Source organism: Methylobacterium sp. AC433, from assembly GCF_979253015.1.
In genome coordinates this window covers 56,179-709,755 of record NZ_CEEDBN010000001.1, presented here as the reverse complement: position 1 = coordinate 709,755, position 653,577 = coordinate 56,179, and the positions used below count along the sequence as shown (strand labels likewise).

The following is a 653,577-nucleotide window of genomic DNA, read 5'->3' as shown; positions in this document are numbered from 1 at the left end:
TGCCGCTCGATCAGCGGGAGCGTGCCGCGCCCGATGGAGCCGAAGCCGATCATCACGATGGGGCCGGTGATGCGGCCATGGACGGGCCATATGGGTTCGGTCATCGTTCGTGTTCCTTTTCGTGGGGAATGTTTGTCGGCGCTTTAGGCGCAACCGCGTTATCATCCGACTGCCGGAGGGGTCGGCTTCGGGATCGGATCGGGTGACCGATTCACGACCGGTCAGTCATGGATCGAGGGTGGATGGCTTACCGGTCCCCCGCATCGCGCTCGGCGATGACACGGGACAACAGACCTAAATCGACAGCCATTCAGAGGGTTGGGAGCCGAGCAGCAGCGTTGGCGGGGACGGCGGGCATAAGGCCCGTTCGAGCATCTCATCGCCAAACCACGCGAAACCGCGCGTTTACGCCGACCGAGCGGTGAAACGGCCTGCGGGAATGGACGGAATGCTCTGAGGTTTCATCCCTGGTGCGGGCCACGCCTGAAAAGGCAGGCCGGGCGCCAGGGCTTAAGAGCCTGCTTGCAGGCTGCCCGCACGCCCCAAAAGGCGAATGCTGCGTAGAAGGTTCGACATCGTGACGCCAAGCATAGGCTAAGCCGTACGGGTGTCAACGAACTCCTGTCGAGGGAATTTCCAGGGTTGAGGCATTCGGCGATACCGGAATTGACAAGCCGGAGAACTTCCCGGAGATATGGCGAACCATGCACAATCCTTGCCCCCCCCATCGTGGCCTGCTCCGGGCAGGTAGACTTATCGCGGGCGAGTAGCCCCGAGCCGGAGGCGCACGCCTGCGCCGGCCGCTCGGGGATTGCGTGACGGCTTCGGCCGGTACCAACCAACATCATCGCGTATCCATCGGCGGGTCAGAGCCTATGCGGCTCGCCTGTCGGCCAACCTGCGTCGCGTCCCAGCCGTCGGATCGGCTGATGGTGCGTCATTGCGGAGTTTAAGTCATGGAAACTTCCAAGTCCGAGCCAAAGGCGCGCCCCGCACCTGAAGCCCACGACGGCATGGGTGATGCCGGCGTCGCGACGCCGGCGCGGAACGTAGTTCCGCTGGCACGTAGGGTGATTCAGTTCGCGCGCACAAATTATCCGCGTCCGCCTTCCAGCCCGGGGGATGGTCTGTCCGACGCCACCACAGGCGAAGACGACGATCCGGGACCGCGCGCCGCTTGATCGTTCCGGATTGAAATAGCGCAGGGATTAATCGACCGTGTCTCAGAAGATGATGAAGCCGTCCATCAAGATGACGGCAGATGACCATAAGCGCTTGGCGCAGTTGGCCTCGTTTGCCGCGGATCGCACGCCCGAGGTGGCTTCCTTCCTCACCGATGAGGTGGACCGCGCGAGGATCGTCGGTCCGAAGGCCTGCGTTGCCGGCCTTGTGCAGATGGGTTGCGCGGTCGAGTTCAGGGACGACGCGACAGGCAAGGTCCAGACGGTGACGCTGGTCTACCCTGGGGAGGCGGACATCGAGCAGGGACGAGTGTCCGTCATGACCCCCATCGGCGCGGCCTTGATCGGATTGAGCATCGGCCAGTCGATGGACTGGCAAACCCGAACGGGAACCGTGAAGCAGCTGACGGTCCTCGACGTGAAGGTGCCCGAGAGGGTCTAGGGAACAGCCCGGACGGTCGCTTTATCGCAATGCCGGGCCGATCTCACCGTATCCGAACTTCCGATCTGATGAAGAGAACGGAGGCTTCGCTATGTCGGATCATGTCGCTCTTGGAAGACTACCCCAGCTATCAATCCCGGATACGGATGTCCTCAATTTGCGTCTGTTTTTGGCGAGCGATGGCCAAATTGATCCGAGGAAAGCCGCAACTGCTTTTCTCAGCGCCGAGCTTGACCGCGCCGAAGTCGTTATGTCGGATGACTTACCCTGGAACGTCGTGACGATGCACGCGCGCACCGAATACCGAGACGACGTGACTGAACATGTTAGTCGCCTCAAACTGGTCTACCCTGACGAGGAGCAATGGGACGACACTTGTGTTTCGGTGCTGTCGCCGCTCGGCGCCGCCGTTCTTGGCTTATCCAAGGGACATTCGATAAGGTGGCGTACCCCCTTGGGCGGCATACTTGGCGTTACAATCTTGCACGTCCTCTTCCAACCGTATCGGAAGAAGCTGAACTGGTATGGTTGGAACACCGACGGCGCGCTCACGTGATCTAGCGTAACAACGCCCTTGTCCGTGCTACGGACTAGCAGGTTGTTGAAAAAGTCCAGGGGGGTGCAATCCGAGCCAACATCTGGTGCCAATATAAGGATTTGACATCTACTGGCAGTAGGCAACCTCAGCATTCCGGGGCGCTTTTCGACTTTTTCAACACCCTGCTAAGCGTCGGCATCGCCGAGTGCATATGCGCGGTTACGACATGTCGCCGGCGCACGATACGACACACTGAGCTTGGCCTGACCCACAACCCGACTACGCCGGGCTTCAATTTTTTCTGAATACCCGAGGAGTTCTCGATGCGTCTATTTCTGTTCGCCGGTCTGGCAACCGCGGCACTATTAAGTGTTGGCGCCGCCCAGGCTGAAACGATCTCGACCCACGTCCTGGATCTGGCAAGCGGCGTCGGGGGTCCTAAGGTGCCGGTCACTCTGGAGATCAGGAAGGCAGACGGAGCTTGGCATGAGTTGGCCGCGGCGCGGACGGACGACAACGGCCGGGTCAGGTCCTTTGGCGAGGACATCAAAAACGAGGCGGGTGTCTATCGGCTGTCGTTCGATCTGTCGCATTATGGGGGCTCGGACGCCAAGCCGTTCTTCCCTGAGATCAGCGTAGTATTCCAGGTTGCTGATCCTACGATCCACTATCATGTCCCGGCCGTGATCAGCCCCTATGGCTATAGCACTTACCGTGGAAACTGACCGGGAAGCACGTGGTCCTAGTATGGCGCTGCTTTAGAGGCCGGGCCATATCTCTTCGGTACTGCTTTTCGCATTGCTTGGGACGGCTGCAGAATGCCGGTAGCCGGGCCCTAACGGATAGAGCTGGACGGTCTAAGGTCCGTGGTTCCCCGTCGGGCGCTCCCGCCCTCCTGACGATGTCCCGTCAGCCCGCCCTGCATCCGTAGCGCCCGTCCGCATCCCGTTCGAAATATTTTCCGTGGGTGATGCGGACGTCCATCTTCTTCCGGAGGGTGGCCGGGGTCAGCGGCTCTTTCTGCAGGGCGGCGCCTCGGAGAGTGACTTCGCGGAGCTCGGGCAGGATCTCGTCCGCAGCCATAGTGAGATCGCGCACACCGCAGAAGAGTGCGTCAAGCGAATTTGCCGGGGGGCCGACGAACGTCCGCTTCTGGGAATCGACGGGGATGGCCCTGGCGTCTTGCATGGGTCGGACGCGGTGGGGCGGCTTCTCAACATGGGAGCTCCGAGACGCACATTTAAAACGTCGAACCAATACTGAGCTGGCCACGTTCGCAGCATCCTTTCTTTCTCTGCCGGCATGGGCCGGTTGGGAGACGAGAAATGGGACATTCAGAGCACGACCCAGACTTCAAGAACCGCCGACCATGGAACGCAGGTCGGAAGCTGGGCGCCAAACGCCCTTTCAAACCACAGCAGGTTTGGGCCATTCGTTTCTGGCTCGACGGGGAGCGGCGTGTACGCGACCGCGCCATGTTCGACCTCGCCATCGACAGCAAGCTGTGCGGTTGCGATATCGTAAAATTGAAGATCGGTGAGCTCGTGAGCGGCGGGCATGTACGCACGCGCGTCATCGTCGTTCAGCGAAAAACTGGGCACCCTGTTCAATTCGAATTGCTGGAACCAGCACGTACCAGCATTCTAATTTGGTTGGGATGCCGAGGGGGCGGGCTCGACGATTACACCTTCCCGAGCCGGATCGACCATGAGGCGCACATAAGCACCCGGCAGTACGCCCGACTGGTGGATGAATGGGTCACGGGCATCGGGTTACGGCGCGAACACTACGGAACGCACTCCCTGCGCCGAACAAAGGCGGCGTTGATCTACAAGCGAACCGGCAACCTACGCGCGGTGCAAATCCTGCTCGGGCATACCAAAATTGAGAGCACGGTACGCTGTCTCGGCGTTGACGTTGAAGACGCGCTCGCTTTGGCGGAAGGGACTGAAATCTGAAGCCCGGCCTCCTCGGCGGCAACGTTGAGGAGGCCATGCAGTCTCTGGGACCGCAACGCGTCCGGTGCATTCGTTTACCCCGCCAAGATACCGTCTCGGATATAGACGTTCTTTGACCAACCCAGCCTTTCCGCCTTGGGTGGTTTCCTGCACATCCGCTTCTGGACGGCAGATGCATCGAAGCGGACATTGTCTCTACAGCGAGGCGTGGCGGCGCTGATACTCGGCTGGGGTCAGGCCGAGGCGGCGCTGGAAGGCCCGCCGTAGGGTGTCGCTGTCCTTGAACCCACAGGCGCCCGCCACCTGCTTGGCGGCGGCCTGACCCTCCTCAAGGAGGCGACGGGCCGCCTCGATTCGGACATTCTCGACGTAGGCCGCTGGCGTCAGGCCGGTCTCGGCCCTGAACAGGCGCGCGAAGTTGCGTGGGCTCATTCCGGTACGGGCGGCCAGCTTCGCGACACCGTGATCCTCTGCCGGATGTGCCGCCACCCAGCGCTGAACCTCTTGGAGGGCCGAGCGGCTCGCCAGGGCCCCGACGCCGCGCCGGCCGAACTGAAGCTGGCCGCCCCCACGCTTGAAGAACATGACGAGCTGCGCGGCGACTTTGCGGGCGACTTCGGAGCCGAGATCTTCCTCGACCAAGGCAAGGGCGAGGTCGAGTCCTGCGGTGACACCGGCCGAGGTCCTGAGGGGACCGTCGAAGACGCAGATCGCATCGGCATCGACGGAGGCATCGAAGTACCGTTCGGCCAGCGCATCCGCGACGGCCCAGTGCGTCGTAACCCGTCGGCCCCTCAGGAGTCCTGCTTGCCCGAGCAGGAAAGCACCGCTGCAGACCGAGCCGTAGCGTCGGCAGCGGGTTGCCGCCGTAGCGAGCCAGCGGCACAGGATCTCATCAGCCTCAAACCCATGCATGTGTGGCGCACCGGCGACCAGCAAGGTGTCAAAGGCGTGCTGGCTCTCCGCCTCGACGACGAGATCAGCAAACAGTCGGCGCCCGGAAGAGGTCTCGATTGCTCCAGGCTCAAGACCAATGATAGCAAGGTCGTAGACCCTTGCGCCAGCCTGAACATTTGCCTCGGCGAAGACGTCGAGCGGACCGGCAACGTCGAGAAGCTGCACTCCTGGCAGGGCAAGGACCGCAACGCTTCGCACCTTCACTTGAATCCCCCTTGTCCGTCCGAGACGGTCTTGTGGCAGAAATCGTCTGATAACGGTGATTGCTGCCAATCGCAGATTGGTATCTCATGAGGAGACGAAAAGCAAAGGAGATCCGGCGATGACCATCAATTCCCAGGCAGCCATTCCCGACAGCCGATTGGCCCGTGCCGTCACCGAGTTCATCCGTGATAATGAAACGGAGTTGCTCTTCAATCATTCGAGCCGCGTCTACCATTTCGGCGCACTGGCCGGTGTCCGGCGCGGCCTCAAGTTCGACCGCGAACTCCTCTATACTGGTGCCATGTTCCATGACATCGGCCTGATGCCGGCGCATGCGAGCGCCAACGAACGCTTCGAGGTCGATGGTGCGAATGCCGCGCGCGACTTCCTGAAGTCCTACGGCCTCCCGGAGGACGACGCCTACACCGTGTGGACGTCCATCGCGTTGCATACGACGCCGGGCATTCCCGTCCACATGCACCCTGTCGTCGCCCTGGTGACGGCGGGCGTAGAGATGGACGTACTCGGGTTGGCCTACGACCAGTATTCGGCAGCGCAGCGCGAGGCTGTCGTGTCCGCCTTCCCGCGCACGCCGGAGTTCAAGGAAGACATCATTCAAACTTTCTACGAAAGCATTAAGCACAAGCCGGACACCACCTTCGGGAACGTCAAGGCCGATGTTCTCGCCGACAAAGACCCCTCTTTCCGCCGGGGCAACTTCTGCAGCGTAATCCGCTGTTCACCGTGGACTGAAGGTACCCATGCGGTGGGATGTGGCTGCCAGCACGGGTGAGAGAGCTTCGTGCGAAGCTTTCGCACTTCGGTTGGTCGCTGCCGGAACTTTGGACGTCGATGCTGCCGTCCAGAATATCCTGGATGCTTACGCTACCTTCAGGCTCGGACCAGGAGACATTCAATGTCCACCAATCTCAGTGTCTACGCTGCCGCTATAAGTTTTGCCTTCGGGGTGTTGCACGCAGTTCCAGTCTGGGCCGCCCAAGCCGAAACGGTAACACCCAAGTTCGAGGGGGTCGTCCCCAATGTTCCCGGCAAGTCGCTGGTCGTCATGGAAGTGGACTACGCGCCCGGCGCGGCCTCGCCGCCGCACAAGCACGCTCGATCGGCGTTCGTCTACGCCTACGTGATTTCCGGTCAGATCGAGTCGCAGGTGAACGGCGGCGCGGCCCGCATCTACGAGGCAGGCGAGAGCTGGTCGGAGCCGCCCGGCGCGATCCATACCATCAGCCGCAATGCGAGTGGAGATGTTCCTGCAAAGTTACTTGCCGTCTTCGTCGTCGACACGGACGACAAAGTCCTGACGTCGCCAGAAAACAGATAAAACTTCTACCAAACAAATATTTAGAAAATAAATCATAAGCGTTATCAGCCGATAATAATTTAACAAATACGCCTAACATTGCGATAATTGTTTGATTAAGGACAATATAGACTTATAGGCGAGAGGATTACGTCATGACCCTTCAGTCGGAAATCAGAAAATTGGTTCCGAATAGCAAGCTTGCAGCGTCGGTGACCGAGCTTATCCGGGACACCGAGAGCGATCTCCTGTTCCATCACTCAACCCGAGTTTATCTCTGGGGAGCTCTCAAGGGGGCGCGAACATTGATGCGGTTCGACCCCGAGCTGCTCTACGTCGCGGCCATGTTCCACGACATCGGCCTGACCCCTCGCTTTCGAGGCAGTCAGCTTCGCTTTGAGGTAGATAGCGCGAATGCGGCGCGTGACTTTCTGCAGAGCCACGGCATCTCCGAAGCGGACATCGAAATCGTGTGGAACGCCATCGCGCTTCACACGACACCGGGGGTGCCCGAGTTCATGCGTCCGGAAATCGCCCTCGTTCAGGCAGGAGCCGGCATGGACGTGGCCGCTCGGGGCTACGACCAGTTCACGGAAGCCGAGCGACAAGCCGTCGTTGCTGCTCATCCCCGGGAAGCAGACTTCCAGCACGGGATCATCGACGCCTTCTACGAGGGCATGAGACACCGCCCCGACAGCACCTTCGGGACCTTCAACGACGACATCCTGGCATACAAGGATCCGCACTTTCATCGAACGGACCTGTGCAGCGTCATTCTCTCCTCAAGATGGTGTACTCACCTGCCCGCCTGAAACCTGTCAGCATTCAGTATAGCATTGTCACCGCGGCCGTCAGTAGGAACTCGATCAAATGGGGTTGTGAGGCACTGGCCCGCGTATGGCACGCGCTGGATGATCCCCCGGTCCGCGAGACCAATACTCGGGAGGACCGCTCGAGCTGCAAACAACGCATCGGACGTATGAATACAGGAATTGGTTTTCCGCCTGAGGCTTGCCTTGGCGGCAGGCCGCATTCCGGCAAGACAAGGAGGTACCAGCTATGAGCGACCAGCGTACAACCGCGACCACTTCCGTCATGACCGCAGCGCGGGTCCACGCCTTTGGCGACATTGATGCCATCGTCCTGGAAAAGATCGACCGTCCGGTCCCCGGTGAGGGTGAGGTGCTCGTTCGCGTCGAAGCAGCCGGCGTCGGCCCTTGGGACGCCTGGATCCGGGCTGGACGAAGCGTACTGCCCCAGCCACTGCCCCTCACACTTGGCTCCGACATCGCCGGCACCGTCGAGGCCGTCGGACCGGGAACGACGGGTTTTCAAACGGGAGATCCGGTGTTCGGCGTGACCAACCCGCGCTTCACGGGAGGCTATGCGGAATACGCAGTCGCCTCGGCGAACATGATCGCCCGGCGCCCAGCCTTGCTCGGGGCGGTGGAGGGCGCCTCCCTACCCGTTGTCGCGGTGACTGCCTGGCAGGCTTTGTTCGACCAAGCGGAGGTCAAGTCCGGTGATGTCGTTGTCGTCCATGGTGCGGGCGGTGCTGTCGGCGCCTATGCCGTTCAGTTCGCAAAACAGGCTGGCGCGAAGGTGATTGCCACGGCCAGCGAGCACGACAGAGGCTTCGTCGAAAGTCTCGGAGCAGACAGGTTTGTGGAGTATCGGTCGGAACGGCTCGAGGATGTCGCGGCCAACGTCGACGTTGTGGTCGATCTCGTCGGCGGAGCGACGCAGGAACGATCTTTTGCGGTCCTCAAGACCGGCGGCGTGCTGGTCTCTGCGGTCTCCCAGCCCGACCAGGATCTCGCAACGACTCACGGCGTTCGGGCTGCATTTTTCCTCGTCAATGTAACCAGGTCCCAATTAGAGGTGTTCGCTCGGATGATCGACAATGGGAAAATATCGGTCGACGTGGGTTTGACGCTTCCGCTTTCAGAAGCTCGGAAGGCTCATGAAATCTTGGAGGGAAGATCCGCTAAGCCACGCGGCAAGATCGTCCTAACTGTCACCTAGTGCATTGAGTCAGACAGACGGTTCCGGGGGCTGGGGTCAGGGCGTCGAAGATCGCAGAGGCGGGTTTGGTCCAGATAAAGGGCCTTGGGCTGCCCGCAGCACATCACCTCGCGCTTCAGCAATGCCGAGATCGCGACGCTCGTGCCGCCGCTTCATGCGCGGATCGCGGAACTCGACGCGCAGCTCGCAAGAACGCCCGTCGTCGATCGATTGCCGACCTCCCGATACGGAGCCATCCCATGTCCGATGCTTCCTCGAAGCCGACGCCGATCGGTCTGCCGACGATCCCACGCATGGGTTGGCGACAGCTTGATTATCTGCCGGTCGGCCTCTTCGCCTCGGTGATGGGGCTGACGGGCCTCAGCGTCGCCTGGCGCCTTGCTGAAAGCCGTTACGGGGCCCCCGCCGTCGTGGCGAACGCCATCGGCTGGATCGCCGTCGGAGCCTTCGTCGCCATGACGCTCGGCTATGCAGTGAAGCTCGTCACCGCACCAGATGCGGTCCTGGCCGAGTTCCGGCACCCGATCGCCGGTAACCTGTTCGGGACCCTGCTGATCAGTTTGCTGCTCCTGCCGATCGTACTCGCCCCCAGCCAGCTCCGGCTCGCGCAAGGGATGTGGATCATCGGGGCCATCGGCATGCTGGTCTTCGCCTGGGCAATCGTCACCCGCTGGCTGAGCGAACGCCAGGTCGCCGCCCACGCGACCCCGGCCTGGATCGTCCCGGTGGTCGGCCTCCTCGACCTGCCGTTGGCCCTGCCCTCGCTCGGACTGCCGAATACCCATGGCGTCATGGTGCTCGGCCTCTCGGTTGGCCTCTTCTTCGCAGTTCCGCTGTTCACGATGATCGTGTCGCGGCTTCTGTTCGATGCCCCGTTGCCATCCGCCCTGCAGCCGTCTCTGCTCATCCTGGCGGCGCCGTTCGCCGTCGGCTTCACGACCTATGTGACGACGACGGGCACGGTCGATCTGTTCGCAGAGGCGCTCTACGCCCTCATGCTGTTCATGCTGGCGGTTCTGCTGCCGCGCCTCAGCCACCTGCCGCGATGCTGCCCGTTCCGGGTGTCCTGGTGGGCGGTCAGCTTCCCGCTCGCGGCCTCTGCCAGCACGGCTCTGAAGTTCGCCGCGGCCGAGCCCGGACTGGCGACGGACGCCGTGGCCTTGGCGCTGCTGGCAGGCGCGACGATGGTCATCCTGTGGCTCCTAGCGCGCACTCTGCTCGGCCTCGCGAAAGGCGAGTTGCGCACACTCAGCTCCTGAATGGACCGCCACTGTCTTCTGAGATCATGGACGATCCGCTACAACAGAACGTCACCGAGACGAACGACCGCTTTCAGGCTCCTCACGGATCCTCTGCAACGACGAAGTTGGGTCGGGACCCGCCCGTCCGCTCTACGACCGGATCGGATGGAAAGCAGCCTGGCTGCTTTCGTGAAATGATGCCACGGTTCGAGACCTCAGCTCGGGCAATGAAGGTCTACGGCTTTGAGCTAATGCGGCCGCTCAGCCGGATCTCGCGACTTCTACAAGGCGGAGTTTGCAGCAGCTCAGATTGTAGGTCTCAGTTAGCCCGCCTTACCAATAAGTGGGACTTTAAGCAACTCGTGCTGAACTTCCTGCGGAACCTTTCGCGGATTAAGACTACGGAGGCGCGGGAACTCACCAGCATCCCATATGCCCTGGGTCATCAAAGCTTGTTCAGGCCAACAATGCAGAACCCATGCCCAAAAGGATCGCTGCAGAACGCAACGGGAGGAAAGCCCGGCACGCGGTGCACCTGTTCTGACGCTGCGCCGTTCGCCAAGGCGCGTGCGAGTGTCTCTTCGAAGTCGTCAACACGGAAATCGATGTGCACCGGCGTCCAATGGCGCTCGTACCGGCGAAGGTCGTTGCTTCCTGGCGCAGGAGAGGATCCAGCCGGTTTCGCGAGAAGCCCGATCGTAGCATCACCCAAGGTCAACATCGCGTAGCCAGGATGAGGCCGAGACGTCTCGATAAAACCAAAGACGTCACCGAAGAACTTCAGGCCATCTTCGATTGACGGGACGTCGATGGAAACAGTCACCTTCATCTCAGCGGTTCCTCTCGCTTGTATCTTGATCGGTCTGAGCGGAGCTAAACGCGCATTAGGCCGCAATCCTGCCAAGCCCCCCCTTACCAGCAGGCGTTGGCTTCCCACCCCGATTCGTGCTTCCGGCGGCAGCGAAGGTTTCCAACTTCCGTGTGGGGGCCGGTTTCAAACGTTGAGGCGACGCCCGCTTATCCTCCGGCGGTCAGCGCGTCAGCACGATGTGGGTCGCAAGCTCTGTTGGGACTGTCTCCGTCACCCGATAGCCTAGGCTCGGTAGGTCGATGCCCGCGAACAGGTGCTCGCCCCGGCCCAGAACAATGGGCGACACCGCCAGGTGCATTTCGTCGATCGCCCCAGCGAGCAGATACTGCCGGACGGTTGACACGCCACCTCCGATCTTGACGTCCAAGTCGCCAGCGGCGGCCTTGGCTTGGGCGAGCGCCGCCTCGATCCCCCCGGAGACAAAATGGAAGCTCGTCCCGCCCTTCATCACGATCGGCGCCCGGGCGTGATGGGTGAGGATGAAGGTCGGCGCATGATACGGGGGATTGTCGCCCCACCAGCCCTTCCAGGCGTCGTCCGGCCATTCGCCTCTGATCGGGCCGAACATATTGCGGCCGAGGATGAAGGCGCCAAAACCTTCCATCCCGGTGTCGGCGAAGCGATCGTCAGTCCCGCCGTCTTGCCCGATCATTGATCGAAAGGCTCGCGTCGGGAAGAACCAACGCATCAACTCCGGCCCGCCTTTGCCGAGCGGATGCTCCATGCTCTGGTCCAGGCCGGCCCCGAAGCCGTCGACGGACACGGCGAAACCTCTTACGCGCACCTTGCTCATAGCGATCAGACCTTCGCGTCCATGCTGATGATAAGCTCGTCCAGCTGTTCGAATTGCTCACTCCACCCGCTGGGGCTTCCGGAGGCTACGGCGTCATCAAGCGCTTCCTTCGAGGGATAGAGTTCGTGCACGACGATGCGTGTCGCGCCATCAGTGTCCTCGAACGCCACTGTGGTGATGGGCCCGTCTTCGCCCCCTTCGTCGTTGGTCCAGACGAGGCGGGTATGGGGCGCCACCTCGATGTATCGGCCGAAGAACGCCATGGGTCGTTCCGCTGAGGGGTGGCCCATCAGCAGACGGTACGTTCCACCCGTGACGATGTCGGCCTCGAAGGAGATCAGGGAGACGCCACAGGATTTGGGCACCCACCATTTCTGGAACAGCTCCGGCCTGGATCATGCTTCGAAGACGATCCGCGCCGGGCCGTCGACAATTCGCGTGACGGTGAGCTCCCTGTCCGATGCCCGCTCCACCGTCGTGCATGCCTTCTTGGCCGCGGGCGCACTCTGTCTGCCTGCGTGCATCAGCGTCTCGTTCGTCATCGCTAGCCTCCGTTCACGCTGCTTGGCGCGGGCCGGCAAGCCCGAGTCGGTTGCCTGCCGGATCGGCAATGTTGGCCGAGTAGCTGCCTCCGGGGATCGGATCGGGTCCCTGAAGCACCGTGCCGCCCGTGTCGCGGACCGTCGCGAGCGCGGCATCAAGGTCGGCCACGTGAACGTACCAGTTCCAACGGGCTGGCGCTCCGGTAGCGGCACTCGACATCACGGCGCCAGGCCGCAAGTCGCCCCGGCCGATGAAGGCGTACTCGCCCATCCCGCCCATTGGCATGGCCCCGAGCTTCTCCCAGTCGAACAGCGCCCCGTAGAACACAAAGGCAGCCTCGGGATCAGGGGTCGCGAGCTCGATCCAGACGCCGTGTCCGAGGGTTTGCTCCATCCCGAGGGGCACCGGCCCAAAGGCCCGGCTCTCGCCGGGGCTCGTCGCAGTCATCAGGGCGAAGACCACGTCCTGCGGGTCGCTGACCATGGCGAAACGGCCGACATGTGGGATGTCGACAGGTCCGAACCGAATCCGGCCGCCGAGATCCACCACCTGAGAGGCCGTGGCGTCGACGTCGCGGGTCGCGAGATAGACCGCCCAGCCGGGCAAGCCGGGCGCCTCCGGCATCGACTGCCGGATCCCGGCGACGGGGCGTCCGTCCGCCTCGGCGATCCGGTAACCACCATGCTCGGGCATTGGAGACGGCGCGACGCACCAGCCGGCGACAGCCTCGTAGAAGACCTGTGCCGCGTCCTGGTCCGTCGCGTTCAGTTCGAACCAGATGGGTTTACCCTCGTCAGTCAGCATCGGGCGCATTCCTCCGTGACAACGAGGGCATCGACTGCATCGCGGCGCTGCCTATGGCCCCGCTTTGCCCAGGCTGGCATTCTCAGTTATACAAAGCAACCATGAGGTCAGAAAAAATAACCAAAGAGGTTGGAGCGCCACGAAAGCGTCGGTACGACGACGCATGCGGTACTGCGCTCGCCCTGGAGTTCATCGGCGAACGCTGGTCGCTGCTGATCATGCGCGAACTTGCCTTCGGCGCCCGTCGCTTCGGTGAGATCCGGGCAAACCTCCCCGGCATCAGCGCGAATGTGTTGACCCAGCGCCTGGAGAGCCTGGAAGATGCAGGCATCGTCCTGCGCTATCGATTGCCATCGCCGGCCAACGTACAGGTCTACGACTTGACGGAGTGGGGCCGCGAGGCCGTACCCCTGATGCGCGACCTGGGTCGCTGGGCGGCCCGCTCGCCGCTGCATGATCGGAGCCTGTTCATGTCAGCGGCTTCAGCCATGATCTCGCTTCAGGCCCTGGTCGACCGCACACGGGCGGCGGAGCTGTCGGTGACGGTGGCATTCCACTTCCCCGGCGAGGAGTTTGGCGCAACAGTGGCTGGCGGCGAGATCCTTGTGAGCCGTGGTGCCATGGAGGCATCCGACCTCGCGTTCACCGGAGATACGATGGCGATGCGCCGCACGATCTATGGCAAGGCGCCCTTAGCCAAAGACGGTGCGAGCGGCACGCTTGCTTTCGTTGGCAAGACCGATCTCGCACAGTCCTTCGTCGATCTCTTCGCCTTGCCGGTGAAATCTCCCTGAGGAGCCTCTTCGCGTCTCAATTCGGTCTTCGGCGCCGCACCGGATGGCAGGGCAAGCTGCGCGATGACACCCACAATTTCAGCAGCACGAACGACCGCTTCCGGGGTCCACGGGGATCATGTTCAACGGCAACATTGGGTCGACATGGGTCAGACCGCTCTTCGGCTGGGTTGGGTGGAGAGCTGGCATTCAACTCAGCGATCATAACAGACAGCATCCTCCCAAAAGCGGAGGTTCCCTGGTTGGGTATTATGAAACTTAGGGGATTGAGCCTGCTGGTTAGACCATAGCCTATTATACCGAAAATGGCTCGGCTGATGAAGCCGAGCCAAGATTAGCCCCTGTGATTGAGATGCTCGGTTAGGGGCTTACGAGGGAAATCAGGGTTCAAAAGCGGTAACGGAGACCCGCGCTGACGGTGTGATCGTCGCCACCGGACCGTGCGAAGCTAGTGGAGCCGGCGAGCACGCCGCTGAGGCCATTACCGAGATCTAGATCGAGACCTCCGGCCACGCGACCGTACACGTCATCGCTGAACCGGCCGGTCTGTGTTCGGATAAGTAGCGTCGGCGCATAGGTCTGGAACGAAGTGACCGACCGCACGCCATCCAGGAAGTCGTGTTGCGCGGTCACGTTCAGGAACGGGCTGATCAGGCCTCCGAATGCGGGCAGCGTCGTGCGGACCTGGACACCGCCGCCAGCGGTCAGGCCTTCGAGGTTCTGTCTCCGTACGCCCATAGTCAGCAGCGGATCGCCGGTTTCGCGATACGCATCCACATGGACGTTGGCATAGGCGACTTCGCCGACCGGGCCAGCCTTGAAGGTACCGAAGTCGAAGAGGTATCCCACCCGAGCCGATGCCGTGAAGGTATCGCCGCCGGGTGCGGCAGAGAGGCGGTCGTTCAAGGCGCCGGGACGGTCCACGATGTAGTTGTTGCTACTGTAGGTGAAGGCGGCGTCCGCGAAGAAGTCCGGGAAGGACAGCGAAGCGAAGCCAGCGCCCTGGAAACTATCGAGATCAATACGCCCATTGCTCAGACCGCGTAGGTCGACAGAGGTGTTCAGATAGTTGAAGGCGGCGCCGAGCAGCAGGTTGGGGGTAGCTTGGTACATCACACCAGCCGTGACACCACCGAAGTCAGCTCCGTAGGCGTTGCCGACGCTCCCAGACGCACGGTTTTGAACGGTTCGGTCGACGGCCGCGTAGGTGCCAAGCGCAAAAAGCGAAACCGGACTGCCAATCTGGATCGGGATCGTTGAGGGGGGTGCAACGCGTCCCGGCAGATCAGCCGCAAAGGCTGCAGGCACCGACATCGCCATGTTTCGCCGCCGCTCGGCGCTGAGGAAGTCGATGAGCGTTGACGAAAACGCTTGCCCAGCGGCCTGTCCAAGGTCCCCCTGCGGACCGATGGTTAGCGGCGCATTGAGCTGGTTGGAAACGAAGGCGGCGATGTAGCCGTTTGTTTTGGCTGTGAGGTGAACGCCGTCGACCGAGATATACTGGTTCTCGACCGTGCCGCCATTCAGGTAACCGACAGCCGCGCAAGCCGGATCCGCGCTGCAATTCCCGGTGGCAGCCTGCGGAATGTAGCCGAAGGCCGTCGGATTTGCCCGCAGACGGTTCAGGAGGCTGTCCACATCGAAGTAATGTACGTTGACGCCTTGATCCGACAAAGGCTGCATCAGGCCGGAAAACTGCGCATTGAAGGAAGCCGCGAGATCGCGGTTGTTTCCGCGAAACGTCTGCTGGTTGAAGACCAACAATTCGCGCGCGCCGAGCCCGGCAAGGCGGTTGAGCGCGGTCACGTTGTTAGACAGGATTGACGAGACGCCAGCGGCCCTTTGCGCCGCCGTGCCGGCGACTGAGATTTGGCTCAGATCATTGTAGCCAATCCAGAGAAGCGCCAAATCGCGCGGTCCGAAGCGTCCCGTGCGTGCAGTGAATTGATCAATTTGATCCGGAACGCCCCAGGCAAAAGCAGGCGATGCGAACGGATTGGGGTCTTGGTGGATGGAGGCCGCGCCACCGACCGCGTAGTCGGTGCTTGGATTGTAGGGCGCGCCGATGCGGGCGGGCAATTGCTCGAAATATCCAGGGGCGTTCGACCAACGGCCGCCCTCGTAGAGGTGCGTGCCGCGCAGGGCATCAAGCGAGCCTGTCGGGCTGTATCCATTCACCTCACGAGGAATGCGACCATTATCGGTGAGGCTATCACCAAAGCCGTATAGGCCCGTGTAATAACCGGAAGATTGCGCCCACCCTTGGCTGCAGCCCAATACAATAATGCTAGCCGATGCCAGCAATACCTTGGCAGTCCGTTTCATCCCTAGCCCCATTATTTTTAAAGGATCTAAGGCGTAACCTGATTAGAAAGGGCGCGCTTTTTAGATTGGGAACTGTTTGTAAAAACGGGAACCTGAGACTTATTACATTCTGCGCGGGGTTGAGCGCCCGTTGCAAAAATGTGACGGAGCCAACTTGAGGACTTTTCGGAAGGTCGCTGACATTTGGCTGTGATCCTTGAACCCAGCCGCGTGGGCGACCTCACTGAGTGACATGGTACCACCTTCAATTAAGCAACGGGCAATTTCAACGCGGCGATTGATGATAAATTGATGGGGCGACACTCCAGTTGATAGACGAAATGCTCGACAAAAATAACGTGTACTAACATTTATGGCCGATGACATTTGAGTAAGGCTTAAGTTTTCTTTTATTTGTGCCTCGATTAAATCGATTATGATTGTTATTTGTGACTTCGATAGTCCCTTTCTATTGCTTCCAGCGTAAATCGAAAACGATGGCATTCGCAGAGAATGATGAACGATCGCTAACACGACAGTCTCCATGAAGACTGAACCGCTGGAATTTCCGGAACGAAGGTTCAACGCAATAGAGTTTATCAGTCCTTGGATGATCGTATCAGCCGTATCTGGTTCCCGTTGATAAGCGAAGTGCCGTCTCAAAACCGTGTCGGGACCCATGTCTCGCTCAAATGCCGCCGCAACAAAGCCTGGCGAGATCACAACGTGCTGGCCTCTTCCCACGCCCTGCCAGCTGCCAGCTAGGTGGTCTCCAGGAGCACTTACTGCCGTGCTCGGGGCGACGAGCTGAAACGGGAGGCGGCCCGAGCCTAAACGCTGCCGAATGAGGTCGAGGTGAGAGGCGACATGCAAGCGCGAACTGATGACATCCCAATCTCCACCAGGGCCGTACTCCAGCTCACGGAATTCCCATTCGGGCTCTTCGTGGTGTAGGACCGTGGCAGGATGAGGCGTATGCTCTCTCCAAGAACTTACCGGGCGAACAATGTTCGCCATTATGCATCCTCCCAAACGTCGCGTTATGTTGCGTCACACGTGCGGTGACTTGACCTGCTTCGCATTTTACCTGGCTGCGCACAACGAACAAGCTGGGTGTTGCCACAAGGCTCCCGATCCCCAGTGATTGTTCCCTCGGAGGTCCGCTATGCCTCCGTCAGCGGCAATTTTCTAATGACACGTGGAATGGCTTTTCAGAGTCGGATGCGGAATGTCCGCACCCGGAAGCAAGACCAAGGTCCGGTGGCCACCCCGAGCCGAAGTTACTAGACGGCCGACGACTGACCGCTTATGAGAAGCGCTCATGGCGATCCAGGTGGCCGGGTTGGGTCGCAAACGGAACGTCTGCTTCCGGGCACGAGGCTGATGTCTGCACATGGCGCCTAGCCGGACCACAGGCCGTCGAGTTTTTCACGACGAACTCACTCTTACGCTCTTCGCGCTATGAGCTGATGCATAAACCAGCATTTTCCCTTATTTGCTGGTGCTGTAAGGACCTAACCGTTTTAGCGGCTTCAAGAAAATGCGGAAAACCGACTAACGGCCGATTAGAGCATCGCTCTTTCGCAACACATTACCAGTACTTTGATGTTTGTTTAGCAGGGTCGAGGGTCGCTACGGGAGCCCGCCGGTCGGCACTCAAGCATCCGGTGAAAACTACAGAGTCGCAACTTAGCGCTGTTTCGCTGAGGCTGAAGTGACGGCCGCCTCCCCTCCCTTCAGCAGCCACATGGATGGCACCAGCTAGTAGAGGTGCGATGGTGGGCCGTGGGTGGGGGATGGGTAATCCGCTATTCGTTCCGAAAACAGATGGTGGCGCAGACATTTAGCTGCCACACAATCAAGCCGGGTGGGGGAGGTGGACCACTTCCGTCGAACTCTCCTTAAGGGGAGAAGTGCTTCAGGGGGAACTTCGCGTTTTGGGGAGACCCACCCCCACCCGGATTGGAAAGCGACGCGTAAGTGTCTGTCGAGACAAGCGGAAACCTGGGTGGGCCATCTCGTGCCCCTCCCCCACCCGGCGGGGCAAGGGCAGAAGCCATCGCGGCTGCCACCCCTGCATACGCTTCCGGTTGGTTCAGAAGTGGCCTTCAGGCTCGTGGAAAGGCTTCAGATCGATGCCTTTATAGCGAGCGCTGCCATTTGTCTGTCGTCAGATGATTTGGGACATTCAGCGGCGTTCAGGAGCGGAGGCTCTGGTCCATCTGGGGTAACAGGCTAGGCAGCGTGCGTGTGGTGGCGCAAGCGGCGATCCATGAGGGTCTGACGCTTGATCCGTTCCCGCTCGGCCAGGATCCCTTCGCCGCGTCCGAAGTAGACGTCAGCGGGCGTGAGGTTGCCCAGGCTCTCGTGAGCCCGGCAGTGATTGTAATGCTCGACGAAGGCCGCCACCCGCGCTTCGAGTTCGCCAGGTAAGTAGGCGTGTGCGAGCAGGATACGGTTCTTGAGCGTCTGGTGCCACCGCTCGATCTTGCCCTGCGTTTGCGGATGGCAAGGCGCACCGCGGATATGGGTCATGCCCCGGCTGCCGAGCCAGTCGGCCAGATCGCTGGCGACGTAGCTCGGCCCGTTGTTGGAGAGCAGGCGTGGCCGCTGCATCACCCGCGCCTGATCGAGCCCCGCCGCACCCAGCGCCAGGTCGAGCGTGGCGGTGACGTCACTGGCATGCATCGTGGTGCAGAGCTTCCACGCCACGATGTAGCGCGAGAAGTCGTCGAGCACCGTCGACAGGTAGTACCAGCCCCAGCCAACGACCTTCAGGTAGGTGAAGTCCGTCTGCCAAAGCTAGTTGGGCGCGGTGGTCTTGTCGCGGAACTCATTGGCGGCCTTGATGACGATGTAGGCCGGGCTGGTGATCAAGTCCTGAGCCTTGAGGAGCCGGTAGACGGTCGCTTCCGAGACGAAGTAGCGCCGCTCGTCGGTGAAGCGCACCGCCACTTCCCGCGGGCTGAGTTCAGGCTGCTCCAGAGCCAGGGCAACGATCTGCTCGCGGATCTCCGCAGGTAGACGGTTCCAGACCCGGCTCGGCTGTGAAGGATGGCCCTTCAACGCTTCGGAGCCGCCGCGCTGGTAAGCGTCGTACCAGCGGTAAAACGTCGAGCGGGTGATGCCGAGCTTGCCCAGGGTGGCGCGCACCGGCAGATGGGATTGCTCGACCAGCCGGATGATCTCCAGCTTCTCGCTGGCCGGGTACCTCATGCCTCGTCGCCCCCAGCCCCACTCATACTTTTTTTGAGCAGGCGGTTCTCCAGAACGAGATCAGCCACGACCTCCTTCAGCGCCCCCGCCTCGCGCCGCAGATCCCGCACCTCGTCCGTGGTGGCCGCACGAGCCGTATCTCCCGACAGGCGCTTCTTGCCAGCCTCCAGGAACTCCTTGGACCAGCCGTAGTACATCGAGGCGGCAATCCCCTCACGTCGGCACAGCTCGGCGATACTGTCCTCGCCACGCAAGCCTTCCAACACCACGCGGATTTTCTCCTCAGAGGAGAACTGCCAACGTGTGGCCCGACGGATGTCCTTGATCACCGCTTCTGCCGGCTTCTTGGCCGGTCCGGATGTCTGCTTCATCTTCGCTACTCAGGGGCTACGATGAACCAGCCATCCTCCGTTCGTGAAGACCCACAATCTGTCCCACAAGTGCTGACGTCGGACAGGCAAGCACTACGGCTATGCCCGGCCGGGTATCGACCAGGCCCCGTGGGGCGACGTGCTGGAGGTCGCCGATCCATTCGGCAACCGCCTGCGATTCTGCCAGCGTCGGGACGAGGGGGTCGGACACAAGGCGGTCCGATCCGCCAGCGGCTGAGAGGACGAGTGGGCGATGGCCGTCGGGATCGCACGCGTGATGGCGCTCATCGCCACCCTGGAGGCCGTCAGCTCGGCGCCGCACTTCCACCGCACGGCCTTCCGAACGCCGCGAAAGACCTTCGCCACGCTGGACGATGCCGGCAATGACCTCAACCTAATTTTCGACCCCGATCACCGCGACTTCTACTGCGAGCAGGCACCAAAGGCGTTCGCGCCGGTACCGGGAGGTTGGGGGCGAATGGGAGCGACGCGGTGCGATCTGACTGCCGTCGACGAGGCCACGCTGCTGTCGGCCCTGGCGGCGGCCCATCGCCTGCCGCGACGAAGATCCGGGAGCGGCGATGCCCACAAGGAGGGGCGTGACGCCTTAAGCGACTTCAGTCGGCGGTGAAGCTGTCGGGCGCCGTCGGAGGCTCAATCGCGCGATGCACGGAGAGTACGACACGGAGATCGGGAGAGAACTGAAGCCGGGAGAGCTTGGGCGTGGGAACCTGATCGCTCATGATCCCGCGCATGCCCTCGGCGACGATCCGCTCGACCAGGACGGTCGGGTAAACGCACTCGCCGATACGGACTGCGTCGCGCCCGACGACCCTCAGGTTCGTGGTGTCGGTGCTCTCGATCCCGAAAAACCATCCCCCGGTCCAGTAGACGGTGTCGTAGGTGAAGCTCTGGCCCGGCTCCGGTCGAAACGCACGGTAGTCCGTCGGATAGACGAACTTGCGGGTCGTGGCGCCGTCGGCCAGCACCTGCCCGGACCCGATTGGGATGAGACCGTCATAGGTCGTGTCCACGAACGTCCCGACGCCTTTCGTGGTGGTCTCGGTCCTGATCTCGTGCTCGCCGGCGGCCCTGATGCGGAGTGTCGAAGTCCCTTGATGCAGGGTGACGCCCTTGGGCATGTCGGCGGCCGTGAGGCATCGCTCCGCCGACGCTGTCTGAGGCGCAAACGACGCGATGATGAACAGTGCGCCGACCGAGCGATAAGGCATAAGCTCAACTCTGCTCGGTCGTGGCCGGTGACATGCCTCCAGCGAAACATCTCATTTTGCGCTCCGCCGATCCTCAAGGCCGATAGGTGCCGGCGAAGCCCGTTCCCCAGGGAAGCTCGCAGGTCCCGTGCTGACGGACCTGCCACGCGTCCCGGCTCTCGGGACGGAGCGTGACGATGCATCTGCGATCCGTGATTTCGGCGTTCCCCCGGCGCAGGTCGAGGAAACCGCCGGTACCGGTGGCGTTGATGTCGCCGTTCTCCGCGCCACCGGGCCCGACATAGGTCGAGACCAGCGAGACGTAGGCGAATCCATGGATCGGACCGACCACGTCGAGCGTGCCGCTGTTGCCGTCGAATTCCCCGGTGAAGAAATGCGTGGCCGCCCCGTTGCCACCCTTCGTGCGCAGGAGCCGTTCGATCCGCTCGTCATAGGCGTCGCCGAGGCATGCGCCGGTCTCGCATACGCCGGCCTTCGCTATCCATTTCCGTTGGCTGGCCTTGATGGGTCCAGTCGGATCCTCGCGCAAGGCAGCGACGTAGAGCTTCGACAGGATCTCGTCTCGGGCGCCGAGGGCGGCGTCGGAGCAGATAATGCGCTCCGTCCTCAATGCGGCCTTGTGGCAGTCGAAGCTGGCCGCAGGGGCCGGCGTCGTGGCGATGGCAACTGCGACGAACGCTGCGGCGGCACAGGCATTCCGGTCGTGCCTCGCCATGTCTCGGCTCCCGATCCTTGCTCGACGAAGGTATGAGACTAGCACCGCCTCGGACGGTTTTAGAACTCACGATGTCAGCATAGTCTTTATGGCCCCGGGGTCCGGCGCCGAGACCACAGCGTGCCGGACTTGGCAGGATTGAACCTGATGCTGCGAGTGGCCGTCGTCCTGCTGACCCTCTGGCCGACCGTCGCCTCGGCGCAGGTGCCGGCGCTCTGCGCAGACGCGCCGAACCAAGCAGATGGGACGATATGCGCGAAACGTAAGCTGGATGCCGCGGAGGCCGACCTGAACCGGGCACATGACGCCTTGCAGGCCAAGCTCGACCCTCTGGGGCGGCGCAACCTTGATTTGGCGCAGCAGGCATGGCGGCGTTTCCGAGAGCTCGAATGCAACCTGGAGACGGGTTACGACGCCGAGCACCCGGACAGGAACGGGACCATCATACCGATGCTATTCGGGGGGTGTGCCGTCGCCTTGACCGAGCGCAGGACCGGCGACCTGATCGAACAAGCCGCGTGTCCCGGCGGCGACCTATCTTGCGAAAGATAACGTCCCTCTGCGGAGTGTCCGCGATGAATGCCCAGGAGGCGCTCGCCGCCATTGACATTAACGGCATCGAGATCGCGGAAGGAGTCGTTGCTGCTCAACCCAAAACACCGCTGATCCTGATCTCAATTGCTCCGCGGGGCATGAATAAAGAAAGCGCCGTCGTTTCTATTAGCGAAATCAGGGGTTGCGATCCATCCATTTACGCGTTTCATCTAGGATTTCGTCAGAAAGTCTGATGTCGTCGACCGCGCGCGCCAGGATGATCGCTCCCAGCATGGCCGAATAGGTGCCGATTGCCTCGCGGCGGCGGTCACGGGCGCCGGTATCCGGAAGTGCCGCTTCGATGCGTTCGATCTGCGAGCGAATACCGGTGGTCATGGCGGAGCGTGCGGGCGCCGGCCGGAGCCGCACGTCGGCCGCCAAGGCGGCCATCGGACACCCGCCGGCGGCGTCGTCCCGGTGGGCCGGCGAAAGATAGGCTGCCAGGAAAGCAAGGAGGCTCCCATCCGAGCCGGTCTTCTCGGTCGCCGCGTACTTGATAGCATGGGCCATGAGGTCCTCCTTCGAGGAGAAGTGGCCGTAGAAGCCGCCGTGGGTCATGCCCGCGGCCTTCATGACCTCGGCGACCCCGACCGCCTCGAAACCCTTCTCGCGAAACAGGCGGCTGGCCTCGGACAGAATACGGCGGCGGTTCTCCCGCATCTGATCCTGGGTGACGCGCATCTCAAAAATTCCTCGTCGAAGCCGTTGACATTTATATGACGGCGATCATATCAAACTTCAATCATGATCGCCGTCATAAATAATGGCGTGCTTCGGAAAGGTCTCACTGCAATGCCCGCCAAGCCAACAATCCTTATCACGGGTGCCTCATCCGGGATTGGCGCCACCTACGCAGACCGGTTCGCGCGGCGCGGCCACGACCTCGTACTGGTGGCGCGTGACAAGGTGCGCATGGACGAGCTCGCCGACAGGCTCCGTCGAGAGACTGGCGTGGCCATCGACGTGGTGAAGGCCGACCTCACAGACCTGGGTGAGATGCGAGCAGTCGAGGCGCGCCTGCGCGACGACGACCGCATCGGCATCCTGATCAACAATGCCGGTGCGAATGTCGGCGGCTCCTTCGTCGAGCAGTCGCCGGACGACATCGAACGCCTCGTGACCCTGAACGCCACGTCCGTGATGCGCCTCGCTCGCGCAGTGGCGCCGCGCTACGCCGAGGCCGGCGAGGGCGCCATCGTCAACATCGGGTCCGTGGTCGGACTCATACCGGAGTTCAACTCGACGGTTTACGGGGCGACCAAGGCCTTCGTGCAGTTCCTGTCCCAGGGGCTGGCAAACGAGCTCGGCCCGAAGGGCGTCTACGTCCAGGCCGTGCTGCCGGCGGCGACCCGTACCGAGATCTGGACCCGTGCGGGCGCGGACGCCGCCTCGCTCCCGCCGATGATGGAGGTCGGCGACCTAGTCGACGCCGCATTGGCCGGATTCGACCGCCGCGAGCCGGTGACGATCCCGCACCTACACGACGCCGGCCAGTGGGACGCCTTCCAGGCGGCGCGACAGGCCATGATCCCCGGGTTCGGCACCGTCGACCCGGCCCCGCGCTACGCCTCCGCCTCCGCCTCGTGACGCGCCCATCCTCGACACTCGGAGATCCGGCAACCATGAGAGCCTTCATCCTCGACCGCTACAAGAAGAAGCAGTTGCTCCGGCTTGGTGACATGCCCGAGCCGGCGATGGGCGACGGCGACGTCCTCATCGCCATCGAGGCAGCCGGATTGAATCTCCTCGATGCCAAGATCCGCAACGGTGAGTTCAAGGCACTCCTCAAGTACCGTCCTCCGTTCGTGCTGGGCCACGACCTCGCTGGGACCGTCATCCGGATCGGGCGGAACGTCCGGCGCTTCAAGGTCGGCGACGCGGTCTACGCACGGCCCCGGGACGGGCGGATCGGCACGTTCGCCGAACGCATCGCGGTCGACGAGGCAGACCTCGCCTTGAAGCCGAAGAACCTGTCGATGGCCGAGGCGGCGTCCATTCCTTTGGTCGGGCTGACGGCGTGGCAGGCCCTGGTCGAATTGGCCGAGCTGAAGCCGGGCGACCAAGTGCTGATCCACGCCGGCTCCGGCGGGGTCGGCACCTTCGCGATCCAGCTCGCCAAGCATCTTGGAGCGACGGTGGCGACTACGACGAGCGCGGCGAACGCCGACCTTGTCAGGAGCCTCGGCGCCGATACCGTCATCGACTACAGGCGACAGGACTTCGAGAAGGTCCTGTCCGGCTACGACGTGGTCATCAACAGCCTGGACGGCGAGACGCTTCGGAAGTCCCTGGACGTCCTCAAACCGGGCGGGAAGCTGATCTCGATCTCCGGGCCTCCAGACCTGGCCTTCGCCAAGGCACAAGGCCTGAACTGGGTACTCACACAGCTCATGCGTCTGTTAAGCCTCAGCATCCGGCGCAAGGCCAAAGCACGCGGTGTCGACTACGCGTTCCTGTTCATGCGCGCGAGCGGCGCTCAACTGGCGGAGATCGCGACGCTGATCGAGGCTGGGACCATCCGCCCTGTCATCGACCGGGTGGTGCCGTTCGAGGCGACCGACCGGGCCCTGACCGAGCTTGAGGCCAGCAGGTCCAAAGGCAAGGTCGTGGTCGAACTGCATTCGGGAGGAGCGGCGGCATGAACATGTCGGTCTCCCAGCTTGCATCCTCCCCATCGCAATGGACCGCTGCATCGAACAGTAGCGTCACTGCAGCGGGAACGACATTCGCCTACCGGCTGCTCGGACCTTCGGCGGGCGTGCCCGTGGTGCTGCTCAACCATTGGGGCGCGAATCTCGACAATTTCGACCCGCGCATCGTCGACGGCCTGGCTGCGAGCCGGCCGGTCATCGCACTCGATTACCGCGGGGTCGGTGCCTCGGGTGGAGAGGTGCCCCGCACAGTGGCAGAGATGGCCGGCGACACGGTCGCGGTCATCCGCGCCCTCGGGCTGGACCGCGTCGATCTTCTCGGGTTCTCCCTTGGCGGGTTCGTGGCCCAGCAGGTGGCCCTCAGCGAGCCCGCCCTGGTCCGAAGGATCATCCTGGCCGGCACGGGCCCCGCCGGCGGCGTCGGCATCGACCGGGTCGGCAGCGTGTCCTGGCCGCTCATCTTGAAGGGGCTCGCGACCTTCAGGAACCCGAAGACCTACCTCTTCTTCACCGCGTCCGAGACGAGCCGTCAAGCCGCACGAGAGTTCCTGGAGCGGCTGAAGGAACGCCGGTCGGATCGGGACAGGCCCGTCGGTCTCGGGGTGCTGCAGAAGCAAGTGCGGGCGATCCACGCCTGGGGAAGGCAGCCACCGCAGGAGCTCGGGCGCATCACCCACCCCGTCCTCGTCGCGAACGGCGACCGAGACATCATGGTGCCGAGCATCAACTCCGAGGACATGGCCCGGCGTCTGCCGAATGCTGAATTGGTCCTCTACGCCGACGCGGGTCACGGCGGCATTTTCCAGAACCACAAGGACTTCACGCGGAAGGCCGTCGCCTTCCTCGACGCCTGAACCCGTCGCGGACAAACATGGAGGATGATGTGCAAGCCCCACGTCCCAAAGTCGGCAAGCTCCTGCTCGGCGGCGTCGCCATGGTCATCGGCGTCACACTCGCCGCGTACGCCTCTCCGACTTCGATTTCGCTCTCGTCGGTCTCGCAATTCCCCGAGGGCCTGACCGCGACCGCCGACGGGACCCTGTATGCGAGTAGTCTCACAAACGGAGGGATCGTCCGCGTGAAGGCCGGTTCGGATGTCGCCGAGCCCTGGATCAAGCCCGGTGCGTTCGACACGCGCTCGACGTTCGGCGTTCTGGCCGACGAGCGGTCGGGCCTTCTCTGGGTCTGCTCCAACGATGCGACGCCCCTCGGGGTCGCGGGTCCCAACGCCATCAAGGGCGCGTTCGTGAAGGGATTTGACCTCGCTACCGGAGAAGGCAAGGTCAGCATCCCGCTTCCCGCGAAGCCTTCGCTCTGCAACGACCTGACGCTCGGTCCCGATGGCGCCCTCTACCTCTCGAATACCCTGCAGCCCCAGATCCTGCGCCTGAGCAAGGGGGCATCCGAGCTCGAAGTCTGGGTGCAGGACGACCGTCTGAAAGGCGGGCTCGACGGCCTCGCTTTCGGACGGGACGGCGCGCTCTACGTCAACACGTTCCTCAGCGGCGAGCTTTTCCGCATCGAGGCCAAGGAAGGCGTGGCCGGGACCGTCACCAATCTCCAGACCTCTCGACCGCTGAAGTTCCCTGATGGCTTAAAGGCAGACGGCGCCGGGTTCCTCATGGTCGAAGGCGCCGGCCCCCTATCCAAGATGACCGTCGTCGATGACCGAGCCGAGATCGAGACGATCCGGGATCTCGCCGGTCCGACCGGCCTGGCGCGGGTGGGCAATACTGTTTGGGTGGCGGAAGGCCAGGTCGACTACCTCATGAACCCCGAGAAGAAGGGGCAGACCCCCACCTTCCAGTTGCGCGCGGTCCCCACGCCCTGACGCGCTCGCACACGTCTCGTTCGAACTCCTGAGGGCCGCCCGCGCACCCCGGGCATGATCGACAGCTACCGCGTGATCCGTTTTGCGGTGGGCGTCTCTAGCCGACGGAAGAAAAACCCATGATTACCATCGTCGCCGAAGCGACCGCCAAACCTGGCCAAGAGGTCACCGTCCGCACGGCCCTGGGCGCGTGCGCGCGGTCCAGTCGCGCCGAACCGGGCAACGTCGTCTATCAGCCGCTCGAAGAGGCGGAACGGCCCGGCCGGTTCCTCGTCTACGAGATCTGGCAGGATGAGGCGGCCATCGCCGCACACAATGAGACGGAACATTTCCGAGCGTTGATCGGCGCCGTTAAGCCGCTCTGCGATCATCTCGCCATCCGTCGAATGACCGGCGTCCCATTCGCCTGAAGGGCGCGACGTCCCGGCATCGGGCATTCGGACCGTCGAATCTTGCGAGGCGCACCAGAAGCGCCCTGGGCGCTCGCCGCTCGCGCCCTCGAAATCTTCGGCGCCATGTCTCGACGCGACTTTTCCCAATTCTCAAGGGAGGCTTGAGCCATGAGATACGATGTCTTCGGCAGGACAGGCCTGCGCGTATCCGAGATCGCCCTCGGAACCGGCACCTTCGGCACCGGCTGGGGCCACGGTGCGGATGCCGCCGAGAGCGGGCGCATCTTCGACGCTTACGCCGAGGCCGGCGGCAACTTCATCGACACCGCCGACGTCTACCAGTTCGGCCAGTCCGAGGAACTCCTCGGCGAGCTCCTGGCCGGGCGACGCGAGTCCTTCGTGCTCGCGAGCAAGTACACCAGCGGCTCGTCGCCCAACGCCGACCGGCTGGTCACCGGCAACAGCCGCAAGGCGATGGTCGCATCGGTCGAGGCGAGTCTGAAGCGGCTGCGGACGGACCGGATCGACATCTACTGGGCGCATCATCCCGACGGCCTCACGCCGTCCGAGGAGATCGTCCGTGGGTTCGACGACCTCGCGCGTGCCGGCAAGATCCTCTACGCGGGCCTCTCGAACTTCGCCGCCTGGCGCCTGTCCCGTGCGGTCACCGTCGCGGAGATGACCCGGTCCGTGCCCATCGCCGCGGCGCAGTTCGAGCACAGCCTGGTTCACCGCCATCCCGAGGCCGACCTGCTTCCGGCGTCGGAGGCTCTCGGGCTCGGCGTCGTCACCTGGTCGCCGCTGGGCGGCGGGATGATGACGGGCAAGTACCGGCAGGGTGAGAAGGGCCGTGCCGAGGGATTCGGCGGAAAGGTGTTCCGGCCCGAGGACACCGCGCAGAGGACAGACATCCTCGATAGGGTGCTCGCGGTCGCGGCCGAGCTCGGTGCCACACCGGATCAGGTCGCAGTGGCATGGGCCGGAACGCATGGCACCGTGCCGATGATCGGGCCACGGTCCCTCGCCCAGCTCAAGAGCAATCTCGGTGCGACTGCCCTAGAGCTCTCGCCTGAGCATCTCGACAGGCTCGATGCGGCGAGCGGCATCGCTTCCGCCCCACCTGCACGCCGGAGGACGTGGTGGGGTGAAGCCGTGCTCCGCCACGCCGTAGCATGATCACCGTCGCGCCGACGTTGGAGACACATCTGCCGTCAAACGTCGGCTCCGCACCGATTAGGTGATCCCCACGGTCGGCAGGAGCTTCGAAAGAGGTCGTCGCTGCCGATTGCCCTTCCCCAATGACGACCTCAATGCATGGGTGTGGCTTGCGCCCCTATTTGAGAGCCTGCGATCCCACGACCGAGTTCGAGCAGCACCATGTCGAGCAGCAAAATCATGAAGGGCGTGCCAGAGCGGGCCAGTGCCTCGTGCATACCGAGGCAGCACTCGGCGATCTCGGCCAGGGGGGGCGAGCCCGCGCGGTCAGGCGGTCCGAGCAGGGTCAGCTCATCCGTCATGTCGAGCAGCAAGCCGTAGGCCGTCCGCGTCCCGTCCGCCTCCTCGACGATTCGGCCGCGATCCAACAGCATGCGTACTTCGCCCTGGTGAGAGCGGACCCGGTACTCCATCGCGTTCGACCCGCCGCGGCGGCCGTGCTCGTCGACGAGCGCCATGACCCGGTTAAGGTCGTCCGGATGCAGACAGGCGAAGGAGACGTCCAGGTCCAGCACTTCGCCGGCCAACCTGGCATCGCCCGCCAGCAGCTCCGCCGATCCCCGGTCGAGCACGACACCACCGTCCACGAGGCGCCATTGCCAAGTCCCGACGACACCGCCGGCATCGAGCGCGCGGGTCAGTGACAAGTTCGATGCGATCATGGTGAAGCCTCGCGGCGGTCTTCTCAGCGTCGGGTCAGCCGTGAAAGTTGGTCTTACAATTGTCGGGAATGTTGGTCCAGGCTGAAGCGACGTCTGCGTATGCAACGGACTGCGTTTCTTCCGCCAACGTGCATCCGGCGCAGGTTCTAGGAACGCGGATGGTCTACGCGTGTCAGGCCGCTTCCTTCCGCCAAATGCGACCGGCTTGCTCCTATTCACTGCACCGACCCGCATCGTACGTCGTGCAGCGCCATGATGCGTGGATTTACGGACTTGGTAGAAATTGGTTGAGATCGAAGCTCTTATCGGTGAATCTGCAGGATGCTTACAGTAATACCCCGGCACGATTACTTTCGAGCTTCGTCGGACTCGGGAGTGAAAGGGGAAATTTCGTACGCCCACTATCCGTCGTCATCGCCCAGTAGCGACCGCCAACACCGATGCTGATTTTTTGGGTAAAGTCGTAGGTGACTTGGCCCTGTAGGAAGTAGCCGTCGCCCGAACCGGATTGCGGAAGCGGGTTGATGAGGGACCGAAGCCAGTGATGGTCGAAACCCGACAGGTTTGCCACCGGCAGGTAGGCAGCCTCGGCTGAGAACTTCAGGCGATTGTAGCGCAACTCCCCCGCAAGCTCGACGCGCAGGGCGTGCCAATGCGCATCTTGGGTAAAGATCTTCTGGCTGGTCGGCACAGCGGCAGCGCAAAAGATACCGCCGGTCTGTTGCGCGCAGCCGAAGGCGTCGATGAACTCCGAGACGTATTGGTAACCGGCGAAGGAGCCAAGTTTGTAGTTGTCTCCGACCAGGAAATCGTAGCCGGCATCCGCGACAGCGTAGCCCATGTCGCCATCAGGGATCTTCGACGTCGTGAGCGAGTAGGGCTTGAACGACGGTGGGAAATCTTCGTCGGTTTGTCGACCGGAGGTGAGGATGCCAGACCCGATGAATGCCTTGACGAACAGTCCGGTCGGATGGTTGTCGATCCGCATGAAGCTTTCGCCTGCATGCGCATCGACATCACGATAGGTCAGTCGCGAATTCGTTTGCCCGGCGACGACGGGGTCCCCCAATCGATACCGGAAGCGGCCGGAGCTGTTGAAGTAGCGGGTTCCCGTTTCAAACGCCCAGTCCGACATCGGGAGCGGCACGTAGGAAGCAGGGTCCAGGACCGAACGAACGTCTTCCAGCAGGCCGAAGCCCGGGGCGCCGTCACCGAATCGGTAGTTCAGGCCTGCACGGGCCATCGCGCCGTGAGTACCAATTGTGCCGCCATAGACCCCGTCGCCCAGCCTCGTCTGGTTGAACACCGTTCGCTCGCCAAGATCGTAGTAAAGACCCTCCGCCTTCACCGACAGGTGTGGGCTGATCGCGTACTCGGCTCCGCCACCAACGACGTAACCGAGGCGGAGCCCGCTGCCGATGCCACGTGATTGGAGACCATCGAAGTTCAGCTCTCTGGCAAAGGTGGTGTCGACATCGATGCGGACGTCGCCATAGGCGATGACGCCAGTCCCATAGACGTACAGGCAGTCGAAGGCGTAGCCAGCTTTGGCTCGAAAGCTCCCGAGCCCGTCCAGACGCTGGCCCAAGTGATAGGAGGCATCCAGACGCGGGCCGTTCGGAAATGCGCGCAGGAAGCCTTCCCTCTCCCCGTAGCCGCGCATTCGTGTGGATTGATAGTCTGCGGCGGCACCGATCACGAAGCCGAAGCCGGGCGAGAGCTGAAAATTGAAGCCGACCTCACTTCCCGCTGAGAGGTCTTCTGCCCGAGCGGGCGGCGCCAGCGCAGGGAATCGAGCACATCCCAGCCCATCGGAGACGCCGGCAGGATCGATACAACGCCGTGTGCCACTCGCGTCCAGTGAACCATAGCCAAAGAATACGCCCGCGTAGAAGCCGGTCCAAGAAAACAGTGGCATCGAAGCTGCCGTCGGTGCCGCTTGCTGCGGCAGGCCTGCTGCGTCGACGGCAGACCAGCCCAGACCGAGAAGTGGCAGTGCGACAAGGATGGATCGCATGACGTCAACCTCGATGACCCTGGAGTTGCTTTCGTAGGTTTCGCAGAGTCAGCTCAGACTGCACGTCCGGCACGAGACCGGACGCTCGGTCGCGACGAGATGCGACGGGTTCAGTTCGGCCAGCAGCGACGGCCGTAGGGACCGATGTGGAAGCCGGCGGGGCAGGAGGCGCCGCGAACGTACCCGCCGGCCTGTCCGCCGGCCCGGCAGCCGCCGTAGGGACCCCGGTGGGCATAAGGGCCGCAGCCGCCATAGACCTGGATGATACGCGCACCGTCCGATCCGTCGGACACGGCATTCTGGATCAAGGGCGATGCGACGGCGGGCATCGCGAGGGCTGCGAGGAAGGCGGCCGGGGCGAGGATCTTCATCATCGGTTGTGTCCCTTTCTGCTCTCTTGAGCGGTCGCTGCGTTGATGTCTTTTACCGCGACCGATGAGGACATGATCGTCACGGGCTCCTTCTCGGATGTGACGGACGGATGCCTCCGCGTAACGTTTTGTAACGGCGCGCAGCTTTGGTCGTCAGGCGATGGCGGGCAGGGTCGCCACCAGTCGTGCGCCGCCGAGCTGCGATGCGCCAGCCACGACTGTGCCGCCATGCGCCTCGGCGATCTGCCTGGCGATGGCGAGCCCCAAGCCGGTCCCGCCGGTCCCGCGGTTCCGCGAGCGTTCGATCCGGTAGTACGGACTGAACACTGCGGTCCGCTCGGTTTCAGGGATGCCAGGGCCGTCATCCTCCACAACGACCTCACAGACCGTCCCAGCGCGGCGCACCGCGACCGCAACCGACGAGCGCCCGAACTTGACGGCGTTGCCGATGAGGTTGGCGACGACCCGGCGCAGGGCGACCGCGTCGCCGGCGACAACCGCATCCGACACGTCTTCGCCGATCAGATCGATGTTCACGCCCTGCGCGGCATGCTCGGCGACCTCGACCGCCACCAGGTCGGCGAGGTCGACCGCCGCACGGCCGACCTCGACCGCGGTGCCCCGGGCGAAGCCGAGGGAGGTGTCGAGCAGGGCGGTCATCGCGTCGAGGTCCTCGACCAGGCGCTCGCGACGCTGGGGTTCGGCCACCCCCTCGGCCCGCAGGCGCAGACGGGTCAGGTAGGTCTTGAGGTCGTGGGAGATCGCGCCGATCAGCAGGGAGCGTTCGCCCATCAGGCCGACGATGCGCTCCTGCATGGCCTGGACCGCCTGGGACAGCCGGCGGATCTCAGGAGCGCCTTGCGGGATGAGGGTCGGTTCGGGCGCACGTCCGTCGAAGCGGGAAACGGCTTCGGTCAGCCGCCGTAACGGAGCGAGTTCGTGACGGGCGCCGACGAGGACGAGCCCGGCGACGACGAGCCCGAGGACGGCAACCCACAGGCTGAGCGGCTGACCAAGCAGCCACGGCATCAGCGAGTGATGCCCCTTGATGGCGGTGATGACCAGCGTCCGTCCATCCGCGAGGCGGTACGTGGCCAGCGAGAGACTGCCGATGGCCCTGTGTCGATGGTCTGCGCCGATGTCCGCCGGACCGTTGCCGCGATAGAGCATATCGGTCGTGGTGAAGGCGCGAATGCCGCCTGCCGTATTGCCGGTCAACCGATGCAGGCGTGCTTCGAGCACGGGTTCGTGGATGAGTGCTGCCTCGTCGGGCGGCGCATCGGAGATCTCGGCCTTCAGGGCTTCGCCGCTCACTGCCTTCAGGATGGCCGGGCGCTGCGCGGGGTCCGCATCCCGCACGAGGGTGATGATGCCGGCGGCCTGATCGAGGCGGGGGAAGGGCGTGGCGTAGGGCGACCGCTCCTGGCCGCGCTGCCAATAGTCGAGCGCGACGGTGGCGAGCACCAGCAGCGAGAGCGCGGCCAGAAGGATCAGCATGATCCGGCCGAGGAGGCCGATGCGTGCCATCGCCATCATGTCGCCCGCACCACCGGCGCGGCCAGGATGTAGCCTGCGTTCCGCACGGTCTTGAGCAGGGCCGCCGCCGCGCTGCCCGAGGCGTCGAGCTTGTGGCGCAGGCGGCTGACCTGCACGTCGATGGTGCGGTCGAAAGCGTCCGCCGTCCGGCCGCGCGTCCAGTCGAGGAGCTGGTCGCGCGAGAGCACACGCTGAGGCCGGGTGACGAAGCAGTGCAGCAGGTCGTACTCGGCGCTGGTGAGCGGCACCTCCGCGGCCGCCTCGCCGGTCGTCACGATGCGGGCGGCGAGATCGACGGTGAGATCGGCCACGCGCAGCGTCTCCGAGCCGGGTTCGGTGGCCGGTGCGGCGCCGGCCCGGCGCAGGACGGCGCGGATGCGGGCGAGCAGCACGCGCGGGTTGAACGGCTTCGAGACGTAGTCGTCGGCACCCATCTCCAGGCCCAGCACCCGGTCGATGTCCTCGTCCTTGGCGGTCAGCATCACCACGGGCGGGCCGTTCGCTGCGCGCAGCCGTTGGCAGATCGAAAGCCCGTCCTCGCCGGGCAGCATCCAGTCGAGCACGATCAGGTCCGGAGCGGGTCCGGCCGCGAGCAGCCGGTCGAGGCCCGCGCCGCCGTCGAGGCCGACCACGCGAAAGCCCTCGTTCTCCAGGTAGCCGGTGAGTTGCGTACGGATGTCGTCGTCGTCCTCGACGATGGCGATGATGGTGCTGTCGGACATGCCACGAGGATAGTCCGACGAGACCGGGCCGCAACGCGAAAGCGGCCGCTGTCACAAAACGTTACACGGCACGGGCATCCCGTCACATCCGGGAACGGTCCGGACGCGACGGTGCCCGGATCGAAGCCGAGGTCCCGAAGGGGCCACGACGAAGACGAGAGGCAAGAAGCACACGGCTCCAGCCCAACTGGCATCCCCGCTCTGGCATGCCGTAACCGCGCTCGCGGTGGTCGGCGCGATGGCCGTCCACGGTGGGGACAGCCCACGCGGGCCCGCGCGCGGCCGAGACCGGCACGCTCCGCTTCGACGACGGCGGCGAGACCTATCGCGGCTACCGAATCGAGATGGGTCCGGATGTCCCGAACGCGGAGCTCGGCCAGTTGCGGCGAGCGGCCGAGCACCAAGTCGACCTCGTCGAGGCCACCGGGCTCGATGCGCGCACCAAAGCTTTCCTGCGGCGCTTCCCGGTGGTGGTGCAGAACGGCGCCAACGCCGGCGGCCACTATAGTGGCGGCGACAGCGTCACCATCGCCGTCTCGGACCCGAACGACGACCGCCCGATCCTGCTGCACGAGTACATGCACGTCTACCACTTCCGGATGCTGCCCGGTGGGAACCGGAACGCGGACATCCTGACCTATTACGGACGGGCCAGGGCGGGCGGGTTCTACCCGGCGGGCGCATATGTCCTGAAGAACCCGGGCGAGTTCTTCGCGATGACCGCGAGCGTCTACCTGCACGGTCGGCTGGCGCGCGAACCCTTCACCCGCGAGGAGCTCGGGGAGAAGCAGCCGGTCTACTTCGGTCATCTGAACCGCCTGTTCGGTAGCCCGCGCGCCGCGGCGGACGTTCCGTCACGGCCTGCGGCTGGCACGCCGCCGCAGCTGTCCGGACCGGTACGTCCATGATCGTCGACCGCCGTTCGTTGATCCTCGGCACCGCCGCCGTGCTGGCCGCGGGCCGGGCCGCCGCCGAGACCGCAACGCTGCGGCTTTGGACCGGAACGCCTCCGGGCGGCGGCGGCCCCGAGGGACCGCCTGCCACTGACGGACGGGGCGCCGTCAGCAACGTCGCCGTTCCCGGCCTGGAGGTGTTCGCGCCGGCCCGGCCGAACGGAACCGCCATGCTGGTCGCGGCCGGCGGCGGCTACAAGCGCATCGAGATGGAGAAGGAGGCCCGCCCCGCCGCCCGGTGGCTGGCGGCGCGCGGCGTCACGGCCTTCGTCCTGAGCTATCGCCTGCCACGCGAGGGCTGGGCCGAGGGCCCGCTGGCGCCGCTTCAGGACGCCCAACGCGCCCTGCGTTTGATCCGCTCGCGGGCTGCCGCCTACGGCCTCGATCCGAACAGGATCGGTGTCCTCGGCTTCTCCGCCGGCAGCCACCTGATGGGCTTGGCCGCGGCGCGGTCCGCATTCGCGTCCTATCGCCCGGCCGACGTCATCGATGCCCAGCCGGCCCGCCCTCACGCGGCGGCCCTGATCTACCCGATCATCACCCTGGAGCCGCCCTACGATCATACGTCGACGCGCGTGCAACTTGTCGGCCGCCACCCGGACCCAGGCCTAAGCGCGGACTGGTCGGTCGAGACCCATGTCCGGTCCCGTTGCCCGCCGGTGTTCCTCGCGCAGGCCGAGGACGACATGGTCTCGGACATCGCCAACAGCCGGATCATGGCACGAGCCTGCGAGCGCGCCGGCGTGCGGGTCGAGGCGCACGCCCTTGCGAGCGGTGGCCACGCCTTCGGCATGGGCCGGCCGGGCACGCCGAGTACGCAGTGGCCGGGCTGGTACGAGGCTTGGCTGCAAACGGTCGGCGCGCCGACCTGACGTTCCGACAACCGACACGGAGACGATCATGACTCGGACGCGACTGCGAACCCTATCCGCCTGCACGCTGATCGTGCTCGCCGGTCAGGCGAAGGCTGACACCCTGCCGCTTCGCCATGGCGCCTACGTGGAGGTGGGCACGGACTGCAAGGACCCGCCGAACGTCGCCCTCCGGACCTACGTCGGCCACGGCATCGGCAGCTCCAAGGGGGGACTGTCGAGCCCACGTCGTATCCCGTCAGGGAAACGTGTTCGAAATCGAGCAATCCTGCCGGCAGTATGGCGGACCGGATCACAGGAGAGAGACCCAGCGCTTGACCATCCGCGTCGACGGACCGACGGCTTATACCAACCTCACAGGCGGCGGCAGCGAGGGCTATCGATTCTGTCTCGGACTGAAGCCCTGAGCATACCAGTGCCGGTCCAATGCCCGCTTGAGGTCGAGAGATGTCGACCGCGGTCGCAGCCTTTCACGGACCAGGGTTTTCGACCCCCTTTAGCGGCGGGGTCAAATCGGGGTCATATGCGTTTAGGCAAAGAAAAATCCGCTTGTTTGCCAATGGCTTACAGCGGATTGGGGTAGATGGCGGAGACGGAGGGATTCGAACCCTCAGGTTCGGCAGGCACGAAGGCACGTCATTGCCACGCCCCGGAATCAATATCAGAGCCGAACAGCAGCAGTACCAACGGAAAAGAGGGGGATTTTCCAGCGTCCAGAACTAGGCAAAAAGCCTTGTTTAGCTCAAGGCAAAATAAGATGGCGCCCTGGCGCCACTTACTAACTGTCAGGGTTCTTGTGAAATTTTGGTGGGTGCACAAGGGTTCGAACCTTGGACCCGCTGATTAAGAGTCAGCTGCTCTACCAACTGAGCTATGCACCCAACGCCTTGCGGCGGTCGCTGCGGCCCACCAAGTCCGCTCCGACGAGGGGGCTGATAGCAAACGCCCCGGGGGGTGTCCACCCCCGGGGCGCTATTTTCTCGGCTAAACCGAGGCCGGGCTCTGGGCGTGCAGGCGCACCGCCCAGGCCTCGAGCTTGTTGAGGGCCGAGAGGTAGGCGCGGGCCGAGGCGACCAGGGTGTCGGGGTCGGCGCCACGCGCCGTGACGCTGCGCTCGCCGCTCTTCAGGCGTACCGAGACCTCGGCCTGGGCGTCCGTACCCTCGGTCACCGCATGGACCTGATAGAGCTCGAGATCCGCCGCGTGGGGCACCAGGGCCTGGATCGCGTTGAACACCGCATCCACCGGGCCGTTGCCGTCGGCCTCCTCGGTGACGACGCGGCCGTCGATGTCGAGCTTGAGGGTCGCCCGCTGCGGACCCCTGGTGCCCGCGATCACCGACAGGGAGACGAGGCGGATGCGGTCATGGGCCGTGGCGAGGTTCTCGTCGACCAGCGCCTCGATGTCCTCGTCGTAGACGTGCTTCTTGCGGTCGGCCAGCGCCTTGAAGCGCTCGAACACGTCCTGGAGCTGGTTGTCGCTCAGCACGAGGCCGAGTTCGTCCAGCTTCGAACGGAAGGCGGCCCGGCCCGAATGCTTGCCCATGACCAGCGAGGTCTTGGCGACGCCGACCGAGGCCGGGGTCATGATCTCGTAGGTCTCGGTGTGCTTGAGCATGCCGTCCTGGTGGATGCCGCTCTCGTGCGCGAAGGCGTTCCGGCCGACGATCGCCTTGTTGTACTGCACGGGGAAGTTGGTCGCGTGGCTGACGAGCTTCGAGGCGCGGGTGAGCATCGTGGTCTCGATGCCGGTCTCGTAGGGCATCACGTCGCCGCGGGTGCGGATCGCCATGACGATCTCCTCCAGGGCGGCGTTGCCGGCGCGCTCGCCGATGCCGTTGATGGTGCACTCCACCTGGCGCGCGCCGCCCTCGACCCCCGCCAGGGAGTTGGCGATGGCGAGCCCGAGATCGTCGTGGCAATGCACCGAGAAGATCGCCTTGTCGGCGTTCGGCACCCGGTTCCGGACGTCCTGGAACATCCGGCGGTACTCGTCGGGCGTGGCGTAGCCCACGGTGTCGGGCAGGTTGATGGTGGTGGCACCCGAGCGGATCGCCGCCTCGACGCAGCGGCAGAGGTAGTCGATCGGCGTGCGGGTCGCGTCCATGGCCGACCATTCCACGTCCTCGACGAGGTCGCGGGCCTGGGACACGGTCCTGAGGATGATCTCGACCACCTCGTCCTCGGACTTGCGCATCTGGTGAGCGAGGTGGATCGGCGAGGTCGACACGAAGGTGTGGATGCGGCCGCGCCTGGCCTGCCGCACCGCCTCGCCGGCCCGGGCGATGTCGGCCGGGATCGCGCGGGCGAGGCCCGCGATGGTGGCGCGCTTGGCCCGTCGGGCGATCTCGGCGACGGCCTCGAAGTCGCCGTGCGAGGCGATGGGGAAGCCCGCCTCGATGATGTCGACGCCCATCGTGTCGAGGAACTCGGCGACGGCGAGTTTCTCGTCGAGGGTCATGGTCGCGCCGGGGCACTGCTCGCCGTCGCGCAGGGTGGTGTCGAAGATGAGGACACGGTCCTTCGCGCGGGCGTCGGGGGCCGGATTCGGTAAGGTGGTCATGGCGGATGTCCTGTCGCGGCGCGGTCCGGGAAGGGACGCGGCGCCCTGAAGATCGAAGGGGTCCGGGCCAGACGCCACGGTACCGGCGCCGGCCTTCGCGAACGGCACGCCCCTGAGAGCCCAGGCGCACGCGCCCGGACGGCCCTCAGGGGCGGATAAGGAGCAGCAGGGCGGCAAGAGACGCGCGCGACCGGGCGGCCGCGAAGGCGGCGTCGGTGGTGCTGCGCGTGGAGCCGGCGCTGGCCAAGGCTCGTCTCTCCCGAGGGGCAAGGGCGCGCCGCGACGGCACGCGAACGCTTGCGAAGGCGGTGTACCTAGCCGCTGGCCGCCGGCTTGACAAGGTTCGGCAGCGCGGCCGCCGTGCCCCTCCCGGCCACCGAAGGGGACCGAATCCGGCCGTCGGGCCCGGTTCCCCACAAGGTATCGACGGAATTCGCGATCGTTTGTGTCGAACGCATTGCCGTGGGGGCCGCTCCGCCTAGCTTCGCTGACGGATCGAATACGATCCGGCGGCGAAATCAGTCCGTCCACGCAAGAAAAAACTGGAAGGAATCCCCCACCATGTCGCGGATGCTGTCGCGCACCCTGGCCCTGCCCACCCTCGCCCTGCTCGCCGGAACGGCGCCGGTGCTGGCACTCGATGCCGCCAAGACCATCGACGTCGCCGCGCCTCCGGCCAAGGTCTGGGCGACGATCGGCGACTTCTGCGGCATCGGGCAGTGGCATCCGGCCATCGAGAAGTGCGTGCTGTCGCAGGACGGCGGCAAGACCCTCCGGACCCTGAGCCTCAAGGGCGGCGGCACCATCGTCGAATCGCAGACCAAGCGCGACGACAAGGCGATGTCCTACACCTACGCCATCGTCTCCGGCCCGCTGCCGGTGAGCGACTATTCCTCGACGATCTCGGTGATGCCGAAGGGTTCGGGCTCGACGGTGAACTGGACCGGCAGCTTCAAGGCCAAGGGCGCCCCGGACGCCGTCGCGGTCGACGCCATCTCGGGCATCTACGATTCGGGCCTCAAGGCCATCGCCGACAAGTCCAAGTAGATCCAAGTCCAAGGAGATCCGAGCAAACCGATCCACGGAACCGGATCGAGACCGAGGGCGGCCCTCCCGGCCGCCCTCCCCTCGCAGGCTCGATCGGCCCCGCCCGATTGACCGGCCGTGGCGCACGGCGCAAAACCGCCCCGGATCAAGCTGTGCCGTGTCCCGGCACGGTTACAGTCAGGAGCCGCCGTGTCCCGGGTCAGCCTCGCCGTCGCCGCCCTTCTCTCCGCCGCCCTGCTCGGCGCCTGCAAGCCGACCGCCTCGGCGCCGCCCGCGGCCGCCATCGCCGCCGCTCCCGTGGTCGCGGCGCCGCTGCCGCAGGGCAATGGCTGCGGCCCGGCCATCGCCCGCACCCAGGCGGTGGTCGACAGCGATGTCGCGACCGGAAATCTCAACCCGCCCGTGGGCGAACGCTTCAGCGCCGACCTGCGCAACGCCGCCGATGCCTGCGCGGGCGGCCGCGAGCGCGAGGCGCTGAGCCTGCTCGGGGCCGCCAAGGCGCGCTACGGCTACCGCTGAGCTTCCGCGAAGGCGCGGGCGAGGTAGGCCCGCACGAAGCCGGGCGTCCGGGCGGCATCGAGGTCGTCCGGTCCGCGCGCGACGGCGAAGCCGGCGAGTTCCGGCGCGGCCTCGCTCAGGCGATGTGCCTCCATCCGGGCCTGCAGCGCCGCGGCCGTCTCGGCGAAGCGCACCGGGCGCAGGAAGGCGCGCTGGCTCTGGCCCGAGACCAGGACCCACGCGTCCGGTGCGTCGGGCGGCAGGGCGAGGCCCGTCTCCTCCAGGAACTCCCGCCCGGCGCTGCCGGCGAGGTCGACGCGGCCGCCGTCGCGGATATCGGCCCGGTCAGGGGTTCCACAGGCGAAGTAGATCTGTCCGGCATTGGCGGTGTGTCCGCCCATGACGCCGAGGAGGGCCGCGCCGTCGGCGCTCCATGGCACCACCGCCGCGAAGGCGTTGGTCACGGCCGGATCCGGGGAGCCGGCGAGGCGAAAGGCGAGGAACTGGGAATACGCGACCTCGAACAGGTCGACGAGACAGGTCGATCCGTCGATGCGGCAATCGCGGGCAAGGAGCACCCGCCCGTCGAACAGATCCGGCCGCTCGGCGCGCCGGGCCGCCCAGGTCTCGGCGATCGCCCCGGCATGGTCGCGGGCCCAGGCCCAGTCGGAGGGCACCAGCCGGGCCTCGATCCGCCGGAGCGGGGTCAGCGCGAAGCCGTCAGACAAGCAGCGTGCCCTCGCTCACCAGGACCGCCGCCCCGCTGATCTCCACCGAGCGCAGGGCGCCGGCCTCGATGACGAGCTGGACCCCGATCGTGCTCGGGCGGCCCATGGCCACGCCCTGGCGCAGGACGATGTCGTGCTCGCCGTCGCCGAGGGGCTCGAACTGCATCATCACGCCGGCGAAGGCCGCCGCCGCCGAGCCGGTCGCGGGGTCCTCGGGCACGCCGAGATGGGGCGCGAACATCCGGGCCTGATAGCGATGGCCGAGCCCCTCGGGATCGGGCGCATAGCAATAGAGCGCCGCGGGCGACCCGAGCGCGTCGAGGGCGGCGGGCGCCACGCGGGCCCGGTCGAGAACCGACCGGTTCGCGAGGGGAACGAACAGGAAGGCCGGCCCCGCCCGGTGCCGGCTCGGCGCGTGGCGGGCGAAGCCGATTTCGCCCGGTTCCAGGTCCAGAGCGGCGGCCACGAGGTCCGCCTCGGGCCCCTCCCCCAGGTATTCCGGCAGCACCGGCATCTTGAAGCGCCCGGTGCCGCGCCCCTCGCCGGGCTCGACGACGCAGGCCAGGGTCCCCAGCGTGGCCTCGAGCCCGAAGGCCATCGCGTCGGCGAGTCCCGCCCGCTGGTCGCGCAGGGCGAGGAGGATGGCGGTGCCCAGGGTCGGATGCCCGGCGAAGGGGAGTTCGGAGGCGGGGGTGAAGATGCGCATCCGGGCGCGGTGCCGCGGCGCCTCGGGCGGTAGCACGAACACCGTCTCGGACAGGTTGAACTCGGCCGCCAGGGCCTGCATCGCGGCGGTGTCGAGCCCCTCGGCATCGAGCACGACGGCGAGGGGATTGCCGGTCAGCGCCGTGTCGGTGAACACGTCGAGGGTCACGAAGCGGCGAGGCATGGCGGGGTCTCCGGGCTCTGCGAGCGTCGCGCTGAGCGACGGATCACCTTAAACGGTGTCCACCGGGAACGTCTCGCTCGGCGTGACGAACTCGTCCTGGGCCGCCACCGTGAGGATCTCGCGCGAGCCGGCCTCGGCGGTGCGGCGCAGGAGGCCGTAGACCGAGGCACCGGCCATGCCCAGCGCCAGGGCGGCCGAGCGCGTCCGGGCGTAGTGCACCAGGAACAGGGCCGCGATGGCGTCGCCCGCGCCGTTCACGTCGAGGTGCAGGCGCGGGGTGCGCAGGCGCCAGAAATGGCCACCCTCCCCGGCCAGGAGGTCGATGGCGTCGTCGGGCGTGTCGTGCGTGATCAGGGACGTGACGAGGACGACACGGGGTCCGAGCGCCTGGACCGAGGCCACCGCGCGCTTGGCTTCCGCGAGGGTGCCCGTGGGCAGGCCCGAGAGGTGGTTCAGCTCGAACTGGTTGGGGGTCACGATGTCGGCCGCGGGCACCGCCTGCTCGCGCATGAATTCGGGGATGCCCGGGCGCACGTAGATGCCGCGGTCGGTGTCGCCCATCACGGGGTCGCAGGCGTAGAGGGCCTGCGGGTTGAGCGCCCGCACCGACGCCACCGCCCGCACGATGGCGGTGCCGATATCGGCCGAGCCCATGTAGCCCGAGAGCACCCCGTCGCAGGTCCCGAGCACGCCGCGCTCGGCGATGCCGGCCACGAGGTCCTCGATCGCCGGGCCGTCGAAGACCCGCCCGCGCCAGGCGCCGTAGCCGGTGTGGTTGGAGAACTGCACCGTGTGGATCGGCCAGACCTCGACGCCGAGGCGCTGCATCGGAAACACCGCGGAGGCGTTGCCCACGTGGCCGAAGGCGACGTGGGACTGAATCGAGAGGATGTTCATGGCGGAATCTCCCGAGGTCGCGCGGCGAAGCAGCGGTGGCGCCAGCCCTTAACCCGGTTTTCCGTCCCGACGCACCCCCACCGGCGCGCCGCGCACTTGCCCCGATCCGCGCCCTCGGTCACAGGAAGGCGCCGAACCTCAAGCGAGCCCCATGGACTTCGACTCAATCCGCACCAGCACCCTCGCCTTCGTGGAGGCGAACCAGGGCTGGACGCCGCTGATCGTCGGCGTGCTCGCCTTCTGCGAGTCCCTGGCCTTCCTGTCGCTGCTGGTGCCCGCCACCTTCCTGCTCCTCGGCATCGGCGCGCTGATGGGGTCGATCGGCATCCCGTTCTGGCCGGTGATGCTCGCCGGTGCCCTCGGGGCGGCACTCGGCGACTGGGTCTCCTACGAGTTCGGGCACCACTACAAGGAAGGCGCCAAGCAGATGTGGCCGATGCGGCGCTATCCCGCCCTCGTGGCCCGCGCCGAGGAGTTCTGCCGCAAGTGGGGGGCCGGCGGCATCCTGATCGGGCGGTTCATCGGACCGGCCCGGGCCGTGGTGCCGCTGATCGCCGGGGTGTTCGGGGTGAAGCGCCTGCCGTTCCAGATCGCCAACGTGACCTCGGCCCTGGCCTGGGCCTTCCTCATGCTGGCGCCGGGGGCCGGGCTCCTCGGCTACCTGAAGGGCTGAGGCGCGGTGCACCGGTTTCCGCCCGAGCGCATCGTCTGCCTGACGGAGGAGACGGTGGAGACGCTCTATCTCCTCGGCCAGGCGGACCGCATCGTCGGTGTCTCGGGCTACGCCGTGCGCCCGGCCCGGGTCCGGCGGGAGAAGCCGCGGGTCTCGGCCTTCACCAGCGCCGACCTGCCCAAGATCCTGGCCCTGGCTCCCGACCTGGTCCTCGCCTTCTCCGACCTGCAGGCGGAGATCGTGGCCGACCTCGCCCGGGCCGGTATCGCCGTGCACCTGTTCAACCAGCGCGACCTGTCCGGCTGCCTGGCGATGATCCGGACGGTGGGCGCGCTGACCGGCGTGCCGGCCGAGGCCGACGCGCTGGCGACGCGGCTCGCCGACCGGATCGCCGAGGCGGCGCTGGAGAGCGCCGGCCGGCCGCGCCCGCGCGTCTATTTCGAGGAATGGGACGCGCCGATGATCTCCGGCATCGGCTGGGTCTCGGACCTGATCGCGGCGGCCGGCGGCGACGACGTCTTCCCGGAGCTCGGCCGACAGGCGGCGGCCCGGGACCGGATCGTGAGCCCGGAGGCGGTGATCGCGGCACGGCCCGACGTGATCCTGGCCTCGTGGTGCGGGAAGCGGGTGAACCGCGAGCGCATCCGCGCCCGCCCGGGTTGGGACGCGATCCCGGCCGTGGCGGCCGGGCGCATCCACGAGATCAAGTCGCCGCTCATCCTCCAGCCGGGACCCGCCGCCCTCACGGACGGATTCGACGCGATCCGCGCCGCCCTGCGGGACGGACCCTGAGGCGTTTCACGCGGCCGGCAGGGGGTCGGCTTCGCGCCGGCGCGCGCTCGGGGCCGGTCCCGACGGGGCCGTGAGCCAGGCCCGGCGCCGGGCGATGAGGTGGCGGAGGCGGGCGGCCCGCTTCTCCCGGCGCTCGCAGCCGTCGCAGGACGCAGCGTCGGGACAGTCGAGGGCACCGCCCTCGAACAGGCTCACCAGGGACACGACGAAGCCGACGAGCAGCAGAACCGCCAGGGCGGCGAAGGGCCAGGCGAGGCCGAGGGCCACCAGCGCGGCGATCCCGAACTTCAGCGCCAGGGAGCCCGCGAGCTTGAACTTGATCAGGGCCGCCAGGGTCGCGCCGCCGCCGAGGAGGCCACGCGCGGCCCGCCGCAGGCGCACCCGCAGGCGCCGCCGTGCGGCCAGCGCCTCCAGCCGCTCCAGTTCGCGCGACACCCGGGCCGCCTCAGCAGCCCGAACTGCGATTCCGTTCTCCGGCAGACCCGCCTCCCCCCGTATCGGCTCCGCCGCGATGGGTGCCACGAACCGGGCCTCCGCTCCACCCCGGCGGCTGCAAAGGGGTCGCAGGTGACAAGCCGCGCGGCGGCTGATTTCCTGGCGACGGTCCCGATTCGGGACACCGTTCCGATGCATCAGAGCCGTATGTCAGCAGCCCTCGCGTCCGTGATCCTTCCGCCCGACCGGCGTCAGTCGGCGACCGCGCTCCAGGTCCAGCGCGGCGTCCGGCGCCTGTTCGCCGAACTCGGCCACGTCACCATACCGGAATTCTCCCTGGCGAACGGCCGGCGCGCCGACGTCATCGCCCTGTGTCCGGCCGGACGCCTCACCATCGTGGAGATCAAGTCCAGCGTCGCCGACTTCCGGGCCGACCGGAAATGGCCGGACTACCGGGACTATTGCGATCGCTTCTACTTCGCGATCCCGGAGACGCTCTCCACGACCCTGACCCCGGAGGATGCCGGCCTCATCGTCGCCGACGCCTTCGGCGCCGCGATCCTGCGCGACCCGGCGGACCATCCCCTGAGCGGCCCCCGGCGCAAGGCCGTGACCCTGCGCTTCGCCCACAGCGCGGCGCGCCTCCTGCACGCGCTGGCCGATCCCGGCGCCATCCGCGAAGGCGCGCTCTGAGGCATGGCGAATCGCCGCCGCTGCGCCGGCGGCCCGGCATGATAAGGAGCCACGCTCCACTCAGCGACGGCCGACATCATGCGCCTGCCCTCTCGTCGCCGTCCCATCGACGGCGATCCCACCATCCTGCGACGGCTCCAGGCCGCCTCGGGCCGCCGCTCTCTGGCGCTCTACTTCGTCATCGTCCTGGTGCTCCTGGCCACCGCCCAGGGCTACGACGGTTCGAGCCATTCCGCGCATCACTGGATCGGCCTCGGCATCTACGCGGTCTTCTCCCTCGGCCTCGGGATCGCCGATTGGCGCGCGTCCCGCCGCGACGTCGGGACGGAGCCCGGGAGGGAGTGGCTGGCCTGGACCGCCACCCTGCTGAATGCCGGCGTCGCACTGTTCCTCATCGTCGAGCATATGCTGGTCGGCGCGGTGGAGACCGAGGAGACCGCGACCGCGGTGAGCCGGCTGCCGGCCTTCCTGCTCCTGCTCCAGACAGGGCTCAGCATGCGGGTCTGGCACACCGCCGTCTTCTCGGGGCTGGTGAGCCTCGCCTGGGGCGGCACGATCCTCCTCGCCTACCTCGCCCCCGAGAGTGCCCTCCTCGGTCCGCACGTCACCCTGGATGAGGAGGTTCCGGGGCTCCTCACCTTCCTGGCCGCGAGCCTCGTGGTGATCGACGGCGTGCGGCGCCTGCAGATGGCGGTGACGACCGCCCTGCGGATGGAGCGGGAACGCACCAGCCTCGCGCGCTTCGTGCCGCGCCGGGTGGCGGGGGAACTCGCCGAGAGCGGCGGCGGGGTCGGCGCGGTGCAGTCCCGCCATGCCGGCCTGTTCGGCCTCGATCTGCGCGGCTTCTCGGCCTTCTCCCGGGATCAGGCTCAGGAGGAAGTGGTACGGGCCCTGCTCGATATCCGCGCCCTGACCCACGTGGCGGTGAGCGAGCACGGCGGCATCGTCGACAAGTACGTGGGCGACGGCATCCTGGCGCAGTTCATCGTCGGTCGGCCGCAGGCCCAGGCCGAGGCGATGCTGGCCTGCGCCCGGACCATCGTCGCGCGCCTCGTGAGCCTGAACGGGGACCGGCGCCGGGACGGGCGCCCGGAGCTGCGCGTCACCATGGCGCTGCATGCCGGCGAGGTGCTGGTCGGGGTCTTCGACGACGGGCACCGCGCCGAGTTCACGGTGCTGGGCACGGCGATGAACCGCCTCGCGCGGATCGAGGCCCGGGCGAAGGCCGCCGACCTGACCCTGGCGGCCTCGGACGAAGTCATCCGCCTGCTCTCGCCCGCCACGCGTGCGGTCCTGCGACTCTCCGGAATGCCACCGTCGGAGTGCCGCGACACCCGCGACATGGTGCTGTTCGCCGTGGATTGGACCGAGGATGTCGCGGCGCCGGAGCAGCCGGTCGCCAGCCTGGCGTGAGCCGGGGCGCTTTCCGTCCGCTCAGCCCGAGAACGACCCGAAGCCCTCGAAGCCGACGCGCTGGCTCGCGGCCTCGTCGAGCTTCGGCCGCTCGAGGATCGCCGGATCGATCTCGGGAACCGGGGCCTCCGGGCGTGTGGTCTGCGGCGACGGGACATCGTCCGGGACGGAGGGCCAGATCGGACGGTCCGGTTTCACTGTCTGGTTCATCGGGACACCCCTGGCATGCGGTGACAATCGTCAGTGAAATACAGTATACCAGAAACGCCGGAAGCCAAGGCGTGTTCCGCCGCCGCTTGAGGAGAACGGATCGGTCGGTCCGGCCGCCTCAGCCCTCGGCCTTGTCCGTCTGCCCGGTCTTCACGCCGCCCATCGGATCGGTCTCGTCCGCGTCCTGCGCCGCGTCGCCGGTGCGGCCCTGCGGTGTCAGGCGCGGCCCGTCGATGGCGCCGTCCTCCGCCGTCTCGGTTCCGGGCCGGTCCATCGGTTCGCCGGGCGCGTCCTCGACCTGCCCGGTGACCGTGTCTCGCGGCCCAGTGGCGAGGCCACCGGACTCCGGCTTGGCGGCAACGATGTGCCCGCGCGACTGGTCGTAGGCGGCCTCGGCGAAGGGATCTGTCGGCATCCGGCGCGTCTCCGTCATGAGCAGGGTCTCCTCGACCGGAGAACGCCGCCCGGACGAAGCCGGTTCGGATCAGGTGCCGCAGAAGGTCCGCAGCACCCGCTCGTGCGGTTGGGGCGGCGCGGCATAGGCCGCGAAGGCGGGCTGGTCGTCGTAGGGCCGGGCCAGCACCGTCACGAGCTCGTGGAAAGGCGCGAAGTCGTCGCGCGCGATCGCCGCCTCGATCACCGCCTCGACCCGATGGTTGCGCGGGATGAAAGCCGGGTTGACCCGGTCCATCGCCGCCCGACGCTCGGACGGTTCCAACGGTTCCGCGGCGAGGCGTGCCCGCCAGCGCGCAGCCCAGGCGTCATAGGCCGTGGGATCGGTGAACAGGTCGCGCACCGGTCCGTCGCTCTCAGGGCCGAGGGCCGCCGCCCCGAGGCGCCGGAAGGCCAGGGTGAAGTCGGCGCCCCCGGCCTGCATCGCCTCCAGGAGGGCGCGGCCGAGATCGCGGTCCTCGTCCCGCTCCGTCGTGAGGCCGAGCTTGGCCCGCAGGCCGCCGTAATAGGCCGCCTCGAACCGGGGGCCGAAGGCGCCGAGGAGGTCCTGCGCCACGGCGATGCCGTCCTCGGTCTCGGGCGCCAGCAAGGGCAGCAGCGCCTCGGCGAAGCGGGTCAGGTTCCAGTGCAGGATGCCCGGCTGGTTGCCGTAGGCGTAGCGGCCATGCTCGTCGATCGCGCTGAACACGGCCGAGGGATCGTAGGCGTCGAGGAAGGCGCAGGGCCCGAAATCGATGGTTTCGCCGGAGACGGCGCAGTTGTCGGTGTTCATCACCCCGTGAATGAAGCCGACGAGGAGCCAGCGCGCGACGAGGTCGGCCTGGCGCTCGACCACCCGGGTCAGCAGCGCGCCGTAGGGATTCGGTGCCTCCGCCAGTTCCGGGTAGTGCCGGCCGATGACGTGGTCGGCGAGCGCCCGTACGCCGTCGACGTCGCCCCGCATGGCGAAGTACTGGAAGGTGCCGACGCGGATGTGGCTGGTGGCGACGCGGGTGAGGACGCCGCCGGGCAGGACCGTCTCGCGCATGACGGAATCCCCGGTGAGCACGGCCGCCAGGGCGCGGGTGCTGGGGATGCCGAGCGCCGTCATGGCCTCGCTGACCACGTATTCGCGCAGGACCGGCCCGAGGGCGGCGCGGCCGTCGCCCCGCCGGGAGAACGGGGTCGGGCCGGAACCCTTGAGCTGGATGTCGCGACGGAGACCATCGCGCCCGACGACCTCGCCGAGCAGGATCGCCCGCCCGTCCCCGAGCTGCGGGACGCGGTTGCCGAACTGGTGGCCGGCATAGGCCATGGCCAGGGGCTCGGCCCCCTCCGGCACCCGGTTGCCCGCCAGCACCGCGACGCCCTCCGGGCTCTCGAGCCAGGCGGCATCGATCCCGAGTTCGGCGGCGAGTTCCCGGTTGACCCGGATCAGCCGGGGCGCCGCCACGGGCGTGGGATTCACCGCGGCGAAGAAGTGCTCCGGCAGGCGGGCATAGGTGTTGGCGAAGGGAATGGCGGCTGTCATCGAGGGCGTTGGTCCCGTGTGCGGCGCGGCGGACGGCTTCGACCCACGAGGTGGGGCGCCGCGCGCGCCAAGGCAAATCATGTCAGCCCCGACAGCGCGCCAGACTCCGCGCCTGACGTCGCGCGGTGCCGTCCTGTCGGAGAGCGAGGGCCTCAGCGGTCTGCGCGCTCTCCCCGGGGCGGGTGATGGCGGACGGCGCGGTGACGCCGACGGGGCGGAGCCTCGACCGCATCGTCGGGCGCGAAGCGGGCACCGCGCAGGCCGGACCGCGGCCCGGCCTCTCGCCCGATCCTCTGCACGTCGTCGTAGGGGCCGCGCCCGGTGCGCGCCCGGTAGGCGGCGCCCGCGAAATCGCCCGGGGTCGGGGGCGTACCCGGCTGCGAGAAGCTGGTCTCCGGGCGATAGGCCGGACCCCAGCCGATCTCGTCGTCGCCGGCCGGGTCCCTGCCGGGAAAACCGGTGACGTAGCCGGTGCTCTGGGCCGCGGCCGGCAGCGGCAGGGCGGAGGCCGCGGCGCAGGCCAGGGCCGCCGCGATGGCGAGGCTGGAAGGACGCATGTCGATCCTCTCCGTCGGATGGGGGCGGGCGCGCCGCCGGGCTCGGCCGCGCGCATTCACCCCGGACAACGCGACCCGTGCGGGGCGGGTTCTGGCCGAAGGCCCGGCGCACGCGTGCGACGTCCGCGCAGGGCCGCGCGTCCGCCGATGACCGTGACCGAGAGCACGAAGCCCGCGAGGAGGTCGGGCAGGTAATGCCCGCCGGCCCCGAGGGTCGCCACGACGATGACGGCGTTGAGCGCGATGACCAGGGGACCGAGGACCCGGACCGGTGCCAGCGCCCAGGCGGTCAGCACCGCGAGGCAGACGTGGAAGGAGGGAAAGGTCACGAGGCCGCGGATGTCCTCCAGGGCGAGGGTGCGCAGGGTCCCGGCGCGCAGGTGCTCCAGGGCGTCGAGGTGCCAGAGCGCGCCCAGGGTCTCGATGGACCCGTCCGGCACGGTGGCGAGACCGTAATGCACGAAGGGTCCGGCCGCCGGCACCAGGGCGGCGGCGAGCACGACCGCGAGGAGCAGCACCGCGAACATTCGCACATAGGCCCAGAGCCGGCCGACCCGGAGGGTGGCGCCGAGCACGATCACCGTGAGCCCGACCTGCGGCCCGCTGGTGTGGTAGGCGAGGGCCAGCCACCAGGCGAGGCGCGGCTGCGCCTGCAGGGCGGCGAGGTAGGCGGGCCAGTCGAAGCCGAGCGCGGTCTCCGCCCGCGCCAGGCGCGCATCGGCCAGCGGCAGCGCCCAGGTGGCGGTGAGGTAGTGCAGCACCGCGATGGGCACGGTCACGGCGATGAGGCTGGCGCTCGCCAGGGCCATCGCCCGGAGCTTCGGCTCGGACAGGACCGGGCCGAACAGGACCGCGAGGGCGAGGAGCGCCGCCACCAGCGCCGCCGCCACGCCGAAGCCGAACGGCGCCAGGGTGATTCCGCTCCGGCGCAGCCACACGGCATCGAGGAGGGCGACCGCCAGGGCGAGGCCCCAGAGAGCGGGATGCGGCGCGGCCAGGGCGGCCGAGATCCGGTGGATGCGCGCGACGGGCCTGGCGAGGGTGGCGGACCTGACGAGAAAGGATCCTGCGACGGGGGCGGCATCGGCGAGCCAGCGGCGGGTTCCGCGCGCGGGCATCGGGATCGGTGTTGCGTCGCTCACCCGGAATCCTTCTTGGTTCGTCGAAGCCGGAACTCGGCTTTGCGCCGGTTTGTTGCCCGGCATCGTTCCTTTTCCGATCCCGGTCCGGTCTCAGTCCCGATGGTCCACCGTTGAGCCGCATCGCCTTCCTGGATTTCGAGGCATCCTCGCTGGCCAAGACCAGCTACCCGATCGAGGTGGCGTGGGTGTTTCCCGATGGCGATTCGGAGAGCTTCCTCATCCGCCCGGCTCCGGGCTGGACCGACTGGGCGCCCGAGGCCGAAGCGGTGCACGGGCTCGCCCGGGAGCGGTTGGTGCAGGAAGGCATCGCCCATGACTGGGTGGCCTTGCACATGCTCACCGCCCTGCGCGACGCGACGCTTTACGCCTCGGCGCCCTCCTGGGACGGTCAGTGGCTGAGCCGGCTCCTGCGTGCCGCCGGCCTGCCGCGCCACGCCCTGCGCCTGAGGGCCACGGCGGAGGCGCAGCGCCGCGTCATCCTCGACGTGCTCGCGGCGGGCGGCGTGGCGCCGGCCGCGCGCGATGCCCAGGCGGGCAGGCTCCTGGCGGCCCTGCGGCTGGAGGCGCGCGACGATCCGGCGGCCGAGCATCGCGCCCTGTCGGATGCCCAGCGCGAGTGCCGGCGCTGGGCGCGCGCCCGCAGCCGCGCCGAGGCGCTGCTCCGCGAGGACGTCGCCCGCCCGGCGGGCTGAGCGGTCTGACGGCGAAGGCCGGCCGATCGCCTGGCCAGCCTCCAGAGCCTGCGTCCGGCGAGGCCGACGGCGTTTCGTCACCCGCCCGCGTCCGGCGTAGATCGGGGCCTCTTTTGCCGTCTGACGGGCAGCGTATCTTCCCTTTCATGTCGATCGAAACGCACTTCCTGCTGAGGAACGACCGTCCAGGCTTGCGAGACCTGGACCGCGTCGTGCTGATCGGTGCGGTGAACGCCGAGTCGGGCGCGCAGATCGAAGCGGGGACCGAAGGGACGATCGTCGCGGTCTATCCGGGAGCCTGCGCCTATCTGGTCGAGTTCGCCGAGCCTGCCGATGCCCTTGCGACCGTCCCGCCCGCGCTCCTGACGCTCGCCGTACCAGCGGATCGGTGAGCGGGAACGCGGTCGTTCCGCACCGTCTCGGCATCGATACCCGCAAGATCCGCTCGGTTTGGCTGGTGATCGCGGAGGCCGAGGGCGAGACGGGCCGCTTCGTGACAGCTTTTCCCGACCGGGACCGGTCGGCGCAGTGGCCCTGATCCGAGGGTCAAGCCCGAATCCGCTCGACCGTGTGAAGGGCCGCTGAAAGCGGCAAACCGGCCTCGGCCCTGAGGCCTGAAACGGACGGTCCGCAACCGGCGCGGTTTCGTTGTCCCGGTCACGCCTCACGATGCCGACGAGCGACCGTTCGCAGGCTGCCGATCATGGATCGAGCGATGCCCATCCGGCTTCAGCCGCAGCGGGCCCCGACGAGCTTCTTGATCGCGCTGGTTTAAAATCTCGCTCACAAGGGCGCCGGGGTGATCGGGAATGTCTCAGGACAGGCGAAAGGCGCGTGCGGATGCCTCGGCAGAGTTCGGTGTGCGCGCGCCCCGCAACGAGACGGACTGGATCGGGCTCATCCGGACCTTCGAGGGCATCGAGATCCCCTATACCGTCAAGGACGTCTCAAAGACCGGCGCCAAGATCGCGGTCCCTGCGTCCTTCCAACTGCCGGACAGCTTCGTGCTGAAGGTGGTCGGCAAGGATTTCGTCTGCCGCGTCAGGCTGGCTTGGCGCAGAGGCCACTTCGCGGGCCTCCTGATCGAACAGGTCGGCAAGATCGCCCCCAAACCCGTCGTGACGGACAGCCCGCGCGACGCGGCCGATGCATCGTACGAGTCGGTCGGTACCCGGCGCAGCAGGGTATCGACGTTCTGACACCGGACAGGCAGGAAGCCACCCGATCCGGACGTGGGTCATCCTCCGCCAGGCTGCCGCGAAGCAGGCCTTCCGGGTGTCCGCGGAGGGTCGGAAACGGACGGTTCAGCTCACGCACGGCCGGAATGCCGCACCCGAGGCCAAATGTCGGGAACACGATCGTTTCTTCGACCCTCGGTGGTCAGGGCGGCTTCCCAGCGCGAGTCTCGACACTCGGCCCTGGAGCGCCGCTTGAGCTTGGCGGCGGCGGAACAGGATCGGGGTGGCCAGATGGTCTACAGGAGGCAAACGCCGCGCGTTTGCGGCAGGCCCCTGCGACCTACGTCCCGGTTTGCGACAAGCCCTTCGAAGGCGCCGAGGCGCCTTGTCGTCAGCGAAAGAGGTTGGGGGGCGCCGGCGGGCTCGCATTGAGCAGAGTGATCGTCACCCGTCGGTTCGGCGCGATGTAGGGATTGTCGGGGAAAACCGGCTCGGTGTCGGCGCGTCCCACGACGGAAGCGAAGTTGTTGTTGGGAACCCCGGCCCCCACCAGGATCTCGCGCACGGCGAGCGCACGCCCGGTGGTGAGGTTCCAAGGTTCGCCGGCCGGCGCCGAGCCCGGGCGCGCAGCGGCCGTGTGGCCGGTGATCGACAGGCTGTTGGGCAGCCGGCGCAGGGCGGGCGCGAGTGCCTCCAGCACGCGACGGGTGCGCTCGTAGGGGTCGACGGAGCCCTCGCGGAACATGGAGCGGCCATCCTGGTCCACGAGAGAAACGTTCACGCCCTCCTTGCTAGGCTCGATCACGATGTTGCGCGACAGTTCGGCGATTTCGGGCATCTTCTGGAGCGCCTGCCGGAGGCTAGCAGCGGCGCTGGAATTGGCCTGCTCGGTGACGGCCGGACGGCTGGTATCGAGGTCACTGGGCCTGGTCAGGCGCGTTTTGTCCTCCTGCTCGGCAGAGCCCCTGGCTGCGTCGCGCCGCGCGGACGCCTTGTCGCCGGACGTGTCTGCGGAGCCCCGCGCCGGTTCGCGCGGAATGGCCGCCTTGTTGCCGGAGGTGTCCAGGGCGGTGCCGTACAGCATTCCCCCGGCGCCACTGGTTTGAGGGCTCATGGCCGCCGGCGCGAAGTATTCTGCCAAACCGATCTTCTGCTCTTCCGTAGTCATGCTGATCAGCCACATCAGCAGAAAGAACGCCATCATGGCGGTCACGAAGTCCGCATAGGCGATCTTCCAGGCCCCGCCGTGGTGTGCGTGGGGGGCCTTCTTGACCTTCTTGATAACGATGATCGGCTGGAGGGCCATGGCCGTCGAGTCCCTGCTCGAGATTGCGTCAAATCTAGGCGGGCAGAGCGGCGGTTGCCGTTTCCACTTCGTTGAAGGTCGGGCGGACGTCGCTCATCAGAGCCTTGCGGGCGAATTCTACCGACATCACCGGCGGCTGGCCGCTGATATGGGCGATAAGACCCACCTTGAGTGAAAGGTAGTACTTGGATTCGGCCTTGAGGAGGCTCTTGAGCGACTGCGCCATTGGCCCGAAGAAGCCATAGGCGACGAACACGCCAAAGAAGGTGCCTACAAGCGCGCCGCCGATCAGATGTCCCAGCACCTCCGGCGGCTCCTTGATCGCTCCCATCGTCTTGATCACGCCAAGCACGGCGGCGACGATGCCGAGCGCCGGTGTTCCGTCGGCGAGCGCTTGCATGGACGAAACGACCTGCTCCTGCTCCTCGTGGTGTGTTTCCAGCTCCTCGTCCATGAGAGCTTCTATCTCGTAGGCGTTATTGGCGCCCAGCATCAGCATGCGCATGTAGTCGCAGACGAACTCGACCGCGTGATCGTTCGCCGCAAAGGTCGGGAAGGCGTTGAACAGCGTCGACTCGCTCGGATTTTCAATGTGCGGCTCGAGCGCCATCATGCCCTTCTGCTTCACAAGCTTATACAAGGAATATTGCATCCCCAGCAGCTCAACATAGCTTTGCTGTCTGTATCGAGGGCCCCTCACCATCGTGCCCAACATGGCCGGCACAGCCTTGAGCACCGACCCGGTGTTGCCGATGATGAAGGCACCGATGGCTGCACCGAGGATGATGACAAACTCGAACGGCTGCCACAGGACTTCCAGGTGGCCACCCATCGCCGCGTAGCTGCCGAAGACGCAGACGAAGACGACGATTGCACCGATGGTCAGCCGCATGATTTGCCATCCTCACGCGGGGCAGGGACAGCCCTCGCGAAGCCACTCGTTCATCGACAAATTGATGATTAAGGTTAACGGCGAGTTTAGAGCTGGGGCCAGAGGATCATCACACGGACCTTGGCCCTTTATCCCGAAGCGGACATCCCGCCTCCGACCCGCCTTCGCCACTCACAGCGATCTCCGCGGCCCCTGAATGCGGTCCTTCGCCCGCATCAAGGTTCGCCTATTCGGTCACGTGCGGATCCATGTACTGCTTCAGGACGGCGAGGTTCGCGAAGGGCGCAGGCCACAGCACGATCCGATAGTGATCGTCCCCGTCGAGACGGTCTTCGCTCAAGGTCCTCAACCCACCGTGATGGGCCCTGACCCGGTACGTGCCCGACGCAACGTCCAGAACGTCGATCGAGCCTCCGGTGCATTCGTGAATTTCGAGCCTGCCTGACGGGAGGTCGAGGCTGGCCTCGACGACATGATCCCAGGCGTCGAGGTCCGGCTCCGGCGGTCCGTCCGCGATCTCGACTTCGACCGGCACATCCATGTTGCGTTCGGGTTGAACGACGACCACGAACGGCGCCGTCTTCATGCGGCGGACCGTATCCGCCTCGGTGTACTGGGTCGGCGCATCCGGAGCCGCCCCGTGATCCCACAGATAAAACTGATGGTAGTCGGCGAAGATGCTGTAGCGCTTGATCATTTTGATTTCTACGGTCTGCGGTGTGCTCCGGTCGCCGCGTCAGGCGGCCCCGAGATAGGCGGCCTCCAGGCCGGCATCGGCACTGAGTTCGGCGGCGGTGCCGGCGGTGACGACGCGGCCCTGTTCCAGCACGTAGCCGCGATCGGCCACCGTCAAGGCGAGGGCCGCCATCTGGTCGACGATCAGGATGGTGACGCCCTGGTCGCGCAGGTCCGCCACCACGGCGTAGAGGGCGTTGATCATCGCCGGCGCCAGGCCGAGGGAGGGCTCGTCGAGGAGGAGGATGCGCGGCTGCGCCATCATCCCGCGGGCGATCGCCAGCATCTGCTGCTCGCCCCCCGAGAGCAGGCCCGCCCGGCTCGTCGCTCGGTCGCGCAGGCGCGGGAAGCGGGTGAGCAGCGCCTCGATCTCGGCCGGGTCGATGGGCGCCTTGCGGCCATGCGCCCCGAGGCGGATGTTCTCGATCACGGTCAGCTCGGGAAAGACCTGCCGCCCCTCGGGCACCAGGGCGAGGCCGAGGCGGGCGATGGTGTGGGCGGGCAGCTGCGCGATGGCCCGGTCCTCCAGCACGATCCCGCCCGAGACCGGCCGGAGCAGGCCGGCGAGCGCCCGCAGGGTCGTCGACTTGCCAGCGCCGTTGGCGCCCAGCAGCGCCACGGTCTCGCCGGGGCGGACTTCGAGGGCGACGCGGTCGAGGACCGGGGCGGCGCCGTAGCCGGCGGTGAGGCCCAGGGTGGAGAGCACCGCGTCGGCCGGCGGCGTCCAGGCGGCGGCGCGGGGCCGCGCGGGCGTGTCGGCCCCGCCCAGATAGGCGCGGATCACCGCCGGGTCGCGACGGATCGTGGCCGGACTCCCGTTTGCGATCGGACGCCCGGCATCCATGACCAGGATCGCGTCGGAGACGCCCATGACCAGGGGCATGTCGTGCTCGACCAGCACCACGGCGATGCCCTGCGCGGCGATCCGGCGCAGGAGCCCGCCCAGCGCGTCGGTGTCGGCCCGGGTCAGGCCCGCGGCGGGCTCGTCGAGGAGGAGGATGCGTGGCCGGCCGGCCAGCGCCCGGGCGATCTCCACCAGGCGGCGGTCGACATGGGGCAGCTCCGCGGCCGGCCGGTCGAGGTCGCCCGCGTAACCGACGAAGTCCAGCAGGGACGCGGCGGCGGCGCGGTCGCCCTCGCCGGAGCGGCGCCAGAGGCGGCCCGGCTCGAACGCGAGGGCGACGTTGTCGAGAACGCCCAGTGAGCCGAACAGGCGCGTGGTCTGGTAGGTGCGGGCGATGCCGGCCCGGGCGATGGCGTGGGCCGGGGCGCCTGCGAGGTCCCGCTTCCCTAAACGGATCGCTCCGGCCTGCGGCCGGTAGAAGCCCGAGATCATGTTGAGCACGGTGGTCTTGCCGGCGCCGTTGGGGCCGATCAGGCTCGTCACCGCCCCGGCCTCCGCCCGGACCGAGACGCCCTCGGCCGCGCGGATGCCGCCGAAGCTGATTCCGATGCCCTCGACCACCAGGGCCTCGGCCCCGCGCTGCCCGATGAGCCGGCCGAAATCGACGGCAGGGGGAGCGGCGCCGGTTCGCGGCCGGGGCAGCAGCCGCGCCGCGGTGCCGACGATCCCCGACGGCACCAGCCAGAGCACCACCAGGGTGGCGAGGCCGAAGAACAGCAGGCGGTACTCGGCGAGCCCCGCCAGGGTCTCGGGCAGGAGCACGGTGACGAGAGCGCCGAACAGCGGACCGAGAACCGTGCCGGCCCCGCCGACCACCACCGAGAGCACGAACAGGATCGATTGCGAGAACGGGAACGAACTCGGGGCGATGAACAGCATCAGCGGCGGCAGCACCGCCCCGGCGAGGCCCGTCAGCGCCGCCGAGAGCGCGAAGGCCAGGGTCTTCACCCGGACCGGGTCGAAGCCGAGGGAGGCGGCCGCCACGTCGGCGTCGCGCACCGCCCGCATCGCCCGGCCGAGGCGGCTGCGGGCGAGGTGGTGGAAGCCGTAGAGGCCGAGGCCCGCGGCGAGGACGGCGAGGAACGCCAGCTCGCGCTCGGCGAAGGGAACTCCGAACAGGCTCGGCCCGACGGTGACCACGAGGCCGTTCTGGCCGCCGGTCAGCGACCCGCCCTCGATCAGCGCATGCTCGATGATGAAGCCGAACGCGATGGTGACCATCGCGAGGTAGGGACCCTTCACCCGCATGGCCGGCACCGCGAGCCCGGCCCCGACCAGCCCGGACAAGAGGCCGGCGGCCGGCACCGCGAGCCAGAAGCTCAGGCCGGCCCCGGTGAGGATCGCGCTCGCATAGGCGCCGATGGCATAGAAGCCCGCATGCCCGAAGGAGATCAGCCCGGTCAGGCCGAGGAGGACGTTGAGCCCCGTCCCGGCCACGGTGGTGAGGGCCACGAGGGCGATGACGAAGTGGCTGTAGCCCCCGGTCAGCCCGACCAGGGCGAGGCCCGCCAGGGTCAGGGCCAGGATCGTCAGCGGCATCGCGGCCGGAGCGCGCAAGCGGTGCATCGGGCTCAGACCTTGTTGATCGCGGCGCGGCCGAGGAGGCCGTCGGGGCGGAGCGCCAGGGCCAGGATGATCACCGAGAACACCACGAGCTGGGTGTAGGTGGAGCCGAGCGTCGCGGTGACGCCGGCCTCGACGAGGCCGTAGAGCAGGCCCGCCAGCACGACGCCGGTGGCCGATCCGATGCCGCCCAGGATCGCCACCGCGAAGGCCTTGATCCCGAACAGCGCCCCCATCTCGGCCGAGACCGAGAACAAGGGTGCGATGAGGAGGCCGGCGGCCCCGGCCAGCAGTGCCGAAAGCGCGAAGGCGCAGGCCACCGTGCGCCGGACGTCGATGCCCATCAGCCGCGCGGCGTCGGCGTTCTGCGCCACCGCCAGCAGCACCCGGCCGAGGTCGGTGCGGCGGAACAGGGTCCGGATCGCCACCGCCACCGCGAGCCCGACCACGGGAATGAGGAGCTGGAGCGGGTAGATGCCGGTGCCGAGGATCTCCACCGGCGTCACCGCCAGGGACGAGGGCAGGCTGCGCGGCTCCTTGCCGAAGGTGAACAGCATCGCGTTGTCGAGGACGATGCCGCCCGCCACGGTGGCGAGCAGCCACGCATCCGAGCCCTTCTCCACGAAGGGCCGGACCAGCAGCCGCTCGACCGTGAGGCCGAGGAGCGCGCAGCCCAGGAGCGCCCCGAGGATCGCCGCCGGCATCGGCCAGCCCAGAGTCACCCCCAGCGTGTAGCCCAGCACCGCCCCGAGGGTGACGGCGCTCCCCTGCGCGAAGTTCACCGTGCCCGAGACCGCGTAGGTGATGTGGAAGCCGAGCGCCACCAGACCGTACATGCTGCCGAGGCCGAGGCCTGTGATGAGCGTTCCCGTGAGCATCGGCCCCGCCCCGTCAATTGGTGACGGCGACGATCTCGCCATCCTTGAAGCGGGTGAAGACGTAGTCCTGCGGCCCGAGGGCGTCGTGCCGGCCCGGCGCGAAGGGCTTGTCGTAGGTCTTGATCAGGCCCGGATAGCTCGCGACCTTGTAGAAGCCGTCCCGCACCTCCGGTCCCTTGGTCGAGCCGGCGGCCTTGATCGCCAGGGCGAGCAGGTGGGTGGCGTCGTAGGCGTTGGCGATGCCCACCGCCGGGGTGACGTCGGCCATCGACTTGATCGCCGGATACTTCGCCTTGAGCGCATCGAGGACCGCGAGGGCCTTCGGGCTGGTGTTGCCCGCGAAGGTGAAGGTCTGGATGAAGTGGACCTTGGCCGCGCTCGGCCCGGCGAGCTCGTCGAAGCGCCCGCCGGCCGGCCCCCAGTGCGAGACCACCGGCACGCTCCAGCCCATCCGGTCGAGGGACTTCACCACCTGGGCCGAGGGTCCGACATTGCCGACGAGGAACAGGGTGTCGGCGCCCGCCTCCCGCAGGCGGGTGAGCTGGGGCACCATGTCGAGATCGGCCGCCTCGTACTTCTCGATGCCGGCGGCGGGCAGGTCGGCGGCCTTGAGCGCCGCCGTCAGGCCCTGCTGGTTCGACTCGCCCCAGGCGTTGTTGACGAGGATCATCCCGGGCTTCTTCGCCCCGTGGGTCTTCACCGCGTAGGCGACGAGGGCCTCGTCCACCAGGGCGTCGACCGCCGAGACCCGGAACGCGTAGTTGTCGGCCGCCCCGTTTCGGGTGATGCCGGTGCCGGCGGCCCAGGGGCCGAGGAACGGCACCTTCATCTGGTTGGCGATGGGCACCAGCGCCATCGAGACCGGCGTGTCGAGGCCGCCCACCAGGGCGACCACGCCGACCCGCTGGATCAGCTCGCGGGCGGCGAGCACGCCCTTCGACGGGTTGGCCTCGTCGTCCCGCGCCACCAGTTCCAGGGGCCGCCCGAGCACGCCACCGCCGGCATTGATCTCGTCGATGGCGAGGCCGATCCCGCGGGAGATCGCCTCGCCGGATTTCGCCGACTGCCCGCTCAGCGCCGTGACGAGGCCGATCCGGATCGGCTCCTCGGCCCGGGCGGTGCCGGCGAAGGGCAACCCGAGGAGCAGGCAGGCGCCCAGGGCGAGGCGGCGGGTCAGGTGCGGCGTCTGGCGTCTGCGCATGGACTTGTCTCCGGCGGATGCGTCGGGATCCGGTCCGCAACCCCTGTGCCATCGGCTTCGGCCTTGAATTGGCTCGACAAATTTCGCGGACAGCCGCCGCACTGCCTCCCGATGCGCCAAAGTGCATACACTTGTTGCATGCACTTTGGCGGCGTTTGCGGCAGGGATGGGCCTGACCCAGGAGATCCGATCATGACCGACACCACCGCCCGGGATGCCGCCAACGTCACCGCCTATCTCGAAGCCTCGATGGTGCCCGATCCCGAGCGGGCGGCCGGCTACATGGCGCCGGGCATCACCATCGTGTTCACGGGCGGCCGCACCTTCGCGCATCCCCGTGAGGTCACGGCCTTCAATGCCGGACGCTACGCCTGGGTGAAGAAGCGGATGGAGCGGCTCGACGTGGTTCCGGGCGACGGCGTCACCACGGTCTACAGCCTCGGCACCCTCTACGGCGCCTGGCCGGACGGGACGCCCTTCGAGGGCAACCGCTACGTCGACCGCTTCACGGTGCGCGACGGCCTGATCGTGACCATGGAGGTCTGGAACGACAGCGCCGAGCGCATCCTCAGCCAGCACGGCCTGAACACCTGAGGCGGGCTCAGGCGCCCACCGGCTCGATATAGGGCGCGAGCAGGCGGCCGAGGTCGCGCTCGCGCGGCGGGGTCGCGACGATCCGGGCCCGCTCGGCCACGGCGTCGAGGTGATGGTCCATCAGCGCCATGGCCCGCTCCGGGTCGCCCGCGACCAGGGCGGCGACCAGGGCGCGGTGCTCGCTGACCCCGCACTCGGCGGAATGCGGCCGGCTGTAGAGCGAGAGCACCAGGGCGCAGCGGTAGCCGAGTTCGGCCACGTAGCGCTCCAGCACCGGGCTGCCGGTCATCTGGGCGAGCAGCAGGTGAAACTCGGTGGCGAGCCGGATCGAGGCGCCGTCCGCGCCGCACTGGACCGCCTCCTCCTGGCCGATATGCGCGTTCAGCGCCGCCTGCTGCTCCGGCGTCAGCCGCCCGGCGAGGCGCGCGACCACGAGGCGCTCCAGGCTGATGCGCACGTCGAAGGTGTCCCGCGCCTCCGCCCAGCTCGGGGTCGCCACCACGGCGATGCGGTTGCGCCGCAATTCCACCAGCCCCTCCCCGGCCAGTTGCCCGAGGGCCTGGCGCGCGATGGTGCGGCTGACGCCGAAGCGCTCACCCAGCGCATCTTCCGGCAGCCGGTCGCCGGGCATGATCGCCCGCTCGACGATCGCCCGGCGCAGGGAGCGGCAGATCGAACCCACCCGGTCCCGGCTCTCCACCCGCGTCGCGTCGTCCCGCACGTCGTCCCGCATGTCGTCCCGATCCCTCCCGCAACGTTCCCGACGGTTCGGAAGCACGAGCGGGACCAGACGGGTTCCTGTGCCGGCAGCCGGGGTTGCGCAAGTCACGGCCCGAACACGATCGGCCCCGCCGAGGCGCCGACGGCGAAGGCCTGCGCCACCGGGCGCGCGGACGATCGTCGCCCGCATCGGCCCGCGCATCGGTCCTCGCCAGTCTGACGAGCCAGTGTTTCCGCCAGGGCCGTTACTTCAGGACGGCGCCCATCGCCGTCTCATTACACAGATTGGAAAGAGGCCTCCCCCATCCCACAAATCATCGGCGGATCGTCGTAGGAATTATACAGCATCGAAAGAGATCTGATCACGTTTTTCAGATCTATACGATCCAAGTACCATTGATTTATTGGCCCGGTTAACCCAGCGTTGAGCTTTCCCATGGCATGGGATCGAGTACCCGCATCCGGATTGCAGACCATGCCGCAAGGGCTCCATCGCCGACGCTTTCTTCAGGTCGGGGCCGCTGCCGCCGCCCCCGTCGGCGCCATCCCCTTCGCCGCCACGGCCCGGGAGACGCGCGGCCTCGACGCCCTCGCCCGGGATCTGCGCGGTCGCGTGCTGCGCCCCGGGGAGAGCGGCTATGCCTACGCCGCCTGGCCCAACAATGCACGCTGGGCGGAGGTTCGCCCCTCCGCGATCGCGATGTGCGCGGGTCCCGCGGACGTGCAGGCCTGCATCGCCTGGGCGCGCCAGGAGAACCAGCCCTTCGCCGTGCGCTCCGGCGGCCACAGCTACGCGGGCTTCTCCACGACCGAGGGCCTGCTCATCGACGTCAAGCCGATGAACCGGGTCACGGTGGACCTGGAGGCCGGCCTCGTCACCGTGGCGGGCGGCGCGAGCAACCAGGACATGGCCGACGCGCTGCGGGGCACCGGACACGCCGTGCCGTCGGGACGATGCCCCACGGTGGGAACCAGCGGCCTCGTCCTCGGTGGGGGATGGGGCTTCTCGGCGACCCATTTCGGCCTGACCTGCGACAGCCTGCGCGCCACCGAGATGGTGACGGCGGATGGCCTGCTCCGGCGCGCCAGCGAGCTCCGCGGCGAGAACAGCGACCTGTTCTGGGCGGCCCGCGGCGGCGGCGGCGGCAATTTCGGGGTCCACACGGATTTCACCTTCGCCCTCGACCCGGTCGGCCACGTCACGACCTTCAACATCGCCTGGCCGGCCCAGCGCCAGGTCGAGGTGATGCTGGCCCTGCAGCGCATTCAGCGCGACCATGCGACCATGCTCGCGACACGCAGCAAGATCGCCCCCAGGCGCCCCGGCGTTCCGGACCGGCGCGACCTGGGCGCGCAGACCCTCGGGATCTACTGGGGCACGCCGGAGGACCTGCGCGAGGTCATGGCGCCGGCCTTCGCGGTGCTGAAGCCGGACCTCGCCCAGATCAATCATCTCGACTACTGGAGCGCGCGGGACTACCTGGCGACCGACGACCCGACCGGGCTCTACGACATGCGCTCAAGCTACGTGGCGGGCGGCCTCTCGGGCGAGGCCCTGGAGACCATGCTCACCTGGATGACGCGCTGGCCGGGCGGCTCGGTGCGCCAGGACAATCTCGGCATCCTGTTCGCGGTCGGCGGCCGGGTGAAGGACAAGCGTCCTACCGACACCGCCTACGTCCACCGCACGGCGGATTTCATCTTCGAGATGGAAACCTCGTGGGCGCCGATCGACCCGCCGGACGTGGTCGCGCGCCAGCAGGCCTGGCTGGCCGAGTATTTCGCGGCGATGCAGCGCTTCGTGATGCCGCGCTCCTACGTGAACTTCCCGAGCCGCGACCTTCCGAACTGGAAGCTCGCCTATTACGGCGAGAACCTCGAACGGCTGCAGGCGATCAAGCGGCAGGTGGACCCGGGCAACGCCTTCCGATTCCCGCAGAGCATCCCGCTGGACTCGACCACGGCGCGGGCGGAGTAGCCGCACCGATGCTCCGGTCCCTTCGGCTTCCAGGAACGGTCCTCGGCCTCGCGGCGCTCGCGGGGTGCATGGTGCTGGCGGCAGGCCCCGTCCCGTGCGCCCGCGCGGGCGAGGCGCTCGCGGCGGCCGAGGCGGCCGCCCCCCTCAGGCAGGTGACCTGGACGCGCTACACCGCCGCCCCCTACATGATCACCGACGGCCCGCAGGCCGATGGCGGGATCGCGGACCGCATCAGGCACATCCTGATGAAGCGCCTCGACGGCTACGCCCATCACACGATCAACGCGCCGTTCCCCCGCGTGGTCAGCGCCATGAAGCAGGGGGCGGACTGGTGCTTCGTCGGCGGCGTGCGGACGCCGGAGCGCGAGGCCTTCGCGTACTTCTCGCGCCCCACGGGGATGTTCTATCCCCTGCGCATCATGGTCCGGGAGGAGCAGCGCGCCCGCTTCGAGGCCCTCGGGCCCCTTTCCCTGCGGAGCCTGCTCGCGGACCATCCGGACCTGCGCACCAGCATGCTGCGCAACCGCTCCCTGGGCCCCGCGATCGACGCGATCCTGCTCGGTGTGGGGGCGCCGCAGCTGCATTCCGAGTTCGACGAAGCCTTCCGCATGTTCCAGAACGGCCGGCTCGACTACCTCGTCGAGTATGCCGATATCGCGGCCTTTTACGCCGCGGCCCTGGGTGAGCCGAGGCCCTGGGTCGGGCTGCCCCTGGCCGAGGCCCCGGAGCCGGTGTTCAGCCGGGTGATGTGCTCGCGCACCCCCTGGGGCCGGGAGATCATCGACCGGATCGACGCGATCCTGTCGGAGGTGCGCCCGACGGCGGAGTACCGGCGGATCATCGAGGCCTGGTCCGCCCCGGAGGACCTGCCCAAGCTTCACGCCGTCTACGATTCGTCCTTCCTGTCGAGCGAGTAGCGCCGCGGATGCCCAGATCGCCCTTCCGCTCCCGGACGCCCGGGTCCGCCGGCCCCGGGCGGGCCTCCGAGGTGCCGCCCCCCAGCCGCGCCCTCGCCACCCGGCTGATGCGGGTCATCTTCGGCTGCTACATCGTGGTGGCGATCGCCCTCACGGGGGTCCAGATGGCGATCGAGTATCGGCGCGCCAGCGACCGGCTGCGCGACGACCTGTCCGCCATGGAGCGGACCTTCGGCCCGGGGATCGAGGATGCCCAGTGGCGCTTCAACGCCGCGGTGCTCACCGGCATCCTCACCGGCATGACGGAACTGCCCGCGGTGCTCGGCGTCGAGGTGCGCGACGAGAACGGCCGTCGCGTCCAGGCCCTCGGGACCATCACCGGGCCGGACGGCCGCATCGTGGAGGTGGCGCGCGACGGCACCGAGACCGCGGCCCCCCCGGTCTTCGGCCGCGCCATCAGCCGCACCTTCGCCCTGGTCCACACCGAGCGCGACGGGCAGCGCTACCCGACCGGCTCCTAGACGCTCCACTCGAACGACGCCATCGCCATCGACCGGGTGAAGAACACGCTCATCGTGATCCTGATCAACTCGGCGCTGAAGTCTCTGGTGCTCGGGCTGATCTTCTTCGTGGTGATCCGCCACATGGTCGGGCGCCCCCTGGCGCAGATCAGCCGCTTCCTGGCCCATCTCGACGCCGACACCCTCGGGACCCGCCCCCTGACGCTGACGGCCGGGGGACGCCACGAGCTGCATGCGCTGACGAACGCACTCAACACCATGGTCCGCCGCCTGCGCCGGGCCTTCGAGGAGAACGCCCGGCTGATGCAGGACCTGCGCGAGATGAACGCCTCGCTGCAGGCCCGCGTCGCCGAGCGCACGCAGGACCTCGAGCGCCTCGCCAACACCGACCTGCTCACCGGCCTCGACAACCGGCGCCGGCTCGACGCCGCCCTCGAGGCGGCGATCGCCGCAGCGGAGGCGGACGGCACGGAGCTCTGCGTGATCCTGGCCGACGTGGACCACTTCAAGGCGATCAACGACCGGCACGGACACAAGGTCGGCGACCGGGTGCTCGTCGCCCTCGCGGCCGTCCTGGCGGAGGGCGCGCGCCCGGCCGACACGATCGGGCGCTGGGGCGGCGAGGAGTTCATGATCGTCTGCCCGAGGACCGGTCTCGACGCGGCGGCGACCCTCGCCGAGCATCTGCGCCGGCAGATCGCGGCGACGGCCCTGCCCGCCGTCGGCACCCGGACCTGCTCCTTCGGCGTCGCCGCGTTCCGGCCGGGCGAGACCAGCGACGGCCTGGTGACCCGCGCCGATGCCGCGCTCTACCGCAGCAAGCACAACGGGCGGAACCAGGTCACCCTCCAGGCCGCGGAGGGCCGGCCGATAGGAGAAGCCTGGGCGCGCGGCGCCGCCTGACGCTCCCTGACGCGGACTGTGCGGATGGCGGAGACCGGGTCACGCTCCCTGAACAGCGCAGGCCGGCCGGGGCGGACGCGAACGACGTCTCCGGCGTGAAGCGTTCCTGCGTCAGAGCGGGCGGCGAACGGGCGAGGCCACGGCGCGTTGCTCCCTCACAGATGCGCCCCAAGCGATGGAGCCGCCGCATGACCCTACGATCCGAAACACCCCCCGCCCCGGGCAACCTCGCGGTCGAGACACCGCCCGAGTCCGAGCGGCCCACCACCGCCATGCTGAAGGCGGACATCGACAGCGGCCGGACCGGGGACAAGATCGCCCAGTACGACCCGGGGCTGTCGCAGCTCGGCACCGACGACGAGGCGGCCGGCAACGCGCCCTCGCATGACCGCATCGCGCTCGCCCGGAAGACCGAGGCCGCGCCGCCGAAGGCGCGGGAGGCCGCCAAGCCCGAGAGCGGCAGCGGCTGGATCATGCCGCTGTTCATCGGCGTCGCCGCCCTGGTGCCGATGGTGGTGGGCGTGTCGCTGTTCGTCTTCAGCCGCTGAGCGGGCAGATTTCGAGCCTCAGGCGGTCCGGCCGCGGCGGCGCGCGACCTCCGCCAGGGCCGCCAAGTCCTTGTCGGCATCGCCGTGGCCGATCGCCTCGATCAGGTTGTCGCGCAGGACGCTGGCGAAGGGCATCGGCACCCCGGCCGCCCCGGCCGCGGCCAGCGCCAGCCCGACATCCTTGGCGCCGAGCTTGAGGTTGAATCCCGGCGGTTCGTAGCGTCGGGCGGCGATGAGGGCGCCGTAATTCTTGTAGACCGGCGAGGCGAACAGGGTGCCGGTCAGGAGCTCGAGGAGGTCGGCCCCCGGCACCCCATGCCCCTCCGCGAGGGCGGCGGCCTCCCCCATCGCCTCGATCGCCGAGATCAGCATGAAGTTGCCCGCGAGCTTGACCGCGTTGGCGCGGTGCGGCTCCGAGCCGAAGCCCCAGGTCCGGGCGCCCATCGCGTCGAGGAGCGGCTGCGCCCGCGCCACCGCCTCCGGGTCTCCGGCCGCCACGATGTTCAGGGCGCCGGCCTCGGCGACGTCCGGGCGTCCGAAGACCGGGGCGGCGATGTAGGGCACGCCGGCCCGGGCGTGGATGGCGGCGAGGTCCTGGGCCAGGGCCACCGAGATCGTGCTCATGGAAAGGTGGAGGCCCGGGCGGGTCCCGCCGTCGAGGAGGCCGCCCTCGACGATCACCGCGCGCAGGGCCGCGTCGTCGGCCAGCATGGTGATCGCCGCATCCCCCGCGAAGGCCTCGGCGGCGCGCGCCACCGGCGTGACCCCGGCCAGCCCGTCGGCCGCGCCGGCCGAGCGGTTCCAGACCCGCACCCTGTGCCCGGCCCGGACCAGGCTCGCCGCCATGCCGCGGCCCATCCGGCCGAGGCCGATCATCCCGACATCCATGCCCATGACGTGTCTCCCGTTGCGGTGGCCCGGCGCTCAGTGCCCGTCGAGGAATTCGAGCGTCAGGCTGTTGAACTGGTCCGTGGCCTCCATGTGGACGAGGTGGCCGATGCCCGGAAGGACCACCGCGCGGCCGCTCGGCATCTGGCCGGCCAGCGTCCGCGCATGCTCGGCATTGCGCCCCATCCCCGCCCGCAGGGCTTCCGGCGCGAAGGGCTTGCCGGGCGCGTTGTGGTCGTTCTCGCCCATGATGAAGAGGGTCGGGACCGGGATCAGCGGGATCTCGTGCACCACCGGCTGGCCCCAGATCGCCTGGTAGGAATTGACGAAGGACTGGAGCCAGCGCGGATACTCGCCCGAGCCCTTCACCCGCTCGCGCAGGGACACGAAGGGCTCGATGGCCGAGGCCGGCAGCGACAGGGCGTAGTTGGTCATGAGCTGGCGCCGGTAGGATTCCGCGGTGGCGTCGCCCTCCAGGCGCAGCAGGGTGGCGTCGGAGACCGGCGGCACCGTGAACCGGTAATCCTCCAGGCCGATCGGTGCTTCGAGCACGAGGCTGTTGACCCGCGTCGGGGCGTTGCGGGTCAGGCGCACCGCCAGCATGCCGCCCATGGAATGGGCCACCACGTCGACCCGCGGCAGGCTCAGGGAATCGAGCAGCGCCACGGTGTCGGCCGCCATCGCGTCGAAGGTGTAGGCCCCCACGGGCTTGGCCGACTTGCCGAAGCCGAGCTGGTCCGGAGCGACCACACGGTAGCCGGCGCGGGTGAGCGCCTGGATCACCGGCTGCCAGTAGCTCGACGGGAAATTGCGCCCGTGCAGGAGGAGGACGGTGCGCCCGTTGGCCTGACCCTCGGCGGCCACGTCCATGTAGGCGAGGCGCTGGCGCTCGCCGTCGCGCATCCGCTCGAGGAAGAAGACCGGGTAGGGATAGGCGAAGCCTTCGAGCCCGATGCCGAGGGGTGCGGCGTCCGTCCCGGCGGTCTGGGCGGAGACAGGCGCCAGGGACATCTGGGCCGCCAGCAGGAGGGCGGAGATCTTGAGGAGCGCGTCCATGTGGGTTCCCGGCAGCGGCGCGCGGTCGGGCGCGTCCCGTCCGACATAGCGCAGGTTCCGGCCGCGGACCGCCGGATCGAGGTGACAAAGGACACGCCGAGTCGCGCCGGCCCTTGCGAAACCCGCCGCAGCGTCCCAGGGGTCCGCCCATGACGAAGCATGCCCCCAGCGCCGCGGCGGAGCCCGTGACGGACGGATTGCCGGTGCGCGAGCGCATGCTGGCGCTCCTGGCGATCGGCCTCGCCATGACCATGGCGGTGCTCGACGGAGCGATCGTCAACGTCGCCCTGCCGGTGATCGCCAAGGACCTCGCGGTCGAGCCCTCCGCGGCGATCTTCGTGACCAACAGCTTCCAGATCGCGGTGACGGCCGCGCTGCTCCCGCTCGCGTCCCTCGGCGACATCCTCGGCTATCGCCGGGTCTACCTCACCGGCCTCGTCCTGTTCACGGCGGCCTCGGTGGCCTGCGCCTTCGCCCCCACCCTCGACTGGCTGGTGGCGGCGCGGATCGCCCAGGGGCTGGGGGCGGCCGGGATCATGAGCGTGAACATCGCCCTGGTGCGCTTCATCTACCCGCACCGGCTGATCGGGCGCGGCGTCGGCAACGTCGCCCTGGTGGTGGCGATGGCCTCCGCCGCAGGGCCGACGGTGGCGGCCGCGATCCTGTCCGTGGCGACCTGGCCCTGGCTGTTCCTCGTCAACCTGCCGGTGGGTCTCGTGGCGCTGACGGTGGGCGCCCGCACCCTCCCGGTGACGCCCCGGAGCGGCGGGCGCTTCGACCTTCGCAGCGCCGTGCTCAACGCCCTGACCTTCGGGCTCCTCATCATCGGCGTCGACGGCCTCGGCGACCCGGCGACGCGGGGCGTGGCGCTGGCGGAGATCGGTGCGGCTCTGGCGATCGGCGCGGTCTTCGTCTGGACGCAGACCCGGATGGCGCGCCCGCTCCTGCCCGTCGACCTCCTGCGGATCCCGGCCTTCGCGCTGTCGATGGCGAGCTCGATCGCCTCCTTCTCGGCGCAGATGATGGCCTACGTCGCCCTGCCCTTCTACTTCCAGGACGTGCTGCACCTCTCCGAGACGCAGACCGGCTTCCTGATGACGCCGTGGCCGATCGCCATCGCCCTGATGGCGCCGATCTCGGGGCGCCTCGCCGACCGCTATGCCCCGGGGCTGCTCGGCGGCCTCGGCCTCGCCCTGATGGCCACGGGCCTCGCGGCGACCGCGCTGCTGCCCGAGGGCGCCTCGCACCTGGACATCGCCTGGCGCCTCACGCTGTGCGGCCTCGGCTTCGGCCTGTTCCAGTCTCCCAACAACAAGGTCATCATCACCAGCGCCCCGCGCGACCGCAGCGGCGGGGCGAGCGGCATGCAATCCACCGCGCGCCTCACCGGCCAATCCTTCGGCGCCGCCCTGGTGGCGGTGATCTTCGGGCTGCACCAGGGAAGCGCGCCGGCCGGCCCGGTGGCCGCGACCCTGTGGTGCGCCGTCGGCCTCGCGAGCCTCGGCGCGGTGACGAGCGTCCTGCGGCGGCGGCCGGAGGGCTGAGGCGGAAGGCCGAAACGGAGGGCGATCGCACCAGGTCCCGTCCCGCGCGTTGATCCGCACGAAGGCCTCCCACGGCCCCGGCCCGCGGGCGGTCACAGGCCGCACGGGGGCCGAGACCCTCACGAAGGACGATCCCATGCATCTCGACCTGTCCGGCAAGCGCGCCCTCGTCAGCGGATCCACCAGCGGCATCGGCTACGCCATCGCCAAGGCGCTGGGCGAACTCGGGGCCAACGTGGCGATCAACGGGCGCATGCAGGACCGCGTCCGCGACGCCGTCGAGCGCCTGAAGCGGGAGACCGGCCATGCCGGCTTCATCGGAGCGCCCGGCGACGTCGCCAGCACGGACGGCGCGGCCCGCGTGGTCGCCGGTCTGCCGGACGTCGACATCCTCGTGAACAACACCGGCATCTTCGAGCCCAAGCCCTTCTTCGAGATTCCGGACGAGGACTGGCATCGCTTCTTCGACACCAACGTGATGAGCGGCGTGCGTCTGTCGCGGGCCTACACCCCCGGCATGGTGACGCGCGGCTGGGGCCGCGTGGTCTTCATCTCCTCCGAATCCGGCGTGAACATCCCGGTGGAGATGGTCCATTACGGAATGACGAAGACCGCGCAGCTCGCCGTCGCCCGAGGCCTCGCCGAGACCGTGTCCGGCAGCGGCGTCACCGTGAACAGCGTGCTGCCGGGCCCGACCCTGTCGGAGGGCGTGGCCGAGTTCATGAAGAGCATGGCGCAGGGGCAGGCGGGAACGGGAGGCGAGGTCGACCTCGACGCCGCGGGCCGCGCCTTCGTCGCCGAGCATCGCCCGACCTCGCTGATCGGCCGCCTCGCCACCGTCGAGGAGGTGGCCAGCATGGTCGCCTACATCTGCAGCCCGGCCGCCAGCGCCACCAGCGGCGCGGCGCTTCGCGTCGACGGCGGCGTCGTGCGCAGCATCGTGTGAGGGACCGCACCGGCGGGTGCGGTTAAGGCAATCGTAAGCTCTCCGACCGACCCTGGCCCGAACGGACGGGAGGGGAGCCGATGGGGGATTATGCGCTGGAGGGTCCGCGCTGGGGCGCGGGCGCGGCGGGAACGGGCGGTGGCACCGTGACCTGGGCCGTCGACGGCACGATCCCGACCACCTTCCTCGGCATCCTCCAGGGCGCCTTCGCGACCTGGGCCACCGCCGCGAACATCGCGTTCCAGCAGGTCGCCTCGACGGCGACCGCCCAGATCGACTTCACCCTCGGCGGCATCGACGGCCTCGGCAACACCCTGGGCTACGCCAACTATTCCTACAGCGGCCAGCGCATGCAATCCGCCGCCGTGACCTTCGACAGCGGCGAGGGCTGGCACGCCTCCGGCGCCCGCGTGATCAGCAACCAGAACGTCGACCTCGCCGTCGTCGCCCTGCACGAGATCGGCCACGCCCTCGGGCTCGACCATTACAACGCCAAGCCCGAGGTGATGAACGCGATCCTCAATCCCGCCATCACCACCCTCGGCGCCGGCGACATCGCGGGAATCCAGGCCCTCTACGGCGCGCCGAGCGCCCCGGCGGTGGTCGTGGCGACCCCGGCGGCCCCCGTCACCGCCAGCCCCGTCACCAGCGCCGTCACGGCGGTGTACCGCTTCTACGACACGCATACGGGCGATCACTTCTACACGACGAGCACGGCGGAGAAGCTGCAGATCCAGCAGACGCTGCCGTGGTTCACCTACGAGGGCACCCCTTGGGCGACTCCGGCCAAGGGCGCCGACACCGTCGACGTGTTCCGGTTCTTCGACACGGTCTCGAACGCCCACTTCTTCACGACGAGCGTCGCCGAGCGCGACCAGGTCCTGAAGACCGCGCCGAGCTACAAGTACGAGGGCGTGGCCTTCGAGGCCTACGCGGATGCGAGTGCGTCGGGCGGATTGACCCTGGAGCGCTTCTACAACACCCAGACCGGCCAGCATCACTTCGCTGGCAGTGCCGAGGAGGCCAACGGCATCAACCACGGCGCCGCCGGCCCAAACTGGGTCGACGAGGGCAAGGGCTTCACCGTCCACCTGCCCACCGACACCATGCTGTTCGCCTGAGGGCGAACCCGGGCGCCGACCGCAATCGGCCGTTCGGGGGCCGGCCCTTCGGCCGAGTTGCTCGGCTGAGCTACTCGGCCTCCGCCTCGAACATCTCGTCGAAGGAGTAGCCCGAGCCGCGCACGGTGCGGATCGGGTCGCTCTGGCGCGGGCGGTTGAGGGCCTTGCGCAGGCGCCCGACATGGACGTCGACCGTGCGCTCGTCGATGTAGACGTCGTGGCCCCAGACGCCGTCGAGGAGCTGCTCGCGGGAGAACACCCGGCCGGGGCTCTGCATCAGGAATTCGAGGAGCTTGAATTCCGTCGGCCCGAGATGGATCTCGCGGCCTTCCCGGCGGATGCGGTGGCTGACCCGGTCGAGCTCGATGTCGCCGGCCACCAGCAGGTTGGCGACGTGGGCGGGCTTGGCCCGGCGGAGCAGGGCACGGACCCGGGCGAGGAGCTCGGGCACCGAGAACGGCTTCACGATGTAGTCGTCCGCCCCCGTGCCGAGGCCGCGGATGCGGTCGCCCTCCTCGCCGCGGGCGGTGAGCATGATCACCGGCAGCCGCTCCGTCTCGCGCCGGGCGCGGATGCGGCGGCAGAGCTCGATGCCCGACAGGGCCGGCAGCATCCAGTCGAGCAGGACGAGGTCGGGGACCTGCTCCTGCAGGCGCAGGTCCGCCTCGTCGCCGCGCGCGGCCGAGTCGACGATGAATCCCTCGGCCTCGAGGTTGTAGCGGAGGAGGAGGGTGAGGGCCTCCTCGTCCTCGACGATCAGGATACGCGTACTCATCGTGCGCTTTCGATCAGACCGGCACGGGTTCAGGCCGCGCCGGGCATGTCCACGGTGGCGTAGTTGGAGGCGTCGTTCTTCGGGCGCTCGCGCTCGGCCAGGAGGTTCTCGCCGGTGACGAGGTAGTGGATCGTCTCGGCGATGTTGGTGGTGTGGTCGCCGATGCGCTCGATGTTCTTGGCCACGAACAGGAGGTGCGTGCAGAACGAGATGTTGCGCGGATCCTCCATCATGTAGGTCAGGAGTTCGCGGAACAGCGAGTTGTAGAGCGCGTCGATGGCGTCGTCGCGCTCCCACACGTCGAGGGCGGCCTTGATGTCCCGGCTGGCATAGGCGTCGAGGACGTCCTTGAGCTGCTCCTGCACCAGGTCGCTCATGTGCTGGACGCCGATGACGATCTTCTGCGGCTGGACCTGGTCGGCGATCGCGACCACGCGCTTGGCGACGTTCTTGGCCAGATCCCCGATGCGCTCGATGTCGTTCGAGACGCGGATCGCCGTCACCGTCTCGCGCAGGTCGATCGCCAGGGGCTGGCGCCGGGCGATGAGCAGGATCGCCCGCTCCTCGATCTCGCGCTGGAGGGTGTCGAGGCGGGTATCGGCGGAAATCACCGCCTGGGCCAGGGGCGAATCCCGGCGCACCAGGGCCTCTCCGGCCTCGGTCATCATCTTCTCGGCGATGCCGCCCATCTCGGAGATCGAGCGGCGCAGATCTTCGAGGTCGGTGTCGTAGGAAGTGACGATGTGGTCGGGCATGGGTGTGCTCCTCGATCGGGCCTCCTGTCCGGTGCCCGCCCTGATGGTGTCTGGCGCGGGCCGCCACCGGCCCACGCGGGTCGGTTCCGGCCTGCCGAGGATCAGCCGAAGCGGCCGGTGATGTAGTCCTGCGTCTGGCGCTTCTCCGGATTCATGAAGATGCGCGTCGTCGGGCCGAATTCCACCAGCTCGCCGAGGTACATGAAGGCGGTGAACTGCGAGATGCGCGCGGCCTGCTGCATGTTGTGCGTGACGATGACGATGGTGAATTCCGAGCGCAGCTGCTCGATCAGCTCCTCGATACGGCCGGTGGAGATCGGGTCGAGGGCCGAGGTCGGCTCGTCGAACAGGATCACCTCGGGACGCTGGGCCACCGTGCGGGCGATGCAGAGGCGCTGCTGCTGGCCGCCGGAGAGGCCCATGCCGGACTGCTTGAGCTTGTCCTTCACCTCGTCCCAGAGGGCGGCCTTGCGCAGGGATTCCTCGACGCGCACGTCGAGGTCGGCCTTGGGCAGCTTCTCGTAGAGGCGCAGGCCGAAGGCGACGTTGTCGTAGATCGACATCGGGAACGGGGTCGGCTTCTGGAACACCATGCCGATGCGCGAGCGCAGCTCGTTGAGGTCGACCTTGGAATCGAGGACGTTCTGGCCGTCGAGGAGGATCTCGCCCTCCGCGCGCTGGTCCGGATACAGGCTGTAGATCCGGTTGAAGGTGCGCAGCAGGGTCGACTTCCCGCAGCCCGAGGGGCCGATCAGCGACGTGACCTGGCGGTCGTGGAAGTTGAGGTTGACCGACTTCAGGCCATGGAAGCTGCCATAGTAGAAGTTCAGGTCCTTCACGGCGATGCGGACCGGTGAGGACTCGTCGGCCTTGTGGCGTCCGGTGAGCTGCGCGGACGTGATCCCGGGGGCGGCGTTCATCGGTTCAAGATCCTGTCGGTCGGAATGCGGGGAGGTGCGGCGCGCCGGAGATCAGCGCGAGCGCTCGGACTTGATGACGAAGCGGGCCACGATCGAGAGGGCGAGGATCGTGACGGTGATGAGGAGGGCGCCGGCCCAGGCGAGCTGTTGCCAGTTCGGGTAGGGCGAGAGCGCGAACTGGTAGATCATCACCGGAAGGTTCGGGATACCGCCCATCAGGTCGGAGCGGAACCAGCTGTTGTTGTTGAGCGCGGTGAAGAGCAGCGGCGCGGTCTCGCCGGCGATGCGGGCGAGCGCCAGGATGATGCCGGTGACGATGCCGGCGCTGGCCCCGCGCCAGGTGATGCTCTTGATCACGATGGAGGGCGGGGCGCCCAGGGCCGCGCCGGCCTCGCGCAGCGTCGAGGGCACGAGGCGCAGCATGTCCTCGGTGGTGCGCACGATGACCGGGGTGGCGATGATGGCCAGCGCCACCGCGCCGGCCCAGCCGGAATAGGAGCCCATCGGGCGCACCATCAGCGTGTAGACGAACAGGCCGATGAGGATCGAGGGCGCCGAGAGCAGGATGTCGTTGAGGAACCGGATGACGTCGGCGAGCTTCGAGTTGCGGCCGTACTCGGCCAGGAAGGTGCCGGCCATCACGCCGACCGGGGTCGCCACCAGGATGCCCAGGAAGGTCAGCACCAGGCTGCCCAGGATCGCGTTGGCGATGCCGCCGCCCTCGGAGCCGGGGCCCGGCGTCGGCTCGGTGAAGAGGGTCGGCGAGAAGCCCTTGATGCCCTCGACCACCAGCATGAACAGGATCGAGCCGAGGACGACGATGCCGATCAGGGTGGCGAGGGTGCTCGCCAGGATCAGGGTCTTGTCGGCGATCCGGCGGCCGGGGCGGACCCGGCTGATCCGGGCCGGCGCGGCGGTGGTGGCGAGGGGGGTGGCGGCGTCCATGATGGGTTCCTGACGTCTCGAGGCGGGCCGGGGCGATGCGGCCTCAGGCGACCTTGGCGCGGCGGGTGAGGATGCGGGCGATGATCAGGACGAAGAAGGTGATCACGAACAGGATGCAGCCGAGTGCCATCAGGGAGTTCAGTTGCAGGCCGTCGGCCTCGTTGAACTCGTTGGCGATGCGCGACGCGATGGTGGAGCCCGGGTCGAAGACCGAGCCCGAGAGCCGGTTGGCGTTGCCGATGACGAAGGTCACCGCCATGGTCTCGCCGAGCGCCCGGCCGAGGCCGAGCATGATCGCGCCGATGATCGAGACCGAGGCCTGGGGCACCAGGACGTGGCGCACCACCTCCCAGGTGGTGCAGCCGATGCCGTAGGCGCTCTCGCGCAGCACGGTCGGGATCTGGTCGAGCATGTCGCGGGTGATCGAGGCCACGAAGGGCACGATCATGATCGCCAGGATGATGCCGGCGGTGAGGATGCCGACGCCCGAGGGGACGCGGGCGTAGAACAGGGTGCCGACGATCGGCATGCCCTCGACCACGTTCGAGACCGGCACCTGCACGAAGCGGGCGAAGAGCGGCGCGAACATGAACAGGCCCCACATGCCGTAGATGATGCTCGGCACCGAGGCGAGGAGCTCGATGGTCATCGAGACCGGCTTGCGCGCCCAGCCGGGGCAGAGCTGCGTCAGGTAGACGGCGATGCCCAGGGAGAGCGGCACGCCGATGAGCAGGGCGAGGAAGGCGGAGGCCAGGGTGCCGACGATGGCCACGAAGGCCCCGTACTGCTCCTGCCCGATGTTCCAGGCGCTGGAGGTGATGAAGCCGAAGCCGAACTCGTTGAAGGTCGGCCAGGCACCGTAGGCGATGGAGCCGAGGATTCCGGCGAGCACGAACAGCACCAGGAGCGCCGAGCCGTAGGAGGCCGCGCGGAACAGGGTTTCGCCGAGGCCGCCGGGCGTCTTCCGGGCCGAGGCGCGGTCGCGCGTCAGGGCGATCTGGTCAGTCAAGGCGGCCATCCGAATGTCTTCTCTTCACCGGTCGGCGTCCTAGCCTGCGCCGGTCGCCGGCGCGAGGGGGGATCACCGGATCGTTGCCAAAGGGGGTGGCGAGGGGAGAGCGGCGCCGTGGCGCCGGTCTCGTCCGTCGCGGTCGCGGGGGCGCGGTGGCTCGCCCCCGGAGTCTCGCGGGCCGGAGGCCCGCGAGGGATGGGCTCACATGTTGAAGACGGGCTTGCCGTCCTTGCCCTTGATCTCCTTCCACGCGTCGTGGATCTGGCCGACGACGGCGTCGGGCAGCGGCACGTAGTCGAGGTCGATGGCGAGCTTGTCGCCGTTCTTGTAGGCCCAGTCGAAGAACTTCAGCACGTCGGCGGTCTTAGCCGCGTCGACCGGGTCCTTGTGGACGAGGATGAAGGTGGCGGCGGTGATCGGCCAGGCATTCTCACCGGCCTGGTCGGTCAGCGAGATGCCGAAGCCGGGGGCGGACTTCCAGTCGGCGCTGGCGGCGGCGGCCTGGAAGGCCTTGTCGTCGGGCTGCGGGAACTTGCCGGCCTTGTTCTGGATCAGGGTGTGGCTGAGCTTGTTCTGCTTGGCGTAGGCGGACTCGACGTAGCCGATGGCGTTGGGGACCTGCTTGACGGTGGCGGTGACGCCCTCGTTGCCCTTGCCGCCCTGGCCCACCGGCCAGCTGACCGTGGTGGCCGCGCCGAACTCCTTCTTCCAGGGCTCGGAGACCTGGGAGAGGTAGGTGGTGAAGATGTTGGTCGTGCCGGAGGCGTCCGAGCGGTAGACGGGGGTGATGTTGGCGTCGGGGAGCTTCAGGCCCTCGTTGAGCTTGGCGATCTTGGCGTCGGACCACTTGGCGATCTTGCCGGCGTAGATCTCGGCGATGATCTCGCCCGTGAGCTTGAGCTTGCCCGGCTCGACGCCCGGGATGTTCACCACCGTGACGACGCCGCCCATGACGGTGGGGAACTGGACGAGGCCGTCCTTCTCCAGGGCCGGGCCCTTGAGCGGCGCGTCGGTGGCGCCGAAATCGACGGTCTTGGCCTGGATCTGCTTGATGCCGCCGCCCGAGCCGATCGACTGGTAGTTGAGGCCCATGCCGCTGTCCTTGCGGTAGGCTTCGGCCCACTTCGAGTAGACCGGGAACGGGAAGGTCGCGCCTGCTCCGGTGATGTCGGCCGCCTGGGCCGGCGCGAGGGTGGCGAGGCCGAGGCCCACGAGGGCGGCGAGGGTCGTGAATTTCATGTGCTGGTCTCCTGGTGGAGCGTGCATCGGCACCGTGAGCCGCAGCCCCCGCGCCGTTGTGCACCGCGCCATACGGCGGGTTGGACCAAGGCGGTATGACGATTGCGCGACAGTTCGATGACATACGGCCGTGCCCCAGGGCGACCGGGCGCGATCTGAGCAGTTTGCCGGGGATGGCCGGACGGGAACCGGCGCCCGGGCGCGGACCGGGTCCGCGCCTTGAATCGGAATCCGCGGGAGGCTATCGCCGGGTCCGAGGGTGAGTCGCGTCCGCCAGGGACCGGGACGGCCCCGCTGCCGGGTGCGGTCGTGCGGCGCCCGACTCTCTCAGCCAAGGGATGCGCCATGACCGAGATCCGCCCGCGCCGCAGCGTCCTGGCGATGCCGGGATCGAACCCGCGCCTGCTGGAGAAGGCCCGCACCCTCCCCGCCGACGTGGTGATGATCGACCTCGAGGACGGAGTCGCGCCCGACACCCGCGCCGCGACGCGGGAGGCCGTCGCCCGGGCGGTGTCCGAGGGCGGCTTCGGCCCGCGCGAGGTCGTGGTCCGGATCAACGCCCTCGACACGCCCTACGGCGAGGCGGATCTGGCCGCCATCGCGCCGGCCGGGCCCGACGCCATCGTGGTGCCGAAGGTGACGGGCGCCGACGCCCTGGTGGCGGTGGGCTCGCGCCTGCGCCGCCTCGGGGCGCCGGACCAGACCCGGACCTGGGCGATGATCGAGAGCCCGATGGCGATCCTGCACCTCGCCGAGATCGCGAGCTCGGCCCGGGACGTCGACACCCGCCTCGCCTGCCTCATGGTCGGGCCGAACGACCTCGCCAAGGCGAGCCGGCTGCGCCTCGGCGTGCCGGGCCGGCCGGCCCTGATGCCCTGGCTGATGAGCGTGATCGCGGCCGCCCGCGCCTACGAGATCGACGCCATCGACGGCATCTACAACGATTTTCGCGATGCGACGGGCTTCGCGGCCGAGTGCGCGCAGGGGCGCGATTGCGGTTTCGACGGCAAGATGCTGATCCACCCCGACCAGATCGCCCCGGCCAACGCCGCCTTCGGCCCGAGCGCGGACGAGGTCGCCTGGGCCCGGCGCGTGCTCGCCGCCTTCGCCGAGCCGGAGAACCGCAACCGCGGCGTCATCGGCCTCGACGGCAAGATGGTGGAGCGCCTGCACGCGGCCGAGGCGAGCCGCACCGTGGCCCTCGCCGAGGCCATCGCGGCCCGGACGCCGTGACCCCCGACCTCTCCGTCGAGATCGACCTCCTCGACGCCCGCCTCTCCGGCTGGGGCTTTCCGCGCTGGGGCTCGGCCGAGGCCGCGGGCCTCGACCTCCATGCCTGCCTCGACGAGGCGCTGGACTTGCCGCCCCAGGGGCCGCCGGCCCTGATCCCGGCCGGCTTCCGCCTGGCGATCCGCGACCCGGCCTGGTGCGGCCTCGTCTTCCCGCGCTCCGGGCTCGGCCATCGCGAGGGGCTCGTCCTCGGCAACGGCACCGGCGTGATCGACGCCGACTACGCGGGTCCGCTGCTGATCTCGGCCTGGAACCGCAACCCCGGCGGGTCCGCCCTGCGCATCGCGCCCGGCGACCGCATCGCCCAGCTCGTCTTCACCCGGGTGACCCGGCCGACGCTCACGATCCGCGACGGCTCCGACGCGGCCCCGCGCACGGAGGCCGGCGCACGCGGCACCGGCGGCTTCGGCTCCACCGGGCGCCGCTGAGGCGCGGGCCTCACACGATCCCGCTGCCCTCGAAGGGCCAGGGCCGGCCGAGCTGTGCGGCGACCTTCGCGGGTTCGTGGCCGACCGCCGCGACGGCCGCCTCGACCGCCTCGCGCGGCACCTCGAAGCGGCGCGCCCAGTAGGCCAGGGTCCAGGGCTCCGAGACGTTGACGGTGGCCGGCTCGTGGTCGTTGTCGGACGGGGTGCTGCTCATGGCGGTCTCGCGTTGCGGGGTCGGCTCCTTAGCCTAACGCGCGGGAGCCGCCGCCGGTGCGTTCTACGCCCGAACGGCCGTCCAGCCCCGCGCAAGCCATCCTGCGTAGGTCCGCTGCATCGGATTTCTCACCCCCATCGGAGGCGTTGAGCCTTGGGCGTTCTGATCGGCCTCGTCATCGCAATCGGCTGCATGCTCGGCGGCTTCGTCGCCATGGGCGGCCACCTCGTCGTGCTCTGGCAGCCCTGGGAATTCGTCATCATCGGCGGGATGGGCGCCGGCACCTTCGTCATGGCCAACCCGATGAAGACGGTGGTCGACACGGGCAAGGCGAGCATGGACGCCCTCACCGGCAAGGTTCCCAAGCGCAAGGACTACCTCGCGCTGCTCGGGCTGCTGCACGCCCTGATGCGCGAGCTGAAGACCAAGCCCCGCAACGAGGTCGAGCCGCACCTCGACGACCCGGCCAATTCCGAGATCTTCAAGGCCTATCCGGACGTCGCCAAGAACGCCGACCTCGTGCTGTTCATCTGCGACTACGCCCGGCTGATCCTGATCGGCAACGCCCGCGCCCACGAGATCGAGGCGCTGATGGACGAGGAGATCAGCGGCTACCGCAAGGACCGCCTCAAGCCCTACGGCGCCGTGACCACGGTGGCCGAGGCGATGCCGGCGCTGGGCATCGTGGCGGCGGTGCTCGGCATCGTGAAGGCGATGGGCGCCCTGGACCAGTCGCCGCAGATCCTCGGCGGCCTTATCGGCGCCGCACTCGTGGGGACATTCTTCGGCGTGTTCATGTCCTACGGCGTGCTCGCGCCCTTCGCGATCAAGATCAAGACCATCCGCGAGAAGCAGAACCACGTCTACATCATCGTGAAGCAGAGCCTGATCGCCTACATGAGCGGAGCCGTGCCGCAGATCGCCGTCGAGCACGGCCGCAAGGGCATCTCCCTCGGCGACCGGCCGACCATCGACGAGGTCGAGAACGCCACCGTCAACGGCGGCGCGCAGCGAGAGGCCGCCTGAGCATGGACGGACCCGCGGGGAACGCCGCCGACATCCGCGCCCGCCTGATCGAGGCCGGGGGCCTGTCCCTCGACCGCATGCCGATGCTGAACGTGGTGTTCGACCGGCTCACCTCGGCCTGCTCGGACAACCTCAAGCCGCTGGTCGCCTCGCCGGTCTACTTCTCCTTCGGCGGCTTCGGGAGCGGCCGCTTCGGCGAGATGCTCGACGCCTACGAGAACAACGCGGTGGCGGGCATCTTCCACGCCCCCGAATGGGACAGCCACATCCTCGTCGGCCTCGACCGGGACTTCCTGTTCACCATGGTGGAGGCCCTGTTCGGGGCCGACGGGGCGGAGCCGCCGGTCGAGGACGAGCGCGCCTTCTCGGGCCTCGAGATCCGCCTCGCCCAGACCATCCTCGAACAGGTCGGCCGGGCGCTCGAATCCTCGTTCTCCCTGGTCTCGGCGACGCCGTTCCGCCTGGAGCGGACCGAGACCCGGATGGAATTCGCGGTGATCGGCGGACGCAACAACAAGGCGGTGGAGGCCAAGTTCGCCATCCAGGCGCTGAACCGCAGCGGCGAGATGTTCCTCATCCTGCCCCAGTCGGTGGTCAATCCGATGCGCCCGGCCCTGTCGAAGGTGCTCACGGGCGACACCGCCGCCCGCGACCCGAAATGGACGCAGCAGATCGCCGCCGAGGTGCAGAAGGCGGAGGTCACCCTGCGGGCGGTGCTCGAGGAGCGCCTGCTGACGCTGGGCGAGATCGCCGAGCTCAAGGTCGGCCAGATCATCGGCCTCGACGCGACGCCGTCGACGCGGGTGAAGCTCGAGGGCAACGACCGGCCGCTGTTCTGGTGCCACATGGGCCAGGCGCAGGGCTCCTACGTGCTGCGGGTCGACGAGGCCATCGCACAGGACACGGAAGGCACGACCAATGACACCGTGGGTTGACACCATCCTCCTCGTGGCCCTCGTGGCCACGAGCGCCTGCGTGGTGCCGATGTACCTCAAGCTGAAGCGCCTCGACCGGACCCAGGCCGAGTACGGCCGCATCCTGACGCAGTCCGGCCACGCCCTGGCCCAGGCCGGCGATGCGGTGCGCAGCTTCAGCACCGAGGGCCGCGAGATCCTGGAGGCGCTGGACCAGCGCCTCGGCGAGGCGCGCCACCTCCTCGCGGAGCTGGAGGCCGCCCGGCGCGATGCTTCGGCCACACGCGGGCCGCAAGTGGCCGCGCAGGGCATCCAACGCGGCTGAGGCGCGCCGATCCGCTTGCGCCCCGCCCGACTTTCCCCGATCCTTTTCCCTCCGCTGCCGGCCGACTCCTCCCTGACGTTCGATTGCAGCCCCTGACGAGCGGACGATGAGCAACAGCCCCTTCGACGATGCGGACCTCGCGTCCGCCGGCACTGCCCCGGTCTTTCCGACCGTCTCGCCGACCGCCGCGCCCGCCGGCGCCGGGGGACAGGAGGGCGCGGAGGCGCGGATCGGCGACGGCCGCAACCTCGATTCGATCCTGCGCATCCCGGTGCTGATCCAGGTGGTGCTCGGCTCGGCGACGATGCCGGTGGCCAACCTGATGAAGCTCGGACGCGGCGCCATCGTGCCCCTCGACCACCGGGTCGGCGAGCCCGTCGACGTCACGGTCAACGGCCGGGTCGTGGCCCGGGGCGAGATCGTCGTGGTCGAGGAGGACAATTCCCGCTTCGGCGTCTCCCTGACCGAGATCGTCGGTCCGGCCGATGCCGGCCAGAACGGCTGAGGGCGAACCCGTGGCGAGCGTGCCGATCCCCCACCGGGCGCAGGGCGTCCACCGGCACCTCAACCCCGTGGACGAGGTCGCGGCCCTCTTGCTCGCCATGGGCAAGCCGGCCGCCGGCCGCCTGCTGAAGTACTTCGACTCCGAGGAGATCAAGCGCATCACGCGCTCGGCGACGCAGCTCGGCACGGTCAGCGCCCACCAGCTCGACGACATCGTCGAGATGTTCTCGCACGAATTCGCCGCCGACGGCCGCCTCGTCGGCACGGCCGCGGAGGTGGAGAAGCTGCTCACCGGCCTGCTGCCCGCCGACCAGGTCGCCGACATCCTGGCCGACGTCCGGGGCGATACCACGCGCTCGGTCTGGGAGCGCCTGACCACGGTCTCGGAGGGCGTGATCGCGAGCTACCTCGTCAAGGAGCACCCGCAGACGGCGGCCCTCGTGCTGTCGCGCCTCAAGCCGGCGGCGGCCGCCAAGGTGATGGCCCACCTGCCCCAGCCGACCCGCAACACGGTGATGCGGCGGATGCTCAGCTTCAAGCCGGTCTGCGACGCGGTGATCGCCACCGTCGAGCACGCCCTCCACGAGGACCTCCTCGCCAGCGGCGCCCGCAATTCGGGCGCCGACACCCACGCCAAGATGGCCGACATCATCAACAAGATGGAGCGCACCCAGATCGACGAGGTGCTGACCAGCCTGTCGGAATCGCGCCCGAAATCGGTGGAGATCCTGAAGGGGCTGCTCTTCACCTTCGACGACATCGTCAAGCTCCAGCCCCGCGCCCGCACGACCCTGTTCGACGCCGTGCCGAACGACCGGCTGGTCCTGGCCCTCAAGGGCACCGACGCGGAGTTCCGCGGCGTCATCCTGAGCGCGCTGTCCGCCCGCGTGCGCCGGATGGTCGAGCACGAGCTGAACGGCGGCGAGCCGGCGGCCCAGAAGGACGTGACCGAGGCGCGCCGCAGCATCACCGACCTCGCCCTCGAGATGGCCGGGCGCGGCGAACTGGAGATCAACGCCGGGGACGAGGCCGAAGCCCTCGTCCGCTAGGGACGGCGGCCCGGCCCGGCGCCCGCGATGTCCGACGATCAGGAGAGCAAGACCGAAGCCGCCTCCGAGCGGAAGATCCGCGAGGCGGTCGAGAAGGGCGACGTCCCGTTCTCCCGCGAGGCGCCGGTCTTCGCCTCGATCCTCGGCCTGCTCATCGCCCTCAGCTTCGTGGTGCGCGACGCGGTCACGCCGCTGATGCAGGCGCTCGCGCCCTTCCTCGACCATCCCCGCGACTTCGCCCTGGAGAACAATCAGGACGTCGCCCGCATCCTCGAAGGAACCGCGATCGCGGCCGCGCGCTTTCTGATCCCGGTCGTGCTGATCCTCGGCCTCTGCGGCCTCGTCTCCGCCCTCGTCCAGAACGTGCCGAGCTTCGTGGGTGAGCGCATCCGCCCGCAATGGTCGCGCGTCTCGCCGGCGGCGGGCTGGGGACGAATCTTCGGAAAGTCGGGTCAGGTCGAGTTCCTGAAATCGGTCCTTAAATTTTTAAGCATCAGTCTCGTCGCCCTGCTGCTCCTCCGTTCGGAGGGCAGCAAAGCCGTGAGTGCCATGTTCGCCGACCCGAGTCAGATCCCGGATCTCATCCTCGCCGTCTCGATCCGGCTCATCTCGGTCGTCTGCATCGCCACGATCGTCATCGTGGCGGCCGACTTGGTCTGGTCGCGCCTGCGCTGGCAGCGCTCCCTGCGGATGTCGAAGCAGGACGTCAAGGACGAGCACAAGCAGACCGAGGGCGATCCCCTCGTGAAGAGCCGCCTGCGCTCCCTGGCTCAGGACCGCTCGCGCAAGCGCATGCTCGCGAACGTGAAGCAGGCCACCGTGGTCATAGCAAACCCGACCCACTACGCTATCGCACTGCGGTACGCGCGAGACGAGCAGCCCGCCCCTCTCGTTCTGGCCAAGGGCAAGGATCTGGTGGCGCTGCGCATCCGAGAAATCGCGGAGGCGAACGGCATTGCGGTCGTGGAAGACAAGCCTCTCGCAAGGTCCCTGTACGACAGTGTCGAGGTGGACCAGATGATTCCCGCGGAGTTCTACAGCGCAGTGGCTCAGATCCTGTTCTTCCTGTTCTCGAAGGCCCGCTGATGACCGAGGCGTCCTCCCCGACCGGAGCCCCGTCCGTGGACGTCCCGGACGTGCTCGCCGATGCCGAGCGCGTGTTCGCCAACGCGATCCGGGACTTCATCGCGGAACTCTGCCTCCTCGACGGGGGCATCCTGATCGGCTGGGTTCAGGCCGCCCGCCACGGTAACATCGCCGACCTCGTCGCCTCTTCGGCCGAGCCCTTCTTCAAGGAAGCGACCATCGCGTACGCGGACGGGGCCGACGTGCGCTTCGACTGGGGCCGCTCGCTCACCGTGGTGCTCGACATGGAGTTCGTGACCGAGCCCGTGACGGTGTTCTTCAAGCTCATCCTCGACGGCGTCTATGTCGGCGTCGCGATCCAGCGCATCCTGGCCGACAAGGGTCCGGATTTCTGCCTGCACGGGTTCGAGTCGGCCCTCGCCGAGGCACGCCTGACCCGCGCCGCCGCCTGAGTGGCGGCAGGCCGCCCCCACCATCGGCGCCTCCGCGCCGGTGCGGGCACCAACTGTGACAGTTTGCCGGCCGCGGGCGGCGCGATCACATCCGCGTGTGTCACGAACGTCATTGACGCCATCGGCGATGCCCGACATTGCTGAATGATAGGCGACTCGATCGGTCCGAATTATAGGTCGGATGGCGAAGTCGTTCCGCCGACACGACCTACGCTTGTCCCATAACCCGAGCCTTATCCAGCACACACCCAGACCGTCGCAAGATCATCCGGAGATTGATGATGTATGTCCTGGTCGACGAGCGGCCGTCGGTGAATTCCGGCTACAAGGCGAGCTTCGACCGTGAGGGCATCTCCTCCCTCGGCCTCGACCCGCAGGAATTCACCCAGTGGTTCCAGTCCTCCTCCCGGGTCGACCGTGAAGCGATCCAGGGCTTCCTGCTGGGCGATTTCGAGGGCCGGGCGAAGTGCGCGACCCTGATCCGCAAGCTGTCGCGCGCGCCCATCATCGCGCTCAGCGACGTGCGCTCCCTCGACCAGACCCTGCAGCTCTTCGAGGCCGGCATCGACGACGTGCTGCCCAAGCCCGTCCATATCCGCGAGATCCTGGCGCGCTCGGAGGCGATCTGGCGCCGGGTGAACGCCCAGGCGACCCCGCCCCGCGAGGCGGCGCCCGAGCCCGAGCGCCTGAAGGTGCATTTCGACGGGCGCGACCCCGAGGTCGACGGGGAGGTGCTGCCGCTGCCGCGCCGCGAGCGCCACATCCTCGAATGCCTGGTCCGCAACCGAGGGCGGCGGATGACGAAGTCGCAGATCTACAACATCGTCTACGGCGTCTACAGCAACGGCGTCGAGGAAAGCGTGATCGAGGGCCACGTCAGCAAGCTGCGCAAGAAGCTCAGCCAGCGCCTCGGCTACGATCCGATCGAGGCCAAGCGCTTCATGGGCTACACCTTCATCGGCTGAGGCGGGCATCGGCTGAGGCGGGCCGGCCCCGACTGCGCGCGCGTCCCGGGCGATCCCCGAAGGGATCGCTCGATGAGCCTGTTCGGCGCTGTCGGTCCGCCGTCGCGGTCTTCGACCGCTCAGAAAGAACCGGTCGTCTCGACCTCGCCACCGACAGCGGCGGTCTTGGGGGCGGTGACGGGCTTTGCCGAGGAGACGGGCTGAGGGGTGGTGGTCAGGTCCCTGACGCTGCGCACCTGCTGGGTCTCGCGCGCCTGCTCACGGAACAGCGGAGGCGTCAGGTAGAGGGCCTCGCCCGCCATGGCCGCGCCGGTGGCGAAGGTCGTGGAAGCGAGGACGGTCAAGGCGAGGAGGCGGGTCGCGCGCATCTGAATTCTCCGGTTTGGCGGGCGACAGGCCCGCCGTTGAGAACAGAGAACCATATTTTTGTGCGCTGCGGATTGTTCATTTTGCAACGCACCATAATGCGTCGTCGGAAGATTTCACCCACTATAGCGCATGCTCCAGAGGAGGAGATCGCGCTCCCATCAGCCATTGTCATGTTCTCAGCGCATAGCCTCAAAAATTCGGATTCGGCCGTGCAAATTAAATTTTCTGGCATCTCAAGTGTATTTTGAAGACGTCCGGTGAGTTTCGGCACATCTGCCCTTCTTGTCTCGGCAAGACCACCCGTTGCTCAAGAATCCGGCTCCCATCATCGACGTTCGATTTCGAGATCGTCCGACAGCGGGCCGCCATCCACCGTGCGAAAAGCCGGCACTCGTCGACACGCCGTTCACCATGACGGCGCGCTCACGCAGCCGTGAGGGTCCGAACCGCTCGGTCCGGACGTTCCTCCGACATGCGGATGTCTCGGTCGGCTCTCCCCGCGCTCCATACCCTGGCTGCCCTGCCAGCCCGCGACGCAGACATGCTCCTCTGTTCGGTTGAACGGCTGTATCGCGCCCGATCGGATGACGGGCATGACGCAAACCGCGCTGCGTTGCGGCGCATCGCCGTCTATCGCCGTGTTCTCGGTCTGCCCCCGTCGCTGCACCTGATCCAGGAGGCGTGGCAGGAGAGGCGCGCGGCCTCCGCCTAGCGCGAACCGGCCGGGCTCCGACCGCTCGTTGCGGATTGCGCCGGTGCCGGTGGCTCCGCTCCGGACACCGGCCCCGTGACCAGAGCATCCGGCCGCTTCACCTCGATCTCGACGAAGGCGATCGGGTGGTCGGAGCCGTTCATCACATCGTGCCGGATGCCGGCCGGGCGGCCATAGGCCTGTCCGGCCTCCAACGCGGTGTCGGTGACATGATCGCCATCGTGGACCCGCAGGGTCCCCGCCACCAGCATCACAACGAAGTAGGGCCATCCGTGGGCGTGCCAGCCGGTGACGGCGCCGGGCGCGAAATCCCACCGCGTGATGCGCAGGGTCGCGTCGTCCTGCTGGACCGTGGCAACCGCCGGAATGGTGCAGACGAAGGCCATCGGGTTTCCTTCCTGAGCCGGGACGCGCGCAACCGCGTGGACGCCCGTCGGCCCCGGGAGACCGTCCGAGCCCCACGGATCTCGGAACGCGCCCGCCCCTACTGGCAGAAGCTGCGCGCGCCCGGCGTCCAGGCGCCGAAGCCGGTGGCGACCATGTTGGTGATCACCCGGCAGACATACTGCTTCTGGGCCGGATTGTTGTTCGGCCCCGCATGGTAGCGGGCCACCGCCAGGGTCCAGCTGCCCTCCCGTGCCTTCAACTGCTTGAGGAACAGGGTCGCGTACTCGACGTTCTGGCGCGGGTCGATCATCGCCTCCAGGGTGGCGAACTTCTCGCGGTGGTAGTGGTGGTTGATCTGCATGCAGCCGAGGTCGACGAGCTTGATCCCGCTCGCCCGGGCCTGGGCGAGCTGGCTCATCACGTCGGCCGCGCTGGTGCCGAAATAGGCGCGGCCCTGGATGTTCATGGCATAGGGCTGCAGCGAGCCGCGCTTGCCGCTCTCGGTCAGCCCCACCGCGTAGAGCACGCCCAGGGGCACGCCGTGCTTGGCCGAGGCCCCCGCCATCTCGCGCTCGCAGATGTTGGCCGAAGCCGGCAGCGCCGCGGCCTTGCCCGGCGCCGGGGGCGCGCTGTTGGCGAAGCTCAGGCTGAGGCTAGAGGTAAACGCCGCTGCGGTCAGGGCTGTTCGAAGCGCTCTCATGCATCCGCTCGTGGAGATCGGGGGCGGACGGATCGCCGCCCCGGGAGGACCGGCCTCCGGCCTGGTCCGGGGTGGCCCGGCCCTGATTGGCGCCGGATTCACCCTGGCTCGGGAAGCCTTGTGCGCCCTGTCCCTGTTGCGAGCCTGGATTCCCCTGTGCGCCCCGGCCGTCCGCCGCGCTCGACGCGACCGTGACGGTCACGCTCTCCGGGCGGTAGCCGCCCTGGCGCAGGAGATCGTCGAGTACCGCGCCGCCCTCGCGGAGCAGGCGCGCCGAGTCCTCGCGGCTGGCCTGCAGGCTGAGCTCGAGTTGCCCGTCGCGCAGGCGCATCCGCACCAGCACGGTCCCGAGATCGGCCGGATGGAGCTGCAGGGTCAGGAGCTTCAGGGGGCCCTCCCCGGCCGGGGCGCCGGGCAGCGCACCCGCCAAGGTACCGGCCACGGCACCGGCCGGCCCGCGCGGCAGTTCCGCCAGGACGGCCGCGGCCACCTGCTGGGCCGGCGTGGAGGCCGGACCCGGCAGGGAGCCGGCGGGCAGGCTCGCTTCGGCGGCATTCGCCTGGACCGGCTCGGGTGGGGTGCCGGCCGCGCGCGTGGCCGCATCGCCGGAGGCCGAGACCGGCTCGGTGCGCAGGATCGGGCGCGGCGTCGCGGCGGCCCGCTCGGTCGCCGCCGGCTCCGCGAGCCCGGCGGTCGACTCGGGCGCGGATGCCGCCGCGTCGCCCCGAGGCGAGCCCGGCGGACGGGTCCGGTCGCCGGGCGCGGCAGCATCGGGCGCGGCGAGGCTCGCCGGGACCGTCGTGTTCGTGGGCTCTGGCCGAGGCGTTTCGGCGGCGGGCGGCACCGGCGGCATGGCCGGGGGTGCCGCCATGGCGGAGAGCCCCGCCCCGCTCGGCGCGGGTGACGGGCCGGAGGCCTGGAGCGTGGCGGCACCGGGCAGCAGCGCCGCGCCGGCCGCCAGCCCGGGAGAACCCGGGACGGGAGCATTCGCCGGAGCCGGCGGCCCGGCGGCCGGCGCGGGCTCCGACGATCCGCCTAGGAGGCTCGGCAGAACCGGCGCGAAGTGGGTCTCGCGCTGGAGCACGGCGACGCGGGTCCGCACCTCGGCGGTCGCGGGCTGCGGCACGAGCCCGGCGACGACCGGGTCCGCCCCGGCCATGAGGTCCGGCGCGCCGGCCGCGGACACGGCGGACGCGGCGGCGGCCTGGCCCGCGGGCCCGGACGCCTGGGCCGGCGCGGCGCGGGCGACCAGGGCTTCGAGGGAGATCGCCTCCGGCTTCGGCGCCGGCGTTCCGGCGGGGGCCGCCGCCGGCACCACGAGGGCGAGGAGCGCGAGCGGGTCCGTCTCCTCGCCGGTGGCCTGCGGAGTGGAGGATTCGGCCTCGTCGTCACGGCGCCGGCCGGGCCGGTCGGCCTCGGGCGTGGCCGAATCCGGCCGGCCTCGGCCCGACAGGGCGCCCAGCACCGTGCCGAAGGCGTCGCGATCGGAATCCGGCGCGTCGGCGCCCGCGCCGCGGGGGCCGGGCGTATCCGGCAGGGCGCGGGGGCCGGGACTGGTGGCACCGAGGGTGTTCAACGCTCGCTCCTCCGCATGATCGCGTCGACGCGCCCGATGGCGTCCTGCGCCCGGGCGATGGATGGGGCGACCGGCAGCACGCGGGGGCCGTTCGGCGCCGCCGGGACGGGAACCGGTGCGGGCGCCCCGGCCCGGATCTCCCGGGCCGTCGACAGCGCGGCGTCCAGGAGGTCGCGGTCGGCGGGCTCGAGCATCGTGCGATCGGTCATCCGCAGGGTCTCGACGGATTCCTCGAAGCGCCCGTCCACCACGACCAGGGCCGCCGCCCGGTAGAGGCGGGCGCGCACCGCCTCCGGCGAGCCGGGCTCCGCCAGGGTGACGCCGCGCTCGGCCGAGAACACCGCCGTGGCGGTCTTGCCCTGGTCGAGGGCGGCGCGGGCGACGAGGAGATAGAGTTCGCGCCGTCCCTCAGGCTCGATCTCGTCGAGCATGGCCTGGAGGCGCAGGAAGCGGGCCTCGTCGCCGGCGAAGTCGAGGCGGGTGAGCGCGGCGGCGAAGCGCTGGCGGAAGTTGCCGGCATAGACCGAGTGGCGGAAGCGGCGCAGGTACTGCACCGCCAGGGACTCGAACTTGGTCAGGTCGTTGGCCTGGGCCAGCACGAAGATCTCGCGGCGCAGCGCCCCCTCCTCCACCAGGGTGCCGGGGGCGAGCAGGCGGGCGAGGTCGAGGAGGCGGATCGACTGGGTCGGGTCGTCGCGCACCACCAGGGCGGATTGCGCCAGGGCGAGCTGCGCGCCGAGGCTCACCGGCACCACGAGCGGGTCGATCTTCACGAGGAGCGCGCGGGCCTCCTTCTCGCGTCCCTCGAGATAGGCTAGCGCGCCGAACACCACCGGGCGCTCGGCCTCCGGCACCTTGCCCGAGGCGACGAGGTGGCGCAGCAGCACCGGCCCGCCGCCGCCCAGCGCGAAGGTCACCGCCGCGTGCACGCTGACCGGATCGGCCCAGGCCTCGGGCGCGAGGCCGAGCATGCGCGACTCGGCCAGGGACAGGAAGGCGCGCTGGCCGTGATGGGCCTGGGCCGAGCCCTGGGCGATCCGGTCCTGGAGCAGCTGAAGGGTGCGCAGGAGCTCGACCGGCAGCGGGCGCGGGGCGACCGGCAGCGGCTCGACCGCTGCGGCCGGGGCCGCGCCGTGATCGCCGCCGCCGTGGGAATCCGCCGCCCGGGCGGCCGGGACGGCGCAGAGTCCGGCGAGCAGGACACGGGCGAGCAGGCGGCCCGCGCGGCGCGTCACGGCGGCCCGCATCACTCGGGCCGCGCCCGCAGCAGGACCTCGATGCGGCGGTTCTCCGCCGCCTTCGGATCGGCGGGGTTGCGCGGCTGCCGGTCGGCATAGCCCTCGATCCGCTCCAGGCGCGCATCGGGCACGCCGCCGCGCACGAGCATGTAGGAGGCCATCTGCGCCCGGGCCGAGGACAGGCGCCAGTTGTCGTAGACCTCCGAGCGGAAGGGGCGCGCATCGGTGTGGCCGCGCACGACGATCCGGCCGGGCCGGTCCTTGAGGATGCGCGCGACCTGCTCCAGGGCCCGCACCACCTTGGCCTGCGGCTCGGCCGAGCCGACGCTGAACATCGCGAAGTTCGTCTCGTCGGTGAGGCTGATGAGGATGCCCTCGCCGGTGCGGCGGACTTCCGTCCGGGGCGCCGGAGCGCCGCCCTCCATCGGCAGGACCTTGGCGATCTCGGCCTTGATCTCGGCCATCGCCGCCGCCTCGGCGGCATCGGCCGCCCGCGCTTCGGCCGATCTGGCCTCGACGGACTTCGCCTCTGCCGCCTTCGCCTCCGTAGCTGCCTTGGCCTCCGCGGCCGCCTTGGCCTCCGCCTTCGGGTCCTTGGGCGCCTCGGCCTTGGCCAGCAGGGCCATGACCTTGGCGTCGGACTCGCCCGGCAGCGCCGAGGCGACCTTGATCGCCGCCGGCTTCGCGCCCTGGGCGGCCGCGCGCACGTCGGGGCGGGTCTCCTGCGGCAGCGGCGTCACCGTGCCGGTGGATCCGGCCTGCGCGGTGCGGGTCTTGGCCAGCGGCGCGACCTGCCAGTAGAGGGGGTCGAAGGGGTCGCGGGCCGCCTCGCCGCCCTTGATGCCGGGCTCGCCGGTCTCGGTGGCGACCGCGTCGGCCGAGGCCGTCTCCGGTCCCGGTTCGAGTTCGGCGGCGAGCTTGGCGAGGACCGCGTAGGGATCCTGGAACAGGGCCGCCTCGCGGGCGCGGCTGCCCGGCGGGCCGGAGCCGCCCTTGCCGTCGGCCTTGCCCTCGCTCTTGGCGTCCGCCTTGCCGCCCTTGCCCTCGGTGGCGCTGTCGCCGGTGCCGCCGTCGGGTCGGCCCTCGTCCGGCGTGGGCTCGCCGGGCTTGTTCTGGGGGTCGCGCAGGCCCTTCCGGTCGAAGCTCACATCGGCGAGCTTCACCGGGTTGAAGTACTCGGCGATGGCCGACTTCGTCTCCTTGGTGGTGGAGCCGATCAGCCACAGCACCAGGAACAGCGCCATCATGGCGGTCATGAAGTCGGCGAGCGCGATCTTCCAGGCGCCGCCGTGGTGACCGTCCTCGTGGTCGCCGTGGCGCTTGATGATGATGATCTCGTGGTGTCCCTCGTCCGCCATCGGGTCAGGCTCCCCGGACCGCTGCGGTCATCAGGCGGCCCCAGGCGCCGAGCTGGGTCTCGATCACGGTCTGGTCGGCCTGCACCGAGACGTCGACGGCCTCCGAGGGCTGAAACGCGACGGCGGCGTCGAAGGGGCCGAGCTTGCCCGACACCGCGTCGAGGAGGTCGGCCGGGCCGCTCACCCGCACCGGCGCGCGGGCGTCGCCGAGGATGCGGGCGAGGCTCTGGGCGAGCTCGTCGACGGCCTGGCGGCGCAGGGCCTCGGTCAGGACCGGCACGAGGAGGTGCCCGACCCGGTCGGTCAGGCCGGCGCCGAGGGCCTGGAGCGCATCGGCGAATCCGGCCGCGAGGCGGTCGCCCTCCTCTGCGCACCAGGCTTGGCGCAGCTCGACGAGGCGCGCGTCGTGGTCGGCCTGCAGGCAGGCGAGCACCGACGCGGATTCGGCTCCGGCCTCGGCACGGCCGAGGGCGCGCCCGCGCTCCAGGCCCCGGGCCTCGGCGGCGCGGAGCAGGGCCTCGCGGTCCTCGGGCGGCTCGGCGGGCTTGCGCAGCAGGGCCGCGAGCCCTTCCGGGGGACGGGGCGGCGGCGCGGCGGCGGGGGCGGAAGCGGCGGCCCGGGGTGCGGGGGCGCCCCGCACCGGCACCACGGCGTCGGAGAAGTCGGGGAGGAAGCGGGCGATCGCGGGTGCCATCACGCGGCCTCACGCATCAGCCAGCGCTTCAGGATCTCGGCGGCCTGCGCCTCGTCGGCCTCGATCATCTGCTCAAGTCTCTTCTGCGGCGAGCGGTTCAGCTTCTCGGTGAGGTCCTCGATCATGCTGGCGACCGGGTTCTGGCCGGGGCCGGCGAGGCTCGGGACGGCGTCCGGGTCGGCGCCGAGCGCGGTGACGTTCGGGCCGGCGAGCGCCGCGTTCGCGGCAGCGCCGGTCAGCGCCTGGGCCTCCGCCGCGGCGGCCAGGGCGCGCGCCTCCTCCTGCTGGGCGGCCGGGATCTCCAGGATGGCGCGCATGGCCGGGCGCAGGCCGAACCAGATCAGCAGGCCGGCGACCAGCAGGATGGTGCCGGCGTTGATCAGGGTGGCCGACTGGCGCATCAGCACGTCGGTGAGGCTCAGGGGCGCCACCGGTTCCAGGGGCTGCCCGTCGTTGACGAAGCCGACGGCGGCGACCTTCACGTTGTCGCCGCGGTCCTTGTTGAAGCCGGCGGCCGAACCCACGAGCTGCTCGATCTCGGCCACCTGGGCGTCGATGGCGGCCTTGCTGGCATCCGGGCCGGCCAGGGCCGCGAGGCGGGCGCGGTTGACGAGGACGGCCACCGAGATCTGCTTGATGTTGTAGCCGTCGCTCACGGTCTGGATCGTCTTCGAGGAGATCTCGTAGTTGGTGAGGTCCTCGCGCTTCTGCGTCTCGTTGCTGGCGGTGTCGTTGCCGTCCGAGCGGGCGCGCTGGTCGGGCAGGTTCTGCTGCGTGCTCGTCGGGCGCTGCGAGGCGTTGCGGTTCTGCGAGTTCTCGGTCTCGCGCACGGCGCGGGTCGAGCGCTCGACGCGCTGGTCGGGGTTGAAGATCGTCTCGTTCTGCACGGTCTTGTCGGTGTTCAGGCGCGCCGCGACGCTCACCTCGAAGTTGCCGACGCCGAGATAGGGGGTCAGGGTCCGGCGGATGTTGTCCTGGACCTCGTGGCCGATGGTCTTCTCCAGGGTCGCCATCTTGCCGGTGGGCACGGCGCTCGCATCGTCGCCCGAGAGCAGGAGCGAGCCGTCCGAGCCGATCACGGTGACGCGGTCGGGCTTCATGCCGGGCACCGCCGAGGCGACGAGGTGGCGGATCGACTGGGCGCCGCTGACGTCGTCGGCCGGCTCGGTGCGCACCACCACGGAGGCGGACGGGGGCTGCTGGTCGCGGCGGAACGAGCCGCGGTCGGGCAGCACGATGTGGACGCGGGCGGCCTTCACGCCCTTCATGCCCTGGATCGTGCGGGCGATCTCGCCCTCCAGGGCGCGCACCCGGGTCACCTCCTGCATGAACGAGGTCATGCCGAGCGAGCCGAGATCGTTGAACAGCTCGTAGCCGGACTTCGCGCTCTGCGGCAGGCCCTTCTCGGCGAGCAGCATCCGGGCCTGGGCGGTGTGGCCGTAGGCGACGAGCACGGCCGCGCCGTCGGCGCTGACGTCGAAGGGGATGTTGGCGTCCTTGAGCACGCTGCCCATGCGGCCGACATCCTCGCGGCTGAGGCCCGTATAGAGCGTCTCCTGCGCCGGACGGCTGAGGTAGAGCGCCCCGAGGCCGACGGCGAGGAAGACCACCACGCCGATCAGCGACAGCGCGGCGATCCGCCGGCCGCCGAGCGCGAGGATGTTGTTCCAGAGCCGTTCGGCATGCTGAAGACCGGACATTCGGTGGGCTGCTCCGCTCCGGATCCGCGATCCGATAGCGTCCCATCGCCCGCCAGCCTTGCGCGGAGATTGCGCCGCCGCCGCGGAGCGATCAGTAGGGGTGGCGGTCCGCCTTCTTCGTCCAGGCTTCGTAGGCCTTCAGCCCCGTCTCGCGCTCGAAGTTCTCGCTGACCCGAATGCGGCGCTGGTCCCAGGGCTTGGCGAAATCCTCGTACTGGAAGGCGTCGTCGAAGCCGATCCTGCTCGTGTCCTTGAGGCTGGCGGCGAAGTAGACGTGGTCGAGCCGCGACCAGTAGATGGCGCTCATGCACATCGGGCAAGGCGCACCGTTGATGTAGATCTCGCAGCCCTTGAGCATCTTGGCCCGCTCGGCCACCGGATCGGGGGAGCCGGGCTCACGCGGGATCATCTCCAGGATCGTGCCCGCGCCGTAATCGCTGCCGAGCAGGGCCTTCGGGTTGAGCCGGGCGGAGGCATCCATGATGGCGGTGATCTCCGCATGGAAGACCGGAATGCCGGTCAGCAGCACACGATTCTGGCCGCGCCCGATGATCTCCCCGTCCTTGACGATCACGGCTCCGAACGGCCCGCCCCACCCCTTCTCGACGGATTCGATCGCGAGCCGGGTCGCCTCTTCCATGAAGGCCTTCCGGCCGGGGGGAACCGGGGCCGCCTGCGCGACGGCTCCGGGTGCCACGGCCAGGGACATCCCGACCCCGACGGCACTCGCCAGAAAGGCGCGCCGGCCCAGGTCGCCCGGTCGCGCGCAGTCGCCGGAATGGTCCACCGAACAGGAACAGGACTGAACCATCGACTATCTCCGAAGTCCGACCGCACAGATCGCACGATACATGACCGCGCTGATCAAGTGCGCGAAAAACAGAGCTTCCGCCGCATCCTGTGAATCAGCCTTTCCATCTCGTTATGCGAACGAACCGGCCCTGTATTCAGAGGTGAGGAGCGTCGCTCCGCAGGAAACGATGGGTCGATGGCCGCCGCGTCAGAAGAACGACCGCACAAGTCCCCCCACCAGCATGTTCCAGCCGTCGATCAGGATGAAGAACAGCACCTTGAACGGCAGCGAGATCACGGTGGGCGGCAGCATCATCATGCCCATCGACATGACGATGGTGGAGACGATCATGTCGATCACCAGGAACGGCAGCGCGATCAGGAAGCCAATCTCGAAGCCGCGGCGCAGCTCGGAGATCATGAAGGCCGGGATCAGGATGCGCAGGTCGATCTTCTCGCCGCCCTCGGCCTTGGGGATGGTGCGGCTGGCCAGATCCGTGAAGGTCTGGAGATCCTTCGGGCGCACGTGCTGGATCATGAACTCGCGGAACGGCTCGACGAGCTTGGGGATCGCCTCCTCCTCGGAGATCCGGTTCTCGGTGAGCGGCTTGACGCCCTCGTTCCAGGCCCGGTCGAAGGTCGGCGCCATGACGTAGAACGTCATGAACAGCGACAGGCTGACGAGGAAGATGTTGGCCGGCGTGCTCTGGAGGCCGAGGCCCGAGCGCAGGAACGAGAACGCGATGGCGAACCGGGTGAAGCTCGTCACCATGACGAGGAGGCCCGGCGCCAGCGACAGCACGGTGAGGAGCGCCACGAGCTGCAGGATGCGCCCGCTCGCCGCCCCGTTGCCGGCCGGCAGCAGGGCGTCGAGGGCCGGCAGCCCCGTGGCCGACTGGGCCAGCGCCGGCCCCGCGAGGGCGAGGCCGGCGACGAGTCCGGCGGCGAGGGCGAGGCCTGCGGTGGTGAGCGGTTTCATGGTTCTTCCCAGCAGCCGAGGGGGACGGGGCTCCGGCGACGGCGCCCTACTGCACCACCAGCATCTCGACGATCAGCTCGCGCACCTGCCCCTTGGTGCGCAGGGCCACCCGTTCGTTGAGGTCCTCGCGCAGGTGCTGCAGCCCGCTGGCGCCCTCGAGCTGCTTGAGGGAGACGGTGCGCAGGTAGGCGACGATGTCGGAGCGGATCTCGGCCAAGGCCACGTCCGGGTTCGGCACGGCGCCGGTCTTGAACACCACCGAGGATTCGAGGCGGACCCAGGCGTCGTTGGTGTCGGCGAGGTTGGTCACCACCGAGCCGACGCTGCGCAGGGCGAGGTCGCCGGTGTACTTCAGCACCTTGACCGCCTTGTCCTCCTCGTCCTTCTTCTTGACGTCCACCGCCTTCTCGACGGTGGAGAGGAGGTACATGCCCAGGCCGCCGCCGGTGCCGATGGCGACTAGGCTGGTCAGGGCGAGCGCCAGGATCCAGCCCTTGCCGCCGCCCGTCTTCTTGTCGTCGGCCTTGTCGCCGGTCTTGGCCGCCATGGCTCCGCTCCCGCTCGCGAGGTCTCAGAACGGCGCCAGGGTCTCGAAGACCTGCTGGCCGAAGGTCGGCGCCTGCACGTCCGAGATGCGGCCGCGCCCGCCATAGGAGATGCGCGCCTCGGCGATCTTGTCGTAGTCGATGGTGTTCTTGCGCGAGATGTCGCGCGGCCGGACGATGCCCGCCACGGTGAGGACGCGGACCTCGTTGTTGACCCGCACCTCCTGCGAGCCGCTGATCACGACGTTGCCGTTGGGCATCTGCTCGGTGACGATGGCGGCGACCTGCAGGCGCAGCACCTCCGAGCGGTCGATGTTGCCCGCCCCCTTGGTCTCGGTGGAGGAGCGGATGCCGGTATCGGCGGTGGCCGAATCCTTCAGGCCCGAGACGCCGTAGCCGAAATCGAAGCCGAGGCCCGACTTCTGGCTGCGCGAGCGGTCGCTCGAATTGCCGAACTGCGCCTTGTCGTCGATCAGGATCGAGACCGTGATCACGTCGCCGATGTTGCGCGCGCGCGGATCCTGGAACATCTCGGCGCTGCCCGGGGCCCAGGTCGAGTGGTAGGTGCGGCGCCCGAGGGAGCCGTAGGTGGTCGGCAGCGCTTCGCGGGGCGGCTGCAGGCCGGTGCCGATCGGGGTCAGCAGCGGCGCCTGGCCGATCCGGTCGACCGGGGTGTTGCAGGCGCCGAGGGCGGGCGCCACCAGCGCCAGGATCAGGCCGGCCCGGAACGTGTTGGAAGACATCAGGATTTCTCGCTCGTGCGGGGCTTCTTGGCCGGGTCGGCCTTGGCCGCGCCGGTCTTGCCCATCTCGGTCATCATGCGGGCCAGCTGCGCGGCGCGCGCGGCCTCCATCTCGCTCAGGATCGCGCTCGCCGTGCGGGCGTTGAGCTTGGTCAGGATCGCGGCGGCGCCCTCGTCGGGCATGTTGGCGAGCTGGAGCGCGGCGGCATCGGCCCGCATCTTGGTGTAGATCGCGACCACGCCCTCGTCGGCCTTGGCCAGGAAGGCGTCGCGGCGGGCGAGCCAGGTCTCGTACTCGGCGCGCTTGGCCTCCAGGGCGGCGATCCGCTCCTCGACCTGCTTCTCCAGGGTGGCCAGCTGCTCCTTCTGCCAGGCGAAGCGGGCATCGGCGGCGGCATCCGCGATGCTGGCGCAGTAGGCCGGCGGCTTCGGCGCGGGCTTCACCGGATCGGGCTTCACCGGATCGGGCTTGGCCAGTTCCGCCTCGGGCGCCCGGACCTCGGCGACCTGCGCCTCCGGACCCTTGGCTTCGGGACCCTTGGTGTCGATCGCCCCCGTGGTCTCGATCGGCTGGGACACCACCGTGACGGCGGGATCCGTCACCGGCTTGGCCGCGACGGCGAGGCGGGGGGCCGCCGGCTTCGGGGCGGATTTCGGGAACGGTCCCGGGTTCAGCCCCGAGATCGCGGGCCGGCCGCCCTCGACGGCGCGGGCCGGGCCGAGGCCGAACGAGGCGAGGGCCAGGGCACCGACGAAGAGCAGCACCCGCAGGGCCATCAGCGCGAGCCAGCGCCCGGACGCCGCCGGCGGACGGCTCTGGACCACGAGGCGGGCCGCCTCGCCCGGCAGCGGAAGGCCGTTCGTCGCGCTCATTGCACCACCAGCTCCGCCTGGAGCGCCCCGGAGGTCTTCACCGCCTGCAGGATCGAGATGATGTCGCTGGGCTTGAGCCCGACATTGTTGAGGCCGCGCACCAGGGTCTGGAGATCCGAGCCGCCGATGATCGCCATCCGGCCGGCCTGCTCGTTGACCGCCACCTCCGTGCGCGGGACCACCGCCGTCTGCCCGTTGGAGAACGGGGCCGGCTGCGAGACCTCCGGCGCCTCGGTGACCCGCACCGTGAGGTTGCCGTGCGTCACCGCCACGGTGGAGATCTGGACGTTGCGGCCGATCACCACCGTGCCGGTGCGCTGGTCGACGACGACCCGGGCCGGCGTGTCGGGGTTGATGGTGAGGTCGCCGATCTCGGCCACGAACCGGGTCTGGGCGATGTTGCCGGGCCGCATCAGGGCGATGGCGCGCTGGTCGCGCGGGGCGGCGACCCGGCGGTTGAAGCGCGCCAGGGAATAGGCGTTGATGGCGTCGGCCACCATGGTGGCGGTCTTGAAGTCGGGGTTCTTCAGCTCGAACACGAGCTCGGGCAGGTCGCGGAACGTGCCCGGCACCTCGCGCTCGATCAGGGCGCCGTTGGGAATGCGCCCGGCGGTCGGCACGCCCTGCGTCACCGTCTCGGCCTGGCCGCCGACGCTGAAGCCGGAGACCGCCAGGGGCCCCTGCGCGGCCGCGTAGGTGAGGCTGTCGCCGCCCATCAGCGGCGTCATCAGCAGGGTGCCGCCCTTGAGCGAGGTGGCGTCGCCCAGGGAGGTCACGGTGACGTCGATGCGCGAGCCGGTGCCGGTATAGGGCGGCAGGTCGGCGGTCACCATCACGGCGGCGACGTTGCGGGTGCGCAGGCGCGCGTCGCGGACGTTGATGCCCATGCGGTCGAGCATCGATTGCAGCGACTGCTCGGTGAACTGGGCGTTGCGCAGGGTGTCGCCGGTGCCCTGCAGGCCGGTGACGAGGCCGTAGCCCACGAGCTGGTTGTCGCGCACGCCCTTCAGGGTGGCGATGTCCTTGATCCGGGTGCCGGCCAGGGCGGGGGTCGGCAGCGCCAGGAGCAGCGCCGCGCAGAGGGCCGGAAGCTTGGCCAGGAGGCGGCGCATCAGCGGTCCCCGGTCCGGATTCGGCCGTCGGCCATCACGGTGCCGAGCACGATGCGGTTGGTGTCGGTGTTGCGCACGCGGATGACGTCGCCGAGGCCGCCGTTCTGGAGCGGCGCGCCGACGGCGGTGATGAGCAGGCCCTGCTCCTCGAACACGATCTGCGTCGGCGTGCCCCGGCTGACGAGGCGCGGATCGTCGATGGCGTTGACCGGCACCGGCTCGCCCGGCAGCAGCATCCGCCGCGCCACCCGGCCGACGATGGCCATCGGCGCGTCGACCACGGCGGTGCGCGCCTTGAACGTGTCCGGATAGGCCTGCACCCGCAGCATCGCGGCCTTGATGGTGTCGCCGGGATAGATCGTCACCGTCGGCACCGGCAGCAGCAGGTCCTCGGCGGCGGCCGGCCCGGCCAGCAGCGCGAGGCCGAGGGCCGCCAGGCGGCACCGGGTGCGCAGGGAGGAGCCCGGAAGGTGAGTGCCCATGAGGTGGTCGCGCCCTTGGAAGGTGGCCCGGACGGGCGGCCGCGGCCGCCGGCGGGGAGCCGGTGCCGCCCGTCGCCGCCGCGCGGAGGTCGGGGATGTCGAGGTCGGGCGCCGCCGCCGATCCGGCTCAGCGGATGCCCGGACTAGCGGATGCCCTTGGAGACCGTGCCGGCCATCTCGTCGGCGGCCTGGATCACCTTCGAGTTCATCTCGAAGGCGCGCTGGGCCGTGATCATGTTGGTGATCTCCTTGACGGGATCGACGTTCGAGCTCTCCAGGTAGCCCTGCTGCAGCTTGCCGAAGCTCGGGTCGCCGGGCACGCCGGTGACGGGGGCGCCGGAGGCCGCGGTCTCGCGGTAGAGGCCGTTGCCGAGGGGCTCCAGGCCGGCGTCGTTGGCGAAGTTGGCCAGGGTGATCTGGCCGAGATTCTGCGCCTGCACCTGCCCGTCCACCTTGGCGAAGACCTGGCCCGACTGGTTGATCACCACGTCGACGGCGCCGTTGGGGATGAGGATCGCCGGGTCGAGGGCGTAGCCCTCCAGGGTGACGATCTGGCCGGTGTTGTTGCGGTTGAAGGCGCCGGCGCGGGTGTAGTTGATCTCGCCGTTGGGGTTGGTGATCTGGAAGTAGCCCCGGCCGTTCACCGCGAGGTCGAGCTGGTTGGCGGTGTTCGCCAGCGGCCCCTGGCGGTGCAGGTTGCGGATGGCGGCGGTGCGCACGCCGAGGCCGAGCATCGCGCCCTCGGGCACCGGCTCCTGGCCGGCCTGGTTCGGCACGCCCTGCTGGCGCTCGGCCTGGTAGAGCAGGTCGGTGAACTCGGCCCGCGCGCCCTTGAAGCCGGTGGTGTTCAGGTTGGCGATGTTGTTGGCGATGACCTCGAGGTTCATCTGCTGGGCGTTCATGCCCGTGGCCGCGATGGCAAGCGCTCTCATGGTGTCACGGTCCCGTCGAAGCGTTTGGCAGGGGTTGTCACGCGATCAGATCGTCAGATCGGCATGCGGCTGAGTTCGAGATAGGCGGCGACCACCTTGTCCCGGACGGCGATGGCGGTCTGCAGGCTCTGCTCGGCGGACATCACCGCCTCGACCACCTGCTGCGTCGAGGCCTTGCCCTGGATGCCCGAGATGGCGGCGGCCTCGCCGGTGCGCAGGGAGGTGCGCAGGCCCCCGGCGAGCTGGGCCATGACGTCGCCGAAATCCGTGCCGGGCGCGGCCGTGGAGGCCGCCGGCAGCACGGGGAAGCTGGTGCGCGCCAGGGGCGCGGCGCTGTCGGTGCGGGTGATGCCGGCGGCCCGGTCGAAGGCGGCGAGCGAGGTGAGGGCTTCGATCATCGCTAGGTCTCAGGTCCTCAGGAGGTCGATGACGCTGGCGACCATGGCGCGGGCCTGCTTGATCACCTGGACGTTGGCTTCGTAGGAGCGGTTGGCCTCGCGGATGTCGGCCATCTCCACCAGCACGTTGACGTTGGGCATCTTCACGTTGCCCTCGGCATCGGCCGCCGGGTTGCCGGGGTCGCGCTCGACGCGGAAGGGCGCGTCGTCGGTGCCGATCCGGCGCAGGGCCACGGTGGGGCCGCCGGCCGCCCGGTCCATGGCGGACCGGAAGGTCACGGTCTTGCGGGCGTAGGGGTCCGCCCCGGGGGCGTCGCCCACGGATTGCGCGTTGGCGACGTTCTCGGCGGCGATGCGCAGGCGCAGGGACTGCGCCTCCATGCCGGCGGAGGCGAGACGGGTGGAGGCGGTGAGCGGGTCGATCATCAGCTGCCCCGCACCGCCGCCTTGAGCATCCGGTCGAAGGCCTTGACGATGCCCATGTTGAGGTTGTGCTCGCGGCTGACCGTGCCGGCCTTGAGCATCTCCTGCTCCAGGCTCACCGAGCTCGAGGTCGAGAGCGCGTCCCAGGCCTCCCCGGCGGCCACCGGCTTGACCGGGATGCGGCCCTCGCCGGCGGTGACGTGGGCGCTCTCCGTCATAGTCATGCCCATGGAGGCCGTGCGCGCCATCACCTCGGAGAAGGGCACCACGTCCCGCGCCTTGTAGTCGGGCGTGTTGGCGTTCGCGACGTTGCTCGCGATGGTCGCCTGCCGCACCGCGAGGTAGCGCGCCTGCTGCGAGGCCAAGTCGAAGAGGTAGACGCCTGTCACGGCCGGCTCCGGTCCCAATCGTTCATGACCGGAGCTTTAGGGCGGCTATCTTGTCCGAGGCTGACGGGGGGCGGGGTGCGTGCGGGCTTCCAGATGGAGGTGACGAACGGGCGGTGACGGCCCCCCTACTGGGAGAGGCTTCAGGTTGCTTAAGGCGCGTATGGGGTCAGGTTTGGCCAGACACGACCTGTCTGCGGCCTGGACGCTGTTCGAGGTGTAGCCCGCGTGTGTCGGCCCTGCCGGCCGCTCGGGTTCTCCGACATGACAAATCCGGTCGTCTTTTCCCGATAGGTTCGGGCTTGTGAAACTTCGGTGATACAAGGCGAACTTCTGGGTGCCGAAAAAGCGATTGGATACCAGCCACATCGTTCATGTTGTTATCGGCCCATTGCGGACTGTGTGAACATCCGCTCTCTAGCTCTCAAGAAGGAGCTTAGAATGACTGAGTTGGGTGGTTTCCCGCTTGTCCGCTTCCGAGCGCTAAATTAAGTAAGCAGAAGTTTGAGGTTAGGATGGAAGTAGCCGTGAGGGGACCGGTCTCTTTCCGACTGCGATCAAAACGAGCGAAAGTCTTCCACGAGATGGTCTACGAAGGCTCGGACCGCTGGCTTCGGAGCCTGTCCGTTAGCGAACAGAGCATGCGCCTCTATGTCGGCAAGCCTCCATTTCGGCAGCAATTGCACCAGCCTCCCGGTATCTAGATCTTCGGCGAAGGATGGCAGGCTAGCGACGGCAATCCCGAGACCGGCGCGCACGGCGCTGACGGCAACCTCGGCGCCATCGATGGCCACTTGCCCTCTCGGTTGAACCCTAACCTGTCGGTCACCCTGATGAAACGTCAACTCCTTGCCAGCCACCGGCCCGGCGATCACGAAGGAGTGGTCGGCGAGGGCTTCAGGAGAGTCGGGCGTGCCGCGCGTGTCTAGATAGGCGGGAGCAGCTGCGACCACGAGTGGCCAGCGCCCAACGAGCCGGGCGGTGGCGCTTGAGTCCGGGAGCTTTCCAAAACGAATGGCAACATCAATGCCTTCCTGGATGAGGTCCTGCCGCCGGTCGTCGATGGTCAAATCGACTTTCAGGTTCGGGTGGCGGTCGACAAACATCCCGAGCCGAGGGACGATGGCACGCGAGGCAAAGATCGACGACACCGAGACCCGGATCGTTCCTCGGAGGTCGCCGGTTCCCCGAACAGCGTCGTCCGCCTCCGCGAGAGATGCCAGGATCGGCTGGACGCGGGCGAGGTAGGTGGTGCCCGCATCGGTCAGCGTCAGTGCACGGGTCGAGCGCGAGAATAGGGTCGCGCCGAGTTGCTCTTCCAAAAGGGCGATGATCCGCGAGGCGGTCGGCTGCGACAGCCTCAGCACCTTCGCCCCCTTGGAGAAGCTGCCGGTCCGGGCGATCTCGATGAACAGCCGGAGAGCTTGGAACTGGTCGCTCAGGTCTTCGCTCCCTATGGCCATGACCTGTTTTCAGCCTAGCCTGTAAGGGAACGGACGACCATCCTCAGACCTGTGCGTAGCCTCCGTCGACTTGAAGCTCGACGCCAGTGATGAAGCTGCTTTCCGACGAGGCAAGGAACGTCGCTACCGAGGCGATTTCGCTGGGATCGCCGTTACGGCCAAGTGGCGTCTCGGAAGCGAACTTTTCGAGGAAGCCTTCGACCTGTTCGTCGCTAAGACCAGCCTGCTCGGAGAGGATCGGAGTCAGAATGGTTCCGGGGGCGAGCGTGTTCACGCGGATGCGCCGGGCGCTGAGGTCCGTCGTCCAGGTGCGGGCGAAGGACCGGATCGCGGCCTTGGTCGCCGAGTAGACAGTGAACGCCGGCATGCCGAGGCTCGCCGCGATGGAGCCGTTCAGAATGATCGAGCCGCCGTCGACGACCAGCGGCAGCAGCGTCTGTACCGTGAAGAAGGTGCCCTTGAGGTTCGTCGTCACGCTGCGGTCGAAGTCGGCCTCGGAGATCGTGCCGAACGCGCCGAGCGTGCCGCCGCCGGCATTGGCGAAGATGACGTCGATGCGGCCGTGGCGCTCGGCGATGTGGACCCGCAACCGTTCGAGGTCGCCGAGGTCGGCGATGTCGCTCACGAACCCCTCGATCGCGCCGCCGATCTCGGCGACGGCCTCGTCGAGCCGGTCCCGGCGGCGGCCCGTGATGATCACGGTGGCGCCTTCTTCTATGAATTGCTTCGCGGTCGCGCGACCCATGCCGCTGCTGCCGCCGGTCACCACAGCGACCTTGCCTTCCAGTCGTTTCATGTCGGGATCCTGATGAAGGGCGTGGAGCCCAAAGCCCGTCACGCCGAGAAGGACGTTTGCCCGTCCTATGGGTGATCGTGTTCCGTGGGGTTCGAAGCGCGGCAGTCGTTCACTCGTGGAACGGCACCCAAAACATCTTCACGTCGACGTTCAACATGCCAGACTTGACGGTCGGGTCGTCCGTGCCGATCCGGACAGCCTCGTCGAGATCCTTGGCTCTGAAGATCGTCATGCCACCATCGGCCAACACTCCGTTGAGGCCCCCGGCCTGTTCCATGAATGGACCGCTCAGGACAGTGTGACCCTTCTCCTGAAGTTCGGTCATGTAGCCGACATGCTTCTCAAATTCAGGCTGCTCGTTGTATTTGACGCCGGGGACCCAATTCGGCCCAGGTGTCTGGAACGCTACGAAGTAATGGGGGCCATTGACGTCGACCATGTCTGCGCACTCCAGCGGGCTTCCCTAGCGGGTGGCCAGTTTTCGATGGAGTTCTATTTCGGCTACCTATGACGAAGCGTGTAGACCCAAACTTCGGGTAACACGCATTCGCTGACCGAATGAATAGTGTCCGGACGGTACAGAGATCCTACCGCGCGGCACATCCGCTCCAGAGATTCCACGGGGATGCGCCGACAGACCGAGCTGGGTGCAATGCGACCACCACCTCGGGAAGCAAACGTCCGCTTTCGAGCACCGTGCCGGTTTCCGCAAATGGCGAAGTTGGGTCGGAAGGGGACGTCCGCTTCCAGAAGCAAGGCCAAGGTCCGCCCGCACCCGTCTCGGACTAGGTCGCGTGCAGCCATGGCTGTCAGCGAAACGAACGTTTGTCCGGCATCCTCACGCTGCAGGACAGAACTGAACACTAATAGCGATCCGCTTCGTTGGGACCGCCTCCTGCCCCCTCCTCGGGTTGTTCCGCTGGACGCTGGTCCCTCCTGGCGGGCAAGGGAGCGGTGTTCTGTGATCTTGCAGGGGGCGGAGGACTTGTCTTTCCCGGAGGTCCGGGCGGACCCGTCCTGCCGATCGGTCCGGGCGGACCGGCGACGCCCGGACGCCCCGGCTCTCCTTGTGGTCCTGCCGGACCGCGAGGTCCCGCCTGACCGACCGGCCCTTGCGGTCCCTGAGGGCCGGCCGGCCCCATCGCTCCAGCGAGTCCCGCTTCGCCGCGTGGCCCGCTCGGCCCTTGAGGCCCCTCCGGGCCGGGAAGGCCCGTCCCGCCATCGGATCCGGGGTTACCCTGTGGCCCGGGTCGCCCTTGCGACCCGGATGAGCCTTGCTCACCTTTCGGCCCCATCAAGCCCATGGGTCCGGGTGGACCGACGGCAGCCGGCCCTTGAGGACCCTGCTGTCCGCATTCTCCGACGACGACCTCACGGATTTGCTTCGGTGTCCGAAGTCTTATGATGCAGGTCGGGGGATGATAGAGCACACGAAATTCGTAGTTGCCTTTTGCATCGGTCCAGCGCGTAAATTTTTCATCGAGCATGATCTCGGCACTTGGTTCGTCGACGGATCCAAGGACCCAGAGTTCTCCGGCCGTGATCTTCGCGCCATCGATATGGATCTCGGCAAGGGACGGCGCAGCAAGGCTACACAATGTCCACGCGAGCGGCAGAGGCGAGAGCTTCCTATTCAGCATAGCGCAGGCCTCTCGTGTGCGGCGACCGGGCGAGCACAATATTTATAAACGCACAAGCTTGTAAACTGAATATGGACCGATATCTGTGCAGGCGCGATTTCGATACCGTCCGCGATCCGCAGAATGTTGAACGATGCCACGCTGTGCGGGGAACGGACTCGACGAAACCTCTCAGCTTGGCATCGACAATCATAGTCGGGTGTCGCCCGGGGTCGGCACGGGCCTATTTCGGCGGACGACGCGGCCTATCCGGACGCAATCGCGGCATCGGTGACAGGAAGGCTCGCGGCCACCCGGCTCGGGAGGCAGCCAGCGCGCAGATGTTTCGAGGAGCGACGGTCCGCGCCCGCTTCTTCTGAGCCGCACCGGCGCTCCGAAGACGGGTACGCCTCGATCGGAGCGTGCGGATTGCTTCGGCGCCCCTTCCGATGGGGACCGAAAGCCCCTTGCGGCGCCGTCTGCTTGACACGGACCGACGCGCCCGCCTCAGTGCCCGGACCCCGACACGCCCCGGGCGACCCAGACATCGGCCAGACCGTCCCCTGACCCGCACCCCGCGCCCCGCCTTGCCGATCGCCCCGCCCCCCGCCTCCGCCCGGTCCGCCTCGTGAGCGCGCCGCATGCGCCCGAAATCCGGGTCCTGCTGCCGGAGGCGGCCCGCTATGCCGGCGGGGCCGGAATCGGGCCGGGGGAGAACGAGCACTGGGTTCCGGCCAAGAACCGCTGGTCGCGGGTGGTGCTGCCCTTCGACGGCGTGGCGCCGGAGGCGTGGTGCAGCCTCGGCTTCCGCCTCGCCTGGGCGGAGGCGGAGACCGCCGGCGCCGCCCTCGACTTCGCCCTGGTGGGGATCGACTTCCTGGCCGAGGACGGGTCGAGCCTCGACTTCGACCACGTGCCGGGCCTCGACCGGACGCTCCTCGACCCGCAGGGCAGCTGGATCGCCGGCCCGTCCGCCCTGCCGCCGGAGACGCAGGGGGCGCGGGCCGGGCGCATCCACCTCGCCTTCCGGGTGCCCGCGCCGGCCACCCGCCTCACGGTGACGATCCGCTCCTGGCGCAACAGCCACCCCTTCGCGGTGGCCGAGGCCCGCCTGACGCAAGGGACGGACCTGGCCCCAGCGCCCGCCCTGATCCCCCGGCTCCGGCACCGGCTCGGGCCGGAGCCGGCCTGGCGCGAGCACGCCCTGGTGCCGGGCTGCGGCCTCGTGCTGCGCGGCCAGCTCCACACGCCGCGGCCGGGCTCCCACGCCGCCCTCGCCCGCATCGTCTACCGCGACCGGGACGGGGCGGAGCTCGACCCGCCCTATCCCGGCACGATCTCGGTGCCGGGCCTCGGCGCCCTCGTCGACCTCTCCGCCCACCAGCAGGCCCGGCGCTTCACCCTGGAGCTCCAGCCCCCCGCCGGGGCGGCGCGGGTGGCGGTCGGCTTCGCCACCTGGGAGGCGGACGGGCCGGAGGCGGAACTCCTCGCCCCGCCGGAGGTCGCCCTCGCGGACCGGATGCGGCTGGAGAGCCTCTGCGCCGACGATCTCCTCGCCGCCCCGGACTTCCTCGCCCGCCTCGCCGAGCGCCTGTCCCTGCCCGGGGCCGCCTTCGCCGGCTGGTGCCCGCAGCCCGAGGCGGTGGCCGCCCTGCCGGGGGTGCTCGCCCGTGCCCGGGCGATCCAGCGCGGCGAGGGTCACCGCGCCGCCGGCCTCGACCGGACCCTGCGCCTCGCCGGCCAGCCGGCCTGGACCCTGCCGGAGGCGCCGGACTGGACCGAGGACCCGTTCCGCTCGGTGCCCTGGCGCCTGGAGTACCAGTCCCTGGCCTGGCTCGGGGCGCTCGCCGAGGCCCCCGGCGGCGCGGCCACGGCCGTCGGCCTCGCCCTGTCCTGGTCGCGGGCCAACCCCTGGGGGGCGCCCACCGACGGCCTCGCCCTGCACCCGGCGGCCCTGGCCGCCCGCACCGAGACGGTCCTGCGGCTCCTCGCCCGGGCCGGCAAGCCCGGCGGCCCGGCCTCCCTCACCCTCACGGGCGAGGCGGTGCGCCATGGCTTCGCACTCGCCGAAATCCTCGGCCAGAACACCTTCGGCCGCTCGATCCACCAGCTCCAGGCGGCGGCGACCCTGCGCATCGTCGCCCGCGCCCTGCCGCTGCTGCCGCTCTCGGCCCATTGGCGCTCCCTGGCCGACGGCGCCCTCGCGGCCGGCCTCGCGCCGCTCCTCGATGCCGAGGGGCGGTTCTCCGACCCCGCCCTGCACCAGCGCCTCGAACTCCTGACCCTGCTACGCGCCCTCGGCCTCGGCCTCGACGCCGACGACCCCGCCGAATCGGCGCTCAAGGCCCGGCTCGACCGACTCGTCGCGGCCGGGCTCCCGGCGGTCGCCGGCCTCCTCGATCCGACCGGGCGCCTGCCGCCGTTCGGGGACGCCCCCGCCGGCGAGGATGCCGCCGGCTGGATCGGACGCCTCGGCGCCGATGCGGGACGCGCGCTCAGCGCCGAGCGCTGGTCCGAAACCCCACGACCTCGACGCGACCGTCCTGGTATACCGCGCGTCACCCTCGAGCCCGCCGCGGGCCGCGTCGACCCGATGTCGGGGATGATCGCGCAGCGCCACGACGCCCCCGGCCGCGGCTGGGGCCACTTCGCCTGCACCTTCGCCAGCCAGGGTCCCGGCCACCGGGACGTCGGCTCCTTCGTCTACGCCTGCGAAGGGGTGCGCTGGATCGTCGAGGCCGGCGGGTCGAGCCAGGTCGAGACCGGCGCCGCCCGCCACCACCTGCTCTCGGGCGCCGGCCACAACGTGGCGGCCCTCGACCAGCGCGAACCCATGGCCGGCCCGGCTCTCTACCTCGGGGCGCAGCGCCTCATCGGCGCCACCGTCCACCGCCTCGCCACGCAGGCCTACGGCCCCGAGATCGCCCACCGGCGGGTCTTCCTCGTCCTCGACGACCTCTCCGGGCTGGCGGTCTTCGACCGGTTCGCCGGGCCGGGCGCCCTCGGCTTCGAGGGCACCGTCCACCTGTCGCCGGAGATCCTGGTGGCCCTGGCGGGTCCGCGCCGGGCCATGGCCCAGGCCGGACGCCACCGGCTCTCGCTCTCGCCCCTGGCGGTGACGGGGCGCTGCGCCGGCCTGACGATCCGCAACGGCTGCAACGCCCATCCGGGCGCCCTGCGGGGCTTCGTCGCCGCGCCCTCCGGCGGCCTGCAGCCGACCAGCGTGCTCGGCTACGCCTTCGCCGGCCAGGGCACGGTCTGCGGCGGCCTCGCCCTCGCGGCGGACGCGGATGCCGACCGGCGGCTGACCGCGCTCCTCGGCGAGGCCGCCTTCGCGCGCCTGCTCACGGAGGCGTAGGGCTCGCTCTCAGGAGCGCACTTCGCGCTTGGCGACGAAGTTGAACTCCTCCACCAGAACGTCCTTCACCACGTCGGAGCCGAGGCGGGCATTCACCTGCTTGCGGATCTCGGCGAGGCGCTGGGTGACGTTGTAGCGGGACAGACGTTTGAAATCGATCGCCGGGTCCGTGTAGATCTGCCGGAAGGTTTCATCGACTACGAAGGCGTTGGGCGGCACGGAGAGCGTGTGCATCAGTCGTGCGTCGGCAGTGAAGACCAGGACGGCGACGATGTAACCCTGCACCTTGCCGTCGACGACCATGGGGACGTTGATGGGCGGCAGCTTCTGGTACTGGAGACCTTCGAGGTAGGGCTCGGTCTTCTTGGCGAACAATCCAGCACCCCAGGTCACCGCGCCGTAGCAGGACAGGATGGTGAGGCCGCAGATCCACAGGCCGGTGACGAGGATGCGCATGATGGGGAGCGGACCTCAGCGCCGGAGATGGCCGGAATAGGTGCCGTCGGACTCGGCCTCGCGGATCGAATCCGCGACGATGCCGGATATTTCCTCGACGGCCCGCAAGTGCAGACCGACCGCATCCTGGTTGCGCTCCAGGGCGCCGCGCAGGCGAAGCAGCTGGTCGAGCAGCGGCGGCTCGAGCTCGGCGGGATCGAGGCCGCGCGTCAGGCGGGTGAGTTCGAGCAGGCTCTGGCTCTTGCGCCGGTTCACCGCCTCCTGGTCGACGGGGCGGTGCGCCAGCAGCGCCTCGGTCTCCGCCGTGACGGTGGCTTCCAGGCGCTTCAGGGATTCGAGCAGCATGCGGTCTCAGCTCTCAGAGGTCTTGGTCGACGGAGCGATGGCGGCCGCGGGCGGATTCAGCGGACGGGCCGCCTCCAGCATCCGGGCGATGCCGACCCCGCCGGCCTTGGCGACCTGGGTCCCGACCTGATCGGCGAGCATCGACTTCCAGATCCCACCGGCATTGCCCTTGCCGAAGACGGCACTGGCCTTCGAGGGCATCATCGTCTCGACGAACTGGCGCAGGACGAAGGCCTCGAACTGCTTGTAGGGATCGCCGGCCTTCCCGGCGCCGGAGACCGCGTTGTCGGTCTGCAGGGCGGTAAGGGTCCCGCGGGCGTCGAGGGGCATGTGCACCGAGACCCCGGCCATGCGGTAGGCGTCGCCGAACGCCGCCGGATCGGTCCCGGGGGCCGACAGCTTGGCGGCGGCCTCCTGCACGCGGCCCGGATCGGCGGCGCGGGCCACGTCGAGGACGATGTCGGTGGGGGGCGAGATGCTCATGGCGGGCGTTTCGGCGGGTTCGAGGAGCCGGTAGCCCGGAGGAATAGGCCCCGTGGCTTTCGGCAGGCTTGCATCGTGGCCTCGGGCGTCAGTCCGGCGGGTGGGCGCCGCGCGCGGCCATGAGGTCGAGTTGTTCGAGCAGGGCGCGCTGCTCGCGCTCACGGTCGCGCAGCTTCAGGAGGCCGTCGGCCTGGCGCTCGGCGCGCTTCTCGGCGAGACCGCGGGCGCGCAGTATTTCAGACAGTCGTGTCGAGGTCGCGCCGAGTTCGGTCGCCTCGGCCGCGAGCGCGCGCAGGCGCCGCGCGGCGGCGTCGAGGAACAGGCCGTGCATGGTCTCGCCGGCGAGGGTGGCCAGCATGGCGGCCCGATCGGCCTCGACCTTGGCGGCCTGCGCGCGGTTGGCGGCGAGGTCGCGCTCGGCGATGCCCCGCATCTGCTCCTGGACCCTGAGCAGGCGCTGGGCGCGGACGAGCCGGAGGCGGGTGGTCATCGGCTCAGCCCCGGCGCAGGTAGTCGAAGTAGCCCATGACGAACTGCATCATGAACTCGTTGCTGATGGCGTAGAGGAGCAGCAGCCCGCCGGCCATGATGAACGGCGTGGCGATGAAATAGACCGGGATCTGCGGCACGAGCTTGTTGACGAAGCCGGCCGCGAGGTTCACCGCCACCGCGTAGACGAGGAACGGTGCGGTGATGCGCAGGCCGAGCACGAAGGCCGTCGTGACCTGGTCGACGATGCGCACCAGGGCGGCCTGCGAGCCGATGCCCTCGCCGGGCGGGATGCGCGCGTAGGAATCGATCAGGCCGCGGAACAGCTCCCAGTGCAGGTCGGCGGCGAACAGCAGGGCGGCCGCCGCCATCATGATCATCGCCTCGACGGCCGGCACCGGGTCCATGCCCTCGGCGACGGAGCCCGGCATGCCGCCGAAGCCCACCATGGTGACGGCGGCATTCACGACGGTTTCCAGGACGACGTAGTAGACCCGGCCGAGGAAGCCGAGGACGAGGCCGGTCAGGCTCTCGGTGACGATCCAGCTCAAGGTGGCGCCGGGGTCCTGGGCCGCGAGCTTGCCCTGGAACAGCGGCAGCAGCAGCGGGGTCAGGGCGAGCGAGACCGCGAGCGAGATGAGGAGGCGGACCTGCGCGGGCACGCGGGGGCTCGAGAAGCCCGGGACGATGAGGAGGCAGGCGCCGACCCGGCAGAAGATCAGGAACACCCCGAGAAAGCTCTCGGGGCCCAGCACGGCCAGGAGCGGAGCCGTCACGAAATGGTCCCGAGGGAGCGGATCTCGACTCCGCGCGCGATCTCCAGGTGCGAGAGGACGGCCAGCGTCGGGTAGAGCCGCTCGATGATCATGCGCACGTAGGGGCGCGCGTCCGGCGCGGTGACGAGGGCGAAGTTGCGGGTCTCGCGCATCTGCTTGCGGATCGCCTCCGAGGCCTCGGTGCCGAACTGCTCCACGAGGCGCGGGTCGATGTCGAACTCGATGACCTCGCCCTTGCCGTCGCGCTTCAGGCTCTGGTGGAACGAGAGGTCCCAGGCGCTGCCGAGGCGCAGCACCGCGAGCACGCCGTTCTCGGCGAGGTCGCCGCAGATCTGCTGGGCGATGCGCATGCGGACATGCTCGGCGATCTGCTCGGCCCGGCGGGCATGGGGCGTGATCTCGGCCACCGCCTCCAGGATGAGGTGCAGGTTGCGGATCGATACCCGCTCGGAGAGCAGGAGCTTCAGCACCGCCTGCAGGCCCGAATAGGAGATCTGCGACGGGCAGATCTCGTCGAGCAGGCGCTTGTACTCGGGATCGAGCCGGTCGAGGAGGTTGCGCATGTCCTTGTAGGACAGGAGCGTGGGCAGGTTGTTGCGGATGACCTCGGAGAGGTGGGTCAGCAGCACCGAGGAGCCGTCGATGGGCTCGAACCCGCCGCGCCGGACCTCGCCCGCATAGGCGTCGAGCACCCAGCGCGCCTTCATGCCGAAGGCGGGCTCGCGGACCTCGTCGCTCGGCACGTCCGGCACGGGGCCGTCGCCGACCACGACGAGGAGTTCGCCCGGCCGCAGTTCCTGGGTCGCCACCACGGTGCCGTGGATGAGGATCTGGTAACATTTCGGCGGCACGGCGAGGCTGTCGGTCAGCTTGATGTCGGGCACCACGAAGCCGTACTGGCGCGCGAACTTGCGGCGCATCTTGGCGACGCGGTGCGAGAGCTCGGACTGGGCGCCCTGGAGCTGGGCCGAGATCTGGCGGCCGAGGCAGAGTTCGATCTCCGGGGTCTTGAGCGATTCCTTGACGGACTCGCGGACCGCGATCTGCTTCTTCTCCTCCTCCGCGAGGGCCTTGGCGTCGACGAGGGCCTTCTGGGCGGCGAGCTTCCGGGGGATCGCGTAGGCGGTGAAGGCCATCAGCCCGGAGAGCACCATGAAGGGCAGGAAGGGCAGGCCCGGCACCAGGGCGAACATGAACATCAGGGCCGCGGCCACCGAGAGGGCGCGCGGATAGGCTCCGAGCTGGCCCATCACCGCCTGCTCGGCGGTGCCCCGGGTGCCGCCCTTCGAGACGAGGAGGCCGGCGGCCAGCGAGACGATCAAGGCCGGGATCTGCGAGACGAGGCCGTCGCCGACCGAGAGCTTGGTGAACACGTCGGCCGCCTGACCCAGCGGCATGCCGTGGCGGGTGGTTCCGATGATGATGCCGCCGAACACGTTGACGGCGATGGTGATGAGGGAGGCGATGGCCTCGCCGCGCACGAACTTCGAGGCGCCGTCCATGGAGCCGAAGAAGGCGCTCTCCTCCTCCAGTTCGCGCCGGCGGTGCTGGGCCTCCTTGTCGTCGATGAGCCCGGCGTTGAGATCGGCGTCGATCGCCATCTGCTTGCCGGGGATGGCGTCGAGGGTGAAGCGCGCGCCGACCTCGGCGATGCGGGTGGCGCCCTTGGTGATGACGAGGAAGTTCACCGTGATCAGGATCAGGAAGACCACGATCCCGATGACGAAGTCGCCGCTCATCACGAACTGCGAGAAGCCCTGGATGACGTGGCCGGCCGCCGAGACGCCGTGCTGGCCGTTGGCCAGGATCAGCCGGGTGGTGGCGATGCCGAGGGCCAGGCGCAGCAGGGTCGCGATCAGGAGGACGGTGGGGAAGGCCGAGAATTCCAGCGGCTTCTTGATCCAGAGCGCCACCATCAGGATCAGGACCGACAGGGCGATCGAGAAGGCGAGGCCGATGTCGAGCAGGATCGCCGGCACCGGCAGGAACAGGATCGCCAGGATGGCGACGATGCCCGCGGCGAACCAGATGTCCCTCTGGGACCGGCGCTCTCCTGCGATCGTGGCGCTTGCCGCCATGCGGATACTCAACCCCCGTGAACCTACACGGGCTTGTCGCTCCGCAAGCTTGCGCGAGGGTCGCGCGGTCTCGGCGAGGCGACCGAACGGGCGCGGCGTGCGTTGGAATACCGACGACTCCGCCGCGCGGGTGCGCGCGTGCTAAGATCTTTGTCTGCGTCTGCGACGCGCGTTGGGACTTCGCACCCACCGCGCGTCGCCCCTATCGTATCCTGTGAAAGCCGCGATCGACCCATGTCCAAGCTCCGATTTGCTCTCCTCCTCCCCGCCATGCTCGTTCCGGGCATCGCATCGGCCGAACCCACGCCGATCCGCGAGCTGCTCAAGCTCTCCTGCACGGGGGACTATCTCGAGCATTGCAGCATGCATCCGCCCGGCGGACCGGAGGTCGAGGCCTGCTTCCGACAGAACCTGCGCAAGCTCTCGCCGGACTGCGCTCGGGCGATCCGGACCTACCAGCGCGAGAAGAAGTCCAACCGCTAAGGGGCCGGCGGCACCGGCCGCTCGCCGACGCGAACCAGGATCACGCCGTGCCGCAGGCCGAGGCAGACACCGTCCGGTTTCTCGATGCCGCCGAGGCGGCCCTGGTCGTCGAATTCGGCGCCCGGGTCGATCCGGATCTCAATGCTCGGGTGCTCGCCCTGGACGCGGCGCTGGCGGAGGACCCGATCGCCGGCCTGCTAGAGACGGTGCCGACCTACCGTTCGCTGATGATCCACTACGACCCGCTGGTTCTCGGCCGCGACGTCCTGGTGGCCCGGGTCACCGATCGTCTCGGCCGCTCCACGGCACCGTCGCGCACGGGGCGCAGCTGGACGCTGCCCTGCTGCTACGACCCGGTCCACGCGGAGGATCTCGCGGAGGTCGCCGACCGCGCCGGCTTGACGGCCTCCGCCGTCGCCGAGCGCCACGCCCAGGGTTCGTACCGGGTCTACATGTACGGGTTCGCGCCCGGCTTCGCCTATCTCGGCGGCCTGTCCGACGCCCTGGCGATTCCCCGCCGCCAGACCCCGCGCCCGCCCCATCCCGCCAATGCGCTCCTGGTGGGCGGCGGCCTCGCGGCGGTGGCGACCGTCCCGATGCCCACGGGCTGGTACGTCGTCGGCCGCACGCCGGAGCGGCTCTATTCCGAGGCGCGACCGCAGCGCTTCCTCGTCGAGCCCGGCGACGCGCTTCGCTTCGAGCCCGTCGACGCGGCGACCTTCGCGGCCCTGGACGCGCGTGTGGAGGCGGGGGAAATCCTCGCGCGGACGAGCCCGTGACGGCCGAGGCCACGCTCCGGATCCTCACGGCGGGGGGCGGCGTCACCCTGCAGGATGCTGGCCGGCACGGCTTCCTGCGCTACGGCATCACGCCGGCCGGGCCGATGGACCCCCTGGCCCACGCCACCGCCAACCGCGCCCTCGACAACCCCCTCAGCGCCACCGCCATCGAGGTCTCCCTCGGCGGCCTCGCGCTCACGGTGGCGGAGGCCGCCATCGACGTCGCCCTGGCGGGCGGCGACCTGCGCATCGACCTCGACGGGCGGCCCCTCCCCTCGGCCGTCGCCCTGACCCTGCGGCCCGGCGCCCGGCTGACCCTCCGGGCGGGACAGGTGGGGGCCTGGTGCAGCCTCGCGGTGGCGGGCGAGATCGCCGTGGCGGCGGTGCTGGGCTCGACGGCGACCCACACCCGTTCCGGGCTCGGGGGCCTCCGCGGACGCGGCCTGGAGGCGGGCGACAGCCTCCCGGTGGCGCATCCGCGCGCCTCGGTCGGTGAGCCCGCGCGCCTGGCGGTTCCGTGGCTGCACCGGTCGCCGGAGGTGATCCGCGTCATCTGGGGGCCGCAGGACGATCTGTTCGAGGCCTCCGCCCGCGACGCCTTCCTGGCCGGCCCCTGGCGGATTGGCCCCCGGGGCGACCGCATGGCCTGCTTCCTCGAAGGTCCCGCGATCCGGGCGCGAACCCACGACATCGTCTCAGACGGCATCGCCATGGGGGCGATCCAGGTGCCGGGCTCGGGCCAGCCGCTGGTGCTGATGGCCGACCGCCAGCCCACGGGCGGCTACCCGAAGATCGCCACGGTGATCGGCGCCGATCTCGGCCGACTCGCCCAGGCCCAGACGGGCACGCGGCTGCGCTTCGCCTCCATCGGGATCGCCGAGGCGGTGGCGGCGCGGCGGGCGGAGCGCGAGGCCCTGGTCCCGGCCATCGCGCGCCAGCCCGTGCTGCGCACCGACTTTCCCTCGGAATTCCTGCTCGGGACCAATCTCATCGGCGGCGTGGTCGGCTAGGATCGCGCCGCCAGCGGCCGCCGGGCCGCGCCGAGCCGGGATGCGCCAGGATGCCGACCATCGACCTGAATGCCGATCTCGGCGAGGGCTTCGGTGCCTATCGCTGCAGCGACGATGCGGCGATGCTCGACCTCGTGACCTCGGCCAACGTCGCCTGCGGCTTCCATGCCGGCGACCCCGAGATCATGGCCGAGACCTTCGCCCTGGCGCTGGCGCGGGGCGTCGCCGTGGGGGCGCATCCGGGCTTTCCCGACCTCGCCGGCTTCGGCCGCCGGCCGATGCCGTTCGGCCCGGCCGAGATCGAGCGGCAGGTCGCCTATCAGGTCGGCGCCGCGCAGGCCCTGGCCGCCCTGGCGGGCCACCGCCTCGCCTACGTCAAGGCGCACGGGGCGCTCGCCAACCGGGCGGCGGCGGAGCGGGAGGTGGCCGATGCCGTCGCGCGGGCGGTCAGGGCCGTCGACCCGAAGCTCGGGCTCCTCGCCATCGCCCGCACCGAGCAGGTGGCGGCCGGCGAAGCGGCGGGCCTCGCCGTCCATGCGGAGATCTTCGCCGACCGCGGCTACACCGAGGCGGGCCAGCTGATCCCGCGCGGCCGGACCGGAGCGCTGATCGCCGAGGCCGATGCGGCGGCGGACCGGGTGCTGGCGATGGTGCAGGCCGGCGGCATCCTCACCGCTCGGGACACGCTGCTGCCGACGCGGATCGACTCGGTCTGCGTGCACGGCGACAGCGCGCACGCGGTCTCGATGGCGCGGGCCGTGCGGACGCGGCTGGAGGAGGCCGGGATCGTCCTCCGGGGCCTCGGTCAGAACCCGGTGACGATGCGCCCGTAGGTGGCTTCGGCGAAGGTGTAAATCTGCGCCCCGATGAACGAGCTCGTGACGAGAAGCACCAGCAGGATCACGACGATCTTGGGCACGAAGGTGAGCGTCACCTCCTGGATCTGCGTGAGCGCCTGCAGCAGCGCGACGGCGATGCCGATCAGCATCGCCGCGGCGATCGCGGGACCGGCGGCGACGATCACGGTCCAGATCGCGGCGCGCACGAGTTCGAGGGCGTCGACCTCGTTCATCCGGTGGGTTGCCTCATCCTGTGGAAGGGTCGGGCCTGTCTAGCCCGGAACCCGTCACTGCGACAGCGAGATGCCCTCGGTGAGGAGGACGTCCTGGCCGCTGGTCAGGCGGGCGAGCGCGCCGTCGCTGGTGATCTTCACCGACTGGACCTGGCCGGTGGTGGTGCCGTCCGCGGAGGTGACGGTGCGCCCGATGATCTGGTCGGCCTGCGAGAGGAAGCTCGAGGACAGGAGCGAGTCGAGCTTCGAATTGGTCTTCGTCGCCTGCTCCACCTGCGAGAAGGTCGCCAGTTCGCTGACATAGGCCGTGGAATCCATCGGCTTGGTCGGGTCCTGATTCTTCAGCTGCGTCATCAGCAGGGTGAGGAACGTGTCGGCGTTCATCGAGGCGGCGATGCCCGTCGCGGTCTTGGTGGCGGCGGCGGTGGTGGCCGTCTGGGATGTGGCCGTGCTGGTGACGCTGGCGACGCTCATCGGCGGGCCTCCTGGTTCGATGGCCGGGTCAGGCCGGGTGGGTGTGGGATTTCGTGGATGCGGCCGGGAGGCCGGGCAGGGCCTCGAGGGCGCCCGCACCCGCCTGCGGGGTGGCCGCCAGCAGGGCGGCCTCGTGCGGATAGAGTCCGCGAAGCAGCTTGAGCGCCTCGATCAGCCGGCCCGCCTCGACGAGCTGGCCGACGCCGAGGACGCCCTCGCGGATCTCCGGATCGGCGACGACGTCGAGGATTCCGGCCTGCAGGGTGCGGCAGAGCTCTCGGGCGCGCTCGGCGCCGGCCGGCTCGATCACGATCGCCTGGATCGCGAAGTAGAGCTGGCGCAGGGGCGTCGTCGCCGCCTCGGCCTGGAGCACGTGGGTCTCGAGCAGGAAGGCGGCGTCGTTCAGAAGCTCCAGGGAGACCTTCCGATCGACGCGCAGGACCGCGCCGTTCACGAACACGCGCTCGCCGGCGCGCAGGGACAGGCGCATGGGCCGGCTCACCGCAGGCCGTCCCGGATCGAGGTGTTCACCGCGATCAGGGCCGACAGGGTCCGGTCGGGCGCGGCGATCACCGCGTTGGCCTCGTGCATGCTCCACAGGCCGATGGAGACGAGGTCGGCGCGCAGCTCCGGCGGCAGGCCGTTATCCTCGCTGCGCAGGTCCTCGATGAGCACGCCCCAGAGGCTCTGCAGGAAACCGGCCGCCGTGGCGCGGTCGGTCTGCTGGGCATCGGGCCGGTCGGCGAGGCGCAGCAGGTCGAGGGCCTGGTCGAAGGCGGCCCGCTCGCGCTCGCGCGCGATGCCCGGAGCCTCCTCCAGGATCTCGGCATAGGAAAACTGGTACATATCGGTCCTGTCCCGTGTATCCGCGGCCCGCCGCGCCGAGGCGCGGAGCGGACCGATGAGCCGTTGGGGCCAGCGGGGTCCCTCGGGGTCGAGGCCCCGCCGCCGGGTCGTCGCGGTGTCCGGCCACCCGGGCCGGCGCCGCCCTAGAGGTAGTTGACGAGGCTGAGCTGGCGCAGCTGCGCGGTGAGGGCGTAGGAGATCTGGACCTGCGTCGACAGGCGGTCGGCCCGAGTCTTGGCCTCGGCGGTGTCCACGCCCTCCATTTCCCCGATCTGCGACTGGAGCAGGGTCTTCTGGGACTCGAGCCGGGTGTTGGCGTCGGTGATCGCGGCCTGCGAGCGTCCGAGGTCGGCCTGGAGCGTGATCAGGCCCTGGCTCGCCTGGCCGAGCAGCCCGGCGACCCGCGTCGTCAGGACGTTCTGCGCCGCCGCCGAGAGGTTCTGGGCGCCGAGGTCGGAGGCCATCACGTAGGCCATGGCGAGCTTGCGCAGGGCCGGTGCGTTGGCGCTCACCGAGGTCGTGACGGTCTCGCTCAGCGAGATCTGGCTGGTGAGGGGCGCGCTGCCGGCCCCGGACCAGTCGGTGCTCCAGGCGCCGGCATCGAACAGGCCCTGGAAGGCCGGTCCGTCGAGGAAGCTCGCCATGTCGGCGGCCGTGATCGCGCTCGCGCCGGGGCTGTCCTGCGACATCCCGAAGGCCGCCTGGAAGGCCGCATCGACGGCGGTCTTCGCCGGGGAGGCCGGGCTCCCGACATAGGCGGTCACCGGCGCCTCGGCGGTCCGGGTGCCGCCGAAGACGAACTGGCCGCCCGCGGAGGTGTTGAGGAGCGCCGTCAGGGTGACGAGCCCGTTCGCCGCGATGTCCTTGAGGACGCCGGCGCGCCTGTCCTCGGGCGTGCCGGTGAGCGCCGTCAGGGTGGCGTCGGCCCCGGCCTGCATCTGCTTCAGCACGGCCTGCGTGGTGCCGAGCCGCAGCGTCGCGGCGTTGTTGCCCTCGCGCAGCGCCGCCAGTTCGGCGATCTTCTGGCGCAGCCCGACGGCGAGGCCGGTTCGGCTGCCGAGGGCGAGGCCGACATCGGCGTAGCGGCCGGTGACGAGCTCCTGGCTGGCCTGCGCCATGTCGGACCGCATGCGGGACACGCCGATGCGCGGCGCGTTCCAGAAGCTCAGGGTGGAGAGGGCGTTGGTCCGCATCGGGTCTATCGCACCGCGTCCATCAGGGTTTTCAGGAGGTCGTTCACCAGGGTCAGCAGCTTGGCCGAGGCGGTGTAGGACCGTTCGAGGTCGAGGGCCGCCGCCGTCTCGTCGTCGGCGTTGACGCCGGTGGCGTTGGAATAGGCGTCGGAGGCGCGGGCGAGCAGCGTCGCCTGGTAGGCCGATTCCGCCGTGGCGGTCTGCCGCTTGCCCGCGAGCCAGCCGATGGAGGCCGTGGCGAAATCCTGGAGGTTGCTCTGGGTCGCGAGGTCCGAGGACGGGTCGAAGGCGCGGTCCGCCGTCAGGACCGAGGCGAGCGCCCGCAGGCGGTCGGGAAAGGCGGTGTCGCCCGATGTGGCCGGATTCGACCGGAAGATCGCGCCCGCGATCCCGCCGTCCCGCAGGAGCGTGACGTCGCCGCCCTGCTGCGGATCGACCGAGGCGCTCACCCGGATCCGGGCGGCGAGGCCCGTCTGGTCCACGGTGGTTCCGTTCGGGACCGGGCCGCCCGCCCCGGCGGTGAACAGGCCCGCCGCGCGCACCACCTGGCCGCCGGCGTCGGTGCCGGTTTCGGCGAAGGCGTCGATGAGTCCGTTGGCGATGCCGTCGAGTTGGGCCTCGTAGCGCGTCGCGACCCCGTCGCGCAGTTCCGCGAGGCCCGCGATGCGGCCCGAATGCACCGGCATCGGCGAATTGGCGCCCGTCACCGCGACGCCGTCCACCATGACGGCGCCGCCCGTGGTACCGGCCGAGTAGGGGGCGGTGGGGCTGAAGGCGACCCGGCGGGCGCTGCGCTCGAACAGTGGCACGCCGCTGTCGGTGTAGATCGCGACGTCGTTGCCGGCGCGGATCACCGTGGAGATGCCGATCTCGCGCGAGAGGCCGGCGAGGATGCGGTCCCGGTCGTCGAGGGCATCGGTCACGTCGGTGCCGGCCGCGGTCCCGCTGGTCACGACGCGGTTGGCGGCCTCGAACTGGGACAGGAGGTCGTTGATGGTCGCGACCGAATCCGCAAGACCGGCATCCGCCTGGGCGCGGACGGTCTGGACGGCGGCCGCCCCGGTGTTGAGGCTCGTGGCGAGGTCGCGGGCGCGGTCGACCGCATCGCGGGCCAGGGCCGCATCGTCCGGCTTGTTGGCCGCGGCCTTCAGCGCCGCGTTGAGCGCACCGAGGCGCGCGGCGGCCGAGGTGCCGTCGCCGGTGTCGCCGATGGTACCCTGGAGCGTGTCGAGGCCGTCGAGCACGGCCTCGCTGGCCGCCGCCGAGGCGGTTCCGGCGAGCTTGCGGTCGAACAGGGCGACGTCGGTGGCGCGCTGGATCGAGACCGCGCTGCCGCCGCCCGCCGCCACGAGGTTGGCGATCTTGCGGGTGTAGAACGGATCGCTCGCCCCGGCCGTGTTACGGGCCGAGACCGCGATCTGTGTCGAGGTCGCGATGAGCGAGGAGCGGGCGGTGTTGAGGGCGAGGGAGAGGCCCATCGGCGAAGTCCTGGCAGGCGGGCGCGGGGGGCGCAGGCCGCCGCATCGGGGCGATGCGGCGGGACGGGTTCGGGAGCCGCGCCGGAGCGCGGCGCGGCTCAGCGCTTGAGGTTCATCAGGGTCTCGAGCAGCTCGTTGCCGGTCATGAACACCTTCGAGTTGGCGGTGTAGACGGTCTGCGACTCGATCATCGAGGTCAGCTCGGTGCTGACGTCGACGTTGGACTGCTCCAGCGCGCTCGCCTTGATGGTGCCGAGGCCGCCGAGGCCGGCGAAGCCGATCTGGAGGTCGCCGGAGTTCAGCGAGGGCAGGTAGACGTTGCCGGCGCGCGGGTCCAAGTTGTCCGGGCTCTTCACCGCGGCGAGCGGAATCTTGAAGGCCCCGAGGCGGGTGCCGTCGGCGTAGGTCGCGTAGACGAGGCCGTCGGAGCCGAACTCGGTCCCGGTCACGGCCGAGGGCGCCTTGCCGTTGGCGGTGCCCTTCAGGTCGTAGGCCCCGGCGAGCTGCGTCATCCCGCTCATGTCGAGGGTGAAGGGGTCGCCCCCGGGAATCGTGAAGCTCGCGCTGGCGGCGCCGCTCAGCTTGCCGTCCGTGCCGAACACGAGGGTCACCGGCGGCGCGGTCAGGGCGGTTCCGTCCGGGGCGTAGACCGAGGCGGTCCAGGTGTTGGCCGAGACGGCGGGAACCGGCGGGACCGCGGCCGGGTCGCCCGGGCTCGCCGCGGACCGTCCGAGATAGATGTCGAGGGTGACGCTGTTGCCGAGCTTGTCGTAGGTGACGAGCGAACTCTTCTTCGAGAAGTTGGTCGGCGACAGGGTGCCGCTCAGGGCGGCGCTGTCGGCGGACAGGTTGCCGGTCACCGCCGCCTTGGTGGAGGGCGTCGCCCGCAGGCCGAGGCTCGCCATGTTCACGGGAACGAGCCCGTCGGTGCTGTTGAGGGCGGGATTCGGGTCCTGGCCGTCGACGAGGCTGTAGCCCAGCAGGGCGAAGCCGCCGGCATTGACGAGGTTGCCCGTCGGCCCATCCACGACGAAGTTGCCGGCCCGGGTCAGGTAGGGCGCCTTGTTCGCGTCCTGCACCACGAAGAAGCCGTTGCCCTGGATCGCCAGGTCGGTCTTCGACGACGTGAAGGTGATCGGGCCCTCGGCGCCGATGGACCGGCGAACCGTGGTCTCGACCGCGCCGGACGTGTAGTTCGCGGTGGAGCTGCCCTCGATGAGCAGCGAGGAGAACTCGGCGGCCGAGCGCTTGTAGCCGGTGGTGCTCGAGTTCTGGACGTTCTCGGCGACCGTGGAGATGCGGTTCGATTGCGCGTTCATGCCGGAGACGCCGGTGCGCAAAACGCTGATGAGACTCATGACGTCACCTCGGAAACGGAGATCGCGGCACGGCGCGAAGGGCTGGCGGGCACTAGAGGAAGGCAGGCTTGCGCGGGGCTGGGTGGCCACGTGCCGCCGGAGCGAAACGGGGGGGCGTGGGAGACGGGCGCCATCGTCGCCTCAGCTCCGCAGAGACTGGGCGAGTTCGAGGAAGGCATCCTCGCTCGCCGCCATGCCGGGTTCCTGGCGCAGGGCCTCGTAGATCCGCGGCACCAGGAGGATGGCCTGGTCGAGCTCGGCGTCCTCGCCGGCGCGGTAGCCGCCCATCAGGCGCAGGTCGCGGGTCTCCTCGAACCGCGCCATCATGGCCCTGAGGCGCCGGACCAGCTCGCGCTGCTCGGGCGTCCAGACCTCGGTGGCGAGGCGCGAGATCGAGCCGAGGAGGTGCACGGCGGGGTAGCGGCCCTGCTCGGCGATGGCGCGGTCGAGGACCACGTGCCCGTCGAGGGTACCGCGGATCGAATCCGCCACGGGGTCGTTGTGGTCGTCCCCGTCCACCAGCACCGAGAACACGCCCGTGATGGTCCCGGCGCCGTCGAGGCCGGGGCCGGCCCGCTCGAGGAGGCGGGGCAGGTCCGAGAACACGCTCGGCGGATAGCCCCGGGCCACCGCCGGTTCGCCGGCCGCCAGGGCGACGTCGCGGGCCGCATGGGCGTAGCGCGTCACCGAATCCACGATGAGCAGGACGGATTCGCCGGCATCGCGGAACGATTCCGCGATGGCCAGCGCCATCTTCGGTGCCTGGCGGCGCATCATCGGGCTCTCGTCCCCGGTGGAGACGACGATGACGGCGCGCGCCCGGTTGGGCGCCATCGCGCCTTCCAGGAACTCGCGCACCTCGCGGCCGCGCTCGCCGACCAGGGCGACCACGACGCTGTCGAAGCCGGTGGCCCCGGCCAGCATCGCCAGCAGGGTCGACTTGCCGACGCCGGAGCCGGCGAAGATGCCGATGCGCTGGCCGAGGCAGAGGGGCGTGAACAGGTCGAGGGCGCGCACCCCCGTGCGCAGGGGCTTCGTCACCCGCGCCCGCTCCATGGCGGGGGGCGGGGTGGCCTCCAGCGGGACGGCCCGGGCGCCGGGGACGAGGTCGCCGAGGCCGTCGATGGGACGCCCGAGGGCATCGATCACCCGGCCCTTCCAGCTCGGGTCCGGCCGCAGGGTCGGGTCGCCGAGGCGATAGGCCAGGGTGCCGATCCCGGCCTCGATCCGGGCATCGAAGGGCTTCACGGTCACGCCGGCCGCATCCACCCGCACGACCTCGCCGATCTGCTCGCGGCCGTTGGCCAGGAAGCCCATGCGGTCGCCGAGGGTCATGAACGGCGCGACGCCCGCGACCCGGGCGGCGCTGGCCGTGACCTCTTGGATCGGTCCCCCGACGCGCACCAGGGGCAGGACCTCGCGGCCCGTCGCCAGGGCCGCGCCGAGGCGGTCGAGGACGTCGCGCATCGGCTCAGCCCTGCGGGCTCAGGGAGCGGATCGCCCCGGAGAAGGTGTTCTCGGTCTCCGAGGTGAGCGTCGCCGCACTCTCGAAGGCGCGCTGGATGGTGATGAGCTTCGTCATCTCCAGGACCGGATTGACGTTGGCGCCCTCGACGTAGCCCTGGACCATGCCCGTGCGGGTGAAGTCCTGCACGGGGATCGCCGGCAGGCTGGTGCTGACGCCGTTCGGCTCGGCCCGGGTGAGCGTGCTCTTCGGATCCAGGGTGAAGAGCCCGATGGCCCCGACCTGGTTGATGCCCTGCGAGACGCTGCCGTCGCGCCCGATGGTGGGCGGACCGGCCTGCGGATCGAGCAGGATCGGCGCGCCGCCGGGATCGAGCATCGGCTGCCCGGTGAGGCTGCGCAGCTGCCCCAGCGCATCCATCGTCATGCGGCCGTCGCGGGTATAGACGGGGCCATTGGCGCCCCGCACCGCGAACCAGGCCTCGCCCTGGACAGCGACGTCGAGGGGGCTGTCCGTCTTGATCGTCGGACCGGCGCGCCGGGAGATGTAGGTGTCGCCCGTGGAGGCGAAGGCGACGGCGCCCTTCGTCGCCTGCGCGAGGAGCGCGGTGAACTTGGTGTCCTCGGCGCGGTAGCCGCTGGTGGACAGGTTCGCGACGTTGTTGGCGACCGCGTTCAGCCGCTTGTCCATCGCGATCTGGGCCGACAGCGAGACGTAGAGGGCGTTCTGCATGGCGGCTCAGCTCCCGGTGCGGATGCGCTGGAGGCTGAGGAGCAGGCTCGCGTCGAGGCCCGGCGTGGTGGAATCGGCGAACAGGGTGAGGATGGGCGCCGAGGCGGCGTTGTTCTTGGCATCCCAGATCGCGGTGAAGCGCTGCACGAAGCGCCCGAGCTTCTCCGGGTCTTGGAAGCTCGCGAGGTCGACCCGGTCCTCGATGACCGCCGCCTGACGGGCGATGGCGTCCGAGGACGAGACGTCGGGCAGGCCGAGGACGGTCTTGATCACCTGCGACAGGGCGGGATCTCCCAGCACGCCGTAGCCGGAGGAGACCGTCGGAGCCACGCGGGCGAAGTACAGGGCGAGGCGCACGCCGGTGTCGTCGCTGCCCGCGTCGGATTCCACGCTCTGGCGCAGGTAGGCGGCGGTGGTGTCGGTGGTGGCCGCGGCCAGGGTCGTTGTGGTCGCGCCGTTGGTGTTGAAGTCGAAGGCCTTGGCGAAGGCGACGTAGCGGTCGTCGGCGAGGCGGTTGGCGAAGGCGGTGGAGTCGGCCACGCCCTCGGTCAGGACCTTGCGCATGAAGGCCTTGGCGTAGGTCATGTCCTCCAGGCCGTAGGCTTTCATGGCGTAGGCGTAGAGGCGGCGGTCGGCGAGGAACTCGTCGATCGACGTCACGGTGCCGATCTTCGCCTTGTAGTAGGCGGTCTCTCGGGCGACGTCGGGCTGCGCGGCCTTGCGCGCCAGGGTCGCGTCGAGGTCGCGCGTCAGCAGCGCGTAGCTCGTGAAGGTGCTCGTCATGGCAGGGCGCGATCGCTCGTGCGGCGCGGCGGCATCGCCGGATCCGGGGAGGACGGGTGGGACGGACGGGTGCGGAGGGCCGCGGCGCCGGGAGCCGGCGCGGGACCGCTCCGGTCTAGGCCGAATGGCTTGCGGCAGGCTGGTGCCGACACCGGGCGGCGCGCGTTCGTCACAGCGGGGTCGGCCCGATGATCGTCTCCGAGGTGATCACGACCCAGCCGGACCCGGTGGCGCGGATGGAGAGGATGCGGCCGGCGCCCGGCAGGACGGCGCCCGGCACCACCTGGCGCAAGCCCTCGGGGCCTTCCACCAGGGCGGCCCCCTCGGTGACCCGGCGCAGGACGTAGCTGCGCGCCTTCGGAGCGGTCTCGCTCCGCTCCGCCTCGGAGGACGGTGCCACGGGATCGGGCAGCGCACCCGTGGTGGTCGGGTCGAGGTCGAGGGCGGCCTCGCGCGTCGGCGCGGCGGGCCGCTTCCAGGCGAAGCCGCCGCCGACCGCCGGCAGGAACGGCTGGACCGAGTAGGTGTTCGAGGCGCCCGTGATCGAATAGGCCGCGAAGCTGCCCGAGACCACGGCGAGGCCGAGGCAGATCCCGACGGCCGCGCGCTCCACGGCGGCCGCCCGGGACCGGCGCAGGAGCTCGGCCCCGGCGGACGGTCGCGTGTAGCCCGGACGGGGCGAGAGCGGGTTTGCGGCGCGACGGGGGAAGGTCGTGGTCATGGCCATCGTAGAGAGAAGCCGGCGGACGAGCCGAAACTCTCCCATGTTATAGTTACCAAGTCCTTAAGATCCGGCCCGGATCGACAGGGCGGAAACCCGCTGTTAAGTCTGCCCGCGGATCACGGACGGAACGGCACGGCGATGGCGGATTGGCGAGAGGCGGTATCCCGGGGGGACCGGCCCGCGCGCACGCCCTCGCCGAAGCGCTTCCGCGTGATGCAGCAGGGTCGCATCGTCCTCGGCCCCGAGCGCCTGCTGCCCTGCATCGTCCGGGACCTCTCGCCCAAGGGCGCCAGCCTGCGCCTGCCCCGGCCGACCCCCCTGCCCGAGCGCTTCGACCTCGTCATCGCCGGCCATGAACTGCGCACCGTCGCGGTCCAGCTGCGCTGGCAGCGCGCCGATTTCGCCGGCGTCACCTTCCTGCCTCAGGACTGACGAACGGCCGCGCGGCTCGGCGCCCCGATGGGATGCGGCGCATCCGGGCACAGGCCCGGACCGTCGGCCTTAAGCTCCTGCTAAGCCGGACCGGGCATAGTCGCTCCATCGGCAAGCGACTGTCCCCGATCGGGACGGAAGCCCCTCGATGCGAACGCGGTGGATAGGTTTCGTGGACCTATAGACATGATGTCGTCCCACCGGTCCGGTGAAAATCCGGGATGTATGAAGCAATATTGGATCTCTACGCAAAGAGGTCTTTAGCCCTCGCGGCGTATTGCTCGGCCACACACACGAATTCCTTGCAATTCCTGTCAACCGGACATCCTCGCAATGACCAGCCTGCTGACCAACAACGCCGCCATGACGGCGCTGACGACCCTGAAGAGCATCACGACCCAGCTGGACGTGACCAGCAACCGCGTGTCGACCGGCCTGCGCGTGTCGTCCGCCGCCGACAACGCCGCCTACTGGTCGATCGCCACCACCGTTCGCGCCGACAACTCGTCGCTCGGCGCCGTCAAGGACGTGCTCGGCCTGGGCAGCTCCTCGATCGACACGGCCTATAACGGCATCAACAGCATCATCGAGAACGTCAAGAGCCTGCGCACCCAGCTGACCTCGGCCCTCTCCTCCAACGTGGACCGCGCCAAGGTCCAGGTCGAAATCGCCGCCATCCAGTCGACCATGAAGTCCACGGCCGACTCGTCGGTCATGAGCGGCCAGAACTGGCTCTCGGTGGATTCCTCGAACGCGAAGTTCACCGCCACGCAGAAGATCGTCGCGGGCTTCTCGCGCGACGTCACCGGCGGCATCAAGTTCTCCGAGGTGTCGATCAACGTCGGCGCTGCCGGCGGCCTGAAGCTCTACGATGCCGGCGCGAGCGCCGGTACGTCTGCGAAGGTGACCGCTCCGGCTTCTTTCGGGCCCAGCACCGATTTCACGACGGCCGTCAGCTTCACGGTCAACGCGAACGGCGGCGGCGCCGTCACCGTCACCCTCGATGCGGCGAAGTTCCCCGCCGCCGCCGGCTTCGACTCGACCAAGGTCACGAACGATCAGGTCGTCGCGGAGATCAACAAGCAGCTCGCTGCCGACCCCAAGACCACCGGCGCCGTGACGGCGAGCCTGGACAATGGTGGTCGCCTCCAGTTCGAAACGACGAAGCTCGGCGCATCCGCCACGGTCGCCGTGATCTTCGCCGGTGCGGGCCTCGGCTACGCCGCGGCCACGCAGTCGGGCACCGGCGTCGCCGGAACCGCTGCGAGCCAGGGTATCCTGGACAGCGTGGATGCCATCACCGGCAAGGCGGTGAGCACCATCGATATCTCCGCCGCCACCGATGCGCAGGTGAAGGCCTTCATCACCCAGGTCGACAAGGCCCTGGCTGCCATGACCAACACCGCGACCTCGCTCGGTTCGAGCAAGAAGCAGGTGGATGGCCAGAAGGCGTTCATCGATACCCTGATGAAGGCCAACGACCGGACCATCGGCACCCTCGTCGATGCCGACATCGAGGAGGAGTCCACCAAGCTCAAGGCCCTGCAGACCCAGCAGCAGCTCGGCGTGCAGGCCCTCAGCATCGCCAACGGCGCGAGCCAGAACGTCCTCTCGCTCTTCCGGTAAGACCGGACCCGCGTCGCCGGGCTGACGGCCCGGCGACGCGATCCGCTCTGATCGCGCAAGCGAAAACCCCCACGCTCCGGCCGGAGCGTGGGGGTTTTCGTCGCTCGGCGACGGTTCGGATCAGCCGACGAAGGTGTAGCCGGCCAGGCGCTTGGCCTCGATCGGGTCGTAGCCGAGGCGCAGGCGCAGCTTCTTGCGCAGCTTGCTGATGTGGCCCTCGACCACGCTCTCCTCCACGTCGGTGCCGTGATCGGCATAGACCGCGTTGAAGATCTGCGTCCGGCTGAGCTGGCGGCCGCGCTGGCCGGCGAAGAACTCGAGGATGTGGCGCTCGCGGCGCGGCAGGATCAGGCTGGCGCCGTCGATCTCGGGGTCGCGCCCGTCGGAGAAGACCTTGAGACGGCCACTGCGGTCCTGGGCGACGGGCGCCTGGACCTCGCCGCGGATGCCGCGGCGGCGGATCGCCTCGGCCCGGGCCAGGATCTCGCGGACATGGACCGGGCGGCGCACGACGTCGTCGATGCCGGCGGTGAAGAGGTCGAGGGTCTGCTCCAGGGAGCGGGTCTCGTTGAGGGCGATGATCGGCGCCTGGGACAGGCTGCGGATCGCGGCGGTCCGGCTGGCGCGATCGGCGCATTCACCGAGCACGATCCCCTGCAGGGCGTCGGCCGGGTTCCCGGCGAGCCAGGTCAGGAAGTCGTCGGCGCGGCTGCCGCGCGCCGGAACAGCCTGTGCCTTGAAACCCGCCACGTACTCGGCGGCAACCGCCTGCCGCTCATCGACAACGATATACATTTCAGCGCCCCGCCGAAAACGAACTGTTGTGCAAGCCGACTTGACGATCACCTTGGAAGCGGAGCGACTTCGTTGTTCGCCCTTGGCATCCAGGTTTTACTTGATGATGACTTCGCAGCGACATCTCTTTGAGGGATGTAGTCGCTGCCGTCCGTCGCTTTGCGTTGGAAATGTTTCTTTAAGGAAATGGTTAATTTTGAATTAAGCGGTCCGGCGTCCTGTGATCCCGGGCCGTTTTTCGGCCCGTCCGGAGGCTGGCGACCTCCTCGTCCGAGTCCGGTGTGGCAGATCGATCACGGTTTCGGCATTGGGCCGGCACGACCGGCCGGCACCGCGCGAATCGCACGGGGCGGCTCACGCCTCGGCGCGTCGAACCCGGCGCAACCCAAGGATTTCGACGGGGCCGGGCCGCCGGGCCGATGCCTAGCCCCGGGCGGCCCGCGTCGCGGCGGGGGCCAGGGTCTCGCCCAGGAGTTCGATCTGGGCGACGAGGCGGGTCAGCCCGTCGCTGCGGGGAGCCGAGGGCATCGGCGGCGGCGCGCCCTCGCCGCCGAGGCTGGACAGGGTCGCGGTGATCCAGCCGCTCCAGGACGCGAGGGCCTCGGGCTCCGCGGTGTCGACGGCGTAGCGCAGGGCCGTGAGGCGCGCCGAGATCCGCCGCAGGGTTGCGTCGGCCACCATGGCGGATTCCACCTGCGGGTGGCGCCCGGCCCGGGGCTGCTGCAGGGCACGGGCGAGCGCGGCCTCGAGGTCGTTCAGCGCGAGGCCAGCGGCCCGGGCCGCCTGGGCGCGGACGCCGGTGGCCTCCGCCTCGGGTCCGGCGCAGAGCACCGCGCGGGCGAAGGCGGCATGGGCGCGGATCGCCTTGCGCAGCTCGAGACGCACCTGGTCGGGCTCCCAGATCGGCCAGAGCACGAGGGCGCTCGCCACCGCGATGAGGCCGCCCAGCAGCGTGAGGAGCGCGCGCATGCCCGCCACCTCCCAGGAGCCGTGGCCGGGTTCCACCACCTCGACGAGGAGGACGACGAGGGGCGTCAGGCAAGCGATGAACACGCCGTAGCTGACCTGGCGGGCGGCGAAGCCGACGATACTCAGGGGGAAGACCAGGGCCGCCAGGGCCAGGGGCGAGGTCGCGAAGCCGGCGAGGATGGCGCCGATCAGGCCGCCGAGCACGGTGCCGCCGATCCGCTCCAGCGCCCGCTGCCAGGTGGCGGCGTAGAAGGGCTGCATCGTCAGCACCACCGTCATGGTGAGCCAGTGGGCGAACGGCCCCGCCCAGACCAGCGTCGCCCACAGCGCGGGTGCCGCCACCACGGTGGCGCGCACGGCGTGGCGCAGGTTGGCCGACGCGAAGGTGAAGTTCGTGCTGAGCGGCCCGAGGAGCCGGGTCCCGAGGGGCAGGCTCGCCCGCCCGAGCAGGGCGCCGCCGGGGCGGTAGCCGTCCGGCGTCGAGAGCTTGGCGCCGATCCTGACGCGGTCGAGGATACGGGTGGCGAGGTCGTGCAGGCCTCGGTCGTGGGCGAGGCGTCGGCTGCTGCGGTCGATCGCCCGCTCGAGGCGGGCGAGGTCGATCGCGCTGTCGTCGCGGATCGCCCGGGCGATGACGCCCAGCAGCGGTCGGAGGCGGCGCAGGAAGCGGCGCGCCATCCGGCGGCGGCGCGGGTCGGGCTCGCCCTCGATGAGGTCCGAGAGGGCGATGAGGGCGGCGAAGATCTGTTCGGCCGCCTCCAGGCGGATCAGGGCCTGGGCGGTGCGGTCGGAGATGCGTTCGCGGCTGCGGGCGAGGTCGACGATCACGGTGCGGGCCTGCTCGATCGCCTCGCGCACGCCCCGGCGGTGGGCGCGGGCATGCCGGTCGAAGGCCTGGAGATCGAAGGTCTGGCGATCGAAGATCTGTCGGGCTCCGCCGCCGGCGTTCCTCGTCTCGGGCTTCTCCGGCCAGGCCAGGGAGGCGAGGTCCTCGAGGTCGTCGCAGAGGCGGGTCAGGCGGCGCCAGACCTCGGCCACCGCGCGATGCGTCGGGCGATAGGGGTGAAGGCGCCACAGCAGCAGCGCCAGCAGGGTTGCCCACAGCCCCCCGGCGGTGAAGACCAGCCCGGCCACGAGGGCCTGGTCGGGCGTGAGCGGGCGGTCGAGAGCGAAGCACAGGACGAGGACCAGGACGTTGCCGGCGGCCTGCGCCTGCACGCCCCAGACCCGCGCATAGGTGCAGCCGAAGATGACGATGCCGGCCAGCGGCACCACCGGCACCGGCCCGAGCGGCTGCATCAGGCCGAACAGCCCCCAGATCACCCCGCCGAGGAGCGAGAAGGCCGTGAGCACCAGGAGGCGCGAGCGCATCGGGCCGCCCGCATCGGCGAAGCACGCGAGGTTCGCGGCGAGCGCCACGGTGAGGAGCGGCGGCCAGGGAAACCATTCGTGCAGCAGGATGACCAGGCCGAAGGCCAGGGCCGCCCGCACCCCGTCGACGAGGCTGAGACCGCGCGGATCGAGGCCGATCGGCAGGCGCGTGAGGTCCAGCCCCGGATTGGTGAGCGTCCCGCGGCCGCGCAGGAACGCGGCCGCGCCCATCCGCCGGCGCGGGCCGGCCTCCGGGAAGGAGCCGGACGGAGCGGCAGACTCGGCGGGACCGGCGGCCTTTGGAGGTGCAGAGCTGGCGGGGGACGGTGACATCGCGGGCGCGGCGGGCTCCCGGAGGACGCAGGGCCTCCGTACGCTCGCGATCTAGGGCGCTTCGGCGCGCCGTGGAACCGCCGGGGCCGGCACGGGAGCCCTGCGTTCCGCGGGAGCCTTCCGGTTCGCGAACGCTTCGGCCCCGCCCTCCGTCAGATCGCGCTTCCCTTCTCGATCACCCGCGTGTCGACGACGTCGGCGGGCTCGTAGAGCCAGCGCGCCATGGCCCCCGCCGCCATCGCGCCGACGATCGGCGCCAGCCAGAACAGCCAGAGCTGCCCGACATAGTCGCCGCCCGCGATCAGGGCCGGGCCGGTGCTGCGCGCCGGGTTGACCGAGGTGTTGGTCACCGGGATCGAGATGAGGTGGATCAACACCAGGGCGAACCCGATCGGGATGCCGGCAAAGCCCGTCGCGGCGCCCTTCGAGGTGGTCCCGACGATGATGACGAGGAAGAAGAACGTCGTCAGGAACTCGGTGACGAGGCAGGCGGCGAGGCTGTACTTGCCCGGGCTGAGCTCCCCGTAGCCGTTCGCCGCGAAGCCGTTCGGCACCCAGCCGGGCTTGCCCGACGCGATGGAATAGAGAACGCCCGCGGCCAGGAGTGCGCCCGCCACCTGGGCGACGATGTAGGGCAGGACGTGCCGGTTGGCGCAGCGCTGTGCCGACCACAGCCCGAGGGTCACGGCCGGGTTGAAATGGCCGCCGGAGATGTGCCCGACCGCGTAGGCCATCGTGAGCACGGTGAGGCCGAAGGCCAGGGCGACCCCCAGGAAGCCGATCCCCAGTTCCGGGAAGGCCGCCGACAGGATCGCGGCGCCGCAGCCGCCGAAGGTCAGCCAGAAGGTGCCGAAGAACTCGGCGGTCGCCCGCCGCATCGTATCGTGATCCATGACGATGCCTCCCGCTCGTGCGTTCGCGAGGCGCTCATCCCAGGGCGGGTTCGCCGCCACCGCTCGGCACGACGCAAGATCGAAATTCCGGCGCGGGACTCAGACCCGCGCAATATTCGAGCATTGCACGACTGTCAGTCGACAGCAACAACGAGGACAGACCAAATTTACAGACAGCGCCGCAATGCCGGAAAACTGCCATTCCGGAGATTGGAATGCTCTCTGCCCGGCCGAGAACTGTTCGAATCGAGCCGACGGGAAGAATGGCCCGTGAGCCTCGGGCAGGCCGCCGCGCGGCGCAGACCCGACGCGCCGGCGCGCGCAGGACCCGGCAGGGTCACGCGCGTGCCGCCGCCATGGATCTGGCGGGTCGTCCGAATTCGGGATCGCGGACCGGGGCTTAGAACTTCCCGCCGAGACCGACGCTGCCGCTCTGGCCCATCTGGGGTGCGAGGCCGCCGGAGCTCGAGCGAGACGCCGTCTCGCCCTCGATGTCCTCGCGACGGATGCGGCGCTCCTCGTTCGCCGCCGCACGGGTCTGGCCGCCGCCGGCGGTCGGCACGTTGAGCCGGCGCGTCGGGGCCGTCTGGAGCGGGGCACCGTCGGGATCGGCAGCGGCCGAGCGGCCGCGCTGGGGGGCCGGCACCGAGCCGCGCATGGACGGCGGCGGCCCGATCTCCGTCTCGGGCATCACGCCGCCACCGCCGCCGAGCGCTTGGCACCCGGCGAGCGCGGCGGCAACGAGCGCGACGGCGCAGGCTCTGGACGGAAGGGACATCGGCTCTGGTCCTCGGAAAAACACCGGCGACCGCAACGGGACGCCCACTCAACCTATCCGCCTCTGTACGACGGGGTTTTGTCGAAAACCAGACACGCTCCGGTGCGCGAGGGGGATTGCGGCCACGCTTGGCCCGGTGCCAGAGTGCCGCGCCAGGAACCGCGACCGGCGCCAGCCCGGTCCATTTCTTGCGCGACCGTCGTGCGCGACGTGGCGACGTCCTGCTTTCGCCGGGGCCGGGTCTCCCCGGCATCGGCGATCGGAGGCGGCCGCCGCCCGCGCGTCCAGTCCTCTCGTCCATCCACAACTTCGCCTTGGTCCACGCGCAATGAGGCCGGACCCGCCCTTCAGGCGGAACCCGCCGCCCAAGCTGCCATTGTGTCAGGCCGGCGAGACGCACCACTCGGGGAACGCGCGTGTTCAGAACTGTCCGGATGATCGCCGCCGCGACGATCACCCTGTTGGCCGCCTCCGCGGCCGCCGAGACCCCGGCCGCGCCGGGCAAGGACGCCGCGCCGGGCCCCGGCGAGGTGACGACGGGCTCGCCCGCGCCGACGCCGCCCGCGGCGCCGGTCAACGCACCGGCCCAGCCGACCCCACCGGCCACCCCCGGCACGCCGCCCGTCGCCGGCTCGCCGTCTCCTGCCACGAGCGCTCCTGCAACGAGCGCTCCCGTCCCGGGCGCGCCGGCGACGGGCACGCCCGCCACCGTGCTCGACACCCAGGATTACGAGGGCGTCCTCGGCAAGGCGGTGCGCAGCTCGACCGGCGAGGACATGGGCCGGATCATCGACATCATCCTCGATAAGGACGGGCGCCCGCGCGCCGCGATCATCGATTTCGGCGGCTTCCTCGGCGTCGGCTCCCGCAAGATCGCGGTGGACTGGCGGGCCATGCGATTCACCAGCGACGGCAAGGCCAGCCGGCCCGTGCTCCAGCTCAGCCGCAACCAGGTCCGCGTCTCGCCCGAGTACAAGCCCGGCGACCCCATCGTGGTGCTCGGCCCCGCGAGCCCGGCCGCGCCCGCCGAGGGCGAGCAGGCGGCCGCCCCGGTCCAGGGACCGGTCGCGCCCCCGGCGGCGGTCGCTCCTTCGCCCGCGGCCCTTCCGCCGGCTGCCGCGCCCGTGCCGGCCCCCACGGCCGCGCCGGCCCTCGAGAAGGCGCCGGACAAGCCGGCCGAGAAGTCGCCGGATCGATGACGGTTCCGCTCCCGAAAGATCGCCGCCCCCTCAAGCCGCGGGAGGTGGCGCGTCCGGAGTTCCGGCCGCGTCCGGTCCCGCGCCGCGATGCCCTCACGGACGACGCCCCGCCGGCGACGGCAGCGGAGAACCCGGCCGACATGAAGGTGATCTCGCGCCGGAGCACGCGCGGCCTCGACGGGTTCGCGTTCTTCGTGGCGAACCTGCAGACCGGCTTCGGTCCCTTCCTGGCGGTGTACTTCACCCAGGCGAAGTGGACGCAGTCCGATATCGGCTTCGCCCTGACCGTGGGCAGCCTCGTCAGCCTGCTCGGCCAGGTACCCGGCGGCGCCTTCGTGGACGCGGTGCGCTCGCGCCGCTTCGCCGCCGGCTTCTCGGTCGTGGCCATCGCGCTGAGCGCCTTCGCCCTCGCCATGTGGCCGAACTTCCTCGTCGTGCTGCTGGCCATGGCCGCGCACTCTGCGGCCAGCTGCATCCTCACCCCCGCCATCGCGGCGATCAGCATCGGCCTCGTCGGCCATGCCCGGGCGGGTGAGCGCCTGGGCCGCAATGCCAGCTTCTCGGCCCTCGGCAACGCCGTGGCCGCCGCCGGGATGGGGGCCTGCGGCTACTATCTCTCGAACGACGCGGTGTTCTACCTCACCGCCGCCCTGATGGTGCCGACCCTGATCGCGCTGTCGCGGATCCGGTCCGAGGAGATCGACGGCCCGGCCCATGCCAGGCCCGCCGGAGACGCCGATGCGCCGCAGGGCGGGGCCGGCCTGCGCGCCCTCCTCTCCAACCGCGCGCTCCTGTGCTTTGCCGCCTGCATGACCCTGTTCTTCCTCGCCAACGCGGCGATGCTGCCGCTGGTGGGCAGCATGCTGACCCTGCGGGCCAGCGAGACCGCGACCGCCCTGATCGCCGCCTGCATCGTCGTGCCCCAGGTCGTGCTGGCGGTGTCGGCCCCCACCATCGGGCGCCTGGCCGAGCGCTGGGGCCGGCGCCCGCTGCTGCTCCTCGGCTTCGCCGCCCTGCCGATCCGCGGCCTGCTCTTCGCCTATGTCGACAGCCCCGAGCTCCTGGTGGCGGTGCAGGTCTTCGACGGCATCTCGGCCGCGGTGTTCGGCGTGATGGTGCCGCTCGTGGTCTCGGACGCCACCCGCAGGACGGGGCACTTCAACCTCGCCCTGGGTGCCGTGGGGACCGCGATGGGCATCGGTGCCGCCCTGTCCACCTCGCTCGCCGGCGTGATGGCGGACCGGCTCGGCAGCCACACCGCCTTCCTCGGCCTCGCGATCGTGGGCTTCGCCGCCTTCGCCCTCGTGGTGCTCATCATGCCGGAGACGCGCCGCGCTCCCGCCGCGTGACGCGAAGAAACGAAACTCGGGCGGCACCGAATTCGCTTGCCGCTCAAGCGATGTTCAGGTTTGCACGCTAAAAACGCGCAAACCTCCGCCAGACACTGCAACGCTTGCGTCCGCTTCGCGTTGCGAGTCCGGGGGGCTCAAGATCGTGTGTGGGGCACGCGCGGGAAACCAGGGTCCGCGAGGACGCCTTAACAGAAGCTGGTCCACCCCAATTCCGGGCGGACCCTCGAAACCGGGACGGTCACCGCGATGGAAGACCTCTGCGTTTATGCCGATAGGCCGTTCGCCTTCGTGGGACGCTATCTGCGCCGACGCGCCCTGCCGCACATCGTCATCCTGTGCGCCGTCCTCGGCGCCGTGGGCTTCTCCGTCAGCACGGACTACGCGCTGAAGGGCGTCGTCGATGCGCTCAGCAAGGGTCCGCAGGCGGGCCTGATCTGGGGCGCGCTCGCCCTCCTCATCGCCTTCATCGCAGCCGACAACATGCTCTGGCGCGTGGCGAGCCTCGTCGGCTCGTTCACCTTCGTGGGCGTGACCGGCGACATCCGGCGCGACCTGTTCCGGCACATGACCGGGCACTCGCCGACCTTCTTCGCCGACCGGCAGCCCGGCACCCTGGCCTCGCGCATCACCGCGACCTCGAACGCGATCTTCACGGTCGAGAACATGTTCGTGTTCAACGTGATGCCCCCCTGCGTCGCCGCTTTCGGCTCGATCCTCTACATCGGCACCGTCAACCTCACGATGGCCCTGGTGCTCGCCGGCATCTTCGCGGCCGTCGTGCTCTTGATGTTCAAGATGGCGGCCGCCGGAAAGCCCCTGCACCACGACTTCGCCGCCAAGGCCGCCTCCGTCGACGGCGAGATGGTCGACCTCGTCGGCAACATGCCGCTGGTGCGCGCCTTCTCGGCCTTCAAGCGCGAGTACACCCGCTTCGACGGGACGATCGGCCAGGAGATGCGCTCGCGCCGCTCCTCGCTGCTCTACCTCGAGAAGCTGCGCATCGTGCACGCCGTCCTCACGGTGCTGGCGGTGCTCGGCCTGCTCTACTGGGCCATCACCATGTGGGAGGCCGGCCAGGCCACGAACGGTCAGGTCGTGCTCGTCTGCACCCTCGGCATCCGCATCCTGGCCGCGACCCGCGACCTCGCCGTCGCCCTGGTGGACGCGACCCAGCACACCGCCCGGCTCGCGGAGGCGCTCCACACCCTGCTGCAGCCGCACGACCTCATCGACCACCCGGAGGCCGAGCCGCTCACCGGCACCGGCGCCGAGATCACCTTCGACCACGTCGCCTTCGCCTACCCGGACGGCCGGAGCGTCTTCACCGACTTCGACCTCGTCCTCCAGCCGGGCCAGCGGGTCGGCCTCGTGGGCAAGTCGGGCGGCGGCAAGTCGACCCTGTTCTCCCTGCTGCAGCGCTTCTACGACGCGCAGGGCGGCCGCATCCTGATCAACGGCCAGGACATCCAGCGCGTGACCCAGGAATCCCTGCGCGAGGCCATCACGGTGGTGCCGCAGGACGTCTCGATGTTCCACCGCACCCTCCGGGAGAACATCCGCTACGGCCGGCCCGACGCCTCGGACGAGGATGTCTGGAAGGCCGCCGCCGCGGCCCATTGCACGGACTTCATCGAGGCCCTGCCCGAGGGCTTCGACACCATCGTGGGCGACCGCGGCGTGAAGCTCTCGGGCGGCCAGCGGCAGCGCATCGCGATCGCGCGAGCCATCCTGAAGGATTCACCGATCCTGCTCCTCGACGAGGCCACCTCGGCCCTCGACGCCGAGTCCGAGGAGGCGATCCGCCACGCCCTCGCCAACCTGATGAAGGGCCGGACCGTCATCGCGATCGCGCACCGCCTCTCGACCCTGAGGGACTTCGACCGGATCGTGGTGCTGGAAGGCGGCCGCATCATCCAGGACGGTTCGCCCGACAAGCTGACCCATCTCGACGGCTTCTATCGCGAGCTGATGAAGAAGGAGTCGATGTCGATGGCGCTGGCCGCCGCCTGAGGCCCGGAGCGCATCGCCCTCGCGCAGCGTGTAATCCCCGTCTAACGGATCTCGGGCCGGCCCACGATCTCTCGCGTTCGCGGGGACGCGTCGGAGGTGGGGCCGCCCCTCACCCTCTCTCCAATCGACTCGTGCGTCCGGGTCCGGGCTCGCCGACGGCGCCCCGGAGCGGCGGCTGGTCGTCAGATGTGACGGCCGTGCCGCGCGGGAGAGCGGAGCGCCGCGGTCCGACGATCGCTCAGTTGTGCGACTGGATGAAGTTGCGCACCAGCGGGTAGGTCTGGCTCTCCCACTTGCGGCCCGAGAACACCCCGTAATGGCCGACGCCGGCCTGGAGGTGGTGGCTCTTCATGTGGTGCGGCAGGCTGGTGCAGAGGTCGTGCGCCGCCATGGTCTGGCCAACGGCGCAGATGTCGTCGCGCTCGCCCTCGACCGTCATCAGCGCGGTCTTGCGGATGGCCCCCATGTCGATCGGGTTGCCGCGATAGGTCAGCTGGTTCTTGGCCAGGGTGTAGTCCTGGAACACCGTCTTGACGGTCTCGATATAGAACTCCGCGGCGAGATCGAGGACGGCGAAATACTCGTCGTAGAAGCCCTCGATCTGGCGCGCCTTCTCGGTCTCGCCGTTGGCGAGGTGCCAGAACAGGTCGGCATGCCCCTGGATGTGGCGCTTGGCGTTCATCGAGACGAAGGCCGAGACCTGCATGAAGCCGGGATAGACCCGCCGCCCGGCGCCCTTGTGGCGGTCCGGCACGGTGGTGATCAGGTTCTTCTCGAACCACGCGATCGGCTTCGAGGTGGCCAGGTGGTTCACCGAGGTCGGAGAGATCCGGCAATCCACCGGGCCGGCCATCAGCGTCATGCTGCGCGGCTGCGCCGGGTCCTTCGAATGGGCCATGACGGCCGCGGCGGCCAGCGCCTGCACGGCCGGCTGGCACACGGCGACGAGGTGCGCCCCCTCCCCGATCGCGCGGAGGAACTGCACGAGGTGGTCGACATAGTCGTCGAATCCGAACGGGCCGGCGCTCAGCGGCACGTCGCGGGCGTTGTGCCAGTCGGTGATGTAGACGTCGTGGTCGGGCAGCAGGGTGCGAACCGTGCCGCGCAGGAGCGTGGCGAAGTGGCCCGAGAGCGGCGCCACCACGAGGACGCGCGGCTGCTCGGTGTCGATGTCCTTCTTGAAGCGCAGCAGGGTCCCGAACGGGGTCGCGAACGCCGCCTCCTCGGTCACCGGCACCTCGCGGTTGCCCACCGTCACGCTGTCGATGCCGTAGGCCGGGCGCGAGAAGGTCAGTCCGGCGCGCATCATCATGCGCGCACCGGCCGACCACCAGTTCAAGGGCTCCCGATAGCCGGCGGCCGTCCAGGGCGAGACGGCGTCGTGGACGAGGCGCCCCCAGGCGCGCGTCTGATCGGCGAGGTCCGACTGGGCATCGAAGGCACGATAGAGCATGCGGCCCGAACTCCTACGCGAACGGTCAAATCGCAGAACGTCCGCGGCGAGCGGGCGCGACGGCTGCGCCGCCGACGATGGGGAACTAGGCTGCGGCAGGCGGGGCCCGGACGCAACGGCCTTATCGTGTGATATCCCGGGGCTGTTGTGCTGATGCATCACGTGGGAAATGTCGCGCGTGGCATCGGAATAACAGGTGAGCATCGCGTCGCCGCAGATCGTGACTGTGAAAGGTCAACCTCCGTGCTGGGAAAAAGCTCCCTTGTCGGCCGAGTGGCAGCTGGGGCGAGCGGAAACATCCTGCATCCTGGCTTGCCCCGGCGGCACGAGTCTTGGATCACGTGTTGGCGAGGAAACACCAGGGAGGTCCACGATGCCTGCGGCAACGCTGACGATTTCAAGCCGGAATTATTCGTCGTGGTCGCTGCGGGGCTGGCTGGTCTGCCGCATGGCCGGGCTCGACTTCGAGACGGAACTCCTCTCGGGCAACGACGCCTCCACCCGGGCGGAACTGCTGCACCTGTCGCCCTCCTTCCTGGTTCCCCGGCTCGTCCATGGCGAGATCATCGTCTGGGACACCCTCGCCATCGCCCAGTACCTCAACGAGATCCGGCCGGACGCCGGGTTCCTGCCGCGCAACGCCGTGGCCCGGGCCCATTGCCGCTCGATCTCGGGGGAGATGCATGGCGGCTTCATCAACCTGCGCTCGGCCCTGCCGATGAACCTCAAGGCGCGCCACAGCAACTTCAAGATCTTCAACGGCGCGCGGGGCGACATCGACCGGGTCGTCACCATCGTCGACGAGTGCCTGGGGCGCTACGACGGCCCGTTCCTGTTCGGCGAGACCCCGAGCCTCGCCGACGCGATGTTCGCTCCCGTCTGCACGCGCTTCCGCACCTACGATGTCAGCCTGCCGCGGCGGACCGAGGCCTATCGCGACACCATCCTGGCCTGGCCGCTGATGGAGGAATGGGCGGTGGAGGCGGCGCGGGAGCCCGAGGAGATCGAGGAACTCGACATGGAGTTCTGAGGCTTCGCGTTCCGCAGCAGCGTGGCCGCGTGCGCAGCGGCACGTCGTCCGGGCAGGGCGCCTCCCATATCATTCTCATCGCAGTCGAGACGCAGGGATAGACAGTCCCGGTCTCACATTGGAGTGATCGTCTTTCGATGAAACATCGTCTCTTCGCCCTCGTTGCCGCGACTGTTCTTGCCGTTGCGGCTCCGGCGACCGGAAGCTTCGCGCTCGACCGCGTCGTGCCGGCCTATGGCGATGTGCCGGCCTCGGTCTACGACGACATCACGACGGGCTCGATCCGTTCCTACGATGTCCCTGTCCCGGGCCGCTGCGCGGACAATTCGGCGAACCAGGGCAACGCCAACCAGCAGAACTTCCCGGTCCAGCAATACGGCCAGACCTCGGGCGGCCCGCGCTGCTGACACCCTGACGGCGTGACGTGAGCCGGCGCGACGCGTCGGCATCGGAGGAAGGCCCGGCCCGCGCGGTCCGGGCCTTTTTCGCGTCGTGGCCCCCTACTCGGCGGCGGCGCGGTGGCCCGGGTCGCTCGCGACGGGCGGCGGGTTCGCCGGAGCCGAGGCGGCCCGCGGCAGCTCGATCCGCGCGGTCAGGCCGCGCGGCGTCCGGTTGCGCAGGGTGAAGCGGCCCTCGTGCGAATCGACGATGGCGTGGACGATCGAGAGACCGAGGCCGAAGCCGCTGGCGGTGTCGAGGTTGCGCGCCCGGTCGCCGCGCACGAAGGGCTGGAGCATCGCGTCCCGCTCCGCCTCGGGGATACCGGGACCGTCGTCGCTCACCTCAACGGCGACGCCGCGTTCGGTCTGCGTCACCGTCAGCCGCGCCGCGCCACCGTACTTCACCGCATTGTCGACGAGGTTCACGATCGCGCGCTGCAGCTCGTCCGGCCGGGCCTGGACCAGGATGTGGCGGGTCTCGGCGACCCCGACGTCGGCGCCGATATCGGCGAACTCGTCCGCGACGGTCTGCACCACGGAGGCGAGATCGACCAGGGTCTTGGCGCCGCCCTCCGGGCCGTGGCCGTCGCGCACGAAGGACAGGGCCGCCTCCACGAGGCCGTTCATCTGGTCGAGGTCGCGCAGGGTCATGGTCCGTGCGTGCTCGTCCTCGATGAACTCGGCCCGCAGGCGCAGGCGGGTGATCGGCGTGCGCAGGTCGTGGCTGATCGCGGCGAGCATCTGGGTGCGGTCGTCGACGAGGCGGCGCACGCGGGCGCGCATCCGGTCGAGGGCCCGGGACAGGGTGACGACCTCCCGCGGACCGTTCTCGGGCAGGTCAACCAGGTTCATGCGGGTGCCGAAGGCGTCCGCCGCCTCGGCGAGGCGCGCCAGGGGCGCGGTGAGCGCCCGGGTGGCCCAGAGGCAGATCAGCGAGACGGCCACTCCGAGGAACACGAAGGTGAAGATGATGGCGCCCTGGCGCATCGGCGGGCGGTCGTCGTCGGGAACCACGGCCGAGAGCCGCGCGCCGTCCGGGGTCGCGATGCCGACGCGCACGCCCGCGGGCGCATCCGCCGGCCGCCTGGCCCCCCACAGGTCGGAGATGACGAGGGGGCGGCCGAAGCCGTCGCGCAGGCGCTGGACCACGAAATGGTCGCCGATCCGGTCGTCACCTGCCGGCTCGGGCGCGGCGGTCCCGGCATCGGTCTCCTCCCAGGGCTCGATCCGCAGGGTCGGCAGCATCCGGGCGGCGTTGGCGAGGAGCGCCGGACGGTCGGCCGGGCTGGCGCCGTCGAGGAGGCGGGCCACCGTCGCGAGGCGGTTGGCGGCGACGCCGGGATGGTCGTCGGGTCGCCACGGCTCGCGCAGGGTGAAGAAGGCCAGCGTCGCCATGGCGTGCGCCAGCACCACGGCGGCGACGATGAGCAGGGCGATCTGCCCGGCGACGCTCGACGGCAGCAGGGCGCGCAGGCGGCTCCAGCGGGTCCTCATGTGCGGGTGACCTCGGGCGTGAACAGGTAGCCGCCGGAGCGGATGGTGCGGATGATCTCGGGGTTGCGCGGGTCCTGTTCGATCTTCTGGCGGATGCGGCTGATCAGGACGTCGATGCTGCGCTCGAACGGGCCGGCCGCGCGCCCCTGCGTCAGGTCGAGGAGCTGGTCGCGCGAGAGCACCCGGCCGGGACGCAGGCAGAGAGCGTGCAGCAGGTCGAACTCCGCCCCCGTGATGGCGATGCGCGCATCCTCCGGGCTCAGGAGCTGGCGCAGGGAGACGTCGAGGGTCCAGCCGAGGAAATGCAGGCGGCGCACGCCCTCCTCCGCCTCGGCCTCCGTGCCGGAACCCCGCCGCAGGATGGCGCGGATGCGCGCCAGGAGTTCGCGCGGATTGAAGGGCTTGCCGAGATAGTCGTCGGCGCCGATCTCGAGCCCGATGATCCGGTCGATCTCCTCGGCCTTGGCGGTGAGCATCAGGATCGGGATGCGGGACGTGGCGCGCAGGCGCCGGCACAGGCTGAGGCCGTCCTCGCCCGGGAGCATCAGGTCGAGCACGACGAGGTCGACCCGCGCATCGGCCAGCACCTTGTCCATGGCCGCGCCGTCCCCGGCGAGGCTGACCCGGCACTCGTTGGCGCGCAGGTAGCGGGCGACGAGGGCGCTGATCTCGCGGTCGTCCTCCACGAGGAGAATGTGCGGATGGGTCGTGGTCGTCTGCGTCATGGTCCCGAGCATCGCGGCTCCCTCCGCATCCGGGGCGGCGGCCCGGACCCTGTGCGGATCTGTCAACGCGCGATTATGCGCCCGGGTGCGCGGAGTTCGAAGGGCCGGCGCGGCAGGGATTTGTAAATGCCTGTTTCGCGCCCCGCCGCCGGACATCACCGGAAACAACCTGCCCGGGACGTCTTGGGGACGCCGAAGCCTCGGCGCGGATTGCCGGAGCGCGCGGGGATTCTTATGTCGGGACCGAAGGCGCCGGTCTCGTGGCCGTCACGGACGGATGGCGGCCTCACTGCTCCGGGAGACGACGATGCAAGGCTCGAACCGGCTGTTCGACGATTTCGCCCGCCTGATGACCGACGCCGCCGGAGCCGCGCAGGGCGTGCGCCGCGAGGCGGAGACGGTGTTCAAGGCCCAGGTCGAGCGCCTGATCCGCGACATGGACATCGCCTCCCGGGAGGAGCTCGACGTACTGCGCGACCTCGTCTCGGCGCTGCGCACCCAGAACGACGCGCTGGCCGCCCGGGTCACCGCGCTCGAGGCGAAACACGGCACCGAACCGGTGGCCGGAGCCAGCGAGGCGATCTGATTCCAGGTTGATTCGCGGGCGCTCCAGCCCCGCCACGCTTGTGCACAGGAAGGAACGGTGGACGGTCGCTTTCCTGTTCACCGGCTTCGCGGGCCGCTTTGAAACGCGAGTCCAGCACGGTCTATAGTGGGTCATGACCTGATTCGCTCCCGACCCGAAGCGCCCTGAACCGAACAGAATCGCCGCCGGCCAGCACCCCGCCCGGGTGTGTGCGGCGCAAGTCCGGAACAGGGTGCCGCCGGTCTCGGAATCGAGTTTCACAACGACTTCGCCGATCTTTCCAAGATCGACACACTGGACCGCCATGACCCAACTCCACATCGAAGATCACGATCGGCACGAGCATCCGCTGGACATCGTCGAGCGCCTCGCGTCGCTGCGCGACTGGATCTTCGACCGGGCCGAGACCGACGAGATGTCGGTCTCCGTGGCCGGGCGCTGGGCCGACTATCACGTGGCCTTCACCTGGATCGAGGACGTGGAGGCGCTGCACGTCGCCTCCGCCTTCGACCTCAAGGTGCCCGAGCGCCGCCGCACCGAGATCCTGACGCTGGTCTCCCTGGTCAACGAGCAGCTCTGGGTCGGTCATTTCGACCTCTGGTCCACCGACAACGTGGTGATGTTCCGCCACTCGCTGCTGCTGACCGGCGGCGCGGCCCCGACCCAGGGCCAGTGCACGATGATGCTGAAATCGGCCGTCGATGCCTGCGAGCGCTACTATCAGGCCTTCCAGTTCGTGCTCTGGGCCGGCAAGTCCGCCCGCGAGGCCCTCGACGCGGTGCTGTTCGAGACCGAAGGCGAGGCGTGAGCGCGCGGCCCGTCTCCGCCCTCCCGGCCTCCCTCACCCTGGTGGGGGCCGGCAACATGGGGGGCGCCATGCTCGCCGGCTGGCTGGCGGGCGGCCTCGATCCGGCCCGCACCACCATCCTCGATCCCCAGCCCTCGCCGGAGATGCAGGCGCTCTGCGCGGCGCGCGGGCTCGCCCTGAACCCGGCCGCGCCCGCATCCTCCGAGACCCTGGTGCTGGCCATGAAGCCGCAAGGGCTCGAGGGTGCGGCGCCCGCGCTGGCGCCGCTCGTCGGGCCTCGGACCCTGGTAGTGTCGATCCTGGCGGGCAAGACCATCGCCAACCTGCGCGACCGCCTGCCCGGCGCCCGCGCCATCGTGCGGGCGATGCCCAACCTCCCGGCCAGCATCGGACGGGGCGCCACCGGTGCCGTGGCCAGCGCCGAGGTCGATGACGGGCAGCGGGCGCAGGCCCACGCGCTCCTCGCCAGCGTCGGCCTCGTGGAATGGCTCGACGACGAGGCGCTGATCGACGCCCTGACCGCCGTCTCGGGTTCAGGCCCGGCCTACGTCTTCCTCCTGGCCGAGGCGATGGCGCAGGCGGGTGTCGCCGCCGGCCTGCCCGCGGACATGGCCGCGCGCCTCGCCCGCTCCACCGTCGCGGGGGCCGCCGCGCTGCTCGAGGCCAATCCCCGCGACGCGGCACTCCTGCGCCAGGACGTGACCTCGCCGGGCGGCACCACCGCCGAGGCGCTGGCCGTGCTGATGCGCAGCGGCGGCCTGCCGGACCTGATGCGCGAGGCCGTGGACGCGGCGCGGCGCCGCGCCGGAGCCCTCGCGGGCTGAACCGGCCCTGACGATCCGGCGGCCCCACCCTACATGAAGGCCTGATTGGACGAGGATCGCACGACCATGGCCAAACGCCCCGGCTCTCCCAAGCCCGAGACACACAAGACCGAGACGGATCCCGCCGACACTCTGCCGGTGGCGGTCGCCTCGCCCGAAAGGAAGCTGCCCCCACGCGAGGCCGCCGTCGAGGCGCTGATGCGGCTCGCCGCCGAGCAGCCGTGGAACGACATCGAGGTCGGCGACATCGCCCGGGAGGCGGGCCTGTCGCTCGCCGAATTCCGCGACCTGTTCCCGTCCAAGGGGGCGGTGCTCGGAGGCCTGTCGCGCCTCATCGACCGCAAGGTGCTGGAGGGCGACAACGCGGATCTGGCCGACGAGCCGACCCGCGAGCGCCTGTTCGACGTTCTGATGCGCCGTCTCGACGCGATGACGCCCTACAAGGACGCCCTGCGCCGGATCTCCTACGCCCTGCGCGGCGATCCGCTCTCGATGCTGGCGCTGAACGGGGTCGCGCTGAACTCGCACCGCTTCATGCTGGCCGCCGCCGGCATCAACACCGAGGGGCCGCTGGGCCGCCTCAAGCTCCAGGGCGTGGTCATCGCCTTCGCCCGCACGGTGGAGGTCTGGCTCGACGACGACGATCCGGCGCTGGCCCGCACCATGGCGCGCCTCGACAAGGAGATCCGCAACGGAGAGCGCTTCATGGAGCGCGCCGACGACGCTCGCCGCCTCACCGCCCCCTTCCGGGCGCTCGGCCGCTCACTCCTCGACCGGGGCGGCCGCTCGCGCCGGGCCCGCAACGCGGCGGACGAACGCAGCGAGGATGCGGGCACCCCCCTCGGGGGCGACCCGGCCGCCGCGATCTGAGCCGCTACCCGCCCGCCGGCGGATCGATCTCGCCCAGATGGACGGCGAGCCAGACCGTCGGTCGGGCGGGATCGGTGAAGGTGACCCGGTGCTCGGTTATGGCCGGGATGAACAGGGTGTCGCCCGGCGCCAGCGCCGTCTCCGCGCCCGCCATTGCGACGCGCGCCGCACCGGCCAGGAGCAGGACCCACTCGTCATGGGCTTGCCGATATGGCTGGTCCGGGGGCGTGACCTGACCCTGCGAGACGATGCGCTCGATCCGGCATCCGGGCCGGGAGAGGAGTTCGGTGAAGACCTCGCTCCCCGAAGCGTCGGGCAGTTCGGCGAGCAGGTTGGCGTCACGCGCGAGGCGGCTCATGCGGCGGCGTCTCCCTCGTCAGTCCGGGTCCGTCTCTGTGACGATCAGGTCCATCGGCAGGTCGTGGGCCTGGGGATGGATGCTCGCGAGGCGCGACAGGCTGAAGCCCACCCCGATGCAGAGGGGCTTGGCCGGCATGGCCGCGATGGTCCGATCATAGTAGCCGCCGCCGTAGCCGAGACGATAGTTGCGCCCGTCGAACCCCACCAGCGGCGCGAGGACGATGTCCGGCAGGACCGGATCGCCCTGCGCCGGGATCGGGATGTCCCAGACGCCGCGCGCCATGGCGATGCCCGGCCGCCATTCGCGAAACTGGAGCGGCTCCGCCTCGGCGACGACGACAGGGAGGGCCAGACGCACACCCTGCCCCTGAAGGCCTGTCAGGAAGGCTCGGGCATCGTACTCGCCGCGGAACGGCCAGGAGAAGCCGATCAGCGGCTTCGTCCGCCCAGCGAGGAGCACTTTCAGCCGTTCGGTGATCCGGTCGCTCCAGGAGGTTCGGTCCCGGGAGTCGATGCGCTGTCGCCGCGCGATGAGGTCGGCCCGCATCGCCCGACGCCATTGCCGGATGGCCGGCCAGTCGGACCCGGTCGGCTGAGAGGTCTCCGATGCTGTGAAGGCGTCACCCACCTCTCCCCTCCCGTGCTCGCGTACTGGCTGAGATCGGGCTCGGCGAAACCGAGCCTGTCCCCGTCAACGCGGCTGGGCGCGGGACGGTGACAGCTCGGGCGGCGTCCGAAGCGGGGTCAGCCCCGCCCGAGCATCCGATGGACCTGCCAGGTCAGCATCATGCTCGCGACCATCAAGGTCGCGTAGAGGAGGTGGAGGAGAATCGGCGCGTCGTGCATCGGCTCGAACCCGTGGGGCTACGGTGCGAGGGAGCACGCTGCCCTGCAACAACCGCGCCACGGGCCGGGCGATGCGCCGCCGGCCCCTCGGGTTCAGGAGGCCTCGGCGGCACTCAGGTCGAAGGCCTTGTTCGAGACGAGGCGCGTCAGCACCGCGAGCAGGTCGGTCTGGGTGACGATCCCGAGGATCCTGTCATTCTCGCCCGTCACCACCACCGCATGGGTGCGGCCGTTGGTCAGGGGCTCCACGAGGCTGACCACGGGCTCGGCCGCCTTGGCCGTGCGCGCCTCCGACATCACCTGCGCGATGTCGCCCTCTCCGCGCAGGGCGAGTTCGCGCAGGCCCAGGGTCCCGGCGAGCCGACCCGCCGCGTCCACCACCGGCAGGGTGCGGATGTTGTGCCGGAGGAGCAGGTCGCGCGCCCGCGTCAGGGGCTCGTTCAGGCCGATCGTGATCACGTCGCGGGACATCACGGCATTGCAATCCAGGCTGCCATGCGCCCGCACGAGAGCCTGGCTCTCGACCTCCCGCAGCAGCCGGTCGAGGTCGCTGCGGTCGATGTCGAGGGTCTCGTGAAGATTGAGGAGCGCCGCGTCGACGTCGCGGGCGTTGAATCCGACCCGGATCGGAGCCGGCAGGTCGGTCGTCCCGTGCGGGCTGGCCGGAGGTGGCGCCGGCACGTGCGGATACTTGCGCCCGGAGATCCGGTGGAAGGCGATGCCGAGGCCGACCAGGATGATGGAGTTCAGGCAGACCGGCACGAACGGGAACAGGAAGCCGGAGGAAGAGATGGCCGGTCCGCCGATGAGCGCGGTGAGCGCCGCGGCCCCGCCCGGCGGGTGCAGGCAGCGGGTGAAGGACATCACCGCGATGGCGAGCGAGACGCCGACTCCGATCGCCAGCACCGGGTTCGGGATGAAGTGGGCGGCGGTGACGCCGATCAGGGCCGAGATCGTGTTGCCGCCGATGATCGGCCAGGGCTGAGCGAGGGGACTCGCCGGCACCGCGAAGAGCAGCACCGCCGTCGCCCCCATCGGCGCCACGATGAGCGGGATGTGCGGACCCTGCCCGACCATCCAGCCGCTCACCAGACCCGTCAGGGCGATGCCGATGAGGGCACCGAGGCAGCCGATCAGGCGCTCGCGCAGGGTGGCGCCGGCCAGGATCGGCCGGAACAGGCGGAAGCCGGACACGGTGTCGGCTCGGCGGTCGGGACCGGAGGTGTTGGACATTCCTCTGCCCTCGCTCGCGCGGCGCCCATCTGGCGGGCGAACGCTGAAAATGCAGGCTGACAACTCTGGTATACCAGAGAGATCTTATAGGGCGAGGCCTAAATTGCAAACGGCATGGGCAGAATGCCGTGCGCATAGGCAGGCACGGCGCACGGGCCGCTCCGAGCGGTGGTGCCGGGCGGCTTCGAGGCCACATCCGAGGTTATCTGGCTCTGCCGGGCTCAGGCGGGCGGGTCGGACCGGCCCGGCTCGACGATGACGTTGGGCGGCGTCGGACCCGCGCCGTCGAGCACCTTGCGCAGGGCGCGGGCGCGGGTGCGGCCGGCATGCCGGCGCGTCTCCGGCACGGTGCCGTATTCCCGCGCCACCTCGGCCATGGCGGAGCGGGCGATCAGGCCCTGCTCGGCGGCGTGCTCGGCCATGGCGAGGCTGTCGGCGGCCAGAACCAGGCTGCTGCCGGCGGCCTCCACCGCCTCCGCGAGCTTGGCGATCTCCTCCAGCCGCCCCGCGTCCCGCGAGACGTTGCGGATGTAGACCGCCGCCACCCGGCCCGGATGGGCGGCGACGATTTCCGCATAGACCTCGGGATCGTGCTGGCCGCTGTCGCCGATGAGGACGAAGGGCAGGTCGTGGTAGAGCGCCAGCATGTGGTCGATGAGGTGGCGCTTGTGATCCTCGGCCCGGCGCGGCAGCGGGCTCGTCCAGGACAGGCCCCATTCCCGCAGGAACAGCACCGGCCCGACGGGAATCCGGTGCATGACGAAGAACTCGCTGAGCATGTCGTAGAGGCCCCAGGGCGCCCGCGAGACGTAGAGCATCGGGTTGCCCTCCGCCCCGCACGGACCGGCATAGAGCGCCCGGTACAGGGCGGCGGCGCCCGGGAAGGCGACGCGGTTCTCGGCATCCTCCACGAACAGGCGCCACAGCATCTTCACCTTGTTGGCGACGCCCGTGCGCATGACCGTGTCGTCGATGTCGCTGATCACCACCCGCCGACAATCGGCGGAGGGGATGAACACCTGCCCCTTGGCCCGCACCGGCTCGGGGCCGGCCAGGTCGAGCTCCATGCTGTGCCAGGAGGCCTGCGGGGGCGCGGGCAGGTTCGGCCGCAGGTGGACGCGGAAGTAGCCGTCCCGGTCGGTGACGACCTGTTCCTCGCAGCCGAAGAAGCGGGCGGTGAGAACCGCGCCCGCCACCTTGCGGCGGGTGATGCGGCGCCGGATGTCGCGCAGTTCGGCCGCCCAGCCCTCGTCGGGGGCGTTGGCCGCCCGTTGCGACTGGCGGAAGACCCGGCCGATGAGGAAGACCTCGTCGCGCGAGCCGTAGCCCCGATAGGTCTCCACCACCGTTCCGGCGCGGCCCTGGGAGCGGCGGACGGGCTTGGCCAGCAGGCGCAGCGCCCGCAAGCTGCCCTTCGCGAACCGGGCGGCCCCCTGTCGGACGGTCATGGTTGGGTCGTCATCGTGGTCGGGTCCCGTCTCGGCATCGCCGGTTCAATGCCCGGCGCCGGCAAAGGTTCTGCGCGGAGCCTGTGCCACCCTCCCGCCCGAAGCTGCGGCGCAGGGGTGCCATGCCGTCGCGCGAACGGAACTCGGCCATCCAGGTCCGGTTCACCTCGGGCACCCTGCGTTCCGGGTGCTGTCAGCGTCGAGTCTCCATGCATCTCCCCACCGACGACAGCGGCCATCCCCTGGCCGTGCAGTTCCAGGACTTCATCCGAAGCCAGCCCTTCCCCTGCGTCGGCGCGAAATCCACCCTCTCCAGGGGCCAGATGAAGATCGTCGTGGCTCGCAGCATCGCCTCGAGCTGGGACGATCCCCGGCTCTATCCGGCGCTCCTCGCCTTCATCTGCCGCTACCGCGCCAAGCCCGACCTGTTCCAGAGCTTCGCCGTCATCTTCGAGGAGCCGACGGATCTCGGCGAGGAGGCCTTCGAGCGCCACCTCTGGGACCGCGTGCAGTCCCTGTCGGACAAGGACGCGTTCCTGGGCCAGCGCTACGACGCGCGCGTCGAGGCCGATCCGAACGATCCGCACTTCTCGCTCTCCTTCGGCGGCGAGGCGTTCTTCGTCGTGGGCATGCATCCCGGCGCGAGCCGCCCCGCCCGGCGCTTCCCGCATCCGGTCCTGGTCTTCAACCTGCGCGCCCAGTTCGAGCAACTGCGCGCGGAAGGCCGCTACGAGAAGCTGCGCAGCGCGATCCTGTCCCGCGACGAGGCGCTCGCCGGCTCGATCAACCCGATGCTGGCCCGGCACGGCGACGCCTCCGAGGCGCGCCAGTACAGCGGCCGCGCCGTCGGGGCCGACTGGATCTGCCCGTTCCGGGGCCGCGCGCCGGAGGCCCAGGATGCCGCCTGAGACCAACCCCCACGCATCGACCCTGCACGAGATCGCGCCCCGCTCCGGCGTCGCCTTCACCCTCGACAAGGGCGAACGCCTCACCGTGATCGACCCAGAGGGCGAGCAGGTGGCCGACCTCCTCGCCTTCGTGCGCGGCGACCTCGACGAGGTGATCTCGTCGGGCCGGACCCTGGACTATGCCAGCCGGATCTATCTCACCACGGGCGACCCGATCTATTCCAACCGCTCGAACGTGCTCCTGCGCATCGTCGCGGACACGGTGGGCCGGCACGACTTCCTGCTCACCCCGTGCTCGGCCGACACCTTCCGGATCATCTACGGCGACACCCATCCGCACCGGGGCTGCTTTGGCAACCTCGCGGCGGCGCTGGCGCCCTACGGCGTCGTGCCGGACCGGATCCCGGTGGCCTTCAACGTGTTCATGAACGTCACCGTCGACGGGGGCACGGGCGCCCTCAAGGTCGAGCCGCCCCTCAGCCGGGCGGGCGACCACGTCACCTTCGAGGCGGAATGCGACCTCGTGATCGGGCTGACCGCCTGCTCGGCTCTGCAATCGAACAACAACAGCTTCAAGCCGATCCGCTACCGCATCGATCCGGCCCGCGCCTGAGGCGGGTGCCCGAGGGACCCGCGCCCGTGCTATGGGCGGCGCCCGGATACCCCGGCGCCGCCTCTCCCCGGGGCGGCCCGTCGTGAACAGGTCGAAGCGAGCCCCATGCGAACCATCGTCTATGCCGACGGCGGATGCGATCCCAATCCCGGCCCCGGCGGCTGGGGCGTGGTGATCGAGGCCGAGAGCGGCCGGATCGAGCTCTGCGGCGGCGACCGGGCCACCACCAACAACCGCATGGAGCTGACGGCCGCGATCAACGCCCTGCGCCACTTCCCCGAGGGCGCGCAGATCGAGATGCGCTGCGACAGCCAGTACGTCATCAAGTCGGTGACCGAGTGGATGCGGGGCTGGAAGGCCAAGGGCTGGCGCACCGCCACCGGCCCGGTGAAGAATGTCGAACTGATGCAGGAGCTCGATGCCCTGGCGGCGCGGCGCGACGTGCGCTGGACCTGGGTCCGGGGCCATGCGGGCGAGGCCGGCAACGAGCGCGCCGACCGACTGGCGGCGCAGGGGCGGCGCGAGGCCCTCGGCCTGCCGCCGCGTCCGGAGACCGGACCGGCACCGCTCACCGGCACCGCCGCCCTGCGCGCGGCCGCCGCCCCGGCCGTGTCCCAGGCGGCCCTGGCGACCGCGCCCGCCGCGGCCGAGCCGGCTCCGGCGCGCACGAGCGCGATTCCCCTCGATCTCGGCCTCGGCCTGGAGGTGTCGCGGGCCGCGAAGGCGTCCGGCCTGACGCCGCAGGCCTATGTCGAGCGGGCGGTCCGGCTCGCCCTCGACCTCGGCCCCGAGGGGCTGGAGCGCGCCCGCGCCGACCTGCGCGGCGCCAAGGGCGCGAAGGGCGCGTCCACCCCTTGAGCATGGCCGGCGCTCCCGTCGGAACGCCCCTCCCGGCCGGCTTCTTCGCCCGGCCGGCAGCGGCCGTGGCCGTCGCCTTGATCGGCTGCGACCTGCGCGTGGACGGGGTCGGCGGGACCATCGTCGAGACCGAGGCCTACGATCGCGGCGACCCGGCCTCGCACAGCGTCAACGGCCCGACCCGGCGCAATGCCAGCATGTTCGGGCCGGCGGGGCACGCCTACGTCTACCGCTCCTACGGCATGCACTGGTGCCTGAATCTCGTCTGCGAGCCGGGCAGCGCGGTGCTGATCCGGGCGCTGGAGCCCCGCCACGGGCTCGAGACGATGGCGGCGCGGCGCGGGCTGTCCGATCCGCGCCGGCTCTGCGCCGGGCCCGGACGCCTGTGCCAGGCGCTCGCCGTCACCCTCGCGATGGACGGTCTGGCCCTCGAGGCGCCGCCCTTCGCGCTCACCGCCCCCGTGACGGCGCCCGCCTGGATCGCCGATCGCCGGATCGGGATCTCCCGCGCGGTGGAGACGCCCTGGCGCTTCCTGCTCGCCGGCTCGCGGGCCGTGAGCCGGCCGCCCTCGCGCCACGCGACGCCGGGCCACGCCCTCACGCCGCCCGGACCGTCTCCAGGAAGCGCGTGACCTGCTGGGTGAGATGCTCCGACTGGGCGGTCAGGTCGGAGGCCGACACCAGGACCTGACGGGCGGCGGCGCCGGTCTCCTCGGCCGCGTGGGCCACGCCCGAGATGTTCTCGGTGACCTCGCTGGTGCCGCCGGCGGCCTGGCCGACGTTGCGGACGATCTCCTGGGTGGCCGAACCCTGCTCCTCCACCGCCGCCGCGATCGTCGTCGTCACCTGGCTGATCTCGCCGATCCGGCCGCTGATGGTGCGGATCGCCCCCACCGCCTGCGCCGTCGAGGCCTGGATGCGGCCGATCTGCTCCTCGATCTCGTGGGTCGCGCGCGTGGTCTGGTTGGCGAGTTCCTTGACCTCGGCGGCGACGACCGCGAAGCCGCGCCCCGCCTCGCCGGCCCGGGCCGCCTCGATGGTGGCGTTGAGCGCCAGGAGGTTGGTCTGGCCCGCGATGGTGGTGATGAGGGCGACGACGTCGCCGATCCGCGCGGCGGCGGAGCTGAGGTCCTGGACGAGCCCGGCGGTCTGGGCCGCCTCCTCCACCGCCCGCAGGGCGAGGTTCGCCGAGCCGTCGACCTGGCGGCCGATCTCCTGCACCGACGAGCCGAGCTCCTCGGCCGCGGCCGCCACGGTGTTGACGTTGGAGGCGGCCTCCTCGGCGGCGGCCGCCACCGTCACCGACCGGTCGGTGGTGCGGGCCGCGTTGGTGCTCATCGCCTCGGCGGTGACCTGCAGCGCGCCGGCCGAGGCCGATACGGTGGCGATGATCGAGCCGACCGCCGCCTCGAAGCCGTCGGCGAGCTCGTGCATGGTGCGCTGACGCTCCGCCGCCGCCGCGGCGCCCGCGATCTGCCGGCGCTCGGCCTCCTCCGAAGCCTTGCGGGCGACGAGGGCGCGGATCTCCTCCACGGCGCGGCCCACGGCACCGACCTCGTCGCGCCGGTCGCGCCCGAGGATCACCGCATCGCTGTCCCCGCGCGCCATCCGGCCCAGGGCCTCGACGAGCTGGCCGATCGGCCGGGTGATGCCGAACACGGCGACGAGCCCGGCCGCCGCCAGGCCGGCGAGGAGGCCGAGGCCGCCGAGAAGCAGGGTGTTGGTCCGGGTCCGGTCCGTCATCGCGGCGAGGTCGCGCGCGCCGTCATCGACGAAGGTGCGGATGTCCCGGCCGAGGGCGCTTCCCTCGGCCACCATGGCGTCGAAGGTCGGGTCGACGGTCTGGTGCAGCAGGGCGACGGCCTCGGTCTTCAGGCCGCTGCTCGCCAGGGTCCGCGCCTCGGAGCTGTCGGCGATGAAGCGGTTGACCCTCTGCTTCAGCACGTCGATGCGCGGTCCGAAGCTGGGCGCCGCGTCCCGCAGCTCCGCCAGGACCTTGTTCAGGCGCTCGCTGGCCTCCTCGAACCCCTTGTCGGTCCGCTGCATCTCGCCGGGGCTGGTCTCGGCGATGTTGCGGAAGTTGAAGTAGCTCATCGTGAAGACCAGGCGGTTGACCGTGCGCAGGTCCGCGATCGCCTTGGTGTCGTGGGAGATGAAGCGGCTGTAGGCGCCGTCGATCATCGCCATCTGGGTGGTGGCGTACCAGAGGCAGCCGCTGACGATGAGCCCGATCAGGCTGACCACGGCGATCAGTTTGGTGATGATGCTGAAGCGCGCGAGCAGAGCCACGGGAGATCTCCGGAATGATTTCGTGGTCATGCTACGAAGCGGAAGCTTAAATCCGGGCTAAGGGATCGTCAGTGCTCACAATTTGCGCTGCAAAGCAGGAATTCAGCATTATATTTACTTGCCCGATCCGTGCTGATCTTTTCTCGACCCAGGATCGGTGCGCGATCTCGTCAAATGATTCGATCACGAATACGTGACGGCGAACGGCGTTCCGAGAGCGGAAGGCAAGGCCGATCGCGTGGATCGACGCGAAAAAAACCCGCCGCGGCGGGAGCCGGGCGGGGGTGAGGTCATCGAGCTTGGGTCGCCGGTGCAACGGCCGGGCGGCGCTATGGTTCCGGATCGCGCCGCCTGAACTCCGGGCCGAAGGTTCGCGTTTCCCCGGCGAGCCTGCCCCGTCAGGCGATCGGGACGCGCCGCGCGCCATCCGCCAGGGAACGACCATGCCCACGACCGATGACCGGAAGACCCAGTACCTCGCCGAGCGCGAGCGCCTGATGCGAGACCTCGCCGCGCTCGGGCAGGATGCGCAGACGGAAAAGCGCCGGTTCGAAGACGGCTACGCCCTGCGCGACATGGACGAGGGCACCCGGGAAGGTCTCCGCCTGCGGATCGGCGAATTGACCGCGTTGATCGCGAAGATCGACACGGGCGACGCCTGACGGCGCCCGGGCCGTCCGTCGCCGCGACCAAAAAAGCGGCCCGCAGGAGCAATGCCCCGCGGGCCGAGACGGTCCGAAACCTTGGAGATGCTCAGGCTAGACCGTGCACCGAGGCCCGGCATCCCCCAAATGGGGGGCGTCGAGACGGTCATCGGGCCTTCGCAGACGCCCGCTAGGAACTGGGCTCGGCCGTGAGGTCCGCTTCCCGCCGGCATGGCCCCCCGGATCCCCGGCCGGCCCCGTGCCAAGTGCCAAGGACCTGCGCTTGCGCTGTTTGAGCAACAGTCGCGCCGATCCAGGGCGGGCTCGGATTAAACCATATTGTCACAGTTATAGCATCGTCTATACCGCGTCTTCGGAACGGAGGCTCGGGGGCGACATGACGAGACCGGATCGCTATGGCCGCGGCAGACACAGCCGCGGGCTGGGCGCCAGCATCGCCCTGTTCACCCTGACATCCGTGTCCGGTGCGCAGGCCGCCGATCTCGCCCCGTCGCGGCCCGCGCCCGCGGTGCCCGCCTTCGTCGACTGGTCGGGCCCGTACCTCGGCATCGAGGGCAGCGCCGGCAATTCCTACGGGGCCTACGGTTTTCGCGACACTACGGTCGGCGGCCGTCCGGTCCGGGCGTTCAGGACGGGCGACGCCACCGGGCGGTCGGACCTCGGCCGCAACGCGACGACCGCCGTCGGCGGCCTGTTCGGCGGCTACAACTGGCAGACCGGTCCCTGGCTCTACGGGATCGAGGCCGACGTCGCGGGTGCGAACCTGAAGCGGCCCGTTCTCCTGCCCACGCCCGGCTTCGTCGGCGACGGCGATCCGGGCCTCGGCCTGATCCGGGCCAAGACGGACGTCTACGGCACCCTGCGCGGGCGTTTTGGCTACGCTTTCGAGCGGTCGCTGGTCTATGCGAGCTTCGGGCTCGCCGGCGCCAATGCCCGCATCCTGGCGAGCTATCCCGATCCCGGCGCCGGGCTCGTCTCCACGGCGAGGCGCGATCTCTCCGCCCTCGGCTTCACCCTGGGAGCCGGCGTGCAGTTCGCCGTGACCGAGAGCCTCGCTCTCGGGATCGACTACCGCTACCTCGACCTCGGCGGCAGCGGCCGCTTCGACCTCGGCGCGATCCCGGGCCTCGGCCCGGTGACGACGCGGCAGGATTCCTTCACCTCGCACCAGATGATGGCGCGCCTGTCCTGGCATCCGAACGGATTCGTGCTGCCGCCCGAGGCCGACGAGGCCGCCCCGCACGATCCCGGCAGCGGCTTCGGCGACCGCTTCTCGCTCCACGGCCAGACCACCTTCATCGCCCAGGGCGTGCCGGGCTTCCGCGCGCCCTATACCGGCCCGGCGAGCCTGATCGGCCGCCAGGTCCAGTCGACCACCACCGCCACCGCCTTCCTGGGGCTCAAGCTCTTCGAGGGCACGGAACTCTACTACAACCCGGAATTCTCCCAGGGCTTCGGCCTCAGCCGGACCCTCGGCGTCGCCGGCTTCGTCAACGGCGAGGCGCAGAAGGCGGGCGCGCCGTTCCCGAAGCTGCGCTCCAACCGCTACTTCGTGCGCCAGACCTTCGGCCTCGGCGGCGAGACCGAGGACGTGCCGGACGGCCCGAACCAGGTCGCGACCCGGCGGGACATCGAGCGGATCACCGTGGTGGCGGGCAAGTTCGCGCTCGGCGACTATTTCGATGGCAACGTCTACGCCCACGACCCGCGGGTCGATTTCATGAACTGGGGCATCTGGGCCTCGGGTGCCTACGACTTCCCGGCCAACCTGCCCGGCTTCACCCAGGGCGTGATGGTCGAGTACAACCGCGCCGAATTCGCCATCCGCGCCGCCTACACCCAGGTGCCGAAGGAGCCCTCCAGCGACGTCCTCGACCCGCGCGTGTTCCGGCGGGCGGGCACCACCATCGAGTTCGAGGAGCGCCACGTGCTGCCGGGCCTCGACCAGCCCGGCAAGCTGCGCCTCGGCTTCTTCACCAATGTCGGCAACACCGCCGATTTCCGCGAGGTGGTGTCGCTGACCCAGGCCGGCGTGTTCGGCGACATCAACGACGCGGCCGCCGCCACCCGGGCCGCGCGGCGCAAGACGGGCTTCTACCTCAACCTCGAACAGGCGGTGACGCCGGACCTCGGCGTCTTCGCCCGGTTCAGCGCCAATGACGGCCGCACCGAGAGCCTGTCCTTCACCGACATCGACCGCTCCGTCTCCGGCGGCGTGTCGCTCAAGGGCACCGCCTGGGGTCGGCCCGGCGACACCGTGGGCCTCGGCACCTCGATGAACGCGATCTCGCCCAGCCACCGTGCCTTCTTCGCCAATGGCGGCGTCGGCCTCCTCATCGGCGACGGTCAGCTCAACTACGCGCCCGAGCGCGCGGTCGAGGCCTACTACGCCTTCGCCCTGAACAAGGCCCTGACCCTGTCGGTCAATTACCAGCACGTGGTGAACCCGGCCTACAACCGGGACCGCGGGCCGGCCGACTTCTTCGGCACCCGCATCCACGCGGATTTCTGAACTTCGGGTGCCCCGTCAGGAGCGGGGACGCTCGGGCTGGTCACAGCGATAGGCCCGCCCGTTGACCGAGGCGACCGGAACGAAGCGGCCGCCCGCGGCCCGGCACTCGGCCACATGCGCGTCCATGGCCCACTTGTCGGCGAGCGCGAGGCTGAGGGGCACCACCGTGACCACGAGCAGGAGGGCGACCACGGCGCAGACCGCCCAGCCGACGCCGCGAGGCGGCGGCTCCGGCGGATGGAACCGCTCGGGCGGAAGCGGCGCCAGGAACGCCAGCGTGGTCAGCCCGAGGAGAGTGGCGGTGCCCATGGTCATCCCGCATCGGTCAGGCCCGCCAGACTATCCCATGCGTCCGCGCACGGGAGGCGACCATACGAAGCAGCACCCCGGCCGCGTTCGACGCTCCCACCCGCCCGGGCGTCAGGCCCAGCGCGCCAGCGCCGCCTCCGCCTCCGCGGCGTTGTCGCGGATGCGGTAGATGGTCTGCCGGCTGAGGCCCGTCGCGGCGGCGATCGCGGAGATTCCCCGGCCTTCGCCGAGCGCGCCGCGCACGGCCTCGTACTGCGCCCGGCTGAAGCTCGGCTTGCGTCCGCGATAGGCATCGCTGCGCGCCCGCGCCTGAGCGATTCCGGCCTTCTGCGCCTCTCGCATGGCTTCCGCCTGGGCCTGAGCGGTCGCCGCCATGAAGCCGATGAGGGCGTCGCGCACGGCCTGCTGCATCGGGTCCGCGGCGGCGCCGTCGAAGGTGAGCCGGTGGATGACCGTGCGCACCACGACGCCGCGCCGCATCATCTCCCGCAGCGTATCGCAGACGTCCGCATAGTTGCGGCCGAGGCGGTCGACCCAGCGCACCACCAGGACGTCGCCCCGGCGCAGCAGATCGAACAGCCGGCGTCCCTGCGGCCGCTCGTGCAGGCCGATGCTCAGGCCCGACACGCCGTCATCGGCCACCACCTCGTCGATGGCAAAGCCCGCCGCCACCGCCTGGGCCTGCTGATGCGCGATGGTCTGGTCGCCGGTGGACACCCGGACGTAGAGAATGGTCTTCATCGATCGTCGTCGCCCTCGCAGATTTGGCCCGCAGGACGAAGCGGGGGCGTCCGGCTGTCAATCCTCGTGAACAGACCCCGACCTTCGGGGGCACCGGGTCCGTACCGGCGGGTATTTCGAAGATCCGCGCCGTCACGAGCCCCTTGGCTTCGCGGACCGCAAATCTCAGGACCATGAGCGAGGCCGATCTGGACCCGTAACCGGACGGACCAGCCGGGAATCCTTCCCGTCGTGAATTGTCCCGAACTGACGTTTTCCTCGACCACCCAACAGCCGCGAGCGAGATCAAGCTCACGCGTCCGCCCTTTACGGAATGCACCCCAGAGTGCCCGGCCGCGATTCGACGAAGCCGAAGTCCAGCGCCGATTCGGATCATGGATCTACAGAATCGACCCGCCGGATCGGCGGTTTCCGACCTGTGAATATCGCGGACATTTGATTGTGGAACTGGACGACATGGCTTAAAGTTGCCGTCCGAGCAGGAAGTGCCTGCCGGTTCGGGGCTTTGGGTCAATGAGCAGACGTTACGCGGCTCTCTTCGGAGCAGTCGTCTCCACGGGCCTCTCGATCTCCGGCGCTTCGGCGGCGACGGACGGGTGCATGCCGGCGCGCTCCACCGAAGTCGAGGCGTCCGCCGAGCGTCTCGCGGCCGATCCGGCCTCTCTCCTCACCCAGTTCGGCGCGGGCGGCGGGACGATGGCGATCGAGGTCCGCAACGCGACCCTCCGGAGTCCCGACCTGGTCGATCGACTCCTGACGCTGAACGGCAAGGGAACCGCCGACCAGATGCGGGCGCTCGGCACCGGGTTGGGTGCGGCGGCGGTGATCTGCATGCGGAGCAGCCCGACCATCGCGCTTCGGATGCAGCGCGCTGTGGTGGTCGCCGGCAACCAGGACGTTCAGCGCGGCTTCGAAGGCGTGGCGGGCGACATCGTGACGGAGGCCGTTCCGGTCGATCCGCCGTCCGTGCCGCCGGGCGAAGTGGCCGACAGCGTTCCCGGCGGGGGCGTCTATCCGCGCACACCGCTAGAGAGGAGCAGCGGCGTGCTTCCCACAGGGTCCGTCTACCTCCTGAGCGGAAACTTCATCGCGGCGGCCGGCACGCGCGGTTCGTCGAGCAGCGGGGATCCCCTCTCCAGCCGGTCCGGCTCGGTGAGCGCGTTCAGACCCTAGACCCGGCAAAAAAACTTCCCGCCCGCGCTCGGGTCGTTGCGGCGCACAAATTTTTAACGGTCAGCACCTTGTAAGAGGGGTTGCTTGGTCTAAAGTCCTTCTACGCAGCCAGCCGCGACCGGGTTTGCCGTGTTGCAGCGCGCAGGTGGGAGGTTGCCGATTTGAGGGTGTGTCCAAAGACTGGATGGTCGGACCGGCTCCCCTCAAGATCGTCGGTCAGCGCAGCGTCCGAATGCGTTTCGCCGCCTCGTCTTCGCAATCGCGCCCCATGCATCGCCTTCGATCGTCCCTTTGTTCGATTCGCCGGCGGCGCGCCGATTTGCTGCACCGCAACGGCCCGTCTTCCTGTGAAGGGCGGGACGGCACCGAATTTGCTCCGGATCTTCGGCGGGGTTCGCCGAGTCGGCGTTCCTCGCGGACCCATCGGTGTCGGCACGAATCGCGGCAGGGCGATCGCCGAGGGCGACCCGGCGTTTGGAACGCCGACGGCCCCGAAGCTGTCGGCTCCAGCGTCGACGCGTCGGCCCATCGAAACCCGCGGCACCCGGGTCAGGGCGAACCGGCCGGGAAACGGCGGCACGATGTCGGGCCTCCGTCCTCAAGGTCCGGCACGACGGGATGGTCAGGCGGACATGCCTTTCTAAACACGCATTGCCGGCCTAACCCGGCGATAGGCACCAAGTGGGCTTCAGACACTGAGCCTGCCTGGTCGATCTCGGACAGGGCACCTTGTTACATTGTCTTCGAACGCACCAAATGACCGGTGGGAGAATATCGGGATGCTGAAGCTGCTGGACCAGACGCGTCCCATGCCCGAAGAGCCACAGGAACGGCCGGCAAAGAAGCTCGACCTCAAAGATATGGTCATGATCCTGCGCCGGCAGTGGCCCGTGATCCTGGCCTGTACGCTCGTCGGCATGTTTCTGGCCGTGGGTTACGTCGCCACGTCTGCGCCGCGCTACACCGCCTCGGTGAAGTTGCTGATCGACACCCGGAAGAACAATGTCCTCTCGAAGCAGGAGGTCAACTTCGGTGGCCCGGTCGATGCCGGTGCCGTCGAGAGCCAGGTCGAGATCCTGAAATCCGAGGGCGTGGCGCGGTCCGTGATTCGCGACCAGCAGCTCCTCAAGGACCCGGAATTCGTCGGCTCGGGCTCGCCGTCCCTGATCGGCTCGCTGCTCTCGCTGTTTTCCTGGGACGACTCGGAACCGGCCGTGCGCTCGCAGGAGGACATCGAGCGGGACGCGATCCAGGCGTTCGTGAGACGCGTCACCGCGAAGCGCGTCGGCCTGACCTACGTGATCCAGGTCGATGTGCAGACCACGAATCCCGAGAAGTCGGCCCGCCTCGCGAACGCGATCGCGGACGCCTACATGGTCGGCGAGCTGGACGCGAAGTTCCAGGCCACCCGCCGTGCCAGCCGGTGGCTGCAGGAGCGCATCACCGAGCTCAAGGCGCAGGCGACGCAGAGCGACCTCGCCGTGCAGGCGTTCAAGTCCGAGAACAACATCGTCGACACGAGCCGCGGCCTGATGAGCGAGCAGTCGCTGGCGGACGTGAACAGCCAGCTCATCCAGGCGCGGGCGGTCACGGCGGAAGCCAAGGCCCGCCTCGATCGCGTCCGCGAGATCAGCAACGGAAACCTGCCGGATGCGACGGTCGCCGACGCCCTGCGCAACGACGTGATCAACCGCGCTCGCGCGCAGTACCTCGACGCCGCGCGCAAGGAGGCGGATTGGTCGGCCAAGTACGGCCCCCAGCACAGCGCCACGGTGAATCTCCGCAACCAGATGGAGGAGCTCAAGCGCTCGATCGTCGACGAGGTCCGCAGAATCGCGCAGACCTATGAGAGCGACTACAACATTGCCCGGGCGCGCGAGGTCTCCCTCGAGACCAGCCTCTCCAAGCTCGTCGACCAGGCCGGCACGAGCAGCCAGGCGCAGGTCAAGCTGCGCGAACTCGAGAGCTCGTCCCAGACCTATCGCAATCTGTACGACAGCTTCCTGCAGAAGTTCGAGGAGGCGACGCAGCAGCAGACCTTCCCGATCACCGATGCGCGCGTGATCACGCCGGCGACGGAGCCGTCGGGGAAATCCGGTCCGAAGACGATGCTGATCGTTCCGGCGGGCACGATCGCGGGCTTCATGATGGGCGTCGTCGCGGCGATCGGCCTCGAGCTCCTGAACAGCTTCTTCCGCACCCCGGCCGAGATCAAGCAGCAGACCGGCCTGGAATGCATCGGCATCCTTCCGTCGGTCCCGGATTCCGGCGCGAGCCTGCCCTCGGCGATCAACGTCACCTCGAAGGTCGCCCTCGGGAAGGGCAGTCGCTTCCGGCACGTCGTCGATACGCCGTTCTCGCGCTACACGGAGGTTCTGCGCAACGTGAAGGTCTCGATCGACATCGCGCGCCTGGGACGCGAGGTGCGGGTCATCGGCCTGATCTCGTCCCTGCCGAAGGAGGGCAAGACCACCGTGGCCGCCAATCTGGCGGAACTGGTGGCCCAGACCGGTCACCGGGTCCTGCTGATCGATGGCGACCTGCGCAACCCGACCCTCACCCGCAATCTCACCCCCCATGCCGAGGTCGGTGTCGTCGAGGTTCTCCGCCGCGCGGTGGGCCTCGCGGACGGGGTCTGTCGCGACACCGAGACCGGCCTGGACTTCCTTCCGGCGGTCGTGCCGCAGCGGATTCCCAACACGGCCGAGCTGCTCTCGTCGATGGCGATGGCCCAGCTCCTGTCGGATGCGCGCGGGACCTACGAGTACGTCTTTGTCGACTTCGCTCCCATCATGTCGGTGGCGGATGCCAAGGCCGCCGCTCACCTCATCGATGCGTTCGTGTACGTCGTCGAATGGGGCAAGACCTCCCAGCACGCCGTCGTCGAGGCACTCTCGAACGCCGGCGCGATCCACGAGCGGACCCTCGGCGTCGTCCTCAACAATGCCGATATCGCCGCCCTGAAGCGTCTCGAGTTCTACAAGGGACGCTACTACAGCGACTATTATCACGAAGAAGCCGCCTGACCCTCCCCGCTCCCGGAGCAGCGACGTCGACGTCGCCGTTCCGGGGCCTCGGCCCGGCCTCAGGACCCTCGACGGCGCTTGCGCCGTGACGGTCCGGGTCCGGCATACGAAAATCCGTGCTGCGGTCCGCGGGTCTTCGAGGCTTCGTCGGGGGCCAGCGAACCGTTCGGGCGAACCGGACAGGGCCGGCGGACCACCCCCGTGACCTGAGGCCCCGGAGCTGGGCCGCGGATCGGCATCGACGTCCCCTCCCCTCCGCGTCTCGAACGAGATCCGTCCGGATCAGACCCGAGAACGGGCGCGGCGGGCGATTCGGCCTGCGGAAGCGGCGACACCGCGCAGGGCGGTTCCAGCGGAGCGCGCCCGGCCATTCGAGGTCCCGACGATCCCGTCGCGTCGGAGCTCCCGACCGGCGCGCTCACGGAGCCTTGAACGGGGAGGCGACCGGAACGGAGGACCGGGAGGCCGGTTCACCTCGGGCGTGTCCCGACCGGGATGCGTGACCATACCCAGCCCCGTGATCCCGCCCGAGCCCATGATCCTGCAAGCGCCCGTCCGCTACACGACCGAAGTCGAACAGGTGAAGCCCGACGAAGGGGAGACCATCGAGCGGCTGAACGAGACCTTCGACAAGATCCTGCGGACCGTCGCCGATGATTCCGGGCACGCGGTCCGCGCGGTGCACGCCAAGGCGCACGGCATCCTGGATGGCGTCCTGAGGATCGACGCGAACCTGCCCCCCGAGTTGGCGCAGGGCCTCTTCGCCAAGCCCGGCGAGCACACGGTCTATCTGCGCCTGTCGACGAATGCGGGCGATATACTGCCGGACGCCGTCTCCCTGCCGCGCGGCCTCGCCCTCAAGGTGCTCGACGTGGAGGGCGAGCGTCTGCCGGATGCCGAGGGCACGACCCAGGACTTCATCATGGTCAACGGCAAAGTGTTCCAGGCGCCGAGCGCCGAGACGTTCCTCGGGAGCCTGAAGCTGTTGGCCGCCACCACCGATCGGGTCGAGGGCCTCAAGGTCGCGGCCTCGACGGTGCTACGCGGGGTCAACAGGGCGCTGCACGCCGTGGGTGTCGAGAGCACGACGCTGGCCTCCCTCGGCGGCGCGCCGAACGTCGACCCGCTCGGCGAGACCTATTACAGCGTCACGCCGTTCCGGTACGGCGACCACATCGCCAAGTTCTCCGTCGCCCCCGTCGCCCCCGCACTCACCGCGCTGACCGGGTCAGAGATCGACGCGTCCAGCCATCCCGATGCGATCCGCGAAACGGTGCGGTCGGAGATGCGCGACCTCGTAGGCACCTGGGAGTTCCGCGTCCAGCTCTGCCGCGACCTCGACCGCCAGTCCGTCGAAGATCCGACGGTGGAGTGGAGCGAGGCTGATGCGCCGTTCCAGCGCGTCGGCCTCATCACGGTCCGGCCGCAGGACAGCTGGGACGCCGCCCGCGTCCAGGCGGTCGACGAGGAGATGCGCTTCAGCGTCTGGACGGGGCTGGCCGCCCACCAGCCCCTCGGCAACATCAATCGGGCGCGCAAGAGCCCCTACGCGCACTCGGCCGAGTTCCGGCAGCGTTTCAACGGGTGCCCCATCCACGAACACGGCGCCCGGCGCTGAGAACTCCGCCGGTGCCGGGTCTCCGTCCCATCGCCGCCTGAAGCACAGGATCGGGTCACCCCAGGGATTCACGGTTCGTGATCCTGCCCGTGCCGGGTCCTGCCCTTCGCCTTGCCATCCATCGGAGTGAACGCGTGATCTATCCCGCCTCGACGGCCTTCTCCGGGGCGGTGCTCGCGCTCCTCTATGTCGGGCTCTCCGCCTGGGTCATGGCCGGCCGCGTCTCCGCGGATGTCCTGCACGGTGACGGCGGCAAGGCAGGGTTGGAGAAGCGAATTCGCGCGCAGGGAAATTTCGGGGAGTATGTGCCGCTGGCCCTCCTCCTCATCGGCCTGCTGGAGGCCGGAGGTGGCGGCCCGACCCTGGTGCGCAGCCTCCTGATCGGGCTCGTCGTCGCGCGCGTGCTGCACCCCTTCGGAATGTTCGCGCCCAAGAACGCGCCGAGTCAGTTCGTATGTCGCGGAGGCGAGATCCTGGCGACCCTCGCCGTCATCGCGGTCGCCGCCGTCGCCCTTCTCCTGCGCGTCGGCTGAGGCCCGCGGCGCACGTCATCCTTTCGGGTGAGCGAGGCCGCGACGGCGGGCGGCGCGAGCGTCGGTCCCCGACCGCCGGGTGCAGACGCGCTCCCGCCCGACAGTCTCTCACCGGAGGTTCGGATGGATCGAAACGGCCCAGGCGCCCAGGAGGCGTGTCGACCGTCCCGGCGGATAAAGGTCATTTTCCCTTGCGATTCGGAAGGCTGAGCTGTTCGACCCAGACATCCTGTCCCCTCGGACGCGGTTGCGGTCGAAGCTTCTGCGGATTCCGGTTGCCGCGGGGCCGGCCCATGGTTCCGTGGACCGTGCTCGATCTGGGCAGTCGCTGACCGGCTTTCGAGGGCGGCGGCACGGCGGCCGCGAGCGGCTCGGACGTGCCGTCACCCGCAGGGATCGGGCGCCCGTTCGCGTCCGTCCCGCTCTCCAGCGTCACCGGTGGCGGCGTCCGCTGTCCCTCGAAGCGCAGGATGCAATTGCGCAGTTCCGTCGGGTCCTGGATCAACGTGCAGTCGTTGACGTTCCCGGCCGTCTGCGCGCGAGCCGGTGCGCCGGAGAGCCCGAGGGCCGCCGTTGCAGCCCAGAAAAGTCGGAGTGCCAGTGTCTTCACGTCAGGTCACACGTCGATTGCGGCACGGGTTCGATTTCCAATCGCAACTTAACTCACCGGAAAGACGGCTACCTTATTGATCTCGGGATCTTAAAGGCTGCCCGGATCCTAGACAATGCGCAGATTTTCTCGTCCAGCCCTTTGGATGACCTGCGCCACGGCGTTCCTTCTCGACGGCCTACTTCCGGCACGGGCGAACGAGATCTGGATCGGCCAGGTTTCGCCGAGCGCGATGCGATCGACCCAACTGGCTTCGGCGGCCCCGTCCCCTTCGCCGGGCACGGGGCCGGAGCCGCACCTCCTGGCCCCGAGCGGCGAGACTCATGCCCTCGACGTGCAGCAGACCGGCTCGGCGAACCGTCTCGCGATCCACCAGACGGGGTGGAACCACAGCGTCGCAGCAATCCAGAGCGGCGGGAACAACACCATCGAGGCGGTGATGCTGGGGAGCCAGAACGCCCTCGCGCTGCAGCAATCCGGGTCCGGTCAGACGATCGTCGCGATCCAGGGCGGATACGCAAACCGGATGTCGGCGGTGCAGGCCGGCCAGGGCAACGTCCTGCGCGTAGACCAGCGATAGACTCAATAGACGGCCGCGACGATGCAGCCGGTGCTGCGCATGCCCTCGCACAGCGCCGCCTCGCCCGAGACCGGACGTCCGACCCTCCGTCCCGGCCGGCCGGCCGCCTGAGCCGTCTGAGCCGTCTGAGCCGTCTGCGAAGGCCGGAACGCAGCGGGCTTGGCGAAGGCCGAATTCGCGGCCCCGGAGGGCAGGATCGTGAGGGCGAAGGCCCATTCCGGCGAGATGCGGGCCGAGGCTCCGGTGAAGGCGGAGCCGCGGGCCGCCGGCAGGGGTCCCGGCATCAGGATCGCCGAGAGGTTCGCCGGCGCCCATTCCTCGGCCTCCCGGCCCGTGATCGCCCGCACGTAGTTGCGCGTCTCCAGCGGCAGGCCGCCCTGGCCCGACAGCCAGGCACGCACGCGGCCCTCCCCGGCATTGTAGGCCGCGGCCGCAAGCCCTTCGTTGCCGAGGCGCCGGTGCAGCGTGGCCAGGAGTTCGGCGGATTTCGGCAGGGCCTTGGCCGGGTCGAACGGATCGTCCAGGCCCATCATCGCCGCCGTGCCCGGCATGAACTGGGCGATGCCCTGCGCGCCGGCGCGGCTGACGGCGTTGGGGTTGTAGCCGCTCTCTTGGCGGATCAGCCGTTTGAAGAAGTCGATCGCGATGCCGTGGCGATGGGCGGCGGCCTCCACCAGCGGCGCGAAGGCGACGGGTCCGGCCGCGCTCGCCTGCAGGAAGCGGGGCGTGGCCGACCCCTGGGGGGTCAGGGTCGAACCCGAGGTCGGCAGCAGAAGTTGGGACGCGGTTCCCCCGGAGCCGGCCCGCAACTGGGCCAGGAGTTCGGCCTCGCCGCCGGGTGCTTGCGGCGCGGCGCTTGCCTCGACCGCGAGGATGGACAGGACAGCGACGAGACCGAATGCGATCGACCGCATGAGAAGCCCTCCCCCGAGGGGCCGCCGCGTTTCCCGGGCTGGCCCTTAATCTCAAGAACGTTTGCCACCGACCGTACGGCGCCGCCGCAGAGACGTCCGCGCCATTCTAAATCGCCGATGATGATCGATCCCTTATGGGATCAGCGCACGGTCCCGGGCTTCGGCGTCACCTGGCGCACTTCCGTCATCGTCGGTTCGCCGACCTTGAGGCGGCCGGCCGGAGGGGCGGCCGCTGCGGCGACGGGGGAAGCCGCGACCATGGCGGGTGCCGGCCTCGCCGCCTCGGGCGGCCGAGCGCCGGACATCGGGGCCGTCGCCACGGCGTTCGGCTTGCCGAGGAGGCCGATCCGGACCTTCACGGCGATCACCTTGCCGGCGGCCGCGTCCCAACTGCACTCGTAGATGATCCGCGCCCACTCCCTTTGCGGGCTCAGGAAACGGATGGAATCGCCCCGGTAGCGCACCACGGAAGATGTCGGAACCTCGGGCGGATCGGCTTCCTGGAAGATGCCTCCGTAGGGTCGCGAGATCCAGTCGAAGTCGTTGGGAGCCTGCGCTTCGATCTGGGACGCACAGGGTTGAAGCGCCCGGTCGGCGTTCGAGCGGACACAATCCGCGTTGCAGGCCGCTGCGGGCATCGGCGCCTGCGCCTGCGCCCTCGTCACCGAGAGGACCGGAACGGCGAGGATGACGAGAGCCGCCGTGGTGAGGAACCGGATCATGAGCCGCTCTGACAGGACGATGCGCTGTGCGACGTCGAAGCTGCGACGGCGGATGCCGTCACGCTGATTCGGACGTCGCTTCGGAAGGGGAATGCGAAGGCTGGGAAGCTGCAGCCGAAATGCTCGACGCGGCGACCGACATCCAGGGGAGGCCGGTCGCCGCGTCGCGCCCATGAGCGCTTACTGGCGGACCGTGGCGACGTTGCCGCTGCCAGACTGGCTGAACGACGTCGTGTTGAACGAACCGTTCTGCGACATCGTCATCACGTTCTGCCCGCCGGGGCCGCCGGACTGCATCTGCATGCCGTTGACGGTGTTGTTGTTGCCGGACTGGACGATCTCGGCATTGTTACCGGCAACGCCCGAACCACTCTGCACGAGCTGCACGTAGTTGGTGTTTCCGTTCTGAGTGATCAGAGAGATGTCGTTCGTGCCCGATTGGGTGTTGTAGATCGTGTTGTCATTATTGCCGTACTGGTACAGCCTCGCGTTTCCACCGGTTCCGCTCTGAGTGTTGACGATCAGGTTATTGGTGCCACTGCCCTGATACGTGTCGGCGAAGACGCTGTTGCCACTCTGTGTATTGTAGATCTGACTCTGCACACTGCCGACATCCTGGATGCCGAAGAAGGTGTTGATCGAACCCGACTGCACGTTCTGCACGTAGCCACGCTCGCCGCGTTGCACGATGGTCGCGTCGCGACCGTTGGCGGCGCCCGACTGGAGATTGTAGGTCCTGTTCGAGACACCGGTCTGCTGGACGGTCAGGTTTGCCGTCCCTCCGGTCTGATACGACTCGACCACATGCGAACCGCCGCCGCCCTGGAAGATGTTTGCGTTGGTGAACCCTGTCGTCTGAAGCGCATAAGCCTGGTTGTTGTTGGACTGCTGATCGACAACGATGGACGAGTACTGCGCTGAACCCCTCCCCCGGTCCGAATTTTGGGTCTGATCGGTCGTCGCCCGGTTCCCGTTGCCGACCTGATTCACCGTCGTGATCGCAAGCGTCGCCGTCTGGTTCACGCGGGCCTGGTTGTCGTTACCCTGCCCCTGGAACACGGTGGCCGTACCACTGTTGTTGCCGCCGTCGGCAAAACCGCCCTGCGTGATCTGGATGAAGCTGCTCGTGGAGCCGCTGCCCTGCGTCGCCGTCGCCGAATTCTTCGTCGCGGTGTTGCCGTCGACGCCCTTCTGGTCGACTAAGATCTGTCCATTCTCGGAGCCGCCGGCCTGGGTGGCATCGACGGTGTTGCTGGTACCGTCCTGGTTGACGCGGATGTATCGGGTGCCTGCGGACGCATCTTGCTGAGAGGTCGTTGTCCGGTTGCCGGTTCCGTTCTGGGTCAAGTCAACGGTATTGCGATCACCTGCGAAAGCAGACGTCGTCAGGCCGATTGCAGCAACGCCCATTGAAAGAGCGAGAAGATGCTTATGCATGATGGCTAAACTCCTGTGCGGAGTAGAGGCTTTCGCCTCCTCCCAAGTGTCGACGAGCGGACTTGCGCCGCAGTTTATGTCAAAGGATATACTCGCTCGCCCCGCCGGGCATTCGATCCTTAACGATTTTTTAGCTACACAGTGTCCGGCCAAGCCACATCATCCAATTGGATGACGATTCAGAATTTGTTTAGAACGACGTCGCGAAAGACACATCGATCATAGATTAAAGTTAATCATCCAAACAGATGATGCGCGTCGAGCGACTTCAGCGCTAGTTATCGAGCCTCCAGCAGGCACTCCGACCTGTTCTTTCGATTGGCCTTTCGCCGTCATGCCGTACGTGACATCTCAAGTGATCAGGGCGGCGTCCTCCCTCGAACACGAGAGCGCCTATCTGATCTGGGTTCACGGCCGTCTGGTCGCGCTCCTCGTCGAGGCGGAGGGCGGCTGGTTCCTGCAACTCGGGCTCGGGCCGTTCGAGGCTGAAGGGCTCATCTTCGCGTCCCTCGGTGACGCGGAGAACTGGGTTCGCAGTTGCATGCCGCAGAGCTGGCTGATCAGCCCATGACGTCGCGGAATCCGCACCGGTATCGGTGTCGTACTGGCGTGTTGCAGCGCCATATCACGCTGCCGCCGCCTTCGATCAAACCTGGGCAATACGAGCTCCGTAATTTCAACCGGTTACGCCGGAGAGATTTCGGAGGCATCTCGGTTGTAAAAATTAATCGAAATTCGCTACAGATGCTGAGCATCTTGAAAGCGTTGCGGAGTCATCGTGAGTTCAGGCCAGCCCCTGCTGCAGTTGCTCGACAGGATGAGCTGCGGCGCTGTGGTCGTCGATTCCGATGGGGATCCGATGGACCTGAATACGACGGCCGCCTACATTCTCGGCCAGCAGGAACTTGGAGCGCTGGGCATTCCATCTCCGGAGGGAAGCCGGCGCGCGCTGCGCAGCCTCCTGAAACAGGCCGGCCAAGCCTTGCAGATCGAGACCGAGACCTGGGTGACGGTCTCGCGGTCGACCGGCGCACCCCTGGTGCTGCACACCATCCCCCTCGCGCAGACCGGATCGGCCGGGTCGCGCACGGTCATCATCCTGGTGGATCTGCGGCACTCTCCGCGCCCGACGCTCAACGTCCTTCAGAAGCTGTTCGACCTGACGCCGGCCGAGGCGCGCCTGGCGATCGAGATCGTCAGCGGCCGAACCCTATCGGAGGTCTCGACCAAGATGGGTCTCAGCAACGCGACGCTTCGGACCCAGCTTTCGGCAGTGTTCACCAAGACCCAGACCCGCCGGCAGGCCGAGCTCGTCGCGCTGCTGACCCGCGTCGCGATCTTCCCATGAGGCGGACGGTGCGCCCGCTGCTCGGCGCGCTCCTCGGCGCCCTCCTTCCACTCCTCGCGATCGGAGCCCACGGCATGGAACCGGCAGCCGGATCGCCCGCGGAGGGCGCCCTTCGGTGCCGGATCCAGCGGGAGACCTCGGGCCCGCTCACGACGCTGCGCGGCATCGCGCTGGCGCGCCGGGATGCGGCGGGCACCTACACCCTGCTGGTGGTCAAGACCGGGCCCGGCGGCTCGTCCCGCGTGTCACAGGGCGGGCGATTCCAGGTCGCGGCCGGCGGCCAGGCCGGGCTCGGTGAAGTCCGCCTCAGCCTGGAGCCCGATGCGGGATTCGAGGCGACCCTGACGCTTGATGTCGATGGCCGGCAGATCAGCTGCGAGGCCAGTTCCGCGACGACGACGCCCTTATGAGGTGCCACATGACCCTCCTCGTCACGCGCGCCCTGATGGTCGCTCTGGGGCTCGCCAGCGGCACGCCACTGGCCGCCCAGCAGAGCGTCTATATCGGCCAGATCGATCCGACGGCCGCGACCTCCCCGCGGCGGCCCTCGAACCAGGCCGCGATCGAGTCGGCGCTCGTCAGCACGGCGCCCGCCACGCTGGGCCTGCCGGCCGCATCGCGGACCACGGGCAGCCTGTCCGAGACCATCGCCGCGGCCGGCCGATCCGGGGCAGCGGGGTCCGCGCAATCCGGGAACCTCGCGATCATCGATCAGTCCGGCACCGCGAACCGCAGCGCCATCACGCAGATGGGCACCGGCAACACGGCCCGCGCCAGCGTGTCCGGGACGGGCAACGTGACCTCACAGACCCAGGATGGGGCATTGAATCAATCGACCCTTGGCCTCCTGGGCGACAACAATGCCCTCGTGAACAGTCAGATCGGAAACGGCAACGCCTCGAACATCAGCGTCGTCGGCTCGGGTTACACCATCACGAATACGCAGAACGGCTCAAATTTATCCTACGGACTGTCCATTACGTCGTCGAACGCCGGTGATAAAAATATCACTGTCGATCAGAGAAGTATTGGATCAGCACTTGCAACAAATCCGAACGGGTTGCCGTCATCAATGAGTGGCGTAAACTCGACTCGTTCTTCGCGATGATGTCAGGCCTGCGCAGATAGGCTTTTCATCGCGGATGGTTAAAGAGGGGCGGCGATGCCAGGACGTGGATTTATCATTTTTATATTCGCGTTGCTGGTTCCGTTGTTCCCGGCGACCGCGAGCCCGCTGAACTATCAGCCCGTCAATCCCTCCTTCGGTGGCTCGCCGCTGAACGGAAACTGGCTCCAGTCGCAGGCGACGGCACAGAACATCTTCGTTCGCCAGAAGCAGATCGCGGACGCGATGGCACAGCAGATCGCGCAGCAGCAGCAGCAAGCCCGGAACACCCCCTCCACGGCCTCGAACTTCGCCGCGGTCATCAATGCGCGCCTGCTGGCGGCGGTGGCCGACCGCATCACCAACGCGATCTTCGGAGAGAACGCGCAGCAGAGCGGTACCTTCGTCGTCCAGGGCACGACGATTCAGTTCCAGCAGCTCGGCCCCAACGTCCAGATTTCCGTGAACGACGGAGCGACCGTCTCCACGGTGACGGTCCCCCTCGGCTTCTGACCTTCCTCGTCCCTCGCGTGAGATCCCGCCCTCGCTCTCCGAGGACCGGCGGGGATCCCACGGAACCGCAGCTCCGCTCAGGGTCCTCAGCGCCCCGACCGGACGGATCGCTGCCATCAATGCCTCCCGGTGCCCTCGGATGACCCTGTTCCCCAAGCGCTTGCTCGTCGCCTGCCTCGCCTGCCTCGCACTGGCCGGATGCGAGACCGTGCTGGGCCAGCGCGAGCCGCTGGCGGAAGCCCCGGTGATCACGCCCGCCTCCCCCACCGGAATCGGGCTGGAGACCCTGCCGCCCCCGGAGCGGGCGATCGACGTCGCCATCTATGCCTTCCCCGACCTCACCGGACAGAACAAGCCGAGCGACAACTTCGCCGAATACTCGCGCGCCGTGACTCAGGGCGGCTCGGCCTTCGCCGTCGACGCCCTGCGCAGGGCCGGCGGCGGCAAGTGGTTCAACGTGGTGGAGCGCGGCGGCCTGCAGTCGCTGCTTCAGGAGCGCCAGCTCATCCGCGCGACGCGGACGGAGTTCGAGGGCGTGAACGCCAAGCCGCTCCCGCCCCTGCGCTTCGCCGGGCTCCTCGTGGAGGGTGGAATCCTGGCCTACGACGCCAACACGGTGACGGGGGGCCTCGGCGCCCGCTATCTCGGGGTCGGCCTCGACACCAAGTACCGCCGCGACATGGTCACGGTGGCCATGCGGGTCGTCTCGGTCCAGAGCGGGCAGGTGCTGCTCAGCGTCACCACCACGAAGACGATCTATTCGGTCCTCGTCTCGGGCAACATCTACAAGTTCGTGGCCCTCGACCGGATCCTGGAGGCCGAGACGGGCTTCTCGCGCAACGAACCGACGCAGCTGGCCGTCCGCGAAGCGATCGAGCTCGCGGTCTACTCCCTCATCATCGAGGGCGCCGAGCGCAAGCTGTGGAAGTTCAAGAACGGCGGCAGCGCCGCCGCGTTGATCGAGCGGTACCGCGGCGCACCGGTGGTGGGTGCGAAGGCCGAACTGGCCGATCCGGTGCCGCCGACCCAGTATTCGCATCTCGAGTCGTCGCCGGCCCCCGCCTCGGCCGCCGCACCCGCATCTCCGCCCGAGGCGCCGCTCCGCGCCGGCGATACGCCCTCCCGATAGGTCGCCGCGCCATGCCCGCCCCCCTGCCGCTCACCCGCATGCTGCGCCTGACCCCTCACGCCTGCCTCGGCCTCGCCCTGGCCGGATGCGTGTCGGCCGGCAACCAGCCCCCGCCCGTCGCGATCGTCACCGATCTCGCCTCGGTCACGACCTGCGCCTTCATCGCCCCCGTCGGAGCTCCGACCTTCGTTCCAGGCGCTCGCCCGCCTTCGGGGTACGAGGCCTTCCAGGATGCGCTTCGCCGGCGAACGGCCGCACTCGGGGGAACGCACCTGTTCCTCACCAACCCCTCCGCAGGCTGGGGCGGGGCGAGCGCGATCGGAAGCGCCTATCGGTGCAGGCAGGCATCGTCCGATCCGCGCAGCGACGCCGCCCGATGGTTCGCCACCGCCTGAGGCGGACGGTGTCTGACACACGCAGCGCCGATCTGGAATGGAAGGCCTGCGGGAGCCCTCCGGTCGCGATCCGGCCCGGCGGCACCCGGGCCTAGAGCCTGAGGATGAACTCGGGTTCGACGCGTCCGACCGCGGCGTGCCACAGACCCAGCAGGTTGCCGCGGAGACGCCCGCGTCGGTCGATATAGGCCTCCGGGCGGACGCTCTTCAGGACATTGGCCAGGAGGTTCCGGAGGATCAGGCGCAGGCCGTAAAGCGCGGGCATGGTCCCCTTCCGGATGAGGTAGAGCGGATTGATGACCTGCGAGTAGCCGAAGCGCAGTCCGCTCACGCGGCCCGACTTGTGGCCCAGATGGACACCTTTCAGGGTGTCGATCTGCACGACCTTGCCCTTCCGCCAGAGCTGGTGCGTGAAATCGATGTCCTCCTGCCAGCCGTAGAGAACCAGGCGCTCGTCGAAGGCGAGCCCTTTCACGGCCTTCGTACTCACCGACATGTTGCAGCCGTAGGACCCCGTCTGCAGCGTGACCGTCATGGGCATGCCCGTCGGTTCCCGGGCGCTCGCGAGGCGGAGGAGCCCATCGTCGAAGCTGAGGCCCGGTCCGCCGATGCCGTCGTAGAGCACGTGGCCCATGACGGAGACCCAGTCCGGGTTCCCGGCCATCGCGGCCAGAAGCGCTTCCAGGTAGGTGTCGGCCGGAATGAAATCGTCGTCGAAGAAGGTCACCACATCGAAGGTGTCCACGACCATCCGGAGCGCGCGGTTGCGCTGGGCGCACAATCCCTTCGGTCCGTAGATGAACCGCACCGGGAAGGGATAGGATCGGGTTTCATCGATCCCGTCCGGGTCGACGGCCGACACGATGACGGCATCGGGAAGCCGCCTCTGCTGGGCCAGATGCGCGAGGAGCCGCGAGAGGAGATCGTTTCGACCGAGGGTCGGGATCACGACTGCCAGTTTCATGTCACGCAACCTGAAGCGAAGGGTCTGACGTTCCCGAGGCGTGGAGCGGTTTCCGATCCGGCCGGCCCCAGGTCTTCCGGCGGCACCGTCGCTCCGGCCGGCGGGTCCTGCGCGCGCCGCCGCCGAAGCAGCGTCCAGCTCTGCCCGGAAGCCTGCGCGACTCCGCGTCCGGTCGCCCGATCCGCGAACGCGGAGAGCCCGCCGGCCGCACACGCGGTCACGCCTCGGCCCTGCCGGCGTCCATCTCGGCCATCAGCGACAGGTAGGTCTCGGCCACGGCACGCCAGCTGAACCGCTCGACCCTTCGCTGGCCGGCGGCGACGAGACGCGCCCGCAGGTCCGGGTCTGCCGCGAGGCTCAGGATGGCGGCCACCCATGCCTCGGGCTCTTCCGGGTCCGCGTAGAGGGCGGCACTCGCGCAGATCTCCGGGAGGCAGGGCGACGTCGAAGCGATCACCGGACAGTTCCAGGCCATCGCCTCCACGGCGGGAAGGCCGAAACCCTCGAAACGGGAGGGCAGCAGGAGGCAATGGGCCGCCCGCAGAGTCGCGGCCAGCGCGTCGTCGTCGAGGCGTCCCAGATAGCGCAGGTTGGCCGCCTCGCCCATGAGCGGGCGCAACTGGTCCGGGTTGCCCACGACGGCGAGGTCGAAGCCGGCGGCATCGAGGCGCGGAGCGATCGACCGGACGAGTTCCGGGTTCTTGTGGGCCTGGGTGCGGCCGACGCACAGGACGTAGGGCCTCGGCGCGGGCTGAACGCCGGCGCGGTCGGGCTGCCAGCGAAGGGCGTGGTCGCTGCCGTTGTAGCCGACCGAGATCTTGCCGGGCACGGCCACTCCGTAGGTGGCGAGATGCTGGCGCGAGGCTTCCGACACCGTGACGATGCGAGCGACACGCCGCCCCAGCATGGGCAGCATCACGCGATGGATCCACCTGAACATCCGCCCGTAGCTCTTCGGCGTCAGGCGCGTCTGCAGATCGTGGATGCAGACGATCTGGCGCGAGACCGCGAGCGGTGCGAGGTTGCAGAAGCTCAGGAGGCCGCCGCTGACATGACGTGGCAGCTGAAACTGCACCCAGACCTGCGGAAGATGCGGACGGATGGCTTCCGGAACGACGTGCACCGGGATGGTCCGCAGGCTGAACGGCTCGCGCGGTGCGATCGGCGAGACGATGGTGAGGCGGAGCCCCTCCGTGAGCGGATGCCCCTCACTCACCAGGGCATCGAGCGCCCGGACCAGTTCGCGCGCGTAGCGCGCGACCCCTTCCGGATTGAGGGTGAGGAAATCGCCGTTGATGGTCCAGGAGCGGGTGGGCGCGTGTCCCCGCGGACGTTGCCTGGAAGTGCCGGGGATGGCGGGCGCGGGTGCCGCTGAGGTCCCGCCGGCATACGACCGAAAGGCGGCCTCCTTGACGACGCTGTTGCTCATGGCCTCGCCCGTACTCGCGTTGCAACCGGTCGCATGCCCGCCAGCCTAGGCGATCGCGCCCGGCGGACACCGTCCGCCTCTTCGCGCCTCCGCCCGTGCATCCGATAAGTGCGGCATCCCCGACGCCACGGGCAGTCATCCAAAGGACGGATCCCCTCCACGCTTTCGCACATCCACCCGACCCTTCGAGGTACGGTGCGGACCGTGATTGCCTCTGATGGCGCCGAAGGGCCGATGCTAGTGCGGAGGTGGTGGGGAGGCGGCCGGCATGCGGCAGCGATGGACGATCAATGGCCGCTTCTTGGCGCAGCCCATGACCGGCGTACAGCGTTACGCGCGCCAGATCGTGACCACGCTGGATCGCCTCGTCGGCGAGGGCGGCGAGTTCGCCGATGCCGTGGAGCTCGACCTCGCCGTTCCGCGGGGTGCCGGCGGCCTCGATCTGCATCACATCCCGGTTCGCACCATCGGCCGGCTCACCGGCCATGCGTGGGAGCAGGCGGAGCTCCCGACCTGCGTCCGGGGCGGCCTCCTCAGTCTCGGCAACACGGGGCCGCTCGCGATCGCGAACCAGATCGTCTGCATCCACGACCTGAACCCGCGGATCTGCCCCGAGAGCTATTCCCGTTCGTTCCGAGGCTTGTACAGGATCATCCAGCCCCTGATCGGGCGGCGGGTCCGCGCGATCACCACGGTGTCGAAGTTCTCCGCCCATCAGATCGAGACATTCGGAATCGCGTCGGCCGAGCGGATCTCCGTCATCCCCAACGGGCACGAGCACGTCCACGCCTGGCGCCCCCGGATGTCGCGGGCGGTCGCGGAGGCGTCGGGGGCGGACACGATCGTGCTCCTCGGCAGCGCGGCCCCCCACAAGAACGTCGGGGCCATCCTGGGGATGGCGGATCGCCTCGTGCGGGACGGCTTCCGGATCGCGGTGGTGGGGCAGAGCAATCCGGGAATCTTCGCGCAGCAGATGCCTCACGTCGAGGGACCGGGCATCGCCTGGCTCGGACGCCTGGAGGACGCGGAGCTCGCGGCGCTGCTCCAGCGCTCGCTCTGCCTCGCCTTTCCCTCGCTCACCGAGGGCTTCGGACTTCCACCGCTCGAGGCCATGGCACTCGGCTGCCCGGTCGTCGTCTCGGACCGCGCCAGCCTCCCGGAAATCTGCGGCGATGCCGCCCTCTATGCCGATCCCACGCGCATGAGGCACTGGCATGCGCAGTTCCGCCTCCTGCGCCGCCATCCGGCCCTGCGCACGGCGCTCGTCGACAGAGGCCTGGCCCAGGCCCGGCGTTTCAGCTGGCAGCGATCGGCGGAACTCTACCTGCGCATGCTGGCGCGTCCGAGCGGCGCCCGGGGACCGTCCGTCCCAGCGACCACCGGGTCGCTCCCGTCCACGCCGGCGGTGCAGTAGGGCAAGCGGCGGCCGTGTCGCGGGCCTTCGGTGCCGGCGCTGGCACCGCCCTCCATGGCGGGCCGCGCGCAGCCTCCGCAAGCCGCGAGATTCAGGGTGACGGCAAGGTCCCGAAGCGCCCGGACGAGGCGTCGGGCGGACCGACGGTGCCGTCCATGGTGCCGAGATGGGCGGACAGGAACGAGACGATCAGGCCATTGATGTCGTGCCACATTCGCACCCGATCGATCGGTCGCGGGTGCAGGAAGTCCCGAAACGGCGGTATGACCAGGCGATCCGAGAAATCGGCGTGGACCGCCTCCTTCACGCTGCGTGCCAGGCCGTTGCGCGGAAAGTCGGGACGTTCGTGCAGGTCGTACGTGTCGCGCGTGGTGATGCTCTCTAAGCGAAAGGCCCGATCGTCCGAGGCGAGGTCGGCCGCGCTCGGGTAGGGAAGATCACTCGTGAGGAAGAGATAGGGAACCGTCGGAGGCCACGCCTCGGTCGCGACGACGTCCCCGTCCAGGTTGATCACCGCCCGGAGACGGCCGGTCTCCCGCGACATCGCCGCGGCGATGCTGCCACCGAACGAGTAGCCGAGCACCCCGACGCGGGTGGCGTCGATGCGGGGTCCGAGGGTGGGATGGGCGATGACCGCGTCGATCGTCGCCGTCGCGGCGCGTGCACCGAGGACGGCCCGCCGTCGGGACACCGCGCGGGAGGAGGCGAAGGCCTCCTCGGAAGTCATGTCGAGCGATCCGAGTTGCGCGATCCGATCTCCTCCCGACAGAGGCGGCCCGTGGACGAAATCGTCGACGGCCGCCACCACGAAGCCGTGGCTCGCGAGGTTGGCCGCCATGAACGTATTGACGTCGCGCTCGGCGAACCAAGAGGGCAGCAGGAGGATCAGCGGATGCGATCCGGGCGCTGACGGCGCCTCGCATGCCACGGCCCGGGTCGGCCGCAGGACCGTTCGCAACAGCACGACGGCGCGCGCGACGAGGCCGAGGCAGCCTTCCTCGGCCGGATACCAAAGTTCGACCCGTGCGCCACCGACGGGACTGAAGGCCGCCGCCCCCACGGGATGTTCACCGGTGGGGGTCGGCCGCTGAGCCGCGAGGAAGACCAGAGCGCGGACGTGCTCCGTCGCGATGAAACCCATGGCGATGCAGGCTGCCAGGAAACACACCGCCACGGCAGCGAGCGCCGGCCATCGGCGCTCGCTGCCGCCGATCGTCATCGAACCGCACGCTCCGTGCCGGAGATCTCCGAAAGTCCGAGGTGCAACCGTCTGATCAGGATGTCCAGCGTCTCGTCCGCGAAGGTGCCTTGGAATCCACCCTCGACATCCTGGACCAGAACCGAGCCGGTCAGCGTGCCGGTCCAGCCCAGGATCGGGTCGAACCCCCGCCCGCGCGGCGCGTCCATCCCGAGGAACTGGACCACGCGTCCCGGATAAGGCTTGGGCCGATAGAGATTTCGCGCGTTCATCAGGTAGAGGAGCCAGCCGTCCGCGGTCTCCGACCCGGTGCGTGGCGGCACGCGATCGATCAGCTTCAAAGCGACGGCAGCCTTGAGTATCCCGACCTTATGCGCGAGCGAATAATTGCTGAGAAACTCGGCGAAGGTCTTCTTTCCGGAGAATACGAGCGCGAGGCTTTCTTTGACGTGCTTGAGACGGATTTTGAATTTGTTCAACAAACTCAAGCGCTGAAAATAGTTCGGGTGCCAGCCGTTGACGAAGGCGAGGATCTCGACCTCGTCTCCGGCCGCCCGCAGCTGCTGCGCGACCTCGTACCCGATGAGACCATGAACGCAGAGCCCGAACAGGATGTAGGGTCCCTGCGGCCGGATTTTGCGGATGAGGCGAACATAGTCCTCGGCGATCTCCTCGAAGCTGCGCCCATCCGCGGCCGGCGTCACGTGCGCGTCGAGGGTCTGCACGCTGTAGAAGGGGTGGCCCGAACCGACGGCGCGCGACAGGTCGTAATAGGAGAGCAGGTGATTGATGGCGATGATGGGCGTGCCGTCGCCGTCGGGCTGCACCACGACGATCTGTCCGTCCGTCGCATCCTCCCTGAGGGATTCGACGTGGCGAACGAAGGCCGCCAGCGTCGGCGAGCGGAAGAGGGACACGACGTCCACCTGTCGTCCCAGTCTCCGGCCGACCTGAACGCACATCCGCACCGCCAGGAGCGAGTGTCCACCGAGATCGAAGAAGTTCGAGTCGGGGTCGATCGCGGTGACGTCGAGCACATCCTGCCAGATCGTCCGGATGGCCGCTTCGATCTCGGACGGGGGGCCGGCCTTCGCCGGAGGCCCGGTGACGGCGGCGGGCGGATGCGGGAGCGCCGGCCGGTCGATGGCGCCCCCGGCGGTCCGCGGCAACGCGAGGAGCACGCTGATGCCGGCGGGCTGCGTCTGCAGCCGCGCGTCCCGCGCGAGGTGCCCCATGAGCGTCGCGGGCAACGTTTCGAGGGGCTGGCGGACATCGGCGGCGGGCACGACGTAGGCGTAGGGTGCCGGTGTGCCGTCCGGGCGTGAATGCGCCACGACGGCGGCTTCCGCGACGAGCGGGTCGAGCAGCAGCACTTCCTCGACGGCCGTGCATTCCTCGGAATTCGCCGCCGTGCGGAGGGCGATCGGCAGGGCCGAGAGCGGCCGGTCGGCGTCCAGCAGGAATCCGTCCAGGGCGGCCCGCCAGCCGGCCAGGAGATGCTCGGCCGTCTCGAGTTCGAAGAGGTCCGTGTTGAATTCGAGGGCGAGGCGCCAGCCGCTCGGCCAGTGCACGAGGAAGAAGTTCAGCTCGTAGAGCGAGCCCGGCGAGAGCGACGGCTGCGCCCGAAGATCGAACCCTCCGTAGGTCTCCTCCCGGATCACTTCGTGGAGGACCGCGAAGTTGATCGAGATGAGCGGTGTCCGGGAGGGGTCTCGCGGCGGATTCAGAAGTTCGACGAGGTGGTCGAAGGGCATCTGCTGGTGGATCAGCGCATCCTGCACGGTCCGGTTGGCGCGCTGGAGGAAGTCCCGCAGGCTGAGGTCGCCCGAGGCGGCGACGCGCAGGACGAGGTTGTTGAGGAAGACGCCGACGATCTTCTCGAGGTCGGGATGGTGACGCGATGCGAGCTGCGTCCCGATGACGAGATCGGTCTCGCCGGTGACGCGATGGAGCCCGGCCATCGCGGCGGCGTAGCAGAGGCCGAACAGCGTCACGCGCTCCGTCTTCGCGAAGGCGTCCAGGGCGTCGCTGAATTCCTGCGGAAGCATCTGCGCGATGATGTGGCCGTTCGAGGACGGCACCGCCGGCCGCGGAAGGTCCGGGGCGACCTCGAAATAGGGCGCGCCGGCCAGCTGGCGGCGCCAATAGGCGGCCTCGTCCTCGAAGCCGCGGCTGCTGAACATCGCTTTCTGCCACGACGCGTAGTCGCCGTACTGCATCGGCAGTTCGGGCAGTGTCGGAACCGACCCGGCCTGCAGAGCCGCCGTGACGAGTCCGAATTCATGGGCCAGGAGGCCGATCGAGATCCCGTCGAAGGCGATCTGGTGGACCGTGACCAGCAGGGAGACCCGGTTCGAACCCGTCCTGATCAGCGTCACCCGGATGAGCGGCGGACGATCGAGCTGGAAGGGTGCCTTCGCCTCGCGCTTGGCCAGGGCGACGGCCTCGTCCGCCCGGGCCGCCTCGGGCACCATGGTGAGGTCGACCTGCGAGAGCTTGAAGCGAAGCTGAGGCAGGACCTCCTGGACCGGCTCGCCGTCCCGCACGTAGAAGCGCGTGCGCAGGATCTCATGCCGATTGATCAGGAACTGCAGCGCCCGCTCGATGACCGGGGGACTGAACTCCCCCTCCAGCTCCCAGCGCAGGGCGATGTTGAGGATCGTCGAGCCCGGATGGAGGGCGTCGATGAACCAGCAGCGCCGCTGCGACGACGAGCAGGGAAAGATCAGCGGCTCGGGGACCGGGTGGGCGCCGGTCGCGATCTCGTTGGGCAGCGTGGTCATCGGGCAACCCCATTCAGGGTGGATCCGCGTCGGAAGGACATGAGCGACGGCAGTACCGTGCTGGACGCCCGGGTCTCCGACGCGTCGGCGGCACTGGCGAGCGCCGCGACCGTCGGGTTCTCGAAGACGTGCTTAGCTTCGAGATCGATCTTCTCGTCCATCAGGCGCGCGGCGATCCGGAAGATGTGCAGCGAGTCCGCGCCGAGCGCGAAGATGTTGTCGTCGACGCCGATGTCGTCGACCTTCAGCACGTCCCGCCAGATCGCCGCGATCTGAGCCTCGCGGGGATTGCGCGGCGGGACCACCGGGCGTGCGTCCCGCCTGGCCCCGGCCTCGGGCTCGGGAAGCCGCTTGCGGTCGAGCTTGCCGTTGGCGGTCATCGGCATGGCGTCGAGGCGCTGCCAGAGCGTCGGCACCATGTAGTCCGGAAGCTTGGCGGCCACATGGGCGGCCAGGGCGGCCGCGGTGACGGTTCCGCTCGCGTCCGTGAAGTAGCCGACGAGGCTCGTGCTGTCGCCGCGCTTGAGCAGAGCGACCGCGCTGGCCGCGACGCCCGGATAGGCTCGCAGCACGAGCTCGATCTCCTCCAGATCGATGCGGAAGCCCCGCAGCTTGATCTGCTGGTCGGCACGCCCGAGCAGGCGGACCGTACCGTCCGCGGCCCGGCTCGCGAGGTCGCCGGTCCGGTAGAGGCGCTCCAGGCCGCGGCCGGGAACGTCGATCTCGCGGAAGGCGGCCGCCGTCAGGTCGGGACGGTTGAAGTAGCCGTGCGCGAGGCCGACGCCACCGATGTAGAGCTCACCCGCGACACCGATCGGCGCCAGCGCGTCGTCGCGGTCGAGGACGTAGAGCTGGGTACCTGCCACCGGCCCGCCGATGGTGACCCGGCCCGGCCCGACCCGGCCCGCGCTCGACCAGATCGTGGTCTCGGTCGGCCCGTAGAGGTTCCAGAGCTCGCCCCCGTTCGCCAGGAGGAGGTCGGCGAGATCCTGCGGCAGCGGTTCGCCGCCGCAAAGCATCTTCAGGTCTGGCCCGGGCTGGAAGCCGGCTTCCAGGAGGACGCGCCAGAGCGAGGGCGTGGCCTGCAGGACCGTCGCGCCCGAGGTCCGGATCCGGTCGACGAGGCCGAAGCCGCCGCGGACCTCGTCCCGGTCCGCGATGACCGTGCGGCCGCCGAGGATCAGGGGCAGGAACAGTTCGAGGACCGAGATGTCGAAGGTCGTCGTGGTGACGGCGAGGAGGGAGTCGGCGGTGGTGAACCCGGGCTCGACCGCCATCGACCGGAGCAGGTTGACGACCGAGCGGTGACCGACTTCCACGCCCTTGGGCGTGCCCGTCGAGCCCGAGGTGAAGATGACGTAGGCGGCACGGCCCGCCCGGCCGGGATTGGCGGCCGCGACGGGCGGCGCATCGGGCAGCGGCTGGTCGAGTTGAAGGACGGGCAGCCCCCCCTCCGCGATCGCGGCCGTCGAGGATCGGTCGCAGAGGAGCAGAGCGGCCTCGGCGGCCGCCAGGACCTGGCGCGACCGCGCGACCGGCTGGGTCGGATCGAGCGGCACGTAGGCATGGCCCGCCTTCATGATGCCGAGCATCGCCGCGACCATCTCGGGGGAGCGCTCGACGGCGAGGCCGATCCGCGTCGGCTCGGCGCCAGCCAGGGCTCCGACGGCGCGGGCGATCCGGTCGGCCCGATCGGCGAGTTGCCGATAGGTCCAGCGCGCGTCCCCGCAGGCCACGGCGACGGCGTCCGGCGTCCGCTCCGCCTGGAGGGTGACGAGTTCGTCCAGCGTCGCCTCGTCCCGGGCGACGGACGGGGCCCGGTTGAGATCCTCCACGAGCCAGCGGCGCTCGTCCGTGGACAGCAGCGGAAGGGCCTCGACGCGCCGGGCGGGATCCTCCGCCACGCTCGACAGGAGGGACCGCAGGTGTCCGATCCAGCGGGCGATGGTCGCCTCGTCGAAGAGATCCGTGCTGTAGTCGCAGTCGATCTTCAAGCCATCGTTCGTCTCGGCGATGTTGAGGAAGAGATCGAAGTTGACGAAGGCCTTCGGGTTCGAGGTGAAGGACGCCTCCAGTCCCTCGAAGGCGAGCTTGTCGTTGAGCCGTTCGAGGTTGAACTGGATGCTGGTGAGCGGGAGCCGGTTGAGGTCGCGCGGAATCTCGAGGCGCCGCACCAGCGTGCCCAGCGTCGTGTCGGGCTGCTCGAACGCACTGAGAACCTTGTGCTTCACCCGCTTGAGGTGGTCGGCGAAGGGCTCGCCCGGCGCGAACGCAGCCCGCAGGGGCAGGAAGTTGACGCAATGGCCCACGAGGATCGCGTCGTCGAGCCCGTTCTGGGCCGCGCTCGGGATCGCCATCACGACGTCCTGCGCTCCGGCGAGCCGGCCGAACAGGACCTGAGACGCGGCAAACAGCGCCACGAACAGCGTGCACCCCTCGCGTGCGGCGGCCGTCTTGACGGCGCGGGTCAGGTCGCCGTCGATCCAGGTCGTGAGGGTCGCGCCACGGAAGGATCGCGGATGGACCGGCGCGCGGTCGACCGGGAGGTCGACGGGCTGTGGCAGGACCTCGAACTCCTTGCGCCAGAACTCCGGAACCTCGCCGGTATCGCGGCCGGAGAGGTCGAGGGCGTATCGGCGGAACGGGAGGGGCGCGGGCAGGTCAGCGCTCCGGCCCAGACGGTGCGCGGTGTAGAGGGCGCCGAGATCGCCGGTGAGGATGTTGATCGACCATCCGTCGCAGATGATGTGGTGCGCCGTGAGCACGAGCACGTGGCGATCGGCGCCGAGGGCGATGAGCCGTGCCCGCACGAGCGGTCCGGCCTCCATGTCGAAGGGCGTGCGGGCGTCCTCGTCGAGGAGTTCCGCCATGGCCGCCTCCGAATCCGGGGCGGAGGTCAGATCGATGCGAGGCAGCGCCAGCGACAAGGTCCGGACGACCTGCATCGTCGCGCCGCCGCGTCCGATCCGCGCCCGCAACGCATCGTGACGGGCGACGAGACCGTCGAGGGCGGCCTCGAGGGCGGCTGTGTCGAGCGCACCGGACAGGTGGAGCGACACCGATTCGTTGAACGCGCAGGAGGCGCCGTCGCCGAGCTGGGCAGCGAGCCAGACTTCGCGCTGCGCCTCGGTCAGCGGAACCTCGGCCGGAAGGCCCGCATCCGCGTCCGGCGCTCTCTCCTCGGCCGCGGACATCACGGGCATCGACGGCAGGAGGAGGCCGGCATCCTGCAGATCGTCGAGCGCGCGGGTGAAGGCCCGTTCGATATGCGCCAGATCCGCATCGGAATGCGCCGTGGTGATGAAGCAGGGGAACCCTTCGAGGATGTGGACGCCGTGGAGGCGCAGATAGGGGAAGATCAGGGTCGCGAGGCGGTCCTCGCGCGCCATGTCCAGGTAGTACCAGCTGCTGCAGCGCTCGATGGTCGTCGCGAGGCCGCGACGCGCGAAGTCGGCGTTGAGGCGTTCCACATGGAGGCGGGTGCGCTCCGACAGGGTCTCCTGGAGAGCGGGCCCGTGCTCCTTGATGTGCAGCAGGACGGCGTGCACCGCGGCCAGGACCAGGGGGTGCCGCACGAAGGTGCCCGCGAAGAAGGTCGGGGCCACCTCGGGGAAGGAGGCGTCGCCGTAGCTCCACTGCCCTCCGTCGAGCGCGTCCATGAACTGCGCGGTGCCCGCGAGGATGCCGACCGGCATGCCGCCGCCCACCACCTTGCCGTAGGTCGCCAGATCGGCGCGGATGCCGAGGAGCGCCTGCATGCCGCCGGGATGGACCCGGAAGCCCGTGATCACCTCGTCGAAGACGAAGGCCGTGCCGCTCTGTTCGGTGATCGCCCGCAACTCGCGCAGGAACGGCTCCGGCTCCACGCCAGGGTGCCGGCTCTGCACCGGCTCGACGATGACGGCGGCGATGTCCTCGGCGTTGCTCCGGATCCAGGCGAGGCTCTCGGGGGCGAGGTAGGGCAGCACGACCATGTTGCTGACGGCCTCCGACGGGATGCCGGGGGCGACCGGGACCGACGCGACCGCGCCGGCACGCCCGGAAGCCTTCACGAGGACCTCGTCGAACTGCCCATGATAGTCGCCCGTGAAGATCACGACCTTGTCCCGGCCCGTCACCGTGCGGGCGACCCGCATGGCGGCCATGACCGCCTCGGAGCCGGTGTTGCAGAACGTCACGCGCTCGTTGCCGGTGATCTCGGCGAACAGGGCCGCCGTCTCCCCGGCGAGGGGGCTCTGCGGGCCGATGGCGAAGCCGCGCTCGAGCTGCGCGACCAACGCCTCTGTGACGAAGTCCGGCGAGTGGCCGAAGGCCGTCTGGCCGAAGCCGTTCACCAGGTCGACGTAGTCGTTTCCGTCGATGTCCCAGATATGCGAGCCCTTCGAGCGCTCGCAGACCACCGGATAGACGATGTCCTTCCACTCCTGGCGGAAGCCCGCGGCGCTGCGCGGGTCGGCCAGCACGGACCGATAGGCCTGAGCCCGCGCCTTGGAGAGGGGCGTCCGCGCGTTGTAGCGCGCAACGAGGTCGTCGATGAAGGTCCGCTGGCGCGGCGTGATCGCTCCGACCGCATTCGCGCCGGGCCGGTAGAGCCGGATACGTGCGGGGGCCTCATCGGCCGATGACGGAACCGCCGCGGCAGCGGAGGGGGCCGCCGGCTTCGCGATCGGCGCGGCTCCCGCATTCGCCGCTGCGGCTGCGGGCATCGCGGGGGCGGGACGGGTGACGACCGCCGGCGCTGCGGCCGTGGCCGTGCCGAGCAGACCGCACTGCTGGCTCAGGAGGGACTGCAGCGTCTGGAGCTGTGCATGCAGGAGGCTGTGCAGGGCGCCGTCGGCCGGGCTCGCAGCGGCCGGTCCGAGCAGCGCGGGAACCGCGATGGGGCTCGGGACGGGGGCAGGCATCGGCACCGCGACCAACGGCTCGGCGGCGACGGCGATCTCGGGCGCAGCGGGCGCCTTGACGCGGATTGCCGCGATGTGATCGGCGAGCGCGGCCATCGACGGCAGGTCGCTCGACAGCTGCCGGAACGTCAGCTTCACGCCGTACTGCTTGCGGAGCCGGGTCACGAACTGCGCCAGGAACAGGGAATCGAGCCCGTGTTCGAGGAAGGTGCTGTCGAGGTGGTCGGCGTCGATCGAGACGCCCGAGAGTTCTTCCACCATCGCGATGAGCTCCGACGCGAGCTCTGTCCGTGCCGCCACGGAACCGTGATCCGACGTCTGCCCCATTGTCGTCTGCGCCTCTTCGTTGTTTGTCGAAGGCCTGATGAAAGGATCGTTCGGCCGCGGGCCGCCGGTCTGTTCGATGGGGACCGCCGCGGGTGGCGCGATGCGCGCCGGCGCGTCGATCCAGTGCCGCCGGCGGTCGAACCGATAGGTCGGAAGAGACAGGCGCCTGCACCCGGGACGCCCGACGGCCTCCCAGTCGGGTGTGACGCCGGCGGTCCAGAGTTCGGCGAGCGCCTCGGCCGCCACGATCTGGCCGTCCGCCACCTGAGCCGGATCCGGCATCGAATTGATCACCGCGCGGGCCGTGCCGCGCGGCAGGCCGGCATGGGCGAAAGTGGAGAGCGTGCGGCCCGGCCCGACCTCCAGGAGGACCGATCCGTCCTGCGCGACCGTCCGGAGGGCGTCGGCGAAACGGACGGTTTCGCGACAATGGCGCGCCCAGTAATGCGCGCTCGTCGCCTGCTCGGGGGTGATCCAGCCACCGCTGACGCTCGACGCGTAGGGCCGGTTCGGAGCGTTCAGGGTGATCCGTTCCGCGAGCTTGGCCAGCCCGTCGACTACGGGATCCATCATCCGCGAATGGAACGCGTGCGACGTATGCAGCCGTCGCACGCTGACCTCCGCGGCGAGGAGGCTGCTCTCGAGCTCCGCCACCGCATCGAAAGACCCCGCGGCGACGCAGAGGTTCGGTGCGTTGATGGCTGCGATGTCGAGGGCCGCCGGCAGGCGTGCCCGCAGCTCCGCCTCGGGCGAGCGCACGGCCAGCATGGCGCCGCCGGGCTCGGACTGCATGAGGCGCCCGCGCTCGACGACGAAGGCGAGGGCATCCTCGAAGGTGAGCACGCCCGCGAGGCACGCCGCCGTGAGTTCGCCGACGCTGTGCCCGACCATCGCGGCGGGCCGGATCCCCCAGCTCATCCAGAGGGCCGCCAAGGCGTGCTGGGTGAGGAAGATCGCCGGCTGCGCGACGCCGGTGGGCGCGGGGCCGCCCGTGGCCTCGTCGGGCCTGTCGCCGTCCAGGAAAGCCCCGACGTCGGCTCGGCTGGCGGGATCGAGGAGATCGAGGCCGCGATCGATCGCGTCGCGGTAGACCCCCTCGCCCCGATAGAGATCCCTTCCCATACCGATGTGCTGGCTGCCCTGGCCGGGGAACATGAACACCACGGAGGCCGGTCCGCCGACCTCGCGGCGCGCCAGTCTTCCCCGCAGGCCCGCGATCGCGCCAGGCAGGTCCCGGCACGCGAGGGCGGCACGATGCTCGAACGCCGTACGGCCCACCTGCAACGTGTGGGCGACGTCGGCGACGTCGAGGGTGGGCGTCGCCTCGAGGTGATCCGCGAGGCTCAGCACGGCCGCGTCCAGGGCCGCGCTCGTGCGTGCCGAGAGGGGGATCACCGATGCGGCGGGCCGGATCGGCGCGGCGAGCGCGATGCGGGGCGCCTCTTCCAGCACGACGTGAACGTTGGTGCCGCCCACGCCGAGGGCCGAGACGCCGGCCCGGCGCGGACCGAGGCGCGCCGGCCATGGAGCGAGACGCGAAGCGACGGCGAAGGGCGTCGCTTCGAGGTCCAGGAGGGGGTTGGGCGCGCGGAAGTTCGCCGTCGCCGGGATCGTTCCGCTCTCGACGGCGAGGGCGGCCTTGATCAGGCCCGTCACGCCGGCGGCGGCGTCGAGATGGCCGACATTGCCCTTCACCGAGCCGATGAGGCAGCGCTCCGCGACCGCGATCGGCCCGAACGCTTTCGCGAGCGCCGCGACCTCGATGGGATCGCCGAGGGGCGTCGCGGTGCCGTGGCACTCGACGTAGCCGATCGTCTCCGGGGCGATGCCCGCGATCGCGTGCGCCGTCGCGATGACCTCGGCCTGCGTATCGACGCTCGGGGCGGCGAACCCGACCTTGGACGCACCATCGTTGTTGACGCTCGCGCCGCGGATGACGGCGTAGATATGATCGCCGTCCGCCACGGCGTCCTCGACCCGCTTCAGGAGCACGGCGGCCGCCCCCGCGCCGAAGACGGTGCCGTTGGCATCCGCGTCGAACGGCCGGCAGACGCCGTCGGTCGAGACGATGCCGCCCTCCTGGCTGATGTAGCCGCGCCGCTGCGGCAGGCTGATCGACACGCCGCCGGCCAGCGCCATGTCGCACTGATGCAGGAGAAGCGCCTGGACGGCCTGGGCGACGGCGGTGAGCGAGGTCGAACAGGCCGTCGCGATCGACATGCTGGGACCGCGCAGGTCGAGCTTGTAGGAGACGCGGGTGGCGAGGGCGTCGGCGATGGCGCCGGTCAGCGCCTCGTAGTTGCCGACCTGGAACTCGGAGGTGAAGCGCTCGGCGGCGCCGGCCTCTCCCAGGACGTGGTGCAGCAGGTAGGTGTTGAGGCTGCATCCGGCGTAGACGCCGACCGGACGACCGGGTGCCAACGGTGGATAGCCCGCATCCTCGAACGCCTCCCAGGCGACCTCGAGGAAGACCCGGTGCTGCGGGTCGGTCAGCGCCGCCTCGCGGGGGCGCATGCCGAACAGGGCGGCGTCGAAGAGCTCGACATTCTCGAGGATCGGTCGCACCGCCACGTATTCGGGCTGTGCGCGCTCCTCGTCCGTGAAGGTGTCCTCGAGCGCTTCCGCGGCGAGGGGCGCGACCATCGAGTCGCCGGCGCACAAGCGGCGCCACAGCTCGGCCGGGTTCGCCGCCCCAGGGAAGCGGCCCGCCATGCCGACGATGGCGATCCCCTCGATCGGCGGCTCGTCCGAGCCGGCACAGGGGTCGGGTACGGTGGTCATCGCGCATGCCTCCCCAAGGTGCCGAGGCGCTTCAGCGCTCCGGCCTGTCGCAGTCCGCGGGCACTGACGCTCGCGCTCACCGCAGTTCGGTCCGCAGCACCGTCGATGAGTTCGGCAAGGGCGCGGATGGTCGGCCGGGCGAACAGGTCGATGACCGAAACCGCAGCGGTCCCCTGCTCCGTCAGGCGCTGGTGCACCGCCAGGAGCTTGAGCGACGAGCCGCCGAGTTCGAAGAAGTTGTCCTCGATGCCGACCTCGTCGATCGCGAGGACATTCCGCCAGACGGACGCGATGCGCCGTTCCGTCTCCGTCCGCGGCGCGGCGAAGGCCCGCGGCCGCTCCGGGCCTCGCGACGACGCGGCCGCCAGGGCCGCCAGGGCGGAGCGATCCACCTTTCCGTTCGCGTTCAGCGGCAGGTGCGGCAGGGCTTCGAGCGTGGCGGGCCGCATATGGGCCGGCAGGCTCGCGGCAAGTGCCGCGCGCAGGGAGCCGAGGTCGAGCGGCGAAGGGCCGGTGCTCACCACGAAGGCGTGCAGGCGCTTGCCATACGCGTCCGTCTGGGCGGCTACCACGGCCGCGTCGCGCACGCCGGGAACCCCGCGGAGGACCGACTCGATCTCCCCGAGCTCGACGCGCTTTCCATCGATCTTCACCTGCGTGTCGAGGCGCCCGAGGAATTCGATCGCGCCGTCGGGCCGGCGACGGACGAGGTCCCCCGTCAGGTAGAGCCGGCCGCCCGGAACCGGGGAATGGATGTCCGGCCGAAAGCGCTCGTCGGTCAGGTCGGCCCGGTCGAGGTAGCCGATCGCGACTCCCTCGCCGCCGGCGCAGAGCTGGCCGGCCTCGCCCGCCGCGACCGGATTCAACGCGTCGTCAAGGATGTAGACGTGCGTTCCGCGAATGGGGTGGCCGATGGGGATCGCCCCTGCGGGCTGATCCCGAGGAATCGTGAAGCAGCAGGTGAAGGTCGTGTTCTCGGTCGGGCCATAGCCGTTGATCAGGCGGCAGTGCGGCAGGGCATCGAGCGCCTTACGGACATGGGCCGGGGAGAGCACGTCCCCTCCGGCCAGCAGCTGACGCAGACCCGCCAGGTCGTCGAGCGCTTCGTCCACCATCAGGTGGAAGAGGCCCGCGGTGAGCCATAGGGTCGTCACCTCGAAGGTACGGACCATGGCGCCGATCTCCCGGAGCGAAGGCCGGCGCCGATCGGGAAAGGCGAGTTGGCCACCGTTCAGGAGCGGCGCCCAGATCTCCAGGGTCGCGGCATCGAAGGCCAGCGGGGCGAGTTGAAGGTAGACGTCGTCGGCGCCGAAGCTGGCATAATCGGGCTGGTCGACCAGGCGGATCACTGCGCGGTCCGGGACCATCACGCCCTTGGGGCGGCCGGTGGAACCGGATGTGTACATGACGTAGGCGAGATCGCCGGGGCCGCGCATCGGAAGGGGGACGCCTTCCGAAATCTCCCCCTGCACGCCCCCGGTCGCATCCATCGGGACGGTCGGCTCCGTCCAGGACAGGCCATCGGGAACGGGCGCGCCCGAATCCACGATGAGTGCCGCCGGCCGGCAATCCGCGATCATCGCGGCGAGTTGCGCGCAGGGATAATCGAGATCGAGCGGCACGTAGGCCGCACCCGCCTTCAGCACCGCGAGCAACGCACAGACTGCAGCGGGCGAACGCTCGACGAGGAGCGCGACACGATCGCCCGGTGCGATGCCGAGGGCCATGAGTCTGCGGGCGAGCCGATCCGACCGGCCGTCCAATTGGGAATAGGTCCAATCCTGGCCCGTCGCCCGCAGGGCCACGACGTCGGCGCATGCCCGGGCGCGCTCGTCGAAGAGCGCGACGATGCTTCCCTTCGCCGCTGCGGTCGCGGCCTGCGTGGCGTTTGAAGTCAACAAGATCGCCACCTCAGTCTTGAGACCCGGACAACGGCACATGGCCGGCGGGGGTCAGACTGATAGGACGCGCCTCCTCGTTTCAATTCCTGCTTACGACTGCGCCCCTACGCCTTTTGAGTGGTCCTTTGCCCTTTTAAACAGGAATGACTGTGCCGAAAACTGGATAATGTCCAAGTTCACAACGTCAGATTGATCCGAAAGTTCGGGCCGTGATGTCATTCATGAGATCCATCCGTCGGACTGCGGCACATTCAGTCTTGAATCTCTTCCTCCTGACTTCGAGTCTTCACGCCGAGATTCTCTGGGGGGTCAACGGGCATCCGCTCGTCTCCTATCCCGGCGTGACGTTCGATGAGCAGCTAGTGATCCTGAACGACCTGGGTGCCAAGTCGTACCGGGTCGACGTGACGAGCCTCGACAAGGCCGATCAGCTCGCAGCGCTCATCGCGGCCGCGAAACGGCGCTCGATCGCGATCCTTCCCGTTCTGATTCCGCCCGTCTCCCTCTCGGCGGAGACCGAGCAGGATCTCTACCGGAAGAGCTTCGAATTCGCCGAAGCATTCGTGCGACGGTTCGGCCACGACATCCCGGTCTGGGAGCTCGGCAACGAACTCGAGAACCACGCGATCATCCAGCCTTGCGAGCGTCGCGACGACGGAACGCAATATCCCTGCGAATGGGGTCCCGCCGGCGGGTGGGAACCGCTCGAGTACTATGGACCGCGCTACCTCAAGGTTGCGGCCGTGCTGCGCGGTCTCTCCGAAGGCGCGCGCTCTGCCGATCCGGAGGCCGTCCGCGCGATCGGGTCGGCCGGCTGGGGGCACGTGGGCATCTTCGAGCGCCTGAAGCGGGACGGCATCCCGTGGGAGATCTCCGTCTGGCATCACTACGACGGCGATCCCGAACCGGCCTTGAAGGTCCTGGCAACCTACGGACGGCCTGTCTGGGTAACCGAATTCAATCACGCCTACGGCAGCAAACGCGACGGCGAGGACGGGCAGGCGAGCGGCCTCCAGTGTCAGATGCGCCGGTTTCTCGATCTCGCGCAGACCTATCGAATCGAGGGCGCGTTCATCTACGAACTGCTGGACGAAGCGTACTGGGCGCCCGGCGACGAGGCTTACATGGGCCTGATGCGCCTGACGAAGACCGGCAACGGCAAGTGGGCGCTGGGCGGGACCAAGGCCGCCTTCACCGCAGCGAAGCGGGTGATGGCCGACGGCTCCCGAAAACGGACGGATACCTGCTCGCGCTAGCCCGACAGCCGCCGTCGAAGCCGGCGGCCGGAGATCACCCGCGCGCGGCCAAGGCGACGTGGAGGGAGATTCTTGGCTCCCCTCTCTCTGGTCGAGCCGAGGAACCGGCCCCATCGGCTCGCGCGACGAACGGCCCCTCGCGACCCCGCGGATTGCCCCGAATGGCGTACCGCACTTCACGCGAAGGACGGATCGACTTCCGCCGGCGCACGGGCAGAGCTGTCATGGTCAGAGGGCGAGATCGGGATCCGCTCCGCCCGGAACGAAAGTCATCTTCGCATGAGCATCTGGTCGACGCCCGGGTTGAAGCAGGTCCGCCAATCCGCATTCCTGAATACCCGCTTTCGAATCGGCTACGGCGCCTATTGGGGTTGCTTTCCGAGCCGCTCCGCCGCTGAGAATTTTCTGTCGAAGCCGAAGCGAGCGACGTACGACAGCGATCGTGTCGTGACCATCAACCTTGAAACCTTCCAGGCCGTACACCCCTTCGACTGGCCGGTGATGTTCTTTCTTCAAAGGTTCCATCAGGAGCGGCAGCTCAGGGTCGTCACCGATTTCGGCGGACATGTCGGCGTCAAGTATCACGCCTATCGGAATGCCATGCCGCTTCCGCCCGGCATCGCGTGGCAGGTCGTGGACGTCCCCGCGATCTGCCGAGAGGGGCGGCGCAGGATACGGCCGGACGACGCAGGCCTGAGCTACCACGAGAGCCTCGACACCGCGGCGGACTGCGATGTCCTCCTGTGCTCGGGCTCGTTGCAGTATTCGGACAGATTTGTCGATCAGATCGTCGCGGACATGCGCACCGCCCCTCGGATGATCATCATCAACAAGGTCTCGGTCTCGGACCAGGATTTCTACACGCTCGAATCCTTCGACCGTGAGCGCATGCCGCACCGGGTGGTGACGGAAGGTTACCTCACGCAGGTTCGCGAAGGTCTCGGCTATGAGAAGCTGAACCAGTGGGACATTCCAGGCCGCCGTTTCAAGGTCCCGCATCAGACGGGTGAATTGAGAGCGGGCATGATCGGCCAGGCCTGGATCCGAGCCTGAGCGCAAGCCATCCACAGGATCCTTGCCACTTCGTTCGGACAGGACTCGCCGGCTGTCCGTCCAACATGATCGGCGAGAGAAGAGAGAGCAGCAACGATCTCCCGTCCCGAGATCAGCGCCAATCAAGGGCATGTGATGCGCGAGTCGCGAAAAGCCGATCCCGAGAAGATCGCCCCGCCTCCGCCCGCCCGGATTCTGAGACAACAGTCGATTCGGTCCACGTAACCCCAAAGTGGTAGGGGCGGCCACTTTCGCCTAAGAAGTTAATGAAGTATTAAGATCCCCGTTGGCGCTCAAAAAGCCGAAACGTCGGAAAACTACGAACTTGATAAATGTGATGAACAACAGAGGGACTTTGAGTCATGTACGTCCTTAATGGATCGCGCTCGACCATTCAGAAAGCGGCGGTACAGACTCAAGACAACTGCGACAGTGAGACGACTATAGAGATCAACAACGTCGCGGTCGACGGGACGATCATTCTCATCGAACCCAGACATTTCATTCGCGAATGCTTCGTCAAAGGTGTCGAATCGTTCTCAACCTTTAAGGTCTCGGCTCACGCGACGGTTGAGGACTGGATGTCCAGCGGAGCCGGGAAATCCGCGGTGGTCCTCATGCTTTCGGGCGGGGGACGCAGCCGCCAGGACGTGCTCTCGGACTTCGATATCCTGGCGAAAGCTGGAAACCCGTTGCCGATCATGGTGCTCGCCGAGCAGGACAACATCGAGTGCATCCTGGAGATGCTCGGAAAGGGTGTCCGTGGCTACGTTCCCCTGAACCTTCCGATCCGCGTGGCCGTCGAGGCCATCCGCCTCGTCAAGGCCGGCGGAACTTACGTGCCGGCTCACAGCCTCGTCGCCGCCCGGACTCCCGTGAAGCCGCCGTCCCTGGCACTGCATGTCGGCGACGCGATCTTCACCCACCGCCAAGCGGCCGTCCTCGATGCGCTTCGCAGCGGCAAGGCAAACAAGGTGATCGCCTACGAACTCAGCATGCAGGAAAGCACCGTCAAGGTTCACGTTCGCAACATCATGCGCAAGCTCAAAGCAAAGAACCGGACCGAGGTTGCAGTCCTCATCAACGCGTTCCGCCACGACGCGCGGCCACACGTCCCGTCGGAATGGAACCGCGACGTCCATGCCATGTGACCCCAGGGTCTGCGTGGCGGTGTCCGGTTGGGAGCATCGCCGACGCAGGACTGTTCCGTACACCGCTCCCGGGGACGCCGCATCGTAGGGGCGTGTCGGGGATAGCTCGTGCCGCTGGTGGGCGGTCGGCCGAAGCGGCACGCAGAACTCCGTCGTTCGCCACGGAGATGCCGTCGATCCGCTCGGATCGGCGGCCGGCACCTCTTGATGCCGGATGGTGAGCGCAGCACGCCCTACCGGTCCCCGCCGATGATCACGGACGGTGCACCCGGCACGATCGCAATCACTTCCTGTCGAGCATCCCTCCAGACGACCCGCCCCCGCGGGTGATGTCGTCCAGCAGTTCGCGATGGCCCGTCCCCTCGCTCGGCACCACCGCTTCGCGCGGGGCCGATGCGTCCGCTGCGCACCAGGTCTCCACGACCTTGAACGAGAGTTCCTCGGACCGCGCCCCACGCCTGAGCGCTCAGCTTCGAATGCACCGCCCGGACACGATCCGGGCGCGGCCGAAGGAGCTCAGACGGAGGCTCGTTGCTCCAGCACGTCGGCGAAGGCTGCGGCGATCTCCGCATCGAAGCGCTGAACGGAGAAGCGCTGCGCGTTCAGGCGGCAGTTCTCGGCCCGGATCTCATGTCTGCGATCGTCGAAATGTTCGACCGCGGCCTGGATGTCTCCCGTGGTCTGCTCCCGGAAGAGAATTCCCGTGGGTTGCCGGTCCTTGCCGAGAGGCCGCACGATGTCGACGGCTCCCCCCCGCGCGAACGCGATGACGGGCGTGCCGGATGCCTGAGCCTCGGCGAGCGCGATCCCGAAATCCTCGCATCCGGCGAAGATGAGCGCCTTCGCGCGCGCGACGGTTTCGAGGTAATCCTGCCGCGGCAGATATCCCGTATAGGTGATGTTGGGTGCGGACATGGCGCGCAGCTTCTTGGACTGCTGACCTTCGCCCACCACGACGAGGCGCCTGTGCGGCATCGCCCGGAAGGCTTCCACGACGAGATCCGTGCGCTTGTACGGCGCGAGAAAGGACGCGGTGACGTAGTAGTCGTCCTTCTCCCGCCCGTAGACCGATTCGTTCAGATCGACGGGCGGATGAACGACCCGCGCATCGCGACCGTAGACTTGACGAATGCGCCGCCTGACGAACTCCGAATTCGCGAGCATCATGTCCGGCCCGTGCGCCGTGCGGGTATCCCAGGTCCGCAGATGATGGAGCATCATGCGGTAGAGCAGCCCCTTCGGCCCGAACCCCAGCTTCGCCTCGTTCAGGTAGGAGAACTGCTCGTCCCATGCGTAGCGCGCCGGGCTGTGCACGTAGCAGAGATGCGGCTGGTCGGGATGGGTGATGACCCCACGGGCAAACGCCGCGGAGGACGAGATCACGGCGTCGTAGCCCGTCACGTCGAATTGCTCGATCAGGAACGGACACGCAAAGAACAGGGATCGATAGTATTTCTTGATGAACGGCAGGCTGTTGGCCGGAGACGTGTAGAACGTTTTATTCGGAAAGAATTCGTCCTTGACGGAATCCTCCAGGAAATCGAACAGCGTATAGACATCGTTCTTCGGAAAGATGCGGCAGAGGGCAGACAGCACCCGCTCGCCTCCGCGGAACGATGGACACCAGTCATGCACGACGGCCACCGATAGGTCGGACACCTGCCGGGTCTCAACACCGGCGTCCCAGGTCTCCGGCTTCGGAACAACCGAGAACGACGGAGCGGCGGAGGCGGCCAGGGTCGCGAGGGCCGCCGGATGGCTGAGAATCTGGCTGGACATTCGGAACGGGCTCTTCCGGTTTGATGGCCTGAACCGCATTGTGGTCAGCCTTCCCGGACGTCGCCACGAATGCAAAGTGCGGTAGGGACAGATCATCGGATGAGATCGGGCGTCGATCGACGAGTGGCCTACGCCGTTCTATTGTGTCGACTACCCCTTTTGGCACCCTGAAAGGCACCGAACGATTACAGCTTCCGGCTCGCAGCCCCTCGGCGTCTTGGAAGACTGGGCACAAATACGCGGCGATGGCTGGAGCGGCTTTACACCGTAGGTCACGTCGCGGGGGCTTGAGCATTCGCGCCTGGACAAGCCGGCGCGACGGGTCCCGAGACTGAAAACGCCACGATGCTACGCCTTTCGGACAGGGCGAGACCGATCGATCGCCCGAAAAGCGGTGGTTCCGCCGCACCGGCTTACGACTATCCTGCGGCCTGCGGGATTTCGTGAGCGAGTCGACATGATGGGCGTAAATCCTGGTGGGCGCAGGTCCAGGCTCTGCCCAGGCCGACGCAGGCGCCGCGAAGGTCTCGATCGCCCTGGCTCTGACGCGCGGCGGACCGGTGTCGGTGGCCGGCCGAAGAGTCTCGGGCCAGCTCCGAAGGGGCGTCCTACGACCGCTCGCGCGACGGTGTTCCCTTGAACGGCTCCTCGCGGGCAGTCCGATGCTCATGGAGACCGTCGTCCCGTAATCGTCGCCGCTGCGCTTCGATGCCTGAGCAAGCGAGAGGTTCCATGCACACTCACTCCCCTTTCCTGCGCGGATGTTTCTTGGCTGCCATCGCGTTCGTGGTGGCGTGTCCCGCGGCAGCGGACGAATATCGCCTCGCGCCGCAGGACAAGATCAGGGTCAAGGCCTTCGAGTGGCGCCCGTCGCGCGATGAAATCTACGAATGGGAATCGCTGAACGACGAGTACAACGTCGGCCCAAGCGGAACGGTCATGCTCCCCCTCGTCGGCCAACTGGAGGCGGATGGGACGACAACCAACGAGCTGTCAGCCAGGATCTCTGAACAACTGAAGCGCAACCTCGGACTGAAGAGTCAGCCCGACGTCTCGGTCGAAATCATCCAATACCGCCCGTTCTACGTCACGGGCCAAGTCATGAAGTCTGGCGACTACCCCTATAGGCCGGGACTCACGGTCCTTCAGGCGGTGGCGATCGCGGGCGGCGTGCTGCAGTCGCGAGACCTCGGACCCCTGCGGCTGGAACGCGAGATGATCACCTCGGAAGGCGACCTGCGCCTTCAGTTCGTCGAGTGGCTGACCTTGTCGATCCGCCGATCGCGCCTGGAGGCCGAGCTCAGCGGCAGCAAGACCTTCCAGCCGCCCGCGTCTCTGGAGCGTTACCGCTCGGACAGCGCCTTCACGACGGCCCTGCGGCAGGAACAGGCGATCTTCTCGGCCCGTCGAGAGGCTTTTGATACGCAGACGGCAGCACTCGTTCAGTTGCGGGCGCATGTCGAAAAGGAGATCGATTCCCTCAAGGAGCAGTTGGTCCTCGAGGACAAGCAGATCTCGCTGATCAAGCGCGAGCTTCAGACCCTGATCACGTTGGTCGACAAGGGCCTCGCCGTCACCTCGCGCCAGCTCGCGATGGAACGCTCCGTCGCCCAGAGTGAGAGCGACAAGATCAAGTTGAGCGTCAGCCTCATGAAAGGTTTCCAGGAAATCTCGAGGACCGAGATCGGATTGCTGGAGTTGCGCAACAAGCGGGCCGGCGACGTGACGACGGAGCTTCGGGAAGTTCAAGGCAAGATCGACACGGTCACGGCGAAGTATGCGACGACGCAGCGGCTGCTGAGCGAGTCCGAGTTGTCCGCCCCGTTGCTGCTGCAGCGGAGCCGAACCCGACCGGTCCAGAACTACATGATCACACGACGGACGCCGTCCGGGGGGGAGACGGTGCCGGCCATCGATACGGACATTCTCCTGCCCGGCGATACCTTGACCGTGGAACTCAAGCTGCCCGACTACAACCCGCAACTGCGTCACGAGGCAGCCATCCTGCCACCCGCGGCAGAGGCATCCGGCCCCACGCTCGCACGCTGAAGGTTGGTTCGAGAAATGGTTCGGGGCGCAATGCGTGTGCGGCCATCACGTCTGCCGCGGTCGGATCGCTCCGCCTGCGGTGCGGGACTCGGATATCCTCAACCTCGGGGCACATGGATCGAGGCGCAGGGACGGGGTCCCGTGCCGGTGTTCAGATCATCCTGAGGCAGAGCGCCACGACCAGGCTGATGATGGTCCAGAGAGCGGCGCTCAGGACCAGGGTGATCGGTGCGATGTGCCAGACATGCGCGTCGGAGACCCAACGTCCGCCTGCATCCTCCCGTGCTGCCATGATGTCGTCCATAGACAGTCCCCCGTGACGGACCGGCCTGCATTTGCCCGCGCCAGAACGATCATGGAATACGGTTGACGAACCGTTAACGTCCGATCCGGGCTCGATGGACCGGAATGCGTCCGGTCCGCTGACCGGGACGGCGACCGATGCCCCGCCATGGATCGGATCGACGGCGGTTTCGCGACAGAACGCGGATGCGGCGTCGGCGACGCGTGGCGCCGGATATGCCGCGCTCCGTTCCGATCGGCATGCGTCTCACGCAGTGCCCGACCCTGTACCGGCAGGGATCATTCGGTGACACGGCGAGGTTGACCTTCGCCGCATCTGCCCGCGGCGAGGAGTGTGCCGTGTACAATCCCTTTCTCTCGACGATGATGCTCGCCCTTGAGTCTCAGAAGGTCGTCGAGCTTCGGCTCGTGCGCCTGGCATGGGGCGGCCGCGAGGGCTGGGACGAGATGCAGTCCATGGTGGCCGAGAAGATCGAAGCCGCGATGGAGGCGGCCGGAACCCTGATGATGGGCGGTTCGCCCGAGACCGTCATCGCCCGCTACCGCGAACATGTGGCTGCCAACACCAAGCGCCTGACCGTGGCCTGAGCGGCCCCTGACCGCCCTCGCGACGGCACCCGGCGATCCCACGGCACGCGGGCCGCCACCTCCGGTAGGAGAGACACCGGACATCGCGCCGACCGATCCGGACCGTGCCGACCTTCGTTCGCGCGACGACGGCCTGCGTCAACGAAGCCCCGAACTCTCGACACGGCGAGGGCGGTTATCGCAAGGCTGGGGGCTTCCACCGGAGAATGCCCCGAAAACAGGGGTGTGCGATGACCCGGCACGATGACCTGAGAGCGGATGCGGCCTTCTGCAAGGCGGTGCAGGCGACGCGCGGCGTCGCGAGCGTCATGTACGGCACGGAGATGTCGAAGGAGGAAGCCGAGATGCTCGTCAGCGTTGCGCTGACGACCTTCGCCAATGCGGGTGGCCTCAGCGAAGCGAGCCTGGGCCGCCTCGCACGCTTCGCACCCGCCGAGAGCGAGGCCGAGCCACGGTCGGTCGCGCGACCGAACTAGCTTGTCCGCCCGGCGGCCCCTCGCTCAGAGAGCCGGAAGGCCTCGAGGTGCACTGTTTCGCCAGGCCATTGCGCCCCGGTGGTCCCGGGCAGCGCTGTCGTCACGGCTCAGTCCGATGACCGTACGAAGCAGGCATCGAACTCGTCGGGCTCATAGGCCCGCCCCGTGATGTCGCTGATGCTGACCGCATGCAGTCCGCTCGCTTCCAGGTCCCGCGCCATCTGCAAGGCGTCGTCGGGGGACGACCGCTGAAAGGATACTTCGCTGTCGTTCTGTCGGCCTGTGACGATCAGCTGCATGGAAACTCCTTCGCCTTCGATGTCGGCCCGTGCCTGGCACGCTTGAGCAGCCGGTAATAGCTCACCGCGTATGGCTAACGTATCGTTAACACGAGTCCGTTCGTCCCGCCCGCAGGCTCGCGACCTCGTAGCGCAGCGCGTCGATCTCCGCCTGGAGCGCTCCGGCATCCACGGCCATCTCGATGCATTGCTCCTGCGCTTCGGCCAGCTGCAGGCGCAACTCCGTGTTCTCGACCATGAGCTCGAGCACCCGAGCCGCCACCGCTTCGCAATCCATCGAGCCTCGGCTTCAGACCTGCCCCGGCCGATCCCGGCCGGGTGGCACCGCGCGGAGAACCGCTCCTTGATGCGTCCGCATCCTCAGGCACGCAACGCCTCCGGCAAGCGCCGGTTCACCGCGATGCGAGCGGGACGAGCACCAGGCGCGCGTGCCGAGGCCGGCGTGCTCGACGTCAAGCCCATCGATCGGGCGGGTGCGTAAGCCACTCCGAGGGAGGCCCCCTCCTCCGCGATGAGCCGGCGGACCGCCGACATCGGGCGGACCCCATATCGTACCGGCCGATCGGCCCTCATGGAATGTCGCGCCCTCACCCATGCTCGGCATATCGCGACGATTGTCCCGCTCCGCGCATGGCCACGCCACGGCAAGCCGGCGCAGCCTCGGTCAGGCGAAACAGATCGATCGCGGCCCGGCCCATCGACGCCGCAGAGGCTGGTATATCTGCTTTGGGCGCAAAGCTTTAGGGGATGAAATTCAGAACACTCGTCGAAGACTTCGGCAATGGATCATCGTGTTCGGGCTCAATCCGGCTCATCATGTGTTCATCGACACGTCAAAGATGAAATTCATACCCCATCTTAAAGTCATACAGAAATAAATGAACCAAAATATTTGGTTCGTACTGCGAAGGAGCTTGTCAGCTAAAATGAAGACCCGTATCGCCGCTCTCGCCACCGCACTCGTCCTTGGCTTTGCTCCGATCTCGTCCGCGATGGCCTATGACAGCCCCTCCCGCTACACCGTGTTCTCACCCTACGACGTCGAAACCACCGGATCGATCGAGATGCGCAGCACCGCACCCCTTCGGAATCCCAATAGCTGTCCGATGAGCTCGGCCGCCGAGGGCAACGCCAACCAGCAGAACTTTCCGGTCCAGCAATACGGCCAGACCTCCGGCGGAAACCGCTGCTGATCGAGGAGAAAAGGTAACCCGATGCTCTTGAAAGCCTTCTCCTACGCCATGATCGGTGCCTTCGCCGGCGGCTTCGCTTTCACCATCGCGGGGTCGGCCAACGCGTTCCTGAGCCTGTAAATCCCGTTCGAACGGATTGCCCTCGTGGATCCGCCCGGCCCCGGCCGCGGCGGGTCCCGCGCCGTTGCGACCTCAGACGCGACGAAGGGGCGCCCCGGCCCAAACCCATCCGTCCGGGTCCCTGTCGCCGCGGACGCCCACGAGCAGAAACCTCGGGCGCTCGCCCAGGCGATCGCAGCTCATGCGGTATCGCTACGGCCTTGGCGTCATCGCGGGTGTCGCCGACGCGATCCAGCCCGGTCGGGCTGCGATGCTCTCGGAATCGCTCGACCTGCCCGTCACGGCCGGCCTGGATACCGTCTCGCCTCCGCCCCGAGATCCCGGCCACGGGTCTCGGGCATGAGCAGTGCCGCGACCGTGCCCACGATGCTGAAGGCCACGAGGTAGTAGGCCGGGGCCAGCTTATCGCCCGACAGGGCGATGAGCTTGTTCACGACGTAGTTCGTGCTGCCGCCGAAGACCGAGACCGAGAAGGCGTAGACGATGGAGAGTCCGGCGCTGCGCACCGCCCGCGGCAGCGATTCGGGGATCGCCACGATGATCGCCGCCGCGTTGATGGAGGACAGGGCCGACAGCAGGAAGGTCACGGCATAGACCGAAGGGCCGGTCGGCTCGCGCACGAGCCAGGCGAAGGCGGGCACGGTCAGAACCACGATGAGGGCACGGGGCCAGATCATCACCGCACGCCGGCCGAACCGGTCGGCGAGCCAGCCGCCGAGGAGCGGGAAGGCGATGGAGGCGAGGCCGAGGGCGATCGGCACGGCGGTGGAGATCGTCTCGGTGAGCCCGAGGGTGGCCTGGGCGTAGACCGGCATGTTGGTGCCCACGGCGTTCGAGACGGTGGAGGCCGCGATGATGAGGAAGGTCAGGAGCAGCATCCGGCCGTGCTCGCGCACCAGGCGCCGGACCACCGCGAGGGTCGAGTCCGCCGCGGCCGGGTCGGCCCGTTCCCCCGCGGTCTCTGGCAGGTGGCTGCGGATGATCAGGCCGACGGGGACGACGCCGATGCCGAGCGCGAACATCACCCGCCAGCCCCAGTTCGCCATCGCGTCATCGCCGACCGCGTAGGTCAGGGCCGAGGCGACGAGGCCGGCGATCAGCGCGGCGCAGCCCTGGCTGGCGATCTGCCAGCTCGCCACGAAGCCGCGGTGCTTCGGGGGGGCGGCCTCGAGCAGGTAGGCGGTCGAGGGGCCGACCTCGCCCCCGAGGGCGAGTCCCTGGATGAGCCGGCCCACGATGACGATGACCTGCGACCAGCCCCCCAGGGTGGCGTAGCCAGGGGCAGCCGCCAGCATCACCATGCCGATGGCCATCAGCGCGATGGTGATCAGCATGGCGGGCTTGCGCCCGGCCCGGTCCGCGAAGGCTCCGATGAGGACGCCACCGATAGGCCGCATGACGTAACCGATGCCGAACAGGGCGAGGGAGGCGAGCAGGCTGTCGGTGGCGTTCTGTGCGGGAAAGAACGCCTCGCCGATGGGCTTGGCGAAGAAGGCGTAGATCGTGAAGTCGTAGAACTCGAGGGCGTTGCCGAGCACCACGGCGGCAACCGCCTTGCGTTCGAGGCGCGGCGCGCCCTCGGTCGTCTCGTCCGTGTGCATCGTCATGTCCTCGTGTTCAGAGGGGCGGGTGTCTCAAAGTCGCCCTGCTGGACGGGTCGCATCGCTCTCTTCCGAGGCTCGTTCCAGGGGGCCGTTCCCGCGCGCGAACCACGCGTCTGCCTCGTGCCGCCGCTCGCATGAACGGGAGCCAACGGGCACCGGCGATCGACACTTCCCTCGCGAAGCCGTGAGCGCCCGAAGCTTCCAGGCACGCCCGCTCCGACGGCTCAGCGCATGCCCCGCGCCGCCATCTCCTCGGGCGCCTGCCCGGCCGCCTCCTGGCGGGCGAGGAGCGTCGCCAAGTCGACCGGGCGGTAGTCGCACGCATCCGCGCCGACGTCGCAGGACCGAGTGGTGTCCGGCAGGCAGGCGTGGGTGTGCCCGTACAGGTGGCGGGTCTCGCGCCAGAAACCCGGCCAGGACCGGTGCGGGTAGTGCGAGAGGAAGAGCCGCCAGGCGCGCCCCTCGCGATCCGGCACCGTGATGCGGACACTTTCCACGGGCGGGTCCGTCCAGGGCAATTCCAGCACACGGTTGGTATCGTGGTTGCCGCGCACGAGGCGTTTGATGCCGTTGAGCCGCGCGAAGACCGCAGCGCAATGCGCGCGGCTGGCGCCGGCCGCGAAGTCGCCGAGGTGCCAGACCTCGTCGCCCACACCGACGACCGCGTTCCAGCGTGCGATCAGGGCCTCGTCGTGACGCTCCACCGCTCCGAACGCCTGGCGCCGCCGCTGGACGAGGGGGGCATCCCCGAAATGTGTGTCCGCCGTGAAGAACGTTGCCATGCAGCCTTCGGCGTCGACGCCTCTGCGAAGGGCGGATGTCGCCCGTCGTGGTGCCGCTCTCCGAGATGGCACGGCGCCCGCGCCCCTCAAGCGGACGCAATGTCGCTTACCCCTTGCCGACACATGCGATGGGTCGGAGCTTGCGATGAACCGGCCGCGCACCGGACCGCCGTTGCGGCCACCCGCCGCGTGCCGGAACTCTGACCCGCCGCAGCCCCTTCCCAGACTGTCAACTCAGATCTGTCGAGGTCAAACCCATGCGATATGCAGTGCTCGGACTCGGTGCGCTGGCCGCCACTTCATTCGCGAGCGCGGCCCTTGCCCAGAGCAAGCCGCTGCCGCCGGCCTCGAGTGAGGTGATGCCACCCGTCGAACTCACGATCACGATGGACGGCGACAAACCCGTCTGTGCGCCGGCGGAACTGAAGCTTCCGGCCAACACGAACGTGGAGCTTCACGTCGTGAGTCAGGCTGCCGAGCCCATCACCATCACAGCGCCGGGACAGTTCGAGAACGCCAACGTGCTGCATGCCGACGGCGACCTCGTCCACGTGGCGAGCGAGAAAGGATACCTGGTCAAGCAGAACGGCAAGGGCGTCCTGCGCATCCGGACCATGAAGGCGGGCGAGGAAACCTACGCCTGCACGAGCACCCGCAATCGCAAGGCCCCGTTCGAGGGCAAGCTCGTGCTGACCCCACCCGCAGGTTAGACCCGTTCGGGCTCAGAGGACCGGGACGGATCCGCTTTGCTGCCCATCTGCGAGCCACTCCCTTCGCGGAGTCCGTCACCATCACCGTGATGGGAGCCCTGGCGTCGGAGCCGACGCCAGGGCGGGTCGGGTCGGGTCGGCGGGCGATCACGGAATCCATGACACTGCGTTGAGGTTCGGCCGAAATGGCCGTTCCTTTCAGTCGTCCGCCCCGATCTCGAACGCCATGCCCCGGCCCGGGCCCTGATCGGCATAGGCGACGAGGACGTAGCCGCGCTCGGCCAGCGCCGCGTCGAGACTGTCCCGATGCTTGCGGAACGTCTGACCGATCGCCAGCGGCGTCAGGCGCGGATTGCTTTGTCGAAGCGCGTCGACGCCGATGTTCAGCGGCGCACCTTCGCGATCGGTGATCCTGATCAGGGCGGACGCCAAGTCGGCGGCTTTCGTCTCAGCCGCGGATTTCGTCTTGAATGCCATCCTTGAGCCTCACTCTCACGCCGGCCGTAGCGTCGGGCCGACGGAACCGGGTACGGAGTGCCGCGCTGCACGGCCGAAATCCTTGCATGTTCTTTTTTTGTTCTAACCGTTACCGAGGATCGATGCACGGACGAATCGCGGATCGACCTGCACCGGATTCGAACGGCCAGCGTCGGGCGCTGTGATGCCCGACCTGAGGACCTTCGCGGCCGCATCGACACGCGGGAATCCCCAGGCCCGAAGCTCGGCACATCAAGAGGCTCGAACGCCCTCACCGGACAACCAAGCCACTTTCTCGTGTTCACAAAGTCGTGCGCGCTCGATAGTCTTTTGATCTATGATAAAAATCCAGCGCGGACCCAGTCGTTTGATAGACGAAATAAGGCCTCGTTCACCGAAGCTCTTGACGGAGACTCAAGGTCTTTCGCGCTAGATCTGGCGCATGATGCTCACCCTCGCAACATTTCTGGACAGTCAGGCAGTCATCTCTGTCCTGGCCGCAGCGACGATCTGCACCCTCAGTGCTTGGCTGACGGTGCACCTCCTGCGGAAGGCGGAGACCGCCCCCCCGGCACGGCGCGCCCCGTGGCTGGTCGGCACGGCCCTCGCAGCGGGGCTTGGCGTCTGGACGACGCATTTCATGGGAATGCTCGGGTACCGGAGCGACCTCGTCCTGAGCTATCATTACGGGACGACGGTCGCGTCCGCGCTGATCGCCGTCCTCGCGGTCGGCCTGCCCCTCGCCCTCTCCGTCCTGCCGGCGAGCCGCCCGTGCCGCGGACTCTTCGGCGCGGTGTCGGGCCTCGGCATCGGCGCGATGCACATCACCGGCATGTCCGCCCTGGAGGGCTGCACGCAGAGCCAGTCGGCCACGGCGAACATCCTGGCCTACCTGCTCGGAGCGGTGGTGATGGCCGTCGCGAGCCTGCTTCCGGCCCGGCGTCCATTCGGTGCGGTCGCCTGTGCGCTCATCGTCCTGGCCGTGTGCGGAACCCACTTCACCTCCCTCGCCGGCACGATCGTGGAGGGGCAGCGTGTCGGCGGCCTCGGTTCGAACATCCAGGTGGCACTGGGCATCCTGACCGCGAGCGGCGCGGCGATCCTGATCACCGGCGCCTTCGTCGCATTGGCCGCGACGCAGCGCTTCGAGGCACGGGAACAGGCGCATCTGAACGTCCTGGCGACGGCGCTCCAGAACATGTCCAACGGCATCCTGAAGATTTCGTCCGGCGGAAGGATCGAGCTCTACAACCAGCGCCTCGTCGGCATGCTCGGCCTGACGCCGGACAGCCTTCGCCCCGGGATGCGGCTCGATGATTTCCTCAAGGCCACCGGTGAGGTCAACGGTTGGGACGTCGATCGCATCGGGCGCGTGATCGACAATCACTGGCTCTGGATGGGCAAGGGCGAGGAGACCCGCGTCGAACACCGGTTCGACGACGGCCGCATCCTGTCGATCGCCTGTCAGCCCGTCGCCGACGGCGCCGTCCTGACCTATGACGACGTGACCCGGGACCGGCTCGCCCAGGAGGAGATCTCGCAGCTCGCCTATCACGACCCGCTGACCGGCCTGTGCAACAGGCGCGCGCTCAACGAGCGAATGCTCGCCGATCACCACGATGCCGCACGATCCACTCTCCTGCTGATCGACCTCGACCGTTTCAAGTTCGTCAACGACACCTTCGGGCATGCTGTCGGGGATCAGCTTCTCGTGGCAGTCGCGACCCGGCTTCGCGCCGTGATCGGCGCGGATGGGTTCATCGCGCGGCACGGCGGCGACGAGCTGGCGATCCTGACCCCGCGCGATGCCGGATCGGCCAAGACCCTGGCGGACCGGATCGTGGCGGAGATCGAGAAGCCGTACGCGCTCGAGAGCGTGACGGTGGTCATCGGCTGCAGCATCGGCGTGTGCAGCCTCGACGACGGCACCAGCCCGAACGACCTGATGCAGCGCGCCGACATCGCGCTCTACGAGGCCAAACGCCGTGGCCGTGGGCTGGCCGTCAGCTACCGGCCCGGCATGATCGAGGCCATCGCCGAGCGCGGACATCTCGAGAACGATCTGCGCGGGGCGCTCGCCCAGGGACAGCTCCACCTCGTCTACCAGCCGATCATGTCCCTCGCGAGCGACCGGATCGTGTCGTGCGAGGCCCTGATCCGGTGGAACCACCCGCATCGGGGACTGGTCTCGCCGGACGAGTTCATCCCCCTCGCCGAGGAGAATGGTCTCATCGTCCGGATCGGAAGGTGGGTGCTGGAGCAGGCTTGCCGCGAGGCGGCGAACTGGCCGGCCGAGCGGCACCTGGCCGTGAACGTCTCCGCGGTGCAGCTCCGGTCGCCCCTACTGCTCTCGCACGTCGCCGAAGCCCTGGCCTGCAGCGGGCTGCCGGCGGGGCGCCTCGAACTCGAATTGACGGAGACGGCGCTCGTCGAGGACGGGCCGCAGATCGCCCACACCCTGGACGCCCTCCGCGGACTCGGCATCAAGATCGCGATGGACGATTTCGGGACGGGCTATTCCTCCCTGGCCCACCTGCGCGATCTCCCCCTCGATCGAATCAAGATCGATCGCAGCTTCGTCGCCGCGGCCCTGCACGACCGCCAGTCCCTGGCGGTCATCAAGGCCGTGACCCAGATGGGCCGGGACATGAACATTCCGACGCTGGCCGAGGGCGTCGAGAACCGCGAGCAACTCAATCTCCTGCGCGCGATCGGATGCGACGCGGTCCAGGGCTACCTGATCGGGCGCCCTGCCCGTCTCCTGGAGGGCGCTTTTCCAGAGGTGGGCAGTCAGGCCGCCTAGCCGCGTCGGCGACCGCATCGATCCGGCCCGGCGAAGGCCGTCCGGCTCGCGAGCGAAAGCACTCCGAGTGCTCCCAGGACGCGGCGCGAGACGCGTGGTGGTGTGAATGTTAACCCAATCCGGGCGATCGGTCGGGACGAGGCAGGTGCCCGGCATCCTCCAGATCGTCAGGCGCCACGGGGGCCGTTCATCCACGGGTTCCAGGTGGTTCGATGCAGAACGATTCACGGCTGTTCAGCCTTCCCCGCTGGCGCGTGACGCGGTGGCTGACCGATGCCGGCCGCGACGTGCCGGAAGAGATCCGCACCGCCCTGATCGCGAGCCTGTTCGGCACGCTACCGATCTTTGCCGGAGGCGTCCTGAATACCCTCTCGGTCTCGACGCTCCTCGCCTACCGAATCCCGCACCCCTCCTTCCTGTTCTGGTGCGCACTGGAATTCAGCATCTGCCTCGCCCGCCTCTTGGTGCTGGTGATCGCGCAGCGCGCCGCCGTCGCCCGGCGCAGGACCCCGACGGACCTCTACATCCTGCTCGGCCTCGCCTGGGCCGCGAGCGTCGGCTACGGGACCTTCATAAGCCTGGCCAGCGGCGACTGGGTCGCGGCGACCCTGGCGTGCCTCTCGGCGGCAGCGATGGTCGGGGGGATCTCGTTCCGCAATTTCGGAGCCCCGCGGCTGGCGGGCGCGATGATCGTCCTGACCCTCGGCTCCTGCTGCCTGGCCGCGCCCTTCACCGGAGAGCCGCTCCTCCTCATCACGTTCCTGCAGATCCCGTTCTATCTCGCCAGCATGAGCGCCGCCGGGTTTCGCCTCAACCGGATGCTGGTCGCCACCATGCAGGCCGAGCGCGACCAGGCGTTCCGGGCCCAGCACGACAGCCTGACCGGCCTGCTGAACAGGGCCGGCCTGGCCGAAGCGATCGCCGCACGACGCGATGGTCTCGCCGCTCTGCTCTACCTCGACCTCGACGGCTTCAAGGCCATCAACGACACCCATGGCCACGGTACGGGCGACCAGTTGCTTCAGGCCGTCGCGGAACGCCTCCGGGAAGGCGCGCGCCCTCGGGACGTCGTCGCGCGCATCGGAGGCGACGAGTTCGTCGTCCTCACCGACATCCTGGCCCCCGCTGCCCTGATCGCCTTCAGCGAACGAATCGTCTCACAGATCTGCGATCCCTTCACGCTGAGCCCCGATCGGACCGTGACGGTCGGCGTCAGCATCGGCATCGCGCTGGCCCCCGAGCACGGCACCGATCTGACGAGCCTGCTCTCGGCCGCCGACCAGGCCCTCTACGCGGCAAAGGGGAGCGGCAAGAGCTGCAGCGCCCTCGCGGCGATCGACCAGGCGGCCTGATCCGACGGAGGCGGAAGGCAGGGTGACAGCCGGCCGGATTGGCGCGACACTCGCACCGTGAGGCCAGGGCGACCAACAGCCCGAGCGCCTCGGGAGGGGGCAGGGGCGGAGCGCGCCATGCCGACATATTTCTTCGACGTACAATCCCGGTCCGGTCTCGTGTGCTTGGACTATCAGGGACTGGACTGCACCGATGATGAGGCGGCACTGACGCTGGCCCGTCACGGAGCCGGGTTCACCTCGCACGGGGATTGCAGCCGCAATCCGCAGCTGACCAGTTATCGGTTCTCGGTGGCCGATGCCGAGCATCGGCATCTGTTCACGGTGCCGTTCACCGATCTGTTGCCGGACGAGGATGGACCGCCGCCGTCTCGGAGACGTCGGCCACGCTCTCCCAAGCATCGGCCGTCCGCCAGCCGGCCCGCGTGAGAGGCAGGGGGCATCCCGAAGTCCCCGACGAGTTCAAGGCGGGGCCTGCAACGGCGTACCGAACTGAGGAGGCGAGGCCGTGGATCGATTGTTACGGCAGCAACGCATTGGCCTTGCCCTTGCAGTTCCCTGCTTGCTGCTGGCTATCGCGCTCGCGGGGCAAGCCGTCTGGGAGGCCCGACCGCTTCCTGCCTGTCTGGGGGGAGGTCTGGACCCGCTTCATCCGGCTCAGAAGTGTCGACGCATGACGATGCTGGGTGGCGTTCCCATGAGTTCGGACGCTGCGGGGTCGCCTCTCAAGTTGGTTGAGCATGGCAGCGTCTCCGGAATGCCCGATCTCCGACCCGCCGGAATGGCCACGCTCGCGGCTCTGATCCTCTACCTCACCGGTTGGGGTGCGGGCCGCCTCTGGGGGCGTCGGGTCCGACTGACAACACGGTGATGGACGCGGCCACACGACAGCGCGTCATCTCGCTCACGTGTCCGCCAGCGGAATGGCTGACCAGGCCGTGCTCGTCTCGCTCTCGGCGCCTTCGGCGCAGCCGCACTGGTTGCGGCCGCGTACCCGAAGGTGGCGCGCTTCGTCAGGCGGCTGGATCTTCGGTGACGTCGGCAGGCTCCGTCGCATTCCTGTAAGCGCACCGGCAGGAAACGGGAGCTTCCCGGTCGTTCGATCGCATGCATTGCAGCCCGGCGCTCGATAGGCATCGTGGGACGACAGGGACGCCTGCGTGCGATTTCCGACTGATCCGCACGTATTCTCAATGCGCACGCCGGTTCCTATGAGATGGCCGCCCCGGCCTTTCCGAGCCCGACCCGGTCACCCGCAGCGTTCACGCGGCCGTGCCGCATGATCTGCGCCTGCAGATCTCTGATGGTTTGGATTGCATGCGCCCGCGCCGTTTCGATGGCTCGCTTGGAACGTCCGTCATAAGGTCCGGTCTTATCGCGATCGATCAGTCGCGCAGCACTCTCCAGCCGTTCGAGCACGGCTCGGCGGGCCTCCCAGATGCCTCGGTCCTGTTCGAGGAATCGGAGGGCTCCATCGACCACGCGCATGACGTCATCCACGAATCCAGGAGTCTTACTCTCAGGAACACCGACATGTTCGCACGCTGCCGACAGCGCGCGATCAATGTCCGAACAAAGCTGTGTCGGCACTCTGATGCCCTCTTGGCCGCTTCGCAGTGTAAGATTGAGACCTGGCGTGTAAAGCCATGAGCCCCTTCACCGACTGGTAATTACCCTGGTCGATCCTCTCATGGAAATGACGACTTCCGACCTGTTTCGCATTCTTGCCGCGGTCTTCGCGTTCGGCGGGATCATCACGATGATGATTCAGCCCGAGCCCTCCTGGAAAGGCATCTCGAGCGGACTCTTCGGCCTGACGATGTTCGTCGGCTTGTCGGCGATCGCTTGGGTGCGACCGACAGCCCGCGGAAAGACGAAAAACTACAAAGTTCCGAATGATGACTTGAAGCCTGTCCTGCCGGCCCCAACAAGGCCGCGCGAACTTCTGCCTTCGCAGCTACCTGAGCTCAAAACGCACATCAATCGCCGTAGATGGCGCGGAAAGTACCGAACCGAGTAGGTGTACTCGTTGCACTCCGACCGGCTTCCACGTTGCAGCCGGCGCCTGCTGAAGCACGTCAGTCCCACTCGATCTCCAAGGATCGCTCGAAGGCAGCGTCCCCGAGTTCCTTGCCCTTGTGGTCGATGACCACGACGTCCCGGAAGCCCCGGCGCCGGAGCTCCCACGTCTTCTCCATCGCCTGCTCATCCGTACCGCAGGCAAAGGTCATGGTCCTGCCGCTCGGATCGATCCCCTTCACTGTCAACACGACATGCCCTCCATTTTCGATCTCGATGTAGGGTTGGTGGGTCAAAGATCGTACCCCCGGCCGGATTGCAGGCGAGCAAGCCGGGTCGGACCTGATCCTTGAACGAAGGCTTGGCCCTCGGGGCACGAAGCATGGCCTTTTGCGGCCATGCCCATCCGGCGCGCGCACCGCTTCGTCTATCCCATCGAAGGGCTCCAACTCTCGGCCGTCATCCGCTTCACGCGCGCAGGTGGCAGGTGCGAGGTCTGCGCTCGGCCGCACGGGCAAACCCTCCACCACCGCGGCGATGGCCGCTGGTGGGACGGAGAGATGGGGTCGGGCGCTTCGTCTGCCTCGCGGTCGGGGCAGACGACGTGCGCGGGACCGTCCGAGCGACCCGCGTGGTCCTCGCCACCGCCCATCGCGATCCTGACACGGCGAACAACGCGGACGAGTACCGCGCGGCCTCCGGCAGCTCTGCCACACCCACCACGATCGGCCCGAACATCGGTGCCGACGCTGGTATACCTTGTTCAGACGCAAGGCTTTAGGCGATCTCTTCCGCGGCCCGCACCAGAATAGCCAAAGATCGGATGTGCTGCGCTCGGCCTTGATCCCGCGCAGCACGTGTCCTCCGACACGTCGAGACGGGAAAGCGCTCCCCATTTGAGTTTCAGGCAGAGAGAAACGGACCAGAGACCTGGTTCGTACTGTGAAGGAGTTCGTAAGCTTTCATGAAGACCCGTATCGCCGCCCTCGCCACCGCGCTTGTCCTTGGCGTTGCTCCGATCTCGTCCGCAATGGCCTATGACAGCCCCTCCCGCTATACGGCGTTCGCGCCCTACGAGGTCGAGACCACGGGCTCCCTCACCGATATGCGCCGCCCGCCCGCCTATCGCGGCTGCCCGATGAGTTCGGCCGCCGAGGGCAACGCCAACCAGCAGAACTTCCCCACCCAGCAATACGGCCAGACCTCCGGCGGAAACCGCTGCTGATCGGAGGAGACACGTCGATGCTGCTGAAAGGCTTCTCCTACGCGATGATCGCCGCCTTCGCGGGTGGCCTTGCCTTCACCATCGTCGGCTCGGCCAGCGCCTTCCTGAGCCTGTAAGGGCCCGGGCGCCCCGATCCGCGGTCCGAGACCCGCCCGGCCGCCGGCCGCGGCGGGTCTTTCTTCGTGCTTGCCAGACTTTCGCGCCCAGCGTGACGCACCTTCTGGCAAGGAAATTCGGATGCCTATCCCCGGTCTACACAGGGTTTCCTCAAAGCGTTTGACCCGCTTTGGTTCAGCTTGTTCCTGGTTTGTACCCGTTAGGATCAGGACCAGGACGATGACCGCAGCGCAGATGGCCGAGATGGCGTCTATGAGCGAGGCCGAGATGATCGCCCTGGCCTACGAGGAAGCGGCCGGCGGCGACGCGCGCCGTGCCCTGCTGCGGGCCATCGAGGACATCCTGATCCTTGAGGCGAAGCTGACGAAGGCTGAGCGACAGATATCCTACGGCTATGTCCGCGGCGTCTTACCGGCCGATCGGGACGCCTGACCATGGAGCGCCTGTGCGATGTCCACGCCAAACGCCTCGTGGTCCTGTGCAGCCCCTGCGGGCGACGGGGTTCCTACGGAGTCGAGCGGCTGCGCCAGCGCTTCGGGGCGCAAGCCTCGATGCTGGACGTGTACCTGACCCTCACGCAAACCTGCCGCTTCCAGCGCGAGGCGGGAAGCCGGACGCCCAACATCTACGGCCTGACGTGCCGGGCAAAGCTCGACACGACGGGTGGCCCGACGAGCGCGGGATTGCCATCGAGGACCTGAGCCATGGGCGACCTCCAACGCTCGGCTGCGCATCAGACCGAGCTTCGGCGCCTCCTTCGGGTCTGCGTGGATCGCGCGGGCAACCCGCCGCCGCTGCCGGTCATCGTCTCCGATCAGCGCTGCCGATCGTGCAGGTGGCCGAGGATGGCGCGCGCACCCTTGAGATGTTTCACTGAGGGCTCCCGAACCCGAAGCAGTTCGGTGGCCGTCCGGTCACCGACATGCCCAACGTGAAGAGCCCGCACCGATGCCCTGGGCGGCCCTGCGCGGTACCAAGGCCGAGGGCCCCAATCGCCTGCGGGACCAGCGGCGCGGTCGGTCCGAACCACCCGAAGGCCATGCCGGCCCTGCTGACGACGCCGGAGGCGGGGAGCGCGGGGCTCGCGACACCGACGGAGATCGGGCTTTAGCCGCAACGCGCCCTGCCGGATGCGATGGTGCGGATCGTGGCGACGGGTTCGCGGAACGATCCTTCTGAGCGGAGAAGTGTCGGGGGCGGCCTATCCCCTTGCTACTCTCTTGGCTCAGTATCCTCGACGCTCGGTCCCAACGCTCCTCCTCGCGGAAGCCTGTGCGGCTCGTGCGGACTTCCGCCTGCCGAACCCGACCTGAAGATTACCATGGCGTGGCGAATCTTCTCGCGCCGCTCCTGTTCCCGTATCTGATCCCGCCCGGGTGGCAGTGGGCGCCATGGAGCGGAGGGAGCACCTAGGCGGATGGCACTGGGCAAGCTGAACAACCAGACTGCGAGTAACATCCACGGAACGACGAACACAATGAACGCGGTCAGACCCATGACGACCCTCCTGCCGAGAGCGGGGATCGTCAGTGAACGCGGCCTGAGTCCTCTTTGATCCCTGAGATTGGCAGGTATCCGTCGTTCCATCCATCACGGATTTTGCAGAAATTAGCCTTACCCTGTCGGAGACAGCGGGATGTGACCAACGGGGAACTTGGGCGCGATGTTGTAGAGGTGGAGGACACGCCTGCTGGGGAGAATCCCGCCATGCCGCAGGTGCTCGATCGGATCTCCTTCGCCGTCGTTCTCCCATTCCCCGCCTTCCTGGCCCGGGACTGGTGTCGCAACCGCGATACTGGCTCTGAGAGATCCGCGGCCATGAAGCGATGGTCGCGCTGCGATCCGTCATACTTTCCGCTGCACGGGCCGGCCTGTGCGGCCAGACCTGACGGAACCGGCTTGCCGCGCAGGTGGACCGTCTCGGCAATCCATTTCTCGGCCGTCAATCTCGGAGGAGGGATGACGACGCAACCCCACGGCAGTTCGGCGCGAGCCGTGACGCGGATTGAGCTTGGCCTCTGCCGCTTCCTCGCTCATGAGGCGCCGGATGGTGCCGAAAAACGGGAGGAGTCCGACATGGCAAGCGAAGCACAGCGCCCTCAGTCGCGAACGGCCCTGGCTCTGACGGTGGCCTTCGCGATCCTCGTCGCGGGCTTCGGGACAATCGGCTGGCGCTGGTACAGCTACGTGACGGCCGGTGCCTCGCCCTACGATGAAGTCGGCATTGAGGTGAACCGGCGCCTGCCCGAGTTCCTGCGCTTTTGGGGCTGCGACCGCATCAAGGACAGGTTTCCCCACGCAGTGCCACCTTACGGCTGTCAGCCTGGGCAGATCTGACATGGAAGTGTGTTAGCAGCGCCTCTGAGCCGCGCCGCTTGGATCGCGCGGTCCCGGTGATCGGAACAGACATGCGAATCCCCCGTCTTCTTGCCAACCTCTGGCTCGGTGTCGTCCTGCCCTGCGCGGCGATGGCTCAGCCTGCGCCTGCGCCCACGGCACCGACCGCCGTATCCGACCCGGCCACCTTGAAGGCGGCCCGAGAGGTGGTCATGCAGATGCAGGGCGATCGCACGGCCCTGCTGAGCGCGATCGCTGCGCCCATGGTCGGGATGATGCAGCAGATCGGGATCAAGCAGCAGGACCAGGCGCAGGTCCTCGTGCAGGAGGTCGTGATGCCGACCCTGACCGCGCATTACGACGAGCTTCTCGACATCCAGGCTCGGAGCTTCGCCTCAGCGCTCGGGAAGGACGACCTGCAGGCGATCGCGGCCTTCTATGCGACACCGGCCGGCAAGCGGCTGGTCACGGCGCAGCCGCAGCTTGCCCAAGCGCAATTGGCTGGAACACAGCAGTGGATGCAGTCCGTGATGCCCGAGATGCAGGGCAAGCTGGCGAAGGCGATCCAGGCACACGGCTGGACCACGAATGGCCAACCGAAGCCGCGTTGAAAATCGGCGGCCGTGGGGCTCGACGAGGGACATCAGCATGACGAGCGCCGACAGCGGCGCTCAGGATCGTCGCGAGACGAAAGCCGCCAAGCATCTGGAAAAGGCTCGTGCCGGAGGCGAGGCCCGAGCCGATTACGACGCGACCCAGCAGGCCGTCGAGGACAAGACGGTGCGTCTCAAAGCCCTTCGGCTTGCAAAGGAGAGCGCCGACAAAGGCTTGTAGCGCCTCGACCGTCCGTGAACCGCCGTGGCGGCGAGAGTTCGCTCTGCGGCGGCAGGTCCTCACTGGCACCAGGGGCAATCCCACATCACCGCATCGACCCTGGGTCGACCGAACCCGGCGCTTCTGGCTCGTCCCGGTCCGCGGCGGCGATGGTCTGCGGACCCTGTTCGATATCCATCGACCAAGCGCGAGCCAGAGGAACCGCCTGAAGCAGGGGCGCAGAGCCCATGGCATCGGCCGTCAAGCCCTCTTCTTCGAGCGCCGGGTCATGCGGCTGAGCGTGTGACGGCCTCGGTTTGCAGGAAGCCTATGAGTCGACTCGGCTGGTTCCTGCTCTGGCCCGGATCGCCAAGGCTCGAGGTTCAACCAAAGGAAAGCGCCCCGAGGATTTCTCCTCGAGGCGCGTTACGACGAAAGCGGCCAGGTGATCGGGGCTGGGGACGCTTAGGCCGAACCTAAAAGTCCCGTCGATCCTAGTACGAGCCGAACTTGTAGTTCAGGCCGGCGCGGACGACGGCGAACTCGGCGCCGCTGTTGCGGTTGGTGAAGCCGGGCTGACGGTAGAGGACGCCGTTGGTGTCGAAGGCGTAGACGCCGGCGTTGCGGTTGTTGTTCTCGAGGTTCACGTACAGGCCTTCGACCTTGAGCGTGACGGCCGAGGAGCGGAAGAAGTTCAGGAAGGAGTCGGTCGGGAGGGCGTACTCGATGCCGCCGCCAGCGGCGTAGCCGGTGCGGAAGTCGTCGTTGCCGCGGAAGCCGCCGAAGGAGCGCTCGTTGCTGCCGGCGCCGTAGGCGAAGCCGCCGGTGCCGTAGAACAGGACGCGATCGAAGGCGTAACCGATGCGGCCGCGCACGGTGCCGAAGTAGTCGAGGCTGGCGGTGCCGCGCGGATCGACGAAGGTGACGCCGGCGACGGGCGCGAAGCCGGGGGTCAGGACGAAGTTGTTCCGGCTGCGGCCGAAGTCGACATACTGGGCGTCAGCTTCGATACCGACGACCACGCCCGAGCCCGGGGTGAACTGGTAGTTGTAGCCGATCTGACCGCCGCCCGTGAAACCCTCGTTGGAGTTGTTCGAGTAGGCGACCTGCGACGGGCCACCGGCGCCCGGCAGCAGGGCTGCGCCACCGCGAACGAGGTTCGGGAACACGTTGTTGTAGACGTTGGTGCCGCGGTCGCTGGCGTCGAAGCCGTAACCGGCGTTGAAACCGGCGTAGAAGCCGGTCCAGGTGAACACCGGCACCGGCACGAAGACCGGCGGCGCAGCGCGGCGCGGCAGGTCGGCGGCCGAAGCGGCGCCAGCAAGGAGAGCGGTCGCGGCGCTGGCGAGGATGAGCTTCTTGATCATGGTGGGTCTGCCTGGGAACTCGTGGTGCGGTATGAGGAGACCTTACAGAAAGGGCAGACCTGAGCACTAGTGCAGACGCGCAACACTCGGATCAGATTGATGAAGCTCCAGATCCTCGAGAGAAAGTATTATATTTTTACTAACCATATGATTGGCGGGTCTCGAGACTTCCGAATGACCCATTGGTTCCAAGAAAATAGCATTTGGGTCGAAAATCGGCCGACGTCCCTCTGCTGACCGCCGCGGGCTCGAAATCTCATCGTGCGAGGCGCTCAGCCGCGGTATCCCGCTGGCCGGTGACCATCGCCGGAATGGTGCGGGCGGGAGCGACCGAAGTGCCTCGCGGGTCCAGGAGGCCCGTGGTGTCAGGCTCGCGCGTCCGGCTCCCGGGAACACCTGCCCATCACGGCCTGCCCCTGCCTGAACGGAACGCCGCGGCAGGCGTCAGGAGCGGTTCAGCAGGTCAGGCGCAGCCTCTGATCGCGCCGGTCGGGATTGAGCCGGGATCGGGCGCCAACGAGGTTCAGGTCATGGTGCGCGTGAAGGTCTTCGGGATAGCCGCTGTGATGGCCGCCGGACTTGGTCTGGCGACCTCCGCGCAGGCCGCTCCCCTGTCGTTCGACCCCTCCGAAGTGGTCCACGGCGAGGCCGCGATCGAGTTCGTGGCCGGCGGCTGCGGCCCCGGTTTCCATCCCAATCCGGGGGCCGTTGCCGCCCGAATGACCGTGGCTACGGCTATGGTGGCTACGGTGGGCCTCGCCGCTTCTACGAGGGACGGGCTTTTGGCGAAGGCTATGGCCGCCGCGACGGCTACGATTACGACCGTCCGCGACGCTTCTACGACGGATACTGAGGACGTCACGGCTGGCGCCCCTCAAGCGGCCAGTCGTGCAGATCGACCCAGGCCTGACCGATGATGCGTTCCCGCCGCTCAGCGCGATCCTGAGCGGCATCGGCAACGATCCGCAGTGCGGCCTCCATGGCTTCGCGCCCACCCGCTGCCGAAGCTTCCTCACCCTTCCGGCGGATCGCGGCCTGAAAGGCTTTGACCGCGGGCCCAGCCGTAGGCCCATTCTCAACGGCCGAAACGAGGCTCAGCAGCGCTTCGGCGATCGGCACGATGGTTTCCTGCCAAGGCGGCGCGGAGAGGATTTCCGGAGCATGGGGCGCAGCGGAGGAGAGCATGGTCGTTCGTGGACGGATCATGGCGCCGGACTCCTGCTCACAAAATTTCGGGTCGCTGGGATCGTGCCAAATAGCACGGCGTTCCAGCCAAGGCAGGCCTAGATCAACGCCACCGAACAAGTCACGGCCCACCGCCATTCGACGGAGACCGCGCAAACCCAAGTGGATTGTGCCATGAACACGCGTCTTTCTTCTGCTATCGCTGCTCTTGTCCTGAGCGCCAGCGCGATTGCTTCGCCCGCCCTCGCGCAGAGCTACACTGCTCCCGCTGGCATCGCTACTGTGACGGCGCCTGGTGGTCTCGAGGGCCGTCGTTACGACGCCATCACCACCGGCTCGATCGTCTACCGCCACGGCCATGACTCGGCCCGGGAAGGCAACGCCAATCAGCCGAACTTCGTGGTCCAGCAGTACGGCCAGACCTCGGGTGGCCCGCGCCACTGAGGCGTCGACCCGTCGAGACGACCGGCGGCGGGGCGAAAGCCTCGCCGTTTTCATGTGCGAGGTTACGATCGTTGCCGCACAGGACACGGTGCGCACCATGCTGCGCTCCGGGGCGGAGCATCGGCATGGCTCTCGGATCGCAGAAAAGGCCGAGCACCGGATCGATCGCCATCGCTGTGTGGCCGGTCGGCGTTCTGATCCGCCAAGCCAAGTGGTCTCCAACCCTACCGGACGACGGCCGGGACGGCGCTGCCTTCGTTGGGCCGGACGAGGTCACTACAAGCCGTCTAAAAATGCGGGTATCTGTGGAGGCTACTCATCAAATCCTAAAACCCAAACACTAATAGCAGCTTGGCTTAGGTAAGTGGCGGAGAGGGGGGGATTCGAACCCCCGATGCCCTTGCAGGCATGCCGCATTTCGAGTGCGGTGCATTCAACCGCTCTGCCACCTCTCCGCGAAGGCGCCTCGATGAGACGGGCGGTGACTAGCACGAGTGCTCCGGCTTTCACAAGCGGCGGATCGCGGGAAAGCTGGCTCCGGGCTCAAAAGTCATCCGCAGGCCGGCCCTCCGGATCGCGGGCCTTCAGTCTTGCTTAACCGCAGGTAGGGACAGTCGAAACGTGGCAATCGGAATCCGTCGGCGCCGGACGGCGTCGCACGAGGTCCAGCATCGGGAATCCGAAGGATGGCATCGGACGCCGGCACTGCCCTGATCGCCATCGTGGCCGGCTCCGCTCCCCTGCACCTCATGCGTGCCCTGTCGCCTCTCGCCTGCGTGCTCCGCCCAGTCATCGGGCCGGCGCAGGATCTGACGTCCCTTCAGGCCTGCGACCTGATCCTGGTCGAGGCGGGCGCGCAGGATCATCGCGCGGTCCTGGCCCTGGTCGAGCGCGTGCGTGGCTTGGCCGAGCATGCTCGGACTCCGATCCTGCTGGTCGCGGCCGAGGAGGCGACACAGGTCCGGCGCGAGGCCGTCGCCGCGGGGGCCACCGATGTGATGGCCTATCCGGTCGATGCCTTCGATCTGCGGACCCGTGCCGGAAACCTGCTCGAACTCTCGCTGGCCCGCCGTGCCGCCGAGCATCAAGGCCGCCTGGTGGCCCGCACCGTCGAGCGGGCCGTCGTCGAGGCCGCCGCCCGCGAGCGCGAGATCATCCGCCGCCTGATGCTCGCTGCCGAGTTTCGCGACGACCAGGCGGGGGGACACCTCACCCGGGTCGCGGGCTGCGCGATCGCGATCGCCGAGGGTCTCGGCCTGTCGGAGGAGGAGGCGAACGACATCGCGTTCGCCTCGACCATGCACGACATCGGCAAGATCAGCATCCCGGACCACATCCTGATGAAGCCGGGCGCCCTCTCCGAGCCCGAGCGCGAGGAGATGAAGCAGCATGCCCTGCGGGGCTACCGCATGCTCAACGACAGCCCGTCCCACCTTCTGCAACTTGCTTCCGACATCGCCCTCACCCACCACGAGCGCTGGGACGGCAACGGCTATCCTCAGGGTTTGAGGCGCACGGAAATTCCCCTGGCTGGCCGGATTATCGCGGTGGCCGACGTATTCGACGCCCTCATCTCCGAGCGGGTCTACAAGAAGGCCTGGTCCCTCGAGCAGGCGCGCCATCACATCGAGGCGCATGCGGGCAGCCACTTCGATCCCGATTGCGTCGCCGCCTTCGTCTCGCGGTGGAACGACATCGTCGTGCTGATCGTGGAGCATCCGCCGGAGCGTGCCGCGGCCTGAATCCGCCGGGTGCCGCTGCGGTCATGCCTCGTCGCACGCGCGATCGAACGAGACGGCGACCCGTGGAAGCCCGTGATCCTGTTACCGCTGCGGCGAAACAGGCATATACTAGAGCCATCTACGTCCGCTATCCTCGATTGTCCCCAGGGGCGTTCCCCTTCGTCCCCGGGATGCTGGGGTCACGGGCTTCGGGAATTCAGTGGCATGGCATGCATGATCGACGCTCCCCGTAAGGCAACCGCGCCCCTCACCGATCCGCTGCTCCTCGACAATCAACTCTGCTACGCCCTCTACGCGGCCGCTCACCGGATGACGAAGTCCTACCGCCCGATGCTGGAGCGCATGGGGCTGACCTATCCGCAATACCTGGTGCTTCTGGTGCTCTGGGAAACGGATGGGATTACGGTCTCGGAGATCGGACGGCGCCTGCGCCTCGATTCCGGCACCTTGACCCCGGTGCTGAAGCGCCTGGAGGCCGCTGGCTTCCTCGTCCGCAGCCGCCGGCGCTCCGACGAGCGCGAAGTGGAGATCGCGCTGACGCCGCATGGGCAGAGCCTGCGGGCCGAGGCGACCGCCGTGCGTGAGTCCGTGATGTGCCAGCTCAACATGTCGGAGCCGGAGGTCCAGGCCATGCGGGCCGATCTGAATGCCCTGATCGAGAATCTCAGCGCGGCCGGATGAGGCGCTGCCGCAGGCCGTCCCAATGGTTCCTTCGGCAAGCCTCAGCAGCGGCGACGCGAGCGAGAAACTTTGCCGGGTAAGTTTCCCTTGTATCTGGCGGGCTGCTCCCGCTAAGCCGGACCCTGCCAAGCGTACATCGACGCGGACGTGCCCGCGTTCACACCTGTGTGGGATTGAGCCTATCGTGAATGACCATCGACCGGTCCAGCTGGCCATCGCGACGGGGTTCCCGAGCCTGGCATCGGTCTCCCGTTCGTACGCCCGGCGGGTCAGTGGCGGTTCCGGCGGCGGCCCCGTCGCAGTCGAACCTGCCGGGACATGCCGCGTTTTCGACCGATGAGTGCGCATGCGGGCGACGCGGATCTGGCCCCGCGACGGCAGGTTGGGGTACTGCCGTTCCGGCGGATGCCCGATGGCAGCTTCATGGTCATGCTCATCACCTCGCGCGAGAGCCGGCGCTGGGTGATCCCGAAGGGCTGGCCGATGAAGGGGCGCAAACCCTACGACGCGGCCGCCCGCGAGGCCTACGAGGAAGCAGGTCTCCTCGGAAGCGTCGGTAAGCGCCCGCTCGGTTTCTACCTCTACGAAAAGCGCCTGAAGAGCCGGGATGCGGTCCTGTGCCAAGTGAAGGTGTTCCCTCTCGAGGTGCGCAAGCAGCTCAAGCACTGGCCGGAGCGCCATCAGCGCGAGGACCGCTGGTTCAAACCCTCCGAGGCGGCCGACGCCGTGGCGGAGGCGGGTCTCGCTGCGATCATCCGGGCCGCCTGCAAGCGCGAAACCGGCGCCCTCGCGTAAGGCATGCGGCGAGTCTCCCGCGCTACTCCGCCCTGCAGTCGCGTGGGAATTCGGTCACCGGCCCACCAGAAACCGATACAATCCGCTGCGATGCGATTGCCAAGGGAGTGATGATCGGCTAATTGCCCGTCCGTCCGGTTCGCAAGGCCCTTGCCGCAACCCAGGACATTTGGCTGCTGTAGCTCAGTGGTAGAGCACCTCATTGGTAATGAGGAGGTCGACAGTTCAATCCTGTCCAGCAGCACCACTTTCCCCTCATAATATCATAGACTTAGGGACGGTGGTGCCTTCCGCTGGCTAACCCCGAATTATCGTGGGCAGCACGCGGGCAGCACATTTTGTACCGCTGACGTCTCTTGCTGCGTCAACCGACCACACCCCCCGTACGAACTCGGTGTTGCCTGTTCGAAGCCCCCTCCCCCGCAGCAGCCGTCAGCAAAGCGGACACGCAGCGAGGTAGGGTGTAGGACCGTCCCTGGGCCCGCCCCCGGCCTCGGAGCATTCCAATGAAACCCGCCGTCCTATCGCTGGCAGGCGTCAGTTGGCTCCTGGCGATCCAGGCAGACGCACAAACCCTTCCCCCTCCATCCGATGATCCGAGCACGAGGGAAGCTCCTCGTACCAAGCGTGAGCGGGATCTCGGCCTGGACGGGAAGCCGCGTGGACAGAGGGAACTGTCGGCTCCGGATAAGGACGGGTACTCGACCGAGGAACCCGATGACGACGAGGACGACGATCTCGGAGAAGCCCTCCGTGAGGTTCAGCCATCCAAGCCACAGGGTCGTTGATCGGCGGCAGATCCAATGCGCCCTCTGATGCTTGCCCTGCTGATCGCCTGCGCGGCCGCTCCCAGCGCCCACGCGGAGCCGGCATCGACGTTGGCGGGGCTCTGGCAGCGGCTGGGGTCTTGTTCGCAGTCAGTCAGTGGTCCGGCCGGGTCCGTCGGTTCAGAGGTCACGGTCCTATTCAGCATCAAGCGCGATGGCAGCCTGCAGGGGCAGCCGCGGATCACGCATTCGAAGCTCGTGGGTGACGACGCTGATCAGAAAGGGTTTCTCGCCGAGGTGCTTCGCGGCATTGCGCATTGCTTCCCACTCTCTATCACGGACGGCCTGGGCGGCGCCGTCGCTGGGCGGCCGCTGCGCCTGAGGGTGATGAACCGGTCGGTTGATCGCGGAGCTTAGACACCGCGCGAGGATGGACGCTTGTCGTTGCGGATCGGGCATAGGCGGCCTCCGTCCCCTCCCCTATCCCGTCCGGCCTGCAACAGCCGCCGGACCTCATGTCAGCCTCACCGAAGACCAAGCTCGTCCCCGCCGATCCGAAAATCTGGCGCGAGGCCTTCCTGAACCTCCGGCCAAGCGTCGTCCCGTGTCCAGGCTTCACGCTCCAATCCTGGGGTGGCGCCCACGAGGCGTGCGTCGACTTCCTCGACCGATGGGCGGATGAGGCGGTGGCCCTCGGCTGGACGACGCTTGACGTGTTCGGGGTACATCCGGAGATCGGCACCATCCGGGTCGATTTCTGCGGCGCCATGGTCCTTAGCGCGGAGCGGGTATCCGGGGTCGACGAGACCCGCATCCGCTTCGGGAACATGACGTTCTATCGGGACAAGCCGGGCCGGCCCGATGGCCCAGTGCCGATCTGGCAGTTCGGACGGTAGATTTTCCACCATTGATCCGGCCTCTCATTTGATACAATCTGAGAGTGCATCGTCCGGATCACCCCGCCTATGCCCAAGGGCCTGCCAGGATCAACCGGCGACGTCACCCCCATCGTCCGGATCGGGGCGCATGCGGCGGCTATCGGTGAGATCGCCGAAGGCATGGGCCAGGAGATGATCAAGACCCTGGTCCGTGCGCTTCTCCTCGAGGTCGGACGCGAGACCGCCCGGCACATCACCGACGGTCGCCCGGATAGGCTGAAGATCTGAGATGCCGGATCCCTTCCACCACCGCCTAACCCCTGACGAGACCGCTCACGAGCGGCGCCGGCATAGGGACCTGCTGATGCGCATCGCGGTCATCCTGCTCTGCATGGTGGTGTCGAGCGTGGCTATCGACAGCTTCGTCACCTGGATGAGAGGCTGACGCGGCGGCGTATCGCCCTATCTCGCCGGCATGGCTGAGAACCCCACCACCGGCGAGTTCTACAAGGCGAAGACCATCCTCAAAGCGGACGTCGTCGCCGCGGTCGATGCCTTCATGGCTGATCGGACCACGACCGCCTTCCTGTTCGGCGACGGCTACCAGCTCGACCTCACCGAGGCCGTGAGCAGCCACGAGTGAGCGGGGGTGACCGTCGCGAACAAGGATGCCACCGAGCACCTGCGCCGCGCCGCCGTGCGCACCGCCATTCTGCTGGCCCGGCCGGAGAGAGCATGACCCAACAAGCCCCAACGCCCGACGAGATCCAGGCCGCCGCCGCGTTCCTGAAAAAGCGCGGCCGAAACGTCGATCCCATCCCAGGTGACAAAGCGGGGCTCTATAGGATCGACGGACACATCAGCACCGGGCACGACGTGGTGAGACATGCGGTGATGGCAGGCTGGAAGATTGTCCGGCAGCAGGACACCCCTGCGCCCAAGCCAGCGAAGAAATCGTGAGTGGGAGCAAAAGCCGCGGAGCGAAGCATGCTATCCGGTGGCATGCCTCGCTGGTTCTTTCTCATCATCTCCTTCGCGCTCGGCCTTTCAGTCGCCGGCGGCGCGCTGATCTTCCTACGGTCGCCCACGCCGGTCGAGCAGCCAGCTAACTGAGCCCTCGAGCGCGAGCTTTCTGCTTCCGTTAAGCATGGGCCGTCGGGAGTTCCGTCACCTGCGTGGTATAGCGCGGGCTGCGCATCTCGAACTTCGTCGACCAGGTCCGCTTCTCGGCGAGCCCGGCCCGGGCCGGCACGACGGCGCCCCGACCGAAGCGCGCGTTGCAGGCGTCCATGGCCGCCATCAGCGGCGCGCTGCGCTCGCGGTCGAGCTGACCGATCAGCGCTCGCGGCGCATCTTCGAGTAGCTTCAGGTCGGTGGTGACGACGCCGGCCTTGCTGTAGCGCCAGGGCCGATCGCCCGGCGCCTCCCGCCAAGTCCGCGCCACGCCGGCCTGCGCTGCCTTGATCAGCGCAATCGTGTCGTTCGTGGCCTCCGGCAGCGTCACGGTCGTCGAGACCGAGCGCATCGGATCGCCACGGTCATGCTCGCTCGTGTGGTAGAAAACTGACACGTGCGTGGTCCCAAGGCCGCCGCGCCGGAGCTTCTCGCCGAGGCGCGTCGCATGCGCGGCAACCGCCTGCTCCAGGGTCTCGCGCTCGGTGATGCGCCGGGAGAACGAGCGGGTTACCGCGCAGCCCTTGCGCTGGGCCGGCATCAGTTCGAGCGGCAGGCAGGCGAGCCCACGCAGCTCGTAGATGATGCGTTCGCCGACCACCGTCATGGCTTTCCGGACCGGGCGCGGGTCGAGGTCGCGTAGATCCGCCACCGTGTCGACCCCGAGGCCGATCAGCTTGGCGAGCGAGGCCCGACCGATGCCCCAGACTTCCGCCACCGAGATCCGGCAGAGCCAGTGGTCGTAGGCCACCGGGTTGGTCAGGTCGCAGACGCCGTCGAGATCCGGGATCGTCTTGGCGATGTGATTGGCGAGCTTGGCCAGTGTCTTCGTCGGCCCGATGCCGACGCAGGTCGGGATGCCGGTCCAGGCCCGCACCGTGGCTCGCAGGTCCCGGGCCAGCGCCACCCGGTCCCGGTCGCGCACGTCCGAGAGGTCGAGGAAGCTCTCGTCGATGGAGTAGATCTCCACGGCCGGTGAGAAGTCCCGGTAGACCGCGTTCGTGCGGGCGCTCATGTCCCCGTAGAGGGTGTAGTTCGAGGAGAAGACGCGCACGCCCTCGCGCTGGCACTGCTGGCGGATCTTGAACCAAGGGTCACCCATTTTGATTCCGAGCGCCTTGGCCTCGGTAGTGCGGGCGATGGCGCAGCCGTCGTTGTTCGAGAGCACGATGACCGGAACGCGGGCGAGCTTGGGGTCGAACACCCGCTCACAGGAGCAGTAGAAGCTGTTGCCGTCGATCAGCGCGATAGCCCGGCTCATCGCACCAGCCCGGCACGCGCCACATGCCAGCGGATGGAGAAGCGGACCACGCCCCAGATCTCGCCCTCGATCAGGTCCTCGACGGCGAAGGCCGGTAGGTCGGGATTATCGAAGGCGAGCCGCGCGACGTTGCCCTCGATGACGAGGCGCTTCAGGCTCATCGTGCCATCGACGATCGCCACAACGACGCTGCCGTTGCCGGGCTTGAGGCTGCGATCGGCCACTGCCAGATCGCGGTCGAAGATGCCGGCCCCGCGCATGCTGTCGCCGGAGATGTTCCAGGCGAAAGTGGCGGGTGGGTTCGGCGCAAGCCAGCGCGGCAACTCAAGCGCACCTTCCAGAAAGTCGTCGGCCGGCGACGGGAAGCCCGCGCATAGCGCGGCGCCTTGGATCGGGATGCGAACCGTACCGGTGCTGTGGGTCGGAAGCTCCGTGATCTGCAGCAGCTTCATCGGCCAGGACCAGGACTGATCGCGCCGTCCCGGATGTAGCCCCTCGAGACGAGGCGACGCTGCTGCACGTTCCGGCGTTCGGCCTCGGCCAGATCGCCCAACGCATCCTCGACGGCCTGCACGAGGGCAGCCCAGGCGTCGCCGCGCGCGGCGCGGTGATAGGCGAGCGCGATCGTCTCCGCCTCGGTCAGGCGGATGTCCACAGGGGGTTCGTTGGGCTGGGCCTGCATTGCGCATCCGGCTGCTGTTAGAACACAACGGGAACAAAGCGCATCGCAGAGCGTGGTTCAATCGAAACGGCCGAGTCGGGAAACAGGGCGGTGGACGCCTGTGGAGCGCGGGGTAGAAGACCAATGCCGACGCGGCTTTACCGCTTCCACTGCACGGATGGGCGCGATCTCGTCGCCGATCTGCGCGGCCGGCGGGTGCCGACGCTGGCGCTGGTGCGCCTTCAGGCCGAGCGGGTCGCCCTCGACCTCATGGCGCACGGCACGCGTCTCGATTGGTCCGACTGGTGGGTCGAAGTCTACGACCAGAACGGCCGAGCGGTGCTGTCCAAGGCGTTCACCGACGTTCGGATTGATCGTCCGGGTGCACGTGACCGCGAGGACGTGGCGTGACGTTCGGCGAGGTAGCAGCAGAGCGACAACATTTGGAGGCCGCGCCGGTGAGCAAGGGTAAGGCCGTTCCGCCGTTTCCTAGGCCGTCTGAGCCGGACCCTGATCTCGCCCCTGCGGGCCTCCGTGCCCTCGCCGATCGAATCGAGGATAAGGCAAGCACCGGGTACTGCGTGCCGGGCTCAGCTGTCGGGATCTATGCTGAAGCCATGCGAGCGCTGGCGCGGGAGAGGGAAGCGGCGGAGATGAAGAGGCTCGGTGCACCGGAGAGGCAGCAGATCTAAAAAAAAGAGCGCTTAGTCGAATTGATACAATGCTTAGATCTGCCTCTAAGTAATTTTGATTTTTCTAACAATTACCCCTTTATCATTTCTTATATTAAGGTCCCAGTCGGCACCTGCGCCGTCCAAACTGCCATCTACAGACATTTCCTGAATAACAATTATGGCTTGCTGAACGGCTTGATCGACGTCTTCAACCTCAATCCCTTCTTCGTCCCGTATTAGCGTCCGCTCATCTGTTAGGTCGAAAAAGAAACGTGGTGACAATCCGAGCCTCCCCTGCGCGTTAATGTTACCCAATCAAACTCTGGGATTTAAGTAATTTCAAGCCTGCAGGGATTAAAAAATCACTTGATCACACAGCTTGTGCGTAGCAAAACAATAATCTTGTCAGGGATGATGCCGCTGAATATTGTCCCAAAGACTGAGAATTATTGTATTCGCTTTAGATATTTTAGGAGGGGGCGCAATCGTGCAAGTGATAATGGAGCCTGAAAATCTATCGCAATCTCAGAATGAAGATCAACGCGCAGCAGCGATACGAGCGCATATTAGAAATATCGTGAAAAAAATTATCGCACACAATGAGGGACCAGCAGGTAATTAATTCCCAGATAGTTGCGTACTTTTGCGACGCATAGCTCTTTGGACATAAGGCAAGACGATGCAGGATGCGGAATGATGCAAGCGGCCGGAGCCGGGCCGGTGAAGCGCGCAACGTCGCTCATTATCTGTCAGCAGATGCCGCTTTGACCATCCTCGGTCAGCGTCAAGCGCGCGCGGTAGGCTGTCTCCCCCGCCTCATCACGCACGACGGCGGTGAAGGTGCGATCATCGCATTCCAATCCGCATTCTACGGCCACATCGTACAACGCACGCACGGCAAGGCAGCGACCCGCCTGCAGATCAGGAAGGACCGTGCCCTCCTCATCCGCGACGACGTCTCGTCCTGATGCAACATCTACGAAGTACCGCGGCATCCGCTTTCTCCGAGTCGTTTCAGATGACCGGTGAATGCCTGGTGCGTCGTTTTGTTCGATTTAGCGCCGAAAACGGCGCGATCCGTGAACACAGAAAAAGCCCGCCGCGGATTGCTCCGGGCGGGTGAGGAAGTCCAATGATGCCCCTCGGGGGAGAGGGTTATGACTCGTAGCAGGGCGAGCGGTGGCCGCTTCCTTCATTTGGGGGATCAGGTCGGCAGCACCGGTTTACCAACCCGGGCTGTGATACAGCACCCGAATGCGTTCCTGGCCCTACCTCTTCGTCCTGCTTCTCGCCACCCCCGCTCTGGCTGACCCAATCGTCGGTCGCGCTTCAGTGGTCGACGGAGACACGCTCGAGGTCCGCGGCACGCGGATCCGCCTGCATGGCATCGACGCGCCCGAGAGCGCGCAGATCTGCAAGGACGATGCCGGCAAGGACTACCGCTGCGGCCAGACGGCGGCGCTCGCCCTATCCGACCACATCGGTAAGCGCCTCGTGTCCTGCGATCCTCGCGACACGGACCGCTATGGCCGGGTCGTCGCCGTCTGCCGAGCCGAAGCCGAGGATCTGAACGCCTGGATGGTCCGCCAGGGCCACGCCATCGCGTACCGGCGCTATGCCGAGGACTACGCCGACACCGAGCTCACGGCGAAGGCGCTGCGCCAGGGCATCTGGGCTGGGACGTTCCAGGAACCGTCCGAATGGCGCCGGGAAAAGCGGGCTGGCGGCGAGCACGCGCGGCCCGAGACCGTCACGCCGCCGAGTAAAGCTAGCGGTTGCAACATCAAGGGCAACATCTCGGCCGGCGGCGAGCGGATCTACCACCTGCCAGGCTCGCGCGACTACGAGCGCACCCGCGTCAACGATCGGGCTGGCGAACGCATGTTCTGCTCCGAGGACGAGGCGAAGGCTGCTGGCTGGCGTGCTGCGCGGGGCTGAGTGCCGATTTAGTGAGACCTCATCGAAATCTGCAGTAGCCTCGGCTGCTGGTGAAATGGTGCGTCCGTAGGGATGCCGATCAATGCTCCTCGCTTGTGCTGACGAGCATGATCGGAACATCCTTGCCGAGCATGGGTGAAACACTCCTATCTCAGAAGCGTGCCGGGTCGAGCTCGAAGGTCGGGGGCAGCGCCTCGAACCATTCGCCGTAATAGGGATCGCGCGGGAGCTTCTCCGCCCAGCGATCGCGAAAGCGCTGGTGCTCGGCCGGGTCCACCGTGCGGGCCCTGTTGCGGCTCTCGTAATGGTAAAGGCTCGCCTGGGCGCAGTAGACGCTGCGCAGGCCGCGCTCGCGCAGCCGGAGACACAGGTCGACGTCGTTGTAATTGACCGCGAAGCCCGCATCGAAGCCGCCGATGGCCTCGAAATCGGCGCGGCGCACCATCACGCAGGCGCCGGTCACCGCGAGGTAGTTGCGGCTGCCGACCGTGGAGAAGAAGTGCCCGGGATCGTCGCCGGGATAGCCGCGGCGGACATGGTCAGGAGCCGCGTCGACGATCGAGACGCCGGCATGCTGGATCTCGCCGGTCTCGAACAGGAGCTTGGGGCCGACGGCGCCGACGCCGGGGATCTGCAGCTGCGCCAGCATCGCCTCGATCCAGTCGGCGGTGATGACGGCGATGTCGTCGTTGAGGAAGACCAGCACCGCGCCGCTGGCTTCGGCCGCGCCGAGGTTCATCTTGGCGGCCACGTTGAAGACCGGCTCAGACCAGGTCACGCGCCGGGCGCCGTGGCGGGCGAGGGCCGCCTCCGTGCCGGGGCGCAGATCGCCGTTGTCCACCACCACGAACTCGATGTCGGGATAGGTGCTGGTCGCGGCCACGCTGTCGAGGCAGGCGGCGAGGAGATCGACCGTCCGGCCGCCGACGGTGCTGTCGCGCCCGGCGGTCGGGATCACGATGGAGACGCGCGGCCGCTCCGTCAGCTTGCGCCGCATCTCGAAGCAGCCCTTGAAGGGGCTGGAGCGGGCGAAGTCGAGGGCGCCGGTGCGCCGGGCCCGGTCCTCGAGGCCGCGGATCGCCGCCGCGATGACGTAGTCCTTGTTGTCCATAGTCTGGGCGGTGGAGCCCGGGATCGCGCGCCAGTGATAGAGCACCTTCGGCACGTGGACGACGTTGCGGACGTGCTCGGTGTAGCGCAGGGCGAAGTCGTAATCCTGCGCGCCGTTGCATTCGTCGCGAAAGCCGCCGATCCGCGCCACGATGTCCATGCGGTAGAGCGCCAGGTGCGCCGTATACATGCAGGCTTCGAGGGCTTCGGGCGACCAGTCCGGCTTGAAGAACGGATCGTAGCGCACCCCGTCGATCGAGATCTTGTCCTCGTCGGAATAGATGAAGTCGACGGTCTCGTCGGCGTTGAGGATGCGGACGAACTCGTAGAGCGCATTGTCCGGGATCACATCGTCGTGGTCCATCAGGGTCATGTAGCGGCCGGTCGCCAGCACCATGGCGTCGTTCGTGGCGGCCGAGATGTGCCCGTTCGTGGTGCGGCGGTGGAGCTTGATGCGCGGGTCCTCGGCGGCGAAGGCCTGGAGCAGCGGCCAGATCTTCGGATCCGGCGAGTTGTCGTCGCAGAGGCAGAGTTCCCAGTCGGGATAGGCCTGGGCCTGCACCGAGGCGATGGCGGCCTTCAACCAGCGATGGGGGGTGTTGTAGACCGGCATGACGATGGAGATGCGCGGACGCAGGCCAAAGCCTTCGATCTCGGCGCGCATGGCCGCCACGTCGCGGCGGCCGGGCGTCTCCACCTTGTCGATCCAGGCCGTGTAGGAGGCCGGCACCGAGCGCGGTCGAGCACTGGCAAGGAAGTCGCGCCAGAGCTCTCTGACATCTTTTCCACGGCTTTCCTTAAAGAGGCGCGTGATGACCTGTGATAAGCTTTGCTCCGAGGAGAGATAACCAACGAAAGCGGTGTACGCAGTCCAGGGTAATACGGTCAGTAAGGTAGTCGTCTTTAGGGTGACGCTAGAGAGCTGGAATGACCCAGTATCCTTGAGTGGGTCCAATCGCAGTCGAACCACGTTAGGAGGAAGGCAGATCAAGTCATTGACGCCCTTGTCGCTGACGTGAAGCATCACGGTTTTGTCTTCTGAAAACCCTTGGCCTTCATCGATATAAAGGACCGGCGCTAATTTCGTGTCTGCAATTGCGACGAGATCTGCCTGTACCCAGACCCACCCTTTCGAGATGGCACGCAGCTCGTTCTTTGGCTCGAGGTAAAAATAGGGATCCTTTCCGAAAGAGAGCCAGATCTTATCTGCTATATCGCTTTGTCGTACATGGCTGATCGGAATAACGTTCAGCCCAAGCTTTCGCATCAGCTGGTAACGCAAACGGCTCTTGGGTCTCACCAACGTCTCCGAAAGGTCCGGCCGCGACGCCGATCTCTTACCTCATGTTGGACCATCGCCCTACAGGACGCCTTCATTTCCAGAGGCCGCCCATGATCCTAATCTGCAAGCGACGCAAAGCTCAAACACCGCGCAGATACCCGCAATTTAGAAATGCGATGATGGCACTCCGGCTGGCTGAGATCCGCAATGGCAAAGCCCCGCGCCGGTGAAAGCTACGGGGCTTCGAACAGAGACGTCGATCGAGGGTTCAGGCAGCCTTCTTACGGCCCTTTGCAGCCGACTGCTCGTCTTCACCACGATCGGCGATCCGGCCAAGACCAATTGCCTTTGCCAGTTCGGAGCGGCGCGCCGCGTACGCCGGCGCCACCATCGGATAGTCGTCTGGGAGGCCAAACCGCTGCCGGTACGCCTGCGCATCGAGGCCATGCACGCCGAGGTGACGCTTCAGGGTCTTGTAGGTCTTGCCGTCGAGGAAGCTGACGATGCCGTCCGGCTGCACCGACTTGCGGATCTGAGCTGCGCTCAGCTTCTCGACCTTCGACTCCGACGCAGTTGTTGCAGCGCTGCTGGCAAGGTTACCAAGAGCAGCGTGGATAGTGCGGATCAGCTCCGGCAGATCGGTTGGCCGAACCGAGTTGTTCGACACGTATGCGGCAGCGATATCGACAGCCAGCCCCGCGAAGCTGAAGACTTGAGTTTCAGCGATTTCAGACATCGAGAATTCCATTCTTAGGCTTACAGAACCTCGAATACCACATGACATCACATATCCGAAATAACGGAACCGTCATCTTAACCGCGTATGCATTATATATACAATATAGAACTACGCGAAGATTTTATAGGCACATTAGTTCTTGCGTCCAGCTGCGTGTGAGGTCGATGATTTGGGCATCGCCGAGCCACGCTGACACAGCCTGCAGCGAGCCGAAGGTGTTATCGGTCCTGCTGAAGCGATGTGGTCGTCCGTGGGGTAGCGGGTCGTCGAGCAGCTCGGCGTGCCAAACGGCTGCATGCCACCCTGGCACCGCCTTCCTCATCCTGCTCCTCGCGTCTCCCGCTCTGACTGAGCCGGCGAGCGCATGTTCTGCTCGGAGGACGAGGCGAAGGCGGCTGGGTGGCGCGCCTCGAGGGGCTGAACGTCTAACTGAAGCTGCTGGCAGAGTGAAAGTCGGGTCCGTTTCTGGATCCGACAAATCAACATGCTTGCTGTGAACGGACGTCGATTGATGAGCTCAACCGGACGCTGCAGATGCCTGCAATGATTACGAATTGAGATGCTCGCAGAGATAGTGCCAGAGCTCGTCGGCTGTATGATTTCGACACTCTGGAGAGCGGAACAGTCTGATCTCGATTGGGACGTCGAATGGCTCCGGTCCCGCACGGACGAGGCGGCCGCGGGCCTGATCCTCCGCCGCTACCGTCTGGGGTAGCCAAGCGACGCCGTGCCCCTCGCGCGCCATAGTCGTCAACGTGGCGGCAAGATGGGAAGTGAAGCGGGTTGCGAAGTGGAGAGGTGCTCCGGCTTGGCAACTCGCGAGAATGCGACCGAGGCCGGAGGCCTGGCTGTAGGCGAGGTAAGGGATCGGATCAGTCGGTGATCCCGGCAAAGACCATAAGCTCTGGCCTTGCGCTGCGGGCGCACAGAGTGGCACGAGGCGATCGTCGCCGACGCGCACGCTCTCGAAACGTCCCGGCTCGAAGCGCGTCAGCGCGTCCGGGTGGAAGTGACAGAGCAGGAAGTGCACTTCACCCGACAGCATGATCTGCTCGCAGGCTTCCATGCTGTCCGAGATAAGGTTGAGGGCGCTAAGCGTCCGGGTGCGCATCACCCCGCGGACCCAACTCGGAAAGAACGTGAACGATAAGGCGTGGGTCGCCGCGATCGACAGCGTCGCCGTATCCGACGCGCCCACTGCTCGGGTTTCGCGCTGCGTCCGCTCCAGGCTGCGCAGCAACTCTTGGGCCGCCGGCCGGAAGTGAGCGCCGGCCGGCGTCAGCGCTGCGCCCTGCGCACCCCGGGCGAACAAGGGCGTCCCAACCCAGTCCTCCAGAGCCCGGATACGCCGGCTGAAGGCCGGTTGCGTCACGCTGCGGGCCTCGGCTGCCCGCGAGAACGTCTTCTGCTCCGCCAGCGCGAGGAAGTCCTTCAGCCAGTCCAGATCCATCCACGAGCCCGATGCCGTCCGCGCATAGCGCGCACCGAACATGGCATTGGCCCAGTGCGGGTGTCCAGGCGTAGGCAACGTATCAAGCCCCGCAAGAGGGATCACCAACGAAACTGCCCGATCAGTGGCAGACAGGAGGAAACAGGGCATGAAGTCATGGCTCGGCCGGCTCTATGTTCAGGTCTTCATCGCGATCATCTTGGGTGGTCTGGTCGGTGTCTTTCTACCCAACTTCGCCGTGATGCTGCAGCCTCTGGCAGACGGCTTCATCAAGCTGATCAAGATGCTACTCGCGCCGGTCATCTTCGGCACCATCGTCGTCGGCATCGCCAAGATGGGTAACATGAAGGAAGTCGGCCGCATCGGCGTGCGGGCGCTCATCTACTTCGAAGTCGTCTCCACGCTAGCCCTCGTCATCGGCCTCGTCATCGTCAACCTCATGCAGCCGGGCGTAGGCATGAACATCGACGCCAGCCATATCGACGGCAGTGCCATCGCGGCCTACGCGAAGCGGGCCGAGGCGCAGCCGGGTCTCGTCGGCTTCCTGATGGACATTATCCCCACCACGATCGTCGATGCCTTCGCCAAAGGCGCCATGCTGCAGATCATCCTGATCTCACTGCTGCTCGGCCTCGCCCTGGTTCAGGCGGGCGAGCGGGGCAGGCCCGTAGTCGCCGTCATCGACAGCTTGCTCGACGCGCTGTTCCGCGTCGTTGCCATGGTAATGCGGCTCGCTCCCATCGGAGCTGGGGCGGGCGTTGCCTTCACCATCGGCAAGTATGGCTTCGGCACTGTCTGGTCGCTCGCCTACCTCATGCTCGGTGTGTACGCCACGTCGATCCTGTTCGTCGTACTAGTGCTCGGCTCCGTCTGCGCCTGGACAGGGTTTTCGCTCGCCAAAGTGCTGAGCTACTTCAAGGACGAAATCCTTATCACCTTCGGGACCTGCTCCACGGAGGCCGTCATGCCGCGCATGATGGCCAAGCTGGAGCGCCTGGGCTGTGAGAAGTCGGTCGTCGGACTGGTGCTACCCACGGGCTACACCTTCAACGCAGACGGCACCTGCATCTATCTGACTATGGCGGCGATCTTCGTCGCCCAAGCCACCAACACGCCGCTCGGCCTGGGCGACCAACTCGTCGTCCTCGGCGTGCTGCTCCTGACCTCGAAGGGGTCGGCCGGTGTGGCCGGAGCCGGCTTCGTCACTCTCGCCGCCACTCTCTCGAGTATTCACACCGTCCCGGTCGCTGGCCTCGTACTCCTGCTCGGCGTCGACCGCTTCATGAACGAGGCACGGGCGGTCACGAACCTCATCGGCAACGCGGTCGCCACCATCGCGATCGCTAAGTGGGAGGGTGCCTTCGATCGCGACAAGGCCGATGCGGCCTACCGCGACCGGGTCGCTATTGCCGCGGCCGACGTCGTTCCCGACTCGAAAACGGGGCAACGGTCGCCGCACCCCGCGGCGCTCGCATCTTAGAGCCGCGCCCGCGCCCCCACGCCCACCCTCATTCACTCATCGGACATAGGAGAGCCATCATGCGCATCGTCGACGTCTGCGAGGTCACCAAGCCGATCGCCTCGCCCATCCGCAACGCCTACATCGACTTCTCGAAGATGACCGCCAGCCTCGTCGCCGTCGTCACCGACGTCGAGCGCAACGGCCGCCGGGTGGTGGGCTACGGCTTCAACTCGAACGGCCGCTACGGCCAGGGCGGCCTCATCCGCGAACGCTTCCGCAACCGCCTCATGGAGGCCGAGCCGAAGAGCGTCCTGAACGAGGCCGGCGACAACCTCGATCCGCACAAACTCTGGGCGGCGATGATGACCAACGAGAAGCCGGGCGGCCACGGCGAGCGCTCGGTGGCGGTGGGCACCCTCGACATGGCGATCTGGGACGCGACCGCTAAGATCGCCGGCAAGCCGCTGTTCCGGATGCTCGCCGAGCAGAAGGGCATCGACGCAGATCCGCGGGTCTTCGTCTACGCGGCCGGCGGCTACTATTATCCGGGCAAAGACGACACCCAACTTCGTGCCGAGATGCGCAGCTACCTCGACCGCGGCTACACCGTCGTGAAGATGAAGATCGGCGGCGTCCCGATCGCGGATGACCAGCGCCGCATCGAGGCCGTCCTCTCGGAGATCGGCTCGACGGCGCAACTCGCCGTCGACGTGAACGGGCGCTTCGACCTCGAGACCGCCATCGCTTACGCCAAGATGCTGCGCCAGTACCCGCTGTTCTGGTACGAAGAGATCGGAGATCCCCTCGACTACGCCCTACAAGCGGCGATGTCCGAGTTCTATCCAGGGCCGATGGCCACCGGCGAGAACTTGTTCTCGCACCAGGACGCCCGCAACCTCCTGCGCTACGGCGGCATGCGGCCGGATCGCGACTGGCTGCAGTTCGACTGCGCTCTGTCCTACGGCCTGGTCGAGTATCTACGAACCCTGGACGTGCTGGAGCAGTTCGGTTGGTCACCGAAGCGCTGCATTCCGCATGGCGGGCACCAGATGTCGCTGAACATTGCGGCGGGCCTCGGCCTCGGCGGAAACGAAAGCTACCCAGACCTATTCCAGCCCTACGGTGGCTTCCCTGATGGGGTGAGGGTTGAGGATGGGCACATCGTCATGCCCGAGCTTCCGGGCATAGGCTTCGAGGGGAAGTCGGACCTGATCAAGGTCATGCGCGAACTCGCGGAGTAAGCGCGTATCACCAGCGGTGTGGGGCTTGTTACGCCCTGCACGGCATCCCTCAGCCGCCTGCAAATAGTCCGCCCCCTTCATCGAAGCGCGGACGACTTTGGCACCGAAGAAAGTTGAGCATCAATCTGCGATGGTGAAGGCAAAGACGTGACCGGCGGGCTTCAATCACTTAGGGCTTGAACAACCAGCCGGTCCTTGATTTTGCAGGGCGCATGACCATCGTCCCCACCCTAAATTTCAACACCGATGGTCTTGATCCGGCCCACGCCTTTGCAGCTTGGCGGGATCTGATGGCGCCGATCATTCGGGTCGAGCAGAGTGAGGGGGCAGCGCCACCACGCGGCAATCTTTCCTGTACGATGCTCGGCGACATACTCGCCAGCCGGATGGTCTTCACACCCCAACGCATGATCCGTGACCGCCGTCACGCTGCGGTGACGCCGGATCACCTGACCTTCATGCTCTACGTCTCGGGAGGACTGACGGGCGAGGTTGCAGGCTGCGCGGTGATGCAGCAGCGGAACAGGGTCATGGCTGCCGACATGGGTCGAGAGCTCGATGCTCGGGGCGCACGCTCTAGCGCAATCGGGCTGACAGTACCTCGTCGGCTCCTGGCGGATTTCGATATCGAGCGGATCCCGATGTTCTTCGATCAGGAGCGAAACAGGCTACTGCTCGCGCGACTTCACGCGCTTTATCGGCATCTTCCCTCGACACGGCTGGACGAAGCGGACGAGGTCGGAGCAGAACTGACAGGGTTTGTGCGTCGCCTACTCGACAGATCCTCGGCATCGGACGTTCTCCAGGGTCACGAGCTCGACGCGGGCGTAGTGGGACCGGCCGAGCGCCTGATCGACCTGAACCTGCCCTCAGCCAAGCTTTCACCTGAGTGGCTTGCCGAACGTCTGGGAACGTCACGAACGTCCCTCTATCGCGCGTTCGAGCAGACTGGCGGGGTCATGCACCGGGTTTGGGAGAAGCGGCTGGAGGCGATCCGGACAGCGCTCGCGGATCCTCTTGAAACTCGTTCGATCACGCGCCTAGCGAGTGAACTCGGCTTCAAGTCCCTGACCCATCTGAGCCATGCGTTCCGAAACCGTTATGGTGTGGCGCCTCGCGAGTGGCGCCACACCCATGTCGATCGTTCGGTTCTGACGTTCGAACGATCTCCTATTCAAGCGCACAACTGGTACGAGAGGCTTGGTCAGCGCTGACGTCCCGGCAACCCGTATATGTCCTTGGATCGTGCAATGGATGTTACAGCTTCGGTGGGGTTAAGCTACCTTTTTGCGCCCCTTGCCCTTAGGCTGAACATCTTCAACGCGATCGGCGACGCGACCGAGGCCGATGGACTTTGCCAGAGCTGATCGACGGGCAGCATACTCTGGAGCAACCATCGGGTAGTCGTCCGGGAGGCCATAGCGTTGGCGGTACCTCTTCGGATCGAGCCCATGGCCACTCAGGTGACGCTTTAGGGTCTTGTAGGTCTTGCCGTCGAGTAAGCTGACAATACCGTCCGGCATCACGGATTTGCGGATCTGCGCCCAACTTGGCTTTTCGAACTCGAGTTCTGCCGCAGCTTTGACAGTACCGTTAGCAAGGCCGCTGAGAGCGCCGTAGACATTCCGGATCAGGTCCGGCAGGTCGGACGGACGAACAGGATTGTTCGAGACGTAGGCGGAGACGATGTCGCCGGCGAGGTCGACAAAATCGGCGGCCTGGTTGTCAGCGCTATCCGTCATGCTACCATCTGGTTGTAATAAGCTCAGATGAAAGCATGGCCTATCCAAGACTGATGTTCAAGAGGACCGTGGCATGCCTGCTGGGTCCATACACACCTTATGTCTTGTAGCCTCTTAGATATCTCTCAAAATGCGCAGCGGAATTAGGGACGCAATACATCTCTGATCGGATGTCGAGATATCGCCTCGAAGAGGCCACTGAGTGCCGATGCCCGAAACAAAAACGGCGGAGCTTTCGCTCCGCCGCCAGTCGTCTCAATGGTCTGAAGACTTAGCGGGCCGTGCCGCCGGAGGTACGGCCGAACTGCCAGACCGGAAAGCTGTTATGCTCGGCGTTACCCTGCTGGGCGGAGGTGTAGTCCCGACCGTAGCCGATGGAGCCGGTGGTGATGTCGTCGTAGCTACGGACTTCGCGGCTGCCGGGCGCCGCAGCAGCGGAGATACCAGCCGGGGCAGTGTAGCTTTGGGACAGAGCGGGCGAAGCTATCGCGCCAACGCTCAGGACAACAGCAGCAACAGCAGAAGCAATACGAGTGTTCATGGCACAATCCACTTGGGTTTGCGCGGTCTCCGTCGAAAGGCGGTGGGCCGTGACTTGTTCAGTGATCCCGATTTAGGCTCCTCTCAGCCGGAACGCCGTGCCGTTTGGCACGCTCCCTTCAAAGCGATATTTTGCGCCAAGGAGCACACGCCATGAGGCCTGCCGGGATCGTGCTGATCACCACCCTTCTACCAAGTAAGACCAAGCGCCCGTGTGCTGTCGTTGGGTTTCGACAGTCGCAACTTGTCGGTCAGCACGGCCAATGCCGCCAAGGCTACATTGCGCTCCGTAGTCGTCGACTTATGTCGGTCCAGCGCCTGAGCGAGAGCTTCGGATGCATTGCGCGCTTCGGCGACGTATCCAGAAAGATCCGAGGTAACGACGATCCTTCGGTTGATGCTCATGGTCGCGCTGATAACCGCATCGGAGACGACAGAGCCCATTCCCAGACCCGTGGTCTCAACCGCGTTAAGCCACGGTTTCACGATCGCATCAATCACGGACGGAAGCCCAGCCAGGTCCGGTACCTGCTGCATGTTGCCAGCCTTTGTTTTGGAGATCGTGACCGCGGAAGACCACACGCTTTACGGTAAATGTAGTTTCTGCTGTATCAGGATCTATGAAAAAATAGGGAAGATCATCCTTAATGTCATCGCCCTATTCGCCGCAGCAGCTTCGATAGCTGCCTTTATTGGAGCCGACTTCAAGCTGCTCCAGCCCTGGAGAGTGCACGCCTGCGACTTCCGTTTGGTCAGCGCAGCGACGTGTGACCTACCAATGGCTGCGCACACGACCCGCATTACGCCCACCCCTGCTGACGCGGATCAGGCTAGGCGCGCGGCTCGTCGTGAACGCATCGAAGCCTGCGAAAGAGAGAAGTCGGCGCTGCGGCGGAAGAGTGAACCGGAGCCAACCTCCAAATGCTGGGATGAGAGCAGGCGATGATCAGAAACTCCTACCAGCCAAATGAGCATGCACTGTGTTCGGACTGATAGCCTCCCTAAATACGGTCAGGCCATAGCCCAGGCGAGTACCAAAATGCCACTGAGAAACACTCCATAGGTGGCCACCACGGCGGTGACCTCGCGGTGCTGGCGTAAGACGAAGCGGGTGAGTGACATCGGACGGGACCAGGAGCAGGTGCGCTTCCTCGATCTGACCGATCAATTATGCCGACGCGAGGGCTCCAACTGCTCTCCTGCACCAGAAAGAACCACCGTAGCGCAACGGTCACATACGTAGTCGAACGCGCCGCTCTGGCCGGCCCAGAGGGGCGCTAACGCCTTAATCCTGGCCGTACTATCGCTCGCCGGGAGCGCTGATCGCGCCAGCCACTGCCGCTGTCAGCGCCGCGGTCATCATGCCGAGGAAGGTCACCGTGATCATGTCTCAGGCCCTTTCGAAGTGTGGCTCAGGAGCACCAGAGCCGCTGAATTACGTCATGCCTACCAATTCGTTTACGAGCCGTTAACCCTCAGGCAATCAGCGGCCTCGCAAGGGGGTCATTCCGCCGGATCTCTGCGCGATCCCGTTGCCACGATCCGCATCATCGCGTCCGGCAGAGGACGCTGAAGTTCCAGCGCAATCTCAGTCGGGGCCGCAAGCCAAGTGCTCCACTCCTCCGGGCTCGTCAGCAGCACCGGCATGGCCTTCGGATGGACCGGGCCAACGACACCGTTGGCCTCGCAGGTCAGGAACGAGAATAACCGGTGCTTCTCCTCGACGCGATCGGGGTTCTCGGCCTTCGTGCCGCGCACCCCCGTCCAGGGGCGCCAGATGCCCGCGAATGCGAACAGCGGCCGTTCCTCATCGAGCGCGAACCAGGTCGGCGTCTTCTTCGGCTTGGTGTCGGCGTACTCGCTGAACGAAGAGACCGGCACCAGGCAGCGGTACTCCGGCTTCAGCCAGGGCCGCCAGTGCGGGCTCTTCACGTTGCGCACGTTGGTGACCGGATGCTCGCCGAACGCCTTTGGCCCAGGGATGCCCCAACGGAACATCTCCAGGACATGTTCACCGTCCTCGGCCACACGCACGATGGGCGCGCGCTGGTCGGGAAAGATGCCCGGTAGCGGCGGCAGGTTGCCGGCGTGATCGACCGACACGCCGAAGGACGCACGGATCTCGGCCTGCGGCGTGACCAGGCTATAGAGGTTGCACATGGCTCAGGTCCTCGACGGCAGCCCCGTCGTCGGTGGGCCACCCGTGGTGTCGAGCTTGGCCCGGCATGTTATGCCGTAGACGTTGGGCGTCCGGCTTCCAACCTCGCGCTGGAAGCGGCAGGTTTGCGTCAGGGCCAGGTAGACGTCCAGCATCGAGGCATGCGCCCCGAAGCGTTGGCGCAGCCGCTCTAGGACATAGGATCCGCGCCGTCCGCAGGGACTGCACGCGACGACGATGCGTTCGGCGCGGACATCGCACAGGCGCTCCATGTCAGGTGCCCTGACCGAGACCGGCACCGCGGACATAGCCATAGGAGATCCGCCGTTCGGCCACCGCCAGCTTCGCCTCCAAGCTGATGATGTCCTCGATGGCCTGTAGCAGGGCACGACGTGCGTCGCCGCCAGCCGCTTCCTCGTAGGCCAAGGCGATCATTTCGGCCTCGCTCATAGCCGCCATCTCGGCGATTTGTGCTGCGGTCATGGCCCTACCCCTCTTAAGTACAAAGCAGGAACACGGAGGACCAAATTGGGTCAAACGCTTTGTGAATGACCTGTGCAGACCGGGGACAGGCGGCAGAAATCTCTTGCCAGAGGCAGCGTCACGCTGGGGCTCGAAAGCCTGTCAAGCGCCGCAAAAGACCCGCCACAGCCGGAGCTGGGCAGGTCATAGAGGCATATCCGTAGGGCCAGGCCCTTACAGGCTCAGGAAGGCGCTGGCCGAGCCGACGACCGTGAAGACGAGGCCACCCGTGAAGGCGGCAATCATCGCGTAGGAGAAGCCTCTCAGCAGCATGCAGGTGTCCCTCCGATCAGCAGCGGTTTCCGCCAGAGGTCTGGCCGTATTGCTGGGTGGGGAAGTTTTGCTGGTTGGCGTTGCCCTCTGCGGCCGAGCTCATCGGACAGCGGAGATAGGCCGGGGGACGGCGGACATCGTTGAGCGAGCCGGTGGTCTCGACATCGTAGGGCGCGAACGCCGTATAGCGGGAGGGGCTGTCATAGGCCATTGCGGACGAGATCGGAGCAACGCCAAGGACAAGCGCGGTGGCGAGGGCGGCGATACGGGTCTTCATTAAGGCTTACTAACTCCTTCACAGTACGAGCCAATTAACTGGCTCGTTTCTCTCTGTCTGAAACTAATATGGGGAGCCATTGTCATTCTGGACGTGCCAGGGGACACGTTGTGAGCCGGATTAAAGCCATACGCCGCAAATCTAGCTTCAATTATTCTAGTATGGACCTCGGAAGAGATCGCCTAAAGCCTTGCGTCTGAACAAGGTATACCAGCGTCGACGCTGATGTTCGGGCCGATCGTGGTTCATGTGGCAGCGCTGACAGAAGGCCGCGAGGTTCTTGGCCGCGTTGTTCGCCGTGTCGTGATCGCGATGTGCGGTGGCGAGGACCACACGCGTGGTCCGCACCTGACCGAGGATATCATCAGCCCCGATCGCCACGCAGATGAAGCATCCTGCCCCATCCCGCCAGGATCCCGCCTCTCCGTCCCACCAGCGGCCATCGCCGAGATGGTAGACCGTTTGCCCATGCGGCCGAGCGCAGACCTCGCACCTGCCACCTGCGCGCGCGAAGCGGATGACGGCCGAGAGTTGGGGCCAGTCGATGGGATAGAAGAAGCGGTGCTCGCGCCGGATGGGCATGGCTGCAAAAGGCCACGCTCGGCGCCCTGAACGCAAGCTCTGTCGGGAAGAAGGGGAGAGACGCTCTAATCAACTGGCGCGAGTGGGTCACGGGTGGCCAGGCGACCGTGAAAGGCGAGGTGCTGTGGTTGATGCAGCCGCCTATTTCCGTCGAGTAGTGGATCGTCCGCTACACCCCGGAAAGGGCCCGATGCACTGATCTCAGCACCGCTGCAGCAGGCACGGAAAATTAACATAGAGCATGTTTTGGATCGAAGCTATTATGAGGGCCGCTCGAGGTCTTGAACGTAGCGCACCATGAACCGGCTTGGCACTTTAGGACCTTCCTTCGCCCTCGTAGTCGACGGGAGTTCCCGTCTGAGGCTGGACGCTGTGACCATCCTTGAGGACGCTGGTTTCCGAGTTTTGGATGTCGCGACGAGCGAGCAGGCCATCCAACTTCTACGACAGCATGGTCGAGAGTTCGCACTGCTCTTTATGTCTGTAGGCTCCGACGAACGATATGATGGGTTCGCGTTGGCCCGCACGGTCGCCTCGGACTACCCGCACATCAGCATCGCCGTAGCCTCGGGCCACGATGAACCTGTTCCAGGAGACCTTCCGGCCACGGCCTGCTTCATCGCAAAGCCGTTCAGCACCAAAATCGTCCACGACCACCTTCGACGGATCATGCCGGACGACAAGAAGCCCCTCCCCCTCAAGGCACCGCGCCAACCTCAGAGAAACTTCCTATCTTCAAACGAGGCGCTCTAGGTAGGTGGCGCCCCGGGCAGTCCGCGCGATACGTCCATTTAGGTAGGGCAGTAGAGCTTTGGTTTTCTACAGTCCACGACCTAAATTTTTGCATTCCATCGACAAGACAGGGGCTCGCTGGTTAGCGAGCATTAACCGAGTGGACGATAGGGTCGCCTGAATAGCGTCTCGGCCATCCCGGTCCTCGCATCTGGCACACCCGTCATGTTCCCTATTGGGCCAAACGAGGCAGAACGGCTCAGCGCTCTACGCGCCCTGCGCATCGTCGGCACGGAAGCCGAGGAACAGTTCGACGCCGTCTGCCAAACAGCTTCAGTCCTGTTCGGCCTACCAATCGTCCTCGTTTCGCTGCTCGAGGAGGACCGTCAGTGGTTCAAAGCCCGCTGCGGCCTGGATGTCGACGGTACAGCCCGCGAGACTGCGTTTTGCACCTACACCATCCTGTCAGATGAGGTCCTCGTCGTCGAAGATGCCCTTAAGGATGAGCGCTTCGCCAGAAACCCACTGGTGACCGGTGCCCCGCACATCCGCTTCTATGCGGGGGCACCTCTCAGCTTGGATCCGGGCCTTCGCATCGGCACCTTATGCATCATCGACACGAAGCCGCGCAGCTTCTCACGCGACCAGCAGAAGCAGTTGCAGACCCTCGCAAAGATCATTGCCGCCCACTTGCGCCTGCACATGTCGCGGCAATTAAACGAGACCGAAGCGAAGGCACGCCAGCAGGCCGAGTTCGCCCTGCTGGAGAGTGAGCGCCGCTACCGCGCGCTCTCGGAAGCACTGCCACAGATGGTGTGGGTCATGCGGCCGGAGGACGGGCAAGCCACCTACACTAACCAGCCGTTCCGGACCTACTATGGCTCGGCCGGCGAGACACGTCAGGAGCGCTTGGACCACAATCACCCAGATGATGCGCCTCGGATGGAGCAGGCTTGGCAGGCTGCCTTGGCCAAGGGAACCATGTTCGAGGTCGAAGGCCGCCTGAGGCGTCACGATGGAGTTTATCGCTGGCACAAGCTCATGATGCTCCCTATCCACCAGCAGGGAGCGATCTCGGGCTGGATTGGAACCGCGCTCGATATTCACGACACCGTGGAAGCGCGTTGCAAGCTTGAAGAGACGGCTGACTTCCTGCGCTTGGCCCAGGAAGCCGCGGGCGCAGCCATCTGGGAGTGGGACCTCCAGACGGGCCTCGTCCGCTATCCGCTCCAGAGCGCGCGGATGCTGGGCCTGCCGGTGCCGGACGGCTGGAGCGAGCAGGTCACCCTCGATGTCAGCATCGAGGCATGGAAGGCGCTCGTCTATCCCGCGGGGGTTGAGGCTGTGAGCGTGGCGGTCGAACATGCCATTGCGACGCGCACGACTTACGCCTCGGAATTTCAGCTTCTCGCGGGCGGAGAGCATGGCTCGGAGCGCTGGCTTCAAGGCTTTGGACGTATTGTGTTCGACCCTGCGACGGGCGAGGCCGCACGCATCGTCGGCCTGAACCTCGACATTAGCGAGCGGAAGCGCGCCGAACAGCAACTGGCCCATCTGGCCCGGCACGATACGCTGACGAACCTGCCCAACCGCACTCTGCTTCAGGAGCGATTTGAGCAGAAGCTGGCGGAGGTCCGCCGTGAGAAAAAGAAACTGGCTTTGTTCTGCCTCGACCTTGATCGCTTCAAGCAAGTCAACGACACCCTTGGTCATCCCGCGGGCGACGCGTTGCTCATTGAGGTGGCCAAGCGCTTGCGATCGGTTCTTCGCACGGAGGATACACTCGCAAGGATGGGAGGGGACGAGTTCGTCATCCTGCAGACCGGCCTGCATGGGCTCGACGATGCGGCAACTCTAGCAAACCGGCTTATCGCGTCCGTTGGGCGTCCATTTTGGTTCGAAGAAAACGAGATCACGGTCGGGCTCAGCATCGGTATCGCACTGATCCCAGACCATGGTCTCGAACCCGACGTGGTGTTTAGGCACGCGGACGCTGCGCTGTACCGAGCCAAGGCTGCTGGCCGCAACACGTTCCGGGCACATGAGGCAGTGGACAGCAGGGCAGCGTGAACGTCCCCATGCGGAGGCACCGGCAGGGCACCTACGCGGCGATTGTCTGTCGGACTGTCGAGGCGTTCTGGCACTTCTGATAGTACCGGACAGCAGGTGCGATCACAAAAACCCGCTTCCCGAATGATCCTTGAAGGCGTTCGCCCGTCGGATGTACCCGACGACCGTCCTCGGATCGCGGCGCCCCGACTGATCCATGATGCGGGCTCGATCCACGCCCCGGCCAGCAGCTTCTGTGATGTACCTGGCCCGTAGCGAGTGAGCCCCGAAGGTCGAGGCGTCGAGCCCGGCGGCGTTTGCTTAGTTCTTAGCGATATCGCCAGCCGCTCGCGTCGTGAAGCGAGGTGCCTATGCGGGATGGAGTTCTCGAAGCCCCTCTCCTCCTGATCGGTTTTGGAGCGCCGTACAACGACGCGCAAGCTGAGGGGAGCCTATGTCGCTTTCGCGCCGCGTGTTCGCCAGCTTGCCTGGATCTGCGCTCTAAGCTTCGCAATTCGCGTCTCGTGTGCAGCCCAGTACGCCTTCTCGAACTCAGGCGTCCCTCGCTTCAACCCCTTTGGCAAGGGTGTTTTAGCTAAGGAGACCGAGGCTGATTGAGGCAGTGAGGGCGCCAGCGCCTGTCTCACTCTCATGGCTTCGGGGATCTTGAGGACCGCTTGCGCTCGTGCGCAGTAGGTTACGGACAAGGGCGACATCGTCTCCGACCCATGACCGGCCCGGTACTTCATTAAGGCGCGGCAGAGATCGCCATTCGAAAGACGCCAGGCCTCCGCCAGATAACGGACACCATAGCGGATGTTCACCTCGGGCTGTGCGAGTTCGGCCGTACTGCCTTTAAAGCCCAGCATAGCCGCCGTCGCCGGCCGGACCTGCATCAGTCCGATCTCCCCGACCCCTCCTATAACCGAAGGATTATATCCACTTTCGATCTGGGCGACGGCATCTGCAATTGCGATGGGCAATCCCGCTGATACCGCTTCACGTTGGATGATGGATAAGTAGGTGGCCCGTCCGCTCTTTTCCGTTGGAGGAGATTTGGCATTCTTCGGAAAAGAGGCCAGACCATACGTGTGAGCCAGGACGATGCTGGCCGGCTGCGCATCCGCTCCAGACGCCAAACAGGCAAGACCCAGCGTCATAAGTGAACGAAGCATCGGCTCTCCTCACACGAGTGAACCTCATACCACCGCGACGCTAACAAGAAGCTGTACTCCTCCAGAGGCCTCGGATCGTAAGGGAAACGACGGTGTTCCCGATACTGAACGTCATCGAGGGCACTGCGAGCCGGCTCCCAGTCCGCCTTAGAGGCAAAAGTGCGCTTCAGCCTCGCTGTCTGCAGGAGCGTTTCAGCCAGACTGCGGGAACTGGTAGACGTCATGGCTCGCCTCCGTGCTCGTCGGTCGAACCTGCCCGATCCCGCAAGGTGCTCGGCCATGATAGCGATTGAAAGAAATGGACGCTTAGTCAGGTCAAGCTACGTTGCCGGCTGGCCTGACTAATTGCTCCGTATCGCCGTAGATCCGTCCGGTACCCCTCTACACTTGGTTGTCGCGTCCCATCTCGAACGCATGGTCGATGGCCTGGACGACCTGCTCTGGCGCGAGATGATGGATCATGTGGCCCATGCCAGGCACGACGAGAAATTCGCTCTGAGGCAAGGCATGATGCAGTCGCGCCGACTGACGTCCGACATCTGCAATCTGGTCGTCGGCCCCAGCAACGATCACGATGGGCAACTTCAGTTCGTGGTAGTGCTCTTGCAGTTCGATCGTCACCGGTGTCATCAGGGCCGCATCCTCCGCCGAGGCGCGTAGCTGTAGGGGGCGCAGCATCATCTCTTTGGGGAATTCGCGATCAAACTGCTCCGTCACGGGAGCGGGCGCAAACATCCCCTTGATCATTCCCGGCATCAGAGCCCGACCAACGAGCGGCGACACCGTGTAGCGCAAGACGTCTCCGATGCCGGGGATCGCCGGTGGCGAAGCCAGGATCACGTCAGCGCGCAGAGTTGGGTAGTAATAGCCCGAAGCTAATACGAGGCTTTGTACGAGGCTTGGGGCTTGTAGTGCCAGGGAAACGGCGACGAGGCTTCCCCAGGAGTGCCCGAGGACCACGGCTTTCGAAACACCAAGGCGTTCCAAAGCCTTTTCGTACAAGGTCGCATGAGCCCGCGGGGTCCAGAGACCACGCGGGCGATCACTGTAGCCGTAGCCCGGTCGGTCGAAGATGATGACGCGGTAGCGCTTGGCAAGTTCGTCGACGATCCCGCTGACCAGGAAGTCCTGGATCATGGTACCGTTGCCATGGATCAGCACAAGCGGCTGCCCGTGACCCCGAACGATATAGTGAAGGCGGACACCGTCCACAGTCATGAAGTCGCCGATGGGCGGCGTATTCCGTTCGGCTTCGCGGGCCTTCGAGACCGCGTAGAGCGCGGATGCACCCAGAGCAGCAGCGGACCCAAGGAGAGCGGGAACCAGCCATGGCGTAGTGGAGCGGCGCGTCATGATGTGATCCTACGAAGTGAGAAAGGGCTCCCTGATCGAGGAGACGGTGCTTGTGCGATGGGTTTTGAGCATCCTCAGGGACGTGAGGTGGCTTCCAGAAGCTTGGGTGACATCGCAGCGAGGGCAAGGAGCGGTCCTGGCATGACGACCCCCGCCCGCCGCATGGTCTGAGCAACTGCTCGGCAGCCTTGGATGTCGTTCGTGCCCGCTGCGGTTTCGATCTGCTGCATGTTCTCGGCAGACGGTTTGGAAACCGCTGTCACAGCCTGTGCTGCAGCAGATGCATCCTTCGCAGGTCCCGATGCCGTAGCCGTGGAGCCTGACGGCGTGGCCTTGTTCTGCGCGTCGCCTTGCGGACCGGCCGCACCCGGTCCGGACGCCGTGATCTGCCCACTTTGACCCGAGGTGCTTTGCGGAGTGCCCGGCGCTGCGGGGTTCGCTGACGTATCGTCGCTTTTCTTGGCCGTTACGGCTGTTGCGAGTTGAGGCGGTGCCTCTGCGGCCTTCGTCGTAGCCTCGGGCTGATCCACGAAGGCAACGAGCTCATTGCAGAGGTTCGCTGGCCTTCCGCTCGCAGTGCTGCTGCCTGGAGGCGGAGGTGAAGCGCTCTGGGCGTGCGCAGCAACTGGTGCCAGAACAAGCGCGGCGATCGTTATCGCCTTCAAAACCTGCATATCGATGTCCTTGGATCAGCCGGGAACCGCGAAGACGCGTTCGCACGTGCTGAACACAGGAAACTGATCGCGGAGTGATTGGTTGCGACAAAACTCAGGCAAGGGACGTCAACAGCCCAAGACATCTGTCCTATTTTTATGCGGTCGAATATCCGGTCGTTTTGCTGACCGATATGGCTGCATTCAGCAAAATCTGATAAGAGTGGGGAGCGGACTTTTCTCCTTTCTCTCTGAAGTGGACATTCCGCCTCTGACCTCAGCTGAATAAATATCCTCGTCAGCTCGTCGTTTGAAAGCATACGTTCAGGACAGCCTCATCGCCTGGGAGTGCTTGACCAAACCTACGTCTTCGCGTGCATTTCGCCGGATGACCTGCGGGGGCTGTCCGAACGCGCGAAGGAAGGCGCGCCGCATTCGATTTCGGTCCACGAAACCGGTCTGGTCGGCAACGGCGTCGATGGGATGCCGGCTGCGCTCCATGAGCACGCGCGCGGCCTCGACGCGCAGGTTCTCGACCGCTTTGGCCGGCGACTGACCGGTCTCGGCATGAAAAACGCGGCTGAACTGGCGCGGGCTGAGATGGGCGGCTTCCGCCAACTCCTCGACCGAAAGCGGACGGTGGAGGTTTTGCTTGGCATAGGTCAGAGCCGCCTGGATGCGGTCCGATTTCGCGTCGAGGTCGAGCAAGGTCGAGAACTGCGATTGGCCACCTGCCCGGCGATGGTAGAGCACGAGCTTCCTGGCAATGTTCTGCGCTACCTCGTGGCCGAGATCCGCCTCGATAAGGGCAAGGGCAAGGTCGATGCCGGCGCTCATGCCCGCCGACGTCCAGATCGGACCGTCGTTGATGAAGATGCGATCCGCGTCGACCGAACATTTCGGGAACTGGTTCTGCAGCTCCCGCGCGTGCATCCAATGCGTCGTGACCCGTCGGCCGTCGAGCAGACCGGCCTCGCCGAGGACGAAGGCCCCGGTGCAGATGGCGGCGACGCGCCGGGCCCGAGCGGCTGCACGCTGAACGAGGGCGACGAAGCCGGGCGTCGACGGTCGCACGAAGGTGCCGCCGCCGATGACGAGCGTGTCGAAGGGCGTCTCGTGGAACGCCTTCGTCTCCACATTCATGCCGGCTGAGGTGCTGACCGGCCCTCCATGTTCGGAGATGAAGTGGATGTCGTAGGTCGCCGCGTCCGCCGCGAGGTTGGCGACCTCGAAGGCCGGCACCGCCGCCAGCGCCATCATCGAGAAGCCGGAATAGACGACGAAGCCGACGCGCTGCATGCCGATTGTCCATGTCTTAAATCGACGCAACTATGACATTTTCGCCGCTTGCAGGCAACGGTAGGTTCCTCGCATCGAACGCCGCCAACCTGTGGCGCGAACGCAGAGGAGAACGAAGATGTCTACCCAATCCAGCAAGGGCATTGCGGTCGTGACCGGCGCATCTGCCGGCATCGGCGCGGTCTATGCCGACCGTCTCGCCAAACGGGGGTACGACCTGCTGCTGGTCGCCCGCAACGGGGAGCGCCTGCAGACGCTCGCCGATCGCTTGGTCCAGGAGACGGGGCGCCGGGTCGAGGCGTTCAAGGCCGACCTGGGCCGCAAGGACGATCTCGCACGCCTTGAGGTGCGGCTGCGCGAGGACGCGCGTATCAACATGCTCGTCAACAACGCCGGCATCGGATCCGTCGCGTCGATCCTCCAGGCCGACGTGGAGACGATGGACGCGATGATCCAGCTCAACATCACCGCACTGACCCGCCTGACCTACGCGGTTGCGCCGGCCTTCGTCGCGCGCGGCTCGGGAACCATCGTCAACATCTCGTCCGTCGTCGGCATCGCGGTCGAGGCGCTCAACGGCGTCTACAGCGCCTCAAAGTCCTACGTCCTCAGCTTCGGCCACGCGTTGCAGAAGGACCTCGCGGACAAGGGCGTGCGCGTCCAGACCGTGCTGCCGGGCGCGACGGCCACCGAGTTCTGGGATGTCGCCGGCTATGCGGCGCAGAAGACGTCGGCGGTCACGATGTCGGCGGCCGATCTGGTCGACGCGGCGCTGGCCGGTCTCGACCAGGGCGAGCTCGTCACCATCCCAGGCCTGCAGAACGTGTCGGACTGGACGCGCTGGGAGGAGGATCGCCGGGCCATGGCTGCCAAGTTCAACAACGCCAAGCCCGCGGCGCGCTACGGGCTCGCGACGGCGAACGCGGCTTGAACCAAGGGGCTCATCCATGCCGTACCTTCAGCTCGACGTCATCGGCCCGCATTCCGTGGCAGCCAAGAAGCGCCTCGCGGCTGAGATGAGCCGGACCTACGCGGAGATGATGTCGGTCGACATCAGGCGGATCAGCATCGCCATCCGCGAACTTGGCGAGGGCGGCTTGTGGCGGATACCCGAAGCCGGTGGCGAGCCGGTACCGGTCTCCGTGATGATGCTGGACATCCGCAAGGGACGCTCAGCGGAGCTGCGGATGGCGGTCGCCCAGGCGCTATGCGCCCACTGCATCGAGATCCTCGGCCTGAGCGAGGATCGCCTCAACGTGGAGTTCACGCAGCATTCCGGCGACGAGATGTATCACCCGGCCCTCGGGGGCTACAGCCCCGAGTGGTCGCCGGACGAGCAGTGACCTGCGTGCAGAAGCAGACTAGAAGAAATACACCCATCCCGATCGCAGGCGACAGTCAGCCGATTTGCCCGGAAGCGGACAATCAGCGAGTCTGAGAAGGGTCGAAAGTGGGCGCGACAGCTTCGTCCGCTTTCTGTTTGGCCGTTCAGCAGAGGGCTGTCGAGATTTCACACACTTCGACCGTAGGTCTTGCCCATTACGCCTCTGGTAAACGGACTTTCAGAGCTCGAACTCTAAGCTTCCGAGATCGGCGCACCACCGAGCCACATCGTCACTGCCTGCAGTGAGCCGAAAGTGTGGTCGATCCTGCTGAAGGGATGTGGTCGTCTATCCGGTGGCGGATCGTCCAGCAGCTCGGCATGCCAGACCAGATCGCCGCTACCGGACGCGATTTCGCGCACGACGCTGCCGCCGATCTCTCCGCCGATGAGAAGGTCGTAGCGGCCGGACGCCGAGCGGCAGGATGTGTATTTTAGCGAGCGGCCAGAACTCTCAAGGCCTTGATGAGCAAGCGCAGCGCAGTATCGTCGTTACGTGCCTTATCGCGGGCTATCCGCCAATCCCTGCCACAGATAAAAAGATGACTGCCGACGAACAGAGACTACGTATAGGCAGGAGTGATCTGTCGATGGATAAAGCAAAATGGCGTTGGACACTCATCGGTGGCGCAATTGGCTTATTGATTCCCTTGCTTGACCTCCTCATAGAATGGAGAGGGAAGCTCTTTTATCCATGGACCAGCAACGAGTATGTCGCGCATAATTTGAGCATGTTCGTCGGTAGCGGGCTCGGTGCCGTACTCATCGGTTTTGTCCTGGGAAGCCTTTGGGATCTTCGCGCCAGCAGGGCATAACGGCGCGCCTTCGAAGGATCCGTCCCTTCAGGATGCAGACGGCCTATCGTGCACCCCGCCGCACTGCCGCCGCCTCCGGGCGCTCCTGTTCGTCGTGGGCGGCATCGAACAACCGGATGGCTGTGGTGGCGCGTGCCCCGAAGGCGGTCTGCAGCTCCCGACGCTTCGCCGAGTAGGTCGCCGGGTTGTAGTCCTCCAGGAGCCGGGCCGCGAGTTCCGGGTTCTGGACCACCTCGTCGCGCAGCCGAGAGATCGAGCCGGCCTGGATCTGCGCTGATTTCCTGCGCAGGTAGGTCGCCAGCAGATCGATGCCCGCGATCGTCGGCGAGAGCTGGCCGCGGTGGACGCTGCGCAGACGGCTTGAGATCGAAGCGGCCGACAGGGCGGCATCGTAGCCAGCCCGCATGCCCTGCGCCGTACCCGATGAGCCGGGCCGCCGAGCGCGGGTGGCGCTGTTCGCGCCGGCAAGCGCGTCGAACACCTCGGTGATGTCTCGCAGCTGTTCCGGCTTGTCGCGATACAGCACCTCGGCCACGGCCTTCGTCTGCGGGTCGTTCAGGAAGTCGTTGCCCCGGCGCCCGCTGACCTGCTTCGGCTGGTTGACCCCGCCGTCCACCGTGGCCCGGTCCTTCAGGGCCTCCCAGAACGCTGCCCGGGCGTGCTCCGGGTTCGTACCGGCCGTCGCCAGGAGCCGCTCGGCCGCCTCCGCGGGCTTGGCCGCGCCGAGCACCGTGCGCATCGAGCGAACCGTCCCGGCCTCGTCGTAGCGGAGATAGGCGGCCTCGGGCGAACGGCCCGGGGTCGTGAGATCGCGCCGGGTTGCATCCGCCACGCCGCGGGCTTCCGATGACGCGCGGCTGGCCGCGCCGCCCGACGTGAGCTCGTCGCGCAGGCCGGGCAGCTGATCGAGGAGCGTAGTGTGCCGGTCGAGGTAGGCGCCGAGCTGGTCCGGCCGGTCGAGCAATCCGCGGTCCCGAATGTTGGCCAGGAACTGGTCCCGGAGTGCCGGGCGCACGCGAGCATCGCCGCCCGCCTCACTCATGAGCTGGCGCAGATCGGACAGGCGGCCTTCCTCGGATTGTGCGAACCGAGGCGCCACGCCACTGTCAGGCACGTCGTAGACGCCCTGCCGTTCGCCGAGCACCTGCGCCACCGCATTCTGAGACCGCTCGAACCGGTCGGCGAAGTCCCGCCGGGCCGTACGGGCTGCATCGTACTGGCCCCGCAGGCCTTCCGGCACGGCCTGGTCGAGGTAGTCGTCGAGCGCGGTCACGTGCTGATCGATGATGCGGGCTTCGGCCGGACGGTTGGCCGTACGGGCGGCGCGTGCATCGTCGGTCAGCGCTGAGCGCAGCCCCGTCACCTCCCGGAGCGGCTGTTGGCTGTTGCCCGGCGCCGGCTCCCGGGTGATCGGCCGTCCGGACGCATCAAGGATGCCGGTATCGATCGGCCCGGCGGCTTCTGCCGGCCCGATGAGACGATCCGGGATGGCGGCCTCGGCCGGGCGGAAGCGCTGGCGCTCGGCCACGCTCAAGACCTCGTCGATGCCGCTGAAGCGCTCGGCCAGCGGCGCAACATCGACGCTCGCCGTCGCACGGTTGATCGGCTCGTAGGCCTGGCGGACGCCGGCGCGCGCCTCGTCGGCCGCCCGTGCGAGTGCCGCGCGGATGTCGGCGCCCCGGGCCTCGCCGGTCATGGTCGAGGCGAGGCGCTGCGCGTGCTCGTCGAGGGTCCGCTGCGCGATCTCGGCCTGGCTCTCAACCGCCGCGACCCGCCGGTCGACCCCGCCCTGCAGGTCGGCGCGGAACTGGCCCGACGAGCCCGCGGGGGCGAGCTCCGCCATGCGGTCGCCGATGGCTTGCTGGTTCGCGGCGCGCCGGACTGTGTCGAGGCCGGGATTGGCCGCCGTATGGCCGAACACGTAGGCGGCCAGACCTGGGTCGCCGGAGCGATCCGCGATGTCCGACCGGTATCCCGGGATGGTCGATTCCGCCGCGGACGTCCGCCGGAGCTGATCGGCGAGCGGCTGCGAATCGATAGCGCCGCGGTCGATGCCGCTGGCCACCTGCGCCTGCGCATGTCCGGAGTTGGCGATGATCTCGTGGGCGACGGCCTCGCGGGCGACGTCGTCGGCGAAGCGGGTCGAGCCGCGTGCGGCCGAGGCGAGGGAGCCGACGGCACCGAGGATCGGCTTGGCGATGGCCAGGGCGCTGACGCCAGCGGCCGAGCCGGCGAGATCCGAGATCGGGTTCACGTCGTCGCCAGTGACGGCGCGGGCGGCCTCATTCGCGATGCCGGCTCCGGTTCCGGCTGCGCCCGCGCCGAGCGCCTCGCGTGACAGCATGCCGGACGGGTTCGCGGCGGCGGCCTCCACGGGGCCGTAGGCCAGGGCCGCAAGCGGGTTCTCGTTCAACGCCAGCGCCCGGGCGCCCTGAACGCCGAGGCGGCTACCGGCAACGAGCGCACCGGCCGCGGGGACGGCCGAGGCGCCGACTTCCTGGCCGACGCGGTTCAGGATGCGCTCGGCCAAGCCATCGGGCCGATATTCCTTGGCGCCGGCCGCGCGCGGGCCGGCCTGGATGATGTCGGAGGGCAGGAGCGGCTTGTCCGAGATCGGCCCGAAGGTCGGCACCACTTCTCGGCCCATGATCTTGTTGACCAGCGCGCCGTTGATGTTCAGGAGCCGCGGCGCCTGGTTTACCGCCTGGACCGGGGCGTCGGCCAGCATGTTCAAGCCGGACACCACGCCCTGCGCGCCGGCCTTCGCCATGCCGCCGATCGTCGACAGGAACCCGCCAGCCTCCGCCGGGGCCGCGGGAGTCGTCTGCGGACTGGCAGGCGAGGGTGTCGAGACTGCGCGGAACCCCGGCGGTATACCGTCGGCCGGGGTTGGAACCACGCGGAAGCCCGCGGGAATGTCGTCCGCTGGTCGGCTCCCACTTGCCGCCTTGGGACCGCCGAACGTGTCGCGCATGGCCTTCGACATCACCTCGTCAGACGTGCCCGCCGGGAATTCGACGATGGTCCCATCCGGCGCGTCGACCTCGATTATGCCGGGGGCCAACGGCGTCGCTGGTGCGGGCGTGTTCAGGATCTGCACGATCTCGTCATCGGTCGCATCACCCGGAACGCTGATCCGGCGGCCTTCGAAGCTGATGACCCGGGCAGGCTTGGGGGCCGCTGCGGCCTGCGGCGCATCGGGGAAGCCGGCGTATGGGTCGGCGGCCTTCGCGGAGGCCTGCGGAGCGTCGGGAAAGGCGCTCCACGGATCGGCGGAACGGGCCGGGGCTGGCGCGGATGCCGGCCGGCCCATGATCCTGTCGACGAGGATCCGATTCAGCGCCGGATCGATGGCGGGTCGGGCGTTCGGTTCCATCATGCGGCTCCTTCGTTGCCGAATGCTTCATGAAGGCCCGCCAGCAGGTCTCTTCGGCGAAGGTCGGCGCGTTCCCGGATCTCTTCGACCAGCGTCATGCTGCGCGCATCGTTCCGCAGCAGGGCGGCGTAGGCGAGGAGATCGGGGAGGACGTGTGGATGCCGCTGCGCGCGTGCCGCGTCCGTTTCCGCCCAGTAGATGATCAGACCACGAGCCGCGTTCATGCCAAGGCGGATCTTACCGCGATCGTAGCTCGCCGGCAGATGCTCGATCGCGCTGGCCAACGCGGGCGTCATGACGCCGAGCAACTCGTCGCGGTCGTCGCCCGACGGCCGGAGGCCCTTGCGATCATGCACGTGAGACCGCAGGCATCGGAGGACGTGATCGAGTGCCCACGGTGGGTCATCGCCGTCCGCGATCTGCATCAGGTGCTTGCGGAGATCGAAGATCTTGTAATCGAGCTCTTCCTCCGCGCGAGAGGGCGGCGCCGGCTCGTCGAAATCGGGATCGTCCGGTCCTTCCTGGAAGAGCGCGTCTGTTGCGGAGCTGGCCATTGGCGATCGGGCTTTCATCCGAAAATTGATGGCTGACCGTATGGTTGCCGCGTGCGCGATAATAGGCGGGATCTATGGACTGGAATTCGCGCGCGAGGCAGATGCTATGGCGCTCGGCGTGCCCGGAGAGCCGAGTTTTTCAGCGGCGGTAATTTTCTTCAGCCGTCTGACGCGGTTCCCGGAACGCCGTTGTGACCGGTACCCAGGGGTGGGGTTCGGCTGGCCACTACCGGGTCAGCAAGGGCGACGCTGCCCATTGGCCCAGCGTGTCGGCGGGCGCAGAATGGCCGCTTGCCACAGGAGATCGACCCCATGTGCCTTCCGGCCGACATGCGCGCCTTCGTCCTTCGCTCCACCCTCGACACGGTCGCCGAGACGATCCGCCAAGCCGAGCTCACGCCCGCGCTGGCCGTGCGCCTCGCTGGGGTGCTGGAGGATGCGCAGCTAACTGCAATTGAGCTTTAGGAGGCGCTACGGCCCATCCCGGCTGCGATTCTGGCGGCGGCCCCGCCGAGGCCGTCACAGCGCTTCGTGGGTCACAGCGAGCCCGGATCGAACGTCATCGCCCTCCGGGCAGGCTAGGCCCTCTCACGCTGCCCGGTCGAGGGTCCGGGAAACCTGAACGGCTGTTCACGTGCCGCCGCGCGCCGTCTCGGTCCGGCGGGCGGTCACGCCCCACCGGACAGTGCCCGATGGACGGACCCCTTGCCAATCCCGAGCTTCGCCGCGATGGCGGCCATGCTCAACCCCTCCGCGGCAAGCGCCTTGATCTGGTCCGCCTTGGCCCGTGCGGTGGGCTTCCGGCCCTTGTAGGCGCCCTCCCCCTTGGCCTTGGCGATGCCCTCCCGCTGGCGCTCCAGCATCATCTCCCGTTCGAATTGAGCGACACCCGCGAGGACGTTCAGCATCAGCTTGCCCGTTGGGGTCGCGGTGTCCACGCCCAGGTTGACGATGCGCAGGGCCACGCCCTTGGCCTCCAGGCCGGCGATGATGTTGCCCAGGTGGGTCACCGAACGGGCCAGCCGGTCCAACTTCGTGACTACGATGGTATCCCCTTCACGGGCGAACTCCAGGGCCGCCTCCAGGGCCTTGCGAGGGCCTACGGAGGACGCTTGCTCCTGATACAGCTTCGTACAGCCGAGGGCCATCAGGTCGCGGATTTGGGCCTCCAGGCCGGCTTCCTGTTCCAGGGTGGAAGTGCGGGCGTAGCCGATGAGCATGAGGGGCGTTCCGGTCCGGTTCGTTCCAATAGGTTCTAGGATGTTAGACCACGGATCGTTCCGAAACGCAATACCATTCCCTTGGAACGGCTACGGTGGGGGTCTGGACCGTTCCACACGGGCAAGGTCCATTGGAACGCTCGTCACCTAGGCGCGGCATAGAATGGAATCCTATGCCCTCCGACCGACAGTCTGGCCCGTAGGCGCTAGGCCTCGCTCCAGCCGAGCACCAGGCTATCGCCCGCATGCTGCCGGCCCCTCGCGCAAAGCCGATCTGAAATGCGAAAGGGGCGCCGATCAGGGCGCCCCTCGGGTCGTTCGATGCTGGCGAGTACCTAGGCCGGGTACAGCACGCGCTTGCAGCCGTGGCGCTGCGCCACCTGCATCAGCTCAAGGATCAGCGCGCGAGGGCCGACGATCTCGGCAAGGCGCCACGCGCCGCCCCCGTGATCGGTAGCGACATCACACACGGGATGCGAGAGGCCGGCGGCTTCCCCGATAGGGTTGGCTTCAGCCTCGAACGCCGTGAGCTGGTCCTGGTGAATGAGCACCTCAATCGAGGCGTTTAAACACGGCTCCTCCCCGTCCACGACAGGGTAGCAGGGGACCATGTAGCTCGGGCGCAGGCCGCCGGCCGCAAGGGGATGGGTGAAAAGGTCGAGCGTGTTCGACTGCACCGCCGAAGGCGGCACGATGCTCAAGTGCGACATGGTTGGACGTGTCCCATCGAAGCCGTTTTCACGCGGCTGCTGCAGATCCGGAGCTTGAAAAACCGGACACGTCGGCCCTCGCACGCCTTTAGGCTTTCGCCTTGGACATTCGCGTGGAGACCCCGGACCCGCGGGACCGTTTATGTGTTCAAGTGTTTTCAAGCACCTTAAGATCGTATATCCGACATCGAATCAAAATGGAACCTGCATCGACTGTCCATTTTGTCAATCTACATACTGTACAGATTTGGACAAACCCTATGATTAAGTTCAAACCCGTAAAGCCTCTATGCGAGGTTGATTGGGAGTGGCCGGCCGATACTGTCCCGTCGAAACCGACATTTTTTCCGCTTGGGCGAGGCAGCAAAGTAGGGCGAATGAAAATCAGCCAACAGGCTTCTTACAAGCAAATAATCCGCATACTATTGATATTACTGGAAGATAACGCCGATAAAAATAATCCGAATAAGCGACGACCCGAGCACGGCAGCCATCTTCTAACTCAAGAAGAGGCTGCGGATCGCATGAGATGCTCTGTGTGGACAGTGAAGCGCCTCAGGCTGACCGGAAAGCTGAAATACATTCCCGGCAGGCCAAATCTCATCCGTATCGACGATATCGAAGAGTTCGAGCGCAGTGCCGCACAGCTGAAATCGCGGGAGGAAGAACCTGTCGCCAAGCCCACTCTTTCTCCGGAGGAAATGGCCGTCATAGACGCGGCGGCTCGTGCTCGGCGAGCTTTGCTTCTCAAACGGCTAGCAGGACCTATCAAACGCACCCCTTTGACGGATGAGGAAAAGGTGCGCCGAGAGGCCTTTCGGCAGGATCAGAAACGGAAACGGCAGCGGGCAGTGCTTCGCCGCGCTTCGAAGGCGCGAGAGAAGCCGAAAACGCCATGAAGGCAGGTGTCGAGAGCCTACCCGAAAACGTCCTCATCTTGATCGACGGGCGCCTGCTCCTGCAGCCGAGCAATCAGCGCTTCCGTCTCCTGCAGGGTCATCTCGGACACCGGCTTGTCGCGGTCGGACGCGGGCTTGCCGTCGTAGCCGCCGACGTACAGCAGCGCCTTGAGAGCCGAAGCCTTCGCGGTCGCCGGCGCCCGCGTGTCGCGACAGATCGCGACGGCGGTTTCGTAGGCGAGGAGCGCCCCTTCCGTTTCCATCCGCTCCCGAAGGTGCCGGCGCACTTGTGCTGGCGTCATCTCATGCGTGTGCTCGTTCATCCAAATACCCCTTCGCTGTATGTCACTGCGATCTGAATTGCTGCCGCGGCCCGCTCTTGTTTGAGCCGCGCGACGAACCCCTCGACCTCGGCAATCTTGGCTGCATTGGCGCCCGGCGCCTCCGGCCGCGCCAGGATCTCGGCAATAGCGTTGTCCTGCGCCGCCCGGTATCGCGCCGCTGAGCGCGCGCCCGCCGATCCCGGCTTATGCGTGCGCTGCCACCGGTCGTAGCGCTCCCGTTGCTCTGGCGTCATCGCGGCTAGACGTTTGGCCAGGGCGCGGTCGCGCTTCTGGACGGTGATCAGCTTGCGATCGAACGCGAGCGTGCCGACCGGCGGGAATTGGACGACGTGCCAGGCTTTACCCGAGGGCACGCGCCCGCCGTGCAACCTGCAGCGCCCGTTGGCCAGGGCCGGGTTCTGGCACGGCTCCCCATCGGACTTCTTCGTCGCCCCGCATTTCGGTCCGGCTTGGCGCGCTCGGTTGAACTCAATGCAGGCGGCCCGACCCATCGCCTTGAACCGGGCGGAGCGGCGCCAAGCGACTTGCCGCGCCGATGCCGGCTCGTTTGTCCCGAACCCACGCTTCACGTTGCGGCCCCTTCGGGTATGTCACGGATCGGCCGAACCGTTGGCCCCGGCTGTGCTGGCTCTCGGAAAACCGTCAATGCACCGACCTTCACTTTGTATGTCACGCCCGCTTCCCGTCGTTCCTTCCGGATCGGCCAGTAGGCTGGGAGCGATCGGGTAAAGTCACAGGGTCGAGCGAGCGGAGCGAGAGGCGAGACCGGCGCTTCAGCACCCCGAACAGAACACAGTGGCGCGGCAGCGGCGCAGTGTTCGGGGTGTGCCTGCGCCAGTGACTTTACCTTATAGCGACCGGCTGCAGTGGCGCAGGCTTCAGCGCGCCACTCGCGCCAGTGACAGGCCCAGTGGCGCACCCCCAGTGGCGCGGCCCGATTTCTACCCGAAAACGTCATTTCCAGCTTTGTATGTCTTGAGTACGAAGACGCCCTTCCGCTCCTTCCGCTGCGTCTCGGAGCGGTACTTGCGAACTTCGATAGCGCCGGATTTCAGCCATTCGGCCAACGTCTGCTTGGCCAACGCTTCCGAAAAGCCGAAGCGCTTCACCAGCACATGCCCGGCCCACCTTTCGTCCTGGGGTCTGTCGGAGAAGCGTTCGCCGTCGATGCCGGCATCAATGACGGCCAAGGCGCTATCCTCGGTGCCGTTCTCTGCGTCGGCCCAAGCTTGCGGCGGAATCCACGCTGTTGCGACCTGCACGCTGTCTCCTTTCGGGTATTCCTCGTTCCCGTTGCCAAGGCTCACGCCTTCCAGCTTCAGCCACTCCGCCCGGGCGACGGGAGGAGCCATGTTGTTTTTGGCGTCATCGACGCGGACGTACAGCCGGCGTTGATCCTCTGGGACGTCCATCTTGCCGGCTTCCTCAACGGACATGGGAGCCAGGGTGAAGGCCGCCCGAGCGCCACCCGCCTGTGTTGAGCCACCTCGCAGCGAATCCATCTCCCCGGCCACGGCCCCTTTCTTGGTATGGTGGACCAGCAGGATCCCGGCGTTCGTTTCCTCGGCGATCTGCGCGTACAGGCGCATTACCTCGTCCTGCGCCTCGTTCTCGTTTTCCGGCACGCCGTGCGATCGAAGAAAGGGATCGACGACCAGGATATCGATGGCCTCGCGTCGCATCTCGGCGATGACGGCTTCGTAGTCCGGCTGCACGACGAGCGTCCCGCTCGCCGCGGCAACGATGCGAAAGCGCCGATCGCGCCCGCTGTTCATCCGAATGTTATCGAGGACAGACGGGTCGAGCTCGTAGTGCTTCAGCGCCGCGAACAACCGCCGCCGGAGCTCGGTCACGTCGTCTTCCAGGTTATAGAGCCACACCCGGAGTGGGCGCCGCGATGTGTCGTGTAGAAGCTGCTTGCGCGAGGCGCAGGCCAGAGCGAGGGCGAAGGTGAAGGCGGTTTTGCCGACGCCGCCCGGCGAAGCCAGGAAGGTCACATAGCGCCGGCTCAACTTGGTGCCGTAGAGCCACTGCCGGGGCGGCAAGTTTAGGAGGTCGTCCAGGGCGACCCGGCCCGCAGAGAGGGGCTTTGCCGGGGTGTTCGCGGACGCCCCGCCCTCTGCCCCCGAAGCACCGGCCGGCGCCTCCCCCACTGCAGCGATCGAAACCGCCGCGGCGGATTCATCGAACCATCGTTCAAGGTTGAAGGTCAGTGCGAAGCCAGGAACGCTCGACTGCGCCAGGCGAACGAGCGAACCGGTAGACAGGTTGTCCGGTGGCGATGTGAACCAATGCGCCCATCGCTCGGCCACGCTGTCGGGGTCGTACTTCGCTTCGTTCTTCGCACTCCAGGTGTCGAAGGCTTCCTCGCCTTCGGCCGACCCGTGCGAGGAATCCCAGAACGTCATGCCGATGTGATTCCACCTGTCCCACGGTAGATCGGCTGGGTTGGGAATTGCCGCGGCCAACGCGGTTAGCTCTGCCGCTCCTAGAGGGTGCTTCGTCTTGAAGCCCTCGCCCCGAGGCCGCCGCGGGCGCCCGATGTGGTCCAAGTCGAGGCCGGCGGCCTCCGCCGCCGCGGCGATCCGTGCGCCCGCAGCCTCAAGACTGATCTCGGTCGGGGTCTCTTCGAGCACGGCGCACCGTCTCGGCGCGGCCTTCGTATGCCACGACCCCGGCCAGCGCATCGGGTGCGACAAAGGCGGGGCGGTTCCGTCTCCGCCACAGAGCCGCGTTAGACTGCGCCGTACTTCCTTGAGCTGGGCCAGATCCTCCGGCGTCGTGGCGACCTCTGCCAGCCGCCAATAGGCGTGTAGCTTGTCCTCCGGGCCATCAGGGCCGACCCACACGCCGCCGGATCGCACCAGTAGCGTCGGCGCCGAGCCCAGGATCTCGGTCGCCTTGCTCAGCATCTCCCGCGGTCGCTCATCGAGTTCCAGCGAGACGACACGGCACGCAATCACGTTGTCCTCGGACGCGCGAAGCTTACCCTTCCATGTCTTGTCCCCGAACACACAAGGTGGCGGGGCGAAGACTGCTGCGTCGCCGCCGGTCCGGTTAGCTGCCTCCGTGGCGAAGTTGATGGCTGCAGGAATCAGCCCCGGGCCGAAGGGGCGCCAGCGGAAATCCGGCTTTCCCACCTTGTCATTGTTCGGGAATGACCGAAGCGCGATGTTGCCGTGCCCCGGCTCTATTCCGCCGAAGGCTACACGAATGAACGTTTCCATGTCGCCAATGTCGGCGATCAGCTTGTCCCCGCCAGATTGTGCGGAGGAGCCATTGTCCTGCAGCTCGTAAGCCGGTATGTTTCCGCTATCCAGCATAATATGTCCTTGAGCACTAATGCGGAACGGCCAGGATTACCCTTGTGGTGAGGGTCCCTGGCCGTTTTTCAAGAGTTGGTATTGTCGACGACCAGTCTCAGGTAGGCGCCGCGACCGCGCTGAGGGCTGATCTGCGCTCTTTCAGGGCCGAGCCGATCGATCAGAGCGGCGATGCTGTTGACGGTGACTTCGGTCGGACTGCGGACAGGAGAGTGGAGGACTGCCAAGCTCCGATCAGTGATGCGGTCGCGAACCCACGATGTGGATCGGCGGAAAACGGCTGCGGTCTCGCGGACGGAGAGCGAAGTGCGCTCGCGCCAGAGTTCGAGTTCGTTCGGTAGTGCGGTCATGCGCGGTCCTGCTGATGTGGCGGGATGGAAGCAGGCAGACTGACGAAGCTTGGCGCGCGATACGAGGTGCTCTGAGCAGGCCGTAGATCGCGCGTCCGTAGATCAGGCCACGTTCGGGATCTGCGAGCGTGGGATCGTCGACACGGCTCGATCCATGACGCTCCAGAGATCACGCCTCTCGTGGATAGCCTCAGCCAACTCACGGCCCCGGAGCTTCTTGAACTCGGGGTGCCGGCCCGCATCCAGCCGCACGCGTTCCAGGCCGAGGAAGCCCGTCGAGAACAGCAGGATCTCGGCCCGAAAGATTATCTTCGTACGGCCGGGCAAGCGCTTGAAGGCATGCATCACCCGATCAACGTGATTGCGATTGAGGCCGCCTCTGACACCTGTCGGCAATCCGCCGTTCAGCGCCTCAGCGGCCTTCGTCGAGCCTCCACGGCTGAGCCAGGCGCCGACGATCACCCGGTGATGGGGCGGCAGGGGGCTAAGATCCGATCTCATCGCCGGCGGGCGCCTGAACGTCTCGTCTTTCAGTAGGAAGCCGTGACGTGCGCCGCGGACGTAGTCTGCGACCAGGGCTTCGACTTCCGGTGAAAACGGCGGTGTCAGCCTCGATGCCGGCACGCCGACTGCCGCGAGCTTCGCGATTGCCTCGTCCTCGATCTGCTTACCGATCAATACGAGTAGCGGATTGCGCCGCTCCCAGAAGCTCCGAATCTGCGGCGCCATGTCCTCGGTGATCGGCACCGGAGACCAGCCGATCGACAGGATCGGCTCTTCATCGCAGATCTCCGTCGCGGTGACGTGGAAGTCGAAGTCCGTGCCCGGGACAGGCTTCTTGGCGAATGAGGAGTAGTGGCGGCGGCCGCTCATGACGCCAGCCCCATCCATTCGCGGACGTCACGCACGCGGTAGCGAGGCCGCCCCTCTACGACGGTGATGCGAGGGCCGCGGCCCTGCTTGGCCCAGACCTTCAGGGTGATGAGTGCGAAGCTGCTCACGGCCGCGAGTTGCTGGCGGGTGATTAGCGCTTCGCCGGGCAGTTTCTCGATATCGGGAACGACACGCGGGCTTGCGCCGGCGCATGCAGATGCGCTCGCTGACATACAGCTCTCCTGTGAGACGGACCGCCCATGCGTCGTCCATCATCGATGCGATGAAGATTGAGCCGCTTCAGGTTCGCGATTCAGAGATACTCCGGGCAGCGCGGCAAGCATAGTATATTGTAGTATTACTTAGGGCGTCAAGATATCTTAGAGCAACTAATTTGGTGACATACAAGTGACATACAGCAGAGCCAATTTCATTGCTTACTGAGTATGATAGCCGACCCCGCATACATGACGTCGTTTCAGGCCGCTACTCGTTGCGTTTCCGCGTCTGCAGATAGCGACGCCACGAACGCACCCCACCGTTCGAAGGCATCCTGAAGGCGATCGAGCCCTTCGTCGCGATTGTAGATCGCTTCGAGATCCGCCCGTGCGTGCCCCAAGGCGAGCTCCGCAGTATCGAGATTGACGCCGAGCCGCGACAGGCCGGTTCGGAAGGTTCTGCGCAGATCATGCAGTGTGAACTCGACCCCGGAGGCCTTCGTGAGGCTGGCGACCAGCTTCGTCCAACCGCTCATCGGGCTGCCGGTCCGGGCGGACGGGAAGACGAGGTCGGATCGTGCGTCCCGATGGCAGAGTTCCAGCAAGCTCTGTAGCTGCGCCGTTACGGGGACCTTATGCCCGCGACCCTGCTTCACGAACACGGGAGGCAGCTCGAACATGGCAGCTCGAGTGTTGAGCATCGCCCACGTGATGCCGGCGCCCTCCCCACGTCGGCAGCCGGTGAGGATGTAGAAGCGGATCAGCCGGCCGGCGGTCGAATCGGGCATGGCTGCGGCCCACACCCTGCCAAGTTCGACGTCGGACAAAGCCCGACCTTTCTCCGTCTTCGCGAGGCGATCTGCACGGGTCGCTCGCTCCTTCCGGTGCCCTGCAAGCGGGTTCACCGGCAGCACCTTCGCTTCGGCCACGCACCAGGTCAGGAACGCCCGGCAGAGCGTGCGGAAATGCGCGGCAGCTCCGTGCAGGCCCTTTTCCCTGATGGCATCCGTGATCTTCGCGAACTCGGCACCGGTGATGGTCGCCACGTCGCGATTCAGGAGCGGCGCCATCCGCGAACGCAGCATGACCAGCACGTCTTTGCGGTTCACGTACTGCCGTCGCTCAAGATGCCGATCGTAGCGATCAAGCAGGTCGCCGAGGCGAGCTTTCTCACGGATGCGGTTCTGAGCTCGCGCGGCCAGGGGGTCAGCGCCCGACGCAATCCGTCCGAGTTCCACCTGGGCAAGCATGCGCGCGGCAGACACCTTGGCGACCGCGCCGAGGGTCGCCAGCTTCATCTTCTTCGTGCAGGCGCGCCGGCCAGCACCGGCCGGGCGGTAGGCGAGGATCCAGGTCTTGCCGGCAGGGCGAATGCGCAGACCGAAGCCGGAGACGTCGCTATCCCAGAGCACCATGTCTATAGCGCCGTCCGGCAAGACCGCCCTGGCGACGAGAGCATCGGTCAGCTTCTGTTTCATCGATCAGGACCCTGTGGGCAGCACATGGGCAGCACGGTTTTCGGAAACCCGCCGAACGTCACATACCCCACGATATCCCGATTAGATCAGCAGAAACAGAGAGTTGAACGGTGCTACATATACCGCCAGATACACCAATGGACCGGGTGCGACACTATTGGTAATGAGGAGGTCGACAGTTCAATCCTGTCCAGCAGCACCACTTTCCCCTCATAGAACAAGAAACTCGGGGATTAGTGACGTTGAGTGGCGGTTCATCCGGCATTTTCGCGGACAGGACGGGTTTCAGCGCCTCGATCGATCTTCCTGTGTCACCCGACTGCACCTTCAGCCAATCCTGTCACAGGCGATCGTGCATTCTTCCTCCCGTTCACTCCCTGGGAAGCGAACGAGGGAGGGTCGAGGGTTCAGCCTACCCTGCGGCTGGAAAGCTGCCGATCGCGAGCATCACATCCGCTCGCTAGACTACGCTGTCCTGCAACTTGCTGGGCTGGCGCCGACGCTTCCGCCAAGAGCATGAACGTGCGGTGCGCAGGACCTTCACGAGCATGTTCTCGAAGTGCTGACGCCGCGCAGCGATGGTGCGGGGAAGCGAGGCGGCCCGTCGGAGCAGCGGGCTTAATGCTCGGCTCGCGCAGGTCCGACCACCGGGGAATGGGTCGCATCGGCCAGACTGGTCCTGACCCTAGCTAAGCGGCATGGACCCCAGCTTCCCCATGACCCGTGCCGCGGGGCTCGAGCGCCTCTCCGAATTTATCGCCCGCGCCGGCGCGGCCTACGCTGCTGACCGCAACACCGATCGGGGGCCGGGCCGCGCACCGACGACATCGGCGCTCTCGCCCTACCTGCGCCGCCGCCTCGTGACCGAGGCTGAGGTCGTGGCCGCTGCCGACAACGCCTTCGGCGACGGAGGCGCGGAGAAGTTCGTGTCGGAGGTCTTTTGGCGGACCTATTTCAAAGGCCATCTGGAGACTCACCCGTCCGCCTGGACGAACGCATGCACGCTGACCGCCGCGGATCATCAGCGCCTCGCAGCCGAGCCCGGCCTGCGTCGGACCTACGAGGCGGCGGTCGACGGGCGGACCGGCATCGACGGTTTCGACGACTGGGTGCGGGACCTCGTCGAGACCGGGTGGCTCCACAACCATGCCCGGATGTGGTTCGCTTCGATCTGGATCTTCACCCTGCGGCTGCCCTGGGCCCTCGGGGCGGACTTCTTCATGCGCCATCTCCTCGACGGCGATCCGGCGAGCAACACGCTGTCGTGGCGCTGGGTGGCAGGCCTGCACACCCGCGGCAAGCACTACGTCGCCCGGGCGGAGAACATCCGCCGGTACACGGAGGGCCGCTACGATCCGGCCGGTCTCGACGAGTACCCCGATGCGCTGGAGGAGCCGATGTCGCCGCGCGAAATCCCTCTGCCCGCGGCCGATACTCCGCCATCAGGCACCGTCGCGCTGCTCCTGCATCTCGACGACCTGCATCCAGAAAGCCTGCCCATGGGCAGTGCGACGGTCGTGCGCGTCGGTGGACTGATCGCCCATGCGGTTGGGGCGTCCGATCGCGTCAGGTCCGCGGATACGGCCGCGATGATGGATGCCCTGGCCCGGGCCGAGGTGCATTTCGGTTGCTCGGTCGGACTGGTCGAGGGCGGATGGGCAGGCGACCTGCCGGTGGTGACGGCCTGGGCACCCGTTGGGCCGTCGGCAGCGGCCCTGCCGGACAGGTGCCTGCGCGTGCGCCGCGCCTGGGACGAGGCTGCCTGGCCGCGATCCACACGCGGGTATTCTCGCTTGCGCGCTGCCATTCCAGCCGTGCTGGCGGCCCACGTCTGACGTCGCTTCTCGCGGCATCGACGGCCAGTGTTCTTGACGGAACTCAGCCCGCAGCGCCGCGAGCCGTGTGGCGTCGCGAGAATGCGCTTGTCGTACTCCGTCGACGACGTATTTTTCCATCGTCCCCCGACCGAGGCGAGACCGCCGGAGATGTGGCTCAGATTACCGCGCGGATATTGTGGCTAACGTTTCGTTAACCATACGGCAGGCAGTCCTAGCTGAACCCGCGGTCACCCCGAGGGACGAGTCGAGGAGTAGGACCCCATCATGATCGAGGCGGCCTTGCTCATAGCGCTGACCGCTGCCCTCAGCGCTGCGGCGGCTGGAGCAATCAGCGAACCGGAAGACCGATGAGTCAGAAGCGACGGGTTCGACCCGATTTTGATCCCCTGACCGAAGCGCAACTCATCGCCGGGCGCACGACCGGCCGACGTGTTCTCCTTCAGCCCGCACTCGACCAGAACCTCGGTGAGTTGTTGAACGCGATCGATCATATCACTGAGGCTGCCACTGGAGAGCGAAGCTTTCTCTACCTGAAGCCAACTCCGCCGTCAGTGAAGCACTGAGCGATTGGCGGGGCCGGAAGAGCACCGGCAGTCGATACAGCTTCGACCGGATGTTGTTCGAGCGCTCGATTCCACCATCGATCAGGTACGGACGCATTGGGCGGCTGTCGCGATCTTGTCGATGACGTCATGCGGTCAGTGAATAGAACGCTACGCTCCTTCGAACCAGATCAAAGCATCTGGGAGGCACATCGTATGATTCTCGGGAGCCTTGATAGCATCACGCTTCCGATAGGTTTGGAGCGAGGCCCGAATATCGCAGGATCCGCAACTGGACAGTTGCCTCGTTCGATCTCGACCGAACGCGCTCACGCAATCGGAGCCATCCGATCACCTGCCCACGAAGGTGCTAGGTCACGGCCGCATGAGTGCCTCTGATGACCGAGCATCGTGTGCTCTGTACGCGCCTTCGAATCAAGGCTTGGACCAACGACGAGGCCTGGTGGCGTGGCCTGCCCTTGTGTAGCCGTGGTGCGCCGCTCCGCGACTTCACCAACGCAAGCATGGCATCGGGCGGCGGCGCCGCGATGGGACCACCGCCCTCGGGTCTGTCGAGCCGGCCTCAGTAGCGCGGGCCACCCGAGGTGGTGCCGCGCTGCTGCGCGTAACCGGGCTGCATCGGGTTCCGGGCGTTCGGGTCGCCATGCATCAGGCGATTGCGGGTGTGATGGGTCCGATTGGCGCGGGAATGGTGGATCGCGTCGTGGCGATTGCCGTGGTGCCGCATGTGATGCTTGCGGGCCTTGTAGTTGCCCGCATAGCCGATCGACGAGCTGGCACGCATCCGCTCGGCGTGCGTCATTCCGGGAGCGGCCGAAGCTGAGCCGATGGAAAAGCTGGCGAACATTACGCCAGTGGCCATAACCAGTGCGAGGGTCTTCATGTTAAACTTCCGATCATGTGCTCACGAGCGGCACAGTGCGGCTGTAAGTCTGCCAAGACGGTGATGTTCCCTAGGACAGTTGAAATTATTGTCATGGATTATAGACTTTTCCTGTTCGTATAACGATAAAGTACGATGATTATTCAATATACCAGAAGAGCGCGAAGGAGGCCCTCGACCTGACCCTCTGACTTTCGATCGAGCTGATCGAGAAGTTTCGCCGGAACCGAAGCCGGCGGAGATGCCGCAGGGTCGGAAAGCGCGTGTGGATCAGGAGGCTCAAGCGGCGCCGGATCGAGGTGACGACGGGCCATGGCCGCCACCACGTCGTCGCCCTTCACGCGGCCCGTCAAAGACCGGTCACGGTCGATGCGGCTCGAGCACGGCCGTACCGACCCTGCAGACCCCGACTTAGCCGGTGATCACGGTCGCGAGTTAGATCGGCCACGGGGCGGCGCAATCGAGCGTTCGTGCTCCGGATCCTTCCTCGTCGGCGTCTGTTCGACCCGAGTCTGCCGTGAACCTTCATCAGCGGTCATCGCTCCGCGCAGAGATCTCCGCCTCTTGGCACACCAGTCCCAGTATCCTGACCCGCGCTGTCTGCACCTCGGTATGGCTCAGCTTCGACGCGAGCTGTTCACGGGTCTCTCCGGCCGCGCTTGACGTCCAGCACCTCCGGTCCGTGCCGATCCACTTCAGAGCCCGGTCGCATGCCAGGCAGTCAGATCGATGATCGGCAGGGTCATCCGGGCCGGTTGGGCCGGCCGTGCACTTCAACCGGCACAATCGCCTTGGAACCAAGGGAAAGGCCGCCCCGCCTGCTCGCTATGCGTCGCAGCGCCTCGTGCACGATAGCCGTCAGCCTCGCTTCCAAACCGGCGGGACGCTGGGCGAGAACCCACAGCATCAGAATCGTCGTGGAATAGACAAGTGCACCTGCCAGGACGAGGGCTGCGAGAATGAGCCCGCGGATCGTCGGGTCGTCGGAAGCTCCGATCAGGGGCTGGAGGACCAGCAAAGCCAATATCATCGCAGCCGAGGCGCCGACGGGCCTCACGAGGACCGACAGGATGTTTCTCGTTGATGCGCCGGTCAACTGGCGAATGCTGTAGGCGGACACGACGAACATGATGAACTCGGTCACCAGCCGTGCCAGAGCGACACCGGCGAGGCCGCCGGCGAAGCAGCCCACGAGAACCAGCGGGAGCTTGATCGACAGGCCCAGGACGCTGCGGACCATCCCGGCCTTGGTTTGACCCAAGGCGTTGTAGAGAGCCCCGAGCGGTTGCGCGATGAGGCTCAGCGCGCCCGCGGCGGTCAGCATCTGCATGGGCAGGACGACTTCGCCCCATTGCGGTCCGAGGACCGTTCGGCAGAAGGGTTCGGCCAGCACGATGAGACCGACCATGATCGGGAGGCAGAGGGTGTAGACGCCACCGAGACCGATCAGGAATGCGCGCCTGAGACGCTCGTGCTGGACGTGGATCGCGCCGAGTGCCGGGAAGAGCATCGCGGCGGCGGGAGCGGCGAGAGCCTGGATCGGCAGCGCCGCCAGAGAATCCGCCATGGTGTATCGGCCGAGCTCCGCGCGGCTGGACAACTGACCGAGGACGAAGCGATCACACTGCCAGGACAGCGCGGCGAGGAACTGCGCACCGCCGAGCCAGGATAGGAAATCCCAGAAGACCCGCCATTGCCTGAGCGAAAGCCTCGGTCGGTACGGCGCCAGGTAGTAGGAGGTCGCGACCATGATGGCCGGGCTGCTCACCGTCGCGACGACCAGCGCCCAATAGTTCCGCTCCAGGGCGAGGACCAGCATCGCGACCACGAAGGCGCCGATCTTGCCGACGGTCTGCGCGAGACAGTCGGGGCCCATCTGGAGCTGGCGCAGGTTGACCCAGAGATGGGGACTCACGCATCCGCGGATCATCGGTGCCCATCCGAGGCAGAGGATGATCGGAACGAGACGGAAGTCATCGAAGGCCCAGGCATAGGGCCACGCGATGCAGGCGATCAGCAGGCCGAGCATCACGCCGCGCAGCATGGAGAGCGTGAAGGCCGTGTCGTAATGGTCGGACTCGACATTCGGGGTCCGGACGAGGACCAGGCCGACCGGCAACTCGAAGATGGCTTCCATCAGCGAGATCAACGTCATGGCCGCCGCGACGACTCCGAAATCATTCGGGGTCAGCAGCCGAGCGAAGACGAGGAGAGCACAGAAATCGATGAGGCGCCCCATCAGACGGGCCCCAACGAGCAGCATGGCTCCCGTAACGACCCGTCCCGCAAGCATCATGACCTCGTGGCGTAGGTGAATGCGCCCGCGTACCGGCTGAGATCGGGCGGCTCAGCCGCGATCATTTCGTTCCGTAGATGGAGCTTTGCACGCAGATGCGCGCGGCAGGCGAGCACTGTCGCCAGCGCAATGAAGAACTGGGATCCCGGATCCGCCTGACCGCCGGAGATCGTCGCCGTGAAGAGTTGCGTGAGCGCGGCGAGGCGCGCTCCGTCGTGGAGGCCGGCGATCCACTGCATCGACGGATCGGAGGGAGTGGGCGGACATGGTCTCAGCAGGCTGACGACGATCGCTGCCATGAGCGCGGTGCCGACGAAGCCCAACTGCGACAGGATCGCGATCACCCAGCTCGAAGCGCGGGAACTTCCCATCCCGATGCCGAAGCCGAAGGTATCGACGAAGCTGTCGAGGCTACGGGAATTCCAATAGCTGCGTTCGATTCCGGATTGAGACTCGTCCTTTTCCAGAATCGTCACGCGGAACAGTTCGTACACAGGATCGAAGATGCCCGGAGTGGTGAGATAGAGAAGCAGAACCAGAGTTCCGCCGATCGCCAGGGCCATCAGGACCACAAGATCGTTGCGCATCAGGCGGTTCGTCACCGCGGTCCGGGCGAGCATGGCAATCTGGACGCTCGCGAGGAAGGCGAAGCCTGCGTAAGCGGTGGTCGAAGTCGAGAGCAATACGAGAATCAGAAGCACGATGGCGAGGCCGAGGGCGCGGGACGAACCGGTTCTTCTCCAAAAGGCGAAGCTGAACCCAAAGCTCGCCAGCGCGGCGCCACCGAAGGCGGACGCCTCCGAGAACGCACCCGAGATGCGCGTCACGTTCCCGAGCGTCAGATCGGCACCCGTCAGCATCGCGTAGGAGGCCGTCCGGATCGGCTCGAGCACGTCGCCCGCGCCGATGAGCTTACCGACGCGGTCGATCACGCCGAAGGCGGCCGTCAGGGCAGCCCACAGAAAGAAGCCCCGGGCGACGGGTCTGATCGCTTGAGGCTGCAGCAGCAGGATGGAAAAGGCGGCGAAGATCAGCGCGCCGAAGAGAAAATATGCCGTCTGGGAAATATTGCCGGGGCCCGGCGCAAGGGGGCTTTCGAACACGCCGACCACCCGGGACGTGACGAAGGAGGTCGTCGCGCCCTCGAAGAGCCGCGGCAGGATCACGGCTCCGGCGGCGGCGTACACCGCCAGAAGCAGAACAGCCCAGGTGGTCTGGTCCCGCATGAGCACGATGCCAAGCTTCGGAATGGTTCCGCGCCGAACCGCGAGCGCGGCGATCAGCATACACCCGGGCACGATGTAGATCAGGGGCGAAGATCCGCCGAGCGCCGGAAGTGACCCGATCGCGGTCGCGCCGAATGCGAAGGCCGCGATGGTGGCGACGATGAGCGGTGGGCCGAGGAAGGCCGACACGCAGAGGAGGATCGCTGCGACGACGATGCCGATCAGGGAGAGATCCATGGAGGTCAGGACCTGCTGCTACGAGCGCGGGACGGGCACCGGCGGCCCATGTCGGCGCTGCCGTGCGGCACGGGCCTTCGCCCCCGACGGACCGCGCCTGTCGCGTTGACCGAAGCGGGGGCCGATGCGATCCTCGACCGGTGGGCATCGATCTACGCGGCCAATCGCGTCTCGGAACGAAGGCGGCGGAATGATCTGGCTTCTTGCTTTCTCGGTGGTCGCGAGCCTCCTCGGAAGCCTGCGGTACAAGGCACCCGCGGCGATCGCCGGCTCAGCCTTCGTTGTCGTTGCGGGAATTGGGCTGGGACTGGCGTGGTGGCAGCTGTTGGTCTGTGTCATAACGCTCCAGCTGTCCTATTTCGCCATGGCTCTGCTCATCAACTCCGCGCGTTGAGTCGGGACCTACTCAACAGGTCTGCCGCGTATTGAGAACAGCAGGGATCGTGCGTATCAAGATCTTCAGATCACTCCAGACGGACCAGTCTTTGACATACTGGCAATCGAGCATGACCCGGTCCTCATAGGCGAGGGAGTTGCGCCCGCTGACCTGCCACAGACCCGTCATGCCGGGTCTCACGCTCTGGAAAAGATCGCCGTGAGCACCGTACCGGATCAACTCGGCGCGCACGATCGGACGCGGGCCGACGCAGCTCATGTCACCGCGCAGAACATTGAAGATCTGCGGCAACTCGTCGAGGCTCGTGCGCCGCAGCGTGCGGCCGATCCACGTAATTCTCGGATCGCGAACGAGCTTCTGCGTCCGATGCCATTCCGCAGCGGCCGCTGGCTCCGTGCGGAGCAGGGCCTCGAGCACAGCATCGGCGTTGGTCACCATGGTTCGGAACTTGAGACAATCAAACTCGCGCCCGTAACACCCGATCCGGCGGTGCCGATAGATGACGGGTCCACCCATGGATAGCTTGATCGCAAGGGCGATCATCAGGAGCAGCGGCAGGACAAGGATCAGGACCCCAACGGCGATAGCGAAGTCGACGTAGCGCTTCCGCAAGCCTCCGAGCGGAGCGATCCGGGAACGGACTTGGCCGGAGCCGGCACTCAGAACCGGTTGCGTCATCAGCTTCGATAAGAATGCAGGATCGCGCGGCGCCGTGATCGTGAGCGCCTCCATCGGTAGGGGCGTGGAAAACCGGCCTTCCAGATCGCCTTCCACTGTCACGGAGGCAACTTGGTCACGCCGTGACTGCCCACGAAAACCGAAAAGAGGGAAACTGAGCGTTTTCATTGCTGTTCACGCGATTTCCGAAATTAAACTGTCTCAGACGTCAATTCACTGCATCTAGCTGCACAGCGTCAAAACCTCAAAGGGTGGAATTGGGGTCTTGTGACTACTGCCTTAGGCGTAAGGGTGCCTTTTACGAACGCCTGTACCCGGTCCGGTCCTGAGCAAAGCTGATCTTGCCTCGCGATCGGGCGAGGCCAAACGATGCGGCCGACTGCGGAGCCTCGGATCACCGAGGACCGCCGGCCTCATCCGGAAGGAGGATCGCTACCTCAATTGGTGCGGTTCACGTGCTCGTCTCAACGATTGATGGTCGGGTGTCGCAGAAGTGTGAGCCGATGACATTCGCTGGCATATTCAAAACAACGCTGGCTGCCTGGCACGGCAGATCGAAGATGCTTTGGCCGATGCGGGACGAACATCCCGCGACGGTCAGGCCCGATCTCTGGGGCGACGGCATCGTCGAGAGCGGCTTGGCGGGCCTCTGGTCAGCGCGGGGCTGGAGCGACGTATCCGACGATGAACTCGTTTTCCTCATTCCGGGTGTGCTCCGTGCCCAGTCGAACAGCCTGGATGGCGCCGCCGCCCGCATCCGGCGCGTCCTGGCCTCCCGCGCGCGTTCCGGAGTTCCGGTCCGGCCGCCGGCGACGCGCGCGAGCTGGCGCCTCGATGCAGCGCATGTGGTGGCGAGCCCTGCCGAGAGCCGGATCTCCGGATGGCCGGCTGGTGCCATCGCCCGTGCCGGCGCGGATCCGTTCGCCCGCCTGGTGATGGCCGAACTCGACCGGTTCCACGAGGACGCGTGCCTTGCGGCCGAACGACGGGGTCCAGTGACAGGCGCCCAGGCCTTGTTCCGGTCGATCCATTCGGGAATCAACGCGGCCTATGTCTATGAGGATCTGGCGCCCCTGCAGGAGACCTTCGCCGTCGGCGCCTGGATGGGCCACCTGCTCCGCGGCCGCCCGGCCCTTCTGCCGCCCTGTCTGGCGGAACCCCTGGCGGAGCTGATCACCGGGTCGACGGCGGATCTGCCGAACGCAGCCGCCGACGCCTCCGCCTCACTCCTGGCCGCGCATCTCGGCGGGAACGGCTCGGCTCGTCTGCTGCGGGCAGCAGAGCGATCGCAGCGCGAGGGCTATTCGGTCGTCGTCGACGCGGCTCCCTTCACCGGCCCGTCACGGATCTCGACCGAAGCGATGCTGACGCTCCTTGCTCAACGTAGCTGAGGATAGCAGACCGTGCTGAAGCAAACACCGACCGAACTGCTCGACGATCGACGCGCAGGGGCGATGACCGACGCGATCGCCGCCAGGGAGGTCGACATGGTCGCCTTCCTCCAGCGTTACCGCTGGACGATCCTCGGCTTCGTGCTTCTCGCCGTCGTCGCGGCGGCGGTCTACATCCATCAAACCACCGTGCTCTATCAGGCCCGAGCACAGATCATCGTCGATCCGCGGATGCCGCAGATCCCGACTCGGGATCAGACTCCGGAGATCGCAGCCTCCATGGACGCGGCGCTCGTCGAGAGCCAGATGATCGTCATGCGGTCCGAAACGATCGCGACGGCCGTGGTCGAGACCCTGCGCATCGAAGAGCTTCCCAAGGAAGTGGGCCTGCGTGCGAAGCTGAAGGAGCACGTGCTTCGCTGGCTGGACTACCCACCCCCATCCCCGCCTACGTCCTATGAGCGGATGCGCGACGCCATCGGGATGATCGAGAACGGCTTGAGTGTCAGGCGGCTCGGAACCTCCTACGCCTTCGAGATCGCCTTCACATCCCCCAGTGCGGAGCGTTCGGCGCAGATCGTGAACGCGATCGCCGACGCGTATGTCCGAGACCAGCTCGACAGCCGGTCGGAAGCGGCTCGTCAGGGCAGTGCGTGGCTGGAAGGGCGAATTCAACAGCTTCGGCGCGAGATGAATGCGGCGTCCCGGCTCGTCCAGGAATTCAAGGCCAGTCACGATTACCGAATCCCCACCCGGAAATCATCCGACGCCTCGAACGGCACCAAGCCCGCGAATCTGCTCGATCCGGACGAGTCGATCACCCTGGAGGAGTTGGAGACCGCATCGCAGACATCCCGGCGCATCTACGAAAGCTTCCTTCAGGCCTTCGCCGATTCGGTGCAGCGTCAGAGCTTTCCGATTGCAGGCGCCCGCGTCATCACGCAGGCGACCCGTCCGTTGATGCCCAGCCATCCGCGGACGATTCTGATCCTCGCCCTCGCGATCCTCCTCGGCGGCGTGTGCGGCATCATCTGCGCGATCGTTCGGCAGGGCCGCGACTCGAGCGTTTCCAATGCGCGACAGATGATGGCGAATTCGGGCCATATCGGAACGGTCGAATTGCCTCTCATCGGCTCCGTCTCGGGCGACCCGTCTCGGTTGCGCAGGCTGCGGCGCAAGCCGGGCGCCGCCTTCGTCGAGGTCCTGCTCGCCCCCTTCTCGGAATTCAGCGACGAACTTCGCCGGGTCAAGGCCTTCGCGATGCATCGCAGGTCCCGCGGAACGGCACAGATCATCGGCGTCGTATCCTGCGCGGAGGGTGAGGGCCGCAGCACGATCGTCAGCAATCTCGCTGCCCTGTTCGCCTATTCTGGCGCGCGCACCCTCGTCATCGACGCCGACATCCGTGACAGTGCGCTGACGCACCGTTTCGCTCCGAAGGCGGATGCAGGGCTCGTCGAGGTGCTCCTGGGTGGCGAGGGCCTCGCCGGAGTGGTCCAGCGGACGCAGGTTCCGAAACTCGATATCCTTCCGGCGCCCAAGCGTACCCTGATAGCCCATTCCAGCGATCTCCTGGGGTCTGGCCAGATGCAGCAGGTTCTCGAAGAGGCACGCAGGACCTACGACGCGGTGATCCTGGACCTTCCACCCACGAACCACGTGGCCGATGCGCTCATCCTCGGCCCGATGCTCGACGGCGTGATCCTGGTTGCCCGGTCCGGGGTTACCCAGCGGCGCACCTTCGGGGATCTCTCCGCGCATTTCGAGGCCGCTCAGGTCGATATCCTCGCGCTGGTCCTCAACATGGTTCCGCGCCGGCGCGCCCGGCACGCTCGATCGTTGGCGGCTGAGCAGACGGGGCAGGCCGATCTCTTCCACGGCGCCCACAACTCCTGAGGGGCGCTCGAGCGTCGTCCTGGCTGACACGCCACCTACGGATCGAGGATGCCGCGACGTTCGCTGGAGGTTCGGGACGGCCTCCGCGCCGAAGGGCTGGGTGTCGATGGAGTCGCTCCGCGCGCATCGAATGCGCCTGCGTCACGCGAACCGGCATGTGTCGGGCGGAGGGATCGTCAGCCCGCGCGCTGAGCGCCAGGGGCGGGCAGGACGGGACCGGTGGTGCCGACATCGCTTGGTCGCTCCCTGCGAAATCGGCGCGAGCGCAACGGCAGATCCCGAAGGCCTTGTGGCCCCTCGAAGGAACAATCCCCGGTCGGACGGAGCCCGGTTCGGGCACGGTCGAACCCTGGACGGCGATGCCCCGCCATTGGAGGCGGGCGGACATACGTCTTCCCTCGGGACACAGGATCGGCGATGACCCTCCGGCAGCTTGATGTATAGGGAGTTCCATGTGAGCGTGGGCGTTGTTCCAATGCTCCGGGCGATGTGGCCGTAGAAGCCGGCTTTAGATCCCAAGCAAGCGAGATCCGGGATACAAGGTACGGCGGATCCCAGCGATGAAAGATAAGACAGGCTGCGTCTGTATTATGTAAATATCGTTCCAGTCGAGGCCGAAATCCGTCCTTTACCGATCGGCGTTCCGGGCTCCTTGCCCCTGGGCCCGGCCGGCGTGCATCCAGGATCAGGCGGAAACGCATGAACAGAGAGACTTCGATGAGATGCTGGAGCTTCGTCCTATGTGTTTCGATTGCCTTGTGCCTGCAATCGGCGGCCAGGGCGGACGAGTATCGCCTGCACATCGGTGACACCCTCGATTTCTCGGTCGCAGGCGTATCGCTCCAGCGGACCGCGACCGTCGATACGGATGGCCGCGTGTCGCTTCCGCTCGTCGGCCCATTGGACGCGAAGGGAAAGACCCTGACGGAAATCCTCACCTACCTTCGACGCGAGTTGCCGAAGAAGTCGCTGAACCTGAGGACTCCCGAGGGACGAGACCAGATCACGATCATCGATCCCCAGGAGATCTCCCTCTCGATCGCCGATTATGTCCCGGTCTACGTCAACGGTGATGTGAGCCGTCCGGGCGAACAGAAATTCCGGCCCGGTATGACAGTTCGACAATCGATCTCGCTCGCAGGGGGCTACGATGTCGTGAGATTCCGCGTCGAGAATCCCATGATGGCGAATGTCGACTTGGAGGATGAGCTCAGGACGAAGTGGATGGACCTCGAGCACGCCTATGCGCGTCGGGACTTCCTGCAGAAACTCCTCGATCGTTCCAAGGAACCCACTCAACCCTTCGCCCTGAGATCTCCCCTGGCCAAGGGCCTGCGCGACCAGGCCGCGAAGGCCGAGACAGACCAGTTGCGCGCGAGCCTCGATGCCTTCAACGCGGAGCGCGTCGCCTTCGAGCGCAAGATCACGCTCCTGAACGATGGTCTCGACGCACTCGAAAAGCAGAAGAAGAACGAGGACGAGAACGCGAAGCTCGACAACTCGGAAGCCGCCCGGATCAACGATCTCTTCGCGAAGGGGACCTTGCCTGCGAACCGAGTGGCCGATGCACGCCGCCTGGCCCTGTTGTCGGCGACCCGCTCACTGCAGGTGAGCTCCCAGCTCGAGGCGGACAGGAGAGTGCGCAGCGACGCGCAGCAGGCACTTCAGAAGCTGATCAGCGATCGATCCGAGCAGGTCTTGAAGGATCTCAAGGAAACCATCGACCTGATCTCGAAGACGCAGTCCCGCATCGATGCCCTGACCGAGAAGCTTGTCTATACGAGCGCCCTCCGGTCGCAACTGCTCGGGTCCGGGGTGAATTCCCCGCAGATCTCAGTCGTCCGACAGGTCTCGGGATCCGCCAAATCGCTTTCCGCGGATGCGGACACACCGCTCGAACCCGGCGACGTGGTGGAGGTGAAGATGACCCTGACCGCCAACGGGAGTCCGATGGCCAACTAGGCCGGATCGCGGATCGGCTGTGCGACGATCCGCACTGCGTGCGACGATCCGCACTGCGTGCGACGTCGGATCGCGCGAGACCATAGTCACGGCACCGATACGGTGCGCGGACAAGGCCGAGCTCGGTTCATTCGCCCGCGATGCGGGCTTCGTCGGGAATCCTTGAACTGCCCGGGGATCTCAGCGGCCCGCGGCTGGCGCGGCGCGCCAGGCGCCGAACAGGTCGAAGCGCGGCGCCTGTCCATCGGCCTCGATGGCGATGGTCGCGGTGCGGCCCGAGACCAGCCGGATGCCCTCTGGGGCGGGGTCGAGCGCGATACGGACGGGAACCCGTTGGGCGAGCCGGACCCAGGCGAAAATCGGGTTGACGCTGGCGAGGAGGCTGGAGCCGGCCGTGCGCTCACGGTCCTCGATGCCACCCGCGAAGCTCTCGACGCGGCCGGCCAGCGGGGTGGCCTCGCCCATCAGCCGGATGCGCGCCCGGTCGCCCACGTGGATGCGCGGCAGCTTCGTCTCCTCGAAATAGCCTTCCACCCGCAGGGTGTCGCTGTCGATCAGCGCCATCACGCCGTGGCCGGTGCTGACATAGCTCCCTGGGCGCAGGCCCATATTGGTGATGCGCCCGTTCACCGAGGCCTTCACGGCGGAGCGCGCGAGATTGAGCTTGGCCACGTCGCGGTCCGCCATGGCCTCATCGTAGGCCGCCTTGGCCTCGAGGTCGGTCGCCCGGGTCGCCTCGAGCTTCTGCTGGGACACGGCGGCGTCGCTCAGCTTGGCGTAGCGGGCATGGTCGGCCGCCGCCTGCTCGGCGCTCGCCCGCTTGCCCTCGACCATCGCGTCGGCCAGGCGGAGCAGGTTCTCGGACGACGCGTTTCGATGACCGCCGGTGCGTCCGCCGGAAGCCCGGTGATGACGAGGCCGGGAAGACCAACATGGGGAGCGGGATGACCAAGACCTTGCGCGAGCAGTTGATCGGGGCCTGGACGCTGGTGTCCTATGTCGAGGAGCCCACCGACGGCTCGGCGCCGTCCTATCCGTTGGGCGAGAATCCGCAGGGACTGATCCTGTACACGCCGGACGGCTACATGTCGGCGCAGTTGATGCGGCCGGACCGGCCGGACTTCGCATCGGGCGACTGGTTCGTGGGCACGCCGGAAGAGTTCACCGCGGAGGCGACAGGCTACATCGCCTATTCGGGACCGTTCGGGACGGAGGCGGATATCGGACAGCTCACCCACACAATGACCGTGTCGCTGTTCCCGAATTGGCTTGGGCAGACCCAGCCGCGCCTCGTCTCCATCGAGGGAGATGTTCTTCGCTTGAGCACGGCAGCACCGATCCGGTCCGGCGGCCGAGAGGTGACCTACCATCTGATCTGGCGCCGCGCCGCTGCCAACTCTTGAAACCTTCCACCTGGCGACGCCCCGCTGTGGGCGATCCTCCGGAACGATTTGTCGGATCGTCCCGGCGGAGTACTCTTCCCCTCAGGGAGACACGCCGATGACCACCTCAACGACGGCCGACACGGCTGCGCCATCGATCTATGACCGGGATCTCGACCGGAATCCGGCGAACTACCAGCCGCTGACGCCCCTGAGCTACCTCGACCGGGCGGCGCGGGTGTTTCCCGACCACGGCGCCGTCATCCACGGGCCCCTGCGGCGCAGCTACGCCGAGCTCTACGCGCGCTGCCGCCGCCTCGGCGCGGCGCTCGCGGCGCGGGGCATCGGGCGCGGCGACACCGTCGCGGTCATCCTCGCCAACACGCCCGAGATGATCGAGGTCCATTACGGAGTGCCGATGACCGGCGCCGTTCTCAACACCCTGAACACCCGCCTCGACGCCGCCGGCCTCGCCTTCTGCCTCGACCACGGCGAGGCCAGGGTGCTGATCACCGACCGTGAGTTCTCCAAGGTCGTCGCTCCGGCCCTCGCCCAGGCACGGGTGAAGCCCCTGGTGATCGACGTCGACGACCCCGAATTCAACGGTCCCGGCGAGTCGCTGGGCAGTCTCGGCTACGAGGCCCTGCTGGCGGAGGGCGACCCGGCCTGGGACTGGGCAATGCCCGGCGACGAGTGGGACGCGATCTCCCTGAACTACACCTCGGGCACCACCGGCGATCCGAAGGGGGTGGTGTACCACCATCGGGGTGCCGCCCTGCTCTGCCTCGGCAACGTCATCACAGGCGCCCTGGGCCAGCACCCGGTCTATCTCTGGACCCTGCCGATGTTCCACTGCAACGGCTGGTGCTTCCCCTGGACCCTGTCGGTCGTGGCCGGCACGCATGTGTGCCTGCGCCAGGTCCGCGCCGGCGCGCTCTACCAAGCGCTCGCCGAGCACGGCGTCACGCATCTCTGCGGCGCGCCGATCGTGATGCAGCTGCTGCTGAACGCCTCCGAGGCCGAGCGCCGTCCCCTGCCCCGGCGAGTCGCCTTCCTGACGGCGGCGGCTCCCCCGCCCCAGGCGGTCCTCGGTGCCATGGGCGCGGCCGGCTTCGACGTCACCCACCTCTACGGCCTCACCGAAACCTATGGCCCGGCGGTGGTGAATGCCTGGCACCGGGACTGGGATGCTCTCGCCGACGAGGAACGGGCCGCCAAGATGGCGCGCCAGGGCGTGCGCTATCCCGTCCTCGAGGGCTTCGACATCCGCGATCCCGAGACCTGCGAGTCCGTGCCGGCCGATGGCGAGACCATGGGCGAGGCGATGTTCCGCGGCAACGTGGTGATGCGCGGCTACCTCAAGAACCTGAAGGCGACGCAGGCCGCCTTCGCGGGCGGCTGGTTCCGCTCCGGCGATCTCGGGGTCAAGCACCCCGACGGCTACATCCAGCTGAAAGATCGCTCGAAGGACATCATCATCTCGGGCGGCGAGAACATTTCCTCCATCGAGGTCGAGGACGCCCTGTTCCGCCACCCCGCCGTCTCCGCCGCCGCGGTCGTCGCCCGTCCCGACGAAAAATGGGGCGAGACGCCGATGGCCTTCGTCGAACTCAAAGCCGGCGCCACGGTGGAGGCCGACGCCCTGATCGCCTGGTGCCGCGAGCGGCTCGCCGGCTACAAGCTCCCGCGCCACATCGTGTTCGGAGAACTACCGAAGACCTCGACCGGCAAGGTGCAGAAGTACCTGCTGCGGGAGCGCGCGAAGGAAGAGTGAAGCGCCGCTCCATTCCTGTGGTGGGATCCGCGTAAGGGCAGACCGTCGGGTTCGTTGCCGGAGGGTCCGTGAGCCCTCTCCCCTGTGGGGAGGCATCAGGGGTGTGGGCGCCGCCGCTTGCCTGCGCGGCTTGAGGGTCATTTCGCCCACCCCGACCTCCAGCCCTCCCCATGCGAGGAAGGCCCCGCATGCGTCGCCCCAGGCTCATAGCGCTCGACAAGAAAAGGCCGGGACGATGCCCGGCCTCTTCGATCAATTCCCGAAAACCGCGTGGCTTACGCGACGCCGCCCGAGCGCTCGAAGCGCTTGCGCTCGTTGGGATCGAGATACGTCTTGCGCAGGCGGATCGACTTCGGCGTGACCTCCATCAGCTCGTCGTCCTGAATCCAGGCGAGGGAGCGCTCCAGGGTCATGCGGATCGGCGGGGTGAGGCGCACGGCCTCGTCCTTCGAGGTGGTGCGGATGTTGGTGAGCTTCTTGCCCTTGAGCACGTTCACCTCGAGGTCGTTCTCGCGGTTGTGCTCGCCGATGATCATGCCCTGGTACACCTTGGCGCCGGGCTCGATCATCATCGGGCCGCGGTCCTCGAGGTTCCACATGGCGTAGGCCACGGCCTCGCCCTTGTCGTTCGAGATCAGCACACCGTTGCGGCGGCCGGGCATCTCGCCCTTGTAGGGCTCGTAGGCCTTGAACAGACGGTTCATGATCGCGGTGCCGCGGGTGTCGGTCATGAGCTCGCCCTGATAGCCGATCAGGCCACGGGTGGGCGCATGGAAGACGAGGCGCAGGCGGGAGCCGCCCGACGGCTTCATCTCGATCATCTCGGCCTTGCGCTCGGACATCTTCTGCACGACGACGCCCGAGTACTCCTCGTCCACGTCGACCACGACCTCCTCGACCGGCTCGAGAACGTTGTCGTCCTCGTCCTTGGAAAGCACCACGCGGGGACGCGAGACCGCGATCTCGAAGCCCTCGCGGCGCATGGTCTCGATCAGGATGGCGAGCTGGAGTTCGCCGCGGCCCGAGACGAAGAACGAATCCTTGTCGGCCGCCTCCTCGATCTTGAGCGTGACGTTGCCCTCGGCCTCCTTGAACAGGCGGTCGCGAATCATGCGGCTCGTGACCTTGTCGCCCTCGGTGCCGGCCAGAGGTGAGTCGTTGACGATGAACGACATGGTGACGGTGGGCGGATCGATCGGCTGGGCCTGGATCGGGGTGTCCACCTGCGGGTCGCAGAAGGTGTCGGCCACGGTGCCCTTCACGAGGCCCGCGATGGAGACGATGTCGCCGGCCTCACCGATGTCGATGGGCGCGCGCTCCAGGCCGCGGAAGGCCAGGATCTTCGAGACGCGTCCGGTCTCCACGAGCTTGCCCGTGCGGTCCATGACCTTGATGGCCTGGTTCGGCTTGACGGTGCCGGAGGCGATGCGGCCGGTGATGATGCGGCCGAGGAACGGGTTGGCCTCCAGCAGGGTGCCGAGCATCCGGAACGGACCTTCCTCGACCTTGGCCTGGGGCACGTGCTCCAGCACGAGGTCGAACAGCGGCGCGAGGCCCTGGCTCTGGTCGCCGTCCGGGGCGGTCGCCATCCAGCCGGCGCGGCCCGAGCCGTACAGGATCGGGAAGTCGAGCTGCTCGTCGGTGGCGTCGAGGGCCGCGAAGAGGTCGAACACCTCGTTCACCACCTCGGTGATGCGGGCGTCCGGACGGTCGACCTTGTTGATCGCCACGATCGGCTTCAGGCCGATCTTGAGGGCCTTGCCGACCACGAACTTGGTCTGGGGCATCGGGCCTTCGGCGGCATCGACGAGCACGATCACGCCGTCCACCATCGAGAGGATGCGCTCCACCTCGCCGCCGAAATCGGCGTGGCCGGGGGTGTCGACGACGTTGACGCGGGTGTCCTTCCAGACGACCGAGGTCGCCTTGGCCAGGATGGTGATGCCGCGCTCCTTCTCGAGGTCGTTCGAGTCCATGGCGCGTTCCTCGACGCGCTGGTTCTCGCGGAACGATCCGGACTGCGACAGCAGCTTGTCGACGAGCGTCGTCTTGCCGTGGTCGACGTGGGCGATGATGGCGATGTTGCGAAGCTTCATAGGGTATCCGGAAGCGAGAAGAGCCCGTCACGCGACGGGCCGCAAGAATGCGGCCGGCTGCGCCGGGTCACGGGATCGAGCTATCGCGTCGCAATATAAGGTGTGGGGCTCCGGGGCAAGGGGCGACCGCCGAGAGACCGGGCATGCCCCACCCTCGTCAGGCGCGGGCGCCCTCCGGGCGCGGGGTGCGCGCCCGGTAGCGGCCCAGGGCCGTGACACAGGCGAAAGAGATCACCGCGAGCGTGGTGCCGAAGACGGCGATGGGCCACCAATGGCCCTGGAAGCGCTCGGCCAGGACGGTGCCGATGATCGGGGTGAGCCCGCCCGCCACCGCGCCGCAGACCTGATAGGCCACCGAGATCGCGGTGTAGCGCACCCGCGTCGGGAAGGCGCCGGCAACGTAGCCGGCGATGACCGCGTAGAAGGTGGCGCTGCCCACCACGTTGAGGGCGAGCCCCAGCATCAGGGCGGGCACCGAGCCGAGGTCCACGAGGAGGAACAGCGGATAGGGCGCCAGCATCGCCCAGATCAGGGTGCCCTGGAGGAACAGGCGCTCGTTGCGGATGGCCTCCGCGATGCGCGCGCCGACCGGCGTCATCACGAACTGGACGCAGGCCGCCACCAGCAGCGCGTCGAGGATCGTGGCGCGCGGCAGGCCCAGATACTGGATCGTGTAGGTGATCATGAAAGTGTTGAAGAGATAGACCGAGCCGATGGCGAAAGTGTTGGCGCCGGTCGCGAGGGCGACGGGCGCCAGGCTGGTGGCGAGCACCTCGCGGATGGGTGCGGGCGCCGGGCCGCGCGCCACCCGGTTCTCCTCGAAATCCGGTGATTCGCCGACGCCGAGGCGGATGAACAGGCCGACGAAGAGCAGGACGATGCTGACGAGGAAGGGTAGCCGCCAGCCCCAGGCGAGAAAGCTCTCCTTGTCCATCAGCCCCGCGAGGCGGAAGGCCAGCAGCGACAGGATCTGCCCCGCCGGGCTGCCGAGTTGCGCGAAGGAGGCGAAGAAGGTCGAGCGCCCCTTCGGCGCGTGCTCGGCGGCCAGCAGCACCGCCCCACCCCATTCGCCGCCCACCGCGATGCCCTGGAGGATGCGCAGGCAGACCAGCGCGATCGGGGCCCATATCCCGATGCTGGCATAGGTCGGCAGCAGGCCGATGCCGGTGGTGGCCAACCCCATCATCACCAGGGTGACGATGAGCGCCTTCTTGCGGCCGAGCCGGTCGCCGACATGGCCGAACACCAACCCGCCGAGGGGACGGGCGAGGAAGCCCACCGCGAAGGTGCCGAAGGCGGCCAGCGTCGCCACGAAGGGCGTCGCCTCGGCAAAGAACAGCGGTCCGAACACCAGGGCGGCGGCGGTGCCGTAGATGAAGAAGTCGTACCACTCGATGGTGGTGCCGACGAAGGCGGCGATGGCGGCCCGCGCGGGCTGGCGCGGCGCAGGGTCTGTCATCGGGGTCGGGCGCATGCGCGATTCTCTCGGGGCATCAAGGCCGTGGCACCCAGCAAGGGACGGACCGATCGACCGGACGGCGTCGGAGCGGCCTCCACCTTGCCGGTTCGCGCGCCCGGATGCGAGAGTTCGCGGCCGGTTTCCGGAGCGGCAGGGGGCGGCGCCGAAGGACGACGATGGAACTCAAGTGGATCGAGGACTTCATCAGCCTCGCCGAGACCCGCAGCTTCTCGCGCTCGGCCGAGGCGCGCTTCGTCACGCAATCGGCCTTCAGCCGGCGCATCCGCTCCCTGGAGGTCTGGCTCGGCACCGTGCTCCTCGACCGCAGCACCTACCCGATCACCCTCACGGCGGATGGCCGCCAGTTCCTCGAGACCGCCGAGGAGGTCCTCCGCCTCCTCACCCTCAGCCGCACCGACTTCCGCAACCGGAGCGAGCGCTCGAGCCTGCCGGTGGTGACGATCGCGGCGCTCCACTCCCTCTGCCTGTCCGTCCTGCCCCGCTGGTTGAACGGCATCCGCGAGGCGGTGGGGCCGATGGCGAGCCGGGTCCTGCCCGACAACTTCAACATCTGCGTCCAGGCCCTGGTGGAGGGCGGCTACGACCTGCTGCTGACCTATCACCATCCGGGCATCCCGATGCCCCTCGATCCGGAGCGCTACCCCCATCGGGTCATCGGGCGCGACAGCCTCGTGGCGGTGGCCGCTCCCGACGGCCTCCCGCCCGACCGAGACGGCCGGCTGCCGCTGCTGCAGTATTCGCGCGGCTCCTTCCTCGGTCTCCTGGCCGCCATCGCCCAGTCCAGGGAAGGCGCGCCGGTCACCTACCCCATTCACACGAACGAGAATTCCATGGCCGAGGCCCTGCGCTCCATGGCGCTGGCCGGCCACGGCGTGGCCTGGCTCCCCGTCAGCCTGGTGGCGGGCGAGATCGCCGCCGGTGCCCTGGAGGTCGTCAGCTCCGAGATGCTGATGGAGATCCGGCTCTACCGCAGCGCCGAGCGCGCCCGGCCCTTCCTCGATGCGGTCTGGGCCGCCGCCGCCCTTGATGAGCCAAACTATGCATTGCAGGAATAAACTCGGTCGAAACTAGCATTGGCGTCGGCGAGAGCACGGGACTACTGCCCTCCTCAGCGGCGCACCGAGCCGCAGCCGCCCGCCGCGAACCCCGGGCGCGACACATCCCGACCCTCCACGAAGACTCCAGGCGAAGCCGCCCGCGCGGCTGCGCCGACGCGTCCGCGTGGCCGTTTCCCGCCGAGCACGCCGTGCCCGATCGCAGCCGCACGCCGATCGCAGCCGGACACCAGGAGAGAGCCGTGACCGACCATCCGACCCGCACCGAGCACGACCTTCTGGGCGACCGGGAGGTGCCGCAGGGGGCCTATTACGGCGTCCACACCCTCCGGGCGGTCGAGAACTTCGCGATCACCGGCCGGACCCTGGCCGACTGCCCGGACCTCATCAACGCGCTCGCGGCGATCAAGCAGGCCGCGGCGCTGGCCAACCGCGAGCTCGGCCTCCTCGACGCGGCCCACACGGACGCCATCGTGGCGGCCTGCGAGGAGATCCGCGCCGGCGCCCTGCACGACCAGTTCGTGGTGGACCTGATCCAGGGCGGGGCCGGCACCTCCACCAACATGAATGCCAACGAGGTCATCGCCAACCGGGCGTTGGAGATCCTCGGCCACGGGCGCGGCGCCTACGAGCACCTGCACCCGAACGAGCACGTCAACATGGGCCAGAGCACCAACGACGTGTACCCGACCGCCCTGAAGATCGCCGCCACCGGCGCCATCCGCCGGCTGATCGAGGCGATGGCGGCCCTGCGCGGCAGCTTCGCCGCCAAGGCGACCGAGTTCGCCGACATCCTGAAGATGGGCCGCACCCAGCTGCAGGACGCGGTGCCGATGACGCTCGGCCAGGAATTCGGCACCTACGCGCTGATGCTGCGCGAGGACGAGGCGCGCCTCGGCGAGGCCGCGCTGCTCATCCGCGAGATCAACATGGGCGCCACCGCCATCGGCACCGGCATCACCGCGCATCCCCTCTACGCCGCCCTCGTCTGCGCCCGGCTCTCCGAGATCACCGGCATCCCCCTGGAGACGGCCGAGGACCTCGTGGAGGCGACCCAGGATTGCGGCGCCTTCGTGCAACTCTCGGGCGTGCTCAAGCGCGTCGCCGTCAAGCTGTCGAAGACCTGCAACGATCTGCGGCTCCTCTCCAGCGGCCCGCGGGCCGGCTTCAACGAGATCAACCTGCCGGCGCGCCAGGCGGGCTCCTCGATCATGCCCGGCAAGGTCAACCCGGTGATCCCCGAGGTGGTCAACCAGGTCGCCTTCGAGGTCATCGGCAACGACGTCACCATCACCTTCGCGGCCGAGGCCGGCCAGCTCCAACTCAACGCCTTCGAACCGGTCATCGCCTACAGCCTGTTCAACAGCCTCACGCACCTGCGCGCGGCCTGCATCACCCTCGACGTCCACTGCATCCAGGGCATCACCGCCAACCGCGAGCGCCTGCGGGCCAGCGTCGAGCAATCGATCGGCATCGTCACCGCCCTCAACCCCTATATCGGCTACCGCAACGCCACCGCCGTGGCCCTGGAGGCCCATGCCACCGGACGCGGGGTCTACGAGCTCGTCCTCGAGAAGGGCCTGATGGCCCAGGCGCAGCTCGACGCCGTGCTCCAGCCGGACCGCCTGACGCGACCGCAGGCCTTCGCAGCGGCTTGAGCCAGACGCCTCCGGTAATCGTGCGGACCTCCCCTACCCCCTCGCGCGGAGGGGCCGGGGGTGGCTCCTCCAGCTTTCGCACCGTCAGGGCCGCCCAACCGCCCTCGCTTCCAACGGCGCCCCGCACGCCCGACGGATCTCGGACAGGTCCGAGATCCGCCGGGGAGGAGAGCCGCGTACCGTCAAGCTCGACACCTCGGGTCACGCCATGACCTGCGACGAGACCTCGAACCCAAGCGCCTCGATGACGCGCGCCAATCAAAACTCGGGAGGCACACCATGACCCACGGCGACATCAAGGCGGACGGCAAGAAACCCGGCCGCCTGACCCTCTACACGGGCCTCGGCCTCGTGCTCGGAATCCTCGTCGGGGCGATCCTGCACGGGATGGCGGCGGGGCCGGCGGAAGCCAAGGAGATCGCCGGCTACTTCACCCTCTGCACCGACATCTTCCTGCGCCTGATCAAGATGATCATCGCGCCCCTGGTCTTCGCCACGATCGTGTCGGGCATCGCGAGCTTCGGCGACACCCGCTCCGTCGGACGGGTCGCCGCCATGGCCATGGGCTGGTTCCTCACCGCCTCCGTGGTGTCGCTCACCCTCGGCTTCCTCGTGGCCAACCTGTTCCAGCCCGGCGCCGGGCTCGCCCTGCCGCTGCCGGATGCCGGCGCGCAGACCGGGCTGAAGGCCGCCTCGCTCAATCTGCGCGACTTCCTCACCCACGTGTTCCCGACCAGCATCGTCTCCGCCATGGCGACCAACGAGGTGCTGCAGATCCTGGTGTTCTCGATCTTCTTCGGCTCCGGCCTCAGCGTGATCGATCGGCGCTACGCCGATCCGATGGTGCACATGATCGACGGCCTCGCCCGCGTGATGTTCGCCGTCACGGACGCGGTGATGCGGCTGGCTCCTCTGGCGGTCTTCGCCGCGATCGCGGCGGTGATCACGGTCCAGGGCCTCGGCGTCCTCATCGACTACGGCAAGTTCATCGGCGCGTTCTACCTCGGCCTGGCGGTCCTCTGGGTGATCCTGATCGGCGCCGGCTGGCTCGTCCTCGGCAACCGGGTGGTGCGCCTCTTGGATCTCCTGCGTGCGCCGATGATCCTCGCCTTCTCCACCGCATCGAGCGAGGCCGCCTTCCCCCGCACCGTCGAGGTGCTGGAGAAATTCGGCGTGCGCCCCCGCGTCACCGGCTTCGTGCTGCCGCTCGGCTACTCGTTCAACCTCGACGGCTCGATGATGTACCAGGCGATGGCGGCGCTCTTCATCGCCCAGGCCTTCGGCATCCATCTCGGCGTGGCCGAGCAGTTCACCATGCTCCTCGTCATGATGGTGACGAGCAAGGGTATCGCCGGCGTGCCGCGCGCCTCCCTCGTGGTGGTGGCCGCGACCGTGCCGATGTTCGGACTGCCGGCCGCCGGCATCCTGCTGATCATGGGTGTCGACCAGATCCTCGACATGGGCCGCACCGTCACCAACGTCCTCGGCAACGGCCTCGCCACGGCGGCCGTCGCCCAGTGGCAGGGCGAGATGGATGCCGAGAGGGAAACCGGAACGGACGCGCCGACGGCGGAGGCGGGGGCGATGCTGGCCCCGGCCCAGGCCTGAGGCGCTACTTCGGCGCCACCGGCCGGACGGACCAGGTCGCCCAGTAGACCGGGCGGCCGAACACGCTGGACGCGTTCGCGCCGCCCGGTCCCGGCGCCAGGCGGTCGAGCCAGGTCAGGAAGCCGGCCTTGGCGCGGTAGTTCGTCGGGGTCGCGAGGTTGCCGAAGCGGTCGGTCATCCAGAAGTGCTGGCTGCGCCCGAATCGGCCCGACCCGTCGCCGCCCGAGCGCAGGCCCAGATAGGCGGTGGAGCGCATGATCGCCTGCGGCTCCGAGAACCAGGTCAGGGCCGCGAGGGAGCCGGGCGCGAGGTCGGCGGTGTACTGCACGCAGATGTCGGCGACGGGCCCGTCCATGGTGTTGGCGGGGCGGTTGCAGCGATAGGCCGCGACCCACCGGTCCATGTCCCGCGCCTTGGCCACCCGCACCAGGCTCTGGGCCGGCAGCGGCTCCACGATGGTGCGGGCCGGCGACCAGACGCGGTCGGCGGCGAGGTCGCGGCTGGTGCGCAGGTAGAGGCCCATGCGCCGCGTCGCCACCGGCTCGTTGCAGTCGGAGGGCAGCACGTCGGTGTAGTGGTAGTGGTAGACCTGATCGACCACGCTGATCGCGCCGACCAGATCGGTGCGGTCGAAGCCCTGGCCGGCGCAGTTGCCGATGATCGGCGCCCCGGTCTCGTCGAGGACGGCGCTGGGGCTGGGCGCCTCGGGCGGGCGGGACCGGCCGCGGCGGGAGCGCCCCTCCGCGCGGTCGCCGCCGAACGGCGTCCAGACCGTCCCCGCCTCGGTGCGGCCGCGGATGTCGAAGCTAGTGAAGTCCAGCGTCCGGGCCTGGAGCAGCGCGTGCCGGTTGCCCGCCTCCGTGGGCACCGCCGCGAGGAAGAACACGTAGCTGTAGGCGTCTCCGCTCCAGGCGCGTCCGGACACCGTCATCGGGTGACGGGCCGCGACACCCTCGCCGGCCGGTTCGGGCGGCGGCGACACCTCGGCCCGGCGACGGCCGCGACGGCCACGCTCTCGGCGGCCCTCCTGGCTGCGGGCGACCTCGCGGGCCATCTCCCACAGGCGTCCCTGGGTCGGCGGCATCGTGGTGGCCAGTTGCTCCGGCATCGCACCAGAGCGGACCGAGCCGCCGTCGAGGGGATCGGTGGCTCGCCGCGGCGCACAGGACTCGGCGGCCTCGCCGCGCCGGGATTTTCCGGCCGCCAACGGGGTCTCGGCCTGGTACACCGCCTGGAGCGGACCGGTGCCGGGCGTCGTGCGGACGACCTGCACGCCGCTGGCGGATTCACAGGCCCGGGGCGCGAAGAACACTCCCTCGGCCTCGCTTCCGCGGCAGATCTCCAGGGTGCCGCCACCGGTGACGTAGCAGCTCGTATCGGTGGTCTGCGCGCCCGCACCACCGGCGGCGAGTCCCGGGAGAAGCGGAAGAAACGCCGACAGGAGCAGCGGCTTGCGCAGGACGCCGGGTGGCGCGGCGAGGGGGCGGATACGCGAGTGTGTCACGGGGGAGAGGGTTAGCGTAGCCCCGCGGTTCGGCAAGGCTTCGCCGTGGCGCCATCCACACCGCCATTCCTCACAATGTCGCGGATGGTCGCCGGGTCAGCCGGCGTCCCGGCGCTCCGTCCCGCACCATTCGGCGATGAACAGCGCCATCGCGGTGGTGGTCCGCTGCACGGAGGCGAGGCTGACGCGCTCGTCGAAGCCGTGGATGTTCTGGCTGATCGGTCCGTAGCACAGCGCCGGCACCCGGTCGTAGAGGGCGTAGACCCGGGTATCGAGGTAGCTCGGCGACATGAAGCTCTGCAGCTCCGTGCCCGTCGCGGTCCGGTGCGCGCGGCCGAGCACCGCCTCGGCCTCCGACCCCTCCGCCAGCACGTAGCCTTCGGAAAAGAAGCCGTTGAAGGCAATGCGGGGCGGTGTGTTCGACAGGAAGGCGTCGTCCCGGGCGAAATCGGTGATCGCCTGCTCCACCGCGCGGGCGGCCTCCCGGGCCGAGAGGCCCGGATAGAGGGCGATGCGGCAGTCGATCCGGCACCAGGCCGGCACCGACGAGGCCCAGTCGCCGCCCTCGATCCGGCCGACATTGAGGTTGATGGCGTCGGGCTGGTCGGCGAAGTGGGGATGGGCCGCCTTCTCGGCGTTCCAGCGCGCCTCGAGGGCCCGGAGGGCGCCGATCACCCGGTAGCTGGCGTCGATCGCGTTGGCGCCGGCGCCCATCTCGCGGACATGGACCGGGCGGCCGCGGACCTCGACGGTGAACCAGAGCACGCCGACATTGGCGCGCACGAGTTTCTCGTCCTCGGGCTCGGGGATCAGCACGGCGTCGGCGCGGTAGCCGCGTAGGTGGGTCATCAGGGCGCCGTTGCCGGTGGATTCCTCCTCGACCACCGATTGCAGGGTGACGGTGGCGGCCGGCTGCAGGCCGATCCTGGCCAGCGCGTCGAGGGCGAACAGGTTGGCGGCGTGGCCCGCCTTCATGTCGGCGGCGCCGCGTCCGTACATCCAGTCGCCGTCGATGACGGGCTCGAAGGGCGGGTGGGTCCAGAGGTCGGCGGGGCCGGGCGGCACGACGTCGACATGAGCCTGGAGGATCAGCGAGCGCCCCGTCTCGGTCCGTGGCCGGTGGATGCCGACGACGAGGGGCGCCTGCGAATGCGTCTCGGACATCGCCGCCCCGCCCGGATGGGCGGCAAGGGCGGCCCCGTCCATGGTGAAACGGTCGAGGGCGTAGCCGCGGGCGCGGAAGGCCCGGAAGACGTAGTCCTGGATCGCGTGCTCGGCACCGCGCGTCGAGCCGAACCGCACCAGGGCCTGGGTGTGGGCGACCTGCTCGGGAAATCCCGCCGCGACGGCCTGGGCGATGCGGGCGGCAAGGGCGGGATCGAGGGGCATCGGCTCTCCTGCGCGGGCAGCGTCTGCGCCGAGGATAGCGACGCCGGGGCGTTCAGGCGAGCAGCGCCGCCGCGAGGGCCAGCGGCAGGGCGAGGAGGGCCGCCGGGCGGATCCAGGCGGGGCGGTAGGAGACCAGTGCGACCACGAGGAGCGCCGCGCCGGTGAGCGAGCCGATCCACTGCACCGGGCCGAAGTTCCAGTCCGCGGTCACGACAGCCGCCGCGAAGGAGGCCGCGATGGCGACCCAGCCGGCGAGGCGCAGCGCCCGGGCGCGGGCCCGGCTCTGGCCACGCCCCACGATCGTCCGGTGGTGGCGGTCCATGGCGAGGCATAGGGCGGCGAGCCCGGCGAAGCTCAGGGCGAGGTTGAGGGCGATGGACAGCGGCGTCATGCTTCGACGAGACCTTCTGTCACCCGGGCCGGGCCGGGGCGCGCGGCCTTCGCGTCTTGCCGGCGCGCCTCATAGTGGGAAACCTTGCGCGCCCCGAGGGCGAGGGTGAGACCCAGCCCCAGCATGGCGGCGTCGAAGGCCAGGAAGTCGAGGCCGCGATCCGTCGTCAGGGCGCCCACCACCGGTACGATCCCGAAGAGGAGACCCGCGGCGAGGCCCATCTCGGTCCAGGCCCGGCGGTGCGGGCGAACCAGGGGCACGAGGGCGGCGAGCGCCCAGGCGCCGAAGAACACGGCGCCCTCCCAGGTCGCCCGGTGGGCGAGGTCGACGGGCAGCAGGCGGTTGCCGAGAAAGAACGCCGCCATGCCGATGGGCAGCCCGAGGATCGTGCCGATGTTGAGGCCGCGCACCAGGCGCAGGCCGAATCCCGGCGCCTCGGCCGCCTTGGGCGCGCGGGCGACGGTCCAGAGCACGAGGCCCGTGGCGATGGTGGCCGCGCCGAGCAGGCCGCAGAGGAAGAACAGCGCCCGCAGGGCGGAGCTGGCAAAATGCGCCTCGTGCAGGCCCATGAAGCTCGTGAAGACGTGTGCAGCCGGCTTCAGTGTCCCCACCCGCTCGACGACCGCGCCGGACACCGCGTCGAAGGCGATCTGCGGGTGCTGGTGCGCCAGCCCGTGGGGCTCCTCGAAGACGGCGACCACCGTCGCGTTGGCGTCGCCCGGATTGTTCACGATGACCATCTCGAGGGGCTCGGCCACCTCGCCCTGGGCCCGGGCCAGGAGCGGCGCCAGCGGCAGCGCCTCGGCGGGCCGGCCCGCGGCCGCGCGCCAGGTCGTGGTCTGGGCTGCCTCGACGTAGAAGCGCAGCTCGTCGCCCTTGTAGGCCGCCGTCACGCCCCAGGGCATGTACATCACGCCGAGGGTCACGATCCCCGTATAGGTGATCATCAGGTGGAACGGCAGGGCGAGCACGCCGGTGACGTTGTGCGCGTCGAGCCAGCCGCGCTGGGCCGACTTGTCCCGCCGGAAGGTGAAGAAGTCGGCGAAGATGCGCCGGTGCGTGACGATGCCGGAGATCAGAGCGACGAACAGGATCAGCGCGGCGGCACCGACGATCCAGCGGCCGAGCGTCGGCATCATCTGGAGCTCGTAGTGGAAGCGGTAGAAGAAGTCGCCGCCCTGGGTGTCCCGCGCCCGGGTGGGCGCGCCCGACTCGACGTCGAGCAGGGCCTGGCCGAGGGGCGCCTCGAGGCTGTCCATCCAGTAGACGCCGATCACCGGCCGGTCCGGCTGCGGCACCGAGACGTACCAGGCCATCGCTTTCGGCGCATGGGCCTTCAGGTAGGCGACGCCCCGCTCGGCGGCCGAGACCGGATCGGTGGGGCCGGCGCGGAGCTCCGGGCGCATCCAGAGCGAGATGTCGGTTCGGTAATAGGTGGCGGTGCCGGTGAGAAAGACGGCGAACATCACCCATCCGGTGACGAGCCCGGCCCAGGTGTGAAGCCAGGCCATGGACCGGCGAAAACCCTGCCTCATGCGGGTGGCCCCATCGAAGCGCCATCGAAGGCGAGCCAGAGGCCGAGGCCCAGCAGCGCGATCGGAAGCCCGAGGCCCAAGGCGGCATGCAGCAGGGTGCGGGCGGCGAAGACCCAGATCACGGCGCCGGCCAGGATGGCGAAGCTGATCAGGGTCGCGGTGGCCACCGCCTCCGAGCGCACCATCGGGAGGGTCAGGGACAGGAAGGCGGTCGCGAGCGCCGCCAGCGCGTAACCACCGAAAGCCGCCAGCCCGACGCGCGCGGCCACCGCCGAGCGGTAGCGCCAGCCTCGTCGCAGGCGGACCCTGTCGGGAAGACTGGAAACATCCGTCACGGGCAACACCTTCGAGACGAGCGTGGGCGAGACGAGGGCGGAGACGAGCCCCGCAACGGCAGGCAGAATCGGCAGTCCCGGCCGGGACAACCTGCCGGACCGCCTCCCGATCTCATGGGGATCGCTCCGCTATAGCGATCCTGGTCTTTGGCTCGCAAACGCTATGTTATGGAATCATTCCAATTCGACCGCGGCGCGCGGCGAATTGCCTGCGACTTCGTCGAGCCCCGGACACCCTTTGGATGTCCCTATGCCGGCGGTCCGGCGGAAATCGTGTTGACGGGCCGCAGGTCGCGCCCTGTGCACCCGGAACGCGGGTTAGGATAAGGTGACGGCCAGCGCCCGCTTCCCGCGAACACCGCCCGAGAACAAGACACCCGATCGTGACCTCCAGCTCCCCACGTCCCCCGATCCGCTTCCGCGGCCGCTCGTTCATGGCTCTGGTGCTCGCCCCGGTGCTGCCCGTTTCGGACTGGCTCGACGACCTCGACGCCCTGGCGCGGCGCTCACCGGCCTTCTTCGTCGGGCGGCCCGTCATCCTCGACGTGGCCGGGCTCGGGCTCGAGCGGGAGGCCCTCGTTGCCCTGGTGGCCGATCTCGCCGCCCGCGACGTCGCCGTGATGGGCATCGAGGGCGCGGATCCGGGCCAGCTCGGACCTGGTCTGCCGCCGCCTCCGGCGGGCGGGCGTCCGGTCGACGCGGTCCCGGCGCCGGAGGCGACGCCGGACGCCGGGCCGGATGCGCCCGTAGTGCCGTCCGCGCCGGCCCCTTTCCGCTCTCTGATCCTCGACGCGCCGGTGCGCTCCGGCCAGACCATCCTGCATCTCGAGGGCGACATCACCGTGATGGGCTCGGTGGCCTCCGGCGCCGAGGTGATCGCGGGCGGCTCGCTCCACGTCTACGGCGCCCTGCGCGGCCGGGCGATCGCGGGGGCGGCGGGCAACCCGGAGGCGCGCATCACCTGCCGTCGGTTCGAGCCCGAGCTCATCGCCATCGACGGCCTCTACCGCACCGCCGACGACCTCGGCCCGGTCCAGCGCGGGCTGCCCGCCCAGGTCCGGCTCGAGGGCGACGCGATCAAGGTGGCGGCGTTGGACTAGGCGCTAGCGCCCCGTCCAGTTCGGCGGGCGCTTGGCGAGGAACGCCTCCATGCCCTCCCGGAAATCCGCGCTGGTGTAGCAGAGACAGATGAGGTCGTCGCCGGGACGCTCCTCGCCCGTCTCGTCCTCGACCTGGAGGCGGCGCAGGCCCTCCTTGGTCGCCCTGAGCGTCAGCGGCGCGTGGCCGGCCACCAGGGTCGCGAGCTCCGTGGCGCGGAGGGCCAGGGCCTCCGCGTCGGCCACCACCTCGCCGACGAGACCGATGGCCAGGGCCTCCTCGGCCCCGACGAGGCGGGCGGTGAAGATCATGTCCTTGACCCGCGCCGGGCCGATCAGGGCGGAGAGGCGGCGCAGGTTGCCGAGCGAGAGACAGTTGCCCAGAGTCCGGGCGATCGGAAATCCGAGCTTGGCGTCGCGAGTCGCGATCCGCAGGTCGCAGGTGGCGGCGATGGCCGCGCCCCCGCCGGTGCAAGCGCCCGCGATGGCCGCGATCGTCGGGACGGACAGGCGCTCCAGGGCGCCCATCACCCGGTCCATGAAGCGCTCGTAGTCGATCGCGTCCTGCGCGCTCGCAAAGCTCCGGAACTGGGCGATGTCGGTGCCGGCTGCGAAGGCCCTGTCGCCCGACCCCGTGACGACCACGGCTTTGACGCCCCCGTCCGCTTCGATGCGCGCGCAGGCATCGATCAGGCCCTGATACATGCCGAAGGTGAGCGCATTGCGCGCATGCGGCCGGTTGAGGGTGAGGCGGGCGATGCCGCCCTCGACCGTGAAGAGGAGCTCGTCGGTCTGGGTCATGCCAGGTTCCTGGGTGCGAGGCACGGAAGCGTATCCGTCCCTCTCGCCCATCGGGGCCGGCCGGAGCAAGCGGCCGGCCTACGTCCTCCCCGGTCTCAGAACACCGAGGGGACGAACATCTCGGGCGGCACCGGGTGGCGGGTGTAGTCGTCGTGGCGCTCGCGGTCCGGCAGGTGCACGGGCGGATGCTCGACGTCGCCGTAGGGGATCTGCGTCAGGAGATGGCTGATGCAGTTCAGGCGAGCGCGCTTCTTGTCCACGGCCTCGACCACCCACCACGGGGCTTCCGGGATGTGGGTCCGCGCGAGCATGTCCTCCTTGGCCTTGGTGTAGTCCTCCCAGCGGCGGCGGGACTGCACGTCCATCGGCGAGAGCTTCCACTGCTTCAGGGGATCGTGGATGCGCATGTGGAAGCGGAATTCCTGCTCCTCGTCCGTGATCGAGAACCAGTACTTCAGCACGATGATCCCGGAGCGGGTCAGCATGCGCTCGAACTCGGGCACCGAGCGGAAGAACTCCTCGACCTCGTCGGGCGAACAGAAGCCCATCACGCGCTCGACGCCGGCGCGGTTGTACCAGGAGCGGTCGAACAGCACGATCTCACCGCCGGCCGGCAGGTGGGTGACGTAGCGCTGAAAATACCATTGCGTGCGCTCGCGCTCGCTCGGCGCCGGCAGCGCCGCGACGCGGCAGACGCGCGGGTTGAGCCGCTGGGTGATGCGCTTGATCACGCCGCCCTTGCCGGCGGAGTCGCGGCCCTCGAAGATCACCACGACGCGCAGCTTGTGGGCCTGGACCCAGTCCTGGAGGCGCACCAGCTCGTGCTGCAGGCGGAACAACTCGCGGAAATAGACCTTGCGGTCGAGGCCGGGCGGACGGGCGGGCTGACCGAGCTCGTCGGCCAGACGCTCCAGGCGCTCGTCCTCCATCTCGAGTTCGAGTTCCTCGTCGAAGTCGTCGGCGACTTCCCGGCGGATCGCCTCGACCTCCGCTGCCCGCTGCGCGCTGTCCATGTGGAAGTCCCGTCCCTGCCGAAATAACGCCCGGCTTAGATCACGGATTCATGACAGGCTTGATACGGCACCGCACACGAGGAGTCGGACGAGGGAACGGGGACCGACCCCTGCGGGTTGAAGGGCAAGCTGCGCCATTTCGCGGGCCGCGAGCCCGGCTCGCCCGGCGCCCCACACAGCCAGAGGGTCCACCCATGAGCCTGATCGGACGCATCGTCACCAAGCTCCTCGGCAACGAGGACCGTCCCGTGGTCCGCGACGACCGCAACTACGATTCCGGCACGCCGCTCGGCCGCCTCGTGACCAAGATCCTGCGTAGGTAAGGTTTGGAGGCCGGGCGGCTCAGGCCGCCCGGCGCTTCTGTTTCTTTTCGCGTCCCTGTCCGGGCGCCCGCTGGCCGGCACGGGTCCGGTCGAGCACGAATTTCGCGTAGTCGTCCATGTCTCCGGCGAAGGGCTTGACCGTGTTGTCGGCCGCCAGCCAGAGGCGATCCGCCACCAACTCCATCAGCGAGCGGTCGTGGGTGATGAGGATGACCGCCCCGCCGTAATCGTTGAGCGCGTCGAGGAGCGCCCGCCGGCTGTCGATGTCGAGGTGGTTGGTCGGCTCGTCGAGGATCAGCAGGTGCGGCGCCTGCATCGCCACGAGGTTGAGGAGCAGCCGCGCCCGCTCGCCGCCCGACAGCGCGTCCACCGTCGTCTCCTGCTTGTCGAAGGCCAGCCCGAAGCTCGCGAGCTTGGCGCGCCGGGCCGATTCGCTGTCGTCGGGCCGCTCGCGCCGGATGATCGCCAGCGGCGTGTCCTTGGGATCGAGGGCCTCGATCTGGTGCTGGTGGAACCAGCCGACCTGCACCCGGCCTTCCCGCACCATCCGGCCGTCGCGCACCTGAAGCGCGCCCGCTGCCATCTTGGCGAAGGTCGACTTGCCCGCACCGTTGACGCCCAGCAAGCCGATGCGGTCGTCGACGTCGAGAGTCAGGTTGAGGTCGCGCAGCACCGGCGCGTCGTCGCCATACGCGATGGTGGCGTCGGTGAGATGCATCAGGGGCGGGGCGAGCGGGCGCTTCGGCGAAGGCAGATGGAACGGGGCCACGTGTTCTTCGATGGTCGTGGCGATCGGCTCCAGCTTGGCGAGGCGCTTGACGCGGGACTGGGCCTGTGCGGCCTTCGAGGCCTTGGCCTTGAACCGGTCGATGAAGCTCTGGAGATGCGCCCGCTCGGCCTCTTGCTTCTGCTTGGTCGAGGCTTGCAGACGGGCCTTCTCGGCCCGGCGCTTCTCGAAATCGTCGTAGCCGCCCGTGTAGAGTTCGAGCTTGCCCCCGGCCACGTGCAGGATCGCGTCCACCGAGTTGTTCAGCAATTCGCGGTCGTGGCTGATGATCAGGGCCGAATGGGGATAGCGCTTGAGCCGCGCCTCCAGCCAGAGAGCGCCCTCGAGGTCGAGGTAGTTGGTCGGCTCGTCGAGGAGCAGCATGTCCGGCTCGGCGAAGAGCGCGGCGGCGAGCGCCACGCGCATGCGCCAGCCGCCGGAGAACTCCGCCATCGGCCGGGCCAGGTCCTCGACCGAGAAACCGAGACCGGCCAGGATCTCGCCGGCCCGGGCCGGCGCCCGGTCGGCGTCGATCTCGATGAGGCGGCCGTAGATTTCGCCCATGCGCTCGGGTGCGGCGGTCTCGAGTTCGGCGTTCAGGGCCTCGCGCTCCACGTCTGCGGCCAGGATCGTGTCGATCAGGCTGACGGGGGTCGCGGGATGCTCCTGGTCGACGGAGGCGACGCGGGCGGTCTTCGGCAGCAGGATGGCGCCGCCGTCCGGCTGCAATTCGCCGAGGATGATCTTGAACAGGGTCGACTTGCCGACGCCGTTGCGGCCGACGAGCCCGACCTTCGAGCCCGGCGGAACCGCGACGCTGGCGCGATCGAAGAAGCGCCGGCCCCAGGCGCTGAACGTCAGGTCTTCGATCTGGATCATACTGGAGCTCGTCGGGGTGCGGGCACCGGACGGACCCGGACGCGTCCCGGACCCTACCGCACCGCACCATCCGGCGCGAGGGGCGCCCGGTGCAACCGCCCCCCTCGCCCCACGCGCCCTCCCAGCCGGCCGGATGCGGCCCTACTGCGCGGCGACCACGGAGGCCTTCACCAGCGGCGCCACCGGCACGCTCTTGTGCCAGAAGCTGCCGGTGCGGCCGGTCTGGTAGCCGGTCTCGTACAGGCTGCGCATGTAGCCCGTGTCGAAGCCGCGGGCCGTAGAGGTGTTGGGCGCGGATTCGTCGATATAGGCGAGGTTGAAGCCGATGCCGTTGGAGCGCGTGAAGGCGTAGGTCGAGGCCAGGGTGGCGCGGCTGCGGGCGCGGCTGGCCGTCGTGAACGAGCGCTCGACGATCGAGAGCGTGTTGTTCTTGGCGAGGTCGAATTCCGGCTCCAGGCGCCCGTTGATGATGACGTAGATGTCCGACTTGGCGCCCGCCTTGAACCGGCCGTCGCGCAGCAGGAACGACTGCGGCAGGGTGAAGACCGGCGTCACCACCGAGCCGTCGACATGCATCTCCTGGAAGGTGCGCTGCGCCGCCTGGACGTCGATGAGCTGCGGCGGGAACACCGCCGGAATGCTGGCCGAGGCGGTGAGCACGTCGGTGAACAGGTCGAGCGCGGCCGGGCCGCCGCTGGTGGCGATGGCGCCCATGTTCCAGATCACGGCACGCTGGGCGTCGAGGTTCGTCGTCACCACGAGGAGGCGACGGCCCTTGGCGTGCTGGGCCGCGACCGCGGCCAGGAGGTCCGGCGTCACGTAGCGGCGCACGAGATCGCGCAGGCGACCGTCCCCGAACAGCCCAGAGCCGAACAGCACGTTGGCGAAGCTCGGCGACTGCACCAGCGTCGAGGCGACGCCGCTGGTGTAGATGTCCTTCAGGTAGGCGTCGTATTCCGGGCCCACGAAGGCGAAGGGGGCGATGAGGGCGCCCGTGGAGACGCCGGAGACCAGGGAGAATTCCGGGCGCTTGCCCGATTCGGTCCAGCCGTTGAGGAGGCCGGCGCCATAGGCCCCGTCGCCACCACCGCCGGACAGGGCGAGGTAGGCGAACGGCACCTTGCTGTTCTGAGGCCGCGCCGACATCTCGGTGAAGGTCTTCTCCGAGGCATCCGCGTAGGCGCGGACATTCGGATCCAGCCCGGGCAGGACCGCGGCGGCGGCCTCGCTCGCCGTGTAGGGCGTGCGCGGGGTGGTGCCGCAGGCCGCGAGCTGGCCGAGGGCGAGGAGGGCCAAGAGCCCCCGGCTCCATCGGAGACGACGCATGTTCGACATGTTCACTGCCAAGATTCCGGAGCCCGACCCCGACGCGACCCTAGCATGAAAAACGAGCTTGGCCGTTCCCGTGTTCCGGCTACGCTTCCCGACGCCGCACCGGTGTGTCATTCGCGCAGCAATCGGGCCGATCTCGTCGGACTCGCGAAAGCGTGTAGGCATCCCGGCGCTGCGCGGTCGGCTGCGGCATCAAATGAACTTCCTGGGCACACGTCCGTTGGAGCACCATACGGTGACGGTTGACCGTCACGGTCATGGTCCGACATCCCTCACCCCTCACGACATCTGCTCCAGCCGACCGGTCGCGCCCGCGCGGGCCAGCCGCGCCGGCCGCACGTGCCGCCGATGGTCCCGAGGATGTCGGCATGGGCGGGGCGGCCCCGCAGGTCGGTGGCACGAGGAGGAGGCAGAGGCGATGGAACGAGACGACGCGTGGCACATGACGGACGACCTGATGGTCGAGGACGGCAAGGGCGACCCCTTCGCCGCCGCCATCCGGGCGACCCGCATGCCCATGATCGTCACGGATCCGCGCCGGGACGACAACCCGATCGTCTTCGTCAACGACGCCTTCCTGCGCCTCAGCGGGTACGAGCGCGACGAGATCATGGGTCGCAACTGCCGCTTCCTGCAGGGCCCGGACACGGATCCGAACGCGATCCAGCAGCTCCGCGAGGCCGTGGATGCCCGGCGCGACATCGCCGTCGACATCCTGAACTACCGCAAGGATGGCAGCCCGTTCTGGAACGCCCTCTACATGAGCCCGGTCATCACCAAGGGCGGTGACCTGCATTACTTCTTCGCCTCGCAGCTCGATGTCACCGACCGGGTCGACGCACAGATGCGGACGCAGAACGAGAAGGAGCATTTCGAGCGCGAAGTCGCCAAGCGGACGCGCGAACTCTCCGATGCCCTGGCGGCCAAGACCATGCTCGTGCACGAGGTCGACCACCGGGTGAAGAACAACCTCCAGATGGTGGCTTCCCTCCTCACCATGCAGACCCGGAGCATCTCCGATCCCACGGCGCGGGACGCGATGAAGTCGATGCTGACCCGGGTCGAGGCGCTCGGGACGGTGCACAAGCGGCTCTACCAGTCCCACGACGTCGAGCGCTTCGACGTCGCCGAGTTCGCCCGCGAGCTCGCCACCGACCTCGTGCGCGGCTCCGGCCGCTCGGAGATCAGCCTGCATCTCGACCTCGAACCCGTCGAGGTGCCGGTGGAGAAGGCGCCACCGGTGGCGCTGATGATGAACGAACTCATCACCAACGCCCTCAAGCACGCCTTCCCCGACAACCGCCCCGGTCGCCTCTCGATCCGGGTCCAGCCCGACGGGCGCTACTTCGGCATCCGGATCATCGACGACGGCATCGGCATGCCCCAGGAGGTCGTGGGTCCGCGGTCCTTCGGCAAGCGCCTGATCGAGAGCTTGGCCCGCCAGCTGAATGCCAGTATCGCTTGGCAGCCGGGCCATCCCGGGACCTCGATCGATATTCGCCTCCCGCGCGAATCGCCGGGCGCGAAGGACAGCACGTGAGCGAACCTCTCCGGGTCCTGATCGCGGAAGACGAAGCGCTCATCCTCATGCAGCTGGAATTCCTCGTCGAGGATGCCGGCCACCTCGTCGTCGGCACCGCGGCGACCGTGGACGAAGCGATCGGGATCGCCCGTGACGTGCGCCCGGATCTCGTCTTCGTCGATCTTCAGCTGCGCGGCGGCTCGTCCGGCATCGACATCGTCCGGGCTCTGCGGGCCGATGCCGCGATGGTGCTGGTCTTCGTCACCGCCAATGCCCAGCACCTGCCGGAGGGGTTCGAAGGGGCCGCGGGCGTCATCGCCAAGCCCTTCACCGAGGCCGTCATCTTCGACACGATGGCGTTTTTCAGCGAGTGCGTGCGCGAACCGCCGCCGCGCTCCGCCGTGCCCCTCGGCCTGCGCCTCGCGCCGGCCTATCGCGCCACCCTCGGCGGGTAGGCGCGCTCAGCGGTAGCCGGCCGCCTGCAGCTCGAACAGTTCGGCGTAGCGCCCGCCCAGCGCCTGCAGCTCGGCATGGCTGCCCGACTCGATCACGCGTCCATCGGAGAGCACCAAGATGCGATCCGCCATGCGCACGGTGGAGAAGCGGTGCGAGATCAGCACCGCCGTGCGCCCGTGGCTCAGCTCGCGGAAGCGCTGGAACACCTCGAACTCGGCCCGGGCGTCGAGGGCGGCGGTGGGCTCGTCGAGGATCAGGATCTCGGCTTCCCGCATGTAGGCCCGGGCGATGGCGATCTTCTGCCACTCGCCCCCCGACAGATCCACGCCCTCGGCGAAGCGCTTGCCCAGGGGCTGGTCGTATCCGAGCGGCAGGCGCCCGATGACCCCGTCGGCGAGGCTGCGTCCGGCCGCCCGGGCGACCCGGCCGGCGTCGCTGCGCGCCTCGATCCGACCCACGGCCACGTTCTCGCGGGCGGTGAAGCTGAAGCGCACGAAATCCTGGAAGATCACGCCGATGCGGCCGCGAAGGTCGTCGAGGTCGTAGGCGGAGAGGGGTAGGCCATCGAGGAGCACGCGGCCCTCGGTCGGGTCGTAGAGCCGGGTGAGGAGCTTGACGATGGTCGTCTTGCCCGCCCCGTTCTCGCCCACCAGGGCCAAGACCTCGCCGGCCGCGAGCTGGAAGCTCAGGTGTCGCACCGCCCAGGATTCGGTGCCGGGATAGCGGAAGCCCACATCCTCGAACACGATCCCGCTCCGGATCGGGCGCGACAGGGGAACGGGGTCGGTCGGCGAGCGGATCGCCGGCACCACGGCGAAGAACGAGAACAGGTCGTCGAGATACTGCGCCTGCGAGGCGATCTGCGAGAAGCCCAGCAGCAGCCCCTCGATCAGACCGCGCAGGCGCTGGAAGGAGCCCGCCAGGAAGGCGAGGTCGCCGATGGAGAACTGGCCCGCGGCGGTTCGCCAGACGATGGTGGCGTAGGCGAGGTAGTAGGCCAGCGTGCCGAGCGCCGCGAAGGCCCCGCCCCAGCCGGCCCGGCGCATCGCCAGGGCGCGGTTGTCGGCCACGAGCCGGGCCGCGAGCCCGCGATAGCGCTCGGCGATGTAGCCGTTCAGCCCGAACAGCTTCACTTCCTTGGCGGATTCGACGCTGGCTCCGAGGAAACGCAGATAGTCGATCTCGCGCCGCTCCGGCGTCCGGGTCCAGGCGAGCCGGTAGCCCTCGCGGTTGAAGTGGGTCTCGTTGAGAAAGGCCGGCACCAGGGCCACCACGAGGAGCAGGATCAGCCAGGGCGCGAAGGCCACGAGGCCGAGCGCGAAGGCCACCAGGGTGATGAGGTCCTGCCCCTGGCCGAAGAGCTGGAACAGGAGGTTGGAGCGGCCCGTGACCTGACGCCGTGCCCGCTCCAGGCGGTCCTGCTGCGCGCTGTCCTCGAACTGCTCGAGGTCGAGGTCGGCGGCGTGCCGCATCAGCTTCAGGGTGGCAGCGTTGCCGTAGAGGTCGGCCACGAGACCGTCGACCAAGGTGCTGGCGCGGCCGAGGAGGTCGGCCAGGATGGCGAGGCCGAACTCCGCCGCCACCAGCAGGGCGAGGTGCCGCAGGGCGGGATCTGCGAGCCACGCCTCGAACTCGAGGCCGACCGGATGCGGCCGGGCATGCTCGGCCACGATCGCGTCGAGGATGAGTTTGGCGAGATAGAGCATCAGGACCGGCAGGCTCGCCCGCGCGAGGCGCAGGACGAGGCTCGCCACCAGAAGGCGCGGACTGGCGGAATAGACGAGGCGGGCCAGGGCCGGCAGGTGACGCAGGGCGCCGAGGCGCGCGGATAGGGCCGTCAGGGGGGAGAGGCGGTCGGGCATCGGCCGGGACCATGACCGGGACCGGCACCTCCGTCGATGCCGCAGACGCCGCACCCGCGCGGTCGCGCAGATGTCAGTGGGTGACCGGCCGAAGTGTTCAAGCTCTTGAGGACAGCCGATTCGACGGCGAGACTTCACTTTATCGCCCATGTTAGGCGTTCGTCATGTCCACAGGCGCGAGGCCGCCCTCAATGCTCAGCGGTTCAGCGGTCCTGCGGGTCGGCGTTCTCATCGTGGTGGCGGCCATCCTCGCCGGAATCGTCCAGGTCCTGCGTCCGCACGACGGAGGACCGGCGGACGCCCCGACCGTCCGGACGACCCCCGAGACCGGAAAGGCCGGAACCCAGGCGGCGATGCCGCCGGCCGTCACGCGTCCCGTCTCCCCGGTGGCCCCGGCGCCCGCGCGCCAGCCGAGCCCTGCCCCGGCGCCACAGCCCGCCACTCCCCCCGCCGCGTCTCCGCCGGCCGTGCCGGCGCCATCGCCGAACGTGACCCTGCCGCCGAGCCTTCCGGGGCCGACCCAGGCGCCCCCGCCCCCCGACCGGAGCTTCGTCGATGCGGCTCGCCCGGCGGCCCCATCGGCCGGCGAGCAGGACATCGACAACGCCGCCGAGACGGCGGGGCCACGCGGGATTGCGATCGTCGACCTCAATACGGGGAGCGTCGCCGAGTTGAACGGCCTGCGGGGCGGCGGCATGATCGGGCGGGCCATCGTGCAGAAGCGCCCCTACGCTTCCGTCGGCGAGCTCCTGTCGAAGCGCGTCCTCAGCCGGGCGGTCTACGAGCGGATCAAGGATCAGGTCACGGTGCGCTGAAACCCGTTTCGGGTAGCGCGGCGCGCGCCGCCTGCCTAAGATGCGGCTCCAGGAAGCCGGAAAGTCGCTTCGAACACCAGGGACGAGCCATGTTTGCGCAAGCCGGGGGCGTTACCTTTCGCGAGGATCTCGGCGTCGAGGAGACCACCGAGACCGACAACATCGTCCGCTGGGACGGCGAGAAGCTCTACGTCGAACACGACATCTATCACAACGGCCAGCTGGTCCACCGCAAGTACCGCAAGAACGTCAGCGAGGCGGTGGCCCGGGCACTGCAGGCACTGATCAACCGGTCACAGCAATAGAGTCTCCGGTCCGGTGCCCTGTGCGGCCGGACCTATCCCGTCGATCCCTACTTCCCGATCCAGTCGTGCCCGGCCACCACCGCCTCGACCGGGCGCGTCCAGGTGCCGGGCTGGTCGGTGGCCCCGGTTCCGAGGGCGCACTGGACCATGACGCTGTCGCTCCAGCGCCCGTACTTGTAGCCCACCGCCGGCAGCAGCCCGACGCGAACGAAGCCGCAGGCCTCGTGGAGGCGCAACGACGCCTCGTTCTGCGCGTCGATGTAGCCGATCATCTGGCGGTAGCCGCCCGCCGCGCAGGCCTCGATCAGCGCCGGCAGCAGACGCCGGCCGATGCCGGCATGCAGGTGTTCGTGATGGACGTAGATCGAGTGCTTGAGGGTGTAGCGGTAGGCCGGGCGCTTGCGGAACGGTACCGCGTAGGCATAGCCCGCCACGATCCCGTCCCGGTCGGCCACGAGGTGCGGCAGGCGCTTCTTGCGCATGGCCTTGCGCCGCTTCTTCAGGTCGTCGGGATGGAGCGGGTCCTCCTCGAAGTCCCCGACATCGCCGACGCCGCGCCGGATGTGATGGGCGTAGATGTCCACCATGTCCGGCACGTCGGCATCCGACGAGGGCCGGATGACGAGGTCGGGGTCGCTCTCGGACGAGCCCGCCATCAGCGGCCCTCGCGCATGACGTAGGTGTAGAACCGGATGGTCCCATCCGGATCGACATCGCGAAACACGCCCTGGATCTCGGCCTCGAAGCCCGGGAACAGGTTCGCGGAGCGCTCGAACATCTTGAAGTAGTCCAGCATGGGTTTGGCCCGCTCGTCCAATCGCTCGCCCGGAAGCACCGTGCCGATGCCCGGCGGGTAGACCAGAAGCAAGGTCGTCGCCACGCGCCCCTCCGCCTCCGCGATCGGCACGTAATCGACGTTGTTGCGGGTGAGCTGCTGCACCGCCTCCTTGGGGGTCATCACCATCTCGGGCAGGTGCCCCGGCTCGAACTGCTTGCGCTGGAGCGTGCTGGTGCCGTGCTCGCGGTGGAAGGCATGGAAGTCGGCGCAGAGGTCGCGCAGGCGTACGCCCTTGTAGCGATTGGGCCGGCGCCGCACGAATTCCGGCATCGCCTCCTCGAGGGGCACGTTGTCGTCGTGCAGGCGCTTGAAGGCCACGAGGCCGGAGATCAGCGTGCCGGCCTTCGAGGATTCGACGCCCGGCGTCAGCAGGAAGAGGAGCGAATTGAGGTCGTTCTTCTCCGGCACGATGCGGTTCTCGCGCAGGTACTGCGCCACGATGGGCGCCGGCACGCCGTGCTCGGCATACTCGCCCGTGTGCCGGTTGAATCCGGGGGTGAGCACGGTGAGCTTGTTGGGGTCGGTCATGGCATAGTCGGGTGCCACGTGCGTGAAGCCGTGCCAGTCGGCCCCCGGCGTCAGCTCCCAATACTTCGCGTTGCCGGCGAGCTCGTCGGTGGAGAGGCTCTCCCACGGCACCTTGCCGTCGGGTCCCTTAACCGTGTCCGGCACGAAGGGGTCGAAGAACCAGCGCCGCAGGGGATCGCCCTCCTTCTCCTCGAACTCGCGGCGGATGGCGCGGACCTTCTTGCGCCACTCGATGCCCAGACGAATGGTGTCGTCCCACAGCACGACGCCGGAGCGGCCCTTCATCATCTGTGCGCCGACGTCGAGGGAGGCGAACAGGGGGTAAAACGGCGAGGTCGAGGCGTGGACCAGGAAGGTCTCGTTGAAGCGCCGGTGCTCGATGCGCCGGGTCTGGCCGCGGATATGGCTGTCCTTGGTGTGGATCTGAGAGGCCTGGGAGAAGCTCGCCAGCTGCTTGTGGGTCGACTGGGTGGCGATGATGCCGGGCGAGGTCTCGTCGAGCCCCTTGAGTCCCATGGCGAAGCGGCCGGCGAAGAGCGGGTGGAACTTCATGAAGCCCGCCCAGGCCTCGTCGAAGAGGATGTAGTCGCAGAGATGCCCGATCTTATCGAGGATCATCTGCGCGTTGTAGATCGTGCCGTCGTAGGTGCACTGCTCGATCACCGCGACGCGGAACGGGCGCTCGCGCCGCCAGGCCTCCTTGTCGGTGATCAGCGGGTTGTCGCGAATCTTCTGGCGGATGACGGTCTCGTCGAGGGCCTCGTGGTACATCGGGCCGATCAGGCCGTAGGCGTTGCGGTCGGTCTCTAGGAAGACGGGTATCGCGCCGCCGAGGAACAGCGCCCCGTGATGCGCGGCCTTGTGGTTGTTGCGGTCGAACAGCACGAGGTCGCCCTCGGCCACCAGGGCGGAGAGCACGATCTTGTTGGAGGCCGAGGTGCCGTTGAGGACGAAGTAGGTCTTCTCCGCCCCGAAGATGACGGCAGCCTCCTTCTGCGCCTTCAGGGCCGGGCCCTCGTGGACGAGGAGGTCGCCGAGATCGAGCACCGAGTTGTCGAGATCGTCGCGGAACACCGCCTCGCCGAGATGCTCGACGAAGATGCGCCCGATCGGCGAGCGGTTGTAGAAGATGCCGCCATTGTGGCCCGGGCAGGTCCAGAGCTGGTTGCCCTGCTCGGCGTAATCGACCAGCGCGCCGAAGAACGGCGTCTTCAGGGTCTCGGCATACTGCTTCACCCGGCTCACCAGGCCACGGGCGATGTAGTCCGGGGTCTCCTCGGCGAGGAAGATGTAGCCGTCGATGAAGTCCAGCACCTCGACGGGGATGTCCTCCAGGCGCTTGCGGCGGACCATGATGACGATGGGCATCTCCAGCCCGCGCTTCCTCATGAGGTTGATGAGTGCGGCCGCCTTGCCGTCGAGGCCGCGCTTGCCCCAATCCACCACCATGCAGCCGATGGCCGAATCGGTCTGGACCGCGATGGCCGCGTCCTCGACGCGCCGGGCCCGCACCACCTCGAAGCCGAGCTTCTCCACGGAGCCGATGATCTGCTGGACGCGCACGCCCTCGAGATCGTCCGGGTCGAAGTTCGGCGCGCACATCAGGACGGTGAAGCGGCGAAAGAAATCCATGCGGAAAAGGCTCCCAGGGGCGTTTGGCGCACCGTTCGCGACGGGACGTGACGCTTCGATGACGATCTTGCGGCGGTCGCGGTGTTTTCTGGCTCCGCGCGGCGCGACGGGGAGCCGGCTTACGATCAGCCGCGCCGTTTGACGAGCCCGAGGCGGCGGATCACGCCGTAGACCGCCAGGGCCGCCGCCGCACAGATGACGAGGGCGAGGAACGAGCCGTTCTCGAAATCGCCGAGGAACAACCCCTTGGTGTTCATGCCGAACACGCCGGTCACCAGGGTCGGCGGCAGGAAGAGGGCGGTGAGGATCGAGAGGGTGAAGAGCTGGCGGTTGGTCTCGGCCGCCGTGCGCCCGGCGATCTCGTCCTGCAGCAGGCGGCTGCGCTCGGACAGGACCAGCATGTCGCGGTGAAGCGAATCGAGGCGCTGGACCACCCGGGCGGCCATGGTCACCACCGCCTCCGGCAGGGCGTCGTCCTCTTCCTCGGTCTCGGATTCGAGGCGGTGGAAGACCGCACTGAGGCCGGCGAGCTGCCTATGCTGGCGCACGGCCTGCCGGCGGATCGGCGCCAGCGGTCGGGGATCGTCGGGCTGATCCTCGTCGAGCATCCGGTCCTCAATGGCGTCGAGGGCGTCGGAGAAGCGCCGGGCAGAGGCGTCGAGGGAGGCGGCGACGCCGGTGACGAACATCTCGAGGAGTCCCGCCGGGCTGGAGACGCGCCGCCCGGCCAGAACCGCGTCGCGGGCGGCTTCCGCCGCGGCGGTGGCGTGCCGTCGTCCGCTCACGAGGAGGCGCGCGCCCAACACGCAATGCAGGCGCCCGGCCGGCTCGTCCTCGATCCGGCCGCCGAATTCGCGCTCCCGATCGGCGATCACGAGGCCGAGATCGGCGCCCTCAATCACCACGCGCTGATGCCCGTCGCGGGCGAAGGTGGCGGCGGCGAGCGCGGGCGGGCCGAGGCGCCCGGCGGCGATCAGCCCGTCGAGGCGTGCATCGACGAGGTCGAGATGCAGCCAGAGGAATCCCTCGGCGACGGGCGCCGGCAGGCCGCCATCCGCCTCCAGCAGGCGCCCGCGCCCTTCCGCGTCGAACGCGATCGCGAAGAGCAGGCACGGGAGGGCGGTGGTATCGGTGAGAAGGCGCTGCATGCGGCCGGCCCTGTTGCCGGCAAACCGCCGACGGTCGCCGCGCTGGATCGCAAGCGCGGGCGACACTGTCATGACGGTGGCCGGTACCGGAGATGGGGAGGCGACCGCCCGCGCGCTCCTCTCCCGACAAAGCGGCGAAGGGAGGCACGCCGTCATGGGCGATCCGTCCGGGGCGAGCAGCGGTGGATGCCGCCACTTCCCCCGCGACAAGCGGCCCGGCATCGGGCTTGCTCCGCTTGAGCCAGAACAGCGGGGCGGCATGGTCGAGAAACTTTTCCACGCGGGCGCGAGCCTGGCCCTGCTGCTGGCCGTCGCGGTGCTGTTCTCGACGAATCGGCGGGCGATCTCGCCGCGGGTGGTGCTCTCGGCCCTGGCGCTGCAGGTGGCGCTCGGCGCCCTGGTGCTGTTCATCCCGGCGGGCCGCATGGGCCTCGCCGCGGCGGCTTCCTTCGTCCAGACCGTGCTGAATTACGGCGACCGGGGCACCGCGTTCCTGTTCGGCGGCCTCGTCGAGCCGCGCATGTTCGAACTGTTCGGCGGCAGCGGCTTCATCCTGGCCCTGCGCATCCTGCCGCAGATCCTCTACGTCTCGGCGCTGATCGCGGTGCTCTACCATTTCGGCGTGATGCAGGCGGCGGCGCGGGCCATCGGCACCGTGCTGCAGCGGGTGATCGGCACGTCGCGGATCGAGACCTTCTCGGCGGTGATCACCATCGCGATCGGCCAGAGCGAGATCGCCATCGCCCTGCGTCCGTTCCTGATGGCCCTGACCTCGGCCGAGCTGTTCGCCGTGATGTCGAGCGGGGCCGCGTCCACGGCGGGCACGATTCTCGCCGGCTACGCGGCCCTCGGCGTGCCGATGGAGTACCTGCTGGCGGCCAGCGCCATGGCGGTGCCGGGCGGCCTCCTCTTCGCCAAGATCCTGGTGCCGACGACGGAGCCGAGTCGGGTCACCTCCACGCGGGTCACCTTCGCGGAGACGCGGGCGGTCAACGTCATCGAGGCGGCGGCCGACGGCACCCAGAAGGGGCTGGCCGTGGCGGTGTCGGTGGGGGCGATGCTGATCGCGTTCACAGGCCTGATCGCCCTGCTGAACGGGTTCATGGGCTGGGCCGGGGGTCTCGCCGGCTATCCCGCCCTGAGCCTGGAGGGCATCCTCGGCGCGGTGTTCGCACCCCTAGCCTGGCTGATGGGCGTGCCCTGGGAGCAGGCCGGCCTCGTCGGCGGGGCGCTGGGCCAGAAGATCGCCTTCAACGAGTTCCTGGCCTATGCGCAGCTCTCGCCGGTGCTGAAGGGCGGCAACCTGGACCCGCGGACGGCCGCGATCCTGTGCTTCGCGCTCTGCGGCTTCGCCAACCTGACTTCGGTGGCCATCCAGCTCGCGAGCCTCGCCAGCCTCGCACCGGAGCGCAGGGCGGAGATCGCCCGGTTCGGCCTGCGCGCGATCCTGGCCGGCACCCTGTCCAACCTGACGAGCGCGACGCTCGCCGGGTTGTTCATCGGTGCCTGACGGCTGTGCCGGCCGGGACGGGCGTGGAGAGGCTCATGCGGCGGCGAGCTTCGCCGCCTTGACCTTCGCGGGACCGGCCTTGGTGATGGCCGTGAGCGGCAGCTCGATGTCGATGTCGAGCGTCGACATGTCCTGGCCGCGGTCGAGGCGGATCTGGACCTTGTCGCTGTTGACCTCGACGTGCTTGGCGATGACCGCGAGGATCTCCTCGCGCAGCACCATCACGAGATCGGAGCCGCCGACCCCCGCCCGTTCATGGGCGAGGATGAGTTGGAGGCGGTCGCGGGCGACCGGCGCCGAACCGCGCCGGTTGAACATGTTGAGGAGGCTCATGCTGCCCTCCGGGTGAAGAGTTTGTCGAGGAAGGACTTCTTGTCGGTGGGGACCGACATCGGGACCGCATCGCCGTTGAGGCGGCGCACGGCGTCGGTGTAGGCGCGGGCCGGGGCGCAGAGCGGGTTGTTCAGGGTCACCGGGCAGCCGACGTTGGAGGCGCGCAGGACTTCCATGCTCTCCGGGATGATGGCGAGCAGCGGGATCGAGAGGATCTCGAGCACGTCCTCGATCTTGAGCATGTCGCCGCGATCGGCCCGGGCAGGGTCGTAGCGGGTGAGGATCAGGTGCTTGTCCATCGTCTCGCCGCGCTCGGCCTTGAGCGTCTTGGAGTCGAGCAGGCCGATGATGCGATCGGAATCGCGCACCGAGGAGACCTCGGGGTTGGTCACCACCACGGCGACGTCGGCGTGGCGCATGGCCAGCGTGGCGCCGCGCTCGATCCCGGCCGGGGAGTCGCAGATCACCCAGTCGAACTTCTCGCGAAGCTCGTCCATGACGCGGGCGACGCCCTCGTCGGTGAGCGCATCCTTGTCGCGGGTCTGCGAGGCGGGCAGCAGGTGGAGCTTCTCCAGGCGCTTGTCGCGGATGAGGGCCTGGTTGAGCTTGGCGTCGCCGTTGACCACGTTGATGAGGTCGTAGACGACGCGCCGCTCGGCGCCCATCACGAGGTCGAGGTTGCGCAGGCCGACGTCGAAGTCGACCACCGCCACGCTCTTGCCGGCCTGCGCGAGCGCCGCGCCGAGGGCCGCGGTCGTCGTCGTCTTGCCGACGCCGCCCTTGCCAGATGTCACGACCAGAACTTTGGCCATATGAGCTGTCTCCTCAATCCAAGGATGCGAATTTGATGGCGCCGCCATCGAGCCAGATTTGCACGGCCTTGCCGCGCAGGTGGTTGCCCATCTCCTCGGCCGTGCGGACGAGGCGGTCGATGCCGAGAAGTTCGGGCTCGAACTTGCGGCAGCAGATGCGGGCGCGGGGGTTGCGGGCGGCGCCGGCGATGGCCCGGCCGCGCAGAGCGCCGTAGACGTGGATGGAGCCACCGGCGAGGATCTCGGCGCCGGAGGAGACCGACCCCATGACGGTGACGTCGCCGGTGGGGTGGACGATGGATTGCCCGGACCGGACCGACCCCTCGATGGTGAGGGAGGTCGTCGCCGGCTCGGGCGGCGCCGGCGGCACCTCGGGCTCCGGCTCCAGCTGGGCCGGGATTTCGATCGTGCTCGAGGGCCGTCCCTGGACGAGGAGCGGCGGGCGCCCGGGTCCGAGGAGCGACAGGTCCGTGCCCTCGATGCCGAGGATGCGGATCTGCCGGCTGCCGAGTTCGGCGAGCAGGCTGTCGAGGTCCGGCGCGGCGGGCGCCAGCCCCGCCACGTCGAGGATCAGGGCGCGCCCGTCGAACAGGGTCGGCGAGCGCTTGAGCGCTTCGTCCAGATCGGCGAACCAATCGGGAAGCGGAGTCTCCGGGGCCAGCACCAAGGACTTGAAGGCGCGGCCGCGAAGCTGAACGGGTCTGCGGGGAGGGCTTGTGTCAGTCACGGGCTCTCGCGATTCCTTACCAGACCATTGATGCCCGGTATGGTTACCGCTTCGTTAACAACCCGTGTTCAAAGGATTAAAGGCGCACATTTTCCTCTGATCCGGTGATCCAGGGATCCGGTGGGCACGCCAAACGCAGCGGCCCCGGACGGGACGCGCAACGGCCTCGGCCTGTCGCGCGCCCCGTCCGGGGCCGGTTCCGTCTCGGAGGGTCGTCGCCCGAGCGACGCCCGCAATTCACCGCGTGGTGGGCAGGAGCCAGTTCGGCAGCCACATGGCGATGCCGGGCACGAGGCAGAGGATCAGGATCGCCACCGCCATCAGGATCACGAAGGGCAGCGTGCCCCAGATGATGTCCTTCAGCGGGATGTCGGGGGCGATGTTCTTGATGACGAAGATGTTGAGGCCCACCGGCGGGTGGATCAGGCCCATCTCCATGGTGATGGTCATCACGACGCCGAACCAGACGAGGTCGAACCCGGCGGCCTTCAGCGGCGGCAGGATGATCGGCGCCGTCATCAGGATGATCGAGACCGGCGGCAGGAAGAAGCCCAGCAGGATCACGAGGCCGAGGATCGTCACCAGCAGCACCCACTTCGACAGCTGCATCGCCACGATCGCGGCCGCCGCCGATTGCGAGATGTGCAGGTAGCTCATCACGTAGGCGTAGAGGAGCGACATGCCGATGATGAGCATCAGCATGGTTGATTCCCGCAGGGTCGCGGTCAGGATCGGGCTGACGTCGCGCGGACGCCAGACGCCGTAGATGACCGCGATCAGGCCCAGCGCCAGGAGGCCGCCGAGGCCCGCCGTCTCCGACGGGGTGGCGTAGCCGCCGTAGAGCGCCACCATCACGCCGGTGAGCAGGATCACGAAGGGCAGCACCCGCGGCAGCGTCGAGAAGCGCTGGCGCATGCTGTAGGTATCCTCCGCGAGGATCGCCGAAGCGGTGCCGTTCCGCTCGTAGGCGATCTTCGCGGCCGCGTATTCCGAGCGGAAGCGGTAGACCGACCAGGTCGCGAACAGCCCGACGAGGAGGAGGCCCGGCCCGATGCCGGCGAGGAACAGGCGTCCCAGCGACTGCTCGGCCGCCACTGCGTAGAGGATCATGGTGATCGAGGGCGGCAGCAGGATGCCGAGGGTGCCGCCCGCCGCGATGATGCCGGCGGCGAAGCCCGGCGAGTAGCCGCGCTTGCGCATCTCTGGGATGCCGGCCGAACCGATGGCCGAGCAGGTCGCAGGGCTTGAGCCCGCCATGGCGGCGAAGAGCGCGCAGGCGAAGACGTTGGCGATGCCGAGGCCGCCGGGGATGCGGTGCATCCAGGCATGCATGGCCGAGTAGAGGTCCTGGCCGGCCTTGGATCGCCCGATCGCCGCGCCCTTCAGGATGAAGAGCGGGATCGACAGCAGGGTGATCGAGGCCATCTCCTCGTAGACGTTCTGCGCCACCGTATCGAGGGAGGCGCCCGGCATGAAGACGTACATGAAGGCGAGCGCCACGAAGCCCAGCGCGAAGGCGATGGGGATGCCGGCGAGCATCGCGCTCAGGGTGGCGCCCGCGTAGAGGAAGCCGATGGCCGCGACGCTCATGGATGCCTCCCGGTGACCTTCGTGTCCGGCACGGTGTTGGCGAGGGGATCGCCCAGGGGCCGGGTGCCCTCCGGCGCGAGGCCGGCGCGCGCCTGCGTGTCGCGGTTCAGATCGGCACCGAGGCCGATCTTCGGATTCGCCCAGCCGGCCTTCTCGGCGCCGTAGAGGATCTCCTCGGCGATCTGCAGGGCGAACTGGATGCCGAGCAGGGTCATGCCGATCGCCATCAGGACGTAGGGGATCCAGAGCGGCGGCCCCCAGCTCGACTGCGAGACTTGGCCGTCGACCCAGGCCTCGTGGAGCAGCGTCCAGCTCTTCCAGGCGAAGAACGCCACGAAGACGAAGCTGATGACGTCCGCCATCAGCAGGCGGGCGCGGTTGACCCGCGGCGAGAGCAGGCCGGTGAGGGCCTCGATCGCCACGTGGCCGCGCTTGGCCTGCACGGCGGCGGCCGAGAAGAAGGTGGCGCCGACGATGAGGAACACCGCCATCTCGTCCTGCCAGTCGGTGGGCTCGTGCAGGACGTAGCGGATCACGACGCTGTAGCTGAGCACCAGACAGGCGCAGACGAGGGCGATGCCACCCAGCAGCATGATGACGTGGTTGACCCCCTTCAGGGCCCGGTCGATGGTGCCGAGGAGCCCCGGAACCCGGGGCTCGGATACGGTGTGCGTCTCGGCGGCGGCCGAGGCCGCGTCGAAGGCGTGGCTCACGACACCTGCTCCGCCAGCTTGAGGAGCTCGGCGCAGCCGGCGGACTTGCCCGCGAAGTCCTTCCAGGCCGTGTCCCGGGCGATGTCGCGCCATTGGCCCAGGGTCTTCTCGTCGAGGTTCTGGACCTTGGCGCCGGCCTTGGCGAAGATCTCCTCGACCTTGGTGTCGTCCGCCTTGGCGCCGGCTTGACCGAACGGCTCGAGCTCGGCACCGATGGCCATGATGAGGTCCTGCTGGTCCTTGGGCAGGCGCTCGAAGGCGAGCTTCGACATCATCAGCGGCTCGAGCATGAACCAGTAGGAGCGCTCGCGCCCTGAGGTCAGCGCCTTGCCGAGTTCCTCCAGGCGGAACGAGATCAGGCTTGTGGACGAGGTGATGACCGCGTCGCAGGCACCCGTCTGCATGGCGGCGTAGGATTCGCTGGAGGGGATCGACAGGGTCGCCGCGCCGGCCTGCTTCATCATGAGGTCCATCTCGCGCGACCCGCCCCGGACCTTGAGGCCCTTGGCGTCGGCCGGCGCGTAGAGGGGGCGCTCGCGGCTGGCGACGCCGCCGGCCTGCCAGACCCAGGAGACGAGGATGATGCCCTTGGAATCCAGGATCTCGGTGAGCTTTCGGCCCACCGGCGCCTTCTTCCAGGCGATGGCCTGCTCGTAGGAGCTCACCAGCGCCGGCATCAGGCCGATGTTCAGCTCCGGCACCTCGCCGCCGGCGTAGGGCGAAGGGTAGAGCGACAGGTCGAGGGCGCCCTTGCGCATGGCCGCGAACTGGGCGTTCGTCTTCATCAGCGACGAGCCGGGATAGACCTGCACTTCCAGGGCACCCTTCGAACGCTCGGCCAGCGCCATCGCGAACTTGCGGCACATGCGGTCCCGGAAATCACCCTCGTCGATGGTGCCGCCGGGGAACTGGTGCGAGAGCTTCAGGGTGGTGGCGGCCCGGGCGCGCGAGCCCAGGGACAGGATGGCGGGGGCGGCGAGGCCGCCGGCGACGAGGGCACGGCGTGTCAGCATCATGGCGTGTCTCTCCCTGGGCCGGTGCCCGGCCGCATCATTTTGCGGCGCAGCATTTATACTGCGCTGCGGCTTCTTTATACATGAAACGATGTCTTGTATATTTTGTCAACGCGATTGAATAATAGTGGACGCCTGATTTCTGCGAGTCGGCGGGATTAAAACGGGCCGGGACCTCAGCGCATGAACCAGTCGCGTCGCCTCAGGCAGACCATCGAGACCGAGATCGTGGACGGACGCCTCTCCATCGGCGCGCGCCTCGACGAGACGGAGCTCGCCGAGCGCTTCGGGGTCTCGCGCACGCCGATCCGCGAGGCGCTCCTGCAGCTGGCGATGACCGGACTCGTGGAGATCAAGCCCCGCCGGGGGGCGATCGTCAGCGCGCCCGATCCGCAGCTCCTGATCGCGATGTTCGAGACGATGGCGGAGATCGAGGCCTCGTGCGGGCGGCTGGCGGCGCGCCGGCTCGTCCCCGACGACGAGGCCGCTCTCAAGGCGGCCCTGGCCGCCTGCGCCGCCTCGGCCGCCGCCGCCGATCCCGAGACCTATTACGCGGAGAACTACATCTTCCACACGGTGGTCTATCGCGCCTGCCGGAACAGCTTCCTGGAGGAGCAGGCGCGCCAGTTGCACCGCCGGCTCGCTCCCTTCCGCCGCCTCCAGCTGCGGGCCCGCAACCGTCTCGGCCAGTCCCTGGCCGAACACGAGGCCATCGTCGCCGCCATCGTATCGGGCGACGAGGCGGGCGCCTCCGACCGGTTGCGGGCGCACGTCATCGTCCAGGGCGACCGCTTCTCGGATCTCGTGGCCGGCCTTCGCTCGATCAATGCTGCGGCCTGACGGCCGAGGAGGCATGCCAGCAAAGTCATCACGAGAAGTGATGGAACAATCATTGGTTGTATCATTGGGACGCGCAAGTCAATCTTAAGGCGGATCGATTATTCGAGGACGCATCTCTTCGCCACGCGGTGCTTCCCATGCGCTTCTCGCTTAAATCGACACTGATCGGCCTCTTCGGCTTGCTGGCCATCATCACCACGGGACAGGGTCTGCTGTCTCTGTCGAAGATGGATGCCATCGGAGACCGCATGGCGGTCCTGTCCGACAACGCCCTTCCCTCCGTCGATGCCGCACACGCGATGAACGCCCTGGTGATGCGGATCCGCCTCTGGCAGTTCCGCTACGTCGTCGCCGACACCGCCGAGGAGCGCGCCAACAGCGTCGCCCAGGCCGCGACCCTGGCCAAGGAGCTCGAGTCCCGGCGCGCCGCCTACAAGGCCCTGGTCAACTCGCGCGAGGAGACCGCCCTCTACGACGAGGTCAGCGCCAAGCTCACCCAGATGGGCCAGGACTGGACCCAGCTCCAGGCCATCGACCCGACCCGGCGCGACGAGGTGCTGACCCTGTTCCGGGGTCCGATGAACGCCAATTACCTCGCCACCAGCGCCACCATGCGCAAGCTCGTGACCCTCAACGGCGAGGCCGGCGAGGCCGCCAAGGTGGCGGCGCGCGACGAGCAGGCGAGCGCCGTGCGGACCACCCAGGTCATGCTCGGACTCTCCGTCCTGATGGCCCTCGCCGCCATGGCCTACACGATCCGCGGCATCACCCGGCCGCTGGGCGCGATGACGACGGCCATGCGGCGCGTGGCCGATGGCGATGCGCAGACCGAGATCCCCAGCGTCGGCCGTCAGGACGAGATCGGCGCCATGGCCGACACCCTGGAGACCTTCCGGGCCAATCTCCTGCGCAGCCGCGCCCTGGAGGAGGAGACCCACCTCGCCCGCGCCGGCGCCGAGGCGCAGCGCAAGGCCGCGATGCGCGAGATGGCGGATGGTTTCGAGGGCGCCGTCGGCGGCATCCTCGGCCGGGTGACCACGGCGGCGGGCCAGCTGCGCGGCACGGCTCAGAGCATGGCGAGCACGGCCTCCGAGACGGCCCACCAATCGAGCACCGTCGCGGCCGCGGCGGACCAGGCGGCCTCCAACGTGGGCATGGTGGCGGCGGCGGCCGAGGAACTCGGCGCCTCCGTCCAGGAGATCGGCCGCCAGGTCGACGGCTCGACTCAGCTCGCCCAGCGGGCGGTGGACGAAGCCGCCCGGACCGCCGCGCAGGTTCAGGAACTGAGCGCGGCCGCCGCGCGGATCGGCGACGTCGTCGCCATGATCGCGAGCATCGCCGGCCAGACCAACCTGCTCGCCCTCAACGCGACCATCGAGGCAGCGCGCGCCGGCGAGGCGGGCCGCGGCTTCGCCGTGGTCGCCGCCGAGGTCAAGGAACTCGCCAACCAGACGGCCCGGGCCACCGAGGAGATCAGCGGCCAGATCGGCCGCATCCAGGGCTCCACCGGCCAGGCCGTCTCCGCGATCGAGAGCATCAGCGGGCGCATCCGCGAGATCAGCGACGTGGCGACCTCGATCGCGGCGGCGGTGGAGGAGCAGGGCGCGGCGACCCAGGAGATCGTCCGCAACGTGAGCGAGGCGGCCACCGGGACCGGGGAGGTCACGGCCAACATCTCCGGAGTCGCCGGAGCGGCCGAGGAGACCGGCGCGGCCGCGTCCCAGGTCCTGGCCTCGGCCTCGGAGCTCTCGCGCGAAGCCGAGCATCTGACGCAGGAACTGGCGCGGTTCCTCGGCACGGTCCGGGCCGCCTGAACCGTCTACCCGGGCGATCCGCCAAAACACGAAAGTCTTCGCAAAATTTCTTTACTTGCGAAGACTTGCGTTGCCAAATCTCTCGCGCGAGACATGTCGACCTGACCTCGCGTGGGAGGTATCTATGCTGACAACCGGACAACTTCTCGGTGCGGCTCTGGCTGCGTGTCTCGTCCTGCCCGTATCGGCCCGCGCCGAGACCTCCGCCTCGGCAGGACGCAGCGCCGCCGAAACCTGGGACAGGAGCTACAACAGCGGCGACATGGAGACCCTGGGCACGCTCTATGCCCCGGACGCGCAGGTGATCCCGAAGGGCGCGGCGGTTTCGGGACCGGCCGACATCAAGAAATTCTTCTCGGGCGTGAAGGCCAAGGGCTTCGACGATCACAAGATCACCGTCCAGTCCGCGCGGGAGAAGGGCGACGTCCTCGTGCTGTCCGGGCGCTGGGAGATGAACGGCCCCGGCGAAAGCGGGGCCAAGAAGAAGTTCGAGGGCAACTGGGTCAACGTGATGGAGCGCGGTCCCGAGGGCTGGCGCACCGTGCTGCACACCTGGAACTAGGGGCTTCGTCTCGCGGCGGAGGGCCGGGCCGGCACTCGGCACCGTCCCGGCTCCCCTTTTCGGTCCAGGCCGGTCGGCCCGCGAGCGGCCCAGGATGAACGGTCTCAGGCCGCCGAGCCGGAGGCCTCGCGGCTGGAGGCACCGAAGTTCTCGGCGATCACCGGGGTGCGGGCGCGGATGTGGGCGCGCATCAGCGGAGCCAGCGCCTCACCGTCGCGGGCGCGCAGCAGGGTGATCATCCGCTCGTGCTCGGCCACCGATTGCTCCCATTGCTCCGGCGTCTGGTGCACGGCGTAGCGCGAGCGCTGGATGCGGCCCGAGAGGCTGTCGTAGATGCTTCCGAGCGTGGCGTTGCGGCTGGCCCGCATGATGGCCTCGTGGATTTCCCGGTTGAGGGCGAAGTAGACCCCCTCCTCGCCGGCCCGCCAAGCCGCGACCATCGCCTCGTGGTCGCGCGAGATCCTGTCGATCTCCGCATCGGTGATGATGCGGCAGGCGAGGTCGGCCGCCGTCGCCTCCAGGCCGGCGATGACCTCGATCATCTCCTCGATCTCGGATTGCGACAGGCTCGCGACCCGCGCGCCGCGGTTGGGCAGCAATTCCAGCAGGCCCTCGGTGGCGAGGATCTTGATCGCCTCGCGCAGGGGCGTGCGGGAGATGCCGAAGCGCTCGGTCAGCTCGCTCTCGTTGATCCGCGCACGTGGTTCCAGCTCACCCGAGCGGATGAGGTCGCGCATTCGATCGACGACTTCATCGTGGAGATAGCGCCGGTTGATGCCGAGGCCCGTCTCGATCTTGTTCATGGGTCCGCGACGTCTGCAGCAGGAAGGAAAAATACTCCCCTTTGGTAATCCCTCGACTGGAACCTGTCGAGGGAGTTCGGAACTATACCCCTGTTCTGCGCACAGGCCTCCGGCAGATCCGCTCGATCCCTTCGGCACTCGATCCCTTCGGGGTGCGGCGCGCGGCGTCGCTCAGGCGCCGCGTGGCCCCGCCCGAGCGACCCCTCCGCGTCGATCGGGCGGAGGCCGGATCAGCGGATCTCCTCGTGCCACGTCCGGCCGTCGCGCTCGATCAGCGCGATGGCGGCGGTGGGTCCCCAGCTGCCGGCGGCGTAGGGGCGCGGCGGCTCGGGCCGGTCGGCCCAGGCCTTGAGCAGGGAGTCGGCCCAGGCCCAGGCCACCTCGACCTCGTCGCGGCGCATGAACAGGGTGGCGTTGCCGCGCACCACGTCCATGAGCAGGCGCTCGTAGGCGTCGGGATAGCGTTGCTTGAAGGTCTCCTCGAAGGAGATGTCGAGGTTGGTCGGCCGCAGGCGCATGCCGCCGGGTCCCGGGTCCTTGGTCATGACCTCGAGCTTGATCCCTTCCTCCGGCTGGAGCCGGATGACGAGGCGGTTGGGCTCGCGCCCGAAGGATTCGGACGGAAAGATCGAGAACGGCGAGGCGCGGAACTGCACCACGATCTCGGAGAGCTTCTGGGGCAGCCGCTTGCCGGTGCGTAGGTAGAAGGGCACCCCGGCCCAGCGCCAGGACTGCACCTCGAGCTTCAGGGCGACGAAGGTCTCGGTCCGGCTGTCGGCGTCGTTGCCGAGATCGGTGCGGTAGCCGTCCACCGGCTTGCCGCCGATGGCGCCGGCCGCGTACTGCCCGCGCACCGTCACGGTCTGCACATCGTGCGGGGTGATGGGCTTGAGGGCGCGCAGGACCTTCAGCTTCTCGTCGCGCACCGAGTTGGCGTCCAGCGAGAGCGGACTCTCCATCGCCATCAGGCAGAGGAGCTGCAGCATGTGGTTCTGCACCATGTCGCGCAGGGCGCCCGAAGTGTCGTAGTATCCGGCGCGGCCCTCGACGCCCACGGTCTCGCCGACCGTGATCTGGACGTGGTCGATGACGTCGGCCGTCCAGAGTCGCTCGAAGATGGTGTTGGCGAAGCGCAGGGCCAGCAGGTTCTGCACCGTCTCCTTGCCGAGATAGTGGTCGATGCGAAAGATCTGTTCTTCCGGAAACACCTTGCCGACGGCGTCGTTGATCGCGCGGGCGGATTTCAGGTCCTTGCCGATGGGCTTCTCCAGCACGACCCGGGATTTTTCGCCGATCAGGCCGTGCTTCGACAGGTTCTGGCAGATCGAGCCGTAGAGGTCGGGCGAGGTGGCGAGGTAGTAGGGCCGCACCTGGTCCGGGCGCTCGGCGAGCTTGGCGGCCAAATCGTCCCAGCCGTCATCGCCGGCCCCGTCCACCGCGACGTAGTCGAGATGGTCGAGGAAGGCGGCGAGCCTGTCCTCGCTGATGTCCCCGGCCGGCACGAAGCGCTTGACCGCGTCGCGCGCGCGCTCGCGGAACGCCTCGGCGCTCATCTCCGAACGCGAGGCACCGATGATCCGGCTCGTTCCCGGGATCTGCCCATCCTTGAAGCGATAGTACAGGGCCGGAAGCAGCTTGCGCGTGGTCAGGTCGCCGGTGGCGCCGAACACGACGCAGTCGAAGGAGGCGACGGGGATGATGGTGGCCAAGGGCGGCTCCCGTTCGGTTTGCAGGTCGTTCGGTTCGCGGCCGGTCCACGGGTCGTACTGCACGCGGCTGTGCGGCCAGGAGCCGGTCGCGAAGAATCGCCCCCGCTGTGTCGGCTTCCCGGCAGCGCTATGCAAGGCATCCGCCACCCGTGCGGCGTGCGAGACGGCACCCTATTACGAACCGGCAAACCGCTTGAACGCCTCGGCATGGTCCGGGTGCCAGCGCGACAGCGCCGGGCGGTTCTCGATGATGTCGCCCGCGGCCCAGGCGATGCGCTTCTCGTCCTGGGCCCGGGTGGTCTCGTTGTCGGGACACAGGATGTAGAAGTCGCCTCGCGCCAGCCCGGCCATCAGGAAATCCACCGTCTCGTCGGGCGTCCAGGCGCCGGCCGGCTTCTCGTCGACGCCGCGCGCCCGCGTCAGGCCGGTATAGACGAATCCCGGGATCAGCAGGTGGGCGCTGACGCGGGCGCCCTCGCGGCCGCGCAGGTCGTGGGCCAGGGCCTCGGTCACGACCTTCACCCCCGCCTTCGAGACGTTGTAGGGCGTATTGCCGGGTGGCGTGGTGATGCCCTGCTTAGAGCCCGTGACCACGATGGCGCCGGGCTCCATGCCCGCGATCATCGCCGGCGCGAAGGCCTGGATCCCGTTGATCACCCCCCAGAGGTTGGTGTCGAGGATGCGGTGCCAGGTTTCGGCATCGGAGAACAGCCGTCCCCCGGCCTCGATCCCGGCATTCAGCAGGACCACGGCCGGCGGCCCCTCGGCGCCGGCCGCCGCGCTCAGGGCCGCGAAGGCCTCGGGGCGCGCCACGTCCGTGGCCATCGCGTGGACGGACCCCGCCGTCCCGCTGCGTGCGACCTCGGCGCGCGCAGCCTCCAGCGCATCGCCCGGCAGGTCGGCGAGCCAGACCCGCATCCCGGCCGCCGCGAAGCGCCGGGCGGCCGCCAGGCCGATGCCGCTCGCCGCCCCGGTGACGACGGCCGTCCGCCCCGCCTGGATTGCCGGATGGTTGGTCATGGCCGCTGCTCCCCTGCCGCTTCGGGGCGGGAGTTAGGGCGCCCGCCGGCCTCCGTCATCGCACGACAGGAGATTGGTAACCCTCTGTGCGCATGGTCGGGGAGACATTCCACTCGAAAGGTTCGCGATGCTTTCGCGCCACAGGACCGTCGCCCTCCGCCCGCACCGCCTTCGCGCGGGCCTCTCGCCCCTGGCTCTCCTCCTGGCGCTGGGCGGGGCCGCGACGGCGCAGGTCTCCGGCGCGCCGGACGCGCCCGTCTCCGCGAAGCCCCCCAGGGTCGAGAATCTCACCAGCACCGCTCCGGCGACCCCCGCCGTGCAGGCCATCGCCCCGAGCGCGGCCGACGCGACGCCTGCGCCTGCCGCCGCCTCGGCCAAGAAGTCGCGCGAGCTGCCGCCGCTGGTGGTGGCCCGGGTCTCCGCCGATCCGGTGCCGACCCTGAGCCCCTCGACCTTCCTCGACACCCTGCGGATGGCCGACCGCTACCAGGCCATGGTGGATGCCGGAGGCTGGAACGCCCTGCCCGCCGATCTCGTGGTCAAGCCCGGGGCCAGCCACCCGTCCATCCCGGCCCTGCGCAAGCACCTCGCGCTCGTCGGCGATCTGGCCGCCGACGCCCCGATGAGCGACCAGCTCGACGCCCCCCTGGCGGCGGCGGTGAAGGCGTTCCAGGCGCGCCACGGCCTGCCGGAGACCGGGCTGATCGGGCGCCAGACGGTGGCGGCCCTCAACGTGCCGGCGGCGACCCGCCAGCGCCAGCTCGCGGCCTCGGCCGCGCGCCAGATCGGCTCGAACTTCGCCTACGGCGACCGCTACGTGGTGGTGAACATCCCCTCGGCCACCGTGGAGGCGGTGGACCACGGGGTCGTGGTGCGCCGCTACGTGGCGGTGGTGGGCAAGCCCGACAAGGCGACGCCCCGGATCGAGGCACGCATCACCGACGTGAACCTCAACCCGACCTGGACCCTGCCGGTCTCCATCATCAAGAAGGAGATCATCCCCAAGATGCGCAAGGATCCCGGCTATCTCGCCAGGGAGCGCATCCGCATCCTCGGCCCCGGCGGCGTGGAGGTGGACCCCACCGCCATCGACTGGTCGAGCGAGAAGGCGGCCAACTACACCCTGCGGCAGGATTCCGGCCTGGAGAACTCCCTGGGCCAGGTGCGCATCGACATGCCGAACAAGCAGGCGGTCTACATGCACGACACGCCGTCGAAGTCGCTGTTCGCCCGCGAGGTGCGGTTCCATTCGCATGGCTGCGTGCGCGTCGCGCAGGTGAAGGAACTCGCCGGCTGGCTGCTCGAGGGCACGTCCGGCCCCAACGGTCCCGGCTCGACCTGGGGTCCGATCGAGATCGAGACCAGCATCGCCACCAACGAGCGCCTCGACATCAAGCTGCCCAAGCAGATTCCGGTGACGTTCGTCTACCTCACCGGCTATGCGACCCCGGACGGCCGCGCCCATTTTCGCGATGACATCTACGGCATCGACAGCCCGGCGGTGCCGATGCCCGACGTGGCGGCGACGGGCACGATCGTGCCTCCGAAGCCGAAGGCGGCCCCGAGCCCAGCCAGCCCGGCCCGGCTCGAGACCGGCCGGAGCCCGGCCCAGAAGCCGGACGTTTCCAGGCCCGAGGCCGTCAGGCCGGATCCGGCGCGTGCCGCCCCGGCCCGGTCGGCGAGCGACGGACCGGTTCCCCCGGGGCTGATCCCCACCAAGGGGCCGCGGCTGGCGCCGAGCGCGACCCCACCCCGGGGCTGAGATCCCGGGCCGGGCTGAGATCCCGGGCCGGGGCTTCCCGCGCGGTCGATCAGGAGTCGAGGCCGCCGTCCTCGTCGATGTCGACCAGGAACACGATGTCGGCATCGTCCTCGTCCTCGTCGTCCGCCTCGTCGTCGTTCGAGGCCTCGGCATGGCGGGCATCCGGCTCGTAGGGCTCGTCCTCCTCGGAATCGTCCTCGGCGAGGGCGTCCTCGAAGATCTCGATCTCCTCCTCGGTGGCCGCCCGGACCTTGAGCGGGGAGGTGCCGTTCCACAGCACCTTGCCGTCGCTCTTCATGGTCTGGATGTCGTCCTTGAAGCCATCGCAGGTGAAGAGGTCGTTGGCGACCTCCTCGGAGCCGTTGATGACCGCGATGGCCACGCCATCGATCTCGAGTGTGAACATCGCGAATCCTTGTTGTCTGCGGCCTCGGGGCCGCCGTCCGTTTAGGGGCGAACGGGGCGCAGGCCAAGGCCCGGACGGACGGCGTCCGGTTTGCGGTGGGTGGCCGGGCCTCAGGCCCCGCCGCTCGCCCGGGCGATCGCCCGCTTGACCACGCCCTGTACGTCGGGATTCGACAGGAACAGGTCGTGGTTGATGAGGCCGCCGCCGTAATCGGAGGCGTCGGCCACGCGCACGCCGAGGGCTTCCAGGCGCTCGCGGTCGGCCGCGCCGGCCCGGACAATGCCGCCCGCGATGGCGCCGGAGAGCTCGAGGGCCCGGTCGTTCGTCGACGAGATCACCGTGATCTTGTGCACGTCCGGCCCCATCCGCTCCACCGCGCTGGTGAAGAGGTCGATGTCGATGTCGGGCGCGGCGAGCACCACGGCGCCGATGCGGGCCATCGCGGCCTCGCCGGCCTCGGCCCGCAGCATGCGCAGGGTCTCCAGGGTCAGCAGGGTGCCCATGGAATGCGCGACGATGTTGATGCGCCCGCCCGAGGACGAGTTCGCCAGGGCCTTCAGGAGATCCTCGAAACCGTCGCGCGACCACAGGGCGCTCTCTCGGTCGTAGCCGTAGTCGAAGGTCGCGGCGGCCGAGGGCCAGGTGAACAGGGCCGAGGCCCCGCGGAAGCGGATGCCGTCGGAGAGCTTGGCCGCGCTCACCGCCGCCGACTGGAAGCTCTCGCGGTAGCCGTGGACGTAGATCAGCACGTCCCGCCCCAGCGCCGCCTGGGCGAAGGCGCCGGCGGCCCCCGGCCCCGTCTCGACCTGCGGCACCGCCGTCACCGCCCAGTCGCCGGTCACCACGGAGGAGACCTTGCCGATCAGCGAGCGGTCGGGCGCCGACAGGCGGACCTCGGCGAAGCTGAGGCCGCGGCCGCGCTCGGAGGTGAAGTAGGGGCTCTTCGGCGGCGAGCCGACGGGCTTGCGCGTGGTGGCCACGAGCAGGACCGGGCTGACGTCGAGGGCGGATTGCCGCTCCGGCGCGCCCCCGCCCACGGCATCGGTGACGAGGCCGTCGGCGACGCAGCCGGCCAGGCCCGGCGCGAGGCCGGCCACCCCCGAGAGGGCGGCCAGGCGCAGCAGCGCGCGACGGGTGGGAGGCTGGGGTCGGATCATGGGTCGGATCATGTCGTGCAAGACGGCCCTGAACGTGGTGGCCCCGGGACGGGCGCAGCGCGTCACTACCCTGTCGATCAGGATCGTGACCATGGCGGGGCGGAAGCGTGGCCGTGGCGATGTGGATTGCGGGCAGAGGCGGGGCTGTGGCCCCGGACCCACAGGCCGGGACGTCCGCGGGATCACGCCGGTTTGCGGGGGAAGCGCCCGCGCGCAGGGCCGCCCCCCTCGACGAAACCCGGCCGGACCGGCAAAGAAGACAGCCATGGCCGCCTCCCCCGCTCCCGCCCTCGACATCGATGCCCTGCGCGAGCGGCTGCTCGCCGGAGACCGCGCCGCCCTGGCGCGGGCGATCACCCTGGCCGAATCGAAGCGGCCCGACCACCGGGCGGCGGCGCGCGGCCTCATCGACGCGGTGCTGCCCCGGACCGGCACGGCGATCCGCGTCGGCATCACCGGCGTGCCCGGCGTCGGCAAGTCCACCACCATCGACGCGCTCGGCGCCAACCTGACGGCGGCGGGGCACAAGGTGGCGGTGCTCGCCGTCGACCCCTCCTCCACCCGCACCGGCGGCTCGATCCTCGGCGACAAGACCCGGATGGCGCGCCTCGCCCTCGATCCCAACGCCTTCATCCGCCCCTCCCCCTCCTCCGGCACCCTGGGCGGCGTCGCGGCCAAGACCCGCGAGACCATGCTGCTCTGCGAGGCGGCGGGCTTCGACGTCATCCTGGTGGAGACCGTCGGCGTCGGCCAGTCCGAGACGGCGGTGGCGGACCTGACCGACTTCTTCCTCGTCCTGATGCTGCCGGGGGCCGGCGACGAGCTCCAGGGCATCAAGAAGGGCATCCTCGAACTCGCCGACATGATCGCGGTCAACAAGGCCGACGACGGCGAGGGCGAGCGCCGGGCCAGCGCCGCCGCCTCCGAGTACCGCGCGGCCCTGCACATCCTCTCCGCGCCGAGCGCGACCTGGACGCCGCCGGTGGTCACGATCTCGGGCCTGAACAACAAGGGCCTCGACGGCCTGTGGGAGCGGATCGTCGACCACCGCAACAAGCTCACCGCCACGGGCGAGATCGCCACGAAGCGCCGGGCCCAGGACGTGAAGTGGATGTGGGCCCTCGTGCACGAGCGCCTGCACCAGCGCCTCGTCGGCTCGGCCGACGTGCGCCGGCAAACGGCCGAGGCCGAAGGCGCGGTCGGGCGCGGGGAAGCCTCGCCGGCCGCCGGGGCGGAGGCCATCGCCACGCTGATCGGCCTCTGACCTCCATGGCGGGGCCGCTGCTGATCACCGGCTTCGGTCCGTTTCCCGGCGTGCCCCGCAATCCGAGCGCGGCCCTGGCCCGGCGCATCGGGACCCTCGCGCGCCCGAAGCTCGGCGGCGTTCCGGTACGCGTGCTGATCCTGTCCACCACCTACGCGGCGATCCCCGACATGCTGGAACCGGCCCTCGCCGGGGCGCCGGCCGCGATCCTGATGCTCGGCGTCGCGACCCGCGCCAGGCGGGTCCGGGTGGAGTTGCAGGGCCGTAACCGCACCAGCCGGCTCTTCCCCGATGCCTCCGGCCGGATCGCGTCGCGCCTCACCCTCGAGACGGAGGGTCCGCCCGCGCGCCGCTCCTCCGCGGCGAGTCCCGCGCTCGCGGCGCTGCGCGGGCACGGGATCGCCGCGATCCCCTCGCGGGATGCGGGGCGCTACCTCTGCAACGCCACCTATTTCCGCGCCCTGCGCGACGGTCCGCCGGCGCTGTTCGTGCACATCCCGCTGCCGCCCCGGACACGGCGGCCGGCGAAGGCGCCGGTGCGGCCCCGTCGCCAAGCCCCCGAGGAGGCTCTCGCCCAGGGCTGCGCCGAGGTGGCGCGACGGCTCGTGCTGCGCAGCCGCGCAGGCCGCTGACGGAACGCCCCGCGATCCTTCCGCCGGCGCCGGAAGATTTTCACCCGCCGCATGGGTCCCCTTCGCGCCGTCGGGCGTTCTGTGAACGTCGGATGCGGGCGCCCCCGACCCCGGACGGGTGGCCCGCATCATCCGCGTTCAGGAGAGAGACCATGGTCGATACGGATCGCATCGTCGGCACCGCCAAGGAGCTCGGCGGCAAGGTTCAGAGCGCCGCGGGAGACCTCGCGGGGTCCTCGCGCAGCTCGGCCGAGGGCCGCTATCGCGAGGCCGAGGGCCGCGCGCAGGACATCTACGGGCAGGCCAAGGACACCCTGCGCGACGTCGCCGACAACGTCTCGGATTACGCCGGTGACGCCTACGAGCGCGGCGGCAGCTACCTGCGCGACGGTGGCCGGGTGGTCGGCCACCGCGTCGAGGAGAATCCGTTCATCGCCCTCGTGATCGCGGGCGCCGTCGGCTACGGCCTCGCCCTGCTGCTGCACGGGCGCCGCTGAACCCGATCCGCGTCCCCGCCCGACGGGGCGGGGACGCCATGGGACCGCCCTACTGCGCGGTCCAGCCGCCATCCATCGCCATGTTCGCACCGGTGATCTGGCTCGCCGCGTCGGAGGCGAGGAACACCGCCAGGGCCGCCACCTGGTCGATGGTGACGAACGCCTTGGTCGGCTGCGCCTTCAGGAGCACCTCGTTGATGACCTCGTCCTTGGTCATCCCCCGCGCCTTCATGGTGTCGGGAATCTGGCTCTCGACCAGGGGCGTCCAGACGTAGCCCGGCGAGATGCAGTTGACCGTGATGCCGTGGGTGGCGACCTCGAGCGCCGCGGCCTTCGACAGACCGACGAGCCCGTGCTTGGCCGCCACGTAGGCCGACTTGAAGGGCGAGGCGACCATCGAGTGCGCCGAGGCGGTGTTGATGATCCGCCCCCAGCCGCGCTGCTTCATGCCCGGGATCGCCGCCCGCATGGTGTAGAAGGCCGAGGACAGGTTCAGGCTGATGATCTGCTCCCACTTCTCCGGCGGGAAGTCCTCGATCGGCGAGACGTGCTGGACGCCGGCATTGTTCACGAGCACGTCGACGGAGCCGTAGGTCTCCTCCGCGAGGCGGATCAGCCCTTCGATCTCGCCCGGCTTGGTCAGGTCGGCCGGCGAATAGGCGGCCTTCACGCCGAACTCGGACTCGATTCCGGTCCGCGCCGCCTCGATGTCCTCGGGCTTGCCGAAGCCGTTGAGAACGATGTTGGCCCCCTCCTTGGCAAAGGCCCGGGCGCAGGCGAGGCCGATGCCGCTGGTGGAGCCGGTGACGACGGCGGTCTTGGATTTCAGGATCATGGAAGCCTCCTTGAAGCGCTCGTCCGACGCGGGGGTGCTGGTTCGTCGGACGTTCGTGGGGTCGAACACCATCCGTGAGCCGTGCCCGGCTGACCGGCGGGCACGACGCGGACGGCAGTTCGGTCAGGCGAGATAATCGTGCAGCACCTGCCCGTAGGGCAATGTGAAGTCGACGACCATGTGCCGGCCGCCGACGATGCGGCGCACCGGCAGGTCGGCCACCCGGCAGTTCACGTGCGGAATCAGGTGGAGGCGGGCCTCGCCCTCCCAGGCGCCGTGGACGGTGATGTCCTCCAGGCGATAGCCGACGAGCTGCGCGACCTTCGGGCCGCCGCCGACATCCGGGATCAGCTTGAGGTTGACGTTGAGCTTGCCGAGTCCCTGGCTCACCGCGGGCAGATCATGCTCCAGGCTGCGGTGCTTGTAGGTCATGGTGCCCATCGCGACCCGCTCGTCGTCGTAGTGCAGGGTGCCCGTGAGGGTGTCCTTGGTCAGCTTGAGGCGGGGCACGCCCCACTTCTTCGGAAAGCCCCAGATCTCGCGGCCGGCCGTGATCGGCGGCTCGTCGTCGAGATACATCTGGATCGAGAAGTTGCAGGGCTCGCCGTCGAAGGTGGCCAGGGCGCCCGAGCCGCTCTCCTCGTAATCGCCGAAGCCGGAGGAATCCGGCATCTTCATCCACTCGTAGTAGACGAGGTTGTCCGGGTGCGGCTCCAGGGGCTCGGGCAGCGCCCGGCGCAGGGCGTCCGCATCGGTCTCGTAGGTGACGATGAGGTATTCGCGCCGGAGGAAGCGATACGGCCCGCGCGGATAGCTCGGGCTGAAGGCCGGCATCGAGGGAACCTGGAGGATCTCGTCGCGGGTCACGGGCGTGTCTCCCTTCGGAAGGTGGGGCCGTTCAGGTCGCCCCGTCGCGGGTGAGGTCGAACACGGCGATGCCGCCGGCATCCGCCCGGCGGTCGCGCCAGGCGCGCGCGCGCAGGGAACGCCGCATGTCGTCGAGCCCGGCGCTCCAATGCTCCAGCATGGTCGCGCGCGAGAATTCGTAGTCCTTCGAGTTCCGCTCGTAGGCCTTGCGCCGGTAGATCAGCTGCAGGATCGTCACGACGTTGTCGTGGCTGATGTCCCTCAGGAACGCGACGTCGGGATCGTCGGACAGCTCCGGCGGCAGCTTGGCCAGGAGGTTGCGCGTGGCCGCCTTGGCCTTGCGGATCTCGAGGCTCATGTCGGTGTTGAGCCGGGTCCGGCTGGAGAAGCGGATGTCTTTCTCGCGCTCGGCGGCATCGACCAGCGACCGCGGCATGGCCCCGCGCGCCGGGAACAGGTCCACCTGGAACACGGTGAGATCGCGCCCACGCTCCACGTCGAGGACGTATTGCAGCGGCGTGTTCGAGACGATGCCGCCGTCCCAGTAGGATTCGCCATCGATCGTCACCGGCGGGAAGCCCGGAGGCAGGGCCCCGGAGGCCATGATGTGTTCCGGGGTGATGCGATCGCGGCGGTTGTCGAAGTAGGCGAAGTTGCCGGTGCGGACATTGACCGCGCCCACGCTCAGGCGGACCGGGCCGGCGTTGATGCGGTCGAAGTCGACGAAGCGCTCCAGCGTCTCCCTGAGCGGCGCCGTATCGTAGTAGCTGAGGGCCTCCGGCGCTCCGGCGGGGAAGAAGGTCGCGGGCGGAAACCGGGGCTTGAAGAAGCCGGGCACGCCGAAGGCGGCGATCCAGCCGGCGCTCGCCTCGTTGAAGGCCGCCCGGGCCTGCTCGCCGGGGAGCCACGGGGTTCCGGGCACGCCGGAGGAGACCAGCTCCCAGAAGGCCTTCAGGCGGTCGAGCCGGCGCTCGGGCGGATTGCCGGCGAGGAGGGCCGCGTTGATGGCGCCGATGGAGATGCCGGCCACCCAGTCGAGGCCGAGGCCGTCGGCCGCCAGCGCCTCGTAGATCCCGGCCTGATAGGAGCCCAGCGCCCCGCCGCCCTGGAGGACGAGGACGTTGGTGCCGCCGGAGGAGGTCGTCACGAGCGGTACTCTCTCATCGGCCGGGGCACTCCATCCTGCGCACGTCGCGGGGGCCGACCCGCCGGCCGGCGAACGCCCAACCGATGGTTGCCCGATGCGGGTGACGCCACCATGACCGAAGGCCGGTGTGATCGCCATCCGGCGGACCGGACGAAGCGGGTCCATTGTCAGGCGTCGCACCGTCGTGACCGACCGGCCGAACTCCTTCGATGGTTGACAGGCGGAGCTCCTTCGCCAACACCCCCCGCCCAGTCGCGGCTTTTCCCGCACGCCCTCCGCCGCACTCGTCCCTGCCCCGGCCGCCGCGCGCGCGATGGCGACGAACAAGGATCCCTGACCCATGTCGGTGACGCGCTCCTATCTCGATTTCGAGAAGCCGGTGGCCGAGCTCGAATCCAAGCTGGAGGAGCTCCGGGCCATGGCCGCCCGCGACGGCGCGGTCTCGATCAGCGAGGAGGTCGGGCGCCTGGAGGCCAAGGCCGCCGCCGCCCTGTCGGACATCTATGCCGCCCTGACGCCCTGGCAGAAGACCCAGGTCGCCCGCCATCCGCAGCGGCCGCACTTCATCGACTACTGCGCCGGGCTGATCACCGACTTCAGCCCGCTCGCCGGCGACCGCGCCTTCGGCGAGGACCAGGCCATCGTCGGCGGGTTCGGACGCTTCCGGGGACGGCCGGTCTGCGTCCTGGGCCAGGAGAAGGGCTCCACCACCGAGACCCGCCTGCGGCACAATTTCGGAATGGCCAAGCCCGAGGGATACCGCAAGGCCGTCCGCCTGATGGAGCTCGCCGACCGCTTCGGCCTGCCCGTGCTCGCCTTCGTCGACACCGCCGGCGCCTTCCCGGGCATCGAGGCGGAGGAGCGCGGGCAGGCCGAGGCCATCGCCCGCTCGACGGAGGCCTGCCTCGCCCTCGGCGTGCCCAACGTCGCCGTGGTCATCGGCGAGGGCGGCTCGGGAGGCGCCATCGCCCTCGCCACCGCCAACCGGGTGCTCATGCTGGAGCACGCCATCTACGGCGTGATCTCGCCGGAGGGCGCGGCCTCGATCCTGTGGCGCGACCAGGGCCGGGCCTCGGACGCCGCGACCGCCATGAAGATCACCGCCCAGGACCTGCTGCGCCTCGGGATCATCGACGGCATCATCCCCGAGGCCACGGGCGGCGCCCATCGCGGGCGCGAGGCCGCCATCGAGGCGACGGGAGCCGCCATCGAGAGTGCCCTGGCGGAGTTCCAGGGGCTCGGTGCCGACGAGATCCGCGATCGGCGCGCGGCGAAGTTCCTGGAGATCGGCCGCAAGCTCTGAGCCCGCGACATTCCGTCGCTCATCGGGTGCGGAACCAACCGCGATTTCGTTCAGGAGAGCCTGCCAAGGTTTCGCCATACCGACGCGCGGCGCCTGGTTGGGGAAACGCCTGCGGAATCAATCCCCTCTCCGCGAGCGCATCGCGCGCGGCACCGAATGCGGCAAGATCGGGTCGAAGGGACGGTGATGTCCGCAATCCACATCCCGCCCGGGCCGCGGACGGCGTCGCCTTGCGGTAACAACCGGGTAAGTTTAACGACGCTAAGGGGTTGGGGAGTGGCATGCCAGGGCGCGAGCCCGGGACTGCGTGACTGAGGATAGGTTCCCCATGGCTATGCGCCCACTCGTGGCCGCCGGTTTCGCTCTGATCGCCCTGTCGCTCGGCGCCTGCCAGGACGGATCGACGGGCGGCGGCGTTCCGTTGCGGGCCCTGGCACCGGTGCCTCCCAAGACCCTCGCGCTGATGGCCCAGAAGGGCATGTCGCAGAACGACCCCATCCTGATCCGCGCCTACAAGCGGGAAGCGGAGATGGAGGTGTGGAAGCGCGGCACCAACGGCCAGTACGCCCTCCTCAAGACCTTCCCGATCTGCCGCTGGTCCGGCCAGCTCGGCCCGAAGACCAAGCAGGGCGACCGCCAGGCGCCGGAAGGCTTCTACACCGTGACGCCGGGTCAGATGAACCCGAACTCGTCCTACTATCTGTCCTTCGACACCGGCTATCCGAACGCCTACGACCGGGCGAACGGGCGCACCGGCAACTACATCATGGTGCACGGCACCTGCTCGTCGTCGGGCTGCTTTGCCATGACCGACGAGTCGATGGGCGAGATCTACGCCCTGGCGCGCGATTCCTTCGCGGGCGGCCAGCGTGCGTTCCAGTTCCAATCCTACCCGTTCCGGATGACGGCGGCCAACGTCGCCAAGTTCCGCAACGACCCCAACGCCCCGTTCTGGAAGAACCTCAAGGAGGGCTCGGACTACTTCGAGGCCCTGCGCGAGGAGCCGCGCGTCGGCCTGTGCGGGACGAAGTACGTCTTCGGCGGCGCCGATGCGGCGGCCGGCTCCTGCACGCCGAAGGTCGAGCCCCAGGTGGCGGAGAAGCGCGAGCGCGACAACAGCGAGATCGCCGAGCTGATCGCCAAGGGCACGCCGGCCACCCGCCTCGTCTACGACGACGGCAGCCAGAACCCGGTCTTCCGGGGCCCGCAGACGCCCGCCAACACCCTGACCTTCGCGAGCCTCGGCAAGCCGGCGCCCGAGCCCGAGTTGCCCTTCGATCCGAAGGATTACGCCCAGCACAAGCTCGGGGACGTCAGCCGTCCCGAGAGCCTGGCCGCCGGCGAGCGCGAGATCGAGGTCGACGCCAAGGGCCGCCCGGTGATGATGGCCGCGGCCGCGCCGATCCCCACCAAGGCCGCCGCCGCAAGCCTCGCCCGGAAGGGGGCCGCTCCTGCGCCGAAGCCCGAGCCCGTGGTGGCCGAACCGGCCAAGCCCGCCCGCGTGATGGTGGCCGATGCCGAGGGCGACCCGGCCGCCTACAGGAAGCTCCTGGGCAACCTGTTCAGCAACGGCGCGCCGGCGACCCCGGCGACGGACGCCGCCACCGTCCCGGCCGTCGCCGCGGCCGAGCCGGAGCCCGTCGCATCCAAGCCGTCCGCGAAGCACGTCCCCGCGAAGGCGGCCCACGCCGCGCTCGCCCCGGCCAAGGCCGGCAAGGTGGACGACGAGAAGGCCGCGAGGCCCGCGCAGAAGGCCGCCGCGGCCGCCTCGCCGAAGACCACCGGCTCCACCACGCCCAAGAACTGAGGCGCCCCGGCTCAGCGCGTGCCGAGGAGCATGACGCCGAAGCCGAGGAAGATCCCGCCGGTGATCCGGTCGAAGGCGCGCCGCAGCGCCGGGCGGCTCAGGGACGCGGCGAGCCGTCGCCCGCCCAGCGCGTAGACCGCGTACCAGAACAGTTCCGCCCCCGCGAAAGTCACGACGAGGATCGCGAATTGCGGGACCTGCGGCCGCGTCGGCTCGACGAATTGCGGCAGGAAGGCGCTGGCGAACAGGAGGAGCTTGGGATTGCTCAGGCCGATCAACAGGCCGTCGCGATAGAGGCGCGCCGGCCCGACGGGGGGCATCGGCCGCCCCTCCGCGCCCGGCACGCCCAGCGCCCCGTCCCGCCCGCGCCAGGCCCGGACGCCGAGGACGATCAGGTAGGCGACGCCGGCATAGCGCAGGCCATCAAACAGGACCGGCGAGGCCTGGAGGACGGCGCTCAGGCCGGCGGCCGAGGCGAGCAGCACCAGGATCACCGCGCTCAGGCACCCGGCCATGGCGGCCAGGCTGCGGCGCAGGCCGACGCGGACGCTGCGGACCAGGATGTGCAGCATGTTCGGTCCGGGCGTTCCGGACAGGAGGAAGACGGCGCTGAGGAACAGCCACCAGGTCTGGAAGGTCACGGTCGGCCGCTCCCGATCGCGCGCGCCCCGGCGCGACGAAGGGGCCTCCTAGCAGACTGCGGCCCGAGGCGGTGCCCGGCCGCGACGCGGGGCAGCCCGGCGCCCAACGAAAAAGGGTCCCGCGAGGGACCCTTCTCCAGACCGGTCAGATCGGGCGACCGATCACATCCGGTGCATCATCCGACGGTCCATCCGACGGTGCATCATGCGGCGCTCCATGTGACGGCGCATCATGCGGCGCTCCATGCGACGGTGCATCATGCGACGCTCCATCCGGCGCTCCATGCGCATCTGCACGGTGGACACGGTCTCGGGGGCGGTGACGCCCATCGGCGCGCCGGGCGCGGCCGAGGCGGAGGTTGCGAGGCTGGCACCGCCGAGCGAGGCGAGCACGGCGAAGGCAAGGGTCAGTTTCCTCACGTGAAGACTCCCATTCTCATTTGTCCGAGCGCGGCACCCGGTTGGATCTCTCGCACAGGATGCCGAGAAACTGAGGTCGCGCACCGGAGTGAGCGGCAGGCCCCGTTCCGGCCCGCCGCAGACAACCCGCAAGTCAGAGATTCGTTTCCTCGAAAGCCCGCACCCACTCAGCACAAATTCCCGAGCGGACGATGTCGTCGAGGGTAAATTCAACCACTGGGATCGGCATCATCCGGCTCTTGACCAGATGGATCACGGTGCGCAGCCCCGAGGTCTCGCGCAGATCCGTCTGAGACACGTCGCCGTTGATGATCACCTGGCAATCGTCGCCGATGCGGGTGAGGAACATCTTGATCTCGGCGGTGGTGGTGTTCTGCGCCTCGTCGAGGATCACGAGGCAGTTCTTGAAGGTGCGCCCGCGCATCACCTCGAAGGGCACCACCTCGATGTCGCCGGTCTTCACCGCGATCTCGAAGGCGGCCTCGCCCATGCGCTCCTTCATGGTCTCTGTCAGCGGCGCCACCCAGGGGGCGATCTTCTCTTCCAGCGTACCGGGGAAGAAGCCCAGGGAACGGCCCGAGGGGACGTTCGGCCGGGTGATGATCACCTTGGCGATGCGGCGCTGGCGGAGCTGATCGGCGGCGCGGGTCCCGGCGATGAAGGTCTTGCCGGTGCCGGCGGGTCCGAGGACGATGACCTGTTTGTGAAGGGCGAGGGCGTCGAGATACTGCGCCTGCCGGTCGGTGAGGGGCTGGATCGGACTGAGGTTGCGTTCTTCGTCGAAGCGGGTCTTGTGCAGTCGGACCGGACGGTCCTCAACGAGTTCAAGTCGTGCGCGGCGTCTCTTCATCGATCAACACTCCAACCGGACTTGCCAACCTGGATTTAATCTGAGCCTGACTTGCTGAACTTGCTTCGCATCATTCTTTGACCGATCCCGTTCCGGCGATCCTTTCTGCCTCGCCCGCTTCACAGCCAATCCGGAGACCGCCCTCAAGTTCCGGGCGGGTCCATCAAGCCTGTGGATTCCCGATGCGGTCCCGATGACCGCAGGATTTCGCGTTGCACGCACCATGCCGCGCCGGGCGCGACAGGGGCGTGACAGCAACTATTCTTGGGAATGATGTAAAAACTCTGCGCCGATGCTGCGCTGCGGGAACAAATGCGCCGCCGCGGCCGATTGTCCGGCGCTGTGTCGTAGAAGACGCAGTCCGCATCCGCGCGCCGCCCTCCACAGCCTCCGGCGCCCCGCGATCAGGCCGCCTGGATGAAGCTGTCGAGGACCATCTTCCGGCCGGCCTTGTCGAAATCAACGGTCAGCTTGTTGCCGTCCACACCCGCGACGGTGCCGGGGCCGAACTTGGTGTGGAACACCCGCATGTCGACGCTGAAGGCGGAGGGCGCGCCCGTCGACTTGGCGATGAGCTCGCCCTCGATCTGGCGCGGGCCGCCGCGGCCGGCGGGCGAACGTTTGCCGACCCCGTAGCCGTTGGCGTTGCCGGATTGCGCCGTGTTGGCCTGGGCCCGCTGCCAGCCGGGCGTGCCGTAGGACGAGCCGAAGGGCGTCGGGTTGCGGTCGAAGCGCGAGGCCCCGGCCGAGAAGTGGGCGGGCGCGTCGATCACGTCGACGCTGCCCTCGGGCAATTCGTCGATGAAGCGGCTCGGCACCGTGGAGGACCACAGGCCGTGGATGCGCCGGTTGACCGCGAACGACAGCTTGGCGCGCTTGCGGGCCCGGGTCAGGCCCACATGGGCGAGGCGGCGCTCCTCCTCGAGGCCGGCGCGGCCGCTCTCGTCGAGCGCCCGCTGGTTCGGGAACAGGCCGTCCTCCCAGCCCGGCAGGAACACGGTGTCGAATTCCAGCCCCTTGGCGGCGTGGAGCGTCATCAGCGAGACTCGGTCGGCCCCCTCCTGCTCACTGGCCTCCATCACGAGCGAGACGTGCTCGAGGAAGGCGGCGAGGTCCGGGAACTCCTCCATGGAGCGCACGAACTCCTTGAGGTTCTCCAGGCGCCCGGCGGCGTCGGCCGACTTCTCCTTCTGCCACATCTCGGTGTAGCCGGATTCCTCCAAGATGGTCTGTGCCACCTCGGGATGCGGCTGGGTGCCCACCAGCCGGGACCACCGCGAAAAGCTCTCCACCAGGGCGCGCACGCCGGAGCGCGCGCGGGGCTTCAGCTCGTCGGTCTCCACGACGAGGCGCGCCGCCTGGAGCAGGGGCACCCGCTCGGCCCGGGCGTAGGCGTGCAGGGCCTGCAGGGTGGCGTCGCCGAGGCCGCGCTTGGGCGTGTTGAATATGCGCTCGAAGGCGAGGTCGTCGGACGGGTTGGCGGTGACGCGCAGGTAGGCGAGCGCGTCGCGGATCTCGGCGCGCTCGTAGAAGCGCGGGCCTCCGATGACCCGGTAGGGCAGGCCGAGCTGGACGAAGCGGTCCTCGATCTCGCGCATCTGGGCCGAGATGCGCACGAGCACGGCGATCTCCGACAGGGGATGCTGCTTGGCCTGGAGGCTCTCGATCGCCTCGGCGACCTGACGCGCCTCCTCCTCAGAATCCCAGGCGCCCGAGACGGTCACCTTCTCGCCGGCGACGTCCTCCGTCCGGAGTGTCTTGCCCAGCCGCCCCTCGTTCTTCGCGATCAGGCCGGAGGCGGCGGCGAGGATGTGGCCGGTGGAGCGATAGTTGCGCTCCAGGCGGACCACCACGGCACCGGGGAAGTCGTGCTCGAAGCGCAGGATGTTGTCGACCTCGGCGCCGCGCCAGCCGTAGATCGACTGGTCGTCGTCGCCGACGCAGGCGACGTTGCGGTGGCCCTGCGCCAGCAGCCGCAGCCAGAGGTACTGGGCGACGTTGGTGTCCTGGTACTCGTCCACGAGGATGTAGCGGAAGCGCTGCTGGTAGTTCTCCAGCACGTCCGGGTTCTCCCGCCAGAGCTTCAGGCAGAGCAGCAGGAGGTCGCCGAAATCGGCGGCGTTGAGGGTCAGGAGCCGGGCCTGGTAGGCGGCGTAGAGGGCACCGCCCTTGCCGAAGGCGAAGGCCTGGGCCTCGCCCGGCGGCACCTGCTCGGGCAGGAGGCCGCGATTCTTCCAGCCGTCGATGGCCGAGGACAGGGCGCGCGCCGGCCAGCGCTTCTCGTCGATGTTCTGGTCGACGATGACCTGCTTCATCAGGCGAAGCTGGTCGTCCATGCCGAGGATGGTGAAGTCGGAGCGCAGGCCCACCAGCTCCGAGTGCCGCCGCAGGATCTTGGTGCCGATCGAGTGGAAGGTGCCGAGCCAGGGCATGCCCTCGCCGGCCGGCCCGATGAGCCCGCCGATGCGGTGCTTCATCTCGCGGGCGGCCTTGTTGGTGAAGGTCACCGAGAGGATGTCGAAGGGCCGCGCCTTGCCGGTGGCGATCAGGTGGGCGATCCGCGTCGTCAGCACCCGGGTCTTGCCGGTGCCGGCCCCGGCCAGCACGAGGACCGGCCCGTCCGTCGCCTCGACGGCACGGCGCTGCTCGGCGTTCAGCCCATCGAGGTAGGGCGAGCCCTGCGGCCGCAGGGAGGCCATGGCACGGGCGGCGATGGAGGTTGGGGCGGCGTCGGAGGCGGTGGGGCCGGCCGCGTCGAAGCGTTGAGTCATCCCGCATCCCTGGACCAAAACGCGAACGGCGTCGAGGGTCGCGGGCGTTCCCGGAGATGCCCGGCCTCGGCTCGGATGATTTCGGAGACCGTATCCCGGAAGCGCCCGGACGACGTGTTCGGCCGCGGGCAGCGCGGTCCGCCAACCCGGGACTTCCGCCGACCAGGGCCGGATGCCGGCGACCGCGCGTCCTCTACGGCGCCTCTGCCGACGATCGATGCGGCAGTCTCACGCAGCGTCGCGGGAAACCCGGCTCAGGACACCCGGCTTCGGGAACCCACCTTCCCACCGGCGAGTCGTCTCACCAGATCAAGCCATCACCGTGCACCCGACAAGGACACCGCCATGCATCGCTCCCCCGCCCTGATCCTCGCCGGCCTCGCGCTCCTCGCCGCCGGTCCCGCCCTCGCCCAATCCTCCAACGGCGCCATCAACAGCCTCAACGCCACCAACGACCGGCTCTCCACCCGCAGCGAGATCCGCGGCATCGAGCAGCGCCAGCAGTTCGACAGCAACCAGACCCGGATGCAGATCCAGCGGAGCGACCTGTTCCGGCCGAGCGCGCCGGCGGCCCCGATCATCGTGCCGGGCCGCCGCTGACGGAGACGGGCGCGGCGCCCGGCGCGCAAACCGCCGCGCCTGTGCTATGCCCGCCGTGGAAGCGGGGGCGCGGGTCCCGCAGGCGGAGCGGGCTCCGGATGACGAGGCGGAACAGAGACGGTGCGTGACATCCTGACCGCGCTGGCGGGCGCCGTCATCCTGCTCCTCGTCGCGGCGCTCGCCGTCCCGCCCTTCGTGGCCTGGGAGGGCTATCGCGGCACGATCGACCGGACGATCGCGCGCTCCCTCGGGATCGAGGCGCAGACCGAGGGCCGCATCGGCCTGCGGCTCCTGCCCTCCCCGCGCCTCAAGCTCGACCGCCTGCGCCTCGGGCCCGGCACCGCCCAGAACCCGTCTCTCGACCAGCCTCAGATCGACCTCCAGGGCATCAAGGCCGAGGTCGCCCTGGCGCCGCTCCTGAAGGGCGAGATCCGTTTCACCGAGACGCGGGTCGGCCGGGCCGAGGTCAAGCTCCCCGTCACCGACGGCGAGGCGATCCTGCTGCCCGCGCGCGGCCTTTCGGCCGCCCTGCGGCGCGACCTCGCCATCGAGGACCTGTCGATCCGGCAGTTCGTGCTGACGACCCAGGTCCCGGCGACGGGCCGGACCGAGCAGTTCTATGCGGAGGCCCTGCAGGTCTCGGCCCCCGCCCTCGTCGGACCCTGGCGGGCCGAGGGAACCAGCCGGGGCGTGCCCTTCCGGGTCTCGACCGGCGAGCTCGGCCCCGAAGGCGTCAGCGTGAAGATCGCGGGCGGCGGCGATACGCAGGCCCGCTTCGAGGCCGATGCCCGCATCGGCCTCGCCCCCGCCGGCACCGGTACGGCCGGCCGTCGCCTGATGGCGGCCGTCGCCGAGGGCAACGCCCGGATCGTCGTCGGGCCGCCCGTCCAGGCGGCGGGCGCCTACCTGCCCTTCTCCCTCGCCGGCAAGTTCAAGGGGCGCGGCCTGACGGCCCGGTTCACCGACGTCGCCCTGGAGATCGACCCCGGCGGGCAGGCCCTGCGGCTCGGCGGCACCGGCCAGCTCGACCTCAGGCAATGGCGCGGCGCCCTCGCGCTCTCCGCCCGGCGCCTCGACCTCGACGCCTTCCTGACCTCGGCGGCCGGGCAGGCCCTGATCGCCCGCGGCGTGCCGACCACCGGCGGCCGCAACGGGTTCGGCCTGCCGATCATGGTCGACCTCGACCTCGCAGTGGAGAGCCTGGCCCTCGGCCTCGACGCGTGGACGGGCCTTTCCGCCAGCGGCACCCTCGACCGCACGGGCGGCGTGATCCTGCGTCGCCTCGACGTGACCGCCCCGGGCGCCGCGGCCCTGGGCGCCAGCGGCGAGATCGACACCGAGGCCGGCGCGCGCTTCACGGGACACCTGTCGCTCGACACGCCGGCCTCCGACGGGCTCGGCCGGTACCTGCGCCGCCTCGGGCTCGAGGGTCCGGCCGTGACGGTGATGGACGGACGCCCGGTGCAGCTGGCCACCGACCTGTCGGTGGCGGCCGGCACCGTCTCCCTGCGCAACCTGCGCCTCGGCCTCGGCGAGGCCCGCGTCACCGGCAATGCCCGCTACACGGCGGCGGAGGGCGCGGCGCGGGGCCGCTTCGACGCGCAGCTCGCCGCGCAGGGCATCGACATCGCCGCCCTGCCGGTGCTCGGCGGCACCCTCGCCGACCTGCGCGGCCACGATGTCGGGATCACCCTTCAGGCCCGAGACGTCCGCTACGGACCCGCCGGCGCACATTCGGGAAACGGCACGATCGCGGCGAGCATCCAGTCGGACGGGCCGAGCCTCGTGGTCGACAGCCTCGACATCACCGATCTCGCCGGCGCCAACGCCAAGCTCTCGGGCCGGATCAGCCCGGACGGCACGGGGCGGATCGCCGGCCAGGTCTCGGCAGCGGTGGCCGCCCCCCTGTTCGCCCTCCTCGATCGGGTCTGGGTGGCGGAGGCCCGCCGCGTCCCGGCCTTCCTCCGGGCGGGTGCCCTCGACCTCGCCGTCAGCCTGGAGCGGGATGCGGGCGCCGCCGACACCCTGCGGGTCGGCGCGCGGGGCGACGCGGCCGGCGGCACCCTCGACCTCGACCTGCGGAGCCGGGCGGGCCGCATCGACGCCCTCGACCTCACCATCGCGACGGCGAACGCCGCCGCCTGGTTCGGGCGCAACGACCTCCCGGCCCTGCGCCGGCCCGGCCGCCTGCGCATCGCCGGGACACCCGCCGCGGCCGACGGACCTGCGCAAGGCCCAGGCCTCGCCCTGCGCCTGAGCGGGACGGTCGCCGACATCAGCGTCGCGACGGTGCAGCCGGTCCTCCTCGACGCCGCCGAGACCCTGCCGCGGGCCGGCGAGCTCCAGCTGGGCCTACCCGACCTCGCGCCGCTCCTCAGCCTCGCCGGCAGCGCCGCGCCGATCCCCGGCCCCCTGCCGGCCGAGCTCGGCCTGCGTCTGTCGCGCGCGGGCGGCGAGGCACGCCTCGGCCTGGTCGGCCGGGTCGCCGGCCAGCCCGTCTCGGCCGACCTCACCGCCGCGCCAGACGGCGCGATCGGCGGCAGCGCGACCCTGACCCGGCTGTCCCTGCCGCTGCTCGCCGGCGCGACGATCCTGCCCACCGAGGCGCCGCGCGGACCGGGACAGAGCCCGGCGAGCGCCCGCTTCGCGCCGGTTCCGACGGGCCGCCCGCCGGTTTCGCTCGGCCTCCGAATCGACAGCCTCGACCTTGGCCGCGGGCTCATCGCCACCGGCGCGACCCTCGGTGTCGCCCTCGACGCGGAGACCCTGACCCTGCGTGACCTCGACGCGACCCTCGCCGGCGGACGCGTCGCGGGACGCGCGACCTTGACACGTCAGGGCGGCGCCGCCGCGCTCTCCGGCGAGGGCCAGATCACCGACGCGGCGATCCCCGGCCTGGTCGGCCCGGGACCGGTCGAGGGTCGGGTGACGGCCCAGCTGCGCTTCGGCAGCTCGGGCGAGAGCCTGACCGGACTGATGAACAACCTCGGCGGCAGCGGTACCCTCACGCTCGCCGACCTGAGGCTGCCGGGGGCCGATCCGGCCGGCCTCGATCGCGCCCTGACGCGGGCGCTGTCGGAGGACGATCCCCTGCGGGAGGGCCGGCTGCAGACCCTCGCGGTCGAGGAACTCGGTGCAGGACCGCTCCTCATGAAGGGTCCCGTGACGACCTCCGCGAGCCTGGTCGGGGGCAGCCTGCGGGCGGGGCCGCTCCTGCTTCCCCTCGGCTCCGCACGCTGGAGCGGAACGCTCGGCATCGACCTGCGGGACGCACGCCTCGATGCACGCGGAACCCTCCTCGCCGGCCAGGCGCCGAAGGGCTGGAGCGGGGCGAACCCGTCGATCCAACTCGGCTTCGGCGGCCCCCTCCGCAACCCCGAGCGTACCATCGATGCCGGGCCTGTGACCAACGGGCTCGCCGCTTTGGTGCTCCAGCGCGAACTCGAGACGATCGAGGTGTTCGAGGCCGACCAGAGCGAGCGCCTGCGCCGCCGCGCCCGCATCGAGATGGACAAGGCCCGCACCCTCGCCATCAAGGCCGCGGCCGACAAGCTGGCGGCCGAGGAAGCGGCCCGCCAGGCGCGCCAGCGCGCTCAGCAAGCGGCCGACGAGGCCGCACGCGAAGCTCAGACGCGCGAGGAGGGAACGCGGCGTCTGGCTCCGGAGGCCCATGCGCCGCAGCCCGAAGCGGCGCCTCGGCCCTGAGGCGGCCTCAAGCCTTACCGACGGCCAGCAGAGCGAAGGCCTGGATCAGGCCGACTTCCTCCAGACGGTCGAAGCGCCCGGCGGCCCCTCCGTGGCCCGCCTCCATGTTGATGCGCAGGAGGATCGGCCCGCCCCCCGTCATCGTGGCGCGCAGACGTGCGACCCATTTCGCCGGCTCCCAGTAGGTGACGCGGGGGTCGGTCAGTCCGCCGAGGGCCAGGATCGCCGGATAGACCTTGGCCGCCACGTTGTCGTAGGGCGAGTAGGCCAGGATGGTTTCGAAGGCCGCGAGGCTCTCGCCGGGGTTTCCCCATTCCGGCCATTCCGGCGGCGTCAGCGGCAGTTCGCCGTCGAGCATGGTATTCAGCACGTCGACGAAGGGCACGTCGGCGACGATGCCCGCGAACAGCTCCGGCGCGAGGTTGGCCACCGCGCCCATCAGCATGCCGCCGGCGGAGCCGCCATGGGCGACGATCCGGCCTTGCGCCGTGTAGTTGGCGTCGATGAGCGCCCGGGCGCAGGCGACGAAGTCCGAGAAGGTGTTGGGTTTCTTCTCGCGCTTGCCGTCGAGGTACCAGCGCCAGCCCTTCTCGGTCCCGCCCCGCACATGGGCGATGGCGTAGACGAAGCCGCGGTCGACGAGGGAGAGCAGGTTGGTGCGAAAGGCCGCCGGCATCAGCGTGCCGTAGGACCCGTAGCCGTAGAGGAGCAGCGGCGCCGATCCGTCGAGGGGGCAGTCGCGCCGGTGCAGCAGGGAGATCGGCACGGTCTCGCCGTCCGACGCCGTCGCGAACAGGCGGCGGGTGACGTAATCCTCCGGATTGTGTCCGCTCGGCACGGTCTGACGCTTGCGCAGCTGCCTAGCTCGGGTGACGCAATCGTAATCGTAGGTCTCCGCAGGCGTGGTCATCGACGAGTAGGTGAAGCGGATCACCGCGGTCTCGAACTCATGCCCCGGCTGAAGTCCGAGAGAATAGGCTTCCTCGGCGAAGGCCACCACGTGTTCGTTGCCCTTGGTGTCGCGCACGACGATGCGGGGACGCGCGTTCTCGATCTCGAGACGCACGAGGTGATCCGCGATCACGTGCTGGTGGCGGATCATCACGCCGGGGCGATGAGCGATCACGTCGGTCCAATTCTCGCGCCCGGGCGCCTCCACCCGGGCAGTCACGATCTTGAAGTCCTCGGCCCCGTCGGCATTGGTGAGGATGAAGAGGTGGTTGGCCCAGTTCTCGACGGAGTAGATCAGCAGCGGCTCGCGAGGCTGCACGACGGTGAGCGGGCCTTCCCCCGCGCGGCGGTCGAGGAGATGGACCTCGGACGTTTCGTGATCGCTGGCGGTGACCGCGAGGTAGTCGCCCGATTGCGTCTCTTCGATATGGACGAAGAAGCCGGAATCGGCTTCCTCGTAGACGAGGGTGTCGGCATCCTGCGTTGTGTCGAGGCGGTGGCGCATGACCCGTGCGGGGCGATGGTTGTCGTCCACGGAGACATAGAAGAAGGACCGACTGTCAGCGGTCCACACCACTTCGCCGGTCGTCGCCTCGACACAGTCCGGCGCATCCGCACCTGTCTCGAGGTCGCGGACCCGGATGCTGTGCAACTCCGAGCCCTTGGTATCGGCGCTCCAGGCGAGAAGCCGATGGTCGTCGGAATGGACCGCGGCCGCGATCTCGAAGAAGGCCAGCCCCTCGCCTTCGCGGTCGCCGTCGATGAGGATGACCTCTCCTTCTTCCGGACCGCCATCGGCTGCGGTCTCGGCCCCCTGCCCGGGGATCACCACGACGGTGCGCGGCCGCCGGCAGACGAGCGGATGCTGTCCGCCCTCGCGATGCCGGGTGTAGTAGGCGAAGGGCCCATCCGGCTCTGGCACGCTGCTGTCGTCCTCGCGGATGCGGGCGCGCATCTCGGCGACGAGAGTCTTGCGAAGCGTTGCCGTGCTCGCGAGTGCGGCTTCCGAGTAGGCATTCTCGCTTGCCAGATGTTCCCGGATATCGGTGGGCAAGGCAGCCGGATCCTTGAGAACATCCCGCCAGTTTTCAGCCTTCAGCCAAGCATAGTCGTCGTGGATGACACGGCCGTGGACTTCAAAGGTGTGAGGACGCAGTTCCGTGACCGGAGCGGCGGCTGACACCGAAATGCTGGTTGACTGGGAGGCCATTGCAAAAAATCCTGGCGCAGGGTCGAGACACGGAGCCGCGTTGCTCCATATGGCCGTGCCATGTGGCGCGGGTGCGGGCGGCAAGCAAGCGGGACGACGGTGGAGGAGCGAACGGACCGATACCGCTTCTGAGGCAATCTGTCCTCGGATTGCATACGGAGCCGGACTCCTCTCACGGGATGGAAATCCCACGACATCGGCACGGTTGAAATATTGTTCGCTACAGTTGCTTGACGTTATCGAGGCGGGCTTGCCCATCTTGCGACGTGACGGAGAATAGCATATCAAGAAATCGTAGCGGGTGAAGTTGCTGCGCATTCTATAGCGCATGCAGAGCAGACGGTAACGCTGCGGGATCGGTCCGGGGAACGGGTGGGCATCGACGCGAAGGCGATCGAATTGCTTGCGTGCCTTATTCACTGCATCGCGTCAGGAGAGCTCTTCCAATTATGAACGATATCGAACACTCCACGGATTATGTCGAACTGACCGTCGACATCGTGTCGGCCTACGTGAGCAACAACCCGGTGCCTCCCGGCGAACTGGCTCAGTTGATCACGCGCATCCATGGGGCACTGTCGCAGATTGCCAGCGGCCAAGTCGAGTCGAAGGCGCCCGCAGCGCCGCTCCAGCCTGCGATCTCCGTGAAAAAATCAGTGACCGCAGATCACATCGTCTGCCTCGAAGACGGTCGGACCTTCAAGTCCTTGAAGCGTCACCTTCGCGCCAAGTACGATATGAGCCCCGAGCAATATCGCGCCAAGTGGGGCCTGCCGCCTGACTACCCGATGGTCGCTCCGAACTACGCCAAAGCGCGCTCCGATCTCGCGAAGGCGATCGGCCTCGGCCAGACCCGCAACGGGAACTACGACGAAGCCGCCTGAGGCTGCGACCACTCCGGAGAACCTGCGGTCTCCGGAGTCCGCCGTCCGTCCGAACAGCCCCTGTCTACCGCGTCGGAGACTTGACGGCCTGAGTCGGATGGCATCTCGGAAAACGGCCGTCAAGACTTGATATAGGATATTTTTCCCGTACGGTGGAGCCGACGACCCACCCGTCACTGTCCCGTGTGTCGGAACAAAACATGAACATAAATCGGACTTTTCCGTTGCCCGGCGCTCTGAGTCCGGCTCGGGAGCACGGTTCCCGCCCAGCAAAATCCCCGCATCCCCGCTGCGAGATCGAGACGATGAACGCCGAAGCGCGGCGGCTGCTCAACGCCTTGGCGAAGGAGGGCGCCTACGCCCTCCCCGATCCCACTGAGGCCGAGGGCTGGATCGTTCGGGAGGGCGGCAACGGCATCTCCGTCGGGGGTGGCCGCTTCGTCTGGAGCGCGGGCACCGAATTGCTCGCACAGGATCTGGCGGAACAGGGGCCCGGACGCCGAGCCCGGCTGACAATCAGCCCGGCCGGACGGGCTCGGCTGCGACGGGAGACGGCCGGCCCGCAGACGCCCTACCTCGCACAGCACCTCGACCTTTTCGTCAGCTCAACCGAACCGGACCGGCCAGTTCGGGATGCCTCCGAGAGCCCCCTGGCCTGGATGGCGCGGCGACGGAACCGCGACGGCGTGCCCCTGATCGACGCAGCCTGCTTCGAAGCGGGCGAACGCCTGCGCCGCGATCCGACCGGGGCGGCCCTGATGCCTCGGATGGGCCAGGATTGGAGCGGGGTGAAGGTCGATGGGTCGGGGCCGCGCGATCCTGCGGCCGGCTCCGACGCGATGCTTGCCGCCCGCCAGAGGGTCCGATCGGCGCTCGACGCCGTCGGCAACGATCTGTCCGGTCTGCTGATCGACCTGTGCGGCTTTCTCAAGGGCCTCGAACGGATCGAGGCGGAGCGGTGCTGGCCGGCGCGCTCGGCCAAGGTGGTCGCCCGCATCGCCCTGGCACGGCTTGCCGAGCATTACGGACTGGAGCGCGAGGCGGTGGGACCGGATCGGAGCCGTCCCCGTCTGTGGCGGGAGCCGGCCAGCCCGACGAGACGGCGGGCCTGACGGGCGCCTCCTGTGGCAGCGCTCAGGCGGCTGTCAGGCGGATTGCATCCCGGTGGATGCGCTCGGCCATGGCGCGGACGCCGTTGGAACGCTTCGAGGTCAAATGGGCGCCGAGGCCGATCTCCTTGAAGGTCTGGAAGACGTCGACCTTGGCGATGTCCTCCGGCACCTTTCCGTCGTGGAGCGCCATGACGAGGGCGATCAGCCCCTTGGTGATCACCGAATCGCTGGTCCCGCGCAGGTGGAGGCGCGGCGGGGTCTCGGAACGGTCGATGTGGGACTCGACCCAAACCTGGCTCTCACAGCCATGGACCCGGTTCTCCTCGGTCAACAATTCTTCCGGAAACGGCGGCAGGGCGCGCCCGAGTTCGATCAGGTACTCGTAGCGGTCCGGTCCCTCATCGAGGATGCCGAAATTGTCGATGATCGTCTCGATGTCTGGAAGCATGATCGGGGGAACGGCTCCTGCGCGGCGGCACCCCCACGCATATAGTCGATCCCTGCACCAATGCGATCCTCAGGAGGCTGGTGCCAGCACCTCGGGCAGTTGCAGTTCCAGATGCTCGGCGGCGGTGCCGATGCCACGCACCGCGATCTCGGCCTGCGAGGCATAGGCGGCGATCAGACGGGGGCCGAGGTTCGGCACCTCGAGCTTGCCGGGCGCGGCGCCCTCGCCGGCTCCGGAGACGATGCTCAGACGCACGGGGCCGCCGGCCGCCGCATCGATCTGGATCGCGATGGTGCAGGCGACCGTCTCGGCCGTGGTGTCGAGGCATTCGGACACCACCTCGGCGACGATCATCCCGAGAGCGTTGGCGGTGCGCGGCTCGACCAGGCTGGTGCCGTGGCCGCCGACGGTGACGCCGATCCGCCCGGCCCGGCGCAACTGGCCGAGGCCGGAGGCGAGGCGGTGCAGGTAGTCGCGCAGGTCGATCGAGGCGATGTGGGGTGCCTCGTGCAGGTGCTGCTGCACCAGGGCGATGGCGCGCACCCGCTGGCCCAGGGCTTCGAAGCTGCCCCGGCAGGGCGCCGGCGCGGCGCGGCCGTAGAGCCCGATCAGGCTGACCATGACCTGAAGGTTGTTGCGAACCCGATGGTAGACCTCGGCGAGGAGCGCCTCCTTCTCCACCAATGCCCGCTCGGAATGCTCCTCAGCATGTTTGCGGTCGGTGATGTCGAAGCACGTGCCGAGGAACCCGACGAAATCGCCGTTCTCGCGCAAGGGTTTGGCGGTGTCGAGGAGCCACCGGTAGGCACCATCGTGCCGGCGCAGGCGGAATTCGGAGGTGAAGGGTTCCTGCGCGGCGAAAGCCTTGGCCACGATGGCGGCGTGACGCTCGAGGTCGTCGGGATGGAGGCCACGGCGCCAGCCGTGACCGAGTTCTTCTTCGACCGAGCGCCCCGTGAAGGCGAGCCAGGATTCGTTGTGGTGGACGGCAGCTCCCTGAGGATCGGCGCGCCACATCATCAGGGGTACGAAATCGGCGAAATGCCGGAACTCGCCGCACCCCAAAACACTCACCGATGCCGCCTCGGTCGACGGTGTGTCCGCGGCCATGATGTTTCGATCCACCCGTTCCAAGCACCGGCCCCGCCGTAGCCAGCGCCGGTCAACGTGCCGGGCATGGGCCCGTTCCGATCCTACGTTGTGATGAGGGACCTTATCCTCAGCCGGCTGGAATGCCGTGGAACGGCAGGAACTTCAGAGCATGCTCGGCAGGATGCGGTCGGGCGGGCGGTGCCCGTCCATGAAGGTCTTGATGTTGATGATCACCTTCTCGCCCATGTCGACGCGGCTCTCGTGGGTGGCCGAGCCCATGTGGGGCAGGAGCACGACCTTGCCGGCGCGGGCGAGCTTGACGAGGCGCGGGCTCACCGCCGGCTCCTGCTCGAACACGTCGAGGCCGGCGCCGGAAATGTCGCCGGCCTCCAGGAGGCGGGCGAGGGCGGTCTCGTCGATGACCTCGCCGCGGGCGGTGTTCACCACCACGGCCTCGGGCTTCAGGAGCTTGAGGCGGCGGGCCGAGAGCAGGTGGTAGGTGGCCGGCGTGTGCGGGCAGTTCACCGACACGATGTCGACGCGCGCCAGCATCTGGTCGAGGGATTCCCAGTAGGTCGCGTCGAGGTCGCGCTCGATCTGGGCGGGCACGCGCCGGCGGTTGTGATAATGGATCTGCAGGCCGAAGGCCTTGGCCCGGCGGGCCAGGGCCTGGCCGATCCGGCCCATGCCGACGATGCCGAGGCGCTTGCCCGTGATCCGGCGCCCGAGCATCCAGGTCGGCGACCAGCCGGTGGTCCAGGCGTCGTCCGGGATGATCCGGGCGCCCTCGGTGACCCGGCGGGCCACGGCGAGGATCAGCGCCATGGTCATGTCGGCGGTGTCCTCGGTGAGGACGCCGGGGGTGTTGGTGACGGTGATGCCGCGCTCCAGGGCTGCGGCGACGTCGATGTGATCGACGCCGTTGCCGAAATTGGCGATCAGCCGCAGGTTCGGTCCGGCCTGGGCGAGGAGACCCGAATCGATCTCGTCGGTCACCGTCGGGACCAGCACGTCGGCCTCGCGCATGGCCGCCATCAGGGCGTCGGGCGCCATCGCGGCATCGTCGGTGTTGAGTCGGATCTCGAAGAGCTCGCGCATGCGCGTCTCGACGACCTCGGGCAGACGCCGCGTGACGACCACGAGCGGCTTGCGCTTCAACGACGACATGCACCCTCCCCGCGAACGGCACCGCCTGCCCGCATCCGACCCGGCCGGTCTCCGGCGCGATCTGCGATGCGGGGCGACGCCGCAGGCTTACCGTGCGTTAACCACGCACCGGTCAAGACATTCGAGACGACCGGGCCGGCGGCCGGAAGGCCACGATCCCGAGGTCCTCTCGACCCTCAAGGCCTCTCTACCAGAGAGGCCGCGGAACACAATGCACGCCGGGGCCGGCCGCCAGCCTTCGGCGACCCCCGCTCCGGAGAGCGTGAAGGATCATCGGACGATGCGCGCGCCTGCCCTGCTCCTCACCCTCGCGACCCTCCTGTCGGCCGGCGCCGCCGCGGCCGCCCCGGCGCCGGGGGCCTCGCCCGACGTGGCCCTGGGGCCGGTGACGAAGCTGCCGCTGCCGCGCTACGCCAGCCTGAAGACCGACCGGGTCAACCTGCGCGAGGGCCCCTCGAAGGACCACCGCACCCTCTGGGTGTTCCAGCGCGCCGGCCTGCCGGTGGAGATCGTGGCCGAGTTCGAGACCTGGCGCCGCATCCGCGATTCGGAGGGCACCGAGGGCTGGGTGCTGCACTCGCTGCTCTCGGGCCGGCGCACCTCCATCGTCACCGCCGGCAAGGGGGGTGACAAGGGAGGCGACAAGGCGCCGGTGCCGCTCTACGCCAGGGCCGACGAGGCCTCCGGCGAGGAGGCGCGCCTCCAGGCCGGCGTCATCGGCAGCGTCAAGACCTGCACCGGCGCCTGGTGCCGGATCATCGTGGCGATGCCCCAGCGGCGCGGCGACGTCGACGGCTACATCCGGCAGGACCGGCTCTGGGGCGTCTACCCCAACGAGAAGGTCGAGTAGGCCCGGCCCCCGGGCACCCGCCGCTCACGATTGCCGCATGAAGGTGTCGGGCGTGCCCGTGCCGTCGGCGACGAAGCGGATGTCGCGGGGCTCGCGCCGCGGGGTGTCGACGGAGAGGAACACCATCGGCTGCTCGAGGATCTCCGGCACCGAGTGCACGACCCCGCGCTTGAAGAACACCAGCTTGCCGGGGCCCACCTCCACCGGCGCCTCGTCGCCGAACTTCATCAGGCAGCGCCCGGACAGGACGTAGAGGTACTCGTCGCACGAGGCGTGGCTATGCGGCGGCGTCGGGTAGTAGACCCGGAACACCCGGGCGCTCGCCGCCGGATCGTCGGTGAAGCGGTGATCCGCCACCATGGTGTCGCAGCTCTCGGGCAGGCGCGCGGCCTGCTCCGCCACGTCGAAGACGCCATGCGCCGTCAGGCTGTCCGTACTCATCGCCCCCGTGTCCTTCCCGTTCCTCGCCCGATTCCGGACATCCTAGCGATGGAAGTCGGACGGTCGAGACCATCCGCCCACGATCGTTTGCGGAACCTTGGAAGGTCCGCCCTCAGGCTCGTGGTGAAGCAGCTTCAGACGACTGAGACGGGCTTGAACGAGGCTGCTCGCTCGAGGAAGCTCTAAATGAGAAAACGATCATCCAGGAGCGATAGCCTCGATTTTCCGCCGCTCATGTCACACCTGCCTACCTAGTCTCGTCCCTTGGACATGACGTGCGTTTCGCGATCCTGCTGAGACGGATCTACGCGCGTCCCACGAGAGGGATGACGATGACTGATATAGTATCGGCCTATGCCGGCCGAACCGATCCGGCATATGCCGGCCCTCCGCGCGAAGGGGGTGAGGAGTTGGTGCCCTCGCGTTACGCGGTACGCGTCGGTGAGATCGACGTGCTGGTCGTCAGCGATGGCGTGTTGCCGCTCCCGACCAAGATGTTGGGACACAACGTCGAACCGGCCCTAAGGGCGGCTTGGCTGAACGACATGTTCCTGCCTCAGGACGCGTTCGACTGGTCGTTGAACGTGGTTGTGGTCCGCAGTGGCGATCAGACCATCCTCATCGACGCCGGGTTGGGGCTGGATCCGAACCTAAACCTGCCGCGGGCAGGTCAACTGATCAGGCGGTTGGACGCCGTTGGAATTGACCTCGCGTCTGTGACTGATGTGGTGCTGACCCACATGCACATGGACCATGTCGGCGGGCTCCTCGTCGACGGCGTGAAGGAGCGGCTCCGCCCGGACCTGCGGATCCACGTGGCGGCTTCCGAGGTCAAGTTCTGGGAAGCGCCGGATTTCGCTCACGTAGACATGCCAGAGGGGTTCCCCGATGCGCTTCGCGCAGCCGCCAAACGGTTTGCGCAAGAGTACCGCGGTCAGTTGCGGCTGTTCGACGAGGAGCATGAGGTCGCGCCGGGGGTGATCGTCCGTCGCACCGGCGGCCACACGCCGGGGCACAGTGTGGTCCGCCTGGCATCCGGCGGCGACCGGCTGACCTTCGCCGGCGACGCCGTGTTCTCGGTCGGGTTTGAGCACCCCGACTGGCACAATGGTTTCGAACATGATCCCGAAGAGGCGGCGCGCGTTCGCGTTCGGCTCCTACGGGAACTGGCGGCATCCGGCGAGCAGCTGATCGCCACGCATCTGCCGTTCCCGTCGGTCGGTCGGGTCGCGGTCGATGGCGACGCTTTTCGGTGGGTTCCTGTGTTCTGGGACTACTGAGTGCATGGGGACCGTGCTGACGCGGTCCCTGGTCGAACCCGAGGTCGTGCACGGCTCCCTCGTCAAGACCCGTTCATCCCCGGAATCTGTCCCGGGGATGCGCTTTCGTAAGGTCGTGAGCCGTCCGAGCAGATTCGAACGGGAACCGCCTTTTTTGGGACCGCCCTCGTCCCAAGCATCCCAGAAGGTCATGCCTTCGCAGGCCCAAGTCGAGCGCATCGATTTTCCGCGCCAATGTCACATTGCGAGGGGCGCTTCTCGTCATGACCGTGACGGTCCCGCCGGGACTGTGGTTGAGATGGAGCGTCACATGAAGATCGTTGTCATCGGCGGCACCGGGCTGATCGGCTCGCAGGTTGTTTCCGCCCTAAAAACTCCTGGCAATGAGGTGCTGGCGGCCTCGCCCAATACGGGGGTGAACGCCGTGACGGGAGAGGGTCTCGCGGAAGCCCTGCGGGGCGCGAATGTCGTGGTCGACGTCGCCAACTCACCCTCCTTCGCCGACGACGCGGTTATGGATTTCTTCGTCCGCGCCGGACAGAACCTGGCCGAGGCCGAGAAGGCCGCGGGCGTTTCGCACCACGTCGCCCTTTCGGTCGTGGGTACCGAGCGCCTGCTCGACAGCGGCTACTTTCGCGCCAAGCTCGCGCAAGAGGAGTTGGTCGCCTCGGCCGGCGTGCCCTGGACCGTGGTGCGCGCCACCCAGTTCTTCGAGTTCGTCGCCACGATTGCCGCAGCCGCAATCGTCGACGGCATCGCGCGTGCGACGTCCGCCTCGATCCAGCCCATCGCTTCGGCCGATGTCGCTTCGAAGGTCGCCGAGGCCGCCCTTGCCCCACCTCGAAACGGCATGATCGAGATCGCCGGCCCTGAGAGGCTGCCGATGGACGAGCTGATGAGGCGTCATTTCGACGGCCTCGGCGAGACGCGTGAGGTCATCCGGGACGATACGGCACCTTACTTCGGTGTCGTCCTCGAAGACCGCTGGCTGACACCGGACGAAGACGCATGGCTCTCGCAGCGGCGCTACGGCGACTGGCTGGCGACACAGCCGAAGCGCGCCAGCTGAGGCTTCCCGCCGATGGATGCGGCCTACATCTCGGCGCTGTCCGCCCTGGCGGGATCGGCCATCGGCGCCATGGCGTCCTTCGCGACGACCTGGCTGACGCAGCATAGCCAGGAGCGCGCGACCCTGCTCGTCCAGGACCGTGCACGCCGTGAGGCGCTCTACGGCGAGTTCATCCGGGAAGCGTCGACCCTGTTCGGCGACGCCTTCCGGCATGATCTCGACGACCCGGCCAAGCTGGTGAACCTCTATGCCATCGTGAACAAGATCCGGCTCTTCGGGGAGCCGGAGACGCTCAACGAGGCCGAGCGCGTCATGCAGCGCATCGGCGAGACCTACTTCGCCCCGAACAAGGATCTCGCGGCCTTCGCGGACATCCGCCACGCAAGCGAACTCGACCCGCTCTGCGCCTTCTCGGCGGCCTGCCGGAAGGAGTTGGCGATCGCGCGGCGACGCTGATGCTTATCGCGGCGCCTTCGTCCCCACCGTCCCGCCGAACGGCTCGGCCAGACGCGCGAGCTTGTCCGGGTTGCGGGTGAAGTAGATGCCGACGATCAGTCCGCCCTGGATATCGAGGGCAACCGTCTGCAGCGTCCCGCCCGGCTCCAGACTGAGATAGCCCGGCAGTCCGTCGATCCAGAGATCCTGCAGCTTCCGGGCGCCCTGGATCCACGCCTTCCGGGCGACGCCTTCCAGCATCCGCGTGACCTTGTCGATGCCGATGATCGGCCTCGGGAAGGCGAGGACCTTGCCGCCTCCATCGGAATGCACGGTGACGGAGGCAGCCAGCATCGCGCGGAGTGCCGCGACGTTGCCCGTCGCGGAGGCTTCGAAGAAGGCTTTCGCGATGCGCGCACCCTCGTCGCGCGCCACCGGGAAGCGCGGGCGAGCCGACTGGACGTGCTTCCTGGCCCGTGATGCGAGTTGCCGAACGGCCGGCGGCTCGCGTCCGAGGGTCGTTGCCACTTCGTCGAGGGGAACTGCGAACACATCGTGCAGGAGGAATGCGGCCCGCTCCAGCGGCGAAAGCCTCTCCAAGGCGAGCATCAGCGTCAGCGTCATGTCGTCGGCCACGTCTTCATCGGGCGGCAGAGCGACGGGCTCGGGCAGCCAGGTCCCGACATAGGTCTCGCGGCGTGCACGGGCGGATTTCATCACGTCCAGGCAGAGCCGCGTGACGGTCCGAGACAGAAAGGCTCCGGGCGAAACGACTTCGGCATGGTCGACGTGCCGCCAGCGCAGCCAGGCGTCCTGTACGACGTCCTCCGCTTCACCGACGGACCCGAGCATGCGGTAGGCGAGCCGGACGAGACGCGCGCGCTCCTGTTCGAAGACGAGGGTCGGATCGTCAAGGCTCGGCATGGCGAACCGACCAGATGCTGAGGGCGACCGCGATCAGCGCAGGAAGTGTCACCGCAGGAAAGTCGCGGGGCAGGACCTCTGGGCCACAGATGCCGACAGCAACCTCCCAGACGTGGAACAGCGCATGGCCCGAGAGCCAGATCGCCCCCATGCTCCAGAGCAGCGTCCGCGAGCCGGATCTCAGGGCCCCGAATGCAAACCCCAATCCGATCAGTACGAAGATCAGACCGATGTCGCGCAGAAAGTGCTGATTGAACGGACCCGTGGAGGTCACGCCCGGCACCGCGAAGTACCATGCTTCGGGTGAGACGAGCATGAAGATGCCGTTGCCGACCATGCCTGCACCAAGAAATCCGGCCAGCACCGGTATGGTTTTGCTCATCGCGCGCTCCTCGCGTGATTGGTTCACGAGAGTGACGAAGCGCGACAGCCTAATGTGACATCGGATCCAGATCCCTTGGGAGGACCTCCGTCGAGGACTCGACCTTGCAAAGATCAGCTCACGGCATTTCAGTCGACTGATCCCAGGTTCAAGCGGCGCATCGAAGCCCTGATCCAGTCGCACTTGGAACCGGAGGCGTACCGCCTCAAACGAGGTCCATCGAAAAACGACCGCTTTCGAGGCGCCCCGAAACACGCTCGGACGCCAACATCGGGTCGGTGACGGAGCGTCCGCTTCGAGGCGAGAGGCCAAGGACCGCTCCCCACTCTTCTCGAATGTTCCGGGTCGGGCATCAAACGTCGGATCTCTACCACGCGCCGAACATGCACGCGCCGAACATGCGGCGGCGGGGAGCGGGCCGGGCCGCCGATTCCGGCGCCCGATCCCGCGCGGAGGGGATCGCGCGGCGCGGCGGCGGGCCGTCGGCGAGCGTCCGGCGCGACGCCCGGAGGGTCCGGGCGGCGGGCCGGCCTCACGCGGAGGCCCGTTGCGCCGCGCGGGACGCCGGCGCGGCGCCGCTCCAGTTCTGCACGAACCAGGGGATGCGCGTGCCGATCATCGGCTTCGCGTAGAGATAGCCCTGCGCGTAGTCGCACCCCATCCGGACCAGCTGCTCCGCCTGTCCCAGGGTCTCGATGCCTTCCGCCGTGACCTGGAGACCCAGGCTGTGCCCGAGGCCGATCACCGCCGCCACGATGGCGGCGTCGTCCCGGTCCTTCTCCATGTTGCGCACGAAGCTCTGGTCCACCTTGATGTGGCCCACCGGGAACTGCTTCAGATGGGTCAGGGACGCGAAGCCCGTCCCGAAATCGTCGAGGGTCACCAGCACGCCCGCGTCGCGCAGGCGCTGGAGCGTCTGCGGAACGCACTGGGAGCCCTGCCCGAGGAAGACGGTCTCGGTGATCTCCAGTTCGAAGGCGGCGGCCGGGACCTCGAACTGATCCAGGACGTCGAGGACATGCCCGGCGAGGTCCGCCCGCCGGAACTCGGCGGAGGCGAAGTTCACCGCGACGCGACCGAAGGCGAGGGCATCCCCGAGCCAGGCCCGCATGTCGGCGGCGACCTGCCGGAGCAGGCAATCGCCCAGGGCCGTCGCGAGTTCGGGATCCTCGAAGACCGGCCAGAAATAGCCGGGTGTGACCAGGCCCCGGGTCGGATGCTGCCAGCGCGCCAGCGCCTCGAAGCCGACCAAGGCCCCGGTCCGCAGGCAGACCTTGGGCTGATAGAAGGGCAGGAACTCGCCGGCCTCGATCCCGGCGCGGATTTCCGCGATGAGGCCGACGCGCCGTTCGGTCTCGGCGCGCATGGACGGATCGAACAGGACGGCGCGGTTCCGGCCCGACGCCTTGGCCCGGTAGAGCGCGATATCCGCGTCCTTGAGCAGTTCGAGGCCATCGCGGTGATGGTCGGGAAACGCGGTGATGCCGATGCTGGCCTTGCAGGCGAGCGTCTGCCCCCGATAGGTCAGGGGCTCGTGAAGGCGCTCCAGCAGCGTCGATGCGAACCGGACCATCTGCGCGAGCCCCGGCGGATCGGTCAGGAGCAGAGCGAACTCGTCGCCGCCGAGGCGCGCCACCGCATCCCGAGGGCCGAGGCCGGCCCACAGGCGCCGGGCGACCTCGACGAGCACCGCATCCCCGACGTCGTGACCCAGGGTCTCGTTCACGTCCTTGAAGCCGTCGAGGTCGATCAGCAGCAGGCCGACGCACGACCCCGCCCGCTCCGCCTCCGTCAGCGCCGCCTCGAGCTGCTGCAGGAAGAAGCCGCGGTTGGCGAGGCCCGTGAGGCCGTCGTGATGGGCGACCGACCAGGCATGCTCCTCGGCGCGCTTGCGGTCCGTGATGTCGAAGGTGATGCCCACGATCCGGTCGTCCGTGACCCGGTCGGCCCGCATGATGAGCCACATCAGCGGCCCCGCGGGATGGCGATACCGGAACTCGACCGCGTGCGCGGTCCCGCCATAGGCGACGAAGTTCTCGACCTGCGGCCGATCGGCCGGGTGGACCTGGTCGATCAGCAGCGCGATCGACCCCGAGCCGATGCCCAGGAGGGCGACCGAGTTGGCGGAGCGGGTGGCCAACCCCGTCCTCATGTCCCGCTCCCAGGCGACCATGCGCCCCGCCTGGAGCGCCAGGCGCAGGCGCTCCTCGCTGCTTCGCAGGGCGGAATTGGCCTCGCGCTGCTGAGTGACGTCGTGCATCGCCCCGACCATGCGCAGGGCGCGCCCGGCCTCGTCCCGGATGATGAAGCCCCGGTCGATCACCTCCGCGTAGGTGTCGTCGACGCGCAGGAAGCGGTACGCCTCGTCCCACCGGCTGTCCCGTCCGCCGACGGCGTCCTGGACGGAGGCCAGGACGCGGGCCCGGTCGTCCGGGTGGATCCGGCCGGCCCACGATTCGCCGCCCTGGTCGCTTCCGGAATCGCCCTGCCCGAAGAGATGCGGGCCGGCCTCGCTCCACTGGGTCTCGTCCGTCGCCAGGTCCCAGTCCCAGATGGCGTCGCGGGTCGCGAGCACGGCGAGGCGATGGCGCTCCTCCTGGATGCGCAGCGCTTCCGTGGCCTGGCGCGCCTCGTGGATATCCGTCGCGACGCCGACCCACTCGACGATCCGGCCGGTCTCGTCCTTCAGCGGGACGGCGCGGGCCGAGATCCAGCGGTAGCCGCCGGCCGCGTGGCGGGCCCGGTACTCGGCGACGCCGGTCTCCGCCGATGCCGTGATCCGGCGCCAGGCCGACAGCGCATGGGCGCGGTCCTCGGGATGGACGACGTCGAGCCAGCCGTCGCCGCCGGCGGCCTCCTGGGCCTGGCCCGTCTGGCGCTCCCAGTCCCCGCTGTCGATGATGCGGCCGTCCGGGCAGGCCCGCCAGACCGTCGAGGCGCTGGCATCGATCAGGGCCTTGTAGCGCTTCAGGATGCGCTGCAACTCGCCCTCGGCATCGCCTTCCGGGAGACGGCCGGAGGCCCCGGCGGCCGCCGCAGAGGCCGGCTCGCCCGCCAGGGTCCCCTCGCCCGGCGCGCCCGCGACCAGCACCCGGTTGCGGCCCTGCCGCTTGGCCTCGTACAGGGCGACGTCCGCGGCCTCGAACCACGCCTCCGTCGTCAGGCCGGGACCGTGCGCGGCGTGCACGACGCCGCCGCTGACGGTGACGACGCCGTGGTCCTGCCCGGCATGGGGAATCCCCTCCGATTCGATGGCCCGGCGGACGCGGTCGGCGCAGGCGACGGCCTCCGCCTCGGTCGCCGGAGAGAGGATCAGCGCGAATTCCTCGCCGCCGATCCGGCATGCGAGGCCGCCCGTGGCGCGGGCCTCCCGCATCAGGGTTGCGGCGATGGCCTTCAGCACCCGGTCGCCCGCCAGGTGACCGTACAGGTCGTTGTAGCGCTTGAACCGGTCGGTATCGAACAGCAGCAGCGCCATCGCGTCCGGCCGGGCATCCGCGCGGCCCGCCGCCAGCGCCTCGTCGAACTGCCGGCGGTTGGCCAGCCCCGTCAGGGCATCGGTGCTGGCGAGGCGGACGAGTTCGAGGCGCGTCCCCTCGGCGGCGTCCTCCGCGCTCATCCGGCGGCGAAGCTCCCGGTGGAGGAAGACCGACAGGACGCTCGTGCCGGCACACATCGAGACCAGGACGAGGGCGAGGGCGAGGGCCTTGGGCCGCCAGGCCTCGGTGATCGAGGCGACGCTGAGGGCCACGTTGATGCGCAGCGGCCAGCGTCCGACGCGCTTGAAGGTGTACAGGCGGTCGACGCCGTCCATGGCCGACGACGCGATCAGCTGGCCCGCCTCCTCCCGGATGAAGCGCTGGACGCTTGCCGCGGCGGACATGTCGCGGCCGGGCACGAGCGAGTCGGCCGGTGTTCGGACGATCAGGATCCCCTCGTCGTGGAAGAGGTTGATGGCGGCCGTCGCCTCGGTGTTGAGGCGGCGGAAGATCTCCGTGAAGTAGGCGACCTCGATGGTTCCGATGACGACGCCGGCGAACGACCCGTCCGCGTAGCTGACGCGGCGGCTCAGCGGGAGCACGAACTGGCCGCTCACGCTGGACCGCATCGGCCGGCCGAGATGCAGGCCGAGATCCGAACGGTCCCGATGGACCTGGAAGTAGCGGCGGTCCGACGCGTTCAGGGGCCGCGGAACGACCGAGCTGGAATCGACGTAGGCCTGTCCGTGCGCGTCCAGAACGAAGATGGAGCCGAAACCCGGTGCCGTGGAGGCCCGATCGAAGAGCGCGAGCCGCCGGACCTCCGGGGAAATGCCCTCCAGCTCCGGCGATTGCAGCCTGTCGACGACGGCCTGGAGCGAGAGGTCGTAGAGCTCGATGTCGCGGTCGAGGGTGCGCTCGGCACTGCGGAGGAGGGTCTCCGAGGTGAGGGTGGCCTGGCTCCAGGCATGCTCGCGCATGTTCAGGACGACGCCGCCGGTCATGGCGCAGAGAACGACCACGACCGCCACACTGAAGACAGTGATCACGCCCGAGAGATGGGTCGGACGCTCCATGTTCAACGTGCGCGGGCGTGACAACGGAAGACCCAGACAAGAAGCGGCCGATCGGAACCGGGATCGTGCTGACAAAGTGCTAAGATCGCGTTGCCGTCGCGAGCAGTCATCGGAAGCGTTCGCCCCAAGATCTCCCGGGCGATAACCGGGGTCGGATACCGTACCGAGGCCAGCAAATACCTGCGGCGTTCTCAGGAAGACACTCGAGGTCGCGTCGCTGCACGGCGCTGCGATGCCGCCGTCTTCGGAAGGTTCACCGGTTGCGTTGGGGACGAAGGGGCGGCTGGATCTACGAATAAAATCATTAAATAGGATTTTATGTTTGACAGCGCGACGCTCCTGAGGTATCAAGAGGGCACGCTCAGGAAGTGTGAGTGGCGAGGGAGGCGGCCTTGGCGAAGCTCGTGCCGATCGTCGCGTCGATCCGGGATGCCGTCGCGACGGCCATGCGCGACACCCAGCGGCCCGTCACCGCGATCGCGGCCGAGACCGGCGTGCGGGTCACCACCATCCGGACCTGGAACAAGCGCTTCGGCTGGCGCCCGGCCGCGGCGACGGCCTTCACCCCCGAGCGCTGGAAGCCGGCGCGGCGGGCGGCGGTGGCGCGGCTCTACCGGGAGGATTGGATCGACATCGGCGACCTCGCCCTGGCGCTGGGCGTGGCCCGGCACCGGGCCGAGGCCCTGTTCGCCCAGTGCGGCCTGGAGGGGCGCCGGCCCGGCGAGGTCGGGCGCGCCCTGGGGCGGGACGCCGATCCCCGCCGGATGCGGGCGGCGCTCCGGGCGCAGATCGCCCGGCAGATCCTGCATTTCGACGCGGCGCTGAACAGGGCGGCGGGCGCCCCGGCCTTCGACAGTGCCCGCGTCCTGCGCGACCTCGGCGGGCTGAAGCGCCTCCTCGACGAGACCACGGATGACGGGCGAGGAGGACGCGATGGGTCGGATTCCCGCGGCGACGGCGACGGGAGCGGCCGGCCGGGCGACGATCTGTCCGCCGGCGATCTGCCCGCCCTGCGCGCGGAGATCGCGCGCCGCGCTGAGGCGCTCGGCGGCGAGCGGGCGGATGCCGGCCCTGCTGGCGAGCCTGCCGCCCTCCCAGATCCGGGCCCTGGCGACTGACTGGCTCCTGGCGGCCCGGGCCGACCAGCTTCCGCCCTGCCCGGCCCTGCCGGACTGGACCACCTGGGCGGTGATCGGCGGGCGCGGCGCGGGCAAGACCCGCACGGGGGCCGAGTGGGTCCGCGCGCTGGCGCTCGGCGACCCGGCCTTCACGGCCCGGCCGGTCGGGCGCATCGCCCTCGTGGGCGAGACCTTCGCGGATGTGCGCGACGTCATGGTGGAGGGACCCTCCGGCCTCCTCGGGCTGCCGGGGCGGCGGCCGCGCTGGTCGCCCTCGCGCCGGCGCCTCGAATGGGACAACGGCGCGGTCGGCCTCGCCTTCTCGGCCGAGGAGCCGGATTCCCTGCGCGGGCCGCAATTCGGGGCGGCCTGGTCGGACGAGATCGCCAAGTGGCGCTATGCCGAGGCCGCCTGGGACATGATCCAGTTCGGCCTGCGCCTCGGGCACCGGCCGCGCGGCCTCGTCACCACCACGCCGCGGCCGATCCCGCTGCTGCGGCGGATCCTGGCGGATCCGCGGACCGTCATCAGCCGCGCCCGCACCGCCGACAACGCCGCCCACCTCGCGCCCGCCTTCCTCGAGGCGGTGGTGGGGCGCTACAGCGGCACCCGCCTCGGGCGCCAGGAACTCGACGGCGAATTGATCGAGGACCGCGCCGACGCCCTCTGGACCCGCGACCGCCTGGAGGCGGCCCGCGTCCCGGCGGCGCCGGCGGACCTGCGCCGCATCGTCGTGGCGGTGGACCCGCCGGCCTCCTCGAAGGCCGGGGCGGATGCCTGCGGGATCGTCGCCGCCGGCCTCGACGCCGCCGGCCACGCCTACGTGCTGGCCGACGCCACTCTGGCCCGGGCCGCCCCCGAGGCCTGGGCCTCGGCGGCGCTGGCGCTCTACCACCGCCTCGCGGCCGACAGCCTCGTGGTCGAGGTCAACCAGGGCGGCGAGATGGCGAGCGCCGTCCTGCACCAGGTCGACGCCGCGGTGCCGGTGACCCCCGTGCGGGCCACGCGCGGCAAGTACCTGCGGGCCGAGCCGGTCTCGATGCTCTACGCGCAGGGGCGCGTCCACCATGTCGGCGCCCTGCCGGCGCTGGAGGACGAGCTCTGCGATTTCGGGCCGGACGGCCTCTCCTCCGGCGCCTCGCCGGACCGCCTCGACGCCCTGGTCTGGGCGCTGACGCACCTCCTCCTGCGCGGCGGCCCCGAGCCGCGCATCCGGCGCCTCTAGGCGCTCCACCGACCGATCCGTTCCTCCAGCGAGGCCCCGATGGCGAACCTCCTCTCCCGGCTCGTGCGCCGGGCCGCGCCCGCGGCCCCCGACACCAAGGCCGCGCCCCTCGCGGGAATCGGCGTCGCCTTCTACGGCGAGGGCCGGGCCAGCTGGACCCCGCGCGACATCGGGGCGCTGGCCCGCGAGGGCTTCCAGCGCAACGCCATCGTCCACCGGGCCGTGCGCCTGGTGGCCGAGGCCGCCGCCGCCCTGCCGCTCGGGCTGGTGGGGACGGGCGCCGCCGGAGCGCATCCCCTGGAGGCGCTGCTGGCCCGGCCGAACCCCCGCCAGGGCGGGGCGGCCCTGCTCGAAGCGCTCTACGGGCACCTGATGGTCTCGGGGAACGCCTACCTCCAGGCGAGCGGCCTCGACGGCGTGCCCCGCGAGCTGCACGCCCTGCGCCCCGACCGGATGCGGGTGGTCCCCGGCCCCGACGGCTGGCCGGCGGCCTACGACTACGCGGTGGGCGGCCGCACCCTGCGCTTCGACCAGGGCGGGGACGGCGTGCCGCCGATCCTCCACCTCACCCTGTTCCACCCCACCGACGACCATTACGGCCTCTCGCCGATGGAGGCGGCGGCCGTCGCCCTCGACATCCACAACGCGGCGGGCGCCTGGAACAAGGCGCTGCTCGACAACGCGGCGCGCCCCTCCGGCGCCCTGGTCTTCGCGACCCAGAGCGGCTCCACCCTGAGCGACGCGCAATTCACCCGGCTCAAGGGCGAGCTCGAGGCGAACTACCAGGGCGCCGGCAATGCCGGCCGGCCCCTGCTCCTGGAGGGCGGGCTCGATTGGAAGCCCCTGGCGCTCTCGCCCAAGGACATGGATTTCGTCGAGGCCAAGAGCGGGGCCGCCCGCGAGATCGCGCTGGCCTTCGGGGTGCCGCCCCTGCTGCTGGGCCTGCCCGGCGACAACACCCACGCCAACTACGCCGAGGCCAACCGGGCCTTCTACCGCCAGACCGTGATCCCCCTGGTGCGGCGCACCGCCGAGGCCCTGGCCCAGTGGCTGGAGCCGGCCTTCGGCCCCGCCCGCCTGGAGCCCGACCTCGACGCCATCGAGGCCCTGGCCCCCGAGCGCGAGAGCCTGTGGCGCCGGGTCCAGGCCGCGGATTTCCTCACCGAGGCGGAGAAGCGCGCGGCGGTGGGTTACGGGCCGGCGCCCGTCGGGTGAGCGAGATCGGTCCGCGCGAAGTCGTCGCCCTTGTAGAGGAGGGTCGCCCCGTGCGCCCGCGCGCAGGCATAGGCGTGGCAATCGCCCATGTTCAGGGCAGCCGGATGCCGGCCCTTTCCGAACCGGTCATAGGCCGCGATGGCGAGATCGGCCTCGGCTTCGCCGAGGGGCACGAAGCGGATGGCGCCGGCCTCCAGATAGAGGCGCACCTGCGCCCGGGCCGCCTCCACCGTGAAGGCGTAGCTGCGGACCAGACCCGCCACCGTCTCCCAGACCGAAAGGGCGGAGCACAGGCGGTCCGCATCGGCCTCGAGCCGGTCGCTCAGGGCATCGGCCTCCGGTTCGCCGGTGATGATGGCGATCAGGGCCGAGGCGTCAACGAAGATCGTCACGCGCCGCTCAGATCGTCGAAGAAGGCCTTGTCGGCGGGCTCGCCGGTGGGAGCCGGAAGCGGGTGGCGGGCGCGGAGGGTGGCGAAGCGCTCGCGCAGGGGGACGGCCGGTGTGATCCGGGCGAGCTCGGCCGAGACGGCGCGACGGACCGCCTCCGATTTCGTCACCCCGGCTGTCTCGGCCAGACGGGCGACCAGCACCGCCGTGCGATCGTCCTTGATGTAGAGCGGCATCGACGCCTCCGGATATCCTTGGGAGCCGAGAGAATATCCCGAACTTGGCCGCCTGTCACCGCCCCTGTCACCGGAGTCTCCCATGGACGGCCATTTCAGCGGCTATGCCAGCCTGTTCGGCGTGCCCGATCTCGGGCGCGACGTGGTGGCGCCGGGCGCCTTCGGGCAGAGCCTCGCGGCGCGGGGCGTCGCGGGAGTGCGGATGCTCTGGCAGCACGATCCGGCCGAGCCCGTGGGGCGCTGGCTCTCCCTGCGGGAGGATGCCCGCGGCCTGCGCGTGGCGGGCCAGCTCAACCTCGCCGTCCGCCGCGCCCGCGAGCTCGATGCCCTCCTCGGCGAGGGCGGCCTCGACGGGCTCTCCATCGGCTTCCGCACGGTGCGGGCGCAGCCCCAGCGCGGCGGTCTGCGCCGGCTGGAGGCGATCGACCTGTGGGAGATCTCCCTGGTCACCTTCCCGCTCCAGACGGGCGCGCGGATCGCCGCCCCGGCCCAGGCCGGCGCCCAGGCCCCGGCAGCGGCCTGCCCGGCGGGCACCGCCCTGGCGCAGGACATCCGGGCCCTGGCCCACCGCATGGCGCCGCCCCGGCGCGCGGCTTCCCCCTCCACCCGGCCCGGGTTCCGGCCCGCCGCCATTCGTCCCGCCCGCTCCGCGAGGTTCGCATGACCGTCCCCGTCCCGTTCGAGACCCACGCCACCGCACCGCGCGCCCCCGAGGTGAAGGGCGCCCTGCCGCCCCTGGAGGACAAGGCCGCCGGCCGCGCCCCGCATGACCCGGCGCCGAACGATCCGGCGGTGGGCAGCGCCATGGCCGAACTCGCCCGCGCCTTCGAGGCGTTCAAGGAGACCAACGACGCGCGGCTGGCCGCGATCGAGGGCCGCGCCCCCGGCGACGTGCTGACCGAGGAGAAGCTCGCCCGCATCGACGCCGCCCTCGACACGGCGCGCACCCGCCTCGACCGCCTCACCCTCGAGGGCCGCCGGCCGCCCCTGGGGGCCGGCGGCTTCCCGGGGCGTGACGCGGCCCCGCGCGACGGCGCCGGCATCGAGCACAAGGCCGCCTTCGACCTCTATGTCCGGGCCGGCGAGAGCGGCGGTCTCAAGCGGCTGGAGGAGAAGGCCCTCTCGGCCGGCTCCGGCCCGGACGGCGGCTACCTCGTGCCGGCCGAGGTCGAGCGGATGGTGCTGACGCGGCTCGCCAACCTGTCGCCGATCCGGTCCCTCGCCACCGTGCGGGTCATTTCCAGCGGGCAGTACAAGCGCGCGGTCTCGGTGCGCGACGCGATCGCGGGCTGGGTCGGCGAGACCGCGCCGCGGGCGCAGACCGACTCGCCGGTCCTGACCGAGCTGACCTTCCCGGCGATGGAGCTCTACGCCATGCCGGCGGCGACCCAGACGCTCCTCGACGACGCGGTCGTCGACATCGATTCCTGGCTCGCCGACGAGGTCGAGACGAGCTTCGCCGAGCAGGAGGGCATCGCCTTCGTCACCGGCAACGGGTCGAGCCGCCCGCGCGGATTCCTGACCTACGACCTGGTGGCGAACACCGCCTGGGTGCCGGGCAAGATCGGGACCGTGTCGACGGGCGCCGCCGGCGCCTTCCCGGCGGCCAACCCCTCGGACGTGCTGTTCGACCTCGTCTACGGCCTGCGGGCGGGCTACCGCCAGAACGCCACCTTCGTGATGAACCGGCGCCTGCAGAGCACGATCCGCAAGTTCAAGGACGCGGACGGCAACTACCTGTGGCAGCCGCCCCTGGCCGCGGGCACCGCCGCGACCCTGATGGGCTTCCCGGTGGCCGAGGCTGAGGCGATGCCCAACGCGGCGGCGAACAGCCTCTCGGTCGCCTTCGGCGATTTCCGCCGGGGCTACCTCGTGGTGGACCGCGCCGGCCTGCGGGTGCTGCGCGACCCCTACTCGGCCAAGCCCTACGTGCTGTTCTACACCACCAAGCGCGTCGGCGGCGGCGTGCAGGACTTCGACGCGATCAAGCTCCTGTCCTTCTCGGCGTGAGCGGACAGCCTCCGGGCCTTCGGGCCCGGGGGCACCCGCCCCGGGGATGCGGGCGGGTGCCGGCGTCTGCGCTCGTCGGCAAACCCGCCGATGCATCCATCAAATGCATGATGCCCCGGCCGGACCGGGGTGCTGACCTCCCGACCGGGCGCACCGGTGGACGTCAACCGGCCGCGATGCGGCGCCCGTCAGCGCAGGGGGCCTCGATGGACCAGACCAATCGCCGTTTCTTCCTCGGAGTACTCGCGGCCGGGGGCGGCTTGGCGGCGAGCCCGTCCTTCGCCCTGGACGACGGCCATGCCGCCGGGGCCGACGTCGCCCCGGCCTCCACCTTCCTGCGCACGATTCCGCGCAAGCCCGGGGCGGCGCCCGCCTTCACGGCCTCGCTCGATACCGGCCCGATCAAGGCGACCTCCGGCGGCTGGGCCCGCGACGTCACCACCCGGCAGCTTCCCATCGCCACGGGAATCGCGGGCGCGCACCTGTTCCTCAATCCGGGTGGGGTGCGCGAGATGCACTGGCACGCCTCCGCCGAGTGGGGCTACATCGTCGCCGGCCATTGCCAGGCGACGGTGATCGACGACGCGGGCGAGATGGAGACCGTCAATTTCGCGCCCGGGGACACCTGGTATTTTCCCGCCGGGCACGCGCACGCGATCCAGACGCTCGGTGCCGACCCGTGCCACGCCATCCTGGCCTTCGACGACGGCCTCTACGGCGAGCACGGCACCTTCGGGCTGACCGACTGGATGAGCCGCTTCGATCCGGCCATGCTGGGCCACGCCCTCGGCGTGCCGGACGCGACCCTGGCCGCCATGCCCGCGGGCGAGACCTACATCATGCAGGGACCCGTCGTCTCGCGCGACGGCCCGGCCGCCCTCGCGGCGAGGCCGCTGCCGCCGGCGCGCTCGCATCGCTTCGCCATCGCCGAGACCGGTGCGGTGGCCGAGGCGGGCGGCAGCGCCCTGCGGGTGGCCCCGGCGAGCGCCTTCCCGGTCTCGTCGGGCATGACCGGGCTTCTCCTCACCCTCGCCCCCGGGGCGATCCACGCGCCGCACTGGCATCCGGCCGCCAACGAGTGGCACTACGTCGTGCGGGGGCGGACGCGCGTGACCCTGTTCGGCCAGGACAAGCGCCTGGCGGTGGCGGACCTCGGTCCCGGCGACTGCGCCTACCTCCCCCGCTCCTGCGGGCATTCGGTGGAGAACATCGGAGCGGAGACCGCCGAGATCGTCGGTGTGCACGACAGCGCCACCTATACCGAGACCTCGCTCTCGGCGTGGCTGGCGCAGGCGCCCCGCCACCTGCTCGCGGCCAATCTCGGCCTCAGCGAGCCGGAGGTCGCCGCCTTCCCGGCCGCGGCGCAGACCTTCAGCCGGCCGGCCTGAGGCCGGGCCTATCTCCGGCCGGGCCTATCTCCGGCCGGGCTTGGCCATCCAGTCCGACCGGGTCGCGCCGATGGCGGCGCCGGAGGGCATGCGGGCGAATTCGGCGGCCCGGGCGTTGATCCAGCCGGCATGCTCGCCGGTGGGGGTGACGGCGGTGAAGCCGCCGCAGGCGGTGCGGGCCTTCTTGTCCTGACGCATGGCGCCGCTGGACCAGCTCACCACGCCGACGATCTGGTAGCCGCCGGGGCCGCCGCGCAGGATCGGGCCGCCGGAATCCCCGAGGCAGGCGCCGGCGCCGGCCGTCTCGGCCATGCGGCGGCGGTCGGTCACCACCGTGACACGGTTGGCGACCTGGAGCGAGCCGATGGAGACGAGGTGGGCCTGGCGCAGGGTGCGGGCGGTGTTGCGCCGGTTCTCGGCGACCACGCCGAAGCCCGCGATGTCGACGGCGTCGCCGGTGTTGATGGCGCCGCCGCGGGGATCGAGGGGCTGGAAGTCGCCGCTCAGGGGCTCGGCGAGCTTGATCAGCGCGAGGTCGATGCCCGGCTGGTCCTCCGGCGTGGTGCCGGGCACGAAGTCGGGATGCATCGCGAAGGCGATCGCGTTGATGCGGCGCTGGCGGAAGGCCCGGTCGACCGCCACCACGCTGTAGCCGGCCTGGTGCATGACGCAGTGCGCGGCGGTGAGCACGAGGTCGCGGGCGATGAGGGTACCCGAGCAGATCTCGCCCTGGGTGCTCTCGATCCGCACCACCGAGGCGCGCAGGCCGTCGGGGTCGCGCGAGACTTCGCCGTTGATCACCGCGAAGGCCGGCAGGGGCGCCAGCGCGCCGAGAGCCGCGGCCAGCACCGCCGCTCCGATCTGGAGGCGGCGGGGGGAAGGGGTCGTGGGGCGCACAGCCTTGTTGGGGTCAGCCTTGCGCAGCGCGGTCGGCAACATCGTGTCTCTCCCGCGTCCGGCGATGTTCTGGACGAGAACGGCATCAAGCGTATCGGAAGGCAATGGCTCGGCCAAGCTCTGGTTCCGCGGACCCTTCGCCATCCGTAGACCCGCTCAGGCCCCGGACCAGCGGGCGGCGGTGCGCCACCCCGACAGGGTGCAGTCGATCCAGTCGCGCTGCGGCCCGAGGAGGACGCCCTGGGAGACGCCGCCGCAGGCCTTGCCGGCGGCCCAGGCGGAGACGGCGAGGATCGCGGAGCCCGCGCCGATCGGTCCGCCGGAATCGCCCTGGCAGGCGCTCGCGCCGCCGGCGCCCGCCGCGAGCCAGACCAGGATGCGGCTCGGGCCGTAGGGCTCGACCACGTCGAGCTCGACGCTGCGGTAGGTCCCGGTGCTGCGGGCGTCCCCGGCGGCGGCGACGCCGTAGCCCGACAGGGTCAGGCGCTCGCCCGCCCGCGGCATCGCGGCGCTGAGGGCGGCGGGCACGAAGCGGGACGGCAGGGGACTGGCCAGGCGCACCAGGGCGAGGTCGACCGAGCGGCGGCGCCCGGCCACCGCGCCGGAATCGTAGCCCGGGTGGAGCGCGCGGGCGGCGATCTCGGCCAGCACCGGCGCGCCAGCCTCGTCCTTGTAGTGCACCCGGTGCTCGGCGCGGGCCGCCACGCAGTGGCCGGCGGTGAGAACCGCGTCGGCCGCCACGACGATGCCGGTGCAGACGCCGCCGTTCGAGGACAGCACCATCACGGCCGAGCCCGCCGCCTCGGGGGCGGGGCGGCCGCCCACCACCGCACCGGCCGGCCCGGAGGCCGGCGGCCCCAGGCACAGCAGAGGCCCCAGCAGCGCCACGGCGCCGCGCCGCGCCGCGCGGCGGGTCCGGCCGAAGTTGCGCGCCATCGCGATCCCTTTCCTGGACGGCCCCACACGGAGACGACGATGACCCCGATACGCGTCGACAGCGCCATCGTCGAGCCGGTCACGCTCGCGGAGATGCGGGGCGTCCTGCGCCTCGACCCGGACGATGGCGGGGCCGAGAACGCCCTGGTGGAGCGCCTGATCGCGGCGGCCCGGGCCCAGGTGGAGCTGGCGGCCCGGCGCATCATGGTGCCCGGGCGCTATCGCCTGACGCTCACCGCCTGGCCCGGCGACGGCCGGTTGCCCCTGCCGCTCAGCCCCCTGGTGGCGGTGGCGCGGGCGGGCCTCGTCGATGCCGGCGGCACCGTCACCGATCTCGCCGCCGGGCTCGTCCGGCTCTGGGAGGACGGCCTCGAAGCGCCCGCCCTCGTCATCGACCCCGCGGTGCCCGCCCTCCACCGGCGCGCCGCCCTGATCGAGGTCGATGCGGGCTATGGCGGGGCCGGGCCGCCGCTTCCGCCGCCGCTCGCCCAGGCGATCCGGCTCCTCGTCGCCCATGCCTTCGAGCATCGCGACGACGTCCCCCCGCCCGCGCTCGCCGCCCTGGTCACGCCGCTGCGGCGGATGCGCCTCTAGCGCCCTTCTCCCGGGAGACCCCGCCATGCTCCAGCCCCTGACCCGCGTGCCGATCGGCGCGCGGCGCCGCCGCTTCGTGCTCGAACGTCCCCTGGAGACGCCGGACGGCTTCGGCGGCGTGGTGCGCCGGTTCGAGGCCGGCCCGCTGCTCTGGGGCGCGATCGAGCCCCTGCGCCCGATGGACCGGGTCCGGTTCGGCCGGCCCGAGACGGTCCCCACCCACCGGGTCCGGTTCCGCTTCGGGCCCGAGATCACGGCGGGCATGCGCCTCGCCAGCGGCCCGCGCCGCTTCGCCGTGCGCAGCGCCGGCGATCCGGACGGGCGCCGGCGCGACCTCGTCTGCCAGGTCGAGGAACTCCTCGCCGCGGCCGCCGCATGAGCTTGGCCCCCTCGCCCACCAGCCCGCTGCTGGCGCTGCGCGCCGCCATCCTGAGCTACCTCGCCACCGACGCGACCCTGGCGCGGCTGATGGGCGGGTCCCTGCGCCTCACCGACGAGCCGCCCCGGGGCAGCGCGCCGGTCTACGCCCTGTTCGGCGACGCCGAGATCCGCGACGATTCCGTCGACGGCGCCCGGCGCCACCGGCACGCCCTTGGCCTGACGGTCTTCGCCCGGCCCGGCGCGATCCGCAGCGCGGTCGATGCCGCCGAGCGCATCGCCGATCTCCTGCACGATGCGCCGCTCGCCCTCTCGGGCCACGCCCTGGTGCGGCTCGACCTGGAGGCCATCGCCGTGCGGCGCGACCCCGCCAGCGGCGAGGCCCGCGCCACCCTGACCCTGCGGGCGGTCACCGAGCGCCTGACCGCCTGATCTCCCCGAACACCGGAGTCCACCCATGGCAGCCCAACGCGGCAAGGACCTGCTCATCCGCATCGCCAACGGCGGCGGATTCCTCGCGGTGGCGGGCCTGCGCGCCCGTCAGATCGCCTTCAACGCCGAGACGGTGGACGTGACGAGCGCCGATTCCGCCGGGCGCTGGCGCGAGCTCCTGGCCGGGGCCGGGGTGCGCCGCGCCGCGCTGTCGGGCTCCGGCGTGTTCCGCGACGAGACCTCCGACCTACGCCTGCGGCAGGTGTTCTTCGACGGCACCCTGGAGACCTACCAGATCGTGGTGCCGGGCTTCGGCACCCTCGAGGGCCTGTTCCAGATCACCAGCCTCGAATACCGGGGCGACCATGCCGGCGAGGTGACCTTCGACATGGCCCTCGACTCGGCCGGCCCCCTCGCCTTCACGGCCGCCTGATGGCCAACCGCAGGCGCGGCGAGGTGGCCCTGGCCCTGGGCGCCGAGCGCTACACCCTCTGCCTCACCCTCGGGGCGCTGGCCGAACTCGAGGATGCCCTCGGGGCCGCCGGCCTCACCGACCTCGCCGCCCGCTTCGCCGACGGGCGCCTGAAGAGCCGCGACCTCATCGCGCTCCTCGGCGCGGCCCTGCGCGGCGGCGGCCACGACCTCGACGACGGCGCCGTCGCGGCCCTGCCGCTGGCCGGGGAGCTCGAGACCATCGCGACGGCGATCGGCGCCGTGCTCGCGGCCGCCTTCGGCGAGGCCTCCGAAAACCCTTGAGCCCCACGGGCGGGACCGCGCCGGAGCCGCCCTCCGCCTTCCCGTGGGACGAGGCGCTGGCGCTGGGCCTCGCGCGCCTGCGCTGGCGCCCGCGCGACTTCTGGCGCGCCACGCCGCGCGAGCTGATGGCCGCCGCCGGCCTGACCGGATCCCGCACCGCCCTCGACGGGACGGCGCTGCGGGGCCTGATCGCCCGCTACCCCGACCCGACCTGACCGAGGGACCCCGCCATGGCCGAGACCGAACCCGACCGCACCAGCGCCGCCCGCGCCCGGCAGCTGGAGACCCTGGACAAGCTCGCCCAGCGCTTCGGCCAGAGCCTGTCGAAGGCGCTCAGCATCAATGTCGGGGCCGGGCGCCAGCTCGACAGCGTGCTCGGCACCCTGGCGACGAAGCTCTCCAGCGTGGCGATCAAGGCGGCCCTCAGCCCGGTCAAGGCCGGGATCACCGGGCTGGTGAACGGGCTGATCGGGGCGGGGGCGGGCGGGGGCGACACGGCCTTCGCCCGGGGCGGCGTCCTCCAGCAGGGGCGCGTGCGCCCCTTCGCGGCCGGCGGCGTGGTGGCCGCGCCGACCTACTTCCCGATGCGCGACGGCCTCGGCCTGATGGGCGAGGCCGGGCCGGAGGCGATCCTGCCGCTGAAGCGCGGCAGCGACGGGCGCCTCGGCGTCGCGACGGCCGGCCAAGCCTCCGCCCCGGTGACCATCCACATCGCCACGCCCGACCTGGAGAGCTTCCGCCGCTCGGAGGCGCAGGTGGCCGCCGGTCTCGCCCGGGCGGTGGCCCGGGGCCGGCGCGGCCTGTGAGCGGGGGATCAAGGAGCGCACCATGGTCAGCGACCCGCCCAGCGACTTCCACGAGGTCCGCTTTCCCCTCGATGTCGCCCTGCGCGGCAGCGGCGGCCCGAGCCGCCTGACCGAGATCGTCACCCTGGCCTCGGGCCGCGAGCACCGCAACAGCCGCTGGGCCGATTCGCGCCGGCGCTACGATGCCGGCTTCGGCATCCGCACCCTCGACGCCCTGCACGCCGTGCTGAGCTTCTTCGAGGAGCGGCGGGGCCGGCTCTACGGCTTCCGCTACCGCGACCGGGTCGATGCGCGGTCCGGCCCGCCCTCGCGGGCCATCGCGGCCACCGACCAGTTCCTCGGCCTCGGCGACGGGACCACCCGGGTGTTCCAGCTCGCCAAGACCTACGGCAGCGGACCGACGCCCTATCGCCGGATCATTGCCAAGCCGGTGGCCGAGAGCGTCCGGGTGGCGGTGAACGGCGTCGCGGTGCCGACGGCCAAGGTCGCCTGCGACGCCGCCACCGGCCGCCTCACCTTCGCGGCCGATGCCGTGCCGGGGGCGGGCTCCCACGTGACGGCGGGCTTCGACTTCGACGTACCGGTCCGCTTCGACACCGACGACCTCACCGTCGACCTGTCGGCCTTCGCCGCGGGGGAGATCCCGCGGGTGCCGCTCATCGAGATCGTGCCGTAGGGGGCGCGAAGCGCAGCGGCCAGGCGCCCGGACGCCGGACCACGCTGCGGGGGGCAAAGCGCCAGAGCCGTTCGGCGCCGGGGAAATCCGCGCGATCGGGGGCATCGAGGACGATTTCGGGCCGCCCGGTCATCTGCACGAGGTCGCCGGTCGCGAAGTCGATGAAGAGCAGCCCGGCGCGCGGGTTGGCCAGCATGTTGCCCAGCGTGTTGAAGAACCGGTTGCCGGAATAATCCGGCACCGTCAGGACCCCGTCGGCGCCGACCCGGACGAAGCCGGCGGGGCCGCCGCGATGCGAGACGTCGACCTGCCGGGTGCCGTCCGGGCCGAGCGCGTAGCTCGCCACGAACAGCGTCTCCGCGCCCGCCACCAGGGCGCGGGCCTGCGCGTCGAGGTGATCCGACACCTGCGGGCCGGCGGCCGCCGCCGGGACCGGCTCCGGGTCCGTCCGGACCCGGATGTATTGCGGGCAGTTGCCGAAGCTCTGCGCCACGCGGATCGCGAAGCCGTCCGGCCGGTCCCGCGCCACCGTGCCGTTCAGGCGGTTGCGCCGCCGCGTGCCGAGGTCGATCCCCAGGAGGCCGATCGCGGCGCCGTCCGCCAGCCCCGCCTGGGCGGGATCGTCGGGCTCGGGCGCGACCCGGACCCGGAGGTGCCCGGGGTCGGGTGCGTCGAGGAAGCCCGGCGCCCCGGTCCGCACCGTCGCCCAGGCCTCGCCGTCCGGGTCGACCGTGCCCAGGACTACGAAGGGCAGCTGGCCATAGAAGGCGCGGTGCTGGTCGATCAGGTGGTCGCGGATCACGCGGGGGCCGAGCTCGGCCATCCGCTCGGCGACGCCGAGATGCGCCTGGATGGCGATCTCGCCCGCATGCCAGGGCGCGGTGGGGTGAAACGCGGCGCGCGGTTCGGAGAGGGACATGGGGGTTCTCCTCGGGTCGGGGTGGGGCTCAGGCGGCGCGCAGGCCGGCGCGCGTCTGCGGGAACGGCACGAAGCCCGGCAGGGCCTCGATGCGGGCGAGCCAAGCGCGGACGGCACCGTAGGGGGCGAGGTCGACGTTCCCTTCCGGCGCGGCTGCGACGTAGCTGTAGAGCGCCACGTCCGCGATGGTAGGGTGGTCGGCGGCGAGCCAGGGCCGGCCGGCGAGCTCGGCCTCGATCCGGCCGAGGATGGCATGGGCGCGGGCGATGACCTCGGCGGCGTCGAAGCGCATGCCGAACACCGTGATCAGGCGGGCGGCCGCCGGGCCGAAGGCGATGGGGCCGGCCGCGACCGAGAGCCAGCGCTGCACCCGCGCCGCGCCGGCCGCGTCCTCCGGCAGCCATTCGGTGCGGCCGAGGCGCTTGGCCAGGTAGACCAGGATGGCATTGGAATCCGGGACGACCGTCTCGCCGTCGACGAGCACCGGCACCTGTCCGAAGGGATTCAGCGCCAGGAAGTCCGGTTCCCTGTGCTCGCCCCGGGCGAGGTCGAGCTCGACGATCTCGCAGGGTTGGCCGACCAGAGACAGGAACAGGCGGGCCCGGTGGGCGTGGCCGGACAGGGCGACGTGGAACAGCTTCATGGGAGGTCTCCTCGGGACGGGGCCGGGGCGCCGGCGACATCCGCAGTCAAGACCATCGGCCCCGCGGCGAGAATGCGCTTTCCCCGCAAGCCACCGTTCCGCAGAATGGAACAATCGAAGCCCGGGCGGGAGGCGGCATGGATCGGTGGCAGGCGATGCGGGTCTTCGTCCGGGTGGCGGAGAGCGGGGGCTTCGCCGGAGCGGCGCGCCAGCTCCACATGAGCCCGCCGGCCGTGACCCGGGCGGTGGCCGCCCTCGAGGCGCGGATCGGGGCGCGGCTCCTGACCCGGACCACCCGCTCGGTGAAGCTCACCGAGGCGGGCGGGCGCTACCTGGAGGATTGCCGGCGCATCCTGGCCGAGATCGAGGAGGCGGACGCCGCCGCGGCGGGCTCCTACGCGACGCCCTCCGGCACCCTCACCGTGACGGCGCCGGTGCAGTTCGGGCGCCTCTACGTGCTGCCGGTGATCACCGAGTACCTCGCGCACCACGCCGCCGTCTCGGCGCAGGCCCTGTTCCTCGACCGGGTCGTCAACATGATCGAGGAGGGCGCCGATGCGGGGGTCCGGATCGGTCCCCTCGCGGATTCCGGGCTGGCGGCGATCCGGGTCGGCACCGTGCGCCGGGTGCTCTGCGCCGCGCCGGACTACCTCGACCGGCACGGGACCCCCGCGACGGTGCGGGACCTGCGCGGCCACGCCGTCATCGGCTCGGCGAGCACGGGCCTCGGGGCCGACGGGCGCTTCGGCCCGGGTCCCGGCGGCGCCGTCGCCCTGCGGCCCCGGCTGACCTGCACCACCATCGATTCCGTGCTGGCGGCGGCGCTCGCCGGCCAGGGCATCGCGCAGCTCCTGTCCTACCAGGTCGCCCCGGCCCTGGCGGAGGGGCGCCTGCGCCTCGTCCTCGACGATCCGGAGGCGGCGGCGATGCCGGTCCACGTGGTGAGCCCGGAGGGGCGGCGCGCACCCGCCAAGGTGCGGGCCTTCATCGATCTCGCGGTGGCGCGGCTGCGGGCCGACCCGCGGGTCAATCCGGCCCGCGCCTGAGCCGTCTTCCGAAGATCTCGCCGGGAATTCCAGACGATGCGCGACCTGCCCCCCGACCTCGCCGCGCATCTCGCCGGCGGGGCGACCACGCTCTGCCATTGCTGGGCCCTGACCCGGCGGGACGGCGCCCGCCTCGGCTTCACCGACCACGACCGCGACCTGACCTTCGGCGGGCTGACCTACGCCGCCCGCTCCGGGCTGGAGGCGGCCGAGGCCAGCGCCGAGCTCGGCTTCGCCATCGGCGGCGGCGAGGTCGCCGGGGCGCTCTCGGCGGCCGGGCTCACCGATGCCGACATCGCCGGCGGGCTCTACGACGCCGCCTCGGTGGAGACCTGGCTGGTGGATTGGAGCCGCCCCGAGACCCGCCTGCTCCTCGAGATCGGCACGGTGGGCGAGGTGCGCCGGGCCGGCACGGCCTTCGTGGCCGAGTTGCGCGGGCTGATGGACCAGCTCGACGCCGAGCGCGGCCGGACCTATCGCGCCACCTGCGGGGCCGACCTCGGCGATGCCCGCTGCCGCGTGGACCGCGCCGACCCGCGATTCGCCACCACCGGCACGGTGCTGGCGGTGCCGGAGCCCGGCCGCCTCGACGTCAGTCTCGCGGGGATGTTCGCGCCAGGGTGGTTCGCCGGGGGGCGCCTCGCCTGGACCGGCGAGGGCCAGGCCGGGCAGGAGGCCGAGATCCGCGACCAGGCCGGCGCGACGGGGACGATCCGCCTCGACCTCTGGCAGGCACCGCCCCGTCCGGTGGCGCCGGGCGACCGCTTCCGCCTCACGGCGGGCTGCGACAAGCGCCTCGCCACCTGCCGCGAGAAGTTCGCCAACGTGCCGAACTTCCAGGGCTTCCCGCACCTGCCGGGCAACGACTTCGTGCTGCGCCCCGTCCCCGGCTCCGGCCCGGGCCTCGATGGCGGCAGCCTGTTCCGGTGAGGCCCCCATGGAATCGGAAGCACTCGTCACCCTGGCGCGGGCCTGGATCGGCACGCCCTATCGTCACCAGGCCTCCCTGAAGGGCGTCGGCTGCGACTGCCTCGGGCTCCTGCGCGGGGTCTGGCGCGAGGCCCTCGGCCCGGAGCCCGAGGCGGCTCCGCCCTACGCCGCGTCCTGGGCCGAATCCGCCCCGCCCGGCAGCGATCCCCTGGCGGAGGCGGCCGGGCGCCACCTCGTGCCCGTCGATGGTCCGCCATCGGCCGGCGACGTCCTGCTGTTCCGCTTCCGCGCCCACCTGCCGGCCCGGCACTGCGCCATCGCCACCGGCGCCGGCACCATGATCCACGCCCATGACGGCGCCGCCGTCACGGAAGTCGCCCTGACGGGCTGGTGGCGGCGCCACCTCGCCCAGGTCTTCCGCTTCCCGGGCGTGGAGGGCGGAGCCTAGCCGACGAGATCGTCGATCGTGACGGACAGGACCTCGGCGATCCGGCGCAGCGTGTCCACGGTGCCCTCGCGCTTGCCTGTCTCGATCTGCGACAGGAAGGGCTGGGCGATCCCGGCGGCCTCCGCCAGGGCGCGGGCGGCGAGGCCGCGATGCTCGCGCCAGACCCGGATGCGATTCTCCCCGCCGAGGATGCGCTCCACCATCGCGGAGGGCAGCAACTCCTCCTCGCCGGCCGCGAGCCGGCGGCGAAACTCCTGGACCGCGAGGCGGTCGGCATTGTCCTCGGCCGCCTCGCTCAGGGCGCGGAAATCGGCCTCCGACAGGACGACGAGGCGCTCGCCGGCCGGGGTGACGATGGTCTGGGCGTTCATGGGCGGAGATCCGTTCCGGCAACTTCCATTTCGACAGGTTCGTCGGGGTCAGTCATAGGCGCTGCCCCGGGGGGCAACCCGGTCACGGCGAGGATCTCGCCCTGGTCCGTGTAGAGGACGCGCCAGTCGCCGACGCGCAGGCGGTAGATCCCGGGCTCGCCCTTGAGAGCCTTCACGTTGTTGGCCTGCGCGGCGGGATCGTCCGCCAGCAGGGCGATCTTGGATCGGATCATCGCCGAGACGTTGGCCGGCATCCGGCTCAGCGCCTTCAGGGCGGCCTTGCTGTAGGCGATCCGTTTCATGTCCAAACGATAGCATATCGCTATATTTCCGCAAGGGCGACCGCCGGCGCACCGCCCGAGCCCTCGTCCCGCTTCCGGAGTCCGCCATGGCCACGCTGATCCTGCAAACCGCCGGGGCGGCGGCCGGCACGGCGCTCGGCGGGCCGATCGGCGGGATCATCGGCAGCGCCCTCGGGGCGGCGGCGGGCTCGGGGATCGACGCGGCGCTGTTCGGCGGGCTCGCCGGCGGGCGCACGGCCGAGGGGCCGCGCCTCTCCGACGTGGCGGGCCTGAGTTCCACCGAGGGCGATCCCATCCCGCGCGTCTACGGCCGGGCGCGCATCGGCGGCACCCTGATCTGGGCGACGCGCCCACTGGAGGTGGCGAGCACCGCCGCGGCCAGCGCGGCCGGCGGCAAGGGCATCGGCGGCGGCAAGGTCAAGCGCACGACCTACGCCTACTTCGTCGACCTCGCCATCGGCCTGTGCGAGGGCCCAGTGGCGGGCATTCGGCGGGTCTGGGCGGACGGGCGCGAGCTCGACCTGACCACGGTCGCCCTCCGCCTGCACGCCGGCGACGCGGACCAGGCGCCCGACCCGCTCGTCGTCGCCAAGGAGGGGGCGGAGAACGCGCCCGCCTATCGCGGCCTCGCCTACGTGGTGTTCGAGCGCCTGGCGCTCGCCGAGTTCGGAAACCGTATCCCGCAATTCGCCTTCGAGGTGCTGCGCCCCGTCGCGGGGCTGGCCGGGATGATCCGGGCGCTCTGCCTCATCCCGGGCTCCACCGAATTCGGGCTCGACCCCCTGCGCGTCACCGAGGAGGCGGGCTACGGCACGACCCGGCCGGCCAACCGGTTCCAGCTGCAGGCGGGCACCGACGTCGCCGCCTCCCTCGACGCGCTCCAGGCCCTCTGCCCGCGGCTCGCCCGCGTCTCGGTGGTGGCGAGCTGGTTCGGGGACGACCTGCGCGCCGGGCGCTGCACTCTCGCCCCGCGGGTCGACAACGCCGCCAAGGCGACGAGCGGCGACGTCTGGTCGGTGGCGGGCCTGCGCCGCGACCAAGTGGCGGCCGTCTCGACGGCGCCCGGCGGCGGCCCGGCCTATGGCGGCACGCCCTCGGATGCCGGCCTGACCCGCCTCGTGGCCGACCTGCACCGGCGCGGCCTCGCGGTGGTGCTCTACCCCTTCGTGATGATGGACGTGCCGGCCGGCAACGCCCTGCCGGACCCGCGCGACCCGGCCGCCGCCGGCCAGCCGGCCTATCCCTGGCGCGGGCGCATCACCTGCGATCCCGCCCCCGGACAGCCGGGGAGCCCGGACGGGACCGCGGCGGCCGCGACCCAGGTCGCGGCCTTCCTCGCGCAGTATCGCCCGTTCGTGCTGCATTACGCGGCGCTCGCGGCCGCCTGGGCCGCCGCGGGGGTCCCGCTCTCCGGCTTCATCCTCGGCAGCGAGTTCGTCGGCCTCACCCGGGTCAGGGCCGAGGCAGGGCGCTACCCCGCCGTGGAGGGCTTCCGCAGCCTGGCGACGGCGCTCCGCCTGAGCCTCGGCCCAAGCGTCAAGCTCGTCTACGCCGCCGACTGGACCGAGTACGGCGCCGACGTGCGCGACGGCGGCGCCACGCTCCGCTTCCCCCTCGACGCCCTGTTCGCCGACCCCGCCATCGACGCGGTGGGCATCGACTACTACCCGCCCCTGACCGACTGGCGCGACGGGGCCGCCCATGCCGACCTGGCGCTGGCCGAGTCGATCTACGACCCGGCCTATCTCAAGGGCCGGATCGGGGCCGGCGAGGCCTTCGACTGGTTCTACGCCGACGCGGCCGACCGGGCGGCGCAGGTCCGCACGCCGATCACCGACGGGCGCTACGGCAAGCCCTGGACCTTCCGGGCCAAGGACCTCGTGGGCTGGTGGGCGAACCCGCACGTGGAGCGGGACGGCGGAATCGAGACCCGGGCGACGGCGTGGGTGCCGCGCGGCAAGCCGCTCTGGCTCACCGAGGTCGGGGTGCCGGCGGTGGACAAGGGCACCAACGGCCCCAACGTCTTCCCCGACCCGAAATCCGCCGAGAACGCGCGCCCGCCCGGCTCGCGCGGCACCCGCGACGACCTGATCCAGGCCCGCGGCCTCGCGGCGATCCTGGGGCGGTTCGACCCCGGCCTGCCCGGCTTCGAGCCCGCCCACAACCCGGTCTCGCCCCTCTATGGCGGGCCGATGGTGCCGGCGGACGCGGTCTTCGTCTGGTGCTGGGACGCCCGGCCCTTCCCGGCCTTTCCCGACTTCGACACCGTCTGGGCCGATGCGGGCAACTGGTCCGTGGGCCACTGGATCACCGGGCGGATCGAGGGGCTGGAGCTCGACCGGCTCGTCGCCGCGATCCTGGCCGACCTCGGGATCACCGTGCCGGCCGCCATCACCGCCGACGCGACCCTCGACGGCTACGTCATCGACCGGCCGATGTCGGCCCGGGCCGCCCTGGAGCCCTTGGCGCAGCTCTACGGGCTCGACGTCTCCGCTCAGGCCGGCGCGCTGATCCTGCGCGGGCCGCGCCGGGAGGTGCCGCTCCCCATCGCGGCGGACGACCTCGTGGTCCTGGACGACGCGGAGGCGCCCCTCGCCCGGGTCCGGGCCGAGGAGGCGGAGCTGCCGCGCTCCCTCGAGATCGGCTTCACCGACGGCGAGACCGCCGAGTACCGCCGGGCGAGCGCCGCCGCGACCCGGCCGACCGGCCGGCGCCGGCGCGAGACCCGGATGGAGGCCGCCGTGGTGACCCGGCGCGCCGCCGCCGAGGCCCTGGCGGAGGCCGCCCTCGACGCCGCCCTCGCGGCCCGCGACACCGCGCGCTTCACCCTGAGCCCGCGCCGGATCGACCTCGGGCCGGGCGACCTCCTCGCCCTGCCGGGGGAGCGCCTGCCGCACCGGATCCTGCGCATCGCCGACAGCCCGCGCGGACGCGGGATCGAGACGCGGGGCGTTCCCCTCCACGGCCGGGCGCCGCGGCCCGGCGAGCCCGAAGGATCGCGCCCCCGCCGGACGGTGCCGGCCCTGGCCGGGCCGCCCTTCGCGGTCGCCCTCGACCTGCCGGCCGACCGCGGCACCCCGACCGCCCTGCAGGTGCTGGCGGTGACGGCCGAGCCCTGGCCCGGGCCGATGGCGATCTGGCGCGCGGAGGGCGAGGGGGCGCCGCTGGCCCCGCTGGGCTTCGTCGATCTTCCCGCCTGCCTCGGCGAGACCCTGGGCGCCCTTTCGCCCGGCCCGCTCTGGCGCTTCGACCGGGGCGCGGCCCTGGTGGTCCGCCTGCGTCGGGCCGGCGACCTCGGCTCCATCGGCGAGGCGGCGGCGCTCGCCGGCGGCAACCTGTTCGCGATCCGCAGCGCGGCGGACGGGGCGATCGAGCTGATCGCGGCCGCCGGGGTCACGCTGGTGGGTCCGGGCACCTACCGGCTGACGGGGCTCCTGCGCGGCCTCGCCGGCAGCGAGGCGCAGGCCGGGCGGACGGCGCCGGCCGGCAGCCTGATCGTGCGCCTCGACGGGGCGGTGGTGCCCCTGGTCGAGCGCCTCGACGAGGCCGGCCGCCCCTTCCGCTACCGCATCGGCCCGGCGGAGCGCGATCCGGCCGATCCGACCTATGTCGAGCTCCGCGCCACGTCCGGCCTCGCCGCCCTCACCCCCTTGAGCCCCGTCCACCTCCGGGCGCGGCGGGAGACGGGGGGCGTGCGCCTCGCCTGGACGCGCCGGGTCCGGCGCGACGGCGATTCCTGGGATGCCGTCGAGATCCCGCCGGAGGAGCCCGAGGCCTACCGGGTCGCGGTGTTCTCCGCCGGCGGCCTGCGCCTCCGGACCCTGACCGCGACCACGCCGGACCTCCTCTACGCCGCCGCGGACGAGGCGGCGGATTTCGGCACGCCCCAGCGCCGCCTCGACGTCGCGGTGGCGCAGGTCGGCGCCGCGGCCGGCCCCGGCCCGGAGACCCGGGCGCAGGTGCCGGTGGAGCCCGCCTGAACCGTCGATCCCGCCCATTCCCAGACAGCCCGGAGCCAGCCGATGCCCGAGACCACCCCCAACCTCGCGCTGCCGCTGCTCGCGGCGGGCCAGGCGCAGAAGCACGTCACCCACAACGAGGCGCTGACCGGCCTCGACGCGCTGGTTCAGCTCGCCTGCCGCGACAAGGATCTCGGCGCGCCGCCCGCCGACCCCGCGGAGGGGGACCGCTACCTGGTGCTGAGCCCGTCCCCGACCGGGGCCTGGGCCGGACTGTCCGGCCAGATCGCCCAATTCCAGGACGGGCGCTGGCGCGGCCTCGTGCCGAAACCCGGCTGGCTCGCCTGGATCCTCGACGAGGACGAGCTCTACGCCTGCACGGCGGCGGGATGGGTCGGGCTCCGCGCCACCCTCAGGCAGCTCCAGAACCTGACGCGCCTCGGCATCGGCACCACGGCGGACGCCGCCAACCCGTTCGCCGCCAAGCTGAACACCGCCCTCTGGACCGCGCTGACCACCGCCGAGGGCGGGACCGGCGACCTGCGCTGCACCCTCAACAAGCAGGCGGCCGGCAACGTCCTCTCCCTGCTGTTCCAGAGCGCCTTCACCGGACGGGCCGAGATCGGGCTCTCGGGCAACGACGACCTCACGATCATGGTGGCGCCCGATGCCGGCGGCTTCCGGGAAGCCCTGCGCATCGACCGGGCGAGCGGGCGGGTCGACCTCAAGGGGCCGATGCCGGCGAACCTCCTCGGGGCGCCCGCCCTGCGCCTGACTCAGGACCTCGCCACGGACGGCAGCCTGCTGGCCGGCGGCCTCACGATGCAGGCCTCCGGCGCGGGCCTGTCCTGGACCCTCGCCGGGCTCGCCGGCACGGCGGGCACGGCCGGGGCGACGGCCGGCTTTCCGGGCGGCCTCGCGATCTTCGTCAAGCCGGCGGACGGGACCCGCCCCGGGACCCTGCGCGAGGTGGCGCGCTTCGGACCGGACGGCAATCTCGGCCTCGGCTCCAGTGCCCCCCTGGCGACCCGGCTCGGGGTCGCGGGCATCATCGCCCACACCGCCGACAACACCTGGAGCCTCGGCACGCCGACGCTGCGCGCATCGGTGATCTATGCCGGCACGGGCGCGATCAGCACCTCCGACGCCCGCGAGAAGACGCCGGTCGCGCCGCTCTCCGAGGCCGAGATCGCCGCCGCCCGCGCCCTGGCCGGGGAGATCGGCACCTTCCGGTTCCGCGAGGCCCTGGCGCGGAAGGGGGACGGGGCCCGCCGCCATGTCGGGCTCACCGTCCAGCGGGCGGTGGCGGTCCTCGCGGACGAGGGCCTCGATCCCTTCGCCTACGGCTTCGTCTGCCGGGATTCCTGGCCCGCGGTCGCCCCGCGGGAGGCCGTCGCCGCCAGGGACGCCGAGATCGACGCGGACGGCACCGAGATCGTGCCGGCCGTGCCGGCGCAGGACGAGGCTCCGGGCCGCGAGGCCGGCGAGCGCTACGGCTTCCGCACGGACCAGCTGCTGCTGTTCCTCGCCCGCGGCTTCGAGGCGCGGCTCGCCGCCCTGGAGGCCGCCGCCGGTCCCTGATCCGCGCGGTCCCGGTCAGCGCAGGTACCCCGCCGCCCGCAGGTCGGCCTCGACCGCCTCGCACAGGGCCGCCAGCGGATTGTCGTTCTGGGCGGCGGGCAGTTCGAGCGGGCGCATCGGCGGGAAGGCCGTGTCGGGCGGCTGCAGCGGTGCCTCCCGGGCGAAGTCGTCCGCCTCGGATTCGCGTCGCAAGGCAGCCGAGATGAGCTTTCGCAGCATGTCCGCCTCCCGAGGCCACGGCCGGGTCAAGTGTCGCGCAAGTCTAACCTCCAATCAATCAACCGGAGACAGGGCATGAATCTCAGTGCCATCGGCGAAGCCGTGCTCGTCGCGCGCGAGGGACGGCGCCTCGGCGCCTACCGCGACAGCGTCGGGATCTGGACCATCGGCGTCGGCCACACCTCGGCCGCCGGCCCGCCCCTGGTGACGCCGGGCCTGCGCCTGACCGAGGCGGCCTGCGACGCCCTCTTCCGGCGCGACGTCGCACGCTACGTCCGGGCCGTGGCCGAGGCGGTGCCCGGCGATCTGCCCGACCATGCCTTCGACGCCCTGGTCTCCCTCTGCTTCAACATCGGCCCGGCGGCCTTCGCGCGCTCCACCGTCGTCCGGCGCCTGAGGGCCGGCGACCGGACCGGTGCCGCCGCCGCGATCCTGATGTGGAACCGCCCCGCCGCGCTGATCCCGCGGCGGGGCGCCGAGCACGACCAGTTCGTGACGCCCTACGACCGGGCCCTGCCCCGGGCGCGCCGGGGGGACACGAGTCCGGTTTCCGTCCCCGGTCCCGCGCAGCCGCCCCTGCCCGCGCCGCGCCGGACGGTGCCGCGCGTATCGGCGCCGCTGCCGACCCGCGCGCCCGGTCCAGCCGCGCCGCGCCCCGGCGTCCTGGAACGCCTTTGGTCGGTCGTCCGCCGCCTGTCCGGCGGCCGCTGAGCGCCCCGCCGCACGGCCGAAGCTTCTGTGTCCCCGCCGATGGAGTTTGTGATGACCCGATTCGTCCCCTGCAGTGCCGCCCTTCTCGCCCTGGCCGCGCCGGCCGCGGCGGCGACCGCCGATGTCAGCCTCGCGTGGGGCGACGCCCTCGCATCCACCCTCCAGGCGGCCGGGAGCGTGCTGGTGCCCCTGGCCGTCACGGCCCTGACGGCGGCGCTGGCGCGGATCGCCGGACCCCTGCGCGTCCTCATCACCGCCAGCCTGGTGGAGCGCCTCGTGCGCAACGTGGCCGACTACGCGGTCAACGCGGTCGCCGGCGCGGCGCGCGGCCGGACCCTGACGGTGCCGGTGGGGTCGCTGGTGATCGCGGGCGCGGTCCAGCGCGGCCTCGACGCGGCACCGGGATGGCTCATCCGCGCCGCCGGCGGGATCGACGGCCTCGGCGAGAAGGTGTTCCGCAGCCTGTCCCTGGCGGAGGAGGCGACGGTCACCAACACCCTGACGCCGGCGCTGCGCGCGGCCTGGGCCGAGCGGGCGCGCCATCGCCCCTGACGACCCGCCCTTGCCAGGGTTCGGAACGTCCAGGTGGAAGGTTGCCTTGGGAGGAGGTCGCCTTGGAAAAGATCGCCCAGGAAGCCGCGCACCTGCTGGTGTCGCAGGAGGGCGCGGGCTGGATCGTCGCCGTCCTCCTCGGGCTCGCCTGCGTCCACCTGCACCGGGAATCGATGCGCGCCCAGGAGGCGCGCCTCGGAGACGCGAGCGCCACCGCGACGGCCCTGGAATGGGCCTCGCAGACCAACGCGGCGGTGGCCGCCGCCCTGGAGAGCCGCACCCGCGTGCTGGAGGACCTGTCGCGGGTGGCGGCCGGGATCGCGCGCAGCGTCGAGTTCAACGACGAGCGGGCGCGGGAGAAGCTGGACGACATCCTGCGCCGCCTGGCCGAGGCCCGGCCGCACCCCTGAGGAGACCGCCATGGACCGGATCACCCTCCTGCTGCACCGGCGCCGGGACCGCCGCCGGGTGGCGGCCCAGCGCCTGCGCAGCGCCCGCCTGCGTTTCGAGCACTCGTCGGCCGCCCTGCGGCGGGCCGCACTCGACCATATCGACGGCCACGCCCCGATCGGTGCGATGCTGCGGGCGACCCTCGCGCGCCTCGCCGCCGAGGGCGCCGGACCGGCCTGAACGGCCCCGGCCCGGCCGCCGACGGGAACCGAATGGCCGAGGTTCGGCTTGGCTCGGCATTCAGGGCACATTCAGTGCCTCCCCCCTAAACGTCGGCCCATGCGCATCCTCCTCGCCCTGCTGTTGATCGGACTGACCGTCGCGGGTTTCGCGACGGGCTCGATCGACACCTACGCGGAGGAGACGACGGCGGGCACGGTCGCCACGCCGCTGGCCGCGATCCCGCGCAGCGAGACCTGCCTGAGCCCGGCGGACCTGCGCGAGGCCGTGGCCGACAAGCGGGTGATCGCCCCGGTGGCGGCCATCCGCGCCGCCCGCCAGGTGATCCCCCGGGCCGAGATCCAGCGGGCGCGCCTGTGCCGGAACGACGAGACCCTCGTCTACCTGCTCACCGCCCTGCGCCGGGACGGCCAGTTCGTCCACGTCGTCGTCGATGCCACCACCGGGCAGGTCAGCGGACCGTGAAGCGCTTTCGGACGGAAGCCGTTTCGCGCCGGCACGGAGACGTCTAACGTGCGCGGCGCGCCGACCCGCGGGTCCAGGCCATCATCGTAGGAGTTCGGGACCGTGCGGTTGCTCGTCGTGGAGGATGACCGGGACATCAACCGGCAGGTGGTCAACGCCCTTGAGGAGGCCGGCTACGTCGCCGACAAGGCCTTCGACGGCGAGGAGGGCGGCTATCTCGGCGAGAACGAGCCCTACGACGCGATCATCCTCGACATGGGCCTGCCCAAGACCGACGGCGTGAGCGTGCTGCAGAAGTGGCGCCGGGCCGGCATCAAGACCCCGGTCATCATCCTCACCGCCCGGGACCGCTGGTCCGACAAGGTCGACGGCTTCGATGCGGGGGCCGACGACTACGTCACCAAGCCCTTCCACATGGAGGAGCTGATGGCCCGCGTGCGCGCCCTGCTGCGGCGCGCGGCCGGCCACGCCACCAGCCAGATCGCCTGCGGCCCGGTGGTGCTCGACACCCGCTCCGGCCGGGTCTTCGTGGACGGCAACCCGGTCAAGCTCACGAGCCACGAGTACCGCCTGCTCTCCTACCTGATGCACCATACCGGCCGGGTGGTCTCGCGCGCCGAGCTGACCGAGCACCTCTACGACCAGGATTTCGACCGCGATTCCAACACCATCGAGGTCTTCGTCGGCCGCCTGCGCAAGAAGCTCGCCGTCGACCTGATCCAGACCGTGCGGGGGCTCGGCTACCTCGTCGACCCGAACCAGCCCGCGCCGCGGGTGTGAGGCGGCGGTCTACCTCAGGGGCCGGCCAGATCGGTGTGCGAGAAGTCGTCGCCCTTGAACAGCAGGGTGATCCGATGGGTCTTCGCCACCGCGTAGGCGAAGCAATCCCCCAGGTTGAGCTGCGCCGGATGCCCCTGTCCCTTGCCGTAGCGCGCGAAAGCATCGAGCGCGGCAGCCGCCTCTTCGGGTCCGATGGTCAGAACCTCGATGCCGATCGCCTCCAGGGCCATCGCCACATCCTGTCGAGCCGCCTTGATGCCGCCGGCGTGCGTCCGCGCGATGGCCAGCACGGTCTCGTAGACGGCGATGGCCGAGGTGACCGGAGACGCGGCCTCCTGCAGCCTGTTGGACAAAGGCTGCCATCCCGCCTCACGCAGCAGGATCGCCACGAAGGCGGACGCATCGACGAACACGCTAGAGATCGCCGCTCAATTCGTCATAGAAGGCCTTGTCGGCCTCGAGGCCGGTCGCGGGCCGCGCTGCGATGCGGGCCTGGATCGGGCGCAGGCGGTCCCGAAGGTCGAGACGCGCGTCGTCGCGTTGCAGTTCGTTGCTGACCGCGAGCTTCACCGCCTCCGTCAGCGGGATGCCCCTGCGTTCCGCCAAGCGGCGAACGAGCCGATCCGTTTCGGGATCACGGATGTGAAGCGCCATGGATGGGTTCCCCGGCCCGCCATGTACATAACCCGCAGAGGCCGTCTACACCAGCGGATGTGCGCAGGACGGCGATTCCGACATCCGGTGGATTGCGCATGACGACGGGCCTCACATGATCCCCTCCCCCTCCTGGCTCCCGATGCGCCGCCGCTCGATCGCGGTGCGCCTCGCCACCTCGGCCCTGCTGGCGAGCTCGGCGATCCTCCTGATCGCCGCCTGGATCCTCACGACCCTGTACCGCGAGAACACCGAGCGGGCCTTCGACAGCCGCCTGCTGGTCTACGCCAACAACCTCGCCACCGACCTCGTCTCGCCCAACGATCCCGAGAGCCGCTCCTTCACCCTGAGCGACCCGCGCTTCGACCTGCCGCTCTCGGGCTGGTACTGGCAGATCGGCCGGCCCGACGCGAAGCCGCGCGACCTGCGCACCTCGCGCTCCCTCGTCGGCGTGCCCCTGAAGGCGGCCGGCACGCCCGACACCAAGGCGGGCATCGGCCAGATCCGCCAGGGCTACGGCCGGGCGCAGGACGAGCGCCGGCTGCGCGTCATCGAGCGCGACGTCGATCTCGGCGAGGAGGGCCGCTACACCGTGCGGGTCGCCGGCCCCGCCGACGAGATCGAGAACGACGTCGACCGCTTCCGCTTCTCGCTGATGGTCACCTTCGGCCTGCTCGGCCTGTCGCTCGCCCTCACGACCCTCTTGCAGATCCGCTTCGGCCTGGCGCCGCTCGCCAAGCTGCGGAACGCGCTGGGCGCCATCCGGCGCGGCGAATCGGACCGCATCACCGGCGAGTACCCGCGCGACATCGCTCCCCTGGCGGGCGAGGTGAACCTGCTCATCGAGACCAACCGGGAGATCCTGGAGCGGGCGCGCACCCAGGTCGGCAACCTCGCCCACGCCCTGAAGACGCCCCTCTCGATCATCGTCAACGAGGTCGGCGCCGCCGACGCGCCCGAGGAGCTCGCCGCCAAGATCCGCGAGCAGGCCGCCGTGATGCGCGACCAGGTGAACTACCACCTCGACCGCGCCCGGGCGGCGGCGCTGGCCGGCACCCTCGGCACCTCCACGGAGGTCGAGCCGGCCCTGGCCGGCCTCGTGCGCACCTTCGGCAAGATCTACCGCGACAAGGACATCGCCTACGAGGTCCACGTGCCGGCCGGCCTGCGGTTCCGGGGCGAGCGCCAGGACTTCGAGGAGATGATCGGCAATCTCGTCGACAACGCCTCGAAATGGGCCCACGGCCGGGTGGCGATCCGGGCCGAGGCGGTGGGCAAGAACGATTATCCCCACCTTCTCGTGGCCATCGAGGATGACGGCCCGGGCCTCGCCCCGGAGGACCGGGCGGAGGTGCTCGGGCGCGGCCGCCGCCTCGACGAGACCAAGCCGGGCTCGGGACTCGGCCTCTCGATCGTGGCCGATCTCGCAGCCCTCTATCGCGGGCGCTTCCGCCTGGAGGAGGCGACGCTGGGGGGCCTGCGGGCGGTGATCGAGGTGCCGGGGGACGCGCCGGCCGGCGTCGCCCCGCACTGAAGTCGCGCCCCGTGGCGGCCGGAGACCCGCCCCGGCGGCGCCCGGCAGGCGGGCTCCCGGGGATCCGGTTTCCCCGCCGGCCGTCATGCTCTAGGGTCGCGCCCTCCCCCGGAAGTGCTGCGCGTGACACCGTGTCGCCCAAGGCCTGCATCGTGCCGGCGGGGACCCGCGTCTACATGCAAGCGGGGCAGCGTCTGGGGCATGATGACGGCACTTTGGTTCATATTGGCGGTCATGACCGGCGCGGCGGTGTTCGCCCTGCTCTGGCCGATGTCGCGCCGGGCCAATCCCGCCGCCGCGCCGGAGGCCGGCGGCCTCGCCACCGAGACCGGCTTCTACGAGGACCAGCTGCGCGAGATCGAGCGCGACGAGGCCCGCGGCCTGATCGCGGCGCCGGAGGCGGAGGCCGCGCGCACCGAGGCGGCCCGTCGCCTGCTGCGCGCCAACCGCGCCGGCGTCCCCGCCGCCCAGGACATCGCCGAGCCGGCCCTGCGCCAGCGCCGGGCGGCCTCGGCCTTCGCGCTCTCGACCATTCCCCTCGTCGCCCTCATCGCCTACGGCCTCTACGGCTCGCCGCACATGCCGGCGCAGGGCCAGGCCGAGCGGGCGGCGGCCCAGAGCGGCGATCAGGATCTGCTGAAGGCGATCGGGCAGATCGAGGCGCGGCTCGCCGCCGACCCCACCGACGGGCGCGGCTGGTCGGTGCTCGCCCCCGTCTACATGCGGATGGGCCGCTTCGACGATGCCGCCCACGCCTACGAGGCGGCCACCCGCCTCCTGGGCGAGACGCCGCAGCGCCTGTCCGACTGGGGCGAGGCCCTGGTGGCGGCGGCCAACGGCGCGGTCACGCCCCAGGCCAAGGGCATCTTCCAGCGTGCGGTCGACCTCGACGGGCAGGTCGCCAAGCCGCAATTCTATCTCGCGCGGGCGGCCGAGCTCGAAGGCGACGTTCCCCAGGCGATCCGGCGCCTGCAGGCCATGGCCGACGCCGCCCCCGCCGATGCGCCCTGGCTCCCCCTCGTCCGCGAGAACCTCGCGCGCCTGACGGGCGAGACCGCGCCCGGACTGTCGAAGGCGCCCGAGGCCGGCGCCGCGGCCGCCCTCCAGGCGCTGCCGCCGGCGAGCCGCGACGGGGCCATCCGGGCCATGGTCGACAGCCTCGACAAGCGTCTCGCCGATCGCGGCGGCAGCCTGGAGGATTGGCTGCGCCTCGTGCGCTCCTACGGCGTGCTGCAGGAGCGCGACAAGGCGAAGGACGCCCTCGAGCGGGCGCGCAAGGCCCTGGGCGACGATCCCGAAGCCAAGACCCGCCTCGACGCGATCGCGGCTGAGGCGGGCCTGGCGGCGGCGCCCGCCACCCCGGCCCTCGCTCCGGCCGCGCCCGCCGCGTCGGTCCCGCCGGCGGCCGGAGCGGCCTCGGACGACGCGGCCCGGGCGGGCACCGAGGCGGCCGTCGCCGCCGTGAAGGCGATGCCGGCGGCCGAGCGCGACGCCGCGATCCGCGGCATGGTCGCGGGACTCGACCGACGGCTGGCGGCCAAGGGCGGCAGCGTCGACGACTGGCTGCGCCTCATCCGCTCCTACAGCGTGCTCGGCGAGCGCGACCGCGCGCTCCAGGCCCTGGACCGGGCCCGCATGGCCCTGAGCCCCGACGCGGCAGCCATCGAGCGGCTCGGCGAATTGTCGCGCGAGCTGAGCCTCCAGGCCGGCGCGAAGCCGGGCGCAGCAGCGGCGAAGCCCTGATCCGCGACGCGAAGCCGCCACCCCTGACAATCGGTCCCGGCCCCGGGCCTTGACCCGGGTGGCGCCCCGGCCGACACCGGAGGACACGACATTCCCTGCCGGGGATCTCGCCTTGCCGGAGATCTCGGCGCGGGATGCGCGCCGCCCCACCGTCCGTGCCACCAACCGGGACCCTGCCCACGTGACCCGCAAGAGCCGCCGCCTGATCCTGATCGCCGCCTGCGGCGCCGTGCTGGCGCTGGCGCTCGGCCTGATCCTGTCGGCCATGAGCGGGTCGATCGTGTTCTTCCGCTCGCCCACCGAGGTCGCCGCGCAGACCGTGGCGCCCGGCACGCGCTTCCGCCTCGGCGGTCTCGTGAAGGACGGCTCGCTCCAGCGCGGCCCGGACCAGACCGTCGACTTCGCGGTGACCGACACCAACGCCACCATCGCGGTCCAGTATCGCGGCCTGCTGCCCGACCTGTTCCGCGAGGGCCAGGGCGTGGTCGCCGAGGGCACCCTGCTGCCGGGCGGCATCTTCCGCGCCGACACCGTCCTGGCCAAGCACGACGAATCCTACATGCCGCGCGAGGTCGCCGACGCCCTCAAGGCGCAGGGTCGCTGGCAGGAGGGCAAGGGCATGGTCGACAAGCCCGCCGCGGCCGCTTCCGAGACCAAGACGGCCCCGGAGACCAGGACGGCCGCCGAGGACAAGACCCTCGGCCAGCGCAGCGAGCGATGATGCCACGCATCCGTCGGCCGGTTCCCCACCGGCACAGCCCCCGGAAGGACACCCCGCCTTGCTGATCGAGGTCGGCCATTTCGCGCTCGCCCTGGCGCTCGCCCTGTCCCTGGTCCAGGCGGTGATGCCGGTCTGGGCCGCCCGCTCGGGCGATCAGGCCCTGCGGGCCGTGGCGACGCCGGCGGCGCTGGGCGCCTTCGCCTGCATCCTGTTCTCGTTCGGCGCGCTGACCTACGCCCACGTCACGTCGGATTTCTCGGTCCTCAACGTGATCGAGAACTCCCACACCGCCAAGCCCTTCCTCTACAAGATCTCCGGCGTCTGGGGGAACCACGAGGGCTCGATGCTGCTCTGGGTCCTCATCCTGGCCCTGTTCGGGGCGTTGGTGGCGGTGGCGCGCGAATCCGTGCCGCCGACCCTGCGGGCGAACACCCTGGCGGTGCAAGGGCTGATCACCTTCGTGTTCGTGCTGTTCATCATCACGACCTCGAATCCGTTCACCCGGGTCAGCCCGGCGCCGACGGAGGGCAACGACCTCAATCCGCTGCTGCAGGATTTCGGCCTCGCGGTTCACCCGCCGCTCCTCTACGTCGGCTATGTCGGCTTCTCGATCACCTTCGCCTTCGCCATCGCGGCGTTGATCGACGGGCGGATCGACGCGGTCTGGGCCCGGGCCGTGCGCCCCTGGACCCTGATCGCCTGGAGCTTCCTGACCCTCGGCATCGCGATGGGCTCGTACTGGGCCTATTACGAGCTGGGCTGGGGCGGCTGGTGGTTCTGGGACCCGGTCGAGAACGCCTCGCTGATGCCCTGGCTCGCCGGCACCGCCCTCCTCCACTCCACCGTGGTGATGGAGAAGCGCGACGCCCTGAAGGTCTGGACGGTGCTGCTGGCCATCCTCACCTTCTCGCTGTCGCTGCTCGGCACCTTCATCGTCCGCTCGGGCGTGCTGACCTCGGTCCACACCTTCGCCACCGACCCGACCCGCGGCGTGTTCATCCTGGCGATCCTGATCCTGTTCATCGGCGGCTCGTTCACCCTGTTCGCCTGGCGGGCGCCGATGCTGCGCCAGGGCGGCATCTTCGCGCCGATCTCGCGCGAGGGCGCGCTGGTGATGAACAACCTGTTCCTGGCCGCCGGCTGCGCCACGGTCTTCGTGGGCACGCTCTACCCGCTGCTGCTGGAGATGCTGACCGCCGAGAAGATCTCGGTCGGGCCGCCCTTCTTCAACTACACCTTCGTGCCGCTGGCGATCCCGCTGCTCCTGATCGTGCCCTTCGGCCAGACCCTGGCCTGGAAGCGCGGCGACGTGCACGCGGCGACGCAGCGCCTGTTCGCGGCCCTGGCCGCCGCGCTGGTGGTGGGCCTCGCCGTGATGGCCATGACCTGGGGCGGCCCGATGATGGCGCCCGTCGGCATCGGCCTCGGAGCCTACCTCATCATCGGCTCGGTGATGGAGATCGTGTCCCGCGCCCGCGGCTACGGCGGCAGCCGTGCCCGGGGCGCCGCGATCTGGCGCCGCGCGGCCGGCCTGCCGCGCTCGGCCTGGGGCACCGCGATGGCCCATGCGGGCGTCGGCGTCGTCGTGCTCGGCATCGCGGCCCAGGGCTGGGCGACGGAAGGGCTGAAGACCCTCAAGCCCGGCGAATCCCTCGCCTCCGGACCCTACGCGGCCACCCTCGACCGGGTCGGCCCGCGCAGCGGCGAGAACTACGCCGAGACCACCGCCTTCCTGACCATCCGCAATGCCGGCGGCGACTTCGTCGGCACGGTGGAGACCGGCAAGCGGTTCTATCCGAGCCGCAAGATGACGGTGACGGAATCCGGCCTGCTGACCATCGGCGCGAGCCAGGTTTATGCCAGCCTCGGCGAGGTCCTGCCGGAGGGCGCCATCGGCCTGCGGCTCTACTACAAGCCCCTCGTGCTGCTGATCTGGCTCGGCGCCGTGGTGATGGCGCTCGGCGGCGCGATCTCCCTGACCGACCGGCGCATGCGCGTCGGCGCCCCGGCCCGGGCGCGGGCCAAGTCCGTCCCGCCCGGCATGGCCCCCGCCGAATGAGCCGGGCCGCGCTCACGCGCCTCGTCCTGGCTCTCGGGCTGGCGCTGGTCTCCGCCGGCGGCGCCCGGGCGGTCCAGCCGAACGAGGTGCTGAAGGACCCGGCCCTGGAGGCGCGGGCGCGGGACATCTCGTCGGGCCTGCGCTGCCTCGTCTGCCAGAACCAATCGATCGACGATTCCGACGCGCCCCTCGCCCGGGACCTGCGCCTCATCGTGCGCGAGCGGCTCACCGCCGGGGACGACGACCAGCAGGTCCAGGCCTACGTGGTCGGGCGCTACGGCGAGTACGTGCTCCTGCGCCCCGTCTTCGCCCTGCACACCCTGCTCCTGTGGCTGACGCCGGTGGCGGTGGTCGGCCTGGGCCTGTTCGGGCTCTGGCGCCTGTCCCGCCGCCGCTCCGTCGACACCGCCGCCGCGGGCCTCAGCGCCGAGGAGCGCGCCGAGATCGCCGCCCTGACCCGGCGCGACTGAGCCGGCCGCCGGAGGCCGCGCCTGCGCTCGGCATCGATCCCGCCCGCCCTCGCGACCCGCGGATCGGAACGCGACCGGGGCGACATCGGCCGGGCGCCGACGCCTCGTTTTCGCCCCAGTGAGGCAGGAGACCGTTTCGAGGCGACGGACCACGCGGCCGGCGCGGCTTTACGAAGTCTTTACCCTGACTCGCGAGCGTCCCGTGCCATGCCGACCGCCTCGCTCTCCCGCCTCGCCGCCCTTGCCGGAGCCGCCCTTGTCGGAGCGGCCCTCGCCGCGCCTCCGGCGCAGGCGCATCCCCACGTCTGGGTGACGACCAAGGCCGAGATCGCCTACGGCGAAGGCGGCCGCGTCACCGGTGTCCGCCATGCCTGGACCTTCGACGCCTCGTATTCCGCCTTCGTCACGCAGGGGCTCGACGTGAACAAGGACGGCAAGCTGACGCCGGACGAGCTCTCGGGCCTCGCCACCGAGAACACCGCCAACCTCGCCGAGTTCGGCTACTTCACGAAGATGAAGGTCGGCGGCAAGGAGCAGGCCTTCGCCGACCCCGTCGAGCCCCGCATGGCGATGGAGGGCGACAAGCTCACCCTGAGCTTCCTCCTGCCGCTGAAGACGCCGGTCGTCCAGGGCCGGGGCGTGACGGCCCTCGAGGTCTACGACCCGACCTTCTTCGTCGCCTTCAGCCTCGCCGAGGGCGCGGAGACCGCCCGCCTCGCGGGGGCTCCGGCGGGCTGTGCCGCCACCCTCACCCGTCCCAAGACCGAGACCCCGGACGCCAGGACCGCGGACGCCAAGCCCGCGGACGCCAAGCCCGGCATGTCGGAGGCGTTCTTCGAGGCGCTGACCTCGGCCTCGAACTACGGCGTCCAGTTCGCCAACCGGATCATCGTCGCGTGTCCGTAGGCAGCGCCCTCGACGCCGTCCGGCCGGACGGGCGGTCGCGCCTCGCCCGGCAGGTCCTCCTCGCCCTGGCGGCCGTCGCCCTCGCGAGCCTGATCGTCGCCGGGCTCGCCTGGCTGGTGAGCCCGGGCGCCGCCGCGCCGCCGCCGCGCTCGCCGTTCGGCATCGGGTTCCGCGAGGCCGCCCCAGCCGCCACCGGCCTCGGGGGCTGGATCCTCGCCCTGCAGGCGAGCTTTTCCCGCAGCCTCCAGGGCGCGGTGCAATCCCTGAAGGCGGGGGGCGCCTGGGGGCCGATGATGCTCCTCGGTTTCGCCTACGGGGTGTTCCACGCCGCCGGGCCGGGCCACGGCAAGGCGGTGATTGCGGGCTACATCGTCGCCGGCGAGCGCGCCCTGACCCGCGGCTTCAGCCTCAGCTTCGCCGCCGCCCTGCTCCAGGCGCTGGTGGCCATCGCCCTCGTGGGCATCGGAACCCTGGTGCTCGGCGCCACCGCCGCGGGCATGACCCGCGCCGGCACGGTGATCGAGACCGTGAGCTTCGCCCTCGTGGCGCTCCTCGGCCTCGCCGTGACCTGGCGCAAGGCCGGGCGGCTGGCGGGCGGCGGCGATTCCGCCTGCACCCCCGGCTGCGGCCATGTCCACCTGACCGATGCGGCGGCCATCGCCCGCCTCGATTCCTGGCGCGAGCGGGCCGGCGTGGTGCTCGCGGCCGGCACGCGCCCCTGCGCCGGGGCGGTGCTGATCCTCGTCTTCTCCGCCTCGCAGGGCCTGCTGGCCGCCGGCATCGCCGCGACCCTCGCCATGGCCCTCGGCACCGCCCTGACCACCGGGACGCTGGCCAGCCTCGCGGTCTTCGCCAAGGCCTTCGCCCTACGCCTCGCGGGCGGGCGCGGACGGGCCGGGGCGCTCACCATCGGCGGCCTCGAACTCCTCGCCGGCGCCTTCGTGCTGGTGCTCGGCCTCGCCATGCTGGCGGGGCTCGCGGCCGATCTCGGCGGCTGACGGGCAGCGACGGATCTCCGGCAGGCTGCCGTTCCGCGGATCCGCCCGCCGAAGGCCCTCCCTCGCCAAGGTCGTGCGGGCGTGGCACTCTCGGCGTCCGGGGGACGTGGGAGCGCGGGCATGACGGCGGGCTTCGAGCATATCCTGAACTGGCGGCTCCTGGCCGGCTCGCACGATTTTCCCGGCCCGGACGGCGGCACCTGCATCAACGAGGCGGCCATCGTGGCCGCCGGCCTGCCCTACCGAGCGATCCGCGCCTCGGCCGATTGCCCGCCCTGCTTCTCGCCGCCGCTCGCCGCCTACGCCCTCGGCCTGAACGACGCGATGCCCGACGCCGAGCGCCCGCGCCTGATGACCTTCGTGCTGCGCCTGTCCGGCTCCGCCGACGCGCCGGCCGTGGAGGCCGAGCGCATCGCCTTCCTGGCTCTCGCGAGCGTGCGGCGCCTCCTGCCACCCCTCCTCGACCGGGCCGGCATGCCCGCCCTCGCCGCCGCCTGCGATGGGGCCGCCGATGCGGAGGACGCCTTGGCGGCGGCACGGGCGGCGGCCTGGCGGGGCGGGGCGCGGGCGCAGGCGGCCTCCCAGCGCGGGGGCTGGGCGCAGGGCGCCCGTGCCTCCGCGGTCGCCCGGGCCGCCACCGCCGCCGTGAAGGCCTTCGCGGATGCGCGCTGCGCGGCCGAGGTCGCGGAGGGCGTCGCGCCCTTCGTGCCGGAGGCCTGGGCCGGCGCCGTGGCGATCCTCGACGAGGCCCTGGGGATCGGGCGCCGGGCGGTTCCCCTCGAGATCGCGCTGGTGAAGCGACGCCTGGACGCCGCGCGGGCCGGGTCGGCCTAGATCGCTCGGTCAGACCGGAACGGGCGTCGCCATCGGGTCGAAGGTCACGGTCTGGCAGTTGTCGAGCCAGACGCCCGTCAGGTGATAGAAGAAGGTGCCGTGGCCGACCACCGCGATGCTGCTTTCGGGCCGGGCCGCGAGCCAGTCGCGAAAGCCGAGGACGCGGGCATCGAACAGGCGGCGCGGCTCGATATGGACGCCGCGGGCATCGGGCGCGCCCTCGGCGTGCCACCAGATCTCCGGCAGGTGGTCGACGGCGACGTCCGGAAACTCGGCCGCCAGCACCGAGGCGGCCCGGCCGACGTCGCAGCTGCTCTCCTGGCACTCCCGATGCAGGACCTCGACGAGGATGCGCGGACGGCTCGGATGGTCGCCGAAGATGCCCTTGGTGGTCTGGATCGCCCGGGTCAGGGGCGAGGTCACCACGAGGTCGAAGGGGATGTCGTGGAGGGCGGCCCGCGCCGCCCGGACCTGCCCCCGTCCCCGCTCGGTCAAGCGGGCATCGACGTGGCCGGGATCCTGCCCGGTCAGGCGGTGGGCGGCGTTGAAGGTCGATTCGCCATGGCGGACGCAGACGATGCGGGAGGGGGCCATACGGGTCCGGTTTCGATGGGATGGGATGTGGCGTGCAGGCGATAACCCCGTGGGCCGGGCCATCGTTGCGCCGCGCGGCAGGGCACCGCGCCTAAAGAAAAAGGCCCGGTTGCCCGGGCCTCGATGACATTGCGTGCGATGAGCGGCGGGCGGTCAGGCCTTGCGGGCGACCGGGCCGCGGCGGCGCAGGCGGACGATCACCTCGACGCCGGCGATCTCCATGCCCTCGGGCGCGTCGGGCAGGGAATCCACGGTGATCCCGCAATCGGGCATGTCCATCACCTGGCCCTCGTCCTCGAGGAAGAAGTGGTGATGCTCGCTCGGGTTGGTGTCGAAGTAGGCCTTCGAACCGTCGAGGGCGAGCTGGCGCAGCAGTCCGGCCTCGGTGAACTGGTGCAGGGTGTTGTAGACCGTGGCCAGCGACACCGGAACCTTGGCGCGCATCGCCTCGTCGTAGAGCATTTCCGCCGTGAGGTGGCGATCGCCGCGGCCGAACAGCAGCCAGCCCAGGGACAGGCGCTGGCGGGTCGGACGCAAGCCGGCCCGGCGCAGACGGTCGCGCAGGTCCGACAGCGGGCAACCGCGACGGCCGGCGGTCGCGTCGCCGCCGGGAACGGTGGCCCGGGCGTTCAGCATGGCCTGCAGGGGCAGAAGGTTGGACATCGGGCGTACAAACATCCCACGCGGAAACTGGAAACTCAGCTTCCATCTATACGGAACCCGTCGCCGCATCGCAACCCGAGCCGCAAGCGGGGCTGCCGAGCCGCGCGGGGCCGTCTCCCATCCGGGCTGCGGCCTCGTCCGGCCGGGCGCCGGCCGCGGATTGGGACGCCCCGGGCGGGCACGCAGCTTTGAGGCGCACAGGCCCTGTGTTAACGAAGCGCCGATTTCACGCCGCGTCGTCGGCCGGATCGGCCCGTGCCGGTCCAGCGCGGGGATGGCGGCGCGAGGCCGAGGGGCCTTCTCCGCCCCGGACCCATCCTTGAGGACCGATCCGCTCATCATGTCTTCCGCTTCCGATCCGAACGCTCCGTCGGGCACCGCCCCGGCGACCGCCGTGCCCCAGCGGGCCTCGCACTATTCCTACGAGGAACTGCTCGCCTGTGGCCGTGGCGAGCTGTTCGGCGCCGGGAACGCGCAGCTGCCGCTGCCGCCGATGCTGATGTTCGACCGCATCGTCTCGATCGGATCCGAGGGCGGCGCCCACGGCAAGGGCCACGTGCTCGCCGAGTTCGACATCCGCCCGGACCTCTGGTTCTTCGGCTGCCACTTCAAGAACGATCCGGTGATGCCCGGCTGCCTCGGCCTCGACGCCCTCTGGCAGCTCGTCGGCTTCCACCTCGGCTGGCTCGGGGCTCCCGGCCGCGGCCGGGCGCTGGGCGTCGGCGAGGTCAAGTTCTCCGACCAGGTCCTGCCCACGGTGACCAAGGTCGTCTACGGCATCGACATCAAGCGCGTGCGCCTCGGCAAGCTGGTGCTCGGCATCGCCGACGGCTGGCTGGAGGCCGACGGCACCCGGATCTACGAGGCCAAGGACCTGCGCGTCGCGCTGTTCCAGGCGCAGGCCGACGCCGCCGGCGGCTGAGGCCGGCCCGGTCGAGTCGGCCGGCGCAGTTGAGATCGGGACGTCCGCGTCCTACCTGAAACCACGCGCAGGTGCCGTCTCAAGAACAAGCACCGCGAAGAGCAAGCCCCGGCGGCGGAGAGCATCGTGTCCATGCGGCGTGTCGTGATCACCGGGATGGGCATCGTCTCATCCATCGGCAACAACACCGAGGAAGTCCTCGCCTCGCTGCGCGAGGCCAGGTCCGGCATCGGGCGCTCGGCCTCCTACGCGGAGCACGGCTTCCGGAGCCAGGTCGAGGGCCGTCCCACCCTCGACCCCGAGGGCGTCGTCGACCGGCGGGCCATGCGCTTCCACGGCGGCGGCACCGCCTGGAACCACGTCGCCATGGACCAGGCGATCCGGAACGCCGGGCTGGAGGCGGGCGACGTCTCCAACGACCGCACCGGCATCATCATGGGGTCGGGCGGTCCGTCCACGAAGGTCATCGTCGAATCCGCCGCCATCGCGGTCGAGAAGGGTCCCAAGCGGGTCGGCCCCTTCGCCGTGCCGAAGGCGATGTCCTCCACCGCCTCGGCGACCCTGGCGACCTGGTTCAAGATCAAGGGCGTGAACTACTCGATCTCCTCGGCCTGCGCGACGTCGAACCACTGCATCGGCAATGCCGCCGAGGTCATCCAGGGCGGGCGCCAGGACATCATCTTCGCGGGCGGCTGCGAGGACCTCGACTGGACCCTCTCGGTGCTGTTCGACGCCATGGGCGCCATGTCGTCGAAGTACAACGACACTCCGGCCCGGGCCTCCCGGGCCTACGACGCCAACCGCGACGGCTTCGTCATCGCGGGCGGTGCCGGCGTGCTGGTGCTGGAGGAATACGAGCACGCCAAGGCCCGCGGCGCCACGATCTACGGCGAGATCGCCGGCTACGGCGCCACCTCGGACGGGCACGACATGGTCGCGCCCTCCGGCGAGGGTGCGGTGCGCTGCATGCGCCAGGCGATCGAGGGCCTCAGGGGCGCCAAGATCGACTACATCAACCCGCACGCCACCTCGACGCCGGTCGGCGACGAGAAGGAGATCGAGGCGATCCGCGAGGTCTTCGGGCGCGGCGATGCCTGCCCGCCGATCGCCGCCACCAAGTCGCTCACCGGCCATTCACTCGGGGCGACCGGCGTGCAGGAGGCGATCTACGCGCTCCTGATGATGAACAACGACTTCATCTGCGAGAGCGCGCATATCGACGAGATCGACCCGGCCTTCGCCGACATGCCGATCCTGCGCCAGCGCCGCGACGGGGCGAAGCTCGGCCACATCCTCTCGAATTCCTTCGGCTTCGGCGGCACCAACGCGACGCTGGTCCTCAAGCATGTCGACGCCTGAGGGCGCCGATCATGCTTCGGCGTTAAGGGATCGACCTTTGCATTAAGGAACTGGAGAGGCCTCCGGCAGTTCATTGTTTCTATGGATTGCTGGAAGTCATCGCCATGTTGTGGTTCACCCTCGGAACGGTCGGCGGCCTCGCAATTGCCGGAACCACGGCCGTGTACATCAAGCAGGTCATGATCGACCGCGCCAACTGCGACACGGACGGCTACTTCTAGCCGAAGAGCCCTGCCGCCTCCCTCGACATTCCTGCAAGGCCTCTCCCACGGAGCCGGGGCCGGATTGGACAGAGTCACGAGCCCCGCGCTAAGCCTCCAGCCAACGATGACGGGCCCGAGGGGCCCAGGGTCCGCGACCGGGGGAAGTGCATGACGGGTTTGATGGCGGGAAAGCGCGGCCTCATCATGGGGGTCGCCAACGATCACTCGATCGCCTGGGGCATCGCCAAGGTCCTGCACCGCCACGGAGCCGAACTGGCCTTCACCTATCAGGGCGACGCGCTCGGGCGCCGGGTGACGCCGCTGGCGGCCTCCGTCGGATCGGACATCGTCCTGGCCTGCGATGTCGAGGACATCGCCAGCGTCGACGCGCTGTTCACGGCCCTGGACACGCGCTTCCCCGAGGGCCTCGACTTCGTCGTCCACGCCATCGGGTTCTCCGACAAGGGACAGCTCAAGGGTCGCTACGTGGACGTGACCACCCGCGAGAATTTTTCGCGGACGATGACGATCTCCTGCTTCTCCTTCACCGAGATCGCCCAGCGCGCGGCCAAGCGGATGCCGCGCGGCGGCTCGCTCCTGACGCTGACCTATGGCGGCTCCACCCGGATCATGCCGAACTACAACGTCATGGGTGTCGCCAAGGCCGCCCTCGAGGCCTCCGTGCGCTACCTCGCCGGAGACCTCGGGCCGGACGGCATCCGGGTCAACGCCCTCTCGGCGGGTCCGATGCGGACCCTGGCCGGCGCCGGCATCGCCGACGCCCGCCTGATGTTCAACCACCAGAAGGCGCATGCCCCCCTGCGCCGCACGGTGACCCAGGAGGAGGTCGGCGGCTCGGCGATGTACCTGCTCTCGGACCTCTCGGGCGGCGTCACCGGCGAGATCCACTTCGTCGATTCCGGCTACAACATCATCTCGATGCCCCGTCCCGACGTGCTGCAGGCCCAGGACGAGGCGGGCGTCATCGGCGACGCGGTCTGAGGCGAGAAGCTCAGTCCTCGAACAACGCGGGCCGGCGGGCGCGCAGGGCGAGGACCAGGGTCAGGGTCTTGAGGTCGGTGAATTCGCAGCGATCGGCCATCCGGGCGAGGTCGGCCAGCGGCATCTCGACGACCCGGATGTTCTCGTGCTCTCCGTCCGCACCCCCGCCGCCCGCGACCCGGTCGGCCGCGGCGTAGGCGGCCAGGAACAGGTGGATGCGCTCCGTCGAGATGCCCCCGCAGGAATAGGTGGCGCCGACGAAGTCGAGGTCGCCGAGGCGCAGGCCCGCCTCCTCCAGCACCTCCCTCCGGGCATTCTCCTCGGGCGTGCCGTCGTCGATCAGCCCGGCCGGGGCCTCGAGCTGGCTCTGCTCGCCGGCGACGTAGAGGGCCGGCACGCGCAGCTCGCGCACCAGGGTCGCGACCCGGCGGGCGGGATCGTAGGGCAGCACCCCGACTGAATTGCCGTGGTCCTCGATCTCGCGCTCGGCCTCGCTGCCGTCGGCGAGGCGGACCCGGGCGAGGAAGAAGCGGCTCCAGCCCTCGTGAAGGGTCCGCAGGCTGAGGATCTCGGCTTTCATCGCGACACGGTCCTTCTCGCGCGAGGGCGCGTTTCCAATCGCCCGGAGGCGCGTTCCCGTCGTGGGCGCCTTGCCCTCAGGGGCCGCCCGCCAGGGCGCTCTCGATCACCATGATGAGCTCGTCGAGGTTGATCCGGCCGTCGAGCGTCAGGAAGCCCGGTTCGCCGGCCTCGACGTTCAGGCCCTGCTCGCTCACCTCGGCCTGGCGCTCGAGTTCGGCGATGATCGCCCGCGCGATGGTGGTCTGGATATCCATGTCGGCCTCCCACGTGCCGGGTGTCAGTGTCCGAGGGCGATCAGGGCGGCTGCCATCAGCACCAGCACGATCAGGCCCGCCACCAGCACCGCCGACCTGACCCGCCGCCCCTCGGCCGGCGACGCCGCTCCTGCCGTGTCCCCGTCGGCGGTGACGGTCGCCTCCGCCCCTCGGGCGGGAGGCGGGACCGGGCGCGGCGCCACCGAGGCGGCGTCGTGGGAGGGCAGTCCGGGCGCCGGGGCGATGGGCACCGGCGCGATCCCGTCGGGATGCGCCCGCCCGGGCAGCAGGTTCTCCAGCTCCACCGCGATGCCGGCGGCGTCGAGGTCCAGGACCACCTGGGCGATCGCCTCGGCGCTCATGCTCTGGATCGGCAGGGCCGCCTGCAGGTCGGCCGGGGAGAGCTCGCCCTTCTGCCGCCCCAGGGCGATCAGCCGGTCGAGGCCCTGCCGGGCGAGGACCGGAGCGGCACTCACCACGGGCGCGGCGCCGTCGCGGCGCCGCCGGGCCGGGAGGGTCGTGCGTGTTGTGATCCGGCCATTCGCCACTCCCGACGTTTCGCCGTCGGGAAACCCGCCCGGCCTCGGCGCTGTTCCCGGGCGCCGGCGCGCCGCGGCTCACTCCTGGCTCGGCCCCACGCTGTCGGCGGCGAAGGCCTGGCGGACCCCCAGGGGCTTCGGCCGGCCCTCGGTGCTGTCGCAGCCGGTCTGGCGCTCCATCTCCGAGTTGATCTCGGCGCCCACGAGGACGATGACGATGGACAGCCACATCCAGGTCATGAACCCGATGCCGGCCCCCAGCGACCCGTAGATGCGGTTGTAGCTGTCGAAGCTGGCCACGTACCAGGAGAACACCCCCGAGGCGGTGACCCAGAGCAGGGCCGCGAGGCTGCTGCCCCAGGTCACCCAGCGCCACTTCGCCCGGTTCCGGCTGGGGCCGTAGCGGTAGATCAGCGACAGGCTGAGGGTGACGACGCCCAGGAGAGCCGGCCAGCGGACGATCTGCAGGATGGTGTCGGTGGCGGTGATGAAGCCGAGACGGTCGAGGATCGCTGGCAGCAGCACCACCGCGCTGGTGGAGACGAGGAAGAACACCACGCTGGTGATCGTGAACAGGAAGGTGGTGGCGTAGAAGCGGATCAGGGTGCGCTTCTCCCGCTCCTTGTAGATCACGTTGAGGGCGTCGAAGAGCGCGCTCACCCCGGAATTGGCGCTCCACAGGGCGATCAGCAGGCTGATGCCCGACGTGGTGCTCAAGGAGCCGGTGCTGCGCTGCGCGATCCGCACCAGCTGGTCCGAGAACAGCTCGAGGGCGCCCGGCGGCAGGATGTCCGCCAGCAGGCTGACGTGCTGGCTGATGACGTGGGGGTCCGAGAACAGCCCGTAGATCGACACCACCGCGACCAGGCCGGGGAAGACCGCCAGCAGGGCGAAGAAGGCGACGCCGCCCGCCGTGGTCAGCACCCGGTCCTGCGGCATGGCCCAGAACACCCGCCAGAGGATATCCCGCCAGCCGGCCTTGGGGATCTCGACGGGGTCGGTCGCGCCCCGGCCGCGGCCGGGCTCGTGCGCGCGCTGGCGCGCCTCCGCCAGTTCCTCCGGATTCAGGGCGCGGGTGCTGACCGAGCGCCAGTCCTGACCCTCTTCCTCTTCTCGCACCATGCCGAGACCCCGCCGGACCGCTCGTCGCCGGAACGCCGCCGCGAGGGGTTCGCCCTCCCGGGATCACACTCTGCCTGAAGTCTCGTTATAGGTCGTCACCGATGCCGGGACAGGCGTGGGACGATCGAGCCCGGCCATGGGGCAGGTCGCGGCCTGCCGGGCCAGCTCCGTGCGGACGTGCTCACGGAACAGGCGCACCCGCGCGGGAAGTTCGCGGCCCGCGAGGGTGACGGCGCGCAGGGTCCCGCCCCGGCTCGCCCAGTCGGGCAGGACGCGCACGAGATCGCCCCGGACCAGGGACCGCGCCGCGACGAGGCTCGGGATATGGCCGATGCCGGTCCCGGCCAGGGTCAGGCGCAGCACCGTGGCGAAATCCGTGGCCCGCACGGCCGGGCGCAGGGTGATCCCGGCCTCGCGCCCCTCGGCGTCCGAGACGAGGATCTGGGTGGCGCCGAGGCGCTCGCGGGCGAGCACCACGTCGTGCGCCGACAGCGCGGCGATGTCGACCGGGCCCGGGCGCTGCGCCAGATAGGCTGGGGCCGCGTAGAGGCCGATCGTCAGGTCGGCCAGGATCGGAGCGGTATAGCCGCTGTCGGGATGGTCGCCGCCGCCGAGGCGGAGCGCAAGGTCGACCCGGTTGGCGGCGAGATCGAGGCGGCTGTCGGTGATGAGGAGTTCGAGGGTGATCTGCGGGTGCCTGGCCCGGAAGCTCGCCACGAGGTCCGGCAGCACCTCGACGCCGAAATCGATCGAGGCCGTCACGCGCAGGTGCCCCCGCGGCAGGGTGCGGGCGCCGCGGGCCGTCTGCAGGGCCTCGTCGAGGAGGGCGAGGCTCTCCAGGGCCCGGGCGTGGAAGGCGAGTCCCTCGGCGGTGGGCGAGACCGCGCGCGGCGTGCGCGCCAGCAGGGTCACCTTCAGCACCGCCTCCAGGCGGGCGACGCGCCGGCTGACGCTGCCCTTCGTCTCGCGCAGGAAGGCGCCGGCCTGGGTCATGCTGCCGAGGTCGACCACCGCGCAGAAGGCGCGGACGTCGTCGAGGTTTCCGGCGAAGGTTTCCAGATGCGCAACCATGTGTCCCCGATTAGCGCGCTATCGCACCGCCGGGAAGGCGCCTATCTGCGCTGCACCGAACCGGCCCCCAGGGTGTCACCATCCCCGGCGCCCTCATCCTCGGAGTGAAGCCCGTGATCCGTCTCTCCTCGTCTCTCGTCGCCCTGACCCTCGCGCTCGCCGCGCCCGCCCTCGCCCAGACCCCGCCGACCCGCGACCCGGCCCAGATCCAGGCCGGCACCTACGCGGTCGATCCGGGCCACACCCAGGTCGGCTGGACGGTCTCGCACATGGGCTTCTCGAACTACTCGGGCGGCTTCTCGGACGTGTCCGGCACCCTGGAGCTGCAGCCGAAGACCCCCGCCGCCTCGAAGCTGTCCATCAAGATCCCGGTGGCGTCCGTGACGACGACCAGCGAGAAGCTGACCGGCGAGCTCAAGGGCGACCAGTGGCTCGACGCGGGCAAGTACCCCGAGATGACCTTCGTCTCCACGAAGGTCGCCCCCGAGGGCAAGGACAAGGCGAAGGTCACCGGCGACCTGACCCTGCACGGCGTGACGAAGCCGGTGACGCTGAACGTCACCCTGGTGGGCGCCGGCGTGAACCCGCTGAACAAGAAGGTCACCGTGGGCTTCGAGGCCACCGGCACGATCAAGCGCTCGGAGTTCGGCGTGAAGACCTACGTGCCGCTGATCGGCGACGACCTGCACCTCACCATCGCGGGCGCCTTCGAGCGCAAGGAGTAAGGCGCACCGTCCACCCGGCCGCAGGGAGAGCGTCATGATCGGGACCGCCCGCGCCGTGCCCCCGCCGCGCTACACCCGCATCGCCATCGCGCTGCACTGGCTCAGCGCGCTGGCGGTGCTGGGGCTGATCGCGATCGGTCTCGCCATGACCCATGCGGATCTGGCGCCGATGCGCCGGTTCCAGCTCTACCAGTGGCACAAGTCGGTCGGCATCACGGTGCTGGCCCTGACGCTGCTGCGCCTCGGCTGGCGGCTGGCCCACCGGCCGCCGGCCCTGCCCGCGACGCTGCCGGCCCGGGAGCGGGCCGGCGCGCACGCGGCCCACGCCCTGCTGTACGGGCTGCTCCTCGGCCTGCCGCTCGTCGGCTGGGCCGTGGTCTCGGCGTCGCCCTTCAACCTGCCGACCGTGCTCTACGGAATCCTGCCCTGGCCGCACCTGCCGGTGCTGCCGGAACTGGCGAACAAGGCCGCCGTGGAGGCGGTGCTGAAGCAGGTCCATGCCTGGGGGGCCTGGTTCCTGATCGGCCTCCTGCTGCTCCATGTCGGCGCCGCCCTGCGCCATCACCTCGTGCTGCGCGACGACACGCTCCGGCGGATGCTGCCGCGCGCCCCGCTCAAGTCCGGAGCCTTGCCATGACCGCCGTTCGTCTCGCCGTCGCGGCCGCCCTCGCGGCGGCGCCCCTGGCCCTTCCCGCCCGCGCCGAGGCCGCCGCCTGGACCGTCGATGCGGCCAGGAGCCGGATCGGGTTCTCGGGCGTCCAGGTCGGCGCGCCCTTCCAGGGCCGGTTTAAGCGATTCTCCGCGCAGATCGACTTCGACCCCGCCGCCCCGGAGACCGGGCACGCCGTGGTCGACATCGACCTGGCGAGCGCCGAGACCGGCGACGCCCAGCGCGACACCTCGCTGCCCCAGGCGGAGTGGTTCGACGTCAAGGTCATGCCGCAGGCCCGATTCGAGGCGACCCGGTTCGTCGCCAGGGGCGGGGACGCCTACGAGGCCGTCGGCAGCCTCACGATCCGCGGCATCCGCCGCGACGCGGTCCTGCCCTTCCGCCTGACGCGCGAGGGGGCCACGGCCCGCGCGGTGGGCCATCTCGACCTCGTGCGCACGCAGTTCGGCGTCGGCCAGGGGCCCTGGGCCTCGGGCCAATGGGTCGCCCTGGAGGTGGGCGTCGACATCGACCTGACGGCGACGCAGGCCACGTCCAAGCCCTGAAGACCGGGAGGCCGGACGTTCTCGGCGCCAAGCGTCCCGGAAGGATCAAGTCTCCGTCCCCGGAGCACGAAGATCTGCGCCAGAGCACGAAGACCTGACCGCGTTCGATCCACCCAAGACCCCGCGCGTTCGACGCTGCGGGGCCGCCTCCGCTCCCCTGGATGCGCCGCACGAACCGCGAAATCTTGTTTCCGGCACGTAAAAGCCGTGGGCAGCCCGCATCGGGCGGGAGCCGTTGCCGCGGCGATGCGGTTATCCCTCGGTTCCGGTCCCTCCGACGGCCTCGGCCCCGGGCGCGCCCGGCACGGCGGCGTCCACTTGGGCGCCGGCCGCAAGAAGCGAGAGGGAGAGATCCATGCCCGTGCCCACGATCGACCGCCGTGCCCTGCTCGGGTCCGCGAGCCTCGCCCTCGTGGGGGCCGGCAGCCTCGCCCCTCCCGCGCTGGCGGCACCCGAGATCAGGCCGGACCCGAAGCCGGTGCCGCCGGAGGTCACCCGGATCCTCGCGCGCTACGTCATCGGCGCGCGCTACGCGGACCTGCCCGAAGCCGTCCGCCGCGAGGGCACGCGCACCCTGCTGAACTGGGTCGGCGTCGCCATCGGCGGATCGCATCACGCGACCCTGGACGTCGCGGTCTCGGCCCTGAAGCCGTTCTCCGGTCCGCCCCAGGCCGGGCTGTTCGGGCGCCCCGAGCGCTTCGACATCATGAACGCGGCCTTCCTCAACGGCGTCGCCAGCCACATCTTCGACTACGACGACACCCACCTGAAGACCGTGATCCACCCGGCCGGCCCGGTCGCCTCGGCGATCCTCGCCTATGCCGAGATGAACCCGGTCTCGGGGGCGGACTTCCTCAACGCCCTGGTGCTGGGCGTCGAGACGGAATGCCGGATCGGCAACGCGGTCTACCCGAACCACTACGATGTGGGCTGGCACATCACCGGCACCGCCGGGGTGTTCGGCGCGGCGGCCGCGACGGGCAAGCTGATGGGCCTGAGCGAGCAGCAGATGGTCTGGGCCCTCGGGCTCGCCGCCTCGCAGCCGGTGGGCCTGCGCGAGTCCTTCGGCTCCATGAACAAGAGCTTCAATCCGGGCCGGGCCGCCTCGAACGGCCTGTTCGCCGCGATCCTCGCCGCGAAGAACTACACGAGCTCGGACGGGATGATCGAGGCGAAGCGCGGCTGGGCCAACACCATCTCGACGAAGCAGGATTACCGCGAGATCACGGAAGGCCTCGGCACCCGCTACGAGGCGGCGCTCAACACCTACAAGCCCTTCGCCTGCGGCATCGTCATGCACCCGGCCATCGACGCGGCGGTGCAGCTGCGCAACGAGAACCACCTCACCGCCGACGCGATCGAGCGGGTCGACATGAAGGTCCACCCCCTGGTTCTCGAACTCACCGGCAAGACCGCGCCGCGCACCGGCCTCGAGGGCAAGTTCAGCATCACCCACGCCGTCGCGGTGGCGCTGGTGGAGGGGGCCGGCGGCGAGAAGCAGTTCAGCGACCGGGCGGTGACCGACCCCGTCATCGTGGCCCTGCGCGCCCGGGTGAAGCCGGTGGTCGACCCCGCGATCCGGCCCGAGCAGGTCGAGCTCACGGTGGTGCTGAAGGACGGCCGCAGCCTGCCCCGGCGCATCGAGCACGCCATCGGCAGCGTCGAGCGCCCGATGTCCGACGCCGCGCTGGAGACCAAGTTCACCGACCTCGCGGACGGCATCCTGCCCGACGACCAGGTCCGGCGCGTCATGGACCTGTGCTGGCGCATCGCCGAGTTGCCCGATGCCGGCGACGTGGCCCGGGCCGGCGTCCAGGCCTGACGCACCGGAACCGGGATCGACGCGCCGGTCCCGTCCGCGTATGGCGAAGCCCATCCCCGGGCCTCGCCCGGCGCGACGCCCCCCGCCCGCCGCCATCAAGGATCACGGACCTGAAGGCCGAGTTCTCGACCACGCGCCTGATCGTGATCCTGGCCTTCGCCGGCTTCGCCAGCACCTTCGCGGGCCGTTCCATCGAGCCGCTGGTGGGCGTGCTGGCCCGCGACATGCGCAGCGATCCCCACACGGTGGCGCTGCTCTCCACCGCCTTCGCCCTGCCCTACGCGCTGATCCAGCCGATCCTCGGCCCGATCGGCGACGCGCTCGGCAAGGAGCGGATCATCGCGATCTGCCTCGCCATCCTCACCCTGGCCCTGGCGGCTTGCGCGCTCACCACCAGCCTCGACACCCTGTTCGTCCTGCGGATGGTCGCCGGGGGCAGCGCCGGCGGCGTCGTGCCCCTGGCGCTGGCACTGATGGGCGACCGCATCCCGATCGAGCGCCGGCAGGTCGCCATCGGCCGCTTCCTCGTGGCGGTGATCCTCGGCCAGCTCTCCGGCTCGACCTTCGCGGGCCTGATCGAAGGGGCGATCGGCTGGGCCGGGGTCTTCGCCATCACCTCGGCGGTGGCGGCCCTGGGCTGCGGCGCGGCCCTCTTCGGGTTCGACCGCAGCGCCGCGGCACCGGCCCGGCGGCCGGAATTCCGCACGGCGGTGGCGCGCTACCGCACGATCGTGGGCAATCCGCGCGCCCGCATCCTGTTCGGGGCCGTGTTCGTCGAGGCGATCGCGGTGTTCGGGATCTTTCCCCACCTCGCGCCGCTGATCGAGGCGCGGGGCGAGGGCGGCGCCCGCGAAGCCGGCCTGGCGCTGGCCGGCTTCGCCGCCGGGGGGCTGCTCTACTCGTTCTCGGTCGGCCTGCTCCTGCGCTTCCTCGGCATGTCGCGCATGCTGATCGGCGGCGGCCTCATCTGCGCCGGCGCCCTCGTCACCATCGGTCTGGCCGGAACCTGGCAACTCGACTGCGCCGCCCTGGTGGCCATGGGGCTCGGCTTCTACATGCTCCACAACACCTTCCAGGTGCAGGTGACCGAGGTGGCGCCGACCGCCCGGGCCTCGGCCGTGGCGCTGCACGCCTTTTCGTTCTTCTGCGGGCAGGCGCTCGGCGTGGCGATCCTCGGCGGGGCGCTGCAGGGCCTCGGCCAGTTCACCGCCCTCGGCCTCTGCGCCGTCGTCATCGCCGGCCTCGGCTTCGTGACCGCCCGTCGCCTGGCGACGACGCCGTCGCGGTGACGCCCGAATCCCAGGAGCCGCGGATGTCCCTGACGATCTCGGTGTTCTCGGACGTGATCTGCCCCTGGTGCTTCCTCGGCAAGCACCGGTTGGAGCGGGCTCTCGACGCCCTCGACCTGCGGTCGAGCACCACCCTCGAATGGCTGCCCTTCGAGCTGAACCCGGACATGCCGGCCGAGGGCCTTCCCCGTGCCACCTACCGGGCGCGCAAGTTCGGCCCGGAGCGGAGCGCGGCCCTCGACGCGCAGATGACCGAGCGCGGGCGGGCGGAGGGCCTGACCTTCGCGTTCGAGCGTCTGCAGGTCACCCCCAACACCCGCGACGCCCACCGGCTGATCGCGGCGGCGCAGGACCGGGGCCGCGGAGACGCCGCGGTGGACGGGCTGTTCCGAGCCTATTTCCAGGCCGGCGAGGATATCGGCGATCCGGCGGTGCTCCGGCGCCTCGCGGACGCGGCCGGACTCGACGGCGCCGCCTGGGCGCAGGCGCGCACGGATGCCGGGCTCGACGCCCGGATCACGGCCCTGGAGGCTCAGGCCGCGCAGATGCAGATCGGCGGCGTGCCGTTCTTCATCGTCGACCACCGCTGGGCGGTGTCGGGCGCCCAGGGCACCGAGGCCTGGATCGCCGCGCTCCGCGCCCGGAGGGACGAGGCCTCGGGCATCCCAGCCGCTTGACGGCCGCCCCGAAGGATCCAGTTCTCCGGGGCGGACGACCGCCGACGGGGAGGCTTGTGGATGACCGAGGCGACGCGACGGGGCCTCCTGGGCTCGACCTTGGCCTCGACCCTGGCGGCGGCCGCCCTGGCGGGCTCCGGCCCGCCGGCAGCCGCCGCGGCGGGCGCGGCGCCGGTCGAGCCGCAGGCGCCCGGTTTCTACCGCTACCGGGTCGGCGACGTCCGCGTCACGGCGGTGACGGACGGGGCCAACACCATGCCGCTCCCGGAGCGCTTCGTGCTCAACGCCGATCGCGCGGACGTATCGGCGGCGCTCACGGCCGATTTTCGCGACGGGGCGACCCTCACCGTGCCCTTCACCCCCCTGGTGATCGAGACGGCCGGCCGGCGCGTCGTCATCGACACCGGCAACGGCGAGGCCGCCTTCCTGGCGAGCGGAGGCGCCGTGGGGCAGTTCCACACCAACCTGAAGGCGGCGGGCTTCGACCGGGCCGCCATCGACGCCGTGGTGATCTCCCATTTCCACGGCGACCACGTGAACGGCCTGCTGACGCCGGAGGGCAAGCCCGCCTTCCCGAACGCCGAGATCCTCGTGCCGGAGCCCGAATGGGCCTATTGGATGGATGACGGCGCCATGAGCCGGGCGCCGGCGGGCCGGATGCAGGACGGGTTCCGCAACGTCCGGCGGGTCTTCGACGGACTCGGCCGCAAGGTGACGCCCTATGCCTGGGAGCGGGAGGTCGTTCCCGGCCTCACGGCGCAGGGCACGCCCGGGCATACGCCCGGTCACACCTCGTACCTGCTCGCCTCGGGGCGCGACAGCCTGTTCGTGCAGTCCGACGTCACCAACGTGCCGGTCCTGTTCGCCCGCCATCCGGGCTGGCACGTGATGTACGACCAGGACCCGGCCATGGCCGAGGCCACCCGGCGCCGGGCCTACGACCGGATCGCGGCCGACCGCACCCTGCTCCAGGGCTTCCACTACCCCTTCCCGGCCGCCGCCCACCTGGAGAAGACCGCCGACGGCTACCGCGAGGTCCTCGTGCCCTGGAGCCCGGTCCTGCGCTGAGGCCGGTGCCACGCTCGTGCGGCTCGGGGGAGCGGGAAATCCGGCTCACGAGCGCTACCGGCGTGCCGGGGTGACCTCCGGATCGTGTCGCGGTCCGTCGCGCAGGCTCACGACCCGGTAACACCGGCGCACCGCTCACAGCGAAATCTGGTCGAGGCGCTTGATCGGCCGGGATTTTCCCGACATGGCTCAGCGCATCAAATCCAAGAACAGTTGATAGCGGCCGCCGGGCCGGGAGGGGTCCGGCCACGCTGACGCGAAACCCGCGTCACGGCCCGGCCTTGCCTCCCTCGGCGGCGCCTGCCCGTGGCAAGCTCATGCGAAGGGAAGCCGACCGGATGGACGAACCTGGACGACGGGAGACACGGGACGGGCCGCAGCCCCTGCGGGTCGTCATCGTGACGCCGCTCGGCCGCGGCGGGCGCGGCGGGATCGACCGGCTGATGGACGAGCTGCGGGTGTCGCTGCGTCTGCCCCGATTCGCCGAGGCGGAGGTGACCTTCCTGACGAGCCGGGGCCAGGGCTCCCAGGCCGCGGCGCCGCTCTACATCGCCCGCCTGCTCGCCGCGCTCCTGCGGCGGCGGCTGACGGGCCGCGTCGATGTCGTCCACATCAACCTGTCCCAGACCGGAAGCACCTATCGCAAGCTCGTCATCGGCGCGTTCTGCCGGCTGCTGCGCCTTCCCTACGTCCTCCACCTGCACGGATCGCGCTACCGCCAGTTCTGGGACGGCGCTCCGAAGCCGGTGAGCCGGGCCATCGCCCGGATGTTCGCCGGCAGCGCGCGAATTCTGGTCCTCGGCAGCGTCTGGCGGGACTACGTCGGCGGGAAGGTGCCCGAGGCGCGCGAGCGCATTCTCGTCCTGCCGAACGCGAGCCGCGACCCCGGCCGCCGGGAGCGCGTGGAGGGACGGCCGCTGCACATCCTGTTCGCCGGGCGCCTGGGCGAGCGGAAGGGCATCGTCGAGCTCGTCGCGGCCCTCGGACTCCTGAAGGACCGCCCCTGGCGGGCCACCCTCGCGGGCGACGGTGACGTCGAGAAGACGCGGCAAGCGGTGGCGGCGCTCGGCCTGACCGACCGGGTCTCGATCCCCGGCTGGATCTCGGGGGAGGCCTTCGAGGCGCTCCTGGGCGAGGCCGACATCCTCACCCTGCCCTCCTACGACGAGAACCTGCCGCTGTCGGTGATCGAGGCCTTCGCCCGCGAGACCCCGGTGGTCTGCACGCCGGTCGGAGCGGTCCCGGACATCGTGGAGGACGGAAAGACCGGCCTCCTGGTGCAGCCGGGCGACGCGGCCGGTCTCGCCGCGGCCCTGGGCCGCCTCCTCGACGCGCCGGACCTGCGCCGGTCCCTGGCGACCCACGCCCGCGCCCTGTTCGAGGAGCGGCTGGAATTCGTCGATTACACCGGCCGGCTCATCGCCGCCTGGAAGACGGCGGCCGCGCACGGCCGGCGCTGACGCCCGCCCTCCCGCCTCGCCGCTCCGCCGCCGGCCCCGTTCGGCGCCGACCCCGACACGCCTCCCCCCACCGGAGGCCGCCTCAAGAGGGACCCGAGCCATGTCGCTCAAATGGTACATCGGCCGCCTCGCCGCGATGAGCCCCGCCGAGATCGCCCACCGCGTCGGCGAAGTCGCCAAGAAGTCGCTCTCGCGCCGTCGCAGCTATGACTGGACGTCGTTCCCGGTCGCGCCAGGGCCCGCTCCGGTCATCCCGGGCTTGCGGGATGCGTTTCTCGAGAATTCCGGTCCGGACCTGACGGAGGCGGTGCGCGCCGCGAGCCGCGCGCTCCTCGCCGGACGCTTCAGCGCGCTCGGCGTCGCCTGGCCGGCGCGGTCGTCGTCGCAGCTCTTCCCGGCGGAGGTCTGGCGGCTCGATCCGGTGACGGGCGGCGCCTGGCCGGGTGCGGAGCGCTTCTGCTTCGACATCCCCTACCGGCACGAGCGGACCCTGGGCGACATCAAGTACGTCTGGGAATTCAACCGGCTGCAGCACCTCCAGCCCCTCGCCGCCCTGGTGGCGCTGGAGGGCGACCGCGCCGCCCTGGCGGCCATCGAGGCGGCCGTCGCGAGCTGGTACGCGGCCAATCCGCCGTTCCGGGGCCTGGGCTGGAACTCGGGCATCGAGCTCGCCCTGCGGGCCGCCTCACTGCTGATCGTCGCCAGCCTCTGCGGCGATGCCCTGTCGCCCGCGACCGCCGAGCGGATCCGCGTGATGCTGGCGGCCCATCTCCACTGGCTGCGGCGCTATCCCTCACGGTTCAGTTCGGCCAACAACCACCTCGTCGCCGAGGCGATGGCGGAATTCCTGATCGCCCTGGCGATGCCGGAGCTCGGCGAAGCGCGCAGGGCCGAGTGCGATGCCCGCGCGACGCTGGAGCGGGAGGCGGCCAGCCAGATCCTCGACGACGGCGTTCCCGCCGAGCAGTCGCCGACCTACGGGGCCTTCACCGCCGAGATGCTGATGCTCGCCAGCGCCGCGGGGCGGGCGGCAGGACGCCCGCTCGGCGCCATCGTCGAGACGCGACTCGCCGCGTTCGCGCGGTTCGTCGGCACCCTCGCGACGCCCGGCGGCGCCGTGCCGGCCATCGGCGACGACGACGAGGGCCGCGTGCTGACCCTGACCCATCCGCCGGAGGCCGCCTATCCCGCCTCGGTCGCCGCCGCCATCGCGGGCCATCTCCGGCACGCCCCCTTCGGTCCCGTCGCCCCGGATCCGGAATTGCGGGACGCGGTCTTCGCGGCACCGCGGGCCGGCGCCATCCGGCCCCTGGGACTCGAGACCTTTCCGACGGGCGGGCTCACGGTGGTGCGGGAGGCCCGCTGCGGGCGCGACCTGACCTTCGTGATCGACCACGGTCCACTGGGTTACCTGACGATCGCCGCCCACGGACACGCGGACGCCAATTCCATCATGCTGACCCTCGACGGCGAGCCCGTCATCGTGGATCCCGGGACCTACCTCTACCATTCCGGCGGACCGTGGCGCGACTGGTTCCGCGGCACGGCGGCACACAGCACGCTGACCCTGGCCGGCCTCGACCAGAGCACCATTTCCGGCCCCTTCAACTGGTCGCACAAAGCCAAGGCCCGGGTGGAGCATGTGCAATCCGGGGACAACTGGTCGGTGACGGCGAGCCACGACGGCTATCGCCGCCGCCTCGGCACGGACCATGTCCGCACCGTCGCGGCGACGCCTACGGGCCTGAAGGTCGTCGACCGCCTCGATCCGGCACCGGCGGAGCCGCTGGCCGCCGACCTGGTGTTCCAGTTCGCCCCGGGAATCGATCTGATTCTGGCGGACGGTGCGTGGCGGGCGAGCCGGAACGGCCTGCCGCTCCTCGCCCTGACCTTCGAAAGCCACGGCACGGTCACGGCATCCACAGGGGAATCGGACGTGTCGGGAGGCTGGGTTTCGCCCGCGTTCGGGCTCAAGGTTCCGGCGACGCGCCTGACCTGGCGCGGCAGCATGGGTCCGCGCGGCATCGCCACCGCCATCACGATCGAACCGCGCCACTGAGGCGCGCCGTCGAGGCCTACCCAAGTGGACGCCGACATCGTCGCACCGATGAGCAATCATCCGGTGCGACGTCGACGACTACGCCCAATGAACCGTGGACCAGTATCGGAAGGACGATTGTTCACCATAAGTCTTTTCGGCTCTTTAAGAGCAAAAGCCTATGATGACCTTCTCAAACGAACGACCCGAAGGACGCCGAGGGTCGTGCGGTATCCCACCAGCGCCGACCGTTCCTGCTTAATCCCAGGAATACAGTTGCCGGTAGGGCTTGGCTCGCAGCAACGGCGCCGTCGCAACCTGGTTCAGGACCGCGACATCGTCCGGATACAGGGGAACCTCGACATGCGGGGTGCAGCGCAGGAGCAGGACGATGCCGTCCTTGCACGGCGGAACCGCGATGGCGCCGGCACGGACGGGCAACCGCGGCGCGTACCCGCGCGGGTAATCCGGCCGCAGGTCCGAAGCCCGCGCCTGATGGATCGGAAGCCCGACCGAGCATGCCATGAGGGTTGCGAAAAGCAGACAGATCCTGTTCATGCAAACTTCCTAAGCGCGGGATACCACGAAGACAAATCAAAAAATCACTCTGTCGACAGATTCATTGTACCCGCGAGTCGCGATTTCCCTGTTGCGGCAAGGTAACGGTCGTCGATAAATGAAACCGTGGGGCGGATACCTGTAATCCTAGCCTAGCTCCGTCAAGCCTAGATTGATAAGCCGCATTGGGGCTCTTCTGATTTTAGGCCACATTTTGTAGAATGAGATGCGGCGCTCCATGTTGCATTCAGGAGACTCGTGAATGAGGTCGGTAGTTCTAATCCTCCTGATGGGCCTCGGCGTCGGAGCCTGCCAGCCCGTCGCGAAGGACGGCCCCACGAAGAGCAGCTTCATCGACAGCGCCGACGTGATCGTCCAAGAGACCGCCCCGACCATCAGCTATGCGCTGGTCGATCTCAGCGCACAGGCGATCCAGGCGTCGAACCGGTTCACGCTCTCCAAGAATCCCGCCTTCTCCCGAGGCTTCATGGATCGCGGGTCGTCGCGGACCGGACTCATCGGCTACGGCGACATCCTGGCGATCACGATCTTCGAGGCCGCGTCGGGCGGCCTGTTCATCCCGAGCGAAGCCGGGTCCCGCGCCGGCAACTTCGTCCAGGTTCCGAACCAGCAGGTCGACTCGGCCGGCAACATCGTCGTCCCCTATGCCGGGACCATCAAGGTCAGCGGCCGCACCGCGCAGGACGTCTCCAGCGAGATCGTCCAGAAGCTCCGCAACCGCGCCATCGAACCGCAGGTGGTCGTCTCCATCGCCGAGCGCCGCGGCAACGACATCAGCGTGATCGGCGAGGTGAACCTGCCCGCGCGCATCCCGCTCGATCCCGGCGGCCTCAAGGTGCTGGGCGCGATCGCGCGTGCCGGCGGCCCGCGCAATCCGGCCCACGAGACCATCGTGACGATCCAGCGCGGGGGCGCCACCGGACAATCGTCGCTGAGCACGATCGTGCGGGACGCCTCCCAGAACGTCGCGGTCCGGCCCGGCGACGTCATCTACGTCTCGCGTGAGCAGAAGGTCTTCATGGTGCTCGGCTCGACGCCCTCGCCCGGCGCGATCGGCGGCACGAACAACCGGCGCTTCACCTTCGACAACGACAACGTGACCCTCGCCGAGGCCATCTCCAAGAGCGGCGGTCTCGACGGTCTGCGTGCCGATGCCGGCGCGATCTTCCTGCTCCGCTACGAATCCCGCGAGGCCCTGCAGGCGATGGGCGTCGACACCTCCAGTTACCAGGGAGACCTGATCCCGACGATCCACCGGGCGAACTGGACCAAGGCCGCCGGCGTCTTCCTCACCAACGACCTGTACATCCGGAACAAGGACATCATCTACGTCGCCGAGCATCCGACCTCGGACTTCGCCAAGCTCAGCGCGGTGTTCCGGAGCGTCTCGGTGCCCGCCTCGGATGCTGCGCTGATCGGACGCTGATCCGATCGCGGCGCTGCCCGCCCTTCGGGGCGGGCGGTCTCGGGACACGGGTGAGCGTCGGCGCGACGCCCGGCGCCGCCCGGAACCGGTCCGGTTTCACGCAAGGGATCCGGCGCGTTCGATCGCGCCGAGCAACACGATGCCGTGAAGGTCCGGCGCAGGGCCGAGGCGCGGCGCGGCGGCCGCGCATCGACCGCCGCGCGCCATCGTGCCGGCGGCACGCTTCTCGAAGTGCTCGCCGAAGTCTTCGCCGAAGTCTTCGCCAAAATTTCCGATCCAGCAGCCTGCCGGTCAGCGCCGGCAAAATATTCGGACCTCGAGACCGGGCGCAGGCCTGCGGCGCTCGTCCGTCCCCGGCCGCCGTGTTCCCCCGGCCGATGCGGGCGCGGCCCGCGCTCCGGTGCAGGGCGCCGCAGCTCGACCCGATGGGTCCTGCGCTTCGTCGATCCCCGCGCGGGCGCCGACGGAATCGGACGCCTGCCCGCATGAGCGCCCAGGACATCATTCCTGGATGCCCTCCAGACCCGATCCCCCTTCGCCCTCACCGATTCGGATGTCCCGTGGGGTTCCGAAACACCTTCCGCGACGACTACGCGCGACGCATGGGCCGATGGGCAAATCGGCTTCACTATAGTAGAGGCTTGGCCGGCCGCCCGTCAGCTGGGAGATGGTGACGTCATGTAGCCATGTCGCCGACGGCTGGTTTGCATGCGTTAGCGAGTCAAAAAGAGGTCGTCCCTTACGATCTGGAACAGTGCGGTCGACATCATCCATCGCCAGTAATGTAGATCGCGGGTCTCAAGCGGCGCATCATGTTTGACGAGCATCCGAATATCCGGAAAGCGGCCCCGAATAGAGGCGCTACAGATCGAGCTCAGGCGGGAAGGATCGTTTTCTTTCTGCCCACGCTGACGCTCGGCGGTGCTGAACGTCATACTGTTCAACTGCGAAATCTGATGCGAATCCGTGGTTTTTCTACCACGCTCATCGTTCATGGCCGGGCCTGGTCGCAGGAAATGGCCGAGGCGAAGGGCGCGGAAGACCCGATCTACTGCAACCTGCGCGGCATGTCGGATCCCATGGGCTGGCTCAAGCTCTGGTTCACCCTCAGGAAGCTCAGGCCGGACGTCATCGTCGGGGTGAACCAGACGCCGCTGATCGTCGCCGTCGTCCTTCGCCTCCTCGGGGCAACGCGGGCCCGCGTCGTCAGCGTCTTCCACACGACCTACCTGCTCGAGAAGGAGATGCGGCGGTTCTTCCTGTTCAAGTGGACCCTGCGTCTCGCCGATTCCATCGTCTTCGTGAGCGCGACGCAGAAGCGGGTCTGGCAGGAGCGCGGATTGAGCGCCCGGCGGATGGAGGTCATCCCGAACGGGGTCGACTTGGCGGGCTTTCAGCCGGACCCGGCCGCCCGCGCCCGCGTCCGGGCCGAGGTTGGATTTCGGAACGACGAGCTGGTCCTCGCCCTCGTCGCGGCCTTCCGCCCCGAGAAAAATCACGAGCAGCTGCTGCACGCGGCCCGCAGCCTGCTGGATCGTGGTAAGCCGGTGCGGCTCCTGTTCGTCGGCGACGGACCCACACGTCCGGCGATCGAGGCGCTCGCGGCGACGCTGGGGCTTCGATCGATCGTCACCTTCACGGGCTCGCAATCCGATGTGAGGCCTTGGATCGCGGCATCCGACATCGGGGTTCTGTGCTCTCACGCGGAGACGTTTCCCCTGAGTGCGCTGGAATTCATCGCCATGGGCGTCCCGATGATCATGCCGGCCATCGGCGGAACATCCGAGATCGTCGCGGACGGGGTCAACGGCCTCCTGTTCGAGCCCGGCTCGAACGAGAGCCTGACGCAGGCGGTTCTGACCCTGGCGGATCCGGAGCGGCGCGCGCGCTTCGCGGAAGCCGCCACGCATTCGGCCACGCGGTTTTCCGTGGAGTCTATGGCGGATGCCTACAGACATTTGTTAGAGAGACTCATGAATCGCAGCGATTCGGCCATCAGCGCCTCCGAGGCATCCCAAGCCCTATGAGGCCAAGCCCTATGAGGTCGGAGACCAGATCCACCGCGCTGCGCCCGTCCCTCCTGCTGTCCATCGATACCGAGGGCGACGATGTCTGGTCGAGGCCCAACCCGGTGCAGACCCGCAATGCCGAGACGCTCCCGCGCTTCCAGCACCTATGCGAGCGCCACGACCTGCGTCCGACCTACCTGACCAACTGGGAGATGGCGAACTGCCCAGTCTTCCAGGAACTCGGCCGCGACGTCCTCCGCCGAAACGTCGCCGAGATCGGCATGCACCTCCACGGATGGGATTCGCCGCCCATCGCCCCGCTCTCCTCCGACGATGCGACCCATCAGCCCTACCTCTTCGAATACCCGGAGGCGGTGCGCAGGCAGAAGATCGAGGTCATGACCCGATGCCTGGAGGATACCTTCCAGGTCCCGATCCTGAGCCACCGCGCGGGTCGATTCGGCTTCGATGCCGTCTCCGCCCGGGCGCTGGAGGCGCTGGGCTACCTGGTCGACTGCTCGGTGACCCCGAACGTCTCCTGGGCCGCGCATCCCGGCTCGCCGACCGGCCGAGGCGGGGCCGACTTCTCGGCGTTTCCCGAGCACGCCTATCGGATCGACCTCGAGCGGATCGACAGGCCGGGGGAATCGCGGCTCCTGGAAATTCCGATGACCATCATCCGTCGTCGTCGTCCGCTCCCGGCCCGGCTGGCAAGGAAAATGCTCGGGAAGTCCGTGGATCGGGTGTTCTGGCTGCGCCCGAACGGCCGCAACCTGAAGGATCTGCTCGAAGTCCTGGACATCGCGGAATCGGAGGGGCGTGACTACGTACAATTCACGCTCCACTCCTCAGAATTCATGCCGGACGGCAGCCCGACCTTTCGTACGAACGAAAGTATCGAGAAGCTCTACGAGGACATGCAGGTTCTGTTCGAAGCGGCACGAGGTCGTTTTACAGGGCGAACCCTGTGTGAACATCGATCCGTGTTCCACTGAGTGACGATACGACAACGGAGCATGCAGTCGATATGATAGAATCACGATCGCGTGCCGATCAGGGACCCGTCGTCTTCTTCCTTCCAGGCCTCGATGTCGGCGGCGCGGAACGTCATACGATCGATCTGAGAGCCCGCCTGCGCCGCCGGGGCTGGGACACGCAGATCGTGGTCTACGGCCCGCGCCGCTCGGAGGCGATCCTCCGCATGGAGGGCGCCGAGGACGTGCTGCAGCTCAACATCACCGGGATGTCCCGCCTCCGGGGCTGGGTGACCGCCTGGCGGGCCCTGCGGAATCTCCGGCCCGGCCTCATCGTCGCCGTCAACCAAGCGCCCCTGATCGTCGCCGTGCTCCTTCGGATGTCCGGGGCGTCCCGGGCGCCCGTCATGGGCATCTTCCACACCACGGTGCTGAGGAAGTCCGAGGAACGAACCTTCTTCCTGTACCAGGCCGCCATCCGCCTCGCCGACGTCCTCGTCTACGTCAGCGCGAACCAGCGGGCCTACTGGACGAAGCGGCATCTCCGGTGCCGGAAGACGGCGGTGATCATCAACGGCGTCGATCACGCCCGCTTCAGCGAGGATGAGAACGCAGGTCCGGAGACGCGCCGGCGATTCGGCCTCGCCGCGACCGACTACGTCATCGGCAACGTCGCGGCCCTCAGGCCCGAGAAGAACCACTGCCAGCTGGTCGAGGCGGTCGCCGTCCTGCGCCGGAACGGCATTCCGGCCCGCGCCCTGCTCGTGGGCGGCGGCCCGGCCCGCGCCGAGATCGTCGCCAAGGCCCGCGAGCACGGGATCGAGGAGCACATCGTCCTCGCCGGCGAGCAGGCCGACGTCCGGCCCCTGATCGCCGCCTGCGACGTGGGCGTGCTGTGCAGCAACGCGGTCGAGACCCTTTCCCTGTCGGCCCTCGAGTTCCTGGCCAGCGGCGTGCCGATGATCATGTCGGAGATCGGCGGCGCGTCGGAACTCGTCCGCAACGGCGTCAACGGCTACCTCTTTCCCAGCGGCGACACCGATATGCTGGTGAACCGCCTGGTCGCCGCCGCCGATCCGACGACCCGGGCCGGCCTCGCCGCGCAGGCCCGGCCGTCGGTCAGGGGCCTCTCGGTGGAGGGCATGGTCGACCAATACGCGCAGCTCTTCGGCGCCCTGCTCCGCGCTCCCCCAGCCCCGATCCGGACCCTGGCCCTGGACGATCGGTGACGGCCGGGCCGTCTCTCGTCAGACGCCGCGGGGCGGACGGATGCCCGCCCTCCCGCGAACGCCCCTCAGGGCGCGGCCACCCCCTCGCCGGGATTGTGGCGGTAGGCATCCACATCGGCAATATTTCGCTTGGCGACGGCCGGAATGCCCGCGATCAGCGAGTGGGGCGGCATGTCCTCGATCACGACGGCATTGGCCGCCACCACCGATCCGGCGCCGATGGTGATGGGGCCGATGATCTTGGCGCCCGCATGGACGATGACGTCCCGCTCCAGATGCGGGGCCCCCGGCAGCGGGGTCCGGCCGCCGAGCACGACGTGGACGCCGATCTCGCAGCCATCCTCGATCACGGACGCGCCGTTGATCACGACACCGATGCCGCTGTGATGGAACATCACGCCCGTCCCGATCGAGGCCCGCCCCGGGATGGAGGCGGCGAACCCGACCCGGACGATGCCGTCGACGATGCGGGAGAGCGGACGAAGGCCAGCGAGGTGGAAGCGCCGGGAAAGCCGCTGGAGGGCAGCCACAGCCTGCATGCAAGCACTCCGTCTATTCGATGAACGCGACGTCGTTATACGGCTGGTTCCAGATCAGGGAAATGGTTTTTGTGATCGGAATAATATCGCCAGTGGATGTCGTCCTTCCACCACTCTATAAACAAATGCATAGTCAGGTGAGACAGATCGAGCGATCAGCGTGAAGCCTAAACTGACATTTTTCGTCCCTGGTCTCGCAATGGGTGGAGCGGAGCGACACACGCTCGACCTTCGCGCACGCTTCATGGAAAAAGGCTATCCGACCTCCGTCGTCGTGTTCGGTCGCGGCCAGTCTGCGCAGACCGTCGCCCTGCCGGGCGCCCAGGGAGCCCGGATGCTGGGCTGCCGCGGCCTCGCCGATATCGGCTCCTGGCTCCGGGTCGGGAAAGCGCTGCGGCAGGAGAACGCCGACGTTCTCTTCGTCATCAACCAAGCCCCGACCATCATGACCCTGCCGTTTCGCTGGAGTCTGCGCGGCAAGGTGGTCGGCATCTTCCACACGACGGTGCCGCGCCCGGGCGAGGGTCCTCGCACGGCGCTGTTCCGGATCGCGGCCCGGTTCCTCGACCGCCTCGTCTACGTCAGCGTCAACCAGCGAGACTACTGGCGCGCGCGCGGGCTCGCGTCAGCCCGGGACGAGGCGATCGTCAACGGGATCGACCTGGATCACTTCGCGCCCCGCCCGGCGGACCGTGCGGCCACCCGCTCCGCCTGGGGCGTCCAGCCCGACGACTTCGTCATGGGTCTGGTCGCGACCATGCGGCCCGAGAAGAACCACGCGCAGCTGGTCGACGCCCTCGCGGCGCTCCGGCAGCGGGGCGTTCCCGCCAAGGTCGTCTTCGTCGGCAACGGTCCCGATCGGGAGCGGCTGACGCAGGTGGTCGAGACGGCCGGAATGACGCCGCACGTCGTGTTCACGGGCGAACAGGGCGACGTCCGGCCGAGCATCGCCGGCTTCGACGTCGGCGTCCTGTGCAGCACGTCGATCGAGACCCTCTCCCTGTCGGCCCTCGAGATCCTCGCCGGCGGGGTGCCGCTGGTGCTCTCCGATATCGGCGGCGCCTCCGAGATCGTGCAGGACGGCGTCAACGGATACCTCTTCGAGGTCGGGCGCACCGACCAGCTGATCGATCGGCTCGCCCGCGTGGCGCAGCCCGAGGAACGCGCGCGCCTGGCCGGGGCGACCCGCCGGACCGCGGCGGCCTTCAGCGTGGACCGCATGCTCGCCTCCTACATCGCCCTCGTGGACGATCTCGTCGCGCCCAAGCGCTGAGGGCCGGCGCCGCGGTCTCACCTCTCCCGCGTCGAACGGCCGGGATCGGCCGGACCGGGCTTCGGCGCGGGCCGGGGACCCGGCGCGCGCCGCTGGGCAACGGCCTCCGTAGGTTCGGCTCGTCCGGGCGGGCCGCGAGGCGCGAGTGCCTGCGCGCGCATCATCATCTGCCTGCATCCCGAGCTTTCGAAGCGTCCCTGCGCAAGTGCAGTGCAACATCGCCGCTCGACTTGACGGATCCGAACCGCGCATATTCTATGCGTATAGTTTGGATAGTTCGTCCGGCGCGAGAGCCAGGAGCGGTGCCATGCGTGATCGTCGTGCGTTTCTGAAGTCCTCGCTGACGGCGGCCGCCCTGGGCGCTTCCGGGCTCCCGCTGTCCGGGATCCTGCGCGGCGCGCGCGCCGCCGATGGCCCCCTCGTCATCGGCGCGCCGCTGCCGATCTCCGGGGCGTTCGCCGCGAACGGCAAGTACGCCTCGCTCGGTGCCGCCTTCGCCGCGCAGGAGGCCGGCAAGGTTCTGGGCCGCAGCGTCACGGTCGCGGACATCGACACGGAGGGCAAGCCGGCCCCGGCCGCCCGCAAGGTGCAGGAGGCGATGGCGCAGGGCACCCGGCTCTTCGCCGGCGGCATCCTCTCCTCCGAGGCGCTGGTGATGGGCAAGGAGGCGGCGAAATCCGAGGGCGTCTTCATCACCACGGCGGGCGCCGACGAGATCACCGGCTCGGACTGCAACCGCGGCACCTTCCGCTGGACGGTGCCGACCTTCGGCGCCATCGCGCAGACGGTGCGCCCGCTCGTCGCGCAGATGCCCCAGGCCAAGCGCTGGTACACGATCACCCCGCAATACGTGTTCGGCGAGGGCCTCCTCAGCGCCGCCAAGGCGGTCTTCCAGGAGAAGGGCATCGAGCATGTCGGCAACAGCTACCACTCGCTGGCCGAGAAGGAATTCAGCGGCTACCTGACCAACGCGATCGCGGCCAAGCCCGACGTGCTGCTGCTCCTCAACTTCGGCTCGCAATCCTCGGATGCCCTGCGCCAGGCGGTCAGCTTCGGCCTCAAGAAGCGCATGACCATCGTGCTCGCCTGGGCCTCGGGCCTCGAGCAGTTCGAGGCCCTGGGCGCCGACCTCTGCGAGGGCGTCTACTTCGGCGCGCAGTACTGGCACGGCATCGACTCGCCCCTGAACAAGGCCCTGGTGGCCAAGGTCCGCGAGACCGCCAAGATGACGCCGAACTACTCCTTCGCCGGCTCCTACCAGATCACCAAGCTGCTCCTCGACGCGGCCACCAAGGCCGGCAGCGCCGACGGCCCCGCCGTGATCAAGGCGCTCGAAGGGATGCGCTACGCGGGTCTCACCGGCGAGGAGGAAATCCGGGCCGCCGACCACCAGGTCATCAAGGATTACTACCTGCTCAAGGGCAAGGCGAAGTCCGCCATGAAGGACAAGGACGATTTCGCCGAGGTCATCCAGTCCGGCAAGTCGTTCCTCTCGCCCGAGGCCGCCGGCTGCAAGATGACGTGAGGGCTACCGCTGAACTCTCCCCCCTCCGCGGGGGGAGGGTGGTCGCGGAGCGACCGGGAGAGGGGCGGCGCCCCCTCACCCGACCCGCGGACGCGGCCGGCCCTCTCCCGCAGAGGGGAGAGGGAGCACGTCTTGCGACCCGGACGAAACCTCGCGACCCGGACGAAACCTCGCGACGCGAACGACATCCTGGCTGAACGGGAGACCCCGTGACCTACCTGTTCCAGATCCTGAACGGCCTCGGGCTCGGGATGCTCTACTTCCTCCTGGCGGTGGGCCTGAGCATCATCTTCGGGTTGCTGCAATTCGTGAACTTCGCCCACGGGGCGTTCTACCTCCTCGGCGCCTACCTCGCCTACGAGGGCGTCGAGCGCGGCCTGAGCTTCTGGGTGGCGATGCCGCTCGCCGCCCTGGTCGTCGCCGGGGTGGCGGGGCTGACCGAGCGGCTGCTCCTGCGCCGGGTCTACAAGCTGCCGCACACCTTCCACATCCTCGTCACCGTCGGCCTCGCCCTGGTGGTGCAGGAACTCGTGATCATCGTCTGGGGCCCCCTCGGCGGGAACGTCGCGCCGCCGGACGAACTCAGCGGCGTGATGATCCTCGGCGACTTCGTCTATCCGGAATACCGGCTCTTCGTGATCGGCTTCACGGCGATCCTGGCGGCAGGCCTGTGGTGGCTCCTCGACCGGACGCGGCTCGGCGCCATCGTCCGCGCGGGCTCCGAATCCCCGTCCAACATGGCGCTGCTCGGCTACGACACCCTGCGCATCAACACCGCCGTCTTCGCCCTCGGGGCCGGGCTGGCGGGCCTGGCCGGGGCGCTGGCCGCCCCCATCCGCGGCGTCGAGCCCTTCATGGGCGTCGAGGCCCTGGGCATCGCCTTCGTGGTGGTGGTGATCGGCGGGATGGGCAGCTATGCCGGGGCACTCGCCGCCGGCCTCCTCGTCGGCATCGCGCAGAGCCTGATGGCCACCCTGTGGCCCGAGGGCGCGCGCCTCGTCATCTATCTCGGCATGGCCGGCATCATCATGGCGATGCCGCGCGGCCTGTTCGGCCGGGCCTGAGGAGGAACTGGCGATGATTCCCCTTCTCGACCGGCCCCTGGTGCAGTTCGGCCTCGCGGTCGCGACCGTGCTGATCCTGCCGCTCGCCATGCGCTCCGGCACGCTGGCCAGCGAGATCCTGATCTACGGGCTGGCGGTCGCCGCCTGCAACCTGCTGCTGGGCTACACCGGCCTCCTCTCCTTCGGCCAGGGCATCTTCTTCGGCCTGGGCAGCTACGTCGCCGGTCTCGGCCTCGTCCGGGCCGGCCTGCCGGCCCCCGTCATGCTGCTGCTGTCGCTGGCGCTCGGCGCCCTGGTGGCGGCCGCGGTGGGCTGGGTCTCGATCCGGCGCCAGGGCGTCTACTTCGTGATGCTGACGCTCGCCTTCTCACAGATGTTCTACTTCCTGGCCTACACCTTCAGCGGCCTCACCGGCGGCGACAACGGCCTCCTCGACATCCCGCGCCCGCGCCTCGCCGGCACGGTCCTGTCCGATCCCTGGACCTACTACGCCTTCGTGGCCGTGCTCTTCCTCGCGCTCTTCGCCGCCCTGCAGCGGGTCGCGCTCTCGACCTTCGGGCGCACCCTGCTCGCCATCCGCGACAACGAGGGCCGGGCCGGGGCGATCGGCTATCCGGTGCGCGCCTTCAAGGTCGCGGCCTTCGCGATCTCCGGCGCGGTCACCGCCTTCGCGGGCGCGCTCCACGCCATGCTGATCGGCGTCGCGCCGCTCTCGAACATCGACTACCACACCAGCGAGACCCTGCTGATCATGACGATCATCGGCGGCAGCGCGAACCTGTTCGCCTCGCTCCTCGGAGCCGGCGCTTACCTGCTCGCCGCCGACGCCCTCTCGGCGATCTGGCCGCGCTGGCTCCTGCTGCTCGGGCTCCTCCTCATCGTCATCACGCTGTTCCTGCAGCGCGGCCTCTGGGGCCTGATCGAGCGCGCCGTCGCCCTCGTGACGCGGGCGCCGCCGCCCGACGACCCCGCGCCCGACCGCCCGGTGGTGGCGAACCCCGAGGTCGCCCCCGTGGCGGAAGGGGTTCCCGCGATCGAGGCCGGCCGCGCTCCGGAGGTCGCCCGATGAGCGCGCCGATCCTCGCCACCGACGCCTTGAGCGTCCGCTACGGCAGCTTCGTCGCCCTGCAGGACGTGACCCTGCGCATCGCCGAGAACAGCGTCCACTCGATCATCGGCCCGAACGGCGCCGGCAAGACCACCCTGTTCCATGCGCTGACCGGCCGGATCACGCCCTCGGCCGGGCGCATCACCCTGGCGGGCCGGGACATCACCCGCACCGCCGACCACGAGCGCGTGCGCCTCGGCCTCGCCCGCTCCTTCCAGGTGACCAGCCTTTTCCCGACCCTGAGCGTTCGCGAGAACCTGCGGCTGGCCGCGCAGGGAAAGACGCCCTGGCAGGCGCTGGCCCCCTGGCGCCGGGCCGAGGCGAACCGGCCGGCGCTGGCGGTTGCCGAGGCGATGCTGGAGCGCCTCGACCTCGCCCGGGTGGCCTTGCGCGCCGCCGGCGCACTCTCGCACGGCCAGCAGCGGCGCCTCGAAGTCGGCATGGCCATGGCGGCGGCCCCGAAGGTCATCCTCCTCGACGAGCCGACCTCCGGCATGGGCATCGACGACATCGGCGCGATGACGGCGCTGATCCGCGACCTCGGCCGCGACCACACCGTCCTGTTCATCGAGCACAACATGGGCATCGTCATGAACATCTCCGACACCGTGACGGTGATGCGCGCCGGCCGGGTTCTGGTGGAGGGGCCGCCGGCCCGGGTCCGCGACGACCCGGAGGTGCGCCGGGCCTATCTCGGCAACATGATCACCGGCGACCTCACGCCCGCCCGGGCGCACGTCTCGTGAGCGGCCCGGTCGCCCTCAGCCTGGACGGGGTCCAGGGCTTCTACGGCAAGAGCCACATCCTCCAGGGCGTCAGCCTGGAGGTGCGCGACGGCGAGATCGTCTGCCTGCTCGGGCGCAACGGCGCTGGCAAGACCTCGACGCTGAAGGCGATCAGCGGCCTCCTGCCCCCGCGCGGCGGCCGGGTGCGCTTCCACGGCGCCGACGTGGCGGGCTGGCCCGCCCACCGCATCGCCCGGGCCGGCCTCACCCTCGTGCCGGAGGATCGCGGCATCTTCAGCCTCCTCAGCGTCGCGGAGAACCTGGCCATCGCCGTGCGCAAGGGCTCGCCCTGGGGCCTGCGGGACATCTTCACGATGTTCCCGCGCCTGGAGGAGCGCCGCCGCAACGGGGGCGCGCAGCTCTCGGGCGGCGAGCAGCAGATGCTGTCGATCGCCCGTGCCCTGCTCTCCGGGCCGAAGCTCCTCATGCTCGACGAGCCGGTGGAGGGCCTCGCCCCCGTCATCGTCGAGGAGATCGTCGCCCAGATCCGGGCCATCCGCGACGCCGGGGTCCCGATCCTGCTGGTGGAGCAGAACCTCGCGGTCTGCACGAGCCTTGCAGACCGCCACTACATCCTCGAACTCGGCCGCGTCGCCTACGCGGCCGGCAATGCCGACTTCGTCGCCGACGAGGCGGCGCGCGACCGCTTCCTCGGCGTGAAGGCGGCGTGAGCAGAACGGAATCCGGGACACAGATGTCGAACCTCACCATCAACGCCGAGCGCCTCTGGGACAGCCTGACCGAGACCGCCGCCATCGGCGCCACCCCCGACGGCGGCATCGCCCGCCTGACGCTCAGCGACGAGGACCGCCGGGTGCGCGACTGGCTGCGGAGCCAGGTCGAGGCGCTCGGCTGCACCCTCACGGTGGATGCGGTCGGCAACATGTTCGCCCTGCGCCCCGGCCGGAACCCGGAGCTGAAGCCGATCGCCTTGGGCAGCCACCTCGACACCCAGCCCACCGGCGGCAAGTTCGACGGCGTGCTCGGCGTGCTGGCCGGGCTCGAGGTGCTGCGCACCCTCGACGGGGCCGGCTACGTCACCGAGGCGCCGCTCCTGCTGGTGAACTGGACCAACGAGGAGGGCGCGCGCTTCGCCCCCGCCATGCTGGGCTCCGGCGTCTATGCGGGCATCTATGACGGAGACTGGGCCGAGGCGCGCCAGGACAGCGCCGGCACGTGCTTCGGCGCGGCCCTCGACGCCATCGGCTATCGCGGCGAGGCCCGGCCCGGTTCGGTGCCGTTCGGCGCGATGTTCGAGCTGCACATCGAGCAGGGCCCGATCCTGGAGGCGGAGGGCGCCACCATCGGCGTTGTGCAGGGCGTGCAGGGCATGCGCTGGTACGAGGTCACCCTGGAGGGCCAGTCCGCCCATACGGGCTCGACGCCGATGCCGATGCGGCGCAACGCGCTCGTCGGCGCCGCCCGCCTGGTCGAGGCGGTGGATGCCGCCGCCCAGGCGCATGCCCCCGACGCGGTCGGCACCGTCGGCCACCTCACGGTGACGCCGAACTCCAACAACGTCATCCCGGGCCACGTCTTCCTCACCGTGGACCTGCGCCACCCGCAGGACGCGGTGCTCGACGCCATGGAGGCGGCCCTGCGCGACGCCCTCGACCGCGTCACGGCCGGCCTCTCGCTCACGGGCACGCTCCAGGTCATCGCCCGGACCGCCCCCGTCGCCTTCGATCCCGGCTGCATCGCCTCCGTCCGGCGCGCGGCCGAGAAGGGCGGCCACGTCACCCGCGACATGGTCTCGGGGGCCGGGCACGACGCCGCCCACGTCGCCGCCCTGGTGCCCACCACCATGGTGTTCGTGCCGAGCGCCGGCGGTCTCAGCCACAACCCGGCCGAATCGACCGCCCCGTCCGAGTGCGCCGCCGGCGCGCAGGTCCTGCTCGACGCGGTGCTCGACTACGATTCCCGCCTGTCCCCCGCGGCCTGATCCCGATCCCAGCAAGGCTTCGAAGCGCATGCGTATCGTCACCGCCCGGGTGAACCACGAGACCAACACCTTCTCGCCCCTGGCGACCCCGCTGGCCGCCTTCGACCCGCTCTGGGGCGAGGCGGCCCTGGCGGCGGGGCGCGACAGCACCACGGCGCTCGGCGCCTTCATCCGCTTCGGGGAGGCACGCGGCGCCACCGTCGCGGTGCCGGTCTCGGCCCATGCCAACCCGAGCGGCCCGGTGGCGGACGCGGCCTTCGAGGCGCTCGCCGCGGCGATCCTCGATGCGATCCGCCCCGGCTGCGACGCCATCCTCCTCGACCTGCACGGGGCGATGGTGACGCGGAGCCACGACGACGGCGAGGGCGAGCTCCTGGCCCGCATCCGCACCCTGGCGCCCGGCGTGCCGCTCGGCGTCGCCCTCGACCTCCACGGCAACATCACCGACCGGATGGTGGCGAACTGCGACGCGATCGCCGGCTTCAAGACCTACCCGCACGTGGACATGGCCGAGACGGGGGAGCGGGTGGCCGGCATCGTCGGGCGCATGCTCGACGAGGGCCTGGCGCCACGCCGGGCCTGGGTCCATCCGCCGATGCTCGCCCACACCCTGCGCATGGACACCCGCGTGCCCGGCCCGATGCGGGAGGCCGTGACGGCCGCCCGGGCGGCGGAGGCCCGGCCCGGCGTGCTCGCCGCGACGATCTTCGGCGGATTCTCCCTGGCCGACCTCGCCGAGGCCGGCGTCTCCGTCACGGTCACGGCGGAGACGCAAGGCGCCGCCGACGCGGCGGCCCGCGACCTCGCGGCCGGGCTCTGGGAGACGCGCGACGACTTCGTCTACGCGGAGGCGCCGCTGGCCGCGTCCATCGCGGCGGCGCAGGCGGCGCTGGCCGGTCCGGGGGTCGGTCCCGTGCTCCTCCTCGACCACGGCGACAACTGCATGTCGGGCGGCACCTGCGACGTGATGGACGTCCTCGCCGCCGCCCTGGCGGCCGGGATGGACGGCATCGTCGCCGGCCCGATCTGCGATCCGGAGGCCGTCGCGGCCCTGCACGCGGCGGGCGTCGGCGCCCGGGTCGAACGCGGCCTCGGCAACCGCGTGGCCCTGCCGGGCTTCGAACGCCAAGCCCCCCTCCCCGTCACCGGGACGGTGACGGCCCTGGGCGACGGCGAATACGTCATCACCGGCCCGACCTATACGGGCCAGCGCTGCCGCATGGGCCGGGCGGCGGTGCTCGACACGGGTGCGGCCCGCATCCTCGTCACGGAGGAGCCGCACGAGCCCTGGGACCTCGGCGTGTTCACGGGCTCGGGCCTCGACCCGGCCGCGGCCCAGGTGCTGATCCTGAAGTCGCGGATGTATTGCCGCCCGGTCTTCGAGCCCATCGCCCGGGCGGTGGTGGAATGCGCGAGCCGGGGCGTCACCAGCTCCGATTACGGGCTGTTCCCCTTCGCCAAGCTCGCCCGCCCGATCTTCCCGCTCGATGCCGGCGTGGCCTGGACGCCGCGATGAGCCGGATTCCCCGATGAGCAAGGTCCCCCGATGAGCACGCCGGAGGCGGACGGCCCGCCCGCGCCGATGCGGCGGATCAAGCTGTCGGACCAGATCGCGGAGGATCTCTGCAACCGGATCGCCCGCGAGCGGCTGGCCCCCGGCGACCGCCTGCCGAACGAGCGCGCCCTGATGCAGCATTACGGCTGCGCCAAGGGCACGATCCGCGAGGCCCTGAAGGCCCTGGAGGTCCAGGGGCTGGTGACGATGCAGTCCGGTCCCAATGGCGGCCCGGAGATCCGCCCGATCTCGGTGGACGCCGCCGCGCAGCAGCTGCGCCGGTTCCTGCATTTCCAGGAGCTCGACTTCGCCCAGGTCTACGCCCTGCGCCGCAGCCTGGAGGTGACGCTCGGCGTCAGCGTGGTCGGTCGCCTCGGCGAGGCGGAGTTCCGCCGCCTGGAGGAGAACATGGCCGCCTCGGAGGCCGCCAATGCCGGCGATGGCCGGGGTATCGGCCGGGTGGTCGAGGTCGATTTCCACGACATCCTGTGCGACGCCAGCGACAACCCGCTGCTGGCCTTCATGTGCCGGTTCCTGAACAGCCTGCTGCGCGACCTCGTGGAGTTCCGCAGCGACAGCCTCACCGAGCACGAGGCCTTCGGCGCCCACAACCTCGCCAGCCACCGCGCCCTCGTGGCCGCCTACCGCGCCGAGGACGCCGAGGCCGTCCGCCGCGAGATGCACGACCACATGTGCTGCGCCGAGCACTTCATGCAGCGCCTCGACGCCAAGTTCCGCAAGGACCTGCTGAGCCGGCGGGGGGCGAACGGCGCGGGGTCGTGAGCGGACGCGGATACGTCCGCTGACGCGGAGATCTGTGCATCGGCGAGACCGCCCCGGCCGCCGGATCCGGGCGACCATGTCCACCGGCGGCAGCGGCATCGACAGGGCTCGTCTTGAACGTTGCTCGGTCCGTCGGCGACGACGAGCATCATTCCGGGTGCGGCAAAATGCCTTTTGCGCCGCGACGTCTGTATTGAGGCGCGGAGTGATCGCCGCGTTTTGCAAAACGACTTGGGGTGCCCGCTTTGCTGCGGGTACCAATGGCTAAGCTAAGACTGATTGGCCGCTCTCGCACGTGCGAATATCTCACACCGCAGCTGCGAGCCTCCCCGGCCCCAGCCTCCACTCATATTTCCGTGCTGCTTCTCTCTCAAGGAACAGAATTCCTAATGTATTTGCTGTTCTTACACATATATTCCCCGGATTAGAGTAATCTATTCTTTATAAAAATCTGCTTGATTGTACAGTTTTTACAAATATGCTGCACATTCTGTTTGAGCACATGCGTTTCACAGCAAAACATCTTGGCTCGACAAGATGTTTTGCAAATTTGCATTTCTGTGCAGAAAGCGAGCGCGATCGCACGGAAGCACGCCAGCGAACGGACGTTATCGTGACGATCTACTACATCGACAAGTCTTCCAAGTTTGCTTCGGACCGAAATCTCGGCACATCGGCAGCGGCCCCCCTCTCCAGCCTCGAGGCGGTCAACAAGCTCAAGCTTCAGGCCGGTGACACCGTCGCCTTCAAGGCCGGCACCGCCTACAATGCCTCGGCGGCGGGCACGGGCGCGCTCACCATCACCGCCTCCGGCACCGAGAAGGCCCCGATCACCTTCACCACCTACGGCACGGGGCCGGCCGCCACGATCGCCAACAGCGCGGCGGGTTACTCCGACGCCATCAACGTGGCCAACGCCAAGTACGTCGTCATCGACGGGCTGACGATCACGGGCGCCGCGCAGGCGGGCGTCAACGTCACCAAGTCGGCCAGCCACATCACGATCCGGAACGTGGAGGCGAGCCAGGTCGGCGAGGGCGTGATGCTCAACGGCACCGACAACCTCGTCACGCGCAGCTACTTTCACGATCTGAAGATGATCAAGAACACGGCCAACGTGTACGACGACGATTACGGCGCGGTCGGCGTGATGATCGGCAACAGCAACAACGAGGTCTCGTACACCAAGATCGTCAACGCCAAGGCGCCGAGCTTCGACTACGGCCACGATGGCGGCGGCATCGAGCTGTTCGGTACGATGGACAACGTCAAGATCCACCACAACTGGATCGAGAACACCGTCGGCTTCATCGAGGCCGGCGGTTACAAGAACGCTCTGACGAACATCTCCATCACGAACAACGTCAGCCTGAACAACAACGGCTTCGTGGACATCCACAACGGCGGCGGCAACTTCGCCAGCACGTTCAAGAATGTGGACCTATCTCACAATACGATTGTCGAGCAGAAAAACACTGCCAAGAGCCTGGCAAGCGTTTTCCTGGATGCCGCCTACAAGGCAGGACAGCTTTCTTTCCATGACAGTATTATCTACCTGAATGCTGGCGACTCCTTTTTCAAGCAGTCCGGCGCTTATCATAGCAACAACGTCTTCTATAAACTTTCGAGCGCAACGCATCTCTACAATGATTGGGGCATGACGCTCGGGAGCGGCGAAAAATTCGCAACGCTCGCATCCGCCGGCACGTCCTCGATCGTCCAGGCCCTCGCGGCGCAGTCGGGCGGCGCCGGGTCGACGCTCGTCGCCGCGACGCAAACGGGGCCGGCCTCCGCCGCATCGCACGCCGTGACGGGGATGATGCCGACATCCGCCTCGACCCAGATCGCCACGCCCGCCTCGACCCTCGAGCCCGCTCTCAAACAGGCCGCGGCACCAGCGCCGATCCCGAGCGAACTGGCCCGAACGGAGCGTGCGCTCGTCGACGGGGACCGGGTCACGTCCACCTACGACGCCTCCGGCAAACTCGCCAGCAAGGTCGTGCAGCACGCCGACACGTCCTACGACGTCTATGTCGACGGCCTGGCCGGCAAGGCCTACGCCTCGGCTCACACGCGCTACGACGGGGCCGGCAAGATCGTCCTGCAGGAGCAGTTCCGTGACGATGGCAGCCTGATGATGCGCAAGATCATCGGGACGGACATCACCACTGAGACCTACGACGCCGACGGCGCGGCCATCAGGACAGTGGTTCAGCACCCGAACAAGACCTCCGATGTCTACCTGGCCGGCCTCACCGGCAAGGACCATGTCGCCGAACACGCCAGCTACGCTGCCAATGGCAAGATCGGCTTCGTCGACCGGACGAAACCGGACGGTTCGCATATCCAGACCGCCTATCAGGCCGATCAGACGCTGGTTTCCACGCCCGGCGTGAGCGACACCCTCAAGAGCGCCGGCGGCGATACGTTCGTGTTCGCGTCCGGCTTCGGACGGGACACGATCACGGGATTCCATGCGGGCTCGGGCAGCAGACACGACATCCTGCGGCTGGACAAGGCTCAGGTCTCGAGCTTCGCGGCGCTTCAGGATCACATGACGGATGCGGGAGCCGATACCCTGCTGACGCTGAGTGCCCACGACACGATCCTACTCAAGGGCGTGGAGAAGGCTCTGCTGACGGCCGAGAACGTCCATATCCAGGATCACGGCCTGCTTCACGCCTGATCCGGGGGAGACCGGCCGGCGGGGGAGCGGGTTGGCGCGGGCCCGGCAGGGCGCGGCGGAGCGTGTCCGGCCGGACGGCTTCGTCGAGGTCGCCTCGACCGTCGCGTCCCGCATCGGCGGAGCGGCCGCGCCGACGTCGCCGGAGGATGAAGCCAGTCCCGCCATGGCATCCGGCCCCCGATCCGGTACAGGTTGCGCATCGGGCCGACCGGCCCGGCCAGCATATCGGACGGCGGGGAGCGACGGGTGATTCTGCAGGGACAGCCCCCGGAGCCGGCCATCCGCTCGGGTTCGACCGTCGGCCGGCCCGCCGAGGTGTTCCGCGTGTTCTTGAAGCTCGGCCTGACGTCCTTCGGCGGCCCGATCGCGCATCTCGGTTACTTCCGGGAGGAGCTGGTGCATCGGCGGCGCTGGATCGACGAGGCGGGCTATGCCGACCTCGTGGCCCTGTGCCAGTTCCTGCCGGGGCCGGCCTCGAGCCAGGTCGGATTCTCCCTCGGGCTGCTGCGGGGCGGCGGGCTCCTCGGCGGACTCGCCGCCTGGACGGCCTTCACGCTGCCCTCCGCCCTGGTGCTCCTCGCCTTCGCCCTCGGGGCCGGTTCCCTGACGGGACCATGGGCGGAGGCCGTGCTGCACGGCCTCAAGCTCGTGGCCGTGGCGGTGGTGGCCCAGGCCGTCTGGGGCATGGCCCGGGCGCTCACCCCGGACCGTCCCCGCGCCGGCATCGCCGTCGCGGCGCTGCTGGGGGTCGTCTTCCTGCCCGGGGCCGTCGGTCAGGTGCTGGTGATCGCCCTCGGCGCCGCGGCGGGGCTGCTCCTGTGCCGGGCCGAGCCCATGGCGACCGGCGGCCACCGCCTGGCGGTGCCGGTCTCGCGCCGGGCCGGCGCGGCGGCGCTCATCCTGTTCGGGGGGCTGCTCGTCGGCCCGGCTCTCCTCGTGCCGGCCCTGGTCGCACAGAGCGGCGGCGCCGGTCCGGCGGGCCAGGGGCTCGCCCTGTTCGACGCCTTCTACCGCTCGGGCGCCCTGGTGTTCGGCGGCGGCCACGTCGTGCTGCCGCTGCTGCAGGCGGAGGTGGTCGGCACCGGCTGGATCGACCCGGCCCGGTTCCTGGCCGGCTACGGCGCCGCCCAGGCGGTGCCGGGGCCGCTCTTCACCGTGGCGGCCTATCTCGGCGCCGCGGTCGGGCCGGCGCCGCACGGCCTCCTCGGGGCGGCCATCGCCCTGGTGGCGATCTTCCTGCCGGGGCTGCTCTTGGTTTACGGCGCCCTGCCTTACTGGGACGGCCCGCGCGCCCGGCCCCTTGCCCAGGCGGCGATGCGCGGCACCAACGCCGCCGTGGTCGGCATCCTGGGAGCCGCCCTCTACGATCCCGTCTGGGTCAGCGCCGTGGGCAATGCCCGCGACTTCGCCCTCGCGGTCCTGGCCTTCGTGCTGCTCACCGTGGGGCGGGCGCCGCCCTGGATCGTCGTCCTCGTCACCGCGGCCGGCGGGCTGGTGCTGGCCCAGTTCGGCTGAGGCTCACGGGCGCACCGCCGGGGTCTCGACCGGCAGGGGCGCGGCCCGGTCCATGAGGTAGCGCTCTAGGGCGACGAAGTCCGCCGCCCCGTAGGCGAAGGGCTCGGCCCGCATCCCCGTCATGCAGTTGCGCAGCCGCCGCTGCACCGAGCCGACCCCCTGCCATTCGAGGCGGTAGAGCGGGTAGCCGGTCGGGTGTCCCTGCGGGATCAGTGCCGCGCCCAGGCGGCGCCCGTGATGGTCGTCGTGGCAGGCGGCGCAGGACAGTCCGAGCTGGCCCATGCGCTGCGTGAACAGCGCCCGGCCGGCCGCCCGGGCGGGGCCGAGGCGGGGATCGTCCAGGACCGTGATCGGCAGGCCCGCGGATTGGGCGGCGACGTAGGCGGTGAGCCCGAGGAGCTCGCGGCTCTCGTACGGGTAGGGCTCCGCGCCCTGGTGGCGCCGGCGGCAGGCGTTGATCCGGCCCTGGAGGTCGATCGGAGCCGCGGTCTCAGCGTCCCAGGCCGGGTAGCGGGCGGCGACGCCGCGCATCGTGGCCGCCGCCTCGCCGTGGCAACCCGCGCAGGCGGGCCGGTCCGGGGCCGGCGGCCTGCCCCAGAGGTCGGCGCCGTCCTCGAGCCAGAGCAGGGCCGGGTTCGCCATCCCGTCGCGCTGCATCGCCTGGATGTCCGGGCTCATGGTCTCGAAGCCCGAGCGCCGCTCGGCCGGCGGGATCTCGGCCGCCCGCGCCGGTCCCGCCGCCAGGGCCGCGAGCATCAGGAGCGCGAGCCGCCTCACGTCACCGTCAAGGTCGCGGTCTCGGTCTGCGCAAATCCGTTGTCGCCGCGCCAGGTCAGGGTGAGCGTGCCCGTCCGCGTCGCCCGCAGGGTGAAGGTCAGGTAGGGGTTGGCGGCGGTCGCGGGAAACAGCTCGGCCCGGAACACCGTCTCGCCGTCGTAGAGGCAGGTGAACTCGGTGATGATGTCCCGCGGGCGGATGCGCCCGTCGGCCCCCGGCCGGAAGCCGGTCTCCATCGGGTGGGAGATCAGGGTCTTGATCGTGACGACCTCGCCGGCCTGGGCGGTCTTCGGAACGTTGATCAGGGTGCGGGCCATGGCGGCTCAGCCCTCCAGGCAGGCGGCGAGGGTGACGATAGCGTCGGCCGTGGTCGACCAGTAGCGCCCGTCGCTGGTCTCCGCGATGGCGGTGATGCGCTGCGTGTCGGCCAGCCGGATGCGGGTCGTGATCGCGGCGCGACCTCCACGCGACCCCAGGTATACGGTGATGACATTCGGCTGCGGATTCTTGTCGTTGAACACCGCGATGCGGCGGACATGGTCCTCCGGGGTCATGGGGCTGTCCACCGTCACGGCGATCGTCACCGCGTTGCCGTTCTCGACCAGCGGCGGCAGGTCGAGCCGGATGCGTCCCGGATGGATCTCGGCGTCGCCCGCGAAGCGCCGGATGGCCTCGGCCGTGCTCTCGGTGCGGATGGCGGCCCCGGCCGCCACCGGGCGCAGGGCGAGCGTCGCGGCGAGGCCCGGCCCGAGGGCGAGGAGGCGGCGGCGGCTCGGGGCGTGGGGTGTCTGCGGGCTCACGGCGCCGGCCTCTCCGAAGGGGTGTCGCGCAGGGTCGCCAAAAAGGCGACGATGTCCTCGATCTCCTGAGGTTCCAGCACCGGCCGGCCCCGCCAGGCCGCACCGACCCGCGTGGTACCCGCGAGACTATAATAGGAGGGCATAATGGTGTCCGGGTTCAAGACCTGACCGTCCACGAGGCGCAGGCGCAGGGCGCCGGGCGCCAGCCGGTCGCCGACGCCCGCGAGATCGGGACCGAGATTGCCGGGGAAGCGCTCCTCCGGGAACGGTCCGGCATGGCAGAGCAGGCAGAGCCCCTTCGTGCGGTCGACGACGAGGGCGCGGCCCCGCGCGGGATCGCCCGGCACCCCGGTCAGGCTCGCGGGAATTTCGCGGTCGACGACAACGACGGGGCCCAGGGGCTCGGCGCCCGGTTCTGCCACTGCCTCGGCCCGAGCTGCCAGGATCGTGCAGCCGATCCAGACCCATCCGGCCACCCGCCTCACCCGAAGACCTGCCGAGTGATCGTGCGGTACCAGTCGGCGGCATAGAGCGCTTCCTGCTCGCGCAGGGCCATGGGCGCATCGACAGGGCTGATGCCGCCGGCGCCCTCCACATCGGCGAGGACACCGCCGGCCGGGTGGTAGACGCCCGCGACCGAGATCCCGTATCCGGGCGCCACCAGGCTGTAGCAGGTGTTGATCAGCTTCGGCGTCCCGGGCGGGCGCCCGGCCAGGAGGTCGATCACCGCATTGGCGCAGACCTTGGCCTGGGCGTTGGCCGAGAAGGCGGATTTCGGCATCGCCCCAGCGATGGCCGCGTCGCCGATGACGTGGATGCCGGGCACCAGTCGGGATTCGAATGTGACGGGGTCGATCGGGCACCAGCCGCTGCGGTCGGCGACTCCCGCAACAACCGCGATCCGGCCGGCCATCTGGGGCGGGATGATGCAGGCTACGTCAGCCTTGTAGTCCGAGAAGTCGGTACGGACGATCATGGCGTCCGGGTCGACGGCACTGACCTGTCCGCCCTCCGCCAGCGGCACGTATTCGAGCTGGGTCGGATAGAGCGTCTTCCAGGCCGATTGGAACAGGCGCTGCTTCGAGAAGGTGTCCTTGGCGTCGAGGAGGATCAGCTTGGCGCGGGGCTTGGTCGTCTTGAGCACATGGGCGATCAGGCTCGCCCGCTCGTAGGGGCCGGGCGGGCAGCGATAGGGATTGCCCGGCACCGACAGCACCACGGTGCCGCCCTCCGGCATCGCGGCGAGTTGCCGGGCCAGGAGCTGCGTCTGCGCGCCAGCCTTCCAGGCATGGGGCATGCGCTCGGCCGCCGCCGCGTCGTAGCCGGGAATGGCGTCGAAGCGCAGGTCGATCCCCGGCGAGAGCACGAGGCGGTCATAGGCGAGCGCGGTGCCGTCAGCGAGGGTGACTTGGCGCGTACCTGCCTCGATTCCGGTGGCGGCGGCGTGCACCACCCGAATACCCGCACGGGCGAGCCCTTCGTAGCCGAAGCGCTGCGCCGCCATGGGCTGGAGGCCGGCGATGACCTCGTTGCTGAACGGGCAGGAGACGTAGGTCGGGTTCACCTCCAGGAGCGTCACGTCCAGGCCACCACGGTGGAGTACGCGCGCCGCCGTGGCTCCGCCGAAGCCGCCGCCGATCACCACCACCTTCGCGGCGGCCTGGGCCAGGGCCGGCCGCGCCAAGGCGACGGCTGCCCCGGTGGCGAGGAGCGCACGGCGCGTCGTGGTCATGGCTGCCCCTGCCGAGCGAGATAGGCCGCGATGGCCCGGCTCTCGTCGTCCGAGAAGCCCTTGACGATGCGACTCATGACGCTCGCGGGTCGCGCGCCCGAGCGGTACTCTGCCAGCGCCGCCGCGATATCGGCCTCGGGACGGCCCTCGATCGCTCCCATCGCGGCGCCCTCGGCATGGCACCCGGCACAGGAGGTTGCCCCCGGCGGCGGGCGCTCCGCCGCGGCCGACCCGACCGGCCCGGCCAGCAGCCACACAGCGACCACGCTCAGGCGCATCACGCCCTCCGCAGGTCCGTGTTCTTCACCGGCATCTGGCGCACGCGCTTTCCGGTGGCCGCGAAGATCGCGTTCAGCACGGCGGGGGCCGCCACTGCGATGGTGGGTTCGCCGACGCCGCCCCAGAACCCACCCGACGGCATCACGATAGTCTCGACCACCGGCATCTCTTCGAGGCGCATCACCGGATAGGTGTCGAAGTTCGTCTGCTCGATGCGGCCGTCCTTGACCGTGCATTCCTGATAGAGGGCCGCCGACAGACCGTACACGAAGGAGCCCGCGATCTGGGCATCGATCTGCTGCGGATTGAGGGCATGGCCCGGATCGGTAGCTGCGACGATGCGGTGGACCTTGACCGCCCCGTCATCGCCGACCGAGACCTCGGCCACCGCCGCCACGTACGAGCCGAAGCCCATCATCTGAGCGAGGCCGCAGTGGATCCCTTGCGGAGGCTTCGAGCCCCAGCCGGCCTTGTCCGCCACAGCCTGCAGCACCGCCCGGTGCTTGGGATGCTTGTCCATCAGCTTCAGCCGGAAGGCCAGGGGATCCTGCCCCGCCGCATGGGCGAGTTCGTCCATGAAGCATTCGAGGTAGATGGCGTTCGGGTTCATGTTCACGCCGCGCCAGAACCCCGGTGGCACGTGCGGGTTGCGCATCGCGTGATCGACCAGGATGTTCGGGATGGCATAGCCGATCGCCGCCTCGGCGCCGCCGGGATTGAGGCCCTGGAACACCACCGGGTCCTTGCCGTCCACCATCCGGTTCGGCGCCACCGAAACGAGGATCGACTGGCCCGAGATGCGCATGTGCAGCCCGGTGAGGTTGCCGCCCTCGTCGAGGCCGGCGCGCATTCGGCACTGGGTGATCGGATGGTAGCGCCCGTGGGTCATGTCTTCCTCGCGGGTCCAGATCAGCTTGATCGGGGTCCCGGGCATTTCCTTCGCGATGAGGACGGCCTGGCGCAGCCAGTCGTGGGTGGCGCCGCGCCGGCCGAAGCCGCCGCCGAGCAGGAGCTTGTAGACGTCGCACTGGTTTGCCGAGAGGCCGGCGGCCTCGGCGACGGCGGCGAGTGCAGCCTCGCCGTTCTGGGTCGGTGCCCAGGCCTCGCAGCGCTCCGGCGTCCAGCGCACCGTGGCGTTCATAGGCTCCATGGTGGCGTGGTTCTGGAACGGCACGCCGTAGGTCGCCTCCACGACCCGGGCCGCTCCCTTCAGGGCGCTCGCGACGTCTCCGCCCTTGTTGCCCACATAGGCTTCCTCGGCGTCGAGCCCCTCGCGCAGGGTCGCCGCGATGGTCTCGCTCGAGACCTGACCGTTCGGGCCCTCGTCCCAGACGATCGGCAAGGCCTCCACCGCGGTCTTGGCACGCCAGAACGTGTCGGCGATCACCGCCACGCCGGAATCGCCCACTGCCACGACCCTCTTCACGCCCGGCATACCCTCGACCGCCTTGGCGTCGAAGCTCTTCACCGTACCGCCGAAGACCGGGCAGTCGCGGATCGCTGCGTTCAGGAGGCCGGGCATCGTCAGGTCGATGCCGTAGATTTGGCTGCCATCCGTCTTCTCGACGGTGTCGAGACGCTTCACCGGCTTGCCGGCGATGGTCCAGTCCTTCGGATCCTTGAGGACGATGTCCTTCGGTGGCGTGACCTTGGCCGCCTCCATCGCGACCGCGCCGAAGGTGGTGGTGCGGCCGGAATCAATATGGCTGATCACGCCCTTCTCGACGCGGCACTCGGACGGGGTGACGCCCCAGCCCTTGGCGGCGGCCTCGACCAGCATGATGCGGGCGGCCGCCCCCCCCTTGCGGACGTAGTCCTGCGATTCGCGGATGCCGCGGCTGCCGCCAGTGCCGAAATCGCCCCAGACCCGGCCGCGGGCGACGTTCTGGCCCGGCGTCGGGTACTCGGTGACCACCTTCGACCAGTCGCAACCGAGTTCCTCGGCCACGAGTTGGGCGAGGCCCGTGAGGGTGCCCTGCCCCATCTCGGAGCGGGCGATGCGGATGACCACGGTCTCGTCGGGCCTGATCACCACCCATGCGTTGACCTCCGGGGTGAGCGCGGGGGCGCCCCCCTGCGCGGCGGCTTCGGGGAAGGGGACGTGGAAGCCGAGGCTGAGGCCGGCAGCGGCCGTGCCGACCACGAAAGCGCGGCGGGAGAGATTCGTCACGGGGGCGTTCATGGCTCTCTCCTCAACCGGCCTGGCCGCCATCGGCGGCGAGCTTGATACCGGCCAGGACGCGGCTGTAGGTGCCGCAGCGGCAGATATTGGTGATCTCGGAGCGGATCTGCGCCTCGCTGGGGTGCGGGTTCTGGGCCAGCAGCGCCGCCGACGCCATGATCATCCCGGATTGGCAGAAGCCGCATTGCGGTACATCGAGTTCGGCCCAGGCCTTCTGCACCGGGTGCGAGCGATCCTTCGACAGGCCCTCGATCGTCACGATCTTCTGGTCCGGTGCCACGCTGGACACCGGCATCGAACAGGAGCGCACCGCCGTGCCGTCGATATGCACCGTGCAGGCGCCGCACTGGGCGATGCCGCAGCCGTACTTCGTGCCGGTCAGGCCGGCCTGCTCACGGATGACCCAGAGAAGCGGGGTGTCAGGTTCGGCCTCGACCTCGCGGACGGTGCCGTTCAGGTTCAACCGGATCATGCGTTTCCTGCCGTTTCGCCCAGTCGTGAGCCGTGCTCCGCCAGATCTCCGCGGAGGCGGCTCCGTCATTGGAATGGTTGTACGGTGCCGTGGTCGACCAAGTCTACAGCCATTTCTCGCGATAGGACGCTCCCGGATCGAGCCGCGGTACGGCAACGTCTCCGAACGGCATACACCTCACCTTCTCCATCATCCGGTCCATCTACATCGATGCTCGGTACCAACACGTCGGATTTGATGCGAAGATCATCGATGGATCCAGGAACGCAGCCTGCGGCTTCGGCGAAGACTGAATTCCGCCATGCACCAGCGCCCTGTCATGGCCAGGCCTCAAGAGCGGTTGAATCTCGCAGCCCCGATGCCAACATCTCGGATGACTTCGGGAGATCCCGTACTCGCGCGCGGATCTTCCATTCCCCGATCGAAGTGCCTCCTTCCCAAGGTCAGCGCTCCGATAGGGGCCGGGCGGCTCAGGTCTCAACAGCTGCAACCGCCCGGCCCTGCCCTGTTGCCGGAAGCTGGTGCGACGGCATCCGTCGGACTCCCGTGCTGCGCTCCGGATTGGGGCCAGACGGAATCAGACGGTCATACTCGGCCTCGGGCAGGCCGTCGCTGCTGGCGGCGAGGGCCTCCAGGGCCTCGCGATCCAGCGCCCTGATCCGTCCGTGCCGAGGCAGTGTCGCGTGCCCGCAGGCGGTTTGCCCGATTTGCATGATCTGAATTTGGACGAACCGAGGCAGATGGGTGCGGAGAGGGGACGCGGCATCCGCCGCAGCCATCAGGCGATCGGCGTTGATCGCCTGCATCTCCCCGGAACCGGGACAAAGGCGTAATGCAGGCGTATTCGGGCATTGACTCCCCGTAGCGCCACCGATCCGACCGCCTTACCGACGGCGATGGCCAAAGTTGGCGCCTCCACATCGGTCTTCATGCTACAAGGTGACGACGGTACAGCCTGATCGATCCATCGGGTTCCGATGCGCCATCCCTGCCCGCGTTGGACGGTCCGAGGTTTAACCTTGAACGGTCGAACTCGCCGTCATCAGACCCGCCCAAGAAAGGCATCTTCGCAATGAGCCTCACCGCTGGCGCCGATCTCAGCATGCTCATTCGGAAGTTGGAGACGATCATCACGGTCTCCGACGCGGAGCGTCGGGCGATCGAAGGCTTGCCGGTGACGCGCCGACAGCTCGGCGCGCACCAAGACATCGTGCGCGATGGTGACCATCCCAAGCAGTGCTGCCTCCTGCTGGATGGCTGGACCTTCCGCTACAAGCTCCTGGACGAGGGCAAGCGCCAGATCCTGTCGGTGCACATCCCGGGCGACATCCCCGACCTGCAGAGCCTCCATCTGCCGGTGATGGACCACAGCCTCAGCACCCTGACGGCCTGCACCCTGGCCTTCATTCCGCATGAGGCGCTGCTCGAACTCACCCGCACGCATCCCGGCATCACGGCCGCCCTCTGGCGCGATACCCTGGTGGATGCCGCGATCTTCCGGGAATGGATGACCAATATCGGCCGGCGCTCGACCCTCGGCCGGATCACGCACCTGTTCTGCGAAATCTACCTGAAGCTCCACGCCGTGGGGCTGGCGCGGGACTTCACCTGTGAGATGGCCCTGACGCAGGGCGACATCGCCGACGCGATCGGCGTCTCGAACGTCCACGTCAACCGCGTGCTGCAGGAACTGCGCGGGCAGGGCCTGCTGACGCTCCAGGGTCAGCGCCTCGTCATCCACGACTGGGACGCGCTGACGAACCGCGCGGAGTTCGACCCGGCCTATCTGCATCAGAAGAGGCCCGCCGTGCCATGACCCTGAGCCTCCAGCCCGTCCGGATCCGGACCGAGAGCAGGGACGAGGAAGGCCGGCTGGTGCTGGCCGAAGGGATCCTCGTCGCGATCCTGGTCCGGCTCTCATCGGACCATGGGGCGGAGGCCGGATGCTGGTTCCTGGAGGTGGGTTTCGGCAGGCTCGGGTCGCCGCGGCCGGCGCCCTTCGTCGATCTGGCCGAGGCGCTGACCTGGATCGCGGCGCAGGACGTACCCTCAACCGGCTAGCGGGCACGCGACGGCGTCAGCGCAGCCCGGCCGAGAGCGACGAGAATGGCGCTTCCGAGGAGCGTCGCGTCTGCTGTCCAGCCAACCGGACCGGCGGGCGCGCCGGTCCGGAGCCGGGTCTCAGGTCAGCCGCAGCCGGTGGCCATCCGGGTCGCGGATCTGGCGGGGGGCTCCACCGGCGCCGGCGAAGACCAGGACGGTGGCGGCGATGTCGTGGTCGCCGCAGGCCTGGCCGTCTCGGGGAAAATCCCCTGCATAGTCAAGGAGTTCGACGTGCGGCGTCGGTGCCCCCGGCGGGTGCAGGCCGGTCACGGTGACGTGCGGGTCGGGCACGCGATCGAGCCGGGCCTGCTCGGGACCGACATTGGTGGAGCGTGCCCCCATCGTGAAGCCGAGGGCTTCGTAGAAGGCGAGGCTCGCGGCGGTGTCCGCCACCGAGAGGGCCGAGTGGTCGATGCCGAGGCAGGGATCCGGCCCCGCCCGGCGCCAGGCCTCGGGTATGCCACCAAGAGGAAACTCAAGGAATTCAAGGGGATGCCCCTCGGGGTCGCGGAACTTGAAGGCGCTCACCCCGCCCGAGGCTGCGGGCAGGCGCTCCGGTCCGGCCGTCGAGATCGGGCGCCATCCCGGCGTCGCCGACAGGCGTGCGAACGCGGCCGCCATGTCCGAGACCACGATGGCGACGTGCTGGAACAGGGGGCTCCAGCCCGGCACGTCGTCGGGATAGGGCCGGCCCGGCCGGTCGAATCCGACGAGGTCGACGTGCTGTGCGCCGAGGCTGAGGGACACCACGGACTCGCCAAAAGTGGTTCGCCGGTCGACCAGGGGTCGTGTCGAGGTCACGCGGGAAAACCCGAGCGCCGCCGTGAAATACCGCGCCAGTATTTCAGGATCGGCGCTGACGAGGCGGATCCGGTCCAGGCACAGCGTTCCGGCTCCGATGTCCGGCCTCGCGCCATCCGTCATGGGGTCTGCGCGCCGCGCCGGTTGAGGAAGATCGCGTAGAGGGTGTGCGAGCCGCCGATGAACAGGCGGTTCTTCATCCGGCCGCCGAAGGCGAGGTTCGAGACCCGGTGGGGCACGAAGATCTTGCCCATCAGGTTGCCGGACGGGTCGATGCAGTGGACGCCGTCGGCGGCGCTGCTCCAGACGTTGCCGTCCTCGTCGACCCGCATCCCGTCGCAATAGCCCGGCGCGACGGTGTGGAAGACCCCGCCGCCCGAGAGGGCCAAGTCCGGCCCGACATCGAAGGCGCGGATGAACTGGCGCGGGTTCGGCCGGCTCTGGTCGCCGGTCTCGGCGACGTAGAGCCTTCGCTCGTCGGGGGAGAAGGCGAGACCGTTCGGCCCGTCGAAATCGGTGGCCATGGCGCGGATCGCGCCCGAGCCCGGATCCAGGCGGTAGAGCGCCGGCGGCTGCTCCGAGACCTGGCGTCCGCCCTCGTAGTCGTTGGCGATGCCGTAGACCGGATCGGTGAACCAGATCCCGCCGTCGGAGGCCACCACCACGTCGTTCGGGGCGTTGAGGCGGCGCCCCGCATGGTGGGTGACCAGGGTGGTGACGGCGCCGTCGTATTCGGTCCGATACAGGCAGCGGTTCCGGTGCGAGCAGGCGATCAGCCGGCCCTGGCGGTCGCGGGTCTGGCCGTTGGCGAAGTGCGAGGGCGCCCGGTAGACCGACAGCCCTTCGGCCTCGCTCCAGCGCATGGTGCGGTCGCGGGGCAGGTCCTGGAACAGGAGGCAATCGGCATCCCCGAACCAGACCGGCCCCTCGATCCAGCGGAAGCCGGTGGCGATCTCCTCGAGTTCGGCATTGCCGAGCAGGTACCCGGCAAAGCGCGGATCGACGATCTCGAAGCCCGCCATGACCCTAGCGGAACCGGCACGGGGTGGCGACGGTCGGCGGCGAATCGAACTGCACCACCATCAGCACGGCGGGCTCGGGCCCGACGGTGCCGGAGAGGTGCCCCTGGCGCCCGTCCCGCTCGCGGGTGTTCTGGTCCTCCCCGAAGGAGATCTCGCCAGGTCCCATCTCGACGCGGGTGCCGTCCATGGATTCGACGAACCAACGGCCCGAGAGCGGGATGATCCATTGGGGCTTCGGGTTCTCGTGCCAGGCCCCGGTCCAGCCCACCGGCTGCACCGTGACCATCACGGTGGCGCCGTCATGGGTCTTGGTGCCCTGCCATTGCGGGTCGGCCGGCGGCTGCATCGACTTCATGTCGAAGTCGGTCAGCGCGCAGCGGGTCTGGTGGCTGACGCCCTCGGAATCGGTCCAGAGGTGCCAGTAGGGCACGCGCGGTTTCTCGGGGGCGGTCTCGTCAGGCATGAAATCTCTCACGGAATCGCCCGGGCGGGCTCGGAGACGGGGGTGGTGCGGTAGGGCTGCGACGAGGCCAGCGGGTCGTCGAGGAAGAGCCGCACGGTGTCGGCCCCGGTGCCGAAGGTGATGAGCAGAAACCCGCCGGCCAGGGCGAAGTTCTTCAGGAAATCCCAGAACAGGCCCCGGCCCTCGCTGTCGCCGCCGGCCCAGAAATCGCCCGGGCGCCAGAACTGCTTCCACAGGAGGGCGGTGACGCCGCAATAGCCGGCGAGCACGAAGGCGGCGGCCCGGTCGGCGATGCCGGTGAGGATGCCGACCGACATCACCACCTCGACGAAGAGCCCGGCGAGGATGAGCCCCCGGGCGAGCCCGGCACTGGCGACCCGCTCGCGCGCCTGCCCCACGGCGCCCCGGAAGTTCAGGATCTTGTCCAGGGCGCTGAAGGGCAGGAACAGCAGCACCAGGAGGAGCCGGACCGCGAAGGCGACGACGAGGCTGAGGGTGAGCACGGAGCGGTCCAGACCTGAGACGGGCGCGAGGGGCGGCCCCGGAGACGCCGGGAGCGCCCCCGCGACGGTGACGGCGCCCGGAGCGGAGGCCGGCCCCGAGCGCCGGCTCCCCCAAGCGAACGTGATGCCATCGGCGGTTGAACGCGGCACCCGCGCGCCGGTTCAAACGTTCGAAGCGTCGGATGCCTCGCGGCGGCGCGCGCCGCCGCCGGGCGGCCGGCACGGCGCTGGCATCCGTGGCCCGCCCGGGCCGCGGCACGGACTCTCGAAGGACCCGCGAAGGACCCCCATGAGCGAAGAGCATTACGACGTGGTCATCGTGGGCTCGGGGCCGGGCGGCGGCACCATGGCCTGGCGCCTGGCGCAGACCGGCAAGCGCGTGCTGCTGCTGGAGCGCGGCGGCTACCTGCCGCGCGAGCGCGAGAACTGGGACAGCCAGGCCGTGTTCGTGGATGCGCGCTACCAGGCGCCCGAGACCTGGTACGGCGCCGACGGGCGCACGTTCCACCCGGGCCTGCACTACTACGTGGGCGGCAACAGCAAGGTCTACGGCTCGGTGCTGCTGCGCCTGCGGACACGCGACTTCGACGTGGTGCGCCACCCCGACGGCGACGCGCCGGAATGGCCGGTGAAGTACGACACCTTCGCGCCCTACTACCAGGCGGCGGAGGAACTCTACCACGTGCACGGCCTGCGCGGGGAAGACCCCACCGAGCCGCCGGCGGCCAAGCCCTACGCCTACCCGCCGGTCTCCCACGAGCCGCGCATCCAGGAGCTCTTCGACGGGCTCAAGCGCGAGGGACACCGGCCCTTCCACCTGCCGGTGGGGGTGCTGCTCGACGAGCGCGACGGAAAGGCCCTGCCGCACTCGGCCTGCATCCGCTGCGACGCCTTCGACGGCTATCCCTGCCTGACCAACGGCAAGGCCGATGCGCAGATCGTCTGCGTCGACCCGGCCCTGGCCCGGCACCCGAACCTCACCCTCTGGACCGGCGCCTACGTGGAGCGCCTCCTGACCGGCCCGAGCGGGCGCGCGATCACCGGGGTCGAGCTCGTCCGCGACGGGCAGCGCCGCACGGTGACGGGCGACATCGTCGTGGTGGCCTGCGGCGCCCTCTCCTCGGCGCTGCTGATGCTGCGCTCGGCCAACGACGCGCACCCGCAGGGTCTCGCCAACGCCTCGGGCCAGGTCGGGCGCAACTACATGCGCCACAACAACGCCACCGTGCTCGCCGTCTCGCGCACCCCGAACCCGACGAAGTTCCAGAAGACCCTCGGGCTGAACGACTTCTACTTCGGCGCGGACGACTGGGACTTTCCGCTGGGCCACATCCAGATGGTCGGCAAGTCCGACGGCACCCAGATCCACGGCGAGGGCCTGCCGGGCTTCCTGCAATGGTTTCCCGAAAAGCCCTTCGACTGGATCGCGAAGCATTCCCTCGACTTCTGGCTGACCTCTGAGGATCTGCCCCGGCCGGAGAACCGGATCTTCTACGAGGGCGGCCGGGTCCGCCTCGACCTCACCGAGAGCAACATGGAGGGGCATGCCCGCCTGAAACAGAAGCTGCGCGACCTCTGCGGCAAGCTCGACGTGCACCCGCACCTGTTCGACCGCTCGCTCTATCTGGGCAAGGACACGCCGATCGGCGGCACGGCGCACCAGGCCGGCACCCTGCGCTTCGGCGAGGACCCGGCGACCTCGGTGCTCGACCTCGATTGCCGCGCGCACGGCATCGACAACCTCTACGTCACCGATGCGAGCTTCTTCCCCTCGATCGGGGCCGTGAACCCGACGCTGACGATCATCGCCAACGCCCTGCGGGTGGGCGACCACATCGCGGCCCGGCTGTGACCAGCCTGCCCGCGCGCCTCCTCGGCCTGGCGATCCGCCTCAGCGGGCGCCGGCGCGGCCTCGCCGAGGCGGACCGCGACCCCGAGGCGGCGGTGGCCGGGCGCCCGCGCCCGGCCCGGCCGACGCCCGCCATGCGCCGGACCCTGGCGGTGACCTGGGAGATCCGCGACGGCTTCGAGGTCTACCGTCTCGCGCCGCGCACGGGCGCCCGGGCGGGCCGCGTGATCTACCTGCACGGGGGCGCCTATACGAGCCCGATCACCCGCATCCACTGGCGCTTCATCGCCCGGCTGGTCGCCGCCACCGGCCTCACCGTCACGGTACCGCTCTACCCACTGACGCCGGAGCATGCCTGCGCCGACATCTGTGCCTTCGCGCTGGCGCTCTACCGGGCCTGCGCGGAGGCCGATCCCGCGGCGCCGATCGTCCTGATGGGCGATTCCGCCGGGGGCGGCCTCGCCCTGTCCCTGGCGATGCAGCTCCGCGACGGGGCCGGACAGGCCGATCCGCCCGGCCCCGCCGGCCTCGTCCTGATCTCGCCCTGGCTCGACGTCACCACCTCCGACCCGTCCCAGGCCCGGATCGAGCCCCTGGACGTGATGCTGATGCGCCCGGGCGTGCGGACCCTCGGGCGCTGGTACGCGGGCGACCGGGACCCCACGGACGAGCGGGTGAGCCCCCTCTTCGGCACCCTGCGGGGCCTGCCGCCGATCGAACTCTTCTGCGGCACCCACGACATCCTGGTGGCCGATGCCCGCCGCCTCGCCGCCCTGGCCCGGGCCGAGGAGGCCCCCCTCGCCTACCGCGAGGAGCCCGGCCTGATGCACGTCTACCCGCTGCTGGGCCTGCCGGAATCGCGCCGGGCCGAAGATCGGATCCGGGCGTTCCTGCAGGACCGGCTGGCGCGGGGGTGACGGCTCGGGACTGCGCCGACCGGCCCTAGGACGCGTCGGCGACGAACTTGACGATGATCGGGTGATCCGTGAGCCATAGCTTCAGATGGTCGGTTTCACCCGCCGTCTCGATGGGGTCGGCCCCGAGCGTCGGGTCATAGATCCTCACCGATCTCACCTTGGAGGGCATTCTGATCTCAACATCCTCTCCGCCGGACGTGCGCTCACCCCAGACGACCAGGAAAAACGCGTTCGGCTTTCCCTGCAGGAGGAGATCATGGGTCGTACCGGATGCGTTTTCGATCCGATACCGGAACCTGCGCGGCGTCTTGATCGCTTCGTTGTCGGATAGAATGGACGTGAAATTGTGTATGTAATGCGCGGCGAGCTTTGGACTGGAATCCGAATTGTAGACCCCCTGGTTTCCTGCCCCGCCCTCCCCATCCCTGAGCATGTATAGGAAGGTGTATTTCCAGCCTCGCTTGTATTGAGCAAGATAGGTGTTCAGGAGCACCGTTCCCTGGACCTTTTCCCCTCCGAAGTCCGAATGCGAGTCCCAGCCCGTTTCGGTCGTGACCTTCGGAACGTGAGGCAATTCCGCGTCGCCGTAGCCGCGATAGCCGTGTCCCCACAACTTGCCGTGGTTCCCGAAGAGGCCATCCCAGCCTGCATTCGCCAGCGGATCGGCGGCGTTCCAGGCCTGATTGTCGACGTATCGCTTCTGGGTCCCGGCCACGTAATTGTGGACATTCAGGTAATCGGCAAATCTCGTGCCCGCGGGAAAGACCGTCTCCGCGCCTTGCGGGATCTCCAGGTACTGCAGGCCGAGATTCGGACTCTGAGCGCCGACCTCCGAAACATTGAAGACCGGATATTTCGCCAGCAGAGGGTCGCTCTTGACCGCATTGTAGAGATCCCTCTGGAAGCGCGCCACGGCCGTCCAATCCGCCGGCTTCCCGAACAGCCTTTGAAAGCCCCCGCCCGTCTCTCCCTTGTAGGTTATCGGGAAGTTGTTCGGCTCGTTCGGCCCCTCGACTGAGAGCAGCGCATCGTCGCGAGCGATGTATCGCAGGCTCTCGATCGTGACGCCCAGGTCCTTCGAACTCGCGATCAGATTGGCTTTCACGCCGGTTTGTTTATTCAGGTAGACGTAACCTTGCGGCTTGCCGAAATCGTCTCGAATGTTTCGCACGCCGAGATACTTCAAGGGCGCGACATAGGATTGCGCGTCGACGCCCTGCGCGTGATGGATGCAGATCCCGAGCGAATTCAGAAAATCATCGGCCGGGATCGCGACGATTCCCGCCTGCGCGTCGGCCGGTTCGCCCGAATTCGCGATCGGGATATTCGTGCATAAAAGACTCAGGGCCACGATCCCGATGATCGGGCTTTGTCTTCCGATGGAGCGGAACCTCGAGAAGTCACAAGCACGCATGGTGGCTCCATTCGCAGGGAAGCGCCCGACAGGACTTCTCACCGAGTCTTCGCAGGCCCCTGGTCCCTCGGGCCGGTCCGGACGGCGGTATCGAACGCGGCGCCCGCTGATAAGTGTGTCACGCCGATGCCATGAGAAGGATCGGACACTCACCGATCCTCGGAGTGCCGGAGCCGTCTCGTTGGGCGGCGTGCCGGCACGGATCGCCGTGTCCGCTCGGCGCGGGCGAGGTGGGCACCTAGGCCGCGGCGGCCCAGCCGCGGGGCGCTGCGGCCTCGATGCGGTTCCGGCCGAGGAGCTTCGCCCGGTAGAGTGCGCCGTCGGCGCTCGCGAGCAGTTCGGCGAGGTCGCGGCCGTCCGGGGCGGCGAGGCCGATGCTGACCGTGGCGGGGATTCCGGGGCCGTCCGCCCGCGCGGCCGCGGCGGCGAACCGGCTCGCGATCGCGGTGCCGCGGCTGAGCGCCTGCTGGCGGTCGCATCCGGGCAGGAGCGCGGCGAATTCCTCGCCCCCCAGCCGAACCAGGAGCGCGTCGGGTCCCGCCCCGTCGCGGGCGGTCTCGGCGAACAGCTTCAGGATCGCGTCGCCGGCCGGATGGCCGTAGCGGTCGTTGATCGCCTTGAAGTGGTCGAGGTCGAAGGCGAGGAGCGAGACGGGGCGGCCGGCGAGCATCCGGGCGCCCTGCGCGAAGAAGGCGTGACGGTTCGCGAGCCCCGTCAGCTGGTCGGTGTGCGACAGGCGCAGGAGGTGCCGCTTCTCCTCCTCGCGGACCAGGGCCAGGAAGGACATCGGCATCGCCACCGAGTAGAGGACCGCCTCGTACATCGTCGCCTTCGCGACGACGGCGAGCATGTCCGGCCCGTAGCGCTGCACCAGGAGGGGGGCGACGAAGGCCCGGCCGAGGTAGAACACGGCGTGGACGGCCGAGATCGCCGCCGCGACCGGCCGGGACCGCAGGCCCCGCACCGTGCGGCCGCGCAGGAGAATCCAGGCCGTCAGCCCGCAGGCCAGCGCGATGGGCAGGGCCGAGACGTGGTTCCAGAAGGCGGTCGGGAACTGCGTGCCGGCGACCGCCCAGACGAGGGCCAGGACGCCCAGCGCCGCGACGGATGCCCGGACATGCCGCCGGCCGTCGAAACCCGCCGCGGCGTTGAGGACCAGGAGGTAGCCCGTCACCATCAGGAGGTTGGTCGCCCCCATGCCGAGGGCAACGGGGAAGCGGCTGCGGTTCATCGCGACGAGGCAGCCGAGGACGAAGGCGAACAGCCCCGCGGCCAGGATTCCGAGGAGACCGGCGCGCGCCGGATGGGCCTGCCGTTCCCAGAGCAGCAGCGAAGCCGACACCAGCAGCGTCCCGACCGTCAAGTACCAGAGGGTTTGGAGATCGATCTGCATAGCTCTGCCTGTCTCGGATCGGAGCTTACCGGCCGGCGGTTGCAAGATCTCCTACGGTTCCATCCGAGTCGTCGACATGGTTGGCGCAACGTTAAGCGCGCCTCGGTCGCCGGTCCTCGTCCCGAAGCAGGCGTGCCGGCCGGGGTCGCGGCGGCGCGCCACGGCAACGGAGCGTCAACGCCTCTCGGGCTTCAGTGGCGGGATGGCATCCTCCGCACCCGGCCCGTCCCCGCTGCCCTCGCCCTCGCCCGCCGACGCCCTGGCCTTTCCCGGGGATGCGGCCCTGCGCGCCGAGGCCCTGGCCTGGCAGGACGAGCTCGCGCGGGAGCGGCGCCTCTCGCCCAACACCGTCGAGTCCTATGCCCGGGACCTGCGCCAGTTCCTGGCCCATCGCGCCGGGCGGCACGGCCCCCCTGGCATCGCCAATCTCGTCGCCCTCAAGCCCCGGGACGTGCGCGCCTTCATGGCCGCGCGCCGGGCGGAGGGGGTCGGCGGGCGCTCGCTGATGCGGGCCCTGGCGGGCCTGCGCTCCTTCGCCCGCCATCTCGAGCGCCAGGGCCACGGCACCGTGGCGGCGCTGGGCGCCGTGCGCTCGCCCAAGGTGGAGCGGCGCCTGCCGCGCCCGATCCCCATCGCCGCCGCCCGGGCGATGACCGGGCCGGAGCTGCGGGCCGGCGAGACCCGCGAGCCCTGGATCCTGGCCCGCGACGCGGCCGTGCTGGCCCTGCTCTACGGCTCGGGCCTGCGCATCTCGGAAGCCCTCGGGCTCACCGCCCGGGACGCACCGGTGCCGGGGGTCGATGCCGTCACGGTGCTCGGCAAGGGCGGCAAGATGCGGATGGTCCCGGTGCTGCCCGTGGTCGCCGCGGCGGTGGCCGCCTACCGCGCGGCGTGTCCCTACGACCTGGCGCCGGAGGGGCCGCTCTTCGTCGGCGCCAAGGGCGGCCCGCTCTCCCCGCGCGTCATCCAGTACGCGGTGGCGGCGATGCGGGGCGGCCTCGGCCTGCCCGAGAGCGCCACACCCCACGCCCTGCGCCACTCCTTCGCCACCCACCTGCTGGCGCGCCAGGGCGAATTGCGGGCGATCCAGGAGCTGCTCGGCCACGCCTCCCTGGCCACCACGCAGCTCTACACCAAGATCGACGCCGCCCGCCTGATGGAGGCCTTCGACGCCGCCCATCCGCGCGCCGGCACCGGCCCCGCCCGGGGGGCGGCCCTGCGCGAGAAAAGCCGTGCGCCCGGTCCCCCGCCCGCGCTAGGACCGGCGGCATGATCCGACGCTCCGCCGCCCCGCGATGACCCGAGACCTGCTGGCCGCCCTGCGCCGGGGCGACTGCGCCGGCGCCCGGGCGCTGCGCTTTCCCCCCGGCCTCGCCGAGTTCCCGCGCGAGATCCTCGGGCTCGCCGACACCCTCGAACTCCTGGACCTGAGCGGCAGCCACCTCGATGCGCTGCCCGCGGATTTCGGGCGCCTGCGGCACCTGCGCGTGCTGTTCTGCTCGGGCAGCCGCTTCACCCGCCTGCCGCCGGTGATCGGGGAGTGCCCGTCCCTGAGCCAGGTCGGCTTCCGCGGCACCGGGCTCGTGGAGGTGCCGGGCGAGGCCCTGCCCCCCGCCCTGCGCTGGCTCACGCTGACGGACAACCGCATCGCGACCCTGCCCGACGCCCTCGGGGCGCGCCCACGCCTGCAGAAGCTCATGCTCTCGGGCAATGCCCTGGCGGCCTTGCCCGAGAGCCTGGCGGGGGCGCCGAACCTCGAACTGGTGCGCCTGGCCGCCAACCGCCTGGAGGCGCTGCCGGCCTGGCTGACCGACCTGCCGGCCCTGGCCTGGACCTCCTTCGCCGGCAATCCCCTCGACGACGCGCCCGGCCCCCTCGACGTGCCGGGCGTCCCCTGGGGCGATCTCGAACCCGGCGACCTCCTCGGCGAGGGCGCCTCGGGGCGCGTGCACCGGGCGCTCTGGCGCCGCGGCGGGGCCGCGGCCGAGGCGGTCGCCCTGAAGCTGTTCAAGGGCGCCATGACCAGCGACGGCCTGCCCGAGCGCGAGATGGCCGCCTGCCTCGCGGCGGGGGCGCACCCGCACCTCACCGGCGCCCTCGGGCGCATCGTCGATCACCCGGAGGGCACGGAGGGGCTGCTGATGCCGCTGCTGCCGGCGGATTGGCGGGTGCTGGCCGGCCCGCCGAGCCTGGAGAGCTGCAGCCGGGACGTCTACGCGCCCGGCCTCGCCCTGGCGCCCGCGACGGCCCTGCGCATCGCCCGCGGCGCCGCGGAGGCCTGCGCCCATCTCCACGCCCGCGGCCTCCTGCACGGCGACCTCTACGGCCACAACATCCTGTGGGACGGCACGGACGGGCGGGCCGTCGTCAGCGATTTCGGCGCCGCCTCGATCCTGCCCGAGGGCTCGGCCGGCGCCGCCTTGCGCCGGGTCGAGGTGCGGGCCTGGGGGCTGCTGCTGGGCGAACTCCTCGACCTCGCGGGCCTCGGTTCCGGCCCCTGGCGCGACCTGGAGCGGGCCTGCACCGGGCCTCGGATCGATGCGCGTCCGGACTTTCCGGACATCCTCGCCCGCCTCCCGACGATCGAGGCGTCGCGCACGCGCGGCGCCCCCGACGACTGATGCCCGACGACTGATGCACGCAAAGCACAGCCGCTGGGTGTCGTCAGCATCCGATCCGCCGAAACCCCGCCCGGGCCGGGTGCGGCCCCGATTTCGTCACGGTGGACCGCCAGGGACCACGGCCGGAATCAAGGGGTTACGGGTACCATGAAGGCATTCACCTCCGCACTGCTGCTCATCGGCGTCCTCGCGGCGCCGCAGGCGGCGATGGCCGCGAGCAAGACCACGGTGGGCGTCGGCACCGGCGCGGTGGCGGGCGCCCTGGTCGGCGGCCCGGTGGGCGCGGTCGTGGGCGGCATCGTCGGCGGCTACATCGGCGCCACCTCCGAGAGCCCGCGCCCGCGCCGCCGCCGGGTCCGCGCCGCCCGGCGGGCCGCGGTCGCGCCGCGCAAGCTGCGGGTGGCCGAGGAGCGCGCGGCACCGGTCCGCCCGGCCGCCCCGGTCGCCACCGGCAGCCTCGCCCCGGTCACCACGGCCCCCGCCGCGACCTCCTGGCAGAACCCGCGCTAGGAAGCGGCCTGCGCCGCCGGGGTCCCCGTCGGTCACGGGACACGCTGTGCCGGAAGCCCTCGAAGGCTTTGCCCGTGTGAACGGCCGGCCCGGGGCGCCGGCCTTCCCGCTCTCGCGCCTCAGGCGCCGCCCCACTGCATGGTCAGGCCGCCATCGACCACCAGGGTGTGGCCGGTGACGTAGTCGGCATCGTCCGAGGCGAGGTAGAGGATCGCCTTGGCGATCTCGTCGGGCTGGCCGGCCCGGTGCCAGGGGATGCGCTCGAGGGACTGGGCGAGCTTGTCCGGGTTCTCGAAGCGGTCGCGGGTCATCGGCGTCTCGATCAGGCCGGGCGCCACGTTGTTGACGTTGATCCGGTCCTCGGCGAGCTCCCGCGCCAGGCTGCGGCAGAGGGAGCCGACGCCCGCCTTCGACATGCCGTAGGGGGCGCTCTCCGGGGTCGGCAGGTGCTGGGCCACCGAGGAGACGATGACGATCTTGCCGCGCCCGCCCTGGGCCCGGCGGACCTTGATGAAGGCCCGGGCGCAGAAGACCGGGGCCATCAGGTTGACGCGCAGGATCTGCTCGAGCTTGCCGTCGTCCATCTCGGCCACCGGCATGCCGCTCATGGCCTGGCCGGCATTGTTCACCAGGATGTCGAGCACGCCGAGCTCCCGGGCCACCTGCGCGAAGGTCGCCGTCACCGAGGCCGGGTCGCCGACGTCGTTCTGGATCACGAGGCAGCGGCGGCCCGCCGCCTCGACCCGGCGGGCGGTCTCGCGGGCGCCGTCCGCGTCGGTGTTGTAGGTGATGGCGACGTCGGCGCCCTGGCGGGCGAACAGCTCGGCCGTCGCCTGCCCGATCCCGGAATCCGCGCCCGTGATCAGCGCGCGCCTGCCTTGCAGCGTCATGTCGGCCCGTCTCCTCGCACCGTTTCGATCGATGCGGGGACAAGGCACCGGCGCCCGGGCCTGTTCCGGGCCGCGACGCCGGATCACGGATGCCGGATCACGGGCGCCGGTGCGCCCCCTCACGCCTCAGGTGACGACGCTCGGCTCGGAGCGGCCGGTGAGCGCGGCGATGTCGGCGAGTGCGTTGGCCACCGCCACCACCGGGGCCAGCACCTCCGCCACCGGCAATTCGAGCCGGTCGGGGGCGGATTCGTAGCGCTCGACATAGACCCGCAGAGTCGCGCCCGCCGTGCCGGTGCCGGAGAGTCGGTAGACCACCCGGGCATCCTCCGCGAAGGTGACGCGCACGCCCTGCTGCTCGGTGACGGAGCCGTCGACGGGATCGACGTAGCGGAAGTCGTCCGCCGCCGCGACGGTGAGGTCGCCGAGCCTCTGGCCCGGCAGGCCGGCGAGCTTGGCGCGCAGGCCCTCCATCAGGCGCCTGGCGGCCTCCGAATCGATCTCCTCGTAATCGTGCCGGGTGTAGTAGTCGCGCCCGAACCGGGTCCAGTGGTCCCGAACCACGGCGTCGGCCGGCTTGCCCGTGACCGCCAGGATGTTGAGCCAGATCAGCACCGCCCAGAGCCCGTCCTTCTCGCGGACGTGGTTCGAGCCGGTGCCGGCGCTCTCCTCGCCGCAGAGGGTGATCAGGCCGGCATCGAGCAGGTTGCCGAAGAACTTCCAGCCGGTGGGTGTCTCGTAGGCCGCGATGCCCAGCGACGCCGCCACCCGGTCGAGCGCCCGGCTCGTCGGCATGGAGCGGGCGACGCCCGCCAGCCCCTCGGCATAGCCGGGGGCGAGGTGGGCATGGGCGGCCAGGATCGCCAGGCTGTCGCTCGGGGTCACGAACAGGCCGGGCGCCACGATCATGTTGCGGTCGCCGTCGCCGTCCGAGGCCGCGCCGAGATTCGGCGCCTGGGGGCTCAGCATCAGCGCGTAGAGGTCGTGGGCGTGGACGGGGTTCGGGTCCGGATGGTGACCGCCGAAATCCTCCCGCGGCGTGCCGTTGAGGACGGTGCCGGGCTCGGCCCCGAACACGCGCTCCAGGATGGCGTGGGCATAGGGACCGGTGACCGCGCTCATGGCGTCGAAGCGCATGCGGAAGCCGCTCGCGAACAGGCGGGTGATCGCGTCGAAGTCGATGAGCTCGCGCATCAGAGCGAGGTAGTCGGCCACCGGGTCGATGACCGCGACGGTCATGTCGCCGAGCCGGGTCTCGCCGATCGTGTCGAGGTCGAGGTCGGGACCCTCGACGATCCGGTATTCGGTCAGGGCCCTGGTGCGCGCGTAGATCGCCGCCGTGACGGTCTCGGGGGCCGGACCGCCATTGGCGGTGTTGAACTTGATGCCGAAATCGCCCTCCGGCCCGCCCGGGTTGTGGCTCGCCGACAGGATGATGCCGCCGATGGCGCCGTGCTTGCGGATGACGCAGGAGGCGGCCGGGGTCGAGAGCAGGCCGCCCCGGCCCACCAGCACGCGGGCGAAGCCGTTGGCGGCCGCGATCTTCAGGGTGGTCTGCACCACCTGGCGGTTCAGGAAGCGCCCGTCGCCGCCGAGCACCAGGGTCGTGCCCGCCCGGTCGGGGATGCAGTCGACGATCGCCTGGACGAAGTTCTCGACGTAGCGCGCCTGCTGGAAGACCGGCACCTTCTTGCGCAGGCCGGACGTGCCCGGCTTCTGGTCGTCATAGGGCGTCGTCGGGACGGACGTTACGGACATCGGTCGAGCACTCCTGAATCGCCGCGCTCAAGAACGCGGTTTGTCCGCGCGGGTCAATCGGCGACGGCCCGCAGGGCTGGCTGGACAGGCACCGGCAGGGATCAGGCCGCCGCTGCCGGGGGCCGGGCGAAGCATCGCGCCGACGGGCATCGGGATCGTCCAGAATAGCGGCGCGGCGTGGACCGGATTGATCTTCATCCTTCGCTAACGGACTCGTCACATCCAAGATGTCGTCCGCTTGATCCATCGGAAGATCCATGCTTGTTGGTCTTCGGCCAGGTGGGTGAGTGTAGAGCCAGGATCCCCGCAAGGATTCGCACGTCCGGTTCAAATCCGGACCCCGGCCTCCACCCTGCAAGGCGGCCGATCTTCGACGCGATCGAGCGGTCGACCGGATCGTTGCAGGCCGGAGCAACGTCCGCTCGCACGAAATCTCCGGCGACGGGTGCGGACGACTTTTGGCCGGGATGAAGGCCGGTGCTGAGACGTGTTGCCCCGGGAACGATCGCAAACGGTCAAGATTTGTCCTTCACGAATTCGCGTGTGAGGACCGTGCATGGAATGCCCCCAGGATGTCAGCCTTCGCGCCGACGGATCGAGCGCGACCGAGATCCAGCAGGAGGCCGAGGACATCCTGCTGGCGCCCCTGGCCGACATCCCCCGCATCAACCTGCGCGAGGCGGGCGAGCCCTGGGACAAGCGCCGGCACGCCGGCAAGGCCCTGCGCGCGGTCGTGCCCCACGCCGCCCACGCCGCCTGGACGCCGCCCGGCAACCGGCCGGACCCGGTCTCCCTGATCGAGGCGGCGCATCGCGGACGCCAGGAGCGGCTGATTCCCCTGCGGGTCGCCCGCATGGCGAGCTCGCCCTTCGCCTTCCTGCGGGGGGCCGCGCACGTCATGGCCTGGGACCTCGCCCACACCCCGCGCAGCGGCATCGCGGTCGTGATGAACGGTGACGCGCACCTGGCCAATTTCGGCCTGTTCGGCACGCCCCAGCGCGACATCGTCCTCGACCTCAACGACTTCGACGAGGTCACGATCGGCCCCTGGGAATGGGACCTGAAGCGGCTCGTGGCCAGCGTCGAGGTGGCGGCGCGCACCGACGGCGTCGGCAAGGCCGAGCGCCGCGAGGCCACCCGCGCGGCGGTGGCGGGCTACCAGCACACCATGACCGAGCTGGCGCCGCAGGGACCCCTCGATGTCTGGCACCAGGCGGCCCGGGCCGACCAGCTCGACTTCGCCGGCCTCACCATCGACGCCCATTCCGAGGCCGTCATCGCCAAGGCGGTGGAGAAGGCGCGCAGGAAGCACAACAAGAGCCTGCTCGCCCGGGTCGGCGAGCGCCGTACCGACGGCGGCTGGCGCTTCAAGGAGGAGCCCCCGATCCTCACCGGCGTCGATGCGGAGACCCGCGAGGCGGTGATCGGCGGCCTGGAGCACTATGCCGAGACCCTGCCGCGCGAGCGCCGGTTCATGCTCAGCCGCTACCACGTGGTGGACGTCGCCCACCGGGTCGTCGGGGTCGGCAGCGTCGGCACCCGCGCCTACGTCGCCCTCCTGTGCGGGAATTCCGACCAGGACGTGCTCTTCCTCCAGGTCAAGGAGGCGGTGACGCCGGCCCACGCCCCCTACCTCGCCGGCATGCCCGACGCCTACGGCGACCACGAGGGCGAGCGGGTGATCTACGGCCAGCGCCTTCTCCAGGCGGTGGGCGACCCGCTGCTGGGCTGGACCACCATCGACGACCGCCCGTTCTACGTGCGCCAGATGAAGAACATGAAGGGCGACATCCCCGTGGCCGGGCTCACGGGGCAGCCGCTGATCACCTTCTCCTGGGCCTACGGCGCCCTGCTGGCCCGGGCGCACGCCCGCACGGGGGATGCGGCCGCCATCGCGGGCTATTGCGGCCGCGACCGGCACTGCGACCTGCGCGAGGCCCTGGCGGACTGGGCCTTCGCCTACGGCGACCAGAACGAGGCCGACTTCGCCGCCTTCCAGGCCGCCATCGCGCAGGGCCGCCTGGAGGCGGCACCCGACCCGGAGATGTGATCCACAGGCCTGCGACAAACTGGGGACGGACGGCGAAAGCGCGGAGCCGGGGGCCCGCCGGCCGCGTTTCCCGAGTCCCATCCTCGAGCCGGGCAGCGCACACCCCATATGGCAAAACGCAGGACCGCGTCGTCTCCCGCTTCGACCGCGACGGCCAAGGGGCCGGCCAAGGGGTCGGCCAAGGAGCCGGCCAAGGCAAAAGCGACGGCCAAGGCCAGGCCTTCCGCCAAGGCCAAACTGAAGGCCAAGGCCAAGCCTGCCGCCGAGGCCAAGCCGACGGCCGGGGCGGCGCCGAAGCCGGCCTCCGCGAAGGCATCGGCGAAGGCGCCCCGTCCCGTCCCGGCCGCCGCCCCCGAGACCGTCGCGCCGCTCGTGCCCACCGGCGCCCTGGCGGTCGCCCTCCTGGACCTGACCCGGACCGGCAGGCCCCTGGTCCACATGGCCCGCGAGAGCCACCGGCTCGACCGCATCGCGAAGATCCTGCGGGCGCTGTCGCCGGAGCGCAGCGTCGCGATCTACCCGGAATGGGACTGCCTGCCCTACGACCGCGCCTCGCCCTCGCGCGGGGTGATGGGCGCGCGCACCGGCGTGCTGCGCTGGCTCACCGACACGGCCGCCCTGCCCGACATCGTCCTCACCACCGCCCCGGCCCTGATCCAGCGCGTGCCCCCGGCCGAGACCTGGGCGCAGGCGCGCCTGGAGCTGCGGGTCGGCGACGCCCTCGATCCCGCCGCAATCTCCGCCTTCCTGCAGCGCCTCGGCTACATCCTCGACGACCGGGTCGACGAGCCCGGCGAGGTCGCGGTCTGGGGCCGCACCGTGGACGTCTTCCCGGCCGCCGCCGACCGTCCCTGCCGGATCGAGTACGAGGCGGGCCGGGTCACCGCGATCCGCTCCTACGACCCGGTCTCGCAGCGCTCGCTGGCCGATGCCGACGTGCTGGTGATCGACCCCGCCACCGAGATCGTCCTGCCCGAGGACTCGGAGAGCCGGCTCGTGCCCTTCACCGGCCAGGAACACGGCCTCGCCCGGTACTACCCGTCCCTCGTCACCGTCCTCGATCAGGTGCCCGACGCGCGCCTCGTCGTCGAGGACGGGGCGGAGGAGCGGGCGCAGGCCTTCTTCGAGCAGATCGCGGAAGGCCGCGAGGCCGCGGCCCGGTCCCGGCGCGGCGCGGCCGACGATGGCGGCCTCTACCTCGGCCCCGAGGACTGGGCCGCCCAGCTCGCGGCGCGCCGGGTCGCCGAGGCCCAGGAGGCCCAGGGGGCAGAGGACCTCACCATGCCGGTCTTCGTGCGCAAGGCCCGGCCGAACACGGCTCTCGCCGAGACCCTGCGCGAGCGCCTGACGGCGGGCGACCGCATCCTCCTCACGGGGCCGGCCGAGCCGCTGGCGCGCCTGGTCCGCATCGCCGAGCGGGCGCTGGGACGCAAGGCCCGGCCGGTGCGGGCCTGGGCCGAGGCCGTCGCGGCGAAGCCCGGGGCGCTCCTCACCCTGGAGGCCCCGATCGAGGCGGGCTTCCGGGTGCCCGGCGCGGGGATGGCGGTGATCGCCGCCGCCGACCTCTTCGGCGGGCACGCCGCCACCGTGACGGCCGGAGGCCCGAGCGCCATCCTGCCCATCGGCGAGGTCGAGCTGCGCATCGGCGACGTCGCCGTCGACCGCGACAACGGGCTCTGCGTGTTCGAGGGCCTGGAGGCGGTGAGCACCGGCGACGGCGGGAGCGAGGACGCCCTGCGCCTGCGCTTCGCCGGCGACGGCATCCTGATGGTGCCGGTCTCGCAGGCCGACCGGATCTGGCGCTACGGCTCCGAGGCCGAGGCCGTGACCCTCGACAAGCTGGAGGGCGGGAGCTGGGGGCGCCGCCGCCTCGAGGCGGAGGCCTGCATGGCCCGGGCCGCCCGGGTGATGCTGGCCGATGCCGAGAAGCGCCGGGCGATCCGGGCGCCGGTGCTGGTGCCGCCCGACCGCGCGATGGAGCGCTTCGCGGCCGGCTTCGGCTTCGCGCTGACCGCCGACCAGGCGAGCGCCGTCACCGGCGTGATGGCGGACCTGGCCTCGGGACGCCCGATGGACCGCCTCGTCTGCGGCGATGTCGGCTTCGGCAAGACCGAGGTGGCCCTGCGCGCCGCCGCCGCGGCCGTGTTCGCCGGAAAGCAGGTGGCGATCGTGGCCCCGACCACGGTGCTGGCGCGCCAGCACGTGCAGACCTTCACCCGGCGCTTCGCCCGCTTCGGCATCGAGGTCGCCCACCTCTCCCGCCTCGTCTCGGCCCCCGAGGCCAAGCGGGTGAAGGCGGGGCTGGCCGACGGCGCGATCCGCCTCGTGGTCGGCACCCACTGCCTCGCGGCCAAGGGCGTCGCCTTCGCCGATCTCGGCCTGATGGTCGTCGACGAGGAGCAGCGCTTCGGCGCCAGGATCAAGCAGGGCCTGCGGGAGGCGGCGGGCGACGGCCACGTGCTCACGCTGACCGCGACCCCGATTCCCCGCACCCTGCAGAGCGCGCTGGTCGGGCTCCAGAGCCTCAGCGTCATCGCCACGCCGCCCTCCGTGCGCCAGCCCATCCGCACCGTGATCGCGCCCTTCGAGGACGAGGCGATGCGCGACGCCCTCACGCGCGAGCACCGGCGCGGCGGCCAGAGCTTCGTCGTCTGCCCGCGCATCGAGGACATCGCCCCGATGGCGGCCCGCCTCGCCAAGCTGGTGCCGGACCTGCAGACCCGGGTGGCCCATGGCGACCTCAACGCCGCCGAGATGGACGACGTGATGGTGCGCTTCGCCGACGGCGAGGGCGACGTGCTGCTCGCCACCAGCATCATCGAGAGCGGGCTCGACGTGCCGCGCGCCAACACCATGCTGGTCTGGGATGCCGAGCGCTTCGGGCTGTCGCAGCTGCACCAGCTGCGCGGCCGGGTCGGGCGCGGCCAGCGCCGCGGCGTGGTCCACCTCCTCAGCCGCCCCGACCGCCCGCTGACGCCCGCCACCGAGAAGCGCCTGCGGACGCTGGAGGCGCTCGACCGCCTCGGCGCGGGCTTCGCCATCAGCGCCCGGGATCTCGATCTGCGCGGGGCGGGCGACCTCGTGGGCGAGAACCAGGCCGGCCACGTCAAGCTCATCGGCCTCGGGCTCTATCAGCACCTGCTGCACTTGGCGCTGCGCGCCGCCAAGGGCGAGCCCGCCGAGGATTGGAACCCGGAGATCCGCCTCGGCCTCTCCGGCGCGGTGCCGGCCGACTACGTGCCCGAGCCGGAGGTGCGGCTCAGCCTCTACACCCGCACCCTGCGCCTCGCGAACCCGGAAGAGGTCGAGGCCCTGCGCAGCGAGGTGGTCGACCGCTTCGGCCCGCCGCCCGCGCCCTTCGAGGACCTGATCGCGCTCGCCCGCCTCCGGGTCGGCTGCCTGGCGCTGGGCATCCACCGCCTCAGCGGCGGGCCGCAGGGTCTGGCCGCCGACCTGCGGCCGAACGCGCCGCCGCTGCAGGTGCCCGTCCACGCCCACATCGTGCGCAAGGACAACCGGGTGCTGCTGCGCCAGGGCAGCGCGGACCCGGCGACGCGCGGGCGCCTGGCGGCCGCCTTCCTGGAGCGCCTGCGGGCGCAGGGCGAGCGCCCGGCCGCTCCGGCCGAGATGGCGGCCTGACGGGCGGCCGCACGAGGCCGTGAGGCACGGATCGGCCTCGGCCGGGGGCCGATTGGCCGGAGGCGAGGGGGCCGATTGGCCGGAGGCGAGGGGGCGCCCAGCGGCGCCCCCGGATGCCATACGTGACCCGATGCCTGAGACCTGATGACCGAGACCCGATGCCCATGACGGACCTGTCTCGCCGAAGCCTCCTGGCCGCCACCGCCGCCGGGGGATCCCTCCTCACCGTCGCCGGGGCGAACGCTCAGCCCGCGGCCCAGAGCCCGATCCGGGGCAAGGACGGCGCCGCGATTCTGGGTCCGCGCAACCCGGGCCGGGAGGCCGAGGACCCCTTCACCCTCCGCCCGCCCCGGACCGACCACGGCACGATGCCGAACCTGAAATAGTCCTTCGCCGACAGCCACATGCGCCTTGAGGAGGGCGGCTGGGCCCGGCAGACGACGATCCGGGAACTGCCCGTGTCGACGGCGATGGCGGGCGTGAACATGCGGCTCGGCGCCGGCGTGGTGCGCGAAATGCATTGGCACAAGGAGGCCGAGTGGGCCTACATGCTGAAGGGCAAGGCCCGGATCACCGCGGTGGATGCGCAGGGGCGGACCTTCGCGGACGATGTCGGCGCGGGCGACCTCTGGTACTTTCCCTCGGGCATCCCGCATTCGATCCAGGGCCTGTCGGCCGACGGCGTCGACGGCTGCGAGTTCCTGCTGGTCTTCGACGATGGCGGGTTCTCGGAGGATTCCACCTTCCTCCTGACCGACTGGCTGGCGCATACGCCGAGAGACATCCTGGCCAAGAATTTCCGCCTGCCGGAGAGCGCCTTCGCGGGCGTGCCGGAGAAGGAGCTCTACATCTTCCCGGGGCCGACGCCCGGCCCCCTCGACGCGGACCGGATGGGCGGCGCCGGCCCGGTGCCCGAACCCTTCAGCCACCGGATGCTAGCCCAGGCGCCCCTCAGCCTGCCAGGCGGGACCGTGCGCATCACCGATTCCTCGGTGTTCAAGGCCTCGAAAACCATCGCGGCCGCCCTGGTGGAGCTGGAGCGCGGGGGATTGCGCGAGCTGCACTGGCACCCGAACGGCGACGAGTGGCAGTTCTACATCGCGGGCCAGGGCCGCATGACGGTGTTCGGCTCGGAATCGAAGGCCCGCACCTTCGACTACCAGGCCGGCGACGTCGGCTACGTGCCCTTCGCCATGGGCCACTACATCGAGAACACCGGCACGACGCCCCTGACCGTCCTGGAGATGTTCCGCAGCCCGACCTACGCCGACATCTCCCTGCGCCAGTGGCTCGCCCTCACCCCGCACGCCCTGGTGGCGGCGCATACCCGCCTGAGCCCGGCCGACCTCGACCGCCTGCCGGGGGTGAAGGCGCCGGTGCTGCCGGGCTGAGCCGCCTCAGCTCCCGGGCTTCCTCACCGCCGAGGCCACGTCCACGGGCTTCGGCAGCAGGCCGAGGCGGTGGAAGGTGTCGGCGACCTTCTGCTGGTCGGCGGTGGTCTCGGCATTCAGGGGCGTGACCCCGTAGGTGAGGCGGCGCAGGGCCACCGTGAGGATCGGCGCCGGGATGCCGACGGAGGGGCTGAGTTCGGCCGCCACCGCGTCGGTGTTGTCCTTGGCCCAGGCGTCGATCTCGCCGATCGCCGCGAGCGTCGCGTCGAGGGCCGGGCCGTTGGCCGCCGCGAAGGCGCGGGTCGAGAGGTAGAACTGGCGGTTGGGCACGAGGTCGGTGCCGTCGACGAGGATGCGGCCGCCGGTGCTGCGCTCGCCCGAGGCGAGGTAGGGGTCCCAGATCGCCCAGGCATCGACGGCCCCCCGCGCGAAGGCGGCGGCCCCGTCGGCCGGCGCCAGGAAGGTCGGGGTCACCGCCTCGTAGGGCACGCCCGCCTGCTCCAGGGCCCGGACCAGGAAGTAGTGGACGTTGGAGCCCTTGTTGAGGGCGATCTTCCTGCCGCGCAGGTCCGCGACCGTCCGGATCGGGCTGTCCTTGGCCACCAGGATCGCCTCGCCCTTCGGCGCGGCCGGCTCGTGGCCGACATAGAGCAGGTCCGGGTTGGCGGCCTGGGCGAAGATCGGCGGCGCCTCGCCGGCCGAGCCGAGATCGACGGCGCCGGCGTTCAGCGCCTCCATCAGGGGCGGCCCCGAGGGGAACTCGGCCCAGGTGACGCGGTAGCCCAGAGGCTTCAGGCGCTGCTCCAAGAGGCCCTTGCCCTTGAGGAGGACCAGGGTGCCGTATTTCTGGTAGCCGATCCGGATCACCCTCTCGTCCGCGCGGGCGTGCAGGGCACCGAAGGTCAGGAGCGCCAGGGCGGTGAGGAGAACCCAGGCGCGGCGGGTGCCGTCGGAGCGGAGCACGTGGGCGCGGATGGCGGCGGGCATGGAGGGACTCCTCGGCGCGTCATGACCCTCCTCCCCCTTGCGGGGAGGAGTTGGAGGTGGGGGTGGTTGGGTGAGCCTCGCGGGGCGGAAGCCGGCGGCGGCGCCCTCAGTCCCTCCCCGCAAGGGGGAGGGAAGCTGCCTTCTCCTGCGAGGAGCGTGCTCGCTCAATGCGCCGCGATGCGGCGGCTGGGCACGATGTCGTTGGCGATGACCTCGCCGAACGGGCCGTTGTTGCGGGCGCCCGTGGGCGCGACGCCGGTGGTGGCGCGCAGGGGGAGCTTGGGGAAGACCAGCTCGGCGAAGCGGTAGGCCTCCTCCAGGTGCGGATACCCTGAGAGGATGAAGCGGTCGATGCCGAGGTCGATGTACTCCTTCATCCGGTCGGCCACCTGATCGGCCGAGCCGACCAGGGCGGTGCCGGCACCGCCGCGCACCAGGCCGACGCCGGCCCAGAGGTTCGGCGAGACTTCGAGCTTGGTGCGGTCGCCCCCGTGCAGGGCCATCATGCGGCTCTGGCCGACCGAATCCTGGCGCTTCAGGGTGGCCTGGGCCTTGGCGATGGTCTCGTCGTCGAGGCGCGAGATCAGGGTCTCGGCGGCCGCCCAGGCCTCCCCTTCCGTCTCGCGCACGATGACGTGCAGGCGGATGCCGTAGGAGAACGTCTTGCCCTTGCGGTCGGCGGCCTCCCGCGCCCGGGCGATCTTCTCGGCGACGCCGGCCGGGGGCTCGCCCCAGGTCAGGTAGACCTCACAATGCTCGGCCGCGACCTCGATGCCGGCCGGCGACGAGCCGCCGAAGTACAGCGGCGGATAGGGCGCCTGCACGGGCGGGAAGATCACCCGGCCCTCCTCCACCCGGAGGTGCTTGCCCTCGTAGGACACCGTCTCGCCCGACATCAGCCCGCGCCAGATATGTAGGAACTCGTCCGTCACGACGTAGCGCTCGTCGTGGTCGAGGAAGACGCCGTCGCCGCGCAGCTCGACGGGGTCGCCGCCCGTGACGACGTTGATGAGCAGGCGCCCGTCCGAGATCCGGTCGAGGGTCGCGGCCATGCGGGCGGCCATGGACGGCTCCTGCAGGCCGGGGCGCACGGCGACGAGGAAGCGCAGGCGCTTCGTCAGGGGCGCCAGGGCCGAGGCCACCACCCAGGAATCCTCGCAGGAGCGGCCGGTGGGCAGGAGCACGCCGTAATAGCCGAGCTCGTCCGCGGCCTGGGCGATCTGGCGGAGATACGAGATCGAGACGTCGCGGGCGCCTTCCTGGGCGCCGAGGTAGCGGCCGTCGCCGTGGGTCGGGAGGAACCAGAGAACGTCGGTCTGTCCGGTCATGGGAAAACTCTCTTGGGTTTGGACGCGGCGCTCAGGACGGCGCGCGCTCGGACAACAGGTGGTCGAGGATGCGGCCTTCCAGGGCCGCGAGGTCGGCGTCACCCCGCCGGCGGGGGCGCGGCACGTCCACGGCGACGTCGAGGGCGATGCGGCCGGCCTCCACCACGAGGATGCGGTCGGCCATCGCCACGGCTTCGGCGACGTCGTGGGTGACGAGGATCGCGGTGAAGCCCTGCGCCTGCCAGATCCGCTCGATCATCGCCTGCATGTCGATCCGGGTCAGGGCGTCCAGCGCCCCGAGGGGCTCGTCGAGGGCGAGGAGCCCCGGGTGGCTGACGAGGGCGCGGGCGAGCGCCACCCGCTGGCGCTGGCCGCCCGACAGGGTCGCGGGCCAGTTGCCGGCCTTCTCGGTGAGGCCGACCTCGGCCAGCGCCGCCTCGGCCCGGGCGCGGCGCTCCGCCCTGGGGCCGCCCTCGCCGAGGCCCACCGCGACGTTGTCCACGACCCGGGCCCAGGGCAGCAGGCGCGGCTCCTGGAACATGATCCGCTTCGGCGGCGTGCGCACCGCCCGCGATTCGAGGGCGATGCGGCCGGCGCTCGGCTGCTCCAGGCCGAGGATCAGGCGCAGGAGGGTGCTCTTGCCGCAGCCCGAGCGCCCGACCACGGCCACGAACTGACCGGCCGGGATGTGCAGGTCGAGGCCCTCGATCACCGTGTGGCCGTCGAAGGCCTTGGTCAGGTCGCGGATGGTGACGCCGATGCCCGTGGCGGAGGGCGCGGGGGCGGTCCGGGCCGGCGCCCGCGGGGCGGCGACCTCGCGGGGTTTCGGGTCGCGGATCTGGGAATCCTCGGGGACGCGGAGGGCGGTGGCGAGCATGGGACGGACCGTCGAAGGGGAGAAGAGGATTTCGGGAGGGGAGCCGCCGCGTCAGGCGTTCCGGTAGGCCGGGTTCCAGGCCAGGAACCGCCGCTCCAGCAGCCGGGTCACGGCGTCGGCGGCCTTGCCGAGGCCGGCATAGATCACGATGGCCAGCACCACGACGTCCACCAGCATGAACTCGCGGGCCTGCATGGCCATGTAGCCGAGGCCCGAGGAGGCCGAGATCGTCTCGGCGACGATCAGCGTCAGCCACATGATGCCGAGCGCGTAGCGCAGGCCCACGAAGATCGACGGCAGCGCGCCGGGCAGGACCACGCGCCGGAACAGGGTCGTGGGCGACATGCCGTAGACCCGGCCCATCTCGACGAGCTGCGGGTCCACCGAGCGGATGCCGTGCAGGGTGTTGGCGTAGACGGGGAAGAACACCCCGATGGCCACGAGGAAGAGCTTGGCCTCCTCGTCGATGCCGAACCACAGGATCACCAGCGGGATCAGCGACAGGTGCGGGATGTTGCGGATCATCTGCAGCGTGGTGTCGGTGAGGCGCTCGGAGAGCCGCGACAGGCCGTTGGCGAGGCCGAGCGCGAAGCCGATGCCGCCGCCGATGAGGAAGCCGACGGCCGCCCGGGCGAAGCTGATCGAGAGGTTGGTCCAGAGCTCGCCGCTGCGGGCCGCCTGCCAACCCGCCGCGACGACGCCCGAGGGCGCCGGCATGAACCGGGTGGAGACGAGGCCGGTGGAGGCGGCGACCTGCCAGCCGAGCAGGATCGCGGCCGGCACCAGCCAGGGCGTCAGGCGCTCGAGGGTGCGGGTGCTGAGGGAGGTCGTCATCGGATGTCAGCCCTTGCTCGCCGGGGGAGCCGGCGGCGTCCACACTGCATCGCGGACGCGGATGGGATTGGCGATCAGGCCCAGGGCCTGGAAGCGGTCGGCCACGCGCTGCTGGCCGGCGATGACCGTCTCGGCGAGCGGTGCGATCACGTAGACGCTGCGATCGACGGCCCGCCGGGTCGCGTCGAGGGGCACGCCGGTGCCCTTCGAGAGCAGGGCGGCGACCTCCGGGCGATGCGCCTCGCACCAGGCCGCGACCTCGCCCAGGGCGGAGACCACCGCCTGGACCACGGGGGCGTTGGCCTGCGTGAAGTCCCGGTTGCCGAGGAAGAAGTTGGTGGGCTTCTCGATCTCGGCGGCGCTGGCCAGGATGCGGGTGCCGGGCTGGCGCTCGGCGATGGCGAAGTACGGGTCCCAGATCGCCCAGGCGTCGACGGCGCCCCGCGCGAAGGCGGCCGCCGCGTCCGCCGGCGCCAGGGTCACGGGCTCGATGTCCGTGTAGGTCAGCCCGGCCTTCTCGAGCGCGCGGACGACGAGGTAGTGGGCGCTCGACCCCTTGGCGAAGGCGACGCGCTTGCCCTTGAGGTCGGCGAGCGTCGTCAGGGGCGAGCCCTGCGGCACCAGGATGGCCTCGCCGGAGCCGCCGGCATCCTGGGCCGCCACGTAGAGCAGGGTGTTGCCCGCGGCCTGGGCGAAGACCGGGGGCGGCGCGCCGGTCTGGCCGAAATCGATGGCGCCCATGCCCAGAGCCTCGAGGACCGGAGGTCCGAACGAGAACTCGGTCCAGCGCACGGACACGCCGAGGGGCTTCAGCGCCTGCTCGATGGTGCCCTGCTGCCTGGCGACGACGAGGATGCCGTTCTTTTGGTAGCCGATCCGGAAGGTGCCGCCCTCGGCGGCCCGGAGCGCCGGCCCGGGCAGGGCGGCCGCCGCGAGGGCGCCGGCGACGAGGTTGCGTCGGGAGAGCATCGCCGGATCGCCGTCAGCCGGCGCTGGCGAAGGCGGCGACGGGGGCCGCGGCCTCCGGCGTCCCGGCGCGGGCGGCCCGCGCCTGGAGCAGGTCCGCGAGCTGGCCCGCCGCGTCGGCGATGCGGGCCTTCACGCCCGGGTCGACGAGGATTCCGTCGCGAAAATCCGCGTCGGAGCCGTAGACCGCGCTGGGGATGGTGTGGGCGCTGAAGAACCCGAAGAGCGGACGCAGGGCATGCTCGACCACGAGGGCGTGGCGCGGGCCGCCGCCGGTGGCCGACAGGATCACGGGCTTGCCCACCAGGGCGGCCGGGTCGACGAAGTCGAAGAGGTGCTTGAACAGGCCCGTATAGGCGCCCTTGTAGACCGGCGACCCCACGATGAGCGCGTCGGCGCCCTCGATGGCCTCGACGATGCGGCGGGCCGGGAGCGGCAGCAGGTCCCGCGACCAGGCGGCGCCGAGCCCGGTGCCGGCATCCAGCATGTCGTACAGGCGGATGTCGGCCCGCACCTGCGTGCCGACCGCCTCGGCCAGGGATTCGGCGAGCGCCCGGGTCTTGGAGGGGCGCTGGAGATTGGCGGTGAAGCCGACGATGCGGGGCAGCGACATGGGACGACTCTCGTAGGCGCCAAGACTTCAGGACGTGCCTGCGCCTCCGCTCAAGACGAGCGTCGGCCGGCACTGGAAATTCCGAAGATCTTCGCTCTGAAATAACAGGTTGGACCACGGGTCTTCCGTGGCGCCGATCTGTCGAAAACGTGCCCGTTGCACGCCCGAGAATCAATGAAACGTTCTTTTGAATGCGGGGCACCCGGGAGAGGATCTCTCCGGCCTGCGCCGCATCGGGAGATGATCCCGTTCGACAGGCATTATGATGCCAGGATTTTCACCGCCCGGGTCATCGGGACCCCGGACCGGGGGCGTCAGGCGACGGCGTCGTCGAGCACGCCCTGGAGCACCACCCGCCGGAACGCCCCCAGGAGGTCGGCGTCGAGCCTGGGCAGCATGCCCTGCATCAGCGCATAGGCCTCCGCGTGGGGCAGCGGATCGCGGTAGGGGCGCCGCTCGGTCAGGGCCGAGTGGATGTCGCAGATGGTGACGAGGCGCACGAGGTCGGGGATCGCCGCGCCCTTCAGGCCGTCGGGGTAGCCGCTCCCGTCGAGCATCTCGTGGTGGTAGCGCACCACCCCGAGGGTCGCCTCGTCGAATCCGCCCTGGGCGGCGAGGAGGTCGGCGCCGACGACCGGATGCGTGCGCATCACCGCCATCTCCTCGTCCGTGAGGCGGCCGGGCTTGTTCAGGATCGCCAGGGGGATCTTCGCCTTGCCGACGTCGTGCAGCAGGGCGGCGCGCGCCAAGCGCTTCTGGTCGGCGCGGGCGAGGCGCAGGCCGGCCCCGAAGGCGGCGGCATAGCCGGCGACGCTGAGGGAGTGCTGGTAGAGCTGCTGGTCGTGGCTCTGGATGACGTCGAGCCAGGTGCGGATGCCGGAATCCGAGACCGCCTCCAGGATCAGCTCCGTCCCGGTATCGATCCCCTCGGCGCTGAGGGGGCGTCCGGTTCCGGCGGCCTGGAACGCGCCCGCCACCAGGCCGACGGCGGCCCGCGCCCGCTCGGCGATGTCGCGGACCTTCCGGACCGGGGCGGCGACGGCGCTCCGGCGGGCCGCCTGCCAGGTGTCCACGAGGGCGAACAGGGTGGCGAGGACCGTCGTGCGGGGCGCGTCCGCCGGCAGGGTGCGCGTGGCCACGGCGGCCCGGCCGCGGGTGGCGGGCGCCTGGTTGGTCAGTTGCAGGCTCGCGATCCGGAAGCCGTGGAAGCGGGCGATCCAGGTGGCGGCGAGGCGCGGGTCGCCGCTGACGTCGACCACCGCGACGAGGGGCAGCGTCGCCGGCAGGGCCTCGCGCGGCTCGATGCAGCGGCAGGCAACCACGTTCTCGACGGCGCGGCAGAGCAGGGCCGCGATCTGGGGCCTGTCCGAGACGATGAGAACGGAATTGTCCTGGGTCACGAGAGGGTCCGTCAACGTGGTGCGCGGTCCGGCCCCTGAGCCCGACCCTCAACATTTGACACCAATTCATTATCGAACAATTCACGACAAATCATCAGGCAGTCGTGACGCATCATCTACGTGGTCTCTGCGGAGGGGTGAAGTGCGCAGCCCTCTCGAAACCCCATCCTGGCACAGACCAGTCCGCCGCGGCGGCGAGAAACATTGTAAACAGCATCGAATCACTCGCGCCCGGCCGGGTTCGGAGGCGAGCCCGCATCCGGGCGGGCGTGGACTTTTCCGGCGTCGTCGCGCACCCCGTGCCCGAGCGGTACGGGCGGAGGACGGCGCTGATGGGAGACGGGCGATGAACCGGCGGGACGCCGTGGCGGCGGCCCTGGCGCAGCTTGCCCCGCGCCTGCCCGACTTCGAGACGGAGGCCGTGATCGACCGCGCCCTGGCGAGTCCCGGCCTGCGCAACGCGCGTCCGGACAACGCGGCCTGGCTCGCCCTCGTGGCCTATGCCCGCCACGTCTTCACCGAGTACGACACCCTGCTGGACGAGGGCTACGACCGCGACAGCGCCCGGCACTTCGTGCTCGACGACCTCAATGCCGTCCTCGCCGAATGGGGTTCGCGCCGGCGGGTCTCGGAGGAGGAGAGCGCGCAGGAGGCGGACGAGGACCCGTGAGCCGGATCACGGTCGCGTGGGCTCCGGTGCTGGGTTGCAGCCGGACGGCTTGCACCGCGCCGGCCCGGACGGCATCGTCCCGCCGCGCCGGCCCCATCCGTCCGGGCCGGGACAAGGTAGGAAATCCGCCGTCATGAAGATCAGCGCACGCAACGTCCTCAAGGGCAAGGTCGTCTCGGTCGAGAAGGGCGCCACCACGGCCCACGTGAAGATCGAGATCGCCGGCGGCCAGCTGGTCACCGCCTCGATCACCAACGAATCCGTCGACAGCCTGAAGCTGACCGTGGGCGGCGAGGCCTACGCCGTGGTGAAGTCCTCCGACGTGCTGGTCGCGGTGGATTGAGGACGATGCGCCGTCTCGCCGCGATCGCGCTCCTCGCCCTGTCCGCCCCCGTGGCCTGGGCGCAGGAGCCGCCATCCCGCGAGCCCGGCGCCTTGCCGGCCGCGGACCCGGCGGCCTGCAGCCAGTTCGACTGGTCGCTCCTGCGCGAGCAGGCCTGGTTCTCGGCCGCGGGCCTGCCGCGGGTCGAGGCCGGCGGCACCCTGCCGGGCGCGATGCCGGCCGCGATCCTGGTCCTGAAGCCGCAGGGCGAGGTCGCCCCGCCCTTCGCGCCCTCGCGGGAGCCGAAGCCCGGCTCCTACGGCGGCGTGCTGCACCTCGAGGCGCCACTCGCCCCCGGCGCCTACCAGGTCACCCTGTCCGACCGGGCCTGGATCGATGTCAGCCAGGACGGCCGGACCACGCGCCCCCCGACCGCCAGCACGATGCACCCCGGCTGCCCGATGCTCGCCAAGAGCGTGCGGTTCCAGCTCGGCACCGCGCCGATCACCCTCCTGATCAGCGGCGCGCCCGCCGACACGATCCGGATCGCCGTGGCGCCGGTGGAATAGGGCGGCGCCGCGGACCCTCGACGGAGCGATCCCCGATGGACTAGCGTGGGCGCAAGGCTTCGACCCCCACAAGACTTCGACTCCTCGCAAGACTTCGACCCCCACAAGACCTCGACCGCTCACAAGACCTCGACCCCTCGCCCGTCACAGATCCTCGGCGCCCCGCCCGGCGGGGACGCGATCCCGGGAGCCCTCCGCTGACCCTTCGCCTTCGCCTCGCGACGTTCCTGCTGCTCGGCCTCTGCCTGCCCGCCCAGGCCCAGGACCGGGGCAGCGTCAACCCGAAGCCCCTGCCGCCGCTCGCCAACCCGGACGCGCCGGACACGCCGGCCAAGGCCCTGTTCGGCCGCGCCACCACCCCGGCGCCGGGCCCCGCCCACGCCTACGGCTCCTACGCCAAGGGCTGCTTCTCGGGCGGCGAGGCGCTGGCCGTCGACGGGCCGAACTGGCAGGTGATGCGCCTGTCGCGCAACCGGATGTGGGGCACCCCGCCCCTCGTGGACTTCCTCGAACGCCTGGCCGCCAAGGCGCCCCGCATCGGCTGGAACGGCCTCCTCGTCGGCGACATGTCGCAGCCCCGCGGCGGCCCGATGCTCACCGGCCACGCCTCGCACCAGCTCGGCCTCGACGCCGACATCTGGCTCACCCCGATGCCCGACCACCGCATGAGCCGGACCGAGCGCGAGGAGACCTCCGCCACCAACGTGGTCCGCGCCGACCGCCTCGACATCGACCCGCAGGTCTGGACCCCCGAGCACCTCAAGCTGATCCGGATGACGGCGCAGGAGCGCGAGGTGGCGCGCATCTTCGTCAACCCGGCGATCAAGAAGGCCCTGTGCCGCGAGGCCGGCGGCGACCGCGCCTGGCTCTCGAAGGTGCGGCCGATGTACGGGCACAACTACCATTACCACATCCGCCTCGCCTGCCCGGCGGGCCAGGACCAGTGCGGCGACCAGGCGCCGCCGCCCTCCGGCGACGGCTGCGGCGAGGAGCTGGCCTACTGGTTCAGCGACGCGATCATGAACCCGAAGCCCGCGACGAAGCCGCCGCGTCCGAGGCCGCCGATGACGATGGCGGCGCTTCCCGCCGCCTGCCGGGCGGTGCTGAAGGCGCGCTGAGGATCTCTCCCGCCGCCCTCGCGCTGGGGGCGGCCAGCCGGACGACAGGACGCAGATGGGCGAACGGATCACGATCACGGCCGGCGACGGCACGCAGGCGGTCATCGACGCCGACGGGGCCGAGCCCGTCTCCTGGCAGGTCGGAGGCCGCGAGTATCTCTGGAGCGGCGACCCCGCGCACTGGAACCGGCACGCGCCCTGGCTCTTCCCGGTGGTCGGCGCCTCCACCGACGCCACGGTCCATGTGGGCGAGGCGGCCTACCCGATGCCCCAGCACGGTTTCGCCCGCGACCTGCCCTTCACGGTGATCGAGCGGTCCGAGGATGGCGTGAGCCTGCGCCTCACCGACAGCGAAGAGACCCGGGTGCACTACCCCTACGCCTTCCGCCTCGACATCACCGCGCGGGTCGGCCCCGGGCTCCTCGATTTCGAGATCTGGATCGAGAACACCGACACGGTGCCCCTGCCCTACGGGCTCGGATTCCACCCGGCCTTCCCCTGGCCCTTCGCCGGCGGCACCCGCGCGGCCGGAGGCGGCTACGCGGTCCGCTTCGAGCACCCGGAGCGCCCCTTCGCGCCGGAGGTCGGGCCGGGCGGCCTGCTCCTGCGCGACGAGCGGCCGATTCCCCTGGCGGGCGACACCCTGCCCCTCGATCCGGCCCTCTTCACCGAGGCCCTGGTCTTCCGGGATGCGGCGAGTGCCTGGATGCGCTTCACCGGACCCGACGGCACGGCGATCCGCCTCGCGGTGTCGGACTTCCCGCATCTGGCGGTCTGGACCAAGCCGACGGCCCCGTTCCTCTCGCTGGAATGCTGGACCGGGCACGCCGACTGGGCGGGCTTCGCCGGCGACCTCAAGGATCGGGATTCGCAGCGCCTGCTGGCGCCGGGAGCCCGCGCCCGCCACGGCGTCACCCTGTCCTTCGAGCGGGAGAGCCGGGCATGACGGACGTCCTCTCACCGGACGCTTTCTCACGGGACGCTTTCTCACCGGACGCTTGGACCCGCAACGCGGCGGCCTACGAGGCGATCCGCACCATGCCCTTCAACGCCGAGCTCGCCGCCGGTACCCTGACCCGGGCGCGCTTCATCCACTACATCGTGCAGGACGCGCACTACCTCGTGGGCTTCGGCCGTGCCCTGGCGCTGGCCGCCGCCAAGGCGCCGAACCCGGACCGGATGGTGCAGTTCGCCCGGGCGGCCGAGACCGCCATCGTGGTGGAGCGCTCGCTCCACGGCGGCTTCTTCCGCGATTACGGCATCGACGCCGAGACCTTCGCCAAGACCCCGCTCTCGCCACCCTGCGACCACTACGTCTCCTACCTCGTCGCCACCGCCTATGCGGAGCCCTACGAAGTCGTGCTCGGCGCGTTGCTGCCGTGCTTCTGGATCTACGCCGAGATCGGCCGGGACATCTTCTCCCGGGCGCGGGCCGACAACCCGTACCGCGCCTGGATCGACACCTATGCGGGCGAGGACTTCGCCCAGGCGGTGGCCGCCATGATCGCCGCCACGGACGCGGCGGCCCGGGGCGCCTCGCCGGAGGTCCGGGCGCGCATGCACCACGCCTACGCCCAGGCCACCCGCCTCGAATACCTGTTCTGGGACGGGGCCTACCGCGACGCGGCCTGGCCGGTCTGAGGCGGGCGGCCCGGTCCCGTCAGACGGCCTGGAGCCGGGGCGCCCGCGCGCCGGCGGCCGGACGGGTCCGGCTGCGGAACCGGTCCCGGGCGGCGCGGGCCGCCTGCTCGACGCTGCGGAAGACCGTGCCGTCGAGGGGGGCGAAGTCGCGGCTCGACGAGAAGAAGCGCACGCCGCCGGGTTCCGGGACGGCGATCCCGGCGGTGACCTCGCCGATCTCGATGATCCGGGCCGGGGCGGGCTCGGCATGGAGGCGGTTGCGGGCGCGCTCCGCCCGGTGATCCACGAAGCTGGGGACCGCGTGCAGGCGATTCAGCGCCCGCTCGGCCTCGATCTGAAGATGGGGCATGACAAGGACTCCGGTAGCCGGCGCGGAGCCGGCGAAAGACGAATGGTGGGACGCGACGGGGCGGTCAGCGTCGACAGCATCCGCGTTGGGACCGGAGATCCGAGATTGGGGGGAGCGAGGCATCGCCCCGCAGCCAGCGTGCGTTGCAGACAGTCACGGCAAGTCATCCTTTCCAAGAAGGACCACGAGGCGCGAGCGCATCGCGGTGCTTTAGCGTTTGATGACGCGGCGCAAGCTACACACTTCAAATCACCGCGGCCCGGCGACACGAAGTGGCGTCGCCGAACGTCTCAAAGATGCTCATCCCGCTGCGTTTCGTCAACGGATCGATCTTCCGAATGCAGCACAGTCCGTGGCAGAAACGGCCCCGCCCGGTCCCCGGCACACGTGCTTCCTTCGCGACCCCCCTCAGGCGGCCGCGATGACGGCGGCGAGGTCCCGATAATCGCGAAAGATCCGGGCCGCGCCGGCCCGGGTCAGGTCCGCGGCGGCCGGGTCGTGGGTCCAGTGACCGCCGCCGCTGAAGCCGACGACGCGCATGCCGGCGGCCCGGGCTGCCGTGACCCCGGGCACGCTGTCCTCGATGACGAGGCAGGCCTCGGGCGCCACGCCCATCGTGGCGGCGGCGTGCAGGAACAGGTCCGGTGCCGGCTTGCCCCGCGCCACCATGGTCGAGGAGAAGATCCGTCCCTCGAACAGCGGCAGCAGCCCGGTGAGCCCGAGGGAATGGCGCAGCCGCACGGGGTCGCTGCTGGAGGCGACGCAGGTGGGCAGGCCGAGGGCGGACACCGCCGCGGCGACGCCCGCCACCGCGCGCAGCTCCGTGTCGAAGGCCCGCAGGGTGTCCGCCTTCACCGCCTCGACGAAGCCCTCCGGCGCCGCGATCCCGTAATCCTGCGCGATGTGGCCCATGATCGAGGCCATCGAGGTGCCGGCGAAGCGCGCCCGCACGGTCTCGACGTCGATGGGGACGCCGATGCGGTTGAGGCCGGCCGTGAGGCGCGCCAGGCTGATCGGCTCGCTGTCGACCAGCACCCCGTCGCAATCGAAGATCACCAGACCGAGGGGCGGTGCGGTCTCGCCGGGTGCGGGCAAGGGGTCGGCGGGATCGAGGAGCGTGGAGGCGTCGCGCATGGGCTCGGGTCGGGTCTTGGGTTGCGGCCGGACCCCGCCTGCCGCGCGGCCCCGTGCCCGCATATGGCGCGAACGCGAGCCGGCGCAAACCGCGCGGCCGGCGGGCCGGGACCTCGGTGGCTTGCGCCCGTCGGCGCGCCCTCCTACTCAGCCCTTCGGCCGGCGCGGATGCCGGCGGGTGCGATCGGGTGCGATGGTCCGTTTCCTCAGCCGCTTCCTCGGCCTCGTCTTCCTCGCGGCGGGCTTCGTCTGCCTCGTCTATGACGGGGCCCGCTCCATCGCGAACAACGGCCTGCGGGTCACCAGCGTCAGCGACCTCGCCTTCACCCTGTTCAAGGACCGGGCGAACGCCCTCCAGGGCACGGTGGAGAGCGTCGCCCCCTGGCTCTGGAAGATCCTGGTCCTGCCCCTGACCCTGGCGCCGGCCGCCCTGATCGCCCTCGTGATCGGCGCCGTCCTGCTCTGGCTCGGCCAGCCGGCGCGGGAGCGGATCGGCTTCCTCAGCGGACCCTGAGCACGGTCCGATCCGATGGCGCCCGACGCGGGTGCCATTTCGCACGCGCTGCCCGGCCCGTCCTTCGCGCCGTGCGGCCGAGATGCCATAATCCTGAACGGTCCCCGTCGTAGATGCACGGGATCAGCGGGTCGCGGGACTTGTCACGTTCGGTCGTCCCGGCACCGCGTCACCTGTCAGGGATTCCCCGCCATCATGTCCCGCATCGTCGCCGCCTCCGTCCTGGCCCTCGTCCTCGGCGCCGCACCGGTCCTGGCGCAGCCGTCCTCGGGCACGCCCCAGCGCAACGTCGCCCCGACCGGCGTGACCAAGCCGCCGGGCCGCGCCGAGGCGGGCAAGACCCCCTATACCCGCGCCTCCACCGAGGGCGACATGGCCAAGGCGCAGCGCGCCTCCGCCGCCCGCGACAAGGCCTGGGACACCAAGATGCGCACCACCATGGGCTCGATCTGCAAGGGCTGCTGAATGCAAGGGCCGCAGAGTGCAAGGGTTGCTGAGTGCATGAGCCGCTGAGGCCCCGGCCGCCGGGCCGCGCGCCGGCCCCGTGATCCGCCTGGAGGGCGTCAGCAAGCGGTTTGCCGGAGCCGAGCGCCCCGCAGTCGACGCCCTCGACCTCGCCGTCGCCGAGGGCAGCGTCTGCGCCCTGATCGGCCCGTCCGGCTGCGGCAAGTCCACCACGCTTCGCATGGTCAACCGGCTGGTCGAGCCGGATGCCGGCCGCGTCCTGGTCGCCGGCCGGGACGTGATGCGGGGCGATCCCGTCGCCCTGCGCCGGCGCATCGGCTACGTGCTCCAGGGCGTCGGCCTGTTTCCCCACCGCAGCGTCGCCGACAACATCGGCACCGTGCCGGGCCTGCTCGGCTGGCCCCGGGCGCGGATCGCCGCGCGGGTCGACGCGATGCTCGACCTCGTCGGCCTCGATCCGGCGCAGTACCGGGCGCGCCGCCCGCACGAACTGTCCGGCGGCCAGCGCCAGCGCGTCGGCGTCGCCCGGGCGCTCGCCGCCGACCCGCCGGTCCTGCTCATGGACGAGCCCTTCGGTGCGGTCGACCCCGTCGCCCGCGACCGCCTGCAGGCCGAGATCGGCGCCATCCTGCGGCGCCTGGGCAAGACCGTGCTGATCGTCACCCACGACATCGACGAGGCGATGCGGATGGGCGACCGCGTCGTGCTCATGCGCGCGGGGCGCATCGTCCAGGCCGACCGCCCCGAGCGCCTCCTGGCCGCGCCGGCCGATGCCTTCGTCGCCGGCTTCGTCGGGCAGGACCGGGCGCTGCGCCGTCTCGCCCTCATCCCCGCCGGGAGCCTGGCGAGCCCCGGCTCCCTGCCGGACGCCCCCGCGATCGCGTCCGGGGCCTCGCTGCGGGAGGCGCTGTCGCTCCTCCTCGCCACCGGGGCCGACGGGCTGAACCTCGCCGGCGACGGCCCGCCGGCCCACCTCACCCTCGCGGCGATCCGGGCCGAGGCGGCCCGGGCGGTGACGTAGGCCCTCCTACTTGCACTCCTCGCGGGCGCGCTTCATCGCGTCGCCGAACCCCGCCAGGGCGTACTCGTCGCTGGTGGGATTGCCGCGCAGCGACGTGGTCTTGATCTGGAGCTTCGGCGTGCGCGTCATCTCGGTCACCACGCGGGTCTCCTCCGCCGGGTTCTGGAGCCAGGCGTTGTTGTCCTTGGTGACGAGGCCGTAGCGGGTGGCGCCGAGGTTCAGGGTCGGATCCGTGGGCGCCGCGCCCGCATTGGCCTTGGCCTGGCTGCCGGCGGGCTTGGCCGGGAAGCCCAGCATCACCGCGACCTCGTTGGCGACGTTCTCGGCCTTGCGCACGGTGACGAAGAGGTAGGCCGTGTCGCGCTTCAGGGTCTTGGGCGAGCGCGTCTGCGGCTGGGCGATGGCGTAGCAGACGCGGGCCTTGCCCTGGCCGTTGGCGAAGACGTTCCAGTCGCCGAAGATCGCCACCGGCGTCGCCTGCTGCATGCCGGGCGCCGTCACGGCAGCCTTCGACGCCCGCTCGCGCCCCCGGCGCGATGTCTTGCGTCCGGGAGCCTGCGCCTCCTCGGGGGCGGCCTCCTGGGCCTGAGCCCGGCCGACCGCGAGGGGATGGGGGGCGCCGACGAGGGCGGCGGGACCGGACAGGACGAGGAGGGCGGCCCCGAGCCGGAGGCCGTGTCGCAGAACAGGAACCATGGAAGACCCTTCGGGACATCGCCGGGCCGGGAGACCCGGCCGACCGTCCGGATGTGCGGCGCCGCGGGGCGCCGGTTTCAGGATTGCGCGACCCGCAACCCTCAGGCGGCGTGGGGCTCGGCGGAGAAGACGCCCGGCAGCGCCGCCATCACGCTCGCGAGGGCGGGGGCGGCCAGCGTCGCCAGGGAGGGGCCGTCCGCGGGGGCGGGACCCGCCGCCTCGGACGCGTCGGACACCCGCAGGCGCGGCAGCGCGCGGGGCTTCGGGTCGTTGTAGGGCGTGTTGTAGCACTTGCGCACCGAGGCCCAGAACGCGGCCCGGTCGGCTTCGGGCAGGCGGCTCAGGGTCGCGTCGATCAGGGCCGTGGCCTCGGCCGCGAGGGCGGGGACGTCATCCGGCGCAATCCAGCTTTCAGAGGGCATGGGGAGATCTCCGAGGGGCTCGGGTCAGGGTCCTACACAGCATCACATAGCTGAGCCGTGAACGCACCTGCCCCGAGTCCGGTTCTTTTCGCCTCAGGCCTGCCCGAGCGCCGCGAGCCAGCGCTCCGCCTGCGACCGCACGTTGTCCGGCGCGGTGCCGCCGTAGCTGGTGCGGCTCGAGACCGAGTTCTCGACGCCGAGCACGGCGTAGACCGCCTGCGTGATCCGCGGCTCGGCCGCCTGCATCTCCGGCAGCGAGAGCTCCTCCAGCCCGACATTGCGGGCGGAGGCCGCGCCGACGAGGCGGCCGGTGACGTGGTGCGCCTCGCGGAACGGAAGGCCGAGCTCGCGCACCAGCCAGTCGGCCAGATCGGTCGCCGTGGCGTAGCCGGAGCCGGCGGCGCGGGCGAGCACCGGCGCGTTGGGCGCGAGGTCGCGCACCATGCCGGTCATGGCGGCCAGGCACAGGGAGAGCGCCTGGAGGGCGTCGAAGGTGCCCTCCTTGTCCTCCTGCATGTCCTTCGAATAGGCGAGCGGCAGGCCCTTCATCACGATGAGGAGCCCGGTGAGCGCGCCGATGACGCGGCCGGCCTTGGCGCGCACCAGCTCCGCCGCGTCCGGGTTGCGCTTCTGGGGCATGATCGACGAGCCGGTGGTGTAGCCGTCGGACAGCTTCACGAAGTTGAACTGGGCCGAGGTCCAGACCACGAGCTCCTCGGCGAAGCGCGAGAGATGGACGGCGCAGATCGAGGCGGCGGCGAGCGACTCGAGGGCGAAGTCGCGGTCCGCCACGGAATCGAGGGAGTTCGCGGTCGGCCGGTCGAAGCCCAGGGCCGCGGCCGTGGCGTGCCGGTCGATGGGGAAGGAGGTGCCGGCGAGCGCCGCCGCGCCGAGCGGACACTCGTTGAGCCGCGCGCGGGCATCGCGAAAACGTCCGCGGTCGCGGGCCAGCATCTCCACGTAGGCGAGACAATGGTGCCCGAAGGTGACGGGCTGGGCCGATTGCAGGTGGGTGAAGCCAGGCATCACCGTGCCGGCATGGGCCAGGGCCTTCTCGGCCAAGGCCCGCTGCAGGTCGGCCGCCTGCGCGTCAAGGCTGTCCAGGGTGTCGCGCACCCACAGCTTCATGTCGGTGGCGACCTGGTCGTTGCGCGAGCGCGCCGTGTGCAGACGCCCGGCCGCCGGGCCGACGATCTCGGTGAGGCGGCTCTCGACGGACATGTGGATGTCCTCGAGTTCGCGGCGGAACACGAAGCCGCCCGACTCGATTTCCGCGCGCACGGCCTTGAGACCGTCCTGAATCGCGGCCACATCGGCGGATGGCAGGATGCCGGCCTCGCCCAGCATCGCCACATGCGCCAGCGAGCCGCGGATGTCCTGGGGCGCGAGGCGCTTGTCGAACCCGATGGAGGCGTTGATCTCCTCCATGATCTCGGCGGGACCGCTCGCGAAGCGCCCGCCCCACATCCGGTTGCTCATGTTCTCAAACGTCCTTCCAGCCGCCCTGCCCGCCCGTCCCCGGACGCAACGATGATGCCCGGCCGCCGATCCGCGCTGATCGCCGGGGCCGTCCTCGTCGCCGCATCCGCTGCGGGGCTTGCCGTATACGGGACGGGCTCGACCGGCGGCAACTCCGCCGGTCCCTGCGCGGACTCGGCCGCCGCGGCGGCCCGGATCGCGCCCCTGGCCCGGGGGGAGGTCGCCGCCCTGCAGGTCGCGGCCCCGCCGGTGCCCGCGCCCGCCCTCGCCTTCCGGGGACCGGAGGGCGCCGAGGCCACCCTGGCGGGCGTGACGGGCCTGCGCCTCTTGAACCTGTGGGCGACCTGGTGCGCGCCCTGCAAGGCCGAGATGCCGGCCCTCGACCGGCTCCAGGGCCGCCTCGGCGGACCGGACTTCACGGTGGTGGCGATCAACGTCGACACCCGCAACCTCGAGGCGCCGCCCGCCTGGCTCAAGCAGAACGGCATCGCCCGGCTGGCCTACTATGCCGATCCGGGCGGGCGCGTCCTGCCGGCGGTCCAGAAGGCCACGGGGTCGCTCGGCCTGCCCACGACCCTGCTGGTCGACGGGCGGGGCTGCACCCTCGGGGTGATGAAGGGACCGGCCGAGTGGGACAGCGCCGACGGCGTCCGGCTGATCGAGGCCGCCCTCGGCCGATCCTGACCCACGGAACGGCTCGGTCGAATCCCGCAAAGATTGCCACTAGGACAGAACACCCGCTGCGCGCTCATCGACAGTCGCGAAAAGGGAGATAAACCTGTTTTCGAGTACAGGATTCAAAATTTTCAGTTGTCATGTATTCCTGTCGCGATCATGATTGCTCGACATCGAATCGATGCGAGTGTCTTTACGCCTGTTCTCAGACGGAGGCTTGATCATCATGTCACGACATTGGGTCTTCCTGTCCGCAGCCGTGCTGGCCGCGCCCTTCGCGCACGCCGCCGAATTGCCACGCAGTGGCACCGACAGCTACTCCACCACCTACGTCACCTCCTCCTTCGTCACGATGAAGCTCGGGGAGCGCACGGTGACGACCTACGACAGCTCCGGGATCACCCGGAACGACGCCGGCGGCCCGATGTTCAACAACATGGGCACCCGCTGCATCGGGATGCGCGAGGTCGTCGGCAGCGAGGCGCTGAACCGCGGCTCCTGCATCGACAGCGACGCCGACGGCGATCAGATCTTCTCCACCTACGAGGCCAAAGGCACCAAAGGCGCGCATGTCTTCATCGGCGGAACGGGCAAGTACGCCGGGATTTCGGGCACGGCGGATTATACGAGCCAGTCGGTGAAGAGCCCGGACGGACGTGGAATGACGCTGGTCATTCATCAGTCGAACTGGAAACTATCACCTTGACTATTCAATCTAAGACGCCCGTGCAGGATGGTCACTCACGGTGAACTTCGCCCTCGCCAGGTGAATCCGGGGAAATTTTTAACGCCTCTGAAGAATGATGCGAGGCCTTCCTCCAGACGGGCTCCTCGCCGCATGTCCCTCCGCGCGCTCTCCATCCGCACCAAGCTGTTCCTCAGCTTCGGCCTCGTCTTCGGTCTCGTGGCGGTGATCGGCGGATCGGCGCTGATGCAGCTGCGGGCCGTGAACGCGGTGGCGCGGGAGATGCGCGACGAACGTCTCCCGAACGTGCAGCTGCTGGGCAAGATCCAGGTGCTGGTGCTGCGCACCCGGACCAACGGCGCGCGGCTGATCACCGCCGATACGCCGGAGCTGCGCAACGAGGTCTCGGCGACCCTGGCCAAGCGCGAAGCCGAGATGAACGGCCACCTGCAGGCCTTCGCCGCGCGGCCGAAATCGCCGGAAGCGGCCGCCCTCTATGACAGCTTCCAGACGAACTGGGCCGCCTACAAGGCGTTGCAGGAATCCGTGATCGCGCTGGTGAAGGCCGGCAACGGCGCGGCGGGCCAGCGCATCTACAACACCGAGATGTCGACGGGGGTGAACGCGGTGCTCGGCCCGCTCCAGAAGCTCGTCGAGTACGAGGAACGCAGCGCCGCCGCCAGCGGCGCGCAGGCTCAGGACACCTACGACACCGCCCTCCTCACCACCGCGATCCTGGTCGGCGTCGCCCTGCTGATCGCGGCCGGCGCCGCCATCGGCCTCGCCCTCGGCGTCAGCCGCCCCCTGCGCCGCATGACCGACGCCATGGGCCGCCTCGCCGACGGCGACGCGACGATCGTCGTGCCGGGCACCGGGAGCCGCGATGAGATCGGCGCGATGGCGGGGGCCGTCCAGGTCTTCAAGGACAACATCATCCGCACCCGCGCGCTCGAAGCCGAGACCGAGGCGGCCCGGGCCGGGGCCGAGGCCCTGCGCCGGCAGACCATGCGCGACCTCGCCGACCAGTTCGAGGCGGTGGTGGGCGGTGTCGTGGCCCAGGTGGGCACGGCGGCGACGCAGCTGCAGACCACCGCCGGCAGCATGTCGGCCAATGCCGGCGAGACCGCTCACCGCTCGGTCACGGTGGCGGCCGCCGCCGAGGAAGCCTCCTCCAACGTCACCACGGTGGCGGCGGCGGCCGAGGAGCTCGGCTCCTCGGTGGACGAGATCGGCCGCCAGGTCCAGGGCTCGGCCACCCTCGCCCGCGAGGCGGTGTCCGAGGCCGGCCAGACCGCGACCTTCGTGCGCGACCTCAGCGAGGCGGCCCAGCGCATCGGCGACGTCGTGGCGATGATCAGCACGATCGCGGGCCAGACCAACCTGCTGGCCTTGAACGCCACCATCGAGGCCGCGCGGGCCGGCGAGGCGGGCCGGGGCTTCGCCGTGGTGGCGGCGGAGGTGAAGGAACTCGCCAACCAGACGGCCCGGGCCACCGACGAGATCACCGGCCAGATCGCCCGCATCCAGGCCTCCACGGGCCAGGCGGTGGAGGCGATCGGTGGCATCACCGGACGCATCCGCGAGATCAGCGAGGTGGCGACCTCGATCGCGACGGCGGTGGAGGAGCAGGGCGCGGCGACCCAGGAAATCGTGCGCAACGTCGCCCAGGCCTCGGTCGGGACCGGAGAGGTCACCCAGAACGTCGCGGGCGTCGCCGGGGCCGCCGAGGAGACGGGGGTCGCCGCCGCCCAGGTGCTGGCCTCGGCCTCCGCCCTCGCGCGCCAGTCCGACGCCCTCGGCGGGCAGGTCGCGCAGTTCCTCGCGACCATCCGGGCGGCCTGAACGCCGCAACCGGGCGGCCTGAACGCCGCAACCGGGCGGCCTGAACGCCGCAACCGGGCGGCCTGAACGCCGCAATCGGGCGGCCCGGACGCCGCCCGGGGCACATCCTCAGAGCAGGGCCTCGAGGTTTCCGATCACCCGATCCGGCGGATGGTCCGGGTACTCGTCGGGCACGCCCTTGCGGTCGACCCAGACCGGCCGGAGGCCGAAGGCGGCCGCGCCGGCCACGTCCCAGCGGTTCGAGGAGCAGAACAGCACGGCGCCGGGCTCGACCCCGAACCGGTCCGTGGCGATGCGGTAGGCGGCCGGAGCGGTCTTGAAGGTCCGGGCAGTCTCCACCGAGAGCACCGCGTCGAGCGCGTCCGCCAGCCCGGCGGAGGCCACCGCCCGCTCCAGCATCGATGCGTCGCCGTTGGAGAGGATCGCGGTCTGCCAGCCCGCCGCGCGCAGGGCCCGGAGCGTGCCGGGCACCTCCGGATAGGCGTCGAGATCGCGATAGGCGTCGAGGAGCCGGGGCCGCAGCGCCCGGTCGACCGCCGGATGGCGCGCCAGGGCATAGTCCAGGGCCTGCTCGGTCAGGCCCCAGAACGGGACATGCCGCCCCATCAGGCCGAGCACCCAGGAATATTCGAGCTGCTTGGCGCGCCAGGTCTCGGACAGGGCCGCGGCGTCCGGCCCGATCGCGTCCGCGTGGCGCGCCACCGCCGCATGGACGTCGAACAGGGTGCCGTAGGCGTCGAAGACGGCGATGCGGGGGGATTCGGCCATGCGGGCTCCTCAAGCGCGCCGCAGGCGGACCCCGAACAGGCGCAGCGTCGCCAACAACAATCCCGCGTAGACCAGCGTTCCGGCGAGCCCGAGCAGGCCCAGCACCGCGATCTCGCGCAGGTGCGGCAGGGCCGGCACCAGGGCCTCGGCCACGGGCAGGCCGTAGCGGGCGGTGGCGGCGAGGGCGAGGCAGGCCACCACCACGCCGAGGGCGGTGACCCCGAGGGTGCGGCCCGGCGCCATCCAGCCCCGTCGCCAGGCCAGGGCCACGAGGAGGCCGAGATTGACCCACTGGCCGATGGCGGTGGCCATCGCGAGGCCGGTGACGCCGTAGGGTCCGGTCAGCACCACCTTGAGGGCGACGTTGATAGCGATGGCGGTGAGGGAGGCGATGAGCGGGGTCATCGTGTCCTGCCGGGCATAGAAGCTCGGGAGCGCGCTGCGCAGGAGCACCACGGCCGGCAGCGCCAGGCCGTAGGCGGCGAGGACCGAGGCGGCCCGGGCCGCGTCCTCCGCCCCGAAGGCGCCGCGCTGGAACAGGGCCGTCATGACCAGGGCCGGCAGGGTGAGGAAGGCCACCGTGAAGGGCGCCGAGAGGGCGAGGGAGAAGCCCGCCGCCCGGTTCTGGGCCGCGTGCGCCCCGGCGACGTCGCCCCCGGCGATGCGCCGGCTCATCTCCGGCAGGAGCACCGTGCCGGCCGCGATGGCGATGACGCCGAAGGGCAGCTGGTAGAGCCGGTCGGCGTAGTACAGGGCCGAGACCGCGCCGGTGGGCAGGAAGCTCGCGATGATGGTGTCGGCGAAGGAGGCGATCTGGAAGCCGGCCGAGCCGATCACCGCCGGCCCGAGCACCGTGAAGAAGCGCCGCATCGCCGGGTCGCGCAGGGTCGGGGACGTCAGGGTCGGGGCGATGCCCGCCCGCCGGCAATCCCACCAGACCAGGGCGAACTGCAGCACGCCCGAGACGGTGACGCCCCAGGCGGCGGCGTAGGCGGCGTTGGGGAAGAGCGCGGCGAGCCCCAGGGCGGCCAGCATCGACAGGTTCAGCAGCACCGGCGCGCCGGCCGCCACGGCGAAGCGCCGATGGGCGTTGAGGATGCCGGAGAACAGGGTCACCAGCGTCATGAACAGGAGGTAGGGGAAGGTGATCCGGGTCAGCGACACGGCGAGCGCGAAGCGCTCCGGGTCCTCGGAGAAGCCCGGCGCCAGGGCCCGCACCACCCAGGGCATCGCCGGCATGGCGAGCGCCAGGAAGGCGATCTGGACGAGGAGCATCAGGGTGAAGATGCGGTCCGCGAAGCGCCGGGCCGCACCGGCCTCGGGGTCGGCCGCCTCCCGCTCCGAGAGGCTCGCATAGCTCGGCACGAAGGCGGTGTTGAAGGCGCCCTCGCCGAAGATCGCCCGGAAGTGGTTCGGCAGGCGGAACGCCACCACGAAGGCGTCGGCGAGCGGCCCCGCCCCCAGGATCGCGGCCATGACCACGTCGCGGGCAAAGCCGGTGACGCGGGAGACCAGCGTCCAGCCGCCGACGGAGAGGATGCTGCGGATCATGGATCGGGACTGCCGGGACGCGGGGCTTGGGAGTGTCGGGCGAGGCCTAGACCATGCCGCCGCGCGTGGCGCAAACGCGGAACCGTTCGATGGACGGGCGCCTGGCGCCTCGCACCGACGGACGGCCCGCCATCGGCGATCGCCGGACCGGGAGAATCCGCCCCTGCGAAGCGGGTCCGCCTCGCCTTCGACGGGGCAATCGCCCAGGACACCGCGCCGTCATTCCGGGTCGCCGCAGGCGAGCCCGGAATCCGGAGCCGCCGGACCGTGCGAACGCTCGCACCACCTGCGTTTGCGGATCCCGGACTCCGCTGCGCGGCTCCCGGGTGACGGCGTGCCGCCGGCGAAGTCCGGTCAACCGGCCTCCGTCGGCGACGGCCCTGTCCTCCGAGAGGACGAGCCTGTCCCGAGCCTCGCGGCGAGGCCGTGAGATCGCTGGGTCTTACGCGGTGGCTTCGCCGTACATCTTCTCGACGTGCTCCCAGTTCACTAGGTTCTCGATGAACGCCTTGAGGTAGTCGGGCCGGCGGTTGCGGTAGTCGATGTAGTAGGAGTGCTCCCAGACGTCGACGCCGAGGATCGGCTTGGCGCCGTGCACGAGGGGATTCTCGCCGTTCGGGGTCTTCATGATGGCGAGCTTGCCGTCCTTGACGGCGAGCCAGGCCCAGCCCGAGCCGAACTGGCCGATACCGGCCTGGATGAAGTCGGCCTTGAACTTCTCGAAGCCGCCGAGATCCTCGTCGATCTTCTTGGCCAGGGCACCCGGGGCGGCGCCGCCGCCATTGGGCTTCATCCACTGCCAGAAGTGGATGTGGTTGTAGTGCTGGCCGGCATTGTTGAAGAGCGGCTGGTTGTTGCCGTAGGCCGAGGTCAGGACCTCCTCGACGCTCTTGCCCTCGAGCCCCGTGCCCTCGAGCAGCTTGTTGCCGGTGTCGACATAGGCCTTGTGGTGCTTGTCGTGGTGAAACTCGAGGGTTTCCTTCGACATGTAGGGGCCGAGCGCGTCGTAGGCGTAGGGCAGTTCGGGCAGGGTGAAGGTCATGGGCAACTCTCCGGCTCGTGAGACATTGGACGGGGGACGTCGCGCGAGCTGCGCGCGACCCTCGCACCAACGCGCCGTTACGTAAGTCGATGCCGGGGCGAAGTCGACCACCATCGATGGGACGGCGGCCCGCGCGGCCGCGCCGGGCGGCCGGCCGCGCATTTTGCAAATGCCTCCCAGGCCTTTAGTGTGCGCCCCGCACCTGAAGGTGCAGGCGTTTGTCGAGAAGTCCATGAGCATCGCGCTGTTCGCGCTGGCCGCCGTCATGATCGTCGGCGGCATCGTATCGGTCATCCAGGGTTTCCCCTTCGTCCGGCTGGAGAGCGGCCTCGCCATGACCATCGCGGGCGCCACGACGGCCTCGGCCGGCGCCGTGGTGCTGGGCCTGGCGGTGGTCGCGGCCCGCCTGCGCAGCCTGGCGCAGTCCCTCGCCGACGCGCCAGCCGCGTCGCCCCGGCTCGCTCCGTTCGAGCCGGGGGCCACCGGCTCGGCGACGGACGGCTCGGGCGTCCCCCACCGCGCCCGGCCGAGCCTGGCCGCCACCGCCGCGAGCCTGGGCGCCGGTGCAGGCCTGGGTGCGAACCTGGGCGTCGCCTCCACCCGCCCCGGCCTGGAGCCGACCTTCCTCGATCCGGCCCCGAAGCCACCCGAGCCGTCCGCCGCCGAGCCTTTGCTGCCGAACCTGCTGCCCGCGGAGGAGCCGCTGGATCGTCCGCACGCTGCCGAGTCCGCACCGGAACCGGAGCTGCGCGCGACCGAGGACGACCTGTTCGAGCGCCCGGCGCCCGAGCCGGCGGCCCCGCCGGCGAGCGCGCCCCTGTTCGTGGAACCCGAGCCGGAGCCCGTGCACGAGCCTGCACCCCGTCCTGCGCCCGAACCCGTCGCCCTGCGCCCGTCCCTCGTCGAGACCGGCGAGCTGGTGGAGGGGCCGGCCGACAAGCCGGAACCGGCCCCGGAGCCGCTGCCCGTGGAGGCTGCGCCCGCCGTCGAGGAGGAGCCGCAGGTCGTGGGCACCTACGCCTCGGGCGGCAACACCTACGTGATGTATTCCACCGGCGTGATCGAGGCGGACACGCCGCGCGGCCGATTCACCTTCGGCTCCCTCGACGAGCTGAAGGCGTTCGTCGAGGCGGGCGGGGAGAGCGACAGCCGCGGCGCGGCCTGAACCGCAGGGGCCGGGCGCCTCGGCGCCCTCACGCGAGCGGATTGAGCGCCGCGTTGCGGATCGGCAGGGGCGCCCGCATCGTCAGGGCAAAGCCTTCCGGCGGGTAGTCCATCGAGACCTCGGCCCGCACCTGCGCCGTCAGCACGCGTTGGAGCAGCCGCGAGCCGAAGCCCTGGCGCGTGGGCGGGCTGACCGCCGGGCCGCCACTCTCGACCCAGGTGAAGTGCAGGGTGCCGGCCGGACCGCCGGCCTCCAGGGCCCAGGTGATCGCGACCCGGCCGTCGCGGGTCGACAGCGCCCCGTACTTGGCGGCGTTCGTGGTCAGCTCGTGGATCGCCATGCCGATCGGCACCGCGATCTCGGACGACATGTCGACGGGCGGCCCCGACAGCTGGATCCGGGCGTCCCGCTCCGCCGTGTTGTCCAGGGCGCCCTCCGCGTAGGGCTTGAGCTCGTTGGCGAGCAGGGTCCGCAGGGATGCCGTCTGCCAGGTGTCCTCGGTGAGGACCGAGTGGGTGTGGGCCAGCGACATGATCCGGCCGACGAAGGCCTCGTAGAAGCTCTCGATGCTGGACGCGGTGCGGGCCGTCGATCCGACGATGGCCTGCACCGTGGCCAGGGTGTTCTTCACCCGGTGGTGCAGCTCGCGGATCAGCAGGGTCTGCCGCTCCTCCGCGAGCCGGCGCTCCGTGACGTCGGCCACGACCCCGATCAGGCGGCGCGGCAGGCGGTCGGGGGCGTCGCGCTCGAAGCGTCCGGCGAAATCCAGGGTCCGCCAGGCGCCGTCACTGCGGCGGATGCGGCCCGAGACGGACAGGATGCTGTCTTCGCGCAGGGCCCGCGTGATGGCGGCGCGGAAGCCGGGACGGTCCTCCGGGTGGAGCAGGGTCTCTAGGAATTCGCGCTTTCCCACGGCGCCGTCGGCGGGACTGCGCCCGAAGATCGCGAACATGCGTTCGTTCTCCCAGACGGCGTGGTCGTCCAGCATGTGCCACTCGAAGATCCCGAGGGCGGCGAGCGAGGTGGCGATGCGCAGGCGCTGCTCGCCGGCGCGCAGGGCCTCGCGGGCCTCGACGCGGGTGGTGACGTCCTCCACCACGCCGACCAGCGTCGCCGGCCGCGCGGCCCCCTCGCTCGCCGGGACGGCCTGCCCCCGGACCTCGACATCGATCGCGGCGCCGTCGCGGGCGCGGCGCAGGCGGCACTCGAAGGCGAAGGGCCGGGCTTCGCGCAGGGCGGCGCGGACCTGGGCGCGGATGCGGGCGACTTCGCCGCCCTCCATGGCGGCCTGGAGGAGGCCCCAGGTGACGGGGCCGTCGGCGGCATGGCCGAGGAGGTGGGCGGCCCGGCGCGACAGGACGACCCGGCCGTCGGCGAAATCGTAGCGCCACTCGCCGAGCCCCGCCGCCGTCAGGGCGGCGCGGTTCTCCTCGGCCCGCACGACCTCGTCGGGATCGACCGCCTCGACGACGAGGACCTGCAGGTCGTCGCGCCTTGCCGAGGGACGGATGCGCATGTCGAGGCCGGTGCCGTCCGCGCGCAGCCAGCGCCGGATGCAGACGCGCTGGGCCACCGCGCCGAGGACCGAGAGGGCGCGCCCGTCGAGCGCGCCGGGCGCGTAGCCGAGGAGTTCGCAGAGGTGGGGGTTGGCCTCGCGGATGAGCCCGGCCCCATCGACGACGAGGATGCCGATCGGGGCCTGCGCGAAGGCGGTGCCGTGCAGATCCCGACCCGGCCCGGCATCCGGTCCCGGATCGGGCTCCGAGGCCGGGTCCGCTCCGACGCCCGCGGTGGAAGATTGGTCCGAAGCGTCGTGCACGCCACATCCTCGCTCAGCGGGTCCGACGTCGTGTCATGGACTCGCGGCCGCGCTCCGCCGACAGGCTCGGACGCGATCGGCGTCCATCTGACAACCGAAGACCGAGCGGGACAAGGCCGGGCTGAGATGGGGAATGCGTGTTTCCCGAACAACCCCATCAAAAGGATGACGGCGGCCCGGGATCCGCGGCGCTAGGGCTCGACGCGGCGGAACTCGAGGTAGCTCGGCGGACGCCCCGCCGCCAGGGCCTTGGCCTCGTAGCGGGTGCCGGGCCAGTCGGACCAGGGCCGCATCCAGTCGGGAGCCGCCTCGGCGGTCCAGGCGAGGCCAGGGCAGCGCGCGGCGCGCACGAGGGTCCAGCCCGCGTAGTCGTCGATGTCGCTGGCGAAGCGGAACACGCCGCCGGGCCGGAGCACGCGGGCGATCTCGGCCAGGGCGGTGTCGGAGACGAAGCGGCGCTTGCGCTGCCGGCGCTTCGGCCAGGGGTCGGGATAGAGGAGGTAGACCCGGGCGAGGCTGGCGTCCGGCAAGGCGGCGAGTAGGGCCGTGGCGTCCTCGTCCCAGACCCGGACGTTGCGCAGGCTGGCCTCGTCCACCGCGCGCAGGAGCTTGACCACGCCGTTCACGAAGGGCTCGGCGCCGATGATGCCGGTGCGGGGATGGGCGGTCGCCTGGGCGGCGAGGTGCTCGCCGCCGCCGAACCCGATCTCGAGCCAGACCTCGTCGACCGGCACCGGAAACAGGCTCGGCGGATCGAGGTGCCGGCCGGCCGGCGGCAGGCTCAGGCGAAGCCTCGGCAGCAGCTCGGCCAGGCGATGCTCCTGGCCGGCGCGCAGGCGCTTGCCTTTGCGGCGGCCGTAGAAGGCACGATCGGCGCCTTCCCCATTGTGGCCTTCCGGGCCGTGTCCGCCCGGTTGGGGCGGGAGATGGTCCCGCCCCAGGCTCATGGGGTCAGGCCAGGGCCGACTTGAGGCTGTCGGCGAGGTCGGTGCGCTCCCACGAGAAGCCGCCATCGGCCTCCGGCGCGCGGCCGAAATGGCCGTAGGCGGAGGTGCGGGCGTAGATCGGCTTGTTGAGGCCGAGCTTCGTGCGGATGCCGCGGGGCGACAGGTCGAGGGCGTTCATCAGCACGTCCTCGAGCCGGGCCTCGTCGACCTGACCGGTGCCGTGCAGGTCGACGTAGATCGACAGCGGCTTGGCGACGCCGATGGCGTAGGCGAGCTGGATCGTCGCGCGGGTGGCGAGGCCGGCCGCCACCACGTTCTTGGCGAGGTAGCGGGCCGCGTAGGCCGCCGAGCGGTCGACCTTCGTCGGATCCTTGCCCGAGAAGGCGCCGCCGCCGTGGGGCGCCGCGCCGCCGTAGGTGTCGACGATGATCTTGCGGCCGGTGAGGCCGGCATCGCCGTCGGGACCGCCGATGACGAACTTGCCCGTGGGGTTCACGTGCCAGACGGTCTCCTCGGAGACCCAGTTCTGCGGCAGGGCGGCCAGGATGTAGGGCTCGACGATGGCGCGCACGTCGGCCGAGTCGAGGGACTCGTCGAGGTGCTGGGTCGAGAGCACGATCTGGGTCACGCCGACCGGGCGGCCGTTCTCGTAGCGGACGGTGACCTGGCTCTTGGCGTCGGGGCCGAGCTTGGCGGCGTCGCCCCGCTTCGCCTTGCGGGCGTCGGCGAGGTCCTTGAGGATCTTGTGGGCGTAGTAGATCGGCGCCGGCATCAGCTCGGGCGTCTCGTCGGAGGCGTAGCCGAACATGATGCCCTGGTCGCCCGCGCCCTCGTCCTTGTTGCCGGCCGAGTCCACGCCCTGCGCGATGTCGGCGGACTGGGCGTGCAGGTGGATCGCGATGTCGTTGTTCTTCCAGTGGAAGCCCGACTGCTCGTAGCCGATGTCCTTCACCGCCGCGCGGGTCAGCTCGGTGAGATGGTCGAAGGTCACCGAATCCGGGCCGCGCACCTCGCCCGCGATGACGATGCGGTTGGTGGTGGCCAGGGTCTCGACGCCGAGGCGTGCCTCGGGCATCGCCGCGAGGTAGGCGTCCACGACGGTGTCGGAGATCCGGTCGCAGACCTTGTCGGGATGGCCCTCGGAGACCGACTCACTCGTGAACAGGTAGTTCGAACGCGGCATTGAAGGCCCCCGACGCTGTGAGCGCCCAAGCTGTCGCGGCGCCGTTCCTGGTTGATCTAGCGCGAGTGTCTGGCAGGCAGGCCGCGCAGGGTCAAGCCGGAAGACCGGATAAATCCGTCAAAGCGAACGAACCGACCGATAAATCAGCCGCGGAGCTGGCCGCCGATCGCGTGCAGGATCGCGGCGAACCGATGCCGGTCCTGTTCGGGGAAATGGCTGTTCACGTGCTTGACCACGACGTCGGCCAGCCCGAGCCATGGATTGTCGGCGGCATAGACCTGCTGCCTCGATTCGGAGAATCCCGGCGTTGTTGCCTCGGCGGGAATCGGCTCGTCGCCGTGATCCATGCCGTCGAAGAAGTAGGCGATCGGCACCCCAGTCAACCGGCTGAAGGTGTCGAGATGGATCGCGCTGATTCGATTGGTCCCCTTCTCGTATTTCTGCAGCTGCGCGGCCGACATCCCGAAGCTCTGGGCGACGCGCTTCTGGGTGAGGGACGCCTTCTTGCGCTGCTCGGCGAGCCGCTGTCCCACGTGCACGTCCCGTGCGTCGGTTTTCTGCCCAGCCATCTCGCCCGTCCCACAACTCTGCTTCGCGCCCTTGCAGCGCCCGGGCATGACGAGGGCTCGACCATTCGTCCCCGGCGAAGGCTTCGCTGCGGAGACGAGACCCCTTCCGTTCGCCCGGCGGGACGGTATGGCCCCCTCCCGCAGGCGTCAAACCGGAGCCGGCAGCGGCGGAGCCGGACGCGGCCGATCGTGTGGACAATCGGGTCGGGCCTCAGGCGGTCCGCAGGGACCCTCCCGACGTTGGACCTTGCCCGGCGGCGCCCCTGCCGGAACCGGCACGGCGTGGAGCCGATCAGGCCAGGAAACGATCATGCTCGCTTTCGCGCCTGGAACGGTCAGACCTATTGACCGATCCTGAAAGAATATGCGGCACGCCTATATTTCTCGCATCCTGATGATTTCACGAGCCCTTCGTGATGCAAAATGTATCGATCGTGCCTATACTCATCGTCGAGGGCGCTGCGAAGGCAGTGCACGAAAGGACCCTAAGATCCATGACTATGGGACATCATCAGCACACCGCCACCATCCTGCCCTTCCGCGCGCGACAAGGATCCTCGACCCTCGGATCGAGCCTGGTCGACAAGTCGAATGCCGAGACGAAGGCGCAGACCCGGCCTCAAATGGACTACCAGGACAGCTGGTACCATCAGGCCGCCATCGAGGAAGCGTCCCGCACCCGCAAGCCGTAAGGCGCCTCGCCCCCTCGACAGCCGCTGGCTGCACGGGCAGGGCGCTTGAGACCGGGACGGCCACCGCCCTGTTCCGCCCTGCGGATACGGGCATCGCCGATCACGGCGGAACAGCGTGTCGGTGCAGGCCGACGGCAGGAAGTTCGACGACGGGGCTGTCGATCAGGACGGGCCGGGCGGCGCAGCGTGCGCCTCCGGGTCTCGCGAGAGGTGCCACGCGGTCCGGTTGTTCAGACCCCGGCCCGCCGCTCGTGCCGCCAGAGTGCCACGGCGTGTCGGCGCGCCTCGTAGGCCCGGCGCATCGGCGAGCCCTCTTCGCCGCGTCCCTCGGGGCCGTAGCCGAAGTGCAGGACACCATCGGGACCGTGCAGACGGGTCACCTCGAACCGCCAGGCCTGGTCGGCGCGCGCCAGGCCCGCTTCGGTCTCGGCGAGTCGGTTCGTGTGCATGGTCGCGGCCTCGCAGGGGAGAGGACGGATAACGTAAGCCGGCGTCGTTTGCTCCCGCCTCCCGACCGGCCGCGCATCGCCGGAGGTCGCCCGCGCCGGGCCGCTCAGCCCCGTTCGATCAACGGGATGGGCAGCGCGTTCGCGCGCTTGACCTGGCCCAGGGCGAAGCTCGACTCGATCGCCGCGACGCCGTCGAGGCGGGTCAGCTTCTCCTTGAGGAAGCGCTCGTAGGCCTCGAGGTCCTCGACCACGATCCGGAGCAGGTAGTCGCGCTGCCCGGTCATCAGGTAGCAATCGACCACCTCGGGCCAGCGGGCGACCGCCACCGCGAAGCGGTCGAGTTCCTCCTCGCGCTGGCGCTCGAGCCGAACCGAGGCGAAGACGCTGACCGGCAGGCCGACCGCGACCTGATCGACGACGGCGACGTAGCCCTTGATCACGCCCGCCGCTTCCAGCAGGCGCACCCGCCGGGCGCAGGGCGAGGCGGAGAGGCCGACCCGGTCGCCGATCTGCTGCACCGTCAGGCGGGCATCCTCCTGGAGGCAGGCGAGAATGCGGCGATCGATGGCGTCGAGAACCGGTTTTGGCATGAACGGCGCCTCTGGAAGGCTTGGGCAACCTATCTGAGCCAGGGAGCAGCGTTTCGACAAGCTGATTTGGCCAGTTTCACCGCGCGAAGGCGCCTAGGATCCTGTCATGAGCGATCCGCGACTGCCCTACCTCGCCGCCCTGGCCCGCAAGAGTCTCTGGCTCTCGACCTGGACCATCCACAACGCCAACCACCTGCGCGCCTCCGCCGACGGGCTGAAGGTGGGCGGGCACCAGGCCTCCTCGGCCTCCCTCTGCGCGATCATGACGGCGCTCTACGGAGCCGTGCTGCGTCCCGAGGACCGGGTCGCGGTCAAGCCGCATGCGAGCCCGATCTTCCACGCCCTGCAATACCTGTTCGGCCACCAGACCCGGGAGAAGCTGGAGACCTTTCGCGGCTTCGGCGGCGCCCAGTCCTATCCCTCGCGCACGAAGGACGTGGACGACGTCGACTTCTCCACCGGCTCGGTCGGCCTCGGCGTGGCGCAGACGCTCTTCGCGTCGCTGACCCAGGACTACGTGCGGGCCAAGGGCTGGGGTGGCGGCCGGCCCGAGGGCAAGATGGTGGCGCTGATCGGCGACGCCGAGATGGACGAGGGCAACATCTTCGAGGCCCTCCTGGAGGGCTGGAAGCACGGCCTGCGCAACACCTGGTGGATCGTCGACTACAACCGCCAGAGCCTCGACGCGGTGGTGCGCGAGGGGCTGTGGGCGAAGTTCGAGGCGATGTTCGCCAATTTCGGCTGGGACGTGGTGGTGCTGCGCCACGGCTCGCTCCAGCAGGCGGCCTTCGCGGAGCCGGGCGGGGCGCGCCTGAAGGCCTGGATCGAAGCCTGCCCGAACCCGATCTACTCGGCCCTGGCCTTCCAGGGCGGCGCGGCCTGGCGCCGGCGCCTGACGGAGGAGCTCGGCGACCAGGGCGAGGTCTCGGCCCTGATCGACCGGCGCTCGGACGCCGAGCTCGCCGCCCTGATGGGCAATCTCGGCGGCCACGACCTCGCCATGCTGCTGGAGGCCTTCGAGGCGGCCCGCACCCATGACCGCCCGGTCTGCTTCATCGCCTACACCATCAAGGGCCACGGCCTGCCGCTGGCCGGCCACAAGGACAACCATGCGGGCCTGCTGACGCCGACCCAGATCGAAGCGTTCCGGGCCGAGATGGCGATCCGGCCGGGCCACGAATGGGAGCCCTTCGAGGGCCTCGCCGTCGCCCCCGACGCCATGCGCCGCTTCCTCGCCGAAGTGCCCTTCGTGCAGCAGGGCCGCCGCCGCTACGCGGCGCCGGCAATCCCCGTCCCCGAGCGCCTCGCGGCTCCGAAGCAGGCCGCGCTCTCGACGCAAGCAGGGTTCGGCCTGATCCTGCACGAGATCGCCAAGTCCGACTCGGCCTTCGCCGCCCGCATCGTCACCACCGCCCCCGACGTCACGGTCTCGACCAATCTCGGCGCCTGGGTGAACCGGCGCGGCCTCTTCGCCAAGGAGGCGATGGCCGACACCTTCCGCAAGGAGCGCATTCCCTCGACCTTCAACTGGACCTTCGCGCCCTCCGGCCAGCACTTGGAACTCGGCATCGCCGAATCGAACCTGTTCACCGCCCTCTCGGCGCTGGGCCTGTCGCATTCGATCTTCGGCGAGCGCCTGCTGCCGGTGGGCACGCTCTACGATCCCTTCATCGAGCGCGGCCTCGATGCCCTGAACTACGCCTGCTACCAGGATGCGCGCTTCCTCCTGGTGGCGACGCCGGCGGGCGTCACCCTCGCGCCCGAGGGCGGGGCGCACCAGTCGATCAAGACGCCGCTGATCGGGATGGGGCAGGACGGCCTCTCGGCCTTCGAGCCCGCCTTCGTGGACGAGCTCGCGGTGCTGCTGCGCTTCGCCTTCGCGCACATGCAGCGCTCCGGCCCCGCCGAGCCGGACCCGGTGACCTGCCTGCCCGACGCGGCCGGCGGGTCGGCCTATTTCCGGCTCTCGACGCGGAGCCTGGAGCAGCCCGCCCGGGAGATCGGCCCGGAGTTGGCCGCCGACATGGTGGCGGGCGCCTACTGGCTGCGCCGGCCCGGCCCGAACGCGGAAGTGGTCGTCGCCTATCAGGGGGCCATCGCCCCCGAGGCGATCGCCGCCACCGGCCTGATGGCCGAGGACCGGCGCGACGTCGGCCTCCTCGCCGTCACCTCCGCCGACCGGCTGCAGGCCGGCTGGACGGCGGCCCAGGGCCTGCGCGAGCAGGGCCGGCCCGAGGCGTCGAGCCACATCGAGCGCCTGCTCGCTGAGGTGCCCGCCCATTGCGGCCTCGTCACCGTCCTCGACGGGCACCCGGCGACCCTCGGCTGGCTCGGCTCGGTGCAGGGCCATCGCACCCGGGCGCTCGGCGTCTCGCAATTCGGCCAGACCGGCACGATCGCCGACCTCTACCGCCACTTCGGCATCGACGCGCGCGGCATCGCCACGGCGGCCCAGGCGATCGCCCCCGGCCGGCGGATCCGGCACCTGCGCCTGGCCTGAAGCGACCTCCGCCGACGCCGCACGCCCGCTCCGGATCCGGGCGTCGCGGCGGCGTGACGCGCGCCGCCCGCTCAGGGCGTCGGCATGCGCGCGGTAGCCCTCGACCTCCGCGACGAGGCCGGACCGGCGCTGGTCGAGATGCGCGAAATCGGCATGGGTGCGAGGCGGAACGTCCGGTCGGCCCGTGAATTCGATCACATCCGGCGGCCTGCGCCGGTTCGGGGCGGGCATGCGGCCGGTGCGGGAGGCGTGCCGCCGGCCGGCCGACGGCGCCGCCGGGCGAGCGACGGGGATTCCTCGTCCGGCCCCGTGGACGGGCTCCAGTGCCGGTCGCGAGGCGAAGGCGCGGACGGAGGGCAGGGCGTGATCGCGATCGGAACGGCCGGGTGGAGCGTGCCGAAGGGCTGTGCGGAGGCGTTTCCCGCCGACGGCAGCCATCTGGAACGGTACGCCCGACGGCTCGACGTGGTGGAGATCAACACCTCGTTCCATCGCCCTCACCGGGTCGAGACCTACGCGCGGTGGGCCGGCGCCACACCGGAGCATTTCCGCTTCGCCGTCAAACTCCCGCGCACGATCACCCACGAGCAACGCCTTCAGCACGTGGAGATGCCCCTGCGGCGCGTCCTGAGCGAGGTCGCCGGGCTCGGCCCGAAGCTCGGCCCGCTCCTGCTGCAGATGCCGCCGAGCCTTCGCTTCGACCCCCAGGCGAGCGCCGGGTTCCTGCGGCGCTTTCGGGACGCCCATGCCGGCAGCATCGTCTGCGAGCCGCGGCATGCCAGCTGGTTCGCGCCGCAGGTCGATGCGCTGCTGTCAGAGCTGCGGATCGCGCGCGTGGCGGCCGATCCGGCGCCGGTGCCCGGCGCGGGGGAGCCCAGCGGCTGGCCCGGACTGCGCTACCATCGCCTCCACGGTTCGCCGAAGATCTACGTCTCCGCCTATACGACGCGGACCCTCGACGCGCTGGCCGGCCGCCTGGCGGCGGAGGCCGCGCAGGGATGCGAGAGCTGGTGCATCTTCGACAACACCGCCGCCTTCGCGGCGACCGGCGACGCGCTCGCCCTCCGCCAGCGCGCCTGCCCCCCGGATGACCGGACGGATCGCACCCGCCATCGTGACGCCCCCTGACGCGCCAGCCCGGGCGGCCTTCGAACCGTCGCCGGCGCGGCCGGATCCCCGCGCGGGTCCCGGTGCCGGCTCGAACCCGCGCACGCGGCACGCTCCGACCGAAGGCGCCGCGCCCGCGAAGCGCCTCCGCCACGCCCCCTCGCGTCCCGAGGCCCGCCACAGACCCGTTGCGCGGAGCCCCTGCATGGGCTACCAGAGCGACACGGTCAGCACCCGTAGCTCAGCTGGATAGAGCGTTGCCCTCCGAAGGCAAAGGTCACACGTTCGAATCGTGTCGGGTGCGCCAACAAAATCAGGCACTTAGCTAGCTCTCCTCACTCTGTCCCACATTCTCGGCCCACACAGCGGCCTGGAGGTGATGCCCGGGGCAAGAGCGCAGTTAGCACCGATCAATTCGTAGCGCCGATAACCATCGCTGCCACAGCGGGATGGCGAAGCTCTGCCATCATATCAAGGAACACCTCCTGTCCGATCAACTAAGCAAAGAGCGGCAGCGCGCAGAAGCAGCTTTCGCGAAAGAGCAGGGCCGACCGATCCGGATGCCCGACGAGGAAGCGCCGGTTAGCGCTTTGGAGGAGAACTTGGCTCGACAAAAGGCTGCGCGCTTGGCCAGGGACGCCGATCAAGCTGACGCGAGCAAGCGCTAGCAGAAGCATCTTGGGTCAATCCAGGAAAACATCGGAACACATCCCTCCGCTTTGGGTTGGCCCTCCAACGCAACAGCGAAGGAGACATCGATGCGTAAGCTCGCTCTCATTTCCGCCGTTACGCTCTCACTTGGGGCTATTGGCGCAACCGGTGCTCAGGCACAGGGATACGGCTATGGCGGCCACCGTGATGGTGGCTACAGCCGTGACTACGATCGGGGCTATGCTCGAGATCGTGGCTACGAGCGCCGTGGTGATCGCCGCGATCGTCGTGGACTTTCGACAGGCGCGGCCGTCGGGCTGGGCATTGCGGGCGTAGCAGCAGGCGCTGCAGCCGCTGGCGCCTACGATCGGGGCGGGCCGGGCTACTACGGGCGCGGCTACTAAACCCCCTTCCCACAATGAGTTAGAGGCCCTGCCGCGCATGTCGCGGTGGGGCCTCTCGCATTAGGCGGCCTGCAAGCGCGCCGTAGATGTGCTCATGCAGCCACACATCTGGCTGATGCTCGCTTACAAGGACAAGCTGCCACACTCCGCTCCAAAGCCTCATGCATGCCTCCGCAATTGAGGAGAGCGCGGAGGATAGCCATATGAGCAACCAGGGCCAGCCAACTGGAGCCGATGTCATCCGGTTTCCGCCTCGCGTGGCGTCTACAAATCCGGATGCAGACATCGCCTCGATGATCGAGGTGCTTCAGGACCAACTCGCTCTAGCGCGGGAGGGCAAGCTGCGTTCAGTGGCCGTCGTGTCCGTTTCTGCGGATGGCGAGGCGATTGGCACCCAGTGGTCTTGCAAGGGCACTGATGTCAGCGGCCTGATCGGCAAGCTGACAGTGCTGACGCATGACCTGATGGCAGCGCGACGATAGATATCGCAGAGGACACCAGTGAAACTCACCGTCCTATCGCTGGCAGGCGTCAGTTTGCTCACGGTGGCGCGCGGATGCGCGGAGCATTTAGCCCTCCGATGACCCGGCTACGAGAGAAGCTCCTCGGACGAAGCGTAAGCGGGCTCTCGGCCTAGAAGGGAAACCGCGCGGTCAAAGAGAGCTGTCGGCGCCAGCTAGGCTGAAGATCTGAGATGCCGGATCCTTCCCACCACCGCCTAACCCACGACAAGACCGCTCACGAGCGGCGCCGTATGGTTGACTGCGTGCGCAGTGACGCGGTCCGAAAGCGCCGTCAGACTTTCACGCCACCGGCGCGCTCAAGCGTGCTATCCGGCGGCATGCCTCGCTGGTTCTTCCTCCTGTTCGCCATCGCGCTCGGCCTGTCGGTTGTCGGCGGCGTGCTGATCTTCCTGCGGTCGCCCGCGCCGGTCGAGCAGCCGACGAACTGAGGCTTCGAGCGCGAGCTTTCCGATTCCGTCAGGCGTGGGCCGTCGGGAGCTCCTTCACCTGCGTGGTATAGCGCGGGCTGCGCATCTCGAACTTCGTCAACCAGGTCCGCTTCTCGGTGAGCCCGGCCCGGGCCGGCACGACGGCGCCTCGGCCGAAGCGCGCGTTACAGGCGTCCATGGCCGCCATCAGCGGCGCGCTGCGCTCGCGGTCGAGCTGCCCGATCAGTGCCCGCGGCGCGTCCTCCAGCAGCTTCAGGTCAGTGGTAACCACGCCGGCCTTGCTGTAGCGCCAAGGCCGGTCGCCCAGCGCCTCGCGTGCTCAGGGTCGCCTTCGCTTCCGGCCGTTGGCTCTCGATCTCGACGGACGTGCCCGTTCACGATTTGTGAGAGCGGTACGAGCGCTTCAGATAGGAGCTGGAGGCATGGGAGGCGCAGAGACAGGTGCCGCGCTAGTGCCAAGGTCCTCCAGCGCATAGTAACCGATGCGCTTCTCAATTTCGGCGATGTGCTGTCGTGGCTCCTGCAAGGCATCATCCTCCAGAAGCTTGGCGCGCCAATCCCCGCCCTCTCTCCGTAAAACCGCCGGCCTAACCGGCGGGCCGACGCCGCCCGGAGTGTACTGGATGGCGTGCTCAATAGCCCAGCAAAGGCCGACGGTCGCTTCCGCAACCGTGGGCTCCCGCCCTCCCCACAGGACGCGACTTATGAACGCCAAGAAGGGGTCGGCTAGAGTTTGTCCAGCACCCATCGCGACCCAGTGACGTTTTGGGGTCTTACGCTCGGGCTGCAGGTCAAACGTGTTGAACTCAACCAGTTCGTGCATTCCGCCGACCGGCGCCGCGACCATGGCGCCGAAATCCAGACCGGCCGCGGCGGATTGATGTGCTCCACTCTGGTGGAATTCATGCCGGGCTAGCGTTGCGATCGAGACAGCGCAATTCAGACAGTCGCGCTCGAAAACCTGTTGTTGCCATGACTGCTCGACGATGGCCTCGAACCGCTGTGCCAGGCCGATGCTGCCTGTTCCTACGACAATGACCTTATCATCGATAACCCGTATCTTTTCGTCGGAGCAAAATTGGATCAGCGGGTTCCTCCCATTTGCGGAGGTCGAGATACTATCGGCACCGACAACGATGCCATCTGAACAGCGGGCGCCCACGATGACGGTCAATGGCTACGGTCCTGAAAGACGCTGTTAGCCCGCATCTCCGGGTAGGCTTGGTAGATTGACCGGACAAGCGCACCGAACGTTTGCCCGCGGACCCATCGGGCAACGTCGCCGAGATAGCGCGCTGCCTCAGGTGTCATGCCAGCCAGGATGCGGCGCCCTTCCGCCAGTCCATCCTCGCTTGCCGCATATGTCTTCCACCGGCCTCCGGCCGAAGGTCGAACAACCGCTAAGCCGTGGCGTTCGAGGTGCTCAGCCTCAGCATAGACCTCACGATCGAATGGGCCATAATCGTAAGGCTCGAATGCGAACGAGGCGCCATCGTCAATAAGGGCAGGTAGGTTCGTCAGAGCGAGGAACGTGGCCTTTTGCACCTGAACCGGCTCGTATGGCTGCCCATCAGAGGCTGCCAATATAGCGAGAAGGAGATCGCGCCTGGTCATGGAACCCTCGCTACGTCGGCAGGCGGGGGCGTGGCCGTGGGGGCCGGCACGCTCCGTTAGGCTAACCTACGGAACCGCGATGAACAAAAAGGTAGTGAGCCGCAGGAGTGTCGACACTTGGCTCATGCACAGACATGTGCGTTGAGTGGCCCGAATACCCCCCGCATCAACGCCCGGACGTCGTCTTTGTCGTTCTTGCTGAGCTTCGTAACGCCAGCGGCTAGAACGACCGTGATGTGGCCGTGCCACTCTCCTTCTGCTGGTTCATGCGTGACGGAGAAGCAATGGCCGTTCTTGGTCGTCTGTGCACGGATTGCTGCGACATTCGCGTCTATATAACCGCGATAAGTCGACGTAGCGCGACCATTTGATCGGTCGCGTGCCTGCTTCTCGCAGCCAAGCCTGTGGACCTCACTGGATGTCAATACGACTGATCGCAGAACGACCGACTCAGCCATCCCTTCTGAACTCGCGAACTGAAACACCTCCTGCCACACGAAGGCATCGGCCTCGCCGAGCATTCGCGGAGAGAAGATGTGTCGCGACACCTGCTCAGTGTCCCCGACAGTCCGAACCGGCTGTTCCGCCGGCGGAGGTTCATCAGGTGCGAGTGGGGATGTGGGGGAGGAGCACGGGAGGGATGTGTCCGCCATTGTAGATGGTGGGCTCGACATGCTCAGAATTGGCGCCAGGGTTGACGGTCATGTGCAAGACCTTCCCCTCAATGGTCAAGGCGAATCCGCCTGCCAAGCCATGCCAGCTCATCAGGATGTCGCCCTCGTCGTCGACCGCCACCTTCGGCAAAGCGCGGTTGAGAGGAAGGCTCAGCACAAAGTCTACAGCCAACCGGAGGGTGGAGGGAGATACGGCAGGATAGCCCATGCCCGCAGCATAAGACGGCAACTGCTTAATTGCTTCGATGAGATGCGCACGCCTCTGACGCTCCCCAGCACCGGAGACCGTTGGGTCCAGGTCAGAATAGAACTCGAACGGCGTACCGGCGAAAGGCTTCTCGACCGGCATCGCTTCGGCGAAGCTTGCGCGAGCGAAAATCATCCTTGCCTCCCCCAGACCCTATTTTGCACGTCCCGGCTCGTGATGTCGGCAAACGTCGTCACGATCGAGTCATGCGCCAGATCGAACCAGTCCCATATAGCACGAGTTTCAAACACCGCCGAAAATTTCCGCGCGAGCAGATCAAGCCGCACCAAGCCCTGCCCGTCGCTACGCCTTTGTGTGGTGTTCAACGAGATATGGATGTTGCCCTCGTTGTTTGGAAGGTCGAGCTGAGCGTTCCAGCCCAGGCCGGACAGCGGCAGCGATGCCGCGCCCCCTGAAGCAGCCTGCCAAGCGAGGACAGGGACGACCGAAGCAATGTCGTGAGGCCCGTTGAGTTCACGGCCGAATAGCAGAGTGTTCACGTAGGCAAGTTCGAGACCGATAAGCTCAAGCTTTCCGAGATTGTGATCTCGCAGGAACGACGCAAGCACCTCAACAAGGCCGCGCAGCCTAGCTACGATGACATTATAGCTGGGGTAAGGGGCGTCAGGCACCTGTTGCCGCCAGTTGATGATGAGCCTGTCACGCTGCAGTTGAACCAGGGTTGCGTCGTCAGCACTCACGAACCAGACCCGCGGAAAGGGGCTAGCTTCGACAGGGTTGATCTGCAGTTGGATCATGAAGTCCGAGGGGCCGCTCGAAACTACCGTGGGCGGTAGTGGCTGGAGCGTCTCAGTACGAGGAAAATCAGCCTTCAGGCGCTCCCATAAGGCGCCGACATGCGCGACCTGTAAGGCGTCGAGGTCTTGGAAATAGATGCCGCAAACCACCTCCGTGACGGGCGGCTTCCCGTATTTTGGGAGCGGGACGGAAGACATGGGAAGGGCGGGTTCCAGTATGACAGATGCAGGGCGACTAAGGTGCACTCACCCATAGCTGTCAAGCGTTGGGACAGAAGTTGGAGGGCACGAACGCGGGCGACAGGATAGCCAACCTTGCGGTGGTCGCCGACAAATCGGCGTCCTGGCAGATGTCGGATTCCCTCGCCCCAAGCCGCAGCAGCGCGGCGTCGAAGGTTAGGTCGGGACGCTCATTCTCTCGGCAGAATCTCAACGTTGCCGTGGCCGCAAGCCAGCAAGTTAACGCCGGTTGGAAAGAACTCTGCCTGTCTCCCCTCCATCTCCGTCTCCGTCTCCGTTTCCGGCTGCTTCGCAGTTTGTCGGGCCTTCACGATATGGGAGCGCCGCCCAGCCAGGTCGTCACCGCCTGCAGCGAGCCGAAGGTGTGGTCGATCTTGCTGAACGGGGGCGGGCGCTTCTCGATGGGCGGGTCGTCTAACAATTTGGTGTGCCGCGTGTAGGCGCCGGCGTCGTGAGTCGAGGTCCAACGGGCCACACTGCCCACGATCTCGCCGGCAAGGACTACCGCTGCGGACAGACGGCGGCGCTGGCCCTATCCGACCACATCGGTAAGCGCCTCGTGAGCTGCGATCCGCGCGACACCGACCGCTATGGCCGGGTCGTTGCCGTGTGCCGGGCCGAAGCCGAGGATTTGAACGCCTGGATGGTCCGCCAGGGCCACGCCATCGCCTACCGGCGCTATGCCGAGGACTACGCCGACACCGAGCTCACAGCGAAGGCGCTGCGCCAGGGCATCTGGGCTGGGACGTTCCAGGAGCCGTCCGAATGGCGCCGGGAGAAGCGGGCCGGCGGCGAGCACGCGCGGCCCGAGACCGTTACGCCGCCGAGCAAGGCGAGCGGCTGCAACATCAAGGGCAACATCTCGGCCGGCGGCGAGCGGATCTACCACCTGCCCGGCTCGCGCGACTACGAGCGCACCCGCGTCAACGATCGGGCTGGCGAACGCATGTTCTGCTCGGAGGACGACGCGAAGGCGGCCGGTTGGCGAGCGGCTCGGGGCTGAACGAGGTCTGCAGTACGCCTCCTCCGCAGGGGTTCGGCAGTTAAGTCAGCAACAGCGGACCCTTGCGCTTTAACATCCACATGCCATCTCTAGACCATCCAACAGGATGGTTTGGGGAGGTTCTAAGATGGCGGACAATATTCGAGCGCTGCGCCCGAAATCGCCTGACAGCGAGAAGCTGACCCTCAATCTCGGCTTCGTCGATCTCGGACAGATCGACCTGCTGGTCAGGGATGGCTTCTACGCAAATCGTGCTGATTTCATCCGGACAGCGGTCCGCAATCAGCTCGACCGTCAGGGCGATGAGGTGAAGCAGTCAGTCACCCGTAAGAAGCTCACCTTGGGCCTCTCGCACTTCACCGCTCGCGACTTGGAGGCGGCCAGAGACGCTGGAGAGCCGCTCCACATCCAAGTTCTCGGTCTCGCCACCATCGCCCCAGACGTAACCCCTGAATTGGCCCGCCAGGGCATCGCTTCGGTGCAGGTTCTTGGCGCCTTCCAAGCCAGTCCAGAGGTCAAGGCCGCCTTGGCCGACCGCACTAGCTGACAACCAACCTTGCTCGGGGCGGAACGCCCTCGTGCCCGTCCACCTCCTCATCCAGGATCATAATCATGACTGCTTTCTCGAAGATCGACGTGGGTGAGGTGACACGTCTCACCCGTAGCGGCCAGCTTGCTGAAGCCATGGCGCTGCTTCAGGGCAGACCAGTCGCATGGGCCTCCGCAGCAGGTGCGGATCAAGACACCGGCGGCAAAGCGAAAGCTACAGCCCCCCGCTTCGGAGCAATCATCGACATGGTGGCTCCTACAATCCCAGGCGGAGCCTGGACCGAGGCGGGTCTTGGCCAGGCTGCGCCCGACGAGGCAGCAACGGCGCCGAAAAGTGCCCCCGTGCGCCCGAGCCTCTCGGAGACGCTCCGCGACCTGCATGAGCGCTTCCCAAAGATGAGCGCCATGCCCGGACTGGCGGAAGGTCTCGGGTCATCAGGTGGGGTGAGCATTGTCGTGCCAGAGGGTGCACGGTTCGAGGAGCGGATATTTTCCAACGCCGCGGGCAGCCGGAAGTACAAGGTCTATGTGCCGAGCGGGTACACGGGAAAGGCGCTTCCCCTCGTCGTCATGCTGCACGGCTGCACCCAGAACCCGGACGACTTCGCCGCGGGGACACGGATGAACGCATTGGCCGAGGAGCAGACGTTCCTGGTGGCGTATCCGGGCCAGCCGCAGTCGGCCAACATACAGAAGTGCTGGAACTGGTTCAATGCTGGCGACCAGCAACGCGACCGCGGCGAGCCCTCGATCATTGCCGGCATCGCCATGGCGGTTGTGGAGGAGTTCTCGGCCGATCAATCCCGCATTTATGCGGCAGGCCTCTCTGCGGGCGGTGCGGCGGCAGCGATCATGGCGGACACCTATCCAGATGTCTTTGCGGCTGTCGGTGTCCACTCCGGGTTAGCCAGCGGCGCCGCTCGGGACATGCCGTCCGCATTCGCAGCCATGAATGGTGGTGGCACCCCGAAGGCCCGGAAGGTGGGCGCCGGCGTTCCGACCATTGTCTTTCACGGCGACGCTGACCGGACCGTGAGCCTCATCAACGGCGACCAGGTCATTGCTCAAGCCGCGCCGAAGGAGATGCTCTCACGCGTTGTGACCCAGGGGAAGTCCCACCACGGGATGGCCTTCACCCGCGCCGTGCAGACCAACGCATCGGGACGCGCCATCCTGGAGCAGTGGACCTTGCATGGTGCCGGGCACGCTTGGTCCGGCGGGAGCACGGACGGGAGTTACACCGACCCCAAAGGCCCGGATGCCAGCCGAGAGATGATGCGCTTCTTCATGGGTCATTCGATCTCGACGACGAAGCCTCAGAACTAAACGCGGGTGGATACCATGAGGCGGGTTGCAAACGCTCGCATCTTCACGATCAGGAAATGAAAAAGCCCCGCGCCAGCAAAGGCTGCGGGGCTTTGATATCAAAAATATAGCAGCTCTTACGCAGCCTTCTTGCGGCCCCGTCCCGACGACTTCTCGTCCTCTCCCCGATCGGCGATCCGGCCAAGACCAATTGCCTTTGCCATTTCGGAGCGGCGCGCCGCGTACGCCGGCGCCACCATCGGGTAGTCGGCCGGGAGGCCAAACCGCTGCCGGTACGCCTGCGCATCGAGGCCATGCACACCGAGGTGGCGCTTCAGGGTCTTGTAGGTCTTGCCGTCGAGGAAGCTGACGATGCCGTCCGGCTGCACCGACTTGCGGATCTGAGCTGCGCTCAGCTTCTCGACCTTCGACTCCGAAGCAGTTGTTGCAGCGCTGCTGGCAAGGTTACCAAGAGCAGCGTGGATAGTGCGGATCAGCTCCGGCAGATCGGTGGGCCGAACCGAGTTGTTCGACACGTAAGCGGCAGCGATATCGACAGCCAGCTCCGCGAAGCTGAAGACTTGAGTTTCAGCGATTTCAGACATCGAGAATTCCATTCTTAGGCTTACAGAACCTCGAATACCACATGACATCACATATCCGAAATAACGGAACCGTCATCTTAACCGCGTATGCATTATATATACAATATAGAACTACGCGAAGATTTTATAGGCACATTAGTGCTCGCGTCCAGCTGCGTGTGAGGTCGATGATTTGGGCATCGCCGAGCCACGCTGACACAGCCTGCAGTGAGCCGAAGGTGTGATCGATCCTGCTGAATGGAGGCGGCTGCCTCTCACGCTGTGGATCATCCAGCAACTCGGCATGCTAGGTAGGGGCATCGCTGCCGGCGATGATCTCTCCCGGACCACGCCACTGACGATGACCCCGTCCAGAGCCAAGTAGTGCTAGGTGGTGCAGCGTGTATGTCATCGACTGCTCTCCGCTTTCATCAACGCACACTACGCCGGACTGCCGCCGCTTCCAGCCGCTCTTGCTCGTCGTGGGCCTCGTCGAACAACCGGATAGCCGTGGTGGCACGGGCGCCAAAGGCAGTCTGCAACTCCCGACGCTTGGCCGAGTAGGTCGCCGGATTGTAGTCCTCCAGGAGCCAAGCCGAAGAGCGCATGTTCTGCTCGAAGCACGAGGCGAAGGCGGCGGGTTAACGCGCCGCCCGGATGCGAATGCGAACATAAATGCCGACATCAATGGGGGCAGCGCTTTGTGGAATGTCTAAGTTCGGCGCTGGAGCGGACCAGCAGGTGACGACTCAGGAGCGCCGTTCAGGCCATCTCAACTATCGATCTGTGAGCCCACACGTCGCGAATTGGGCGCTCGAGCCGACACGCGTCCTGTAGCAGCAGCATCGAACGGAGCGCGGCCCGCACCGACCGTTCACCGGTTGTATCGCATGAGGATAGCCCGCACGCGGCGGTCCTGCCGCGTTGTACGGGTCCCTGACTCGACGGGTCCATGGACCCTAAATCGCCAGCCCGTCGCCGCACCGCCTCTGCTGATGAGCTGCGGTAATTTTCTTCATAAGCCGGATCAGGGTCTGCCGCTCGTCGTCCGAAAGTGGTTCGAGGGTCGCGTCGTGGGCTTGGCGTGCGCTCGCCTCCATTCCGTTAAGTAAATCGCGCCCAGCCTGGGTCGGGCGACAGCACTGGGCACGCCGGTCGGTCGGAGACGCCGTGCGTTCAATGAAGCCGCGGGCTTCGAGGCGTTTCAGAGCCCCGGTCGTCGTCGTCCGGTCCAAGGCGACCGAATTGGCCAAGGTCGTCTGATCGGCTTCGCCCCGTTCTGCCAGCAGAGAGAGCAGACTATACTGCAGCGGAGTGACGCGGAATGCGCCACAACGCTCGGAAAAGAGGCTGACGTGGATCTGATGCAGCCGTCGCATCAGGAAACCCGGTCGCTCCGGCAGGGGCCAGGGTGGCCCGAACTCTTGACCGCGCTCCGGCGATAGCGCCGTCCCGACTTCGACCAGCCCGATATCGTCCATCCGCGTCCTATGCCTCCCGGCGCGATCCGCATCCCGGACGGCTCCTGGCACATACCATGCTTAGGGCAGATGCGAAGCATACTTCGCATCTGCCCGTCCCGGCGATGCGCAGGCCGATGCGAGACGCTGGAGGACGCCGAATGGACGATGGACGCTACGACATGCTGCTGCGCGGCGGCCGAGTGATCTGCCCGGCCTCGGGCATCGACGGCCTCAAGGACGTCGCCATCCGCGACGGGCGGATCGCCGCGGTGGCGGACAGCATTATCCCCTCCGCCGCCACCGAGGTGGTCAACGTTGCGGGCAAGCTGGTCCTGCCGGGCCTGATCGACACGCATGGGCACGTCTACCAGTACGTGACCGGCCGGTTCGGCTTGCCGCCGGACATGGTCGGCGTGCGCTCGGGCGTGACCACGGTGATCGACCAAGGCGGCGCGTCCTGCATGACCCTGCCGGGGTTCCGCCACTTCATCGCCGAGCGGGCCGAGACCCGGATCTACGCCTTCCTCTCGGCCTATCTGGTCGGCGGTCTCGAAGGGCATTTCTATCCGAACCTCTACAGCCCGGACGGCGTCGACATTGACGCTACGGTGAAGTCGGCGGTAGAGAACCGCGACCTCGTGCGCGGCATCAAGGGGCACGCTGAGATCGGTGGGTTCGCTCGCTGGGGCATCAAGGTCATGGAGATGGCGGCCGAGATCAGCCGCAGCGCCGACCTACCGCTTTACGTGCATTTCGGCCAGCTTTGGGGACTGCCCGAGAGCGGCGCCAACGGCGAGGACGCCAACACGATCATGGAGCGGGTGATCCCGCTGCTGCGCCCCGGGGACTACCTCGCGCACCCGTTCACCCGCCATCCCGGCGGCTTCATCAACGAAGAGGGCGTGGTCCACCCGATCATCCGGGCGGCGATGGAGGCCGGCCTGCGGGTCGATGTCGGGCATGGCAGCCACTTCTCCTACCGGGTCGCCCGCGCCTCCCTGCCGGCAGGCGTCGTGCCCTACACCCTCGGGGCCGACATGCACGGCTACAACACCGAGGTGCCACGGCCGGCGGGGACGCCCGATGAGCACCACGACGACGAGAACCACCCCTTCCTTGGCCAGGCCCGCTTCAGCCTGACCCAGGCCATGAGCTCGATGATGGCGCTCGGGCTCAGCCTCGAGCAGGTCGTGCCGATGGTGACGAAGCATCCGGCCGAGATGCTGGGCCTCTCCGACCGCATTGGCGCCCTAACCCCAGGCTTCGCCGCCGACGTCTCGGTGCTGCACGATCATCGCGGCCGCTTCCTCCTGCGCGACAACGAGGACACGCAGGTGATCGCTCAGCGCCTGCTGCAGCCGGCCTTCTGCTTGCGCGGCGGCAAGCGCTTTGACGCCGACTCGCCGATCCTGCCCCAGGCCATCGCAGCCTGACCCCGGGGATGCAGGCACACGACCGCAGGGACACCGACAGCATGGGCGACCACCAGACGCCGGAGACCCCGCTGCCGCCCGACCCCCGGCGCGCCTGGGCGCGCCTCGACCGGGCCGCCCGCGACGCCGCCTACGACAACAACGGCGCGGTGCCCGATGCCGCCGCCCAGGCGGCCGCGCGCAACGCGGCCTCCGAGGCCTACCGGGCGGCGCATCCCGCGGCGCTCGACATTTCCTATGCGCCCGCGCCGCGCACGGCCTTCGACCTCTACCCGGCCGCCGACCCGGCCGCACCCTGCTTCGTCTTCATCCATGGCGGCTACTGGCAGCGCAATTCCCGCGATCTCTTCGCCTGCCTCGCCGAGGGGCCCGCCGCGGCAGGCTGGTCCGTGGCGATGCCGGGCCATACCCTCGCACCCGAGGCGAGCCTTACCCGGATCGTCGCGGAGATCGGCCTCGCCCTCGACTGGCTGGCCGAGCACGGACCAGCGCACGGCATCGCCGGCCCCCTGGTGCTCGCCGGGTGGTCGGCCGGCGCCCATCTCGCCGCCTCGCAACTCCATCACCCCGCCGTGGTGGCGGGGTTCGCGATCTCGGGCGTCTACGAACTCGGGCCGATCCGCGACACCGGGCTGAACGGCGCGCTCTCCCTCACGGATGCGGAGGTCGCGACCCTCTCGCCCCTGCGCCTGCCGGTCGTGAAGAAGCCCTTGGCCATCGCGTACGGCACGGCGGAGCGTCCCGCCCTCGTCCACGACGCCCGCGACTTCCACACCCTGCGCAGCGCCCACCATGCGCCGGGACCGCTGCTCCCCGTGGCTGGGGCCGAGCACTTCTCGATCCTGAACGAACTGCGCCGGCCCGGTGGCGCCTTGGTCCGTGCCGCCCTCGACCTCGTCGCGGGCTTGTCCGACGGAGGTCCGTCCGCATGAAAGATGCGAGCCCGCTCACCGAGGGCGTCGGCGCCCGCCTGCCCCGCAAGGAGGACGACCGCCTGATGCGAGGGCGCGGACAGTATGTCGGCGATCTGCGCCTACCCGGCCTGCAGGACGTCGCCTTCGTGCGCAGTCCGCTGGCGCATGCCCGCATCCGGGCGATCCACGTGCCCGAGGCCTATCGGGATCAGGTGTTCACCGCCGCCGACCTGACCGATGTGCAGCCGATCCGGGCGGTCTCGGGGCTCGCCGGCTTCAAGGCGTCCGAGCAGCCGGTTCTCGCCAAGGACAAGGTGCGCCAGGTCGGCGAACTGCTGGCGATCTGCCTCGCGCCGACCCGCGCCGAGGCGGAGGACATCGCCGCCGCCATCGTCCTCGATCTCGAGGAGCTGCCCGCGATCCACGACATGCTCGCCGCCCGCGCACCGGGCTCGGCCCTGGTCCATGAGCACTGGGGCGACAACGTCTTCCTGGAGACGCTGGTCGACGTGAACTTCGCCTCGGCGCTCGATGCGCCGATCCAGGTCTCGCGCACCATCTCGACGGGCCGGCAATGCATGGCGCCCATCGAGGGCAGGGGCACGGTGGTGCATCTCGACCACCGCCTCGACCAGCTCGTGGTCCACACGGCGAGCCAGATGCCGCACATCGTTCGCAACGGCCTCTCGGAGTGTCTCGGGATCGAACAGGGGCGCCTGCGCATCGTCTCGCCCGATGTCGGCGGCGGCTTCGGCTACAAGGCGATCCTGCTCGCCGAGGATGTCTGCCTCGCCTGGCTGGCGCTGCGCGTCGGCCACCCGGTGCGCTGGCTCGAGGACCGGCGCGAGCATCTCACCGCCAACGCCAATTGCCGCGAGCACCACTACCGCATCACGGCCTATGCGGAGCGCGACGGCCGCCTGCGGGGCATCGATTGCGAGGCCACCGTCGATTCCGGCGCCTACTCGGCCTATCCCTTCTCTGCCTGCCTGGAGGCTGCGCAGGTTGCGAGCATCCTGCCCGGCCCCTACGACTTCCCGGCCTATCGCTGCCGGACCTGGTCGGTCGCCACCAACAAGTGCCCGATCCTGCCCTATCGCGGGGTCGCCCGCACCGGCGTCTGCTTCGCCATGGAGCTGATCCTCGACGCCGTGGCGGCCGAGGCCGGCCTCGAGCCCTGGGTGGTGCGCGAGAAGAACCTCGTGCGCGCCGACCAGATGCCCTTCGACAACATCACCGCCAAGCACTTCGACAGCGGCGACTACCCGCAGGCGCTCGCCCGCGCCCTCGCGGCCATCGATATTGATGCCGTGCGGGAGCGCCAGCGGACCCCCGAGCCCGACGGGCGCCGCATCGGCCTCGGGCTCTCGATCTATTGCGAGCAGGCGGCGCACGGCACCTCGGTTTATTCCGGCTGGGGCATCCCCATGGTGCCGGGCCACGAGCAGGCGGGCGCCCGCCTCACCCCGGACGGGGGCCTCGAACTCCGGATCGGCGCGCATTCCCACGGCCAGGGCCTGGAGACCACCCTGGCGCAGGTGGCGCACGAGATCCTCGGCGTGCCGGTGGCGCGCACGCGGGTCGTCCACGGCGACACCGCGATGACGCCCTACTCCACCGGCTCCTGGGGCTCGCGCGTGATGGTGATGGCGGGCGGCGCCGTGGCGGCGGCCTGCCGGGAACTCGCCGACCGGGCGCTTCGCATTGGTGCACATCTGCTCCAGGCCGACCCGTCCGCCTGCCGTTTCGAGGCGGGCCGCGTCGTCGGCCCCTCGGGCGATGTCGGCCTCGCCCAGATCGCCCACACCTGGTACCGGCGCCCGCAGGACCTGAGCCTCGACGTCGATCCCGGCGGCCTCGAAGTCACCGCCGGATACAAGCCTCAGCGCGATTCCGGCACCTTCTCGTATGCGGCCCACGCGGCTCTCGTAGCGGTCGACCCCGATCTCGGGGCGGTTGAGATCCTCGACTACGTCATCGTCGAGGATGGCGGCACGCTGGTGAACCCGCTGGTGGTGGACGGCCAGATCTATGGTGGCCTCGCCCAGGGGATCGGCACCGCGCTCTACGAGGAGATGCGCTTCGACTCCCGAGGGCAGCCCCTGGCCTCCACCTTCGCCGACTACCTCCTGCCGGGCCCCGCCGAGGTGCCCGAACCGCGCATCGACCACATGGCGACGCCCTCGCCCTACACGCAGTTCGGCGTCAAAGGCATCGGCGAAGGTGGCGCGATCGCGCCCCCGGCAGCCCTGGCCAATGCCATCAACGACGCCCTGCGCCCCCTCGGCGCGACGATGCTGCATACGCCGGTCAGCCAGCACCGCATCGTCGAGGCCGTGCTGGAGGCCCGAGCAGCCGCCCTCGCATGCCCCCGGGAGGCCGCATGAAATCCGCCCGCTTCGCCTACGAACGCCCTGGAGACCTTCCCACCCTGCTGGCGCGGCTGGCCGAGACGGCGGACGGCGTGAAGCTGATGGCCGGGGGCCAATCCCTCGGCCCGATGCTCAATCTGCGCCTGGCTGAACCCGACCGCGTCCTTGACATCACGGGCGTCCCCGAGCTGCGCTGCGCGACGATCGAGGGCGACACCCTGGTGCTCGGCGCTTGCGTCACCCACGCGGACATCGAGGACGGGCGCGTACCGGACCTCACCGGCGGAGCCCTGGCCCGCGTGGCGACGGCCATCGCCTACCGGCCGGTGCGCAATCGGGGCACGATTGGCGGCTCTCTGGTCCATGCTGACCCCGCCGCCGACTGGGTCAGCGCGCTGATCGCCCTCGGCGCCGAGGTCGAGCTGGCCACCGCCTCCGGACGGCGGCGCTTGGCCCTGGAACGCTTCGTCACCGGCGCCCTCGACGTGGCCCTGGCGCCCGGCGAGATGCTGGTGGCGGTGCGGATCCCCTCCCTGAGTCCCGGCGGCGCCTGGGGCTACGCCAAGCACTGCTCCAAGATCGGCGAGTTCGCCCACGCCATCGGCGCCGTGCGGATCGAGCCCGACGCGGGGCGCGCCCGGGTGGTGGTTGGCGCCATCGAACGCGCGCCCCTGCTGGTCCCGGACCCGCGCGACCTGTTCGGCGGCCGGGTCGACCGAGATTTTGGCGAGCGCTTCGACGCCCGCGCCGCTGAGGACGTCCTGCGGCAGGCCGGCATGACGGACGTGGTGGCACGCCACGTCCACGTCACCGTGCTGGGCCGCGCCGTCGCCCAGGCTGCCGCCCCGCTCCCTTCCACCGCCCTGCCAACGTCCCCCACCCGTACCGTCAGCGAGGCTGCATGAGCACCGCATCGGCCGCCCTCCGCGACGACCGCCTGCACCTTGACCTCACCGTGAACGGCCGGGCCCGGAGCCTGCGCGCCGAGCCGCGCACGCATCTCGGCGACGTCCTGCGCGACGCCCTCGATCTCACCGGCACGCATCTCGGCTGCGAGCACGGGGTCTGCGGCGCCTGCACGGTGCTCCTCGACGGCGAGCCGGCTCGCGCCTGCCTCACCTTCTCAGGAGCCTGTGCCGGCGCTGAGATCGTCACCATTGAGGGGCTCGACAACGATCCGGTCGCTGGCGAGCTGCGCGCGGCCTTCAACCGCGAACACGCCCTGCAGTGCGGCTACTGCACGCCCGGCATGCTCATCGCCGCCCGCGATCTCGTCTTGCGCCTGCCGGAGGCCGACGAGCGCCGGATCCGTGCCGGCCTCTCCGGCAACCTCTGCCGCTGCACCGGCTATGTCGGCATCGTCCGGGCCGTGCGCAGCGTCATCGCCGAGCGTCGGGCCCGTGGCATCGCGCCGGAGACCGGTGCGCACCGCGCCCTCGGACCCGTCGGAGGCCGCCCGGGCACGTCCGTCGCGGCGGCCCGAACCCCTCTTCCCCGCGCCGCGGCGAGCCCTCCGGCAATGGCTGCGCTGCCGACTGCGGATCTCGGGGCGGATTTCGTGCCCGCCCACCGGTTCGAACAGTCGTTCCAGGTGGCGCATCCGCCCGAAACCGTCTTCGCCGCTTTCGGCGACGTGGAGGCTGTGGCCGCCTGCCTGCCGGGGGCGATGCTGACGGGCCAACCGAGCCCGGAGGCCGTTGAGGGCGCCCTCCAGGTGCGGATCGGACCTATCGCGGCGCAATTCCGCGGCCGGGCCCGCATCAGCCGGGACGAACAGGCCCGGTCAGGGCGCATCGTCGGCGCGGGCAGCGATGCCGGCGGCCGATCCGCCACCCAGGGCGAGATCCGCTACCGGGTCATGGCGGGCGAGGAACCCGGCACGGCCCGAGTCGATCTCGCCATCGGCTACACCCTCAAGGGGCCGCTGGCGCAGTTCGGCCGCCCCGGCCTCGTGCGCGATCTCGCCGGACGGCTCGGTGCGGACTTCGCCCGAAACCTTGAGGCTCAGCTCTCGGGCGCCCCGGCTCCGAAGGCGGCTGGCCTAAACCCGCTGCACCTCCTGCTCGGCACCCGCCTGGCGCCGCTGTGGCGGCGCCTCGCCGCCCTCCTGGCGCCGCTGCGGCGCCCCTGAGCGCCCATCCGACACAGCACACGCCTTTCGCCTTCCCATCCGCCCACCGAGACCGGAGCCCACCATGACGCGCAGCCTCACGAGACTCCCCGCCCTCACGCTCGCGCTCAGCCTCTCGGCCGGGACTGTCCAGGCGCAGACGATCCGGATCGGAGTCAACGAGCCCCTGACTGGCCCGTTCGCGGCCTCCGGCACCTACGTGGTCAACGGCGCCAAGATCGCCGCTGACGAGATCAACGCCAAGGGCGGCGTGCTGGGCCAGAAGCTCGAACTCGTCATCGAGGACAACAAGAGCAATCCCACCGAAGCCGCGGCGGTGGCCGAGAAGCTGATCACCAGCGACAAGACGCCGGTACTGATGGGCGCCTGGGGCTCCAGCCTCACCCTGGCAGTGATGCCCAAGCTCGCCGATTACGAGACCGCGATGCTGGTGGAGACCTCGTCCTCGGGAAAGATCACCACCTCAGGCAATCCGTTCGTCTTCCGCATCTCGCCGCCCTCGGCGCTGGAGGCCGAGGCCTTCGCGCCCCTGGTGGAGAAGATCGGCCTGAAGAAGGTCGACTTCCTCGCGATCAACAACGACTGGGGCCGGGGAGCGGCCGCCGATTTCACCAAGATGCTCAAGGGCAAGGGCGTCAGTGTTGGCCTCGTGGAGACCATGGATCAGGGCGCGCAGGACATGAGCGCCCAGCTTTCCAAGCTAAAGGGGTCGGACGCCGATACCATCATGATCACCGCCGCTGTCGATCAGCTCACGTTGCTGTTCAAGCAGATGGCGGCCCTCGGCCTCAGAAAGCGGATCATCACCACCGGTGGCTCGCAGAACCCCGACCAAATCATAGCCCAGGCTGGGGCTGCGGCTGACGGAACGATGCACCTGACCACCTTCCTGCCCTGGTATCCTGAGAAGACCCCGAACCCGGCGGCGACGGCCTACTTCATCGGCGAGTGGAAGAAGCGCGGCTTCGAGTTCGCCGGCGTCACCGAGAGCTTCCGCGGCTACGACGGCATCCGCGCCATCGCCGCCGCCATTGAGAAGGGCGGTGCCACCGACGCCGCTGCCATCCGGAAGGGGTTCTGGTCGGTGGACTTCACTGGGCTCAACGGTCCGATCCGCTTCGCCAAGGCCGGGCCGGCTGGGTCCGAGAGCGGCCAGAGCAAGCCGGACGTCTACCTCGTGAAGATCGACGCCGGCAAAGTCGTCGTGCCGGAGCTTTAAGGCCGGTCGCCCCCATGCCCGGCCGCCCGCCTCTGGGTAGGCCGGGCTCCCGTCCGCTCCGGCGAGGGCCCTCATGAACGAATTCCTGCAGCACCTCCTCAACACCCTGATCCTGGGCGGCACCTATGCCCTCCTAGGCATCGGCCTGACCCTGATCTTCGGCATCATGAACGTGGTGAACTTCACCCACGGGGCGCTCTACACGGTGGGCGCCTACGTCATGTACCTGGCGGTGACGGCCCTGGGGCTTGGCTTCTTCGCGGCCCTGCCGACGGCGATCCTGGGCGGCCTCCTCCTCGGGGCGGTCCTCGACCTGGCCTTGCTGCGCCCGCTGCGCGGCGCGGACATGGACACCACCATGCTGGTCATGATCGGGGCCGGCATCGTCCTGCAATCGGGCACGCTCTGGCTCTTCGGCGGCGTCGCCAAGTCGATCCCGACGCCGTTCCCCGACGCGCCGCTTCAGCTCGGCCCGGTCTCGGTCTCGGTCTCGTGGCTGCGCCTGTTTGTGCTCGGCGCGGCCCTGGTGCTGATCGGCCTGACCTACTGGCTAATCAACCGCACCCGGCTCGGGCTCGCCATGCGGGCCACCTTCCAGGACCACGACACCGCCGCCCTGATGGGCGTCAACGTGCGGCTGATCTACACCGCGACCTTCGCCATGGGTTCGAGCCTCGCAGCGGCGGCCGGGGCCCTGCTCGGCCCGGTCTACGTCGTGTTCCCGCAGATGGGCGGCATGGCCGAGTTGAAGGCGTTCGCCATCGTCATCCTGGGCGGCCTCGGCAACGTCACCGGCGCCGCCATCGGCGGCTTCATCCTCGCGCTCGCCGAGGAACTGGGCGCCGGCTACATTTCCTCGGGCTACCGCGACGCCATGGGCTTCCTGATCATAATCGCGGTACTGATCTTCAAGCCGACCGGCCTGTTCGCCAAGGCGGAGCGCATCGGATGACCCGGCATCCCATGACGCGCCACCTGCCCGCCTTCGCCCTCCTGGTAGCCCTCTTCGCACTGCCCTTCGTACTGAGCCACAACCCCTACCTGCTCAACGCGCTGATCACGACGGGCATCGTCACCATCGCGGCAATGAGCCTGAACCTGCTGCTGGGCTTCACCGGGCAGCTCAGCCTCGGGCACATCGCCTTCTTCGGCATCGGCGCCTATGTCAGCGCCCTCACCAGCCTCGGCTTCGACGTGGAGGTCTTCGGCGGCCTGCGCGTCGTGCACGAGCCCTGGCCGCCAGCCGTCGGGTTCGGTCTCGCCGTGCTGGCGACCGCCGCCTGCGGCTACCTCGTCGGACGCCTCTCCTTCCGGGTGCGCGGCGCCTACTTCGTGATCGTGACGATCTCCTTCGCCGAGGTGGTGCGCCTCGTCGCCCTCAACTGGGTAGAGCTGACGCAGGGTCCCCTGGCCCTCACGGGGATCCCGCCTCTCGGCCTCTGGCTTCCCGGCCTCGGCACGACGGTCCTGCGCACGAAGCTGCAGAACTACTACCTCGTCCTCGCGGTCGGCACGCTCTGCTACGTTCTCATCGGGCGCCTCGTGGCCTCGCGCTTCGGCCGGGCCATGCGGGGTCTGAAGGAGAACGAGTCCCTCGCCCTCTCGGTCGGCATCAACGCCACCCGCACGCTGACCCTCGCGGCGGTGATCTCGGCAGCAATGGCTGGGGCGGCGGGCAGCCTCTACGCCCACTACCTGCGCATCATCGACCCCGACGTGTTCCTGTTCTCCACCACTGTGACGATGGTCATCATGGTGGTGGGCGGCGGCAAGGGCACGCTGCTCGGCCCCGTCGTCGGCGGCCTGATCTTCGGCCTGCTCCCCGTCGCCGTGCGCCCGGTCATGGTGCCGGAGGCGCAGTGGATGGTGTTCGGCCTCGTGCTGATCGGGATCCAGTTCGTCATGCCGCGGGGCATCGTTCCGGGCCTCGTGCGCCTCGTCGCACGCCGTCGTCCCGCAGCGGCGTCCTCCAGCCCTGTCCCCGCGGAGGTCCGGCCTTGAGCGAGCGCGAAGCCCCCATCCTCTCCGTGGACCATGTCGGCGTGCGCTTCGGCGGCCTCGTCGCCATCGCGGACCTGCATTTCGACGTCCATCCCGGCGAGATCGTCAGCCTGATCGGCCCGAACGGGGCCGGCAAGACCACCGCCTTCAACGTGATGACCGGCTTCCTGAAGCCCAGCCAGGGGCAGGTCCGCTTTCGCGGCACCAGCCTGCAGGGCCTGCAGCCGCACGAGATCGTCCGGCTCGGCCTGAGCCGGACCTTCCAGCGCACCAGCGTGTTTCCCGACGACACAGTGTTCGACAACGTGATGATCGGCCTCCATCGCCGGGGCCGCGCGCGCCTCGTCGACACGCTGCTCGGGCGGGACCACGCCGGCGAGGCGGCCTTGCGGGACCGCGCTCGCGAACTCCTCGACTGGGTCGGCCTCTCCGGCCGGGCCCGGGAGAAGGCCGGGGCCCTGGCCTACGGTGAGCAGCGCCTCGTCGGGGTTGCGCTGGCGCTCGCGACCGAGCCCGCCATGCTCCTGCTCGACGAGCCGGTCTCAGGCATGAACGCCTCCGAGACGCAGGTCTTCGTCCGCTTGATCCGCGCGATCCGCGACCGGGGCGTCACCCTCCTCCTGGTGGAGCACGACATGCCGATGGTGATGGAAGTCTCCGACCGCATCGTGGTGCTGAATTACGGCCGGCTCATCGCGGAAGGGTCGCCGGCGGTGATCCGGTCCGATCCTGCAGTGATCGAGGCCTATCTCGGCCAGGGCAGCGCCGCCCGCGCGGCCGCGCAATCCGTCCGGGAGGCGGCCGATGCTTGAGATCCGCGACCTCGTCTGCGGCTACGGAACGGTGACCGCTCTGAAAGGCCTCTCGCTCACGGTCGAGGAGGGCCAACTCGTGGCCCTGGTTGGGGCCAACGGCGCCGGCAAGTCGACGACGCTGCGGGCCGTCTCGGGCCTGATCCCGGCACGCGCGGGCAGCATCCACTTCGCCGGCCGGGACATCACCGGCACCGATCCGCGCAAGGTGCTGGCCCAGGGCATCGCTCATTGTCCGGAAGGACGTCGCGTCTTTCCGCAGATGAGCGTCGCCGAGAACCTCGCCATGGGCGCTTACCTGCGGCGCGACCGGGGCGGGGTCTCTGCCGATCTCGCGCGCGTCTACGGCGAGTTCCCACGCCTTGCCGAGCGCCGGCACCAGGCCGCCGGCACCCTCTCGGGCGGCGAGCAGCAGATGCTGGCGATCGGGCGCGCACTGATGTCCCGCCCGCGGCTCGTCCTGTTCGACGAACCCTCCCTCGGCCTGGCCCCCAACATCGTCGAGCGCATGTTCGCGGTCATCCGGGCGATCTGCGACACCGGCACCACGGTCCTCCTCGTGGAGCAGAACGCGTTCGCCGCCCTCGAACTGTGCGATTACGCCTACCTGCTGGAGACCGGTCGCATCGTTCTTTCGGGGCCGGGCGCGACGCTGATCGCGGATCCGCATGTGCGCCAAGCCTATCTCGGAGGCTGAGGCGGGGACCTGGGTCCAGGCCTGCCGGATCGAGGCGCTCGCCGATCGTGCGATCCTCCCCATTCGCGTGGCGGGCCTCGATCTCGTGCTCGTTCAGGACGGCGACCGGATCTTCGCCGCCGAACGGGCCTGTCCGCACGAAGGAGCGGACCTAGCCCTGGGGCGTTGCGCCGCCGGACGCCTGTACTGCCCCCGGCACCTGGCCTGGTTCACCCTGCCGGGCGGTGCCGTCTCTCCGGGGTGGCGCTTCCGGGATCTGCGCACCTATCCGGTCCGCATCGAAGGCTCCACGATTGCCGTCCGCATCGATGGAGCCAGGTAGACCTGGACCGTTCCCGTCGTTCGGGTGTCAGGTCGCGGTCCTGAGACAGGCATAGCGACCGACCGAGGCATGGCCACCCCTGAAGCCGGTCGACGGAACCGCTGATCCGAGCATCGAGGTCGCGCGGGGCGGGGGGCCGCGGTCCCCCCCGGCTGCCGATGCGAGGAGCGCCTGCCGTAGAACCATGACTTCGCTCCGCAGACGTGCGTTCTCGCGCTCGACGTCGCCGAGACGCGTGACACCGGCCGGCGACAGGCCACCGAAGCGTCGGCGCCAGCGGTAGAACGTGCCGATGGAGACATGCGCGGCCGCGCAGATCGCGGCAATGGCGGTTCCGCTCGCGGCCTCCTGCAGGAGGAAAGCGATCTCTTGGTCGGTATGTCGGGATCGACGCATGCGCATCAGCCAATCGGGTCGGTATCCGTGGCCGATCTCCAGCAAGAAACGCACCGTTGGCGCAGGGGCGCGGAAAGACGTGCCATTGGGTGCAGAGTGCAATTTTTGACGTTTGACAGGCAGGAGCGCTTGCGTCGTGGGCGGAACGCTACGGTTTTACGCAGGTCGCAGCCGCTCTGCAGCCTATTTGGCCTTCCTCCCAGCGCTCTCAACTCTGACAATCCGGTCCGTCACGGAACGAGGCGAGAGCGATGGTCGAATTCACGAGACGCAGCTTTATGGGGACCGCGGCAGCCTTGTCCGCCCCCGCCATCATCCGGCCGGCCTGGGCCGCGGAGACCGTCAAGCTCGGCTGCCTGTTCTCGTCGTCTGGCACCATGGCCAATCTCGAGGGCCGCCTGAACCACGTGGTGCGCATGGCGGCGGACGGAATCAATGCCAGGGGCGGCGTCAACGGCCGGCGCATCGAGGTCGTGACCTCGGACCCAGCCTCGGACTGGCCGCTCTACGCGCAGGTCGGCCGGCAGATGCTGCAGCAGGAGAAGGTCGCGGCCCTGTTCGGCTGCTGGACCTCCGTCTCGCGGAAATCCGTGCTCCCGGTTGTCGAGCAGAATGACGGGCTGCTGTTCTATCCGCTGCACTTCGAGGGCGACGAGAACTCGAAGAACATCGTCTACGTGAACTCGCCCCCGGCGAGCTCGGTGCTGCCGGCGGTCGATTACCTGATGGGTGCCGAGGGCGTCGGCGCGAAGCGCTTCTTCATGATTGGCTCGGACTACGTCTGGCCGCGGACCATCAACAAGCAGCTCAAGGCCTATTGGGCATCGAAGGGTATCGTCGAGACGGCATGGCGCGAGGAATACGTGCCCCTCGGCTTCTCCAACTTCCAGACCCTGGTGAACCAGATCCGTAGCTTCGCCTCCCAACCCGGCGGCCAGCCAATCGTGGTGCTCACCGTGGTTGGCTCCTCGATCCCGGATTTCCTGCGCGAGTTCGCCAACCAGGGCATCCGCGCCACAGACGTGCCGATCCTCGGCCTCGACATGGTGGAGGCCGATCTTGAGGGCCTCGACACCGCGCCGCTGGTCGGCCATCTGAACTGCTGGGCCTATCTCCAGGCTGCCAAGGCCGAGGCCAACACCCGGTTCCTGTCGGAATGGGCGGCCTACGTGAAGGCCAAGTCCGTGCCCTTCAGCGCCGATACGGTCATCGACCCCATGGTCTCGGCCTACGACAGCGTCCAGCTCTGGGCGCTGGCCGCCGCCAAGGCCGGCAGCTTCGACGTGCCGGAGGTGCGCAAGGCGTTCGCCGGCTTAAGCTTCGCCGATCCGTCTGGCTACACCCTGACCATGACGGGCGAGAACAATTACGTCGCCCGCGGCGTGTTCATCGGCTCCGTCAACGAGAAGCAGGGCTTCGACATCCTGTGGCAGTCGCCCGATGCCCCCAAGCCCGTGCCGTTCAGCCCGTATGGTTGAGGGTGTGGGACGGGTCTGGCTCGCCGGTCTCCTGGTCTGGGCCGCGAGCCTGATGGTCCCGCCGGCCCTCGCGGCCGGGCCGGGCCTTGATCGAGCCGCTTTCGCCGTCGCCCTGTGTGGGGACGGCGCGGCGCAGACGAGCGCCGTCGAGACGTTCCTGCGCCGCTCCGCGGAGACGGAGGCAAACGACGTCGCCTGGGCTGGCACGACCCTGCGCGCGCTCCTGGACCGGCGCCTCGCCTGTCTCGGCGAGACGGCCGTGATCCTCGACCGCGCAGGCGCCTCCGACGGCCTCGATGCAGCCACCGGGACGGCGCGGCCGGCCACGGGCGGACGCTCACCCGTGCTCGGCCTGCGCCAGCGCACCCTCGTCGAGACGGCTTCGGGGGTCTCAACGCTGCTGACCGGCTCGAGCGCAGACGCACGCAAGGGCGCCCTGGCCACCGTGGAGCGCCGCATCGCCTCGGTGCCGGAGCCCGTCCTCCGGCGCGCGGCCGCCGCCGAGGCCGATGCCGGGCTAAAGGCGAGCCTCGCGGCCGTCGTCGAATCCGCCGCCCTGTCCTCGCCCGATCCGGCGCGCCGTCTCGGGGCGATCCGGGCGGTCGCCGAGGCCCCTTCGGGCGCGGCGTTCTCGCGCCTCTCGGCGCTCAAGACCGATCCGGCCTACGGCGCCGATTCGGCCTTCCGCACGGTCCTCGATGCCGCGCTCGCCAGAGTGGAGCGCTCGATTTCCCTCGGGAACGCCCTCGCCGTGCTCTACAACGGCCTGAGCTTCGCCAGCATCCTGTTCATGGCGGCGGCCGGCCTGGCGATCATTTTCGGGCTGATGGGCGTGATCAACCTTGCCCAGGGCGAGTTCATCATGATCGGCGCCTACGCCACCTATGGGGTGCAGGAGGCTTTCAGGCGGCTCGCACCGGCTTGGCTCGACGCCTACCTGCTGGCCGCGATCCCGGTGGCGTTTCTGGCCGCCGCCGGAGTGGGCATCGCCATTGAGGCCCTGATCCTGCGTCATCTCTACCGGCGCCCTCTGATGAGTCTGCTGGCGACCTGGGCGGTGAGCTTGTTTCTCATCAACGGGGTCCGCGTCGCGATCGGGTCGCAGAACCTGCAATTCGCGATGCCGTCCTACGTCAGCGGCGGCGTGCCGCTCTATGCGGACTTCGTGGTCACCTGGAATCGCCTCTTCGCCATCGCCTTCGCGGCCGTCACCCTCGCGCTGACGCTCGTGATCCTGAAGCGGACGCCGCTGGGCCTCGACATCCGCGCGGTGACGCAGAACCGCGACATGGCCGCCTGCCTCGGCATCCGCACCCGGCGGGTAGACCGTCTCGCCTTCGGCTTCGGCTCGGGACTCGCCGGCCTCGCGGGCGTCGCCCTGTGCCCGATCTACAGCGTGAACCCCGGCATGGGTGCCAACTTCATCGTCGACAGCTTCATGGTGGTGGTGCTCGGCGGCGTCGGCACCGTGGTCGGAACCCTAGTTTCGGCACTCGGCATCGGCGGGGCCAACGTGCTGATCGAACCGCTCTACGGCGCCGTCGCCGCCAAGGTGATCGTGCTCGTGGGGATCATCCTGTTCCTGCAGCGCCGGCCCGAGGGCTTGTTCGCCGTGAGACGCCGGCGATGAGCGGCGCCGTGGACACGCTCCCGCGGAAGTCGGCCCGGCGGGTCGGACCGAACCTTGGAAGCGACCCGCTGCTGGTGGGCCTCGTCGCCACGATCGTGGCGGCTGCCGTCATCCTCCCGGTGCTCCAGCCCGCCCCCTACCTCGTCAACATGGTCGGGCAGCTCGCCGCCTTCGCGATCCTGGCCGTCTCCCTCGACCTCGTCTGGGGCTATCTCGGCATTCTCAGCCTCGGGCACGGGCTGTTCTTCGCCATCGGCGGCTACGTCTGTGCCATGCACCTGCTTGCCCATGCCTACGCGGTCACGGGCACGGCACCGGACCTGATGCAGTTCATGGGCTGGAAGAGCCTCCCGTTCTACTGGACCGGGTTGACCAGCGCGCCCTACGCCCTTGCTTTGGCGCTGGGTCTGGCGGCGGCCGTTGCCTTCGTGTTCGGCTTCGCGTCGTTCCGCTCTCGGGTGAACGGGGTCTACTTCTCGATCATCAGCCAGGCACTGGTCTACGTCGCCATGCTGCTGATGTTTCGCAACGATACCGGGCTCGGCGGCAATAACGGCATGACGGGGTTCTCCGTGCTGTTCGGCTGGCCGATGGGGACACCCGGTGTGGTGACCGGCCTCGCGGTTGCGACCCTCCTGACCCTGGCCGGCGCGCTCGTCGGCGCGCGGACCCTGGTGGCGAGCCCGTTCGGGCGACGCATGCTTGCCTGCCGGGACGACGAAGCGCGTCTGCGCACACTCGGTTACAGCACCACGCGCCTCAAGCTCGGGATCTGGTGCCTCTCGGCCGTCATCGCCGCGCTCGCCGGCATCCTCTATGTGCCGCAGGTCGGCATCATCAATCCACGCGTGCTCAGCCCCGATCTCTCCATCGAGATCGCGGTCTGGGTCGCCATCGGCGGGCTGGGCCGGCTCAGCGGGGCGGTGATCGGAGCCGTGGCGGTGAACGCCTTGAAGTTCTTGCTGAGCGCCGCGATGCCGGAGGCTTGGCCCTTCATCCTCTCGGGCCTCGTTCTGGCGGTGGTGCTGGGCCTGCCCAACGGCCTCCTCGACCTCGCCGCCCTTCGACTCAAACCCACCTGGCTTCGGCGTGGACGAACGCGGCCATGAGCGCCCTCGTCATCGACAGCCTCTCCGTCATGTTCGGGGCCTTCCGGGCCCTCGACGCCCTGTCGCTCGCGGTAGATGCGGGCGAGGTCCGCGCGGTGATCGGTCCCAACGGCGCCGGCAAGACGACCCTCCTCGACGCCATCACGGGAATCAGCCGGCCGAAATCCGGACGCATCCTGCTCGGCGACAGCCTCGACCTGACGAAGCGATCCGAGGCCGAGATCGCCCGGGCCGGGGTGCGCCGCAAATTCCAGAAGCCGAGCGTCTTCCCGGCCCTGACCGTGCGCGAAAACCTCGTCATCGGCTGCGGTCCCGAATGCCCCGCGCGGGAACGGGCGGCTCGCCTCGCATCCGCCCTGTCCGAGACCGGCTTGGAAACGCGCGCCGAGATCCTCGCCGGCGCGCTGGCTCATGGCGAGAAGCAGTGGCTCGAGATCGGCATGGTGCTGGCCTCCGCACCCCGCATCATCCTCCTCGACGAGCCGGTGGCCGGCCTGTCTGATGCGGAGACCGCGCGCACGGCCGAGTTGATCGGGGCGCTGCGCCGGCCCGACCGGGCAATCCTGGTGATCGAGCACGACATGGCCTTCGTCGAGGCCGTGGCTGACCGGGTCACGGTGCTGCACGAGGGCCGGACCCTCTTCGAGGGCGGCATGGCCGCCGCCCGGGCCGATGCCCGCGTGATTGAGGTCTTTCTCGGCCGATGAGCCACGCTCCGGACCCGACGCTTCCTCCCCCGGCCGGCCTCGCGGTCACCGGTCTCGACCAGCATTACGGCAGTGCCCAGGTGCTTCGGAACGTCGGCTTCACCGTCGCGCCGGGGACCTGCCTCGCGGTGCTGGGTCGGAACGGCGCCGGCAAGACCACGCTGCTGCGGTGCCTGACCGGGCTGATCCCGGTGAGCCGGGGCACCATCCGGCTCGACGGCGGCGACATAACCCGGCTGCCCCCGGACCGACGCGCGCGCGCGGGGCTCGCGATCGTACCTCAGGGACGGGAGATCTTCGCCGACCTCAGCGTCGCCGAGAACCTGCGCGTCGCCGCCCGTGCCCATGGGCTGGAGCGCGGCAGCGCCGTCGAGGAGGCCGCAGCGCTTTTTCCGGCACTGCGCGACCTCTGGCACCGGCCGGGCGGCAACCTCTCGGGCGGCCAGCAGCAGCAGCTCGCCATCGCGCGGGCTCTCGCCACCCGGCCGCGCATCCTGCTTCTCGATGAGCCGACGGAGGGCATCCAGCCGTCCATCGTCTCGGCGATCGAGGGGGTGATCGAAGGGCTCAAGGGCCGGATCACCGTGGTCCTCGTGGAGCAATACCTCGACTTCGCGATCCGTCTCGCCGACGCCTTCGTGGTGCTCTCGCGCGGCAGCGTGGTCGAGCAGGGCTCCCGCGAAGACCTGAGCCACGACGCCGTTTCGCGTCACATCACCGTCTGACACGCCCGACCCAGGAGCCCGCATGGCCCAGCATCACGAGATCCCCGCGACCCCCGACACCATGGTGCTGGGCTACTTCGACGCCGCCCTCCCGCCTGTGCTTGAAGTGGCCTCCGGCGATACCGTCACGCTGCACTCGTTCCCGGCGGGGGGACGTGAATCGCTCCATCCCGATCCCACGCGGGTGCCGGAAGATTATCGCCTCGCTCTCGATACGCTGGCGCAGGGGGCCGGTCCCCACTTCGTCACCGGCCCCATCCATGTGCGCGGCGCCGAACCTGGCGACGTGCTCCAGGTCGACATCCTCGACCTGAAGTTCCGCATGGACTGGGGCTTCGTGGCGATCCTGCCGCTCCTTGGCACCCTGCCGGACGAGTTCACCGAGTACGAGACCGTCCACCCCGACATCGACGTGGCCCGCGGCGTCGCCGTGCTGCCCTGGGGGACGGAGCTGCCTCTCGATCCATTTTTCGGCATCATGGGCACGGCCCCACCCGCCGCCTGGGGCCGGGTCGGAACCCCGGTCCCGCGCGGCTTCGGCGGCAACATGGACAACAAGGAACTCAAGGTCGGCACCACCCTCTACCTGCCGGTCTACAATACCGGTGCGGGCTTCTACGCGGGCGACGGCCACGGCGTGCAGGGTGACGGCGAGGTCTGCATCACCGCCCTGGAGACCGGGCTGACCGGTACGTTCCGCCTCACCGTGCGTAAGGATCTCGGTTACGCATGGCCCTTCGCCGAGACGCCCACGGACCTGATGTCGATCGGCCTGCACGAAAGCTTGGACGAGGCGATGCGCCAGGCCGTGCGCGAGATGGTGCGCCACGTCTGTGAACGCACGAGCCTCACCCGCAACCAGGCCTACATGCTGTGCTCGCTCGCCGGGAACCTGCGCATCACCCAGACGGTGGACGGCAACAAGGGCGTGCACATGCTGATGCCGAAGAGCGCTCTCGCATCGCGCGGCGCCCACGCTCCACCATCAGAGATCATGCCTGGCCGTTGAGTGGCCGTGGCCCGAGCCGCCGGGGCCGGGCGGACAGGGAGCACGCAACCGGACTCATGGGCGGCACCGAGTGCCGACCTCATCGTACAAGGCGGTTCAGCGATATGATCGCCGTTGGACGGATTTGGTGCGTGCAACGGCCGAGCTCGAATTCTAAGCTTCCTCGAGTGCTTCCGAGATCGGCGCACCACCGAACCACCTCGTCAATGCCTGCAGTGAGCCGAAAGTGTGGTCGATCCTGCTGAAGGGATGTGGTCGTCTATCCGGTGGCGGATCGTCCAGCAGTTCGGCATGCCAAATAGGGCCGTCGGCCCAGGGCCCGAACTCGCGCACAACGCTACCGACGACCTCGCCATCGCGGAGAAGATCGTAGCTGCCGGGTGCAAGGCGATGCAGCGGGTACGTCATCGGGCGGCCCCCTCTTTGAGTGCCGGCGACTCGAACGCAGCCGCGATCGACGGCGTCTGCAGGGCCTGCCGGCGCGCGGCGTTCGCCAGCACCGGCTCTGGCCCCGCGCCACAATGTCGGCGATCTGTGCGGCGCTGTCGGGCGCCGTGAACAGGTTGGCGAGCACGTCCATGCGCTGCCCCAAGGCGACCCGGCGCGCGCCCTCGGTGGCATTCTGCACCAGGGACACGCCGGCCGTCCGGGCCGCGGCGACACCCTGGCCGAACAGTCCCGGGTCCGACAGGGCCTTCTGCGTCTCCCGGTCGGCGGCCGTGTTCGAGCTGGGCGGCTGGCGCTCGCCGGTGCCGCGCATGTGCGGCACTTTAGTAAACGCATTACCGATTTTGATCCCAGCCTCAATAATTAGCTGGCGCTATAGATATGGATGGCGTCGGAACCCTTTCAAAACGCCACTTTGCAGATCGAACGCCTCCCTCTCCTGCATCGACCACGACTAGGCCCACGAAAATTTTCACAAACTCTTTCGGAATGAGCGCCGAAACCCAAACGAATTGCCAGACATCTCGGATCGACAGGTCGGCGTACCGCCAGGACAGCCGGAGATGTCCGATAGCAGGCCGGATCTCGCTTCCTTTGAAACCGGTCGGGATCCATACCCACGCTGAAAGAACATAGACCTCCTCTCGATCGAAGGTGCCGACCGCGTGCTGGTAGCCGAAGACCTCGAGGCCATCCTGTGAATTCCCGGGCACCGAAGCACCGCTGCCGCCCCGGTGAACTTTCGCACGACGATGCCTCCAAGGCAGCAAGTTTGGCGGCTTCGGAAGTGCGCGCACCGGCTCCAGACCGCGGATGAGCCGATCGGCATTCGTGCAGATCAGCAGCCAGGATCGGAGATCCAAGTCCGCGGCTCGCTCATAGGGGGCAAAGCGCCGAACCACGCCATGCAGAAGCCCGTCACCTTCCCATTCCACGTGCCCGGGGGTGACCTCTGCTTCGGAGGCCGTCACGTGCAGGAGCGTGGTCCGGCCATGGCGGCGGAGCGCCCGGATGAGGCGTTCCCTAGTCTGGCCAGTGTTTTCTGGATCGCCTTTTCGCACGACGATCTTGTCGCCGCTGGCGAGATCCTCCAGCAAGCGTCTTTTAAGATAAGCTACCTTCTTGTATTCTCTCCGAATGATCTTATCCGGGCCTTCGTCCGAGCCCGTTCTGTGAACGATATAGGGAAAGCCGAAGTGGCGGCTTCGGCAATAGGTCACGTCGTCGGAGCCGGTATGGAGTTCGAGATCGCCACTCTGGCCGTAATCCTGGAAGTCCGTATCAAGCCCATGGATGAGCTTGTCCAAATCCGAAAAAACAAATCGCAGTAGGCCAAGGGGCTCCGCGCCGCAGTAGCGTTGAACAAGCCCGAATTCGCAGTTGTCGCCGAAGCTCTCAAATTGTTTGAGAAGATCCGAGGGGCGTGGATCGTGCCGCTGGTTGCCGAAGCGTAGAGCGTTCAGTCGATCCGAAGACATCGCTCTCAAGCGCCTGAGGTATTGCGACATTCACGTGGTCTCATACGGCACTAGCTTTGGGATTGGGATGCGTCGGACGGACGGTTTGGATAATTGGACTATCTATCCTCTGGCGATCTCAATCGGGCCACCCTCCGGGACATAGCTGTCTAGGTTGAGACAATACCGCGATCCGTCCGGGGCTTCGGCGATCTCCGTAAAGCCGAGATTCTCGTAATGCTTTGCAACGATGCCGTTCTTCGCGCTTGGGCGATAACAGCCGATCAGGTGTCGGATGCCCTGCTTGATCGCCACCTGCACCAGGACCTCGAGCATCGCCGCCTCGACCCGGCGTCCGAGCACTCGGCAGCTCATGAGCCAGTTCTCAATCGTAAGGGTGTCTGACCCACTCCGACGCGCCACGATGACCCCGATCATTCCATTGTCCCCGAAGCGGTCCACCAGACGAAACTGCAACCCCATGACTTCCGAGTCCTCCATCAGCATGCGGGCTTCGGCGTCTGTCGTACGCCGGGTCGTCAGATTGAACTGATTGGTCTTATTGATCAGCTGTACGATCCGGTTGAGCCCGACATCATCGAACGGTCGCCAGGACAATGTCATGGCGAGGCTGGCGAGATAGGCGGGTAGATCGGCCGCCTGCGCCACGTCGGCGCTCCGTTCGGCATTGCTCCTGTAGTAGGACGCCCTGGCGCGGTCTTCAGCCGTTACCGACAGGGCTTCGAAATATCCCGCCGATGCGATCAGTGGCGCGTAGAGGGCGGGGTCTTCCGGCAGTTCGGGGACGGCAACCATCGGCAATTCCGCACGGACCAGTTCGCGCTCGAAAGGATTGTCGTCGACGAAGACCAGCGCATCGAGACCGATACCGAGCGCTGAGGCGACGCGGCGGAGATTTTGGGCCTTGTCGTCCCAGTTGGCGAGAAACACCGCGATATCCTCCCGCCGGAGGACCATCTCGGGGTGATCCTGGAAGACCGCAAGGGCATTCGCCTCGTCGTTCTTCGACACGATGGCGAGTATGATCCCGCGCATGGATAGATCCCGCGCATAGGTCTGGACGCTCACATAGGCTTCGCCTTCGGCGCTTCCCTGTCCGAGGACGATCCCGCCCAGGCCGTCATCTCCAACAACCCCGCCCCACAAAGTGTTGTCCAGATCGAGCACAAGGCACTTTTTAGAAAGTCCCTGATCCGCGGCCATCAAGCGGGCGACGAGGTCGCCGTATAAGGGGGCTGCTTGAGGCGCGATTTCCTGCTTGGCACGCAACCACCAAACCGGATCGTACCAAGTGTAGAGCCCGTGTCGGACGACCTGATCGTCCACCGCAACGAGAGCGACGCGCGCGGCACGCGCCGTGTCGCGGAGCACAACGTTCAGTCGGGCGATCGCGTGGTGGGCTGACCCCGCGAGGTGATGCTCGTTACCGCCGACTAAGGGCAGAGCGACGGGCATGATGGTCTGCTGAAGGACGAGTCCTGAGAAACGATCCTGCACCAGTGCCCAGAGGGCACGCAGTCGTTCCAGCGTTTGCGCGTGCAAGGCGTCCGCGGTCTCCCAGGATGCGCTCACCGGAAGTGCGCCAACCAAGTGCTGGGCGTCGAAGCTGAAGAGCACGACGTCCGGGGCAAAAGCGTACAAGGCGGACGCCGGGTCGAGAAGCTCCTGATGGTAGGCGCCGAATGCGGCCTCGTAGGTTTCGACCCAGATCCCCCGGCGAAGGGCGCCTACGCAGATCGCCGGCAGGAGGTGGGATACCGTCGACGATGAGAGGACGGCGAGACGCAGCGGCCGCGTCGTGACAGAGGCGGCCCGAACGTGCGGAAAGACCTTGGCGCGGATCCGGTCGAGCTGGTTTGTCTGCGAAGCACTGAGTCGAGTGTTTGCGAGGGCAACGAGCCTGCTCCAGGGATCCGCATCGGACTCGATCCGAGCGACCGCCTCTTTCCAACCCTCGCAGGGCGGAAGCCAGTCGAGCGAACTGGACGTCACGGAGCGCTTCCGGTCTTATGTGCGATGAGCCTTACAAAATCGGCGACCCTTGCCATACCGTCGACGTCACGAGTGGTGAAGCGGATGCCGAACTCAGTCTCGGCCGCGACGATCAGTTCGATCATGCGCCCAGAGTCCCAACCACTGATGTCGCTAGATTTGGTGTCGGGCGTGATGACTAGGGAAGGGTCGGCGAATACCTCGCGGAAGATTTCGCCGAGCTGGGGATAGATCGCATCCGGTTGCATGTCATTCCACGAGGATCGATTGCATCTCTCGCTCTCATATCACCTTCTCTGGTAAAACCCAGCCACTGGCTGCCGATCCGTCACGTCGGATACGCCGGCAAAGATACCGCTTTAAAATTCCCTTGTATCGGATACGAAAATCCTGGACTATTCAGCGGGGATCCAAAACGAGAATGCCAAGCTTGCTGGTTTGAGACCAATTTTTTGAGCAGAGTGCTGTTGATTAAGCTAGAGAGGCGCGGTCGACTATTTCTGCTCCACCGAGCCACATTGCGGCGGCGTCTAGCGTGCCAAAGGTGTGATCAATCTTGCTGAATGGGTGTGGACGCCTCTCCTGCGGCGGATCATCAAGCAACTCGGCATGCCAGACAGGGAAGGCTCTGTCCGCAGGATCCTCACGCACCACACTGCCAACGATGACGTCATCAAGGACGAGATCGTAGCTTCCTGGAGCGAGGCGAAGGAGCCGGTAGGTCATCCTTAAGCCCTCAGGCCGTGGTCTTAACTGCACCCACCGTCGAGCCGAACAGGCCGGCGTTCGCCAGGGGCTTGCCCGACAGGAGGGACTGCGCTCGGTTATTCTGCGCGTTGACGGCAAAGCCGTTCAGGACGGCACCGAAGTCGTCGCCGATCGGGCTGTAGCCCTGCGGGGCCGACAGAGCGCCCGCCCGGGCCGCGGCCGACTGCGCCGCCTGCGTGGCGTCGCCCGTGGCGTTGAGCGTCGAGATCAGGTTGCCGCGGGCGTCCTCGACGCTGGAACGGGCCTGGTTGGCGAAGTTCTGGCCTTGGTCGGCGATGCCGAGGCGCTGCGTGTCGTAGGTCTTCTGCAACTCGGCGTTCTGGTAGGCCTGCACCGACGAGTTCAGGTTGCCGTCCCGCGCGAGGGCGTAGGTCAGGGTCTTCTGAGCCTTGCCGTACTGGTCGTCGAGCTGCGGCAGGGCGTAGCCGAGGTAGTTGTCCCGCTGCTTGGTGAAGTAGTCGTCGTTGAACTGGCTGAAGGTGTCGTTCACCTGCTGCGTGCCTGCGCGCACCGTCGCCTGGCGCGCCGCCTCGTCGGCCTTCGCTGCTGCCGCCGCCTTGCCGGCGCCGCCGTCCTTCTTGCTCATGTCCGTCGCCCCTCAGTTCAACAGGGTTGTGGCCGACCGCTGAGCCGCCAGGGGCACGGGCGGCCGTGTGGGGCTGCCGCGCATAAGCTCGATACTGGCGCCGGCGCTTTCGAGGTCGTTCGCCACAATGCGCACGCTCAGACGAGTGAGCTCGACTTCGGCACTCTCTCGCATGACCCCGCCAACGGGCTCAGCCCAAGTGGCCTGCCTCCTGAAAAGTGGTCCTCCCTGAGGTATGGCTTCGAGCCATGTGGAGGATGTTGTCATGGGACGGAAGAAGCATACGGCTGAAGAGATTGTCACCAAGCTGCGCCAAGTTGATGTTCTGGTTTCGCAAGGTCGCAAGGTTGCCGAAGCAATCCGCTCCATTGAGGTGACTGAGGTCACGTATTACCGCTGGCGCTCCGAATACGGCGGCCTGAAGGGCGATCAGGTGAAGCGGCTGAAGTCCCTGGAGACGGAGAACCAACGGCTTCGTCGGGCGATCTCGGATCTGACCTTGGAGAAGCTAATCCTCAAGGAGGCAGCCGCGGGAAACTTCTTCTCTATTCGGGGTTCATCGGTCAACTCCCTTTCGTGCGCATCCTGGTTCGGCGCGTGAACGGTCCTGTGGAGCTCTTTGCACTAACTTCGAACCTGGGCCGCCGAATGGGGGCAGGCCAATGGCGTGGGGTTCACGCAGAGGCGACGACCAAAATCACTGATCGTTCTGGGGGGAGTGAGAGAAGGGATGACCCGGCACCCGGAATCTGCATGAGCGGGTGGTGGCGCCCGTGGCAACGACCTGGCGCCGGCGGGCGTTCGCGCGGTTTGAGGTCAGTGTCGCCCTCTCGATCCACTGAATGGCCGCACGCACGACGACCGGGACGGTGACCTATCAGGCCGAGTTGCTTCTCTACCTCGCCGATTACGCGGACGAACTCGGTGTCGGTGACACGCACGCTCTCAGTCATGTATCTTGATGGCGGTTGAGGGTCAGGCTGAAGGATCTGACCGACGAACCAGTAAGGTTGTCACTCAAAAATATTGCGTGCCAACGATTCCGCGTCGCAAAGCGACTTCCCAAGCGTGGCCGTTCAGGTAGGTTGTGGCGGTAGCTCAGGGTTGTGGATGCGGAGATCCAGTAGCCGAATGCCTCTTGGCACTAGCGCAGTAGGCCGCTCGTTAGACTCTGAGCTTTCCTTCGATCGGGATGCTTTCGGTGAACGCTTCAAAATATGTTCTCAGCGCCGTCGCGGCGGCTCTCATCAGTTGCACCGCATCGGTGCCGCGCGCGTCGGCGGGCCCGTTGGACGGGCTCGCCGGCGGAGCCATCGGCTTTGCTCTGGGCGCCATGGCGGCTGCACCGCGACACGCATACCAAGCTCCGCGGACGCAACGCGTCATCGTCTATCGGAACCGTCCGTCCCGCCGGCACGTCGCTACCGCCCCGGTTCGTCGGAAAGCCGCGCCACTGCAAGGCGGCGCAGCCATCAGCACCGTGTCCGATCCGTTCGCAGGATCGAGCACCGCTCGACCGATTCCCGTCAGCGGTCGCTGAGACCACCGGGAAGGTTCCTACCGTCATGAGCCTCGTCTTGCGTCCGTTCCTGATCGGCGTGGTGGCCCTCGCGGCTGCGTTCCCTGCAACGCGCGCGGCCACCGCCGCTCCTGTCCTCAGCGTGGACAAGACGATTGGCAAGGTGTCGGGCTGGTCGATCGGGATAAGCCGATCGACCGACGGTTGCTTGGCCGCCGCGACCTACGAGGACCAGACGACGGTCTGGATGGGATTCAACGGAGAAAAGGACGAGGCATTCCTGGCCTTTACCAATCCCAAGTGGCGTTCAATCGAACCTGATCGCATCTATCAACTCATGATGCTTACCGGACGGGGACGCTGGAAGGGACAGTTCTCCGGTATCGAACGCAATGCGGATCGCGGACTCATGGCATCCGGGCTGAAGAAGAGCTTCGTGCTCGATATCGCCCGTGCCGGTGGGATCGAGGTGCTGTTCGAGCGTAAGTCGATCGCGCAACTCTCGCTGTCAGGTTCCTCGGATGCGATCAGCGCGATGATCGACTGCCAGAAAGCCATCGTCGAAGCGAAAGCGGAGACGGTGCCACCCAGGAACAAGGCAAACCCCGACGGGGGCGTGACGCCGAGGCGGGATAGCGGTTCTTCCGGCACCGGCTTCTTCGTGTCGGAGGCCGGACACGTGCTGACCAACAACCACGTCATCAGTGGCTGTACGGAGATCAACATTGCCAAGTTCGGTCTGCCGTCCCTGCGGGCTCGGCTCGTCGCCACCGACGTCCAGAACGATCTCGCTGTGCTGAGCACCGGCTTCGAGCATCCGATGGTTCCGGCCTTGTCGCTCAAACCGAGGGTGGGCGAGAGCGTCTATGCCTATGGCTTTCCGCTTCCCGACCTCCTGGCAGCCTCCGGCAATTTCACGGTCGGCAACATCACCGCCGCCGCGGGCCTCGGCGATGACACCCGCATGCTGCAGATCTCGACCCCTGTTCAGCCCGGCAACAGTGGCGGTCCACTCATCGATCAGTACGGCGCCGTGGTCGGCGTCATCGCCTCCAAGCTCAACGCGATGACGGTCGCGAAGGTCAACAACGACATTCCGCAAAACGTGAATTTCGCCATCAAGTCGACGATCGCGCTGAATTTCCTGGACTCGAACGGGATCGTCACAGGGAGCGGTACCAAGAATCCGACTCCGCTAGATCCGGCTACCGTCGCCGAGCAGGCCAAAGCCTATACCGTTCACGTGACCTGCCGATAAGCTGTGCCGTTCGCTAACCGGTCTCGGGATGCCCCCGGGTCGGACAGCGATGCGCCGTCGCGCGCGAACGCCCGATGTGCAGGTCCGCCACTCAGGCGATAGGCCGGCAAATCGACCGACACGGGCGTTCAGTTGCAGCCGACGCTCCCGCACAGGGTGTTGGCACCTGTCGGCGACGCCCCGGCGATGGCGGGCGCGAAGAGCGCCGCTTTTGCAAGCTTCGCCTCCTCATTGTCGGGCTTCAAGCGAAGGACTTCGTCGTAGTCTCGCGACGCGAGGGGGAGGTTACCGAGTTGCGTCTGCGACTTGGCACGGTTCAACAGCGGATAGATGAAGGTCGGACGCATGGTGTGGGCCTGCGTGAAGTCGACGATGGCTGCCGCATGGTTGTTCAGGCCAGCCTGCGCGATGCCACGGTTGGCGAAACTGTAAGGGTAATCGTCATCGGCCCGGATCGCGCTGGTGCAATCGGTGAGCGCCGCCGCGAAGGCGAGACGATCGTTGTGGGCTTTGCAGCGCCCATCGAGGGCGATTGCGCGCTGCCGAGGCGTGCGGGCTTCCGCCAGCAGGGCCGAACAGCCGGTCACCCGAGCTTCCGCCGCTCCGGCTCGGCAATCCTGCGCAGGATCGGCCCGAGCGCCTGATCCCGACACCAGGCATGCCGCCAGCAGGAGGAGCGCAGAGAGGTGATGAGCGGATCCGGGAAACAGGCTCCGCCGACACTGCCTTGCGTTCACGCAATTGCCTGAAACGGTCGGAGGGCGTGACATCGTTCGATTTCCCGGCATGATCAAATGTCCTCGACCCGTTGTATTCACCGGCACCGGTTCGTGAACATGTCACTGTTCGGCAATTGCATGGAGTTCATCATCTTCAGCACCTCGGCGCGATACGTCTCGCTGTGCTCGGAGGGAAAACGGCCACCGATATGGGTGATCGTGCTGCGGTCATCGCGACGGATCGAGACGAAGTCGAGATAGCTGCGATCGTCGAAAGCGCCTTGCCCACGCGCCGTGCCCCGCCCCTCGAGGATGTAACCAGACCGCCCAGGCGCCGTCGTGATCTCCTGCGAGCGAGAGACCTGCGTCCGGCGCGGAGCGATCTGTTCGCTCATGTACTGGCGCGCGTCGCCGCAGCGCTCGTTCGGGCTGACCTGCACATAGATGGCGACCTGCTCGCCATGCAGTCGGGATTGCCAGACCGTGCTGTACGACTGCTTCTGAGCGTCGAAATGATCATCGGCCAGCGCTTTGATCTCAAGCAGATTTGTCGCGTAGTTCAGCGTCCAGCCGGACGCGCTCCGGGCCGTCGACCGCTGCCGTTGCGCCTCCTCTCGCAGCCGCTGGGCTTCCGCCTCCCGCTGTCGCTGCGCCTCCGCCTCGCGCTGCCGGAGGGCTTCGCGCTCGCGCTGGCTCTCCTGTTCGAGGCGAAAGCGGTCCGCTCGTTCACGCTCCAGTCGCGCCTGCTCCTCCCAGCGCCGCCGCTCATCGGCCTCACGCTGGCGCTGAGCGTCGGCGTCCCGTTGGCGTTGGGCCTCGCTTAGCTGCCGGTCCCGCAGGCGGTCGCATTCCACGACATGGTTCTCGACGATGCCGCGGAAGCGTCCGGCCGGATAGGCGCTGCCGTAGCTCGACGCGCTGAGGCGGTCTTCGCAGGATGCCACAGCCTTCTGAAACGCGCGCTGCTCGCGGCCGGCCTGGAGCCTGTCGGCGAAAGCGCGCGCATAGGGATAGGCGGCGGTGACCGCCTCGCATTCGCGGATCAGCGGATCGAGGGCGATGGAGCGCAGCGCTGCGGGCTCGGCGTTCGGGTCGACCTTGTTGCAGGGTGTGGTCATGCCTGCGAAGAAGCCCTGGGGCAAGAAAGAGAAGGTGGTGGTGAGTGCGCCGCTCGCTCTCGGCTCGAGATCGCTGCCGCTGAGGCCGCGTTGCAGGAATTCGTAGGATTGCAGGAAGTTCTGTCCCTCCTGCGCCATCGCGCCAAGCAGAATGTCTCGCAGGGACGCGCGTCCCGCCAAGGGCACAGCGCCCGGCGCCCGGCGCCCGAGACGCTGACCGCCGATGACGCTGGCGCCCGAGGACCCTGCGGCAGCGTCGAAGTCGCAGCGGCCTCCCGCAACCGGCTGACACTCGTCGACGACGGCGACGAGGTCGCGCGGCTGACGGCGTGACAGGCGTCGGAGTAGATCGCCGAGGCGTACGCCCTCGCTCTCGATGAAGGCCGGTCGCTGCGTGAGGTCGCCTGCAGCCCCTTGTGGCATAAGGAACACGTCGTCTTCGCCACCGACACTCGGGCCGAGCGCGATCACCGCGACCTGGGCCCCCTCCGGGAGCCGCGCTGCGGCTTCGCGCAATCCGCGCTCGAGTTCCGGCCGGTCCGCGGGTCCGAAGGTCCAGACGTCGAACCCGATTTCGCGCAGACGCTTGCGATAGGCTTCCTCGTCGGCATGTGCCGTCGCCGCCCGACTCCTGGCATTCGTCGCCTGGGGCACGATCAGGAGCGCGATGCGCTGACCGGATAGAACGCTGCTCCTGCCCGTCGCCGCCTGAACGGCGAGCCCTGGCGCGGCCGCGTGAGCGGACGGGGTGTGCACGAAGGCATTCAGGGCGAGAGACAGGCCCGTGAGCAGCGCAGCCGCGCGCGCCGTGGCCTGGAGCCGGACCGATCGTGAAGCAGAGAGGGCCATGGGAAGACTCTTGGAAAGCGTCATGGACGGCAGATCGCGCGCAGTCGCTCGTCGCGGCCGACGAGATCCGTGTTGGCGTCGCACAGGCTTCGCAGCGCGTCGGTGTGCCGGGGCGAGCGGTTGCGCCAGAGCGCGTAGTAATAGGCGGCGCGGGAGACGTCGGGCTGAGCGGCGTCGCGATACGTGGTGTCGGTGGTCCGGGGATCGTAGAAGCGCGCCATCTGCCAGGCAGCATCCGCGCTGGCGGCGGGATCGGCCTCCTCGAAGGCCCTGAAGGCGGCCCCTCCCTGCTGAGCCTCGATCGCTGTGCCGCCGAGCGCCAGAAACGCGCTGCCTGTCGCGCGTTCATCCAGGAGGCGTCCGTGCCGTTGGCGCAGTTCGGCAGCACTCAGACGTGGCGCCTCCGGAGCGGGCGGCGTCCGTGCTTCAGGCTGAGCCGGTGTGTCCGCCGGCGCAGTTGGGTGGCCGGCCAGGACAGCCTTGAGCAGGTCCTGGTACAGGTACGCGCCGATCCCGACCCCGGCGAACAGAACCAGGAATACGAGCGCCGGCCAGAGCTGGCGCGGCGCCGCTCGAGGCACTTCGGGCAGGACGAGCCCATCGCGCACGCTGGCCCGGCGGGGCGGCTCAGGCTCGGCCGGGGACGTTTCCGAATCCTGGACCGGGGCGAGACCGTCACCGGGTTCACCGGCGAGCGTCTCCTGAGAGGGCGCGGTCTGGGTCAGGCTGGGGGCGGGGATCGGGGAAGCGGCGAGCATGCTGGAGCCGGCTGGTGCCGGCGTGATGAACGGCCAGGACACGACCCCGAACGAGGTGCCGTCCTGGCCCACGATCTCGATCGGAACGAGTTCCTCGATGCGATCGACCACCGAGGGGCCGAAGCGGGCTACGGTGCGGCCGTCATGCTCAGTCATGGAGAGCGGGGCGAGCCACGCGATTTCCGGCTGCCATCCCTCGGTGCCGAGATGCCTCGGCTCGGTGTCCTGGCGCCGGAACGACAGCAGCGGCGAAGAGGCGCGCTGCCCGAGATCGATGAGGGCGTGGCCGCCGATCTCGTCCTCGTCCTCTGTGATGCGAAGGGTCATGGATGTGTCCAGGCAAGTCGTCTGAGGCGTCTGTGAGCAGCGGGGCTGGGTCTGAGCTAGGCGGCCGAACGCGCTTGCAGGCCCGTCAGGATTGCGCCCAGCCTGCCGTTCTGCTCGAGGTCGATGGTGACCCCGGCCGCACTCTTCGCGTTGTCCTCCACGACCCGGTAGAAGCCGTGGAACCAGTCGGTTGCGTAGGTGTGGCCGAAGGCTGCCGGAGTGGGGCCGATCGACTTGGCATCGAAGGTGACCGGCCGAGCCTCGAAGGCGATGCGGTCGCCAGCCTCATCCTGGATCGAGGGCCGTTCGCCGGCCGGGGGGACCAGACCGAAGCCGAGATCGCCGCTCAACCGGTTCAGGCGCGTGGCCGCGATCAGTGCGAGCTTCGCCGTCGACTGCTCGGCTCGCTCCACGGTCGCGAGGGCCCGCAGATCGGCTGCGATGGCGGCCTCTACATCCGCACGGCGAGCCAGGGTGATCATCTCGCCGACGATGATCTCCATCACGTCGACCGGAACCTGGAAGCGGCGTGTGAACCCGTCGGCCTCGATCCGGCGGCGCATGGAGCCGATCCAAGCGGTAACCGCGGCCCGGGCCAGGCCACGCTCACGATCGGACGCGCCGGGTCCCACCGGTGATCGGGCGCCCCGGACTCCACCCCCAGGGCTCGGCGCACCGGGGCGGGCGATCGCACCGGGACGCGCGATGCGAGCAGGTGCCGCCGGCGAAGCGCTCTCGGCCGGTGCCCCGGATATCGACTGACTCGCCCCATGGAGGGCTTCGGTCAGGGTGCCCACATCGATCAGGAGTTCGCGCAGCAGCGAACCGAAACCGCCGGCCGCTACGGTCGCGTCGAGGGCGTCGAAGACATGGCCGGCAGCCTCGCGGCGCTCGGCCAGGCGGGTCTCGATGTCGAGGGCCACGTGGAAACGCCCGAGCCGCTCCCGCAGTTCGGCCCGCAGTCCATCGAGCCGCGAGGCAATCTGGGCGGCCTTCAGCTCCGGCCGGCAGACGCGAGCCAGATTCTCGACGAGGTAGCTGACGCCTCCGTCGTTGAGGCGCAACGCCTCGTCGAAGGCGCGAGCAGGATCCTGAAAATGCGCGGCGGCCTCGGGCAGGGCCACGAAGCCGCGGCGCAATTCGGCGATCCGCTCCTGCTTCTCCGGCAGGAACCCGATCTCGCGCCGCCCCTCGTATCGGATCACGGATTCGGCGGGGTAATTCGGGTTCCGGAACCAGAACGCGTTGCGGAAAGGCGCCCCCGGCGTCCACTGCCGGGGCCAGGTATGGGCCTTGCCGAAGAACCCCAGAAGCGATGCCTCGATCCGGTTGCGGAACCGCAATCCGGCATCCTGTCCGGCATCCCCCGCCTTGTCGACGAAGTGACTGTCGAACCAGGTCATCACCAGGAAGAGCAGGTTCGGCAGGGCGACCCGCGCCTCGGGGCTGGAGCCGTGAGTCTGGGTGATCCAGCGCTCCACCAGATCCGGCAGCGTCACGACCTCCTGGTTCGACGGCCTGATGCAGAGCAACATCGTCGTCAGTTCCTGCTCGGCCACGTAGCGATCGAACAGGTAGGCGACCTTGCCGCGCAGGAAGGTCTCCTTGAGGGAGTCGGGGTGCTCCGCCAGGAAATGGGCCAGATCGACCTTCTGACGGCTGCGCGCGCCGGGGAAGTCGAGGAGGTCCGCCTCACGAAGGAAGGATCGCGGTGCATCCGCGATGTCGATCCGCAACTCCGCCGTGATGGCCGCTACGGTGGCGCGCGGCAGGGAGACCGGCGTTCCGGAAGCGCCGTAGACGAGCAGCGTGTCGGCGCCCCCGGAGGCCCCGAGGCCCGCCAGCGTGGCGACATCGAGGATACTGCCTTCCCGCGGCACCAGGGAGCCGATCGGCGCAAAGATCTCGTCGGGATGCCCGAGGCGTTCGAGGGCCTCCGTGAAGTTCCGGTAGAGCCGGGTGAACGCCGCATGGCCGCCCCAGAGCGGCGCGAACAGGCGCGCGCGTCCCTCCAGGTCGAGCCCCGGGGCGAGTGTGCGTGCCTCGTCCCAGTAGCGTGCCAACGCCTCCAGGGCGCGGCTGCCGCGAGCTTGGTCGAGAAGATAGTCCCTCAGGTCGTCGACTTCGGCGCCGGTGAAGCGCGCGCCGCCGGTGCGGGTCCGGGTCCGCAACTCGGCAAGGAGCGCATCGATCTCCTCGGCCTGCGGCGGATGTTCCTTCGTGGCATCGCCGTCGTGCAGGAAGCTGTTGCAGAGGACCTTGATCAGATCGCTCTCCGTCAGCACCCGAAGGCGTACCGGAGCGCCGGGCGGAGTCGGTGTCCCGCCCTCCTGGGCGCTGAAGCGCGTGACGAGCCCGGTCGCTTCCTTCTCGCCGATCGGATTGATCTCGGCGAGGAAGTCGACCGGCGCGATTCCGTCGAAACGGGCCCGCAGAGAACCGTTTTCGGGGCGGGCCAGAACCTCCACGAGATAGGATTTCCCAGCCTGGCTCGGGCCGAACACGCCGACGCACATCGGTCGCTGCGCTGCCCGGCCGAGGCGTTCGGCCCGATGGGCGATCTTGCGCGTAGAGCGGACGAGGTCGTCCCGCTCACGGCCGACTGTGGCTGCGTTGGCGGCGTCGCCGAGCCAGCGCTCGGCATCCTGCGCGAGACGGTTGGTGTCGTGGCAGGCCTTGGCAAGGAGGTCAGTCGACATGGCGGAGATTGTGGTTAATCCTGGAGGAGTTCGGGGTAGACAATGCCTTCAATCGACGGAGAGAACTCCAGTATCGAGCCAGTAGCCTTGCTCAGAAACCAGAGTGTCGAGCACAAGCTCGATCTTTCTTTTGACGTCGAGGCCGTCCGCATCGTAGGCATCGGTGATTTGGAATTCTTCCTTCATAGATTCCGAACGGATCAGTGCATCCGGGCTGTCATCGTCAGCACGCCCATCGCCGATGCGTTCGAGCATGATGTCGAGGGGAAGGCGCAACGGCGTCGCCTCCTGTCCGGTTCGGAGACGCAGGCGATACAGGGGCGTTGCGATCCAGCGCTCAACCGGCAATTGCCGGTAGCCGAGGCGCATCGGCGCATAGTAGCGGAGCTTCGCAGTCATCGCGGGTCCGCTCGCCCGCGCTGCTGCGGGCGCGTCGAGGTCCACGTCGCGGAAGCAAAGACCGGCATCCCGTAACTGCCCACTCAATTCCATCTCGCCGATGTACCGGGCGGTCGAGTGCAGGCCCAAGCGGTGGGTGAACAGGGTGAAGTTCGTCAGCTGGCTCTCGGCCAGCGCGCAGAGCATTCCACCCACCGCCGTCGTCGTCTTCGGATCTCCGATGCGGCGGTTGTCGCGATCCCGGAACGGATACCAGTTGCCGGCCTGGTACTGGTGCAGCGGCACGATCCGATCGGGAGAGACCGCCAGCTTGTTCACGAGCAGGTCGACAAAGGCCGAGAGACGCGAGGGCCGTCCCGACAGCAGCACCACGTCCACATCGAGGGCATGGATCGCCTCGCAGAGGTTGTCGAGCACGAGGTCGAGAACCGACACCACGCAGGCGCCGACAACCTCGGCGCGCGCCTCGAACACGCAATCCACCAGGGCGAAGCCGGTGGCGCCGTCGCGCCGCGCCGGACCTTCGAGGAAATCGAGCAGGCGTGGCTGCGGCAGGGCACGGCGCACCACGCGGCCGCCGCGCTCAGGGAAGAATTCCGAGAACGGACGGGTGGTCAACTCGCCCTCGGCCTCGACATCGGCCAGAAGACGCAATCCGATCGGTTCCAACACGCGGGATACAAATTGCCGGCGCAGGTGCTTTTCCTGCTCGGCCATGTTGGCGCGGTCGCCACCGAAGCGCTCGAGTAGGAGCGCGTGCGGGTCAGGATGCCCCGCATGGCGCAGGACCTCCTCAATGGTCGGCAGGACGAGCCTCTCGATGACGCTCTTGAGGATGTCGTCGCCCGCGATCCTGAATCCCTCTCGGAAATTCTGCACCGGTTTGATCGCCCGGTTCCCCTCCGCGTAGTAGGTCGTCACCATCAGGTCGGTGGTGCCGCCGCCGACGTCGATGCTGGCGATACGCACCGAGGGTTCGGCGGGCGTGCCGGGAGCGGGTCTCGTGTCCGGTTCGGCGAAGGGTCGCGGGCGGCCGATGAGTTTGAGGAAGCCGTCGACGGCCCCGCCCAGTTTCTGCGTGATCTCTCCGTAGAGATAGACGAACTGGACGCAGCTCGCCTCATCCCAGGACACGTGGACCTCCGGCTGCGTGACGCCCGGGGGTGAGGTGTCGGCCCATCCCATCAATTGCCAGATCAGCTTGACGGCGCCTTCCGCCCGGGAGCGCAGCAGACGCTGTTCCTGCACAGGCATCGCCGGTGGCAGGGTGAGGATGATCCGTCGCAGCTTGCGGGGCGCGTCCTTCGTCCGTCGACGCTCACGCACGCCGGCGTTGTTGATCATCGACAGCGCGTGGCAGACGACCTCGGCGACCATGAACGTGAAGAAGGACGACCGCGAGAACGTCAGCCGCGATGCACCGATCCGATCGTCGGCCTGAACCCGGATGCCGTAGCGCTTCCTGTCGGCGTCGAGCTGGGAGATCACGTCGCCGCGGCTGTTGACGAACTGGCGGATCGTCCGGTCGATGAGCGGGCTCGTTCCATCGGCGCCGTAGTCGCGATCCGGAAAGCGCCATTCCTGGTTCACCGGTCTCACGTCGCAGAGATAGCGCTTCGGGCTCGACAGACCGCCGACCGCCTCGGTGCCCTGCGCCAGCTCTCGGAAACGGCTCGCCTCCGGCCCGACCCGAACAGGGCTCGGCCAGAAGAACGCGCGCGGCCGTGCCGAGAGCCGCGAGAGATGATCGCGTCCGAAGCGGGCGTGGGATAGCTCGACGTGGCTCTCGAACGGCTCGACATAGGCCTGTTCTGGCTCGGACAGGTCGCGAAGCTGCAGCACGAAGGAATTGTTGAGGTCGACGCGATCCTCGTTGGGGTGCGACTCGATCAGGATTCCGCAGGTGCGGCTGTTTCCGATGTCCAGGATCAGGTCGACGGTCACCGGCTTGATGGCCGGGAGGGCCGAGACCGTATCGGTAAGACGCATGACGCGGGGCTGGATCGCCCGCTGCAGATATTCGAGCAGCACGAGATAGCGGGCATAGTGCTCGAGGGTGTTCGGGAAATCGCTGTCCCGCAGAGGCCGGTCGGGCCGCTGGGCCGCCTTGAACTCGCGGAATTGCTCGGAGAGCCAGGACGGCACCCATTCCTGAAAGCCGGCGCGCTGGCGCGCCTCCTCGCTGTCGGAGGCCGCGCCGAGAAACCAGCCGATGTCGCGGAAGCGGAAGGCGAACCGGAACTCGTGCTCGTTGGCGGCATCGTCGAGGCTCGGCGCCGTGTACGGCCGGTTCGGGCGCCGCTCCAGAAGTTCCGTGTCGAAGGCGAAGATCACCCGATGGCTGATCGGACTATCTGGGGCGCGGTCGGAGACCTCTGCGACCCGCACCCGCGCCCAGTTGGTCGGGCCCACGTCGAGTTCATCGCCTCCCTCGATTCCCGCCTTCACCCGCAGCATCGGGATCGGCGTCCACTTCTCCAGGAAGATTTCGAGCGCGCCCCGCTCGCTGATGGCGTATTCGCGATCAGCACCGCGGGTGGTCTCGATTTCCTCTCCACCCGGGTCGGTCTCGTCCCAGGTCGGGAGCAGCCGATAGGTCTGCCGACCCGCCGGCTGGGACACGCCTTCGACCTCGCGCTCGATGAAGCGGCGCGACAGGCGACCGACGGCATCGATGTTGAACGCGTACTCGACGAACTGCACGCCGCTATGGGGCACGAGTCGGATCGTGGGACCGAAGGTGACGGGATCGACGAACATCGGGACGGATACAATCCTGATACGAGACGGCCTTGCCGGGATTCAGGGGACGCGTGGAGGGGGCATACTCACGGCTGAAATTCACGGCATGGCAGGGGCTCCGGAAGCGGGGACGATCGGAACCGGGAAGGTGAAGACGCTCTGCGACACACGTGGAGCCGAGACCCGCCCTTCCTCCTCCCGCATCACCCGACCGTTCTGGGATAGGACGATGCGGAACGGGATGCTCGGGCGCGCGTCGCCGTGCCGGTCGTAAAGGGCGACGGCGATGCCGAAGACCCCGGCCGGCGTCGGCGCCTCGTCCCAGATGATGTGCTCGACCGGGCGGCTGGCGCTGGTCCCTCCGCCTTCGTTCTGGTCGGCCACGAGGCGGCCGCCGCAGGCGTTGCGGTTGTTGAAGCTGATCCGGGCCTGATCGGGGCAAGCGACCTGCAGATCGAGATCGGCAGCCCCGTCCCAGGCGAGGGTCAGCTCCAGGTATCGCCCGCGCTCGATCCGCTCCAAACGCCGTTCAACATCGGCGGCGATGGCGCGCGGCGGAGTGACCGGCGTGGACGGAACCGGGATCGCGGCACGCGATGGAAGGGGACAGCTCGAATCGCAGGACAGGGCACGGCGCGTCAGCGCAAGCTCGGCAGCGCGCACCTCGCCCTCGATGGCTTGGATCGCTGCGCGCTGTGACAGGTCGGCCGGGTCGATGCCGAGGGAAGCCGCGGGACAGTGATTGGGCAGGACGCCCTTCAGCCAGTCTGGCCAATTGGCGCTGCCGATCGCACAGGCCTGCAGCAGGCGGTCGCCGAGGGCCAGCGAGAGAAGGGCGAACACCAGCCACAGCACGGGCACGAGAGCCGATCTCGCCCGCACCACGCCGACATCGTTCACCGCTTCAGGCCGCGGAGACGGCGGCGCACTCGAATGCGGGGCGGTTTGCGATGTCCGCGGTGTGACCATCGCGGCTGCGGCGCTGCCGGTGATCGCACCGTTCCGCTCGGCAACGACGCCCATCCCCTGAGCGTGACGATAGCCCCATGCCACCAGGACCGGTTGGCCGCCGAGAGACCAGAGATGGTCGTCGTCAGGGGTGACGAGCGCATCGCGGATGAGGCGAGCAAGGTCACGCGAAGCTTCGCCTTCGCTCTCGAGTGTGTCGGCGAAGGCAGCCACCTCGGATCTCAGGCGCCGCGCCAGACGGCGGAGGGCCTGAGCCTCGCCGGCTTCGAGCCCCACGACGGACGCGGCCTCGCCGTCTCCGTCGGCAAACCAGGCGAGACCCGGGAGGCCTGTCCTCGCCATGGTGATCGGCACCGGCTCGGCGAAAAGCTTCGCGTGAGCGCGACCGACCCGCTGGGCCACTAGGTCAACGAACTGATCGTACTGCTGATTCAGCTTCGGATTGACCGCGTCCAAACCCTGGCGCGGCGTCTCGGTCAGCTTGACGGTGCTCGACATCTGGCGGCCGATCTCAACGCGCTTGCGGCCCGCCCTCACGCCCCGGACGGGGGCGCGACGGGACGGGAGCGGTGGGGCGGGGCGGTGGGGCGATGGCACCGTCTCCCGGCGCTGGCCTCGGTGCTGCGTTCAGCGCGGGCTCCGCGGCGGGCGCAGCTCCCGTCCCGGATTCCCGCGGGGCGGCGGACGCAGGCTCCACGGGCGGGGTTTCCCGCGCCGTCGCCTGCAGGTCGCACGGCTCGGCATCGAGCGGTGCCGCGACCCCACTGGCTTCCAGGAATGCCGAGAGACCATCCGTCCCCAAAGCGTAGCGGGCAGTGACGGGCATGCGCCCGTCACTGCGGCCGAAGCTGTTCACGCCGACGACGCGCGCGCAGTAATCCACCAGCGGTCCGCCGCTGTTGCCGGGAGCGATCTCGGCGCTGTGAAGAACCAGCGTCACGGCCGCGTCGTCGTAGCGCTGAAGGTGGTTGACGACGCCGGTCTGTAGGACCGGTTCCAGGTCGCGGCTCGCGGAAGCGTCCCCCTCGCCGAGCCTTGCGAACGTCGGGTCGGTGCCGAGGTGAAGGCCGGGGAAACCGGCAGCGACGACAGGTGTCAGTGGTCGTCCGGGTACAGCCAGAGCGAGGGGTCGCACGTCGGCCTGACGCGGAACCCGCAACAGGGCGAAATCCGTGAGATGGCCATCGCCTCCGGTTCGGACGAGCGTGGCCGGAATGATCCCGACGTGGCGGCCCGCGATCCTCAGGGTCTCGGCGTTCTCGACCACGTGGCGGTTGGTGACCACGAACTCATCGCTGACGAAGAAGCCGGAGCCAGTGGAACTGCCCGCCAGGACCAGGACGCTGCCCCGCTCCAGTCGGGCAACGAGACTGGCCGGGTCAGGCGCGGCCGGTCCTTGGATCGCGGGCCCGATCGCGGCCCGGGCCTGAGGACGCGACGTGGCATCGGGTGGCAGGCGAACTCCGGCTGGGCTCTGGGGAACCAGGGACGGCAGTTCGGCTCGCAGGCGCGGACAGGCGAATGCGGCGGCGGACGCCAGGGCTTCGCGGCGTCGCTGCAGGTTGTCGAGCCATGCGGCCTGCAGCGCCTTCGCCTCCGCCGACACCGTCCGCGGAGCGGTGGGAAACGTCAGCGCGCCCGGTAGAAAGGACAGTCCGAGAAGAACGGCTGCGCAGGCGACTGCGACAGGTGCCGGGCTCGACCAAGCCGGCAGGGGACGGGCCCTTGGCGGACGTAAGGCTGCCCTCGCTGTCGGTGCAGTCTCGGAGGATGGCGCTTCGTCGGATTGGAAGCGGGACGACCACTCTGCGCGTCCGACCGGCGGCATCGGCACGCCCGGGGGCAGGAGGCCCCCGAGGGCCATTGCGTGATGGCGCAGCCGGCTCGCCTCGTCCGCAACCAGTCCGGCCGGGAGGAGGCCCCAATCGATCAGGACCGGCTGATCGCCGATGGCCAGGACGGCGCGCGGCCCGGCGAGATTCAGACAGGCCCCCAGGAACGGACCCTCGACGGGGTCGCGCAGGAGGGGCGTCAGGTCGGAGAGGACCGCGCGGAAACGGTCGCGCAGCTCCGAGGCCTCGCCGGGGTCGAGGTCCGCGAGACTGCGAACAGGTCCGTCGAGGGACGTGTACCAGTCAACACGCGCCGCAGCGGATCCGTTGCTGTGCGACAAGACCGGCTCGGCGAAGAGCCGGGCCGCAGCCGCACCACCGCGCTGTCGCAGCAGACGGACCAGACGTTCGTAACCTTCGATGACGAGCCCGTCATCGATCCGAACGAGGTCGAGGTCGGCCAGCGTGCGACTGCCGACGAAACGCGACCCCTCCGTCACGGCCGTTCTCCGCAGCACTGGCCCAGGCAGCCGGGGTTAATCACAGCGGGCACCCGTGCCAGGCCCGTCGATATCCAGGCGTACGAGAACATCGCGTGCCTTCGCCGTCCCACGTTGCGCCGCTCGCTCGTACCAGGATCGTGCGGCAGGTCCGTCAACGGGACCGCCAAGGCCGTTGTCGAGGGCCGTCGCGTAGCAATACATGCCCTCCGCGAGCCCCATTTCCGCCGCCTCGCGAAACCACGCGCGGGCCTTGGTATCGTTCTTTTCGAAGCGGCGTCCCTGCCGGTAGAGAATACCGATGTTCACCTTGGCGGCGGCGCTGCCGAGGTCGGCAGCGACTTTGTAGGCGCGATACGCATCCTGGTTTGCGCCCTGACGATCATAGGCGCGGCCAAGTTGAAAGCTCAGGCGACGAAGGTCAGAATTCTGCGCGAAGGCTCGCTGGCAAAATGGGATGGCACGTTCGGGTTGCAACTGGCGGAATTCAAGGCGTGTGCGCCGATGCGCCGAATCCGAGTCCCAAGGTGCAGCGGCTGCCTGATCGCACAATTCGACAAAGTTCTCTTGTTGTGCAAATGTCTGCTCCATCCCCAAACACAGCGTGATTTGGAGATTAGTGAAAAGACAGATTTGAACTAAGCGCAGCATTGCAAATGTCTTCGCATTGCTCAATGTTAATGGCATTGGATTAATAGAGGGATGGGCCGCTCCGGTCGCGGAAGTACCAGCGACAACCTATGCGGTGTACGATGGGTGGCCTTTCGAAAATACCAAAGACTCTGACGGTTTTGAGGATTTTGGAAAACAACGGCTGCGTGTCCCACTTCCGCAACACGTTGGCATTCTCAACCTTTCACGTGGGCGTCAGGGGGGCACTTGGCTACGCATCCTCGTAGTGATGCGAACACCTTGACGACCAGGCCCACGACGTCGGCAATGCCAAATACCAGGAGTGCCGCTCACACTTACCGGCGCTTGGAAGGGCGAAGCCAGCTTTGTGATGGCGTCTGCGATGGTATATCCGTCCAACGTGCCTAAATTCTCCCCTACTTCGGATCCGACGCCGCAAACTACCTTAAGATTTCAATCACATAGGTGTTCGCAGTTTTATTCTGATTGGCGCGCCAATTTTCCTAATCACGCAGCTGATTTTCCACCGCGGCCGGCGAGGGCCTGCGGAAGCGCGCGGCAAGAAGTCGGCGTGTGGCCATGCGCTCGATCTCATCCCGTTGGAAGGCGCAACCGATTCGGCGCGGCCTCCCTGCCAGGGTCCGGCAGGAGCTGCGATCACTGCGGCGTGGCAGACCCGGACCCGCGGAGCGCGCCCTGTCCGAGCCTCCGAGCGAGGAGCGGAAGTCAGCCGAGGTAGCCGTTGCGAAGGTGCAGCGCCAGCCCATCCGGATGCCCGACGCCGAGGTGCCCGTCAGCGGCGCGGACGCGTGGTCAAGCCGAGCGGGGCGGTGTGGCGCACGGCCGGGCTTTCGGTGCAGAATGGCGCCGATCCCAATCGGCTTGCCATGCATGCAAAGGCAAAAGGTTACCTGGAATGAAGCCTTCTGTTCTCGCGCGGACGAGCGTTGCCTATGTGGCGGCGGCACTTGCTCTTTGCGCACCGACCGCCGCTCAGGTTCAGCCTGAGCCCCTCAGCTACCCTGTCGGTCTCGATCCTTACGGCGACAACTTTCTGGCCTTGCGCAGCCTCCCGAGCGGTACCGAAGGCGTGCGCATCGCCAGACTCGGACCCGACACGCTGTTCACCGAGGTTGGCCGCCGAGACGGATGGGTCAACATCCGGCTTCCGTCCGGGCAGACAGGATGGGTCAGCGCCCGCCACGTCGGCTGCTGCCGTACCGTCGCGATGAGCCCGAGCGCGCCAAGCGGAGCGGCCGCCCCGTCGTGCGAGGCGCTATGGACCGAGCGGAACGCGATCTTCAAAGCGGGCGGCTACTGCTTTCGCACCCCGCAGGCCATTCGAGCGTTCGGCAATGCCGGTTGCCAGTACGACGATGAGGCCGAGGTGCCTCTCTCGGCGCGCCAGCGTGAGCAGGTCGCTCGGATCCGCACCTCGGAGCGGAGCCTGGGCTGCGCCCCATAGGCGCCGGCGTTCCGTTCGTCGAACCAAGGACGCGGTCGCCTCGCCGTCGCCCCTCGATCGGATCGGCGACGTCGCGGATGACGAGGCCGGCCGGCTGGCCTGGCCGTTCCGGGAAACGAAGAGGTGAGATCGCCATGGGGCAGCACCCGGTCGTCGCGATGTTCGCGCTCTGCGCTTCGGTGGCACTCGCCGCGCCGTCCCGTGCCCAGTCGCCGCAGCCCGCGACCGGTGTCAACGACTGGGCCGCGTTCCGGGCGGCACTGGCATCCTGCTGGATCGTACCGACGGAGACGAAGGGCTCCTCGATCGCCCTTCGTTTCGGCCTGGACAAGACGGGTCGCCTGCGTGGCCGCCCGCTCGTCACGGCCCGACAGTTGACGGGCGATCGGGAGACCCGGAAGCGCTTCGAGGCCGCCGCCTTCGACGCGCTCTCTCGATGTCTGCCGATGGCGGTGACACCCGCCTTCGGCGCCATCCTCGGCGAGAGCCCGGTGAGGCTGCGCCTGGCCAACACGCCCCCCGAGCCCGCCTACCAGATCAACAGCAACATCACGCTCTTCGCCCCCCAATAGGGCCGGGCGCGACCTCGGACACACGCGGCGCGTTCCGTGGGCTCGCGACGCAGGCCTCGCCGCAAGCCACGGATCGGGCCGCCGGTCAGGCGGTCAGCAGGCCGTCGGCCGGGATGTGCACGGTGAAGGCCTTGCCCTCGTCGATCCAGCCGGGCCCTTGCTGACCCTGATGTATGCTCGCGGCTTCCTCGGCATTTCCGGCGAAGTGATGCAAGCCCGTCTGCGTGTTGTAGAAGCGCTCCAGCGTGATGTGTCCGGCGCCGTTCGCATCGTTGTAGGCCTCGAACGCCACCCCTTCGTAGCTGTAGTTCGGCAGGCTCGCCCGGATGACGTCGCGCTCGTTCACGCTGTCGGTGAAGAAATGGGTGCCCGTCTTCGTGTCGAGGAACCGGAAGACGTCGTGGGTAGCGGCGCTCTCGTCCGGCGTCGACCAGGGCGAACCTTCGTAGGCGAAGTTCGGGATCGTGGCCTGGATCTGCGCTTTCTCCGCCGCGCTGGTCGTATAGAAGTGATCGCCGGTCTTGGTGTCGAAGAAGCGAAACACGGGGTCCGGCTGGTTCGCCCCGGCGCCGGAACTCCGGATCACCGGATCGGTCACCGCGGAACCGGCGCTGCGCGCGGCATAGACGGACACGTCGTGCTCGGCGCCGTAGCGCACGAAGGTGTCGATGAACCGGCCGCCGTCGAGGAATTGCGACGGCGTGAGGGTCGTTTCCGTGCCATCGATCCCGGGAAGGTAGTCGAGGGCACCGCGGTTGACGTAGTTGGCCGTCAGGCTCGGGATGGAGGCGGCGACATCCTGGGGCGTGACGCCGTCTCCGATGGCCGTGGACAGCCCCACCGACACCGTACCGGCATAGATCGGATCGGAGCTGGCGGTCTGCCCGATCTGCGCCCTGTAGAGCCCGAGGTAAGGCACCGGATCATCGGCGATCTCGTAGTTGACGATCCGGTCGTCGGGCACTGCGGAGATCAGGGCTCCCGGCGAGCCGAAGGTGGCGCCCTGATAGAGGACGTCTCCGGTGTCCGGATGGTTCGCCATGAAGACCTGCGTGAGCGCGCCGCCTAGGCTGTGCCCGGTGACGATCACCGTCGCGTCGTGCTGTGCGGCGTAGCCGTCGACGGCCGAGATCAGGGGGGCGAACTTCTCGTAGTCGGCATTGATGTTGCGCAGGTCATTGAGCCAATCCTGGCGATCGTCACTGCCGCGAAAGCTCAGGACGACGACGGACTGATTGCCGAAGGTTCCCGTCACGGCGGCGCCGTAGGCGTTCTGGTTGGCGTAGGTGCCGTTGGTGAGCCCGGTGGCCGAGAGCGGCACAAACCCGGCGGGCAGGCCGGCGAGCGTGTCGGAATAGGTGGATGCGGCGATCGTCGCCAGCGTTGCCGCTACCGTTCCCATCTTCGGACTCTCCTCGCAGGTGCTGGCATCGGCGGCGCTGCGTGGGCGCGGCCTCGGCCCTCTCGACCAACGGTAACGCAAGCTCGGCCGAAAGCGATCCGGAGGCTCGGTCCGGGCAGCCCCGATCGATCGTGCGGGCGGCGGGCGGTCGCGGGCGCGCGCGGAGTGCCACGGCGATCCCGGTCATCCGCCGGATCGGGTCCGCTTCGGACCGCAGCCTCGGACGAGACCCGCGGCAAGCCGACAATCGGTTGGTCATCATTGCGCGGCTAGGCTTGCCGACCTGAGCGAGACCACGATGCCTCAAACGGCGGCCCGAGCGCAGCTCCAACGGTTCGACACGCTCGATGCATTGCGCGGGGTCGCCGCCCTGTGCGTCCTGATCCTGCATTGCAGCAGCTGGACCGGAAAGCAGAGCCAATTCGGCTATCTCGCAGTGGATTTTTTCTTCTGCTTGTCCGGTTTCATCCTCGCCCACACCTACGAGAGCCGCCTCGGACAAGGAATGACGCCGGCCACGTTCCTGCGCGGCAGGATACGGCGCCTGTACCCCCTGTACCTGGTGGGCGCCTTCCTGGGTCTTCTCGTGCGCTTCGGAGAATCCGGGGCAGGCCTCCTCCACAGTCCCGCCGCGCTCCTCGGGCTCACCATCCTCGTGACCCTGGCTTGCCTCATGATGCCGTTCCCGTTCGGCGATCCGGAGCGCGCAGCCTGGCCGTTGAACAGCCCCTCTTGGTCCTTGTCGTTCGAATGGCTCGTCAACGTCGTGTACAGCCTCTGGCTCTGGCGCCTGAACCGGACATCCCTCCTCGCGGCGATCGTCGCCGGCTGGATCTGTCTCGTTTGGACGACCGTCGCGCTCGGCAGCATGGAAGGGGGCGACACCACCGCAACGCTGCCGATGGGATTCGCGCGCGTCGCCTTCTCCTTCCCGCTCGGGGTACTCATCGCGCGCCTCTACGGCGCCGGGCGACTCGCCGCCATCCCTGCGATGCATCCCTCCATACCGACCATGGGTCTCCTGCTGATCCTGTTCTGCCCACCTTTTTGCGATCGCAGGATCATCGAGATCGGCTCGGTGACGTTCGCTCTGCCCTTGATCCTGGCGCTCGGAATACGCTCGCGTGGCAGGATCTCATGGCAGGCGGGCAGCCGTTTACTGGGGCGCCTCTCCTATCCACTCTACATTTTACACTATCCGATCTTTCTCGCCGTCAAGGCCTTCGGCCCCATGCCGGTCGACGGTCAAATCGAATCCTTCGCCGTCGCGGGCGCGGCATCCGTCCTCGCCGTGCTCGTCGCCATCCTGGCCACACGGCCGGGAATGGAGATGCCTTCCCCCAGATCCCGTCTCTAGCCGAGGTCATTCGCCGAGGTCATTCGGGGCCGGCGGCGCGGCTTCGCTCCGGGCATTCGGACGTTGTCCGAGTGCGCAGCGACCGGATCACCCGTGCAGGGCCAGGGCGCTGCCCGCACCACCTTGGGACCGCCTCCGAGCACGCTCGGGATTCCGCGCGCCGCCCCGGAAGACCTGTCGATACAAGGAGACGTCTCGACGCTCGGGATAGGGAACGCTTGAATTCCAATTACGTAATCTTGATCTTCTTGAGAATGATGCCGCTTTGATTTCTGATATTCAGATCCCAAGCAGCCCCCGCCTCCGTCAAGCTGCCATCCGCATGCATTTCGTCGATCACGATGAGGGCCTGTTCTACGGCTGTATCCACGTCTTCGACCTCGATTCCCAAGTCGTCACGCAACAACGACTGCCCGTCTGTGAGATCGAAGAAGAAGTGCGGTAACAACGTAAGCCTCCCAGGATGGTTCATGTGCGACGGTCAAACTCTGGGACTTAAGTAATTTCAAGTCTGCAGGGATTAAAAAATCACTTGATCGCCCAGCTTGGGCGCATCAAATAAGGAAATCGGCAGCGGGTGATATCGTTGAATATTGTCCCATTGACTGATAATTGATGCAACTGTGTTGGCCGACCAGGGACGAGGGCATAATCGTGCACGCCGTGACAGATCCCGAAAAACCCTCACCACCTCAGAACGAAGATCAGCACGCGGAGGTGATCCGCGCGCACATTCGAAACATTGTTAAAAAGATTATTGCGCACAATCCGAGCCGGATAGATTAAAAATCAGGCAAATGGTTGCAAAATAGTGGTATGCTTCGCCAACGCCTAGCCTACAGGACATAGAGCGAAGCGATCCTGCATACTTCCTTGCTCTGCCTGTTCCAGAACTTGGTCCATCGGGACCATGGAGAGCGCGAGACGTTGCAGGTGTCGGATCGGAACCTTGCCGCAGCGCCACGGGCTCGCCGGGAGAGACCGTTGCCGCGCCCGGCAGGCGCTAGGCCCGGACGAGGTCGAATGCCGTCCGGTGATCGGCAGGCGTCCACGATCACGGACGGTGCCGCATCACGCAGCTTTCCGAACGTGCCACCGTTCCGCTTGAGTTCGTCTTCTTCCGCACGACCGTCTTCGGCCGTGGTCGCCGCAACGATCCGTGGCGATGCCGTGGACGAGCTTGCCGTCCGCGAAGTCTCGGCCACCTTGCGCCCTTCGATGTTCTCCCCTCAGGTACCCGAGCGGTCATCGGAACGTGAACCGAATGACCAGCACCCACGACGTTGCGGAACGTCGGCATCCGAGCTCGTTGCTGCCCCATGCCTGAGAACGCCTCCGACGGGTTCCCACTTTTCCTCGCAGGCGGCGGTCGGATGGGCGCGCTCATGCGCATTCACGACTGGTCCGGCTCGCCGCTCGGATCCCCCGATACCTGGCCGCCCTGCCTCCGGTCGACCGTGAGCCTTCTGCTGGGATCACGATTTCCGATGTTCGTGGCCTTCGGGCCCGAACTCGGCTTTCTCTACAACGATGCCTACGTGGAGATCCTCGGCGACAAGCATCCGGCCGCGCTCGGAGGGCACTTCCAGGACATCTGGTCGGAGATCTGGCCCGACATCATCCCCCTGGTCGAGCGGGCGATGTCGGGCGAGGCGACGTGGTCCGAGAACATGCCGCTCACCATGAATCGACACGGCTACGACGAGCCGACCTGGTTCACCTTCTCCTATTCCCCGGTGCGCGACGAGCAGGACAGGGTCGCAGGCATGTTTTGCGCCTGCACCGAGACGACCGGGCGCGTCCTGGCCGAGGCGGCCCTCCGGGAGAACGAGGCGCGCCTGAGGTTCCTCGACCGTCTCGGACGAGAAGCGGCCAACAGCACCGATGCCGACGACATTCTCGCGACGACCACCCGCATGGTGGCCGAGCATCTCGGATTGTCCAATTGCGCCTACGCGGACATGGACCCCGACGAGGACGGCTTCACCATCCGCGGGGATTGGGCGGCCGAAGGATCCCCGAGCATCGTGGGGCATTACAGCCTCGCGGATTTCGGCCGGCGGGCCGTCGAGGATCTCGGCGCCGGCAGGCCGCTCGTCATCAACGACAACCTGGCGGAGCTGGCGCCCGAGGAGGCAGCCACGTTCCAGGCCATCGGCATCGCGGCCACGATCTGCATGCCCCTCGTCAAGGACGGCCGGCTGACCGCGCTGATGGCCATCCATGATCGCGTGCCCCGCACGTGGACGGATCACGAGCTGGCCCTCATCGGCGAGGTGACGGAGCGCTCCTGGGCGCATATCGAGCGCGTCCGGGCGGTGACGGCCCTTCGCGAGGCGGTCGGCGACCTCGAAGCCTTGAATGCGACGCTCGAGCAGCGGGTGGAGGAACGGACCTCGCAGCTCCTCGAGACGGAGGAGGTGCTGAGGCAGTCGCAGAAGCTCGAAGCCGTCGGACAGCTCACCGGAGGCGTGGCGCATGACTTCAACAATCTGCTGACCATCATCCGCTCGTCCGTGGATTTCCTGCTGCGCCCCGACCTGCCCGAGGCGCGTCGAAGCCGCTACCTGAACGCGGTCTCCGACACCGTCGAGCGCGCCTCCCGGCTGACCGGCCAGCTTCTCGCGTTCGCCCGTCGCCAGACCCTTCAACCCGTGACCATCGACGTCGGCGCGCGGCTGCAGGCCCTGGCCGATCTGCTGGATACGATCACGGGCGCCCGCATCAAGGTCGTGGCCGAGCTGCCGGAGCGGCCCTGTTTCATCGAGGTGGATGTCAGCCAGTTCGAGACCGCCCTGGTGAACATGGCCGTGAACGCGCGGGACGCGATGGACGGCGAGGGAACCCTGACGCTCCGGCTCGCGTGCGGCGCGTCCCTGCCCCCCATACGGGGCCATGCGGGCTCCCCCGGTCCGTTCGCGGCGATCTCGCTGCGGGATACCGGCTGCGGCATTGCTCCGGACGTGCAGGCGCGGGTGTTCGAGCCGTTCTTCACGACCAAGGACGTCGGCAAGGGGACGGGCCTCGGCCTGTCCCAGGTCTTCGGCTTCGCCAAGCAGTCCGGCGGGGACGTCACCTTCGAGAGCAAACCGTCCCGCGGGACGACCTTCACCCTCTATCTGCCGCAGGTCGCCGAGATGGGATCGTCCGAGGCGCAGGACGTCGAACCCGCCCTCGTCGAGCCGGGTGGCGCCGGCCACCGGGTCCTGGTGGTCGAGGACAACATCGAGGTCGGACGCTTCGCGACTCAGATCCTGCATGACCTCGGCTACGAGACGACCTGGGCGACCAGTGCCGAGGAGGCCCTGGACAAGCTCGGACCCCACGGCGGCGACTTCGATGTCGTCTTCTCGGACGTCGTGATGCCGGGGATGGGCGGCATCAAGCTGGCCACGCTTCTGCGGAGCACCCTGCCCGACCTGCCCGTGGTCCTGGCCTCGGGCTATAGCCACGTCCTGGCCCGCGATGGGACCCACGGCTTCGAGGTCCTGAGTAAGCCCTATTCCGCGGATCAGGTCTCACGCGTCCTGCGCCGTGCCGTTCACGGCAGGCGGCGGAGTCCGAGCGAGCGAACCTGAGCGGCGGCGACGTCCCGGGATCGGGGCACAGCGGCGTCACCGTCCGTGGTGGCTGCCGCACCGGCCTCGCGGGACGATTTTTGTGCGGTCGTACCGATGAGCCACCGCGTTCCAGGTCGGCTCGAACACCGGCGGGCAGGTCGCGCTCCGCATCGCCGCTCGGCGCCGGGCCGGACGGCACCGACGTATCCACACGCGATCGACGCGTCCCCTCGCGCGGCGGCGTCCACGGATCACGGCCCGCTTGCGCCAGGCCCGGGGCGTTTCGCGGCCGTCTCCGGCGCTCCGGGAGCCAGATCCACAGTGAAGTGCCACGCCAAGACCTGATCGGATGAAGCAGAAACCGGATGAGCGACAGTTGATCTGCCCCGGAACGACATTACCATGCGGTCTCGGGCGCTGGGCAGCCTCCGCAGGAGCATGCAATCAATGTACGATTTTGATTGGCATCGAATGCACCGTGAGAAGACAGAACGATCCGCGAAACTCACGCTATCGATCATTCGAGACATCTTCGACGTCGACAGCATTCTGGACATCGGGTGTGGTGACGGCCTCTGGCTGAAGACGAGCAGAAACCTGGGCTTCAGTGTCTGCAAGGGTATCGACGGCCCTTGGACGAAGATGGAAGATCTACAGATTCCGAAAGACGATATAAAGATCGGCAACCTGGAAAACAGATTTGAAATGGGCCGACGGTTCGATCTCGCGATCAGCCTCGAAGTTGCGGAGCATATCAAGAACGAATCGTCGAACATCATGGTCGACAATCTTACGCAGCACAGCGATTTATTGCTGTTTGGCGCGGCCATCCCCTATCAAGGCGGTTTCCGTCATATCAACGAGATGTGGCAATCCTGGTGGGCCGACAAGTTCGCGGAGCGCGGGTATCGGCATTTCGACGTCGTCAGACCTCAGATCTGGCACAGAGACGACGTCCATTACTGGTACAAGCAAAATACACTGCTCTACGTCAACACAAAGAGAACAGATCACATAGAAACGGTCGAGAACTATATCAGGGAAAACTCCTTGAGCACCTACCCCCTGAATCTGGTGCATCCCGAAAAATACGAAGACATCGCGTCCTACAGCCAGATCGCTTTCAAGCCTCTCCTGCGCAAGCTGCCGTCCCGTCTCACGACGAAGATGAAGGACGTTCTCCTGAGACGAATATAGGTCCTGTCCCCGAGGACGGAGGCCGGAAGGCCCGGTCCGAGCGCGGCTCCGACCCGTCACCGGTCGGGCAGGTCGAAGGCTGCGGCAGGCTCGGACGGGGCATCGAACGGAGGCCTGTCGCGGATCGCACGGGGCGGACGACGTACGATGCCGCCCCACATGCCCGTCCCACATGGCCGTCCCACTTGGCCACTCCACCGGGCCGGAGTGTCACCGACCCGGCATGCGCCGGATCTGGCTGATGTTTTCCGTCGAGAGATCGGCGTAGAGGCTGCGCCCCGGCGCCTGAGCGGTTGGCGGCTCGGGAGCCTGCCGCGCGCTCTTTGCCGGCGCAGTCTTGGACGGCGCAGTCTTGGACTTGAGATCCGCGAGCCTCTTCCGATTGGCGAAGTCGTCGTCGATCGTCTTCCTGTAGGATGGCGTGGCTCCGCATCCCTCGCAGATCGACACGGTCCAGGACTGCCACAGGCCGTTCGTCTTCTCCTCGATCGAGGCGGCTCGCTCGCGCTGGGCCGCTGCCAGCTGCAAGGGATCCAGGTCTTTCGCCTGGCTCGGCACGGGCGCAGCGCGAAGCTCGCCCAGTTCGGCGTCGATCTTGCCCCCGCCGCCCGGCGCGGGCGCTGAGGATTGCGCAAATGCAGGTGCACCAAAACCGATGACGGCCAGAAGAGCGATCCGGAAGCGCATGAGCAACTCCTTTTCGCGATCCAACTCGGCAGGAAGACATCGGTTCGGGCCGATCGGCTCAGAAATCGATGGAGATTGGTTCAGATCTCCGAATCCGGACGATCTCTTGAGTAGAGAAAGGATCGGCGAACAACTCGCCCGTCCACGATCGCCCGCTGGACTTGAGCGAACGGAACGGTGTCTTCTCCGTCGCGGATCTGATGGCTTCCTCGTCCTGCGAGATCCGCGATGCATGGCCCGAACGACGGTCCAACGGTCCCGATAGGCTGAGCCTCCGCCGGTCCGCGACCCCGATGCTAGGTCGAGCGGCCTTCCGTCCAACGAAGGGCGTCGATCAGCGCGCGCAGGGCCGGCGTCACCTGTCGACCGGGGTAGTAGAGGTGGCAACCCGGGAAGGGCGGGCACCAATCCTCCAGCACCTGCACCAGCCGACCGGCGGCGAGGTCGGCCGCGACCTCGCTCTCCAGCATGTAGCCGAGCCCCACCCCGGCCCTCACCGCGGCGGCGATGAGGCCGCCATCGGTCACCACCAGTTGCCCGGCGGCACGCAGCCGAACCTCGCGCCCCTCGCGGGCGAACTCCCAGGGGAGGAGGCCGCCCCCGCCGACCAGGCGGTAGTTGACGCAATTGTGGCTCTCCAGGTCGCCCGGCGCCTTCGGCTCGGGATGTCGCGTGAAGTACGCCGGCGTTCCCACCACGACGGTGCGCAGGTCGGGGCCGACGCGCACCGCCACCATGTCACGCTCCACCGTCTCGCCGAAGCGGATCCCGGCGTCGAAGCCCGCCGTGACGATGTCGGTCAGGCGGTCGTCGACGACGACCTCGACCGAGACCGCAGGATGGTCGAGGAGAAACCGGGGTAGGGACGGCTCGAGGATGGCGCGGGCCGCGTAGGAGAACGTCGTCAAGCGGAGGGTCCCCGAGGGTGCGCCCCGCCACTCCGCGAGGGAGGCGAGCCCGCGCGCGACCTCCGCGAGCGCGGGGTCGAGGGAGCGCAGCAGGCGCTCACCGGCCGGCGTCGGGGCGACGCTGCGCGTCGTGCGTGCGAGGAGGCGCACGCCGAGGCGCGTCTCCAGCCCGCGCATCGCGTGGCTGAGGGCGGAGGGCGACAGGCCGAGATCGGCCGCCGCCCGCGTGAAGCTGCGGGTGCGTGCCACCGCCGCGAAGGCGGAGAGATCGTCGAGGTCGCCGCGCCGCATTGCTGCATCCCGCTCACAGGCCCTTGCAGTTCGGCCCGGCTATTCGTTCCGGCGACAGCGCCCCATCCTTGGTCCAGTCATCGATGGGGCGCAACAATGGATCTGACGCAGTACCGCACGCTGGGCCGCTCGGGGCTCGCGGTGAGCCCGCTCGCACTGGGCACCATGACCTTCGGCACGGCGCGCTGGGGGCTCGACGAGGCCGGCAGCCGGGCCGTGTTCGACGCCTATGTCGAGCGCGGCGGCAACTTCGTCGACACGGCCGACGTCTATGCCAACGGAGCCAGCGAGACCATAATTGGCCGCTTCCTCGCCGAGCGCGGCCTGCGGGACCGGATCGTCCTCGCCACCAAGGCGGGCTTCGCCACGGGCAACGGTCCGCATGCGGGCGGGTGCGGGGCCAAGCACGTCCACGCGGCGATCGCGGGCTCGCTGCGCCGCCTCGGGACGGATTGCATCGACCTGTACTGGCTGCACGTCTGGGACGGGGTGACGCCGGCGGAGGAACTGCTCGACACGATGGCGGGCCTCGTCCGGGCCGGGAAGACCCGCTACTGGGGCCTGTCGAACATGCCGGCCTGGTACGCGGCCAAGCTCGCGACGCTGGCTTGCGTGCGCGGGCTGCCCGGCCCGATCGGGTTGCAGTACTTCTACTCCCTCGTGAATCGGGAGGTGGAGGACGAGCACGTCCCGCTCGCGGCCGAGTTCGGCCTCGGCCTGGTGCCCTGGTCGCCGCTCGCCTCCGGGCTGCTCACCGGGAAGTACGCGCGCGCGGCCGTGGAGGCGTCTCCTGCGCGCGGGGCCGGCCTGCCGCGGGAGACCGCGGAGCCGGGCGCCGAGCGGCCGGCCGCGGACCGACGCCTCGACGGCGCCAATCCGTTCGGTGACAGCCTGTTCACGCCGCGCAACTGGGACATCGTGGAGGCGGTGCGGCGGGTGGCGGATGCGGTCGGGGAGCCGGCGGCGCGCATCGCCCTGGCATGGGTCGTGGGCCGCCCCGGTGTGGCCTCGACCCTGATGGGTGTCAGCCGGCCCGCACAGGTTGACGACAACCTGGCCGCCCTCGGGCTCGCGCTGTCGCCCGAGCACCGCGCGGCCCTGGACGCGGCGAGTGCGCATGCCGAGCCGCGGCTGATCTACGGCCTCTCGCGACCGCCGCTGCGCCGGCAGGTGGTCTTCGGCGGCAGCGAGGTGCGGGGTTCGATGGACGCCTTGCCTCACGACGGCCTCCGCGAGGATCGCTAGCCCGCCGGCCGCGATCAGGCGAACGAGCCGAAGCCTTCGAAGTCGGACGCCGGGGAAATGCCCTGGATAGGCAGCCCGGACCGATCTTCGGCGACCGCGAAGCGGCGCTCGTCCTGGCCCCGGTCCGGGCATCCGTTGCGGTCGGCGGCGCCGGATACATGGCGCGCCGCCGCGGATGCGGTCACCGGGGGACGAGGGGCGGGCGTGATGGCGTTGCGCATGCGGGAAACCCTACTGGTATGCCACGGCTGTCGGGATGCGAGCAGGCAATGCCCCGCGGCGATCGACGTTCCTCCCGGGTGCGAAGCAAGGAGTCGCAGGGCGATCCCGAGGCGCGGACCTCGAACCTGGCATCCCGAGGGCACCGAGGCGGATCCTCGGGGACGCAGGCCGGGGCCGCCTCGCGACGCGCAGGCGCGGCCCATCCCGTCATCGGCCATCAAGGCGCCACGAACTTGGCCGATGAACCCGGACCGCCGTCTCAAGGATGAACCATGCAATCCGCCCTCGGCCGACTCGCGACGGTTCTGAAAGCCACGCTGGCGATCGGTCTTCTGGCTGCGCTGTCCCTGTACTCGGCCGATATCGCCGACCGGAAGGGCCTGAACCCCTTCGCCGCGGCCCTGGCGGAACCGGTCTCGACCGGATCGGTGCGGGCGATCCCGAACCGGTGAGGCGCCGGCTCCTCGGCCGCTGATCTACAGGGTCTCGCCGGCATCCGGACTGGCGACGAGCTGCTCGGCCTCCAGGGTCGTGTAACCCTCCAGCCAATCCGCACTCTCCTGCGATCCTGCAGGATAGGGATTGGCGGAGACGGGCTGCCCCTCCGTCCGCGCGGTACTGCCCTCGAGCCAGATCTTGTTCGAAGCGACGACGGTCATGGACATACCTCCTGTCCTTGGAAAATCGTCCATGGGGCGGATGGTTCGCCGGCCCCGCCCGGTCGTCGCAGGGCGCCCGTGACGCGAGATTCGGGGCCACGGGCCGCATCGACGACCCGGACCGGACCGCTGCCCCCGACCACGTCCGTCCCAGACCGTTGGACCGGTGGTTTGCCCGGGCGCCGGGAGGGTGAAGTCGGACCCATCCGCTTCGGGACGGGCGATCGCGGGAGGCGCGCCGCCGGCTCGCGGCGCCGGCCTCTCAGACCGCCGGACCACTCCCCGCCAGGGTTCCGATCCGCTCGGCCGCGAAGCGCTCGCGCAGCCAGGCCGAGGCGGGGCCGCAGGGCCGCTGCTTGTGCCAGACCAGCTCCAGGGCGATGGGCCAGTCGCCCTGGTCGAACTGGAGGTCCGGCGTCACGAGGTGCGGCGCGGTCTGGGACGCGGCGATGACGTGGTCGGTGACGAAGGCCCAGCCGATCCCGTGCTTCACCATCTCGAGGATCACCCAGTGGCTCTCCACCCACCACACCTCGGCGGCCACCCGCAGGCGGCTCTTCTCCGGCCCGTCGCTGCGCGCGGCGACCAGGATCTGGCGGTGGCGCTTCAGCTCCTCCCATTCCACCCGCGCCTTGGCCAGCGGATGGTCACGCCCGCACACGAGCTTGAGGGGCACCCAGCCGATGGTCTGGAAGCCGAGTTCCGTGGGCAGCACCTCCTGGCGCCACATCACGCCGAGGTCGGCCGCTCCGGACTGCACCATGCGGCTCACATCCTCCATCAGCGGGAACAGCAATTCCAGCTCGACGAAGGGGAAGCGCCGGGCGAAGTCGGCGAACAGGGCGCCGAGGGCGTGCTCGGGATAGAGTTCGTCGATGGCGACCACCAGCCGGTTCTCCACCCGCTGCTCCAGGCTGCGCGCCACGCCGACGAGGTGCTCCCGCCGATCGAGCACCACCCGCGCCTCCAGCAGCAGCCGGGCCCCCGCCGGGGTGAGCACGGGGTTCCGGCCCGCCCGGCTGAACAGGGCCACCCCGAGATCCGCCTCGAGGTTCGACACCTGCGTGCTGACCGCCGACTGCGCCTTGCGCAGCAGGCGGGCGGCGCCGGAGAAGGACCCGGCCTCGGCGGCTGCGACGAAGGCCTCGAGTTGATCGAGCGAGACGGCCATCTATCTGTTTTCGAGATACGTTCCAACTTGCTGGTCCTGGTATCGCAGATAGAAGGCGGCGGACCAACGCGATTTTCCGCGATCCGATCACACCGAGACCGACCATGAGAAGCACGCGCGACCGTATCCGCCACGCCATCCTGTTCGAGATGTTCGGGCTCGCGCTCATCATTCCGCTCGGGACGGTGCTGTTCGGCCTGCACGCCAGCGCCATGGGCGTCATCGGCGTCGGCAGCGCCCTGATCGCGATGGCGTGGAACTACGTCTACAATCTCGGTTTCGACCGTGCGATGCAGCGGCTGACCGGGCATACGCGCAAGAGCCTCCTGCTGCGGGCGGCGCATGCGGTGCTGTTCGAGGCCGGCCTGCTCGTGATCCTGCTGCCGCCGATCGCCTGGTACCTCGGCATCGGCCTCGTCGAGGCCTTCTTCATGGATCTTGCGATCGCGGCCTTCTACGTGGCCTACGCCTTCGTCTTCAACCTGGCCTACGACCGGGCCTTCCCGCTGCCGGGCTGGGGCACGGTCGCGGCGGAGCCGTGCCGCTGAGCGGGGGATGGCCGAGGCTGCCGCTTGGTTGAAGTGAAGAGAGAGCCCGCAAGCCTCCGCCAGAACCGTCGGCGCCCGGCGACACGCCTCAGGTGCCGCGCTCCGGGTCGAGTCCGCCGGCGCCGGACGTCTCACGCGCCGCCGGGCTCCGTGGCCGGCAGCGCCGCGATGAGTTGGCGCAGGAACGCCTGCACGGCGTGCGGCAGCTTGCGGTCGCGCATGACCTGGACCTGGATGCCCCGCATCAGGCTGGCCCGGGAGCGCACCGGGATGCACACGAGTTCGCCCAGGCGCACCGGCGTCTGCACGGACAGGGCGGACATCAGCGCCAATCCCCGGGTGCGGCGGACGAAGGGCAGCAGGGCCGAGAGGATGTTGGCCGTGAGCGTCGGCTCGATGATGATCCCCTCCGCCAGGCAGGCCGCGTCGAAGACCCTGCGGGCCGTGGTGTCGCGGGTCGGCACCGCGATCGGATAGGCCGTCAGGTCCGCCAGTTGGATCGAGGCCTGGCGCGCCAGGGGATGGTCGGGAGCGCTGAGCGCGACCATCTCCACCAGGTTGTCGTAGGCCACCGCCACGAGGCTCGACGGCGCCATGGCGAAGGTGATGCCGATATCGGCATCGCCCGCCGCCACCACGTGCGTGACCTGGGCCGGCGGCAGCATCTGCACCTCGAAACGGATGCCGGGATGCGCCGCGTGAAACTCCGCAATGGCGTTCGGCAGCAGGTCGAGGGCGAAGCCCTCCGAGGTGGCGACGCGGATGAACCCCCGGGCGAGGCCCTGCAACTCCTGAATCTCGGCCGCCACCTGCTCGGCCCGCATCAGCGTCTGGTGTGCGTGTGCGGCCAGCAGCTCGCCCGCCGGGCTCGGCACCATCCCGCGCGGGCGCCGCTCGAACAGGACGCAGTCGAGCTCGGCCTCGAGATTGGCGATCTGCCGGCTGATCGCCGAGGCGGCGACGTTCAACTGCGTGGAGGCCGCCGCGATCGAGCCGGTACGGGCGACCGCCAGGAAGTAACGCAGGCTCGCGATCTGCACATCCATTCTCCGTTGCCGGATCGGCACGGCAGCAATCGCGAAATTCTACTTGTTGCGATGTGAAATGCACAACACCATGGCAGGGTGAAAAAAGCGGCACAGCGAGGCGTGGGACGCTTTGCCGGCTGGCCCAGCGGCGAGAGGATCCGGGATCATGGCGAGACACAGCTCCGCGGCACGCGCCGCGCTCACCCTGCTGATGCTGGCGACCAGCGTCCCGGCGCTGGCCGGAAAGGCCAACGACACCCTGGTCTACGCCTCCGACACCGAGCCGGAGAACGTCAGCCCGTATCACAACAGCGCCCGCGAGGGCGTCATCCTGGCCCGCAACGTCTGGGACACCCTCATCTACCGCGACCCGAAGACCGGCACCTACCAGCCGATGCTGGCCACCGCCTGGAAATGGGTCGACCCCGTCACCCTCGAACTGACCCTGCGCGAGGGCGTGAGCTTCCACAACGGCGACGCGTTCGGGCCCGAGGACGTGGCCTTCACCTTCAACTACGTGCTGACGCCGGAGGCCCGCACGGTGACGAAGCAGAACGTCGACTGGATGAAGTCGACCGAGGTCGTCGATGCCCGCACGGTTCGCATCCACCTTAAGACCGCCTTCCCGGCGGCACTCGAATACCTTGCCGGCCCGACCCCGATCTTCCCGGCCGCCTATTTCAAAAAGGTGGGCCTCGACGGCTTCGCCAAGGCGCCCGTCGGCACCGGACCCTACCGCATCACCGCGGTGGAGAACGGACGCGGCGTGAAGATGGAGCGCTTCGCCAAGTACTGGCCCGGCAGCCCGATCGGTTCCCCGAAGATCGGCAAGCTCGAGTTCCGCGTCATTCCCGACGCCGACAGCCGCATGGCCGAACTCGTCACCGGTGGCATCGACTGGATCTGGCGCGTGCCGAGCGACCAGGCCGACCAGTTGAAGGCCGCCCCGAACGTCACCGTGCTCAGCGCCGAGACCATGCGGGTCGGCTTCCTGCAATTCGACACCCTGGGACGCGCCACCGCCAATTCGCCGCTCAAGGACGTGCGCGTCCGCCAGGCGATCTCCTACGCCATCGACCGCAAGGCCATGGTCGACAACCTCGTGCGCGGCGGCAGCCGGGTGATGAACGCGACCTGCTTCATCGACCAGTTCGGCTGCACCGACGAGGGTGTGCCACGCTATGCCTACGACCCGGCCAAGGCCAAGGCGCTCCTGAAGGAGGCGGGTTATCCGGACGGCTTCGAGATCGATCTGGGCGCCTACCGTGAGCGCGACTACGCGGAGGCGGTGATCGGCTACCTGCGCGCGGTCGGCATCAAGGTGCGCCTGAACTACCTGCGCTACGCGGCCCTGCGCGACCTGATCCGCGGCGGCAAGGTCTCGATCGCCTTCCAGACCTGGGGCTCGTTCTCGGTGCTCGACGTCTCGGCCTTCACGGGCGTCTACTTCCGCGGTGGCGACGAGGACCTGACCAAGGACCCGGAGACCATCGCGGCGCTGCAGGCCGGGGACGGCGCCACCGACCCGGCCGTGCGCAAGGTCAAGTACGCCGAAGCCCTCAAGCGCATCGCCGGCCAGGCCTATGCCCTGCCGATGTTCTCCTACTCCACGAACTACGCCTTCACCTCGGACCTCGCCTTCACGGCGCAGCCCGACGAGCTGCCGCGCTTCTACGCGGCGTCTTGGAAGTAAGGGGTCGAGGTTCGGATATACAAATCCAACCGAGCAAGCAGAACGGGTCCCTCTCTCCCTTGCGGAGAGAGGTTAGGAGTGGGGGTGCCGGGGCGATCCTCAGTCCGTCGAGGGTGTCCCAACCACCCCATCTCCAACTCCTTCCCGCAAGGGGGAGGAGGGCCACGCCGAGACTGACACGGTCGATCAGAACACCTGAAATCCGTGCACGTCGACCGACAACACCGAACGAGGGAACCCGGCCGTGCTCAGGTTCATGATCCAACGAAGTCTCGTGGCCCTCGCGGTCGCCGTGACGGTGTCGGTGGCGAGTTTCATGCTGCTGCACCTGTCGGGCGACCTCGCCACCGCCATCGCCGGGCCGGAGGCGACCTCCGTGCAGGTGGAGGCGATCCGGGTCCAGTACGGGCTCGACCAGCCGCTCCTGGCGCAGTTCGTCGCCTGGGCGGCCAAGGCGATCCGGCTCGATTTCGGCAACTCGTTCTACTTCCGCGAGAGCGTGATCGACCTCCTGGCCGCCCGCCTGCCGATCACCCTGTTCCTCGGCGTGGTGGCGCTCGCCGTCGCGCTGTTCGTGGCGATCCCCCTCGGGGTGCTCGCCGCGGTCAAGCGCGACACCTGGATCGACCGGGCCGCGCTCTCGGTCTCGGTGCTGGGGCAGGCGATGCCGAGCTTCTGGTTCGGCCTGACCCTGATCATGGTCTTCTCGGTGAACCTGCGCTGGCTGCCGGTCTCCGGCAACACGACCTGGAAGCACTTCGTGCTGCCGGCCGTCGCGCTGGGCTACTACGCCATGCCGGCGGTGATGCGCCTCACCCGCAACGGCATGCTCGAAGTGCTGGCCTCCGACTACGTCCGCACCGCCCGCGCCAAGGGCCTGCCCCCGCGCAAGATCCTGATCCGGCACGCGCTGCGCAACGCCGTCATCCCGGTGATCGCGCTCGCCGCCGTCCAGTTCGGCTTCATGCTCGGCGGCTCCATCGTCATCGAGGCGGTGTTCTCGCTCCAGGGGCTCGGCCAGCTCGCCTGGGAATCCATCGCCCGCAACGACTTCCCCGTGGTGCAGGCGATCGTGCTGGTCCTGGCGATGATCTACATCGCCCTGACGCTGGCCGCCGACCTCCTCAACGCCCTCCTCGATCCCCGGCTGCGCCAATGACCCTCCAGCCATCCGCCTCCCCCCTCGCAGCCGGTCTGCCCGAGACGCCAGCGACCCTTCCGGTCGACGGCCCGGCCCCGCCCTCCGCCGCCCGCTCACCCACCGTGCTGGCGCTTCGGCGCGGGCTGCATCACGGCGGCTTCCTGATCGGCGCCGGCATCCTCGGGACCATCCTGCTCTGCGCCCTCGCCGCGCCGCTGATCGCGCCCCACGATCCCTACGCCCAGGACGTCTCCCGGCGCCTGATCCCGCCGATCTGGCAACAGAAGGGCACCTGGGACCACGTGCTCGGCACCGACAAGCTCGGGCGCGATTATCTCAGCCGGCTGATCTACGGCAGCCAGATCTCGCTCCTCATCGGGATCGCGGCCGCCGCCATCTCGGGGGTGATCGGAACGACGCTCGGCCTCTGCGCCGGCTATTTCGGCGGCAAGGTCGACGCGGTGGTGAGCTACGTCGTGACCACGCGGCTCGCCATGCCGGTGGTGCTGGTGGCGCTCGCCATGGCCTCCCTGGTCGGCGGCTCGCTGAAGGTGGTGGTGCTGGTGCTCGGCTTCCTGCTCTGGGACCGCTTCGCCGTGGTCACCCGCGCGGCGACCCGGCAGATCCGCGACCAGGACTTCATCGCGGCGGCGCGCGCCACGGGGTTCTCCCCGGCCCGCATCCTGTTCCAGGAGGTGCTGCCGAACATCCTCAACGCGCTCATCGTGGTGGCGACCCTGGAGATGGCGCACGCCATCCTGCTCGAGGCCGCCCTGTCCTTCCTCGGCCTCGGCGTCCAGCCGCCCCTGCCGTCCTGGGGCCTGATGATCGCGGAGGGCAAGCCGTACATGTTCTTCCAGCCCTGGGTCATCACCATCCCGGGCGTCGCGCTCCTGGTCCTCGTCCTGGCGATCAACCTGCTGGGCGACGGCATCCGCGACGTCACCGCCCCCGAGGGGCGGCGCTGAGCCCCCGCACCGACCCGTCACCGAGACCGAGTGAGTCCATGTCCCGACACGATGCCATCGCGCGCGCCGCGCGCCACTACGACGAGGGCGCTTTCCTCGAGGTCCTTCAGGATGCCGTCGCCCGTCCCACCGAGAGCCAGACCGCCGGCCAATTGCCGAAGCTGCGCGCCTACCTCGACGACTTCCTCGTTCCGCTGATCGCGCCGCTCGGCTTCACCAGCCGCATCCGCGACAATCCGGACGGCACCCACGGCCCCTTCCTCATCGCCGAGCGCCACGAGGGCGATGCGCTTCCCACCGTGTTGATCTACGGCCACGGCGACACCGTGCGGGGCTACCCCGAGCAGTGGCGCGACGGCCTCGCCCCCTGGACCATCACCATCGAGGGCGAGCGCTGGTACGGGCGCGGCACCGCCGACAACAAGGGCCAGCACATCCTCAACCTCGGCGCGCTGGCGGCGGTGATGGCGGCGCGGGACGGACGCCTGGGCTTCAACACCAAGCTGCTGATCGAGATGGGCGAGGAAGCCGGCTCGCCGGGCCTGCGCGAAATCTGCCGGGCCGAGGCCGAGGCCCTGAAGGCCGACGTCCTCATCGCTTCGGACGGACCGCGGGTCAGCGCCGAGCGCCCGACCGTCTTCCTCGGCTCGCGGGGCGGCTACACCTTCGAGATGCTGCTGGATCTGCGCGCGGGCGCCCACCATTCCGGCAATTGGGGCGGCCTGCTGCGCAACCCCGGCACGGTGCTGGCCAACGCCATCGCCACCCTGGTCGACGGGCGCGGCAAGATCCTCCTCGACGCCCTGCGCCCGCCCGCGATCCCCGACGGCGTCCGCGCGGCGCTGGCCGACATCGCCGTCGGCACCGACCCGACCGCGCCGAAGATCGACGCGGATTGGGGCGAGCCCGGGTTGAGCGCGGCCGAGCGCGTCTTCGCCTGGAACACCCTCGAGGTGCTGGCCTTCAAGACCGGCGACCCGGATGGCCCCCTCAACGCCGTGCCGCCCAACGCCAAGGCGACCCTGCAGCTGCGCTTCGTCGTCGGCACCGACTGGGAGGCGATCCTGCCGGCGCTGCGCACCCACCTCGATGCGCACGGCTTTCCGATGGTCGAGGTCCGCGCCGCCCGCACGGAGGTGTTCCGCGCCACCCGGCTCCCCGTCGAGGACCCCTGGGTCGACTGGGCGCTGGCCTCGATCGCCGAGAGCACGGGCAAGCGCCCCGCCCTGCTGCCGAACCTCGGCGGCTCCCTGCCCAACGACGCCTTCTCGGAGATCCTCGGCCTGCCCACCCTGTGGGTGCCCCATTCCTACCCGGCCTGCCTCCAGCACGGCCCGGACGAGCACCTGCTCGGACCGCCCTCGCGCGAGGCCCTGATGCTGATGGCGGGCCTGTACTGGGATCTGGCCGAGACCGGGCCGGCGGTGCTCGCCCGGCGCGAAGCCCTCAAGGGAGCCTGAGCATGAGCGAGCCCGTCGTCCGCATCCGGAACCTCACCCTGGCGCTGCCGAAGGGCTCGGACCGGCCCCACGCCGTCGAGGACCTCTCCCTCGACCTGATGCCGGGCAAGATCCTCTGCGTCGTCGGCGAATCGGGCTCGGGCAAGTCGATGAGCGCCTACGCGCTCACCGGCCTCCTGCCCCGCGCGCTGAAGCCGGTCGGCGGGGAGATCCTGTTCGAGGGCCAGAACCTCCTAACCCTGGACGAGCGCGGCTGGCGCGCCCTGCGCGGGCGCCGCATCGCCATGGTGTTCCAGGAGCCGATGACGGCCCTCAACCCGGTCATGCGCATCGGCGACCAGATCGCCGAGATGTTCGAGGCGCACGACCTCCTCACCCCGGCCGAGCGCAGGGCGCGGGCGGTGGCGCTCGCCACGGAGGTCGGCCTGCCCGACCCGGTGCAGATCGTGCGGGCCTACCCGCACCAGCTCTCCGGCGGCCAGCGCCAGCGCGCCATGATCGCCATGGCGCTGGCCCTCGAACCCTCGATCCTCGTCGCCGACGAGCCGACCACGGCGCTGGACGTCACCACCCAGGCCCAGATCCTCAAGCTCGTCCGCGACCTGCAGCGGCGGCGCGGCATGAGCGTCCTGTTCATCACCCACGATTTCGGCGTGGTGGCCGACATCGCCGACCACGTCGCCGTGCTCCAGCGCGGCCGGCTGGTGGAGCAGGGCAGCGCCGAGGCGGTCCTGCAGGACCCGCAGCATCCCTACACCCAGGCCCTGCTCGCGGCCGTGCCGAGCCTCGTGCCCCCGGCGCGCGCCTCCCGCGAGGCCGAGCCCGTCGCCCTCTCGGCCATCGGCCTGACCAAGACCTACACCACGCGAGCCGGCCTGTTCGGCAAGCCGCGCGTGGTCGCGGCGGTCAAGGCGGTGGCCTTCGACGTCCGGCGCGGGGAGACCCTCGGCCTCGTCGGCGAATCCGGCTCGGGCAAGTCCACCACCGCCCGCCTCGCGATCCGGCTGATCGAGCCCGACCAAGGCACGGTGCGCCTCGGCAGCCTCGACTACACGGCGCTGCCCCCCCGCGCCCTGCGCGAGGAGCGCAAGCGCATCCAGATGATCTTCCAGGACCCCTTCGCCTCCCTGAACCCGCGCCGCACGGTCGAGCAGATCATCACCGCCGGTCCGATCGCCCACGGCACGCCGGCCCGCGAGGCCCGCGCCCGCGCCCGCGAACTCCTCGACCTCGTCGGCCTCTCGGCGAGCGCGGCCGAGCGCTACCCCAACGCCTTCTCCGGCGGCCAGCGCCAGCGCATCGGCATCGCCCGGGCGCTGGCCATGGAACCCGACGTGCTCGTGGCCGACGAGGCGGTCTCGGCCCTCGACGTCTCGGTCCAGGCGCAGGTGCTCGACCTTCTGGAAGACCTCAAGCGGCGCCTGAACCTCGCGATGCTGTTCATCACCCACGACCTGCGCGTCGCCGCCAAGATCTGCGACCGCATCGCCGTGATGCATCGCGGCGCCATCGTGGAGATGCGTCCCACCGCCGACCTCTTCCGCGCGCCCGAGCACGCCTATACGCGCGATCTTCTCGGCGCCGTGCCGGGGCTGCAGGCCATGCGCGCCGGATGAGGGGGGCAGCGGCCCGGGCGTGAGCCCGGGGCCGGCGCGTCCCGTTCGACGCGAGACGGCTCAGGACAATTGACGCGTCGTCCGCAGCAGTCTGTAAAGGTATTCGCGCGCGCAGCCGGAGACTTCGGCCGGCCATACGCCTCGGATCCGTTGGACGTCTCCATGCACCTCGACGACGATGCTGTGCGCAGGATCGAAGACAGCATCATCTCGGCGGCGATTCAGCCGGAGCGGTGGACGGATGCCGTTTCCCTGCTGGTCGCCGCGACGGGGGCACGCGGCGCGGGCGCGCTTCCGCTCAGGGGGCGCGTTCCCGGCATACCGATGAGCGACAGCCTGGAGGCGGTCGCCGACGGTTACTTCCGCGGCGGCTGGTCCGAGCGGGACTACCGCACCAACGGCTTGCCCAAGCTGATCAGGACCGGGCTCTTCGTCGACCAGGATTACGCGACGCCGGACATCATGCGGACGGAGCCGTTCTACGCGCGCTATCTTCGGCCGCACGGCTTCCAATGGTCCGCCGGCATGCTGGTCGAGGTCGGTGGCGACGCCTGGGTGATGATGCTGCAGCGGACCGGCGACCAAGGTCCGTACACGCCGGAGGAACAGCTGGCCTTGAAGAGGCTGATCGCCCCCCCTGAACCGCGCGGCCCAGCTCGCTCACAGCATGGGCGAGGCCCGCCTGAACGGGATCGCGGACGCCTTCGGGGCCATCCGCAATCCGAGCCTGCTGCTGGATCGGACCGGGCGGGTCCTGCGGGTCAGTGCCGCCGCGGAACGCCTGCTGGGCCGCGATCTGAACATCCGGGCGGGCGAGTTGGTCGTTCCGGCCGATGCCCGTGCCACGGCGGCCATCCGCCGGCACATCGCGGCCGCGGTCTGGACCGACCTGAAGCCCGACAATCCGGCCCTGGCGCCGGTCGTCGTCGAGCGTGAGGGTTGCAGGCCTCTGATCCTGCGGGCGCAGCCGCTGCGGAAGACCGGGCTGGAATACTTCGACGGGTGCCGGGCCATCCTGACCATCGTCGATCTCGATGCGCGCTCACCGGCCGATCACGGCCTTCTCAAGCAACTCTACGGCTTGACGCCGAAGGAGTCGGAGCTCTGCAACGCCCTTCTCGCGGGACACGGCCCCCAGGATTGTACGGACCTTCTCCAGATGTCGATGGCCACCGTGCGGAGCCATCTGAAACGGATCTTCGCGAAGACCGGAACCTCCGGCCAGAGCGAGCTGCTGCTGCTGCTCAGCCAGCAGGCGCGCCTCTGACGCGACGGCTTCCCGGACGAGCCGGCCGCCCCCACGCCCGTCGCCGCCTGATGGTCTCTCGTGGTGGAATCGCTGCAGGTCGCGTCTCGCGGCGCGCCCGAACATTTCCGAACCGTGTCGGCGAGAACTCTGATACGCTCCGCCTTTCGGCTCATGAGACAGGGACGGACCCGGATCCCTGCGGTGACCTCGTCATGGGAAGAGAGACACCGATGACCGATGAGAAGCCGAACATGGAATTCTCCGACCTGACCGGGCGGGCGACCCAGGACGGCGTCACCGTGACCGTGAACGTCTATCGCTTCGCGGGCACGCAGGATCCGTGGACGCTGGAGGTCATCGACCAGGCGGGGTGGTCGACGGTCTGGAGCGACACCTTCGAATCCGACGAGGATGCACTCGACGCCTTCACCGACGCCGTCGAGGAGGGCGGGGGCATGCGCGCGTTCCTGGAGCCGCCGCCGACCCTGCACTGATCCGCCTCCGAGGCCGGCTCGGGGACCCGCCCCGTCCCCCGCGACGGCGCCGAAGGACCCGCCCCGGGGCGTCGCTCGCCTCGTCGGAAGCGAGCCGGACGTCGATGCGGGCGAGCCCGGCCCCGGCGGTCGGCTCGGAGGCCGCTACTGGGTCCGGCTGGTGGCGCTCACCCGCCAGATCGTCTTGCCGACATCGTCCGAGACCAGCAGCGCGCCGGTCTTGTCGAGGATGACGCCCACCGGGCGCCCCTGGGCCTTCTCGTCGGCGTTGAGGAAGCCCGTCAGCGCGTCGACCGGCTGTCCGGTGGGCTTGCCGTCCTTGAAGGGCACGTAGATCACCTTGTAGCCGCTCTTCGGCCGGCGGTTCCACGAGCCGTGCTGGGCGACGAAGAGGCCGCTCTTCCAGGCCTCCGGGAGGCTGCTCGCCTGCGAGAACGCGATGCCGAGGGAGGCGGTGTGGGTGCCGACCGCGTAGTCCGGCGCGATCGCCTTGGCGACGAGGTCTGGCTTCTGCGGCTGCACGCGCTCGTCCACGTGGTTGCCCCAGTAGCTGTAGGGCCAGCCGTAGAAGCCGCCCTCCTGCACGGAGGTGATGTAGTCGGGCACGAGGTCGCTGCCGATCTCGTCGCGCTCGTTCACCGCGGTCCAGAGCTTGCCCGTCACCGGCTCGAACCCGAGGCCGTTCGGGTTGCGCAGGCCGGTGGCGTATTCGCGCATCTGCTTGGTGGCGATGGTGTATTCCCAGATCGCCGCGCGGCCGGTCTCCTTGTCGAGGCCGTTCTCGCCGACATTGCTGTTCGAGCCGACGGTCACGTAGAGCTTCTGACCGTCGGGGCTGGCGATGACGTTCTTGGTCCAGTGGTGATTGATGCCGGACGGCAGGTCGACGACCTTCTCCGGCGTCGCCGTGATCTCGGTCTGGCCCGCCTGATAGGGCACCTTCACCAGCGAATCCGCATTGGCGACGTAGAGGTCCGAGCCGACCAGCGCCATGCCGAAGGGCGAGTGCAGGTCCTTGAGCAGCACGTGGCGCTCCTCGGCGACGCCGTCGCCGTTCGCGTCGCGCAGGAGAACGATGCGGTCGGGGCTCTTCACCCCGGCGCCGGCCAGGCTCTTGACCTTGTCGGCGACCCAGTCGGCGACGCCGGTCGAGGGATCGTCGGTCTGCGGCTTGTTGGCCTCGGCCACGAGCACGTCGCCGTTGGGCAGGAGGGACATCCAGCGCGGATGCTCGAAGTTCTCCGCGTAGGCCGCGACCTGCAGCCCGGCGGCGGCCTGGGGCTTGGCGCCGTTCTCCCAGCGGGCGACGCGGGCGATGTTCACGGTGGGCATCAGGGTCGGGTTCGGAGCCGGCAGGGTCGGGCTGGCGCCCTGCCCGGCCGAGGCCTCGAGGGTGGCCTTCTCCGGATAGACGATGAAGCGCACGAAGGCTGCGCCGCCGAGGAGGATGACGGCCAGGGCGCCGAGGCCGAGTTTCGATCGAGTCCGCATGACGACCACTTCAGCTTGCACGTTGCGCGCGGCCCGCGCGGCCACGTCTCAGCGGGTCAAGCCTCCGAGACCGGTTTTGGCTCCCTCGCGACGTGCCGCAGCCCCTTGCGCGAGCCCGGCCGCTTCCGCTTGAATGCCGTCCGCGACCCTGCGGGCCGGGGCGGCGGTGCCGCGGCCCCTGATAGACCGGGTGGACCCATGCTCAGGCGCTCATTCCTCGTCGGGGCCACGGCGGCGACGCTGTTCGTGCCCGGGCGGGCGCGATCGGCCGGCGCGCCGGGTGGCCTCGTGCTGGCGACGGCGACGCCGGGCGGCTCGTTCCCGGCCTTCGGTCAGGCGCTGGTGGAGGCGCTGGGCGCGACCGATCCGACCCTGTCCATCACCCTGCGGCCGTCCAAGGGCTCGGCCGAGAATGTGGGCCTCCTGAAGAGCGGCACCGTCGATCTCGCCCTGGTCCAGGGCGATTACGCCACCGACGCCCTCGGGGCCGAGCCCGAGGCGGGTCCGCGCCTCACCGTGGTGGCGCCGGTGAACGCCTCGCCCGGCCTCTTCGTCGTCCTGGCTGCCAGCGAGATCCGCGGCGTCCCGGACCTCCGGGGCCGGCGCGTCGTCCTCGGCACCCACGCCTCCGGCCTCACCGTCATGGGCCGGACCGTCCTGGCCGGCTCGGGGATCGATCCCGACCGCGACATCGAGCCGATCCTCCTCGACCGGGCCGGCGACGGGGCGGTCATGGTGCAGGACGGGCGCGCCGCGGCGCTCTGGGGGGCGGGCCTCGGCTGGCCCGGCTTCCGGACGTTGGCGGAGGCGCCAGGCGGCGCCCGCTTCTTCGGACCCGCCCCGGACGCGATCGACCGCATCCTGGCGCTGGGGACCTCGCTGCGCCGCCGCACCGTGCCGGCGAACGCCCTCAAGGGCCAGCAGGCGCCCATCGACACGGTGGGCTCGTGGAGCTTCGTCCTCGCCCGGCCGGACATCGACGGGGCGCTGGTGGCCCGCTTCGTCGCGGCTCTGGCCGGGAGCCAGGCGCGCCTCGCGCAGAGCTATCCGCAGGGCGGCGACAGCGACCCGCGCAACCTCGTCGACGCCGTGCCCCACGGCTGGCTGCACCCGGCGAGCGCCGCCTACCTGCGCGGCATCGGCGCCCTCCCCTGAGGAAAGGCGCAACCTTCGCTCCCGCCGCCCGGTTGCGCTGAGCGGAAGCGGGGAGAACGACCATGCGGCAGGCCATCTCAGGGATCGTCCTCGCGGTCCTGGCCGGCCCGGCCGGCGCGATCGAGGTCTCCCGCAGCCGCGACATCCCGGCTCCGCCCGCCGCCGTGTGGGCGCTCATCGGCGGCTTCTGCTCCATCGCCCTGTGGCATCCGCAGGTCGCCGCCTGCGAATCCTCCGGAACCCGGGAGGATCTGGACCGGGAGGACAACGAGCCGATGCGCCGGCTCGTCGTCGCCGGGGGCCTCGGCACCCTCGTCGAGGCCGAGACCCGGCGCGACGAGGCCGGGATGAGCTACAGCTACGCCTTCGTCGAGGGTCCCCTGCCCGTGGCGGCCTACAACGCCACCCTTCAGGTCCGCCCGAACGGCACCGGCGCGACGGTGGTCTGGAGCGCGACCTTCGACCCGGCCGGCCTGAGCGAGGTCGCGGCCCGGGCCGATATCGAGGGCGTCTACGACCAGGGCCTCGACGGCATCGCCCGGGAGTTCGGCGCCCCGGCGGCCCGGCCGAAATAGGCCGCCTGCGACCGCCCGCTGCGGGATCAGCCCGCCGCCAAGCGAAGGCCGGCCCTGTCCGGGCGCCGGACCTGCACCTGATTGCGCCCGTTCGCCTTGGCCACGTAGAGCGCCTGGTCCGCCGCCTCGACGAAGGCGGCGGGGTCGACCGCCCTGATCTCGGGAATCTGCGCCAGGCCGATGCTGACCGTGAGCATTCCGAGGGGGCTGCCGGCATGGGGCAGCGCCCAGCCCGCCACGGCCTCGCGGATGCGCTGGGCGACGGTCTCCGCCCCCGCCGCATCGGTCTCGGGCAGGATCACGGCGAATTCCTCGCCGCCGATGCGGCAGGCCGTGTCGGAGACGCTGGCGATGCTGACCTCGATGGAGCGTGCGATCAGCCGCAGGGCCTCGTCGCCCCGTTGATGCCCGTAGCGATCGTTGAAGCCCTTGAAGTAGTCCGCGTCGAGAACGAGGAGCGAGAGCGGCAGCTGGTTGCGGACAGCCCGGCGCCATTCGCGGCCGAGGACGTCGTCGAACCGCCGCCGGTTGGCGAGGCCCGTCAGGGCATCGGTGGTCGCCAGCTTCTCCAGCTGGACGTTGAGGTCGAGGGCAGCCTGCTCCGCCGCCTTGCGCTGGTGGAGCTCACGCCGGAACAGCCCGGTCAGGACGATGGTGGTGGCGCACAGGCTGAGCACCACCGCGCCGAGAACGAGGGCGCGGTGCCACCACTCGGCGTAGATCTCCGCGGGCGCCACGGCGATGCTGAGGTGGAGCGGAAGGTCCCCGACCTTGGTGAACACGAAGTCGCGGCTGCCCTCGCCCACCAGCGCGGGGCCGCTGAAGCGGCCCTCCGGCGCATCGAGGAACCGCCGGTAGCTGTCCGTGGCCGAGACGCTGCGGCCGATCACGCCCTCGTCGTAGGGCTCGCGCATGATGATCGCACCGCCCGGACCGTGGAGGGTGACGGTGCCGGCATGATCGGCGCCGACGGCGGCGAAGAGCTGGCGGAAATAGTCGAGATAGATCGATCCCACCACCACTCCGGCGAAGCTGCCGTCCGGGTCCGACAGGCGCCGGCTGATGATCAGCACCCGCCTGCCGGTGAGGCGCGAGATCAGCGGCTGGCTGATGTGCAGCGCGTTTCCCGGATGGGTGACGTGATACTGGAAGTATTCGCGGTCGGCGTAGTTCAGCGGCTCCGGCGCGAGCGATTTCGAGCTGATGATGAGCTTGCCGGTCCTGTCGAACACGAGGGTGTGGCCGAAATTCTCGGCGGTGGCGGCGCGGTCGAACAGGATCATCTGCCGGAGCTCGGGATCGGCCTCGGCGAGCTCGGGAAGCTTCAGGCCGTCGACCACGGACCGCAGGGAGAGGTCGTAGATCTCGATGTTGCGGGCGATGTCCCGCCCGAGGACCTGCACGAGGCTGCGCGACGTCATCTCCGAGCGCCGGGCCGCATCGAGGCGCATCTGCCAGAGCATGAAGGCCGAGACGGCGCAGAGACCGACCACCGAGAGCAGGTTGATGGCGCTCAGCCACCGGGCCGAGTGCGTCCACTGAAAGTGCCGCATCCGGAGGGGTCGCGTCGGCATCGTCAGGATCCTGGCATCCATCGGTGATCCGGCGGCCGACGGGTTGGCGGGAGGATGACGAGAGCCGGCAGGACCGAGTCATCGCCCGGGAGCGGTTAATTCTTCCTCTGTCGGGCGCGTCCCGTGCGATGGCGGACCGTCCGGGACGACCCGGCGGGCGGATCAAGCGGCCGGCCGGCGGCGTTGCCCGTCGAAGCGGACCGAACCGGACGGAAGGACACGCCATGGCATCCCGGCACAGCCCCATCCTGCTCCTCGCCCTCGGACTGGCGACGCCGGCCGCGGCTCAGACGCCGCCGGCTTCCAGTGGGGACGCGCGCGGCGCGGCGGTGTGCACGGCGCAGGCCGACAGGAACGGCCTCACGGGGCCCGGCCGCGACACCTTCCTGCGGGAATGCCTGGCCGGCGAGACCCTGGATCGGCCGAAGGCGGATCCGTCGAAGCCGTGACCGGTTCGGCGGCCGTCGCTCAGAGCACGGCCGTCAGCTTGTCCGCCATGGATTGCTCCTTGTCGCGCCGGGACGAGAACGCCATCGTGAAGAAGACGCGCTGCACGCCGATCTCGCTGAGCTTGGCCTCGCAGGCCTCGATGAGCGCGCAGATCTCGCCGAGCTCGCCCTCGATGTTCGTCCCGTTGGCGTGCATCTCGGCATTGAGGGGACTCGCGTCGATGATCGCCTTGATCGCCTTCACGTAGGGCGAGACCGATGGGCCGACGCCCATCGGGACGATGCACAGATCCGCCACGACCTTCATGATTCTTCTCCCTGCGCTTCACGGTCCTGCCAGAGGTGGCAGGTGTCCTGTCCTGTCAATCACCTCCGGGGACCGCCCGCTCGCGCCAAACCGAAATCGACGGCGAGTTCTTCGCCGGAGGCAATCTTCGTCGAAGCAGGGACAGGGATCGCGGGGTGCGGCCCTCCGGTTACCAGTCGTCGGTGTCCGTGATCTCCCCCTCGGCCAGGCCGGAGGCCGGATCATCCCGTGCGGAACGGAATCGCCGCCTTCGCCGTATCTGCTGATCACTGGCGACCCCTCCCCGGCCCGCGGCCCTGACCCATCCGGGACCGGATGCATCCTGGCTCCGAGCCCGTTCGGGGAGCGGTCGGTTGGACGGGAGACGACAGCCTTGACCGACAGGTTTCGCGCCTTTGCCGCTGCGATCGCCGCGCTACTCCTGCTGACGGCGGGGGCGGTTCAGGCCCAGACCGCCACCGAGGCGCCGGCCGTCCCGGTGGAGGACGAAGCGCGGCCGGGTCCGCCGCCTCCGCTGCCGGATCTGGCCGATTCCAACGGGCGGGCGGGCGAGCCCCTGAACCAGCCCGGCCCGGCCTCCGGCATCCCCAGGGCGCTTCGCGGCTCGGCCGACCGAGCCGGCGGCCCGGCCAACGACCTGACGCAGGTCGACCGGCCCGACGAGCCGCCGCTGCCCAAGGCCGATCTCGCACAGGTGCTGGAGGGCAAGGCCCTGTTTCACGGCAATTATTGCGGCGCCGGCCAGCGCGGCGAGGGCCTGCCGCCCACCGACGACCTCGACGCGGCCTGCATGCGCCACGACGCCTGCTTCGACGCCGCCGGGCATCGTTCCTGCGCCTGCAACGTCACCCTCGAACGGGAGGCGGCCGCCGTCTCGGAGCGGCCCGGCCTCTCGCGCCAGGTCCGCGAGCGGGCGCTCAGCGTGGCCCAGGCGGCCGACGTGATGGCCTGCCAGGCGCCCTGATCGGGTCTCCGGGACCGGCGAGCCCCGATGGTCCCGCGCCCGCATGAAAACGGCCGCCGCTCGGGGGAGCGACGGCCGCCTGGACGCGAGAGCGTGCGGGGATCAGATGTGGATCGCGCGCTTGCCGACCGCGAGGGCCGCTTCCTTGACCGCCTCCGTGAGGGTCGGGTGGGCGTGGCAGGTGCGGGCGACGTCCTCGGCCGAGGCGCCGAACTCCATCGCCACCGCGACCTCCGCGATCAGGTTGCCGGCATCGGCCCCCACGATGTGGACGCCGAGGACGCGGTCGGTGGTCGCGTCGGCCAGGATCTTCACGAAGCCGTCCGTGGTGTGGTTCACCTTGGCGCGGCCGTTGGCGGTGAAGGGGAATTTCCCGCTGTTGTAGGCGATGCCGTCCTTCTTCAGCTCTTCCTCCGTCTTCCCGACGGAGGCGACCTCCGGATAGGTGTAGACCACGTTCGGGATCACGCCGTAGTTCACGTGGCCCGACTGGCCGGCCAGCAGCTCGGCCACGGCCACCCCCTCGTCCTCGGCCTTGTGGGCCAGCATCGGCCCGGCGATGACGTCGCCGATCGCGTAGATGCCGGTGACGTTGGTGGCGTAGTGGCTGTCCGTCTGGATGCGGCCCTTGTTGTCGAGGCCGACGCCCACCGTCTCCAGGCCGAGGCCCTCGGTGTAGGGCACCCGGCCGATGGCCACGAGCACCACGTCGGCCTGCAGCTTCTCGGCCTCGCCGCCGGCGGCGGGCTCCACCGTGACGGTGGCGGCGCCGTCGCCGACCTCGACGCCCGTGACCTTGGACGAGAGCTTGAACTGCACGCCCTGCTTGCCGAGGATGCGCTGGAACTGCTTGCCGACCTCGCCGTCCATGCCCGGGAGGATCCGGTCGAGATACTCGACCACGGTCACCTCGGACCCGAGGCGACGCCAGACCGAGCCGAGCTCGAGGCCGATGACGCCGGCACCGATGATGAGGAGCTTGCCCGGAACCTTCTCCAGGGCGAGGGCACCGGTGGAGGAGACGACGATCTTCTCGTCGATGCTGACGCCGGGGAGCTTCGTGACGTCCGAGCCCGTGGCGATGACGACGTTCTTCGTCTCCAGGAGCTGGTTGCCGCCGTCCTCGGACAGCACCTCGACGCGGCCCGCGCCGGCCAGCCGCGCGGTGCCCCGATAGGCGTCGATGCCGTTCTTCTTGAGCAGGAACTCGACGCCCTTGGTGTTGCCGTCGACGCCGTCCTGCTTGAAGGTCATCATCTTGGCGAGGTCGAGCTCGGGCGCGTTCACGATGACGCCCATGTCGGCGAAGTGCTTGCCCGCCTCCTCGAAGGCCTCGGAGGCGTGCAGCAGCGCCTTCGAGGGAATGCAGCCGACGTTGAGGCAGGTGCCGCCATGGCTGGCCCGCTTCTCCACCACGGCCGTCTTGAGGCCGAGCTGGGCGGCCCGGATGGCGCAGACGTAACCGCCGGGGCCGGTGCCGATGACGACGAGATCGTAGGACATAGGAATCTGACTCGCTGGATTGGGCGGCGGGTCATGCCCCACCATCGATGGACGAAGCGCGCGGAAGCGTCCGGCCACGCGGGAGCGCGGCCGGCGGACGGCAGCTGCCGGGCCTTAGAGGTCGAGCACGAGGCGTGCCGGATCCTCCAGCGCCTCCTTGACGCGCACGAGGAAGGTCACGGCCTCCTTCCCGTCGACGATGCGGTGATCGTAGGACAGGGCGAGGTACATCATCGGCCGCGCCTCGATCTTGCCGGCGCGCACGACGGGGCGCTCCTCGATGCGGTGCATGCCGAGGATGCCGGATTGCGGCGCGTTGAGGATCGGGGTCGACATCAGCGAGCCGTAGATGCCGCCGTTGGTGATCGTGAAGGTGCCGCCCTGCATCTCGTCGATGGAGAGCTTGCCGTCGCGGGCCTTCTTGCCGAAGCCGGCGATCTTCTTCTCGATGCCGGCGATCGACAGGTCGTCGGCGTCGCGCACCACCGGCACCACGAGGCCCTTGTCGGTGCCGACGGCGATGCCGATGTGGTAGTAGTTCTTGTAGACGAGGTCCTGCCCGTCGATCTCGGCGTTCACCGCCGGCACGTCCTTGAGGGCGCCGATCACCGCCTTGGTGAAGAAGCCCATGAAGCCGAGCTTGGTGCCGTGCTTCTTCTCGAAGATGTCCTTGTACTGACTCCGCATCGCCATCACGGCCGACATGTCGACGTCGTTGAACGTCGTCAGCATCGCGGCTGTGTCCTGCGCGTCCTTGAGACGGCGGGCGATGGTCTGGCGCAGCTTGGTCATGCGCACGCGCTCCTCGCGCGCCGCATCGTCGGGTTTCGAGGGTGCGCGCGGGGCGGCGGGCTTCGCCTCCCGGGCGGGCGCGGGCGCCGGGGCGGACGGCCCCTTGGCGGTCGCCTCCAGCATGTCGCCCTTGGTCACGCGGCCGTCCTTGCCGCTGCCGTTCAGGGTCGCGGGGTCGATGCCGGACTCGCGCGCCATCTTGGCGACCGCGGGGCCGTGGTCGCCGGACTCGCGGGCGGCCGGGGGGGCGGCGTCGCCGTGGTTGCCGTAGGCGGCCGAGGAATCCTGGGCCGGAGCCTCCGCGGGCTTGCCCTCGGTCCTGGTCTCGGCCTTGGCTTCGGCCTTCTTCGGCGCCGCGGCCTTGCCGCCGCCGGCCCCGGCCTCGACGATCGAGCCGAGGAGCGCGCCGGGCTCCACCGTCTCGCCGTCCTTGGCCAGGATCTCGCCGAGCTGGCCCGCCGCCGGCGCGTTCACCTCCAGGGTGACCTTGTCGGTCTCGAGCTCCACCAGGGGCTCGTCGGCCGCCACGGTGTCGCCCGGCTTCTTGAACCAGCGGCCGATGGTGGCCTCGCTCACGGATTCGCCCAGGGTCGGGACGACGATATCGGTTGCCATGGTTCAGTGTCCGTCCGGAGGGTTCGGGACGCCGCTCCGCGGCGCCCTCGGATCGAGAAATGTGGGGGAAGGGCGGGCGGTCAGACCGCCAGCGCCTCGTTGAGGAAGGCCTGGAGCTGGGCCTGGTGCTTCGAGAGCATGCCCACCGCCGTGGAGGCGGAGGCCGGGCGGCCGACGTAGCGCGCGCGCTTCACCGGCGACTGGGCCTGGCCGAGCACCCATTCGAGGTAGGGCTCGACGAAGGCCCAGGAGCCCATGTTCTTCGGCTCCTCCTGGCACCACACCACCTCGGCGTTGCGGAACCGGCTCATCTCGTTGGCGAGCGCCTTCAAGGGGAACGGGTAGAGCTGCTCGACGCGCATCAGGTAGACGTCGGTGACGCCGCGCTTCTCGCGCTCCTCGTAGAGGTCGTAATAGACCTTGCCCGAGCACAGCACGACGCGCCGGACCTTGTCGTCCTTGACGAGCTTGATGCCGTCCTCGTCGCGCTCGGCATCGTCCCAGAGCACGCGGTGGAAGCTCGAGCCCTCCGCCATCGCCTCGATCGGCGAGACCGCCTTCTTGTGACGCAGGAGTGACTTCGGCGTCATCAGGATCAGCGGCTTGCGGAACTCGCGGTGCAGCTGGCGGCGCAGGATGTGGAAGTAGTTCGACGGCGTCGTGCAGTTGGCGACCTGCATGTTGTCCTCGGCGCACATCTGCAGGAAGCGCTCCAGGCGGGCGGAGGAGTGCTCCGGCCCCTGGCCCTCGTAGCCGTGCGGCAGCAGCAGGGTCAGGCCCGACATGCGCAGCCACTTGCGCTCGCCGCTGGAGATGAACTGGTCGATGACCACCTGGGCACCGTTGGCGAAGTCGCCGAACTGCGCCTCCCACAGCACCAGGGCGTTGGGCTCGGCCGCCGAGTAGCCGTACTCGAAGCCGAGCACCGCCTCCTCGGAGAGCATCGAGTTGATGACCTCCAGGCTGGCCTGGCCCTCGCGGATCGAGTTCAGCGAGGTGTAGCGCTGCTCGTTCTCCTGGTCGATCACCACGGCGTGGCGCTGGGAGAAGGTGCCGCGCTCGACATCCTGGCCCGAGAGGCGGACGCGATTGCCCTCGATGAGGAGCGAGCCGAAGGCCAGGGCCTCGGCGGTCGCCCAGTCGATGCCCTTGCCCGATTCCACCGCCTTGGCGCGGTTGTCGAAGAAGCGCTGGATCGTGCGGTGCAGGTGAAAGCCGGGCGGCGGCGTGGTGATGCGCTGGGCGATCTCCCGCAGGGTCTCGGCGGGCACGCCGGTCTTGCCGCGGCGGGGATCGTCCACGTCCTCGCGCACCGCCTTGAACCCGGCCCAGCGCCCGTCGAGCCAGTCGGCCTTGTTGGCCTTGTAGTTCGTGGCGACCTCCAGCTCGGCGTCGAGAATGGCGCGGAACTCGGCCTTGCGGGTGTCGAGCTGCTCCTGGCTCAGCACGCCCTCGGCGACGAGCTTCTTGCCGTAGGTCTCCAGCGCGGTCGGGTGCTTGCGGATGCGCTGGTACATCTTCGGCTGGGTGAAGGCCGGCTCGTCGCCCTCGTTGTGGCCGAAGCGGCGGTAGCACAGCATGTCGATGACGACGGGCTTGCCGAACTTCTGGCGGTACTCGATGGCGATCTTGGCCGCGAAGGTCACGACCTCCGGGTCGTCGCCGTTGCAGTGGAAGATCGGGGCCTCCACCATCTTGGCCACGTCGGACGGGTAGGGCGAGGAGCGCGAGAAGCGCGGATCGGTGGTGAAGCCGATCTGGTTGTTGATGATGAAGTGGATCGAGCCGCCGGTGCGGTGGCCCTTCAAGCCGGACAGGCCGAGGCACTCGGCCACCACGCCCTGGCCCGCGAAGGCGGCGTCGCCGTGGATGAGCAGCGGCACCACGCGGGTGCGCTCCACCGTGGGCTTGGCCCGCTGGTCCTGCTTGGCGCGCACCTTGCCGAGCACGACGGGATCGACGATCTCGAGATGCGACGGGTTGGCGGTGAGCGAGAGGTGGACGTTGTTGCCGTCGAAGGCGCGGTCCGACGAGGCACCGAGATGGTACTTCACGTCGCCGGAGCCCTCGACCTCGGCCGGGTTGGCCGAGCCGCCCTTGAACTCGTTGAACACCGCCCGGAAGGGCTTGGCCATCACGTTGGTGAGCACGTTGAGGCGGCCGCGATGGGCCATGCCCACGACGATCTCCTCCGCACCCAGCGCGCCGCCGCGCTTGATGATCTGCTCGAGCGCCGGGATCATCGCCTCGGAGCCGTCGAGGCCGAAGCGCTTGGTGCCGGTGTACTTGAGGTCGAGGAACTTCTCGAAGCCCTCGGCCTCGATCAGCTTGTTGAGGATCGCGCGGCGGCCCTCGGGCGTGAAGGTGATCTCCTTGCCCTTGCCCTCGATGCGCTCCTGGATCCAGGCCTTCTCCTCAGGATTGGAGATGTGCATGAACTCGACGCCGAGCGTCTGGCAGTAGGTGCGCTCCAGGATCTCGACGATCTCGCGGATGGTCGAGAATTCGAGGCCGAGCACGTTGTCGAGGAAGATCGGGCGGTCCCAATCCTTCTCCTCGAAGCCGTAATGCTGCGGGTGCAGTTCCTCGTGGTCGCCGCGGGGGGCGAGGCCGAGGGGATCGAGCTTGGCGTGCAGGTGGCCGCGCATGCGGTAGGCGCGGATCAGCATGATCGCGCGGACCGAATCCTTGGTCGCCTGCTCCACCGAGATGCCGGGGGCGGAGGCGATGACGACGCCCTTGGCCGGGGCCGAGGCGGTGTCGGACTTGGCGCGGATCTTGTCGCCCATCGCCTTCTCGACGGTGGCCCAGTTGCCGTCGAGGGCCGAGACGATCTCGCCGTTGGCGTGGATCGGCCAGTTCGGCCGCTCCCAGGAGGCGCCGGCCGCGTTCTTCTCGGCGAGCCCCTTGTCCTCGTTCAGGGACCGGAAGAACGTCTGCCACTCGGGGTCGACCGAGTTCGGATCACGGGCGTAAGCCGCCTGCAGCTCCTCGATATAGGCGGCGTTGCCGCCGTAGAGGAACGAGGTTTCGAGCGCGTCCTGGCGTGCCATCGTTCGGGTCATCCTGCCGCTGTGCGGGGTCCTCCGCCGGGGAGGCTCCCTGCCCGACCCACCTCGGCGCGGATCGCGGAGGGGATCGGATGTATCGGGAAAGACGCGGGCACCGTCGGGCTCGCGTCGCTCGTTCGTAGATGGGGTCGCGGACCTGAACGCCGGAGCAATGCAGGCCTGCGATCCCCGCGCGTCAGCCGCGCGGATTCAGCCGCGCGAGCCTCAGCCGCGCAGGACTTCGACGAGGGTGCTGCCGAGCCGCGCCGGCGAGGGCGAGACCCGGATGCCGGCCGCTTCCATGGCGGCGATCTTGTCCTCGGCGCCGCCCTTGCCGCCGGAGATGATGGCGCCCGCATGGCCCATGCGGCGGCCCGGAGGCGCCGTGCGGCCGGCGATGAATCCGACCATGGGCTTCTTGCGGCCGCGCTTGGCCTCGTCGGCCAGGAACTGCGCCGCCTCCTCCTCGGCCGAGCCGCCGATCTCGCCGATCATCACGATCGACTCGGTCTTGTCGTCGGCCAGGAACAGCTCGAGCATGGAGATGAATTCGGTGCCCTTCACCGGGTCGCCGCCGATGCCCACCGCCGTGGTCTGGCCGAGGCCGGCATTGGTGGTCTGGAACACGGCCTCGTAGGTCAGCGTGCCGGAGCGGGAGACGATGCCCACCGAGCCCGGCTTGAAGATGTTGGCCGGCATGATGCCGATCTTGCACTGGCCGGCGGTGACGATGCCGGGGCAGTTCGGTCCCACGAGGCGGGACTTCGAGCCTTCGAGCGCGCGCTTGACCCGCACCATGTCGAGGACCGGGATGCCCTCGGTGATGCAGACGATGAGCGGAACCTCCGCCTGGATCGCCTCGCAGATCGCGTCGGCGGCGCCCGGCGGCGGCACGTAGACGACCGAGGCCGTCGCGCCCGTGGCCTCGCGCGCCTCGGCCACCGTGTCGAAGACCGGCAGGTTGAGGTGCTTGGAACCGCCCTTACCAGGGCTGGTGCCGCCGACCATCTTGGTGCCGTAGGCGATGGCCTGCTCGGAGTGGAAGGTCCCGTTCTTGCCGGTGAAGCCCTGGCAGATGACCTTGGTGTTCGCGTCGATCAGGATGGACATGGGGTACTCTCAGCCCTTCTTCACGGCGGCGACGATCTTCTGCGCGGCATCGTCGAGGTCGTCGGCGGGGATCACGTTCAGGCCGGAATTCCGGATGATCTCCTTGCCCTTCTCGACGTTGGTGCCCTCGAGGCGCACCACCAGGGGCACCTGCAGGCCGACGGCCTTCACCGCCGCGATCACGCCGTTGGCGATCACGTCGCACTTCATGATGCCGCCGAAGATGTTGACCAGGATGCCCTTCACCTGCGGGTCGGCGGTGATGATCTTGAAGGCCGCCGTGACCTTCTCCTCCGACGCGCCGCCGCCGACATCGAGGAAGTTCGCCGGCTCCTCGCCGTAGAGCTTGATGATGTCGAGGGTCGCCATCGCGAGGCCGGCGCCGTTGACCATGCAGCCGATGGTGCCGTCCAGCGCGATGTAGGCCAGGTCGTACTTCGAGGCCTCGATCTCCTTGGCGTCCTCCTCGGTCTCGTCGCGCAGGGCCACGATGTCGGGGTGCCGGTAGAGGGCGTTCGAGTCGAAGGAGATCTTGGCGTCGAGGCACTTGAGGTGGCCGTCGCCGGTGAGCACCAGCGGGTTGATCTCCAGCATGCTCATGTCCTTGGCGGTGAACGCCTCGTAGAGCCGCGTGGTGAGATCGCCGGCTTCCTTGGCCTGCGCGCCGGTGAGGCCGAGCGTCTTGGCGACGAGGCGGCCGTGATGGGGCATCACGCCGGTGGCGGGATCGACCGAGAAGGTGACGATCTTCTCCGGCGTGTCGTGCGCCACCGTCTCGATGTCCATGCCGCCTTCCGTCGAGACGACGTAGGCGACCTTGCCGGTCTCGCGGTCCACCAGCATCGAGAGGTAGAATTCCGCCTCGATCTGGGCGCCCTCCTCGATGTAGAGGCGGTTGACCTGCTTGCCGGCCTCGCCGGTCTGGATCGTGACCAGGGTCTGGCCCAGCATCTCGCCGGCGAACTGCTTGACCTCGTCGAGGGACTTGGTGACGCGCACGCCGCCCTTGGCGCCGGCGGGCGCGCCCTTGAAGGTGCCCTTGCCGCGGCCGCCCGCGTGGATCTGTGACTTCACCACCCAGACCGGGCCGCCGAGTTCCTTGGCGGCCGCCTCGGCCTCCTCCGGCTTGAAGATCGCCACGCCCTTGGAAACGGGCAGGCCGAATTCCTTCAGCACCGCCTTGGCCTGGTATTCGTGAATGTTCATGAACGTTTCTCCGCCTCGTCCCGGCGCCGGGCGCGGGAGTTCAGGACACGACACCGGCATCGTCGCGCCAGCCGCGCAGGCGGCCGGCGCGCGATGCTTCTCACTGTGGTCAGGCGAGCGCGGGGTTCACGCCCTTGCAGGCCTCGATCAGGGCCTTCACGGCGCCGACCGACTTGTCGAACATCGCCTTCTCGTCGCCGTTGAATTCCACTTCGAGGACGCGCTCGACGCCGTTCGCGCCGATCACGATCGGCACGCCCACATACATGTCGGAGACGCCGTACTCGCCGTTGAGGTAGGCGGCGCAGGGCAGCACGCGGCGCTTGTCGCGCAGGTAGCTCTCGGCCATGGCGATGGCGGAGGCGGCGGGGGCGTAGAAGGCCGAGCCGGTCTTGAGCAGGTTGACGATCTCGCCGCCGCCCTTGCGGGTGCGCTCGACCATGGCGTCGAGCTTCTCCTGGGTGGTCCAGCCGAGCTTGACCAGGTCGGGGAGCGGCACGCCGGCCACCGTGGAGTAGCGCACCAGCGGGACCATGTCGTCGCCGTGGCCGCCGAGCACGAAGGCGGTCACGTCCTCCACCGAGACCTTGAACTCGTCGGCGAGGAAGTGGCGGAAACGGGCGGAATCGAGGACGCCGGCCATGCCGACCACCTTGTGGGTGGGAAGCCCCGAGAACTTCTGCAGGGCCCAGACCATCGCGTCGAGGGGATTGGTGATGCAGATGACGAAGGCGTCCGGCGCGTGCTGCTTGATGCCGGTGCCGACGGCCTCCATGACCTTCAGGTTGATCCCGATCAGGTCGTCGCGGCTCATGCCGGGCTTGCGCGGCACGCCCGCGGTGACGATCACCACGTCGGCGCCGGCGATCGCGGCGTAGTCGCTGGCCCCCGTGTAGGTGGCGTCGAAGCCGTCGACCGGTGCGGATTCCGCGATGTCGAGGCCCTTGCCCTGCGGGACGCCGTCGGCGATGTCGAACAGCACGACGTCGCCGAGTTCCTTCAGGCCCGCCAGGTGCGCGAGGGTTCCACCGATCTGTCCAGCGCCGATGAGCGCGATCTTGCTGCGTGCCATGGGGGAAACGAACCTCCGGTCCTTGCGTAGCGGTCGCGGCGCTGGGAGGCTTCGAAAAACCACCGGCGCGTTGCTGCGCGGTGTGTGGCCGAAAAGGCCCAGAGCTTCAACCGAGACACGAAGGCCAAAGCAGGGTTCGGGCCAGGCCGGCCCGCGACCGCTTCCGTTACCCGCCATGAAAAGCCGAGGTATTGCCGTGCCTTAGGCGCGCGCGCTCAAATTCGGCGCCGCAGCCAAGGCCAAGTGACAGAGGCAAAATTCTGTCACGGAGGCTCAGAGCGTGCCTGTCCGCAGCACCTTCTGGATGGCCAGAATCACCGCGCCGAGGCGGGCCTCCACGAGGTCGCGCGGCAGGTCGGCATCGTGCTGGATCGCCAGCGGATGGGTGAAGCGGTAGCTGGCATCGAAGATGTGCGCGATGGCCCGCTCGCGGTCCCGGGCGACGAAGGCGCCGGCGCCGATGCCCTCCTCGACCACGCGCTCGACGAGGCTGCGCAGGCGCACCCGGTGGCGCCGGGCGATCGGGCGCGCCCCCACCGTGGCGTCGAGGTGGACGGCGAAGAGGTTCGGCTCGTGGACCAGGGTCTCGCGCTGGACGCTCGCCAGGGCGGTGAGCAGGCGCTCGATCTTGTCGTCGGCGGGGTCCGGCGCGTCGGCGATGCGGGCGAGTTCCGCCTCGACGTCGCGGAGCCAGCGCCCCGCCACCGCGTCGAGCAGGGCGTCCTTGGACGGGAAGTAGCGGTAGACGTTGGCGTGCGTCATGCCCGCCTCGGCGGCGACGGCCACCACGGTGACCCGCTTCGGCCCGAGGCGGCGGAGGTGTTCGGTGGCGACGGCGAGCAGGCGCGCATCGACCGCCAGGGGTGCCGTGGTCCGCGGCGCCGGACGGGCGACGCGGGGCACCGTGATGCGGACGGCGCTCTCCGGGGCCGTCTGATCCTCGGACGGTTCGCTTCCCCGGCTCTCGCTGAGGTCGATCTCGTGCCCGAAGGCGAAGGGCGGGCCGGGCGGCTGCATCAAATCGGACACCAGGGCTCGTGGAGGGACGGGACGACACCTCCCGGACATGTCCACTTCGGGAGAAGTGGGTTTCTCGTCCGAAAGTCCAACGTGGCCAATATCAATGACAGCACCAGCCTCGCTGTAACGCCCCTTTAGCGAGTCAGAACCGGTTCTTCCAGGCCCTCAATGCAGCAAAGACAACCGAGGGCTGGGTGCCGGGCGCCAGATCCACTCCCTGAGCGAGGCTCGGCTCGCCGGCGCGCAGGAACGGATTGGTCGCGCGCTCCGCGCCCAGGGTGCTGGGAATCAGGAAGCGGCCCTCCGCCGCGGCGCGCTCGGCCTCGGCCGCCCGGGCGGCGAGGGCCGCGTTGCCGGGCTCGGCCGCCAGCGCGAAGCGGGCATTGGAGAGCACGTAGTCGTGCCCGCTATAGACCGCGGTCGCGTCGGGCAGCGGCAGGAAGCGCTCCAGGGAACGCCACAGGGTCGCGGGCTCGGCCTCCATCACCCGGCCGCAGCCGAGGGTGAACAGGGTGTCGCCGGCGAACACCACGCCGGCCCCCTCGAACCAGTAGGTGACGTGGTCGGCGCAGTGCCCCGGCGTCTCCCAGACCTGCGCCGCGAGGTCGCCGACCCGGACCACGTCCCCTTCCGAGACCGTGACGTCGACCTCCGGCACGGCCTCCCCCGCCTTCAGGGGCGCCGTCACCCGCGCGCCGGTGCGGCGCTTCACCTCCGGGATGCCCTCGACATGGTCGCCGTGCCGGTGCGTGACGAGGATGTCGGTGAGGGTCCAGCCGGCCGCGTCGAGGGCCACCAGCACGGGGCCGGCCTCGGGCACGTCGATGGCGGCGCAGGCGCCGGTGGCGGGGTCGCGGATCAGGACGCCGATATTGTCGCTGCGGCACAGGAAGGTGCGGATCTCGGGTCTCTGGGCGGTCATGGGGCTTCCTTCCGGATCGGGGACGCGGGGGCCGCGACGTGCGGCGGCCCCTCGGCGCGGACAATTTCGGTACGAGGCGAAATGGGTGCGGGACCGGGCAGGTCCAGGGGCCGTTTCCCCCTGTCCTTCGCGGGCCCCCGCCGATCCGGGCTTGTCGTGCCGGGTCGCGGCCCCCATTGATGCGGGCGGGCCTTTCTCGCAACGCGGGCCTCCCGGCCGGCCCCCGCGCCGAGCGACCGTACCGAAACCCGATCCATGCGCCTCGACGTCACCGACCTGCGCGCCTTCTACGCGAGCCCCCTCGGGGGCGTGACGCACCGCATCGTGGCGCGCGCGATCCACGGCTTCCTCGGCTCGGTCTCCGGCCTGCGCGTGCTCGGGCTCGGCTACGCCACGCCCTATCTCGGCCCCGTCCACGTCATCGCCGAGCGCACCCTGGCCTTCATGCCGGCGACGCAGGGGGTGGTGAACTGGCCCGGCAGCGGCCGCTCCTGCTCGGCGCTGGCCGACCCGACCATGATGCCCCTGCCCGAGGCGGCGGTGGACCGGGTGATCCTCGTCCACGCCCTCGAATCCGTCGAGAGCCCGACGGAACTCCTGCAGGACGTCTGGCGGGTGCTGACCCCGGGCGGGCGCATGATCCTGGTGGTGCCGAACCGGCGCGGCGTCTGGGCGCGGCGCGACGCGACGCCGTTCGGCCACGGCCAGCCCTACAGCCGCTCGCAGCTCGCCCGGCTGATGCGCACCACCCAGTTCTCCCCCGAGGGCTGGGCCGAGACCCTCTACATGCCGCCGGTGGAGAACCGGCTGCTGCTGCGCACGGCGAGCGCCTGGGAGCGGATGGGCACCAGCCTGTCGCTGCCCTTCGCCGGCCTGCACGTGGTCGATGCCACCAAGCAGCTCTACCGCCCCGTCGCCGTGCGCCGGGTGCGCCGGGCGACCCGCCTCGCACCGGCCCGCGTGCTGGTGCCCGCCCCCTCCCCGGGCTGAACGGATGCTGGACCTCATCGCGCCGGAGGCGGCGCTCCAGAGCTTCGTGCTCGCCTTCTCCTCGCTGTTCTCCATCGTGAACCCGGTGGGCTCGTCGCTGATCTTCGCGCAGGTGACGGCCCTGAACTCCCATGCCGAGCGCCTGGAACTCGCCAAGCGCATCGGCTTCTACGCCGCCCTGATCATGCTCTCGACCCTCTGGGCGGGCGCGCCGATCCTCAACTTCTTCGGCGTCTCCCTGGCGGCCCTGCGCATCGCCGGGGGCCTCGTGGTGGCGGCCTCGGCCTGGACGCTGCTCACGGCGCCCGAGGCGCGCGAGGCGCGCAAGCAGGCGGAGGCGACCCGGGAACCCGCCGGCAACCTCGCGGAGATCGCGTTCTTCCCGCTGACGCTGCCCTTCACCACCGGTCCCGGCACCATCGCGGTGGCGATCGCGCTCGGCTCCAACCGGCCCGCGCCGGGACCGGACCGGATCGGCTTCTACATCGGCATGTCGCTGGCGGCGCTGGCCATCGCCGTGCTGGTGCGCTTCACCTACGGCTCCGCCGACCGGGTGGTGACTTGGATCGGCCCCGTGGGCGCGCGGGTGCTCGGGCGCCTCTTCGCCTTCCTGCTGCTCTGCGTCGGCACCCAGATCACCGTGAACGGCGTCACCGACGTGCTCGGCCCCCTGCTGGCGCGGGCGGGACGCTGATCCTTGTCCGGTGCGGCCGGAGGCTGTACCGCAACGCGGACGCGGACGTCGGCAACAATCTCCGGAGACTGAGGACGATGCGGCTCGTGGTGGTCGGCGCCGACGGGCGCATGGGGCGGATGCTGATCCGCGCGGTGGCGGAGACAGAGGGCTGCACCCTGTCGGGCGCCATCGAGCGCGCGGGCTCCCCCGCGCTGGGGCAGGATGCCGGCACGCTGGCGGGCCTCGGTCCCCTCGGCGTCGCGGTCACGGACGATCCCCTGCCGATCTTCGCGGCGGCCGAGGGGGTCCTCGACTTCACGGCGCCCGCCGCCACCACCTTCTTCGCCGAGCTCGCCGCGCAGGCCCGCATCGTCCACGTGGTCGGCACCACGGGCCTGCAGGAGGCCGATCTCGCCAAGCTCGGCGCGGCCGCCCACCACGCCCGCATCGTGCGCTCGGGCAACATGTCCCTCGGGGTCAACCTCGTCGCGGGCCTCGTGCGCCGGATGGCGGCGGCCCTCGGGGAGGATTTCGACATCGAGATCGTCGAGATGCACCACCGGATGAAGGTCGACGCGCCCTCCGGCACCGCCCTCCTCCTCGGCGAGGCGGCGGCGGAGGGACGCGGCGTCTCGCTCGCCGACACCCGGGTCTCCACCCGCGACGGGCATACCGGGGCGCGCCGGCCCGGCGACATCGGCTTCGCCACCCTGCGGGGCGGCACGGTGGTGGGCGACCACAGCGTGGTCTTCGCCGGCCCGGGCGAGCGGATCACCGTCGGCCACCATGCCGAGGACCGCGCGATCTTCGCCCGCGGCGCCGTGCGGGCGGCGCTCTGGGCCTTCGCCCAGCCGCCCGGCCTCTACGGGATGGACGACGTCCTCGGGCTTTGATGACGTCTTCGGGCTTTGATGACGTCTTCGGGCTTTAATACGGAGCCCACGTTCGGCGGGTAGGTTTCGTCATCTGCCGTTCAGATTGACGCGCGCATGAGCCGGCGCATGCGCGTTCGCTGCGCTGCAACATCGTCCGCCGCCCGGGCCTTCGCCGAGGCCGTGCCGTCTCAATGACCAAGAGGATCATCCCCCGATGGATCGCCTTCTCGTCCTCGCTCGCCATGGCCAGAGCGACTGGAACCTCAAGAAGCTGTTCACGGGCTGGCGTGATCCCGAGCTGACGGATCTCGGCGTCGAGGAGGCCCGCAATGCCGGGCGCTGGCTCAAGGAGCAGGGCTACGGCTTCGACGTGGCCTTCACCTCCAACCTGAAGCGCGCCCAGCGCACCTGCGCGCTGATCCTGGAGGAGATGGACCTCGGCGGGATCGAGACGATCCGCAACGAGGCCCTGAACGAGCGCGACTACGGCGACCTCTCCGGCCTCAACAAGGACGATGCCCGCGAGCGCTGGGGCGACGCCCAGGTGCATCAATGGCGCCGCTCCTACGACGTGCCGCCCCCCGGCGGCGAGAGCCTGAAGGACACCGCCGCCCGGGTGCTGCCCTACTACATCCAGTTCATCCTGCCCCGCGTGATGGCGGGCGAGCGCGTCCTGGTGGCCGCCCACGGCAACTCCCTGCGCGCCCTCGTGATGGTGCTCGACGGCATGACCACGAAGACCATCGCCAGCCTCGAGATCGCCACCGGCATCCCGCTCGTCTACCAGCTCAAGGCCGACACCACGGTGGAGAGCAAGACGGTGCTCGAGCACGACATCGACCACAAGGTCTGACCGCTGGCATCCGTGGCCGCCCGCGTGCCGGCCGGGATCGCCCTGGTTCCCGGCCTGGTCCACGTCCCCGGCTACCTGGACGGCGCGGCGCAGGCGCGCCTCGCCGCCGAACTCGCGGTCGCGCTCGCGCTCGCGCCCCCCTACACGCCGAGGATGCCCCGCACCGACCGGCCCTTCTCGGTGCGGATGTCGAATTGCGGGCCGCTCGGCTGGGTCTCCGACCGGGCGGGCTACCGGTACCAGCCGCATCACCCCGTGACGGAGGCGCCCTGGCCGGCCATCCCGCCCGTGGCCCTCGCCGCCTGGGAGGCCCTGTCGGGCTATCGCGCCCCGCCCGAGGCCTGCCTCGTCAACCTGTACGAGCCCGGCGCCCGCATGGGCCTGCACCAGGATCGGGACGAGGACGCCCGCGACGCGCCCGTCGTCTCGCTGTCCCTCGGCGCCACCGCCCTCTTCCGCTACGGCGGCCCGCAGCGCTCGGACCCGACCCGCTCGCTGCGCCTGCGGGCCGGTGACGCGCTCGTGATCGGCGGCCCGGCCCGGCTGATCCATCACGGGGTCGACCGCCTCGTCGCGGAGGTGCCGGACCTGCTCCAGGACGCCGCCCCCGGGCCGCCGCCGGATTTCCTTCCGCCGGGCGGGCGCTGCAACCTGACCCTGCGACGCGTGACGCGGCCTCCGGACGCTTGACAGCGGCGGGGCGTGGGTCGACCCATCGTCAGCCTCACCGGCGGCCCACCCCGCGCGGGGTGGCCCGGCGGACCTGCCCGGCGCCAGACCGGGGCCTTGCGGAGAACCGATTCGATGCGTCTGCGTAACCTCGTCCGTCCGGTTTCCATCCTGGTCCTCGCCCTGGGACTGGTGGGGCCTGCGCTGGCGGCCGACCCGGTCTTCCCGCCGAGCTCGCGCTTCGGCTTCGATCCGCCCTCCGACATGGTCTCCTCGAAGCGCTTCTCCGGCCTGGAGCGGCTGGAAGGCGGCGCGACCGTCTCGGTGGTGGAACTGCCGGCCAACGCCTTCGCCGACCTCGAGACCAACTTCACCGACGAGAACCTGAAGGCCCAGGGCTTCGTCGTCACCACCCGGCAGGCCATCAAGGTGGCGGGCGACGTCGACGCGGTGCTGTTCACGGGCGAGCAGCCCGCGGTGGAATCGGCCGGCACCCCGGCGATCAAGAAGTGGATGCTCCTCGTCGGCGATCCGACCGTGACCGGCATCATCATCGCGCAGGCGACGCCCGATGCCGAGACCGAGGAGACGATGAAGCGGCTGCTGACCGGCATCCACATCCGCCCGGCCCTCACCCTGGAGCAGCAGGTCGCCGCCCTGCCCTTCCGCATCGGCAACGAGGCGGGCTTCCGCCCGGTGCGGGTCCTGGCCGGCAATTCGGTGCTGCTGACGCAGGGGGCGAAGGACGAGATGCTCGGCCTCGAGCAGCCGATCCTGGTCCTGGCCCAGGCGGTGCAGCCGCCGCCGGCCACGGAGCAGCGCGACGCCTTCGCGCGCGCCGCGCTCTATTCCAACCAGACGATGAAGGACTTCGTGATCGAGCGGGCCCAGAGCTACCGCCAGAACGGCGTCGACTGGCACGAGATCGTGGCCCGCGCGGTGGACTCGGCCTCGGGCACGCCGGTGGTCATCTCGCAGACGATCCGCTTCGCCCCCGACGGCTACCTGCGCGCCGTCGGCGTCGTGAAGGCCGAGAATCGCGAGGGCGTGCTGGCGAAGTTCCGCGAGGTCGTCGACAGCGTGCAGCTGCGGTAGGGGCACGCGTCCCCTCCCGCGGGCGGGGACGGTCGCATCGTCCGTCACGGCAGGGAGGCAGGTGAACCCGCCTCCACCCGCGGTCCCTCACGCGGGCGCGGCCGATTGCGGATGATGCCGCGCCGTCATTCCGGGGCGCCGCGGGCGAGCCCGGAGCCGCAGGGGCGCGCCGGAGGCGTGCGATCCAGAGCCGCCGACGGTGTAGAGTCCTGCACCGCCTGCGTTTCCGGATCCCGGGCTCCGCTGCGCGGCCCCGGGATGACGCAGTGCTGGCGGCGGGCTTCCGGCAAGGCGCCGTTCGACCGCGAACGTCCGACGGGAAGGTCGGGCGCAGACGCGCCCTCAGGCCGCGTCGGCCGGGCCGGGGGTCGGCTTCGGTCCGCCCTTGGCCACGCCGACGAGGGCGGGGCGCAGGACCCGATCGCCGATGATGTAGCCGGCCTGCATCACCTGCACGACGGTGCCGGTGGGGACCTCGGAATCGGGCACCTCGAACATCGCCTGGTGGCGGTTGGGGTCGAAGCGCTGGCCCTTCGGCTCGATCGGCTTGACGCCGTGCCGCTCCAGGGTCTTGGCGAGGTCGCGCTCGGTGAGCTCGATGCCGTCGATCAGGGCCTTGAAGGCGCCGTCGGCGCTGGCCCGGTCCGCTTCGGGGATGCTCTCCAGGGCGCGCCGGATGTTGTCGGCGGAATTCAGGAGGTCGCGGGCGAAGTTCGTCACCGCGTAGGCCCGGGCATCGGCGACCTCGCGCTCGGTGCGCCGGCGCAGGTTCTCCATCTCGGCCAGGGTGCGCAGCGTGCGGTCCTTCAGCTCGTCGCGCTCGGCCAGGAGGGGCGCCAGGGCGTCGGCCTGCGGCGCCTCGCCGGAGACCGGACCTTCGGCCTGCGCGGCCCCAGCTTGCGCGGCTCCTTGGGTCTCCTCGACCGTCTGGGCCGGGTCGCGCCGCTCGTCGTGCATGTCGTTCGCCATCATGTGGGTTCGTCAGGGAGTGTCGGGGTTCGCGCTGATATCAGGCCGTGCCGCCGTGAAATCAAGCGCGGGGCGCCCGGGCGCGGAGAACCGCGCGGCCCCCGCGCCGGCTCAGGCCTCGCGCGGGGGCGGCGAGTCGATCAGCGCGTCGAGCCCCTCGGCGCGCAGGGCCGCCACGTCGCCGGCGAAGACCTCCATCACGGCGGTCCGGATCGCCACCTGGCGGTCGGGCTGGGTGACCCGGGTGCCGGTGAGGTCGGTCACGTAGAACACGTCCACCGCCCGCTCGCCGAAGGTGGCCACGTGGGCCGAGGTGATGTTGAGGCTGAGCCGGCTGAGCGCCGTGGTCAGCTCGTAGAGAAGGCCGGGCCGGTCGAGGCCGGTGATCTCGATCACGGTCTCGCGGCTCGACAGGGCGTTGTCGATCGCCATGTCGGGCGGCACCAGGAAGGTCCGCGCCCGCTCGCTCGGGGGGTGCTTGTCGGCCACGAGGTCGGCGATGCGGATCTCGCCGCGCAGGGCCTTCTCGATGGCGGTGGTGATGCGGCTCGCCCGGCGCAGCTCGTCCTCGTCGCGCTCGAAGGCGCGCGAGATGAAGATCGAGTCGAGGGCGAAGCCGTCCGTGGTCGTGAAGATCTGCGCGTCCACGATGTTGCCGCCGGACGCCGCGCAGGCCCCCGTGACGATGGCGAGCAGGCGCGGATGGTCGGGCGAGTAGATCGTCAGCTCGGTGACGCCGCGAACCGGATCGGTCTCGGCGACGGTCGCCACGGTGCGTCCCTCCGCCGTCAGCGCCTTGACGAAGCCGGCGTGCTTGAACTGGCGCGTGGTGTCGACCTTGAGCCAGTAGGCCTGGTTGTGCCGCGCCGCGTAGGCGTCGAACGCCTCCGACTGCCAGTCGCTGAGCTGCTCGCGCAGGGCCATCTGGATCAGGCGCACCCGGTCGGTGCGGGCGATCTCGGAATGGCCGCCGGACAGCACCACCTCGGTCTCGTCGTAGAGGGTGCGGATCAGGGTCCCCTTCCAGGCGGTCCAGACGCCGGGACCCACGGCCTTGATGTCGGCCACCGTCAGGATGGTGAGGAGCTTCAGGCGCTCCAGGGTCTGCACGACGCCGGCGAACTTCTCGATGGTCTTGGGGTCCGAGAGGTCGCGGCTCTGGGCGGTCATCGACATCAGCAGGTGGTGCTCCACCAGCCAGGCCACCATCTCGGTCTCGGCCGCCGTGAGGCCGAAGCGGGGTCCGAGCTTCTCGGAGATGGCCGCCCCCGCGATGGAATGGTCCTCCGGCCGGCCCTTGGCGATGTCGTGCAGGAGCACCGTGACGTAGAGCGCCCGGCGGTGGCTGATCGTGTCGATGAGCCGGCTCGCGAGCGGATGCTCCTCCTCGGCGCGGCCCGATTCGATCGCCGAGAGCACGCCGATGGCGCGCAGCAGGTGCTCGTCCACCGTGAAGTGGTGGTACATGTTGAACTGCATCATCGCGACGATGCGGCCGAAATCCGGAATGAAGCGGCCGAGCACGCCGGCCTCGTTCATCAGCCGCAGGATGGTCTCGGGCGAGTTCTTCGAGGTCAGGATGTCGAGGAAGAGCCGGTTGGCCTCCTCGTCCGCCCGCAGGGAATGGCCGATGAGGCGCAGGGAGCGGTTGGCCGCCCGCGTCGCGTCGGGGTGGATCGGCAGGTTGTGGCGGTCGGCGAGCCAGAACAGCCGGATCAGGTTCACGGGGTCGCGGCTGAAGGCGTCGGCGTCGCGCAGGTTGATGCGGCCGTGGTCGTCGACGAAGTCCTCCGCCTCGATGGCGGTGGCGCGGAAGCGGTCCCGGAACCGGCCGATCCAGCGGTCCAGCACCGGCGTGCGCTTGGCGTGGCGCGCCTCCAGCGCCGCGCAGACGATGGCGGTGAGGTCGCCGACTTCCTTGGCGATCAGGAAATACGCCTTCATGAAGCGCTCGACGCCGGAGAGGCCGCCGCGCGGCTCGTAGCCGAAGCGCTCGGCGATCCGCGGCTGCAGGCCGAAGGACAGGCGCTCCTCGGCCCGGCCGGTGACGAAGTGCATGTGGCAGCGCACCCGCCACAGGAGCTCGTCGCAGCGCTCGAACACCCGGTACTCCTCGGGCGTGAACAGGCCGGCGGCCACGAGCTCGCTCTGGTCGCGGACCCGGTAGGTGTACTTGGCGATCCAGAACAGGGTGTTGAGGTCGCGCAGGCCCCCCTTGCCGTCCTTCACGTTGGGCTCGACGAGGTAGCGCGACGCGCCCGCCTTCGAGACCCGGGCGTCGCGCTCGCGCAGCTTGGCCTCGACGAATTCGGGCGCGGTCCACATCACCAGCTCGGTGTCGAACCGGGTGACCAGCTCCTCGAACAGGGCGCGGGTGCCGAACAGGTAGCGGGCCTCGAGGAGCGAGGTCCGGATGGTCATGTCGGCCCGGCCCTCGCGCAGGCACTCCTCCACCGAGCGGGTGGCGTGGCCGACCTTGAGCTTGAGGTCCCACAGCACGTAGAGCATCGCCTCGACGACGCTCTCGGACCAGGCGGTCTGCTTGTAGGGCAGCAGGAACAGGAGATCGATGTCCGAGCCCGGCGCCATGGTGCCCCGGCCATAGCCGCCCGTGGCCACCACGGCGAGCTGCTCGCCGGTGGAGGGGTTGTCGTTCGGATAGAGCCGCCAGACCACGGCGTCGTGGATGGTGCGGATCACCGCGTCGGTGAGCCGGCTCAGGCGCCGGGCGCAGGCGATGCCGTCGCGCTCCTCCAAGAGGCGTTCCTCGGCATCGGCGCGGCCGAGCTCGATCACCCGCCTGAGCTCGGGCACCAGCACCGCCCGCAGGCGCGTCGCCTCGCGGGCGTCGCGGTCGAGGTTCTGGAGGATGTCGTTGAGGGCGGCGACGGCGTCGAACATGGCCAACCCCGTTAGCATGTTGGCGGAATGACGCCAGCGGGTTCACCGCGCGGGCACCGCACGGGTGCGGGATCGAACCGCGTTTTCACCGGCTTCCCCGCCGCGGAGGCGATCCCGCCGCGGAGGCGATCCCGCCGCGGAGGCGATCCCGCCGCGGAGGCGATCCGCGTTCGCGCGCGCGGCGATCCGGCGGGCCACGGTTGCGCCGCAAGGCCGCGCTAGCGCAGCACCGTCTTTCGTCCGAAACCCGCCGCCCCGCGCACCCCAGCATTCACGAAGGCCCCCGATGCGTTCGATTCCCATGCGTTCGTTCCTGCGTCCGCCGTCCTCCCGCCCGGCCCGGGTCCTCGCCCTGACGGCCGGCCTGCTCCCGGTGCTCGCCGCACCGGCCTGGCCCGCCTCCTTCGAGTTCGTGCCGGCGCCCCAGATCGACCTCAACCGCGTCTACCGGGTCGACAAGGTCACGGGAGAGGTGACCTCCTGCCAGTACGGCCTGCGCGAGGGCGCGGTGGGCAGCGTCGGCGTCACCGTCTGCTACGGCGCCGGCGAGGGGGCGAGCGCGCAGGCGCCCTCGGAATACGGCCTCGTGGCTTCCCGCCACACCCGCGAGGCGGGGGTGTTCCGGGTCAATTACCGCACCGGCGAGATGAGCATCTGCTACGTGCAGCTGCAGAAGGAGGCCGTGGTCTGCACCGCGCAGGCGAACCCGGCGGGTCCGGGCGCCGACGAGGCCCCGGCCACCGGCGCCGCCCCGGGCCGGGCCGGGCCGAGCGCCACGCCGCCCCAGGGCACGCGTCCCTGACGCCCCCTCCCCCGATCCCGGCGCGCGCCGCGTTGGACCGGCCGGCCCGGCGTGCTAGGGGCACCCGGTCGCGTCCGCCCAGCGGCGGCGCGGCGCTCGGTCCGTTTCCCGCCGCCTCGTCCCACGCCTGAGCCGTCCCATGCCGCACGCCCTTCCCTTCCCGGACACCGGAGCCTTCGCGTGAGCGGGCCGGATCTGCGCCGCGCGGCGGCCGAGGTCGCCGTCGAGCTCGTCACCCCCGGGATGCGGCTCGGGATCGGCACCGGCTCCACCGCCAACGTCTTCGTCGAATTGCTGGGCGCCCGCGTCCGGGGCGGCCTCGACGTCGTCGGCGTGCCGACCTCGGAGGCGACCCGGGTCGCGGCGGAGGCCGCCGGCATCCGCCTCGCCACCCTGGAGGAGATGCCGGAGCTCGACCTCACCATCGACGGGGCCGACGAGATCGACGGGGCGATGCGCCTCGTGAAGGGCGGCGGCGGCGCGTTGCTGCGCGAGAAGATCGTCGCCTTCGCCAGCCGGCGGATGGTGGTGATCGCGGATGCCGCCAAGCGCGTCGAGACCCTGGGCGCCTTTCCCCTGCCGATCGAGGTCAACGCCTTCGGGCTCGGCGCCACCCGGCGCGCGGTCGCCGCCGCCCTGCGGGCGAGCGGCTGCACCGGCGAACTCGTCCTGCGGTCCCGGGACCGCGCGCCCTTCGTCAGCGATGGCGGCCACCACATCCTCGACGCCCATCTCGGGCGCATCCCGGATCCCGAGGCCCTGTCGGGTGCCCTCTGGGCCGTGCCGGGCGTCGTCGAGCACGGCCTGTTCCTCGGCCTCGCCACCGGCGCCATCCTGGCCGAGGCGCGGGACGGGCAGGCGGTGGTGAGCCGGCTCGGCACCGTCTGAACGCGGGTGGCCGTCCCGCTTCCCCCACCTCGTCCCCTTCCTAGAATCCATCCCGGAGCGTCCGCCATGTCCCCCCGCCTCGCCGCCCTGGCCGCCCTCGTCCTCGCCAGCACGCCCTTGAGCGCCCTGGCCCAAGCCCCGGCGCAGAAGCCGCCGGCGGCCAAGCCCGGCGCCAAGCCGCCGACCCCCGCCGCCGCACCGGCACCGAGCACCCTCGCCGCGCAGACGCCGGCCTACTCGGCGAACCACCTCGCCCTCGCCCGTGAGGTCATGCTGAATTCCGGCATCGCCCGGTCCTTCGACTCGATCATCCCGGCCTTCAGCGACCGCATCCGCCAGGGCTCCGTGACCCGGCCCGAGCTCACCAAGGACCTCGACGGGGTGCTGGCCTCCCTCGAGCCCGAGATGGAGATGCAGAAGCAGTCGATGATCGACATCGCCGCCCGGATCTACGCCTCGCGCCTGTCCGAGGCCGAGCTGAACGAGATCGCGACCTTCTTCCGCTCGCCCGCCGGCAAGCGCTACGTCGAGACCCAGCCGCAGGTGCTCGACGAGATGGTCCAGGCCATGCAGACCTGGACCCAGGACGTGTCGGAATACATCATGGTCCGGGTGCGCGCGGAGATGGCCAAGAAGGGCCACCAGCTGCAGTAGCGGCCCCCGGCCAGGACGCGGGTAGAGGGGCCGGGACGGGACGCCGGGCCGTCAGGCCGCGGCCGCCTCGACGCGGTTCCGGCCGGTGCTCTTGGCCCGGTACAGGGCGAGGTCGGCGCGCTTGAGCATGTCGGCCGGCCCGGCATCCTCGGCCCGGCGCCAGGCCACGCCGATGGAGACGGTCACCGGCACCGTGCGGGTGTCGCGGTGGATCGCGAAGGGCACCGCCTCGATGCGCTCGCGGATGCGCTCGGCGATGGCGTAGGCGCCCTCGGCCTCGGCGTCCGGCAGGATGATGACGATCTCCTCGCCGCCGTACCGGGCCACGATGTCGATGCCGCGGGTATGGGTGCGGATGCGCTCGGCGAAGGCCTTCAGCACCTCGTCGCCGGCCTCGTGGCCGTAGGTGTCGTTGATCGTCTTGAAGCGGTCGATGTCGAGCATCAGGGCCGCCACCGGGCGGTTGCGCAGGGCCGCCTCGCCGAACAGCGCGCCGAGATGGCTGTCGAGGTAGCGCCGGTTGTGCAGGCCCGTGAGGCCGTCGGTGACGGCGAGCTCCATCGAGGCCTGGACGGCGCCGCGCAGGGCATCCGAGAAGCGGCGGCGGCGGACCTGGGTGCGCACCCGGGCCACGAGCTCGTTCCGGTCGACGGGCCGCATCAGGTAGTCGTGCACGCCGAATTCGAGGCCCCGGATCACCCGGGCGCGGTCGTGCTCCTCGGCGATCATCATCACGGGCATCAGGCGGGTGCGGTCGAGGGAGCGCAGCTGGCTGCACAGGCGCAGGCCGTCGAAGCCCTGGATGTCGAGGCTGACCAGGGCGAGGTCGAACGTGCCCTCCGCCGCCAGCACCAGGGCCTTGTGCGGGTCGGCCTCCACCGTGAGCGTGTGGTGCTGGCCCAGGGCCGCCCCGAGGCGGTCGGCCGAGCCGGGGCGGTCCTCCACCAGGAGAATCGAGGCGTCGAGGCCGGTCTCGGCGGCGGCGAGGGCGAGAGGGTCGCCGATTCCGAAATCCCGCGAGGCCATGGCGCGGGAGCGCAGCTCGTCCGTCACCGCCTTGAGGCGCACGAGGCTGCGCACGCGGGCGAACAGGGCCGTGTCGTCGATGGGCTTCGTCAGGAAGTCGTCGGCGCCCGCATCGAGGCCGCGCAGGCGGTCGGAGGGCTGGTCGAGGGCGGTGACCATCACCACGGGCAGGTGGGCCGTGTTGGGGTTGCTCTTGAGCCGGCGGCAGACCTCGAAGCCGTCCATGCCGGGCATCATCACGTCGAGGAGGACGAGGTCGCAGAGGCCCTTCTCGCAGATGGTCAGCGCATCGGGGCCGTTCATCGCCGCCACGACGTCGAAGTATTCCAGCGAGAGCTTCGTCTCCAGGAGCTTCACGTTCGGGAAGAGATCATCGACGATCAGGATTCGGGCCGACATCGTTCCTCGCGCAAGGTCGTTCCACTGGGCCGTCGGGGACGGTCTCAGCGAGGCGGCGGCTTCAGGCGGTCCTGGCGTCGCCGAGGTATTGGCGGACGGTGGCGAGGAACTTCGCCACCGAGATCGGCTTCGACAGGTAGGCCTCGCAGCCGCCCTCGCGGATGCGCTCCTCGTCGCCCTTCATGGCGAAGGCCGTGATGGCGATCACCGGAATGGACTTGAGGTCGTCGTCCTCCTTGAGCCACTTCGTGACTTCGAGGCCGGAGACCTCGGGCAGCTGGATGTCCATCAGGATGAGGTCGGGGCGGTGCGCCCGCGCGAGCTCGATCGCCTCGATGCCGTTGGCCGTCTTCAGCGTGGCGTAGCCATGTCCCTCCAACAGGTCGTTGAAGAGCTTCATATTGAGTTCGTTGTCCTCGACGATGAGCACGGTCTTCTTCATGGCCCGTTGTTCCCGGTGCGTGGACGGCCCATTGTCGTTCGACGCATGCCCCGCCCCAGGAGATTTAGCGGATACATGTTGACGAAACGCAAACCCAATAGCGCAGACGATTCCGCCGAGGGCCTGGCCCTGGCGGCCCTCGCCTGGATGGCGACCGACGACGAGCGCCTGTTCGCCTTCCTCAACGCCACCGGGGCGACGCCCGAGACCCTGCGGGCCAGCGCGCAGGACCCCGGATTCCTGGCGGGCATCCTCGACCATATCATGGGCGACGAGACGACGCTCCTCGCCTGCGCCGAGGCCCTCGACGTCAAGCCCGAGCGCATCGCCGCCGCCTGGCGCCGCCTCGGCCCGCCGGACTTCGACGACGGGATGTAGGCGGGGCGCGGGGCCGGATATCCCCGCGGGATTGCCCGCCGAGGCTCGCCCCGTCCCGTGCCGCGCGCTATGGCTCGACGGCTTCGCGCGGGCGCCGTCCGCACGGCGCGCCCCCCGCCGGAGATCCCTCGCCCATGTCCCTCGCCAGCCTCTCGACGACCTGGGCCCCGCGCCTCCTCAGCGTCCTGCGCATCGTGGCCGGCCTGCTCTTCCTCGAGCACGGCACCCAGAAGCTGTTCGGCTTCCCCGTGCGGATGGGCGGCGGGGCCGGCCCCGCGATGCTGTCGCTGCTGTGGTTCGCCGCCGTCCTGGAGACCCTGGGCGGGGCGCTCATCATCCTCGGCCTGTTCACCCGGCCGGTGGCGTTCCTGCTCTCCGGGCAGATGGCCTTCGCGTACTTCATCGCCCACCATCCCAAGAGCCCGTTCCCGGCGCTCAACGGCGGCGATGCCGCGATCCTGTTCTGCTTCGTCTTCCTCTACCTCGCCGCCGCCGGCGCCGGCCCCTGGAGCCTCGACGCGCAGCGCCGCGGCCGGTTCTGAGCCGGCCCCTCCCGGGGCGGCTCAGGCGCTGAAGCGCCAGACGCTGCTGCGCTTGATCTCGGCATCCTCCAGGGAGCGGCTCACCGGCACCGTGTAGGTGGCGAGTTCGGTGAGCCGGTCGCGGGGCAGGTAGGAGCGGCCGGGATCGCCCACCAGCACGGTGGCGCCGCGCGCGTCCAGGCCGGAGAGCCAGCCGGTGACGCGGGCCGCGAGGTCCCGCTCGTAGAAGATGTCGGCGGCGAGCACCACGGCCGAGCCCGGATCGGAGCCGATGAGGTCCCGCGCCACCGCCTCGATCCGCTCCGCGACGCCGTTGGCCTCGGCGTTGAGGCCGATGGCCGGGATCGCGAAGGGGTCGAGGTCGCTGGCGGTGACGTGGACCGCGCCGGCCCGGGCCGCCGCGATGGCGACGAGGCCCGAGCCCGAGGCGAAGTCGAGCACCCGGCGTCCCGCCACGAGGCCGGGATTGTCCAGGACATAGCGGGCGAGCGCCTGCCCGCCGGCCCAGGCGAAGGCCCAGAAGGGCGGCGGCAGGCCGATCGCCTCCAGCTCGTCCTCGGTCTTCTGCCACAGCGCGGTGGCCTCGTCGGCCACGTGCAGGACGATCTCGGGCGCGTGCGGCACCGGGAGCAGCCGGGTGTTGGCCCGGATGAAGGCGAGGGGATCGGCCGAGGGCGTCATGCGCGGGCGAACTCGCCGTAGAGGGTGCCGGCGGCGGCTCCGAGCCCGTCGGCGCCCACCAGCGCGAGGGCCGTATCGGCCGGGTCGAGGCCCAGGGCGGCAGCATCGGCCGGGGTCTCGCAGAGGTAGCGGGTGGTCCGGGTGGCGAGCGGGCCGCGCAGGGCCTGGCGCAGGCCGAAGCGCGCCAGGCGCCCGCCGGCATCGGTGCGGGCAGTCAGGGCCGCGAGGTCGTCGGGCTGGTAGATCCGCGCCGCGATGCCCGACATCGCAGCCGCCGTGCCGCCGACCACGATCGCCCGGAGACCGAGGGCGTGCAGGAGGTCGGCCTCCAGGGCCTTGAGGATGCCGGCGAGCTGGCCCGCCGCGTAGCCCGCCGCCATCGGGTTGAGCCGGGAGGTCCCCAGCGCGAAGGGCACCACCCGGGCGCCCGCCGCCTCGATCGCCCCGCGATGGGCGTCCACCCGCGTCACCACCGTGGCGGCGAGCCCGGCGGACCGGGCCGCCGCGACCAGGGGCAGGAAGCGGGCCGCGAAGCCCGCATCGTCGGGGGCGAGGAGGACGAGGCGGCGGGGTGCGGCGCCGGAAGCGGGGGTATCCATCGGACGGGATGTAGCATGCCCCGTCCGGAACAGGGCATGGCGCGCACCCGTTGACGACGAACCAGACACCGCAGGGACGGGACCCGCATGGCCACGGCGCGCGACGAAGAGGGCACGGTCGCCGATCCGCGCGACGCCGCCGAGGAGGCGGGCCTGCGCTACGTCGACGACACCATGCCGGGCCTGACGCGCCGGAAGAGCGGGACGGGCTTCGCCTATCGCGACGCCCGGGGCCAGCCGGTGCGGGATGCCAAGACCCTGGCGCGCATCCGCTCCCTGGCGATCCCGCCCGCCTATACCGACGTCTGGATCTGCCCGCGGGCCAACGGCCACATCCAGGCGACGGGCCGCGACGCCAAGGGGCGCAAGCAGTACCGCTACCACCCGGATTTCCGGGCCGCCCGCGACCTCACCAAGTTCGAGCACGTGATGGCCTTCGCCGACGCGCTCCCGGCCATCCGCGCGCGGGTCGATGCCGACATGGGCCGGCGCGACCTCCCCCGTGAAAAGGTGCTGGCCACCGTGGTCCACCTCCTGGAGACCACGCTGATCCGGGTCGGCAACGACGATTACGCCCGCACCAACAAGAGCTTCGGCCTGACGACGCTGCGCGACCGGCACGCCCGGATCGCGGGCTCGCAGCTGACCTTCCGGTTCAAGGGCAAGAGCGGCAAGACCTGGGATCTCGGCCTCAAGGACCGGCGCGTCGCCCGCATCGTCAAGGCCTGCCAGGATCTGCCGGGCCAGGAGCTGTTCCAGTACCGCGACGCCGACGGGGCCGTGCGTGACGTGACCTCGGCCGACGTGAACGCCTATCTGCGCGAGATCACCGGCCAGGACATCACCGCCAAGGATTTCCGGACCTGGGCCGGGACGGTGCTGGCGGCCCTGGCGCTGCAGGAATTCGAGGCCTTCGACAGCGAGGCCAAGGCCAAGAAGAACCTGCGCGCCGCCATCGAGGGCGTCGCCGCCCGGCTCGGCAACACGCCGACCATCTGCCGCAAGTGCTACATCCACCCCGAGGTGCTCGACTGCTACCTCGAGGGCGCCCTCCTTCTGCAGATCAAGGACGCGGTGGAGGACGAGCTGCGCGCGGACCTGACCGGGCTCAAGCCCGAGGAGGCCGCCGTGCTCGGCCTGCTCCAGGCACGCCTCGCCGCGGTGAAGGACGGCAGGGGTCGCGACCTTTCGGACACGAAAGCGGGCAAGGCGGTCGCCAAGGATGTTGCCAAGGATGTTGCAAAGGCCGTCGCGAAGACGGGCGCGAAGCGGGCGGCGTCCGCCCGGTCCCGGAAGCCGAGCGCGGCGGCAGCGGGCGCGCCGCAGGGCCGCGCCGCCTGATTCGAGGGTCTGAGGAAGCCTGCCTCGGCGCGGCCCCCTCCCCTCTCTGCGGGTCGCCGTGTTCACACATCGCGCGGGCGGCACGGGTTCCCTCTCCTTCCGGGAGAGGGGGCACCGTCGTGCCTCGCGCGGGCGGCCGACGGGCCTTCGCGATCCGTTTTCCGAAGTCGGTCGGCTCTGTCCCCGTCGTGGAGATCCGATCGCCGGCGGAGGGGAAGCCTGGGTCCGCCTCCGCATGGATACCGCCCTCCCCGTGTCGATTGGGCACGCGGGCCGCGCGGCAACGGCCGCTCCCCTGGGCCGTTGCCGCGAGGTGTCGTGGAACGGGAACGGGAACATCATGAAGGTCGCGGTCGTCACCGGGGGAACCGCCGGAATCGGGCTCGCCACCGCCCATCTCTTCGCCCGGCGGGGCTGGGCCGTGGCGATCATCGCCCGCGACGTCGACCGCCTGCGCGACGCGGAGGCCGACCTGACGGCCTATGGCCGTCCCGTCCTGGCGATCTCGGCCGACGTCACGGATGCGGAGGCGATCGACGCCGCCGCCGCCCGGATCGAGCGCGCGTTCGGTCCGATCCGGGCCTGGGTCAACAACGCCATGGCGACCATCGTGAACCCGGCCGACCGGATCACGCCCGAGGAGTACCGGCGCGTCACCGAGACGACCTATCTCAGCCAGGTCTACGGCACGCTGGCGGCCCTGCGCCACATGAAGCCGCGCAACCGCGGCGCCATCGTCCAGGTCTCGTCGGGGCTCGGCATCCGTGCGGCCCCGCTCCAGGCGCCCTACTGCGCGGCCAAGTTCGCGGTCTCGGGCTTCACCGACGCCCTGCGCTCCGAGCTGATCCACGATCGCGTGGACGTCTCCCTCAGCGTGGTCTACCTGCCCGCCGTCAACACCCCGCAGTTCGATTGGGCCCGCAACCGGACCGGCCACGGCCAGTACGCCCCCGACCCGGTCTACGATCCGCGCCTCTGCGCCGAGGCCATCGTCGCCACGGCCGAGAGGCCGAGCCGCGAGGTCTGGGTCGGGCACAGCACGGTGATGATGGCCGCCGCCCAGGCCCTGATGCCGGGCTACGCCGATTCCAAGGCCGCCACGATGTGGTCGGCCCAGCTCACCGACGAACCCGCCCCCGACAAGGCCGGCAACCTGTTCGCGCCGGTCCCGGGCCATGTCGGCATCGACGGGCGCTTCTCGGAGCGGACCAAGGCCACGCGCAGCGCCTACTGGACGAGCCGCGACCGCGACCTGCTCGTCGCCGGCCTCACGGGCGTGGTGGCCCTGGGTCTCGTCGGGGTGGCGACCCTGGCCCGCGCCCCGCGCCGGCTGCTGCCGCGGCGCTGATCCGCCGGGGGATCATGCGACGCCGGCGCGGTTCGCGAAACGGGTGCGGCTCCGGCGCCTTCACGCTATAGGTGTCCCGCGGGCCGCTGATTCTCTGGTCCCGCTTCGGACGAGGTTCGCCATGGAAGTCGATGCGCTGCTGCTCTCACGCATCCAGTTCGGCTTCACCATGGCCTTCCACATCATCTTCCCGGCCTTCACCATCGGGCTGGCGAGCTTCCTCGCCCGGCTGGAAGCGCAGTGGCTCTGGACCGGCGACCCGATGTACCGGAACCTCTACCGGTTCTGGGTGAAGGTATTCGCGGTCTCGTTCGGCCTCGGCGTCGTCTCCGGCATCGTGATGAGCTATCAGCTCGGCACCAACTGGTCGCGCTACTCCGACTTCACCGGCAACGTGCTCGGGCCGCTGATCCAGTACGAGGTCATCACCGCCTTCTTCCTGGAGGCCGGCTTCCTCGGGATCATGCTGTTCGGCTGGGACCGGGTCGGCGACCGGCTGCACTTCGTCTCGACCTGCATGGTGGCGATCGGCACCCTGATCTCGGCCTTCTGGATCCTGTCGGCCAATTCCTGGATGCAGACGCCGGACGGCTTCACCGTCGAGAACGGCCGGGCCATCGCCACCGACTGGTGGAAGGTGATCTTCAACCCGTCCTTCCCGATCCGCTACGCCCACATGGTGCTGGGCTGCTTCCTCACCACCGCCTTCGCGGTGGCGGGCATGTCGGCCTGGATGATCCTGCGGGGGCGCAAGGAGCCGGCCGAGAAGGTGGCGGGCGCCCGGCTCTCGCTCTCCATGGCGCTCTGGTTCGCGGTGATCTTCGCGCCGATCCAGATCTTCGTCGGCGACACCCACGGCCTCGCCGTGCTCAAGCTGCAGCCGACCAAGCTCGCCGCGATCGAGGCGAACTGGGACCGGCAGGACAACATGCCCCTGCTGCTCTTCGCGATCCCCAACATGGAGGCCGAGAAGAACGACTTCGAGATCGGCATCCCGCGGCTCGGCAGCTTCATCCTCACCCACGACTTCTCGGGCGTGGTGCCGGGCCTGAAGGACGTGCCCCGCGACCAGCGTCCCCCGGTCTGGCCGGTGTTCTATTCCTTCCGCATCATGGTCGCGATCGGCATGGCCATGCTGGGCCTGAGCCTGTGGAGCCTCTACCTGCGCTGGCGCGGCACGCTCTACACGAACCGCTGGTTCCTCAACGCGGCGATGCTGATGACGCCGTCCGGCTTCGGCGCGGTGCTGTTCGGCTGGTTCACCGCCGAGATCGGGCGCCAGCCCTACATCGTCTACGGGCAGCTGCGCACGGCGGACGCGCACTCGCCCCTGACGGTCAACGCGGTGACCACCTCGCTCATCGCCTTCCTGATCGCCTACACCTTCATCTTCGGGTTCGGCAGCTACTACCTCGCCAAGCTCCTGCGCAAAGGGCCGGAGCCGCTGGAGGAAGCCATCCGCGGCGGCGACGTGGCGCAGAAGCCCAAGCGCCCTCTGTCCGCGGTCGACGAGAGCCTCACCCCCGCCTGAGGGGCATCGCGGCCCGGCTCAGAGCCGGGCCGCGCACGCGCTCGTGAGCTGGCTCCGGGGGCGGTCGCCGCCGCTGCCGCGGACCGGACCGGCATCGACCACCGGGGCGAGACCGAGGTGGCGGGCCAGGGCGACGAGGTCCTTCAGGCGCCCGGTCTGGGTCTTGCGGCGCAGGTTCAGGCGGTGGGTCTCCACGGTGCGCACGCTGAGGTTCAGGCGGCGCGCCACCTCCTTGTTGCTGAAGCCGGCGCTGAGGAAGCGCAGGATCTCGGCCTCGCGCGGCGTCAGGCCGTCGACGGGCGCGGCGGGGACCGGGGCGTCCTCGCCCTGGACCGGTTCGGCGGCGCCGGCGGCGAGGCTCAGGAGCGCGCCGCAGATGTCGCGCGGCGGCGCCGAGCGGGCGATGAAGGCCTCGACCCCGACCTCGATCAGCCGGGTCAGGAGGTCGGCCCGCAGGACATCGAAACCGACGAGGACGTGCAGGTCCGGCGCGCGCGCCTTGAGGGCCGCGATCCGCCCGACGAGACCCGGCTCCGGCTCCGATCCGACGAAGACCAGGGCGACCTTGCGCGCCGGTCCCTGCGAGAGTTCGGTCTCGCTCAAGGTGTGCAGGCGCGGCTCGTGCTCGATGACGGCGCGAAAGGCCGGCTCGATCCCGAGGGGCTCGCCGACGATCAAAACTCCCACGGCGTCATTCATGCCGCTGTACTCCCCATTGTCTCACCGCGACACACCGCAGCGATCCTTGGGAGAGTCAGATCAAGTTTCGTTCCAGCGCTTTACTCGCCAAGACTCGGCGACGATTCAGGTCGGATTGGCCGAAGACTGAAGAGGACTCACAGTTAATTCGGCAAGACTTTGGTAAACGCGACGGACGCGCGGGCGCAACGTCCGGCCCGGCGTACCGCTACGGTACAACGGCCAAGCTGCGCCCATCCTCGATTCGGGACAGGCGCGGGCTCAGCCGGCCCGGGCGAGAACGAGGTCGGAGGCGGCGCTCACGACGCGGTTGCGGCCCGTGGTCTTGGCCTCGTAGAGGGCGATGTCGGCCCGCTTGAGCAGCCCCTCGATGGTGTCGCCCTCGGACCATTCGCTGACGCCGAAGCTGCAGGTGAGGCGGATCGGCACCCGGCCCCCGCGGATGCGCAGGGCCTCCATCGAGCGGCGCAGGCGGGTCGCCATGCCCTCGGCATCCGTGCCGGTGCGGTGGGGCAGGATGATGCCGAACTCCTCGCCGCCGAGGCGTCCGACGATGCCATCGACGGCCAGCTCGCGGCACACGGCCTGGATGGCCGCGTCGCCGACGTCGTGCCCGTACTCGTCGTTGATGCGCTTGAAGTGATCGATGTCGAGGAGGATGGCCGACATCTTGCCGTGGTCGCCCACGCGCTCGGCGGCATCGCGCGACTTCTGCAGGAAGGCACGCCGGTTGAGCAGGCCCGTCAGGGAATCCGTGTCGGCGAGGCGGATCAGCTCGCTCTGCATCGTGGTGAGGCGCTCCGCGGCCCGCAGGCGGGCATGCAGCTCCTCCGGTCCCGGCGGCTTCTCGATGAAGTCGTCGGCGCCGCTGTCGAGGGCTTCGGCCAGGTTCCGGGCGTTCTTGGCCGACGACATGGTGATCACGTAGAGGGGGCGGTTGGCCTCCGCCAGGAGGCGGGCGGACCAGCACAGCTCGAGGCCGCCCAGGGGCCGCACCTCGAGGCTGGTGATCAGCACCCGCACCGAGCCGGTGTTCTCCACGAAGTCGAGCGCTTCCGCCGAGTCGGTGAAGGCCGAGACGGTATGACCGTTGGGTTCGAGCAGCGCCGCGATCATCTTGAGGACGACCCGGCTGGTATCGACGAGGACGATATGCATGGCGCGGCCTGACCACCTTCACGGTTCTTGACGTGAGGATGGCACGAACAGATTAACCGCTTGCGAAAGCCCTCCCGGATGGACCGGCCGCGGCGCGGGGGCTCAGCGGTGGGAGACGCGCACCGGAACGACGCGGGCGCCGCCGCTCATCTCGGCGGACGGGGGTGCCGCCTGGAAGGCCTCGCCCCGGGTCCGCGGGCGCTCGGGCGCGCCCGACCAGCGCCCCTGCCGGCCGCGCGTCAGGACCCGGGACCGGCCCGCTGCGGCCGCACGGAGGGCGGAGGGCGGCGCGTCGATGACGTAGACCGTCGGCGTGCCGACCGAGGCACTGCGGATGCCCGCCACCGTGGGGATCCCGTAGGTGCCGTAGCCCCAGGCGCTCGGCACGAGCTCGCTCGGCCGGGGAAAGCGGGTGAGCGGCGCACCGACATAGTCGCCGTGGACCAGCGGGCCGCCGTAGCCGCCCTCGTAACCGGATTCGTAGGACACCGATCGACCGTAGGTCAGATCCTGGCCCTGCGCCGTGCCGGCGAGGCCGCACAGGATCAGGGAACCGGCGAGGCCGGCCAGGCGGAGCGGGACGAGCCCGGAGGGCGACACCTTGGATCGAGTGGTCATGCGACGCCGGACTCCCGCGCTGGCCGATTCGGGAGAGAACCGGCGGAGACACCCGTCGTTCCAGAAATCCGGCCGGCTTCCAGCCTCGAAGACTGCTTAGGGGCTCGCCGAGCCGGGCAAGAGTCGAAGAAGGGTCGGGCACGGGTCGGGCAAGGGCCGAGCGAGGGGGCCGGCGGATGGGGCCGAGGCAGGGACCGGTTGATCGAACCGCGGCCCGTCTCGTCTGAGCCCGCGCGGCCGTCGGGCGAAGCCCGGATCCGCCACTCCCTGCGGATCCGGGCCGGGAGGCCGAAAACCCCGAAGAGCATTGCCTCCGGGAATGGGCGCGCGGCATGGTCGAAGGCAGGACCGAAGCCAGGAGGCCGTATGAATCCGGTTGTGAACGATGAGAGGTTGTCGCTCGACTATGTGTCGGTCGAGGATTTGAACGCCGCCCTGCGGGTGTTTCGCCGGCTGCCGCTGGAGCTGCTGGGCTTCCTGATCCTGCTGCCGATCGTCTGCATCGGCCTGTCCCGGCTCGGTACGGCCCTCGCGCCTCCCTACGGCGTCTATGTGTTCGGGCAGGGCCTCGTGACCTGGGGCCTGCTCCTGATGCTCGCCCTGCTGTACGGGCTGTTCTGGTGGCGGGGACGACAGGTCGGGCGCCTCCTGAACGACCCGGACATCCTGGCTTCGCCGGTGATGAGCCTGCTGTCGGTGCCCGGCCTGCTGGCCGAACGCGCGCAGGCCCTGGGCATGGAATGGAGCGGCTTCTACGGCCCACTCCGTCCGCGCCGGAAGTAGGTCGTCCGCGACAGGGGCCGACGCACCGGCCGTTGCTCGCGCCACCGAGGCGCCGGGGCGGGTCAAGACCCGCCTCCGGGAAGCGGAGCGGGGGCCGGATGCCAGGGGATCGGACGACCTGCCCGAGCCATTTCGAATTTCGTCGTCTCGAACTTCGGCTTCGGCGTCAGCGGCGGGTTCAGCGGCAGGTGGTGACCCGACGGACGATCCAGCCCTCGCCCTCGACCCAGAGCCGCTTGCGCGAGCGGCTGCAATTGGCGGCGTCGTCGTCCGATTCGGTGACGGCCGCCACGGGGGTGACGGCGGGCACCGCGACGGAGGCCTTGTCCGGCCCCTGGTTGGCGACCGGGGCGGCCACCGCAGCGGGAACGAAGGCCGCGACCGAAACGGCGCCGGCCAAGAAGACGGTGCCCGCCAGGACGGACATGCGCAGTCGATTCGCTACCATCGGAAAGTCTCGCTCGCACATCCCTCGGCGGACGTGCCCTCAACATGTCAGGATGTTGCAGCGGGATGCGCTGCGTCTTGGACTGTTAAGTCGCGAGAGGCCGGAAGGGTTGCAGTCGAGGAGGTCGGCCGATCACGAATCCTTGGGCCGCCCGGATGAACTTTCAAGGCATCGCCGAGACCGAGATCATCGGCAGCGTGACCGCGAGCTGGGTCGCGGCCGGGCGCGGCAGGGCCCGGTCGGACAGGACCAGGGCGCCGAGCCCGAGGACGAGGCTGAGGGCGAGGAGGCTCGTCTCGATGCCGCGATAGAACCCGTCCATCTCACACTCCCGGCGCGCTGACGCGAGGCCGCCGACGGCGTCGCGCCGTCCCTGTTCGGCTGGGCGCATGTTCGGCCCGGCAGCATGTTCGGCCCGGGAGTATGAGGGAATCGTAACCGCGCGGGCTCAGGCCCGCCCGAGGGGCGTCATGCGGGCTCAGGCCCGCCCGAGGGGCGTCATGCGGGCGAGATCGGATTCCGGCGGCTGCATCAGGGCCGCCGCCAGGTTGGCCTCCAGCACGATCAGGTCGCAATCGGGGTCCGGCTCCCAGCCGCAGCGGCAGCCCTGCGGGCCCTCGTGGGCCTGGGCCACCTGCCGGTAGAGGGCGCCGACGACCCGGGCCGCCACCTCCAGCGCCGACATGGCCGGCAGGGGCGCCCGGTTCAGGCTCTGCCAGAAGGCGCGGCGCAGGGCCTCGTCGAGATGGGCCTCGGGCGAGGCCGGCTCGGCACAGGCCGGCGCGGCGCGGGACGCGGCGTCCATCCGTTCGTCCGGACCGCTCATGCCCGGAACTCCGAGGAGCGGTCGGACAGGCGTTCGCGCCAATGGGCCGGCACCAGGGCGGGATCCGTCTCGGGCGCCCCCGCCAGGACATCGATGAGGTCGGAGAAGCGGTGCAGGCGCAGGTCGAGGGCCGAGCCGTCCCACCAGGCGATCCGCGCGTAGCCGCGCAGCCAATCCAGCGTGCGTTCCATCATCCGCTCTCCTCTTGCGATCGACGCTCCGTGGAGAGGGTTTGAAAGCTTAAACACCGCTTGGCAAGCAATTCGCCAAACATTGGAATCGATTGAATCTTCCGCAACCCGAAACTTCTATTGTCCTCGATTTGGAAGAATTCCATCCGCAAGGGAAAAACCGCGCGCCGGCCGATGCTTGATCGTGCGACGGGCCGGGCAGGAGCGGGTTTCAGCCGCGATAGGCCACCAGGACGGCGCCGGCCGCGATCAGGGCGACGCCGATCCAGTTCGGCAGGGTCAGGCTCTCGCCGAGCAGAATCACCCCGAGGATCGCCACCAGGACGACGCTGAGCTTGTCGAGGGGCGCCACCCGCGCCGCATCCCCGAGGGCGAGGGCGCGGAAGTAGCAAAGCCAGGAAGCGCCGGTGGCGAGGCCCGAGGCCACGAGGAAGCCGACGCTGCGGCCCGGGATCGCCGCGAGGCCGGGCGCCTGCCCGGTGCCGACCAGGATCGCGCCCGTGAGGGCGAGGATCACCACGGTGCGCACGAAGGTCGCGACGTCGGGCTGCACGCCGGTGACGCCGACCTTCGCCAGGATGGCGGTGAGGGCGGCGAAGACGGCCGAGAGCAGGGCCCAGAAGCGCCAGGATTGCAGCAGCGCGCTCAGCATGGCGAGGGTCCGCCCGGCCTCACAGGATCATCCGCATGACCATCAGGCCGAGGAGCAGGCCGGCGAGCCCGAGGACCACCGAGCCGAGGATGTAGATGATGGCCGCCGCCACCTCGCCGCGCTCCAGCAGCAGGATGCCGTCGAGGGCATAGGACGAGAAGGTGGTGAAGCCCCCGAGCACGCCGGTGGCCAGGAACAGCCGCACGGGCTGGCTGCCGCTGCGCATGGCGTACCAGCCCGCCAGCACCCCCATCAGGATCGAGCCGAGGATGTTGATGCCCATCGTGCCGTAGGGAAAGGCGGTGCCGAAGCGCAGGGCGGCGAGGCCGACGCCGTGCCGGGCCATGCCGCCGAGGCCGGCCCCGAGAAAGACGATGAGAAACCCCATGCGGGCATGTTCTCCCTGAAGCCGGCCGCCGGCCCGGCCCTGCGCACAGGATACGCCTCGAACGCATCCGGTTCGCCGGCCGAGCGCGGCTTACCCCCGAGGTTCACAGGGCACGGCCCGGCGGTCGCACCGATCCGCGCGCCGGCCCTCGGCCGCCGCCCCCGGCGTCATCGCGTGGGCGGGGCGCCGCCCCCAGCGTTACGAAGCGGAAAACAGGAATTCTCCACAAGATGCGCCGCAGTTTATCTCGGATTAACCAAGTTGCGGCTGAATAGCGTCAGTTAAGGTTGATGTTTTCCTAACAGGCACCTGCTGCGCTTCGCGTCGTCGCTTAACCTTTTCTTGAGGTCTGCGCGGCGGGAGGGGGTGCCGGTTCGGGAACCGCGTATCCGAGTTCGCCCGCATGAACGACGCTGTGTACCCGCCCGGCCGCCGCCTCCGCCGTCGTCGTCGGACCCACGGGCAGGGGCTCCTGCGGATTTCGGCGGCGGCCCTCCTCTGCGCCGCCTTCCCGCACCTGACCGCGCCGGACGGTCCCGTCCCGGCCGGACCGGGCCGGCCGGCGCTGGCCACCGTCTCCGCGCCCGGCGCCTATGCCTGGATGCTCGACCCGACCCCGGCCCTCGGCACCGCGGTGCGCGGCCTGACCCGGGCCGCCCCGCTCAGCGCCGCCCTGGTGCCGCCCGCCCGTGCGGACAGGACAATCCTGGCGATGGCGGCGCCGCGCCCGGCGCCCGCTCCGGCGGCGGCCCCGGTCCGGATCGCGCAGGCGCTGCCCCAGACCATCCCGCTGCCGGTGCCACGCCCGGCCGGCCTCGTGGCGCAGGCCGAGCCGGCGCGCCTGGCCCTGCGCTCCGCCCCGGCCCTGCGCTCGCTCGCCGCCCGCCGGACCCAGGTCGCCCGCGCCAGCGCCGATGCCGCGGCCGAGCGCTCGTTCTTCGACACGGTGTTCGGCACGCGTCCCGACCCCGAGCCCCAGCCGCGGACCACCCTCGCCTACGCGGCGGTGGACCCGAGCGTCGATCCGGGTCCGCGCCGGGTGATCGAGAGCAGCCCCGCGGTCGGCGCCGGCACGGCCGTCTACGACATCACCGCCCGCACCGTGACCCTGCCGAGCGGGGAGCGCCTCGAGGCCCATTCCGGCCTCGGCGAGAGCATGGACAATCCGCGCCACGTCCACCGCCGGATGCGCGGCTCGACCCCGCCCGGCACCTACGACCTCACCGAGCGCGAGGCCCTGTTCCACGGCGTGCGGGCGATCCGGCTCAACCCGGTGGGCGGCAGCGCGGCGATCCACGGCCGCGACGGCATCCTGGCCCACACCTACATGCTCGGCCCCAGCGGCGCCTCGAACGGCTGCGTCTCGTTCAAGGACTACAACCGCTTCCTCCAGGCCTATCTCCGCGGCGAGGTCCGCCGCCTCGTCGTGGTCGCCGGCCGCGGCGATGCGGGCCCGACCTTCGCCGAGCGCCTGTTCGGCCGCGCGACGCGATAAGAAAGCGCCGCGCCCCCGAGGGGACGCGGCGCCCGTTCGTCGGGTCGGGCGGTCCGGGGTCAGCCGATGATCTTGTCGATCGTGATCGGCAGCTCGCGGATGCGCTTGCCGGTGGCGTGGAAGACCGCGTTGGCCACCGCCGCCGCGGTGCCGACGATGCCGATCTCGCCGAGGCCCTTCACGCCCATCGGGTTGGCCTTGTCGTCCTCGTCCACGAAGATCACGTCGATGTCGTGGATGTCGGCATGCACCGGCACGTGGTACTCGCCGAGGTTGTGGTTCATGAACCGGCCGATGGTGTGGTCGAGCATGGATTCCTCCTCCAGCGCCGAGCCGATGCCCATCACCACGCCGCCGAGGATCTGGCTGCGCGCCGTCTTGGTGTTGAGGATCTTGCCCGCCGCGATCGCCGAGACGACGCGGGTGACGCGCACCACCCCGAGATCCTCGTCGACCTTCACCTCGGCGAAGATCGCCGAGTGGGTGTAGCCGGCGAATTCCTGGGAATGGTTGGAATCCGGGCCGGCCGAGCCGGTGGCCTCGATCCTGTCCATGCCGGCCTTCGCCATCACCTCCGTGATCGCGATGCCGCGGGACGGGTCGCCCGCCACGGAGATGCGCCCCGCCTTGAAGACCGCGCGGTCGAAATCGACGTTGGCCAGGGGCGAATCGTCGAGGCCGCGGGCGAGGGTGAAGACCTGGGCGGCGATGTCGCGGCAAGCCCGCATCACCGCCGTGCCGGAGGAGGCCGCGGTCCAGGACCCGCCGGCGATCGGCGCGTCGGCGAGCTTCGAATCGCCGAGCTTCGTCGTCACGTCCGCCATCGTCAGGCCGAGCGCGTCGGCGGCGATCTGGGTCAGGATGGTGTAGGTGCCGGTGCCGATGTCGCCGGTCTGGTTGCCGACCACGAGCTTGCCGTCGGCGGTGAGGGTCGCCTGGGCGCTCGACTGCTGCATCAGGGCCTCCCAGATGCCGGTGGCCATGCCCCAGCCCACGAGCTCGCGGCCCTCCTTCATGGAGCGCGGCTCCGGGTTGCGGGCCGACCAGCCGAAGCGCTCGGCGCCCTGCGCATAGGCGGCGCGCAGGGACTTGGAGCTGAACGGCTTGTCCTGGGTCCGGTCCTTCTCGGCGTAGTTCCGCAGGCGCAGGTCGATCGGGTCCTGGCCGGTCTCGTGGGCGAGCTCGTCCATGGCGATCTCGAGGGCGAACACGCCCGTCACCGCCCCCGGCGCGCGCATGTCGGAGGGGGTGTAGGTGTCGATCTTGGCGAGGCGGTAGTCGAGGGCGACGTTCGGGCAGTCGTAGAGGATGCCCGACCAGTTCACGACCACCTCCTGGTAATCCTCGAAGCCGGAGGTGCCGGAGATCGCCTCGTGCCGGACGGAGGTCAGCGCGCCGTCGGATTCGGCCCCGAGGGCGATGGTCTGGCGCACGTCGGGCCGGTAGCCGAAGGTGAACATCTGGTCGCGGGTCAGGGTCACCCGCACCGAGCGCTCCAGCTCCCGCGCGGCCATGACGGCGAGGAAGAGCTGGTATTGCGGGCGCAGCCCCGAGCCGAAGCCGCCGCCGAGATAGGGATTGAGGACGTGGACGTCGTCCTTCTTCATCCCGAACACGCCGGTGATGTAGCCGAGGCTGTTCGAGACGCCCTGGATCTTGTCGTAGACGGTGAGCTTGCCGCCGCCCTCCCAGACCACGGTCGAGGCGTGGGGCTCCATCGGGTTATGGTGCTCCACGGCCATGTGGTAATGGTTGGTGAGCCGGACCGGGGCGGCCTCGTAGGCGCCGTCCGCATCGCCCCAGGGCGCCGGCGGCGGCTTGATGCCGGAGCGCTTCTTCGGCGGCACGTAGGCCACGTCCTCCAGGGTCCGCAGGTCGGTGGTCGGCGCATCGGCCTCGTAGGTGAGCTTCACCAGCGAGGCGGCGTAGCGGGCCGTGCCGAAATCCTCCGCCACCACCAGGGCGACGGGCTGGCCGCTGTAATGGACCTTGTCGTCGTAGAGCGGCCGGAAGGGCGAGCCGGGGGGCGCGACTTGGTCCTGGTAATTGTAGTCGAGCCAGGCGGTGCGCGGCCGGTTCGCGTGGGTGAAGACCTTGAGGACGCCGGGCACCGCCTCGGCGGCGGCCGTGTCGATGGAGAGGATGCGGCCGCGGGCGATGCCGCTCGAGACCACGTAGCCGTGGGTCAGGTCGGGGGCGGCGAATTCGCCGGCATACTTCGCCTGGCCGGTGACCTTGGCCGGGCCGTCGACGCGGCTCTGCGCGGTGCCGACATAGGTGTCGGTGCCTGAGGTGCTGATGCTGTGGGCCATGGGGGTTCCTTCAGGCGATGCGCTTGTCGGACTGCGACTGGGGCGTGCCGGCGGCGGCCTGGGCGAGGCCGCGGGCAATGGCGCGCCGCGCGAGTTCGATCTTGAAGCCGTTCTCGGATTGGGGTCGCGCCTCGGCCACCACGATGTTGGCGGCGGCGGCGAAGGTCTCGTGGGTGGCCGGCTTGCCGGCCAGGAAGGCCTCGGCCTGGGCATCGCGCCAGGGCTTGTGGGCGACGCCCCCGAGGGCGAAGCGCGCGCTCCGGATGGTATCGCCGTCGAGCTTGATCACGGCCGCCACCGAGACCAGGGCGAAGGCGTAGGAGAGCCGGTCGCGCAGCTTCAGGTAGGTGTGGTGCGCGCCGAAATCCTCGTCGGGCAGGTCGACCGAGAGCACGATCTCGTCGGCCGCCAGGGTGGTGTCCCGCTCCGGCGTGTCGCCCGGCAGGCGGTGGAACTCGGCGAAGGGGATGGTGCGCTCGCCCCCCGGCCCGGCGACCCGGACCTTGGCTTCGAGGGCGGCGAGCGCCACGCACATGTCGGAGGGATGCGTGGCGATGCAGGACGGGCTCGTCCCGAAGATGGCGTGGATGCGGTTGACCCCGCCGATGGCGGCGCAGCCGGTGCCGGGCTCACGCTTGTTGCAGGGGGTGGCGTCGTCGTAGAAATAGTAGCAGCGCGTGCGCTGCAGCAGGTTGCCGCCGGTGGTGGCGGCGTTGCGCAGCTGGCCCGAGGCGCCGGCCAGGATCGCGCTCGACAGGAGCGGATAGCGGGCCTGCACCTGCGCGTCGTAGGCCACGGTCGAATTCGTCACCAGGGCGCCGAGGCTGAGGCCGCCGTCGCGCGCTTCGATCCGGTCGAGGGGCAGGCGGGTGATGTCGACGAGGCGCTCCGGGCGCTCGACGTTGTACTTCATCAGGTCGACGAGGTTGGTGCCGCCCGCGATGAAGCGGGCCTGGGCGCCGGAGGCGATCGCGCGAACCGCCTCGTCCACGGTGGTCGGGCGGACGTAGTCGAAGCGGTTCATTTCGCGGCTCCCGCGTGCATCACGTCTTCGATGGCGTCGACGATGTTGGTGTAGGCGCCGCAGCGGCAGATGTTGCCGCTCATCGCCTCCCGGATCTCGTCCCGCGACTGGGCGTGGCCCTCGGCGAGCATGCCCACCGCCGAGCAGAGCTGGCCGGGCGTGCAGTAGCCGCACTGGAAGGCGTCGTGCTCGACGAAGGCGGCCTGGAGCGGGTGCAGCCCCTCGGCTCCGGCAAGACCTTCGGCCCCGGCCAATCCCTCGACGGTGGTGATGCTGGCCCCATCCTTCATCACCGCCAGCGTCAGGCAGGAATTGATGCGGGTGCCGTTCACCAGCACCGTGCAGGCGCCGCACTGGCCGTGGTCGCAGCCCTTCTTGGTGCCGGTGAGGTCGAGATCCTCGCGCAGGAGGTCGAGGAGGGTGGTCCAGGGGGCGACCTGCAGCGCACGGGCCTCGCCGTTGATCGTCAGGGTGATGCCGATGGTGTTCGCCGCAGAGGGCGAACCGCTTTCGATGAGCATGGCGGTATCCGTGACTTGCGGGCCGGGACGGGCACGGCACCGCTGGATTTCGAGACAGGGTCGCAGGGGCCGTGGCGGGGAAAAATCATCCGCCCCGGGCCGGTCCACTCGATAACAGTTCCAAAAAGCCGGTGTTCCCGCCGGGCGTGCACGCGCCGATACCGCGCAGGGCCGGCGGATACGCTGCGGGGCGGCGTCGACGCGCACCGGTTACTGGAGGCGTCCGGCTCGCCGATCCGCTCGACAGGTCCGGTCCCTCGGCCGCATGGCCCGAAGCGGCGCCATGGAGCGGTTACCTTGGGCGGTCGCCTGGAGCGGTTGCCCGGAGCGGTTGCTTGGCCCATCCCCCATGGGCTAACCCGGTGCCGCCCGCCTTCGATCAAGGACGCCCGATGACCGCGCTCGCTCCCGTTCTCAACGACATCGACCGCGACCTCGACAACGCCCTGGAGCGGCTCTTCGCCTTCCTGCGCATCCCCTCGATCTCCACCGATCCGGCCTTCGCGCCCCAGTGCCGCGATGCCGCCACCTGGCTCGCCGGCACTCTGACGGCCCTGGGCTTCGAGACCGGGATCCACGAGACCTCCCTGCACCCGGTGGTGCTGGCCCACGCGCCGAAGCCCGGCACCCCGCACGTTCTGTTCTACGGGCACTACGACGTGCAGCCGGTGGACCCCCTGGCCCTCTGGGAGACGCCTCCCTTCGAGCCGCGCCTCTCCCTGAACGCCAAGGGCGAGAAGCAGATCGTCGGGCGGGGCGCCTCGGACGACAAGGGCCAGGTGATGACCTTCGTGGAGGCCTGCCGGGCGCATCTGGCGATGGCGGGCGAGTTGCCCTGCGGCGTCACCATCCTGATCGAGGGCGCCGAGGAGAACGGCTCGCAGGGCCTGCCCGAATGGGTCGCGGCCAACCGGGACAAGCTCGCCGCCGACATCGTGCTCGTGTGCGACACCAGCATGTGGAATCCGACCACGCCGGCCATCACCACCTCCCTGCGCGGCCTCGCCTATTTCGAGGTGAAGGTGACCTGCGCCGACCGCGACCTTCATTCGGGCTTCTTCGGCGGGGCGGCGCGGAACCCGATCCACGTCCTGTCCAAGATCATCGCCGACCTGCACGACGCCGACGGAAAGGTCGCGCTGCCGGGCTTCTACGAGGGCGTGCGCGAGACGCCGCCGGAGGTGCTGGAGCAGTGGCGCGGCCTCGACTTCACGGCGGAGACGTTCCTGGGACCCATCGGCCTGTCGGAGCCGGCCGGCGAGCGCGGCCGCATGCTCATCGAGCTGATCCAGTCGCGCCCCGCCTGCGACGTCAACGGCATCATCGGCGGCTATACCGGCGAGGGCACCAAGACGGTGATCGCCGGCCAGGCCAGCGCCAAGGTCTCGTTCCGCCTCGTCGACGACCAGGACCCGGAGCGGCTCGCCCGCACCTTCGAGGCCTTCGTGCGCGAAAGAATCCCGGCCGACTGCTCGGTGGAGGTGATCTGCTACAAGGGCAGCCGCGCCATCAGCCTGCCCTTCGACATGCCCGAGCTCGAGACCGCCCGCGCGGCCCTCGCCGAGGAGTGGGGCGTGCCCGCCGTGACCATCGGCGCCGGCGGCTCGATCCCGATCGTGGGCGACTTCAAGCGCCTGCTGGATCGCAACACGCTCCTGATCGGCTTCGGCCTCGACGACGACCGCATCCACTCGCCCAACGAGAAGTACGACCTGAACAGCTTCCACAAGGGCACCCGCTCCTGGGCGCGCATCCTGGCGGCCTTCGGGGGCCAGCAGGCCGGCTGAGCGGCCCCGTCGTCTCCCGTGGCGCGCGGCGTCGCACCCTGGAGCTTGGGGCCGATCCCCCCGGGGACGCGCGTGACGACGCCCCATCGCCGACCGGCGCGAGACGGGGCGCGAGCCTCCGCCGAGCGGGGAGGATCGGGCGACTTTCGACCGTTCGAGATCCGCGGACGCACGCTCCGCCCGAGTACCAAGGCCGCATGACCGCCACCCCCGCCAATCCCACGCCGACCGAGGCCCGCCTGTTCGCGGCCGGGCACGGCGTGCTGGTCTGCCGCTACCCGGTGGCCACCGACCTGCCGATCCCCCTGGCGGTCACCGAGCCGCCCGGCCTGAGCCTCCTGACCTGGGCCTTCACCGGCTTCGGCGGCCCCGAGCCCGATCCCGCCGGGCTCCTCGTCCTGCACGATGCGCGGGGGGCGCTGACGGAGGGCGGTGCCCTGACCCTGGAGACGCATTTTCGCGATCAGACGCTCGTCGGCCCGAGGCCCCGGCCCGTCGCGGAGCTGGCGCGGCCCGACCGCGCCGCCCTCGGCGAGGCGGTGCTGGCGGCCGTGACGCCGGACACGCTCGACGTCCTCGCGACGCTGTTCCCGCTGCTGGCGCCCGCCGTCGCCGACGCGGCGCTGCCGGAGACGGCGCCGCGCCTCGGCCTCGCGGGCGACGATGCGGGCCGCGCCACGCTCTCCGGCTCCACGGTGCCGAACTACCTGCTGCTGCGGGCCGGGAGCACCTGGAGCTGCGCCCGCGTGGCGGCGGCCGAGCTCCGCTTCGGCCCGGCCCCCGAGATCGGCCTCACCCTGGCGCTGGCCTGGGGCAATCCCCGCGGCGCCAGCGTGGAGACCGCGCTCCTCCTCGGCACGGGCCGCGTCACGCCGGCCGCCCTGCGCCGCGAGGGCGTCCGGTGAGCGGCCCCGCGATCCTCGTGGTGGCGCCGATGCCGGCCTTCCCGACCAGCGCCGGCAACCGGCGCCGGCTGCTCACCACCTGCGCCGCCCTGCAGCGCGGCGGCTATGCCGTCGACCTCGCCTATTATGCCCACGAGGACCAGATCTACCGCCGCTTCGGGCAGCACCCGCCCACCGACGAGGCCGCGGCGGCGGGCCTGTTCCGGCACACCTTCCGGATCGAGCCACGCGGGACCATCCCACTCACCACCCGGGCGCGGTGCTTTCCCATCGACGCCTGGTGCCCCGAGGAGGTCGGCGCCTTCGTGGCCTGGTACGGCGAGGCCTATCCGCGGACCCGCGCCATCCTGATGAACTACGTGTTCCTGTCGCGGGCGCTGGACGCGGCGCCCCCGGGCCTGCTGACGCTCATCGACACCCACGACCGCTTCGCCGACCGGCAGCGCCAGTACCGGCCGTTCCGGGCCGAGCCGAACTTCTTCTACACCGACCGCCCCGGCGAGGCGGCGGGCCTCGCCCGGGCCGACATCGTGCTGGCGATCCAGTCCGAGGAGGCGGCCTATTTCCGGACGATCACCGACCGGCGCGTCCACCTGCTGCCGCCGCGCTTTCCCGCGCGCCGGCCCTTCGCGGCCCCGGCCCGGGTGGAGCGGATCGGCTTCCTCGGCCACGGCAACGACCCGAACCTGTTCTCGATCCGGCGCTTCGCCGCCGCCTGGAGCGCGGACTGGACCCCGGCCCGGCCCGAACTCGTGATCGCGGGCGAGATCGGCAGCAGCCTCGGCCCGACCGCACAAGCCGGCGTGAAATTCGCCGGCTACGTGCCCGAGCTGGAGGATTTCTACGACGGCGTCGACCTCGTGGTGGCGCCGATCCTGATGGGCAGCGGCCTGAAGATGAAGGTCGCCGAGGCCCTGTCCTTCGGCAAGCCGGTCATCGGCACGGCCCTCGGCTTCGAGGGCTTCGACCCGGTGTCCCCGGACCACCGCCTCCGCGATGCGGAAGAGGTCAAGGATCGGGTGCTCGCCCTGGCCGCGGATCCCGCCGGTCTCGAGGAGCTCACCCGCGCCTGCGCCGATCTTTTTGCCGGCTACAATGAGCACGCGGAGCGTGCGGAGACCGCTTTGCTGGCAATGCTTCCGGGTCCCGAAGCGGAAGCGGATCCGGCCGAAGATCCTTCGCCGGCCGAAGATCCTTCGCCGCCCCCCGAGCCGGTTCGCGTACGCACGCCTCTCCCGAGCGGGTGCCTCACCTGCGAAACCTCCCTGCGGTCCGACCTGCGCGCGGATGACGACCTCGGGCTCCTGGTCGCCACCGAGCGCGTCGCCCCGCCGGGGACCGGGTCCTTTTCGCCCGCGCGCCGGCGCTGGTTCGCCAAGGCCGGGGGCGGCGTGCCGGACGCTGGCCCGGAGGCCGGCCTGGCCGGCCTCCGCCTCGCCCTGTCGCCGGAATGGGTCCGCGACCGGCGCCTGCCCCCGCCCCTCCGGGCGGATCTCGCGACCCGGTTCGCGCCCGTCGCGGCGGATTGGGAGGCGCAGGCCCGCCGCGTCGGCGCGACCCCCGAGGGGACGATCCTCGTTCTCACGTTGCCCCGTCACCTGGTATCCGGCCTCCACCCCAACGCCGCCTTCGAGATCGGCGCGCCGACGCGGGAACTCGCGCTCCGACGCGTCACCCTTTTGAATACCGGCCAGGGTCTAATGTATGCCACGACCCGCGCGGACCTCCCGGGCGCACCGGCGGCCGTGACCTTCACGGGCCTCGCGGCGCGCGCGGAGGCGTCCACGATCCTGTTCCTGCACGACGACCTCATCGGCCGCATCACGGTCCTGGCCGACACCGCGCCGATCCCGGAGCCCCTGCCATGATGGCGGCCCCCGACATCCTCGACGCCCCCGCGGGCCGGAAGGCCGCCCTGGTCGAGGCCGCCCTGATCTGGAACGCGTTGTTTCTCAACGACATCCGCATCGCGTTCCGGGCGGAAGCCGAGCCCGTGATCTCCGTCGTGATCGTCGCGCGCGGCGCCCGGCACCTCCTCGCCTGGACCCTGGCCAAGCTCGCCGGGCAGCAGGCCTTCGCCGGGCCGTCCTTCGAGGTGATCCTGGTCGACAACGCCTCCGATGCCGAGACCCGGACGCTCTTCGGGCGGCTCGACGGCGCCCGGATCCTCCTCAACCCGGAGAACACCGGCTTCGGCCCCGCCTGCAACCAGGGCGCCGCCGAAGCCCGCGGCCGCTACCTGCTCTTCCTCAATCCCGATATCGCCCTGATGCCCGGTGCCCTGGCGGCCCTCGTCGGCACCTTCGCGGACTCCGACGACATCGGCATCGTCGGCGGCCGCCTGGTGTTTCCGGGCGGCATCCTGCAGGAGGCCGGGGCGGGCTTCCAGGACGATCCGCAGCTGACCCATCCGGCCGGCCGCGGTGTCCTCGATCCCTTCGCTCCGGAGGCCTCCTATACCCGCGACGCGGGCTACGTCTCCGGGGCCCTGCTGATGATCGAGGCCCGGCTGTTCACGGAACTCGGCGGCTTCGACGACCTCTTCGCGCCGGCCTATTTCGAGGACACCGACCTGTGCGCGCGCTGCCATCAGGCGGGACGGCGGGTCGTCTACCAGCCGCGCGCCATCGCGATCCACGTGGAGAGCGCCACCAGCGTCCGGCGCGCCGACGTGGAGGCGCTCCTCGACCGCAACCGGGTGCGCTTCCGCGAACGGCACGGAGCCTGGCTGTTCGGGCAGGGGCCGCAGCGCACGGGCTTCGGCCCCCGCGACGACGCACCCTTCGCCCTGCGCGTCCTCTACGTCGACGACCAGGCGCCCCATCAGGATCTCGGGGCCGGGTTGCCGCGGGCCAACACCATCCTCAACGCGATGGCCGATCTCGGCTACGCGGTGACGGTGTGCTCGGTCTACGGCGAGCGCGAGGATCCGGCGGCGACCTACCGCGACCTCTCGGAGCGCATCGAGATCATCGAGCCCTGCGGTCGGGAGGGCTTCCGGCGGCTCATCACCGAACGCGCGGGCGCCTACGACGTGCTCTGGGTCAGCCGGCCGCCCCACATCCGCATGGTGTGCGAGGTCCTGGCGGATCTCGGCCTGAGCCCACGGGATGTCGGCCGTTCCCGCGTCGTGTTCGATTCCGAATCCCTCTATGCCCTGCGCGAGTTCGTCGTCGACGCCCTCAAGGGTCGGCCGGCGCCGGGGCCGGCCCTCGGCCGGGCCACCGCCCTGGAGCTTCGGTCGATCGCGGCGGCCGACCGGGTCGTCTGCGTCTCCCCTGCGGATGCGCGCCTGCTGCGACGGGCCGGCGTCGCCGATCCGGTGGTCCTCGGCCACGTCCAGACACCACACCCGAACCCGCCCGGCTTCGCGGAGCGCCGGGGGTTCGTCTTCCTCGGCTCCCTCGCCCGTGAGGGAGCGCCCAATATCGACTCGCTCGACTGGTTCTTCGATCAGGCCTGGGAGGCCCTGCGGGCGATCCTGCCGGAGGCGCACCTCACCATCGTCGGCACGGTCGCCCCCTCCATCGCCGAGCGGCTGGCACGCCCCGGCGTCACCGTGCTGGGCCGCATCGACGAGATCGGCCCGACCCTCGACGCCGCGCGCGTCGCCCTCGCGCCGACGCGCTTCGCCGCCGGCATTCCGCACAAGGTCCTGGAGACCGTGGCGCGCGGCCTGCCGAGCGTCGTCACCCCCGTCCTGGCCGGGCAGATGGGCTGGCCCGACGGCACCGGATACCGGATCCGCGACTGGCACGATCCCGGCGGCTTCGCCGAAGCCCTGGCCCATCTCCACGAGACCGAGGCGGCCTGGACGCGGGTGCAGCGCGCCGGCCTGGCCCAGGTCGGCCGCGACGAGGATGCCGAGGCCTACCGCGCGGTCCTGCGCCGCCTCTGCGAGGCGCCGACCTTCACATGACGCTTCCACTCCCCTCCCGCGCCGTCCGCATCGCCACGGCCCTGCTTCGCCGGGCGATCCTCGGCCGCGTCCCCCGCCTGTTCGACGCGGCCTATTACCGGGCGAACCACCCGGACGTGGCCCGCTCCGGCATCGATCCGTTCCTGCATTACGTCTGGCGCGGCGCGGCGCAGGACCGCGATCCCAGCGCCGATTTCGACACCGCCTTCTACAGGCGCCAGAGCGGCCCGACCCGCCTCGACCCGGTGCGGCACTACCTGCGCGTGGGGGCGAAGGCCGGCCTCGACCCCAACCCCGCCTTCAGCACCCTGATGTACGTGGCGCGCTACCCCGATGTCGGGCGCGCCGGGGTCAACCCCCTGGTGCATTACCGGCAGGACGGCCGGGCGGAGGGCCGCGTCGCCGCCCCGTCCGCCTCGCAGCCCGAGGAGTGGGTGCCCTTCCAGGGCGTGCGCGAGGCCCATCGCTGGGCCTATCCGGCGCAGGGCTCGTCCCGCTTCGCCCTGACCCTGCGGCGGGACGTGCCGGTCCCGGCCTGCCCCGACTTCCTGCCCCGGCTCTGCCTCGTGCTGACCCTCGACGGGAGCGAGATCGACGGCCTGGTCCAGAACCTCGACGCCTTCCCGGCTGCGGCGGCCGACGCCTTCACCCTCGCGGTCGACATCACCGTGCGTCCGCATCCGCCCCGCCCGACCCTGGTGGTCGCCCTGGAGCAGTGCTTCCACGGGCCCGGACCGGAGGGCGCGGTGCTGCTTCGCTACGGGGAGGCACGGATCTGGGACGTGCTGCCGGAGCGCCCGCATGTGCTGCGGATCTGCCCGGCCGGAGCGCTCGCGCTTCGGGTGCTGTGAGGCGATCCGCAGGGGCGACACGCCGGTTCAGGCTGCGGAGGACGGGCGCACCAGATCGACGAGTGCGGCCGGGCAATCGCCGTCGCGGGCGATGACGACGACCGGGGCGGCCTGGTGGCGGGCGATCGACGCCGCGACGAAGTCGGGGGGTGCCGGGGCATCCGGGCTGGCACAGACGACGAGCCCGAGCAGCGGGACGCCGTGGGCGTGCAGGGTCTCGGCGGCCGTGAGCGCGTGGCTGATCGCGCCGAGATAGGACCCGGAGACGAGGAGTGCCGGCAGGCGGAGCGCCTTGATCCAGTCGAGGCCGGTCGCCTCCCAGGTCACGGGGCTCATCACGCCGCCGACGCCCTCGATCAGCAGAGTGGCGTCAGGCGGCGTGGCCGCGATCTCGGCCCGACACCAGCCGACGAGGTCGTCGAAGGCCAGGGTCCGGCCCTCGCGTTCAGCGGCAAGGTCGGGGCTCAGCGGGGCGGCGAAGCGCCAGGGCGAGCAGGCGGCGACCGTCTCTGGCGTCACGGCCAGCCCCTGCGCCGCGAGCAGACGCCCGGTGTCGCTCTGCGCGAAGTCCGCGGCATCGAGGGGCGGAACGCCGCTCGCCAGGGGCTTGAGGGTGCGCACGCCGTGGCCTAGGGCGCGCAGCCGCCGCGTCAGGGCGGCAGTGACGTAGGTCTTGCCGATCTCGGTCCCGGCGCCTGCGATGAAGACGGCGCGGGGATCGCTCACTTCTCGACGAAGGCCTTCTCGATCACGTAGTGGCCGGCCTCGCCGTGGTTGCCCTCCTCGTAGCCGCCCTCGGTGAGCAGCTGGCGGGTGTCGCGGATCATGTCGGGCGAGCCGCAGAGCATGAAGCGGTCGTTCTCCACCGACATCGGCGGCAGGCCGATATCCTCGAACAACTTACCCGAGGTCATGAGGTCGGTGATGCGGCCGCGATTTCGGAAGGGCTCGCGGGTCACGGTCGGGTAGTAGATCAGTCCGGCACTGATCACCTCGCCGAGGAACTCGTGGTTCGGCAGATCCTGGGTGATGGTCTCGCCATAGGCGAGTTCCTGCACCTGACGACAGCCGTGGACGAGGACGACCTTCTCGAAGCGCTCGTAGGTCTCCGGATCCTTGATGATCGACATGAAGGGCGCGAGGCCGGTGCCGGTGCCGAGGAGGTAGAGGTTCCTGCCCGGCATCAGGTTGTCGAGCACCAGGGTGCCGGTGGGCTTCTTGCCGACGATGATCGGGTCGCCGACCTTGAGATGCTGCAGCTTCGAGGTGAGCGGGCCGTTCGGAACCTTGATCGAGAAGAACTCCAGCTCCTCCTCGTAGTTGGCCGAGACGACGCTGTAGGCGCGCAGCAGCGGCCGGCCTTCGACCTCGAGACCCATCATCACGAACTCGCCGTTGCGGAAGCGGAAGGCGGGATCCCGGGTGGTGCGGAAGGAGAACAGCGTGTCGGTCCAATGGTGGACGCTCAGCACACGCTCCTCGTTGAACTTGCTCATCGACGGTCCGTCTCGAATTTCGCTCGAATCTCGAAGCTTTGGGTGGGGTCTTCTCGCACCTGCGGTAGGCCCGTCAAGGCGGCGCGCGTACGCAGGCGCACGACCGCGCAGTGGCTTGGAATTGTTCTTAATCCCGTCCGGGCCGGTCAGAGCGGCTTCAGCCCGGCCTCGATCTCCGCCCGGCGCGGCTCGAGGAAGGGGGGCAGGGCCAGGCGCTCGCCCAGGGTCTCCATCGGCTCGTCGGTGGCGAAGCCCGGCCCGTCGGTGGCGATCTCGAACAGGATTCCGTTGGGTTCGCGGAAGTACAGGCTGCGGAAATAGTAGCGGTCCACCGGTCCGCTGGAGGGCATGCGCCCCTGCTTCAAACGGTCGGCCCAGGCCGCATAATCGGCATCCGGGATGCGGAAGGCCACGTGGTGCACGGCCCCGGCGCCCTGGCGGGCGGGGGCCAGGTTCGGTTCGGCCACGAGGTGGAGTTCAGCGGCGGGACCGCCCGCACCCATGCGATAGACGCGGACCTCGCCCTCGGGAAGCTCATAGTTCCGGTCGTGGCTCATGCCGAGAATCTCGGTGAGCACCGCCTCGGTCCGTTCGATCTGGGCCACGCTGAGGCGGATCGGTCCGAGGCCGCGGATCTGGTGCTCGGTCGGCACCGGGCTCTGCGCCCAGGCATGGCCCTCGCCGGCGCCGCCATCATCCACAAGCATCAGGCGCTGGCCCTCGCCATCCTCGAAATCGAGGGTCAGGCGGCCATCGCGCTCCACGGGCACCGCATGGGTCACGCCCTGCCGGGCCAGGTGCTCGCGCCACCAGCCGACCGCGTCGGCGCCCGCGACCCGCAGGGCGGTGCGGCTGATGCTGTTGGTGCCGCGCCGCTCCGGCGGCGCCGGCCAGTCGAAGAAGGTGACGTCGGTCCCGGGCGAGGCGAGGCCGTCGGCGTAGAACAGGTGGTAGGCCGAGACGTCGTCTTGGTTCACCGTCTTCTTCACCAGCCGGAGGCCGAGGACCCGCGTGTAGAAGGCCAGGTTGTCGGCCGCCCGCGCGGTGATGGCGGTGAGGTGGTGGATTCCGGTGAGCTGCATCGGCTGATCCCTGGACGGCGAGCGGACCTGTCAGATGGGGCGGCAGGCCCGAAGACAAAACGGCCCCTCACGGGGGCCGTTGGACGATCGGGGACAGAGGGAGGTCTAAAGAGCGCCGGCGAGGAGGCCGAGACCCGCGACGGCGAGGCCCGCACCCGCCACCCGCAGGGCGGTGAGGCTCCGCACGAGCCGGCCGGCCGAGAGGCCGAGACCGAGGCCCACCGCGTGCAGGAGCGCCGTCGCCCCGAGGAAGCCGAGACCGTAGGCGACGCCCGAGCCGGTCTCCGGCATCTCGGCGCCGTGGGCGTGGCCGTGGAACACCGCGAAGGCGCCCGCGAGGACCATGGCGGCGGCGACCGGCAGGGCCGGGCGCAGGGCCAGGGAGGCGCCGAGCACCACCACCGAGAGGGCGATCCCGATCTCGACGAAGGGCAGGCCGATGCCCGCGACCCCGAGGGCGCCGCCGACGGCCATCATGCCGAGGAAGGACAGGGGCACGAGGACCAGGGCGCGACCGCCGATGCGGGCCGCGATCAGACCCACCGCCACCATGGCGAGGACGTGGTCGAGGCCGCTCAGGGGATGGAGGAAGCCCTGCGTCAGGCCGGCGGCGGCCTCATGGCCGGGATGGGCCAGGGCCGGCGTCGCGGCGATGCCCATCGCCGTGACGAGGGCGAGGCGGGCCGGCAGGGAGGCGAGGCGTGATGTCATCCGGACTGTCCCGAGCTTGAAAACGAGCGGTGCAGCATCGTCGCCGCCCCGGCGGAAACTAGCAACCGCCGTGCCCGCGTACAGTCCCGCGAAGCCGCCGCCGGGCGCGGCGGTTCGTCCGCGGCTCCCGGGAAAGCCGGGAGCCTTCCGAAATGCGCGAGTCCTCAGAAGTCGGTGGGCCGGCCGGCGGCGACCACGAGCATCTTTCCGTCCGCGAAGGTACGGGCCCCGGCGCGGCGGATATCGCCCTGGGTCACGTTGGCGACGAGATCGTTGCGGCGGGCGATGTAGTCCATGCCGAGGCCCTCGAAGGCGATCTGCACGAGCTGGTGCGCGATCTTGGTCGAGGTGTCGAAGCCGAGTGCGTAGGAGCCGGTCAGGTAGTCCTTGGCCTTCTGCAGCTCCTCGTCCGAGGGACCGTCCGTGATGAGGCGACCGATCTCCTCGCCGATCACCGACAGCGCCTCGCCGACGCGCTCGTTCTTGGTGGCGGTGTAGCCCCAGGTCATCGATGCGGCGCGATGGCTGACGAGGGAGGTGCCGACCGAGTAGGCGAGGCCACGCTTCTCGCGCACCTCCTGGAACAGGCGGGAGGTGAAGGAGCCGCCGCCCAGGATGTGGTTCAGCACGTAGGCCGGGATGAAGTCCGGGTCGCACCACGGCACGCCGTTCATGCCGAAGCGGATCACGGATTGCGGCACGTCGAGATCGACCACGTGGCGCGCGCCGATGTTCTGCATCCGGGTCTGGGGCACCGCCTTGAGGGGGGCCGCCATGTCGAGCCTGCCGAAGGCCCGGTCGAGGCTCTCCGCGAGGCGCGCCGCGTCGATGGCGCCGACCGCCGCGACCTTCACGCCGCCGCGGCCGATGATCTGGCGATGCATCGCCACGAGGTCGTCGCGGGTGATCGACGCGATGCTCTCGGGCGTACCGGAGGATGGGCGGGCATAGGGATGGCCGGCATAGGCCTCGGCGAAGAAGCGGCGCGAGGCCATCACGCCCGGATCGTTCTGCTGGTAGCGCAGGCCGGCCAGGGTCTGGGCCCGGACCCGCTCGATGGCGTCGGGGTCGAGGCGGGGCTTGGCCAGGGCCAGGGCCAGGAGGTCGATGGCCTCGTCGGCGTGCTTGACCAGCATCTTGAGGGAGCCGCCGAGCGCGTCGGAGCCGGCATGGAAGGAGAGCTCGATGGCCCTGGCCGCGAGGCGCTCCTGGAAGGCGTCGGAGGACAGGTCGCCGGCCCCCTCGTCGAGGAGGCGGGCGAGCATCTGGGCCACGCCGGCCTTGCCCTCGGGGTCCTGCGCCGCGCCCCCCTCGAAGGTGAAGGCCAGGGCGATCAGCGGGACCACCGGGGATTCGACGTGCCACGCCTCGATGCCGGGCGCCGCCGCGACGGGGACCGCCTGCGTCGGCGAGGTCGCGGAGCGGGTGGCGGAGGTGTCGAGCAGGTCGGTGGTGGCCACGTTCATGGGAACCTCATGCTGTGCGCGGGGCGCGGCGACGCGCGCCGCGGCCTCTCGAATTGCGTGGCCCGGCCCCGAGGCCGGGAGCGGCCTCAGGCCGCGTCGGCCTCGCGGGCCTTGGTCAGGTAGCCGGTGACGGACCGGGACGGCGTCAGGTAGCGCTCGGCCACCGCCGCGAGCCGGGCCTTGGTCACGCCCTCGATGTCGGAGGGCCAGCGACGGACCTCCTCGATGCTCTCGCCGATGGCCAGCGCCGAGCCGTAGATGCGCGCCAGCGAGGATTGGCTGTCGGAGGAATAGACCGTCTCGGCCACGAGCCGGGTCTTGGCCCGCTCGATCGCTTCGGGCTCCAGGGCCTCGGAGGGGACGCGGCGCAGGACGCGGTCGACCTCCTCCTCCAGCTTCTCCAGGCTGATGCCCTCGGCGGGGATCGCGTAGACGGAGAAACGGGTGTCGTCGATGGCCGAGCCCATGTACCAGGCGCCGGCGTTCACGGCGACGCCGAGCTCCATCACCAGCTTGCGGTAGAGGTAGGAGGTGGAGCCGCCGCCCATCACCTCGGCCAGCAGCTCGAGGGCGTGGCACTCGCCGTCCCGCGCGGTGATGCAGGACGGGGTGAGGTAGAGGCGCTGCAGAGTCGGCTGCTCGACCTTTGGATCGGCCACGGCGAGGCGGCGGAGCGCCCGGGGCTCCGGCTCCTTGGCACGGATGCGCACGGGCCGCGTGCCCTGCGGAGTGACGCGGCCGTAGGTGTCGTCAGCTATGCGGCGGACATCGTCCGGCGTCACGTCGCCGGCCACCACCAAGATGGCGTTCTCCGGCGTGTAGAAGCGCTTGTAGTAATCGAGGGCGTGGGTGCGGTTCAGCTCCTCGATCTCGTGCATCCAGCCGATGATCGGCGTGCCGTAGGGGTGGTGCACGAACAGGGAGGCGGCCATCGCCTCGGAGAGCTGCGCCGACGGGTCGGTCTCGACCCGCATGCGGCGCTCCTCCAGCACCACGTCGCGCTCCGGCGCCACCACGGCATCGTCCAGGACGAGGCCGGTCATGCGATCGGCCTCGAACTCCATCATGGTCCGAAGGTGGTCGCGGGCGACGCGCTGGAAATAGGCGGTGTAGTCGTAGGAGGTGAAGGCGTTCTCCTGGCCGCCGAGCCCCGAGACGGCCTTCGAGAAGGCGCCGATCGGGTGCTGCTCGGTGCCCTTGAACATCAGGTGCTCGAGGAAGTGGGCGATACCCGACTGGCCCAACGGATCATCGGCCGAGCCGTTGCGGTACCACACCATGTGGGTGACGACCGGGGCGCGGTGATCGGGAACGACGACGACGTCGAGGCCATTGTCGAGCGCGAACGCACTGACCTCGGGACCGCCCGCCTCGGAGCGCCCGAAGGGCGCGGCTTCCGCCCGGCCCGCGCTCGCGTAGCCGCGCGCCGGTCCGAAGAGGGGCATGTCCTTCCTGAACAGGTGCATCGAAGCTCTTCCTTCCGCGGTCGGCCACTTGCGAGGGCCATCCGTCATGTTGGCATTGCGCCGGCTCCGTACCACTGGGGTGCGTCGGAGGGGCAGGAAACGGGTTCTCCCGCGGCGCACGCGATCCGCGCGGCGCCGAGCCGGACCCGCGGTTCAGTTCGCGGACCGTGCCCGCATGTAGGCGGCCGGATCGGACTCTTCGCGCTCGCGGTACGGGTTGTTCACGGGGTCGCCGTTGGTCTTGGCGACCTTGCGCGGCGGCTTGCGATAGCCGGTCGGCGGATCGGTGAGCACGTCGCGGTCGGGCTCCACCGCCGAAGGCTCCGCCACTTCGGCTGAGCGCAGGCCGAAGGGGTTCGCCCAGAACGAGTTGCGGTCGTCGTTCTCGCCCTCGGGCCGGCCCGGCTCGGTGCGGGTCTGGGCGCCAGCGCGGCGCCCGCCACGCATCTCGTCGATGGAGAGGGTCATGTTGTTGTCGTTCATCCGGCCCTGCGCGCCGCGCACGATCGGCTTCCGGGCCTCCTCGCGCTCACGCTCACGCTGGACGATCTCGGGATCCTTGGGCCACTGCGCCGAGGCTTCCGGCTGGCGCGGCGGCGGCAGGGACTTGCCGTCGAGCTTGGGCGGCATCACCAGGGGCGCACGTTCGCGGTAGGTGATCGCGGGCTTCTCCGGCTCGATCAGGCCGATATTGCTGAGGGCGTCGCGCATGAACACGCCCTGCTGCGCCTGAGCGCTCCCGGCGGCCAGGACGCCCGCCACCACCATCAGCAAACCGCGATGCCCGATCATGCTATCCCCGCTCTCCGCCCGGTTGTGGGTCCCGGTTCCCCGAGCCCGGATGGTCGCCTTGTGCAGCGATCCTGATCCGACCTCCTCGGCCTGATCCCGGTTTCGGGCGATCGTATGGCGCCTTGACCGCAGTGCACCAGCCTTGCCGGCACAACGATCCCCGTTGTGGTTTACGGATCACAGGTCGGGCGGAAATGCCGGTGACGGATCAGAGGCCGGAACCGGTGCTCCGGGGTGCGGGCCGGAGGCTGTCGAGAATCAGGCCGACGACGCCCGCGACGATCGCCGCATCGGCGATGTTGAAGACGTACCAGGACCAGGTTCGCCAGTGCAGGTGCACGAAGTCGAACACCGCCCCGTAGGCGGCGCGGTCGATGGCGTTGCCGATGGCGCCGCCCGCGACGAGGCCCAGCGCCACCGCCAGCAGGCGCGATTCCGCCCGCCGCATCCAGAGCGTCAGGCCGATGGCGGCGAGAGAGGACACGCCCACCAGCACCCAGCGGCCGAGGCCGCCCTCCTGCTGGAACATCCCGTAGGACACGCCCCGGTTCCACACGACGAGGAACTCCGCGAAGGGCGCGATCCGCCAGGGCTGCGTCAGCACGAGGTCGGTGCCGAAGTAGAGCCAGAGCTTCGAGGCCTGGTCGAGGACCAGGGTGACGAGAAGCGCCACGAGGCCCAGGCGGAAGGGCGTCATGCGCAAGCTCGGGTCCTCCCCCGGAGGTGAGGGAAGGGAGGGCGCGGCAGGCGCGTCACGCGGCGTTCGTGCCGGCATGGGCGGCGTCCCACTCGCGCAGGGCGCGCGCGTCGCGCGGCGTCACCTCGGGATAGTCCGGGTCGCTGCCGACCGCGGGCGTCACCCGCCAGGAGCGGGCGCATTTGCGGCCCTCGGCGAGGGCCGGCACCACGGCGACGCCGCGCACGTCGTCGAGGCGGAAGGCCTCGGCCGGACCCTCGCCGTCCACGATGCGGATGGCGGAGGTGATGCAGATATCGGCGAAGTCGACGCCCTCGACCACGGCGCGCAACTCGGCATCCGCGACGTACACCGTGGGCGCCGCCTCCAGGCTGGCGCCGATGCGCTTGGCCGTGCGCTCGATCTCCAGGGCCCCGGTGACGACGCGGCGGACCCGGCGGATGGTCTGCCAGCGGGTGGCGAGGGCGTCGTCCCGCCAGGCGGTCGGCGTCTCCGGCAGCGTCTGGAGATGGACGGAACCTGTCTCCGACGGGTAGCGATCGAGCCAGGCCTCCTCGGCCGTGAAGGCGAGCACGGGCGCGAGCCAGATCGTGACCCGGCGGAAGGTCTCGTCGATCACCTGGAGGGCGGCACGGCGCACCGGCGACGAGGCCGGGTCGCAGTAGAGCACGTCCTTGCGCACGTCGAAGTAGAAGGCCGAGAGGTCGCCGGTCATGAAGCCGTTGAGGAGCGCCACCACCCGCTTGGTGTCGAAGGTGGCGTAGGCCTCGCGGATCTCGCCGTCGAGCTCGGACAGCCGGTGCCGGATCAGGCGCTCCAGTTCGGGCAGCTCCGTGTGGGGGATCTCGGTACCGGGCTCGAAATGCGCCAGCGATCCGAGCATCCAGCGGATCGAGTTGCGCAGCTTCCGATAGGTTTCGGCGAAGGTCTTGATGATCTCCGGACCGATGCGCAGGTCGTCGGCATAATCGGAGGCCGCCACCCACAGGCGCAGGATGTCGGCGCCCGAATCCTTGATGACGTTCTGCGGCGCGACGACGTTGCCCTTCGACTTCGACATCTTGAGGCCCTTGGGGTCGAGGACGAACCCGTGGGTCAGGACGATGTCGTAGGGGGCACGGCCGCGGGTCCCGGCGGATTCGAGCAGGGACGACTGGAACCAGCCGCGATGCTGGTCCGACCCCTCCAGGTACATCACCGTGTCGGCGCCGCCGTCGCGGCGGCGCCTGACGCCGGAGAGGCCGGGGAACTGCTCCGGATCGTCCAGCACGAAGGCATGGGTCGAGCCGGAATCGAACCAGACGTCGAGGACGTCCGTGACCTTCTCGTACGCGGCCGGATCGTAGTCGGGGGCGAGGAACCGGGCGCCGTCGGCATCGGTGAACCAGGCATCCGCGCCCTCCGCGTGGAAGGCCGCCGCGATGCGCGCGTTCACCGCCTCGTCGCGCAGGACCTCGTGGGTGCCGCGCTTGACGAAGACCGTGATCGGCACCCCCCAGGCGCGCTGGCGCGAGACCACCCAGTCGGGCCGGTTGGCGACCATGCCGTTGATGCGGTTCCTGCCCTGGGGCGGGACCCACTGCGTCTCCTCGATCGCTTTCAGCGCCACGTCGCGCAGGGTCTTCTCACCGAGGGACTCGACCGGCTTGTCGAGGGCGATGAACCATTGCGGGGTGTTGCGGAAGATGACCGGCTTCTTCGAGCGCCAGGAATGCGGATAGCTGTGCTTGAGCGTGCCGCGCGCCACCAGGGTGCCGGCTTCCGTGAGGGCGGCGATGACCGCCTTGTTGGCGTCGCCCTTCTCGCCCTTGTGGTTAAGAACGAGTTTTCCCGTGAAACCGGGGGCCTCTTCGGTCAACGCGCCGTCCGCATCCACGGTGTAGGGGATGCGGGTCTCGATGCCGCGCTGGGCGAGGGCGCGTCCATTGGCCATCCAGACCTCGAAATCCTCGCGGCCATGGCTCGGAGCCGTATGGACGAAGCCGGTGCCGGCCTCGTCGGTGACGTGCTCGCCATCGAGGAGGGGAACGGCGAAGTCGTAGCCGGACAGGTGGCCGGCGAGGGGATGGCTCAGGGTCAGGCCGGCGAGTTCGGCCGGCGCGACCTCGCGCAGACGCTCGAAGGCCTCGACCCGGGCGCTCGCGAAGACCGAAGCGGCCAGGGCGTCGGCGAGGACGTAGCGGTCACCGACCTTGGCCCAGTTGTCCTCGGCCGCCGCCGTGACGCGATAGAGGCCGTAGGTGACCTTGCGCGAATAGGCCACCGCCCGGTTGGCGGGCATCGTCCAGGGCGTGGTGGTCCAGATGACGACCCGTGCCGCCGCGAGATCCTCCGTCGCCCCCACGGTGATCCGGAAGGCGGCGAAGATCGCGTCGCTGACGACGTCCTCGTACTCGACCTCGGCCTCGGCCAGGGCGGTCTTCTCCACCACCGACCACATCACCGGCTTCGAGCCGCGATAGAGCTGCCCCGTCATCGCGAAGGTCATGAGCTCGCGGGCGATCGCGGCCTCGGCCGGGAACGACATGGTGACGTAGGGATGGTCCCAGTCGCCGGTCACGCCGAGGCGCTTGAACTCGCCGCGCTGCACGTCGAGCCAATGGGCCGCGAAGGTCCGGCACTCCTGGCGGAACTCGATGACCGGCACGTCGTCCTTGTTGCGGCCCTTGGCGCGGTACTGCTCCTCGATCTTCCACTCGATGGGCAGGCCGTGGCAGTCCCAGCCCGGCACGTAGTTGGCGTCGTAGCCGAGCGTGCCCTGCGCGCGGACGATCACGTCCTTCAGGATCTTGTTGAGCGCCGTGCCGATGTGGATGTTGCCGTTGGCGTAGGGCGGGCCGTCGTGCAGCACGAATTTCGGCCGCCCGGCGGCCTGCGCGCGGATCTGCCCGTAGAGGTCGATGGCGGCCCAGCGCTCCAGCAGCAGGGGCTCGCGCACCGGCAGGCCGGCCCGCATCGGGAACTCGGTCTGGGGCAGGAACAGGGTCTTCGAATAGTCGCGGGCAGGGGCCGCGGCGGGGGAGGTCTGGTCGCTCATGGGATGTCTGTGAGGTCTTCGGCGCGGGTCGTCATTGAGGCGGTCGGTGGGCAGGACTGCCCCCGGGGCCGGCGGAACGGAGGCGAGTCGTCGCCCTCCCGGCCTTCGCATCGGTCCGCCGCGGCGGCCCTCAGGCGCAGGCCGGGCTCATAATTCGAGGCCGGGACGCGCTCGGCACGCCGAACCGCCCGCGCGGATCACCATCAACGCACATGCGCCGGCTTCTAGCAGCGGCGCAGGCGCGAGACCAGCGAGCTTTCCGCCTTCCGCGCGCCGCGAATTTTCCTCGGGACCTTTTTCAAGCTCGGCCGTTGTCCCGCACGCGTTCGGGTGCCGTCCGGCGGTCCGCCGGGAACCACGCCGATAGGGGTGACCGAGACGCGGCGCCATTGGGAGATACGATCATGAGAAAAGCTCTGCTCGCCGCCAGCCTCGTCCTGTCCGCCTTCGCCCTGTCGGGCGCGGCCGAAGCGCAGGGCCTTCCGGGCGGCATCCGCCGTGGTGCGGCCGAGGGTGACCGGGTCGCCGGTCCGGTGGGCGGCATCGTCGGCGGCGCGGTCGGCGGCGCGGTGGGAACCGTGAACGGGGCGCTCGGCATCGATCCGGGCCGTCGCGCCTACCGCACCCGCATGAAGTCCCGCCGCCACTCCCATCACCGCCGTCACCGCTGAGGGGATGCGGGATCCTGCGTGGCGGGCCGTGCGTCCGGCCGGCGCCGCGCACGGGGGGTGGATTCCTGGGCCAGGAGGTAGAGCCCGGACCCGATGACGATGGACGCGCCGATCAGCGTCCATCGGTTCGGCACGTCGCCGAAGATCAGGTAGCCCAGCATCGCCGACCAGAGCAGCTGGGTATAGATGAACGGCGCCAGCACGTTGGCGGGTGCCCGGGCATGCGCGAGCACCAGCAGCCAGTGTCCCAGAGTGCCGAACAGGCCGACCCCGACCAGCAGCGCCCAGGTGCTCCACGCCGTCGGCGTCGTCCAGATCCAGGGCAGGAGCGGGCTCATCACCGCGAGCCCGGCGAGCCCCGAGTAGAATACCGTCGTGGCCGTCGAATCGACGCCCGCGAGCTTGCGCGTGGTCAGCACGTAGAACGCGTAGCACAGCATGTTGCCGATGCTGAGGAGCACCGCGGGCTGGAATGCGTCGACGCCGGGCCGCACGATGACCAGAACGCCGAGGAAGCCGACCGCCACCGCCACGAGGCGCCGCGGCGACGACCATTCGCCCAGCAGCGGGCCGGCGAGCAGCGCCACCATCAGGGGCGTCGCGAACTGGATCGACAGGGTCTCGGCGAGCTGGAGCTTGCGCAGGGCCAGGAAGTTGAGGGCCGTCGAGCCGAACAGCAGCAGCGAGCGCAGGACCTGAAGCGTGAGCCGGTTCGTCCGCGCCACCCCGGGCGTTCGGATCGGATTGAGGACCATCAGCACCAGGGTGACGTTGACGGCGTAGCGCATGAAGGTCGAGAGCAGCGGATCGACGCCGCGGCCGGCCAGGGTCTTGGCCGAGGCGTCGAGGCAGGCGAAGAACGCCAGCGTGCCGCACATCAGCGCGATGCCGGCCAGGCGCCGGTTCTTCGACGCGGCGCCCCCTGCTTCTGACCCCAATGACCCGATCCCGATCCAGGGCGGCATTCCGCCCGGTTTGAACTGAAGGAGGGGCAAGCTTTAGAGCAGGGCCGCGGCGGCGCACACCCGCGTCGGGCTCGGGTCCGCCCTGGTCCAGAAGCATCGACCCTCGCTTTCGCGTGCCGGCGCGAACCTCCGGTTGCGAGCGCACGGGGAAATCGCCCCACCTGCACGCTTTCTTATCGATGTCCGGTCCATCGTCGCCAGAATATCGCTGGCGGAGGGCCCATCCATGGCAAAGGCCATACCGTTGCTTGCGACCTTCGGGCTGATCTGCCTGATGGTTCTACCCGCGCCCGGGATCCTGGGCCTGCTGATCGGCCTCGGCTGCGCGATCGTCATCGTGCTCTATGCGGCGGTCTGGCTGTTCGACCGGGCCGCCACACGCCTGGCCTTTCTCCTGGAGCGGAATGGCGCACGTCTGTTTACGCGCCGGCAGGCCGTGCATGCGGGTTCCGGCATGATGCGCAAGGCGAAGGTGCCGAAAGCCAAGGCGTCGTAAGGCCGAGACGCCCCCGCGCTCTCGCCTGCCACCCGATCGAGCGTCGCCGCCCCCGGCGACGGGACGCGCTACAATGCGCCCGGCACCCCCAGGGTGTCCGGCTCGTCCTCGTCCATCTCGGAATCGCCCTCGACCTCGTGGCCGGTGACACCCGAGACCTCGGCGAGGTTGCGCGCCGCCTTGCGCAGCAGCTTGCGCAGCCGGCGCTTCTCCTTGCCGTCGAAGCCGTCGAGGAGTTCGGCCTCGACATCGTCCCACAGCCGCTCGATGGCCGCCGCCTTGGCGAGGCCCGTCTCGGTGAGGCGCACCCGCACGATCCGGCCGTCCCCGGCCTCGGCGCGGCGCTCGACGAATCCGAGGGCAGCGAGGCGCGAGATGGTCTTCGAGGCGGTCGGCGGACGCACCCGCAGGGTCGCGGCGAGGTCGCCCATCGTCATGGTTCCGGCCGCAGCCAGCGCCTGCACCACCTGTTCCTGCCCGGCGAAGAGGTCGAGGGCGGCCAGGCGATCACCGACGCGGGAACGATGCAGACGGGCAGCCTGGACCAGGGCCCAGCCGACGCTCTTCGAGCCCGGAGGCCGCAGGCGCTTGTCGGACTTGCTCATGCTCCGCTCGCTATCCCTGTCATCGCTCGTCTCGGGGAGCGAGGCCATCGCCGCGCGGGCCGAGCCCTCGCCGGGTTCGGCCATCCCGCGCTCGTCAGCCGCCCGCATCGCTCATCCTCTCCGACATGATAACCCGCGGGTGGTTGGCCCGCGCCGGTCCATCCAGGCGCATCCACCGGCATCCGTGACCGTTCCCCGCGATGGGGGCATGACCGGGCCGTATGAAGCTGCGATGACAGTGCCCCTGGATCGAGGCCGTCCGGTTGGGAAAAGTCGGCTAAAGGGTCCGTTCGGGCGCCTGCCTGGACGAAGCCCGACCCCTCGATTAAGCGTTGCGGACCGCCGCCGACGCTCCCCGGGATCTGCGAAGACCTCTCGGGACCCGGAGATTCCTCAGGTTTCGAAGACCCCGCAGGCCCCCATGAAGGCAGTCATCCTCGCAGGCGGTCTCGGCACGCGCCTCTCCGAGGAGACGGTGACCCGCCCCAAGCCCATGCTGGAGATCGGCGGCCGGCCGATCCTCTGGCACATCATGCAGATCTTCGCCGCCCACGGAGTGCGCGAGTTCGTGATCTGCCTCGGCTACAAGGGCTACGTCATCAAGGAGTTCTTCCTGAACTACCGGCTGCACCTGTCCGACGTGACCGTCGACATCGGGCGCGGCCACGTGGACTTCCACCGCAGCACCGCCGAGGACTGGCGCGTCTCGCTGATCGAAACCGGCGAGACCACGATGACGGGCGGGCGCCTGAAGCGGGTGCGCGACTATCTCGGCGACGACGACTTCTTTATGACCTACGGCGACGGCGTCGCCGACGTGGACCTCACGGCCCTGGCCGCCTTCCACCGGGCGCACGGCAAGCTCGCCACCCTCACGGCGGTGACGCCGCCGGGCCGCTTCGGGGCGCTGGAGCTGGAGGACGGCACCGTGCGGCGCTTCCGCGAGAAGCCCGCCGGGGACGGGGCGACCATCAACGGCGGCTTCTTCGTGCTCTCGCCGCGCGTGCTCGACCGGATCGCGGGCGACGCCACGGTCTGGGAGGCCGAGCCCCTGGAGGGCCTCGCCGCCGACGGGCAGCTCGCGGCCTACGTCCATGCGGGCTTCTGGCAGGCCATGGACACCCTGCGGGATAAGAACCACCTCGAAGCCCTGTGGGCCGGGGACGCGCCGCCCTGGAAGTGCTGGTAGTCTGGCGCGTCACCGGAGATCGTTTCAGAGCGTGCAGCCCTCGCCCTTCCCCCTGCCGCGCACGCGCGACCCGAATCCCGATCCCGCCTTCTGGGCCGGGCGGCGGGTGCTCGTCACCGGCCATACCGGCTTCAAGGGCGGCTGGCTCTGCCTGTGGCTGGAGCGCCTGGGCGCGCGGGTGAGCGGGCTGGCGCTGCCCCCCGACGCCACGCCGAGCCTGTTCGAAACGGCCTGCATCGGTGCCGACCTCGATTCGCACCTCGGCGACATCCGCGACGCGGCGGCGGTGCGCGCGTGCCTCGCCGCCGCGGAGCCCGAGATCGTCATCCACATGGCGGCCCAGGCCCTGGTGCGCGCCTCCTACCGCGATCCGCTGGCCACCTACGCCACCAACGTGATGGGCACGGCCCACGTGCTGGAGGCGGTGCGGGCGACCCCCTCCGTCCGGGCCGTCATCGTGGTGACGAGCGACAAGGCCTACGCGAACCGCGAATGGCCCTGGGGCTACCGCGAGCAGGAGGCCCTCGGCGGCCACGACCCCTACAGCAGCTCGAAGGCCTGCGCCGAGCTGGTGGCGGCGGCCTACCGCGACGCGTTCCTGGCCGAGCGCGATTGCCGGGTCGCCACCGCCCGGGCGGGCAACGTCATCGGCGGCGGCGACTGGTCCGAGGATCGCCTCGTGCCCGACATCGTCCGCGCCTTCGCGCGGGGCGAATCCGTGGAGATCCGCGCGCCCCACGCCACGCGACCCTGGCAGCACGTGCTCGAGCCCCTGAGCGGCTACCTCCGCCTCGCCGAATGCCTGTCCGGGGAGGCGGGAGCGCGCTACGCCGAGGCCTGGAACTTCGGCCCGGCCGACGAGGATTGCCGGCCGGTGGCCCACCTCGTCGACGCGCTCGCCCAGGCCTGGGGGTCGGACGCCCTCTGGCACCTGTCGGAGGCGATCCACCCGCACGAGGCGACCTTCCTCAAGGTCGATTCGGCCAAGGCCCGCGCCCATCTCGGCTGGGACCGGCGCCTGCGCCTCGACGCGGCGCTCGCCTGGACCGCGGCCTGGCACCGGGCGCAGGCCGGCGGCGGATCGGCCCGCGACCTGACCCTGGCGCAGATCGGCGCCTACGAGGCTCTCGGAGCGTGACCGGCGTGAGCGCACATCGTCCCTGCCGCGCCTGTGGCGCGCCTCTCGACCGGAGCCTGGTCGACCTCGGGCTGTCGCCGCTCGCCAACGCCTACGTGCCGGCGGACCGCGCCAACCGCGGCGAGACCTTCCACCCGCTCCACGCCTATGTCTGCGACGCTTGCTTCCTGGTGCAGCTCGAAGCCTTCGAGACGCCCGAGGCGATCTTCTCGGACTACGCCTACTTCTCGGGCTTCTCGGCGGGCTGGCTCGCCCATGCGGAGGCCTATGTCGCCGCCATGCAGGCGCGCTTCGGCCTCGGGGCCGGGAGCAAGGTCGTGGAGGTGGCGAGCAACGACGGCTACCTGCTGCAATACGTCGTCGCGCGGGGCATCCCGGCCCTCGGAGTGGAACCCGCCGCCAACGTGGCGGCGGCGGCGCGGGCGCGGGGCGTGCCGACCGAGGTCGCGTTCTTCGGAGCCGAGACCGCCGGGCGCCTTCGCGCCGCGGGTCACGCGGCCGACCTGATGGCGGCCAACAACGTGCTCGCCCACGTGCCCGACCTCCACGACTTCGTGGCCGGCTTCGCCATCCTCCTGAAGCCCGAGGGTGTCGCGACCTTCGAGTTCCCGCATCTCCTGCGCATGATCGAGCAGCGCCAGTTCGACACGATCTATCACGAGCACTTCTCGTATTTCTCCCTCGGGGTGGTGATCGGCGTCCTGCGCCAGCACGGCCTGCGCGTGTTCGACGTCGAGGAATGGCCGACCCATGGTGGCTCGCTGCGCGTCTTCGCCTGTCGCGAGGGCGCCGCCCATGCCCCGACGGAGGCCCTGGAGCGCGTGGTGCGGATCGAGCGGGCGGCCCGCCTGTTCGAGCCCGCCGGCTATGCGGGCTTCGGGCGGGCGGTGGCCGACATCAAGTGCGCGGCGCTCAGCTTCCTCATCGCGGAGCGGGAGGCGGGCCGGACGGTCTGCGCCTACGGGGCGGCGGCCAAGGGCAACACCTTCCTCAATTATTGCGGCATCGGCCCCGAATTGGTGCGGGCGGTGGCGGACCGCTCGCCGCACAAGCAGGGCATGCTGCTCCCCGGCAGCCGCATCCCGGTGGTCTCGCCGGAGGCGCTGCTCGCGCTGCGGCCGGATACCGTCCTGATCCTGCCCTGGAACCTGCGCGACGAGATCGCCGCCGAGATGGCCGCGATCCGGGCCTGGGGCGGGCGCTTCGTCACCGCGATCCCGCATCTGGCCGCGTTCTGAGCCCATGCGCTTCGAGGCCCTGCCGCTCGCCGGCGCGTACCGGATCGTCCCCGAACCCCATGCCGACGCGCGCGGCTTCTTCGCCCGCACCGCCTGCGCGGAGGATTTCGCCGCGCGCGGGCTGATCGGCGCCTTCGCGCAATCCAGCGTCTCCTACAACGCCCGGCGCGGCACCGTGCGCGGCCTGCACTTCGCCGCCGAGCCCCACGCGGAAACCAAGCTCGTGCGCTGCACGGCCGGAGCGATCCACGACGTCATCGTCGACCTGCGGCCGGATTCCGCCAACTACCTCCGGGCCTACGGGACCGAGCTCAGCGCCGCGAACCGTCACGCCCTCTACATCCCGGCCGGCTTCGGCCACGGCTTCCAGGCCCTCAGCGACGGCGCGGAAGTGCTCTACATGATCGACCGCCCCTACGTGGCCGGCAGCGCCCGGGGCCTGCGCTGGAACGATCCCAGCCTCGACCTCGTCTGGCCGGAGCCCGTCACGGTGATCGCCGAGCGCGACCTCGCCTATCCCGACTGGGTGCGATGAGCGGGCGCGTCCTCGTCACCGGTGCGGCCGGCTTCGTCGGGCGCCACGCCGTGCCGGCCCTGCGGGCGCGCGGATTCGAGGTCCACGGCGTCGGGCGTGCCGCCTCGGCGGAGGCGCACTGGCACGCGGCCGACCTGCTGGTGCCCGAGGCCCGGCGCGCGCTGGTCGCAGAGATCCGCCCGAGCCATCTCCTCCACCTCGCCTGGGATGCGGAGCCCGGCCGCTACTGGACCTCGGCCCGCAACCTCGACTGGGTCGCGGCCACCCTCGACCTGGCACAGGCCTTCGCGGCCGCCGGGGGCCGCCGCTTCGTCGGCGTCGGCACCTGCGCCGAGTACGCCTGGGGCACCGCCCGCTTCGACGAGGCGACGACCCCCTGCCGGCCCGCGACGCTCTACGGCGCCGCGAAGGACGGCACCCGGCGCATCCTGTCGGCCCATGCCGCCCAGCACGGCCTGAGCTTCGCCTGGGGTCGGCTGTTCTACCTCTACGGCCCCGGCGAGCGCCGCGGGCGGCTCGTATCGGATGCGGTCCACGCGCTGATGGCCGGCACCGCGTTCCCGACCTCGCACGGGCGCCAGTGCCGCGACTTCCTGCACGTCGCGGATGCCGCCGAGGCCCTGGCCGCCCTGGTGGCGGGCGACGCGAGCGGACCGGTGAACATCGGCTCGGGCTCGGCGATTCCGGTGCGCGCGCTCCTCGAAGGGCTCGCCGCCCGGCTCGGCGGCGCCGAGCACCTGGACTTCGGTGCCCGGCCCTTGAGCGCGACGGAACCGCCCATCATCGAGGCCGGGACCCGCATCCTGACGGAAGCCGTCGGTTTCCGGCCGCATTTCGACCTGCCGCGCGGCCTCGACGATACCGTCGCGTGGTGGCGCGCCCGGGGGAGCGCGCCAGGCTGAGGGGTCACGCCCTCAGCAGGGCAGCAGGCCCTTGAGCTGGGACAGGATGTCCTCGCCGGTGCAGGGCCGGGCGATGAACTTGGCGCCCTTCGGCATCCGCTCGGGATCGGGAGCGGCACGGCCCGAGACGATGACGATGGGCAGCTGCGGGCGGGCCTCGGACACCGCGGTCGCGAGTTCGAAGCCGTTGGTCTTGCCGGACAGTTCGACATCCGTGACCAGGCCGCAGATGTCGGGGCGAGCCTGGATGATGCCGAGCGCCCGCTCGGCCGAGGCGCATTGCACGGTCTCGTAGCCGCCATTCTCAAGAACGTCGCCGAGGTCCATGATCGTCAGGGCCTCGTCCTCCACCAGCAGGATCACCGGCCGGTCGTCGTTCGCCTTAGCCTCATCCACCACGATGCACCCTCCAGCCTGTCTGGCCGCGGGCCCCGCCCGGGACCGGGCCCCTCGCGTGGAGCCGGAAGGCTCGCAGGGCGCGATCGGGGATTCCGGAGATTCTGGACATGGGGCCAGCGCAACGTCATCCCAACGAGCGACGGGGGCGTGGGTTGCACCGGGCGCAGGGTCTCGCCGTCAGGCGGCGGTCTCCCGCACCACCGCACGCATGGCGTTGAGGAGTTCGGCCAGATCCTGCGGTGCGATCGTCAGCGCCGGGGTCAGGTAGACGATGTCGCCGAAGGGCCGCACCCAGGTGCCGCGCGCGAGGAAGCGGCGCTTCAGCTCGGCGAGATCGGGGGCCTCACGGAACTGCACCGCCCCGATCGCTCCGAGGACCCGGATGTCGGCCACGTGCGGCAGGCCCCGCAGGGGTTCGAGCCCGTCCGCGAGGGCCGCCGCGATGGCGGTGGCTTGAGCGAGGCGCGGCTCGCGCGCGAACAGGTCGAGGCTGGCATCGGCCGCCGCGCAGGCGAGCGGGTTCGCCATGAAGGTCGGTCCGTGCATGAGGGCGGCGGCGGGATCGTCGGAGAGGAAGCTCGCGAACACGGCCCGCGTGGCCACGGTGGCGGCCAGCGCCATCGTGCCGCCGGTGAGGGCCTTCGACAGGCAGAGGATGTCCGGCACGATGCCGGCCTGCTCGCAGGCGAACAGGGTCCCGGTGCGCCCGAAACCGGTGAAGATCTCGTCGGCGATGAGCGGCAATCCGTGGTGTGCCGCCAGCCGCGCCACCGTCGCCAGCACCTCGGGGGGGTGCATCCGCATGCCACCGGCCCCCTGGACCAGGGGCTCCACGATCACCGCCGCCAGGGTCTCGCGCTCGGCCGCCAGGGTCGCGTCGAGGGCGGCGGCCTGCGCCGCCGTCCGGGGCAGATCGCAGAAGACCTGGGTCGGCAGGTAGGCGCCGAAGCGC

General features: G+C 69.3%; 633 protein-coding genes, 5 tRNA genes and 11 pseudogenes (1 of these 649 only partly in view). 322 read left to right on the top strand and 327 right to left on the bottom strand.

Features of this window, described 5'->3' with window-relative positions:
* The first annotated feature begins 1,230 nt into the window (after nt 1-1,230).
* The 3 genes from rnk (at nt 1,231) to uraH (ending at nt 2,886) form a co-directional block, all read left to right on the top strand.
* Nucleotides 1,231-1,623, top strand: coding sequence for a nucleoside diphosphate kinase regulator (rnk, locus tag AC0IWM_RS03490; protein ID WP_471753108.1), 393 nt, complete (start codon nt 1,231-1,233; stop codon nt 1,621-1,623).
* A 91-nt stretch (nt 1,624-1,714) separates the two neighbouring features.
* Nucleotides 1,715-2,179: a GreA/GreB family elongation factor gene (locus AC0IWM_RS03485; RefSeq protein WP_471753076.1), complete on the top strand. Its 465-nt coding sequence runs from the start codon at nt 1,715-1,717 to the stop codon at nt 2,177-2,179.
* 305 nt (nt 2,180-2,484) lie between these two features.
* Nucleotides 2,485-2,886 (top strand): hydroxyisourate hydrolase, encoded by a 402-nt coding sequence (gene uraH, locus AC0IWM_RS03480; protein ID WP_471753075.1) that lies wholly within the window; start codon nt 2,485-2,487, stop codon nt 2,884-2,886.
* 184 nt (nt 2,887-3,070) lie between these two features.
* Here uraH and AC0IWM_RS03475 read toward each other — a convergent pair whose 3' ends face one another.
* The gene (locus tag AC0IWM_RS03475; RefSeq protein WP_471753074.1) at nt 3,071-3,349 is read right to left on the bottom strand and encodes a hypothetical protein; all 279 of its coding nucleotides are present in this window, start codon (nt 3,347-3,349) and stop codon (nt 3,071-3,073) included.
* Nucleotides 3,350-3,486: 137 nt separating this feature from the next.
* Between AC0IWM_RS03475 and AC0IWM_RS03470 the strand changes: the two genes are divergently transcribed.
* Nucleotides 3,487-4,119, top strand: coding sequence for a tyrosine-type recombinase/integrase (locus tag AC0IWM_RS03470; RefSeq protein ID WP_471753073.1), 633 nt, complete (start codon nt 3,487-3,489; stop codon nt 4,117-4,119).
* Between the two features lie 195 nt (nt 4,120-4,314).
* On the opposite strand, the gene AC0IWM_RS03465 is transcribed toward AC0IWM_RS03470, so the two are convergent.
* Nucleotides 4,315-5,274, bottom strand: a complete 960-nt coding sequence (locus AC0IWM_RS03465; RefSeq protein ID WP_471753107.1) for a GlxA family transcriptional regulator — start codon at nt 5,272-5,274, stop codon at nt 4,315-4,317.
* Nucleotides 5,275-5,398: 124 nt separating this feature from the next.
* Between AC0IWM_RS03465 and AC0IWM_RS03460 the strand changes: the two genes are divergently transcribed.
* The 5 genes from AC0IWM_RS03460 (at nt 5,399) to AC0IWM_RS03440 (ending at nt 9,882) form a co-directional block, all read left to right on the top strand.
* The gene (locus AC0IWM_RS03460) at nt 5,399-6,073 is read left to right on the top strand and encodes an HD domain-containing protein (protein WP_471753072.1); all 675 of its coding nucleotides are present in this window, start codon (nt 5,399-5,401) and stop codon (nt 6,071-6,073) included.
* Nucleotides 6,074-6,196: 123 nt separating this feature from the next.
* Entirely contained in the window at nt 6,197-6,619 is a 423-nt protein-coding gene (locus AC0IWM_RS03455) for a cupin domain-containing protein (protein WP_471753071.1), read from the top strand.
* Nucleotides 6,620-6,753: 134 nt separating this feature from the next.
* Nucleotides 6,754-7,410: an HD domain-containing protein gene (locus tag AC0IWM_RS03450; RefSeq protein ID WP_471753070.1), complete on the top strand. Its 657-nt coding sequence runs from the start codon at nt 6,754-6,756 to the stop codon at nt 7,408-7,410.
* 247 nt (nt 7,411-7,657) lie between these two features.
* Nucleotides 7,658-8,623 (top strand): NADP-dependent oxidoreductase, encoded by a 966-nt coding sequence (locus AC0IWM_RS03445; protein ID WP_471753069.1) that lies wholly within the window; start codon nt 7,658-7,660, stop codon nt 8,621-8,623.
* 239 nt (nt 8,624-8,862) lie between these two features.
* On the top strand, nt 8,863-9,882 hold the full coding sequence (locus AC0IWM_RS03440; protein ID WP_471753068.1) for an SLAC1 anion channel family protein: 1,020 nt from the start codon (nt 8,863-8,865) through the stop codon (nt 9,880-9,882).
* A gap of 427 nt (nt 9,883-10,309) precedes the next feature.
* Here AC0IWM_RS03440 and AC0IWM_RS03435 read toward each other — a convergent pair whose 3' ends face one another.
* The 4 genes and pseudogenes from AC0IWM_RS03435 to AC0IWM_RS03420 all read right to left on the bottom strand — a co-directional run bounded on the left by AC0IWM_RS03435 (nt 10,310) and on the right by AC0IWM_RS03420 (nt 12,884).
* Nucleotides 10,310-10,693: a VOC family protein gene (locus AC0IWM_RS03435; RefSeq protein ID WP_471753067.1), complete on the bottom strand. Its 384-nt coding sequence runs from the start codon at nt 10,691-10,693 to the stop codon at nt 10,310-10,312.
* 202 nt (nt 10,694-10,895) lie between these two features.
* Nucleotides 10,896-11,528, bottom strand: a complete 633-nt coding sequence (locus AC0IWM_RS03430) for a dihydrofolate reductase family protein (RefSeq protein ID WP_471753066.1) — start codon at nt 11,526-11,528, stop codon at nt 10,896-10,898.
* 5 nt (nt 11,529-11,533) lie between these two features.
* Nucleotides 11,534-12,052, bottom strand: a pseudogene (locus tag AC0IWM_RS03425) (SRPBCC domain-containing protein).
* Between the two features lie 31 nt (nt 12,053-12,083).
* Nucleotides 12,084-12,884: a VOC family protein gene (locus AC0IWM_RS03420; protein ID WP_471753065.1), complete on the bottom strand. Its 801-nt coding sequence runs from the start codon at nt 12,882-12,884 to the stop codon at nt 12,084-12,086.
* A 92-nt stretch (nt 12,885-12,976) separates the two neighbouring features.
* Between AC0IWM_RS03420 and AC0IWM_RS03415 the strand changes: the two genes are divergently transcribed.
* Nucleotides 12,977-13,669: a winged helix-turn-helix transcriptional regulator gene (locus AC0IWM_RS03415; protein WP_471753064.1), complete on the top strand. Its 693-nt coding sequence runs from the start codon at nt 12,977-12,979 to the stop codon at nt 13,667-13,669.
* 387 nt (nt 13,670-14,056) lie between these two features.
* On the opposite strand, the gene AC0IWM_RS03410 is transcribed toward AC0IWM_RS03415, so the two are convergent.
* The 3 genes and pseudogenes from AC0IWM_RS03410 to AC0IWM_RS03400 all read right to left on the bottom strand — a co-directional run bounded on the left by AC0IWM_RS03410 (nt 14,057) and on the right by AC0IWM_RS03400 (nt 19,560).
* Complete coding sequence (locus tag AC0IWM_RS03410) at nt 14,057-15,994, bottom strand: autotransporter domain-containing protein (protein WP_471753063.1); 1,938 nt, start codon at nt 15,992-15,994, stop codon at nt 14,057-14,059.
* Between the two features lie 102 nt (nt 15,995-16,096).
* Nucleotides 16,097-16,477 (bottom strand): helix-turn-helix domain-containing protein, encoded by a 381-nt coding sequence (locus AC0IWM_RS03405; protein WP_471753106.1) that lies wholly within the window; start codon nt 16,475-16,477, stop codon nt 16,097-16,099.
* Nucleotides 16,478-18,208: 1,731 nt separating this feature from the next.
* A pseudogene (locus tag AC0IWM_RS03400) lies at nt 18,209-19,560 on the bottom strand (IS3 family transposase).
* 94 nt (nt 19,561-19,654) lie between these two features.
* Here AC0IWM_RS03400 and AC0IWM_RS03395 point away from each other — a divergent pair.
* Together AC0IWM_RS03395 and AC0IWM_RS03390 are read left to right on the top strand one after the other, a co-directional pair.
* Nucleotides 19,655-19,798, top strand: a pseudogene (locus AC0IWM_RS03395) (glyoxalase superfamily protein); the annotation flags it as partial.
* A 15-nt stretch (nt 19,799-19,813) separates the two neighbouring features.
* The gene (locus AC0IWM_RS03390) at nt 19,814-20,191 is read left to right on the top strand and encodes an MmcQ/YjbR family DNA-binding protein (RefSeq protein WP_471753062.1); all 378 of its coding nucleotides are present in this window, start codon (nt 19,814-19,816) and stop codon (nt 20,189-20,191) included.
* Here the strand turns inward: AC0IWM_RS03390 and AC0IWM_RS03385 are convergent.
* A complete protein-coding gene (locus AC0IWM_RS03385) occupies nt 20,178-20,792 on the bottom strand; it encodes a hypothetical protein (protein WP_471753061.1) in 615 nt (204 codons plus the stop codon). The two genes, AC0IWM_RS03390 and AC0IWM_RS03385, sit on opposite strands and share 14 nt — an antisense overlap.
* A 73-nt stretch (nt 20,793-20,865) precedes the next feature.
* A complete protein-coding gene (locus AC0IWM_RS03380; RefSeq protein WP_471753060.1) occupies nt 20,866-21,507 on the bottom strand; it encodes a lysozyme inhibitor LprI family protein in 642 nt (213 codons plus the stop codon).
* Nucleotides 21,508-21,654: 147 nt separating this feature from the next.
* On the opposite strand from AC0IWM_RS03380, the gene AC0IWM_RS03375 reads away from it, so the two are divergent.
* Entirely contained in the window at nt 21,655-22,059 is a 405-nt protein-coding gene (locus AC0IWM_RS03375) for a lysozyme inhibitor LprI family protein (RefSeq protein WP_471753105.1), read from the top strand.
* Between the two features lie 177 nt (nt 22,060-22,236).
* Here AC0IWM_RS03375 and AC0IWM_RS03370 read toward each other — a convergent pair whose 3' ends face one another.
* A complete protein-coding gene (locus tag AC0IWM_RS03370; RefSeq protein ID WP_471753059.1) occupies nt 22,237-22,782 on the bottom strand; it encodes a TetR/AcrR family transcriptional regulator in 546 nt (181 codons plus the stop codon).
* A gap of 111 nt (nt 22,783-22,893) precedes the next feature.
* Between AC0IWM_RS03370 and AC0IWM_RS03365 the strand changes: the two genes are divergently transcribed.
* The 6 genes from AC0IWM_RS03365 (at nt 22,894) to AC0IWM_RS03340 (ending at nt 28,151) form a co-directional block, all read left to right on the top strand.
* Nucleotides 22,894-23,688, top strand: coding sequence for an SDR family NAD(P)-dependent oxidoreductase (locus AC0IWM_RS03365; protein ID WP_471753058.1), 795 nt, complete (start codon nt 22,894-22,896; stop codon nt 23,686-23,688).
* A gap of 35 nt (nt 23,689-23,723) precedes the next feature.
* Nucleotides 23,724-24,743: an NADP-dependent oxidoreductase gene (locus AC0IWM_RS03360; RefSeq protein WP_471753057.1), complete on the top strand. Its 1,020-nt coding sequence runs from the start codon at nt 23,724-23,726 to the stop codon at nt 24,741-24,743.
* Nucleotides 24,740-25,606: an alpha/beta fold hydrolase gene (locus AC0IWM_RS03355; RefSeq protein ID WP_471753056.1), complete on the top strand. Its 867-nt coding sequence runs from the start codon at nt 24,740-24,742 to the stop codon at nt 25,604-25,606. Before AC0IWM_RS03360 ends, AC0IWM_RS03355 begins: the two co-directional genes overlap by 4 nt.
* A gap of 80 nt (nt 25,607-25,686) precedes the next feature.
* Nucleotides 25,687-26,583: an NHL repeat-containing protein gene (locus AC0IWM_RS03350; protein ID WP_471753055.1), complete on the top strand. Its 897-nt coding sequence runs from the start codon at nt 25,687-25,689 to the stop codon at nt 26,581-26,583.
* 119 nt (nt 26,584-26,702) lie between these two features.
* Complete coding sequence (locus tag AC0IWM_RS03345; protein WP_471753054.1) at nt 26,703-26,993, top strand: putative quinol monooxygenase; 291 nt, start codon at nt 26,703-26,705, stop codon at nt 26,991-26,993.
* Nucleotides 26,994-27,143: 150 nt separating this feature from the next.
* Nucleotides 27,144-28,151, top strand: coding sequence for an aldo/keto reductase (locus AC0IWM_RS03340; RefSeq protein WP_471753053.1), 1,008 nt, complete (start codon nt 27,144-27,146; stop codon nt 28,149-28,151).
* 131 nt (nt 28,152-28,282) lie between these two features.
* On the opposite strand, the gene AC0IWM_RS03335 is transcribed toward AC0IWM_RS03340, so the two are convergent.
* The 5 genes from AC0IWM_RS03335 to AC0IWM_RS03315 form a co-directional block, all read right to left on the bottom strand.
* Nucleotides 28,283-28,852, bottom strand: a complete 570-nt coding sequence (locus tag AC0IWM_RS03335; RefSeq protein ID WP_471753052.1) for a PAS domain-containing protein — start codon at nt 28,850-28,852, stop codon at nt 28,283-28,285.
* 325 nt (nt 28,853-29,177) lie between these two features.
* Entirely contained in the window at nt 29,178-30,869 is a 1,692-nt protein-coding gene (locus AC0IWM_RS03330) for an omptin family outer membrane protease (protein ID WP_471753051.1), read from the bottom strand.
* Between the two features lie 110 nt (nt 30,870-30,979).
* Nucleotides 30,980-31,243, bottom strand: a complete 264-nt coding sequence (locus tag AC0IWM_RS03325) for a GCG_CRPN prefix-to-repeats domain-containing protein (protein ID WP_471753050.1) — start codon at nt 31,241-31,243, stop codon at nt 30,980-30,982.
* A gap of 150 nt (nt 31,244-31,393) precedes the next feature.
* Nucleotides 31,394-32,767, bottom strand: coding sequence for an ATP-binding protein (locus AC0IWM_RS03320; RefSeq protein ID WP_471753049.1), 1,374 nt, complete (start codon nt 32,765-32,767; stop codon nt 31,394-31,396).
* A 5-nt stretch (nt 32,768-32,772) separates the two neighbouring features.
* Nucleotides 32,773-33,498 carry a response regulator gene (locus AC0IWM_RS03315; RefSeq protein ID WP_471753048.1) on the bottom strand — a complete coding sequence of 242 codons (726 nt, stop codon included), beginning with the start codon at nt 33,496-33,498 and terminating at the stop codon, nt 32,773-32,775.
* A gap of 251 nt (nt 33,499-33,749) precedes the next feature.
* Here AC0IWM_RS03315 and AC0IWM_RS03310 point away from each other — a divergent pair, with 251 nt between their 5' ends.
* On the top strand, nt 33,750-34,406 hold the full coding sequence (locus tag AC0IWM_RS03310) for a hypothetical protein (protein WP_471753047.1): 657 nt from the start codon (nt 33,750-33,752) through the stop codon (nt 34,404-34,406).
* Nucleotides 34,406-35,323, top strand: coding sequence for an alpha/beta hydrolase (locus AC0IWM_RS03305; protein WP_471753104.1), 918 nt, complete (start codon nt 34,406-34,408; stop codon nt 35,321-35,323). Before AC0IWM_RS03310 ends, AC0IWM_RS03305 begins: the two co-directional genes overlap by 1 nt.
* Nucleotides 35,324-36,128: 805 nt before the next feature.
* On the opposite strand, the gene AC0IWM_RS03300 is transcribed toward AC0IWM_RS03305, so the two are convergent.
* A tRNA-Lys gene (locus AC0IWM_RS03300) sits at nt 36,129-36,204 on the bottom strand.
* 103 nt (nt 36,205-36,307) lie between these two features.
* Entirely contained in the window at nt 36,308-37,885 is a 1,578-nt protein-coding gene (locus AC0IWM_RS03295) for a 2-isopropylmalate synthase (protein WP_471753046.1), read from the bottom strand.
* Between the two features lie 561 nt (nt 37,886-38,446).
* On the opposite strand from AC0IWM_RS03295, the gene AC0IWM_RS03290 reads away from it, so the two are divergent.
* Together AC0IWM_RS03290 and AC0IWM_RS03285 are read left to right on the top strand one after the other, a co-directional pair.
* Nucleotides 38,447-38,932 carry an SRPBCC family protein gene (locus tag AC0IWM_RS03290; RefSeq protein ID WP_471753045.1) on the top strand — a complete coding sequence of 162 codons (486 nt, stop codon included), beginning with the start codon at nt 38,447-38,449 and terminating at the stop codon, nt 38,930-38,932.
* 189 nt (nt 38,933-39,121) lie between these two features.
* On the top strand, nt 39,122-39,451 hold the full coding sequence (locus AC0IWM_RS03285; RefSeq protein ID WP_471753044.1) for a hypothetical protein: 330 nt from the start codon (nt 39,122-39,124) through the stop codon (nt 39,449-39,451).
* Here the strand turns inward: AC0IWM_RS03285 and AC0IWM_RS03280 are convergent.
* From AC0IWM_RS03280 to pdxY, 3 genes are read right to left on the bottom strand one after another with little or no spacing between them, the layout of a single operon-like run.
* A complete protein-coding gene (locus AC0IWM_RS03280) occupies nt 39,442-40,158 on the bottom strand; it encodes an NUDIX hydrolase (protein WP_471753043.1) in 717 nt (238 codons plus the stop codon). The genes AC0IWM_RS03285 and AC0IWM_RS03280 overlap by 10 nt on opposite strands.
* Nucleotides 40,151-41,047: a PhzF family phenazine biosynthesis protein gene (locus AC0IWM_RS03275; protein ID WP_471753042.1), complete on the bottom strand. Its 897-nt coding sequence runs from the start codon at nt 41,045-41,047 to the stop codon at nt 40,151-40,153. The genes AC0IWM_RS03280 and AC0IWM_RS03275 overlap by 8 nt, the downstream gene beginning before the upstream one ends.
* A 48-nt stretch (nt 41,048-41,095) precedes the next feature.
* On the bottom strand, nt 41,096-41,944 hold the full coding sequence (pdxY, locus tag AC0IWM_RS03270; RefSeq protein WP_056477832.1) for a pyridoxal kinase PdxY: 849 nt from the start codon (nt 41,942-41,944) through the stop codon (nt 41,096-41,098).
* Nucleotides 41,945-42,095: 151 nt separating this feature from the next.
* Here pdxY and AC0IWM_RS03265 point away from each other — a divergent pair, with 151 nt between their 5' ends.
* Complete coding sequence (locus AC0IWM_RS03265; RefSeq protein WP_471753041.1) at nt 42,096-42,617, top strand: DedA family protein; 522 nt, start codon at nt 42,096-42,098, stop codon at nt 42,615-42,617.
* A gap of 6 nt (nt 42,618-42,623) precedes the next feature.
* On the top strand, nt 42,624-43,409 hold the full coding sequence (locus AC0IWM_RS03260) for a cobalamin-binding protein (protein WP_471753040.1): 786 nt from the start codon (nt 42,624-42,626) through the stop codon (nt 43,407-43,409).
* A 6-nt stretch (nt 43,410-43,415) separates the two neighbouring features.
* Here the strand turns inward: AC0IWM_RS03260 and AC0IWM_RS03255 are convergent, their stop codons facing one another.
* Complete coding sequence (locus tag AC0IWM_RS03255; RefSeq protein WP_471753039.1) at nt 43,416-43,931, bottom strand: hypothetical protein; 516 nt, start codon at nt 43,929-43,931, stop codon at nt 43,416-43,418.
* Nucleotides 43,932-44,051: 120 nt separating this feature from the next.
* Between AC0IWM_RS03255 and AC0IWM_RS03250 the strand changes: the two genes are divergently transcribed.
* Both AC0IWM_RS03250 and AC0IWM_RS03245 read left to right on the top strand, forming a co-directional pair.
* Nucleotides 44,052-44,537, top strand: coding sequence for an MmcB family DNA repair protein (locus tag AC0IWM_RS03250; RefSeq protein ID WP_056477827.1), 486 nt, complete (start codon nt 44,052-44,054; stop codon nt 44,535-44,537).
* A gap of 78 nt (nt 44,538-44,615) precedes the next feature.
* On the top strand, nt 44,616-45,950 hold the full coding sequence (locus AC0IWM_RS03245) for an adenylate/guanylate cyclase domain-containing protein (protein ID WP_471753038.1): 1,335 nt from the start codon (nt 44,616-44,618) through the stop codon (nt 45,948-45,950).
* A 21-nt stretch (nt 45,951-45,971) separates the two neighbouring features.
* Here the strand turns inward: AC0IWM_RS03245 and AC0IWM_RS03240 are convergent, their stop codons facing one another.
* The 5 genes from AC0IWM_RS03240 to AC0IWM_RS03220 form a co-directional block, all read right to left on the bottom strand.
* The gene (locus AC0IWM_RS03240; protein ID WP_056477823.1) at nt 45,972-46,160 is read right to left on the bottom strand and encodes a hypothetical protein; all 189 of its coding nucleotides are present in this window, start codon (nt 46,158-46,160) and stop codon (nt 45,972-45,974) included.
* Between the two features lie 118 nt (nt 46,161-46,278).
* Nucleotides 46,279-46,575, bottom strand: a complete 297-nt coding sequence (locus AC0IWM_RS03235; RefSeq protein WP_471753037.1) for a hypothetical protein — start codon at nt 46,573-46,575, stop codon at nt 46,279-46,281.
* A 69-nt stretch (nt 46,576-46,644) separates the two neighbouring features.
* The gene (locus tag AC0IWM_RS03230; protein ID WP_471753036.1) at nt 46,645-48,123 is read right to left on the bottom strand and encodes a protein adenylyltransferase SelO; all 1,479 of its coding nucleotides are present in this window, start codon (nt 48,121-48,123) and stop codon (nt 46,645-46,647) included.
* A 152-nt stretch (nt 48,124-48,275) separates the two neighbouring features.
* Nucleotides 48,276-48,680, bottom strand: a complete 405-nt coding sequence (locus AC0IWM_RS03225) for a hypothetical protein (RefSeq protein ID WP_471753035.1) — start codon at nt 48,678-48,680, stop codon at nt 48,276-48,278.
* A gap of 56 nt (nt 48,681-48,736) precedes the next feature.
* The gene (locus AC0IWM_RS03220; protein ID WP_471753034.1) at nt 48,737-49,822 is read right to left on the bottom strand and encodes a phosphatase PAP2 family protein; all 1,086 of its coding nucleotides are present in this window, start codon (nt 49,820-49,822) and stop codon (nt 48,737-48,739) included.
* Nucleotides 49,823-49,932: 110 nt separating this feature from the next.
* Here AC0IWM_RS03220 and AC0IWM_RS03215 point away from each other — a divergent pair, with 110 nt between their 5' ends.
* From AC0IWM_RS03215 to AC0IWM_RS03200, 4 genes are all read left to right on the top strand, one after another.
* Nucleotides 49,933-50,514, top strand: coding sequence for a 3'-5' exonuclease (locus AC0IWM_RS03215; RefSeq protein ID WP_471753033.1), 582 nt, complete (start codon nt 49,933-49,935; stop codon nt 50,512-50,514).
* 146 nt (nt 50,515-50,660) lie between these two features.
* Nucleotides 50,661-50,906, top strand: a complete 246-nt coding sequence (locus AC0IWM_RS03210; RefSeq protein WP_471753032.1) for a DUF4926 domain-containing protein — start codon at nt 50,661-50,663, stop codon at nt 50,904-50,906.
* Nucleotides 50,903-51,052, top strand: coding sequence for a hypothetical protein (locus AC0IWM_RS03205; RefSeq protein WP_471753031.1), 150 nt, complete (start codon nt 50,903-50,905; stop codon nt 51,050-51,052). Before AC0IWM_RS03210 ends, AC0IWM_RS03205 begins: the two co-directional genes overlap by 4 nt.
* Nucleotides 51,053-51,374: 322 nt before the next feature.
* Nucleotides 51,375-51,713: a PilZ domain-containing protein gene (locus AC0IWM_RS03200; protein ID WP_471753029.1), complete on the top strand. Its 339-nt coding sequence runs from the start codon at nt 51,375-51,377 to the stop codon at nt 51,711-51,713.
* Nucleotides 51,714-52,083: 370 nt separating this feature from the next.
* Here the strand turns inward: AC0IWM_RS03200 and AC0IWM_RS03195 are convergent, their stop codons facing one another.
* The 6 genes from AC0IWM_RS03195 to AC0IWM_RS03170 all read right to left on the bottom strand — a co-directional run bounded on the left by AC0IWM_RS03195 (nt 52,084) and on the right by AC0IWM_RS03170 (nt 59,171).
* Entirely contained in the window at nt 52,084-52,998 is a 915-nt protein-coding gene (locus AC0IWM_RS03195; RefSeq protein WP_471753028.1) for a flagellar motor protein MotB, read from the bottom strand.
* 34 nt (nt 52,999-53,032) lie between these two features.
* Nucleotides 53,033-53,890: a flagellar motor stator protein MotA gene (gene motA / locus AC0IWM_RS03190; RefSeq protein ID WP_471753027.1), complete on the bottom strand. Its 858-nt coding sequence runs from the start codon at nt 53,888-53,890 to the stop codon at nt 53,033-53,035.
* A 226-nt stretch (nt 53,891-54,116) separates the two neighbouring features.
* Nucleotides 54,117-54,587, bottom strand: a complete 471-nt coding sequence (locus AC0IWM_RS03185; RefSeq protein WP_471753026.1) for a hypothetical protein — start codon at nt 54,585-54,587, stop codon at nt 54,117-54,119.
* A 39-nt stretch (nt 54,588-54,626) separates the two neighbouring features.
* Nucleotides 54,627-57,095: a branched-chain amino acid ABC transporter ATP-binding protein/permease gene (locus AC0IWM_RS03180; protein ID WP_471753024.1), complete on the bottom strand. Its 2,469-nt coding sequence runs from the start codon at nt 57,093-57,095 to the stop codon at nt 54,627-54,629.
* Between the two features lie 5 nt (nt 57,096-57,100).
* Complete coding sequence (locus AC0IWM_RS03175; protein ID WP_471753023.1) at nt 57,101-57,970, bottom strand: branched-chain amino acid ABC transporter permease; 870 nt, start codon at nt 57,968-57,970, stop codon at nt 57,101-57,103.
* A 13-nt stretch (nt 57,971-57,983) separates the two neighbouring features.
* A complete protein-coding gene (locus tag AC0IWM_RS03170) occupies nt 57,984-59,171 on the bottom strand; it encodes an ABC transporter substrate-binding protein (protein WP_471753022.1) in 1,188 nt (395 codons plus the stop codon).
* 192 nt (nt 59,172-59,363) lie between these two features.
* Here AC0IWM_RS03170 and AC0IWM_RS03165 point away from each other — a divergent pair, with 192 nt between their 5' ends.
* On the top strand, nt 59,364-59,765 hold the full coding sequence (locus tag AC0IWM_RS03165; RefSeq protein ID WP_471753021.1) for a nuclear transport factor 2 family protein: 402 nt from the start codon (nt 59,364-59,366) through the stop codon (nt 59,763-59,765).
* 7 nt (nt 59,766-59,772) lie between these two features.
* On the opposite strand, the gene AC0IWM_RS03160 is transcribed toward AC0IWM_RS03165, so the two are convergent.
* Complete coding sequence (locus tag AC0IWM_RS03160; protein ID WP_471753020.1) at nt 59,773-60,498, bottom strand: GntR family transcriptional regulator; 726 nt, start codon at nt 60,496-60,498, stop codon at nt 59,773-59,775.
* 462 nt (nt 60,499-60,960) lie between these two features.
* Here AC0IWM_RS03160 and AC0IWM_RS03155 point away from each other — a divergent pair, with 462 nt between their 5' ends.
* The 5 genes from AC0IWM_RS03155 (at nt 60,961) to AC0IWM_RS03135 (ending at nt 65,352) form a co-directional block, all read left to right on the top strand.
* On the top strand, nt 60,961-62,463 hold the full coding sequence (locus AC0IWM_RS03155) for an FAD-binding oxidoreductase (protein ID WP_471753019.1): 1,503 nt from the start codon (nt 60,961-60,963) through the stop codon (nt 62,461-62,463).
* A gap of 8 nt (nt 62,464-62,471) precedes the next feature.
* Nucleotides 62,472-63,380 carry a hypothetical protein gene (locus tag AC0IWM_RS03150; protein ID WP_471753018.1) on the top strand — a complete coding sequence of 303 codons (909 nt, stop codon included), beginning with the start codon at nt 62,472-62,474 and terminating at the stop codon, nt 63,378-63,380.
* Between the two features lie 8 nt (nt 63,381-63,388).
* Nucleotides 63,389-63,901 carry a hypothetical protein gene (locus AC0IWM_RS03145; RefSeq protein ID WP_471753017.1) on the top strand — a complete coding sequence of 171 codons (513 nt, stop codon included), beginning with the start codon at nt 63,389-63,391 and terminating at the stop codon, nt 63,899-63,901.
* Between the two features lie 36 nt (nt 63,902-63,937).
* A complete protein-coding gene (locus tag AC0IWM_RS03140) occupies nt 63,938-64,804 on the top strand; it encodes a GGDEF domain-containing protein (protein ID WP_471753016.1) in 867 nt (288 codons plus the stop codon).
* A gap of 188 nt (nt 64,805-64,992) precedes the next feature.
* Nucleotides 64,993-65,352: a hypothetical protein gene (locus AC0IWM_RS03135; protein ID WP_471753015.1), complete on the top strand. Its 360-nt coding sequence runs from the start codon at nt 64,993-64,995 to the stop codon at nt 65,350-65,352.
* An 18-nt stretch (nt 65,353-65,370) separates the two neighbouring features.
* Here AC0IWM_RS03135 and AC0IWM_RS03130 read toward each other — a convergent pair whose 3' ends face one another.
* A complete protein-coding gene (locus AC0IWM_RS03130; RefSeq protein WP_471753103.1) occupies nt 65,371-66,240 on the bottom strand; it encodes an NAD(P)-dependent oxidoreductase in 870 nt (289 codons plus the stop codon).
* Nucleotides 66,241-66,276: 36 nt separating this feature from the next.
* On the bottom strand, nt 66,277-67,296 hold the full coding sequence (locus AC0IWM_RS03125; protein ID WP_471753014.1) for an alpha/beta fold hydrolase: 1,020 nt from the start codon (nt 67,294-67,296) through the stop codon (nt 66,277-66,279).
* Between the two features lie 149 nt (nt 67,297-67,445).
* Here AC0IWM_RS03125 and AC0IWM_RS03120 point away from each other — a divergent pair, with 149 nt between their 5' ends.
* From AC0IWM_RS03120 to AC0IWM_RS03110, 3 genes are all read left to right on the top strand, one after another.
* The gene (locus tag AC0IWM_RS03120; RefSeq protein ID WP_471753013.1) at nt 67,446-68,840 is read left to right on the top strand and encodes an MFS transporter; all 1,395 of its coding nucleotides are present in this window, start codon (nt 67,446-67,448) and stop codon (nt 68,838-68,840) included.
* A 136-nt stretch (nt 68,841-68,976) separates the two neighbouring features.
* Complete coding sequence (locus AC0IWM_RS03115; protein ID WP_471753102.1) at nt 68,977-69,786, top strand: SDR family NAD(P)-dependent oxidoreductase; 810 nt, start codon at nt 68,977-68,979, stop codon at nt 69,784-69,786.
* An 80-nt stretch (nt 69,787-69,866) separates the two neighbouring features.
* A complete protein-coding gene (locus AC0IWM_RS03110) occupies nt 69,867-70,907 on the top strand; it encodes a matrixin family metalloprotease (protein WP_471753012.1) in 1,041 nt (346 codons plus the stop codon).
* Between the two features lie 70 nt (nt 70,908-70,977).
* Here AC0IWM_RS03110 and phoB read toward each other — a convergent pair whose 3' ends face one another.
* The 6 genes from phoB to pstS form a co-directional block, all read right to left on the bottom strand.
* Nucleotides 70,978-71,682, bottom strand: coding sequence for a phosphate regulon transcriptional regulator PhoB (phoB, locus tag AC0IWM_RS03105; protein WP_056213308.1), 705 nt, complete (start codon nt 71,680-71,682; stop codon nt 70,978-70,980).
* A 29-nt stretch (nt 71,683-71,711) separates the two neighbouring features.
* Complete coding sequence (phoU, locus tag AC0IWM_RS03100) at nt 71,712-72,437, bottom strand: phosphate signaling complex protein PhoU (protein ID WP_471753011.1); 726 nt, start codon at nt 72,435-72,437, stop codon at nt 71,712-71,714.
* 101 nt (nt 72,438-72,538) lie between these two features.
* On the bottom strand, nt 72,539-73,357 hold the full coding sequence (gene pstB, locus AC0IWM_RS03095; RefSeq protein WP_471753010.1) for a phosphate ABC transporter ATP-binding protein PstB: 819 nt from the start codon (nt 73,355-73,357) through the stop codon (nt 72,539-72,541).
* Nucleotides 73,358-73,408: 51 nt separating this feature from the next.
* Nucleotides 73,409-74,302 carry a phosphate ABC transporter permease PstA gene (gene pstA, locus AC0IWM_RS03090; RefSeq protein ID WP_471753009.1) on the bottom strand — a complete coding sequence of 298 codons (894 nt, stop codon included), beginning with the start codon at nt 74,300-74,302 and terminating at the stop codon, nt 73,409-73,411.
* Nucleotides 74,303-74,345: 43 nt separating this feature from the next.
* Nucleotides 74,346-75,320 carry a phosphate ABC transporter permease subunit PstC gene (gene pstC / locus AC0IWM_RS03085; RefSeq protein ID WP_471753008.1) on the bottom strand — a complete coding sequence of 325 codons (975 nt, stop codon included), beginning with the start codon at nt 75,318-75,320 and terminating at the stop codon, nt 74,346-74,348.
* Nucleotides 75,321-75,515: 195 nt separating this feature from the next.
* Nucleotides 75,516-76,553, bottom strand: a complete 1,038-nt coding sequence (gene pstS / locus AC0IWM_RS03080; RefSeq protein WP_471753007.1) for a phosphate ABC transporter substrate-binding protein PstS — start codon at nt 76,551-76,553, stop codon at nt 75,516-75,518.
* 345 nt (nt 76,554-76,898) lie between these two features.
* Here pstS and AC0IWM_RS03075 point away from each other — a divergent pair, with 345 nt between their 5' ends.
* Both AC0IWM_RS03075 and dut read left to right on the top strand, forming a co-directional pair.
* A complete protein-coding gene (locus AC0IWM_RS03075; protein ID WP_471753006.1) occupies nt 76,899-77,786 on the top strand; it encodes an HpcH/HpaI aldolase/citrate lyase family protein in 888 nt (295 codons plus the stop codon).
* Nucleotides 77,783-78,271: a dUTP diphosphatase gene (gene dut / locus AC0IWM_RS03070; protein WP_471753005.1), complete on the top strand. Its 489-nt coding sequence runs from the start codon at nt 77,783-77,785 to the stop codon at nt 78,269-78,271. The genes AC0IWM_RS03075 and dut overlap by 4 nt, the downstream gene beginning before the upstream one ends.
* Nucleotides 78,272-78,281: 10 nt before the next feature.
* Here the strand turns inward: dut and AC0IWM_RS03065 are convergent, their stop codons facing one another.
* Nucleotides 78,282-78,485: a DUF3606 domain-containing protein gene (locus AC0IWM_RS03065; protein ID WP_056477771.1), complete on the bottom strand. Its 204-nt coding sequence runs from the start codon at nt 78,483-78,485 to the stop codon at nt 78,282-78,284.
* Between the two features lie 153 nt (nt 78,486-78,638).
* On the opposite strand from AC0IWM_RS03065, the gene motA (AC0IWM_RS03060) reads away from it, so the two are divergent.
* The 8 genes from motA (AC0IWM_RS03060) (at nt 78,639) to AC0IWM_RS03025 (ending at nt 84,806) form a co-directional block, all read left to right on the top strand.
* On the top strand, nt 78,639-79,511 hold the full coding sequence (motA, locus tag AC0IWM_RS03060) for a flagellar motor stator protein MotA (RefSeq protein ID WP_056477769.1): 873 nt from the start codon (nt 78,639-78,641) through the stop codon (nt 79,509-79,511).
* A 2-nt stretch (nt 79,512-79,513) separates the two neighbouring features.
* Nucleotides 79,514-80,446: a flagellar motor switch protein FliM gene (locus AC0IWM_RS03055; protein ID WP_471753004.1), complete on the top strand. Its 933-nt coding sequence runs from the start codon at nt 79,514-79,516 to the stop codon at nt 80,444-80,446.
* Nucleotides 80,430-80,750 carry a hypothetical protein gene (locus AC0IWM_RS03050; RefSeq protein WP_056477766.1) on the top strand — a complete coding sequence of 107 codons (321 nt, stop codon included), beginning with the start codon at nt 80,430-80,432 and terminating at the stop codon, nt 80,748-80,750. Before AC0IWM_RS03055 ends, AC0IWM_RS03050 begins: the two co-directional genes overlap by 17 nt.
* Before the next feature lie 106 nt (nt 80,751-80,856).
* Nucleotides 80,857-81,255, top strand: a complete 399-nt coding sequence (gene fliN / locus AC0IWM_RS03045; protein ID WP_471753003.1) for a flagellar motor switch protein FliN — start codon at nt 80,857-80,859, stop codon at nt 81,253-81,255.
* Nucleotides 81,236-82,303 (top strand): flagellar motor switch protein FliG, encoded by a 1,068-nt coding sequence (locus AC0IWM_RS03040; RefSeq protein ID WP_471753002.1) that lies wholly within the window; start codon nt 81,236-81,238, stop codon nt 82,301-82,303. Before fliN ends, AC0IWM_RS03040 begins: the two co-directional genes overlap by 20 nt.
* Nucleotides 82,304-82,330: 27 nt before the next feature.
* Nucleotides 82,331-83,389 carry a flagellar biosynthesis protein FlhB gene (gene flhB, locus AC0IWM_RS03035; RefSeq protein WP_471753001.1) on the top strand — a complete coding sequence of 353 codons (1,059 nt, stop codon included), beginning with the start codon at nt 82,331-82,333 and terminating at the stop codon, nt 83,387-83,389.
* 35 nt (nt 83,390-83,424) lie between these two features.
* Nucleotides 83,425-83,841, top strand: coding sequence for a hypothetical protein (locus AC0IWM_RS03030; protein WP_471753000.1), 417 nt, complete (start codon nt 83,425-83,427; stop codon nt 83,839-83,841).
* Nucleotides 83,842-84,122: 281 nt separating this feature from the next.
* Nucleotides 84,123-84,806 carry a response regulator transcription factor gene (locus AC0IWM_RS03025; RefSeq protein WP_056477755.1) on the top strand — a complete coding sequence of 228 codons (684 nt, stop codon included), beginning with the start codon at nt 84,123-84,125 and terminating at the stop codon, nt 84,804-84,806.
* A 119-nt stretch (nt 84,807-84,925) separates the two neighbouring features.
* Here AC0IWM_RS03025 and AC0IWM_RS03020 read toward each other — a convergent pair whose 3' ends face one another.
* The 22 genes and pseudogenes from AC0IWM_RS03020 to AC0IWM_RS02915 form a co-directional block, all read right to left on the bottom strand.
* Nucleotides 84,926-85,174, bottom strand: a complete 249-nt coding sequence (locus AC0IWM_RS03020; protein WP_471752999.1) for a hypothetical protein — start codon at nt 85,172-85,174, stop codon at nt 84,926-84,928.
* Nucleotides 85,175-85,967: 793 nt separating this feature from the next.
* Nucleotides 85,968-86,273 (bottom strand): annotated as a pseudogene (locus AC0IWM_RS03015) (cupin domain-containing protein); the annotation flags it as partial.
* A gap of 98 nt (nt 86,274-86,371) precedes the next feature.
* Nucleotides 86,372-86,974 (bottom strand): transglycosylase SLT domain-containing protein, encoded by a 603-nt coding sequence (locus AC0IWM_RS03010; protein WP_471752998.1) that lies wholly within the window; start codon nt 86,972-86,974, stop codon nt 86,372-86,374.
* Nucleotides 86,928-88,550, bottom strand: coding sequence for a flagellar hook-length control protein FliK (locus AC0IWM_RS03005; protein WP_471752997.1), 1,623 nt, complete (start codon nt 88,548-88,550; stop codon nt 86,928-86,930). The genes AC0IWM_RS03010 and AC0IWM_RS03005 overlap by 47 nt, the downstream gene beginning before the upstream one ends.
* On the bottom strand, nt 88,547-89,785 hold the full coding sequence (locus AC0IWM_RS03000; protein WP_471752996.1) for a chemotaxis protein MotC: 1,239 nt from the start codon (nt 89,783-89,785) through the stop codon (nt 88,547-88,549). The genes AC0IWM_RS03005 and AC0IWM_RS03000 overlap by 4 nt, the downstream gene beginning before the upstream one ends.
* Before the next feature lie 11 nt (nt 89,786-89,796).
* Nucleotides 89,797-91,146, bottom strand: coding sequence for a MotB family protein (locus AC0IWM_RS02995; protein ID WP_471752995.1), 1,350 nt, complete (start codon nt 91,144-91,146; stop codon nt 89,797-89,799).
* A 4-nt stretch (nt 91,147-91,150) separates the two neighbouring features.
* Nucleotides 91,151-91,840 (bottom strand): hypothetical protein, encoded by a 690-nt coding sequence (locus tag AC0IWM_RS02990; protein ID WP_056477738.1) that lies wholly within the window; start codon nt 91,838-91,840, stop codon nt 91,151-91,153.
* Nucleotides 91,840-93,540, bottom strand: a complete 1,701-nt coding sequence (gene fliF, locus AC0IWM_RS02985; protein WP_056477737.1) for a flagellar basal-body MS-ring/collar protein FliF — start codon at nt 93,538-93,540, stop codon at nt 91,840-91,842. Before fliF ends, AC0IWM_RS02990 begins: the two co-directional genes overlap by 1 nt.
* 91 nt (nt 93,541-93,631) lie before the next feature.
* Entirely contained in the window at nt 93,632-94,351 is a 720-nt protein-coding gene (locus AC0IWM_RS02980; RefSeq protein ID WP_471752994.1) for a nucleoside deaminase, read from the bottom strand.
* 189 nt (nt 94,352-94,540) lie between these two features.
* The gene (gene fliP, locus AC0IWM_RS02975) at nt 94,541-95,311 is read right to left on the bottom strand and encodes a flagellar type III secretion system pore protein FliP (protein ID WP_471752993.1); all 771 of its coding nucleotides are present in this window, start codon (nt 95,309-95,311) and stop codon (nt 94,541-94,543) included.
* Nucleotides 95,312-95,357: 46 nt separating this feature from the next.
* Nucleotides 95,358-95,858 (bottom strand): flagellar basal body-associated FliL family protein, encoded by a 501-nt coding sequence (locus AC0IWM_RS02970; protein WP_471752992.1) that lies wholly within the window; start codon nt 95,856-95,858, stop codon nt 95,358-95,360.
* Between the two features lie 24 nt (nt 95,859-95,882).
* Nucleotides 95,883-96,599, bottom strand: coding sequence for a flagellar basal body L-ring protein FlgH (gene flgH / locus AC0IWM_RS02965; protein WP_471752991.1), 717 nt, complete (start codon nt 96,597-96,599; stop codon nt 95,883-95,885).
* Nucleotides 96,599-97,165 (bottom strand): MotE family protein, encoded by a 567-nt coding sequence (locus tag AC0IWM_RS02960; protein ID WP_471753101.1) that lies wholly within the window; start codon nt 97,163-97,165, stop codon nt 96,599-96,601. Before AC0IWM_RS02960 ends, flgH begins: the two co-directional genes overlap by 1 nt.
* Before the next feature lie 302 nt (nt 97,166-97,467).
* Entirely contained in the window at nt 97,468-98,583 is a 1,116-nt protein-coding gene (gene flgI / locus AC0IWM_RS02955; protein WP_471752990.1) for a flagellar basal body P-ring protein FlgI, read from the bottom strand.
* Nucleotides 98,583-99,065, bottom strand: coding sequence for a flagellar basal body P-ring formation chaperone FlgA (flgA, locus tag AC0IWM_RS02950; protein ID WP_471752989.1), 483 nt, complete (start codon nt 99,063-99,065; stop codon nt 98,583-98,585). Before flgA ends, flgI begins: the two co-directional genes overlap by 1 nt.
* 143 nt (nt 99,066-99,208) lie before the next feature.
* Nucleotides 99,209-99,997, bottom strand: coding sequence for a flagellar basal-body rod protein FlgG (gene flgG, locus AC0IWM_RS02945; RefSeq protein WP_056477728.1), 789 nt, complete (start codon nt 99,995-99,997; stop codon nt 99,209-99,211).
* 53 nt (nt 99,998-100,050) lie between these two features.
* The gene (gene fliE, locus AC0IWM_RS02940) at nt 100,051-100,395 is read right to left on the bottom strand and encodes a flagellar hook-basal body complex protein FliE (RefSeq protein WP_056477727.1); all 345 of its coding nucleotides are present in this window, start codon (nt 100,393-100,395) and stop codon (nt 100,051-100,053) included.
* A 9-nt stretch (nt 100,396-100,404) separates the two neighbouring features.
* The gene (flgC, locus tag AC0IWM_RS02935) at nt 100,405-100,821 is read right to left on the bottom strand and encodes a flagellar basal body rod protein FlgC (RefSeq protein ID WP_471752988.1); all 417 of its coding nucleotides are present in this window, start codon (nt 100,819-100,821) and stop codon (nt 100,405-100,407) included.
* The gene (flgB, locus tag AC0IWM_RS02930; protein ID WP_471752987.1) at nt 100,821-101,207 is read right to left on the bottom strand and encodes a flagellar basal body rod protein FlgB; all 387 of its coding nucleotides are present in this window, start codon (nt 101,205-101,207) and stop codon (nt 100,821-100,823) included. Before flgB ends, flgC begins: the two co-directional genes overlap by 1 nt.
* A gap of 554 nt (nt 101,208-101,761) precedes the next feature.
* Complete coding sequence (locus AC0IWM_RS02925) at nt 101,762-102,667, bottom strand: LysR family transcriptional regulator (protein ID WP_471752986.1); 906 nt, start codon at nt 102,665-102,667, stop codon at nt 101,762-101,764.
* A 43-nt stretch (nt 102,668-102,710) separates the two neighbouring features.
* Entirely contained in the window at nt 102,711-103,463 is a 753-nt protein-coding gene (locus AC0IWM_RS02920) for an SDR family oxidoreductase (RefSeq protein ID WP_471752985.1), read from the bottom strand.
* Nucleotides 103,464-103,572: 109 nt separating this feature from the next.
* A complete protein-coding gene (locus tag AC0IWM_RS02915; protein WP_471752984.1) occupies nt 103,573-103,902 on the bottom strand; it encodes a YciI family protein in 330 nt (109 codons plus the stop codon).
* 1,808 nt (nt 103,903-105,710) lie between these two features.
* Between AC0IWM_RS02915 and AC0IWM_RS02910 the strand changes: the two genes are divergently transcribed.
* Nucleotides 105,711-108,440, top strand: coding sequence for a heparinase II/III domain-containing protein (locus AC0IWM_RS02910; protein WP_471752983.1), 2,730 nt, complete (start codon nt 105,711-105,713; stop codon nt 108,438-108,440).
* Nucleotides 108,441-108,449: 9 nt separating this feature from the next.
* Here the strand turns inward: AC0IWM_RS02910 and AC0IWM_RS02905 are convergent, their stop codons facing one another.
* The 6 genes from AC0IWM_RS02905 to flhA all read right to left on the bottom strand — a co-directional run bounded on the left by AC0IWM_RS02905 (nt 108,450) and on the right by flhA (nt 113,067).
* On the bottom strand, nt 108,450-108,896 hold the full coding sequence (locus AC0IWM_RS02905) for a hypothetical protein (protein ID WP_056477721.1): 447 nt from the start codon (nt 108,894-108,896) through the stop codon (nt 108,450-108,452).
* 15 nt (nt 108,897-108,911) lie between these two features.
* A complete protein-coding gene (locus AC0IWM_RS02900; RefSeq protein WP_471752982.1) occupies nt 108,912-109,241 on the bottom strand; it encodes a flagellar protein FlgN in 330 nt (109 codons plus the stop codon).
* 6 nt (nt 109,242-109,247) lie between these two features.
* Nucleotides 109,248-109,724, bottom strand: a complete 477-nt coding sequence (locus tag AC0IWM_RS02895; protein WP_471752981.1) for a rod-binding protein — start codon at nt 109,722-109,724, stop codon at nt 109,248-109,250.
* An 88-nt stretch (nt 109,725-109,812) separates the two neighbouring features.
* Nucleotides 109,813-110,214 carry a hypothetical protein gene (locus AC0IWM_RS02890; protein ID WP_471752980.1) on the bottom strand — a complete coding sequence of 134 codons (402 nt, stop codon included), beginning with the start codon at nt 110,212-110,214 and terminating at the stop codon, nt 109,813-109,815.
* Nucleotides 110,215-110,218: 4 nt separating this feature from the next.
* Nucleotides 110,219-110,989: a flagellar biosynthesis protein FliR gene (gene fliR, locus AC0IWM_RS02885; RefSeq protein ID WP_471752979.1), complete on the bottom strand. Its 771-nt coding sequence runs from the start codon at nt 110,987-110,989 to the stop codon at nt 110,219-110,221.
* Complete coding sequence (flhA, locus tag AC0IWM_RS02880) at nt 110,986-113,067, bottom strand: flagellar biosynthesis protein FlhA (RefSeq protein ID WP_471752978.1); 2,082 nt, start codon at nt 113,065-113,067, stop codon at nt 110,986-110,988. Before flhA ends, fliR begins: the two co-directional genes overlap by 4 nt.
* Before the next feature lie 234 nt (nt 113,068-113,301).
* Between flhA and AC0IWM_RS02875 the strand changes: the two genes are divergently transcribed.
* From AC0IWM_RS02875 to AC0IWM_RS02860, 4 genes are read left to right on the top strand one after another with little or no spacing between them, the layout of a single operon-like run.
* Nucleotides 113,302-113,550, top strand: a complete 249-nt coding sequence (locus AC0IWM_RS02875) for a hypothetical protein (RefSeq protein ID WP_471752977.1) — start codon at nt 113,302-113,304, stop codon at nt 113,548-113,550.
* 47 nt (nt 113,551-113,597) lie between these two features.
* Complete coding sequence (locus tag AC0IWM_RS02870) at nt 113,598-114,329, top strand: 5-oxoprolinase subunit B family protein (protein ID WP_471752976.1); 732 nt, start codon at nt 113,598-113,600, stop codon at nt 114,327-114,329.
* Nucleotides 114,326-115,339, top strand: a complete 1,014-nt coding sequence (locus AC0IWM_RS02865) for a 5-oxoprolinase subunit C family protein (protein WP_471752975.1) — start codon at nt 114,326-114,328, stop codon at nt 115,337-115,339. Before AC0IWM_RS02870 ends, AC0IWM_RS02865 begins: the two co-directional genes overlap by 4 nt.
* Nucleotides 115,340-115,389: 50 nt before the next feature.
* Nucleotides 115,390-116,172: a 5-oxoprolinase subunit PxpA gene (locus AC0IWM_RS02860; RefSeq protein WP_471752974.1), complete on the top strand. Its 783-nt coding sequence runs from the start codon at nt 115,390-115,392 to the stop codon at nt 116,170-116,172.
* Here AC0IWM_RS02860 and AC0IWM_RS02855 read toward each other — a convergent pair.
* The 11 genes from AC0IWM_RS02855 to AC0IWM_RS02805 all read right to left on the bottom strand — a co-directional run bounded on the left by AC0IWM_RS02855 (nt 116,145) and on the right by AC0IWM_RS02805 (nt 125,461).
* Nucleotides 116,145-116,411, bottom strand: coding sequence for a flagellar biosynthetic protein FliQ (locus tag AC0IWM_RS02855; RefSeq protein WP_056477701.1), 267 nt, complete (start codon nt 116,409-116,411; stop codon nt 116,145-116,147). The two genes, AC0IWM_RS02860 and AC0IWM_RS02855, sit on opposite strands and share 28 nt — an antisense overlap.
* 54 nt (nt 116,412-116,465) lie before the next feature.
* A complete protein-coding gene (flgD, locus tag AC0IWM_RS02850) occupies nt 116,466-116,885 on the bottom strand; it encodes a flagellar hook assembly protein FlgD (RefSeq protein ID WP_471752973.1) in 420 nt (139 codons plus the stop codon).
* 28 nt (nt 116,886-116,913) lie between these two features.
* Nucleotides 116,914-117,375: a flagellar biosynthesis repressor FlbT gene (gene flbT, locus AC0IWM_RS02845; protein WP_471753100.1), complete on the bottom strand. Its 462-nt coding sequence runs from the start codon at nt 117,373-117,375 to the stop codon at nt 116,914-116,916.
* 8 nt (nt 117,376-117,383) lie between these two features.
* A complete protein-coding gene (flaF, locus tag AC0IWM_RS02840; RefSeq protein ID WP_471752972.1) occupies nt 117,384-117,731 on the bottom strand; it encodes a flagellar biosynthesis regulator FlaF in 348 nt (115 codons plus the stop codon).
* Nucleotides 117,732-117,874: 143 nt separating this feature from the next.
* The gene (locus AC0IWM_RS02835; RefSeq protein WP_471752971.1) at nt 117,875-118,924 is read right to left on the bottom strand and encodes a flagellar hook-associated family protein; all 1,050 of its coding nucleotides are present in this window, start codon (nt 118,922-118,924) and stop codon (nt 117,875-117,877) included.
* Between the two features lie 5 nt (nt 118,925-118,929).
* Nucleotides 118,930-120,402, bottom strand: coding sequence for a flagellar hook-associated protein FlgK (flgK, locus tag AC0IWM_RS02830; protein ID WP_471752970.1), 1,473 nt, complete (start codon nt 120,400-120,402; stop codon nt 118,930-118,932).
* Nucleotides 120,403-120,500: 98 nt separating this feature from the next.
* Nucleotides 120,501-121,760, bottom strand: a complete 1,260-nt coding sequence (locus AC0IWM_RS02825; protein ID WP_471752969.1) for a flagellar hook protein FlgE — start codon at nt 121,758-121,760, stop codon at nt 120,501-120,503.
* 141 nt (nt 121,761-121,901) lie between these two features.
* A complete protein-coding gene (fliI, locus tag AC0IWM_RS02820; protein WP_471752968.1) occupies nt 121,902-123,227 on the bottom strand; it encodes a flagellar protein export ATPase FliI in 1,326 nt (441 codons plus the stop codon).
* A gap of 4 nt (nt 123,228-123,231) precedes the next feature.
* Nucleotides 123,232-123,957 carry a flagellar basal-body rod protein FlgF gene (gene flgF, locus AC0IWM_RS02815; protein WP_471752967.1) on the bottom strand — a complete coding sequence of 242 codons (726 nt, stop codon included), beginning with the start codon at nt 123,955-123,957 and terminating at the stop codon, nt 123,232-123,234.
* 6 nt (nt 123,958-123,963) lie between these two features.
* Nucleotides 123,964-124,740, bottom strand: coding sequence for a DUF1217 domain-containing protein (locus tag AC0IWM_RS02810; RefSeq protein ID WP_471752966.1), 777 nt, complete (start codon nt 124,738-124,740; stop codon nt 123,964-123,966).
* A gap of 169 nt (nt 124,741-124,909) precedes the next feature.
* The gene (locus tag AC0IWM_RS02805) at nt 124,910-125,461 is read right to left on the bottom strand and encodes a hypothetical protein (protein WP_243214828.1); all 552 of its coding nucleotides are present in this window, start codon (nt 125,459-125,461) and stop codon (nt 124,910-124,912) included.
* A gap of 141 nt (nt 125,462-125,602) precedes the next feature.
* Between AC0IWM_RS02805 and AC0IWM_RS02800 the strand changes: the two genes are divergently transcribed.
* Both AC0IWM_RS02800 and AC0IWM_RS02795 read left to right on the top strand, forming a co-directional pair.
* Nucleotides 125,603-125,896: a PilZ domain-containing protein gene (locus AC0IWM_RS02800; protein ID WP_471752965.1), complete on the top strand. Its 294-nt coding sequence runs from the start codon at nt 125,603-125,605 to the stop codon at nt 125,894-125,896.
* A 333-nt stretch (nt 125,897-126,229) separates the two neighbouring features.
* A complete protein-coding gene (locus AC0IWM_RS02795; RefSeq protein WP_471752964.1) occupies nt 126,230-127,522 on the top strand; it encodes a flagellin N-terminal helical domain-containing protein in 1,293 nt (430 codons plus the stop codon).
* A 120-nt stretch (nt 127,523-127,642) separates the two neighbouring features.
* Here the strand turns inward: AC0IWM_RS02795 and AC0IWM_RS02790 are convergent, their stop codons facing one another.
* The 4 genes from AC0IWM_RS02790 to AC0IWM_RS02775 form a co-directional block, all read right to left on the bottom strand.
* On the bottom strand, nt 127,643-128,317 hold the full coding sequence (locus AC0IWM_RS02790; protein ID WP_471752963.1) for a response regulator transcription factor: 675 nt from the start codon (nt 128,315-128,317) through the stop codon (nt 127,643-127,645).
* A 423-nt stretch (nt 128,318-128,740) separates the two neighbouring features.
* Complete coding sequence (locus AC0IWM_RS02785) at nt 128,741-130,888, bottom strand: FUSC family protein (protein ID WP_471752962.1); 2,148 nt, start codon at nt 130,886-130,888, stop codon at nt 128,741-128,743.
* 254 nt (nt 130,889-131,142) lie between these two features.
* The gene (gene aqpZ / locus AC0IWM_RS02780) at nt 131,143-131,883 is read right to left on the bottom strand and encodes an aquaporin Z (RefSeq protein WP_471752961.1); all 741 of its coding nucleotides are present in this window, start codon (nt 131,881-131,883) and stop codon (nt 131,143-131,145) included.
* A 400-nt stretch (nt 131,884-132,283) separates the two neighbouring features.
* Nucleotides 132,284-132,661 (bottom strand): hypothetical protein, encoded by a 378-nt coding sequence (locus AC0IWM_RS02775; protein ID WP_471752960.1) that lies wholly within the window; start codon nt 132,659-132,661, stop codon nt 132,284-132,286.
* A 416-nt stretch (nt 132,662-133,077) separates the two neighbouring features.
* On the opposite strand from AC0IWM_RS02775, the gene AC0IWM_RS02770 reads away from it, so the two are divergent.
* From AC0IWM_RS02770 to AC0IWM_RS02760, 3 genes are all read left to right on the top strand, one after another.
* On the top strand, nt 133,078-133,860 hold the full coding sequence (locus AC0IWM_RS02770; RefSeq protein ID WP_471752959.1) for a PRC-barrel domain-containing protein: 783 nt from the start codon (nt 133,078-133,080) through the stop codon (nt 133,858-133,860).
* Nucleotides 133,857-135,209: an MFS transporter gene (locus tag AC0IWM_RS02765; RefSeq protein WP_471752958.1), complete on the top strand. Its 1,353-nt coding sequence runs from the start codon at nt 133,857-133,859 to the stop codon at nt 135,207-135,209. Before AC0IWM_RS02770 ends, AC0IWM_RS02765 begins: the two co-directional genes overlap by 4 nt.
* A 249-nt stretch (nt 135,210-135,458) precedes the next feature.
* Nucleotides 135,459-137,222 carry an ABC transporter ATP-binding protein gene (locus AC0IWM_RS02760; protein ID WP_471752957.1) on the top strand — a complete coding sequence of 588 codons (1,764 nt, stop codon included), beginning with the start codon at nt 135,459-135,461 and terminating at the stop codon, nt 137,220-137,222.
* A gap of 238 nt (nt 137,223-137,460) precedes the next feature.
* On the opposite strand, the gene AC0IWM_RS02755 is transcribed toward AC0IWM_RS02760, so the two are convergent.
* Nucleotides 137,461-138,675: a polyhydroxyalkanoate depolymerase gene (locus AC0IWM_RS02755; RefSeq protein ID WP_471752956.1), complete on the bottom strand. Its 1,215-nt coding sequence runs from the start codon at nt 138,673-138,675 to the stop codon at nt 137,461-137,463.
* A gap of 373 nt (nt 138,676-139,048) precedes the next feature.
* Here AC0IWM_RS02755 and AC0IWM_RS02750 point away from each other — a divergent pair, with 373 nt between their 5' ends.
* Nucleotides 139,049-139,705, top strand: coding sequence for a glutathione S-transferase family protein (locus AC0IWM_RS02750; protein WP_471752955.1), 657 nt, complete (start codon nt 139,049-139,051; stop codon nt 139,703-139,705).
* A 137-nt stretch (nt 139,706-139,842) separates the two neighbouring features.
* Nucleotides 139,843-140,112, top strand: coding sequence for a hypothetical protein (locus AC0IWM_RS02745; protein ID WP_471752954.1), 270 nt, complete (start codon nt 139,843-139,845; stop codon nt 140,110-140,112).
* A gap of 93 nt (nt 140,113-140,205) precedes the next feature.
* Here AC0IWM_RS02745 and AC0IWM_RS02740 read toward each other — a convergent pair whose 3' ends face one another.
* Nucleotides 140,206-141,639 carry an ATP-binding protein gene (locus tag AC0IWM_RS02740; protein ID WP_471752953.1) on the bottom strand — a complete coding sequence of 478 codons (1,434 nt, stop codon included), beginning with the start codon at nt 141,637-141,639 and terminating at the stop codon, nt 140,206-140,208.
* Nucleotides 141,636-142,364: a response regulator gene (locus AC0IWM_RS02735; protein WP_447675438.1), complete on the bottom strand. Its 729-nt coding sequence runs from the start codon at nt 142,362-142,364 to the stop codon at nt 141,636-141,638. The genes AC0IWM_RS02740 and AC0IWM_RS02735 overlap by 4 nt, the downstream gene beginning before the upstream one ends.
* A gap of 307 nt (nt 142,365-142,671) precedes the next feature.
* Between AC0IWM_RS02735 and AC0IWM_RS02730 the strand changes: the two genes are divergently transcribed.
* The 4 genes from AC0IWM_RS02730 (at nt 142,672) to AC0IWM_RS02715 (ending at nt 145,452) form a co-directional block, all read left to right on the top strand.
* Nucleotides 142,672-142,950: an accessory factor UbiK family protein gene (locus AC0IWM_RS02730; protein ID WP_471752952.1), complete on the top strand. Its 279-nt coding sequence runs from the start codon at nt 142,672-142,674 to the stop codon at nt 142,948-142,950.
* 304 nt (nt 142,951-143,254) lie between these two features.
* The gene (locus tag AC0IWM_RS02725) at nt 143,255-143,758 is read left to right on the top strand and encodes a type III secretion system chaperone family protein (protein ID WP_055957499.1); all 504 of its coding nucleotides are present in this window, start codon (nt 143,255-143,257) and stop codon (nt 143,756-143,758) included.
* Nucleotides 143,755-144,582, top strand: coding sequence for a pyrroline-5-carboxylate reductase (gene proC, locus AC0IWM_RS02720; RefSeq protein ID WP_471752951.1), 828 nt, complete (start codon nt 143,755-143,757; stop codon nt 144,580-144,582). Before AC0IWM_RS02725 ends, proC begins: the two co-directional genes overlap by 4 nt.
* Nucleotides 144,583-144,648: 66 nt before the next feature.
* Nucleotides 144,649-145,452: a TetR/AcrR family transcriptional regulator gene (locus tag AC0IWM_RS02715; RefSeq protein ID WP_471752950.1), complete on the top strand. Its 804-nt coding sequence runs from the start codon at nt 144,649-144,651 to the stop codon at nt 145,450-145,452.
* Between the two features lie 4 nt (nt 145,453-145,456).
* Here AC0IWM_RS02715 and AC0IWM_RS02710 read toward each other — a convergent pair whose 3' ends face one another.
* From AC0IWM_RS02710 to AC0IWM_RS02695, 4 genes are all read right to left on the bottom strand, one after another.
* Nucleotides 145,457-145,810 (bottom strand): cupin domain-containing protein, encoded by a 354-nt coding sequence (locus AC0IWM_RS02710; RefSeq protein ID WP_471752949.1) that lies wholly within the window; start codon nt 145,808-145,810, stop codon nt 145,457-145,459.
* Between the two features lie 18 nt (nt 145,811-145,828).
* The gene (locus AC0IWM_RS02705; protein ID WP_471752948.1) at nt 145,829-146,440 is read right to left on the bottom strand and encodes a 5-formyltetrahydrofolate cyclo-ligase; all 612 of its coding nucleotides are present in this window, start codon (nt 146,438-146,440) and stop codon (nt 145,829-145,831) included.
* A 311-nt stretch (nt 146,441-146,751) separates the two neighbouring features.
* Nucleotides 146,752-147,891, bottom strand: a complete 1,140-nt coding sequence (locus AC0IWM_RS02700; protein WP_471752947.1) for an HPP family protein — start codon at nt 147,889-147,891, stop codon at nt 146,752-146,754.
* Between the two features lie 221 nt (nt 147,892-148,112).
* Nucleotides 148,113-148,958 carry an App1 family protein gene (locus tag AC0IWM_RS02695; RefSeq protein WP_471753099.1) on the bottom strand — a complete coding sequence of 282 codons (846 nt, stop codon included), beginning with the start codon at nt 148,956-148,958 and terminating at the stop codon, nt 148,113-148,115.
* Nucleotides 148,959-149,548: 590 nt separating this feature from the next.
* Between AC0IWM_RS02695 and gntA the strand changes: the two genes are divergently transcribed.
* From gntA to AC0IWM_RS02675, 4 genes are all read left to right on the top strand, one after another.
* Entirely contained in the window at nt 149,549-150,247 is a 699-nt protein-coding gene (gene gntA, locus AC0IWM_RS02690) for a guanitoxin biosynthesis heme-dependent pre-guanitoxin N-hydroxylase GntA (protein WP_471752946.1), read from the top strand.
* Entirely contained in the window at nt 150,237-150,860 is a 624-nt protein-coding gene (locus AC0IWM_RS02685) for a DUF1989 domain-containing protein (RefSeq protein WP_471752945.1), read from the top strand. The genes gntA and AC0IWM_RS02685 overlap by 11 nt, the downstream gene beginning before the upstream one ends.
* Before the next feature lie 105 nt (nt 150,861-150,965).
* Nucleotides 150,966-151,718 carry a ribonuclease HI gene (gene rnhA, locus AC0IWM_RS02680; protein WP_471752944.1) on the top strand — a complete coding sequence of 251 codons (753 nt, stop codon included), beginning with the start codon at nt 150,966-150,968 and terminating at the stop codon, nt 151,716-151,718.
* Nucleotides 151,719-151,720: 2 nt separating this feature from the next.
* The gene (locus tag AC0IWM_RS02675) at nt 151,721-152,350 is read left to right on the top strand and encodes a DNA-3-methyladenine glycosylase (protein ID WP_471752943.1); all 630 of its coding nucleotides are present in this window, start codon (nt 151,721-151,723) and stop codon (nt 152,348-152,350) included.
* Here AC0IWM_RS02675 and AC0IWM_RS02670 read toward each other — a convergent pair.
* Complete coding sequence (locus tag AC0IWM_RS02670; RefSeq protein ID WP_471752942.1) at nt 152,316-154,007, bottom strand: methyl-accepting chemotaxis protein; 1,692 nt, start codon at nt 154,005-154,007, stop codon at nt 152,316-152,318. The genes AC0IWM_RS02675 and AC0IWM_RS02670 overlap by 35 nt on opposite strands.
* Before the next feature lie 443 nt (nt 154,008-154,450).
* Here AC0IWM_RS02670 and AC0IWM_RS02665 point away from each other — a divergent pair, with 443 nt between their 5' ends.
* The gene (locus AC0IWM_RS02665; RefSeq protein ID WP_471752941.1) at nt 154,451-154,669 is read left to right on the top strand and encodes a hypothetical protein; all 219 of its coding nucleotides are present in this window, start codon (nt 154,451-154,453) and stop codon (nt 154,667-154,669) included.
* Between the two features lie 379 nt (nt 154,670-155,048).
* Nucleotides 155,049-157,184: a carbohydrate porin gene (locus AC0IWM_RS02660; RefSeq protein WP_471752940.1), complete on the top strand. Its 2,136-nt coding sequence runs from the start codon at nt 155,049-155,051 to the stop codon at nt 157,182-157,184.
* Nucleotides 157,185-157,199: 15 nt separating this feature from the next.
* Here the strand turns inward: AC0IWM_RS02660 and AC0IWM_RS02655 are convergent, their stop codons facing one another.
* The gene (locus AC0IWM_RS02655; protein ID WP_471752939.1) at nt 157,200-157,499 is read right to left on the bottom strand and encodes a hypothetical protein; all 300 of its coding nucleotides are present in this window, start codon (nt 157,497-157,499) and stop codon (nt 157,200-157,202) included.
* Nucleotides 157,500-157,604: 105 nt separating this feature from the next.
* Nucleotides 157,605-158,234: a recombinase family protein gene (locus tag AC0IWM_RS02650; protein ID WP_471752938.1), complete on the bottom strand. Its 630-nt coding sequence runs from the start codon at nt 158,232-158,234 to the stop codon at nt 157,605-157,607.
* 600 nt (nt 158,235-158,834) lie between these two features.
* Here AC0IWM_RS02650 and AC0IWM_RS02645 point away from each other — a divergent pair.
* From AC0IWM_RS02645 to AC0IWM_RS02625, 5 genes are all read left to right on the top strand, one after another.
* Entirely contained in the window at nt 158,835-159,407 is a 573-nt protein-coding gene (locus AC0IWM_RS02645; RefSeq protein ID WP_471752937.1) for a hypothetical protein, read from the top strand.
* A 779-nt stretch (nt 159,408-160,186) separates the two neighbouring features.
* On the top strand, nt 160,187-162,433 hold the full coding sequence (locus AC0IWM_RS02640; RefSeq protein WP_056477628.1) for a polysaccharide biosynthesis tyrosine autokinase: 2,247 nt from the start codon (nt 160,187-160,189) through the stop codon (nt 162,431-162,433).
* Between the two features lie 535 nt (nt 162,434-162,968).
* Nucleotides 162,969-164,051: a catalase family protein gene (locus AC0IWM_RS02635; RefSeq protein WP_471753098.1), complete on the top strand. Its 1,083-nt coding sequence runs from the start codon at nt 162,969-162,971 to the stop codon at nt 164,049-164,051.
* 134 nt (nt 164,052-164,185) lie between these two features.
* Nucleotides 164,186-164,584 (top strand): MAPEG family protein, encoded by a 399-nt coding sequence (locus AC0IWM_RS02630; protein ID WP_471752936.1) that lies wholly within the window; start codon nt 164,186-164,188, stop codon nt 164,582-164,584.
* An 842-nt stretch (nt 164,585-165,426) separates the two neighbouring features.
* A complete protein-coding gene (locus tag AC0IWM_RS02625; protein WP_471752935.1) occupies nt 165,427-165,774 on the top strand; it encodes a hypothetical protein in 348 nt (115 codons plus the stop codon).
* Between the two features lie 2 nt (nt 165,775-165,776).
* Here the strand turns inward: AC0IWM_RS02625 and AC0IWM_RS02620 are convergent, their stop codons facing one another.
* From AC0IWM_RS02620 to AC0IWM_RS02610, 3 genes are all read right to left on the bottom strand, one after another.
* Nucleotides 165,777-166,688, bottom strand: coding sequence for a lytic transglycosylase domain-containing protein (locus AC0IWM_RS02620; RefSeq protein WP_471752934.1), 912 nt, complete (start codon nt 166,686-166,688; stop codon nt 165,777-165,779).
* Nucleotides 166,689-166,828: 140 nt separating this feature from the next.
* Nucleotides 166,829-167,410: a hypothetical protein gene (locus AC0IWM_RS02615; RefSeq protein ID WP_471752933.1), complete on the bottom strand. Its 582-nt coding sequence runs from the start codon at nt 167,408-167,410 to the stop codon at nt 166,829-166,831.
* Between the two features lie 180 nt (nt 167,411-167,590).
* Nucleotides 167,591-168,847 (bottom strand): hypothetical protein, encoded by a 1,257-nt coding sequence (locus AC0IWM_RS02610; RefSeq protein WP_471752932.1) that lies wholly within the window; start codon nt 168,845-168,847, stop codon nt 167,591-167,593.
* A gap of 355 nt (nt 168,848-169,202) precedes the next feature.
* Here AC0IWM_RS02610 and AC0IWM_RS02605 point away from each other — a divergent pair, with 355 nt between their 5' ends.
* The 7 genes from AC0IWM_RS02605 to AC0IWM_RS02575 all read left to right on the top strand — a co-directional run bounded on the left by AC0IWM_RS02605 (nt 169,203) and on the right by AC0IWM_RS02575 (nt 173,337).
* Nucleotides 169,203-169,418: a hypothetical protein gene (locus tag AC0IWM_RS02605; RefSeq protein WP_471752931.1), complete on the top strand. Its 216-nt coding sequence runs from the start codon at nt 169,203-169,205 to the stop codon at nt 169,416-169,418.
* Between the two features lie 207 nt (nt 169,419-169,625).
* Nucleotides 169,626-170,195 (top strand): helix-turn-helix transcriptional regulator, encoded by a 570-nt coding sequence (locus AC0IWM_RS02600; protein ID WP_471752930.1) that lies wholly within the window; start codon nt 169,626-169,628, stop codon nt 170,193-170,195.
* Nucleotides 170,192-170,605, top strand: coding sequence for a curli-like amyloid fiber formation chaperone CsgH (gene csgH / locus AC0IWM_RS02595; protein WP_471752929.1), 414 nt, complete (start codon nt 170,192-170,194; stop codon nt 170,603-170,605). The genes AC0IWM_RS02600 and csgH overlap by 4 nt, the downstream gene beginning before the upstream one ends.
* An 8-nt stretch (nt 170,606-170,613) precedes the next feature.
* A complete protein-coding gene (locus tag AC0IWM_RS02590; RefSeq protein WP_471752928.1) occupies nt 170,614-171,303 on the top strand; it encodes a hypothetical protein in 690 nt (229 codons plus the stop codon).
* Nucleotides 171,304-171,405: 102 nt separating this feature from the next.
* On the top strand, nt 171,406-171,813 hold the full coding sequence (locus AC0IWM_RS02585; RefSeq protein WP_471752927.1) for a curli assembly protein CsgF: 408 nt from the start codon (nt 171,406-171,408) through the stop codon (nt 171,811-171,813).
* A 139-nt stretch (nt 171,814-171,952) separates the two neighbouring features.
* Nucleotides 171,953-172,942 (top strand): CsgG/HfaB family protein, encoded by a 990-nt coding sequence (locus AC0IWM_RS02580; RefSeq protein ID WP_471752926.1) that lies wholly within the window; start codon nt 171,953-171,955, stop codon nt 172,940-172,942.
* An 11-nt stretch (nt 172,943-172,953) separates the two neighbouring features.
* Nucleotides 172,954-173,337, top strand: coding sequence for a hypothetical protein (locus AC0IWM_RS02575; protein WP_471752925.1), 384 nt, complete (start codon nt 172,954-172,956; stop codon nt 173,335-173,337).
* Between the two features lie 91 nt (nt 173,338-173,428).
* On the opposite strand, the gene AC0IWM_RS02570 is transcribed toward AC0IWM_RS02575, so the two are convergent.
* Together AC0IWM_RS02570 and AC0IWM_RS02565 are read right to left on the bottom strand one after the other, a co-directional pair.
* The gene (locus AC0IWM_RS02570) at nt 173,429-174,301 is read right to left on the bottom strand and encodes a glycosyltransferase family 2 protein (RefSeq protein WP_471752924.1); all 873 of its coding nucleotides are present in this window, start codon (nt 174,299-174,301) and stop codon (nt 173,429-173,431) included.
* 217 nt (nt 174,302-174,518) lie between these two features.
* Entirely contained in the window at nt 174,519-175,730 is a 1,212-nt protein-coding gene (locus AC0IWM_RS02565) for a glycosyltransferase family 4 protein (protein WP_471752923.1), read from the bottom strand.
* Nucleotides 175,731-175,998: 268 nt separating this feature from the next.
* Here AC0IWM_RS02565 and AC0IWM_RS02560 point away from each other — a divergent pair, with 268 nt between their 5' ends.
* A complete protein-coding gene (locus AC0IWM_RS02560) occupies nt 175,999-177,144 on the top strand; it encodes a glycosyltransferase family 4 protein (protein WP_471752922.1) in 1,146 nt (381 codons plus the stop codon).
* 91 nt (nt 177,145-177,235) lie between these two features.
* Here the strand turns inward: AC0IWM_RS02560 and AC0IWM_RS02555 are convergent, their stop codons facing one another.
* The 4 genes from AC0IWM_RS02555 to AC0IWM_RS02540 are packed head-to-tail and all read right to left on the bottom strand — an operon-like array spanning nt 177,236 to nt 191,038.
* The gene (locus tag AC0IWM_RS02555) at nt 177,236-178,363 is read right to left on the bottom strand and encodes a dienelactone hydrolase family protein (RefSeq protein ID WP_471752921.1); all 1,128 of its coding nucleotides are present in this window, start codon (nt 178,361-178,363) and stop codon (nt 177,236-177,238) included.
* On the bottom strand, nt 178,360-181,125 hold the full coding sequence (locus tag AC0IWM_RS02550; protein WP_471752920.1) for a condensation domain-containing protein: 2,766 nt from the start codon (nt 181,123-181,125) through the stop codon (nt 178,360-178,362). Before AC0IWM_RS02550 ends, AC0IWM_RS02555 begins: the two co-directional genes overlap by 4 nt.
* Nucleotides 181,122-189,137, bottom strand: a complete 8,016-nt coding sequence (locus AC0IWM_RS02545) for an amino acid adenylation domain-containing protein (protein ID WP_471752919.1) — start codon at nt 189,135-189,137, stop codon at nt 181,122-181,124. The genes AC0IWM_RS02550 and AC0IWM_RS02545 overlap by 4 nt, the downstream gene beginning before the upstream one ends.
* The gene (locus AC0IWM_RS02540; protein ID WP_471752918.1) at nt 189,134-191,038 is read right to left on the bottom strand and encodes an amino acid adenylation domain-containing protein; all 1,905 of its coding nucleotides are present in this window, start codon (nt 191,036-191,038) and stop codon (nt 189,134-189,136) included. The genes AC0IWM_RS02545 and AC0IWM_RS02540 overlap by 4 nt, the downstream gene beginning before the upstream one ends.
* 257 nt (nt 191,039-191,295) lie before the next feature.
* Here AC0IWM_RS02540 and AC0IWM_RS02535 point away from each other — a divergent pair, with 257 nt between their 5' ends.
* From AC0IWM_RS02535 to AC0IWM_RS02525, 3 genes are all read left to right on the top strand, one after another.
* Nucleotides 191,296-192,294 (top strand): hypothetical protein, encoded by a 999-nt coding sequence (locus AC0IWM_RS02535; RefSeq protein WP_471752917.1) that lies wholly within the window; start codon nt 191,296-191,298, stop codon nt 192,292-192,294.
* Between the two features lie 279 nt (nt 192,295-192,573).
* Nucleotides 192,574-193,347: a methyltransferase, TIGR04325 family gene (locus tag AC0IWM_RS02530; RefSeq protein ID WP_471752916.1), complete on the top strand. Its 774-nt coding sequence runs from the start codon at nt 192,574-192,576 to the stop codon at nt 193,345-193,347.
* Between the two features lie 362 nt (nt 193,348-193,709).
* On the top strand, nt 193,710-194,498 hold the full coding sequence (locus AC0IWM_RS02525) for a response regulator transcription factor (RefSeq protein WP_471752915.1): 789 nt from the start codon (nt 193,710-193,712) through the stop codon (nt 194,496-194,498).
* 516 nt (nt 194,499-195,014) lie between these two features.
* Here AC0IWM_RS02525 and AC0IWM_RS02520 read toward each other — a convergent pair.
* Nucleotides 195,015-196,277, bottom strand: coding sequence for a glycosyltransferase (locus AC0IWM_RS02520; RefSeq protein ID WP_471752914.1), 1,263 nt, complete (start codon nt 196,275-196,277; stop codon nt 195,015-195,017).
* A 768-nt stretch (nt 196,278-197,045) separates the two neighbouring features.
* Here AC0IWM_RS02520 and AC0IWM_RS02515 point away from each other — a divergent pair.
* Complete coding sequence (locus AC0IWM_RS02515) at nt 197,046-198,326, top strand: polysaccharide biosynthesis/export family protein (protein ID WP_471752913.1); 1,281 nt, start codon at nt 197,046-197,048, stop codon at nt 198,324-198,326.
* A gap of 151 nt (nt 198,327-198,477) precedes the next feature.
* On the opposite strand, the gene AC0IWM_RS02510 is transcribed toward AC0IWM_RS02515, so the two are convergent.
* Nucleotides 198,478-198,618: a hypothetical protein gene (locus AC0IWM_RS02510; protein WP_471752912.1), complete on the bottom strand. Its 141-nt coding sequence runs from the start codon at nt 198,616-198,618 to the stop codon at nt 198,478-198,480.
* Nucleotides 198,619-198,968: 350 nt separating this feature from the next.
* Here AC0IWM_RS02510 and AC0IWM_RS02505 point away from each other — a divergent pair, with 350 nt between their 5' ends.
* Both AC0IWM_RS02505 and AC0IWM_RS02500 read left to right on the top strand, forming a co-directional pair.
* Nucleotides 198,969-199,217, top strand: coding sequence for a hypothetical protein (locus tag AC0IWM_RS02505; protein WP_471752911.1), 249 nt, complete (start codon nt 198,969-198,971; stop codon nt 199,215-199,217).
* 230 nt (nt 199,218-199,447) lie between these two features.
* Nucleotides 199,448-199,693, top strand: coding sequence for a hypothetical protein (locus AC0IWM_RS02500; RefSeq protein WP_471752910.1), 246 nt, complete (start codon nt 199,448-199,450; stop codon nt 199,691-199,693).
* Nucleotides 199,694-199,800: 107 nt separating this feature from the next.
* Here AC0IWM_RS02500 and AC0IWM_RS02495 read toward each other — a convergent pair whose 3' ends face one another.
* Together AC0IWM_RS02495 and AC0IWM_RS02490 are read right to left on the bottom strand one after the other, a co-directional pair.
* Nucleotides 199,801-199,992 (bottom strand): hypothetical protein, encoded by a 192-nt coding sequence (locus tag AC0IWM_RS02495; protein ID WP_471752909.1) that lies wholly within the window; start codon nt 199,990-199,992, stop codon nt 199,801-199,803.
* Nucleotides 199,993-200,077: 85 nt separating this feature from the next.
* Nucleotides 200,078-200,269 (bottom strand): hypothetical protein, encoded by a 192-nt coding sequence (locus tag AC0IWM_RS02490; protein ID WP_471752908.1) that lies wholly within the window; start codon nt 200,267-200,269, stop codon nt 200,078-200,080.
* 649 nt (nt 200,270-200,918) lie between these two features.
* On the opposite strand from AC0IWM_RS02490, the gene AC0IWM_RS02485 reads away from it, so the two are divergent.
* Nucleotides 200,919-201,185 (top strand): hypothetical protein, encoded by a 267-nt coding sequence (locus AC0IWM_RS02485; protein WP_471752907.1) that lies wholly within the window; start codon nt 200,919-200,921, stop codon nt 201,183-201,185.
* Between the two features lie 398 nt (nt 201,186-201,583).
* Here the strand turns inward: AC0IWM_RS02485 and AC0IWM_RS02480 are convergent, their stop codons facing one another.
* Entirely contained in the window at nt 201,584-202,912 is a 1,329-nt protein-coding gene (locus AC0IWM_RS02480) for an MFS transporter (protein ID WP_471752906.1), read from the bottom strand.
* Nucleotides 202,913-203,133: 221 nt separating this feature from the next.
* Complete coding sequence (locus AC0IWM_RS02475) at nt 203,134-203,691, bottom strand: metallophosphoesterase (RefSeq protein ID WP_471752905.1); 558 nt, start codon at nt 203,689-203,691, stop codon at nt 203,134-203,136.
* A 257-nt stretch (nt 203,692-203,948) separates the two neighbouring features.
* Here AC0IWM_RS02475 and AC0IWM_RS02470 point away from each other — a divergent pair, with 257 nt between their 5' ends.
* Nucleotides 203,949-204,401 (top strand): cupredoxin domain-containing protein, encoded by a 453-nt coding sequence (locus tag AC0IWM_RS02470; RefSeq protein WP_471752904.1) that lies wholly within the window; start codon nt 203,949-203,951, stop codon nt 204,399-204,401.
* Nucleotides 204,402-204,599: 198 nt separating this feature from the next.
* Here AC0IWM_RS02470 and AC0IWM_RS02465 read toward each other — a convergent pair whose 3' ends face one another.
* Nucleotides 204,600-204,878 carry an adenylosuccinate synthase gene (locus AC0IWM_RS02465; protein WP_471752903.1) on the bottom strand — a complete coding sequence of 93 codons (279 nt, stop codon included), beginning with the start codon at nt 204,876-204,878 and terminating at the stop codon, nt 204,600-204,602.
* Between the two features lie 442 nt (nt 204,879-205,320).
* Here AC0IWM_RS02465 and AC0IWM_RS02460 point away from each other — a divergent pair, with 442 nt between their 5' ends.
* The 3 genes from AC0IWM_RS02460 to AC0IWM_RS02450 all read left to right on the top strand — a co-directional run bounded on the left by AC0IWM_RS02460 (nt 205,321) and on the right by AC0IWM_RS02450 (nt 209,462).
* Complete coding sequence (locus AC0IWM_RS02460) at nt 205,321-207,681, top strand: bifunctional diguanylate cyclase/phosphodiesterase (RefSeq protein ID WP_471752902.1); 2,361 nt, start codon at nt 205,321-205,323, stop codon at nt 207,679-207,681.
* A 212-nt stretch (nt 207,682-207,893) separates the two neighbouring features.
* Nucleotides 207,894-209,033, top strand: a complete 1,140-nt coding sequence (locus tag AC0IWM_RS02455; protein ID WP_471752901.1) for a diguanylate cyclase domain-containing protein — start codon at nt 207,894-207,896, stop codon at nt 209,031-209,033.
* 117 nt (nt 209,034-209,150) lie between these two features.
* Nucleotides 209,151-209,462, top strand: coding sequence for a DUF6894 family protein (locus AC0IWM_RS02450; RefSeq protein WP_471752900.1), 312 nt, complete (start codon nt 209,151-209,153; stop codon nt 209,460-209,462).
* Nucleotides 209,463-210,242: 780 nt separating this feature from the next.
* Here AC0IWM_RS02450 and AC0IWM_RS02445 read toward each other — a convergent pair.
* The gene (locus tag AC0IWM_RS02445) at nt 210,243-210,521 is read right to left on the bottom strand and encodes a hypothetical protein (protein ID WP_471752899.1); all 279 of its coding nucleotides are present in this window, start codon (nt 210,519-210,521) and stop codon (nt 210,243-210,245) included.
* A 202-nt stretch (nt 210,522-210,723) separates the two neighbouring features.
* Between AC0IWM_RS02445 and AC0IWM_RS02440 the strand changes: the two genes are divergently transcribed.
* Complete coding sequence (locus tag AC0IWM_RS02440) at nt 210,724-211,053, top strand: hypothetical protein (RefSeq protein ID WP_471752898.1); 330 nt, start codon at nt 210,724-210,726, stop codon at nt 211,051-211,053.
* Nucleotides 211,054-211,111: 58 nt separating this feature from the next.
* On the opposite strand, the gene AC0IWM_RS02435 is transcribed toward AC0IWM_RS02440, so the two are convergent.
* Entirely contained in the window at nt 211,112-211,303 is a 192-nt protein-coding gene (locus AC0IWM_RS02435) for a hypothetical protein (RefSeq protein ID WP_156653143.1), read from the bottom strand.
* A gap of 147 nt (nt 211,304-211,450) precedes the next feature.
* Between AC0IWM_RS02435 and AC0IWM_RS02430 the strand changes: the two are divergent.
* The 7 genes and pseudogenes from AC0IWM_RS02430 to AC0IWM_RS02400 all read left to right on the top strand — a co-directional run.
* A pseudogene (locus AC0IWM_RS02430) lies at nt 211,451-211,856 on the top strand (hypothetical protein); the annotation flags it as partial.
* Nucleotides 211,857-212,016: 160 nt separating this feature from the next.
* Nucleotides 212,017-212,277: a hypothetical protein gene (locus AC0IWM_RS02425; RefSeq protein WP_471752897.1), complete on the top strand. Its 261-nt coding sequence runs from the start codon at nt 212,017-212,019 to the stop codon at nt 212,275-212,277.
* A gap of 336 nt (nt 212,278-212,613) precedes the next feature.
* Entirely contained in the window at nt 212,614-212,826 is a 213-nt protein-coding gene (locus AC0IWM_RS02420; RefSeq protein ID WP_471752896.1) for a hypothetical protein, read from the top strand.
* 2 nt (nt 212,827-212,828) lie between these two features.
* Complete coding sequence (locus AC0IWM_RS02415) at nt 212,829-213,095, top strand: hypothetical protein (RefSeq protein ID WP_471752895.1); 267 nt, start codon at nt 212,829-212,831, stop codon at nt 213,093-213,095.
* A gap of 1,006 nt (nt 213,096-214,101) precedes the next feature.
* Nucleotides 214,102-214,731: a hypothetical protein gene (locus tag AC0IWM_RS02410; protein ID WP_471752894.1), complete on the top strand. Its 630-nt coding sequence runs from the start codon at nt 214,102-214,104 to the stop codon at nt 214,729-214,731.
* 38 nt (nt 214,732-214,769) lie between these two features.
* Nucleotides 214,770-215,342, top strand: coding sequence for a DUF2059 domain-containing protein (locus AC0IWM_RS02405; RefSeq protein WP_471752893.1), 573 nt, complete (start codon nt 214,770-214,772; stop codon nt 215,340-215,342).
* 37 nt (nt 215,343-215,379) lie between these two features.
* Complete coding sequence (locus tag AC0IWM_RS02400; protein WP_471752892.1) at nt 215,380-215,565, top strand: hypothetical protein; 186 nt, start codon at nt 215,380-215,382, stop codon at nt 215,563-215,565.
* A gap of 473 nt (nt 215,566-216,038) precedes the next feature.
* On the opposite strand, the gene AC0IWM_RS02395 is transcribed toward AC0IWM_RS02400, so the two are convergent.
* Together AC0IWM_RS02395 and AC0IWM_RS02390 are read right to left on the bottom strand one after the other, a co-directional pair.
* Nucleotides 216,039-216,911, bottom strand: a complete 873-nt coding sequence (locus AC0IWM_RS02395; protein ID WP_471752891.1) for an outer membrane protein — start codon at nt 216,909-216,911, stop codon at nt 216,039-216,041.
* Nucleotides 216,912-217,366: 455 nt separating this feature from the next.
* Nucleotides 217,367-217,603, bottom strand: a complete 237-nt coding sequence (locus AC0IWM_RS02390; RefSeq protein WP_471753110.1) for a hypothetical protein — start codon at nt 217,601-217,603, stop codon at nt 217,367-217,369.
* On the opposite strand from AC0IWM_RS02390, the pseudogene AC0IWM_RS02385 reads away from it, so the two are divergent.
* Nucleotides 217,496-217,764 (top strand): annotated as a pseudogene (locus AC0IWM_RS02385) (GCG_CRPN prefix-to-repeats domain-containing protein). The gene AC0IWM_RS02390 and the pseudogene AC0IWM_RS02385 sit on opposite strands and share 108 nt — an antisense overlap.
* Nucleotides 217,765-217,769: 5 nt before the next feature.
* Here AC0IWM_RS02385 and AC0IWM_RS02380 read toward each other — a convergent pair.
* The gene (locus AC0IWM_RS02380) at nt 217,770-218,117 is read right to left on the bottom strand and encodes a hypothetical protein (RefSeq protein WP_471752890.1); all 348 of its coding nucleotides are present in this window, start codon (nt 218,115-218,117) and stop codon (nt 217,770-217,772) included.
* A gap of 153 nt (nt 218,118-218,270) precedes the next feature.
* Between AC0IWM_RS02380 and AC0IWM_RS02375 the strand changes: the two genes are divergently transcribed.
* Nucleotides 218,271-218,540 (top strand): hypothetical protein, encoded by a 270-nt coding sequence (locus tag AC0IWM_RS02375; RefSeq protein WP_471752889.1) that lies wholly within the window; start codon nt 218,271-218,273, stop codon nt 218,538-218,540.
* 365 nt (nt 218,541-218,905) lie between these two features.
* Here AC0IWM_RS02375 and AC0IWM_RS02370 read toward each other — a convergent pair.
* Nucleotides 218,906-218,995: transfer RNA gene (locus AC0IWM_RS02370), tRNA-Ser, on the bottom strand.
* 231 nt (nt 218,996-219,226) lie between these two features.
* Here AC0IWM_RS02370 and AC0IWM_RS02365 point away from each other — a divergent pair.
* The 4 genes from AC0IWM_RS02365 to AC0IWM_RS02350 all read left to right on the top strand — a co-directional run bounded on the left by AC0IWM_RS02365 (nt 219,227) and on the right by AC0IWM_RS02350 (nt 222,005).
* Entirely contained in the window at nt 219,227-220,282 is a 1,056-nt protein-coding gene (locus AC0IWM_RS02365) for an HD-GYP domain-containing protein (protein WP_471752888.1), read from the top strand.
* A 213-nt stretch (nt 220,283-220,495) separates the two neighbouring features.
* Nucleotides 220,496-220,963 (top strand): MarR family winged helix-turn-helix transcriptional regulator, encoded by a 468-nt coding sequence (locus AC0IWM_RS02360; protein WP_471753097.1) that lies wholly within the window; start codon nt 220,496-220,498, stop codon nt 220,961-220,963.
* Between the two features lie 336 nt (nt 220,964-221,299).
* Nucleotides 221,300-221,758 (top strand): NUDIX hydrolase, encoded by a 459-nt coding sequence (locus tag AC0IWM_RS02355; RefSeq protein WP_056473146.1) that lies wholly within the window; start codon nt 221,300-221,302, stop codon nt 221,756-221,758.
* Nucleotides 221,759-221,930: 172 nt separating this feature from the next.
* Nucleotides 221,931-222,005 (top strand) — tRNA-Thr (locus AC0IWM_RS02350).
* 715 nt (nt 222,006-222,720) lie between these two features.
* On the opposite strand, the gene AC0IWM_RS02345 is transcribed toward AC0IWM_RS02350, so the two are convergent.
* Complete coding sequence (locus tag AC0IWM_RS02345; protein WP_471752887.1) at nt 222,721-222,984, bottom strand: hypothetical protein; 264 nt, start codon at nt 222,982-222,984, stop codon at nt 222,721-222,723.
* A 56-nt stretch (nt 222,985-223,040) separates the two neighbouring features.
* Here AC0IWM_RS02345 and AC0IWM_RS02340 point away from each other — a divergent pair, with 56 nt between their 5' ends.
* The 5 genes from AC0IWM_RS02340 to AC0IWM_RS02320 all read left to right on the top strand — a co-directional run bounded on the left by AC0IWM_RS02340 (nt 223,041) and on the right by AC0IWM_RS02320 (nt 224,363).
* Nucleotides 223,041-223,421 (top strand): hypothetical protein, encoded by a 381-nt coding sequence (locus AC0IWM_RS02340; protein ID WP_471752886.1) that lies wholly within the window; start codon nt 223,041-223,043, stop codon nt 223,419-223,421.
* Between the two features lie 69 nt (nt 223,422-223,490).
* Nucleotides 223,491-223,691 carry a hypothetical protein gene (locus tag AC0IWM_RS02335; RefSeq protein ID WP_471752885.1) on the top strand — a complete coding sequence of 67 codons (201 nt, stop codon included), beginning with the start codon at nt 223,491-223,493 and terminating at the stop codon, nt 223,689-223,691.
* Nucleotide 223,692: 1 nt separating this feature from the next.
* The gene (locus tag AC0IWM_RS02330) at nt 223,693-223,848 is read left to right on the top strand and encodes a hypothetical protein (RefSeq protein WP_471752884.1); all 156 of its coding nucleotides are present in this window, start codon (nt 223,693-223,695) and stop codon (nt 223,846-223,848) included.
* 30 nt (nt 223,849-223,878) lie between these two features.
* On the top strand, nt 223,879-224,046 hold the full coding sequence (locus AC0IWM_RS02325) for a hypothetical protein (RefSeq protein ID WP_471752883.1): 168 nt from the start codon (nt 223,879-223,881) through the stop codon (nt 224,044-224,046).
* A gap of 92 nt (nt 224,047-224,138) precedes the next feature.
* A complete protein-coding gene (locus AC0IWM_RS02320; RefSeq protein ID WP_471752882.1) occupies nt 224,139-224,363 on the top strand; it encodes a hypothetical protein in 225 nt (74 codons plus the stop codon).
* Between the two features lie 181 nt (nt 224,364-224,544).
* Here AC0IWM_RS02320 and AC0IWM_RS02315 read toward each other — a convergent pair whose 3' ends face one another.
* From AC0IWM_RS02315 to AC0IWM_RS02305, 3 genes are read right to left on the bottom strand one after another with little or no spacing between them, the layout of a single operon-like run.
* Nucleotides 224,545-225,837 (bottom strand): Y-family DNA polymerase, encoded by a 1,293-nt coding sequence (locus AC0IWM_RS02315; protein ID WP_471752881.1) that lies wholly within the window; start codon nt 225,835-225,837, stop codon nt 224,545-224,547.
* The gene (locus tag AC0IWM_RS02310; RefSeq protein ID WP_471752880.1) at nt 225,834-226,289 is read right to left on the bottom strand and encodes a LexA family protein; all 456 of its coding nucleotides are present in this window, start codon (nt 226,287-226,289) and stop codon (nt 225,834-225,836) included. Before AC0IWM_RS02310 ends, AC0IWM_RS02315 begins: the two co-directional genes overlap by 4 nt.
* Nucleotides 226,286-226,492, bottom strand: a complete 207-nt coding sequence (locus AC0IWM_RS02305; RefSeq protein WP_471752879.1) for a hypothetical protein — start codon at nt 226,490-226,492, stop codon at nt 226,286-226,288. Before AC0IWM_RS02305 ends, AC0IWM_RS02310 begins: the two co-directional genes overlap by 4 nt.
* Before the next feature lie 150 nt (nt 226,493-226,642).
* On the opposite strand from AC0IWM_RS02305, the gene AC0IWM_RS02300 reads away from it, so the two are divergent.
* A complete protein-coding gene (locus tag AC0IWM_RS02300; protein WP_471752878.1) occupies nt 226,643-226,909 on the top strand; it encodes a DUF6894 family protein in 267 nt (88 codons plus the stop codon).
* Nucleotides 226,910-227,235: 326 nt separating this feature from the next.
* On the opposite strand, the gene AC0IWM_RS02295 is transcribed toward AC0IWM_RS02300, so the two are convergent.
* Nucleotides 227,236-227,454 carry a DUF6894 family protein gene (locus tag AC0IWM_RS02295; protein ID WP_471752877.1) on the bottom strand — a complete coding sequence of 73 codons (219 nt, stop codon included), beginning with the start codon at nt 227,452-227,454 and terminating at the stop codon, nt 227,236-227,238.
* 467 nt (nt 227,455-227,921) lie between these two features.
* The gene (locus AC0IWM_RS02290; protein WP_471752876.1) at nt 227,922-228,167 is read right to left on the bottom strand and encodes a DUF6894 family protein; all 246 of its coding nucleotides are present in this window, start codon (nt 228,165-228,167) and stop codon (nt 227,922-227,924) included.
* Between the two features lie 259 nt (nt 228,168-228,426).
* On the opposite strand from AC0IWM_RS02290, the gene AC0IWM_RS02285 reads away from it, so the two are divergent.
* Nucleotides 228,427-229,110, top strand: coding sequence for a thermonuclease family protein (locus AC0IWM_RS02285; RefSeq protein WP_471752875.1), 684 nt, complete (start codon nt 228,427-228,429; stop codon nt 229,108-229,110).
* Nucleotides 229,111-229,261: 151 nt separating this feature from the next.
* On the opposite strand, the gene AC0IWM_RS02280 is transcribed toward AC0IWM_RS02285, so the two are convergent.
* From AC0IWM_RS02280 to AC0IWM_RS02270, 3 genes are all read right to left on the bottom strand, one after another.
* On the bottom strand, nt 229,262-230,950 hold the full coding sequence (locus AC0IWM_RS02280; protein WP_471752874.1) for a glycosyltransferase family 2 protein: 1,689 nt from the start codon (nt 230,948-230,950) through the stop codon (nt 229,262-229,264).
* A gap of 820 nt (nt 230,951-231,770) precedes the next feature.
* Nucleotides 231,771-232,238, bottom strand: coding sequence for a Ros/MucR family transcriptional regulator (locus AC0IWM_RS02275; protein WP_471752873.1), 468 nt, complete (start codon nt 232,236-232,238; stop codon nt 231,771-231,773).
* A 550-nt stretch (nt 232,239-232,788) separates the two neighbouring features.
* Complete coding sequence (locus tag AC0IWM_RS02270; RefSeq protein ID WP_471752872.1) at nt 232,789-233,733, bottom strand: LysR family transcriptional regulator; 945 nt, start codon at nt 233,731-233,733, stop codon at nt 232,789-232,791.
* A 106-nt stretch (nt 233,734-233,839) separates the two neighbouring features.
* Here AC0IWM_RS02270 and dctA point away from each other — a divergent pair, with 106 nt between their 5' ends.
* From dctA to AC0IWM_RS02255, 3 genes are all read left to right on the top strand, one after another.
* Complete coding sequence (gene dctA / locus AC0IWM_RS02265; protein ID WP_471752871.1) at nt 233,840-235,171, top strand: C4-dicarboxylate transporter DctA; 1,332 nt, start codon at nt 233,840-233,842, stop codon at nt 235,169-235,171.
* Nucleotides 235,172-235,230: 59 nt separating this feature from the next.
* Nucleotides 235,231-236,394, top strand: coding sequence for a mandelate racemase/muconate lactonizing enzyme family protein (locus AC0IWM_RS02260; RefSeq protein ID WP_471752870.1), 1,164 nt, complete (start codon nt 235,231-235,233; stop codon nt 236,392-236,394).
* A gap of 212 nt (nt 236,395-236,606) precedes the next feature.
* Complete coding sequence (locus tag AC0IWM_RS02255) at nt 236,607-237,608, top strand: helix-turn-helix domain-containing protein (protein ID WP_471752869.1); 1,002 nt, start codon at nt 236,607-236,609, stop codon at nt 237,606-237,608.
* Between the two features lie 60 nt (nt 237,609-237,668).
* Here AC0IWM_RS02255 and AC0IWM_RS02250 read toward each other — a convergent pair whose 3' ends face one another.
* The 8 genes from AC0IWM_RS02250 to AC0IWM_RS02215 all read right to left on the bottom strand — a co-directional run bounded on the left by AC0IWM_RS02250 (nt 237,669) and on the right by AC0IWM_RS02215 (nt 242,488).
* Nucleotides 237,669-238,136: a Ros/MucR family transcriptional regulator gene (locus AC0IWM_RS02250; RefSeq protein ID WP_471752868.1), complete on the bottom strand. Its 468-nt coding sequence runs from the start codon at nt 238,134-238,136 to the stop codon at nt 237,669-237,671.
* Between the two features lie 271 nt (nt 238,137-238,407).
* A complete protein-coding gene (locus AC0IWM_RS02245) occupies nt 238,408-238,677 on the bottom strand; it encodes a hypothetical protein (protein WP_471752867.1) in 270 nt (89 codons plus the stop codon).
* Nucleotides 238,678-238,865: 188 nt separating this feature from the next.
* Nucleotides 238,866-239,213, bottom strand: a complete 348-nt coding sequence (locus AC0IWM_RS02240; RefSeq protein WP_471752866.1) for a hypothetical protein — start codon at nt 239,211-239,213, stop codon at nt 238,866-238,868.
* 966 nt (nt 239,214-240,179) lie between these two features.
* The gene (locus AC0IWM_RS02235; RefSeq protein ID WP_471752865.1) at nt 240,180-240,836 is read right to left on the bottom strand and encodes an SOS response-associated peptidase; all 657 of its coding nucleotides are present in this window, start codon (nt 240,834-240,836) and stop codon (nt 240,180-240,182) included.
* Between the two features lie 3 nt (nt 240,837-240,839).
* Nucleotides 240,840-240,989 (bottom strand): hypothetical protein, encoded by a 150-nt coding sequence (locus AC0IWM_RS02230; protein ID WP_471752864.1) that lies wholly within the window; start codon nt 240,987-240,989, stop codon nt 240,840-240,842.
* Nucleotides 240,990-241,107: 118 nt separating this feature from the next.
* On the bottom strand, nt 241,108-241,317 hold the full coding sequence (locus tag AC0IWM_RS02225) for a hypothetical protein (RefSeq protein ID WP_471752863.1): 210 nt from the start codon (nt 241,315-241,317) through the stop codon (nt 241,108-241,110).
* A gap of 328 nt (nt 241,318-241,645) precedes the next feature.
* Nucleotides 241,646-241,906: a hypothetical protein gene (locus AC0IWM_RS02220; protein WP_471752862.1), complete on the bottom strand. Its 261-nt coding sequence runs from the start codon at nt 241,904-241,906 to the stop codon at nt 241,646-241,648.
* Between the two features lie 156 nt (nt 241,907-242,062).
* Nucleotides 242,063-242,488 (bottom strand): hypothetical protein, encoded by a 426-nt coding sequence (locus tag AC0IWM_RS02215; RefSeq protein WP_471752861.1) that lies wholly within the window; start codon nt 242,486-242,488, stop codon nt 242,063-242,065.
* Nucleotides 242,489-242,860: 372 nt separating this feature from the next.
* Here AC0IWM_RS02215 and AC0IWM_RS02210 point away from each other — a divergent pair, with 372 nt between their 5' ends.
* A complete protein-coding gene (locus AC0IWM_RS02210; protein ID WP_471752860.1) occupies nt 242,861-243,241 on the top strand; it encodes a response regulator in 381 nt (126 codons plus the stop codon).
* Between the two features lie 204 nt (nt 243,242-243,445).
* The gene (locus AC0IWM_RS02205) at nt 243,446-245,290 is read left to right on the top strand and encodes a sensor domain-containing diguanylate cyclase (RefSeq protein ID WP_471752859.1); all 1,845 of its coding nucleotides are present in this window, start codon (nt 243,446-243,448) and stop codon (nt 245,288-245,290) included.
* Between the two features lie 431 nt (nt 245,291-245,721).
* Here AC0IWM_RS02205 and AC0IWM_RS02200 read toward each other — a convergent pair whose 3' ends face one another.
* The 3 genes from AC0IWM_RS02200 to AC0IWM_RS02190 form a co-directional block, all read right to left on the bottom strand.
* A complete protein-coding gene (locus AC0IWM_RS02200; protein ID WP_471752858.1) occupies nt 245,722-246,444 on the bottom strand; it encodes a lytic transglycosylase domain-containing protein in 723 nt (240 codons plus the stop codon).
* A gap of 381 nt (nt 246,445-246,825) precedes the next feature.
* Nucleotides 246,826-247,797, bottom strand: coding sequence for an alpha/beta fold hydrolase (locus AC0IWM_RS02195; protein WP_471752857.1), 972 nt, complete (start codon nt 247,795-247,797; stop codon nt 246,826-246,828).
* Between the two features lie 977 nt (nt 247,798-248,774).
* Nucleotides 248,775-249,749 (bottom strand): GlxA family transcriptional regulator, encoded by a 975-nt coding sequence (locus AC0IWM_RS02190; RefSeq protein ID WP_471752856.1) that lies wholly within the window; start codon nt 249,747-249,749, stop codon nt 248,775-248,777.
* A 118-nt stretch (nt 249,750-249,867) separates the two neighbouring features.
* On the opposite strand from AC0IWM_RS02190, the gene AC0IWM_RS02185 reads away from it, so the two are divergent.
* The 3 genes from AC0IWM_RS02185 (at nt 249,868) to AC0IWM_RS02175 (ending at nt 251,945) form a co-directional block, all read left to right on the top strand.
* Nucleotides 249,868-250,680: an SDR family NAD(P)-dependent oxidoreductase gene (locus tag AC0IWM_RS02185; protein ID WP_471753096.1), complete on the top strand. Its 813-nt coding sequence runs from the start codon at nt 249,868-249,870 to the stop codon at nt 250,678-250,680.
* 16 nt (nt 250,681-250,696) lie between these two features.
* Nucleotides 250,697-251,092 (top strand): tautomerase family protein, encoded by a 396-nt coding sequence (locus AC0IWM_RS02180; protein WP_471752855.1) that lies wholly within the window; start codon nt 250,697-250,699, stop codon nt 251,090-251,092.
* A 463-nt stretch (nt 251,093-251,555) separates the two neighbouring features.
* Nucleotides 251,556-251,945, top strand: coding sequence for a hypothetical protein (locus tag AC0IWM_RS02175; protein ID WP_471752854.1), 390 nt, complete (start codon nt 251,556-251,558; stop codon nt 251,943-251,945).
* A gap of 43 nt (nt 251,946-251,988) precedes the next feature.
* Here AC0IWM_RS02175 and AC0IWM_RS02170 read toward each other — a convergent pair whose 3' ends face one another.
* Nucleotides 251,989-255,324 carry a hypothetical protein gene (locus tag AC0IWM_RS02170; RefSeq protein WP_471752853.1) on the bottom strand — a complete coding sequence of 1,112 codons (3,336 nt, stop codon included), beginning with the start codon at nt 255,322-255,324 and terminating at the stop codon, nt 251,989-251,991.
* Nucleotides 255,321-255,875: a hypothetical protein gene (locus AC0IWM_RS02165; RefSeq protein ID WP_471752852.1), complete on the bottom strand. Its 555-nt coding sequence runs from the start codon at nt 255,873-255,875 to the stop codon at nt 255,321-255,323. Before AC0IWM_RS02165 ends, AC0IWM_RS02170 begins: the two co-directional genes overlap by 4 nt.
* Before the next feature lie 312 nt (nt 255,876-256,187).
* Between AC0IWM_RS02165 and AC0IWM_RS02160 the strand changes: the two genes are divergently transcribed.
* Nucleotides 256,188-256,340, top strand: coding sequence for a hypothetical protein (locus AC0IWM_RS02160; RefSeq protein ID WP_471752851.1), 153 nt, complete (start codon nt 256,188-256,190; stop codon nt 256,338-256,340).
* A 203-nt stretch (nt 256,341-256,543) separates the two neighbouring features.
* On the opposite strand, the gene AC0IWM_RS02155 is transcribed toward AC0IWM_RS02160, so the two are convergent.
* Both AC0IWM_RS02155 and AC0IWM_RS02150 read right to left on the bottom strand, forming a co-directional pair.
* Complete coding sequence (locus AC0IWM_RS02155; protein ID WP_471752850.1) at nt 256,544-257,095, bottom strand: recombinase family protein; 552 nt, start codon at nt 257,093-257,095, stop codon at nt 256,544-256,546.
* Nucleotides 257,096-257,430: 335 nt separating this feature from the next.
* On the bottom strand, nt 257,431-257,805 hold the full coding sequence (locus tag AC0IWM_RS02150; RefSeq protein WP_471752849.1) for a hypothetical protein: 375 nt from the start codon (nt 257,803-257,805) through the stop codon (nt 257,431-257,433).
* A gap of 377 nt (nt 257,806-258,182) precedes the next feature.
* On the opposite strand from AC0IWM_RS02150, the gene AC0IWM_RS02145 reads away from it, so the two are divergent.
* Nucleotides 258,183-258,704 (top strand): helix-turn-helix domain-containing protein, encoded by a 522-nt coding sequence (locus AC0IWM_RS02145; protein ID WP_471752848.1) that lies wholly within the window; start codon nt 258,183-258,185, stop codon nt 258,702-258,704.
* Between the two features lie 17 nt (nt 258,705-258,721).
* Here the strand turns inward: AC0IWM_RS02145 and AC0IWM_RS02140 are convergent, their stop codons facing one another.
* The 7 genes from AC0IWM_RS02140 to AC0IWM_RS02110 all read right to left on the bottom strand — a co-directional run bounded on the left by AC0IWM_RS02140 (nt 258,722) and on the right by AC0IWM_RS02110 (nt 265,290).
* Nucleotides 258,722-259,027, bottom strand: a complete 306-nt coding sequence (locus AC0IWM_RS02140) for a hypothetical protein (protein ID WP_471752847.1) — start codon at nt 259,025-259,027, stop codon at nt 258,722-258,724.
* Entirely contained in the window at nt 259,024-259,617 is a 594-nt protein-coding gene (locus AC0IWM_RS02135; RefSeq protein ID WP_471752846.1) for an HGGxSTG domain-containing protein, read from the bottom strand. The genes AC0IWM_RS02140 and AC0IWM_RS02135 overlap by 4 nt, the downstream gene beginning before the upstream one ends.
* A gap of 372 nt (nt 259,618-259,989) precedes the next feature.
* Nucleotides 259,990-262,371: an AAA family ATPase gene (locus AC0IWM_RS02130; RefSeq protein ID WP_471752845.1), complete on the bottom strand. Its 2,382-nt coding sequence runs from the start codon at nt 262,369-262,371 to the stop codon at nt 259,990-259,992.
* Nucleotides 262,372-262,439: 68 nt separating this feature from the next.
* The gene (locus AC0IWM_RS02125) at nt 262,440-262,721 is read right to left on the bottom strand and encodes a hypothetical protein (protein WP_471752844.1); all 282 of its coding nucleotides are present in this window, start codon (nt 262,719-262,721) and stop codon (nt 262,440-262,442) included.
* 102 nt (nt 262,722-262,823) lie between these two features.
* Nucleotides 262,824-263,594, bottom strand: coding sequence for a hypothetical protein (locus AC0IWM_RS02120; protein WP_471752843.1), 771 nt, complete (start codon nt 263,592-263,594; stop codon nt 262,824-262,826).
* Nucleotides 263,591-263,827, bottom strand: coding sequence for a hypothetical protein (locus tag AC0IWM_RS02115; RefSeq protein ID WP_471752842.1), 237 nt, complete (start codon nt 263,825-263,827; stop codon nt 263,591-263,593). Before AC0IWM_RS02115 ends, AC0IWM_RS02120 begins: the two co-directional genes overlap by 4 nt.
* 245 nt (nt 263,828-264,072) lie before the next feature.
* Nucleotides 264,073-265,290 (bottom strand): tyrosine-type recombinase/integrase, encoded by a 1,218-nt coding sequence (locus AC0IWM_RS02110; protein ID WP_471752841.1) that lies wholly within the window; start codon nt 265,288-265,290, stop codon nt 264,073-264,075.
* A gap of 878 nt (nt 265,291-266,168) precedes the next feature.
* On the opposite strand from AC0IWM_RS02110, the gene AC0IWM_RS02105 reads away from it, so the two are divergent.
* Nucleotides 266,169-267,125, top strand: coding sequence for an FAD-binding domain-containing protein (locus AC0IWM_RS02105; RefSeq protein WP_471752840.1), 957 nt, complete (start codon nt 266,169-266,171; stop codon nt 267,123-267,125).
* Nucleotides 267,126-267,355: 230 nt separating this feature from the next.
* Here the strand turns inward: AC0IWM_RS02105 and AC0IWM_RS02100 are convergent, their stop codons facing one another.
* The 4 genes from AC0IWM_RS02100 to AC0IWM_RS02085 form a co-directional block, all read right to left on the bottom strand.
* A complete protein-coding gene (locus AC0IWM_RS02100; protein ID WP_471752839.1) occupies nt 267,356-267,619 on the bottom strand; it encodes a hypothetical protein in 264 nt (87 codons plus the stop codon).
* A gap of 634 nt (nt 267,620-268,253) precedes the next feature.
* Complete coding sequence (locus tag AC0IWM_RS02095) at nt 268,254-268,574, bottom strand: hypothetical protein (RefSeq protein ID WP_471752838.1); 321 nt, start codon at nt 268,572-268,574, stop codon at nt 268,254-268,256.
* 742 nt (nt 268,575-269,316) lie between these two features.
* A complete protein-coding gene (locus AC0IWM_RS02090; protein ID WP_471752837.1) occupies nt 269,317-270,837 on the bottom strand; it encodes an oligosaccharide flippase family protein in 1,521 nt (506 codons plus the stop codon).
* Between the two features lie 29 nt (nt 270,838-270,866).
* Entirely contained in the window at nt 270,867-272,333 is a 1,467-nt protein-coding gene (locus AC0IWM_RS02085; protein ID WP_471752836.1) for a hypothetical protein, read from the bottom strand.
* A 190-nt stretch (nt 272,334-272,523) separates the two neighbouring features.
* Between AC0IWM_RS02085 and AC0IWM_RS02080 the strand changes: the two genes are divergently transcribed.
* Nucleotides 272,524-272,727: a hypothetical protein gene (locus AC0IWM_RS02080; RefSeq protein WP_056471263.1), complete on the top strand. Its 204-nt coding sequence runs from the start codon at nt 272,524-272,526 to the stop codon at nt 272,725-272,727.
* A 12-nt stretch (nt 272,728-272,739) separates the two neighbouring features.
* Here the strand turns inward: AC0IWM_RS02080 and AC0IWM_RS02075 are convergent, their stop codons facing one another.
* Nucleotides 272,740-273,576 (bottom strand): sugar transferase, encoded by an 837-nt coding sequence (locus tag AC0IWM_RS02075; RefSeq protein ID WP_471752835.1) that lies wholly within the window; start codon nt 273,574-273,576, stop codon nt 272,740-272,742.
* Nucleotides 273,577-273,911: 335 nt separating this feature from the next.
* On the opposite strand from AC0IWM_RS02075, the gene AC0IWM_RS02070 reads away from it, so the two are divergent.
* The 3 genes from AC0IWM_RS02070 (at nt 273,912) to AC0IWM_RS02060 (ending at nt 278,657) form a co-directional block, all read left to right on the top strand.
* Nucleotides 273,912-274,799 (top strand): hypothetical protein, encoded by an 888-nt coding sequence (locus AC0IWM_RS02070; RefSeq protein WP_471752834.1) that lies wholly within the window; start codon nt 273,912-273,914, stop codon nt 274,797-274,799.
* Nucleotides 274,800-274,811: 12 nt separating this feature from the next.
* Complete coding sequence (locus tag AC0IWM_RS02065) at nt 274,812-276,695, top strand: polysaccharide biosynthesis tyrosine autokinase (protein WP_471752833.1); 1,884 nt, start codon at nt 274,812-274,814, stop codon at nt 276,693-276,695.
* A gap of 699 nt (nt 276,696-277,394) precedes the next feature.
* Nucleotides 277,395-278,657 (top strand): polysaccharide biosynthesis/export family protein, encoded by a 1,263-nt coding sequence (locus AC0IWM_RS02060; RefSeq protein WP_471752832.1) that lies wholly within the window; start codon nt 277,395-277,397, stop codon nt 278,655-278,657.
* Between the two features lie 180 nt (nt 278,658-278,837).
* Here the strand turns inward: AC0IWM_RS02060 and AC0IWM_RS02055 are convergent.
* Nucleotides 278,838-279,509, bottom strand: a pseudogene (locus AC0IWM_RS02055) (HlyD family secretion protein); the annotation flags it as partial.
* A 92-nt stretch (nt 279,510-279,601) separates the two neighbouring features.
* Here AC0IWM_RS02055 and AC0IWM_RS02050 point away from each other — a divergent pair.
* A complete protein-coding gene (locus AC0IWM_RS02050) occupies nt 279,602-280,060 on the top strand; it encodes a lipocalin-like domain-containing protein (RefSeq protein WP_471752831.1) in 459 nt (152 codons plus the stop codon).
* Nucleotides 280,061-280,157: 97 nt separating this feature from the next.
* Entirely contained in the window at nt 280,158-281,813 is a 1,656-nt protein-coding gene (locus AC0IWM_RS02045; protein WP_471752830.1) for an acyl-CoA synthetase, read from the top strand.
* Between the two features lie 275 nt (nt 281,814-282,088).
* On the opposite strand, the gene typA is transcribed toward AC0IWM_RS02045, so the two are convergent.
* On the bottom strand, nt 282,089-283,909 hold the full coding sequence (typA, locus tag AC0IWM_RS02040) for a translational GTPase TypA (RefSeq protein WP_471752829.1): 1,821 nt from the start codon (nt 283,907-283,909) through the stop codon (nt 282,089-282,091).
* Between the two features lie 157 nt (nt 283,910-284,066).
* Entirely contained in the window at nt 284,067-285,368 is a 1,302-nt protein-coding gene (locus tag AC0IWM_RS02035) for an MFS transporter (protein ID WP_471752828.1), read from the bottom strand.
* A gap of 176 nt (nt 285,369-285,544) precedes the next feature.
* On the opposite strand from AC0IWM_RS02035, the gene AC0IWM_RS02030 reads away from it, so the two are divergent.
* The 3 genes from AC0IWM_RS02030 (at nt 285,545) to AC0IWM_RS02020 (ending at nt 289,710) form a co-directional block, all read left to right on the top strand.
* Nucleotides 285,545-286,444, top strand: coding sequence for a LysR family transcriptional regulator (locus AC0IWM_RS02030; RefSeq protein WP_056471294.1), 900 nt, complete (start codon nt 285,545-285,547; stop codon nt 286,442-286,444).
* Nucleotides 286,445-286,686: 242 nt separating this feature from the next.
* Nucleotides 286,687-288,102, top strand: a complete 1,416-nt coding sequence (gene aspA, locus AC0IWM_RS02025) for an aspartate ammonia-lyase (protein WP_471752827.1) — start codon at nt 286,687-286,689, stop codon at nt 288,100-288,102.
* A 279-nt stretch (nt 288,103-288,381) separates the two neighbouring features.
* Nucleotides 288,382-289,710, top strand: coding sequence for a dicarboxylate/amino acid:cation symporter (locus AC0IWM_RS02020; protein ID WP_471752826.1), 1,329 nt, complete (start codon nt 288,382-288,384; stop codon nt 289,708-289,710).
* 4 nt (nt 289,711-289,714) lie between these two features.
* Here the strand turns inward: AC0IWM_RS02020 and AC0IWM_RS02015 are convergent, their stop codons facing one another.
* The 5 genes from AC0IWM_RS02015 to AC0IWM_RS01995 all read right to left on the bottom strand — a co-directional run bounded on the left by AC0IWM_RS02015 (nt 289,715) and on the right by AC0IWM_RS01995 (nt 294,864).
* The gene (locus AC0IWM_RS02015) at nt 289,715-291,214 is read right to left on the bottom strand and encodes a hypothetical protein (RefSeq protein WP_471752825.1); all 1,500 of its coding nucleotides are present in this window, start codon (nt 291,212-291,214) and stop codon (nt 289,715-289,717) included.
* A 96-nt stretch (nt 291,215-291,310) separates the two neighbouring features.
* The gene (locus AC0IWM_RS02010) at nt 291,311-292,603 is read right to left on the bottom strand and encodes an ArgE/DapE family deacylase (RefSeq protein WP_471752824.1); all 1,293 of its coding nucleotides are present in this window, start codon (nt 292,601-292,603) and stop codon (nt 291,311-291,313) included.
* Between the two features lie 52 nt (nt 292,604-292,655).
* Nucleotides 292,656-292,994, bottom strand: a complete 339-nt coding sequence (locus tag AC0IWM_RS02005) for a DUF3325 domain-containing protein (RefSeq protein ID WP_471752823.1) — start codon at nt 292,992-292,994, stop codon at nt 292,656-292,658.
* Entirely contained in the window at nt 292,991-294,529 is a 1,539-nt protein-coding gene (locus AC0IWM_RS02000) for a PepSY-associated TM helix domain-containing protein (protein ID WP_471752822.1), read from the bottom strand. Before AC0IWM_RS02000 ends, AC0IWM_RS02005 begins: the two co-directional genes overlap by 4 nt.
* Nucleotides 294,526-294,864, bottom strand: coding sequence for an iron transporter (locus tag AC0IWM_RS01995; RefSeq protein ID WP_471752821.1), 339 nt, complete (start codon nt 294,862-294,864; stop codon nt 294,526-294,528). The genes AC0IWM_RS02000 and AC0IWM_RS01995 overlap by 4 nt, the downstream gene beginning before the upstream one ends.
* Nucleotides 294,865-295,298: 434 nt before the next feature.
* On the opposite strand from AC0IWM_RS01995, the gene minC (AC0IWM_RS01990) reads away from it, so the two are divergent.
* A complete protein-coding gene (gene minC, locus AC0IWM_RS01990) occupies nt 295,299-295,964 on the top strand; it encodes a septum site-determining protein MinC (RefSeq protein WP_471753095.1) in 666 nt (221 codons plus the stop codon).
* 3 nt (nt 295,965-295,967) lie between these two features.
* On the opposite strand, the gene AC0IWM_RS01985 is transcribed toward minC (AC0IWM_RS01990), so the two are convergent.
* Both AC0IWM_RS01985 and ppk2 read right to left on the bottom strand, forming a co-directional pair.
* On the bottom strand, nt 295,968-296,762 hold the full coding sequence (locus tag AC0IWM_RS01985; protein ID WP_471752820.1) for an enoyl-CoA hydratase/isomerase family protein: 795 nt from the start codon (nt 296,760-296,762) through the stop codon (nt 295,968-295,970).
* A 95-nt stretch (nt 296,763-296,857) separates the two neighbouring features.
* Nucleotides 296,858-297,775, bottom strand: coding sequence for a polyphosphate kinase 2 (gene ppk2, locus AC0IWM_RS01980; protein ID WP_471752819.1), 918 nt, complete (start codon nt 297,773-297,775; stop codon nt 296,858-296,860).
* A 194-nt stretch (nt 297,776-297,969) separates the two neighbouring features.
* Between ppk2 and AC0IWM_RS01975 the strand changes: the two genes are divergently transcribed.
* Nucleotides 297,970-298,098: a TFIIS helical bundle-like domain containing protein gene (locus AC0IWM_RS01975; protein ID WP_447677293.1), complete on the top strand. Its 129-nt coding sequence runs from the start codon at nt 297,970-297,972 to the stop codon at nt 298,096-298,098.
* 19 nt (nt 298,099-298,117) lie between these two features.
* Here AC0IWM_RS01975 and AC0IWM_RS01970 read toward each other — a convergent pair whose 3' ends face one another.
* Together AC0IWM_RS01970 and AC0IWM_RS01965 are read right to left on the bottom strand one after the other, a co-directional pair.
* Nucleotides 298,118-299,743 (bottom strand): ABC-F family ATP-binding cassette domain-containing protein, encoded by a 1,626-nt coding sequence (locus AC0IWM_RS01970; RefSeq protein ID WP_056471327.1) that lies wholly within the window; start codon nt 299,741-299,743, stop codon nt 298,118-298,120.
* A 141-nt stretch (nt 299,744-299,884) separates the two neighbouring features.
* The gene (locus AC0IWM_RS01965) at nt 299,885-301,078 is read right to left on the bottom strand and encodes a patatin-like phospholipase family protein (protein ID WP_471753094.1); all 1,194 of its coding nucleotides are present in this window, start codon (nt 301,076-301,078) and stop codon (nt 299,885-299,887) included.
* A gap of 415 nt (nt 301,079-301,493) precedes the next feature.
* Here AC0IWM_RS01965 and AC0IWM_RS01960 point away from each other — a divergent pair, with 415 nt between their 5' ends.
* Together AC0IWM_RS01960 and AC0IWM_RS01955 are read left to right on the top strand one after the other, a co-directional pair.
* The gene (locus AC0IWM_RS01960) at nt 301,494-302,615 is read left to right on the top strand and encodes a histidine kinase dimerization/phosphoacceptor domain -containing protein (protein WP_471752818.1); all 1,122 of its coding nucleotides are present in this window, start codon (nt 301,494-301,496) and stop codon (nt 302,613-302,615) included.
* Nucleotides 302,612-303,052: a response regulator gene (locus tag AC0IWM_RS01955; protein WP_471752817.1), complete on the top strand. Its 441-nt coding sequence runs from the start codon at nt 302,612-302,614 to the stop codon at nt 303,050-303,052. Before AC0IWM_RS01960 ends, AC0IWM_RS01955 begins: the two co-directional genes overlap by 4 nt.
* Before the next feature lie 6 nt (nt 303,053-303,058).
* On the opposite strand, the gene AC0IWM_RS01950 is transcribed toward AC0IWM_RS01955, so the two are convergent.
* Nucleotides 303,059-304,915: an ABC transporter ATP-binding protein gene (locus AC0IWM_RS01950; protein WP_471752816.1), complete on the bottom strand. Its 1,857-nt coding sequence runs from the start codon at nt 304,913-304,915 to the stop codon at nt 303,059-303,061.
* 191 nt (nt 304,916-305,106) lie between these two features.
* Between AC0IWM_RS01950 and AC0IWM_RS01945 the strand changes: the two genes are divergently transcribed.
* Both AC0IWM_RS01945 and AC0IWM_RS01940 read left to right on the top strand, forming a co-directional pair.
* Nucleotides 305,107-305,730 (top strand): helix-hairpin-helix domain-containing protein, encoded by a 624-nt coding sequence (locus AC0IWM_RS01945; RefSeq protein WP_471752815.1) that lies wholly within the window; start codon nt 305,107-305,109, stop codon nt 305,728-305,730.
* An 89-nt stretch (nt 305,731-305,819) separates the two neighbouring features.
* Nucleotides 305,820-306,035, top strand: a complete 216-nt coding sequence (locus AC0IWM_RS01940; RefSeq protein WP_447677300.1) for a hypothetical protein — start codon at nt 305,820-305,822, stop codon at nt 306,033-306,035.
* A gap of 47 nt (nt 306,036-306,082) precedes the next feature.
* Here the strand turns inward: AC0IWM_RS01940 and AC0IWM_RS01935 are convergent, their stop codons facing one another.
* From AC0IWM_RS01935 to AC0IWM_RS01925, 3 genes are all read right to left on the bottom strand, one after another.
* A complete protein-coding gene (locus AC0IWM_RS01935) occupies nt 306,083-306,691 on the bottom strand; it encodes a GNAT family N-acetyltransferase (protein ID WP_471752814.1) in 609 nt (202 codons plus the stop codon).
* Nucleotides 306,691-309,033, bottom strand: coding sequence for an Orn/Lys/Arg family decarboxylase (locus AC0IWM_RS01930; protein ID WP_056471351.1), 2,343 nt, complete (start codon nt 309,031-309,033; stop codon nt 306,691-306,693). Before AC0IWM_RS01930 ends, AC0IWM_RS01935 begins: the two co-directional genes overlap by 1 nt.
* A gap of 125 nt (nt 309,034-309,158) precedes the next feature.
* Nucleotides 309,159-310,181: a CorA family divalent cation transporter gene (locus AC0IWM_RS01925; protein ID WP_056471354.1), complete on the bottom strand. Its 1,023-nt coding sequence runs from the start codon at nt 310,179-310,181 to the stop codon at nt 309,159-309,161.
* Nucleotides 310,182-310,440: 259 nt separating this feature from the next.
* Here AC0IWM_RS01925 and AC0IWM_RS01920 point away from each other — a divergent pair, with 259 nt between their 5' ends.
* Complete coding sequence (locus tag AC0IWM_RS01920; protein WP_471752813.1) at nt 310,441-311,691, top strand: NupC/NupG family nucleoside CNT transporter; 1,251 nt, start codon at nt 310,441-310,443, stop codon at nt 311,689-311,691.
* 33 nt (nt 311,692-311,724) lie between these two features.
* Here AC0IWM_RS01920 and minE read toward each other — a convergent pair whose 3' ends face one another.
* The 6 genes from minE to dctP all read right to left on the bottom strand — a co-directional run bounded on the left by minE (nt 311,725) and on the right by dctP (nt 316,882).
* Nucleotides 311,725-312,024, bottom strand: coding sequence for a cell division topological specificity factor MinE (gene minE / locus AC0IWM_RS01915; protein ID WP_056471360.1), 300 nt, complete (start codon nt 312,022-312,024; stop codon nt 311,725-311,727).
* Nucleotides 312,021-312,836, bottom strand: a complete 816-nt coding sequence (gene minD / locus AC0IWM_RS01910; protein ID WP_056471364.1) for a septum site-determining protein MinD — start codon at nt 312,834-312,836, stop codon at nt 312,021-312,023. The genes minE and minD overlap by 4 nt, the downstream gene beginning before the upstream one ends.
* A gap of 13 nt (nt 312,837-312,849) precedes the next feature.
* Complete coding sequence (gene minC / locus AC0IWM_RS01905) at nt 312,850-313,563, bottom strand: septum site-determining protein MinC (RefSeq protein WP_471752812.1); 714 nt, start codon at nt 313,561-313,563, stop codon at nt 312,850-312,852.
* Nucleotides 313,564-313,800: 237 nt separating this feature from the next.
* Nucleotides 313,801-315,153, bottom strand: a complete 1,353-nt coding sequence (locus AC0IWM_RS01900; protein WP_471752811.1) for a TRAP transporter large permease — start codon at nt 315,151-315,153, stop codon at nt 313,801-313,803.
* Nucleotides 315,150-315,866: a TRAP transporter small permease gene (locus AC0IWM_RS01895; RefSeq protein WP_471752810.1), complete on the bottom strand. Its 717-nt coding sequence runs from the start codon at nt 315,864-315,866 to the stop codon at nt 315,150-315,152. Before AC0IWM_RS01895 ends, AC0IWM_RS01900 begins: the two co-directional genes overlap by 4 nt.
* Complete coding sequence (gene dctP, locus AC0IWM_RS01890) at nt 315,863-316,882, bottom strand: TRAP transporter substrate-binding protein DctP (protein ID WP_056471375.1); 1,020 nt, start codon at nt 316,880-316,882, stop codon at nt 315,863-315,865. The genes AC0IWM_RS01895 and dctP overlap by 4 nt, the downstream gene beginning before the upstream one ends.
* Nucleotides 316,883-317,062: 180 nt before the next feature.
* Between dctP and AC0IWM_RS01885 the strand changes: the two genes are divergently transcribed.
* The 3 genes from AC0IWM_RS01885 to AC0IWM_RS01875 all read left to right on the top strand — a co-directional run bounded on the left by AC0IWM_RS01885 (nt 317,063) and on the right by AC0IWM_RS01875 (nt 320,095).
* Entirely contained in the window at nt 317,063-317,719 is a 657-nt protein-coding gene (locus AC0IWM_RS01885) for a GntR family transcriptional regulator (protein ID WP_447677309.1), read from the top strand.
* 137 nt (nt 317,720-317,856) lie between these two features.
* The gene (locus AC0IWM_RS01880; RefSeq protein WP_471752809.1) at nt 317,857-319,533 is read left to right on the top strand and encodes a methyl-accepting chemotaxis protein; all 1,677 of its coding nucleotides are present in this window, start codon (nt 317,857-317,859) and stop codon (nt 319,531-319,533) included.
* A 124-nt stretch (nt 319,534-319,657) separates the two neighbouring features.
* Nucleotides 319,658-320,095 (top strand): YybH family protein, encoded by a 438-nt coding sequence (locus AC0IWM_RS01875; RefSeq protein ID WP_471752808.1) that lies wholly within the window; start codon nt 319,658-319,660, stop codon nt 320,093-320,095.
* A gap of 104 nt (nt 320,096-320,199) precedes the next feature.
* Here AC0IWM_RS01875 and AC0IWM_RS01870 read toward each other — a convergent pair whose 3' ends face one another.
* From AC0IWM_RS01870 to AC0IWM_RS01860, 3 genes are all read right to left on the bottom strand, one after another.
* Nucleotides 320,200-320,898, bottom strand: a complete 699-nt coding sequence (locus tag AC0IWM_RS01870) for a GntR family transcriptional regulator (protein WP_471752807.1) — start codon at nt 320,896-320,898, stop codon at nt 320,200-320,202.
* A gap of 230 nt (nt 320,899-321,128) precedes the next feature.
* Nucleotides 321,129-322,607 (bottom strand): glucose-6-phosphate dehydrogenase, encoded by a 1,479-nt coding sequence (zwf, locus tag AC0IWM_RS01865; protein WP_471752806.1) that lies wholly within the window; start codon nt 322,605-322,607, stop codon nt 321,129-321,131.
* A gap of 174 nt (nt 322,608-322,781) precedes the next feature.
* Nucleotides 322,782-323,627: an SDR family NAD(P)-dependent oxidoreductase gene (locus AC0IWM_RS01860; RefSeq protein WP_471752805.1), complete on the bottom strand. Its 846-nt coding sequence runs from the start codon at nt 323,625-323,627 to the stop codon at nt 322,782-322,784.
* Between the two features lie 127 nt (nt 323,628-323,754).
* Between AC0IWM_RS01860 and AC0IWM_RS01855 the strand changes: the two genes are divergently transcribed.
* Nucleotides 323,755-325,389, top strand: coding sequence for a L,D-transpeptidase family protein (locus AC0IWM_RS01855; RefSeq protein WP_471752804.1), 1,635 nt, complete (start codon nt 323,755-323,757; stop codon nt 325,387-325,389).
* 49 nt (nt 325,390-325,438) lie between these two features.
* Here AC0IWM_RS01855 and AC0IWM_RS01850 read toward each other — a convergent pair whose 3' ends face one another.
* Together AC0IWM_RS01850 and AC0IWM_RS01845 are read right to left on the bottom strand one after the other, a co-directional pair.
* Complete coding sequence (locus tag AC0IWM_RS01850; RefSeq protein ID WP_056471405.1) at nt 325,439-325,795, bottom strand: hypothetical protein; 357 nt, start codon at nt 325,793-325,795, stop codon at nt 325,439-325,441.
* Nucleotides 325,796-325,905: 110 nt separating this feature from the next.
* On the bottom strand, nt 325,906-326,952 hold the full coding sequence (locus tag AC0IWM_RS01845) for an alpha/beta hydrolase (RefSeq protein WP_471752803.1): 1,047 nt from the start codon (nt 326,950-326,952) through the stop codon (nt 325,906-325,908).
* Nucleotides 326,953-327,217: 265 nt separating this feature from the next.
* On the opposite strand from AC0IWM_RS01845, the gene meaB reads away from it, so the two are divergent.
* The 3 genes from meaB to AC0IWM_RS01830 all read left to right on the top strand — a co-directional run bounded on the left by meaB (nt 327,218) and on the right by AC0IWM_RS01830 (nt 329,345).
* Entirely contained in the window at nt 327,218-328,216 is a 999-nt protein-coding gene (meaB, locus tag AC0IWM_RS01840) for a methylmalonyl Co-A mutase-associated GTPase MeaB (protein WP_471752802.1), read from the top strand.
* Nucleotides 328,217-328,221: 5 nt separating this feature from the next.
* Complete coding sequence (locus tag AC0IWM_RS01835) at nt 328,222-328,848, top strand: pyroglutamyl-peptidase I (protein ID WP_471752801.1); 627 nt, start codon at nt 328,222-328,224, stop codon at nt 328,846-328,848.
* Between the two features lie 152 nt (nt 328,849-329,000).
* Nucleotides 329,001-329,345, top strand: coding sequence for a CsbD family protein (locus tag AC0IWM_RS01830; protein ID WP_471752800.1), 345 nt, complete (start codon nt 329,001-329,003; stop codon nt 329,343-329,345).
* Nucleotides 329,346-329,394: 49 nt separating this feature from the next.
* Here AC0IWM_RS01830 and AC0IWM_RS01825 read toward each other — a convergent pair whose 3' ends face one another.
* From AC0IWM_RS01825 to AC0IWM_RS01815, 3 genes are all read right to left on the bottom strand, one after another.
* Complete coding sequence (locus AC0IWM_RS01825; protein ID WP_471752799.1) at nt 329,395-330,180, bottom strand: 3-hydroxybutyrate dehydrogenase; 786 nt, start codon at nt 330,178-330,180, stop codon at nt 329,395-329,397.
* A 123-nt stretch (nt 330,181-330,303) separates the two neighbouring features.
* Entirely contained in the window at nt 330,304-331,047 is a 744-nt protein-coding gene (locus AC0IWM_RS01820) for an acetoacetate decarboxylase (RefSeq protein WP_471752798.1), read from the bottom strand.
* Between the two features lie 31 nt (nt 331,048-331,078).
* Nucleotides 331,079-332,194, bottom strand: a complete 1,116-nt coding sequence (locus tag AC0IWM_RS01815; RefSeq protein ID WP_471752797.1) for a DUF3734 domain-containing protein — start codon at nt 332,192-332,194, stop codon at nt 331,079-331,081.
* 340 nt (nt 332,195-332,534) lie between these two features.
* Between AC0IWM_RS01815 and AC0IWM_RS01810 the strand changes: the two genes are divergently transcribed.
* Nucleotides 332,535-333,497 (top strand): acetyl-CoA carboxylase carboxyltransferase subunit alpha, encoded by a 963-nt coding sequence (locus tag AC0IWM_RS01810; RefSeq protein ID WP_471752796.1) that lies wholly within the window; start codon nt 332,535-332,537, stop codon nt 333,495-333,497.
* Nucleotides 333,498-333,825: 328 nt separating this feature from the next.
* Nucleotides 333,826-335,304: a L,D-transpeptidase family protein gene (locus AC0IWM_RS01805; RefSeq protein ID WP_471752795.1), complete on the top strand. Its 1,479-nt coding sequence runs from the start codon at nt 333,826-333,828 to the stop codon at nt 335,302-335,304.
* Between the two features lie 11 nt (nt 335,305-335,315).
* On the opposite strand, the gene AC0IWM_RS01800 is transcribed toward AC0IWM_RS01805, so the two are convergent.
* The 4 genes from AC0IWM_RS01800 to AC0IWM_RS01785 form a co-directional block, all read right to left on the bottom strand.
* On the bottom strand, nt 335,316-335,945 hold the full coding sequence (locus AC0IWM_RS01800; RefSeq protein WP_471752794.1) for a LysE family translocator: 630 nt from the start codon (nt 335,943-335,945) through the stop codon (nt 335,316-335,318).
* 162 nt (nt 335,946-336,107) lie between these two features.
* Entirely contained in the window at nt 336,108-336,365 is a 258-nt protein-coding gene (locus tag AC0IWM_RS01795) for a hypothetical protein (protein ID WP_056471436.1), read from the bottom strand.
* Nucleotides 336,366-336,498: 133 nt separating this feature from the next.
* A complete protein-coding gene (locus AC0IWM_RS01790; protein ID WP_056471439.1) occupies nt 336,499-337,215 on the bottom strand; it encodes a PhoH family protein in 717 nt (238 codons plus the stop codon).
* A 404-nt stretch (nt 337,216-337,619) separates the two neighbouring features.
* Complete coding sequence (locus tag AC0IWM_RS01785) at nt 337,620-339,986, bottom strand: ATP-dependent helicase (RefSeq protein WP_471752793.1); 2,367 nt, start codon at nt 339,984-339,986, stop codon at nt 337,620-337,622.
* A gap of 345 nt (nt 339,987-340,331) precedes the next feature.
* Between AC0IWM_RS01785 and AC0IWM_RS01780 the strand changes: the two genes are divergently transcribed.
* Together AC0IWM_RS01780 and AC0IWM_RS01775 are read left to right on the top strand one after the other, a co-directional pair.
* Complete coding sequence (locus AC0IWM_RS01780) at nt 340,332-340,586, top strand: hypothetical protein (RefSeq protein ID WP_056471445.1); 255 nt, start codon at nt 340,332-340,334, stop codon at nt 340,584-340,586.
* Between the two features lie 120 nt (nt 340,587-340,706).
* Nucleotides 340,707-344,291, top strand: a complete 3,585-nt coding sequence (locus AC0IWM_RS01775) for an AsmA family protein (protein ID WP_471752792.1) — start codon at nt 340,707-340,709, stop codon at nt 344,289-344,291.
* A 7-nt stretch (nt 344,292-344,298) separates the two neighbouring features.
* Here AC0IWM_RS01775 and AC0IWM_RS01770 read toward each other — a convergent pair whose 3' ends face one another.
* Nucleotides 344,299-346,452: a S9 family peptidase gene (locus tag AC0IWM_RS01770; RefSeq protein WP_471752791.1), complete on the bottom strand. Its 2,154-nt coding sequence runs from the start codon at nt 346,450-346,452 to the stop codon at nt 344,299-344,301.
* 449 nt (nt 346,453-346,901) lie between these two features.
* Between AC0IWM_RS01770 and AC0IWM_RS01765 the strand changes: the two genes are divergently transcribed.
* Both AC0IWM_RS01765 and AC0IWM_RS01760 read left to right on the top strand, forming a co-directional pair.
* Complete coding sequence (locus AC0IWM_RS01765) at nt 346,902-347,336, top strand: Ros/MucR family transcriptional regulator (protein ID WP_471752790.1); 435 nt, start codon at nt 346,902-346,904, stop codon at nt 347,334-347,336.
* Between the two features lie 305 nt (nt 347,337-347,641).
* Nucleotides 347,642-348,448: a DUF6456 domain-containing protein gene (locus tag AC0IWM_RS01760; RefSeq protein WP_471753093.1), complete on the top strand. Its 807-nt coding sequence runs from the start codon at nt 347,642-347,644 to the stop codon at nt 348,446-348,448.
* 22 nt (nt 348,449-348,470) lie between these two features.
* Here AC0IWM_RS01760 and AC0IWM_RS01755 read toward each other — a convergent pair whose 3' ends face one another.
* The 3 genes from AC0IWM_RS01755 to AC0IWM_RS01745 all read right to left on the bottom strand — a co-directional run bounded on the left by AC0IWM_RS01755 (nt 348,471) and on the right by AC0IWM_RS01745 (nt 351,155).
* Complete coding sequence (locus AC0IWM_RS01755) at nt 348,471-348,896, bottom strand: SufE family protein (RefSeq protein ID WP_471752789.1); 426 nt, start codon at nt 348,894-348,896, stop codon at nt 348,471-348,473.
* A gap of 69 nt (nt 348,897-348,965) precedes the next feature.
* Nucleotides 348,966-350,006, bottom strand: coding sequence for a sensor histidine kinase (locus AC0IWM_RS01750; protein ID WP_471752788.1), 1,041 nt, complete (start codon nt 350,004-350,006; stop codon nt 348,966-348,968).
* A 144-nt stretch (nt 350,007-350,150) separates the two neighbouring features.
* Entirely contained in the window at nt 350,151-351,155 is a 1,005-nt protein-coding gene (locus AC0IWM_RS01745) for a 2-hydroxyacid dehydrogenase (protein ID WP_056471471.1), read from the bottom strand.
* A 280-nt stretch (nt 351,156-351,435) separates the two neighbouring features.
* On the opposite strand from AC0IWM_RS01745, the gene AC0IWM_RS01740 reads away from it, so the two are divergent.
* Entirely contained in the window at nt 351,436-352,005 is a 570-nt protein-coding gene (locus AC0IWM_RS01740; RefSeq protein WP_471752787.1) for an SH3 domain-containing protein, read from the top strand.
* A gap of 24 nt (nt 352,006-352,029) precedes the next feature.
* Here AC0IWM_RS01740 and AC0IWM_RS01735 read toward each other — a convergent pair whose 3' ends face one another.
* Nucleotides 352,030-352,446 carry a cupin domain-containing protein gene (locus AC0IWM_RS01735; RefSeq protein WP_471752786.1) on the bottom strand — a complete coding sequence of 139 codons (417 nt, stop codon included), beginning with the start codon at nt 352,444-352,446 and terminating at the stop codon, nt 352,030-352,032.
* Between the two features lie 332 nt (nt 352,447-352,778).
* Between AC0IWM_RS01735 and AC0IWM_RS01730 the strand changes: the two genes are divergently transcribed.
* The 3 genes from AC0IWM_RS01730 (at nt 352,779) to AC0IWM_RS01720 (ending at nt 355,251) form a co-directional block, all read left to right on the top strand.
* A complete protein-coding gene (locus AC0IWM_RS01730; RefSeq protein WP_471753092.1) occupies nt 352,779-353,726 on the top strand; it encodes an MBL fold metallo-hydrolase in 948 nt (315 codons plus the stop codon).
* Nucleotides 353,727-354,036: 310 nt separating this feature from the next.
* Nucleotides 354,037-354,795, top strand: a complete 759-nt coding sequence (locus tag AC0IWM_RS01725; RefSeq protein ID WP_471752785.1) for an SDR family oxidoreductase — start codon at nt 354,037-354,039, stop codon at nt 354,793-354,795.
* A gap of 12 nt (nt 354,796-354,807) precedes the next feature.
* Nucleotides 354,808-355,251, top strand: coding sequence for a hypothetical protein (locus tag AC0IWM_RS01720; RefSeq protein ID WP_471752784.1), 444 nt, complete (start codon nt 354,808-354,810; stop codon nt 355,249-355,251).
* A 3-nt stretch (nt 355,252-355,254) separates the two neighbouring features.
* Here AC0IWM_RS01720 and AC0IWM_RS01715 read toward each other — a convergent pair whose 3' ends face one another.
* The 3 genes from AC0IWM_RS01715 to AC0IWM_RS01705 all read right to left on the bottom strand — a co-directional run bounded on the left by AC0IWM_RS01715 (nt 355,255) and on the right by AC0IWM_RS01705 (nt 361,091).
* Complete coding sequence (locus AC0IWM_RS01715; protein WP_471752783.1) at nt 355,255-356,154, bottom strand: sigma-70 family RNA polymerase sigma factor; 900 nt, start codon at nt 356,152-356,154, stop codon at nt 355,255-355,257.
* Complete coding sequence (locus AC0IWM_RS01710) at nt 356,141-356,536, bottom strand: hypothetical protein (protein WP_471752782.1); 396 nt, start codon at nt 356,534-356,536, stop codon at nt 356,141-356,143. Before AC0IWM_RS01710 ends, AC0IWM_RS01715 begins: the two co-directional genes overlap by 14 nt.
* 532 nt (nt 356,537-357,068) lie before the next feature.
* Nucleotides 357,069-361,091, bottom strand: a complete 4,023-nt coding sequence (locus tag AC0IWM_RS01705) for a diguanylate cyclase domain-containing protein (protein WP_471752781.1) — start codon at nt 361,089-361,091, stop codon at nt 357,069-357,071.
* A 392-nt stretch (nt 361,092-361,483) separates the two neighbouring features.
* Here AC0IWM_RS01705 and AC0IWM_RS01700 point away from each other — a divergent pair, with 392 nt between their 5' ends.
* The 3 genes from AC0IWM_RS01700 to AC0IWM_RS01690 are packed head-to-tail and all read left to right on the top strand — an operon-like array spanning nt 361,484 to nt 364,649.
* Nucleotides 361,484-362,209: a hypothetical protein gene (locus AC0IWM_RS01700; RefSeq protein ID WP_471752780.1), complete on the top strand. Its 726-nt coding sequence runs from the start codon at nt 361,484-361,486 to the stop codon at nt 362,207-362,209.
* Nucleotides 362,154-363,434, top strand: a complete 1,281-nt coding sequence (locus AC0IWM_RS01695; RefSeq protein WP_056471490.1) for a DNA-packaging protein — start codon at nt 362,154-362,156, stop codon at nt 363,432-363,434. The genes AC0IWM_RS01700 and AC0IWM_RS01695 overlap by 56 nt, the downstream gene beginning before the upstream one ends.
* A 39-nt stretch (nt 363,435-363,473) precedes the next feature.
* Nucleotides 363,474-364,649 (top strand): phage portal protein, encoded by a 1,176-nt coding sequence (locus tag AC0IWM_RS01690; RefSeq protein WP_471752779.1) that lies wholly within the window; start codon nt 363,474-363,476, stop codon nt 364,647-364,649.
* Here AC0IWM_RS01690 and AC0IWM_RS01685 read toward each other — a convergent pair.
* A complete protein-coding gene (locus tag AC0IWM_RS01685) occupies nt 364,625-365,035 on the bottom strand; it encodes a type II toxin-antitoxin system VapC family toxin (RefSeq protein WP_471753091.1) in 411 nt (136 codons plus the stop codon). The genes AC0IWM_RS01690 and AC0IWM_RS01685 overlap by 25 nt on opposite strands.
* Before the next feature lie 2 nt (nt 365,036-365,037).
* Nucleotides 365,038-365,274: a type II toxin-antitoxin system VapB family antitoxin gene (locus tag AC0IWM_RS01680; RefSeq protein ID WP_056471498.1), complete on the bottom strand. Its 237-nt coding sequence runs from the start codon at nt 365,272-365,274 to the stop codon at nt 365,038-365,040.
* 82 nt (nt 365,275-365,356) lie between these two features.
* Here AC0IWM_RS01680 and AC0IWM_RS01675 point away from each other — a divergent pair, with 82 nt between their 5' ends.
* From AC0IWM_RS01675 to AC0IWM_RS01665, 3 genes are all read left to right on the top strand, one after another.
* A complete protein-coding gene (locus AC0IWM_RS01675; protein WP_471752778.1) occupies nt 365,357-365,938 on the top strand; it encodes an HK97 family phage prohead protease in 582 nt (193 codons plus the stop codon).
* Nucleotides 365,935-367,284 carry a phage major capsid protein gene (locus AC0IWM_RS01670; protein WP_471752777.1) on the top strand — a complete coding sequence of 450 codons (1,350 nt, stop codon included), beginning with the start codon at nt 365,935-365,937 and terminating at the stop codon, nt 367,282-367,284. Before AC0IWM_RS01675 ends, AC0IWM_RS01670 begins: the two co-directional genes overlap by 4 nt.
* A 206-nt stretch (nt 367,285-367,490) precedes the next feature.
* The gene (locus AC0IWM_RS01665; RefSeq protein WP_471752776.1) at nt 367,491-368,672 is read left to right on the top strand and encodes a cupin domain-containing protein; all 1,182 of its coding nucleotides are present in this window, start codon (nt 367,491-367,493) and stop codon (nt 368,670-368,672) included.
* A 24-nt stretch (nt 368,673-368,696) separates the two neighbouring features.
* Here AC0IWM_RS01665 and AC0IWM_RS01660 read toward each other — a convergent pair whose 3' ends face one another.
* Nucleotides 368,697-369,611, bottom strand: coding sequence for a S1 family peptidase (locus AC0IWM_RS01660; RefSeq protein WP_471752775.1), 915 nt, complete (start codon nt 369,609-369,611; stop codon nt 368,697-368,699).
* Nucleotides 369,612-369,725: 114 nt separating this feature from the next.
* On the bottom strand, nt 369,726-370,505 hold the full coding sequence (locus AC0IWM_RS01655) for a trypsin-like serine protease (RefSeq protein ID WP_471752774.1): 780 nt from the start codon (nt 370,503-370,505) through the stop codon (nt 369,726-369,728).
* A 39-nt stretch (nt 370,506-370,544) separates the two neighbouring features.
* On the opposite strand from AC0IWM_RS01655, the gene AC0IWM_RS01650 reads away from it, so the two are divergent.
* Genes AC0IWM_RS01650 through AC0IWM_RS01615 form a run of 8 tightly spaced genes read left to right on the top strand, consistent with a single transcriptional unit; the run spans nt 370,545 to nt 374,147 of the window.
* A complete protein-coding gene (locus AC0IWM_RS01650) occupies nt 370,545-371,099 on the top strand; it encodes a head-tail connector protein (RefSeq protein ID WP_471752773.1) in 555 nt (184 codons plus the stop codon).
* A 25-nt stretch (nt 371,100-371,124) separates the two neighbouring features.
* Complete coding sequence (locus AC0IWM_RS01645; protein ID WP_471752772.1) at nt 371,125-371,478, top strand: head-tail adaptor protein; 354 nt, start codon at nt 371,125-371,127, stop codon at nt 371,476-371,478.
* Nucleotides 371,475-371,909, top strand: a complete 435-nt coding sequence (locus tag AC0IWM_RS01640) for a DUF3168 domain-containing protein (protein ID WP_471752771.1) — start codon at nt 371,475-371,477, stop codon at nt 371,907-371,909. Before AC0IWM_RS01645 ends, AC0IWM_RS01640 begins: the two co-directional genes overlap by 4 nt.
* Before the next feature lie 25 nt (nt 371,910-371,934).
* Nucleotides 371,935-372,342 (top strand): phage major tail protein, TP901-1 family, encoded by a 408-nt coding sequence (locus tag AC0IWM_RS01635; protein ID WP_471752770.1) that lies wholly within the window; start codon nt 371,935-371,937, stop codon nt 372,340-372,342.
* Nucleotides 372,342-372,665, top strand: a complete 324-nt coding sequence (locus AC0IWM_RS01630; RefSeq protein WP_471752769.1) for a gene transfer agent family protein — start codon at nt 372,342-372,344, stop codon at nt 372,663-372,665. The genes AC0IWM_RS01635 and AC0IWM_RS01630 overlap by 1 nt, the downstream gene beginning before the upstream one ends.
* Nucleotides 372,662-372,880, top strand: coding sequence for a phage tail assembly chaperone (locus AC0IWM_RS01625; protein WP_471752768.1), 219 nt, complete (start codon nt 372,662-372,664; stop codon nt 372,878-372,880). The genes AC0IWM_RS01630 and AC0IWM_RS01625 overlap by 4 nt, the downstream gene beginning before the upstream one ends.
* Nucleotides 372,881-372,895: 15 nt before the next feature.
* Nucleotides 372,896-373,471, top strand: a complete 576-nt coding sequence (locus tag AC0IWM_RS01620) for a phage tail tape measure protein (RefSeq protein ID WP_471752767.1) — start codon at nt 372,896-372,898, stop codon at nt 373,469-373,471.
* Nucleotides 373,472-373,493: 22 nt separating this feature from the next.
* Entirely contained in the window at nt 373,494-374,147 is a 654-nt protein-coding gene (locus tag AC0IWM_RS01615; RefSeq protein WP_471752766.1) for a phage distal tail protein, Rcc01695 family, read from the top strand.
* Here the strand turns inward: AC0IWM_RS01615 and AC0IWM_RS01610 are convergent.
* Together AC0IWM_RS01610 and AC0IWM_RS01605 are read right to left on the bottom strand one after the other, a co-directional pair.
* A complete protein-coding gene (locus tag AC0IWM_RS01610) occupies nt 374,128-375,066 on the bottom strand; it encodes a pyridoxamine 5'-phosphate oxidase family protein (protein WP_471752765.1) in 939 nt (312 codons plus the stop codon). The two genes, AC0IWM_RS01615 and AC0IWM_RS01610, sit on opposite strands and share 20 nt — an antisense overlap.
* Before the next feature lie 28 nt (nt 375,067-375,094).
* Complete coding sequence (locus AC0IWM_RS01605; protein WP_471752764.1) at nt 375,095-375,709, bottom strand: glutathione S-transferase family protein; 615 nt, start codon at nt 375,707-375,709, stop codon at nt 375,095-375,097.
* 137 nt (nt 375,710-375,846) lie between these two features.
* Between AC0IWM_RS01605 and AC0IWM_RS01600 the strand changes: the two genes are divergently transcribed.
* From AC0IWM_RS01600 to AC0IWM_RS01590, 3 genes are read left to right on the top strand one after another with little or no spacing between them, the layout of a single operon-like run.
* Nucleotides 375,847-376,755, top strand: a complete 909-nt coding sequence (locus AC0IWM_RS01600) for a LysR family transcriptional regulator (protein WP_471752763.1) — start codon at nt 375,847-375,849, stop codon at nt 376,753-376,755.
* A gap of 36 nt (nt 376,756-376,791) precedes the next feature.
* The gene (locus AC0IWM_RS01595; RefSeq protein ID WP_471752762.1) at nt 376,792-377,685 is read left to right on the top strand and encodes a DUF2163 domain-containing protein; all 894 of its coding nucleotides are present in this window, start codon (nt 376,792-376,794) and stop codon (nt 377,683-377,685) included.
* Nucleotides 377,686-377,692: 7 nt separating this feature from the next.
* Nucleotides 377,693-378,133, top strand: coding sequence for an NlpC/P60 family protein (locus tag AC0IWM_RS01590; RefSeq protein WP_471752761.1), 441 nt, complete (start codon nt 377,693-377,695; stop codon nt 378,131-378,133).
* Here the strand turns inward: AC0IWM_RS01590 and AC0IWM_RS01585 are convergent.
* Together AC0IWM_RS01585 and AC0IWM_RS01580 are read right to left on the bottom strand one after the other, a co-directional pair.
* A complete protein-coding gene (locus tag AC0IWM_RS01585; protein ID WP_471752760.1) occupies nt 378,130-378,504 on the bottom strand; it encodes a helix-turn-helix domain-containing protein in 375 nt (124 codons plus the stop codon). The genes AC0IWM_RS01590 and AC0IWM_RS01585 overlap by 4 nt on opposite strands.
* Entirely contained in the window at nt 378,501-378,806 is a 306-nt protein-coding gene (locus tag AC0IWM_RS01580; protein ID WP_471752759.1) for a type II toxin-antitoxin system RelE family toxin, read from the bottom strand. Before AC0IWM_RS01580 ends, AC0IWM_RS01585 begins: the two co-directional genes overlap by 4 nt.
* 86 nt (nt 378,807-378,892) lie before the next feature.
* On the opposite strand from AC0IWM_RS01580, the gene AC0IWM_RS01575 reads away from it, so the two are divergent.
* Together AC0IWM_RS01575 and AC0IWM_RS01570 are read left to right on the top strand one after the other, a co-directional pair.
* Nucleotides 378,893-382,786: a baseplate multidomain protein megatron gene (locus AC0IWM_RS01575; protein ID WP_471752758.1), complete on the top strand. Its 3,894-nt coding sequence runs from the start codon at nt 378,893-378,895 to the stop codon at nt 382,784-382,786.
* Between the two features lie 42 nt (nt 382,787-382,828).
* Entirely contained in the window at nt 382,829-384,346 is a 1,518-nt protein-coding gene (locus AC0IWM_RS01570) for a DUF2793 domain-containing protein (protein ID WP_471752757.1), read from the top strand.
* A 15-nt stretch (nt 384,347-384,361) separates the two neighbouring features.
* Here the strand turns inward: AC0IWM_RS01570 and AC0IWM_RS01565 are convergent, their stop codons facing one another.
* On the bottom strand, nt 384,362-384,565 hold the full coding sequence (locus AC0IWM_RS01565) for a hypothetical protein (RefSeq protein WP_471752756.1): 204 nt from the start codon (nt 384,563-384,565) through the stop codon (nt 384,362-384,364).
* A gap of 75 nt (nt 384,566-384,640) precedes the next feature.
* On the opposite strand from AC0IWM_RS01565, the gene AC0IWM_RS01560 reads away from it, so the two are divergent.
* The 6 genes from AC0IWM_RS01560 to AC0IWM_RS01535 all read left to right on the top strand — a co-directional run bounded on the left by AC0IWM_RS01560 (nt 384,641) and on the right by AC0IWM_RS01535 (nt 387,703).
* Nucleotides 384,641-385,276: a lysozyme gene (locus tag AC0IWM_RS01560; protein ID WP_471752755.1), complete on the top strand. Its 636-nt coding sequence runs from the start codon at nt 384,641-384,643 to the stop codon at nt 385,274-385,276.
* A 51-nt stretch (nt 385,277-385,327) separates the two neighbouring features.
* A complete protein-coding gene (locus AC0IWM_RS01555; RefSeq protein WP_471752754.1) occupies nt 385,328-385,828 on the top strand; it encodes a hypothetical protein in 501 nt (166 codons plus the stop codon).
* 62 nt (nt 385,829-385,890) lie between these two features.
* On the top strand, nt 385,891-386,238 hold the full coding sequence (locus AC0IWM_RS01550; RefSeq protein WP_471752753.1) for a hypothetical protein: 348 nt from the start codon (nt 385,891-385,893) through the stop codon (nt 386,236-386,238).
* 10 nt (nt 386,239-386,248) lie between these two features.
* Nucleotides 386,249-386,458 (top strand): hypothetical protein, encoded by a 210-nt coding sequence (locus tag AC0IWM_RS01545; RefSeq protein WP_471752752.1) that lies wholly within the window; start codon nt 386,249-386,251, stop codon nt 386,456-386,458.
* Between the two features lie 99 nt (nt 386,459-386,557).
* Entirely contained in the window at nt 386,558-386,923 is a 366-nt protein-coding gene (locus AC0IWM_RS01540) for a PepSY domain-containing protein (RefSeq protein ID WP_471752751.1), read from the top strand.
* Nucleotides 386,924-387,025: 102 nt separating this feature from the next.
* Entirely contained in the window at nt 387,026-387,703 is a 678-nt protein-coding gene (locus AC0IWM_RS01535) for a response regulator transcription factor (protein WP_055946034.1), read from the top strand.
* Nucleotides 387,704-387,717: 14 nt separating this feature from the next.
* Here the strand turns inward: AC0IWM_RS01535 and AC0IWM_RS01530 are convergent, their stop codons facing one another.
* Both AC0IWM_RS01530 and AC0IWM_RS01525 read right to left on the bottom strand, forming a co-directional pair.
* On the bottom strand, nt 387,718-388,116 hold the full coding sequence (locus AC0IWM_RS01530; RefSeq protein WP_471752750.1) for a type II toxin-antitoxin system VapC family toxin: 399 nt from the start codon (nt 388,114-388,116) through the stop codon (nt 387,718-387,720).
* Nucleotide 388,117: 1 nt separating this feature from the next.
* The gene (locus AC0IWM_RS01525; RefSeq protein WP_471752749.1) at nt 388,118-388,357 is read right to left on the bottom strand and encodes a type II toxin-antitoxin system VapB family antitoxin; all 240 of its coding nucleotides are present in this window, start codon (nt 388,355-388,357) and stop codon (nt 388,118-388,120) included.
* A 115-nt stretch (nt 388,358-388,472) separates the two neighbouring features.
* On the opposite strand from AC0IWM_RS01525, the gene AC0IWM_RS01520 reads away from it, so the two are divergent.
* The 8 genes from AC0IWM_RS01520 (at nt 388,473) to AC0IWM_RS01485 (ending at nt 397,622) form a co-directional block, all read left to right on the top strand.
* Nucleotides 388,473-389,891 (top strand): sensor histidine kinase, encoded by a 1,419-nt coding sequence (locus tag AC0IWM_RS01520; protein ID WP_471752748.1) that lies wholly within the window; start codon nt 388,473-388,475, stop codon nt 389,889-389,891.
* Nucleotides 389,892-390,095: 204 nt separating this feature from the next.
* A complete protein-coding gene (gene ccmI / locus AC0IWM_RS01515) occupies nt 390,096-391,634 on the top strand; it encodes a c-type cytochrome biogenesis protein CcmI (protein ID WP_471753090.1) in 1,539 nt (512 codons plus the stop codon).
* 181 nt (nt 391,635-391,815) lie between these two features.
* Nucleotides 391,816-392,355: a cytochrome c maturation protein CcmE gene (ccmE, locus tag AC0IWM_RS01510; protein ID WP_056472642.1), complete on the top strand. Its 540-nt coding sequence runs from the start codon at nt 391,816-391,818 to the stop codon at nt 392,353-392,355.
* 58 nt (nt 392,356-392,413) lie between these two features.
* Nucleotides 392,414-394,414 carry a heme lyase CcmF/NrfE family subunit gene (locus AC0IWM_RS01505; RefSeq protein ID WP_471752747.1) on the top strand — a complete coding sequence of 667 codons (2,001 nt, stop codon included), beginning with the start codon at nt 392,414-392,416 and terminating at the stop codon, nt 394,412-394,414.
* Nucleotides 394,411-394,884 carry a cytochrome c-type biogenesis protein gene (locus AC0IWM_RS01500; protein ID WP_471752746.1) on the top strand — a complete coding sequence of 158 codons (474 nt, stop codon included), beginning with the start codon at nt 394,411-394,413 and terminating at the stop codon, nt 394,882-394,884. The genes AC0IWM_RS01505 and AC0IWM_RS01500 overlap by 4 nt, the downstream gene beginning before the upstream one ends.
* 207 nt (nt 394,885-395,091) lie before the next feature.
* Nucleotides 395,092-395,790, top strand: coding sequence for a DUF1007 family protein (locus AC0IWM_RS01495; protein WP_471752745.1), 699 nt, complete (start codon nt 395,092-395,094; stop codon nt 395,788-395,790).
* Complete coding sequence (locus tag AC0IWM_RS01490; protein ID WP_471752744.1) at nt 395,781-396,788, top strand: nickel/cobalt transporter; 1,008 nt, start codon at nt 395,781-395,783, stop codon at nt 396,786-396,788. Before AC0IWM_RS01495 ends, AC0IWM_RS01490 begins: the two co-directional genes overlap by 10 nt.
* 120 nt (nt 396,789-396,908) lie before the next feature.
* Nucleotides 396,909-397,622, top strand: a complete 714-nt coding sequence (locus tag AC0IWM_RS01485; RefSeq protein WP_471752743.1) for a hypothetical protein — start codon at nt 396,909-396,911, stop codon at nt 397,620-397,622.
* A 9-nt stretch (nt 397,623-397,631) separates the two neighbouring features.
* Here the strand turns inward: AC0IWM_RS01485 and AC0IWM_RS01480 are convergent, their stop codons facing one another.
* The gene (locus AC0IWM_RS01480) at nt 397,632-398,216 is read right to left on the bottom strand and encodes a histidine phosphatase family protein (RefSeq protein WP_471752742.1); all 585 of its coding nucleotides are present in this window, start codon (nt 398,214-398,216) and stop codon (nt 397,632-397,634) included.
* A 153-nt stretch (nt 398,217-398,369) separates the two neighbouring features.
* Entirely contained in the window at nt 398,370-398,879 is a 510-nt protein-coding gene (gene irr / locus AC0IWM_RS01475; protein ID WP_056471580.1) for a Fur family transcriptional regulator Irr, read from the bottom strand.
* A gap of 340 nt (nt 398,880-399,219) precedes the next feature.
* Here irr and fabA point away from each other — a divergent pair, with 340 nt between their 5' ends.
* The 3 genes from fabA (at nt 399,220) to fabI (ending at nt 402,365) form a co-directional block, all read left to right on the top strand.
* Nucleotides 399,220-399,801 (top strand): 3-hydroxyacyl-[acyl-carrier-protein] dehydratase FabA, encoded by a 582-nt coding sequence (fabA, locus tag AC0IWM_RS01470; RefSeq protein WP_471752741.1) that lies wholly within the window; start codon nt 399,220-399,222, stop codon nt 399,799-399,801.
* A 132-nt stretch (nt 399,802-399,933) separates the two neighbouring features.
* Nucleotides 399,934-401,160, top strand: coding sequence for a beta-ketoacyl-ACP synthase I (gene fabB / locus AC0IWM_RS01465; RefSeq protein ID WP_471752740.1), 1,227 nt, complete (start codon nt 399,934-399,936; stop codon nt 401,158-401,160).
* Nucleotides 401,161-401,531: 371 nt separating this feature from the next.
* Nucleotides 401,532-402,365 (top strand): enoyl-ACP reductase FabI, encoded by an 834-nt coding sequence (gene fabI / locus AC0IWM_RS01460; RefSeq protein WP_471752739.1) that lies wholly within the window; start codon nt 401,532-401,534, stop codon nt 402,363-402,365.
* A gap of 10 nt (nt 402,366-402,375) precedes the next feature.
* Here the strand turns inward: fabI and AC0IWM_RS01455 are convergent, their stop codons facing one another.
* The 5 genes from AC0IWM_RS01455 to AC0IWM_RS01435 all read right to left on the bottom strand — a co-directional run bounded on the left by AC0IWM_RS01455 (nt 402,376) and on the right by AC0IWM_RS01435 (nt 405,933).
* A complete protein-coding gene (locus AC0IWM_RS01455; protein WP_471752738.1) occupies nt 402,376-402,945 on the bottom strand; it encodes an NUDIX domain-containing protein in 570 nt (189 codons plus the stop codon).
* Nucleotides 402,946-403,021: 76 nt separating this feature from the next.
* On the bottom strand, nt 403,022-403,201 hold the full coding sequence (locus tag AC0IWM_RS01450; RefSeq protein ID WP_471752737.1) for a hypothetical protein: 180 nt from the start codon (nt 403,199-403,201) through the stop codon (nt 403,022-403,024).
* A 23-nt stretch (nt 403,202-403,224) separates the two neighbouring features.
* On the bottom strand, nt 403,225-403,677 hold the full coding sequence (locus AC0IWM_RS01445; protein ID WP_471752736.1) for an RNA polymerase sigma factor region1.1 domain-containing protein: 453 nt from the start codon (nt 403,675-403,677) through the stop codon (nt 403,225-403,227).
* A 141-nt stretch (nt 403,678-403,818) separates the two neighbouring features.
* A complete protein-coding gene (locus tag AC0IWM_RS01440; RefSeq protein ID WP_056471604.1) occupies nt 403,819-404,862 on the bottom strand; it encodes a YihY/virulence factor BrkB family protein in 1,044 nt (347 codons plus the stop codon).
* Between the two features lie 63 nt (nt 404,863-404,925).
* On the bottom strand, nt 404,926-405,933 hold the full coding sequence (locus AC0IWM_RS01435) for a LysR family transcriptional regulator (RefSeq protein ID WP_471752735.1): 1,008 nt from the start codon (nt 405,931-405,933) through the stop codon (nt 404,926-404,928).
* Nucleotides 405,934-406,049: 116 nt separating this feature from the next.
* On the opposite strand from AC0IWM_RS01435, the gene AC0IWM_RS01430 reads away from it, so the two are divergent.
* The 9 genes from AC0IWM_RS01430 to AC0IWM_RS01390 all read left to right on the top strand — a co-directional run bounded on the left by AC0IWM_RS01430 (nt 406,050) and on the right by AC0IWM_RS01390 (nt 416,248).
* A complete protein-coding gene (locus tag AC0IWM_RS01430) occupies nt 406,050-406,658 on the top strand; it encodes a YceI family protein (protein ID WP_471753089.1) in 609 nt (202 codons plus the stop codon).
* 34 nt (nt 406,659-406,692) lie between these two features.
* Complete coding sequence (locus AC0IWM_RS01425) at nt 406,693-407,295, top strand: cytochrome b (RefSeq protein WP_471752734.1); 603 nt, start codon at nt 406,693-406,695, stop codon at nt 407,293-407,295.
* Nucleotides 407,292-407,873 (top strand): YceI family protein, encoded by a 582-nt coding sequence (locus AC0IWM_RS01420; RefSeq protein ID WP_471752733.1) that lies wholly within the window; start codon nt 407,292-407,294, stop codon nt 407,871-407,873. The genes AC0IWM_RS01425 and AC0IWM_RS01420 overlap by 4 nt, the downstream gene beginning before the upstream one ends.
* A gap of 355 nt (nt 407,874-408,228) precedes the next feature.
* Nucleotides 408,229-409,695 (top strand): MmgE/PrpD family protein, encoded by a 1,467-nt coding sequence (locus AC0IWM_RS01415; RefSeq protein WP_471752732.1) that lies wholly within the window; start codon nt 408,229-408,231, stop codon nt 409,693-409,695.
* Nucleotides 409,696-409,796: 101 nt separating this feature from the next.
* A complete protein-coding gene (locus tag AC0IWM_RS01410) occupies nt 409,797-410,984 on the top strand; it encodes an MFS transporter (RefSeq protein WP_471753088.1) in 1,188 nt (395 codons plus the stop codon).
* A 23-nt stretch (nt 410,985-411,007) separates the two neighbouring features.
* Nucleotides 411,008-411,661, top strand: a complete 654-nt coding sequence (locus AC0IWM_RS01405; RefSeq protein WP_471752731.1) for a DsbA family oxidoreductase — start codon at nt 411,008-411,010, stop codon at nt 411,659-411,661.
* Nucleotides 411,662-411,721: 60 nt separating this feature from the next.
* Nucleotides 411,722-412,729 carry an MBL fold metallo-hydrolase gene (locus AC0IWM_RS01400; protein WP_471752730.1) on the top strand — a complete coding sequence of 336 codons (1,008 nt, stop codon included), beginning with the start codon at nt 411,722-411,724 and terminating at the stop codon, nt 412,727-412,729.
* 338 nt (nt 412,730-413,067) lie between these two features.
* Entirely contained in the window at nt 413,068-414,189 is a 1,122-nt protein-coding gene (locus AC0IWM_RS01395) for a glycosyltransferase family 4 protein (RefSeq protein ID WP_471752729.1), read from the top strand.
* Between the two features lie 100 nt (nt 414,190-414,289).
* Nucleotides 414,290-416,248, top strand: coding sequence for a heparinase II/III family protein (locus AC0IWM_RS01390; protein WP_471752728.1), 1,959 nt, complete (start codon nt 414,290-414,292; stop codon nt 416,246-416,248).
* Between the two features lie 237 nt (nt 416,249-416,485).
* Here AC0IWM_RS01390 and AC0IWM_RS01385 read toward each other — a convergent pair whose 3' ends face one another.
* Nucleotides 416,486-416,668, bottom strand: coding sequence for a hypothetical protein (locus tag AC0IWM_RS01385; protein ID WP_162240968.1), 183 nt, complete (start codon nt 416,666-416,668; stop codon nt 416,486-416,488).
* Nucleotides 416,669-417,047: 379 nt separating this feature from the next.
* Here AC0IWM_RS01385 and AC0IWM_RS01380 point away from each other — a divergent pair, with 379 nt between their 5' ends.
* The gene (locus AC0IWM_RS01380; RefSeq protein WP_471752727.1) at nt 417,048-418,232 is read left to right on the top strand and encodes a polysaccharide biosynthesis/export family protein; all 1,185 of its coding nucleotides are present in this window, start codon (nt 417,048-417,050) and stop codon (nt 418,230-418,232) included.
* A 713-nt stretch (nt 418,233-418,945) separates the two neighbouring features.
* Here AC0IWM_RS01380 and AC0IWM_RS01375 read toward each other — a convergent pair.
* Nucleotides 418,946-419,227 (bottom strand): hypothetical protein, encoded by a 282-nt coding sequence (locus AC0IWM_RS01375; protein WP_471753109.1) that lies wholly within the window; start codon nt 419,225-419,227, stop codon nt 418,946-418,948.
* On the opposite strand from AC0IWM_RS01375, the gene AC0IWM_RS01370 reads away from it, so the two are divergent.
* The 3 genes from AC0IWM_RS01370 to AC0IWM_RS01360 are packed head-to-tail and all read left to right on the top strand — an operon-like array spanning nt 419,189 to nt 422,444.
* Nucleotides 419,189-420,259 (top strand): glycosyltransferase, encoded by a 1,071-nt coding sequence (locus tag AC0IWM_RS01370; RefSeq protein WP_471752726.1) that lies wholly within the window; start codon nt 419,189-419,191, stop codon nt 420,257-420,259. The genes AC0IWM_RS01375 and AC0IWM_RS01370 overlap by 39 nt on opposite strands.
* Nucleotides 420,260-420,270: 11 nt before the next feature.
* Nucleotides 420,271-421,236 carry a polysaccharide deacetylase family protein gene (locus AC0IWM_RS01365; protein ID WP_471752725.1) on the top strand — a complete coding sequence of 322 codons (966 nt, stop codon included), beginning with the start codon at nt 420,271-420,273 and terminating at the stop codon, nt 421,234-421,236.
* 32 nt (nt 421,237-421,268) lie between these two features.
* Nucleotides 421,269-422,444 carry a glycosyltransferase gene (locus AC0IWM_RS01360; protein WP_471752724.1) on the top strand — a complete coding sequence of 392 codons (1,176 nt, stop codon included), beginning with the start codon at nt 421,269-421,271 and terminating at the stop codon, nt 422,442-422,444.
* 65 nt (nt 422,445-422,509) lie between these two features.
* On the opposite strand, the gene AC0IWM_RS01355 is transcribed toward AC0IWM_RS01360, so the two are convergent.
* Nucleotides 422,510-422,983, bottom strand: coding sequence for a serine O-acetyltransferase (locus AC0IWM_RS01355; RefSeq protein ID WP_471752723.1), 474 nt, complete (start codon nt 422,981-422,983; stop codon nt 422,510-422,512).
* A 199-nt stretch (nt 422,984-423,182) separates the two neighbouring features.
* Here AC0IWM_RS01355 and AC0IWM_RS01350 point away from each other — a divergent pair, with 199 nt between their 5' ends.
* From AC0IWM_RS01350 to chrA, 11 genes are all read left to right on the top strand, one after another.
* Nucleotides 423,183-424,256, top strand: coding sequence for a glycosyltransferase family 4 protein (locus AC0IWM_RS01350; RefSeq protein ID WP_471752722.1), 1,074 nt, complete (start codon nt 423,183-423,185; stop codon nt 424,254-424,256).
* Nucleotides 424,257-424,563: 307 nt separating this feature from the next.
* On the top strand, nt 424,564-425,781 hold the full coding sequence (locus AC0IWM_RS01345; protein ID WP_471752721.1) for an ABC transporter substrate-binding protein: 1,218 nt from the start codon (nt 424,564-424,566) through the stop codon (nt 425,779-425,781).
* Nucleotides 425,782-425,990: 209 nt separating this feature from the next.
* Complete coding sequence (locus AC0IWM_RS01340; RefSeq protein ID WP_471752720.1) at nt 425,991-426,845, top strand: branched-chain amino acid ABC transporter permease; 855 nt, start codon at nt 425,991-425,993, stop codon at nt 426,843-426,845.
* A gap of 13 nt (nt 426,846-426,858) precedes the next feature.
* Nucleotides 426,859-427,914, top strand: coding sequence for a branched-chain amino acid ABC transporter permease (locus tag AC0IWM_RS01335; RefSeq protein WP_471752719.1), 1,056 nt, complete (start codon nt 426,859-426,861; stop codon nt 427,912-427,914).
* The gene (locus AC0IWM_RS01330; protein ID WP_471752718.1) at nt 427,911-428,699 is read left to right on the top strand and encodes an ABC transporter ATP-binding protein; all 789 of its coding nucleotides are present in this window, start codon (nt 427,911-427,913) and stop codon (nt 428,697-428,699) included. The genes AC0IWM_RS01335 and AC0IWM_RS01330 overlap by 4 nt, the downstream gene beginning before the upstream one ends.
* Nucleotides 428,696-429,409 carry an ABC transporter ATP-binding protein gene (locus AC0IWM_RS01325; protein WP_471752717.1) on the top strand — a complete coding sequence of 238 codons (714 nt, stop codon included), beginning with the start codon at nt 428,696-428,698 and terminating at the stop codon, nt 429,407-429,409. Before AC0IWM_RS01330 ends, AC0IWM_RS01325 begins: the two co-directional genes overlap by 4 nt.
* A 23-nt stretch (nt 429,410-429,432) precedes the next feature.
* Complete coding sequence (locus AC0IWM_RS01320) at nt 429,433-430,680, top strand: allantoate amidohydrolase (protein WP_471752716.1); 1,248 nt, start codon at nt 429,433-429,435, stop codon at nt 430,678-430,680.
* 28 nt (nt 430,681-430,708) lie between these two features.
* Nucleotides 430,709-432,196 (top strand): M81 family metallopeptidase, encoded by a 1,488-nt coding sequence (locus tag AC0IWM_RS01315; RefSeq protein WP_471752715.1) that lies wholly within the window; start codon nt 430,709-430,711, stop codon nt 432,194-432,196.
* Between the two features lie 30 nt (nt 432,197-432,226).
* Nucleotides 432,227-433,018 carry a FadR/GntR family transcriptional regulator gene (locus AC0IWM_RS01310; RefSeq protein ID WP_471752714.1) on the top strand — a complete coding sequence of 264 codons (792 nt, stop codon included), beginning with the start codon at nt 432,227-432,229 and terminating at the stop codon, nt 433,016-433,018.
* Between the two features lie 613 nt (nt 433,019-433,631).
* Complete coding sequence (locus tag AC0IWM_RS01305) at nt 433,632-435,704, top strand: right-handed parallel beta-helix repeat-containing protein (protein WP_471752713.1); 2,073 nt, start codon at nt 433,632-433,634, stop codon at nt 435,702-435,704.
* A 252-nt stretch (nt 435,705-435,956) separates the two neighbouring features.
* Nucleotides 435,957-437,219 (top strand): chromate efflux transporter, encoded by a 1,263-nt coding sequence (gene chrA / locus AC0IWM_RS01300; protein ID WP_471753087.1) that lies wholly within the window; start codon nt 435,957-435,959, stop codon nt 437,217-437,219.
* A gap of 3 nt (nt 437,220-437,222) precedes the next feature.
* On the opposite strand, the gene soxA is transcribed toward chrA, so the two are convergent.
* The 9 genes from soxA to AC0IWM_RS01255 all read right to left on the bottom strand — a co-directional run bounded on the left by soxA (nt 437,223) and on the right by AC0IWM_RS01255 (nt 444,267).
* Nucleotides 437,223-437,975, bottom strand: coding sequence for a sulfur oxidation c-type cytochrome SoxA (gene soxA, locus AC0IWM_RS01295; RefSeq protein ID WP_471753086.1), 753 nt, complete (start codon nt 437,973-437,975; stop codon nt 437,223-437,225).
* Nucleotides 437,976-437,992: 17 nt separating this feature from the next.
* Entirely contained in the window at nt 437,993-438,313 is a 321-nt protein-coding gene (gene soxZ, locus AC0IWM_RS01290) for a thiosulfate oxidation carrier complex protein SoxZ (protein WP_471752712.1), read from the bottom strand.
* A gap of 6 nt (nt 438,314-438,319) precedes the next feature.
* Complete coding sequence (locus AC0IWM_RS01285; protein ID WP_471752711.1) at nt 438,320-438,796, bottom strand: SoxY-related AACIE arm protein; 477 nt, start codon at nt 438,794-438,796, stop codon at nt 438,320-438,322.
* Nucleotides 438,793-439,272 (bottom strand): sulfur oxidation c-type cytochrome SoxX, encoded by a 480-nt coding sequence (soxX, locus tag AC0IWM_RS01280; RefSeq protein WP_471752710.1) that lies wholly within the window; start codon nt 439,270-439,272, stop codon nt 438,793-438,795. Before soxX ends, AC0IWM_RS01285 begins: the two co-directional genes overlap by 4 nt.
* 5 nt (nt 439,273-439,277) lie before the next feature.
* A complete protein-coding gene (locus AC0IWM_RS01275; protein ID WP_471752709.1) occupies nt 439,278-440,528 on the bottom strand; it encodes an FCSD flavin-binding domain-containing protein in 1,251 nt (416 codons plus the stop codon).
* A complete protein-coding gene (locus AC0IWM_RS01270; RefSeq protein WP_471752708.1) occupies nt 440,525-440,806 on the bottom strand; it encodes a c-type cytochrome in 282 nt (93 codons plus the stop codon). The genes AC0IWM_RS01275 and AC0IWM_RS01270 overlap by 4 nt, the downstream gene beginning before the upstream one ends.
* Nucleotides 440,806-442,989 (bottom strand): xanthine dehydrogenase family protein molybdopterin-binding subunit, encoded by a 2,184-nt coding sequence (locus AC0IWM_RS01265; RefSeq protein WP_471752707.1) that lies wholly within the window; start codon nt 442,987-442,989, stop codon nt 440,806-440,808. The genes AC0IWM_RS01270 and AC0IWM_RS01265 overlap by 1 nt, the downstream gene beginning before the upstream one ends.
* A 10-nt stretch (nt 442,990-442,999) precedes the next feature.
* Nucleotides 443,000-443,461, bottom strand: coding sequence for a (2Fe-2S)-binding protein (locus AC0IWM_RS01260; RefSeq protein ID WP_471752706.1), 462 nt, complete (start codon nt 443,459-443,461; stop codon nt 443,000-443,002).
* 470 nt (nt 443,462-443,931) lie between these two features.
* Complete coding sequence (locus AC0IWM_RS01255) at nt 443,932-444,267, bottom strand: hypothetical protein (protein WP_471752705.1); 336 nt, start codon at nt 444,265-444,267, stop codon at nt 443,932-443,934.
* A 296-nt stretch (nt 444,268-444,563) separates the two neighbouring features.
* On the opposite strand from AC0IWM_RS01255, the gene AC0IWM_RS01250 reads away from it, so the two are divergent.
* Nucleotides 444,564-445,277, top strand: coding sequence for a Crp/Fnr family transcriptional regulator (locus AC0IWM_RS01250; RefSeq protein WP_243214531.1), 714 nt, complete (start codon nt 444,564-444,566; stop codon nt 445,275-445,277).
* On the top strand, nt 445,274-445,522 hold the full coding sequence (locus AC0IWM_RS01245) for a hypothetical protein (RefSeq protein ID WP_471752704.1): 249 nt from the start codon (nt 445,274-445,276) through the stop codon (nt 445,520-445,522). The genes AC0IWM_RS01250 and AC0IWM_RS01245 overlap by 4 nt, the downstream gene beginning before the upstream one ends.
* 120 nt (nt 445,523-445,642) lie before the next feature.
* On the opposite strand, the gene AC0IWM_RS01240 is transcribed toward AC0IWM_RS01245, so the two are convergent.
* The 4 genes from AC0IWM_RS01240 to AC0IWM_RS01225 are packed head-to-tail and all read right to left on the bottom strand — an operon-like array spanning nt 445,643 to nt 448,353.
* The gene (locus AC0IWM_RS01240) at nt 445,643-446,488 is read right to left on the bottom strand and encodes a VOC family protein (protein WP_471752703.1); all 846 of its coding nucleotides are present in this window, start codon (nt 446,486-446,488) and stop codon (nt 445,643-445,645) included.
* Nucleotides 446,485-447,387 carry an SMP-30/gluconolactonase/LRE family protein gene (locus AC0IWM_RS01235; RefSeq protein WP_471752702.1) on the bottom strand — a complete coding sequence of 301 codons (903 nt, stop codon included), beginning with the start codon at nt 447,385-447,387 and terminating at the stop codon, nt 446,485-446,487. Before AC0IWM_RS01235 ends, AC0IWM_RS01240 begins: the two co-directional genes overlap by 4 nt.
* A gap of 4 nt (nt 447,388-447,391) precedes the next feature.
* Nucleotides 447,392-447,850: a cupin domain-containing protein gene (locus AC0IWM_RS01230; RefSeq protein WP_471752701.1), complete on the bottom strand. Its 459-nt coding sequence runs from the start codon at nt 447,848-447,850 to the stop codon at nt 447,392-447,394.
* A gap of 8 nt (nt 447,851-447,858) precedes the next feature.
* Nucleotides 447,859-448,353: a DoxX family membrane protein gene (locus tag AC0IWM_RS01225; protein WP_471752700.1), complete on the bottom strand. Its 495-nt coding sequence runs from the start codon at nt 448,351-448,353 to the stop codon at nt 447,859-447,861.
* A gap of 289 nt (nt 448,354-448,642) precedes the next feature.
* On the opposite strand from AC0IWM_RS01225, the gene AC0IWM_RS01220 reads away from it, so the two are divergent.
* Together AC0IWM_RS01220 and AC0IWM_RS01215 are read left to right on the top strand one after the other, a co-directional pair.
* Nucleotides 448,643-450,205, top strand: coding sequence for a GMC family oxidoreductase (locus tag AC0IWM_RS01220; RefSeq protein ID WP_471752699.1), 1,563 nt, complete (start codon nt 448,643-448,645; stop codon nt 450,203-450,205).
* On the top strand, nt 450,202-451,119 hold the full coding sequence (locus AC0IWM_RS01215) for an alpha/beta hydrolase fold domain-containing protein (RefSeq protein ID WP_471752698.1): 918 nt from the start codon (nt 450,202-450,204) through the stop codon (nt 451,117-451,119). Before AC0IWM_RS01220 ends, AC0IWM_RS01215 begins: the two co-directional genes overlap by 4 nt.
* 25 nt (nt 451,120-451,144) lie before the next feature.
* On the opposite strand, the gene AC0IWM_RS01210 is transcribed toward AC0IWM_RS01215, so the two are convergent.
* Together AC0IWM_RS01210 and AC0IWM_RS01205 are read right to left on the bottom strand one after the other, a co-directional pair.
* Nucleotides 451,145-452,533, bottom strand: coding sequence for a glycosyl hydrolase (locus AC0IWM_RS01210; RefSeq protein ID WP_471752697.1), 1,389 nt, complete (start codon nt 452,531-452,533; stop codon nt 451,145-451,147).
* Nucleotides 452,534-452,771: 238 nt separating this feature from the next.
* Nucleotides 452,772-453,926: a GGDEF domain-containing protein gene (locus AC0IWM_RS01205; protein ID WP_471752696.1), complete on the bottom strand. Its 1,155-nt coding sequence runs from the start codon at nt 453,924-453,926 to the stop codon at nt 452,772-452,774.
* Nucleotides 453,927-454,128: 202 nt separating this feature from the next.
* Here AC0IWM_RS01205 and AC0IWM_RS01200 point away from each other — a divergent pair, with 202 nt between their 5' ends.
* The 3 genes from AC0IWM_RS01200 to AC0IWM_RS01190 all read left to right on the top strand — a co-directional run bounded on the left by AC0IWM_RS01200 (nt 454,129) and on the right by AC0IWM_RS01190 (nt 457,057).
* Nucleotides 454,129-455,199 (top strand): tyrosine recombinase XerC, encoded by a 1,071-nt coding sequence (locus AC0IWM_RS01200; protein ID WP_471752695.1) that lies wholly within the window; start codon nt 454,129-454,131, stop codon nt 455,197-455,199.
* A gap of 22 nt (nt 455,200-455,221) precedes the next feature.
* The gene (locus tag AC0IWM_RS01195) at nt 455,222-456,547 is read left to right on the top strand and encodes a leucine-rich repeat-containing protein kinase family protein (protein WP_471752694.1); all 1,326 of its coding nucleotides are present in this window, start codon (nt 455,222-455,224) and stop codon (nt 456,545-456,547) included.
* Between the two features lie 147 nt (nt 456,548-456,694).
* Nucleotides 456,695-457,057, top strand: coding sequence for a hypothetical protein (locus AC0IWM_RS01190; RefSeq protein WP_471752693.1), 363 nt, complete (start codon nt 456,695-456,697; stop codon nt 457,055-457,057).
* 119 nt (nt 457,058-457,176) lie between these two features.
* Here the strand turns inward: AC0IWM_RS01190 and AC0IWM_RS01185 are convergent, their stop codons facing one another.
* Both AC0IWM_RS01185 and AC0IWM_RS01180 read right to left on the bottom strand, forming a co-directional pair.
* Complete coding sequence (locus AC0IWM_RS01185) at nt 457,177-457,947, bottom strand: SDR family NAD(P)-dependent oxidoreductase (RefSeq protein ID WP_471752692.1); 771 nt, start codon at nt 457,945-457,947, stop codon at nt 457,177-457,179.
* A 126-nt stretch (nt 457,948-458,073) separates the two neighbouring features.
* Nucleotides 458,074-459,705 carry an alpha-D-glucose phosphate-specific phosphoglucomutase gene (locus AC0IWM_RS01180; protein ID WP_471752691.1) on the bottom strand — a complete coding sequence of 544 codons (1,632 nt, stop codon included), beginning with the start codon at nt 459,703-459,705 and terminating at the stop codon, nt 458,074-458,076.
* Nucleotides 459,706-459,978: 273 nt separating this feature from the next.
* On the opposite strand from AC0IWM_RS01180, the gene AC0IWM_RS01175 reads away from it, so the two are divergent.
* From AC0IWM_RS01175 to AC0IWM_RS01160, 4 genes and pseudogenes are all read left to right on the top strand, one after another.
* Nucleotides 459,979-460,055: transfer RNA gene (locus AC0IWM_RS01175), tRNA-OTHER, on the top strand.
* 206 nt (nt 460,056-460,261) lie between these two features.
* Complete coding sequence (locus AC0IWM_RS01170; protein WP_471752690.1) at nt 460,262-461,755, top strand: DUF2252 domain-containing protein; 1,494 nt, start codon at nt 460,262-460,264, stop codon at nt 461,753-461,755.
* A gap of 108 nt (nt 461,756-461,863) precedes the next feature.
* Nucleotides 461,864-465,394: a helicase-related protein gene (locus tag AC0IWM_RS01165; RefSeq protein WP_471752689.1), complete on the top strand. Its 3,531-nt coding sequence runs from the start codon at nt 461,864-461,866 to the stop codon at nt 465,392-465,394.
* Between the two features lie 164 nt (nt 465,395-465,558).
* A pseudogene (locus AC0IWM_RS01160) lies at nt 465,559-466,785 on the top strand (oxalate decarboxylase family bicupin).
* A gap of 6 nt (nt 466,786-466,791) precedes the next feature.
* Here the strand turns inward: AC0IWM_RS01160 and AC0IWM_RS01155 are convergent.
* From AC0IWM_RS01155 to AC0IWM_RS01125, 7 genes are all read right to left on the bottom strand, one after another.
* Complete coding sequence (locus AC0IWM_RS01155) at nt 466,792-467,772, bottom strand: sulfonate ABC transporter substrate-binding protein (RefSeq protein ID WP_471752688.1); 981 nt, start codon at nt 467,770-467,772, stop codon at nt 466,792-466,794.
* Nucleotides 467,773-467,936: 164 nt separating this feature from the next.
* On the bottom strand, nt 467,937-469,100 hold the full coding sequence (ssuD, locus tag AC0IWM_RS01150) for an FMNH2-dependent alkanesulfonate monooxygenase (RefSeq protein WP_471752687.1): 1,164 nt from the start codon (nt 469,098-469,100) through the stop codon (nt 467,937-467,939).
* A 31-nt stretch (nt 469,101-469,131) separates the two neighbouring features.
* Nucleotides 469,132-469,977: an ATP-binding cassette domain-containing protein gene (locus tag AC0IWM_RS01145; protein ID WP_471752686.1), complete on the bottom strand. Its 846-nt coding sequence runs from the start codon at nt 469,975-469,977 to the stop codon at nt 469,132-469,134.
* Between the two features lie 51 nt (nt 469,978-470,028).
* Nucleotides 470,029-470,811, bottom strand: coding sequence for an aliphatic sulfonate ABC transporter permease SsuC (gene ssuC / locus AC0IWM_RS01140; RefSeq protein ID WP_056471765.1), 783 nt, complete (start codon nt 470,809-470,811; stop codon nt 470,029-470,031).
* A 6-nt stretch (nt 470,812-470,817) separates the two neighbouring features.
* Nucleotides 470,818-471,780, bottom strand: a complete 963-nt coding sequence (locus AC0IWM_RS01135) for an aliphatic sulfonate ABC transporter substrate-binding protein (RefSeq protein WP_471752685.1) — start codon at nt 471,778-471,780, stop codon at nt 470,818-470,820.
* A gap of 13 nt (nt 471,781-471,793) precedes the next feature.
* Complete coding sequence (msuE, locus tag AC0IWM_RS01130) at nt 471,794-472,390, bottom strand: FMN reductase (RefSeq protein ID WP_200930035.1); 597 nt, start codon at nt 472,388-472,390, stop codon at nt 471,794-471,796.
* A gap of 314 nt (nt 472,391-472,704) precedes the next feature.
* Entirely contained in the window at nt 472,705-473,805 is a 1,101-nt protein-coding gene (locus AC0IWM_RS01125) for an HD-GYP domain-containing protein (protein ID WP_471752684.1), read from the bottom strand.
* Between the two features lie 331 nt (nt 473,806-474,136).
* On the opposite strand from AC0IWM_RS01125, the gene AC0IWM_RS01120 reads away from it, so the two are divergent.
* The 6 genes from AC0IWM_RS01120 (at nt 474,137) to AC0IWM_RS01095 (ending at nt 478,110) form a co-directional block, all read left to right on the top strand.
* Nucleotides 474,137-474,460 carry a DUF2293 domain-containing protein gene (locus tag AC0IWM_RS01120; protein WP_471752683.1) on the top strand — a complete coding sequence of 108 codons (324 nt, stop codon included), beginning with the start codon at nt 474,137-474,139 and terminating at the stop codon, nt 474,458-474,460.
* Nucleotides 474,461-474,593: 133 nt separating this feature from the next.
* Complete coding sequence (locus AC0IWM_RS01115; protein WP_055948660.1) at nt 474,594-474,803, top strand: TOBE domain-containing protein; 210 nt, start codon at nt 474,594-474,596, stop codon at nt 474,801-474,803.
* Between the two features lie 5 nt (nt 474,804-474,808).
* A complete protein-coding gene (locus AC0IWM_RS01110) occupies nt 474,809-475,351 on the top strand; it encodes a hypothetical protein (RefSeq protein ID WP_471752682.1) in 543 nt (180 codons plus the stop codon).
* Between the two features lie 197 nt (nt 475,352-475,548).
* Nucleotides 475,549-476,469 (top strand): penicillin-insensitive murein endopeptidase, encoded by a 921-nt coding sequence (gene mepA / locus AC0IWM_RS01105; RefSeq protein WP_471753085.1) that lies wholly within the window; start codon nt 475,549-475,551, stop codon nt 476,467-476,469.
* Nucleotides 476,470-476,524: 55 nt separating this feature from the next.
* Nucleotides 476,525-477,415 carry an aldose 1-epimerase family protein gene (locus AC0IWM_RS01100; RefSeq protein ID WP_471752681.1) on the top strand — a complete coding sequence of 297 codons (891 nt, stop codon included), beginning with the start codon at nt 476,525-476,527 and terminating at the stop codon, nt 477,413-477,415.
* Nucleotides 477,412-478,110: a TenA family protein gene (locus AC0IWM_RS01095; RefSeq protein WP_471752680.1), complete on the top strand. Its 699-nt coding sequence runs from the start codon at nt 477,412-477,414 to the stop codon at nt 478,108-478,110. The genes AC0IWM_RS01100 and AC0IWM_RS01095 overlap by 4 nt, the downstream gene beginning before the upstream one ends.
* Nucleotides 478,111-478,129: 19 nt before the next feature.
* Here AC0IWM_RS01095 and AC0IWM_RS01090 read toward each other — a convergent pair whose 3' ends face one another.
* Complete coding sequence (locus AC0IWM_RS01090; protein ID WP_056471785.1) at nt 478,130-478,459, bottom strand: hypothetical protein; 330 nt, start codon at nt 478,457-478,459, stop codon at nt 478,130-478,132.
* A gap of 408 nt (nt 478,460-478,867) precedes the next feature.
* Nucleotides 478,868-479,593 carry an HAD family hydrolase gene (locus AC0IWM_RS01085; RefSeq protein ID WP_471752679.1) on the bottom strand — a complete coding sequence of 242 codons (726 nt, stop codon included), beginning with the start codon at nt 479,591-479,593 and terminating at the stop codon, nt 478,868-478,870.
* Between the two features lie 193 nt (nt 479,594-479,786).
* On the opposite strand from AC0IWM_RS01085, the gene AC0IWM_RS01080 reads away from it, so the two are divergent.
* The 3 genes from AC0IWM_RS01080 to AC0IWM_RS01070 all read left to right on the top strand — a co-directional run bounded on the left by AC0IWM_RS01080 (nt 479,787) and on the right by AC0IWM_RS01070 (nt 481,593).
* Nucleotides 479,787-480,107 (top strand): hypothetical protein, encoded by a 321-nt coding sequence (locus AC0IWM_RS01080; protein WP_056471791.1) that lies wholly within the window; start codon nt 479,787-479,789, stop codon nt 480,105-480,107.
* A gap of 195 nt (nt 480,108-480,302) precedes the next feature.
* Nucleotides 480,303-480,572 (top strand): hypothetical protein, encoded by a 270-nt coding sequence (locus AC0IWM_RS01075; protein ID WP_471752678.1) that lies wholly within the window; start codon nt 480,303-480,305, stop codon nt 480,570-480,572.
* A 79-nt stretch (nt 480,573-480,651) separates the two neighbouring features.
* Nucleotides 480,652-481,593 carry an ABC transporter ATP-binding protein gene (locus AC0IWM_RS01070; protein ID WP_471752677.1) on the top strand — a complete coding sequence of 314 codons (942 nt, stop codon included), beginning with the start codon at nt 480,652-480,654 and terminating at the stop codon, nt 481,591-481,593.
* Between the two features lie 6 nt (nt 481,594-481,599).
* On the opposite strand, the gene AC0IWM_RS01065 is transcribed toward AC0IWM_RS01070, so the two are convergent.
* The 3 genes from AC0IWM_RS01065 to argH all read right to left on the bottom strand — a co-directional run bounded on the left by AC0IWM_RS01065 (nt 481,600) and on the right by argH (nt 484,190).
* Nucleotides 481,600-482,289 (bottom strand): invasion associated locus B family protein, encoded by a 690-nt coding sequence (locus AC0IWM_RS01065; protein ID WP_471752676.1) that lies wholly within the window; start codon nt 482,287-482,289, stop codon nt 481,600-481,602.
* 101 nt (nt 482,290-482,390) lie between these two features.
* Nucleotides 482,391-482,711: a hypothetical protein gene (locus AC0IWM_RS01060; protein WP_471752675.1), complete on the bottom strand. Its 321-nt coding sequence runs from the start codon at nt 482,709-482,711 to the stop codon at nt 482,391-482,393.
* Between the two features lie 93 nt (nt 482,712-482,804).
* On the bottom strand, nt 482,805-484,190 hold the full coding sequence (gene argH, locus AC0IWM_RS01055; protein ID WP_471752674.1) for an argininosuccinate lyase: 1,386 nt from the start codon (nt 484,188-484,190) through the stop codon (nt 482,805-482,807).
* 54 nt (nt 484,191-484,244) lie between these two features.
* Here argH and tlpA point away from each other — a divergent pair, with 54 nt between their 5' ends.
* The 3 genes from tlpA to AC0IWM_RS01040 all read left to right on the top strand — a co-directional run bounded on the left by tlpA (nt 484,245) and on the right by AC0IWM_RS01040 (nt 487,392).
* The gene (gene tlpA / locus AC0IWM_RS01050; RefSeq protein WP_471753084.1) at nt 484,245-484,874 is read left to right on the top strand and encodes a thiol:disulfide interchange protein TlpA; all 630 of its coding nucleotides are present in this window, start codon (nt 484,245-484,247) and stop codon (nt 484,872-484,874) included.
* Nucleotides 484,875-485,028: 154 nt separating this feature from the next.
* Complete coding sequence (locus AC0IWM_RS01045; protein WP_471752673.1) at nt 485,029-485,571, top strand: hypothetical protein; 543 nt, start codon at nt 485,029-485,031, stop codon at nt 485,569-485,571.
* Nucleotides 485,572-485,703: 132 nt separating this feature from the next.
* Nucleotides 485,704-487,392, top strand: a complete 1,689-nt coding sequence (locus AC0IWM_RS01040; RefSeq protein WP_471752672.1) for a methyl-accepting chemotaxis protein — start codon at nt 485,704-485,706, stop codon at nt 487,390-487,392.
* A 108-nt stretch (nt 487,393-487,500) separates the two neighbouring features.
* On the opposite strand, the gene AC0IWM_RS01035 is transcribed toward AC0IWM_RS01040, so the two are convergent.
* The 3 genes from AC0IWM_RS01035 to AC0IWM_RS01025 all read right to left on the bottom strand — a co-directional run bounded on the left by AC0IWM_RS01035 (nt 487,501) and on the right by AC0IWM_RS01025 (nt 490,753).
* Nucleotides 487,501-488,160: a haloacid dehalogenase type II gene (locus AC0IWM_RS01035; RefSeq protein ID WP_471752671.1), complete on the bottom strand. Its 660-nt coding sequence runs from the start codon at nt 488,158-488,160 to the stop codon at nt 487,501-487,503.
* Nucleotides 488,161-488,169: 9 nt separating this feature from the next.
* The gene (murJ, locus tag AC0IWM_RS01030) at nt 488,170-489,711 is read right to left on the bottom strand and encodes a murein biosynthesis integral membrane protein MurJ (RefSeq protein WP_471752670.1); all 1,542 of its coding nucleotides are present in this window, start codon (nt 489,709-489,711) and stop codon (nt 488,170-488,172) included.
* 442 nt (nt 489,712-490,153) lie between these two features.
* Nucleotides 490,154-490,753, bottom strand: coding sequence for a superoxide dismutase (locus tag AC0IWM_RS01025; protein ID WP_056471824.1), 600 nt, complete (start codon nt 490,751-490,753; stop codon nt 490,154-490,156).
* Between the two features lie 232 nt (nt 490,754-490,985).
* On the opposite strand from AC0IWM_RS01025, the gene AC0IWM_RS01020 reads away from it, so the two are divergent.
* Complete coding sequence (locus AC0IWM_RS01020; protein ID WP_471752669.1) at nt 490,986-491,918, top strand: hypothetical protein; 933 nt, start codon at nt 490,986-490,988, stop codon at nt 491,916-491,918.
* A gap of 28 nt (nt 491,919-491,946) precedes the next feature.
* On the opposite strand, the gene AC0IWM_RS01015 is transcribed toward AC0IWM_RS01020, so the two are convergent.
* The 4 genes from AC0IWM_RS01015 to AC0IWM_RS01000 all read right to left on the bottom strand — a co-directional run bounded on the left by AC0IWM_RS01015 (nt 491,947) and on the right by AC0IWM_RS01000 (nt 496,436).
* On the bottom strand, nt 491,947-493,737 hold the full coding sequence (locus AC0IWM_RS01015; RefSeq protein WP_471752668.1) for an HWE histidine kinase domain-containing protein: 1,791 nt from the start codon (nt 493,735-493,737) through the stop codon (nt 491,947-491,949).
* A gap of 191 nt (nt 493,738-493,928) precedes the next feature.
* Nucleotides 493,929-494,684 (bottom strand): tRNA (guanine(46)-N(7))-methyltransferase TrmB, encoded by a 756-nt coding sequence (gene trmB, locus AC0IWM_RS01010; RefSeq protein ID WP_471752667.1) that lies wholly within the window; start codon nt 494,682-494,684, stop codon nt 493,929-493,931.
* A 4-nt stretch (nt 494,685-494,688) separates the two neighbouring features.
* A complete protein-coding gene (metK, locus tag AC0IWM_RS01005) occupies nt 494,689-495,867 on the bottom strand; it encodes a methionine adenosyltransferase (protein ID WP_471752666.1) in 1,179 nt (392 codons plus the stop codon).
* 143 nt (nt 495,868-496,010) lie between these two features.
* A complete protein-coding gene (locus tag AC0IWM_RS01000) occupies nt 496,011-496,436 on the bottom strand; it encodes a helix-turn-helix domain-containing protein (RefSeq protein WP_471753083.1) in 426 nt (141 codons plus the stop codon).
* A 494-nt stretch (nt 496,437-496,930) separates the two neighbouring features.
* Here AC0IWM_RS01000 and AC0IWM_RS00995 point away from each other — a divergent pair, with 494 nt between their 5' ends.
* Nucleotides 496,931-497,128 carry a DUF2735 domain-containing protein gene (locus AC0IWM_RS00995; RefSeq protein ID WP_471752665.1) on the top strand — a complete coding sequence of 66 codons (198 nt, stop codon included), beginning with the start codon at nt 496,931-496,933 and terminating at the stop codon, nt 497,126-497,128.
* Between the two features lie 230 nt (nt 497,129-497,358).
* Here the strand turns inward: AC0IWM_RS00995 and AC0IWM_RS00990 are convergent, their stop codons facing one another.
* Together AC0IWM_RS00990 and AC0IWM_RS00985 are read right to left on the bottom strand one after the other, a co-directional pair.
* Nucleotides 497,359-497,577 carry a hypothetical protein gene (locus tag AC0IWM_RS00990; protein WP_471752664.1) on the bottom strand — a complete coding sequence of 73 codons (219 nt, stop codon included), beginning with the start codon at nt 497,575-497,577 and terminating at the stop codon, nt 497,359-497,361.
* A gap of 104 nt (nt 497,578-497,681) precedes the next feature.
* On the bottom strand, nt 497,682-498,167 hold the full coding sequence (locus AC0IWM_RS00985; protein ID WP_471752663.1) for an Lrp/AsnC family transcriptional regulator: 486 nt from the start codon (nt 498,165-498,167) through the stop codon (nt 497,682-497,684).
* A gap of 106 nt (nt 498,168-498,273) precedes the next feature.
* Here AC0IWM_RS00985 and AC0IWM_RS00980 point away from each other — a divergent pair, with 106 nt between their 5' ends.
* The 6 genes from AC0IWM_RS00980 to AC0IWM_RS00955 all read left to right on the top strand — a co-directional run bounded on the left by AC0IWM_RS00980 (nt 498,274) and on the right by AC0IWM_RS00955 (nt 503,781).
* Nucleotides 498,274-500,667 carry a transketolase gene (locus tag AC0IWM_RS00980; protein ID WP_471752662.1) on the top strand — a complete coding sequence of 798 codons (2,394 nt, stop codon included), beginning with the start codon at nt 498,274-498,276 and terminating at the stop codon, nt 500,665-500,667.
* A 363-nt stretch (nt 500,668-501,030) separates the two neighbouring features.
* Nucleotides 501,031-501,795, top strand: a complete 765-nt coding sequence (locus tag AC0IWM_RS00975; protein ID WP_471752661.1) for a DUF72 domain-containing protein — start codon at nt 501,031-501,033, stop codon at nt 501,793-501,795.
* Between the two features lie 209 nt (nt 501,796-502,004).
* Nucleotides 502,005-502,081: transfer RNA gene (locus AC0IWM_RS00970), tRNA-Arg, on the top strand.
* 451 nt (nt 502,082-502,532) lie between these two features.
* Complete coding sequence (locus AC0IWM_RS00965; RefSeq protein WP_471752660.1) at nt 502,533-502,829, top strand: hypothetical protein; 297 nt, start codon at nt 502,533-502,535, stop codon at nt 502,827-502,829.
* A gap of 203 nt (nt 502,830-503,032) precedes the next feature.
* Nucleotides 503,033-503,311, top strand: a complete 279-nt coding sequence (locus AC0IWM_RS00960) for a hypothetical protein (RefSeq protein WP_471752659.1) — start codon at nt 503,033-503,035, stop codon at nt 503,309-503,311.
* 212 nt (nt 503,312-503,523) lie between these two features.
* Nucleotides 503,524-503,781 (top strand): hypothetical protein, encoded by a 258-nt coding sequence (locus AC0IWM_RS00955; protein ID WP_471752658.1) that lies wholly within the window; start codon nt 503,524-503,526, stop codon nt 503,779-503,781.
* A gap of 28 nt (nt 503,782-503,809) precedes the next feature.
* Here the strand turns inward: AC0IWM_RS00955 and AC0IWM_RS00950 are convergent.
* From AC0IWM_RS00950 to AC0IWM_RS00930, 5 genes and pseudogenes are all read right to left on the bottom strand, one after another.
* A pseudogene (locus tag AC0IWM_RS00950) lies at nt 503,810-504,085 on the bottom strand (DUF4113 domain-containing protein); the annotation flags it as partial.
* A 99-nt stretch (nt 504,086-504,184) separates the two neighbouring features.
* Entirely contained in the window at nt 504,185-504,955 is a 771-nt protein-coding gene (locus tag AC0IWM_RS00945; RefSeq protein WP_471752657.1) for a hypothetical protein, read from the bottom strand.
* Nucleotides 504,952-505,395, bottom strand: coding sequence for a hypothetical protein (locus tag AC0IWM_RS00940; RefSeq protein WP_471752656.1), 444 nt, complete (start codon nt 505,393-505,395; stop codon nt 504,952-504,954). Before AC0IWM_RS00940 ends, AC0IWM_RS00945 begins: the two co-directional genes overlap by 4 nt.
* Nucleotides 505,396-505,995: 600 nt before the next feature.
* Nucleotides 505,996-506,451, bottom strand: a complete 456-nt coding sequence (locus tag AC0IWM_RS00935) for a hypothetical protein (RefSeq protein WP_471752655.1) — start codon at nt 506,449-506,451, stop codon at nt 505,996-505,998.
* Nucleotides 506,448-507,272 carry a TIGR04255 family protein gene (locus AC0IWM_RS00930; protein WP_471752654.1) on the bottom strand — a complete coding sequence of 275 codons (825 nt, stop codon included), beginning with the start codon at nt 507,270-507,272 and terminating at the stop codon, nt 506,448-506,450. The genes AC0IWM_RS00935 and AC0IWM_RS00930 overlap by 4 nt, the downstream gene beginning before the upstream one ends.
* 493 nt (nt 507,273-507,765) lie before the next feature.
* Between AC0IWM_RS00930 and AC0IWM_RS00925 the strand changes: the two genes are divergently transcribed.
* From AC0IWM_RS00925 to AC0IWM_RS00915, 3 genes are all read left to right on the top strand, one after another.
* Nucleotides 507,766-508,317, top strand: a complete 552-nt coding sequence (locus tag AC0IWM_RS00925) for a thermonuclease family protein (RefSeq protein WP_471752653.1) — start codon at nt 507,766-507,768, stop codon at nt 508,315-508,317.
* A 127-nt stretch (nt 508,318-508,444) separates the two neighbouring features.
* Nucleotides 508,445-508,864 (top strand): CopG family transcriptional regulator, encoded by a 420-nt coding sequence (locus AC0IWM_RS00920; protein ID WP_471752652.1) that lies wholly within the window; start codon nt 508,445-508,447, stop codon nt 508,862-508,864.
* 65 nt (nt 508,865-508,929) lie between these two features.
* Nucleotides 508,930-510,192 (top strand): extracellular catalytic domain type 1 short-chain-length polyhydroxyalkanoate depolymerase, encoded by a 1,263-nt coding sequence (locus AC0IWM_RS00915; RefSeq protein ID WP_471752651.1) that lies wholly within the window; start codon nt 508,930-508,932, stop codon nt 510,190-510,192.
* 116 nt (nt 510,193-510,308) lie between these two features.
* Here AC0IWM_RS00915 and AC0IWM_RS00910 read toward each other — a convergent pair whose 3' ends face one another.
* Together AC0IWM_RS00910 and AC0IWM_RS00905 are read right to left on the bottom strand one after the other, a co-directional pair.
* Nucleotides 510,309-510,776, bottom strand: a complete 468-nt coding sequence (locus tag AC0IWM_RS00910; protein WP_471752650.1) for a Ros/MucR family transcriptional regulator — start codon at nt 510,774-510,776, stop codon at nt 510,309-510,311.
* 938 nt (nt 510,777-511,714) lie between these two features.
* Entirely contained in the window at nt 511,715-512,236 is a 522-nt protein-coding gene (locus AC0IWM_RS00905; RefSeq protein ID WP_471752649.1) for a MarR family winged helix-turn-helix transcriptional regulator, read from the bottom strand.
* 140 nt (nt 512,237-512,376) lie between these two features.
* Between AC0IWM_RS00905 and AC0IWM_RS00900 the strand changes: the two genes are divergently transcribed.
* The 11 genes from AC0IWM_RS00900 to AC0IWM_RS00850 all read left to right on the top strand — a co-directional run bounded on the left by AC0IWM_RS00900 (nt 512,377) and on the right by AC0IWM_RS00850 (nt 524,119).
* A complete protein-coding gene (locus AC0IWM_RS00900; RefSeq protein ID WP_471752648.1) occupies nt 512,377-513,651 on the top strand; it encodes an amidohydrolase/deacetylase family metallohydrolase in 1,275 nt (424 codons plus the stop codon).
* A 41-nt stretch (nt 513,652-513,692) separates the two neighbouring features.
* Nucleotides 513,693-514,583, top strand: coding sequence for an alpha/beta hydrolase (locus tag AC0IWM_RS00895; RefSeq protein ID WP_471752647.1), 891 nt, complete (start codon nt 513,693-513,695; stop codon nt 514,581-514,583).
* The gene (locus tag AC0IWM_RS00890; RefSeq protein WP_471752646.1) at nt 514,580-516,952 is read left to right on the top strand and encodes a xanthine dehydrogenase family protein molybdopterin-binding subunit; all 2,373 of its coding nucleotides are present in this window, start codon (nt 514,580-514,582) and stop codon (nt 516,950-516,952) included. The genes AC0IWM_RS00895 and AC0IWM_RS00890 overlap by 4 nt, the downstream gene beginning before the upstream one ends.
* Nucleotides 516,949-517,842, top strand: coding sequence for an FAD binding domain-containing protein (locus AC0IWM_RS00885; RefSeq protein ID WP_471752645.1), 894 nt, complete (start codon nt 516,949-516,951; stop codon nt 517,840-517,842). The genes AC0IWM_RS00890 and AC0IWM_RS00885 overlap by 4 nt, the downstream gene beginning before the upstream one ends.
* The gene (locus tag AC0IWM_RS00880; protein ID WP_471752644.1) at nt 517,839-519,068 is read left to right on the top strand and encodes a xanthine dehydrogenase family Fe-S subunit; all 1,230 of its coding nucleotides are present in this window, start codon (nt 517,839-517,841) and stop codon (nt 519,066-519,068) included. Before AC0IWM_RS00885 ends, AC0IWM_RS00880 begins: the two co-directional genes overlap by 4 nt.
* Nucleotides 519,069-519,132: 64 nt before the next feature.
* Nucleotides 519,133-520,287, top strand: a complete 1,155-nt coding sequence (locus AC0IWM_RS00875; RefSeq protein ID WP_471752643.1) for an ABC transporter substrate-binding protein — start codon at nt 519,133-519,135, stop codon at nt 520,285-520,287.
* A 73-nt stretch (nt 520,288-520,360) separates the two neighbouring features.
* Complete coding sequence (locus AC0IWM_RS00870; protein ID WP_471752642.1) at nt 520,361-521,239, top strand: branched-chain amino acid ABC transporter permease; 879 nt, start codon at nt 520,361-520,363, stop codon at nt 521,237-521,239.
* Between the two features lie 11 nt (nt 521,240-521,250).
* Nucleotides 521,251-522,288 carry a branched-chain amino acid ABC transporter permease gene (locus AC0IWM_RS00865; protein ID WP_471753082.1) on the top strand — a complete coding sequence of 346 codons (1,038 nt, stop codon included), beginning with the start codon at nt 521,251-521,253 and terminating at the stop codon, nt 522,286-522,288.
* Entirely contained in the window at nt 522,285-523,100 is an 816-nt protein-coding gene (locus tag AC0IWM_RS00860; protein ID WP_471752641.1) for an ABC transporter ATP-binding protein, read from the top strand. Before AC0IWM_RS00865 ends, AC0IWM_RS00860 begins: the two co-directional genes overlap by 4 nt.
* Nucleotides 523,093-523,797 carry an ABC transporter ATP-binding protein gene (locus AC0IWM_RS00855; protein WP_471752640.1) on the top strand — a complete coding sequence of 235 codons (705 nt, stop codon included), beginning with the start codon at nt 523,093-523,095 and terminating at the stop codon, nt 523,795-523,797. The genes AC0IWM_RS00860 and AC0IWM_RS00855 overlap by 8 nt, the downstream gene beginning before the upstream one ends.
* Entirely contained in the window at nt 523,769-524,119 is a 351-nt protein-coding gene (locus tag AC0IWM_RS00850) for a Rieske (2Fe-2S) protein (RefSeq protein ID WP_471752639.1), read from the top strand. Before AC0IWM_RS00855 ends, AC0IWM_RS00850 begins: the two co-directional genes overlap by 29 nt.
* Nucleotides 524,120-524,146: 27 nt before the next feature.
* Here AC0IWM_RS00850 and AC0IWM_RS00845 read toward each other — a convergent pair whose 3' ends face one another.
* Entirely contained in the window at nt 524,147-524,560 is a 414-nt protein-coding gene (locus AC0IWM_RS00845) for a transposase (RefSeq protein WP_471752638.1), read from the bottom strand.
* A 206-nt stretch (nt 524,561-524,766) separates the two neighbouring features.
* On the opposite strand from AC0IWM_RS00845, the gene AC0IWM_RS00840 reads away from it, so the two are divergent.
* From AC0IWM_RS00840 to AC0IWM_RS00815, 6 genes are read left to right on the top strand one after another with little or no spacing between them, the layout of a single operon-like run.
* Nucleotides 524,767-525,993, top strand: a complete 1,227-nt coding sequence (locus AC0IWM_RS00840) for a transporter substrate-binding protein (protein ID WP_471752637.1) — start codon at nt 524,767-524,769, stop codon at nt 525,991-525,993.
* The gene (urtB, locus tag AC0IWM_RS00835) at nt 525,986-527,623 is read left to right on the top strand and encodes an urea ABC transporter permease subunit UrtB (protein ID WP_471752636.1); all 1,638 of its coding nucleotides are present in this window, start codon (nt 525,986-525,988) and stop codon (nt 527,621-527,623) included. The genes AC0IWM_RS00840 and urtB overlap by 8 nt, the downstream gene beginning before the upstream one ends.
* The gene (gene urtC / locus AC0IWM_RS00830; RefSeq protein ID WP_471752635.1) at nt 527,620-528,732 is read left to right on the top strand and encodes an urea ABC transporter permease subunit UrtC; all 1,113 of its coding nucleotides are present in this window, start codon (nt 527,620-527,622) and stop codon (nt 528,730-528,732) included. Before urtB ends, urtC begins: the two co-directional genes overlap by 4 nt.
* Nucleotides 528,729-529,439, top strand: a complete 711-nt coding sequence (locus AC0IWM_RS00825; RefSeq protein WP_471752634.1) for an ATP-binding cassette domain-containing protein — start codon at nt 528,729-528,731, stop codon at nt 529,437-529,439. The genes urtC and AC0IWM_RS00825 overlap by 4 nt, the downstream gene beginning before the upstream one ends.
* Nucleotides 529,436-530,164, top strand: a complete 729-nt coding sequence (urtE, locus tag AC0IWM_RS00820; protein WP_471752633.1) for an urea ABC transporter ATP-binding subunit UrtE — start codon at nt 529,436-529,438, stop codon at nt 530,162-530,164. The genes AC0IWM_RS00825 and urtE overlap by 4 nt, the downstream gene beginning before the upstream one ends.
* Before the next feature lie 22 nt (nt 530,165-530,186).
* The gene (locus tag AC0IWM_RS00815; protein WP_471752632.1) at nt 530,187-531,173 is read left to right on the top strand and encodes an acetamidase/formamidase family protein; all 987 of its coding nucleotides are present in this window, start codon (nt 530,187-530,189) and stop codon (nt 531,171-531,173) included.
* 153 nt (nt 531,174-531,326) lie between these two features.
* Here AC0IWM_RS00815 and AC0IWM_RS00810 read toward each other — a convergent pair whose 3' ends face one another.
* The 5 genes from AC0IWM_RS00810 to AC0IWM_RS00790 form a co-directional block, all read right to left on the bottom strand.
* Nucleotides 531,327-531,581 carry a hypothetical protein gene (locus tag AC0IWM_RS00810; RefSeq protein WP_471752631.1) on the bottom strand — a complete coding sequence of 85 codons (255 nt, stop codon included), beginning with the start codon at nt 531,579-531,581 and terminating at the stop codon, nt 531,327-531,329.
* Nucleotides 531,582-531,976: 395 nt separating this feature from the next.
* Nucleotides 531,977-533,128, bottom strand: a complete 1,152-nt coding sequence (locus AC0IWM_RS00805) for a hypothetical protein (protein ID WP_471752630.1) — start codon at nt 533,126-533,128, stop codon at nt 531,977-531,979.
* Nucleotides 533,129-533,200: 72 nt separating this feature from the next.
* Nucleotides 533,201-535,090: an HAD-IIIC family phosphatase gene (locus AC0IWM_RS00800; RefSeq protein WP_471752629.1), complete on the bottom strand. Its 1,890-nt coding sequence runs from the start codon at nt 535,088-535,090 to the stop codon at nt 533,201-533,203.
* Nucleotides 535,087-535,338, bottom strand: coding sequence for an acyl carrier protein (locus tag AC0IWM_RS00795; RefSeq protein ID WP_471752628.1), 252 nt, complete (start codon nt 535,336-535,338; stop codon nt 535,087-535,089). The genes AC0IWM_RS00800 and AC0IWM_RS00795 overlap by 4 nt, the downstream gene beginning before the upstream one ends.
* A gap of 488 nt (nt 535,339-535,826) precedes the next feature.
* On the bottom strand, nt 535,827-536,444 hold the full coding sequence (locus tag AC0IWM_RS00790; RefSeq protein WP_471752627.1) for a hypothetical protein: 618 nt from the start codon (nt 536,442-536,444) through the stop codon (nt 535,827-535,829).
* Between the two features lie 265 nt (nt 536,445-536,709).
* Between AC0IWM_RS00790 and AC0IWM_RS00785 the strand changes: the two are divergent.
* Both AC0IWM_RS00785 and AC0IWM_RS00780 read left to right on the top strand, forming a co-directional pair.
* A pseudogene (locus AC0IWM_RS00785) lies at nt 536,710-536,991 on the top strand (transposase); the annotation flags it as partial.
* A 1,018-nt stretch (nt 536,992-538,009) separates the two neighbouring features.
* Nucleotides 538,010-539,221: a S1C family serine protease gene (locus AC0IWM_RS00780; protein WP_471752626.1), complete on the top strand. Its 1,212-nt coding sequence runs from the start codon at nt 538,010-538,012 to the stop codon at nt 539,219-539,221.
* 128 nt (nt 539,222-539,349) lie between these two features.
* Here the strand turns inward: AC0IWM_RS00780 and AC0IWM_RS00775 are convergent, their stop codons facing one another.
* From AC0IWM_RS00775 to AC0IWM_RS00740, 8 genes are all read right to left on the bottom strand, one after another.
* Nucleotides 539,350-539,808: a tetratricopeptide repeat protein gene (locus tag AC0IWM_RS00775; RefSeq protein WP_471752625.1), complete on the bottom strand. Its 459-nt coding sequence runs from the start codon at nt 539,806-539,808 to the stop codon at nt 539,350-539,352.
* A gap of 227 nt (nt 539,809-540,035) precedes the next feature.
* A complete protein-coding gene (locus AC0IWM_RS00770) occupies nt 540,036-541,907 on the bottom strand; it encodes an MAP7 domain-containing protein (protein ID WP_471752624.1) in 1,872 nt (623 codons plus the stop codon).
* A gap of 20 nt (nt 541,908-541,927) precedes the next feature.
* Nucleotides 541,928-542,992, bottom strand: a complete 1,065-nt coding sequence (locus tag AC0IWM_RS00765; RefSeq protein ID WP_471752623.1) for a hypothetical protein — start codon at nt 542,990-542,992, stop codon at nt 541,928-541,930.
* Nucleotides 542,993-543,048: 56 nt separating this feature from the next.
* The gene (locus AC0IWM_RS00760) at nt 543,049-545,691 is read right to left on the bottom strand and encodes a virulence factor SrfC family protein (protein ID WP_471752622.1); all 2,643 of its coding nucleotides are present in this window, start codon (nt 545,689-545,691) and stop codon (nt 543,049-543,051) included.
* A 48-nt stretch (nt 545,692-545,739) separates the two neighbouring features.
* A complete protein-coding gene (locus AC0IWM_RS00755; protein ID WP_471752621.1) occupies nt 545,740-548,850 on the bottom strand; it encodes a virulence factor SrfB in 3,111 nt (1,036 codons plus the stop codon).
* A gap of 81 nt (nt 548,851-548,931) precedes the next feature.
* Nucleotides 548,932-550,299 carry a hypothetical protein gene (locus AC0IWM_RS00750; RefSeq protein WP_471752620.1) on the bottom strand — a complete coding sequence of 456 codons (1,368 nt, stop codon included), beginning with the start codon at nt 550,297-550,299 and terminating at the stop codon, nt 548,932-548,934.
* A 13-nt stretch (nt 550,300-550,312) separates the two neighbouring features.
* Nucleotides 550,313-552,133, bottom strand: coding sequence for a trypsin-like peptidase domain-containing protein (locus AC0IWM_RS00745; RefSeq protein WP_471752619.1), 1,821 nt, complete (start codon nt 552,131-552,133; stop codon nt 550,313-550,315).
* A gap of 36 nt (nt 552,134-552,169) precedes the next feature.
* On the bottom strand, nt 552,170-552,784 hold the full coding sequence (locus AC0IWM_RS00740) for a tetratricopeptide repeat protein (protein WP_471752618.1): 615 nt from the start codon (nt 552,782-552,784) through the stop codon (nt 552,170-552,172).
* Nucleotides 552,785-553,682: 898 nt separating this feature from the next.
* Here AC0IWM_RS00740 and AC0IWM_RS00735 point away from each other — a divergent pair.
* The 3 genes and pseudogenes from AC0IWM_RS00735 to AC0IWM_RS00725 form a co-directional block, all read left to right on the top strand.
* A pseudogene (locus tag AC0IWM_RS00735) lies at nt 553,683-553,958 on the top strand (SH3 domain-containing protein); the annotation flags it as partial.
* 36 nt (nt 553,959-553,994) lie between these two features.
* Nucleotides 553,995-554,231, top strand: a complete 237-nt coding sequence (locus AC0IWM_RS00730) for a YARHG domain-containing protein (RefSeq protein ID WP_471753081.1) — start codon at nt 553,995-553,997, stop codon at nt 554,229-554,231.
* A 134-nt stretch (nt 554,232-554,365) separates the two neighbouring features.
* Nucleotides 554,366-554,803, top strand: a complete 438-nt coding sequence (locus tag AC0IWM_RS00725) for a hypothetical protein (protein WP_471752617.1) — start codon at nt 554,366-554,368, stop codon at nt 554,801-554,803.
* Between the two features lie 85 nt (nt 554,804-554,888).
* Here the strand turns inward: AC0IWM_RS00725 and AC0IWM_RS00720 are convergent, their stop codons facing one another.
* Complete coding sequence (locus AC0IWM_RS00720) at nt 554,889-556,205, bottom strand: Tle-like phospholipase domain-containing protein (protein WP_471752616.1); 1,317 nt, start codon at nt 556,203-556,205, stop codon at nt 554,889-554,891.
* 298 nt (nt 556,206-556,503) lie between these two features.
* On the opposite strand from AC0IWM_RS00720, the gene AC0IWM_RS00715 reads away from it, so the two are divergent.
* A complete protein-coding gene (locus AC0IWM_RS00715) occupies nt 556,504-557,562 on the top strand; it encodes an acyltransferase family protein (protein WP_471752615.1) in 1,059 nt (352 codons plus the stop codon).
* Nucleotides 557,563-557,791: 229 nt separating this feature from the next.
* Here AC0IWM_RS00715 and AC0IWM_RS00710 read toward each other — a convergent pair whose 3' ends face one another.
* The gene (locus AC0IWM_RS00710) at nt 557,792-558,010 is read right to left on the bottom strand and encodes a DUF6894 family protein (RefSeq protein ID WP_471752614.1); all 219 of its coding nucleotides are present in this window, start codon (nt 558,008-558,010) and stop codon (nt 557,792-557,794) included.
* 1,039 nt (nt 558,011-559,049) lie between these two features.
* Here AC0IWM_RS00710 and AC0IWM_RS00705 point away from each other — a divergent pair.
* Nucleotides 559,050-561,140: an ATP-binding protein gene (locus AC0IWM_RS00705; RefSeq protein ID WP_471752613.1), complete on the top strand. Its 2,091-nt coding sequence runs from the start codon at nt 559,050-559,052 to the stop codon at nt 561,138-561,140.
* 429 nt (nt 561,141-561,569) lie between these two features.
* Nucleotides 561,570-562,319: a methyltransferase domain-containing protein gene (locus AC0IWM_RS00700; RefSeq protein ID WP_471752612.1), complete on the top strand. Its 750-nt coding sequence runs from the start codon at nt 561,570-561,572 to the stop codon at nt 562,317-562,319.
* Between the two features lie 210 nt (nt 562,320-562,529).
* On the opposite strand, the gene AC0IWM_RS00695 is transcribed toward AC0IWM_RS00700, so the two are convergent.
* Nucleotides 562,530-563,006, bottom strand: coding sequence for a hypothetical protein (locus AC0IWM_RS00695; RefSeq protein WP_471752611.1), 477 nt, complete (start codon nt 563,004-563,006; stop codon nt 562,530-562,532).
* Between the two features lie 296 nt (nt 563,007-563,302).
* The gene (locus AC0IWM_RS00690) at nt 563,303-564,205 is read right to left on the bottom strand and encodes a LysR family transcriptional regulator (protein ID WP_471752610.1); all 903 of its coding nucleotides are present in this window, start codon (nt 564,203-564,205) and stop codon (nt 563,303-563,305) included.
* A gap of 96 nt (nt 564,206-564,301) precedes the next feature.
* Between AC0IWM_RS00690 and AC0IWM_RS00685 the strand changes: the two genes are divergently transcribed.
* Nucleotides 564,302-565,450: an aldo/keto reductase gene (locus tag AC0IWM_RS00685; protein WP_471752609.1), complete on the top strand. Its 1,149-nt coding sequence runs from the start codon at nt 564,302-564,304 to the stop codon at nt 565,448-565,450.
* A 14-nt stretch (nt 565,451-565,464) separates the two neighbouring features.
* Here the strand turns inward: AC0IWM_RS00685 and AC0IWM_RS00680 are convergent, their stop codons facing one another.
* Entirely contained in the window at nt 565,465-565,671 is a 207-nt protein-coding gene (locus AC0IWM_RS00680) for a hypothetical protein (RefSeq protein ID WP_471752608.1), read from the bottom strand.
* Between the two features lie 273 nt (nt 565,672-565,944).
* Between AC0IWM_RS00680 and AC0IWM_RS00675 the strand changes: the two genes are divergently transcribed.
* The gene (locus AC0IWM_RS00675; RefSeq protein ID WP_056471896.1) at nt 565,945-566,124 is read left to right on the top strand and encodes a hypothetical protein; all 180 of its coding nucleotides are present in this window, start codon (nt 565,945-565,947) and stop codon (nt 566,122-566,124) included.
* Nucleotides 566,125-566,148: 24 nt separating this feature from the next.
* Here AC0IWM_RS00675 and AC0IWM_RS00670 read toward each other — a convergent pair whose 3' ends face one another.
* Nucleotides 566,149-566,331 carry a hypothetical protein gene (locus AC0IWM_RS00670; protein ID WP_471752607.1) on the bottom strand — a complete coding sequence of 61 codons (183 nt, stop codon included), beginning with the start codon at nt 566,329-566,331 and terminating at the stop codon, nt 566,149-566,151.
* A gap of 262 nt (nt 566,332-566,593) precedes the next feature.
* Nucleotides 566,594-567,502, bottom strand: coding sequence for a LysR family transcriptional regulator (locus tag AC0IWM_RS00665; protein WP_471752606.1), 909 nt, complete (start codon nt 567,500-567,502; stop codon nt 566,594-566,596).
* Nucleotides 567,503-567,606: 104 nt separating this feature from the next.
* On the opposite strand from AC0IWM_RS00665, the gene AC0IWM_RS00660 reads away from it, so the two are divergent.
* Nucleotides 567,607-568,050, top strand: a complete 444-nt coding sequence (locus tag AC0IWM_RS00660) for a PACE efflux transporter (protein ID WP_471752605.1) — start codon at nt 567,607-567,609, stop codon at nt 568,048-568,050.
* Nucleotides 568,051-568,181: 131 nt separating this feature from the next.
* On the opposite strand, the gene AC0IWM_RS00655 is transcribed toward AC0IWM_RS00660, so the two are convergent.
* On the bottom strand, nt 568,182-569,090 hold the full coding sequence (locus AC0IWM_RS00655) for a LysR family transcriptional regulator (protein WP_471752604.1): 909 nt from the start codon (nt 569,088-569,090) through the stop codon (nt 568,182-568,184).
* 154 nt (nt 569,091-569,244) lie between these two features.
* On the opposite strand from AC0IWM_RS00655, the gene AC0IWM_RS00650 reads away from it, so the two are divergent.
* The 7 genes from AC0IWM_RS00650 (at nt 569,245) to AC0IWM_RS00620 (ending at nt 577,699) form a co-directional block, all read left to right on the top strand.
* The gene (locus AC0IWM_RS00650) at nt 569,245-570,771 is read left to right on the top strand and encodes an ABC transporter substrate-binding protein (protein WP_471752603.1); all 1,527 of its coding nucleotides are present in this window, start codon (nt 569,245-569,247) and stop codon (nt 570,769-570,771) included.
* Between the two features lie 244 nt (nt 570,772-571,015).
* Entirely contained in the window at nt 571,016-571,930 is a 915-nt protein-coding gene (locus AC0IWM_RS00645; RefSeq protein ID WP_471752602.1) for an ABC transporter permease, read from the top strand.
* Entirely contained in the window at nt 571,927-572,880 is a 954-nt protein-coding gene (locus AC0IWM_RS00640) for an ABC transporter permease (RefSeq protein WP_471752601.1), read from the top strand. Before AC0IWM_RS00645 ends, AC0IWM_RS00640 begins: the two co-directional genes overlap by 4 nt.
* 38 nt (nt 572,881-572,918) lie before the next feature.
* The gene (locus AC0IWM_RS00635) at nt 572,919-574,340 is read left to right on the top strand and encodes a M20 family metallopeptidase (protein ID WP_471752600.1); all 1,422 of its coding nucleotides are present in this window, start codon (nt 572,919-572,921) and stop codon (nt 574,338-574,340) included.
* Nucleotides 574,341-574,342: 2 nt separating this feature from the next.
* Complete coding sequence (locus AC0IWM_RS00630) at nt 574,343-575,956, top strand: ABC transporter ATP-binding protein (RefSeq protein ID WP_471752599.1); 1,614 nt, start codon at nt 574,343-574,345, stop codon at nt 575,954-575,956.
* A 667-nt stretch (nt 575,957-576,623) separates the two neighbouring features.
* Nucleotides 576,624-577,223, top strand: coding sequence for a helix-turn-helix transcriptional regulator (locus tag AC0IWM_RS00625; protein ID WP_471752598.1), 600 nt, complete (start codon nt 576,624-576,626; stop codon nt 577,221-577,223).
* 212 nt (nt 577,224-577,435) lie between these two features.
* Nucleotides 577,436-577,699 (top strand): hypothetical protein, encoded by a 264-nt coding sequence (locus AC0IWM_RS00620; RefSeq protein WP_056471924.1) that lies wholly within the window; start codon nt 577,436-577,438, stop codon nt 577,697-577,699.
* Between the two features lie 144 nt (nt 577,700-577,843).
* Here AC0IWM_RS00620 and AC0IWM_RS00615 read toward each other — a convergent pair whose 3' ends face one another.
* Complete coding sequence (locus AC0IWM_RS00615) at nt 577,844-579,190, bottom strand: PQQ-dependent sugar dehydrogenase (protein WP_471752597.1); 1,347 nt, start codon at nt 579,188-579,190, stop codon at nt 577,844-577,846.
* A gap of 198 nt (nt 579,191-579,388) precedes the next feature.
* Between AC0IWM_RS00615 and AC0IWM_RS00610 the strand changes: the two genes are divergently transcribed.
* Both AC0IWM_RS00610 and AC0IWM_RS00605 read left to right on the top strand, forming a co-directional pair.
* A complete protein-coding gene (locus tag AC0IWM_RS00610; protein WP_471752596.1) occupies nt 579,389-580,345 on the top strand; it encodes a TAXI family TRAP transporter solute-binding subunit in 957 nt (318 codons plus the stop codon).
* 62 nt (nt 580,346-580,407) lie between these two features.
* The gene (locus AC0IWM_RS00605) at nt 580,408-580,920 is read left to right on the top strand and encodes an SRPBCC family protein (RefSeq protein WP_471752595.1); all 513 of its coding nucleotides are present in this window, start codon (nt 580,408-580,410) and stop codon (nt 580,918-580,920) included.
* A 26-nt stretch (nt 580,921-580,946) separates the two neighbouring features.
* Here AC0IWM_RS00605 and AC0IWM_RS00600 read toward each other — a convergent pair whose 3' ends face one another.
* On the bottom strand, nt 580,947-582,494 hold the full coding sequence (locus AC0IWM_RS00600; RefSeq protein ID WP_471752594.1) for a sensor domain-containing diguanylate cyclase: 1,548 nt from the start codon (nt 582,492-582,494) through the stop codon (nt 580,947-580,949).
* Nucleotides 582,495-582,718: 224 nt separating this feature from the next.
* Here AC0IWM_RS00600 and AC0IWM_RS00595 point away from each other — a divergent pair, with 224 nt between their 5' ends.
* On the top strand, nt 582,719-582,943 hold the full coding sequence (locus AC0IWM_RS00595) for a hypothetical protein (RefSeq protein WP_471752593.1): 225 nt from the start codon (nt 582,719-582,721) through the stop codon (nt 582,941-582,943).
* Between the two features lie 19 nt (nt 582,944-582,962).
* Here AC0IWM_RS00595 and AC0IWM_RS00590 read toward each other — a convergent pair whose 3' ends face one another.
* Nucleotides 582,963-583,250 (bottom strand): MTH1187 family thiamine-binding protein, encoded by a 288-nt coding sequence (locus tag AC0IWM_RS00590; RefSeq protein ID WP_471752592.1) that lies wholly within the window; start codon nt 583,248-583,250, stop codon nt 582,963-582,965.
* Between the two features lie 373 nt (nt 583,251-583,623).
* Between AC0IWM_RS00590 and AC0IWM_RS00585 the strand changes: the two genes are divergently transcribed.
* Nucleotides 583,624-584,214 carry a hypothetical protein gene (locus AC0IWM_RS00585; protein ID WP_471752591.1) on the top strand — a complete coding sequence of 197 codons (591 nt, stop codon included), beginning with the start codon at nt 583,624-583,626 and terminating at the stop codon, nt 584,212-584,214.
* Between the two features lie 102 nt (nt 584,215-584,316).
* Here the strand turns inward: AC0IWM_RS00585 and lpdA are convergent, their stop codons facing one another.
* The 8 genes from lpdA to gloB form a co-directional block, all read right to left on the bottom strand.
* Nucleotides 584,317-585,717, bottom strand: a complete 1,401-nt coding sequence (lpdA, locus tag AC0IWM_RS00580; protein WP_471752590.1) for a dihydrolipoyl dehydrogenase — start codon at nt 585,715-585,717, stop codon at nt 584,317-584,319.
* Between the two features lie 114 nt (nt 585,718-585,831).
* Nucleotides 585,832-587,124 carry a 2-oxoglutarate dehydrogenase complex dihydrolipoyllysine-residue succinyltransferase gene (odhB, locus tag AC0IWM_RS00575; RefSeq protein ID WP_471752589.1) on the bottom strand — a complete coding sequence of 431 codons (1,293 nt, stop codon included), beginning with the start codon at nt 587,122-587,124 and terminating at the stop codon, nt 585,832-585,834.
* 80 nt (nt 587,125-587,204) lie between these two features.
* A complete protein-coding gene (locus AC0IWM_RS00570) occupies nt 587,205-590,177 on the bottom strand; it encodes a 2-oxoglutarate dehydrogenase E1 component (protein WP_471752588.1) in 2,973 nt (990 codons plus the stop codon).
* A 222-nt stretch (nt 590,178-590,399) separates the two neighbouring features.
* Complete coding sequence (gene sucD / locus AC0IWM_RS00565; protein WP_056471956.1) at nt 590,400-591,284, bottom strand: succinate--CoA ligase subunit alpha; 885 nt, start codon at nt 591,282-591,284, stop codon at nt 590,400-590,402.
* A gap of 9 nt (nt 591,285-591,293) precedes the next feature.
* Nucleotides 591,294-592,490, bottom strand: coding sequence for an ADP-forming succinate--CoA ligase subunit beta (gene sucC, locus AC0IWM_RS00560; RefSeq protein ID WP_056471959.1), 1,197 nt, complete (start codon nt 592,488-592,490; stop codon nt 591,294-591,296).
* A gap of 109 nt (nt 592,491-592,599) precedes the next feature.
* Nucleotides 592,600-593,562: a malate dehydrogenase gene (mdh, locus tag AC0IWM_RS00555; protein WP_471752587.1), complete on the bottom strand. Its 963-nt coding sequence runs from the start codon at nt 593,560-593,562 to the stop codon at nt 592,600-592,602.
* Between the two features lie 273 nt (nt 593,563-593,835).
* The gene (locus AC0IWM_RS00550) at nt 593,836-594,591 is read right to left on the bottom strand and encodes a TetR family transcriptional regulator (RefSeq protein WP_243214524.1); all 756 of its coding nucleotides are present in this window, start codon (nt 594,589-594,591) and stop codon (nt 593,836-593,838) included.
* Between the two features lie 133 nt (nt 594,592-594,724).
* Nucleotides 594,725-595,504: a hydroxyacylglutathione hydrolase gene (gene gloB, locus AC0IWM_RS00545; protein WP_471752586.1), complete on the bottom strand. Its 780-nt coding sequence runs from the start codon at nt 595,502-595,504 to the stop codon at nt 594,725-594,727.
* A 255-nt stretch (nt 595,505-595,759) separates the two neighbouring features.
* Here gloB and AC0IWM_RS00540 point away from each other — a divergent pair, with 255 nt between their 5' ends.
* The 6 genes from AC0IWM_RS00540 (at nt 595,760) to AC0IWM_RS00515 (ending at nt 600,662) form a co-directional block, all read left to right on the top strand.
* Nucleotides 595,760-596,494 (top strand): class I SAM-dependent methyltransferase, encoded by a 735-nt coding sequence (locus AC0IWM_RS00540; RefSeq protein ID WP_056471971.1) that lies wholly within the window; start codon nt 595,760-595,762, stop codon nt 596,492-596,494.
* A gap of 4 nt (nt 596,495-596,498) precedes the next feature.
* Nucleotides 596,499-597,188, top strand: a complete 690-nt coding sequence (locus AC0IWM_RS00535) for a MarC family protein (protein WP_471752585.1) — start codon at nt 596,499-596,501, stop codon at nt 597,186-597,188.
* A 77-nt stretch (nt 597,189-597,265) separates the two neighbouring features.
* A complete protein-coding gene (gene dapB / locus AC0IWM_RS00530) occupies nt 597,266-598,063 on the top strand; it encodes a 4-hydroxy-tetrahydrodipicolinate reductase (RefSeq protein WP_471752584.1) in 798 nt (265 codons plus the stop codon).
* A gap of 196 nt (nt 598,064-598,259) precedes the next feature.
* On the top strand, nt 598,260-598,898 hold the full coding sequence (locus AC0IWM_RS00525) for a 2,3-bisphosphoglycerate-dependent phosphoglycerate mutase (protein WP_056471981.1): 639 nt from the start codon (nt 598,260-598,262) through the stop codon (nt 598,896-598,898).
* A 12-nt stretch (nt 598,899-598,910) separates the two neighbouring features.
* Nucleotides 598,911-599,588 (top strand): alpha-ketoglutarate-dependent dioxygenase AlkB, encoded by a 678-nt coding sequence (locus tag AC0IWM_RS00520; protein WP_471752583.1) that lies wholly within the window; start codon nt 598,911-598,913, stop codon nt 599,586-599,588.
* A gap of 114 nt (nt 599,589-599,702) precedes the next feature.
* Complete coding sequence (locus AC0IWM_RS00515) at nt 599,703-600,662, top strand: hypothetical protein (protein ID WP_471752582.1); 960 nt, start codon at nt 599,703-599,705, stop codon at nt 600,660-600,662.
* A gap of 342 nt (nt 600,663-601,004) precedes the next feature.
* On the opposite strand, the gene grpE is transcribed toward AC0IWM_RS00515, so the two are convergent.
* A complete protein-coding gene (grpE, locus tag AC0IWM_RS00510; protein WP_471752581.1) occupies nt 601,005-601,634 on the bottom strand; it encodes a nucleotide exchange factor GrpE in 630 nt (209 codons plus the stop codon).
* A gap of 108 nt (nt 601,635-601,742) precedes the next feature.
* A complete protein-coding gene (locus AC0IWM_RS00505) occupies nt 601,743-604,532 on the bottom strand; it encodes a [protein-PII] uridylyltransferase (RefSeq protein WP_471752580.1) in 2,790 nt (929 codons plus the stop codon).
* A 286-nt stretch (nt 604,533-604,818) separates the two neighbouring features.
* Between AC0IWM_RS00505 and AC0IWM_RS00500 the strand changes: the two genes are divergently transcribed.
* The 3 genes from AC0IWM_RS00500 (at nt 604,819) to AC0IWM_RS00490 (ending at nt 606,876) form a co-directional block, all read left to right on the top strand.
* On the top strand, nt 604,819-605,334 hold the full coding sequence (locus AC0IWM_RS00500; RefSeq protein ID WP_471752579.1) for a hypothetical protein: 516 nt from the start codon (nt 604,819-604,821) through the stop codon (nt 605,332-605,334).
* A 180-nt stretch (nt 605,335-605,514) separates the two neighbouring features.
* Nucleotides 605,515-606,222, top strand: a complete 708-nt coding sequence (gene rpiA / locus AC0IWM_RS00495; RefSeq protein ID WP_471752578.1) for a ribose-5-phosphate isomerase RpiA — start codon at nt 605,515-605,517, stop codon at nt 606,220-606,222.
* A 66-nt stretch (nt 606,223-606,288) separates the two neighbouring features.
* Complete coding sequence (locus AC0IWM_RS00490) at nt 606,289-606,876, top strand: DUF2059 domain-containing protein (RefSeq protein WP_471752577.1); 588 nt, start codon at nt 606,289-606,291, stop codon at nt 606,874-606,876.
* Nucleotides 606,877-606,927: 51 nt separating this feature from the next.
* On the opposite strand, the gene AC0IWM_RS00485 is transcribed toward AC0IWM_RS00490, so the two are convergent.
* Both AC0IWM_RS00485 and AC0IWM_RS00480 read right to left on the bottom strand, forming a co-directional pair.
* On the bottom strand, nt 606,928-608,301 hold the full coding sequence (locus AC0IWM_RS00485; RefSeq protein WP_471752576.1) for a PleD family two-component system response regulator: 1,374 nt from the start codon (nt 608,299-608,301) through the stop codon (nt 606,928-606,930).
* 61 nt (nt 608,302-608,362) lie between these two features.
* Nucleotides 608,363-608,743 (bottom strand): response regulator, encoded by a 381-nt coding sequence (locus AC0IWM_RS00480; RefSeq protein ID WP_471752575.1) that lies wholly within the window; start codon nt 608,741-608,743, stop codon nt 608,363-608,365.
* 75 nt (nt 608,744-608,818) lie between these two features.
* On the opposite strand from AC0IWM_RS00480, the gene AC0IWM_RS00475 reads away from it, so the two are divergent.
* Both AC0IWM_RS00475 and AC0IWM_RS00470 read left to right on the top strand, forming a co-directional pair.
* Entirely contained in the window at nt 608,819-609,121 is a 303-nt protein-coding gene (locus AC0IWM_RS00475; protein ID WP_056472013.1) for a DUF3572 domain-containing protein, read from the top strand.
* Nucleotides 609,122-609,255: 134 nt separating this feature from the next.
* Complete coding sequence (locus AC0IWM_RS00470; protein WP_471752574.1) at nt 609,256-609,663, top strand: DoxX family protein; 408 nt, start codon at nt 609,256-609,258, stop codon at nt 609,661-609,663.
* Nucleotides 609,664-609,684: 21 nt separating this feature from the next.
* On the opposite strand, the gene AC0IWM_RS00465 is transcribed toward AC0IWM_RS00470, so the two are convergent.
* Complete coding sequence (locus AC0IWM_RS00465) at nt 609,685-610,344, bottom strand: class I SAM-dependent methyltransferase (RefSeq protein WP_471752573.1); 660 nt, start codon at nt 610,342-610,344, stop codon at nt 609,685-609,687.
* Entirely contained in the window at nt 610,341-610,943 is a 603-nt protein-coding gene (locus tag AC0IWM_RS00460) for a hypothetical protein (RefSeq protein WP_471752572.1), read from the bottom strand. Before AC0IWM_RS00460 ends, AC0IWM_RS00465 begins: the two co-directional genes overlap by 4 nt.
* An 87-nt stretch (nt 610,944-611,030) precedes the next feature.
* Between AC0IWM_RS00460 and AC0IWM_RS00455 the strand changes: the two genes are divergently transcribed.
* The 3 genes from AC0IWM_RS00455 (at nt 611,031) to AC0IWM_RS00445 (ending at nt 615,163) form a co-directional block, all read left to right on the top strand.
* Nucleotides 611,031-612,284 (top strand): DNA topoisomerase IB, encoded by a 1,254-nt coding sequence (locus AC0IWM_RS00455; protein WP_471752571.1) that lies wholly within the window; start codon nt 611,031-611,033, stop codon nt 612,282-612,284.
* Between the two features lie 340 nt (nt 612,285-612,624).
* Complete coding sequence (locus AC0IWM_RS00450; RefSeq protein WP_471752570.1) at nt 612,625-613,632, top strand: SDR family oxidoreductase; 1,008 nt, start codon at nt 612,625-612,627, stop codon at nt 613,630-613,632.
* A gap of 121 nt (nt 613,633-613,753) precedes the next feature.
* The gene (locus AC0IWM_RS00445) at nt 613,754-615,163 is read left to right on the top strand and encodes a cytochrome ubiquinol oxidase subunit I (protein ID WP_056472039.1); all 1,410 of its coding nucleotides are present in this window, start codon (nt 613,754-613,756) and stop codon (nt 615,161-615,163) included.
* An 18-nt stretch (nt 615,164-615,181) separates the two neighbouring features.
* Here the strand turns inward: AC0IWM_RS00445 and AC0IWM_RS00440 are convergent, their stop codons facing one another.
* The 3 genes from AC0IWM_RS00440 to AC0IWM_RS00430 form a co-directional block, all read right to left on the bottom strand.
* Nucleotides 615,182-615,862 (bottom strand): helix-turn-helix transcriptional regulator, encoded by a 681-nt coding sequence (locus tag AC0IWM_RS00440; RefSeq protein WP_471752569.1) that lies wholly within the window; start codon nt 615,860-615,862, stop codon nt 615,182-615,184.
* A 261-nt stretch (nt 615,863-616,123) separates the two neighbouring features.
* Complete coding sequence (locus tag AC0IWM_RS00435; RefSeq protein WP_471752568.1) at nt 616,124-617,020, bottom strand: diguanylate cyclase domain-containing protein; 897 nt, start codon at nt 617,018-617,020, stop codon at nt 616,124-616,126.
* Nucleotides 617,021-617,122: 102 nt separating this feature from the next.
* A complete protein-coding gene (locus AC0IWM_RS00430; protein WP_471752567.1) occupies nt 617,123-617,638 on the bottom strand; it encodes a hypothetical protein in 516 nt (171 codons plus the stop codon).
* 393 nt (nt 617,639-618,031) lie between these two features.
* On the opposite strand from AC0IWM_RS00430, the gene AC0IWM_RS00425 reads away from it, so the two are divergent.
* Complete coding sequence (locus tag AC0IWM_RS00425) at nt 618,032-618,421, top strand: ABC transporter ATP-binding protein (RefSeq protein WP_471752566.1); 390 nt, start codon at nt 618,032-618,034, stop codon at nt 618,419-618,421.
* A gap of 178 nt (nt 618,422-618,599) precedes the next feature.
* On the opposite strand, the gene AC0IWM_RS00420 is transcribed toward AC0IWM_RS00425, so the two are convergent.
* From AC0IWM_RS00420 to crcB, 6 genes are all read right to left on the bottom strand, one after another.
* Nucleotides 618,600-618,869: a hypothetical protein gene (locus AC0IWM_RS00420; protein WP_471752565.1), complete on the bottom strand. Its 270-nt coding sequence runs from the start codon at nt 618,867-618,869 to the stop codon at nt 618,600-618,602.
* A 163-nt stretch (nt 618,870-619,032) separates the two neighbouring features.
* The gene (locus AC0IWM_RS00415; RefSeq protein WP_471752564.1) at nt 619,033-619,191 is read right to left on the bottom strand and encodes a hypothetical protein; all 159 of its coding nucleotides are present in this window, start codon (nt 619,189-619,191) and stop codon (nt 619,033-619,035) included.
* Nucleotides 619,192-619,347: 156 nt separating this feature from the next.
* Complete coding sequence (locus tag AC0IWM_RS00410) at nt 619,348-619,695, bottom strand: hypothetical protein (RefSeq protein WP_431739892.1); 348 nt, start codon at nt 619,693-619,695, stop codon at nt 619,348-619,350.
* Nucleotides 619,692-619,889, bottom strand: coding sequence for a hypothetical protein (locus AC0IWM_RS00405; RefSeq protein ID WP_471752563.1), 198 nt, complete (start codon nt 619,887-619,889; stop codon nt 619,692-619,694). The genes AC0IWM_RS00410 and AC0IWM_RS00405 overlap by 4 nt, the downstream gene beginning before the upstream one ends.
* Before the next feature lie 208 nt (nt 619,890-620,097).
* Nucleotides 620,098-620,535 carry an EamA family transporter gene (locus AC0IWM_RS00400; RefSeq protein ID WP_471753080.1) on the bottom strand — a complete coding sequence of 146 codons (438 nt, stop codon included), beginning with the start codon at nt 620,533-620,535 and terminating at the stop codon, nt 620,098-620,100.
* 22 nt (nt 620,536-620,557) lie between these two features.
* The gene (gene crcB / locus AC0IWM_RS00395; protein WP_471752562.1) at nt 620,558-620,926 is read right to left on the bottom strand and encodes a fluoride efflux transporter CrcB; all 369 of its coding nucleotides are present in this window, start codon (nt 620,924-620,926) and stop codon (nt 620,558-620,560) included.
* A gap of 403 nt (nt 620,927-621,329) precedes the next feature.
* Here crcB and AC0IWM_RS00390 point away from each other — a divergent pair, with 403 nt between their 5' ends.
* Complete coding sequence (locus AC0IWM_RS00390; RefSeq protein WP_471752561.1) at nt 621,330-622,421, top strand: DUF2778 domain-containing protein; 1,092 nt, start codon at nt 621,330-621,332, stop codon at nt 622,419-622,421.
* A 59-nt stretch (nt 622,422-622,480) separates the two neighbouring features.
* Here the strand turns inward: AC0IWM_RS00390 and AC0IWM_RS00385 are convergent, their stop codons facing one another.
* From AC0IWM_RS00385 to AC0IWM_RS00375, 3 genes are read right to left on the bottom strand one after another with little or no spacing between them, the layout of a single operon-like run.
* Entirely contained in the window at nt 622,481-624,733 is a 2,253-nt protein-coding gene (locus tag AC0IWM_RS00385) for a xanthine dehydrogenase family protein molybdopterin-binding subunit (RefSeq protein ID WP_471752560.1), read from the bottom strand.
* A 10-nt stretch (nt 624,734-624,743) separates the two neighbouring features.
* Nucleotides 624,744-625,757 (bottom strand): FAD binding domain-containing protein, encoded by a 1,014-nt coding sequence (locus AC0IWM_RS00380; protein WP_471752559.1) that lies wholly within the window; start codon nt 625,755-625,757, stop codon nt 624,744-624,746.
* Complete coding sequence (locus AC0IWM_RS00375; RefSeq protein ID WP_471752558.1) at nt 625,754-626,278, bottom strand: (2Fe-2S)-binding protein; 525 nt, start codon at nt 626,276-626,278, stop codon at nt 625,754-625,756. The genes AC0IWM_RS00380 and AC0IWM_RS00375 overlap by 4 nt, the downstream gene beginning before the upstream one ends.
* Nucleotides 626,279-626,670: 392 nt before the next feature.
* Here AC0IWM_RS00375 and AC0IWM_RS00370 point away from each other — a divergent pair, with 392 nt between their 5' ends.
* The 5 genes from AC0IWM_RS00370 (at nt 626,671) to AC0IWM_RS00350 (ending at nt 633,740) form a co-directional block, all read left to right on the top strand.
* On the top strand, nt 626,671-628,065 hold the full coding sequence (locus AC0IWM_RS00370) for a M20/M25/M40 family metallo-hydrolase (protein ID WP_471752557.1): 1,395 nt from the start codon (nt 626,671-626,673) through the stop codon (nt 628,063-628,065).
* Nucleotides 628,066-628,262: 197 nt separating this feature from the next.
* The gene (locus AC0IWM_RS00365) at nt 628,263-628,970 is read left to right on the top strand and encodes a hypothetical protein (RefSeq protein WP_471752556.1); all 708 of its coding nucleotides are present in this window, start codon (nt 628,263-628,265) and stop codon (nt 628,968-628,970) included.
* Nucleotides 628,967-630,838, top strand: a complete 1,872-nt coding sequence (locus tag AC0IWM_RS00360; protein ID WP_471752555.1) for a glycosyltransferase — start codon at nt 628,967-628,969, stop codon at nt 630,836-630,838. Before AC0IWM_RS00365 ends, AC0IWM_RS00360 begins: the two co-directional genes overlap by 4 nt.
* A complete protein-coding gene (locus AC0IWM_RS00355) occupies nt 630,835-632,889 on the top strand; it encodes a glycosyltransferase (protein ID WP_471752554.1) in 2,055 nt (684 codons plus the stop codon). Before AC0IWM_RS00360 ends, AC0IWM_RS00355 begins: the two co-directional genes overlap by 4 nt.
* Nucleotides 632,886-633,740 carry a hypothetical protein gene (locus AC0IWM_RS00350; protein ID WP_471752553.1) on the top strand — a complete coding sequence of 285 codons (855 nt, stop codon included), beginning with the start codon at nt 632,886-632,888 and terminating at the stop codon, nt 633,738-633,740. The genes AC0IWM_RS00355 and AC0IWM_RS00350 overlap by 4 nt, the downstream gene beginning before the upstream one ends.
* 27 nt (nt 633,741-633,767) lie before the next feature.
* Here AC0IWM_RS00350 and bioD read toward each other — a convergent pair whose 3' ends face one another.
* From bioD to ileS, 9 genes are all read right to left on the bottom strand, one after another.
* A complete protein-coding gene (gene bioD / locus AC0IWM_RS00345; protein WP_471752552.1) occupies nt 633,768-634,466 on the bottom strand; it encodes a dethiobiotin synthase in 699 nt (232 codons plus the stop codon).
* Nucleotides 634,463-635,236 (bottom strand): ferredoxin--NADP reductase, encoded by a 774-nt coding sequence (locus tag AC0IWM_RS00340; RefSeq protein ID WP_471752551.1) that lies wholly within the window; start codon nt 635,234-635,236, stop codon nt 634,463-634,465. The genes bioD and AC0IWM_RS00340 overlap by 4 nt, the downstream gene beginning before the upstream one ends.
* Before the next feature lie 146 nt (nt 635,237-635,382).
* The gene (locus AC0IWM_RS00335) at nt 635,383-636,318 is read right to left on the bottom strand and encodes a ring-cleaving dioxygenase (protein WP_471752550.1); all 936 of its coding nucleotides are present in this window, start codon (nt 636,316-636,318) and stop codon (nt 635,383-635,385) included.
* 105 nt (nt 636,319-636,423) lie between these two features.
* The gene (locus AC0IWM_RS00330; protein ID WP_471752549.1) at nt 636,424-637,029 is read right to left on the bottom strand and encodes a HupE/UreJ family protein; all 606 of its coding nucleotides are present in this window, start codon (nt 637,027-637,029) and stop codon (nt 636,424-636,426) included.
* A gap of 164 nt (nt 637,030-637,193) precedes the next feature.
* The gene (locus AC0IWM_RS00325) at nt 637,194-638,495 is read right to left on the bottom strand and encodes a M16 family metallopeptidase (RefSeq protein WP_471752548.1); all 1,302 of its coding nucleotides are present in this window, start codon (nt 638,493-638,495) and stop codon (nt 637,194-637,196) included.
* 86 nt (nt 638,496-638,581) lie between these two features.
* The gene (locus tag AC0IWM_RS00320; protein ID WP_471752547.1) at nt 638,582-639,961 is read right to left on the bottom strand and encodes a M16 family metallopeptidase; all 1,380 of its coding nucleotides are present in this window, start codon (nt 639,959-639,961) and stop codon (nt 638,582-638,584) included.
* 153 nt (nt 639,962-640,114) lie between these two features.
* On the bottom strand, nt 640,115-640,753 hold the full coding sequence (locus AC0IWM_RS00315) for a hypothetical protein (protein ID WP_471752546.1): 639 nt from the start codon (nt 640,751-640,753) through the stop codon (nt 640,115-640,117).
* A 208-nt stretch (nt 640,754-640,961) separates the two neighbouring features.
* Entirely contained in the window at nt 640,962-641,450 is a 489-nt protein-coding gene (gene lspA, locus AC0IWM_RS00310) for a signal peptidase II (RefSeq protein WP_471752545.1), read from the bottom strand.
* Nucleotides 641,451-641,505: 55 nt separating this feature from the next.
* Nucleotides 641,506-644,487, bottom strand: coding sequence for an isoleucine--tRNA ligase (gene ileS, locus AC0IWM_RS00305; RefSeq protein ID WP_471752544.1), 2,982 nt, complete (start codon nt 644,485-644,487; stop codon nt 641,506-641,508).
* A gap of 404 nt (nt 644,488-644,891) precedes the next feature.
* Between ileS and AC0IWM_RS00300 the strand changes: the two genes are divergently transcribed.
* Nucleotides 644,892-645,158 carry a hypothetical protein gene (locus AC0IWM_RS00300; RefSeq protein WP_056218320.1) on the top strand — a complete coding sequence of 89 codons (267 nt, stop codon included), beginning with the start codon at nt 644,892-644,894 and terminating at the stop codon, nt 645,156-645,158.
* Here the strand turns inward: AC0IWM_RS00300 and AC0IWM_RS00295 are convergent.
* Nucleotides 645,149-646,096, bottom strand: a complete 948-nt coding sequence (locus tag AC0IWM_RS00295; RefSeq protein ID WP_471752543.1) for a DMT family transporter — start codon at nt 646,094-646,096, stop codon at nt 645,149-645,151. The two genes, AC0IWM_RS00300 and AC0IWM_RS00295, sit on opposite strands and share 10 nt — an antisense overlap.
* Before the next feature lie 253 nt (nt 646,097-646,349).
* On the opposite strand from AC0IWM_RS00295, the gene AC0IWM_RS00290 reads away from it, so the two are divergent.
* Nucleotides 646,350-646,619 carry a hypothetical protein gene (locus tag AC0IWM_RS00290; protein ID WP_471752542.1) on the top strand — a complete coding sequence of 90 codons (270 nt, stop codon included), beginning with the start codon at nt 646,350-646,352 and terminating at the stop codon, nt 646,617-646,619.
* Nucleotides 646,620-646,687: 68 nt separating this feature from the next.
* Here AC0IWM_RS00290 and AC0IWM_RS00285 read toward each other — a convergent pair whose 3' ends face one another.
* Nucleotides 646,688-647,308: a MarR family winged helix-turn-helix transcriptional regulator gene (locus AC0IWM_RS00285; protein WP_471753079.1), complete on the bottom strand. Its 621-nt coding sequence runs from the start codon at nt 647,306-647,308 to the stop codon at nt 646,688-646,690.
* A 337-nt stretch (nt 647,309-647,645) separates the two neighbouring features.
* On the opposite strand from AC0IWM_RS00285, the gene rfbF reads away from it, so the two are divergent.
* Genes rfbF through AC0IWM_RS00260 form a run of 5 tightly spaced genes read left to right on the top strand, consistent with a single transcriptional unit; the run spans nt 647,646 to nt 652,226 of the window.
* On the top strand, nt 647,646-648,413 hold the full coding sequence (gene rfbF, locus AC0IWM_RS00280; protein ID WP_055946355.1) for a glucose-1-phosphate cytidylyltransferase: 768 nt from the start codon (nt 647,646-647,648) through the stop codon (nt 648,411-648,413).
* Between the two features lie 31 nt (nt 648,414-648,444).
* Nucleotides 648,445-649,551, top strand: a complete 1,107-nt coding sequence (gene rfbG, locus AC0IWM_RS00275) for a CDP-glucose 4,6-dehydratase (protein WP_471752541.1) — start codon at nt 648,445-648,447, stop codon at nt 649,549-649,551.
* Nucleotides 649,552-649,556: 5 nt separating this feature from the next.
* Nucleotides 649,557-650,789 carry a methyltransferase domain-containing protein gene (locus AC0IWM_RS00270; RefSeq protein ID WP_471752540.1) on the top strand — a complete coding sequence of 411 codons (1,233 nt, stop codon included), beginning with the start codon at nt 649,557-649,559 and terminating at the stop codon, nt 650,787-650,789.
* Nucleotides 650,790-650,793: 4 nt separating this feature from the next.
* Nucleotides 650,794-651,324, top strand: a complete 531-nt coding sequence (locus tag AC0IWM_RS00265; RefSeq protein WP_471752539.1) for a dTDP-4-dehydrorhamnose 3,5-epimerase family protein — start codon at nt 650,794-650,796, stop codon at nt 651,322-651,324.
* On the top strand, nt 651,321-652,226 hold the full coding sequence (locus AC0IWM_RS00260) for an NAD-dependent epimerase/dehydratase family protein (protein ID WP_471752538.1): 906 nt from the start codon (nt 651,321-651,323) through the stop codon (nt 652,224-652,226). Before AC0IWM_RS00265 ends, AC0IWM_RS00260 begins: the two co-directional genes overlap by 4 nt.
* A 12-nt stretch (nt 652,227-652,238) precedes the next feature.
* Here AC0IWM_RS00260 and AC0IWM_RS00255 read toward each other — a convergent pair whose 3' ends face one another.
* Both AC0IWM_RS00255 and AC0IWM_RS00250 read right to left on the bottom strand, forming a co-directional pair.
* Complete coding sequence (locus tag AC0IWM_RS00255) at nt 652,239-652,625, bottom strand: response regulator (RefSeq protein WP_471752537.1); 387 nt, start codon at nt 652,623-652,625, stop codon at nt 652,239-652,241.
* A gap of 177 nt (nt 652,626-652,802) precedes the next feature.
* Nucleotides 652,803-653,577 carry the 3' portion of an adenosylmethionine--8-amino-7-oxononanoate transaminase gene (locus tag AC0IWM_RS00250; RefSeq protein WP_471752536.1) on the bottom strand. Its footprint extends 479 nt past the window's final position, so only the last 775 of its 1,254 coding nucleotides appear in the window; its start codon lies off the right edge, out of view — the gene reads right to left on this strand; its stop codon occupies nt 652,803-652,805.

Bases quoted from the DNA above. Each gene is read 5' to 3' on its own strand.
- rnk (WP_471753108.1), top strand. From the start codon at position 1,231: ATGATGAAGCCGTCCATCAAGATGACGGCAGATGACCATAAGCGCTTG.
- AC0IWM_RS03485 (WP_471753076.1), top strand. From the start codon at position 1,715: ATGTCGGATCATGTCGCTCTTGGAAGACTACCCCAGCTATCAATCCCG.
- uraH (WP_471753075.1), top strand. From the start codon at position 2,485: ATGCGTCTATTTCTGTTCGCCGGTCTGGCAACCGCGGCACTATTAAGT.
- AC0IWM_RS03475 (WP_471753074.1), bottom strand. From the start codon at position 3,349: ATGCAAGACGCCAGGGCCATCCCCGTCGATTCCCAGAAGCGGACGTTC.
- AC0IWM_RS03470 (WP_471753073.1), top strand. From the start codon at position 3,487: ATGGGACATTCAGAGCACGACCCAGACTTCAAGAACCGCCGACCATGG.
- AC0IWM_RS03460 (WP_471753072.1), top strand. From the start codon at position 5,399: ATGACCATCAATTCCCAGGCAGCCATTCCCGACAGCCGATTGGCCCGT.
- AC0IWM_RS03455 (WP_471753071.1), top strand. From the start codon at position 6,197: ATGTCCACCAATCTCAGTGTCTACGCTGCCGCTATAAGTTTTGCCTTC.
- AC0IWM_RS03450 (WP_471753070.1), top strand. From the start codon at position 6,754: ATGACCCTTCAGTCGGAAATCAGAAAATTGGTTCCGAATAGCAAGCTT.
- AC0IWM_RS03445 (WP_471753069.1), top strand. From the start codon at position 7,658: ATGAGCGACCAGCGTACAACCGCGACCACTTCCGTCATGACCGCAGCG.
- AC0IWM_RS03440 (WP_471753068.1), top strand. From the start codon at position 8,863: ATGTCCGATGCTTCCTCGAAGCCGACGCCGATCGGTCTGCCGACGATC.
- AC0IWM_RS03435 (WP_471753067.1), bottom strand. From the start codon at position 10,693: ATGAAGGTGACTGTTTCCATCGACGTCCCGTCAATCGAAGATGGCCTG.
- AC0IWM_RS03430 (WP_471753066.1), bottom strand. From the start codon at position 11,528: ATGAGCAAGGTGCGCGTAAGAGGTTTCGCCGTGTCCGTCGACGGCTTC.
- AC0IWM_RS03420 (WP_471753065.1), bottom strand. From the start codon at position 12,884: ATGCGCCCGATGCTGACTGACGAGGGTAAACCCATCTGGTTCGAACTG.
- AC0IWM_RS03415 (WP_471753064.1), top strand. From the start codon at position 12,977: ATGAGGTCAGAAAAAATAACCAAAGAGGTTGGAGCGCCACGAAAGCGT.
- AC0IWM_RS03410 (WP_471753063.1), bottom strand. From the start codon at position 15,994: ATGAAACGGACTGCCAAGGTATTGCTGGCATCGGCTAGCATTATTGTA.
- AC0IWM_RS03405 (WP_471753106.1), bottom strand. From the start codon at position 16,477: ATGCCATCGTTTTCGATTTACGCTGGAAGCAATAGAAAGGGACTATCG.
- AC0IWM_RS03390 (WP_471753062.1), top strand. From the start codon at position 19,814: ATGGCCGTCGGGATCGCACGCGTGATGGCGCTCATCGCCACCCTGGAG.
- AC0IWM_RS03385 (WP_471753061.1), bottom strand. From the start codon at position 20,792: ATGCCTTATCGCTCGGTCGGCGCACTGTTCATCATCGCGTCGTTTGCG.
- AC0IWM_RS03380 (WP_471753060.1), bottom strand. From the start codon at position 21,507: ATGGCGAGGCACGACCGGAATGCCTGTGCCGCCGCAGCGTTCGTCGCA.
- AC0IWM_RS03375 (WP_471753105.1), top strand. From the start codon at position 21,655: ATGCTGCGAGTGGCCGTCGTCCTGCTGACCCTCTGGCCGACCGTCGCC.
- AC0IWM_RS03370 (WP_471753059.1), bottom strand. From the start codon at position 22,782: ATGCGCGTCACCCAGGATCAGATGCGGGAGAACCGCCGCCGTATTCTG.
- AC0IWM_RS03365 (WP_471753058.1), top strand. From the start codon at position 22,894: ATGCCCGCCAAGCCAACAATCCTTATCACGGGTGCCTCATCCGGGATT.
- AC0IWM_RS03360 (WP_471753057.1), top strand. From the start codon at position 23,724: ATGAGAGCCTTCATCCTCGACCGCTACAAGAAGAAGCAGTTGCTCCGG.
- AC0IWM_RS03355 (WP_471753056.1), top strand. From the start codon at position 24,740: ATGAACATGTCGGTCTCCCAGCTTGCATCCTCCCCATCGCAATGGACC.
- AC0IWM_RS03350 (WP_471753055.1), top strand. From the start codon at position 25,687: ATGGTCATCGGCGTCACACTCGCCGCGTACGCCTCTCCGACTTCGATT.
- AC0IWM_RS03345 (WP_471753054.1), top strand. From the start codon at position 26,703: ATGATTACCATCGTCGCCGAAGCGACCGCCAAACCTGGCCAAGAGGTC.
- AC0IWM_RS03340 (WP_471753053.1), top strand. From the start codon at position 27,144: ATGAGATACGATGTCTTCGGCAGGACAGGCCTGCGCGTATCCGAGATC.
- AC0IWM_RS03335 (WP_471753052.1), bottom strand. From the start codon at position 28,852: ATGATCGCATCGAACTTGTCACTGACCCGCGCGCTCGATGCCGGCGGT.
- AC0IWM_RS03330 (WP_471753051.1), bottom strand. From the start codon at position 30,869: ATGCGATCCATCCTTGTCGCACTGCCACTTCTCGGTCTGGGCTGGTCT.
- AC0IWM_RS03325 (WP_471753050.1), bottom strand. From the start codon at position 31,243: ATGATGAAGATCCTCGCCCCGGCCGCCTTCCTCGCAGCCCTCGCGATG.
- AC0IWM_RS03320 (WP_471753049.1), bottom strand. From the start codon at position 32,767: ATGGCACGCATCGGCCTCCTCGGCCGGATCATGCTGATCCTTCTGGCC.
- AC0IWM_RS03315 (WP_471753048.1), bottom strand. From the start codon at position 33,498: ATGTCCGACAGCACCATCATCGCCATCGTCGAGGACGACGACGACATC.
- AC0IWM_RS03295 (WP_471753046.1), bottom strand. From the start codon at position 37,885: ATGACCACCTTACCGAATCCGGCCCCCGACGCCCGCGCGAAGGACCGT.
- AC0IWM_RS03290 (WP_471753045.1), top strand. From the start codon at position 38,447: ATGTCGCGGATGCTGTCGCGCACCCTGGCCCTGCCCACCCTCGCCCTG.
- AC0IWM_RS03275 (WP_471753042.1), bottom strand. From the start codon at position 41,047: ATGCCTCGCCGCTTCGTGACCCTCGACGTGTTCACCGACACGGCGCTG.
- pdxY (WP_056477832.1), bottom strand. From the start codon at position 41,944: ATGAACATCCTCTCGATTCAGTCCCACGTCGCCTTCGGCCACGTGGGC.
- AC0IWM_RS03265 (WP_471753041.1), top strand. From the start codon at position 42,096: ATGGACTTCGACTCAATCCGCACCAGCACCCTCGCCTTCGTGGAGGCG.
- AC0IWM_RS03250 (WP_056477827.1), top strand. From the start codon at position 44,052: ATGTCAGCAGCCCTCGCGTCCGTGATCCTTCCGCCCGACCGGCGTCAG.
- AC0IWM_RS03245 (WP_471753038.1), top strand. From the start codon at position 44,616: ATGCGCCTGCCCTCTCGTCGCCGTCCCATCGACGGCGATCCCACCATC.
- AC0IWM_RS03240 (WP_056477823.1), bottom strand. From the start codon at position 46,160: ATGAACCAGACAGTGAAACCGGACCGTCCGATCTGGCCCTCCGTCCCG.
- AC0IWM_RS03235 (WP_471753037.1), bottom strand. From the start codon at position 46,575: ATGCCGACAGATCCCTTCGCCGAGGCCGCCTACGACCAGTCGCGCGGG.
- AC0IWM_RS03230 (WP_471753036.1), bottom strand. From the start codon at position 48,123: ATGACAGCCGCCATTCCCTTCGCCAACACCTATGCCCGCCTGCCGGAG.
- AC0IWM_RS03225 (WP_471753035.1), bottom strand. From the start codon at position 48,680: ATGCGTCCTTCCAGCCTCGCCATCGCGGCGGCCCTGGCCTGCGCCGCG.
- AC0IWM_RS03210 (WP_471753032.1), top strand. From the start codon at position 50,661: ATGTCGATCGAAACGCACTTCCTGCTGAGGAACGACCGTCCAGGCTTG.
- AC0IWM_RS03195 (WP_471753028.1), bottom strand. From the start codon at position 52,998: ATGGCCCTCCAGCCGATCATCGTTATCAAGAAGGTCAAGAAGGCCCCC.
- motA (WP_471753027.1), bottom strand. From the start codon at position 53,890: ATGCGGCTGACCATCGGTGCAATCGTCGTCTTCGTCTGCGTCTTCGGC.
- AC0IWM_RS03185 (WP_471753026.1), bottom strand. From the start codon at position 54,587: ATGATCAAGCGCTACAGCATCTTCGCCGACTACCATCAGTTTTATCTG.
- AC0IWM_RS03180 (WP_471753024.1), bottom strand. From the start codon at position 57,095: ATGCACCGCTTGCGCGCTCCGGCCGCGATGCCGCTGACGATCCTGGCC.
- AC0IWM_RS03175 (WP_471753023.1), bottom strand. From the start codon at position 57,970: ATGCTCACGGGAACGCTCATCACAGGCCTCGGCCTCGGCAGCATGTAC.
- AC0IWM_RS03170 (WP_471753022.1), bottom strand. From the start codon at position 59,171: ATGCGCAGACGCCAGACGCCGCACCTGACCCGCCGCCTCGCCCTGGGC.
- AC0IWM_RS03165 (WP_471753021.1), top strand. From the start codon at position 59,364: ATGACCGACACCACCGCCCGGGATGCCGCCAACGTCACCGCCTATCTC.
- AC0IWM_RS03160 (WP_471753020.1), bottom strand. From the start codon at position 60,498: ATGCGGGACGACGTGCGGGACGACGCGACGCGGGTGGAGAGCCGGGAC.
- AC0IWM_RS03155 (WP_471753019.1), top strand. From the start codon at position 60,961: ATGCCGCAAGGGCTCCATCGCCGACGCTTTCTTCAGGTCGGGGCCGCT.
- AC0IWM_RS03150 (WP_471753018.1), top strand. From the start codon at position 62,472: ATGCTCCGGTCCCTTCGGCTTCCAGGAACGGTCCTCGGCCTCGCGGCG.
- AC0IWM_RS03145 (WP_471753017.1), top strand. From the start codon at position 63,389: ATGCCCAGATCGCCCTTCCGCTCCCGGACGCCCGGGTCCGCCGGCCCC.
- AC0IWM_RS03135 (WP_471753015.1), top strand. From the start codon at position 64,993: ATGACCCTACGATCCGAAACACCCCCCGCCCCGGGCAACCTCGCGGTC.
- AC0IWM_RS03130 (WP_471753103.1), bottom strand. From the start codon at position 66,240: ATGGATGTCGGGATGATCGGCCTCGGCCGGATGGGCCGCGGCATGGCG.
- AC0IWM_RS03125 (WP_471753014.1), bottom strand. From the start codon at position 67,296: ATGGACGCGCTCCTCAAGATCTCCGCCCTCCTGCTGGCGGCCCAGATG.
- AC0IWM_RS03120 (WP_471753013.1), top strand. From the start codon at position 67,446: ATGACGAAGCATGCCCCCAGCGCCGCGGCGGAGCCCGTGACGGACGGA.
- AC0IWM_RS03115 (WP_471753102.1), top strand. From the start codon at position 68,977: ATGCATCTCGACCTGTCCGGCAAGCGCGCCCTCGTCAGCGGATCCACC.
- AC0IWM_RS03110 (WP_471753012.1), top strand. From the start codon at position 69,867: ATGGGGGATTATGCGCTGGAGGGTCCGCGCTGGGGCGCGGGCGCGGCG.
- phoB (WP_056213308.1), bottom strand. From the start codon at position 71,682: ATGAGTACGCGTATCCTGATCGTCGAGGACGAGGAGGCCCTCACCCTC.
- phoU (WP_471753011.1), bottom strand. From the start codon at position 72,437: ATGCCCGACCACATCGTCACTTCCTACGACACCGACCTCGAAGATCTG.
- pstB (WP_471753010.1), bottom strand. From the start codon at position 73,357: ATGAACGCCGCCCCCGGGATCACGTCCGCGCAGCTCACCGGACGCCAC.
- pstA (WP_471753009.1), bottom strand. From the start codon at position 74,302: ATGGACGCCGCCACCCCCCTCGCCACCACCGCCGCGCCGGCCCGGATC.
- pstC (WP_471753008.1), bottom strand. From the start codon at position 75,320: ATGGCCGCCTTGACTGACCAGATCGCCCTGACGCGCGACCGCGCCTCG.
- pstS (WP_471753007.1), bottom strand. From the start codon at position 76,553: ATGAAATTCACGACCCTCGCCGCCCTCGTGGGCCTCGGCCTCGCCACC.
- AC0IWM_RS03075 (WP_471753006.1), top strand. From the start codon at position 76,899: ATGACCGAGATCCGCCCGCGCCGCAGCGTCCTGGCGATGCCGGGATCG.
- AC0IWM_RS03065 (WP_056477771.1), bottom strand. From the start codon at position 78,485: ATGAGCAGCACCCCGTCCGACAACGACCACGAGCCGGCCACCGTCAAC.
- AC0IWM_RS03055 (WP_471753004.1), top strand. From the start codon at position 79,514: ATGGACGGACCCGCGGGGAACGCCGCCGACATCCGCGCCCGCCTGATC.
- AC0IWM_RS03050 (WP_056477766.1), top strand. From the start codon at position 80,430: ATGACACCGTGGGTTGACACCATCCTCCTCGTGGCCCTCGTGGCCACG.
- fliN (WP_471753003.1), top strand. From the start codon at position 80,857: ATGAGCAACAGCCCCTTCGACGATGCGGACCTCGCGTCCGCCGGCACT.
- AC0IWM_RS03040 (WP_471753002.1), top strand. From the start codon at position 81,236: ATGCCGGCCAGAACGGCTGAGGGCGAACCCGTGGCGAGCGTGCCGATC.
- flhB (WP_471753001.1), top strand. From the start codon at position 82,331: ATGTCCGACGATCAGGAGAGCAAGACCGAAGCCGCCTCCGAGCGGAAG.
- AC0IWM_RS03025 (WP_056477755.1), top strand. From the start codon at position 84,123: ATGTATGTCCTGGTCGACGAGCGGCCGTCGGTGAATTCCGGCTACAAG.
- AC0IWM_RS03020 (WP_471752999.1), bottom strand. From the start codon at position 85,174: ATGCGCGCGACCCGCCTCCTCGCCTTGACCGTCCTCGCTTCCACGACC.
- AC0IWM_RS03010 (WP_471752998.1), bottom strand. From the start codon at position 86,974: ATGAGAGCGCTTCGAACAGCCCTGACCGCAGCGGCGTTTACCTCTAGC.
- AC0IWM_RS02995 (WP_471752995.1), bottom strand. From the start codon at position 91,146: ATGGCGGACGAGGGACACCACGAGATCATCATCATCAAGCGCCACGGC.
- AC0IWM_RS02990 (WP_056477738.1), bottom strand. From the start codon at position 91,840: ATGGCACCCGCGATCGCCCGCTTCCTCCCCGACTTCTCCGACGCCGTG.
- fliF (WP_056477737.1), bottom strand. From the start codon at position 93,540: ATGTCCGGTCTTCAGCATGCCGAACGGCTCTGGAACAACATCCTCGCG.
- AC0IWM_RS02980 (WP_471752994.1), bottom strand. From the start codon at position 94,351: ATGGTTCAGTCCTGTTCCTGTTCGGTGGACCATTCCGGCGACTGCGCG.
- fliP (WP_471752993.1), bottom strand. From the start codon at position 95,311: ATGAAACCGCTCACCACCGCAGGCCTCGCCCTCGCCGCCGGACTCGTC.
- AC0IWM_RS02970 (WP_471752992.1), bottom strand. From the start codon at position 95,858: ATGGCGGCCAAGACCGGCGACAAGGCCGACGACAAGAAGACGGGCGGC.
- flgH (WP_471752991.1), bottom strand. From the start codon at position 96,599: ATGTCTTCCAACACGTTCCGGGCCGGCCTGATCCTGGCGCTGGTGGCG.
- flgI (WP_471752990.1), bottom strand. From the start codon at position 98,583: ATGCGCCGCCTCCTGGCCAAGCTTCCGGCCCTCTGCGCGGCGCTGCTC.
- flgA (WP_471752989.1), bottom strand. From the start codon at position 99,065: ATGGGCACTCACCTTCCGGGCTCCTCCCTGCGCACCCGGTGCCGCCTG.
- flgG (WP_056477728.1), bottom strand. From the start codon at position 99,997: ATGAGAGCGCTTGCCATCGCGGCCACGGGCATGAACGCCCAGCAGATG.
- fliE (WP_056477727.1), bottom strand. From the start codon at position 100,395: ATGATCGAAGCCCTCACCTCGCTCGCCGCCTTCGACCGGGCCGCCGGC.
- flgC (WP_471752988.1), bottom strand. From the start codon at position 100,821: ATGATCGACCCGCTCACCGCCTCCACCCGTCTCGCCTCCGCCGGCATG.
- AC0IWM_RS02925 (WP_471752986.1), bottom strand. From the start codon at position 102,667: ATGGCCATAGGGAGCGAAGACCTGAGCGACCAGTTCCAAGCTCTCCGG.
- AC0IWM_RS02920 (WP_471752985.1), bottom strand. From the start codon at position 103,463: ATGAAACGACTGGAAGGCAAGGTCGCTGTGGTGACCGGCGGCAGCAGC.
- AC0IWM_RS02915 (WP_471752984.1), bottom strand. From the start codon at position 103,902: ATGGTCGACGTCAATGGCCCCCATTACTTCGTAGCGTTCCAGACACCT.
- AC0IWM_RS02905 (WP_056477721.1), bottom strand. From the start codon at position 108,896: ATGCGCATCCTCGTCACCGGCCTGTGGATCTGCGGCCTCACCATCCTG.
- AC0IWM_RS02900 (WP_471752982.1), bottom strand. From the start codon at position 109,241: ATGCTGCTCGAATCCCTGAAGCGCCTGGAAGCCACCGTCACGGCGGAG.
- AC0IWM_RS02895 (WP_471752981.1), bottom strand. From the start codon at position 109,724: ATGAGCATCTCGCCCCCCACCGACATCGTCCTCGACGTGGCCCGCGCC.
- AC0IWM_RS02890 (WP_471752980.1), bottom strand. From the start codon at position 110,214: ATGACCACCCGCCTCCGGCTCGTCCGCGCCCAGCGCCTGCTCAGGGTC.
- flhA (WP_471752978.1), bottom strand. From the start codon at position 113,067: ATGGCGGCAAGCGCCACGATCGCAGGAGAGCGCCGGTCCCAGAGGGAC.
- AC0IWM_RS02875 (WP_471752977.1), top strand. From the start codon at position 113,302: ATGTCCAAGCTCCGATTTGCTCTCCTCCTCCCCGCCATGCTCGTTCCG.
- AC0IWM_RS02860 (WP_471752974.1), top strand. From the start codon at position 115,390: ATGCCGACCATCGACCTGAATGCCGATCTCGGCGAGGGCTTCGGTGCC.
- AC0IWM_RS02855 (WP_056477701.1), bottom strand. From the start codon at position 116,411: ATGAACGAGGTCGACGCCCTCGAACTCGTGCGCGCCGCGATCTGGACC.
- flgD (WP_471752973.1), bottom strand. From the start codon at position 116,885: ATGAGCGTCGCCAGCGTCACCAGCACGGCCACATCCCAGACGGCCACC.
- flbT (WP_471753100.1), bottom strand. From the start codon at position 117,375: ATGCGCCTGTCCCTGCGCGCCGGCGAGCGCGTGTTCGTGAACGGCGCG.
- flaF (WP_471752972.1), bottom strand. From the start codon at position 117,731: ATGTACCAGTTTTCCTATGCCGAGATCCTGGAGGAGGCTCCGGGCATC.
- AC0IWM_RS02835 (WP_471752971.1), bottom strand. From the start codon at position 118,924: ATGCGGACCAACGCCCTCTCCACCCTGAGCTTCTGGAACGCGCCGCGC.
- flgK (WP_471752970.1), bottom strand. From the start codon at position 120,402: ATGGGCCTCTCCCTCGCCCTCAACACCGCCCGCTCCTCGCTCATCGCG.
- AC0IWM_RS02825 (WP_471752969.1), bottom strand. From the start codon at position 121,760: ATGAGTCTCATCAGCGTTTTGCGCACCGGCGTCTCCGGCATGAACGCG.
- fliI (WP_471752968.1), bottom strand. From the start codon at position 123,227: ATGCGCGACGTCCTCGACCGCCTCGGCGCGGCCCTGGCGACGGGCCGC.
- flgF (WP_471752967.1), bottom strand. From the start codon at position 123,957: ATGCAGAACGCCCTCTACGTCTCGCTGTCGGCCCAGATCGCGATGGAC.
- AC0IWM_RS02810 (WP_471752966.1), bottom strand. From the start codon at position 124,740: ATGACGAGCACCTTCACGAGCTACGCGCTGCTGACGCGCGACCTCGAC.
- AC0IWM_RS02805 (WP_243214828.1), bottom strand. From the start codon at position 125,461: ATGACCACGACCTTCCCCCGTCGCGCCGCAAACCCGCTCTCGCCCCGT.
- AC0IWM_RS02800 (WP_471752965.1), top strand. From the start codon at position 125,603: ATGGCGGATTGGCGAGAGGCGGTATCCCGGGGGGACCGGCCCGCGCGC.
- AC0IWM_RS02795 (WP_471752964.1), top strand. From the start codon at position 126,230: ATGACCAGCCTGCTGACCAACAACGCCGCCATGACGGCGCTGACGACC.
- AC0IWM_RS02790 (WP_471752963.1), bottom strand. From the start codon at position 128,317: ATGTATATCGTTGTCGATGAGCGGCAGGCGGTTGCCGCCGAGTACGTG.
- AC0IWM_RS02785 (WP_471752962.1), bottom strand. From the start codon at position 130,888: ATGGGCGCGGCCGCGTTCCTGCGCGGCCGCGGGACGCTCACCAATCCG.
- aqpZ (WP_471752961.1), bottom strand. From the start codon at position 131,883: ATGGATCACGATACGATGCGGCGGGCGACCGCCGAGTTCTTCGGCACC.
- AC0IWM_RS02775 (WP_471752960.1), bottom strand. From the start codon at position 132,661: ATGTCCCTTCCGTCCAGAGCCTGCGCCGTCGCGCTCGTTGCCGCCGCG.
- AC0IWM_RS02765 (WP_471752958.1), top strand. From the start codon at position 133,857: ATGACGGTTCCGCTCCCGAAAGATCGCCGCCCCCTCAAGCCGCGGGAG.
- AC0IWM_RS02760 (WP_471752957.1), top strand. From the start codon at position 135,459: ATGGAAGACCTCTGCGTTTATGCCGATAGGCCGTTCGCCTTCGTGGGA.
- AC0IWM_RS02755 (WP_471752956.1), bottom strand. From the start codon at position 138,675: ATGCTCTATCGTGCCTTCGATGCCCAGTCGGACCTCGCCGATCAGACG.
- AC0IWM_RS02750 (WP_471752955.1), top strand. From the start codon at position 139,049: ATGCCTGCGGCAACGCTGACGATTTCAAGCCGGAATTATTCGTCGTGG.
- AC0IWM_RS02745 (WP_471752954.1), top strand. From the start codon at position 139,843: ATGAAACATCGTCTCTTCGCCCTCGTTGCCGCGACTGTTCTTGCCGTT.
- AC0IWM_RS02740 (WP_471752953.1), bottom strand. From the start codon at position 141,639: ATGAGGACCCGCTGGAGCCGCCTGCGCGCCCTGCTGCCGTCGAGCGTC.
- AC0IWM_RS02735 (WP_447675438.1), bottom strand. From the start codon at position 142,364: ATGACGCAGACGACCACGACCCATCCGCACATTCTCCTCGTGGAGGAC.
- AC0IWM_RS02730 (WP_471752952.1), top strand. From the start codon at position 142,672: ATGCAAGGCTCGAACCGGCTGTTCGACGATTTCGCCCGCCTGATGACC.
- AC0IWM_RS02725 (WP_055957499.1), top strand. From the start codon at position 143,255: ATGACCCAACTCCACATCGAAGATCACGATCGGCACGAGCATCCGCTG.
- AC0IWM_RS02715 (WP_471752950.1), top strand. From the start codon at position 144,649: ATGGCCAAACGCCCCGGCTCTCCCAAGCCCGAGACACACAAGACCGAG.
- AC0IWM_RS02710 (WP_471752949.1), bottom strand. From the start codon at position 145,810: ATGAGCCGCCTCGCGCGTGACGCCAACCTGCTCGCCGAACTGCCCGAC.
- AC0IWM_RS02700 (WP_471752947.1), bottom strand. From the start codon at position 147,891: ATGTCCAACACCTCCGGTCCCGACCGCCGAGCCGACACCGTGTCCGGC.
- AC0IWM_RS02695 (WP_471753099.1), bottom strand. From the start codon at position 148,958: ATGGAGCTCGACCTGGCCGGCCCCGAGCCGGTGCGGGCCAAGGGGCAG.
- gntA (WP_471752946.1), top strand. From the start codon at position 149,549: ATGCATCTCCCCACCGACGACAGCGGCCATCCCCTGGCCGTGCAGTTC.
- AC0IWM_RS02685 (WP_471752945.1), top strand. From the start codon at position 150,237: ATGCCGCCTGAGACCAACCCCCACGCATCGACCCTGCACGAGATCGCG.
- rnhA (WP_471752944.1), top strand. From the start codon at position 150,966: ATGCGAACCATCGTCTATGCCGACGGCGGATGCGATCCCAATCCCGGC.
- AC0IWM_RS02675 (WP_471752943.1), top strand. From the start codon at position 151,721: ATGGCCGGCGCTCCCGTCGGAACGCCCCTCCCGGCCGGCTTCTTCGCC.
- AC0IWM_RS02665 (WP_471752941.1), top strand. From the start codon at position 154,451: ATGCCCACGACCGATGACCGGAAGACCCAGTACCTCGCCGAGCGCGAG.
- AC0IWM_RS02660 (WP_471752940.1), top strand. From the start codon at position 155,049: ATGACGAGACCGGATCGCTATGGCCGCGGCAGACACAGCCGCGGGCTG.
- AC0IWM_RS02655 (WP_471752939.1), bottom strand. From the start codon at position 157,499: ATGACCATGGGCACCGCCACTCTCCTCGGGCTGACCACGCTGGCGTTC.
- AC0IWM_RS02650 (WP_471752938.1), bottom strand. From the start codon at position 158,234: ATGAAGACCATTCTCTACGTCCGGGTGTCCACCGGCGACCAGACCATC.
- AC0IWM_RS02645 (WP_471752937.1), top strand. From the start codon at position 158,835: ATGCCGGCGCGCTCCACCGAAGTCGAGGCGTCCGCCGAGCGTCTCGCG.
- AC0IWM_RS02640 (WP_056477628.1), top strand. From the start codon at position 160,187: ATGCTGAAGCTGCTGGACCAGACGCGTCCCATGCCCGAAGAGCCACAG.
- AC0IWM_RS02635 (WP_471753098.1), top strand. From the start codon at position 162,969: ATGATCCTGCAAGCGCCCGTCCGCTACACGACCGAAGTCGAACAGGTG.
- AC0IWM_RS02625 (WP_471752935.1), top strand. From the start codon at position 165,427: ATGCGATCGACCCAACTGGCTTCGGCGGCCCCGTCCCCTTCGCCGGGC.
- AC0IWM_RS02620 (WP_471752934.1), bottom strand. From the start codon at position 166,688: ATGCGGTCGATCGCATTCGGTCTCGTCGCTGTCCTGTCCATCCTCGCG.
- AC0IWM_RS02615 (WP_471752933.1), bottom strand. From the start codon at position 167,410: ATGATCCGGTTCCTCACCACGGCGGCTCTCGTCATCCTCGCCGTTCCG.
- AC0IWM_RS02610 (WP_471752932.1), bottom strand. From the start codon at position 168,847: ATGCATAAGCATCTTCTCGCTCTTTCAATGGGCGTTGCTGCAATCGGC.
- csgH (WP_471752929.1), top strand. From the start codon at position 170,192: ATGAGGCGGACGGTGCGCCCGCTGCTCGGCGCGCTCCTCGGCGCCCTC.
- AC0IWM_RS02590 (WP_471752928.1), top strand. From the start codon at position 170,614: ATGACCCTCCTCGTCACGCGCGCCCTGATGGTCGCTCTGGGGCTCGCC.
- AC0IWM_RS02580 (WP_471752926.1), top strand. From the start codon at position 171,953: ATGACCCTGTTCCCCAAGCGCTTGCTCGTCGCCTGCCTCGCCTGCCTC.
- AC0IWM_RS02575 (WP_471752925.1), top strand. From the start codon at position 172,954: ATGCCCGCCCCCCTGCCGCTCACCCGCATGCTGCGCCTGACCCCTCAC.
- AC0IWM_RS02570 (WP_471752924.1), bottom strand. From the start codon at position 174,301: ATGAAACTGGCAGTCGTGATCCCGACCCTCGGTCGAAACGATCTCCTC.
- AC0IWM_RS02565 (WP_471752923.1), bottom strand. From the start codon at position 175,730: ATGAGCAACAGCGTCGTCAAGGAGGCCGCCTTTCGGTCGTATGCCGGC.
- AC0IWM_RS02560 (WP_471752922.1), top strand. From the start codon at position 175,999: ATGCGGCAGCGATGGACGATCAATGGCCGCTTCTTGGCGCAGCCCATG.
- AC0IWM_RS02555 (WP_471752921.1), bottom strand. From the start codon at position 178,363: ATGACGATCGGCGGCAGCGAGCGCCGATGGCCGGCGCTCGCTGCCGTG.
- AC0IWM_RS02550 (WP_471752920.1), bottom strand. From the start codon at position 181,125: ATGACCACGCTGCCCAACGAGATCGCGACCGGCGCCCACCCGGTCCCC.
- AC0IWM_RS02545 (WP_471752919.1), bottom strand. From the start codon at position 189,137: ATGACCACCGTACCCGACCCCTGTGCCGGCTCGGACGAGCCGCCGATC.
- AC0IWM_RS02530 (WP_471752916.1), top strand. From the start codon at position 192,574: ATGAGCATCTGGTCGACGCCCGGGTTGAAGCAGGTCCGCCAATCCGCA.
- AC0IWM_RS02525 (WP_471752915.1), top strand. From the start codon at position 193,710: ATGTACGTCCTTAATGGATCGCGCTCGACCATTCAGAAAGCGGCGGTA.
- AC0IWM_RS02520 (WP_471752914.1), bottom strand. From the start codon at position 196,277: ATGTCCAGCCAGATTCTCAGCCATCCGGCGGCCCTCGCGACCCTGGCC.
- AC0IWM_RS02510 (WP_471752912.1), bottom strand. From the start codon at position 198,618: ATGGCAGCACGGGAGGATGCAGGCGGACGTTGGGTCTCCGACGCGCAT.
- AC0IWM_RS02500 (WP_471752910.1), top strand. From the start codon at position 199,448: ATGACCCGGCACGATGACCTGAGAGCGGATGCGGCCTTCTGCAAGGCG.
- AC0IWM_RS02495 (WP_471752909.1), bottom strand. From the start codon at position 199,992: ATGCAGCTGATCGTCACAGGCCGACAGAACGACAGCGAAGTATCCTTT.
- AC0IWM_RS02490 (WP_471752908.1), bottom strand. From the start codon at position 200,269: ATGGATTGCGAAGCGGTGGCGGCTCGGGTGCTCGAGCTCATGGTCGAG.
- AC0IWM_RS02485 (WP_471752907.1), top strand. From the start codon at position 200,919: ATGAAGACCCGTATCGCCGCTCTCGCCACCGCACTCGTCCTTGGCTTT.
- AC0IWM_RS02480 (WP_471752906.1), bottom strand. From the start codon at position 202,912: ATGACGATGCACACGGACGAGACGACCGAGGGCGCGCCGCGCCTCGAA.
- AC0IWM_RS02475 (WP_471752905.1), bottom strand. From the start codon at position 203,691: ATGGCAACGTTCTTCACGGCGGACACACATTTCGGGGATGCCCCCCTC.
- AC0IWM_RS02470 (WP_471752904.1), top strand. From the start codon at position 203,949: ATGCGATATGCAGTGCTCGGACTCGGTGCGCTGGCCGCCACTTCATTC.
- AC0IWM_RS02465 (WP_471752903.1), bottom strand. From the start codon at position 204,878: ATGGCATTCAAGACGAAATCCGCGGCTGAGACGAAAGCCGCCGACTTG.
- AC0IWM_RS02460 (WP_471752902.1), top strand. From the start codon at position 205,321: ATGATGCTCACCCTCGCAACATTTCTGGACAGTCAGGCAGTCATCTCT.
- AC0IWM_RS02455 (WP_471752901.1), top strand. From the start codon at position 207,894: ATGCAGAACGATTCACGGCTGTTCAGCCTTCCCCGCTGGCGCGTGACG.
- AC0IWM_RS02450 (WP_471752900.1), top strand. From the start codon at position 209,151: ATGCCGACATATTTCTTCGACGTACAATCCCGGTCCGGTCTCGTGTGC.
- AC0IWM_RS02445 (WP_471752899.1), bottom strand. From the start codon at position 210,521: ATGCGCGTGGTCGATGGAGCCCTCCGATTCCTCGAACAGGACCGAGGC.
- AC0IWM_RS02440 (WP_471752898.1), top strand. From the start codon at position 210,724: ATGGAAATGACGACTTCCGACCTGTTTCGCATTCTTGCCGCGGTCTTC.
- AC0IWM_RS02425 (WP_471752897.1), top strand. From the start codon at position 212,017: ATGAAGACCCGTATCGCCGCCCTCGCCACCGCGCTTGTCCTTGGCGTT.
- AC0IWM_RS02420 (WP_471752896.1), top strand. From the start codon at position 212,614: ATGACCGCAGCGCAGATGGCCGAGATGGCGTCTATGAGCGAGGCCGAG.
- AC0IWM_RS02415 (WP_471752895.1), top strand. From the start codon at position 212,829: ATGGAGCGCCTGTGCGATGTCCACGCCAAACGCCTCGTGGTCCTGTGC.
- AC0IWM_RS02410 (WP_471752894.1), top strand. From the start codon at position 214,102: ATGCCGCAGGTGCTCGATCGGATCTCCTTCGCCGTCGTTCTCCCATTC.
- AC0IWM_RS02400 (WP_471752892.1), top strand. From the start codon at position 215,380: ATGACGAGCGCCGACAGCGGCGCTCAGGATCGTCGCGAGACGAAAGCC.
- AC0IWM_RS02395 (WP_471752891.1), bottom strand. From the start codon at position 216,911: ATGATCAAGAAGCTCATCCTCGCCAGCGCCGCGACCGCTCTCCTTGCT.
- AC0IWM_RS02390 (WP_471753110.1), bottom strand. From the start codon at position 217,603: ATGGAAACCGGGGCCGCAGCCGCCGGCCACGAACTCGATCGCGGCCTC.
- AC0IWM_RS02380 (WP_471752890.1), bottom strand. From the start codon at position 218,117: ATGATCCGTCCACGAACGACCATGCTCTCCTCCGCTGCGCCCCATGCT.
- AC0IWM_RS02375 (WP_471752889.1), top strand. From the start codon at position 218,271: ATGAACACGCGTCTTTCTTCTGCTATCGCTGCTCTTGTCCTGAGCGCC.
- AC0IWM_RS02365 (WP_471752888.1), top strand. From the start codon at position 219,227: ATGGCATCGGACGCCGGCACTGCCCTGATCGCCATCGTGGCCGGCTCC.
- AC0IWM_RS02360 (WP_471753097.1), top strand. From the start codon at position 220,496: ATGATCGACGCTCCCCGTAAGGCAACCGCGCCCCTCACCGATCCGCTG.
- AC0IWM_RS02355 (WP_056473146.1), top strand. From the start codon at position 221,300: ATGAGTGCGCATGCGGGCGACGCGGATCTGGCCCCGCGACGGCAGGTT.
- AC0IWM_RS02345 (WP_471752887.1), bottom strand. From the start codon at position 222,984: ATGCCCGATCCGCAACGACAAGCGTCCATCCTCGCGCGGTGTCTAAGC.
- AC0IWM_RS02340 (WP_471752886.1), top strand. From the start codon at position 223,041: ATGTCAGCCTCACCGAAGACCAAGCTCGTCCCCGCCGATCCGAAAATC.
- AC0IWM_RS02335 (WP_471752885.1), top strand. From the start codon at position 223,491: ATGCCCAAGGGCCTGCCAGGATCAACCGGCGACGTCACCCCCATCGTC.
- AC0IWM_RS02330 (WP_471752884.1), top strand. From the start codon at position 223,693: ATGCCGGATCCCTTCCACCACCGCCTAACCCCTGACGAGACCGCTCAC.
- AC0IWM_RS02325 (WP_471752883.1), top strand. From the start codon at position 223,879: ATGGCTGAGAACCCCACCACCGGCGAGTTCTACAAGGCGAAGACCATC.
- AC0IWM_RS02320 (WP_471752882.1), top strand. From the start codon at position 224,139: ATGACCCAACAAGCCCCAACGCCCGACGAGATCCAGGCCGCCGCCGCG.
- AC0IWM_RS02315 (WP_471752881.1), bottom strand. From the start codon at position 225,837: ATGAGCCGGGCTATCGCGCTGATCGACGGCAACAGCTTCTACTGCTCC.
- AC0IWM_RS02310 (WP_471752880.1), bottom strand. From the start codon at position 226,289: ATGAAGCTGCTGCAGATCACGGAGCTTCCGACCCACAGCACCGGTACG.
- AC0IWM_RS02300 (WP_471752878.1), top strand. From the start codon at position 226,643: ATGCCGACGCGGCTTTACCGCTTCCACTGCACGGATGGGCGCGATCTC.
- AC0IWM_RS02290 (WP_471752876.1), bottom strand. From the start codon at position 228,167: ATGCCGCGGTACTTCGTAGATGTTGCATCAGGACGAGACGTCGTCGCG.
- AC0IWM_RS02285 (WP_471752875.1), top strand. From the start codon at position 228,427: ATGCGTTCCTGGCCCTACCTCTTCGTCCTGCTTCTCGCCACCCCCGCT.
- AC0IWM_RS02275 (WP_471752873.1), bottom strand. From the start codon at position 232,238: ATGTCTGAAATCGCTGAAACTCAAGTCTTCAGCTTCGCGGGGCTGGCT.
- AC0IWM_RS02270 (WP_471752872.1), bottom strand. From the start codon at position 233,733: ATGTTCGGTGCGCGCTATGCGCGGACGGCATCGGGCTCGTGGATGGAT.
- dctA (WP_471752871.1), top strand. From the start codon at position 233,840: ATGAAGTCATGGCTCGGCCGGCTCTATGTTCAGGTCTTCATCGCGATC.
- AC0IWM_RS02260 (WP_471752870.1), top strand. From the start codon at position 235,231: ATGCGCATCGTCGACGTCTGCGAGGTCACCAAGCCGATCGCCTCGCCC.
- AC0IWM_RS02255 (WP_471752869.1), top strand. From the start codon at position 236,607: ATGACCATCGTCCCCACCCTAAATTTCAACACCGATGGTCTTGATCCG.
- AC0IWM_RS02250 (WP_471752868.1), bottom strand. From the start codon at position 238,136: ATGACGGATAGCGCTGACAACCAGGCCGCCGATTTTGTCGACCTCGCC.
- AC0IWM_RS02245 (WP_471752867.1), bottom strand. From the start codon at position 238,677: ATGAACACTCGTATTGCTTCTGCTGTTGCTGCTGTTGTCCTGAGCGTT.
- AC0IWM_RS02240 (WP_471752866.1), bottom strand. From the start codon at position 239,213: ATGCAGCAGGTACCGGACCTGGCTGGGCTTCCGTCCGTGATTGATGCG.
- AC0IWM_RS02235 (WP_471752865.1), bottom strand. From the start codon at position 240,836: ATGTGCAACCTCTATAGCCTGGTCACGCCGCAGGCCGAGATCCGTGCG.
- AC0IWM_RS02230 (WP_471752864.1), bottom strand. From the start codon at position 240,989: ATGCTGGACGTCTACCTGGCCCTGACGCAAACCTGCCGCTTCCAGCGC.
- AC0IWM_RS02225 (WP_471752863.1), bottom strand. From the start codon at position 241,317: ATGACCGCAGCACAAATCGCCGAGATGGCGGCTATGAGCGAGGCCGAA.
- AC0IWM_RS02220 (WP_471752862.1), bottom strand. From the start codon at position 241,906: ATGAAGACCCGTATCGCCGCCCTCGCCACCGCGCTTGTCCTTGGCGTT.
- AC0IWM_RS02215 (WP_471752861.1), bottom strand. From the start codon at position 242,488: ATGCCCATCCGGCGCGAGCACCGCTTCTTCTATCCCATCGACTGGCCC.
- AC0IWM_RS02205 (WP_471752859.1), top strand. From the start codon at position 243,446: ATGTTCCCTATTGGGCCAAACGAGGCAGAACGGCTCAGCGCTCTACGC.
- AC0IWM_RS02200 (WP_471752858.1), bottom strand. From the start codon at position 246,444: ATGCTTCGTTCACTTATGACGCTGGGTCTTGCCTGTTTGGCGTCTGGA.
- AC0IWM_RS02195 (WP_471752857.1), bottom strand. From the start codon at position 247,797: ATGACGCGCCGCTCCACTACGCCATGGCTGGTTCCCGCTCTCCTTGGG.
- AC0IWM_RS02190 (WP_471752856.1), bottom strand. From the start codon at position 249,749: ATGCAGCGCGTCGGCTTCGTCGTCTATTCCGGCTTCTCGATGATGGCG.
- AC0IWM_RS02185 (WP_471753096.1), top strand. From the start codon at position 249,868: ATGTCTACCCAATCCAGCAAGGGCATTGCGGTCGTGACCGGCGCATCT.
- AC0IWM_RS02180 (WP_471752855.1), top strand. From the start codon at position 250,697: ATGCCGTACCTTCAGCTCGACGTCATCGGCCCGCATTCCGTGGCAGCC.
- AC0IWM_RS02175 (WP_471752854.1), top strand. From the start codon at position 251,556: ATGTGTATTTTAGCGAGCGGCCAGAACTCTCAAGGCCTTGATGAGCAA.
- AC0IWM_RS02170 (WP_471752853.1), bottom strand. From the start codon at position 255,324: ATGATGGAACCGAACGCCCGACCCGCCATCGATCCGGCGCTGAATCGG.
- AC0IWM_RS02165 (WP_471752852.1), bottom strand. From the start codon at position 255,875: ATGGCCAGCTCCGCAACAGACGCGCTCTTCCAGGAAGGACCGGACGAT.
- AC0IWM_RS02160 (WP_471752851.1), top strand. From the start codon at position 256,188: ATGTGCCTTCCGGCCGACATGCGCGCCTTCGTCCTTCGCTCCACCCTC.
- AC0IWM_RS02155 (WP_471752850.1), bottom strand. From the start codon at position 257,095: ATGCTCATCGGCTACGCCCGCACTTCCACCCTGGAACAGGAAGCCGGC.
- AC0IWM_RS02150 (WP_471752849.1), bottom strand. From the start codon at position 257,805: ATGTCGCACTTGAGCATCGTGCCGCCTTCGGCGGTGCAGTCGAACACG.
- AC0IWM_RS02145 (WP_471752848.1), top strand. From the start codon at position 258,183: ATGAAAATCAGCCAACAGGCTTCTTACAAGCAAATAATCCGCATACTA.
- AC0IWM_RS02140 (WP_471752847.1), bottom strand. From the start codon at position 259,027: ATGAACGAGCACACGCATGAGATGACGCCAGCACAAGTGCGCCGGCAC.
- AC0IWM_RS02130 (WP_471752845.1), bottom strand. From the start codon at position 262,371: ATGCTGGATAGCGGAAACATACCGGCTTACGAGCTGCAGGACAATGGC.
- AC0IWM_RS02125 (WP_471752844.1), bottom strand. From the start codon at position 262,721: ATGACCGCACTACCGAACGAACTCGAACTCTGGCGCGAGCGCACTTCG.
- AC0IWM_RS02120 (WP_471752843.1), bottom strand. From the start codon at position 263,594: ATGAGCGGCCGCCGCCACTACTCCTCATTCGCCAAGAAGCCTGTCCCG.
- AC0IWM_RS02115 (WP_471752842.1), bottom strand. From the start codon at position 263,827: ATGTCAGCGAGCGCATCTGCATGCGCCGGCGCAAGCCCGCGTGTCGTT.
- AC0IWM_RS02110 (WP_471752841.1), bottom strand. From the start codon at position 265,290: ATGAAACAGAAGCTGACCGATGCTCTCGTCGCCAGGGCGGTCTTGCCG.
- AC0IWM_RS02100 (WP_471752839.1), bottom strand. From the start codon at position 267,619: ATGATCGATCGCGTTCAACAACTCACCGAGGTTCTGGTCGAGTGCGGG.
- AC0IWM_RS02095 (WP_471752838.1), bottom strand. From the start codon at position 268,574: ATGAAGACCCTCGCACTGGTTATGGCCACTGGCGTAATGTTCGCCAGC.
- AC0IWM_RS02090 (WP_471752837.1), bottom strand. From the start codon at position 270,837: ATGCTGCTCGTTGGGGCCCGTCTGATGGGGCGCCTCATCGATTTCTGT.
- AC0IWM_RS02085 (WP_471752836.1), bottom strand. From the start codon at position 272,333: ATGGATCTCTCCCTGATCGGCATCGTCGTCGCAGCGATCCTCCTCTGC.
- AC0IWM_RS02080 (WP_056471263.1), top strand. From the start codon at position 272,524: ATGATCTGGCTTCTTGCTTTCTCGGTGGTCGCGAGCCTCCTCGGAAGC.
- AC0IWM_RS02075 (WP_471752835.1), bottom strand. From the start codon at position 273,576: ATGAAAACGCTCAGTTTCCCTCTTTTCGGTTTTCGTGGGCAGTCACGG.
- AC0IWM_RS02070 (WP_471752834.1), top strand. From the start codon at position 273,912: ATGACATTCGCTGGCATATTCAAAACAACGCTGGCTGCCTGGCACGGC.
- AC0IWM_RS02060 (WP_471752832.1), top strand. From the start codon at position 277,395: ATGAACAGAGAGACTTCGATGAGATGCTGGAGCTTCGTCCTATGTGTT.
- AC0IWM_RS02050 (WP_471752831.1), top strand. From the start codon at position 279,602: ATGACCAAGACCTTGCGCGAGCAGTTGATCGGGGCCTGGACGCTGGTG.
- AC0IWM_RS02045 (WP_471752830.1), top strand. From the start codon at position 280,158: ATGACCACCTCAACGACGGCCGACACGGCTGCGCCATCGATCTATGAC.
- typA (WP_471752829.1), bottom strand. From the start codon at position 283,909: ATGAAGCTTCGCAACATCGCCATCATCGCCCACGTCGACCACGGCAAG.
- AC0IWM_RS02035 (WP_471752828.1), bottom strand. From the start codon at position 285,368: ATGACAGACCCTGCGCCGCGCCAGCCCGCGCGGGCCGCCATCGCCGCC.
- AC0IWM_RS02030 (WP_056471294.1), top strand. From the start codon at position 285,545: ATGGAACTCAAGTGGATCGAGGACTTCATCAGCCTCGCCGAGACCCGC.
- AC0IWM_RS02020 (WP_471752826.1), top strand. From the start codon at position 288,382: ATGACCCACGGCGACATCAAGGCGGACGGCAAGAAACCCGGCCGCCTG.
- AC0IWM_RS02010 (WP_471752824.1), bottom strand. From the start codon at position 292,603: ATGCCCCTCGATCCCGCCCTTGCCGCCCGCATCGCCCAGGCCGTCGCG.
- AC0IWM_RS02005 (WP_471752823.1), bottom strand. From the start codon at position 292,994: ATGACGCCGCTGTCCATCGCCCTCAACCTCGCCCTGAGCTTCGCCGGG.
- AC0IWM_RS02000 (WP_471752822.1), bottom strand. From the start codon at position 294,529: ATGAGGCAGGGTTTTCGCCGGTCCATGGCCTGGCTTCACACCTGGGCC.
- minC (WP_471753095.1), top strand. From the start codon at position 295,299: ATGGCTCTGGTGCTCGCCCCGGTGCTGCCCGTTTCGGACTGGCTCGAC.
- AC0IWM_RS01985 (WP_471752820.1), bottom strand. From the start codon at position 296,762: ATGACCCAGACCGACGAGCTCCTCTTCACGGTCGAGGGCGGCATCGCC.
- ppk2 (WP_471752819.1), bottom strand. From the start codon at position 297,775: ATGGACAGCGCGCAGCGGGCAGCGGAGGTCGAGGCGATCCGCCGGGAA.
- AC0IWM_RS01975 (WP_447677293.1), top strand. From the start codon at position 297,970: ATGAGCCTGATCGGACGCATCGTCACCAAGCTCCTCGGCAACGAGGAC.
- AC0IWM_RS01970 (WP_056471327.1), bottom strand. From the start codon at position 299,743: ATGATCCAGATCGAAGACCTGACGTTCAGCGCCTGGGGCCGGCGCTTC.
- AC0IWM_RS01965 (WP_471753094.1), bottom strand. From the start codon at position 301,078: ATGTCGAACATGCGTCGTCTCCGATGGAGCCGGGGGCTCTTGGCCCTC.
- AC0IWM_RS01960 (WP_471752818.1), top strand. From the start codon at position 301,494: ATGGAACGAGACGACGCGTGGCACATGACGGACGACCTGATGGTCGAG.
- AC0IWM_RS01950 (WP_471752816.1), bottom strand. From the start codon at position 304,915: ATGCCCGACCGCCTCTCCCCCCTGACGGCCCTATCCGCGCGCCTCGGC.
- AC0IWM_RS01945 (WP_471752815.1), top strand. From the start codon at position 305,107: ATGCTCAGCGGTTCAGCGGTCCTGCGGGTCGGCGTTCTCATCGTGGTG.
- AC0IWM_RS01940 (WP_447677300.1), top strand. From the start codon at position 305,820: ATGTTTGCGCAAGCCGGGGGCGTTACCTTTCGCGAGGATCTCGGCGTC.
- AC0IWM_RS01935 (WP_471752814.1), bottom strand. From the start codon at position 306,691: ATGGCGGGCTCGTCCGAGAGCGACCCCGACCTCGTCATCCGGCCCTCG.
- AC0IWM_RS01930 (WP_056471351.1), bottom strand. From the start codon at position 309,033: ATGGATTTCTTTCGCCGCTTCACCGTCCTGATGTGCGCGCCGAACTTC.
- AC0IWM_RS01925 (WP_056471354.1), bottom strand. From the start codon at position 310,181: ATGCAGCGCCTTCTCACCGATACCACCGCCCTCCCGTGCCTGCTCTTC.
- AC0IWM_RS01920 (WP_471752813.1), top strand. From the start codon at position 310,441: ATGGTCGAGAAACTTTTCCACGCGGGCGCGAGCCTGGCCCTGCTGCTG.
- minE (WP_056471360.1), bottom strand. From the start codon at position 312,024: ATGAGCCTCCTCAACATGTTCAACCGGCGCGGTTCGGCGCCGGTCGCC.
- minD (WP_056471364.1), bottom strand. From the start codon at position 312,836: ATGGCCAAAGTTCTGGTCGTGACATCTGGCAAGGGCGGCGTCGGCAAG.
- AC0IWM_RS01900 (WP_471752811.1), bottom strand. From the start codon at position 315,153: ATGAGCGTCGCGGCCATCGGCTTCCTCTACGCGGGCGCCACCCTGAGC.
- dctP (WP_056471375.1), bottom strand. From the start codon at position 316,882: ATGATGCTGACACGCCGTGCCCTCGTCGCCGGCGGCCTCGCCGCCCCC.
- AC0IWM_RS01885 (WP_447677309.1), top strand. From the start codon at position 317,063: ATGAACCAGTCGCGTCGCCTCAGGCAGACCATCGAGACCGAGATCGTG.
- AC0IWM_RS01880 (WP_471752809.1), top strand. From the start codon at position 317,857: ATGCGCTTCTCGCTTAAATCGACACTGATCGGCCTCTTCGGCTTGCTG.
- AC0IWM_RS01875 (WP_471752808.1), top strand. From the start codon at position 319,658: ATGCTGACAACCGGACAACTTCTCGGTGCGGCTCTGGCTGCGTGTCTC.
- AC0IWM_RS01870 (WP_471752807.1), bottom strand. From the start codon at position 320,898: ATGAACAAGATCGAGACGGGCCTCGGCATCAACCGGCGCTATCTCCAC.
- AC0IWM_RS01860 (WP_471752805.1), bottom strand. From the start codon at position 323,627: ATGACCAACCATCCGGCAATCCAGGCGGGGCGGACGGCCGTCGTCACC.
- AC0IWM_RS01855 (WP_471752804.1), top strand. From the start codon at position 323,755: ATGCTTTCGCGCCACAGGACCGTCGCCCTCCGCCCGCACCGCCTTCGC.
- AC0IWM_RS01850 (WP_056471405.1), bottom strand. From the start codon at position 325,795: ATGTTCACACTCGAGATCGATGGCGTGGCCATCGCGGTCATCAACGGC.
- AC0IWM_RS01845 (WP_471752803.1), bottom strand. From the start codon at position 326,952: ATGATCCGACCCCAGCCTCCCACCCGTCGCGCGCTGCTGCGCCTGGCC.
- meaB (WP_471752802.1), top strand. From the start codon at position 327,218: ATGGCCGCCTCCCCCGCTCCCGCCCTCGACATCGATGCCCTGCGCGAG.
- AC0IWM_RS01835 (WP_471752801.1), top strand. From the start codon at position 328,222: ATGGCGGGGCCGCTGCTGATCACCGGCTTCGGTCCGTTTCCCGGCGTG.
- AC0IWM_RS01830 (WP_471752800.1), top strand. From the start codon at position 329,001: ATGGTCGATACGGATCGCATCGTCGGCACCGCCAAGGAGCTCGGCGGC.
- AC0IWM_RS01825 (WP_471752799.1), bottom strand. From the start codon at position 330,180: ATGATCCTGAAATCCAAGACCGCCGTCGTCACCGGCTCCACCAGCGGC.
- AC0IWM_RS01810 (WP_471752796.1), top strand. From the start codon at position 332,535: ATGTCGGTGACGCGCTCCTATCTCGATTTCGAGAAGCCGGTGGCCGAG.
- AC0IWM_RS01805 (WP_471752795.1), top strand. From the start codon at position 333,826: ATGGCTATGCGCCCACTCGTGGCCGCCGGTTTCGCTCTGATCGCCCTG.
- AC0IWM_RS01790 (WP_056471439.1), bottom strand. From the start codon at position 337,215: ATGAAGAGACGCCGCGCACGACTTGAACTCGTTGAGGACCGTCCGGTC.
- AC0IWM_RS01785 (WP_471752793.1), bottom strand. From the start codon at position 339,986: ATGACTCAACGCTTCGACGCGGCCGGCCCCACCGCCTCCGACGCCGCC.
- AC0IWM_RS01780 (WP_056471445.1), top strand. From the start codon at position 340,332: ATGCATCGCTCCCCCGCCCTGATCCTCGCCGGCCTCGCGCTCCTCGCC.
- AC0IWM_RS01770 (WP_471752791.1), bottom strand. From the start codon at position 346,452: ATGGCCTCCCAGTCAACCAGCATTTCGGTGTCAGCCGCCGCTCCGGTC.
- AC0IWM_RS01765 (WP_471752790.1), top strand. From the start codon at position 346,902: ATGAACGATATCGAACACTCCACGGATTATGTCGAACTGACCGTCGAC.
- AC0IWM_RS01760 (WP_471753093.1), top strand. From the start codon at position 347,642: ATGAACGCCGAAGCGCGGCGGCTGCTCAACGCCTTGGCGAAGGAGGGC.
- AC0IWM_RS01755 (WP_471752789.1), bottom strand. From the start codon at position 348,896: ATGCTTCCAGACATCGAGACGATCATCGACAATTTCGGCATCCTCGAT.
- AC0IWM_RS01750 (WP_471752788.1), bottom strand. From the start codon at position 350,006: ATGGCCGCGGACACACCGTCGACCGAGGCGGCATCGGTGAGTGTTTTG.
- AC0IWM_RS01745 (WP_056471471.1), bottom strand. From the start codon at position 351,155: ATGTCGTCGTTGAAGCGCAAGCCGCTCGTGGTCGTCACGCGGCGTCTG.
- AC0IWM_RS01740 (WP_471752787.1), top strand. From the start codon at position 351,436: ATGCGCGCGCCTGCCCTGCTCCTCACCCTCGCGACCCTCCTGTCGGCC.
- AC0IWM_RS01735 (WP_471752786.1), bottom strand. From the start codon at position 352,446: ATGAGTACGGACAGCCTGACGGCGCATGGCGTCTTCGACGTGGCGGAG.
- AC0IWM_RS01730 (WP_471753092.1), top strand. From the start codon at position 352,779: ATGACTGATATAGTATCGGCCTATGCCGGCCGAACCGATCCGGCATAT.
- AC0IWM_RS01725 (WP_471752785.1), top strand. From the start codon at position 354,037: ATGAAGATCGTTGTCATCGGCGGCACCGGGCTGATCGGCTCGCAGGTT.
- AC0IWM_RS01720 (WP_471752784.1), top strand. From the start codon at position 354,808: ATGGATGCGGCCTACATCTCGGCGCTGTCCGCCCTGGCGGGATCGGCC.
- AC0IWM_RS01715 (WP_471752783.1), bottom strand. From the start codon at position 356,154: ATGCCGAGCCTTGACGATCCGACCCTCGTCTTCGAACAGGAGCGCGCG.
- AC0IWM_RS01710 (WP_471752782.1), bottom strand. From the start codon at position 356,536: ATGAGCAAAACCATACCGGTGCTGGCCGGATTTCTTGGTGCAGGCATG.
- AC0IWM_RS01705 (WP_471752781.1), bottom strand. From the start codon at position 361,091: ATGGAGCGTCCGACCCATCTCTCGGGCGTGATCACTGTCTTCAGTGTG.
- AC0IWM_RS01695 (WP_056471490.1), top strand. From the start codon at position 362,154: ATGCCGGCCCTGCTGGCGAGCCTGCCGCCCTCCCAGATCCGGGCCCTG.
- AC0IWM_RS01690 (WP_471752779.1), top strand. From the start codon at position 363,474: ATGGCGAACCTCCTCTCCCGGCTCGTGCGCCGGGCCGCGCCCGCGGCC.
- AC0IWM_RS01680 (WP_056471498.1), bottom strand. From the start codon at position 365,274: ATGCCGCTCTACATCAAGGACGATCGCACGGCGGTGCTGGTCGCCCGT.
- AC0IWM_RS01675 (WP_471752778.1), top strand. From the start codon at position 365,357: ATGGACGGCCATTTCAGCGGCTATGCCAGCCTGTTCGGCGTGCCCGAT.
- AC0IWM_RS01670 (WP_471752777.1), top strand. From the start codon at position 365,935: ATGACCGTCCCCGTCCCGTTCGAGACCCACGCCACCGCACCGCGCGCC.
- AC0IWM_RS01665 (WP_471752776.1), top strand. From the start codon at position 367,491: ATGGACCAGACCAATCGCCGTTTCTTCCTCGGAGTACTCGCGGCCGGG.
- AC0IWM_RS01660 (WP_471752775.1), bottom strand. From the start codon at position 369,611: ATGTTGCCGACCGCGCTGCGCAAGGCTGACCCCAACAAGGCTGTGCGC.
- AC0IWM_RS01655 (WP_471752774.1), bottom strand. From the start codon at position 370,505: ATGGCGCGCAACTTCGGCCGGACCCGCCGCGCGGCGCGGCGCGGCGCC.
- AC0IWM_RS01650 (WP_471752773.1), top strand. From the start codon at position 370,545: ATGACCCCGATACGCGTCGACAGCGCCATCGTCGAGCCGGTCACGCTC.
- AC0IWM_RS01645 (WP_471752772.1), top strand. From the start codon at position 371,125: ATGCTCCAGCCCCTGACCCGCGTGCCGATCGGCGCGCGGCGCCGCCGC.
- AC0IWM_RS01640 (WP_471752771.1), top strand. From the start codon at position 371,475: ATGAGCTTGGCCCCCTCGCCCACCAGCCCGCTGCTGGCGCTGCGCGCC.
- AC0IWM_RS01635 (WP_471752770.1), top strand. From the start codon at position 371,935: ATGGCAGCCCAACGCGGCAAGGACCTGCTCATCCGCATCGCCAACGGC.
- AC0IWM_RS01630 (WP_471752769.1), top strand. From the start codon at position 372,342: ATGGCCAACCGCAGGCGCGGCGAGGTGGCCCTGGCCCTGGGCGCCGAG.
- AC0IWM_RS01620 (WP_471752767.1), top strand. From the start codon at position 372,896: ATGGCCGAGACCGAACCCGACCGCACCAGCGCCGCCCGCGCCCGGCAG.
- AC0IWM_RS01615 (WP_471752766.1), top strand. From the start codon at position 373,494: ATGGTCAGCGACCCGCCCAGCGACTTCCACGAGGTCCGCTTTCCCCTC.
- AC0IWM_RS01610 (WP_471752765.1), bottom strand. From the start codon at position 375,066: ATGTCCCTCTCCGAACCGCGCGCCGCGTTTCACCCCACCGCGCCCTGG.
- AC0IWM_RS01605 (WP_471752764.1), bottom strand. From the start codon at position 375,709: ATGAAGCTGTTCCACGTCGCCCTGTCCGGCCACGCCCACCGGGCCCGC.
- AC0IWM_RS01600 (WP_471752763.1), top strand. From the start codon at position 375,847: ATGGATCGGTGGCAGGCGATGCGGGTCTTCGTCCGGGTGGCGGAGAGC.
- AC0IWM_RS01595 (WP_471752762.1), top strand. From the start codon at position 376,792: ATGCGCGACCTGCCCCCCGACCTCGCCGCGCATCTCGCCGGCGGGGCG.
- AC0IWM_RS01590 (WP_471752761.1), top strand. From the start codon at position 377,693: ATGGAATCGGAAGCACTCGTCACCCTGGCGCGGGCCTGGATCGGCACG.
- AC0IWM_RS01585 (WP_471752760.1), bottom strand. From the start codon at position 378,504: ATGAACGCCCAGACCATCGTCACCCCGGCCGGCGAGCGCCTCGTCGTC.
- AC0IWM_RS01580 (WP_471752759.1), bottom strand. From the start codon at position 378,806: ATGAAACGGATCGCCTACAGCAAGGCCGCCCTGAAGGCGCTGAGCCGG.
- AC0IWM_RS01575 (WP_471752758.1), top strand. From the start codon at position 378,893: ATGGCCACGCTGATCCTGCAAACCGCCGGGGCGGCGGCCGGCACGGCG.
- AC0IWM_RS01570 (WP_471752757.1), top strand. From the start codon at position 382,829: ATGCCCGAGACCACCCCCAACCTCGCGCTGCCGCTGCTCGCGGCGGGC.
- AC0IWM_RS01565 (WP_471752756.1), bottom strand. From the start codon at position 384,565: ATGCTGCGAAAGCTCATCTCGGCTGCCTTGCGACGCGAATCCGAGGCG.
- AC0IWM_RS01560 (WP_471752755.1), top strand. From the start codon at position 384,641: ATGAATCTCAGTGCCATCGGCGAAGCCGTGCTCGTCGCGCGCGAGGGA.
- AC0IWM_RS01555 (WP_471752754.1), top strand. From the start codon at position 385,328: ATGACCCGATTCGTCCCCTGCAGTGCCGCCCTTCTCGCCCTGGCCGCG.
- AC0IWM_RS01545 (WP_471752752.1), top strand. From the start codon at position 386,249: ATGGACCGGATCACCCTCCTGCTGCACCGGCGCCGGGACCGCCGCCGG.
- AC0IWM_RS01540 (WP_471752751.1), top strand. From the start codon at position 386,558: ATGCGCATCCTCCTCGCCCTGCTGTTGATCGGACTGACCGTCGCGGGT.
- AC0IWM_RS01525 (WP_471752749.1), bottom strand. From the start codon at position 388,357: ATGGCGCTTCACATCCGTGATCCCGAAACGGATCGGCTCGTTCGCCGC.
- AC0IWM_RS01520 (WP_471752748.1), top strand. From the start codon at position 388,473: ATGATCCCCTCCCCCTCCTGGCTCCCGATGCGCCGCCGCTCGATCGCG.
- ccmI (WP_471753090.1), top strand. From the start codon at position 390,096: ATGACGGCACTTTGGTTCATATTGGCGGTCATGACCGGCGCGGCGGTG.
- AC0IWM_RS01500 (WP_471752746.1), top strand. From the start codon at position 394,411: ATGAGCCGGGCCGCGCTCACGCGCCTCGTCCTGGCTCTCGGGCTGGCG.
- AC0IWM_RS01495 (WP_471752745.1), top strand. From the start codon at position 395,092: ATGCCGACCGCCTCGCTCTCCCGCCTCGCCGCCCTTGCCGGAGCCGCC.
- AC0IWM_RS01485 (WP_471752743.1), top strand. From the start codon at position 396,909: ATGACGGCGGGCTTCGAGCATATCCTGAACTGGCGGCTCCTGGCCGGC.
- AC0IWM_RS01480 (WP_471752742.1), bottom strand. From the start codon at position 398,216: ATGGCCCCCTCCCGCATCGTCTGCGTCCGCCATGGCGAATCGACCTTC.
- irr (WP_056471580.1), bottom strand. From the start codon at position 398,879: ATGTCCAACCTTCTGCCCCTGCAGGCCATGCTGAACGCCCGGGCCACC.
- fabA (WP_471752741.1), top strand. From the start codon at position 399,220: ATGTCTTCCGCTTCCGATCCGAACGCTCCGTCGGGCACCGCCCCGGCG.
- fabB (WP_471752740.1), top strand. From the start codon at position 399,934: ATGCGGCGTGTCGTGATCACCGGGATGGGCATCGTCTCATCCATCGGC.
- fabI (WP_471752739.1), top strand. From the start codon at position 401,532: ATGACGGGTTTGATGGCGGGAAAGCGCGGCCTCATCATGGGGGTCGCC.
- AC0IWM_RS01455 (WP_471752738.1), bottom strand. From the start codon at position 402,945: ATGAAAGCCGAGATCCTCAGCCTGCGGACCCTTCACGAGGGCTGGAGC.
- AC0IWM_RS01450 (WP_471752737.1), bottom strand. From the start codon at position 403,201: ATGGATATCCAGACCACCATCGCGCGGGCGATCATCGCCGAACTCGAG.
- AC0IWM_RS01440 (WP_056471604.1), bottom strand. From the start codon at position 404,862: ATGGTGCGAGAAGAGGAAGAGGGTCAGGACTGGCGCTCGGTCAGCACC.
- AC0IWM_RS01435 (WP_471752735.1), bottom strand. From the start codon at position 405,933: ATGGTTGCGCATCTGGAAACCTTCGCCGGAAACCTCGACGACGTCCGC.
- AC0IWM_RS01425 (WP_471752734.1), top strand. From the start codon at position 406,693: ATGATCGGGACCGCCCGCGCCGTGCCCCCGCCGCGCTACACCCGCATC.
- AC0IWM_RS01420 (WP_471752733.1), top strand. From the start codon at position 407,292: ATGACCGCCGTTCGTCTCGCCGTCGCGGCCGCCCTCGCGGCGGCGCCC.
- AC0IWM_RS01415 (WP_471752732.1), top strand. From the start codon at position 408,229: ATGCCCGTGCCCACGATCGACCGCCGTGCCCTGCTCGGGTCCGCGAGC.
- AC0IWM_RS01405 (WP_471752731.1), top strand. From the start codon at position 411,008: ATGTCCCTGACGATCTCGGTGTTCTCGGACGTGATCTGCCCCTGGTGC.
- AC0IWM_RS01400 (WP_471752730.1), top strand. From the start codon at position 411,722: ATGACCGAGGCGACGCGACGGGGCCTCCTGGGCTCGACCTTGGCCTCG.
- AC0IWM_RS01395 (WP_471752729.1), top strand. From the start codon at position 413,068: ATGGACGAACCTGGACGACGGGAGACACGGGACGGGCCGCAGCCCCTG.
- AC0IWM_RS01390 (WP_471752728.1), top strand. From the start codon at position 414,290: ATGTCGCTCAAATGGTACATCGGCCGCCTCGCCGCGATGAGCCCCGCC.
- AC0IWM_RS01380 (WP_471752727.1), top strand. From the start codon at position 417,048: ATGAGGTCGGTAGTTCTAATCCTCCTGATGGGCCTCGGCGTCGGAGCC.
- AC0IWM_RS01370 (WP_471752726.1), top strand. From the start codon at position 419,189: ATGCGAATCCGTGGTTTTTCTACCACGCTCATCGTTCATGGCCGGGCC.
- AC0IWM_RS01375 (WP_471753109.1), bottom strand. From the start codon at position 419,227: ATGAACGATGAGCGTGGTAGAAAAACCACGGATTCGCATCAGATTTCG.
- AC0IWM_RS01365 (WP_471752725.1), top strand. From the start codon at position 420,271: ATGAGGTCGGAGACCAGATCCACCGCGCTGCGCCCGTCCCTCCTGCTG.
- AC0IWM_RS01360 (WP_471752724.1), top strand. From the start codon at position 421,269: ATGATAGAATCACGATCGCGTGCCGATCAGGGACCCGTCGTCTTCTTC.
- AC0IWM_RS01355 (WP_471752723.1), bottom strand. From the start codon at position 422,983: ATGCAGGCTGTGGCTGCCCTCCAGCGGCTTTCCCGGCGCTTCCACCTC.
- AC0IWM_RS01350 (WP_471752722.1), top strand. From the start codon at position 423,183: ATGGGTGGAGCGGAGCGACACACGCTCGACCTTCGCGCACGCTTCATG.
- AC0IWM_RS01345 (WP_471752721.1), top strand. From the start codon at position 424,564: ATGCGTGATCGTCGTGCGTTTCTGAAGTCCTCGCTGACGGCGGCCGCC.
- AC0IWM_RS01335 (WP_471752719.1), top strand. From the start codon at position 426,859: ATGATTCCCCTTCTCGACCGGCCCCTGGTGCAGTTCGGCCTCGCGGTC.
- AC0IWM_RS01330 (WP_471752718.1), top strand. From the start codon at position 427,911: ATGAGCGCGCCGATCCTCGCCACCGACGCCTTGAGCGTCCGCTACGGC.
- AC0IWM_RS01320 (WP_471752716.1), top strand. From the start codon at position 429,433: ATGTCGAACCTCACCATCAACGCCGAGCGCCTCTGGGACAGCCTGACC.
- AC0IWM_RS01315 (WP_471752715.1), top strand. From the start codon at position 430,709: ATGCGTATCGTCACCGCCCGGGTGAACCACGAGACCAACACCTTCTCG.
- AC0IWM_RS01310 (WP_471752714.1), top strand. From the start codon at position 432,227: ATGAGCACGCCGGAGGCGGACGGCCCGCCCGCGCCGATGCGGCGGATC.
- soxA (WP_471753086.1), bottom strand. From the start codon at position 437,975: ATGCTCGCGGCCCTGGCGGCGGGACCGGCGCGGGCGGCCGAGATCCCG.
- soxZ (WP_471752712.1), bottom strand. From the start codon at position 438,313: ATGGCCCGCACCCTGATCAACGTTCCGAAGACCGCCCAGGCCGGCGAG.
- AC0IWM_RS01275 (WP_471752709.1), bottom strand. From the start codon at position 440,528: ATGACCACGACGCGCCGTGCGCTCCTCGCCACCGGGGCAGCCGTCGCC.
- AC0IWM_RS01270 (WP_471752708.1), bottom strand. From the start codon at position 440,806: ATGCGCCTGAGCGTGGTCGCTGTGTGGCTGCTGGCCGGGCCGGTCGGG.
- AC0IWM_RS01265 (WP_471752707.1), bottom strand. From the start codon at position 442,989: ATGAACGCCCCCGTGACGAATCTCTCCCGCCGCGCTTTCGTGGTCGGC.
- AC0IWM_RS01260 (WP_471752706.1), bottom strand. From the start codon at position 443,461: ATGATCCGGTTGAACCTGAACGGCACCGTCCGCGAGGTCGAGGCCGAA.
- AC0IWM_RS01255 (WP_471752705.1), bottom strand. From the start codon at position 444,267: ATGCAGGCGATCAACGCCGATCGCCTGATGGCTGCGGCGGATGCCGCG.
- AC0IWM_RS01250 (WP_243214531.1), top strand. From the start codon at position 444,564: ATGCTCATTCGGAAGTTGGAGACGATCATCACGGTCTCCGACGCGGAG.
- AC0IWM_RS01245 (WP_471752704.1), top strand. From the start codon at position 445,274: ATGACCCTGAGCCTCCAGCCCGTCCGGATCCGGACCGAGAGCAGGGAC.
- AC0IWM_RS01240 (WP_471752703.1), bottom strand. From the start codon at position 446,488: ATGACGGATGGCGCGAGGCCGGACATCGGAGCCGGAACGCTGTGCCTG.
- AC0IWM_RS01235 (WP_471752702.1), bottom strand. From the start codon at position 447,387: ATGGCGGGCTTCGAGATCGTCGATCCGCGCTTTGCCGGGTACCTGCTC.
- AC0IWM_RS01230 (WP_471752701.1), bottom strand. From the start codon at position 447,850: ATGCCTGACGAGACCGCCCCCGAGAAACCGCGCGTGCCCTACTGGCAC.
- AC0IWM_RS01220 (WP_471752699.1), top strand. From the start codon at position 448,643: ATGAGCGAAGAGCATTACGACGTGGTCATCGTGGGCTCGGGGCCGGGC.
- AC0IWM_RS01210 (WP_471752697.1), bottom strand. From the start codon at position 452,533: ATGCGTGCTTGTGACTTCTCGAGGTTCCGCTCCATCGGAAGACAAAGC.
- AC0IWM_RS01205 (WP_471752696.1), bottom strand. From the start codon at position 453,926: ATGCAGATCGATCTCCAAACCCTCTGGTACTTGACGGTCGGGACGCTG.
- AC0IWM_RS01200 (WP_471752695.1), top strand. From the start codon at position 454,129: ATGGCATCCTCCGCACCCGGCCCGTCCCCGCTGCCCTCGCCCTCGCCC.
- AC0IWM_RS01195 (WP_471752694.1), top strand. From the start codon at position 455,222: ATGACCCGAGACCTGCTGGCCGCCCTGCGCCGGGGCGACTGCGCCGGC.
- AC0IWM_RS01190 (WP_471752693.1), top strand. From the start codon at position 456,695: ATGAAGGCATTCACCTCCGCACTGCTGCTCATCGGCGTCCTCGCGGCG.
- AC0IWM_RS01185 (WP_471752692.1), bottom strand. From the start codon at position 457,947: ATGACGCTGCAAGGCAGGCGCGCGCTGATCACGGGCGCGGATTCCGGG.
- AC0IWM_RS01180 (WP_471752691.1), bottom strand. From the start codon at position 459,705: ATGTCCGTAACGTCCGTCCCGACGACGCCCTATGACGACCAGAAGCCG.
- AC0IWM_RS01170 (WP_471752690.1), top strand. From the start codon at position 460,262: ATGGAATGCCCCCAGGATGTCAGCCTTCGCGCCGACGGATCGAGCGCG.
- AC0IWM_RS01165 (WP_471752689.1), top strand. From the start codon at position 461,864: ATGGCAAAACGCAGGACCGCGTCGTCTCCCGCTTCGACCGCGACGGCC.
- AC0IWM_RS01155 (WP_471752688.1), bottom strand. From the start codon at position 467,772: ATGCCCGCCGCCATCCGCGCCCACGTGCTCCGCTCCGACGGCACCCGC.
- ssuD (WP_471752687.1), bottom strand. From the start codon at position 469,100: ATGACCGGACAGACCGACGTTCTCTGGTTCCTCCCGACCCACGGCGAC.
- AC0IWM_RS01145 (WP_471752686.1), bottom strand. From the start codon at position 469,977: ATGCTCGCCACCGCCCTCCGCGTCCCCGAGGATTCCCAGATCCGCGAC.
- ssuC (WP_056471765.1), bottom strand. From the start codon at position 470,811: ATGACGACCTCCCTCAGCACCCGCACCCTCGAGCGCCTGACGCCCTGG.
- AC0IWM_RS01135 (WP_471752685.1), bottom strand. From the start codon at position 471,780: ATGCTCTCCCGACGCAACCTCGTCGCCGGCGCCCTCGCGGCGGCCGCC.
- msuE (WP_200930035.1), bottom strand. From the start codon at position 472,390: ATGTCGCTGCCCCGCATCGTCGGCTTCACCGCCAATCTCCAGCGCCCC.
- AC0IWM_RS01120 (WP_471752683.1), top strand. From the start codon at position 474,137: ATGAACCGGCGGGACGCCGTGGCGGCGGCCCTGGCGCAGCTTGCCCCG.
- AC0IWM_RS01115 (WP_055948660.1), top strand. From the start codon at position 474,594: ATGAAGATCAGCGCACGCAACGTCCTCAAGGGCAAGGTCGTCTCGGTC.
- AC0IWM_RS01110 (WP_471752682.1), top strand. From the start codon at position 474,809: ATGCGCCGTCTCGCCGCGATCGCGCTCCTCGCCCTGTCCGCCCCCGTG.
- AC0IWM_RS01100 (WP_471752681.1), top strand. From the start codon at position 476,525: ATGGGCGAACGGATCACGATCACGGCCGGCGACGGCACGCAGGCGGTC.
- AC0IWM_RS01095 (WP_471752680.1), top strand. From the start codon at position 477,412: ATGACGGACGTCCTCTCACCGGACGCTTTCTCACGGGACGCTTTCTCA.
- AC0IWM_RS01090 (WP_056471785.1), bottom strand. From the start codon at position 478,459: ATGCCCCATCTTCAGATCGAGGCCGAGCGGGCGCTGAATCGCCTGCAC.
- AC0IWM_RS01085 (WP_471752679.1), bottom strand. From the start codon at position 479,593: ATGCGCGACGCCTCCACGCTCCTCGATCCCGCCGACCCCTTGCCCGCA.
- AC0IWM_RS01080 (WP_056471791.1), top strand. From the start codon at position 479,787: ATGGTCCGTTTCCTCAGCCGCTTCCTCGGCCTCGTCTTCCTCGCGGCG.
- AC0IWM_RS01075 (WP_471752678.1), top strand. From the start codon at position 480,303: ATGTCCCGCATCGTCGCCGCCTCCGTCCTGGCCCTCGTCCTCGGCGCC.
- AC0IWM_RS01065 (WP_471752676.1), bottom strand. From the start codon at position 482,289: ATGGTTCCTGTTCTGCGACACGGCCTCCGGCTCGGGGCCGCCCTCCTC.
- AC0IWM_RS01060 (WP_471752675.1), bottom strand. From the start codon at position 482,711: ATGCCCTCTGAAAGCTGGATTGCGCCGGATGACGTCCCCGCCCTCGCG.
- argH (WP_471752674.1), bottom strand. From the start codon at position 484,190: ATGAGCAACCGGATGTGGGGCGGGCGCTTCGCGAGCGGTCCCGCCGAG.
- tlpA (WP_471753084.1), top strand. From the start codon at position 484,245: ATGCCCGGCCGCCGATCCGCGCTGATCGCCGGGGCCGTCCTCGTCGCC.
- AC0IWM_RS01040 (WP_471752672.1), top strand. From the start codon at position 485,704: ATGTCCCTCCGCGCGCTCTCCATCCGCACCAAGCTGTTCCTCAGCTTC.
- AC0IWM_RS01035 (WP_471752671.1), bottom strand. From the start codon at position 488,160: ATGGCCGAATCCCCCCGCATCGCCGTCTTCGACGCCTACGGCACCCTG.
- murJ (WP_471752670.1), bottom strand. From the start codon at position 489,711: ATGATCCGCAGCATCCTCTCCGTCGGCGGCTGGACGCTGGTCTCCCGC.
- AC0IWM_RS01025 (WP_056471824.1), bottom strand. From the start codon at position 490,753: ATGACCTTCACCCTGCCCGAACTGCCCTACGCCTACGACGCGCTCGGC.
- AC0IWM_RS01020 (WP_471752669.1), top strand. From the start codon at position 490,986: ATGAGCATCGCGCTGTTCGCGCTGGCCGCCGTCATGATCGTCGGCGGC.
- trmB (WP_471752667.1), bottom strand. From the start codon at position 494,684: ATGAGCCTGGGGCGGGACCATCTCCCGCCCCAACCGGGCGGACACGGC.
- metK (WP_471752666.1), bottom strand. From the start codon at position 495,867: ATGCCGCGTTCGAACTACCTGTTCACGAGTGAGTCGGTCTCCGAGGGC.
- AC0IWM_RS01000 (WP_471753083.1), bottom strand. From the start codon at position 496,436: ATGGCTGGGCAGAAAACCGACGCACGGGACGTGCACGTGGGACAGCGG.
- AC0IWM_RS00995 (WP_471752665.1), top strand. From the start codon at position 496,931: ATGACTATGGGACATCATCAGCACACCGCCACCATCCTGCCCTTCCGC.
- AC0IWM_RS00990 (WP_471752664.1), bottom strand. From the start codon at position 497,577: ATGCACACGAACCGACTCGCCGAGACCGAAGCGGGCCTGGCGCGCGCC.
- AC0IWM_RS00985 (WP_471752663.1), bottom strand. From the start codon at position 498,167: ATGCCAAAACCGGTTCTCGACGCCATCGATCGCCGCATTCTCGCCTGC.
- AC0IWM_RS00980 (WP_471752662.1), top strand. From the start codon at position 498,274: ATGAGCGATCCGCGACTGCCCTACCTCGCCGCCCTGGCCCGCAAGAGT.
- AC0IWM_RS00965 (WP_471752660.1), top strand. From the start codon at position 502,533: ATGCGTAAGCTCGCTCTCATTTCCGCCGTTACGCTCTCACTTGGGGCT.
- AC0IWM_RS00960 (WP_471752659.1), top strand. From the start codon at position 503,033: ATGAGCAACCAGGGCCAGCCAACTGGAGCCGATGTCATCCGGTTTCCG.
- AC0IWM_RS00955 (WP_471752658.1), top strand. From the start codon at position 503,524: ATGCCGGATCCTTCCCACCACCGCCTAACCCACGACAAGACCGCTCAC.
- AC0IWM_RS00940 (WP_471752656.1), bottom strand. From the start codon at position 505,395: ATGACCAGGCGCGATCTCCTTCTCGCTATATTGGCAGCCTCTGATGGG.
- AC0IWM_RS00935 (WP_471752655.1), bottom strand. From the start codon at position 506,451: ATGATTTTCGCTCGCGCAAGCTTCGCCGAAGCGATGCCGGTCGAGAAG.
- AC0IWM_RS00930 (WP_471752654.1), bottom strand. From the start codon at position 507,272: ATGTCTTCCGTCCCGCTCCCAAAATACGGGAAGCCGCCCGTCACGGAG.
- AC0IWM_RS00920 (WP_471752652.1), top strand. From the start codon at position 508,445: ATGGCGGACAATATTCGAGCGCTGCGCCCGAAATCGCCTGACAGCGAG.
- AC0IWM_RS00915 (WP_471752651.1), top strand. From the start codon at position 508,930: ATGACTGCTTTCTCGAAGATCGACGTGGGTGAGGTGACACGTCTCACC.
- AC0IWM_RS00910 (WP_471752650.1), bottom strand. From the start codon at position 510,776: ATGTCTGAAATCGCTGAAACTCAAGTCTTCAGCTTCGCGGAGCTGGCT.
- AC0IWM_RS00905 (WP_471752649.1), bottom strand. From the start codon at position 512,236: ATGGACGATATCGGGCTGGTCGAAGTCGGGACGGCGCTATCGCCGGAG.
- AC0IWM_RS00900 (WP_471752648.1), top strand. From the start codon at position 512,377: ATGGACGATGGACGCTACGACATGCTGCTGCGCGGCGGCCGAGTGATC.
- AC0IWM_RS00895 (WP_471752647.1), top strand. From the start codon at position 513,693: ATGGGCGACCACCAGACGCCGGAGACCCCGCTGCCGCCCGACCCCCGG.
- AC0IWM_RS00890 (WP_471752646.1), top strand. From the start codon at position 514,580: ATGAAAGATGCGAGCCCGCTCACCGAGGGCGTCGGCGCCCGCCTGCCC.
- AC0IWM_RS00885 (WP_471752645.1), top strand. From the start codon at position 516,949: ATGAAATCCGCCCGCTTCGCCTACGAACGCCCTGGAGACCTTCCCACC.
- AC0IWM_RS00880 (WP_471752644.1), top strand. From the start codon at position 517,839: ATGAGCACCGCATCGGCCGCCCTCCGCGACGACCGCCTGCACCTTGAC.
- AC0IWM_RS00875 (WP_471752643.1), top strand. From the start codon at position 519,133: ATGACGCGCAGCCTCACGAGACTCCCCGCCCTCACGCTCGCGCTCAGC.
- AC0IWM_RS00870 (WP_471752642.1), top strand. From the start codon at position 520,361: ATGAACGAATTCCTGCAGCACCTCCTCAACACCCTGATCCTGGGCGGC.
- AC0IWM_RS00865 (WP_471753082.1), top strand. From the start codon at position 521,251: ATGACGCGCCACCTGCCCGCCTTCGCCCTCCTGGTAGCCCTCTTCGCA.
- AC0IWM_RS00855 (WP_471752640.1), top strand. From the start codon at position 523,093: ATGCTTGAGATCCGCGACCTCGTCTGCGGCTACGGAACGGTGACCGCT.
- AC0IWM_RS00850 (WP_471752639.1), top strand. From the start codon at position 523,769: ATGTGCGCCAAGCCTATCTCGGAGGCTGAGGCGGGGACCTGGGTCCAG.
- AC0IWM_RS00840 (WP_471752637.1), top strand. From the start codon at position 524,767: ATGGTCGAATTCACGAGACGCAGCTTTATGGGGACCGCGGCAGCCTTG.
- urtB (WP_471752636.1), top strand. From the start codon at position 525,986: ATGGTTGAGGGTGTGGGACGGGTCTGGCTCGCCGGTCTCCTGGTCTGG.
- urtC (WP_471752635.1), top strand. From the start codon at position 527,620: ATGAGCGGCGCCGTGGACACGCTCCCGCGGAAGTCGGCCCGGCGGGTC.
- AC0IWM_RS00825 (WP_471752634.1), top strand. From the start codon at position 528,729: ATGAGCGCCCTCGTCATCGACAGCCTCTCCGTCATGTTCGGGGCCTTC.
- urtE (WP_471752633.1), top strand. From the start codon at position 529,436: ATGAGCCACGCTCCGGACCCGACGCTTCCTCCCCCGGCCGGCCTCGCG.
- AC0IWM_RS00815 (WP_471752632.1), top strand. From the start codon at position 530,187: ATGGCCCAGCATCACGAGATCCCCGCGACCCCCGACACCATGGTGCTG.
- AC0IWM_RS00810 (WP_471752631.1), bottom strand. From the start codon at position 531,581: ATGACGTACCCGCTGCATCGCCTTGCACCCGGCAGCTACGATCTTCTC.
- AC0IWM_RS00805 (WP_471752630.1), bottom strand. From the start codon at position 533,128: ATGTCGCAATACCTCAGGCGCTTGAGAGCGATGTCTTCGGATCGACTG.
- AC0IWM_RS00795 (WP_471752628.1), bottom strand. From the start codon at position 535,338: ATGCAACCGGATGCGATCTATCCCCAGCTCGGCGAAATCTTCCGCGAG.
- AC0IWM_RS00790 (WP_471752627.1), bottom strand. From the start codon at position 536,444: ATGAGCAAGAAGGACGGCGGCGCCGGCAAGGCGGCGGCAGCAGCGAAG.
- AC0IWM_RS00780 (WP_471752626.1), top strand. From the start codon at position 538,010: ATGAGCCTCGTCTTGCGTCCGTTCCTGATCGGCGTGGTGGCCCTCGCG.
- AC0IWM_RS00770 (WP_471752624.1), bottom strand. From the start codon at position 541,907: ATGGCCCTCTCTGCTTCACGATCGGTCCGGCTCCAGGCCACGGCGCGC.
- AC0IWM_RS00765 (WP_471752623.1), bottom strand. From the start codon at position 542,992: ATGACCCTTCGCATCACAGAGGACGAGGACGAGATCGGCGGCCACGCC.
- AC0IWM_RS00760 (WP_471752622.1), bottom strand. From the start codon at position 545,691: ATGTCGACTGACCTCCTTGCCAAGGCCTGCCACGACACCAACCGTCTC.
- AC0IWM_RS00755 (WP_471752621.1), bottom strand. From the start codon at position 548,850: ATGTTCGTCGATCCCGTCACCTTCGGTCCCACGATCCGACTCGTGCCC.
- AC0IWM_RS00750 (WP_471752620.1), bottom strand. From the start codon at position 550,299: ATGTCGAGCACCGTCAAGCTGACCGAGACGCCGCGCCAGGGTTTGGAC.
- AC0IWM_RS00740 (WP_471752618.1), bottom strand. From the start codon at position 552,784: ATGCTGCGCTTAGTTCAAATCTGTCTTTTCACTAATCTCCAAATCACG.
- AC0IWM_RS00730 (WP_471753081.1), top strand. From the start codon at position 553,995: ATGAGCCCGAGCGCGCCAAGCGGAGCGGCCGCCCCGTCGTGCGAGGCG.
- AC0IWM_RS00725 (WP_471752617.1), top strand. From the start codon at position 554,366: ATGGGGCAGCACCCGGTCGTCGCGATGTTCGCGCTCTGCGCTTCGGTG.
- AC0IWM_RS00720 (WP_471752616.1), bottom strand. From the start codon at position 556,205: ATGGGAACGGTAGCGGCAACGCTGGCGACGATCGCCGCATCCACCTAT.
- AC0IWM_RS00715 (WP_471752615.1), top strand. From the start codon at position 556,504: ATGCCTCAAACGGCGGCCCGAGCGCAGCTCCAACGGTTCGACACGCTC.
- AC0IWM_RS00705 (WP_471752613.1), top strand. From the start codon at position 559,050: ATGTTCGTGGCCTTCGGGCCCGAACTCGGCTTTCTCTACAACGATGCC.
- AC0IWM_RS00700 (WP_471752612.1), top strand. From the start codon at position 561,570: ATGTACGATTTTGATTGGCATCGAATGCACCGTGAGAAGACAGAACGA.
- AC0IWM_RS00695 (WP_471752611.1), bottom strand. From the start codon at position 563,006: ATGCGCTTCCGGATCGCTCTTCTGGCCGTCATCGGTTTTGGTGCACCT.
- AC0IWM_RS00690 (WP_471752610.1), bottom strand. From the start codon at position 564,205: ATGCGGCGCGGCGACCTCGACGATCTCTCCGCCTTCGCGGCGGTGGCA.
- AC0IWM_RS00685 (WP_471752609.1), top strand. From the start codon at position 564,302: ATGGATCTGACGCAGTACCGCACGCTGGGCCGCTCGGGGCTCGCGGTG.
- AC0IWM_RS00680 (WP_471752608.1), bottom strand. From the start codon at position 565,671: ATGCGCAACGCCATCACGCCCGCCCCTCGTCCCCCGGTGACCGCATCC.
- AC0IWM_RS00675 (WP_056471896.1), top strand. From the start codon at position 565,945: ATGCAATCCGCCCTCGGCCGACTCGCGACGGTTCTGAAAGCCACGCTG.
- AC0IWM_RS00670 (WP_471752607.1), bottom strand. From the start codon at position 566,331: ATGACCGTCGTCGCTTCGAACAAGATCTGGCTCGAGGGCAGTACCGCG.
- AC0IWM_RS00665 (WP_471752606.1), bottom strand. From the start codon at position 567,502: ATGGCCGTCTCGCTCGATCAACTCGAGGCCTTCGTCGCAGCCGCCGAG.
- AC0IWM_RS00660 (WP_471752605.1), top strand. From the start codon at position 567,607: ATGAGAAGCACGCGCGACCGTATCCGCCACGCCATCCTGTTCGAGATG.
- AC0IWM_RS00650 (WP_471752603.1), top strand. From the start codon at position 569,245: ATGGCGAGACACAGCTCCGCGGCACGCGCCGCGCTCACCCTGCTGATG.
- AC0IWM_RS00640 (WP_471752601.1), top strand. From the start codon at position 571,927: ATGACCCTCCAGCCATCCGCCTCCCCCCTCGCAGCCGGTCTGCCCGAG.
- AC0IWM_RS00635 (WP_471752600.1), top strand. From the start codon at position 572,919: ATGTCCCGACACGATGCCATCGCGCGCGCCGCGCGCCACTACGACGAG.
- AC0IWM_RS00630 (WP_471752599.1), top strand. From the start codon at position 574,343: ATGAGCGAGCCCGTCGTCCGCATCCGGAACCTCACCCTGGCGCTGCCG.
- AC0IWM_RS00625 (WP_471752598.1), top strand. From the start codon at position 576,624: ATGGGCGAGGCCCGCCTGAACGGGATCGCGGACGCCTTCGGGGCCATC.
- AC0IWM_RS00620 (WP_056471924.1), top strand. From the start codon at position 577,436: ATGACCGATGAGAAGCCGAACATGGAATTCTCCGACCTGACCGGGCGG.
- AC0IWM_RS00615 (WP_471752597.1), bottom strand. From the start codon at position 579,190: ATGCGGACTCGATCGAAACTCGGCCTCGGCGCCCTGGCCGTCATCCTC.
- AC0IWM_RS00610 (WP_471752596.1), top strand. From the start codon at position 579,389: ATGCTCAGGCGCTCATTCCTCGTCGGGGCCACGGCGGCGACGCTGTTC.
- AC0IWM_RS00605 (WP_471752595.1), top strand. From the start codon at position 580,408: ATGCGGCAGGCCATCTCAGGGATCGTCCTCGCGGTCCTGGCCGGCCCG.
- AC0IWM_RS00600 (WP_471752594.1), bottom strand. From the start codon at position 582,494: ATGCCGACGCGACCCCTCCGGATGCGGCACTTTCAGTGGACGCACTCG.
- AC0IWM_RS00595 (WP_471752593.1), top strand. From the start codon at position 582,719: ATGGCATCCCGGCACAGCCCCATCCTGCTCCTCGCCCTCGGACTGGCG.
- AC0IWM_RS00590 (WP_471752592.1), bottom strand. From the start codon at position 583,250: ATGAAGGTCGTGGCGGATCTGTGCATCGTCCCGATGGGCGTCGGCCCA.
- lpdA (WP_471752590.1), bottom strand. From the start codon at position 585,717: ATGTCCTACGATCTCGTCGTCATCGGCACCGGCCCCGGCGGTTACGTC.
- odhB (WP_471752589.1), bottom strand. From the start codon at position 587,124: ATGGCAACCGATATCGTCGTCCCGACCCTGGGCGAATCCGTGAGCGAG.
- AC0IWM_RS00570 (WP_471752588.1), bottom strand. From the start codon at position 590,177: ATGGCACGCCAGGACGCGCTCGAAACCTCGTTCCTCTACGGCGGCAAC.
- sucD (WP_056471956.1), bottom strand. From the start codon at position 591,284: ATGTCCATCCTGATCGACGCGAACACCAAGGTCATCTGCCAGGGCTTC.
- sucC (WP_056471959.1), bottom strand. From the start codon at position 592,490: ATGAACATTCACGAATACCAGGCCAAGGCGGTGCTGAAGGAATTCGGC.
- mdh (WP_471752587.1), bottom strand. From the start codon at position 593,562: ATGGCACGCAGCAAGATCGCGCTCATCGGCGCTGGACAGATCGGTGGA.
- gloB (WP_471752586.1), bottom strand. From the start codon at position 595,504: ATGACCGCCCAGAGACCCGAGATCCGCACCTTCCTGTGCCGCAGCGAC.
- AC0IWM_RS00540 (WP_056471971.1), top strand. From the start codon at position 595,760: ATGCGCCTCGACGTCACCGACCTGCGCGCCTTCTACGCGAGCCCCCTC.
- AC0IWM_RS00535 (WP_471752585.1), top strand. From the start codon at position 596,499: ATGCTGGACCTCATCGCGCCGGAGGCGGCGCTCCAGAGCTTCGTGCTC.
- dapB (WP_471752584.1), top strand. From the start codon at position 597,266: ATGCGGCTCGTGGTGGTCGGCGCCGACGGGCGCATGGGGCGGATGCTG.
- AC0IWM_RS00525 (WP_056471981.1), top strand. From the start codon at position 598,260: ATGGATCGCCTTCTCGTCCTCGCTCGCCATGGCCAGAGCGACTGGAAC.
- AC0IWM_RS00515 (WP_471752582.1), top strand. From the start codon at position 599,703: ATGCGTCTGCGTAACCTCGTCCGTCCGGTTTCCATCCTGGTCCTCGCC.
- grpE (WP_471752581.1), bottom strand. From the start codon at position 601,634: ATGATGGCGAACGACATGCACGACGAGCGGCGCGACCCGGCCCAGACG.
- AC0IWM_RS00505 (WP_471752580.1), bottom strand. From the start codon at position 604,532: ATGTTCGACGCCGTCGCCGCCCTCAACGACATCCTCCAGAACCTCGAC.
- AC0IWM_RS00500 (WP_471752579.1), top strand. From the start codon at position 604,819: ATGCGTTCGATTCCCATGCGTTCGTTCCTGCGTCCGCCGTCCTCCCGC.
- AC0IWM_RS00490 (WP_471752577.1), top strand. From the start codon at position 606,289: ATGTCCCCCCGCCTCGCCGCCCTGGCCGCCCTCGTCCTCGCCAGCACG.
- AC0IWM_RS00485 (WP_471752576.1), bottom strand. From the start codon at position 608,301: ATGTCGGCCCGAATCCTGATCGTCGATGATCTCTTCCCGAACGTGAAG.
- AC0IWM_RS00480 (WP_471752575.1), bottom strand. From the start codon at position 608,743: ATGAAGAAGACCGTGCTCATCGTCGAGGACAACGAACTCAATATGAAG.
- AC0IWM_RS00475 (WP_056472013.1), top strand. From the start codon at position 608,819: ATGTTGACGAAACGCAAACCCAATAGCGCAGACGATTCCGCCGAGGGC.
- AC0IWM_RS00470 (WP_471752574.1), top strand. From the start codon at position 609,256: ATGTCCCTCGCCAGCCTCTCGACGACCTGGGCCCCGCGCCTCCTCAGC.
- AC0IWM_RS00465 (WP_471752573.1), bottom strand. From the start codon at position 610,344: ATGACGCCCTCGGCCGATCCCCTCGCCTTCATCCGGGCCAACACCCGG.
- AC0IWM_RS00460 (WP_471752572.1), bottom strand. From the start codon at position 610,943: ATGGATACCCCCGCTTCCGGCGCCGCACCCCGCCGCCTCGTCCTCCTC.
- AC0IWM_RS00455 (WP_471752571.1), top strand. From the start codon at position 611,031: ATGGCCACGGCGCGCGACGAAGAGGGCACGGTCGCCGATCCGCGCGAC.
- AC0IWM_RS00450 (WP_471752570.1), top strand. From the start codon at position 612,625: ATGAAGGTCGCGGTCGTCACCGGGGGAACCGCCGGAATCGGGCTCGCC.
- AC0IWM_RS00445 (WP_056472039.1), top strand. From the start codon at position 613,754: ATGGAAGTCGATGCGCTGCTGCTCTCACGCATCCAGTTCGGCTTCACC.
- AC0IWM_RS00440 (WP_471752569.1), bottom strand. From the start codon at position 615,862: ATGAATGACGCCGTGGGAGTTTTGATCGTCGGCGAGCCCCTCGGGATC.
- AC0IWM_RS00435 (WP_471752568.1), bottom strand. From the start codon at position 617,020: ATGCATATCGTCCTCGTCGATACCAGCCGGGTCGTCCTCAAGATGATC.
- AC0IWM_RS00430 (WP_471752567.1), bottom strand. From the start codon at position 617,638: ATGACCACTCGATCCAAGGTGTCGCCCTCCGGGCTCGTCCCGCTCCGC.
- AC0IWM_RS00420 (WP_471752565.1), bottom strand. From the start codon at position 618,869: ATGGTAGCGAATCGACTGCGCATGTCCGTCCTGGCGGGCACCGTCTTC.
- AC0IWM_RS00415 (WP_471752564.1), bottom strand. From the start codon at position 619,191: ATGGACGGGTTCTATCGCGGCATCGAGACGAGCCTCCTCGCCCTCAGC.
- AC0IWM_RS00410 (WP_431739892.1), bottom strand. From the start codon at position 619,695: ATGAGCGGTCCGGACGAACGGATGGACGCCGCGTCCCGCGCCGCGCCG.
- AC0IWM_RS00405 (WP_471752563.1), bottom strand. From the start codon at position 619,889: ATGATGGAACGCACGCTGGATTGGCTGCGCGGCTACGCGCGGATCGCC.
- crcB (WP_471752562.1), bottom strand. From the start codon at position 620,926: ATGGGGTTTCTCATCGTCTTTCTCGGGGCCGGCCTCGGCGGCATGGCC.
- AC0IWM_RS00390 (WP_471752561.1), top strand. From the start codon at position 621,330: ATGAACGACGCTGTGTACCCGCCCGGCCGCCGCCTCCGCCGTCGTCGT.
- AC0IWM_RS00385 (WP_471752560.1), bottom strand. From the start codon at position 624,733: ATGGCCCACAGCATCAGCACCTCAGGCACCGACACCTATGTCGGCACC.
- AC0IWM_RS00380 (WP_471752559.1), bottom strand. From the start codon at position 625,757: ATGAACCGCTTCGACTACGTCCGCCCGACCACCGTGGACGAGGCGGTT.
- AC0IWM_RS00375 (WP_471752558.1), bottom strand. From the start codon at position 626,278: ATGCTCATCGAAAGCGGTTCGCCCTCTGCGGCGAACACCATCGGCATC.
- AC0IWM_RS00370 (WP_471752557.1), top strand. From the start codon at position 626,671: ATGACCGCGCTCGCTCCCGTTCTCAACGACATCGACCGCGACCTCGAC.
- AC0IWM_RS00365 (WP_471752556.1), top strand. From the start codon at position 628,263: ATGACCGCCACCCCCGCCAATCCCACGCCGACCGAGGCCCGCCTGTTC.
- AC0IWM_RS00355 (WP_471752554.1), top strand. From the start codon at position 630,835: ATGATGGCGGCCCCCGACATCCTCGACGCCCCCGCGGGCCGGAAGGCC.
- AC0IWM_RS00350 (WP_471752553.1), top strand. From the start codon at position 632,886: ATGACGCTTCCACTCCCCTCCCGCGCCGTCCGCATCGCCACGGCCCTG.
- AC0IWM_RS00340 (WP_471752551.1), bottom strand. From the start codon at position 635,236: ATGAGCAAGTTCAACGAGGAGCGTGTGCTGAGCGTCCACCATTGGACC.
- AC0IWM_RS00335 (WP_471752550.1), bottom strand. From the start codon at position 636,318: ATGCAGCTCACCGGAATCCACCACCTCACCGCCATCACCGCGCGGGCG.
- AC0IWM_RS00330 (WP_471752549.1), bottom strand. From the start codon at position 637,029: ATGACATCACGCCTCGCCTCCCTGCCGGCCCGCCTCGCCCTCGTCACG.
- AC0IWM_RS00325 (WP_471752548.1), bottom strand. From the start codon at position 638,495: ATGAACGTGGCCACCACCGACCTGCTCGACACCTCCGCCACCCGCTCC.
- AC0IWM_RS00320 (WP_471752547.1), bottom strand. From the start codon at position 639,961: ATGCACCTGTTCAGGAAGGACATGCCCCTCTTCGGACCGGCGCGCGGC.
- AC0IWM_RS00315 (WP_471752546.1), bottom strand. From the start codon at position 640,753: ATGATCGGGCATCGCGGTTTGCTGATGGTGGTGGCGGGCGTCCTGGCC.
- lspA (WP_471752545.1), bottom strand. From the start codon at position 641,450: ATGACGCCCTTCCGCCTGGGCCTCGTGGCGCTTCTCGTCACCCTGGTC.
- ileS (WP_471752544.1), bottom strand. From the start codon at position 644,487: ATGAGCGACCAGACCTCCCCCGCCGCGGCCCCTGCCCGCGACTATTCG.
- AC0IWM_RS00300 (WP_056218320.1), top strand. From the start codon at position 644,892: ATGAGAAAAGCTCTGCTCGCCGCCAGCCTCGTCCTGTCCGCCTTCGCC.
- AC0IWM_RS00290 (WP_471752542.1), top strand. From the start codon at position 646,350: ATGGCAAAGGCCATACCGTTGCTTGCGACCTTCGGGCTGATCTGCCTG.
- AC0IWM_RS00285 (WP_471753079.1), bottom strand. From the start codon at position 647,308: ATGGCCGAACCCGGCGAGGGCTCGGCCCGCGCGGCGATGGCCTCGCTC.
- rfbF (WP_055946355.1), top strand. From the start codon at position 647,646: ATGAAGGCAGTCATCCTCGCAGGCGGTCTCGGCACGCGCCTCTCCGAG.
- AC0IWM_RS00265 (WP_471752539.1), top strand. From the start codon at position 650,794: ATGCGCTTCGAGGCCCTGCCGCTCGCCGGCGCGTACCGGATCGTCCCC.
- AC0IWM_RS00260 (WP_471752538.1), top strand. From the start codon at position 651,321: ATGAGCGGGCGCGTCCTCGTCACCGGTGCGGCCGGCTTCGTCGGGCGC.